General features: G+C 64.7%; 853 protein-coding genes, 3 tRNA genes, 3 other RNA genes, 4 pseudogenes and 1 riboswitch (2 of these 864 running past the window's edge). Of the genes and pseudogenes, 502 read left to right on the plus strand and 361 right to left on the minus strand.

All coding sequences use genetic code 11. The annotated features are described in order from the left end of the window. The 7 genes from XH90_RS04340 to XH90_RS04370 form a co-directional block, all read left to right on the plus strand. Positions 1-111, plus strand: partial view of a DUF2948 family protein gene (locus XH90_RS04340; protein ID WP_194482586.1) — the 3' portion only. 339 nt of this gene lie to the left of the window's left edge; only the last 111 of its 450 coding nucleotides appear in the window; the start codon falls outside the window, past its left edge; it ends in the stop codon at positions 109-111. A 147-nt stretch (positions 112-258) separates the two neighbouring features. Next, positions 259-1554 carry a histidinol dehydrogenase gene (gene hisD, locus XH90_RS04345; protein WP_194479377.1) on the plus strand — a complete coding sequence of 432 codons (1296 nt, stop codon included), beginning with the start codon at positions 259-261 and terminating at the stop codon, positions 1552-1554. Beyond that, positions 1551-2048 carry a UPF0262 family protein gene (locus XH90_RS04350; RefSeq protein WP_194479378.1) on the plus strand — a complete coding sequence of 166 codons (498 nt, stop codon included), beginning with the start codon at positions 1551-1553 and terminating at the stop codon, positions 2046-2048. The genes hisD and XH90_RS04350 overlap by 4 nt, the downstream gene beginning before the upstream one ends. Before the next feature lie 6 nt (positions 2049-2054). Further along, positions 2055-2522, plus strand: coding sequence for a low molecular weight phosphatase family protein (locus XH90_RS04355; RefSeq protein WP_194479379.1), 468 nt, complete (start codon positions 2055-2057; stop codon positions 2520-2522). A 157-nt stretch (positions 2523-2679) separates the two neighbouring features. After that, the gene (locus tag XH90_RS04360) at positions 2680-3309 is read left to right on the plus strand and encodes a Maf-like protein (protein ID WP_194479380.1); all 630 of its coding nucleotides are present in this window, start codon (positions 2680-2682) and stop codon (positions 3307-3309) included. Positions 3310-3434: 125 nt separating this feature from the next. After that, positions 3435-3617: a DNA gyrase inhibitor YacG gene (yacG, locus tag XH90_RS04365; RefSeq protein WP_194479381.1), complete on the plus strand. Its 183-nt coding sequence runs from the start codon at positions 3435-3437 to the stop codon at positions 3615-3617. Between the two features lie 172 nt (positions 3618-3789). After that, positions 3790-3865: transfer RNA gene (locus XH90_RS04370), tRNA-Phe, on the plus strand. 115 nt (positions 3866-3980) lie between these two features. Here the strand turns inward: XH90_RS04370 and XH90_RS04375 are convergent. After that, entirely contained in the window at positions 3981-4877 is an 897-nt protein-coding gene (locus tag XH90_RS04375; RefSeq protein ID WP_194479382.1) for a LysR substrate-binding domain-containing protein, read from the minus strand. Between the two features lie 219 nt (positions 4878-5096). On the opposite strand from XH90_RS04375, the gene XH90_RS04380 reads away from it, so the two are divergent. From XH90_RS04380 to XH90_RS04390, 3 genes are read left to right on the plus strand one after another with little or no spacing between them, the layout of a single operon-like run. After that, positions 5097-6431, plus strand: a complete 1335-nt coding sequence (locus XH90_RS04380) for a C4-dicarboxylate transporter DctA (RefSeq protein ID WP_194482587.1) — start codon at positions 5097-5099, stop codon at positions 6429-6431. Between the two features lie 24 nt (positions 6432-6455). Then, entirely contained in the window at positions 6456-6962 is a 507-nt protein-coding gene (locus tag XH90_RS04385) for an ureidoglycolate lyase (protein ID WP_194479383.1), read from the plus strand. A 2-nt stretch (positions 6963-6964) separates the two neighbouring features. After that, positions 6965-7804: a bifunctional allantoicase/(S)-ureidoglycine aminohydrolase gene (locus tag XH90_RS04390; protein WP_194479384.1), complete on the plus strand. Its 840-nt coding sequence runs from the start codon at positions 6965-6967 to the stop codon at positions 7802-7804. Positions 7805-7837: 33 nt separating this feature from the next. Here XH90_RS04390 and XH90_RS04395 read toward each other — a convergent pair whose 3' ends face one another. After that, positions 7838-9862 (minus strand): PAS domain-containing sensor histidine kinase, encoded by a 2025-nt coding sequence (locus XH90_RS04395; protein WP_246755693.1) that lies wholly within the window; start codon positions 9860-9862, stop codon positions 7838-7840. 243 nt (positions 9863-10105) lie between these two features. On the opposite strand from XH90_RS04395, the gene XH90_RS04400 reads away from it, so the two are divergent. The 3 genes from XH90_RS04400 to XH90_RS04410 are packed head-to-tail and all read left to right on the plus strand — an operon-like array spanning position 10106 to position 12768. Continuing rightward, complete coding sequence (locus XH90_RS04400) at positions 10106-10765, plus strand: FABP family protein (RefSeq protein WP_194479385.1); 660 nt, start codon at positions 10106-10108, stop codon at positions 10763-10765. 13 nt (positions 10766-10778) lie between these two features. Further along, a complete protein-coding gene (locus XH90_RS04405; RefSeq protein WP_194479386.1) occupies positions 10779-11492 on the plus strand; it encodes a dihydrofolate reductase family protein in 714 nt (237 codons plus the stop codon). A 4-nt stretch (positions 11493-11496) separates the two neighbouring features. Next, positions 11497-12768 (plus strand): NAD(P)/FAD-dependent oxidoreductase, encoded by a 1272-nt coding sequence (locus XH90_RS04410; RefSeq protein WP_194479387.1) that lies wholly within the window; start codon positions 11497-11499, stop codon positions 12766-12768. Positions 12769-12804: 36 nt separating this feature from the next. Here the strand turns inward: XH90_RS04410 and XH90_RS04415 are convergent, their stop codons facing one another. Next, a complete protein-coding gene (locus tag XH90_RS04415; protein ID WP_194479388.1) occupies positions 12805-13125 on the minus strand; it encodes a hypothetical protein in 321 nt (106 codons plus the stop codon). Between the two features lie 111 nt (positions 13126-13236). Continuing rightward, the gene (locus XH90_RS04420) at positions 13237-13812 is read right to left on the minus strand and encodes a cysteine hydrolase family protein (protein ID WP_194479389.1); all 576 of its coding nucleotides are present in this window, start codon (positions 13810-13812) and stop codon (positions 13237-13239) included. A 242-nt stretch (positions 13813-14054) separates the two neighbouring features. Here XH90_RS04420 and XH90_RS04425 point away from each other — a divergent pair, with 242 nt between their 5' ends. Beyond that, positions 14055-15614, plus strand: a complete 1560-nt coding sequence (locus tag XH90_RS04425) for an oleate hydratase (RefSeq protein WP_194479390.1) — start codon at positions 14055-14057, stop codon at positions 15612-15614. A 6-nt stretch (positions 15615-15620) separates the two neighbouring features. Here XH90_RS04425 and XH90_RS04430 read toward each other — a convergent pair whose 3' ends face one another. The 6 genes from XH90_RS04430 to XH90_RS04455 form a co-directional block, all read right to left on the minus strand. Further along, on the minus strand, positions 15621-16199 hold the full coding sequence (locus XH90_RS04430) for a hypothetical protein (RefSeq protein WP_194479391.1): 579 nt from the start codon (positions 16197-16199) through the stop codon (positions 15621-15623). 213 nt (positions 16200-16412) lie between these two features. Then, complete coding sequence (locus tag XH90_RS04435; RefSeq protein ID WP_194479392.1) at positions 16413-17156, minus strand: CoA-transferase; 744 nt, start codon at positions 17154-17156, stop codon at positions 16413-16415. Next, positions 17156-17974 (minus strand): CoA transferase subunit A, encoded by an 819-nt coding sequence (locus tag XH90_RS04440; RefSeq protein WP_194479393.1) that lies wholly within the window; start codon positions 17972-17974, stop codon positions 17156-17158. Before XH90_RS04440 ends, XH90_RS04435 begins: the two co-directional genes overlap by 1 nt. Positions 17975-18007: 33 nt before the next feature. Beyond that, entirely contained in the window at positions 18008-19321 is a 1314-nt protein-coding gene (locus XH90_RS04445) for a tetratricopeptide repeat protein (RefSeq protein ID WP_194479394.1), read from the minus strand. 15 nt (positions 19322-19336) lie between these two features. After that, the gene (locus XH90_RS04450; protein ID WP_194479395.1) at positions 19337-20347 is read right to left on the minus strand and encodes an aldo/keto reductase; all 1011 of its coding nucleotides are present in this window, start codon (positions 20345-20347) and stop codon (positions 19337-19339) included. 153 nt (positions 20348-20500) lie between these two features. Next, a complete protein-coding gene (locus XH90_RS04455) occupies positions 20501-20926 on the minus strand; it encodes a PaaI family thioesterase (protein ID WP_194479396.1) in 426 nt (141 codons plus the stop codon). Between the two features lie 71 nt (positions 20927-20997). Here XH90_RS04455 and XH90_RS04460 point away from each other — a divergent pair, with 71 nt between their 5' ends. Together XH90_RS04460 and XH90_RS04465 are read left to right on the plus strand one after the other, a co-directional pair. Beyond that, complete coding sequence (locus XH90_RS04460) at positions 20998-21624, plus strand: CoA pyrophosphatase (protein WP_194479397.1); 627 nt, start codon at positions 20998-21000, stop codon at positions 21622-21624. A 53-nt stretch (positions 21625-21677) separates the two neighbouring features. Then, positions 21678-22895: a hypothetical protein gene (locus tag XH90_RS04465; protein WP_194479398.1), complete on the plus strand. Its 1218-nt coding sequence runs from the start codon at positions 21678-21680 to the stop codon at positions 22893-22895. Between the two features lie 73 nt (positions 22896-22968). Here the strand turns inward: XH90_RS04465 and XH90_RS04470 are convergent, their stop codons facing one another. Next, entirely contained in the window at positions 22969-23271 is a 303-nt protein-coding gene (locus XH90_RS04470) for a hypothetical protein (RefSeq protein WP_194482589.1), read from the minus strand. A gap of 195 nt (positions 23272-23466) precedes the next feature. On the opposite strand from XH90_RS04470, the gene XH90_RS04475 reads away from it, so the two are divergent. The 5 genes from XH90_RS04475 (at position 23467) to XH90_RS04495 (ending at position 28491) form a co-directional block, all read left to right on the plus strand. Then, the gene (locus XH90_RS04475) at positions 23467-23946 is read left to right on the plus strand and encodes a hypothetical protein (protein WP_194479399.1); all 480 of its coding nucleotides are present in this window, start codon (positions 23467-23469) and stop codon (positions 23944-23946) included. A 184-nt stretch (positions 23947-24130) separates the two neighbouring features. After that, positions 24131-25078 carry a TAXI family TRAP transporter solute-binding subunit gene (locus tag XH90_RS04480; RefSeq protein WP_194479400.1) on the plus strand — a complete coding sequence of 316 codons (948 nt, stop codon included), beginning with the start codon at positions 24131-24133 and terminating at the stop codon, positions 25076-25078. 102 nt (positions 25079-25180) lie between these two features. Further along, a complete protein-coding gene (locus XH90_RS04485) occupies positions 25181-27292 on the plus strand; it encodes a TRAP transporter permease (protein ID WP_194479401.1) in 2112 nt (703 codons plus the stop codon). Then, entirely contained in the window at positions 27253-27672 is a 420-nt protein-coding gene (locus tag XH90_RS04490) for a DUF1850 domain-containing protein (protein WP_194479402.1), read from the plus strand. Before XH90_RS04485 ends, XH90_RS04490 begins: the two co-directional genes overlap by 40 nt. 12 nt (positions 27673-27684) lie before the next feature. Then, positions 27685-28491, plus strand: a complete 807-nt coding sequence (locus XH90_RS04495; protein WP_194479403.1) for an SDR family NAD(P)-dependent oxidoreductase — start codon at positions 27685-27687, stop codon at positions 28489-28491. 176 nt (positions 28492-28667) lie between these two features. On the opposite strand, the gene XH90_RS04500 is transcribed toward XH90_RS04495, so the two are convergent. After that, on the minus strand, positions 28668-29438 hold the full coding sequence (locus tag XH90_RS04500; protein ID WP_194479404.1) for a hypothetical protein: 771 nt from the start codon (positions 29436-29438) through the stop codon (positions 28668-28670). An 82-nt stretch (positions 29439-29520) separates the two neighbouring features. After that, on the minus strand, positions 29521-31098 hold the full coding sequence (locus XH90_RS04505; protein ID WP_194479405.1) for a sodium:proton antiporter: 1578 nt from the start codon (positions 31096-31098) through the stop codon (positions 29521-29523). A gap of 70 nt (positions 31099-31168) precedes the next feature. On the opposite strand from XH90_RS04505, the gene XH90_RS04510 reads away from it, so the two are divergent. The 4 genes from XH90_RS04510 to XH90_RS04525 all read left to right on the plus strand — a co-directional run bounded on the left by XH90_RS04510 (position 31169) and on the right by XH90_RS04525 (position 35860). Beyond that, a complete protein-coding gene (locus XH90_RS04510; protein ID WP_194479406.1) occupies positions 31169-31933 on the plus strand; it encodes a tetratricopeptide repeat protein in 765 nt (254 codons plus the stop codon). Positions 31934-32051: 118 nt separating this feature from the next. Beyond that, positions 32052-33437 carry a tetratricopeptide repeat protein gene (locus tag XH90_RS04515; protein WP_194479407.1) on the plus strand — a complete coding sequence of 462 codons (1386 nt, stop codon included), beginning with the start codon at positions 32052-32054 and terminating at the stop codon, positions 33435-33437. A gap of 177 nt (positions 33438-33614) precedes the next feature. Then, the gene (locus tag XH90_RS04520; RefSeq protein ID WP_194479408.1) at positions 33615-35525 is read left to right on the plus strand and encodes a propionyl-CoA synthetase; all 1911 of its coding nucleotides are present in this window, start codon (positions 33615-33617) and stop codon (positions 35523-35525) included. A 65-nt stretch (positions 35526-35590) separates the two neighbouring features. Beyond that, complete coding sequence (locus XH90_RS04525; RefSeq protein WP_194479409.1) at positions 35591-35860, plus strand: hypothetical protein; 270 nt, start codon at positions 35591-35593, stop codon at positions 35858-35860. Between the two features lie 97 nt (positions 35861-35957). Here the strand turns inward: XH90_RS04525 and XH90_RS04530 are convergent, their stop codons facing one another. After that, on the minus strand, positions 35958-36653 hold the full coding sequence (locus XH90_RS04530) for a DUF1013 domain-containing protein (protein ID WP_128949643.1): 696 nt from the start codon (positions 36651-36653) through the stop codon (positions 35958-35960). Positions 36654-36918: 265 nt separating this feature from the next. Between XH90_RS04530 and ispH the strand changes: the two genes are divergently transcribed. Genes ispH through rnhA form a run of 3 tightly spaced genes read left to right on the plus strand, consistent with a single transcriptional unit; the run spans position 36919 to position 39338 of the window. After that, positions 36919-37887, plus strand: a complete 969-nt coding sequence (ispH, locus tag XH90_RS04535) for a 4-hydroxy-3-methylbut-2-enyl diphosphate reductase (protein ID WP_194479410.1) — start codon at positions 36919-36921, stop codon at positions 37885-37887. Positions 37888-37893: 6 nt separating this feature from the next. Next, positions 37894-38877: a homoserine kinase gene (locus tag XH90_RS04540; protein WP_194479411.1), complete on the plus strand. Its 984-nt coding sequence runs from the start codon at positions 37894-37896 to the stop codon at positions 38875-38877. Then, entirely contained in the window at positions 38874-39338 is a 465-nt protein-coding gene (rnhA, locus tag XH90_RS04545) for a ribonuclease HI (RefSeq protein ID WP_194479412.1), read from the plus strand. The genes XH90_RS04540 and rnhA overlap by 4 nt, the downstream gene beginning before the upstream one ends. Before the next feature lie 99 nt (positions 39339-39437). On the opposite strand, the gene XH90_RS04550 is transcribed toward rnhA, so the two are convergent. From XH90_RS04550 to XH90_RS04575, 6 genes are all read right to left on the minus strand, one after another. Beyond that, positions 39438-39923, minus strand: a complete 486-nt coding sequence (locus XH90_RS04550; RefSeq protein ID WP_194479413.1) for a peroxiredoxin — start codon at positions 39921-39923, stop codon at positions 39438-39440. A gap of 108 nt (positions 39924-40031) precedes the next feature. After that, a complete protein-coding gene (locus XH90_RS04555) occupies positions 40032-40586 on the minus strand; it encodes a DUF924 family protein (RefSeq protein WP_194479414.1) in 555 nt (184 codons plus the stop codon). A gap of 15 nt (positions 40587-40601) precedes the next feature. After that, positions 40602-42287 (minus strand): long-chain fatty acid--CoA ligase, encoded by a 1686-nt coding sequence (locus tag XH90_RS04560; protein WP_194479415.1) that lies wholly within the window; start codon positions 42285-42287, stop codon positions 40602-40604. Between the two features lie 195 nt (positions 42288-42482). Then, the gene (locus tag XH90_RS04565) at positions 42483-43925 is read right to left on the minus strand and encodes a D-alanyl-D-alanine carboxypeptidase family protein (RefSeq protein WP_194479416.1); all 1443 of its coding nucleotides are present in this window, start codon (positions 43923-43925) and stop codon (positions 42483-42485) included. Positions 43926-44114: 189 nt separating this feature from the next. Beyond that, positions 44115-45911: a glucan ABC transporter ATP-binding protein/ permease gene (locus XH90_RS04570; RefSeq protein WP_194479417.1), complete on the minus strand. Its 1797-nt coding sequence runs from the start codon at positions 45909-45911 to the stop codon at positions 44115-44117. 74 nt (positions 45912-45985) lie between these two features. After that, positions 45986-46297, minus strand: a complete 312-nt coding sequence (locus XH90_RS04575) for a HigA family addiction module antitoxin (protein WP_194482590.1) — start codon at positions 46295-46297, stop codon at positions 45986-45988. 166 nt (positions 46298-46463) lie between these two features. On the opposite strand from XH90_RS04575, the gene XH90_RS04580 reads away from it, so the two are divergent. The 7 genes from XH90_RS04580 (at position 46464) to XH90_RS04610 (ending at position 51988) form a co-directional block, all read left to right on the plus strand. Beyond that, on the plus strand, positions 46464-46835 hold the full coding sequence (locus XH90_RS04580) for a hypothetical protein (RefSeq protein ID WP_246755694.1): 372 nt from the start codon (positions 46464-46466) through the stop codon (positions 46833-46835). A gap of 104 nt (positions 46836-46939) precedes the next feature. After that, positions 46940-47344, plus strand: coding sequence for a phosphoribosyl-ATP diphosphatase (gene hisE, locus XH90_RS04585; protein ID WP_194479418.1), 405 nt, complete (start codon positions 46940-46942; stop codon positions 47342-47344). A 35-nt stretch (positions 47345-47379) separates the two neighbouring features. Continuing rightward, a complete protein-coding gene (locus XH90_RS04590; protein ID WP_194479419.1) occupies positions 47380-47982 on the plus strand; it encodes a YqaA family protein in 603 nt (200 codons plus the stop codon). A 54-nt stretch (positions 47983-48036) separates the two neighbouring features. Next, on the plus strand, positions 48037-48564 hold the full coding sequence (locus XH90_RS04595) for a hypothetical protein (protein WP_194479420.1): 528 nt from the start codon (positions 48037-48039) through the stop codon (positions 48562-48564). 29 nt (positions 48565-48593) lie between these two features. Further along, positions 48594-49994 (plus strand): aspartate ammonia-lyase, encoded by a 1401-nt coding sequence (locus XH90_RS04600; protein WP_194479421.1) that lies wholly within the window; start codon positions 48594-48596, stop codon positions 49992-49994. 240 nt (positions 49995-50234) lie between these two features. After that, on the plus strand, positions 50235-51203 hold the full coding sequence (locus XH90_RS04605; RefSeq protein WP_194479422.1) for a nitronate monooxygenase family protein: 969 nt from the start codon (positions 50235-50237) through the stop codon (positions 51201-51203). Between the two features lie 11 nt (positions 51204-51214). After that, positions 51215-51988 (plus strand): thioesterase family protein, encoded by a 774-nt coding sequence (locus XH90_RS04610; RefSeq protein WP_194479423.1) that lies wholly within the window; start codon positions 51215-51217, stop codon positions 51986-51988. A 394-nt stretch (positions 51989-52382) separates the two neighbouring features. On the opposite strand, the gene XH90_RS04615 is transcribed toward XH90_RS04610, so the two are convergent. Further along, complete coding sequence (locus tag XH90_RS04615; RefSeq protein WP_194479424.1) at positions 52383-53945, minus strand: AMP-binding protein; 1563 nt, start codon at positions 53943-53945, stop codon at positions 52383-52385. A gap of 124 nt (positions 53946-54069) precedes the next feature. Between XH90_RS04615 and XH90_RS04620 the strand changes: the two genes are divergently transcribed. From XH90_RS04620 to XH90_RS04635, 4 genes are all read left to right on the plus strand, one after another. Then, entirely contained in the window at positions 54070-55035 is a 966-nt protein-coding gene (locus XH90_RS04620) for a nitronate monooxygenase family protein (RefSeq protein WP_194479425.1), read from the plus strand. 124 nt (positions 55036-55159) lie between these two features. After that, entirely contained in the window at positions 55160-55408 is a 249-nt protein-coding gene (locus tag XH90_RS04625; protein ID WP_194479426.1) for a hypothetical protein, read from the plus strand. 135 nt (positions 55409-55543) lie between these two features. Continuing rightward, complete coding sequence (locus XH90_RS04630; RefSeq protein WP_194479427.1) at positions 55544-56260, plus strand: hypothetical protein; 717 nt, start codon at positions 55544-55546, stop codon at positions 56258-56260. Between the two features lie 83 nt (positions 56261-56343). After that, entirely contained in the window at positions 56344-57024 is a 681-nt protein-coding gene (locus XH90_RS04635; RefSeq protein ID WP_194479428.1) for a hypothetical protein, read from the plus strand. Between the two features lie 121 nt (positions 57025-57145). On the opposite strand, the gene XH90_RS04640 is transcribed toward XH90_RS04635, so the two are convergent. After that, a complete protein-coding gene (locus XH90_RS04640; protein ID WP_194479429.1) occupies positions 57146-57370 on the minus strand; it encodes a cysteine rich repeat-containing protein in 225 nt (74 codons plus the stop codon). A gap of 235 nt (positions 57371-57605) precedes the next feature. On the opposite strand from XH90_RS04640, the gene XH90_RS04645 reads away from it, so the two are divergent. Next, entirely contained in the window at positions 57606-57887 is a 282-nt protein-coding gene (locus tag XH90_RS04645; RefSeq protein WP_194479430.1) for a hypothetical protein, read from the plus strand. A gap of 164 nt (positions 57888-58051) precedes the next feature. Here XH90_RS04645 and XH90_RS04650 read toward each other — a convergent pair whose 3' ends face one another. The 5 genes from XH90_RS04650 to XH90_RS04670 all read right to left on the minus strand — a co-directional run bounded on the left by XH90_RS04650 (position 58052) and on the right by XH90_RS04670 (position 64195). Beyond that, positions 58052-59971 (minus strand): ATP-binding protein, encoded by a 1920-nt coding sequence (locus tag XH90_RS04650; protein WP_194479431.1) that lies wholly within the window; start codon positions 59969-59971, stop codon positions 58052-58054. Continuing rightward, positions 59968-60639, minus strand: coding sequence for a response regulator transcription factor (locus XH90_RS04655; RefSeq protein WP_194479432.1), 672 nt, complete (start codon positions 60637-60639; stop codon positions 59968-59970). The genes XH90_RS04650 and XH90_RS04655 overlap by 4 nt, the downstream gene beginning before the upstream one ends. Positions 60640-60716: 77 nt before the next feature. After that, positions 60717-63410 carry a DUF2235 domain-containing protein gene (locus XH90_RS04660; RefSeq protein ID WP_194479433.1) on the minus strand — a complete coding sequence of 898 codons (2694 nt, stop codon included), beginning with the start codon at positions 63408-63410 and terminating at the stop codon, positions 60717-60719. 258 nt (positions 63411-63668) lie between these two features. Next, on the minus strand, positions 63669-63920 hold the full coding sequence (locus XH90_RS04665) for a GCG_CRPN prefix-to-repeats domain-containing protein (RefSeq protein ID WP_194479434.1): 252 nt from the start codon (positions 63918-63920) through the stop codon (positions 63669-63671). A gap of 32 nt (positions 63921-63952) precedes the next feature. Next, the gene (locus tag XH90_RS04670; protein WP_194479435.1) at positions 63953-64195 is read right to left on the minus strand and encodes a hypothetical protein; all 243 of its coding nucleotides are present in this window, start codon (positions 64193-64195) and stop codon (positions 63953-63955) included. Positions 64196-64494: 299 nt separating this feature from the next. On the opposite strand from XH90_RS04670, the gene XH90_RS04675 reads away from it, so the two are divergent. Further along, positions 64495-65454, plus strand: a complete 960-nt coding sequence (locus tag XH90_RS04675) for an AraC family transcriptional regulator (RefSeq protein WP_194479436.1) — start codon at positions 64495-64497, stop codon at positions 65452-65454. 6 nt (positions 65455-65460) lie between these two features. On the opposite strand, the gene XH90_RS04680 is transcribed toward XH90_RS04675, so the two are convergent. Next, complete coding sequence (locus XH90_RS04680) at positions 65461-65694, minus strand: hypothetical protein (protein WP_194479437.1); 234 nt, start codon at positions 65692-65694, stop codon at positions 65461-65463. A gap of 102 nt (positions 65695-65796) precedes the next feature. Between XH90_RS04680 and XH90_RS04685 the strand changes: the two genes are divergently transcribed. Beyond that, positions 65797-66258, plus strand: coding sequence for a DUF6314 family protein (locus XH90_RS04685; protein ID WP_194479438.1), 462 nt, complete (start codon positions 65797-65799; stop codon positions 66256-66258). Between the two features lie 118 nt (positions 66259-66376). On the opposite strand, the gene XH90_RS04690 is transcribed toward XH90_RS04685, so the two are convergent. Further along, positions 66377-66461: transfer RNA gene (locus XH90_RS04690), tRNA-Leu, on the minus strand. A 159-nt stretch (positions 66462-66620) separates the two neighbouring features. On the opposite strand from XH90_RS04690, the gene XH90_RS04695 reads away from it, so the two are divergent. Continuing rightward, the gene (locus XH90_RS04695) at positions 66621-67160 is read left to right on the plus strand and encodes a disulfide bond formation protein B (protein WP_194479439.1); all 540 of its coding nucleotides are present in this window, start codon (positions 66621-66623) and stop codon (positions 67158-67160) included. Here the strand turns inward: XH90_RS04695 and XH90_RS04700 are convergent. From XH90_RS04700 to XH90_RS04710, 3 genes are read right to left on the minus strand one after another with little or no spacing between them, the layout of a single operon-like run. Continuing rightward, positions 67157-67888 carry an ABC transporter ATP-binding protein gene (locus XH90_RS04700; protein ID WP_194479440.1) on the minus strand — a complete coding sequence of 244 codons (732 nt, stop codon included), beginning with the start codon at positions 67886-67888 and terminating at the stop codon, positions 67157-67159. The genes XH90_RS04695 and XH90_RS04700 overlap by 4 nt on opposite strands. Continuing rightward, on the minus strand, positions 67885-69654 hold the full coding sequence (locus XH90_RS04705) for an ATP-binding cassette domain-containing protein (RefSeq protein ID WP_194479441.1): 1770 nt from the start codon (positions 69652-69654) through the stop codon (positions 67885-67887). Before XH90_RS04705 ends, XH90_RS04700 begins: the two co-directional genes overlap by 4 nt. A gap of 7 nt (positions 69655-69661) precedes the next feature. Then, positions 69662-70702: a branched-chain amino acid ABC transporter permease gene (locus XH90_RS04710; RefSeq protein ID WP_194479442.1), complete on the minus strand. Its 1041-nt coding sequence runs from the start codon at positions 70700-70702 to the stop codon at positions 69662-69664. A 178-nt stretch (positions 70703-70880) separates the two neighbouring features. Here XH90_RS04710 and XH90_RS04715 point away from each other — a divergent pair, with 178 nt between their 5' ends. Continuing rightward, complete coding sequence (locus tag XH90_RS04715; RefSeq protein WP_194479443.1) at positions 70881-71402, plus strand: MarR family winged helix-turn-helix transcriptional regulator; 522 nt, start codon at positions 70881-70883, stop codon at positions 71400-71402. Between the two features lie 34 nt (positions 71403-71436). On the opposite strand, the gene XH90_RS04720 is transcribed toward XH90_RS04715, so the two are convergent. The 9 genes from XH90_RS04720 to XH90_RS04760 form a co-directional block, all read right to left on the minus strand. Further along, positions 71437-72720 (minus strand): glycerate kinase, encoded by a 1284-nt coding sequence (locus tag XH90_RS04720; protein WP_194479444.1) that lies wholly within the window; start codon positions 72718-72720, stop codon positions 71437-71439. A 203-nt stretch (positions 72721-72923) separates the two neighbouring features. Next, the gene (locus XH90_RS04725) at positions 72924-74153 is read right to left on the minus strand and encodes an ABC transporter substrate-binding protein (RefSeq protein ID WP_194479445.1); all 1230 of its coding nucleotides are present in this window, start codon (positions 74151-74153) and stop codon (positions 72924-72926) included. A gap of 227 nt (positions 74154-74380) precedes the next feature. Continuing rightward, entirely contained in the window at positions 74381-75607 is a 1227-nt protein-coding gene (locus XH90_RS04730) for an ABC transporter substrate-binding protein (protein ID WP_194479446.1), read from the minus strand. Positions 75608-75725: 118 nt separating this feature from the next. Next, positions 75726-76955, minus strand: coding sequence for an ABC transporter substrate-binding protein (locus XH90_RS04735; RefSeq protein WP_194479447.1), 1230 nt, complete (start codon positions 76953-76955; stop codon positions 75726-75728). Between the two features lie 40 nt (positions 76956-76995). After that, positions 76996-78015, minus strand: coding sequence for a branched-chain amino acid ABC transporter permease (locus XH90_RS04740; protein WP_194479448.1), 1020 nt, complete (start codon positions 78013-78015; stop codon positions 76996-76998). A 2-nt stretch (positions 78016-78017) separates the two neighbouring features. Continuing rightward, positions 78018-78896 carry a branched-chain amino acid ABC transporter permease gene (locus tag XH90_RS04745; RefSeq protein WP_194479449.1) on the minus strand — a complete coding sequence of 293 codons (879 nt, stop codon included), beginning with the start codon at positions 78894-78896 and terminating at the stop codon, positions 78018-78020. Between the two features lie 12 nt (positions 78897-78908). Beyond that, positions 78909-79622, minus strand: a complete 714-nt coding sequence (locus XH90_RS04750; RefSeq protein ID WP_194479450.1) for an ABC transporter ATP-binding protein — start codon at positions 79620-79622, stop codon at positions 78909-78911. After that, positions 79619-80416: an ABC transporter ATP-binding protein gene (locus XH90_RS04755; RefSeq protein ID WP_194479451.1), complete on the minus strand. Its 798-nt coding sequence runs from the start codon at positions 80414-80416 to the stop codon at positions 79619-79621. Before XH90_RS04755 ends, XH90_RS04750 begins: the two co-directional genes overlap by 4 nt. A 66-nt stretch (positions 80417-80482) precedes the next feature. Next, entirely contained in the window at positions 80483-81349 is an 867-nt protein-coding gene (locus XH90_RS04760; protein ID WP_194482591.1) for an IclR family transcriptional regulator, read from the minus strand. A 129-nt stretch (positions 81350-81478) separates the two neighbouring features. On the opposite strand from XH90_RS04760, the gene XH90_RS04765 reads away from it, so the two are divergent. The 6 genes from XH90_RS04765 to XH90_RS04790 all read left to right on the plus strand — a co-directional run bounded on the left by XH90_RS04765 (position 81479) and on the right by XH90_RS04790 (position 90079). Further along, positions 81479-83575 carry a 3-hydroxyacyl-CoA dehydrogenase NAD-binding domain-containing protein gene (locus XH90_RS04765; protein WP_194479452.1) on the plus strand — a complete coding sequence of 699 codons (2097 nt, stop codon included), beginning with the start codon at positions 81479-81481 and terminating at the stop codon, positions 83573-83575. 199 nt (positions 83576-83774) lie between these two features. After that, positions 83775-85451 carry a dicarboxylate--CoA ligase PimA gene (pimA, locus tag XH90_RS04770; protein ID WP_194479453.1) on the plus strand — a complete coding sequence of 559 codons (1677 nt, stop codon included), beginning with the start codon at positions 83775-83777 and terminating at the stop codon, positions 85449-85451. Next, positions 85448-86635 (plus strand): acetyl-CoA C-acyltransferase, encoded by a 1188-nt coding sequence (locus tag XH90_RS04775; RefSeq protein WP_194479454.1) that lies wholly within the window; start codon positions 85448-85450, stop codon positions 86633-86635. Before pimA ends, XH90_RS04775 begins: the two co-directional genes overlap by 4 nt. A gap of 16 nt (positions 86636-86651) precedes the next feature. Further along, a complete protein-coding gene (gene pimC / locus XH90_RS04780; protein WP_194479455.1) occupies positions 86652-87842 on the plus strand; it encodes a pimeloyl-CoA dehydrogenase large subunit in 1191 nt (396 codons plus the stop codon). A 162-nt stretch (positions 87843-88004) separates the two neighbouring features. After that, positions 88005-89147 carry a pimeloyl-CoA dehydrogenase small subunit gene (gene pimD / locus XH90_RS04785; protein ID WP_194479456.1) on the plus strand — a complete coding sequence of 381 codons (1143 nt, stop codon included), beginning with the start codon at positions 88005-88007 and terminating at the stop codon, positions 89145-89147. A 158-nt stretch (positions 89148-89305) separates the two neighbouring features. Continuing rightward, positions 89306-90079, plus strand: coding sequence for an SDR family NAD(P)-dependent oxidoreductase (locus XH90_RS04790; RefSeq protein ID WP_194479457.1), 774 nt, complete (start codon positions 89306-89308; stop codon positions 90077-90079). A 3-nt stretch (positions 90080-90082) separates the two neighbouring features. Here XH90_RS04790 and XH90_RS04795 read toward each other — a convergent pair whose 3' ends face one another. Both XH90_RS04795 and XH90_RS04800 read right to left on the minus strand, forming a co-directional pair. After that, positions 90083-90949: a hypothetical protein gene (locus tag XH90_RS04795; RefSeq protein WP_194479458.1), complete on the minus strand. Its 867-nt coding sequence runs from the start codon at positions 90947-90949 to the stop codon at positions 90083-90085. 17 nt (positions 90950-90966) lie between these two features. After that, positions 90967-92352 (minus strand): MBOAT family protein, encoded by a 1386-nt coding sequence (locus tag XH90_RS04800; protein ID WP_194479459.1) that lies wholly within the window; start codon positions 92350-92352, stop codon positions 90967-90969. A gap of 167 nt (positions 92353-92519) precedes the next feature. Between XH90_RS04800 and glpK the strand changes: the two genes are divergently transcribed. Together glpK and XH90_RS04810 are read left to right on the plus strand one after the other, a co-directional pair. Further along, on the plus strand, positions 92520-94022 hold the full coding sequence (glpK, locus tag XH90_RS04805; RefSeq protein WP_194479460.1) for a glycerol kinase GlpK: 1503 nt from the start codon (positions 92520-92522) through the stop codon (positions 94020-94022). Then, on the plus strand, positions 94019-94612 hold the full coding sequence (locus XH90_RS04810) for an N-acetyltransferase (protein ID WP_194479461.1): 594 nt from the start codon (positions 94019-94021) through the stop codon (positions 94610-94612). The genes glpK and XH90_RS04810 overlap by 4 nt, the downstream gene beginning before the upstream one ends. 18 nt (positions 94613-94630) lie before the next feature. Here XH90_RS04810 and XH90_RS04815 read toward each other — a convergent pair whose 3' ends face one another. Next, positions 94631-95797, minus strand: a complete 1167-nt coding sequence (locus XH90_RS04815; RefSeq protein ID WP_194479462.1) for a BBP7 family outer membrane beta-barrel protein — start codon at positions 95795-95797, stop codon at positions 94631-94633. 119 nt (positions 95798-95916) lie between these two features. Continuing rightward, the gene (locus XH90_RS04820; protein ID WP_194479463.1) at positions 95917-96864 is read right to left on the minus strand and encodes a threonine/serine dehydratase; all 948 of its coding nucleotides are present in this window, start codon (positions 96862-96864) and stop codon (positions 95917-95919) included. A gap of 61 nt (positions 96865-96925) precedes the next feature. On the opposite strand from XH90_RS04820, the gene XH90_RS04825 reads away from it, so the two are divergent. Both XH90_RS04825 and XH90_RS04830 read left to right on the plus strand, forming a co-directional pair. Beyond that, entirely contained in the window at positions 96926-97228 is a 303-nt protein-coding gene (locus XH90_RS04825; protein WP_194479464.1) for a helix-turn-helix transcriptional regulator, read from the plus strand. 357 nt (positions 97229-97585) lie between these two features. Then, positions 97586-98215 (plus strand): glutathione S-transferase family protein, encoded by a 630-nt coding sequence (locus XH90_RS04830; protein ID WP_194479465.1) that lies wholly within the window; start codon positions 97586-97588, stop codon positions 98213-98215. Between the two features lie 172 nt (positions 98216-98387). Here XH90_RS04830 and metH read toward each other — a convergent pair whose 3' ends face one another. Both metH and metF read right to left on the minus strand, forming a co-directional pair. Then, positions 98388-102239 carry a methionine synthase gene (gene metH / locus XH90_RS04835; protein ID WP_194479466.1) on the minus strand — a complete coding sequence of 1284 codons (3852 nt, stop codon included), beginning with the start codon at positions 102237-102239 and terminating at the stop codon, positions 98388-98390. 6 nt (positions 102240-102245) lie between these two features. After that, the gene (gene metF, locus XH90_RS04840; protein ID WP_194479467.1) at positions 102246-103166 is read right to left on the minus strand and encodes a methylenetetrahydrofolate reductase [NAD(P)H]; all 921 of its coding nucleotides are present in this window, start codon (positions 103164-103166) and stop codon (positions 102246-102248) included. Positions 103167-103558: 392 nt separating this feature from the next. Here metF and XH90_RS04845 point away from each other — a divergent pair, with 392 nt between their 5' ends. Then, positions 103559-104572 carry an LLM class flavin-dependent oxidoreductase gene (locus XH90_RS04845; RefSeq protein WP_194479468.1) on the plus strand — a complete coding sequence of 338 codons (1014 nt, stop codon included), beginning with the start codon at positions 103559-103561 and terminating at the stop codon, positions 104570-104572. Between the two features lie 46 nt (positions 104573-104618). On the opposite strand, the gene XH90_RS04850 is transcribed toward XH90_RS04845, so the two are convergent. Together XH90_RS04850 and XH90_RS04855 are read right to left on the minus strand one after the other, a co-directional pair. Further along, a complete protein-coding gene (locus XH90_RS04850) occupies positions 104619-105479 on the minus strand; it encodes a prephenate dehydratase (RefSeq protein WP_194479469.1) in 861 nt (286 codons plus the stop codon). A 22-nt stretch (positions 105480-105501) separates the two neighbouring features. Then, positions 105502-106242 (minus strand): 3-deoxy-manno-octulosonate cytidylyltransferase, encoded by a 741-nt coding sequence (locus tag XH90_RS04855; protein ID WP_194479470.1) that lies wholly within the window; start codon positions 106240-106242, stop codon positions 105502-105504. 247 nt (positions 106243-106489) lie between these two features. On the opposite strand from XH90_RS04855, the gene XH90_RS04860 reads away from it, so the two are divergent. The 6 genes from XH90_RS04860 to XH90_RS04885 all read left to right on the plus strand — a co-directional run bounded on the left by XH90_RS04860 (position 106490) and on the right by XH90_RS04885 (position 115011). Continuing rightward, entirely contained in the window at positions 106490-107044 is a 555-nt protein-coding gene (locus XH90_RS04860; protein ID WP_194479471.1) for a cytochrome c family protein, read from the plus strand. A 235-nt stretch (positions 107045-107279) separates the two neighbouring features. Then, positions 107280-109175, plus strand: a complete 1896-nt coding sequence (locus XH90_RS04865) for an ABC transporter substrate-binding protein (RefSeq protein ID WP_194479472.1) — start codon at positions 107280-107282, stop codon at positions 109173-109175. Between the two features lie 14 nt (positions 109176-109189). Next, positions 109190-111076 carry an extracellular solute-binding protein gene (locus XH90_RS04870; RefSeq protein ID WP_194479473.1) on the plus strand — a complete coding sequence of 629 codons (1887 nt, stop codon included), beginning with the start codon at positions 109190-109192 and terminating at the stop codon, positions 111074-111076. 2 nt (positions 111077-111078) lie between these two features. Further along, the gene (locus tag XH90_RS04875; RefSeq protein ID WP_194479474.1) at positions 111079-112188 is read left to right on the plus strand and encodes a microcin C ABC transporter permease YejB; all 1110 of its coding nucleotides are present in this window, start codon (positions 111079-111081) and stop codon (positions 112186-112188) included. Beyond that, entirely contained in the window at positions 112188-113366 is a 1179-nt protein-coding gene (locus XH90_RS04880; protein WP_194479475.1) for an ABC transporter permease, read from the plus strand. The genes XH90_RS04875 and XH90_RS04880 overlap by 1 nt, the downstream gene beginning before the upstream one ends. A gap of 7 nt (positions 113367-113373) precedes the next feature. Next, positions 113374-115011 carry an ABC transporter ATP-binding protein gene (locus XH90_RS04885; protein ID WP_194479476.1) on the plus strand — a complete coding sequence of 546 codons (1638 nt, stop codon included), beginning with the start codon at positions 113374-113376 and terminating at the stop codon, positions 115009-115011. 72 nt (positions 115012-115083) lie between these two features. On the opposite strand, the gene XH90_RS04890 is transcribed toward XH90_RS04885, so the two are convergent. Together XH90_RS04890 and XH90_RS04895 are read right to left on the minus strand one after the other, a co-directional pair. Next, the gene (locus tag XH90_RS04890) at positions 115084-116082 is read right to left on the minus strand and encodes an ABC transporter substrate-binding protein (RefSeq protein ID WP_194479477.1); all 999 of its coding nucleotides are present in this window, start codon (positions 116080-116082) and stop codon (positions 115084-115086) included. Positions 116083-116295: 213 nt separating this feature from the next. Beyond that, positions 116296-116730 (minus strand): nuclear transport factor 2 family protein, encoded by a 435-nt coding sequence (locus XH90_RS04895; protein WP_194479478.1) that lies wholly within the window; start codon positions 116728-116730, stop codon positions 116296-116298. 342 nt (positions 116731-117072) lie between these two features. Here XH90_RS04895 and XH90_RS04900 point away from each other — a divergent pair, with 342 nt between their 5' ends. Further along, entirely contained in the window at positions 117073-117384 is a 312-nt protein-coding gene (locus XH90_RS04900) for a hypothetical protein (protein WP_246755695.1), read from the plus strand. Positions 117385-117500: 116 nt separating this feature from the next. Here XH90_RS04900 and XH90_RS04905 read toward each other — a convergent pair whose 3' ends face one another. Beyond that, the gene (locus XH90_RS04905) at positions 117501-118052 is read right to left on the minus strand and encodes an NYN domain-containing protein (RefSeq protein WP_194482592.1); all 552 of its coding nucleotides are present in this window, start codon (positions 118050-118052) and stop codon (positions 117501-117503) included. A 610-nt stretch (positions 118053-118662) separates the two neighbouring features. Here XH90_RS04905 and XH90_RS04910 point away from each other — a divergent pair. Together XH90_RS04910 and XH90_RS04915 are read left to right on the plus strand one after the other, a co-directional pair. Continuing rightward, complete coding sequence (locus XH90_RS04910) at positions 118663-118974, plus strand: NIPSNAP family protein (RefSeq protein WP_194479480.1); 312 nt, start codon at positions 118663-118665, stop codon at positions 118972-118974. A gap of 112 nt (positions 118975-119086) precedes the next feature. Continuing rightward, a complete protein-coding gene (locus XH90_RS04915; RefSeq protein ID WP_194479481.1) occupies positions 119087-119533 on the plus strand; it encodes an SgcJ/EcaC family oxidoreductase in 447 nt (148 codons plus the stop codon). Between the two features lie 27 nt (positions 119534-119560). On the opposite strand, the gene XH90_RS04920 is transcribed toward XH90_RS04915, so the two are convergent. Beyond that, positions 119561-120403: a C40 family peptidase gene (locus XH90_RS04920; RefSeq protein ID WP_194479482.1), complete on the minus strand. Its 843-nt coding sequence runs from the start codon at positions 120401-120403 to the stop codon at positions 119561-119563. Next, complete coding sequence (locus XH90_RS04925) at positions 120396-121769, minus strand: M17 family metallopeptidase (protein WP_194479483.1); 1374 nt, start codon at positions 121767-121769, stop codon at positions 120396-120398. Before XH90_RS04925 ends, XH90_RS04920 begins: the two co-directional genes overlap by 8 nt. 203 nt (positions 121770-121972) lie before the next feature. Between XH90_RS04925 and XH90_RS04930 the strand changes: the two genes are divergently transcribed. From XH90_RS04930 to XH90_RS04940, 3 genes are all read left to right on the plus strand, one after another. Next, positions 121973-122176 (plus strand): hypothetical protein, encoded by a 204-nt coding sequence (locus XH90_RS04930; protein ID WP_194479484.1) that lies wholly within the window; start codon positions 121973-121975, stop codon positions 122174-122176. A gap of 277 nt (positions 122177-122453) precedes the next feature. Next, positions 122454-123959 carry a metallophosphoesterase gene (locus XH90_RS04935; RefSeq protein ID WP_194479485.1) on the plus strand — a complete coding sequence of 502 codons (1506 nt, stop codon included), beginning with the start codon at positions 122454-122456 and terminating at the stop codon, positions 123957-123959. A 71-nt stretch (positions 123960-124030) separates the two neighbouring features. Next, a complete protein-coding gene (locus tag XH90_RS04940) occupies positions 124031-124843 on the plus strand; it encodes a tetratricopeptide repeat protein (protein WP_194479486.1) in 813 nt (270 codons plus the stop codon). A 129-nt stretch (positions 124844-124972) separates the two neighbouring features. Here the strand turns inward: XH90_RS04940 and XH90_RS04945 are convergent, their stop codons facing one another. The 10 genes from XH90_RS04945 to XH90_RS04990 all read right to left on the minus strand — a co-directional run bounded on the left by XH90_RS04945 (position 124973) and on the right by XH90_RS04990 (position 133898). Beyond that, the gene (locus XH90_RS04945) at positions 124973-125947 is read right to left on the minus strand and encodes a type II secretion system F family protein (protein WP_194479487.1); all 975 of its coding nucleotides are present in this window, start codon (positions 125945-125947) and stop codon (positions 124973-124975) included. Between the two features lie 9 nt (positions 125948-125956). Further along, positions 125957-126934: a type II secretion system F family protein gene (locus tag XH90_RS04950; RefSeq protein WP_194479488.1), complete on the minus strand. Its 978-nt coding sequence runs from the start codon at positions 126932-126934 to the stop codon at positions 125957-125959. Positions 126935-126950: 16 nt separating this feature from the next. Further along, positions 126951-128414, minus strand: a complete 1464-nt coding sequence (locus XH90_RS04955; protein WP_194479489.1) for a CpaF family protein — start codon at positions 128412-128414, stop codon at positions 126951-126953. 21 nt (positions 128415-128435) lie between these two features. Next, entirely contained in the window at positions 128436-129701 is a 1266-nt protein-coding gene (locus XH90_RS04960; RefSeq protein WP_194479490.1) for an AAA family ATPase, read from the minus strand. Next, positions 129698-130432, minus strand: coding sequence for a CpaD family pilus assembly protein (locus XH90_RS04965; protein ID WP_194479491.1), 735 nt, complete (start codon positions 130430-130432; stop codon positions 129698-129700). The genes XH90_RS04960 and XH90_RS04965 overlap by 4 nt, the downstream gene beginning before the upstream one ends. Positions 130433-130452: 20 nt before the next feature. Further along, positions 130453-131928, minus strand: coding sequence for a type II and III secretion system protein family protein (locus tag XH90_RS04970; RefSeq protein ID WP_194479492.1), 1476 nt, complete (start codon positions 131926-131928; stop codon positions 130453-130455). 11 nt (positions 131929-131939) lie between these two features. After that, positions 131940-132737 (minus strand): Flp pilus assembly protein CpaB, encoded by a 798-nt coding sequence (cpaB, locus tag XH90_RS04975; RefSeq protein ID WP_194479493.1) that lies wholly within the window; start codon positions 132735-132737, stop codon positions 131940-131942. 128 nt (positions 132738-132865) lie between these two features. Next, positions 132866-133390, minus strand: coding sequence for a prepilin peptidase (locus XH90_RS04980; RefSeq protein WP_194479494.1), 525 nt, complete (start codon positions 133388-133390; stop codon positions 132866-132868). A 125-nt stretch (positions 133391-133515) separates the two neighbouring features. After that, complete coding sequence (locus XH90_RS04985) at positions 133516-133659, minus strand: hypothetical protein (protein WP_194482914.1); 144 nt, start codon at positions 133657-133659, stop codon at positions 133516-133518. 74 nt (positions 133660-133733) lie between these two features. After that, a complete protein-coding gene (locus XH90_RS04990) occupies positions 133734-133898 on the minus strand; it encodes a Flp family type IVb pilin (RefSeq protein WP_079851750.1) in 165 nt (54 codons plus the stop codon). Between the two features lie 255 nt (positions 133899-134153). Here XH90_RS04990 and XH90_RS04995 point away from each other — a divergent pair, with 255 nt between their 5' ends. The 4 genes from XH90_RS04995 (at position 134154) to XH90_RS05010 (ending at position 137018) form a co-directional block, all read left to right on the plus strand. Then, positions 134154-134981 carry a sterol desaturase family protein gene (locus XH90_RS04995; protein WP_194479495.1) on the plus strand — a complete coding sequence of 276 codons (828 nt, stop codon included), beginning with the start codon at positions 134154-134156 and terminating at the stop codon, positions 134979-134981. 151 nt (positions 134982-135132) lie between these two features. Beyond that, a complete protein-coding gene (locus XH90_RS05000; RefSeq protein ID WP_194479496.1) occupies positions 135133-135633 on the plus strand; it encodes a pilus assembly protein N-terminal domain-containing protein in 501 nt (166 codons plus the stop codon). Between the two features lie 208 nt (positions 135634-135841). Further along, positions 135842-136420, plus strand: a complete 579-nt coding sequence (locus tag XH90_RS05005) for a TadE/TadG family type IV pilus assembly protein (protein WP_194479497.1) — start codon at positions 135842-135844, stop codon at positions 136418-136420. A gap of 22 nt (positions 136421-136442) precedes the next feature. Further along, positions 136443-137018, plus strand: a complete 576-nt coding sequence (locus tag XH90_RS05010; RefSeq protein ID WP_194479498.1) for a TadE/TadG family type IV pilus assembly protein — start codon at positions 136443-136445, stop codon at positions 137016-137018. Between the two features lie 109 nt (positions 137019-137127). Here the strand turns inward: XH90_RS05010 and XH90_RS05015 are convergent, their stop codons facing one another. The 3 genes from XH90_RS05015 to XH90_RS05025 form a co-directional block, all read right to left on the minus strand. Continuing rightward, positions 137128-137340: a cold-shock protein gene (locus tag XH90_RS05015; RefSeq protein WP_148776819.1), complete on the minus strand. Its 213-nt coding sequence runs from the start codon at positions 137338-137340 to the stop codon at positions 137128-137130. Positions 137341-137607: 267 nt separating this feature from the next. Beyond that, complete coding sequence (infA, locus tag XH90_RS05020; RefSeq protein WP_008131890.1) at positions 137608-137895, minus strand: translation initiation factor IF-1; 288 nt, start codon at positions 137893-137895, stop codon at positions 137608-137610. Positions 137896-137918: 23 nt separating this feature from the next. Further along, positions 137919-139484: a DEAD/DEAH box helicase gene (locus XH90_RS05025; RefSeq protein WP_194479499.1), complete on the minus strand. Its 1566-nt coding sequence runs from the start codon at positions 139482-139484 to the stop codon at positions 137919-137921. 504 nt (positions 139485-139988) lie between these two features. On the opposite strand from XH90_RS05025, the gene urtA reads away from it, so the two are divergent. The 15 genes from urtA to XH90_RS05100 all read left to right on the plus strand — a co-directional run bounded on the left by urtA (position 139989) and on the right by XH90_RS05100 (position 153979). After that, positions 139989-141311, plus strand: a complete 1323-nt coding sequence (urtA, locus tag XH90_RS05030) for an urea ABC transporter substrate-binding protein (RefSeq protein WP_194479500.1) — start codon at positions 139989-139991, stop codon at positions 141309-141311. An 80-nt stretch (positions 141312-141391) separates the two neighbouring features. Beyond that, positions 141392-143002 carry an urea ABC transporter permease subunit UrtB gene (urtB, locus tag XH90_RS05035; protein ID WP_194479501.1) on the plus strand — a complete coding sequence of 537 codons (1611 nt, stop codon included), beginning with the start codon at positions 141392-141394 and terminating at the stop codon, positions 143000-143002. Continuing rightward, entirely contained in the window at positions 142999-144168 is a 1170-nt protein-coding gene (urtC, locus tag XH90_RS05040) for an urea ABC transporter permease subunit UrtC (RefSeq protein ID WP_194479502.1), read from the plus strand. Before urtB ends, urtC begins: the two co-directional genes overlap by 4 nt. Positions 144169-144173: 5 nt before the next feature. Then, on the plus strand, positions 144174-144935 hold the full coding sequence (gene urtD, locus XH90_RS05045) for an urea ABC transporter ATP-binding protein UrtD (RefSeq protein WP_194479503.1): 762 nt from the start codon (positions 144174-144176) through the stop codon (positions 144933-144935). A gap of 3 nt (positions 144936-144938) precedes the next feature. Then, a complete protein-coding gene (gene urtE / locus XH90_RS05050; RefSeq protein ID WP_194479504.1) occupies positions 144939-145634 on the plus strand; it encodes an urea ABC transporter ATP-binding subunit UrtE in 696 nt (231 codons plus the stop codon). A 35-nt stretch (positions 145635-145669) separates the two neighbouring features. After that, positions 145670-146500 (plus strand): urease accessory protein UreD, encoded by an 831-nt coding sequence (locus tag XH90_RS05055; protein WP_194479505.1) that lies wholly within the window; start codon positions 145670-145672, stop codon positions 146498-146500. A 24-nt stretch (positions 146501-146524) separates the two neighbouring features. Next, positions 146525-146827: an urease subunit gamma gene (locus XH90_RS05060; protein ID WP_007605424.1), complete on the plus strand. Its 303-nt coding sequence runs from the start codon at positions 146525-146527 to the stop codon at positions 146825-146827. Positions 146828-146838: 11 nt separating this feature from the next. After that, entirely contained in the window at positions 146839-147144 is a 306-nt protein-coding gene (locus tag XH90_RS05065; RefSeq protein WP_194479506.1) for an urease subunit beta, read from the plus strand. Between the two features lie 3 nt (positions 147145-147147). Next, complete coding sequence (locus tag XH90_RS05070; RefSeq protein ID WP_194479507.1) at positions 147148-147687, plus strand: HD domain-containing protein; 540 nt, start codon at positions 147148-147150, stop codon at positions 147685-147687. Between the two features lie 37 nt (positions 147688-147724). After that, positions 147725-149440, plus strand: coding sequence for an urease subunit alpha (ureC, locus tag XH90_RS05075; RefSeq protein ID WP_194479508.1), 1716 nt, complete (start codon positions 147725-147727; stop codon positions 149438-149440). 140 nt (positions 149441-149580) lie between these two features. Beyond that, positions 149581-149880 carry a putative quinol monooxygenase gene (locus XH90_RS05080; protein ID WP_194479509.1) on the plus strand — a complete coding sequence of 100 codons (300 nt, stop codon included), beginning with the start codon at positions 149581-149583 and terminating at the stop codon, positions 149878-149880. Positions 149881-149886: 6 nt separating this feature from the next. After that, positions 149887-150534: an urease accessory protein UreE gene (locus tag XH90_RS05085; RefSeq protein ID WP_194479510.1), complete on the plus strand. Its 648-nt coding sequence runs from the start codon at positions 149887-149889 to the stop codon at positions 150532-150534. Beyond that, the gene (locus XH90_RS05090) at positions 150515-151243 is read left to right on the plus strand and encodes an urease accessory protein UreF (RefSeq protein ID WP_194482593.1); all 729 of its coding nucleotides are present in this window, start codon (positions 150515-150517) and stop codon (positions 151241-151243) included. Before XH90_RS05085 ends, XH90_RS05090 begins: the two co-directional genes overlap by 20 nt. A gap of 155 nt (positions 151244-151398) precedes the next feature. After that, positions 151399-152022 carry an urease accessory protein UreG gene (gene ureG, locus XH90_RS05095; RefSeq protein ID WP_194479511.1) on the plus strand — a complete coding sequence of 208 codons (624 nt, stop codon included), beginning with the start codon at positions 151399-151401 and terminating at the stop codon, positions 152020-152022. Between the two features lie 298 nt (positions 152023-152320). Further along, positions 152321-153979, plus strand: coding sequence for an HWE histidine kinase domain-containing protein (locus XH90_RS05100; RefSeq protein ID WP_194479512.1), 1659 nt, complete (start codon positions 152321-152323; stop codon positions 153977-153979). 2 nt (positions 153980-153981) lie between these two features. Here XH90_RS05100 and XH90_RS05105 read toward each other — a convergent pair whose 3' ends face one another. The 6 genes from XH90_RS05105 to XH90_RS05130 all read right to left on the minus strand — a co-directional run bounded on the left by XH90_RS05105 (position 153982) and on the right by XH90_RS05130 (position 158546). Beyond that, a complete protein-coding gene (locus XH90_RS05105; protein ID WP_194479513.1) occupies positions 153982-154341 on the minus strand; it encodes a RidA family protein in 360 nt (119 codons plus the stop codon). Positions 154342-154398: 57 nt separating this feature from the next. Next, positions 154399-155013: a TetR/AcrR family transcriptional regulator gene (locus tag XH90_RS05110; protein WP_194479514.1), complete on the minus strand. Its 615-nt coding sequence runs from the start codon at positions 155011-155013 to the stop codon at positions 154399-154401. Between the two features lie 96 nt (positions 155014-155109). Beyond that, complete coding sequence (locus tag XH90_RS05115) at positions 155110-156252, minus strand: OpgC domain-containing protein (protein WP_194479515.1); 1143 nt, start codon at positions 156250-156252, stop codon at positions 155110-155112. A 187-nt stretch (positions 156253-156439) separates the two neighbouring features. After that, complete coding sequence (locus tag XH90_RS05120) at positions 156440-156892, minus strand: hypothetical protein (RefSeq protein ID WP_194479516.1); 453 nt, start codon at positions 156890-156892, stop codon at positions 156440-156442. A gap of 89 nt (positions 156893-156981) precedes the next feature. Further along, positions 156982-157353: a YqjD family protein gene (locus tag XH90_RS05125; protein WP_194482594.1), complete on the minus strand. Its 372-nt coding sequence runs from the start codon at positions 157351-157353 to the stop codon at positions 156982-156984. Positions 157354-157433: 80 nt separating this feature from the next. Continuing rightward, the gene (locus XH90_RS05130) at positions 157434-158546 is read right to left on the minus strand and encodes an AI-2E family transporter (RefSeq protein ID WP_194479517.1); all 1113 of its coding nucleotides are present in this window, start codon (positions 158544-158546) and stop codon (positions 157434-157436) included. A 206-nt stretch (positions 158547-158752) separates the two neighbouring features. Between XH90_RS05130 and XH90_RS05135 the strand changes: the two genes are divergently transcribed. From XH90_RS05135 to XH90_RS05145, 3 genes are all read left to right on the plus strand, one after another. Then, positions 158753-159523, plus strand: a complete 771-nt coding sequence (locus XH90_RS05135; protein WP_194479518.1) for a L,D-transpeptidase — start codon at positions 158753-158755, stop codon at positions 159521-159523. Between the two features lie 17 nt (positions 159524-159540). After that, positions 159541-160194 (plus strand): DUF2865 domain-containing protein, encoded by a 654-nt coding sequence (locus XH90_RS05140; protein ID WP_194479519.1) that lies wholly within the window; start codon positions 159541-159543, stop codon positions 160192-160194. A 285-nt stretch (positions 160195-160479) separates the two neighbouring features. Beyond that, positions 160480-160635: a Thivi_2564 family membrane protein gene (locus XH90_RS05145; RefSeq protein WP_063694217.1), complete on the plus strand. Its 156-nt coding sequence runs from the start codon at positions 160480-160482 to the stop codon at positions 160633-160635. A 78-nt stretch (positions 160636-160713) separates the two neighbouring features. Here XH90_RS05145 and XH90_RS05150 read toward each other — a convergent pair whose 3' ends face one another. The 3 genes from XH90_RS05150 to cysD form a co-directional block, all read right to left on the minus strand. Next, positions 160714-162879 carry a malate synthase G gene (locus XH90_RS05150; protein ID WP_194479520.1) on the minus strand — a complete coding sequence of 722 codons (2166 nt, stop codon included), beginning with the start codon at positions 162877-162879 and terminating at the stop codon, positions 160714-160716. Positions 162880-163265: 386 nt separating this feature from the next. Beyond that, entirely contained in the window at positions 163266-165182 is a 1917-nt protein-coding gene (gene cysC, locus XH90_RS05155; RefSeq protein ID WP_194479521.1) for an adenylyl-sulfate kinase, read from the minus strand. 20 nt (positions 165183-165202) lie between these two features. Beyond that, positions 165203-165997, minus strand: coding sequence for a sulfate adenylyltransferase subunit CysD (gene cysD / locus XH90_RS05160; RefSeq protein ID WP_194482595.1), 795 nt, complete (start codon positions 165995-165997; stop codon positions 165203-165205). A gap of 236 nt (positions 165998-166233) precedes the next feature. Here cysD and cysG point away from each other — a divergent pair, with 236 nt between their 5' ends. The 8 genes from cysG (at position 166234) to XH90_RS05200 (ending at position 173703) form a co-directional block, all read left to right on the plus strand. Beyond that, on the plus strand, positions 166234-167670 hold the full coding sequence (cysG, locus tag XH90_RS05165) for a siroheme synthase CysG (RefSeq protein WP_194479522.1): 1437 nt from the start codon (positions 166234-166236) through the stop codon (positions 167668-167670). Continuing rightward, on the plus strand, positions 167667-167984 hold the full coding sequence (locus XH90_RS05170) for a DUF2849 domain-containing protein (RefSeq protein ID WP_194479523.1): 318 nt from the start codon (positions 167667-167669) through the stop codon (positions 167982-167984). The genes cysG and XH90_RS05170 overlap by 4 nt, the downstream gene beginning before the upstream one ends. An 11-nt stretch (positions 167985-167995) precedes the next feature. After that, positions 167996-169651 (plus strand): nitrite/sulfite reductase, encoded by a 1656-nt coding sequence (locus tag XH90_RS05175; protein WP_194479524.1) that lies wholly within the window; start codon positions 167996-167998, stop codon positions 169649-169651. After that, entirely contained in the window at positions 169638-170153 is a 516-nt protein-coding gene (locus XH90_RS05180) for a DUF934 domain-containing protein (protein ID WP_194479525.1), read from the plus strand. Before XH90_RS05175 ends, XH90_RS05180 begins: the two co-directional genes overlap by 14 nt. Beyond that, on the plus strand, positions 170150-170875 hold the full coding sequence (locus XH90_RS05185) for a phosphoadenylyl-sulfate reductase (protein ID WP_194479526.1): 726 nt from the start codon (positions 170150-170152) through the stop codon (positions 170873-170875). The genes XH90_RS05180 and XH90_RS05185 overlap by 4 nt, the downstream gene beginning before the upstream one ends. 269 nt (positions 170876-171144) lie before the next feature. After that, positions 171145-171648: a CAP domain-containing protein gene (locus tag XH90_RS05190; protein ID WP_194479527.1), complete on the plus strand. Its 504-nt coding sequence runs from the start codon at positions 171145-171147 to the stop codon at positions 171646-171648. Positions 171649-171737: 89 nt separating this feature from the next. Continuing rightward, positions 171738-172922, plus strand: a complete 1185-nt coding sequence (locus XH90_RS05195) for a patatin-like phospholipase family protein (RefSeq protein WP_194479528.1) — start codon at positions 171738-171740, stop codon at positions 172920-172922. Then, positions 172915-173703 carry a 3-hydroxybutyrate dehydrogenase gene (locus XH90_RS05200; RefSeq protein WP_194479529.1) on the plus strand — a complete coding sequence of 263 codons (789 nt, stop codon included), beginning with the start codon at positions 172915-172917 and terminating at the stop codon, positions 173701-173703. Before XH90_RS05195 ends, XH90_RS05200 begins: the two co-directional genes overlap by 8 nt. Before the next feature lie 144 nt (positions 173704-173847). Here the strand turns inward: XH90_RS05200 and XH90_RS05205 are convergent, their stop codons facing one another. From XH90_RS05205 to XH90_RS05215, 3 genes are all read right to left on the minus strand, one after another. Then, on the minus strand, positions 173848-174672 hold the full coding sequence (locus XH90_RS05205; RefSeq protein WP_194479530.1) for a sulfite exporter TauE/SafE family protein: 825 nt from the start codon (positions 174670-174672) through the stop codon (positions 173848-173850). A 195-nt stretch (positions 174673-174867) separates the two neighbouring features. Beyond that, entirely contained in the window at positions 174868-176235 is a 1368-nt protein-coding gene (locus XH90_RS05210) for an oligosaccharide flippase family protein (RefSeq protein ID WP_371748322.1), read from the minus strand. A gap of 310 nt (positions 176236-176545) precedes the next feature. Then, the gene (locus XH90_RS05215) at positions 176546-177385 is read right to left on the minus strand and encodes a protein-disulfide reductase DsbD domain-containing protein (protein WP_194479531.1); all 840 of its coding nucleotides are present in this window, start codon (positions 177383-177385) and stop codon (positions 176546-176548) included. 142 nt (positions 177386-177527) lie between these two features. On the opposite strand from XH90_RS05215, the gene XH90_RS05220 reads away from it, so the two are divergent. Beyond that, entirely contained in the window at positions 177528-178172 is a 645-nt protein-coding gene (locus XH90_RS05220; RefSeq protein ID WP_194479532.1) for a YqgE/AlgH family protein, read from the plus strand. A gap of 142 nt (positions 178173-178314) precedes the next feature. Here XH90_RS05220 and XH90_RS05225 read toward each other — a convergent pair whose 3' ends face one another. Together XH90_RS05225 and XH90_RS05230 are read right to left on the minus strand one after the other, a co-directional pair. Continuing rightward, on the minus strand, positions 178315-179202 hold the full coding sequence (locus XH90_RS05225; RefSeq protein WP_194479533.1) for a TauD/TfdA family dioxygenase: 888 nt from the start codon (positions 179200-179202) through the stop codon (positions 178315-178317). Between the two features lie 98 nt (positions 179203-179300). Further along, entirely contained in the window at positions 179301-180080 is a 780-nt protein-coding gene (locus XH90_RS05230) for an SDR family NAD(P)-dependent oxidoreductase (RefSeq protein ID WP_194479534.1), read from the minus strand. A 99-nt stretch (positions 180081-180179) separates the two neighbouring features. Here XH90_RS05230 and XH90_RS05235 point away from each other — a divergent pair, with 99 nt between their 5' ends. Both XH90_RS05235 and XH90_RS05240 read left to right on the plus strand, forming a co-directional pair. Next, complete coding sequence (locus XH90_RS05235; protein WP_194479535.1) at positions 180180-180917, plus strand: SDR family NAD(P)-dependent oxidoreductase; 738 nt, start codon at positions 180180-180182, stop codon at positions 180915-180917. A gap of 74 nt (positions 180918-180991) precedes the next feature. Next, entirely contained in the window at positions 180992-181366 is a 375-nt protein-coding gene (locus XH90_RS05240) for a CsbD family protein (RefSeq protein ID WP_194479536.1), read from the plus strand. A 62-nt stretch (positions 181367-181428) separates the two neighbouring features. Here XH90_RS05240 and XH90_RS05245 read toward each other — a convergent pair whose 3' ends face one another. Further along, entirely contained in the window at positions 181429-183108 is a 1680-nt protein-coding gene (locus XH90_RS05245; protein WP_194479537.1) for an SGNH family hydrolase, read from the minus strand. Positions 183109-183257: 149 nt separating this feature from the next. Continuing rightward, complete coding sequence (locus tag XH90_RS05250) at positions 183258-184676, minus strand: lytic murein transglycosylase (protein ID WP_194482597.1); 1419 nt, start codon at positions 184674-184676, stop codon at positions 183258-183260. Between the two features lie 201 nt (positions 184677-184877). On the opposite strand from XH90_RS05250, the gene XH90_RS05255 reads away from it, so the two are divergent. Further along, positions 184878-185753 carry a UTP--glucose-1-phosphate uridylyltransferase gene (locus XH90_RS05255; protein ID WP_194479538.1) on the plus strand — a complete coding sequence of 292 codons (876 nt, stop codon included), beginning with the start codon at positions 184878-184880 and terminating at the stop codon, positions 185751-185753. Positions 185754-185758: 5 nt separating this feature from the next. On the opposite strand, the gene XH90_RS05260 is transcribed toward XH90_RS05255, so the two are convergent. After that, entirely contained in the window at positions 185759-187255 is a 1497-nt protein-coding gene (locus XH90_RS05260; protein WP_194479539.1) for a sensor domain-containing diguanylate cyclase, read from the minus strand. Between the two features lie 154 nt (positions 187256-187409). Between XH90_RS05260 and XH90_RS05265 the strand changes: the two genes are divergently transcribed. Then, entirely contained in the window at positions 187410-187679 is a 270-nt protein-coding gene (locus tag XH90_RS05265) for a hypothetical protein (RefSeq protein WP_194479540.1), read from the plus strand. A gap of 224 nt (positions 187680-187903) precedes the next feature. Here XH90_RS05265 and XH90_RS05270 read toward each other — a convergent pair whose 3' ends face one another. From XH90_RS05270 to XH90_RS05280, 3 genes are all read right to left on the minus strand, one after another. Continuing rightward, on the minus strand, positions 187904-188869 hold the full coding sequence (locus XH90_RS05270; RefSeq protein ID WP_194476884.1) for an IS5 family transposase: 966 nt from the start codon (positions 188867-188869) through the stop codon (positions 187904-187906). 79 nt (positions 188870-188948) lie between these two features. Then, positions 188949-191825 (minus strand): EAL domain-containing protein, encoded by a 2877-nt coding sequence (locus XH90_RS05275; RefSeq protein WP_194479541.1) that lies wholly within the window; start codon positions 191823-191825, stop codon positions 188949-188951. A 169-nt stretch (positions 191826-191994) separates the two neighbouring features. After that, positions 191995-192993, minus strand: coding sequence for an NAD(P)H-quinone oxidoreductase (locus XH90_RS05280; protein WP_194479542.1), 999 nt, complete (start codon positions 192991-192993; stop codon positions 191995-191997). A 127-nt stretch (positions 192994-193120) separates the two neighbouring features. On the opposite strand from XH90_RS05280, the gene XH90_RS05285 reads away from it, so the two are divergent. Beyond that, a complete protein-coding gene (locus tag XH90_RS05285; RefSeq protein WP_194479543.1) occupies positions 193121-193312 on the plus strand; it encodes a DUF1192 domain-containing protein in 192 nt (63 codons plus the stop codon). Positions 193313-193768: 456 nt separating this feature from the next. Beyond that, positions 193769-194278 (plus strand): DUF1465 family protein, encoded by a 510-nt coding sequence (locus XH90_RS05290; RefSeq protein WP_194479544.1) that lies wholly within the window; start codon positions 193769-193771, stop codon positions 194276-194278. Between the two features lie 177 nt (positions 194279-194455). Here XH90_RS05290 and rpmE read toward each other — a convergent pair whose 3' ends face one another. Next, the gene (rpmE, locus tag XH90_RS05295; protein WP_011084323.1) at positions 194456-194683 is read right to left on the minus strand and encodes a 50S ribosomal protein L31; all 228 of its coding nucleotides are present in this window, start codon (positions 194681-194683) and stop codon (positions 194456-194458) included. Positions 194684-194885: 202 nt separating this feature from the next. Between rpmE and XH90_RS05300 the strand changes: the two genes are divergently transcribed. Continuing rightward, positions 194886-196712 (plus strand): ABC transporter ATP-binding protein/permease, encoded by a 1827-nt coding sequence (locus XH90_RS05300; protein ID WP_194479545.1) that lies wholly within the window; start codon positions 194886-194888, stop codon positions 196710-196712. Positions 196713-196724: 12 nt separating this feature from the next. Here XH90_RS05300 and XH90_RS05305 read toward each other — a convergent pair whose 3' ends face one another. The 4 genes from XH90_RS05305 to XH90_RS05320 are packed head-to-tail and all read right to left on the minus strand — an operon-like array spanning position 196725 to position 199499. Beyond that, entirely contained in the window at positions 196725-196958 is a 234-nt protein-coding gene (locus XH90_RS05305) for a hypothetical protein (RefSeq protein WP_194479546.1), read from the minus strand. Between the two features lie 19 nt (positions 196959-196977). Further along, complete coding sequence (locus tag XH90_RS05310; protein WP_194479547.1) at positions 196978-197424, minus strand: GNAT family N-acetyltransferase; 447 nt, start codon at positions 197422-197424, stop codon at positions 196978-196980. Beyond that, complete coding sequence (locus tag XH90_RS05315) at positions 197424-198452, minus strand: peptidoglycan -binding protein (RefSeq protein WP_194479548.1); 1029 nt, start codon at positions 198450-198452, stop codon at positions 197424-197426. Before XH90_RS05315 ends, XH90_RS05310 begins: the two co-directional genes overlap by 1 nt. Before the next feature lie 24 nt (positions 198453-198476). Further along, the gene (locus XH90_RS05320) at positions 198477-199499 is read right to left on the minus strand and encodes a flagellar motor protein MotA (RefSeq protein ID WP_194479549.1); all 1023 of its coding nucleotides are present in this window, start codon (positions 199497-199499) and stop codon (positions 198477-198479) included. A gap of 184 nt (positions 199500-199683) precedes the next feature. Between XH90_RS05320 and XH90_RS05325 the strand changes: the two genes are divergently transcribed. From XH90_RS05325 to XH90_RS05360, 8 genes are all read left to right on the plus strand, one after another. Next, entirely contained in the window at positions 199684-200493 is an 810-nt protein-coding gene (locus XH90_RS05325) for a DUF1295 domain-containing protein (protein WP_194479550.1), read from the plus strand. Then, entirely contained in the window at positions 200490-201533 is a 1044-nt protein-coding gene (locus XH90_RS05330; RefSeq protein ID WP_194479551.1) for a cyclopropane-fatty-acyl-phospholipid synthase family protein, read from the plus strand. Before XH90_RS05325 ends, XH90_RS05330 begins: the two co-directional genes overlap by 4 nt. Before the next feature lie 174 nt (positions 201534-201707). Continuing rightward, positions 201708-202271: a hemerythrin domain-containing protein gene (locus tag XH90_RS05335; protein ID WP_194479552.1), complete on the plus strand. Its 564-nt coding sequence runs from the start codon at positions 201708-201710 to the stop codon at positions 202269-202271. 282 nt (positions 202272-202553) lie between these two features. Continuing rightward, entirely contained in the window at positions 202554-203744 is a 1191-nt protein-coding gene (locus tag XH90_RS05340; protein ID WP_194479553.1) for an efflux RND transporter periplasmic adaptor subunit, read from the plus strand. 6 nt (positions 203745-203750) lie between these two features. Then, on the plus strand, positions 203751-206906 hold the full coding sequence (locus XH90_RS05345; protein WP_194479554.1) for a multidrug efflux RND transporter permease subunit: 3156 nt from the start codon (positions 203751-203753) through the stop codon (positions 206904-206906). A gap of 113 nt (positions 206907-207019) precedes the next feature. Next, a complete protein-coding gene (locus tag XH90_RS05350) occupies positions 207020-207271 on the plus strand; it encodes a hypothetical protein (RefSeq protein ID WP_194479555.1) in 252 nt (83 codons plus the stop codon). Between the two features lie 226 nt (positions 207272-207497). Further along, positions 207498-208568, plus strand: coding sequence for a hypothetical protein (locus XH90_RS05355; RefSeq protein ID WP_194479556.1), 1071 nt, complete (start codon positions 207498-207500; stop codon positions 208566-208568). 16 nt (positions 208569-208584) lie between these two features. Then, positions 208585-208872: a hypothetical protein gene (locus XH90_RS05360; RefSeq protein WP_194479557.1), complete on the plus strand. Its 288-nt coding sequence runs from the start codon at positions 208585-208587 to the stop codon at positions 208870-208872. A gap of 14 nt (positions 208873-208886) precedes the next feature. Here the strand turns inward: XH90_RS05360 and XH90_RS05365 are convergent, their stop codons facing one another. The 8 genes from XH90_RS05365 to tkt all read right to left on the minus strand — a co-directional run bounded on the left by XH90_RS05365 (position 208887) and on the right by tkt (position 218506). Then, a complete protein-coding gene (locus XH90_RS05365; RefSeq protein ID WP_194479558.1) occupies positions 208887-209672 on the minus strand; it encodes an inositol monophosphatase family protein in 786 nt (261 codons plus the stop codon). A gap of 139 nt (positions 209673-209811) precedes the next feature. After that, a complete protein-coding gene (locus XH90_RS05370) occupies positions 209812-210927 on the minus strand; it encodes a tetratricopeptide repeat protein (protein ID WP_194479559.1) in 1116 nt (371 codons plus the stop codon). 8 nt (positions 210928-210935) lie between these two features. Next, a complete protein-coding gene (locus tag XH90_RS05375; protein WP_194479560.1) occupies positions 210936-211604 on the minus strand; it encodes a thiamine phosphate synthase in 669 nt (222 codons plus the stop codon). 2 nt (positions 211605-211606) lie between these two features. Next, on the minus strand, positions 211607-212632 hold the full coding sequence (locus XH90_RS05380; RefSeq protein ID WP_194479561.1) for a class I fructose-bisphosphate aldolase: 1026 nt from the start codon (positions 212630-212632) through the stop codon (positions 211607-211609). 268 nt (positions 212633-212900) lie between these two features. Next, on the minus strand, positions 212901-213968 hold the full coding sequence (fba, locus tag XH90_RS05385) for a class II fructose-bisphosphate aldolase (protein WP_194479562.1): 1068 nt from the start codon (positions 213966-213968) through the stop codon (positions 212901-212903). A 45-nt stretch (positions 213969-214013) separates the two neighbouring features. Next, positions 214014-215210, minus strand: a complete 1197-nt coding sequence (gene pgk / locus XH90_RS05390) for a phosphoglycerate kinase (protein WP_194479563.1) — start codon at positions 215208-215210, stop codon at positions 214014-214016. Positions 215211-215342: 132 nt separating this feature from the next. Next, positions 215343-216350, minus strand: coding sequence for a type I glyceraldehyde-3-phosphate dehydrogenase (gene gap / locus XH90_RS05395; protein WP_194479564.1), 1008 nt, complete (start codon positions 216348-216350; stop codon positions 215343-215345). A 170-nt stretch (positions 216351-216520) separates the two neighbouring features. Beyond that, positions 216521-218506, minus strand: a complete 1986-nt coding sequence (gene tkt, locus XH90_RS05400; protein ID WP_194479565.1) for a transketolase — start codon at positions 218504-218506, stop codon at positions 216521-216523. 330 nt (positions 218507-218836) lie between these two features. On the opposite strand from tkt, the gene XH90_RS05405 reads away from it, so the two are divergent. The 6 genes from XH90_RS05405 (at position 218837) to XH90_RS05430 (ending at position 222858) form a co-directional block, all read left to right on the plus strand. Next, positions 218837-219127, plus strand: coding sequence for a DUF4164 domain-containing protein (locus tag XH90_RS05405; protein ID WP_244646294.1), 291 nt, complete (start codon positions 218837-218839; stop codon positions 219125-219127). Then, the gene (locus XH90_RS05410) at positions 219124-219507 is read left to right on the plus strand and encodes a cell division protein ZapA (protein ID WP_194479566.1); all 384 of its coding nucleotides are present in this window, start codon (positions 219124-219126) and stop codon (positions 219505-219507) included. Before XH90_RS05405 ends, XH90_RS05410 begins: the two co-directional genes overlap by 4 nt. A gap of 121 nt (positions 219508-219628) precedes the next feature. Further along, a non-coding RNA gene (ssrS, locus tag XH90_RS05415) (6S RNA) lies at positions 219629-219789 on the plus strand. Between the two features lie 193 nt (positions 219790-219982). Further along, the gene (locus XH90_RS05420; RefSeq protein ID WP_194479567.1) at positions 219983-220579 is read left to right on the plus strand and encodes a 5-formyltetrahydrofolate cyclo-ligase; all 597 of its coding nucleotides are present in this window, start codon (positions 219983-219985) and stop codon (positions 220577-220579) included. Further along, positions 220557-221381, plus strand: coding sequence for a TIGR00282 family metallophosphoesterase (locus XH90_RS05425; protein ID WP_194479568.1), 825 nt, complete (start codon positions 220557-220559; stop codon positions 221379-221381). The genes XH90_RS05420 and XH90_RS05425 overlap by 23 nt, the downstream gene beginning before the upstream one ends. 256 nt (positions 221382-221637) lie before the next feature. Then, complete coding sequence (locus tag XH90_RS05430; protein WP_371748261.1) at positions 221638-222858, plus strand: integrase core domain-containing protein; 1221 nt, start codon at positions 221638-221640, stop codon at positions 222856-222858. Between the two features lie 86 nt (positions 222859-222944). On the opposite strand, the gene XH90_RS05435 is transcribed toward XH90_RS05430, so the two are convergent. From XH90_RS05435 to XH90_RS05455, 5 genes are all read right to left on the minus strand, one after another. Next, positions 222945-224288, minus strand: a complete 1344-nt coding sequence (locus XH90_RS05435) for a cytochrome c (RefSeq protein WP_194479569.1) — start codon at positions 224286-224288, stop codon at positions 222945-222947. Next, positions 224285-226450, minus strand: coding sequence for a molybdopterin cofactor-binding domain-containing protein (locus XH90_RS05440; RefSeq protein WP_194479570.1), 2166 nt, complete (start codon positions 226448-226450; stop codon positions 224285-224287). Before XH90_RS05440 ends, XH90_RS05435 begins: the two co-directional genes overlap by 4 nt. Before the next feature lie 8 nt (positions 226451-226458). Beyond that, positions 226459-226923: a (2Fe-2S)-binding protein gene (locus XH90_RS05445; protein WP_194479571.1), complete on the minus strand. Its 465-nt coding sequence runs from the start codon at positions 226921-226923 to the stop codon at positions 226459-226461. A gap of 530 nt (positions 226924-227453) precedes the next feature. Next, the gene (locus XH90_RS05450; RefSeq protein ID WP_194479572.1) at positions 227454-228878 is read right to left on the minus strand and encodes a methyl-accepting chemotaxis protein; all 1425 of its coding nucleotides are present in this window, start codon (positions 228876-228878) and stop codon (positions 227454-227456) included. A 108-nt stretch (positions 228879-228986) separates the two neighbouring features. Next, complete coding sequence (locus tag XH90_RS05455) at positions 228987-230735, minus strand: methyl-accepting chemotaxis protein (RefSeq protein ID WP_194479573.1); 1749 nt, start codon at positions 230733-230735, stop codon at positions 228987-228989. Positions 230736-230943: 208 nt separating this feature from the next. Here XH90_RS05455 and XH90_RS05460 point away from each other — a divergent pair, with 208 nt between their 5' ends. From XH90_RS05460 to XH90_RS05490, 7 genes are all read left to right on the plus strand, one after another. Beyond that, a complete protein-coding gene (locus XH90_RS05460) occupies positions 230944-231690 on the plus strand; it encodes a YebC/PmpR family DNA-binding transcriptional regulator (protein WP_194479574.1) in 747 nt (248 codons plus the stop codon). Between the two features lie 79 nt (positions 231691-231769). Then, positions 231770-232297, plus strand: coding sequence for a crossover junction endodeoxyribonuclease RuvC (gene ruvC / locus XH90_RS05465; RefSeq protein WP_194479575.1), 528 nt, complete (start codon positions 231770-231772; stop codon positions 232295-232297). Further along, complete coding sequence (gene ruvA, locus XH90_RS05470; protein ID WP_194479576.1) at positions 232294-232911, plus strand: Holliday junction branch migration protein RuvA; 618 nt, start codon at positions 232294-232296, stop codon at positions 232909-232911. The genes ruvC and ruvA overlap by 4 nt, the downstream gene beginning before the upstream one ends. 20 nt (positions 232912-232931) lie before the next feature. After that, positions 232932-233966 carry a Holliday junction branch migration DNA helicase RuvB gene (ruvB, locus tag XH90_RS05475; protein ID WP_194482598.1) on the plus strand — a complete coding sequence of 345 codons (1035 nt, stop codon included), beginning with the start codon at positions 232932-232934 and terminating at the stop codon, positions 233964-233966. Positions 233967-234096: 130 nt separating this feature from the next. After that, on the plus strand, positions 234097-235020 hold the full coding sequence (locus tag XH90_RS05480; RefSeq protein ID WP_194479577.1) for a metallophosphoesterase: 924 nt from the start codon (positions 234097-234099) through the stop codon (positions 235018-235020). Positions 235021-235088: 68 nt separating this feature from the next. Continuing rightward, positions 235089-235538: a tol-pal system-associated acyl-CoA thioesterase gene (ybgC, locus tag XH90_RS05485; RefSeq protein ID WP_194479578.1), complete on the plus strand. Its 450-nt coding sequence runs from the start codon at positions 235089-235091 to the stop codon at positions 235536-235538. 93 nt (positions 235539-235631) lie between these two features. After that, positions 235632-236099 (plus strand): nuclear transport factor 2 family protein, encoded by a 468-nt coding sequence (locus XH90_RS05490; protein WP_194479579.1) that lies wholly within the window; start codon positions 235632-235634, stop codon positions 236097-236099. Between the two features lie 43 nt (positions 236100-236142). On the opposite strand, the gene XH90_RS05495 is transcribed toward XH90_RS05490, so the two are convergent. Further along, on the minus strand, positions 236143-236847 hold the full coding sequence (locus XH90_RS05495; protein WP_194479580.1) for a type 1 glutamine amidotransferase: 705 nt from the start codon (positions 236845-236847) through the stop codon (positions 236143-236145). A gap of 28 nt (positions 236848-236875) precedes the next feature. Then, positions 236876-237802 carry a LysR family transcriptional regulator gene (locus tag XH90_RS05500; RefSeq protein ID WP_194479581.1) on the minus strand — a complete coding sequence of 309 codons (927 nt, stop codon included), beginning with the start codon at positions 237800-237802 and terminating at the stop codon, positions 236876-236878. A gap of 150 nt (positions 237803-237952) precedes the next feature. Here XH90_RS05500 and XH90_RS05505 point away from each other — a divergent pair, with 150 nt between their 5' ends. From XH90_RS05505 to XH90_RS05545, 9 genes are all read left to right on the plus strand, one after another. After that, positions 237953-238909, plus strand: coding sequence for an N-carbamoyl-D-amino-acid hydrolase (locus XH90_RS05505; protein ID WP_194479582.1), 957 nt, complete (start codon positions 237953-237955; stop codon positions 238907-238909). Between the two features lie 73 nt (positions 238910-238982). Continuing rightward, entirely contained in the window at positions 238983-239810 is an 828-nt protein-coding gene (locus XH90_RS05510; RefSeq protein WP_194479583.1) for an ABC transporter substrate-binding protein, read from the plus strand. Beyond that, positions 239807-240664, plus strand: coding sequence for an amino acid ABC transporter permease (locus XH90_RS05515; protein ID WP_194479584.1), 858 nt, complete (start codon positions 239807-239809; stop codon positions 240662-240664). Before XH90_RS05510 ends, XH90_RS05515 begins: the two co-directional genes overlap by 4 nt. Continuing rightward, positions 240661-241425 carry an amino acid ABC transporter ATP-binding protein gene (locus tag XH90_RS05520; protein WP_194479585.1) on the plus strand — a complete coding sequence of 255 codons (765 nt, stop codon included), beginning with the start codon at positions 240661-240663 and terminating at the stop codon, positions 241423-241425. Before XH90_RS05515 ends, XH90_RS05520 begins: the two co-directional genes overlap by 4 nt. Before the next feature lie 15 nt (positions 241426-241440). Next, entirely contained in the window at positions 241441-242256 is an 816-nt protein-coding gene (locus tag XH90_RS05525) for an ABC transporter substrate-binding protein (protein WP_194479586.1), read from the plus strand. After that, complete coding sequence (locus XH90_RS05530; RefSeq protein ID WP_194479587.1) at positions 242243-243127, plus strand: polysaccharide deacetylase; 885 nt, start codon at positions 242243-242245, stop codon at positions 243125-243127. The genes XH90_RS05525 and XH90_RS05530 overlap by 14 nt, the downstream gene beginning before the upstream one ends. A 21-nt stretch (positions 243128-243148) precedes the next feature. After that, a complete protein-coding gene (locus XH90_RS05535; protein WP_194479588.1) occupies positions 243149-243805 on the plus strand; it encodes an aspartate/glutamate racemase family protein in 657 nt (218 codons plus the stop codon). 23 nt (positions 243806-243828) lie between these two features. Next, the gene (locus tag XH90_RS05540; protein ID WP_194479589.1) at positions 243829-245412 is read left to right on the plus strand and encodes an ABC transporter substrate-binding protein; all 1584 of its coding nucleotides are present in this window, start codon (positions 243829-243831) and stop codon (positions 245410-245412) included. Further along, a complete protein-coding gene (locus XH90_RS05545; RefSeq protein WP_194479590.1) occupies positions 245409-246782 on the plus strand; it encodes an amidohydrolase family protein in 1374 nt (457 codons plus the stop codon). The genes XH90_RS05540 and XH90_RS05545 overlap by 4 nt, the downstream gene beginning before the upstream one ends. Here the strand turns inward: XH90_RS05545 and XH90_RS05550 are convergent. Beyond that, positions 246779-247678 carry a LysR substrate-binding domain-containing protein gene (locus XH90_RS05550; RefSeq protein WP_194479591.1) on the minus strand — a complete coding sequence of 300 codons (900 nt, stop codon included), beginning with the start codon at positions 247676-247678 and terminating at the stop codon, positions 246779-246781. The two genes, XH90_RS05545 and XH90_RS05550, sit on opposite strands and share 4 nt — an antisense overlap. Positions 247679-247955: 277 nt before the next feature. Here XH90_RS05550 and XH90_RS05555 point away from each other — a divergent pair, with 277 nt between their 5' ends. The 9 genes from XH90_RS05555 to XH90_RS05595 are packed head-to-tail and all read left to right on the plus strand — an operon-like array spanning position 247956 to position 256098. Beyond that, positions 247956-248993 (plus strand): ABC transporter substrate-binding protein, encoded by a 1038-nt coding sequence (locus tag XH90_RS05555; protein WP_194479592.1) that lies wholly within the window; start codon positions 247956-247958, stop codon positions 248991-248993. A 26-nt stretch (positions 248994-249019) separates the two neighbouring features. Continuing rightward, the gene (locus XH90_RS05560; protein WP_194479593.1) at positions 249020-250060 is read left to right on the plus strand and encodes an ABC transporter ATP-binding protein; all 1041 of its coding nucleotides are present in this window, start codon (positions 249020-249022) and stop codon (positions 250058-250060) included. After that, positions 250057-250932: an ABC transporter permease gene (locus XH90_RS05565; protein ID WP_194479594.1), complete on the plus strand. Its 876-nt coding sequence runs from the start codon at positions 250057-250059 to the stop codon at positions 250930-250932. Before XH90_RS05560 ends, XH90_RS05565 begins: the two co-directional genes overlap by 4 nt. Further along, a complete protein-coding gene (locus XH90_RS05570; RefSeq protein ID WP_194479595.1) occupies positions 250929-251735 on the plus strand; it encodes an ABC transporter permease in 807 nt (268 codons plus the stop codon). Before XH90_RS05565 ends, XH90_RS05570 begins: the two co-directional genes overlap by 4 nt. Before the next feature lie 8 nt (positions 251736-251743). Then, positions 251744-252880, plus strand: coding sequence for an FAD-binding oxidoreductase (locus XH90_RS05575; protein ID WP_194479596.1), 1137 nt, complete (start codon positions 251744-251746; stop codon positions 252878-252880). Between the two features lie 27 nt (positions 252881-252907). Beyond that, a complete protein-coding gene (locus XH90_RS05580; protein WP_194479597.1) occupies positions 252908-253204 on the plus strand; it encodes a (2Fe-2S)-binding protein in 297 nt (98 codons plus the stop codon). After that, on the plus strand, positions 253201-254619 hold the full coding sequence (locus XH90_RS05585; protein ID WP_194479598.1) for an NAD(P)/FAD-dependent oxidoreductase: 1419 nt from the start codon (positions 253201-253203) through the stop codon (positions 254617-254619). Before XH90_RS05580 ends, XH90_RS05585 begins: the two co-directional genes overlap by 4 nt. Then, positions 254616-255737 carry an FAD-binding oxidoreductase gene (locus XH90_RS05590; RefSeq protein ID WP_194479599.1) on the plus strand — a complete coding sequence of 374 codons (1122 nt, stop codon included), beginning with the start codon at positions 254616-254618 and terminating at the stop codon, positions 255735-255737. The genes XH90_RS05585 and XH90_RS05590 overlap by 4 nt, the downstream gene beginning before the upstream one ends. A gap of 13 nt (positions 255738-255750) precedes the next feature. Then, positions 255751-256098: a RidA family protein gene (locus tag XH90_RS05595; RefSeq protein WP_194479600.1), complete on the plus strand. Its 348-nt coding sequence runs from the start codon at positions 255751-255753 to the stop codon at positions 256096-256098. Between the two features lie 215 nt (positions 256099-256313). Here XH90_RS05595 and XH90_RS05600 read toward each other — a convergent pair whose 3' ends face one another. Then, positions 256314-257642 (minus strand): dicarboxylate/amino acid:cation symporter, encoded by a 1329-nt coding sequence (locus XH90_RS05600; protein WP_194479601.1) that lies wholly within the window; start codon positions 257640-257642, stop codon positions 256314-256316. 124 nt (positions 257643-257766) lie between these two features. Here XH90_RS05600 and XH90_RS05605 point away from each other — a divergent pair, with 124 nt between their 5' ends. From XH90_RS05605 to XH90_RS05625, 5 genes are all read left to right on the plus strand, one after another. After that, the gene (locus XH90_RS05605) at positions 257767-259086 is read left to right on the plus strand and encodes a solute carrier family 23 protein (RefSeq protein ID WP_194479602.1); all 1320 of its coding nucleotides are present in this window, start codon (positions 257767-257769) and stop codon (positions 259084-259086) included. A 73-nt stretch (positions 259087-259159) separates the two neighbouring features. Beyond that, the gene (locus XH90_RS05610) at positions 259160-259996 is read left to right on the plus strand and encodes an SDR family oxidoreductase (RefSeq protein ID WP_194479603.1); all 837 of its coding nucleotides are present in this window, start codon (positions 259160-259162) and stop codon (positions 259994-259996) included. 45 nt (positions 259997-260041) lie between these two features. Further along, positions 260042-260845 (plus strand): NAD-dependent protein deacetylase, encoded by an 804-nt coding sequence (locus XH90_RS05615; RefSeq protein ID WP_194479604.1) that lies wholly within the window; start codon positions 260042-260044, stop codon positions 260843-260845. A 141-nt stretch (positions 260846-260986) separates the two neighbouring features. Next, the gene (locus XH90_RS05620; protein WP_194479605.1) at positions 260987-263071 is read left to right on the plus strand and encodes a hydantoinase/oxoprolinase family protein; all 2085 of its coding nucleotides are present in this window, start codon (positions 260987-260989) and stop codon (positions 263069-263071) included. A gap of 2 nt (positions 263072-263073) precedes the next feature. Further along, entirely contained in the window at positions 263074-264732 is a 1659-nt protein-coding gene (locus tag XH90_RS05625; RefSeq protein WP_194479606.1) for a hydantoinase B/oxoprolinase family protein, read from the plus strand. Between the two features lie 59 nt (positions 264733-264791). Here the strand turns inward: XH90_RS05625 and XH90_RS05630 are convergent, their stop codons facing one another. Then, on the minus strand, positions 264792-265436 hold the full coding sequence (locus XH90_RS05630) for a glutathione binding-like protein (protein ID WP_194479607.1): 645 nt from the start codon (positions 265434-265436) through the stop codon (positions 264792-264794). A 107-nt stretch (positions 265437-265543) separates the two neighbouring features. Here XH90_RS05630 and XH90_RS05635 point away from each other — a divergent pair, with 107 nt between their 5' ends. Then, positions 265544-266203, plus strand: a complete 660-nt coding sequence (locus XH90_RS05635) for a TetR/AcrR family transcriptional regulator (RefSeq protein ID WP_194479608.1) — start codon at positions 265544-265546, stop codon at positions 266201-266203. Positions 266204-266294: 91 nt separating this feature from the next. Here XH90_RS05635 and XH90_RS05640 read toward each other — a convergent pair whose 3' ends face one another. Together XH90_RS05640 and XH90_RS05645 are read right to left on the minus strand one after the other, a co-directional pair. Beyond that, positions 266295-268262 (minus strand): methyl-accepting chemotaxis protein, encoded by a 1968-nt coding sequence (locus XH90_RS05640; RefSeq protein WP_194479609.1) that lies wholly within the window; start codon positions 268260-268262, stop codon positions 266295-266297. A gap of 105 nt (positions 268263-268367) precedes the next feature. Continuing rightward, the gene (locus XH90_RS05645) at positions 268368-269333 is read right to left on the minus strand and encodes a glyoxylate/hydroxypyruvate reductase A (RefSeq protein WP_194479610.1); all 966 of its coding nucleotides are present in this window, start codon (positions 269331-269333) and stop codon (positions 268368-268370) included. A gap of 144 nt (positions 269334-269477) precedes the next feature. On the opposite strand from XH90_RS05645, the gene XH90_RS05650 reads away from it, so the two are divergent. The 4 genes from XH90_RS05650 (at position 269478) to XH90_RS05665 (ending at position 272364) form a co-directional block, all read left to right on the plus strand. Beyond that, positions 269478-269846 (plus strand): YciI family protein, encoded by a 369-nt coding sequence (locus tag XH90_RS05650; protein ID WP_194466203.1) that lies wholly within the window; start codon positions 269478-269480, stop codon positions 269844-269846. Then, on the plus strand, positions 269843-271138 hold the full coding sequence (locus XH90_RS05655; protein ID WP_194479611.1) for an RNA polymerase sigma factor: 1296 nt from the start codon (positions 269843-269845) through the stop codon (positions 271136-271138). The genes XH90_RS05650 and XH90_RS05655 overlap by 4 nt, the downstream gene beginning before the upstream one ends. A gap of 207 nt (positions 271139-271345) precedes the next feature. Then, entirely contained in the window at positions 271346-271882 is a 537-nt protein-coding gene (locus XH90_RS05660) for an SRPBCC family protein (protein ID WP_194479612.1), read from the plus strand. Between the two features lie 62 nt (positions 271883-271944). Then, complete coding sequence (locus XH90_RS05665) at positions 271945-272364, plus strand: VOC family protein (protein ID WP_194479613.1); 420 nt, start codon at positions 271945-271947, stop codon at positions 272362-272364. Between the two features lie 72 nt (positions 272365-272436). On the opposite strand, the gene XH90_RS39750 is transcribed toward XH90_RS05665, so the two are convergent. From XH90_RS39750 to XH90_RS05695, 6 genes are all read right to left on the minus strand, one after another. Beyond that, entirely contained in the window at positions 272437-272592 is a 156-nt protein-coding gene (locus XH90_RS39750) for a hypothetical protein (RefSeq protein ID WP_371748323.1), read from the minus strand. 566 nt (positions 272593-273158) lie between these two features. After that, positions 273159-273374 carry a hypothetical protein gene (locus tag XH90_RS05675; protein WP_194479615.1) on the minus strand — a complete coding sequence of 72 codons (216 nt, stop codon included), beginning with the start codon at positions 273372-273374 and terminating at the stop codon, positions 273159-273161. A gap of 69 nt (positions 273375-273443) precedes the next feature. Beyond that, positions 273444-273785 carry a hypothetical protein gene (locus tag XH90_RS05680; protein WP_194482599.1) on the minus strand — a complete coding sequence of 114 codons (342 nt, stop codon included), beginning with the start codon at positions 273783-273785 and terminating at the stop codon, positions 273444-273446. Positions 273786-274069: 284 nt separating this feature from the next. After that, a complete protein-coding gene (locus tag XH90_RS05685; RefSeq protein WP_194479616.1) occupies positions 274070-274507 on the minus strand; it encodes a hypothetical protein in 438 nt (145 codons plus the stop codon). Between the two features lie 82 nt (positions 274508-274589). After that, positions 274590-275378, minus strand: coding sequence for an SDR family NAD(P)-dependent oxidoreductase (locus tag XH90_RS05690; protein ID WP_194479617.1), 789 nt, complete (start codon positions 275376-275378; stop codon positions 274590-274592). A 150-nt stretch (positions 275379-275528) separates the two neighbouring features. Then, positions 275529-277193 carry a PAS domain-containing methyl-accepting chemotaxis protein gene (locus XH90_RS05695; RefSeq protein ID WP_194482600.1) on the minus strand — a complete coding sequence of 555 codons (1665 nt, stop codon included), beginning with the start codon at positions 277191-277193 and terminating at the stop codon, positions 275529-275531. Between the two features lie 432 nt (positions 277194-277625). Here XH90_RS05695 and XH90_RS05700 point away from each other — a divergent pair, with 432 nt between their 5' ends. From XH90_RS05700 to XH90_RS39580, 7 genes are all read left to right on the plus strand, one after another. Next, positions 277626-278030, plus strand: a complete 405-nt coding sequence (locus tag XH90_RS05700; protein ID WP_194479618.1) for a YciI family protein — start codon at positions 277626-277628, stop codon at positions 278028-278030. Between the two features lie 17 nt (positions 278031-278047). Then, a complete protein-coding gene (locus XH90_RS05705) occupies positions 278048-278410 on the plus strand; it encodes a hypothetical protein (RefSeq protein WP_194479619.1) in 363 nt (120 codons plus the stop codon). Between the two features lie 96 nt (positions 278411-278506). After that, positions 278507-279247, plus strand: a complete 741-nt coding sequence (locus XH90_RS05710) for a TetR/AcrR family transcriptional regulator (protein WP_194479620.1) — start codon at positions 278507-278509, stop codon at positions 279245-279247. A gap of 121 nt (positions 279248-279368) precedes the next feature. After that, a complete protein-coding gene (locus XH90_RS05715; protein ID WP_194479621.1) occupies positions 279369-279863 on the plus strand; it encodes a DUF2852 domain-containing protein in 495 nt (164 codons plus the stop codon). Positions 279864-280011: 148 nt separating this feature from the next. Further along, positions 280012-280173: a hypothetical protein gene (locus tag XH90_RS05720; RefSeq protein WP_194479622.1), complete on the plus strand. Its 162-nt coding sequence runs from the start codon at positions 280012-280014 to the stop codon at positions 280171-280173. Positions 280174-280238: 65 nt separating this feature from the next. Next, positions 280239-280496 carry a hypothetical protein gene (locus XH90_RS05725; RefSeq protein ID WP_194479623.1) on the plus strand — a complete coding sequence of 86 codons (258 nt, stop codon included), beginning with the start codon at positions 280239-280241 and terminating at the stop codon, positions 280494-280496. After that, a complete protein-coding gene (locus tag XH90_RS39580; protein ID WP_256442504.1) occupies positions 280493-280627 on the plus strand; it encodes a hypothetical protein in 135 nt (44 codons plus the stop codon). The genes XH90_RS05725 and XH90_RS39580 overlap by 4 nt, the downstream gene beginning before the upstream one ends. Before the next feature lie 16 nt (positions 280628-280643). Here XH90_RS39580 and XH90_RS05730 read toward each other — a convergent pair whose 3' ends face one another. After that, positions 280644-281807 (minus strand): acyl-CoA desaturase, encoded by a 1164-nt coding sequence (locus XH90_RS05730; protein WP_194479624.1) that lies wholly within the window; start codon positions 281805-281807, stop codon positions 280644-280646. A gap of 306 nt (positions 281808-282113) precedes the next feature. Here XH90_RS05730 and XH90_RS05735 point away from each other — a divergent pair, with 306 nt between their 5' ends. From XH90_RS05735 to XH90_RS05795, 13 genes are all read left to right on the plus strand, one after another. Then, on the plus strand, positions 282114-282881 hold the full coding sequence (locus XH90_RS05735; RefSeq protein ID WP_194479625.1) for a serine acetyltransferase: 768 nt from the start codon (positions 282114-282116) through the stop codon (positions 282879-282881). Between the two features lie 404 nt (positions 282882-283285). Continuing rightward, complete coding sequence (gene tolQ / locus XH90_RS05740; RefSeq protein ID WP_027532430.1) at positions 283286-284002, plus strand: protein TolQ; 717 nt, start codon at positions 283286-283288, stop codon at positions 284000-284002. 43 nt (positions 284003-284045) lie between these two features. Further along, complete coding sequence (gene tolR, locus XH90_RS05745) at positions 284046-284498, plus strand: protein TolR (RefSeq protein ID WP_194479626.1); 453 nt, start codon at positions 284046-284048, stop codon at positions 284496-284498. A gap of 4 nt (positions 284499-284502) precedes the next feature. After that, positions 284503-285465 (plus strand): protein TolA, encoded by a 963-nt coding sequence (locus XH90_RS05750; protein ID WP_194479627.1) that lies wholly within the window; start codon positions 284503-284505, stop codon positions 285463-285465. A 41-nt stretch (positions 285466-285506) separates the two neighbouring features. Continuing rightward, entirely contained in the window at positions 285507-286853 is a 1347-nt protein-coding gene (gene tolB / locus XH90_RS05755; RefSeq protein ID WP_194482601.1) for a Tol-Pal system beta propeller repeat protein TolB, read from the plus strand. A 19-nt stretch (positions 286854-286872) separates the two neighbouring features. Continuing rightward, on the plus strand, positions 286873-287067 hold the full coding sequence (locus tag XH90_RS05760; protein WP_194479628.1) for a hypothetical protein: 195 nt from the start codon (positions 286873-286875) through the stop codon (positions 287065-287067). A 37-nt stretch (positions 287068-287104) separates the two neighbouring features. Next, on the plus strand, positions 287105-289441 hold the full coding sequence (locus tag XH90_RS05765) for a bifunctional diguanylate cyclase/phosphodiesterase (RefSeq protein ID WP_194479629.1): 2337 nt from the start codon (positions 287105-287107) through the stop codon (positions 289439-289441). 144 nt (positions 289442-289585) lie between these two features. After that, the gene (locus XH90_RS05770; protein ID WP_246755697.1) at positions 289586-290326 is read left to right on the plus strand and encodes a hypothetical protein; all 741 of its coding nucleotides are present in this window, start codon (positions 289586-289588) and stop codon (positions 290324-290326) included. A 273-nt stretch (positions 290327-290599) separates the two neighbouring features. After that, complete coding sequence (gene pal / locus XH90_RS05775; protein ID WP_194479630.1) at positions 290600-291088, plus strand: peptidoglycan-associated lipoprotein Pal; 489 nt, start codon at positions 290600-290602, stop codon at positions 291086-291088. 188 nt (positions 291089-291276) lie between these two features. Then, complete coding sequence (gene ybgF, locus XH90_RS05780; RefSeq protein ID WP_194479631.1) at positions 291277-292341, plus strand: tol-pal system protein YbgF; 1065 nt, start codon at positions 291277-291279, stop codon at positions 292339-292341. Between the two features lie 61 nt (positions 292342-292402). Then, positions 292403-293554, plus strand: a complete 1152-nt coding sequence (gene tilS, locus XH90_RS05785; RefSeq protein WP_194479632.1) for a tRNA lysidine(34) synthetase TilS — start codon at positions 292403-292405, stop codon at positions 293552-293554. 265 nt (positions 293555-293819) lie between these two features. Continuing rightward, positions 293820-295742: an ATP-dependent zinc metalloprotease FtsH gene (gene ftsH, locus XH90_RS05790; protein WP_194479633.1), complete on the plus strand. Its 1923-nt coding sequence runs from the start codon at positions 293820-293822 to the stop codon at positions 295740-295742. 12 nt (positions 295743-295754) lie between these two features. Next, positions 295755-296174: a DUF3052 family protein gene (locus XH90_RS05795; protein ID WP_194479634.1), complete on the plus strand. Its 420-nt coding sequence runs from the start codon at positions 295755-295757 to the stop codon at positions 296172-296174. A gap of 90 nt (positions 296175-296264) precedes the next feature. On the opposite strand, the gene XH90_RS05800 is transcribed toward XH90_RS05795, so the two are convergent. The 4 genes from XH90_RS05800 to XH90_RS05815 form a co-directional block, all read right to left on the minus strand. Beyond that, on the minus strand, positions 296265-296618 hold the full coding sequence (locus XH90_RS05800) for a hypothetical protein (RefSeq protein ID WP_194479635.1): 354 nt from the start codon (positions 296616-296618) through the stop codon (positions 296265-296267). A gap of 387 nt (positions 296619-297005) precedes the next feature. After that, positions 297006-297278 carry a hypothetical protein gene (locus tag XH90_RS05805; protein WP_194479636.1) on the minus strand — a complete coding sequence of 91 codons (273 nt, stop codon included), beginning with the start codon at positions 297276-297278 and terminating at the stop codon, positions 297006-297008. A 235-nt stretch (positions 297279-297513) separates the two neighbouring features. Beyond that, the gene (locus tag XH90_RS05810; RefSeq protein WP_194479637.1) at positions 297514-298986 is read right to left on the minus strand and encodes a hypothetical protein; all 1473 of its coding nucleotides are present in this window, start codon (positions 298984-298986) and stop codon (positions 297514-297516) included. Then, positions 298983-300473 (minus strand): hypothetical protein, encoded by a 1491-nt coding sequence (locus tag XH90_RS05815; RefSeq protein WP_194479638.1) that lies wholly within the window; start codon positions 300471-300473, stop codon positions 298983-298985. The genes XH90_RS05810 and XH90_RS05815 overlap by 4 nt, the downstream gene beginning before the upstream one ends. Positions 300474-300823: 350 nt before the next feature. On the opposite strand from XH90_RS05815, the gene XH90_RS05820 reads away from it, so the two are divergent. Next, positions 300824-300988 (plus strand): Flp family type IVb pilin, encoded by a 165-nt coding sequence (locus XH90_RS05820; protein ID WP_194466236.1) that lies wholly within the window; start codon positions 300824-300826, stop codon positions 300986-300988. Between the two features lie 183 nt (positions 300989-301171). On the opposite strand, the gene XH90_RS05825 is transcribed toward XH90_RS05820, so the two are convergent. Further along, a complete protein-coding gene (locus XH90_RS05825; RefSeq protein WP_194479639.1) occupies positions 301172-302149 on the minus strand; it encodes a phosphatase PAP2 family protein in 978 nt (325 codons plus the stop codon). 274 nt (positions 302150-302423) lie between these two features. On the opposite strand from XH90_RS05825, the gene XH90_RS05830 reads away from it, so the two are divergent. Further along, the gene (locus XH90_RS05830; protein WP_194479640.1) at positions 302424-303104 is read left to right on the plus strand and encodes a helix-turn-helix domain-containing protein; all 681 of its coding nucleotides are present in this window, start codon (positions 302424-302426) and stop codon (positions 303102-303104) included. A 151-nt stretch (positions 303105-303255) separates the two neighbouring features. On the opposite strand, the gene pyk is transcribed toward XH90_RS05830, so the two are convergent. Continuing rightward, positions 303256-304692 carry a pyruvate kinase gene (gene pyk / locus XH90_RS05835; protein ID WP_194479641.1) on the minus strand — a complete coding sequence of 479 codons (1437 nt, stop codon included), beginning with the start codon at positions 304690-304692 and terminating at the stop codon, positions 303256-303258. Further along, positions 304689-305288, minus strand: a complete 600-nt coding sequence (locus XH90_RS05840; RefSeq protein WP_194479642.1) for a DUF1036 domain-containing protein — start codon at positions 305286-305288, stop codon at positions 304689-304691. The genes pyk and XH90_RS05840 overlap by 4 nt, the downstream gene beginning before the upstream one ends. Before the next feature lie 167 nt (positions 305289-305455). Between XH90_RS05840 and XH90_RS05845 the strand changes: the two genes are divergently transcribed. Beyond that, positions 305456-305761, plus strand: coding sequence for a DUF1244 domain-containing protein (locus XH90_RS05845; protein WP_194479643.1), 306 nt, complete (start codon positions 305456-305458; stop codon positions 305759-305761). A 191-nt stretch (positions 305762-305952) separates the two neighbouring features. Then, positions 305953-306225 carry a DUF2312 domain-containing protein gene (locus XH90_RS05850; protein ID WP_008546273.1) on the plus strand — a complete coding sequence of 91 codons (273 nt, stop codon included), beginning with the start codon at positions 305953-305955 and terminating at the stop codon, positions 306223-306225. A 101-nt stretch (positions 306226-306326) separates the two neighbouring features. Here the strand turns inward: XH90_RS05850 and XH90_RS05855 are convergent, their stop codons facing one another. The 3 genes from XH90_RS05855 to XH90_RS05865 all read right to left on the minus strand — a co-directional run bounded on the left by XH90_RS05855 (position 306327) and on the right by XH90_RS05865 (position 312343). After that, entirely contained in the window at positions 306327-307952 is a 1626-nt protein-coding gene (locus XH90_RS05855) for a DUF882 domain-containing protein (RefSeq protein ID WP_246755698.1), read from the minus strand. A gap of 281 nt (positions 307953-308233) precedes the next feature. Next, positions 308234-310501, minus strand: a complete 2268-nt coding sequence (locus XH90_RS05860; protein ID WP_194479645.1) for a murein L,D-transpeptidase — start codon at positions 310499-310501, stop codon at positions 308234-308236. A gap of 345 nt (positions 310502-310846) precedes the next feature. Beyond that, the gene (locus tag XH90_RS05865) at positions 310847-312343 is read right to left on the minus strand and encodes a sigma-54 dependent transcriptional regulator (RefSeq protein ID WP_194479646.1); all 1497 of its coding nucleotides are present in this window, start codon (positions 312341-312343) and stop codon (positions 310847-310849) included. A 127-nt stretch (positions 312344-312470) separates the two neighbouring features. Here XH90_RS05865 and XH90_RS05870 point away from each other — a divergent pair, with 127 nt between their 5' ends. The 8 genes from XH90_RS05870 to XH90_RS05905 all read left to right on the plus strand — a co-directional run bounded on the left by XH90_RS05870 (position 312471) and on the right by XH90_RS05905 (position 320412). Next, a complete protein-coding gene (locus XH90_RS05870; RefSeq protein WP_194479647.1) occupies positions 312471-314366 on the plus strand; it encodes a M3 family oligoendopeptidase in 1896 nt (631 codons plus the stop codon). A 209-nt stretch (positions 314367-314575) separates the two neighbouring features. Beyond that, positions 314576-314728, plus strand: coding sequence for an aa3-type cytochrome c oxidase subunit IV (locus tag XH90_RS05875; RefSeq protein WP_018317799.1), 153 nt, complete (start codon positions 314576-314578; stop codon positions 314726-314728). A 142-nt stretch (positions 314729-314870) separates the two neighbouring features. Further along, the gene (locus XH90_RS05880) at positions 314871-315998 is read left to right on the plus strand and encodes a Re/Si-specific NAD(P)(+) transhydrogenase subunit alpha (protein WP_194479648.1); all 1128 of its coding nucleotides are present in this window, start codon (positions 314871-314873) and stop codon (positions 315996-315998) included. A gap of 11 nt (positions 315999-316009) precedes the next feature. Beyond that, positions 316010-316327: a proton-translocating transhydrogenase family protein gene (locus XH90_RS05885; RefSeq protein ID WP_014492434.1), complete on the plus strand. Its 318-nt coding sequence runs from the start codon at positions 316010-316012 to the stop codon at positions 316325-316327. A 39-nt stretch (positions 316328-316366) separates the two neighbouring features. Next, positions 316367-317764 carry an NAD(P)(+) transhydrogenase (Re/Si-specific) subunit beta gene (locus XH90_RS05890; protein WP_194479649.1) on the plus strand — a complete coding sequence of 466 codons (1398 nt, stop codon included), beginning with the start codon at positions 316367-316369 and terminating at the stop codon, positions 317762-317764. A gap of 230 nt (positions 317765-317994) precedes the next feature. Beyond that, positions 317995-319092, plus strand: coding sequence for a calcium:proton antiporter (locus XH90_RS05895; RefSeq protein WP_194479650.1), 1098 nt, complete (start codon positions 317995-317997; stop codon positions 319090-319092). A gap of 24 nt (positions 319093-319116) precedes the next feature. Then, on the plus strand, positions 319117-319401 hold the full coding sequence (locus tag XH90_RS05900; RefSeq protein WP_194479651.1) for a cupin domain-containing protein: 285 nt from the start codon (positions 319117-319119) through the stop codon (positions 319399-319401). 93 nt (positions 319402-319494) lie between these two features. Then, on the plus strand, positions 319495-320412 hold the full coding sequence (locus XH90_RS05905; protein WP_194479652.1) for a hypothetical protein: 918 nt from the start codon (positions 319495-319497) through the stop codon (positions 320410-320412). Positions 320413-320446: 34 nt separating this feature from the next. Here XH90_RS05905 and XH90_RS05910 read toward each other — a convergent pair whose 3' ends face one another. After that, positions 320447-321097: a tetratricopeptide repeat protein gene (locus XH90_RS05910; RefSeq protein ID WP_194479653.1), complete on the minus strand. Its 651-nt coding sequence runs from the start codon at positions 321095-321097 to the stop codon at positions 320447-320449. 125 nt (positions 321098-321222) lie between these two features. Beyond that, the gene (rpsU, locus tag XH90_RS05915) at positions 321223-321519 is read right to left on the minus strand and encodes a 30S ribosomal protein S21 (protein WP_027545547.1); all 297 of its coding nucleotides are present in this window, start codon (positions 321517-321519) and stop codon (positions 321223-321225) included. Between the two features lie 259 nt (positions 321520-321778). Here rpsU and aqpZ point away from each other — a divergent pair, with 259 nt between their 5' ends. Further along, a complete protein-coding gene (gene aqpZ, locus XH90_RS05920) occupies positions 321779-322501 on the plus strand; it encodes an aquaporin Z (RefSeq protein ID WP_194479654.1) in 723 nt (240 codons plus the stop codon). 93 nt (positions 322502-322594) lie between these two features. Here the strand turns inward: aqpZ and XH90_RS05925 are convergent, their stop codons facing one another. Continuing rightward, on the minus strand, positions 322595-323701 hold the full coding sequence (locus XH90_RS05925) for a 5-(carboxyamino)imidazole ribonucleotide synthase (RefSeq protein ID WP_194479655.1): 1107 nt from the start codon (positions 323699-323701) through the stop codon (positions 322595-322597). Next, on the minus strand, positions 323698-324186 hold the full coding sequence (gene purE / locus XH90_RS05930) for a 5-(carboxyamino)imidazole ribonucleotide mutase (RefSeq protein ID WP_194479656.1): 489 nt from the start codon (positions 324184-324186) through the stop codon (positions 323698-323700). Before purE ends, XH90_RS05925 begins: the two co-directional genes overlap by 4 nt. Positions 324187-324327: 141 nt before the next feature. Between purE and XH90_RS05935 the strand changes: the two genes are divergently transcribed. Then, positions 324328-325083 (plus strand): GGDEF domain-containing protein, encoded by a 756-nt coding sequence (locus tag XH90_RS05935; RefSeq protein ID WP_194479657.1) that lies wholly within the window; start codon positions 324328-324330, stop codon positions 325081-325083. A 2-nt stretch (positions 325084-325085) separates the two neighbouring features. Here the strand turns inward: XH90_RS05935 and XH90_RS05940 are convergent, their stop codons facing one another. The 3 genes from XH90_RS05940 to XH90_RS05950 all read right to left on the minus strand — a co-directional run bounded on the left by XH90_RS05940 (position 325086) and on the right by XH90_RS05950 (position 325907). Then, positions 325086-325337 carry a hypothetical protein gene (locus tag XH90_RS05940; RefSeq protein WP_194479658.1) on the minus strand — a complete coding sequence of 84 codons (252 nt, stop codon included), beginning with the start codon at positions 325335-325337 and terminating at the stop codon, positions 325086-325088. A gap of 21 nt (positions 325338-325358) precedes the next feature. Next, positions 325359-325565, minus strand: coding sequence for a hypothetical protein (locus XH90_RS05945; RefSeq protein ID WP_194479659.1), 207 nt, complete (start codon positions 325563-325565; stop codon positions 325359-325361). 135 nt (positions 325566-325700) lie between these two features. Further along, a complete protein-coding gene (locus XH90_RS05950) occupies positions 325701-325907 on the minus strand; it encodes a YdcH family protein (protein ID WP_018641547.1) in 207 nt (68 codons plus the stop codon). Positions 325908-326235: 328 nt separating this feature from the next. Here XH90_RS05950 and XH90_RS05955 point away from each other — a divergent pair, with 328 nt between their 5' ends. After that, complete coding sequence (locus XH90_RS05955; RefSeq protein WP_194479660.1) at positions 326236-326418, plus strand: YdcH family protein; 183 nt, start codon at positions 326236-326238, stop codon at positions 326416-326418. Between the two features lie 111 nt (positions 326419-326529). Here the strand turns inward: XH90_RS05955 and XH90_RS05960 are convergent, their stop codons facing one another. Then, positions 326530-327633, minus strand: coding sequence for an NAD(P)/FAD-dependent oxidoreductase (locus XH90_RS05960; protein ID WP_194479661.1), 1104 nt, complete (start codon positions 327631-327633; stop codon positions 326530-326532). Between the two features lie 206 nt (positions 327634-327839). Here XH90_RS05960 and XH90_RS05965 point away from each other — a divergent pair, with 206 nt between their 5' ends. Genes XH90_RS05965 through XH90_RS05985 form a run of 5 tightly spaced genes read left to right on the plus strand, consistent with a single transcriptional unit; the run spans position 327840 to position 334956 of the window. Beyond that, positions 327840-330518 carry an EAL domain-containing protein gene (locus tag XH90_RS05965; protein ID WP_194479662.1) on the plus strand — a complete coding sequence of 893 codons (2679 nt, stop codon included), beginning with the start codon at positions 327840-327842 and terminating at the stop codon, positions 330516-330518. A gap of 33 nt (positions 330519-330551) precedes the next feature. Then, complete coding sequence (locus XH90_RS05970; RefSeq protein WP_194479663.1) at positions 330552-332021, plus strand: glycerol-3-phosphate dehydrogenase; 1470 nt, start codon at positions 330552-330554, stop codon at positions 332019-332021. 52 nt (positions 332022-332073) lie between these two features. Further along, the gene (locus XH90_RS05975; RefSeq protein ID WP_194479664.1) at positions 332074-333234 is read left to right on the plus strand and encodes an ABC transporter ATP-binding protein; all 1161 of its coding nucleotides are present in this window, start codon (positions 332074-332076) and stop codon (positions 333232-333234) included. Next, on the plus strand, positions 333231-334142 hold the full coding sequence (locus XH90_RS05980; RefSeq protein WP_194479665.1) for an ABC transporter permease: 912 nt from the start codon (positions 333231-333233) through the stop codon (positions 334140-334142). The genes XH90_RS05975 and XH90_RS05980 overlap by 4 nt, the downstream gene beginning before the upstream one ends. A gap of 1 nt (position 334143) precedes the next feature. Next, positions 334144-334956, plus strand: coding sequence for an ABC transporter permease (locus XH90_RS05985; protein WP_194479666.1), 813 nt, complete (start codon positions 334144-334146; stop codon positions 334954-334956). Between the two features lie 103 nt (positions 334957-335059). Here the strand turns inward: XH90_RS05985 and XH90_RS05990 are convergent, their stop codons facing one another. The 4 genes from XH90_RS05990 to XH90_RS06005 form a co-directional block, all read right to left on the minus strand. Further along, positions 335060-335911, minus strand: a complete 852-nt coding sequence (locus XH90_RS05990; RefSeq protein ID WP_194479667.1) for a carbohydrate ABC transporter permease — start codon at positions 335909-335911, stop codon at positions 335060-335062. Further along, positions 335908-336780 carry a carbohydrate ABC transporter permease gene (locus XH90_RS05995; protein WP_194479668.1) on the minus strand — a complete coding sequence of 291 codons (873 nt, stop codon included), beginning with the start codon at positions 336778-336780 and terminating at the stop codon, positions 335908-335910. The genes XH90_RS05990 and XH90_RS05995 overlap by 4 nt, the downstream gene beginning before the upstream one ends. Before the next feature lie 97 nt (positions 336781-336877). After that, on the minus strand, positions 336878-338263 hold the full coding sequence (locus XH90_RS06000; protein WP_194479669.1) for an ABC transporter substrate-binding protein: 1386 nt from the start codon (positions 338261-338263) through the stop codon (positions 336878-336880). 232 nt (positions 338264-338495) lie between these two features. Next, complete coding sequence (locus XH90_RS06005) at positions 338496-339434, minus strand: LysR family transcriptional regulator (RefSeq protein ID WP_194479670.1); 939 nt, start codon at positions 339432-339434, stop codon at positions 338496-338498. A gap of 119 nt (positions 339435-339553) precedes the next feature. Here XH90_RS06005 and XH90_RS06010 point away from each other — a divergent pair, with 119 nt between their 5' ends. Continuing rightward, positions 339554-340627 (plus strand): 4-oxalomesaconate tautomerase, encoded by a 1074-nt coding sequence (locus tag XH90_RS06010; protein WP_194479671.1) that lies wholly within the window; start codon positions 339554-339556, stop codon positions 340625-340627. A 168-nt stretch (positions 340628-340795) separates the two neighbouring features. Here the strand turns inward: XH90_RS06010 and XH90_RS06015 are convergent, their stop codons facing one another. Then, the gene (locus XH90_RS06015) at positions 340796-342685 is read right to left on the minus strand and encodes an AsmA family protein (protein WP_194482602.1); all 1890 of its coding nucleotides are present in this window, start codon (positions 342683-342685) and stop codon (positions 340796-340798) included. A gap of 267 nt (positions 342686-342952) precedes the next feature. Between XH90_RS06015 and XH90_RS06020 the strand changes: the two genes are divergently transcribed. Then, a complete protein-coding gene (locus XH90_RS06020; RefSeq protein WP_194479672.1) occupies positions 342953-343660 on the plus strand; it encodes a CoA transferase subunit A in 708 nt (235 codons plus the stop codon). A gap of 9 nt (positions 343661-343669) precedes the next feature. Further along, positions 343670-344320: a CoA transferase subunit B gene (locus tag XH90_RS06025; protein WP_194479673.1), complete on the plus strand. Its 651-nt coding sequence runs from the start codon at positions 343670-343672 to the stop codon at positions 344318-344320. 179 nt (positions 344321-344499) lie between these two features. Here XH90_RS06025 and XH90_RS06030 read toward each other — a convergent pair whose 3' ends face one another. From XH90_RS06030 to XH90_RS06040, 3 genes are all read right to left on the minus strand, one after another. Next, positions 344500-345378: an SUMF1/EgtB/PvdO family nonheme iron enzyme gene (locus XH90_RS06030; RefSeq protein ID WP_194479674.1), complete on the minus strand. Its 879-nt coding sequence runs from the start codon at positions 345376-345378 to the stop codon at positions 344500-344502. Positions 345379-345431: 53 nt separating this feature from the next. After that, on the minus strand, positions 345432-346529 hold the full coding sequence (gene nirK, locus XH90_RS06035) for a copper-containing nitrite reductase (protein WP_194479675.1): 1098 nt from the start codon (positions 346527-346529) through the stop codon (positions 345432-345434). A 236-nt stretch (positions 346530-346765) separates the two neighbouring features. Continuing rightward, positions 346766-346972 carry a hypothetical protein gene (locus tag XH90_RS06040; RefSeq protein WP_194479676.1) on the minus strand — a complete coding sequence of 69 codons (207 nt, stop codon included), beginning with the start codon at positions 346970-346972 and terminating at the stop codon, positions 346766-346768. Between the two features lie 158 nt (positions 346973-347130). Between XH90_RS06040 and hemN the strand changes: the two genes are divergently transcribed. Both hemN and XH90_RS06050 read left to right on the plus strand, forming a co-directional pair. Further along, complete coding sequence (gene hemN / locus XH90_RS06045) at positions 347131-348483, plus strand: oxygen-independent coproporphyrinogen III oxidase (protein ID WP_194479677.1); 1353 nt, start codon at positions 347131-347133, stop codon at positions 348481-348483. A gap of 74 nt (positions 348484-348557) precedes the next feature. Next, on the plus strand, positions 348558-348755 hold the full coding sequence (locus XH90_RS06050) for a DUF1858 domain-containing protein (RefSeq protein ID WP_194479678.1): 198 nt from the start codon (positions 348558-348560) through the stop codon (positions 348753-348755). A gap of 93 nt (positions 348756-348848) precedes the next feature. On the opposite strand, the gene XH90_RS06055 is transcribed toward XH90_RS06050, so the two are convergent. Then, entirely contained in the window at positions 348849-349559 is a 711-nt protein-coding gene (locus tag XH90_RS06055) for a Crp/Fnr family transcriptional regulator (RefSeq protein WP_194479679.1), read from the minus strand. 127 nt (positions 349560-349686) lie between these two features. Between XH90_RS06055 and XH90_RS06060 the strand changes: the two genes are divergently transcribed. Both XH90_RS06060 and XH90_RS06065 read left to right on the plus strand, forming a co-directional pair. Continuing rightward, complete coding sequence (locus XH90_RS06060; RefSeq protein ID WP_194479680.1) at positions 349687-350898, plus strand: NnrS family protein; 1212 nt, start codon at positions 349687-349689, stop codon at positions 350896-350898. 104 nt (positions 350899-351002) lie between these two features. After that, the gene (locus XH90_RS06065) at positions 351003-351320 is read left to right on the plus strand and encodes an antibiotic biosynthesis monooxygenase (protein WP_194479681.1); all 318 of its coding nucleotides are present in this window, start codon (positions 351003-351005) and stop codon (positions 351318-351320) included. A gap of 11 nt (positions 351321-351331) precedes the next feature. On the opposite strand, the gene XH90_RS06070 is transcribed toward XH90_RS06065, so the two are convergent. Continuing rightward, positions 351332-352360 carry an AraC family transcriptional regulator gene (locus tag XH90_RS06070; protein ID WP_194479682.1) on the minus strand — a complete coding sequence of 343 codons (1029 nt, stop codon included), beginning with the start codon at positions 352358-352360 and terminating at the stop codon, positions 351332-351334. Between the two features lie 189 nt (positions 352361-352549). Here XH90_RS06070 and XH90_RS06075 point away from each other — a divergent pair, with 189 nt between their 5' ends. Both XH90_RS06075 and XH90_RS06080 read left to right on the plus strand, forming a co-directional pair. Further along, positions 352550-353170 (plus strand): response regulator transcription factor, encoded by a 621-nt coding sequence (locus XH90_RS06075; protein ID WP_194479683.1) that lies wholly within the window; start codon positions 352550-352552, stop codon positions 353168-353170. A gap of 189 nt (positions 353171-353359) precedes the next feature. Further along, complete coding sequence (locus XH90_RS06080) at positions 353360-355039, plus strand: mucoidy inhibitor MuiA family protein (protein WP_194479684.1); 1680 nt, start codon at positions 353360-353362, stop codon at positions 355037-355039. A 55-nt stretch (positions 355040-355094) separates the two neighbouring features. Here the strand turns inward: XH90_RS06080 and XH90_RS06085 are convergent, their stop codons facing one another. The 4 genes from XH90_RS06085 to XH90_RS06100 all read right to left on the minus strand — a co-directional run bounded on the left by XH90_RS06085 (position 355095) and on the right by XH90_RS06100 (position 359587). Then, a complete protein-coding gene (locus XH90_RS06085) occupies positions 355095-355988 on the minus strand; it encodes a carbohydrate ABC transporter permease (RefSeq protein WP_194479685.1) in 894 nt (297 codons plus the stop codon). Further along, positions 355981-356937 carry a carbohydrate ABC transporter permease gene (locus XH90_RS06090; RefSeq protein ID WP_128962518.1) on the minus strand — a complete coding sequence of 319 codons (957 nt, stop codon included), beginning with the start codon at positions 356935-356937 and terminating at the stop codon, positions 355981-355983. Before XH90_RS06090 ends, XH90_RS06085 begins: the two co-directional genes overlap by 8 nt. 163 nt (positions 356938-357100) lie before the next feature. Next, entirely contained in the window at positions 357101-358444 is a 1344-nt protein-coding gene (locus tag XH90_RS06095; RefSeq protein ID WP_194479686.1) for an ABC transporter substrate-binding protein, read from the minus strand. Positions 358445-358543: 99 nt separating this feature from the next. Continuing rightward, a complete protein-coding gene (locus XH90_RS06100; protein ID WP_194479687.1) occupies positions 358544-359587 on the minus strand; it encodes a C-terminal binding protein in 1044 nt (347 codons plus the stop codon). 261 nt (positions 359588-359848) lie between these two features. Between XH90_RS06100 and XH90_RS06105 the strand changes: the two genes are divergently transcribed. Beyond that, a complete protein-coding gene (locus tag XH90_RS06105) occupies positions 359849-361534 on the plus strand; it encodes a methyl-accepting chemotaxis protein (protein ID WP_194479688.1) in 1686 nt (561 codons plus the stop codon). A 109-nt stretch (positions 361535-361643) separates the two neighbouring features. Here the strand turns inward: XH90_RS06105 and XH90_RS06110 are convergent, their stop codons facing one another. Beyond that, entirely contained in the window at positions 361644-362579 is a 936-nt protein-coding gene (locus tag XH90_RS06110; RefSeq protein ID WP_194479689.1) for a DMT family transporter, read from the minus strand. A 105-nt stretch (positions 362580-362684) separates the two neighbouring features. On the opposite strand from XH90_RS06110, the gene XH90_RS06115 reads away from it, so the two are divergent. Continuing rightward, on the plus strand, positions 362685-363074 hold the full coding sequence (locus XH90_RS06115) for a DUF1330 domain-containing protein (RefSeq protein WP_194479690.1): 390 nt from the start codon (positions 362685-362687) through the stop codon (positions 363072-363074). Between the two features lie 219 nt (positions 363075-363293). Then, positions 363294-366488 carry an AAA family ATPase gene (locus XH90_RS06120; RefSeq protein ID WP_194479691.1) on the plus strand — a complete coding sequence of 1065 codons (3195 nt, stop codon included), beginning with the start codon at positions 363294-363296 and terminating at the stop codon, positions 366486-366488. 27 nt (positions 366489-366515) lie between these two features. On the opposite strand, the gene XH90_RS06125 is transcribed toward XH90_RS06120, so the two are convergent. The 4 genes from XH90_RS06125 to mgtA all read right to left on the minus strand — a co-directional run bounded on the left by XH90_RS06125 (position 366516) and on the right by mgtA (position 371448). Continuing rightward, positions 366516-367190, minus strand: coding sequence for a class I SAM-dependent methyltransferase (locus XH90_RS06125; protein WP_194479692.1), 675 nt, complete (start codon positions 367188-367190; stop codon positions 366516-366518). A gap of 8 nt (positions 367191-367198) precedes the next feature. Beyond that, positions 367199-367828, minus strand: coding sequence for a hypothetical protein (locus XH90_RS06130; protein ID WP_194479693.1), 630 nt, complete (start codon positions 367826-367828; stop codon positions 367199-367201). Between the two features lie 33 nt (positions 367829-367861). After that, positions 367862-368794: a DMT family transporter gene (locus tag XH90_RS06135; protein WP_194479694.1), complete on the minus strand. Its 933-nt coding sequence runs from the start codon at positions 368792-368794 to the stop codon at positions 367862-367864. Between the two features lie 155 nt (positions 368795-368949). After that, entirely contained in the window at positions 368950-371448 is a 2499-nt protein-coding gene (gene mgtA / locus XH90_RS06140) for a magnesium-translocating P-type ATPase (protein ID WP_194479695.1), read from the minus strand. Positions 371449-371557: 109 nt separating this feature from the next. Between mgtA and XH90_RS06145 the strand changes: the two genes are divergently transcribed. From XH90_RS06145 to XH90_RS06165, 5 genes are all read left to right on the plus strand, one after another. Continuing rightward, positions 371558-372826: an efflux RND transporter periplasmic adaptor subunit gene (locus XH90_RS06145; RefSeq protein ID WP_194479696.1), complete on the plus strand. Its 1269-nt coding sequence runs from the start codon at positions 371558-371560 to the stop codon at positions 372824-372826. Beyond that, positions 372823-374049 carry an ABC transporter permease gene (locus tag XH90_RS06150; protein ID WP_194479697.1) on the plus strand — a complete coding sequence of 409 codons (1227 nt, stop codon included), beginning with the start codon at positions 372823-372825 and terminating at the stop codon, positions 374047-374049. Before XH90_RS06145 ends, XH90_RS06150 begins: the two co-directional genes overlap by 4 nt. Then, entirely contained in the window at positions 374042-374725 is a 684-nt protein-coding gene (locus XH90_RS06155) for an ABC transporter ATP-binding protein (protein ID WP_194479698.1), read from the plus strand. Before XH90_RS06150 ends, XH90_RS06155 begins: the two co-directional genes overlap by 8 nt. A 198-nt stretch (positions 374726-374923) precedes the next feature. Beyond that, positions 374924-376216 carry an adenylosuccinate synthase gene (locus tag XH90_RS06160; RefSeq protein ID WP_194479699.1) on the plus strand — a complete coding sequence of 431 codons (1293 nt, stop codon included), beginning with the start codon at positions 374924-374926 and terminating at the stop codon, positions 376214-376216. 37 nt (positions 376217-376253) lie between these two features. Further along, positions 376254-377834, plus strand: coding sequence for a hypothetical protein (locus XH90_RS06165; protein ID WP_194479700.1), 1581 nt, complete (start codon positions 376254-376256; stop codon positions 377832-377834). A gap of 183 nt (positions 377835-378017) precedes the next feature. Here XH90_RS06165 and XH90_RS06170 read toward each other — a convergent pair whose 3' ends face one another. Both XH90_RS06170 and XH90_RS06175 read right to left on the minus strand, forming a co-directional pair. Then, positions 378018-378314, minus strand: a complete 297-nt coding sequence (locus XH90_RS06170; RefSeq protein ID WP_371748324.1) for a hypothetical protein — start codon at positions 378312-378314, stop codon at positions 378018-378020. 267 nt (positions 378315-378581) lie between these two features. Then, complete coding sequence (locus XH90_RS06175; RefSeq protein WP_194479702.1) at positions 378582-378827, minus strand: hypothetical protein; 246 nt, start codon at positions 378825-378827, stop codon at positions 378582-378584. Between the two features lie 142 nt (positions 378828-378969). On the opposite strand from XH90_RS06175, the gene XH90_RS06180 reads away from it, so the two are divergent. Both XH90_RS06180 and XH90_RS06185 read left to right on the plus strand, forming a co-directional pair. Next, positions 378970-379395, plus strand: coding sequence for a DUF5413 family protein (locus XH90_RS06180; protein WP_194479703.1), 426 nt, complete (start codon positions 378970-378972; stop codon positions 379393-379395). Between the two features lie 60 nt (positions 379396-379455). After that, positions 379456-379998 (plus strand): DUF4112 domain-containing protein, encoded by a 543-nt coding sequence (locus tag XH90_RS06185; RefSeq protein ID WP_194479704.1) that lies wholly within the window; start codon positions 379456-379458, stop codon positions 379996-379998. Positions 379999-380141: 143 nt separating this feature from the next. Here XH90_RS06185 and XH90_RS06190 read toward each other — a convergent pair whose 3' ends face one another. The 4 genes from XH90_RS06190 to msrA all read right to left on the minus strand — a co-directional run bounded on the left by XH90_RS06190 (position 380142) and on the right by msrA (position 382087). Further along, a complete protein-coding gene (locus XH90_RS06190) occupies positions 380142-380435 on the minus strand; it encodes a hypothetical protein (protein ID WP_027560969.1) in 294 nt (97 codons plus the stop codon). A gap of 212 nt (positions 380436-380647) precedes the next feature. Continuing rightward, positions 380648-380812: a DUF3309 family protein gene (locus tag XH90_RS06195; protein WP_035731827.1), complete on the minus strand. Its 165-nt coding sequence runs from the start codon at positions 380810-380812 to the stop codon at positions 380648-380650. Positions 380813-380919: 107 nt separating this feature from the next. After that, entirely contained in the window at positions 380920-381354 is a 435-nt protein-coding gene (msrB, locus tag XH90_RS06200) for a peptide-methionine (R)-S-oxide reductase MsrB (RefSeq protein WP_194479705.1), read from the minus strand. 31 nt (positions 381355-381385) lie between these two features. Continuing rightward, positions 381386-382087 carry a peptide-methionine (S)-S-oxide reductase MsrA gene (gene msrA / locus XH90_RS06205; protein ID WP_194479706.1) on the minus strand — a complete coding sequence of 234 codons (702 nt, stop codon included), beginning with the start codon at positions 382085-382087 and terminating at the stop codon, positions 381386-381388. A gap of 243 nt (positions 382088-382330) precedes the next feature. Between msrA and XH90_RS06210 the strand changes: the two genes are divergently transcribed. Continuing rightward, on the plus strand, positions 382331-384019 hold the full coding sequence (locus XH90_RS06210) for a caspase family protein (protein ID WP_194479707.1): 1689 nt from the start codon (positions 382331-382333) through the stop codon (positions 384017-384019). A gap of 9 nt (positions 384020-384028) precedes the next feature. Here the strand turns inward: XH90_RS06210 and XH90_RS06215 are convergent, their stop codons facing one another. The 6 genes from XH90_RS06215 to napE form a co-directional block, all read right to left on the minus strand. Then, positions 384029-385144 (minus strand): ATP-dependent RecD-like DNA helicase, encoded by a 1116-nt coding sequence (locus tag XH90_RS06215; protein WP_194479708.1) that lies wholly within the window; start codon positions 385142-385144, stop codon positions 384029-384031. 88 nt (positions 385145-385232) lie between these two features. Continuing rightward, positions 385233-385874: a NapC/NirT family cytochrome c gene (locus XH90_RS06220; RefSeq protein ID WP_210348716.1), complete on the minus strand. Its 642-nt coding sequence runs from the start codon at positions 385872-385874 to the stop codon at positions 385233-385235. Next, positions 385871-386341 carry a nitrate reductase cytochrome c-type subunit gene (locus XH90_RS06225; protein WP_194479709.1) on the minus strand — a complete coding sequence of 157 codons (471 nt, stop codon included), beginning with the start codon at positions 386339-386341 and terminating at the stop codon, positions 385871-385873. Before XH90_RS06225 ends, XH90_RS06220 begins: the two co-directional genes overlap by 4 nt. Further along, positions 386338-388851 (minus strand): nitrate reductase catalytic subunit NapA, encoded by a 2514-nt coding sequence (gene napA / locus XH90_RS06230; protein WP_194479710.1) that lies wholly within the window; start codon positions 388849-388851, stop codon positions 386338-386340. The genes XH90_RS06225 and napA overlap by 4 nt, the downstream gene beginning before the upstream one ends. Positions 388852-388868: 17 nt before the next feature. Then, positions 388869-389180, minus strand: a complete 312-nt coding sequence (locus tag XH90_RS06235; protein ID WP_194479711.1) for a chaperone NapD — start codon at positions 389178-389180, stop codon at positions 388869-388871. 27 nt (positions 389181-389207) lie between these two features. Beyond that, complete coding sequence (gene napE, locus XH90_RS06240; protein WP_194479712.1) at positions 389208-389393, minus strand: periplasmic nitrate reductase, NapE protein; 186 nt, start codon at positions 389391-389393, stop codon at positions 389208-389210. A 265-nt stretch (positions 389394-389658) separates the two neighbouring features. On the opposite strand from napE, the gene XH90_RS06245 reads away from it, so the two are divergent. The 6 genes from XH90_RS06245 to XH90_RS06270 all read left to right on the plus strand — a co-directional run bounded on the left by XH90_RS06245 (position 389659) and on the right by XH90_RS06270 (position 395480). Further along, positions 389659-390864: an LLM class flavin-dependent oxidoreductase gene (locus XH90_RS06245; protein ID WP_194479713.1), complete on the plus strand. Its 1206-nt coding sequence runs from the start codon at positions 389659-389661 to the stop codon at positions 390862-390864. A gap of 201 nt (positions 390865-391065) precedes the next feature. Then, entirely contained in the window at positions 391066-391854 is a 789-nt protein-coding gene (locus XH90_RS06250; RefSeq protein WP_194479714.1) for a helix-turn-helix transcriptional regulator, read from the plus strand. A 210-nt stretch (positions 391855-392064) separates the two neighbouring features. Next, complete coding sequence (locus XH90_RS06255) at positions 392065-393111, plus strand: transglycosylase SLT domain-containing protein (protein WP_194479715.1); 1047 nt, start codon at positions 392065-392067, stop codon at positions 393109-393111. 102 nt (positions 393112-393213) lie between these two features. Then, entirely contained in the window at positions 393214-394380 is a 1167-nt protein-coding gene (locus tag XH90_RS06260) for a cytochrome P450 (protein WP_194479716.1), read from the plus strand. 310 nt (positions 394381-394690) lie between these two features. Then, a complete protein-coding gene (locus XH90_RS06265) occupies positions 394691-395239 on the plus strand; it encodes a flavin reductase family protein (RefSeq protein ID WP_194479717.1) in 549 nt (182 codons plus the stop codon). A gap of 85 nt (positions 395240-395324) precedes the next feature. After that, entirely contained in the window at positions 395325-395480 is a 156-nt protein-coding gene (locus XH90_RS06270) for a hypothetical protein (protein WP_177243026.1), read from the plus strand. A 43-nt stretch (positions 395481-395523) separates the two neighbouring features. On the opposite strand, the gene XH90_RS06275 is transcribed toward XH90_RS06270, so the two are convergent. The 9 genes from XH90_RS06275 to XH90_RS06315 all read right to left on the minus strand — a co-directional run bounded on the left by XH90_RS06275 (position 395524) and on the right by XH90_RS06315 (position 405080). After that, complete coding sequence (locus tag XH90_RS06275) at positions 395524-396672, minus strand: M20 family metallopeptidase (RefSeq protein ID WP_194479718.1); 1149 nt, start codon at positions 396670-396672, stop codon at positions 395524-395526. Positions 396673-396851: 179 nt separating this feature from the next. Then, the gene (locus tag XH90_RS06280; RefSeq protein WP_194479719.1) at positions 396852-398237 is read right to left on the minus strand and encodes a sigma-54-dependent Fis family transcriptional regulator; all 1386 of its coding nucleotides are present in this window, start codon (positions 398235-398237) and stop codon (positions 396852-396854) included. A gap of 50 nt (positions 398238-398287) precedes the next feature. Beyond that, complete coding sequence (gene fliN, locus XH90_RS06285) at positions 398288-398638, minus strand: flagellar motor switch protein FliN (protein ID WP_194479720.1); 351 nt, start codon at positions 398636-398638, stop codon at positions 398288-398290. Between the two features lie 3 nt (positions 398639-398641). Then, the gene (locus tag XH90_RS06290) at positions 398642-399262 is read right to left on the minus strand and encodes a FliH/SctL family protein (RefSeq protein ID WP_194479721.1); all 621 of its coding nucleotides are present in this window, start codon (positions 399260-399262) and stop codon (positions 398642-398644) included. Beyond that, a complete protein-coding gene (fliG, locus tag XH90_RS06295) occupies positions 399262-400356 on the minus strand; it encodes a flagellar motor switch protein FliG (RefSeq protein WP_194479722.1) in 1095 nt (364 codons plus the stop codon). Before fliG ends, XH90_RS06290 begins: the two co-directional genes overlap by 1 nt. Before the next feature lie 14 nt (positions 400357-400370). Further along, on the minus strand, positions 400371-401987 hold the full coding sequence (gene fliF, locus XH90_RS06300) for a flagellar basal-body MS-ring/collar protein FliF (RefSeq protein ID WP_194479723.1): 1617 nt from the start codon (positions 401985-401987) through the stop codon (positions 400371-400373). 182 nt (positions 401988-402169) lie between these two features. Beyond that, on the minus strand, positions 402170-402445 hold the full coding sequence (locus XH90_RS06305; RefSeq protein WP_002714638.1) for a DUF1153 domain-containing protein: 276 nt from the start codon (positions 402443-402445) through the stop codon (positions 402170-402172). Positions 402446-402718: 273 nt separating this feature from the next. Further along, a complete protein-coding gene (locus XH90_RS06310; protein WP_194479724.1) occupies positions 402719-403429 on the minus strand; it encodes a flagellar hook assembly protein FlgD in 711 nt (236 codons plus the stop codon). A 13-nt stretch (positions 403430-403442) separates the two neighbouring features. Continuing rightward, the gene (locus XH90_RS06315) at positions 403443-405080 is read right to left on the minus strand and encodes a flagellar hook-length control protein FliK (RefSeq protein WP_194479725.1); all 1638 of its coding nucleotides are present in this window, start codon (positions 405078-405080) and stop codon (positions 403443-403445) included. Positions 405081-405439: 359 nt separating this feature from the next. On the opposite strand from XH90_RS06315, the gene mnmA reads away from it, so the two are divergent. From mnmA to XH90_RS06340, 5 genes are all read left to right on the plus strand, one after another. Beyond that, positions 405440-406621: a tRNA 2-thiouridine(34) synthase MnmA gene (gene mnmA, locus XH90_RS06320; RefSeq protein WP_194479726.1), complete on the plus strand. Its 1182-nt coding sequence runs from the start codon at positions 405440-405442 to the stop codon at positions 406619-406621. 81 nt (positions 406622-406702) lie between these two features. Then, positions 406703-407341, plus strand: a complete 639-nt coding sequence (locus XH90_RS06325; RefSeq protein WP_194479727.1) for a class I SAM-dependent methyltransferase — start codon at positions 406703-406705, stop codon at positions 407339-407341. Positions 407342-407385: 44 nt separating this feature from the next. Further along, positions 407386-407751 carry a hypothetical protein gene (locus XH90_RS06330; protein ID WP_194479728.1) on the plus strand — a complete coding sequence of 122 codons (366 nt, stop codon included), beginning with the start codon at positions 407386-407388 and terminating at the stop codon, positions 407749-407751. A 249-nt stretch (positions 407752-408000) separates the two neighbouring features. Then, a tRNA-Met gene (locus XH90_RS06335) sits at positions 408001-408077 on the plus strand. Between the two features lie 137 nt (positions 408078-408214). Continuing rightward, complete coding sequence (locus tag XH90_RS06340) at positions 408215-408616, plus strand: VOC family protein (RefSeq protein ID WP_194479729.1); 402 nt, start codon at positions 408215-408217, stop codon at positions 408614-408616. Between the two features lie 246 nt (positions 408617-408862). On the opposite strand, the gene XH90_RS06345 is transcribed toward XH90_RS06340, so the two are convergent. After that, positions 408863-409846 (minus strand): zinc-dependent alcohol dehydrogenase family protein, encoded by a 984-nt coding sequence (locus tag XH90_RS06345; RefSeq protein WP_194479730.1) that lies wholly within the window; start codon positions 409844-409846, stop codon positions 408863-408865. Between the two features lie 687 nt (positions 409847-410533). Between XH90_RS06345 and XH90_RS06350 the strand changes: the two genes are divergently transcribed. From XH90_RS06350 to dhaK, 12 genes are all read left to right on the plus strand, one after another. Continuing rightward, positions 410534-411868, plus strand: coding sequence for an ABC transporter substrate-binding protein (locus XH90_RS06350; RefSeq protein ID WP_371748325.1), 1335 nt, complete (start codon positions 410534-410536; stop codon positions 411866-411868). 101 nt (positions 411869-411969) lie between these two features. Beyond that, positions 411970-412929 carry a carbohydrate ABC transporter permease gene (locus tag XH90_RS06355; RefSeq protein ID WP_194479732.1) on the plus strand — a complete coding sequence of 320 codons (960 nt, stop codon included), beginning with the start codon at positions 411970-411972 and terminating at the stop codon, positions 412927-412929. Continuing rightward, a complete protein-coding gene (locus XH90_RS06360; protein ID WP_194479733.1) occupies positions 412926-413879 on the plus strand; it encodes a carbohydrate ABC transporter permease in 954 nt (317 codons plus the stop codon). Before XH90_RS06355 ends, XH90_RS06360 begins: the two co-directional genes overlap by 4 nt. Beyond that, the gene (locus XH90_RS06365) at positions 413876-414088 is read left to right on the plus strand and encodes a hypothetical protein (RefSeq protein WP_194479734.1); all 213 of its coding nucleotides are present in this window, start codon (positions 413876-413878) and stop codon (positions 414086-414088) included. The genes XH90_RS06360 and XH90_RS06365 overlap by 4 nt, the downstream gene beginning before the upstream one ends. A 5-nt stretch (positions 414089-414093) precedes the next feature. Then, positions 414094-415191 carry an ABC transporter ATP-binding protein gene (locus XH90_RS06370; protein ID WP_194479735.1) on the plus strand — a complete coding sequence of 366 codons (1098 nt, stop codon included), beginning with the start codon at positions 414094-414096 and terminating at the stop codon, positions 415189-415191. Next, positions 415184-416191 (plus strand): ABC transporter ATP-binding protein, encoded by a 1008-nt coding sequence (locus tag XH90_RS06375; RefSeq protein ID WP_194479736.1) that lies wholly within the window; start codon positions 415184-415186, stop codon positions 416189-416191. The genes XH90_RS06370 and XH90_RS06375 overlap by 8 nt, the downstream gene beginning before the upstream one ends. Further along, on the plus strand, positions 416188-416802 hold the full coding sequence (gene dhaL, locus XH90_RS06380; RefSeq protein WP_194479737.1) for a dihydroxyacetone kinase subunit DhaL: 615 nt from the start codon (positions 416188-416190) through the stop codon (positions 416800-416802). The genes XH90_RS06375 and dhaL overlap by 4 nt, the downstream gene beginning before the upstream one ends. Next, positions 416799-417185, plus strand: a complete 387-nt coding sequence (dhaM, locus tag XH90_RS06385) for a dihydroxyacetone kinase phosphoryl donor subunit DhaM (protein WP_194479738.1) — start codon at positions 416799-416801, stop codon at positions 417183-417185. Before dhaL ends, dhaM begins: the two co-directional genes overlap by 4 nt. Further along, positions 417178-417492, plus strand: a complete 315-nt coding sequence (locus XH90_RS06390; RefSeq protein ID WP_194479739.1) for an HPr family phosphocarrier protein — start codon at positions 417178-417180, stop codon at positions 417490-417492. Before dhaM ends, XH90_RS06390 begins: the two co-directional genes overlap by 8 nt. 4 nt (positions 417493-417496) lie before the next feature. Then, positions 417497-419095: a phosphoenolpyruvate--protein phosphotransferase gene (gene ptsP / locus XH90_RS06395; RefSeq protein ID WP_246755699.1), complete on the plus strand. Its 1599-nt coding sequence runs from the start codon at positions 417497-417499 to the stop codon at positions 419093-419095. Then, positions 419092-419523: a hypothetical protein gene (locus XH90_RS06400; RefSeq protein ID WP_194479741.1), complete on the plus strand. Its 432-nt coding sequence runs from the start codon at positions 419092-419094 to the stop codon at positions 419521-419523. The genes ptsP and XH90_RS06400 overlap by 4 nt, the downstream gene beginning before the upstream one ends. A gap of 36 nt (positions 419524-419559) precedes the next feature. Next, positions 419560-420549 carry a dihydroxyacetone kinase subunit DhaK gene (gene dhaK, locus XH90_RS06405; RefSeq protein WP_194479742.1) on the plus strand — a complete coding sequence of 330 codons (990 nt, stop codon included), beginning with the start codon at positions 419560-419562 and terminating at the stop codon, positions 420547-420549. A 181-nt stretch (positions 420550-420730) separates the two neighbouring features. Here the strand turns inward: dhaK and XH90_RS06410 are convergent, their stop codons facing one another. The 5 genes from XH90_RS06410 to XH90_RS06430 form a co-directional block, all read right to left on the minus strand. Further along, positions 420731-421030, minus strand: coding sequence for a hypothetical protein (locus XH90_RS06410; protein ID WP_194479743.1), 300 nt, complete (start codon positions 421028-421030; stop codon positions 420731-420733). A 39-nt stretch (positions 421031-421069) separates the two neighbouring features. Beyond that, on the minus strand, positions 421070-421540 hold the full coding sequence (locus tag XH90_RS06415; RefSeq protein ID WP_194479744.1) for a DUF302 domain-containing protein: 471 nt from the start codon (positions 421538-421540) through the stop codon (positions 421070-421072). 9 nt (positions 421541-421549) lie between these two features. Next, on the minus strand, positions 421550-422098 hold the full coding sequence (locus XH90_RS06420) for a c-type cytochrome (RefSeq protein WP_194479745.1): 549 nt from the start codon (positions 422096-422098) through the stop codon (positions 421550-421552). Then, complete coding sequence (gene soxC, locus XH90_RS06425) at positions 422085-423356, minus strand: sulfite dehydrogenase (protein ID WP_194479746.1); 1272 nt, start codon at positions 423354-423356, stop codon at positions 422085-422087. Before soxC ends, XH90_RS06420 begins: the two co-directional genes overlap by 14 nt. A gap of 137 nt (positions 423357-423493) precedes the next feature. After that, on the minus strand, positions 423494-423832 hold the full coding sequence (locus XH90_RS06430; protein ID WP_210348717.1) for a carboxymuconolactone decarboxylase family protein: 339 nt from the start codon (positions 423830-423832) through the stop codon (positions 423494-423496). 103 nt (positions 423833-423935) lie between these two features. On the opposite strand from XH90_RS06430, the gene XH90_RS06435 reads away from it, so the two are divergent. After that, positions 423936-424913 carry an AraC family transcriptional regulator gene (locus tag XH90_RS06435; protein ID WP_194479747.1) on the plus strand — a complete coding sequence of 326 codons (978 nt, stop codon included), beginning with the start codon at positions 423936-423938 and terminating at the stop codon, positions 424911-424913. On the opposite strand, the gene XH90_RS06440 is transcribed toward XH90_RS06435, so the two are convergent. After that, positions 424876-426663, minus strand: coding sequence for a peptide ABC transporter substrate-binding protein (locus XH90_RS06440; protein ID WP_194479748.1), 1788 nt, complete (start codon positions 426661-426663; stop codon positions 424876-424878). The genes XH90_RS06435 and XH90_RS06440 overlap by 38 nt on opposite strands. Positions 426664-426996: 333 nt before the next feature. Between XH90_RS06440 and XH90_RS06445 the strand changes: the two genes are divergently transcribed. Together XH90_RS06445 and XH90_RS06450 are read left to right on the plus strand one after the other, a co-directional pair. Further along, positions 426997-427548, plus strand: coding sequence for a hypothetical protein (locus XH90_RS06445; protein WP_194479749.1), 552 nt, complete (start codon positions 426997-426999; stop codon positions 427546-427548). 181 nt (positions 427549-427729) lie between these two features. After that, positions 427730-430051: a molybdopterin guanine dinucleotide-containing S/N-oxide reductase gene (locus XH90_RS06450; RefSeq protein WP_194479750.1), complete on the plus strand. Its 2322-nt coding sequence runs from the start codon at positions 427730-427732 to the stop codon at positions 430049-430051. A gap of 229 nt (positions 430052-430280) precedes the next feature. On the opposite strand, the gene XH90_RS06455 is transcribed toward XH90_RS06450, so the two are convergent. Next, positions 430281-430856, minus strand: a complete 576-nt coding sequence (locus tag XH90_RS06455; RefSeq protein WP_194479751.1) for a TetR/AcrR family transcriptional regulator — start codon at positions 430854-430856, stop codon at positions 430281-430283. Positions 430857-431012: 156 nt separating this feature from the next. On the opposite strand from XH90_RS06455, the gene XH90_RS06460 reads away from it, so the two are divergent. From XH90_RS06460 to XH90_RS06500, 9 genes are all read left to right on the plus strand, one after another. Next, entirely contained in the window at positions 431013-432455 is a 1443-nt protein-coding gene (locus tag XH90_RS06460; protein ID WP_194479752.1) for an MATE family efflux transporter, read from the plus strand. A 365-nt stretch (positions 432456-432820) separates the two neighbouring features. Then, complete coding sequence (locus tag XH90_RS06465; RefSeq protein WP_194479753.1) at positions 432821-433855, plus strand: putative FMN-dependent luciferase-like monooxygenase; 1035 nt, start codon at positions 432821-432823, stop codon at positions 433853-433855. Between the two features lie 29 nt (positions 433856-433884). Next, a complete protein-coding gene (locus XH90_RS06470; protein WP_246755700.1) occupies positions 433885-434505 on the plus strand; it encodes a CMD domain protein in 621 nt (206 codons plus the stop codon). Beyond that, entirely contained in the window at positions 434502-435080 is a 579-nt protein-coding gene (locus tag XH90_RS06475; RefSeq protein ID WP_194479754.1) for an alkylhydroperoxidase domain protein, read from the plus strand. Before XH90_RS06470 ends, XH90_RS06475 begins: the two co-directional genes overlap by 4 nt. A gap of 61 nt (positions 435081-435141) precedes the next feature. Further along, on the plus strand, positions 435142-436293 hold the full coding sequence (locus XH90_RS06480; protein WP_194479755.1) for an ABC transporter substrate-binding protein: 1152 nt from the start codon (positions 435142-435144) through the stop codon (positions 436291-436293). Positions 436294-436346: 53 nt separating this feature from the next. Continuing rightward, positions 436347-438170 carry an ABC transporter permease gene (locus XH90_RS06485; RefSeq protein ID WP_194479756.1) on the plus strand — a complete coding sequence of 608 codons (1824 nt, stop codon included), beginning with the start codon at positions 436347-436349 and terminating at the stop codon, positions 438168-438170. Beyond that, complete coding sequence (locus XH90_RS06490) at positions 438170-439021, plus strand: ABC transporter ATP-binding protein (RefSeq protein ID WP_194479757.1); 852 nt, start codon at positions 438170-438172, stop codon at positions 439019-439021. Before XH90_RS06485 ends, XH90_RS06490 begins: the two co-directional genes overlap by 1 nt. After that, on the plus strand, positions 439018-439758 hold the full coding sequence (locus XH90_RS06495) for an ABC transporter ATP-binding protein (RefSeq protein ID WP_194479758.1): 741 nt from the start codon (positions 439018-439020) through the stop codon (positions 439756-439758). Before XH90_RS06490 ends, XH90_RS06495 begins: the two co-directional genes overlap by 4 nt. 104 nt (positions 439759-439862) lie before the next feature. Continuing rightward, positions 439863-440927 carry a HoxN/HupN/NixA family nickel/cobalt transporter gene (locus XH90_RS06500; protein ID WP_194479759.1) on the plus strand — a complete coding sequence of 355 codons (1065 nt, stop codon included), beginning with the start codon at positions 439863-439865 and terminating at the stop codon, positions 440925-440927. Here XH90_RS06500 and XH90_RS06505 read toward each other — a convergent pair whose 3' ends face one another. Next, a complete protein-coding gene (locus tag XH90_RS06505) occupies positions 440928-442439 on the minus strand; it encodes an ATP-binding protein (protein WP_194479760.1) in 1512 nt (503 codons plus the stop codon). A gap of 359 nt (positions 442440-442798) precedes the next feature. On the opposite strand from XH90_RS06505, the gene XH90_RS06510 reads away from it, so the two are divergent. Both XH90_RS06510 and XH90_RS06515 read left to right on the plus strand, forming a co-directional pair. Next, positions 442799-443863, plus strand: a complete 1065-nt coding sequence (locus XH90_RS06510; RefSeq protein ID WP_194479761.1) for a ketopantoate reductase family protein — start codon at positions 442799-442801, stop codon at positions 443861-443863. Between the two features lie 826 nt (positions 443864-444689). Further along, complete coding sequence (locus XH90_RS06515; protein WP_194479762.1) at positions 444690-445577, plus strand: dienelactone hydrolase family protein; 888 nt, start codon at positions 444690-444692, stop codon at positions 445575-445577. A 25-nt stretch (positions 445578-445602) separates the two neighbouring features. Here XH90_RS06515 and XH90_RS06520 read toward each other — a convergent pair whose 3' ends face one another. Further along, positions 445603-446466, minus strand: a complete 864-nt coding sequence (locus tag XH90_RS06520) for an SDR family oxidoreductase (RefSeq protein ID WP_194479763.1) — start codon at positions 446464-446466, stop codon at positions 445603-445605. A 146-nt stretch (positions 446467-446612) separates the two neighbouring features. Here XH90_RS06520 and XH90_RS06525 point away from each other — a divergent pair, with 146 nt between their 5' ends. Beyond that, on the plus strand, positions 446613-447359 hold the full coding sequence (locus XH90_RS06525) for an HAD family hydrolase (RefSeq protein WP_194479764.1): 747 nt from the start codon (positions 446613-446615) through the stop codon (positions 447357-447359). 13 nt (positions 447360-447372) lie between these two features. On the opposite strand, the gene XH90_RS06530 is transcribed toward XH90_RS06525, so the two are convergent. Further along, positions 447373-447780, minus strand: coding sequence for a nuclear transport factor 2 family protein (locus XH90_RS06530; protein WP_194479765.1), 408 nt, complete (start codon positions 447778-447780; stop codon positions 447373-447375). 89 nt (positions 447781-447869) lie between these two features. Further along, a complete protein-coding gene (locus XH90_RS06535; protein WP_194479766.1) occupies positions 447870-449339 on the minus strand; it encodes a mannitol dehydrogenase family protein in 1470 nt (489 codons plus the stop codon). A gap of 146 nt (positions 449340-449485) precedes the next feature. Here XH90_RS06535 and XH90_RS06540 point away from each other — a divergent pair, with 146 nt between their 5' ends. From XH90_RS06540 to uxuA, 3 genes are all read left to right on the plus strand, one after another. After that, positions 449486-450295 carry a FadR/GntR family transcriptional regulator gene (locus tag XH90_RS06540; RefSeq protein WP_194479767.1) on the plus strand — a complete coding sequence of 270 codons (810 nt, stop codon included), beginning with the start codon at positions 449486-449488 and terminating at the stop codon, positions 450293-450295. Between the two features lie 66 nt (positions 450296-450361). Continuing rightward, a complete protein-coding gene (locus tag XH90_RS06545) occupies positions 450362-451411 on the plus strand; it encodes an L-idonate 5-dehydrogenase (protein WP_194479768.1) in 1050 nt (349 codons plus the stop codon). A gap of 13 nt (positions 451412-451424) precedes the next feature. Continuing rightward, positions 451425-452615 (plus strand): mannonate dehydratase, encoded by a 1191-nt coding sequence (uxuA, locus tag XH90_RS06550; protein ID WP_194479769.1) that lies wholly within the window; start codon positions 451425-451427, stop codon positions 452613-452615. Here uxuA and XH90_RS06555 read toward each other — a convergent pair. Continuing rightward, complete coding sequence (locus XH90_RS06555; RefSeq protein WP_194479770.1) at positions 452609-453547, minus strand: LysR family transcriptional regulator; 939 nt, start codon at positions 453545-453547, stop codon at positions 452609-452611. The genes uxuA and XH90_RS06555 overlap by 7 nt on opposite strands. Before the next feature lie 212 nt (positions 453548-453759). Between XH90_RS06555 and XH90_RS06560 the strand changes: the two genes are divergently transcribed. The 6 genes from XH90_RS06560 to XH90_RS06585 all read left to right on the plus strand — a co-directional run bounded on the left by XH90_RS06560 (position 453760) and on the right by XH90_RS06585 (position 459642). Further along, complete coding sequence (locus tag XH90_RS06560) at positions 453760-454839, plus strand: ABC transporter ATP-binding protein (RefSeq protein ID WP_194479771.1); 1080 nt, start codon at positions 453760-453762, stop codon at positions 454837-454839. 35 nt (positions 454840-454874) lie between these two features. After that, the gene (locus XH90_RS06565) at positions 454875-455588 is read left to right on the plus strand and encodes an HAD family hydrolase (protein WP_194479772.1); all 714 of its coding nucleotides are present in this window, start codon (positions 454875-454877) and stop codon (positions 455586-455588) included. 14 nt (positions 455589-455602) lie between these two features. Next, positions 455603-456910 carry an FAD-binding oxidoreductase gene (locus XH90_RS06570; RefSeq protein ID WP_194479773.1) on the plus strand — a complete coding sequence of 436 codons (1308 nt, stop codon included), beginning with the start codon at positions 455603-455605 and terminating at the stop codon, positions 456908-456910. Positions 456911-456932: 22 nt separating this feature from the next. Further along, positions 456933-457979 (plus strand): ABC transporter substrate-binding protein, encoded by a 1047-nt coding sequence (locus XH90_RS06575; RefSeq protein ID WP_194479774.1) that lies wholly within the window; start codon positions 456933-456935, stop codon positions 457977-457979. 68 nt (positions 457980-458047) lie between these two features. After that, positions 458048-458860, plus strand: coding sequence for an ABC transporter permease (locus tag XH90_RS06580; protein ID WP_194482606.1), 813 nt, complete (start codon positions 458048-458050; stop codon positions 458858-458860). After that, positions 458857-459642, plus strand: coding sequence for an ABC transporter permease (locus XH90_RS06585; RefSeq protein WP_194479775.1), 786 nt, complete (start codon positions 458857-458859; stop codon positions 459640-459642). Before XH90_RS06580 ends, XH90_RS06585 begins: the two co-directional genes overlap by 4 nt. Positions 459643-459651: 9 nt before the next feature. Here XH90_RS06585 and XH90_RS06590 read toward each other — a convergent pair whose 3' ends face one another. Next, complete coding sequence (locus XH90_RS06590; RefSeq protein WP_194479776.1) at positions 459652-460302, minus strand: TetR/AcrR family transcriptional regulator; 651 nt, start codon at positions 460300-460302, stop codon at positions 459652-459654. Between the two features lie 213 nt (positions 460303-460515). On the opposite strand from XH90_RS06590, the gene XH90_RS06595 reads away from it, so the two are divergent. Then, the gene (locus XH90_RS06595; protein WP_194479777.1) at positions 460516-461853 is read left to right on the plus strand and encodes an MFS transporter; all 1338 of its coding nucleotides are present in this window, start codon (positions 460516-460518) and stop codon (positions 461851-461853) included. 20 nt (positions 461854-461873) lie between these two features. Continuing rightward, positions 461874-463370, plus strand: coding sequence for a carboxylesterase/lipase family protein (locus XH90_RS06600; protein WP_194479778.1), 1497 nt, complete (start codon positions 461874-461876; stop codon positions 463368-463370). A 60-nt stretch (positions 463371-463430) separates the two neighbouring features. Here XH90_RS06600 and XH90_RS06605 read toward each other — a convergent pair whose 3' ends face one another. Next, a complete protein-coding gene (locus tag XH90_RS06605) occupies positions 463431-464516 on the minus strand; it encodes a transporter (RefSeq protein WP_194479779.1) in 1086 nt (361 codons plus the stop codon). 302 nt (positions 464517-464818) lie between these two features. On the opposite strand from XH90_RS06605, the gene XH90_RS06610 reads away from it, so the two are divergent. From XH90_RS06610 to XH90_RS06625, 4 genes are all read left to right on the plus strand, one after another. Further along, positions 464819-467500: an arylsulfatase gene (locus tag XH90_RS06610; RefSeq protein ID WP_194479780.1), complete on the plus strand. Its 2682-nt coding sequence runs from the start codon at positions 464819-464821 to the stop codon at positions 467498-467500. Positions 467501-467522: 22 nt separating this feature from the next. Next, complete coding sequence (locus tag XH90_RS06615; protein WP_246755701.1) at positions 467523-467972, plus strand: DUF2721 domain-containing protein; 450 nt, start codon at positions 467523-467525, stop codon at positions 467970-467972. A 188-nt stretch (positions 467973-468160) separates the two neighbouring features. Further along, the gene (locus tag XH90_RS06620; protein ID WP_194482608.1) at positions 468161-470431 is read left to right on the plus strand and encodes a cytochrome c3 family protein; all 2271 of its coding nucleotides are present in this window, start codon (positions 468161-468163) and stop codon (positions 470429-470431) included. 149 nt (positions 470432-470580) lie between these two features. Continuing rightward, positions 470581-470739 (plus strand): hypothetical protein, encoded by a 159-nt coding sequence (locus XH90_RS06625; RefSeq protein ID WP_194479781.1) that lies wholly within the window; start codon positions 470581-470583, stop codon positions 470737-470739. A gap of 15 nt (positions 470740-470754) precedes the next feature. Here the strand turns inward: XH90_RS06625 and XH90_RS06630 are convergent, their stop codons facing one another. Together XH90_RS06630 and XH90_RS06635 are read right to left on the minus strand one after the other, a co-directional pair. After that, complete coding sequence (locus XH90_RS06630) at positions 470755-472122, minus strand: MFS transporter (RefSeq protein WP_194479782.1); 1368 nt, start codon at positions 472120-472122, stop codon at positions 470755-470757. Between the two features lie 213 nt (positions 472123-472335). Beyond that, positions 472336-473064: an aspartate/glutamate racemase family protein gene (locus tag XH90_RS06635; RefSeq protein ID WP_194479783.1), complete on the minus strand. Its 729-nt coding sequence runs from the start codon at positions 473062-473064 to the stop codon at positions 472336-472338. On the opposite strand from XH90_RS06635, the gene XH90_RS39585 reads away from it, so the two are divergent. Continuing rightward, complete coding sequence (locus XH90_RS39585; RefSeq protein WP_256442506.1) at positions 473063-473191, plus strand: hypothetical protein; 129 nt, start codon at positions 473063-473065, stop codon at positions 473189-473191. The genes XH90_RS06635 and XH90_RS39585 overlap by 2 nt on opposite strands. Here XH90_RS39585 and XH90_RS06640 read toward each other — a convergent pair. Beyond that, complete coding sequence (locus tag XH90_RS06640) at positions 473188-474024, minus strand: transporter substrate-binding domain-containing protein (RefSeq protein WP_194479784.1); 837 nt, start codon at positions 474022-474024, stop codon at positions 473188-473190. The two genes, XH90_RS39585 and XH90_RS06640, sit on opposite strands and share 4 nt — an antisense overlap. 218 nt (positions 474025-474242) lie before the next feature. Between XH90_RS06640 and XH90_RS06645 the strand changes: the two genes are divergently transcribed. From XH90_RS06645 to XH90_RS06685, 9 genes are all read left to right on the plus strand, one after another. Beyond that, complete coding sequence (locus tag XH90_RS06645) at positions 474243-475160, plus strand: NAD(P)-dependent oxidoreductase (RefSeq protein ID WP_194479785.1); 918 nt, start codon at positions 474243-474245, stop codon at positions 475158-475160. 18 nt (positions 475161-475178) lie between these two features. Continuing rightward, positions 475179-475532 carry a RidA family protein gene (locus XH90_RS06650; protein ID WP_194479786.1) on the plus strand — a complete coding sequence of 118 codons (354 nt, stop codon included), beginning with the start codon at positions 475179-475181 and terminating at the stop codon, positions 475530-475532. 111 nt (positions 475533-475643) lie between these two features. Beyond that, positions 475644-477305 (plus strand): thiamine pyrophosphate-binding protein, encoded by a 1662-nt coding sequence (locus XH90_RS06655; protein ID WP_194479787.1) that lies wholly within the window; start codon positions 475644-475646, stop codon positions 477303-477305. A 3-nt stretch (positions 477306-477308) separates the two neighbouring features. Further along, positions 477309-478574, plus strand: a complete 1266-nt coding sequence (locus XH90_RS06660) for an FAD-binding oxidoreductase (RefSeq protein ID WP_194479788.1) — start codon at positions 477309-477311, stop codon at positions 478572-478574. A 9-nt stretch (positions 478575-478583) separates the two neighbouring features. Beyond that, on the plus strand, positions 478584-479327 hold the full coding sequence (locus XH90_RS06665; RefSeq protein WP_194479789.1) for an aspartate/glutamate racemase family protein: 744 nt from the start codon (positions 478584-478586) through the stop codon (positions 479325-479327). 105 nt (positions 479328-479432) lie between these two features. Continuing rightward, positions 479433-480134, plus strand: a complete 702-nt coding sequence (locus tag XH90_RS06670; protein WP_194479790.1) for a GntR family transcriptional regulator — start codon at positions 479433-479435, stop codon at positions 480132-480134. Between the two features lie 314 nt (positions 480135-480448). Further along, positions 480449-480979 carry a thiamine pyrophosphate-binding protein gene (locus XH90_RS06675; RefSeq protein WP_194479791.1) on the plus strand — a complete coding sequence of 177 codons (531 nt, stop codon included), beginning with the start codon at positions 480449-480451 and terminating at the stop codon, positions 480977-480979. A 5-nt stretch (positions 480980-480984) separates the two neighbouring features. Continuing rightward, positions 480985-481575 (plus strand): thiamine pyrophosphate-dependent enzyme, encoded by a 591-nt coding sequence (locus tag XH90_RS06680; RefSeq protein WP_194479792.1) that lies wholly within the window; start codon positions 480985-480987, stop codon positions 481573-481575. A gap of 56 nt (positions 481576-481631) precedes the next feature. Next, positions 481632-482414 (plus strand): SDR family NAD(P)-dependent oxidoreductase, encoded by a 783-nt coding sequence (locus tag XH90_RS06685; protein ID WP_194479793.1) that lies wholly within the window; start codon positions 481632-481634, stop codon positions 482412-482414. Between the two features lie 7 nt (positions 482415-482421). Here the strand turns inward: XH90_RS06685 and XH90_RS06690 are convergent, their stop codons facing one another. Genes XH90_RS06690 through XH90_RS06700 form a run of 3 tightly spaced genes read right to left on the minus strand, consistent with a single transcriptional unit; the run spans position 482422 to position 486193 of the window. Then, positions 482422-483216: an IclR family transcriptional regulator gene (locus XH90_RS06690; protein ID WP_194479794.1), complete on the minus strand. Its 795-nt coding sequence runs from the start codon at positions 483214-483216 to the stop codon at positions 482422-482424. Between the two features lie 20 nt (positions 483217-483236). After that, a complete protein-coding gene (locus XH90_RS06695) occupies positions 483237-484970 on the minus strand; it encodes an FAD-dependent oxidoreductase (protein WP_194479795.1) in 1734 nt (577 codons plus the stop codon). Positions 484971-484978: 8 nt separating this feature from the next. Further along, entirely contained in the window at positions 484979-486193 is a 1215-nt protein-coding gene (locus XH90_RS06700) for an ABC transporter substrate-binding protein (RefSeq protein WP_194479796.1), read from the minus strand. A 234-nt stretch (positions 486194-486427) separates the two neighbouring features. Here XH90_RS06700 and XH90_RS06705 point away from each other — a divergent pair, with 234 nt between their 5' ends. From XH90_RS06705 to XH90_RS06745, 9 genes are all read left to right on the plus strand, one after another. Next, the gene (locus XH90_RS06705; protein WP_194479797.1) at positions 486428-487729 is read left to right on the plus strand and encodes an MFS transporter; all 1302 of its coding nucleotides are present in this window, start codon (positions 486428-486430) and stop codon (positions 487727-487729) included. 262 nt (positions 487730-487991) lie between these two features. Then, positions 487992-489353 carry a PotD/PotF family extracellular solute-binding protein gene (locus XH90_RS06710; RefSeq protein WP_194479798.1) on the plus strand — a complete coding sequence of 454 codons (1362 nt, stop codon included), beginning with the start codon at positions 487992-487994 and terminating at the stop codon, positions 489351-489353. Positions 489354-489434: 81 nt separating this feature from the next. After that, entirely contained in the window at positions 489435-490313 is an 879-nt protein-coding gene (locus XH90_RS06715; protein WP_194479799.1) for an ABC transporter permease, read from the plus strand. Beyond that, the gene (locus XH90_RS06720; protein WP_194479800.1) at positions 490310-491206 is read left to right on the plus strand and encodes an ABC transporter permease; all 897 of its coding nucleotides are present in this window, start codon (positions 490310-490312) and stop codon (positions 491204-491206) included. The genes XH90_RS06715 and XH90_RS06720 overlap by 4 nt, the downstream gene beginning before the upstream one ends. Continuing rightward, positions 491203-492309: an ABC transporter ATP-binding protein gene (locus XH90_RS06725; RefSeq protein ID WP_194479801.1), complete on the plus strand. Its 1107-nt coding sequence runs from the start codon at positions 491203-491205 to the stop codon at positions 492307-492309. Before XH90_RS06720 ends, XH90_RS06725 begins: the two co-directional genes overlap by 4 nt. Before the next feature lie 21 nt (positions 492310-492330). Beyond that, positions 492331-492822, plus strand: coding sequence for a (2Fe-2S)-binding protein (locus XH90_RS06730; RefSeq protein ID WP_194479802.1), 492 nt, complete (start codon positions 492331-492333; stop codon positions 492820-492822). 2 nt (positions 492823-492824) lie between these two features. Continuing rightward, a complete protein-coding gene (locus XH90_RS06735; RefSeq protein WP_194479803.1) occupies positions 492825-495212 on the plus strand; it encodes a xanthine dehydrogenase family protein molybdopterin-binding subunit in 2388 nt (795 codons plus the stop codon). Positions 495213-495223: 11 nt separating this feature from the next. Further along, positions 495224-496021 carry a xanthine dehydrogenase family protein subunit M gene (locus XH90_RS06740; protein ID WP_194479804.1) on the plus strand — a complete coding sequence of 266 codons (798 nt, stop codon included), beginning with the start codon at positions 495224-495226 and terminating at the stop codon, positions 496019-496021. Positions 496022-496037: 16 nt separating this feature from the next. Beyond that, positions 496038-497525: an amidase gene (locus XH90_RS06745; RefSeq protein WP_194479805.1), complete on the plus strand. Its 1488-nt coding sequence runs from the start codon at positions 496038-496040 to the stop codon at positions 497523-497525. Positions 497526-497689: 164 nt separating this feature from the next. On the opposite strand, the gene XH90_RS06750 is transcribed toward XH90_RS06745, so the two are convergent. Continuing rightward, positions 497690-498589 carry a LysR substrate-binding domain-containing protein gene (locus tag XH90_RS06750; protein ID WP_194479806.1) on the minus strand — a complete coding sequence of 300 codons (900 nt, stop codon included), beginning with the start codon at positions 498587-498589 and terminating at the stop codon, positions 497690-497692. A 142-nt stretch (positions 498590-498731) separates the two neighbouring features. Between XH90_RS06750 and XH90_RS38810 the strand changes: the two are divergent. After that, positions 498732-498857 (plus strand): annotated as a pseudogene (locus tag XH90_RS38810) (FAA hydrolase family protein); the annotation flags it as partial. A gap of 116 nt (positions 498858-498973) precedes the next feature. Next, on the plus strand, positions 498974-499366 hold the full coding sequence (locus XH90_RS06755) for a hypothetical protein (protein WP_194479807.1): 393 nt from the start codon (positions 498974-498976) through the stop codon (positions 499364-499366). 10 nt (positions 499367-499376) lie between these two features. On the opposite strand, the gene XH90_RS06760 is transcribed toward XH90_RS06755, so the two are convergent. From XH90_RS06760 to XH90_RS06775, 4 genes are read right to left on the minus strand one after another with little or no spacing between them, the layout of a single operon-like run. Next, entirely contained in the window at positions 499377-500120 is a 744-nt protein-coding gene (locus XH90_RS06760) for an IclR family transcriptional regulator (RefSeq protein ID WP_194479808.1), read from the minus strand. Positions 500121-500141: 21 nt separating this feature from the next. After that, positions 500142-500993 carry a CoA ester lyase gene (locus XH90_RS06765; RefSeq protein WP_194479809.1) on the minus strand — a complete coding sequence of 284 codons (852 nt, stop codon included), beginning with the start codon at positions 500991-500993 and terminating at the stop codon, positions 500142-500144. Next, positions 500993-501481, minus strand: a complete 489-nt coding sequence (locus XH90_RS06770) for a MaoC family dehydratase (RefSeq protein ID WP_371748357.1) — start codon at positions 501479-501481, stop codon at positions 500993-500995. Before XH90_RS06770 ends, XH90_RS06765 begins: the two co-directional genes overlap by 1 nt. A 9-nt stretch (positions 501482-501490) precedes the next feature. Next, entirely contained in the window at positions 501491-502693 is a 1203-nt protein-coding gene (locus tag XH90_RS06775; protein WP_194479811.1) for a CaiB/BaiF CoA-transferase family protein, read from the minus strand. Positions 502694-502919: 226 nt separating this feature from the next. Here XH90_RS06775 and dctP point away from each other — a divergent pair, with 226 nt between their 5' ends. The 5 genes from dctP to XH90_RS06800 are packed head-to-tail and all read left to right on the plus strand — an operon-like array spanning position 502920 to position 508287. Further along, positions 502920-503945, plus strand: coding sequence for a TRAP transporter substrate-binding protein DctP (gene dctP, locus XH90_RS06780; protein WP_194479812.1), 1026 nt, complete (start codon positions 502920-502922; stop codon positions 503943-503945). 26 nt (positions 503946-503971) lie between these two features. Then, positions 503972-504526, plus strand: coding sequence for a TRAP transporter small permease (locus tag XH90_RS06785; protein ID WP_194479813.1), 555 nt, complete (start codon positions 503972-503974; stop codon positions 504524-504526). Positions 504527-504538: 12 nt separating this feature from the next. Next, entirely contained in the window at positions 504539-505828 is a 1290-nt protein-coding gene (locus tag XH90_RS06790) for a TRAP transporter large permease (RefSeq protein ID WP_194479814.1), read from the plus strand. A gap of 29 nt (positions 505829-505857) precedes the next feature. Continuing rightward, complete coding sequence (locus XH90_RS06795; protein ID WP_194479815.1) at positions 505858-507024, plus strand: acyl-CoA dehydrogenase family protein; 1167 nt, start codon at positions 505858-505860, stop codon at positions 507022-507024. A gap of 27 nt (positions 507025-507051) precedes the next feature. Then, positions 507052-508287, plus strand: coding sequence for an acetyl-CoA hydrolase/transferase family protein (locus XH90_RS06800; RefSeq protein WP_194479816.1), 1236 nt, complete (start codon positions 507052-507054; stop codon positions 508285-508287). A gap of 1 nt (position 508288) precedes the next feature. Here the strand turns inward: XH90_RS06800 and XH90_RS06805 are convergent, their stop codons facing one another. The 3 genes from XH90_RS06805 to XH90_RS06815 all read right to left on the minus strand — a co-directional run bounded on the left by XH90_RS06805 (position 508289) and on the right by XH90_RS06815 (position 512641). Beyond that, entirely contained in the window at positions 508289-508825 is a 537-nt protein-coding gene (locus XH90_RS06805; protein WP_194479817.1) for a hypothetical protein, read from the minus strand. A 13-nt stretch (positions 508826-508838) separates the two neighbouring features. Then, positions 508839-510158: a hypothetical protein gene (locus XH90_RS06810; protein ID WP_194479818.1), complete on the minus strand. Its 1320-nt coding sequence runs from the start codon at positions 510156-510158 to the stop codon at positions 508839-508841. Positions 510159-510226: 68 nt separating this feature from the next. Next, positions 510227-512641: a hypothetical protein gene (locus tag XH90_RS06815; RefSeq protein WP_194479819.1), complete on the minus strand. Its 2415-nt coding sequence runs from the start codon at positions 512639-512641 to the stop codon at positions 510227-510229. On the opposite strand from XH90_RS06815, the gene XH90_RS06820 reads away from it, so the two are divergent. The 3 genes from XH90_RS06820 (at position 512642) to XH90_RS06830 (ending at position 514818) form a co-directional block, all read left to right on the plus strand. Continuing rightward, the gene (locus XH90_RS06820; RefSeq protein WP_194479820.1) at positions 512642-512965 is read left to right on the plus strand and encodes a hypothetical protein; all 324 of its coding nucleotides are present in this window, start codon (positions 512642-512644) and stop codon (positions 512963-512965) included. Between the two features lie 188 nt (positions 512966-513153). Further along, complete coding sequence (locus tag XH90_RS06825) at positions 513154-513852, plus strand: RNA polymerase sigma factor (protein ID WP_194479821.1); 699 nt, start codon at positions 513154-513156, stop codon at positions 513850-513852. 141 nt (positions 513853-513993) lie between these two features. Beyond that, a complete protein-coding gene (locus XH90_RS06830; RefSeq protein ID WP_194479822.1) occupies positions 513994-514818 on the plus strand; it encodes a flagellin in 825 nt (274 codons plus the stop codon). A 4-nt stretch (positions 514819-514822) separates the two neighbouring features. On the opposite strand, the gene XH90_RS38815 is transcribed toward XH90_RS06830, so the two are convergent. Beyond that, the gene (locus XH90_RS38815) at positions 514823-515047 is read right to left on the minus strand and encodes a hypothetical protein (protein WP_246755921.1); all 225 of its coding nucleotides are present in this window, start codon (positions 515045-515047) and stop codon (positions 514823-514825) included. On the opposite strand from XH90_RS38815, the gene fliD reads away from it, so the two are divergent. The 9 genes from fliD to XH90_RS06875 all read left to right on the plus strand — a co-directional run bounded on the left by fliD (position 514959) and on the right by XH90_RS06875 (position 523211). Further along, positions 514959-516593: a flagellar filament capping protein FliD gene (gene fliD / locus XH90_RS06835; RefSeq protein WP_246755705.1), complete on the plus strand. Its 1635-nt coding sequence runs from the start codon at positions 514959-514961 to the stop codon at positions 516591-516593. The genes XH90_RS38815 and fliD overlap by 89 nt on opposite strands. Next, complete coding sequence (gene fliS, locus XH90_RS06840; protein ID WP_194479824.1) at positions 516593-517021, plus strand: flagellar export chaperone FliS; 429 nt, start codon at positions 516593-516595, stop codon at positions 517019-517021. The genes fliD and fliS overlap by 1 nt, the downstream gene beginning before the upstream one ends. Before the next feature lie 171 nt (positions 517022-517192). Beyond that, entirely contained in the window at positions 517193-517465 is a 273-nt protein-coding gene (locus XH90_RS06845; RefSeq protein WP_194479825.1) for a hypothetical protein, read from the plus strand. Positions 517466-517775: 310 nt separating this feature from the next. Continuing rightward, positions 517776-518444: a flagellar hook assembly protein FlgD gene (locus XH90_RS06850; protein WP_194479826.1), complete on the plus strand. Its 669-nt coding sequence runs from the start codon at positions 517776-517778 to the stop codon at positions 518442-518444. A 31-nt stretch (positions 518445-518475) separates the two neighbouring features. Next, positions 518476-519741, plus strand: a complete 1266-nt coding sequence (gene flgE / locus XH90_RS06855) for a flagellar hook protein FlgE (RefSeq protein WP_194479827.1) — start codon at positions 518476-518478, stop codon at positions 519739-519741. Between the two features lie 3 nt (positions 519742-519744). Further along, positions 519745-520005 carry a hypothetical protein gene (locus XH90_RS06860; protein WP_194479828.1) on the plus strand — a complete coding sequence of 87 codons (261 nt, stop codon included), beginning with the start codon at positions 519745-519747 and terminating at the stop codon, positions 520003-520005. A gap of 9 nt (positions 520006-520014) precedes the next feature. Further along, positions 520015-520488, plus strand: a complete 474-nt coding sequence (locus tag XH90_RS06865) for a flagellar protein FlgN (RefSeq protein ID WP_194479829.1) — start codon at positions 520015-520017, stop codon at positions 520486-520488. 19 nt (positions 520489-520507) lie between these two features. Further along, entirely contained in the window at positions 520508-522283 is a 1776-nt protein-coding gene (gene flgK, locus XH90_RS06870) for a flagellar hook-associated protein FlgK (protein WP_194479830.1), read from the plus strand. Between the two features lie 16 nt (positions 522284-522299). Next, the gene (locus XH90_RS06875) at positions 522300-523211 is read left to right on the plus strand and encodes a flagellin (protein WP_194479831.1); all 912 of its coding nucleotides are present in this window, start codon (positions 522300-522302) and stop codon (positions 523209-523211) included. Between the two features lie 7 nt (positions 523212-523218). Here the strand turns inward: XH90_RS06875 and XH90_RS06880 are convergent, their stop codons facing one another. The 6 genes from XH90_RS06880 to XH90_RS06900 all read right to left on the minus strand — a co-directional run bounded on the left by XH90_RS06880 (position 523219) and on the right by XH90_RS06900 (position 527105). Next, positions 523219-524787 (minus strand): AMP-binding protein, encoded by a 1569-nt coding sequence (locus XH90_RS06880; protein WP_194479832.1) that lies wholly within the window; start codon positions 524785-524787, stop codon positions 523219-523221. A gap of 33 nt (positions 524788-524820) precedes the next feature. Next, the gene (gene upp, locus XH90_RS06885) at positions 524821-525456 is read right to left on the minus strand and encodes a uracil phosphoribosyltransferase (RefSeq protein ID WP_194479833.1); all 636 of its coding nucleotides are present in this window, start codon (positions 525454-525456) and stop codon (positions 524821-524823) included. A gap of 170 nt (positions 525457-525626) precedes the next feature. Next, positions 525627-525755, minus strand: coding sequence for a hypothetical protein (locus XH90_RS39590; protein WP_256442507.1), 129 nt, complete (start codon positions 525753-525755; stop codon positions 525627-525629). A gap of 99 nt (positions 525756-525854) precedes the next feature. Continuing rightward, positions 525855-526232 carry a hypothetical protein gene (locus XH90_RS06890; protein ID WP_194479834.1) on the minus strand — a complete coding sequence of 126 codons (378 nt, stop codon included), beginning with the start codon at positions 526230-526232 and terminating at the stop codon, positions 525855-525857. An 8-nt stretch (positions 526233-526240) separates the two neighbouring features. Continuing rightward, positions 526241-526432, minus strand: coding sequence for a hypothetical protein (locus tag XH90_RS06895; RefSeq protein ID WP_194479835.1), 192 nt, complete (start codon positions 526430-526432; stop codon positions 526241-526243). A 205-nt stretch (positions 526433-526637) separates the two neighbouring features. Next, positions 526638-527105, minus strand: coding sequence for a hypothetical protein (locus XH90_RS06900; RefSeq protein ID WP_194479836.1), 468 nt, complete (start codon positions 527103-527105; stop codon positions 526638-526640). Positions 527106-527724: 619 nt separating this feature from the next. Between XH90_RS06900 and XH90_RS06905 the strand changes: the two genes are divergently transcribed. From XH90_RS06905 to XH90_RS06930, 6 genes are all read left to right on the plus strand, one after another. Next, entirely contained in the window at positions 527725-527814 is a 90-nt protein-coding gene (locus XH90_RS06905; protein ID WP_035698142.1) for a K(+)-transporting ATPase subunit F, read from the plus strand. Positions 527815-527926: 112 nt separating this feature from the next. After that, positions 527927-529630, plus strand: a complete 1704-nt coding sequence (gene kdpA / locus XH90_RS06910) for a potassium-transporting ATPase subunit KdpA (protein ID WP_194479837.1) — start codon at positions 527927-527929, stop codon at positions 529628-529630. Between the two features lie 17 nt (positions 529631-529647). Then, on the plus strand, positions 529648-531762 hold the full coding sequence (gene kdpB, locus XH90_RS06915) for a potassium-transporting ATPase subunit KdpB (protein WP_194479838.1): 2115 nt from the start codon (positions 529648-529650) through the stop codon (positions 531760-531762). Positions 531763-531821: 59 nt separating this feature from the next. Beyond that, complete coding sequence (locus XH90_RS06920) at positions 531822-532427, plus strand: K(+)-transporting ATPase subunit C (protein ID WP_194479839.1); 606 nt, start codon at positions 531822-531824, stop codon at positions 532425-532427. A gap of 40 nt (positions 532428-532467) precedes the next feature. Next, entirely contained in the window at positions 532468-535191 is a 2724-nt protein-coding gene (locus XH90_RS06925) for a sensor histidine kinase KdpD (RefSeq protein WP_194479840.1), read from the plus strand. Then, positions 535188-535877 carry a response regulator gene (locus XH90_RS06930; protein ID WP_194479841.1) on the plus strand — a complete coding sequence of 230 codons (690 nt, stop codon included), beginning with the start codon at positions 535188-535190 and terminating at the stop codon, positions 535875-535877. The genes XH90_RS06925 and XH90_RS06930 overlap by 4 nt, the downstream gene beginning before the upstream one ends. A 49-nt stretch (positions 535878-535926) precedes the next feature. On the opposite strand, the gene XH90_RS06935 is transcribed toward XH90_RS06930, so the two are convergent. Beyond that, positions 535927-536811 carry a Ku protein gene (locus tag XH90_RS06935; RefSeq protein ID WP_194479842.1) on the minus strand — a complete coding sequence of 295 codons (885 nt, stop codon included), beginning with the start codon at positions 536809-536811 and terminating at the stop codon, positions 535927-535929. A 118-nt stretch (positions 536812-536929) separates the two neighbouring features. Between XH90_RS06935 and ligD the strand changes: the two genes are divergently transcribed. Further along, complete coding sequence (ligD, locus tag XH90_RS06940; RefSeq protein WP_194479843.1) at positions 536930-539581, plus strand: DNA ligase D; 2652 nt, start codon at positions 536930-536932, stop codon at positions 539579-539581. Between the two features lie 42 nt (positions 539582-539623). Here the strand turns inward: ligD and XH90_RS06945 are convergent, their stop codons facing one another. Further along, positions 539624-539788 carry a DUF3309 family protein gene (locus XH90_RS06945; RefSeq protein WP_018318514.1) on the minus strand — a complete coding sequence of 55 codons (165 nt, stop codon included), beginning with the start codon at positions 539786-539788 and terminating at the stop codon, positions 539624-539626. A gap of 182 nt (positions 539789-539970) precedes the next feature. On the opposite strand from XH90_RS06945, the gene XH90_RS06950 reads away from it, so the two are divergent. Beyond that, positions 539971-540288, plus strand: a complete 318-nt coding sequence (locus XH90_RS06950) for a polyhydroxyalkanoic acid system family protein (protein WP_194479844.1) — start codon at positions 539971-539973, stop codon at positions 540286-540288. 3 nt (positions 540289-540291) lie between these two features. On the opposite strand, the gene treY is transcribed toward XH90_RS06950, so the two are convergent. From treY to XH90_RS06980, 6 genes are read right to left on the minus strand one after another with little or no spacing between them, the layout of a single operon-like run. Beyond that, a complete protein-coding gene (treY, locus tag XH90_RS06955) occupies positions 540292-543075 on the minus strand; it encodes a malto-oligosyltrehalose synthase (protein WP_194479845.1) in 2784 nt (927 codons plus the stop codon). Position 543076: 1 nt separating this feature from the next. Further along, entirely contained in the window at positions 543077-544831 is a 1755-nt protein-coding gene (gene treZ, locus XH90_RS06960; RefSeq protein ID WP_194479846.1) for a malto-oligosyltrehalose trehalohydrolase, read from the minus strand. Next, positions 544828-546906: a glycogen debranching protein GlgX gene (gene glgX, locus XH90_RS06965; protein WP_194479847.1), complete on the minus strand. Its 2079-nt coding sequence runs from the start codon at positions 546904-546906 to the stop codon at positions 544828-544830. Before glgX ends, treZ begins: the two co-directional genes overlap by 4 nt. A 3-nt stretch (positions 546907-546909) precedes the next feature. Continuing rightward, positions 546910-549057, minus strand: a complete 2148-nt coding sequence (gene glgB / locus XH90_RS06970) for a 1,4-alpha-glucan branching protein GlgB (RefSeq protein ID WP_194479848.1) — start codon at positions 549055-549057, stop codon at positions 546910-546912. Next, on the minus strand, positions 549050-552343 hold the full coding sequence (gene treS, locus XH90_RS06975; protein WP_194479849.1) for a maltose alpha-D-glucosyltransferase: 3294 nt from the start codon (positions 552341-552343) through the stop codon (positions 549050-549052). The genes glgB and treS overlap by 8 nt, the downstream gene beginning before the upstream one ends. A 10-nt stretch (positions 552344-552353) precedes the next feature. Beyond that, complete coding sequence (locus XH90_RS06980; protein WP_194479850.1) at positions 552354-554300, minus strand: maltotransferase domain-containing protein; 1947 nt, start codon at positions 554298-554300, stop codon at positions 552354-552356. A gap of 204 nt (positions 554301-554504) precedes the next feature. On the opposite strand from XH90_RS06980, the gene malQ reads away from it, so the two are divergent. Next, positions 554505-556481 carry a 4-alpha-glucanotransferase gene (gene malQ / locus XH90_RS06985; RefSeq protein ID WP_194479851.1) on the plus strand — a complete coding sequence of 659 codons (1977 nt, stop codon included), beginning with the start codon at positions 554505-554507 and terminating at the stop codon, positions 556479-556481. 44 nt (positions 556482-556525) lie between these two features. Continuing rightward, complete coding sequence (locus XH90_RS06990) at positions 556526-558328, plus strand: glycoside hydrolase family 15 protein (protein ID WP_194479852.1); 1803 nt, start codon at positions 556526-556528, stop codon at positions 558326-558328. A gap of 80 nt (positions 558329-558408) precedes the next feature. Here the strand turns inward: XH90_RS06990 and XH90_RS06995 are convergent, their stop codons facing one another. The 6 genes from XH90_RS06995 to XH90_RS07020 are packed head-to-tail and all read right to left on the minus strand — an operon-like array spanning position 558409 to position 565910. Beyond that, positions 558409-559221 carry an HAD family hydrolase gene (locus XH90_RS06995; RefSeq protein WP_194479853.1) on the minus strand — a complete coding sequence of 271 codons (813 nt, stop codon included), beginning with the start codon at positions 559219-559221 and terminating at the stop codon, positions 558409-558411. Between the two features lie 15 nt (positions 559222-559236). Beyond that, positions 559237-559776, minus strand: coding sequence for a gluconokinase (locus XH90_RS07000; RefSeq protein WP_194479854.1), 540 nt, complete (start codon positions 559774-559776; stop codon positions 559237-559239). After that, a complete protein-coding gene (gene pgl, locus XH90_RS07005; protein ID WP_194482609.1) occupies positions 559763-560512 on the minus strand; it encodes a 6-phosphogluconolactonase in 750 nt (249 codons plus the stop codon). The genes XH90_RS07000 and pgl overlap by 14 nt, the downstream gene beginning before the upstream one ends. Continuing rightward, complete coding sequence (zwf, locus tag XH90_RS07010; protein WP_194479855.1) at positions 560512-562023, minus strand: glucose-6-phosphate dehydrogenase; 1512 nt, start codon at positions 562021-562023, stop codon at positions 560512-560514. The genes pgl and zwf overlap by 1 nt, the downstream gene beginning before the upstream one ends. A 25-nt stretch (positions 562024-562048) precedes the next feature. Next, positions 562049-563047, minus strand: a complete 999-nt coding sequence (gene gnd / locus XH90_RS07015) for a phosphogluconate dehydrogenase (NAD(+)-dependent, decarboxylating) (protein WP_194479856.1) — start codon at positions 563045-563047, stop codon at positions 562049-562051. Positions 563048-563060: 13 nt separating this feature from the next. Further along, entirely contained in the window at positions 563061-565910 is a 2850-nt protein-coding gene (locus XH90_RS07020; RefSeq protein WP_194479857.1) for a bifunctional transaldolase/phosoglucose isomerase, read from the minus strand. Between the two features lie 289 nt (positions 565911-566199). On the opposite strand from XH90_RS07020, the gene XH90_RS07025 reads away from it, so the two are divergent. The 4 genes from XH90_RS07025 (at position 566200) to XH90_RS07040 (ending at position 571933) form a co-directional block, all read left to right on the plus strand. After that, entirely contained in the window at positions 566200-566859 is a 660-nt protein-coding gene (locus XH90_RS07025; protein WP_194479858.1) for an STM3941 family protein, read from the plus strand. Positions 566860-567157: 298 nt separating this feature from the next. After that, the gene (locus XH90_RS07030; RefSeq protein ID WP_194479859.1) at positions 567158-569101 is read left to right on the plus strand and encodes a PrkA family serine protein kinase; all 1944 of its coding nucleotides are present in this window, start codon (positions 567158-567160) and stop codon (positions 569099-569101) included. A 13-nt stretch (positions 569102-569114) separates the two neighbouring features. Beyond that, positions 569115-570398, plus strand: coding sequence for a YeaH/YhbH family protein (locus XH90_RS07035; RefSeq protein WP_246755707.1), 1284 nt, complete (start codon positions 569115-569117; stop codon positions 570396-570398). Further along, positions 570395-571933: a SpoVR family protein gene (locus XH90_RS07040; RefSeq protein WP_194479860.1), complete on the plus strand. Its 1539-nt coding sequence runs from the start codon at positions 570395-570397 to the stop codon at positions 571931-571933. Before XH90_RS07035 ends, XH90_RS07040 begins: the two co-directional genes overlap by 4 nt. 197 nt (positions 571934-572130) lie before the next feature. On the opposite strand, the gene XH90_RS07045 is transcribed toward XH90_RS07040, so the two are convergent. From XH90_RS07045 to pqqA, 16 genes are all read right to left on the minus strand, one after another. Next, positions 572131-572568 (minus strand): DUF1801 domain-containing protein, encoded by a 438-nt coding sequence (locus XH90_RS07045; protein ID WP_194479861.1) that lies wholly within the window; start codon positions 572566-572568, stop codon positions 572131-572133. After that, a complete protein-coding gene (locus tag XH90_RS07050; RefSeq protein WP_194479862.1) occupies positions 572565-572786 on the minus strand; it encodes a hypothetical protein in 222 nt (73 codons plus the stop codon). Before XH90_RS07050 ends, XH90_RS07045 begins: the two co-directional genes overlap by 4 nt. Before the next feature lie 45 nt (positions 572787-572831). Next, entirely contained in the window at positions 572832-573263 is a 432-nt protein-coding gene (locus tag XH90_RS07055; RefSeq protein WP_194479863.1) for an SRPBCC domain-containing protein, read from the minus strand. Further along, complete coding sequence (locus tag XH90_RS07060; RefSeq protein WP_194479864.1) at positions 573260-573583, minus strand: helix-turn-helix transcriptional regulator; 324 nt, start codon at positions 573581-573583, stop codon at positions 573260-573262. The genes XH90_RS07055 and XH90_RS07060 overlap by 4 nt, the downstream gene beginning before the upstream one ends. 108 nt (positions 573584-573691) lie before the next feature. Next, positions 573692-574162, minus strand: a complete 471-nt coding sequence (locus XH90_RS07065) for a DsrE family protein (RefSeq protein WP_194479865.1) — start codon at positions 574160-574162, stop codon at positions 573692-573694. A 32-nt stretch (positions 574163-574194) separates the two neighbouring features. After that, on the minus strand, positions 574195-574815 hold the full coding sequence (locus tag XH90_RS07070) for a hypothetical protein (protein ID WP_194479866.1): 621 nt from the start codon (positions 574813-574815) through the stop codon (positions 574195-574197). A 173-nt stretch (positions 574816-574988) separates the two neighbouring features. Next, entirely contained in the window at positions 574989-576044 is a 1056-nt protein-coding gene (locus XH90_RS07075; protein WP_194479867.1) for a 2-oxoacid:ferredoxin oxidoreductase subunit beta, read from the minus strand. Then, complete coding sequence (locus tag XH90_RS07080; RefSeq protein WP_194479868.1) at positions 576041-577888, minus strand: 2-oxoacid:acceptor oxidoreductase subunit alpha; 1848 nt, start codon at positions 577886-577888, stop codon at positions 576041-576043. The genes XH90_RS07075 and XH90_RS07080 overlap by 4 nt, the downstream gene beginning before the upstream one ends. Next, positions 577858-579657, minus strand: coding sequence for an FAD-dependent oxidoreductase (locus XH90_RS07085; RefSeq protein WP_194479869.1), 1800 nt, complete (start codon positions 579655-579657; stop codon positions 577858-577860). The genes XH90_RS07080 and XH90_RS07085 overlap by 31 nt, the downstream gene beginning before the upstream one ends. Positions 579658-579895: 238 nt before the next feature. Continuing rightward, on the minus strand, positions 579896-580573 hold the full coding sequence (locus tag XH90_RS07090) for a DUF4286 family protein (RefSeq protein WP_194479870.1): 678 nt from the start codon (positions 580571-580573) through the stop codon (positions 579896-579898). 27 nt (positions 580574-580600) lie between these two features. Then, positions 580601-581587 carry a prolyl aminopeptidase gene (pip, locus tag XH90_RS07095; RefSeq protein WP_194479871.1) on the minus strand — a complete coding sequence of 329 codons (987 nt, stop codon included), beginning with the start codon at positions 581585-581587 and terminating at the stop codon, positions 580601-580603. Then, positions 581577-582770 carry a pyrroloquinoline quinone biosynthesis protein PqqE gene (gene pqqE, locus XH90_RS07100; protein ID WP_194479872.1) on the minus strand — a complete coding sequence of 398 codons (1194 nt, stop codon included), beginning with the start codon at positions 582768-582770 and terminating at the stop codon, positions 581577-581579. The genes pip and pqqE overlap by 11 nt, the downstream gene beginning before the upstream one ends. Further along, the gene (gene pqqD, locus XH90_RS07105) at positions 582767-583078 is read right to left on the minus strand and encodes a pyrroloquinoline quinone biosynthesis peptide chaperone PqqD (protein ID WP_194479873.1); all 312 of its coding nucleotides are present in this window, start codon (positions 583076-583078) and stop codon (positions 582767-582769) included. Before pqqD ends, pqqE begins: the two co-directional genes overlap by 4 nt. 10 nt (positions 583079-583088) lie before the next feature. After that, positions 583089-583844 carry a pyrroloquinoline-quinone synthase PqqC gene (pqqC, locus tag XH90_RS07110; protein ID WP_194482611.1) on the minus strand — a complete coding sequence of 252 codons (756 nt, stop codon included), beginning with the start codon at positions 583842-583844 and terminating at the stop codon, positions 583089-583091. Positions 583845-583879: 35 nt separating this feature from the next. Next, the gene (gene pqqB, locus XH90_RS07115; protein ID WP_194479874.1) at positions 583880-584809 is read right to left on the minus strand and encodes a pyrroloquinoline quinone biosynthesis protein PqqB; all 930 of its coding nucleotides are present in this window, start codon (positions 584807-584809) and stop codon (positions 583880-583882) included. Between the two features lie 118 nt (positions 584810-584927). Further along, a complete protein-coding gene (pqqA, locus tag XH90_RS07120; RefSeq protein WP_007595659.1) occupies positions 584928-585008 on the minus strand; it encodes a pyrroloquinoline quinone precursor peptide PqqA in 81 nt (26 codons plus the stop codon). 249 nt (positions 585009-585257) lie between these two features. Between pqqA and XH90_RS07125 the strand changes: the two genes are divergently transcribed. The 5 genes from XH90_RS07125 (at position 585258) to tarD (ending at position 589054) form a co-directional block, all read left to right on the plus strand. Then, complete coding sequence (locus XH90_RS07125; protein ID WP_194479875.1) at positions 585258-585515, plus strand: hypothetical protein; 258 nt, start codon at positions 585258-585260, stop codon at positions 585513-585515. 116 nt (positions 585516-585631) lie between these two features. Further along, positions 585632-587032: an amidase family protein gene (locus XH90_RS07130; protein WP_194479876.1), complete on the plus strand. Its 1401-nt coding sequence runs from the start codon at positions 585632-585634 to the stop codon at positions 587030-587032. 2 nt (positions 587033-587034) lie between these two features. Then, complete coding sequence (locus tag XH90_RS07135) at positions 587035-587511, plus strand: glutathione peroxidase (RefSeq protein WP_194479878.1); 477 nt, start codon at positions 587035-587037, stop codon at positions 587509-587511. Then, positions 587508-587765: a DUF3297 family protein gene (locus XH90_RS07140; protein WP_194479880.1), complete on the plus strand. Its 258-nt coding sequence runs from the start codon at positions 587508-587510 to the stop codon at positions 587763-587765. Before XH90_RS07135 ends, XH90_RS07140 begins: the two co-directional genes overlap by 4 nt. A gap of 119 nt (positions 587766-587884) precedes the next feature. Next, complete coding sequence (gene tarD, locus XH90_RS07145) at positions 587885-589054, plus strand: D(-)-tartrate dehydratase (RefSeq protein ID WP_194479882.1); 1170 nt, start codon at positions 587885-587887, stop codon at positions 589052-589054. A gap of 89 nt (positions 589055-589143) precedes the next feature. On the opposite strand, the gene XH90_RS07150 is transcribed toward tarD, so the two are convergent. Then, the gene (locus tag XH90_RS07150; RefSeq protein WP_194479883.1) at positions 589144-590496 is read right to left on the minus strand and encodes a malonyl-CoA decarboxylase; all 1353 of its coding nucleotides are present in this window, start codon (positions 590494-590496) and stop codon (positions 589144-589146) included. Between the two features lie 124 nt (positions 590497-590620). Further along, on the minus strand, positions 590621-591448 hold the full coding sequence (locus XH90_RS07155) for a helix-turn-helix transcriptional regulator (RefSeq protein WP_194479885.1): 828 nt from the start codon (positions 591446-591448) through the stop codon (positions 590621-590623). Between the two features lie 60 nt (positions 591449-591508). Here XH90_RS07155 and XH90_RS07160 point away from each other — a divergent pair, with 60 nt between their 5' ends. Beyond that, the gene (locus XH90_RS07160) at positions 591509-592681 is read left to right on the plus strand and encodes an MFS transporter (RefSeq protein ID WP_194479887.1); all 1173 of its coding nucleotides are present in this window, start codon (positions 591509-591511) and stop codon (positions 592679-592681) included. Positions 592682-592695: 14 nt separating this feature from the next. Here XH90_RS07160 and XH90_RS07165 read toward each other — a convergent pair whose 3' ends face one another. Beyond that, positions 592696-593544 carry an SDR family NAD(P)-dependent oxidoreductase gene (locus XH90_RS07165; protein ID WP_194479889.1) on the minus strand — a complete coding sequence of 283 codons (849 nt, stop codon included), beginning with the start codon at positions 593542-593544 and terminating at the stop codon, positions 592696-592698. Positions 593545-593673: 129 nt separating this feature from the next. Between XH90_RS07165 and XH90_RS39595 the strand changes: the two genes are divergently transcribed. Continuing rightward, entirely contained in the window at positions 593674-593799 is a 126-nt protein-coding gene (locus XH90_RS39595) for a hypothetical protein (protein ID WP_256442508.1), read from the plus strand. Positions 593800-593976: 177 nt separating this feature from the next. Here XH90_RS39595 and XH90_RS07170 read toward each other — a convergent pair whose 3' ends face one another. Both XH90_RS07170 and XH90_RS07175 read right to left on the minus strand, forming a co-directional pair. Beyond that, positions 593977-597141: an efflux RND transporter permease subunit gene (locus XH90_RS07170; RefSeq protein WP_194479890.1), complete on the minus strand. Its 3165-nt coding sequence runs from the start codon at positions 597139-597141 to the stop codon at positions 593977-593979. A 13-nt stretch (positions 597142-597154) separates the two neighbouring features. Then, entirely contained in the window at positions 597155-598348 is a 1194-nt protein-coding gene (locus XH90_RS07175; RefSeq protein WP_194479892.1) for an efflux RND transporter periplasmic adaptor subunit, read from the minus strand. A 253-nt stretch (positions 598349-598601) separates the two neighbouring features. Here XH90_RS07175 and XH90_RS07180 point away from each other — a divergent pair, with 253 nt between their 5' ends. The 4 genes from XH90_RS07180 (at position 598602) to XH90_RS07195 (ending at position 602912) form a co-directional block, all read left to right on the plus strand. Next, positions 598602-599393: an ABC transporter substrate-binding protein gene (locus XH90_RS07180; protein WP_194479894.1), complete on the plus strand. Its 792-nt coding sequence runs from the start codon at positions 598602-598604 to the stop codon at positions 599391-599393. A 170-nt stretch (positions 599394-599563) separates the two neighbouring features. Continuing rightward, complete coding sequence (locus tag XH90_RS07185) at positions 599564-599737, plus strand: hypothetical protein (protein WP_194479895.1); 174 nt, start codon at positions 599564-599566, stop codon at positions 599735-599737. 103 nt (positions 599738-599840) lie between these two features. Next, a complete protein-coding gene (locus XH90_RS07190) occupies positions 599841-601550 on the plus strand; it encodes a phospholipase C (protein WP_194479896.1) in 1710 nt (569 codons plus the stop codon). Between the two features lie 18 nt (positions 601551-601568). After that, complete coding sequence (locus tag XH90_RS07195; protein WP_194479898.1) at positions 601569-602912, plus strand: cytochrome-c peroxidase; 1344 nt, start codon at positions 601569-601571, stop codon at positions 602910-602912. On the opposite strand, the gene XH90_RS07200 is transcribed toward XH90_RS07195, so the two are convergent. The 3 genes from XH90_RS07200 to XH90_RS07210 all read right to left on the minus strand — a co-directional run bounded on the left by XH90_RS07200 (position 602909) and on the right by XH90_RS07210 (position 606124). Next, complete coding sequence (locus XH90_RS07200) at positions 602909-603982, minus strand: hypothetical protein (protein ID WP_194479900.1); 1074 nt, start codon at positions 603980-603982, stop codon at positions 602909-602911. The two genes, XH90_RS07195 and XH90_RS07200, sit on opposite strands and share 4 nt — an antisense overlap. A gap of 91 nt (positions 603983-604073) precedes the next feature. Next, positions 604074-605615: a flavin-containing monooxygenase gene (locus XH90_RS07205; RefSeq protein ID WP_371748358.1), complete on the minus strand. Its 1542-nt coding sequence runs from the start codon at positions 605613-605615 to the stop codon at positions 604074-604076. Between the two features lie 59 nt (positions 605616-605674). Continuing rightward, entirely contained in the window at positions 605675-606124 is a 450-nt protein-coding gene (locus XH90_RS07210) for a cupin domain-containing protein (protein WP_194479904.1), read from the minus strand. Positions 606125-606311: 187 nt separating this feature from the next. Between XH90_RS07210 and XH90_RS07215 the strand changes: the two genes are divergently transcribed. Further along, on the plus strand, positions 606312-607337 hold the full coding sequence (locus XH90_RS07215; protein ID WP_194482612.1) for an AraC family transcriptional regulator: 1026 nt from the start codon (positions 606312-606314) through the stop codon (positions 607335-607337). Between the two features lie 6 nt (positions 607338-607343). Here the strand turns inward: XH90_RS07215 and XH90_RS07220 are convergent, their stop codons facing one another. Both XH90_RS07220 and XH90_RS07225 read right to left on the minus strand, forming a co-directional pair. Then, positions 607344-609197, minus strand: coding sequence for an ATP-binding protein (locus XH90_RS07220; RefSeq protein ID WP_194479906.1), 1854 nt, complete (start codon positions 609195-609197; stop codon positions 607344-607346). Between the two features lie 141 nt (positions 609198-609338). Beyond that, positions 609339-609974, minus strand: coding sequence for a cupin domain-containing protein (locus XH90_RS07225; RefSeq protein WP_194479908.1), 636 nt, complete (start codon positions 609972-609974; stop codon positions 609339-609341). Between the two features lie 205 nt (positions 609975-610179). Here XH90_RS07225 and XH90_RS07230 point away from each other — a divergent pair, with 205 nt between their 5' ends. Genes XH90_RS07230 through XH90_RS07255 form a run of 6 tightly spaced genes read left to right on the plus strand, consistent with a single transcriptional unit; the run spans position 610180 to position 617894 of the window. Next, complete coding sequence (locus tag XH90_RS07230) at positions 610180-611871, plus strand: peptide ABC transporter substrate-binding protein (protein ID WP_194479909.1); 1692 nt, start codon at positions 610180-610182, stop codon at positions 611869-611871. Between the two features lie 27 nt (positions 611872-611898). Beyond that, positions 611899-612849, plus strand: a complete 951-nt coding sequence (locus tag XH90_RS07235) for an ABC transporter permease (RefSeq protein WP_194479910.1) — start codon at positions 611899-611901, stop codon at positions 612847-612849. Positions 612850-612853: 4 nt separating this feature from the next. Continuing rightward, positions 612854-613729, plus strand: coding sequence for an ABC transporter permease (locus XH90_RS07240; protein ID WP_194479911.1), 876 nt, complete (start codon positions 612854-612856; stop codon positions 613727-613729). A 34-nt stretch (positions 613730-613763) separates the two neighbouring features. After that, on the plus strand, positions 613764-615092 hold the full coding sequence (locus XH90_RS07245) for an FAD-binding oxidoreductase (RefSeq protein WP_194479913.1): 1329 nt from the start codon (positions 613764-613766) through the stop codon (positions 615090-615092). Positions 615093-615099: 7 nt separating this feature from the next. After that, a complete protein-coding gene (locus tag XH90_RS07250; RefSeq protein ID WP_194479914.1) occupies positions 615100-616026 on the plus strand; it encodes a glyoxylate/hydroxypyruvate reductase A in 927 nt (308 codons plus the stop codon). Next, complete coding sequence (locus XH90_RS07255; protein ID WP_194479916.1) at positions 616026-617894, plus strand: ABC transporter ATP-binding protein; 1869 nt, start codon at positions 616026-616028, stop codon at positions 617892-617894. Before XH90_RS07250 ends, XH90_RS07255 begins: the two co-directional genes overlap by 1 nt. Before the next feature lie 12 nt (positions 617895-617906). Here the strand turns inward: XH90_RS07255 and XH90_RS07260 are convergent, their stop codons facing one another. Beyond that, a complete protein-coding gene (locus tag XH90_RS07260; protein WP_194479918.1) occupies positions 617907-619130 on the minus strand; it encodes a polyhydroxyalkanoate depolymerase in 1224 nt (407 codons plus the stop codon). A gap of 121 nt (positions 619131-619251) precedes the next feature. Here XH90_RS07260 and XH90_RS07265 point away from each other — a divergent pair, with 121 nt between their 5' ends. Next, on the plus strand, positions 619252-619908 hold the full coding sequence (locus XH90_RS07265; RefSeq protein ID WP_194479919.1) for a glutathione S-transferase family protein: 657 nt from the start codon (positions 619252-619254) through the stop codon (positions 619906-619908). A 279-nt stretch (positions 619909-620187) separates the two neighbouring features. On the opposite strand, the gene XH90_RS07270 is transcribed toward XH90_RS07265, so the two are convergent. After that, on the minus strand, positions 620188-620406 hold the full coding sequence (locus XH90_RS07270; RefSeq protein ID WP_194479921.1) for a hypothetical protein: 219 nt from the start codon (positions 620404-620406) through the stop codon (positions 620188-620190). Between the two features lie 183 nt (positions 620407-620589). On the opposite strand from XH90_RS07270, the gene XH90_RS07275 reads away from it, so the two are divergent. The 5 genes from XH90_RS07275 to XH90_RS07295 all read left to right on the plus strand — a co-directional run bounded on the left by XH90_RS07275 (position 620590) and on the right by XH90_RS07295 (position 625351). After that, the gene (locus XH90_RS07275; protein WP_371748326.1) at positions 620590-620943 is read left to right on the plus strand and encodes a hypothetical protein; all 354 of its coding nucleotides are present in this window, start codon (positions 620590-620592) and stop codon (positions 620941-620943) included. A gap of 79 nt (positions 620944-621022) precedes the next feature. Next, positions 621023-621856, plus strand: coding sequence for an AraC family transcriptional regulator (locus tag XH90_RS07280; RefSeq protein WP_194479923.1), 834 nt, complete (start codon positions 621023-621025; stop codon positions 621854-621856). 135 nt (positions 621857-621991) lie between these two features. Next, a complete protein-coding gene (locus XH90_RS07285; RefSeq protein ID WP_194479924.1) occupies positions 621992-622918 on the plus strand; it encodes an SMP-30/gluconolactonase/LRE family protein in 927 nt (308 codons plus the stop codon). Between the two features lie 176 nt (positions 622919-623094). Continuing rightward, positions 623095-623688: a GNAT family N-acetyltransferase gene (locus tag XH90_RS07290; protein WP_194479926.1), complete on the plus strand. Its 594-nt coding sequence runs from the start codon at positions 623095-623097 to the stop codon at positions 623686-623688. Positions 623689-623704: 16 nt separating this feature from the next. Continuing rightward, positions 623705-625351 carry a GMC family oxidoreductase gene (locus XH90_RS07295; protein ID WP_194479928.1) on the plus strand — a complete coding sequence of 549 codons (1647 nt, stop codon included), beginning with the start codon at positions 623705-623707 and terminating at the stop codon, positions 625349-625351. A 914-nt stretch (positions 625352-626265) separates the two neighbouring features. Here XH90_RS07295 and XH90_RS07300 read toward each other — a convergent pair. After that, positions 626266-627108: a MoxR family ATPase gene (locus XH90_RS07300; protein ID WP_008140272.1), complete on the minus strand. Its 843-nt coding sequence runs from the start codon at positions 627106-627108 to the stop codon at positions 626266-626268. Between the two features lie 93 nt (positions 627109-627201). Continuing rightward, the gene (locus XH90_RS07305; protein ID WP_194479930.1) at positions 627202-627447 is read right to left on the minus strand and encodes a GlsB/YeaQ/YmgE family stress response membrane protein; all 246 of its coding nucleotides are present in this window, start codon (positions 627445-627447) and stop codon (positions 627202-627204) included. 123 nt (positions 627448-627570) lie between these two features. Here XH90_RS07305 and XH90_RS07310 point away from each other — a divergent pair, with 123 nt between their 5' ends. From XH90_RS07310 to sseA, 3 genes are all read left to right on the plus strand, one after another. Further along, positions 627571-628746 (plus strand): VWA domain-containing protein, encoded by a 1176-nt coding sequence (locus tag XH90_RS07310; RefSeq protein ID WP_194479932.1) that lies wholly within the window; start codon positions 627571-627573, stop codon positions 628744-628746. A gap of 32 nt (positions 628747-628778) precedes the next feature. After that, positions 628779-629192: a rhodanese-like domain-containing protein gene (locus XH90_RS07315; RefSeq protein WP_194479934.1), complete on the plus strand. Its 414-nt coding sequence runs from the start codon at positions 628779-628781 to the stop codon at positions 629190-629192. A 199-nt stretch (positions 629193-629391) separates the two neighbouring features. Then, positions 629392-630246, plus strand: a complete 855-nt coding sequence (sseA, locus tag XH90_RS07320; RefSeq protein ID WP_194479935.1) for a 3-mercaptopyruvate sulfurtransferase — start codon at positions 629392-629394, stop codon at positions 630244-630246. A 13-nt stretch (positions 630247-630259) separates the two neighbouring features. On the opposite strand, the gene XH90_RS07325 is transcribed toward sseA, so the two are convergent. Beyond that, positions 630260-631027, minus strand: coding sequence for a hypothetical protein (locus tag XH90_RS07325; RefSeq protein ID WP_194479937.1), 768 nt, complete (start codon positions 631025-631027; stop codon positions 630260-630262). Positions 631028-631393: 366 nt separating this feature from the next. Here XH90_RS07325 and XH90_RS07330 point away from each other — a divergent pair, with 366 nt between their 5' ends. After that, complete coding sequence (locus XH90_RS07330; protein WP_194479939.1) at positions 631394-632566, plus strand: L,D-transpeptidase; 1173 nt, start codon at positions 631394-631396, stop codon at positions 632564-632566. A 72-nt stretch (positions 632567-632638) separates the two neighbouring features. Here the strand turns inward: XH90_RS07330 and XH90_RS07335 are convergent, their stop codons facing one another. Then, the gene (locus XH90_RS07335) at positions 632639-633601 is read right to left on the minus strand and encodes a D-2-hydroxyacid dehydrogenase family protein (protein ID WP_194479941.1); all 963 of its coding nucleotides are present in this window, start codon (positions 633599-633601) and stop codon (positions 632639-632641) included. A gap of 146 nt (positions 633602-633747) precedes the next feature. Continuing rightward, a complete protein-coding gene (locus XH90_RS07340; protein WP_194479943.1) occupies positions 633748-633963 on the minus strand; it encodes a hypothetical protein in 216 nt (71 codons plus the stop codon). A gap of 234 nt (positions 633964-634197) precedes the next feature. Here XH90_RS07340 and ettA point away from each other — a divergent pair, with 234 nt between their 5' ends. Both ettA and XH90_RS07350 read left to right on the plus strand, forming a co-directional pair. Then, positions 634198-635847 carry an energy-dependent translational throttle protein EttA gene (ettA, locus tag XH90_RS07345; protein WP_194479945.1) on the plus strand — a complete coding sequence of 550 codons (1650 nt, stop codon included), beginning with the start codon at positions 634198-634200 and terminating at the stop codon, positions 635845-635847. A gap of 7 nt (positions 635848-635854) precedes the next feature. Beyond that, positions 635855-637081, plus strand: a complete 1227-nt coding sequence (locus tag XH90_RS07350) for a lytic murein transglycosylase (protein WP_194479947.1) — start codon at positions 635855-635857, stop codon at positions 637079-637081. Positions 637082-637162: 81 nt separating this feature from the next. Here the strand turns inward: XH90_RS07350 and XH90_RS07355 are convergent, their stop codons facing one another. Beyond that, a complete protein-coding gene (locus XH90_RS07355; RefSeq protein WP_194479948.1) occupies positions 637163-637447 on the minus strand; it encodes a hypothetical protein in 285 nt (94 codons plus the stop codon). Positions 637448-637686: 239 nt separating this feature from the next. Next, entirely contained in the window at positions 637687-638025 is a 339-nt protein-coding gene (locus XH90_RS07360) for a hypothetical protein (protein ID WP_194479950.1), read from the minus strand. Between the two features lie 136 nt (positions 638026-638161). On the opposite strand from XH90_RS07360, the gene XH90_RS07365 reads away from it, so the two are divergent. The 3 genes from XH90_RS07365 (at position 638162) to bfr (ending at position 639512) form a co-directional block, all read left to right on the plus strand. Next, positions 638162-638452 (plus strand): hypothetical protein, encoded by a 291-nt coding sequence (locus tag XH90_RS07365; RefSeq protein WP_194479952.1) that lies wholly within the window; start codon positions 638162-638164, stop codon positions 638450-638452. Positions 638453-638619: 167 nt separating this feature from the next. After that, positions 638620-638892, plus strand: a complete 273-nt coding sequence (locus tag XH90_RS07370) for a bacterioferritin-associated ferredoxin (protein ID WP_194479954.1) — start codon at positions 638620-638622, stop codon at positions 638890-638892. 131 nt (positions 638893-639023) lie between these two features. Beyond that, positions 639024-639512 (plus strand): bacterioferritin, encoded by a 489-nt coding sequence (gene bfr / locus XH90_RS07375; RefSeq protein ID WP_011089420.1) that lies wholly within the window; start codon positions 639024-639026, stop codon positions 639510-639512. Between the two features lie 75 nt (positions 639513-639587). Here the strand turns inward: bfr and XH90_RS07380 are convergent, their stop codons facing one another. The 4 genes and pseudogenes from XH90_RS07380 to XH90_RS07395 form a co-directional block, all read right to left on the minus strand. After that, entirely contained in the window at positions 639588-640190 is a 603-nt protein-coding gene (locus XH90_RS07380) for an MSMEG_1061 family FMN-dependent PPOX-type flavoprotein (RefSeq protein ID WP_194479956.1), read from the minus strand. 31 nt (positions 640191-640221) lie between these two features. Next, entirely contained in the window at positions 640222-640656 is a 435-nt protein-coding gene (locus XH90_RS07385; protein WP_194479958.1) for a DoxX family protein, read from the minus strand. A 46-nt stretch (positions 640657-640702) separates the two neighbouring features. Then, positions 640703-641044: pseudogene (locus tag XH90_RS07390) on the minus strand (hypothetical protein); the annotation flags it as partial. A 142-nt stretch (positions 641045-641186) separates the two neighbouring features. Beyond that, a complete protein-coding gene (locus XH90_RS07395) occupies positions 641187-642248 on the minus strand; it encodes an alpha/beta fold hydrolase (protein ID WP_194479959.1) in 1062 nt (353 codons plus the stop codon). A 124-nt stretch (positions 642249-642372) separates the two neighbouring features. Here XH90_RS07395 and XH90_RS07400 point away from each other — a divergent pair, with 124 nt between their 5' ends. Then, entirely contained in the window at positions 642373-642639 is a 267-nt protein-coding gene (locus tag XH90_RS07400) for a DUF2277 domain-containing protein (RefSeq protein ID WP_194479961.1), read from the plus strand. A 96-nt stretch (positions 642640-642735) separates the two neighbouring features. Beyond that, positions 642736-642951, plus strand: coding sequence for a hypothetical protein (locus XH90_RS07405; RefSeq protein ID WP_194479963.1), 216 nt, complete (start codon positions 642736-642738; stop codon positions 642949-642951). A 6-nt stretch (positions 642952-642957) separates the two neighbouring features. On the opposite strand, the gene XH90_RS07410 is transcribed toward XH90_RS07405, so the two are convergent. Then, positions 642958-643476 carry a collagen-like protein gene (locus XH90_RS07410; RefSeq protein WP_194479964.1) on the minus strand — a complete coding sequence of 173 codons (519 nt, stop codon included), beginning with the start codon at positions 643474-643476 and terminating at the stop codon, positions 642958-642960. Between the two features lie 156 nt (positions 643477-643632). On the opposite strand from XH90_RS07410, the gene XH90_RS07415 reads away from it, so the two are divergent. Continuing rightward, on the plus strand, positions 643633-643908 hold the full coding sequence (locus XH90_RS07415) for a hypothetical protein (protein WP_194479966.1): 276 nt from the start codon (positions 643633-643635) through the stop codon (positions 643906-643908). Here XH90_RS07415 and XH90_RS07420 read toward each other — a convergent pair. Together XH90_RS07420 and XH90_RS07425 are read right to left on the minus strand one after the other, a co-directional pair. Continuing rightward, entirely contained in the window at positions 643905-644153 is a 249-nt protein-coding gene (locus XH90_RS07420; RefSeq protein ID WP_194479968.1) for a helix-turn-helix domain-containing protein, read from the minus strand. The genes XH90_RS07415 and XH90_RS07420 overlap by 4 nt on opposite strands. Before the next feature lie 210 nt (positions 644154-644363). Next, the gene (locus XH90_RS07425; RefSeq protein ID WP_194479970.1) at positions 644364-645131 is read right to left on the minus strand and encodes an SDR family NAD(P)-dependent oxidoreductase; all 768 of its coding nucleotides are present in this window, start codon (positions 645129-645131) and stop codon (positions 644364-644366) included. A 111-nt stretch (positions 645132-645242) separates the two neighbouring features. Between XH90_RS07425 and XH90_RS07430 the strand changes: the two genes are divergently transcribed. Continuing rightward, positions 645243-645728 (plus strand): J domain-containing protein, encoded by a 486-nt coding sequence (locus XH90_RS07430; protein ID WP_194479971.1) that lies wholly within the window; start codon positions 645243-645245, stop codon positions 645726-645728. A 122-nt stretch (positions 645729-645850) separates the two neighbouring features. Here the strand turns inward: XH90_RS07430 and XH90_RS07435 are convergent, their stop codons facing one another. The 3 genes from XH90_RS07435 to XH90_RS07445 all read right to left on the minus strand — a co-directional run bounded on the left by XH90_RS07435 (position 645851) and on the right by XH90_RS07445 (position 647119). After that, positions 645851-646102 (minus strand): hypothetical protein, encoded by a 252-nt coding sequence (locus XH90_RS07435; protein WP_194479973.1) that lies wholly within the window; start codon positions 646100-646102, stop codon positions 645851-645853. A 234-nt stretch (positions 646103-646336) separates the two neighbouring features. Continuing rightward, positions 646337-646597, minus strand: a complete 261-nt coding sequence (locus XH90_RS07440; protein ID WP_194479975.1) for a hypothetical protein — start codon at positions 646595-646597, stop codon at positions 646337-646339. Between the two features lie 135 nt (positions 646598-646732). Continuing rightward, positions 646733-647119: a RidA family protein gene (locus XH90_RS07445; RefSeq protein ID WP_194479976.1), complete on the minus strand. Its 387-nt coding sequence runs from the start codon at positions 647117-647119 to the stop codon at positions 646733-646735. A 286-nt stretch (positions 647120-647405) separates the two neighbouring features. Here XH90_RS07445 and XH90_RS07450 point away from each other — a divergent pair, with 286 nt between their 5' ends. After that, on the plus strand, positions 647406-647840 hold the full coding sequence (locus XH90_RS07450) for a hypothetical protein (protein WP_194479978.1): 435 nt from the start codon (positions 647406-647408) through the stop codon (positions 647838-647840). Positions 647841-647882: 42 nt separating this feature from the next. On the opposite strand, the gene XH90_RS07455 is transcribed toward XH90_RS07450, so the two are convergent. Next, entirely contained in the window at positions 647883-648590 is a 708-nt protein-coding gene (locus XH90_RS07455; RefSeq protein ID WP_194479980.1) for a glutathione S-transferase family protein, read from the minus strand. A gap of 245 nt (positions 648591-648835) precedes the next feature. Beyond that, positions 648836-649228: a hypothetical protein gene (locus XH90_RS07460; RefSeq protein ID WP_194479982.1), complete on the minus strand. Its 393-nt coding sequence runs from the start codon at positions 649226-649228 to the stop codon at positions 648836-648838. Between the two features lie 273 nt (positions 649229-649501). Between XH90_RS07460 and XH90_RS07465 the strand changes: the two genes are divergently transcribed. Further along, positions 649502-649939, plus strand: a complete 438-nt coding sequence (locus XH90_RS07465) for a VOC family protein (RefSeq protein ID WP_194479984.1) — start codon at positions 649502-649504, stop codon at positions 649937-649939. 191 nt (positions 649940-650130) lie between these two features. Beyond that, the gene (locus XH90_RS07470) at positions 650131-650859 is read left to right on the plus strand and encodes an SDR family oxidoreductase (RefSeq protein ID WP_194479985.1); all 729 of its coding nucleotides are present in this window, start codon (positions 650131-650133) and stop codon (positions 650857-650859) included. Positions 650860-651072: 213 nt separating this feature from the next. Here XH90_RS07470 and XH90_RS07475 read toward each other — a convergent pair whose 3' ends face one another. Next, positions 651073-651585, minus strand: coding sequence for a mismatch-specific DNA-glycosylase (locus XH90_RS07475; RefSeq protein WP_194479987.1), 513 nt, complete (start codon positions 651583-651585; stop codon positions 651073-651075). A gap of 49 nt (positions 651586-651634) precedes the next feature. On the opposite strand from XH90_RS07475, the gene XH90_RS07480 reads away from it, so the two are divergent. Further along, positions 651635-652180, plus strand: coding sequence for a phosphohydrolase (locus XH90_RS07480; RefSeq protein WP_194479989.1), 546 nt, complete (start codon positions 651635-651637; stop codon positions 652178-652180). Positions 652181-652390: 210 nt separating this feature from the next. After that, positions 652391-653743, plus strand: coding sequence for a GTP pyrophosphokinase family protein (locus tag XH90_RS07485; protein WP_194479991.1), 1353 nt, complete (start codon positions 652391-652393; stop codon positions 653741-653743). A gap of 52 nt (positions 653744-653795) precedes the next feature. On the opposite strand, the gene thiC is transcribed toward XH90_RS07485, so the two are convergent. From thiC to XH90_RS07515, 6 genes are all read right to left on the minus strand, one after another. Continuing rightward, a complete protein-coding gene (gene thiC, locus XH90_RS07490) occupies positions 653796-655694 on the minus strand; it encodes a phosphomethylpyrimidine synthase ThiC (protein ID WP_194479993.1) in 1899 nt (632 codons plus the stop codon). 202 nt (positions 655695-655896) lie between these two features. After that, on the minus strand, positions 655897-656520 hold the full coding sequence (locus XH90_RS07495; protein ID WP_194479994.1) for a thiamine phosphate synthase: 624 nt from the start codon (positions 656518-656520) through the stop codon (positions 655897-655899). Beyond that, positions 656507-657289, minus strand: a complete 783-nt coding sequence (locus tag XH90_RS07500) for a thiazole synthase (protein WP_194479996.1) — start codon at positions 657287-657289, stop codon at positions 656507-656509. Before XH90_RS07500 ends, XH90_RS07495 begins: the two co-directional genes overlap by 14 nt. A gap of 4 nt (positions 657290-657293) precedes the next feature. After that, a complete protein-coding gene (thiS, locus tag XH90_RS07505) occupies positions 657294-657491 on the minus strand; it encodes a sulfur carrier protein ThiS (protein ID WP_194479998.1) in 198 nt (65 codons plus the stop codon). Beyond that, entirely contained in the window at positions 657482-658492 is a 1011-nt protein-coding gene (locus tag XH90_RS07510; RefSeq protein ID WP_194480000.1) for an FAD-dependent oxidoreductase, read from the minus strand. Before XH90_RS07510 ends, thiS begins: the two co-directional genes overlap by 10 nt. Beyond that, a riboswitch (TPP riboswitch) is annotated at positions 658480-658608 on the minus strand. Its footprint overlaps the gene before it by 13 nt. A gap of 52 nt (positions 658609-658660) precedes the next feature. Continuing rightward, complete coding sequence (locus XH90_RS07515; protein WP_194480002.1) at positions 658661-659191, minus strand: lytic transglycosylase domain-containing protein; 531 nt, start codon at positions 659189-659191, stop codon at positions 658661-658663. Positions 659192-659424: 233 nt separating this feature from the next. Here XH90_RS07515 and XH90_RS07520 point away from each other — a divergent pair, with 233 nt between their 5' ends. After that, entirely contained in the window at positions 659425-659670 is a 246-nt protein-coding gene (locus tag XH90_RS07520) for a hypothetical protein (RefSeq protein ID WP_194480003.1), read from the plus strand. 9 nt (positions 659671-659679) lie between these two features. On the opposite strand, the gene XH90_RS07525 is transcribed toward XH90_RS07520, so the two are convergent. After that, positions 659680-661005, minus strand: coding sequence for an ATP-binding protein (locus tag XH90_RS07525; protein WP_194480005.1), 1326 nt, complete (start codon positions 661003-661005; stop codon positions 659680-659682). Between the two features lie 14 nt (positions 661006-661019). After that, entirely contained in the window at positions 661020-661760 is a 741-nt protein-coding gene (locus XH90_RS07530; RefSeq protein ID WP_194480007.1) for a response regulator, read from the minus strand. A 181-nt stretch (positions 661761-661941) separates the two neighbouring features. Here XH90_RS07530 and XH90_RS07535 point away from each other — a divergent pair, with 181 nt between their 5' ends. Next, positions 661942-662514: a hypothetical protein gene (locus tag XH90_RS07535; RefSeq protein ID WP_194480009.1), complete on the plus strand. Its 573-nt coding sequence runs from the start codon at positions 661942-661944 to the stop codon at positions 662512-662514. On the opposite strand, the gene XH90_RS07540 is transcribed toward XH90_RS07535, so the two are convergent. Then, a complete protein-coding gene (locus XH90_RS07540) occupies positions 662502-662666 on the minus strand; it encodes a hypothetical protein (RefSeq protein WP_194480011.1) in 165 nt (54 codons plus the stop codon). The two genes, XH90_RS07535 and XH90_RS07540, sit on opposite strands and share 13 nt — an antisense overlap. A gap of 67 nt (positions 662667-662733) precedes the next feature. Between XH90_RS07540 and XH90_RS07545 the strand changes: the two genes are divergently transcribed. Next, positions 662734-663273, plus strand: coding sequence for a PRC-barrel domain-containing protein (locus XH90_RS07545; RefSeq protein WP_194480013.1), 540 nt, complete (start codon positions 662734-662736; stop codon positions 663271-663273). A gap of 199 nt (positions 663274-663472) precedes the next feature. Here XH90_RS07545 and XH90_RS07550 read toward each other — a convergent pair whose 3' ends face one another. The 8 genes from XH90_RS07550 to XH90_RS07585 all read right to left on the minus strand — a co-directional run bounded on the left by XH90_RS07550 (position 663473) and on the right by XH90_RS07585 (position 673023). Beyond that, positions 663473-664681 (minus strand): ABC transporter substrate-binding protein, encoded by a 1209-nt coding sequence (locus XH90_RS07550; protein ID WP_194480014.1) that lies wholly within the window; start codon positions 664679-664681, stop codon positions 663473-663475. A gap of 239 nt (positions 664682-664920) precedes the next feature. After that, complete coding sequence (locus tag XH90_RS07555; RefSeq protein WP_194480016.1) at positions 664921-665748, minus strand: ABC transporter permease; 828 nt, start codon at positions 665746-665748, stop codon at positions 664921-664923. Continuing rightward, positions 665745-667007, minus strand: coding sequence for an ABC transporter permease (locus tag XH90_RS07560; RefSeq protein ID WP_194480018.1), 1263 nt, complete (start codon positions 667005-667007; stop codon positions 665745-665747). The genes XH90_RS07555 and XH90_RS07560 overlap by 4 nt, the downstream gene beginning before the upstream one ends. Before the next feature lie 84 nt (positions 667008-667091). Continuing rightward, complete coding sequence (locus tag XH90_RS07565; RefSeq protein WP_194480026.1) at positions 667092-668150, minus strand: ABC transporter substrate-binding protein; 1059 nt, start codon at positions 668148-668150, stop codon at positions 667092-667094. Positions 668151-668212: 62 nt separating this feature from the next. Next, positions 668213-669322: an ABC transporter ATP-binding protein gene (locus XH90_RS07570; protein ID WP_194480028.1), complete on the minus strand. Its 1110-nt coding sequence runs from the start codon at positions 669320-669322 to the stop codon at positions 668213-668215. Positions 669323-669457: 135 nt separating this feature from the next. After that, positions 669458-671026, minus strand: a complete 1569-nt coding sequence (locus XH90_RS07575; protein ID WP_194480029.1) for a DUF4403 family protein — start codon at positions 671024-671026, stop codon at positions 669458-669460. Positions 671027-671136: 110 nt separating this feature from the next. Then, on the minus strand, positions 671137-671775 hold the full coding sequence (locus XH90_RS07580) for a PQQ-binding-like beta-propeller repeat protein (RefSeq protein ID WP_194480031.1): 639 nt from the start codon (positions 671773-671775) through the stop codon (positions 671137-671139). 27 nt (positions 671776-671802) lie between these two features. Further along, entirely contained in the window at positions 671803-673023 is a 1221-nt protein-coding gene (locus tag XH90_RS07585; RefSeq protein ID WP_194480033.1) for a helix-turn-helix domain-containing protein, read from the minus strand. A gap of 99 nt (positions 673024-673122) precedes the next feature. On the opposite strand from XH90_RS07585, the gene XH90_RS07590 reads away from it, so the two are divergent. Together XH90_RS07590 and XH90_RS07595 are read left to right on the plus strand one after the other, a co-directional pair. Then, the gene (locus XH90_RS07590; RefSeq protein ID WP_194480035.1) at positions 673123-673908 is read left to right on the plus strand and encodes a thioredoxin family protein; all 786 of its coding nucleotides are present in this window, start codon (positions 673123-673125) and stop codon (positions 673906-673908) included. Further along, positions 673851-674162 carry a hypothetical protein gene (locus tag XH90_RS07595; RefSeq protein WP_371748327.1) on the plus strand — a complete coding sequence of 104 codons (312 nt, stop codon included), beginning with the start codon at positions 673851-673853 and terminating at the stop codon, positions 674160-674162. The genes XH90_RS07590 and XH90_RS07595 overlap by 58 nt, the downstream gene beginning before the upstream one ends. 77 nt (positions 674163-674239) lie before the next feature. On the opposite strand, the gene XH90_RS07600 is transcribed toward XH90_RS07595, so the two are convergent. Then, positions 674240-674944, minus strand: coding sequence for a L,D-transpeptidase (locus tag XH90_RS07600; protein ID WP_194480039.1), 705 nt, complete (start codon positions 674942-674944; stop codon positions 674240-674242). 274 nt (positions 674945-675218) lie between these two features. On the opposite strand from XH90_RS07600, the gene XH90_RS07605 reads away from it, so the two are divergent. From XH90_RS07605 to XH90_RS07615, 3 genes are all read left to right on the plus strand, one after another. Further along, the gene (locus XH90_RS07605) at positions 675219-676271 is read left to right on the plus strand and encodes a glycosyltransferase family 1 protein (protein ID WP_194480040.1); all 1053 of its coding nucleotides are present in this window, start codon (positions 675219-675221) and stop codon (positions 676269-676271) included. A 32-nt stretch (positions 676272-676303) separates the two neighbouring features. Further along, positions 676304-676993 (plus strand): methyltransferase domain-containing protein, encoded by a 690-nt coding sequence (locus XH90_RS07610; protein ID WP_194480042.1) that lies wholly within the window; start codon positions 676304-676306, stop codon positions 676991-676993. A 152-nt stretch (positions 676994-677145) separates the two neighbouring features. Next, on the plus strand, positions 677146-677805 hold the full coding sequence (locus XH90_RS07615) for a hypothetical protein (protein WP_194480044.1): 660 nt from the start codon (positions 677146-677148) through the stop codon (positions 677803-677805). Positions 677806-677947: 142 nt separating this feature from the next. Here XH90_RS07615 and XH90_RS07620 read toward each other — a convergent pair whose 3' ends face one another. Next, positions 677948-679612, minus strand: coding sequence for an aminotransferase class III-fold pyridoxal phosphate-dependent enzyme (locus tag XH90_RS07620; RefSeq protein WP_194480046.1), 1665 nt, complete (start codon positions 679610-679612; stop codon positions 677948-677950). 35 nt (positions 679613-679647) lie between these two features. On the opposite strand from XH90_RS07620, the gene asd reads away from it, so the two are divergent. Both asd and XH90_RS07630 read left to right on the plus strand, forming a co-directional pair. Then, positions 679648-680511, plus strand: a complete 864-nt coding sequence (gene asd / locus XH90_RS07625) for an archaetidylserine decarboxylase (RefSeq protein WP_194480047.1) — start codon at positions 679648-679650, stop codon at positions 680509-680511. A gap of 69 nt (positions 680512-680580) precedes the next feature. After that, a complete protein-coding gene (locus XH90_RS07630) occupies positions 680581-681150 on the plus strand; it encodes an NUDIX hydrolase (protein WP_194480049.1) in 570 nt (189 codons plus the stop codon). A gap of 61 nt (positions 681151-681211) precedes the next feature. On the opposite strand, the gene XH90_RS07635 is transcribed toward XH90_RS07630, so the two are convergent. Together XH90_RS07635 and XH90_RS07640 are read right to left on the minus strand one after the other, a co-directional pair. Further along, the gene (locus XH90_RS07635) at positions 681212-682543 is read right to left on the minus strand and encodes a FecR domain-containing protein (RefSeq protein WP_194482614.1); all 1332 of its coding nucleotides are present in this window, start codon (positions 682541-682543) and stop codon (positions 681212-681214) included. Between the two features lie 186 nt (positions 682544-682729). Further along, complete coding sequence (locus XH90_RS07640) at positions 682730-683503, minus strand: DUF2147 domain-containing protein (RefSeq protein ID WP_194480050.1); 774 nt, start codon at positions 683501-683503, stop codon at positions 682730-682732. 250 nt (positions 683504-683753) lie between these two features. On the opposite strand from XH90_RS07640, the gene XH90_RS07645 reads away from it, so the two are divergent. The 9 genes from XH90_RS07645 (at position 683754) to XH90_RS07685 (ending at position 692160) form a co-directional block, all read left to right on the plus strand. Beyond that, complete coding sequence (locus tag XH90_RS07645; RefSeq protein WP_194480054.1) at positions 683754-683945, plus strand: hypothetical protein; 192 nt, start codon at positions 683754-683756, stop codon at positions 683943-683945. Positions 683946-683993: 48 nt separating this feature from the next. Then, positions 683994-685193 carry an extensin family protein gene (locus XH90_RS07650; RefSeq protein WP_194480056.1) on the plus strand — a complete coding sequence of 400 codons (1200 nt, stop codon included), beginning with the start codon at positions 683994-683996 and terminating at the stop codon, positions 685191-685193. Positions 685194-685210: 17 nt separating this feature from the next. Beyond that, positions 685211-685426, plus strand: coding sequence for a hypothetical protein (locus XH90_RS07655; protein WP_194480059.1), 216 nt, complete (start codon positions 685211-685213; stop codon positions 685424-685426). A 205-nt stretch (positions 685427-685631) separates the two neighbouring features. Continuing rightward, complete coding sequence (locus XH90_RS07660; protein WP_194480061.1) at positions 685632-686930, plus strand: M20 family metallopeptidase; 1299 nt, start codon at positions 685632-685634, stop codon at positions 686928-686930. Next, on the plus strand, positions 686927-687766 hold the full coding sequence (locus XH90_RS07665) for an ABC transporter permease (protein WP_194480063.1): 840 nt from the start codon (positions 686927-686929) through the stop codon (positions 687764-687766). Before XH90_RS07660 ends, XH90_RS07665 begins: the two co-directional genes overlap by 4 nt. A 23-nt stretch (positions 687767-687789) precedes the next feature. Next, complete coding sequence (locus XH90_RS07670) at positions 687790-688800, plus strand: ABC transporter substrate-binding protein (RefSeq protein ID WP_194480073.1); 1011 nt, start codon at positions 687790-687792, stop codon at positions 688798-688800. Between the two features lie 52 nt (positions 688801-688852). Next, on the plus strand, positions 688853-690217 hold the full coding sequence (locus XH90_RS07675; protein ID WP_246755710.1) for an amidase family protein: 1365 nt from the start codon (positions 688853-688855) through the stop codon (positions 690215-690217). 71 nt (positions 690218-690288) lie between these two features. Beyond that, on the plus strand, positions 690289-691029 hold the full coding sequence (locus tag XH90_RS07680; protein ID WP_194480076.1) for a Crp/Fnr family transcriptional regulator: 741 nt from the start codon (positions 690289-690291) through the stop codon (positions 691027-691029). Further along, the gene (locus XH90_RS07685; RefSeq protein WP_194480078.1) at positions 691030-692160 is read left to right on the plus strand and encodes a helix-turn-helix transcriptional regulator; all 1131 of its coding nucleotides are present in this window, start codon (positions 691030-691032) and stop codon (positions 692158-692160) included. A 395-nt stretch (positions 692161-692555) separates the two neighbouring features. Here the strand turns inward: XH90_RS07685 and XH90_RS07690 are convergent, their stop codons facing one another. Continuing rightward, entirely contained in the window at positions 692556-692897 is a 342-nt protein-coding gene (locus XH90_RS07690) for a DUF6665 family protein (protein ID WP_194480080.1), read from the minus strand. 55 nt (positions 692898-692952) lie between these two features. Beyond that, entirely contained in the window at positions 692953-693588 is a 636-nt protein-coding gene (locus XH90_RS07695) for a TetR/AcrR family transcriptional regulator (RefSeq protein ID WP_194480082.1), read from the minus strand. 199 nt (positions 693589-693787) lie between these two features. Here XH90_RS07695 and XH90_RS07700 point away from each other — a divergent pair, with 199 nt between their 5' ends. The 4 genes from XH90_RS07700 (at position 693788) to XH90_RS07715 (ending at position 700449) form a co-directional block, all read left to right on the plus strand. Beyond that, a complete protein-coding gene (locus tag XH90_RS07700) occupies positions 693788-695101 on the plus strand; it encodes an HlyD family secretion protein (protein ID WP_194480083.1) in 1314 nt (437 codons plus the stop codon). Between the two features lie 109 nt (positions 695102-695210). Then, positions 695211-696809: a DHA2 family efflux MFS transporter permease subunit gene (locus XH90_RS07705; protein WP_194480085.1), complete on the plus strand. Its 1599-nt coding sequence runs from the start codon at positions 695211-695213 to the stop codon at positions 696807-696809. Positions 696810-697189: 380 nt separating this feature from the next. Further along, a complete protein-coding gene (locus XH90_RS07710) occupies positions 697190-698989 on the plus strand; it encodes an ABC transporter ATP-binding protein (protein ID WP_194480087.1) in 1800 nt (599 codons plus the stop codon). Positions 698990-699042: 53 nt separating this feature from the next. Next, positions 699043-700449 (plus strand): MATE family efflux transporter, encoded by a 1407-nt coding sequence (locus XH90_RS07715; RefSeq protein ID WP_194480088.1) that lies wholly within the window; start codon positions 699043-699045, stop codon positions 700447-700449. 81 nt (positions 700450-700530) lie between these two features. Here XH90_RS07715 and XH90_RS07720 read toward each other — a convergent pair whose 3' ends face one another. Next, positions 700531-701274, minus strand: a complete 744-nt coding sequence (locus tag XH90_RS07720) for a sulfite exporter TauE/SafE family protein (RefSeq protein WP_194480090.1) — start codon at positions 701272-701274, stop codon at positions 700531-700533. An 89-nt stretch (positions 701275-701363) separates the two neighbouring features. Continuing rightward, the gene (locus XH90_RS07725; RefSeq protein WP_194480092.1) at positions 701364-702734 is read right to left on the minus strand and encodes a PLP-dependent aminotransferase family protein; all 1371 of its coding nucleotides are present in this window, start codon (positions 702732-702734) and stop codon (positions 701364-701366) included. Positions 702735-702783: 49 nt separating this feature from the next. On the opposite strand from XH90_RS07725, the gene XH90_RS07730 reads away from it, so the two are divergent. Further along, complete coding sequence (locus tag XH90_RS07730) at positions 702784-703245, plus strand: DUF983 domain-containing protein (protein ID WP_194480094.1); 462 nt, start codon at positions 702784-702786, stop codon at positions 703243-703245. Between the two features lie 70 nt (positions 703246-703315). After that, positions 703316-704029 (plus strand): alpha/beta fold hydrolase, encoded by a 714-nt coding sequence (locus XH90_RS07735; protein WP_194480096.1) that lies wholly within the window; start codon positions 703316-703318, stop codon positions 704027-704029. A gap of 103 nt (positions 704030-704132) precedes the next feature. Here the strand turns inward: XH90_RS07735 and rnpB are convergent. After that, positions 704133-704549, minus strand: an RNA gene (rnpB, locus tag XH90_RS07740) — RNase P RNA component class A. A gap of 151 nt (positions 704550-704700) precedes the next feature. On the opposite strand from rnpB, the gene XH90_RS07745 reads away from it, so the two are divergent. Further along, entirely contained in the window at positions 704701-705051 is a 351-nt protein-coding gene (locus XH90_RS07745; RefSeq protein ID WP_194480098.1) for a YciI family protein, read from the plus strand. Next, positions 705048-706282, plus strand: a pseudogene (locus XH90_RS07750) (RNA polymerase sigma factor). The gene XH90_RS07745 and the pseudogene XH90_RS07750 overlap by 4 nt, the downstream one beginning before the upstream one ends. Positions 706283-706295: 13 nt before the next feature. On the opposite strand, the gene XH90_RS07755 reads toward XH90_RS07750, so the two are convergent. After that, positions 706296-707078 (minus strand): N-acetylmuramoyl-L-alanine amidase, encoded by a 783-nt coding sequence (locus XH90_RS07755; RefSeq protein ID WP_194480100.1) that lies wholly within the window; start codon positions 707076-707078, stop codon positions 706296-706298. 511 nt (positions 707079-707589) lie between these two features. Here XH90_RS07755 and rsmH point away from each other — a divergent pair. The 7 genes from rsmH to murD all read left to right on the plus strand — a co-directional run bounded on the left by rsmH (position 707590) and on the right by murD (position 716313). After that, complete coding sequence (gene rsmH / locus XH90_RS07760; protein WP_194480102.1) at positions 707590-708579, plus strand: 16S rRNA (cytosine(1402)-N(4))-methyltransferase RsmH; 990 nt, start codon at positions 707590-707592, stop codon at positions 708577-708579. A 3-nt stretch (positions 708580-708582) separates the two neighbouring features. Beyond that, positions 708583-708975 carry a hypothetical protein gene (locus XH90_RS07765; protein ID WP_194480104.1) on the plus strand — a complete coding sequence of 131 codons (393 nt, stop codon included), beginning with the start codon at positions 708583-708585 and terminating at the stop codon, positions 708973-708975. Beyond that, on the plus strand, positions 708972-710723 hold the full coding sequence (locus XH90_RS07770) for a penicillin-binding protein 2 (RefSeq protein ID WP_194480105.1): 1752 nt from the start codon (positions 708972-708974) through the stop codon (positions 710721-710723). Before XH90_RS07765 ends, XH90_RS07770 begins: the two co-directional genes overlap by 4 nt. Positions 710724-710802: 79 nt before the next feature. Then, a complete protein-coding gene (locus XH90_RS07775) occupies positions 710803-712260 on the plus strand; it encodes a UDP-N-acetylmuramoyl-L-alanyl-D-glutamate--2,6-diaminopimelate ligase (protein WP_194480106.1) in 1458 nt (485 codons plus the stop codon). Further along, entirely contained in the window at positions 712257-713636 is a 1380-nt protein-coding gene (gene murF, locus XH90_RS07780) for a UDP-N-acetylmuramoyl-tripeptide--D-alanyl-D-alanine ligase (RefSeq protein WP_194480108.1), read from the plus strand. Before XH90_RS07775 ends, murF begins: the two co-directional genes overlap by 4 nt. Before the next feature lie 162 nt (positions 713637-713798). Further along, positions 713799-714902, plus strand: a complete 1104-nt coding sequence (gene mraY, locus XH90_RS07785; RefSeq protein ID WP_194480109.1) for a phospho-N-acetylmuramoyl-pentapeptide-transferase — start codon at positions 713799-713801, stop codon at positions 714900-714902. Between the two features lie 10 nt (positions 714903-714912). Further along, complete coding sequence (gene murD / locus XH90_RS07790; RefSeq protein WP_194480111.1) at positions 714913-716313, plus strand: UDP-N-acetylmuramoyl-L-alanine--D-glutamate ligase; 1401 nt, start codon at positions 714913-714915, stop codon at positions 716311-716313. Between the two features lie 148 nt (positions 716314-716461). On the opposite strand, the gene XH90_RS07795 is transcribed toward murD, so the two are convergent. Then, on the minus strand, positions 716462-716638 hold the full coding sequence (locus XH90_RS07795; RefSeq protein WP_194480113.1) for a hypothetical protein: 177 nt from the start codon (positions 716636-716638) through the stop codon (positions 716462-716464). A gap of 377 nt (positions 716639-717015) precedes the next feature. Between XH90_RS07795 and ftsW the strand changes: the two genes are divergently transcribed. The 12 genes from ftsW to ligA all read left to right on the plus strand — a co-directional run bounded on the left by ftsW (position 717016) and on the right by ligA (position 734033). Further along, a complete protein-coding gene (ftsW, locus tag XH90_RS07800; RefSeq protein ID WP_194480115.1) occupies positions 717016-718167 on the plus strand; it encodes a putative lipid II flippase FtsW in 1152 nt (383 codons plus the stop codon). Between the two features lie 140 nt (positions 718168-718307). Next, complete coding sequence (murG, locus tag XH90_RS07805; RefSeq protein WP_194480117.1) at positions 718308-719408, plus strand: undecaprenyldiphospho-muramoylpentapeptide beta-N-acetylglucosaminyltransferase; 1101 nt, start codon at positions 718308-718310, stop codon at positions 719406-719408. Positions 719409-719530: 122 nt separating this feature from the next. Continuing rightward, a complete protein-coding gene (gene murC / locus XH90_RS07810; protein ID WP_194480119.1) occupies positions 719531-720934 on the plus strand; it encodes a UDP-N-acetylmuramate--L-alanine ligase in 1404 nt (467 codons plus the stop codon). 106 nt (positions 720935-721040) lie between these two features. Next, on the plus strand, positions 721041-721961 hold the full coding sequence (gene murB, locus XH90_RS07815; protein ID WP_194480121.1) for a UDP-N-acetylmuramate dehydrogenase: 921 nt from the start codon (positions 721041-721043) through the stop codon (positions 721959-721961). A 123-nt stretch (positions 721962-722084) separates the two neighbouring features. Continuing rightward, positions 722085-723071 carry a D-alanine--D-alanine ligase gene (locus XH90_RS07820; protein ID WP_194480123.1) on the plus strand — a complete coding sequence of 329 codons (987 nt, stop codon included), beginning with the start codon at positions 722085-722087 and terminating at the stop codon, positions 723069-723071. A gap of 348 nt (positions 723072-723419) precedes the next feature. Continuing rightward, a complete protein-coding gene (locus XH90_RS07825; protein WP_194480124.1) occupies positions 723420-724424 on the plus strand; it encodes a cell division protein FtsQ/DivIB in 1005 nt (334 codons plus the stop codon). Further along, positions 724421-725743 carry a cell division protein FtsA gene (gene ftsA / locus XH90_RS07830; RefSeq protein ID WP_194480126.1) on the plus strand — a complete coding sequence of 441 codons (1323 nt, stop codon included), beginning with the start codon at positions 724421-724423 and terminating at the stop codon, positions 725741-725743. Before XH90_RS07825 ends, ftsA begins: the two co-directional genes overlap by 4 nt. Before the next feature lie 87 nt (positions 725744-725830). Continuing rightward, entirely contained in the window at positions 725831-727621 is a 1791-nt protein-coding gene (gene ftsZ / locus XH90_RS07835; protein ID WP_194480127.1) for a cell division protein FtsZ, read from the plus strand. 363 nt (positions 727622-727984) lie between these two features. Continuing rightward, the gene (lpxC, locus tag XH90_RS07840; RefSeq protein WP_194480129.1) at positions 727985-728947 is read left to right on the plus strand and encodes a UDP-3-O-acyl-N-acetylglucosamine deacetylase; all 963 of its coding nucleotides are present in this window, start codon (positions 727985-727987) and stop codon (positions 728945-728947) included. A gap of 244 nt (positions 728948-729191) precedes the next feature. Then, the gene (locus XH90_RS07845) at positions 729192-730091 is read left to right on the plus strand and encodes an outer membrane protein assembly factor BamD (protein WP_194480131.1); all 900 of its coding nucleotides are present in this window, start codon (positions 729192-729194) and stop codon (positions 730089-730091) included. 24 nt (positions 730092-730115) lie between these two features. Then, positions 730116-731789: a DNA repair protein RecN gene (gene recN / locus XH90_RS07850; RefSeq protein ID WP_194480133.1), complete on the plus strand. Its 1674-nt coding sequence runs from the start codon at positions 730116-730118 to the stop codon at positions 731787-731789. A gap of 96 nt (positions 731790-731885) precedes the next feature. Next, the gene (gene ligA, locus XH90_RS07855) at positions 731886-734033 is read left to right on the plus strand and encodes an NAD-dependent DNA ligase LigA (RefSeq protein WP_194480134.1); all 2148 of its coding nucleotides are present in this window, start codon (positions 731886-731888) and stop codon (positions 734031-734033) included. Between the two features lie 163 nt (positions 734034-734196). On the opposite strand, the gene XH90_RS07860 is transcribed toward ligA, so the two are convergent. Together XH90_RS07860 and XH90_RS07865 are read right to left on the minus strand one after the other, a co-directional pair. Further along, positions 734197-735477 carry a multidrug effflux MFS transporter gene (locus tag XH90_RS07860; protein WP_194480136.1) on the minus strand — a complete coding sequence of 427 codons (1281 nt, stop codon included), beginning with the start codon at positions 735475-735477 and terminating at the stop codon, positions 734197-734199. 226 nt (positions 735478-735703) lie between these two features. Next, complete coding sequence (locus tag XH90_RS07865) at positions 735704-737533, minus strand: aminopeptidase P family protein (protein WP_194480138.1); 1830 nt, start codon at positions 737531-737533, stop codon at positions 735704-735706. A gap of 185 nt (positions 737534-737718) precedes the next feature. On the opposite strand from XH90_RS07865, the gene XH90_RS07870 reads away from it, so the two are divergent. Further along, on the plus strand, positions 737719-737898 hold the full coding sequence (locus XH90_RS07870) for a hypothetical protein (RefSeq protein ID WP_194480140.1): 180 nt from the start codon (positions 737719-737721) through the stop codon (positions 737896-737898). 51 nt (positions 737899-737949) lie between these two features. Here the strand turns inward: XH90_RS07870 and XH90_RS07875 are convergent, their stop codons facing one another. Beyond that, complete coding sequence (locus XH90_RS07875) at positions 737950-738837, minus strand: 50S ribosomal protein L11 methyltransferase (protein ID WP_194480141.1); 888 nt, start codon at positions 738835-738837, stop codon at positions 737950-737952. Between the two features lie 158 nt (positions 738838-738995). On the opposite strand from XH90_RS07875, the gene XH90_RS07880 reads away from it, so the two are divergent. Continuing rightward, positions 738996-739151 (plus strand): Flp family type IVb pilin, encoded by a 156-nt coding sequence (locus XH90_RS07880; RefSeq protein WP_148754203.1) that lies wholly within the window; start codon positions 738996-738998, stop codon positions 739149-739151. 290 nt (positions 739152-739441) lie between these two features. Here XH90_RS07880 and XH90_RS07885 read toward each other — a convergent pair whose 3' ends face one another. Further along, positions 739442-741052, minus strand: a complete 1611-nt coding sequence (locus tag XH90_RS07885) for an NAD(P)/FAD-dependent oxidoreductase (protein ID WP_194480143.1) — start codon at positions 741050-741052, stop codon at positions 739442-739444. Positions 741053-741294: 242 nt separating this feature from the next. On the opposite strand from XH90_RS07885, the gene XH90_RS07890 reads away from it, so the two are divergent. Next, complete coding sequence (locus XH90_RS07890) at positions 741295-743577, plus strand: fused MFS/spermidine synthase (RefSeq protein ID WP_194480146.1); 2283 nt, start codon at positions 741295-741297, stop codon at positions 743575-743577. Between the two features lie 9 nt (positions 743578-743586). Here XH90_RS07890 and XH90_RS07895 read toward each other — a convergent pair whose 3' ends face one another. Then, on the minus strand, positions 743587-744570 hold the full coding sequence (locus tag XH90_RS07895; protein ID WP_194480148.1) for a glycerophosphodiester phosphodiesterase: 984 nt from the start codon (positions 744568-744570) through the stop codon (positions 743587-743589). Between the two features lie 249 nt (positions 744571-744819). Here XH90_RS07895 and XH90_RS39600 point away from each other — a divergent pair, with 249 nt between their 5' ends. Continuing rightward, positions 744820-744942 (plus strand): hypothetical protein, encoded by a 123-nt coding sequence (locus tag XH90_RS39600; RefSeq protein WP_256442509.1) that lies wholly within the window; start codon positions 744820-744822, stop codon positions 744940-744942. A 1-nt stretch (position 744943) separates the two neighbouring features. Here the strand turns inward: XH90_RS39600 and XH90_RS07900 are convergent, their stop codons facing one another. After that, entirely contained in the window at positions 744944-745729 is a 786-nt protein-coding gene (locus XH90_RS07900) for a L,D-transpeptidase (protein WP_194480150.1), read from the minus strand. 314 nt (positions 745730-746043) lie between these two features. Here XH90_RS07900 and XH90_RS38820 point away from each other — a divergent pair, with 314 nt between their 5' ends. Continuing rightward, on the plus strand, positions 746044-746367 hold the full coding sequence (locus tag XH90_RS38820) for a hypothetical protein (protein WP_246755714.1): 324 nt from the start codon (positions 746044-746046) through the stop codon (positions 746365-746367). Between the two features lie 9 nt (positions 746368-746376). On the opposite strand, the gene XH90_RS07910 is transcribed toward XH90_RS38820, so the two are convergent. Continuing rightward, a complete protein-coding gene (locus XH90_RS07910) occupies positions 746377-747138 on the minus strand; it encodes an ABC transporter permease (RefSeq protein ID WP_194480154.1) in 762 nt (253 codons plus the stop codon). Continuing rightward, on the minus strand, positions 747135-748058 hold the full coding sequence (locus XH90_RS07915) for an ABC transporter ATP-binding protein (RefSeq protein WP_194480156.1): 924 nt from the start codon (positions 748056-748058) through the stop codon (positions 747135-747137). The genes XH90_RS07910 and XH90_RS07915 overlap by 4 nt, the downstream gene beginning before the upstream one ends. A gap of 282 nt (positions 748059-748340) precedes the next feature. Here XH90_RS07915 and XH90_RS07920 point away from each other — a divergent pair, with 282 nt between their 5' ends. Next, positions 748341-749060, plus strand: a complete 720-nt coding sequence (locus XH90_RS07920) for a hypothetical protein (RefSeq protein WP_194480158.1) — start codon at positions 748341-748343, stop codon at positions 749058-749060. A gap of 119 nt (positions 749061-749179) precedes the next feature. Then, complete coding sequence (locus tag XH90_RS07925) at positions 749180-750127, plus strand: LysM domain-containing protein (protein ID WP_194482616.1); 948 nt, start codon at positions 749180-749182, stop codon at positions 750125-750127. A gap of 44 nt (positions 750128-750171) precedes the next feature. On the opposite strand, the gene XH90_RS07930 is transcribed toward XH90_RS07925, so the two are convergent. After that, positions 750172-754935 (minus strand): VCBS domain-containing protein, encoded by a 4764-nt coding sequence (locus XH90_RS07930; protein ID WP_194480160.1) that lies wholly within the window; start codon positions 754933-754935, stop codon positions 750172-750174. Positions 754936-755313: 378 nt separating this feature from the next. Here XH90_RS07930 and XH90_RS07935 point away from each other — a divergent pair, with 378 nt between their 5' ends. Further along, a complete protein-coding gene (locus tag XH90_RS07935) occupies positions 755314-756021 on the plus strand; it encodes a FecR domain-containing protein (protein WP_367401192.1) in 708 nt (235 codons plus the stop codon). Between the two features lie 12 nt (positions 756022-756033). Further along, positions 756034-756888, plus strand: coding sequence for a tetratricopeptide repeat protein (locus XH90_RS07940; protein WP_194480162.1), 855 nt, complete (start codon positions 756034-756036; stop codon positions 756886-756888). A gap of 36 nt (positions 756889-756924) precedes the next feature. On the opposite strand, the gene XH90_RS07945 is transcribed toward XH90_RS07940, so the two are convergent. Together XH90_RS07945 and XH90_RS07950 are read right to left on the minus strand one after the other, a co-directional pair. Beyond that, positions 756925-757998 carry a tartrate dehydrogenase gene (locus XH90_RS07945; protein ID WP_194480164.1) on the minus strand — a complete coding sequence of 358 codons (1074 nt, stop codon included), beginning with the start codon at positions 757996-757998 and terminating at the stop codon, positions 756925-756927. A gap of 21 nt (positions 757999-758019) precedes the next feature. Then, complete coding sequence (locus XH90_RS07950; RefSeq protein WP_194480166.1) at positions 758020-759318, minus strand: MFS transporter; 1299 nt, start codon at positions 759316-759318, stop codon at positions 758020-758022. Between the two features lie 131 nt (positions 759319-759449). Between XH90_RS07950 and XH90_RS07955 the strand changes: the two genes are divergently transcribed. Then, positions 759450-760367: a LysR substrate-binding domain-containing protein gene (locus XH90_RS07955; protein WP_194480168.1), complete on the plus strand. Its 918-nt coding sequence runs from the start codon at positions 759450-759452 to the stop codon at positions 760365-760367. A gap of 38 nt (positions 760368-760405) precedes the next feature. After that, positions 760406-761230, plus strand: a complete 825-nt coding sequence (locus XH90_RS07960; protein WP_194480169.1) for an aspartate dehydrogenase — start codon at positions 760406-760408, stop codon at positions 761228-761230. A 3-nt stretch (positions 761231-761233) separates the two neighbouring features. On the opposite strand, the gene XH90_RS07965 is transcribed toward XH90_RS07960, so the two are convergent. From XH90_RS07965 to XH90_RS08005, 9 genes are all read right to left on the minus strand, one after another. Beyond that, positions 761234-762538 carry a sorbosone dehydrogenase family protein gene (locus XH90_RS07965; protein ID WP_194480171.1) on the minus strand — a complete coding sequence of 435 codons (1305 nt, stop codon included), beginning with the start codon at positions 762536-762538 and terminating at the stop codon, positions 761234-761236. Positions 762539-762793: 255 nt separating this feature from the next. After that, entirely contained in the window at positions 762794-763420 is a 627-nt protein-coding gene (locus XH90_RS07970; RefSeq protein ID WP_194480173.1) for an isoprenylcysteine carboxylmethyltransferase family protein, read from the minus strand. Positions 763421-763451: 31 nt separating this feature from the next. Beyond that, entirely contained in the window at positions 763452-764483 is a 1032-nt protein-coding gene (locus tag XH90_RS07975) for an NAD-dependent epimerase/dehydratase family protein (protein ID WP_194480175.1), read from the minus strand. Positions 764484-764515: 32 nt separating this feature from the next. Further along, positions 764516-765034, minus strand: coding sequence for a DUF962 domain-containing protein (locus XH90_RS07980; protein ID WP_194482618.1), 519 nt, complete (start codon positions 765032-765034; stop codon positions 764516-764518). A 171-nt stretch (positions 765035-765205) separates the two neighbouring features. Then, positions 765206-765874 (minus strand): OmpA family protein, encoded by a 669-nt coding sequence (locus XH90_RS07985; protein ID WP_194482619.1) that lies wholly within the window; start codon positions 765872-765874, stop codon positions 765206-765208. After that, on the minus strand, positions 765874-766290 hold the full coding sequence (locus XH90_RS07990; protein WP_194480177.1) for a hypothetical protein: 417 nt from the start codon (positions 766288-766290) through the stop codon (positions 765874-765876). The genes XH90_RS07985 and XH90_RS07990 overlap by 1 nt, the downstream gene beginning before the upstream one ends. An 88-nt stretch (positions 766291-766378) precedes the next feature. Then, the gene (locus XH90_RS07995) at positions 766379-766669 is read right to left on the minus strand and encodes a type II toxin-antitoxin system HicB family antitoxin (protein WP_194480179.1); all 291 of its coding nucleotides are present in this window, start codon (positions 766667-766669) and stop codon (positions 766379-766381) included. Positions 766670-766701: 32 nt separating this feature from the next. Then, positions 766702-766878 carry a type II toxin-antitoxin system HicA family toxin gene (locus XH90_RS39755; RefSeq protein WP_194480181.1) on the minus strand — a complete coding sequence of 59 codons (177 nt, stop codon included), beginning with the start codon at positions 766876-766878 and terminating at the stop codon, positions 766702-766704. Between the two features lie 78 nt (positions 766879-766956). Further along, the gene (locus tag XH90_RS08005) at positions 766957-769572 is read right to left on the minus strand and encodes an ATP-dependent helicase (protein ID WP_194480183.1); all 2616 of its coding nucleotides are present in this window, start codon (positions 769570-769572) and stop codon (positions 766957-766959) included. Positions 769573-769810: 238 nt separating this feature from the next. Between XH90_RS08005 and XH90_RS08010 the strand changes: the two genes are divergently transcribed. Then, complete coding sequence (locus tag XH90_RS08010) at positions 769811-769981, plus strand: DUF1328 domain-containing protein (RefSeq protein ID WP_045006173.1); 171 nt, start codon at positions 769811-769813, stop codon at positions 769979-769981. Positions 769982-769983: 2 nt separating this feature from the next. On the opposite strand, the gene XH90_RS08015 is transcribed toward XH90_RS08010, so the two are convergent. Further along, entirely contained in the window at positions 769984-770487 is a 504-nt protein-coding gene (locus XH90_RS08015; protein WP_194480185.1) for a thioesterase family protein, read from the minus strand. An 87-nt stretch (positions 770488-770574) separates the two neighbouring features. Here XH90_RS08015 and XH90_RS08020 point away from each other — a divergent pair, with 87 nt between their 5' ends. The 3 genes from XH90_RS08020 (at position 770575) to XH90_RS08030 (ending at position 773883) form a co-directional block, all read left to right on the plus strand. Beyond that, complete coding sequence (locus tag XH90_RS08020; protein ID WP_194480187.1) at positions 770575-771999, plus strand: FAD-binding oxidoreductase; 1425 nt, start codon at positions 770575-770577, stop codon at positions 771997-771999. A 90-nt stretch (positions 772000-772089) separates the two neighbouring features. Further along, entirely contained in the window at positions 772090-773400 is a 1311-nt protein-coding gene (locus XH90_RS08025; RefSeq protein ID WP_194480189.1) for a Spy/CpxP family protein refolding chaperone, read from the plus strand. A 120-nt stretch (positions 773401-773520) separates the two neighbouring features. Then, positions 773521-773883, plus strand: a complete 363-nt coding sequence (locus XH90_RS08030) for a hypothetical protein (protein ID WP_194480191.1) — start codon at positions 773521-773523, stop codon at positions 773881-773883. A 6-nt stretch (positions 773884-773889) separates the two neighbouring features. Here the strand turns inward: XH90_RS08030 and XH90_RS08035 are convergent, their stop codons facing one another. From XH90_RS08035 to XH90_RS08045, 3 genes are all read right to left on the minus strand, one after another. Next, positions 773890-775557, minus strand: a complete 1668-nt coding sequence (locus XH90_RS08035; RefSeq protein ID WP_194480193.1) for a SulP family inorganic anion transporter — start codon at positions 775555-775557, stop codon at positions 773890-773892. A 150-nt stretch (positions 775558-775707) separates the two neighbouring features. After that, entirely contained in the window at positions 775708-777180 is a 1473-nt protein-coding gene (locus XH90_RS08040; protein WP_194480195.1) for a caspase family protein, read from the minus strand. A gap of 232 nt (positions 777181-777412) precedes the next feature. Beyond that, complete coding sequence (locus XH90_RS08045) at positions 777413-778333, minus strand: LysR family transcriptional regulator (RefSeq protein ID WP_194480196.1); 921 nt, start codon at positions 778331-778333, stop codon at positions 777413-777415. Positions 778334-778428: 95 nt separating this feature from the next. Between XH90_RS08045 and XH90_RS08050 the strand changes: the two genes are divergently transcribed. The 4 genes from XH90_RS08050 to XH90_RS08065 all read left to right on the plus strand — a co-directional run bounded on the left by XH90_RS08050 (position 778429) and on the right by XH90_RS08065 (position 783121). Continuing rightward, complete coding sequence (locus XH90_RS08050; RefSeq protein WP_194480198.1) at positions 778429-778872, plus strand: DoxX family protein; 444 nt, start codon at positions 778429-778431, stop codon at positions 778870-778872. A 336-nt stretch (positions 778873-779208) separates the two neighbouring features. Then, positions 779209-780240, plus strand: coding sequence for a TRAP transporter substrate-binding protein (locus XH90_RS08055; RefSeq protein ID WP_194480200.1), 1032 nt, complete (start codon positions 779209-779211; stop codon positions 780238-780240). 1 nt (position 780241) lies between these two features. Continuing rightward, positions 780242-782131, plus strand: coding sequence for a TRAP transporter large permease subunit (locus XH90_RS08060; protein ID WP_246755716.1), 1890 nt, complete (start codon positions 780242-780244; stop codon positions 782129-782131). Between the two features lie 12 nt (positions 782132-782143). Further along, positions 782144-783121: a hydroxyacid dehydrogenase gene (locus tag XH90_RS08065; RefSeq protein WP_194480204.1), complete on the plus strand. Its 978-nt coding sequence runs from the start codon at positions 782144-782146 to the stop codon at positions 783119-783121. A gap of 6 nt (positions 783122-783127) precedes the next feature. Here XH90_RS08065 and XH90_RS08070 read toward each other — a convergent pair whose 3' ends face one another. Further along, positions 783128-784294 (minus strand): ABC transporter substrate-binding protein, encoded by a 1167-nt coding sequence (locus XH90_RS08070; RefSeq protein WP_194480206.1) that lies wholly within the window; start codon positions 784292-784294, stop codon positions 783128-783130. 287 nt (positions 784295-784581) lie between these two features. On the opposite strand from XH90_RS08070, the gene XH90_RS08075 reads away from it, so the two are divergent. From XH90_RS08075 to XH90_RS08085, 3 genes are all read left to right on the plus strand, one after another. Next, positions 784582-787011, plus strand: a complete 2430-nt coding sequence (locus XH90_RS08075; protein ID WP_194480208.1) for an EAL domain-containing protein — start codon at positions 784582-784584, stop codon at positions 787009-787011. A gap of 87 nt (positions 787012-787098) precedes the next feature. After that, positions 787099-788400 (plus strand): MFS transporter, encoded by a 1302-nt coding sequence (locus XH90_RS08080; protein ID WP_194482620.1) that lies wholly within the window; start codon positions 787099-787101, stop codon positions 788398-788400. Positions 788401-788557: 157 nt separating this feature from the next. Next, positions 788558-791143 carry an EAL domain-containing protein gene (locus XH90_RS08085; protein WP_194480209.1) on the plus strand — a complete coding sequence of 862 codons (2586 nt, stop codon included), beginning with the start codon at positions 788558-788560 and terminating at the stop codon, positions 791141-791143. A gap of 15 nt (positions 791144-791158) precedes the next feature. Here the strand turns inward: XH90_RS08085 and XH90_RS08090 are convergent, their stop codons facing one another. Beyond that, positions 791159-791779: a TetR/AcrR family transcriptional regulator gene (locus XH90_RS08090; RefSeq protein WP_194480211.1), complete on the minus strand. Its 621-nt coding sequence runs from the start codon at positions 791777-791779 to the stop codon at positions 791159-791161. Between the two features lie 130 nt (positions 791780-791909). On the opposite strand from XH90_RS08090, the gene XH90_RS08095 reads away from it, so the two are divergent. The 5 genes from XH90_RS08095 (at position 791910) to XH90_RS08115 (ending at position 800604) form a co-directional block, all read left to right on the plus strand. After that, on the plus strand, positions 791910-793139 hold the full coding sequence (locus tag XH90_RS08095) for a cytochrome P450 (protein WP_194480213.1): 1230 nt from the start codon (positions 791910-791912) through the stop codon (positions 793137-793139). 145 nt (positions 793140-793284) lie between these two features. Further along, on the plus strand, positions 793285-796914 hold the full coding sequence (locus XH90_RS08100; RefSeq protein ID WP_194480215.1) for an AsmA family protein: 3630 nt from the start codon (positions 793285-793287) through the stop codon (positions 796912-796914). A 305-nt stretch (positions 796915-797219) separates the two neighbouring features. After that, complete coding sequence (locus XH90_RS08105) at positions 797220-798344, plus strand: DUF2336 domain-containing protein (RefSeq protein WP_194480216.1); 1125 nt, start codon at positions 797220-797222, stop codon at positions 798342-798344. A 25-nt stretch (positions 798345-798369) separates the two neighbouring features. Then, complete coding sequence (locus XH90_RS08110) at positions 798370-798615, plus strand: hypothetical protein (protein ID WP_194480218.1); 246 nt, start codon at positions 798370-798372, stop codon at positions 798613-798615. A gap of 360 nt (positions 798616-798975) precedes the next feature. Then, positions 798976-800604 carry a di-heme-cytochrome C peroxidase gene (locus tag XH90_RS08115; protein WP_194480219.1) on the plus strand — a complete coding sequence of 543 codons (1629 nt, stop codon included), beginning with the start codon at positions 798976-798978 and terminating at the stop codon, positions 800602-800604. Between the two features lie 20 nt (positions 800605-800624). On the opposite strand, the gene XH90_RS08120 is transcribed toward XH90_RS08115, so the two are convergent. Next, positions 800625-801464 (minus strand): class I SAM-dependent methyltransferase, encoded by an 840-nt coding sequence (locus XH90_RS08120; RefSeq protein ID WP_194480221.1) that lies wholly within the window; start codon positions 801462-801464, stop codon positions 800625-800627. A gap of 161 nt (positions 801465-801625) precedes the next feature. Here XH90_RS08120 and XH90_RS08125 point away from each other — a divergent pair, with 161 nt between their 5' ends. From XH90_RS08125 to XH90_RS08135, 3 genes are all read left to right on the plus strand, one after another. Further along, positions 801626-805009, plus strand: a complete 3384-nt coding sequence (locus XH90_RS08125) for an AAA family ATPase (RefSeq protein WP_194480222.1) — start codon at positions 801626-801628, stop codon at positions 805007-805009. Beyond that, positions 805000-805536, plus strand: a complete 537-nt coding sequence (locus tag XH90_RS08130; protein WP_194480226.1) for a sterol desaturase family protein — start codon at positions 805000-805002, stop codon at positions 805534-805536. Before XH90_RS08125 ends, XH90_RS08130 begins: the two co-directional genes overlap by 10 nt. Before the next feature lie 166 nt (positions 805537-805702). Further along, positions 805703-806923: an integrase core domain-containing protein gene (locus XH90_RS08135; protein ID WP_371748261.1), complete on the plus strand. Its 1221-nt coding sequence runs from the start codon at positions 805703-805705 to the stop codon at positions 806921-806923. Between the two features lie 71 nt (positions 806924-806994). On the opposite strand, the gene XH90_RS08140 is transcribed toward XH90_RS08135, so the two are convergent. Continuing rightward, on the minus strand, positions 806995-807357 hold the full coding sequence (locus XH90_RS08140) for a hypothetical protein (RefSeq protein ID WP_194480229.1): 363 nt from the start codon (positions 807355-807357) through the stop codon (positions 806995-806997). A gap of 138 nt (positions 807358-807495) precedes the next feature. On the opposite strand from XH90_RS08140, the gene XH90_RS08145 reads away from it, so the two are divergent. After that, positions 807496-807864 (plus strand): cupin domain-containing protein, encoded by a 369-nt coding sequence (locus XH90_RS08145; RefSeq protein ID WP_194480231.1) that lies wholly within the window; start codon positions 807496-807498, stop codon positions 807862-807864. 132 nt (positions 807865-807996) lie between these two features. Next, positions 807997-808362 carry a response regulator gene (locus XH90_RS08150; protein WP_194480233.1) on the plus strand — a complete coding sequence of 122 codons (366 nt, stop codon included), beginning with the start codon at positions 807997-807999 and terminating at the stop codon, positions 808360-808362. A gap of 189 nt (positions 808363-808551) precedes the next feature. On the opposite strand, the gene XH90_RS08155 is transcribed toward XH90_RS08150, so the two are convergent. Both XH90_RS08155 and XH90_RS08160 read right to left on the minus strand, forming a co-directional pair. After that, entirely contained in the window at positions 808552-808716 is a 165-nt protein-coding gene (locus XH90_RS08155; RefSeq protein WP_194480235.1) for a hypothetical protein, read from the minus strand. A gap of 36 nt (positions 808717-808752) precedes the next feature. Beyond that, complete coding sequence (locus XH90_RS08160; protein ID WP_194480236.1) at positions 808753-812922, minus strand: LuxR C-terminal-related transcriptional regulator; 4170 nt, start codon at positions 812920-812922, stop codon at positions 808753-808755. 151 nt (positions 812923-813073) lie between these two features. Here XH90_RS08160 and XH90_RS08165 point away from each other — a divergent pair, with 151 nt between their 5' ends. Further along, positions 813074-813400 (plus strand): nuclear transport factor 2 family protein, encoded by a 327-nt coding sequence (locus XH90_RS08165; protein WP_194480238.1) that lies wholly within the window; start codon positions 813074-813076, stop codon positions 813398-813400. A gap of 1500 nt (positions 813401-814900) precedes the next feature. Here the strand turns inward: XH90_RS08165 and XH90_RS08170 are convergent. Genes XH90_RS08170 through XH90_RS08180 form a run of 3 tightly spaced genes read right to left on the minus strand, consistent with a single transcriptional unit; the run spans position 814901 to position 817097 of the window. Continuing rightward, entirely contained in the window at positions 814901-815278 is a 378-nt protein-coding gene (locus XH90_RS08170) for a TadE/TadG family type IV pilus assembly protein (protein WP_246755717.1), read from the minus strand. Then, positions 815275-815739, minus strand: a complete 465-nt coding sequence (locus tag XH90_RS08175) for a TadE/TadG family type IV pilus assembly protein (protein WP_246755718.1) — start codon at positions 815737-815739, stop codon at positions 815275-815277. The genes XH90_RS08170 and XH90_RS08175 overlap by 4 nt, the downstream gene beginning before the upstream one ends. A gap of 50 nt (positions 815740-815789) precedes the next feature. Next, entirely contained in the window at positions 815790-817097 is a 1308-nt protein-coding gene (locus XH90_RS08180) for a TadE/TadG family type IV pilus assembly protein (protein ID WP_194480240.1), read from the minus strand. Positions 817098-817365: 268 nt separating this feature from the next. Here XH90_RS08180 and XH90_RS08185 point away from each other — a divergent pair, with 268 nt between their 5' ends. Together XH90_RS08185 and XH90_RS08190 are read left to right on the plus strand one after the other, a co-directional pair. Next, complete coding sequence (locus XH90_RS08185; protein ID WP_246755719.1) at positions 817366-817722, plus strand: hypothetical protein; 357 nt, start codon at positions 817366-817368, stop codon at positions 817720-817722. A gap of 275 nt (positions 817723-817997) precedes the next feature. Beyond that, a complete protein-coding gene (locus tag XH90_RS08190; protein ID WP_194480242.1) occupies positions 817998-818366 on the plus strand; it encodes a hypothetical protein in 369 nt (122 codons plus the stop codon). A gap of 235 nt (positions 818367-818601) precedes the next feature. On the opposite strand, the gene XH90_RS08195 is transcribed toward XH90_RS08190, so the two are convergent. From XH90_RS08195 to ssrA, 8 genes are all read right to left on the minus strand, one after another. Next, positions 818602-818883: a hypothetical protein gene (locus XH90_RS08195; protein ID WP_194480243.1), complete on the minus strand. Its 282-nt coding sequence runs from the start codon at positions 818881-818883 to the stop codon at positions 818602-818604. Positions 818884-819213: 330 nt separating this feature from the next. After that, on the minus strand, positions 819214-821085 hold the full coding sequence (locus tag XH90_RS08200) for a ferrous iron transporter B (protein ID WP_194480245.1): 1872 nt from the start codon (positions 821083-821085) through the stop codon (positions 819214-819216). 23 nt (positions 821086-821108) lie between these two features. After that, on the minus strand, positions 821109-821384 hold the full coding sequence (locus XH90_RS08205) for a FeoA family protein (RefSeq protein ID WP_194480246.1): 276 nt from the start codon (positions 821382-821384) through the stop codon (positions 821109-821111). 113 nt (positions 821385-821497) lie between these two features. After that, entirely contained in the window at positions 821498-821752 is a 255-nt protein-coding gene (locus XH90_RS08210) for a ribbon-helix-helix domain-containing protein (RefSeq protein WP_027529561.1), read from the minus strand. Next, complete coding sequence (locus tag XH90_RS08215) at positions 821749-821937, minus strand: DUF4169 family protein (protein WP_194480248.1); 189 nt, start codon at positions 821935-821937, stop codon at positions 821749-821751. The genes XH90_RS08210 and XH90_RS08215 overlap by 4 nt, the downstream gene beginning before the upstream one ends. Positions 821938-822220: 283 nt before the next feature. After that, the gene (gene fumC, locus XH90_RS08220; RefSeq protein ID WP_194480250.1) at positions 822221-823648 is read right to left on the minus strand and encodes a class II fumarate hydratase; all 1428 of its coding nucleotides are present in this window, start codon (positions 823646-823648) and stop codon (positions 822221-822223) included. 89 nt (positions 823649-823737) lie between these two features. Then, on the minus strand, positions 823738-824256 hold the full coding sequence (locus tag XH90_RS08225) for an SspB family protein (RefSeq protein ID WP_194480252.1): 519 nt from the start codon (positions 824254-824256) through the stop codon (positions 823738-823740). A gap of 112 nt (positions 824257-824368) precedes the next feature. Further along, positions 824369-824735: a transfer-messenger RNA gene (gene ssrA, locus XH90_RS08230) on the minus strand. Positions 824736-824831: 96 nt separating this feature from the next. On the opposite strand from ssrA, the gene XH90_RS08235 reads away from it, so the two are divergent. The 12 genes from XH90_RS08235 to XH90_RS08290 all read left to right on the plus strand — a co-directional run bounded on the left by XH90_RS08235 (position 824832) and on the right by XH90_RS08290 (position 835545). Beyond that, positions 824832-825437: a chromate transporter gene (locus tag XH90_RS08235; RefSeq protein WP_194480254.1), complete on the plus strand. Its 606-nt coding sequence runs from the start codon at positions 824832-824834 to the stop codon at positions 825435-825437. Beyond that, a complete protein-coding gene (locus XH90_RS08240; protein WP_194480256.1) occupies positions 825434-825964 on the plus strand; it encodes a chromate transporter in 531 nt (176 codons plus the stop codon). The genes XH90_RS08235 and XH90_RS08240 overlap by 4 nt, the downstream gene beginning before the upstream one ends. Before the next feature lie 94 nt (positions 825965-826058). After that, the gene (locus tag XH90_RS08245; RefSeq protein WP_194480258.1) at positions 826059-826823 is read left to right on the plus strand and encodes a tripartite tricarboxylate transporter TctB family protein; all 765 of its coding nucleotides are present in this window, start codon (positions 826059-826061) and stop codon (positions 826821-826823) included. A gap of 7 nt (positions 826824-826830) precedes the next feature. Further along, a complete protein-coding gene (locus tag XH90_RS08250) occupies positions 826831-828345 on the plus strand; it encodes a tripartite tricarboxylate transporter permease (RefSeq protein WP_194480259.1) in 1515 nt (504 codons plus the stop codon). A 135-nt stretch (positions 828346-828480) separates the two neighbouring features. Further along, the gene (locus XH90_RS08255) at positions 828481-829461 is read left to right on the plus strand and encodes a tripartite tricarboxylate transporter substrate binding protein BugD (protein WP_194480261.1); all 981 of its coding nucleotides are present in this window, start codon (positions 828481-828483) and stop codon (positions 829459-829461) included. A 169-nt stretch (positions 829462-829630) separates the two neighbouring features. After that, positions 829631-830425: a thymidylate synthase gene (locus XH90_RS08260; RefSeq protein ID WP_074118390.1), complete on the plus strand. Its 795-nt coding sequence runs from the start codon at positions 829631-829633 to the stop codon at positions 830423-830425. 5 nt (positions 830426-830430) lie between these two features. Further along, positions 830431-830916 (plus strand): GNAT family N-acetyltransferase, encoded by a 486-nt coding sequence (locus tag XH90_RS08265; protein ID WP_194480263.1) that lies wholly within the window; start codon positions 830431-830433, stop codon positions 830914-830916. Continuing rightward, on the plus strand, positions 830916-831431 hold the full coding sequence (locus XH90_RS08270; protein WP_194480265.1) for a dihydrofolate reductase: 516 nt from the start codon (positions 830916-830918) through the stop codon (positions 831429-831431). Before XH90_RS08265 ends, XH90_RS08270 begins: the two co-directional genes overlap by 1 nt. A gap of 160 nt (positions 831432-831591) precedes the next feature. Beyond that, positions 831592-832728 carry an FtsH protease activity modulator HflK gene (hflK, locus tag XH90_RS08275; RefSeq protein WP_194480267.1) on the plus strand — a complete coding sequence of 379 codons (1137 nt, stop codon included), beginning with the start codon at positions 831592-831594 and terminating at the stop codon, positions 832726-832728. Continuing rightward, a complete protein-coding gene (gene hflC, locus XH90_RS08280; RefSeq protein WP_194480269.1) occupies positions 832725-833621 on the plus strand; it encodes a protease modulator HflC in 897 nt (298 codons plus the stop codon). Before hflK ends, hflC begins: the two co-directional genes overlap by 4 nt. A 71-nt stretch (positions 833622-833692) precedes the next feature. Next, on the plus strand, positions 833693-833899 hold the full coding sequence (locus XH90_RS08285; protein ID WP_027560516.1) for a DUF2065 domain-containing protein: 207 nt from the start codon (positions 833693-833695) through the stop codon (positions 833897-833899). 143 nt (positions 833900-834042) lie between these two features. After that, positions 834043-835545, plus strand: coding sequence for a Do family serine endopeptidase (locus XH90_RS08290; protein ID WP_194480271.1), 1503 nt, complete (start codon positions 834043-834045; stop codon positions 835543-835545). Positions 835546-835628: 83 nt separating this feature from the next. Here XH90_RS08290 and serB read toward each other — a convergent pair whose 3' ends face one another. Continuing rightward, a complete protein-coding gene (gene serB / locus XH90_RS08295; protein ID WP_194480273.1) occupies positions 835629-836534 on the minus strand; it encodes a phosphoserine phosphatase SerB in 906 nt (301 codons plus the stop codon). Positions 836535-836545: 11 nt separating this feature from the next. On the opposite strand from serB, the gene miaA reads away from it, so the two are divergent. The 14 genes from miaA to XH90_RS08365 all read left to right on the plus strand — a co-directional run bounded on the left by miaA (position 836546) and on the right by XH90_RS08365 (position 852048). After that, positions 836546-837487: a tRNA (adenosine(37)-N6)-dimethylallyltransferase MiaA gene (gene miaA / locus XH90_RS08300; RefSeq protein ID WP_194480274.1), complete on the plus strand. Its 942-nt coding sequence runs from the start codon at positions 836546-836548 to the stop codon at positions 837485-837487. Between the two features lie 329 nt (positions 837488-837816). After that, a complete protein-coding gene (locus tag XH90_RS08305; protein ID WP_194480276.1) occupies positions 837817-839592 on the plus strand; it encodes an acetolactate synthase 3 large subunit in 1776 nt (591 codons plus the stop codon). Positions 839593-839596: 4 nt separating this feature from the next. After that, positions 839597-840568, plus strand: coding sequence for a threonine dehydratase (locus tag XH90_RS08310; protein WP_194480278.1), 972 nt, complete (start codon positions 839597-839599; stop codon positions 840566-840568). A 23-nt stretch (positions 840569-840591) separates the two neighbouring features. Next, positions 840592-841134 (plus strand): acetolactate synthase small subunit, encoded by a 543-nt coding sequence (gene ilvN, locus XH90_RS08315; protein ID WP_028137987.1) that lies wholly within the window; start codon positions 840592-840594, stop codon positions 841132-841134. Positions 841135-841137: 3 nt separating this feature from the next. Further along, entirely contained in the window at positions 841138-841833 is a 696-nt protein-coding gene (locus XH90_RS08320) for a class I SAM-dependent methyltransferase (RefSeq protein WP_194480279.1), read from the plus strand. A gap of 49 nt (positions 841834-841882) precedes the next feature. Next, entirely contained in the window at positions 841883-842758 is an 876-nt protein-coding gene (locus tag XH90_RS08325; RefSeq protein ID WP_194480281.1) for an EamA family transporter, read from the plus strand. Between the two features lie 7 nt (positions 842759-842765). Beyond that, a complete protein-coding gene (locus XH90_RS08330) occupies positions 842766-843368 on the plus strand; it encodes a LysE family translocator (protein WP_194480283.1) in 603 nt (200 codons plus the stop codon). A 132-nt stretch (positions 843369-843500) separates the two neighbouring features. After that, positions 843501-844520: a ketol-acid reductoisomerase gene (gene ilvC, locus XH90_RS08335; protein WP_097667105.1), complete on the plus strand. Its 1020-nt coding sequence runs from the start codon at positions 843501-843503 to the stop codon at positions 844518-844520. Positions 844521-845086: 566 nt separating this feature from the next. Beyond that, a complete protein-coding gene (locus XH90_RS08340) occupies positions 845087-845938 on the plus strand; it encodes an SDR family oxidoreductase (RefSeq protein ID WP_194480285.1) in 852 nt (283 codons plus the stop codon). A 433-nt stretch (positions 845939-846371) separates the two neighbouring features. Next, a complete protein-coding gene (locus XH90_RS08345) occupies positions 846372-848084 on the plus strand; it encodes a sulfatase-like hydrolase/transferase (protein ID WP_194482624.1) in 1713 nt (570 codons plus the stop codon). A 247-nt stretch (positions 848085-848331) separates the two neighbouring features. Beyond that, positions 848332-849498 (plus strand): NEW3 domain-containing protein, encoded by a 1167-nt coding sequence (locus tag XH90_RS08350; RefSeq protein WP_194480287.1) that lies wholly within the window; start codon positions 848332-848334, stop codon positions 849496-849498. Then, positions 849495-850481: an ABC transporter ATP-binding protein gene (locus XH90_RS08355; protein ID WP_194480288.1), complete on the plus strand. Its 987-nt coding sequence runs from the start codon at positions 849495-849497 to the stop codon at positions 850479-850481. Before XH90_RS08350 ends, XH90_RS08355 begins: the two co-directional genes overlap by 4 nt. Beyond that, positions 850471-851433: an ABC transporter permease gene (locus tag XH90_RS08360; RefSeq protein ID WP_194480290.1), complete on the plus strand. Its 963-nt coding sequence runs from the start codon at positions 850471-850473 to the stop codon at positions 851431-851433. The genes XH90_RS08355 and XH90_RS08360 overlap by 11 nt, the downstream gene beginning before the upstream one ends. Before the next feature lie 228 nt (positions 851434-851661). Next, positions 851662-852048, plus strand: a complete 387-nt coding sequence (locus tag XH90_RS08365; RefSeq protein ID WP_194480292.1) for a rhodanese-like domain-containing protein — start codon at positions 851662-851664, stop codon at positions 852046-852048. Positions 852049-852087: 39 nt separating this feature from the next. Here XH90_RS08365 and XH90_RS08370 read toward each other — a convergent pair whose 3' ends face one another. Both XH90_RS08370 and XH90_RS08375 read right to left on the minus strand, forming a co-directional pair. Next, positions 852088-853647, minus strand: a complete 1560-nt coding sequence (locus XH90_RS08370; protein WP_194480293.1) for an ABC transporter permease/substrate-binding protein — start codon at positions 853645-853647, stop codon at positions 852088-852090. Further along, a complete protein-coding gene (locus XH90_RS08375; protein ID WP_194480295.1) occupies positions 853644-854426 on the minus strand; it encodes an ABC transporter ATP-binding protein in 783 nt (260 codons plus the stop codon). The genes XH90_RS08370 and XH90_RS08375 overlap by 4 nt, the downstream gene beginning before the upstream one ends. 131 nt (positions 854427-854557) lie before the next feature. Between XH90_RS08375 and XH90_RS08380 the strand changes: the two genes are divergently transcribed. The 10 genes from XH90_RS08380 to XH90_RS08425 all read left to right on the plus strand — a co-directional run bounded on the left by XH90_RS08380 (position 854558) and on the right by XH90_RS08425 (position 863832). Continuing rightward, positions 854558-855376: an ABC transporter ATP-binding protein gene (locus XH90_RS08380; protein WP_194480297.1), complete on the plus strand. Its 819-nt coding sequence runs from the start codon at positions 854558-854560 to the stop codon at positions 855374-855376. Beyond that, positions 855376-856161: an ABC transporter permease gene (locus XH90_RS08385; RefSeq protein ID WP_194480298.1), complete on the plus strand. Its 786-nt coding sequence runs from the start codon at positions 855376-855378 to the stop codon at positions 856159-856161. Before XH90_RS08380 ends, XH90_RS08385 begins: the two co-directional genes overlap by 1 nt. Positions 856162-856386: 225 nt before the next feature. Then, positions 856387-857412: an ABC transporter substrate-binding protein gene (locus XH90_RS08390; RefSeq protein WP_194480300.1), complete on the plus strand. Its 1026-nt coding sequence runs from the start codon at positions 856387-856389 to the stop codon at positions 857410-857412. Positions 857413-857441: 29 nt separating this feature from the next. Then, a complete protein-coding gene (locus tag XH90_RS08395; RefSeq protein ID WP_194480302.1) occupies positions 857442-858146 on the plus strand; it encodes an NUDIX hydrolase in 705 nt (234 codons plus the stop codon). 91 nt (positions 858147-858237) lie between these two features. Continuing rightward, on the plus strand, positions 858238-859548 hold the full coding sequence (locus XH90_RS08400; protein ID WP_194480303.1) for an ABC transporter substrate-binding protein: 1311 nt from the start codon (positions 858238-858240) through the stop codon (positions 859546-859548). A 15-nt stretch (positions 859549-859563) separates the two neighbouring features. Further along, the gene (locus XH90_RS08405) at positions 859564-860331 is read left to right on the plus strand and encodes an ABC transporter ATP-binding protein (protein ID WP_194480304.1); all 768 of its coding nucleotides are present in this window, start codon (positions 859564-859566) and stop codon (positions 860329-860331) included. A 3-nt stretch (positions 860332-860334) separates the two neighbouring features. Beyond that, a complete protein-coding gene (locus XH90_RS08410) occupies positions 860335-861039 on the plus strand; it encodes an ABC transporter ATP-binding protein (protein WP_194480305.1) in 705 nt (234 codons plus the stop codon). A gap of 6 nt (positions 861040-861045) precedes the next feature. Continuing rightward, positions 861046-861927 carry a branched-chain amino acid ABC transporter permease gene (locus XH90_RS08415; RefSeq protein ID WP_128950396.1) on the plus strand — a complete coding sequence of 294 codons (882 nt, stop codon included), beginning with the start codon at positions 861046-861048 and terminating at the stop codon, positions 861925-861927. Further along, positions 861924-862943 (plus strand): branched-chain amino acid ABC transporter permease, encoded by a 1020-nt coding sequence (locus XH90_RS08420; protein WP_194480307.1) that lies wholly within the window; start codon positions 861924-861926, stop codon positions 862941-862943. Before XH90_RS08415 ends, XH90_RS08420 begins: the two co-directional genes overlap by 4 nt. After that, complete coding sequence (locus XH90_RS08425) at positions 862903-863832, plus strand: polyphosphate kinase 2 family protein (protein WP_194480308.1); 930 nt, start codon at positions 862903-862905, stop codon at positions 863830-863832. Before XH90_RS08420 ends, XH90_RS08425 begins: the two co-directional genes overlap by 41 nt. 231 nt (positions 863833-864063) lie before the next feature. On the opposite strand, the gene XH90_RS08430 is transcribed toward XH90_RS08425, so the two are convergent. After that, positions 864064-864948 carry an MBL fold metallo-hydrolase gene (locus XH90_RS08430; protein ID WP_194480310.1) on the minus strand — a complete coding sequence of 295 codons (885 nt, stop codon included), beginning with the start codon at positions 864946-864948 and terminating at the stop codon, positions 864064-864066. A gap of 709 nt (positions 864949-865657) precedes the next feature. Here XH90_RS08430 and XH90_RS08435 point away from each other — a divergent pair. After that, a complete protein-coding gene (locus XH90_RS08435) occupies positions 865658-868000 on the plus strand; it encodes a mechanosensitive ion channel domain-containing protein (protein ID WP_194480312.1) in 2343 nt (780 codons plus the stop codon). Positions 868001-868008: 8 nt separating this feature from the next. On the opposite strand, the pseudogene XH90_RS38830 reads toward XH90_RS08435, so the two are convergent. Beyond that, positions 868009-868200, minus strand: a pseudogene (locus XH90_RS38830) (hypothetical protein); the annotation flags it as partial. A 302-nt stretch (positions 868201-868502) separates the two neighbouring features. On the opposite strand from XH90_RS38830, the gene XH90_RS08440 reads away from it, so the two are divergent. The 4 genes from XH90_RS08440 to XH90_RS08455 all read left to right on the plus strand — a co-directional run bounded on the left by XH90_RS08440 (position 868503) and on the right by XH90_RS08455 (position 871327). After that, the gene (locus XH90_RS08440; RefSeq protein WP_194480314.1) at positions 868503-870155 is read left to right on the plus strand and encodes an NAD-dependent malic enzyme; all 1653 of its coding nucleotides are present in this window, start codon (positions 868503-868505) and stop codon (positions 870153-870155) included. A 202-nt stretch (positions 870156-870357) separates the two neighbouring features. Then, complete coding sequence (locus XH90_RS08445) at positions 870358-870882, plus strand: septal ring lytic transglycosylase RlpA family protein (RefSeq protein ID WP_194480315.1); 525 nt, start codon at positions 870358-870360, stop codon at positions 870880-870882. A 102-nt stretch (positions 870883-870984) separates the two neighbouring features. Next, entirely contained in the window at positions 870985-871137 is a 153-nt protein-coding gene (locus XH90_RS08450) for a hypothetical protein (protein ID WP_194480317.1), read from the plus strand. 28 nt (positions 871138-871165) lie between these two features. Beyond that, a complete protein-coding gene (locus tag XH90_RS08455) occupies positions 871166-871327 on the plus strand; it encodes a hypothetical protein (RefSeq protein WP_194482915.1) in 162 nt (53 codons plus the stop codon). Between the two features lie 81 nt (positions 871328-871408). Here the strand turns inward: XH90_RS08455 and XH90_RS08460 are convergent, their stop codons facing one another. From XH90_RS08460 to XH90_RS08470, 3 genes are all read right to left on the minus strand, one after another. Further along, a complete protein-coding gene (locus XH90_RS08460) occupies positions 871409-871714 on the minus strand; it encodes a hypothetical protein (RefSeq protein ID WP_194480318.1) in 306 nt (101 codons plus the stop codon). A 124-nt stretch (positions 871715-871838) separates the two neighbouring features. Continuing rightward, a complete protein-coding gene (locus tag XH90_RS08465) occupies positions 871839-872114 on the minus strand; it encodes a hypothetical protein (protein WP_194480320.1) in 276 nt (91 codons plus the stop codon). A 129-nt stretch (positions 872115-872243) separates the two neighbouring features. Then, positions 872244-874934, minus strand: coding sequence for an alpha/beta hydrolase fold domain-containing protein (locus XH90_RS08470; RefSeq protein WP_194480329.1), 2691 nt, complete (start codon positions 874932-874934; stop codon positions 872244-872246). Between the two features lie 234 nt (positions 874935-875168). Between XH90_RS08470 and XH90_RS08475 the strand changes: the two genes are divergently transcribed. After that, on the plus strand, positions 875169-875378 hold the full coding sequence (locus XH90_RS08475; protein ID WP_194480331.1) for a hypothetical protein: 210 nt from the start codon (positions 875169-875171) through the stop codon (positions 875376-875378). Positions 875379-875462: 84 nt separating this feature from the next. Beyond that, entirely contained in the window at positions 875463-876932 is a 1470-nt protein-coding gene (locus XH90_RS08480; protein WP_194480340.1) for a carboxylesterase/lipase family protein, read from the plus strand. A 7-nt stretch (positions 876933-876939) separates the two neighbouring features. On the opposite strand, the gene XH90_RS08485 is transcribed toward XH90_RS08480, so the two are convergent. Next, positions 876940-877119, minus strand: coding sequence for a hypothetical protein (locus XH90_RS08485; protein WP_194480342.1), 180 nt, complete (start codon positions 877117-877119; stop codon positions 876940-876942). A gap of 159 nt (positions 877120-877278) precedes the next feature. On the opposite strand from XH90_RS08485, the gene XH90_RS08490 reads away from it, so the two are divergent. Both XH90_RS08490 and XH90_RS08495 read left to right on the plus strand, forming a co-directional pair. Continuing rightward, positions 877279-878073 carry a class III extradiol ring-cleavage dioxygenase gene (locus XH90_RS08490; protein ID WP_194480344.1) on the plus strand — a complete coding sequence of 265 codons (795 nt, stop codon included), beginning with the start codon at positions 877279-877281 and terminating at the stop codon, positions 878071-878073. Between the two features lie 206 nt (positions 878074-878279). Continuing rightward, the gene (locus XH90_RS08495) at positions 878280-879245 is read left to right on the plus strand and encodes an IS5 family transposase (RefSeq protein ID WP_194476884.1); all 966 of its coding nucleotides are present in this window, start codon (positions 878280-878282) and stop codon (positions 879243-879245) included. Between the two features lie 124 nt (positions 879246-879369). On the opposite strand, the gene glgA is transcribed toward XH90_RS08495, so the two are convergent. Both glgA and glgC read right to left on the minus strand, forming a co-directional pair. Then, on the minus strand, positions 879370-880821 hold the full coding sequence (glgA, locus tag XH90_RS08500; protein WP_194480345.1) for a glycogen synthase GlgA: 1452 nt from the start codon (positions 880819-880821) through the stop codon (positions 879370-879372). After that, positions 880818-882080 (minus strand): glucose-1-phosphate adenylyltransferase, encoded by a 1263-nt coding sequence (gene glgC, locus XH90_RS08505; RefSeq protein WP_194480347.1) that lies wholly within the window; start codon positions 882078-882080, stop codon positions 880818-880820. The genes glgA and glgC overlap by 4 nt, the downstream gene beginning before the upstream one ends. 332 nt (positions 882081-882412) lie before the next feature. Here glgC and XH90_RS08510 point away from each other — a divergent pair, with 332 nt between their 5' ends. The 3 genes from XH90_RS08510 to XH90_RS08520 all read left to right on the plus strand — a co-directional run bounded on the left by XH90_RS08510 (position 882413) and on the right by XH90_RS08520 (position 884619). Beyond that, entirely contained in the window at positions 882413-882832 is a 420-nt protein-coding gene (locus XH90_RS08510; RefSeq protein WP_194480349.1) for a hypothetical protein, read from the plus strand. 259 nt (positions 882833-883091) lie between these two features. Then, complete coding sequence (locus XH90_RS08515) at positions 883092-883406, plus strand: septal ring lytic transglycosylase RlpA family protein (protein ID WP_194482625.1); 315 nt, start codon at positions 883092-883094, stop codon at positions 883404-883406. A 43-nt stretch (positions 883407-883449) separates the two neighbouring features. Beyond that, on the plus strand, positions 883450-884619 hold the full coding sequence (locus XH90_RS08520; protein ID WP_194480350.1) for a Gfo/Idh/MocA family protein: 1170 nt from the start codon (positions 883450-883452) through the stop codon (positions 884617-884619). 176 nt (positions 884620-884795) lie between these two features. Here the strand turns inward: XH90_RS08520 and XH90_RS08525 are convergent, their stop codons facing one another. Beyond that, a complete protein-coding gene (locus tag XH90_RS08525) occupies positions 884796-884975 on the minus strand; it encodes a hypothetical protein (RefSeq protein ID WP_246755721.1) in 180 nt (59 codons plus the stop codon). Between the two features lie 394 nt (positions 884976-885369). After that, complete coding sequence (locus XH90_RS08530) at positions 885370-886680, minus strand: ABC transporter substrate-binding protein (protein WP_194480360.1); 1311 nt, start codon at positions 886678-886680, stop codon at positions 885370-885372. A 454-nt stretch (positions 886681-887134) separates the two neighbouring features. Between XH90_RS08530 and XH90_RS08535 the strand changes: the two genes are divergently transcribed. The 4 genes from XH90_RS08535 to XH90_RS08550 all read left to right on the plus strand — a co-directional run bounded on the left by XH90_RS08535 (position 887135) and on the right by XH90_RS08550 (position 891937). Continuing rightward, entirely contained in the window at positions 887135-888265 is a 1131-nt protein-coding gene (locus XH90_RS08535; RefSeq protein WP_194480362.1) for a sugar ABC transporter substrate-binding protein, read from the plus strand. Between the two features lie 63 nt (positions 888266-888328). Further along, entirely contained in the window at positions 888329-889876 is a 1548-nt protein-coding gene (locus XH90_RS08540; protein WP_194480363.1) for a sugar ABC transporter ATP-binding protein, read from the plus strand. After that, the gene (locus XH90_RS08545) at positions 889869-890981 is read left to right on the plus strand and encodes an ABC transporter permease (RefSeq protein WP_194480365.1); all 1113 of its coding nucleotides are present in this window, start codon (positions 889869-889871) and stop codon (positions 890979-890981) included. The genes XH90_RS08540 and XH90_RS08545 overlap by 8 nt, the downstream gene beginning before the upstream one ends. Then, positions 890978-891937 (plus strand): ABC transporter permease, encoded by a 960-nt coding sequence (locus tag XH90_RS08550; RefSeq protein ID WP_194480366.1) that lies wholly within the window; start codon positions 890978-890980, stop codon positions 891935-891937. The genes XH90_RS08545 and XH90_RS08550 overlap by 4 nt, the downstream gene beginning before the upstream one ends. Positions 891938-891947: 10 nt before the next feature. Here the strand turns inward: XH90_RS08550 and XH90_RS08555 are convergent, their stop codons facing one another. Continuing rightward, complete coding sequence (locus XH90_RS08555; protein WP_194480368.1) at positions 891948-893336, minus strand: PLP-dependent aminotransferase family protein; 1389 nt, start codon at positions 893334-893336, stop codon at positions 891948-891950. Positions 893337-893666: 330 nt separating this feature from the next. Here XH90_RS08555 and XH90_RS08560 point away from each other — a divergent pair, with 330 nt between their 5' ends. Genes XH90_RS08560 through XH90_RS08595 form a run of 8 tightly spaced genes read left to right on the plus strand, consistent with a single transcriptional unit; the run spans position 893667 to position 900591 of the window. Beyond that, complete coding sequence (locus tag XH90_RS08560; protein WP_027526573.1) at positions 893667-894149, plus strand: MSMEG_0572/Sll0783 family nitrogen starvation response protein; 483 nt, start codon at positions 893667-893669, stop codon at positions 894147-894149. Positions 894150-894187: 38 nt separating this feature from the next. Continuing rightward, entirely contained in the window at positions 894188-895243 is a 1056-nt protein-coding gene (locus tag XH90_RS08565) for a Nit6803 family nitrilase (RefSeq protein WP_194480370.1), read from the plus strand. Further along, positions 895170-896288 (plus strand): MSMEG_0568 family radical SAM protein, encoded by a 1119-nt coding sequence (locus XH90_RS08570; RefSeq protein WP_194480372.1) that lies wholly within the window; start codon positions 895170-895172, stop codon positions 896286-896288. Before XH90_RS08565 ends, XH90_RS08570 begins: the two co-directional genes overlap by 74 nt. Beyond that, a complete protein-coding gene (locus tag XH90_RS08575) occupies positions 896285-896833 on the plus strand; it encodes an MSMEG_0567/Sll0786 family nitrogen starvation N-acetyltransferase (RefSeq protein ID WP_194480373.1) in 549 nt (182 codons plus the stop codon). Before XH90_RS08570 ends, XH90_RS08575 begins: the two co-directional genes overlap by 4 nt. Positions 896834-896835: 2 nt before the next feature. Further along, positions 896836-897831, plus strand: coding sequence for a sll0787 family AIR synthase-like protein (locus tag XH90_RS08580; RefSeq protein ID WP_194480374.1), 996 nt, complete (start codon positions 896836-896838; stop codon positions 897829-897831). Beyond that, positions 897828-898994 (plus strand): MSMEG_0565 family glycosyltransferase, encoded by a 1167-nt coding sequence (locus XH90_RS08585; protein ID WP_194480376.1) that lies wholly within the window; start codon positions 897828-897830, stop codon positions 898992-898994. The genes XH90_RS08580 and XH90_RS08585 overlap by 4 nt, the downstream gene beginning before the upstream one ends. After that, a complete protein-coding gene (locus XH90_RS08590) occupies positions 898987-899274 on the plus strand; it encodes an MSMEG_0570 family nitrogen starvation response protein (protein ID WP_194480378.1) in 288 nt (95 codons plus the stop codon). The genes XH90_RS08585 and XH90_RS08590 overlap by 8 nt, the downstream gene beginning before the upstream one ends. A gap of 12 nt (positions 899275-899286) precedes the next feature. Next, positions 899287-900591 (plus strand): MSMEG_0569 family flavin-dependent oxidoreductase, encoded by a 1305-nt coding sequence (locus tag XH90_RS08595; protein WP_194480379.1) that lies wholly within the window; start codon positions 899287-899289, stop codon positions 900589-900591. An 11-nt stretch (positions 900592-900602) separates the two neighbouring features. Here the strand turns inward: XH90_RS08595 and XH90_RS08600 are convergent, their stop codons facing one another. From XH90_RS08600 to XH90_RS08610, 3 genes are all read right to left on the minus strand, one after another. After that, positions 900603-901502, minus strand: coding sequence for an SMP-30/gluconolactonase/LRE family protein (locus XH90_RS08600; protein ID WP_194480381.1), 900 nt, complete (start codon positions 901500-901502; stop codon positions 900603-900605). A 161-nt stretch (positions 901503-901663) separates the two neighbouring features. Next, positions 901664-902902 carry an ABC transporter substrate-binding protein gene (locus tag XH90_RS08605; protein WP_194480383.1) on the minus strand — a complete coding sequence of 413 codons (1239 nt, stop codon included), beginning with the start codon at positions 902900-902902 and terminating at the stop codon, positions 901664-901666. A gap of 41 nt (positions 902903-902943) precedes the next feature. Continuing rightward, positions 902944-903549, minus strand: partial view of an ATP-binding cassette domain-containing protein gene (locus XH90_RS08610; RefSeq protein ID WP_194480393.1) — the end only. The gene runs 876 nt beyond the window's last position; 606 of the gene's 1482 nt are visible here — the last part of the coding sequence; its start codon lies off the right edge, out of view; the stop codon is at positions 902944-902946.

Below are 903549 nucleotides of genomic sequence, written 5' to 3' on the forward strand. Positions count from 1 at the left end.
TTCGCCCAGGGCGGCGCCATCCGCCTCGATGTCGAATGCCTGGAATGCCAGCTCACCGATCTCGGGGCGGACGAACTGGGGACGGGAGTCGGAATCGAGGGGGAGGGGTGAGGTGGCCTGTATACCAGCCGAGCCGGCTCAGGCGCTCGTCCGGAACGGTCGCTCCCAAGGGTTGACGCAGCTTCCCCGCCGCGCCATTGAGCAGGGGGGCCTGTGAGCCGCACTGCGCCCCGCAAACCAGCAGAAGCCAAGCCCAAAATGCCCGTTCGTCTCGACCGCAGCAGCGCCGAATTTGACCAGCGATTCGCGGCCTTCCTCGCCGCCAAGCGCGAGGTCTCGGCCGACGTCGAGGCCGCCGCGCGCGCCATCGTCGATGACGTGGCCAGGCGGGGCGATGCCGCCCTGCTCGAGGCCACCGCAAAATTCGACCGGCTCAAGCTGGATGCCTCCGGCCTGCGCGTCTCGGCCGCCGAGATCGAAGCCGCGAAAGAAGCATGCGAGGCCGGGACGCTGGATGCGCTCGAGCTCGCGCGCGATCGCATCGAGGTTTACCACCGCCGGCAGTTGCCGAAGGACGAGCGCTTCACCGACCCGCTCGGCGTCGAGCTCGGCTGGCGCTACACCGCAATCGAATCCGCCGGCCTCTACGTGCCCGGCGGCACCGCCGCCTATCCGTCCTCGGTGCTGATGAACGCGGTGCCGGCCAAGGTCGCGGGGGTGACGCGCCTCGTGATGGTGGTGCCCTCGCCGGACGGCAAGCTCAATCCGCTGGTGCTGGCGGCGGCTTCGCTCGGCGGCGTCACCGAGATCTACCGCGTCGGCGGCGCGCAGGCCGTCGCCGCGCTCGCCTACGGCACCGCGACGATCGCGCCGGTCGCCAAGATCGTCGGCCCCGGCAACGCCTACGTCGCTGCCGCAAAACGGCTAGTGTTCGGCAAGGTCGGCATCGACATGATTGCCGGTCCCTCCGAGGTGCTGGTGATTGCCGACGACACCGGCAATGCCGACTGGATCGCCGCCGATCTCCTGGCGCAGGCCGAGCACGATGCCAGCGCGCAGTCGATCCTGGTCACGGACTCGGCGCGTCTCGCCGCCGATGTCGAGAAGGCGGTCGAAGCGCAGCTGAAGACGCTGCCGCGCGCCGCGATTGCCGGCAAGTCCTGGGCCGATTTCGGCGCGATCATCATGGTGAAGAACCTCACTGAGGCCATCCCGCTTGCGGATGCGATCGCCGCCGAGCATCTCGAGATCATGACCGCAGATCCCGACGCGCTCGCTGCAAAAATCCGCAACGCCGGCGCCGTGTTCCTCGGCGCGCATACGCCCGAGGCGATCGGCGATTATGTCGGCGGCTCCAACCACGTGCTGCCGACGGCGCGCTCGGCGCGATTCTCCTCAGGACTCGGGGTCGCCGATTTCATGAAGCGCACCTCGATCCTGAAATGCGGCCCGGACCAGCTGCGTGCGCTGGGGCCGGCCGCGATGACGCTCGGACAAGCGGAGGGGCTGGACGCCCATTCGCGCTCGATTGGATTGCGCCTCAATCTGTCATGACAAAGCCGCCCGAACAGGACGACTCGACCAATCGCATCGTCGCGGTCACCCTCGACGAGGACTCGATCGGCCGTTCCGGCCCCGACATCGAGCATGAGCGTGCGATCGCGATCTACGACCTGATCGAGCAGAATCTGTTCGCGCCCGATGGCGCCGACGGCAAGGGCCCGTTCACGCTGCATATCGGCATCACCGGCAGCCGGCTGATGTTCGACATCCGCCAGGAGGACGGCACGCCCGTGGTCGCGCATCTGTTGTCGCTGACGCCGTTCCGGCGGATCGTGAAGGACTATTTCATGATCTGCGACAGCTACTACCAGGCGATCCGTACGGCGACCCCGGACAAGATCGAGGCCATCGACATGGGGCGCCGCGGCATCCATGACGAGGGATCGCGCACGCTGCAGGAGCGGTTGAAGGGCAAGGTGCGGGTCGACTTCGAGACCTCGCGCCGGCTGTTCACGCTCATCACTGTTCTTCACTGGAAGGGCTAAACGCGGATGGCTGCGCCCCCACGCGCAAGCAATCCGCAATCGGTGCTGTTCGCTTGCGCGATGAACAGCGTGCGCTCGCCGATGGCCGCGAGCCTGTTGCAGCACATGTTTCCGCAAGGCCTCTACGTGAAGTCGGCCGGCGCGAGAAAAGGCGAGCTCGATCCGTTCGCGGTGGCCGTGATGGCCGAGCTCGACCAGGACATCTCGACCCACAAGCCGCAGACTTTCGAGGAGCTGGAGGATTGGGAGGGGCTGAATTTCGATCTCATCATCACGCTGTCGCCCGAGGCGCACCACAAGGCGCTGGAGCTGACGCGGACGCTTGCTGCCGACGTCGAATACTGGCCGACGCAGGATCCCACCACCATCGAAGGCAGCCGCGACCAGAAGCTCGCCGCCTACCGCGAGGTCTGCGACCAGCTCCTGATGCGCATCCGCCGGCGCTTTGCCAAGGTCGGCGCCGCGAGCGGGTAGGATGCGGTGTCCGTAACACCCGCGTCACAGATTGAGGGCACAGCCATGTCGGACACCTCGAATCAGCAAAGTCCGGGTTCCGGGTTGTGAAATCAGCCCCCTTCCGATAGGTTCCGCGCGCAATTCATCCCCTGCCAAATCTCCCAAAAATCACCTGATGCTCGGCCGCCCCAAATTCGTTCTTGCCTCCGGTTCGCCGCGGCGCCTGTCGCTGCTCAACCAGGCCGGCATCGACCCGGACGCGCTCCGGCCGGCCGATGTCGACGAGACGCCGAAGCGGGGCGAGCTGCCGCGCGCCTGCGCCAACCGCCTCGCGCGAGCCAAGGCCGATGCGGCGCTCAAATCAGTCCAGCTCGACGACGAGCTGCGCGGTGCCTTCATCCTGTCCGCCGACACGGTGGTAGCCGTCGGCCGCCGCATCCTGCCCAAGGCCAACCTCGTGGACGAGGCCGCGCAGTGCCTGCGGCTGCTGTCGGGCCGCAACCACCGCGTCTATACCGCGATCTGTCTGGTGACGCCGCGCGAGGCGTTCCGCCAGCGCCTAGTGGAGACCCGCGTCCGCTTCAAGCGCCTCTCGGAAGACGACATCCAGGCCTATATCGGCTCCGGCGAATGGCGCGGCAAGGCCGGCGGCTATGCCGTGCAGGGCATCGCCGGATCGTTCGTGGTGAAGATGGTGGGCTCCTACACCAATGTGGTCGGCCTGCCGCTGTACGAGACCACGACGCTGCTCGGCGGCGAGGGCTTTCCGATCCGCTTCGGCTGGCTCAACGCCACCGCGGTCTGACCAGGATCTCGAAAACAACCCCATGCACAGTAGGATCGGCCGGCGCGGCGCACGCGCCTCCGCCGAAGGAATCCGTTTGCCGAGGGGCGCTTGAACCCTCTCATCTCGTGTAGACTGCCGCCATCATGGACGACCACGTCAAAAAGCCCGCCTCGCCCCTCAAGACCTGCCCGATCTGCGGCAAGCCGCAGGCGCAGGCCACCCGCCCGTTCTGCTCCTCGCGCTGCCGTGACGTCGACCTGAACCGCTGGCTCAAGGGCTCCTACATCATCCCCGGCCGGGACGACGAGGTGGACGACGTAGAATAAAAAGTAATATCAATGGCTTGCCTGGATGGCCGGCTTGCCGCGGCAAACCCGACCCGCCTTGTGCACAGCCGGGCCGCGCCTCGCGAAGCCGAAGGCGAAGCGTGGGTAGACAGGCCGCTGCGAGCCCACTATAAACCGCCCGCTCGATGGGCCTTGGTCCTTCGCACAGCAAGCCCAGGTAGCTCAGTTGGTAGAGCATGCGACTGAAAATCGCAGTGTCGGTGGTTCGATTCCGCCCCTGGGCACCACGGCTCTTCTGAGAGCCTAACCACCCAGCCAGCTCCACAAATTCGACCGCCTTTGTGCTCCCGCAGCCTGCTCGAGGCGCGCGTGGTCTCGCCAGGCACTCTCGTGCCCCTCGATTTACGCCACCCTCCTCCTCTGCCCCAGATACCGCAGCGCGAGCTTGATGAAATTGTGCACCACCATCGACGTCTCGTCCTGTCTGAACACCAGGAACACGTCGGCCGCGGGCGGTGAGGGTCTGATCGGGCGAAACGCGATGTCGGCTGTGGTGAAACGCGCGATCGACTGCGGCACGAGGGCGACGCCGAAGCCGGCCGCGATCAGGCTCGGGATCGACTGCGCGTCGACGACCTGCTGGGACACTTTCGGCAGGAAGCCGGCATCGACGCAGCATGTCTGCACATAGCGCGCGAAGTCGGAGCTGTCGGGGTCGAGGACGACGTGATCCTCCGAGGCCAGTTCGGCAAGGGCGACGCGCTTGCGCTTGGCCAGGCGGTGGGTGCGGGGTACGGCGAGAACGACCTCTTCCCGCCACGCCAGCTTGCTGCTCAGCTCGCGTTCGGTCGGAACGCCGCGAATGAGCGAGATGTTGGTCGTGCGGTTGAGGAGCGCCGCGATCTGCCGCGCCGGCGCCTGCTCGTGCACCGTCATCCTCACCAACGGCGCGACCTCCCGGTAGGCCGCCAGCAGCTCCGCGAGACGGCCGCGCAGGATCGAGCCGGTCGCGCCGAGATCCAGCGCTCCGACCAGGCCGGCGCCGATCGAGCGCACCTCGTCTTCCGCGGACTTGACCTGCTGCAGGATGGCGCGCCCGCGCAGCAGCATCGCTTCGCCGGCCTGCGTCAGCTCCACCTTGCGGCTGGTCCTGTAGAGCAGCTGGGTCCCGAGCTCGGCCTCGAGCGCCTGGATGTGCTGGCTGAGCGGCGGCTGCGACAAGTTCAGCCGCCGCGCGGCGAGGGTGAAGCTGCGCTCCTCGGCGACCGCGATGAAGTACCTGACCTGGCGGAGGTCCATAGGGAAAACCTATCAATCGTGTCGTTCTATATATTGGACTTGATGTCGCACCTGGTCAACGAATGACCGATGGCGCCTTCGTCCGCGTGCAAGCGGCTGACGGCCCTGCACGCAGCGGCGTCGCGCCGCTGTCAATGACAAGAATGGCGAAAGGCTCGAGCCGACCAAGCCAGACAGACACCAGCCCCGCGAGCGAGGAAAGCCATGCCCAAGACTTTCATGCCCAGGATTTTCAAGTCACTCTTCTTCCAGGTCGTCGTCGCACTCGCACTCGGCATCGCGCTCGGTATGGCCTATCCGGATACGGCCTTGCAGATGAAGCCGCTCGGCGACGGCTTCATCAAGCTGATCAAGATGCTGGTGCCCGTCATCGTGTTCTGCGTCGTGGTGCAGGGCATCTCGGCGGCCGGGGACCTTTCAAAGGTCGGACGAGTCGGGATTCGCTCGTTGCTCTATTTCGAGATCGTCACGACGATCGCCTTGGTGTTCGGCATCGCGCTCGCCTACTACTTCCAGCCCGGCGCCGGCATGAACATCGATCCCAGCACGCTCGATGCCAAGGCGCTCAGCGGCTTCAGCCAGACCGCGGCCCAGGTCGCCGGCGGCGGCGTCTCCGAGTTCCTGATGAAGCTGATCCCGTCCACCATCGTCGGCGCGTTCAGCTCCGGCGACGTCCTGCAAGTCCTGATCGTCTCGATCATGTTCGGCTGCGCAGTGTCATTGTGCGGCGAGCGCGCAAGGCCGGTGGTCGATTTCATCGAGCGCGTCAACGAGATCATCCTCAAGATGATGAACTTCGTCGTCCGGCTCGCTCCGATCGGCGTGTTCGGCGCGATCGCGTTCACCGTCGGCAAGTACGGCATCGGCTCGCTCAAGCAGCTCGGTGGCCTCGTCGGCCTGTTCTACCTGGCGGTGGTGCTGTTCGTGGTGATCGTCCTCGGATCGATCATGCGGCTGTCCGGCTTCAGCCTGTTCAAGCTGCTCGCATACTTGCGCGAGGAACTGATGATCGTGCTCGGCACGGCCGCGGGCGACAGCGTGCTGCCGCAGACCATGCGCAAGCTCGAGCTGCTCGGCATCAAGCGATCGACCGTCGGCCTCGTCATTCCGACCGGGTACTCGTTCAACCTGGATGCGTTCTCGATTTACCTGACCCTGGCGGCGGTCTTCATCGCGCAGGCGACCAACACGCCGCTGGCCCTGGGCGATCTTCTGGCGATCCTCGGCGTCGCGCTGCTCACCTCCAAGGGCGCCCATGGCGTTCCGGGCTCGGCCATCGTGGTGCTCGCCGCGACGCTGTCGGCGATCCCGGCCATCCCGGCGATCGGCCTCGTGCTGATCTTGTCGGTGGACTGGTTCATCGGTATCGCTCGCGCGCTCGGCAATTATGTCGGAAACTGCGTTGCGACGGTCGTCGTTGCCGCATGGGAGGGCGATCTCGATCACGCCAAGGCGCATCGCATCCTGAACGGCGAGATCGATCCCTTGCGCGAGAGCTTGCAGGCCGAGCCTGATGGTGCGGTTGCTCCCGTCGCGGGCCTGCAAACGCTCTGAGCGCGAAAACAAGCGAGGTTGACGATGGCGACCCTCTCGATCGAGCCCCTGACGAAGCAGGCGTTCGCGCCGTTCGGCGAGGTCATCGAAACGGAGGGGGTGATCCCCCTGTCGATCAACCAGGGTTTTGCCAGGCGCTTCAACGACCTAGCCAAGATCGACGTCGCCGCGGAAGGCGGACAGACCAACATCAGCTGGTTTGTCGCCTCCTTGCGTCCTGCGCCGATCGCGATTCGCCTGATGGAACGCCATCCGCTCGGCAGCCAGTTGTTCATGCCGCTTGGTCGCGTGAGCTGGCTGGTCGTGGTTTGCACCGATCCGCGCCATGCCGCGAGCTATCGGGCATTCGCGGCGACGGGGCATCAGGGCGTGAACTATGCACGCAACTGCTGGCACCATCCGCTGCTGGTGCTCGAGGATTCAAGCCCGTTCCTCGTCGTCGACCGCAAGGGCGATGGCAACAATCTCGAAGAATATTGGCTGGACGAGACCATGCAGCTCGATCTCATGCCTGAACACCACGAGGCCTGACGATGTCGTCGCGAACCTATCACGTCCCGCAGGGCGGCCTGCCGCCGCAAACGGATCTCCTGAGCGGCCGCGCGGTCTTCACGACCGCTTACGCCGTCATTCCGAACAGCGTGCAGCGCGATATCGTCGTCAGCCACCTGCCGCACTGGGACGACACGCGCGTCTGGGTGCTGGCGCGGCCGCTCTCCGGTTTCGCCGAGACGTTCTCCCATTATCTGATGGACATCGCGCCCGCGGGAGGCAGCGATATCCCCGAGCCCGAGAAGGACGCCGAGGGTGCGCTGTTCGTCGCGGGCGGGCAGGTCACGCTCACGCTGGCGGGCAAGGACAGGGAGCTGAAAGCCGGCGGCTTCGCCTATCTGCCGCCCGGCTGCGGCTGGAGCCTGCGCAATCGCAGCTCGAACTCGACCCAGCTCCACTGGATTCGCAAGCTGTACCAGCGCGTGCCAGGTTTGGCCGAGCCCGAGCCGATCGTGACCAACGAAGAATCGATCGCGCCCGTGGCGATGCCCGATACGGAGGGGCGGTGGGCCACCACGCGCTTCATCGATCCCGCCGACATGCGATACGACATGCACATCAACATCGTGACCTTCGAGCCGGGGGCGACGATCCCCTTCACCGAGACCCATGTCATGGAGCACGGGCTTTACGTGCTCGAGGGCAAGGCGGTCTATCGCCTCAATCGCGATTGGGTGGAGGTCGAAGCCGGCGACTATATGTGGCTGCGCGCGTTCTGCCCGCAGGCCTGCTACGCGGGCGGCCCCGGCCGGTTCCGCTATCTGCTCTACAAGGACGTCAACCGCCACATGAATCTGCGGCAGGGCGCACCGCTGATCTAGCCGACGCGCCGGATCAAGACCCCCAAGCGTCCCTTACCGTCCCGCGTTCGCCAAATTCGCCAGGCTCGCCGCGAGCTCGTCGCTTCGGAACGGCTTCGTCAGGCGCGACAGGTCCGGCGTGATGCCTTCGTTGTTGGCGTAGCCTGACACGACGAGGATCTGGATCTCGGGGTATTGATGGCGCAGCGCCAGCCCGAGGTCCGTTCCGCTCATGCCGGGCATCAGATGGTCCGTGACCAGCAGGTCCGGGCGCAGGCCGTCCTTGACGCGCTGAAGCGCGTCCTCCGCGGAAGCCGCTTCGACGACGCGGTAACCGAGTTCGCTCAGCATCTCGGCCGTGCTCATGCGCACCAGCGGCTCGTCGTCCACCAGCAGCGCCGTGCCGGCGGGCAGCGGTCGCAGTTTTGACTCCGTGACGGCGTCGATCGCGCCAGCGGCCGCATGGCTCACCGGCAGCCACAATTCCACCGTGGTGCCTGATCCCACCGCACTCTTGATGATCAGCGCGCCGCCGAGCTGCGAGGCAAGGCCGTGGACCATCGAGAGGCCGAGACCGGTCCCTTGCCCGATGCCCTTGGTCGAGAAGAAAGGCTCGACGGCATGAGCCAGCGTCTTCTCGTCCATGCCGATGCCGGTATCCGCGACGGAGATGCAGACATACTCGCCCGGCGCCAGGCGATAGGCTTGCGAGGCTTCGATCGTCCTGGCCTTGGCGGAGATGCGCAAGCGTCCGCCGTCGGGCATGGCATCGCGAGCGTTCACGCTGAGGTTCAGGATCGCCATCTCGATCTGGTTGGGATCGGCCATGGCCTCGGGAAGCCCGTCCGGCGTGTCCACCGTCACCTGGATCTGCGGTCCTGTCGTGCTGGAGATCAGCTCGCCCATGTCGGCCACGAGCCGGCCGATGTCGACCGGAACGGCCTGAAGCGGCTGCCGGCGCGCGAAGGCAAGCAGGCGCTGCACCAGCGTCTTGGCGCGCTCGGCTGCCTGCGCGGCGCCGGCGATCAGGCGATGCTCGCGCTCGCCACCGATGCCCTTGCGCTGGAACAGGTCGAGCAGGCCGACGATCGGCGTCAGCAAATTGTTGAAGTCATGCGCGACGCCCCCGGTGAGCTGGCCCATCGCCTCCATCTTCTGGGCCTGGCGCAGCGCTTCCTCGGCCTGTGCGAGTCGCGCCTGCTCCTCCAGGCGATCGGTCACGTCCGTCCCGGTCAGGAACGCGCCGATCCGCGTGCCGTCGGGGGCGCGCAGCGCCTCGAACTTCATCTCGTAGACGCGGCGGTCGAAATGCGGATCGCCGAACTCCTCGATATTGGTGAAGGCTTCGCCAGCCAGCGCCCGGCCCCAGATCGCAAGGGCGGCCGCGAGATGCTCGGGCCGGTCGGCGAGGAATTCGTGCAGGGAATCGCCGACCTTCGGCCGCTTGCCGTAGATGCGCTGATAGGCGTCCGCGCATGAGGCGTTGATCGCGAGCCAGCGATAACCGAGATCGAGCGCCTGGATCTGCCCGTCGGTGGTTTCCACGATGGTGGCGAGCAAGTGACGCTCGGCGGTGCGTTCGGCCACGCGCTGTTCGAGTGTGGCGTTCAGCTCCTTGTAGCGCGCTTCGCTCGCCCGCAACTGCGTCTCGCCGAGAACGCGCTCGGTGGTCTCGGAGACGATGCAGAGAACGCCGCCGACCGAGCCATCGTCATCGGGCACGGCCGAGTAGGAGACGTCCCAGTAACTCGTCTCGCCGTAACCGTGGCGCTCGACGTAGAATGGGCGGTCCTTCGCCGCGAATGTCTTTCTCGTTTGGCGCACGCCCGATAGCAGCGGCTCGAGATCGTCCCACAGCTCGCCCCAGTTCTCGATTGCGGGACGGCCGAGCGCGCGGGGGTGATTGGCGCCGATGCCCGGCGCATAGGCGTCGTTGTACAGCGCGACATATTCGGGGCCCCAGAACAGCACGATCTGGGCCTGAGCGGCCAGCAACATGCTGACCGTCGTCTTGAGGGCCTGGGACCATTGGCGGGGAGGTCCGAGCGGCGAGCGCGACCAGTCGAGGGCACGCATCATCGCACCCAGCTCGCCTCCGTCGGAGGGGAAGCCCACTTCAGTTGACTGCCGAGCAGCTTTCTCCGACAGCACCGGACCCCCTCGTGACGCATGACATGATTGGGCATCCTTGCCCATTCGAGCCCGGATTTCGAGGACTCGCACTCAACGGCTCATAACGCGCATGCAGCCTTCGGGTTCCATTCCGCTCGATTCGCGCCACCCGTGTGGTATTGCTGCTGCGCGCAACGTTGCGAGGTCGCCATGCTCCCCATTCCCGCCGACATCTTCACCGAGCCCGAGGACGTTTCTCCGGACAGTCTTGCCAATCTCGGGCCACTCCGCCGGCTCGCCGGCACCTGGCAGGCGGACAAGGGCATCGACATCAATCCGAAGGCGGATGGGCCGGAGCGGCGGACCTTCATCGAGCACATCCGGATGGACCCGATTGATCCGCAGGCCAACGGGCCGCAGCTGTTCTACGGGCTGCGCTATCACATCCACATCAATACGCCCGAGGAAGACATCACCTTCCACGACCAGGTCGGCTATTGGCTGTGGGAGCCCGCGACAGGACTGATCATGCAGACGCTGGCGATCCCGCGCGGACAGGTGCTGCTGGCTTCGGGCCAGGCCAAGGCGGATGACAAGAAGATATCGGTCACGGCGAAGCGCGGCGACACTTCTTACGGGATCTGCTCGACCGACTTCCTGGAACGAGCCTTCCGCACCGACTCCTACCGTTGCGACATCACCTTCAACGACGACGGCAGCTGGAGCTATCTGATCCAAACCGCGTTGTTTGTCCGCGGCGCGCCGTTCAACCATCATGACAGCAATACGCTTCTGCTGGTCGCACCGCCAAAACTGAATCCGCTCGCGACGATCGTCAACAATCGCGCCAAGGGCAACAAGCCCGCCTGAGAAGAGAATTTGCATGAAGCCCTACGTCATCTGCCTGATGCATTCGAGCCTCGACGGCCGCACCCATCCGAGCCGCTGGCGCCCGAAGGGCGCCGGCACCGACTGGTTCGAGAAGATCCATGACGAACTCGGCGGCGATGCCTGGGTGATCGGCCGCGTCACCGGCTCGGAGTTCGCCAAGGGCAAGCCCTATCCCGAGACGGGTGAGAAGCTGCCCCGCGAAAACTGGTTCGCGCGGCGCGATGCCAAGAACAATGTCAAGACCTACGGCGTCGTGCTCGATGCGCACGGCAAGATCGGCTGGGGCCGCTCGGATATCGGCGGCGATCCAATCGTGGCGGTGCTGACCGAGGGCGTACCGGATTCGCATCTCGCCGGCCTGCGTGGCGAGGGCGTGTCCTACATCTTCGCCGGCAAATCCGAGATCGACCTCGCGCTGGCGATCGAGATTCTCAATCGCGAGCTTGGCGTGAAGCGCCTGCTGGTGGAAGGCGGCGGTGTCGCCAACGGGGCCTTCCTGCGCGCCGGCCTGATCGACGAGTTCAACCTGATCCTCAGCCCCGCGATCGACGGCGCCAAAGGTGCGCCCTTCGTCTTCGATTCGACCGAGGAAGACCACGACAAGCGCGCGCCGCTCACTGCGATGACGCTGGAGAGCACGCGGGATCTCGGCGGCGGCGTGCTGCTGCTGCGCTATCTGATCCAGAACGATTCTGCGCGCCAATAACAGCATGTCCGATAGGCCAGAGCACATCGTCATCGTCGGCGCTGGCGCGGCCGGCCTGATGGCTGCGCGCGTGCTCGCGCACGGCGGCAGGCGCGTCACGATCCTGGAGGCGCGCGAGCGCTGCGGCGGGCGCATCCATCCGCTGCCAGCATCCAGGTTCGGCTATCCCGCCGATGGGGGCGCCGAGTTCGTCCATGGCGAGGCACCGATCACCCGCGGCCTCGCGCGCGAGGCGGGGCTGACGGTGCGGACGATTGGCGGCGCGCAATGGAGCTTCGACGGCACGACATTCTCGCGCGAGAGCCCGCGCGATCCCTACGACGAACAGCTTCATGCCGCAGTGAAGGATCTGACGGAGGATCTCACCGTCGCCGAGTTCCTGCGCCGTCATTTCGCAGGACCGGACTGCGCGCGGTTGCGGCATGCCGTCGAGCGCATGGTCGAGGGCTATGACGCGGCCGACCCCGCGCGTGCCTCGACATTGGCGCTACGGGACGAATGGATGAACGACGGACATGCGACACAGGCACGCATCGACGGCGGCTATGGCGGCCTGATCGATTTTCTGACGGCGCAGTGCCGCAAGTCCGGCGTTGCCATTCGTTTCGGCGCCGTGGTCACGACGATCGAGGAGGACGGGGGCTCGGTCGCCGTCCGCTGCGCCGGCGGCGAGGTGCAACTCTGCGATCGCGTGATCGTCACCGTGCCGCTGCCGCTATTGCGCGAGATCGCGTTGCCATCAGCCGCGCGCGCAAAGGCGGCAGCCGCCGACGATATCGGCTTCGGCAGCGTCATCAAGATCCTGCTGCGATTTACGCGGCCATGGTGGTGCAAGCGGCGCGAAGAGCTCGCCGATATGCTGTTCCTGTTGTCGGACGAGACCATCCCGGTGTGGTGGACGCAGCGTCCGGACCAGCATCCGGTGCTGACGGGATGGTTCGGCGGTCCGCGGACTGCGGAGCTGTCGCACCTTGATCTCCCGGGATTGATCGACGCCGGGATCTCTTCGCTCGCCGCCATCTTCGGCATTCCGCGCGAGGAGATCGCACGGGATCTCGTGGCGGCCGAAGCCGCCAACTGGGCGCACGATCCCTTTGCCCGCGGCGCCTATTCCTGGGCGACGCCGCGGACGCGCGCGGCGCAGGAGCGCCTGGCGCGCGCCGAGGGCCCGGTGCTGTTCTCAGGCGAGGCGCTCTATCGCGGCCGCGACATGGGAACGGTCGAGGCGGCGCTCGCGAGCGGGCTGGAAACGGCGGAGATGATCCTGCGGGGATGAGAATGGAAGGCCCGCGTCTCCGCGGGCCTTGTTGCCTCACCAGCGATTGCCGCCGAAGCTGAACGTCACGCCGGGACCGCCGCCGCCGTAATAGCCATAGGGTCCGCCGCCGTAGTAGCGGTGGTGCCGCGGATAGTAGCCGTAGCTGCGATAGTGCGGACGATAATAGCCGTGGTGATGCGGGCGCCAGTGGTGATGGCGATGACCGCGATGGCCGTGCCTGTGCTGCGCGCTGATGTCGGTCGATTGGCGCGCCTGCGTGCTCGGCTTGGCCTTGCCACCGCCGGCCGCGTTGGCTGCGGATCCACCGGCCAACGCCGCAGCGCCGACAGCCATCGCGACAAAGAGATACTTCATGTCATCACTCCAGTTGAGAAGTCGAGTGACAACAGATGGGCGCTGCTTGCGTTCCGGCGAGGGCGGGCGTCGAAACGACGCAGACGATCAGCGCGGAAAGCGCGCTGAGGTCTATTGTCGCAGCGCTGCAAGCGAAGCGATCACCTCGTTCGTGGTCACGATGCGGGCGAATTCACCATTCAGATTCGTCAACGTCATCGCGTGGATCTCCTCGGCCGAATGCGTCTCACCATCGGGGCCGACGCGGTCGAATGTCCAGGTCGCATCGCGCACGAGTTGCGCATCGAAGCCGAGATTGCCGGCCATGCGTGTCGTCGTCTCCACGCAATGATTGGTGGTGGCACCGCAGATCACCAGCGTAGCGATGTTGTCAGTGCGCAGGCGTGTCTCGAGGTCGGTGCCGATGAAGGCGCTGTTGACGCGCTTGACGATCACGACCTCGCCGCCCTGCTCGCGCGCTTCGTCCTTGACGGCATAGCCGGAACGCGAGGGCAGGAAGGTCGAGTTCGGCTTGGTGCCTTCGTGGCGGATGTGGAAGATCGGCGCGCCGCGCGCCCTGAATGCTGCGAGCAGGTCCGCGATGCGCGCCACCGCATGCGGATTGTTGCGCCGCTTGCCCGCAGCCTCCCATTCGTCGAATGCCCGTTGGACGTCGACAACGATGAGAGCAGGGAGGGGATGGGGCATGGCGAGGGATTCCGCAGTTTTGCAGACTATGCGAGGCGTTCGCCGGCTCAGGCAATGCCGATTATCCCTCGTTTCGGGACGGCCTCACGGGTGCGGCGCGGGAAGCCGTGGCGCTCCGAGACGACAGAGCACTCACTTCGATTTGAAATCGCGACCTCGGCCGCGCTTGATCCAGCGCAATCTCGACCATCGCGCGCCGATGCAATGTCGGGCCGGGACTTGGACTGCAATCGAGGCAAGGCATGAAGGCTTATTTCATCGGCGGCGGCATCGGATCGCTCGCCGGCGCGGCGTTCCTGATCCGTGATGCGAATCTGTCAGGGCGCGACGTCGTGATCTACGAGGCGCAGCCGCTGGTCGGCGGCAGTCTCGACGGTGCGTTGCTCGAGAACGGCGCCTATTCGCTGCGCGGCGGCCGGATGCTCACCACCGACCATTACGAATGCACCTGGGATCTTCTGTCGGACATCCCTTCGCTCGAACGTCCGGGCCACAGCGTGCGCGACGAGACCGTGGCGTTCAACGTGGAGAACCCCGCGCATTCGCGCGCGCGCCTGGTCGATCGCAACCGCTTCAAGATCGATGTCTCGCATATGGGCTTCACCGCCCGCGATCGACTCGAACTGCTGCGCCTCACCGAAGCGTCGGAAGAGACGTTGGGGGACAGTCGCATCACCGACTGGCTGTCGCCAAAATTCTTCGAATCGAACTTCTGGTACATGTGGCAGACCACCTTTGCCTTCCAGCCCTGGCACAGCGCCGTCGAGCTGAAGCGCTATCTGCACCGCTTCATGAACGAATTCCCGCGCATCGAGACGCTCGCCGGCGTCAAGCGCACGGTCTACAATCAATATGATGCGATCGTGCGGCCGCTCGAGGACTGGCTGAAGCGGCAAGGCGTGCAATTCGTGCGGGGCACGCGCGTCACCGACATGGCCTTCGAGCAGGCAGGCGAGAAGCTGCGGGTGCGCCAACTCGTGCTCGACCGCGATGGCCGCACCGCCAATGTCCGTATCGAGGACGGTGACCTCGTGTTCTTCCAGAACGGCTCGATGACGGACGCCTCGAGCCTCGGCACCATGACCGAGCCCGCGCCGCATCTGACCAAGGCCGACAGCCAGGGCTGGGCGCTCTGGGAGACGATTGCGAGGGGACGTCCCGAATTCGGCAACCCGTCGGCGTTCAACAGCTCGATTCCCGAATCCTACTGGCTGTCGTTCACGGTGACTTGCCGTGACCCGCGCTTCTTCGACCGGATGGAAGCGTTTTCCGGCAACAAGGCCGGCACCGGCGGGCTCGTGACCTTCAGGGATTCCAACTGGCTGATGTCGGTCGTCCTCTATCACCAGCCGCACTTCGCCGGCCAGCCGAAGAACGTCCAGGTGTTCTGGGGCTACGCGCTGCATCCCGATCGCGTCGGCAATTTCGTCGCCAGGCCGATGTCGGATTGCGGCGGTGCCGACATCCTGAGGGAGCTCTGCGGCCATTTGAATTTCGACCGCGCCGTGTTCGACGACGCGATCTGCATTCCCTGCCGCATGCCCTACATCACCAGCATGTTCATGCCGCGCAGCATCAGCGACCGGCCGCTGCCGGTGCCGACGAATTCGGTGAACCTCGCTTTCGTCAGCCAGTTCGTCGAGATTCCCGAAGACGTCGTCTTCACCGTCGAATATTCGGTGCGCGCGGCGCAGACGGCGGTCTATCAGCTGATGAAGATCGACCGCCCGGTGCCGGCCGTGACCCGCCACGACAAGTCGCTCGCCGTGATGTTCGCGACGCTGGAGAAGGCGTTCGCGTGATGGCCGCTACTTGAACGGATCCTGGATCGAGGGCGATGACTGCCTGATGCGGCGCACGCTCACAGGCTTGCCGTCGGAGACGAACAGCAGTTCATAGGTCCGGCCTTCGTTGTCGGTCGCCGAGCAGGTGACGTCGTTCACCTTCCTGGCGGCGAAATTGCCGGTCTGGCGGCAGATACCCGTGGAGGTCTGCTCTGCCGGTACCGGAAGGCCGTCGACCTTGGGCCGGTTCTTGGAGTTGAGCAGCATGCGGTCGATCGGCAGCTCGTAGGAATTGTCGTCGGCCCGCTTGCCGTTCTCGCCGGAGAACGACACGACGTGGTTCTCGTCGCTGGGGTCGTCGACGGCGACGGCGAAATTGACCCGGCCCTTGTCGTCATGAGCAAAGGCCACGGTCTTGCAGGCAAAGCGGCGACCTGCGACCGTCAGTGTCTTGCAGTGGCCCGACATCAACGCGAGCATGTCGACCAGGGAGTTCTGCCGGGCCGGCGGATTGTTCACCGGGATCGCGGTGGAAGATCCGGCAAAACAAGGGCTTGCAAAAGAGACGAGGATTGCAGCCAGACCTAACAGGCGGAGGCGCATCGTCAGGCTCATGTGCCGCGGGGCTACGGAGGGGCGGAAGTTCCGCCCGATAACCCCCGAATCGCAATTTGGTTGCGACCCCGTTTGCCTGACCAATTCCGTCTGGAATACCACCGCGCCACCCATGGGCGATTCGCCCCGATCGCCCCAACACATCCGCAGGCACTTGCCGTCAGGCCGGTGTTTTTTTCGTGGCGGGCAGGGGAGCCGACATCACGCCGCCTGCTTCATGGTCCGCGCAAAGGCCGGATAAGTCTCGGCCAATTCGTCGAAAACCCGTCCGCGCAGCAGCGTCAGCGTCGCGGCATCGGGCCGCGGCGTTTCGCGCACGACCTCGGCCTCCTGGTAGTCAAAGCCTGTGTTCTCACGGATGTCGGCTGGTGTGAACGGCGGGTGCACGGAGCGAAGTGCGAAGCTGCCCGCCTCGCGATCGAAGTCGAACAGCGCCATGTTGGTCAGCAGCGCATGCGGCCCGCCGCGGCGTGGCACCTCCGGCGTGATGGCGCGGGCGCTGACGAAATCGACCTTGGGCACGAACACGCGCTGCGAGTGTTCTTCGCGAAACAGGATCACGCGCGGGATGAGGTGATAGAGATAGGCCGAGCCGAACGAACCGGGCCAGCGCACGCTGCTGGTGGGATAGTCGCCGGTGCCGACCAGGTTGATGTTGCCCTGGCCGTCGATCTGGCCGCCGCCGAGGAAGAACGCGTCGACCCGGCCTTGCGCGGCACAGTCGAACAGCTCGATGCCGCCATTGGTGAAGAAGTTGTGCGCCTGCGACCCCAGGATCGAGATGCGCACCGGCGGCTTGCCACTGAGTTCGTTGCGCGCGCGCAGCAGCATGGCGCCGGCTGCGGGGATCGGCGACGACGCGCCGACGGCGACATGACGGATGCCGTCGAGCAGATCGGCGATGGTGGCGATCAGGATCTCGCGGCGCTCGCGTTCGGCAGACATCAGGCCACCTGCCTGCGATGGGTCAGGAAGGTCGAGAGATAGGCGCGAAAGCCGTCCTCGCTGCGCGCCATCGCCGCGTAGCGCGCGATCTCGGCCTCGTCGGCCGGATATTCGTCCCACAGCGCCAGCGGCCACGCGCCGCGCGCGGCGACCGCGATGCCGTCGACATAGAGCGAGGGCAGCACGCCAGCGGCGGAATCCTCGCTTTCCAGCAGATTGCGATCGACGATGCGCTCCACGGTGACCAGCGTGCGCTTCGAAGCATAAGCGAGGTCGGCGAGTTCGCGATGCCGGCCGATGCGGACATTGCCGGCACGGTCGGCCTCGGGCGCGTGAAACAGCGCGACATCAGGCGAGATCGCGGGCACCACGACCACCTTGCGCGTCTCGCCGACGGGACTGTCGATCACCCGCCAGTCCGGCCGCACGTTGAGCAGATCGCTGCCGATGATGCCGGCGATCGGCATGAACGGCACGCCCTTCTGCGCGGCGAGCAGGCCGGCATAGATCGCGGGGCAGGTGGAGTCGCGGATCGTGAAGGAGCCGTTCTTGACGCCGGCCGTGAAGCGCGGCGCGGCGCCGGCTTCGCCCAGAGACACCGCGCTGGTTTCGAGCGAGGCGATGCTACCTGCGCCGATCAGGAGATCGGCCTGCATGCCCGAGATCGGCACGCAGATCAGCTTGAGGTCATGGATGCCGGCCTCCAACAGCGCTGCGGTCGCCGCCATCGCCACGCCCGAACCGTCGACGGGGATTGCCAGCGACTGGCCAGGTGCAACGCGCGCAGCCAGCGCCTCCAGCGCAACGATCTCGGTCATGGGCGTCCTCCGGTCTGTTGTCTCCATCCTGCCTCAAGCCATCGCTGCCTGCCAGCGCCTATCGCGCAAGGATGGGCGGCGGTGCAGGCGGGCGTCGAGCAGCTCGCGGGCGCGCGGCAGCTCGCCGCTGCGCATCAGGGCGACGAGGAACGTGTCCTCGATCAGCTCGCGCTGCGCATGGCTGCCGCCGATGCGCACCACCTCGCCAAGGACTGGCTCCAGCTCGCGCACGCAAGTCGCGTAGTTCCCACCCGCAAAGGCTGCCAGTGCGCGGCAGATCGCCGGCACCACGACACCGGCCGGCAGCTTGCCGTCGCTGAGCCGCTGCTCGATGACGGCAAGGCGCGCGGCAAGCGCCTCGCGGTTTTGCGTCGCGGCTGCGAGCAACGCCATGTGGACGTCGGCGAAGGGCAGGCCCGATTTCGGGAACAGTTTTTGCGCCGCGGCGTCGGCCTCGACCCAGAGCGGCTTCGGCACCGCGTGGCCGTAAGCCGACAGGCGCCAGAGCAGCGAGGCACTGTCGGTGATGACGTTGAGCGGCGGCGCCTGGGTGGCGGAGGGCTGGAGCACGTCGGCATAGATTTTGAGTGCGCGAGCGGCATCGCCGTGCTCAAGCGCACCGAGCGCCTGGTGCCACAAGATATGGCCGTGCAGGATGCCGGCGCGGTCATAGGTCGGAATCCACGCGTCGACGAGGCGGTCGGCGTCCTCGATAGAGCCATCCTCGAACATCGCATGCAGCACGGCGTGCGCGGCATGGGCGTTGGCGCGACGAAGGTCGAAGCCGCGCTCGGTCACAGCGCGGCCGCGCGCGACGTCGCCATTCTCGGTCATCGCCCAGCCGGACATGGTGAGGAACCACCAGTCCTCGCCGTAATGATGCGCGACGCGTTGGCAGAGCTCGTGCCGCGCGCGGTCGTGATCGGCCATGCCGGAGAAGGCGAACAGGCCGAACGCGCCGAGCGGCAGCGACAGCACCACGGCATCGCGCGGCCAGCGCTCGATATGCCTGGACATGGCTGCGATCGCGTCGGCCCCGCGTCCCTCGATCGCGAGCGCCAGCGTCTCGACATGCGAGCGCTCGCGCTCGGTGCCACGTTTGGTGACGAGCTCGCGCGCCGCTGCGGCCTTCTGGCGAGCGAGATCGCCTTGCTGGTAGAAGGCGTGGACGCGGGCGCGGGTGATGTGGGCCAGCGCGAAATCGGGATCGGCGGCGATGGCGCGCTCCAGCGCCTCCGCCGTGCCGGTCCACCCAGCAAGCATGAGATCGACGCCTTCCCGATAGGCGGATGCGGCCTGATCGGAGGTGGTGGAGAGCTGCAGGCCGTAGCGGTCTTCATGCGCCATCGTCGTCTCCCGCTCTCACGCCGTCCGCGCGCGGCGTCCTTCGATCGGATAGGCCGGATCGTTGTAGCCCGGTGTCGAGGGATGGCCCGGCACGACCAGCCGGTCGATCAGCGCCTCGTCTTCCGCGGTGAAGCGGTAGTCGAGCGCGCTGATGTAGCCGTCCCACTGCTCCTCGGTGCGCGGGCCTGCGACGATCGACGAGACGAAGGCGGAGTTCAGCACCCAGGCGACCGCGAATTGCCCGGCGGTGATGCCGTTCTTCTCGGCGTGGGTCTTGATCTCCTGCGCGAGCTGGAGCGATTCTGGTCGCCACTCGGTCTGCATCATCCTGACGTCGTTGCGGCCCGCGCGTGTCTCCTTGTCCGGAGCGGCGTCGGGCTTGTACTTGCCGGTGAGCACCCCGCGCGCCAGCGGGCTGTAGGGCACGATGCCGAGGCCATAATAGGAGCAGGCCGGAAAATGCTCGACCTCGGGCATGCGGTTCATCGCGTTGTAGTAGGGCTGGCTCACCACGGGACGGTCGATGCCGAGTCGGTCGCAGATGTTGCAGATCTCGGCGACGCGCCAGGCGCGGTAGTTCGACACGCCGAAATAGCGGATCTTGCCTGATCGGATCAGGTCGCCCATCGCGCGCACCGTCTCCTCCAGCGGCGTCGCATGGTCTTCCTTGTGCAGATAGTAGATGTCGATGTGGTCGGTGCCGAGCCGCTTCAGGCTCTCCTCCGCCGCCTGCAACATCCAGCGCCGCGACAGCCCGCCGCGATTAGGATCATTCCCCATGGGATTGGCGAGCTTTGTCGCGAGCACCCAGGCGTGCCTGATGTTGCCGATGGCGCGACCGACGACTTCCTCGGAGCCGCCCTTCGAATAAGCATCCGCTGTGTCGATGAAGTTGATGCCGGCATCATGCGCCTTGGCGATGATGCGCCTTGATGCCGCCTCATCGGTCGGCCCGCCGAACATCATGGTGCCCAGGCAAATCGGCGAGACTTTCAGGCCGCTGCGGCCGAGTTGGCGGTATTGCATGGGCTGTTTCCTCGAGGCTTCCGTTGCGGGACACCATAGCCAGCTACGCCGGTCATTGCGAGCGTAGCGGAGCAATGCAGAGATGCATCCGGTCAAGCCGGGCGACGACAGGGGAGGGCGCGATGCGCAGCGGCGGGAGCCTGACCGCAGACCCTACGCCGGCCCCTTCAAGATCTTGAATACGCCGTTCGCCATCACGATGCAGCGGTCGTCGACCGTCACCTCTGTGCTCATGAAGATCAGGCTGCGGGTCGAGCGCACCACGCGGGGGCGGGAGATCAGAATGTCGCCGATCTTGCCGGCCTCGACGAAATGAGTGTCGAGCTGCACCGTTGCCATGTACTCCTTGCCGGAGACGTAGCGGGCGGTCATGCCGCAGGTGCGGTCCGCGAAGGTCATCATCACGCCGCCCTGAACCATGCCGCGGCGGTTGTGGTGCTTGTCTTCGGTCGCGAGTGCGAACTCGTACTGGCCGCCGACCTTGCGCTCCCACAACGGGCCGACCAGATGCATGAAGCCTGTCGTCTCCAGGATGGTCCAGCCGTCGGATTTGAGCTTCGCTGTGGCCTTGCTGGTCATCGCTCCGTCCATCCTTGCAACACGTGTCTCTCCTCGTTTCATCGAGCGCGGTCCTGGTGTAGTCAAGCATCATGAGAGCTTTCGGCGATGCCACCAGACGGAATATCGAAGAGGCCTGCGCGTCCTTCGCGCGGCTGCCGGATGCAGCCGGGCCGTCGGCACTGAAGCGCGCCGCGGTGGTACTGGCGCTGACCGCATCCCATGACGGCGACGACACGGCGTTTCTGCTGACCAGACGCGCATCGAGTTTGCGCTCCCATCGCGGCCAGTGGGCGCTGCCGGGTGGACGCTGCGATGCCGGCGAGACGCCGGTCGAGGCGGCGCTGCGCGAGCTCGACGAAGAGCTTGCGCTCAAGCTTCCGGCCGATGCAGTGCTCGGCCTGCTCGATGATTATCCGACGCGCTCCGGTTATCTGATCACGCCGGTCGTGGTCTGGGCCTCGAGCAGTGATGCGATCGTGCCGAACCCGGACGAAGTCGCCTCCGTCCATCGCATCGCGCTCGACACGATTGAACGCGACGACGCCTTCGATTTCACCGCCATCCCCGAAAGCGCCCGTCGCGTGATTCGCTTCCATCACCAGATGAGCCTGATCCACGCGCCGACCGCGGCGCTGATCTACCAGTTCCGCGAGCTGCTGGCGGGGCGGCAGACCCGCGTCGCCGACCTGGAACAGCCCGTTTTCGCCTGGAAATGATGGTAAACGGCGCGTTAACGTGACGGTTACCGGATGCCTGCTAAGAGGGCAGCATGCATCATTCGATTCGAACACATCTGGCGCTGGTTCCACTCGTGCTCGTCCTGCTCGTTCCCGCTGCGCGCGGCGGCGAGTCCGACACGCTGCCGCCGGCCGTCAGCAATGCCAACGCCCAGCTGTTGTCGCAGTTTTTTGCGCAAGGCGGGGGCGCATCGCCTGCGGTGCTCGAATATCGCCGCAAGCTGGCCGAGTATCAGCAGATCCGCGGCGCATTCGATGCCGAGGCCGGCGCCTATTGGGGCCAGGTCACGGAGAAGCGGAAAGGGCGCAACGCCAAGCGGCGCAGCGGACAACAAATCACGCTCGACGACTACGTGCTGGACCAGCCGCCGGTTTACACCGGGCCGAAGCGGCCGGTGAATCCGGAGCCGGAGGAAACGCCGGAGCGGCCGCCTCGCAAGCCGCTTCCGGTCGCCTCCGATCTGCTGCGTGCCGCGCGGGATCTCTATCAATTCACGCCGCAGCGCCCCGCGAACGAGGTCGAGTTCAAGCGCGCCTATGCGCGCTATGCGCTCGCTTCCGGGCTCACGCGCGAGCAGGCGGTGCGGGTCTATTCGTTCGAAACCGGCGGCACCGGCAATTACGACGTGCAGGCGGGCATCGAGCATGGCGGCAAGCGCGCGATCTCGACCGCGATGGGCTACAACCAGCTGCTCACCACCAACAGCGTGGAACTGCTGGCCGAGCAGGGCCGCGAGCTCATCCGCGCGCTGTCAGACAAAGTGGCGCGCGCTTCAGGGCCGGCGCGGCAGTCGCTCGAGCACAAGCTTGCCGTGCTGAAGAAGATGGTGGCTCATGCGAAGTCGGTGCCGGACTCCTGGTCGGAGCACGAGAAGATCGGCGACACCGCGCAGGGCTGGGCCATGCATGCAATGGTGCTCGACGTCGACATCGGCCCGATGCTGCAGACCCACAAGCTGCTGACCTCGGTGCTGTTCGCCCGCGCCAAGGGCTATACCCGTCCGCTGACTGCTGCCGAGCTCGAGATGATGAATCTCACCGGCGACGGCACCGGCCTCGACATGGTGACGATGCCGCAGGCGATGCGCGAGCAGGTGCCGACCTCGAACTTCTTCCAGCGCGGCGGCTACGAGCGCAACCCGGTTGCGATCCGCCACAACACGGTGGCGAAGCTGCTGGCCGTGACGGACGCGCGGATGGATTCGAACAGCAGCAAGCCCGGCGCAAGGGAACTGGCAGCGGCGTTCTAGGGTACTGGCTGGTTGCCTCCTCATCTCTCCCCGCAAGAGCGGGGTGAGGGAGCGCGCACCGTGTTCGTGGCGTTTACTGATCCGGCCCGAACTTGAACCTGCCGTCCCCTTCCAGATATTGCCCGCTGCGCATGTAGAGCTGGCCGTTCTGGCCGATGAAGAACAGCGTGCCCTTGGGCACCTTCTTGGCGCCCTTCAAGAGTTCGCCGGCATTGCTGGTGCCCATCTTGTAGGAAAAGGTCTTGCCTTCCTTGTCATAGGCATAGCCGGTGTCCGGCCTGAGCTCCCACGGCGTTGCCGCTTTTTGCGCGCAGGCGGGAGCGGCGAGTGCGCCGAGCGCAGCTACGATTGCAAATGTCTTGATTGAAAATGCCATCATCCATCCTCCCCAAAATCGGGGCGCCCTTGCTTGAACAAATCACGAACGGTAGATCCGGGTCAACTTGCGATGACGCCGCAGCGCATCACACCTTGCCCAGCAGTTTGTGATTTTCCCTTCGTCCCCTCGCGACTATGTTCCGCTTTCAGTCTAGAACGCAACACGACAAAGATATTGGTGGGGATGATTCGAATGCGCCATGTCATTAAATTCTGCGGAATCGCTGCGGTGTCGCTGACGGCGCTGGCGCAGGCCGCCCGGGCCGATGACTTCCAGCTCAGCCACAACCAGCGGATTTCGTGCAGCCGCGGTCTTGCCCCCGGCAAGCTCAACACGGCGACCTGCAAGTCCTACACCTATCTCTTCAACACCAAGACCTCGGAATATTTCCGCTGCCAGGTCTCGCTGGCGCTGACCCGCGACAACAAGGAAGTCATCAACGTCCAGACGGACGGTGGCTGCACCAAGAAGCCGCGCATCTTCGAGGCGGATGGCCACTATGATTTCGACGCAACCGAGACCGAGCCGCCGAACACCAACTCGTTCTTCGGCCCCGGCGGTTACTCGGTCTGGGCGGCCGACATGACCGCGCAGAAGATTCGCGGCTGCATCACCATCTCCTCCGGGCTCGGCTCCGACATTTCCAAGTGCGTGGACATGACTTTCCAATGACGGCCTGCCTGCGGCGGCGAGGCGGATGCCGACGATCCGGCTGCGCCACGTCGCCGCACCCACCGGGTTCCCTCAAAGCCCAGCCAAAACAATCGCTTCCGCAGCCCTGTTTTGCCTTTTGGATGGGTTGACCCGTCCGCCTCATCCGGCCAATTTCGCCGCCGGTTTGGGGAGTACAACAACCATGAAACGGACGATTTTCGGCGTGGCCGCGGCTTTGGCTCTGGCGGCGTCGGCACCTTGCGCGCAGGCGCAATCCTTCATCAACGTACTGACCGGGGGCACCTCCGGCGTCTACTATCCGCTCGGGGTCGCGATCGGGAAGATCTACGGCGACAAGATTCCGAACGTGAAGACGCAGGTGCAGGCCACCAAGGCGTCGGTCGAAAATCTCATTCTGCTCCAGCAGGGCCGCGGCGAACTGGCGTTCACGCTGGGCGACTCGCTGAAAGCCGCCTGGGATGGCGACGAGGAAGCCGGCTTCAAGACGAAGCTGGACAAGCTGCGCACCATCGGCGCGATCTATCCGAACTACATCCAGATCGTCGCGACCGCCGAGAGCGGCATCAAGACGCTCGCCGACCTCAAGGGCAAGAGCCTGTCGGTCGGCGCGCCGAAGTCGGGCACCGAGCTGAACTCGCGCGCGATCCTGGCCGCCGCCGGCATGACCTACAAGGATCTCGGCAAGGTGGAATATCTGCCGTTCGCCGAATCCGTCGACCTGATGAAGAACCGCCAGCTCGCGGCGACCCTGCAATCGGCGGGCCTCGGCGTGGCTTCGCTCAAGGATCTCTCGACCTCGGCCCCGATCACGGTGGTTGCGGTACCGAAGGAGACCGTCGACAAGATCGGCCCGCCCTTCATCTCGGCGGTGATCCCGGCCAACACCTATACCGGCCAGGACAAGGACGTGCCGACCGCGGCCGTGGTCAACTACCTCGTGACCTCCTCGGCAGTGTCGGACGACCTCGCCTATCAAATGACGAAGCTGGTCTACGAGTCGCTGCCCGAGCTCGCCAACGCGCACGCGGCGGGCAAGGAGATCAAGCTCGAGACGGCGGCCACCGGAAGCCCGGTTCCGCTGCATCCCGGCGCGATCCGCTATTACAAGGAAAAAGGGCTGATCAAGTAACACAGGTGTCATGGCCGGGCTTGACCCGGCCATCCATCCTCGAACAGTCATCTCTCGATGGATGCCCGGGTCAAGCCCGGGCATGGGCGCGGGGACAGATCGATGTTGCAGGCTGAGGGTACCGACGCGGCGCCCATCAAGGTCGAGTTCGACAATTTCGAGCACGGTTTTCCGGAAGGTTTTGGCCCGGGCTGGTGGGGCGCGCTCGCCTACTGGATCGGCATCGCCTTTGCGACCTTCCAGCTCTATGTCGCGGCCTTCAACTATCTGCCGAGCCAGGTGGTGCGTGGCGTCCACGTCGGCTTCCTGGTCCTGCTCACCTTCGGCCTGATCGCCAACTTCACCGCGAAGAGCAATTTCGGCCGTGCGCTCGGTTGGACGATCGGCGGCGCCGGTTTCTTCTGCGGTCTCTATCAGTGGATCTTCTACGCCGATTTGATCGCGCGTGACGGCGATCCGACCAGGCTCGACCTCGCTGTCGGCACGCTGCTCGCAGTGCTGATCTTCGAGGGCACGCGGCGCCTGATGGGTGCGGCGCTGCCGCTGATGTGCGGTGCGTGTCTCGTCTATTGGTTCTTCGGGCAGTACCTGCCGTCGCCGCTGAACCATCGCGGCTATGACTTCGACCAGATCGTCACGCATCTGTCCTACGGCACCGAAGGCTTCTACGGTGTGCCGATCTACGTCTCGGCGACCTACATCTTCCTGTTCATCCTGTTCGGTTCGTTCCTGGAGCGCGCCGGCATGATCCAGCTCTTCACCGACGTTTCGCTCGGGCTGTTCGGCCGGACCCGCGGTGGACCTGCCAAGGTCGCGGTGTTCGCCTCGGGCATGATGGGTACGATCTCGGGCTCCGGCGTCGCCAACGTCGTTACCGTCGGCCAGTTCACGATCCCCTTGATGATCAGGTTCGGCTACCGCCGCGCCTTTGCCGCCGGCGTCGAGGCGACGGCCTCGATGGGCGGCCAGATCATGCCGCCGGTGATGGGCGCGGTCGCGTTCATCATGGCGGAGACGCTCGGCGTTCAGTACTCGGAGATCGTGAAAGCGGCCGCGATCCCCGCAGTGCTCTATTTCGCCTCCGCTTTCTGGATGGTGCATCTGGAAGCCGGCAAGCACGGCCTGCACGGTATGAAGCGTTCGGAAACGCCGAGCGCCTGGAAGGCGCTGGTGAAGGGCTGGTACTTGGTGTTGCCGCTCGCAGCCCTTGTCTACATGCTGTTCGAGGGCTTCACGCCGCTCTATGCCGGCAGCATGGGTCTCGCGCTGACGGTGACGCTGATCCTGGGCGCGAGCATCACGGCCGGCGCGTCCTCGATGCTGATCCGCTACATCTTCTGGATCGGGCTCGCGCTGGTCGTTGCCGCGCTCTCGCATGACGGGCTGAAGATCGTGCCGGTCGGCTGCGTCGTGATCGCTCTGGTCCTCGTCACGGCCTTCGTCCGTGGTGGTGTTGCGGCACTGCGCTCATGCCGTGATTCGCTTGCTGAAAGCGCAAAATCCGCCATCACCGTCGGCATGGCCTGCGCCATCGTCGGCGTCATCATCGGCATGATGTCGCAGACCGGCGTCGGCACCATCTTCGGCAGCTGGGTGATCGGTCTCGGCGAGAAGAGCCTGTTCCTGGCACTGATCATGACCATGCTGCTGTCGATCCTGCTCGGCACCGGCATCCCGACCATCCCGACCTACATCATCACCGCAGCGCTTGCCGCGCCGGCGCTGGCGAAACTCGGCGTGCCGCTGATCGCGAGCCACATGTTCGCGTTCTACTACGGCATCATGGCCGACCTCTCGCCGCCGGTCGCGCTCGCAGCTCTTGCGGCCGCGCCGATCGCGAAGGAGAACCCGGACAAGATCGGCTGGGAGGCGATGCGCATTGCGCTTGCCGGCTACGTCATCCCCTTCATCTTCGTCTATTCGCCGGCCTTGATGCTGCAGGCCGGCGATCCCATGGCGGCCAGGCTCGGCTTCTACGGCGCGGTGGCGCTGGCGAGCTTCAAGGCGCTGGTGGCGATCGCGCTGTTCGGCATGGTCGCGATCGGCTTCCTGTTCACGCGGCTGTTGCTGCTCGAGCGCGTGGTGGCGCTGGGCGCCGCGCTGTGCCTGCTCGGCGACTTCCCGTTCAGTGACACCGCGGGCTTCGTGCTCTCGGCGGCACTCGTGCTGTGGCAATGGCGGCAGCGTCCGCCTGCCGTCGTCGAGGCGGTGTGAGCCTCTGCTTCGCAACGGCCGGCGGCGTGAAGGCGCTGGCGCTGTCCGCGTTCACGCTTGTCTGGACGCATTCGATCGCGAAGGTCGACTGGCAGGAAGATTGGCGCGTCACGCCCGCGGGTCTCGAACTCGTGCAGGCCCGCGTCAAGGGCACCGGCCCCGGCATGGAGCCGCCGCCCGAGGCGCGGCTCGTCGACGGCTGGTTTCAATGGCAGCCGAAGCGCGCTCCGATGCCGGAGGTCGTGCTCGGCAATTCCGGCGCCGCCGGCGAATGGCGGCTATGCCATGACGGGACGTGCCGGACGCTTTCGGAGATTGTCGGCCATCCCATCGGTGCTAACGTCACCAAGATGAGCATCTGCGACGAACAGCAGAAATAAGGGAGAGATGCGATGGACCGGCTCAAGGGCAAGGTTGCGATGGTGGTGGGCGCCGGGTCGATCGGCCCCGGCTGGGGCAACGGCAAGGCGACCGCGGCGACCTTTGCGCGCGAGGGCGCGCAGGTGTTTTGCGTCGACCGCAGCGGCGCAGCCGCGGAAGAGACTGCCAGGATCATCACCGGCGAGGGCGGCAAGGCAACCGCATTCACCGCCGACGTCTCGCGGCCTGCCGAGATCGAGGCGATGGTCGCGGCGTGCCTCAAGGCCTATGGCCGCATCGACGTGCTCGACAACAATGTCGGCATCGCCGAGATGGGCAGCGTCGTCGAGGTGACCGAAGAGAGCTGGGACCGCGTCTTCAGCGTCAACCTCAAGAGCGCCTATTTCGCCATGAAGCACGTGATCCCCGTGATGGTGAAGCAGGGTGGCGGCTCGATCATCAATATTTCCTCGATCGCCTCGATCCGCCACATGGGCATCTCCTACGTCACCTACGGCACCTCGAAGGCCGCCATGAACCAGATGACCCGCACCACGGCAATCGAGTTCGCGAAGCACCATGTCCGGGTGAATGCGATCCTGCCGGGCCTGATGAAGACGCCGATGGTGGAGCATTCCGCCGGCCTCGCCAACAGCTACGCCAAGGGCGATGTCGAGGCGATGTGGCGAGCCCGCGATGCGCAGGTGCCGATGGGCCATATGGGCGACGCGTTCGACGTCGCCAACGCCGCGCTGTTCCTGGCCTCGGACGAGTCGAGATATGTGACGGGGATCGAGCTCGTGGTGGACGGCGGGATCACGTGCAAGGCGGGGGCCTGATCTGGCTTCAGCTAGCCCCGTCATCCTGAGGCGCGAGTGGCGCGATGCAAGGCATCGCGCCGGGAGCCTCGAAGGATGAACGGCCCCGCTGCAGCCGGGCCGTCGCCCTTCGAGGGCCGCTGAAGAAGCGGCCACTTCAGGGTGACGGCGCTACATTGATGCTGCGGCTACAGGACTTACTGCGCCAGCGCCAAAATCCCTCCGGCGAAGGCGTGCCACGCCGCCGTCTCGCTGATCGGCCAGTTCAGCACCTTCACGGCCAGCAGCGCGAGCGTGCCGGTGATGTAGACCGGATGCACACGGCCCTCGACGCGCCAGTCTCGCACCATGGCGACGACGAGCAGCAGCGAGGCGACCACCGCCGGGGCGATCGTCACCGGCACTGGCGGCGGACCCGGCGGCCCGGGAGGTGCGAGGAAGGTCAGAAACCAGCGCGCGATTGCGGCGTCGAGGATCGAGACTGCGGCGAGGAGCATCAAGCGCTTGTGGATCTCGGGCCTGCGCGTATTCATGATGGCGAGCACGAATATCACTGCGAAGAACGCGATCCCGCTCATCGGCACGATCGAGAAGGCGATGCCGGCGTCCTTCTGCCCAAGCGCAGCGGAATGCTGCATCACATGCACGGAGGCGAGGAAGCCGAAGATCGTCATCGCGGTCGCAAGCGAGACGCCGGCAATTCCGAGCGAACGGTGATTGACCACGCGGCCCGACGCCGCCAGCCAGGTCTGGAGCACAAAATAAAGTGTCCAGGTGAAGAACAAGAGTCCGTGAAAATGAATCACCGGGCTCGCGGAAAATGTCCGGTGGACGAGCGGCACCCAATAGGTCGGCGCGAAGCCGAGGAAGGCGGTGGCTGCGCAGGCCAGCGCCATGTGGAGGTAAAAATATCGTGCGGGCGACGCATCACGCGCGCGCACACGACGGTCGTCGATCAAGGTCGTCATCTGGAATGAGTCCGGGGAGGGGCAGTTTGGTTCGATCGATGAGTCTGTCATCTCCCAGATACGGCCCCTTCCCGCGCCGGGTTCATCCCCCCGCGCTCAATTCCGCCCGATCCAACTCCTCCTCCAACCGGTGAAACGCGTCGTCGCCGATGACTTCGGTGGTGCGGAGGTCGAAGATCGACTTGCGCGCAGCCTCGATGGCGCGGCGGCGCAGGGGATCGGCGGGGAGTTCGCCGTTGGCGATGCCGCCGTGTGGATCGTCGTCCGCCTGCATCAGGATGGCGCGGTATTCGAGCCGCAGGATCTCGGCCTCCTCCGACGGATCGTCCTCGATCGCATCGAGCGCGGCGCGATAGGCGATGGCGCGGGCGCGCGCGACCTCGATGCCGACGGGATCGTCGTCCTTGAGGCCGAAGGCCAGGATCAGCGGCCGCAGCGTCAAGCCCTGGATGATCAGCGATCCCAGCACCACCGCGAAGGCGATGAAGACGATGAAGTCGCGATAGGGAAAATTCTCCGGCAACGCGAAGGCGGTGGCGAGCGTGACCAGGCCGCGCATGCCGCACCAGGAGATGATGAGGCCGCCCTTGGGCGAGGCAACCTGCTTCGGATCCTTCGGGTGATAGATCCCGCGGGCGATCAGCACGCGGAGCGTGGTGCGGTAGAACGTGATCCAGAGCAGCCTGACGAGAATGACGGTCGTCAGGATCCACGCCGCGGCCACGCAATATTCCCAGCGCACATCCGCGTCCAGCTTGGTCCAGATCGGCCGCATCTGCATGCCGATCAGCATGAAGGCGAGCACGTTGAGGACGAACACCGTCGTTTCCCAAACCGCGTAGGACGGCACCCGCAGCCGTGCCGGCATGCGGGCCGGTGCCGTCTGCGCGATCGTGATGGCATAGACGACGATGGTGAGGATACCGGAGAGGCCGAGATGCTCGGCGCCGATCCAGATCATGAAGGTGGTGGCGAATTGCACGATGATCGCGCTCGGCACCTCCGTGATCCGCTCCATGATCGGCGGGACGATGCGGCCCGCAGCAAGGCCGGCCAGCACGCTGCCGACCAGGCCGAGCGCGATTGTCGGCGCGACCTCGCTCCATTTCAGGTGCTCCATGACGACGGCGCCGACCGCGATCCGATAGATCAGCAGCGCGCTGGCGTCGTTGAGCAGGCTTTCACCTTCCAGCACCTTCACCATGCGGTGGGGCAGCTTGACCTGGCTCAGGATCGCGACTGCGGCCGCGGCATCCGGCGGCGCCACGATGGCGCCGAGCGCGACCGCGGCGGCCCAGGGCATGTCAGGCATCAGCCGATGTGCCACATAGGCGACGCCGATCGTGGTAAGGCCCACCGCGGCCACGACCAGGGTCGAGACCGGAACCCAGTTGTTGCGCAGGTCGCGCAAGGATGTGTCGAAGGCGGCGTCCAGCAGAACCGGTGCGACAAAAAGCGCCAATGCCAGATCGGGTTCGAGCGTCCATGTCGGGCTGTGGGGCACGAACGCAATCAGAGCGCCGCCGATGGCGAGAAAGGTCGGGTAGGGGACCTTGATCCGCCGTGCCAGCGCCGATAAGGCAACGGCGCCGAGCAGGAGCACGATGATCCATTCGAATGTCGACAAGACGATCCCCGAAACCGATGTGAGCGGCGCCACAGGCTAGCACCAATCCGGCCGTATGATGGATAGTGTAGCCAGAAAGCAAGACCTTCCGACTGCAACGAGCATGCGTTTTCAGAAACCCATTCGGATGTCAGGAGCCGTGGTGCTCGCAGCGCTCCTGTCCGGCCCGGCCGAGGCCGCGACAGGGGGCGAGCCGATGGCGACAGTGCAGGTCGACGTCGCTGCATGCCTCGCCGCAACGGCTGCCGACGACATGGACAAGGCGGGCCCGGCCTGCGCCGCCGTCATCGACAACGAGAAGACCGCAAAGCCCGATCTGATCAAGGCACTGGTCGCGCGTGGGGCGCTGCTGGCGCGGCACGACCAGATCGACCGCGCCATCGCCGACGACAGCCGCGCGTTGCTGCTCGATCCCTCGCTGGCCGACGTGTTCAACGCGCGTGGCGAGCTCTGGCTGAAGAAGGGCGACAAGCCCAAGGCCGTGCAGGATTTCGGTGCGGCGTTGCGGATCGATCCGAACCACGAAAAGGCCAGGGCCAATCACAGGGCGATGGCACGCGAGCTCGAGCGGATCGGCGCGCAGATGGCGGTCGCCGGCAAGCCCAGCTTCAATTGCGCCGGTGCGCGCCGCCCCGTCGAGAAGGCGATCTGTGGAAACCGCGAGCTCGCCGACCTCGATCGTGAGGTCTATGCGGCCAATGCGCGCGTGATCCGCGAGGCCGGCAGCGAGGGCGAGGCGAAGAAGTTCCAGCGCGAGCAGGACGACTTCATCGCCCGCCGGAACGCAGGCTTCGGCCGAGCGGGGTATGATTTGAAGAAGGCGATGCAGGAGCGACTGCAGCGGCTGAACGGGGTGGACGGGTATTGAGGTTCTAACCTCAAAAGAGGTCGTCATGCCCGGCCATGACGGCGTGGGTAGCCCCAATTTGAACCCATTCTCCCCCCGCCGCGACAACGGGAAAACCTGATGTCACGGAGTTGTCGCCATGTGCGGCTCGCGTTCTTCCGCGCAAGTGTTCCCGATCACAAATGGCCGGCTGCACACCTTCCTCCTCGGCGCCGCGATCAGTATTGCCCTCGCCGTCCCGGCATCTGCCGCCGCCGATTGCGTCATGGGCAGCAAGGCCGCACCAGCCGAAATCCTCTCGGCGTGCAGCGCCATCATCGACCAGACCTCGAACCCGATTTCCGACCGCGTCGCGGCGCTGCTGGTGCGGGCCGATGCCAATGCGCGGACATCGGGCGGCCTCACGCAGGCACTGCGGGACATCGACCGCGCCATCGCGTTCGACGGCAGGAACGCCCGGGCCTGGCGCCTGCGCGGCGACCTGTTGCGCGAAGCGGGCGGTGATCTCAACCGCGCCACGTCCGATCTCGGCAAGGCGATCGAGCTCGACCCGCAGGACGCCGAAGCCTATGAGCTGCGCGGCGTCGCCTACACCAATCAGCGCCGGCTCGACCGCGCGATCGCAGACTACGACCAGGCGATCAAGCTGAGGCCGGATTATGCGCAGGCCTGGTCCGACCGCGGCGCGACCTATTACCTCAACGGCGACAACGACAAGGCGGTCGCCGATCTCAGCGAGGCGCTTCGGCTCGATCCGAACCGGGCGCGCAGCTACACCAACCGCGGTGCCGCCTACAAGAAGCTCGGCCAGCTCGACAAGTCGATCGCCGACGACAGCGAGGCGATCAGGCTCGATCCGAAGGTGCCTGAGTATTACGACAATCGCGGGCTCTCCTATGCCGCGATGAAGGACTACGACAAGGCGATCTCCGATTACGACCAGGCGCTGCGGCTGGCGCCGAAACCGAACTTCTTCACCAACCGTGGTGATTCCTACCAGTTCAAGGGCGAGTTCGGCGCAGCGCTCGGCGATTACGAGGCCGCGCTGAAGCTCGATCCTGACTTCGCGAAGACCTACAACAACCGCGCCGTGCTCTATTCCAAGATGGGCGACCGCAAGAAGGCCCTCGCCGACTACGAGACCGCGCTGCGGCTCGATCCCGGCAATACCAACGCTGCGGACGGCCGCCGCACCATGATCGCGGAGATCGCGAAGTTCGGCGCCGCGCCTCCACAACCGCTGGCCGCAAATTCCGGCAACGGTCCGTCGTTCGATTGCGCCCATGCCAAGCGCGAGGTGGAGAAGGTGATCTGTGCCGATCCGCAACTGGGCGCGCTCGATCGCCAGCTCGCCGAGGCCTATGAGCGCGTGCTGAAATCGATGAACCGGCGCGCGGCCGCCGATCTGCGCAGATCCCAGCGCGATTTCCTCGCCACCCGCGACGCCAGCTTCCGCCGCCCCGGCTACGATCTGAAGAAGGTCATGCAGGACCGGCTGCAGCGGTTGAACGCGATGGAAGGGTAGGCTCGCCTCTCCCTCTCCCGCAAGAACGGGGAGAGGGAGAAGGATAGAGCTTGAACCGCGGCCCGTTCCCGGGAAAATACCCCTCAAACAAGGCCGGCACTTGATCCCTGTCATGGCGGGACTGACGTCCTGCCGTCAGGTCAAGGTCAGGCCAATAGAGGGAACGGGAGCGCGGGAATGAACGTCCAGGGAAAGAGCAGATATCACGAGGTCCATGCGCGCTCGCTGGCCGATCCTGAAGGCTTCTGGGCCGAGGCGGCCAAAGAAATCGACTGGATCGAGCCGCCGAAAAAGATCTTCGACGCCACGCAGGGCGTCTACGGCCGCTGGTTCGCCGGCGGGGTCGTCAACACCTGCTACAACGCGCTCGATCGTCACGTCGAACGCGGCCGCGCCGACCAGGTCGCGCTGATCCATGATTCGCCGCTGACGAACTCCGTCACCAAATTCACCTATGCCGAGATGCTGGCCGAGGTGCAGGCGCTCGCCGCCATCATGCAGGATTTTGGTGTCGCCAAGGGCGACCGCGTCATCCTCTACATGCCCATGGTGCCGGAGGCCGTGGTCGCGATGCTGGCCTGCGCGCGCATCGGCGCGGTGCACTCCGTGGTGTTTGGCGGCTTTGCCGCGAAAGAGCTTGCGACCCGCATCGACGATGCACAGCCGAAACTCATTCTTTCGGCAAGCTGCGGCATCGAGCCCGGCCGCATCGTGCAGTACAAGCCGCTGCTCGACGAGGCGATCAAGCTGGCATCCGCGAAGCCGAAGGCCTGCATCGTGCTGCAGCGTCCGCAGCTGACTTGCGATCTCACGCCGAAGCGCGACTATGACTGGGCGAGCCTGCGCCGCAAGGCGATGAACGAAGGCAAGAAGGCGCCTTGCGCGCCGGTCGCCGCCACCGACCCGCTCTACATTCTCTACACGTCGGGCACGACAGGCATTCCCAAGGGCGTCGTACGCGACAATGGCGGGCATCTCGTCGCCGTGAAATGGTCGATGTTCAACCTCTATGGCGTCAAGCCGGGCGAGGTCTGGTGGTGCGGCTCCGATATCGGCTGGGTGGTCGGCCACAGCTACATTGTCTATGGCCCGCTGCTGCATGGCGCGACCTCGATCATGTATGAGGGCAAGCCGGTGGGTACGCCCGATGCCGGCGCGTTCTGGCGCGTCATCAGCGAGCACAAGGCGGTCGCCTTGTTCACCGCGCCGACCGCGTTCCGCGCCATCCGCAAAGAGGATCCGGAAGGCAAGTTCATCCGGCAATATGACCTGTCGAAGTTCCGCACGCTGTTCCTCGCCGGCGAGCGCGCCGATCCACCGACGGTGGAATGGGCGGAGCAGCAGCTGAAGGTGCCTGTGATCGACCATTGGTGGCAGACCGAGACCGGCTGGTGCATCGCCGGCAATCCGGTCGGCCTCGGTCAGTTGCCGGTGAAGCACGGCTCGCCGACGGTGCCGATGCCGGGCTACCAGGTCGACGTCGTCGACGAAGCGGCCAAGCCTGTTGGTCCCAACACCATGGGCTCGATCGTGATCAAGCTGCCGATGCCGCCGGGCTGTCTGCCGACGCTATGGAACCAGGACGCTCGCTTCAAGGAGGCCTATCTCAGCGAATTCCCCGGCTACTACAAAACGTCGGATGCCGGCTACAAGGACGAAGACGGTTATGTCTTCGTCATGGGCCGCACCGACGACATCATCAATGTGGCCGGCCACAGGCTCTCCACCGGCGGCATGGAGGAGATCCTGGCTTCGCATCCCGACGTCGCCGAATGCGCCGTGCTCGGTGTCAAGGATGCGATCAAGGGTGAGGTACCCTGCGGATTCCTGGTGCTGAAAGCCGGCGTGAAGCGTGCGCCTGCCGAGATCGAGAAGGAGATCATCGCGCTGGTGCGCGACAAGCTCGGCCCGGTCGCCGCGTTCAAGCTCGCCATCACCGTCGGCCGCCTGCCGAAGACGCGCTCGGGCAAGATCCTGCGCGGCACCATCAAGAAGATCGCGGACGGCGAGGCCTGGACCATGCCCGCCACGATCGAAGACCCCAAGGTGCTGGACGAGATCGGGGATGCGCTGAAGGGGAGGGTGTGAGGTGCGGGGACCTTACAATCTCCTCATTCCGCGCTAAACAGGGCCGGCCAACAGGGGACCCACTCATGTCACTCGCCACCGCGCCGCGGCTGCTCATTGCCGTGGGGCTCGCCATCGCTCTTTCCGCGTGCTCGGCGCGTTACCAGACGCCGACGGCCATGGGCGGCGACGACGATGATGCGGTGTGCCAGAGCCGCGGCCTCGCGGTCGGCTCGCCCGAATATGTGGCCTGCCGCAAGGATCGTGACGTCCAGCGCAATGCGGCGATTTCCCGCGCCGATCGCCGTCAGCGCGATCTCGGCGAATACATGCTGAACCATCCAGAGCGTCCGTAAGCGACGCTTCTTGCGCAATGACGAGATAGAGCTCGCCCCAAACAAAAACGCGGCGGGTTTCCCGCCGCGTTTTCGATGACGATACGAGAGGAGAGTCTTACTCTTCCTCTTCCTCGTGCTTCTTGCCGCCGAGGGTCTTGAGCTTGGCGAACACGGCGTCGACGTTGAGATCGTCGCTCGATTTCTCCGACGGCTCGTACTCGTCCTTCTTGGTGGTCTCGGAGGCCGGCAGCAGGGTGGCGCCGCCGTAGTTCGCGTCGATCGGCTTTTCCTTGGCCGCGCGCGCCACTTCGAAATCGAGCTCGATCTGCGAGCAGAGGCCGAGGGTCACGGGATCGATCGGGGTCAGCTGCGAGGTGTTCCAGTGGGTGCGGTCGCGCACGCTTGCAATCGTGCTCTTGGTGGTGCCGACCAGGCGCATGACCTGGGCGTCCTTGAGCTCGGGATGGCTGCGCAGCAGCCAGAGGATGGCGCTCGGACGCTCGTGGCGGCGGGACACCGGGGTGTAGCGCGGGCCCTTGCGCTTGGGCTGGGGCGGCAGCACGACCTTGCTCTCCTGGAGACGGAGCCGGTAGTCTTGGTTCTTCTCGCCCTTCTCGATCTCCTCGCGGGTCAGCTGGCCGTTGGAAATCGGGTCCATGCCCTTGATGCCCTGCGCGGCGTCGCCGTCGGCAATCGCGCGCACCTCGAGAGGGTGCATCTTGGTGAAATCGGCGACCTGGTCGAAGGTCAGCGCGGTGTTGTCGAGCAGCCAGACGGCGGTCGCCTTGGGCATCAGAGGTGCGTTGCTCATGGCAAATCTCCTTTGTGCTTCGCCCACCCCTCTGGAGGCGAAACCGGTGGTCATCAGCGATGACAGGGAATTCGCGCTATATAAGCCCGGAGGGGGTAGCCACGCAATGGTTCTGCTATAGATAGTGCCTTGACAGCGCCCGAAAGGGGGCCCAATTCCCTCTCAACTCGCTATAACGTCTCAGCAGACCGTTTTAGGCCCTTTTCCATCCATCGACCGTCCCCCGCCAGCAGGCGAACGGGTGATTCGGTCCCGAGATCGCTCAATGTCAGCCAAACCAGACCTCAAGATCGTGCTTTGTTCTCCTCGCGGCTTCTGCGCCGGAGTGGTCCGGGCGATCGACACCGTGGAACGGGCGCTCGATAAGTACGGCGCCCCCGTCTATGTTCGCCACGAGATTGTGCACAACAAATACGTCGTCGACGGGTTGAAAAAGAAGGGCGCGATCTTCGTCGAGGAGCTGGCTGAAATCCCGGAGAACACGACAGCCCCTGTGGTGTTCTCGGCCCATGGCGTGCCGAAGTCGGTTCCCGCCGACGCCCAGTCCCGCAATCTGTTCTCGCTGGATGCGACCTGCCCGCTGGTGACCAAGGTTCACCGCGAGGCCGCGATCCACTTCAAGCGTGGCCGCGAGATCTTCCTGATCGGCCACTCCCACCACCCCGAGGTGGTCGGCACGCTCGGCCAGCTTCCGACCGGCGCGGTCACCCTGATCGAGACCGCCGAGGACGCCAAGACCATCAATCCGAAGGATCCGAACAACCTGGCCTTCGTGACGCAGACGACGCTGTCGATCGACGACACCGCGGAGATCGTGGCGCTGCTCAAGGAGCGCTTCCCGAACATCAACGGGCCGCACAAGGAAGACATTTGCTACGCCACCACCAACCGCCAGCTCGCGGTGAAGAAGGTGGCGCCGGTGGTCGACGCGCTCATCGTCGTCGGTGCTCCCAATTCGTCGAACTCGCAGCGCCTGCGCGAGGTCGCCGAGCGCGAGGGCTGCAACATCGCCGTGCTGGCGCAGCGCGCCGCCGACATCGACTGGACCAAGTTCGGCAACATCACCAGTCTCGGCATCACCGCCGGCGCATCCGCGCCCGAAGTGATCGTCGAGGAGATCATGGACGCGTTCGCCGAGCGCTACACGCTGCATGTGGAAACGGTCTCGGCCGCGGAGGAGAACGAGTTCTTCCCGCTGCCGCGTCAGGTGCGTCCCGAAGCCGCCGCCGAGTAGACCTTCATGGCGGTCTACACCGACGTTGCCGCCGACGAGCTTGCGGATTTCCTGAGGCAATACGATCTCGGCGAATTGCTCTCCTACAAGGGCATCGCCGAGGGTGTCGAGAACACCAACTTCCTGCTCCACACCAGCAAAGGCTCGTTCATCCTCACGCTCTATGAAAAGCGCGTGGCGAAGAACGATCTGCCGTTCTTCCTTGCGCTGATGACCCATCTCGCCGAGCACGGCGTGAGCTGTCCGCTGCCGGTGAAGGCGAAAGACGGCGAGGCGCTGCACGAGCTGCAGGGACGACCCGCCGCGATCATCACCTTTCTCGAAGGCATCTGGCCGCGCAAGCCGAACGCTGTGCATTGCGCCGGCGTCGGCGAGGGGCTGGCGAGGATGCATCTCGCCGGCGCCAATTTTGCGATCAAGCGCGCCAACGCGCTGTCGGTCGCGGGCTGGCGGCCGCTGTTCGATGCGGCAGCCGATCGCGCCGACGAGGTCCAGCCGGGCCTGCGCGCGTTTCTCGAAACCGAGCTCGACTATCTCTCCGGCGGCGTCTGGCCGAGCACCCTGCCCGAAGGCGTGATCCACGCCGATCTCTTCAACGACAACGTCTTCTTCCTCGGCGACAAGCTCTCGGGCATCATCGACTTCACCTTCGCCTGCAACGACATGCTGGCCTATGACGTCGCGATCTGCCTGAATGCCTGGTGCTTCGAGCCGGATCATTCCTTCAACGTCACCAAGGCGCGCGCTTTCCTCAACGCCTACGGCCGGGTGCGAAAGCTCTCGGAGGCGGAAGAGGCCGCGCTTCCGCTGCTCGCACGCGGTGCGGCGATCCGCTTCCTGCTGACGCGGCTGGTGGATTGGCTCAACGTGCCTCCCGGTGCGCTGGTGAAGCCGAAGGATCCGCTGGAATATGTCCGCAAGCTGCGCTTCCACCAAAACGTTTCGAGCGCGCGCGACTACGGGCTGATGCCGTCAGGACTGGTTGCGTGAGCGAGCTTCCCAATGTGACGATCTATACCGACGGCGCGTGCTCGGGAAATCCCGGGCCCGGCGGCTGGGGCGCGATCCTGAAGTTCGGCGACAAGGAAAAGGAGCTGAACGGCGGCGAGCGCCACACCACCAACAACCAGATGGAATTGATGGCGGCGATCTCCGCGCTCGAAGCGTTGAAGAAGCCGTGCACCGTCGATCTCTACACCGACAGCCAGTATGTCCGTCAGGGCATCACCGGCTGGATCCACGGCTGGAAGCGTAACGGCTGGCGCACCGCCGACAAGAAGCCGGTGAAGAATGTCGAGCTATGGCAGCGCCTCGATGCCGCGCTGAAGGCACACGAGGTCCGTTGGCACTGGGTCAAGGGCCATGCCGGCCATCCCGAGAACGAGCGGGCCGATCAGCTTGCGCGGGATGGAATCGTCAAGGCCAGGACGCAGCAGCGCGTGGGCGAATAGAGGTTTGTTCCGTCATTCCGGGGCGGTGCAAAGCACCGAACCCGGAATCTCGAGATTCCGGCTTCGCCTCGTCGAGGCGCCCCGGAATGACATCCAGTCTTACAGCTGCCCCAGCAGCGTATCGCCGCCCGACACCTCGACCTTGCCGGGCATCGCTTCGAGGTTCAGCTTCTTGACCACGCCGTCCTCGACCAGCATCGAATAGCGCTTGGAACGGATGCCGAGGCCGTTGCCGGAGGCATCCAGCTCCATGCCGATCGCCTTGGCGAAGTCGGCGTTGCCGTCGGCGAGGAAGACCGCCTCGTCGCGCTGGTCGGTGTCGCGCTTCCAGGCGTTCATGACGAAAGCATCGTTGACCGAGACGATCGCGATGGTGTCGACGCCCTTGTCCTTCATCGCGTAGGCGTTGAGGAAGATGCTCGGCAGATGCATCTTGTGGCAGGTGCCGGTGTAGGCGCCGGGCACCGCGAACAGCGCCACTTTCTTGCCCTTGAAGATATCGTCGGTGGTCTTCACCTGCGGGCCTTCCGCCGTCATCACGCGGAATTTCGCCTCGGGCAGCTTGTCGCCAGTCTGGATCGCCATCGTCAGTCTCCCTGAAAATCGGTCCCGCTTTTTAGACCGTGCGGCCGGCCTGCACAATATTGCCTGCGGGGGAAGCTGAGGGGCCGGCAACCCTTCACCGTTATGTCATCAGCCGGCAAAGCCGCCGCCGTCGAGGAAGGCCTGCTCCTCCTCGGAGGTGTCGCGGCCAAGCAGGCGGTTGCGGTGGGGGAAGCGGCCGAACCGCTGGATGATGTCGGCGTGCTCCCGGGCATATTTCAGGTTTTCGGCATTTTCGGTGTTCTCGAACAGGGCGACGCAATGCAGCTGGTCCGGTAGATGCTCGGAATGCATGAAGGGCAGATAGAGGAATTCGAGCAGGATGGGATCGGCCCTGCGATCCGTGCCCCGCGCGATGGCGCGGCGGGCGACATCTCGCGCGAACGCGTCGCTGGCAAAGGCCTGCGGCGTGCCGCGGAACATGTTGCGGGGAAACTGGTCGAGCATGATGACGAGCGCGAGCGCGCCCTCGTCGCTGTCTTCCCACGACGCCAGCTCGCCCGCGGTTGCCTTCTGCCAGAGCGGAAGAAAGCGGCGCCTCACCTCCGCGTCGAACGCGTCGCTGCGCGTGTACCAGCGCTCGCGGCCGGCCTCGCGCCAGAAGGCGAGAACGCCTGATGGCATGGTGTCGCCGATGTGTGTCATGAAGCAGAAGCGGCCTTACGCCGCCTCGGCCTTCTTCTCGTCGCGAAGCTGCCGGCGCAGGATCTTGCCGACATTGGTCTTGGGCAGGTCGGTGCGGAATTCGATGTGCTTGGGCACCTTGTAGCCCGTCAGCTGCTCGTGACAGAATTTGATCACGGCTTCGGCCGTGAGGTTCGGATCCTTCTTCACCACGAAGGCCTTCACCGCCTCGCCCGACTTGGAATCGGGGATGCCGATCACGGCGCATTCCAGCACGCCCGGATGGCTCGCGATAACTTCCTCGATTTCGTTGGGGTAGACGTTGAAGCCGGAGACCAGGATCATGTCCTTCTTGCGGTCCACGATCTTGGTGTAGCCCTTCTCGTCCATGATGCCGATGTCGCCGGTGCGGAAATAGCCGTCCGGGGTCATCACCTTCGCCGTCTCCTCCGGTCTGTTCCAGTAGCCCGACATCACCTGCGGGCCCTTGGCGCAGATCTCGCCGGCCTGGCCGAGCGGAAGTTCGTTGCCGTCGTCGTCGCGGATCGAGATCCAGGTCGAGGGGACCGGAATGCCGATCGAGCCGGAGAACTCGGTCGTGGTCGCTGGGTTGCAGGTCAGCGTCGGCGAAGTCTCCGACAGGCCGTAGCCCTCGGCGATGAAGCAGCCGGTGACGGCCTTCCACTGTTCGGCCACCGGGCGCTGCACCGCCATGCCGCCGCCGTTGGAGATCTTCAGCTTGGAGAAGTCGAGCTTCTTGAAATCAGGATGGTGCATCAGGCCGTTGTAGAGCGTGTTCACGGCCGGGAAGCTGTTGACCTGGTATTTCGCGAGCTCCTTGATGAACCCGGCGATGTCGCGCGGATTCGGGATCAGGAGATTGCAGCCGCCGGCGCGCACCGCGAGCAGGTAGCAGGCCGTCAGCGCGAAGATGTGATAGAGCGGCAGCGCGCAGACGATCATGAGTTGCTCGACATGCGGCGGCGCATTGAGCGCCGGCTGGAGCCAGGCGTCGTTCTGCAGCACGTTGGCGACGATGTTGCGATGGAGCAGCGTGGCGCCCTTGGAGACGCCGGTGGTGCCGCCGGTATACTGCAGGAAGGCGACGTCGCCGGGCGACAGTTTCGGCTTGTTGAAGGTCTGGCCGCGTCCGGCGGCGAGCGCGTCGTTGAACGACACCGAGCCCGGCAGCGACCAGGCGGGCACCATCTTCTTGACGCGCCGGACGACGAGATTGACGATCACGCCCTTGAGGCCGAGCAGGTCGCCCATGCTGGCGACGATGACGTGCTTGACCGGCGTCTTCGCGATCACCTGTTCGACGGTATGGGCGAAGTTCTCCAGCACGATGACGGCTTCGGCGCCGGAATCCTTGAGCTGATGCTCGAGCTCGCGCGGGGTATAGAGCGGATTGACGTTGACCACGGCAAAGCCGGCGCGCAGCACCGCGGCGGTGGCGATCGGATATTGCAGCACGTTCGGCATCATGATCGCGACGCGCGCACCGCGCTGCAGGCCGCGTCCCTGCAAGTAAGCCGCGAGCGCCAGTGACATCTGGTCGAGGTCGCGATAGCTGATCGCCTTGTCCATGCAGATGAACGCCTTGCGGTCGGCGAACTTCGCAAAACTCTCCTCGAGGAGGTCGACCAGCGATGCGTATTGCGTCGGCTCGATGTCAGCGGGCACGCCGGGCGGATATTGCTTGAGCCAGATGCGCTCCATGGAAACTCCCCTCTCTTCACTTCAGAGCCCGTTGTGTCTCGGGCTGCCTCATTGCCGGCAGTATCGAGCCTGCCGGAACGGCTGGCAAGCGGTCGAGGCTTAGGGCAAAGGCTGGGGAGAGGCTACTGGAATCCTCGCAACGGGCTGCCGCACCTGCGAAGCGCGGGCGCCGCCTGAAGGATTTGGCGCGTTAACCTAGCTGTTGTTGGGCGCGGGCTTGGGCTTCGTGGCGGCCTTGGGCTTGGCCGGCTTGGCGGCTGCCTGATCGCTGCTCGTGGCAGGCTTGGCCGCCGCGTCGGACTTGGCCGCGGCATGCTTGCTTGCCGCCGGTTTCGCCGCGGTCTTGGTGTCGCTCCTGGCCGCCGCGTCCGACTTGGTGGCCGCCGGTTTCGCCGCCGCCGACTTGGCCTCGCTGCCGGCGCCGGGCTTCTTGGCCGTACGCGACTTCTTGCCACGCGCCTTTGGCGGGTTCTGCTGGTCGGCGTCGGCTGCGACCGCTGCGACCAGGGCTGCGCCGGTGCGGGTCGGGCCGGTGTAGACCACCACGGGTTCTACCGGGGCCGGGGCCGAGGCCATCAGCTCGGATGCCTTCATCAAAGGCGGCTGGAGGCCCGCGGTGAAGAACGTCACCGGAGCCGCGCCTCCGGTTAAGGAACCAGATCCGCCGGTCGTGCCGTTGGTTGCGATCAGCGCGTCGTCGTCGTCGCTGGCTGGACGCTTGCGATGACCGCCGCACATCTCCTCGCGCAGGTTCGGCGGCGAGGCGTCGACCGGCACGAGGTTCTCGACGGTGCCGAGCGAGGGGCGCAGCCACGACAGATTGTCCTGGCTGAAGCCGCGTTCGAGCAGCTGCGCCGCCTTCACCGCGCGCGCAGTGCCGGAGCTGGCGCCGAGCACGACAGCGATCAGGCGGCGGCCGTTACGCGTTGCCGACGCCACGAGATTGTAACCGGAGGCGCAGATGAAGCCGGTCTTGAAACCGTCGGCGCCGGGATAGCGGCCGATCAGCTTGTTGAAATTGCCGGTGACGCGCTTGCCGAAACGGATCGCGGGGATGTGCACGTAGTACTCGTACTCGGGCAGGTCGCGCAGGAACGAGCGGGCGAGAATGCCGAGATCGCGCGCCGAGGTAACGTGTCCGTCCGCAGGCAGGCCGTTCGGATTGACGTAGTTCGTCTGCGTCATGCCGAGCCGCTTCGCATTATCGTTCATCATCGCGGCGAAGCCGTCGATCGAGCCGCCGATGCCTTCGGCCAGCACCACGGCCATGTCGTTCGCCGACTTGACCATCATCATCTTCAGCGCATTGTCGACGGTGAGCTGTGTTCCCGGACGGAGGCCCATCTTCGAGGGCGCCTGCGATGCGGCCGTCGGCGATACCGTCAGCAGCGTGTCGAGCGTGATCTTGCCGTCCTTCACCGCCTTCAGGGTCACATAGGCGGTCATGATCTTGGTGACGGAGGCCGGATACCAGGGGATGGTCGCGTTGTCTGCCTGAAGGACCTTGCCGCTGTCGGCTTCGATCAGCAGCAGCGCTTCGGCATGGGCGAGGCGCGGTACGATAAACGCACCTACGGCGAGGGTCGCGGCGAACAGGTTGAACAGGGATTTGCGAAGCAGCGGGCGAAAGGCGTGCACTATCCGATTCCGGTCCTTGGAGATCCGCCCGACAAGGACGGTTCTCGTGATCTGATGTTCGGTTCTGAAATCCAGCGCCGCCGCTTGCGGCGTCGCAAACCTATACCGGCTCGTGCGTCGAGAATAGGGGCTTCCGATGCGTATTCCGCAATGAACTAGGCCGAATTTCGACGGTGGCGCCGGGACTTGTTAAGGGGATCTGGCGGCGGCAGAAGCAGCCTCCGCGGCACTTACGCCGGCTCGTGCATTTTCCTGCACCATGAACTGCGCCTTGGCGAGCTCCGCGAAATGGCCGCCTTTGGCCACGAGTTCATCGAAAGTTCCGCTTTCGATCACCCGCCCGTTCTCGAACACCAGGATCCGCGTGGCGTTGCGGATGGTGGAGAGGCGGTGGGCGATCACGAAGGTGGTGCGGCCCTTCATCACTTCATCGAGAGCGGCGTTCACCTTGGCCTCGGTGACGGCATCGAGCGCGCTGGTCGCCTCGTCCAGGATCAGGATCGGCGGGTCCTTCAGCAGCGCACGCGCGATCGACAGCCGCTGCCGCTCGCCGCCGGAGAGCATGCGGCCGCGCTCGCCGGCATTGGTCGCAAAGCCGCCGCTGCGCTCGATGAAGTCGATCGCCTGCGCGCGCTCGGCCGCCTTGCGCATCTCGGCTTCGGTCGCGTCCGGCTTGCCGACCCGCAAATTCTCCTCGATCGAGCGGTTGAAGAGCAGCGCTTCCTGAAACACCACGCCGATGTTTCGGCGCAGCGATGTCAGGGTCACGCCGCGCACGTCCATGCCGTCGATCTTGATGAAGCCGGATTGCGGGTCGAAGGCACGGTGCAAGAGCGCGATCGCGGTCGACTTGCCTGCGCCGGTGGGGCCGACCAGCGCGACGGTCTGGCCCGGCAGCGCGGTGAAGGTGAGGTCCTCGATCGCGGGCCGCTTGCCGTCATAGGAGAAGGTGACGTCGTTGAACTCGACGAGGCCGGAGAGCCGCCCGGCGTCGATCGCGTCGGGCCGGTCGTGGACGGCGGGCACGGCGTCGAGCACGTTGAAAAACTCGCGCAGGCGCGGCGCTTCCATGAACACGTTGTTGATGAAGCTGACGACCTGCTCGAGCTTCTGGATCAGCATTGTCGCGAAGCTCACGAACATCACGATCTCGCCGACCGAGGTCAGGCCCTCGTCGTGCAGCGCGATGCCGAGCGTGAAGATCGCGAGCACGGTGATGGTGGTGGAGGCGCGCGTGATCACGGTCACGAGCGCCCACCAGGACAGCACCGGCATCTGCGCGGCGAGCAGCTCGTCGGCGACCGAGCGCAGTCCCTTCACCTCGGACTCGACGCGCACGAAGCTCTGCACCAGCGCGACGTTGCCGAGCGCGTCGGAGGCGCGTGCCGAGAGCTCGCTGTAGTGCTCCTCGACCGCCATCTGCATGCCGAAGGTCCTGCGCACGACGAAAGTCGTCAACGCGGTGAAGACGACGCAGAGCACGAACAGCAGGATCGCGAGCCGCCAGTTCAGGTAGAGCGATAGCGGCAGCAGCACCACCACCGACAGGATCGCGGCAAAGTGCTCGCGGAAGAAGCCGAGCCAGAGCCGCCACAGCGCGTCCGTGCCGTTGAGCATCACCTTCATCAGCCGTCCCGAATGGGTCCCGGAGTGGAAGGTCAGCGGCAGCTGCAAGATGTGCTCGAAATAATCCGTCAGCACCGCCTGGCGCTGGCGATGCGAGAGACGGTCGGCCTGGAGCGCCACGAGTGCGCTGCATCCGATCGTGAACAGTCCGAATGCCACCCAGGCGGCGAGAAACGGCCAGGCCGAGCTGGAGCCTGCCACGGTCTTGCCGGAGAGCACGTCGACGATCCGGCCGAACAGCACGGGTTCCGCGAACTGCGATGCCGCCAGCAGGAGGTTGGCGACCGCAAGCAGCCAGCCCAGCCGCGCTTCCTTGCCGAGCAGTTCGAGAACGCGGGTGTAGAGGCGGAGGATGGACATGCGATACGCTGAACCGTGGAAAGGTCGTCAGTCAACGGGTTGAACCTCTGCACGACTATACTGGTGTGGACATTTCAGGCCACCTTTAAGGTGGGGATATTACTGACGTCGACCGTCTGTTCCGCGTGCCACGTGTCGTGGGCCGCCTGCATCCGGACCCAGATCCCGGCCCCGCCTCCAAACAACTTTCCGACGCGCACCGCGACCTTCGGCGACAGCGGCTTCTTCTCTTCCATGATGTCATGGAGATGCTGCCGTGAAATGCCCAACAGGCGCGCGATCTCGACCTTGGTCTTTCCCGAGGCCGGCAGCATGTCCTCGCGCAACACCGCGCCTGGATGAACGGGGCAGCGGCGGGGATCAAGGTTCGGTGCTCGGTTGATCAATCGGCGCAAGCCGTACCTGAACGGCAGATGAGCGGCGGTTGCGTCACGATCACGCAACCCCGTTCATGTCCCGTTGGGGTTGAGGAACCCAACATGGGATGCGGGTGTTTGAAAGACATGAGCCTGTCTCGAGGCACCATTGAAGGTCCCAAGGAGGGTCCAGATCATGTTTGACCGATTTTCGAAGTTTGCCGGCCGCAAGGCCGTTCTCGCCACGGCCGCGGTGCTGGCGCTGACATCAGTCGCGCCGACCGCATCGTTCGCTGGCGGCCGCCATTGGCATGGAGGCGGCGGCGCAGCCTTTGCCGGCGCGGCGATTGCCGCCATTGGTACCGGGCTTGCGATCGCTGCGACCCGAGACGCCTACGCCTACGATGCCCCTGCCTATTACGGCGGCGGCCCGGTCTATTACGATGAAGGCCCGGTCTACTATGGCGGCCGGTACACTGGCCCGGGTAGTCGCGAATATCCGGGCAATGGCAGCGTCGGTCGCGACCCCTTTGCCTCTTGCAGCCGAGGCGGCGCGGGTTGTTGGTAAGTCGTTGACTACGATAGGCCGGCGCGCTTGCCGCGTCGGCCTATTTTGCCTTTTAATCTCAAGCGTTAACGCGTCGACCATGTGTTTAGAGTAGTTTTGCGTACATGAGTGATTCGCTTGAGCGGCTATATCTGGCTGTGCTCGCGGCCAGGGATCTTGATCCGGCAACATCGCGTACGGCCCGGCTGTTTCAGCGCGGGCCCTCCAAAATGGCGAAGAAGCTGGCCGAAGAGGCCATCGAGGTCGTGATCGATGCGGTCAACGGCGACACCGAGGCCGTGGTCCGGGAAAGCGCCGATCTGCTCTACAATCTCACCGTGCTCTGGGCGTCCGCCGGCGTCCGCCCCGAAGACGTCTGGCGCGAGATGTCGCGGCGGGAAGACATGCTCGGTATCGCGGAAAAGCTGCCGAAATCGTCGATGAAGCTGCCCAAAGTCGCCTCACCGCGCATCTCCGCGAGGCGGCCAATTGTCGCTATTGAGGGCCGTGCGGCCCGCAAACGGCACTAAATCGTCACAAAACTCGCGATGGACAAATCCGTCCCATGGTGCTTCATCGCGGCGCCATGCTGAAACGTATCTACGACTGGTGCATCGACGCCGCCCACAAGCCCTACGCGCTCTGGATCATGGGTGTCGTGGCTTTCGCCGAAAGCTCGTTCTTTCCCGTTCCCCCTGATGTGATGCTGATCCCGATGTCGCTGGCGCGCCCGCAGCGCGCCTGGGTCTATGCGGCGGTCTGTACCGCGACCTCGGTGCTGGGCGGCCTGCTCGGTTACGCCATCGGAGCGTTGCTGTTCGACTCGGTCGGCCATTGGCTGATCCAGGTCTATGGCCTCGGCGACAAGGTCGACGCCTTCCGCGCCTCCTACGCCGAGTGGGGCGCGGTGATCATCCTGCTCAAGGGCCTGACGCCGATCCCCTACAAGCTCGTCACCATCACCTCTGGCTTTGCCGGCTACAATCTCGTTTTCTTCGTCCTGTGCTCGATCGTCGCCCGCGGCGGGCGCTTCTTCATCGTGGCGATCCTGCTCAACCGCTATGGCGACTGGATTCGCGAGCGGATCGAGCGGCATCTCGGCCTGTGGGTGGCGCTCGGTGCCGCCGTGCTGGTGCTCGGCTTCGTGATCGCCATCAAGCTGATCTGAGGCCTGGAGCCGGAGCGCTTTGACGCCGCGCCGGCTTCGGTTACGGTTGGCCGCATGATGGCTCGATCCGGCAATCCGGTCCTGCGGCTGGGGACGCTGATATTTGCGGCGCTTTCGCTTCTGCTTGGCGCAAGCGGGACGGGGTGGCCGCAAGCGGCGCCGCCGTCGCTGGACCTGCAGCAGCAGGGCCCGCAGGCCGCGCCGCCGCCCTCTACGCCCGAGCCGCCCGGCGATGACAATCCCGGCCTGATCCACGAAATGGGCAAGCTGTTCGACAAGCTGCCCGCGGTCCTGCCGCCGATCAAGAGCCCCAGCGAGACCATGAAAGATCTCTCGCGTCTCGTGCGGCCGTCCATCATGGTGTCGGGGCGTGCGGCCTGTCCGGCCTCGTCGAACGGCGCGCCCGACTGCAAACCCGCTGCTGACCAGCTATGCCAGAGCAAGGGCTACAAGGAAGGCAAGAGCCTCAACACCGACTCCGCCGAGAAGTGTTCGGCCAAGGTGCTCATTCCGGGCAGGCAACGCAAACCGGATGATTGCCGCACCGATACCGTCGTCACCAGCGCGCTGTGTCAGAACTAGGAACGTCGCGCGAGCAGCAAGGAGCGCCCATGAGCCGCTACGAGCAGGACTTCCTCGGACAGCGTGAGATCGCCGACGACATCTACTACGGCGTCCAGACCATCCGGGGTAAGGAGAACTTCCACATCACCGGCATTCCGATGAACCAGGAGCCTTACTTCGTGAAGGCTCTGGGTTACGTGAAGAAGGCCGCGGCGATGGCCAACCGCGACCTCGGCGCGATCGACGCCAAGGTCGCCGATGCGATCATCCTGGGCTGCGACCGCGTCATCGCCGGCGACATGATGGATCAATTCGTCACCGACTTCATCCAGGGCGGCGCCGGCACCTCGACCAACATGAACGCCAACGAGGTGATCGCCAACCTCGCGCTGGAATCGCTCGGCTTCAACAAGGGCGACTACCAGCACGTCAGCCCGAACGACCACGTCAATTACGGCCAGTCGACCAACGACACCTATCCGACCGCGTTTCGCCTCGCGTTGATCCTCCGGCTCGAGAGCTACATGACAGCGCTGCGCCAGCTCCAGGAGGCCTTCTTCGCCAAGGGGCGCGAATTCGACCGTGTGCTGAAGATGGGTCGCACGCATCTCCAGGACGCCGTGCCGATGTCGCTCGGCGCCGAATTCCGCGGATGGGGCACCACGATCGGCGAGGAGGTCGACCGCATCTCCGAAGCGCGCGCGCTGCTGCGCGAGATCAATCTCGGCGCCACCGCGATCGGTACGTCTGTGACGGCTGCCGTCGGCTATCCAAAACTCGCGGTCCGGCATCTGAGCGCGCTGACCGGCGTCGACTTCATCCTCGCGGGCGATCTGGTCGAGGCGACCTCGGACACCGGCGCCTATGTGCAGCTCTCCGGCGTGCTCAAGCGCACCGCGAGCAAGCTGACGAAGATCTGCAACGACATCCGCCTGCTTGCCTCCGGCCCGCGCGCCGGCTTCAACGAGATCAACCTGCCGCAACTGCAGCCGGGCTCCTCGATCATGCCGGGCAAGGTCAACCCCGTGATTCCCGAGGTCGTCAACCAGACCAGCTTCCTCGTCATCGGTCTCGATACCACGGTGACGCTGGCGGCTTCCGCCGGCCAGCTCCAGCTCAACGTGATGGAGCCGGTGATCTCGTTCGCGCTGTTCTTCTCGATCCGCACCATGGAGCGCGCGGTCAACAGTCTGCGCGAGAACTGCGTGGTCGGCATCACCGCGAACGAGGAGCACACCCGCAACATGGTGCTGAACTCGCTCGGCATCGTCACCGTGCTGAAGCCGCTGCTCGGCTACAAGCAATGCGCCGAGATCGCGCGCGAGGGCTACAAGAGCGGCAAGTCGCTGCACCAGATCGTGGTCACCGAGCGCAAGCTGCTGACGCAGGAGACATGGGACGAGATGTTCTCGTTCGAGCGGCTGATCAATCCGGATCTGATTGGGTAGGCTCCGGGGCGACGCGTAGCGTCGAGCCCGGAATCCATTGGGCTCAGCGTAGATAGCGAAATGGATTCCGGGTTCGCGCCAAGAGGCGCGCCCCGGAATGACAACCAAGGAATTCCGCTGCTTGGAATTGCGGTAGCCGCATTCCTCCGGCGTCAAAACGCAATACTTGACAGTGGAAAGATTGCCTTGTTGGTATGGTCCCAACATCTCATGCGTCTGCCAGCAAAGGATCGCGCCGCAATGTCCATGCCTGCTCTGTTCAAGGGACGCCTGTCGATCCCGGTGATCGGTTCGCCGCTCTTCATCATCTCGGTGCCCGACCTCGTGATCGCTCAGTGCAAGGCGGGCGTGGTGGGCTCGTTCCCGGCGCTGAACGCGCGGCCGCCGGAGTTGCTCGACCAATGGCTGGCGCGGATCACCGAAGAGCTCGCGGCCTATGACCGCGCGCATCCCGACAAGCCGTCGGCGCCGTTCGCGGTCAACCAGATCGTGCACAAGTCGAACAACCGGCTCGACCACGACATGCAGCTCTGCGCCAAGTACAAGGTGCCGATGATCATCTCCTCGCTCGGCGCGCGCGAGGAGCTCAACCAGGCCGTCCACGGCTGGGGCGGTATCGTCTTCCACGACGTGATCAACCAGAAGTTTGCCCACAAGGCGATCGAGAAGGGCGCCGACGGCCTGATCCTGGTCGCGGCCGGTGCCGGCGGTCACGCCGGCACCATCTCGCCGCTCGCCTTCGTCGCCGAAACACGCAAATGGTTCGACGGCCCGATCGCGTTGTCCGGCGCCATCGGCAATGGCAAGGCAATCCGTGCCGCACGTATTCTCGGCGCCGACTTCGCCTATATCGGCTCGGCCTTCATCGCGACGAAGGAAGCCAATGCGGTCGAGAAGTACAAGGAGATGATCGCGGGCTCGACGGCCGACGACATCGTCTATTCGAACCTCTTCACCGGCGTGCACGGCAATTATCTGAAGCCGTCCATCCTGGCCGCCGGCATGGATCCGGAAAACCTGCCGACGTCAGACCCCTCCAAGATGAACTTCGGCACCGACGCCTCCGGCGAACGCGCCAAGCCGAAGGCCTGGAAGGAGATCTGGGGCTCGGGCCAGGGCATCGGCAGCATCGAAGGCATCATCCCCGCCGCCGAACTCATCGCGCGCTTCAAGAAGGAATACGACGAGGCGATCGATCCGCCGTTGTGACGCCGATCGCAATGAGTGCGATCTATCGCGTCGACGGCAACAGCGTCGTCACCAGCCCCAATGCCGCCGGTCCCTGGGACCGGCGCATGCAGCATGGCTCGGCGCCATCAGCGCTGGTGACGTGGGCCGCGGAGCGGATTCCGACGCCTGTGTCGATGAACGTCGCGCGCGTCACCATCGACCTGATGCGCCCGGTGCCGGTGGCGCCGCTCGCGATCGAGACGGAGGTTTTGCGCGAGGGCCGAAAGATCCAGCTCTGCGAGGTCAAGCTCTTCGCCGACGACGTGCAGGTCGTCGGCGCCACCGTGCTCAAGATCAAGCAGCAGTCGCAGCCGCTGCCCGACGACGTCGAGGACCTGCCGGTCACCCTGCCGTCGCCCGAGGACTCGCTGGTCGAGGACGGCCACGGTGCGACCAGCCCGTTCGCGGGCATGGTCTCGATGCGCGCCGCGCGCGGCCGCTTTGGTCAGGCCGGTGCAGGCGCGATCTGGTTTCGCCTCGATCATCCGCTGGTCGAAGGCGAAGCGGTCTCGCAGGCGATGCGCGCGGTGGTCGCTGCAGATTTCTCCAACGGCACCGCCTCGACGCTCGACTTCCGCACCTGGACCTACATCAACGCCGACCTCACGGTGAGCATGGCGCGTCAGCCGGTCGGCGACTGGATCCTGCTCGATGGTGAATCCTGGATCGGCCCCCACGGCGCGGGTCTTGCGATGTCGCGGTTGGCGGATCGGCAAGGCTATTTCGGCCGTGCCGTACAAAGTCTGGTGATTGAGAAGCGGTGAGCCCAACGGCAGCGCCGTGATCGCTCCCGAGGCCGATTGAACGGCAGGCTTCCGCCGCCGCGGAAGGGATGTCCCAGCATCCTGCCAGTTCACAATCCGTAGAAGATCTTGATCTCCCACAGCACCACGATGATAGCCGTGATCAACGTGACCGCGGCGACTGCACTTTCCAGGGAAGCGACTCTCATTGCTTACTCCGCTTCCCAGCCCCGTCAGCGGTCTAGTTGATTCCCCGATTCGCCGGCAATCGTGCGGTCGGCTCGGATACGCACTCCGTCGCGCGATGTGGTGCGGGGGCCACAACGGCACCGTAAAATCCCGGGTGAAAGCGCCTGAAAATACCGGCGCTTCGCGCGATGCGTGTATTCCGAACCCGTCGCTGCAATCAGGGAGATTACCCCACCATCCGGTCCCGGCCGCTCCAGAAGCCGGCACGCAATACCTTCTTGTCGACCTTGCCGACGCCGGTCATCGGCAGCTGCTTGACGAACTGGATCTGCTTGGGCGCATGGGCCGAGCCCTTTCGCGTCCGCACCATGTTGATCAGTTCGTCCGGATCGGGACTGGCGCCCTCGCGCGGCACGACGATGGCGGTGACGGCCTCGCCCCATTTCTCGTCGGGCACGCCGACGACCGCGACCATCGCGACGTCGGCATGTTGCGACAGCACGTCCTCGACCTCGCGCGGAAAGATGTTGAAGCCGCCTGATACGATCATGTCCTTCTTGCGGTCGAGAATGAACATGTAGCCGCGCTCGTCCTGGCGCGCGATGTCGCCGGTGTGAACCCAGCCGTTCCTCAGCGTCTCTGCAGTGATGTCGGGCCGCTTCCAGTATTCCGCCATCACATGCGGTGCGCGCACGCAGATCTCGCCGGCTTCGCCCGTCTTCACCTCCTGGTCGTTGTCGTCGAGGATCTTGACCTCGCAGGCCGCGATCGGAAAGCCGCAGGACAGGAACAGTTCGGGCGTCTTGGGATCGTGATCCCTCTTGCGCAGCACCGAGACCGGATAGCATTCAGTCTGGCCGTAGAGCTGCGAGAACACCGGACCGATGCGCTCGATGCCCTCGAGCAGCCGGCTCGGCGACATCGCCGATGCGCCGTAAAGCACCAGCTCGAGCGAGGAGAGGTCGGTCTTGCCGAGCGTGGGATGATCGAGCAGCACATAGATCATGGTCGGCACGAACAGCGTGAAATTGATGCGCTCGCGCGCGATCGTCGCCAGCACGGCTTCGGGATCGAAGCCCTTCAGCATGTGCACGGTGCCGCCGCGCATCAGCGTCGGCAGCACCTTCGTGCCGGCGACGTGGCTGATCGGTGCCACCGTGAGATAACGCGCGGCGTCGGGGATCTCGAAATCGGCGAGGATCGCGCCGGCAGCACCGGCGTTTTCGCGGTGGTAGCGCAGCGCGCCCTTGGATTTGCCCGTGGTGCCGCCGGTGTAGTTGAGCGTGGAGAGATCGTCGAGGCCAGCGAGGCATTGTGCGCTGGCATGTCCCGCGCTCTCGATCGCCGCCAGCAGATCGACGCCATAGTCCGCTGGCCCCATCGTGAAGACCGCCTTGAGCAAACTCGCCTTCGCGGCGAGCTCGCCGCCGCGATCGCGGAAGGCGGCGACATCGACCACCAGTACTTCCGCCTCGGAATCTTCGAGCTGGAAGAGCTGGTCGCCCTGCGATCCCAGCGGATGCAGCCACGTGATGCAGCATCGCGACAATTGCGCGGCAACGCCGGCGCACCAGGTGTCGGCGCGGTTCGCGGTGAGAAAGGCGACGCGCGCACCTCGCTGCAAGCCGAGCCGCATGAACACGCCCTGGATACGTCCGATCAAATCGATGGTGCCCCGATAGCTCAGCGATCCGCCGGGCCAAGCGAACGCGGTGCGACCGGGATAGCGCGCCAGCGCCCGTAGCGTCTGCGCACAAGTCGGGGACGATGCGTGGAGCGGATCGGACATATGTTTCCTCGTTGCTTTGTCATCGGCTTCTTGCGTGCCAATGTTGCCGACGACGCTAGCACAGGGAATGCGGGATGGAACGACAAAGCCCGCACGCGGAGCCAAGAGTGACAGGGAGGCATGGTTGACATCCGATCGACTGCAACGCTTCAGCGACCGCCTCGCTCTTCCGCTGATCGCGGCGCCGATGTTCCTGGTGTCCGGCGTCGAGCTCATGGTCGCGGCCTGCCGCAATGGCGTGATCGGGAGCTTCCCCACCGTGAATTGCCGCAACACGGAACAGCTCGATGATTGGCTCACCGAAATCGCGACGCGCCTGCATCGGCACGAGGATCAGACCGGTCGCAAGTCCGCGCCGCTTTGTCCGAACCTGATCGTGCATCGCTCCAATGCGCGGCTGGAGCAGGATCTCGCCGTGCTGCTCGAGCACAAGCCCGAGATCGTCATCACCTCGGTCGGTTCGCCCGCGCCCGTGTTGAAGCCGCTGCACGATGCAGGCAGCCTGGTGCTGGCGGATGTCGCCTCGATCCGGCACGCCGAGCGCGCGGCGGCAGCAGGTGCCGATGGACTCGTGCTGCTCACCGCGGGCGCGGGCGGACAGACCGGCTGGCTCAATCCCTTCGCCTTCGTCCGCGCGGTGCGCGCGTTCTATGACGGCATCATCGTGCTCGCCGGCGGCATCAGCGACGGCCGCGCGCTGCATGCGGCTGAAGTGCTCGGCTGTGATCTCGGCTACATGGGCACCAAATTCATCGCGACGCGCGAGAGCATGGCGGACGAGCGCCACAAGCAGATGCTGGTCGAGAGCAGCGCCGACGACATCCTGCTCACCACGGCGTTCACGGGCCTGCAGACCAGCATGCTGACGCCGTCGATCGTCGCCGCCGGTCTCGACCCCGACGACCTGCCGGCGCGCGGCGCCATCGACATCGGCAAGGATATCGACGTCACGGCGCGCGAGAACCGTCCCAAGCGCTGGCGCGATATCTGGAGCGGCGGCCATTCGACGTCGGGCGTCACCGGCGTGATGGCGGTCGATGACCTCGTTGCGCAGACGGTCGCGGAATACCGCGAGGCGGGTGCCCCGTAGCGTTTTGCGCCGCCCGGCACGGTTAATCCCGCATGGCTGAACAAGCCCGCACTTAACGCCAGATTAACCATCGACCGCCAAGAATCCCCCTCACGGCCGCCAATCAGGACGAGAGGGACAGGCGATGGATTTCGATTTTCTCAACAGCAAGACGGCAGCAACGCTGGACGAGATCCGCGTCCGCGTCGCCCATGCGCTGGCCCGTCACCCGCTGTGCCGTAATGTCCGCTTCGACATCGTCAGCGTCCCTCGCACCCGTCGGGGCGGCAACTGGACGGTGACGCTGCAATCGGTCGAGCCGCGCGCCGTCTGGGAGGCCTCCGAGATCGTGGCCGACATCCAGGACGCCTACGATCTCGCCGCAGCTGCTTGATTTCATTTGGTATTTCTGTCTTGACGCCGCGGGCATGGTGATTGTCGCCGCAAAGGCACACTCAAGCCTTAATTCGTGCCCTTTTGCCGGGCATCTCTAACAACATCGTGAAGCGGCCCTCCCGGAGAGAGACGTTTGTCCAGAGCCATCACCATCACCGTGCTGACCTGCTTCCTCGTCCTCGGTGCCGCCACCACTGCCATTCTCAGCCGGGATAGCGTGCCCAGCGCCAGTGCCGAGATGATCACACAAGCCCCGCCGAAGCCGCTTGCCGCCAATCGCGCCGCCAAGGCCGACCGGCTGGTTCCGACGCTGGCGCTGGCCTCGGCCGCAATCGACCCGGTTCAGGTTCCGGCCGACAGGCTCTCCCAGGCCCCGGTTCTGACCGAGCCGCTGCGCCAGGCCTTTGCCGCGGCGACCCCGTCCGATTTCCCGATGCCCGCGTCGTCGTCATCGGCGAGCGTCAACGAGGCGCCGGCGGAAACCACCGCCGCCGTCGAACCCGCGCCGAAGCCGAAGCCCGTCGCCAAGCCTCAGCCGCAGAAACACTACTCTCTGCTCTCCGACGTCCAGATCGCCGGCATCCGGGATCGCCTGAAGCTGTCGTCGTCGCAGGAATATTACTGGCCGTCGGTCGAGAGCGCGCTGCGCAACGTCGTCAAGAAGATCTCGGCGAACAAGCTCTCCAATCCGGGCGGGCCGAACGTGCAGATCGATCCGAACTGCGACGAGGTCCAGCAGCTGAAGTCGGCCGCGATGCCGCTGCTGTTCCAGCTGCGTGACGACCAGAAGGAAGAAGTGCGCAAGCTCGCCCGCATCATCGGGCTGGAAAAGGTCGCGCAGCAGATCTGACGTCGTTCCGTCACAGGAACTGCATCCTTCAGGAACATCCGGCAATCCTGCCGCGTTGCCCGCTCCAAACAGGGAGTGGGCCAATGCGTGCCTCGACAGCTTATTTCGTCGGTGCCGGAACGATCGTCGCCGCCATCGCCATTGGTCTCGGCGGCGGCATCGTTGCCGGCAATATCATGAATCCGATCGCGCCCAAGCAGGGGCCCGACACCAGCAAGACGGCGCAGCGCGCGGAAGCCAACGCGCCGGCCGCGACCAATGCGCCCTCGGAGCGCGTGCAGTACATCACGGGGTCGCAGGCGTTCACCACGATGATCGCCGCACCGGTTCAGGCGCAGAGCGAAGCCAAGCCGGATGCGAAGCCCGATGCAGGGACCACTTCAGCCAAAGCGGACACGTCGCCGCCTGCGCAGACCGCAGCCGTCGAACCGCCCAAGCCGGCGCCATCGCCTTCGCAAGCGACGAAGCCCGCTGAGCAGCAGGCCTCGACGGAGCCCGCATCCTCTGCCGAGAATGCCTATGCCAGAGCCAGCAATTCCGACGTCAAGCGTGCCGCAGCGGAGCGCCGGCGGGCGAGCCGGCACGAACGCTGGGCCGAGCGTCGCCGCTATGAACAGCGCGATGCGCGTGCGGCGCGCGACCAGACCGATTGGGATGATGTCGCGCGCAGCGTCCGCGAGGATTCCGATGCGCGCGACTATGCCAGCCGCCCGCGCGGCGGCTTCCCGCAGATCCGGATGTTTGGCCCCGATGACGACGACTAGCGACCGGTACCACGCACGCGAACGTGAAGCGGCATAGCCCAAGCTTCGCTTCGGCGTTCACGGAGACGGCGGCCGTCGGCCGCCATGCCGCCTGCTCCCGCAACGAGAGAAGCAGGAAACGTCATCCGCCGTGTGACTCCACCACCTTGCGGCAGCCGTCCGAAAGCTTCGCCTTGTTCTCGCGCAGGCAGGCGTTCATCTGCGGCGGCTTGCCGATGTGCTCGGCGCAGAACTTGCCGGCGTCACTGCGGCAGGCCATCTGCTCCTGCGGCGTCGGGCCGGATTGTGCCGCGGCGGGCATGATAGCAGCGGTGAGCAGCAGTGCGGCAAGAACCGTAGTCTTCATAAGGCACCTCTTTGCAATTGCGATCGGTCCCGCTCGGGATCGGGCGAGCCGGACCATCTCGCGGAGATCCATGGCCGGTCCATGCCATGTTCATGGCATCGGTTCGGAGGCTGGCCTGCTGCACCCCCATCTTCATGGCATGTCTTGGCGCGGCGTCTTTTGCCATTGAGGCTGCACGTCGGCTGCGAGATCAGGTGATTGCACCGGGGCGCCGAACGGGAAGCAGGAGAGCGAGATGTCGAACAAACTGGGAGCGCTGAGCGTCGGGTTGACGGTGATGATGCTGGCGGGTGCGGCCACGGTGTCGCTGGGCACGAGCCCGGCGCAGGCGGTGGTCTATTGCAAGACGGTCGGCGTGCCCAAGGGTTGCGTGGTGCGGCCGCCTGCGGCGGTGGTCGTTGCGCCGGTTGCGGCCGCGGCCGTGGCAACACCCGGCATAGGCGCGCCCGGCGTCGGCGTCCGCGCCGGCACGCCGATGAATCGCGGCGGCCCGGTCAATCGCGTCGGCGTGCGCTAAGCACCACCTCTTCACCTGGCCCCGCTTGCGGGGAGAGTGGAGGAAAGGCTTCGGGCCAAGGGAGCTCTGCAAGCGAGCCTGCGAACGAACCCCCCGTCCTTCGCAAGCCAAATCCCGGCCCGTCCCCTCTTCCCGCACGTCCCATGCGTCCGGGGAGGGGGCTTTCAGACCGCGGCCACGTCGCTGTCGGGAAAGACCCTCGGCAATTGCAGCCTCACCTGCGTGCCTGAGGTATCCGAATTCAGATCGAGCACCGCGCCACAGCGCGTGGCACGGCCTTTCATGTTGCGCAGGCCGCGCGCGGTCTGGCTCGCGCCCGCCGCTTCGCCGTCGTCACCAAGTGCAAAGCCGCGGCCGTCGTCGGCGACGCTGATCACACCGTACGGTCCCTCGCCGTCATCACGCGTCTCGATGGTCACGATGATGTGGCGCGCAGCGGCATGCTTGACCGCGTTGGTCACGGCCTCGTCCAGGATGCGTACGATCTGGATGACGTGCCAGGGCCGCAGTTCGGGATGCAGCGGCAGGCCTTGCGGCGTTGCCACGCGCCACTCGAGCGCGATGTCATGCGGCCGCAACTGCATCGCCGCGCGTTCGCGCCAGGAGCCGAGCGCAAGCATGAGGTCGCCGCCGATGTCGTCCATGGAATCGATGACGAGGCGCAGATCCTTCAGCGCGGCGCGCGCAGCATCCGTGATGGTCGCGCCCTCGTGCCCACGCTCGGAGAGCGCAACGATGCTGATCAACTGGCCGCCGAGGCCGTCATGCAAATCGCGCATCAGCCGCGTGCGCTCGTTGGCCAGCGCTGCGGCCCGGGCGCGCGCCTCCTCGCGGGCAAAGCTCGTCTTCAGCCGCTCCTCGGCCTCGCGCACCTGCGCAACGAGCTGGCCGGCAAAGCTGTCGACCTGGTTCAGCGCGCGGGCGAAGCGCCAGGTCAGGCCGGCGCCGATCGCAATCAGCAACGCGGAATAGGACAGTCGCGAGACGAAGGTGCGTTCGTTGGGCATGATCTCGAACACCGACAGCATGTCGTGGACCCAGCAGGTCAGCACGATGGTCGCCGCGCAGCCGAGCGCGAAGCTGACGACGTCCTGTCGTCGGAGCACGGCGTAGGCCGCGATGCCGACCATCAGCACCAGGCAGAACCCGACCGTTGGGATACCCAAAAGCATGAAGAGAATGCGCGGCAGGGGCGGCCCTGCGATGAGGCCGCCGGCGATCACGATGAGCCCGGGCACGAACAGCAGCACGCCGTAGCGCGGCCAGCGCCAGCCGAGGAAGAGCACGGCCGACGCCACGATCAGCGCGCTCTCGATCGGTGCGGAGGAGAGCAGCACTCCGGCCAGGCGGGACGAGGTGGCCGGCGGCACCGGCGGCGTCAGGAAGGCCTGCACCACGCCGAGCACCATCGCCGTCGCGAGCACGCCATAGACCGGCTCGTGGCGCCGCATCAGCCACATGATGGCGAGGATGACGGCGAGGATCGACTGCCAGGCGGAGAACACCACGGGCAACGTCACGAACAGCAGCGTGCGGGTCTCGTAGGCCGGGCGCAAGGCCGCATCCGGGCCGACATAGACGGTGTCGAGGAAGCCGAGCAGCGGTCCCCAGACGAACAGCCGCACGTTGATGTCGTTGCTGCCCTCGCGCAGCAGCGAGGCGGGGATGACCGCGATTTCAGGCGTGTTGCGGTCAGGCCGGTTGGCGGTGGGATCGTGCCGGGAGTCCAGGATCACGACGCCATTGACCGCGACCTCCACGCCGTTGCTGAAGCGCGGCAGGAAGACCGACCAGGTCGTATTGGCGCCATCCCGCTTCAAGAGGAACTTGCCGGAATAGAGCGGCGGATCGGCGAGCGAATAGCGCGACGCCGTGAAATGCGGCAACGTCACGGGGCGTGTCGTGCCGGCTTCGCGCAGCGAGAACTCGCTCACGGCAAAACCATCGGGGTCGCGCGGCTCGAGCAGCCGCAGCCCGAGGACGATGGCGATCACGATCAGGATCTGGAGCAGCAGATACGGCACGATGCGCCCGAGCCGCAGCCTGCGCCGGGATACCACGGCCTTCGCGGCGATCTCGCTCACAGCTTGATCAGGCCCTGCTGCACCGCCTCGAACACCGCTTCGCTGCGCGTGTGCACCTCGAGCTTGCGATAGATGTTCTTGATGTGGCCGGGCACGGTCTGCCGGGACAGGCCGAGATGGCTCGCGATCTCGGCGTAGCTGAAGCCCTTGGCGATGCCCCAGAGAATGTCGATCTCGCGCGGCGTGAGCCTTGCGGTGTTGAGTGCGGGGCCCGGTGGCGGCTCGGCCGAATTCTGGGTTCGCCGCACGATGAAGCGCGCGATCGAGGCCGAGATCGGCGAATGCCCGGCGACCAGATCGCGCACGGTGGTGGCGATGTCGGTCGGGAAGGCGTCCTTGAGCAGATAGCCGGTGGCGCCGACGGTGATGGCGGAGATCACGCTTTCCTCGTCGCCCAGCGCCGAGATCACCATGATCTCGGTGTCGGGAAAGCGCCGCCTGGTCTGGCGGATCAGCTCGATGCCGTGACCGTCGGGCAGCCGCAGATCGGTCAGCAGTACGCGCGGTGCGCTCCCTGCGAGCGCGCTGCGGGCCTCACCGAGCGTACCGGCCGTGCGCACGTCGTAGCCGGCCTTCGCCAGCGCGTCCTGAAGCCGCCAGCAGGTCGGTGCGTCGTCTTCGACGAGGAGGATGGTGATGGCTTCACCGGTCTCGCCCTGGTCCGTCATGATCATGGTCCCGGCCGCGTGTCCCCCGCGGCGTGCAGCCAAGCTTAGCCGCGGTGCCGCGCGCGCGACACCCATAATCATGGGGGCGGCGGCGCTGGCAACCGCTGCACCCGGATCGTCGCCGTTCCGCTGTTGTTTTTGTAGAACTGGACGCGCCGGCCCTGGACCGGAACGAGCCAGCGCGGCGCATGCCGCGTGGTCATGAGGCGCGGGAAGATCTGGACGGCATCATTGACGTAGAAGAACAGCTCGCCGGCCTCGGGGGCCTCGAACTCCGCGACCAACAGCTCGGACAATCCCTGCTTGCGCCAAAGTGCGCGCGCCGCCGGCAGCGCCGCATCCGGGATCGGCTCGAAATCCCCGAACGGTTTCCAGACGCGGCTCAGTTCGCTGCCCGGTTGCTTGAACTCGGCGGAGTCCTCGACGTGGGTGGGGTAGTTGTCCTTGCTGTCGTCATCATAGGCCGGCACCGTCGCGTTGACCCGCCGCGGCAGCTCGCTCGCCGGCACTCCGTTGATGGCTTGCAGCGGCAGATCGTACGATCCGCGCGCGCCGATCCGCACGACCGGCTGGAACCAGTCGGCGCCCCGGAGGCGCAGGATCGGGACGGCGAGGCGGTGGGTCAAATCAGGCGGTGTGGTGAATCCGTTCAGACCGGTCATGATGGTGCGGTCGAACCACGGATCGGCCATCTGGATCCAGACACGGTATTTGCGGCCCTTCTCGACCGCGAGGCGGCTTGGCCAGCAGAAATCGCCGACGTCGAACAACTCGCCGTCGCGCGCCGTCACCGGCGTGTCGCCGACAGCTTGCGTCGATGCGCTGCCCTTGCAGAGATCGCCGACGCCCGCGCGCCAATCGAAATAGCCACGGGACAGGAGCAGCAGTCCGGAGCCGAAGATGGCGGCGAGGAAAACCGCCGGCATCACGACGTTGGTGAAGGCCATCCGCACCGGCCAGGCATGCAGCCGCATCCAGCGGCCGATCGCGAGCAGCCAGCCGGACTTGCTGACCCGCTTTCGCGAGGCCATCCGGTCTGGCCGGTACCAGGCCAGTCGGGCGCGCTCCTGTATGCTGTCGCGCAGCGTCGCATTCCTGTTCCAGGCAATTAGGATGATGATGACGAGCACGGTGGTGAGCGTGGGATAATAGAGTGCGATGGCAAGCCACGGCGCCACATAAGACGGCAGCACGCTCGAAACCAGATCGGCGAACGGCTTGATGACCGTGCTCGTGCCGTTATCGATCGCCGTGATCACTTTGAGCAGCGTGGTGTTTTCGAGACCGTGCGCCTTGGACGATCCGACGACGGTGCGTGCGATCCAGGGCCATGCGGCGAAGATGATGAGCGCGATGACCAGCGAGAAATAAGCCACCCGGCGCCACCACACGGTGTCGAGGACTTGCCGCACCATCTCGGAATTCGGCGGACTCATTGCCATGAAGGCGTCGGCTTCCGCCGCCTTGTGGCGGTCGCCTTGCCGCTTCGCGTAGGCGGATCTCATGGCCTTGCGCGTTTCGTCCCGCGTGAGCGGCAGCACCTGATCATCCGGCAGCAGCACCCGGGCATTGGCTGGGAGCATCAGCGGCGCGTAATTGTCGCACCCATGCAGCATCCGTTCGACCACGCCGAAGTGCACCACCGGCGGTCCGCCATCCTCGATGCGGTCGTGGATCGGCCGCGGGCCGTAGCGGTACAGCACGCCGGCGCCGCTGCGCGAATCGTGCATCGGCCCGATCGCCGACTGGTACTCGCGGAAATGCTCGATCGTGCCGTCCTGGAAACGGAGCTGGTCGCGGAGTTGCTCGGCCATCCACACCAGCGGCACGAACGACAGCGTGGATTCCGGATAGCCGCCGCCGATGTCGGAATGCACGCCGGCGAACCACACTTCCTTGACGATCTGCCCCTCGGCAAGATTGGCCTGATCGATGCGCAACGGGTGGAAGGTCGTGCGTTCGTCGTCGAGCGCGAGTGCGTGGCAGGCGTGTTTCACCTTGCTGGAAAGCCGGTAGTTTCGGAACGAGATCGGCCAGATCGCCCAGTCGATCGCGACACGGAGCTCCTCGACCGGCACCCCGAACGCCTCGACCGTGTCGAACAGTCCGAGGAATTCGATCTTGACCTCCTTGCGCCCGTCCATCGCTTCGCGAACGCTGGCATAGGAGCGATGCCTGAGAAGGAAGTGATAGAGATAGATCACGACGTTGCGCAGCCAGCGCGCCAACCAGATCGTTGGCAGGCTGTAATAGCCGACGGACTCCTCGCGGTACTTTCGCCAGGCGGCCATCGTGTTGCGCTGCATCTCCGCATGCGACACGGCCACCTTGTCGATCACCGCCGGCACCAGACCCTGGCTGGCGATCAGCGCCGCCAGCGTGCGCGCGGTGAAGGCGCCGCGGCTGAAGCCGAAGATGTAGATCTCGTCGCCCTCGCGCCAGTTCCAGCACAGGAAGCGATAGAGCTTGCGGACGTTGGCGGGCACGCCGATGCCGGTGGCGCCGTCGAGGGCTGCGAGCGGCGCCCAGCCGGCGGTGCCGACGCCCTTGATGTAGTAGGCGATCTGGTCGGGCTGGGTATGGTCGAGCGCCTCGTAGAGCCGCCAGACGCTGGATTCCTGGGTCGTGAAAGCGTTGCCGGTGCCATCGGCGAACAGCACCAGCTTGCGCCCTTTCTGCGCGACGGTCGCGGGCGTGTCGGCATCCGGATCGTCGTGCGTATGCTCCAGCCTTGCGGGCCCGTCATGCAGCGCCACGTCCTGGTGCGTCATGGATTCCTCCGAAAATTCAGCTGGGGATGTCTTCAGCCCTGCTCGGGCGGCATCCCGGAAATTCGATCAGTGGCTTCGCCATCAGGGAATGGATGTATTTCGCCCATAATCACGCTAAGGTAGCAAGGAAGATCGCGCCGTCCCGCGCCCTGCGAGTATGATCTGCGCCACAATCGGCGAAAAAAATGCCCGGGCAAGCCCGGGCATTTTTCCTGATTGCGAAGCGGCCGCGATTGAAAGGCGCGGGTCGGCCGGCCGTTACTTGCCGTTGCCGCGGCAGGCGCCGCCGGGGCCGATATGGTAGCCGCGCGGACAGACATGCGCGGCGGGATTGGCGTAGTTTCTCAGGCAGCCGCCATAGGGGCCGCGGTGCCAGCCGGCGCCGCAGCCGCCGGCGACGGCGATGACATCGTCACGGCCTTGCGCGCCGAACGGCGCCGGCGGCATGGCTTCGGCAGAGCTGGCGATCGCGCCGAGCGCGAGCGCCGCGAAAAGAGTGATCCGTATCATGCGTCCTGCTCCCTGATGTCTGATGTCTGGCGTCAGTGGGTGGCTGCGAACGTGATGCCGGCGCGCACTTCGGCGACCGCCTGGTCGATCAGCCCCAGCGCCCGTTCGCGATGGCCACCCTTGTTGGGCTCGGCCTTGGCGAGTTCGACGCGGGCCGATTGCAGGATCGCGATGGCCTGGTCCATGTGCGGTTGCGCGCCGAGCGCGTAGCCGACGCAGAGGCTGGTCGCGATGGCGCCGCCGAGCACGAGGCTGCGGGGTAGAGAGGTTCGCATGTCGATGTCTCCTCCAGCGGGCGTCAGGCCGGGGCCGCCCGGTTGCCCGGACGCGATTCGCGTATGGCGGGATGTCGCATCCACAGATTGAATAGGATGGGGATGTGCGGGCGGTCTTGGACTGTCCGGCGCCGGAGGCGGCCCGGCTTGGACTGACCGGCGCAGCTTGATTCATGTCGGCGTGCTGATAGCTTGCACGCGCCGGTTGTCAGCGGGCGTTCATGTCCGGCGTGCGAAGTTCGGCGGGCGTTCAAGCGTTTCTTTAGAAACTCAGAAAAGCCATTCTCGAAAAGTCGTCGATGTCCGTCATCAGGAAGTCGCTCTCGACCGAGATGTTGCCGACAGGTCTGTCCGACCGGCAGCGCTTCATCCGCTTCGCCGAGCTGTTCGAGCATTTTTCCAACACCGGCGAGCTCGATCCGGCGTCCGACGTGCCGTTTCGCGCCGCGATGAACTCGATCCACATCGGCACCACCATGCTCGGCCGCTGCGACGGCAGCTTCGTCACGGTGCGGCGGGAAAAGCGCCAGGTGATCGAGACCGGGGACGATCGCTTCTGCCTCGTGCGCAACACCGGCGACCGTGCCTCGCAGGTGATCCATCGCGGTCGCGAGTTCACCATGCGGCCGGGATCGATGGTGCTGCTCAAGCTGGACGAGCCGTTCTTCGCCGCCGACGGCGCGAGCCGGAAGCGCTTCACCAATGTGCATCTGCCGGTCGATTCACTGCGCGCGATGGTCGCCGACGTCGACGACCTCGTCGGCTGTGAGCTCGAGCCCGGCGGCGCGCTGTCGCTGGTGATGGACTACAGCGATCTCTTGCTTCGCCATCCGGCGGCCGCCGACGAGGCCGGCATGGCGATCGCGTCTCACCTGCTCGATCTCGCCGCGATTGGCCTCGGCGCGCGCGGCGACGTCGCGGCCGCGGCACGACGCCGGGGCCTGCGCGCGGTGCGGCTCAAGGCCGTGCTGTCGATCCTCGAAGCGCGCTTCCACGAGCCGGATTTTTCCGCGCAGAAGCTCGCCAATGCGGCCGGTCTTTCCGAGCGCTATGTCAACGAGCTCCTGTTCGAGGCCGGCGCCGGCTTCACCGCGCGCCTGACCGAATTGCGGCTGCGCAAGGCGGCCGACCTGCTCGCCCATCGCGAAGGCCGCATCAGCGACATCGCCTTTGCCTGCGGCTTCAACGATCTCTCTTATTTCAACCGCTGCTTTCGCCGCCGGTTCGGGCTGACCCCGACCGCGGCGCGGGGCAAGTGAACGCGCTTAAAGCGTCTCCACCTTCGGCGGCGGATATCGCCGCGCCAGCATCGACAGCGGCAGGCGCCGCTCGTCCGCCGGCAGCTCCAGCCAGGCCAGCACCAGCGGCCGCTTCCAGTCGCCCACGCCGAAATCCATGTCGACCCATTTCTGCGGCTCCGGCCCGTCGAGGCCGCGGACCCAGACGAAATAGCGCGGCAGGCCGTCGGCCTCCGTATCGGTCGTGGGTCTCCTGGCCATCACATGCTCGCTGCATCGACACGCGTTCGCCTCAGGATATAGGTATTCGCCCGGAGAAGTCGAAGGCGCCGTCTCGATCGGATACTGTTGGGTCCAGAGGACATGAACGAAACTGTGACCGATGCTTGGTGTGATGCGTCGCAGGTGACGGTGCGGCTGGTCGGCGCCTGGTCGTTCAGCCGGGTCATCGAAGGCCATGGGAGCATGCAAGGCATCGCGACCTTCACGCCGTTGGACGCGGAGAGCCTGGCCTATCGCGAGCAGGGACGCTTGAGGCTCCAAGACGGCACCGAGCTCGAGGCGGAGCGCGAGTATATTTTTCGCAAGGGCGACCGCGGATTCGAGGTCTTCTTCAAGGAGACCCCGCCGCGCCTCTTCCATGCGATCGAGCTCGCTGCATCCGGTGGCGGCGCCTTGACCGGAAGCGCCGGCCATCTCTGCAATCTCGATCATTATCAGTCGGGTTACACCTTTCGCGGCGACGGTCGCTTCGTCATTCGTCACGTGGTGTCGGGTCCTCGCAAGGACTACACGATGGTGACGACCTATACGCGGGTGGCGTGAGGCGTGGCTGCGGCTTCGCGGAGGTCTATGAAAGTCCATCTTCAAGAGGCTTCGCGGGACAGGCTTCGCCCGTTCGGTCTTGCGCGCCGCGCCACGCAAAGCCCGAACGGGCGAAGCGTGGTGCCCCTGGCCGGAATCGAACCAGCACTCCTTGCGGAACTCGATTTTGAGTCGAGCGCGTCTACCAGTTCCGCCACAGGGGCCCTCGGTCGGCCCCTCCGATGGAGGGCGTCGCGAAGCCGGCGGACTATAGCCATGGCAAGGGCGGGGTCAACCCGCGCCAAAGTGATCCCTGACGTTCTCGACAGGGACCCGGGCCGGGGTTAGAGCCATAAACCACGCCCTATCCGCAAGAGGCTGCCGTGACGACCCAGAGTGCCGCAATACCTGCGTTTCGCCCCGCTGCCGGCGCACCTGCGCTGACCGCTTCGCTGGCCGTCACCCTGATCGCGGCGGCGACGATCGCGGGCGCCTGGTTCTTCCAGCTCGTCCTGGACATCCTGCCCTGTCCGCTCTGCCTCGAGCAGCGCTATGCCTATTATCTCGCGATCCCGCTCGGTGCGCTCACGGCGCTGGCGGCGCGAAGCGGCGCGCCGCGGCCGCTGCTGCTGGCGGGGCTGGCGATCCTCGCCCTTGCGGCGCTCGCCAATGCCGGGCTCGGCGCCTACCACTCCGGTGTCGAATGGGGTCTCTGGAAGGGGCCGACCGATTGCACCGGACCGGTGGTCAATCTCGGCAGCGCCGGGGATCTCTTGTCACGGCTCGACACCGTCAAGGTGGTGCGCTGCGACGAGGTGCAATGGCGCTTCCTCGGCCTCTCGCTCGCCGGCTACAATGTGCTGATCTCGCTGCTGATGGCCGCGATCGCCGGCTGGGGTCTTGTGCGGACCGCGAGCCGCTAGATCGTGCTCGCGCCTTCGTGCTGGAAGCCGAGATAGCTCGCCGCCACCCGCTCGTTCGCCGCGATGTCGCTGGCCTTGCCGCTGAGCACGAACTCGCCGAGCTCCATCACATAGGCATGGTCGGCGATCTTCAGCGCAGCCTGCGCGTTCTGCTCGACCAGCAGCACGGAGACGCCGCTGGCGCGTAGCTCGGTGACGATGCGGAAGATGTCGGCGACGATGATCGGCGCGAGGCCGAGGCTCGGCTCGTCCAGCATCAGCAGCTTTGGCTCGCCCATCAGCGCGCGCCCCATCGCCAGCATCTGCTGCTCTCCGCCCGAGAGGGTGCCGGCGAGCTGCTTGCGGCGCTCCTTGAGGCGCGGAAACAGCATGTAGATCCGCTCGATCGAGGCCTTGGCCCGGCTCTTCTCGATGCGGAAGGCGCCCAGCTCGAGATTGTCCTCGACATTCATGGTGACGAACAATTCGCGATGCTCCGGCACGAGGCCGAGCCCCATCGCGACGCGGTCCTCGATGTCGAGCCGGGCGAGGTCCTGGCCGGCAAAGGCGACGCGGCCCTTCAGCGGCAGGATGCCCATGATGGCCGAGAGCAGCGTGGTCTTGCCGGCGCCGTTGGCGCCGACGATGGTGACGATCTCGTTCTCGCCGACATCGAGCGCCACCGAGCGCACCGCCTCGACCTTGCCATAGGCGACATGCGCGTCGGTGACGGACAACAACGCGCTCATGCCGCCACTCCGAGATAGGCCTTGATCACTTCGGGATTGGTCTTGATCGTGGCGGGCGTGCCTTCGGCGATCTTGGTGCCGAAATCGAGCACCACGATGCGGTCGGCGAGGTTCATCACGAAACCCATGTCGTGCTCGACCAATAGGACGGACATTCCGCCGTCGCGCAGGTCGCGCAGCAGTTTCGCAAGCTGCTGCTTCTCCATGTGGCGCAGGCCGGCGGCGGGCTCGTCGAGCAGCAGCAGCATCGGATCGACGCACAGCGCGCGCGCGATCTCGACGATGCGCTGCTGGCCGAGCGATAGCGATCCTGCGAGCTGATGCATCTGGTCGGCAAGGCCGACACGCTCGATCTGGCGGGCGGCTTCCGCGAGCAGTTTTGCCTCGTCCGCGCGGTCGAGCCTCAGCATCGAGGCGAGCGGGCCGGACTGGCCGCGCAGATGGGCGCCGATCGCGACATTCTCCAGCACGGTCATGTCGGGGACGAGCTTGACGTGCTGGAAGGTCCTGCTGATGCCGAGCTTGACGATCTCCTGCGGCGGCGCGCGATCGACCTTCCTGCCGAGCACCGAGATCGAACCCGACGTCGCCGACAGCACGCCGGTGATCAGGTTGAAGGTCGTGCTCTTGCCGGCGCCGTTGGGGCCGATCAGCGCGACGATCTCGCGGGCCTGGACGTCGAAGGAGACGTTGTTGACCGCGACCACGCCGCCGAATTGCTTGCGCGCCTTCTCGACCTGGAGAAGGATGCTGGACTGGCCTGGCGAACGGGGGCGCTGCTCCAGCGGCAGCGAGGTGTCGGGCTTCTTGCCGCGGGTCGCCTCGGGCAGCAACGACATCAGCCAGGGCCAGACGCCGCCGGGGGCGAGCTGCAGCAGCGCCACCAGCATGATGCCGAACACGATGGTCTCGACCTGGCCGGAGCCGGGCAGGATCAGCGGCAGATAGCTTTGCAGCACCTCTTTCAGGATCACGACGATCGCCGCGCCCAGCACGCCGCCCCAGACGTAGCCGGCGCCGCCGACCACCGCGATGAAGAGATATTCGATGCCGGCATGGGCGCCGAACGGCGTCGGCGTCACGGCGCGCTGGAGGTGGGCATAGAGCCAGCCGGAGAGGCCGGCGAGCACGGCGGCATGGATGAACACCAGCAGCTTGGCGCGCGGCGTGTGCACGCCGAACGCTTCCGCTGCGACATGGCCGCGCCTGAGCGCGCGGATGGCGCGGCCGGTGCGGGAGTCCAGCAGGTTCATGGTGAGAAGGGCCGAGATCAGGACGGCGACCCAGATCGCGTAGTAGATCGAGTCGGGCGAGAGCATCCTGAACGTGCCGATCGACAGCGGCGGAATTGCCGAGACGCCGTCGTTGCGCCCGAGGAATTCCAGCTTGCTGAAGAGGTAGAACAGGCCGAGTCCCCAGGCGAGCGTGCCCAGCGGCAAATAATGGCCGGAGAGGCGGACGGTGATCAGGCCGAGCAGCACCGCGAACAGGCCGCTGACCACGAGCGACAGCGGCAGTGTCAGCCAGGGCGACAGGCCGTAGGCCGTCGTCAGCACCGCGGTGGTGTAGGCGCCGAAGCCGACGAAGGCGGCCTGGCCGAACGAGGTCAGGCCGCCGACGCCGGTCAGCAGCACGAGACCCATCGCGACCAGTGCGGAGAGGCCGATATTGTCGAGCAGCACGATCCAGAACGGCGGCATGCCCGGGACGAACGGGATCGCCGCCATGAGAAGCGCGAAGACGAGGATGGGAAGCCGGCTCTGCATCTTGGCCTCAGTCCTTCTCTTCTTCGACCGCGGGCGCAGCGAGCGAGCGCAGCAGCAGCACGGGGATGAGGAGCATGAACACGATCACCTCCTTGTAGTTGGAGGCATAGAAGGACGAGAAAGCCTCCACGATGCCGACGAACAGGGCCGCGACGGCGGTGAGGGGGTAGCTGACGAGGCCGCCGATGATCGCCGCGACGAAGCCCTTCAGGCCGATCAGGAAGCCACTGTCATAGTAGAGCGTCGTGATCGGCACGATCATGATGCCCGACAGCGCGCCGATGACGGACGCCAGCAGGAAGGCGATCTGGCCCGATAGCGTGGTGCGGATGCCGGCAAGCCGTGCACCCAGCCGGTTGACAGCGGTGGCGCGCAGCGCCTTGCCGTAGAGCGTCAGGCCGAAGAACAGCCAGAGCCCGACGATGAAGGCGATGGTGATGCCATAGACGGTGAGGCTCTGGCCGGTGAAGCGCAGCGAGCCCGCCGTGAAGGCGCCGGAGAGCACCGCAGGTCCGCGCTGGCCCTCGGCGCCGAAGAACAGCAGGCCCAGCCCCTGAAGCGCCAGATGCACGCCGACCGAGGCGATCAGCAGCACCAGAACCGAAGTGTGTGCCAGCGGCTGGAACGCGATGCGGTAGAGATAGAGCCCGATCATGGCGACGATCACCAGCGACAGCGCGATGCAGATCGCGACCGGCGGCTTCTGCGCTGCGAAGTAAATCGTCAGCGCCAGCACGATGGCCGGCAGAACGACGTTGGCGAGCACGCTGCGCAGGATCAGCCGGCCATGCAGCGTCTTGCGGGCCACGAACAGGTCGAAGGCGCAGGCCGCGATGCCCATCGCCAGCGCCAGCTGGGCCGTGCCGGGCATCTGGCCGGAAGCCAGCGATGCATAGGTCAGCGCGCCATAGGTGACGAACTCGCCCTGGGGGATGAGAATGACGCGGGTGACGGCGAACACCAGCACCAGCGCCAGGCCGAGCAGCGCATAGATGGCGCCATTGGTGATGCCGTCCTGCAGCAGGAACAGCATGATGGTGGTGTTCAAGACCGGACGCTCCCCCTTAAGATCCGGACCGGTCCTGCGCGATTGCGGTGGATGGTCCGTTCACAGCCATTGATCTACGCTGACGATATTTGATATGGTCCATAACAATTATCAAATATAACATCAAGGGTGGGCGGACGACCCGTCCCGAATTTAGCGGGATTACGAGCACGAGGCGATGACCGTTTCCAAAACCGCCGAAAAGTCCTCCGAAAAGGCGTCCGATGCGACCAAGGGGCGCAAGGATGCGCCCGAAGGCGTGCCCGAAGCCCTCCAGCTCGGCGAACTCTCCGAGCAGCTCGGCTACGTGCTGAAGCGGGCGCAGCTCAAGGTGTTCGAGAATTTTCTGCGCTGCATGGCCTCGCTCCAGCTGACGCCGGCGCAGTTCTCGGTGCTGTTGCTGGTGGAGAAGAACCCCGGGCGTAACCAGACCGAGATCGCCTCCACCCTCGGCATCCTCCGGCCGAATTTCGTCGCCATGCTCGACAATCTCGAGAGCCGCGATCTCTGCGCCCGGATCCGCTCCACCAACGACCGCCGCTCGCACATTCTTGTGCTGACCGACAAGGGCAAGGCCGTGCTGACGCGTGCCAAGAAGCTCGTCGCCACCAAGCACGAGTCGCGGCTCAACGAACTGCTCGGGCAGGCCAACCGCGAGGCGCTGCTGGAGATGCTATCGAAGATCGCCAACGAGTTTTGACGCGCCCGGCCATGGCGGCGGGCAGGCAGGCGCCTCAATCCACCAAGATCACCCTGACGTCGTTCACATTGGTCAGCGTCGGGCCGGGCGTCAGCAGATCCCCCGTCGCCTCGAAGAACGTCGTCGCGTCGTTGTTGTCCAGATAGGCCTGCGGCTGAAGCCCCTGCGCCTTCATCTTCGCAAACGTCGCGGCGTCGATGAGCGCGCCGGCGGGATCGGTGGGATGGCCGGCGCCGCCGTCGGCGCCGTCCGTATCGCCGGCAAGCGCCGAGATGTCGGGCGTGTCCTTCAGCAGAGCGGCCAGCGCCAGCGCGTATTCCTGGTTGGGGCCGCCGCGGCCGTTGCCGCGCACGGTGACCGTGAGCTCGCCGCCGGAGAGGATGGCGACGCGCTTGCCCTGCGCGCGCGCGGCAAGCGCGAGTTTCGCGTGACCGGCGGCGACCTCGCGCGCCTCGCCCTCGAGATCGGCGCCGAGATCGATGGTCTCGTAGCCGGCGTCTTTCGCGAGCTTCACCGCGGCGTCGAGCGACTGCTTGGGCCGCGCGATCAGTTCGAAATGCGCGCGGGCGAAGGCGGCGTCGCCCGGCTTGCAGCTTTCATTGGCGGGATCGTCGAGCGCGCGGGCTACGGCATCGTCGATCGCGAGCTTGTACTTTGCGACGATCGCGCGTGCGTCCGCGAGCGTGGTCGGATCGGGCACGGTCGGGCCCGAGGCGATCGCGGAGGGATCGTCATGCGGCACGTCCGAGATCGCGAGCGTCACGATCTCGGCGGCGTTCTTGCCGGCGCGCGCGAGCCGTCCGCCCTTGATCCGCGAGAGATGCTTGCGCACGATATTCATTTCGCCGATCGGTGCGCCCGAGCGCAGCAGCGCCTTGTTGACCGCCTGCTTCTGCGCGAAGCTGATGCCGTCCACCGGCGCGATCCAGTTCGCCGAACCGCCGCCGGTGAGCAGCACCAGCAGCAGATCGTCAGGCCCAGCCTCCCCCGCCAGCGCGAGCGTGTCGGCCGCGCCTTTGAGGCCGGCCTCGTCAGGGACGGGATGACCGGCTTCGACGACGCGGATGCGGCGCGTCGGCACGCCATAGCCGTGGCGCGTGGTGGCGATGCCGACGAGCCGCTCCGGCGCGAGTTCGAGCGTGTCGAGGTAGTGCCGCTCCGCAGCCGCGGCCATCGCTGCGGCGCCTTTGCCGGCGGCAAGGCAGATCACGCGCCCCTTGGGCGCCGGACGCAGGTGAGGTGCGAGGATCGTGCTCGGATGAGCGGCGGCAACGGCGGCGTCGTAGAGCGCGCGGAGCAGGGGGCGTCGGTCGGTCATGACGATGGCCTTCGGCAGACTCGTGAGCAGACTAGAGCTGTGGCGAGAACGTCGCCATGCCCCTGCCTAGCGCATCGGGCGCAAAAGGGTAAGCAGGCTTTACCATCATTCGATTGTGCAATCGCGTGATGATAATCGGCGCCTGGCAAAACCCCCTGCGAGATGATCGCAGGGGGCCATTAGCGTCGCAATTCAGATAGCGCTTAGCCGCCGGCGTCGGCGCTGATCACGTCGCCGAACAGTTCCCAGCGTTCGCCCTTGAATTTCTCGAGCTGGAGCTGGCTGATCGGTGCAAAGTCGTTCGGGCCGGTGTTGATCTTGATGCCCGGCAGCAGCGCCTCGGTGCGGAAGTCCTTCAGGCTTGCCGCCTGCTTCATGATGTTCTCGTGCGTGAGATTGTCGCCGCACTTCTTCAGCACGGCCACCAGCGTCTGCGCCACCGCGTAGCCGACGATGGTGCCCTTGTCGAGCTTGTCGCCCTCAGGGAAGTATTTGCCCATGAAGGCGAGAAAATCCTTCATGCCGGGATCGTTGTTCCATTCCGGATCCGACACGTCCTTGAGGTAGTCGGCCGAGATGATGTCCTGGCCGTTCTCGAAGCCGGCGGGCTTCATCACGCTGCCGACGGATGCGGAGACGTTGTTGAGGAAGTGCAGCGGCTTCCAGCCGATCTCGGCGTTCTTCTTGATCGCCTGCGCGGCGAATTTCGGCGTCGTGATGTTCATGAACACGTCGGCGCCGGTCGACTTGAGCTTCACGATGTGGTTATCGATGGTCGGCTCGGAGGTCTCGTAGCTTTCCTCCGCAACGATCATCGAGGACGCCTTGGCGCCGAGGCCGTCCTTGAGGCCCTTCAGATAGTCCTTGCCGTAATCGTCGTTCTGGTAGAGCACCGCGATCTTGGCGTCCGGCTTGTGCTTGAGCAGCCACTTTGCGTAGATCTGCGTCTCGCTCTGGTAGTTGGGCTGCCAGCCCATCGTCCACGGGAAGTTCTGCGGGTCGTTCCACTTGGTGGCGCCGGTGGCCACGAACAGCTGCGGCACCTTCTTGGTGTTCATGTATTTGTGGATCGCCGAGTTCGGCGGCGTACCGAGCGAGTTGAAGATGAACAGCACCTCGTCGCTCTCGACCAGCTTGCGGGCCTGCTCCACCGTCTTCGGCGGCGAGTACGCGTCGTCATAGGAGATGAAGTTGATCTTGCGGCCGTTGATGCCGCCTTCGTCGTTGATCTTCTTGAAATAGGCGGCTTCGGTCCGCCCGATGATGCCGTAGGCGGAGGCCGGTCCGCTGTAGGGCATGATGTTGCCGATCTTGATCTCGGTATCGGTCGCGCCGGTATCGTATTTCTTCTGGGCCGACGCAGTGGACGTCGTGGCCGCGATGAGCGCGAGCGCGAGTGACGCGGCCGCAAGCTTGCCGGTGACAGCGGGCATTCCAATCTCCCTATTTTCTTTGTGTGTGTGCGCTCCTTTTCTTGCCGTGATTGTTTTTGAGCCGCGCAGCCGCAATTCAATACGATTTGCCTGAGGGCTTCAACAGAAAGCCCCCGCGACGTGGTCGCAGGGGCTGCGTCTTTAGTAGTCAGGGACGCCTGTGCAACTGCGAAAGGACGAGACGGTCTTGAGTTGCCAGAGGGATGTCGAACTATTCTGAGTTGCCGTCAGTGGCTGGTGTCGCTCGAAATGATGTCGCCGAACAATTCCCACGCCTTGCCCTTGAACTGCATCATCTGGAGCTGCTTGATCGGTGCGAAATCGTCGGGTGTGGTGTTGATCGTGATGCCCGGCAGCAGCGTATCGGGCGCGAAATCCTTCAACGCCGCCGCCTGCTTCATGACATTGTCGCGGGTGAGGTTGTCGCCACACATCTGCAGCACCTTCACCATGGTCTGAGCGGCGGCATAGCCGAACACCACGCCGGCATCGAGCTTGTTGCCCTTCGGATCGTATTGCGCGATGAAATCGTAGAATTTCTTCATGCCGTCATCGGCGTTCCATTGCGGATCGGAGCCGTCCTTGACGTAGCTCGCCGACAAGATGCCTTGCGAGATCTCGTAGCCTGCGGGCTCGATCACGCCGCCGACCGAAGTCGAGACGTTGGAGACGATGTGGATCGGGTGCCAATTGATCTCGGCCGCCTTCTTGATGGCCTGGGCTGCGAATTTCGGCGTGGTGATGCTGATGAAGACGTCGGCGCCGGCGGTCTTCAGCCTGACGACGTGCTCGTCGACGGCAGGCTCCGAGGTGTCGTAGGGCTCCGCCATCACGATCATCGAGGCCTTGTCGCCGAGCCCGTCCTTCAGCCCCTTGAGGTAGTCCTTGCCGAAATCGTCGTTCTGGAAGAGCACGCCGATCTTTGCGTCCGGCTTCTCCTTCATGATGTACTTGGCATAGATCTTGGCTTCGCTCGCGTAGCTCGGCTGCCAGCCCATGGTCCACGGATATTGCTTCGGATCGTTCCACTTCGAGGCGCCGCTCGCCACGAACAATTGCGGCACCTTCTTCTCGTTCATGTACTTGCGGATGGCGCCGTTGGTGGAGGTGCCGAGTGAGCCGAAGATCAGGAGCACGTTGTCGCTCTCGACCAGCTTGCGCGCCTGCTCCACCGTCTTCGGCGGCGAATAGGCATCGTCATACGAGATGAACTTGATCTTGCGGCCGTTGATGCCGCCCTCGGCATTGATCTTGTTGAAATAGGCTTCCTCGGCCTTGCCGATCGCGGCATAGGCGGAGGCAGGGCCGCTATAGGGCATGATGTTGCCGATCTTGATCTCGGTATCGGAAGCGCCGCTGTCGTAGGTCTTTTGCGCCAGTGCGGGGTTGCTCATCGCAGTGCACAACGCGAATGCGACCGAAAGCGTCGCAACCTGAAATCGAACGGCAGCCATTGCTCTCCTACCCCAACTGGATCGGCGTCGCATTGAACAAGTTTGATGCTCGGCGTCAACAAAAAGCCCCCGCGATGGCTCGCGGGGGCTTCGTCGGCCTGGACTATGGCGACGACGATTATTCCGGGGCTACGTCACCGCTCATGATGTCGCCGAACTGTTCCCACTTCTCGCCCTTGAAGCGCTGCATCTGCAACTGGCTGATCGGGGCGAAGTCGGTCGGTCCGGTGTTGATCTTGATGCCGGGCAGCAGGGTGTCCGGCTCGAAATCCTTCAGGCTTGCCGCCTGCTTCATCAAATTGGCGCGGGTGAGATCGTCGCCGCACTGTTCCAGCGCCTTGACCAGCGTCTGGGCGGCTCCGTAGCCGTAGACGACGCTGGAGTCGGTCTTGTCGACACCGGGCATGTACTTGTCGAGGAACGCGATCCATTTCTTCATGCCGGCATCGTCGTTCCAGCGCGGATCGCTGCCGTCCTTGGCGTAGGTCGCCGACAGCACGCCCTGTGCGGCCTCGAAGCCCGCCGGCTTCATCACGCTGCCGACCGAGGACGACACGTTGGTGATGATCTGGAGCGGCTTCCAGCCGAGCTCGGCCGTCTTCTTGATGGTCTGGGCGCCGAATTTCGGCGTCGTATAGATCAAGAGCACGTCCGGATTGGCGGCCTTGATCTTGACGATGTGACCGTCGATCGACGGCTCGGAGACTTCGTAGCTCTCCTCCATGATGATCGCGGACGCAGCCTTGGCGCCGAAACCGTCCTTGGTGCCCTTGAGGTAGTCTTTGCCGAAATCGTCGTTCTGGTAGAGGATCGCGACCTTGGCGTCGGGCTTCTCCTTCATCAGCCACTTCGCGTAGATCTGCGCTTCGCTCTGGTAGGAGGGCTGCCAGCCCATGGTCCAGGGGAAGTTCTTCGGGTCGTTCCACTTGGTCGCGCCGGTGGCGACGAACAGCTGCGGGATCTTCTTGGCGTTGAGGTACTTCTGGATCGCGGTGTTCGAGGGCGTGCCGAGCGGGTTGAACACGGCGAGCACCTCGTCGCTCTCCACCAGCTTGCGGACCTGCTCCACGGCCTTTGGCGGCGAATAGCCGTCGTCATAGGTGACGTAGACGATCTTGCGGCCGTTGATGCCGCCCTTGTCGTTGATCATCTTGAAATAGGCTTCTTCGGTCTTGCCGATGATGCCGTAAGCCGACGCCGGACCGCTGTACGGCATGATGTTGCCGATCTTGATCTCGGTATCGGACGCGCCGGTGTCGTATTTCTTCTGGGCGAGGGCAGCGCTGGAGGCGAGTGTCGCGACCGCCGTTGCAAGTGCGGCGGTTCGCAGTGTTCTTCCGAAAGGCAATTGGGTCTCCTTGGTTAAAGCGACAGTCTTGACGATGAGGTCAGTTTTTCCTGAGCCTGCCTGCGAGTTGCTGGCCCAGGATCGCGAGTTGCCTCGCGCCATGCGGCACGAGGTAGATGACGAGGAACAGGAGCACGCCGAACACGGCGCCGGAGAGGCCCTTGGAGATGCCTTCCGCGATGTTCGGCACGAAGATGATGAAGGCCGCGCCCACGATCGAGCCTGGCAGCCAGCCGACGCCGCCGACGACCATGCCGAGGAACAGCTGGATCGCGAGCGTGATGGTGAAGCTGTCGGGCGCGACGAACTGCACCGCGATGGCGCTCAAGCCGCCTGCGACGCCGGTAATGGCGGCGGAGACGCCGAAGGCGAGCGTCTTGTACAGCGCGACGTTGACGCCCATGGCGGAGGCCGCGATCTCGTTGTCGCGGATCGCCATGAAGGCGCGGCCCGAGCGGGAGCGCAGCAGGTTCACCGAGGCGACGTAGATCGCGAGCACGACGACGAGCGTGAAGTAGTACAGCCACATGTCCTGCGACATCTTCAGGCCGAACGGCGCGTCGGGCTTGGTGACGACGAGGCCCTGCACGCCGCCGGTCCACGGCTCGAGGAAGTTCAGCTTGAGAAGCTGCGGCATCGCGGTGGCCAGTGCGAAGGTCGCCAGCGCAAGGTACACGCCGGAGAGCCGCAGCGCCGGCTGGCCGAACAGGAAGCCCACACCGAAGCAAAGCACGCCCGCGACCGGCAGGCAGAGGAAGTAGGGGATGTTGAACTGCTCCATCATCACCGCGGTGATGTAGGCGCCGATGCCGTAGAACGCGCTCTGGCCGAGCGAGAACTGGCCGGAGCCGCCGGTCAGGATGTTCAGGGCCAGCACGGCGAGACCCAGATAGAGGAGCTGGGTCAGCTGGAAGATCACGAAGTTCTTCGCGAACAAGGGAACGGCGATGAGAAGCAACAGCACCACCACCGAGGTGCCTGTGCCCAGCGTCATGGCCCGCTTCGGAACGGCTTCGACCGCCTCGTGGCCTTCGGCGACGACTTCTTCTGCTGCGCTCATGATCAAACTCGCTTGACGATGTGCCGGCCGAACAGACCAGCGGGTTTGACGACCAGGACGGAGATGATCAGCGCGAGCGCGATCGGAAGTTTCAGCTCGTTGCCGACGCCGGGGATGTAGGTGCCGGCGAGGTTCTCGAAGATGCCGACCAGGAAGCCGCCGACCACGGCGCCGAACGGGCTGGTCAATCCGCCGAGCACGGCCGCGGCGAAGCCGTAGAGCAATACGCCGCCCATCATGTTGGGCTCGAGGAACACGACCGGAGCGATCAGCATGCCGGCAATGGCGCCGATCGCGGAGGCCATGCCCCAGCCGAGCGCGATCATCCAGCTCGTATTGATGCCGACGAGACGGGCCGATTCAGGCAGCGAGGCGGCGGCCCGCATCGCAAGTCCGATCCGCGTGTACTGGAAGAAGAAGAACAGGCCGATCAAGAGCAGCACGGTGACGCCGATCATGCCCGCCTGGTGGGTCGAGATGAGCTGGCTGCCGAGGAACGGCGAGGATCCGAACGGGGTCGGATATTGCTTGATGGTGAAGTCCCAGATCAGGCCGGCCGAAGAGTTGATGATCGAAAACAGGGCAATGAAGCCTGCGACATTGGTCAGGATCGGTGCCTTGGCGAGCGGCTTGAACAGGACGCGCTCGATCACGATGCCGCCGACGAAGGCGAACGCCAGCGTGATCACGAATGCGCCCCAATAGGGCACGCCCCACTGCATCAATTGCCAGGACACGAAGGTCGAGAACATCGCCATCTCGCCCTGCGCGAAGTTGAGATGGTCGATTGCCTGGTAGATCATGACGACGGCGAGCGCCATGCAGGCGTAGATGGCACCGGTGGCAATGCCGGCCAGCACCTGGTTGGTAAAAAGGTCCATCGTGCCGGCTCCTCAGTAACCCAGATAGGATTTGCGGATGTCTTCGTTGTTCGCGATGTCCTTGGCGTTGCCGGACATCACGATACGGCCGGTCTCGATCACATAGGCCTGGTCGGCGAGCTCGAGCGCGAGCTGGGCGTTCTGCTCGACCACCAGGATCGAGACCTTGTCCTCGCGGTTGATCTTGCCGAGGATGCCGAACAGGTCGCGCACCACCAGCGGCGCGAGGCCGAAGGACGGCTCGTCGAGCAGCATCAGGCGCGGCCGCAGCATCAGCGCGCGCGCGACCGCGAGCATCTGCTGCTCGCCGCCGGAGAGCGTCCCGGCCTGCTGGGTGTGCCGCTGCTTCAGAACCGGGAAATGCGCATACATGCGCTCGATGTCGGAGACGATGCCCGCATTGTCCTTGCGGGTGATGGCCCCGAGCTGCAGGTTTTCCTCCACCGTCATGGTGGTGAAGGTGCCGCGGCCCTGCGGCACGTGGGCGATGCCGAAGCGCACGATGCTCTCGGTCGACCGGTTGTTCAGCGGCTTGCCGTCGAACTCGATGCCGCCGGTGGAGCGTACCATGTTGCAGATCGCCCGCAGCGTCGTGGTCTTGCCGGCGCCGTTGGCCCCGAGCAGCGTCGTCAGCGAACCCTCGCTGAGCGAGAAGGAGAGGCCGTGGAGCGCCTGGACCTGGCCGTAATAGGCGCGCAGGTCCTTGACGTTGAGCAGCGTCGTCATTGGTCCTTGCTCCCGAGATAGGCCTTGATGACGTCGGGGTCGGCCTGCACCTGGGCGGGCGTGCCTTCCGCGAGCTTCTTGCCGAAATTCAGCGCGACGACGTGGTCCGCGATCGACATCACGAGGCCCATGTGGTGCTCGACCAGCAGCACGGTCATGTGGCGCTCGTCACGGATTTTGCGGATGAGGTCGCCGAGGACGTAGACCTCTTCGTGGTTGAGGCCGCCGGCGGGCTCGTCGAGCAGCAGGATCTTCGGGTCTGCCGCCAGCGCGCGCGCCAGCTCGACGCGCTTCTGCGTACCGAAGGGCAGGCCGGAGACGGTGGTGTGGGCGACGTCCTCGAGACCGAGATAAGCGAGGATCTCGTGCACCTTCTTGTTCACGCTGCTCTCGCCGCGGCGAATCCAGGCGAGCCGCAGCGAGTCGCTGATGATGTCGCTGGAGGTGCGGGCGTGGGTGCCGACGCGGACATTGTCCATCACCGACAGGTTCGGAAACAGCGCCACGTTCTGGAAGGTGCGGCCGATGCCGATCTCGGCGATCCGGTGCGGCGGCCGCGACAGGATGCTCGCGCCTTCCATCAGGATGTCGCCCGACGACGGCTGGTAGAGGCGCGAGAGGCAGTTGAAGAGCGTGGTCTTGCCGGCGCCGTTGGGGCCGATCAATCCGAGGATCTGGCCCTTGTGCATGTCGAAGGACACGCCGTTGAGCGCGACGATGCCGCCGAACACGACGCTGACGTCGCGAACCGCGAGCAGGGGCGATGTCCCCTGCGCGAGCTGTGCCTGCGTCATCTCGTCTCGCCCACACGGTTCAGTGGGCGAAGGGGCGATGCAAACCGCTCCCCGTTATGACAATGGCTATCTGATCCCCTCGGCCAGGCGCGCAACTTTTCCTCCTGATTTCAGCTTTTTGCTGTCGTCTTTTTTGGATGGCGGCATCAGACCCCCAAGTGCCGCTTCGATGTTCCTTACCATCGACAGCAGACGCGGTCCAATGTCGTTGATCAAACGCTCTTCCGTGAAGCGGAATGCGGGTGCGCCACAATTGAACGCATAAGGTCCGGTTCCGTCGTTGAGCTTGAGTGCGACGCCGGCGGCGCCGATGTCGTCGTGCCAGTCGCCGACCGAGATCGCAAAGCCGTGCTTGGCGACGGTCTCGCCGGAGCGCTCCAGGCCGTCGCGCATCTTCGGCCAGCGGCTGCCGTAATGTTCGCGCAGGACGCGCGACAGTTCAGCGCGGTCCTCCTCGCCGAGCGCCCAGAAATAGGCGCGACCCATCGCGCTGGTTGCAATCGGCACGCGAGAGCCGACGTCAAGTTGAACGCCGACGGTCTCGCTGCCGCGGCTCTGTCCGAAATAGATCATGCTGTGACGATCGCGGCCGCCGATCGCGACGGCACCTCCCGTCGCGCGCATCATTTCCTCGCGGAACGGTTCGGACAAATGCCGAACACCGAGATTGGCGAGTGCCGCGTAACCCAGCGCCATCGCGGCGGGCGCGAGCTGATATTTCTCGAAACGGGGAACCGGTGTCAGGTAGCCGAGCTTCGTCAGCGTATAGGTCAGCCGCGAAACGGTCGGCTTCGGCAGATTGGTGCGGGAGGCAATCTCCTGATTGCCGAGAAGTCCGTCGCTCGGTTGGAAAGCTCGCAATACATCAAGCCCGCGGGAAAGCGCGACGACGAAATTCCGATCGGTCGCAGTCTTCTTTCCTGTACGCTTCATCCCTGATCTGCTTCTTGCGCGGAGTCGTTGACAAGCCACGTGCTTCAAAATAACCCTGCCGTCAAGATGCGGAATTAAATTCCGCACCGCGAAATCGAACAAAAGTAAGCCCCACCAAGGAGGGAAACCGTGAGCGAAGTGGTCAAGCTTGAGCGTCATGACGAAGTCGGGATCGTCACGGTCAATAGCCCTCCGGTCAATGCGCTGAGTGCCGCAGTCCGCGGTGGCATTCTGGAATGCATCAAGGCCGCCGTCGCCGATCCCGCGATCAAGGGCATCGTGCTGACCTGTGCCGGCCGCACCTTCATCGCCGGCGCCGACATCACCGAATTCGGCAAGCCGCCGAAGCCGCCGGGCCTCAACGAAGTGCTGGCCGAGATGGAGAATTCGCCGAAGCCGATCGTGGCCGCGATCCACGGCACCGCGCTCGGCGGCGGCCTCGAGGTCGCGCTCGCCTGTCATTTCCGCGTGGCCGTGAAAGAGGCCAAGCTCGGCCTGCCCGAGGTGAAGCTCGGCCTGTTGCCGGGCGCCGGCGGCACCCAACGCCTGCCGCGCGCAGTCGGTCCCGAACTCGCCGTCAAGATGATCGTCGGCGGCGATCCCATCGGTGCCGCCGAAGCGCTCAAGGCCGGCCTGATCGAGGAGATCGTCGAGGGTCCGGCGTCCGGCGGCGAAGCTTTCGTGCGCAAGCTGCTGGCCGAGAAGCGCCCGCTGCGCCGTCTGCGCGACGACGATTCCAAGATCGCTGCTGCGAAGGCCGATCGCTCGATCTTCACCAACGCGGTCGCGGCCATGACCAAGAAGGCGCGCGGCCTGGAAGCGCCGTTCGCGGCGGCCGACGCCGTCGGTGCGGCGATCGACCTGCCATTCGACGAAGGTCTAAAGAAGGAGCGCGAGGGTTTCCTCAAGCTCGTCGCCAGCGACCAGTCCAAGGCGCAGCGCTATGCGTTCTTCGCAGAGCGCGAGGCCAACAAGATCGCAGGCGTGCCCGAAGGCACCAAGTCGCGTCCCGTTAACCGAGTTGCCATTTTGGGTGCCGGCACCATGGGCGGCGGCATCGCGATGTCCTTCGCCAATGCCGGCATCCCCGTCACCTTGATCGAAACGGGCGAAGAGCAGCTCAAGCGCGGCATGGGCATCATGCAGAAGAACTGGGAAGCGACCGCGGCGCGCGGCGGCATCCCGGCTGACGCGCCCGCCAAGCGCATGGCGCTGATCAACGGTGTCGTCGGCATCGAGAACGTCGGCGATGCCGACCTGGTCATCGAAGCCGTGTTCGAGACCATGGCGGTGAAGAAGGAGGTGTTCGGCAAGCTCGACCAGTACGTCAAGCCGGGCGCCGTGCTTGCCTCCAACACCTCCTACCTCAACATCGACGAGATCGCGAAGGCGACCAAGCGCCCGCAGGACGTGCTCGGCATGCACTTCTTCTCGCCGGCCAACGTCATGAAGCTGTGCGAGATCGTCCGCGCCGACAAGACCGCGCCGGATGCACTGGTCACTGCCGTCAGCATCGCCCGCAAGATCGCCAAAGTGCCGGCCGTGGTCGGCGTCTGCGACGGCTTCGTCGGCAACCGCATGCTGGCCCAGCGCGGCAAGCAGTCGGAGAAGCTGTTGTTCGAGGGCGCTCTGCCGCAGCAGGTCGATGCCGTCGTCACCAAGTTCGGCATGCCGATGGGCCCGTTCGCGATGGGTGACCTCGCCGGCCTCGACATCGGCTGGCGCTCGCGCAAGGACCGCGGCATCAAGTCCGAGATCGCGGACGCGCTGTGCGAAGCCGGCCGCTTCGGCCAGAAGACCGGCAAGGGCTACTACAAATATGAGGCCGGCTCCCGTGCGCCGATGCCCGATCCCGAGGTCGAGAAGCTGATCGACGAGACGCTGCTGCGCCTCGGCCGCAAGAAGCGCATCGTCAGCGACGACGAGATCCTCGAGCGCATGATGTACCCGATGATCAACGAGGGCGCGAAGATCCTCGAAGAGGGCATCGCGGCGCGCCCCTCCGACATCGACGTGGTCTGGCTCTACGGCTATGGCTGGCCGATCTACCGCGGCGGCCCGATGTTCTGGGCCGACACCGTTGGCCTCAAGCACATCGCCGATCGCCTGGCCTTCTACGCCAAGGAGACCAACGACCCGAGCCTCGAGCCCGCCCCGCTGCTGAAGAAGCTCGCGGCCGAAGGCAAGACCTTCGCCTCGCTGGCCGCGGCGTCGAAGGCGGCTTGATCGGATCGGTGGCTGCTGCGATGTCGCGCTCCGGGCAACGCCTCTCTCCGTTCCCTCCCCCCTTGTGGGGGAGGGGCATGGCGGGGGGTAGCCCCGGGCGAGAGCAGAGCTTGTGGCTACCCTTCGCCCCAACCCTCTCCCACAAGGGGGGAGGGAGCCTATCCGTCCGTGCCTGCCTTACGTGCAAAGTAACGAAGCAATGACCCATCCCGGCGAACAGTTTTACCCCGAGGGCGTGCATTGGGACGACACCATCGTCCAGGGCACGCTGCCTGACCTGCTCGCGACCGCTGCCGCAAATTACGGCCCGCGCACCGCGCTCGAATTTCGCGATCGTCCGATCACCTATACCGAGCTTGCCGCCATGGCCGAACGCGCGGCCGCTGCGTTCCTGCGCGCCGGCTGCGGCAAGAACACCTCCGTCGCGCTGTTCCTCGGCAACACGCCGGACCATCCCGTCAATTTCTTCGGCGCGCTGAAGGCAGGCGCCCGCGTCGCGCATCTGTCGCCACTCGACGGCGAGATCGCGCTGACGCACAAGGTCTCCGACTCCGGCTCGCGCGTGCTGGTCACCTCGAACCTGCAGGCCTTGCTGCCGACCGCGCTGAAATTCCTGGAGAAGGGGCTGATCGACCGCCTCGTCGTCTGCGAGGACGACGACTGGGGCAAGGTCGGCACGCCGCAGGCGGCGATTCCAAGTGATCCCCGCATCGTCACCTTCAAGGCCTTCGTCGAGGGCGCGCCGTTGCCGGCGCAATGGCCCGCGGTTGCAGTCGATGACGTCGCGCTGCTCCAATATACCGGCGGCACCACCGGCCTGCCCAAGGGCGCCATGCTCACGCACGGCAATCTCTCCTCTGCCGTGTCGATCTACGACGTCTGGGGCAAGCCGGCACGTGCGGCGCGCGGCGACGTCGTCGAGCGCGTGATCTGCGTGCTGCCGCTGTTCCACATCTATGCGCTGACCGTCGTGCTGCTGTCATCGCTCCGCCGCGGCAATCTGATCTCGATCCATCAGCGTTTCGACGTCGAGGCGGTGATGCGGGACATCGAGGTCAAGCGCGCGACCTATTTCCCCGGCGTGCCGACGATGTGGATCGCGATCGCAGCCCTCCCCAATCTCGACAAGCGCGACTTCTCCTCGCTCAACGCGATCGGCTCCGGCGGCGCGCCGCTGCCGGTCGAGGTCGCGAGCTTCTTCGAGCGCAAGGTCGGCAAGAAGCTGAAGAGCGGCTGGGGCATGACCGAGACCTGCTCGCCCGGCACCGGCCATCCGCCTACCGGTCCCGAAAAGCCGGGCTCGATCGGCTTGATGCTGCCCGGCATCGAGCTCGACGTCGTCTCGCTGGACGATCCCACGAAGGTGCTGCCGCCGGGCGAAGTCGGCGAAATCCGCATCAAGGGCCCGAACGTCACCAAGGGCTACTGGAACAAGCCGGCGGGATCCGCAGAGGCCTTCATCGACGGCCGCTTCCTCACCGGCGACATCGGCTATGTCGACAGCGACGGCTATTTCTTCCTGGTCGACCGCAAGAAGGACATGATCATTTCCGGCGGCTTCAACGTCTATCCGCAGATGATCGAGCAGGCGATCTACACCGTTCCGGGCGTGCACGAGGTGATCGTGCTCGGCATTCCCGACCAGTATCGGGGCGAGGCCGCAAAGGCCTTCATCAAGCTGAAGCCGGACGCAAAGCCGTTCTCGCTCGACGAGCTGCGCGCGCAGCTCACGGGCAAGGTCGGCAAGCACGAATTGCCGGCGGCGGTCGAGTTCGTCGACGATCTGCCGCGCACGCCGGTCGGAAAGCTGTCGCGCCACGAATTGCGCCAGCAGCAGAAGCCATCACATCTAACGCAACCAGGAGGTCGCTCTTGACCGACGCCGTCATCGTTTCCACCGCCCGCACGCCGATCGGCAAGGCCTACCGCGGCATGCTCAACGCCACCGAGGGCGCCACGCTGCTCGGTCACGCCATCGGCGAAGCTGTCGCGCGCGCCAAGGTCGATCCGAAGGAGATCGAGGACGTCGTGATGGGCGCGGCCCTCCAGCAGGGCGCAACCGGCGGCAACATCGCGCGCAAGGCGCTGCTCCGCGCGGGTCTGCCTGTCACCGTCGCCGGCACCACGATCGACCGTCAGTGCGCCTCGGGCCTCCAGGCCATCGCGCTGGCGGCACGCTCGGTGATCTTCGACGGTGTCGAGGTCGCGGTGGGTGGCGGCGGCGAGTCGATCAGCCTCGTGCAGAACGACAAGATGAACGGCTTCCACGCCCAGGATCCGGCGCTGCTCAAGATCAAGGGCGAGGTCTACATGCCCATGATCGACACCGCGGAAATCGTCGCCAAGCGCTACGGAATCTCGCGCGAGAAGCAGGACGAGTATTCTCTCGAGAGCCAGCGCCGCACCGCAGCCGCGCAACAGGGCGGCAAGTTCAAGGACGAGCTTGCGCCGATCACGACGCAGATGGCCGTGACCGACAAGGCGACCGGCACGGTCTCGATGAAGGAAGTCACGCTGTCGCAGGACGAGGGCCCGCGCCCCGAAACCACGGCTGAAGGCCTTGCCGGCCTCAAGCCCGTGCGCGGCGAAGGGTTCTCCATCACCGCCGGCAATGCGAGCCAGCTTTCGGACGGCGCCAGCGCCTCGGTGATCATGAGCGACAAGGAAGCCGCCAGGCGCGGCCTGAGCCCGCTCGGCATCTTCCGCGGCTTCGTCTCCGCCGGCTGCGAGCCGGACGAGATGGGCATCGGCCCGGTGTTCGCCGTGCCGCGCCTGCTCAAGCGTCATGGCCTCAAGGTCGACGACATCGGCCTCTGGGAATTGAACGAAGCCTTCGCGGTGCAGGTGCTGTATTGCCGCGACAAGCTCGGCATCGACCCCGAGAAGATCAACGTCGACGGCGGTGCGATCTCGGTCGGCCATCCCTACGGCATGTCGGGCGCGCGCCTGACCGGCCATGCCCTGATCGAAGGCCGCCGCCGCAAGGCCAAGTACGCGGTCGTCACCATGTGCGTCGGCGGCGGCATGGGCGCCGCCGGTCTGTTCGAAGTTTTGCAGTAATTCACAGGAGGATCCGATGGATCTCGCATTCACGAAAGAAGAGCAGGCGTTTCGCGAGGAAGTGCGGTCATTCTTCCGCGACAACGTGCCGCCGGATACACGGCGCAAGCTGGTGGAAGGCCGCCATCTCTCGAAGGACGAGATGGTGACGTGGTGGCGCATCCTCAACAAGAAGGGCTGGGGCACCAGCCACTGGCCGACGCAGTATGGTGGCACGGGCTGGACCTCGGTGCAGCACTACATCTTCAACGAGGAGCTGCAGTCCTACCCGGCGCCGCAGCCGCTCGCCTTCGGCGTCAGCATGGTCGGCCCCGTGATCTACACCTTCGGCAGCGAAGAGCAGAAGAAGAAGTACCTGCCGCGCATCGCCAACGTCGACGATTGGTGGTGCCAGGGCTTCTCCGAGCCGGGTTCGGGTTCTGACCTCGCTTCGCTCAAGACCAAGGCCGAGCGCAAGGGCGACAAGTGGATCATCAACGGCCAGAAGACCTGGACGACGCTCGCCCAGCACGCCGACATGATCTTCTGCCTCTGTCGCACCGACGCCAGCGCCAAGAAGCAGATGGGCATCTCCTTCATCGTGTTCTCGATGAAATCCAAGGGCGTCACGGTACGCCCGATCCAAACCATCGACGGTGGTCATGAGGTCAACGAGGTGTTCTTCGACGACGTCGAGGTGCCCTACGAGAACCTGATCGGCGAGGAGAACAAGGGCTGGGACTACGCCAAGTTCCTGCTCGGCAACGAGCGCACCGGCATCGCGCGCGTCGGCGTCTCCAAGGAGCGGTTGCGGCGCATCCGCGATCTCGCCGGCAAGGTCGAATCCGGCGGCAAGCCGATCATCCAGGACGCGGCGTTCCGCGAGAAGCTCGCCGCGTGCGAGATCGAGCTGAAGGCGCTCGAACTGACTCAGCTCCGCGTCGTCGCCGACGAGGGCAAGCACGGCAAGGGCAAGCCCAATCCGGCCTCCTCGGTGCTGAAGATCAAGGGCTCCGAGATCCAGCAGACCACCACCGAGCTGCTCATGGAAGTGATCGGCCCGTTCGCCGCGCCCTACGACGTGCACGGCGACGACGGCTCGAACGAGGCGATGGACTGGACCGCCCAGATCGCGCCGAGCTACTTCAACAACCGCAAGGTCTCGATCTACGGCGGCTCCAACGAGATCCAGCGCAACATCATCGCCAAGGCGGTGCTGGGGCTGTGATTCAACAATGACGGTGTCGTCCCCCGCGAAGGCGGGGACCCGGTACGCCGCGGCAGTCGTGAGTACGTCAGGCGGCTGCGTTTACTGGATCCCCGCCTTCGCGGGGATGACGTCTGAGGGTGAGGCGACGGCAGGGCAATTCCCGCCGATTTGGAGAGAAACATGGATTTTGATTTGACCGAGGAGCAGCGGCTCCTGAAGGACAGCATCGACGGCCTGCTGAGCGATTCCTACGATTTCGAGAGCCGCAAGAAGTACATGAAGGAGAAGGGCGGCTGGAGCAAAGCCGTCTGGGGCAAGCTCGCCGAGCAGGGCCTGTTGGGTCTGCCCTTCAGCGAGGTCGATGGCGGCTTCGGCGGCGGCGGTGTCGAGACCATGATCGTGATGGAAGCGCTTGGCAAGGCGCTCGTGCTCGAGCCGTATCTGGCAACCGTGGTGATCGGCGGCGGCTTCCTGCGCCATGCCGGCACCGATGCGCAGAAGGCCGCGCATGTGCCGGGGATCGTCGACGGCAGCAAGACGCTGGCGTTCGCCCAGCTCGAGAAGAACTCGCGCTACGACCTGTTCGACGTCGCCACGACGGCGAAGAAGAAGGGCGACGGCTGGGTGATCGACGGCGAAAAGTTCGTCGTGCTCAACGGCGAGAACGCCGACACGCTTCTGGTGACCGCGCGCACCAAGGGGGGCCGCCGCGACACGACCGGCATCGGCGTGTTCCTGGTGCCGGCGAATGCCAAGGGCGTCACCAGGAAGTCCTATCCGACCCAGGACGGCCTGCACGCCGCCGACATCACCTTCACCGGCGTCGAGGTTGGCAGCGACGCCGCGATCGGCAACCCCGACGACTCGCTCGCTCTGATCGAGCGCGTGGTGGACGAAGCGCGCGTCGCGCTCTGCGCCGAAGCCGTCGGCCTGATGGATGAATCGCTGAAGACGACCGTCGAGTACATCAAGACGCGCAAGCAATTTGGCGTCGCGATCGGTTCGTTCCAGTCGTTGCAGCACCGCGCCTCCGACATGTTCGTCGCAGCCGAGCAGGCGCGCTCGATGTCGATGTTCGCGACCATGGCGAACGATTTCGAGAACGCCAAGGAGCGCGCCAACGCCATCGCAGCGGCCAAGGTGCAGATCGGCAAGTCGCTGAAGTTCGTCGGCCAGCAGGCGATCCAGCTCCACGGCGGCATCGGCATGACCATGGAGGCGAAGATCGGTCACTACTTCAAGCGCCTGACCATGATCGAGAACACCTTCGGCGACACCGACTACCACCAGCGCCGCGTCGCGGATGCGGGTGGGTTGATCTAACTCGAACGAGACCACACGAAAACTGTCATCCCCCGCGAAAGCGGGGGATCCAGTACGCCGCGGCCTCTCGATTCCAGCCGCGCCGTCTCTGGAATACCGGATCGCCCGGTCAAGCCGGGCGATGACACCGAACTAGCGGCATCAGCGGAGCAACAACAATGAAGAACACCCCGTTCGATCTCACCGGCAAGGTCGCCGTCGTCACCGGCTCCAGCCGCGGCATCGGCCGCTCATCGGCAGAGCTGCTTGCAAAACTCGGCGCCAAGGTCGTGGTGTCCTCGCGCAAGGCCGATGCCTGCAAGGAGGTCGCCGACGGCATCGTTGCCGGCGGCGGCGATGCGATCGTCATTCCCTGCAACATCGCGCGCAGGAACGAGGTCGAGGCGCTGATCGCAGGCGCCACCAGGCACTACGGCAAGATCGACATCCTCGTCTGCAACGCCGCGGTGAACCCGTATTACGGCCCGCTGCTCGACATCACCGACGAGGCCTTCGACAAGATCATGGGCTCGAACGTCAAGAGCAACATCTGGCTCTCCGCGCTCGCGATCCCCCAGATGGCGGAGCGCGGCAACGGCTCCGTCGTCATCATCTCCTCGATCGGGGGCTTGCGCGGCTCCACCGTGATCGGCGCCTACGGCATCTCCAAGGCGGCCGACTTCGCGCTGTGCCGCTCGCTTGCCGGCGAATGGGGGCCGAAGGGGGTCCGCGTCAATTGCATCGCGCCCGGCCTCGTCAAGACCGACTTCGCCCGCGCGCTCTGGGAAGACGAAGCCAACCTCAAGCGCCGCACCGCCACCACGCCGCTTCGCCGCATCGGCGAGCCCGACGAGATCGCCGGCGCCGTCGCCTATCTCGCCTCGGACGCTTCGAGCTTCATGACCGGCCAGACCATCGTCATCGACGGCGGCGTGACGACGGCTGCGGTGTAGCTGCTACTGGCCACGCTCGGCCAGGGCGCTCTCGATGGCGCGCACGACGAGCAGGGCCGATCGCTCGTCGAGATGCACGCCGTCGGCCCAGCGGAGCTCCTTCACCGGCGGATGGATCGGCAGCCAGCGCGCGTGATCCGGGAAGGCCGCGTGGACGATCGCCTTGCTCGTCCTGACCATGCGCGATTCCTCGATCTCGGGCGCGAAGGGAATCTCAAGCAGGAAAGCGCGTGATCCCCGCCGTTCGGCGTCGTCGATGAACGCGTGGATCCGCGCCACATTCACCCGCGTCATAACGGTAGGGTCTTCGTCGTTCATCTGCTCCACGGCGCGGTCGAGGTAGACCTTGTTGTCGAAATTGCTCGGTGGCTCGCTGAGCAGGCGATCCCGCCCGGCGCGCGCCTCAGCAGGATTGGGCGGCGTGTGATTCCACGTTTCATAGGCTGCAACCGCTGTTCGTACCGGGCGCAGGAACAACGTCTCGGCGTGCGTGTCGCCTGAAAACTTGTCGATCAGCGCCTCGTCGGGCAGGCGCGTGAGAACATTGGTCTCGATCAGGACGATCTTCGGCAGGCTTTTCTGCTTCGCGATGATGTCGAGGCTGGTCACCGGGGTGCCGCCCGCCAGGGCGAGATTGCGGACGCCGGGACGCGAGAAGTATTCTTCCTTGAGCCGCCACGCGACCGAGCTGCCGACCAGCGCGAGATCTGGCGCGGGCTCTCTGACATAGCGGTTGAGGGTGATGATGGTGCCGTCGCGGGTCGTCACGGTCGGCTGCTGGAGCGCGGCGCCGAAATGCGCGGTGGCAAGGCCGCAGGCCAGCAGCAGTGCTACGGCGACGCCCGCGCATTTGATTAGCCATGGAAACATTGATTTCTGTCCCATGGTCAGAACTGAAAATAGATGAAGGCGGCGTCCGGCCCGGCCTCGAGCCAAGCCATCGCCGCGAGCGCGCCATAGAGATACGGCTCCCATCGCCGCAATCTGCCGTCGAGAAGCGTGCCGATGCCAAGGTGCTGGATCAGGACGGGCAGGGCGTAGAGCAGCGCCATGTTGCGGTAGAGCTTGGTCGGATTGGGATTGTCCGTCGGCGAGAACATGCCCGAGAGATATCCGAGCGCGTGATCGAAGTTCGGAAGCTTGAAGAAGATCCAGAGCATCGTCACGCAGAAGAACACCACGCTCATGCGGACAATGCGCACGACCGGGCCGGCATCCCCGAGCAATGCAAGGAAGGGACGCTCAACGACGAGCAGCAGCCCGTGCAGCGTGCCCCACAATGCGTAGCTCAGGCTAGCGCCGTGCCAGAGCCCGCCGAGCGTCATTACGATCATCAGATTGAGACAGGTTCGGACCGGTCCCTTCCGGTTGCCGCCGAGCGGGATGTAGAGATAGGTCCTGAGCCAGGTGGACAGCGAGATGTGCCAGCGCGTCCAGAACTCGGAGAACGAGACCGAGATGTAGGGCAGGTTGAAGTTGACGGGCAGACGATAGCCGAACAGCAGCCCAAGCCCGAGCGCGATCGCCGAATAGCCGAAGAAATCGGCATAGATCTGGTAGCTGTACAGGAACACGAGCAGCCAGCGGTCAGCCGTCGCCACGGTCTCGTAGAGCGGATAGTCCATATAGGACGTCATCTCGTTGAGATTGTTCGCGACGTAGAGCTTGAAGAAGAAGCCGGTCAGGACCCATTTGGCGGTCGCGACGAAATCGACATCAGTGAGCCGCTTCGGCGCGATCTGCGGCATGAACTGGCTGGCGCGGGTGATCGGCCCGGACACGAGCTGCGGAAAGAAGATGATGTAGAGGAACACGTCCCGCAACGGCGGCGGCCGCTTCTCCCGCGTGAGGTCGACCAGCAGGCTGATATTGTGGAAGACGAAGAACGAGATGCCGATCGGCAGCGGCAGGCGCAGCAGCACGTCCAGCGGCGTAATGCCGGTCTGGTGAACCGCGGTCGGGTCGATGAACAGCAGCTTGTATTTGAAGAACGCCAGTAGTGCGAGGTTGAAGACGATGCCGGCCCGCATCCAGATCGCGCGGTTGTCAAACGCCAGCACCAGGCAGAGGTAGGTTCCGAGCACGGCGAGGAGCAGCAGCGGCAGCAGGGCCGGTTGACCGGAGCCATAGAACACCAGGCTTGCGAGCACGAGCAGCTGAACCTGGAAGCGGCGTAGCGGCGGCAAATAATAAACGCCGAACACGACCGCAACAAAGATGCCGAACTGAAGAGAAGTGAATGTCATGCCGCCCCAGACTGTCCGGTCCGGCATGTACCATCTTCGCCCCCGTCGTCCTAGTCTCCGGGGAGAGTCTCCGCTTTCTTACCCTCTCCTCCGGAGGGCGGTAAGCAGGGGCTGCCTTGACCTCTTGCCGACAATCCCGTTTCTTTGGCGCGACACAATGACCCGTCCACCGGGAAAACGCCAAGGGTGCTTCCATGTCTTTCGTCCTCGCCATCGACCAGGGCACCACCTCCTCGCGCGCGATCGTGTTTCGCGGCGACATTTCCATTGCCGCGACGGCGCAGCAGGAGTTTCCGCAGCATTTTCCGGCCTCGGGCTGGGTGGAGCATGAGCCGGAGGACATCTGGACTTCGACCGTGATGGTCTGCCGCGATGCGATCGAGAAGGCCGGGATCAGCGCGAAGGACATTGCCGCGATCGGCATCACCAACCAGCGCGAGACCACCGTGGTGTGGGATCGCGCCACCGGCCAGGCCGTGCACCGCGCCATCGTCTGGCAGGATCGTCGCACCGCCGACGTCTGCGCGAAGCTGAAGCACGACGGCCGCGAGCCCGTCATCACGCAGAAGACCGGCCTGATCGTCGATCCCTATTTCTCCGGCACCAAGGTCGCCTGGATCCTCGACCACGTCCCTGGTGCGCGCGCCCGCGCCGCGCGCGGCGAGCTGATTTTCGGCACCGTCGATTGCTACCTGCTGTGGCGCCTCACCGGTGGCAAGGTGCACGCCACCGACGCCACCAATGCCTCGCGCACGCTGCTGTTCAACATCCACACCGGCCAGTGGGACGACGAGCTGCTGGAGATCATCGGCGTGCCGCGCTCGATGCTGCCGGAGGTGAAGGATTCCTCGGCCGCTTACGGCGAAAGCACGCCGGACCTGTTCGGCGGCGCCATCGCCATCTCGGGCATCGCCGGCGACCAGCAGGCCGCCACCATCGGCCAGGCCTGCTTCCGCCCGGGCATGATCAAATCGACCTACGGCACCGGCTGCTTCGCGCTGCTCAACACCGGCACCACGCCCGTGGTGTCCAGGAACAAGCTGCTCACCACCATCGCCTATCAGCTCGGCGGAAAACGCACCTACGCGCTCGAGGGTTCGATCTTCGTCGCCGGCAGCGCGGTGCAATGGCTGCGCGACGGCATCAAGCTGATCAAGCATGCCGCCGAGACAGGACCTCTTGCCGATCAGTCGGACCCCATGCAGAGCGTCTATCTCGTGCCGTCCTTCGTCGGCATGGGGGCGCCCTACTGGAATCCGCGGGTGCGCGGCGCGCTGTTCGGGCTGACCCGCAACACCGGCCCGGCCGAGATCGCGCACGCGACGCTGGAGAGCGTCTGCTATCAGACCTACGATCTTCGCGCGGCGATGCGCGCCGACTGGCCCGGCGAAAAGGCCGAGAACGTGCTGCGCGTCGACGGCGGCATGACCGCGTCGGACTGGACCATGCAGCGTCTCGCCGACCTGCTCGACGCGCCGGTCGATCGTCCCGTGATTCAGGAAACGACGGCGCTGGGTGCTGCCTATCTCGCCGGCCTCGCCGCCGGCGTCTATCCCGAGCCGACGCAGTTCGCCGACAATTGGCGGCTGGAGCACCGCTTCAGGCCGAACATGAGCCAGGCCACGCGCGAGCGGAAGCTCGCCGGCTGGGCCCGCGCGGTGAAGGGCGTGCTGGCGAGCGACGAGGGGGAGGAGTGATCCTCCCCGACGGCTGTTCCGATGTGCCCCACGGGAAGATCGCCGCCGTCGTCATCCATCTGGAGATGACCGCACCTCCCGCGCGCCGCGACGATCCGCCGGGCACGTGGTCCTTGCGCAAGGTCGATACGCCGCCGCTTCCCTGGTATCGCGATCTCTTCCGTCGTGTCGGCGAGAACTGGCTGTGGTTCTCGCGCGCACGGATGAACGACGCCGAGCTCGCCGCGATCGTCCACGCTACTGGTATCGAGGTCTATGCGCTCGTCGTCGACGATCGCGAGGAAGGCCTGCTGGAGCTGGATTTCCGTCAGCCCGGCCAGTGCGAGCTGGTCTATTTCGGCGTCACCGCAGGGCTGATCGGCACCGGCGCCGCCCGCTTCCTGATGAACCGCGCGCTGGAGCGCGCCTGGTCCGGCGAGGTGCGCCGCGTCTGGGTGCATACCTGCACCCTCGACCATCCCTCGGCCGTCGCGTTCTATCAGCGCTCCGGCTTCCGTCCGTTCCGTCGCCAGATCGAGATTGCGGATGATCCGCGGCTCGACGGCACGGCGCCGCGCGATGCGGCGAAGCATGTGCCTGTTATCGCTTAGGGAGCGGCGACGGCGCGTTCAATAATTGTATCGCATGCCGAAGCTGAATCCCTGCGCGAGCAGGTTCGTCGTGTTCATCACCGGCAGCGGCCGGGTCGGGCCCGCGGGCGGGCCTGGCGGCACCAGGCTCGGATTGACGGTGGTGTCGATCAGCCCGCCGGCGCGCTGCACGCCGGTCCAGTACAGCACGTCGTAGCCGACGGTCAGGCGCCAGGCCGGCGCAATCTGGTAGCCCGCCTTCAGCGACAGTTCCGGCACCACGGCGAATTTGGTCTGCGAGAAATGGCCGCTGTTGCTGGCGAGCGCGAGGAAGCCGCCCGGCACCGTCGTGGTGACCGCGGCGACGGTCGACGTCGTCGAGCCCGAAACGTCGGCGGTGTTGAAGACGGCGCCGAGCGCGACCTTGCCGCGCCATTCCAGCGACCACGGGCCATTGCGCCAGTCGCCGGCGAGGCCGAGATCGAGACCGTGGAAGTTGCTCGCCGCCTTGAAATTGTCTGTCGGCGTGAACGTCCCGAAGGCGAGGCTGGTCGAGGTGTCGGTGATCCACAGCGTGTCGGAGGCGCGCAAGTACCGATAGCCGATCAGCGCGCTGATGCGCTGTCCGCTCCACATTCCCAAACCTTGGATATTCAGATCCTGGCGATAGAGCGCGCCGGCGCCGAGCAGGCGCGATGTCTCGCTGGCGTTGACGCTGCCGGTGGAGACACCAGGAAAACCTGCGATCAGCGCGTCGGGAAGTCCCGTCAGCACGTTGATGAAAGGCCGCGTCAGGATCGGATAGGCGCCGGAATCGGCCGCAAAGCCGGTCCCGATAGTCTCCAGCCCGAAGAATGACGCCTCGATGCCGCGGCTCCGCTGCGGATCGAACCAGTAGCCGGCCGTGATGCGGCCACCCGAGCGCCAATCATTGTTGACGGTGGAATTGCCGAACAGCACGGTCGTGGTCGGCTGCCCGAGCACTCCGGCCACGCCCAGTGGCGTGCCGACGGGCGCTGTCGTCACCAGCGCGGGCAGCTTGTCCCCGGTCACGCTCCAGGCGAGATACTCGGCCTCTGCCCAGAACGGATTGAATTCGACGGCTTTTGGCGGCGCCTTGAGCGGCAGGTCGGCGGCAACCGCGCCACCATTCAGCGAGACCGCCGCAAGCGCCACCCCAGCCGCTGCCGCCAACTGCCGGTTCATCGGACCTTCCCCAAGGTTCCCCGGACTGAACCATGCGACATCTTGTTCGGCAAGGTGAAGTGGACCGTGGCGACAAAGGAACCTGCGGCTGTTGCCGCAAAGCCTCGTTGTTGAGACCACTAATCGTCGAACTTCACCGCCGTCGTATTCGCACCGCAAACCAGCACCGCGATGCGCTCATCCGGCGAAGGTCGATAGCCGCCCGAGAGCAGCGCCGCGAACGCCGCCGCGCCGCCGGGCTCAGTGACCAGACGCAGGCGTGACCACAGTGCGGCCTGGGCCTGCCGGATCGAATCGTCGCTGACCAGGACGGCGCGCTCGACATGGGCCCGCGCGATCGGGAACATCAACTCGCCGACGCGCCGCGGCGCGAGGCTGTCGGCAGCGAGGCCGCTCGCCGGCGCGTCGACCGGGGCGCCTGCTTCGAACGCGTCGTGCAGGGTCGGCGAGAGCTCCGGCTCGACCGCAATGATGCGGGTCCGGCCGGCGCTCCACGCCGCGATGCCGCCGATCAGTCCGCCGCCGCCGACGGCGACCAGCAGCGTGTCGATTTCAGGCGCGTCCTGCTCCAGTTCGAGGCCGACGCTGCCCTGGCCGAGCAGGGTCTCTGCCTGGTCGTAGGCGTGAACGGCCATGGCGCCGGTCCGCGCGACATGCGCTTCACTGGCCGCAAGCGCATCGGCATAGCGGTTGCCCGCGATCACGAGCTCGGCGCCGTAGCCCTTGATCCGCTCGGCCTTGGCGGGCGAGGTGATGTCAGGCACGAAAATCGTCGCGGGCACTTTGAGCCGCTGCGCCGCATAGGCGACCGCCGCGCCGTGATTGCCGCCCGACGCGGCGACGACACCGGCTTGCGGCACTTGCCGCAGCAGCAGATTTGCAAACGCGCCCCGCGCCTTGAACGAACCGGAATGCTGCAACAGCTCGAGCTTGAAGATGACGGGCGCGGGTGCAAGCCCGAAATCGGCGAGGTCGGCTGCAAGCAGCGGCGTGCGGCGGATATGCGGACGGATGACGGCTTCGGTCGCCGCGATCCGCTCGCGCGTGATGTCTGATGTCGCTGTCATGGTGATGAATGCTAGCGCGTCCGGGTGTTGACATCAATTAGGTAATTAGCAAAATAGCTAAATGAAATTCGCGACTGCCATGCGCGCGCTGGCCAATGAGCGCCGTCTCCAGATCCTGGAATGGCTGCGGGATCCGCGGAAGCATTTTCGCGCGCAGCTCGACGGCGATCTGGTCGAGGACGGCGTTTGCGGCCTGCTGATTGCCGAGAAGCTCGGTGTCAGTGCGCCGACCGTGAGCGAGCACATGCGGGTGCTGACGTCGGCGAAACTGGTGCGCGCCAAGCGTATCAAGCAGTGGACCTTGTACAAGCGCGACGAGGCGGCGATCGCGGCTTTCAAACGCGCGATCCGGGACGGGCTGTGAGTGCGGCTGTCACGCTGTCAAAACAGCTTCTGCTCGGCCCGCGCGAGAGAGAACCCATGCTGCATGGCGTTGAAGCGCGTCAGCCCCGTCTGCTCTAACCGACAGGTGAATCCCGCGCGCTGCCACACCTCGCCATAGTCGAGCTCGCAATCGGCGGGGCCGCGCGGGCGCGTCCATATTGGTGATGTCGCAGCGGAGCATGCCCTGTCCGTTGTCGGTGTAGAACTGGCAGCCACTGATTCCGCGTTGTTGCGTTGCGCGCAATGCTCTCCTTCCAAGATGTTTGTTGCGGACGCCGCCCAATGACGATGAACTGTTCGGCCCTGCCTTGTCTAACGACAGAGAGAAGCGAGAACCATGTTCCTGATCGGCCAATATGATTCCCCCTTTGTCCGCCGCGTCGCGATTGCGCTGCGGCTCTACGGGCTCAGCTTCGAGCACAGGCCATGGTCGACCTTCGGCGATGCCGACAGGATCGCACCGTACAATCCGCTGCGCCGGGTGCCGACACTGGTGCTGGACGACGGCGAGGCGCTGATCGAGAGCACGATCATTCTGGACTATCTCGACGAGTTCGTCGGGCCTGACAAGGCGATGCTGCCGCGAAGCGGTGCCGAGCGCCGCCGGCATTTGCGGATCTGCGCGCTCGCGACCGGCCTCGGCGACAAGGCGGTCAGCCTGCTCTACGAGCGCGTGCTGCGGAAGGAGCAGCTGGCGCTATGGGTCGAGCGCTGCCAGGCGCAGATCGGCGATGTGCTCGGCGTGCTCGAGGCCGAGCGGGCCAAAGTGACGACGCCGTATTGGCTCGGCAGTCGCACCGGCCATGCCGACATTGCGGTTGCCTGCGTCGTCAGGTTCACCCGCGAGGCGCATCCGCAACTGTTCGATGCGGCACGCTATCCGGCGCTGTCGGCGCATGCCGATCGCTGCGAAGCGCTGGTCCCGTTCCAGGAGATCGTGCAGCCGCTGGCGCCGCCGAAGGGGTAAGAGGGCCGTGCCTGAGGGACAATGTCGCGATCACGCGCGCGGTTCCGATCCTGCACTCTTACAGGTGTTTTGCCCGACGGAGCAATCGATTTTTCGGTAAGGCCGAAAAATCTGTCGACCCCGGCCCTACTGTGCATGGGGTTGTTTTCGCCTTTTGCCTTCCGAGTGGGCGCTAACCCGCCCCCGCGCGCTTCTTCTGCCAGACCAGATGCACCGCACAGGTGCAGCCGGGCGGATGCGAGGCGAGGTCCTTCGACGTCTCGTCGTTCGCGGGCGTTGCCTTGAACGCCTTGTCGGTGCCTTGCTGCGACGGGATGTAGTTCAGCACCGGCGCGAGCCAGCGCTCGGTCTCCGCCACACTCATGCCCTTGCGCGCGGCATAGTCCTCGACCTGGTCGCGCTCGATCTTGCCGACGCCGAAATAATAGCTCTCGGGGTTCGCGAAATAGAGCCCGGACACGCTACTGCCCGGCCACATCGCAAAGCTCTCGGTCAGCTTCACGCCGGCGGTCGCTTCCGCATCGAGCAGTTCGAACAGCGTCGCCTTCTCGGTGTGATCGGGCTGCGCGGGATAGCCGGGCGCGGGGCGGATGCCCTGGTACTTTTCCAGGATCAGCTCGTCGTTGGAGAGCGCCTCGTCCGGCGCGTAGGCCCAGAATTCGCGGCGCACGCGGGCATGCATGCGCTCGGCAAAGGCTTCGGCGAGGCGGTCGGCCAGCGCCTTGCACAGGATCGAGGAGTAGTCGTCGTTGGCCATCTTGAAACGGTCGGCGACGGCGTCCTCGCCGATGCCCGCCGTGACGACGAAGCCGCCGACATAGTCCGGCACGCCCGTAGGTGCGACGAAGTCTGATAGCGCCGCGTTGAAGCGCCCCTCGCGCTTCTCGAGCTGCTGGCGCAGCGTGTGCAGCGTCGCGATGCTCTTGGTCCTGTTATCGTCGGCATAGAGCACGATGTCGTCGCCTTGCGCATTCGCCGGCCAGAAGCCGACGGTGGCGCGGGCTTGGAACCATTTCTCCCTGACGATGGTGTCGAGCATCTTGCGCGCATCGTCATAGAGCGAGCGCGCGACCTCGCCGACCTTGTCGTCCTTGAGGATCGCGGGGAAGCGGCCGGCGAGCTCCCAGGTCTGGAAGAACGGGGTCCAGTCGATATAGGGCACCAGCTCGGCGAGATCGTAGTCGTCGAAGCTCCTGATACCGAGGAAGGTCGGCTTTACCGGCTTGCTCTTGGCAAAATCGACGGGCACCCGGTTGGCGCGCGCGTCGGCCAGCTTCAGCCGCTTCTTGTCGGCCTGCGCGCGCAGATGCGCCTCAGAGATCTTGGCGTATTCGGCGCGCACCTCGGCGGCGTAGGCTTCGCGCTTCTCCGGCGAGAGCAGCGAGGACGCGACACCGACGGCGCGGCTGGCGTCGTTGACATGCACCACGGGACCGGCGCGATAGCTCGGGTCGATCTTCACGGCCGTATGCACGCGGCTCGTGGTGGCGCCGCCGATCAGCAGCGGCAGCTTGAGGCCTTCGCGTTGCAATTCGCCGGCGAAGAACGCCATCTCGTCGAGCGAGGGCGTGATCAGGCCGGAGAGGCCGACGATGTCGGCCTTCTCGGCCTTCACCGTCTCGACGATCCTGGCCGCCGGCACCATCACGCCGAGATCGATCACCTCGTAATTGTTGCACTGGAGCACGATGCCGACGATGTTCTTGCCGATGTCGTGGACGTCGCCCTTCACAGTCGCGAGCACGATCTTGCCGGCCGACGACGAGGCGCCGCCGTCAACGCCGTTGGCGAGGTTGCGCGCCTTTTCCTCTTCCATGAACGGCATCAGCCAGGCGACCGCCTGCTTCATCACGCGCGCCGACTTCACCACCTGCGGCAGGAACATTTTTCCGTCGCCGAAGAGATCGCCGACCACGTTCATGCCGGCCATCAGCGGTCCCTCGATCACGTCGAGCGGGCGCGAGGAATTCTTGCGGGCTTCCTCGGTGTCCTGCTCGATGAACTCGGTGATTCCATGCACCAGCGAATGCGACAGCCGCTTCTCCACCGGCCATTCGCGCCAGGCGAGATCGGCTTCCTTGCTTTCCGTCTTCTTGCCGCGGAACTTCTCGGCGAGCGCCAGCAGGCGCTCGGAGGCGCCGGGATCGCGGTTGAGGACGACGTCCTCGCACACTTGCCGCAATTCAGGGTCGATGTCGTCATAGACGATCATCTGTCCGGCATTGACGATGCCCATGTCCATGCCGGCCTTGATGGCGTGATACAGGAACACCGAGTGCATGGCTTCGCGCACCGGCTCGTTGCCGCGGAACGAGAACGACAGGTTCGACACGCCGCCCGAGATGTGCGCGCCCGGCAGGTTCTGCCGGATCCAGCGCGTCGCCTCGATGAAGTCGACGCCGTAATTGTTGTGCTCCTCGATGCCGGTCGCGATGGCGAAGATATTCGGATCGAAGATGATGTCCTCGGGCGGGAAGCCGACCTTGTTCACCAGGATGTCGTAGGCGCGCTTGCAGATCTCGGTCTTGCGGGCGAACGTGTCGGCCTGGCCGACCTCGTCGAACGCCATCACGACGACAGCGGCGCCATGGCGGCGGGCGATCTTGGCCTCGTGGATGAATTTCTCTTCGCCTTCCTTCATCGAGATCGAATTGACGACCGGCTTGCCCTGCACGCATTTCAGGCCGGCCTCGATCACCGAGAATTTCGACGAGTCCACCATCACGGGGACGCGGGCGATGTCGGGCTCGGAGGCGACAAGGTTGAGGAACGTCACCATCGCGGCTTCCGAATCCAGAAGGCCTTCGTCCATGTTGACGTCGATGATCTGCGCACCATTCTCGACCTGGTCGCGCGCGACCTGCAGCGCGGCGGTGTAGTCGCCGGCGGTGATCAGCTTGCGGAAGCGCGCCGAGCCGGTGACGTTGGTGCGCTCGCCGACATTCACGAACGGAATGGCATCCGTCAGCACGAAGGGTTCGAGGCCCGAGAGCCGCAGCTTCGGCGCGATTTCGGGGACGCTGCGCGGCTTGTGCGGAGCGACTGCGGCGGCAATCGCGGCGATATGGTCCGGCGTGGTGCCGCAGCAGCCGCCGACGATGTTGACGAGGCCGTCGCGCGCGAATTCGCCGACGAGGCGCGCCATGTACTCGGGCGTCTCGTCATACTGGCCGAACTCGTTGGGCAGGCCGGCGTTGGGATAGGCGCAGACCAGCGTGTCGGCGACGCGGCCGATATCGGCGATATGCGCGCGCAGGTCTTCGGCGCCGAGTGCGCAGTTGAAGCCGATGGTGACGGGCTTGGCGTGCCGCACCGAATTCCAGAAGGCTTCAGGCATCTGGCCCGACAGCAGGCGGCCGGATTTGTCGGTGATGGTGCCCGACACCATCACCGGCATGTCGATGCCGAGTTCCTCGGTGATCTCGGCAATCGCGTAGAGCGCCGCCTTGGCGTTCAGCGTATCGAAGATGGTCTCGACCAGCAGCAGGTCGACGCCGCCGTCGATCAGGCCGCGGATCTGCTCGCCATAGGATTTGCGCAAATCGTCGAAGGTGACCGCGCGGTAGCCGGGATTGGCGACATCCGGCGAAATCGACGCGGTACGGTTGGTCGGACCGATGGCGCCCGCAACGAAGCGCGGCTTGCCGTCCTCGGCGGCGACGCGCCTGGCGGCATTGCCGGCGAGGCGGGCGCCTTCGCGCGCCATTTCGTAGACGATTTCGGTGAGGTCGTAATCGGCCTGCGCGATCGAGGTCGTCGAGAATGTATTGGTCGCGACGATGTCGGCGCCGGCGCGCAAATACGCGGCGTGGATGTCCTCGATCGCCTGCGGCTGGGTCAGGATCAGGAGGTCGTTGTTACCGCGCAGGTCGCGATGGAAATTCTCGAAGCGCTCGCCGCGGAAGGCGGCTTCGTCGAACTGAAGGTTCTGGATCATCGTGCCCATGGCGCCGTCGAGCACGAGAATGCGCTCGCGCGCGGCGTTGATGAGGGCGGTTCGCTTCGGCGAGGTGGGTACGGTCATGATGTCCTAGGCCGCCTTCTGCGCGCTCTTGGCGCGAATGCCGAGCAAATGGCTGATCGCGAACACGAGATCGGCGCGGTTCATGGTGTAGAAATGGAAGGTGTCGACGCCGTGTTTTGCCAGTTTCTGCACCTGGCCGGCTGCGACCGTGGCGGCCACCAGCTTGCGGGTCTCGGCGTCGTCATCGAGGCCTTCGAACTTCGCGGCGAACCAGTCCGGCACCGTGGTGCCGGCGCGGGTGACGAAATTCCGAGCCTGCTTGAAATTGTGCATGGGCATGATGCCCGGCACGATCGGGATGTCGATACCGCGCGCACGGACGCGGTCGAGATAGCGGAAGTAGAGGTCGTTATCGAAGAAGACCTGGGTGATCGCGCGCGTCGCGCCGGCATCGACTTTTGCCTTCAGCGTGTCGATATCGGCGTCGAAGTCGCGCGCCTCGGGGTGCTTCTCAGGATAGGCGGATACGGACACTTCGATATCGGCGTGCCGCCTCTTGATTCCGGCGACGAGGTCGGCCGAGCTCTGGTAGCCCTCGGGGTGGCTGGAGTAGGGCGTACCGATGCCGCCGGCGGGATCGCCGCGCAAGGCCACGATGTGGCGGACGCCGACCTCGTGATAGCGGTCGACGATCTCGTCGATCTCGCCGCGCGAGGCCCCGACGCAGGTCAGGTGCGCAGCCGGCAGCAGCGCGGTCTCCTTGAGAATGCGGGCTATGGTCGAGTGGGTACGCTCGCGGGTGGAACCGCCGGCGCCGTAGGTTACCGAGACGAATTTCGGATCGAGCGGGGCGAGCCGGTTGATGGTCTCCCAGAGATTCCGCTCCATGTCTTCCGTCTTGGGCGGAAAGAACTCGAACGAGATCGCAGGCCGCTTCAGGTGCCCGTCTTGCCCGTCGGTATGGCCAGGCGTCGTCGTCTCGGTCATGGCACCACTCACTCCAGGGGCGCGCCAAGGTCTGGCGGCCGGCGTCTATCTTTGGAGGGGCTAAGATAGGACAAAGGCAGGTTACTCGACAGCCCATCGGAGATGGGAAGTAGCCCACTTATGGTGATATTGGTGCCAATAGTGCAGCACAAAGGCTTCGGGTGGGACGCGTCTATAAATGAAACTTAATATAAGCAATTCAGATATATAGTTTTATTTTGATGGCCGACGAAGTCTCTTTTTCTGGTGTGGGCAGGGTGAATCTAATGTTGCAGATGGCTCGATCGTCCCAATCCTAGCCTGGCCTTATACCTGAAGTCTCGGTCCGAACACGCCAGATCTGCGCTGATGACCCATTGCCGCTGCGCGGCCCTCCATTACGTTACCGCGCCATGATCCCGCTCTCAGTCCTCGACCTCTCGGTCGTCACCACAGGCACAAAGCCCGCCGCGGCGCTGCGCAACAGCATCGATCTGGCGCGCCAAGTCGACGGGCTCGGCTATGTCCGTTACTGGCTTGCCGAGCATCATAACCTCGCCTCCGTGGCGAGCCCGGCGCCCGACGTGATGATCGGGCAGATCGCAGCGGTAACGAAGCACATCCGCGTCGGCTCCGGCGGCGTCATGCTGCCCAACCACGCCCCGCTGGTGGTGGCCGAGCGCTTCAAGATGCTGGAGGCGCTGTTTCCGGGCCGCATCGACCTCGGTCTTGGCCGTGCGCCCGGCACCGACGGTGCCACGGCTTACGCGCTGCGCAGCCGGCTCGACCGCCGCGAGGGCGACGATTTTCTGGAGCGGCTGCACGAATTGATCCTGTGGGAGACGCGCGAATTTCCCTCGGGGCATCCTTACCACAACGTGGTCGCGATGCCTGATGACACGCCATTACCGCCGATCTGGCTGCTCGGCTCCAGCGACTATTCTTCGGAGCTCGCCGCGCAGGTCGGCATGGGCTTCGCCTTCGCCCATCACTTTGCGTCCCACGATGCGATCGACGCGATGGTACACTATCGCAACCGCTTCCAGCCGTCGGCCTGGCGCGCGACGGCGCACGCGATCCTCGCGGTTGCGGTCATCACGGCGGATACGGACGAGGAGGCTGAAAGGCTCGCGACCTCGTTCGACCTCAACCGCCTGCGCCGCGATCGCGGCCAATATCTGCCGTTGCCGAGCGTCGAGGAAGCGCTGGCTTATCCCTACTCGGATTCCGAGCGGGTCTCGATTGCGCGCAACCGCTCGCGCCTGTTCGTCGGCAATCCGTCCACGGTGCAAAAGAAGCTCCAGCCGCTGCTGGAGGCGAGCAAGCCGGACGAGCTGATGGTGATCACGGCCGTGTACGACCACGAGGCGCGCAAGAGGTCGTATTCGCTATTGGCCGAGGCGTTTGAGCTTAAAGCAGCCGCGTAAAAATCCTCGTGCCCCTGCTCGCGCTTCGCGGTTCCGGGACACGAGATCAATCCTGCTGCGTCTCGTTGAACGTCGCGCGGAACGGGTGGCCCGGATATACGCCGACGATGCGGAATTCACGCGAGAAGAATTTCAGCTCTTCGATCGCAAACGCCAGGCCCTTGTCGTCGGGGTGGCCGTCGACGTCGGCATAGAACTGCGTGGCGAAGAAATTGCCATCGACCATGTAGCTTTCGAGCTTGGTCATGTTGACGCCGTTGGTGGCAAAGCCGCCGAGCGCCTTGTAGAGCGCGGCGGGCAGGTTGCGCACCCGAAATACAAAAGTGGTGACCAGCGGGCCGGAGCCCTGCGCCGCCCATTTCGGCTCGCGCGCCAGCACCACGAAGCGCGTGGTGTTGTGGGCCTCGTCCTCGATGTCCTCGGCGAGGATGTCGAGGCCGTAAATCTGCGCGGCGAGGCGCGAGGCGATCGCGGCGACGGTCTTGTCCTTGCGCTCCGAGATGTCGCGGGCGCTGCCGGCGGTGTCGGCGTGCACGATCGGCTTGATGCCGAGCTTGCGGATGACGCGGCGGCACTGGCCGAGCGCGTGCACATGGCTCTCGACGGACTTGATGTCGGACAGTTTGGTGCCCTTGATCGCCATCAGCTGATGGCGGACCGGCAGGAACCATTCGCCGATGATGAAGAGGCCGGAGGCCGGCAGCAGATGATGGATGTCGGCGACGCGGCCGGCGACCGAATTCTCGATCGGGATCATGCCGAGATCGGCTTCGCCCGAGGAGATCGCCGACAGCGCGTCCTCGAAGGTGGCGCAGGGCATCGGCTCGGCGTCGGGATAGGCCTCGACGATGGCGATATGGGAATTGGCGCCAGGTTCGCCCTGGAATGCGATCTTCATCTTGCTCATGACGGTGCCTTGTAGCAGCGGCTCAGGATTTGGAAAGGATGCCGCGGGCGGTCTCGAGATCAGCCGGCGTGTCGACCCCGCGGGGGACGGTATCGACGATGGTGAAGTCGATGCGCATCCCGGCCTCCAGGGCCCGGAGCTGCTCGAGCTTCTCCTGCAATTCCAGCGGCGAGGGCGGCAAGGAGACATAGCGCTCCAGTGCGGCGCGACGATAGGCGTAGAGGCCGATATGGTGGTAGCGCGGTCCGTCACCGGTCGGCGCGGTCGCGCGGGTGAAATAAAGTGCGCGCATGCGCCTGCCGCCGAGTGAGGTTCCAATCGCCTTCACGACGCTCGGGGCGAGGTCCTCCTCCTCGGTATGGATCTGCGAGGCCAGCGTGGCGATGTCCACCGCGGGGTCTTCCAGCGGCGGCAGCACTTCGCGGATGTTGTCGACCGTGATGGTCGGGAAATCGCCCTGGAGATTGACTACGATCTCGGCCTTGGCGTCAGGATCAAGCTTCCGCATGGCCTCGTGGATGCGGTCGGAGCCGGACGGATGCTCGGGCCGGGTCATCACGGCCTCGCCGCCATGGGCGGTCACGACGGACGCGATTTCGTCCGTGTCAGTTGCCACCGCAACCCGGCCGATACCGGCAGCGACCGCTCGCCGCATCACGTGCACGATCATCGGCAGGCCCGCGATATCGGCGAGCGGCTTGCCGGGCAGGCGGGTGGCGGCCATGCGGGCCGGGATCAGCACCAGGATGCGGGGATCGATCATTGGTTCAAGCGACTGGGTTCAAGCGACTGGGTTCAAGAGCCTGGAAACGGGGCGTTTTCCGCACCGGGAAATGGGGTGGGGATGGGCTGAAAGCCGCACCGCTTATACGGGTTGCCAGACCCCGGGCAAACCGATATCTGAATGGCAAAACTCGGGGAAACAATAAGGAACGTCTGATTCTCCCGAGGCTCGTCCTGGCGGCCGCCCGGCCGCCTAATCCTTCTTGCGGTGTGGGGCCTGGCCGGAAATGGACTCTTTCGAACTCAATAAGATTCTCGGTGCTGTTCTCGGCACCTGTCTCATTCTGCTGGTGACGAGCTTCACCGCTCAGGCGCTGTTCTCGCCGAAGATGCCGGAAAAGCCGGGCTTCGAGATCGCCGTGAAGGAAGAAGCCGGTGACAAGGGCGGCGCCGCCGCGGCCGCAGCCCCGTCCGAGCCGATCGAAAAGCTGCTCCAGACCGCCTCTGTCGAGAAGGGCGCTGCTGCCGCCAAGAAGTGCGGCGCCTGCCACACCTTCGAAAAGGGCGGCCCGAACCGGGTCGGTCCGAACCTCTATGGCATCGTCGACGATCACCGCGGCGAGGGACGTAACGGCTTCAACTTCTCGGCTGCGATGAAGGCCAAGGGCGGCACCTGGACGATCGATGAGCTGAACAAGTTCATCGCCAATCCGAAGGGCGACATCCCCGGCACCGCGATGGGCTTCGCCGGTATCCCGAAGGACAGCGAGCGCGCGGACGTCATCGCCTATCTGAACAGTCTCTCCGACAGCCCGAAGCCGCTGCCGACCGCGGCGAAGTAAGGCTCTCGCAACAAGGCTCTCTAAGGGGCTTGGGTCTCGATCTCTGACATGCGGCCAGGCCTCAAAGCCTGGCCGTTTCCGTATCCGGGCCTCGCGGCGTCGTTATCGGGGCGTTTGGCCGCATCCGAGAGGCCGCTCCGCCTTCCAAGATGAGGAAAAAGCAACATATTCCGTCGAAACCTCGCCTATATTGGGAACTTAAAGGAATAGCCTCCTTCAAGACAGGGATGTTGATTTGGCCATTACCCGACGCGATCTCCTGCTCACCGGCGCAGCCGTTGCTGCGCTTCCCGCCCTCGGTTCTGCGGCGGGCCTTCCCGTCGTCGGCACGGCCGAGGCGCAATCGGCCGGTGAGCTCCCCTGGCGCCATGCCCTGTCGCTGTTCGGCGACATCAAATACCCCGCCGACTTCAAGCGCTTCGACTACGTCAATCCGGATGCCCCCAAGGGCGGCACAGCGCGCCTGATCTCGCTCGGCACGTTCGACAATTTCAACATCGCGGTCGCCGGCATCAAGGGCTCGCTCGCGCCGGCCGCGGCGTTGATCTACGAAACGTTGATGACGCGCGCCCAGGACGAGGTCGCCACCGAATATGGCGAGCTCGCCGAATCCGCGCAGCATCCCGACGACTTTTCCTTTGTGGTCTATCGCCTGCGCAAGGAAGCCCGTTGGCACGACGGCAAGCCGGTGACGCCCGAGGACGTCGTCTTCTCGCTGGAGAGCCTGAAGAAGCTGAGCCCGATGTACGCCTCCTACTATCGCCATGTCGCGAAGGTGGAGAAGAGCGGTGAGCGCGACGTGAAATTCACCTTCGATGCGCCCGGCAATCGCGAATTGCCCACCATCGTTGGCGAACTCACCGTGCTGCCGAAGCATTGGTGGGAGGGCACCGACGCCCAGGGCCGCAAGCGCGACATCGGCGCGACCACGCTCGAGCCGCCGCTCGGCTCCGGCCCGTACAAGATCAAGGAATTCGTGGCCGGACGTTCGATCAAGCTCGAGCGGGTGAAGGACTATTGGGGCGCCAATGTCCCGAGCCAGATCGGCACCAACAATTTCGACGAACTGCGGTTCGAGTTCTTCCGCGACAACCTCGTTGCGCTGGAAGCCTTCAAGGCCGACCAGGCCGACTGGATCGCGGAAAACTCGGCCAAGCAGTGGGCCACGGCCTATGATTTCCCGGCGGTGGCCGAGAAGCGCGTGCTCAAGGAAGAATTCCCGATCAACGATTCCGGCCGGATGCAGGCCTTCGCCTTCAACATCCGCCGCGATCAGTTCAAGGATGCGCGGCTGCGCCGTGCCTTCAACTACGCCTTCGACTTCGAAGAGATGAACAAGCAGCTCTTCTACGGTCAGTACAAGCGCATCGGCAGCTATTTCGAGGGAACGGAGCTCGCGTCGTCAGGCCTGCCGCAGGGGCAGGAGCTGGAGATCCTCCGGGCGGTGAAGGACAAGGTGCCGCCGGAAGTCTTCACCACGGCCTACCAGAATCCGGTCGGCGGCAGTCCGGAAACCGTGCGTGCCAATCTGCGCGAGGCGGCGAAGCTGCTGAAAGAGGCCGGCTTCGAAGTCAAAGACCACAAGCTGGTGGATGGCACCGGCAAGCCGCTCACGGTCGAGATCCTGGTGCAGGATCCGTCGTCGGAGCGCATCGCCCTGTTCTACAAGCCGTCGCTCGAGCGCATCGGCATCAGCGCCTCGATCCGCGTCGTCGACGATGCGCAATACCAGAACCGGCTGCGCAGCTTCGACTTCGACATGATCATCGATCAGTGGGGCGAATCGCTTTCGCCAGGCAACGAGCAGCGCGAGTTCTGGGGCTCGCAGGCCGCCGACATGCCGGGTGCGCGCAACACCATCGGCATCAAGAATCCCGCGGTCGATGCCCTGATCGAGAGGGTGATCTACGCCAAGAACCGCGGCGAACTGGTCGCGGCGACCCATGCGCTCGATCGCGTGCTGCTGTGGAATTTCTACCTCGTCCCGCAATTCACCTACGGCTTCTCGCGCTACGCCCGCTGGGACCGCTTCAGCCATGCCGATCCGCTGCCGAAATACGGCCGGTCCGGCCTGCCAACGCTGTGGTGGTATGACGCTGACAAGGCGGCGCGGATCGGAAAACGCTCTTGAGGAAGCAATTGCGCATGGCGCAGCTTTCACGCCGGCATGTGCTGGCTTTGGGTGTCGGCGGTGCATTCGGCGCGGCCGTGCTCCGCGGCGCGTCGGCGTCCGAGGGGCCGCCCGAGGTCCACGGCATCTCGGCGTTCGGCGATCTCAAATATCCCGCCGACTTCCATCGTTTCGACTACGTCAATCCCGATGCGCCGAAGGGCGGCACCTTCTCGCTGATCCCCTCGGTGCGCGGCTACAATCAGTCCTATTTCACCTTCAATTCGCTCAATGCCTTCGTCCTGAAGGGCGAGGGCGCGCAAGGCATGGATCTGACCTTCGTCACGCTGATGGCGCATGCCGGCGACGAGCCCGACGCGATGTACGGCTTCGCCGCGAAGTCGGTGCAGATCTCGCCCGACAAGCTCGCTTATCGCTTCACGATGCGACCCGAGGCGAAGTTTCATGACGGCACGAAGCTGACCGCGCACGACGCCGCGTTCTCGATCAACGTGCTGAAGGACAAGGGGCATCCGCTCATCCAGATCCAGATGCGCGACGTCAAGGGCGCCGAGGCGCTCGACGATGCCACCGTGGTCGTGAATTTCGCCGAGAAGCGCGCGCGCGACGTGCCGCTCTACGTGGCGGGCCTGCCGATCTTCTCCAAGGCCTATTACGCGAGCCGTGTCTTCGACGAGACCACCACGGACGCGCCGCTGGGTTCGGGCCCGTACAAGGTCGGAAAGTTCGAGATCAACCGCTTCATCGAGTTCGAGCGCGTCAGGGATTGGTGGGGCGCGGACCTGCCGGTCTGCCGCGGCAGCAACAATTTCGACGTGATCCGCTACGAATTCTACCGCGACCGCGACGTCGCCTTCGAAGGCTTCACCGGCAAGAACTATCTCTATCGCGAGGAGTTCACCTCACGCATCTGGGCGACGCGTTACGACTTCCCGGCCATCAAGGACGGCCGCGTCAAGCGCGAGGAGGTGCCGGATCAGACACCGTCGGGCGGCCAGGGCTGGTTCCTCAACACGCGGCGGGACAAGTTCAAGAATTTGAAGGTGCGCGAAGCGCTGAACTACGCGTTCGATTTCGAATGGACCAACAAGACCATCATGTACGGCGCCTATGCGCGCACGCGCTCGCCGTTCCAGAATTCCGATCTCGTCGCCGAGGGGATGCCATCGCCCGAGGAGCTGAAGCTGCTGGAGCCGTTCCGCGGCCAGGTGCCTGACGAAGTCTTCGGCGAGCCGTTCGTGCCGCCGGTGTCCGACGGCTCGGGCCAGGATCGCGCGCTGCTTCGCAAGGCGCAGCAATTGCTCCAGGAGGCGCAGCTTCCGGTGAAGGACGGCAAGCGCCTGTTGCCGAACGGCGAGGTCTTCGGCATCGAGTTCCTGACCGACGAGGCCTCGTTCCAGCCGCACCATGCCTCGTTCCTCAAGAACCTGAACATGCTGGGCATCGACGCGAATTTGCGTCTCGTCGATGCGGTTCAGTATCGCGCCCGGGTCGAATCCTTCGATTTCGACGTGGCCATCAACCGCCTGTCGATGTCGGCAACGCCCGGCGACAGCCTGCGCACCTACTTCACCTCGCAGGCCGCGGCGACGAAGGGGTCCTACAATCTTGCCGGCGCCTCCAGCCCCGCGCTCGATGCGCTGGTCGAGAAGGCGATGGCGGCCGCGACGCGCAATGACCTCACCGTCGCCTGCCGCGCGATCGACCGTGTCTTCCGCGCCGGCCGCTACTGGGTGCCGCAATGGTACAATACCAGCCACCGGCTGGCGTATTGGGACGAGTTCAGCCATCCCGCGAACCTGCCGCGATATGCGCTCTCCGACTATGCGAGCGGCGTCGGCGAGCGGACCTTGTGGTGGTACGACCGCGCCAAGGCCGCCAAGATCGAGCAGGCGAAATAATCATGAGCGCCTATATCGCCCGCCGCATTCTCCTGATGATTCCGACGTTGCTCGGAATCCTCTTCGTTTCGTTCGTCGTCGTGCAGTTCGCGCCGGGCGGTCCGGTCGAGCGCGTGATCGCGCAGCTGTCCGGCGCCGATACCGGCGGCAATTCCCGCATCTCGGGCGGGGGCGATTTTGCGCAACGTGCGCCCGGGCAGCTGGGCGCCGGGGGCGATGCCATCAACTCGAAATATCGCGGCGCCCAGGGGCTCGACCCCGATTTCATCAAGAAGCTCGAGGTGCAGTTCGGCTTCGACAAGCCGGCGCCGGAGCGCTTCGCGCTGATGGTGTGGAATTTCGCGCGCTTCGATTTCGGCAAGAGCTATTTTCGCGACGTCAGCGTGATCCAGCTGATCAAGGAAAAGCTGCCGGTCTCGATCTCGCTCGGCATCTGGCTGACACTGATCACCTATCTGATCTCGATCCCGCTCGGCATCCGCAAGGCGGTCAAGGACGGCACGCGCTTCGACACCTGGACCTCGGCGGTGATCATCGTCGGCTTCGCGATCCCGGGCTTCCTGTTCGCGATCCTGCTGATCATCCTGTTCGCCGGGGGCTCCTTCTTCAACCTGTTCCCGTTGCGCGGCCTGACCTCGGACGGCTGGTCGCAGTTTCCCTGGTACTGGAAGATCATCGACTATTTCTGGCATCTGACCTTGCCGCTGGTCTCGATGGGGCTGAGCGCTTTCGCTACCATGACGCTGCTGACCAAGAACTCGTTCCTGGACGAGATCCGCAAGCAATATGTCATGACCGCGCGCGCCAAGGGCTGCAGCGAGGGGCAGGTGCTCTACGGCCACATCTTCCGCAACGCGATGCTGATCGTGATCGCGGGATTCCCGGGCGCCTTCATCCACGCCTTCTTCTCCGGCTCGCTCCTGATCGAAACCATCTTCTCGCTGGACGGGCTCGGGCTTCTCAGTTTCGAGAGCGTGCTCAATCGCGACTATCCCGTGGTGTTCGGCACGCTCTACATCTTTTCGCTCGTCGGTCTCGTGGTCAATCTGATCTCCGATCTGACCTATATGTGGATCGATCCGCGGATCGACTTCGAAGCGCGGGAGGTCTGATGACGCTGACCGCCCCAACTCCGATCGAGACCACGACAACGTCGCCGCTCGGCGACGCCGTGCCGGCCACGCGCAAGCCGTTCGCGCCCTCGCCGCTCAACAGGCGCCGCTGGGAAAACTTCAGGGCGAACCGGCGCGGCTACTGGTCGTTCTGGATCTTCATGGTCCTGTTCGTGGTGTCGCTGTTCGCCGAGCTGATCGCGAACGATCGGCCGTTCCTGATCAAATATGACGGCCACCTCTACTGGCCGGCCTTCGTCACCTATTCCGAGACGACCTTCGGCGGCGACTTCGAGACCGCGGCCGACTATCGCGATCCCTATCTGCAGAAGCTGATCAAGGACAAGGGCGGCAGCATCGTCTGGCCGCTGATCCGCTACTCCTACGACACCCACAATCTCGACCTGCCGACGCCGGCGCCGTCGCCGCCGACCTGGATGCTGACGGAAGCGCAGTGCAAGCCGGTCGTCGAGAAGAAGGGCCTGAAGAGCTGCCGGGATCTCGAATACAACTGGCTCGGCACCGACGACCAGGGCCGCGACGTCGTGGCGCGGCTGATCTACGGCTTCCGCATCTCGGTGCTGTTCGGCCTTTGCCTGACCATCGTCTCCTCGATCGTCGGCGTCGCCGCCGGCGGCATCCAGGGCTACTTCGGCGGCTGGATCGACCTGACCTTCCAGCGCTTCATCGAGATATGGACCGCGATCCCCTCGCTCTATCTGCTGCTGATCCTGTCGTCGGTGCTGGTGCCCGGCTTCTTCGTGCTGCTCGGGATCTTGCTGCTGTTCTCATGGGTGTCGCTGGTCGGTCTGGTGCGCGCGGAGTTCCTGCGCGGACGCAATTTCGAGTACATCCAGGCGGCGCGAGCGCTCGGCGTGTCGAACGCGGTCATCATGTTCCGGCACCTGCTGCCGAACGCGATGGTCGCGACCATGACGTTCCTGCCGTTCATCGTGTCGTCCTCCGTGATGACGCTGACGGCGCTGGACTTCCTCGGCTTCGGCCTGCCACCGGGATCGCCGTCGCTCGGCGAGCTGCTGTCTCAGGGCAAATCCAACGTGCAGGCGCCGTGGCTAGGCTTTACCGGCTTCTTCTCGGTCGCGATCATGCTGTCGCTGCTGATCTTCATCGGCGAGGCCGTGCGCGACGCCTTCGACCCGCGCAAGACGTTCAAGTGAGGGCGTGATGGACGCGATCAATCAGCCATTGCTGGCCGTGCGCAGCCTCTCGGTGGCCTTCCACCAGGGCGGCAACACGACGTTGGCGGTCGACAAGGTCTCGTTCCAGATCAGGCGCGGTGAATGTGTGGCGCTGGTCGGCGAATCCGGCTCGGGCAAGTCGGTCAGCGCGCTCTCGATCCTGAAGCTGCTGCCTTATCCGAGCGCGTCGCATCCCTCGGGCAGCATCCGCTTCAAGGGTCAGGAATTGATCGACCGGTCCGAGCGCGAAATGCGGGAGATCCGCGGCAGCGACATCTCCATCATCTTCCAGGAGCCGATGACCTCGCTCAATCCGCTGCACACGATCGAGGCGCAGATCGGCGAGATCATCCAGCTGCACAATCCGACCAGCAATGCGAAGGCGCGCGAGCGGACGCTGGAATTGCTGACGCAGGTCGGCATTCCCGAGCCGGAGACGCGGCTGAAGAGCTATCCGCACCAGCTCTCCGGCGGCCAGCGTCAGCGGGTGATGATCGCGATGGCGCTCGCCAACGAGCCGGATCTGCTGATCGCGGACGAGCCGACCACGGCACTCGACGTCACCGTACAGGCGCAGATTCTGGCGCTGCTCGCCGAGATCCGCGCCCGGCTCGGCATGAGCCTGCTCTTCATCACCCACGATCTCGGCATCGTGCGCCGCATCGCCGACACCGTTTGTGTCATGAAGGGTGGCGAGATCGTCGAGCAGGGGCCGGTCGAGCAGGTCTTCAACACCCCGAAACATCCCTATACGCGCGATCTGCTCGCGGCCGAGCCGAAGCCGGATCCGGCGCCGCCGCAGCCGAACGCGCCGGTAGTGATGGCGGCCGATGACCTGAAGGTGTGGTTTCCGATCAAGCGCGGCCTGATGCGCAAGACGGTCGGTCACATCAAGGCGGTCGACGGCGTCAGCGTTGCCGTGCGCAAGGGCGAGACGCTCGGTGTGGTCGGCGAATCCGGCTCGGGCAAGACCACGCTCGGGCTGGCGCTGCTGCGACTGATCTCGTCGAACGGCCGCATCGTGTTTCTCGGCAAGGACATCCAGGGCCTGCGCTTCAAGGAAATGCGCCCCTTCCGACGCGACATGCAGATCGTGTTCCAGGATCCGTTCGGCTCGCTCAGCCCGCGCATGTCGGTGGCCGACATCATCGCCGAGGGCCTCTCGGTGCATCAGCCGAAGCTGTCGCGCGATGAGCGCGAGGCGCGTGTCGTCAAGGCGCTCGAGGATGTCGGGCTGAAGCCGGATACCCGCTACCGCTATCCGCACGAATTCTCGGGCGGCCAGCGCCAGCGCATATCGATCGCGCGCGCCGTCGTGCTGGAGCCCGATTTCGTCGTGCTGGACGAGCCGACCAGCGCGCTCGACATGCTGTTCCAGGCGCAGATGGTGGAGCTGTTGCGCGAGCTCCAGCGCAAGCGTGATCTCACCTACATGTTCATCTCGCACGATCTGCGCGTCGTCGCCTCGCTCGCCAGCCATCTCATCGTGATGCGCGGCGGCAAGGTCGTCGAGGAAGGCCAGGCCGCCGAGCTCTTCAAGAACCCGAAGACGGATTACACCCGCGCGCTGTTCGCTGCGGCGTTCCGGCTGGAGACGGCGGGCAACGGCGCGGTGGCGACGTAGCTTTTCCGGTCATTCGGGGTCGGCGACTTGTCGGCCGAAGCGCGAAGACTTTCGGCCGTCCCGAAACGATCTCTACCCGATCACCCTGTCCGCCAACAAGAGCACTCGTTCCGGGACGGCCAAATGCAGCGCTTTGGCCGTTTGGAGATTGATCACGAGCTCGAATTTCGTCGGCTGTTCAACCGGCAAGTCCGCTGGATTTGCGCCTTTCAGGATCCGATCCACGTAGTCAGCCGCCAGCACGAATAAAGCCTTGATCTCCGGCCCATAGGCCATCAACCCTCCGCGGTCAGGGTAGCTGGTGATCTGATAGACCGTGGGCATCCCGTATTTGAGCGCGATCGACGGCAATGCCGGGCGGATCGGGTCTGCAAGCACGTAGACGACTTCGCAATCCGCCGCTTGCATGCTGGCGAATGTCTTGTCGAGATCCTCCGGGTTGGGCGCAACGAATCGTTGGGCCGAAACGCCGATGGAATCCGCCGCCCTGGCCGCCGTTTCAAACGCCGCCACGTGTGTCGGATTGTTTGAAGCGAGCACACCGATTTTTCGCACTTTGGGGAAGAGAAGGCGAATGACGTCCAGCATCTTCGCCGTGAGATCAGCGAACATGTTCGCTATGCCCGTGATATTGCCGCCCGGCTTGGCGAAGCTCTTGACGAAGCCGGAGCCGACGGGATCGGTGGACGGCGACATGATGATCGGAATCGTCGAGGTCGCTCGCTGCGCCGCCGCAATCGCAGGCGTCGCTTCAGCAATGATGACGTCTGGCTCGAGCGCAACGACTTCCGCCACCAGATTCGGCAGCAGTGAGTAGCTGCCATTCGCTTCGCGGAATTCTATGATCAGGTCCTTTCCCTCCTGATATCCCTTGGCTTTGAAAGCTTCTCTGAACCACCCGAGAACCCGATCGCCTTTCCCCGAGGTGACCAGTCCGACGCGCCATGGCCGCGATGGATCGGCATTTGTCGCGGCGGCAATAGCAGCCGAAAAGGACATCGTAAGAAAGGTGCGACGCGTTGAAGATCGAGGCACGGCTCCCTCCTGCCAGCGACACTTCCATATCAGCATGGCTCACTGCCGCTCGGGACGATGAGGCTTTCTGCTGCGGTGCATGAGCCCAGGTTGTGGTTCTCTTGCGACGTGGCGGACCAATCTGAAGATGACCGTCCGGAGGACCGGAAGCGAGGGGCACGCTTTCATACTTTAGTTGTCGCTTGCGGTTCCACGAGACGCCGCTGCTCTTCCACGAACCGATGTTATCGGAGGAGAGCCTGGAACTGCTCAAGGGGCCGCGACCGTAACCGTCTCTTCCAGTATTCTGGGCTGACCATCCTGCTGCACGACGATTGCGCTGTAGTATCCGTGGAAAGGCTGGTCGCCGAGCTTCGCCTGCCACGTCCCGGCGTTGAAGAGGAAAGCACCTTCCGAACGCGAAACGAGAATCTTGGCTGAATGGTCATGCAGACCAAGCTTCAACGCTTCCTGGAAACTACCTCGAATGGCGTCGCGTCCCTCGAAAATTCCAGAGGGTGTTACCCGCACGGCATTGTCGGTGAAAGCGGCTGCCATGGCATCGACATCGCCGTGGTTGTAGGCTTCAGAGAAGCGCTTCTGCATCTCGGCGGTGGGGGGAGCCCCGGACTTGTCTTGGGCCGAGACGGTCGCGGGAGCCGCTATCAGTAGGCAAGCGATAGGAAGGATGATCCTGATTACCATAACGCTCCTCCTGAGCAGTTGCTCTTGCCGGGTGGAGAGCAAACTATCGGCAAGTTTCGATCGGCCGCAAGATCGACCGAGGTAAGCTCGCTCGGGCTGAGAGCGGCGGTGCCGGGCTCGCGGCCTGCGGTCCGGGACCAAATTCCTTGATCCAGATCAAATTCAGCGTTTTCCGAGCCTCCCTACTATTGGCGATCATTGGGCAACGAGGGTTCAGCGGGACAATTTGAAGCCACGGTCCGCCGACCGGCCGGGCGACCATTTTTGCACTGTCATCTTCCAAACTGCCAACCGAGCGTGGATTCGGGGTGTCCGGTGCACCGATTTATCGCGAAAGCCAACGTGGATCATTTTATTGGCCTTCTGAACGACAGCGATCTGACGGCTGATAAACGAACGAATATCACGAAGTTGCTGATCGCTGAGCTGGATAAGCTCACGCATGATCTGGAGCACCTGGAGTTTGCCGAGACAAGGGCAGCAGAATGCCGTGACCGGTTGCATCGCATCAGGGACCAACGCAGCGGTCACGCCTTCGGCACAACGGAGCGCGAACAGGCGGAGCGGCTGCTCGTGAGCTGTGAGAATTTGCAGACGGTGCTTGAGGATTTTTGTCATCGATTGCGCGAAAAGGTTCTCTCGCGGAGCATCTAGCAATCGTTTGGCCAAGCGCGTGCGCTCTGCCAAGGCGCGCACAGCGGATATTTGTCGCGTCGCAGCGGAGCGGCAAGATCCGGCCCAGTTAACCCGCCCATGTCCGGGGGCGCATCTCAGGTGGTTGACGATCGGCGAAGCTCTCGGGCTATGCTGGGCCGCAGTTCGGCTAGGTCAATGAAGACATCGGCCTGCCGGCGAAGCTCATCGGCAATCATCGGCGGTTGGCTGGCGATCGTGGACACCACAGTGACGTGGACCCCGCGTCGCTGCACTGCCTCGACGAGCGGACGGAAAGTCCCATTACCGGAAAATAGCACCATTTGGTCGAGACGCTCGGCAAGCTCCATCGCATGCGCGGCAAGTTCGATGTCCATGCTGCCTTTGATTTTACGACGTTCGTTGGCGTCGATGAATTGCCTGGCCGGCTTTGTGACGACCGTGTAGCCATTATAGTCCAACCAGTCGATCAGCGGGCGCATTGACGAGAACTGATCCTGGTCATCGATGATGGTGGTGTAATAATACGCACGTAGGAGTGCCCCGCGGCTCCGAAATTCCTCTAGAAGTCGCTTGTAATCGACATCGAAGCCGAGCGCTTTTGCAGTCGCGAAGAGATTTTCGCCGTCGATAAACAGAGCCATGCTGTTTGCTGTTGTTGATGACATGAGGCGATGCTCTGACCCTGCGGATCGATTGCCGATGCGCATTGCGAAAATCTTAGTGTGAGGCGGGAGCCGCAATTCGCGGCCAATCTGAAAGTTCGGCACCATCCACGACGCATCAGGGCGCGCGCAGTTCGCCACCGCAAGCAATAGCAACACGCTAATGTGTTTTCCGCTTGCGAGTCCAGCCCGCACGGAATTGAGTGCGGCGGGCATTTGGTAATAAGAAAAGCTTAGGTTTTAGTCCTTCAAGTTTCAAACATCAAAGTACGTGACGTTACGTCGCACCAAGAGGCCTGCGGAGAAATCGCTGGCCGTTCGACGATCTGATCACGCGGCGCGCATGCGAGCTTCTGCCTATGGCGGCCCAAAGTGCCTGTCGCTGTCGCGCGGGATCAACAGAACCCCCAATGCGCATACAGCGTATAAGGGGCCCTACCCCGGCTGAATGCGTCAAACTCAGTTACCGATTATTCCCGATAACAAAGTCTGGTACTATAAAAACAATCCGGTGCCGGACTGCCGCCAGCTAAATCACGAGCACGTTTGCGCCTTGTCTTTGGTGGCTCCGAGGAAGTGGATCGTATTCTGATATTTTTTTCAGGAGGGATACATGCCCGCAGTCGTCGTCCAGTATGTTTCAAAGCCAAGGCCCGGCAGCAGTCTCGAGACCATCATGCAGATATCCAAGGAAGCAGCAGCTCTTTGGAGAAAGCATGGAGCTGAAGTGAGCTACTGGTCCGTGGTGGGCGGTGAGATTGGAAATCTCGTTTTTGTCGTTCGGTTCGAGAGCTTCGAGACCTATGGGCGTTGCATGTCCGCAATCGCAGCCGATCCGGCAACCATGGAATGGCAAGCCAAACGACTGAAGGCAGGTCAAGCGGAATGGGTGCGCGCCAATACGGCGTTCGAAATCGAGATCTAGCGTAACCTGGTCAGCGGCTTGGCGCGCTCTTTTCGTGTGCGCTTTGGACTTTTTTCGAGATCGCAGACGTTTTGCGCGACAGGCTGTCCCTTCCATTCAAGTTCGAGGGGGAATGATGCGCGATATCGCGTTTGGGGTGATGAGTGGGCTTGCCTTGTTGGTTGCAACGCCGGTTCTTGCTGGCCCAAAGGAAGACGCCTACGCGATCGTCGAGAAATGGTCGTCTGACTTCAACGCTCTCGATGCGGAGCAGACGGCTTCGAACTACGCACCGGATGCAATCGTCATCGGAACGTTCGGAAAACAACTGACGACAGGTGCCTCGGCGATCACCGGCTATTTCAAGGCTGTTGCTGCGAGCAAGGCGCAAGTGAAGCTTCAGGACTGGTCGGCAATCGAACTGTCACCCGACGCGGTCGCGATTGCCGGCTTTTACGAGTTTTCGGTGCCCAAGGATGGGCAGACGACGACGATCCCCGCCCGATACACCTTCGCGCTTTTCAAACGTGAGGGGGTTTGGAAAATCGGGCATCACCACTCGTCACCTCGGCCGCACTGACGTGCGATGCCTTGTCGGCGAGGCGAGCTAGAGCCGCTTGATCGTGACGACCTCGCTGCCGGCCGCCTTGATCCGCGCGATCGCCGGCGCGATCGGCTCGATCACCGTTGCCATGTGATGCGCGTTGGCGTGAACCATGGTGTTGTCGTCGCGGACGATGGCGACATGGCCCTTCCAGAAGATCAGGTCGCCGCGCAGCAAGCTGCGGCGCTCATCTGGCTCCAGCGCGCGGCCGAGGCCGGCCTGCTGCATGTCGCTGTCGCGCGGGCAGCCGATGCCTGCTGCGGTCAGCGAGACCTGGACGAGGCCGGAGCAATCGATTCCGAGGCTGCTCTTGCCGCCCCAGAGATAGGGCGTGCCGAGGAAGCGCTCGGCGACCGCGACGAAATCAGGCTCGCGATGGTCGAGCGGCGAAAGATGGGCGTTCGGCACGAACGTGCCCTCGCGCGTCACGGCGAAAGGGCCGTCCTCGCGCGCGATCGTCAACTTCGATCCCAGCACCAGCGTGTTATCGGGCGGCAGCTTGATCGAAGGCCCGGGGAAGACGAGCGTGCGAAGCGCGCTGACCTTGTGCGTCGGTGCCGCCGCCGGCTTCATCAGTGCGGCCTCGGGCAGCCAGCCGACATAGCCGTCGCCGCCGAGTTGGCCCCAGGCCCAGCCTTCGCCGTTGCGGTCGTAGATCGTCACGCGTTCGCCGCGCAGCGCTTCCGTCATCAGCATCGCGTTCGAGGACGGCTGCTCGCGAACCGGCGCAATCGGCGCGACCACCTCGAATTCCTCGCCGGTGACGAAGCGATCGGCCTGCACCTTGCCTTCGAGATATTTGGCGGCGAGGTCGCCGCGTGCCGGTGTCAGCCTGATATCATGCATAGCGCTCGCTCAGCACCTTGTAGATGGCGCGGGCGGCCTGGCATTCGCCGCCCTCGGGCCGCGCAGGCTTCGCCGAGGGCGTCCAGCCATAGATGTCGACATGCAGCCAGCTCCTGGCCTGCTCGACGAAGCGTTGCAGGAACAGCGCGCAAGTGATCGAGCCGGCAAAGCCGCCGGACGGTGCGTTGGTGATGGTGGCCGTCTTGGAGTCCAGCCAGGCATCGTAAGGCGGCCACAGCGGCATGCGCCACAACGGATCGTTCTCCTTCACGGCGCAACGCGCGACGTCGGCGGCCAGCGTCTCATCATTGGTGTAAAAGGGCGGTAAATCCGGCCCCAGCGCGACGCGCGCAGCGCCGGTCAGCGTGCCCAGATCGATCAGCAGCTCGGGTTTCTCCTCGTCGGCCAGCGCCAGCGCGTCGGCGAGCACCAGCCGTCCCTCCGCATCGGTATTTCCGATCTCGACCGTGATGCCCTTGCGCGAGGTGAAGATGTCGAGCGGGCGGAAGGCATTGCCGGCAACCGCGTTCTCCACGGCCGGAATCAGCACGCGCAGCCGCACCTTCAGCTTCGCATCCATCACCATGCGCGCCAGCGCCAGCACGTTGGCGGCGCCGCCCATGTCCTTCTTCATGATCAGCATGCCGCTCGACGGCTTCAGGTCGAGCCCGCCGGTGTCGAAGCAGACGCCCTTGCCGACCAGCGTCACCTTGGGATGATCAGGGTCGCCCCAGCCGATGTCGATCAGCCGCGGCGCGCGGCTGGAGGCCATGCCCACCGCATGGATCAGCGGGAAGTTCGTCTCCAGCTCCTCGCCGATGGTGCAGACGCAGCTCGCGCCGAACTCGGTTGCGAGCGCTTGCGCGGCGGCGGCCAATTCCTCCGGTCCCATGTCGTTGGACGGGGTGTTGATGAGATCGCGTGCCAGCATCGCGGCATCGGCCATCCGGTCGATCTCGGCGGCGTCGACGCCTTCAGGCGGCACCAGGCGGACGTCGGGCTTGTCAGCCTTGCGGTAGCGGGCGAAGCGGTAGCATCCCAATGCAAAGGCGAGCGCCGCCAGCCGTATGTCGTGCGGTGCATTGGCAAAGCGATAGGTCCCCGGCGGCAGCAAGCCGGGCAGGGCGCCCGGCCGGAACGGATCACGCGATCTGGCGCCCTCATCCTCGAGGCCGAACAGCACCTGCGCGATCGTACCGTCGGAGGCGGGCAGCGCGAGATAGCCGCCCGGCTTGGCGGTGAAGGCGCTCGCTGTGGCGAACTGGCGTTGTGCCGGCGGAAGTGTCTCGCGTACGCCCTCCCAGCTCGATTTGGTGACGAAGGTGATCGGGGTGGCTGTCGAGGACGTCTCGAAGACGGAAGGCATTGGCGGGTCCGCAAGGTCATTCGGTTGGAGGAGACTTTGCAGAGTTTGGCCGTTGCTGCAATCGGCTTTGCGGTCACCGCCGGCTGAGCAGCTACTCGCAGGCCAGGAGCCATGCTAGGTTCCGGCAGCGGTTGCCGGGCGGGTTGTCACGTGCGCAGAGAACGCCGGCGACCGGAGACGAAGCGTGCTGGGAGGAAACGCAAATGGAATTTGTGTGGAGCATATTCACGTTCCTCGGCCAGGCCGTCGAGGCGGTCCTTGGCTATGTCGAGCATCATCACTGGGTTTTTGCGTTTCTCGCCGGCGGCTACGTCTTCTATCTCCATGACCGTTCGATCCATGCGCGGTTCGACGCGCTCGACAAGCGTATCGACGAAATCCGCAAACGTCTCGCCGTCGAATATTGATTGATCTCCGCGAAAACCGTCCGCGGGACGGCGCTCGTGCGTCATTTGAGAACTCCCGTTCACGGCTGCGCAGCCGCGGGACTTTACTAGCGCTTCGGTTGTGGCATTATTGACCAATATTTCTAGGTTGTTCCGCGCGTCCCTGCGCCGGTCGAGCGCAAGGGCGCCGCTGAATCCCTGACGATGGCGATCCGGGTTGTCACCTGCCTGAACTCTTCGTCGAAGGCATTTCTCTCAATCGTTTGGGCGACGCACCATTCGCAATGAGCGGCGCAAAATGGATAGATCGTTTGTCATTGCGCAGATCTCCGACCTGCATCTGGACGGGTCCGGCCGGCTGCTTGCGACGATCGAGACCCTCACCGCGGCCTTGCGCGAGCGGATGGCGGCCTTCGCTGACGTGGCCGACCGCATTCTGCTGATCACGGGAGATCTCGTGAACGAGCCGACGCCGCGTGCGCTCGACGAGGCGCTCGCGGTCCTCGCCTCCCTCCGGCAGACCGGCCTGTTCACCGACATCCAGGCGGTCGCCGGCAATCACGACGTCAAGCGTCCGGGCCAGCGCAACGGCCGGTACGATGTCTATGACTATCTGCATCTGCCGCGGACTTCGAAGAGCGTCTATTACCGCCAGGCCGGTCTCGATCTGGTGCTGCTCGATTCCAACGGCGCAAGCCTGACGACGCCCGACGGTACCTTCGATGAGCGGGCCTACCATGCGATGGTCGCGCGGTCCGCCCGGCTGAGCGTCGAGCTCGCGGGGACCGCCGGTTCGACCGGACGCGCCGATTATTTCGAGCCCATGGACAATCTGGTGCGCGTGCTGGCGCTGCATCATCATCCGCTGCCGCAGGCGACCGGCGAGGGCAAACGCTTTCTCGGCGTCCCGGACGAGCCGCTGATGTATCTCGCCGCACCCGCGACCTTTCTCGAAGCGGCCACTTCGCTCAACGTCACCATGGTCGTGCACGGACATCGCCATGTCGAGGGGCTCACCCGCTACTCGATTCCCGATCCACGTGCCTCCCGCAGCAGCGGCGAGGAGTTCTGGCGCACGATCTATGTGCTGTCCTGCCCGTCCTCCACCGGGCAGGGCGGCGACGATGCCGGATTCAACATCATCCATTTCGGCCCGGCATCCGAGGCCCGCCGGCTAGAGCATCGATTCACGATCGCCCGCTATTCGCGGCCGCGCAACGATGGTGGCTTCAGGCCGCTCGATTCGAATCTGCCTGGCGGGATCATCAGCCTTGCAGTCGGACGGGATCTGTCCCGCGATCCCGCCATCCAGTCGGCGATCGAGATCGCCTCATGCACGTCGCTGAAGCGGGACCAGGTCTTGCAGCTCGTCCGCCGGTTGCTGTCGCGGCCGGCGTTCTACGATGACAGCGAACAGAGCTGGACGGACGGTCTCTATACCTATCTCGTCACGTCCCACACCTTCGCCGATATCGAGGGCAGGTTCGCAAGGTCGGCGTCGATGGCCGATGTCGCTGTGCTGGCGGAGGTGAGGGCGCTGCTGCGCCAGCTGATCGGGCAATCGGCCGACATGCTCGGCATCGACAGCGCCACGCTCGACGAGCTCCGCGCCGACCGCCTGGTCAATCGTGACGACCTGTCGCGCCGGTGGCCGATGCTGCCGCGCGCGGCCGTCGACGTCGCGGGGAGGGGGCACCAGCGGTTACAGCGGCTGCGCGACCTGGACGATCAGGTGAAGCGGCTCGGCCTCGACCTTGGGCTGGGTGGGCCGATGTCGCCGCAAGGCCGCGGTGACCTGCGTTAACCGGCCATTAGGGTTAACAGTCTATTGCTGACGCGTTCGGCTCGATCAATTGGCCCGAGAGTCAAAGCGTCATGCGTCAACGGTTCCGTCCTGCCCGGCTTCTTGCCTCCGCCTCGCTGATCGCATTGGTGGCCGCCAGCCTCGGCGGCTGCACGGCAATGTCAAAGCTCTCCGACGTCACCGGCTCGATCGGGACGAAGGCGGAAGCCGCACCGGTCGATCCGGTACGCGCGGTCGAGGCCTATGGCGCGCGCTATCGCGCCAATCCCAAGGATCCCGACGCGGCACTGGCCTATGGCCAGGCCCTGCGCGCCAACGGCCAGAACGCCCAGGCGGCGGCCGTGCTCGAACAGGCGACCATCGCCAACGTCGGCAACAAGCCGCTGCTTGCCCAATACGGGCGCGCGCTCGCCGACAACGGCAATTTCCAGCAGGCTTTCGACGTGCTGTCGAAGGCGCACTCGCCCGACAATCCGGACTGGCGCCTGCTCTCGGTGCAGGGCACCTGCCTCGACCAGATGGGCCGTCACGACGAGGCGCGCGCCTATTACGCGAGCGCGCTGAAGATCGCGCCGGGCGATCCCGGCGTGCTGTCCAATCTCGGCCTGTCCTACATGCTGTCGCGCGATCTGCCCAAGGCGGAAGAGACGCTGCGGCAGGCCTACGCTTCGCCGCGTGCGAGCTCGCGCGTGCGGCAGAATCTCGGCCTGGTGGTCGGCCTCCAGGGCCGCTTCGCGGAAGCCGAGTCCATCGTGAAGGCGGACCTGCCGCCGGACGAGGCCGCGGCCAATGTCGCCTATCTCAAGGACATGCTGAACCGCAACGATGGCGCGCGCGGCGCGCCGAAGCGCACGCCGATCGCCTCGCTCAGCCGATCCGGCTGATTCCGCTGCCTTTGGCGGGACGAGGCGAATTTCGCCTGACAGTTCGAAGGTTTGCCGCGATCCAGGTGGCACCGAGCCGGCGCCGGCCGGCTACTGTGCATGGGGTTGTTTTCGCGTTTTTGTTCCGCGTCAGTGCAACTCGGAGATCTTGATGCCGGTCGGTCCGAGAATGACGACGAACAGCACCGGCAGGAAGAACAGGATCATCGGCACCGTCAGCTTCGGCGGCAGTGCGGCGGCCTTCTTCTCGGCTTCGTTCATGCGCATGTCGCGGTTTTCCTGCGCCATCACGCGCAGGGACTGGCCGAGCGGGGTGCCGTAGCGTTCGGCCTGCTGGAGCGCCAGACAGACCGATTTGACGCCCTCGAGCCCGGTGCGCTTCGCCAGGTTTTCATACGCCACCTTGCGGTCCTGCAAGTAAGACAGCTCGGCGGTGGTCAGCGTGAACTCCTCCGACAGCGCGATCGACTGGCCGACGATCTCGGTCGCGACCTTGCGGAACGCCATTTCCACCGACATGCCGGATTCGATACAGATCAGCAGCAGGTCGAGCGCGTCGGGGAAGGCGCGCTTGATCGAGAGCTGGCGCTTGGAGATCGCGTTCTTCAGGAACAGCATCGGCGCCTGCAGGCCGAGATAGGCCGCACCGACGCAGATTCCGATCTTGATCGGCATCGGGCGGTCCATATGGGCGATCAGGAACACGTAGACGACCGAGCCGACGAACAGCACGAGCGGCGCCACCATGCGGGCGAACAGGAAGGTGACGTAGGGCGCCTGGCCGCGGTAGCCGGCCATGATCAGCTTGTCGCGCGCAGCCTCCTGCGCCAGCCATTTGGTGAGGTTGAAGTCCTCGACGACCTTGGAGACGAGTTGCTTGGGCGTCTGGCGCAGCGACACCTTCTCGCTCTTGTTGAGGCGGTCGCGCTCGCGCTGCCGGATCCGCTCGCGCTCGCTCGCCACCGCCTTCATCCGCTTGGCGAGGCCCTCGCCGGCGAACAGCGGTATGACCAGCGTGTAGACGGTGGCACTGGCGGCGATGGCCGCCAGCAGCATGGTCATGAAGTGGGCGTCATGCAGTTTCGTAACGAGGAACTCGACCATATGGCACCGTCAGAAATCGAAGTTGATCATCTTCTTCATCACCATGATGCCGATCGACATCCAGGCGACGCAGCCGACCAGCATGAGCTGTCCGGTGGGATGGGTCCACAGCAGGGAGATGTAGCCGGGCGTCGTGAGATAGACGAGGAACATCACGATCGGCGGCAGCGAGCCGATGATGCCGGCCGAGGCCTTGGCTTCCATCGACATCGCCTGGATCTTTTCCTTCATCTTCTTGCGGTCGCGCAGCACCTTGGAGAGGTTGCCCAGCGCTTCGGAGAGGTTGCCGCCCGATTTCTGCTGGATCGACACCACGATGCCGAAGAAATTGGCTTCCGGGAGCGGCATCCGCTCGTAAAGACGCGAGCAGGCCTCGCCGAGCGGCATGCCGATCGCCTGCGTCTCGATGATGGCCAGGAACTCGCTGCGCAGCGGCTCCGGCGCGTCGGCCGCGACGACCTTGATGGATTCGAACAGCGGCAGGCCGGCCTTGATGCCGCGGACGATGACGTCGACGGCGTCGGGCAGTGCCTTCAGGAATTGGTTCTCGCGGCGCTTCTTCAGGAAGCCCAGCGCCCAGCGCGGCAGGCCGAAGCCGCCGGCGAAGGCAAGACCAGCCGCGCCGAGCAGGCCGCCGCCGCCGAACAGCGCGCCAAAGAAGAACACGCCCGCCACGACGCCGGACACGATCCAGAATTTCTGCGTGGTCCAGTCGAGCCCGGCCTGCGACAGGCGGATGTTGAGCGGGACGCTCTTCTCCTGCGTGCGTCTGGCCTCGAGGTCCTTGAGCGAGCTCTCGACCTGCTCGCGGCGCGACCGCTGGGTTTTCTCAGCCTGGCGGGCGGTCGGCGCTTCGGCGCGCGCGATCGAGGCGCGGCGGCTCTCGGCCTTCCGTTCGCCGGACAGCATCGGATAGAGGAAGACCCAGGCCAAGCCGCCGACGGCAGCGGTGGCGAGGAAGGCGAGGGCAAGGACCTGAATGTTCATGATTGCGCCGACCTGCTCACGTCTTCGGTCCCGTTTCCGCGGCGTCGAGGGCCGCGGCAAGTCGTTTCTCTTCGCCGTAATAGCGGGCGCGTTCCCAGAATTTCGGGCGGCCGATGCCGGTCGAGCGGTGCTTGCCGATGATCTTGCCGTTGGCGTCCTCGCCGACGAGGTCGTAGAGGAAGATGTCCTGGGTGATGATGGTGTCGCCTTCCATGCCCATCACCTCGGTGATGTGGGTGATGCGGCGCGAACCGTCGCGCAGGCGCGCGGCCTGGACGATGACGTCGATCGAGGCGCAGATCATTTCGCGGATGGTGCGCGAGGGTAGGGAGAAGCCGCCCATCGTGATCATGGATTCGCAGCGCGACAGCGCTTCGCGGGGATTGTTGGCGTGCAGCGTTCCCATCGAGCCGTCGTGGCCGGTGTTCATGGCCTGGAGGAGGTCGAAGGCCTCCGGGCCGCGGACTTCGCCGACGATGATGCGCTCGGGGCGCATACGCAGGCAGTTGCGCACCAGTTCGCGCATGGTGACCTGGCCTTCACCCTCGATGTTGGGCGGGCGGGTTTCGAGCCGCACCACGTGGGGCTGCTGGAGCTGAAGCTCGGCGGCGTCCTCGCAGGTGATGACGCGCTCGTCGTGCTCGATATAGTTGGTCAGACAGTTGAGCAGGGTGGTCTTGCCCGAACCGGTACCGCCGGAGATCAGTACGTTGCAGCGAACGCGACCGATGATCTGGAGGATCTCGGCGCCCTCAGGCGAGATCGCGCCGAACTTGACCAGCTGATCCAGCGTCAGCTTGTCCTTCTTGAACTTACGAATGGTGAGCGCCGGGCCGTCGATCGCCAGCGGCGGCACGATGGCGTTGACGCGGGAGCCGTCGGCGAGGCGCGCGTCGCAGATCGGCGAGGATTCGTCGACGCGCCGGCCGACCTGGCTGACGATGCGCTGGCAGATGTTGAGCAGCTGCTGATTGTCGCGGAAGCGGATACCGGTACGCTGGATCTTGCCGCTGACTTCGATGAAGACCGTGCCGGCGCCGTTCACCATGATGTCGGCGATGTCGTCGCGGGCCAGAAGCGGCTCGAGCGGGCCATAGCCGAGCACGTCGTTGCAGATGTCGTCGAGCAGCTCTTCCTGCTCGGCGATCGACATCACGATGTTCTTGATCGCGATGATCTCGTTGACGATGTCGCGGATTTCCTCGCGCGCGGACTCGGAATCGAGCTTGGCGAGCTGGGCGAGGTCGATGGCCTCGATCAGCGCGCCGAAGATGGTTGCCTTGACCTCGTAATAATTGTCCGAGCGGCGGGTTTCCATGGCCGGGGGCGGCCGGGAGGGGGCAAGCGGCGGGGAGGCGACGGTCGGCGGGGGCGGCGCGCGCGACACCGTCGGCGCCGGAGCCGGGGCAGGCTCTGGCGACACGGCGCCGGGCTTGGGAGCCCGAAGGTCGGTGTCTGTTCCGCTACGCTTACCGAACACTTAACAACTCCATGCGGCGGCCTATTTTCCCCGCAACTTCTCAATCAGCGGTGAAAGCAAGGACGACTTTTGTTTCTTCGTCTCGCTGCGCCCGGTCAGGCGCTGGGCGATCTGGAGGAACATCTCGATCGACTTGTGGTTGGCGGAGATCTCCGCGATCATCTGGCCGTTGTTGGCGGCCGCGCCGAAGATCTGCGGCTCGAACGGGATCGAGACGACCGGCTGGCTCTCGATCGCCTTGGCGAATTCGGTGGCGGCGATCTCCGGCCGCTTGGGAACGCCGACCTGGTTCAGGCAGTACAGCGGGGGACGGTCGTTCGGGCGCGAGGCCTTCAGGAGATCGAACAGGTTCTTGGTATTGCGCAGATTGGCCAGATCCGGGGCCGCAACGATCAGGATGTCGTCGGCACCGATCAAGGCGCGCTTGGTCCAGCCCGACCATTGATGCGGAATGTCGAGCACGATGCACGGCATGGTCGAGCGCAGCGTGTCGAACACGGCGTCGAAGGCGTCGGTGCCGAAATCATAGACCCGGTCGAGCGTCGCCGGCGCCGCCAGCAGGCTGAGATGGTCCGTGCATTTCGACAGCAGGCGATCGATGAAGGCGGTGTCGACCCGGTCGGGCGAGAATACCGCGTCCGCGATACCTTGCGGCGGGTCCTGGTTGTAGTCGAGCCCGGCGGTGCCGAAGGCGAGGTCGAGATCGGCGACCACGGCGTCCATCGCGAGGTCCCGCGCGATCGCCCAGGCGACGTTGTGGGAGATGGTGGAAGCGCCGACGCCGCCCTTGGCGCCGACCACCGCGATGATGCGGCCGACTGCCTTGGCTTCCGGCGCCGAGAACAGATTGCAGATCGAGCGCACGACGTCGATCGGGCCGACCGGCGCCAGCACGTAGTCGCTGACGCCGCGGCGCACCAGCTCGCGATAGAGCATGACGTCGTTGATGCGGCCGATCACGACCACGCGAGTGCCGGCGTCGCAAACGGTGGCAAGCTGGTCGAGCCCGGTCAGCAGATCGCTGCGAGCGTCGCTCTCGAGCACGATCACGTTCGGCGTTGGCGCCGAACGATAGGCTTCGATCGCAGCCGCCATGCCGCCCATCTGGATCTTGAGATGAGCCTTGCCGAGGCGGCGGTCCTCGCCGGCCGATTGCACGGCTGCGGCTGTCTCCACGGTTTCGCAGAAGGCCTGGACCGAGACACGCGGCGCGGGCGCAATATGCTCCTCGGCCGGCGGCGGGGCCTCCGGCTGCTCTTCCTGGGTCTGACGCGCGTAGCTGATCATTTGCCGGTGTCGCTTAGTTTGGCCTTTTCGGCCTCGGGATAGGTGGTCGTCGTCGGCGTCCCCTTGCGATATTTCTCGAAGGCGGTGATGCGCCGCGCCGTGTAGGCGGGAGTTTCAGGCCTGGGCTGCTCGAGGTCCGACGGATTGTCGACCATGGCTGCCATGTTGCGCTGATAAGAGCAGCCGAAGTTGTAATATTCCTTGTTCTCGAACCAGCTCTTGTTCTTGATCGATGGGCCGAGGTCCTCGGGCCACAGGCCGCAGGGGCCCGCGACCGCGGCGATCTTCGAATATGTCAGCCGGATCGGCGGCAGGAAGCGCTTGTCTTCCGGCTGGTAGGGGCGCGAGATGATGCCGCGAGGGGGCACGCCCGCCGCCGCCAGCATCGCCTGAATCTCGCGCATGGATTCCGCAACCGGACGCGCATTGGGCGTTCCCGCGGGCACGTCGATATGGATGGCGCCGGTGCCTTCATGCATCCAGGTCGAGGCAAGGCCCATCACGTCGGCGCGCTGGGCTGCGGTCAGGCCGCCGCGGGCGTGGCCGACGAACACGACGATCGAGCGGTTCTGTTCCTCGATCGCGATCGGATGACGCTGCTTGTAGTCGTCGGGAATGGAAGCCGTGGCCACCTCGTCGTGCTGGCAGCCGCCGAGCGCGAGCGCGATACCGACGAGCGCGCCACCGAGGGCGGCGGCGCGGTAGCGGGTTTGGGGTCGTGTTGTGATCATGACTATGTCCCCGTTCCGCGTCAGTCGGTGATGAAGCCGTAGGTGCCGCGGTAGTTCCTTGCCGGTTCGGCCCGGCCCGGCACGCCATAGATGCGGTTGACGTTGCCGATCAGCTGGGCCTGCGGGTCCGCAGGCGCCGCAAAGCCGTCATCCGGCCGCGACAGGTCCTTCGGCGCCGCTGCGCGCACGATGTAAGGCGTCACGATCACGACCAGCTCGGTCGTGTTGTTGACGAAGTCGCGGCTGCGGAACAGCGTGCCGAGAATCGGGAGCTGCATCAGGCCCGGCAATCCGCTGATCGCCTGCTTGGTCTGCTCCTGGATCAGGCCGGCCATCGCCATCGCGCCACCGGAGGGAATTTCCAGCGAGGTCTCGGCGCGGCGGGTCTTGATCGAGGGCACGGTCAGCGAGTTGACCGAGCTCGAGGTCACCGCCTGCGACAGCGTGATCGCGTTGTCGTTGGAGAGCTCCGACACCTCGGTCATCACCCGCAGGCTGATCTTGCCTTCGGTCAGCACGACCGGCGTGAAGTTCAGCGAGATACCGAACTTCTTGAAGCTGATCTGGGTGGTACAAACGTGAGTGGTGGGATCGCAGGCATAGCCCGCCGGCACCGGGAATTCGCCGCCGGCGATGAATGTCGCGGATTCGCCGGAGATCGCGGTCAGGTTCGGCTCGGCCAGCGTGCGCACCACGCCCGCGGTCTCCATCGCGCGCAGGGTCGCCTGCACCGACGGCGTCGCGCCGAACTTGGTGGTCAGATTGTTGCCGTCGACGAGGTTGCGGCCGTAGGCGGTGAAGGGGTTCGAGTTGGTGAAGCTCACCACCGAGGTGCCGTAGTTGAGGTTCGCCGACAGGTCGATACCGAGCTGCTTGACGATGTTGCGCGCGACTTCCGCAACCGTCACCTTCAGCATGACCTGATCGCGGCCTCGGACCACGATCGAGTTCACGACCTTGTCGGCGCCGCCGGCAAGGCGCACCGCAAGATCGTTGGCCTGCTGCGCTTCGACCGGGCTGGCCGCGGTGCCGCTCAGCACGACGCCGTCGCCGATACCGTCGATCTGGATGTCGGAATTGGGCAGGATCTGCTTGAGCGCCGCGCGCACGCCGTTGAGGTCGCGCTTGACCGCGATGTCATAGGCGGCGATCTGCTGGCCGGCGGAATCGAAGAACACGATGTTGGTCTGGCCGACCGAGGCGCCGATGATGTAGGCGCGCTGGGACGAGCGGACCACGGCATTGGCGATCTTGGGATCGGCGACGAGCACGTCCTTGATGTCGCGCGGCAGGTCGATCACGATCGACTTGCCGATGCCGAGCGAGAGGAAGCGGGCGTTCATCTGGCCGTCGGTCGCAACCGGTGCGGCGGGACGGTAATCCGCGGCGATCACGGGCGTCAGCGCGGGATTGAGCGTCAGCGCGAGAGCGGCCGAGAACGACAGGGCTCGGACCATCGAGGTCCGCAGCGTCGTAAGATCTGCCCTGCACTTCATGTCGACTGTCCTCATGGTGCCTTCGACGCCTGGCTTTGAACGCCGTAACGAATGATCGAAACGCCTTCGCGCTTCTGCGCGGAGTCGTCGAGTGTGATCTCGCTCATCTTGACGTCGGCAATGCTGCGCAGCGCCAGCGACAGCGTTCCGGCCTGGCGGCCCGAAGAAAGCGCCTGGGTCTGTGCGGGATTGAGCTCAAGAGTCACGGTCTTGCCGATCACCGAGTTCTGGCCGTCCTTCTCCTTCGGAGCCTGGTCGATGGCCAGCACGCGGACATTCGCCAGGAGGATCTCGGACTTGATGATGTCGGGGGCGCCGGAGCTCTGATCCGGGTTCTTGAGGCGCCGCGTGAGAATCACGTCGACGCGGTCGTTCGGCAGGATGAAGCCGCCGGCGCCGGTCTCCGGCGAGATTTCGGTGGAGATGGCCCGCATGCCGGTCGGCAGGATCGCAGCCATGAAGCCGGAACCATCGGCCTTGACCAGCTTCTGGTCGCGGATCGGCTCACCCTGGATGAAGGGAGCGCGCGCAATCGAGCCGGTGACCTGGGTGGCGCCATCGGGGCGCTCGCTGCGGCGGATGAAAGTGGAGCTGGCGGTCGCGGTCGGCCAGGTCTGCCACTGCACGTCTTCCGGCTTCACGGTCTGGCCGAGGCCGATGTCGTTCTTGGCGACCAGAACGTCGGTGGTGGGGAGCTGCGCGACCGGAGCCGTTGGCGGCGGCGCAGAGTCCGAACTGCTCGCCAGGTACGCGGCGATACCGCCGGCGCAGATGGCGACCGTCAGGACGACTATGCGTGCCCTATTCATACGCTTCACTTTCCACAGAACGCCGCGACGCTGCCGCCGCCGTAATCGGCAGTTGACCAGCTATTCGTCAAAGCATGGTTAATGAGGCGTATCTAAATCGCCTTAACGCCGGGTTTATCCGAGGCGTTTCAGCCCAGTGCGAGGTGAGCGAGGTCGATCGCCTTCACCCATTCGGTCTCGGGGTAGACCAGCAATGCGCCAAGCGCGAGCGCGATGCCGTAGGGAATGCCGGTCTGCTTGTCGTGCAGCCGTGCGAGCCAGGCCTGGCCGGCAAGCCCGTAAGGCAACGGCCATTGCCGGAACTGGAGCAACAGCAGCGTCAATGCTCCGCCGAACAGCGAGGCGTAGAGCAGGAAGTCCATCAATTGGGCGAAGCCGAACCAGAGCGCAACGGATGCCGCGACCTTGGCGTCGCCGCCGCCCATCCAGCCCATCGCAAAGCAGGTGAAGGCCACGACGAGCAGCAGCGCGCCGGCGCCGACATGGCTCAGCACGTCGTAAGGTGCCATGCCACCGGCAAAGGCGAGCACGAAGAAGCCTGCGACCAGCGCCAGCGAGACGCGGTTCGAGATCGTCATGGTGAAGAGATCGCTGGCGGCTGCGAACGCCATCAGGGCCGGGAAGAGCAGAAGGCGCGCGAGGTCGAGGATCATGGCTGCGTCTTGAGGCCTTCAGTCTGTTGCCGGATCGCGGGCGTCGGCGCATGCTATTGGGCAGTGTTAAACAAACCGACAACGGCCGCAGCGGCCTCATGGCCGGTAGCCGGACGCCGGCGATCTCACCACATAGTGGCGATGCGCATCGCGAGCGTGACCATGGCGAGCAGCAGCGCAAGGCAGACCCAATAGGCCGACGCGTCGGTGCGCGCCGTGTCCGCCTCGTTCGCCGCAACCGCGGCATCGGTCCTGTGCTTACGCAACACCACTGGAACTCGCCTACGCCAGAAAAACAAAGGCCCCGGAGGTCCGGGGCTTTTGCCGTCGTTCGTTGGTCGGCTTACTTCAGCGAGGAGCTGATCGAGCCGAACTTGGTGTTCAGCGTGGTGCCGAGGTTGTTGACGACGGTGATGATGGCCAGCGCGATGCCGGCGGCGATCAGACCGTATTCGATGGCGGTGGCGCCGGATTCATCCTTGGCGAAACGCGCAATCAGGTTCTTCATGAACTAACTCCATCTGGTTGAGGTCGCCGTTCGGCGGTGTCTTGACGCACCGACCATGTGAGCCGAGCTCTTTCGGCGGGGTTAATTCGATCGGTCAAACACGCCTCTTGCGCGATGCTTTTGGCCACAGTGAATTTCGCCTTAAGGGGGCTGTCGCAATTCGGTCCAGTTCCGAACTTCGCGTCAACTTCACCCTCCCTTAAATTTCACGGAGTAGGCGTAAGACGGATCAGCAGCCTGGAAGAGAAGCGATTGATGTCGAGCCTGCCCATGCAAGTCGCCCTGATGCTGGGTGAGACGATCGAGAAGGTGATCCCCGTCACTTTCATGCTCGCGGCCGTGTTCACGGTGCTCGAGCACTTCTGGGCCTGCAATCCCGGTCCGTCGTGGTGGCGCAAGCGGGAGATCGTGACCGACGTCTGCTACTGGTTCTTCGTTCCGGTGTTCGCTCGCACCATGCGGATTGGACTGTTGATCGTCACCGCCGGCTTCGTCTTCAACATCCACGATGCCGACGAACTGATCGCCTTCTACGACAACGGCCACGGCCCGCTGTCGCAACTGCCGCTCTGGTTGCAGGGCGTGCTGTTCCTGGTCCTGGCCGACTTCATGCTGTACTGGCTGCACAGGCTGTTTCACGGCGGCGAGTTCTGGAAATACCATGCGATCCATCACTCCTCGGAGGAGATCAGCTGGATCTCGGCGGCCCGCTTCCATCCGGTGAACCTGATGCTCGGCACGATCGGTGTCGACGTGGTGCTGCTGATGGCCGGCATTTCGCCGAACGTGATGATCTGGGTCGGTCCGTTCACGACCTTCCATTCGGCCTTCGTGCACGCCAACCTGAACTGGACCTTCGGGCCGTTCCGTTATGTGCTGGCGACGCCGGTGTTCCACCGCTGGCACCACACCCCGCTTGAAGATGGCGGTGACACCAATTTCGCCGGCACCTTCCCGATCTGGGACGTGCTGTTCGGGACCTTCCGTATGCCGAAGGGCGAACTGCCGCAGGACTATGGCAAGGACGAAGCGACCATGCCGAAGGAATTCCCCGGTCAGCTTGCCTACCCGTTCCGGCACTAGGCGCTCTCGGCGCTGACAAAGCGGCAGTCCGTTAGAACAATAGTCGGCGAATTTGCGGAACGTTCACGAATTACAGGCAGGTTAACCGGGTCGGGCGCCGGCTCCGCTTCCTGATCGATCATGCCGGTTTGTGACGTCCCGGGGTAAGAGTATGTGTAAAGAGTTCCTGCGCCGTCGTGCGCGCATCTGTCTTCTGGCCACGGCTGCCGTGCTGGCTTCGCCGGCCATCGGCCTTGCCGAGCCCACCGTCGATACCATCGCCGTGAATGTCGACCAGGCCAAGCTGGTTCGGCTGCCCGGCAAGGTGGCGACGATCGTGGTCGGCAATCCCTTGATCGCCGACGTCACGCTTCAGCCAGGCGGAATGATCGTCGTAACAGGCAAAGGCTACGGCGCCACCAACTTCATCGCGCTCGATCGCGGCGGCGAGATCCTGGTCGACCGGCAGATCCAGGTCGAAGGCCCGAGCGACCAGCTTGTCACCGTCTATCGCGGGATCGAGCGGGAGTCCTACAGTTGCATGCCGCTCTGCCAGCGTCGCGTCACGCTCGGCGACAGCGATCAATACTTCAACAACACGATGAGCCAGGCCGGTTCGCTGAACAGCAACGCCAGCGGCACCGCGGCCGCGCCGGCTGCGAAGACGAACTAGCAAAACAAAGGCGTCTGGACCGGCGACCGGCGGGACCTCCGGTCTCGCGCCGTCACTGCTGCCTGGGTCCCACCTTGCGATGGCGGCGGCGTGGTTAACCCGCTCTTAACGACGCGGCCCGGCCGGTGCGGATTGCCTGAAACACTTAAACAATCAGTTTCCGGTACTGGTCAGGGCAATGATCGCCGCCGCTGGGGAATTTGACGCGATGCCATCGCCTGCACCTTCGAGGTTCACGCTCCGGACTGCAATGCGCAGATTTCGCAGCAATCGCCGCGGATCGGCGGCGGTCGAATTCGCGCTGATCGCACCGATCTTCTTCGCACTGCTGTTTGCCATCATCGAGACGGCGCTGGTGTTCTTCTCGGGCCAGGTGCTCGAGACCATCACGCAGAATTCCGCGCGCGTGGTGCTGACCGGCCAGGCGCAGTCGGGTTCAGTGAGCGCCTGCGCGGTGGGCGGCGTCGCCACGGCCTGCACGCAAGCGACGTTCAAGAGCTACGTCTGCAGCCAGATCCCTGCGCTGTTCGATTGCAACAGCCTGTACGTCGACGTCACCAGCTTCTCGTCCTTCTCGGCCGTGACGTTGCCTACCCATCTCGATGCGGCCTGCAACTTCGACACCAACATGAACTACAGCGCGGGCAATGCCGGCGACATCGTGGTGGTCCGGCTGTTCTATCAGTGGCCACTGTTCGTCACCGGGCTCGGCTACAACATCGGCTGCGGCAGCACCAGCAAGCGGCTGCTGGTGGCCACGGCCGCATTCAAGAACGAGCCTTATTGAGACCAACGGACCGGGTAGAGCGATGCGGATGATTGCGAAATTCTGGCGGGCGGCCCGTTTCTCCGCGTATGAGTTCCTGGCCGATGGCAGGGGTCTTGCGGCCACCGAATTCGCGGTGATCGTGCCGCTGATGCTGGTGATGTTCTTCGGCACGGTCGAATTCTCGTCGGCCGTGGCAATCGATCGCAAGGTGACGCTGATGGCCCGCACGCTGTCGGACCTGACCTCGCAGTCGACGTCGGTCGCCGATACCGACATGACCAATTTCTTCGCGGCCTCGACCGCGATCATGACGCCGTATTCCGCGACGCCGGTGCTGGCGACGATCACCGAGCTCTACGTGGATTCGACACAGACGGCGCATGTTCAGTGGAGCAAGGGGTCGGCGCCGCGGACCCAGAAGTCGACGGTCTCGATTCCCACGACGCTCGCGATCGCCGGCACCTATCTGATCTTCAGCGAAGTCAGCTACAACTACACGCCCTCGGTCGGCTACGTGCTCAAGAACTCGATCACGCTCAGCGACGTCGCCTATACCCGCCCGCGCCAATCGTCCTGCGTGTATTACAGCCCGGCCACGGCCTGCACGACCTATTGAGCGCATCCGCTCGCCCGACATGAAAAAGGCCGTGCATTCGCACGGCCTTTTCCTTTGTTCAGTGCGCTCGCGCTGACCCGTCCGTGCGCCCTAAGGCGCGCGGGGGGAATCAGCCTGCGTCGCGGAGATTGTCGGCAGCCGACTTGCCGGAGCGGCGATCAGCGACGATCTCGTAGGAGATCTTCTGGCCTTCGCGCAGCGAGCCGAGACCGGCGCGCTCGACGGCGCTGATGTGAACGAACACGTCCTTGCCGCCATCGTCGGGCTGGATGAAGCCAAAGCCCTTGGTTGCGTTAAACCACTTCACGGTTCCCATGCTCACGGGGGTAGTTCCTTCTCAGATACACAATGTCAGAGCCCGCTTGCGCAGGCCGGTTAGATCGAATTTCTGGAAGGGTCGTCAGCGTGTCTGAACCGGCTGTACCGGTGGATGCTAATGTCGTCCGGCCGAAAATCGATGACTGGATTTTATTGGAAACAAGGCGGCAAAACAATCCGGACGTGCACGATTTTTTGATCCGCCGTGATGTCCCCGGCGGATCAGCATATTGGTCGGCATTTTAATGCCGCGCTCGCGCGCGGGAGCCCACTAACGGCGACGGAACTGGCCGCCGCGCTGTCCAGGACGGGGAGGTCCACCCACTCCGCTCGGACGTTCGTCCTTGTGGCGGAAAATCAGCCGGCCCTTTTCGAGGTCGTAGGGCGACATCTCCACCGTCACGCGGTCTCCCGCCAGCGTTTTGATGCGGTTCTTCTTCATCTTGCCGGCGGTGTAGGCGACGATCTCGTGCCCGGCGTCGAGCTGCACACGGTAGCGCGCGTCGGGGAGGATTTCGGTGACCAGTCCTTCGAACTGGATCAGCTCTTCCTTAGCCATGAATTTCTCCAGGTCGTGGACGGCTAGTGCGAATGGGGTTTGCGGTTCGGGTGGCCGTTCGGCCGACTCTCACGGCGCAAAAAGGCCACGCCTTGTATCCCATCAGGCGCCCCCGCGCTATGCGCGGAACGCTGTTCCGGGCGGTCGTTTGACGATGAGTGCATCTTACCACCGGAGCGGCGGCGGCGAGAGCTCTTCGCGCTGTTGCCGGGCCGTCCGTCCACATGCCTGCCATCGGCGTGCCGTGCCTCGCCGTGGCGGCCCTCACCGGGCCGTCCGTCGCCCGGCTTGCCGGAGCTGTGGTGGCGACTGTCGCCATGCCGTTCGTCGCTGCGCCGTGCGTCGCCGTGGCGCGCGCCTTGCGGACGCTGGCCCGGGCGGCCGCCCGGCCGCCCCTGTCGCTGCTGCGGCGCCGGGGCGCCCGGGTCGCGGCGGCCCGCATCGGTACGCAGATCCTCGCGCGGCAGCGCCACGCGGATCAGCCGCTCGATGTCGCGCAGATAGCTGAGCTCCTCGCCGCCGGCGACCAGCGAGATCGCGGTGCCGTCGGCACCTGCACGCGCGGTGCGGCCGATGCGGTGCACATAGGTCTCGGGGACGTTGGGAAGGTCGAAATTGATGACGTGGGTAATGCCGTCGACGTCGATGCCGCGGGCGGCGATGTCGGTGGCGACCAGGGTGCGGATCTCACCGGAGCGGAACTGCGCCAGCGTCCGCTCGCGATGGTTCTGCGACTTGTTGCCGTGGATGGCGCTCGCGGGGATACCGGCTCGCTCGAGCGTCTTCACCACCTTGTCGGCGCCGTGCTTGGTGCGGGTAAACACCAAGGCTCGGTTGATCGGTTCGTCCTTCAGGAGCTTGGTCAGGAAGGCAGGCTTGGACGCGAAGTCGACCTGGATGATGCGCTGGTTGATGCGCTCGGCGGTCGAGGAGACCGGGGTCACCGCGACGCGGGCGGGATCGCGCAGCATGGCGTCGGCGAGCTCGGCGATGTCCTTCGGCATGGTGGCCGAGAAGAACAGCGTCTGCCGCTTGATCGGCAGCTTGGCGACGATTTTGCGGATGTCGTTGATGAAGCCCATGTCGAGCATGCGGTCTGCCTCGTCGAGCACGAGGAACTCGACGCTGCCGAGCTTCAGCCCGTTGCTTTGCACGAGGTCGAGCAGGCGGCCGGGGGTCGCGACCAGCACGTCAACGCCCTGCATGAGGGCACGGACCTGGCGGCCCATCGGCACGCCGCCGATGGCCAGCGTCGAGGACAGGCGGATATGGCGGCCATAGGCGTTGAAGCTGTCGAGGATCTGGCCGGACAGTTCGCGGGTCGGCGACAGCACCAGGACGCGGGCGGTCTTCGGCTGCGGCTTGATGCGGTTTTCGAGCAGGCGGTGCAGGATCGGCAGCGCGAAGGACGCCGTCTTGCCGGTGCCGGTCTGGGCGATGCCGACGACGTCGCGGCCGGTCAGGGCCGTGGGAATCGTCTGGGCCTGGATGGGGGTCGGGGTGACGTAATTCTCTTCGGCGAGAGCACGTGCGATCGGTTCGGCGAGGCCGAAGTCCTGAAACGAAGTCAAAAGATGGGTTCTTTCCATGTCAAATGCGATCGGCCCGACGCAATCAGCGGGGCGCGCGCAAAAGGGTGTCGAGAAGACACCTGCGTGTTTGGGGTGTCGGATGGCTTGGAGGATATGGGGCAAGCCAGAGGCCCGTAAGGGCTTAAGAACACGCGGCTCGCTACGATCGCTCGATTCGCAAGCGATCTCCCCTCTCATATGGAACATTGACGGGGCGCATTCAAGGCGGATCGTCGGCTGACGTCGATTGCAGTGCAAAAATAGTTATGCCGGAATTTTAGCCAGCGACACTGATTTGCTCAAAAAATGAACTGGCTGCCGCGTAAGCATACATTTTGTTCGCTCAAGTTTTGAGCAGTCAGATCGCGGCTAAAGTTGGATTGCGGCGAAATTATTGAAGCCGACCAATCACTTGGCAGGTGCCCAGGCCATGGCATGGTTCTTGCGATTCCGTTAATCGCAGGCGGCCGTGGGGCCGTTTCGCAGCGTTTTTCACGTCTGCGTCAGGGAGATGATACATCCATGCCTACCAAATCCATTCACGATATAGCGGCGTCATTTAGCCGCCGCGGCGTGCTCGCCGCGACCACTGGACTGATGCTCGGTCTGGCGTCCATTTCCGGCGCGAAGGCCGCGGACGACACCATCAAGGTTGGCGTCCTGCACTCCCTCTCCGGCACCATGGCCATCAGCGAAACCACGCTGAAGGACACCATCCTTTTCCTGATCGACGAGCAGAACAAGAAGGGCGGCTTGCTCGGCAAGAAGCTCGAGGCCGTCGTTGTCGACCCCGCTTCGAACTGGCCGCTGTTTGCCGAAAAGGCGCGCGAGCTGATTACCAAGGACAAGGTCTCGGTCGTGTTCGGCTGCTGGACCTCGGTGTCGCGCAAGTCGGTGCTCCCGGTGTTCAAGGAGCTCAACAACATCCTGTTCTACCCCGTGCAGTACGAGGGTGAAGAGTCCGAGCGCAACGTGTTCTACACCGGTGCTGCTCCGAACCAGCAGGCGATCCCCGCCGTCGACTACCTGATGAAGGAAGAAAAGGTGAAGCGCTGGGTGCTCGCGGGCACCGACTACGTCTATCCGCGCACCACCAACAAGATCCTGGAAGCCTATCTGAAGTCGAAGGGTGTCGCCCAGGAAGACATCATGATCAACTATACGCCGTTCGGTCACTCCGACTGGCAGACGATCGTGGCCGACATCAAGAAGTTCGGCTCGGCCGGCAAGAAGACGGCGGTGGTCTCGACCATCAACGGCGACGCCAACGTCCCCTTCTACAAGGAACTCGGCAACCAGGGCATCAAGGCGAAGGACATCCCGGTGGTCGCGTTCTCGGTGGGTGAAGAGGAGCTCGCCGGCATCGACACCAAGCCGCTGGTCGGCCATCTCGCCGCCTGGAACTACTTCGAGTCGATCAAGACCCCGGCGAACGAGAAGTTCATCAAGGACTGGCAGGCCTACACCAAGAACCCGAAGCGTACGACCAACGACCCGATGGAAGCCCACGTGATCGGCTTCAACATGTGGGTGAAGGCGGTCGAGAAGGTGAAGTCGACCGATCCGGACAAGGTGATCGACGCGCTTCCCGGCATCGAGACGCCGAACCTGACCGGCGGCATCGCCAAGATGCTTCCGAACCACCACATCACCAAGCCGGTGTTCATCGGCGAGATCAAGGGCAACGGCCAGTTCGACGTGGTCTGGAAGACCCCGAGCCTCGTCCCCGGCGACGCATGGTCGAAGGAGCTCGACGGCTCCAAGGACCTGATCGGCGACTGGGTCGGCAAGAAGTGCGGCAACTTCAACACCAAGACCAACAAGTGCCTCGGCTCCGGCTCCTGATCCGGATCTGACATTCGACTGCACGACGGGAGAAGGCGGCTATTCCGCCGCCTTCTCCCCACTTCTGCCGGGGTGATCCAGTGCCAACCAAACTATCTGCTCGTCTCTCGACCCTTGTTCTTTCGCTGTTCCTGATCGCGTTCGCGCTGCCGGCCTTTGCCGGTCCGTTCGAGGATGCGGTCGCCAAATTCGCCAACGACGATTTTTCCGACACCGATGACGCGATCGGCGTAGTCGCAAGCAGCGGCAACAAGCTCGCCTTTCCGATCATCAGCGCGCTCCAGGACGGTCGTCTCATGGCCGATCCCGACAGCAAGAAGGTTTACGTCACGGGTACCGACGGCAAGTCGATCGACGCCGCGACCGGTGAGGCCGTTGCCAGCGTACCCGACAGCGCCAGCGCTGTTCGCCTCAATAATCGCCTGCGCCGCAGCGTCGATGCCGCGCTCGGCAGCCTGACGCTGCAGTCGCCCGATCTCGATACGCGGCTCCAGGCCGCTCAATCCGTCTTCAAGTCGCACGAAGAGACGGCGCTCGATCCCGTCGAGAGTGCACTTGCCAAGGAAACCAACAAAGCGGTCAAGACTGCGCTCGGCGAAGCGCGCGCGGCGATCCTGCTGTTCAAGTCCGACGCCACCGAAGTGCAGAAGCTCGAAGCGGTCGCCACCATCAGGGCGCGCGGCGATCAGGAAGCGCTGGCGCTGCTGGCCGACATCGGCTCCGACCAGCCGGCCTCCGTATCGAAGGCCGCGACGAGCGCGATCGGCTCGATCCAGAACTCGCTCGCGATCTGGTCGACGGTGCAGAATGCCTGGTACGGCCTGTCGCTCGGCTCGGTACTGCTGCTGGCGGCGATCGGGCTCGCCATCACCTTCGGCGTGATGGGCGTCATCAACATGGCCCATGGCGAGATGGTGATGATCGGGGCCTACACCACTTTTGTGGTGCAAGAGGTGATCCGCACCCGCTATCCCGCACTGTTCGACTATTCGCTGCTGATTGCCGTGCCGCTCGCCTTCCTCGTCGCCGGCGCCATTGGCGTGCTGATCGAGCGCAGTATCATCCGCTTCCTCTATGGCCGGCCGCTGGAGACGCTGCTCGCGACCTGGGGCTTGTCGCTGGTGTTGCAGCAGGCGGTGCGCACCATGTTCGGCCCGACCAACCGCGAGGTCGGCAACCCCTCCTGGATGAGCGGCGCGTTCGATCTCGGCCAGATCACCATCACCTACAACCGGCTCTGGATTCTCGTCTTCACGCTTGCGGTATTCGCGATCCTGCTCGCCATGCTGCGCTACACCGCGCTCGGCCTGGAGATGCGCGCGGTGACACAGAACCGCCGCATGGCGGCCTCGATGGGCATCGCCACCTCGCGTGTCGACGCGCTGACCTTCGGGCTCGGCTCGGGCATTGCCGGCATTGCCGGCGTGGCGCTGTCGCAGATCGATAATGTCAGCCCCAATCTCGGCCAGAGCTACATCATCGACAGCTTCATGGTCGTGGTGTTCGGCGGGGTCGGCAATCTCTGGGGTACGCTGGTCGGCGCCTTCACGCTCGGCATCGCCAACAAGTTCCTGGAGCCGGTCGCAGGCGCCGTGCTCGGCAAGATCGCGATTCTGGTCCTGATCATCCTGTTCATTCAAAAGCGGCCGCGCGGCCTGTTCGCGCTCAAGGGCCGCGCGGTGGAAGCATGACCCCTCACATGCTGACGCGATCGCTGGACCGCGGCGCGGCGATCTTCCTCGCCGTCGTCGCTGCCTGCGGCATCCTCATCCCGCTCTCCAACCTGCTGCTGCCGTCGGATTCGTTCCTGCAGGTGCCGACCTATCTGGTCGCGCTCTGGGGCAAGTATGTCTGCTACGCGATCCTCGCACTCTCGATCGACCTGATCTGGGGTTATTGCGGCATCCTCTCGCTAGGCCACGGCGCCTTCTTCGCGCTCGGCGGCTACGCCATGGGCATGTATCTGATGCGGCAGATCGGCGCCCGTGGCGTCTACGGCAATCCTGTCTTGCCCGACTTCATGGTGTTCCTGAATTACTCGAAGCTGCCCTGGACCTGGTACGGCTTCGACATGTTCTGGTTCGCCGCGCTGATGGTCTTGATCGTACCTGGCCTGCTCGCTTTCTGCTTCGGTTGGCTCGCCTTCCGCTCCCGCGTCACTGGCGTGTATCTGTCGATCATCACGCAGGCGATGACCTATGCGTTGCTGCTCGCCTTCTTCCGTAACGATTTCGGCTTCGGCGGCAATAACGGACTGACCGACTTCAAGGACATCCTGGGCTTCAACGTTCAGGCCGAGGGCACGCGCGCGGCGCTGTTCGCGCTGAGCTGTCTGGCGCTGATCTTCAGCTTCCTGATCTGCCGCTCGGTCGTGTCCTCCAAGCTCGGCAAGGTGCTGATCGCGATCCGCGACGCGGAATCCCGCAGCCGCTTCCTCGGCTACCGCGTCGAGTCCTACAAGCTGTTCGTATTCACGCTGTCGGCCTGCATGGCGGGCGTCGCCGGCGCGCTCTATGTGCCGCAGGTCGGCATCATCAATCCATCCGAATTCGCACCGGGCAATTCGATCGAGGCGGTGATCTGGGTCGCAGTCGGCGGGCGCGGCACGCTGATCGGCGCGGCGCTGGGCGCCATCGTGGTCAACTACGCCAAGACCTTCTTCACCTCGGGCGTGCTGGCGCCGTACTGGCTGTTCATGCTGGGTGCGCTGTTCATCCTGGTGACGCTGCTGCTGCCGAAGGGCATTGTCGGCACTTTCAATGCCTGGCGCGATCAGTCGAAAGAGAAGCGCTCTGCGTCGGCCACTGCAAGTGCGGCGGCCGAAGACGCCATCACCGAACCCAAGATGGCGGAGTAGCTGTCATGAACGTCATGGATACCCGCGCGACATCCGCGATGCTCTATCTCGACGGCGTACACGTCTCGTTCGACGGCTTCCATGCCATCAACAATCTGTCGCTGACGCTCGAGCCGGGCGAGATGCGGGCCATCATCGGCCCGAACGGCGCCGGCAAGACCACGATGATGGACATCATCACCGGCAAGACCAAGCCTGACGAGGGGACGGTGCTGTTCGACGGCGTCACCGATTTGACGCGGCTGGACGAGACCCGCATCGCCGAGCTCGGCATCGGCCGCAAATTCCAGAAGCCGACCGTGTTCGAGAGCCAGACCGTGCAGGACAACCTGCTGCTGGCGCTCAATGTCGACCACAGCGTCAAGGGCACGCTGTTCTGGCGCGGCAGCAAGGCCGAGTCCGAGCGCATCGACAAGGTGCTGGAGACGATCCGTCTCACCGACGCCCGCAACCGCCTCGCCGGCAGCCTCAGCCACGGCCAGAAGCAGTGGCTCGAGATCGGCATGCTGTTGGCGCAGGATCCGAAACTGCTCCTCGTCGACGAGCCCGTTGCCGGCATGACCGACGTCGAGACGCATCTCACCGCCGAGCTGCTCAAGGAAATCAACAAGACCCACACCGTCATGGTGGTCGAGCACGACATGACGTTCGTGCGCGAGCTCGGGGTCAAGGTCACCTGCCTGCATGAAGGCACCGTGCTCGCCGAAGGAACCATCGACCAGGTCTCGTCGAACGAGCGGGTCATCGAAGTCTATCTGGGACGCTGAGCGATGCTTGAGGTCAAGGACATCAACCTGTTCTACGGCGCGGCGCAGGCGCTCCGCGGCGTCTCGATCGCGGCCGAGCCGGGCAAAGTGACCTGCGTGCTCGGGCGCAACGGCGTCGGCAAGACGTCGTTGCTGCGCGCCATGGTCGGGCAATATCCGATCTCCTCGGGCGCAATCGTGTTCGATGGCAGCGACATTACCGGCCTCAAGCCCTATGAGCGGGCGCGCAAAGGCATCGGCTTCGTGCCGCAGGGCCGTGAGATCTTTCCGCTGCTGACGGTCGAGGAAAATCTCAAGACCGGCTTCGGTCCGCTCAAGCGCCAGGACAAGAACATTCCGGACGACGTGTTCTCGCTGTTTCCGGTGCTGCAATCCATGCTCGGCCGGCGCGGCGGCGATCTCTCCGGCGGCCAGCAGCAGCAGCTCGCGATCGGGCGCGCGCTGGTGATGCGGCCGAAGCTGCTGCTGCTGGACGAGCCGACCGAAGGCATCCAGCCCTCGATCATCAAGGACATCGGCCGCGCCATCTCCTACTTGCGCAACCTCGGCAACATCGCCATCGTGCTGGTCGAACAATATCTCGACTTTGCCTGCGAACTCGGCGACAGTTTTGCGGTGATGGATCGCGGTGCGGTGAAGTTCACCTGCGACCGCTCCAATCTCGACCCGGCCGAAATCAGCCGCCAGATGGCGCTGTAATTCCAGATTTCTGCCGCGGCCGGCTGGGGAGACGGATGCGCAGCGACGCTTTAGCGATATCTTCGGTGTTTGAAGCCAATCGTGCTCGAGGCGCGGTGCGCTTCGACGTGCACGCCCGTGACGGCGTGACGCGGCGGGGCGCCCTGCATGAATCCGGCTCGCTCCGTGTGCGCTTTCCCTCGCCGGAGGACGACGGCCTGTCGGGGGTGTTCGTGAACACGGCCGGAGGCGTTGCCGGCGGCGATCGGTTCGACATCGAGATCTCGGCCGCAGATAGCTCGCGTTTGACGCTGACGACGGCGGCCGCTGAAAAGATCTATCGCGCGCCGGGGGCGGTGGCGCAGCTCAACATTTCCTTGAAGGTTGGTGCCGACGCGCACCTCGGCTGGCTGCCCCAGGAGACGATCCTCTTCGACCGCGCACGGGTGCATCGCCGCTTCGACATCGAACTCGATAACGCCGCTTCGCTACTGCTTTGCGAGATTGTCGTATTCGGCCGCACCGCCATGGGCGAGCGCCTGGAACAGGGCGAATTCGTCGACCGCTGGCGGCTGCGCCGTGGCGGCAAACTGATTTTTGCCGAGACCATCAGGCTCGACGGCCAGATCGGTGAAAAGCTGGCGCGGTCGGCGGTCGCCAAGGCAGGTGCTGCGATCGGTACGGCGCTGATGGTGCCCGGCGACGAGGCGCTGGTCGAACGCATTCGCGAAGCCTCGGGCTCTTTTGCCGGCGAGGTCGGAATATCCGCCTGGAATGGCTTTGCAATGGCGCGGTTCTGTGCCCAAGATGCGGCGCGTTTGCGTGCCGACATGATGGCCGTGCTGGCGTGCACGGGTGCGGCCTTGCCGCGGCTCTGGCTGAATTGACGATTTGAACGGAAGAGATTCTTCATGAACCTGTCTCCCCGCGAAAAGGACAAGCTTCTGATCTCGATGGCGGCGATTGTGGCGCGTCGCAGACTGGATCGCGGCGTCAAGCTCAACCATCCCGAGGCGATCGCGATCATCTCCGATTTCATCCTCGAAGGCGCGCGCGACGGCCGCACGGTCGCCGAGCTGATGCAATCGGGCGCACAGGTGCTCACCCGCGACCAGGTGATGCCCGGCATCCCCGAGATGATCCACGACATCCAGGTCGAGGCGACGTTCCCTGACGGCACCAAGCTCGTCACCGTGCACGAACCGATCAGGTAGGAGCGAGAAGCATGATCCCCGGCGAACTCTTCATCCAGGACGGCGAGATCGAGCTCAATGCCGGCCGCAAGACTGTGACGCTCACGGTCGCCAACACCGGCGACCGACCGATACAGGTCGGCTCGCACTACCATTTCTTCGAGACCAATCCGGCGCTGAAGTTCGACCGCAAGAAAGCCCGCGGCATGCGCCTCGACATCGCCGCCGGCACCGCCGTCCGCTTCGAGCCCGGCCAGACCCGCAACGTCCAGCTCGTCGCGCTCGCGGGGAAGAAGACGATCTACGGCTTCCGCGGTGACGTGATGGGGAAGCTGTGATTCATGCTTCCCGCCGTTCGCCTCATTTCGGAAGCTGCTGAGCTGGCCGCGCGCCGGCACAATGGCATGGCGCGCAAGGGGCGGGGGAACGAGCCTTACATCAACCATCTCGCCGAGGTCGCGAACCTGGTGGCAACGGCGACTGACGGCGCTGATGCCGAGCTCGTTGCGGCTGGCTGGCTGCACGATGTGATCGAGGATACCGACACCACGCGCGACGAGCTGGCGCAGGTATTCTCCGACCGGGTTGCCTCCCTCGTCGTCGAATGCACCGACGACATGAGTCTGTCGAAGGCCGAGCGGCGGCGCCTGCAGGTCGTCGAGGCGCCGAAGAAATCGGCCAGCGCAAAGCTGATCAAGATCGCCGACAAGGTCAGCAATATCGGCGCGCGTATTCATTCCGATCCGACTGCGGACGAGCGCGACGATCTCGCCGATTATGCCGGCTGGGCCGAGCAGGTCGTCGCCGGCTGCCGTGGCGGTAACGCCTGGCTCGACGCGAGATTCGACGACATGGTGCGAAAAGCGAGGGCCTCGCTGTGAGCACTGAACTGGAATTCAAACGCAAACGGGGCTTGTGATGTCCGTCAAGATGAAGCGTTCCGTCTACGCCGACATGTTCGGCCCGACCACTGGTGACAAGGTGCGGCTGGCCGACACCGATCTCATCATCGAGGTCGAGAAGGATTTCACGACCTATGGCGAGGAGGTGAAGTTCGGCGGCGGCAAGGTGATCCGCGACGGCATGGGCCAGTCGCAGGTCACCAACAAGCAGGGCGCGGCCGATACGGTCATCACCAACGCGTTGATCGTCGATCACTGGGGCATCGTGAAGGCCGACGTCGCCATCAAGGACGGCATGATCTCGGCGATCGGCAAGGCCGGCAATCCCGATATCCAGCCGGGCGTCACCATCATCATCGGCCCCGGCACCGATGTGATCGCGGGCGAGGGAAAAATCCTCACCGCCGGCGGCTTCGACAGCCACATCCATTTCATCTGTCCGCAGCAGATCGAGCATGCGCTGATGTCAGGCGTCACCTCGATGCTCGGCGGCGGCACCGGGCCCTCGCACGGTACCTTCGCCACGACATGCACGCCGGGACCCTGGCACATGGGGCGGATGATCCAGTCGTTCGATGCCTTCCCGGTCAATCTCGGCATTTCCGGCAAGGGCAACGCCTCGCGGCCCGCAGCCCTGGTCGAGATGATCAAGGCCGGCGCATGTGCGCTGAAGCTGCACGAGGATTGGGGCACCACGCCGGCCGCGATCGACAACTGCCTGTCGGTCGCCGACGATTACGACATCCAGGTCATGCTGCACTCCGACACGTTGAACGAGTCCGGCTTCGTCGAGGACACCATCAAGGCCTTCAAGGGCCGTACCATTCACGCCTTCCACACCGAAGGCGCCGGCGGCGGCCATGCGCCTGACATCATCAAGGTCGCAGGGCTCAAGAACGTGCTGCCGTCCTCGACCAACCCGACGCGGCCCTTCACGCGCAACACCATCGACGAGCATCTCGACATGCTGATGGTGTGTCACCACCTCGATCCGTCGATTGCGGAAGATCTGGCGTTCGCGGAAAGCCGCATTCGCAAGGAGACCATCGCGGCCGAGGACATCCTGCACGATCTCGGGGCGCTCTCGATGATGTCGTCGGACTCGCAGGCGATGGGCCGCCTCGGCGAAGTCATCATCCGGACCTGGCAGACCGCGGACAAGATGAAGAAGCAGCGCGGCTCGCTGCCGCAGGACAAGGGCAAGGACAACGACAATTTCCGCGTCAAGCGCTACATTGCCAAGTACACGATCAATCCGGCGATCGCGCATGGCGTGTCGAAGCTGATCGGCTCGGTGGAGAAGGGCAAGCTGGCCGATCTGGTGCTGTGGTCCCCGGCCTTCTTCGGTGTCAAGCCCGACTGCATCGTCAAGGGCGGCTCAATCGTCGCGGCGCCCATGGGCGATCCCAACGCCTCGATCCCGACGCCGCAGCCGGTGCACTACCAGCCGATGTTCGGCGCCTTCGGCAGGGCGCGCACGGCATCCTCCGTCGTCTTCACCTCGAAGGCTGCCATCACGGGCGGCCTTGCGCGAAAGCTTGGCATCGAGAAGAAGCTCTATGCGGTCCAGAATACCCGCAGCAAGATCTCGAAGAAGAGCATGATCCATAACGACGCCACGCCAAATATCGAGGTCGATCCGGAGACCTATGAGGTGCGCGCCGACGGCGAACTGCTGACCTGTCCGCCTGCCGAGGTGCTACCGATGGCGCAGCGATATTTCATGTACTGAAATAGCGCCTCGACGCATGTCCCCGGCGCATGCCGATTGCATGTCCTGGGGCGGCTTTTCCGGTTTTGCGTTCGATCCCGGCTGGTCTAATGTCCCGGCCGGTATCTAACCCTTCAGAAGAAAAGCCGGGAGGATTTCTCGTGATCTACGTCGTTGCCACCTTGACCATCAAGCCCGAAACCCGCGCCGAATTCATTGCAGCCGCCACCGCCTGCATCAGGGAGACGCGGAAGGAGCCCGGCAATATCGCCTACGATCTGCACGAAAGCGTCACCGACCCCACCAAGATGGTGTTCGTCGAGCAGTGGGAAAATGCCGAGGCGCTCGTGCCGCATCGCGGCCAGGAGCACATGAAGACGTTCGGCCGTGTCGCGGTGAAGTGCTTCACCGCGCCCCCGAAGATCGAAGTCATCACGCCCGAGAAGGTCGAGACGAGGTAACAGCGCATGATCCGGGCGACGCAGGTTAAGGGACAGCACCGCTTCACGGAAACGCCGGCGGATACGGTCGTGCTCGATTTCGACGATCGGCACCGTCGCCGCATGGCGATGACGGGAACGCGGGGCCTCGAATTCCTGCTCGACCTGGAGAACGCGGTGGCACTGCGCGGCGGCGATGCGCTCTTGCTGGAGGACGGCCGTCTGGTCGAAGTGGTCGCGGCACCCGAGCCGCTGCTCGAGATCCGCGGCCGCGACCCGCACCATCTGATCCGCGTCGCCTGGCATCTCGGCAATCGCCATCTGCCGACGCAGCTCATGGCCAAGAGCCTGCGCATCCGCCGCGACCACGTCATCGAGGCGATGGTGCAGGGACTTGGCGCGAAGGTGATCGAGATCGAAGCGCCGTTCGATCCCGAAGGCGGTGCCTATGCCGATGCCGGCCATGCGCACGGACACGATGACCATGCACGTCACGAGCATGGTCATCATGGTCACGGCCACCATGATCATGGCCATCATCAACATGATCATCACGGCCTTGACCATCAGCACGATCATGCCGCGCATGATCATGATCATCACCACCACCACGACGAACACTGCGACCATCCCGACCATCACCACGGCCACAAACATGCTCATGACCACAAATGAGCCTGTCAGCGCGGGCGACCTCGCCGACCGCGAGGCTGCGGCGCTGTACCGGCTGATGACGTGGCTGTCGCCGGCGTTTCCCGTCGGCGGATTCTCCTATTCCAGCGGCATCGAATGGGCGGTCGAAGCCGGCGATATCGCCGACATCGCAACGCTCGCCGATTGGCTCGACGCGATGCTCAGTGATGGCTCCGGCTTTTGCGATGCGACCTTCCTGGTTCATGCCTATCGCGCTGCCGAAGCCGGCGACGACAACACTCTGTGCGATATTGCGGAACTCGCGGCCGCGTTCGTGCCCTCGCGCGAGCGGCAGCTCGAGACCACTTCGCAGGGCCGAGCCTTCATCGAAATCTCCCGCGCGGCGTGGGATGCCGTGGGCCTGGATGCCATGGTCGCGGCGTGCCGGACGCCGCTGGTCTATCCCGTCGCTGTCGGCGTCGTTGCCGCGATGCATGGCGTGCCGCTGGCCCCGACACTGCACGCCTTCCTGCATGCGCTGGTCTCGAACTGGATTTCTGCGGCGAGCCGGCTCGTTCCGCTCGGCCAGACCGACAGCCAGCGTGTGCTGGTCACGCTGGAAACCGCCGTCGCGGTGACCGCAAATCGGGCGCTGAACGCGACATTGGGCGATCTCGGCAGCGCCATCTTCCGCGCCGATCTCGCCAGCCTGCGGCACGAGACGCAATATACGCGGCTGTTTCGGTCATGACGGTCGGGCTGTGCACTCCGTCGTCGTCCTGACGAAAGCCAGGACCCATAGCCACTACTGCGCGTGCACCCGTGCGGCCTCGGCTTGCCGCGACGACAAAGTTCGGTGGTAATGGGTCCTGGCTTTTGCCAGGACGACGATAGGAAACAATCTCAATGGCAACTTCTCACGGCCCTTTGCGTGTCGGCGTCGGCGGCCCCGTTGGATCGGGCAAGACTGCGTTGATGGACCTGCTCTGCAAGACCATGCGCGAGCGTTACGACATCGCCGCGATCACCAACGACATCTACACCAAATGGGATGCGGAATTCCTTGTGCGCTCCGGCTCGCTGACGCCGGACCGCATCGCCGGCGTCGAGACCGGCGGCTGCCCGCACACTGCGATCCGCGAGGACGCCTCGATGAATCTCGCTGCGGTGGCGGACATGCGCGCCAAATTCCCCGGGCTCGATCTCGTGCTGATCGAGTCCGGCGGCGACAATCTCGCCGCCACTTTTTCCCCGGAGCTGGCCGATTTGACCATCTATGTCATCGACGTTGCCGCCGGCGACAAGATCCCGTCCAAGGGCGGCCCCGGCATCACCCGCTCGGACCTTCTGGTCATCAACAAGATCGATCTCGCGCCCCATGTCGGTGCGTCCCTCGAGAAGATGGATACCGACGCCAAGCGCATGCGCGGCGAGCGTCCCTTCGTCATGACCAATTTGAAGAAGAGCGAAGGCCTCGACCGCATCGTCGGCTTCATCGAGACCAAAGGTGGGCTGAAACGAGCGGGCTGATCGGCCGCGGCGAGATGGCGCAGGCATTTCCGCCGTTAACGTCTGGGGCAGATCCGCGTTTGCGGAACAAATTTCGGACACGGCGATTATCTACCTCCTGTGCCCCGGCAAAGCCGTTCCTGGCCAGACGTTCGGCCGGGCGGATTAAGCTTTTTGGGCGACCCAAGTTGCGTACAGATGCCTCCTCCGTCATTATCCCTGCCACTGGGCTCCACCCTGTTTCGGCACATGGCCGTTCGAGCGGCGTTCATATGCTCCGTGTTTATTGCCGACCTCCCGACTTCGCCTGAGTAGTCGCGTGGTCCGGCTGGGTTTCATCATCGGTTTCATCGCTCTGCTCGGAGCTTTGCTCTCGGGGCTTGCGGCCTATCGTGTCCACGACCAGGAGCTGGCGCTGGATCGCATTGCGCTGGCGCGTGCGATCGACGTTCATGCGAGCCTTGTCCAGGACAGGTCGACCGAGCGTGAGCTACTGGCGCGTGTCGCCTCAGGCCTGTTCCGCGCGCCGTCGGTGCTGAAACCCAATATGCTGGAGCCGCTGCGATCGGCGATCTACGCCTTCAAGACCGACTTCGTGGTGGCCGGCTGGATCGCCCGGCTCCAGCCGAGCGAACTCGCTGCGGCACAGACCGCGATCGCGACCGCCGGCTTCCCGAAGCCCCAGATTCGCGACTACAGCGACAAGCCGATCGACCCCGCCAGCCTCACCCATCCGATCGACGTGCTGATGGACCTCGAGCCGCGCAGCGACGAGACGAAGGCACTCCCGGGCCGCAGTTACGATGACGATCCGGTTCGCAGCGCGATGTTGACGCGGGCCAGGGTCGAGAAGCGGTCGGTCGCCTCCGACCCGGTACCCCTCTTGCGCGGGAACGGTCCGATCGGCGTCATCGTCGCCGCTCCCGTCATCCCCGAGGGCGCCACCGAGCCGGTTGGGTTCATCACGTTCTCCTACGAGCTCGCCTCGCTGATGCTGACCAATGACGATCTTTCGTTGTTCTCGGTCGCGCTGAAGGACCCGCGCAAGGAGGGCAGTGAACTGATTGCCAACGACCAGGGCGTCGTCTCCACCCGGATGACGTCGCCGGACGGCCCGGCCCCGTCGGCAACGCGCACCATCAGCTTTGGAGGCCGCGACTGGCAGCTCGGCTATTACGCCAAGACCAATTCGGCGCGGCGTGCCGAGCAGACCGCGATCATCGTGGCGGCGATCGGCTTCGCCATCACAGCGATGGTGTGCGGCCTGTTCGGCTACGTCGCCTACAACAACCTGAGGCTCAGCCGCGAGATCCAGGTGCGGATCGGATTCGAGCGGCGGCTGACGGCTGTCATCGACGAGCTGAATCATCGCGTGAAGAACATCCTTGCCGTGATCCAGTCGATCGTAACGCGAACCCTGCGCCATGGTTCGGACATCGACGTCGCGCGCGAGCTGTTGATCGGCCGCATCCACGCGATGTCCAACGTGGTCTCGCTGCTCAGCGAGAGCCAGTGGCAGGGCGTCAAGCTGAAGGGCCTGTTCGAAGCGCGCGCCATTCCGCATGCCGATCGGATCGCGGTCAGCGGTCCGGACATCGCGGTCAGCGCGCGCGCCGCGCAAAGCCTCTCGCTCCTGTTCTTCGAGCTGGCCTCGCATTCGGACGAAGGCCTGTCGCTGGTCGGCAAGCATCCGCACATCACCGCGAACTGGACGGTGACGGGCGAGGAGCCCGAGACGGTGTTTCACTTCCGCTGGGAGGAGTTCAACACCAGCGAGGCGACGCGCCGGCCGGATTCGGATTTCGGCCTGATCCTGCTCGACCGTGTCGCGCCCGAAGCGCTCGGCGGCACCGCCAAGCGCTACTTCACCGACGTCTCCTACGTCTATGAGCTGACTGCGCCGATGGAGACGGTCGTCGATATGACTGAGCGTGATCGAACGGAAAAGCTGTCGCAGCCGGTGAAGGCGGTGCGGTAGCTTCAGGTCGAACTCATGCGAGCCGCGATGGCGGTCATCTCGAGTTTCACGCCCGGGCCGAGATCGGCCACGCCGACGGCGGCACGCGCGGGCAAATGAGCTTCCGCAAAGTGCGCCTTCCAGGCCGCATTGAACGCGGCCTTCTCGCTCAGATCGGTCATGAAGATGGTCACCTGCAAGACGTTGGCTACGTCGGACCCGAGCGTCTCCAACAGCCGCGACAGCTGACCGAGCACGTCGGTTGCCTGACCGGACATGTCGAGGCTCGTGTCCTCGGGGACGATCCCGCCGATGTAAAGCACGCCCGCATGCTCGACCACTTCGTGGAGCAGCCCTTCGTATGGCAAGATGCGCCTGATCATGATGAGAACAATGCTCCTGTCGAATAGGGTGAGATTTTGTCGGATCCGGCGCAAGGTCTAGCCTTTCGGCCGCAACACCAGATCGACCAGAGATCGCGCATAGGCCGGCGTAATCGGCGCTATCCCGAAGATGTAGCGGTAGAACAGGCTGCCATAGATCGCGTCGTAGAGATCCTGGGCCGGCGCTTCGGCCAAAATGCTGCCGTCACGTTGGCCTGTTGCGATCATCTCGACCAGCGCGTCGCGGCGGAACTGGAGATAGCGGGCATAGAACAGCTCCGCCGAGCCTGTCTTGGAGATGCATTCGGAGATGACGGCCAGTTGCACCTTGCCGAACTCGCCTTGCAGGGCCTCGGCATAGGCCGCGGCATGGCGGCGCGCGCGCACCGCGGGCGTACCCGCGCTCACCGGCGGCAGCGGTAGCATTTGGGCGGCGTGATGGAGAAAGGCGTCGATCAGCAGTGCCTCCCGCGACGGCCACCATTTGTAGATCGTCATCTTGGAGACGTTGGAATGGCGCGCCACCGCGTCGATCGTGGTCGCGGCAAGGCCGGTCGCGGCCATCAGGGAGTAGGCGCTTTCGAGGATGGCATTGGTGGTCTCGATCGAGCGCGGCCGGCCGCGCCGGGGCGCACTCGTGACCGTATCGGAGGTGCCTTTCGCTATGACCAAGCCGGTCTCCCTGCACAGAGGCGCCGCCGCAGGCCGCCTCGTCCCGCATAGCGCAGGCGCGGCGCCGGTCCTAGCGGAATCGCGCTGATGTCCCGGCTAGGCGCGCTGCCGAAAGGCCGCGGGCGCGTCCTGCCGCTTCGACCAGGAGATATAGTAGGCCACAGCCGTCATCGCGGCGAAACCGACGAGGCTCACCCCGATCTGCATGACGACCAGATTGGCGCCGGTGATCAGGATCAGGTGCCCGGCGAAGGACAGGAACACGCCGACGCAGAACACGGCGAGCCATTCCTCGCCGCATTTGATCACCATCTGCAGCGGCTTCCATTGCAGCCCCGGATGGTCGGCCGGAATGAGATGGGTTGCGATGAAGGCCAGCGCGAGGAAATGGATCACGCGATAGGGCGCGAGGCTTTCCTTGTCGGTCGACGAAATGCCGTCGAGCACGATGTCAGGAAAATAGGCGGACAGCGTCGGCGAGTGCCGCATCAGGGTGATCGCCATCGCCGCGACGAGATAGGCACCCGCGAGCTCCCGGAGCCAGGGCAGGCGGCGCAGGCCGTGACCTGACGCGCCGGTCACCGCGAACCAGCCGCCCAGCACCATCAACATCTGCCAGCAGAACGGATTGAAGGTCCATTCCAGGTCGGGATAGGCATGAAAGGTCCAGCCGAACCGGCGCGCAGCGAGATACAGGGCGACAGATGCGGCCAGAGTCAGGTTCGGACGTCGCAGCAGGCCCCACAATGCGAATGGGAAGAAGGCCATCAGCGGAATCATCAGCTGCAGCAGGTCGAGGTTGAGCGGTTCTTCCTGGAGCACCAATCCCTGGACCAGGATGCGCAGCGGGTGCTCGAGAATACCCGAGATGTTGTAGTCGCTGATGATCTCCGGCGCCATCGACTGCGACGCGACATAGGCGATGGCGTCGATGTAGATCACGAACAGCACGACGTAGGCGGCATAGAGCCGCCAGACGCGGCGGAAGATGCGCGTCGCGGCGACGACATAGCCGCGCTCGACCGCCATCTTGCCATGGATGATGGCGACGCCATAGCCCACGACGAATACGAACAGGTCTGCCGCGCCGCTGAAGCCGAAATTGCGCAGCGTCAGGAGGTTGACGACGTTGTTCGGGATGTGGTCGACGAACACCGACCAATTGGCGATCCCGAGCGTCAAATAGAGCCTGGCGTCGTGATGGAATGCGGCGAGGTTCGCCCTGACAGACGGCTTCATGCTAAAGATTTCATTTGGAATCAGGGCGATGCTTTTAGCGGCAACCGCCTGCCTATCCGAGTAGCGATTGCGTGAAGCCAGCAGGGGATGACCGCGCGTGATGAAAGATTGCGCAGAAATGGGCTGTTGAATTTCGATCGGCTTGTTCGTCCGGCCGTCAGCGCAACTTTCTTAGTGCGGTCTCGCCTTACTCGGCCGGCTCGGCCGAAGCCTCGTCCGCAGCGCCGGCACGGCTCGCCATGATTCCGAGTGCAACGCCGCCGATGGCCAGGATCGGCAAGAGCCGCTTCACGCCGATGGCGCGGGCGACCTGCAAGCCCGTCGCAATCAGCATGGGATCGGCGAGCATGCTCGGGGCCGCCTTCGCAGCGCGTTCGGCGGCAATGCGCGCGCGCGTCCGCATCTGCCGTTTGTAACCCCAATAGGTCCCGGCGGCTGCCAGCGTCAGCAGGAAGAAGATACCGGCGCCAGCGAGGCAGGCCTGCACCGGGCCGTACTTTTCCAGCACCGCGATGAAGGCTGCCGCGCAGAGGAAGCATGTGGTGACGAACAGCGCGAACGCCGCACCGGCCGCCAGCGAGGTCAGCCGCACGGTCGTACCCGTCGATGCGCTGATGCCGTCGATGATGCGTTGAAACACGGTCTTGCTCCTCGGATCCCCACAAGCCAATTCGTCACCAGCCGGTCACGTCGGCACAGGCCGTCGTGACCGCAAGATCTATCGGGCGTCTAGCGGCGCCAGGCAAAACCGACCAGGAAGCCGATGCCGAGTGCGACGCCCACGGTCGCGAGTGGCCGTTGCGTGATCGCATCTTCCAGCGTCTCCTCGATCGAGCCGTAGGCGTCCTGCGCCGCGCCCATCATCGCGCTGCCGCGCTCGGAGAAATCGTCGAACGTCGAATCCATGTTGTCGCGCGCCTGCTTGTAACCGCGCCGGGCCTGCTTGCCCGTGGCGTTGGCGAACGTGTTGAGGGCGTCGGTGATCTGATCGGTGAGGGCGGCGATATCGCTTTTCACGGCTGCTACATCCTTCTCGAGGCGTTCTGCGGTGGCTTTGTCAGTCCAGTCTCTCATCCCGGTTTCGCCATTGCTCATTGACATCAAGGGGCTCCAAAACTGTCGGCGGCGATGATAGCCGGAAAACGCCTCGTCTTCGGGGAAGTTCCGTTTCGCGGCGGGCCTCACGCCTGCGGAAGCTGCGGCGAATTCTCCGGCATCAGGTGCTCCTTCAGGATCAACCCGACGATCAGCAGGGGTGACGACAGGAACGCGCCCATCGGGCCCCACAGCCAGGTCCAGAAAGCGAGCGCGATGAACACGGCGAGCGCATTCAGCGCGAGCCTGCGGCCGATGATGGTCGGCGTGACGAAGTGCCCTTCCATGAAGGTGACACCGCCGAACGCGAGCGCGGCCATCAACCCGCCGCCGAGGGTCGGAAAGGCGACGAGCCCGACCACGACCAGAACGACGAACATCGCGACCGGTCCGATGATGGGGATGAAGTTGAGGGCCGCGGCAAGGGCGCCGAGGCCGGCCGGATTCGGCATCCCGGTGAGCCCGCAAACGATGCCGGTCGCGATGCCCACACCGATATTGATGATGGTCACCGTCAGCAGATAGTTGCCGAGATGGACCTCGATCTCGTTCAGGATCCGCAGCGTGCGCAGCCGTGCGTCGCGCTCGCCGAACGTCATGATCAATGCGCGCCGCAAATCGCGCCAGCTTGCGACGAACAAAATCAGGGTCGCGAAGAACAGCAGGAATTCGGCGAAGGTCGGCGACAGGAATTCCAGCGTCGGCTGCACCCATTCGAACTTGGGAAGCTGGAAGCTCGGCAGCCCCTCGGAGCCGCCGACCATGCCTTGAAGCTCCCGCCACAGCGCCAGCGGCCGGTCGAAGACATGCATCTTCTCCTTGAGCTGCGCGCCGAGCTCCGGCAGGCGCGAGCTCCACTCCATGGCGGGTGCTGCAATCAGCGCGAACACGAAGGCGACCATCGCGGTTACGGCGATGACGATGAGGACGGCGCCGACGGCTCGCGGCACGCGCCGCTTTTCCAGAAAGGTCGCGGCCGGCGACAGCATGGTGCCGGCAACGATGGCCATCACCACTGGCAGGAAAAACGCCTTGGCGACGTAGAGCACGGCGACAACGGCGATCAGGAGCAGGCCGGCCAAGGCAAAGGCGACGAACTCGGTGCGCCGGATCACCGGCGGCAGCTCGCTATGGCTGTCGGGAAGCGGGGTGCCTTCGTTGTCGCCGGAAATCAGTCGTTCATTGGGAAGGACGCGCACAATATCTCTCCCCGCACGGAAAGCCTCCGAGCGCGCATTGATGGAGCGACAACGCGCTGGGGCCGGCGGGGTTCCATCGCGGCTTCGTGAAGTCGCACTCGCTTGACTGTGACTCGGCTGCCGCACGAAGCGCCGGAACTTGAGTCGGCGCTGCGGCGTTTACGGGACAGCAGCATCACCCAGATGCACATCCAACGGGGCAGCACATGACAAAGTTCTCGTTAGTCCGTCGCAGCTTTTCGCCGCGCGTGGTCACCGCCTGTGCATTTGCGACAGCTTTGCTGACGATGCCGATCGCGGCCCAGGCGCAAACGCTCGGCTACGCGGCGATGCAGCCGCAGTTCTATCCGCAGGATCAGGCCTATTCGCAGGGTTATGCGAGCGAAGCGCCGCAAGCCGCCGACGAGGATGCGGTGTTGCCGGATCGCCTGCGCCGGCAGATCGTCAGCTTCGACCGCAACGAGCCGGCGGGCACCATCGTGATCGATACCGCCAACACCTATCTCTACTACGTGCTCGGTAACGGACGCGCCTTGCGCTACGGTGTCGGCGTCGGCCGCGAGGGATTCACCTGGTCGGGCGTGCAGAGCGTCAGCCGCAAGGCAGAATGGCCGGATTGGCATCCGCCTGCAGAGATGATCGCGCGCCAGCCCTATCTGCCGCGATTCGTCGCCGGTGGCCCCGGCAATCCCCTGGGGGCGCGCGCGATGTATCTCGGCTCCAGCGAGTACCGCATTCACGGTACCAACGATCCCACCACGATCGGCAAGTTCGTCTCCTCCGGCTGCATCCGTCTCACCAACGAGGACGTGACCGACCTGTTCAGCCGCGTCAGCGTCGGCGCCAAGGTCGTGGTGCTGCCGAAGAACGCACCGCTGATGGCGCGCGGCGGCGATCCCGTGCGCAGGCGGCCGGTGGTGACGACGCTGCATTCGGGGCGCCAGGCGCTGAATATTTCTGCGTCGTCGGTGGATTAGGAGTCTAGCGAGGTTACATGATGAGACGTTCGATCAGAAAGCTCGTCGGCGGAACGGCTGCGTTCGTCGCGGTCGCTTCCGTCGGCCTTGCGCTGACGCCGTCGGCGCATGCGGAGGATTTTTTCTCGGCGCTGTTCGGCGGCTTCCGCATGCGGCCGCCGCCGGAAATCCGCGTGCCGTTCCCGAACGACGACATGCCGCGCTATGACGCACCGCGCCAGCGTGCGTCCTATGGCGGCGGCACGGCCTTTTGCGTGCGCGGCTGCGATGGCCGCTACTTCCCGGCGCAAGGGGCGGATGCAGAGAGCAAGGCGCAGTCCTGCAAGAGCTTTTGTCCGGCGTCAGAGACCTCACTGGTCTATGGCAACGATATCGACGATGCCACGACGGACAAGGGCAAATCCTATTCGGACCTGCCCAACGCCTTCCGCTACCGTAACGAGATCGTCGCGGGCTGTACCTGCAACGGCAAGGATCCGGTCGGGCTGGCGCAGGTCAAGATCGAGGACGACCCGACCCTGCGCAAGGGCGATATCGTTGCAGGCAGCGACGGCCTCGTCGTCGCCAACCGCAACGCCAACGATCGCCGCGGTGTCGCGATGAACTTCTCGCCATTGCCGGACAAGATTCGCGCGAAATTCCGCCAGGTGCCGGTGGTGGCAAAGGAGTAGGACGTGCTTCGCCTGGCGTCATCCTGGCTTTCGCCAGGATGACATCGAGATGTGGCGATCGCCTTCCCGCGGCCTTACGCCGCTCGGATCTTGCCCAGGAAATCGCTGCCCTGATCGCCGAGCTGGCGGCTTTGCGTCAAACGCATCTGCGAGGAGGAGGTCAGCTGGCGGCTCTGCCGGTAGAATTGCTCATTTCTCATAATTTGTAAGGGGTTGCGTCGATGGAACCGGCGCGCGAGACAGGCGTTAGGACCTCGTTAGCAATTGCCTGAAGGGGACCCTGCGATGCTGGTCGGCGTACTCGTCACCTTTCTCGTCATCATTCTCGTGCTCTACCTCATCAACATGCTGCCGATGGACGGCCGCGCCAAGCAGATCGCGCGCGTCATCGTCATCATCATCGGCATTGTCTCGCTTCTGAAATATCTCGCGGTTTTCTAGACTGGCGGACGACGCAACTGCCCAACAAAAAAGCCCCGACACGCGTCGGGGCTTTTGATGTCCAAACAAGCGATCCTATCAGCCCGCTGCCTTCGCCTCGCGGCGGCGCGCGGTGAGGATGTATTCGGTGTAGCCGTTCGGCTGCTCGCGGCCTTTGAAGATGAGGTCGCAGGCGGCCTTGAAGGCGACGCCGTCGAAGCCGGGCGCCATCGGCTTGTAGATTGCGTCGCCTTCGTTCTGCTTGTCGACGACGACGGCCATGCGCTTGAGCGATTCCATCACCTGCGCTTCGCTGATCACGCCCTGGTGCAGCCAGTTGGCGAGATGCTGGCTGGAGATGCGCAGTGTCGCGCGGTCTTCCATCAGGCCGACATCGTGGATGTCAGGCACCTTGGAGCAGCCGACGCCCTGGTCGATCCAGCGCACGACGTAACCCAGAATGCCCTGGCAGTTGTTGTCGATCTCCTGCTTGACGTCGTCGGGCGCCCAGTTCGACTTCGACACCGGAATGGTGAGGATGTCGGAGAGCTTTGCGCGCGGACCACCCTTCGTGAGCTCCTGCTGGCGCGCGATCACGTTGACCTGGTGATAGTGAAGGGCATGCAGCGTGGCGGCGGTCGGCGAGGGCACCCAGGCCGTGGTGGCGCCGGCCTGCGGATGCGCGAGCTTCTGTTGCAGCATGTCCGCCATCTTGTCGGGCGCGGCCCACATGCCCTTGCCAATCTGGGCATGGCCGGGCAGGCCGTCGATCAGGCCCATGTCGACGTTCCAGTCCTCATAGGCCTTGATCCAGGCCTGCGCCTTCATCTCGTTCTTGCGGATCATCGGACCCGCTTCCATCGAGGTGTGGATCTCGTCGCCGGTGCGGTCGAGGAAGCCGGTGTTGATGAACATGATGCGCTTGGAGGCGCGCTGGATGCAGGCTTTGAGGTTGACGGTGGTGCGCCGTTCCTCGTCCATGATGCCGACCTTGAGCGTGTTCTCAGTCAGGCCCAGCATCTTCTCGACGTGGTTGAAGATCTCGCAGGTGAACGAGACCTCGTCGGGGCCGTGCATCTTCGGCTTGACGATATAGGCCGAGCCCGTGCGGCTGTTCTTGGTCTTGGAGTTGCCCTTGAGGTCGTGAATGGCAAGCAGGCCCGAGACCGCTGCGTCGAGCAGGCCTTCCGGCACTTCCTCGCCGGCCTCGTCCAGCACCGCGTCGGTGAACATGTGGTGACCGCAATTGCGCATCAGCAGCAGGCTGCGGCCGTGCAGCTTCACCTCGCCCTTGCCGTCAGGCGTCTTGTAGGAACGGTCGGCGTTGAGCGAACGGGTCAGCGTCTTGCCGCCCTTTTCGAAGTCCGCCGACAGCGTACCGTTCATCAGCCCGAGCGTGTTGCGATAGACCAGCACCTTGTCTTCGGCATCGACGGCGGCGACCGAGTCTTCCATGTCGAGAATGGTCGAGACCGCGGCTTCCATCACCATGTCGGCGACGCCGGCCGGATCGTCCTTGCCGATCGCGCTGTTGCGGTTGATCGTCACTTCGACATGCAGGCCGTTGTTGACCAGCAGCACCGCTGACGGTGCGGCTGCATCGCCCTGGAAGCCGGCGAACTGAGCCGAGTTCTTCAGCGCTGTGGCGTTGCCGCTCTTCAGCTTCACGGCGAGTTGGCCCGCGACGACGCTATAGGCGGTGACGTCGGTGTGGCTGCCGGTCGCCAGCGGCACGGCGGCGTCGAGGAACGCCTTGGCCTTGGCGATCACCTTGTCGCCGCGCGCCTTGTTGTAACCCTTGCCGCTCTCCGTGGGATCGTGCGGGATCGCGTCGGTGCCGTAGAAGGCGTCATACAGCGAACCCCAGCGCGCATTTGCCGCGTTCAGCGCATAGCGCGCATTGGTGAGCGGCACGACCAGCTGCGGGCCGCAGATCTTGCCGATTTCCTCGTCGACATTGGCGGTCTCGACCTTCTGCGTCGCCGGCTCCGGCACGAGATAGCCGATCTCCTTCAGGAAAGCCGTGTAGGCGTCGAGGTCGAACGCCTTGCCCTTGTGGGCACGGTGCCAGTCGTCGATCCTGGCCTGGAGCTGATCACGGAAGGCGAGCAGCGAGCGGTTCTTCGGCCCCAGCTCCTTGATGATGGCCGCCACCCCGGCCCAGAACGCATCCGGCGCGATCCCGGTTTTCGGGGCGGCTTCCTTGGCGATGAAATCGAAAAGGACGGGGGCGATCTTCAATCCGTGGGCGTCGACGCGTTTCATGATGGTCTTTCTTGTTGGAAATGGCTGTTTTTGGCTGCCTTTGACCCGCGAGCAGCAAAATGCGCCCATAAGGGGCGGCTTTCAGGACCTATTAGCCCCAAAATCGGTGCGGTGAGAAGACCCCAAGGGGCTTGTCAAAATGTCAAGACGAGGTGTCCAGGGCTGCTCGTTTTACAGGCTTGAGTCCGGCTCGACGCCGCACGCGCAAATGCGCTCCCTCCCCCCTTGCGGGGAGGGCGGGGGAGAGGGGTAGCCCAGGAAAAGGCGTATCAGTTCTCGCTTGAGAGAGTCCCCGTGTGGACCCCTCTCCCTAACCCTCCCCCACAAGGGGGGAGGGAACGCACTGCCTGCGTGGCGGCAGTGTGCGCACCACGCGGACGTCCGCCTCAAATATTCGCGGCGAGGTCCACGAGTTCGTCGAACAGCACGCCTGATGTCTTCAGCATCTGCTCGATCTCATCCGCCGCCTCGGCAACCGTCCGCGTCGAGGTGTCGATCACAAGCTCAGCCGCCTCCGGCCGCTCGTAGTCGTTGCCGATGCCGGTGAACGAGGCCAGCGCGCCGGCGCGGGCCTTCTTGTAGTGGCCCTTGGGGTCGCGCTCCTCGCAGACATCGGCCGGCGTCGCGACATGGATTTCGCGGAACGCGGTGTCGGCGATGCGGCGTGCGGTGGCGCGGTCCTCGCGGGCGGGCGAGACGGCGGCGACGATGGCGATATGGCCGTTGCGCGCCAGATGCGTCGCGACCTCGGCCAGCCTGCGGATGTTCTCGCTGCGGTCGGTGGCGGAGAAGCCGAGATCGCCGTTGAGTCCGGCACGCAGCGTGTCGCCGTCGAGCAGGATCGGCGAGCCGCCGTTGGTGAAGAGACGCCGCTCCAGTGCCTTCGCCAGCGTCGACTTGCCGGAGGCGGGCAGGCCGGTGAGCCAGACCACGGCACCGTTGTGGCGATAGCGCGCCGAGCGCTCGTCGGCGCGCAGCGCCGATTCCACCGGCACGATGTCGACGGGCACGGCGCGCTGGCCGGCATCGACCGACAGCACGAGACCGCCGCCGGCGATACGTCCGGAGACCTCGATCACAAGGCGGCCGGTGCGGGGATTCTCCGTGTAGGGATCGGTTGCGATCGGATTGGACAGCGAGATGTCGATCTCGCCGACATGGTTGCGGCCGATCGCCTTGTTCTCGCTGCTCGATAGCTCGCCGGGGTCGACCGCCTTCTCGATGGCGACGACGGTGGCGCGGCTTTCCTTCGGTCCGCAGCGGACCAGCAGTTGGTCCCCCTTGGCGAGCGGCTTGTCGTGCAGCCAGAAGATGCGCGCGCGCAGTCGGCGCGTCTCGCGCGGAGCGGTGCTCGCATGCGCGATGATGTCGCCGCGCTCGATGAACAATTCGCGGTCGAGCGTGATGCCGACCGAGCGGCCGGCACCCTGACGGCCAGCGACCGGCGTCACCGGCCAGCTCTCGACCGTCTTGATCCTGGCGATCTTGCCCGCGGGCATGATCACGATCTCGTCGCCGGCAATCAGGCTCCCGGATTCGATGCGGCCGGCCACGATGCGACGGTCGTCGAACTTGTAGATTGCCTGCACCGGCAGCCGCAGCGCCAGCGCTTCCAGCGGCCGGGCCGGTTCGAGCCGATCGAGTGCCTCGACCACGGTCGGGCCCTTGTACCAGCCAATGCGGCCGGTGCGCTCGGCGACGCCGTCGCCGTCGCGGGCGGAAATCGGGATCACCGCGGTCGGCTTCACGCCGAGGCCGTTGAGATGCGCCGAGATCTCGTCGCTGATGTCCTTGAAACGGCCGGCGGAGAAGTCGACGCGGTCCATCTTGTTGACGACCACGGCGACCTGCTTCACGCCGAGCAGATGCAGCAGATAGCCGTGGCGGCGGGTCTGGTCGCGCACGCCTTCGAGCGCGTCGATGATCAACACCGCGCCGTCAGCCTGCGAGGCGCCGGTGATCATGTTGCGCAAAAATTCGGCGTGGCCGGGCGCGTCGATCAGCACGATGTCGCGCGAATTGGTGCGGAAGCGGATCTGCGTGGTGTCGATGGTGATGCCTTGGTCGCGCTCAGTCTGGAGCGCGTCGAGCAGGAACGACCATTCGAACGGCATGCCGCGCCGCGCGCTGACGGCTTTGAGCATTTCGAGCTTGCCATCGGGTAGGCTGCCGGTCTCGTGCAGGAGGCGACCGACCAGCGTCGACTTGCCGTGGTCGACATGGCCGACGATGACAATGCGCACTTGGGGACGCGTGGTGCCGTTCGGCGTGGCGGGCGACGTAGGAGTGACGAGCATGTTCATGACCGCGATGCGTCCTTGAATCAGAGATAGCCGGCGACGCGCAGACGCTCGAAAGCGTCCTCGGTCTCGTGGTCGAGCGCGCGGCCCGCGCGCTCCGGCACCTTGGTCTGCTCGAGCTCGGCCAGGATCTCGTCGATGTTCGACGCGGTCGAGGCGACGGGATTGGTGATGTCCTGATCGCCCAGCGAGCGATAGCGCTTGCCGTCCTTGGCGAGATAGAGCGGGATGATCGGGATGTTCTCGCGCTTGGTGTAGGCCCAGATGTCGGCCTCGGTCCAATGCAGGATCGGATGGATACGCAAATGCGCGCCCTGCGGCGGCGATGCGTTGAAATGGTCCCAGAACTCGGGCGGCTGGTCGCGCACGTCCCAATTGCCCTCCAGGCCGCGCGGCGAAAACACGCGCTCCTTGGCGCGGGTGGCTTCCTCGTCGCGACGAATACCGGCGATCAGGCCGTCAAAGCCGTATTTCGCCAGCGCCATCTTGAGACCTTCGGTCTTGCGCGCGGCGGAACGGGCGGCCGGCGGCAGCGTTGGATCGACGGCATCGATGGGCGGGCAGGGCTCGACACGAAGATCGAGCTCCCACTCTTTCCCGTAACGATCGCGAAAACGATACATCTCCGGAAACTTCTTGCCGGTGTCGACATGGAGGGCTGGGAACGGCACGCGGCCGAAGAACGCTTTCCGCGCCAGCCAGATCATGACGTTGGAGTCCTTGCCGAGCGACCACAGCAGGGCAATCTTCTTCAGGCGGGCAAAGGCCTCGCGGAAAATGTAGATGCTCTGGGCCTCGAGCTGGTCGAGATGGTCCATGCTGGGCGCGGCCTGCTCGATCGCGTTTTGCTCTGAAACGGAAGCTGCGAAACCCAGCCCATCTGCGCCGGAATCGGTCCTGAGAAGATGCATCTCTGCCACTTTGCGTTTGGAGGCGAATTTTCTATAGTTGCGGTGCAAGAGAGAAGAAAAAATTTTCTCTTTGCGCGCTCGAAACGACACATATATAGAAAATAATTCCAGTCAACCCCGGATGTGGGGGAAGCGAGTATCGCATGCGGTTCTTGCCGGTGTTCCTCGATCTCAAGGCCGGTCCGGTGGTCCTCATCGGCGCGGGTGAGCTTTTGCGCGCAAAATTGCGCGTGCTTGCCGCCGCCGGTGCGCGCATCCGCGTGCATGCGATCGATGGTAATCATGAGCTGGGTCTGAGTTCCGAAGGCGCTGCGCGTATCGAGACCGCCACCGCCGATCCGCTCACCGCCGATCTCTCGGGCGTCATTGCGATCGTCTGCGCGGGCGCGGGCGATGTTGGTGTGGCGATGTCGGCGCGGGCAAAATCGCTCGGCCTGCCCGTCAACGTCATGGACGATCTCGAACATTCCAGCTTCATCTTCCCTGCCATCGTCGATCGCGGCGACGTCGTGGTCGCGGTCGGCACCGGCGGCACCTCGCCGGTGGTGGCGCGGCGCGTGCGCGAGAAGATCGAGGCGCTGCTGCCGGCGCGCATCGGCGAACTCGCCGAGTTCATCGGCGGCTTCCGCAAGTCCATCAACGAGCGCATTGCCGAGTTTCCGCTGCGCCGCCGCTTCTGGGAGCGCGTCATCGACGGTCCGATCGGAGCGTCCGTGCTCGCGGGCCGCAGGGCCGACGCGGATGCCGCGCTCAAGGCGATTGCCGATCCGTCCGGTTTCGCACGAGCCGACAAGCCGGACGGCTCCGTTGCGCTGGTCGGCGCCGGTCCCGGCGATCCCGACCTCCTCACCATCAAGGCCCTGCGCGCGCTCCAGGATGCCGACATCGTTTTCCACGACGAGCTGGTTTCACCAGAGATCCTTGATCGCATCCGCCGCGATACGACGCGCGTGGCAGTGGGCCGTCGCGTCGGCAAGCCCGGCATCGGCCAGGACGCCATCAACAAGCGCATGATCGAGGCCGCGCAAGCCGGCCAGCGCGTGGTGCGGCTGAAGGGCGGCGATCCCTTCGTGTTCGGCCGCGGCGGCGAAGAGGTGGAAGCGCTTCGCGCTGCCGGCGTCGCCTATTCGATCATTCCCGGCATCACCGCCGGACTCGGCGGTGCCGCCGAGTTCGAAGTGCCGCTGACCTATCGCCATGAAGCGACCCGCATCACCTTCCTCACCGCGCACAAGGCACGCGATGCTGAGGCCGTGGATTGGTCGACGCTGACCGACACCAAGATGACTGTCGTGGTCTACATGGGCATAACCGCTGCGCCCGCGATCCGTGCCGGGCTGTTCGCCGCCGGCCGCTCGCCGGAGACACCCGTCGGCGTGTTTGCCCGCGTGACGCGTCCCGACGCGCAAGGCGCGATCGGCACGCTGCGCGACCTGCCGGAGCTCGTACGGCAGACCGATGGCGGTCCCGCCATCCTCGTCATCGGCGACGTGGTCCGGCATGCCGGTTCGCTTCTCCGCCAACCCTCCAAGAAAAACCCAGCTCAAATCATCTCTGACCTATTGGATGCAGCCGAATGACCTCCCCGCTTGAACAGAAGAAGATCAAAATCGCCGGCCCCTCGGTTGTGACCGCCAACCGTACCTGGGACGGCATCGTGGTGTACCGCACCGCTGCCAGGAGCTGGTCCGCGGACCTCTCGGAAGCCGCGATCGTGCGCAACTCGGACGACGCCAAGGCCTTGCTTGCAGAGTCGGTCGCCGATGACGTCGGCGCGATCGGTCCCTATATCGCCCCGGTGCAGGTCGGCGCGGACGGCAAGATCGAACCGGGCAATCTGCGCGAACAGATCCGCCGCACCGGCGTGACCATCGGTCAGTCGGCCCAGGCTTAAGGCATTCGCTTATGTACGCTTACGACGAAATCGACCGCACGCTCGTCAACGAGCGCGTCTCGGAGTTCCGCGACCAGGTGAAGCGCCGCCTCTCCGGCGAGCTCACCGAGGACGAGTTCAAGATCCTGCGCCTGCAGAACGGCGTCTATCTGCAATTGCACGCCTACATGTTCCGCGTCGCGATTCCTTACGGAACGCTGGCGACGAACCAACTGCGGGCGCTGGCCCATGTCGCACGCAAGTACGACCGCAGCTACGGCCACTTCACCACCCGGCAGAACATCCAGTTCAACTGGATCAAGCTCGCCGAGTTGCCGGACGCCCTGGAAGATCTCGCCAGGGTCGGCATCCATGCGATGCAGACCTCCGGCAACAACATGCGCAACGTCACCTCGGACCAGTGGGCCGGCGTCGCGCCGGGCGAGATCGAGGATCCGCGCATCTGGTCGGAGCTGATCCGCCAGCACACCACACTGCATCCTGAGTTCTCGTTCCTGCCGCGCAAGTTCAAGATTGCGATCACCGCGTCGGACCACGACCGCGCCGCGATCAAGATCCACGACATCGGGCTGAAGCTGATCAAGAACGAGAAGGGCGAGACCGGCTTCGAGGTGCTCGTCGGCGGCGGCCTCGGCCGCACGCCGTTCATCGGCAAGACCATCAAGCACTTCGTGCACGGCCGCGATATCCTCAGCTACATCGAGGCTATCCTGCGCGTCTACAACCAGTACGGCCGCCGCGACAACATCTACAAGGCACGCATCAAGATACTGGTGCACGAGCTCGGCATCGAGAAATTCTCGCGCGAGGTCGAGGAGGAGTGGCAACACATCCGCAACTCCTCGCTCCAGATCGACGACGAGGTGATCGAGGACATCCGCTCGCGCTTCACCTACCCCGCTTACGAAAAGCTGCCGCATATGCCGGACGAGCTGCGTCAGGCCGCGGCCGATGCCGACTTCGAGGTGTGGCGCAAGAACTCGGTCGCCCCTCACAAGGTGCAGGGCTATTCCATCGTCACCATCTCGCTGAAGCCGATCGGCGCACCTCCGGGCGACGCCACGGCGGATCAGATGGACGCGCTGGCCGATCTCGCCGACAAATATTCCTTTGGCGAGATCCGCGTCGGCCACGAGCAGAACCTGGCACTGCCGCACGTCGCCAAGCGGGACCTGCCGGCGCTGTGGAAGGCGCTCGACAAGCTCGGGCTGGCGACGCCCAACGTCAATCTGATCACGGACATCATCGCTTGTCCCGGTCTCGACTACTGCTCGTTGGCGAACGCGCGCTCGATCCCGATCGCGCAGGAACTGACGCGGCGCTTCGCCAACCACGAGCTCGCGAACCTGATCGGCCGGCTCCACATCAACATCTCCGGCTGCATCAATGCCTGCGGTCACCACCATGTCGGCCACATTGGCATTCTCGGCGTCGAGAAGAACGGCGAGGAGGTCTACCAGATCACCATCGGCGGCCGTGCCGACGAGGGCGCGGCGCTGGGCAATCTGATCGGCCCCGGCGTCAAGTTCGACGAGGTCGCCGACGTCATCGAAGACGTCGTGGAAGCCTATCTTGCGCTGCGCGAGCGGCCCGAAGAGCTGTTCATCGACACGGTGAAGCGGCTCGGTGTCGAACCCTTCAAGGAGCGCGTCTATGCCACTCGTTAACGGCGGAAAAATCGCCGACGATAGTTTCGTCAAGCTGGCCGTCGACACGCCGCTGCCCGAGAGCGGCGACGTCCTGGTGCCGGCTGAGCGTTTCATCGCCGAGGCGGATGCGCTGCTCAAGCGCACCGGCAAGGTCGGCGTGATCTGGCCGAACAACCGCGACATCGACGAGCTCGTGCCCTATCTCGGCAGGATCGCCGCCGTCGCGCTGGTGTTCCCGACCTTCCGTGACGGCCGCGCCTACAGCCAGGCGCGCCTGCTGCGCGAGCGTTACAATTATCGCGGCGAATTGCGCGCGACCGGCCAGATCCTGCGCGATCAGTTCGTGTTCATGCTGCGCGCCGGCTTCGACTCCTTCGAGGTGAAGAAGCAGGCTGACGCAGAAGCCTTCATGCAGACGGCGAAACGCTATTCGGTGTTCTATCAGCCGACCGGCGACGGCCGGATCACGGCGCTGCACCGGCGTATGCAGCTGCGTCATTCCGAGGGTGTCGGCACGTGAACGCGGTTCTGCCCCAGGTCTCGTCCGTCTCTGCGCTGCCGTCGGCAGCGGAGCTCGATCGTGCGTTGCGCGATGCCTCACCTGCAGAAGTCGTCGCCGCGGCGCTGAAGGCGGTCGGGCGCGAGAAGCTCGCCCTGGTGTCGTCGTTCGGAACGGAATCGGCAACGCTGCTCAAGGTAATGGCGGATGTCGATCCGGCGATTCCGGTGATCTTCCTCGACACCGGCTGGCTGTTCGAGGAGACGCTGGCCTATCGCGACACGCTGATCGCGACGCTGGGCCTGGAGGACGTCCGCTCCATCAAGCCGGCCGAGGAGACGCTGTCGCGCGAGGATCCCGACCGTGAGCTCTGGTTCTCCGATCCCGATGCCTGCTGCCGTATTCGCAAGGTCGAGCCGCTGGCGCGTGCACTCAAGCCGTTCGATGCCTGGCTCAACGGCCGCAAGCGCTTCCAGGGTAACGCCCGCGCCGACATTCCAGTCGTCGAGGACGACGGTGTGCGGCTGAAGTTCAATCCCTTCGCCAATGTCTCACGCGAGGAACTCGAGGCTATCTTCGTTGGTGCCAAACTGCCGCGTCATCCCCTTGCCGCATCCGGTTTTCGCTCGGTTGGGTGTATGCCTTGCACCAGCAGAACGGCCGAGGGCGAGGATGAGCGCGCAGGTCGCTGGCGTGGCCGCGCCAAGACGGAATGCGGCATCCACACGATGAAGACCTCCTAGCGCAGTCGCGCCAAGCCTTGAGGCCAATATCCCTCGCGACAGGGAACTGAGTACTAGGCGACATGACCGGCTTCCAGCCCCGCCGCACCGCATGTTTGCCAGTTAAGGCACCGTCATTTCCGGGATGGTCCGAAGGACCAGACCCGGAATCTCGAGATTCCGGGTTCGCGCAAGTGCGCGCCCCGGAATGAAAGGCACGATTTTCCTCAAAATTCACCTTTCAGCCACGGTTGGTATGCAACAACGGCCCCTCATTTGGGGGCCCCTACATGCGCGCTGCGGCCGCGATCCTTCTCACTTTGCTTCTCGTCGGCTGCGCCGGCAATGAAGCGCCGGTCCAGCAGCCGTCGATGTATGCCGACATGTCGGTCCCGGGCGCCAAGCTCGATGCGCCTGCCGCCGCGATCATGATCTCGCAATACCGCCAGAACAACGGGCTCGGCACCGTCGAGGTCGACCCCGAGTTGATGCGGCTTGCCGAATCCCAGTCCAACGCCATGGCCGCTGCCAACAAGATGGACCACGACGTCCGCGCGCCGCTGGGCAAACGCCTGGCCGCCGGCGGCTATCCCGCGACCGTGGCGGTCGAGAACATCTCGGCCGGCTATCATACGCTGGCGGAAGCGTTTTCCGGCTGGCGCGACTCGCCTCCGCACCGCGCCAACATGCTCAAGAGCGGTGTCACAAAATTGGGCATAGCGGCGAGCTATGCTCCGGGCACCAAGTACAAGGTGTTCTGGACCATGATTCTGGCGTCGACCGACCCCCGATAAGCCAGACTTGATCCCGGGATGCATTGACGCCGCGGCAGACTGTCGCCACGGTGGCTCGCCTTTTGCGATTATTTGTTGATGTCCCCCGCATGACCGATCACAGCCCGGAAGTCGCAACAGTCCCCGCGAAGGCGCAGCGCGTCCTGGTTCTCCAGGGCGGTGGTGCGCTCGGCTCGTACCAGGCGGGCGCTTACCAGGCGCTGTGCCATTTCGACTTCGAGCCGGAATGGGTTGCCGGTATCTCGATCGGCGCGGTCAATGCCGCCATCATCGCCGGCAATGAGGGCCCGACCCGCGTCAAGCGGCTCAAGGAATTCTGGGAGATGGTGTCCGCTCCGGTGCCGTGGAAACCGATCGGCAAGAGCGATCACAGCCGCGAGCTGTTCAATTCCACCAGCGCCGCGCTGATCGCGACCTTCGGCGTGCCCGGCTTCTTCACGCCGCGCCTCCCGCCCGCGCCGCTCTGGCCGCCGGGCAGCCCGCAAGCAGAGAGCTATTACGACACGGCGCCGCTGAAGAAGACGCTGGAGCGGCTCGTCGACTTCGATCGTATCAACGACCTCAAGACCCGCCTGTCGGTCGGCGCCGTCGGTGTGACCTCCGGCAATTTCAAGTATTTCGACAATTACGAGTTCAAGAAACTCGGCAAGAAAATCGGCCCCGAGCACGTCATGGCTTCCGGCGCACTGCCGCCGGGTTTCCCGTCGGTCGTGATCGACGGCGAACATTACTGGGACGGTGGCATCGCCTCCAACACGCCGCTCGACTTCGTGCTCGATGCCGAAACCGATCGCGACATGCTGATCTTCCAGGTCGATCTGTTCAGCGCGCGCGGCGATCTGCCAAACTCGCTGCTCGAGGCCACCGAGCGCGAGAAGGACATCCGCTTCTCCAGCCGCACGCGGATGAACACCGACAAGAACAAGCAGCTGCACAACGCCCGCAGGGCCGTGCGCGACCTGATCGGCAAGCTGCCTGACTATCTGAAGAACGACCCGTCGGTCGAATTCCTCGCAAAGGTATCGCGCGAAAGCACCGTTACCGTGGTGCACTTGATCTATCGCAGCAAGAACTACGAATCCTCGTCCAAGGACTATGACTTCTCGCATGTCGCCATGGTCGAGCATTGGGAAAGCGGCGTGCGCGACGTGCATCTGTCGATGCGTCACAAGGATTGGCTCGAGAAGCCGCAGTCCGGCGAGACCATGGTGACCTACGATCTCACGGGGGACGTCACCGCGCCCCCGCCAAAAAGGAGCGAACAAGATGGGTAGTCTATCAGGCAAGAACGCCGTCGTAACCGGCTCGACCAGCGGCATCGGCCTTGCTTATGCGCGCGCCTTTGCCGCCGCGGGCGCCAATGTCGTCATCAACGGTTTCGGTTCACCCGAGGACATCGAGAAGGAGCGCACGAAGATCGAGTCCGATTTCGGCGTGAAGGCGGTTTACTCGCCCGCCGACATGACCAAGCCGGCCGAGATCGCCGGGATGATCGCGCTCGGCGAGAAGTCGTTCGGCTCGGTCGACATCCTGGTCAACAATGCCGGCATCCAGTTCGTCTCGCCGATCGAGGAATTCCCGCCGGAAAAGTGGGACCAGATCATCGCGATCAACTTGTCCTCGGCCTTCCACGCCATTCGCGCCGCTGTCCCCGGCATGAAGAAGAAGGGCTGGGGCCGCATCATCAACACCGCCTCGGCGCACTCGTTGGTCGCCTCCCCGTTCAAGTCGGCCTACGTGTCGGCCAAGCACGGCATCGCCGGCCTGACCAAGACCGTCGCGCTGGAAGTTGCGACCAGCAAGATTACCTGCAACTGCATCAGCCCCGGCTATGTCTGGACGCCGCTGGTCGAGAAGCAGATCCCCGATACGATGAAGGCACGTAACCTCACGCGCGAGCAGGTCATCAACGACGTGCTGCTCGACGCGCAGCCGACCAAGGAGTTCGTGACCTCGGAGCAGGTCGCAGCGCTCGCGCTGTTCCTGTGCAGCGACGATGCTGCGCAGATCACCGGCACCAACCTGTCGATCGACGGCGGCTGGACCGCGGAGTAACGGCGCCGACTTATTTGGCTGCTGTCATGCCCCGCGAAAGCGGGGCATCCAGTGCGCCGAGGCCTTTCGGCTCAACTGTCTCCGAACACTGGATCGCCCGCTTTCGCAGGCGATGCCACCGAAACCGAGGTGGCAGCTTGCCGTTCAATGGCTCCAGGCCAGCGCCGTCACGATCGCGGATTGCAGGTTGAGCTCCGCGAACATGATCTTGCTGGCGACCACGACCAGAACGCTGGCGAGCGCCACGCGCAGCACCGTTTCCGGCACGCGCGTCGCGCTGTAGCTGCCGATGATGATGCCGGGCAGCGAGCCCAGCAGCAGCACGCCCATCAGGCCCCAGTCGACCGAGCCGAGCATCCAGTGGCCGATGCCGGCCACCAGCGTCAGCGGCACGGCGTGCGCGATGTCGGAGCCGACGATGGTTGCCATCGGCAGGCGCGGGTAGAGCAGCAGCAGCACGGTCACGCCGACCGCGCCGGCGCCGACCGACGAAATCGAGACCAGCACGCCGAGGACAATTCCGGTCACGACGGTCGCAACCACCGTGGTGCGCTCGCTGACCTGCTTCATGCGGCGGCGATAGCGCTCCATGATCGACTTGCGGAAGATCAGCGAGGTCGCGGTCAGGAGCAGCGCAAAGCACAGCACCAGATTGACCAGATCGCGCTCGGTATCGCCCCGGAGATCGAGCTTCCACAACACCAGCAGCGTCAGCGCGCTTGCCGGAATGCTGCCGCAGGCCAGCCGCAGCACCGCGGGCCAGTGCACGCTCCGCGACCAGCCATGCACCACGCTGCCGCCGGTCTTGGTGGCGGCGGCATAGAGCAGGTCGGTGCCGACGGCGGTGGTCGGATGGATGCCGAACAGCAGGATCAGGAGCGGCGTCATCAACGAGCCGCCTCCCACGCCGGTCAACCCGACAAGCAGGCCGACGGCAAATCCCGAGGCGACGTAGAGTGGATCAATCATGTCAGGGGGAATCTAGGTTCATCTCGTCAGTTGGGCAATATGACGTAGAATAAACTTTCCCCGGAGTGCAACAGTTTGGCCGAAATAAGAAAATCGTACTACGGTGCGGGGAACGAGAGGTGTTTCGCCTTGTTCTCGGGCTGATCGCGAAACAGTCCTCCCCCGCGTGGGCGACCAAGGACAGATGCGTCGGACCTATTTACCAAACGCCAGCACGTGCAGACCTAGCCGCTGCCGCACGATCCAGAACAGCAGTACGGTCTCGAAGGTCAGCGAGAGCGAGGTCGCGGCCGCAGCGCCGTGCCCGCCGAAGTGCGGCACCAGCGCGATGCAAAGCACGACGTTCATGACGAATGCGAGCGCGTATGCGAGGGCGCAGATCTTCTGCTGGCCGAGCATGTTGAGGAGCCGCTCGACCGGACCGATCGCGGCGCGCACAACGAGACCGATTGCAGCGACGAACATGATGTCGTAGCCGATCACGAATTGTGGTCCGAACAGCCAGAGCAGCGGCTTGCCGAGCGCGAGCAGCACGGCGGTCGCGGCGAGCGAGGGCCAGAACGTCCAGACGATGGCATGCGCGACGTAGGCCGAAAGCCGCGCCTTGTCGCCGCTGGCGTTGTATTCGGCGAAACGATGCGCCGTCGTCGCCGACATCGCGTAGTGGATGAAGGACACCAGTGCCAGTGTCTTCACAACGGCGAAGTAGACGCCGACCTCGTCGGAGGGACGGAATTGCTGAAGCACCAGCACGTCGGTGTAGGACAGCAGCAGATAGAAACTCTCGACCAGCAGGATCGGCAGCGAGACCGCGAGCCAGCCGCCGATGTCGTAAGCCTTGGGGCCGGGCGCGATGTGATCGGCGAGCCTGCGGTTCAGCACCACCATCTGCCCGGTCATTGCGATCCACACGGCACCGGCGCTTGCGACCATCGCGGCGACCGCGCCGAGATGATAGCCGAGCAGGAAGGCGGAAGCCGTGATGCCGATGATCAGGGTCTGGCGGATGATGAATTGCGGCATCAGGCCGAGTTGCATCCAGTCATGCGAGCGCGCGATGCCGTCCTGGGTGTTGGCGACGACGAAGGCGGGCAGGGTCATGCAACCGATATAGAGCGGCAGCTCTTCGGCCGGATCGATCCACGGCGACAGCAGCTTGACGATGCCGGCAAGCGCGAGTGAGACCAGCATGGAGACAGCAAGGACCAGCCAGCGGCTGCCGGAGAGGAAGCCGCGCAGCAACGCATGGTCACCGCTGGCGCGATACTCCGGAATGATCTTCTGCGCGGAGGCCGAGATGCCGAAATCCATCATGCTGCCGAGCAGCAGCACCCAGGTCCAGACGTAGACATAGATGCCGTAGTCGGACGTGCCCATCCAGCGGGCCAGCAACACCTGTGAAAAATAGGCGAGGCCCGCGCTGATGACGCGGATGATGAAGATGGTGCCGGCCAGCCGCCGTGTCAGCGACGCCTCGCTCGAGCCGCCCGTCAGCTTCGCACGCAGCCGTGCGATCAGCCCTGCCGGTCCGGTCGTTGCGGGTTCTGCATCCATCACGGCCAAGTCGGGATCCCCACGCGTCCCGCATGTTGCGGCGGGCTTGTTGCGGCACGCTTGGGGCTTAGCAACCATTCGTTAAGATTCGGTTGGGTGGGGCGCTATTGCCTCATCCTCACCTGTCGTCCCCGCGAAGGCGGGGACCCATACCCCCAGGGAGAAGTTGTCGCGCGCAGCCGGTAACTCCGAATCTTCGCCAATCCACTCCCTGGTCATGGATCCCGGATCGACGCTCCGCTTCGCTACGCTTGTCCGGGATGACTGCTGAACTTGCCGTGCCAGCAGGGCAACTCACTCGCGTTGTCCAAGACAACGCTCACTCCAGATTCGTATTGAACTCGTACGATTTCTCCGGCCCGACCAGCGTGAATTTCAGCGCTGCGCCGTCGGGCTTGGCACCCGGCGGCAATCCGTCGAGTTCGAAGGAAAATCGCTTCACGCCGGGCGGGCTGTGCTCGACCGGATCTGGAATCGGCAGCGACCATTCGGGCGTCGGCCCCTCCACGAACAGATTGACCTTGCTGTTCTCGGGGGCGACGACGTCGACCACCACGTTCTTGGGCCCGTCGCGCTTGATGTCGCGGATGGTCAGCGGATTGGGATCGCCGACATTTGCGGGCTTCGGCACCGTGTCCAGCGCCGAGCGCAAATTGGCGTCTTCGGTGGAGGCGACGTTGTTGAAGCCGAGCTCGATATTGGCCTCGACGGGGATGCAGAGCTTTTCGCAGACGGCGTAGTTGATCTCGGCGCGCAGCGTCACCGGCTTGTCGGCGGCCTTGGCGACGATGCGCAAGGGCAGCACGATCTGGTCGTGATAGCCGATCGAATGGCCGCCAGCGCCGTCGTCGAATTTCAGCGGCGCCGGCCACATCACGGTCACCGCCTCGACATTGTCCGACCTGGAGAAGTCGAACCGCGGCGGAACGCCCGAGTCGCCCGGCATGCGCCAATAGGTCTTCCAGCCGGGCTGGAGCTGGAACGCGATACCGCCGAGTAGCACCGCGCCGCTGCGCGATCCCGCGAGCAGCCGTACCGCGGAATGGCCGTCGCGCTGCCATTGTGACGCGTCGTCGGCATGGGCGCCCATCGCCAGCGACGACGCAAGCAAGGTTGTCGCGACGCCAATCGCCGCACGCAGGGGAACTCTTGTCAGCATGGCACGTCTTTACAGGGTCGCATCTCGGCAAACCATTGAATTGCTTGTGATGGATGCACTCGAATCAAGTCTCGGCAAGCCTTGATTTGACAGCGGACCGGCCCGACATCAGGATAGGAATTGAAACCGGAGTGCTTTACCGATGGCTCCCACAGGCAAACGGACGGGCGAAAGCACCCGCGGCGCAGGCCCTGCGCTCCCCAGTTCGGCCGGTTATCTCGACGGCCGGCTCCTGATCGCGATGCCTGTCATGGGCGACTCCCGCTTCGAGCGCTCGGTGATCTATCTCTGCGCCCACTCCGCCGAGGGCGCGATGGGCATCATCGTCAATCACCCGGCTGGCAGCATCGATTTCCCGGAGCTCCTCGAGCAGCTCGGCATCATCAAGAAGGGCGAGCACATCAAGCTGCCGCAAAATGCCGAAAGCATGAAAGTGCTGGCCGGCGGCCCGGTCGATACCGGCCGCGGCTTCGTGCTGCATTCCAGCGATTTCTACATCGAGCACGCGACGCTGCGGATCGACGACGGCGTCTGCCTCACCGCGACCGTCGACATCCTGCGCGCGATCGCCAACGGCTCCGGCCCCAAGCACGCCATTCTTGCTCTCGGCTATGCCGGCTGGGCGCCCGGCCAGCTCGAAACCGAAATCCAGAGCAATGGCTGGCTGCATTGCGATGCGGACGCGGATCTGATCTTCGGCGACGACGTCGACGAGAAATACGGTCGCGCGCTGCGCAAGATCGGCATCGATCCCGGCATGCTGTCGAACGAGGCCGGGCACGCGTAAGCTTGGTGTCGCAGCCGTCGCAACATCCTCAACTGTCGTCCCGGACAAGCGCAGCCTCTGGCAACGCGTAGCGTCGTCCAGAACGGCGCGCGCCTAAGGGCGCGCTTGTCCGGGACGACAGCGGTGTGTGACGCGCCTCTCGCTACTCCGCCGCCTGCTGCTGCACCGTCGGCTCGGTGCCCGCCACCGTCGCCCGGCGCATGTCGCGGGGCTGGGACTGGTCGTAGCGGCGGACGCGGTGCATGGTCTGGCGGTTGTCCCACATGACGAGATCATGCAGCTTCCATCGGTGGACGTAGACGAACTCGCCTTGCGTCGCGTGCTCGTTGAGGTCGCGCAGCAGCAGCCGTCCTTCCGGCACGCTCATGCCCACGATCTTGCCGGCGTGAGATGACAAATACAGCGACTTGCGGCGGTGAACGGGATGGGTCCGCACCAGCCGCTGCAGCACAGGCTTGAACATCGCCTTTTCGTCGTCGGAATATTCGGTGAAGCCGAGCGAGCCCCGCGAATACATCAGCGAGTGCTCGCAGACGAGATCGTCGATCTCGGCCTTGGTCTCGTCGTCGAGCGCGTCATAGGCCGCGCGCATGTCGGCAAATTCGGTGTTGCCGCCCTTCGGGTTCACCACCCGCGCCGACAGCAGCGAGAATTTTGCCGGGATCGGGCGGAACGAGCTGTCGGAGTGCCACAGGCAGTTGCCGAGATTGAACAGATGCGTGCGGCTGTCCTTGGCGAGCGGCTTGCCGTCCTTGCCGAGATTGGAGACGTCGTTGAGGCCGGACTGGAGGCGATAGTCCTTTTCCTTCGTCACCGTGCCGCCGCGGGCATCCTCGCGCTGACCAAAGTTCAGTGCAAAAGCCATCTGCTGTTCGTCGGTGATGTCCTGGTCGTGGAATACGAGCACCGCGTATTTGTCCATGGCGGACTCGACCTCGCGGGCCTCATTCTGCGTGAGCGGCTTGCGCAGGTCGAGGCCGGAAACCTCGCCGACAAAATGCGTCTGAAGCTGCCGGATGGCGATCGTCATGGCGTTTCTCCCGCGAACCGCGAGCGGTTGGTCCCGCTCTGCCGGAGAAAAAGGCTACTCCCGCGCCCGGCGTTGTCAACGCTCGGCGCGCATGGCTCTCACGCGTTGCGTGCCATCAACCCGCCGTCCACCGGAATGACCGCGCCGGTCAGGAACGACGCCGCCGGCAGGCACAGGCTCAGCGTCATGTGCGCGACCTCTTCAGGGTCGCCGTAGCGGCCGAGTGCGGTGCGGCGCTTGGCGTAGATGGTCTTGTGCTCTTCCGAGATGCGCTCGGTGATGGCGGTGCGGATCGGGCCCGGGCAGATGCAGTTGACGGTGATACCCTCCCGGCCGAGCTCGACCGCGAGCGAGCGTGTCAGGCTCGCGACGCCACCTTTTGCCGCGGAGTACGGGCTGTGCAACGCTGTCGCGCCGAGCGCTTCGGTCGACGCGATGTTGACGATGCGCGGCGACTTCGATTTGCGCAAATGCGGCAGCGCGGCGCGGATGATGCGGGGATGGGCCGTCAACATCACGGCGATGCCCTTGGCCCAGGCGTCTTCGTAAGCCTCGTCGTCGATCGCGACGCGCACGGAGATGCCGGCATTGTTGACGACGATATCGAGCCCGCCGAAATGCGCGGCGACATCGCCAACCACGCGCTTGATCTCGCCGCCGTCGGCGACGTCGAGCTTCCATGCCTTCGCCGTTCCGCCGCTGGCCGCGATCTCCTTGGCAACCGTCTGTGCGCCTTGCTCGTCGTAATCGGTGACGGCGACGTTGGCGCCTTCGGCTGCGAACACGTGCGCGGTGGCGCGCCCCATGCCGCTGGCGGCGCCGGTGACGAGAACGGTGAGGCCCTGCACGGAGCGGCTGAGCTGCTTGGATTCCGACATCGTGTTTCCTCGCGGTCTCTTGTTTCTTGTTTTGAGATGGACAAGGCTGGCATCGATCCGCAGACAGGTCAAACAAGCAAGACAAAAGGGGAGGCCGCGATGGCGAACGAACTCGATTTCTCAGGCAAGCAGGTGCTGGTGATCGGTGGTTCCAGCGGTATCGGCAACGGCATTGCGCAAGCTTTTCGCGCGAGAGGCGCGGCGGTTGCCGTTTGCGGCACACGCGCTCGCGCAGCGGAATATTCTGCGGAGGAGGGCTCCGATCTCACCGGGCTTGCTTATTCGCAGCTCGACGTCAGCAACCCCGTTGCGATCGAAGCGTTCAAGCCGTCGTTCGATCGGCTCGACATCCTGGTGCTCGCGCAAGGCGCGGTGATCTATCGCCGCGGCGAGTTCGAGATGGCCGGCTTCCGCAAGGTCGTCGAAGTGAATCTCATGAGCCTGATGGCCTGCGCGACGCGGTTTCATTCCATGTTGCGGGATTCCAGAGGCGCGCTGATCATGGTGTCCTCGACCGCAGCCTACCATTCCACCATGGGCAATCCCGCCTACAACGCGTCGAAGACCGGCGCGGTCGGATTGACGCGGACGCTGGGCGAGGCGTGGGCGGAGGACGGCATCCGCGTCAACGGTATCGCCCCCGGTCTCGTCGACACCAAGATGACGAAGGTGACGACCGACAATCCCAAGCGGCTCGAGGGTGCGTTGTCGCGCATTCCGCTGCGGCGGTTGGGCACGCCGGCCGACATGGCGGGCGCCGCATTGTTCCTGGCCTCGCCGCTGTCTTCGTACATGATTGGACAGACGCTCGTGGTCGATGGCGGGCTCATTCTCTAGGGCCAAACTCTCAGCGGCCGTGGAACTGCGCTCCTCCTGATCGGTTACTTGGGCAGACCCCCAGGAGGAGCATCATGGACAAGGACAGGATCGTCGGATCGGCCAAGGAATTTGCCGGACGCGCAGAAGGTGCCATCGGAGACATGGCAGGCGATACGCAGACACAGGCTTCGGGCAAGGCGCGCGAAGCCGCCGGCACCGTGCAGAATCTCTACGGACAGGCCAAGGACGCGGTGCGAGACGCCGCGGACACCGCCACTGGCTACGCCAAGGACGCCTATGAGAACAGCGGCGAGACGCTTCGCGATGGATCGCAGGCGCTGTCGAAGAAGGTGCAGGACAATCCGCTCGGCGCGCTGCTGGTCGCCGGCGGCATCGGCTTCGCGCTCGCGCTTCTGATGTCACGCCCCGCGCGTCGTCCCCCGCCGCGCTGGCGCTATTACGGCTGACGGCCGTCCGTCATTCCGGGCTCGCGCTTCGCGCGCCCCGGAATGACATCTCAAATCGACAATTACCGAACCACTTCCGCCGAACGCCCGACATTGCCCGGCGGACGCGGGATCGCAGGATTCGGATTGCGTGGCGGCGGCGCCAGCTGACGCGGCGCGGGTTGCGGCGCGCCGAAGCCGAAGAAATCACGCAAGGACGGCGTTGCCTGCGCGGGCTGCTGCGGCGGTGGCGTCGGCCTCCTCGGTGCGGGCGGTTTGGGCGGCACGATCGCAGCGGCTGCGCCCGGCGCGCCGGCCGCACTCGGAGCCGCAGCGCCACCATCAGGTGTCGTCACGGCCATGGGCGTATCGCCCTTGGCCTGCTCGCGGCCGACTTCGCGGCGCGGCCAGGAATAATCATCGGCTCGGCCCGCGGGCGCTGCGAGCGGCTCGCCCTTCACCAGCGTCCTGGCGGCGAGCGCATCGACGGCGGCGGGACGCGTGCCCGGTCCACCCAGCAATTGATCGGTCGAGATCGAGGCCGCGACCAGCGGCACGATCGGGCCTGCGAGCGGCCGCGGCGCGGGCTTGCCGGGCTCGGCGCTGGTGTCAGGCGTTCCCGGCTCGCTCGGCAGCGCGATCGGGCCGGAGCGGCCCGCCAGCAAGCGCGTGATCTCGCGCTCGACATAGTGCGCGAGCTTGCGCGCGCCGGGCTTGGTGAAATAGACGCCGTCAGCGCTGCGCAACTGACGGATCTGGCCTTCGAAGTCGGGGCCCTTCTGCAGAAAGCGACCGGCTTCGTCGACAAAGCCATCCCAGATGTCGACATAAGTGATGCCGGCCTTGGCCGCGCCTTCGCGATAGAGCGAATCCAGGAACAGCATGTCCGCGGTGCCCTTCGGCCCGCGGATCGCGGGCAGGCCGACCCAGAGCACCGGCACGCCCTTGGCTTTCAGGACGTTCGCAAGCTCCTCGATCTTCTTGCTGTAGAGCTCGACCCAGTGGTCGTCGCGGAATTCGTAGAGGCCGTTCGGATGGCGCGCGGTCTTCTCGGGCACGGCCGCCGGCGTGTCGGCGTTGTCGGCGTCGTCCTGGGGCAGGTCGGTATCCGCCGCTGGCTTGTCCTCGGGCTTGGCGGCCGTGTCGGGCTTGGTCTCACCCGGTTTGCCTTGCTGCTTGGCCCCGCGCGCCCCCTTCTCGTTCTTCTTGTCCTTGTCGGATTTCTCGACAGCCTCGCGGATCGCCATGCGGTCGTTGAGGCCGAGCATGACGACGATCACGTCGGGTTTCTCGGTCTCCAGAATGCCCCTTGCGGCCGCCGCCCAGTCCGAGGGCTCGCCCTTCGGCTGGTACCTGATCAGGCCTGAGGTGGTCCTGTGCTTGCGGATCACGCCCATGTCGGGCTGCTCGGTGTAGGCGTCTTCTAGGCCATAGGCGAGCCAGTCGGCCATGGCGTCGCCGATCACCAGCACGTTCTTGTCGGCAACGGTCTCACGCTTGGCGGGCCCCGGCGCACGCGAAAAATCCTGGCGTGGGGCCTGCTGCTGCTGCTGCTGAAACGGCGCGAAGAAATCGCCGCCGAACCAACCGCCGCCGCTGCGTGGCGGCGCCTGGCGCTGCGGCGGGCCGCCGAAGCCGGGGAAGTTGAAGAACTGCGCCGACGCCGGTCCCGCGACCGAGACCAGGATCGCAAGCGCCGTCACCAGCGCGATCAGCGGGCCGGTCTCGGTCAGCGCCTTGAAAAAGGATTTTGGCTTCGACATGCGATCTCGGGCGCGCGCAATTGGGTCTGGGATTGGCTCGGTATAATAGCGGAATCGGGCGCCAAACGGGCAAATTCTCTTGCAGTTTCCCGGGGCAATACACCGCCGATCGGCCAGAATCGCCGCCTAGGGTTACTTTCAGGCCGTTTTTACCGCCCGCGCAGCCGGTCCAGCACGTCGGAGGTGGCAAACCCGTCGGCAGGGAGCCCGATCGAGACCTGGAAGTTGCGCAGCGCGTCTCGTGTCATGCCGCCGAACTGGCCGTCCGGGGTGCCCTTGTAGAAGCCCCGCTGGGCCAGCAGCTGCTGGAGTTCCAGCCGCTCGGTGCGGGACAATTCGCGCTCTTGCCGCGGCCAGGGTTGCACGAAGGGCTGCCCGCCGCGCAGGCGGTCGGCGAAATGGCCGATCGCCATCGCATAGGCCTCGGCCGGGTTGTACTTCATGATGACACGGAAATTCTGGAGCATCAGGAAGCCGGGTCCCTGCGCACCTGCGGGCGCCAGCAGATAGGCTTTCTCCGCCGGATGCGGGAACGGCTGGCCCGTCGGCCGCTTGAGCCCGAGCTTCTCCCACTGCGCGATCGTCATCATCTTGGCGCGGTCGGCCAGCATGTAATTGAAACCCTGCGGCACCGTGACCTCGTAGCCCCAGGTCTGGCCGCTCTGCCAGCCGTCTTTCTTCAGGTTGTTTGCGGTGGAGGCGATCAGGTCGGTCGGATTGTCGACGACGTCGCGCCGTCCGTCGCCGTCGCCGTCCACGGCGAAGCGCTTGAACGCGGTCGGCATGAACTGGGTCGGGCCGAACGCGCCGGCCCAGGAGCCGCGCATCTGCTCGGGGCGCAGATCGCCGCGGTTGAGGATCTCCAGCGCCGAGAGGAACTCATCCCTGAAATAGGCCTGGCGGCGACCGATGCAGGCGAGTGTTGCCGTCGATTGCAGCACGCTGCGGTCGCCCATCTGCGTCGAATAATTGGACTCGATGCCCCAGATCGCTGCGATGATGTAGCGGTCGACGCCATAGGCCTTCTCGGTCGCGTCGAACTGCGCCTTATACCTGGCGAGGATCTCCTTGCCCTTGGCGAGGCGGTTGTCGTTCACGAGAATGTCGAGATAGTCCCAGATCGACTTGGTGAACTCGGGCTGCGAATCCATCAGGTCCATGATGCGCAGGTCGGGTGTCAGCCCGGCGGTGAAGCGCTGGAAATTCTCCTGCCTGATGTTGCGCCGTGCGGCATCGGGCCACATGCTCGCGACGCAATTGTCGAAATTGCCGGCCGCCTCGCGGATCGCGGCCGCCGTCATCAGCGGATGGCCGGAGGCACCGTCCTCGCCACTCCAGGGTTGCGCGCCGCCTGGGGTGGGTGCGGGTTGCGACGGTGCCGGGTCCGCGCCGGAGAAAATACCGCCGAACAGTTTTGACAGGCCGTTTTGCCCCTGTTGCCCTTGGGCCTGCGCGGACGCAGGGAGCAGCAGCGCGACCGCAATCATTGCTGCGCCGGCGACATATCCCGCCCGTCTTGCCTGTCTTGTCACCAGCCTTGCCGCCAGTCCTGCCACCGATTGCATCATGTCCCATCCGTCCGGCCGAAAATTCGCCATCAGGAGGCCTCGTTACGGTTGCCAATATCTTAACAAAGGTGAAATTTCGGTGGTGGCCTTTTCTCAATTCCAGACGCGAAGCCCTACATCCGCCTTTGTTACCGGCTGCAAAACGGCTAGCAAGACGCCATTGCTTCCTTCACCTGCGCTCCAAGGTATTCGATCAATCCCATGAAAATCCGCAAAGCTGTATTTCCCGTCGCCGGCCTCGGTACCCGCGTTTTGCCCGCCACCAAGGCCATGCCGAAGGAAATGCTCACCATCGTCGACAAGCCGCTGATCCAGTACGTCTATGACGAGGCGCGGGAAGCCGGCATCGAGCACTTCATTTTCGTCACCGGCCGCAACAAAAACGTCATCGAAGATCATTTCGACAGGATGTTCGAGCTCGACGCCACGCTGGCAGCGCGCGGCAAGAAGGCCGAGCAGGAAATTCTGGCACAGAACCAGCCGGAGGCCGGCGCCGTCAGCTTCACCCGCCAGCAGGCGCCGCTCGGCCTCGGCCATGCGGTGTGGTGCGCGCGCGACATCGTCGGCAACGAGCCGTTTGCGGTGGTGCTGCCCGATGAACTCGTGCTCAATTCGCCCGGCTGCCTGAAGCAGATGATCGAGACCGCTGCAACGCTCGGCGAGAAATCCAACCTGATCGCGGTCGAGGCGGTGCCCGACCATCTCACCCATCAATACGGCATCTGCGGCGTCGGCAAACGCACCGGCAAGATGTTCGAGGTCGACGGCATGGTCGAGAAGCCGGCCAAGGGCACCGCGCCCTCCAACCTCTCGATCACCGGTCGCTACATTCTCCAGCCGGAGATCTTCAAGATCCTGGAGACCCAGGAGCGCGGCGCAGGCGGCGAGATCCAGCTCACCGACGCCATGATCGGCCTCGCCAAGTCGCAAAAATTCTACGGCGTCGAGTTCGAGGGCGAGCGCCATGACTGCGGCTCCAAGCCCGGCTTTCTCCGCGCCAACATAGCCTACGCGCTCAAGCGCCCGGAGCTGCGCGAGGGGCTGATCGCGGAGATGAAGAAGTATCTCGGGCAGTAGGCCCTTCAGGCCACCAGCGACAGCTTCGGCAGGCTCGCGACCACCGACTGGTTGCGCCCGCCGGCTTTCGCGGCATAGAGCGCCTTGTCGGCGGCGGCGACCAGGACGGCCCAGTCCATGCCTGCACTGGGCGTGAGGCTGGCGATGCCGCAGGAGACGGTCGATCCCGTCCCGCCGTCGGACCAGCCCTGCACCTTGCCGCGGATCGTCTCGGCGATCTTGAAGGCCTCGGCGGCTGGCGTGTTCGGCAGCAGCACGGCGAACTCCTCGCCGCCATAGCGCGCGGCGCAGTCGCCGGCACGCCGCACCGAATCCGAGATGCAGATGGCGATGCCGACCAGCACCTGGTCGCCGGCCTGGTGGCCGAACGTGTCGTTATAGGCCTTGAAGTGATCGGCATCGATCATCAGCAGCGCGACCGGCGTCTTCTGTCGCGTCGCGCGGCGCCATTCGGCGTCGATCACCTGGTCGAACTTGCGGCGGTTGCGCAGGCCCGTGAGCGCGTCCGTGGTCGCCATCTCCTCGAGCTTGCTTTCGGCATCCGCGCGCCGGCTGATCTCGCGCGCGAGCACGATCGCCGATCCCAGCACGAACAGCGCGAGCACCAGGACCACGGCGCCGATGCGATAGGCTTCCTTTTGCCAGAGCTCGAATACGGCAGCCAGCGGTTTTCCCGCCACCACAAACAACGGACCAGAACCGCTGCTGCGCACATAGAGTCGCGGCGTCACGTCCACCGGTCCCTTTCCGGCGTAGGATCCGCCGGCCTTGAGATTGTCCGACCTCCAGTCCTGCAGCGCGGCCAGGTTCTTGCCGATGATGTCGAGATCGAACGGGCGCCGCATCATGATGGTGCGGTCGCGCTTGAGCACGGTGATGGTATCCTCGGGGTCGAGGCTCAGCCGCTCGAACAACTCGTGGAAATAGCTGAAGCGGATCGAACCGGCGACGACACCCAGGAAGCCGCCGTCGGTATCGCTGAGGCGCCGGCTCAGCACGATCGAATAGGCGCCGCGGAACAGCATCGGGCGGCTGATGAAAAGGCCCGCGTTGGGATTGTCGCGGTGAACGGTGAAATACTCCTCGCTACTGCGATTTTCCGCGACCGGATCGAGCGTCGAGGCATCGATGGTGAGGTTGCCGTCCGCATCGAACACCTGGACGGCGCCGAAATGCTTTGCGGTGGTGGCGTGATCGAACAGGATGAGCTGGCGGATCGGTTTCGAGACCGAGGCGATCTCGGGCAGCAGCACGTTGCTGGCGACCGCCTTCAGCGACAGGTCGTAGACCTCGATGTTGCGGCTGATGTCGGCGTCGATCGTGGTCGCCAGGTTTTCCAGGGTCTGGCGGGCCAGCGCCTCCTCGCCGCGGCGCATGTCGAGCATGACGTTGAAGCAGATGGCGGAAAAGCCGATCACCGTCACGACGGACGTCATGATCAGCAGCTTCGCCGAAATGCGCCACGGCCGAAGGGCCATGGCTTCGCGCCATCCAGACAGCATCGTTTGCTCCCGATACTACTGGATGCGCCTGAAATCTTGCGTAGTGTTTAAGCCGCGACGACGCTGCCGCGATGAGTTAAGAAACGGTTTAAGCGGCTGACGGTTTCCGGCAGGCTTGACCTGCTGATCCGGCTCCGGACGAGAGGACCATCGTGTGAACGACTACGACCCATTGCGCGATTACCTGCTGCGGCAGAAGCAGACTGAATTCGTACTGAGCTTCGAGCAGATCGAGGAGATCATCGGCGCCGCCCTGCCGCGCGCGGCCAACCGTGCCTCATGGTGGGACAGTCTGCGCAGCCCCGACATCCAGATGCCCCAGCGCGAAGCCTGCCTCGCCGCGGGCTTCAAGGCTGTCCGGATGCCGGATGGCCAGAGCGTGCGGTTCACGAAGATGAAGACGGACCGGCGCAGGCCGGGGTAGAGGGCAGTCTCTGTTCTTCGCTTCTCCCCTTGTGGGAGAAGGTGGTGCGAAGCGCCGGATGATGGGTTGGTTCGGCATATTCAGCTGCGCGATTTGGCCTCGCGGACCCTCTCCCACAAGGGGCCTGTTGCGCTACTGCCTTTTGATGCGGGAGACGTAAGGAGAGAGGGCGTTGTCGGCCCCGATTGTCGGGCCGAAGCTGTATTTTGCGCCCTTGATGGGCGTCAGGCGGCGATCGTGGCCCACCGCCTCATATTGAACGCGATGGAGGCAAGCAGGACTTGTCCGCGTGCCTTGGCGAGACCGACGTATCGGATGCAGGTGAGCCGCATCCGACGTTTGAGGGTGGCAAAGGTTGTCTCCACCGTTGCCCGTCGTCGTGCGATGAGACGGTTGTAGCGTTTGAGCCTCGGCGGCAGTTCCGGGTGATGCCTGTTGGGACGGCGGGCGATGCGGGGCTTCTTGCCTTCCGCTTTCAGCCGCGCCCGCCGGGCGTGGGTGTCGTAGGCCGCATCGGCCCATACCACGGCTTCGTCGCCGCGGATCAGTTCGTCGGCTGGCGTTGTATCGTTGATATTGGCGGGCGTGGTCAGGACTGAGCGGATCAGACCGGATCCCTCGTCGACACCCATGTGAGCCTTGTAGCCGAAGGTCGAACCACCCTTGCCCTGTCGCTTGGTGAACCGGGCGTCTGGGTCGTTTGATGGACGATCCTCCTTGGGAGGAGCTGAGACGGCCTGGATCAGGGTCGCGTCGAGCATCGTGCCGCGCTTGAGGATGACACCAGCATTCTCAAGCTGGCGGTCCAGCTCGCCAAACAACTTCTCCAGCAGGCCTTGTTCGATGAGTTGATTCCGGAAACGGTTCAGAACCGTATGGTCGGGCGTCGCATCCTCGAGGCTCAGACCAACGAAGCGCTTGAACGACAGCCGGTCGCTCAGCGCTTCCTCAAGCTCGCGGTCCGAAAGACCATAGAGCGACTGCAACAGCAGCGCCCGAAACAGCACCAACACCGCGTACCCCGGCTGACCGGGTCCCTTCTCGTCCCGCAAATGGCCGATCAGCTTCTCGAACCGGTACCACTTGACCAGGCCGGCCAGCCGATCCAGCGACGCATTGGCGCCGGCTCCCTTCGGCATCAGCGCATCTACAAAGCTCGGCTGTCCCGTCTGCTTCACCGCCATCGTCATTCCCCCAAAAGGCTCAACCGCAGGGAATCACAACTGGCGAATTACGCAACAGGCCCACAAGGGGAGAGGGAAAGAAAGGTCAGCTCGCCGCTTCCAGCCGCACTTCCGTCAGCAGGCGCATCGCGGCATCCGCGTCCATCGGTTCGCCGAAGGCAAAGCCCTGCGCGTATTCGCAGCCCAATTGATAGAGCTCGACCGCGTCGGAATCCGTCTCGGCGCCTTCCGCCACCACGTCCATGCCGAGGTCATGCGCGAGCGCGATGATCGACTTCAGGATCACCGGGCGCGTGCCGCGATTGGTGGTGCGGACGAAGGACTGGTCGATCTTGATGGTGTCGAACGGAAAGCGCTGCAGGTAGGCGAGTGAGGAATGACCGGTGCCGAAATCGTCGAGCGAGAGTCCAGTTCCGAGTTCGCGGATGCGCGTCAGCATTTGCGCCGCGTGTTCCGGATTCTCCATCACCAGCGATTCCGTCAGCTCCAGCTTCAGCGTGCCGCGCGCTACCGAAGAGCGCGACAGCACGGTGCGGATGTCGTGGATCAAATCATGGCGCAGCAACTGCCGCGAGGAGACGTTGACGGATGCGAAGATCGGCTCGCGCGAGCGCATCGCACGCTGCCAGATCGAGAGCTGCTTTGCGGTCTGGTCGAGCACGAACATGCCGAGGTCGACGATCAGGCCGGTCTCTTCCGCGATGGTGATGAATTCCGACGGCGCCATGCGCCCGAGCTTCGGATGATCCCAGCGCACCAGCGCCTCGAAGCCCGCGACCGAGCGATCCTCCAGCCGCACGATCGGCTGGTACAGGATGGTGAGCTCCTGCCGCTCGATGGCGCGGCGAAGCTCGCTCTCGAGCGTCAGGCGATCCGTCTTCCGCGCGCGCATCGCCGGCTTGTAGACGTCGATGCGGTCGCCGCCGATGCGCTTGGAGTGATACATCGCAAGCTCGGCGTCCTTGATGATCTCGTCCGTCAGCTGGGTCTGCGGATCGGACAGCGCCATGCCGATCGAGGCTGTCAGGAAGATCTCGCGGTCGTTGAAGGCGATCGGGGCGCGGATGGTCTTGCGAATCGTCTCGGCGAAATTGGTGATCCGCGCCGGGTCCTGCTCCGACAAGAGGATCAGGCCGAACTGGTCGCCGGCGAGCCGGGCCAGCGTGTCCTGCGGCTTCAGGATGCGGGTGAGGCGGCGGGCCAGTGTCAGCAGGATTGAGTCGCCGACCGCGATGCCGACGGAATCGTTGACCTGCTTGAAGCGATCGAGGTCGATCACCATCAGCGTCGGCCGCAGCGTGGGCATCGATTTTGCGAAATGTGCAACGGCACCCAGCCGGTCCATGAACAGCTTGCGGTTGGGCAGGCCGGTGAGGTTGTCATGCACGGAATCGTGCAGCAAGCGCTCCTCGGCGTTGCGCAGTTCGGTGACATCGGTGAGCGTGCCGACCACGCGCGAGACCTCGCCGTCGGAGCCGACCACCGGCCGCGCCTTCAGCGCGAACCACATGAAGTGACCATCGGGCGTACGCAGGCGGAAATCCTGCACCAAGCGGCCGCGGCGCTGGTCGAGCACGCTGTCGAGCGCGGCGCGGAAACGGTCCTGGTCGAGCGGATGCAGCACCTCGAGCCAGGAGGCCGCCGGCCCTTCGAGCGTGCCGCGCTTCAGCCCAAGCAGGGCTTCCGTCTCGGGGCTCGTAAAAACCTTGTCGGCGGAGACGTCCCAGTCCCAAATCAGATCGCCGGAACCGGCGAGCGCCAGCGCGCGCCGCTCGATGTCGGAGACGACGCCGGTGGTGGCGCCGCCGCCGGCGAAGGCGTGCTGCATGACCGTGAAGCCGATCAGCATCACGATCAGTACGAGGCCGCCGAGCAGGGCGGGGCCGACGATGTCGTTGGTGACGGAGCCGGCCACCGTCATGCCGGCCGCGACCACCCAGACCACCAGGAGGAACCAGGTCGGGATCAGCAGCACCGCGCGGTCGAAGCCGTGGGTGGAGAGATAGACGATCAGCGCGAAGCCGGCGAAGGCGATCAGCACCAGCGAGATGCGTGCGATGCCGGAGGCGACGGCAGGATCGAACAGAGCGAGCGCCACCAGCGAGCCGAGGAAGGCGAGCCAGCCCACCGTGATGTGGGAGTAGCGCACATGCCATCGACTGAGATTGAGATAGGCGAACAGGAACACCAGTAGCGTTGCCGCCAATATCGCTTCACCCGCCGCGCGCCAGATGCGCTCGGCGTTGTTCGACATGTCGAGCACCTTGCCCCAGAAGCCGAAATCGACGCCGATATAGACCAGCACCGCCCATGCCAGCGCGGCCGCCGCCGGGAACATGATGCTGCCCTTCACGACGAACAGAATCGTGAGCACGAGGGCGAGAAGCCCCGATATGCCGATCACGATGCCCTGGTACAGCGTGAACGAGTTGACCTTGTCCTTGTAGGCTTCCGGCTCCCACAGATAGAGCTGCGGCAGCTTGTCGGTGCGCAGTTCTGCGACGAAGGTGACGACGGCGCCGGGATCGAGCGTGATGCGGAACACGTCTGCGGTCGCGCTCTCCTGGCGCTCCGGCCGGTCGCCGATCGACGGCGTGATGGTCGCGATGCGCGACAGGCCGAGGTCGGGCCACAGCAGCCCCGACGACACGATACGGTAGTGCGGGGCGACGATCAGGCGGTCGAGCTGGTCGTCGGTGTTGTTGGCGAGCGCGAACACCACCCAGTTCTGGCCGCCTTCACGGGCGCGCACCTCGATGCGGCGGACGATACCGTCGGTGCCGGGGGCGGTGGAGACCTGGATGCGGTCGGCTTCGCTGCGCTGATGCTCGAGCACGCCGGTAAGGTCGATCGCAGGCGCGTCACTGCGGACGCTGACGGCGTCGAGCGCGCGCGCGGGATACGCGGCGACAAGAATCATGAGGCCCAGCGCGATGGGCGCGAGGCACCTGATCAGACGCAAGGTCAGTTCTCCGCGTTCGACGCAAACTTTGAGTGCAAGGCTGGCACGTGGAAAGGCTAGCACGTAGAGGCGATTTCAGACCGGACGGAAGTGGTTCGGCGTTTCGCGATAGATGCCACGAAAGCGAGGAAAATCAAAGGGTTTCCGCCCGGTTCTGTGAGCCAGCGGCCTAGACCTCCAACACAATTTTGCCAATATGTGCTGACGTCTCCATGCGCCGGTGTGCGTCGGCGGCGTTTTCCAGCGGGAAAGCGCTGTCCATCAGCGGTTTGACCCGGCCTTCGCGCAAAAGCGGCATCACTTTCGCTTCAATCGCAGCCACCATCGCCGCCTTGTCCGCATTACTACGGGGACGCAAGGTCGAGCCGGTATGGGTCAACCGCTTCACCATCACCTTGGCGATGTTGACGCTGACCTTGGGGCCGTTGAGGGTCGCGATCTGCACGATGCGGCCGTCGACGGCGGCGGCATCGTAGTTGCGATCGACATATTCGCCTGCAACCATGTCGAGGATCAGATTGACGCCGACCTTGTCGGTCTCTTCCTTGACCACGGCGACGAAGTCTTCGGTCTTGTAGTTGATGGCGCGGTCGGCACCAAGCTTGAGGCAGGCGTCGATCTTGTCCTGCGAGCCGACGGTGACGAACACTCTTGCGCCGAACGCTTTCGCGAGCTGGATCGCCATGGTGCCGATGCCGGAGGAGCCGCCATGGATCAGCAGCGTCTCGCCGGCCTTCAGGCCGCCGCGCTCGAACACATTGTGCCAGACCGTCATCAGGGTTTCCGGCAGCGCGCCGGCTTCCTTCATCGACAGCGCCGGCGGCACGCTCATCGCCTGGGCGTCCTGCGCGATGCAATACTGCGCGTAGCCGCCGCCGGCGACGAGCGACATGACCTTGTCGCCGATCTTGTGCCGCTTGGCGTTGCTCCCCACCGCGACCACTTCGCCTGAGATCTCGAGACCCGGCAGGTCGCTGGCACCGGGCGGCGGCGGATAGGCGCCGGACCGCTGCGCCACGTCGGGCCGGTTGACGCCGGCGGCCTGCACCTTGACCAGGATTTCATCAGGCCCGGGCTGCGGAACGGCCCGCTGTTCCGGGACCAGCACCTCCGGTCCGCCGGGCTTGGAGATGGCGACCACGGTCATTTGCGCGGGCAGCTTGTCCATGATGTGTCCTTGAGCAAAGGTGCGAGAGGGAACGAGGCCTTTGATTAGCCAGCGCGGATCAGGCTGGCAACCGCCTAGCCATGTATCAGGCCGTGTGGTCCGGTCCGCGGACGCAGGAGGAACGACGATGCCGATGGAAGACGACGACCGTCCGCGCAGGAAGGTCACCCACGAGATCGGACAGGATCTCTCACTATTGTCCGTGGAGGAGCTGACCGAGCGCGTCGCTCTGCTGAAGACCGAGATCGTGCGCCTGGAAGAAGCCGCCACCCGGAAGCGCGACTCGCGCGATGCGGCGGACAGTTTCTTCAAGTCGTAGGATTTGAGTGTCCTGGCGCGCGTCGCGCCGAACTCGCTCCATCGTCATTCCGGGGCGGCGCGTTAGCGCCGAGCCCGGAGTGACGGCGGGGAGAGCACGCGACCGCATCCCACTCGGCCATTGACCGACATGGCTAACGAACCCTCAAAGAATTCGTTCGTTTACGCACCATTAAGCTTTCGAGTTTATGACTGGAACTGTCCTCGTTTGGACACCGAGTGGCTCCTGTCCACTCTGTTTGACGCCTCCCTGTTATCAACTTTCAAAGCCGCCGGTCTCCGGCGGCTCTTTTTTGCGTTTTTCGTATCTAGCCCCGGTTGAATTCCTGCGAATGACCCGCGGAAACCATATCCGCTGTTGTCGCTGGACTCCGCGGTTTGCCCGCGCAATGATTTGTTCATCATAAAGCCGGCGCCAAAGCCGGACGGGTAAATAGTTGCGTAAGGGGCGTTAACCATGGAACGTTTGCAGGCCGAAGGCGCTCTCGTTCAACTCAGCGAGCGGTTCACCAATTCTGCGGCGTTCGGCGCGCTGTTCCGTGAAGGCATGGATCTCGTCGAAGAGACCGCCGCCTATCTCGACGGCGCCGGCCGCACCGAGGCCAAGGCGCTCGACCGCGCCGTCAGCCTCACCTACGCGACCGAGAGCATGCGCCTCACCACGCGCCTGATGCAGCTCGCCTCGTGGCTGCTGCTGCACCGCGCGGTGAAGGAAGGCGAGATGACGCTGGTCCAGGCCAATCGCGAGAAGACCAAGGTCAAGCTCACCGCCGCCGATCCCGGCCCGGCCGATACCGTCGAGAAGCTGCCCTCGCAACTGCAGGACCTGATCCATCGCTCGATGAGTCTCCAGACCCGCGTGCGTCGTCTCGACACCTCGATCCACACCCCGCCGGCCGACCACGTCGCCATCGGCAACCCACTGGTGCCGCAGCTCAACGCGCTGAAGGCCGCGTTCGAGCGGTAACGTAATTTGCCGTCATTCCGCGGCGCGCGAAAGGCGACCTATGGTGCGCAGTTGCGCGCCTGAGAATCTCGGAGTTCCGGGTTCGATGCTGTGCACCGCCCCGGAACGACAGTCAGAAAACAAAAACGCCCCCGGAGCTCCGGGGGCGTTTTTCGTCTCCAGCCTTTTCGGCCTGGATCAATCCTTTTTGAGGAAGCCCGAAAACTTCTTCTGGAAGCGCGAGACGCGGCCGCCGCGGTCCATGATCTGGGCGTTGCCGCCGGTCCAGGCCGGATGCGACTTCGGGTCGATGTCGAGGTTCAGCGTGTCGCCTTCCTTGCCCCAGGTGGAGCGGGTCAGGTACTCGGTTCCGTCGGTCATGACGACTTTAATCGTATGATAATCCGGATGAATTTCGGCTTTCATGGCAATTCCTGGGGCGCCCGGCGCCCGGCTCGAGTGACTATCGAATGACGGATTTGGCGGGGTCTATACCCCACGAAGTCCCTTAAAACAAGCCATTGTGGGAACGGGCGAACCGGGGCGGCCCCTAAGGGACTTACCGGATTTGCCACTACCCTTGCACCGGCCTATGTGGAGCCAACGTCTCTCTTTTGGTCGGATTCCAATGAGCGCAGTTGAACGGCTTGAAACCGGGCCCGCAGAAGCCCCGTCGATCGAGGCCGAGTTGATCGAGCAGCCGGCAAAGGGCCGGGCCAAGCTGCGGCCGTTGATGGCGCTTGCGCCTTATGTCGCCCGCTATCGCGGCCGCGCGGCGCTGGCCTTCGTGGCGCTGACGGTTGCCGCACTGACCACGCTGCTGGTGCCGGTCGCGGTACGCCGGATGATCGATTTCGGCCTGACGCCGGAAGGGATCGCGCTGATCAACAGCTACTTCTCGGTGATGATCGCGGTTGTCGCCGTGCTCGCGCTCGCCAGCGCCTCACGCTACTACTTCGTGATGACGATCGGCGAGCGCATCGTCGCCGATCTCAGGCGCGACGTGTTTGGGCACCTGCTCTCGCTGTCGCCGTCCTTCTTCGATTCCGCGCGCAGCGGCGAACTTGTGTCGCGGCTCACCGCCGATACGACGCAGATCAAATCCGCGGTCGGTGCTTCGGTGTCGATCGCACTGCGCAATCTCATGATGTTCTTTGGTGCCGCAGCCATGATGGTCATCACCAGCCCGCGGCTGTCAGGCTTCGTGCTGCTGGCGATCCCGCTGATCGTGCTGCCGCTGGTCGCCTTCGGGCGCTGGGTGCGGCGTTTGTCGCGCAATGCGCAGGACACGCTGGCCGATGCGTCCGCCTATGCCGGCGAACTGGTCGGCGCGATCCGCACCGTGCAGGCCTATACCAGCGAGGGGCTCGCCGCGAAACGCTTTGGCGGCGAGGTCGAGCAGGCCTATGAGGCCGCGCGCACATCAACCCAGGCGCGCGCGGTTCTCACCGCCATCGTCATCTTCATCGTGTTTGCAAGCGTGGTCGGCATCCTCTGGATCGGCTCGCATGACGTGCTCACAGGCGCGATCACGCCGGGCCGGCTCGGCCAGTTCGTGCTCTATGCGGCGTTCGCGGCCGCCGGCCTCGGCCAGCTCAGCGAGGTCTGGGGCGAGGTGTCTGCGGCATCAGGCGCGGCCGAGCGCCTGTTCGAGATTTTGCACGTGAAGCCCGAGATCGCAGCACCCGCATTGCCGCGCGCGCTTCCTGTGCCCGGACGCGGCGAAGTCGGCTTCGATCATGTCAGCTTTGCCTATCCCGCGCGGCCCGATGTCAATGTGCTCGATGCCGTCTCGTTTGCGGTGCGGCCCGGCGAGAAGATCGCGATCGTCGGCCCGTCCGGCGCCGGCAAGAGCACGATCTTCCATCTGCTGCTGCGCTTCTACGATCCGCGCAGCGGCGCGATCTCGCTCGACGACGTGCCGGTGAAATCAGCCGACCCGCGTGACTTCCGCTCGCGCATCGCACTGGTGCCGCAGGAATCCAACGTGTTTGCCGCAAGCGCCCGCGAAAACATCCGCTTCGGCCGGCCCGATGCGACCGATGCCGAGGTCGAGCGCGCGGCCGAGCTCGCGCACGCCACCGAGTTCATCCGCCGCCTGCCCGAGGGCTTCGAGACCCCGCTCGGCGAGCGCGGCGTGACGCTATCGGGCGGCCAGCGCCAGCGCATCGCGATCGCACGCGCCATCCTTCGCGATGCGCCGCTGCTGCTGCTCGATGAGGCGACCTCCGCGCTCGACGCCGAAAGCGAGACGCTGGTGCAGACCGCGCTCGAAGAGTTGATGAGCCATCGTACCACGCTGGTGATCGCGCATCGCCTCGCCACTGTCTTGTCCTGCGACCGCATCCTGGTGATGGACCAGGGCAGGATCGTCGAGCAGGGCACGCATGCCGAACTCGTCGCGGCGAACGGGCTTTACGCGCGGCTGGCGAGGTTGCAGTTCGAGGGAGCGTGAGGGGCTGGTTCCTCACTTGCACTTCGGCGAGCCCATCGGCACGTTCGGCCACGGCCAGTTCTTCCAGCTTCCGCCCTCGCCGATACAGGGCGACCCATCGCCCGTCGGCGCAGGCGAAGCCGTCGTGTCAGTTGCTGTCCTGGGCGGCGGCGCGAGTCGCCGGTCGATATAAACAGTCGACACATAGCCCGCGACGATGACGCCGAGAAAGACCGAAGCCCCCTTGGCCAGATCGCTCAGCCGCATCGATCCTCTCCATCCGCAGTCACGGCCGCCACGCCATCTTCAGCACCGGCCGTCCCGAGGTCGGGTTCACATCCTCGCCGGCATGGCAAAAGCCGTTGCGTTCGTAGAAGCGAATGGCGCGGGCGTTGTCCCTGTTGACGAGCAGCGTGACGCCTGACGGCGACAGCCGCTTGGCTTCATCGACCAGCAGCCTTGCCGCGTCCGAGCCCCAATGATTGGGGTCGACCACGAGCTGGTCGAGATAGCCGTCACCGTCGATGGTGACGAAACCGGTCAACACGCCATCTTGTTCCGAGACCACGATCGCGGCTTTCGGCACCAGCTCGTTTCGCCAGCGCTCGCGCCACCAGTCCAGCCGTGCGGCGAAGTCGATCTGCGGATAGGCCTGCTGCCAGGTGCGATGCCAGAGATCGATCGCCGCCGCTTCGTCGGCGGCTGCGTAGGGGCGAAGGTGGAGCGCGCTCACTACCGCTCCGTCAGCTTCAGCTCGATACGTCGGTTGCGCTTGTAGGCCTCCTCGGTGTTGCCGGGATCGAGCGGCTGGAATTCGGCGAAGCCTGCGGCGACGAGGCGCTGCGCCGGTACGCCGAGCGAGATCAGATATTGTACCACCGAGATCGCGCGCGCCGATGACAGGTCCCAGTTCGACTTGAAGTTCGGGCCGTTGACGGGCCGCACGTCGGTATGTCCGTCGACGCGCAGCACCCAGGCGATCTCGGCCGGGATCTTCTTGTCGAGCTCGATCAAAGCGGCGGCGACCGTGTCGAGCTCGGAGCGGCCCTCGGGCAGCAGCGTTGCCTGTCCGGTGTCGAAGAACACTTCGGACTGGAACACGAAGCGGTCGCCGACCACGCGGATGTCGGGGCGGTTGCCGAGAATGGCGCGCAGCCGGCCGAAGAACTCGGAGCGATAGCGCGACAATTCCTGCACGCGCTGCGCCAGCGCGACGTTCAGGCGAGAGCCGAGATCGGCGATGCGGTTCTGCGATTCCTTGTCGCGCTTCTCCGACGCGTCGAGCGCCTCTTCCAGCGCGGCCAATTGCCGGCGCAGCGCGCTGATCTGCTGGTTCAGCACCTCGATCTGCGCCAGCGCCCGCGCCGAGACGGCCTTTTCGGAGTCGAGCGCCTTGCCGAGCTCGGCGGTCTTGCCTTGCGCGTCGTTGCCGGCGTTGGCGAGGCCTTCATAGAGGCCCTTCATGCGGTCGCGCTCGCTCTCGGCCGAGGCGAGTCCGGCCTTGAGCTGCGAGACCTGGTCGTCGAGCGAGAGCTTGCCGAGCTTCTCCAGCGAGAGCAGCTCGTTGAGCTGGGCGATTTTGGCGTTGAGCTGCTCCAGCGCCTTGTCCTTGCCGGTCACCTCCTGCGACAGGAAGAACTGCACGACCAGGAACACCGAGAGCAGGAAGACGATCGACAGCACCAGCGTCGACAGCGCGTCGACGAATCCGGGCCAGTAGTTGAAGGCGCCTTCACTGCGGCGGCCGCGGGCTAGAGCCATGCTCGCCTCTCAAATGCTGATTGCTCAACTCTTCTCGGGCTGGCGCGCGATGCGCTCCAGCAGGCGACGGATCTCGCGGTTCTGCTCGCCCTGGCCGTCGGCCCATTCGCGGATCATCTGCTGCTCGGTCCGCATGTGCGAGACCAGCGCCTGGATCGCCTCCGCCAGGCTTGCCATCGCCGCCGTGGTGCCGCGGCTGGCGCTGCCTTCCTCGAGCACGGAGCGCAGCCGCTCGACGGCCGCCTGCAACTCGCCGCTGGCAACGCCGCCGCCACCGGACGCGGCGACCGCGACCTCGCCGCTGCCGTATTCACGCACGGTGGTGGCGAGCCAGTCCTCGAGGTCGGTGTAGAAGCGGTTCTGCGCCTGGCTCGATTGCAGATCGAGGAAGCCGAGGATCAGCGATCCCGCAAGGCCGAACAGCGAGCTGGAAAAGGAGATGCCCATGCCGCCGAGCGGGGCGGCAAGTCCCTCCTTGAGCGTGTCGAACAGCGCGCCGGCATCGCCGCCGACCTTGAGGCCGTCGATCACCTTGCCGACCGAGCCGACCGTCTCGATCAGGCCCCAGAAGGTGCCGAGCAGGCCGAGGAAGACCAGCAGGCCGGTCATGTAGCGGGAGATGTCGCGGGCTTCATCGAGGCGCGTCGCGATCGAATCGAGCAGGTGCCGCATCGTGGTCTGGGTGATCGACATCCGCCCGGTGCGCTCGCCGCCCAGGATCATCGCCATCGGCGCCAAGAGCTTCGGGTGCCGGGCCGGCGCGAGGCCGGGATCGGCAATGCGGAAATTGTTGACCCAGGAGACCTCAGGATAGAGCCGGATCACCTGGCGGAAGGCCAGCACGATGCCGATGAACAGCACCGCCCCGATCAGGGCGTTCAGCCCGGGATTGGCGAAGAAAGCCTGGATGATCTGCTTGTAGAGCACCACGCCCACCAGGGTGCACAGCACCAGAAAGACCAGCATCCGCACCAGGAAGACGCTGGGTGAGGACAGTTTCGTGTACTCGATGTCGATGGCGGAGCGGGGCGAGGCGCCTGGCGGCATGGCCGGTATCATCCGTTACGAAAGCTTGATTGCCTCCGCACTATGGCACAGCGCCCGCCCAAAAAAAGCGCCGGATGTGCGGATTTCGGGAAGGAGGGGCGGAACCCAAAGCTGAAACCGGGCTTTGATGTCAACGTATTTTGCAAAACTTCGGCATTCCGCAGGCTTAGCTTGGATTTTTTGCATGACGACGTTTCTCTGGGGACTGGCGGCCATCGCGTTCTCGCTCGCGGTCCTGATGGCGTTCGCCTGGGTTGTGCGGCAGCGCACCGGCAATTCCGGCTGGGTCGATACGATCTGGACATTTGCGGTCGGCCTTGTCGGCGCCGGCAGCGCGCTGTGGCCATTCGCGGGCGAGGGGCCCAATGCGAGGCAATGGCTGGTTGCCGGCCTCGTTGCGGTCTGGTCACTCCGGCTGGGCACCCATATCGCCATCCGTACCGCCGGGATCACTGACGACCCCCGCTATGCCGCCTTTGCCGCGGAGTGGGGGCTGAACGCGCCGCGGCGGATGTTCATCTTCCTGCAAAATCAGGCGCTGGGCTCGGTGCCCCTGGTGTTCTCCATTTTCGTCGCCGCGCACGTCCCCGAACCCGCCTTGCGTATTCAGGACGTCCTGGGTGCCGCGATCCTGCTGATCGGAATCGCGGGCGAGGCGCTGGCGGACGCGCAACTGCGCCGCTTCCGGATTGATCCTGCCAACCACGGCAAGGTCTGCGACGTCGGGTTGTGGCGCTGGTCGCGCCATCCCAATTATTTCTTCGAATGGCTCGGCTGGCTCGCCTATCCCGTGATTGGACTTGCGGCCTTCTATCCCTGGGGCTGGGCCAGCCTGCTCGCGCCGATCTTCATGTACTGGATCCTGGTCCATGTCACCGGCATCCCGCCCCTGGAAGCGCAGATGCTGCGGTCGCGCGGCGAACGCTACCGCGCCTATCAATCCCGAACCAGCATGTTCTTTCCGTTGCCACCGAGAGAGGGAATGGCCGCATGAGCGTCGTGTCCACGATCATCGGGACTGCCGAACGCGTGCCGCTGCCGGATCTCGTGGTCCGCGCCGCCATCCAGCGCCTGTGCTCGCGCACCGCGGCGCGCCTGTCGGCGCTCGGCGCGGCCGACGATGCCGCCTTCGCCGGACGGATGATGCTGAGGCCGATCGCCGAACACGCGGACGCTGCAAACACCCAGCATTACGAGGTGCCGTCGAGCTTCTTCGCCCAGGTGCTCGGCCCGAACCGCAAATATTCGTCCTGCTTCTACAAGACCGATGCGACGACCTTGCAGGAGGCGGAGGAGGAAGCGCTGCGCCAGACCGTCGAGCATGCCGGCCTTGCCGACGGCCAGACCATCCTCGAGCTCGGCTGCGGCTGGGGCTCGCTGTCGCTGTGGATCGCGCGGCGGTTTCCGCATGCCAAGGTGACCGCCGTGTCGAACTCGCAAGGCCAGCGCGTCTATGTCGAGGACATCGCGCGGCAGCGCGGCTTGCTGAACTTGCGCGTCGTCACGTCGGACATGAACGTGTTCGCCCCGGAAGGCCGGTTCGACCGCATCGTCTCGGTCGAGATGTTCGAGCACATGATGAACTGGCGCAAGCTGATGACGAGCGTGCGCTCGTGGCTCGCCCCCGAGGGCCGCTTCTTCATGCACATCTTCACCCATCGCGTCGGCTCCTACCTGTTCGACCATGCCGATCGCGAGGACTGGATCGCGCAGCACTTCTTCACCGGCGGGGTGATGCCGAGCCATCATCTGATCGGGCAATATGCCGACATCTTCGCGGTCGAGAAGGAATGGCGCTGGAGCGGCACGCACTATCAGCGCACGGCCAACGACTGGCTCGCCAATTTCGATGCGCATCGTGACGCGGTCGAAACATCCTTGCGCAACGTCTATGGCGACGAGACCCATCTCTGGATGCGGCGCTGGCGCTGGTTCTTCCTCGCCACCGCGGGTCTGTTCGGCCACGCCGACGGAACGGAGTGGGGTGTCAGCCACTACCGGATGAAGCCGACGGGTTCGAGCGCGTCGTACTGAAATCCGCGCGCGGGACGCGCCAGCACGTCCGAGTGCCTCGGGAGAACCATTGCGGCCTATTGCCTCCTTGGTCCTCTTCTCGGCGCGATTCTTCCTGGGTTTGATCTAAAGCAAAGCGCTGAGATGTTCTCATGTTAGCTTGACGGCTTCTCAATGACGTCATTGGAGGTTGCAATGATCATTGAGCGCTTGTCTCGAGAACACCGCAACATCGAGGCGCTGCTCGCCGTCCTCGAGCGCGAGCTGGAGATCTTCGATCGGGGGGACCGCCCTGATTACGAAGTCATTCGCGCGGTCATCAGCTATTTCGAGCTCTATCCCGAGATGTACCATCATCCTCTGGAGGAGCTGGTTTTTGCGAAGCTGAGGCGCCGCGACCCCGCCGCGGCGGCAAAGGTCGGCAATCTCACACTCGAGCACCAGAAGGGCGCCGAGCGTTTGCGCCGCGTCGCTCGAGCGGTCGATTACGTCCTCGCAGATCGTGAAATGCTGCGGCAAGATGTCGACAACATCGTTCGCGACTTCATCGAGAGCGAACGGCGCCACATCAAGATGGAAGATCGTGATTTCTTTCCTGCCGCCCTCGAGGCTTTGAAGCCTCGAGATTGGTCGGAGATCGCTTCTGCCTCGACCGACCATGTGGATCCGTTGTTCAGCGACTCGGCCGAAGAGACCTTCGACGCGCTCCGCGCACGCATCTTGCAGTTGGAACAAGAGGCGGAAGCCGGACGACGCTGAAGCGCAATGAGATCGGGATGAATTGCGATCGCGCTTGAGGGTGTCGTTTGGACATCGTTCGATTGCGATGTTCTGTCGCAGCGCGGCGTGGTGGAACCTGACTCACAATCCGGTGAATCCAGAAAAACATTCTGAACTCAGTGCGATAGCCGATGTGACATTGAGCCGCCCGTGCAATCCGTTGCGTCGCAGCAAGCGCAGACTATTTTCGCTCTCAAATCGGACTGTCCGGAACCATCCGGACGTCTGAAGCAATCAGCGATTCACGGGGCAACCACCTTTATGCCAGCACTTCATGCGCGATCCGCCTGCATGGCACTAATGCTCGCGGTCGCGGCGCCGCTGCTTGCGGGCTGCGATGAGTCCAATTCGGCGATCGTCCAGGCGCAACCGACGGAACCCGACGTCAGTGTCGTCACGATCAGGCCGCAGCCACGGAGCGTGGTGCGAGAACTTCCTGGCCGCATCGCTCCGACCCGCGTCTCCGACGTGCGACCGCGAGTCTCGGGCATCGTGGTCGAACGAATGTTCCACCAGGGCAGCGAGGTGAAGGCGGGCGATCCCCTCTACCGGATCGATCCGCGCCCGTTCGAAGTCGAGGTGATGGCGAGCCAGGCAGCGGTCGCCAAGGCCGAGGCTGCATTGGTGCAGGCCAGGCAGCAGGCGCATCGCATCGCGACGCTGACCAGCCAGCGCGCCGCGCCCGAAGCCGAGAACGAGAAGGCGATCGCCGCCGAACATCAGGCCAAGGCCGAAGTCGAGGGCCGCAAGGCCGAGCTCGCGCGTGCGAAGCTCAATCTCGACTACGCCACGGTTCGTGCGCCGATCGACGGTGTCGTCGGTGCGGCCCTCGTCAGCGAAGGTGCGCTCGCGGTGCAGAACGAGACCAATCTCGCCACCATCCAGCAGCTCGATCCGATCTATGCGGATTTCACCCAGTCGGTGACCGAGCTCAATCAGCTTCGTCGCGCCTTCGAGAGTGGCGACCTCGAGCGCATCGCGGCCGATGCCGCCAAGGTGCGCCTGGTGCTCGACGACAACACGATCTATCCGCTGAACGGCAAGCTGTTGTTCTCCGACGCCAAGGTCGACGCCAACACCGGACAGGTGACACTGCGCGGCGAATTTCCCAATCTGAAGCGCGAACTGTTGCCGGGGATGTACGTTCGCGTGCGGATAGAGCAGGGCATCGACAGCGACGCGATCGCAGTGCCGCAGCAGGCGGTCCAGCGCAATGGTGCCGGCGGCAGCGAGGTGTTCGTCGTCAAGGACGACAACCGCGTCGCGGTGCAGCCGGTGCGTACCGGCTCGGTGCAGGACGGCGACTGGTTCGTTACCGAGGGCCTCAAGGCCGGCGACAAGGTCGTCGTGGAGGGCTTCCAGAAGTTCGCCGCCGGTGACAAGGTCAAACCTCGATCCTGGGCCGAGGCTGAAGTCATCGTGGAAAGTCAGCGCGCCCAGATGATGCAGTAAGGCATCATGGCAAGCTTCTTCATCGACAGGCCGATCTTCGCCTGGGTCGTCGCGCTGTTCATCTGTCTGATCGGCGCGATCTCGATCCCGCTGTTGCCGATCGCGCAGTATCCGATCATCGCACCGCCATCGATCTCGATCTCGACGAGCTACCCGGGCGCCTCGCCCGAAAACCTCTACAACAGCGTCACCCGCCTGATCGAGGAGGAGCTCAACGGCGCCTCCGGCATCCTCAATTTCGAATCGACCAGCGACTCGCTCGGCCAGGTCGAGATCATTGCCAACTTCCAGCCGGGCACCGATACCAGCGCGGCCTCGGTCGAGGTGCAGAACCGCATCAAGCGTGTCGAAGCGCGGCTGCCGCGCGCCGTGATCCAGCAGGGCATTCTGATCGAGGAAGCGTCCAGCGCGGTGCTCCAGATCATCACGCTGAACTCGACCGACGGCAGCCTGGATGAAGTCGGCCTCGGCGACTTCATGATCCGCAACGTGCTCGGCGAAATCCGCCGCATCCCCGGTGTCGGCCGCGCCACGCTCTATTCGACCGAGCGCAGCCTTCGTGTCTGGGTCGATCCCGCAAAGCTCGTCGGCTATGGGCTGACGGCCGACGACGTCAACAAGGCAATCGCGGCGCAGAATGCGCAGGTCGCCTCGGGCAGCATCGGCGCCGAGCCGTCGACCGCGACCCAGCGCACCTCGGCGCTGGTGCTGGTCAAGGGCCAGCTGTCGTCGCCGGATGAATTCGGCGCCATCATCCTGCGCGCCAATGCCGACGGCTCGACCGTGCGGCTGCGCGACGTCGCGCGCATCGAGGTCGGCGGCCTCAGCTATCAGTTCAATACCCGCCTCGACGGCAAACCGACAGCCGGTCTGTCGGTGCTGCTGTCGCCGACCGGAAACGCGCTGGCGACCGCGAGCGCGGTCGAGGAGAAGATGAAGGAGCTGTCGCGCTTCTTTCCGGCGAACATCTCCTACGAAATCCCCTACAACATCACGCCCGTGGTCGAGGCCTCGATCAAGAAGGTGCTGTCGACGCTGCTCGAGGCGGTGGTGCTCGTCTTCGTCGTGATGTTCCTGTTCCTCCAGAACATCCGCTACACTGTCATCCCGACCATCGTGGTGCCGGTGGCACTCTTGGGCGCCTGCACCGTGCTGCTGCTCGCCGGCTATTCCATCAACATGCTCAGCATGTTCGGCATGGTGCTCGCGGTCGGCATCCTCGTCGACGACGCTATTGTCGTCGTCGAGAACGTCGAGCGCATCATGGCCGAGGAAGGCCTGTCGCCGAAGGAGGCGACGCGCAAGGCAATGTCGCAGATCACCAGCGCCATCATCGGCATCACGCTGGTGTTGATGGCGGTGTTCGTGCCGATGGCGTTCTTCCCGGGCTCGGTCGGCATCATCTACCGCCAGTTCTCGGTGACAATGGTCGCGGCGATCGGCTTCTCCGCCTTCCTGGCGCTATCGCTGACGCCGGCGCTGTGCGCGACCCTGCTCAAGCCCGTCGCGCCCGGCCACGGTCATGCGAGGCGCGGCGTGTTCGGCTGGTTCAACCGCATGCTCGATGGCGGCAAGGAGGGCTATTCCCGCACCGTCGGCTTCTCGCTGAAGCGCACCGGGCGCCTGATGATGGTCTATGCCGCGCTGCTGGCCGGATTGTCCTGGGCCTTCGTCAACCTGCCCGGCGGCTTCCTGCCCGTCGACGACCAGGGCTTCGTCACCACCGACGTGCAGACGCCGTCCGACTCGTCCTACGGCCGCACAGAGGCTGTGATCGAGAAGGTGGAAAAATATCTGGCGCAGCGTCCGGGCGTGGACAACGTCACCTTCCTCACCGGCTTCAGCTTCTCCGGCCAGGGCATGAACACCGCGCAGGCCTTCATCACCTTGAAGGACTGGTCGGAACGCGGGCCGAAGGAGTCGGCCGCGGCGATCGTCAATGACATCAACCGCGATCTGTCGTCCTCGATCCGCGACGCCAAGATTTCGGCCTTGCAGCCGCCGCCGATCGACAATCTCGGCAACTCCTCGGGCTTCTCGTTCCGTCTGCAGGACCGCGGCCAGAAGGGCTATCCGGCCCTGATGCGCGCCGCCGACCAGCTGATCGCGGAGGCCAATGCGAGCCCGGTGCTGCAGAAGGTCTATGTCGAAGGCCTGCCCGAGGCCGGCGTGGTCAATCTCGTGATCGACCGCGAGAAGGCCGGCGCCTTCGGCGTCACCTTCGAGGACATCAACAACACGGTCTCGACCAATCTCGGCTCGAACTACATCAACGACTTCCCGAACCGTGGCCGCATGCAGCGTGTCGTGGTCCAGGCGGAAGCCCGCGACCGCATGAAGCCCGAGGACATCCTCAACTACAACGTCAAGAATTCTCGTGGCCAGCTGGTACCGTTCTCCTCCTTTGCGACGGTCGAATGGTCGCGCGGCCCGACCCAGATTGCCGGCTTCAACTACTACCCGGCAGTGCGTATCTCTGGTGAGGCCAGGCCCGGCTTCACCTCGGGCGATGCCATTGCCGAGATGGAGAGGCTTGCCGGCAAGCTCCCGCGCGGCTTCGGTTACGAATGGACCGGACAGTCGCTCCAGGAAAAGCTGTCGGGCTCGCAGGCGCCGTTCCTGCTGGCGCTCTCCGTCTTCGTCGTGTTCCTGTGTCTGGCCGCGCTCTACGAGAGCTGGACCATTCCGCTCGCGGTGCTGCTCACCGTGCCGCTCGGCATCGTCGGCGCGGTGGCGGCGGCCATGCTGCGCGGCCTGCCCAACGACGTCTATTTCACCGTCGGCCTGATCACCATCATCGGACTAGCCGCCAAGGACGCAATCCTGATCATCGAGTTCGCCAAGGATTTGCGGAAGGAAGGCAAGCCGCTGGTCGAAGCGACGATCGAGGCCTGCCGCCTGCGCTTCCGCCCGATCCTGATGACCGGCCTTGCCTTCATCTGCGGCGTGCTGCCGATGGCGATCGCCCACGGCGCCGGCGGCGCCAGCCAGCAATCGCTCGGCACCGTCGTGATGGGCGGCATGATCGCGGTCGTGATTTTGGCGCTGCTGATGGTGCCGGTGTTTTTCGTCTCGGTGCAGCGCGTGCTGGCGGGGGACAGAGAGCCGAAGGCCGCGAGGGAAAGCGAGGCCTACGGCCCGCCGGCGCCGGTGAAGCCATAACGGACGCGCGGCGCACGAATATCCTTACGAAAGCTTCACGCTCTCAGATGGAACCGACCCGCGGCAAATCTGTTTGCCCGCGGGGTTAGGGGTTCCACGGAGAAATCGTCCACATGTTGAAGAAGATCCTTTCCGCTGCCGCCATCGGCACCGGCGTGCTTGTGATGTCGACCTTCACCGCGTCGGCGGCGATCGTGTGTCGGGGCCACACCTGCTGGCATACGCATGAGGCTTACGACTTTCCGCACGAAGCCGGTGTCGTCGTTCACGAGGACAACTGGCACTGGGGCCCGCGCGAAAAATTTGCTTTCCGTGAGCACGAAGGCCGTGGCTATTGGCACGGCCGCAAATGGGTGGCGTGGTAATTCGCCGTTCGGCGCAGCACCGGAGGCCGCACTTTGGCGGCCTCCATGCCTCCGGTCTCTCCATAGGAAATCGCATCCCGGGCGCAGCGCGAGGCCCGCGAAATTCGCTACCGCAAAAACGCGGATGGTAATTCGATGCCGCCAAGGTAGCCGTCGCAAAAGATTCAACTTTCGATAGATTTAGTTTCGTGCATAATCGCCTTGGGGAATATTTCAGGGGGCGGTCATGTTGGCGCGAGATTTCGCGAATTGCCGACGCATAGTTGCTGTTGTCCTTTGCGCATTGATTATCGGCGGATGTGCCATTCGTCCGTTGCCGGACGATACGGCTCACATATCGACTTACAACATCGTCAGGCAAATCCGCTGCGAGACGCGGCAGGCTGTGATCGAATCACTTCGCAATTTTTTGATGGATCCAAAAGACCGGCAGGTAATTCCGGTGCCCGGTGGTCGAACATTCCAGAAGGTCGATGATAAATCCTACGCGTACGCCGTGACGAGATTTGATGAGTACGACGCCGACAAAGCGTCGATCGCGAAATTTGATCCGAGGAAACTCACCGGCTTCGCGCGATACGTCGTCGATGTCCTGCTCGCCACCGGCGTTGCCTACAATTTCGACCTGACCGGATACGAGCAGAACAATATCGACCCTGAAATCAATTTCATCCGTCCGCTGCCGGTCTCGACCCAGGTACAGCTGGGGCTCAAGGGAAATTTCGATCGATACCGCCAGAATGAGCGGTCGTTCACGATCACCGACAATTTCTACGGTCTGATCAAGTACGTTCCCGAATCCTACTGCACCAACTCCATCGTCGAAGCCAACATCATCTATCCGATTTACGGCAAAGTTGGCGTTCACAAGATGGTCTACGATTTCATGCTGCTGTCCTTCTTCGGAAATCTCACCGGAGACGGAAGTAAGGATTTCGTCAGTCTCAGCGCGAGCGCTCCGCCTACGATGGTTGACCAACTCGAATTCCAGACCACGATTGGCGGGTCAGCGACGCCCAAGGTGGTTTTCGCCCCGATCGGGCCGGCGTTCCAGGTCTCCGATGCGACCCTCGGTGTTTCAGCCATGCGAAAGGATACCCATAAGCTCACCATGGGTCTCTACCTTGATCAGGGCGGCGCCAAGGAGGTGAGAAATGTCCGCACCGCGCTATTCGACGGCTTCGCGGGCAATCTGATCACGGCGACCGGAGGACGAGCGGAGCTTGGCGCGGCGAGGGCCGTCGAGCAGTTCCTGCAGCAAAAAATATTCAAGCCGACGATTGTGATCCAACAGTGATTTGACGGAGGAAAAGATGGCCAAGAAGGCAAGCAAGAAGAGCGCAATGAAAGGCAAGAAAGCCGCGATAGTTCATATTCATGCGAAGGCCCTGGAAGGCCTGAAGAAGGCGGCGCGCAAGGCGGGGCTCGCAAAAGATTTCAAGGATGCGGTTGGAAGGACCAAGACCGCAACGTTCGTTCAGGTCAAACGGAAGAATTTCGATAAGCTCAAGGAACTTGCGGAGCATCCGGACCTCGCGCAGCCTCACCCGCTGTCGAACTGCGATTGCGATCCCAACGACCCGTTTTGCTTCTGCATGTAGCGGCTGTTGAGCCGCTACTTCCGTAAAATCTTCACCAGCTCGCCGTGCACGAACTCGTTGCCGCACACGACGTCGCCGGTGACGAGAGCATCGCCCGGCGTGTTGATGTCGCTCACCGTGCCGCCGGCTTCGCGCACCATGAGCATGCCGGCGGCGATGTCCCAGGATTGCAGATTGCGTTCCCAGTAGCCGTCGAGACGGCCGGCGGCGACGAAGGCGAGGTCGAGCGAGGCGGCGCCGAAGCGGCGCAGGCCCGCGACGCGGTCCTGGATCGCGGTCATCTCGCGGCGGAATTCCTCGTGGTCGCCGCGGCCGATATGGGGCAGGCCGCAGGCCACCACGCATTCGTTGAGCTGGCGGCGGCCGGCGACGCGCAGGCGCTGGTCGTTGAGGAAGGCGCCCTTGCCGCGCTCGGCGATGTACAGCTCGTCATTGGCGGGATTGTAGATCACGCCGGCGATGATCGTGCCCTCGCGCACGAGGCCGATCGAGATCGCGAATTGCGGGATGCCGTGCAGGAAGTTGGTGGTGCCGTCCAGCGGGTCGACGATCCAGGTGTGGCTCTTGTCGGTGCCCTCGCGCATGCCGCCCTCTTCGCCGATGAAGCCGTAGCCGGGCCGCGCCTTGGCGAGGTCCTGGTAGAGGATTTCCTCGGCGCGCTTGTCGGCGAGCGAAACGAAGTTGGCAGGGCCCTTGAGCGAGACCTGGAGATGCTCGATCTCGCCGAGATCGCGCTTGAGGCTGCGGCCGGCGCGGCGCGCGGCTTTGACCATGACGTTGATAGTGGCGGAATACAGCATGAGATCAGTCTTTGACGGGGGAGGGGCGCAGGACCACGCCATTTGAGGGATTGGGTGCCCCGCGAGGGGCCAAACGTCAAGTCATTGCGTCAGATCATTTGGCGTCAGATCATTTGGCGTCGGGTCATCTGGCCTCGGGTCATTTGTCCCCGAGCCATTTCTTGGCGGCGGCCTCCGCCTTGGCGCGGTCCTCGGCCGGCAGGTCCGACAGCTCCTTGTCGAGCTCGGGGTCGCCTTTGCCGGCGGTCTTGGCCACCAGGTGCCATTTGAAGCCCTCGACCTTGTCCATGGGCGCGCCCATGCCGTTGATCAGGACCCAGGCGAGGCGGTTCTGCGCGATCGCACTGCCCTGGCGGGACGCCTTGCGCAGCAACGCCACGGCTGCGGGCTCGTTCTTCGGCGTGCCGGTGCCGTTGAACATGGCGATGGCATATTCGACCTCGGCATCGACATTGTCGGCGAGCGACGCCGCCTGGAGCAGCCGCACCGACCTTTCGAGGTCCTTCGGCACCCCGGTGCCCTCCTTGTAGAAGGTCGCGAGCGCGTATTGCGCCTCGGGCAGTCCGGCATCGGCCGCCTGGCGGAGCAGCTCGGCGGAGCGCTTGACGTCCTGCGGTAGGGTCTGGCCGTCCAGATAGAGCAGAGCGAGGTTATAGGCCGCCTTGGGCTCGCCAAGCTTGGCAGCGGAGGCCATCAGCTTGACCGCCTCGCCCTTGTCGACGGGGCCGCCACGGCCGGACATGCGCAGCATCGCGAGCGCGAACATCGCCTCGCGATCGCCGGCGTCGGAGGCGCGCTTGTACCATTCGATCGCCTTGGCGTAGTCGCGCCTGATGCCCATGGCGTTGGAATAGAGCTCGCCCAGCATGGTCATGGCCTTGGCATCGCCGTTCTTGGCCCGTTCGCTGGCGAGGTCGAAGGCGGTCTTGTACTGGCCGCGCTGATAGGCGCCGAACACCAGATCGACATTGGAATTGTCGGTCGGCGGCGCGGGGATCACGGTTGCAGGCAGCGTCGGGCTCGGCGAGGCCGAGGGCTTTGGCGCCGGCGCAGCCTCTTTCTTCTTTATCGTGTGCGGCGCGACCTTGGGTTTTTCCTTTGCAGATTCCTTTGCAGATTCCTTGGCGGCTTCCTTGGGCTTCTGCTTCTCGGGCGCAGGACTCGGGATCGTCGCCGGTGGCGTGAGCTGGAGCTGCGCGGCCGCAGGTGCCACCAGCAGCAGCGTGGCCAGAAGGGTGAGGCGCGGAAGCGTCATGTCGGGCGCTAGCTCCGGCCCACGGCAACAGCCGTGAAGGCCTTCTTGATCGCGGCGTCGGCCTCGATCAACGCCGCCTTGGGCCCGCGCGGGTCGGCCCAGACGAGATCGCCGACCAGCACGAAATCGGCGCCGCTGGCGGCGAAGTCGTGGGCTTCCTCGAACGACACCGCGAAGCCGACACAGGGGGGCTCGAACAGCTCGGCCCACCAGTCCAATCGCTCGGCAATCGCCTGGGCCGACGGCCGCTGGCCTTTCGCATCGGGCTCGCCGAACAGCACGTAGTCCGCGCCCATCTCGCCGGCGTTCATGGATTCGTGGCGCGTTTCGAGCCCGCCGACGCCGGCGATGCGATCGGGCTTGAGCGACGGCATCGCCTCTTCCAGCGCTGCGATATCCGAAAGATGCGCGCCATCGGCGCCGCCGCGCGCGACGATCTCGGGATGGCCGTCGACGAGCAGGGCCGCGCCGGCCTTCTGCACGACCGGCGCCAGGGCCTTGATCCGCGAGATCATGGTGCGCTGGTCGGTCTCCTTCAGCCGCAACAGCACGGCCGCGACATCGACGGCCGCAAGCAGGTCGGGCAGTTCGGCGAGGAGCGCGGCGGGATCGTCGACCACAGGCGTCGCGAGATAGAGACGCGGCGCCGGGCGCGGCGGAGGCGATTTGTTCGACAAGGTTAGGCTGCCTTCTTTTCCAGGCTGCTCTGCCATTCGCCCCTGGAGGCGAGGCCGTTCATGCGGGCGCGATGACTGAACGCGTTTTGCCCGGCCGTAACATTCTCAGGCCTGCCCGACCAGGCCTTCTGAGGCGCGGCCTGCAGCGCGCGGCCGTATGAGAAGGTCAGGCCCCAGGGCAGCGGGCCGAGCTTGTGCATGGCGTTGAGATGCGCGGTCGCCTCCTCGTCCGACTGGCCGCCGGAGAGGAAGGCGATGCCCGGCACCGCCGCCGGCACGCAGGCCTTGAGCAGACGGATGGTCTTTTCAGCGACCTCCTCGACGGAGGCCTGCCTTGCGCATTTCTTGCCCGAGATAGCCATGTTCGGCTTCAGCACCATGCCTTCGAGCGCGACGCGCTGCACGCGCAGCTCCTGGAACGTCTTGTTGAGCACGCGGCTCGTGACCTCATGGCAGCGATCGATGTCGTGATCGCCGTCCATCAATACCTCCGGCTCGACGATCGGCACGATCTGCGCGGCCTGGCACAGCGCGGCATAGCGCGCCAGCGCGTGCGCGTTGACGCTGATCGCGGTCATCGACGGAATGCCGCTGCCGATATCGATCACCGCGCGCCATTTGGCAAAACGCGCGCCGCGCTCGTAGTATTTCCTCAGGCGTTCGGCGAGCTTGTCGAGCCCGACGGTCACGAGCTCGCCTGGGCACATCGGCAGGCCTTGCGTGCCCTCGTCGACCTTGATGCCGGGAATGGCGCCGCTCTGCTCGATCAGCTTGACCAGCGGCGTGCCGTCCGCGGCATTCTGCCAGATCGTCTCGTCATAGAGGATCACGCCGGAGATGTACTGGCTCATGGCCTCCCTGGAGCGGAACAGCATCTCGCGATAGTCGCGGCGGTTGGCTTCCGTCGACTCCACGCCGATCGCGTCGAACCGCTTCTTGATGGTCCCGGAGGATTCATCGGCGGCAAGGATGCCCTTGCCTGGTGCGACCATGGCGGTCGCCACCCTGTTGAGCTCAGTCAGATTCATCGAGAGGTCCTCCCAAAACGATTCTGCCCTTGCCTGTGAAAATAGACCGTTCTCGGGCAATTGCCGAGTTAACGTTGGTCGCAGGGTAAAGCCGTTCTCCGTCATTCCGGGATGCGCCGAAAGGCGCAGGCCCGGAATCCATAACCCCAAGCCGTGGTTATGGATTCCGGGCCCACGCGGAGCCTGTCATCGGACCGCGCGTTCGCGCGGACCCGTTCGCGTGTCCCGGAATGACAGAAGAGGGGCTTTACGCCACCCGCGCGATCGCTTACGCGACGCGGGGGTCGAGTTCGCCCTTGGCGTAACGCTTGGCCATGTCGGCGGGGGTCAGGATCTTCTTGAACTTGGCGGCCTGGCCTGCGGTATTGAACTCCTGGAGCCGCTGCTTGCACAGCTTGGTCATGGCTTCCATCGCCGGCTTGAGGTACTTGCGCGGATCGAACTCTTCCGGATTGTCCTTCAGCACTTTCCGGATCTGGCCGGTCATGGCCATGCGGTTGTCGGTGTCGATGTTGATCTTGCGCACGCCGTTCTTGATGCCGCGCTGGATCTCGGCGACAGGCACGCCCCAGGTCGGCTTCATCTTGCCGCCATAGGCGTTGATGATGTCCTGCAGGTCCTGCGGCACCGACGAGGAGCCGTGCATGACCAGATGCGTGTTCGGCAGCTTGCGGTGGATCTCCTCGATCACCTTCATGGCGAGGATGTCGCCGTCGGGCTTGCGGGTAAACTTGTAGGCGCCGTGGGAGGTGCCCATCGCGATCGCGAGCGCGTCGACCTTGGTTTCCTGGACGAACTTCACGGCCTCGTCCGGATTGGTCAGCAGCTGGTCGTGGCTGAGCTTGCCTTCGGCGCCGTGGCCGTCTTCCTTGTCGCCCATGCCTGTCTCTAGCGAGCCGAGCACGCCGAGCTCGCCCTCGACCGAGATGCCGCCGAGATGGGCCATGTCGGTCACGGTCCTGGTGACGCCGACATTGTAGGCCCAGTCGCCGGGGGTCTTGCCGTCGGCCTTCAGCGAGCCGTCCATCATCACGGAGGTGAAGCCGGCCTGGATCGCGGTCATGCAGGTCGCGGCCTCGTTGCCGTGGTCGAGATGCACGCAGACCGGAATGTGCGGATAGATCTCGGTCACCGCGTCCATCATGTGCTTGAGCATGACGTCGTTGGCGTAGGAGCGCGCACCGCGCGAGGCCTGGATGATGACCGGCGCGTCGACCTGGTTGGCCGCGTCCATGATCGCCAGCGCCTGCTCCATGTTGTTGATGTTGAAGGCCGGTACGCCGTAATCGTTCTCAGCCGCATGGTCGAGCAATTGACGCAACGTGATCCGAGCCATCTGTGTTCTTCTCCGGTTGGGCGTGAGGCCGCTTGTTTCTTCGAATTACTTGGTGCGCAGAACTTCGACGCCGGGCAGGGGCTTGCCTTCCATCCATTCAAGAAATGCGCCACCGGCGGTCGAGACATAGGTGAACTGACCGGCCACATGGGCCTGGTTGAGCGCCGCGACGGTATCGCCTCCGCCCGCGATCGAGATCAGCTTTTTCGCTTTCGTACGTTCTGCCGCATGCTTGGCGGCCGCGACCGTGCCGCGGTCGAACGGCTGCATCTCGAACGCGCCGAGCGGCCCGTTCCAGACCAGCGTGGCGGCATCGTCGATCGCGGCCTGGACGCGCACGATCGATTGCGGGCCGACGTCGAGGATCATGCCGTCGGCCGGGATCGCATCGAGGCCGTAGGCGTGCGAGGGCGCATTCGCCGCGAAATGATAGGCGACGGTGGCGTCGACGGGGAGGATGATGGCGCAGTTGGCGGCTTCCGCCTTCTCCATGATGCGCAGCGCCGTGGCTGCGAGATCCTTCTCGGCCAGCGACTTGCCGACGCCGACGCCCTGGGCGTGCAGGAAGGTGTTGGCCATGCCGCCGCCGATCACCAGCGCGTCGACCTTGCTGACGAGGTTTTCCAGGAGGTCGATCTTGGTCGAGACTTTTGCGCCGCCGATGATGGCGATGACGGGCTTGGTCGGCGAACCCAGCGCCTTCTCCAGCGCGTCGAGCTCGGCCTGCATGGTGCGGCCGGCATAGGCCGGCAGCTTGTGGCCGAGGCCTTCGGTCGAGGCATGGGCGCGGTGCGCCGCCGAGAACGCGTCGCTGACCCAGATGTCGCCGAGCTTGGCGAGCTCCGCGACGAAGGCCGGATCGTTCTTTTCCTCTTCCTTGTGGAAGCGGGTGTTTTCCAGACAGAGGATGTCGCCATCCTTCAGCGCCGCGACCGCCTTGGCTGCGGGCTCGCCGATGCAATCATCGGCGAAGGCGACCGGCTTCTTCACGACCTTCGACAGCGCTTCCGCAACGGGCTTGAGCGACTCCTTGGGGTCGCGTCCCTTCGGGCGGCCGAAATGCGCGAGCAGGATGACCTTGCCGCCCTTGTCCGAGATTTCATTGATGGTCGGCGCGACGCGCTCGAGCCGGGTCGCGTCGGTGACGCGGCCATCGTCCATGGGCACGTTGAGATCGACGCGGAGCAGCACGCGCTTGCCCTTCACGTCGACGTCGTCGAGGGTGCGGAATTTGTTGGTCATCGGACGCTTCCTTGTCCCGGGCGCCGCTGCGCAGAACCGGGACCCACCTTACAGCGAGTCCCGCGGTTGAATGGGTCCCGGATCTGCGGAGCAGCGCAAGCGCTGCACCGCGTCCGGGACACGAGACCTTGCTTAGATCACCTTGCTCATCGCAACCGCGGTGTCGGCCATGCGGTTCGAGAAGCCCCACTCGTTGTCGTACCAGGACATCACGCGCACCAGCGTGCCGTTCTGCACCTTGGTCTGGTCCTCGTGGAAGGTCGAGGAGTGCGGGTCATGGTTGAAGTCGATCGAGACGTTCGGCGCGGAGGTGTAGCCGAGCACGCCCTTGAGCTGTTGCTCGGAGGCGCGCTTCATCGCCGCGTTGATTTCCTTGGCGTCGGTGGCGCGCTTGGCGACGATCTTGAGGTCGACGACCGAGACGTTCGGGGTCGGCACGCGGATCGCGACGCCGTCGAGCTTGCCCTTCAGCTCGGGCAGCACGAGGCCGATGGCCTTGGCAGCACCGGTCGAGGTCGGGATCATCGACATCGCCGCCGCACGGCCGCGGTAGAGATCCTTGTGCAGCGTGTCCAGCGTCGGCTGGTCGCCGGTGTAGGCGTGGATCGTGGTCATGAAGCCGGTCTCGATGCCGACGAGATCGTTCAGCACCTTGGCGACCGGCGCGAGGCAGTTGGTGGTGCAGCTTCCGTTGGAGACGACCAGGTGATCCCTGGTCAGCGTGTCGTGGTTGACGCCGTAGACGATGGTGGCGTCGGCGCCGTCGGCGGGCGCGGAGACCAGCACGCGCTTGGCGCCGGCGGTCAGATGCGCGGAGGCCTTGTCCTTCGCGGTGAAGATGCCGGTGCATTCCAGCGCGATGTCGACGCCGAGATCCTTCCAGGGCAGCTTCGAGGGATCGCGCTCGGCGGTCACCTTGATCTTGCCGCCGCCGAGGCTGATCGAGTCGCCGTCGACGGTCACGGTGCCGGGAAAGCGGCCATGGACGCTGTCGTAGCGGAGCAGATGGGCGTTGGTCTCGACCGGGCCGAGATCGTTGATGCCGACGACCTCGATGTCCTTGCGGCCGGACTCGGCGATAGCCCGCAGGACGTTGCGGCCGATGCGACCAAAACCGTTAATTCCAACGCGGACTGCCATGTTTCGTCTCCTTATGACCGTTCAATGACGGCTGTTCAATAACCCCATCGTCCCGCACAACGCGCTTTGCGCGCCTGCGAGGGTTTTTTAGAGGCGGACGCCCGGTTCGGCCGGGCGATGCTTGATCATATGAGAGACTACGTAGTCCTTTTTTTTGGCAAGCTCAACTCTCAGCTGACGCGCTTCAGCACGGCGTTGACCGCAGCCTCGGCGGTAATCCCGAAATGCTTGAAAAGGTCCTTCGCCGGCGCGCTCGCGCCGAACGAATGCATGCCCACGAATTCGCCATCCTGGCCGATCACGGCATCCCAGCCCCAGCGCACGGCGGCTTCGATCGCGACCTTCACCGGGGCGTTGCCGATGATCTCGGCGCGCTTGGCTTCTGGTTGCGCTAACAAAAGCTCGAGCGAGGGCACCGAGACCACCCGTGACGCGATGCCGCGCTCGGCGAGCTGCTTCTGGGCGGCTACCGCGATCTCGACCTCGGAGCCGGAGGCGAACAAGGTCGCCTTGGCTTCGCCCTGGGCCGCGACCAGCTCGTAGGCGCCGGCCGCGCACGGATTGTCGTTCGGTGCTGACGTGCGGAGCTGCGGCAGGTTCTGCCGCGTCAGCGCCAGCGTGGTCGGACCATCGATGCGGTTGAGCGCAAGCTCCCAGCACTCGGCAACCTCGATGGCGTCGCACGGGCGGAACACCCGCATGTTCGGAATGGCGCGGAGCGCCGAGAGATGCTCGACCGGCTGATGGGTCGGACCGTCTTCGCCGAGGCCGATGGAATCATGCGTCATCACGTAGACGACGCCGGCGCCCATCAGCGCGGCGAGGCGCATCGCCGGACGCGCGTAGTCCGTGAAGACGAGGAAGGTCGCGCCGTTCGGCGCGAAGCCGCCGTGCAGGAAGATGCCGTTCATCGCAGCCGCCATGCCGTGCTCGCGGATGCCGTAATGGATGAAACGGCCCTTCGGCGTCTTCGCCGAGAACGCCGTCGCCGACTTCGCCTTGTTGTTGTTGGAGCCGGTGAGGTCGGCGGAGCCTGCGAGGAATTCCATCGGCATCGCGCCGGCGATGACCTCGATCACGGCTTCGGAGGACTTGCGGGTCGCCGCGTTCATCGGCTTTTCCAGCAGCTCCTTCTTGTAGGCCTTCACCGCCTTGGCGAGCGAAGCGGGGCGCTCGTGGCGCAGGCGCCGCTCGAACTCGGCGCGCTTGCGGCTGCCGAGCTCACCGAGCCGTCCCTCCCATTCCTGACGGGCCGTAGTGCCGCGGCTGCCGGCCGCGCGCCAGGCCTTCAGCACGTCGTCAGGCACCGAGAAGGCGTCCTGCGAGATGCCGAGATTTTCCTTGGCGGCCTTGAGCTCGTCGGCGCCAAGCGCTTCGCCGTGCGCCTTCGCGGTGCCGGCCTTGTGCGGCGCGCCGAAGCCGATGGTGGTGCGGCAGGCGATCAGCGTCGGCTTGTTGGATTTCTGCGCGCGGGTGATCGCAGCCGCGATCGCAGCCTGGTCGTGGCCGTCGATCTTCTCGGCGGCCCAGCCCGCGGACTTGAAGCGCTTCACCTGGTCGACGGAATCGGAGATCGAGGTCGGGCCGTCGATCGAGATGCCGTTGTCGTCGTAGAGCACGATCAGCTTGCCGAGCTTCCAGTGGCCGGCCATCGCGATGGCTTCCTGCGATACGCCTTCCATCAGGTCGCCGTCGGAGGCGAGCACGTAGGTGTGGTGGTCGACGATCTTCTTGCCGAACTCGGCGGCCAGCATCTTCTCGGCGAGCGCCATGCCGACCGCGGTCGAGATGCCCTGGCCGAGCGGACCGGTGGTGGTCTCGATGCCCTTGGTGTGGAAGTTCTCGGGATGACCCGGCGTCAGTGAGCCGAGCTGCCGGAAGTTCTTGAGCTGGTCCAGCGTCATCGCGGCGTTGCCGGTCAAATACAGCAGCGAATAGAGCAGCATCGAGCCGTGTCCGGCCGAGAGCACGAAGCGGTCGCGATCGGGCCAGTCGGTTGCCGCGGCGTCGTATTTCAGGAATTGCGTAAACAGCACCGTGGCGATGTCGGCGGCGCCCATCGGCAGGCCGGGATGGCCCGATTTCGCCTTCTCGACAGCGTCCATCGAGAGGCCACGGATCGCGTTGGCCATGCGGGTGTGGTCGACTTGCGTCATGTCTGAAATCCGTCTGAAATGAGGCGCTTGGCGGTGGTGTGGGCCGCGTGGGAGGAGCCTGGCGGCCGCGAAAGGCAGGGCTGGGATAGCACCTCGGTTCCGGGAGTCCAAGGCAATCAAACGTCGGTTTGGCCGTAAAAGTTGCTTAGCAGTGCATAGTTTCGCGGCGGCGTTGCGCTTGGCTAGCTTGCCACGTAAATTTCTGCTTCTAACCGCTTGCCGAACCGAGTCTTTTGCCGGCCGGCAAGCTCTTGAGGTAAAGGCCACGGGCAAAGCCCACAGGGTTCCGCCGCTGACTGCATGAACGATCGCGTTTCCAAAAGCTCTGCCATGACGGAGTCCTCGGCCGTCGAGATCGAGATCGCGACCCGCAGACTCACGGCGGCGCTCGACGCGCTCGAAAGCGCGGTCGAGCGGCGGCGCGATGCCGACCGCGACGAGAACGAGCTGGCGACGCGAATCCAGGCGCTGGGCGCGGACCGCTCACGCCTTGCCGACGAGCTCGACGGCGCGCTGGTGAAGGCGCGCAAGCTCGAGCGCGCCAACCGCGAGATCTCCGATCGGCTGGATTCCGCGATCGTCACGATACGCTCGGTGCTCGATACCGGAGAGGACGGATGAGCCACATCAACGTCACCATCAATGCGCGGCAATACCGCATGGCCTGCGAGGAGGGCCAGGAGGTGCGGCTGCTCAAGCTCGCCGAAAGCCTGGAGACGCGGATTCAGTCGCTGCGCGGAAAATTCGGCGAGATCGGCGATGCGCGCCTCACCGTGATGGCGGCGCTGACCGTCTGCGACGAACTGGTCGACGCCGGCAACCGCATCCGCACCATGGAGCAGGAGCTGATCGAATTGCGGGATTTCCGCAACGCCGCCGTCGAGCGCGCGAGGCTGACCCAGACCGCCGTGGTGAATGCGCTGAACTCGGCAGCCGAACGTATCGAGAAGTCGACCCAGGTGCTGAACAGGACCGTCGGGAATGGGATTGCGATCGGCTGATAGCGGTTAGAACGAAGGGGCACGAGCCGGCGAAGGTGCCCACCTCTCCCCGTTGGGGAGAGGTGAACACCGAGCCAGAGCCGGGCTGGCGATTCGTCAGTATCGTTGTTACATTGCGCAAGCGAGGCTGCGACGCGCGTCCGGAGCCATATATCCCCGGGGCCTTATCGATCCTTTAGGGAACTGTCCCTGGCCGGGCCCGTGGGCCCGGACATATGGTGCCCACCTACTTTCGTAGGGAACTCCGGGATCGAGTGCTTCAACGGCGTCCGCGGCTTCGCACTTTGGTTTGCTTGGTTGTGCTTGTTGAAACGACTGCGGCCAATTCAACAGGTGTCATGCCCCGCCGAGTGCGCACTTGCGCACGGAGGACCGGGGCATCCAGTACGCCGCGGCCTTTGTGTGTGAATCACCATCGCCTCTGGAATACTGGATCACCCGCCTTCGCGGGTGATGACGAAGGGACCGGGCCCTTATGACCAATACAAAATCCGAACTCCGCGCCAGAGCCCTCGCGGCGCGCGACGCGCTGAGCGAGAAGAAGCGCGCCGCCGCCGCCGCAAAACTCGCCAGGCGCGGGCTGCCGTTCGAGCTGCTGCCCGGCAGTATCGTCTCCGGCTATTCGCCGATCCGCAGCGAGATCGATCCGATGCCGTTGATGGCGAAGCTCGCCGAACAGGGCGCCAGGCTGGCGCTGCCTTGCGTCACCGCACGTGGCCAGTCGCTGGTCTTCCGCGTCTTCCATCCGCACGACCGTCTGATGCTCGGTCCGCTCGGCATTCCCGAGCCGTCGCCGGCGGCGGCCGAAGTCATTCCCGACGTCATGCTGACGCCGCTCGCGGCCTTCGACCGTCTCGGCCACCGCATCGGCTATGGTGCGGGGCACTACGACTTCACCTTCGCTCACTTGCGCAAGGCCAAGCAGATCGTCGGCATCGGGCTCGCGTTTGCAGCGCAGGAGATCAAGGCGGTTCCGGCATTGGCCCACGACGTGGCGCTGGATTATGTGCTAACGGAATCGGACGTGTTCGATTTCCGGAGTTCTGAAGTTGCGCATTCTCTTCGTGGGTGATGTCGTCGGCCGCAGCGGTCGCAATGCCATCGCCGAATATCTGCCCGGCATGGTCAGGGACTGGTCGCTCGATTTCGTCGTCGTCAACGGCGAGAACTCGGCCGGAGGCTTCGGCATCACGGAAGCGATCTACCAGGAGTTTCTCGACGCCGGCGCCGATGCGGTGACGCTCGGCAACCACTCCTGGGACCAGCGCGAAGCCCTCGTCTTCATCGAGCGCGCCGAGCGCCTGGTGCGGCCGGCGAACTATCCGCGCGGCACGCCCGGCCGCGGCGCCGCCCTGGTCGAGACCAAGAACGGCAAGCATGCGCTGGTCGTCAACGCGCTCGGGCGCGTCTTCATGACCCCGTTCGACGATCCCTTCGCGGCGCTGGAGCGCGAACTCGGCGCCTGCCCGCTCGGTGTCGCCGCCGACGCCATCGTGGTCGATTTCCATTGCGAGGCGTCCAGCGAGAAGCAGGGCATCGGCTTCTTCTGCGACGGCCGCGCCAGCCTCGTCGTCGGCACGCATACGCATGTGCCGACCGCCGATCACCAGATCCTCGCGGGCGGCACCGCCTACATGACCGACGCCGGCATGACCGGCGACTACGACTCCATCATCGGCATGCAGAAGGAAGAGCCGCTGCGGCGGTTCACGTCGGGCATTCCGTCGGGCCGGTTCGAGCCGGCCGCGGGCGTTGCGACGCTCAGCGGCGTGGCGGTGGAGACGGATGATGCGACGGGCCTCGCACTGAAGGTTGCGCCGGTGCGTGTTGGCGGAAGGCTGGAGCCGGCGACGCCGAAATTCTGGTTGAGTTGAACTTCTGTACGGCAAACGCCGCAGCCCCTTCTCCCCTTGTGGGAGAAGGTGGCGCGAAGCGCCGGATGAGGGGTTCTCTCCGCGCACTCAATTGAGAGTGGGACTCGCGGAGAGAACCCCTCACCCGGCTTCGCTTCGCGAAGCCACCCTCTCCCGCAAGGGGAGAGGGTGCAGTGGTCCTAACCGGCTACATGGGTAACAGAATAGACCGGCGACATGGGTAACAGGTCAACTGTCGGCAGGGAGGACCCTGCCGATGGGTTGGAAGGAGACCTGTGCCGTGGAAGAGCGGATGCGCTTTATGGTGGCGGTTGAGAAGGGCGAGGAGTCGTTTGCCGCGATCTGCCGGCGGTTCGATGTAAGCCGCCGGATTGGATACAAGTGGCTGGCGCGCTTCGAAGAGGAAGGGGTTGCCGGTCTGCTCGACCGTTCGCGAGCGCCGGCGCATCATCCGCAAGCAATTGTCCCGAAGGTCGCGGAGCGCTGCCTCGAGGTGCGTCGGGCACATCCGACCTGGGGGCCGAGGAAGGTTCGGGCCTATTTGAAGCGCGCCGCGCCCAAAACGGCTTGGCCGGCGACGAGCACGATCGGGGAGCTGTTCGACCGCGAGGGGTTGACGGTGAAGCGCAAGCTGCGCCGGCGTAGCCCGCCATCGAGTGCGCCGTTTGCCGGTTGCGAGGCCGCCAACGACGTCTGGTGCATCGACTTCAAGGGTTGGTTCCTGACCGGCGACGGCAAGCGGTGTGAACCGCTGACGTTGACCGACGCTCATAGCCGCTACCTGTTGCGCTGCCAGGCCCTCTCCCGGACGGATACCGACCATGTCTGGCCGGTGCTGGATGCGGCCTTCCGCGAGTTCGGGCTGCCCCGTTACCTGCGGTCGGACAACGGCTCTCCCTTTGCGTCGACCGGCGCGGGCGGGCTGTCGCAACTGTCGGTGAAACTGATCAAGGCCGGCGTGACGCCGGAACGCATTGCCCCGGGCAAGCCGCAGCAGAACGGCCGTCACGAGCGCATGCATCTCACTCTGTTGCAGGATGTGGCCAATCCGCCGGCGCACAGCATGCGCGAACAACTGAAGCGACTACGCAGCTTCCAGCGGCTCTACAACGAAGAACGTCCGCACCAGTCACTCGACGATGCGACGCCGGCCGAGCGCTATCGAGCTTCACCGCGACGCTTCGACGGCATCCTGCGCTCGCCGGAGTATGGAGATCGGGAGGTGCGCCGGGTTCGGCACAACGGAGAGATCAAACTCGACGGCAAGTTCATCTACATCACCGCAGCTCTGGCGGGTGAGCCGGTCGGCCTGGCTGAAGCTGAAGATGGCTGGATAGTCAGCTACGGCCCGATCACGCTCGGCACCATCGCTCACCATGCAGACGAACTGCGACGCCCTAAACGCAAAGGCCGTGGACTTGGGGACAACGCTGCGCGTTGCCCCCAGGGTCCACAGCCCCAACAACAACAGACCTGAACGAAACGAGAATTGTGTTACCCATGTCGTCGGTTTGATCTGTTACCTATGTCGCCGGTTGCTCACAGTGTTCGTCTGCGCGATACCTACTCTGCCGTCTGCTCCCTCAACTCCGCCACGTCCTTCGCCGTCAGCTTCGAACCCTTGGTCCCGAACCGCGCCGTGACGTAGTTCGCCACCGCGGCGATCTCGTCGTCGGTATAGGCATTGCCGAACGCCGGCATCGACAGCGCACCATCGGGCGTATGCCTGACGGTGCCTGAGATCACGATCTGCGCGACGTTCGTGGCGGCGGGGTCGTTGACGGCCCAGGTGCCGGTGAGCGTCGCCATCGGCGATACCGGGCTTTCGCCGCTCCAGCCGTGACAACTGGCGCAGGCGCTGGCGAAAACTTTCTTGCCGCGTGCGTCTGCCGTGACGCCGTCCTTGTGCGAGGCGGGCGCGACCGGCGCCGTGCCAGCGGCAAGGTCTGGCGAGGATACCGGAGGAACGCTACGCAAATAGGCGACGATGGAACGGATATCCTCCGGCGCGAACTGACTGAAGCTGTGGTCGACGGCTTCGCCCATCGGACCCGAGGCCGAACCGTGACCCGATGCGTGGCCGAGTGAGAGATACGAGATCAGATCCGCATCGCTCCAGTTGCCGAGGCCGGTCGCCTTGTCGGAGGAGATGTTGAAGGCGCGCCAGCCGGCGGTGATGGCGCCGGCGAACTTCTTGCGGTTGTCGAGCGCGAAGCCGAGATTGCGTGGCGTATGACACTCGCCGCAATGTGCCAGCGCTTCCGCCAGATATGCGCCGCGATTCCACTCCGGGCTTTCCGACGTATCGGGCGCAAAGCGCGTGTCCGGATTGAACACGGCCGACCAGACAATCATTGCCCAGCGCTGGTTGAACGGGAATGACAGCGTGTTGTCAGGCACTTTCGCGCGCACTGCCGGCAGGCTGAACAGATAGGCCTTCACCGCCAGCACGTCCTCGTCGCTCATGTAGGTGTAGGACGTGTAGGGCATCGCCGGGTAGAGCCGGGCACCGTCACGGCGCTTGCCGCGCTGGACTGCGTCCAAAAAGTCCTGGTCGCTGTAATTGCCGATGCCGGTGTCCTTGTCCGGCGTGATGTTGGTCGAATACAGCGTGCCGAACGGCAGCTTGAAGGCGAGTCCGCCGGAATAGCCCTTCTCGCCCGGCTTGGTGTGGCAGACCATGCAGTCGGCGGCCTTGGCAAGATATTCGCCGCGCTCGACAAGGCTCGCCTTCTCGAGCCTGGCCGGCACGCCGGTGGGCTTGCCGGCGCGGTAGTCCGCGAGCGCCACCTTGGTGCCGCCTGCGAAATCGAGCGGGCCGGGCCCGCGGATGATGAAGACGCCGAGCGCCACCGCGACGATGGCGATCACGACGAGGCTCGCAAGGATACGCATTGTCCTGATCATGCCTTCTTCCCCGCAGCCAGCAGTTTCCGATCGATGGGCAAGCGCCGCAGCGCTACGCCGGTAGCGGCGTAAATCGCGTTTCGGAGCGCCGGCGGTCCGGCGTTGACGCCGGCCTCACCGATGCCGCCGGGCGCTTCGCCGCTCTTGACCACGATGACCTCGACCTTCGGGGTCTCGTTGATGCGCATCATGCGGTAGTCGTGGAAGTTCGATTGCTGCACGCGGCCCTTGTCGATGGTGATCTCGCCGTAGAGCGCGGCGGTGAGACCGAAGATCAGTCCGCCCTCGATCTGCGCCTTCACCGTGTCGGGGTTGACCGCGATGCCGGTGTCGACCACGGAGGTGACGCGGCGAAGCACGATCTCGCCGACGTCGTCGATCTCGGCTTCCACCACGGTCGCGATGAAGCTCGCGAATGACGGCTGCACGCAGACGCCGCGGCCGACGCGCGGCGGCAGCGGTTGGCCCCAGCCGGACTTTTCAGCCACCTGGTTGAGCACCGCGAGCATGCGCGGGTTCCTGGTCAGCATGGCCCGGCGGAATTCGATCGGGTCCTTGCCGGCCTTGCGCGCGAGCTCGTCCATGGCGCATTCGATCGCGAACACGTTGTTGTTCGGACCGACGCCGCGCCAGAAGCCGGTCGGCACCGCAGGCGGCTCGGCGCGGACATATTCGACGTGGAAATTGGCGAAGTCGTAGGGCGCGTCGACGGCGGCGTCGACTGCGTCGATGTCGATGCCCTTCTGAAAAGCCGGCGGCAGCCAGCGCGCAATCACGGCGGAGCCCGCGATCTTGTACTTCCAGGCTGCGACCTTGCCATCGACCAGCGACGCCGTGATCTGGTCGCGATAGACAGGCCGGTAGACGTCGTGCTGGATGTCCTCCTCGCGGGTCCAGATCACCTTGACGGGATAGTCGACCTGTTTTGCGATCTTCACGGCCGCGATCACCATGTCCGGCTCGAGCTTGCGGCCGAAGCCGCCGCCGAGCAGGTGCTGGTTGACGATCACCTTCTCGACGGGAAGGCCGGCGGCCTTTGCCGCTTCCGACTGCACCCGCGTCATGATCTGCGTGCCGGTCCAGATCTCGCAGGAGTCTTTCGTGACATGCACGGTGGCGTTGATCGGCTCCATCGAGGCATGTGCGAGGAACGGCAGCTCGTAAGCCGCCTCGAACTTGTCGCCGGTGGCGAGAGCCTTGGCGATGTCGCCGGTGGATTTGGCGACCGCGCCGTCTTTTGCGCTGGCATCGCGCAGGTTCTGCCAGATGTCGTTGGTGGTGATTTTGGCGTTCGGGCCTTCGTTCCACTCGATGTCGAGCGCTTCGAGACCTTTCTTCGCCGCCCACATGTGATCGCCGATCACCGCGACGGCGTCGTCGAGCACGACGACCTTGCGCACGCCGGCGACCTTCATCGCGGCGCTGTCGTCGACCTTGCCGACCTTGCCGCCGAACACGGGACAATTGGCGATCGCGGCGATCTTCATGTCGGGCAGGATCGCGTCGATGCCGTAGAGCGCCTTGCCATTGACCTTGTCGGGCGTGTCGAGCCGCTTCAGCGGCTGGCCGATCAGGACGAAGTCCTTGGGATCCTTGATCGCGACGTCCTTCTGCGGCGTCTGGCCCTGCACGGCGAGCGCCAGCTCGCCATAGCCGAGCTTGCGGCCGCTGGCGGCATGGGTAACCTCGCCCTTCGAGGCCGTGCAGCTTGCGGGTTCGACGCCCCATTGGCTGGCAGCAGCCTGCACCAGCATCGCGCGCGCGGTGGCGCCGGCCTTGCGCAGCGGCAGCCACCAGGCGCGGATCGAGTTGGAATTGCCGGTGACCTGGAGGCCGAAGGTCGGGTTGGCGTAGAGCTTGTCGTTGGGCGGCGCGTGCTGCACCTCGACCTTGCTCCAGTCGGCATCCAGCTCTTCGGCGATCACGGCCGAGATCGAGGTGTAGGTGCCCTGGCCCATCTCGACCTGCGGCATCATCAGTACGGTGCGGCCGGTCTCGTCGATGCGGATGAAGGCGTTGGGCGCGAATTTGCCGTCGGTCGCATCCTTCTGCATCGGCTCGTTCGGAGCGGCGCGCAGCGGCAGATGGAAGGCGAGCAGGAAACCGGTGGCGAGGCCGCCGGTCAGAAGCGTGCGACGGGAAACGTTGTCGGGTGCATTCATGGCTGATCTCACGACTGACGGCCGGACGCGGCGAGCTTGATGGCCTCGCGGATGCGCACATAGGTGCCGCAGCGGCAGATGTTGCCCGCCATCGCGGCGTCGATATCGGCGTCGTCAGGGTTGGGTGTTGCCGCCAGAAGGGCTGCGGCCGACATGATCTGGCCGGACTGGCAATAGCCGCACTGGATCACTTCGGCCTCCAGCCAGGCCTTCTGCACCTTGGCGCCCGCAGGTGTGCTGCCGACGTGCTCGATGGTGGTGATGGCGCGGTTCGCCACCGCGCTGACCGGCAGCACGCAGGAGCGCACCGCCTTGCCGTCGACATGCACGGTGCAGGCGCCGCATTGCGCGATGCCGCAGCCGAATTTGGTGCCGGTCATTCCGAGGATGTCGCGCAGCACCCACAGCAGCGGCATTTCCGGTGGCGCGTCGAACGATTTCGTTTCGCCGTTGATGGTAAGAGTTGTTGCCATGTGCATCCCCTTCTTCGCCTGATCGCTGGCGGCGATCCAGTCGGCGAACTCGCGCGCGACCATAATCATACCGATGCGAAACGATGAAGCTTTCAAATTCGCAGCAATGCATATCTGCGCAGCTGGTGCGTCAGGCCATGACGTTCACGAATTTGTGCGGCGATCCGTGCGAAGGTTTTGGGCTAATTGATATGATAAGCGTCATTTTCTGACGCATTTTCGTCATCCGCGCCGTCGACCGCCGCAGATGATCGTGCGAACGCGCAAGATCATGCGATGACGAAATTCGTGCGATTGGGAAATGGCGCGGTGAGCGCGATGCGTCCGACGGGATCACTCGCATCGGCTCGCTCATGATTTCGGAATAATGGCACTATGCGCCTGTTTTGCCCGACGGGTCAACGTCTGCATTCAGTTCTTGGCAAGTCGAAGTCAGGATGACGCGGCGTCGGCAGGGACTGCCTCTCCCGTTTGCGGGGGAGGCAAAAAGTCCCGCGGCTACTGTGCATGGGTTGTTTTCGAGATTTGACTCAGCTCTGCCGGAAACCCATCCGGAACGCGCCCCAGTGCTTGCCGCGGATCATGATCGGCGAGGACAGATCCTTCATCAGCACGAACTGCCCGCCGCCCATGTCGCGGCGATAGGTCTGGAGCAGGAAAGGCTTTGTGTTGGCCGCGACCTTCTTCACCGCGCGATCGGAGAACAGGCGGCGGTTCCGGCAATTGGCGTTGTTCCAGACCGGGTCCTTGCCTTGCGGCAGCCGGTAGTTCGGATTGTGCGTCGGAAGGTACCCGCCCTTGGCCCAGGCCACGCAGAACACGATGCGGGGGTCCGACTTCTGGATCGGGTCCTGGATCGCGGGCAGCACGCGGTCGGTGAAGTCGACATAGGCGGTGGTGTACTGTCTTGGGTCGGTGCCCGAGATCTCCCGGTAATTCTCGTCCATGAGCTTGTCGAGCGTGATCTCGCCGCGCTCGATCGCGGCCTCGAACTCGGCCGAGATCCGCTTGGCTGTGTCGACGACGACGCGGATCAGCGGCGCATCCGACGTCTCGACGCCGCTGTCGGCGATCAGCGCGATCAGGCCTTCGGAGGTGTCGAGCAGTTTCGTCACGCGCTGGTCGGCGCTCTTGAGATCGCGCGAGGAGAGGTCGACGCCCCTGGCGAGTTCGTTGAGCTCGCTGATCACGGTGTCGCAATGGCCGAGATTGGAGGTCGCCGCGCGGGTGACGCTGTCGATCTCCGCCTCCACCGAGGCGAAGCCCTGCTGGACGCGCGAGATGATGCCGGAGATCGCTTGCGCGCCTTCGCCCGCGGTCTTGGCGCGCTGCGAGGCGTCGCTGCTCTCGCCGATCAGGCCTTCGATCTGGCCGTCGAGATCGCGCACGGTGTCGGAGATCAGGTGCGTGGCCTGGCGGGTCGCCTCCGCGAGGTTCTTGACCTCGCTCGCGACCACGGCGAAGCCGCGGCCGGCATTGCCGGCACGCGCGGCTTCGATGGTTGCGTTGAGGGCCAGCAAATTGGTCTGCTTGGCGATCGCCTCGATCGAGCCGGAGACCTTTGCCACTTGCGCCAGCGCGGAGCCGACGGCGGAGAGGCGCGCCTCGATCCGCTCCACGGCCGCGACGAGTTCGGAGATGTGGCTGACCGCGGTATCGACGGCGCTGCGCGACTGCGCGATCTCGCCGACCGCGGCCGACGTGGTCGATTGCACCGCCTGCGAGGCGTTGGCGATGTCGTGGTTGGCCGAGACCATGGTCTCCGCCGTCTTCTGGAGGTGATGGAACCGGTCCGACTGGTTGGCGACGCGGTTGGCGACCTCCTGGACGTTGCCGGCGATGTCGGCGAGCTCGACGCCGAGGCCGCCGATGCGGTCGGCGAGCTGGTCGATCAGCCGTTCGGCGAGCGTCCTGTTGGACGCGGTGTCCATGACGGCAAGTTGTGCGAGGGACATGTTACGGGCTTTCTCAACTCGGGGCCGTCCATCGGCTCACCGCGGCATTCCCATTCCAATTTCGACGTTAGAGGATGATTCGCGCCCGGCGTCTTGCCTGAGCGCGCACTACAGTTTGTAAGCCGTGCGGAACCCGCCCCAATGCCGACCCTGCACGCGGATCGGAACGTCGATCTCGCGCATCATCACCGTGTTGCCGTTGCCCATGTCGCGCGCATAGCTCTGGATCAGGTACGAGCGCTGGTTGTGCGCGGCCGCCAACCCCGCCGGATCGTTGAATATGCGGCGATTGCGGCTGTTGGCCGTGTTCCAGGCGATATCGCCCGGCCGCTGCGGATGCGAATAGATCTTGTTGTGGACGGGCAGGAAGCCGTTGCGGTCGACCATTGCGCAGAACGCCATGCGCGGCTCCCTGGCGAGAAAGGCTTCCTGGAACGGCGGCAGCGCGCGGTCGGCCCAATCGAGATATCTCGTGCGGTATTGCTGAGGATTGGTGCCTGATATCTCGGCGTAGTCCGTGTCGAAGAGGTCATCCATCCTGACTTCGCCGCGGGCGACGGCCTGCTCGAAGATCTTTGTCAGCGCGTTGCCGGCTTCCATCGCGCGGGTGACGAACTCCGTGTTCTCCTCGTGGATCGACCAGAGCTTGTCCTCGATCTTTTCGCGCAGCTGGGCACTCGGGCTGACGAACTGCGTGCGGGCGCCGGCCTTGGACTGCTCGACCACGCGCAGGCGGCAGGCACCGACGTCTTCCAGCGTGCCGTCGATGATCGCCTGCGGCGCGAGCCGGCTTGCCTCCGTGCCGCCGATCAAGACGCCGTCCATCGCGATCTCGTAGACCGGTAGCAGGCCGCGTGCGCCCTCGAATTTGAGATGGCAGGGCAGCCGCTCGGTCTTGCGGCGGTCGTCGTGCTCGCTCTGTTTGAGCAGCACCGCGCAGCGCGATTTCAGCTTCTGCGCGAAGGTCGTCACCGCCTTGCCGGCGCTGGCGACGTTCTCGCCATGGGTCTCGGCCGCCTTGGTCGCGGCGTCGATCTCGGCTGCGCTCCGGCCGACCGAGATGATGAATTGCGATGCGCTGCTGGCGTTGCCGGAGACCTCGCTGGTGGTGGCGTTCTGCTCGGCCACCGCGCCGTTGACGGTGTCGAACACCGGGCGGATCGCCTCGATCGCCTGCGAGATGCGATGCACCGCGTCCGCCGATCCGGCGGCGTCGCGCTGCAGCGCGTCGATCTTCTTGGAGATCTCTTCCGTCGCGCTCTGGGTCTGCACCGCGAGCGCCTTCACTTCGGTTGCGACGACGGCAAAGCCCTTGCCGGCGGCACCGGCGCGTGCGGCCTCGATGGTTGAGTTCAGCGCGAGCAGGGTGGTCTGCCGCGCGATCTGGGCGATCAGATTGACGACATTGCCGATCGCCGCGGAGGACTCGCGCAGGCGGTCGACGTTGTCGCGCGCCTCCTGCGCCGCGGCGCTGGCCTCGTCGGCGAGCTTGCCGGCCTCGCGGACCTGCGCACCGATGCCTTGCGCGGATTGGGTGAACTTGTCGGCGGCATCGGCAAAGCTCGAAGCGTTGGACTGTGCGGCATTGGTCCGCCCGGTCAGCGCGTCGGTGCGCTGGCGGATATCGGCGAGCGTCGCCGCGGTCGCCTCGGCGCCGCCCGCGACCGAATTGGCGGCACGCTCGAGCTGGCGGATCATGGCGCCGAGCTCGAGTTCCAGCAGTTCCAGGATCTCCCGGGCCGAATCGACCTCAGCGGCTGGAGCGGGCGCGGACTGGGCCGCCGGCCCCGCGGCCTGCAGGGAGGCCACTGGCGTGGCCATGTCTGGCAGGCGCTTCCGGAAAAATGCGAACGCCATGGGGTCTACTCTTGTCGGGAGATGGGCGGACGCTATTTTCGCAAGCTGGAATGAAATCAGGGTTAACGATGCCTGACTTCCGGGCACGGGCCACTACGTTATTACCTTAAAGTATGAGAGGCTCTTTCATTCCGATGGGTTGGCGGCCTATAAGGCCGCGCTTCCCCACGCTCACCTTTGACGCACGATTTCCTAGAGAAGATCACGCATGGCCGGACATTCCCAATTCAAGAACATCATGCACCGCAAGGGACGGCAGGATGCGCAGAAGTCGAAGCTGTTCGGCAAGCTGGCGCGGGAAATCACCGTCGCCGCCAAGCTGGGCACGCCCGACCCCGCCATGAACCCCCGCCTGCGCGCCGCCGTGATCGCCGCGCGGCAGGAAAACATGCCGAAGGACAACATCGAGCGCGCCATCAAGAAGGCGCTCGGCAGCGACGGCGAGAACTACGACGAAATCCGCTACGAGGGCTACGGTCCGGGCGGCGTCGCCGTCATCGTCGAGGCGCTGACCGACAACCGCAACCGCGCGGCCTCCGACATCCGATCCTTCTTCACCAAATCCGGCGGCAATCTCGGCGAAACCGGCTCGGTCTCGTTCATGTTCGACCGCACCGGCGTCATCGAGTACGACCGCAGCGTCGCCGATGACGATTCGGTGCTCGATGCCGCGATCGAGGCCGGCGCCGACGACGTGGTCTCGGGTGAAGGCGGCCACGAAATCTACGCCTCGACCGAAAGCTATCGCGACGTCGCCAAGGCGCTGGAAGCCAAGTTCGGCGAGCCGCGCAAGGCCGCGCTGATCTGGAAGCCGCAGAACACGGTCGCGGTCGACGACGAGACCGGCGAGAAGCTCTTGAAGCTGATGGACCTGCTCAACGAGCACGACGACGTCCAGAACGTCTACGCCAATTTCGAGATCTCGGACGCGCTGGTCGCGAAGCTGGGCGGGTAGGGGCGCCCGGCCGCCTTTCTCCGGGGACTTCTGTTCTGTTTCTGTTTCGCTATCATGGGCCAACCGCTATCACTGGCCCATGACCGCGCTCCCGATTCGCCAACCCGTTCGCATCATCGGCATCGATCCCGGCCTGCGCCGCACCGGCTGGGGCGTGATCGAGGCCGAAGGCAACCGCCTGATCTATGTCGCCTGCGGTTCGGTGGAACCGCCGGACGATCTGCCTTTGTCGAGCCGTCTGCTCGCGATCCACGAGGGGCTCGCGGCCGTTCTGTCCGATTACAAGCCGATGGAAGCGGCGGTCGAGCAGACCTTCATCAACAAGGACGGGGCTGCGACGCTGAAACTCGGCCAGGCCCGCGGCGTCGCCATGTTGGCGCCGGCAATGTTCGGCATCAGCGTCGCCGAATATGCGCCGAACCAGGTCAAGAAGACCGTGGTGGGGGCCGGCCACGCCGACAAGCAACAGATCGCGATGATGCTGAAGATATTGCTGCCGAAGGCCGAGCCTCCGACCCCGGATGCTGCCGACGCGCTCGCGATCGCCATCACCCATGCTCATCACCGCCAGAGCACGGCGCTCAGGCTGAAGGTGGTGGGACTATGATCGGCAAGCTCAAGGGTTTGATCGATTCCTACGGCGAGGATTATGTCGTCCTCGACGTCGGCGGCGTCGGCTATCAGGTGCATTGCTCGGCGCGGACGTTGCAGCATCTGCCCGCGCCGGGCGAAGCCGCGGTGCTGTCGATCGAGACCTACGTCCGCGAGGATCAGATCAAGCTGTTCGGCTTCCGCACCGACCAGGAGCGCGAATGGTTCCGCCTGCTCCAGACCGTGCAGGGCGTCGGCGCCAAGGTCGCGCTTGCGGTGCTCGGCACCCTGGCGCCTTCCGAACTCGCCAACGCGATCGCGCTGCGCGACAAGGCCGCGGTGGCGCGCACCCCCGGCGTCGGTCCCAAGGTCGCCGAGCGCATCGTTACCGAGCTGAAGGACAAGGCGCCGGCCTTTGCCAGTGTCGATCCGGCCGTCGTGCATCTCGCCGGCGCCGTCGACGATCAGCGCGCGCCGCGACCGGTGGCCGACGCGATCTCCGCGCTGGTCAATCTCGGCTATGGCCAGCCGCAGGCGGCTGCAGCCATCGCCTCGGCCTCGCGCAATGCGGGTGAGAATGCCGAAACGGCGCAGCTCATTCGCCTCGGCTTGAAGGAGCTCGCGAAGTGAGCGATCCCAAGGCCAACCGCATGGTGTCGCCCGAACGCCGCAGCGATGATGTCGGCGACACCGCGCTGCGTCCGCAGTCGCTGTCCGATTTCGTCGGCCAGCAGCAGGCACGCAAGAATCTCTCGATCTTCATCGAGGCGGCACGCAAGCGCGGCGAGGCGCTGGACCACGTGCTGTTCGTCGGTCCGCCCGGCCTTGGCAAGACCACGCTGGCGCAGATCGTGGCGAAGGAACTCGGCGTCGGCTTTCGCGCCACGTCGGGCCCGGTGATTGCCAAGGCCGGCGATCTCGCGGCCCTCTTGACCAATCTCGAAGAGCGCGACGTGCTCTTCATCGACGAGATCCATCGCCTCAATCCCGCGGTGGAAGAAGTGCTCTATCCCGCGATGGAAGACTTCCAGCTCGACCTCATCATCGGCGAGGGGCCGGCGGCGAGATCGGTGAAGATCGAGCTGTCGAAGTTCACCCTCGTCGGCGCCACCACGCGCGCCGGCCTGCTCACCAATCCGTTGCGAGATCGCTTCGGCATTCCGGTCCGCCTCAACTTCTATACGATCGAGGAGCTCGAGAGCATCGTCACCCGCGGCGCGCGCGTGCTCAATGTCGGCATGAGCGCGGACGGCGCCAACGAGATCGCGCGCCGCGCCCGCGGCACGCCGCGCATCGCCGGTCGCCTGCTGCGCCGCGTGCGCGATTTCGCCTCGGCCGCGAATGCCGACAAGATCGACCGCAAGATCGCCGATCATGCGCTCAGCGCGCTCGAGGTCGACGCCGCCGGTCTTGATGCCATGGACCGCCGCTACCTGACGACGATCGCGACGAATTACGGTGGCGGCCCGGTCGGCGTGGAAACGATGGCAGCGGCTCTGTCGGAGCCGCGCGATGCGATCGAGGACATCATCGAGCCCTATCTCATTCAGTGCGGCTATCTCCAGCGCACCCCGCGCGGCCGTCTGCTCACCTCGCACGCCTTCCGGCATCTCGGCATTGCGGAACCCTCGCGCGATGCGGCGGCCCAGTTCGGCCTGTTCGGCACCGACGACAGCGACGAGTGATCTGCGCAATCGCGAATTGTCGTCGCTGTCATGAACTTTCGGTGATCTCCGTGCAGATGAACTGCACGAGCGCACCCCAATTCCGCTCCAATCGGATCGCATCACGGAAGCGCATCAGAAGCGGGCTTCCATGATCTCTCGGCGTCATCTCATCCGTTCTGTCGGCGGCCTTTCCGCTCTCGGCATCTCGACGGCCGCCTACGGCGTCGGCGTCGAGCCGGAACTGCGGCCGCGCATCACCCGCTATCATCCGACGCCGCGGCAATGGCCTGCGGATTTGCCGCTGAAGATTGCCGTCATCGCCGACATCCACGCCTGCGACCCCTGGATGTCGCTGGAGCGGATCGAGGCCATCGTCGACCAGGCCAATGCGCTCAGGCCCGATCTCATCGTCCTGCTCGGCGACTATGTCGCCGGTCACCATTACGTCACGCGGCTCATTCCGGCCGATGAATGGGCCAGGGTGTTGATGGGCCTCAAGGCTCCGCTCGGCGTTCACGCGGTCATGGGCAATCACGACTATTGGGACGACAAGGTCGTGCAGCGGGCCGGACAGGGGACGACGGTTGCCCATCGCGCGCTTCAGGCTGCCGGCATTCCCGTCTACGAGAATAACGTCGTACGTCTCGTCAAGGATGGTCGCTCGTTCTGGCTCGCCGGTCTCGGCGATCAACTCGCATATGCGCCTGCGCAACGTTACGGCCGCGCACGTCGCTTTGGTGCGGACGATCTCGCCGCTGCACTCGCAAAGGTCACCGACGATGCGCCCGTGATCCTGCTCGCGCATGAGCCAAATATCGCCTGGCGCGTGCCCGCGCGCGTCACGCTACAGCTCTCCGGCCACACTCATGGCGGCCAGATTCGACTGTTTGGCTGGTCGCCCGCGCTTCCGCAGCAATATGCCGTGCAACTCGCCTATGGTCACTTTCAGCTGAAATGCGACGTCATTGTTTCCGGCGGTCTCGGTTGCAGCATCCTCCCTGTCCGCGTCGGGGTGCCGCCTGAAATCGTCGAGGTCACGCTGGGGCGGGCGCCGGTGGCAGCCGTGTCCTAGCCGCGCTTGCGCTGCCGGCCGTTTTTGCGCAAAACGGGCCTGTAGCGACAAGCGAAGAGGCTCGCGACGTGACAGCTCATCTCGACGGCGAGATCCGCGACGGCCGCCACCACATGCAGGTCCGCGTCTATTACGAGGACACGGATTTCTCCGGCATCGTCTATCACGCTAATTACCTGCGCTACATGGAGCGCGGGCGCACCAATCATCTGCGGCTGATGGGCGCCGAGCAGCAGGCGCTGTTCGACCAAGTCGAGACCGAAGGCGACGGCTTCGCCTTCGTCGTGCGCTCGATGCATCTGGATTTTCTCAAGCCTGCGCGGATGGACGACGTGCTCGATGTCGTGACCTGGCCGGTCGCGGTGAAGGGGGCGTCGATCATGCTGGCGCAGGAGGTGCGGCGCGGTGAGGACGTGCTGGTCAAGGCCGAGGTGCGCGTCGCCTTCATCAGCGGCGGCCGGGCGCAACCGATCCCGAAATCGATCCGCGCGTTGATGAAGGCCGATTTGATTTCCTGATCGCCCGATAAGTGATCGACCGATAGGTCGCGGCCTATCGACTCCACCGATCGCGGCGATAGATTGCGGCCTCGACCAACCGATGAGGTCACCATGTCGCGCCCACCGCTTCCGCCCTTCACCCGTGAGACCGCCGCGCAGAAGGCGCGCATGGCCGAGGACGCCTGGAATTCACGCGATCCGGTGCGGGTATCGCTCGCCTACACCGAAGACAGCCGCTGGCGCAATCGCTCGGAAGTGTTTCAGGGCCGCGAGGCCATCGTCGCCTTCCTGACCCGCAAATGGGAGAAGGAGCAGGACTATCGCCTGATCAAGGATCTCTGGGCTTTCGACCAGAACCGCATCGCGGTGCGCTTCCAGTACGAATGGCACGATACCAGCGGGCAGTGGTTTCGTTCCTACGGCAACGAGCAGTGGGAGTTCGACGAGCACGGCCTGATGCGACGGCGCGAGGCCTCGATCAACGATATCATGATTGCGGAGAAGGACCGCCGGTTTCATTGGGCCGCGCCCGGGCCGCGGCCTGCGGATGTGCCTGGGTTGGGACAGGATCCGTTCTGATATCCTTTCTGTCCCTCTCCCCGTCCTTATGGGCGAGGTGAAATCAGCGCCGTGCCAGGAACCTCGTAATCGCGCCACCAAGCTTCGCGCTGTCCATCGGCTCCGCCAGCGATGCCCTCGCCATGGCCACAAGCTCATCCGGCGCCTTGCCGTCGCGCAGTTCGCAGCACACTTGCGCAAATTCAACGTCGAATTCCGGATGCGGCTGCACCGTCAGCGTCGCACCGTTGGCGTAGAGCAGGCCGGCATGCGGCGTGAATTCGGACGAGAGGATCGTCAGCGCATCGTCAGGCGCCTCGATCACCTGATCCTGATGCGAGCAGGCGATCGCGACCGCTTCGCCGTCGATGACGCCGTTCTCCGGCAGCACCTGATAGACGTGCCGGCCGATGCCCCAACCCTTTTCCGACTTGCGCACGGTGCCGCCGAGCGCCTGAGCGATCAATTGATGGCCGAAGCAGACGCCGACCATCGGCGTCTTGCGGGCGTAGGCGGTGCGGACGAAATCTTCCAGCGGCGCAATCCAGTCGAGCCCGTCATAGACGCCGGCGGCAGCGCCGGTGATCAGCACGGCTTCGAGCTTGCTCGGATCAGGCAGCGCATCGCCATTCGGAATGCTGACGACGTCGACCGTCGCCGTCGGATCCTCGGCGCGGACCATGCGCTCGAACATGTCCGGAAACGAGCCATGCCGCTCGCGGTACTTTTGCGGGACCCGTCCGGTCTCGATGATGGTGATGCGTGCCACGTACCCCTCAGGTCATCGGTTGCGAAGCCTAGTCGCTTCCAGCGCCGTGTTGCTGGTGCAGCGCTTTGCGCTCCAGCAGCGCACTCTCCTTGCGGATCTCGCCGAGAAAGGCCTTTGCCAGGCGCGACAGCGGTTCGGCCTCCGACCATAACATGTAGGCGACCGCGCGGGTCGTCGGCGTGAATGGCCGGACCACGAGGCCGTGTCCGCCGTTCTGGCGCGGCGAGAAGGGATCGACCACCGCCGCGCCGACGCCGGCGGCTGCGAGCACGCAGGCCGTGTTGCAGTAGCGCACCTCCACCGTCGGCTGGAACGGCGCGCCGGCGCGGGCAAAGCTGTCGCGTACGGCTTCGCCCAGCCGCGTGCCGCGTTCGAGTCCGATGAAGGGCAGGCCGGAGAGATCGGTGGCCGAGATCACGGGCTTGGCTGCGAGCGGGTGCTGCGGCGGCAACACGCAAACCATCTCGCCGGTGTGCACCACCTCATGCGCGATGCCGGGATGATGCGTCAGGCCGAGCGCGAATCCGAGCTCGGCGACGCGGCTGAGCACGCCTTCGATGATGCCCTCGTAACGCCGGACATCGAAGAACACGCGTGTCTCCGGACGGCGGCGCAGGAAGCCTGACAGTGCGGAGGGGATGATGCTGTAAGCCAGCGGCGGTGTCGCCACGATCGCAAGATGTCCGGCGCGGTTCTCGCGCAGATCACGCACGCGGTTCTCGAGCTTGGTGTGAAGCGCGAAGATCGCCTCGCTCTCCTTGTAGAGCGCCATCGCCTCCGCTGTCGGAAACAGCCGGTTGTTGACACGCTCGAACAACGCAAAGCCCGCCTGCGCTTCCATCGTCTTCAGCGCGTTGCTGACCGCAGGCTGTGACAGCGCGAGTTCGTCGGCCGCCGCCACCGTGGTGCGGTGGCGGATGACGGCACGCAGGATCTCGAGCTGGCGCAGGTTCATATCACCGCCTGTTATACTCTGGGCCAAAACATCATAGCACGATGAATTGCTTTTGCAGCCCGCCTTGCGCCTAATGCTCGCGGATTTGCACGCTTGATCAAAGGGTTCTTTCGCCCATTGAGGCAGCATGCGCACAGATTGGAGGCAATCTTGGTTCGTGTCCTTCGCGCCGCCGCCGCCCAAATGGGGCCGACGCAAAAAGCCGATAGGCGTGAACATACGCTGTCGCGGATGCTGGCCATGCTGGAGGAAGCGGCGAGCCGCGGCGCGAGCCTCGTGGTGTTTCCCGAACTCGCCTTCACCACATTCTTTCCGCGCTGGCTGCTCGAGGGCGAGGCGCTCGACCGCTATTTCGAGCACGGCATGCCCAACCCGGCCGTGGCCAGATTGTTCGACCGTGCGCGAGCGCTGCGTGTCGGCTTCTATGTCGGTTACGCCGAACAGACCCCGGAGGGCCGCCGTTACAATTGCGCCATCCTGGTCGATCGCGACGGCGAGATTCTCGGCCGCTATCGCAAGGTGCATCTGCCGGGGTCGGTCGAGCCGCGGGAAGGTGCGCGCTACCAGCAGCTCGAGAAGCGCTATTTCGAATATGGCGATCTCGGCTTTCCCGCCTTTCGCGCCGGCTCGGCCTGGGCGCATGCGATCATGGGCATGATGATCTGCAACGATCGCCGCTGGCCGGAATCCTGGCGCGTGCTCGGCCTGCAGGGCGTCGAGCTTGTCTGCATCGGCTACAATTCAGCCGCCTATGATCCCAACGGCGGCACCACGGAGGATGCCTCCTTGCGCACCTTCCACTCGACGCTGGTGACGCAGGCCAACGCCTACATGAACGCCACCTGGGCGATCTCGGTTGCCAAGGCCGGCGACGAGGACGGATCGGGCCTGATCGGAGGCTCCTGCATCGTCGATCCCAACGGCCGCGTCGTCGCGCAGGCCGCGACGCTGACCGACGAGGTGATCGTTGCCGACATCGATCTCGACCTCTGCCGGCAGGGCAAGGACAAGATGTTCAATTTCGCCGCCCACCGGCGGCCCGAGCAATACCGGGTGATCACCGAGCGCGCTGGCGTCATCGAGCCGGCCGTGCTCGACGCGGACTGACTCTGGCATGGTGCTGGCAAAGGATCGTCAGAAGAAAAGATCGGCAAAGCAAAGGGTTGGCAAAGGAGCTGACATGACACGCCTCTCGTACTTCCTCGCCTTTACCGCACTGGCTGCCGTGACATCGACGCAGGCGGCAGAGCTTCCGGCGGAGATCAAGCAGGCGGGCATGCTGAAGCTCACGGTCAACTCCACCTACGCGCCGATGGAATATCGCGATCCCGCCAGCAATGAGCTGGTCGGACTCGACATCGATCTGGCCAATGAGCTCGCCACGCGGCTCGGTGGTCTCAAGATCATCTGGAGCGAAACGCCATTCGCCGAGCTGATCCCCTCGCTCCAGACCAAGCGCGCCGATTTCATCATTTCCGGCATCTCCGACCGCGCCTCGCGGCGTGAGACTGCCGATTTCGTCGATTACCTCACGACCGGCCCGCAGTTCTTCGTGATGGCAGAGAGCGAGGCGAAAGTCGCGACCGATCTCTGCGGCAAGAAGGTCGGCACCACCCGTAGCACCAGCTTCCCGGTCGAGATCGAGAAATGGAGCAAGCAGAATTGCGAGGCGGCCGGCAAGGCGGCGATCCAATACGTGCCCGGCGAGAACTCGATCGACGTCCGCAACCAGCTCAAGCAGGGCCGTATCGATGCTGCCGTACAGGGCAGCGAGACGCTGCCTTATGCCCAGACGCAGGAGCCCGGCAAATATCGCGTCGTCGGCGAGGCCTTTTCAAAAGGCTATCAGGGCATCATGTTCCGCAAGGACGATGCCGCGCTGCGTGAAATCGTGACGGAGAAGCTCGCGGCGATGATCGCCGACGGGTCCTACAAGGCGGTTCTCGACAAATGGGGCCTGGGCGCGAACGCGGTCGCACAGCCCATGCTGAACGCGGCGCCGCAATGAAGCCGGCGCCGGCACTCGCGGAGGGTTTCCCTGATTTGTCGGGGATGCAGATCGCGCGCGAGCCGCACTGGTTCCGCTGGTTCAGCGCGGCCCTGATCGTCCTCATACTGGCGGCGATCGCGCGGGCCTTCGCCAATGGCCAGATCGAATGGTCCTATGTCAGTCGTTTCATCACCACCAAGGTGATTCTCGAAGGCATCGTCAACACCATGGTGATGGCGGTGCTGGCGATGGCGCTCGGCATCGTGCTCGGCATCGTCGTGGCGATCATGCGGCTGTCGCCCAATCCGGTGCTGAAGACGGTCGCCGCCGGCTACACCTGGCTGTTTCGCGGCACGCCGCTCATCCTGCAGTTGCTGCTGTGGTTCAATCTCGCGCTGGTGTTTCCGACCATCGGCATTCCCGGCCTGTGGAGCGCGCGCGCCGTTGACGTCATGACGCCGTTCCTCGCCGCGCTGCTCGGGCTCGGCATCAACCAGGGCGCCTATACATCCGAAGTGATGCGCGCCGGCATGCTGTCAGTCGATATCGGGCAATATGAGGCGGCGGAGGCAATCGGAATGGGTCGGCTGCGTGCGTTGCGGCGGATCGTGCTGCCGCAGGCGATGCGCGTCGTGATTCCGCCACTCGGCAACGAGTTCATCAGCATGGTGAAGGCGACCTCGCTCGCGAGCGTTATCCAGTACCCTGAATTGCTGCACAACGCCGAGAATATCTATTACGCCAATTCCCGCGTGATCGAGCTCCTGATCGTCGCCGGGCTCTGGTATCTGCTGGTCGTCTCGATCCTGACGCCGCTCCAGATGTTGCTCGAACGCCGCTTTGCACGCGGCACATTGCGGCTCGCGCGATGACAAAACCCCTCGTCGCGATCCGCTCCGTCAGCAAAAACTTTGGAGAGTTCCAGGCTCTCAGAAACGTCTCGCTCGACGTCTGGCCCGGCGAGGTGATGTGCCTGATCGGCGCTTCCGGCTCCGGCAAGACCACGCTGCTCCGTTGCATCAATCAGCTCACGGTCATCGACAGCGGCGGCATCTGGCTCGACGGTGAGCTCCTGGGCGTGCGCGAGCAGAGCGGGCGGCTGCATCGCCTCAGTGAACGCGAGATCGGGCGGCAGCGGTTGAAGACCGGCATGGTGTTCCAGCGCTTCAACCTGTTTCCGCACCGGACGGCGCTGGAAAACATCATCGAAGGTCCGTTCCAGGTGCAGGGGCGCAAGTTAGACGAGGTGCGCGTCGAGGCGCTGGAGCTGCTGCGGCGCGTCGGCTTGTCAACCAAGGCCAATTCGTATCCCGCGCAGCTGTCCGGCGGCCAGCAGCAGCGTGTCGCGATTGCCCGTGCGCTCGCCATGAAGCCGATGCTGATGCTGTTCGACGAGCCGACCAGTGCGCTCGATCCGGAACTCGTTGGCGAGGTCCTGGCGGTGATGAAGGAGCTGGCGAAGAGCGGCATGACCATGATGGTGGTGACTCACGAGCTCGGCTTCGCCCGTGAGGTCGCCGACCGCGTCGTCTACATGGATCAGGGTGTGATCGTCGAGCAGGGCCGCGCTACGGACGTGCTGGGCGCGCCGCGTGAGGAGCGGACCAAGGCATTTCTTTCGGCAGTGATCTGACATGAGGGTGAATTGATGAAGAGAGTTTTGGTTGCGACGGCGTTGTTCGGTGCGTTGAGTGCATCTGTGATGGCGGTCGAGCTACCGACGGAGATCGCCAAGCGCGGCAGCATCAAGGTGGCCGTGGTGCCGAATTATCCACCAATGGAGTTCCGCGATCCCGCGACCAACGCGCTGGCCGGCTTCGACATCGAACTCGGCGAGGCGATCGGCCGCAAGCTGGGTGTCAAGATCGAGTGGCAGGAAACCAGCTTTGCCGAGTTCATGCCCTCGATCCAGACGGGCCGGGTCGACGCCGTCCTGTCGGGCTTCACCGACTACGCGAGCCGGCATGACATTGCGACGTTCGTCGATTATCTCCGGAGTGGTCCGCGCTTCTTCGTGCAGCAGTCACGCGGAGCGGAGTTCAAGGATATGGCGGCTCTCTGCGGCAAGAAGGCCGGTGCCAGCCGCCGCACCAAGTTCCCGGACCAGATCGCGGCCTGGAGCGGGAAGCACTGCGGCAGCAATCCAGTCGTCTTCGTTGGCACCGACGGCTCGGCCGATGCCCGCACCCAGCTCAAGCAGGGGCGCATCGACGCCGCCCTTCAAGGCGACGAGACGCTGCCCTACATCATGGATCAGGAGCCCGGCACCTATGCGCCAGTCGGCGAGGTTATCGCGCAGCAATTCACCGGCATTGCCCTGCCGGTCAAGGAGAAGGGGCTTCAGCAGGTAATGCTGGAGGCGGTCGATGCGCTGATTGCCGACGGCACCTACAAGTCCCTGCTTGCCAAGTGGAAGCTGAGCGACAACGCAATGGAGAAGGCGACCGTCAATGCTGGACAGTAAGGCACTTCAGAGCATCCCGCTCACCCCAGCCAACACCGCGGATCCCGCGCCGGAATATCCCTGGCCGAAGCCATTCAAGTCCGCGATGTTCCTCTCGTTCGACGTCGACGCTGAGAGCGCGTGGACCAGCAAGGACGCGGTGCACGCGCAGCGGCTCATCACCATGAGCTATGGCGGCTATGAGGCGCGCGTCGGTACGCCGAAGCTTCTGGAGCTGCTCGACCAGCTCGATCTCAAGGCGACATTCTTCGTCACCGGCTGGTCGGTCGATGCGCATCCGGCGATGGCCGAATCCATTCTCAAGGCCGGCCACGAGATCGGCCATCATGGTTATCACCATCTGCTGCCAGATCCTGGCGATCCCTGGATCGAAGAGGAGCTCGAGCGCGGCTTCGAGGCGCTGAAGCGCAGGCTTGGCGTCAGGCCGACCGGATACCGGGCGCCGTATGGCGAATTCACCGAGGAGCTGCGCGTCGCCCTGGTGCGCCACGGCATCGTCTATACATCCTCGTTCCGCGACGACGTGCGGCCCTATCGTCATCGTCTCGCCAACGGCAAGCCCGGTACGATCGAGCTGCCGGTGACTGCGAGCTATGACGACTGGATGCACGGCTTGTCGGCGCGCTTCAGCCCGCGCTCGATCTTCCCCAAGGAGCACGTGCTCTCGATCTGGAAGGACGAGCTGGATGAGGTCCGCGACTGGGGTGCGATGGTAACCACGGTGCTGCATCCGCAATGCAGCGGCCGGCCGATGCGGCTGCGCCTGCTGCGCGAGTTCCTCGCTTACGCAAAGTCCTGCCCGGACGTCTGGATCACGACCGGCGAGAAGATCGCGGACAACTTCCTGCGCCACGAGGCCGCCAACCGTTGAGCCATGCCAGTGAGCCTTGCCATGACCCGTCGCCGCATCCTCGTCATCAACCCCAACTCCTCGGCGTCGGTGACGGCGGCGATCGACGATGCGGTCGCGCCGCTGCGGATGTCGGGTGGGCCCGAGATCGAGGTGATCGGTCTCGCCGAAGGGCCGCCGGGCATCAGCTTTCAGCGCGACGCAGACAGCGTCGTGATGCCGCTGGTGAATCGTGTCTCACGTGACGATGCCGATGCCTTCGTGCTCGCCTGCTTCAGCGATCCCGGCCTGCATGCGGTGCGCGAGGCGGCCGGTGGTCGCCCGGTGATGGGCATCGCCGAATGCGGCATCTTTCGCGCGCTGATGCTGGGCGAACGTTTCGGCATCATTGCGCTGTCGCCGTCGAGCATCCGTCGCCAGCAACGCATGGCGCGGGTGATGGGCGTCGACAGTCGCTACGCCGGAAGCTGGTCGGTCGGCGCGAGCGCGGCCGAGACAGCAGGCGTGGATATCCGCGGACGGCTGATCGAGGCCGGCCGCGCGCTGGTCACCCAATGCCGCGCCGATGTCGTGGTGATGGGTTGCGCCGGCATGGCCTCGCATCGCGCGGCGATTGCGGAAGCGATCGGCGTGCCCGTCGTTGAACCGGCGCAGCAGGCGGTCGCGGCTGCGATCGGCGCGGTCTTGTTGAATACGTGAAGTCTCTTGAGGAGCCTCTTGTAATGCCCATCTCCCGCCGCTCGCTCCTCAAGGCCGCTGCAACAGTACCGGCATTGTCGCTGCCAGGCATCGTACGTGCTGAATCCCAGTCGACGCTCCGCTTCATCCCAGTCATCGACCTCGCCTTCGTCGATCCGATCTACTCGACCGCGCAGGTGTCGCGAAACCACGGCTTCATGGTCTACGATACGCTCTACGGCATGAGCGCTTCGCTTCAGGTCTCGCCGCAGATGCTGTCGGGCCACGTCATCTCCGGCGACGAGCTCCAGTGGGACCTCAGCTTGCGTGACGGGCTGTTCTGGCACGACGGCGAGCGCGTGCTCGCGCGCGACTGTGTTGCCAGCATCCGCCGCTGGGCCGCGCGTGACGGCTTTGGTGGTGAGCTGATGGAGGCGACCAATGAGCTTTCAGCCGCCGACGACCGCACCATCCGCTTTCGCCTCAAGCGTCCGTTCCCGCTGCTGCCGCAGGCGCTCGGCAAGGCCGCGATCAATGCCTGCTTCATGATGCCTGAGCGGCTGGCGAGCCAGGACCCGTTCAAGCCTTTGACCGAAGTGATTGGTAGCGGCCCGTTCCGCTATCTCGCCGACGAACGCGTGCAGGGCGCCCGCAACGCCTATGCCAAGTTCGATCGCTACCAGCCGCGCACCGACGGCAAGCCGGATTGGACCGCGGGCCCGAAGATCGTGCACTACGACCGCGTGGTCTGGACCACGACGCCCGATGCCGGCACCGGCGTCGCCGCCCTGCAGACCGGCGAGCAGGACTGGCAGGAGACCACCCCGCACGATCTGCTCCCGATCATCAAGGCCGCCGGCGACATCGAGACCCGCATCCTCGATCCCAGAGGCTACGCCTGCATGCTGCGGCTCAATCATCTGCAGCCGCCGTTCGACAATCCCGCGATCCGTCGCGCGCTGCTTGGCGCGATCGACCAGTCCGCCTTCATGACGGCGGTGGCCGGCACCGATCCGGCCTTCCAGGTGTCGCCGATCGGCTTCTTTGCCCCGGGGACGCCGATGGCGAGCGACGTCGGCCTCGGCGTGTTCCGCGGCCCGCGCAACTACGACAAGGTGAAGGCCGATCTAACGGCCGCCGGCTACAATGGCGAGAAGATCGTGGTGCTGGTCCCCACCAATTCGCTGGCGCAGAAGCCGCTCGGCGAGATCGCGGTGGACAGCCTGCGCAAGGCCGGCCTGAACGTCGAATACGCTGGACTCGATTTCGCTGTCGTGCTGCAGCGCCAGCTCAAGAAGGATCCGGTCGGGCAGGGCGGCTGGAGCGCCGCCGTCGGCAACTGGCAGGGCATCGACTGGCTCAATCCCGCCGGCAACACCAACATCCGCGGCGAGGGCAAGGTCGCCGGCTGGTACAAGAGCGAGAAGATGGGGCCGTTGCGCAGCCAGTGGCTGGCCGCCTCCGAGCTCGCCGAGCAGCAGCGCATCTGCCGCGAGATCCAGGCGGTCGCCTTCGAGGAAATCCCCTATATTCCGATCGGCCTCTACAAGCAGCCGACCGCCTATCGCAAAGACATCACCGGCATTCTCGACGGCACCGCCGTCTTCTGGAACGTACGCCCCGCATGAGCACCACGGCAATCTTCGGCAGCCATGTGCTGTCACGCAAAGATGGCGCGCAGCACGTGTTGCGTGACCATTGGGTCCTGGTCGAAGGCCAGAGGATCGCCGCGATCACCCGCGACAAGCCGAGCGCCGACGCCGTCTACGATCGTCCCGGCCGCTTCGTCCTGCCGGGCCTCTTGAACCTGCACAATCACTGCTTCTCTGAAGCCGTCGCGCGCAGTCACAGTGAGGACGGTAACGGCCGCAAGAACAACCAGAGCATCGTCTATACGGTGCTGTTGCCGCTGACCAAACGCGGCGCCGATGTCCTGTCGGCGGAAGAGCGCCTGGCCGTCGCGCGGCTCGGCATCCTCCAACTCCTGAAGGGCGGTGCGACTACGGTGATGGAGCCGTTCCGCAACTCGATTCCGGAGATGTTCGACGCGGCCGAAGAGATGGGAATCCGCTTCTATGGCGCGCCCTATCTGTTCTCGACGTCCGACGCCAAGGCCGGACCCGATGGTGTGGTCCGCTATTCCGGCGACGATGGCGCTGCCGACATGGCGACATGGGATGCGCTCTATCAGCGCTGGAACAATCGTGGCGATGGCCGCATCTCACTTGCGATGAGCCCGCACGCCACCGATACCTGCGGCCCCGATCTGCTGAAGGCCTGCGCCATGCGGGCACGCGAGCTCGGCGTGCCCATCACGACGCACATGGCGCAGAGCCGTGCAGAGGTCGATACCATCGGCAAGCGCTATGGCGGCCGCACGCCAGCGGAGTATCTCGACTGGCTCGGTCTGCTTGCACCCGACCTGATGGCGGCGCACTGCATGTTCAGCAGCGACGATGACCTCAAGCTGATGGCTGCGCGCGGCATGACGGTGCTCAATTGTCCGCGCGTGTTCGCGCGCGCCGGCGTTACCGCGGCGTTCAGCCGGTTCGCGGAGCATGGCGTGCGCACCGTGGTCGGTACCGACGGCTACAACATGGATTTGCTCGGCGAACTCAATGCGGCGTCGCTGATCTCGAAGGTCACGTCGCAGCGCGCCGATGTCGCGAACTCGCCGGAGCTGATCGAGGCGAACACCGCCGTCGCCGCCGACGTCATCAAGCGGCCGGACCTCGGCCGGATCGAGCCGGGCGCCACCGCCGACCTCACCGTGGTCGACCTCACCCATCCGCATCTTCAGCCGCTGTTCGATCCGCGCCGCGCGCTGATCGCGCTCGCCAACCGCGCCAATATCGATCAGGTCATGGTCGATGGCCGCGTGCTGGTCGATGAGGGACGCTATCTCGGCGCGGATGAGGCGGCGATCACGGCAGCAGGTGCGGCTGCGATTGGCAAGATCTGGGACCTGCCGGAAGCGCAGGCGGCGTTCAACGGCTAGCTCTCGAACTCGACGAGCGACTTGCGCATCATCTCGACGAGATCGAGCGCCACCGGCGAGGGGCTGCGCTGCGCGGGAAACACGGCGGAGAATTCGAAGTCGATGCGCGGCAGGAAGCGGCGCACGACGACGCCGCGGGTCGCAAATTCCTGCGCGGTGAAGGGATCGCAGATCGCAACGCCAAGCCCCGACGAGACCATGCCGCACATGATCTCCGATAGCGCGGTCTCCACGCGCAGCACGCGGCGGACATCGTGGCGATGGAAGATCTGGTCGACGAGGTGCCGGCTCGATGACCCCGCCGAGAGCGAGATGAACGTCTCGCCCTCGAAGTCGCGCGGCTCCAGAACTTGCTTCTCCGCGAGACGATGACCCGTCGGCAGTACAGCGACCCGCGCGGGCGACGGCAGGCGCATGCTCGGCAGGCCGGAATGCGCGATCGGCACCTCGGCAAAGCCGACGTCGCATTGATTGTTCAGCACCCAATCGACCACGATCGGCGAGATCACGCCGAAGAAGGCGAGGTTGAGATTCGGCCGCTCTTTCAGGAAATGCCCGGTGAGCCGCGGCAGATAGCCGTTCGACAACGCCGGCAGTGCCGCGATGCGCAAAGAGCCGGTGCGGCGACCGCGAATTTCTTCCGCCGCGGCAGTGATACGTTCGAGGCCGACGAAGGAACGTTCCACCTCGGTGTAGAGCGCCATCGCTGCGGCAGTGGGCACGAGGCCGGTGCCGCGCCGCTCGAACAGCTCCATTTTCAACAGCGCCTGGAAGTCGCGCAGCAACCTGCTGACCGCCGGCTGCGTGACCGTCATCAGCGCCGCTGCCTCGGTGACGCTGCCGGTCAGCATCATCGCACGGAAGGCTTCCACCTGCCGCGAATTGATCCGCGCCATCCCAAATTCCATTCATAACATTTTTGCATGCAGAGGGTGCCATTATTCATTGGACGATGGAAGGCGGGGTTTGCGATCTTTTTCATCAAGGCTGGAGACAGCCCGCTTTTTCGGCACCTTGGAGGCGTTCAAACCTCCAAATCGCGCCCAAATCCGCTGAGCAGAGGCCGGATCCCTGCTTCCAGACGGATCCGGCGCGGAAGGAAATGCGGCAACGCGCTTCAGCCAGGGATTTTGTCGGCACGTCACCTCATTCCGGTATTGGAGATCGGTCCACATGAAAACTCTTCGCCTTCTCACTGCGGTCAGCATCGCAGCGCTCATCGCCATCCCGACGGCCGTCTCGGCCCAGCAAAAAACGCTCTATGTCGCCGGCTACGGCGGCTCGTTCGAGAAGACCATCCGCGACGAGGTGATTCCGAGCTTCGAGAAGGAGAACAACGTCAAGGTCGAGTACGTTGCCGGCAATTCCACCGACACGCTGGCCAAGCTCCAGGCGCAGAAGGGCAACCAGCAGATCGACGTCGCCATCGTCGATGACGGTCCGATGTATCAGGCGATCCAGCTCGGCTTCTGCGGCAAGCTCGACGGCCTGCCCGCCGCCGACCTCTACGACACCGCGCGCTTCAAGGACGACCGCGCCGTCGCGATCGGCATTGTCGCCACCGGGTTGATGTACAACACCAAGGTGTTCAAAGAGAAAGGCTGGGCGCCGCCGACCTCGTGGAATGATCTGAAGGACACGAAATACGCCAAGCAACTCGTGATCCCGCCGATCAACAACACCTATGGTCTCGAAGCGCTGGTGATGCTGTCGAAGATGAATGGCGGTAGCGAATCCAACGTCGACTCCGGCTTCAAGATATTCAAGGAAGAGATCAATCCGAACGTGCTCGCCTACGAGCCGTCGCCGGGCAAGATGACCGAGCTGTTCCAGTCCGGTCAGGCCGTCATCGCGGTGTGGGGTACCGGGCGCGTGCAGAGCTTTGCCAACACCGGCTTCCCCGTCGACTTCGTCTACCCCAAGGAAGGCGCGGCGACGCTGCTGACGACGGCGTGTCCGATCGCCAAGCCGAATGCGTCACCGCTGGCGTCCAGCTTCGTGAAGATGCTGCTCGATCCCAAGATCCAGCTCGTGATGCTGAAGGACTACGGCTACGGCCCCGTGCTGAAATCGCTGAAGGTGCCGCCCGATCTCGGCAAGATGGCCCCGATCGGCGAGCGCGCGGCAAAACTGTATAATCCGGACTGGGCCACGATCAACGAGAAGCGCGAGGAGTGGACCAAGCGCTGGAACCGCGAGGTCGAGCGCTGATCTGACCGTCGCGGCGGAGGCAGCCTATGGCCTATCTCGAGCTCGATCGGGTCGCAAAGCAATTCGGCGCACAGACTGTGGTCGACGACTTCAGTCTCGCGGTGGGCAAGGGGGAGTTCATCTCCTTCCTCGGCCCCTCCGGCTGCGGCAAGACCACGACGTTGCAGATGATCGCGGGTTTCCTCGATCCCACGCGCGGCGCGATCCGCCTGGAGGACAAGGACCTGTCTGCGATCCATCCGGCCAAGCGCGGCCTCGGGATCGTGTTCCAGAGCTACGCGCTGTTTCCGCACATGACCGCGGCGGAGAACGTCGCGTTCGGCCTCGAGATGCGCAACGTGCCGCGCGCCGAAAGGGCCGAGCGTGTTCGTTCTGCGCTCGCGATGGTGGGCCTGGCCGGTTACGAGGACCGCCATCCCCGCCGGATGTCCGGCGGACAGCAACAGCGCGTCGCGCTGGCGCGTGCACTGGTGATCAAGCCGAGCGTGCTGCTGCTCGACGAGCCGCTCTCGAACCTCGATGCCAAACTGCGCGAGGAGATGCAGATCGAGCTGCGCCAGATCCAGCGCACCATCGGTACCACCACGATCCTGGTCACCCACGACCAGAACGAGGCGATGTCGCTGTCCGACCGGATCGTGGTGATGAGCCAGGGCAAGATCGAGCAGATCGGCACGCCGCAGGAGACGTATGAGAAGCCTGCCTCGGCCTTTGTTTCGCAATTCCTCGGCAAGACCAATGATTTCGCTGGAACGATCGATCGAACCGCGGCCCCGGGTTGGCTGGTCGTGGGCTCGTGGAGCGCGCCGGCCCCGGCTGGGCTCAATGGCCCCGTCACGGTCAGTATCCGTCCTGAAAGAGTCGGCTTCGGCGAGGCTGGTCTCAGCGCAAAGATCGTCACCCGCATCTTCCAGGGCAATCACTGGCTGTTCCAGTGCGACAGCGAATGCGGCCCGGCGATCGTGATCCGCCAGAATGACGGCACGGCGCAGCCGGCCGAAGGCGAGGCGGTCCGTCTTGCCTGGCGGCCGGAAGATATGAGCTTGCGCGCGAGGAGCGTCGCATGAGCGCGGTCGCCGAGGAGCACGGTGCGCGTGCGCCGTGGGCGCTGACGGCGCCCGCCTTGATGCTGTTCGTCGGCGTGCTGCTGATCCCGCTGGCGATGACGGTGATGCTGTCGTTCCACGACTGGGGCCAGTACAAGGGCATCGAGCCGGTGTTCATCCTCAAGAACTGGCGGGAGATCGCGACCGATCCCTATTACGCGGAAATGTTCTGGCGGACGTTTCGCATCGCCATCCTGACCACGCTGCTCACGGCCTTGCTCGGTGCACCCGAGGCCTACATCCTCAACCGCATGAACGGCCGCTGGAAGAGCCTCTTCCTGCTGGTCATCCTCGGGCCGCTGCTGATCTCCGTGGTGGCGCGCACGCTCGGCTGGGCGCTGCTGTTCGGCGGCAACAACGGCCTCGTCAACAAGCTTCTGATGTCGCTGGGCGTGATTCGCTCGCCCATTCCCTTCATGTTCACCGAAACAGGCATGGTGGTCGCGCTTGCGCATGTGATGATGCCGTTCATGGTGCTGTCGGTCTGGGCCGCGCTGCAGCGGGTCGATCCGCAGATCGAGAATGCCGCGATGTCGCTCGGCGCCGGCCCTGTCACCATCATCCGCCGCATCATCATGCCGCAGATCATGCCGGGCGTGCTGTCGGGTGCGATCATCGTGTTCTCGCTCTCGGCCAGTGCCTTCGCGACGCCCGCGATCATCGGCGGCCGTCGGCTCAAGGTCGCGGCGACGCTGGCCTATGACGAATTTCTCAACACGCTGAACTGGCCGCTCGGTGCTGCCGTGGCGACACTGCTGCTGGTCGCGCTGGTCTTGATCGTCGTAGGCAGCAACGCGCTGATCGAGCGGCGCTATGCGGAGGTGTTCCGATGAGACGGAACGGCCCGCTGGCGCTGATCTTCCACACTATCTTCGTCATCGTCATGGTGGCGCCGATCCTGGTGGTCTGCCTCGTCGCCTTCACGCCGGAGGGTTTTCTGTCGCTGCCGACCAACGGCTTCTCGCTGCGCTGGTTTAGGGAGATCGGAAATTATCCCGAATTCATCCACGCCTTCTGGGTCAGCCTCGGGCTCGGCGCACTGTCGTCGTTCGTGGCGCTGCTGTTCGCAGTGCCAGCGGCGCTGGCGATCGCGCGTCATCGTTTCCGTGGTCGCGATGCGCTGGCGGCGTTGTTCCTGTCGCCGTTGATGATCCCCCATGTCGTGCTCGGCATCGCTTTCCTGCGCTTCTTCACCTCGGCGGGGCTCGGCGGCAGCTTCGCCGCACTGATCATCGCGCATGTCATCATCGTGTTTCCGTTCGCATTGCGGCTGACACTGGCGGCGGCGACCGGCATGGACCGCACGGTCGAGATGGCCGCGGTCTCGCTCGGCGCCGGCGGCTGGACGCTGTTTCGCCGCGTGACCCTGCCGCTCATCTTGCCCGGCGTCATCAGCGGCTGGGCGCTCGCCTTCATCCAGTCCTTCGATGATCTCACCATGACCGTCTTCCTCGCTGCACCCGGCACCGAGACATTGCCGGTGCGCATGTTCCTTTATATCCAGGACAACATCGATCCGCTGGTGACGTCGGTCTCGGCCTGCGTGATCGCTGTGACCATGACCGCCCTCATTGTGCTCGACCGCTTCTACGGGCTCGACCGCGTGCTCGCCGGCAAGGGCGATACGGGACGATAGGAGAACCCATGTCCAGGGACTACGACGTCGCCGTTGTCGGCGGCGGATTGCTCGGCTCCGCGATTGCCTGGGGCCTCGGCCGGCTCGGCAAGAGCGTCGCCGTGCTCGACGAAGGCGATATCACCAAGCGCGCCTCGCGCGCGAACTTTGCGCTGGTCTGGGTTCAGAGCAAAGGGCTCGGCATGCCCGCCTATACGGTCTGGACGGTTCAGGCCTCGCAGGCCTGGGCCCGGCTTGCCTCGGAGTTGAAGCAGCAGACCGGCCTCGACGTCGCGCTCCAGCAGAACGGCGGTTTCCACCTCACCTTGGGCGACGCCGAATTCGGCCAGCGCGTCGAGCTTGTCAAGCGCATGCACAATCAGGCGGGCGCGGCCGACTACAAGATGGAGATGCTCTCGGCCTCCGAGGTGAAGAAGTCGCTGCCCCTGATCGGGCCGCAAGTGTCCGGCGGCAGCTATTGTCCGCTCGACGGACACGTCAATTCGCTGCGCACGTTTCGTGCCTTTCACACCGGCTTCAGGGAATTCGGCATCGACTACCTCCCTGAGCAGCCGGTGTCGGCGATCAGCAAGAGCGGCGGCGAATTCCGCCTGACAACGCCGAAGGGCGAGCTGCGCGCGGCCAAGGTCGTGCTCGCCGCCGGCAATGCCAATCAGACGCTGGCGCCGATGGTCGGACTCTACGCCCCGATGGGCCCGACGCGCGGCCAGGTCGTCGTGACCGAGCGTACCATGCCGTTCCTGCCGCATCCGCTGACCACGATCCGCCAGACTGACGAAGGCACGGTGATGATCGGCGACAGCAAGGAAGACGAGCTGGATGATCGCACGTTGAAACCTTCAATCAGCGGCGTGATGGCCGATCGCGCGCAGCGCATGTTCCCGCATCTGTCGCGGCTCAATGTCGTCAGAAGCTGGTCCGGCATCCGCGTCATGCCGCAGGACGGCTTTCCGATCTACGATCAGTCGGAGACGCATCCCGGCGCCTTCGTCGCCTGCTGCCATTCCGGCGTGACGCTCGCCTCCAACCACGCGTTCGAGATCGCGCGCATGGTCGCGCAGGGCGCGCTCGAGCCCGAGCTGGTCGGCGCGTTCTCCGCAAGCCGCTTCGGCGGCGCTGGCGCAGCGAACAACAGCGGCTATTAGAGATTCTGAAGGAGCCAAGAGGCACCCATGTTTAGACGATCCGAACAGGACAAGCGTCCGCAGGTGCAGATCTTCGTCGACGGCGTCGCCGTCGCGGCGCGCCAGGGCGATACCGTCTCCGCCGCATTGTTGGCATCCGCTCAGGACGTGCGGCGCTCGACCGCGGTGAGCGGCGCGGCGCGGCTGCCCTACTGCATGATGGGCGTGTGCTTCGATTGCCTCGTCACCGTCGACGGGGTCGGCAACCGCCAGGGCTGCCTCGTGCCTGTCGCCGAGGGCATGCAGATCGAGATCCAGAAGGGCAAGCGGGAGATCGGAAGATGAGCGTCGCTCCCAAGCGCGAAGATTATGACGTCGTGGTGATCGGCGCCGGGCCCGCGGGCCTTGCGGCTGCCGCGACTTCGGCCGAAGCAGGTCTCACGACGCTGCTGCTCGACGAGAACATCGGTCCCGGCGGTCAGGTGTTCCGTGCGATTTCCTCGACGCCGGTGACCGACCGCAGTCAGCTCGGCGCCGATTACTGGGTCGGGGCCGATCTCGTGCAATCGCTGCGGGCAAGCAATGCCGAGGTCATCCACCGCGCCACGGTCTGGAGCCTCGATCGCAATCTCGAGATTGCCGTCTCCATCGGCGGCGCGTCCGCCTTCGTCAGGGCCAAGCGCGTGATCCTTGCGACCGGTGCGCTGGAGCGGCCGTTCCCGATTCCCGGCTGGACGCTTCCGGGCGTGATGACCGCGGGCGCCGCACAGACGATGCTGAAGTCGTCGGCGCTGGTGCCTGACGGCCGCACTGTTATCGCAGGGCAGGGGCCGCTGCTCTGGCTGCTCGCCGCGCAGATTTTGCGCCTCGGTGGCCGCATCGACCGCATCCTCGACACCACCGAGCGCGGCAATTATTTCGCCGCGTTGCCCCACGCTTTCGCCTTCCTGACTTCGCCCTATTTCACCAAGGGGCTGTCGATGATGCGCGAAGTGAAGGCCAAAGTGCAGGTCGTCTCCGGCGTCACCGAGCTCGCGGCATCCGGCGACGGCCAGCTCGCGAGCGTCAGCTATGTCGCTGGCGGCAAGCGCGAGACCATTCCTGCCGATCTGTTGCTGCTGCATCAGGGCGTCGTGCCCAACGTCAATCTGGCGATGTCCGCAGGCGTCGAGCATCGCTGGGACGATCTGCAATTGTGCTGGTCGCCCGTGCTCGATGCGAGCGGCAATTCCTCGGTTGCGGGCATCGCGATTGCGGGCGACGGCGCCGGGATCGGCGGCGCCAATGCCGCCGCTGTCCGCGGCCGCATCGCCGCGCGCGCGGCAGTGGAGGCCCTGGCGCCGGCGGCGGCGGCGAGGCTCGTCCCGATGGCGACGCTCCGCGCCGATCTCGCCAAGGCCGAACGCGGCCGCGTCTTCCTCGACACGCTGTTCCGTCCCGCGCCGCAGTTTCGCATTCCCTCCGGCGATACCATCGTCTGCCGCTGCGAAGAGGTCACTGCGAAGGACGTGCTCGATTCCGTCGCGATCGGTGCGACCGGGCCGAACCAGCTCAAGGCCTATCGCCGCACCGGCATGGGCCCGTGCCAGGGCCGGCTTTGCGGCCTCACGGTCACGGAGCTGATGGCGCAGGCGCGCGGCAAGGCCCCGCAGGAGATCGGCTATTACCGGCTGCGCGCGCCGGTGAAGCCGATCACGCTCGCCGAACTCGCGGCCGTCCCGAAAACGGAAGAAGACGTCAAGGCGGTGGTGCGCGGATGACACGAAACGTGGATGCGATCGTCATAGGCGGCGGCATCCACGGATGCTCGACCACCTTGCATCTGTGCCTTGCCGGCCTGAAACCGGTGCTGATCGAGAAGGACTATGCCGGCCGCCACGCTTCCGGCGTCAACGCTGGCGGCGTCCGTCAGCTTGCGCGGCATATTCCCGAGATCCCGCTTTCGATCCGTTCGATGGGGATATGGGAGAAGATCAACGATCTCCTCGACGACGATTGCAGCTTCGAGAGCCACGGTCAGGTGCTGGTCGCGGAGAACGAGGAGGAGCTTGCAGCCTGCCGCGCGCGCGTCGCCGAGCTCAATGCGCTCGGCTTCACCCATGAAGAGCTGATCGACGCCGCTGAGCTGCGCCGCCTCGTGCCGGCGGTCGCAGAGACCTGTCCCGGCGGCATCGTCTCGCGTCGTGACGGCGCCGCGAACCCGGCGCAGACGACGACGGCGTTCCGCCGCAAGGCCGAGCAGCTCGGCGCTACCGTGCGCGAAGGCGTTGCCGCCAGCAATATCAGATACAGCGACGGGCTCTGGCACGTCGACGTCGGCACCGAGACCTTTGCCGCGCCGGTGCTGGTCAATGCTGCCGGCGCCTGGGCCGGGAAGATTGCCGACGCGCTCGGCGAGCCCGTGCCGGTCGACACCGTGGCGCCGATGCTGATGATCACCTCGCGCGTGCCGCATTTCATCGACCCCGTCGTGATCCTTCGCGGACGAAAGCTCTCGTTCAAGCAGTTCTCCAATGGCACCGTGCTGATCGGCGGCGGCCATCTGGCAACGCCCTATCAGGATCGCAACGAGACGGTGCTGGACTGGAAGAGTCTTGCGATCAGCGCGCGAACCGTGTTCGAGCTGTTTCCGGTGATGCGCAGCGCCACCATCGTGCGCGCCTGGGCCGGCATCGAGGCCAAGATGAAGGACGACATACCTGTGTTCGGCCCGAGCAGCCGCCACAAGGGCCTCTATCACCAGTTCGGCTTCTCGCTGCATGGCTTCCAGCTCGGCCCCGGCGCCGGCGCCGTGATGGCGGAGCTGATCGTCAATGGCGGCACCCAGACCCGAATCAGCGATCTCGGCATCGATCGCTTCCACCCTTCCACTTTCTAAGAACAGGGACATCATGAGCATCACCCGCAGCATCCGCACGCCCATCATGCATCGCGCCGTCGAGGCCAACGGCTTCGTCTTCGTCGGCGGTACCATCGCCGACGACACCTCGGTCTCGATGGGCGACCAGACCCGCAACATCCTCGGCAAGATCGCGGGTTATCTGAAGGAAGCCGGCACGGACAAGAGCCGCGTCGTCAGCACCTCGATCTTCGTCACCGATCTCTCGAAGAAGAAAGAGATGGACGCAGCCTGGACCGAGTTCTTCGGCGACAATCTGCCGACCCGCGCCACCGTCGGCGTCGCCGATCTCGGCGGCGGCGCGCTGATCGAGGTGGTGGTCACTGCGGTCAAGGGCTGAGCGCGCCGCCCGGGCCGCGCAATCGTCAACGGAACCGTCGGGCTCCTGCGCCAGGACGCCCAGCTCCGTGCCTGCGCGAGGGTTGTCGATCTCTTCAGCGCGCGCGATGCCCTGGATTTGCTTCGCCGGGCGGAGCGTGGCGATGCCTCGGCCGAGGAGGTCCCTGGGTCAGGTGCTGCGTGCCAATGGCGGGATCATCTGATCCCGTCATGCACCTACGCGGCGCCGCCAGGTTCCAGCGCTTCACCCATCTCCAGCGGATGCGCCATGGTCTCATGCAGTGCCTCGCGATCGAGCTCGCCCTCGGAGATGCTGATGACGACGCAAGCGACGCCGTTACCGATCAGATTGGTCAGCGCGCGGCACTCGCTCATGAACTTGTCGATGCCGACCAGGATCGCGATCGACTGGATCGGAATGTCTGGCACGATCGACAGAGTCGCAGCGAGCGTGATGAAGCCGGCGCCGGTCACGCCGGAGGCGCCCTTCGACGTGATCATGGCGATGCCCAGGATACCGAGCTCCTGCCAGATCGTCAGATGCGTGTTGGTCGCCTGCGCCAGGAACAGCGTCGCCAGCGTCATGTAGATGTTGGTGCCATCGAGGTTGAAGCTGTAGCCGGTCGGAACCACGAGGCCGACCACCGAGCGCGAGGCGCCGAGATGCTCCATCTTCTGGATCATCTGCGGCAGCACCGTCTCCGACGACGAGGTGCCGAGCACGATCAAGAGCTCGTCCTTGATGTAGGCGATGAAGCGAATGATGGAGAAGCCGGCGAGCCGCGCGATCGAGCCCAGCACGATCAGCACGAACAGAATGCTGGTGAGATAGAACGTGCCGATCAGCGCGGCGAGGTTGAGCAGCGAGCCGAGGCCGTAGGCGCCGACGGTGAACGCCATCGCGCCAAATGCGCCGATCGGGGCCACGCGCACGATGATGCGGATGATGCCGAAGAACATCCTTGCGGCCTTGTCGATCGCATCCGCAATGGGCTCGCCGGCCTTGCCGAGGAAGGCGATGGCAAAGCCCGAGAGGATCGAGACCAGCAGCACCTGCAGGAGATCGCCGCGCGCGATCGCACCCACATAGCTGTCCGGGATGATCGCCATCAGATGGGCGACGATGCCGTCCTCATGAGCCTTGGTGACGTAGGTCGCCACTGATTTCGGATCGATGGTGGCGGGATCGATGTTGAAGCCGCGCCCGGGCTGGAGAATTTCGCCGACCAAGAGGCCAATGGCGAGGGCGACGGTCGAGACCGTCTCGAAATAGATCAGCGACTTCAGCCCGACCCGGCCGACGCGCTTGAGGTCGCCCATCGACGAGATGCCGTGCACCACGGTGCAGAAGATCACCGGCGCGATCATCATCTTGATCAACGCGATGAAAGCGTCACCGAGCGGCTTCAGGGCCTTGCCGAGGTCCGGATAGAGATAGCCGATAAGCACGCCGATCGCGATCGCGATCAGCACCTGGACATAGAGGATCTTGTACCAGGGCTGGTGCCGGCGGTGGACGGCTGGCTGGATCGCAATCTGTGTCATAAGCTAAGTCCCGGAACGCATTGATCTTGCATGATTCACATCATGTGATGATGTCGGTATAAGCAACAATCACGTTTTTGTCGGATCGCACGAAGATCAATCGCTGCATCGCAATGGGGGGAACATGTCGAACGCAACGGGCGCGGACGAGCAGGCGCGTAGCTATTTTCCGCGTTGGACGCTGAAGACCTCGGGCGTGATCATGCCGGAGGAACGACTGCCATGGGGGCAGACCGTTGTCTCCGGTCTCCAGCATTGCGTTGCAATGTCGGGGTCGACGATCATCGCGCCGTTGCTGATGGGATTCGATCCCAATGTTGCGGTCCTGTTCTCCGGCATCGGCACGCTGATCTTCTTCGTCATCGTTGCCGGGCGCGTGCCAAGCTATCTCGGCTCGAGCTTCGCGTTCATCGCCGTCGTTCTCGCCGCAACAGGCTATGCCGGGCAGGGACCGAATCCGAACATCTCCGTTGCGCTCGGCGGCATCGTCGGCGCCGGCGTGCTGTACGGCCTGATTGCGCTGGTCGTCATGTGGTCGGGAAGCGGCTGGGTCGAACGCTTGATGCCGCCGGCGGTCACCGGCGCCGTGGTCGCCGCGATCGGCCTCAACCTCGCGCCCGTGGCGGTCAAGGCGGTGAGCGCGAACGCGTTCGAGACCTGGATCGGGCTCGCGACCGTCTTGATGATCGGCGTGGTCGCCGTGGCCGCTCCCGGCCTGTGGCGCCGCCTGCCGATCATTCTCGGCGCGATCGGCGGATATCTGTTGTACCTGCTGTTCGCGAACGGTCTCGGCTTCGGCAAGCCGATCGACTTCGCGCAGCTCTCGGCCGCGCCGTGGCTCGGCCTGCCGCATTTCACCACGCCGACCTTCAAGGCCGATGCCATCTTCCTGATCGCGCCGGTTGCGGTCATCCTCGTCGCCGAGAACCTCGGTCACATCAAGGCCGTCGGGGCCATGACGGGCCGCAGCCTCGATGCCTATCTCGGTCGGGCCTTGTTCGCCGACAGCCTCGCGACGATCGTGGCGGCCTGCGGCGGCGGCACCGGCGTCACCACCTATGCCGAGAACATCGGCGTCATGGCGGCGACGAAGGTGTATTCGACCCTGCTGTTTGCCTTCGCTGCCACGGTGTCGATCCTGCTCGGCTTCTCGCCGAAATTCGGCGCGCTGATCCTGTCGATCCCGGGTCCCGTCATCGGCGGCCTCTCGATCGTGCTGTTCGGATTGATCGCGGCGATGGCGGGCCGGATCTGGGTCGAGAACAAGGTCGATTTCGCCAACCCGGCGAACCTGATCACCGTTGCCGTGGCGCTGACCGCGGGCGCCGGCGACCTCACGCTCAAATTCGGCGCCTTCACGATCGGCGGAATCGGCACCGCGACCTTCGGCGCGATTATCCTGTATCAGATCCTGACCTCGCCGATTGCGCGCGGCGCAGAATGAATCGCAGAGCTGCGCCAGAGGGATGGAACAAAATCCCGGTTCCATCCATGATGAGGCATCCCGGAGAATCCCCATGCCTCAGACCAATCTCTCGACCGCCTTCCCTTCACGTCTCAGTGGCCGCCATGCGCTTGTGACCGGTGCCTCCCAAGGCATCGGCCGCGCCGTTGCCGTGAGGCTCGCACAAGAGGGGGCGACCGTCGCTATCAACTATGTCGATCATCCCGGGAAAGCGGAGGAAACGCTGGCGCTGGCAAGGACCGGGTCGAGCGATCGCGGCCACGGCAAGCTCGATCACGTCATCGTCAAGGCCGACGTCAGCAATGAGCAGGACGTCGCCGCGATGTTCGAGACCATCCTGGCGCGCTGGAAGCGCCTCGATTGTCTGGTCAACAATGCCGGTTTCCAGCGGGAATCGCCGAGCGAGGCGCTCGACATCGAAACCTATCGCCGTATCATCGACGTCAATCTCAACGGCGCCGTGCTCTGCGCGCAGAAGGCGCTGGCGCATTTCGTCGCCCGCGGCGGAGGCGGCAGCATCATCAACTGCTCCAGCGTCCACCAGATCATCCCGAAGCCCGGCTATCTCGCTTATTCGATCAGCAAGGGCGGCATGGCCAATCTGACCCGCACGCTGGCGCTGGAGTTTGCTGGCCGCGGCATTCGCGTCAATGCAGTTGGTCCCGGCGCGATCGACACACCGATCAACGCGGCCTGGACCGGCGATGCCGAAAAGCGCGACCTCGTCACCAGCCATATTCCGCTCGGCCGCGTCGGAACGCCGGAAGAGATGGCCGCCGTGTTCGCGTTCCTCGCCTCTGATGACGCCAGCTACATCACCGGGCAGACCATCTACGCCTGCGGCGGGCTGACGCTGTTTCCGGAGTTTCGGGACAACTGGGCGAGCTAGAGGCGTGATCTGGCAAAATGCCGCGGCGCAGACTACATCTGCGCCATGACAAGCCCATCGCTCCAGGATTTCGTCGGCCGGCACCGAAAACTGTTCGTGCTGACCGGCGCCGGCTGCAGCACCAATTCGGGCATTCCCGATTATCGCGACAGCCAGGGCAACTGGAAGCGGACCCAACCGGTCAATTTCCAGGCCTTCATGTCGGACGAGCATACGCGGCAGCGCTACTGGGCGCGCAGCCTGATCGGCTGGCGGCGCTTCGGCCAGGCGAGGCCGAACGATGCGCATCATGCGCTCGCCCGGCTCGAGGCCGGCGGCCGCTGCGAAATGCTGCTGACGCAAAATGTCGACCGGCTGCATCAATCTGCCGGGCATCGGCAAGTGATCGATCTGCACGGGCGGCTCGACCTCGTGCGCTGCATGGGCTGCGGCCGCAAGACTCCGCGCAACGAATTCCAGGAGGCGCTCGGCCGCGTCAATGCCGAGTGGCTGACGCTCGATGCCGCGGATGCACCCGACGGCGACGCCGATCTGGAGCACGATTTCTCGTCGTTCAAGGTGCCGGCTTGCGAAGCCTGCGGCGGCATCCTCAAGCCCGACGTGGTGTTCTTCGGCGAGAACGTCCCGCGTGACGTCGTCGCGACGGCGCAGGACCATCTGGCGCAGGCTGATGCCATGCTGATCGTCGGCTCGTCGCTGATGGTCTATTCGGGCTTTCGCTTCGTGCAGGCCGCGGCCGTCAGGCAAATCCCGATCGCGGCGGTCAATCTCGGACGTACCCGCGCCGACGATCTCCTGACGCTGAAAGTCGAGGAGCGCTGCGAGGCGGCGCTTGCATTCCTGCTCTGATTTGACGCCGGGCGAACAAATCTTGCCTATTGCATAGGTGCCAAGCAGAATAGCTTGGCGCGGTGTTTTCGGTGTGCTCGATGGCACGGAAATTGCTGCATTTTTGCCTTCAGTCCTGAAGGTCAGCCGGAGAATTTTGGAATGCTTGAAGGAGCCGAAGTACGGCTTGCCGTTGATATCGGTGGCACGTTCACCGACATCGTGCTGGACGTGGGCGAGGTGCGCAAGACCCGCAAGGTGCTGACGACGCCGCAGCGGCCCGAACAGGCCGTGCTGGACGGGATGCGTCTCATTCTGACCGACGCGCGTGCGCATATCAGCGACATCGACGTCTTCATTCACGGCACGACGCTCGCGACCAACGCCATCATCGAGCGGCGCGGCGCAAAAACGGCGCTGATTGCGACCGACGGCTTTCGCGATGTGCTCGATATCGGCACCGAGAGCCGCTACGACCAGTACGACCTCACCATCGACAAGCCGAAGCCGCTGGCGCCGCGCAGTCTGCGCTTCACCGTGCCGGAGCGTATCGACGCGCATGGTGCCGTCCGTCTCCCGCTCGACGAAGCCGCCGTGCGCGCGCTCGCGCCGAAATTGCGCGAATTGAAGGTCGAGAGCGTCGCGATCGCCTTCCTGCATTCCTACGCCAATCCCGACCATGAGCGCCGTGCGGCGGCGATCATCGCTGAGGAAATGCCGGGCATTTCGGTGACGGTGTCGTCGGCCGTGTGCCCGGAGATCCGCGAATATGAGCGCACGTCGACGGCGGTTGCGAATGCCTATGTGCAGCCGCTGATCGACGGCTATCTCGCGCGGATGGCGGACGCCTTGCAGGTCGAGCAGTTCCGCGGCGCCATCTATCTCGTCACGTCGGGTGGCGGCGTTACCTCGATCGAGACGGCGCGGCGCTTCCCGGTGCGCCTCGTCGAGTCCGGTCCTGCCGGCGGCGCGATCTTCTCGGCGCAGATCGCAGCGCGTCTCGGCGAGAGCAAGGTGCTCTCGTTCGACATGGGCGGCACCACCGCAAAAATCTGCCTGATCGAAAAATACCAGCCCGAGACCTCGCGCGTGTTCGAGGTCGATCGCGCTGCGCGCTTCCTCAAGGGCTCCGGTCTGCCGGTCCGCATTCCCGTGATCGAGATGGTCGAGATCGGCGCCGGCGGCGGCTCGATCGCGCATGTCGACGCGATGAAGCGCGTCACGGTCGGCCCCGAAAGCGCCTCGTCGGAGCCGGGCCCCGCCTGCTACGGTCGTGGCGGCGAGCGTCCGGCGGTGACGGATGCGGACGTTGCCCTCGGCATGATCGATCCCGACGCCTTTGCCGGCGGCACGATCAAGCTCGACCCGGAGCTGTCGAAACAGGCTCTGCTGAGCAACGTCGGCGAGCCGCTGGGCCTGTCGGCGGAAACCGCGGCCTATGCGGTTCACGAGGTGGTCTGCGAGAACATGGCGAGCGCGGCGCGCGTGCATGCGGTGGAACGCGGCGAGATCGTCGGCCAGCACACGCTGATCGCGTTCGGTGGTGCGGCGCCGCTGCATGCGGCGCGTGTCGCCGAGAAGATCGGCGTGTCCAGGGTGATCGTGCCATCGAATGCCGGCGTCGGCTCGGCGGTTGGCTTCCTTGCGGCGCCCATCGCCTATGAGCTGGTGCGCAGCCGTCACGTCCGGCTCGATGACTTCGACACCGCGGCGGTATCCGATCTCTTGGAGGAGATGGTGACCGAGGCGCGTGCGCTGGTCGAGCCCGGTGCAGCCGGCGCGCCGGTGCGTGAGCGCCGCGCCGCGTTCATGCGCTATGTCGGCCAGGGCCACGAGATCACGGTCGAGCTGCCGAACCGGCCGCTGACGACGGCCGATCTCGCCGGCCTCCGCCAGAAGTTCGAGGCGGATTATTCCGCGATGTTCGAGCGCCCGATACCGGGCGCGGCGATCGAGGTGTTGAGCTGGTCGGTGCTGGCGACCACTGAAGCGCGCAATCCGCCCAAGGTTGCAGCCGTCGCGCGCAAGCCCGCGGGCAAGGCGTCAGGCAGCCGAAAATTCTTCGACGGCCGCGCGGGCGAGGTGATCGAGATTCCGCTGTACCGCCGGGAGGACATGGCGCCCGGCGCGACGATAGCGGGTCCGGCGGTGATCGCGGAGGACGAGACCTCGACCTTCGTCTCCACCAGTTTTGACGCCCATATCGACGGTGCCGGCAGCATCGTCATGGAACGGAAGGCAGCCTGATCATGAGCAAGGTAAAAGGCGCGAGCCTGATCGACCTCCAGATCATGTGGCACCGGCTGATCGCCGTGGTCGAGGAGCAGGCGCAGGTGCTGCTGCGCACGGCGTTCAGCCCGATCGTGCGCGAATGTGGCGACCTCTCGGCCGGCGTGTTCGACCTCAGGGGGCGGATGCTGGCGCAGGCGGTGACCGGCACGCCCGGCCACGTCAACTCGATGGCGGAATCGGTCAAGCACTTCATCGATCACTTCCCGCTCGCGACGATGAAGGCGGGCGATGCCTACATCACCAACGATCCGTGGATGGGGACCGGCCATCTCAACGATTTCGTCGTCACCACGCCCTGCTTCAAGGACGGCAAGGTCGTCGCGCTGTTCTCCTGCACCAGCCATTTGATGGACATCGGCGGCATCGGCTTCGGGCCTGATGCCACCGACGTGTTCATGGAGGGGCTCTACATCCCCATGCTGAAGCTGATCGACCAGGGCGTCGTCAACGAGACGTTGATGGCGATGATCCGAACCAACACGCGGCTGCCGATCGACACCGAGGGCGACACCTATTCGCTCGCGGGCTGCAACGACGTCGGCTGCGAGCGGCTCGTGGAGATGATGACCGAGTTCGGCATCGACACGCTGGACGAACTCGGCGACTACATCTGCGACCGCTCGCGCGAGGCCGTGCTCGCCGAAATCGCCAAGCTGCCGAAGGGCAGCTGGCGCAACACCATGGTGGTCGACGGCTATGATGCGCCGGTGACGCTGGCCGCGACGCTGACGATCTCCGATCAAGGCATCCACGTCGATTTCGACGGCACGTCGGTCGCTTCAAAGTTCGGCATCAACGTGCCGCTGTCCTACACCACGGCCTACACCGTGTTCGGCCTCGGTTGCGTCGTCGCCTCGCAGATCCCGAACAATGCCGGCTCGCTTTCGCCGCTGACGGTGTCGGCGCCTGCGGGCGCGATCCTCAATGCGCCCAAGCCCGCGCCGGTCGCCTCGCGCCACATCATCGGCCAGATGCTGCCGGACGTCGTGTTCGGCTGCCTGCGCCAGATCATTCCCGAGCGCGCGCCGGCGGAAGGCACCTCGTGCCTGTGGAATCTCAACGTGCGTGGCCAGACCCGCTCGGGAGTCGGCGGCAATTACGGGTTCTCGATGGCGGTCACCAGCAATGGCGGCACTGGCGCGCGCTTTGCGAAAGACGGTCTGTCGGCGACGGCCTATCCCAGCGGCGTGCGCGGCACGCCGGTCGAGATCGCGGAGACGCAGACGCCGTTGATCTTCTGGCGCAAGGAGTTGCGCCCGGATTCCGGCGGGGCAGGGCGCACTCGCGGCGGCCTCGGCCAGATCATCGAGGTCGGCAGCGGCGTCGATGCGCCGTTCGACATTCTCGCCGCATTCGACCGCATCGAGCATCCGCCGCGCGGCCGCGATGGCGGCAAGAACGGCGAGGCCGGCTATGTCGGTTTGAAATCCGGCAAGAAGCTGCGCGGCAAGGGCTTCCAGCAGGTCCCGCCGGACGACCGCCTGGTGGTGCACACGCCCGGTGGCGCCGGCATCGGCGCGCCGACGGAGCGGGATCGCGCTGCGGTCAGGGACGATGTCGAGAGCGGTCTCGTGTCGTCGGACAATGCGGCCGCAGTGTATGGCTATGCGCAGTGAGCCGCTGAAACAATTCGTCCCGGCCTCACCGGCCGGGACGACGCCTTGATGCTTTGAACTTACGCCGCCGCCTTCTTCCGCGCCTGCTCGGCCTTGTACAACTCGAACTCCTCCGCGACAGCCTTCGCGATCGAAGGTCGCTGGCGCAGGCGCTCGTAATACGCCTTCACGTTCGGCCATTTCGAAAGCTCGATCGGCGGCGTCGCCATGGTCCAGTTGATGACCGTGACGAGATAGGCATCGGCCACGCTGAAATGGTCGAGCAGGAACTCGCGGCCGTCGAGGAAATTGTCGAGATAGTCGAGCCGCGACAGGTTTTTCTCCAGGGCGTAAGCCTTGGTCTCCTGAGGCGCCTTGCGATCGAGCACGGGGATGAATAGCCCCTTGTGCAACTCGGTGCCGATGAAGCAGAGCCATTGGTGCAGCCGCGTGCGGTCGATGCCTTGTGTTGCGCCGAGTCCGGATTGCGGGAAACGGTCGGCGACATATTGCAGAATCGCCGCGTTCTCGGTCAGCACGACGCCTTCGTCGGTGCGCAGCGTCGGCACCAGGCCGATCGGATTGACGGTGCGGAAGTCGGAGCCGTCCTTGAGCACTGTCTTGGTCGGTGAATCGACTTCGAGATAGTTCGCATCAGCGCCGGCCTCATAGAGCGCGACGCGCGTCGCCATGGAGCAGGCGAGCGGCGAGAAATAAAGATCCATCTGGTGCCTCCTTGGGCAGTTCCTCTCGTGAGTATCGCTCAACCTGGCCAGATTGATTTTTGTACTGTCCTGCATAATATGGGATGGGTCAAGGATTAATTTGCGATATGGTACAAAAATCGAAGCCGCCAGCTGCTGTCAATGAACCCGAGCGCCCCAAGCGCCGCGGCCGCCCGCGCGCCTATGAGCCCGATGTCGCCCTCGGCAAGGCGCTCGATCTGTTCCGCAAGCAGGGTTTTGCCGCGACGTCGCTCGACGATCTCAGCGAAGCCACCGGGATGAACCGGCCGAGCCTTTACGGTGCCTTCGGCGACAAGCGCGAACTCTACATCAAGAGTTACCAGCGCTACCGAGAGGACGCCCGCGCATCGATGATCGAGATCTTTCGCCAGGAGATGCCGGTGCGCCAGCGGCTGGAGCGCATCTATGCCGCCGCGCTGAACATCTATCTCTCGGGCGAGACCGGCCCGCGCGGCTGCTTCACGGTGGTAACGGCCGCGTCAGAGGCGGTGGGCGATCCCGAGATTCGCGCCATGGTGCTGGAGGGGCTCACCGACCTCGACAAGGCCTTTGCAAATTGCTTCCGCCGCGCCAAGGAGAAGGGCGAGCTGCCTGCGAGTGCGGATCCCGCGGCGCTCGCGCAACTCGCCTCCGCCACCATCCACACCATCGCCATCCGCTCCCGCGCGCGCGTGCCGCGCAAGGAGCTGGAAGCGATCGTCAAGGGCGCGATCGATGTGATGGTGGGGGCAGGCGCGAAGGCATGAGCTGTCGTCGGGACGACATCGTATTTGTAATGCGAGCTATCTCCCCAACGTCGTCCTGGCGAAAGCCAGGATGAGGCGCGACCCCACCCGACTACGCCGCGCGGATCTGCGCGAGGAAGCGGTCCACTTCGTCGCGCAGGCGCTGCGACTGTTTTGACAGTTCGACGGCGGAGGCCAGCACCTCTTCCGCGGCCGTGCCGGTCGCCGCGATGCCGTCGGTGACGCCGGCGATGTTCTGCGAGACCTCGCCGGTGCGCGCAGCAGCCTGCTGGACGTTCTGGGCGATCTCCTGCGTCGCCGTGCCCTGCTGGCCGACGGCCGCCGCGATCGCGGCGGAGATCTCGTCGACTTCCCTGATCGTCGCGCAGATCGACTGGATGCCTTCGACCGCGCCTGATGTCTCGCCCTGAACCGCGGTCACCTGCGCGCCGATCTCTTCCGTCGCCTTCGCGGTCTGGGTCGCGAGCGCCTTCACCTCGGAGGCGACCACGGCAAAGCCGCGGCCGGCTTCGCCCGCGCGCGCCGCCTCGATCGTCGCATTCAGCGCCAGCAGGTTGGTCTGGCCGGCGATGCCGTTGATGAAGGAGACGACGTCGCCGATCTTTTGCGCGGCATCTGCGAGGCTCCGGACGCGCGCATTCGATGCCTGTCCGTCGCTCGCGGCCTTGCCCACCACTTCGGTTGCATGCGCCAGCCGCCGGCTGATCTCGCCCATCGACGAGGACAATTCTTCCGCCGCGGCCGCGACCGTCTGCACGTTCTCCGAGGCGAGCGCGGAAGCCGACGACACTGTGCGGGTCTGCTGCCGCGATTGCTCGACGATGTCAGACATCGAGCGTGCAGTGTGCTCCATCTCGACCGCCGCCGCCGACACCGTGGTAACGACATCGCGGATGCTGGCTTCGAAATTGTCGGCCAGCGCGGCGAAGGCGCGCCGCTTCTCCGTCTCGGATTGTGCCTTGGCCTCGAGCTGACCGGCCTGGAGCTTGCCGAAGTTGACGGCGTTGTCGCGGAACACCGCGACCGCCTTCACCATCGCGCCGACCTCGTCGTTGGCACTGCTCTCGGGAACTATAACGTCGAGCCGGCCATCTGCGAGCTCGCGCATCACATTGGTGATGGAGAGGATCGGCCGCGAGATACTGCGGGCAATGAGATAGCCGGTGATAGCGGCGAGCGCGAGCCCGAGCGCGGCGATGCCGATTGCGAGTATCCAGGCGCGATCGGCCGAGGCCACGTAATCGGCGTTGTCCATGACCAGCTCGACGGCGCCGAGCGGCTTGCCCGAAAAGTCCTTGATCGGCCCGAGCAACGCAGCGACCGGCGTCGTATCCAGCTTCGCTTGCCGCACCGTGAACTCGCCGCCGGCGGCGCGGCCATAGTCGGCCGCGTCGAAGAAGCTCCTGCCCTTCAGCGTGCCACCGAACAGCTTGAAGCCTGCGCCGTCGGCGAGATGGAAGGCGATATCGACATGGCGATTGAGCTTGAAATCGTCGAGAAAGGACTGGCCGAAGGTCAGGCCGAATTCGACCGAGCCCAGATGTTTGCCGGCTTGCGCGATCGGCACCACGCCGCGGATGCCGAGCCCGGCCACGCCGCCTTCGAGGCCGACGACGACCTTGTGCGCCTGATTGGCGTCAACGACGGTCTTGCGGAAGCTCGAGAGGTCGTCACCGAACTTCGCTGGCTGGTGTACGCGCAGGAAGGACGTCGCGGGTGGTGTATGGAACTGGAACTGTTCGACGCCGTATTCCGACTTGGTCGCTGCAAAGACCGGCCCGAACAGCCGCACCAGCGCCTCGCGGTCCTGCCTGGCCATCGCGTCCTGCGTCGCCGGCATGGCCGCCACGACCGTGCTCATGGCGGCGGCACGATGGGATTCTTCCGCGATCCGCGACAGCAGCGCATCATAATGGCTGCGCAGTTCGCGCTGGTCGGCGCGGTCGATGATCCCCCCAATGATCCACATCGCGCCGAGCACCGCGATTAGCGCAGTCGCCGCCGCCGTCACGGCCAGCGCCACTGTGATCCGCATCCTGAGGCCGAGGCTGGTTCGCATGTCCGACTCGTTCGTTGAGCGTTGATTAACAACGCCTATCAACTTCTCGCTAAGAGAGGATGAACGAGGAAGGTGCAGCGGGGGTTGTGCGGGGAGCGGGGAGCCCTAATACCCCCTGCCGCGATCCACCACATTCTCCAGCGCCCCACCGGCCTCGAACCTTGCGATTTGTTCGGCGACATAGGCCGAGATCGCGTCCGCGTCGGTGTCGGCGGCGTTGTGCGGGGTCAGCACCACCTTGGGGTGGGTCCAGAACCGGCTGTCCTTTGGCTGCGGCTCCTGCACGAAGACGTCGAGCGATGCGGCGCCGAGCGTGCCGTCGTCGAGGCAAGCCAGGATGTCGGCTTCGTTCTGCAGGCCGCCGCGGCCGGCATTGATCAGCACCGGCGCGCCGAGTGGGCTCGTGCGGTTGAGCTTGGTGAAGACATCGCGATTGAGGATGCCGTGTGTGTCAGGCGTCAGCGGCAGCAGCGACACCAGGATATCGGTCTTGCGCAGGAACGCATCCATGCCGGCGGTGCCGTGGAAGCATTCGACGCCCGCGATGGTGCGCGGGCTGCGGCTCCAGCCGGCGACGCGGAAGCCGAGCCGCCGCAGCACGTCGGCGGCATCGGCGCCGAGCGTGCCGAGGCCCATGACGCCAACCGTGACGGCGCTCGCAGGCCACTGATATTTCGGCTCCCAGCGCCTGGCGCGTTGCGAGTCCCGCAAATAGAGCTCCTGGCGGTGGTGCATCAACACGTGCAGCACGACATATTCGGTCATGCGGTTGGTGAGGTCGGGCACGGCCACGCGCACCAGCGGCACGTTGGGCAGGCTCTTGTCGGCCATCAGGGCGTCGACGCCGGCGCCCAGATTGAAGATCGCGCGCAGATTGGGGAAGGAGCCGAGGTCGCCCTGCACCGGCTTCCACACCGCGGCATAGTGCACCTCGGCCGGATCGAGCCCCGCATCCGGCAGCAGCACCACGCGGCGGCCGCCACAGACCGCATCGAACCGGGCCTTCCAGCGCTCCGGCAGCCAGTTCTGCTGCGTGCTGTTGATCAGGACGGCCAGTGTGCCTTTGGTCATTCGAAGTGCCTCATGAGGTTCCGCTCTTGGAGGCCCTCCTTGGCACGATCCGACGGATTTTTCTCGCAAATTATTTCCGCAGCCCTGTCGGGGCAGGGCATAGTGGATCGTCTTTAAAACAAGCGTTCAGGGAAGGTGCTGCCCATGCTTTATGCGATACTTTGCTATCATGACGAAGACTTCGTCGGCTCCTGGAGCAAGGACCAGGACGAGGCCGTGATGAAGAAGCTCGCCGTGGTGCAGGAGAAGCTCACGAGCCAGGGCCGGCTCGGGCCGGTGGCGCGGCTGCTGCCGACCACCGCGGCGGCGACCCTGCGCAAGGAAGATCCGCCGCTGGTGCTGGACGGTCCCTATGCCGAGACCAAGGAGCAGCTGCTCGGCTTCTACATCGTCGACTGCAAGAACCTCGACGATGCGCTCGACGTCGCGCGCGACCTTGGCGCTGCCAATCCCGGCGGCGCCTATGAAGTGCGTCCCGTCGGCGTGTTCCGGCCCGGAGGAATTTCGGCGTGAGCGACACTGATACCGCCTGGATCGAGACCGCGCTGACCTCGGCGCGTCCGCAGGCGGTCGGCGCGCTGCTGCGCTATTTCCGCGATCTCGACACGGCTGAGGAGGCGTTCCAGAACGCCTGCCTGCGCGCGCTGAAGAGCTGGCCGCAGAACGGGCCGCCGCGCGATCCTGCGGCCTGGCTGATCATGGTCGGCCGCAACGTTGCCATCGATGAGGTTCGCCGCACCCGCAAACAGCAGCCGCTGCCGGAGGACGACCAGGCGATCTCCGATCTCGACGACGCCGAGGGCGCGATCGCCGAGCGGCTCGACGGCTCGCACTACCGCGACGACATTTTGCGGCTGATGTTCATCTGCTGCCATCCGCAGCTGCCCGCGACACAGCAGATCGCGCTGGCGCTGCGCATCGTCTCCGGTCTCACCGTGAAGCAGATCGCGCGCGCCTTCCTGGTTTCGGATGCCGCGATGGAGCAGCGCATCACCCGCGCCAAGGCGAGGGTTGCGGAAGCCGGGACGCCGTTCGAATCGCCCGGCGCGATCGAGCGCTCCGAGCGGCTCGCGGGCGTCGCGGCGATGATCTATCTGATCTTCAACGAGGGTTATTCGGCGAGCGGCGACACCGCCGAGATCAGGAAGCCGCTCTGCGAGGAAGCAATCCGGTTGGCGCGGCTGCTGTTGCGGCTGTTCCAGAGCGAGCCGGAAATCATGGGGCTCACGGCCCTGATCCTGTTGCAGCATGCACGCAGCGCCGCGCGCTTTGCCGAAGACGGCTCGCTGATCCTGCTCGACGATCAGGACCGCTCGCTGTGGAACCGCACGATGATCGCGGAAGGCCTCGCTTTGATCGACAAGGCGATGCGCCACCGCCGCAGCGGGCCCTATCAGATCCAGGCTGCGGTCGCCGCGCTGCATGCGCGCGCCGCGACGCCCGACGAGACGGACTGGGCGCAGATCGACCTGCTCTACGGCGCGCTCGAAGTGGTACAGCCTTCACCGGTAGTGACCCTCAACCGCGCGGTTGCCGTCTCCAAGGTGCGCGGGCCGCAGGCTGCGCTCGATCTGATCGAGCCTCTGGCGCCCAAACTTGCCAACTATTTTCATTTCTACGGCGTGCGCGGCGCCTTCCTGATGCAGCTCGGCCGCAACGACGAAGCGCGAATCGCTTTCGATCGCGCCATTGCGCTCGCCAACACGTCGGCCGAAGCCGCCCACATCCGAATGCACATCGATCGCCTGATCCGGGACAGCCAGCCGAAGAGCGGCGGTGCCCGGCAGGGTGCCAAGGCGAAATAGAGCCCAGCTGTTTCCGCACCGTCATGGCCGGGCCAAACACTTGTCCCGGCCGTCCACGTTCTGTCGTGCTGTCCAAGTCCGCGGCTGCCCCGGTCGAGCCTGTCGAGCCCGGTCATGACGCTGGGTGGACGGGTGCCAAAAATTCGCTTTCCGAGTGTCGGCTCCCTCAGTTCCCCTTCGTCTTAATCCCGTATCCAGGAGTCATCCATGCTGAAAGCTATTGCCATTGTCGCTGCCGTGCTCGCGATCGGGATCGCGGGGATCCTCGTTCTTGCTCTGACCAAACCCGACACGTTCCATGTCGAACGCTCGCTCGCGATGAAGGTGCCGGCCGAGGCCATCTATCCGCTCGTCTCCGATTTCCACTTCTGGACCGGCTGGTCGCCCTATGAGAACCGAGATCCCGCCATGAAGCGCACCTATGGCGGAGCCATGGCAGGCAAGGGCGCGACCTATGCCTGGGACGGGAACAACAATGTCGGTGCCGGCCACATGGAGATCCTCGAGGCGAACGCGTCATCGAAACTTCGCATCAAGCTCGATTTCGAGCGGCCGTTCGAGGGCCACAACACGGCAGAGTTCACCTTTGTGCCGCAAGGCGATGCCACACTGGTCACATGGGCGATGTACGGTCCGGCGCCCTTGATGTCCAAGGTGATGCAGGTCTTCATCAACATGGACACCATGATCGGCAAGGATTTCGAGGCTGGCCTGGTCAGTCTGAAGAAGCTCAGCGAGAAGTAGCGCGGGAAACCGCCAAGGAAACCGCCAAGGAAGCGGTCAAGGAAGCGAAGAGGAGAGAAACGATGCTCAGTGCCTATCTGTTCTATCAGGACACCTGCGAAGCTGCGTTCAACTATTACGCCAAGGTCCTCGGCGGCAAGATCGACGCCATGATGCGCCTCTCGGAAGCGCCACCATCGGACATGCCCCCGGGGCCGGCTGGCCGCGAGAAAACGATCATGCATGCGCGGATGACGCTGCCCGGCGGCGCTGTGCTGATGGCCTCGGACACGCCGCCAGAACATTTTCACAAGCCGCAGGGCTTTTCGATCTCGCTCACCGTCATGGACCCTGCGGAGGGTGAGAAAAAATTCAATGCACTCGCCGACGGCGGAACCGTCACCATGCCGTTCAGCAAGACGTTCTGGGCCAAGGGGTTTGGCATGTGCGTCGACAAGTTCGGCATTCCCTGGATGGTGAATTGCCCGGCCGAAGGCATGTGAGCGTAACGTCCCGCTGATATGTTGGGCTGCGGTCTCCTCTCTCCGTTGTCGCGAGAGAGGAGGCGCGGCACGTCAGCGGATCGATCCCGTCACGTCCGCGCCCGGTGGCTGCGCCACGCAGCCGCGGCAAATCACGAGCTTCGAGCCGAGTTGCCTGTCGTTCTCGGCTTCGATCTCGTCCTCGACCGCCCACCACGCGTCGGAATAGGGGCGCAGCGTGGCCAGCACCCTTTGCCGCTCCACATTGGGATCGCTCTCTGGTGCTGCGTGACTTGCCGCGTGGCGTTTTGTGACGGCAGGACGATTGGGATCCTGACCGAGTCCGTCCCACGCGATCGGGCGCCGCTCCGCCGCCGGCGCACTTGCGCATCCCGCGAGCGCTGCGCAAAAACTGAGCAAGACGAGAATGTGTCGAGCCATGTCGAACCTGTCGTGCGCTGTGCCACGCGAATCTGCGTGGAAAAATTTGCACCGCGACGTTTACCCGTGACTTGAGGGAAAACGACGTCGACGACATGGCCGAAAGGAGATTCGTGCGCTCGATTCACTTTGCGCAAGCGTTCGAGCGGGTTCGTGACACCACGCGAATTGCATCGCACAACAACTGGCGCAAGATTAGGCTGTGCACTTCGCGCCAGAATCGATAACACTATTCATAATATCTACAAATTAGGGTGGGCGTGACTTGGAAGGGAGCGACCGATGGCGGCGGCGCTACAAATCAACTTTGCTCTGTGGGGAATGCTCATCTGCGCAAGCATGAAGCTTGTGCCGATGGTTGAGATTGTCCTCCACTAGAACAGCAGCCAGTTTGTGACGGCTACGGCGCCCTGAGCAAGGACGTAGAGCCAGCCGACCGTCGCGACCGCGCTTGTGACGAGGAGCGTCAGGGTGAAGACCTGATCGCTTCCTTTCCGATGAAGTGATGACCGAGCTTGCGAACCGGCATGTCCGTCGCTGCCGACGCTTGTCATGAATTCCCCCGCGGACATCGGTGTCGCCGTGTTCATCTATGCCAGCTCAACCTTGGCTTTAGTGTGACGCGACTCACGCGGTGCTTGCGAACGCAGCACCGTGCGTCAGCTGATGAACAGCGCGATCAGCATGAAGCTCCTGCTCATCACGACAATCATGGGAACCACGAGGTTGCGCTGTCGCGACTGGCGACGCGGCGGAAGCCTTTGTCGCGGTGACTCGCTCGCATGCGACGCCGGCTCCGAAGGTGCGAGCGAAACCCTGGCGTCCGAACCGATGTACTTCACGTACAACTCGAGCAGCCGCAGTTCGGACGTCAGGTCGATCAGTCCCTCGCGGTCTCGCCGCGTCAACTCCTCGAACTCGAGAGTTTCTTCCGAGCTCAACGGGCCGTGGACGATCCGTCCCTGATCCGACATACGGTAGCGAAGATCGATGGACTCCATATGCGTCCCATTTGAAAATGACTGATCTTGAAAATGTGGAACCATTGTAGTCCGCGGCCGCTGCTGAGATGTGACGGTCGCGCAATCATCGCGATGCGCGACGGCCCGGTCTGGCCAGCAGCATCATAAACGCCGGGGCAAGGCTGCAAATCGCGTAAATTGTGCACGCATTGCGGAGCGCTTGAGCGGATTTCGCGCCGCAAGGGGCGGAATCGCAGGGTGGTGCCTAATCGTCGGACAGCGGAGGATTTGTCGCAGTCATATCGTAGCCCGACGCCGAGACGTCACCGGCAGCGCGGATAGATCGCGGCGAGGTCGCGCCCCTTCAACAAGAGCAGCCGTGAGGTGAGGCCGCCGCGGCGGCTGATCCAGTCGCGGACCGGGCCGGGATAGGCCGCAAGCACGGCTTCGGATGCTTCCGGCTCGGCATAAAAGCGCCCGCGCCGGTCGACCGAACGGGCGGCATGAAAGCCGAGCACGGCGCGTCTTGTGACGCAGATGCGCTCGCCCGGCACGATGCTGAGCACCAGCGTACAGGCGGACAGGCAGGGGCCGTCGATCACCACGCGCTCACCGCTCTCGCGCACCTTCTCGAACAAATCGAGGAACGGTCCGACCTGGCCGCCGGGACTCTGGATGATGCGGATCTCGGCCCTGGCGGGTAAGGAGGCGAGCAGGGCGGCGGCGAGCAGCAAGGCTGTGGTCGATGTGATGCGTCGCATGAAGCACTCCACAAAGCCGGTCCGTAGGGTAAGTCAGCTGCAGTCTTAACCCACCATCTTTCGCGCCGCACGAAAAGAGGTTCTAGCCGTTCCGGCGCTGGCCGCGCAGCGTCGGCAGGCCGATGCCTGCCGCATCGAAGCCGCCATCGACGGCCAAAATCTGGCCGGTGATGTAGCTCGAACGATCCGAGCACAGGAAGAAGATCGCCTCCGCGAGTTCCTCCTCCAGGCCGTAACGATTGAGCGGGATGGCGTCGTGATAGTCGGCGCGAATCTCCTTGGTGTGCACCTGCTTCGCCATCGCGGTGTCGACCGGACCCGGCGCGACGGCGTTGACGCGGATGTTGAGCGAGGCGAGCTCGACCGCGAGCTGCTTGGTGAGATGCGCGAGCCCGGCCTTGCTGGTGCCGTAGGCCGAGCGCAGCGTCGAGGCGCGCACGGCCGAAATCGAGGTGATGTTGACGATGGCGCCGCCATCGCCGTCGCGCATGAGCGGCACCGCCGCCCTGGTGCAGAGGAACGGACCGGTGAGGTTGACCTCGAGCACGCGGCGCCAGTCGGCTTCCGACGTCTCCATCAGCGGTGCGAACACCGCAATGCCGGCATTGTTGACCAGCGCGTCGAGCCGGCCGAAGCGCTGCGCGACCGCCGTCATGGCGGCGCCGACCGCGGTGCTGTCCGAGACGTCGCAGCTGAGCGCCAGCGTGTCGTCGCTCCTGCCGATGTCGGCGACCGCCCTGGCGAGCAGCTCGCCCTCGATATCGAGCAACGCGACCCGCCAGCCCTCGGCGAGAAACTTCTTCGCAGCCGCAAGTCCGATGCCGCGCGCGGCGCCGGTGACGAGGGCGATCTTCGGCTGGGCTGACGGCATCTGGGGGCTGTCCTTCTGGCTCGGATCTGGCGGTGGCATTGCGGCCAGCGTCCCTTACTGCGCCAGAAAGACCCCAGATGCAATCAAGGCCCGGCATCACGGGATGCAGGGCCTTGGTAAGGGGAGTCGAATGGTTCCGTGGAGGAACGCCTAGGACAGCTCCGCCGCTGCGCGCTGCATGTTCGCCGACATGTCCGCGGTCACGGCGCTCTGTTCCTCGACCGCGGCGGCGGTGGTGGCGATGAACTCGTTGACGCCGGCGATCGCGGCCTTGATCGCGGTCAGCGAGTTCGCGACGTCGCCCGAGATCACGTTCAGCGCGTCGATTTCGGAGGTGATCGTGTCCGTCGCCTGCTTGGCCTGATTGGCGAGATTCTTCACCTCCGAGGCGACCACCGCAAAGCCGCGGCCGGCTTCGCCGGCACGGGCGGATTCGATCGTGGCGTTGAGCGCGAGCAGATTGATCTGGCTGGTGATGCCGGAGATCATTTCGACGATGCCACTCATGGCTTGCGCCGCGGTCGCCAATTTCTGCGCCTGGCTGTCCGCGGATTCGACCCTCGTCGCCGCAGTCTTGGAATTCTCGCGCGACTTCGCCATGGTTTCGGAAATCTCGCGGATCGACGCACTCATTTCTTCGCTGCCCGCCGCGACAGCCTCGATCAGTCCGCGCGCGGCCTCGGCCTTCTTGCGGCCGATCGCCTGCGCTGTGATGTCGGTGGCGTATTTCACCACCTTGTAGGGCTTGCCGTTGAGGTCGAAGATCGGGTTGTAGGACGCCTGGATCCAGATCTCGCGGCCGCCCTTGGCGATCCGCTTGTATTCGGCGGCCTGGTATTCGCCGCGATTGAGGGTCTCCCAGAACTGGCGGTAGGCGGCCGAGTTCTTCTCGTTCGGGTCGACGAACATGCCGTGATGCTGGCCCTTGATCTCGGCGAGCGAATAACCCATCGCCTTGAGGAAATTTTCGTTCGCGGTGCGGATCGTGCCGTCCATGTTGAACTCGATCACCGCCTGCGACTTCTGGATCGCGGCGAGCTGGCCGTCATTGTCGGCGGACTTCATCTTCTGGGCGGTGATGTCGGTCGCGAACTTCACCACCTTGAACGGCTTGCCGCTCTCGTCGAGGATCGGATTGTAGCTCGCGAGAATCCAGATCTCGCGGCCGCCCTTGGCGATCCGCTTGAACTCGGCAGCCTCGAACTCGCCGCGGTTCAGCTTGGCCCACAGCGCGCCATAGGCCGCGCCGGCGCGGTCCTCCGGCGTCACGAACATGCTGTGGTGCTTGCCCTTGATCTCGTCCAGCGTATAGCCCATCGCACCGAGAAAATTCTCGTTGGCGGTGATGATGGTGCCGTCCGTCTGGAACTCGATCACGGCCTGGGCGCGGTTGATGGCGGCGATCTTGCCGGAATCTTCCATCGCCTTGATCTTCTCGGCCGTGATGTCGGTGGCGAGCTTGATGACGCCAGTCGGCTTGCCGTTCTTGTCAATGATCGGATTGTAGGAGGCCTGAATCCAAACGGGCTGGCCCCCCTTGGCGAAGCGCTTGTATTGCGCAGCCTGGTACTCCCCGCGATTGAGCCGCGCCCAGAACTCGCGATAGACGGCGCTCTCGCGTTCGGCCGGATCGACGAAAATGCCGTGATGCCTGCCCTTGATCTCGCTGAGCGAATAGCCCATCGCCTTCAGGAAGTTCTCGTTTGCGGTGACGATGGTGCCGTCGAGACCGAACTCGATCACCGCCTGCGACCGGTCGAGCGCCTCGACCTCTGCGACGGCGTGCCTGACTTTCTTGTTCTGGAAATTGAACACGTGATGCTCCGCAATGATCTGGCGGCGGATCGGCGGGATCACCGTATCGCCGCATTAGCGGAAAAGTTGCATGGTCTTGTTGAGCAACTGTAAACCCGTGCATAAACCTGAGTTAGCTCCGTATTTCCACGTGTGATGTCGATGTCGTTCAGTTGGCGAGCTTTCTGGCTTCATAAGCACTGTGCAATTCATACGAGCTGGCCGTAGTTTTACTGAGCCGTGCCGAAAAATATTCCCGTTCGGCGCATGGCGTCGGCTGCGACAGATTGCCGGCGCTGCCGCGACTGCTTCGTCTTGCGGAGGTTCCCACACGCTGCCCGCGCGCCTCGCAATGACTTCCGAAATAATTTCCTCGGTCGTGTCGGCCTTGTAGCGGTTCGTTCGTCTTGGAAGTGAGCGCGGGCCAGAAGGCCCGCCTGAGTGAGGAACCGCATGCGATTCATGATGCTGATGATCCCGCTCGGCTATGAGACTGCGCCGGCGGACGTCCAACTCGGTCCCGAACGCGTTGCCGCGATGATGCGCTACAACGAGGCACTGAAGGACGCCGGCGTGCTGATCACGCTGGACGGCCTGCATCCGCCGTCGATGGGCGCGCGCGTCTCGTTTTCGACCGGTGTGCCCGTCGTGACCGACGGGCCCTTCGCGGAGGCCAAGGAAGTGCTGGGCGGCTACTGGATGATCGAGGTCGGCTCGCGCGAGGAGGCGATCGCCTGGGCCAGGCAATGCCCGGCCTCGGCCAATGAGATCATCGAGATCCGCCAGGTGCAGGAAATGACCGATTTTCCGCCCGACGTGCAGGCCGCTGCCGCCGGTTTCGAGGACCTGAAGAGCTAGCAAGGGAGAAACGACCGATGAGCAACGACACCTATCTTGCCGTCTTCCTCGGTAGCAAGACCAGTCCGAAATGGGCCGCATGGAATGCGATGTCCGACGCCGAGCGCAAGGCGAGGGAGATCGAGGGCATCGCGGCCTGGAAGGGGTGGGTCGAGAAGCACCAGGGGGCGATCCAGGCCATGGGCGGCCCACTGGGCAAGACCAAGAAGGTCGATGCCAAGGGTGTCGTCGACATCGCCAACGAGATGGGCGCCTTCACGGTGGTTCGCGCCACTTCGCACGAGGCGGCCGCCAAGATGTTCGAGAACCATCCGCATTTCGCGATCTTCCCCGGCGAGCGCGTCGAGATCATGCCGGTGCTGCCGATCCCGGGCGGCTAGGAGCCGATCGGAACGTCCGACACGTGGAAGTACGGGTTCACCAAAACCCGTTGCCGCTAGTGACCTTCACGCGCCGCTCATGTAAAGGTCGTTCACATGAGCTGGCGCAAGGAGCAGCGCCGCGCCGAGCGCGGCTATCACCACGGCAATCTGAAGGAAGCCCTTCTGCAGGCCGCCCTCGGGCTGATCGCCGAGAAGGGTGCGGCCGGCTTCACCTTCGCCGATGCCGCGCGCATGGCCGGTGTCAGTGCGGCGGCACCTTACCGGCATTTCCGCGATCGCGACGAACTGTTGTCCTCGATCGCGCAGCGCGGTTTTGAGCAGTTCGAGCAGAGGCTCACTGCGGCCTGGGACGACGGCCGCCCCGATACCGTCACGGCGTTCGAGCGCGTCGGCCGGGCCTATCTCGCGTTCGCCCGCGAGGAGCCCGCCTTCTACAACGCGATGTTCGAATCGGGCCTTCCCGTCGATGCCAATCCGGCGCTGCAGGCCGCCAGCGAGCGCGCTTTCAACGTCATTCGCGCCGCCGCGGAGCGTCTCGCGGCGCTCGCCCCGCCGGGCACGCCGCGTCCGCCGGCGATGATGATGGCGCTGCACATCTGGACGATGGCGCATGGCGTCGCCTCGCTGTTCTCGCGTGGCGATGCCGCACGCCGCAAGCTGCCGATGTCGCCGGACGAGCTGCTCGAGGCCGAGGTGCTGATCTATCTGCGCGGCCTCGGCTTCCCCACCGACCGCCGGCCGCAGGCGAACAGCGCCGAACCACCGCCGATCCCGCCGGAGGCACCCTCCGGTTCCGGCGTGCCTCCTGGCGGGCCCTGGGGCAAGCCGAAATAAAGTTGCGCAAATAATTCCGCAGGCCCCTCAGGCCGCCGGCTTGACAAAATCGCGCGATGGTCTAGCTATGTAAATGTTATTTACATTCACAACGGCGCTGATGCCGTGATGGAGAAGGGAAATGGCCTACACCGCTGATGTCAATCGCTGGCGCGGCCCCTCGGACCAACACCAACAGTACGAGCGGCCCCACATGCTCGATACGCCCTGGCATCCTGGCTGGATTGCCGTGACCATTCTCGGCTTCATCATCTGGTGGCCGATCGGACTCGCCCTTCTCTTTTTCACACTCGGGAGCAGAAGAATGTCGTGCTGGAGCAACTCGGATCGCTGGCAGAACAAGATGGAGCGGATGCAGTACAAGATGGACCGCATGCGCGACCGCATGGAGCGCCGCGGCTTCGGCGGCTTTGGCTTCGGTCCGCCGTCCTCCGGCAACCGCGCCTTCGACGAGTACCGCACCGAAACGCTGCGCCGGCTCGAGGAAGAGCAGGTCGAGTTCAAGAACTTCCTCGACCGTCTGCGCCACGCCAAGGACAAGGAAGAGTTCGACCAGTTCATGGCGCAGCACAAGACGCGTCCGACCCCGCCGCCGACCGACCAGCAGCAGGGCTGACACTTCTCAAAGCCTTCAGGCGCATGCCCCCAAAGTCCTGATGGCCCCGAGCCGCCCGCCTGCGCATCCCGCAGGCGGGCGGTTTGGTTTTGGGGGGAAGAGGATCGAGTCCTCCGAACCGGCGCACGGTTCGGAGGCACAAAAGCCCATGGACCTCACCACGCGCCTACTGCTCGGCATGACCGCTTTTGCGGTGCTGGGCTATCTCAGTTTCGTCTATGGCGGCTGCGCGGGCGCTGTCGATTGCCATTTCCGCAGCTGCGGCCGACAGCTCTGCGGTGTCGTCCACAGCCATCCCTCGACACGATAGAACCCGATCCGCGCGCGGCGCGACTAAACCGCGACGGCGCCTCCCGCGCGCCAACGGGTCCGACCATGACCAACGCCGAACACTACCAGATCAACCGGCGCATCGCGCTGCTCGAACGCGCGACGGCGCTGTTCGGGCGGTTCGGCGGCCTGATTCCGATGGCGGTTGCGTTTCTCAATAGATGGCCGACGCAAGTCGAACTCTACCCGCACTGGCAGGTCGGCGAGTCCTGGAAAGTCTTCCTGAGCCTCTACCTCTATTGGTTCGCCTGGCTCGCACTCGGCCGGGCAATCTCGTTCGCGAAGGGGAGCCTCGCGCCATGATCCTGCTTCGCGATTTCGCGCTCTTCGTCCTGCCGGCCCTCGTCGCGGCGGGCGGCTGGCTTTGTGCGCTCGGCCTGCGCAGGCAAGCCCGGCCGGAACGCGCGCCCGACGGACGCGTCCCGGCAGGATGAGGATGGCCCGCGCGCTTCAGCGCACCGTCGCGAGCTGCGCACGAACCGATGTCAGGAAGTGCTCGTAGGCATGGTCGACGATCTCGTTGAGGGATCGCGTGCGCGCGAACATCGCCCTGGCTTCGCTGAGAAACTCCTCGCGGGTCGGTATCTTCGGCAGATGCAGATGCGTCAGCGCATCGACGCCGTCATGCGCGCGATCGAGGATGTCGTGCAGGGTCGGCAGTTGCAGCTGCGCGAGATCGGCCCGGTGCAGTGCCGACGAGATCGCGTGCGCGAGCGCGTGAGCGTCGAACCGCCCCGCGAGTTCGCGGGCCGCGCGATGGATGACCCGCGCGCCGAGCGGCTGCTCGTTGCGCAGCACCAGCTCGGGCGGCGCCTTCATGTTCCAGACGACGCCGAACCAGGACAGGATCTTGAGCGCGTAATAGGTTACGTCAATCTCCCACCAGTAAAAGCCCTGCCGCACGCTGCTCTGGTAGGCGTGGTGATTGTTGTGCCAGCCTTCGCCCAGAGTGAGCAGTGCCAGCAGCCAGTTGTTGCGGGAATCATCGCCCGTGACGTAGCGCTTGCGTCCATGCACATGGGCGAGCGAATTGATGCAGAAGGTCGCGTGATAGACCAGCACCGTGCTCCACAGGAATCCGACGACCAGACCCGGCCATCCCGCAACCAGAAAGCAGAGCGCCGCAAGCACCACGGCCGGCAACAGCTCGAGCCGATGCAGCCACATCAGCTCCGGGTAGACCGCGAGATCGCCGACTTTCACCAGGTCAGTCGTGTCGTGCTCTCTGTAGAAAATCCAGCCGAGGTGGCTGTACAGAAAGCCGCGCTGGCGCGGGGAATGCACGTCGCGCTCCGTATCGGAATGCAGATGATGGTGCCGATGCTTGGCCGCCCACCACAACACGCTCTTCTGCGCGCTGCTCTGCGCAAGGCAGGCAAGGATGAACTGAAACACCCGGCCGGTCGCAAATGCCCGATGGGAGAAATAGCGGTGGTAGCCGGCTCCGATTCCGAACATCCGCACGACATACAGCGCCGCGCAGATCGCGAGGGCCTGCCAGGTGACGCCCGACCAGATCGCTGCAAGGCAGCCGAGATGGACCAGCAGGAACGGGACGGCGGAGGGGTACATGATGTCGTCGTGCTGGTCGTCGGCGGGCGCGTTGGGCGACATGTCTTGGCGTAACCTCTCTTGGCGTAACCTCGGATGAGGGGTGCGGAGATGAGTGTCGGCGGAGCAGGAGGCTGCCGGGTACGAAAAACCCGCGGATGGCGGACCACCGCGCGGGCTCGAGAAGCTCGGACATCCCGGCCGACGCAGCGTCGGCCGAAAATCCGGCGGACTATAGGGGCGCCGGCGTCTGGCATGCAAGCTCGTAACCTCACGGGAAGCTGCGGCATGATGTGCGGGTCGGCGGTGCCGCTGGCGCCGCCTTGCCCACGACCTATATGGGGAAGCATCAAGATACCGGAGGCGGCGATGGCACGAGCTGCGATCATGGTGGGCGACGATCTCTGGCAAAGCATTCGCGACGAGGCGCTGCGTACCGCGGTTGCCGATCCCGTCTTTGGCAAGGCGGTTGCCGGCGCCATCCTGGCACACGATGATTTCACGGCTGTTCTCGCCGATCTGATCGGGCGCCGGCTTGGCGGCAGCGTCAGCGAGCGCGAACGCTTCACCGAATTTTCCTTGAAAGCTCTTCGTGCCCAGCCGGATCTGATCGCAGCCGCCGGCCGTGATTTGCAGGCCATCACGCGTCGTGATCCCGCCATCGCCGGCCTGTTGCCGCCGCTGCTGCATTTCAAGGGTTACGTCGCGCTGCAGGCCTGGCGCGTCTCGCACTGGCTCTGGCGTCATGACCATCACGATGTGGCGCTGCTGTTTCAGAACGAGGCCTCGAACGTCCTCCAGGTCAGCATCCATCCTGCGGCCAACGTCGGATCGGCGGTCTATCTCGACCATGCCACCGGCATCGTCATCGGCGCCGCGGCCGTGATCGGCGACGAGGTCACCATCCTCCAGAACGTCAGCATCGGCCGCGGCAGTGAACTGCCGACGCGTTCGCCGCGCATCGGCCGCGGCGTCTTCATCGGTGCCGGCGCGACCATTCTCGGCGATGTCAGCATCGGCGAGTTCGCCAGGATCGGCGCCGACGCGGTCGTGACATCGGATGTCCCCGGCGGATGCACGGCAGTCGGCAATCCAGCGCGGCTGACCAACTGCCCAGAGCCAGCCTCGGTGGCGTGAGCCTATTCGGTGGGGGGAACCGAACTCGGTCTGGGCTCGCAGTTGCTACCCCGGTAACGCCACGCGACACCATGCCCCGTCGCCGGCACCTCCATCCCCCTGCGCCGCCACCCTTTTCCGTAGCCAAATGCGACCCCGGTAACCCGCCATTAACCATCGCCGGGCTCTGGTAATTATGGACAATCGCGCCCGGAGCCGTCGTCGAGGCCCATAGTTTTGACATCTTGGCAGGGAATGCAGGCGGCGGCTTTGGACGAGCCCCTGTACCCCAGAAAGACAAGGCTTTGAGCGGGCTTGCCGGCAGCGCCGGTTCTAGCGCGGCTGTTGGGGAACCGGCCGTCGTTTGGCTGGCCGGGACATAGGTAACGATCGCCAAAAGTGATCGTCTTGAGAGGATACTGCTGATGAATCCGGCCGACGTGGCTCAGTCCGCCCTTCCGGTTGCCGCCTCCGCCGACGTGTCGCTGATCGCGCTGTTCTGGCAGGCTCACTGGATCGTGAAATGCGTCATGCTGGGCCTGCTGTCCTGCTCGGTCTGGGTCTGGGCCATCGCGATCGACAAGATCTTCCTGTATGCCCGCACCCGCCGCTCGATGGACCGCTTCGAGCAGGCGTTCTGGTCGGGCGAGTCGATCGAGGAACTCTATCGCACCCTCTCGGCCAAGCCGACCCATTCCATGGCAGCCTGTTTCGTCGCGGCGATGCGCGAATGGAAACGCTCCTTCGAGAGCCACGCCCGCTCGGTCGCCGGCCTGCAGATGCGCATCGACAAGGTCATGAACGTCTCGATCGCCCGCGAGGTCGAGCGGCTGGAACGCCGCCTGCTGGTGCTCGCGACCGTCGGCTCGGCCGGCCCCTTCGTCGGCCTGTTCGGCACGGTCTGGGGCATCATGTCGAGCTTCCAGTCGATCGCGGCGTCGAAAAATACCTCCCTGGCGGTGGTGGCGCCCGGTATCGCCGAAGCGCTGTTTGCGACCGCGGTCGGCCTCATTGCCGCAATTCCTGCCACTATTTTCTACAATAAGTTCACGTCCGAGGTGAACCGGCAGGCCCAGCGGCTCGAGGGCTTCGCTGATGAATTTTCAGCCATCCTCTCCCGCCAGATCGACGAGCGGGGCTGACGGACGGCATGTATAGTGTGAAGGCGAGATTGGGCACCAAGCCATGGGCATGAACGTAGCCAGTTCGTCCGGAGGCGGCGGCCGTCGGAGCCGGCGCAAGCCGGTCATGGCCGAGATCAACGTCACGCCGATGGTCGACGTGATGCTGGTGCTGCTCATCATCTTCATGGTGTCGGCGCCGTTGCTCACCGTCGGCGTGCCACTCGACCTGCCGCAGACCCAGGCCAAGAGCCTCGACCAGAGCGACCAGAAGCCGATCCAGATGTCGGTCGACATCAACGGCAAGGTGTTCATCGCCGACGCCGAGATCCCGATCAACGAGCTGATCCCGAAGCTGAAGGCGATCACGGACGCGCGCGGCGGGCTCGAGGAACGGATCTATCTGCGCGCCGACAAGAAGGCGGATTACGGCACGGTGGCCAAGGTCATGGGCCTGCTGTCGGGTGCGGGCTTCAAGAAGCTGGCGCTCGTCACCGAAGCGGATCAGGGGTCCTAGGCCAGTGAAGGTGAACGTCGACAAGACACTCGTTGCGTCGATTGTCCTCCACGCCCTCGTGCTGGGATGGGGCCTGCTCACCTTCAGCAGCAAGGCGTACATCGTGCCGGAGGAGTCGCTTCCGGTCGACATCATCTCCACCGATCAGCTCGCGCAGATGATGTCGGGGCAGAAGACCGGCAAGAAGGAAGAGCTCAAGCCCAAGGTCGAGAAGATCGCCGAGGCCAAGCCCGAGGAAGATTCCGTCGGCAAGGTCACCGAGAAGAAAGAGCTGATCAAGACCAACTCGACCCCCGACACGCCGCCGCCGAAGCCCGTCGAAAAGCCGGTCGAGAAGAAGCCCGAGCCGCCGAAGCCGGTCGCCGAGACCAAGCCGAAGGAAGAGCCGAAGCCGCAGGAGAAGAAGCCTGACCCGGCCAAGGAAGATCCGATTGCGGAGCTCCAGAAGAAGCTGGAGACCAAGAAGCCGCCGCCCAAGCCCGTGGAGCAGAAGGTCGCCGCAGTCCAGCCGCAGCAGCAGCCGAAGCCCAAGGAGCGCACCTTCGATCCCGCGCAGATCGCTCGCGATCTCGACAAGCGTGCCGTGACCCGCCACGAGCTCACGGGATCGGCGTTGAACGCGTCGGCCTCGCTGGGCTCGACGTCTGGGGCAGCGGCAAACAACGTCGCGACCTGGCAAGGTGCATTCCAGGGCGCGGTGAAGCGCTGCTTCACGCCGACCTATAACGGGCAGGACGCCAACCTGTACGAAGCCGACATCGACATCCCCATGAAGATCGACGGATCGCTCGCCGCCGAGCCGGTCATCGTCGCGGTGCGAGGGCCGTCGCGGTCGATCGCCCAGGCGGTGGCCGAGAGCGCCAGGCGTGCGATCGTGCAGTGTCAGGTCTATTCGTTCCTGCCAAAGCAGCAATACGACAGCTGGAAGCTCATTCCGATGACTTTCGGCCTGAAAGACATGTTGTGACATCCGAACAAAAGAATTTTGCGATGATTGACGTTCGTTCGATGAACCGCCGCCGCTTCATGACCCTGACAGGGTCGACGCTTGCATTGCTTGGGGGCGGGCAGGCGTTAGCGCAGGACCGAAAGCGGATCGTCGTCCAATCCGACGAGTTTCGTCCGATCCCGATCGCGATCAGCAATTTCGTGCCAGGCTCGCCCGCCGACGGCGATGTCAGCAACGGCGTCACGCAGGTCATCACCAACAATCTGAGCCGCTCGGGCCTGTTTGCGCCGATCGACCAGGCTGCCTTCATCGAGCGCATCAGCAACATCGACGTCGCGCCCAATTTCCAGAACTGGAAGACCCTGAACGCGCAGGCCCTCGTCACCGGCCGCATGACGCGGCAGCAGGACGGCCGGCTCAAGGCCGAATTCCGCCTGTGGGACGTGGTCACCGGCCAGCAGCTCGCCGGCCAGCAATATTTCACCTCGCCGGAATATTGGCGCCGGATCGCCCACATCATCTCCGACCAGATCTACACCCAGATGACCGGCGAAAAAGGCTATTTCGACAGCCGCGTCGTGTTCGTCGACGAGTCCGGGCCGAAGGAGCGCCGCGTCAAGCGGCTCGCCATGATGGACCAGGACGGCGCCAATGTGCGCTATTTGACCCGCGGCTCTGACCTCGTGCTGACGCCGCGCTTCTCGCCGAACTCGCAAGAGATCACCTATATGGAGTTCGGCCAGGGCGACCCGAAGGTCTACCTCTTCAACATCGAGACCGGACAGCGCGAGATCGTCGGCAACTTCCCCGGCATGACCTTCGCGCCGCGCTTCTCGCCGGATGGCCAGCGCGTCATCATGAGCCTGCAGCAGGGCGGAAATTCCAACCTGTTCGTGATGGATCTGCGCTCGCGCTCGACGACGCGCCTCACCGACACGCCGGCAATCGACACGTCGCCGTCCTATTCGCCTGATGGCACCCGCATCTGCTTCGAGTCCGATCGCGGCGGCAGGTCGCAGATCTATGTGATGGCAGCGGGCGGCGGACAGGCGCAGCGCATCTCCTTTTCCAAGGACGACAACAACGCCACCTATTCGACGCCGGTGTGGTCGCCCCGCGGCGACTACATCGCCTTCACCCGGCAGGGCGGCGGCCAGTTCTCGATCGGCGTCATGAAGCCCGATGGCTCCGGCGAGCGCCTGCTCACGTCCGGCTTCCACAACGAAGGCCCGACCTTCTCGCCGAACGGTCGTGTGTTGATGTTTTTCCGCGATCCCGGCGGCAACTCCGGACCGTCGCTGTTCTCGGTCGACATTTCCGGCCGCAACGAGCTGAAAGTGCCGACGCCGGGCTTTGCCTCGGATCCGGCCTGGTCGCCGCTGCTCTCCGCGACCGCGGGCCAATGACCGATGAAGAGATCGCGCGTTGCAACGCGCGATCTTGTCGAAAAAAAGCGCCGATTTTTCGCGGTTCCGTGCGCACGGCAAGCTTTCCTTCACCTTGCGCTCGGCAACGCTTGCCTACCTGCATGATATTTCAACAGAATCAGCTTCGTCATTGCCGAAAAACAACTCGACTTTAACGATGTTCCCTCAGAAAGGCTTCATCTGGTCTGGGTAAAAGTACGCGCTGGAACAGGACGCGCATACAGAAACAGATGCAGTTTGCAACCCACAGCGGAGAGCCGACCCAACGGCAGGCCTCGCCGACGATTTCGGCGGCGCTGATCGATTCGCTGTTTGAAACTCCCGCTCCGTTGCTGACAGGTCTTGTCTTCGGCGCCATCGCGGCAGCCGCGACTGCGTTCAAGACGGGAGAGCCGGCGATCTGGGCGTGTGTTGCGCTTCTCATTGTCGCCGGCGCCATTCGGGCGTTCGACTTGCGGCGCTACCAGATGCGCAAATCGACGCTGACCGCCGATGAAGCTGCGCGGTGGAAGAACCGGCATCAGATCGGAGCGATGATCCAGGCCGCTGCGGTCGGCATCTGGTGCACCACCACGTTGTTGGTCAGTGACGACGCCGTGGCCCATATGATTTCTCTCTCCACTACCACCGGGTTCGTGGCGGGAGGCGCGGGCAGGGCCTATGGACGGCAGTGGATATACAAGCTGCAGGCTTCGCTTTGCTTCGGTTCGACAGTGATCGCGCTGGCGTTGCGCGGCACGACCTATTACGTCGTGATGTCCGTCCTGTGCGCCGCCTTTCTGGTGGCCGTCATACAGATTTCGGCCAATTTGCACCGGATATTCATGCGGGCGCTTGTCGCGCGCGAGCGCGAAGCGGCGCTCGCGGGCCAGTTCGACACCGCCTTGAACAATATGCCGCACGGCCTGTGCATGTTCGGCGTCGACGGACAGCTTGCGGTCATGAATCACCGCTTCAGCGAGATGATGAATCTGCCCGACGATCTCGTGGAGGGCCGTCCCAACGCGTCCGAAATCATCGCGGCGTGCGTCAATGGCGGTTCGATCTCGACGGAGAGCGGCAACCTGATCCTCTGTGAGATCGAGGAGGGACGGGTCCGCGAACTCCTGACCAACGATCCGGATTACACGCGTGGGCGCACGCTGTCCTGGACGTTCCAGCCGATGGTGGGCGGCGGCACGGTCGTGCTGCTGGAGGACATCACCGAGCGCACCAATGCGGAAGCCCGCATCAGCCATCTCGCCCGCTATGACGAGCTGACGGCGCTGCCGAACCGCGTCTCCTTCCGCGACGAGATCGGACGGCTGCTCGCCCATCCGCACCAGTCCGAACGCCTCTCCGCGCTGCTGTTCGTCGACCTCGACCAGTTCAAGCAGGTCAACGACACGCTTGGTCATCCCTGCGGCGACCAGCTCCTCTGCGCGGTCGCCAATCGCCTGCGCGAGATGCTGCGGCCGGAGGATTTCGTCGCCCGCTTCGGCGGCGACGAGTTCGTCGTGTTCCAGCAGAACATCAATTCGGCCGAGGACGCCGCGAGCCTCGCACGCCGCATCGTCGAGCGCCTGAGCGAGCGCTATCGCATCGACAATCACCTGGTCGAGATCGGCGCCAGCGTCGGCATCGCGCTGACCTCGCCCGACGGCGCCAGCGCCGACACGCTGCTCAAGAACGCCGACATGGCGCTCTACCGCGCCAAGGCCGACGGCCGCGGCACCTTCTGCTTCTTCCGCGACGAGATGGCGGCGACCGTCGAGGCCCGCCGCATCCTCGAGCTCGACCTGCGCAAGGCGCTGGCGAACGAGGAGTTCGAGCTGTTCTATCAGCCGCTGGTCAACCTGAAGTCCGGCAAGATCACCACCTGCGAAGCGCTGCTGCGCTGGAATCATCCGGTGCGCGGCACGGTCTCGCCGATCGACATCATCCCGGTCGCCGAGGACATGGGCCTGATCGTCGATCTCGGCCGCTGGATCCTGCGTCGCGCCTGCATGGAATGCATGAAGTGGCCGGAGGGCGTCAGCGTCGCCGTCAATTTCTCGCCGCAGCAATTCCACCAGCGCGACGTGCTGAGCGAGATTCGGTACGCGCTCGAAGTGTCGGGCCTGCCGGCACATCGCCTGGAGATCGAGATCACCGAATCCTCGCTGCTGCGTAACACCCAGCTCACCCACGACGTCCTGTCGCAGCTGCACGCGCTCGGCGTGCGCATCTCGCTGGACGATTTCGGCACCGGCTATTCGAGCCTCAGCTACCTGCACAATTTCCCGATGCAGAAGGTCAAGATCGACCGCTCCTTCCTCGAGGGCATCGATACCGATCGGCCGCTCACGCTGCTGCGCGGCGTGGCGCGGCTGGCCGCCGATCTCGGCATGTCGGTCGTGGTCGAGGGCATCGAGACCAACGAGCAGCTTGAACTGATCAGCGCCGACGGTACGATCACCGAGGGACAGGGCTATCTCTTCAGCCGGCCGGTCCCTGCGGTTCGGGTTCGGCAATTGCTGAATGCCTCGCACGGCCGCCGCCCGCCGGACGAGCAGCTGCTGACCATCGCCTCACGATCGATCGCGTAAAATCCCGTAAATTTGCGGGCCAATCGCTGACATTGCACGACCGGCAGGGTTAACCCTAACAGGGTGATTACGTTGCATGCTTGTTAAGAAGCTGTTAATCTTTTTGTCACTCGCAAAAGTTGTTCGTTAGTTGAGGAATGTTGGATGAAGTTTGAAGCCGAACCGCGCGCTTCGCTCTCTGTGCGGGGGGGAGCGCTGTTCGATCGCATCGACTACCGATCCATCGAGACTCCCGAGGAGAAAGATCAGCTCTATCAGATGCGCTACAGGGCCTATACGCGCGGCGGACTCATTCCGCAGTCGGAGTCCCAGCGCTACAGCGACGGTTACGACGATGCGCCCAATGCGAAGACGTTCGGCGTCTACGTCGATGGCGAACTCTGCAGCTCCATTCGTCTCCACCTGCTGACCTCAGAACAGCGGATGTCCTGCACGACCGATCTGTTCGGCGACGTGCTGCATCCTCGCCTCGATCGGGGCGAGGTTTTCATCGATCCGGCCCGCTTCGTTGCGAGCCCGGAAAAGGCCAAATGCTTTCCTGAGCTTCCCTATCTGACGGTGCGGCTGGTGTTTCTGGCCTGCGAATATTTCAATGCCGATACCGGCCTCGCGCTCGTGCGTCCTGCGCATGAGCCGTTCTATCGCCGGGTCTTCCTGAACGAAACCATCGCCGAGCCGCGCCTGTTTCCGAATGCCCTGGCAAAGGTGGCTCTGATGGCGTCCGATTTCCGTGCCGTGCGGGAAAGGGTCTTGACCCGTTTTCCGATCATGCGCTCGAGCGCATTCGAGCGTCGGATGCTGTTCGAGCACAGCATGAAGCAATCGGCGGGCGTCGAATTGCCGAAAGTCGCCTCCGAGCGTCCAAAGCTGGTTGCCTCCTCCTGAAGACCCCCAAGACGGCCGCGCCCGACCGCAAGCTGTGGTCAAGCACCCGGAAGGTCCGGACCGGGCTTAAAAATACCCGGTTCCGTGCGCGCCACGGCTTGCCTTCACCCTCGCGCCACATTTACAACCCATTAACCATGATGGGTGCTTTTCGCTGGTTGGGGGCATTTGACCGGCTGAGGCAAGGTTCCGTCAAGGTTGACGGAACGTTCGCTTAACCAACCCCCTGTAGACCGGACAGCAGTGGACGAACGTGAGCGTGGAGGCTCCGGAATGAAATATCCTATGCGTATCCTCCAGGGATGGAAGCTGGCTGCAGTGGTCGCAATCGCGCTGTCGATGGGCGCCTGCGCCAAGCAGAATGCGGGCCTGGACGCCAATGCGAGCGCGGCGACGCCCGGCAGCCAGCAGGATTTCGTGGTGAACGTGGGCGACCGCGTGTTCTTCGAGAGCGACCAGACCGATCTGACCCCGCAGGCGATCGTGACCCTGGAGAAGCAGGCGCAGTGGCTCCAGACCTATCCGCGCTACTCCTTCACCATCGAAGGTCACGCCGACGAGCGCGGCACCCGCGAATACAACATCGCCCTCGGCGCCCGCCGTGCCCAGTCGGTGCGCGCGTTCCTCGCCTCGCGCGGCATCGATCCGAACCGGATGCGCACGATCTCCTACGGCAAGGAGCGGCCCGTCGCCGTCTGTAACGATATCTCCTGCTGGTCGCAGAACCGTCGCGCCGTGACCGTGCTGAACGCGAGCTCCTGACGCTTCGGTCAGGCGGCGTTCATCTTTGGAAACCGAATATGCCGGCGCCCTCACGGGCGCCGGTTTCGTTTCAGCATTCTGTGACAGAATCCCGGTGGTGCCAGTCACATTTTTGGCGTACTCCGCTTCGATGTGTGGCGCGTCGCAGGTTCCGTCGCAGGCCATTTCGCTTTCGTCGTCAGGGCAAGATGTCATCCAGATTTAAGGTCCTTACCGGCACCGTGGCCATCGCCGCGCTGCTCTCCTTGTGCACGCCCGTCTTCGCCCAGTCGGACGGCGAGGACCCCGAGATGCGGATCGAGCGGCTGGAGAACCAGCTGCGCCAGCTCACCGGCCAGAACGAGGAGCTGCAATACCGCAACCGGCAGCTCGAGGATCGCATCCGCCAGCTCGAGGGCGGCGCGCAAGGCGCGACGCCCGGCCAGTCGCCGGCCCAGCCCAATGTCGCGGCGGTGCCGCCCGCGCAGGTCGCGCCCGCCTATCGCCAGCAGCCGCCGCAGCAACAGGCCATGCAGCCGAATTACGAGCAGCCGCAGATCGCCTCTCCCGCGCCGATCGTTCAGGAACAGCCCGGCCCCGGCGCGCCCGGTACGCGCCGGCGAGGCGATGCGTTCGACCCGAACCAGAATCCGAATGCGCCGGGCGCACCGCGCGCGCTCGGCGGCGGCCAGCAGCCGATGTCGGCCGGTGGTGGTCAGGTTGGCGGCGCGCCCGGTGGCCGCGGCGTCGGCGAGCCGCTCGACATCAACAATGCTCCAGGCCGCTACCCGCAGGCGGCCGCGCCGGCGCAGCCGGGCTATCCGCCCGCCCAGCAGGGCTATCCCGCGCAGGCCGGAGGTGCTCCGGCTCTTGCGACCCTGCCGCCCTCGGCGACGCCGCGCGACGAGTTCGACCTCGGCATCGGCTACATGCAGCGCAAGGATTACGCTCTGGCCGAGCAGACCATGAAGAATTTCGCGGCGAAATATCCTGCAGATCCGCTGCTCGGCGATGCGCAATACTGGCTCGGCGAAAGCTATTTCCAGCGCCAGCAATATCGCGATTCCGCCGAAGCCTTCCTCGCCGTCACCACGAAATACGACAAATCGGCCAAGGCGCCGGATGCGCTGCTGCGGCTCGGCCAGTCGCTCGCCGCGCTGAAGGAGAAGGAAGCCGCCTGCGCCGCCTTCGGCGAGGTCGGCCGCAAATATCCGCGCGCCTCGGCCGGCGTGAAGGCCGCCGTCGACCGCGAGCAGAAGCGGGTGAAGTGCTGACGCCTCGCTGACAACGCGGACGGGATTGCGCTAGATAGTCTGGCGATTGCTGGGCCGCGTCATGTCAGACGACGACAATTCACCGATCTCCGCGCGCGCGGCGAAGCAGCTCTTCGCCGAGCTCAGAAGCGCGCCGGCCTTGGTGCTCGCCGTCTCCGGCGGGCCCGACTCGGTCGCGCTGATGTGGCTCGCGGCGCGCTGGCGGCGCAGCCTTGCGCGCGGCCCCGAGCTCACCGTCGTCACCGTCGATCATGGCCTGCGGAGCGAGGCGGCGCGCGAGGCGCGCGAGGTCAAGCGGCTTGCCACTGAACTTGGCCTTGCGCACCGGACCCTGCGCTGGCGCGGCGCAAAGCCGGCGACGGGATTGCCCGCCGCCGCGCGCGAAGCCCGTTACCGCCTGCTGGCGCAAGCCGCCCGCTCGGCCGGCGCAAGCCACGTGCTCACCGCCCACACCCGCGACGACCAGGCCGAGACGCTGCTGATGCGGCTGCTCCGCGGCAGCGGCATCGCCGGCCTGTCGGCGATGGCGCGCTTCACGCCGCGCGACGGCCTCGTGCTGGCGCGCCCGCTGCTCGATGTTCCGAAATCGCAACTGATCGCAACGCTGAGGCGGGCCAGGATCAGCTTCACGGATGATCCCACCAACCGCGACGCTTCCTTCACGAGGCCGAGGCTTCGCGCGCTGCTGCCGCAACTCGCAGCCGAGGGCGGCGATGCCCGCACCCTGGTGCGGCTCGCAGGCCGGCTCGCCCGTGCCAACGCGGCCGTCGAGGTGCTGACCGACGGCGCCGAGCGCTTTCTCCGCTTGACGGATCGCGGCCGACGGCCGCAGCCGGGCGTTCGCAGTTCCGAGGCCCAAAGCTCCTTCGAAGCGGAAGCCTTCGCCACCCTGCCGGAAGAAGTCCGGCTACGGCTCCTGCTTCGGGCGATCGACGCGCTGGGCCACGAAGGGCCCGCGGAACTCGGCAAGGTCGAGACCCTGCTTGCCGCGCTGGATCAGGCGATGGTTGCGGGGTCTCGTGCATCCGTGAATGGCCGTTCCATCCCGAAGCAGAGCCTTCTCAAGCAAACCCTTGCGGGAGCCTTGATCAGCCTTGCCGGGGGGCGTATCCACATCGCGCCCGCGCCGGTCCGGCGGTCCAAGGGAACGTCCAAGAGAACGTCCAAGGGTGGATCCAAGGGTGGATCCAAGGGTGGATCCAAGAGCCCTTGAAGGTCGGATGAGTGCGGACCATGACACCGGCCGTTTCGGCGGCCCGCCGTCAGGACACCTTAACCAGGCAGGAAAAACCCCGGCCTCGATGCCATTATTTCAGCGGGAATTGCTCTAAGATGGGCTAAATAGTCCCATCTCGTTCCCTTGGCAGCGACCGGGCCGGCACCTAAATTGTATGCGTCTAACGATGAGGATTCCTTGGGGATTTCCTCGTGAAGCCCAAGGATGAGGCCGCGATCCGCGCGACCACGAAGGAAGATCGATGAACGCCAATCTGCGCAATTTCGCCCTCTGGGTCATCATTGTTTTGCTGCTCTTGGCGTTGTTCACGCTCTTCCAGAATCCGGGCCAGCGCGCCTCCTCGCAGGACATCGCGTTCTCCCAGCTCCTGACCGAGGTTGACCAGGGCCGCGTCCGCGACGTCGTGATCCAGGGCCCCGATATTCACGGCACCTTCACCACCGGCCAGAGCTTCCAGACCTATGCGCCGAACGACCCGACGCTGGTGAAGCGCCTCTATGACAGCAAGGTCCAGATCACCGCGAAGCCGCCCGGCGACAACGTGCCGTGGTTCGTCTCGCTCTTGGTTTCCTGGCTGCCCTTCATCGCGCTGATCGGCGTCTGGATCTTCCTGTCGCGGCAGATGCAGGGCGGGGCCGGCAAGGCGATGGGCTTCGGCAAGTCGCGCGCGAAGATGCTGACCGAGGCCCATGGCCGCGTCACGTTTGAAGACGTCGCCGGCGTGGACGAGGCCAAGCAGGACCTGCAGGAGATCGTCGAATTCCTCCGTGATCCCGGCAAATTCCAGCGCCTCGGCGGCCGCATTCCGCGCGGCGTGCTGCTGGTCGGCCCTCCCGGCACCGGCAAGACCCTGATCGCGCGCGCGGTCGCGGGCGAAGCCAACGTGCCGTTCTTCACCATTTCGGGTTCGGACTTCGTCGAAATGTTCGTCGGCGTCGGCGCCTCCCGTGTGCGTGACATGTTCGAGCAGGCCAAGAAGAACGCGCCCTGCATCATCTTCATCGACGAAATCGACGCGGTCGGTCGTCATCGCGGCGCCGGTCTCGGCGGCGGCAATGACGAGCGCGAGCAGACGCTGAACCAGTTGCTGGTCGAGATGGACGGCTTCGAGGCGAACGAGGGCGTGATCCTGATCGCCGCGACCAACCGCCCCGACGTGCTCGATCCCGCGCTGCTGCGTCCGGGCCGTTTCGACCGCCAGGTCGTGGTGCCGAATCCCGACGTCGTCGGCCGCGAGCAGATCCTCAAGGTTCACGTTCGCAAGGTGCCGCTGGCGCCCGATATCAACCTCAAGACCATCGCGCGCGGCACGCCTGGATTCTCCGGCGCCGACCTGATGAACCTCGTCAACGAAGCAGCCCTCACCGCGGCCCGCCGCAACAAGCGCATGGTGACCCAGGCCGAGTTCGAGGAGGCCAAGGACAAGGTGATGATGGGCGCCGAGCGCAAGTCGCTGGTCATGACCGAGGAAGAGAAGCTGCTGACGGCCTATCACGAGGGCGGCCACGCCATCGTCGGCCTCAACGTGCCCGCGACCGATCCGATCCACAAGGCGACCATCATCCCGCGCGGCCGCGCGCTCGGCATGGTCATGCAACTCCCCGAGCGCGACAAGCTGTCGATGTCCCTGGAGCAGATGACCTCGCGCCTCGCCATCATGATGGGCGGCCGCGTCGCCGAAGAGCTGATCTTCGGCCGCGAGAAGGTGACCTCGGGCGCCGCCTCCGACATCGAGCAGGCCACGCGCCTTGCCCGGATGATGGTGACGCGCTGGGGCCTGTCGGAAGAGCTCGGCACCGTCTCCTACGGCGAGAACCAGGACGAGGTGTTTCTGGGGATGTCGGTCTCGCGCACGCAGAACGCCTCTGAAGCGACGGTGCAGAAGATCGACTCCGAGATCCGCCGTCTGGTCGAGGAAGGCTACAAGGAAGCGACCCGCATCCTCACCGAGAAGCATGCCGACCTCGAAGCGCTGGCCAAGGGCCTGCTCGAGTTCGAAACGCTCAGCGGTGACGAGATCGTCGACCTGCTCAAGGGCAAGAAGCCGAACCGCGAGTCGGTGCTCGAGCCGACCACGCCGCGCGCCTCCGCTGTGCCTCCGGCCGGCAAGTCGCGCCCGCGGCCCGATCCGGATCCCGGCCTGGAGCCGCAGCCGCAGGCGTAACGCTCGCCTGCCATGGCCGGATATTCCGGCAAACCGTTAGTGCAAAAGCTCGGCATCAAGCCGGGCTTTTGTATTTTTGTGGATGGGCTGTCCGTGGCCTATGGCGATCTCGTCGGCGGATTGCCTGACGACGTCAGGATCGCAAAGACCGCCAGGGCCCCGCTCGACCTGGTCCATGTCTTCGCGACCGAAGCAAAAGGCCTCGCCGCCAAGCTGCGCAGCTACCGCAAGGCGATCGCGCCCGACGGGATGATCTGGGCCTCTTGGCCGAAGAAGGCGTCAGGCGTTGCGACCGACGTCACCGAAGCCTTGGTGCGCGAAACCGCGCTCGCGAACGGCCTTGTCGATATCAATATCTGCGCCGTCGACGACATCTGGTCCGGCCTGAAGCTCGTGATCCCGGTGAAGGATCGCGCGAAGCAAGCGAAGTAGCATCGGCCCGGTGGCGAACCCACGCCGCGGCTCCACGCTCCGTCATTGCGGAGGTGGATGCAGTTGCCGCCGTGACCTGACCCACCCTTTTCACGACGCGAGACGAAGCCAGACGTCCTTGCTCGCCAGCGTGCCATCAGGCGTGGCGATCTCCAGATCCACGACGTGCAGGGAGCCGGGCCCGTAGATGTATTTGAGGTGCCAAATCAGGCCGAGGTCCGGCGTGATGACGAAGTCGTCGAGCCCGTCCGTGATCGCCCGGACGGCCTCGCGGTGCGTCAGGGGCGCCGAGAACATCGCGTCGATCAGATTGGCCAGGCTCATGCCCTCGACCAGCATCATCCGCGCGACGTCGTCACCATGAACCTGGCGGAGCGCAGATACGATGACGGCGATTGCGTCCGGATTCTTCAACGACACGGAAAAACGAGCCTCCGGACCCATGATGCCGGAGGCAGATCAATCTGCGCAAGCCGTTCGCAAATGGTGTCGTGAACAGCTCGATCGCCGCCGCTTGCTCAGTGCCGGTGCTTCCAGTTGCCGCGGCCCAGATACCATCCGTAGTGATGCCCGCGATTGCCATGCCATCCATGACCATGCCCATGGCCGTGCCCGCCGCGGACCTGGATGACCGCATCGTCACCCGCCGGCGCGGGGGGAAGGCCGATCCTTGCTGAAGCGGGATTGGCAATGACAAATAAGGAGACGAAAATTGCGGGAACTACCGGAAGGAAACGCATCTACGACCTCGCTCGACTTTGTTCGCAACAGCGGCGGACCGACCGCAGGAAAACGCCCGCCGGGAAAATCGGCGGGCGTCGGGGAATCTTGTTACCTCTTCGTGCTACCGCTCCCTGGGCTGGAAGCCGAGCCGGTCGTTTGACCGGGCGCATAACCCGACGCGCCAGGCGAGCCGTTCTTGGAGCCTTTGGCCTGCATTTCGTGGCCGGGCGAATAGCTGGACGCGCCAGGGCTGCCGACTTTCGCGCCCTTGGTCTGCATCTCGTGGCCGGGGGTTTTGGTCGACGTGCTGTTCTGTGCAAGAGCTGCCGGCGCCGCCGCTGCCAGGCTGACCGCCGACAGCAAGATGATCGCAACCTTCATGGCTTTCTCCTCCTTATGGGCCCCCTTCCAACGAGCAGAATTTGATGGCGTTCCCAAATCAGGAAAAATATGCAAAAGCGTTGGCGCTGATCCATGACGGGCAGCCTCCCAACATCGGTGGAACTGCCTGTGCTTGGCGGACTGTCGGGCCATGGGGGAGGCCGCGAATGGCTGGTGCTGCTGCTTCAGCATGCTTCATGCCTGAAGCCGACATTTTCGTCCTGCCGCTGCGTCTTCACTTCGATGGCGCGGCGTCCTGATCGTCCCGCACATGCACCACGGCGATCTTGTCCGCATACAGCCGTTTCCAACCCTTGATATGATCCAGGATCTGGGCCGCCGGTGAGTCCACCGTGAGCAGGGTCGCGTCGATCCTGTTCTCGTCGAGCATGCGCAACAGGCCCGAGACGTCGCGGCCGTCTTCGGCCGCAAAATAGTCCATCAGGAATTTTTCACCGTAGAGCTCCGATCGTCCGTCGACGAAAGGCCTGATGTCGCGAACGATGAGATAGCCGCCAAAGCCGTAGGAGTTGAAGACGCGCGCGGCCTTGCGCTCGGCCAGCACGTCGACGGCCGCAACCGGCGTCTGCGCCGTGGAGAATTCGAAGGTGTGATGTGCGGCAAAGGTCGCCGTCGCGCTTGCGGTCGCCAGCACGATCGCCATCGCGGCCAGCGCCGCCGGGGCGCCGGGCGCCATCCGCAAGCCGCGCGGTGCCTCTGACGCGGGCCGGATCCATCCGCTCAGTGGCTGCGCCAGCACCAGAGGGACGAGCACGCCGAAGGTCTCGATACTGCGGACATGCGCCAGCGCCATCCAGGTGGTGCCGAGGATCAGCAGCACGCGCGGCGGCGACAAGGTCAGGCCGCGCATCAGCGCCAGACCGAGCAGCCCGAGCAGGGCGCCCGCGAACGGGCTGAAGGCGCTGAAATCGGCCGGACGCCATTCGGCGATGACGGAGAACGATTTGCCGAGGCTGAGGATGCGGGCCGCGCCGAGCAGCGTGTCTATTCCGTAGGGCGTGCAGCAGCTCGCCGCCAAAGCGCCAAGCCCGAATGCGGCCCATTGCATCGCGAGCGCCAGCCGGCGCGGGGGCGCAGCGCGCCAGAGCGCTTCGAGGCCGATCGCGCCGGTCAAGGCGAGCCCGAGCACGAAGCCGCCGTGAAGATTGGCCCACAGCGCCATCAGCGGCAGCAGCAGGAAGGACGGCGCGCGGCCGCGATCGGCCGCCGCCATCAAGGCGCCGCTCCAGGCGACCATGACCGGCAGCGCCAGCACATGCGGGCGGGCCAGCAGATGCGGCGCGGCCAGCGTCATCGCCAGCAGGCAGAACACCAGCGCGTAAGGCAGGTCGAGATGCCGCTGCAGGAAGGCCAGCAGCAGCGCCATCGCCAGCGCGATCGCGGCGGCGGTGAGTACAACGGGCCCGGTCCAGCCCCACCAGGCATCGGCAATCGCGAACAGCACCTGCGACAGCCAGGACGTCGAGAGCCAGACCTCGCCCTGGCGCGTCAGCGAATAGAGATCGGTCCAGGGGACAGTGCGATGATCGAGGATCCACTGGCCGACCTTGATCTGCCAGAGTGTGTCGGGATCGTGCAGCAGACTGTCGCCGCTCACCAGCAGCAGCAGGAAGCTTGCGGCCGCGATGCAGAGCGGCGCCAGATTGCGCTGCGCGCGCGCGATCGGAAGACTGGCCGCGATGCTCATGGCTTGGCCGGCGCGGCCGCGACTGCCGCGTCATCCCGCACGTGGATCACGGCGATGTTGTCGGCATAGAGCCGCTTCCAGCCCTTGATGTGATCGAGCACCTGGGCGGCGGGGCTATCGGCGACCAGCAGCGTGGCGTCGATCTTGTACTCTTCGAGCAGCCGCGTCAGGTTGTCGAGCTTCTTGACCTCGATCGCCTTGAAGAAATCCATCACGAACTTCTCGCCATAGAGCTCGGCGCGGCCGTCGACGAAGACGGGGATGTCGCGCGAGATCAGATAGCCGCCGAACTGGTAGGCGTTGAAGATGCGCTGCGCCTTGCGCTGCTGGAGCAGGTCGACGGCGGCCACCGGCGTCTGCTCCATCGTGAAGGTGAAGCGGTGATGCGACATGTAGATCGATGTCGAAGTCCAGGCCGCAGCCGCGATCATCAGGGCGCCCATGATCGTGACGTAGCGCGCCGCCCAGCTCTCGGTGGCTTGCGCATCGAACTGCGGCAGCGGCGACTTTTCGCCGAGCGGCTTGGCCAGCACCAGCGGCACCAGGAAGGCAAAGGCCTCGATGCTCCTGACATGGGTGAGGCCCATCCAGGTGAACAGCAGGATCAGCAGGATGCGCGGTGGCGACAGCGTGAGGCCACGGAAGAGGCCGATCGCGATCAGGCCGAGGATCGCGCCTTCGAAAGCCGAGAACGAGGCGAAATTCGCCGGCATCCATTCCGAGATGACCGACAGCAATTCGCCGAGATTGAGGATGTTGGTCGCACCCAGCAGGGTGCGCCAGCCATAGGGCGTGACGCAGGCGGCCGCCATGGCGGCGACGCCGAACAGAAACCAGCGCGCGAGGAGGCGGATTTGCTTGCCGGAATCGAGCGTCCAGATGGCTTCGAGCGCCATCGGGCCGATCAGCGCAAGGCCGAGCACGAAGCCGCCGTGCAAATTCGCCCATAGCGACATCAGCGGCAGCCAGACCCAGGACGGCGTCACCTTGCGGTCGGCCGCATTCATCAGCACGCCGACCCACGCGATCATGACCGGCAGCGCCAGCATGTGCGGGCGCGCCAGGATGTGGTGCAGAGACAGCAGCACCGCCAGCATCGCGAACAGCACCGAGCGCGGAATTTCGAGATGGGCATCGAGCAGGTAGACGAAGATCGCAACCGAGGCGGCGATCGCGAGCGCGGTGAGGATCACCGGTCCCGCCCAGTCCCATTGCGAGTAGGAGGCCGAAAACAGAATCTGCGACAGCCACGACGTCGAGATCCAGGGCTCGCCCGGCCGCGTGAAGGAATAGAAGTCGGTGTAGGGCAGGGCGTGGTGATCGAGGATCCACTGGCCGATCTTGATCTGCCAGAACGAGTCGGAGTCCTGAAGCAGCGTATCGCCGACATGGAGGAAGAAGAGATAGGCGCCCGCGCCGACACACAGCGGTACCAGCGCGCGCGCGCGGCTCTGTACCGTGATGCTGTTGGTGAAGGAAAGGGACATGCCGCCTCGTCTTGTTTTTGTCGGGTGGACCGAGCGGGCGGCATTGGACCACGACGGTCATAACTTCCAGTAAACCGGCGGAACCAATCGAGGCTCTTGCGACAAGTGGATACCTGTTGGCGTCAGGCAAACACGTCGAAACAAGACGCCGTCTCGTGTCCTTGCAATTTAACCGATCGTTTTCAATTTCGGTTTACCATCGGCGAATACATGCAATCCGTTCCGTGTTTACGCAGTCGAATTAACTGCGGCGCAAGTCTTTGCCCTTACGTTGAGTTCCATGGTCGGGCGGCGCTGGGAAGCCGAAGAGACCAGACCATTGAAGCCTCGTGTACCTTTTGGAGCAGTCTATGAAGAACCTCGTTTCGCGTTTCGTGAAGGACGAATCCGGCGCCACCGCCATCGAATACGGCCTGATCGCTGCCGGCATCGCGCTGGCGATCATCACCGTCGTCAACAACCTCGGCACCACGCTGAACACCAAGTTCGGCTCGATCTCGTCCAGCCTGAAGTAAGCTGAGACGAACTCAGAGTTCAAAGAGCCCCGTCCTCGGACGGGGCTCTTTTCGTTTGGGACGGGGCATTGAAGGTCCCGCAGGATGGGGCAAAGCGAAGCGTGCCCACGTCACGTAGGTGGTGGGCACGGTGTACCCCCAGCGTCATTGCGAGTTTAGCACCGACGGCACCTTACGGGAGTTCTAGCCGAGGCCAGGCTGCCAAACGGGCGATGCGTCCTTCGCAACGCTGTTCGCCGCGCGGCCCATCCACTCCAGATAGGCCTTCGCGGCCCAGATCGAGGCTGCCGCCAGCGCAATGCCGCCGGCAACGTCGACGATGTAATGCGCGCCGATGACAGGCGTTGCAGCGATCATCAACAGATTGAGTGCGGCCGCGATGCCGCCGATGCGGCGGACCGGCCACAGCGCCCACATGTAGAGCACGGCGGAGGCGGCGTGGAAGCTCGGGAACGAGACGATGCCGGACAGCTTGAACAATTGCAGTTCGTGCAGGCTGCCGTCGCGCAGCGCCAGGATGTCGCGCAATTGTCCGGCGTAAACAGCGGTGTTGACGTCGGGAAGCTGCGCGGCCGGCAATTGCAGTGCGTAATAGGTGCCGATCGCCGGCACCAGCGCCGAGATCGCGATGGTGACGGCGAGCGCAAGGCTCATCGCCAGCATGAACAATTGCAGCCGTACGTAACGCGCGGTCAGCGCCAGCACGACGGGGACGCCGAGCAGCGGCCATTTGATCAGGCTGTAGCCGCGTGCGAGGACGTCCGCGAGCCAGGGATACTCGTTGACGAGGCGTGCGATCGGTTCTGGATCCAACCCGAGCGCGCGATCGACCGCGAGCAGCGCATGGTCCTGGAGCGGAAAACCCATCTTGCCGGCGACGTAGCTCAGCGGTCCGACGATGGCGCACGTCATGATGACCTGGCCGATCGTGCCGAGCGAGAAGATCAGTTTCGGATCGGCGAGATCGCCTCTGGCGATGCGGTGACGATAGGCGATGGCGACGAGGGACGCGGCGATCGCGAACGTGATGCCGTAGGCGACCGGCTCGAGCCTGAGGCCGGTGACGGAGAGTCCGAGCGCCAGCAGGCCACCCATGACTGCGATGGGAAGCCAGTTCAAATGAAAGAGCTGCCAGGCGATCTTGGCGTCCGTGTCGACCATGCTGCACCGGGTTGGGTCGCAGCGACAGTCGCCGAGGCGCTTTAAGACCGCGGTAAGAATCGTGGTCAGCCGTTTACCAATCGATTCCCTGCAATTTGAGCTGTTTGCAGCGCAGCGTTGCAAGGTTCTTCCAAGCGTGACGCGCCACGCATTTGGTTCTTGTCATCCTCCCTGAATAGTTGTTCAGTCCTTGCGGGGCGATTTGCAGCGAATTCGGTGACGAAGCGTTCGGCCGCGGGGCGTGCGGCAGGCGTGGTGGGACAGGAAGCGCGCCATGGTTTATCGGCGGACGCATCAAGTGGTGAAGCGCCTTGCGGCTCGGCGCAGCGCCATCCTGGCGGCGGCAAGGGAAGCCGCAGCCGAAGGCGGCATGGCGGCGGTGCAGATCGCGCCGGTCGCGATCAGGGCCAATGTGGCGGCGGGCACGGTCTATCGCTATTTCCCTTCCAAGGCCGAGCTGATCTCCGAACTGATTTCCGAGGTCTCCCGCGACGAGCTCGCGGCCATCAGGCGCGCGGCCGACGCCGCGCCGGGGCCGTCCTCCGCGCTGGCAGCGGCCGTCACCACCGTGGCGGTCCATACTCTCTCGCAGCGCCGGCTGGCCTGGGGCATCCTGGCCGAGCCCGTCGATGTCGATGTCAGCGCCTCCCGCCTGGCCAGCCGCCGCGAGATCGCCGGTGAGATCGCCGCCCGGATCGACGCCGCGGTGCGCGCCGGCCATCTGCCGGCGCAGGACACGTCCCTGGCCGCAACCGCGCTGCTGGGCGCGCTGCACGAAGCCCTGGTCGGACCGCTGGCACCCGACAATCTCGAAGATCCCGCGAAGATGCGCGATGCGGTGCAGACCGTGACGCTGCTGGCGCTGCGCGCCGTCGGCGTCATGGACGCCCGCGCTCGTGGTCTCGTCGTGCAGCAGACGCTGCTGCCGACGACCAAGGCGCTGGTCGGGGCTTGAAATGTCGCTGCGGCACGGGCGGTGGCCTGACTGCGCTCAGGCCGTTGCCTGAGCACGCCTTTTCGCAAGACCCGCGCGAAGCAGGCAGAATCAGCCGGCTACTGTGCATGGGGTTGTTTTGGCCGGCTTGGTCTGCGGCCTGCCGGCAGCCTCACAAATTCGCGTCACCCTCGGGGCCGACGGAGGCGATGCGCACCATGTTGGTGGTGCCGGGGATGCCGAGCGGCACGCCGGCGACGATGATCACGCGCTGCCCGGCGCGGACGAAACCGTCGCGGAACGCGATCTGGCCGGCGCGGCTCACCATGTCGTCCTGATCGCGCGCGTCTTCCGCCACCACGCAATGCACGCCCCAGACGACGGCGAGCCGGCGGCCGGCGGTGATGTTCGGCGTGATCGCCACGATCGGCGGCTTCGGCCGCTCGCGCGCCACGCGCACGGCGGTCGAGCCGGAGCTGGTCCAGCAGATCAGCGCGGGCAGGTCGAGCGTCTCGGCGATCTGCCGCGCGGCGTCCGCGATGGCATCGCCCGCGGTGGATTCCGGTGCGGGGCGCTGCGCCGTGATCACGGACCGGTAGGTCGGGTCGCGCTCGACCTCCTCGCCGATTCGGTTCATGGTCGAGACCGCCTCGACCGGGAATTTGCCGGCCGCTGATTCCGCCGACAGCATGATGGCGTCGGCGCCCTCGTAGACGGCGGTGGCGACATCGGAGACTTCGGCGCGGGTCGGCACCGGCGACTGGATCATCGATTCCAGCATCTGGGTCGCGATCACCACCGGCTTGCCGGCGCGGCGGGCCATGCGCGTCATCTGCTTCTGCAGGCTCGGCACGCGCTCCAGCGGCAGCTCGACGCCGAGGTCGCCGCGCGCCACCATCAGCGCATCCGAAGCCTCGATGATGTCGGCGAGGCGGTCGATCGCCTGCGGCTTCTCGATCTTGGCCATCACGGCGGCGCGGCCGCGGATCATCTTCTTGGCCTCGATCACGTCGTCGGCGCGCTGCACGAAGGACAGCGCGATCCAGTCGACGCCGGTGACGAGCGCGGCCTCGAGGTCGGCACGGTCCTTCGGCGTCATCGCCGAGACCGGCAGGTCCGTATCCGGAAGGCTGACGCCCTTGCGGTCGCTCATCTTGCCGCCGACCACGACACGCGTCACCGCGTGCTCCTTGGACGTCTCCTCCGCGATCAGCCGCACCTTGCCGTCGTCGAGCAGCAGCGCATGGCCGGGCCGGAGCGCAGCGAGGATCTCGGGGTGAGGGAGGTTGACGCGGCTGGCATCGCCGGGCGTCTTGTCGGAATCGAGCGTGAAGGTCTGGCCGTTCTGGAGCTGGACCGAGCCTTCGGCGAACGCACCTAGCCGGAGCTTCGGGCCCTGGAGGTCGACCAGGATGCCGATCGGGCGGCCGTAGCTGCTCTCGACGTTGCGGATCGTCGCCACCAGCTCCCGCATCTTGTCATGCGGGGTGTGGCTCATGTTGATGCGGAACAGATCGGCGCCGGCCTCGAACAGGCGGCGGATCATCGCGAGATCCGAAGAGGCAGGTCCGAGGGTCGCGAGAATCTTGATACGGCGAAGACGCCTCATGGCTTATTTCCAGGCGGGGGCGGGGCGGCGGCCGGTGGCAGGCCGGGCGAGCCCGGGGGCGTAGCACCGGGCGGGCTATTGGGCAAACCCGGAACGCCGCCACCAGGGCCAACCGGGCCAGGCATTCCGGGGACACGCTGCTGTGACGGCTGCTCGTTGGCGTCCGTGAGCTGCACCGTCCAGGCCCGCTGCTCGCCGGTATCGACCTCGAAATAGCCGGTCCGGTCATAGCCGCGCGCCAGGCAGTCCTCGGTGCCGCGGATGGTGAATTCCTTGTCGCGCGAGCACATGAAGGCCTGGCCCGACCATTCGCCTCCGCGGTCGTAGTCGATCCCGTAGATGTAATAGTAGCGGGCGACCAGCGTGCCGCGCAGCAGGGTCTCGCAGGAGCGGGACGAGATGTTCCACCAGCCTTCGGTGGTCCAGCCGTCGGCATCCTTGTAGCCGAGCGCGATGCCGACCCGGCTGGCGGTGTTGTTGCAAAGCCGGAAGTCGGCCGAGGCCGGGCTGGCCCAAAGGCAAAACAGGCCAAGCGCCAGCACCGGGACCAACCGGGCGAGCAGGCGAAGGGGGGAGCGGGGAGATTCGGCGATCATTGTCGCGGAACGTATACCAGATGATTGACGATTTGGCGTAGGGCCGGGGAATTGCCCAATGGTCGGCCCAGCGGCCGTTTGCGCCGCGATATGGCAAAATCTGTGACAGAACCCCACCTGATCCCGTAAGGGTGACCAGCATCAAGGTCCAGCCGAAAGGTCCAGCCATGGCAATCGACGATAAAACCAGAACGGAGCTCGAGGCGGCCGCTTTCCGGCGTCTGGTCGATCATCTGAAGACGCGGACCGACGTCCAGAACATCGATCTGATGAATCTGGCCGGCTTCTGCCGCAACTGCCTGTCCAACTGGCTCAAGGATGCCGCCGACGCCCAAGGCGTCGCGTTGAGCAAGGATGAGAGCCGGGAGGCCGTCTATGGCATGCCTTACGAGACCTGGAAGACAAAGTACCAGGGCACGGCGACCCCTGAGCAGATCGAGGCGATGAAGAAGGTCCATCCTCACAACCACTGAGGGGACTGGCGCGGCCTGAGTCGCACCACACAACAGCTTTCTTTGCTCGCCTGCAGGAAGGTGTGGGCGCGCTGTGGACGAGCGCGATGCTTGCTTGAACGCTGACGGCGCCAACCCTAAGGGTCTACCCAGCACGCGCGGTGAGGATGCCGGCGTCACCTCGTTTTGCCAGTTCCATTGGGAGTACCAAGATGGCCACCTCCGCCGCCGTCCGCGACGACGAGCCCGCGACGAAATTTGCCAAGGACCAGCTCAAATCCATCATCGAGCGCATCGAGCGGCTGGAGGAAGAGAAGAAGGCGATCTCCGACGACATCCGTGACGTCTATGCCGAGAGCAAGGGCAACGGCTACGACGTCAAGGCGCTGCGCACCATCGTGCGCCTGCGCAAGCAGGATCCCAACGAGCGCGCCGAGGCCGAGACGATCCTCGAGACCTACATGCAGGCGCTTGGAATGATCTGAGGCGTTTGCGCCTGAGATCGCCGCGCGCCCGTAGCCCGGCCCTGATTGCGCTGCGCTGCATCCGGGCTACGAGACTGAGTTTGTGGAAACGGTCGCGGCTATCAGCGTAGCGCGGCGGTGCGCATCACGAACGACGTCGTCTCGATCCTTGCGGTCGCGCTGCCCGAAAAACTGTCGCAGGACAGGCCTTGCATCGGATCGTCGGTGAAGCCCATTGCGACCACGGCGTGCGGCTTGACGAAATAGCCGCGCATCTCGACCATATCGAGCTCGCCCATCAGCGTCACCGACATCGCACGGCTGGCGCTCGGGGACAGCATCACGATCTTGAGCCAGATGCTGTCGCCCTTGGCGGCGGATAGCCGGGTCGCGGTGGCGATCATGCCATCGGTGCTCTTGCCGACGACGGTGTTGATCTCGTTGGCCGGCGCGGAATTGCGGGCCGCGGACACCGGACGCAGGCCGCGCGGGATCGGCGCGGAGGCGGCGACGACGTTGGCGCGGTCGACCGGAGAAGCGGCCGGCGCGTAAGCCAGCGCCTGAAGGGTCGCGTTGGAGATGCTTGCTGTGGCTTGCGGATCGGTGGCGGCGGCAAGAGCCTGGCGAGCCCTTAGCGCAGCCACCTGGGCCGGCGTCGCCTGCCGCGGCGCAGACTGGATATCATCCCAGAAGCCGCGGGCATTGATGATGTCGGCCGGCGTCTCGAGCTTGCCGGACGCCGGCTTGTCAGCCACGGGTGCGGGCTTCGGCCTGGGCGGCGCAACGAGCTGCGCGTCGGCCGAGGCGAGCTGGATCGCGGCGGCGACGGACGGCTTGGCGCGGGGCGTCGGAACCGGATCGGCAGGCTTTGCTTCGGCAGGCTTGGCTGCGGCGACCACGGTCGGCGGAACGGGCTTGGCGGTCGGGGCAGGAGCGCCCTCGTCATCCTCGTCGCTGCTGGCGGCCGGAGCAGACTTGCCCTTGAACAGGGCAGCGAAGAAGCTTGGCTTGCCGGCGCCCGCGCCGTCGTTGTCACCTCGACGCTCGATCTCGGCCTTGGCGAGTTCATAGCCCTTCAGCGGTACGCCATCGCTCGGGATATGGACCGTGCGCCCGTCCGGGAAGACGCGGACGAGCTGGTCATGCGTCATCCGCGGCCAATGCCGGACGTTGCCGGTGTCGAGATGCACGAAGGGCGAGCCGGAGGTCGGGTAGAAGCCAACGCCGCCACGCTGCAGGCGCAGGCCCGCGAAGCGGATCTGCTCCAGCGGCACGCCGGGAATGTAGAAGTCCATCGCATGGCCCAGCATGTGCTGGCTGAAGCGCGCCACCCCCGTATGGGCGGAGCGGCGGCGGAGCATGGCGTTGGTGGCGGGGGAGCGATAGGAGGAGATGATCTGGATCGGCTGCTTGGCGTCGACGTCGCGATAGACTTCCCAGAGGATGTCGAACAGGTGACGGTCCATCACCGTCTCGTCCTGGGTGCGCCAGTCGCGCAGGAAATGATTGAGCGTCTTCAGCGCGGCTTCGTCGTAGCGGCCGTCGCGCTTGAAGGTGACGGTGAGGTCTTCGCCGGAATGGGTGTGATGGAAGGAGAGCGTCTTGGTTTCGTTCAGCGCCGCGGCGTTATGAACCGAACCGGCAGCCGCAAGCAGCACCAGCGAGGCGAGGCCGATCCGAGATCCGACCTTCACGCCCGCATGGGACAACGACACCGCAGTAAATTGGCGTGCGAAACCAGCCAGCACGTATGAGCCCACCCAGTCGACGAGCGTTCAAAATGGACTCTCCCGCCAACCCCGTTAGCGCGCGAAAGAGGATGAACGCTTTCTTAAAGCGAGAAGGTTAATTCGAGGTTGACCTTCCCGCCCCCAAACCAAGTCAGACTACAATCCTAAACGGTTGACTGTGGCAAAAAAACGCCCGGGTGCCGGGGCGCAACCGGAGAATGGTTAACGTTAAGCGACCCCATCCAGGGGACGGGGGCGCTGATTTCGTTGGAGAATTTAGAAGTTCAGCCTCGCCAGGCTTAGCGGGTGAACACCCGCTGCTGCGGCCGGCGGCCGACCGGAGCCGGCGGCTGGGCCGGGGCCCCACCGCCGAACAGCCGCTCGAAGAAGTTCAGGCCGGACGAGCTGGCGCCATTGTTGGCCAGCGCAACGCCCGAGGGCAGCGTCGTCGCCGGGCGCGAATAGCTCGGCTGCGAGTGCGCGATGACGGTCTCGAGATCCTTGCCGCGGCTGTTCTTGAGCATGTTGATCATGGTCGCATCGCGACCATAGACGTCCTTGCGGAATTGCAGCTTGCCGCCGTCATCCACGAATGCGGTTTGATAGGTGATGTTGACCGGGATCGGCGTCGGGAACTTCAGATCAACTTCGCTCGAACCGTACATGCTGCGAACGCGCTCCGGCGTGTAGTGGTCGTTCGGCAGGGCGATGTTGAGCAGCACCGAGGCGTACTGATCCGGATATTGCACGCGCATGCAGCCGTGGCTGAAGGCGCGCTCGTCCTTGGCGAACAGGTACTTGTCCGGCGTGTCGTGCTGATAGACGAGGAACTTGTTCGGGAAGTTGAAGCGGATGCGGCCGAGTGCGTTGGCCTCGCCGGGCGGCTGCGAAATATGCACCGAGCCGTCGCGGTTCTGCTCGAGCTTCAGACCCATGCGCTGAAGCACGGTCGGGTCCTGCTGCAACGCCGGCAGATATTCGCCATAGACGATCGACGGCGGCACGTTCCAGGTCGGGTTGACGGTGATGTACTTCATCGTCTCGGTCAGGAGCGGCGTCGCGTGCTGGCCCGGTTTGCCGGTGACGACGCGGGTGGTCCAGACCTGCTGGCCGCGCTGCATCACCTTCAGCGTGTAGTCGGGAATGTTGAGGATGACGTAGGCATCGCCGAGCGAGGGGGCGCCGAGGTCGCGCGGCAGCCAGCGCCAGCGCTCCATGTTCACCAGCACGGTGTCGATCTGCTTGTCGCGCTTCGGGCTGTTCAGTGCCTTGACCGTCTTCTCGTCGAGGATGCCGGTCGCCTTCATGTCGGCGCCGTCCTGGAATTTGCGCACGGCCTCGGCGACCGTTGCGTCGTAATGGTCGTCGCTGGCGTTGTTGGTGATGCCGAGCTTGGCGCGGAGCTGCGGCACGCGCGGATCCTGCACGACGATCTCAGCCTGCTTCTTGCCCTTGGCCGGCGTGTATTTCAGCGCGGGGCCGTCGGTGATCTCGATCACCGGGCCGTCGCCCTGGCCGCGAAGCTTCGCAAGCTGCGCCTTCAGCTCCTTGTAGAGCTTCTGCGGCGGGTTGTAGCTGTCCAGTGCAGCGGAAGCATCAGCCGCCGTCGTGACCTTGGTGAGCACTTCGTTCGGATCGATCGGATGCTCGGGATAGAGGATGTCGGCGCTGACCTGGGACCAGTGCATGCGGCCGCTCTGCGCCTGGCGCGCATAGTCGAACATGCTGGCGGTGAGCTTCAGCTCGGCGTCGGCAAGCGCGTCTGGCGTGGTGGCGGCGGCGAAGTCGGGCACCGGATAATCTGCAGGGTTGAGACCGTCTGAGGCCGCATCCTTCAGCCGGGCAATCACGCCCTTGGCTGCTGCGGTCAGGCTGCCGGCTTGCGTCCAGACCGGCGCGAAGTCACGGGCGCCGTAGAATTTCTCGGCGGCGGCGCGCTCATTCTTGCGGTCGAAGTGACGCGAGGTCTTGGTGCCGAGGATGTCCTTGATCTTGTCGGCGACCGGCTGGTCGGCGGCGGGGACGTTGCTCGCAGCCTTCACCGGCTCAGTGGCCGGAGTCGCTGCTGCCGCCGCAGGGGCTGCTGGAGCGGCAGCCGGCGCGGCTGCGGTGTCGGCCTTGGCAGGTTCGGATTTCGCCGGCTCAGACTTCGCAGATTCAGATTTGGCAGCTTCAGATTTGGCGGGCTCGCTCTTCGCGGGTTCGGTGGTCGCCGTCTCGCTCTTAGGCGCGTCGGCTGCGGGCGTCGTGGCGACATCAGAGGGCTTGGTCGCGACCTTGTCGGCAGCCGGCGCCGGAGCCGCCTCAGCCTTGACGGGCTCCTTCGCAGTTTCCTTCGGCGCGTCCTGGACGGTGGCGGTGGTGTCGAGCTTGATGTCGGAGGCGGTCGGGGGCGGGACGTTTGCAGGCTCGGGGCGCGGGATCGCGGCTTCGATCGCGAGTTCCGCGGCGCTACTGCGCGCCTGATCCTGTGCCAGCGCCGAGCCGGCCGATACCGTGAGGAAGGTCGCCGCGACCGTCGCCAGAACGCGGTCGAAGCCTGCACGGTGGTTCAAACAGTCACGCATTGTGTCGCACCCCTCGGGTGAACTGTCCCTCGTGGAACAGCTTTCGTTATCGCCTAATTGAGCTTCGGCTAAATCGGGCCGGCCTTCGACAGTTGCACGCCTGCACGCAACGATTCATACGCAGACGATATACAGGCCCCGTTTTCGCAGCTAGCGCTACCCCGGGAAACTCACGACAAACTGACTTCAAGACAGACCGTTTGCAACGGATTGTGCGGTTTCACCGCGCGCTTTTCCCGGTGTCTGTCACTTCCAAGTCACGGTTTCGCTCGAAGCCGAATTTTGCCGTAATTCAACGGCTTGCGGGCGCATCGTTGCCCCGCGCGAACCCTCGTTCGAGGAGGTTCAGTGCGTCTCCTCGCCGCTTTTCCCGCCATGTTCGGGAACTCCGGCTTCGTCGAGTTTGCGATAGAGCGTGGACCTGCCGATCTTGAGTCGGCGCGCCACCTCGGACATCTGTCCGCGGTAGTGCGAGATCGCGAAGCGGATGATCTCGCTCTCCATGTCCTCGAGCGGGCGGACATCGCCGGTGGCGGTCAGCATCGAAAGGGACCCTGCCAGCGGCAGCGGCGCGATGGGTATTTCGCTACCCGATACCACCGATGGCGCTGCGATCGGCTCGATCATCAGAGGCGCGGTTGGAATCTCCGTCGTGGAGTGCGGATGCGAGGCCAGAAGCGGGAAGTCGTCGAGACCGAGTTGCTCGCCCTCGCTCATCACCACCGCGCGGTAAACCGCGTTTTCGAGCTGGCGGATGTTGCCGGGCCAGTCGAGCTGGGCGAGATGTGCCACGGCCTCGCCACTGACGCCGGAGATCGTGCGGTTCTCCTCGGCGGCAAAGCGCGCCAGGAAATGCCTGAGGAGATGCGGAATGTCCTCGCGCCGTGCCTTGAGTGAGGGGATCGTCAGCGGCAGCACGTGCAGCCGGTAGAACAAATCTTCGCGGAAATGGCCCTGCTTCACCCGTTCCAGCAGCTTGCGATTGGTCGCAGAGATGATGCGGACGTCGACCTTCACGGGCTTGCGGCCGCCGACGGCCTCGACGGCGCCTTCCTGGAGCGCGCGCAGCAACTTGACCTGCGCGGTCAGCGGCAGCTCGCTGACCTCGTCCAGGAACAGCGTGCCGCCATGAGCCTCGAGGAATTTGCCGGTGTGCCGTTCGGTTGCGCCGGTGAAGGCGCCCTTCTCGTGGCCGAACAAGATGGATTCGACGAGATTGTCTGGGATCGCGCCGCAATTGACCGCGACGAAGGGCTTTGCCTTGCGCTCGCCGCTGCCGTGGATGGCGCGCGCGAACATCTCCTTGCCGACGCCGGACTCGCCTTCGATCAGCACGGGGATCGAGGAGTTCGCCGCCTTCTGCGCCGCGCGCATCACGCCCGCCATCGCCTCGGCGCGCGTGATGATGTCGGAGAAGGTCAGCCGGCCCTCGCGGCTGTGACGAATGCGCTGCAATTCACCTTTGAGTGCGGAAGCATTGAGCGCGTTGCGCAGAGAAACCTGGAGCCGCTCCAGCCCGACCGGCTTGACCACGAAGTCGGCCGCACCTGCACGCATCGCCGAGATCACGTTGTCGATACCGCCATGGGCAGTCTGCACGATGACGGGAACGCTGAGGCCCGCTTCGCGGATTTTCGCCAGCACGCCCATGCCGTCGAGGCCCGGCATGACGAGATCGAGGATCACCGCGTCGATCGCGGGTGCGTCCGGGCCGGTGAGGGCAGCAATCGCGGCGTCGCCGGACTCGACGACGACCGTCTCGTAGCCGCATTTCTGCACCATGTTCTCGACCAGTCGGCGGGCTACGGCGTCGTCGTCTGCGATCAAAATACTGGCAGCCATGGTGCTCCCCGCACGCTACTACTATCTGTCTCGAATCGGGTCACTCTGGCCGAAGCCGATTAACGCACTCTTAAACCTTGCTGCCCCCGCCCGCCGTCGCGATTGTTGAACACAGGTTTCCCACACAATGACTTCGCGCTCCAAAGCCGCCGTCCGCAAACCAGCCACCAAGACATCCGCAGCCAAGAAATCCGCAGCCAAGACATCGGTAGCCAAGGCAAAACCCTCCGCAAAGCCTGCGAGCAAGACTGGCAAGCTTCCGGAGTGGAACCTCGCCGATCTCTATTCCGGGATCGATGCGCCGGAAGTGGTGCGCGATCTCGAGAAGATGGATGCCGATTGCGTCGCGTTCGAGACGGACTACAAGGGCAAGCTCGCAACAGGCACAGCAAAGGAAGATGGCGGAAAATGGCTCGCGGGAGCCGTGCGACGCTATGAGGCGATCGACGATCTCGCCGGCCGTCTCGGCTCCTATGCCGGTCTCGTCCACGCCGGCGACAGCGTGGACCCCGAGATTTCAAAGTTTTACGGCGACGTCTCCGAGCGGCTGACGGCGGCCTCGACCCATCTGCTGTTCTTCGCGCTCGAGCTCAACCGCGTCGATGACGATATTTTGAACCGCGCGATGCAATCGCCCGAGCTCGCGCATTATCGCCCGTGGATCGAGGACCTGCGCAAGGAGAAGCCGTATCAGCTCGACGACAAGCTCGAGCAGCTGTTCCTGGAGAAGGCGCAGACCGGTTATTCCGCCTTCAACCGGCTGTTCGACCAGACCATCTCCGGCCTGCGCTTCAAGGTCGGCTCGAAAGAACTGGCGATCGAGCCGACGCTGAACTTCCTGCAGGACCGCGACGGCGCCAAGCGCAAGGCTGCGGCGGAAGCGCTGGCGAAGACCTTCAAGGCCAATGAGCGCACCTTTGCGTTGATCACCAATACGCTCGCGAAGGACAAGGACATCTCCGACCGCTGGCGCGGCTTCAAGGATGTCGCGGATTCGCGTCATCTGAACAATCGCGTCGAACGCGAGGTGGTGGATGCGCTGGTCGCTTCCGTGCGTGCGGCCTATCCAAGACTGTCGCATCGCTATTACGCGCTGAAGGCGAAGTGGTTCGGCAAGAAGAAGCTGGCTTATTGGGACCGCAACGCGCCGTTGCCCTTCGCCGCGACCGACGTGATCGGCTGGCCCGATGCGCGGAACATGGTGCTGACGGCCTATCGCGGCTTCTCGCCCGAGATGGCTGACATCGCCGAGCGTTTCTTCACCGATCGCTGGATCGATGCACCGGTGCGTCCGGGCAAGGCGCCGGGCGCCTTCTCGCATCCGACCACGCCGTCGGCTCACCCTTACGTGCTCATGAACTACCAGGGCAAGCCGCGCGACGTGATGACGCTAGCCCATGAACTCGGCCACGGCGTGCACCAGGTGCTGGCGGCCAAGAACGGCGCGCTGATGGCGCCGACGCCGCTGACGCTGGCGGAGACCGCGAGCGTGTTCGGCGAGATGCTGACGTTCCGGAGGTTGCTGGCACAGACCAAGAGCCCGAAGCAGCGCCAGGCACTGCTCGCCGGCAAGGTCGAGGACATGATCAATACCGTGGTGCGGCAAATCGCGTTCTATTCCTTCGAGCGCGCCGTCCACACCGAGCGCAAGAACGGCGAACTGACCGCGACGCGGCTCGGCGAACTCTGGCTGTCGGTGCAGGGCGAGAGCCTGGGCCCGGCGATCGAGATCAAGGCGGGCTACGAGAACTACTGGATGTACATCCCGCACTTCATCCACTCGCCGTTCTACGTCTATGCTTACGCCTTCGGCGATTGCCTCGTGAACTCGCTCTATGCGGTCTACGAGAACGCGGCGAAGGGCTTTGCCGAGCGCTATCTCGACATGCTCGCCGCCGGCGGTACCAAGCACTATTCGGAGCTGCTGCGGCCGTTCGGGCTCGATGCCAAGGACCCGAAGTTCTGGGACCGCGGGCTGAGCGTCATCGCCGGCATGATCGACGAGCTTGAAGCGATGAGCTGAGGGCGCGCAACTGCCCGGATTTAGGGCAGCGGCGGTGCCTTGTATGTGTTGAACCACGGTTCAGCAAAGCAAATCCGGCGCGCGGGATCCGCGATAATCGGGATTCCAAATGAGCCTATTTGCTGGAAATCCGCGCTTCGGTGCCGTTGCCCTGCTCGAAGGTTTAAGGTATCCCAGCCGAGGAATTCGACTTTCGACTGGGGACATCCATGGCAGATCATAGCGAAGTTGCGTACAGCACCGCAGATGGCAACGACTACGTTGCTCACGAGCAGACCTACGAGGGCTTCATCAAGCTGGTCAAGTACGGCACGGCGTCGGTTGCGCTGATCGTGATTCTGATGGCGATCTTCCTCACCTGAAGCGACTTCGGCGGCTGCCTCCATCTGCGGCGGCAGCTGCCCACAAAATTTGCAAACAAGCCGGTTCCAAAGCCGGTATGCAACGTTGCGGGAGTAACGCTACTTTTTTGTGCGTGCGCTGTCCCGCGCCGCCGGAGGACCTATGAAGATCGCCGTTGCCAAGGAAATTGATCCGTCAGAGCCGCGTGTCGCGGCTTCGCCTGATACGGTGAAGAAGTTCAAGGCGCTGGGCGCCGAGATTGCCGTCGAGCCGGGCGCGGGCATCAAGTCGGGCCTCCCCGATTCCGAATTCACCGCGGTGGGCGCAACCGTCAGCGCCGATGCGCTGAAGGATGCCGACATCGTCATCAAGGTGAAGCGTCCCGAAGCCTCCGAGCTTTCGCAATACAAGCGCGGTGCGCTCGTCATCGCCATCATGGATCCCTACGGCAACGAGGCCGCGCTGAAGGCGATGGCCGATGCAGGCGTCTCCGCCTTCGCGATGGAATTGATGCCGCGCATCACCCGCGCACAGGTGATGGACGTGCTGTCCTCGCAGGCGAACCTCGCCGGCTACCGGGCCGTGATCGAGGGCGCCGAAGCCTTCGGCCGTGCCTTCCCGATGATGATGACCGCGGCCGGCACCGTGCCCGCCGCAAAGGTGTTCGTGATGGGCGTCGGCGTTGCCGGCCTCCAGGCGATCGCGACTGCGCGCCGTCTCGGCGCCGTCGTCACCGCGACCGACGTGCGCCCGGCCACGAAGGAGCAGGTGGAATCGCTCGGCGCAAAGTTCCTCGCCGTCGAGGACGAGGAATTCAAGAACGCGCAGACCGCCGGCGGCTACGCCAAGGAAATGTCCAAGGAGTACCAGGCCAAGCAGGCCGCGCTGACCGCCGAACACATCAAGAAGCAGGACATCGTCATCACCACTGCGCTGATCCCGGGCCGGCCCGCGCCGAAGCTCGTCTCCGGCGAGATGGTCAAGTCGATGAAGCCCGGTTCGGTGCTGGTCGATCTCGCCGTCGAGCGCGGCGGCAATGTCGAGGGCGCCAGGGCCGGTGAGGTCGTCGAGACAGATGGCATCAAGATCGTCGGCTATACCAACGTCGCCGGCCGCGTCGCGGCCTCCGCCTCCAGCCTCTACGCACGCAATCTGTTCTCCTTCATCGAGACCATGGTCGACAAGAAAGAGAAGAAGCTCGCCGTCAACTGGGACGACGAACTCGTCAAGGCCACCGCGCTGACCAAGGACGGCGCCGTGATCCACCCGAACTTCCAGCCGAAGGCGTAAGGAGATCCGTCATGGAGCATGCTGCACAGGTCGTAGACCCCTTCATTTTCCGGCTGTCGATCTTCGTTCTCGCCGTCTTCGTCGGCTATTTCGTGGTGTGGTCGGTGACGCCGGCGCTGCATACGCCGCTGATGAGCGTCACCAATGCGATCTCGTCGGTGATCGTGGTCGGCGCGCTGCTCGCCGGCGGCGTCGCCAACGTCTCGAGCGGTTCGGGCTGGGCGCGCGCCTTCGGTTTCGTCGCGCTGATCTTTGCCTGCATCAACATCTTCGGCGGCTTCCTTGTCACCCAGCGCATGCTGGCGATGTACAAGAAGAAGTCGAAGTAAGCGGCCACCTCGGGCTGATGGGATCAATGGGGACCTGAGATGAGCGCTAACCTCTCTGCATTGTTGTATCTCGTGGCGGGGGTGCTGTTCATCCTGTCGCTGCGCGGACTTTCGAGCCCGGCGTCGTCGCGCCAGGGCAATCTGTTCGGCATGATCGGCATGGCGATCGCGGTCGCCACGACCCTGGCCAACCATCCGCCGGCCGACGGTCTCGCCTGGGTGCTGGTGATTGTCGGCATCGCCATCGGCGCTGCAATTGGCGCGGTCATCGCACGCCGCGTGCCGATGACGTCGATGCCGGAACTGGTCGCCGCCTTCCACTCCCTGGTCGGCATGGCCGCCGTGCTGGTCGCCGCCGGCGCGTTCTACGCGCCCGAGGCCTTCGATATCGGTACTCCCGGCAACATCCATTCGCAGAGCCTGGTCGAAATGTCGCTCGGCGTCGCCATCGGCGCGCTGACCTTCACCGGCTCGGTGATCGCGTTCCTGAAGCTGTCCGCACGCATGAGCGGCGCGCCGATCATCCTGCCGCTCCGCCACGTCATCAACATCGGTCTTGCGATCGCGCTCGTCGTCTTCATCGTCGGGCTGGTGATGTCCGGCAGCGCGTTCGACTTCTGGATGATCGTCATCCTGGCGCTGGCGCTCGGCGTGCTCATGATCATCCCGATCGGCGGCGCCGACATGCCGGTCGTGATCTCGATGCTGAACTCCTATTCCGGCTGGGCCGCGGCCGGCATCGGCTTCACGCTCGGCAATTCGGCGCTGATCATCACCGGCGCGCTGGTCGGCTCGTCCGGTGCGATCCTGTCCTACATCATGTGCCACGCGATGAACCGGTCCTTCATCTCGGTCATCCTCGGCGGCTTCGGCGGCGAGACGGCGGCGGCCGGCGGCGGCACCGGCGAGCAGAAGCCCGCCAAGCTCGGCTCGGCCGACGATGCGGCCTTCATCATGAAGAACGCCTCCAAGGTCATCATCGTGCCCGGCTACGGCATGGCGGTGGCGCAGGCCCAGCACGCGCTGCGCGAAATGGCCGACATGCTGAAGAAGGAAGGCGTCGAGGTGAAGTACGCCATTCACCCGGTCGCGGGCCGCATGCCCGGTCACATGAACGTGCTGCTGGCCGAAGCCAACGTGCCCTATGACGAGGTGTTCGAGCTCGAGGACATCAACTCCGAATTCGCGCAGGCCGACATCGCCTTCGTGATCGGCGCCAACGACGTCACCAACCCGGCGGCCGAAGAGGACAAGACCTCGCCGATCTACGGCATGCCCGTGCTCCAGGTCTGGAAGGCCGGCACCGTGATGTTCATCAAGCGGTCGCTGGCCTCCGGTTATGCCGGCATCGACAATCCGCTGTTCTACCGCGACAACACCATGATGCTGCTCGGCGACGCCAAGAAGGTCACCGAGAACATCGTCAAGGCGATGTAAGCGGCGAGAACTCCCCTCGTATGGCACGCCGCTGATGCAGCGGCGTGCGGCAATCCTACCGGCGCATCGCGCGCGCCACAGTGCCGCTGCCGATCATGCACGGCAGTGAGGGACGGGCCCTCCAGGTCGCGGTCACGAAAACCGCGCGACAATTCATCAACGGCTCCTGAGGGCTGACGCGCGCGATCTTCTCGCGCATAATCGGTCGGCCCAACGAAGGAATCGCCTGCATGAGCGCACACGGACCGATGCCGCGGTCATCCTGGATCTTTCCCGCTCTGGCGGTGCTGCTGTTCCTGATCGTCACCGTGACCGGCTACGGCTTCACCCTGTCGGTCGGCGGCGGCCTGTTCGCGGTCGTCCTGCTGGTGATCCTGTTCGGCACCGTGTTTGCGGCCGTGCATCATTCCGAGGTGATCGCGGAGCGGATCGGCGAGCCCTTCGGCACGCTGCTGCTCACGCTCGCGGTGACCATCATCGAGGTCGCGCTGATCACCACGATCATGCTCGGCGACAAGCCTGCCCCGACGCTTGCGCGCGACACCGTGTTCGCGGTGGTGATGATCGTCTGCAACGGGCTCGTCGGCCTCTGCGTCTTTATCGGCGGGCTGCGCTACCGCGAGCAGGGTTTTCAGCTCTCCGGCGCCAACGTCTATCTCAGCGTGCTGATTGCGCTCGCGACGCTGACGCTGATCATGCCCAACTACACGCTGACGACGCCGGGGCCGGTCTATTCGACGCTTCAGCTCGGCTTCGTCGACCTCGTGACCATCGTGCTTTATGGCGTTTTCCTCTACACCCAGATGGTCCTGCACAAGGACTATTTCGTTCATGAGCGGGCTGAGGGCGAGAGCGGGGGCGCCCATTTGTCCGGCAAGATGCTGGCGCTGAGCATCGCGCTGCTCCTGATCTCGCTTCTGGCCGTCGTGCTGCTTGCCAAGAAATTCTCGCTGGTGGTGGACGCCGTCGCCGACAGGATCGGTGCGCCGCCGGCGTTTGCGGGCCTTCTGGTCGCGCTCCTGATCCTGATGCCGGAGGGTGTTTCCGCGATCGCGGCGGCGCGCAAGAACGACCTCCAGAAGAGCATCAACCTGGCGCTCGGGTCCTCGCTGGCCACCATCGGCCTCACGATCCCGGCAGTCGGGCTCGCAACCTACGTGATCGACCAGCCGCTGGTGCTGGGGCTCAATCCCCAGAACACGGCGTTGCTGTTTCTGACATTCTTGTTGAGCATGCTGACCTTCGGCACCGGCAGGACCAATGTCCTGTTCGGGCTGGTCCATATGGTGGTATTTGCAGTCTACGCGTTCATGGTGTTCGTTCCCTGAACCGATTGCCCGAGAGAGGTTCTGATGCTTGCCGCCAAATCCGAGGTTCAGGTCGACAACGAACAGGTCCGGGTAACCGAATGGCGGCTTGCCCCGGGCAGCGCGACCGGGCATCACACCCACGGCATGGACTACGTGATCGTTCCCGTCGTGGCCGGCGAAATGACCATCGTGGCGCCCGGCGGCGAGCGCACCAAGGCGCAGCTTGCGGCCGGAAAATCCTACTTCCGCAAGGCCGGCGTCCAACACGACGTACTTAACGAAACCTCAACCGAGATCGTGTTCCTTGAGATTGAGCTGAAGCCGTAAGGCACGCGTAGCCTTTGCCATCGATCCGTCGCAGTTGATCCCTTACAATGCCCCAAAGTTCCCGCATCAGATCGCGCGGGGAGTGGCCGAGAAATGCTGAAATACCTCGCTAAAATCTCGATGGATATTTTCCCCTCGGTGCTCGCGACGATCATCGGGGCCTACATCGTTAACCACTACATCAACGCCAAGCCGGCGGCGGATACGCCAGCCGCGGTGGTGGCGCCTGCCAATGCCGGCAAGAAGCCCGCAGATGTGGCCAATCTCCCGGCCCCCGGCGTGAAGGCCAGGGGCGTCTCCGAGAAGAGCATTTCCGACAAGAGCGCGACGGACAAGCTGGCGGCCGAGAAGCCCGGCGAGACCAAGGCTGCGGACGAGGCCCCTTCTCACGGCCGTACCCCGGCGCATGAGAAGGCGGTTGCCAAGACCTCCCCAGTCGCGCCCACTCCGGCAGCGCCGGTGGTCGAAGCCAATTCGGCGTCGGCCGTCGCATCTCCGGCTGTGACCCCCGACGCCAACGATCTGGCGCGGGCCGCCATCGAGCGCCTGCGCAAGTCGCCTGAGGGCAAGGCCGCTGAGAAGGCCGCTGAGGCCAAATCCGAAATCAAGCCTGTCGAGGTCAAGGCCGCCGAGAGGCCGCCGGAGCCTGCGGTGCAGGAAGCTTCCCGTACGCCGGAGGCCCCCCGCGTCATCACTGCAGTGCCGTCGACGGTGCGCCCGCTGCCGCCGCCGATCAATGTGTCGACGCCGTCATCCGAAACCTTTGGCAATGGCGGCGCGCCGCAGGCGAATTCCCCCTACACGGCCTCGATCGGCAATGACGATCCGAATCGGCTGACGCCGCCGGCGGATATTCCGGTGCCGATGATTGCGCCGCCGCTCGATCTGCGCGCCGACGCAGGTGCTGCCGCATCCACCCCGCGACCCAAGACCAATGTCGCCGACGAAATGCTGTCGGGCATGAAGTCGATGTTCCACGCGGTTCTGCCGAAGGGCGCCACCCCCGATTAAGACGAGGACGGCTGTCAGCGCCGTCCCCAGACTTTCAGCCGCCGACGCGGGCCAAGCCGTTGCGGGCGGCGTCATCGCGTGGGCGCAGCGCGACGGCCTTGTTGTAGGACGCCGCCGCCTTGGTCTTGTCTCCCAGCCGCTCATAGGCCTGTCCCCGTGTCGTCCAGACCTGGGCGTTCTGCGGATCGGCCTCGGATGCTTCGTCGAGATCGGCAGCCGCCTCCTTGACCTTGCCAATCGCCAGATAGCTGACCGCACGGCCGAGCAGTGGCTCGGCCTTCTGCGGATTGAGTCCGCTTGCGGCACCGAAATCGGCGATTGCGAAGTCGTGCTCGTTGTTGCCCTGGTAGAGCAGGGCGCGGCCATAGAGCGCCTGCGCGTTGTAGGGATCGAGCGCGACGGCGCGATTGAACTCGTCCAGCGCGGCCTGCGTCTCGCCCGATTTGACCAGCGCCTGGGCTTTTGCCGTGTGGGTCTGGGCCTCGGTCACGTTGGCGGCGCTGACGGCGCTATCCGGCGCGGTCGCCGCCGCGGGCGCTTCCTGCGGCTTATCCTTCTCCGGACCCAGCGAGCCCAGATCGAAGGAGCAGCCGCACAGCGTGATCCCCATCAAGGCCAGCGCGAGCTGCTGGCGCCAGATCTGGCGCAGCCGCGCCAAGCCGGGCTCGGGGAAAGGGGAGACCATCTACGGTTCGCTCGCGCTGGTGCCGCATCTGTAGTGCCCCGTCCCAGAAAGGCACCGCTCACAAAATAATAACGCGGGCCTGGGGCCCGCGTCATCGAAAACTCAGTCCTGCGCGACCGGCAAAATCAGCGCGGCCCGCGCGGACCTGCACCGGGGCCGCCACGGCCACCACGCTCACCGCCGGGGCCGGCGCCGAACACCGGCTTCGGCTTCATCGGCAACAGGCCTTCGCGCTGCAGCTTCTTGCGGGCCAGCTTGCGCGCACGGCGAACGGCTTCGGCCTTCTCACGAGCCTTCTTCTCGGAGGGCTTCTCGTAGTGACCGCGGAGCTTCATCTCGCGGAAAATGCCCTCGCGCTGCATCTTCTTCTTCAGCGCCTTCAGGGCTTGGTCGACATTGTTATCGCGAACGAGAACCTGCACGCGGCATCCTCTTCAGTGGATCGGATTTGAATTCTGGTAAGTCAAAGGGGATGGCAAAAAGCGCAAGCCCTTAACCTTGAGGGCGCGGATGTATCAGACAAAACCTTGGATGTCCACCGGCCAATCGGGATTTCGGGCCAAGTTCAGCCATTAAATGCGGCGAAAATGCTCCCTTGCGGCCCTGATTTGGGAGATTTGGCGCCAAGAAGGGCCGCAGCGGACATAGTTCCGGAATCTTTGAAATCAGGGGAGACGCCGCATGGACATGAAGAAATATGCCGCCGAGGCCATCGGTACGTTTTGGCTCACATTCGCAGGTTGCGGCAGCGCGGTGATCGCCGCCGGCTTTCCGCAGGTCGGCATCGGCCTGGTCGGCGTGTCCCTGGCCTTCGGCTTGAGCGTCGTCACCATGGCCTATGCGATCGGCCACATCTCGGGCTGCCATCTCAACCCGGCCGTCACCGTCGGTCTCGCCGCCGGCGGGCGCTTTCCGGCGGGCCAGATCCTGCCTTACGTGATCGCGCAGGTCTGCGGTGCAATCGTCGCCGCTGAACTGCTCTATGTGATCGCCAGCGGCGCGCCCGGTTTCGACGTCACCAAGGGCTTTGCGTCCAACGGCTATGATGCGCATTCGCCGGGCCAGTACAGCATGATCGCCTGCTTCGTCACCGAGGTCGTGATGACCATGATGTTCCTGTTCGTCATCATGGGCGCGACCCACGGCCGCGCACCGGCGGGCTTTGCGCCGCTCGCGATCGGGCTCGCGCTGGTGATGATCCATCTCGTCAGCATCCCCGTCACCAACACGTCGGTGAATCCGGCGCGCAGCACCGGCCCCGCGCTGTTCGTCGGCGGCTGGGCGCTGTCGCAACTCTGGCTGTTCTGGGTCGCACCGCTGATCGGCGGCGCGCTGGGCGGGGTGATCTATCGCTGGCTCAGCGAGGAGCCGGCAGGCGTCGTCGCGGGCGTGAAGACGGCGTAGAGCGTTTTCGAGCGAAGCGGGTACCGGTTCGCATCGAGAAAACGCGTCAAGACAGAAACCAAGAATCGGATCGCAGCTTTCTGCTGCGGTCCCTCACTTGCTCCTCGAAGGCCTGACTTCGGTGACGTGGCCCATCTTGCGGCCGGGGCGCGGTGCGCCCTTGCCGTAGATGTGGACGGTCGCGCCCGGCACGCTCAGCCACGACTCGTAGTCGTTGATCTCGTCGCCGATCAGGTTGGTCATGGTCACGACCTCGCCGTGACGCACCGGCTTGCCGAGCGGCCAGCCGGCGATGGCACGGATGTGCTGCTCGAACTGCGAGACCGACGCGCCGTCGAGCGTCCAGTGTCCGGAATTGTGCACGCGCGGGGCGATCTCGTTGACCAGCACCTTCGATCCGCCGCCATTGGCGAGCACGAACATCTCAACCGCGAGCACGCCGACATAGTCGAGCGCGGTTGCGATCTTGCCGGCGATACTGCGCGCCTCTTCGGCGAGCGCGTCCGGAATCGGCGCAGGCGCGCGCGAGATCTTCAGAATGTGGTCGCGGTGCTCGTTCTCGGTGACGTCGAAGCACTCGACCTGGCCCGATGCCGAACGCGCGGCAATCACGGAGATCTCGCGCTCGAACGGCACGAAGGCTTCCAGGATTGCCGCTTTGGTGGCGAGGCTGGTCCACACTTTCGCGATGTCGTCGCCCGCGCGGATGATGGCCTGGCCCTTGCCGTCATAGCCGAAGCGACGGGTCTTCAGCACCGCGGGAAGGCCGATCTTCACGATCGCCTCGCGGAGCGATGCGACCGAGGTGACGTCGGCATAGGCGGCGGTGCCGATGCCGAGCTTCGTCACGAAATCCTTCTCGGCGAGCCGGTCCTGGGTGGTCTCCAGGATCTTGCGGTTGGGCAGTACCGGGCGGCGCGCATCCAGCACCATGGCGGCCGCGGACGGCACGTTCTCGAATTCGTAGGTGATGACGTCGACGTCATGGGCGAACAGCTCGAGCGCCTCGACGTCGGCATATTCGGCGCAGGTCGCGTTCAGCACGACGTCGAAGGCCGGCGAATCCGGATCGGGCGAGAACACCTGGCAGCGCAGGCCAAGCCGCGCCGCGGCCATGGCCAGCATCCGGCCGAGTTGCCCGCCGCCGAGGATTCCGATGGTGTCGCCGGGCTTCAGCTTCACCTGCTTTGCGTCCGTCACGCCTTGTCCTCCGGGCGCTCGGCAACGGCCTCGGTCTGCGCCTTGCGCCAGGCGGCCAGGCGCTCGGACAGCGCGGGATCGGACAGCGCCAGCACGGCCGCCGCGAGCAGCGCCGCGTTGATCGCGCCGGCCTTGCCGATGGCAAGCGTGCCGACCGGAATGCCGGCGGGCATCTGAACGATCGAATAGAGCGAATCGATGCCCTTCAGCGTTCGGGACTCGACGGGCACGCCGAATACCGGCAGTTCCGTCAGCGACGCGGCCATGCCGGGCAGATGCGCGGCGCCGCCGGCGCCGGCGATGATCACCTTGAAGCCGGCCGCCTTGGCGCCCTTGGCGAAGCTGAACAGCCGGTCGGGGGTGCGGTGGGCCGAGACGATGCGAGTCTCGGAGGCGACACCGAGGACTGCGAGCGTGTCGGCGGCGTGCCGCATCGTCTCCCAGTCCGACTGGCTTCCCATGATGATGGCGATCGGCGCGGTCATGACGTCAATTGTGCTCGGAAAACAGAAAGATAGGCCAGATTAACGGTTCCGGCCGGCGGCTCGCAAGGCGGTGGCAAGGAGAAGGGAATGCACTATCCTGTCTTGGTGAATCCCCGCAAGCCTTCATTGAGCAGGATGCCCATGAAGAAACCAAAAAGGGCGACCGCTGCGAAGGCCAAAAAGGGCCGGAAAACCCGCGGGAGCCGAACCAGAACTGCACCCAAGCGGGCGACGGCGCCGCGCCGCGGGTCCCGTGCCGGTGCTGCCAAGGAAACTGGCAAGACGACCGGTAAGTCGACTGGCAAGGCAACTAGCAAGGACACCAGCAGAGCGACCCTCCGCGACCTGCGGACCAGGCTCGCGCAAGCGCTGCGGCGCGTCGCCGAGCTCGAGGCTGCGGCCGACACCGATTTCCTGCTGGGCATTCCCAACCGGCGCGGCTTCGAGCGCGAGCTCCAGCGCGCCATCGCCTACATGAAGCGCTACCGCGCCAGCGGCGCACTGATCGTGCTCGACGTCGATCGCCTGAAACCGATCAACGATTCCTTCGGCCATGCCGCCGGTGACGAGGTGCTGAAGGCGATCGCGAACACGCTGACGCGGCAGATCCGCGCTTCCGACGTGGTCGGACGTCTCGGCGGCGACGAGTTCGCCTTGCTGCTGTGGAATCTCAGCGAGACCGATGCCAAGGCGAAGGCTGTCATCTTCGAGCAGGCGATCGACGATCTGTCTTTCACCTTTCGCGGCCAGCTTGTGGCCGCGGGCGCCTCTGCCGGCGTCGCGCTGCTCGGCGCGCAGTCCGACGCTGCCCGCGCGCTGGAGGAGGCCGATGCCGCCATGTATGTGCGCAAAGCGCAGCGGCGGCACGAGCCGCGGATCAGGCTTGTGAGCAGCTGATTTTACAGTGTCGCGAGATCTTCCGGCACATTGCCGAATTTACGCAGCAGCGTGGCATCACCGAATTCACCGGTCATGGGATCGCCGCTGCGGCTGAATGCGATTGCGCCGATATGTCCGGCGCCGCGCGCCAATGCCTCGGCGCGTCGCAACGCGGCCGTCGAGCTCTGGCATTCCTCAGCCGTGCCCGCGACAGGCGATCCGTCGGCATCGATCAGGAAGGGCATTGCAACGTAGTAGGTCACGTCAGACATGGCGTTGCTCCAACGGTGAGTTCAGGCAGCGCTACTCCTGCTGCGTGAGGTCTCGGGAATGCAGCCGGCCGAAATCGCCGCCTGCAATTCCTCCAGCTCGGCTTCCAGGTATTCGTTGGCCATGATCAGCGCCTTGATCGTGCTGCGCAGGTTGCCGTCGCACATCGCGATCGCCTGGTCGCAGGCCTGTTCATAATGGCTGTTGTCGAGAAGGGCGGGGACTGACATCGGCGGTGTCCTTGCGGGTTGTCCTTGGGCGTTTGCTTTGGGCGGTTCCTGGGGTGTCCGGGCGGTATTTATGTTCTCTTTTTGTTCTTTTCGAGTCAAGCGGATTCATCGCGGCAATCCACGGCCGCTCACAGCTCAGGCAATGATGTCGGGCGTGATCTGGTCTTCGATGAAGGCGATACGGTCGCGCAACAATAGCTTGCGCTTCTTCAACCGCTGTAACCGCAAAAGGTCGGGAGCGGGCGATTGATGCAGTGCATCGATCGCCGCATCGAGATCTCGGTGTTCCTGCTGCAACCGGGTGAGCTCGGCTTCGAGCTCACGCTCGTCTTCATGGGTCATGTCTGCGGTGGCCGAAAACCGATGGGCTTGAGATCAAGGCTGTGGACGCCCTGTGGAAATTATCGCCCTTGCGCGGCGTGACCGCAAGCGATCTGCGACCGTCACGCACCGCTCTCTCGCAAGATATTTCGACGATTCGCAAGCGCGCCGCATAAGCGCATTGATATCATGGATTTTTCGCCGCGCGGTTCCGTACTCACGCTTCATTACATATGAATTTTCAAAAATGACGATGCGACGACGGATACCCATCGACAGAACGAATCGGTGATGTACACTTCCGCGTCCGGATCGAATCCAAGGGTCACCCCTACCGAGGAGGTTTCGAATGACAATTCAGGCACATCTGGTTGAATTGGAACGGAAGCACAAAATTCTCGAAAACGAATTGCACGAAGCTCTCGTGCACCTTTCAACAGACGACCTGCAAATTGTTGAGTTGAAGCGCCGCAAGTTACTGGTCAAGGACCAGATCGAACGACTGAAGCAGTCCGGCGACACGCTTCACTAGTAGCCCCCGTAACAGCGTCAGGTTTGATCGTATCCTTTCAGGCAGGGACGGGAGCCTTCGCGCTTGTCCCTGCTGTAAGGTGCGCATTGCGCGAGCATCTTCGCGCGGTGATCAGATCTCTGCGAGCTCCGCGACGTGGTCCGCGATCGCGAGCGACGATGTCAGTCCCGGCGATTCGATGCCGAACAGATTGACCAGCCCTGCAACGCCGTGGTCGCGCGGACCCTGCATCAGAAAATCCTGCGTCGCCACCGCCGGCGGCACGATCTTCGGGCGGATGCCGGAATAGCTCGGCATCAGCGCGCCATCGGGCAGCGTCGGCCAGTATTTGCGGATCGCCGGATAGAAGCGTTCGGCGCGCGACGGATCGACTTCGTAATCGATGGTCTCGATCCATTCGACGTCGGGGCCGAAGCGCGCCTGTCCTGTCATGTCCAGCGTCAGATGCACCCCTAACCCGCCGGGCTCGGGCACCGGATAGATCAGGCGCGAGAACGGCGCGCGCGCGTTGCAGCTGAAATAATTGCCCTTGGCGAGATAGGCCGGCGGAATCCGGTCGACAGGCATACCGTCGATGTGACGCGCCACGGTCGTCGCCGAAAGTCCGGCGGCGTTGACGAGCAGGTCGCATTGCAGGGTCATCGGGGCTTCGCCGCCGGCTTCGATCTCGATCACGCCGGCCTCCGCCTTGGCGCGGATCAGCGGCGTGTGAAACGCAAAGGCCGCGCCTGCATCTTCAGCCTCGCCGCGCAGCGAGAGCATATAGGCATGGCTGTCGATGATGCCCGTTGACGGCGACAGCAGTGCCGCGTCGCAGGCCAGCGCCGGCTCCAGTGCGCGTGCGGCCTCGCCGGAGAGCAATTGCATGTCGAGCACGCCATTGGCCTCGGCATGCGCCTTGATCGATTGCAGCTTCTCGGTTTCCTTCGCACTGGTCGCGACGATCAGCTTGCCGCAGTTCTTGTGCGGGATGCCGCGCTCGCCGCAATAGCGATACAGCGCCTGCTTGCCGCTGACGCACATCCGCGCCATCCAGCTTCCGGCGCGGTAGTAGATCCCGGCATGGATCACCTCGCTGTTGCGCGAGGAGGTGACGGTGCCGATGGCTTCGGCTTCCTCGAGCACGATCACCTCGCGCCCCGCCTGTGCCAGCTTCCTTGCCACCGCGAGCCCGACCACGCCGGCCCCGATGACGACGCAGTCGACCCTATCCATGGCTACGCAGAGGTCCCGTTGAAGCTGCCGATGGCGCCGGTTTGCCTGGAAAACGCGCCGCGCGGGCGTTTTCCGTTAAGGAAGCATTTATCATGTCAGGGCAATTGCCGTATTTCGCGTCACATTTTTTCTGTTGGGCGTACAGGCGTTTACCCGATCCAAACCCGTGAAGCCAGACAATCCGCAGTTGAAATTGCGGGTGGCGGATGGCCGAGAAAAACTGGCAGGAAGGCAGCATGCTTCCGATTGCTGTGCAGGCCGTCGTGTGCCTGACCAGCGCGGTCGCGCCTTCGCGTGCCTATGCCGGAAGCTTCGATCCGCCGACCTTTCTGGCCAATCTCGACCCCAATCTGATCTGGGAAGCTCTCATCGGGGGCATCGTCGTCTGCGCGTTTCTGGCTGCTATCGCGCTGTGGATCCATTCTGCCCTGCGCCGAAGCAAGCGTTCGCAGCTGCGGCGAAACGCCTTCGTCTCCTCCGCCATGAACAATCTCAACCAGGGCGTGGTGATGACGGATGCGCAGCGGCGCGTCATCTTCTGCAACGACCGCTATCTTGACATCTACGGCCTGGCGCGTTCGGACCTGTGGACCGGCATGACCGGCTACGACATCCTCGGGTTGCGGCGCAAGCGCGGGGTCCTCGGCGTCACCGACGACGAGTTCTACGAGAAAGCGGCAAGCCCCAACGGCCTGATCACCGAACTGCCCGATGGCCGGGCGATCCTGGTCAAATATTTCGTTCTGCCGAACGGCGGCTCGGTGGCGACCCATCTCGACGTCAGCGAGCACCGCAAGCTGTCGCGGCAGCTCGCGTCGACCAAGCAATTCCTGGAAACCGTGCTGGACAACGTGCCGGCCTGCGTCGCGGCGAAGACCATCGAGGACGGCCGCTACATTTTCGCCAACAGCGCCTATGAGCGCTTCTGGGGTTTCTCGCGGGATCAGGTCGTCGGCAAGAACGCGCGTGAGCTGTTCGACCTGAAATCGGCTGACAGCATCGAGGCGACCGACCGCGCCGCGCTGCTGGCGCCGGATGGACAGCATCGCAACGAATTCGAAGTCGAGGTCGACCAGGCCCGGCGCATGGTGGCCTCGATCCGCATCGTGGTCCGCAACGAGAGCAACAAGCCGGAATTCCTGCTGGTGGTGTTCGAGGACATCACCGATCGGCAATCGCTGTCGATGGAGCTGGAGAGCACCAAGAAGTTCCTCGAACTCGTGGTCGACAACATCCCGGTGGCGCTGATCGTGGAGCAGGTCAAGGATGGCCGCTACCTGCTGGCCAACCGCAGCGCCGAGACGATCCTCAACCGCAGGCGCGAGGAAGCCACCGGCCTGACCGCCTCCGACATCTTCAATGCCAAGGAAGCCAAGCTGATCATCGCGCGCGACGAGGCCGCGATCAAGAAACGCGGGATGATCACCGAGGAGCATCCGATCTCCACCAAGGACGGCCTGCGCCTGTTCCTGACCCGGCGCGCAACGGTGCTCAACGATGCGGGCGAGCCGCAATATCTGATCAAGACCCACGAGGACGTCACCAACCGCCGGCAGACCGAGTCGCGCATGGCGCACATGGCCTATCACGACGGCCTCACCGATCTGCCGAACCGCGCGGCCTTCCTCCAGGCGCTGACCCAGATGATCGAGGCCTGCGAGGGGACCGACGAGGAATTCGCTGTCCTTTGCGTCGACCTCGACGGCCTCAAGGAAGTCAACGACGTGTTCGGCCACGCGCTCGGCGACAAGCTGCTGATCGAGGTGGCCCAGCGGTTCCAGGACGCCGCACGCGGCGGCCTGGTGGCGCGCCTGTCCGGCGACGAATTCGGCCTGATCATCGACGGCAAGCAGCCCGAGGCCGGTCTCGCGCTGGCACAGCAGCTCGGCGAGGCGCTCGCGGCTGAATTCCACATCGACGGCCGCGCCGTACGCGCCGGCATCACCACCGGCATGTCGGTCTTCCCGCACAATGGCCCCGACGGTGCCGCGCTGCTCGCCAATGCCGGCGCCGCCCTGTTCCGCGCCAAGCAGAAATCGCGCGGCACGATCAGCCTCTACCAGCCCGAGATGGACCAGCAGATCCGCGATCGCCGCGTGCTGCACCAGGACCTGTCGAAGGCGATCAAGAACGGCGAATTGTCGCTGGCCTTCCAGCCGCAGGGCATCGCGCGCAACAGCGTCGCCGAGAGTGAGATCATCGGCTTCGAGGCCTTGGCGCGCTGGCAGCATCCGGTGCGCGGTCAGGTCTCGCCGGCCGAATTCATCCCGATCGCGGAGGAAAGCGGCCTGATCGTCGAGATGGGCGAGTGGATCCTGCACGAGGCCTGCCGCGAGGCGGCGTCGTGGCCGAAGCCGCTCCAGGTCGCGGTAAACCTGTCGCCGGCGCAGTTCATGCACGGCGACGTGGTCGGGCTCGTCCATTCGATCCTGATCGAGACCGGACTTGCGCCCGGTCGGCTCGAGCTCGAGATCACCGAAGGCGTGCTGATCGAGGATTTCGATCGCGGCCTGGCGCTGCTGCGCCGGCTGAAGGCGCTGGGCGTCCGCATCTCGATGGACGATTTCGGCAGCGGCTATTCATCGCTGAGCTATCTGCAGGCGTTCCCGTTCGACAAGATCAAGATCGACCGCGCCTTCATCATCAATCTCGGCCGCAACCCGCAATCGGCCGCGATCGTGCGCGCCGTGATCGACCTCGGCCACGGTCTCGAAATGTCGATCATCGCCGAAGGCGTCGAGACGATCGACCAGCTCGCTTTCCTCGCCGGAGAAGGCTGCGACGGCGTGCAGGGCTATCTGCTCGGCAAGCCGCTGCCGATCGGACAATATGCCGGCCTCGTCGGCCGTGCCGAGGCCATGGAGCTTGCGCTCAAGACCGGCTAGTGATGGAGCGCTTCGCTCCCATTCGACGGTTTCATGGCGGATTACGACCTCGCGATCATCGGTGGCGGCCTGAACGGCGTCAGCCTCGCGCGCGATGCCGCCGGCCGCGGGCTGCGGGTGATCCTGATCGAGCAGGGCGATCTCGGCGGCGCCGCATCGTCCGCGACACCTCGGCTAATCCACGGCGATTTGTCGGTGCTGGAGCGGCGCGGCTTCTGGCGGGTGCGCCGGGCGCTGGCCGAGCGCCGGACCTGGGTTCGAATCGCGCCGCATCTGGTGCGGCCGATGAGTTTTGTGATCCCCGCCCATTCCGACGAGCGTCCGCCATGGCTGCTGCGCGCCGCCCTGTATGCCTATGATGCGCTCACGGATCGCGGCGGTTTGCCAGGATCGGCCACCCTCGACGTCACGCATCATCCCGTCGGCAACGCGCTGAAGCGTCCGTTCGGCATCGCCTTCCAATATGCCGACTGCGTGGTCGATGATTCCCGCCTTGTGGTGCTCACGGCGTTGGATGCTGCCGAGCGCGGCGCCGTGATCCGGACCGGGGCGCGTTGCGTGCGCGCCGACAGGACCGAGATCTGGCGGCTCGCGCTGGTCGATCGCGGGCATCGCCGGGTGATCACGGCGCGTTCGCTGGCCAACGCCACCGGCGGCTGGACGTCGATGGTCGCGGAGACCGTGCTCCGGCAGCCGCAGCCGGCCATGGTCGCGAGGCAGATGAGCCAGATCGTCGTTCCGAGGCTTTACGAATCGGACAACGTCTATGTCTTCCAGAACAGCGATGGACGGCTGATTTTCGCAAGCCCGTTCGCGCAGGATTTCACGCTGGTCGGCACCGTCACGCGCGACTTCACCGGCGATCCCGCGATCGTCGCGATGCCGGGCGCCGATGTCGGCTATCTCTGCGACGCTGCAAGCCGCTATTTCCGCGAGCGCGTCGCTCCGACCAACGTGGTACGCACGGTTACTGGTGTCAACCTGTCGCTCGAATCCGCACGACGCCGCGACGGCACGACACTGTTCCACGCACGCCGGCGCAAGGCGCCGCTGCTCACGATGTTTGGCGGCGACATCACGACTTCGCGTTTTCGCGCCGAGCGGGCAGTGACGCGGTTGACGCCGTTCTATCCGATGTCACGACCCTGGACTTCGGGCGCAGCATTGCCGGGCGGCGATTTCGCCTGGGATCGTTTCGAGATTGAGGTCGACCTCGCGCGCCACCGCTGGGGCCTGCTTTCGGAGTCGCAAGCCCGGCGTCTGGTTGCGGCCTACGGCTCGCGACTGCCGGGCGTGCTGGGCGCAGCGAAGAGCAGAGACGATCTTGGCCCCGTCTTCGGCCCCGACCTGACCGGCGCAGAGGTCCGCTATCTGATGGACCATGAATGGGCACGCTTCCCCGACGACATCCTGTGGCGCCGCTCCAAGCTCGGCCTGACCATGCCCGCGGCGGATCGCGACGCGTTGGCTGCGTTCATGGCGGATCCGTCTCGAACCGGTTGAGCAATGGCCGATCCGCCGCTAGCGTGCGGCGGCATTAGGGTTGGCAGGGACGATGACTGACGAATTGCCCAGGACAGACGCCGCTGGCGTAGATGCGAATCCCTCCGCGGGTCAGCCGTTGCTGCGGATCGAGGGCGTGGCCAAGACGTTCGGGTCGTTCCGTGCGGTCGATGGCGTATCGCTCGACATCAGGGCCGGCGAGTTCTTTGCGCTGCTCGGCCCCAGCGGCTGCGGCAAGACCACGCTGCTGCGCATGCTCGCGGGCTTCGAGGCACCGGATGAAGGTCGCATCCTGCTTGCCGGCAAGGACATTGCGCAGGCGCTGCCGCACGAGCGCCCGATCAACATGATGTTCCAGAACTACGCGTTGTTTCCGCATCTCTCGGTGCGCGACAATATCGCCTTCGGTCTCAAGCGCGCCAATATGGCGCGCGTCGACGTCGCAACGCGTGTCGCCGAGATGGTCGCGCTGGTGAAGCTCGAAGGGCTGGAGAAACGCAAGCCCGACCAGCTCTCCGGCGGCCAGCGCCAGCGCGTTGCCCTGGCCCGCGCGCTGGCGCGAAGGCCGCAATTGCTGCTGCTCGACGAGCCGCTCGCGGCGCTCGACAAGAAGCTGCGTGAGAGCACGCAAGTCGAGCTGATGGAGCTTCAGCGCCGGCTCGGGATGACCTTCATCATCGTCACCCACGACCAGGAAGAGGCGATGACGATGGCTGATAGAATCGGCGTGATGAAATCAGGCAAGCTCGCCCAGGTCGCCGCCCCGCGCGAGCTCTATGAGGCGCCGCGCTCGCGCTGGATCGCGGAGTTCGTCGGCGACATCAACCTGTTCGACGCCGAAACCAAACTGCGCGACGGTCATCGCCTGGTCGTAGGCACGCCTGACGCAGGGACGCTGGTGGTGGCCGAGCCGGGCCAGCCGTTCGCCGAGGCAAGATTTTCGGTCGCGATCCGCCCCGAGAAGGTCAAGCTGTCGCGGCGTGGTCCCGCGAGCGAGGCCGGTCATGAAACTGCAATCAACCGGCTCGACGGGGTGATCGCTGACATCTGCTATCTCGGCGGCACCACCACCTACCGGGTGAAGCTCGATACGGGCGGGACGGTACAGGCGTCCGTCGCCAACAGCGCGCGGCTCGATGTCGATGCCTATAGCCTGAACCAGCACGTCGTCGCCTGGTTTACGCCCGACGATTGCGTGGTGCTGCCGTCATGAGCGCGCGCCGGATCTTCGCGCGACCGGCGCGTTTCGCCGCCATCGCGCCCTATGTCTGGATGGTGCTGTTCTTCCTGGTGCCGTTCGGCTTCGTGCTGAAGATCAGCCTGTCGCAGACGGCGATCGCGCAGCCGCCTTACGAGCCGGTGTTCGACCTGACGGCGGGGTGGACGGCGATCCGCGCGGCCTTTGCCGCGCTCTCGGTCGACAATTTCAGGCTGCTCGCCTCCGACGACCTGTATGTATTCGCCTATCTGCGCAGCCTCACCGTTGCCGTGACGGCGACGGCCTTGTTGCTGCTGATCGGCTATCCCATCGCCTATGGCATGGCGCGATTGCCAAAACGCTGGCAGGCGGTGGCGATGGTGCTGGTGATCGTGCCGTTCTGGACCTCGTTCCTGATCCGCATCTATGCCTGGATCAACATCCTTCAGCACGACGGCCTGCTCAACCGGATCCTCTTGGCGCTGCATCTGGTCAGCGAGCCCGTGGTATGGCTCTCCACCGACACTGCGATGTATATCGGCATCGTCTATTCCTACCTGCCGTTCATGATTCTGCCGCTCTACGCCACGCTCGCCAAGATGGAGCCGGCGCTGGAGGAGGCCGCCTCCGATCTCGGCGCGCCGCCTTGGCAGGTGTTCTGGCTCGTCACTTTCCCGTTGTCGCTGCCAGGCGTCGGCGCCGGCGTGCTGTTGTGCTTCATCCCTGTTGTCGGCGAGTTCGTGATCCCGGATCTTCTGGCCGGCTCCGACTCGCTGATGATCGGCCAGACGCTGTGGCTCGAGTTCTTCACCAACAAGGACTGGCCGGTCGCCTCCGCTGTGGCGATCGTGCTGCTCGTGGTATTGCTGCTGCCGCTTCTGTCCTACGAGCGGCTGCAGCGGCGACAGTTGGAGGAGCGGTGAGATGCCTAAAATCTCCCGCCTGTCCCGTTTCAACATCGCTTCGCTGGCGCTGGGGCTCGCCTTCCTCTATCTGCCGATCCTCATTCTCGTGATCTATTCCTTCAACGCCTCGCGGCTGGTGACGGTGTGGGGCGGCTGGTCGCTGCGCTGGTATCACGAGTTCTTTGCCGACCGCGCCATGATCGAGGCGTCCTGGATGAGCCTGCGGGTCGGGGTCGCTTCTGCGACGATCGCGACGCTGCTCGGCACGGCGGCTGCGGTGGCGTTGTCGCGCGGCGAACGCTTTCGTGGCCGTACGCTGTTCTCCGGCATGCTCTATGCCCCTCTGGTGATGCCGGAGGTGATCACGGGACTGTCGCTGCTCTTGCTGTTCGTCGCGCTGAACGCCGAGCGCGGCTTCTGGACGGTGACGATCGCGCATACCACGCTGACGATGTGCTTTGTCGCCGTGGTCGTGCAGTCGCGGCTCGGCTCGCTCGACCGTTCGCTGGAGGAGGCGGCGATGGACCTCGGCTGTGCGCCCGTCCGCGCCTTCCTGTCGGTGACTCTGCCGCTGATCGCACCGGCGATCGTTGCCGGATGGATGCTCGCCTTCACGCTCTCTCTCGACGATCTCGTGATTGCGAGCTTCACCACGGGGCCGGGATCGGCGACGCTGCCGATCCGGATCTACTCCGAGGTTCGCCTCGGCGTGAAGCCGGAGATCAACGCGATCTGCACGCTGGTGATCGCACTGATCGCGGTGGTCATCGTCATCGCCTCGCTGGTCTCGAAACTGTCGAGCTCGCAGGGCGAGAGCGCGGCTCCGTTGTGATCCCTGCCTTCATTGCGAGGAGCTCGCGACAAAGTTGCGAAGCAATCCAGACCGTCGCCGCGGCAGGAATCCGGATTGCCTCGCTCGCAATGACGAGAGGCAGCTACGACTTCACCGCGCCCGCCGTGAGGCCGCCTACCATGTAGCGGCGGAAGGCGTAGTAGATCGCGGCCGGCGGCAGCGCGTAGATGAAGCCGGTGGTCATCAGCAGCTCCCAAGGCGAATCGTCGGCGGAGAGGAAGTTGCCGAGCGCGACGGGCAGCGTGATGTCCTGATCGTTCGACAGCAGCAGGAACGCATAGAGATATTCGTTCCATGCGAGCAGCACCGCGTAAGTGCCGATCGCGACCAGCGACGGCATCATCAGCGGCAGGTACACCAGGCGGAAGATCTGCAGCGTGGTGGCGCCGTCCATCACTGCAGCTTCGTCCAGCTCGACCGGCAGCTTGTCGGAGGCTTGCTTCAGCACCCAGATCGCATAGGGGCTGGCGATCGTTACCATCGCCAGGATCAGCGACCAGCGATTGTTCAGAAGGCCGTAATTGCCCATGGTGCGATACATCGGCACGGCGAGAAACGCCGCCGGAATGAAATAGGTGAACAGCGCGAGATTCATCACGATGCGCCCACCCGGCACCTTCAGCCGTGAAATGGAGAACGCGGCCGCGGTGGCGACAAACAGCGTCAGTGCGCCGACGGCAGCCGCAATCACCACCGAATTCCAGAACTGGACGTAAAAGTCCCGCAGGAAATAATGCTGCTCATGGAACACGATCGAAAAGTTGTGCAGCGTCGGATGGTCCGGCCACATCTTCCCGGAGAACGCATCCTCCTTCGGCGAGATCGCGAACAGGAACATGTGGTAGATCGGCACCATCGTCCAGATGAACACCGGGATTCCGATCAGGAGCAACCGCGCTTCGGTCGCGACTTCGCGCAGGGTGGGGAGCTTCATCGCGACAACCGTTTCATCATGAAGTAAACGAGCGGCAGGACGAACGGCATCGCGCAGACGATGGAGGCCATTGCGAGCGAGAGCTGGTCGAGCCGGAGATAGCGGATGCCGAGCGTCGACAGCACGTGCGTAAGGTCGGCCGGGCCGCCGCCGGTGAGCAGATAGACGCTGTTGAAGTCGCCGAGCGTCCAGATCATCGAGAGCAGCGTGCAGGTGACGTAGAGCGTCTGCATCGATGGCCAGGTGATGTAGCGGAATTTCTGCCACCAGCTCGCGCCGTCGACGTCCGCCGCCTCGAACAGGTCGTGCGCGATGGCGAGCCGTCCGGTGATCAGGATCAGCGTCCAGAACGGCAGCGATTTCCAGATGTGAACGGCGATCGCCATACCGAGCGCCACCGTCGGATCGTTCAGCCAGTTCGGACCGTCTTCGCCGGTGAGCTTGAATATGATCTGGTTGACCATGCCCCATTCGGGATTGAGCATGAATCGCACCGAGAGGATGGTCGGGATCGACGGCACCGCCCAGGGCAGGATGAAGATCACCGAGAGCCATTTGATCCAGGTGCGCTGCTGCGCGAAGAAGCCGGACAAGAACAGCGCGATCAGCATCTTGATGTTGATGCCGACGACCAGGAAGATCAGTGTGTTGATCGCGGCGCGCGCGAAAACGGGGTCGTTGTAGAGCTCGACATAGCTTGCCGGGTGGCGCGCCAGCCACAGGCCGTAGCTGACGGGATAAACGACGAAAGCGAGGAATACGAGCATATAGGGCGCGAGCAGCACGATGCCCCAGACCTGCGCCGGGGTCAGCCGCGACGACAGGGGCGGAGCGGGGATCGTCTGATCGCCAGAGAGCGTGATCGCCATTCTTTGGGACTCTTTGAAAGGACTTCCGGCCGCACGAGGCGGCCGGTGTTAGCGTTTTGTCTCTCCCCGCGCCAGCGGGGAGAGGAAAAAAGAGAACTTAGCCTGCAACCTGCTTGATGCGGGCGATCATCTCGTCGACGGCCTTGTCGACCGGGATCTTCTCGCTGACCACCCGGTTCATCGCCTTGGCAAACACGTTCTCGTTGTTCAGGATCGTGAACTTGTAGTTCTTGGTGAAGTCGAACGGAATCGTGCCGCCAGTGAACTGCGTATAGGCTGCCTTGCGGTGCTTGTCGGCCTGCCAGAACGGGCTCTGCTGGCTGGCCTTCGTCACCGGGAACCAACGGCCGAGGCCGCCTTCAACGTAGGGCCGCAAATTTTCTTCCTGGAGCAGGAATTTGATGAATTCCTTGCCTTCCGCCTTGTTCTTGGAGGCGGTGAAGATCACGCCGGTCTTGACGTCGGAGCGGTATTTCATCGGCGTCCCGTCAGGCTTGTTGGGGAAGCCGGTGGTGATGATGTCATCATAGTAGGCCTTCTTGCCGGCATCGCGCTGCTCCTGCGTGAGCGCCGGATTGATCGAATCCTCGTACCATTTCGCCGGAATCGAGATCGTGAAGTTGTGGGTCATCACGATCGTCTTGTTGTGGAAGGCGACATTGTTGTCGGGGTCCTTCCAGGTCGTTGAGGACGGCGGCGTGCAGCCCCTTGTATAGATGTCGGTGTAGTCCTTCATTGCGTGAATCAGGTTCTCGCGGACCTTGGGATCGTCGACCGTAAGCTTGCCGTCGTCATCGACCAGCTTGACGTTGTAGGCGTCCATGAAGGTGTAGAACGACTGGAATGCGTCGGTGGATTCAACGCCCATCGGCTGGCCGATCGCGTAGAGGCGCTGACCGGTAGCCTTGCGGATCCCCGGCTGCACCTTGTCGCACCAGAACGACCAATAATCGTTCCATTTGGTCGGAATGTCGCTCTGCTTGAAGCCTGCCTTTTCCAGCATGTCATTCCAGATGTTGACATGCATGGTCTGCTGTTTCAGCGGGAAACCGTAATAGCCCTTCTTCTTGGTCTGGTCGTTGTAGAGAAGAGCCGTTTCCAGCGTGTTTGGCGCGAACTCGGATTTCATCGGCAGGAGGATGTCGGAGAGGTCCTCGAGCTTGCCTTCGAACGCCCATTTGCCCGCCGCCTGCACGTCATACGTGTCGGAGTAGGCGACGTCGGGCACCGTGCCGGAATCCAGCGCCGCGACGGTCTTCGGAATCATGTCCTGAACCGCATATTGCGACAATTCGACCTTGATGCCGCTCTTGGTCTCGAATTTCTTGATCGCTGCGAGCAGCGCGTCGTCCTCGGATTTGTAGAAACCCTTCACCCACCAGATCGTGATCGTCTTCTGCTGTGCAAAGGCGGGTGCAGTGGCCGCAAACAGCCCAACCGCAGCAACCGCCAATGATACTGCGCCAATAACCTTGGATCTCACGTTTTTCTCCCTCAAACGGCCGGCGTTTTTAACCGGTCGTATAAAACACTAGCCCATGGCTGCCATCCGATCTAGCGGCATGTTGTCAGACCTAGGTCGAGGGGGATCGGGCTCTCTGAGATGCTTAACGCGCGCATCGATCCAATCATCGCATCGATTCCCGGCAATCAATTCGCCATGTGTGTCCAGTTGGTCCATGCAGACCCGCGCACCTGCTCGTCGCCGGCGACACCTACTTCGAGCGGGACGATCGCGGCTTGCCTTGCCCGCCGGTCAGGGACGGAGAGCGCCATGCCTCCAGAAGCATCTTGAGGAATTGGCTGGCGTGAGGGGACAGTGTCGCCCCGCGCCTGCGCACGATGCCGATCGTCCGCGACACTTCCGGCTCGACCAGACGGACGGTGTGAATGATCGGATGGCCGGCCGCGGGCGTCGCCAGCCTCGGGAGCACGGCGATGCCGAGTCCCGCTTCGACCAAGCCGAGCGAACCGGATAGGTGAGCGACCTCGTAGGACCAGTTGAGCTGCAGGCCCTGTCGCGCCAGCGCATTGTCGATCAATGCGCGATTGCCGCTGTTGCGACCGACGGTGATGACCCGGTGCGACACAATTTCCGACCAGCTCACCTGTTTGCGCGATGCCAGCGGATGGTCATGACGGCAAGCCAGCACGAAGGGATCCTCAACCAGTTTCTCGAATTCGATCTCGGCGTGCGAAGCCCCGATGAAATTGATGCCGAAGTCGACTTCGCCGCGTGCCACCGCCTCCAATCCCTCGTTGGCGCCGATGTCGAGAATCCGGATGCGAATGCGCGGATACGCGTCGGCGAACCGGCCGACCGCGCGCGGCATGAAATAGAACACCGCCGTCGGCACCGCGGCAATCGAGACCAAACCTGAACTCCGCGCGCCGATATCTTGGATGGCGAGCACCGAAGTCTCGAACTCGTCGATGAGGCGACGCACCTTCGGCAGGAAGTCGCGGCCGGTCATGGTGAGATTGACATGACGCGTCGAGCGTTCGAGCAGTGGTGCGCCGAGACTTTCCTCCAGCTTCTGAATGCGCCGGCTGAGCGCCGGCTGGGATAGGTTCAGCGCCTTCGCGGTGCGCACGAAGCTTCCGGTCTCCGCGACGGTGATGAATGCCTTGAGGTCGAGCAGTTCCGCGTTCATGGCCCCATCTCGCGATTATACCGATATATGCATTAATACTTCAGATATTTGCATTTTACAGAAGAGTTGCAAGAGAGGATGTTTGGTTCGAGCCAAGAATGTCGCCGAACGGATCAGCCATGAACGATCAGATTGCCATTCCCTGTGTGGTCATGCGCGGCGGGACCTCGCGCGGGCCGTTCTTTCTGGCCAGCGATCTTCCGGCTGATCCCGGATTGCGCGATGCGCTGCTGTTGTCGGTCATGGGAGGCGGACACGATCTTGGAATCGACGGAATCGGTGGTGGCAATGCCGTTATCAACAAGGTCGCGATCGTCGGCCCGGCAACGGTGCCCGGCGCGGACGTCGACTACCTGTTCGCCCAGGTCCGTGTTCGTGAGGGGATCGTCGACACGTCGCCCAACTGCGGGAACATGCTGGCGGCCGTGGGACCATTCGCGATCGAAGCCGGCCTTGTCGCCGCTGGCGGAGATCGGACCCGTCTCCGCATCCACAATGTCAACACCGGCAAGCTGATTGATGCGACGGTCGCCACCCCCGGAGGGCGGGTGACTTACGAGGGTGAGGCGCGGATCGACGGTGTGCCGGGAACGGCCGCACCCATCGAACTCTCGTTTCCGAACGCTGCCGGTGCACGCACCGGTCGCCTGCTGCCGACGGGGCGGCCGACTGACCGCATCGAAGGGATCGATGTGACCTGCATCGACGCGGCGATGCCGGTCATGCTGGTCCGCGCCGCAGATCTTGGATGCACCGGCCGCGAGGCTCCTTCCGATTTCGCCGACAGCGGCTTCCGCGGGCGTCTCGAAAGACTGCGGATCGAGGCCGGACGCCTGATGGGCTTTCCGGATCCGGCGTCGATGGTGATTCCGAAGCCGATTCTGATTGCGCCTGCCAGCGAGGCGACGCTGAGCACGCGATACTTCATGCCGCACGACTGCCATAGCGCGCTGGCGGTAACCGGCGCCGTCGCGATCGCGACGGCGTGTGTCACGACAGGGACGATTGCCGCAGAGATGGTCGGACCGCTGGTGCCGCCGGTCCCGATCACCCTCGCCCATCCCTCCGGCGAGCTCGTGGTCCGACTGGAGCCCGGGCCGGTCGCCAGGGTGCAGCGAACAGCCCGGCGGATCTTCGAGGGCCAGGTTTTTGCGCGCCGGTCGCACGTGCCGCATTCGGTGTTGGCGGCCTGAAGCCCGCCGTCTCCGCAGCCATCAAGAAATCAAGGCATGGGAGAAGCGAGACTGGAAGCACGGGCCCCGACCAGGATGATCAGCAGTGTTGGGCCATCACCGTTTCGCTGTGGGATGCCTGTGACCGCGAGGTGCTGGCCCGTGAACTGGGCCAAAGCGTCGTTCGCGCTAGTTGGACTTCGCGCCCTCTTTGGAATTCTCCGCCGTCGGCGATCCCTCCGGCGCCTGCCGCTTTCCACCGGTGATGCGCTGCTTCAAGAGGTCGAGGAAGGGAGACGCCGCAGGCGAATGGCGGATCAGGGCCTCGGGGTCGGGGAAGATCAATGGATCGTCCCACGGACCCTGCACCATGAAGGGCAGTTGAAAGCCTGATGTCGTGTTGAGGCTTGCGACACCCTTCATGTCGTACTCGCGCGTCGGCACCGACGCGGTGCCGGTCAGCGTGATCTTCGCCGAGGGGCCCTCGATGCGGATGTCCTCGGCGGTGGCGATCCCGTCGGCGAATTTCACCGCGATCGTGAGGTTGTCGTAAGGCGTCGAGCCGCTGCGGAAATTGCCGCCACCGGACAGCGGCCGGCGCTCGAGCCGCTTCAAGAGCTGCTCGGCGTTGAAGCCGGAGATCGCGCCGTCATGCCCCGTTACCGTGGCGGTGCCGTCGAGCGACTGCACGAGGCCGAACGGGCTCGAGCCCGACGCGAGCAGGGACACGTTGATGTTGCCACGGCCGGACAGCTTGTTGAGACCGAACAGTTCGGTCGCGCAGGCCTGAAGATCGACGTCGGTGAACTGGAACTGCGCCTTGATGTCGGCGACGTCGTCGGAGCGCGAGATGCCGAACGAACCCTTGGCGATGCCGCCATAGACCTGCGCCTCGCCGACCGAGAGCGCCAGCGTGCCGTTGCGCAAATTGGCGCCGATCGCGGTGCGGCCGAGCTTGGTCGGACCGACCGTCAACTTGGCTGCGGAGAGGCGCATGTCGAGGTCGGTGCTCGAAAGCCCGTTCAGATCGAACAGCTGCCTGTTCCAGTCGCGCGCGCCGCTGGCGAGCAGGCGGAAGGTGGAGATATAGGGCGTGAAGTCGAGCGCATCGGCGGCGAGCGTCGCCTGCAATGTCTGCCGGCCGTTATTGGCATAGGTCATTACGCCCTCGGCGGCATTGCCGTCGAGCTCGACATTGACGTTGGTCAGCGCGATCGAGGCGCCGACGACATTGGCGCGCGCCTTGAGCGTGAAGCGGCCGAAGCCGCCGCTGCCGGGCTGCGGTTGGCCGGTCCAGCGCAGCGCGTTGCGCAGCGACGGGCTGTCGATGGTGAGCATGCCCTCCATCATCGGGCTGGTGCGGTTGGCGACGCTGCCGTCGAAGGCGAGCTTCAGCGGTGTGCTCGCGATTCTCGCCTTCAGGCCCGATCGGTCGCCGGAGAGGGCTGCGACGAAATCGGCAAAGCTGATCGAGCCGTCGACGCGCTCGCCGCGCCAGTCGAACTGCCCGGTTGCGGCGAAGGAGCGCGAGATCGAGGGCCAGGCCAGGGACAGGTCGATGTCCTCGAACTTCTCGGTGGCATGTGTAGCGGCGTCCTCGTAATTGAGCACGCCGTCCTGCAGCCTGATCTCGGAGAACGAGACCTCGTTGTCGGCGCCGGGCTTCATCGTCCGCGCAATGGTCTGGATGAAGGGTGTCCAGTTGCTCTCGCCATCCGGCTTCAGGCTGACATGAATGTGCGGCCGCAGCAGCGTCAGGTCGGCGATCTCGAATCGTTGCAGCAGCAGGGGCAACAGCCGGAGATTGGCGGTGAGCACGTCGACATGGAGCGCGGGGTCGCCGGCGCCGCCGCCCTTCAGGCCGACGTCATGGAAAGAGATGTAGCTCGCCGGCAGCACGGAAATATCGATGCTGCCCGTCACGCTGAGCTCGAGCCCGGTGACGTCGCGGATCTGCGCTTCGACCGCCTTGCGCAGCGCGTCGCGGTTGATGAGCCAGGAGGTCGCGATCAGGGCGATCAGCGCGACGCCGAGCAGCGCCGCGATCGGCGTCCCGAGGCGCTTCATTCCTTGGGCCATGGTCAATGGCATGTCCTGATCGAGTTGGTCGCTGGAGCCAGAAGGGCGGGGCGGGAAACCTGCGCGCCCCCACGCCCAACCCCCGCAACTTGAAGGGTTTTCTTGTCGCTTTCAAGGCCGCGGACCGGTCTGCCCACGGCGTGGGCAGCTTCTAGCACCAGCGACCTGGACGGAGAACCCCGTATCATTGACGGCTTCGGACGATTTCGCCTAATAATCGCCGCCAACAAGGCGCGGCGCCTCTCAGGTTAAGTCGAGGTTTTTTGCATGAACAAGGTCTATCCCGACGCCAAGTCGGCTCTTGAGGGCGTTCTCAAGGACAACATGATGATCATGTCCGGCGGCTTCGGCCTCTGCGGCATCGCCGAGTCGCTGTCGGATGCGATCCGCGACTCCGGCGTCAAGGGTCTGACCGTGGTCTCGAACAATGCCGGCGTTGACGGCATCGGGCTCAGCCGCCTGCTGGAAACCCGCCAGATCAAGAAGATGATCTCGTCCTATGTCGGCGAGAACAAGCTGTTCGCCCAGCAATTCCTCGCCGGCGAGCTGGAACTCGAATTCAATCCGCAGGGCACGCTGGCCGAGCGCATCCGCGCCGGCGGCGCCGGTATCCCGGCCTTCTACACCAAGACCGGTGTCGGTACGCTGATCGCCGAAGGCAAGGAAGTGAAGGAGTTCGACGGCGAGAAGTATCTGATGGAGCGCGGCCTGTTCGCCGATCTCGCGATCGTGCACGCCTGGAAGGGCGACACCGCCGGCAACCTGATCTACCGCAAGACCGCGCGCAACTTTAACCCGATGATGGCGACCGCCGCCAGGATCACGGTGGCCGAGGTCGAGCATTTGGTACCCGCCGGTGAACTCAATCCCGACCACATCCACACGCCCGGCATTTTCGTGAAGCGCATCGTCGAGGTCGGCACCGCCAAGAAGCGCATCGAATTCCGCAACACCCGCCCGCGTACTGCCGCCTAAGGAGAGCACATGGCCTGGACCCGTGAACAGATGGCTGCGCGCGCCGCGAAGGAATTGCGCGACGGCTACTACGTCAATCTCGGCATCGGCATCCCGACGCTGGTCTCGAACTACATTCCCGACGGCGTCGACGTCAGCCTGCAGAGCGAGAACGGCATGCTCGGCATGGGCCCGTTCCCCTACGAGGGCGAAGAGGACGCCGATCTGATCAACGCCGGCAAGCAGACCGTCAGCGAGCTGCCGTCGACCTCCTATTTCTCGAGCGCGGATTCGTTCGGCATGATCCGCGGCGGCCACATGGATCTGTCGATCCTCGGTGCCATGCAGGTGGCCCAGAACGGCGATCTCGCCAACTGGATGATCCCCGGCAAGATGGTCAAGGGCATGGGCGGCGCGATGGATCTCGTCGCCGGCGTCAAGCGCGTCGTCGTGGTGATGGAGCATTCCGCCAAGGACGGCGCCAAGCTCCTGAAGAAGTGCAACCTGCCGCTGACCGGCGAGCGCGTCGTCGACATGGTCGTGACCGATCTCGCGGTGTTCACCATCGACAAGCACGGCGACGGCGGCATGGCCCTGATCGAGCTCGCCGAGGGCGTGACGCTCGACGAGGTCAAGGAAAAGACCGAGGCCGAATTCCGCGTCGCGTTGAAGAACACCTGAGACGGTCGTCGCGAATCATCATCAATGGCCGGGTTCAATCCCGGCCATTATCGTTTGAGGCAATTCTCATTCTCCGACGCGGTCATGCCCCGGCTTGACCGGGGCATCCAGCACGCCGCGCCTTCTCGGGTCCATCGCTGGCGTTTCGGCGTGCTCGCTCGCAATGACGGACTACGTGGCTACGACCTCGCAGCCCACACCTTGCTCCACCTTGCCGACACGCTCGCCACCCACGACCGCTCCTCGCGCACCAGGCGGAAGCCGAGATTGGCGGGCGGCACGCCTTGCGCGCAGCCGCCGGCGCGGGCGTCGCGGATGAAGTCGGTGACATAAGCGCGGTGCGCGCCCTCGGCGACGCGCACGCCGCAATTCACCGTCGGTCGACCGGCATTGCCAGAAGCATCGACGCGCGAGCGCACGAAGCAGGTTGACGTCCACTCCCAGACATTGCCGGCGAGATCGGACACGCCGCGCTCGTTCAGGCCGAACTTGCCGAACGGATAGGCCGTGGTGTCGGCGAGATCGCGCTCGGATTCGCGCTCATAGCGGCTGATCCATCGCTTGGCCGGATCATTCGCGTCGACCGGCGCGCCGTCGTCCCTGAACCGGGAGCCCGCCGCAAAGGCCCATTCCGCATCGCTCGGCAGGCGGTAGCGGTGGCCGGTCCTGCGCGACAGCCAGCCAGCATAGGCCTGCGCATCGTGCCAGCTCACCTGCACTGCAGGGCGATCCGGCGCGATTGCGACGTCGCGACCGAGCGGATGACATTGGCCGTCCTGCACGCAGAGCTGGTAGTCGGCCGAGGAGACCTGCTCGCGCATGATGTGAAGCGCACCCGTGAATTGCAACCTATGCAGCGGCGCCTCGGCCTGCTGCCCGGCGCGCGTGAAATCGCCGGCCTCGCGATAGACGAAGTCGCCCGCGGCGATCTCGACGATCGCTGGCTCGCCTTGCGGGCCGTGCGTCGTCATCTCGGAGACCAGCGGTGCGACAGCCAGCGGTCCTGCGAAGCCGGCGGCACAGGCGAGGAGCAGTTTGAGCTTGAATGCGATCAGCATGGTCTTTCCCCCGAAAGAAGAAGGGGCCGGTGATGGCCGGCCCCTTGTCGCGTCTAGTTGGTATTGGGGGCCGGTATCTCCGCAGGCGCCTTCACCTGAGTCATCAGATCGTCGTTCCACTTGCCTTCGACCTTGAAGTGCGCGGTGGCGCCGAGGTCGGCGGCTTCGATCAGATTATGCGTGACATAGGCGTAGATGCCGGGCTGCAGGAACTTGTACATCGCAGCTCCCGCGGAGCCGCCGCGGATGAACCAGGTCTCGAGCCCGGTCTCCGGCGGGTTGGAGAACTTGCCGGTCTCCCAGACATAGTCGCCATGGCCGCCGATCAGGTGCGGGCGGCTGTCGCGGTTGGCCTGGGAATGCACGATCAGCACGTTCTCGCCGACCTTGGCCGTCAGTGCGTTCTTGCCGGTGAGGGCGCCAACCTTGCCGTTGAACACGACGTGGGACGGGATCAGCTTCTTCATCACCTCTTCGGTGTCGGTGAAGGCTTCGCCCGGCGAGTCGTAGGACTTGAAATTGCCCTTCTCGTCGCGCGGCACATACATGTCCTGCTCGCCGATGTAATAGACCTTGTCGTATTTCAGCGCATGGCCCTTGCCGTCGTTGAGGCCATCGCGCGGCAGAACCATCACGGCGCCGTTCATGCCGGAGACGACATGCCAGGGGATCATCGGGCCGCCCGGCGCGCAATGATAGACGAAAACGCCGGTCCGCGTCGCCTTCCAGCGCAGCACGACCTGCTCGCCGGGATTGATCAGCGTGAGCTCGGCACCGCCGAGTGCGCCGGTCGCGGAATGGAAGTCGATGTTGTGCGGCATGCTGTTGGTCGCGGGATTGACCAGCGTCAGCTCGACATAGTCGCCTTCATGCACGACCATCAGCGGGCCCGGCATCGAGCCGTTGAAGGTCATCGCCTGGAAGGTGGTGCCCTTGTCGTCGATGACCACCTTCTTCTCCTCGATGGTCATCTTGAATTCCATGATCTTGGGGCCCTGCGTCGTCGCCTGCTCGTGGGCATGCACGAAGGGCGGGGCGACCAGATCGACCTTCTGCCGCGGCAGCTTGAGGTCGCTGGCGGCAATGGCGGGGGTCGCGAGCATCAGAGCGGTCGCGGCGGCGCTGATCAATGCGGCTCTGCGGGTGAACATCGTAAAGCATCCTTCAGGGTTTTAATGACGGATGCAGTGTGCGCCTGTTGTGGCAAGCGTGTTTGCGCTGCGACAAGCTTTGGCCTGATTGGCCTCCGGTGAAATCCCTAGGAAGTATACCGAAGTGCCAACGATGCCGTCGGCGTGGTGGTGGCGCAGCGTGCGGCATCAGCCGCGTCAACGGCAAATCGTTCGCATGTTCAGCTGCGGTCGATCGTGAAGGGTTGGATGCGCGATTAAAGAAGCTCGATCGCAATCCAGACGGTAGCCCAGACCGCAAGCGACACCACGGCCAGTACGGCGGCGACGATGGCCAGCACGCGTACGAGATGATTTGCGCCGGGGGCAGGCGCGACCGGAACCGGACGGAAGTCGTCGAAGCGCGGGATATGGCCGCGGATGCCGGCAAGCCAGAGAACCAGATCGAGTGCAAACGACGGCATAGCTATCTCCCAGGGGACGATGATTGAACGTCACAATGGCTCCAATCCAGCGCTCAGACTTTGAGCAAGCGCAAGGTGGTCCGCGTGAAAGCGGGTAATCCAGTGCCATCCGCAGGTTGCCGCGGCCGCAAGGGCATCAATTTACGAATGGGCAGGATATGAGGACCGATCTCGCAGCGAGCTACGGCGAAGAGAGATTGCCGCGCTACACGAGCTATCCGACAGCGCCGCACTTCTCGCCGGCGATCGGTGCCGACGCCTACGCGCGCTGGCTGTCCGAGCTCCCCTCCAACGCCAGCGCCTCTCTTTACCTGCACGTGCCGTTCTGCCGCGAGATGTGCTGGTACTGCGGCTGCCACACCCAGATCGTCCGCCGCGACGGGCTGATCGCGGCCTATCAGCGGACGCTCCGCAGCGAGATTGCTCAGGTCGCGGACGCGATAGGCCGCCGCATCAAGGTCGAGCACATCCATTTCGGCGGTGGCACGCCGACGATCATGGCGCCGGAGGCCTTTGCCGAGTTGATGGCGGCGATGCGCCACGCCTTCTTCGTGCTGCCATCGGCCGAGATCGCGGTCGAGATCGACCCACGCACGCTGACATCGGAGATGGTCGAGGCCATGCGACTCTCCGGCGTCAACCGTGTCAGCCTCGGCGTGCAGAGTTTCGATTCCGTCGTGCAGCGCGCGATCAACCGGGTGCAGAGTTATGAGCAGACAGCTGCGGTCGTCGACATGCTCAGGCAGGCCGGGATCAAGAGACTCAATTTCGACCTGATCTATGGTCTGCCGCATCAGACCATCGCATCCTGCCTCGATACGGTGCGGCGTTCGCTCGCGCTCATGCCGGCCCGCTTCTCGGTGTTCGGCTATGCGCATGTGCCAAGCTTCAAGAAGCACCAGCGCATGATCAGTGAGGAGCATCTGCCCGACGGCCTTGCGCGCCACGATCAGGCCTGCGCGATCGCCAACGCACTGAAGGAGGCGGGCTATGTGCAGATCGGCCTCGACCATTTTGCGCGACCCGACGATGCCATGGCCGTGGCGTTCGAGCAGGGGACGCTGCGGCGCAATTTCCAGGGCTATACCACCGATCAGGGCGAGGTCCTGCTTGGCTTCGGCGCGAGCGCAATCGGACACCTGCCGCAGGGCTATGTCCAGAACGCCGTGCAGATCGGGGCTTATCAGCAGAGTATCGCGCACGGCCGTCTCGCTACCGTGAAGGGGTATGGGCTCACGGACGACGACCGGCTGCGCGCCGACATCATCGAGCGCATCATGTGCGAGTTCAGCGCCGATCTCGGCGATATCTGCGCGCGCCATGGCGCAGAGCCGGCTGCGATGCTGCAATCGGCGCCGCGGCTGAAGCCGCTGATCTCGGACGGCGTCGTCAGGCTCGACGGCGACCGTCTCGCCGTCGCGAACGATTCGCGCTTCCTGGTCCGCAGCGTCGCGGCCGCGTTCGACGCGCATCTGGATCCGGTCAAGCAGTTGCACAGCCGTGCGGTGTAGTTCATCGTCAGCTTGCGCTTCCACAAAGAAACTCCGGTCGCCTCCGCTATCGTCGCGGCGGAACGGAGTTGTCCATGCCTTTCCGATCTGACGATCTGGTCGATGACATCATGCGCAATGCGCCGCACACGATCCGTGTGTTCCTCGCCTTCAGGATGGCCTGTGTCGGCTGTCCGATCGCGACTTTCCACACCGTGGACGACGCCTGCGGTGAGCACGGCATCGACCGCGACGAATTCCTGGCCGCGCTGGGCGATTGCGTACCGGCGTGAGGCGGGCTTCAGTTCGCGCGGATCGCGCGCGAACTCCCGAACGAGCGCGGACTTTCGCCGTAAGCGGAAGCGTTCTCGACCCTCATTCTACTTCTACGCCGCACCGCTGTCCGGGGTTCGCTCTGCCAGCACGACGATCCCGTGCGGATCGCGTAGGATGATGCGCTGGCGGCCGCTCTCGACGAGGCCTTGGTTCTCCCAGCCGCTGAGGATGCGGCTGACGGTATGCAGCGTGGTGCCGGTCATCTGCGCGATGTCCTGACGGCTGATCGGGAAGTCGATCTCGATGCCGTGGTCGAGCCTCTTGCCGGATTGGCTCGCGAGCCGCAGCAGTGCGTGCGCGACGCGCTGCTCGACCTGCTGCGTCGACATTTCCAGGATACGCGTGTGGCTTTCCTGCAGCCGCTTGCCGACGGTTTGCATCGTGTTGGCGGCGAGCGCGGGAAACCGCTCGATCAGTCGCGGCCAGGCCGAGATCGGCCAGATCAGAGCGACGCTGTCGTCGACCGCCATCGCGGTCGCCGGATAGCGCGCGGTGCCGATCGCCATCGCGAGCCCGAAGGTTTCGCCGGGCGCGACATATCGCACCACGATCTGTTCGCCGGTCGGCGTGGTCTTGGCGGCGCGGACATGGCCGTGCAGCAGCAGGAAGAAGGATTGTGCGTCCGCGCCCTGCTCGAAAATGGCGGTGTTCTTGGGGAAGCGCGCCGAGCGGGCCTCGCGCAGGATTTCGTCGAGATCTTCCGGCTTGACGCCCGAGAACAGCGGCAAATGCGCAACCAGCGATGTATCGACCTTGGCCATTTCGCCTCCTTGGCATCAGGGAGTGTGATGGCACCTGCAATCGTCCGGTAGTTTGCGTTAGCGCAAAACCGGCCGGCCGGACGGCAGTATTTTTCCAGGTAACGGTCCGAATTCACAGGAGTTGCCCATGGCTGGTGCCCGATCCCGTAATTTTCAGGGCTGGCCGCTGTTTGCGAATAGCTTCCGGCCGTTCTTCCTGTTCGCCGCGATCCAGGCAGGACTGTCGATCCTGGTCTGGCTGCCGATGTTCTACGGCGAATTGTCGGTCACATCGGCCTTCGCGCCGCGGGATTGGCACATTCACGAAATGCTCTATGGCTTCCTGCCTGCTGTCATCACCGGGTTTCTGTTCACGGCGATCCCCAACTGGACCGGGCGACTGCCGATCCAGGGCACGTCGCTGGGCGCGCTGCTGGTGGTCTGGCTCGCCGGACGTGCCGCGGTGATGCTGTCCGCCGAGATCGGCTGGGCGTTCGCGCTCGTCATCGACGCCGCCTTCCTGGCGCTGGTCGTGGCGGCCGCAACCCGCGAGATCATCGCGGGCGGCAATTGGCGCAACCTGCCTGTCGTGGTGCTCGTGCTGGTGCTGCTCTCGGGCAATGTCGCCTTCCACCTCGAAGCGCATGTCGAAGGCGCAGCGGATGTCAGCATTCGCGTGGGCATCTCCGTGGTCATGCTGCTGATCTCGCTGATCGGCGGCCGCATCATCCCGAGTTTCACCCGCAACTGGCTGGTCAAGTTCAATGGCGGCCGATTGCCGGTGCCGTTCGGACGGTTTGACGGCGTGGTGATCGGACTGAGCGCGCTTGCGCTGATCGCGTGGACTGTAACGCCGCTGAACATGATCACCGGCGTGGCGATGGCGTTCGCCGGCATCTTGCACCTGGTGCGGCTCGCGCGCTGGGCCGGCGATCGCACCGCGCGGGAACGGCTGCTGCTGATCCTCCATGTCGGCTACGCCTTTATCCCGCTCGGCTTCCTCCTCAATGCCCTGGCCGGCTTCGGTCTGCTGCCGCCGAGCGCGGGCATTCATGCCTGGATGACGGGAGCTGCCGGAATCATGACGCTCGCGGTGATGACGCGCGCGAGCCTTGGCCATACCGGGCAGACGCTGACGGCCTCACCCGCTACTCAGGCAATCTACGTCGCGATCATCGTCGCGGCGCTGGCCCGGGTCGGTGCCGTGCTGTTGCCGGCCCATAACGATGCGCTGCTGCATATCGCGGCCTGCGGCTGGATTGTCGCGTTTCTCGGCTTCGCCGCCGCGTTCGGTCCGCTGCTCGCCGGCAATCCCCGGCGCGCACTCGCCATCATGGGCGTGCCGGCTTCGGCACGCTGATTTTTCCGCCGGCGTAACAAGCGCCGTCGTCGATCCGAAACTGTCATTCGGGCTGTGCCTGCCGTTGGCCGGGCGCGGACATGCGATTGAGGATTGGATCGAAGATGATCGGCGAAGTCGTTGTGATTGGCAGTCTGAATTTGCGAGATGGCGTCCAGATCGAGGAGTATGATCGACTGGGCGAGCGCATGTACAACATCGTCAGCAGCCTTCCGGGCTTTCTGTCGGTCAAATCGTTCAAGGCCGACGACGGCGAGGAATTGACCGTGTTTCGCTTTGCTTCGGAGGAGGCACTCGAAGCCTGGCGCACTCATCCGGAGCATGTCGAGGCGATGAAACGAGGGCATGCCGAATTCTATGCCAGCGGTCGCTTGCAGATTTGCAAGATCATCCGTGAAGTCGGCCCGTTCGAGCACGCCTGATCGAGTGTGAGCTAGGCCGCGGAGGCTGACGGCGCCTCGGCCGGTGGCCGCACACCCCGCCGCCAGTCCGTGATGGTGCAGCCGAAGCGGCCGCGGAACCAGCGGGCCATGGCGCTTTGGGCGGAGAAGCCGAGCTGGATTGCGATCGCTGCGAGCGGGCGATCATGATCCTCGATCAATTTCGTCACGAGATCGGCGCGCTGCGCATCGAGGATCGCCGAGAAGCTGGTGCCGCATTCGGCGAGGTGGCGGTGGATGGTGCGTCGGGTGCACGAGAAATGTTCGGCTACGCGCTCGACCGTGCAATTGCCGCTATCGAGCAGCGATCGAACGACTTCGTCGACCTTCTCTTCCCAGCTTCCGGGGCGCGTATCGATCTCCTCGACGCGCTTGCGCAGATAACTCGCCATCAGCGGATGTGAACTCGCAATCCGCCGGTCCATGTCGTGGGCCGACAGCAGCACGGCATCGACCTCTGAATTGAAGACGAGAGGACAGCCGAAGAAATCCTGGTGTCGCTCGCGGTTGCGCGGAGCCGGATATCGGAAGTGCATTTCGACCGGCCGCCAATGGTCGCCGCAAAGCACTTGAACGACGCGGTAGACGGTCGCCAGACCCAGATCAATCGACTGGTTGAGTGCGCTTGGGTGACGACCGCGCAGGTTCAGCGCGATCATGACGGTATTGCCGCTTCGCCTGACATCCAGGCGCATACCGTCGTGATGGATGTGAATGTAGCGGGCCAGCGCTTCAATCGCTTTTCCGACGGTCGGTTGCTCGCGAACGATGAGGGCGACCGGTCCGAGATTCGTGAGGCCACCGCGATTAGCCATCCGCAGGCCGAAATCTTGGGCGCCTGACTCGGCTGCCGACATTTCGAGCAGGCGCCGGAAGGCGGAGACGGCGATTCGAAGCTCGGGTTGCTCCAGGCACGCCAGCGGGAGTCGCGCCTTCCGCATCATCTGTTTCGGGTCGAGCCCGACTGACCGGGCAACGTCCGGATAATGAGTCAGGGCTGCACTGCGGATGAGATCGGTCATACCAGCCATTCCAGCAGATGTCTCGAAATGTAAAGTTTCTGTCCCATTTCGTCAAACATGGAACAATACGGAACCTACATAGGGACCAACCGACGCACCGGCGCGAATGCCGTGCTGATGACGGCGGGGCGCGATGAGGCCCCCGATCCGTCTCTTATCATTTGACCAAGACATTGCTGGATCTGGATTATGCCGGGAAACATGCTTTCCAAGGGTGAGGTATTCGTCATTGAAACCGACGCCGCCTCCCGCGAACAATTGTCCAATGCGCTTCAGCAGAGCGCCTATGAAGTGATCTGCTTTGCCGACGGCGCATCGCTGCTGTCGGAAGCCAAGGCGCGGATGCCGGCCTGCGTGCTGCTGGAGATGCCGCCGGACCGCTCCGCCCTCGACGTGCTCAAGCGCCTGCGCGAGGAAAACTGCATGGCGCCGGTGCTGGTGACGTCGGCGAATGGCAGCATCGCCATGGCCGTCGACGCCATCAAGAACGGTGCGGCCGACTTCATCGAGAAGCCGTTCCGCACGCACGATGTCGTCGGCCGGATCGATGCCGCGATCGACGAATCCGTCCAGCCCGATTCCGGTCGGCAGCGCTGGCTGCCCGGTTGCGAGCCTCTGACCGGGCGGGAAGGGGACGTGCTCGCACATCTCGCCGCCGGCCTGACCAACAAGGAGGTCGCCCGTCGCATGCATCTGAGCGCACGCACGGTCGAGGGCTATCGTGCCAGCATTCTGAAGAAGGCGGGCGCCAAGAACGTGACCGATCTGCTTCGGCGCATCTTCGGCCAGGGTTCGCCCAGCCAAGTCTGACAGTTGATCCGCTAGGCAGGGTTGTGCCGCGGCGTGGTGACGCGTTCCGCGGCCATGGTGCTGCCGCAGCGGCGCCCAACGGAAACCCCAATCGAACCGGTTCCTCTCCTGCCGCGTCTCACGACGATGGCGTGGCATGTTTTCGCGCGTCCGGCTGGCGGCGCGGCGATATCGGCAGGGAGAAGTTTGATGTGCACGATCGCAAGATGTCTGGCGACGACGAGCCTGGTCCTGGTGAGCGCAGCGCTCGTCTCACCCTCATGGGCCGCCGATGTGGATGCCACATCGGCCATCGACACCGTCACCGTCTACCCCGATGGCGCCACCGTCACCCGCGTGATCGCGATCGACCTCGCCTCCGGGGACTCGACGCTGGTCGCCAGGGATTTTCCGCTCTCGCTTGACCCGTCCTCGCTCCGCGTCGAGGGCGAGGCCGGCGCCAAGCTCACCATCGGCACCATCGATGCGCGGCCGCCGCGCGCGGCGCCGCCGGCCAATCTTCCCGAACTCGACAAGCGCATCGAGGCGCTCAAGGACGAGCGCGCCGACCAGCAAGGCGCGATCGATGCCGCGACCGCCCGGCGCAAATTTGCGCAGCACTTTGCCGAAGCCTCCCCCGCCGGCCTCGGCGATAAGGGCGAGGCCCGCCCGATCACAGAGTGGCGCGCGGCCTTTGCCGCAGTCGCCGAGGAAGTCGCGGCCGCCGATACCGCGATCCGTGATGCCTCGCGAAAACAGCGCGAGATCGATCGTCAGATCGCGCAGCTCGAGGCCGAGCGGTCCGCCAAGCCGCCGAGCAAGCTCGAGGTGCGGATCGACGTTGCCTCAGCGGCTGCGACCAAGGCGACGCTGCGCGTCACTTACGCGGTGCGCAACGCGCGCTGGCTGCCGCTCTATGACGCAAGGCTCGACACCGGCGCCAGGGACCGCAAGCCGCAGCTCGAGTTGGTCCGCCGTGCCGAGGTGACGCAGTCGACCGGCGAGGACTGGTCGAACGTCTCGCTCGGCGTTTCCACGGTCCGTATCGCCCGCGGCAGCAGCGCGCCGGAGCTGGGCTCGCTGGTCGCGCAATATCCGCAGGTGCCGAAGCCGCGCGCGCTGGGCTCGGTCGCCGATACGGCTATGCCGGCTGCGGCGCCGATGCTGCGGAAGATGGAGGCGTCACGAAGCAGGGAGGAATTCGATCTCCCAGCCCAGCGTGCCGATGAACAGCAAGCTGTTGCCGAGATCGGCGCCTTCCAGGCCACCTTCACGATTCCCGGCCGCGTCAGTCTCGGTGCCGCCGAGGGCGCCAAGAGCCTGCGCATCGCCTCGATGAGCGTGCCCGCCGATCTCGCGGTACGCGCCGCGCCGGTGCAGGACCCGACCGCCTTTCTCGAAGCCAGCTTCAAGCAGACCGATGACACGACCTTGCTGCCGGGCAAGGTGGCGATCTACCGTGACGGCATCTTCGTCGGCCGGGGCAAGCTCTCCGCGTCGGCCAAGGACGACATCGTGCGGCTCGGCTTCGGCGCCGACGACAAGGTCAAGATCGAGCGCGCGGTGCTCAAGCGCAACGAGGGCTCGGCCGGCCTCCTGGTCACGACCTCGAAGACCGACGAGCGCGCCTTCAAGACCACTGTCCGCAACGGCCACGACTTCCCGATTCACGTCGCGATCGAGGACCAGCTGCCGGTCAGCGAGAACGACGAGATTGCGGTCGAGATGCTGCCCACGACCACGCCGCCCACGGCAAAGGATGTCCGCGACAAGCGCGGCGTGCTGGAATGGTCGTTCGACGCCAAGCCCGGCGAGGTCAAGGACATCAATTTCGCCTGGCGTGTTCGTTGGCCCAAGGACAAGAACGTCGTGATCGTGCCGTCGGGTTAGTTTGCAAGCCACGACGGCGGTCCACTCCCTCTCTCGCTTGCGGGAGAGGGCTCGGCTATTCCTTGACCGCGCCGGTGAGCGAGGACACGTAGTAATCCACGAACAGCGAGTAGAAGATCGCGACCGGCAGCGAGCCGAGCAGCGAGCCCGCCATCAGTGCGCCCCACTGGTAGACGTCGCCGGTGACGAGCTCGGTCAGGATCGCGACCGGCACGGTCTTGTTGGCGCCGCTCTGGATGAACGCGAGCGCGTAGATGAACTCGTTCCAGGACAGCGTGAAGGAGAAGATGCCCGCCGAGATCAGGCCGGGGACCGCCAGCGGCAGCGTGATCCGCCGCAGGATCTGAAGCCGCGTCGCGCCGTCGACCAGCGCGCATTCCTCGAGTTCGTATGGGATCGACTTGAAATAACCGATCAACAGCCAGGTGCAGAACGGCACCAGGAATGTCGGATAGACCAGGATCAGCGCGAGCGGTGAGTCGAACAGGCCGAACTGCACCACCACGGTCGCGAGCGGGATGAACAGGATCGACGGCGGCACGAGATAGGCGAGATAGATGCCAAGGCCGACATAGGGGCTGCCGCGAAAGCGCAGGCGCTCGATCGCGTAGGCCGCAAGCGTGCTCGCGACCAGCGACAGCGTGGTCGCGCCGATCGCCACCAGCATCGTCGTCCACAGCCAGCGCGGATAGTCGGTGTCGAACAGCAGGTGCTTGATGTGCGCCAGCGTCGGCGAGGAGATCCAGAACGGGTTGTGCTCCTTGTAGTTCATCAGCTCCGCGTTCGGCTTGAACGACGTGATCGCCATCCAGTAGAACGGAAACAGCAGGATCAGCACGAAACAGCCCAGCGGCAGATAGATCATCATCAGCCGGCGCAGCCCGGAATCCCAGGCCATGGTGTCGGGCGCGGCCTTGGCGTCGGCCACTTGCGCGACGGTATCAGTCATTGGCCTCTCCCTGCTGCCATTTGCGGCGCGCCAGGCCGAAATAGGAAAACAGCGTCGCGAATACCAGGAACGGGATCATCGACACCGCGATCGCGGCGCCTTCGCCGAGCTCGCCGCCGGCGATGCCGCGCTGGAAGGCGAGCGTCGCCAGCAGATGCGTCGAGTTGACGGGGCCGCCGCGGGTGATGGCGTAGACCAGCTGGAAGTCGGTGAAGGTGAAGATGATCGAGAAGGTCATGACGATGGCGAGGATCGGCATCATCATCGGGAAGGTGATGTAGCGGAAGCGCTGCCAGGCGCTGGCGCCGTCCAGCATGGCGGCCTCGTAGAGCGAGGGCGAGATGGTCTGCAGTCCCGCCAGCAGCGAGATCGCGACGAAGGGAATGCCGCGCCAGATATTGGCGGCGATCAACGAGAAGCGTGCCGGCCAGGGCGAGCCGAGGAAGTCGACATTGCTCGTCCGCCAATGCAGCACGTCGACCAGCAGATAGGAGATGATCGAGAATTGCGGATCGTAGATCCACCAGAACGCCAGCGCCGAGAGCACCGTCGGCACGATCCAGGGCAGCAGGATGATCGCGCGCAGGAGGCTCTTGAACGGAAAATGGTTGTTGAGCAGCAGTGCGAGCCAGAAGCCGAGCGCGAATTTCCCGAAGGTCGCGATCGCCGTGTAGACGATGCTGTAGAATACCGCATTCCACCACAGGGGATCGGAGAGCAGATATTGGAAATTATCCAGCCCAACGAAGATGCCCCTCCGCCCGATCGTGGTGTCGGTGAAGGCGAGCCAGATGCCGAGGCCGAGCGGATAGGTCAGGAACACCGCGAGCAGCCCGATCGCGGGCGCGAGGCACATCACGATCAGGAACGGCTTGTAGTCGAACAGGCGCACCAGCCAGTTCGGCTGCCGCTGTGCCAGCGCGGGGGAGGAGAGGGTGGTCACGGACATCAGGGCGTTGTCCTGTTCTGGAAAGTCACTTCACCGTCATTGCGAGGAGCCTGCGACAAAATTGCGAAGCAATTTTGCGCCAGTGCGGCGAAGCAATCCAGACTGTATCCGCCGAGGGATTCTGGATTGCTTCGCTTCGCTCGCTATGACGGCCTCTCGGCCGTTACCTCTGCCGCCGGAAGTACCGCTTGCAGCGCTGCTCCGCCTCTGCGGCTGCGGCCTCCGGCGTCGCTGCGCCGGTTGCGACCGAGGCGAACATCTGCACCGTGACATAGTCCGCGCGAACAGCGCCGGTGGCGGTCGAAATCGGCCCCTTGTAGCCGGCGTAGTAGTTGCTGTTCATGGTGTCCTTGAAGATTGCGACCTTGGGATCGCCCTTCCACACCGCCGCATCGGCATAGGCTGCCAGCGGCTGCGACCAGTAGCCGCTGTTGGCGTTGAGCCACGGTTCGTACTGGTCCTTTTCCAGCATGTATTGCAGGAACGCCTTTGCGGCGTTTGGATACGGGCTGTGCTTGAACACCATGGCGTTCAGCGTCAGCCCGGACATCGGCGAGACCGGTGCAAGACCTTTCGGCAACGCCTGATGTTCGGAATCCTCGGCGATCGCCGCGGTCGCCGGATCGTTCTTCAGCGAGAAGTACAGCGAGACGCCGTTCGCCGTCAGCGCGATATCTTGCGCCGAATACGCGCGGTTGTTGCTGACGTCGTTCCAGGACGTCGTGCCCGCGATGAAGGTCGGATAGAGCTCCTTCACGTAGTTCAGTGCCGCGATGGTCTCCTTGCTGTTGATGGTGACATTGCCTTCTTCGTCCAGCAATGCGGCGTTGTGCGCCCACATCATCCAGTCGGCAAAACCGTTGCCGTCGCCCACGGCATTGCCGAGCGCAAAGCCGGCGGGCTTGCCGGCTTTCTGCAGCTTCTTGCAGAGGTCGAGGAATCCAGGAAGGTCATCCGGTGCCTTGTCGAACCCGACGGATTTGAGCACGGACTTGCGATAGATCAGCGGTCCGCCGGAGGCCCCGAACGGGAGGCCAATCCAGGTATCGCTCTTGGCCTTCTTGCCATAGGCCTTCGCCAGGTTCAGCCAGCCGCCATACTTCTTGCCGAGATAGTCGGCGATATCGGTCAGCTCGATCAGCTTGTCGATATAGATGTGCGGTGCATCGGAGAAGCCGATGATGATGTCGGGGCCGGCGCCGGAATTGGCTGTGACCGCGGTCTGTTGGTTGATGTCCTCCCAGCCGACGAAATCGACCTTGACCTCGACGCCGGTCTCCTTGGTGAATTTGGCCGCATTGGCGCGGAACACGTCCTCGTCGGCCTGGACGAAGCGCACCGGCCGCAGCATGCGCAGGCTCGCGCCCTTTTCGATCGGCAGTTTCGGAGCGGGGACGTCTGCGGCCTTGATCGCGGATTGAGCGTGCGCTGCAACACCGGTCGCGGCGACCGTCGCAGCGGACAGGCCCAGCGCCAAGGCATCACGACGCGTGATGTCGTTCCTCATCAGTTCCTCCCTGTTATGTCTCCCTTCCCGGCGTTGATCGCCGGTGAAGGGCCGTTTCAGTCTCTTGCCGGTCTTTCGACGCGCGTTGCGCCGGCCGTCTTAGCTGTTCGGTCCGCGGTCCATGCCGACAGGTTGCCAGCGGCGGAGCGCGGTGTCTTGCAGCACCGACGGATTGACGCAGCTTACCGGCCACATGCCCTGGAGCACCAGTGACAATTCGTAGCCGACGCGCCGCTTGCGCGCCTCGTCGAACCGTGCGGAGGCCGAGGCGACATGGGCGGTCAGGGTCACGTTCTCCATGCCGAGGATCGGGTTGTTGTGCGAGGGCGGTTCCTTTTCCAGCACGTCGAGCGCGGCATGCGCGATCCAGCCCTCCTGGAGCGCCTTGATCAGGCTTTCCTCGTCCACCGTGGCGCCGCGCCCGGTGTTGATGAAGATCGAACCCTTCTTCATCTGCCGAAAATGCTTCTCGGTCAGCATGTGATGCACTTCGGGCCGGGCAGGAGCGTGCATCGAGACGAAGTCGGATTGCGACAGCACCTCGTTCAGCGTCGCTGGGATGACGCCGTGGTCCCACATCAGCGTTTCCTGGATGAAGGGATCGTAGGCCATCATGCGCAGGCCGAAGGGGGCTGCGCGCTTTGCGACCGCACGGGCGACGCGGCCGAACGAGACGAAGCCGAGCGTCTGGCCCATCAGACGCGGAATCTTCAGGAGCGCCGGCCGGCCCTCGGCCCAGCGCCCGGTGCGCACCATCCTGTCCTGCTCGACCAGGCGGCGGAAGCCCGACAGCAGCAGCATCATGGCGTGGTCGGCGACTTCCTCGATGAAGGTGTCGGGGATGTTGGTGACGGGAATGCCGCGCGCGGTTGCCGCCTTCACATCGACGCTGTCGACGCCGACCGAGCCGAGCGTGATGACCTTGCAGCTCTCCATCGCGTCGATGATGGTCTTGGTGATCGGGATGCCCTTGGCGTAGATCGCATCGGCGTTCTTCGCGGCGGCGATGAACTCCGCCTCGTTGGCCGGCGCCTCGACGATCTCGGCATCGATCGGATCGAGCGCCTCGCGCTCGTAGGAGTAATCGCTGCCCGCGACCGTGAAGCTCGCACCCTTCGGCGTCACCACCCTGTATTTCGGCATTTTCTGCTCCCGATTTGGTTTGTCGGTTCTTGTTGCGACCCGGCCTTCTCGAACGGGCCTTTGCGTCTTTTACGCGAAATCGGCGCGACCGCGTACAATTCCCGGTTGCTGAAGCCGCGATATTTTGCCGTTTTCGGCGTCGTCGTCCGGGCTTCTACGGAGGCCCGTAAGTAACTTGATAAGGGGTCTCACACTAAGAGTTGATTCAAATTCGATCGTTTCAGTCGCATGCCCGCATCCCTTTTCTCCGGAGTCCATCCCTTGAAGTTGAGCAATCTGAAGATCGTTCCCAAGCTTGGCATCCTCGTCGGCGTCACCTTGTTCGGCCTGTGTATCTCCGGAGTTCTGGCTGGTTACCTGATGAAGCGCGCCATGGTCGATGCGCGTATCGACCAGACCAAGGCGATCGTCGATCTCGCCCGCAACTATGCGGCCGCGCTGAAGAAGCGTGTCGACGCCGGCGAGATGACGAAGGATGCGGCCATGGCCGAGCTTCGTCGCTACGGCAATTCGATGACCTACGACAACGGCTCGGGCTATCTGTTCGGCACGTCCTATGACGGCATCACCCAGCTTGCGCCCGATCCGAAGCAGATCGGCACCAACCGCATGGACGTCGTCACCAACGGCCGCAAGCTCTCGCTCGAGCTGATGAACGGCGTCAAGGCCAACGGCTCGATCCTGCTGTACTATGATTATGTGAAACCCGGCCAGGAAACGCCGATCAGCAAGATCGGTTATGCCGTCGCGGTGCCCGGTTTCGACATGTATCTCGGCACGGGTGCCTATCTCGCCGACATCGACGCCAAGATGGGCCCGATCTACTGGCTGCTCGGCCTTGCCATGCTCGGCATCGTCATCGTCGCCGGCAGCGTCGCCTGGATGATCGGCCGCAGCATCAGCCGTCCGCTGTCGCTGCTCGGGACCCGCATGAAGGATCTCGCCGACGGCAAGCTCGAGGGTGACATTCCCGGCGTCGGCCGCGGTGACGAGGTCGGTGTGATGGCGGCGACCGTCCAGATCTTCAAGGACAACGCGGTTCGTATCCGCGAGATCGAGAAGAGCGACGCGGCGGCGAAGGAGCGAGCCGCGGCGGAGCGCCGCAGCGCGATGGAGGACATCGCCAACGACTTCGAACGCAGCGTCAACGGCATCGTCCGCTCGGTTTCCTCGGCCGCGGCCGGCATGCAGTCGACGGCGCAGTCGATGACCGCGAGCGCCAGCGATGCCTCGTCGCGGGCGGCGACCGTCGGCGCGGCCTCGCAAAAGGCCTCCGGCAATGTCGGCACGGTCGCGGCTGCCGCCGAAGAGCTGTCGAGCTCCGTTGCGGAGATCTCCCGCCAGGTAACGCGCTCGACGGAAGTGGCGAGCCGCGCCGTGAACGATGCGGAGCGTACCAACGCCACGGTGCAGGAGCTCTCCACCGGCGCCGAGAAGATCGGTGAAGTGGTCAAGCTCATCCATTCGATCGCGGCGCAGACCAATCTGCTCGCGCTCAACGCCACCATCGAGGCGGCGCGTGCCGGTGAGTCCGGTCGCGGCTTCGCCGTCGTTGCTTCCGAGGTCAAGGCGCTGGCCAACCAGACCGCCAAGGCGACCGAGGAAATCTCCGCGCAGGTCGCGGCGATGCAGACCTCGACCAGCGACGCCGTCGCTGCGATCGGCGGCATCACCCAGACCATCGCCGAGATGAGCGAGATCACCGCCGGCATTTCGGCCTCGATTGAGCAGCAGGGCGAGGCGACCCGCGAGATCGCCCGCAACATCCAGTCGGTTGCGACCGGTTCGAGCGAGATCAACGCCCATATCGGCAGCGTCACCTCGGCTGCCGAAGCGACCGGCACTGCGGCCGGCGACGTGCTGACCAATGCCCGCGAGCTCGACAACCAGTCCGGCGCGCTGCGCAGCGCGGTGGACAGCTTCCTCGCCAAGGTGCGCGCGGCGTAAGTTCCTGCGCTGAATTCGTAGGGTGGGCAACGACGCGAAGCGTCGTGCCCACCTTTTCGTTTTGAGTTCACGTGCTCCCGAGGCAGCGCAGGGCTTCTTCAGCGGTTCGTTACTTCGCCGCCGAGCCCTGGCGCGAGGCGATGACGACGCCGGCGAGCACCAGCGCGTAGCCGATCAGGTGGAATGGCTGCAGCTTCTCGCCGAGCAGCAGGATCGCCATCGCCGAGCCGAACACCGGCACCAGGTGGAAGAACGGCGCGGCGCGGTTCGGTCCGATCAGCGCGACGCCGCGGTTGAAGAAGAGATAGGCGAGGGTCGAGGGAAAGATCAGGATGTAGCCGAGCGTCGCCAGCGTCACGGTGTCGAACTGGATGACATTGCCGCTCCAGGCCTCCCAGACGGCCGTCGGCAGCAGCATCAGGGCGCCGCAGCAGGTGGTGAAGGACAGAAACGACAATTGGTGAACCTTCGGCCGGCGCGGGATGAAGGCGGAGTAGATTCCGAACGCCACCAGCGATGAGGCGAACATGATGTCGCCCCTGTTGAACGAGATGCTCGCCAGTGCCGCGAGGTCGCCGCGCAGGATGATGACCAGCACGCCGATCAGAGAGATCGCGATGCCCGCGAGCTGCCCCCCGGTCAGCCGTACGCCGAACAGCACCAGCGACCACAGCGCCACGAACAGGGGACCTGCCGACTGGATCAGCAGCGCGTTGAGCGCCTCGGTGTATTGCAGGGCCCAGTACGAGATCGCGTTGTTGAAGGCGAAGCCGACCAGCGACAGGAACAGCATCAGCCGCAGGCTTTTGCGCAAGGCCGGCCAGTCGCGTTTCAGATGCGGCCAGGAAAACGGCAGCAGGATCAGGAAGACGCCGAACCAGCGGATCGTCGTCACCGTCAATGGCGGCACATGCGCGCCGACATGGCGCGCGAGCACGATGTTGCCGGCCCAGAACAGCGAGCTCAGGCTGAGCAGCAGATAAGGCTGGTTGTTGAGCCAGCTAGCCGGATTCGTGGCTGGTGGCGCGGGCGAAGCGATCGTCATTGGCGTCGAATGAGAGCTTGCGCCGGTTCGCCGTCGTGACACAAGTCACGCCGCCGCAATGCTACAATGCAGCGAAGACCCGAGGAGGTGCCATTGGCGGTCAATATGTTGAACTTAAAGGGCCTGGAAGGGCTCGATCAGCATGCGCCGGTGGTGATGCTGAACCTGATGCGTTTTCATGCGCGTTCGCGCGACGGCGACGGCTCGGGCTGGGACGCCTATCTGCGTTACAGCGCGATCACCGTACCCATGATCAAGGCGCGCGGTGGCACGCTGCTATGGACCGGGGAGGCCAAGGCGGTCGCGCTCGGCCCGCACGCGGGCAACGATTGGGATTTCGTCGCGCTGGTGTTCTATCCGTCGGTGGCGGCCTTTCTCGACATGATGACGTCGGAGGCCTACGAGCGAGAGGCCGACCCGCATCGCCTCAACGGCTGCGCCGAGCATGTCATCATCGCGACCGAACAAGCCTACAGCAAGTTTGGCGGCGGCTGACGTCGCCCCTCGCGACCAGGGACGCACCTGGAACGAAGTCCCCGACTTTTCGTCACAGCTTCGACGGGTTGGGTGCCAAATGTGAACTAATCGGTTGCGTAGGGGGGCCAAAGATGGTGCCTTAGCGGGCGGCGCACCTGTCGGGGCATTGCCGGCCCGGCATGAGGCGTCGCGGTGATGCTTTTTCCTGGCCGATCATGGCTTTCGTTCGGGGATCAGATGCTTTGTGAGCGTTGCGGCGGAGACAATCCGGCGACGAATCGCTTCTGTCACGGCTGCGGCTCGGCTCTGCCGATGGCGTGTCCCGCCTGCAATCACCTCAGCCCGCCCGGCTCGGGCTTTTGCGGGGCGTGCGGCACGGCGCTGGGCACAACGAGCAGGCCGATTCCGGCACCGGTTGGGCATTCCGCCAGGCCGGTTCGGGGCGAGCTGAAGCAGGTGACGGTGCTGTTCGCCGATCTGGTCAGCTCGACCGAGATCGTTGCCGGGCTCACTGCCGAAGACGCCATGCAGCGCCTCAAGCCCGCGCTCGATGCGATGTGCGACGCCGTGAGCCGGTTCGAGGGGACCGTGGTGCGCACGCTCGGCGACGGAATCCTCGCCTTTTTCGGCGCGCCGCGCGCGCAGGAGGGGCACGCCCTGCTGGCCTGCGAGGCGGCATTGGCGATCCGGGACACGTTTCGCGGGCGCGACGATGCCATGTCGGTCCGCATCGGCCTGCATTCCGGCGAGATCGTCGCGGATGCCCCGCTGGTCGACACCGTCACCGAGCAGGGCGCCTACGGCCTCACCATTCATCTGGCGAGCCGCCTGCCGGCCAAGGCGGAGCCGGGCGAGATCTGCCTGACCGACGAGACCTACCGGCTCGTGCGCTCGTTCTGCGACGTCGGCCCGCTCGGCCGTCATCGCCTGCGCGGCGTACCGGAGCCGATCGAGCTTTATCTCCTGAAGAACCTCAAGCCTGCGGTCGCCAGCCAGCAATTCCGCGGCGTCGCCCTGGCGACCTTCCGCGGGCGCGAGCGCGAGATGACTCTGCTGCAGCGGACCCTGGCGGCGGTGGAGACGGGCGGCTCGCGCGTCACCGGCATCGTCGGCCCGCCCGGCACCGGCAAGAGCCGGCTGTGCTACGAGTTCGCGGAATGGTGCCGCGCGCGTCTCATTCCGGTGTTCGAAGCCCGTGCGCAGCCCTATGGCGCGGCAACGCCGCTGCAGCCGGTGCTGGAGTTCCTGCGCTCCACCTATTTCAACGTCTCGCCGGACGAGGATCCCGATCTGGCCGTGAAGCAGATCGCCACGCGCCTCGCCGAACTCGGTTCGGGCTTCGAGGCGGACTTGCGGTTGGTCTGCGATTTTCTCGGCATCAGGCACGGCCAGGGCCCGCCCCCCTTGATGGCTCCGCGCGCCCGCAACGTCCGTCTGCTCGAGATCGTCAGGCATATGATCCGCCAGCGCGGTGCGTCGGCGTCGGTGATCATCATCGAGGATCTGCATTGGCTCGATCCGGCGAGCGAGGAGTTCGTCGCGACGCTCGTCGACGCGGTGGTCTCCACCAAGACTGTCCTGATCGTGAATTTTCGGCCGGCCTATTTCGCACCCTGGATGCGCGGGCCACGGTACCAGCAGATCGAGCTGGCGGAGCTCTCGCCGACGGACACGGACGATCTCGTCGACGAGCTGCTTGGGCTCGGGGACGGGCTTTTCGACGTTCGGCGCCGTGTCGCGGAGCGCAGCGGCGGCAACCCGTTTTTTGCGGAGGAGCTGATCCGCTCTCTGGTCGAGCATCTGGCCATCGTCGGCGAGCAGGGCGACTACCGGCGCGGACTCTCCGGCACCTCGGACATGCTGCCGCCGACGGTACAGGCCGTGATCGGCGCGCGGATCGATCGGCTGGCGCCGGGCGATCGCGACCTGCTGCACACCGCCGCGATCATCGGCAAGGAGTTTCAGCTCGCTGTCCTCCAGAGCGTGTCGGGCCTGCCTGCCGCTGAGCTCGAGACGACGCTGCTCCGGCTCTGTTCCAGCGAGATGCTTCAGGCGCGCAGCGGCCAGGACGCCCACGGCTACAGCTTCCGTCATCCCCTGATCCAGGAGGTCGCCTATTCGACCCAGCTGCGCGCGCGGCGCTCCCTCCTGCACGCGCGCGTGGCGCGGGCGATCGAGCAATTCCACCCGGAGCGGCTCGAGGAGTTTGCGGCCCTGCTGTCGCACCATTTCGAGCAGGCCGGCGAAGTCGACGCCGCCGCCGAACATGCCGCGCGCGCTGCGCGCTGGATCGGCTCGACCAATCCGGCGGAAGCGATCCGGCATTGGCACAAGGTGCGTGCGCTGAAGGCGGGGCAGCCGCGCAGCCCGGCGGTCGACGCCCTCAGGATCAGGGCCAGCAGCCAGATCGCCTGGCTAGGCTGGCGCGAGGGCATGACGTCGGAGGACGCGAGGCCCTTCATCCAGGAAGCATTGGAATGGGCGCAGGACAGCGACGATTCCATGATCCCGCTGCTGCTGTTCGTCGAAGGACGGATCGCGGGCGCGAGCGGCGGGCAGGCCGATGCCTATGTCGACACGGTCAAGGAGGCGCTGGCGCTGACGGAAGCGCGTCAACTCACCGGCCGGGCCGCGATGCTCAATGCTTCGCTCAGTCAGGCCTATGGCTGGGCGGGCCTGCTGCGCGAAGCGCTCGCGGCAAGCGATGCGGCGCTTGCCGGCGTCCCCGCGATCACCGAGTTCGAGCACCAGTTCCTGGGCTACAATGTCGAGCACTGGATCGTCAGCCTGCGCGGCCGGATCCTGGTTCGGCTCGGGCGTTTCGACGAGGCGCGGCTGTGCTTCGATCGTATCCTCGCCATCGATCCGGCGCTGATCGATCCGACCGTGCAGTTCATCGCCAATCTCGGGCACGTCGATCTCGCCTGGTGCCTCGGCGATCCCGCGATGGCTTCGACCCATGCCTGGCATGTGGTCGAGCAGGCCACGCGCCAGGCCAGCCCGTACTTGCGCGCCTATTCGCTGGCCTGCATGGGAACGGCGCAGGGCATTGCCCAGAATTATCAGGCGGCGATCCCGACGCTGACTGAGGGCGTCGAGTTCGTCCGCGGGGCCAGTGTCGCCATGGAGATCGAGCCGGAGATGCTTGCGAGCATCGCCGACTATCGTCTGCGTTCGGGCGCCCATGCGGCGGCCATCGACAAGGCCCGGGAAGCGATCGCGGTCGCCCAGGAGCGCCACGCCCGCTTGCCGGAATGCCGGGCGACGATCACGCTCGCCGCCGCGCATGCGGCGGCAAGCAACGATCTGCGCGGATACGAGGAGGTGGCCCGCCTCGTCGACCGCGCCGAAGCGCTGATCGAGCTGACCGGAGCGGGGATCTATCGGCGGCTTTTGGAGGAAGCGCGACGGCGGCTGTCGGTCGGGGCGTGACGACGGCTCATCCTGATCCGTCGCGCCTTAGACCTTACGCACGATGAGCGTGAACTCCATCAATCCGTAGCCGTCATGCACTTCGGCCGCGGCATTGAAGCGGCCGGCGCAGTCGCGCGCCCAGGACGCGGTGTCGGTGGTGTAGAGGCCGTGGCGGCCGGTCGCACCTGCGGGAAGCTTCATGAAATTGACGGCGAAGCCGCGCCTGGTGCTGCGATGGAGTTCGTCGAGGCTCGCCGCGATGAAGCGCTCCCAGTCGTGCCGTGGCTGATCCTGCGCGACGTTGAAGATGCCGCTGGCGATCGCATAGTCGGCCGTTCGGGGGCTGGCATGGCCGAGGGCGAAGGCCGTGTTGCTGCGGCCCCGCCACAGCCGCCGCGCTCGCCGGACCATCGCATCCGAGACGTCGATGCCGAGATAGTCGACGGCGCAGCCGCCGTGCCGGCGGTCGAGATAGGCGATCAGCGCGCCATAGCCGCAGCCGAAATCGTTCAGCGAGAAGGGCGATGCGAAGTCGCACAGCTTCAGGAGCTGGACGAAACGCATCTCCTGCGTGGCCTGGCAGGTCCAGTCCACGCCTTCGGGCGTCGTGCCGAAGCGCGCGATCTTTGCCGAATAATATGCCGCGATACCGGCATAGATTCCGGCCAGCCCTCCGTCGCCCGGAGGAGCATGCTCCCTTGCGGCGACGGCGGCACGCATCGATCCGCCTATTTCTTTGATTTCTTCTTGCCGCCGCCCTTGCCTTTGGGCGGTACGTTCGGCGCCATCGGCAGCGAGATCGTGAGGTAGGTTCGATCGATGTAGAAGATCGGCTTGTCCTCGCGAACGATGACCCGCAGCCCGTCGGGGCCGCGGGAATCATGGGCCTTCATGAAGCAAGGCAGCGGCGGCTTGCGCGCAAAATTCTTGATCAGGGCGTTCACGATGCGTTGGTCGCCGGTTTCTCCGTCCTGGTCCGACGGCACCCTGGCGAGCCAGGTCAGCAGGCTGAACCAGCGGTTCTTCGCGCGATTGTTGTGCAGCCCGCCGAGGCCAAGCAGCTTGGCGCTTTCGACGAATGTCCGTCCCGGCCGGAAGATATCGAACTCGGCCTGCAGGGCCTTGATCTCGGAGGTGCCCCCGGCCGTGAGCTCCACATCTGTTTGCTCCGGGCCAAACCTCAAATTGAACAGATCAAACAACGGGCCGATATAAATATCGTCCTCTGCCATCAACGCGCCCATGCGCCTCTCCCTGACAATCGAGGTTGGGATTTGGATCGGAAGCAATAGGCGTATTGAACCTTGATCCCGGAGAAATTGCAAGGAACCCGAACGGCCACCTGCGGCGGACTGCAACGCCGCTGCGGCAGAGATGACGCTTTTATTGTTTCAACTCGCCTGCTTCCGCGACGCCACGAACACGCCCGACAGCACCAGCGCAAAGCCGATGAAGTGGAAGGCCTGCGGGTGTTCGCCCAGGAATACCATCGCCATGATCGAGCCGAATACCGGCACCACGTGAAAGAAGGGCGCGGCGCGGTTGGCGCCGATCAGGCGGACGCCGCGGTTGAAGCAGAGATAGGCGAGCGTCGAGGGAAACACCGAGACGTAGAACAGTGTGAGCAGGTTTGGCCCGTCGAGCTTCATGACCGGGCGCGCGGACAACTCCCAGATCTCGAGCGGGATGAGACAGGCCGCGCCGGCGCCGAAGGTGAAGGCGAGGAACGACAGGCCGTGGATCGGCGGCCGCTTCAGGGTCAGCACCGAATAGAGCGCGAAGATGATCAGCGCGACGATGAAGATCAGGTCACCCTTGTTGAAGGCGATGTTCGACAGCGTGGTGAGATCGCCGTGCAGCAGGATGATCAGCACGCCGCACATCGAGAGAGCTACGCCGAAGGCCTGCGCCACGGTGAGACGGATGCCGAGGATGACCAGCGACCACAGCGCCACGACGAGGGGCGCGGCCGACTGCAGCAGCAGGGTATTGAGCGCCTGGGTGTGCTCCAGCGCCCAATATTGCAGGGTGTTGAAGGCGCCGATGCCGGTGATCGAGAGCACGATCATCAGACCGAGCTTGTCGCGGATCGCGGGCCAGTCCTGGACGAGGTGCTTCCATGCGAACGGCAGCACCAGCAGGAAGGCGAACGTCCAGCGCAGAAACGACAGCGTCACCGGCGGGATGTGGCCGGCGGCGAGGCGGCCGACGACCGCATTGCCGGCCCAGCACAGCGCGGTGATGCTGAGCAGGAGATAGGGCTGGTTGGCAATCCAGTGCTGGCCGGACGTGTCGGCGCTGGTGGTCTGGCCGGTGGCGGACATTGTGATTGTTGTGGCCCCGCGTCATGCGCCGAGGCTCCCGGCCCGGCGGCGTCCGGGCCGGCTCATGGCCCGGCATCCTCAAAGACACGGAAACCGGACTGATATCAATGGCGCGGGGCGCATCGCCATCATGCGCGGGCGAAACGGCGGAACCTTCATGGCCTGCGGCCGGCGCGGATCGCCAGCGGCTTCAGCAACTCGGCGCAGGCGAGATAGACGACCACGAGAAGCGCGATGCCGGCCATCATGATCGGCGGCGGCGCGACGAAGCCGAACCAGGTCCCGAGCGGCGTGAACGGCAGGACCATCGCGACGAGCAGGGCGACCAGCGAAGAGACCGCGAGCACCGGATCCGGCCAGTTGCGCCAGGGCCGCCCCTTGGTGCGGATGACGAAGATCACGAGAATCTGCGTCGCCATGGATTCGACGAACCAGGCCGTGCGGAATTCATCCGGCGACGCCTCGAACAGGTACAGCAGTGCGCCGAAGGTCAGAAAGTCGAACACCGACGAGAGCGGTCCCATGATCGCGGCAAAGCGCACCAGGTGCGACATGCTCCACACCTGCGGCTGCGCGGTCGCCTGCGCCGAGACGCGGTCGAACGGGATGCCGAGCTCGGAGAGATCGTAGAGCAGATTGTTGAGCAGGATCTGCGTCGGCAGCATCGGCAGGAACGGCAGCACGATCGAGGCCGCCGCCATCGACAGCATGTTGCCGAAGTTCGAGCTCGCGCCCATGCGGACATATTTCAGGATGTTGGCGAAGGTGCGCCGGCCTTCCTCGACACCGTCGGCGACGACTTCGAGATCCGACGCGAGCAGGATCATGTCGGCGGCGGCCTGCGCCACGCCCGTGGCGCCATCGACGGAAAGGCCGACATCGGCAACCTTCAGGGCCGGCGCGTCGTTGATGCCGTCGCCGAGGAAGCCAACCACCTCGCCGCCGGCCTGCAGCGCCTTCACGATGCGCGATTTCTGGTCGGGCGCGAGCCGGCCGAACGCATCGGCGGAGCGCACCTGCACGGCGAGCGCCTCGTCGCTGAGCTCTGCGATGTCGGCGCCCGACAGGACGCGTTCGGCATTGAGCCCGACCAGCCCGGCAAGCCGCTTCACCACCACGGGATCGTCGCCCGACAGGATCTTCAGGCTCACGCCGGCCGCCGCGAGCCGGGCGATGGCGGCTGCGGCCGTCGGTTTCGGCGGATCGGCGAAGGCGCAGAGACCTTCGAAGACGAGGTCGGTTTCGTCGTCGGTCTCGACCTCGCGCAGCGCGCCGCTCCAGGCCCGCGAGGCGATCGCCACGGTGCGCAGGCCCTCGGTCGCGAGCGCGTGGACGCGGGCCATCGCCGCGTCGCGCGCGGTCTCGTTCATCGCGCACAATGCGAGCACGGCTTCGGGCGCGCCCTTGACGATCAGGAGCGCGCCTTCCTGGCCGGTCGCGAGCACCGATCCCAGCCGGCGCGAGAAGTCGAACGCCTGCCGTCCGGCGAGCGTCCATCCCTGGGCGGCGTCCGGCCGGCCGGCGACGAGGGCGGCATCGAGCGAGCCGCGATCGCCGCCCAGCGATGCCGCGATGGCGCCGAGCTGCGCGGCCCGCGCGTCGTCCCTGCCGGCGGCATCGAGGCTCCTGGCGAGCGTGATCTCGGCCGAGGTCAGCGTGCCCGTCTTGTCGGTGCACAGCACGCTCATGGCGCCGAGATCGTGAATCGCGGCCAGCCGCTTCACGATGACCTTGCGCCCGGCCATGCGCAGCGCGCCGCGCGACAGCGTCACCGTCGTGATCATCGGCAGCAATTCAGGCGTCAGCCCGACCGCGAGCGCGACCGCGAACAGCAGCGAGTCCAGCACCTCGCGGCCGAACACGACGCGGATTGTGAGAACGACCAGCACCAGCGCCAGCGTGGCGCGCGCGATCACGAAGCCGAATTCGCGCAGGTCGCGCTCGAAGGGGGAAGGCGCCTGCGCTTCGGCGAGAGCTGCGGCCGCCGCGCCGAACACGGTGTCACGTCCGGTCTTGACGACGAGCGCGATGGCTTCGCCGGTCTGCGCCACCGCGCCACGGAAGAGTGCGTTCGAGCTGTCGTCGGGCGTGGAAGGGGCGCCGGCGCGCTTCTGGACCGGATAGGGCTCGCCGGTGAGCGCGGCTTCGCCCGCGGTGAACGCCGTAGCCTCCAGGATCAACGCGTCGGCCGGAACGATGTCGCCCGCGCGAACGCGCAGGATGTCGCCTGGCACGACCCGGTCGACGTCGACTTCGCAGAATGCGCCGTCGCGCCTGACCTCGGCCTTGAGCGCGACCGAGCGGCGGAGAATCTCGGCAGCGCGGATCGCGTGGCCCTCCTGGACGGTGTCGAGGCCGATCGAAAGCACGAGAATGAGAACGATGATGAGACCGCCGATCTCGTCGCCCGTCAGCATCGAGATGACGCCGGCCACCAGCAGGATCAGCGACAGCGGTTCGAGCAGCCGGCGCAGGATCGCGCGCGCGGCACCCTCGATACGCGGCGGCGCATCGCTGTTCGGCCCGAAACGGTCGAGGCGTTCGGCGGCCTCGGCCCCGGTCAGGCCCGTGAGCCCGCACCCCAGCCGGCTGCAGAGCTCGAGCGGGGACGAACGCCAGAAAAGGGTGTCACGACGGTTTTGACTTTCCAGCAAGCCCAGCTCCCGGTTTCAGTCGTCCTGACGCGGCAGATGGCCCTAAATTCGGCGTAACCTCTTGACCTAGAACAATCTCGAAACCCGCAGGCGCGCTAGCGTCGCGATCATGGTCGAGCAAGCTGTCGTGCTGCCGCAGCCGAGGCGACGGTTCTCCGTCGCCAGTCTGTGGTCGGGATTTCTCAGTCACAAATGGTTCATCCTCGCGGTGACGGGCCTGCTTGGGTTCGGCATCTGGCAAGGGGTTCGGGTGCTGCTCGGGCCGGCAATTGTCGTGGACCAGGTCAAGCTTGGCCGCCTCATCGAGACGGTCGTGGCAAGCGGCCACGTCGAAACGCCGTACCGCGTCGAGATTGGCAGCCAGATCACCGGCACGGTGGAGGACGTGCTGGTGCAGCAGGGTGAAAAGGTCCGGAATGGCCAGCCACTGATCTCGCTGGAATCGCGAGAATTGCGAGCGACGATGGTGCAGGCGCAGGGCGCGGTGGCGCAGGCGGAGGCGCGCATCAGGCAACTCGATGAGCTGACGCTGCCATCCGCCAGGGCGGCGTTGACCCAGGCCGAGGCGACGCTGCTCAACGCCCAGCAGAGCTATGACCGTACCGCCCAGCTCGAACGCAATGGCTACGCGACGCGTGCTTCGCTGGATGACGCGCAGAAGACGCTCGACGTCGCGCGCGCGGTGAAGCGCGCAGCCGAGTTTCAGGTCTATACCGCGAGCCCCGGCGGCAGCGACTACGTGATGGCGCAGACCCAGGCCAACCAGGCGCGAGCGAATCTCGATACCGCGGAGTCCCGTCTTGGCTATGCGACGATTACGGCTCCCCGCGACGGCGTCCTGATCTCGCGCAGTGTCGAGCGCGGCACGGTCGTGCAGCCGGGCAAGGCCCTGCTGGTGCTTGCACCGGCCGGCGAGTTGCAGCTCGTGCTGCAGATCGACGAACGCAATCTCGGCAAGATATCGCTGGGACAGAAGGCTCTTGCTTCGGCCGATGCCTATCCGGACCGGCTTTTCCCGGCCACGATCACCTACATCAACCCCGGCATCGATATTTCGCGCGCCTCCGTCGAGGTGAAGCTGACGGTCGCCGATCCGCCGGATTATCTGCGCCAGGACATGACCGTCTCGGTCGATGTCGAGGTCGCCGCACGCGACAATGCGTTGACCCTGCCATTACGTTCGGTCCACGACGTCCTGTCGGGCAATCCCTGGGTGCTCGGCATCAAGGATGGACGCGCCGCTCGGCGGGCGGTGACGATCGGGCTGCATGGCAACAGCCAAGTCGAGATCACCGGAGGTCTTGCGGCCGGCGATGTCGCGATCCCGCAAAGTTCCGGCATTCTGACCGGGCAGCGCGTGCGGTCCGTGCTGCAATGAACCGCTGGCTGCCGATCGAATGGACCATGGCGGTTCGCTTCCTGCGTGAAGGCCGGCTCCAGACCATCTTCATCATCGGCGGCATCTCGATCGGCGTCGGCGTCATCGTCTTCATGTCGGCGATGCTGGCGGGGCTTCAGGCGAACTTCATCAAGCGCGTCCTGACCTCGCAGCCGCAGATCCAGTTGCTCTCGCCGGATCAGGTCGCCCGCCCGCTGCGCAACGCCGCAGGCGAGATCGAGGACGCGATCGTGCAGCGCCCCAGCCAGCGGGTGATCTCGATCGATCAGTGGCCGAAGATCAGGGCACAGATGCAGGCGATGCCCGAGATTGTCACGGTCTCGCCGACGATCCTCGGCTCGGTGCTTGCGGTGCGCGGCGACGCGAGCCGCTCGGTGAACCTGTCGGGTGTCGAGCCCGATTCCTACTTCCAGATCGTCAAGGTCCCCGACTATGTCGTCGCCGGGGAAGCTCGTCTGACCAGCGAGGACATCATCGTCGGCATCGAGCTCGCGAAGGATCTGGGAGCGACCGTCGGCGACAAGCTCAACATTCGCGCCGCGTCCGGCGCGACGCGCGTGCTCACGATCTCCGGCATCGTCGACCTCGGCAACAAGAGCGTCAACCAGCGCGTCTGCTATGCCGCGCTCCGCACGGCGCAGTCGCTGCTCGGCATGATCGGCGGAATCACGACGATCGACATCACGGTCAGCGACATCTATGCGGCCGAGGACATCGCCAGGCGGATTCAGGCCGCCAACGTGGTCGAGGCCGACAGCTGGATCAAGACCAACGCGCAGTTCTTCACCGCGGTGCAGGCTCAGCAGAATACCAACACCCTGATCCGTCTGTTCGTCGGGCTCTCGGTCGCATTCGGCATCGCAGCCGTGCTGATCGTCTCGGTGATCCAGCGCTCCAAGGACATCGGCATCCTGCGTGCGATGGGAACCTCGCGCGGCCAGGTCCTGCGCGTGTTCCTGGTCCAGGGCGGCCTGCTCGGCTTCGTCGGCTCGCTGTTCGGCGCAGCCATGGGCGCGTTTGCGCTCGTGTATTGGCATTCGGTTGCCCGCCAGGCCGACGGCACCGAATTGTTTCCGCTGATTCTGGAGCGATCGCTGTTCCTCTACACGGCCTTGCTCGCCACCGTCACCGGCATCCTGGCCGCCATGGCGCCGGCGGTACGCGCGGCCAAGCTCGATCCGGTGGTGGCGATCCGTGGCTGACGCAATCCTGAAGCTCGAACGGGTGTGCAAGGCCTACAATGTCGGCCTGCCGACCGAGACCGAAGTGCTGCACGACATCGATCTCGAGCTCGACCACGGCGAGTTTCTCGCCCTGATCGGCCCATCGGGCTCCGGCAAGAGCACGCTGCTCAACATCGTGGGCCTGCTGGACCAGCCGACCTCGGGTCGGCTGCTGATCAAGGGGCAGGACACGGCTGCCCTCGGCGATGCCGAGATCACCCGCCTGCGCGGCCATACCATCGGCTTCGTGTTCCAGTATCACCTGCTGATCTCGGCCTTCACGGCGCGTGAGAACGTCATGATGCCCATGCTGGTCGATCGCGGCTTTCCCGGCGCGGACATCGAGGCGCGGGCGGATCGGCTGCTGGCGCAAGTGGGGCTGGAGAAATTCGCCGGCAACCTCGCCAACAACATGTCGGGCGGCCAGCAGCAGCGGGTCGCGGTGGCGCGCGCGCTGGCCATGAGCCCGGACCTCGTGCTGGCGGACGAGCCGACCGGCAATCTCGACACCAGATCGGCCGATGCCGTGTTCGAACTGATGCGGCGGGTCAATCGCGACAGCGGAACGAGCTTCCTGCTCGTCACCCACAATATGGACCTGGCACGACGCTGCGACCGCATCATCGAAGTGGTCGACGGCCGCATCCTCGCCTAACGTCGTAGGGTCCGTCCGGCAGGACGGATTTTTAGGGGATATCAAGGGCTTGGATCGCGCCTTGCGCCCGAAAAAAGCCCCGTTCTTGCTTGCCTAGAGAGGCTGCTTCCTTTATCCGGTTGGCTGCCCCGCGCAGGAACGGCTCCAGGCCGGGAATTGGGGTGGGCGACTCTAAATTCTTCGAAGGATTACCCGCGAATGGCCAATGTTGTCGTCGTCGGCGCCCAGTGGGGCGACGAGGGAAAGGGCAAGATCGTCGACTGGTTGTCGGAGCAGGCGGACATCGTCGTCCGCTTCCAGGGCGGCCATAACGCCGGCCATACGCTGGTCATCAACGGCACGACCTACAAGCTCGCGCTTCTGCCTTCGGGCGTGTTGCGCGACCAGAAGCTGTCGGTGATCGGCAACGGCGTGGTGTTCGATCCCGCCGCCTTCCTCGACGAGGTCACCAAGCTCAGGGCGCAGGGTGTTGCGGTCTCGCCGGAAAACCTGCGCGTCGCCGAGAACGTCACCCTGATCCTGCCGCTGCACCGAGAACTCGACGCGCTGCGCGAATCGTCCAATGCGGCAACTGCGATCGGCACCACCCGCCGCGGCATCGGGCCTGCCTATGAGGACAAGGTCGGCCGCCGCGCGATCCGCCTGATGGATCTCGCCGACCTCGACACGCTCCCGCACAAGATCGACCGTCTCCTTGCGCACCACAACGCACTGCGCCGCGGTCTCAACCTTCCGGAATTCGACGGCAAGGAGATCCTGAAGGAACTCAGCGCGCTGGCGCCGCAGCTTCTGCCCTATGCCGAGACGGTGTGGCGGTTGCTCGACATCAAGCGCCGCGAAGGCAAGCGGATGTTGTTCGAGGGCGCGCAAGGTGCGCTGCTCGACGTCGACCACGGCACTTACCCTTACGTCACCTCGTCCAACACGGTCGCGGCGCAGGCCGCGACCGGCGCCGGCCTCGGACCGGGCGCGGTCGGCTACGTGCTCGGCCTGTGCAAGGCCTACACCACCCGCGTCGGCCAGGGCCCGTTCCCGACCGAGCAGGACAACGCGATCGGCCGCAAGATCGGCGAGCGCGGCCGTGAGTTCGGCACCAACACCGGCCGGCCGCGCCGCTGCGGCTGGTTCGACGCGGTCCTCGTCCGTCAGGCTGTCCGCACCTGCGGCATCAACGGGCTGGCACTCACAAAACTCGACATTCTCGACGGCTTCGACACGATCGAGGTCTGCACCGGCTACAGGCTCGACGGCAAGGAGATCGACCATTTCCCGGCCGGCGAGGGCGCCCAGGCCCGGGTCGAGCCGATCTACGAGACCATCGAGGGCTGGAAGGAGCCGACCGCCAATGCGCGGTCCTGGGCCGACCTGCCGGCGCAGGCCATCAAATATGTCCGTCGGATCGAGGAATTGGTGGGGTGCCCGGTCGCGCTGCTTTCCACCAGCCCCGAACGCGAGGATACTATCCTGGTGCAAAACCCGTTTGAGGCTTAACGATCTCTTACCAGGACGCGGGTATAGTTGAGTTGAAATGGCTGATTACTATCCGCTGATCGCCCGCGCTATTGCCGCCCTGGACCCCAACGCTCCCGGCGAAAGCCGGCGCGCGCTCTATGAACGGGCGCGCACGGCCCTGATCGCGCAGCTGCGCAGCGTGCAGCCGCCCCTCTCGGAATCCGAGATCACCCGCGAACGGCTGTCGCTGGAAGAGGCCGTTCGCAAGGTCGAATCGGAGGCCGCCCAGCGTGCCCGCGAGGCGTCGCGCCCCGGAGGCGGTGCCCGCAGCGGTGGCGGCAGCGGCGATGCGTTCCGCAGGGCCAGTGCCCGCGCCACCGAAAACAACCCGGCGGCATCGGCTCCGCCGTCCGCGCCACCGCGCGCGCGTCCCGCAGCACCGCCGCCGCGCAGTGACCGCGCGCCGACCGGCGGCGACGACCAGGGCGAGGCACCGCGCCCGCCGCGCGCACCCCGTTTCGATGCGCCCCGCCAGCCCGCTCCGCCGGAACCACCGGCCGGTCGTTCTGCTCCGCGCCGCCCGCCGGAGGGCGGTCCGCCGCCGGCCCCGGGTGTGCGCGGCTTCCGCGACATCACCGCCGACGTCAACGATCTCGGCGGCGCCGCCGCGCAGGCCAACCGTGCCGCGCGCCGCACCTACGCCAACGTCCCTTCGCCCTCGCCGGAATTCGACCGGCTCGAGCCGAGCCTGGAAAACCGCGCGGCCGAATCCGATGCGCCCTATTCCTACGACGAAGCGATGGAGGAGGCCGAGCGCTACGCGCCGCAGCCGCCGTCGCCGCGTCCGCGCATCACGGCCGATCGCGACGTCAAGAAACGTGCAGGCAAGGGCTCGGTGTTCCCGTTCAAGAGCGCGATTGCCATCGGCATCGTGCTGATCCTGGTCGGCGCCGGCATCCTGTGGGGCAAGTCGCTGGTCCAGACAGCGACCAATCTGTTCAAGTCGTCGCCCACCCAGGTGGTGGAGGCGCCGAAGGATGCCTCGCAGCCACAGAGCAAGCCCAAGATCCCGGATCGCGTCGGCCAGCCCTCGGCGAGCGACCAGCCGGTCGCGCCGGTGGCGCAGAAGGTCGTGCTCTATGACGAGGATCCGTCCGATCCGAAGGGCAAGCAATATGTCGGCTCGGTGGTGTGGCGGCTCGAGCCGATCAAGGCGTCGGGCAACCAGAAGGCCGACGTCGCCGTGCGCGCCGACATCGAGATTCCCGATCGCAAGTTCAAGATGACGATGTCGTTCCGCCGCAACACCGACTCGTCGCTGCCGGCGAGCCATACGGCCGAACTGACCTTCATCCTGCCGCCGGACTTTCCGGGCGGCAGCGTCTCCAACGTGCCGGGCATCCTGATGAAGTCGAACGAGCAGGCGCGCGGCACGCCGCTCGCAGGGCTCGCGGTCAAGGTCACCGACGGCTTCTTCCTGGTCGGTCTCTCCAACGTCGACGCCGACCGCAGCCGCAACATCCAGCTCCTCAAGGAGCGCTCCTGGTTCGACGTGCCGCTTGTCTACGCCAACCAGCGCCGCGCCATCATCGCCATCGAGAAGGGCGCTCCCGGCGAGCGCGCCTTCAACGACGCCTTCGCGCAATGGGGCGAGTGAGGCTTGCCTACCTCTCCCCAGCGGGGAGAGGCCGGATTGCGCAGCAATCCGGGTGAGGGGCCGCAGCGTTTCGTGAGAGTGCAACACCTCACCCGGATCGCATCTTCGATGCGCTCCGACCTCTCCCTCCGGGAGAGGCGAACCCTTCCCGTCCGACAGCTATCTGCTTGAGATTTGTCAGCGCTATTGCGCTGCCGCTTCCCGCTTGCGCGATGAAGCGGCAGCGGCCGCTTCGCGGTCCATCACGGCGCGGCAGCCCGGGCTGACCTGCGCCCGCTTGTGCACCATGCAGGCCCTGACGCGCTGGATGTCGGGGATTTCACTGGAGCATAGTCGCATCGCATCGCCCGTGCACATCTGCTGCGCTTCGGACGAGAAGGCGAGGCCGGGTGATGTCTGGAGGGTGAAGGCGGTGGCGGCGAAGGCCAACAGCGAAGCTGCCGTCTTGAGCGGCGAGGCGATGGTCTGGTAGCGTGTCATGAAGAATGCGTCCCCGAGTTCCGTGGATTGAACCACTTGGTTTTGGGGCGCCGCACGCGGCTTGCTCTGCCGCATGTCACAGCCTTCACGCCGGAACCTCAATCCCGCGTGTGGTCGCTCGATTTCTTGATGTTCGAATCGAAAAGTGCTGCGCCGCCCGATTCGAGTATGCGCGAAAGTCGCGACGCTTCAATGGGAGATGCGAAGGAATTCGCAGATGTTGCGCGACCGTCACGCAAAATGCGACGCCGATCTCACATGCCGATCTTACATCCCGTGGCTCGCGAACACCTTGCTGCACGATCGCGAGAGCTTGGCGCGGTGAGCCTGCAGGCAGCCCTGAACCGCACCGTCGTTGCCGAGCTCCTTGCGGCACAGCCGCGAGGCATCGCGCGAGCAGGCCTGCTGCTCCTGCGGCGTGCCCATATGGCCTTGCGCGAGGGCGGGTGCGTTCGACAGGCCGCCGAGGGCCGAGAGGGTGATCGTCGCCAGCAAGACCAGTTTCCGAGACATCGGCGGCTCCACATCTGACAGGTGAATTTCAGGTCATGTCTGAACTCGTCGCCTTGCCACTTGTTCCCCCTGACAGCCCGTGACCGCTATCCAAGGTTCCCGTCGCGCTGCTATAAAGCCCTCGGCGTATGAGGAGTTCGTGATGAAACGCTATCTGGTGTTTGCGCTCGTCGGTCCGTTCGTGGGCGGATTTCTGCTGCTGCTGACGACGACCTACCAGTCGGGTTACTGGACGCAGACCAGCCTTGGTGAGGTCGGCAAGCTGTTCGTCGTGTTCTTCAAGACGCTGCAATACAGCTATCTGTTCGGCTTCCTGCCCTCGCTGATGATCGGCGCGGTCGACGACATCCTGATCCACGTGAAACGGATCAGGCCGGCGCTGAGGATGCTGCTGGTTGGCGCATTCGCCTTCATCCTCGCCGCCTTCACCTACGGCTCGCGCGGGTCGGATTCCGGCGCTGCCCAGTTCATCCTGTACGGCCTGGTTGGCTTCGTGCCGGCGGTGCTGTCATCCTGGTTGGTGCATCACTATGTCGAGGAGCCGCAGCCCGCGGCCGCGGCGAGCTGACCGCGCGACCTTCGGCCGCTTCGCAGCAACCTCTGCGTCGCCCGTGCGTTTGTAACGGCCATGACCATGCCCGACGATGACATTCTCGCGCCACGCAAGTCCCGCTCGGGGACGCATTCGCGCGCCGATTTTTCAGGCCGCGAGGCGCGCGGACCGATCATCGACCAGGACGGCCACGAGATCCGCCCGGAAACCCTCGAGCAGGGATTTCGCGAGTTTCGCTTTGAATTCGGCAACGGTAACCCGTTCGCCAATCTGACGCGCGAGCAGCGCATCGCGCGGCTCGAGGCGATCGCAAAGCTGCTCGACGTCGCCTTCATCCTGCCCGGCACCAATATCCGCTACGGCATCGACGGGCTGATCGGCCTGATCCCCGTCATCGGCGACATCATCACCACCGCGATCTCGCTGTGGCTGGTGCGCGAGGCGAAGGCGCTCGGTGCGCCCTGGTACATCACCGCGCGCATGCTCGGCAATGTCGCGGTCGATGGCGTGGTCGGCATCGTGCCGTTCGTGGGCGACGCCTTCGACGTCATGTTCCGCGCCAACATGCGCAACGTGCGCCTCTTGCGCCGCTGGCTCGACAAGCAGCCGCGGATTTAGCCCCGGTGAATTCTGCGCAAGCAGAGCGTCAGGCTCGGCGCACCTCTCCCGCGTGCAAGCGGGAGAGGGAGAACCAAAAAGCAAAAAGCGCGACGGCCTGTCGACCATCGCGCTTGCTGCGCACATCGGAGTTTTCGAAAAACTTACGCCGCGTCGGCGTCGGTCTCGGCGGCCGGCGCCGGCTTCGGGCGGCGCGGCAGCGGGAAGGCTTCGCTCTCGTAGAGCGAGCGGATGCCGTTCTGGTCGAAACGCGCTTCCTCGACCTGGAGATACGCGCCGTTCAGCGAATCCGTCGGCAACTGCTCCATCGCGAACTGCACGGCCTCAGCCGCAGTGCCGAACCGGCGATAGGTGAAGCCTGCACGCTTCTTCTTGCGGATCGCGGCGGGGAAGAGCTCGGCGGAAGTGTTGAAGTTGAACGGACGCAGTGGACGCATGGTCAAAGACCTCGTGATCTTCTCTGGGGCTTTAAGCGCGTGGGGTTTGGGAGGGCAGGGGCCGCAATCGAGCGGGCCCGCCGCATGTCATTTTCGCCCCCTAATATAGGCCGATTTGACAGAAATGCGACCCCTGCGATGGGAGATGATGAATCCACGCATGGCAGCCCCGCAGGGGCTATAAGGCAAGTGATTTCAATGGTTTGTATGGCCTACAGCTTGCCGAGAAGCAGCAGCACGAGCAGCACGACCAGAACGACGCCGCCGATCCCCATGCCGGAATGGCCCATGCCGTAGCCATAGCCGCCGATCCGGCCCGACCAGCCGCCCAGCAGATAGATGATCACCAGGATGATCAGGATGGTCCCAAGTGTCATGGCATCCTCCCTGGCGGCCGCCGGAATTCGCCCATCGGCTGCACCGCTGGAAGAGAAAAGCACATCGCGCCGCCGGGTTCCATGGGGGAACCCGGCGGCGCGCAAGCTTATTTCGGCTCGAGCTTCAGCGCCGCCGAATTGATGCAGTAGCGCAGGCCTGTCGGCCCCGGTCCGTCGGGGAAGACATGGCCGAGATGGCCGCTGCATTTGGAGCAGAGCACCTCGGTGCGGATCATGCCGTGGCTCATGTCCCGCTCTTCGTCGACATGGCTCTCGACGGCGGGCGTGGTGAAGCTCGGCCAGCCGCAACCGGAATCGAACTTGGCGTCGGATTCGAACAGGACGTTGCCGCAGCCGGCGCAGACATAGGTGCCGGCACGGTGGTCGTGCTCGTATTCGCCGGAGAAGGGACGCTCGGTCGCCTTCTCGCGCAGCACCGCGTACTGCATCGGCGTCAATTCGCTCCGCCACTGCTCTTCGCTCTTGATGACCTTGTCGTCCGTGGTTCTCGTCTCTGTGGATTTCGTCTTGGCGTCGGGCATGGGTCTGCCGTTTCTTCTGATGATCTCGGGATCAGTTGGTGGCCTTGCCGGCACTCACCAGCGTCGGCTTCTCGATGTAGTTATCCGCGAACAGCTTTTTCAGGTTCTCGACCTTCGGGATGTCGTTATAGGCGATGTAGGGCTGGGTCGGGTGCAGCGTCAGATAGTCCTGGTGATAGGCCTCGGCCGGGTAGAACGCGTCCAGCGCACCGACCTTGGTCACGATCGGCCTGCTGAACACCTTGGCGCCGTCGAGCTGGGCGATATAGGCCTCCGCGATCTTCTTCTGCTCGTCGGAGGTGGTGAAGATCGCCGAGCGATATTGCGTGCCGGTGTCGGGGCCCTGGCGGTTGAGCTGGGTCGGGTCGTGCGCCACCGAGAAGTAGATCTGGAGGATCTTGCCGTAGGAGATCTTCTTCGGGTCGAACTTGATCTCGACGGATTCTGCGTGGCCGGTCCGGCCGGTCGAGACGGTCTGGTAGTCGGCGGTCGCCTTGGTGCCGCCGGCATAGCCGGAGACCGCGTTGACGACACCGGCGGTGTGCTGAAACACGCCCTGCACACCCCAGAAGCATCCGCCGGCGACCACGGCGGTCTGGATGCCGCTTGCGGGTGCCGCGTCCATGGCGGGTGCGGGGATCACGACGGCGTCTTCCGCGGCCCGGGTCGGTGCGGCAAAGCCCAGCGACAGGGCGGCGGTGGCGGCGAGCAGGGACAGGACGGAGCGGCGCATGGCGGATCCTCTTTCGGAAGGTCTGACAGTTTAGGGCGGTTGAGGGCGGGCGAACAGCCTGCCCGGCGTTTTCAGACACCTCAGATACGGACGGACATGCCGATTGTTACAACCGCAGTGACACGAGTCCGTGAAAAAAGCCGCACCCCGCTGACCGGCTTGGCGCCGCAGGGAACTCCGGGCTATGAACCGGCGCGATCGCCGATCGACTTAAACTGTGGTGTCTGGAGCTGATCTGACAACATGCTGCGCGTCGTCTCGCTGATATCAGTCATGCTCGTCTGCGGCGTTGCGATCGCTGCGGCCGAACCGCAAGCCGGCGACGACCTCGCCACCTGCCGCGACCGCCAGGCCGAGACCCAGGCGCGGATCACGGCCTGCCAGAATCTGCTCGACGCGGGCCGCGTCACCGGCAAGGACAAGTCGCTGGCGCTCGTCATTCGCGGCAACGCGCTGATCAACAAGCGCGATTATGACGGCGCGATCGAGACGCTGAATTCCGCCGTCGAGGCCGATCCGGACAATGTCGGCGCCATCAACGTGCGCGGCGTCGCCCGCGAGCACAAGGGCGAGGACGACCTCGCCATGGCCGACTACAACCTTGCCATCCAGAAACGTCCCAATTTCGGCTTCGCCTACAACAATCGGGGGACCATTCAACTGCGCCGCGGCGCGCTGCAAAGCGCGCTCGACGATTTCAACCTGTCGATCAGGTTCACGCCGAAATTCCTGCTCGGATGGACCAATCGTGCCCGCGTGCGCACGCTGATGAAGGATTACGACGGCGCGATCTCCGACTTCGCGGAGGCCGAGAAGATCGATCCGACCGCGCAGCAGATCGCGGGCAACCGCTGCATCACTTACGGCCTGATGGGAAAATACGATCTGGCCTTCGCCGACTGCAACGGACTGATCGGGAAGCAGCCGAAGAACGTTTTCGCGATCAACAATCGCGCCGACGTCAGCATGATGAAGGGCGACCTCGACGCCGCGCTGAAGGACTACAACGCGTCGCTGCAGCTCAACCCGAACAATGTCCGCGCCCATTCCGGCCGCGGCCAGATCTACGAGCGCAGGCATGACCTCGCCCAGGCCCGCGCCGACTACCGCTCGGCGGCCTATTCGCTGACGAAGTTCGACGAGCTCGACGTCGCGCGCGCCCGTGCCATCGCGCAGGAGCGGCTCGCCGCGTTGACGCCGCAAACGCCGGGAGGGGCGCCCGGCGGGCGCCGCGTCGCGCTGGTGATCGGCAACGGCGCCTACAGGAACGTGCACGCGCTGCCCAATCCGCCGCGGGACGCGAAACTGATCGCGGGCGTGCTGAAGGACGTCGGCTTCCAGAGCGTGATCTCCGTCAGCGATCTGACCCGCGACAAGTTCTTCGACGCGCTGAAGACGTTTGCCGACGAGGCGGAGAAGGCCGACTGGGCAGTGGTCTACTATGCCGGCCACGGCTTCGAGATCGGCGGGGTGAACTACCTCGTGCCCGTCGACGCCAGGCTCGCCGTCGACCGCGATGCCGAAACGCAAGCCGTCGCACTGGAGCAGGTGATCGCGGCGGTGGGCGCTGCGCGAAAGGTGCGCCTCGTGATCCTGGATGCCTGCCGCGACAATCCGTTCGCGCCGACCATGCAGCACACGCTGTCGCTGAAGCTCGTCGACAAGGGCTTTTCCAACATCGAGCCCGGCGCCGGCTTCATGGTGGTCTACGCCGCCAAGCACGGCGAGACCGCGATCGACGGCGACAACGGCGCCGACAGCCCGTTCTCCACCGCACTCGCCCGCGAGCTCAAGGTGCCGAAGGTTGAGATCCGGAAACTGTTCGACATCGTGCGGGACGACGTCTGGTCCGCCACCAGGCACGTGCAGCAGCCGTTCAGCTACGGCTCGCCGCCGGGCCGCGAGGATTTTTATTTCGTGGCGGGGAAGTGAGGGGCAGCCTCACACCACGATACTCAACCGCTTCGCCGCCCGCGTGATGCCCGTATACAGCCACCGCGCTCGCGAGTCCTGAAACGCAAAACTCTCGTCGAACAGCACGACGTCGTCCCATTGCGAGCCCTGCGACTTGTGCACGGTCAGCACGTAGCCGTAGTCGAACTCGTCATAGGGCTTGCGCTGCTCCCAGGCGATCTGCTCGACGCCGCCCTCGAAGCAGTCGGCGCGCACGGAGACTTTCGTGATCTTGTGACCGAGATCCTCGTCCGGCGAGAGCCGCATCGAGAGGATGCGCGATTTCGAGCGCGAGGCGTTGCGCGACTTGACGCGCCACAGGCCGCCGTTGAACAGGCCCTTCTTTCGGTTGTTGCGCAGGCAGACCAGCTTGTCGCCGGCGACCGGAAAGACGTCCTCGATGTTCTGGCGCTGCCGCACGCGCATGTTGTAGGCGCGTCGCGTGTTGTTGCGCCCGACCAGCACCTGGTCCGCGCCCATGACGCGGTCAGGATCGAGTTCCTTCCGCGACACCACCTCGCTCTCGCCGTAGCGGCCGATGTCGAGTTCGCGGCCCTCGCGCACGTCCATCGACATCCGCACGATCGGGTCGTCCTGGGCCTGGCGATGCACTTCGGTCAGCATCGCGTCCGGCTCCGAATTGGTGAAGAAGCCGCCACCCTGGATCGGCGGCAGCTGTGCGGGATCGCCCAGCACCAGCAGCGGACAGTCGAACGACATCAGGTCGCGGCCGAGTTCGGCATCGACCATCGAGCATTCGTCGATCACGATCAGTTTTGCTTTCGACGCCGGGGCGTCGTCCCAGAGTTCAAAACTCGGCTGCTCCTCGCCGGATTCGCGCGCGCGGTAGATCAGCGAGTGGATCGTGGACGCCTCGTCGCAACCCTTGTTGCGCATGACGAGGGCCGCCTTGCCGGTGAAGGCGGCAAACTTCACCTCGCCGTCGACACCCTCTGCGATGTGCCGCGCCAGCGTGGTCTTGCCGGTGCCGGCGAAGCCGAACAGGCGGAACACCGGCGGCGTGCCGTTGCGGCCGGGTTTTGCCTTGAGCCAGTCGCCGACGGCCTTGAGCGCGGCATCCTGATGCGGGGTGAAGGTGGCCATATCTGTCTTGAGGAGGGGCGAAACGATGCGATTCGCCAACCTCAAAACTAACCATTCCTCCCGCCGGTTCAAGCGGCCCGGATCGGCCCTACTGCCAGCCGGGAACGCCGCGCATGTCGGGCAGATGGTGGGCGATGCCCTTGTGGCAGTCGATGCAGGTCTTCTCGCCGGTGAACAGGAAGCGCTGATGCGCCACCGCGGCCCGCGGCGACTGCTTGGTGATGTCCATGGAATCGGCGCTGTGGCAGTTGCGGCATTCCAGGGAATCATTGGCCTTGAAGCGCGCCCATTCATGCGCGGCGAGCTCGAGCCGGTGGTCCAGGAACTTCTCGCGCGTGTCGATCGAGCCGAAGATCTTGCCCCAGACCTCCTTGGAGGCCTGCATCTTGCGTGCGATCTTGTCGGTCCAGTTGTGCGGCACGTGGCAATCCGGGCAGGTCGCGCGCACGCCGGAGCGGTTGGTGAAGTGGATGGTCGACTTCAGCTCGGCGAAGACGTTGTCCCTCATCTCGTGACAGCCGGTGCAGAACTTTTCGGTGTTGGTCAATTCCAGCGCGGTGTTGAAGCCGCCCCAGAAGACCACGCCGGCCGCGAAGCCCGCGAGCACGAGCGTGCCGAGCGCGAACACCGTGCTCGGCCGTGACAGCACGCCCCACAATTCGAGCGCGAAATCCCAGGCGCGCGCGATCAGGCCGCGCTTGGCTTTTGGATCGTCTGCGGTCGTCGTCATCGCCGGCCACCAGGACTTGCGCGCGTCAACAGCGTGTCGATGTCGGTAAAATCGTTACTGACAGGCGGCGTCGCGCTGTTCTGCGGCACGTGGCACTCGGTGCAGAAGAAGCGCCGCGGCGAGATCGAGGCCAGGAACTGGCCGTCGCGGTCCATGAAGTGTGTTATCGAGACCATCGGCGCCTGCGATTCCGCGGTGCGCGCCCGCGCGTGGCAGGACAGGCATTTGTTGCCGTTGAGGTCGATCTGGTAGCCGTCGATCGTGTGCGGAATCACCGGCGGCTGCTCCGGATAGTTGCGCACCTCCTTCTCGGACGTGTTGCGGTTCGGCAGCATCGGCGGCGCCGGGCCCTCGTCATTGAGCGGGGTCGGGCCGCGCAGGCCCGAATTCACCGTCTGCGCGGTCAGCGAGCTTGCGCCGGCGGCGATCGCGCAGGCAAGCAGGGCTATGCCAAATCGTTTCATCATGACTGGGTCACCCGCTCGATGCGCACGGCGCATTTCTTGAAGTCGGTTTGCAGCGAGATCGGATCGGTGGCGTCCAGCGTCACCTTGTTGATCAGCTTGGATTCGTCGAACCACGGCACGAAGACGAGACCTTTCGGCGGCCGGTCGCGGCCGCGCGTCTCGACGCGGGCGCGGATGAAGCCGCGGCGCGACACCACCTTCACTTCATCCCCGCGCCGCAGCTTGGCTTCCGACGCGTCATCGGGGTGCATGAAGCAGACGGCTTCGGGAAACGCCTTGTAGAGCTCGGGCACGCGGCGCGTCATGGTGCCGGAATGCCAGTGCTCGAGCACGCGGCCGGTCGAGAGCCAGAACGGATATTCGTTGTCGGGCGATTCCGCCGGCGGCTCGTAAGGCAGCGCGAAGATGCGCGCCTTGCCGTCGGGGTAGCCGTAGAACTGCACGTCCGCGCCCTGCTTGACGTAGGGGTCGCTGCCCTCGCGGAAACGCCAGCGCGTCTCCTGGCCGTTGACGACAGGCCAGCGCAGCCCGCGTTCGCGGTGATAGGTGTCGAACGGCGCGAGGTCGTGGCCATGGCCGCGGCCGAACTGGGCATATTCCTCGAACAGGCCCTTGTGGACGTAGAAGCCGAACGCCTTGGACTCGTCGTTGAGATAACCCGCCTCGATGTCGGTCACCGGGAATTTGTCGACCTGGCCGTTCTTGTAGAGCACGTCGAACAGCGTCTTGCCGCGCACATCAGGCTTCTTGGCGATCAGCTCCTCGGGCCAGACCTCCTCGATCTTGAAGCGCTTGGAGAATTCCATGAGCTGCCAGAGGTCGGACCTGGACTCGCCGGGCGCTTGGACGAGCTGGTGCCAGAACTGCGTGCGCCGCTCGGCGTTGCCGTAGGCGCCTTCCTTTTCCACCCACATCGCGGTCGGCAGGATCAGGTCGGCGGCGAGCGCCGTCACGCTGGGGTAGGCGTCCGAGACCACGATGAAATTGTCGGGATTGCGGAAGCCCGGATAGGTCTCCTCGTTGGCGTTCGGACCGGCCTGGAGGTTGTTGTTGACCTGCACCCAATAGGCGTTGATCAGGCCGTCCTTCAGCATCCGGCTTTGCAGCACGGCGTGGGCGCCGTTCTTGTCGGGAATGGTGCCCTCGGGCAGCTGCCAGATGTGCTCGGCCTTGTCGCGATGCTCCTTGTTGGTCACGACCATGTCGGCGGGGAGGCGGTGCGAGAAGGTGCCGACCTCGCGCGCAGTGCCGCAGGCCGAGGGTTGGCCGGTGAGCGAGAACGGGCTGTTGCCGGGCGAGGAGATCTTTCCGGTCAGGAGATGGATGTTGTAGACGAGGTTGTTGCACCAGACGCCGCGGGTGTGCTGGTTGAAGCCCATGGTCCAGAACGAGACCACTTTCGTCTTGGGATCGGCGTAGAGCTCGGCGAGGGCCTCCAGGCGATTGAGCGGCACGCCGGACATCTTGGCGGCTTTCTCGAGCGTGTAGTCCGACACGAACTTGGCGTAGTCGTCGAAGCTCATGTCGGTGGAGTCGTTGGCCTTGGCGGCGCCCGTCGCCTTCTTCTGCAGCGGGTGCTCGGGCCGCAGGCCGTAACCGATGTCGGTCTGTCCGCGCCGGAAGATGGTGTGCGCGTTGACGAAGTCCTTGTTGACCCTGTTGGTCTTGATGATGTGGTTGGCGATGGCGTTGAGGATGTAGAGATCGGTCTGCGGCACGAACACCATGCCGATGTCGGCAAGGTCGAAGGAGCGGTGCTCGAAGGTCGAGAGCACGGCGACGCGGACGTGCGGGGCGGACAGCCGGCGGTCGGTCAGGCGCGTCCACAGGATGGGATGCATCTCCGCCATGTTCGAGCCCCACAGCACGAAGGCGTCGGTGGCCTCGATGTCGTCATAGCAGCCCGGCGGCTCGTCGATGCCGAAGGTGCGCATCATGCCGGCGACGGCCGAGGCCATGCAGTGGCGTGCGTTGGGATCGATGTTGTTGGTGCGGAAGCCGGCCTTGAACAGCTTCGACGCCGCATAGCCTTCCCAGATCGTCCACTGGCCGGAGCCGAACATGGCGACGCCGTTCGGCCCGCGCTTCTTGAACGCCTCCTTCCACTTCAGCTCCATGATGTCGAAGGCTTCGGTCCAGGACACGGGCGTGAACTCGCCGTTCTTGTCGTACTTGCCATCAGTCTTGCGCAGCATCGGCTGCGTCAGGCGATCGTGGCCGTACATGATCTTGGAGAGGAAGTAGCCCTTGACGCAGTTGAGGCCGCGATTGACCTCGGCCTTGATGTCGCCATGGGTGGCGACGACGCGGTTGTCCTTGGTCGCGACCATCACCGAGCAGCCGGTGCCGCAGAACCGGCAGGCGGCCTTGTCCCATTTCAGTTCGGAGGAGTCGCGCTCGGCAACGAGATTGGCGGCGAGCGAAGGCGCCGGCATGCCCGCTGCGGCCGCCGCGATGGCGGCGGCCTCGAGCTTGAGCATCTGGCGGCGGTCGAGCTTTGGCGATGTCATGATGGCTCTCCCGGCCTTCAGGTTTCGATGGCGTGAAAGACGAGCGCTGCGGAATAGACGTCGCGCAGCGACTGGATGGTGTTGAGCAAGGTGCCGAGGCTGCCGGCGTCAGGCGCTTCGGTCACGACGACGAGCTTGCCTCTGATATCGCGGCCGTGGATCTCGCAGCCGGGAAGCGCCGTGATCTCGGCCTCGACCTCGGTGAGGCGCTCGGGGCGGGCCTGCACCAGGATGCTGGCGATCTCGCAGCCCGGAGGGGTGATGACCCTGTCGGTGCTGAGCACCCGGCCGGTGATCAATGCGCGGCGGTTGAGTGTGGCGTGAGCCATGATGCCTGTCTTTCGCTTGTCGGGGGATCAATGCGGGGAGCTTGGCGGGCCGGGAGGCCCGGCGAACATCTGGTAGATCCAGACGCCGAGCCCGTAGGAGCCGACCGTTCCGACCGCGAGGACCGGCATCACGACCGCGGTCAGGAACAGGAACGCAAATATCTCCATGCGCTTGCGGCGCGCACGCGAGGTCGTGTCGTCAGGGGCCGACATATTCGGTCTCTCTGAAATTTTGGGAATCGGGACGGCATCCGGGCCGCTGCCTTGCTGCACTTTTGATGCAGCAGGCGGGTTGACGCGTTGATCTGGATCAACAGGTCGAGTTCGCCACACCCTGCAGCCCGCGCCGCACTCGGGCATGCATTTCTCCGTGCATGGGGGAATCATCTCCCGCATGGCGGAATTGCCGCCGCGTAGACAGGAGCTTCCCACCCATTAAGATGCCCGCAACAAGAATAAGCGCGGGAGAGACGTCGTCATGAAGTTCGGCATCTTCTATGAGCTGCAGCTGCCGCGGCCCTGGGTGGCCGGCGACGAGCTCGCCCTTTACCAGAACGCGCTCTCGCAGATGGAACTCGCCGACGGTCTCGGCTACGACCACGCCTGGGTGGTCGAGCATCACTTCCTCGAGGAATATTCGCACTCGCCGTCGCCTGAATCGTTCCTCGCGGCCGCCAGCCAGCGCACAAAAAACATCCGCCTCGGCCACGGCATCCTCCAGCTCACGACCAATCATCCGGCGCGCGTCGCCGAGCGTGTCGCGGTGCTCGATCTGCTCTCGAACGGCCGCTGCGAATTCGGCATGGGCGAGAGCGCGTCCATCACCGAACTGACGCCGTTCGGCCGCGACATGGAAACCAAGAAGGAAGTCTTTGAAGAGGCCGTGCAGGCGATCTTCCCGATGTTCAAGGACGCGGGCAGCGAGCATCACGGCAAGTATTTCGACATCCCCTTGCGCAACGTCGTGCCGAAGCCCGTGCAGAAGCCGCATCCGCCGCTGTGGCTGGCCTGCTCGCAACTGCCGACCATCGAGCGCGCCGGCCGTTACGGCTTTGGCGCGCTCGGCTTCCAGTTCGTCAGCGCCGACGCCGCGCATGCCTGGGTGCATGCCTATTACAACGCGATGACAAAACGGCTGCACAAGCTCGCCGACTACGAGATCAACCCGAACATGGCGCTGGTGTCGTTCTTCATGTGCGCCAAGACCGATGAAGAAGCGCGTGCGCGCGCCGACGGCGCCACCTTCTTCCAGTTCGCGCTGCGCTTCTACGGCGCCTCGCAGAACCGCCAGCGGCCCGCGCCCTACACCGTCAACATGTGGGACGAGTACGTTAAATGGAAGCGCGACAATCCGGAAGCACAGGAGGCCGCGCTGCGCGGCGGCCTGATCGGCTCGCCGGAGACGATCCGGAAGAAACTGAGGCGCTTCCAGTCCTCGCATATCGACCAGGTCATCCTGCTGAATCAAGCGGGCAAGAACAGCCACGAGCACATCTGCGAATCGCTCGAGCTGTTCGGCCGCGAGGTGATGCCGGAGTTCCAGAACGATCCCGCGCAGGCGGCCTGGAAGCAGGGCGTCATGGGCGGCGAGATCAAGCTCGAAGAAATCGACACCGAGGCCTTTACGGATCGCTACGGCAAGCTCGCGATCAACGTCGCCCCAGTGAAGGTGGCGGCGGGGTAGGGCAATCGCATACGGTATGTCACGAGGATTGCTCGCGGCTTGCTCCGCATCTTCCGCACGCAAGCGGGAGAGGGAGCCCAGTGCCGATGCTGCGGCATCGTTCGCGCCATATACGATTTGTAGTGCGGGGAAGGGGCCAGCTTCCGGCACGCCGCTCGTGCTGATATCCTCGCGCAAAAGAACGTCCTGCGGAGGACTCCCATGCGGCCCCACGCGATGGCCTCAAATCCGGCGGCTGGCGACGTCACGCCCGCGGTGCTTGCGATCGGCCGTCCCGACTTCCCGAACATCCTCATCGACACGTTGCGCCGGCAGGCCGGCGTCGGCCATTGCATGGTGTTCGCCCTGACGCGCGCGGGTAGTGCGAGCTGTCTGCTCGACGTCGGCAACATCCCGACCGGCAGCGATCTCGGCGCCGCCTATGCCGGCCAGTTCCACGAATCCGATCCCAACCGCGATGCGCTGTTCGAGGGCGAGGGCAGCGGGCCGATTATGCTGCCATCCTTCACGCCACGCATGTACGGCGCGCGCTATCGGAAAATCTTCTTCAACGATTCCGACATCGTCGACAAATGCGCCACCGCGATCTGGACTGGCGGCACCTGCTTCTACGTCAATTTCTACCGCATCACGTCCCAGGGACGCTTCGCTGATACCGAGCGCGCGCGGCTCCAGACCATCGCACCCGCGATTGGCGCCAGCGTCGCACGTCATTTCCAGCAGGCGGTCACCGCAACCGCCGACCAGAACCTCGCCACGCTGTTCGCGACCCGCGCGCCACTCTCTGCGTTGACGCCGCGCGAGCAGGACGTCTGCCGCCGCATCCTGCTCGGCTTCAGCTCCGAGGCGATCTCGCAAGAACTCGGCATCAGCCTGCATTCGACCCTGACCTACCGCAAGCGCGCCTATGAGCGGCTCGGCATCTGCTCCCAGAACGAGTTGTTTGCGATCGTGCTGGGGCTGCTGGCGGGGGCGCGCGGCCTGAACTGAGGGGGAGATGGACGCCGGGCGACCTGCGGCTCCGTCGGGTCCTGAGGGCAGTCTTTGCCCCAAAGCGGGACACATCCGATGATTGGCGAGGCGGAAAGTCTGCTCCCGTTCACCTCATTTAAACCATAACGGTCTACGAAGGGGGCTCACCACAGGCCGCAGGAACATGCGAACAGCCTTTGTACGGAAGCCATCCGTGGACTTCGGGCAATGAAGGTTTGGCAGACCGGCTGCATCGTGGGTGTCATTGCCTCCGTGGGACTTTACCTGGCCGCCGGTAACAGAACGGCCGCGACGGTGCCTGAAGTCATGCCGGAAGCGGCAGCGAGCATGACGGCTCCTGCGAACATCGTGGCTCCTGCGAACATGGTGACGCCTGCGCTATACGCAGACGCATCCGCCAGGCTTGCGGCGGCGCTTCGGGCAGAAAGAGCAGAGCTTGGCTCGGTGACGTCAGCAGCTTCCGCGCCGTCGAGCACCGGAGCCGGAATCGCCGATGTTTCCGTCGCGCCGAAATTGGCATCGTTGGGAGAGGATATCGTCCAGCCGCTGCCGGCAGCACGCGATGCGTCCGACGATGCCCCGAAAGCGGCGCCGACGCAGGATTTCCGTTATCTGATCTATTACATCTGGTCCGAACTGCCGCCCGCCGAGAAACCGGCGGAGACCGTCCTGCGCGCGTTCAAGGACATCCCGCTCGGAACGCCGGCCGAAGAGATCAAGCGCGCTGCCGACGCCTTCGGTCTCGATGTCAATTTCATGATGGCGGTTGCCAAGATCGAATCCGGTCTCAACCCCAATCAACGCACCGGGTCGTATATCGGTCTGTTTCAGCTGAGCAAATACGAGTTCGGCAAGTTCGGATTCGGGCAGATTCTCAATCCGCGGGACAACGCCGTTGCGGCCGCCTACAAGATCATTACCGAGGGCGTCCAATTCGAATGGATCACGCACCGCAAGCCGGACATGAGCGATCTTTACCTGATCCATCAGCAGGGTTGGGAAGGCGCCGCCGAGCACATCAGCCGGCCCGCTCGCCTCGCCTGGAAATCCATGTGCGCCACCGGCGAAGGCAAGGAGAAGGGCGAGAGGTGGTGCAAACGCGCGATCTGGGGCAATGCACTTCCTGCGTTCAAGCGCACCTGGAAATCGGTGGACAACGTGACTTCGGAGGCGTTCGTCGGCATGTGGCGCGGCCGGGTCGCCGAATTCTACACGAAATATGTGGCGACCGCGGCTGCGGCGGCCAACCAATGATTTCGTTGTCGGCACCTTCATGGCGTCCGTCCCTATCGCTAGGGACAGACGCCGGTGGCGGAATTCGCTAGGCTGGGCGGAAAGACATCCGAGGAGCCCGCCTTGAGCACCGCGCCGCGCGTCGATATCGATCCCACTTCGTTCTGGGCCGATCCCTATCCGATGCTGGCAAAAATGCGGAAAGAGGCACCGATCGCCTTCGTACCGCAGCTTGGCTCGACATTGCTGACCAGCCGCGACGATATCTCGATCTCGGAGAAGCAGATCGACGTGTTCTCCTCGCACCAGCCGGCCGGCCTGATGAACCGGCTGATGGGCCACAACATGATGCGCAAGGACGGCGAGGCGCACCAGGTCGAGCGGCGCGCGATGTTTCCGACGGTGTCGCCGAAGACGGTGAAGGCGCATTGGACGGCGGTGTTCCAGGCTCACGCTGACCGAATCATCGATGCGATCGCGCCGGGGCGGATCGATCTCATGCGCGACTTCGCGCTGCCGTTCTCCGGCGAATGCCTGAAGTCGATCACCGGCCTCACCAACATCGGCTTTGCGGACATGGATGCGTGGTCGCAGGGCATGATCGAGGGCATCGCCAATTACGGTGGCGATCCCGCGGTCGAGGCGCGCTGTCACGCCGCGACGTCGGGCATCGATGCTGCGATCGACGACATCCTGCCGGTGATGCGCAAGAATCCTGACCAGAGCATTTTGGGCGTTCTCCTCGCTTCGGGCATGGCCATGGATAGCGTGCGCGCAAATGTGAAGCTCGCGATCTCGGGCGGCCAGAACGAGCCGCGCAAGGCCATCGCCGGCACGGTGTGGGCATTGCTGACGCATCCCGGGCAGCGCGACCTCGTGCGCAGGGGCGAGGTGACATGGCTCGCAGCGTTCGAGGAATACGCCCGCTGGATCTCGCCGATCGGGATGTCGCCGCGGCGCATAGCCAGGCCGTGGAGCATCCGCGACGTCACCTTCGAAACCGACGATCGCGTGTTCCTGATGTTCGGCTCCGCCAACCGCGACGAGAAGCATTTCGAGCGCGCCGATCAATTCGACGTGCGGCGCGACACCTCGAAGAGCGTCGCCTTCGGCGCCGGCCCGCATTTCTGCGCCGGAGCCTGGGCTTCGCGCGCGATGATCGCCGACGTCGCGCTGCCGACGCTGTTCGCCCGTGCCGGGGATATCGAGATCGCCGAGGACGAGCCGGTGCGGATCGGCGGCTGGGCGTTCCGTGGTTTGCAGAACCTGCCGGTGCGGTGGCTGCAGTAGCCGGGCAAAGGCGATCCAATCGAACGCCGCCATGATGTCATCATGCGCCTGTTTTGCCCGACGAGTCAATTTTATTTCTGATTATCCGCAGGTGATCGTTTTCGCTTGCCGGGGCTACTGTGCATGGGGTTGTTTTCGGGATTCCGGCTCCTGTGCGCTCCGCCGCCAGGCAGCGTGTGCGCTGTCCGGCCGGGCCGGGCGGCCTCGTGGGCTCGATCCTGAGCCACCTTTTGTTGGCGGACGATCGTACCTAAATAGACGGGAGCCCCGCTTCGGGGACTGTGCCAGGAATGTAGTGCCCCGCGATCTCATGACCGAAACTGCCGTCTCGTCCGCCGATTTCCGCGGCGCCATGCGCCACCTCACCGGCGGCGTCAGCATCATCACCGCCGGGCGGGGCAAGGACATCACCGGCATGACGGTCACCTCGGTGACCTCGCTGTCGGTCGATCCGCCGACCCTGCTGGTCAGCATCAACCGCGATGCTTCGTCCTTCCCGCTGATCCGCCGCTATGGCGCCTTCGGTGTCAACATCCTCGCGGCTGACCAACTCGACATCGCCGAGCGTTTTGCCGGCAAGGGTGGCCTGAAGGGTGCCGATCGTTTTGCGGGCGCCCAATGGGTGACAGCCACCTCCGGCGTGCCGTTGCTGGTCGGCGCATTGTCCTCCGTCGATTGCGAGGTCGAGGACGTCGTCGAGCGCCATTCGCACGGCATCGTCATCGGCCGCGTCAGGACCATCGGAAATTCGACCCGCACCGCGGCGCTCGCCTATTGGCACGGCCAGTATGTGGCGGTCGGCCAGGACGAGGACGCCGCGCGGCTCGCCGAGGTCGGCGTTCCCGCGCACGGCGTTTGATCGCCGCGCTCAGGCTGGCGTTTTCTCCTTCACCGCTCTAGAAGCCCTTGAGCCTCCCAGGGCGGGACGGCCATGGAGCGGAGCTATGAAGCGCGTCGGGACCTGGGCCTTCTACGCCGTCGGCGCGCTGGCGATCGTCTATCTCGCGCTCTACGCCTATGCGATGTTCCGCGGCCAGCCCTTCGTGCCTGGCGATCCCATCCACATTTTCCGCAAGCCGGACGCGCCGAGTTATTCGTAAAGTCTCTCCTCGTCATGGCCGGGTTTGAAGGAGGATGCGGCGACTACCCCCGCAAAATCGCCAGCGCCAGCGCCTGCGCGCGCGGCACGATGCTGTCGAGCTCGAGATATTCCTCCGGCGAATGTGCGAGCCCGCCGACCGGCCCGACGCCGCAGATGGTCGGCGTCCCCACCGCGGCGGTGAAGCCGGAATCGGCGCAGCCGCCGGAGAATTCGCCTTGCAGCGTGGTGAGGCCGGCCTGCTTCGCGGCGGCCTGATAGTTTTCGAACAGTGCCTTCGAGCTCTCGCTCTGCACGACGGGCACGAACTCGCCCTTGATCGTCAGCGTCGCGCTGGTGCCGGGCACGTAAGGCGTCGCGATGATCCGATCGATTTCGGCCATGACGATGGCGCGATCCTTCGGATCGACATAGCGCATGTCGATCTGGCCCTCGGCGTAAGGCGCGGTCGTGTTGACGGACTGGCCGCCCGAGATGAGACCGACATTGAGCGTGATGCCCTTGGTGAGGTCGGTCAGCGCATGGATCTGGATGATCTTGTGCGCGAGCTCGCCGATTGCACTGATGCCTGCCGCGAAATTGGCGCCGGAATGCGCCGCCTTCCCGGTGATCGCCATGTGCATGAAGATGCCGCCCTTGCGGCTGGTGACGACATTGCCAGTGGGCCGGCCGGGCTCGGAATTGAACACCGCGCGCGCAGAGCGTCCTTCGCGTTCGATCACGGGGCGCGAGGAGGGCGAGCCGATCTCCTCGTCCGAGGTGATCAGCAGCTTGATCGGATGCGGGTTGCCGCCGAACTTGTGGAAGGCGGTGGCCACGAAGATGTTCATCACGACGCCGGCCTTCATGTCGGCGACGCCGGGCCCGTAGGCACGCTTGTCCTTGATCGTGAACGGACGACGTCCGGCCTCGCCCTTGCCGAACACGGTGTCGCGATGCCCCATCAACAGCACCGGCTTCTCGTTGCTGCCGGGCTTTGCCACCTCGGCATGGATGGCATCGCCAAAGCTGTCATGGCCTTCGCGCCGGAACGGAATGCCGTGCTCGGCAAAATGCCGCTCGAACCGCGCACCGACCGCATCGACGCCTTCCTTGTCGTAGGACCCGGAATCGATGTTCACGACGTCGCGCAACAGGTCGATCATCGCCTGCCGCTGCGACGCCAGCCAATCCGTGATTTGAGCTTCAGACATCTGGTTCCTCGCGTGGTTCTCGCGAGCGGTTATAGGGCCTGGCGCGACGGCGACCTAGTCGCCGAATGCGGTGCGGCCATGTTCACCGATGTCGTCCCGGCGCACGCGGGGTGGCCCCCAAAAGAGAATGCCCGGGACTGAGCCCGGGCATTCGCATCCTCTCGATGTCGGCTGGGGCCTCACGCCCCGACCATCGGCATCCGCGGATATTCACCCGGCGTGCCGGCCGGCGTGATCGGGATGCCGCCGTCGGCGTATTCGTTCAGCTTGTTGCGCAGCGTGCGGATCGAGATGCCGAGGATATTGGCGGCATGGGTCCGGTTGCCGAGGCAGTGCTTGAGCGTCTCCAGGATCAGATCGCGCTCGACGTCGGCGACGGTGCGTCCCACCAGGGCGCGCGTCACCTGCTCGGCGGCCATGGTGGCGTGCGCCACGGCCGGCGCGGTCTTGGCGAGGTCGAGGCGGTCGCCGTCGGGGGTGAGGATCGCGTCGGGTCCGATCTCGTCGCCCTGCGCCATCAGCACCGCACGGTGCATGGTGTTTTCGAGCTCGCGGACGTTGCCCTGCCAGCGGTTGGTGGAGAGCACGCGTTTGGCTTCCGCCGAAATCGGGCGCATCGGCACGCCGTTGGCCTCGGCGTACTTCTTCACGAAATGCTGGGCGAGCTCCATGATGTCGGCGGGACGCTCGCGCAGCGGAGGGATCTTCAGATTCACGACGTTGAGGCGGAACAGCAGGTCCTCGCGGAACGTGCCTTCGCGCACGGCCTCCGCCAGGTTGCGGTTCGAGGTCGCGATGATGCGGATGTCGACCGGCACCGGCTTGGTGCCGCCGACGCGGTCGATCACGCGCTCCTGGATGGCGCGCAGCAGCTTCGATTGCAGGCGGACGTCCATCTCGGAGATTTCGTCCAGCAGCAGCGTGCCGCCGGTGGCTTCCTCGAACTTGCCGATGCGGCGGGCGATCGCGCCGGTGAAGGCACCCTTCTCGTGGCCGAACAGCTCGGACTCCAGGAGATGCTCGGGGATCGCGGCGCAGTTGATCGAGATGAACGGGCGTTTGGCGCGGGCCGAGCGGGTATGGACGTAGCGGGCCAGCACTTCCTTGCCCGTGCCGGATTCGCCGGTGATCATCACCGAGGCATCGGAGCCGGCGATCTGCTGCGCCAGCTTGATGACGCGCGCCATGGCGTCGTCGCGATAGACCAGCTCGCGGGAATCGTTGGCGACGGCGGCGAGCACCGCGGCGATCAGCTCCGGCTCCGGCGGCAGCGGGATGTATTCCTTGGCGCCGGCGTGGATCGCGGCGACCGCGGCGCGGGCGTCGTTGGTGATGCCGCAGGCGACGATCGGGGCGTGGATGTGCTCGGCCTCGAGCCGCATCACGAGGTCGCGGATGTCGAGGGCAACGTCGACCAGCAGGAGGTCGGCGCCCTTGCCGCCGCGCAGCACGCGCATCGCCTGCTCGTGATCCTCGGCGTGGGTCACGGTGGCGCCGTTGTCCATCGCGATCTTGGTGGCGGTGGTGAGCTGGCCCTTCAATGTGCCAACGATGAGAAGCCGCATGTGAGTCTCCTGTCCGTCTGTTCGCGCTGCCGCGCTCTATCTCTGTGGCGCTAGCTGCGTTCGGTCTTGATGATTTCGGTCATGGTCACGCCGAGCTTGTCCTCGACGAGGACGACTTCGCCGCGGGCGACGAGCTTGTTGTTGACGTAGATGTCGATGGCCTCGCCGACGCGGCGGTCGAGCTCGAGCACGGTGCCGGGTCCGAGCTTGAGGAGCTCGCCGACATCCATCTTGGAGCGGCCGAGCACCGCCGAGACCTGCACCGGTACGTCGAAGACGGCTTCGAGGTCGGCGGCGACGCGCGCCGCATATTCGTCCTCGTTGTAGCCGATGTCGGCGCCTGCAGGCGGCAGCGGGCCGTTGAGATCGGGCAGCGGGACCTGTCCGTCGTTCTCGCTCATGGCTTAGTTCCCCTTGCGGGACGCGATATAGCGTCCGACCATGTCGTCGATCTTGGCCGCGATGGCGTTGCGCTCCAGCACGACGCCGCCATCGGCCCATTCGATCCGGCAGTCGCCGGTGGCAATCTCGGGCTCGGCCAGGATCACCAGCCGTCCTTCGAACCCGCTCTGCTTGGCGAGCCGCTCGATCTTTTCGCGGGCGCTGTCGTAGAGCGCGTCGTTGATGCGGACGACGAGATGCGGCGTCGCGACCAGATGCGAGAAGCAGTCCTTGACCAGCCCCATGATCTCGCCGAGCGGCTCGGCGGCGACGAGGTCGGCGCACAGCTTGCGGGCCACGGCGACCGCGACGTCGACCGCCTCGGTCTCCATCTTGGTCTCGATGTTGCCGATGCCGGATGCAATGCCCCGGATCGAGATGTTGATCTCTTCCATCGCGAGCGCGACGCGGCGGTCGCTCTCGGCCTTGGCTTCGCGCTGGCCGGCGGCAAAGCCGTCCTGATAGGCGCGCGCTTCGGCTTCCGCGACCTTCTGCGCGATCTCGGCCGCGCTCGCGCCCTTCTCGCGCGCCCGGTCGGGCGCGGCGAAGTCGGTATCGAACAGGAATTTGGCCGGAGCGCCCATCAATACACCAGTTCGTCGTCAGCGCGGTTCTTGGTCAGCATGATCTCGCCCTTGGCGGCGAGGTCCTTGGCGAGGTTGACCAGCAGCGCCTGGGCCTCGTCGACGTCGCGCAGGCGCACCGGGCCCATCGCGGCCATGTCGTCCTGCAGCATCTTGGCGGCGCGCGAGGACATGTTGCCGAAGAAGAAGTTGCGGACGTCCTCGTTGGCGCTCTTCAGCGCCACGCCGAGCTTGTCCTTGTCCACGTTGCGCATCAGGGTCTGCGCCGAGCCGGAATCGAGCTTCACGAGATCGTCGAATGTGAACATCAGCGCCTTGATGCGTTCGGCCGATTCCCGGTTCTCTTCTTCCAGCGAGGTGATGAAGCGGGTTTCGGTCTGGCGGTCGAAATTGTTGAAGATCTCAGCCATCACCTCGTGGGCGTCGCGGCGGCGGGTCTGCGACAGGTTGGACATGAATTCGGTGCGCAGCGTCTTCTCAACGCTCTCGATCACCTCCTTCTGCACCGCCTCCATCTTCAGCATGCGATTGACGACGTCGAGTGCGAGATCCTCGGGGAAGATGCCGAGCACGCGCGCGGCATGCTCCGGCTTCAGCTTCGACAGCACCACGGCGATGGTCTGCGGATATTCGTTCTTGAGGTAGTTGGCGAGCACCTCTTCCTGCACGTTGGAGAGCTTCTCCCACATGTTGCGGCCGGCGGGGCCGCGGATCTCGTCCATGATGCCGTTGACGCGCTCGGGCGCCAGATATTGCTGGAGCAGGCGCTCGGTGGCGTCGAAATTGCCCATCAGCGCGCCCGAGGCCGACATGCGCGAGACGAATTCGAGCAGCATGTCCTCGACCGTGTCGACCTCGACGGTGCCGAGCGTCGACATTTCCAGCGAGAGCTGGCGCACCTCGTCGTCGTCGAGCAGGCCCCAGATCTTGCCGCCATACTGCTCGCCGAGCGCCAGCATCAGGATCGCGGCGCGCTTCGGCCCCGAGAGCGCTTCCTGCTTGGTGCCGGGCGCGCGGCTGCCGGCGCGCTGACCGAGCGTGGAGATCACGCTGGTGATGTCGTTCGAGTTTGCGTTCTGCAGACTGGCGGCCATGTCAGTTCACTCGATCATTTCGCGGGTTCGGTCAGCCACTGACGGATGATGGCGACGGTTTCGTTGGGATTGCGCTCGGCGAGTTCGCCGACGCGATGAACGGACTGGGCGTGGACCTGGCCCTGGATGGTGGCGACGTCGATCGCGCTGGCGGCGCCGCTCGGGATAAGCGCCTGGCCGCCGGCAGCCGGCGCGGCTTCGTCCGAAGCGGCAGGGCCGGCGAGGACGCCGGTGATGGCGGCGGCGACTTCGTCGGAGGCGAGGATGCGCTTCACCAGCGGGCGGATCACCATGAACATCACGACCAGGCCGAGCAGCATCATCACGCCGAGCTCGACGAAATACATGATGTCGTCCTTGGTGAACTGAAGCATGCCAAGGAAGCCGGAGGGCTCGGTGATCGGGGCGGTGGAGGGGGCGTCGGCGAAGCGCAAATTTACGACCTCGACCTGGTCGCCGCGCTTCTGGTCGAAGCCGATCGCCGAGCGCACCAGGGTGGCGATGCGGTCGAGCTGCTCCTTGCTGCGGTCGGTGTAGGCGAGCTCGCCCTTGTCGTTCTTGGTGTAGATGCCGTCCACCAGGACCGCGACCGAGATGCGGTTGACCCGGCCGGCCTCGGTCACCTCGGTCTTGGTGGTGCGGGAGATCTCGTAGTTGTTGGTCTCTTCGGTCTTCTTGCTCTGGTCCTTCGCCGCGACGCCGCTGTTCTGCTGCTGGCCGGGGAGCTCGTTGTTGACCGTGACCTGGCCGTTGTTGTCGGCGGTCATGCTCTGCTCTTCGCGGGTCTGGGTCGAGCGCAGCACGCGGCCCTCGGGATCGAACTTGTCCGAGGTCTGGGTGATCTTGTTGAAGTCGAAATCGGCGGAGAGCTGGACGCGGGCGCGGCCCGAGCCGACCACGGAGGAGACGATGTCCTCGACCTGCTTGCGCAGCCGCTTTTCGAAGGCGATGCGCCGGTCGTCGCCTGCGGCCTGCTCCGGATCGGTGGCGGCGCCGTCGGCGAGCAGCTGGCCGGCCTCGTCCACGATCGAGACCCGCTGCGGCTTCAGGCCGTTGACGGCGGACGCGACGAGGTGGCGGATGGCGCGGATCTGTTGGGGTTCGAGCGAGCCGCGGACCCTCACCACGATCGAGGCCGACGGCTCCGGCGCCTCGCGCGCGAACAGCGGACGCTCGGGCAGCACGAGGTGAACGCGGGCAGCCTGGATCCGGTCGATGGCGCGGATGGTGCGGGCGAGCTCGCCCTCCAGCGCGCGCAAATGGTTGATATTCTGGACGAAGGACGTGGTGCCGAGCGCGTCCGACTTGTCGAAGACCTCGTAGCCGACGCCGCCGCCCTTGGGCAGGCCGCCCTCGGCGAGCTTCATGCGCAGGCGCGTGACCTTGTCCTTGGGCACCATGATGACGCTGCCGTCATTGCGCAGCTCGTACTGGATGCCCTGGCGGTCCAGGTCCTTGATGATGCTGGAGGAATCCTCCATGCTGAGGTCGGTGAACAGCGTCGTCATCTGCGGCGTGGTGACGCGCATGATGACGAACGCAAAGAAGCCGATGAGCGCGGCGGTGACCGCGATCATCGCCCCGAACCGGGCGGCGCCGATACCCTTTAAGAAGTCCGCAAGACCTTGCAAGCAACCGCCCCGACAGATTCGGCTGCTTTCACTGGAAAGGCCGAGTGGGCAATTATTGCCTAGGTGATGGTTTCGATATGGTTAACGAAGGTTAAGAGCTGGGACAAAAGTAGCGACATGAAAAAAATCGGCCTCGCAGGGCGAGACCGATTTTCGTCAAAGGCAGCAGATTTCCGGATTGCTTACTGGCGATATTGCTGAATGCGGGTGGTGCGAAGACCCGCCAGACCATGCTGGTCGATGGAAAACTGCCAGGAGAGGAATTCGTCGACCGTCAGGGTATAACGGCTGCAGGCCTCCTCGAGCGAGAGAAGTCCACCGCGGACGGCGGCAACGACTTCGGCCTTGCGTCGGATGACCCAGCGTTTGGTGCCGGGGGCGGGCAGATCTGCAATCGTCAGCGGACTGCCGTCCGGCCCGATGACGTATTTTACCCTCGGGCGATGGGGTTCTGTCATGGCGTACTCACAAACTCTCAACCACTGAACTCACGCCGTAACCCTAACCGTGCCGGCTTAAAAATCCGCTAAGCCTAAGGCTTCAATACAATTCTCGTTGAAACTGGCTGGAACGACGCGGGCCCGGCGGGCTGAAAACACTGTTGCAGCCGGCCGAGCGGGGGTCTTCGTAAATACTTTACTAACGCCGAACGACATTTGGCGGGGCAGCACGAGCCCAGGAACTCTGATCCACCTCTCCCCGCTGGGAGAGGTGGCGGACCGAGGCAAGCCTTAGTTGCTGCTCGTCGCGATGATGCTCTTTACCTGGCTCAGCGTGTAGCTGTTGCCGTCGATCGAGAGCAGCGGCGGCGACTGGGTCAGGTCGACGGAATTCACCACGCCCTGCACCTGCGCGGCGATGCCGACACTGTTGCCGGAGGCGTCCTTGCCGGTCGCCGAGATCGTGTATTTGCCGTCCGGCCATTGCGTGCCGTCATTGCCCTGGCCGTTCCAGGTGAAGGGAATGTCGCTGCCGGCGCCCGCGGTGTATTTGCCTGTGAACACGGTCTGGCCGCTGGAATTGGCGATGGAGATGTCGACCGTGGCGCTGGTGGGTACGTTGAGGTGCCAGGTCGCCGACGAGCTCGTCATGGTCGCGGTGGTGCCGTCGACCACGGCAGTCTTGCCGACGAAGCCGAGCGCCTGGGTCGCCTGCGTGGTCTGCTGCAAGGTGACGAGCTGCGACAGCGAGTCGTTGGTCTTGAGCTGCTGCTCGACGCCGGCGAACTGCACCAGCTGCTGGGTGAACTGGTTGGTGTCGAGCGGATCGAGCGGGTTCTGGTTCTGGAGCTGCGTGGTCAGCAGCGTCAAAAACGTCTGGAAATTGCCGGCGAGCGTCGCGCCGGTGGACGAGCTGAGGCTCGAGCTCGACGAGGAGGATGACGAGGTCGGCGTCGTGCCTGACACGACTGACGGTGCGGTGGCGGCATTCGTGGTGGTCATTGCCTGATACTCCTCACACTCTGATATCGACGCCGCTGCTCGCTCCGAGCATGCGGCCATAGCTGCGGCTGACGGGCGCGGTCGCGGCCTGATCGTCCTCGCTGACGATCAGGCGGCGGGAATTGCCGGAATTGTCGTTGTTCTGGCCGGTGTTTTGCCCCGACGAATTCTGGTCGCGCAGGCTGAAGGAGAGCCCGTTGCTGCCGGTCTTGAGGCCGGCGTCGTCGAGCGCACGCTGCAATTGCGGGGCGTCCTGCCGCAGCATCTGCAGCGTCTCCGGCTTCTCGACGGTGAGATGCGAGGTGACCTGGCCGTTACGATCGACGTTGATACGGACGTCGATGCGGCCGAGATCGATCGGATCGAGGCTGATGTCGAAGCGCGTCTTGCCGGCGCGTGCGGCGGCCGCGATCTCGACCGGGATGCCGCTGATCGGCACGGCATTCGGGTTGGCCAGGGTCGCGGTGAGTGTCGCGGTGGAAGCAGTAGCCGCCGACGTCGTGGTGGTCAGCGGCGCCTGCACGGCGTTGGCGGCCTGCGCGCTGGCGTCGGTCGTCGCAGCGGCAACCGCTTGCGTGTCGGCATGAGCATGCGTGGTCGGCGCGGCCGGCGTCGCATCAGTGGTGCGATCGGTGGAAGCGGCCTTCGCATCGGCGGCAGCGCTATCTGCCTGAGGCTTGGCGGTTTGCGGATGCGCGGCGGCATTGGTCGCCGTCGTCACGGTCGCGGGATTTTGCGCGGCGGTCGTGGCCTGCCCTGTCTTGCCGCCGTCCTGGCCGATATTGGAGACGTCGGTCTGGCCCTGCGTTGTTACGGCGGCCTTGAACGACGTTTTCGGCGTGCCCTGATCGACCGTGGTGAGCTGCGCGGCGTTTGCCGTGGCATCGGTTGCGGTGGCATCGGCGCTCGCAGTCGCGCCGTCGATGAGCGCAGCCTTCGCGTCGGTAGTCTTGGCATCGCCGGACTTCGCCGTCTTGCCGGTCGCGTCCGTCTTGGCACCTGATATCTGCGCCGCGGTGGAAGCGCTGGCGGCGATGCCGGCCGCCGCGATCGTCAACGGCGAGGAGGCGGTGTTGGCGGCGGCCTGGTTCGCCGCAGCATTCGGATCGACCGGCACAACGGGCGCGGCGACGGGAACGGCGGTCGGATCGGGCGTCGCCGCCGGTGCTGCGGCAGCCTGCGCGGCGGCTGAGGCATCCACCGCGGCGGCGAGGCCGTCGGTGCTGTCGGTCTTGTCGCTCTTGGTGCTGTCGGACTTGTCGTCCGACTTGCCGGCGGAGGCGTCAGCCTTGTCCTTGGTCTTGCCATCAGCCTTGGTCGGGCCGGCCGGCGTGTCGCTGGTGGTGGTCGTCGTCGCGGAATCGGTGCTGTCGTTCGCCTTGCTCTGCGAGGAGGAGTCGGCCGCGGAACTGTCGCGCGTGCTCCGGTCCGACGAAGAAGAGGAGGACGGCGACGAGGAATCAGTCCGCCGCGGAGCTGGGTCCTGGGTCGAGGACGAGGCGCTGTTGCTGATGGCCTGGGTGTTGCTGTCGACCAGCGCGCCGAAGGAGTCGCTCGGGGTCGTGTCCTTGGTGCTCTGCGACCGGGCAGGCTTCTGCTGCGTGCTGGAAACCTGCGCGCTTGCCGCTACGTCTGACGTACCACCGACCACAGGCGACCCCTTGAAAACATCTGCGGGTCAGGAGGTCAGCAAGGAGCGGGCCAAACCTGCTTGATCGATCTTTTTTCATCAAAATCAAATAGTTAAGGAATCTTGCGCGCCGCCCCAAGCCCTCTCAAAACCCCGTCATTTCTGCCGCCCCGGCAAGAATTGCCCTAAAGCTTGGGGCGGGCATGATTGCTTCACCGGAATGCCGCCTATATTAAAGGGTGCTCTCAGCCGCTTTCGACCGGGCCAGCCAGTGCCCCGAGGGAACCTAAGGGTTCCCGGGGACTACTGACGTCCCGGTCCAAGAGACCGGGGAGCGCATCAGGAATCGCGGATTTCCGCCGTTACGTCAGCTTAGGCCCATGCTCAACAGTCTGGATCTCGAAGGCCGTCCCGAGGATACCAGGGTCGTCGTAGCCATGTCGGGCGGCGTCGACTCCTCGACCACGGCTGCGCTGTTGAAGGCCGAGGGCTACGACGTCGTCGGCATCACGCTGCAGCTCTACGACCATGGCGCGGCGACCCACCGCAAGGGCGCCTGCTGCGCCGGCCAGGACATCCACGACGCCCGCGACGTCGCGGCCAAGCTCTGCATTCCCCATTACGTGCTCGATTACGAAGACCGCTTCCGCGAGTCCGTCATCGACAACTTTGCGGACTCCTACGCGCTCGGCGAAACGCCGGTGCCGTGCATCGAGTGCAACCGCTCGGTCAAATTCCGCGACCTGCTCAAGACCGCGCGCGAACTCGGCGCCCAGGCGCTCGCCACCGGCCATTACGTTGCCTCGCGCCGCCGCGACGACGGCTCGCGCGCGCTGGTTTGCGCCGCCGACAGCGACCGCGACCAGAGCTACTTCCTGTTCGCGACCACGCAAGAGCAACTCGACTTCCTGCGCTTTCCGCTCGGCGACATGACCAAGCCCGAGACGCGCGAGCTCGCGCGTCGGTTTGGCCTCTCCGTCGCCGACAAGCATGACAGCCAGGACATCTGCTTCGTGCCGACGGGCCGCTACACCGACATCATCACGCGACTGCGTCCGAACGCGATGGACCCCGGCGACATCGTCGATCTCGACGGCCGCGTGCTCGGCCAGCATCACGGCATCGCCAATTTCACCGTCGGCCAGCGCCGCGGTCTCGGCATCGCCGCCAGTGCACCCCTGTTCGTGGTGCGGCTGGACGCCGCCAATCGCCGCGTCGTCGTCGGCCCGCGCGATGCGCTGAAGATGCACCGCATCGCACTTCGCGATGTCAACTGGATCGGCGGCGGCGACATCGATCGTGCGGTTGGCTCTGGTCTCGAGCTGTTTGTCCGCGTGCGCTCGACCCGCGCGCCGCAGCCGGCCTGGCTGCGCGGCGCTGACGGTCACTATGAGGTCGAGCTCGTCGCCGGCGAAGAGGGCGTCTCACCCGGCCAGGCCTGCGTATTTTATGACGCGCCCTCAGGGCAGGCGCGCGTGCTCGGCGGCGGCTTCATCCAGAGCGCTGCGGCGAAGACCGGCGCAGCCACGTCGCACCCGCTCGCGGAAGCCGTCCGCGGCTGATCATCATGAGATCTGGCGCAACCGGTCGGGCTGGGTTCACCTCTCCCCGACGGGGAAAGGTGAAGTAAGGGGCTGGGGGGCATGGCAGCAGACATCTCGCGGGCGGGGGTCGAGAAGGCCTATGGCCGCTGGGCGCCGGTCTATGATCTCGTGTTCGGCAAGGTGTTCGACGCCGGCAGGCAGTCGACCATCGCCGAGGCCGACCGCATCGGCGGCCGCATCCTCGACGTCGGCGTCGGCACCGGTCTTTCACTCTCCGATTATTCGCGCACCACGAAGATCTGCGGCGTCGATATTTCCGAGCCGATGCTGCGCAAGGCGCAACAACGCGTGCGGGCCCTACGCCTCTCCAATGTCGAAGTGCTCTCGGTGATGGACGCGAAGAACCTCGCGTTCCCCGACGCCTCGTTCGATGCGGTGGTCGCGCAATATGTCATCACCGCGGTGCCCGATCCCGAAGGTACGCTCGACGAGTTCGTGCGCGTGCTCAAGCCCGGCGGCGAGCTGATCCTGGTCAACCACATCGGCGCCGAGAGCGGCCCGCGCAAGCTGTTCGAGCTGGCCTTCGCGCCGATCGCCCGCCGCCTCGGCTGGCGCCCGGAATTCCCCTGGGACCGCCTCGTCACCTGGGCCGCCAGGCACGGCGGCGTCACGCTGACCGAACGCCGCCCCATGCCGCCGATGGGCCATTTCTCGCTGATCCGCTACCACAAATCGTAATCTTCGAGGCGGAACACCAGCCGTCGCTCGTGCGTTTCCTTTCCATGCGCACGACATCAAACATCATTCTGGCCAGCCTCGTGATCGCAGCCTCCGGCGCCGCAATCGCGCAGGCGCCGCCGCGACCAGCGACGCCGCCGCAAGCGACCGCGCCGCCATCCCCACAGCACACGGCCGACTGCATGCCGCAGGACCGCCCGAACCGCGCAACCGCGCCCGACGGCACCACCACCACCGGGCAATCGAGGGAACCGCTCGGCGACAAATTGGCAAAGTCCGACGGCGTGCTTTGCCCGCCATCAGGCGTCGATCCCGACATGCACGCCCCCGCGCCGAGCACGGACGGCAACATGCCCATCATCCCGCCCCCGGGCAGCCCCGGCGGCGACCCCACGGTCAAACCGAAATAAGAGGTTTCTTCCTTCGCCTCTCCCCGCCTGCGGGGAGAAGCCGGAAATCCGCGGGAGAGGCGGATTCCGGGTGAGGGGGACTCTCCCCGAGTCTGGTGCGCGAAAATTGGCGAGTTCGGCCCCAAACGGTGCGATTTCGTCCCCGAAATCACCCCGGCAATCGCGCCCACTCAGCTTGACTTCCCATCGCCCCCTTCTTTATATGCCGCGCGTTCGCGAGATCGGCCGTTTCGGCCCTCGCGACCCTGTGGCGGGGTAGCTCAGCTGGTTAGAGCACGGGAATCATAATCCTGGGGTCGGGGGTTCGAGTCCCTCCCCCGCTACCAATCATCTCCCCGAGTTCCCATTTGATGGTGCAGTAGACCTCAGCCGGTCCTGATGCAGGACGCCGCGTCAATTTGAATTGCGCGTCGCCTGTGGTGTTGAGGCAAAGCGCGCCGTAGGCGGAGGGAGTGGGGACGACATGGTCGATGGCCTGCCAAGCGAAGTCGAAGTCATCACGCTGTTCGTCGACGACATCGCGTCGTCGAAGGCGTTCTACGCCAAGGTTTTCGCAGCCGAGACCGTCTGGGCGGATGACGTCTCGTCCGTGCTGAAATTCGGCGGCCTGCTGATCAACCTTCTCGACGCATCCCGGGCGCCTCAGCTCATAGAGCCATTGCCGGTCGGGCCATCGTCCGCAGGGGCCCGCGCGCTGTTGACGATCAGGGTCGCTGACGTCGATGCGGTCTGCGCCGCCCTTCGGGCGGTTGGAGTCGACCTGCTCAATGGGCCGATCGACCGTCCATGGGGACGCCGAACCGCGGCTTTCGCCGACCCGTCGGGTCATGTCTGGGAGATGGCTCAGCTGATTAAGCGGACGTAAGTCGTTGAATGGGGAATGCGCTTGCAAAGCCCATCATTTCTCGTCCGCGGACGGAACGTTGATCGGTTTCGCTGCGCTACGAGCTCATATCAATGGCGCTCTGACTCTGGTCGCTCATCTAGTGGTCGGGCAATGTTGGAAACGTGCGCCGCTACGGCCCCCCGCATGGAACGATCGACGTGCCGTCCATTTCACGGAGTGCGGGTGTTAGGCACGTCGTACCGCGCTCGAGCTGTGACAACTTCGTCAAGGCTGCAGCACGGCAGCACCGACCAACCTACCATCTTTCAAGGCGGCGAGCGCTTCGTTGGCTTTCCTCAGCGGAAATACCGTCGTATGTGTCCGAATGTCAGCCTTCGCGGCGGCGTCCAGGAAATCGATGCCGTTCTTGCGCGTCAGATTTGCAACTGAAATGATCTGCCGCTCTCCCCAAAGGATATTGTAAGGGAACGCCGGAATGTCGGACATGTGAATGCCCGCGCACACGACGCGGCCACCTTTCCGCACCGCGCGCAGCGCAAGGGGCACCAATTCCCCGACGGGAGCGTAGATGATGGCAGCATCGAGCTCGATGGGCGGCCTCTCCTCGGAACCGCCAGCCCATTCTGCGCCGAGCAAACGTGCAAGCCGCTGTGCCTCCTGATCGCAACTGCGTGTGAAAGCGTAAACGGTTCTCCCTTGGGAGCGCGCCAGTTGCGCTACAATGTGGCCGGCAGCGCCGAAGCCGTAGATGCCGAGCGCTTTACCGTCGCCCGCCATCACAAGGGACCGCCATCCGATCAACCCGGCGCAGAGTAGCGGTGCCAAGGCAACGTCGTCGCCGTGCTCGCCGAGGGCAAAGCAGTATCGGGCATCTGCGACGAGGTGGCTGGCGAACCCGCCGTCACGCGTGTAGCCCGTGAATTTGGGGCGATCGCAGAGGTTTTCCTTGTCCGAGCGGCAATAGAAGCATTCGCCGCAGGTGTGGCCAAGCCAGGGGACGCCGACGCGCATGCCGAGTACCAGGTCCTTGACGCCTGATCCAATCGCTTCGATGCGTCCGACGACCTCGTGCCCCGGAACGATCGGATAGGATATATCTGGTAACTCACCATCGACGACGTGCAGATCGGTTCGGCAAACACCGCAGGCGCCGACCTTGACGCGAACCTCACCGGGGCCGGGCACGGGGTCAGCTCGTTGCTGGAGCACCAGCGGCGCGCCGCGCGCGGAGAGAACCATGGCGTGCATGTCGTAATAGTCCGCAAATGGTAGCGTCGAGGCAAGTCAGCCCGGACCATCGACATTGTGCGCTTCCCGCCAAGGATAGGCAATTCGGTCCGACCGACGACCAGCAAGTCTCTTCTGAAGTTTCTGTCGGGCGAAACACCTCGCACCCGTCAACCCTTCCCCAAAAATATTCTACTTTACCGAATTTCGGAAATATCGTATGATACGCTCAGGTGGAACGACAAAGCAAAGCTCGGGCGAAATCAGTCGCGAGAGCGCATCGCCGCGTCTGTCGCCTCGGCCGAACCTTCGGCGGACAAGTCGCTCGCACGGCAATGACGATGGGACGAGAGTGTGAGACACGCTCTTCTCGCAAGTCCCTCAGCGGCCATCGCCTGCATCTCCCCCAAAACATCTCGTTGCAACCGGCCCGAACACCCTGAGCGACGCCGAACGCCGCGTTCGCGACCGCGTCGGCGCGCCTGTCGGCGACCTCCCAATTCCGCTTGCAATGTTTAGTAATTGGTGTTTCACTAAACAAATCGAGCCTGCCGGGCCTGTAGAATCCGGGTGGCGCGAGGAAACACCAGTTTAGTTACTCAGCTCGTCATGGACTGTGTCGCTCTGCTCGAAGCATTCGAGCGGGTAGGAAAGCCGCGCCATGTCGATGGCCGGCCCACTCGGAGGGAACGTGTAATGAAACGAACGATGAAGACGCTTGTCGTGGCATGCGGGGCCGTTGCCGCCGCGCTCAGTGTCGGAGCGGGCACCACGCCCGCGCAGGCGCAGGGCAAGACCATCACGCTGTGCTGGGCCGCATGGGACCCCGCCAACGCTTTGGTCGAATTGTCGAAGGACTTCACCGCCAAATCGGGTATCGGTATGAAGTTCGAATTCGTGCCGTGGACCAATTACGCCGATCGCTTCCTGAACGAACTCAATTCGCACGGCTCGCTGTGCGACCTCATCATCGGCGACTCGCAATGGATTGGCGGCGCCGCGGAGAACGGCCAGTACGTCAAGCTCAACGATTTCTTCAAGAAGGAAGGAATCAGCATGGACGACTACATGCCGGCGACGGTGGTCGGCTATTCCGAATGGCCCAAGAACACGCCGAACTACTGGGCGCTGCCGGCGATGGGCGATGCGGTCGGCTGGACCTATCGCAAGGACTGGTTCGCGCGGCCGGACGTGCAGAAGGACTTCAAGGCCAAGTACGGCCGCGAGATCGGCGTGCCGAAGACGCTCGCCGAGCTCAAGGACATCGCGCAATTCTTCCAGGGCCGCGAGATCGACGGCAAGAAGGTCTATGGCGCCTCGATCTACACCGAGCGTGGCTCGGAGGGCATCACCATGGGCGTGTCGAACTACCTCTACGACTACGGCTTCAAATACGACGACCCGAAGAAGCCCTATGCGATGGACGGGTTCGTGAACTCGGCCAGCGCGGTGAAGGGGCTCGAAGCCTACAAGGATCTCTACAAGTGCTGCACGCCGCCTGGCGCCTCCAACTCCTACATGTCGGAGGGGCTTGATGCCTTCAAGTCCGGCCAGGTCGCGCTGCAGATGAACTTCTTCGCCTTCTTTCCGGGCCTCTACAAGGACCCGAATGTCGGCGGCGACAAGATCGGCTTCTTCGTCAATCCGGCCGGTCCTGCCGGGCAGGCGACGCAACTCGGCGGACAGGGCATCTCGGTGGTCTCCTACTCGAAGAACCAGGCCGAGGCGCTGCAATACATCAAGTGGTTCTCCGGCGGCGACGTCCAGAAGAAGTGGTGGGCGCTCGGCGGCTATTCCTGCGCCAAGTCCGTGCTGAACGACCCGAGCTTTCCGAACAGCGCGCCCTTCGCCAAGGAGTTCCTGCAATCGATGGGCATGGTCGTCGACTTCTGGGCCGAGCCCTCCTACGCCCAGCTTCTGCAAGCCGAGCAGAAGCGCGTGCATGACTACGTGGTGGCCGACAAGGGCACCGCGCAGGAATCGCTCGACGGTCTGGTGAAGGACTGGAAGGCGATCTTCAAGGAAGACGGCAAGAAGTTCTGAAGCAAGCTGTCCGGAGCGCGTGCGCTCGCGCTCCGGACTTTCCTTCGAGACGACCGGATATGTCGCATCGTCGACACCGGGTGCCAGGATCGGTCGACGCAATGAACGAATTGAGTGCCTCTTCGCAGATCACCTATCGGGCCGTCATGGTCCGGCCAGGCGTGGCGCGTCGCATCCGGGGCCTCTCGGACAGGACGCTCGCCTGGCTCTTCATCACGCCGACGATCGTGCTGCTGCTGGCGATCAACATCTTCCCGCTGCTCTGGACGATCTATCTGTCGTTCACGAATTACCGCGCCAACCGGGCCAACGTGCCGACGATCTGGCTCGGCACCGACTGGTACCAGTCGATCCTGACCGATCCCGACATCTGGGCGGCGATGCAGGTCACCGCGCATTTCGTGATCTGGACCGTGCTGATCGAGACCGTCCTGGGATTTGGCCTCGCCTATCTGATCGACAAGAAGTTCCGCGGGCACGGATTATGGACCACGATCATCCTGCTGCCGATGATGCTGTCGCCCGCCGTCGTCGGCAATTTCTGGACGTTCCTCTACCAGCCGCAGATCGGACTGTTCAATTACGTCGTCGCCTTCTTCACCGGCCGCGCCGCCTCGTCGTTCCAGATGCTGGGCGACGTCACGCTGAGCCCCTGGGCCATCGTCATCGTCGATGCCTGGATGTGGACACCTTACGTGATGCTGATTTGTCTCGCCGGCCTGCGCTCGATCCCTGACTACATCTACGAGGCCGCCGAGGTCGATCGCGCGTCGAAATGGCGGCAGTTCTGGTCGATCACGCTGCCGATGGCGCTGCCGTTCATCATGCTGGCGGTGCTGTTCCGCGGCATCGAGAATTTCAAGATGTTCGACATGGTCAATCTGCTCACCGGCGGCGGACCGGGATCGACCACGGAAGTTGCCTCGATCACGCTCAAGCGGGCGGCGTTCGAGAGCTGGCGCACCGGCTATTCCTCGGCCTTCGCGATCATCCTGTTCGTGACGGTCTTCGGTCTCGCCAACATCTATGTGAAGGCGCTGAACAAGGTAAAGAGCCGATGACCTCAGCCACCACAGCCCATTCCGTCGTCGAGCCGTCGGCCACGACACGGCGCTTTGCCGGCTCGCTCGTCGTGCTCTACGCCATCATCACCATGATCCCGCTGGTCTGGATCATGCTCACCGCGTTCAAGTCGCCCGACGATGCGATCTCCTATCCGCCCAAGGTGATGTTCAAGCCGTCGCTCGAAGGCTTCTGCAATTTGTTCACGACCCGCTCGCGCCAGACGCCGGAATTCATCCGCTCGCTGGGGCCGCCGCAGGGACTTTGCGACAGCATCGCGCGCGACCGCAACATGGTGGTCGCCGGTCCCTCGAACTATGTGCCGCGCTTCGTCAACTCGCTGATCATCGCGTTCGGTTCGACCGTGCTTGCGGTCGCCTTGGGGACCTTGTCGGCTTACGGCTTCTCGCGGTTCCGCGTGCCACTGAAGGACGATCTGCTGTTCTTCATCCTGTCGACCCGGATGATGCCGCCGATCGCGGTCGCGATCCCGATCTATCTGATGTACCGCACCATCGGTTTGTCGGACACCAGGCTCGGAATGATCCTGCTCTACACCTCGGTGAACGTTTCGCTGGCGGTCTGGCTGCTCAAGGGCTTCATCGACGAAATCCCGCGCGAGTATGAGGAGGCGGCGATGATCGACGGCTATACGCGCTTCCAGGCCTTCGTGAAGGTGGTGCTGCCGCAGGCCACCACGGGAATCGCGGCGACCGCGATCTTCTGCCTGATCTTCGCCTGGAACGAATACGCCTTCGCGGTGCTTCTCACCTCGGGCAATGCGCAGACCGCGCCGCCGTTCATTCCGATCATCATCGGCGAGGGCGGACAGGACTGGCCCGCAGTGGCCGCCGGCACGACGCTGTTCCTGGTCCCGATCGTGGTGTTCACGGTTCTTCTCCGCAAGCATCTGCTGCGCGGCATTACCTTCGGAGCCGTTCGCAAATGAGTGTCGATCTCACCCCAACCATCACGCGCCGCGGTCTTGCAGATCGCCTTCTGCGCCGCGGCCCGCTCGAAGCCATCGCGACGACGATCATCGCCGCCGGTGTCGTGATGCTGATGCAGCCATTGTCTTTAACGTTGTATTCCTGGTCATTTGCGACGACCCTGTTCGGCACGGTGATGTTCACCATCGTGTCCAAGGTCCGGGAGTAGGCGCGATGGCGCAGATCAAGGTCGAGGCGCTCGACAAATCCTTCGGGACGTTTCATGCGGTGAAGTCCGCCAGCTTCACGGTGGAGGACGGCCAGTTCCTCTGCCTGCTCGGACCTTCCGGTTGCGGCAAGACGACGACGCTCCGCATGATCGCCGGCCTGGAGCTGCCGACATCAGGCACTATCCGGCTCGACGGCGAGGACGTTACGATGAACCGCGCCTCGGCGCGCGACATCGCCTTCGTGTTCCAGCTGTTCGCGCTCTATCCGCACATGAATGTCCGGCGCAACATCGGCTTTCCCTTGAAATGCGAGGGCATCAGTGCGGCCGAATGCGACCGGCGCGTCGTCGAGGCAGCGCGCATCCTGCGGATTTCGCACCTGCTTGACCGCTCCGTCTCCGGCCTTGCCGGCGGCGATCGGCAGCGCGTCGCGCTCGGGCGGGCGATCGTGCGCAAGCCAAAATGCTTCTTGATGGACGAGCCGCTCGGCGCGCTGGATACCGAGATGCGCGAGGCCATGATCCACGAGTTGCGGGCCCTGCATGACCGGCTCGGAGCAACGACCGTCTATGTCACCCATGACCAGCTCGAAGCCATGGCGATGGCCGACAGGATCGCGGTGATGAACAATGGCGTCGTCGAGCAGGTCGCGAGCCCGCGCGATATCTATGACCGGCCCGCTTCGCTGTTCGTTGCCGACTTCATCGGCTCGCCGCCGATGAATTTCCTGCCGTTCCGCGGCGGTTTGCAGGCCGGCGCAGAGGCAATCCGGCTCGGCGAGCGGGATGTCGCCATTCCTGCCGCGCGCGAGGACATGGCGGAAAGCGAGCTCGTGCTCGGGGTGCGGCCCGAGCATGTGCGCTTCACCGATCGCGGCATGGTGCGCGGTGAGGTCTATGGCACCGAATATCTCGGCACGACGCAGATCGTGACCGTGACGACGCATTACGGCGCGCTCAAGGCCCGCTCACCCAGCAGCCGAGCGTTCCGGACCGGCGAGACCGTCGGGCTCGACTTCCGGCCCGATACGCTGTCGATCTTCGACAAGGCATCCGGCCGGGCCATACGCACCGCGCTGCATGAAGGAGGCGCGCATGGCTGAAGTCGAGATCATCTCCGTCTCCAAGGCGTTCGGCAAGACGCAGGCCCTGAGCGATCTGTCGCTGACCATCGGCGACGGCGAGTTCGTCGCATTGCTCGGGCCGACTGGTGCCGGCAAGACCACGGCGTTGCGCCTGATCGCTGGATTGGGGCAGCCGGACTCTGGCTCGATCCGCATCGACGGGCGCAACGTGACAGGCGACGCTCCGGCGGACCGCGACGTTGCCTTTGTCTTCCAGCAATACTCGCTGTATCCGCACCTCACCGTGTTCGAGAACATGGCCTTCGCGCTGCGTGCGCCGACGCGCCGCGTGCCCGAAGCTGATATTCGCGCGAAGGTACAGGAGGTGGCGCGGCTGCTTCATATCGAGACCAAGCTGGACAACAAGGCGACGCAGCTGTCGGGCGGGCAGATGCAGCGCGTCGCGATCGGCCGGGCGCTGGTCCGTTCGCCCTCGATCTATCTGATGGACGAGCCGCTCTCCTCGCTGGATGCCAAGCTGCGCGGCGAGCTGCGTCTCGAACTCAAGCGGATCCAGGTGGATCTCGGCGCGACGATCCTCTATGTCACCCACGATCAGACCGAGGCGATGACCATGGCCTCGCGCATCGGCGTGATCGAAGGCGGACGGTTGATGCAGATCGGCACGCCGCGGGAGATCTACGAGAACCCGGTCAACGCGCATGTTGCGGCGCGACTGGGCCAGCCGGTGATCAATCTGCTGCCGGCAGGCCTGTTCGGCGGCGCGCCCAATGGCGCCGAGACCATCGGCGCGCGGACCGAGCACTTGACGATCGCGCGCGGCGGCGGCGACGTCTCAGCGACCGTCAAGCGGGTCGAGCATCTCGGCGACCAGAGCCATCTTCATCTCGACCTCGCCGGCCGGCCGGTCGTGACCCTGGCGGATCCCGAGGCGGGCTTTGGCGCGGGAGACGTCGTGTCGCTCCGGCTCAACAAACCGCTGTTTTTCGATGCGAAGGGCTGGAGGGTAGCGGCATGAGCCTCGATCGGGTAGCCAGGGAAAGATTGGTACGGGCGCTGGCAGCGTCAGTGATCGAACACGCGGACGAGTTGACGAGCCTCGACCAGGCGATTGGCGATGGGGATCACGGGCTGAACATGAAGCGCGGTTTCGAGGCGGTGCTGACCGCACTGCCGGGCCTTGCCGACAAGTCGCTCCCGGACATGCTGAAAGCGATCGGAATGACGTTGGTGATGAAGGTCGGCGGAGCTTCCGGGCCGTTGGTCGGAACTTTCTTCATGGAACTGGGCAAGGCCCTTCCGGAGCAGCCGAGCAGAGTCGATTTGGTCGCGGCGACGGAGAAGGCGATCGAGGCCGTCAAGGCGCGCGGCCGATCCGAGGCGGGGCAGAAGACATTGCTGGATGTCCTGGTGCCGGTGCAGGCCGTGCTGGCTGATGGCGGCGATGCCAGGGCCATCGCGGCCGAGGCTGTGCAAGCGGCCGATCGCACCACGCCGATGCTGGCGATTCGCGGTCGCGCCTCGTTTCTGGGCGAACGTTCCATCGGTCATATGGATCCGGGCTCGCGCTCGGCGTCGCTTCTGATCGGCGCAGCAGTCGAGACACTGGAGTTCGAGGTCAATACATGAGCAACGTCGGAATTGTCATCGTATCGCATTCGCCCAAGATCGCGGAAGGCGCGGCCGATATGGTGCGCCAGATGGTCGGAAACGCCGTGCCGCTGGCCTGGACCGGCGGCGATGTCGACGGTGGGCTCGGTACCAACGTCGCAGGGATTCTCGAAGCGATCGAGACGGCCTGGTCGCCGGCAGGCGTCGCGATCCTCGTCGATCTCGGCGGTGCCGAGACCAATTCGGAGATGGCGGTCGAGATGCTGCCCGAAGACCGGCGCGCGCGCGTGCTGGTCTGCAATGCCCCCGTGGTCGAGGGGGCTGTGATCGCGGCGACGGAGTCTTCAGGCGGCTCATCGCTCGCTGCCGTCAAGCGCAGTGCGGAGGAATTCTATGCATGATGCCAACGCCAACCGGGCGGCCCAGACGTTTGCGCCGCTGACCGCCTCGGCGGTCCTCGTCAATCCGGTCGGCCTGCACGCGCGGCCATCGGTGAAGCTCACGCAACTGGCAAAGGGCTTTGCCGCGAAGATCGAAATCGCGCTTGCGGCCGAGGGACCCTGGACCGACGCCAAGAGCCCGGTGAAGGTGATGCGCGTGAAGGCGCCGCAAGGTGCAACGCTGCATTTCCGTATCACAGGCCCCGACGGCGAGGCGGCGCTCGCGGCCATGCTTGCGCTGGTGCATGACGGTTTCGGCGAGGCGTAGAATCGTGGGCGAGATCCATCTCACCGGTCATCCCGCTTCGCCCGGCCTCGCTATCGGCCCGGTCGCCGTGCTGACGACCGAAGTGGCGAGCAGGACGACGAAGGGCGATCCCGCACAGGAGGCCGCGGCGCTGAAGGCGGCGATCGAAGGGGCCGCCGCGGACCTCGCCGAACTGATCGCGACGGTTCATGGCGAGGCTGCGGAGATCCTTGAATTCCAGGTCGCGATGCTCGGTGACGACGCGCTTGCGGAGGGGGCTTACGAAGCTGTTGCGGGCGGCACGGCTGCCGATGAGGCCTGGCGCGCAGCGCTCGACGTCGAGATCGCCGGTTATCGCGCTGCGGACGAGGAATATTTTCGGGCGCGCGCCGCGGATCTCGTCGACATTCGCGATCGCGTGCTCGCGGCGCTGAACGGCGCGGATGCGAACGCAAAGATCTCCGGCGACTCCGTCGTCACGGGTAACGATATTTCGCCCTCGACGTTCCTGGCCGTCGACTGGACCCGTGGCGGCGCCATTGCGCTCGCCAGCGGATCGCCGTCCTCGCACGTCGCGATGCTGGCGCGATCGCGCGGCGCTCCCATGGTGGTTGGACTGGGTCCGCTGCCGTGGAACGGACAACCGCCGTCACTGGCGCTGGTCGACGGCGACACCGGCACCGTGATCTTCGATCCAAAACCTGAAACGCGCCGTCTGTTCGAGCACCGCATGGCGGAAGCGAATGCCGCCCAGATTGCCGCCGACGCCGGTCGCCTCAAGCCGGCGGCGACGGCTGATGGCCGACGTATCGCCGTTCTTCTCAATGTCGCAGCGCCCGAAGATCTCGCGGGTCTTGATGCTGCCATCTGCGACGGCATTGGCCTGGTGCGGACGGAGTTTCTGTTCGAGGGGTCGAGAGGCCTGCCCGGCGAGGATGCGCAATACGCGGTCTACCGCCGCATTCTCGAATGGGCCGCGGGGCGGCCGGTGACGATCCGCACCCTCGATGCCGGCGGCGACAAGCCGATTGCCGGTTTGACGATCGACAGCGAGCGCAATCCGTTCCTCGGCCTCCGTGGTATCAGACTCTCGCTGGCGCGGCCGGACGTGTTTCGCATGCAGTTGCGGGCGTTGTGCCGTACGGCCGTGCATGGGGCGCTGAAGGTGATGCTGCCGATGGTCGCGGTTCCCGCGGAGCTCGACCGTGCCAACGCCATGCTGGACGCGGAGTTTACGGCCCTGACGGCACTGGGCGTCGCCTGCGCCCGGCCGCCGCTCGGCATCATGGTCGAGGTGCCATCAGCCGCGTTATGTGCAGAAGACTTCGGCGCAGCGTTCTATTCCATCGGGTCGAACGACCTGACGCAATACACAATGGCGGCGGCTCGCGATATCGGCGCCGTCGCCGACCTCAACGATGCCGGTCATCCTGCGGTGCTGGCACTGATTGCGCGGACGGTCGAGGCTGGACGCAAGCGCGGCGTCGAGGTCTCGCTCTGCGGCGATGCGGCGGCGGATACGCGCTTGACGAACGCGCTGCTGGCGACGGGCTTGACGACTCTCTCGGTCTCGCCGATTGCGGTGGCCAGGCTCAAGGCCGCCATCGCCGGGGTGACTGCATGACGGATGACAAAGACGAAGACACGAGCCGGCCGGGCGACAGCAACGTCGCCGACTACAAGCTCATCCTGCGCCGAGCGCTCGACAACCGGCCGTCCGGGACGCGGCTGAAGCTCGCGGCGGCGCTCGGAAAGAACCGCTCTTTCGTCAGCCAGATCACCAATCCGGCCTATCTGGTTCCGATCCCGGCCAAGCATGTCGCGATCATCTTCGATGTCTGCCATCTCTCCGCCACCGAGCGAGCGGCCTTCCTCGAAGCTTATGGGCGCGCCCATCCGGGACGGCTGCGCGGGGCGCATCGCGAGGCGCGCACGCGCGTCGTCACCGTGACCGTGCCCGATCTCGGCGACGACAAGAAAAATCGCGCGCTGGAGCAGCTCATCGTCGACTTCGCTGCCCAACTCGCGCGCTACGCCGAAAGCATCGGCTGACGCATTCGAAACGCAAGAGAATACCGGGAGGACGCCATGAAAAAGCTGATCAACAGCGCCGACACGGTGCTCGAAGAGAGTCTCGACGGATTGGCGGCTGCCCATGCCGATATCCTGCTGCTCGGTGCTGACAGGAAGTTCGTGCGCCGCCGTAGCGTGAAGCCGGGCAAGGTCGCGCTCATCTCGGGCGGCGGCTCCGGCCATGAACCGCTCCATGCCGGCTTTGTCGGCCACGGTATGCTCGATGCCGCCTGTCCGGGCCAGGTCTTCACCTCGCCGACGCCGGATCAGATGATCGAGGCGGCTGAGGCCGTCGACACCGGGGCTGGCGTGCTCTTCATCGTCAAGAATTACGAAGGCGATGTGATGAATTTCACCATGGCCGCCGAGATGGCCGGGCGCGAGGTCGCGAGCGTGGTGACCAATGACGACGTCGCGGTCGAGAAGTCGACCTACACGACGGGGCGTCGCGGCGTCGCGGGAACGCTGATCGTGGAAAAGATGGTCGGCGCCGCGGCCGAAAAGGGCATGCCGCTCGCTGCGCTCAAGACGCTCGGCGATGACGTCAACAGGCGCACCCGCTCGATGGGCGTGGCGTTGCTGCCGTGCACCGTTCCGGCGGCGGGCCGGCCGAACTTCACCCTGGCCGACAACGAAATGGAAATGGGCGTCGGTATTCACGGCGAACCGGGTCGCCGCAGGGTGCCGTTGGCGCCTGCTGATGCGATTGCGTCCGAGATGCTCAGCGCGATCCTGGGCGATCTCGGTCCGAGCAAAGGCAGCGAAGTCCTGCTTCTCGTCAACGGGTTCGGCGCGACGCCCCTGATCGAGCTCTATCTGATGGCCAACAGCGCCAAGCGCATTCTCGATGGAGCGGGGATCGCGGCGACGCGTTTCCTGACCGGTTCCTACGTGACGTCCCTCGACATGGCCGGCGCCTCGATCACCGTCTCGGTGCTCGATGACCAGTCCAGGCAATTGTGGGACGCGCCGGTGCATACCGCCGCGCTACGCTGGCGGATGTGATCGAATCCTCAGGTGCGGATCACGAAGCCCGTGGCGAGGTGATTGCGCATGAAATAGATCATCGCGATTCCCGGCACGAGGGCGATGACGGTCATCGCCATGACGAGGCCTAAATCGGTGGGGAAGCGCGAACAGCGCGGCGGGCCAGTTCCGCGCGGCAATCATGTGTCGTCAGACCCGGTCAGCGTCCATCGTCCGGATCGCTCTCCGCTTCAGGGACCAGTACCGCCGGCTCATCGTAGCCCTTGCGGCTGCTGTAGAACACCAGCGCCATCAGGCCGGCGCCGACGACCAGCGAGAACACCACGCCGAGTACCAGCGCGACATAGCCCGCTTCCGGCACCTTGGTGTCCGTGCTGGTCCAGCCGAGATAGCCGAGCATGCAGGCGGCAAGGAGCAGGGCAGACAGCACCGCGATGACGAGCCATCTTGCGTGCTTGCCGCCTTCGGGGCGAGACGACTGAGTATCGGTGCTGGTCATTGACGTCTCCTCGCACACGATTGGTGAACGGCCGCCGTGCTATGGCGTGGCGGCCTTGGTTGCGATCGCATGCAGCGCGCCAGTCATCGCGGTGACGGCGGCCTTGGCTTGTTCACCGACGCCGTGACGACCGGCGAGATAGGCCGGATCGTTGTAGGACAGCCAGGTCGTGCCCTGGTCGTCCTGCCAGACCAGCGCCTTCAGCGGCAGGTCGATGCCCACGGTCTGTGCCTGCTGCATCAACGGCGTGCCGCCCTTGGCGTTGCCGAAGACGAGGAGATCGGTCGGACGCAGCTTCAGCTCGACAGCGGCCGCACCCGCGGCGTGGTCGACATGGGCGAACACCGTGAGGCCCCTGGCCTTCACCTCGGCCTCGAGCCGCTTCATCGTGTCCTCGGGTCCAAAGCTGCTCTTGATGGTGATGAGTCCGTCGGTGGCCATTGCCTGCGTCTCCCATGAACATACCGTTGCGACCAGAGCGAGAATCCTGATCAGTGCGGGAAGCCTCATGATCCCAGCTCACTTCTTGTGGAACAACCGTGCCGGATCGAATTCCGGGTCCGGAATGAAGCCGCCGCGGTTGGGCATCCTGATGTCAGGTAAGGAGTCCTTGTCGACCTTGCCGTCGGCGGGCACGATGCCGTTGAGGCTGAGGATGTAGGCGGTGACGGCGTAGGTCTCGTCGGTACTGAGCGAGCCCGGCGTCGGATACGGCATCGCGCGGTGGATGTAGTCGAACAGTGTCGTCGCATAAGGCCAGAAGCTGCCGACGGTCTTGACCGGCATGTTGGAGGCGAGCGTGCCCTGTCCGCCGGCGAGGCGATCCTTGATTCCGCCCTGGCCGTTCTCGCCATGGCAGGCAGAGCAATAGTCTGAAAACACCTGCTTGCCCTGCGCGACGGTGCCGCTGCCATCGGGCAGTCCCGTGCCATCGGGACCGACATCGATGTCCCACAGCTTGACCTCATCAGGCGTCGCCGGACGTCCGAAATCAACGGCAAAGGCTGGGGCTGCGAGCAGTCCCACAATGAAGATGCCTGCGGGAAGCAGCTTGCTATGCGAGGACATTGCGAACCCTCCCGGCTCCGTCGATGCTCCAGGTCTGCTGGGCGTTGTAGTGAAACAGCGCGTTGGTCCCCATCGCGGCGATGAAGGATTTCCGGTCCGGCTGAACATTGCCTTGCTCGTCGGTCGAGCGGCTGACGATCGTGGTCGGCTTGCCGTCCCACATCCAGTCCATCTGGAATCGCACCTGCGCTTTGGCCAATACCGGCAGGTTCAGTTGCGCCTGCTTCCAGGTCTTGGTGCCGTCGGTCGAGATCTCGACCTTGGCGATCTTGCCGTGCCCGCTCCAGGCGAGACCGGAGATGTTGATGTAGCCCGGCTGGATCTGCATCATCCCCGAAGGCTGGGTGATGACGGAGTTGGTGTCCATCCGCAGCTGGAATTGCCGTGCCTTGCCGCTCGCGAGCAATTGCGTGTAGCGCGCGGTCTCCCAGCGCGTCATCCACGGCGCGGTGCCGAACTTGAGGCGGCGCAGCCATTTGATGTTGAGGTTGCCCTCGAAGCCCGGCATTACCAGCCGCATCGGAAAGCCGTGCGCGGGCCTGAGCGGCTCGCCGTTCTGGCCATAAGCGACGAAAGCCTCGTTCACGATCTCTTCGGTGAGCGGAATGCTGCGGTCGACCCCCGCGCCGTCACCGCCTTCCGCCAGCATCCAGGTCGAGCCCTTGTCCTTGGCGACGAGGTCGATCAGGAATTTGAGCGGCACGCCGGTCCATTCATTGGTGCTGACGAGACCATGCGTGTTCTGCACCGTCAACTCGGGGTCGGCCTTCTTCCAGTTCTCCCAGCCGTTGCCGGTGCATTCGATGAAGACCACGCGCGAAATCGACGGCATCCGCTTGAGATCATCGACGCTGAACACCAGAGGCTTCTGCACCATGCCGTGGACCAGAAGACGGTGCTGTGCAGGATCGATATCCGGCACGCCGGAATGGCTGCGCTCGTAGTGCAGATCGGTCGGCGTGATGTTGCCGACCAGCTTATGATGTGGCGTCTTGGAATTGATGGCATCGCCGGGGTCGATGTTGCGTTTGCCTGGCGTGGCCTCGGGGATGCGATCGATCTTGACGAAGCGAGATCGCTCGCTGTGCGCGCTCAGGTCGGCGCCCGGACCGCGATCGGGGACGTCGGCGAGCGATTCGGCATTGGCCGCTTCGGTCGCGGCCACGCCCAAAATGCCGGCCGACAAGCCTCCCACGAAGCCACGCCGCGACACGTTCGCAGGCCGTGACGACAACTCGATTGGCGTCTTGGACGTCATACGATCTCCCATCGATAATCGTGTGTTTTGGAAATGCCGATCGCGTTCATGCGCCGACATTTACCGCACGCCGCGCGGATTGCTTGTTAAGTTCTGTTAGAAGGAGTGAGCGCAGGCGCGCGCACTCCTGCGATCGTTCAAGCTTCCCTGAACGCCTCATGCGCGCGGGTCGAGTAGACCAACGCGGCGCCGGCATTGACCGAGATCGCGGTGCCGAGCGCCTCGGCGATCTCGCCTTCGGTTGCGCCGTGCTTCTTCGCTTCGGCAGCATGGACGGTGATACAGCCGTCGCAACGCAGGCTGATGGCGACGGCGAGCGCTATCAGCTCGCGTGTCTTGGCGTCGAGATGAGCGGTCTTGGCGCCCGCACCGCTCAGGGTCGCGTATCCCTTGACCGTCTCGGGTGAGAGCTTGCCGATCTCGCCGACGCCAGCGACGACCTGGCGGCGGTAGGTGTTCCAGTCGAGCATGGCCATGTTAACCTCCATCGGTGTGCTGGCCTCTAATGTGTCGGCGTTTGCTGCGGCGGGAAATGGCCGCGCGGCTCAGGCAGATGTCCGGGCGGATCAAGGAGTGCTGATGTCTGAGGCTGAAGCCGCCGAATTGCTGAATGCGATGGTGCCGCTGTTCAGGATCCGTCCCGTGATCGAGGATTCCTGCAGGTTTGGTGGCAGCTGGGAGTCGCTGCACGCGCCGAACGGCAAGGGATGGGCGCAATTCCACATGGTGACGCGCGGCTCCTGCGTGGTCGAGCGGCCGGGCCTTGGCCCGCAAAGGCTGGAGGCCGGCGACATTCTCCTGCTGCCGCACGGCGACAGTCATCTGGTGCGAAGCGAGGTGAAGGGCGCTGCCGGGCGGGTCTCGACTGGCGTCCGAAACGGGGTTCGCCAGCGCGCGACGGTCGATGCTGCGGCGGATACGGAGCTGCTGTGCGGCCGTTTCCTGTTCGAGACCTCGGACGAGAATCCGCTGATCGCGGCGCTTCCCGACGAGATCGTCCTGCGCACGGCGGGAGAGCCGCTGCTGGAACGATTTCGGCGCCTGCTGCTCGACATCCGCGAGGAACTGGACGTGGGGCGGGCCGGATCAGAGATGGTCGCCGCCGACCTCGCGCGAGCACTGTTCGTCATGATGCTCCGCGACCACCTGACGGAGCGGGCGTCCGCGAACGGGACGCTGTCGCTGTTGCAGGACCGCACGACGGCCCGCGTCGTGCTGGCGATCCTCGGCGATCTCGCCCGCGACTGGACGCTCGACGAGATGGCGGAGGTCGCCATCGCCTCGCGCGCGACGCTGGTGCGGGCTTTTCAGAAGCGCGCAAGCGTCGCGCCGATGACGTTCCTGTCAGATCTGAGATTGGCAGTCGCGCGCAAGCGGCTGGCCGGCACGTCCGATCCGATCGCGAAGATCGCGGCGGAGATCGGCTATGCGTCCGAGAGCGCACTGAGCAAGGCCATCATGCGTCGATACGGCGTGCGACCCGGCGCTCTGAGAGAGCCGGGTCAGCATGCGCCGGTCGTCAACTTCGATACCAGCTCGCCAAATTCCAGGTCGTGACGTCCCAGCCCGAGATGTCGGCCATCAGGTTGTTGACGCCGCCTCCGACGATGTTGCGTGACAGCAGCGGCACCAGGATGTTGGCCTCGCAGAAGATCTCGTTGACCTTGATCAGCAGCGCGGCGCGCTTGACCGGATCGAGCTCGTTCTGCGCGGCCTTGTAGGCCTTGTCGGCCTCCGCATCGGACCAGCGCGAGATGTTGCGCCCCAGCCATTTGTTGTCCTTGTTCGCGATCTCCCACGACACGCACTGGTTCAAGAACCGCTCCGGATCGGGCTGCGGCTGCGTGGTGTTGTACATCTCCATGTCGGCATAGAGTTTGGAGTAGGTGTCGGGATTGCCGACGTCAGACGAGAAGAACACCGATGCGACGACGGCCTTGATCTCGATCTCGATGCCGGCCTTCTGGCAGGCCTGCTTGATGATGGCCTGGGTCTTCTGCCGTGGCCCGTTGATCGAGGTCTGGAACACGTATTTGAGCTTCTTGCCGTCCTTCTCGCGAATGCCGTCCGCCCCCGGCTTCCAGCCGGCTTCGTCCAAAATCTTGATCGCCTTGTCGATGTCAAACGCGTAGCGCAGCTTGCTCGATTTGAACTGCGCGGGCTGATTGACGAAGCTTGCGGTCGCGACGCCGCCGCGGCCGTAGATGAATTTCTGGATGCCGTCGCGGTCGATCAGCAGGTTGAACGCGCGGCGCACGGCCGGATCGGACAGCGTCGGATGCTTGGTTTTGGCATTTGAACGTTCGCCATCGACCTCGGTCCATGGATCCGTCGTGTTGAGGATGATGAACTCGACATTGCCGGAGAGCGTGACGTCGACCTTGCCCTTGCCGCTGGTCTCCATGCGCTTGAGGACCTCGTCCTCCACCTGCAGATTCCAGGCATAGTCATATTCGCCCGTCTGCAGCACCGCGCGCGCTGCCGAGACGGCGTCGCCGCCGCCCTTGACCTCGAGCGTGTCGAAGTAGGGCCGGTTCTTGACGTGATAGTCGGGGTTGCGCTCGGCACGGATCATGTCGCCGGGCTTGAACTCCACGAATTTGTACGGGCCGGTGCCGACCGGCTTCAGATTGCCCGGCGCTTCGCGCGACTTTGCGCCGGTATAGTCGCCAAAGTGATGCTTTGGCAGGATCTGCCCGACCGAACCGACGAAGGGGTCGGCCCAGAACGGGGTCGGCGCCTTGAAGATGACCTTGACGGTGTGGTCGTCGATCTTCTCGACCGTGATATCCTTGTAGGATCCCGTGGTGTAGGCGGCCGTGGCGAGATCGGCTGCGTAGCTCCAGGTGAAGACCACGTCGTCCGCTGTGAACGGTTTACCGTCATGCCACTTGACGCCCTGCTTGAGCTTCCAGATCACGCTGGTGCCATCCGCCGCGATGCCCCCGTTCTGCTTGGTCGGCACCTCGGCGGCAAGACAGGGGATGAGGTTGCCGTCCGCGTCCCAGCCGGCGAGCGGCTCGAAGAAGATGCGCGAGGCGATCTGGTCCTTGGTGCCGATCGCGAAATGTGGATTGAGCAGCGTCGGAGCCTGCCACAGCAGGATTTTGAGCGGGCCGCCGCCGCCAGCCTTGGTCGGCTTGTACTGCAGCGTTGCATCCGCCATCGCCACGTCGTTCCAGAGCAGCATCTGGCCCGCGATCGGCGCGGTGATTCCGACCGCGGCCATTGTCCGGATGAACGAGCGTCGCGACAGCGTGCCTTGCTTCACTTCCGCGACTGCCTTGCGAATTTCGTTCTCGTTCATCGGATGACCTCCACCACGAAATAGTCGTCACTGGCACCGACCCATCATGTTTGATCATGGACGAGGGAGCAATGCCGGGAGGGGAGGAACAACCTGCGACGAAATGGCGGGCGAGCGTGCCGCAAAGCGGCATGCCCCTGGCAAGCGTCAGGATGGTCCAAGATGTTGCGGCGATCGGCAGCTTCTGCCGGGGCACCTTTGCCGGGGTGACGGATCTCCCATCCGAAATTGAGACAACCCCTTGATGGATATGGTTCCCTCAACTGGCATGCCCATTGCACGCGGAACGTGCGTTCGCAATGACAGTGGAGTTCGCGTATGAGTGTTGGCGGCATGAGCAGCATCAGCGGTGGAAGCACGACGAGTTCGTCGTCGTCCACCGGCCCATCGAAATCGGCGGATGGTTCGCAAGTCGGAGACGTCTCGACCTTCGCCTCGCTGATGCATGACGGCACGCCCTATGACGAGGTCAAGGTCAACCTGCCGAACGGAATGTCGGTGGGCATCGTCCATTTCGGCGGCGGTGGTCTGGACAGCAGCGCGCTCAAATCCATCGAAGACTTCGTCCAGCGGTTCGCGAGCCAGCAGGTATCGGGAGATTCGTCCTCCGCGACCGACCAAACGCAGAATGACGACACCCCCGACACCGTCGGGATCGACAAGATCCATGTCGATCTCCCGAACGGATTGTCGTTCGAGGTCGTCCATTCTTCCGGCAATCAGGTCACGGACAGTGCCGCCGTGATGAAGGAACTCACCGAGGCGGCCGAGGAGCTCACTGAAGCCCTCGCGCAATATTCACCGTCATCGTCGGTGGCATCCGCCTATGCCGCGCAACAGGCGGCGTTGTCCGATCATACGAGCCAGGTCGACGCCCGGAGCTGAGCGGAGCGCACGGGTTGCGAGGGGCGCGCCGCAGGTCGCCGTGCGATCTGCGGGATGCCGCCATGCGTCCGGTTCCAGACGTCGGTAATCCGTTGCCCTGCATGCGCGGCCCTCATTATATTGGCGCGATGATTGCGACCGGAAGCCGCCTGCTCGGCGTTTCCTGCGATGAGGTCACGCGATGGACGATACGATTGGCTTCCCCGACCCCGGCCTCGATTTGTCTGATGGATTCAAGCCGCACACTTCGCATTGGGGCGTGTTCTCCGCGCGCAATGGCGCAGCCGGGCTGGAGGTGAGGGCCTATGCGGGGGATCCCGATCCGAACGGCATCATCGACAATTTTCCCGGCGCGTTGCGCCACCAGGCGCGCATCGCCCAGCCCGCCATCCGTCGCGGCTGGCTCGAGCGTGGGCCGGGTCCAGATAGCAGGCGCGGTCGCGACGAGTTCGTCTCCGTCAGCTGGGAGAAGGCGCTGGATCTGCTCGGCGACGAGCTGGCGCGCATCCGCGATACGCGCGGCCCCGGTGCCGTGTTCGGCGGCTCGTATGGCTGGTCGAGCGCCGGCCGGCTGCATCATGCGCAGAGCCAGGTCCATCGTTTCCTCAACATCGCGATGGGCGGCTATGTCCGCTCGGTGAATTCCTATTCCTCGGGCGCGTCCTCTGTGCTGCTGCCGCAGATCATGGCGGGCTACGAGGACATCACCAAGCGCAACGTCACCTGGGAGCAGATCGCTGATACAACCGAGATCGTGCTCGCGTTCGGCGGCATGGCGCTGAAGAATTCCATGGTGGCCGGCGGCTCGATCAGCAAGCATGTCGAGCGTGACGCCATGGCGGCGGCACGCCGGCGCGGCTGCGAATTCATCCTGATGAGCCCGTTGCGCGAGGATCTGCCGGTCGAGGCTGGCGCGGAATGGATGAGCTGCATTCCCGGCACCGACACCGCGCTGATGCTCGGCATTGTCCACACGCTGGTCAGTGAGGGCATGGACGACCAGGCCTTCCTCGATCGCTACACCGAGGGATGGCCGGTGTTCCTGCGCTATCTCACCGGCGAGAGCGATGGGCAAGCCAAGGATGCCGCATGGTCCGCAGCGATTTGCGGCGTCGATGCCGATGCGATCCGCAAGCTGGCGCGACGCCTTGCCGGCAAGCGCGCGCTCATCACCGTCTCGCACTCGCTGCAGCGCGCGGAGCATGGCGAGCAGCCGGTGTGGATGGGCATGGTGCTGGCGGCCGCGCTCGGCCAGATCGGTCTTCCCGGCGGCGGCTACGCTTATTCGCTCGGCGCGATCGGCTATTACGGCCGCCGCGTCAACGACGTGCCGGGGCCGACGCTGGGGCAGGGCCGCAACGGTGTCCGCGATTTCATTCCGGTGGCGCGCATCGCCGACATGCTGCTCAATCCCGGCAGCACTTATCGTTACAATGGCGAGACGCGTACCTATCCTGACATCCGCCTGGTCTATTGGGCCGGCGGCAATCCGTTCCATCACCACCAGGATATCAACCGCTTGCGCAAAGCCTTCGCGAAAGTCGACACGCTGGTCGTGCACGAACTCGCCTGGACCGCGACCGCGCGCCACGCCGACATCGTGCTGCCCTCGACTATGACGCTGGAGCGCGAGGACATCGGCTACTCCACCAACGATCCGCTGATGGTCGCGATGCACCGCATCGCCGAGCCGTTCGGGCTCGCGCGCGACGACTATGATATCTTTGCAGATCTCGCAGATCGCCTCGGCGCCCGCGAGCCGTTCACGGAGGGCCGCACCTCGCGGCAATGGCTGGAGCATCTCTACGAGCCGACCCGCGCCTCGCTCGCCAAGCGGGGCCTGGAGGCCCCGAGCTTCGAGGAATTCTGGCGGCGCGGCAGCCTGGTCGTGCCGCAGCAGCCCGACGATGGCGGCCGCCTGCGCAGTTTCCGCGAGGATCCGGTCGCGCACGCGTTGCCGACGCCGAGCGGACGCATCGAGATCTACTCCGCGAAGATCGCCGGACATGGCGATGCGGATTGCCCGGGCCATCCGGTCTGGCTCGAGAAGAGCGACATGCCCAAACCCGGCGCGCCGTGCTTCCTCGTCGCCAACCAGCCCGTGACGCGGTTGCACAGCCAGCTCGATTTCGGTGGTCATTCGCTCGCGGCAAAGCATCGCGGCCGCGAGGTCGCGCGCATGAATCCGCGCGATGCGAGCGCGCGCGGCATCGTGGATGGCGACATCATTCGCCTGTTCAACGAACGCGGTGCGTGCCTTGCCGCAGTGCATGTCACCGACGGTATCGCGCCCGGTGTCGTGCAGCTTCCGACCGGCGCCTGGTACGATCCGATGGACCCGGAAGACGAGGCGCCGCTCTGCGTTCACGGCAATCCGAACGTGCTCACCCGCGACATCGGCACCTCCTCCTTCGCGCAAGGCTGCACCGGCCAGCTGACGACGGTGGAGGTGGAGAAATTTACCGGCAATTTGCCGCCGATCCGGGCGTTCGATCCGGCGTAGCACGGCGATCGAAGCGATCGGTGGAGCGACGCTGTATCCGGACCGCCGCCTGACAGCAGGGTCAGGCGACGGTGCGGTGCGAACTCAGTGAACTTGGGGAAGTTGTAAGGCCGCGAAAGAACGCTAGCCTGGCCGCCGAGGGCACTCAAGTTTCGCTGTGTTGCCGCGGCCAGAGATTCATTTCAGCCGCCCCCAAACCGCCACAGATGGCGGCCGGTCCTTCGAAGGCTCAGCGCTGGCTTGCGATCGTCACCGCCGCGTCCACCGCATCCTCCAGGATCTCGTCGGATAGTTGCTTGTCGTTGACGGCGCGCGCCAATTGCAGCGCGCCGACCATGATCGAATAGATCGTGATCGCCTTGCGCCGCCGGTCTTTCGCGGAGCCATGCCTGATCTGCTCCGCCATCAGCACGATGATGTCGGCAACCTTGCCGGTGAATGCGTCGCGCGTGGCCTTGGGATGCCGCGCAATCTCGGCGACCAGCGCAGCGGTCGGGCAGCCCGTGCCGGCGCGGTCGCGATGCCGCGCCGAAAGATAATCGCGGATCGTGGTTTCCAGCGCGACGCCGTTCTCCAGATTGGCCTCGTGCCGCTCCTCCCGCCTCGTGAGCGCATCGGTCAGCACCTCTCGCACCAGATCTTCCTTCGAGGCGAAGTGCGTGTAGAAGGCGCCGTTGGTGAGGCCTGCCTCCGACATGATGCCGGCGAGACCGACCGCGGCGATCCCGCTTTCGCGGAATTTTGCCGAGGCGACATCGAGGATGTGCCGGCGGGTTTCGTCCTTGTGTCCCTTGTCGTAGCGCATGGACCTCAACTCCGTGCCGCCGCCCGGCCTGAAAGGCGAGCCACAGGATCGTGAGCGATTTGCTATTGCATTACGATCATAATAATACATTATAAGTGTAATGCAATGGCGGCTCGGCGGGGCGGGCGGCCTTCGAAAGGCAACAGGATCCCAGGAATGTCAGTCGAGGACGTCGCCGCACCGCCTTTGTCCGCCATGGAGGCCCCTGCGCGAAGCACGGCCGCGCCCCGCCCGGCCGCCACGACCGCCGACCTGCGTCGCAACGCGCTTCTGACCGCGCCGATCCTGCCGACCCTGCTCAAGCTCGCCGCACCGACCGTGACCGTGCTGGTGGCGCAAACCGCGGTGAACATCGCGGAGGCCTATTATGTCGGCTATCTCGGCACCGACGCGCTGGCCGGCGCGGCGCTGGTGTTCCCGATCTTCATGCTGATGACCATGATGTCGAATGGCGGCTTCGGCTCCGGCGTTGCCTCGTCCGTGGCGCGGGCGGTCGGCGCCGGCCGCCGCGACGACGCCGACGCAGCATTATTCCACGCCATCGTGCTCGCGATCATTGCCGGCGGGCTGTTTACGCTCGGCGCGCACTTCGGCGGCCCGGCGCTGTTCCGCGCGCTCGGCGGCCGCGACGGCGCGCTCGACGCGGCCATCACCTATTCCAGCTATCTCTTCGCCGGCGCAATTCCCGTCTGGATCGTCAATCTTCAGGCCGCCGCGTTGCGCGGCTCCGGCAACGTCAAGGTGCCGGCGCTCGTGACGCTGATCGGCGCGATCGTGACCATTCCTGTTTCGCCGCTGCTGATCTTCGGCTTTGGACCCGTTCCAAGCCTCGGCATCGGCGGCGCCGGCATTGCCTTTGGACTTTATTACAGTGCGGCGATGTTGTTCCTGCTGCGCTACATGTCCTCGGGCGCATCCGGCCTGCGGCTGCACATCGTGCCCCTGCGCGCACGCATTCTAGGCGATATGCTGAAGGTCGGCATCCCTACCGCGTTCAACGCCGTGCTGACCAATCTCACCGTCATCTTCGTCACCGGCGCGGTCGGCCTGTTCGGCACGTCGGCGCTCGCCGGTTACGGCATCGCCTCGCGGCTGGACTACATCATGATCCCGCTGCTGTTCGGCATCAGCACGGCGACGCTGACCATGGTTGGCGTCAACATGGGCGCAGGCCAGACCGCGCGGGCGCAGCGGATCGGCTGGGTCAGCGGCGCCGCCGGCATGATCATGACGGGCTCCATCGGGCTTCTAGTCGCGGTCTTTCCGACCGCGTGGCTGCATCTCTTCAGCCACGACGCCGACGTCGTGAACGAGGGCATGACCTATTTGCGCATCGTGGCGCCCGCCTATGCGGCGCTGGGATTTGGCTTCGTCTCGTCGTTCGCGGCCCAGGGCACGGGCCGGGCGATGGGTCCGCTCGTGTCCGCGATCGCGCGCATCCTGATCGCAGCCGGCGGCGGTTGGGTTGCGGTCGCCTATTTCGGCGCGGGAATGACCGGGCTCGCCACCATGGTCACGGTATCGCTCGCCGCTTACGCCGTGATCTGCATACTGATCATGCTTTCGCCGTCGACCTGGCGCGCCGAGCCGCGCGCGTAGGAAGGGCTTGCGCGCGGCGTGCCGCTGCCTCAATCTGCGTTCGTTTCCCATTTGCCTGCGAACGGAGAAGCGTTGCCCGCCGCAGGCGGCCAATATGAATTTTCATTTCATTGATTTCGCACCGAGGAGAAGCGAATACGGTCCTACTCATTGTCGTCGAGTGATGGAGACCAAGATGTCGTTTCGCCCGTCGTCCTCACCGGGTTCAGGGGCGCGGTGCTGCCGAGCCGTTAGGCAGCCTGCCTAGCCAAAGTCCTGCGCAGGGGGCCGGTCCCGGCGGGCAGCCTTGCGCATTGCCCGCTTGTCTCGCGCCCCCGCAACCGACATCATCAGGGCCGTGGCCATCCTCGCCCGACAGGGGTCGTATGAAACGTCTTGCAAACCTGAAACGTCTGGGATTCTTCACGCGGCTTCTCGATGAGGCCCCTCCGGCCGAGCGCTATCGTTTCGCCGCCGAGCAGATCGTGCGTGCCGAGAAGGCGGGCCTCGACTCCGCGTGGATCGCGCAGCACCATTTCCACGAGCGCGAGGGCGGGCTGCCGTCGCCCTTTGCCTTCCTCGGCTATGTCGCGGCCCAGACCTCGCGTATCCGCCTCGGCACCGGCATCGTCACGCTGCCGCTGGAAAGCGCGGTGCGGGTGGCGGAGGACGCCGCTGTCCTCGATCTGCTCTGCAACGGCCGGTTCGAACTCGGGGTCGGTACCGGCGGCAATCCGTCCGCCTTTACCGCCTTCGGCCTCGACGGCACCCAGCGCAACGAGATTTTTGCGCGCAATCTGGAGGTGGTGCGCAAGGCGCTGACCGGCCAAAAGCTCGATGGCGGCGACACGCTCTATCCGCAGCGGCCGCAACTGGACAAGCGCATCTGGCAGGCGACGTTCTCCGTGGCCGGCGGCGCGCGCGCCGGCAAGGCCGGCGACGGCCTGCTGCTGTCGCGCACCCAGCCCCGGGCCAAGGACGCGCCAAAGGCCACGCTCGCCGAGATCCAGAACCCGATCATCGACGCCTATCTCGCCGCGCTCCCGGCGAGCGCCGAGCCGCGCATCATGGCCTCGCGCAGCGTGTTCGTCGCTGACGATCATCGCGAGGCGTTGCGGCTGGCCGATATCGGCCTGCGGCGTGCCCTGCCGCAGTTCATGAAGGGCGGTCACCTTCCTCCGGGCGAGACGCTGGAGGAGATGATCACGGCGTTCGACACCCATGTCGGCGGCGCCGACGAGGTGATTGCCTCGCTGCGCACGGATGCCACGCTTGAGCGGGTGACCGATCTGGTGTTCCAGGTCCATTCGGTCGATGCGCCGCACCCCTACGTCCTGCGCTCGATCGAACTGGTGGCGGACAAGGTCGCGCCGGCATTGGGCTGGGCCCGCACCGCGCCCGACGTGGCGCTGGCAGGCTAGCCGAGGTTTATGGAATTTCACGAGGCTGAATGATGGCGACGACGGATATCATCGACACGCTTGCCGGAATCAAACCGGAATCGGCCCTGGACGCCATCCGCGCGCGGCGCCTGCAAGCGCGCGAGAACGCGCAGAAGAGCTATCTCTCGCTGTTCGAGCCGATCGACGCCGGAGATTTTTCGCTGCTCGAACGCGCCGCGGTCGCGGCGTTCGTGACGGGGCTCCATGGCGAGTCGCCCGTTTCGACCTTCTATCGCGACAAGCTTGCAGCGATCGCAGGCGGCGCCGCGCTGCTTGAAGCGATCGATGCCGAGATCGCGCGCGGCAAGACCTCGGGTCCGTATGGCTCATTTCCAGCAGGTCCGCTGTCGGTCGAGAACACGGCCGGCTTGATCTATCGCGTGAACGCGGCGGGCAGGTCCGTTCTCGGCGCCCGGCTCGTCGCGGCGCTCGAGCATGCGCACCTGCTGGTGTTCCGGCCGCGCGATGCGGCATCCAGCGACATGAAGGCGCTGCTGGCCGCTGGCTGGTCCAACACCGGCATCGTCACCTTCTCCCAACTCGTCGCGTTCCTGTCGTTCCAGGTGCGGGTCGTCAGCGGCTTGCGCACGCTCGCCGCCGCGAACGCACAAGAGGAGGCCGCATCATGAGCGCCACCGTCAATCCGCCTGTCGTCTTCACCCAGGATGAACTCGGCTGGGTCGCCTGGATCGAGCCGTTGCCCGAGGCCGAGCTCACCGAGCGGCATTTCGCCGGTCTCGTCGATCGCGCCCGTGCCAAGTCGGAATATTTCCGCCTTTTAGTGCGCGACCCCGAGGTGCTGGAAGCCCGCACCAGGACCGACAAGGACATCTTCTACAACGTCGCCGACGGCCTGCCGCGCGCCGAGCGCGAGCTCGCTGCGGCCGCGACCTCGCGCTACAACGGCTGCATCTACTGCGCCTCGGTGCATGCGCGCTTCGCCAGCACCTATTCCAAGCGCCGCGAGGACGTACAGAAGCTGCTCGACCAGGGCGTCAATGCCGATCTCGGCGAACGCTGGAACGCCGTGGTCAAGGCCTCGGTGGCGCTCGCCGCGACGCCGATCGCATTCGGCCCCGAAAATATCAAGGAACTGCGCAGTGCGGGCCTCGACGATGCCGAGATCGTCGACGTCATCAACGGCGCCTCGTTCTTCAACTGGGCGAACCGGCTGATGCTGTCGCTCGGCGAGCCCTCGAAATAGGCAATCTCACCGGCACAAGACTTGCTGCTTGTTTTCAACACCCGACGGGATGGAGTCGTGCATGAGCAACATCAATCGCCGAACCCTGGTCGAGGGCTCGCTCGCCCTGATGGCGGGCGCCGCCTTCTCGCGCGCCGCCTTCGCCGACGCCGATCCGATCCTGCTCGGCGTCAGCGGTCCGTTGACCGGGCCGAACGCGCAATATGGCACGCAATGGAAGCAGGGCTTCGATCTCGCCCTCGACGAGATCACGGCTGCGGGCGGCATCAACGGCCGCAAGCTCGCCTACACCTTCGAGGACAGCCAGAGCGATCCGCGCCAATCGGTGGCGATCGCGCAAAAGTTCGTTTCCGATCCCCGCATCGTGCTGGAACTCGGCGATTTCTCAAGTCCCGCCTCGATGGCGGCCTCGCCGATCTATCAGCGCGGCGGCCTCGTGCAGTTCGGCTTCACCAATTCGCATCCCGACTTCACCAAGGGCGGCGACTTCATGTGGAGCACGTCGGTCAGCCAGGCCGACGAGCAGCCGCTGCTGGCGCGATATGCCGTGAAGCGCCTCGGCCTCAAGAAGCTTGCGGTCCTGCATCTCAACACCGATTGGGGCCGCACCAGCCGTGACTATTTCAACAACGCGGCCAAGGAATACGGTGCGGAGATCGTCGTCACCGAAGGCTATATCCCCGAGGAGCGCGACTTCCGCTCCACCCTCGTGCGCGTGCGCGATGCCAACCCGGACGGCCTGGTCCTGATCTCCTACTACTCCGACGGTGCGCTGATCGCGCGCCAGGCGCGGCAGGTCGGGCTGAAGCAGGTGATCTGCGCCGCGAGCTCGGTCTACTCGCCGAAATTCATCGAGCTCGGCGGCGAGGCCGTCGAGGACGTGCATGTCGGCACACGCTACTTCCCGGAAGATCCGCGGCCCGAGGTGCAGAAGTTCATTGCCGGCTTCAAGAAGAAGTACAACGGGCAGGAGCCCGACGCCTTCAACGCCTACGCTTACGACGCGATGAACATGGCGGCGGCCGTGCTGAAGATCGGGGGCACCGACCGCAAGGCGATCCGCGATGCCTTCGCCAAGGTGAAGGACGTTCCGAGCGTGATCTTCGGCACCGCGACCTTCGACGTCGCCACCCGTCGCGTCAAGGGCGCGATGAATGCCGAACTCGTCGTGCGCAAGGGCCAGTTCACCGTTTGGGACGGCAAGCCGACCTGACATGATGGCCGGAGCGATCGCTCCGGCCCTTCTCCCTTGATTAGGAATTCTGCGTGTCTTCCTGGCTCGACTACACCATCAACGGGCTGATCGTCGGTAATGTCTACGCGCTCGTTGCGGTCGGGCTCGCGCTGATCTTCGGCGTCAGCCGGCTGATCAACTTCGCGCAGGGCTCGATCTATCTCGTCGGCGCCTATATCGGCTGGGTCGCGGTGGTGCAGCTGCACACGCCGCTGCCGCTCACCATCATCTTCGTCGCGGTGGTGGCCGCTTTGGTCGGGCTGATCATCGAGCGGTTCGGCCTGCGTCCGCTGCAGAACTCGGTGCGCATCGCGCCGCTGCTGGCGACGATCGGCATCAGCTTCGTGCTCGATCAGCTGGTGATGCTGACGTTCTCGCCCAACCCGCGCGCCTTGCCGAGCCAGTTGCCGGATGTGCGCTTCCAGGTTGGTGGCGGCACCATCGGGCCGCTTGATCTCTTGATTGCCGGTGTCGGGATCTCCAGCGCGCTGCTGCTGTTCGTGTTCCTGCGCTATACCAAGCTCGGCTGGGCGGTGCGCGCCGCTTCGCAGGACCGGGACGCGGCGATGCAGATGGGGGTCGACGTCAACCGCGTCAATCAGACGGTCTTCGGCATCGCGGCTGCACTCGGCGGCATCTCCGGCCTCTTGGTCGGCATGTACTACAACCAGATCGACACAGCGATGAGCCTGCAGGCGACGCTGAAGGGCGTCGTCGCCGAGGTCGTCGGCGGCGCCGGCAATGTGCCGGGCGCGGTGGCCGGCAGCCTGCTGCTCGGACTGGTCGAGAGCTACGGCGTCGCCGTGTTCGGCACCAGCTATCGCAACCTGTTCGCCTTCCTGCTGCTGGTCATGGTGCTGGTGCTGCGGCCGAACGGCCTGTTCGCCAGCGCGCGGCAGGCGCCGCCCGAACCGCTCACCGGCACCTTCATCGCGCCGAGCCGGCCGGTGCGCATTCCGCGCTGGGCCCTGGCTGTCGCGGTCGCCGTGTTCGCCATCCTGCCGCTGCTGCCGGTGTCGTTATACGTGCTGCAGACGCTGATCAACGCCTGGCTGCTCGGCTTGCTCGCGCTCAGCCTGACGCTGGTGGCGGGAACGATCGGGCAGGTTTCGCTCGGTCACGCCGCGCTGCTCGCGATCGGTGCCTATACGTCCGCGCTGCTGTCGCTGGCGTTGAACGTGCCGGTCGGCCTCGCCATCATCGCCGGCGGCCTGATGAGCGCGGCGCTCGGCACGATCCTGATCTCGCCCTCGTTTCGCCTTCGCGGGCACTACGTCTCGATCGCGACGCTCGCGATCGGCGAGATCGTGTCGCTGGTGATCCTGAACTGGGAAAGCGTGACGCGCGGGCCCATCGGCATCTCCGGCATCCCGCCGCTGTCGCTGTTCGGCTACGATCTGATCAGCCCGGCCTCGGTGTACTGGTTCGCTTTCGCGGTCATGGTCGCGCTCGCGCTGCTCCAGGTGCGCCTGCTCGGCTCGCATCTCGGCCGCAGCTTTCGTGCGATCCGTGACGATGACATCGCCGCGCGGGCCTATGGTCTCAGCCTGAACCGCTACAAGTCGCTCGCCTTCATCTTCGGCGGCTTCGCGGCAGGCGTTAGCGGCGGCATCGCGGCGCACCTCTATTCCTACATCAACCATGAAACCTTCAACACGCAGCAGTCCATCCTGGCGCTGACGGTCGTGATCCTTGGCGGCCTCGGCAACGTCGTCGGCGCCATCGTCGGCGCGGTCGCGCTGGTCGGGCTGCCCGAAGTGTTCCGGATCGCGGCCGAGTACCGCATCCTGATCTACGGCATCGTGCTGTTGCTGCTGGTGCGGTTCAGGCCGCAAGGCCTGTTGGGGACGATCTGATGGCGGCGGAGACGATTGCACCTCTGTTGTCGCTGCGCGGGTTGACCCGCCGCTTCGGCGGCCTGACGGCCGTCGGCGGCATCGATCTCGATCTCGCCAAGGGCGGGCTCGTCAGCATCATTGGCCCGAATGGCGCCGGCAAGACCACGCTATTCAATCTCGTGACCGGGCTCGACCGGCCTGATGCGGGCGAGGTTCGTTTTGAGGGTCAGGACATCGCCGGCCTTTCGCCTGAACGGCTGGCAGCGCAAGGCATCGCGCGCACGTTCCAGCTCGGCCGCGTCTTCGGCAATCTCAGCGTCATGGACAATGTCCTGATCGGCGCGCACACGCGCTTGCGCGCGGTGAAGCCTGCGGTGCCGGTGATCGGTCCGCTGCTGGAATTGGGACTGGCGCTGTTGCGTCCCTCCAGCGTCAAGGCGGAGGAAGAGCGGCTGCGCGAAGAGGTCAAAGCCATCCTGGCTCGCTTCGGTGAGCGGTTGCTGCCGCGCATCGACCAGCCCGCCTACAGCCTGTCCTATGCCAACCGCCGCCGCGTCGAGATCGCCCGCGCGCTGGCGCTGAAGCCGCGCCTGTTGCTGCTGGACGAGCCGACCGCCGGCATGAACCCGAGCGAGACCGCGGAGATGCAGGCGCTCGTCGCCGAGCTGAAGGCGGAGGGGCTGACCATCCTCCTGATCGAGCACAAGCTCGAGATGGTGATGCGCCTCTCCGACCGCGTCATCGTCATGGACGAAGGCAAGAAGATCGCGGAAGGGCCGGGCGAAGAGGTGCGTGGCGACCCCAAGGTGATCGAGGCCTATCTCGGCCACGGGCTATCAGGAACGGCTGAGCAGGAGAGCGCGGCATGACCACGAGCGCGCCCGAACCGCTGCTGGCGCTGACCAACGTCAACACCTTCTACGGTCAGGCCCAGGTGCATTTCGACCTGTCCATATCGGTCGGCCGCGGCCATATCGTCTGCCTACTCGGCGGTAACGCCAGCGGCAAATCGACGACCATGAAGATCATTCTGGGCCTGGTGAAACCGCGCTCCGGCGAGGTGACGTTCGACGGCGCCTCGCTGATCGGGTTGACCACGCCGCAGATCGTCCGGCGCGGCATCGCCTCGGTCCCGGAGGCGCGGCGGCTGTTCGCGGACATGAGCGTGCGCGAGAACATCTTGATGGGTGCGTTCGTGCGCAACGACCGCGACGCGGTTGCGCAGGATCTCGAGAAGATGCTCACGCTGTTCCCGAAACTCGGCCAGCGGCTGTCGCAACGCGCGGGTTCCTTGTCCGGCGGCGAGCAGCAAATGGTCGCGATGGCGCGGGCGCTGATGAGCCGGCCGCGTCTGATCGTGATGGACGAGCCGACCATGGGGCTGTCGCCGCTCTATGTCGACCGCGTGCTGGAACTGATCCGCACCATCAACCAGGAGGGCGTCTCGGTCTTCATGGTCGAGCAGAACGCCAGCCTTGCACTCGAGATCGCGCACGAGGCCTACGTGCTCCAGACCGGCAAGATCGTGCTGTCGGGCCCAGCGCGCACGCTGAAAGACGACCCCCGCGTCCGCGACGCCTATCTCGGTGGGTCGCAGGCCGCGTAAGTCGGCCATGCGCGAAAATTGTCCCGGCCGCGCCGGATTGCGCTGGTCGGTATGATCATTGTGTGAAAAGATCATACCGTTGACGCAATGAGGCGCGCAGCGGGATGAGTTTCGTGACGAGGTTTTTGCGGGCGGTCGAGCCCACTACCGTGCTCCTGTTCGGCGTGCTCGTCGCCGCCAATGTCGCCGCTTGGGCCTGGGCTTTTGCGGCGTTCGGCGATCGGCCCGCGGTGATGGCGACCGCGCTGCTGGCCTGGGTGTTCGGCCTGCGCCACGCCGTCGACGCCGACCACATCGCCGCCATCGACAATGTCGTGCGCAAGCTGATGCAGGCGGGCGATGCGCCGCGCTCGGTCGGCCTCTATTTCGCGCTCGGCCATTCCACCGTGGTCGTGGTCGCGACCATGCTGCTCGCGCTCGGCGTGGTCAGCCTCGGCGGCGACAGCCTGCTCAAGAATATTGGCAGCCTGATCGGAACCTCGGTGTCGGCGCTGTTCCTGCTGGCGATCGCCGCCATCAACCTCGCCATCTTCGCCGGCCTGTGGCGGACCTTTCGCCTGGCGCGCGAGCAGGGCGTTCATGACGCCGCCGGGTTGGAGGCGCTGCTCGCCCATCGCGGCTTTCTGGCGCGGCTGCTCGGCCCGATGTTCCGCCTGGTGACAAAACCCTGGCACATGTTTCCGCTCGGCCTCCTGTTCGGCCTCGGCTTCGACACCGCGACCGAGATCGGCCTGCTCAGCATTTCCGCCACCGAAGCCGCGCGCGGCGCCTCGCTCGCCGATATCCTGGTCTTCCCCGCACTGTTCGCCTCAGGCATGGCGCTGGTCGACACGGCCGACTCCGCGCTGATGGTGAGCGCCTATCGCTGGGCCTTCGTCGATCCCATGCGCAAGCTCTGGTACAACCTCACGATCACGGGAGCGTCCGTCGCGGTCGCGCTTTTGATCGGCGGCATCGAGGCGCTCGGCCTGATCTCCGACCGCCTCGGTTTTTCCGGCGGCGTCTGGGCGCTGGTCGACGCTCTCAATGAATCGCTCGCCAATGTCGGATTCGCCGTGATCGCGATGTTCGTGGTCGCCTGGCTCGTCTCGAGCGTGCTCTACCGCCGCATCGACCGCCGGCCCCGCGTCGAGCCGGACGTGCTGGCCGACGTCACCGAGGCGGCCTGATCAAGCCGACGCCGCGCTTGGCATCTGCTCGGCCGGCTGATCGTCGCCATTGGGATCGCCCGGCGCCGTCGCCCATGCCAATTCCACCAGCGTCACGAACCTGCGCCCGCCGCCGTCGAGCTGGACCACGATCAGGCCCTGCTCCTCCATGTAGCCGAGCAGGCGCTGGGCCCGGCGCAGCGAGTGCGAGCCATAGGCACGCGCGATCGCGGCATCGCCGGGGCAGGGCCAGCCTTCCTTGGCTGCACGCGCGATCATCATGAACACGCCCTGCATGTCGTCGGGCAGGATCGAGGCGCGGAGCGTCACCTCCTGCCAGGAATCGTCCTCGGCAATCTCAGTGCCGAGTCCCGCGCGCGCATGCGTCAGCATGCGGCGGAATTCACTCAAGTCAGGCACGGACGCGCCGAGGCCTTCGATGCGGCAGCGGACCACGAATTCCTGATAGAGCACGCCGATGGCGCGGAAGCCGGCATCGGGCGCGGCCAGCACGGCGCGCAAGGTGCGATCCACGCGCTCGCGCCGCTCGGCGAGCTCTTCGGCGCTGACCGGTTCCTCGACCCCCTCAGGGCTGATCTCGGGCGTTGCGGCCTTGGCCGCGCGAAGCTGTTCGAGCAGATCAGGCGCGGGCCGGCGTTGCGGCCGGCTGGCATCCGGCGGGGGCGCCGCCAGAATCACGGCGCGCATATCTTCCGTTGTCGCTTCCGGCAGCGGCATCAACCGCGGCGTCGAGTTGCGGGGGGAGGTGTCGGTCGGGCCGATGTTCAGACGCAGCGGACGACGCGACAGCGCAGGCCCGAGCGCCATGAATTGCCCGCGTTCGAGATCGCGGAAGGCTTCGGCCTGCCGTCGCTCCATGCCGAGCAGATCGGCGGCGCGCGCCATGTCGATGTCGAGGAAGGTCCGGCCCATCAGGAAGTTCGAGGCTTCGGCCGCGACGTTCTTGGCGAGCTTCGCCAGACGTTGCGTCGCGATGATGCCGGCGAGGCCGCGCTTGCGGCCGCGGCACATCAGATTGGTCATAGCGCCCAGCGACAGCTTGCGCGCCTCGTCCGAGACCTCGCCCGCGACCGCCGGCGCGAACAGCTGCGCCTCGTCGACCACCACCAGCATCGGGTACCAATGGTCGCGCTCGACGTCGAACATGCCGCCGAGGAAGGCGGCCGCGCGCCGCATCTGGTTCTCGGCATCCAGCCCTTCGAGATTGAGCACCGTGGAGACGCGATGCAGCCGGGCGCGTTCGCCGGCGACCTGCAGGCCGCGCTCGGTGTGATCCTCGGCGTCGATCACCAGATGGCCGAAGCGTTCGGCCAGCGTGACGAAATCGCCCTCGGGATCGATGATGGCCTGCTGCACCCAGGGCGCGCTCTGCTCGAGCAGGCGCCTGAGCAGATGCGACTTGCCGGAGCCGGAATTGCCCTGCACCAGGAGACGGGTCGCCAGGAGTTCCTCGAGGTCCATGGCCGCCCCGGCGCCCGCCGTGGTCAACCCCATCTCGATCGCAACCGTCATGTCCCCGACTCAAGCCCCGTCATTCGCGGCAAGGGACTTATCAATCGAAGCGGGACGCGTCGAGCGAAACACGAGGGAACATGCCGCGTTGCCCACGGCGGAATTTCAGTCGAGATTTGAAAGCCGTAGAAGTGCGGGCCAGAATGACTGCGGGATCGGCGATGCGATCGTATTTCGGTTAAATCGCAATTCGTGCCGCGAAGCGACCCATCGGATTTCATCCGTTTAGCGGAATATTCCACTTTTCTTGTATGCATTATCCCAGTTGCCATTGCCGGCTGGTTTGCCTTACATGCTGCAGCGCACCCGCGGATAACGGCCGGGGCTCAAAAAATCACACACATGACGAGGGGACGACCATGGCACGTAACGTTCTGATTCTGGGTGCTTCCTACGGCTCCCTGCTGGGCACCAAGCTCTTGATGGCCGGGCACAACGTGACCCTGGTCTGCCGTGCCAAGACCGCGGAGCTGATCAACCGCGACGGCACCGAGGTGCGCATCAAGCTGCGCGACGAGGCGGTGCACCGCGCGATCTTCTCGCGCGACTTGCCCGGCAAGCTCGACGCGGTGACGCCGCAGAACGTCGACGTCTCACGCTATGATCTCGTCGGCCTTGCGATGCAGGAGCCGCAATACACCAACCACACGGTCCGTATGCTGATGGTCAAGATCGCCGCGGCGAAGCTGCCGTGCCTGTCGATCATGAACATGCCGCCGCTGCCTTATCTCAAGCGCATCCCGGCGCTCGCCGATATGGATCTCGAAGAGGCCTACACCAATGCGCAAGTGTGGGAGCGCTTCGAGCCGGGCCTGGTGACGCTGTGTTCGCCCGATCCGCAGGCCTTCCGTCCGCCGGAGGAAGCGGCGAACGTGCTGCATGTCGGCCTGCCCACCAACTTCAAGGCGTCGGTCTTTGCCGACGAGAAGCACAACAAGGTGCTGCGCGAGCTCGAGGCCGATATCGACGCGGTGACGCTCGACGGCAAGGATGTGCCGGTGAAGCTGAAGGTGTTCGAATCGCTGTTCGTGCCGCTGGCGAAATGGTCGATGCTGCTCACCGGCAACTATCGCTGCATCACGCCGCACGAGCCGCAGTCGATCCGCGACGCCGTGCACGGAGACCTCGCGCGCTCGCAGACGATCTACGATCATGTCGACGCCATCGCGCGCCGGCTCGGCGCCGATCCCGAGGACCAGGTGCCTTTCGCGAAATACGCCAAGGCCGCCGAAAGCCTGCTGAAGCCCTCGTCGGCTGCGCGGGCCGTGGCCAGCGGTGCGCCCTTCATCGAGCGCGTCGATCTCCTGGTGAAGCTGATTTCGCATCAGCTCGGCACGCCCAATGCCGAGATCGACCGCACCGTCGAGACCGTCGACCAGAAGCTGAACGAGAAGATCGTGCAGGGCGGATCGGGAGCGCAGTAGCGGCGCGCCTCCGCGTTGCCCGGCGGGCAAAACACCTGTAGGGGCTGTCAATCCCGCTCGCGAAAAACATTCCGCTTTACCGAATTTCGGAAACGGCGTATGTGTCGCGCATCCCGGTTCATCCTTGAGGGGCGATCGTACGTCGTCACGAATTGCGAGCCGGAGTGCGGTGGACGCGGCAGCGTCGGCACGAGAGGGTGCGGGCAGGGCGGGTAGTCCCTGTGAGCCCGAAACCGCGTGCGGACGAACGGCGCTGTTCAGTTCGTCTCGCCAGCATTCTTGCGGCGCGTGTGCACACGTCTGCAAGACCCTGTGGCGGCAACGGACGCGCGTACGGCAAAACCGTGTGGTCCCGGCCGTCGTCGCTACGGTCAAGCCTGTCGCGGAGATGTGGAGCGTCCAACCGGATCAACCACATCGTCAATTCGCGGGGCGAGGGAGGCCAGAAGGAATTCGGCTCCCGGGAGAGCGCGGCATAAGCCGTCAACCCATCGCGCAGGGAAGGCCGTGTGTTGGGCTTCACCTGTATGCCGCTGTGCGGTCTTTCACTGCGCTACATTTCGCGCAGCGGACCGCGGGTGCCGCCGGCACCCGGCCTTCCCTGCACCCTCTTGGACAAGAGGGCGGAGAGAACGAGCAAAGCTCGGGCGAAACGCGTCGCGAGAGCGCGAAGGTGTGTCTGCGATTCGAAATGCAAACGCCGGCAAGGATCCGCCAGGTCTGATCCCGGCAAAAGCTCTCAGGCTGGTGATTTGCGTTTCGCCGGCAATTATTGGCGAATGCGCCGCCTGCGGGATCAGGGCCAGGCATCAGGAAGGATCGATCAATGAGTGTTGAAATAACCATGACGGCAGACGTCGTCGGATTGACGAAAGTCGCCCCGGTCTCGCGCCGCGGATTCATGAGCGCCACCGCGGCGGTTGCCGCCGGCTACACGCTTGCGGCGGGTCCCGTCCGTGCCGAGGTGATCACGACCGACACCGCTGACCTTCAGGCCGGCGACGCCAGGATCAAGGTCGGTTCCGAGGAGATGCCCGCCTATTTCGCCCGCCCGGCCGGCAACACCAAGGCGCCGGTGATCATCGTGGCGATGGAGATTTTCGGCCTGCACGAATACATCAAGGACGTGACGCGGCGCCTCGCCAAGCTCGGCGCTTTCGCGGTCGCGCCCGACTATTATTTCCGCAAGGGAATGGACCTGACCAAGATCACCGACATCAAGGATCTGCTGTCGATCGTCAATGCCAAGCCGGACGCCGAACTGCTGTCTGATCTCGACGCGACGGTGGCCTGGGCTGGATCGCAGGGCGGCGACACCGCCAGGCTCGGCATCATCGGCTTCTGCCGCGGCGGCCGCACGGTCTGGGAATATGCAGCGCATAGCGGCACGCTCAAGGCCGGTGTCGCCTTCTATGGTCCGCCGGTCGATGCGCCCAATCCGCTCTGGCCGAAGAGCCCGCTCCAGCTCGCACCCGAGATGAAGGCACCGGTGCTCGGTCTCTATGGTGGCGCCGATACCGGCATTCCCGTCGCCCAGGTGGAGCAGTTCAAGGCTGCGCTCGAGCAGAACAAGAAGACGGCCGAATTCAAGATCTATCCGGGCGCGCCGCACGGCTTCCATGCCGACTACCGCAGCAGCTACCGCAAGGGCGCGGCGGAAGATGCCTGGAAGCAGGCGCAGGCCTGGTTCAAAAAATATGGCGTGTTGAGTTGACACCGAATATTAGGTGCCGCCTTTTTCATTTTGTCGGTGCCAGTCTCGCATCGTCGTCGCGCCAAAGCGCATCGAGACCGTGCCGATAAGTCGGATGGGCCAGCGTGACACCGAGTTCTTGCTTCAGCCTCGCATTGGAGACGCGGGCGCTGCTGGCATAGAAGCTGCGCGCCATCGCCGACATCTCCGCGGTCGCGAAGGCTTCTTCGGCCGGCGGCGCGACGCCCATGAGCTGCGCGGCATAGGTGATCACGTCCTGCGGCGGTGTCGGCTCGTCGTCGCAGACGTTCCAGGTGCCGCCGCCCTGATGGCGAACCGCGGCCATGATTGCGCTCGCGATGTCGTCGACATGGATGCGGTTGAACACCTGGCCGGGCTTGATGATGCGCCGCGCCGCGCCGCCGCGCAGTGTCACCAGCGCGTTGCGGCCGGGGCCGTAGATGCCGGCAAGCCGCAGTACCGCGACATCGCCGTGCGTCGTCTCCGTCCAGGCCTGCTCGGCGGCGACCCGCATCCGCGCGCGGTCGAGGGAGGAATGTGGCGGCGTGCTCTCGTCCACCCAGCCACCGGCGTGATCACCGTAGACGCCGATGGTGGAGAGGTAGACGACCTTGCGGCGGCCCGACGCGAGCACATCGCCGAGCGCAGCCAGCGTGGGATCGCCGGTGTTGCCCGGCGGGATCGAGATCAGGAGGACATCGGCGTCGCGGATGCGCTCGACAGTGGCGTCAGCCGGACGGCTGCCGGAAAAACCGTGCAGCTCGATGCCGGCGAGGTCGTCCCGCTTGGCGGGATCGCGCACCGTCCCGGCGACATGCGAGAACGCGTCGCCGAACCTGCCGACGAAATGCCGGGCGCTATAGCCGAGGCCGAGGATAAAGAGCCGCATGCGTTCCCGTGCTGGGTTCGAGTTCCCGATCGCGCGAGCCCGCGCGCCCTCGCTCATAAGAGATTTTTGGGTCCGGCAAAAGATATTGCGATTTTACTCGCCCGGTGCCTCAGGCGATGCTCGCTCGTCACAGGGAGGCGCGGACCATGCAGGCGGAGGCGATCGCTCCAGCGGACGCGGCAGCGCTGATCCGGAACGCGGCCGCGCTGATCTTCGATGTCGACGGCACCCTTGCCGAGACCGAGGAGCTGCATCGACGGGCCTTCAACCACGCCTTCGCCCGCCGCGGTCTCGACTGGCACTGGGACCGTGCCGTCTACCGGGATTTGCTGCGGGTGACCGGCGGCAAGGAACGCATCCGCGCCTTCCACGCCAGGCAGTGGATCGCGCCGCCCTTGTCGGACGCTGACATCGCCGAGCTTCATCGCATCAAGACCGCGCACTATGCCGAGCTGATCGAGACCGGCTGCTGCCCGTTGCGGCCCGGCGTGGCCGAACTGCTCCCAGCGGCAAAGGCGCGTGGCCAGCGGCTGGCGATTGCGACCACCACCTCTCACGGCAATATCGATGCGCTGCTGTCGCAGGCGCTGGGGCCGCGCTGGGCCGCGGATTTCGACGCGATCGTTGCCGGCGATGATGTCAGGCACAAGAAGCCGGCGGCGGACGTCTATCTCGAAGTGCTGACGCGACTGAAGCTGGAGGCTGCCGACTGCATCGCGATCGAGGATTCCGCCAACGGGCTGATCGCGGCCTCGGGCGCCGGCATTCCCGTGCTCATCACCCGCAGCATGTATTTCCGGGACGATGATTTCAGCGCGGCGCGGGTCGTGCTGGACGACCTGTCGGAACTCGCTGCCAAACCGAGAATCGTAAAACAACCCCATGCACAGTAGAACGGCGGCGCCGTCAGTGTACCCGGTGGCTCGCTCTATCGTCCTCGGCCTGTTCGACGATCTGCGCAATCGGGCTCGACTGATGGTGCACCAGGCGCCAGCCGTCGCCGACGCGGCGAAAATGGTTGGCTGCGGCGAGCGCGGTGCCGTCGACGATCTCGATGCAGAGCACGCGGGCGCTGTCGCCGTCGACGATGGCCTGCGGCTCGGCGCAAGCGATCTGCGGCCTTTCAGGATTCTGCAGGATGTCACGCCAGCTTCCGATCACGGTGGCGTGGCCGACGATCGCGGGCCAGCCGGGGTGAATGCAGGAAATGGCGTCGTCATCCGCCCACATCCGCTTCATGCCGTCGAAATCGCCCGTCGAAAAGGCGGCGTAAAAAGCCGCGTTCGCGGCGATGACCTTGCTGTCCTTTGCCATGCCTCTCGGGTGAGCCAATGGCCGTCAAAAATCAAGCGCGACTTCAGGCCGACTTTGAACGCAGTGCAGCATCGCTGCCCACTTTCTGGTCACGCCGAAACAAGCGTCTCCACCGCGCCTCGCGCGCCCTGGCTGTAGAGGCGCCCGAGGGCTGCGGTCACGGCCTCGCGCAGCCGTGGCTCGGCACCGAGCGGCCCGAACACTTTCGTGACGCCGAGCAATGCGGGGGCAAGTCGTTCGGCGACGGGACCGGCCTCGCGCGCCAGCGCCGCCAGCTCTCCTGCGAGGGGATCGCGCACGTCGATGGCGCGGCCCTGCTCGTCGAGCGCGGTGACGTAGCGCATCCAGCCGGCCACCGCGAGCGCATGCGTCGCGATCGGCAGATTCTTGGCGAGCCGATCCTGCATCGCGCCGAGCAGGCGCTGCGGCAGTTTTTGCGAGCCGTCCATCGCGATCTGCCAGGTGCGGTGACGCAGCGCCGGGTTGGCGAAGCGCTTGAGCAGCGAGGTGCGATAGGCCGAAAGGTCGGTGCCTGCGGGCATCGTCAGAGTCACCGCGGCCTGTTCCATCACCTGCGCTGCAAGATGCGCGAAATGCGGATCCTGCATGGTGTCGGCGATGGTCTCGTAGCCGGCGAGATAGCCGAGATAAGCCAGCGCCGAATGGCTGGCATTGAGCAGCCGCAGCTTCATCAGCTCGAACGGCTTGACGTCAGCGACGAGCTCGACGCCTGCGGCGGCGAGATCGGGCCGGCCCGCCGCAAAGCGATCCTCGACCACCCATTGCGTGAACGGCTCGGTCATGACAGGCCAGGCGTCACGCATCCCAAGCGCCGCGGCGACCGCGTCGCGATCGGCATCGGTTGTCTCAGGCACGATGCGATCGACCATGGTGCAAGGGAAGGTCACTGCGTCCGCTATCCACTTGCCGAGGTCCTTCGACCGGAGCGCCGCGAATTGGGTGACGATCCGCTGCACGGTGTGGCCGTTGGCGGCGAGATTGTCGCAGCACAGCACGGTGAAGGGCGCAATGCCAAGCGCCCGCCGTCGCGCGAGCGCGGCCACGATGAAGCCCGGCGCCGAGCGCGGCGCATCGACATTGTTCAGATCGTGCACGACATCAGGATGCCGCTCGTCGAGATCGCCGGTCTGCGGCGTGTGGCAATAACCCTTCTCGGTGACCGTGAGCGAGACGATGCGGATGGCGGGATCGGCCATCCGCTCGACCAGCGCGACCGGCTTCTCGCGCGCGACGACGCTGTCGAGCAGCGCACCGATGACGCGGTGCTCGGTGCCTTCGGCCGCGCGCACGGCGACCGTGTAGAGATGATTCTGCGGGGCGAGGGCGTCGCGCGTGTCCGGACTGCGCAGGCTCGCGCCGACGATTCCCCATGACGTGGCGCCGCTGGCCAAGCAATCGTCGATGACGACGGCCTGATGGGCGCGATGAAACGCGCCAAGGCCGAGATGCACGATGCCGGAAGTGACGCGCGCGCGGTCATAGGCCGGGCGGCGGATGCGAGGTGCCAGCCGATCGAGATTGGCGCGGCCGAGCCGCATGGTCGTCTCCCCTGTGTTTGGCTGCTGCTTGACATGGCGGCCGTCTTCGGTCAATGCTCCGGTCAATTGGTAAGACCAATTTTCCAAAAATTGGCGGGCCGCCGGGCTGGAGACCTTCCCGGCGAGACCCTCCAGGGGAGGCCAGCGTGCCGCTGGAAGCTGTGGAGGCGAGACGGCTCTATCGCCAGGTCGCCGATCAATTGCGAAGCCTGATCGACAGCGGCGAGTACGCGGTCGGCAGCCGCTTGCCGACCGAGCGCGAGCTAGCGGAGCAGCTGAAGATCTCGCGGCCCACGGTGCGCGAGGCCCTGATTGCGCTCGAAGTCGAGGGCCGTGTTCGCATTCGCGTCGGCTCCGGCATCTACGTGACCGAGCCCGCCGACGCCGCGCCGGCGCCATCAGCCGTCATCGAAGGACCGTTCGAGCTGCTGCGCGCCCGCGAATTCCTCGAAAGTGCCATCGCAGAACAGGCCGCGCGCGTCGCGACGAGGGACGATGTCGCGCGAATCGATGCCGCGCTGGTCGCGATGGAGAACGTCGAGCATCCCGGTGAAGCCTCGATGGTCCATGACCGCGCCTTCCATATCGCAATCGCTGGATGTCTCGGCAACGCCGTGCTGGTGCGCGTGGTCGGCGAGCTGTTCGACCAGCGCCTCAATCCCTATTTCGCGCAGCTTGCGCAATATTTCGAGAACCCCACCACGTGGCGGACCGCGCTCAGCGAGCATCGGGCCGTGCGCGATGCCATCGCGGCGCGCCGGCCAAAGGCGGCCCGCGATGCCATGCGCGATCACCTCGCGCATTCGCAGGAGCGGTTTGCGCAGAATTTTGGCGCCGAGAGCACCGCAGGCGCGCCAGCGGCGCGGAAGCGGACGGCGCGATCCCCGGCTCAGCCGGGAAAGCCAAAGCGACCGTCGAAGAAAGAGGCCAAAAGCGGCAGTGCGCGGCGGCGATGAGATTGGACGGCTCGTCTCGTTCCTGGGGCGGGTGAACGAAGCTGCAGACACAATGGGACTCTCCAAATGACCTCGACCTCACTCGCCGCAACCCTGTTCGGCCCCGAAGACCTGCGCATGATCGAGCATCCGCTCGACAAACTCGCCGATGGCATGGTGCGCATCCGCTTCGGCGCCGGCGGCATCTGCGGCTCGGACATGCACTATTTCCGCCACGCCCGGACCGGTGATTTCGTGGTGAAATCACCGCTGGTGCTCGGTCACGAGATCTCGGGCCAGGTCGTCGAGATCGCAGGTTCCGCCGCGAACCTGAAGGTTGGTGATCGCGTCGCCGTCAACCCGTCGCGCTGGTGCGGTCATTGCGGCGCCTGCCGCGAGGGCCGCCAGAACCTTTGCGAGAACATCTACTTCATGGGCTCGGCGTCGAAGACGCCGCACATGCAGGGCGGTTTTGCCAACTACTTCGACGCGATCCCGGCGCAGTGCGTGAAGATTCCGGACCATGTGTCCTATCAGGCCGCAGCGCTGGCCGAGCCGCTCGCCGTCTGCCTTCACGCGGTCGCGCGCGCCGGCAACATCCAGGACAAGCGAGGCATCATCTTCGGTGCCGGCCCGATCGGGCTTCTGACCATGCTCGCCGCACGCCGCGCCGGCATGGCCGACGTCACGGTGGCCGACATCGCGCCGGCGCCGCTTGCGTTCGCGACCAGGCTCGGCGCGTCCCATGTCGAGAACGTCTCTGGTGGCGAAGAGGGCCTGAAGGCGCAGGCCGCGTCGCGCCCCTACGACGTCGCCTTCGAGGTCTCGGGCACAGCCGCGGGCCTTGCCAGCGCGATCGGCATTGTCAGGCGCGGCGGCGTGGTGGTGCAGATCGGCAACCTGCCGGGCGGCCAGATTCCGACGCCGTCCAATGCCGTGATGGCGAAGGAGATCGACCTGCGCGGCTCGTTCCGCTTCGGGCTTGAATTCATGACGGCGGTGGAATTGATTGGTGCCGGCAGCGTCGACGTGCTGTCGCTGGTCACCGCCGAACGTCCGCTCTCGACCGCGCCGGATGCGTTGCGCCTGGCACTCGACCGCTCGCAGAGCGTCAAGGTCGTGCTGACCGCGAACTGATCGGAGAGGGCCGATGATGCTAGAGGGATGGCGCTGGTACGGGCCGAATGATCCCGTGTCCCTGGATGACGTCAGGCAGGCCGGCGCAAGCGATATCGTCTCGGCGCTGCATCAGGTGCCGATCGGCGAGGCCTGGACGCGCAAGGCGGTCGAGGAGCGCAAGAACTTCATCGAGAACGGCCAGCCCGGCCGCTCCCAGCTGACCTGGTCGGTGGTGGAATCGATTCCGATCCCCGACGACGTCAAGCGTCTCGGGGCCAGGGCGGCGAAGTCGATCGAAGCCTGGATCGCGAGCCTGGAAGCGGTCGCCGCGTCCGGCATCAAGATCATCTGCTACAACTTCATGCCTGTCGTCGACTGGTGCCGCACGGATCTCGAATGGGAACTGCCGAACGGGGCCCGCGCCCTGCGCTTCGACCAGGACCGCTTTGCGGCGTTCGAGCTGCATATCCTGGAGCGCCCCGCCGCCGTGCAAGAGTATTCGCCCGAGCAGCAGGCGCGCGCCAGGAAGCTGTTCGAGAAGATGAGCCAGGCCGATATCGACTATCTCATCATGGTCATCGCCAGCGCGCTGCCGGGCTCGACCACCGAGCCGATGACGATCCCGCAATTCCGCGACAAGCTGGATGCCTATCGCGACATCACGCCAAAAATCCTGCGGCAGCATCTTGCCGAATTCCTGGCGCGCGTCGCGCCCGTCGCCGAGCAGCTCGGCGTATCGCTGACGCTGCACCCGGACGATCCGCCGCGGCCGCTGTTCGGCCTGCCGCGCATCGCCTCCACCGCTGAGGATTACCAGGCGCTGTTCGATGCCGTGCCGTCAAAAGCCAACGGCATCTGCCTGTGCACGGGCTCGCTCGGCGTGCGCGCTGAGAACAACCTGCCCGCCATGGCCGAACGGTTCGGCCCACGCATCGGCTTTGCCCATCTGCGCGCGACCAGGCGCGAGGCCGACGGCTTGTCCTTCCATGAGTCCGATCACCTCGACGGTGACGTCGACATGATTGCGGTGCTGAATGCGCTGTTGAAGGAAAGCGCGCGGCGTTCACCGGACGAGCGCATCGTGTTTCGCCCGGATCACGGCCACCGCATGCTCGACGATCTCGCCGCCACCAGGCGCACCAACCCCGGCTACACCGCAATCGGCCGCCTCCGCGGCCTCGCCGAGCTGCGCGGCGCGATCCGGGCAATCGAGCATCAATAACACGCCGCCATCGCGCCGAGCTTCGGATAGAGCCGGTCGATCGCCGCGATCTCGCTGTGCATCTGGTCGATGATCCAGTCGCGGATCTCGGCGGCGATGGGACGCATCGGGAGGTTGCGTGGCGGCAGGAATTCGCAGATGCGGCGCGTGGTCGTGAGCCGGTCGGAGGCCGGCACCAGCGCGCCGGTCAGCAGCCAGTGCGAGGCGACCGTCAGCCAGCCGAGCGCGATGCCCTGCCCGAGCAGGGCGGCCTGCACCACGACGGCGTAGTCGGTGAAGCTCAGCCCCTTGGCCGCGCCGCGGCGCCCTGTGAGCAGCGAAGTATAGTCCGCCGCCCAATCGCCCGGCGTCTCGGCGAGGCGGATGATGGTGTTGCCCTCGGTGGGATCGGCCTCGCTTAGATAACCCGGGCTGCACATCGGCAGCATCACTTCCTTCATTACCAGCGTGCCGCCGGACGACGGCTCCTCGCGATCACGGAAGCGCATGCCGAGGTCGACATTCTCCACCGGCCCGCGCAGCGCGCCGGAGATCAGCTGGAATCGCAGGTCGATCTGCGGAAACCGCTTCTGCAGCTTGTCGATCCGCGGCATCAGCCAGTGCGTGGTGAAGGCGGAGGACACCGACAGCGTCACCGTCTCGGTGCCCTTGCGGCGCCGCTCGATCTCGACAAGGCCAGTCTCGATGCTGCGAAAGCCGTCGAGCACGCGGCGATAGAGCAGCTCGCCTTCCTCGGTGAGCACCGCGCGGCCCGCCTTGCGATCGAACAGGCGAACGCCGAGGTGCTCCTCGAACTGTCCGAGCATGCGGCTCACCGCGGGCTGCGTGACGTTCAATTCGGCGGCTGCAGCCGTGAAGCTGCCATTGCGCGCTGCTGCGTCGAAGACGAACAGGGCGTTACTGGAGGGCAGCATGCGGCGCAGCTCTGGCATAACGTCATGTTATGAGCGTGGTGAGAATTTGGCAATTGCCCAGTTTTGCCAAGTCTGTTGTCATCGGCATCACAGCCTAAAGACAGGGCTCATGCGAGAGGTTTAGGTGCGCTGCACGCTTCAACCGTGAGTGCGCGAGTTTCCTGTCTATAAAGCAGGCTTATGGCGCGCAGTGAGGCACGCCATTGCAGGGGAACGGGCGAGGTCGATCGTTGGACAAACGAGCGGAAAGCGTCGAGATCAGGTCCGCGAGCAAGGCGTATGGTGCCGTTCGCGCCCTCGACGACGTTTCCCTCAACGTCGGTGCCGGCGAATTCGTCTCGCTGCTCGGTCCCTCCGGCTCCGGCAAGACCACGCTGCTCGGCATTCTGGGCGGCTTCATCCTGCCGACCTCAGGCACGATTCTGTTCGGCGGCCGCGACGTCACCTACATGCCGCCGCACAAGCGCGACATCGGCGTGGTGTTCCAGAACTACGCGTTGTTCCCGCACATGAGCGTCGGCGAGAACGTTGCGTTTCCCTTGCGGGCGCGGCGCCTGCCGAAAGCGATCTGGCCCGACAAGGTGCGCGCGGCGCTCAGCATGGTGGGCCTTGCCGGCTACGAGGAGCGCGGCATCGCGCAGCTCTCCGGCGGCCAGCGCCAGCGCGTCGCGCTCGCGCGCGCCATGATCTTCGAGCCGCAGCTGATCCTGATGGACGAGCCGCTCTCGGCGCTCGACAAGCAGCTCCGCGAATCCATGCAGATCGAGCTGCGCGCGCTGCACAAGCGCATCGGCGCCACCATCATCTACGTCACCCATGACCAGCGCGAGGCGCTGACCATGAGCGACCGGGTCGCCGTCATGAAGGACGGCCGCCTGATCCAGATCGACGCGCCAGAGCGGCTGCACGATCATCCCGCCGATTCCTTCGTCGCGAGTTTCATTGGCGAGGCGACGATGTTGCCGGTCCGCCGCGTCGATGCCTCCAGCGTCGCGCTCGGCAACGCGCTTCTGCGCAGCGCCCGCGCCATTCCCAATGGCGACGCCCTGATGCTCGCCGTGCACAGCGAAAAACTGCTGATCGACGACGGCGCGCAGGATGCCGCCTGCAACCGGCTCACCGGGACGGTCACCGACATCGTCTACCAAGGCGAGAGCTTGCGCATTTTCCTGGCGCTGACTGACGGCATCGCGCTCAGCCTGCGCCAGCCGAGCTACCACCAGGCCTATAGCCGTATCCCGCCGCTCGGCGGCAGCCTCACCGTCACCCTTCACCCCGAGGACACCATCGTGGTGCCCAGGGTGGACTGAACATGAATCTGGTCCAACTGAGAGAAGAGACTGATATGTCGACCCAAGCCGCGTTCAGCAATTTCAAGGTTCTCACCTTCGACGTCGTCGGCACCTTGATCGATTTCGAGACCGGCGTGCTCAACGCGGTGCGCAAGATCTCGGGCAAGACGCCGGCCGAGCTCAGCGACGAGCAGATCTTCGAGCCCTACAAGCGCGGACGCGACAGGCACTACGAGCGCTCCAGCGAGGCGATGTTCCACGTCTACCGCCATCTCGCCACCGAGCTCGGTCTGCCCGCCGACGATGCGTCCTGCGACGTGTTCCAGCTCTCGGTGCTGCGCTGGGGGCCGTTCTCCGACTCGGTGGAAGCGCTCAAGCGCCTGCGTACCAAATTCCGGCTTGTTGCGATGACCAATGCCGACCGCGTTGCGCTGTCCTGCTACGCTCACGCACTCGGCAATCCCTTCGACGACACCGTCTGCGCCGACGACACCGGCGTCGCAAAGCCGAACCCGGAATTCTTCGCCTACAACAAGGGTCGGCAGTCGGCCTTCGGCTACAAGCAGTCCGACATCCTGCACGTCGCGCAGAGCCAGTACCACGACATCGGGATCGCCCGGAAGCTCGGCTACAAGGTCTGCTGGATCGAGCGCCGCCAGGGCATCGCCGGATTCGGCGGCACGCCCGCCGTCGAGACGCTGACCAAGCCGGACTTCCATTTCCCGACGCTGAGGGCGCTGGCCGACGCCGCCATCGGCGCGGCGTAGGGAGGACCGCGGACATGACACCAGACTGGAACGCGCTGCCATCGGCCAACTCGCTGTGGGAAGCCACAGCCGAGCCTGCGCGCGAATTTCCGGTCCTGTCAGGTGAGCAACAGGCGGATGTGGTGATTGTCGGTGCCGGCTATACCGGCCTCTCCGCCGCGCACCACATCGCCAAGAGTGGTCTGTCGCCGGTCGTGCTCGAGGCCGTCAGGCCCGGCTGGGGCGCGAGCGGCCGCAATGGCGGCGTGATTACCGCAAAGTTTCGCCTCTCGTTTCGCGAGATCGACACCGCGCATGGCCGCGCGATGGCCAGGCGCATGTACGAGATCGCGCATGAATCGACCGACATGGTCGAGGAGCTCGTCTCCGAATTCGGCATCACCCGCGCCAATCTGACCCGCACCGGTCAGGTGAAGGCTGCCCATAACGAGACGACGCTGAAGGCGGCCATCGACGAAGCCAATTGGATGACGCGCGAGATGGGCTCAGCCGAGGTCCGCATCCTCGACAAGCGCGGCGTGCGCGAGGAGACCGGCTCCGACATTTTCGTCGGCGGCGTGCTCAATCCCGGCTCGGGCGGCATTCATCCGCTGAATTATCTGCGCGGCCTCGCCGATGGCGTGGCGCGCCGTGGCGTGCCCGTCTTCCAGGAATCGCCGGTGATCAAACTGCGGCGTGAGGGCGACGGCATCGTCGCCGAGACGCCGCAAGGCGCGGTGCGCGCCAAACAGGCGATCATCGCCACCAACAGCTATTCCGATCTCACCGGAGCGACCGCGCAGATGCAGCGCACGCTGATCCCGTTCCGCAGCGCCCTCATCGCGACCGAAAAACTGCCGCGCAATCTCGCTGGCAAATTGATGCCGACGGGGCGAACCTATACCGAGACCAAGCGGATGATGCGCTGGTTCCGCATGGTCGACAATCGCGTGATCTTTGGTGGTCGCGGCGCCTTCGGCAAGCAGGATTCGCAAGCCGCCTTCGACGCGCTGCGCAAGGCGATGGTCGGCATCTTCCCCGATCTGGCCGAGGTCCCGCTCGCCTACAAATGGTCGGGCCTCGTCGGCATGACCTTGGATTCGGTGCCGCATATCGGCCGGATCGACGACCGGACGTTGGTCTCTATGGGCTACAACGGCGCGGGCGTCGCGATGTCGAGCCTGATGGGCCGCTATCTCGCTGCCTTCGTGCGCGGCGAGACGCCCGACGTCGGACTGCTCGACGTCAGCCGCATGAAGGCGATTCCGTTCTATCCGCTGCGCGAGCCTGCCGTGCGCATGGTCGCGGGCTGGTACCAGTTTCTCGATGCGATCGGTCAATAGGATCACTTTGGAGGAGGCGAGGATGACGATGAAACGGAATTTGCGACTGGGCTGCGTGCTGCTGGGCGCAGTCGGATTGACGACCGCGGCCGACGCCGCCGAGCAGATCACCTTCGTCTCGCAAGGCGGCGCCTATCAGCAGGCGCAGACGGTGGCGATCCTCGATCCCTCCGCCAAGAAGCTCGGCATCACCATCAACCAGGATTCCATTCCCGACGCCTGGCCCGCGATCAAGACGCAGGTCGGCAGCGGCAAGCCGATCTGGGACGTCGTCGACACCCCGACCGGCTACTGCCTGCGCGGCGGCGAGCAGGGCCTGATCGAGAAGCTGGATTTCTCGAAGATCCCGAACGCGGCGGCGATGCCGGAGGCCTATCGCAGTCCTTATTCGGTGTCCTACGAATTCTATTCGAGCGTGCTGGCCTACAGCCAGAAGACCTTCCCGAAGGACGCGCCGAACAGCTGGGCCGATTTCTGGGACGTCAAGAAATTCCCCGGCCGCCGCGCGCTGCGCAACCATCCGATCGCCACGCTCGAGGCCGCACTGATGGCCGACGGCGTTGCGCCCGACAAGCTCTATCCGCTCGATGTCGATCGTGCCTTCAAGAAGCTGGAAGAGATCAAGCCCAACATCACGGTGTGGTGGACCTCGGGCGCGCAATCGGCGCAGCTCCTCAACGACGGCGAGGTCGACATGGAGATGGCCTGGAACGGGCGCGTCAGCGCGGTCGCGAAGGAAGGCGCCAAGGTTGGCTTCACCTACAACCAGGGCATCCTGCAGAGCACCTCGCTCTGCATCCTCAAGGGCGCGCCAAATCTCGACACCGCCGTGAAATTCCTCAACGAAGCCGTCGATCCCGTGCACCAGGCCAATCTGCCCCTGCAGATCGACTATGGCCCCGGCAACCCGAAGGCGTTCGAGACCAACGTGATCAAGCCCGAGCGCGCGGCGCAATTGCCGAGCGAGCCGGTCAATGCAGCCAAGCAAGCGCTGATGTCCTACGCCTGGTGGTCCTCGCCGGCCGGCGAAGCCGCCGAGAAGCGCTGGGCCTCGTTCATGCAGAAATAGGCGAGGCAGCCTTGGCGACATCAGTGCCAGATCCTTCCGAGAAGCATCAGCGCCGCGAACACGGCCTGATGCTGGCATTGGTGTCGCCGGCGCTGCTGGTGATCCTGGCTCTGATCGTGCTGCCGGTCGGCTGGCTCGCCTGGCAGTCGATCTATCATGACGGCTTCACGCTGGAGAACTATCGCCGCGTCTTTACCGAGGACATCTACTGGCGCAGCTTTGCGCTGACCTTCGAGATCAGCCTCGCGGTCACCGTCATCGCGCTGCTGCTCGGCTATCCCGTGGCCTACCTCGCCAATTCGGTGCCGAAGGGCTGGAGCATCCTCATTCTGTCGCTGGTCGTGCTGCCGTTCTGGACCAGTGTGCTGGTGCGGGCCTATGCCTGGCTGGCGCTGCTCCAGCGCACTGGCGTGATCAACCAGTTGCTGCGCTATCTCGATGTGATCTCCGAGCCGCTCGCGCTGGTGCACAACACCTTCGGCACGGTGGTGGCGACCGTGCACATCTTGCTGCCGTTCATGGTGCTGCCGCTCTACGCCACCATGCAGAAGATCCCCGGCGATCTCATGCAGGCCGGCGCCAGCCTGGGCGCGAGCCCGTCGCTGACATTCTTCCGCGTGTTCCTGCCGCTGTCGCTGCCGGGCGTGCTCGCCGGGTGCACCATGGTGTTCGTGCTCTGCCTCGGCTTCTACATCACGCCGGAGCTGCTCGGTGGCGGGCGCACGGTGATGGTGTCGATGCTGGTGAGCCGCAATGTCGAGCTCTACAACCAGTTCGGCGCTGCGAGCGCAGTCGCGGTGGTGCTGCTCTTGAGTGTGCTCGCGATCTTCTTCGTCGTCAGCCGCTTCATCTCGCTCGATCGCGTGCTGGGGCAGAAATGATGCGCGCCTCGCCCGCCCGGATTGCCCTCTATGTGATCAGCACGCTGGTGCTGGTCTATCTGATCCTCCCCGTTCTGATCATCGCGCCGATCTCGTTCTCCAGCGCGCGCTTCCTGACCTTCCCGCCGCCGTCGTTTTCGCTGCGCTGGTACCAGCAGTATTTCGCCAATCCGGCCTGGATGCAGGCGACGCAGGTGACGCTGACGGTGGCTTTCCTCACCGTTCTGATCGCGACGCCGTGCGGCGTCGCCGCCGCCTATGCCATCAGCCAGTCGAAGCTGCGGATCATGCGCGTCATCCACATGGCGCTGCTGCTGCCGCTGGTGGTGCCGATCATCATCACGGCGGTCGGTATCTTCTTCGTCTATGCCAAGGTCGGCCTGGTTGCGACCATGCCAGGCCTCGTGCTGGCGAACGTGATGCTGGGATTGCCTTACGTCGTCATCTCCGTGCTGGCGGGAATGCAAAGCTTCGACCCCGCGCAGGAGATGGTGGCGCGCAGCCTCGGCATGAACCGCCTGCGCAGCTTCTTCGCGGTGACGCTGCCGCAGATCAAGTCCAGCGTGGTCGCCGGCGGCATCTTCGCCTTCATTTCGGCGATGGACGAGACCATCGTCGCGCTGTTCATCTCCGGCGGCCAGTATCAGCCCCTGACCAAGCGCATGTTCACCGCGCTCCGCGACGAGATCGACCCGACCATTGCCGCGATCTCGACGCTGATGACGGCGGCGTCGTTCCTGCTGGTGCTCGCAGCGAGCGCGCGGCAGAAGAAGACGGGGTGAGGGCTGCAGCTAAGCCTTCGCCCCCAGCCATGCCAGGATCATCTCCACGATCTGCGTCCTGCTCTTCGCCAGCACCTTCGGCTCGCTCAGATCCCGGTCGAACAGCGCACCGAACGTATGCCGGTTGGCGACGCGGAAGAAGCAGTAGGAAGAGATGGCCAGATGCAGATCGATCGCGTCGACGTCGTCGCGGAAGACACCCTCGGCGCGGCCGCGCTTGAGGATGTCGTCGAGCGTCGCGATCACGCTGGCGTTGAGCTGGCGCAGCTGCAGGTTCTGCTTGAGGTGCTTGCCGTGATGGATGTTCTCGATCGAGACGAGGCGGATGAAGTTCGGGTTGCGCTCGTCGTGGTCGAAGGTGGCTTCGATCAGCCGGCGCAGGCCCTCGCGCGCGTCGCAGCTGGCAATGTCGAGCTGATCCTCCAGCGCGCGGATGCTGCGATAGGCCTCTTCCAGTACGGCGAGGTAGAGCTGCTCCTTGCCGCCGAAATAATAATAGATCATCCGCTTCGACGTGCGGGTGCGCGCCGCGATCGCGTCGACGCGGGCGCCGGAATAGCCCTCCGAGGCGAATTCGGCCATCGCCACTTCGAGGATGTCGCGCTTGGTGCGCTCGGGGTCGTTGGTGCGCTTCGATGGGGGTGGCATGCGCTCGAGCATCACTGTTTCTCCCGCCCGTTTCTATGGATCACCTTGATGGTGAAGGCAAATTTCGTCCAATCCGGCGCTTTTCGGCGCGGCCTTGCATAAACGTACTAGTTCGTACATTATGGGCGAAACCAAGGTTGCGGCAACCAAAAGCAATAAACGCGCGAAAGGCCGGACGGGCATGACGCGAGCTGCATCCGCCAGAGCACTCGGGGAGGAATTTTGATGAGCTTGACCTCAACTGCATCGCTGCATGCGTCATCCGGCGCGGACGTTTCGCAAGCCAAGCTGCCGAAGCGCGCCGCGCTCGTCAGCTTCGTCGGCAGCATGCTCGAATACTACGACTTCTTCATCTACGGCACCGCGGCGGCGCTGATCTTTCCAAAAGTGTTCTTCGCCAATGTCGACCCGTCGACTGGCACGCTGCTCGCGCTGCTGTCGTTCGGCATCGGCTATATCGCGCGGCCCGTCGGCGCCGTGATCCTCGGCCATTTCGGCGACCGCATCGGTCGCAAGACCGTGCTGCTGTTCACGCTGGTGATCATGGGTGCCTCGACGCTTGCGATCGGCCTTTTGCCGGATGCCAAGACCATCGGCAATGCCGCGCCCATCATCCTGACGCTGCTGCGCTTGTTGCAGGGCCTGTCGGCGGCCGGCGAGCAGAGCGGAGCGAACTCGCTGACGCTGGAGCATTCCGCCAATTCCAACCGCGCCTTCTTCACGAGCTGGACCCTCAGCGGCACCCAGGCCGGCGCGATTCTGGCGACGCTGGTGTTCATTCCCGTCTCCAGCATGCCGGAAGATCAATTGCTGAGCTGGGGCTGGCGTATTCCGTTCCTGCTCTCCGCGCTGGTGCTGCTGGTTGCCTATCTGGTACGGCGGACCATGCCGGAAACGCCCGTGTTCGAGGACATCAAGGACAAGGCGCAGGTCGCGCGCTTCCCCGTCATCGCGCTGCTGCGTGACTACTGGCCGGACGTGCTGCGCGTGATCGTCTGCGCGCTGATCGCGACTGTCAGCACCATGACCGCGGTGTTCACGCTCGGTTATGCCACCAGCAAATTCGGTGTCGCGCGTCCGACCATGCTGTGGGCCGGCGTGCTCGGCAATGTGGTGGCGCTGTTTGCGCAGCCGCTCTGGGCGCTGCTCGCCGACAGGATCGGCCGCAAGCCGGTGTTCATCGGCGGCGTGCTCGGCTGCGCCGTGCTGCTGTTCCCCTATTTCATGCTGGTGACCTCGGGGAGCACGCCCGCGATCTTTGCCGCCGCGATCGGCCTCTACATCATCTACTCCGCGCCGAACGCGATCTGGCCGTCGTTCTACGCGGAGATGTTCGAAGCGCGCGTCCGTTATTCCGGCACCGCGATCGGCACCCAGCTCGGCTTCCTTGCCGCCGGCTTCACGCCGCTGGTGAGCGCGAGCCTCGTCGGCGAGGGACCGCACGGCTGGATTCCGGTCGCGATCTTCGTCGGCGGCTGCTGCGTCGCCTCCGCCTTGGCCGCGATGACCGCGCGCGAGACCCACAAGGTCGACATCGCCGATCTCGGCAAGCGGCGCGCGTGAGCGCAAGGACCATCGATCGCATGTTGACCAACGCAGTTCAGACCACGCTCGGCCCGATCATGGGGGCCGAGCAGGGGACCGTCCGCGCCTTCAAGGGCGTGCCGTTCGCGACCGCGCGACGCTTCGCCAAGGCGATGTCGCCACCCGCGTGGACGGAGCCGCGTCGTTGCACGGACTACGGCGCCTACGCGCCGCAGCCCGGGCATCTCGATCAGGCGGAAGAATCCTGTCTCAGCCTGAACATCTGGACGCCTGTTGGGACAGGCCGCCCACTGCCGGTGCTGTTCTTCATCCATGGCGGGGCCTTCGTCACCGGTGGCGGCGCCGACTATGACGGCGCCTTCCTCGCCGCGCATGGCCCGGCCGTCATCGTCACCATCAACTACCGGCTCGGCCCGCTCGGCTTCCTGCAACTGCATCGTCACGGACTGGCCGAGGCCAACAATCTCGCGATCTCGGATTCACTTGCCGCGCTCGACTGGGTCCACGCCAACATCGCCAATTTTGGCGGCGATCCTGGCCAGGTGACGCTGTCGGGCCAGTCGGCCGGCGCATCCATGGTGATCGCCCTCGGAACGCTGCCGCAGGCGAAGGGCAAGTTCGCCCGTGCGCTGGCGCTGAGCGCGCCCGGCCGCAACATCATGAGCGCTGACCATGCCGACATCGTCGCGCGCCGCGTGCTGGCCGAGCTCGAATTGGACGACGATCCGGGCGCTATCGCATCCGTGCCGCTGTCAAACCTCTTTGCAGCCGTCGAGCGCGTCGGCCGCAGGATCGCGGACGAGACCGATTCAGGCACGGTGTTCGGCCCGGTGCTCGACGGCACCGTGATCCCGCGCGAGCCGCGCGACGTCTTTGCCGCAGGAGGTTTGCGCGACATTCCGCTCTGGCTCGGCTCCTGCCGCGACGAGATGGTGATGTTTTTGAAGAGCACGCCGCCGGCCGCGATGATCCGCACCACCGAGCGCAATGTGCGCGTCGCGTTCGGCGATGCCGGCTGGGAACGCCTGCTGGCCTGCTATCGCGGTTCGGCGCGCGTCGACGAGGATCCCTACGAGGCGCTGCTGTCGGATGCGTTCTGGCATCGCCCGATGGCCGATCTGGCGCGAAGCCACGCAGCTGCAGGCGGTGCGGTGTGGCTGAGCCGGTTCGACCATCGCCCTGCGCTGGAGCCGTTTCTCTCGCAAGGTCCGACTCACGGCGCCGACAATGCCTGCCTGTGGGCACATTTGCCCGAGTTCATCGATCGCCCGATCCTGAAGCGCAAGGGCGGCCCGATGACGCCTGCCGATATCGACGTGGCGGCGCGGTTTCAGACAAGCCTGTTGCGCTTCGTGACATCAGGCGCGCCTGATATTGTGGAAGCTTGGCCGCGGTTCGAGGCAGTTAAGGAGCCTCTCGCCATCTTCGGCCAGCCGTTTCACATGATTCCTCTGAACGAAGGCGTGCGCTTTGGCCTGTGGGCGGAACTGAGCACTGGCGCCAACGATAAGAAGAACCTCAGGGAGGCGGTATGAGGACTCGGTAAGGTGCCGCGATAGCCTCACTGGCCCGACCACTATTCGCGCTGATGACCATCACTTGGTGACAATGTGCCTGGCTGGCGCAGCGGGCGTCGGCGCTGCAGGGGAGATCGAGAACGTCAGCCAGGTGTTCCAGCCCGACGGCCGCCGGTCCGCACCGAACTCATAGTAGCCTTTCAGATTGAGGTAGCCCTGCTGCCCGGCAATTGGAAAGATGTACCCGACCTGCGGTCCGATGCCGGCCACGCGCGACTTGTTCTCGCCGAGGATCGGAAGCGCGCCGCTGTCCGCCGTGAGCTGATTGTAGACATAGCCGACGGCACCGACGTGGAGTTGCTTCGACAGGAACTGTGACATGCCCCAGTCAAGGTGCCAGTCGATGCCGTTCTGATAGCCGGTGGCATCGTTTCGCAGATTGTACGTCAGCCCGGTGACGGCCGACAATTCGAAGCCGCTCTGCTGATTGAAATAGGTGTAGCCCGCGCCGCCGTCGATCGCACCGTGGCCGATGCCGAGATTGGCGAGCCGTTGAGCGTCGTAGTCACCAACCGGTATGTCGCCGGTCAGGTAGGTCATGAAGTTGCTGTTGCCCATGTTCCAGCGCAACGTCATCTGCGGATATAGATCGCCGAAGCCGGTGATCGTGCTGTCAATCGCGCCGGCCCGCGTGGTCGTGAATCCGCCAACGCCCGCGGTGATGGTTCCGTCGAGCGTGGTGTGATTGCGGCCCGCAATCGCCATCACGCCGAGTGACAATTGTCCTCCGAGGACGGGAGTTGCGAATGTGTAGGAGGGGTTCAGCAGAAGCAGATCCGCCCGGGCGCCGAGATCGGCGTCCAGGCTGACATTTGCGGTCGGATTGAGCCTGCCCAGCGTGATCTGGCGGGCCGCGGCGACCGAACCTGAAGCGCCGACTGCGGTATGATAGTAGATCGAATTCAGCGCCCATCCCGGCTGTTGCGGAAGGGCAGCAAGGCTCCCGTAAATTCCGGGAAGCCAGAAGCTGACGCCACCTTCGTCGGCCTGCGCAGTACTCGCACTCGCGCAGGTGCCGATCAGGAGCGCCGCGAACCAGCGAGCGGCCTTGGCGCTACGTTCATTCGACGATGGGCGCGCGCACTGCGCGCATGCATGTCCCATGATCCGCCCCCAGGCTCATAAATGAATTTTCGAAATGGACCTCCAACACATCTCGCGAATGTGCTGACCGCCTTGATCTAGATCAATGAGGCGCGGCCAGTCCCGTCGCCGCCGAAAGTGTGGTGCCCTTTTGCAACGCCTGACGTGTTTCGCTCGCCGCGATGCGGTCTCAGCGCCATTGCCGGATTCCGATAGCACGCTTCTGCGCGGTCAGTTCGGTGCAGTTGATTTGAGTCAAAGCCGCTGATCCGGCCGCGGTTCAGGCTACGATTTTTAGCACCCTGATCTGGGGAGAATTTGCAATGATCATTCGGACGATCTTTGTTGCAATTGCTGCGGCATCCGTGATCTCCGGGCCTGCGTTCGCGCAAACGGCTCAATCGGCCGCGCCGCCTCCGGGCTCTCCAGCCGCCACCATCACCATTCCCGGCAACCAGCTTCCGCCGCCGCCGCAAAAGTTCGGCGGCAAGATCGAGCGTGACGCGCGCAATTCGAAACCATTTTGGCCGGCGCGGGTCGTACCTCCCAAGGGCGCTCCAAACGTCCTGCTGATCATCACGGACGATGCCGGCTATGGCGTGCCCAGCACGTTCGGCGGCGTGATCCCGACGCCGGCGCTCGACCGGATCGCGCAAAGCGGATTGCGCTACACCAATTTCCATTCGACCGCCCTGTGCTCGCCGACGCGCGCGGCGCTGATCACCGGACGCAACCACCATTCGGTCGGTTATGGCGTGATCGCGGAGCAGGCCACCGGCTATCCGGGCTATGACAGCATCATCACCAAGGACAAGGCCACGATCGGCAGAATCCTGACCGACAACGGCTACCATACCGCCTGGTTCGGCAAGAACCACAACACGCCCGAATACCAGGCGAGCCAGGCCGGCCCGTTCGATCAGTGGCCGACCGGCATGGGTTTTGAATATTTCTACGGCTTCATGGGTGGCGACACCAATCAGTGGGAGCCCGGTAACCTCGTCCGCAACACCACGCCGATCCATCCCTATGTCGGCAAGCCCGGCTGGAATTTGATGACAGCAATGGCGGACGAAGCGATCGACTACGTGAACCGCATGAACGCGCTGGCACCCGACACGCCTTTCTTCATCAAATTCGCGCCGGGTGCGACGCACGCGCCGCATCACCCGACGCCCGAGTGGGTGAAGAAGATCAGCGAGATGCATCTTTTCGACCAGGGCTGGAACAAGCTTCGTGACACCATCTTCGAGAACCAAAAGAAGCTGGGCGTCATTCCGCAGAATGCGAAACTCACGCCATGGCCGAAGGATCTGATCAAGGAGTGGGACCAGCTTTCCGCTGACGAGAAAAAGCTTTTCGTCCGCCAGGCGGAAGTATTCGCGGCTTATGCTGCCTATGCCGACAACGAGATCGGGCGAGTGATCCAGTCGATCGACGACCTCGGCAAGCTCGACAACACCCTGATCATCTACATCGAGGGTGATAACGGGACGAGCGCGGAAGGTCAGCCGAACGGCACGCCGAACGAAGTCGCCATGTTCAACCAGATCAACCCGTCGGTCGAGGACCAGCTCAAATATTTCTACGACGTCTGGGGCACCGATCGCACCTACAACCACATGTCGATCGGCTGGGCCTGGGCATTCGACACGCCATTCTCCTGGACCAAGCAAATCGTGTCGCATTTCGGCGGCACTCGCCAGGGCATGGCGGTCTCGTGGCCGGCGGTGATCAAGGACAAGGGCGGCATTCGGACTCAGTTCCACCATGTCATCGACGTCGTTCCTACCATTCTCGAGGCGGCGCATATCAAAGCGCCTGACATGGTCGACGGCATCAAGCAGAGTCCGATCGAGGGCGTTAGCATGATGTACACGTTCGACGAAAAGAACGCGAACGCCCCGTCGACGCACACGACGCAGTATTTCGAGATGTTCGCCGATCGCGCGATCTACAATGACGGCTGGATCGCCTCGACCAAGGTAATGCGACCGCCGTGGGTCACGGTTGCAAAATTGCCGGCGCCTCAAGACTACCCTTGGGAACTCTATGACCTCCACAACGACTGGACGCAGGCCGAGGACGTTGCCGCCAAATATCCCGACAAGCTGAAGGAACTGCAGGCGCTGTTCTGGCAGCAGGCGGAAAGATATCAGGTGCTGCCGCTCGACTCGTCAGTGGCAACCCGGATGATCACGCCGCGTCCGAGCCTCAGCGCCGGCCGCACCAGCTTCGCCTGGACACGGCCGCTGAGCGGCACGCCCAACGGCGATGCACCGAGCTTGCTCAATGCCTCCTACACCTTCAAGGCGGATGTCGATATCCCGCAGGGTGGCGCGGAAGGCATGCTCGTCACACAGGGCGGCCGCTTCGGCGGCTATGGCTTCTACGTCCTGAAGAACAAGCCCGTCTTCACGTGGAATCTCGTCGACCTCAAGCGCGTGCGCTGGGAGGGTCCAGAGTTGACGCCTGGCAAGCACCTGATCGAATTCGATTTTAGATATGACGGCCTCGGCGCTGGCACCATGGTGTTCGGCAACTATAGCGGCATCGGACAGGGCGGCACGGGAACGTTGAAGGTCGACGGCAACATCGTGTCCACAGAGAAGATGGAACACAGCCTGCCGTTCATCCTGCAATGGGACGAGGCGTTCGACATCGGCTCCGACACCGGCACGCCGGTCGACGACAACGACTATCAGACGCCGTTCGTCTTCACCGGCAAGCTCAACAAGGTGACGCTCGACATCGACCGGCCGAAGCTGAGCCCGGACGACGTCAAGCGGCTGCAGGACGCGGCGCGCGCGGCGGGTGACGGTCCGTCGGACGACGCCGGCAAGTCGGCCTCTGCCGAACCGCAGGTTGGCACCGTTGGCCTCAGTCTTACCGACAAGATTCAGTTGCGGATCGACAAGCGCGAGGGCTGCCGCAAGCAGGCCGAAGCGCAGGGGCTCGGCATGATGGATCGCATCAAGTTCGTCCAGCAATGCGCTCAACAGTGATGCCGGTGCGGAACCTTGACCAATGACCATGGTCGAGCTGCTGCCGGTCACTCCGTCGATCGATCAGCTCGGGCGGATCATCACAAGCGTGGCCGCTCCGGCATTCCTGCTGGGAGCGGTCGCGGCCTTCATCTCGGTGCTGATATCCAGGATCAATCGGGTGATTGATCGGTCACAGTTCATTCACGGCATACCGGCTGACGATGCGCGGCGGGCGTATCTCAAGGCCGACCTCCCGCGGCTCCGCCGGCGAGCTGCCCTGTTGAACCGGTCGTTGCTCTGCGCGATCATCGCAGCGATCCTCACCGCCTTGATCATCATTGTCGCGTTCGTCAGCGCGCTCCTTCAGCTCGCGCACGAATTCGGCGTTGCAATCCTGTTCATGGCGGCGATGCTGATGTTCTGCGGATCACTCGTCGATCTGGCTCGCGAGACGCGAATCGCGCTTCACGACCACGATCTCCGTGTGTAGTTCAGAACGACGCATTCGGCTGGGGTCGGCGAACTCGCGTGGCAAAAGTCTCGGGAAAGGATCGTAAGCGCCGAAGGGGCCGCGCCGAGAGGCGGTCCGCGCCGCCCGTGGCGTCAGGCCAGCCGCAGGGCACCGCGCGGACCGGCGTCTTCCGTCTGGCGGCCGGCATCGGTCTGGCCCTTCTGGGGATGGTCGCGGCGGCATTCTACTGGATTGGGCGGCCGGAGCGTCCGCTTGTCTCGCGGCCGGCGTCCGAGCTGAGCTTCGTCGGCAGCCAGACCTGCGGCGAGTGCCACGCAACGCAGGCGAAGCTCTGGCAGGCTTCGCAGCACCGGCACGCGATGGAGCATGCGACGAACCAGTCCGTGAAGGCGGATTTCAATGATGCGGTCTTCGACTATGCGGGGACGCGCTCCCGTTTCTTCCGCAAGGACGGCGGGTTCTTCGTCGAGACGGACGGACCTGACGGCAAACTTTCGGCGTTCGAGGTCAAGTACACGTTCGGGGTTGATCCGCTCCAACAATATCTGATTGCATTCCCCGACGGCCGTATCCAGGCGCTTTCGATTGCCTGGGACACGCGGCCGAAAGATCAAGGCGGCCAGCGCTGGTTTCATCTCTATCCGGATGCTGCCGTGACCAGCAGCGATCCCCTGCACTGGACCAAACCCAGCCAAAACTGGAATTTCATGTGCGCCGAGTGTCATTCGACCGCCGTGCGCAAGAACTACGATCCCGCCACGGACCACTTCACAACGACGTTCTCCGAAATCAGCGTGGGGTGCGAGGCTTGCCATGGCGCGGGCTCTCGGCATGTCGCCTGGGCGAGAGGCGACCGCGGGGCAGCCGGGTCGGCCAAGGATCCGGTGAAGCATCTCGTCGTCAAGTTCGACGAGCGAAGCGGGATCACATGGTCAGCCGAAGCCGGTACGTTGACGCCCGTTCGCAGCGCGCCCGCAGTGGCCCTGCGCAAGGAGGTCGAGACCTGCGGGCGTTGCCACGCACGGCGTGGCCAGCTTTCCGAGGAATGGACGCCGGGGCGGCCGCTGTCGGAGACACATCGGGTGTCGCTGCTCGAGCCGCAGCTTTTCTCCGCCGATGGTCAGATGCGTGACGACGAGGAAACCTACAACTACGCGCCATTCAAGCAGAGCAAGATGTTCGCCAAAGGGGTGACATGCAGCGACTGCCACGACCCGCATAGCGCGGCATTGAAGACACCGGGTGACGGCGTCTGCTCGCAATGCCATCCGCCGGCCCGGTATGAATCCACGGCGCACCGACACCATGCCGACGTCTCGCCGCCGCTGTCCTGCGCCTCCTGCCACATGCCGGAGCGGCGCTACATGGTGATCGACCGCCGCCATGACCACGGCTTTCGCGTGCCGCGCCCGGATGTCTCCGTGCAGACGGGCGTGCCGAACGCCTGCAACGACTGCCATCGCGACAAGCCGGCGAGCTGGGCAGCCGACAAGGTCGAGAGCTGGTTCGGTCAGGAACGGCGAGGCTTTCAGACCTACGCGCAGGCATTCGGCGCTGCCTGGATCGAGGCGGCCGATGCGCAGGCGCTGCTGGCGGCGATAGCGCGAGCCGGGGAAGTCCCCGGTATCGTGCGTGCGAGTGCGTTGGCCGAATTGCCTGCACCCGATGTCGAGCTGATCCGTCGTGCCCTGTCCGACCCCGATCCGCTGGTCAGGCTGGGTGCGCTCGATGCCCTGGAAAGGATGCCGGCCGACCAGCTCTGGTCGCTTGCATCCGCGCAACTGGTTGATCCCGTTCGCGGCGTGCGTATTCGCGCCGCCGATCTTCTTGCGTCGGTGCCGCGGGCGCAGCAGCCGACTGCGGATCGCGACCGGTTCGCTCGAGCGGCCGCCGAATTCATCGCCGCGCAGAGATTGAACGCGGATCGTGCGGAAGCGCGGACGGCGCTCGGTAATTTCTACGCGCGCCAAGCCGATGCTGCCGCCGCGGAGACCGAATATCGCGCCGCGCTCAAACTCGATCCCTTCTTCGCGGCTGCCGCCGTGAACTTGTCGGACCTCTATCGGCAACTCGGCCGCGACGCCGACGGAGAGCGGATTCTGCGCGAGCAGTTGTCCAGGTCGGCGCAGGACGCCTCGCTTCATCACGCGCTTGGCTTGGCTTTGGCGCGTCAGAAGCGCACCGAAGCGGCTCTTGATGAATTGCGCCAGGCCGCCGTGCTCGATCCGGGTCAAACGCGATACGCTTACGTCTATGCCGTCGGGCTGCATTCCGCGGGCCGGCGCGACGACGCGCTGTCGGTGTTGAACGAGAGTTTGCGTACACATCCTGATGATGTCGAGCTGCTTTCAGCCGCAATCAGTTTCAGTCGCCAGAAGGGAGATACCAGGGCCGCTCTGGAATACGCCGAGCGCCTGGCACGGCTGCGGCCTGACGACTCAAGCCTGGCCGAGCTGATCAGGGAGCTGAACCGGTAGAATACTGCGCAAGGAGCCGACATGCCCGCTAGCGCGCGACCGATCATCGAGGCGCACCTGTAATCTGCTTCACAGGCGGATGCGCCGATCTGCGCTAGTCTAGATGAAGTCAGGCCCGCCTCCATGCGTGGCCGGCTTCGGAGCTGGCGATGATTGCTGCACTGGCAAGAGCAATATCCCGCGCGACGGGAACGAATGTCGACGTCGAAACCTTGCAGATCCTCGTGATCTTCTCGGGCGCGGGCCTGCTGGTCTCGCTCGTAGCCGTGATGATTTATGGACCGGCCTTCAACGCCGCTCTGTTCTGAGCGCGTTGCAATCCGTCAAGCCACCGGTTCCTTGGGACGGCTTCGCTCGCGCGGTGCCAGCGGCGGTGCCTGCTTCAGCGGAGCAGTTTCGCGTGGCGCAGTGTCGCTGCCTGAGACGCGCTCGACCGGTGCGGGGCCGGTGTCGCGCCAGGCGACGATCCAGATCAGAAAGCCGAGGACCGCCAGGGCGGCGCCGACCGGGCCGGTGGAAGTCCAGCCCAGACCCTGGCGAATGGCGAGGCCGCCGAGGAACGGGCCGAGCGCATTGGCGGTGTTGAACGCCGAATGGTTGAGCGCGGCGGCAAGCGCCTGTGCATCTCCAGCAACGTCCATCAGCCGTGTCTGCAGGACGGCGCCGAGCGCGACGCTGGCGCCGATCGCGAAGATGTCGATCGCGAGCAGCCAGGGATTGCCGGCGACAACAGGAAAGGCCAGCAGCGCCGCGGCTGCAAACACCAGGATGGCGCCAGCCGTCGGCATCAGCGCGCGGTCGGCGAAGCGCGGCACGACCAGATTGCCGAGCGTGGCGCCGATGCCGAAGATCGCCAGGAAGAACGGGATGACCTCGGTGCTGACCTTGGTGACCTCGATCAACGTCGTCGCGAGATAAGTGTAGACGGCGAACATGCCGCCGAAGCCGATGGCGCTGATCGCGAGCGTCGTCCAGACGCGACGGCTCCTCAGCGCGCCGAGCTCGCGCAGCGGATCCGACCGGCCTGCCTGGTCGCGCGGCGCGAACAGCGCGCACAGCAGAACCGTGAGCAGGGCCAAGACCGACACGAGGCCAAAGCTCGCGCGCCAGCCGACCGACTGGCCGATCAGATTGGCCAGCGGCACGCCGATGATGGTGGCGACGGTCAGGCCCAGCATGACCTGGCCGACCACCCGCGAGCGGCGGTGTTGCGGAACGAGCGAGGCCGCGACCAGCGCGGCGATGCCGAAATAGGCGCCGTGCGGCAGGCCCGAGAGGAAGCGGGCGGCGACCATCGAACCAAAGCTGGGCGCCAGCGCGGTCAGGGCGTTGCCGAGCGCGAACACGGCCATCAGCGCCAAGAGCTGCGTGCGCCGGGCGAACTTGGCGCCGAGCACGGCAATCAGCGGCGCGCCCAGCACCACGCCGAGCGCGTAGGCGCTGATGGCGTGTCCGGCTGTCGGCTCGTCGATATGAAGATCGGCCGCGAAGAACGGCAGCAGGCTCATCGATGCGAATTCGGTGGTCCCGATCGCAAAGCCGCCCATCGCGAGCGAGAACAGGACGACGGCGAGATGAGGGGGCGTGGAAGCCGATTTCGGTATCGCGCGTGGCGAGGTCGCGTGAGGCGAGGTCGTCATGTGTCCTGCATGGGTGACGGCAACGGGAACCAGCCCAGCGAACGTCGCCATCCCTGCAGTCTTTGTCTCACCTACTTAAACGCGCATGGATTCGCGTCAACACCGGAAGCGCCACGTCAGGGCGCGCGCATATCAGCGTCCCGGTTTGCTCAGGGCATCCGCGGCAATATGCCCGGTGAATTCGGCACAAAGCCGTCAGCCACTCGCTGCGCGGCTGGCGGTCGGTGTCCTCGCGGCGCGTGGGCGAGCGTCCGCCTGTCGTGCTCAGTTCAGGAACGGCACCGGATTGGCCGCTCGATAGAAGAAGTTGATCAAGGTGTTGATGTCGAACACCGGCAGGTTCGAGACCTCGGCGACGTCCTTCGAGAACGGGCACATGTTGGTGCACTCGAACAGGATTGCGCCGGGATTCGTGCACGACGCCATGAAGGCTTCCGTCATTTCGATCATCTCGGCGCGCAGCACGTCGGTGTCCAGCTCCTCTCGGCCGAGAATGTAGGTCGCGGGAAATTGCGCGTCGGGCTTCATGCCCTGGACTTGAACGGGGATATCGTTCTGCGACCAGCCGACGCCGCGGAAATGCCCGTCGTTCATGTGATGGCCGCGTTCCGTAAAGATGCCGATGACCTTGCCCGGTGGCAGCATGGCGTGGATCAGCGGCGCCTGGATCAGGCTCGAGGTGAACACCGGGATGTTCACCGCGGCGGCGAGCTGCTTCTGGAACGGCGCGAGGAAGCCGCAGCTCGTCGTGATCGCCTTGACGCCCTCCGACTCCAGTTCGCGGGCGGCGACGATGAACGGATCGAGCAGGTTTGGATCGGGATGATCGCCCATGATCCTGGTCGCGTGGGCGCCGCGCACGATCTTGTAACGTATGGGAAAGTCATAGGAGCGCGCGTTTCCGATGTCTCCGCGTGGGCGGGGAAATCGCGTGTCGAGCATCAGCACGCCGATGGTCTCGCCGTAATTCGTGAAGCCGCCGCGGAGTTTCATGGATGTCCCCAAGCGATTCGGGATGGTCGCGAGCCCGGTCGTCAAACGCGTCCACGGCGGCACCGAGCTCCAGCACGGTGCCGCCTTGCACAAACTGCCCGCGATCAGGCCGATCGCAGCGGCCTAGAACTGCACTTCGCCCGGAATGTCGTCCGCGCTGAGGCCGACGGTTTGATAGGCCTTCAGCAGCCATTCGCGGGTCTGGCCGAGCGAACGGTTGTAGTCGGCCCAGGCGCTGAGGAAATCCTTGTAGCGGCGGTCGGCCTCGGCGCGGATGCCGAGATTGGTCGGCAGCGTCAGGATCGGCCGCGGGATCGCGAGATCGCCGAGCGTCGGATTCTTCTTCAGCGTGAAGATCGACAGCACCGCGAGCGAGACGTTGCAGTCGGCGCGGCCGGTCGACACCGCGAGGATCGCCTCGTCGCGGGTCTTGAAGCCGAGGATTTCGGCCTTCGGGCAGTAGCGGCGCGCGATGGTCTCGTGCGTCGAGCCGATGTCGACGGCGATCTTGACGTCGGGCTTGTTGAGCTCGGACCAGGTCTGCGGCTTGGCAAAGCCCTTCTTGGTGATGACGGTGAAGGAGTGCACCAGGATCGGGGTTGAGAAGTCGATGACGAGCGAACGCTCCGGCGTCGGGTTCACGGCGAAGGCGAGGTCGATCTTGTCGGCCTGCAGGTCGAGGATCTGGTTGCCCCAGGTCGATTCCAGCGTCTCGACCTTGGCACCCAGCTTGCCCGCGATGTCGTTCGCCATGTCGATGCAGGCGCCCGACCATTGATTGGTGGCGAGGTCCTTGTGGAAATAGGGGTCCTGGCCGGCGATGACCGCGATCCGCAGCACGCCGGTCTTCTTGATGCGATCGAGCGTGGAGGTCGGCGCGGTGTCGGCCTTGGCTGAGCCGGCTGCGGCCATTGCGGCGCCCGCCAGCGCGACGGTGGTGAGTGCGTCCCTGCGGTTCATCGTCAGTACTCCCTGGGGAATGGGGATCTATCGGCTCCGGCTGGTGGACTATTTCTGTATTCAGTCCATAATGCAATATGGTATTGCGGCTTTGCCGACGATTTGTGCGACGAGGCAGGTTGGGGCCTAGTCCTTTGGCAAAGCGAGAGAAAACTCCCTGAAGCCGCGCCGGATATTGGACCGGCAAGCGGGTTATCGGGATTGAGAGGAGAAAGTCCGTGCGTGCTGTTTTTGTCGATGCCAACGACACCCTGGCTGCGGTCACCGAGAAGCTGCTCTCCGCCGCGAAGCTGCCGGTCGGCATCATCAGAAATCCCTCCATCAAGCCCGACGATCTCCCCGCCTTGCTCGGCGATGCCGAGATCATGATCGTCGACCATACGGCGGTGCCATCCGCGATTGCGGCGACGTGCGCCGGGCTGAAGCATGTCGTCTTCCTCGGCACCGGCGCGCGCAGCTACATGAATCCGGAAGAGCTTGCTGAGCTCGGCATCGCCGTCCACACCATCAAGGGCTATGGCGACACGGCGGTGGCCGAATGCGCAATCGCGCTGATGTGGGCATCTGCCAAGAGCTTTGGCGAGATGGATCGCGGCATGCGCGAAGGCAACTGGCTGCGCCGCGACGCCGTGCAGCTCACCGGCAAGACGCTCGGCCTCATCGGCTTCGGCGGCATTGCGGCTGAAGCCGCACGCATGGCGGCCGGCTGCGGCATGAAGGTGATTGCCTGGAACAGAACGCCGAAGACGCATCCGGGTGTCGAATTCGTGTCGCTGGAGAAGCTGCTGGCCGAGAGCCACGTCGTCTCGCTGCACCTGCTCCTCAACGACGAGACCAAGGGTTTCCTGTCACGCGAGCGCATCGCGCAGATGCGCAAGGGCAGCATCCTGATCAACACCGCGCGCGGCGCGATCGTCGACGAAGATGCGATGCTGGACGCGCTGCGCTCGGGCCATATTGCTCATGCCGGCCTCGACGTCTTCACTGTCGAGCCGCTGCCCGCAGGTCATCCGCTTACAAAACTGCCGAATGTGACCCTGTCGGCGCATTCGGCGTTCCGCACGCCCGAGGCGAGCGACAATCTCATCGGCGCCGCGCTTGATCACTGCCGCCGCATCATCGCGACCGGCAAGTAAAGCAACAAGGAATCCCCCATGTCTGATATCACCCGCATCGACCAGAACGCCCGCCGCAGCCGCGCTTCCGTGTTCGGCGATCTCGTTTTTCTCGCAGGACAAGTCGCTGACACCAAGACCGCCGACATCACCCAGCAGACCAAGGAGGCGTTGGCGAAGGTCGACGACATGCTGGCGCGCGCCGGCACCGACAAGTCGCGCCTGCTCAGCGTGCAGGTCTGGCTGAAAACCATGGACGATTTCGACGCCATGAACGCGGTCTACGATGCCTGGGTCGTGCCCGGCAATGCGCCGACGCGTGCCTGCGGCAAGGTCGAGCTCGCCGATCCGGCCTACCGCATCGAGGTGATCGCAATCGCCGCGCGGCGCTGACATGCGTGCCGATGTCCTCTGCACTGTTTGCATCGGTCTTGCACCTTGTTTGCGCCTGTCCTACGCCACCTCGGAACAAAAGCGCATCGCCAAAGCCGTCAGGGAGCTGTCATGACCATCAGAAACACCCGCACCGGGGGCCAGATCCTGATCGACCAGCTGGTCGCGCAAGGCGTCGACCGCGTCACCTGCGTGCCCGGCGAGAGCTACCTTGCGGCGCTCGATGCGCTGCATGACAGCCCGATCGACGTCGTGATCTGCCGCGCCGAAGGCGGCGCCGCGATGATGGCGGAAGCCTACGGCAAACTCACGGGACGCCCGGGCGTCTGCTTCGTCACCCGCGGTCCCGGCGCGACCAATGCCAGCCACGGCGTTCACATCGCGATGCAGGACTCGACACCGATGATCCTGTTCGTCGGCCAGGTCGACACCGGCATGCGCGAGCGGGAGGCCTTCCAGGAACTCGACTATAGGGCCGTGTTCGGCTCGATGGCAAAATGGGCGGTCGAGATCGATCGTCCTGATCGCATTCCCGAACTGGTCGCACGCGCCTTCCGCGTCGCGATGCAGGGTCGCCCCGGTCCTGTCGTGATCGCGCTGCCGGAGAACATGCTTACCGAGACCGCGGCTGTCGCGGACGCGATGCGCATCGAGCCCGCCGTGAGCTGGCCGGCGCCATCGGATCTCGAGCAGGTCGGCGCGATGCTTGCGAGCGCCAAGGCGCCGCTGGTTATTCTCGGCGGCTCGCGCTGGACCGATGAAGCCACCAAGAGCATCGCGCGCTTTGCCGAACGGTTCGACCTGCCGGTCGCGACCTCGTTCCGCCGGGCCTCGCTGATCGACGCGGATCATTCGCGTTATGCCGGCGATCTCGGCATCGGGCCGAGCCCAGGCCTGAAAGCGCGCATCGACAACGCCGATGTGATTCTCCTCATCGGCGGCCGCATGTCGGAGATGCCGTCCTCGTCCTACACGCTGCTCGACATTCCCTCGCCGAAGCAGAAGTTGATCCATGTGCATCCGGGCTCGGAAGAGCTTGGCCGCATCTACCAGCCGGCGCTGGCGATCCAGGCGACGCCCGCCGCGTTCGCTGCGGCCATCGACACGCTCAAGCCTTCAGGCGCGGTTGCCTGGAAGGGCGAAGCCGCGAAGGCGCATGCCGACTATCTCGCCTGGACCGACAAGGCGCGCGAGCTGCCGGGTACGTTCCAGTACGGCCAGGTCATGACCTGGCTGCGCGACCGTCTGCCGAAGGACGCGATCGTCTGCAATGGCGCCGGAAATTATGCCGGCTGGATCCATCGCCATCACCGCTTCCACAGTTTTGCGTCGCAGCTCGCGCCGACCTCGGGCTCGATGGGTTATGGCGTGCCGGCGGGCGTACTGGCCAAGCGGCAATATCCTGATCGCGTCGTCGTCGCTTTTGCCGGTGACGGCTGCTTCCTGATGAACGGCCAGGAATTCGCCACCGCCGTGCAATACGACGCGCCGCTGGTCGTCATCGTCGTCGACAACTCGCAATACGGCACCATCCGCATGCATCAGGAGCGCGACTATCCCGGTCGCGTCGTCGGCACCCAGCTCAAGAACCCCGACTTCGCGATGTACGCAAAGGCGTTCGGCGGCCATGGCGAGCGCGTCGAGCGCACCGAAGAGTTCGCGCCGGCGTTCGAGCGTGCGCTGGCCTCAGGCAAGCCGTCGATCCTTCACTGCATCATCGATCCGCGCGCAATCTCGGTCGGCAAGGATTTTACGCCCGCGGTGAAGGCGTAAGCGATGGCAGAGGGCCGCCACGTCGCCATCATCGGAGCCGGCGCGGTCGGCGTGATCAGCGCCATCGAGGCGCTGCGCGAGGGCCATCACGTCACGCTGATCGACGCAGGCACGCCCGGGGGCGAGCAGGCGGCGAGCTACGGCAATGCCGGCTGGCTCTCCTCGCATTCGGTGATCCCGCCGGCAGAACCAGGCATCTGGAAGAAGGTGCCGTTCTATCTGATGGACCCGCTCGGCCCGCTCGCGATCCGCTGGTCTTATCTGCCGAAGGCGCTGCCCTGGCTGATCAAGTATCTGCTCTCCGGCTGGACCGCTGCGCGCGTCGAGAAGACGGCATTCGCGCTGCGTGACCTGTTGAAGGACGCACCGCTGCTGCACCGGAAGCTCGCGGAAGAGGCGGGTGTCCCGGAGCTGGTCGAGCGCAACGGCGTGATGCACGTATTCCCGTCGCGCGGCAATTTCGACAACGATCTCGGCTGGCGCCTGCGCAAGAAGGTCGGTGTCGAATGGATGGAGCTCAGCGCGGACGAGATGCGTCAGCGCGAGCCGGACTTACATCCGCGCTACACCTTTGGCGTGGTGGTGGAAGAGGCCGGGCGCTGCCGCGATCCCGGCGCTTATGTTGCGGCGCTTGCCCAGCACGCGCTGGCGAACGGCGCCGAGCTCGTCCACGCGAAGGCGACTGGTCTCAAGCTGAGCGGCAACAAGCTCGTCGCCGTCCTCACCGACACCGGCGAGATTCCGTGCGATGCTGCGGTGGTTGCGGCCGGTGCACATTCAAAGAAGCTCACTGCTTCCATTGGCGATCCGCTCCCGCTCGAGACCGAGCGCGGCTATCACGTCATGATCGAGAATCCGGAGACAGGTCCGCGCAGCTCGATGATGGCATCAGACGCCAAGATGGTGGTGAACTGGACCAACAAGGGCCTGCGCGCCGCCGGCACGGTCGAGATCGCTGGTCTCGAAGCTGCGCCGAACTGGAAGCGCGCCGAGATCCTGCGCAATCACCTGCTCGGCATGTTCCCGAAACTGCCGAAGGACATTCCGGCCTCGCGCATCAAGACCTGGTTTGGCCATCGCCCGAGCATGCCTGATGGCATTCCCTGCATCGGCCATGCGCGCGCCTCGCGCGACATCGTCTATGCCTTCGGCCACGGCCATATCGGCCTGGTCAGCTCCGCTCGCACCGGCCGTCTCGTTGCTCAGCTGCTGAGCGGCAAGGCGCCTGAAATTCCGCTTGCGCCGTTTTCGCCCACTCGCTTTCTCTGAGATCGCACCATGACCTATTCTTCCGGCTCCTCCTCCCGCATCGCCCGTGGCGGCAAGGCCATCTACGGCGCGCCGCTCGGCATCCTGATGCTGGAGGCGCGCTTCCCCCGCATCCCCGGCGACATGGGCAATGGCACGACCTGGCCGTTTCCCGTGCTCTACCGTGTGGTGAGCGGCGCCTCGCCGGAGAAGGTTGTGCTGAAAGGTGCCGCCGGCCTGCTGCCCGACTTCATCGATGCGGCCAGGGATCTGGTGCGGCTCGGGGCCGAAGCCATCACCACCAATTGCGGCTTTCTCTCGCTCTTCCAGAAAGAGATCGCGGCGGCGGTCGGCGTTCCCGTTGCGACCTCCTCGCTGATGCAGGTGCCGTGGGTGCAGGCGACGCTGCCGCCGGGCAAGCGCGTCGGTCTCGTCACGGTATCGGGCTCGACCCTGACGCCGGCTCATCTGGAAGGTGCCGGAGTGCCGCTCGATACGCCGCTGGTCGGCACCGAGCACGGCAAGGAATTTTTTCGCGTCCTGATCAAGGCCGAGAAGGACGATATGGATGTGGCCCAGGCCGAGCGTGACGTGGTCGAGGCCGGCAAGCAGCTGGTCGCGAAAAATCCCGATGTCGGCGCCATCGTGCTCGAATGCACCAACATGCCGCCCTACGCGGCGGCGCTGCAGGCCGAGGTCGGGTTGCCGGTCTACGACATCTATTCCATGATCACCTGGTTTCATGCTGGACTGCGCCCACGCGCCTTCAGCTGAGTCCGGCTGTCACAAAGCTCTTCACAACCTCTACTCTTGTCTGCATTGCAATCGCTGCCGCGCCCCCGATATATTGAGCTGTGTTCGTGCATGAATGCAGCTGATATGAGCAACGTGGAACTGGCTTCCGATAGTATCGTCGATCGCGTCTATGAACAGCTCAAGGCGATGGCCGTGAGCTATGAGTTCAAGCCGGGCGAACGACTCAACGAGGGTGAGCTGGCCAAGCGCCTCGGCGTCAGCCGCACGCCGCTGCGCGAAGCACTCAACCGCCTCAACACCGAAGGCTTCCTGCGCTTTACGCCGGGCAAGGGTTTCTTCTGCCGCGAGCTCGACGCGCATGAGATCTTCGATCTCTACGAGCTGCGCAAGTCGATCGAGGTCGCCTCGGTCCGCCTCGCCATCAAGCGCGCCAGGGACGAGGACATCGACGCGCTGCTGAAATTCCTCGAAGCCACCGGTCCCGATCCGGGCGAACGCACATCGGTGGAGCTCGTCGAGCTGGACGAGACCTTCCACGAGCGGCTGATGGCGATGTCGAACAATGCCGAGATGCTGCGCGTGCTGCGCAACGTCAACGCCCGCATCCGCTTCGTGCGCTGGATCGACATGGACAGCATCAACCGCTCCAATACCCAGGCCGAGCACCGTGCGGTCGTCGAGGGCCTGAAGGCGCGTAACGAAGAGGCTTGCGTGTCCGTGCTGGAGAAGCACATCGACCGCCGCCTCGATCGCATCACCTCGGCGATCAAGGAAGGCTACGCGCAGATCTACATGCCGGCCGCGGCGCGGGCTGGGGCGAACTAGCCTCCGAGCCGCAACGACGGTGTCGTCCGTTCTCCCTCTGTGGGAGAAGGTGGCGCGAAGCGCCGGATGAGGGGTATCTCTCGGCGTGTACTGATGCGTATGAGTGCTCGGGGAGATACCCCTCACCCCGGCGAGCGTGGATCGACCTGCGGCGATGCCCTCTCCCACAAGGGGAGAGGCGCAGTCATGTGCAGTTGCTCCATGACGACAAAAGTCAGCTATACAATCCTTCAATACCTGTTCGTGCCAGACGGTCAGAGCTTTCACGTCCAAACATCGCTAGAGTGCCGCTCGAAATTCACGGAGACCTCGCGGTGCATAGTCCCCAACCCAATCCCGAAATTGACTGGCCGTCCGAGCTCTATCGCGTCCTCAAGGCCGCCGACGTCCGCCAGATGTCCTACGTCCCAGATGCCGGCCACAGCCAGCTCATCCGCATGTTTTCCGCCGACGTTGATGTCACCACCAATGTGTTGACGACGGAAGAGGAAGGCATCGCGATCGCCGCGGGCGCATGGCTTGGCGGCCAGCGTAGCGTGCTGCTGATGCAGTCGAGCGGGGTCGGCAATTGCATCAATATGCTGTCGCTGTCGGCGATCGGCCGCTTTCCGCTGCTGATGCTGGTGACGATGCGCGGCGAATGGGCCGAGTTCAATCCCTGGCAGGTGCCGATGAGCCGGGCGACGCAGCCCTCGCTGGAAGCGATCGGGCTGAAGGTGATGCGGGCCGAGACGGCAGAGGACCTGGTCGAGACCGTCGAATCCGCTGCAGCGCTCGCCTACGGGTCCGACCAGCAGATCGCCGTCCTGATCGGGCAACGCCTGATCGGCAAGAAGAAGTGGTGATAGCGATGTCCAATGCTTCCCAACTCGATCGCCGCGTTGCTGTCGCGGCTCTCCTGAAGAATCGCTGCGACACGCTGGTCGTGTCCGGCCTGGGTTCGCCGACCTACGATTTGCATGCGACGGGCGACCGCGACGACAACTTTTATCTCTGGGGCGCCATGGGCGGCGCCGCGCTGATCGGCCTTGGCCTTGCGCAGGCCCAGCCTTCCAGGCGCGTCCTCGCTTTGACCGGCGACGGCGAGCAACTGATGGGACTCGGAGGTATCGCCACCATCGGCGTCGCGCGACCGCGCAATCTCGACATCGTCGTGATCGACAACCAGCATTTTGGCGAGACCGGCATGCAGGCGAGCCACACCGGCCGCGGTGTCGATCTCACGGCGATCGCGACGGCCTGTGGCTTTGCCGCGACGGCCACTGCGCGAACGCTCGAGGAGGTGCAGCGCCTCGCCGCACAAATTGCCGAGCCGGCCGATGGCCCGCGGCTTTTTGTCATCAAGGTCAGGGCCGAAAATCCACCGCGTTCGCTGCCCTCGCGCGATGCCGTCTTTATCAAGAACCGGTTCCGTGCTCATCTCGGCTTTGCGGCGGCCTAGCCTTCGGTCCTGATCCGGCGTAGGCCTGCCGCAAGCAGCTATTCTGGAGTGAGACCATGAAACTATCCGGCAAGGTCGCCGCCATCACCGGCGCAGCACGCGGTATCGGCAAGGCCTGTGCAAAGCGATTCCTCGATGACGGCGTCAAGGTCGTCATCTCGGATGTCGATGCCGAGGGGCTGGCCGCAACGGCTGCCGAACTGGGCCGGCCCGATGCCTTGCGGACCGTGGTCGGCAATGTCGCCAAGCGCGCTGACGTGGATCAGCTCGTCGCGACTGCCGTGAAGGAGTTCGGCCGGCTCGACATCATGGTCAACAATGCCGGCGTCGCGCGCAATCGCGACATCCTGGAAATCTCCGAAGCGGAATTCGACGAAATCATCGGCATCAATCTGAAGGGCGCGTTCTTCGGCGTGCAGGCGGCGGCGAAGCAGATGATCGCGCAAGGCAGCGGCGGCGGAGTGATCATCAACATGTCCTCGGTGAACGCGCTGCTGGCGATCCCGGCGCTTGCGACCTACGCCATGTCGAAGGGCGGCATGAAGCAGCTGACGTCGGTCGCCGCCGTCGCGCTCGCCCCGCACAACATCCGCGTCGTCGCAGTCGGGCCAGGCACGATCTTGACAGACATGGTGGCGTCGTCGATCTACACCTCCGAGGATGCCCGCAGGACCGTGATGTCCCGTACGCCGGCCGGCCGTGGCGGCGAGCCGAGCGAGGTCGCCTCCGTCGTCGCGTTCCTCGCCAGCGACGATGCGTCCTACATCACCGGCCAAACGATCTATCCCGATGGCGGCCGCCTGATCCTGAATTACACGGTGCCGGTGAAGGACAAGTAGGGCTCGTTCACTCCGCCGCCGCCGTCATCCCGTAGCCAAGTCGCTTCGAGATCCCGCCCGCGCAATCGCGCAGGGCGTGAGCGATCGGGCTGTCCCAGCGCGCATCAAAAGTGCCTTCCGGACCCATCGCGGTGATGACAAGCGCGACATGTCCTGAATGATCGAACACTGGCGCCGAGAATGCATTGACGCCGGGCAGGGGATCGCCGAGGGCGCGGGCAAGGCCGTGCTTGCGGACCTCCGCCAGCATTTCTGCGACCTTGGCGCCTTTCACCGCCCGCTTCGGATTGTAGCCGACGCCCTGGCGATCGAGCCCGCTTTCAAGTGCGGCATTGATCGTCTTCTCCGGCAGGAAGGCCGCGAAGGCGCGGCCCGTGGCGGTCTCCAGCAGCGCCATCACCGAGCCGGCGCGCATCACGATGTGGACGGGCTGGCCGGGCTCCTCGAGCTGCACCACGGTCGGACCATGCGTGCCCCAGACCGCGAGCGAGACGGCGTGGCCGATCTGGCTTGCCAGCGCTGCGATCTTCGGCTGCGCGATGCGCACGCCGGAGAGGCGGCGCAGGCTGATCAGGCCGAGCTCGAGCGCCAGCGCGCCGATCTCGTAGCGGCCGGTGGTCTCGTCCTGCTCGATCAGGCCAATGCGGGAGAAGCTGGCGAGATAAGGATGCGCCTTGGCCGGCGTCATCCCGGCTTCGCGGGCGAGATCGCGCAGCATCATCGGCTCGCCGCTTCTGGCGAGCGCGCGGAGCAATTCTCCGCCGACCTCGATCGACTGGATGCCGCGGCTTTCTCTCTTCATGCGCCTCCGATGCGATTCGCCTACGCCGCGTTGCGCTTCGCGGCGCTGTCGGCGAGATGTCGTCCGGCAATGTAGCCGAAGGTCAGCGCCGGCCCAAGCGTGATGCCGGCGCCGGGATAGTTGCCGCCCATGATGCTCGCCATGTCGTTGCCGGCGGCATAGAGCCCGGGAATCACCCGTCCTTCCGCGTCCAGCGCCCGCGCGTTCTCGTCGGTGACGATGCCGGCATAGGTGCCGAGATCGCCGACCACCATCTTGATGGCATAGAACGGGCCGTTCTCGATCGGCGCGATGCAAGGGTTCGGGCCGTGCATGGCGTCACCCTGGTAGCGGTTATAGGCTTTTGAGCCTTTGCCGAAGGTGGCGTCGTGCCCCAGCGGCGCGGTCGTGTTGAACTGCTTGACGGTATCCGTGAATGCCTTCGCATCGATGCCGGCTTTCGCCGCCAGCGCCTCCAGCGTGTCGCCGCGCATGAGGTAGCCGGTCGCGAGGTGATGACCCAGCGGCATCGGGAACGGCGGCACGCAGCCGAGGCCGTATTTCCGCAGCGTCTTGTGATCGCAGACGAGATAGGCTGCGATCTCCTCGCTCGGTTGTGCAGCCTTGATCATGGCCTGGACGAAGTCGTGATAGGAGTTGCCCTCGTTGGCAAAGCGCTTGCCGTCGCGCATCACTGCGATCACCCCGGGCTTGGCGCGGTCGATGAAATGCGGCATCACGCCCTTCGAGCCGTCCTTGCGTGTGGTCAGCGACACCGGCACCCACGCCGCCGCGTTCGGCAAGCGGTCCTCGACATGCCCGCCCGCGCTTTCGGCAAGACGCAGGCCGTCGCCGGTGTTGCCGAGGGGGCCGGGTGAATAGTGCTCATTGCCGGTCGGCGCGTGCGGGAACATCTTCTTGCGCCGCTCGACATCATGCGGGAAGCCGCCGCAGGCGAGCACGACGCCCGCGCGCGCACGGATGCGGACGTCGCGGCCCTCACGCGACACGATCGCACCGGTGACAGCGCCGTTCTCGACCGTCAGCTCGCTTACCGGCGAGGACAACCACATCGGGATCTTCAGATCCTGCGCGGATTTGGCGAGACGCCCCGCCAGCGCATTGCCGTTGGTCAGGGTCATGCCGCGGCCGTAGCGCAGCACATCCATCAGGTGCCGCGACAGGCGCTTGGCGACGTACACCGCCGAGGTCAGCGACTTCGTCACCCGCATGAAATGGATGATCTCCTTGCCGCTTCCCAGCATCATGCCGAACACGGTGAGCTCGGGCAGCGGCATGCCGAGCGTCTTGATGAGGTCGCCGAGTTCGCGGCCGTCGAACGGGCGTGTCACCATCGAGCGGCCGCCCTGCGCGCCGCCGGGTGCCTCGGCGTGATAGTCCGGGAAGACCAGCGGCATGTCGAAGCGCAGCGCGGTTTTGCCGGTGAAGAAGTCGACGGCCTCGGGGCCGGCACTGAGGAACGCATCGACCCGCGCCGCGTCAAAATTGTTGCCGGCCTCGTGGTGCAGATAGGTGCGCGCCTGCTCCGGCGTCTCCGCGATGCCGTACGCCCTCGCCAGCGACGTCCCGGGGATCCACAGCCAGCCGCCGGAGCGGGCGGTGGTGCCGCCGAAGCGCGGCTCCTTCTCGATGATCAGCACGTCGAGGCCGCGGTGCCGCGCCGTGATCGCCGCCGACATGCCGGAGCATCCCGATCCGGCCACGAGCACATCGCACTCGTAGGTTTCGCTCGCGTTGCGCTCGTTGCCGGCCATGCCTCACCTCACTTCTTCAACAGCGGACATTTGGACTCGGAGACCGGACGGAAGGCGTCCTCGCCCTTCACGGTCTTGATGATCTCCAGATAGTCCCAGGGCTCCTTCGACTGCTCCGGCGACTTCACCCTGGCCAGGTACATGTCGCGGATGACGCGGCCGTCCTCACGGAGCTTGCCGCCGTGGACGAAGGTATCCTCGATCGGCAGTTCGCGCATCTTCGCCATCACCTTGGCCGGATCGTCGGTGCCCGCGGCCTTGATGGCCTTGAGATAATGCAGCACCGAGCCGTAGACGCCGGTGTGGATCATGGTCGGCATCACATTGGTGCGGGCGAAGAATTTCCTGGACCAGGCGCGCGTCTGCTCGTCCGTGTTCCAGTACGACGCGGTCGTCATGTAGGTGCCCTGTGCCGACTTCAGCCCGATCGCATGCACGTCGGTGTCGAACATCAGGAGGCCGACGAGCTTCTGGCCGCCCTGCACGAGGCCGAACTCGCCCGATTGCTTGATGGCGTTGTCGGTGTCCTGGCCGGCATTGGCGAAGGCGACGACGTCGGCCTTCGAGCTTTGCGCCTGCAGCGCGAAGGAGGAGAAGTCCGCGGTGTTGGTCGGATGCTTCACGCCGCCGAGCACCTTGCCGCCCATCTCGTTGATGAAGCGCGTCGCGTCCTTCTCGAGCTGCTGGCCGAAGGCATAGTCCGCGGTGATGAAGTACCAGGATTTTCCGCCCTCCTTGATCACGGCGGAGGCCGTCACCTTGGACAGCGCGTAGGTGTCGTAGGTGAAGTGCACGGTGTTAGGGCTGCACAGCTCGTCGGTCAGCGAGCTCGCGCCGGGGCCGGAGAGCAGGGCGATCTTGTTGCGCTCGCGCACCATGTTGTGCACGGCGATCGCGATGCCGGAATTGGGGATATCGGCGACCGCGTCGACCTTGCCGTTGTCGAACCAGCCGCGCACGATGTTGACGCCGACGTCGGTCTTCATCTGGTGATCGGCGCTGATGATCTCGATCGGCTTGCCGAGCACGGTTGGCCCGAACTCCTCCACCGCCATCCTGGCCGCCTCGACCGAACCCGGCCCCGAGTTGTCGCGGCCCCAGCTCGACAGATCCGTCAGCACGCCGATCCGCACCACGTCGTCGGAGACTTGCGCGCTGGCGACCGTGGTCGTGGCAGCAGAAATCATGGCAGCGAGCATGGCGCAGGCCAAAAGCCCTCTCATCGAAGTTTCCTCTCTTTCATGGGCCGCTTGGCGCGGCCGGATGTTTCGGCAAAGTTAGATATTAGCAAATAAGTTTGTCAATAGCGAATAAGAGGCGCTTCGCCCGGACGACGGTGAGGTGGCGGCGGTGCGAACATCACGCGTCGTGATCACGGTCGCATACAATGCTCCTCCAGGTTGCAACCCCAGCAGCGATTGGCCATGATGCCCTGTGGAATCGTGGGGCGGATGGCAATGACTGTTGCAACGGGGGTCTCCGGCGAAGCGGAGCGGTCGACGACGGCGCATGTGGTGTGGGCAAGTGCGCTCGGCACCGCGATCGAGTGGTACGACTTCCTGATCTACGGCACCGCCGCCGCACTCGTGCTCAACAAGCTGTTCTTCCCCAGCTTCGATCCCTTCCTCGGCACGCTGGCGGCGTTCTCGACCTATGCGGTCGGATTCGTGGCGCGGCCGATCGGCGGCGCCATCATCGGGCATTACGGCGACCGGCTCGGACGCAAGACAATGCTGGTCGCGACCATGATCGCGATGGGGCTCGGCACGTTCCTGATCGGCTGCCTGCCGACCTACAGCCAGATCGGCGTCTGGGCGCCGATCCTGCTCGTCATCCTGCGCTTCATCCAGGGGATCGGGCTCGGCGGCGAGTGGAGCGGTGCGGTCGTCATGGTGGTCGAGCATGCCGGCAACCGCCGCGGCTTCTACGGCAGCCTGGTGCAAATAGGCTTTCCCGTCGGCGTCGCGGCGTCCACCGGCATCTTCGGACTGATGACGCAACTGCCTGAAGCGGATTTCCTGAGCTGGGGCTGGCGTGTGCCGTTCCTGATCAGCATTTTGCTGGTCGGCATCGGCTTCATCGTACGGCTGAGGCTCGCCGAGACACCGCACTTCAAGGAAGTGGTCGAGCGCAAGGAGGTGCTGGCGCAGCCGGTCTGGGAAGTGCTGCGGCGTGACTGGCGCAGCTTTCTGCTGGCGATCGGCATCACGGTGTCCGAGGTCGGGCTCGCCTATCTCCTCACCGTGTTCGTCGTGGTTTATGCCACGGCAAAGCTCGGCGTCCCGCGCCAGGTGATCCTGAATGCCGTCGTCTATGCGGCAATCGTCGAGTTCGCGACGCTGCCGCTTGCCGGCTGGCTCTCCGATATCTTCGGTCGCAAGGCGCTCTATCTCGCCGGCGCCGTGTTCACGGTGGCGCTGGCGTTTCCGCTGTTCTGGTTCCTGAACACAAAGGAGCCGGTACTGATCACGCTGGCACTCGTCGTCACGATGACGCTGACGCATGCGCTGCTGTTCGGACCGAAGGCCGCGTTCATGCCGGAGCTGTTTCGCACCCAGGTGCGCTACAGCGGCGCCTCGTTAGGGGCAAATGTCGCAGCCGCGCTGAGCGGCGGCTTCTCGCCGCTGATCGCAACCGCGCTGCTGGCCTGGGCCGGCTCCTACTGGCCGGTGTCGCTCTACATCATCGCGCTCTCGATCGTCACGATCATCGCGACGCTGATGACGCCGGAGACGGCGCGCGACACGCTCAAGTCCTGAGGCAATTCGTCATCATCTCTGCTGCTCGAACGGGCCGGCGAGGCCCGTTGCCAAGCCTTGCATGCACGGCCTGACGCCTTCTTATGCGTGCCTGCCGAAAGCCGATGCAGCGGCCTGATCCATTAGCCGCGTTTATGCAGCGGATTTTTACTTCCAATTTTACTTCGCAAAATCTCGGCCATAGCCTCACGCGCAACTGATCACCAAGCAGCCGATCAATGGCGATCGGTACGCGCGTTCATCGTAACCAACGAGGGTTGCCATGTCTGATGAGACCAAGGGGACGTCCGCTTCCGATCCGGCGGGACTGGAAGCCAAGGCGAACGTCAAGTCGTCCAAAAAGCTGAGCCGGCGCACACTCTTGAAGGGTGCGGCGGCCGTTGCGGGCGCGGCCGCAGGTTCGGATGCGATTCGCGGATTCCCGACCATCTGGGCGCAGGAGATCAAGGATATCGAGTTGCGCCATGTCGGTGTGTCGTATTCCGTGGTGAAGGCGATCGGCGACCAGGCGGCCAAGGATCTTGGCTTCAAGGTGACGATGCAAAACCTCGACACGTCGGCTGCCATCAACCGCTTCATAAGCCAGCCTAATACGGTCGATATCGCCGACCTCGAGGGCTGGCAGGCCAAGCTCGCCGCCAAGCGCAGCGTGATCCAGGGTATCGAGGTCAAGAAGATCAAGGAGTTCGACAACATTCTGCCGATCTTCACCAAGGGCGAGATCGATGGTCACAAGATCCCGCGCCAGGGCATCTCGCCCTATGAAGCCATGTACATCGCCAAGCCTGACTCCACCGATCTCCACGACGGCGTCACGGAATGGGCGACCTTGCTGCCGCAGGTCTACAACGCCGACTCCATCGGCTATCGCCCTGATCTCGTCGGCCACGAAGTGACCGAATGGAAGGATCTGATCGATCCAAAATTCAAGGGCAAAGCCGCGATCCTCGACGTGCCTGCAATCGGCATCATGGATGCCGCGCTCTGCTTCGAAAGTGCCGGACTGATCAAGTACGGCAACAAGGGCAACATGACCAAGGAGGAGATCGACTTCACCTGCAACAAGCTGATCGAGCTGAAGAAGGAAGGCCAGTTTCGCGCGACTTGGACCACCTTCGACCAGTCGGTGCAGCTGATGGCCGCGGGCGAAGTGGTGATCCAGTCGATGTGGTCGCCGGCGGTTGCCGCGGTGCGCGTCAAGGAAATTCCCTGCGTCTACGCGCCCGTCAACATCAAGAACGGCAAGGAAGGCTATCGCGGCTGGTGCAACGGCATGGGCCTGATGAAGCATCTCTGCGGCAAGAAGCTCGATGCCGCCTACGAATATCTCAACTGGTACCTCTCGGGTTGGCAGGGCGGCTTCGTCGCGCGCTACGGCTACTACAGCCCGGTGCCCTCGACCGCGAAGAAATTCCTGACGCCCGCCGAATGGGCGTTCTGGTACGAGGGCCAGCCCGCACCCGAAGTCGTCAACGATCCTTACGGCGTGCCGATGGAAAAGGCCGGCACCAGGCGCGACGGCGGCTCGTTCCTCGAACGCGTCAAGAACATCTCGTGCTGGAACACGCTGATGGACGAGGCCGCCTACATGAACAAGCGCTGGAACGACTTCAAGGTGGCCTGAAATCTGCTTTCCCTGACGTCAAGAAGCACCGGCGCCGCCACGCGCCGGTGCGACAAGATCGGCTCCGAGGCGTTTGCTGATATGCAGCCAAGCTCAAGTCCCTCACGTTCGAACCTCGCCGGCTGGCTCTATGTCTCGCCGCTCGTGCTCGTGCTCGTGCCGTTCTTCGTGGCGCCGATCCTGGTGGTGCTGGCCGCGAGCGTCTTCGCCACCGACGGCTTTGGCGGGCTGACACCGGGCTTCACGCTCGCAAGCTATATCGAGGTGCTGCATTCCGCACTGACGCTGAAGCTGTATCTGGCGACCATCAAGTTCACCGTGCTGACCTGGATCTTCACGCTGATCATCGGCTTCTTCGTCGCCTATTTCCTGGTGTTCCACGTCCGTAACCAGTTGCTCGCGATCGGCCTGTTCCTGTTGTGCACCGTGCCGTTCTGGACCTCGAACATCATCCGGATGATTTCCTGGATTCCGCTGCTCGGCAAGGAAGGCCTGATCAACCAGGTGCTGCTGGCGATGGGCGTGATCCGTCAGCCGCTGGAAGTGCTGCTGTTCTCCGACCTCGCTGTCGTCATCGCCTACGTTCACCAGCTCACGATCTTCATGATCGTGCCGATCTTCAATTCCATGGCGCGGATAGACAAGAAGCTGATCGAGGCGGCGATAGATGCCGGCGCCAGCCGCTTCGACATCATGCGCCTGATCGTGGTGCCCATGTCCAAGAGCGGCATCGCGCTCGGCACCATCTTCGTTGTCTCGATCGTGATGGGCGATTTCTTCGTGGTGAAGGTGATGTCCGGCGGCGGCTCGGCATCGGTGGTCAGCGCGTTCTACGAGGATGTCGGCGTGCTGCAATATCCGACCGCGGCCGCGAGCGCCGTGCTGCTGACGCTGGTGCTGGTCGCCGTCGTCTCGCTGATCCTGCGCACCGTCGATGTCAGGCAGGAGATTACGCGATGAGTGCGGTTCTCGCCGACATGCCCGAAACGGTCGCGCCTGCGACAACCAAGGCGATCGCGCCGAGCAAGGGCGGCCGGCCCTGGACGTTCTATGTGCTGGCGACGCTGTTTGCGGCCTACGTGATCGCGCTCTATGGTCCGATGTTCTGCATCTACGTCCTGTCGTTCCAGGACATTCGCGGCGGCCTCGTATTCCCGATGAAGGGGCATTCGCTGCACTGGTTCGTCGATCTCTTCACTCAAGTGCGGACCGGCGACGTCAAGGGCTCGTTCGACCGCTCGATCAAGCTGGCCTTTGTCGTCACCATCATCACCGTGGTGGTCTCGTTCCTCGCCGGCCTCGGTTTCCGCAAGCGCTTTCGCGGCGACTCGTTTGTTTTCTATATGATGATCGGCAGCCTGGTCGCCCCCGGCCTGGTGCTCGGTCTCGGCACGGGGCTCCTGTTTCAGGCGCTGGGGCTGAATGCGAGCTGGTACACCTCCGCGCTCGGTGCCCAGCTCTCCTGGACGCTGCCGTTCGGCGTGCTCGTGATGTTCGCGGTGATGTCGCGCTTCGACCATGTATGGGAAGAGGCAGCGTACGACCTCGGCGCCAGCCGCTGGCAGTCAATCCGGCTGGTGATGATCCCGGTGCTGGCGCCCGGCATGGTCGCGGTAGCGCTGTTCGGTTTCACGCTGTCCTATGACGAGTTTGCGCGCAGCCTGCAGACCGCAGGCTCGCTGAACACGCTGCCGCTGGAAATCTGGAGCATGACGCTGAACGTCACCTCGCCCTCGCTCTATGCGCTCGGCACGGTGACCACCATCGTCTCCTTCATCGTCATCGGCGCAAGCCTCGGCACCATCGTGCTGATCCAGAGAAAGCGCGGCAGCCAGGCCAAGGGTAAAGAATGAAGTACGATCGCGGCGATATCGAACTGGCGGGCGTCTGCAAGAGCTTCGACGGCGCGACTTACGTGGTTGACGGTGTCAACCTGAAGATCGCCGACGGCGCCTATTGCTGCTTCATAGGACCGTCCGGCTGCGGTAAGACCACGATCCTGCGCATGATCGCCGGCCATGAGGACCCGACCGCCGGCGAGATCGTGATCGGCGGCCAGAACGTCGTTGGGCTTGCGCCGGTGCAGCGCCGCACCGCGATGATGTTCCAGTCCTACGCGCTGTTCCCGCATCTGACCGTGCGCGAGAACATCGCCTTCGCCTTGCGCGTGCGCGGCCAGTCCAAGGCCGATCGTCTGCGCGCCGCCGACGCCATGATCGAGAAAGTGCGGCTGACGCAGTTCGCCGATCGCCTGCCGGCGCAGCTCTCCGGCGGCCAGCAGCAGCGGGTCGCGCTGGCGCGCGCCGCGATCACCGAGCCGCGCGTGCTGCTTCTCGACGAACCACTGTCCGCGCTCGACGAGCAGCTCCGCGTCCAGATGCGCCAGGAGCTGCGGCGGATGCAACAGGAGCTCGGCATCACCTTCATTCACGTCACCCACACCCAGCTCGAGGCCATCGCGCTCGCGGACCTCGTCGTCGTGATGGAGCAGGGCAGGATCAAGCAGGCGGGCGCCGCGCGCGACGTCTATGCCCACCCGCATGATCGCTACGTCGCCGAGTTCATGGGCGGTCAGAACGTGCTGTCCGGCCGGGTCGAGAAGGTCAACGGCGCCAGCTTCACGCTCGCGCAGGCAGCTCCTTCGGGCATCGAAGTGCCGCTTCAGGCTCGTGCAAACGTCAACGTCGGCGACCAGGTCGATATTGCCGTGCGGCGCGACGATGTCGCGCTTATCAGGCCGGGCAGGGATTTGCCACCCGGTTATACCACCTCGCTGCCGAGCCGGGTGCTTGCGATCGAATACCAGGGCTACTTCGTCAAGGTCATGCTCGACACCGTGCCGGATGACGAGTTCGTCGCCTACGTGCCGGAAAAGACCTTCTTCGCAGATCCCTTCACCGTCGGCGATGTCGTCATGGCCACATGGGCCGCCGGCAGCGCGTTGCCTCTCGCCTAAAGACCCGTTGCGCACAGGAGTATGACCGTGCAGATATCCTTCACACTCAACGGCCGGCCAACCACTGTCGACGTCGAGCCCGCAACGCTCGTCGCCGAGCTGCTGCGCGAGCAGCTCAATCTCACAGGCACGCATATTGGCTGCGACACCAGCCAGTGCGGCGCCTGCGTGGTGCATCTCGATGGCCTGCCCGTGAAAAGCTGCACGCTGCTGGCGCCCGCGCTCGACGGCGCGACGCTGCTCACCATCGAAGGTCTGCAAGGCGCGCCCGGCTCGAACCAGATGCATCCGATGCAGGAGGCGTTTCGCGAGCATCACGGCCTGCAATGCGGCTTCTGCACGCCCGGCATGCTGATGACCGCGGTGGCGCTCGCCACCGAGAAACCGGACCTGACCGAGGCCGATGTCCGCCACGGCCTCGAAGGCAACATCTGCCGCTGCACCGGCTATCAGAACATCGTCGTCTCGGTGATGGCCGGCGCCGCCGCCATGAACGCCGCCAAGGGAGAGTGACCATGGGCAATGTAATCGGCATCGGCGCCGCACCGAAGCGGAAGGAAGACCAGCGCTTCCTCACCGGCCGCGGCAATTACGTCTCCGATATCAAGCGCCCCGGCATGGCCGCCGGTGTGTTCGTGCGGTCGCCGCATGGGCACGCAGTGCTGCGCGGCATCGACAAGAGCGCGGCGCTGGACTCGCCCGGCGTGATCGCGGTCCTGACCGGTGACGACGTCAAGGCCGAGGGCCTGGGCTCGCTGCCCTGCGGCTGGGGTATCTCGGACGCCAAGGGCGTGCCGATGAAGGAGCCGCCGTTCCCGATGCTGGCACAGGACAAGGTGCGCTTCGTCGGCGACATGGTGGCGTTCGTCATTGCCGAGACGCCGGAGCAGGCGAACGCCGGCGCCGAACTGCTGAAGGTCGACTACGAGGTACTGCCCTCCGTGGTAGGCGTGCTCGAAGCAGTCAGGCCGGATGCGCCGCAGTTGTTCGACGACGTGCCGAATAATATCTGCTGCGACTGGGAGCTCGGTGACAAGGCCGCGGTCGAGACCGCGTTCCGCAAGGCCGCGCATGTCGCAAAGCTCAGTCTCGTCAACAATCGCCTGATCGGCAATCCCATGGAGCCGCGGGCGGCGATCGCGGAATACGAGCCCGGCACCGATCGCTTCACGCTGTGGACCACCAGCCAGTTTCCGCACGTCGTGCGCTTCCTGATGGGCGCGCTGGTGCTGAACATCCCGCAGCACAAGCTGCGCGTGGTTGCGCCAGATGTCGGCGGCGGTTTTGGCGTCAAGCAGTTCCACTATGGCGAGGAGGCCGTGATCACCTGGGCCGCCAAGCGCGTAAGGCGGCCGGTGAAATGGGTGGCGAGCCGCTCGGAAGGCTACGTTTCCGATCGCCACGGCCGCGATCACGTCACCGAGGCCGAACTGGCCCTGGATGAAAACGGAAAGTTTCTCGCCTTCCGCGTCAACACGCTCGCCAATATGGGCGGCTATCTCTCGACCTTCGGGCCGAACATCCCGACCAACCTCTATGGTCCGCTGCTTGGCGGCGTCTACACGACGCCGGCGATCTACTGCAACGTGAAGGTGGTCTTCACCAACACTGTCCCGGTCGACGCCTATCGCGGTGCCGGCCGACCCGAAGCGACCTTCGTGCTGGAGCGCATCGTCGATGTCGCGGCCGCCGAGATGGGAATCGATCGCGTCGAGATCCGCCGCCGCAACATGATCCCGAAGGAGGCCTACCCCTATCAGACCCCGGTTCTGGTGCAGTACGATTCCGGCGATCCCATGGGTTGCCTCGATGGCGCGCTGGTCGCTGCCGACGTCAAGAATTTCGGCGTGCGCAAAGCGGCCTCTTCCAGCAAGGGAAAATTCCGCGGGCTCGGCTACTCCACCTATGTCGAGGCTTGCGGCCTCGCGCCGTCGCGCTTTGCGGGGCGGCTCGGCGCGCGCGGTGGCCTCTATGAGAGTGCCACGGTGCGGGTGCATCCGACCGGCCAGGTGACGGTCATGATCGGTACGCACAATCACGGCCAGGGTCATGAGACGACGTTCGCGCAGATCGTCTCGGACAAGCTCGGCGTCGCCTTCGAGAATGTCGACATCGTGTTCGGCGATACCGACCGCGTGCAGTTCGGCATGGGCACCTATGGTTCGCGCTCCCTCGTGGTCGGTGGCGCTGCGCTGTCCAAGGCGACGGACAAGGTGATCGCCAAGGGCAAGAAGATCGCATCGCATCTGCTTGAAGCAGCCGAAGTCGATATCCAGTTCGAGAGCGGCAAATTCTCCGTCGCCGGTACCGACCGCACGAAGACCTTCGAGGAGATCGCGGGCGCGGCCTATGTCCCGCACAATTATCCGCTCGAAGTGCTGGAGCCCGGGCTGGAGGAGCAGGCCTATTATGACCCTGTCAATTTCACCTATCCCGGCGGCTGCCACATCGCCGAGGTCGAGGTTGACCCTGAAACGGGTACGGTGACGCTGGTCAATTACACCGCGGTCGACGACGTCGGCACGGTGATCAACCCGATGATCGTCGAGGGCCAGCTGCACGGCGGCATCGTGCAGGGCGTCGGCCAGGCGCTGTTCGAGAACGCGGTCTATGACGAAGGCTCCGGCCAACTGCTGTCGGGTTCGCTGATGGATTATTGCATGCCGCGCGCCGACCATCTGCCGATGATGAAGGTCGCGACGCATTCCACACTCTGCACGCACACGCCGATGGGCGTGAAGGGTTGCGGCGAAGTCGGAACCATCGGCTCGCCGGCGGCCGTCATCAATGCGGTCGTCGACGCGCTGTCGCATCTCGGCGTCACCCATGTCGACATGCCGGCGACGCCGAACCGGATCTGGCGCCTGCTGCAAAACGCGTCGCTGCCGGTGGCCGCGGAATAGGGAGGACAACAATGAAGCCGTTCGCCTACCACCAACCCGACAAGATTCCCGACGCGGCGAAGCTTTTGACCACGATCGAGGACAGCAAGCTCGTCGCCGGTGGCATGACACTGATCCCGACGCTGAAGCAGCGGCTGGCGAGTCCCGTCGCACTGGTCGATCTGTCAAAGCTCGGATCCCTCAAGGGTATCACCGACGATGGCGCGACCATTACGATCGGCGCGATGACGCCGCATGCGGTGGTGGCGGCCTCAAAGTCGGTGCAGGCGAAAATACCCGGACTCGCGGCGCTGGCCTCGATGATCGGAGATCCCGCGGTGCGCAGCCGCGGCACCATCGGAGGGTCCGTCGCCAACAACGATCCCGCCGCGGATTACCCAGCCGGTGTGCTCGGCCTCGGCGCCACCATCATCACCAGCACGCGCGAGATCGCGGCCGACAAGTTCTTCCTCGGCCTGTTCGAGACCGCGCTCGAGCCGGGCGAGATCATCACCGCGATCCGCTTTCCCGCGCCGCTCAAGGCCGGTTACGCAAAGTTCAAGGCACCGGCGTCGCGTTATGCGCTGGTCGGCGTGTTCGTCGCGAAATTCGCTGATGGTACCCGTGTCGCCGTCACCGGCGCGGGTCCCGGCGTGTTCCGTGTGCCGCCGATGGAGGCGGCGCTGTCGGAGAGTTTTGAGCCGTCGGCCATCGCGGCGATCAAGATAGACAACGACGGCCTCACCTCCGATATCCACGCCGAAGCCGACTACCGTGCGCATCTCGTCACGGTGATGGCCAAGCGCGCCGTCGACGCGGCGCTCAGCTAGCTCTTTAGGGTTGATGATGACTGATGGTTCCGGCCGAGCGGCCTTCCCGCCGGCGCCGACTGGCCTTGGCGCACTTTCTGCAACCGAGATCTTGGCCGGCTACCGGCGCAAGGCGTTCACGCCGCGCGATGTCGTTGACGACACCATCACTGCGCTCGAAACGACGAACGAAGCCTGCAACGCGGTGGTGACACCGATGTACGAGCAGGCGAGGGCGGATGCCGACCGCCTGACGAAGGAGATGCGCGCGGGCGAAGCCAAGGGGCCGCTCGCGGGCGTGCCCGTCACGATCAAGGACCTCGTCTTCGTTGCGGGCGTGCCGGCCTACGCCGGCTCGCCGATGAACAGGAGCTTCGTACCTGATGTCGATGCCGCCGTGGTGTCGGCGCTGAAGGCGTCAGGCGCGATCATCACCTGCAAGACCACGACCTGCGAGTCCGGCTACAAGTTGACGGCCGACAGTCCGGTCACCGGCGTCACGCGCAATCCCTGGAATACCGGCCGCACCAGCGGCGGATCGAGCGGCGGCGCAGCGGCGGGCGTCGCTGCCGGATGCGGCCCGATCGCGATCGGCACCGACGGCGTCGGCTCGATCCGTGTGCCGTCGTCCTTCTGCGGCGTGTTCGGGTTGAAGCCGACCTTCGGCCTCGTGCCGCGCTCGCCTGGTTTTTCGCCGCCGTCCTGGGCCTCGCTTGCGCATACCGGGCCGATCACGCGCACCGTTGCGGACGCCGCGCTGACACTTGAGATCATCGCCGCTTACGATCTGCGGGACACAGCAAGCCTTCCCGTGTCCGCGCGTCGTTTTGATGCGACTGCAGGGCGTCTGGATGGCGTTCGCATCGGCGCCAGCGCCGATCTCGGCTATGCTGCCGTCAGCCCTGATGTGAGCGCGGCCTTCGGCAAGGCGCTCGCCGTTCTCGATTCCTGCGGTGCGCACGTCACCATGGATGGTCCGGGTCTCGATCCCGAGATCCTCGAGCATACGCTGAAGCCGATCGCCTTCACCGAACAGGCCGCCGCGGTCGCGACCAGGACGACGGCCGATCTTGCAGACTCGGAGGCTGACTATCGCGATGTCGTCAGCGCCGGCCGCCACTACAGCGGCACGGACTACATCGAAGCAAGTTACCGCCGCGGCCAGGCGCGCAGTGCTTTCGTGAAGCTGTTCGAGCGCGTTGATGTGCTGGTCACGCCGACCGTTGCCGTGACCGCGTTCGACGCTGGAAAGATCGGCGTCGAGACGATTGATGGCCGCAAGGTCGATCCGCACCTCGGCTGGTCGCCCTTTACCTGGCCGATCAATCTTGCGGGTTTACCGGCGGCGACATTGCCCTGCGGCTTCGATCGCGACGGCATGCCAATCGGGCTTCAGATCATCGCGCCCTGGCTCGACGAGCCCACGATCTTCCGCATCGCCGCCGCGTTCGAGCAGGCGCAGCCCTGGGCCAAGTTCTGGCCGCAACTCGCGTTAGGTGAGGGGAGAGGGCGCGCCAAGGGGTGAAGCGGCCATGATGCAATCATGCCGATGTTTTGCCCGACGTGTCAAATCCGGAAAGCATGGTCCGAAAACCGCGCCGCGGCTCTCCGAAAAATGACGCGCGAAAACCCCTTTGCAAACAAGGGCCATTCTACTGTGCATGGGGTTGTTTTCGAGTTTGTGTCGGCCTAGCCCAGCTCGATCGGCGCGCCGCGGCCGCTGAGCTCCTCGTCGAGGCGCAGATAGTGCGCGAGATAGTCGTGTAGCGCGGTCGCCGCCTTCGAGGTTGCGCCGCTCGATTTGTAGAGCAGCAGCTCGATCTTCGGCAGCGGCGGCAGGCCTTCGTTCGGTCCAATCTCGCGCATCGCCGGCACCAGCGCGCTGCGGCCGAGCACCGTGACGGCCATGCCGGCGAAGGCCGCGGCTTGCAGGCCGCCGACGCTTTCGCTGACGCAGGCGACGCGCCAGCGCAAATTTGCGCGCTCCAGCGTATCGATCGCATAGTCGCGATAGATGTTGCCCGGCGGCAAGAGCGCGAGCGGGATCGGTCGCTCCTGATGCGCCGTGGACTGCTCGCCGGTCATCCACACCAGCTGTTCGCGCCGCACGACCTGGCCGCCGGTGAAATCGTTCATGCGAGTGACGAGCGCAATGTCGACGTCGCCGCGCTTGACGAGGCCGACGAGCGGAGTCGACAGCGCGCAGTTGAGCTCGACCTGGACGCGCGGGAACGACTTCCGGAACACACTGAGGATCTGCGGCAGCATGAACGCGGCATAGAGGTCGGGCGTGCCGAGCACGACCTGGCCCTCGATCTCCTGCGATGCCAGCTGCGAGATCAGCTCGTCATGCAACCGCAGGATGGATTTGGCATAGGTGAGGACGGTGGTGCCGTCGTCGGTCAGCATCAGCCTGCGGCCGCCATGCTCGAACAGCTGCTTGCCGGTGAGCTCCTCCAGCCGCTGCAATTGCAGCGTGATAGCCGGCTGGGTGCGGCCCAGCCGTCGCGCGGTCTCGGTGATGCTGCCGGTTTCGACCACCGAGATCAGCGACCGGAGCATGCGGATGTCGAGACTGATGAGGTTCATGCGGCGTCCATATCGCCCAGAAATTATGCAAGTTCCATGCTAGGGCGGGAGCGCGCCGGACCGCATCCCTGACGAATATGCCGGAGCCTGGTCGCGCCCGGACGGCGTTGCTGGCATACCGAATATCTGAAATCAGCCAAACCGGCGCGATCTCCAGAACGGCATGGCCGCGGAGAAGAAGCCCTGGGAGATCGGCGGAAGCTTCGATCATGCGGCAGTGCTCGGCCCGATCCATCCGGCGAGCAAGATCGGCCATTTCGAGAAGGGCCGGCACGTCCCTGAATTGCCGGAGTTCCCTCGGCGATTGCCCCGTGTTGGGCCATGAACAAACCTGTTGTGGCCATATTTGGGGGTGAAGTGATTTCCCGTGAGGGAGGCACTCGGATGAACAAGGCTTTGATCACTGGCATCGTGCTGCTGGCTGGCGTGCCCGCAAGCGCCGTTGCGCAGGAGCGTGCTGGCTCCGCGGCGTTGGGCGCAGTGTCCGGTGCGGTCGTGCTCGGTCCGATCGGTGCCGTCGCGGGCGCCGTGATTGGCTATACGGCCGGTCCATCGATCGCCCGGTCATGGGGCATGGGAGGCTCGCGATCGGCAAGACACCGGCAGCCACCACGCCGCGAGGCGAACCGGGCTCCGTCACGCACGCGCGAGGCAATGGAAGCTAACGGCCAGATGAGGCCTGCGACCACTGCATCGGTTCAAGCCGCTCCTGCTGCGCAGCCTGTCCAAGCTGCGCCCGCAGCGACGACGATGCCGCCCGCTCAAGGATTCGAATAAGGGCTGCGGTCTAAGCCGCAGTGGTCTTCGGTCGCAGCCGATCGACCGTTCGCGCGATCAGTGAAGCGACTTCCGCGACTTTCGGCCCAATCCGGAACTCCGGCCCTGCAACGACAACCGAGAGCCGGCGGTCGCCGATCGGCAGCGGGATCGCCGCTCCCGCGAGGTCGCGGCTGTAGTCGGCAAAACTCTGGCAATAGCCGCGCTCGATCGAATTGCGCAGCTCGGCCTCGACCGCCTCGATGCTGATCGGTGTCGACGGGCCGTATTGCCTAAACTCGATCTTGCGATAGACGGAGTCGCGCTCCTCCTGAGAATATTGCAGCAGCAGCGCACGGCCGCTGGCGGTGGCGTGGATCGGAACGCGGTGACCGATGGTCGCGAAATAGCGGATCGCCGCCCTGGATTCGACGACGTCGATGAACACCGCCATCACGCCCGCCGGCGCAACGATGGACGCCGTCTCGCCGGTTTCGGCGGAGAGGTCGGCGATCAACTGATGCGTCCACGGCGGCAGTGGCTCGACCTCGGAGATCATCCGCGCCATCGCCAGCCACCGCGGCGTCGGATAGAAGCCGGCGCGCGGGCGCGGTTCGTAGAGATAGCCCTTCTCCGAGAGGGTCGCGAGCAGGTTGAAGGTCGACGAGCGCGGCCAGCCGAAATGATCGGCGATCTCGGCAAGCGTCGCCGGCTTCTTCGTTTGCGCGAAGAATTCCATGATCTCCAGGACGTTTGCGGCTTGGCGAACGATCATGGTTTGGCTTTATGTCCTGCTCTAGCTCTGGCCGAGGATCTTCTTCGCGGCGCGAAGATGCGGCTTGTCGATCATCTGGCCATCGAGACGCAACGTGCCGGAGTTCGGATTGCTCGCGAACGCCGCGATCACCTTCTCCGCCCAGATGCGCTCTGCGTCGGTCGGATCGAACGCTGCGTTGACGATTTCGACGTGCTTGGGATGAATCAGCGCCTTCGCGGAAAACCCATCGCGCCGTGCGGCGCGCGTTTCCTGCTCGAGGCCCGCGAGATTGTCGATGTCGGTGTAGACGGTGTCGATCGGCGCGACCTCAGCCGCGGCCGCCGCCATCAGGCAGAGATCGCGCGCCAGGCGATAGGGGCTGTGGAACACCCCGCCCGCTGCCTTTTCGGTGGCGCCGAGCGATGCCGAGAGATCTTCCGCGCCCCACATCAGGCCGGCGAGGCGAGGGGAGCAGCCCTTGTAGCTACCCAGCCCGAAGATCGAACTGGCGGTCTCCGTTGCCACGCAGACGATGCGGGTTGCGCCGACCGCGATGCCCGATGCGGCTTCCAGAGCTTCGAGCCACGTCGCGACCTGGCGCACATCGTCGCCGCCTTGCGATTTCGGCAGCACGATGCCGTCAGGCTTGCCCGGAATCACCGCGGCGAGGTCAGTGAGCGTCATGCCGGTATCGAGCGCGTTGACGCGGACATAGAGCTGGTGCGAACCGGGGCGGCCCTTCAGCATCGTCAGCGTCAGCCCGCGCGCCTCCGGCTTCCTGTCGGTGACGACGGAATCCTCGAGATCGATGATCAGCGCGTCGGCCTTGCCTTCGCTCGCCTTCTCGAATTTGCGCGGGGAATCCCCCGGCACGAACAGCATCGAACGCATCAGACCGGCCTCTTGTGCATCATCGCCATGCGGCGGCATTTGCCGACGATCTCGTCGTTCTGGTTCAGAGCGTGGTGCTCGAACTCGACGATGCCCGCCTTCGGGCGCGATTTGGATTCCCTCAACGAAAGCACCTTCGTCGTCGCCCGCAAGGTGTCGCCATGGAAGACCGGCTTCGGAAAGTTGACGTCGGTCATGCCGAGATTGGCGACGGTGGTGCCCATGGTCGTATCATAGACCGTCATGCCGATCATGATGCCGAGAGTGTAAAGGCTGTTGAAAATGCGCTGACCGAACTCGGTCTTTTCCGCGAAATGCGCGTCGATGTGCAGCGGCTGCGGATTGAGCGTCAGCAGGCTGAACATGGTGTTGTCCATCTCCGTGACGGTCCGGGTCAGCGGATGCCTGAACTCCTGGCCCACGGAAAAGTCTTCGAAATAAAGTCCGGCCATCGCGGTTTCCTCCCTGTCTTGGTGCGATTTGGCCAGCGCTTGCCGTTAGGGCGGCGCGGCCAGGTGAACTGCTTTTTGCTCGGCGAGCCGCTCGATCTCCTCCGTCGAGAAACCAGCCTCGCGCAAAATGTCGCGGCCGTGCTGACCGAGCGTCGGCGCGGGGCCGGCGGCTTCCGGCTGGGTCACGCTCCAGGTCGAGGGCACGCGCATCTGGCGGATGCGACCCTCCACGGGGTGGTCCACCGTCTTGAAGAAGTCGATTGCCTGGAGATGCGGATCTTCCAGAATCGTCTCCAGCGTGTGCATTGGCATCACCGGAATGTCGGCGCGCTCGAGTAGCTCGCGCCAGTCTGTGGTCGTACGCGTTGCGAAGATGTGGCCAATTTCCGCGTAGATCTCGTCGATGTGTCTCGTTCGCGCAGCGTGGTTGGCAAAACGCGGCTGATCGAGGAAATGCGGTTGCCCGATCGCCTCGAAGAAGCTCCGCCAGTGCTTGTCGTTGTAGATGAGCACGCAGAGATAACCGTCGCTGGTCTTGTAGGGCCGGCGATAGCGCGACAGCAGGCGGGCGTAGCCGCCATGGTCGAGCGGTGGATCGTAGGTGAGGCCGCCGAGATGATCGACCAGCACGAACTCGGTCATCGATTCGAACATCGGTACGTCGATGCGCTGGCCCTGACCGGTGCGCTGCTGGTGCATCAGCCCGCCCATGATGGCGTTGACCATCATCAGGCCAACGATGCGGTCGGCGATGGTGACGGGGACGTATCGCGGCGTGCCGTCGCCGGCGGCAGCTAACAGCGTTGGAATCGTGGCCGCGCCCTGGATCAGATCGTCATAGGCAGGCTTGGCGGCATAGGGACCGGACTGGCCGTAGCCGAATGCGCCGACATAGACCAGCGACGGATTGATCGCGGCCAGCGTCTCGTAGTCGAGGCCGAGCCGCGCCATTGCCTGCGGACGCACATTATACACCAGCGCGTTGGCGCTCTTCGCCAGCCGCAGCAGCGCGTCGCGCGCTTCCGGCTTCTTGAGATCGAGCACGATGCTGCGCTTGCCGCGATTGGCATTGTGAAACATCCCGCCCATGCCGGGCGTGCGGCCGGGGCCGATCTGGCGAACGATGTCGCCCTCGGGGCTTTCGACCTTGATGACGTCGGCGCCCATGTCCGCCAGCACCTGGGTGCCGTAGGGGCCCATCAGCACCGAGGTCAGGTCGAGAATGGTGAAGCCGGCGAGCGGTCCCATGAGGCCTCGTGCGATAAATTCATATAGGTGGAGTTAGAGTTCAGAAATCGACCCTGTCAATTGGTGGCTTCTGCTCGGACGCGCATAGCCCCATGACTAGTTCATATACTTGACAGATAAATTCACATATATGTACACTTTCTCAAGCAATAAGCGGAGCGAGGGCCGAGCGGATTGGCAGCCAGCGGCTGCCGCCTTCGGCATTGGACGCATCAGGGAGAATGAAATGAAGAAGAATCTGGTCCGGGTTGCCACCGTGCTCGCGTTGTCGCTGCCGGTTTCGACGCATCAGGCGCAGGCGCTCGAGCTCAAGGTCGCCGACAGCTTTCCCGCCGGACACTATCTCGTCCGTCTGATGCTCAAGCCCTGGATGGACGACGTCACCAAGCGCACCAACGGCGCGGTGACCTTCACCTATTATCCGAACCAGCAGATCGGCAAGGCCGCCGACATGCTGCGGCTGACACAATCGGGCGTGGTCGACATCGGCTACATCGGGCCGTCCTATGTCTCCGACAAGATGCCGCTGTCGGAAGTCGCGCAACTGCCGGGCGCGTTCGCGACCAGCTGCCAGGGCACGCTCGCTTATTGGAAGAGTGCGCGCGAAGGCGTGCTGGCTAAGCAGGAATATGCGCCCAACAAGATCAAGCTGCTGATGGCCGTCGTGTTGCCGCCCTATCAGGTGTGGACGGTCAAGTCGAAGGTCGAAACCGTCAAGGACATGCAGGGCCTGAAGCTGCGCACCACCGGCGGCGCGCAGGATCTCACGCTGCGCGCGCTCAACGCGGTGCCGGTGCGCATGGCTGCGCCCGATGCTTATGAGTCGCTCTCGCGCGGCACGATGGATGGTCTCTTGTTCCCGCTCGATAGCGTCGTGGCCTATGGCCTGGACAAGCTGGTCAAGCACGGCACCGAAGGCGTCAGCTTCGGCAGCTTCATCGTGGCCTATTCGATCAACCAGTCGGTCTGGGACAAGCTGCCCGACGACGTGAAGAAGGCGATGAACGAAGCATCGGAAGCGATCACGCCAAAGGCCTGCGCCGACGTCGACAAGGAAGGTGCCGTCACCAAGAAGCAGATGCAGGACGAAGGCGTCACCTTCGATCCGCTGCCCGAGGCAACGCGCGCCGAGATGAAGGACAAGCTCAAAGGCGTAGGTCACGAGTGGGCGGCCGGTCTCGACAGCCGCGGCAAGCAGGCCTCTGCGGCGCTGAAGGAGTTCGACGACTTGCTCGCCGCCGGCAGCAAGTAATCCTGAAACGAACAGGGAGACGCGAGGTGATCGAACGGGCAGGGCAGGTGCTCGGCGCGCTGGAGCGCGCGCTGACGGTGATCGCAGTGGTGTTCCTGTTCGTGATCATGGTGCTGGTCGTCACCGACGTGTTCATGCGCTATGCACTGAACAGCCCGTTCTCCTTCACCTATGACCTGATTGGGCTATACCTGCTCGCGGGCGTGTTCTTCTTCACGCTGTCGGATGCCTTGCGCGAGCACGCGCATGTCGGCGTCGACATTTTGCTGTCGCGCTTCTCGCCGGCGGGGCGGCGGCTGTCCGAGATTGTCACCGCGCTCGCCGGCCTGTTTGTGTTCGCCCTGATCTGCAAAGTCGGCTTCGCGCGCGCGCTGGAAAATTACGAGCAGCACGACGTCCTCTCGGGCGCCATTCCATGGCCGACCTGGATTTCTGCCGCGCTGGTGCCGTTCGGCTGCGGTGTACTGGTGCTGCGGCTCGCGCTCCAGCTCATCGGCAATGTGCTGAGTCTGGTCAGCGGACGGGACCTCTATCCGCTGCCGCCGGTCACCGGCGTCGGCGAAGCCCGCGGCTTCGAGTAACGGCAGGCATCCATGACACCTCTCATCGTTCTCGCTCTGCTGTTCGGCCTGCTCGCGCTCGGTACGCCCGTCGGTTTCGCCATGGCGTTTTCCGGATCAGTCGGTCTCGTCATGGTCGGCGGCTTCCCGACGCTATCGGGCATCCTGGAGACCGCGCCGCTCTCGACGGTCTCCTCCTACGAACTCATCACCATCCCGATGTTCCTGCTGATGGCGGACCTCGTGCTGCTGTCGGGCGTTGCCGATGATCTGTTCAAGACGGCCTCGGCCTGGGTCGGGCGCGTTCCCGGCGGGCTCGGCATGGCGACGGCTCTTGCCGGCGCGGGTTTCGGCGCGATTTGCGGCACCTCGACGGCGTCAGCCGCGACGCTGTCCTCGACCAGCCTGCCGGCGATGATCCGCCAGGGCTACGAGCCGAAGATGGCCGCCGGCGTCGTCGCGATCTCGGGCACGCTGTCGATGCTGCTGCCGACCAGTGTCGCGCTCGTCATCTTCGGCCTGCTCGCCGAGGTGAACATCGGAAAACTCCTGATCAGCGGCATCATCCCCGCGATCCTCGTCACCATCACCATCATGGCCACGATCTATTTCCTGGTCTGGCAGGATCCCTCGCGCGCGCCGGCCGCGAAATCAGTGCCGTGGCGGGAGAAGTTTGCGCTGCTGTGGCAAGTGTCGCCTATGGTGGTGCTGTTCTCGATCGTCACAGGCACGATCTATCTCGGTGTCGCGACGCCGACGGAGGCTTCCGCCTTCGGTGCATTCGGCGCCTTTTTGCTTGCGATCGTCAAGGGCAAGATCACGCCGACCTCGCTCTACAAGACGCTGCTGCGCGCCTGTCACGGCACCTGCATGATCATCATGATCCTCGTCGGGGCTTCGATCTTCGGCTATTTCTTCACGCTCACCCATGTGACCCAGGATCTGGTCGCCTGGATCGGCTCCTTGCCGACCTCGCGCTGGATCATCATCACGCTGATCCTGTGCGGCTATATCGTGCTCGGTTCCTTCATGGACCAGATCGCGATCCTGGTGCTGACCGTGCCGATCGTGCTGCCGCTGATCAAGACGCTCGGCTTCGACCCGATCTGGTTCGGCGTCATCAAGATCGTCACGGCCGAAGTCGGCATGATCACGCCGCCGGTCGGGCTGAACTGTTTCATCGTCGCACGTTATGCCAAGCGGCCGGTGGCGGAGGTGTTTCACGGCACCTTCCCGCACTTCATCGCGCACCTGGTCGCGATTGCGATCCTGGTGGCGTTTCCGTCCATCATCCTCTGGCTTCCCTCGCAGATGGGGCGCTAAGCTTAACGAGCCTCCAGAAGGAGACCATCATGGATTTCGCGCTTACCGATCAGCAGGAAGCCATTCGCGACGCCATCGCCAAGATCTGCGAAGGCTTTCCCGACGCCTATTGGCTGAAGAAGGATCACGACGGCGGCTTCCCGCACGATTTCCACAAGGCGCTCGCCGACGCCGGCTGGCTCGGCATCTGCGTGCCGGAGGAATATGGCGGCTCCGGCCTCGGCATCACCGAGGCTGCGATCATGATGCGCACCATCGCGGAATCCGGCGCCGGGATGTCCGGCGCCTCCGCGGTGCATATCAACGTGTTCGGTCTCAATCCCGTGGTCGTGTTCGGCACCGAGGAGCAGCGCAAGCGCATGCTGCCGCCGATGGTCGAGGGCCGCGAGAAGGCGTGCTTTGCCGTCACCGAGCCCAACACCGGCCTCAACACCACCCAGCTCAAGACCCGCGCCGTCGCCAAGAACGACCGCTACATCGTCAACGGCCAGAAGGTGTGGATCTCGACCGCACAGGTCGCGCACAAGATCCTGCTCTTGGCGCGCACCACGCCGCTGGAAGACGTGCGCTCGCCGACCCACGGCCTCAGCCTGTTCTACACGGATTTCGACCGCAAGAAGATCAAGGTCCACGAGATCGAGAAGATGGGCCGCAAGATCGTCGATTCCAACGAGCTGTTCTTCGAGGATTTCGAGATCCCGATGGAGGACCGCATCGGCGAAGAGGGCAAAGGTTTCCAGTACATTCTCGAAGGCATGAACCCCGAGCGTATCCTGATCGCGGCGGAGGCCGTCGGCCTCGGCAAGCTGGCGCTGTCGCGCGCGACCGAATACGCCAAGACGCGCACCGTGTTCAACCGCCCGATCGGCAAGAATCAAGGCATCCAGCATCCGCTGGCAGTCAACTGGGTCGAGCTCGAGGCGGCCTGGCTGATGGTGATGCAGGCGGCATGGCAATACGACAAGGGCTTGCCTTGCGGTGCTGGCGCGAACGCCGCGAAATATTTTGCGGGCGAAGCCGGATACCATGCCTGCGAGCAGGCGGTGATGACCCATGGTGGCTTCGGCTACGCCAAGGAATTTCATGTCGAGCGTTATTTGCGCGAGGTGCTGATCCCGCGCATCGCACCGGTCAGCCCGCAGCTTGCGCTGAGCTTCATCGCGGAAAAGGTGCTGGGCCTCGCCAAGTCGTACTAGAGGGACGGGCTTGCCGGCAGGATCCCCATGAACCCGGACTTTCGCGGCTTGATTCGTGAGGGTGATCTTGTCGTCTGCGGCCAGGCCACGGCCGAGCCGCTTACGTTGACTGAAGCGCTGATGGCGCAGGCCGGAGAATTGCCGGCTTTCCGGATGATGGTCGGGCCGATCTTCTCCGACACGTTCTCCGCAACCCGCGCACCCAACGTCTCGTTCCAGAGCTATGGCGTGATCGGCAACGCGCGGCGGCTCGCCAGGGCCGGGCGGCTCGACGTGATCCCGAGCAACTACAGCGCCTTCTGTGCCGCCTTTGCCTCGCGCCGGCACAAGGCTGATGTCGTCCTTGTGCAGCTTGCGGAGTCCGGTGACGGGCGACTGAGCGCCAGTCTCTCCAATGACTATGTCATCGATGCCGCGCGCGGTGCGCGCCTTGTCATTGCCGAGATCAATCCGGACGCGCCCTTCACGTTCGGAGCGGAATGGCCGGACGATGTTCCGATCCACATGCGCGTGGCGGCCCGCCGTGCACCGGCCGAATTGGCGTCACCGCCGCTCGACGACATTTCCCGGCGCATCGCTGCGCATGCGGCGAGTCTGATACCCGACGGCAGTACGCTTCAGTTCGGCGTCGGCCGAATTCCGGACGCGATCCTGTCCTTGCTCTCGCATGTACGCGATCTCGGCATTCATTCCGGCCTGATCAACGATGCCGTCGTCGATCTGATCGAGCGTGGTGCCGTGACCAATGCGAAGAAGGGGATCGATGCAGGGATCACGGTCACCAATCAGGTGATCGGCACAGGACGGCTGTACGGCTTCGTGCACGAGAACAAGGCTGTTTCGGTGCGGCCGACGTCCTACACGCACGGTCAGGGCGTGCTGGCGCGGATCAACCGGCTGGTCGCGATCAATTCGGCGCTTCAGGTCGGACTGGACGGGAGCGTGAATTCCGAGACGCTCAATGGCATTGCGATCGGGGCGATCGGCGGGCAGCTCGACTTCGTGCGGGGGGCCAACGCGTCTGCCGGCGGGCGTGCCGTCATCGCGCTGCCGGCGACAGCATCGGACGGCACGAGCCGGATCGTCGCCCGTGTCGAGACGGTGACGACGCCTCGCGCCGATGTCGATGCCATCGTCACCGAATGGGGTATCGCGGAGCTGCGCGGCTGTGGTCTTGCCGCGCGCGCACGTCGCATGATCGCGATCGCGGCGCCAGAGCACCGAGACGCGCTATCGGCGCAGCTCCGCGACGCCGCCAGCTAACTCAGTTCATCATCGCCAGCGTCGGCCGCTGGCTCTCGGGAGATCCGATGACTCCCGGGAGATCCGTGACCTCGCCGGCGATCATGATCGACATCCGCCAGAACAAATGGGCAAGACGGGTGAACACCAGCCGCTCGCGCTCAGTGGCCGCGGTGCCGTCCGGGATCGTCACGGTTTCCAGGCCGACCACTTTCTTGAAGTCTGGCCAGATCATCATCGATTGCGCGATCACGGAATAGCAGTTCGGAGCCTCGTCGCTCTCGTCGGGCGCCTGGGGCAGACCCGGATATTGCGTGGCCGCGGCGTAGAACTTGTAGGCGCCGTAGCCGAGCTGGAGCAGGAACTTTTCGGGCACTGCGACGTCGGCGGCAAAGGACACCAGCCGCGCGTCGCTCAGGATATCCGGGTCGATGGCGCGAAGGTCCTGGGCGCGAAGCGCGGAGCAGAAGGCGAGGTCGCGATTGTGCTCGCGGAGCAGATTGGCCAGCGGCTGCTGCTGTTGCACGGTGTCGGTGAGCAGGATGATGGTCTTGAGCATCGCGTGAGGTCCCTCAGGGGAAGAGATGGCGGGCGGTCGTGACGGCGTCGTCGGCAGCGCAATGTGCGAAGAAGTCGTTGGCGATGCGCCGTCCCGGCTCTATCTCCAGGATGCGGTAGCGGGCCTGCGCTGCTGCCTCGCGTGCGGCGCCGACGTCCTCCTGCCAGGCGCAGAGCGACAGCTCGAGGCGGCCATAGCCGCCGCAATCGGCGGCGTAGGCGCCGGTCACGGCCTCTACGGTCGCGGCCACCGCACCGGGCTCGTTGGCCGAGATGTCACGCAGGATCACGGCGATGCCCTTGCCGGCCTCGGCCTTCGACGTCATGATCATGAAGGCGTCGCGCGCGCCGGTGCGGCCGGCTCGGCGCGCGGAACGCACCAGGCCCGCAAAGGCAGGATCTGGCCCGAGCTCCATCGTCGTCGTCTGCTGCTTGTGCAGAACCGTTGCGCGCATCGCGCCGAGATCGCCCGCAAGTGCGTGATAGGACCGCGGCAGCCACACCGTGTCGAGCGGGACTTGCGACGATGTCAGGCTCCAGGCCTGGTCGAGCAGATAACCTTCCCATATCGCAGGGTACGACGCAGCGAGATGCTGCCAGGTGCGCAGCAGCATCTCTGCAGCTCTCGTGCGGCCGAGATAGAGCGTACGCGCCGACATCTCCCAGCGATTCCATTTGTGGAGGGCGACGTCGCAGCCGAGGAAAGACGGCAGCAGCGGCGCTTCCCGCAGCACGGCACCGGCTTCGACGAACAGCAGCGGCTCGCGATATTTGTTCCACATCCGTAGCAGGAACTCCGCTTTCTCGAAGCAGAGCAGGCGGTCGCCGAGCTGGGTATCGATCGGTTCGATATGACAGGCGAGATCAAAGCGCTCGAGCGAATGGCGCAGCGCGAAGGCGGCCGTCGCGTCGCCGCCGCGCGGGTAGCATGAAACGATCCGCGGACGGACGGTGGTGGTATCGGCGGCGGTGAGGAATTTCGACCAGCCGATGCCACCCCACCACATCTCGTGCGGGCCGTCGGCGCCGCAGGGGCCGACGGTGCCGAATTCGGTCAGCTTGGACTTGAGGAAGTCGAAGCCGGGATTTTCGCCTCCGGGAATGACGACGGCACAGCCGGGATTGAGCGAGCGGTAGAACAGTTCGGCCGCAGCGCCGCTGAGCGGCTCCTTCAGAATGATGACGCCGCTGCGCCGGTCACCGGCGCTTTCGTCCAGCGTCGACGCGCCGTACTGGCCGGTCAGCCAGTCGAGGCGTTTGCGCTGGGCGCGGCCGAACCTGATACGGCCGGATTGCAGGACGTCATCAAGGTTTGCGTGCATCCCGTCAGTCAATTCCGTGCCCCTCGCGTCACCAGCCAAGCCCTTGGACTTGAACGGCCGGGGCGGCGCGATCAGGCGCACTATTTCGCCGTGGTCCCGAGCGGAGTGATCGCGACGGAGTAGATGGCGATGTCCTGGGTCATCGGGGCGACTGATATCAGCAGGCACGCGTCGTCGCTCTCGGTGCGATAATGAGTGCCGTTGCGCTGGATCCCGGCATAGACCAGGCTGTCGGCCGCGATGCTGATCACATCCTGGCTCTCGGCGGCCTCGCTGACGTCGTCGGCAAGCTGGATGGTCACGCCATGAAGGAGGCCTTCCCCGGCGAATTTCGGCAGCGGCAGCGCGATCATGGCGATGCCCATCGCGCGCGAAACCGGAATGCGCAGGCGCAGCTCGCCGAGGCCGGTGCGATAAGACGTTGCAGTCTCCAGCGACGCTTCGCCATTGGCACGGAACAGCCCGATCTGGATCTGGCCACATGGGCTCTCTTCGAAGACGTCGGCGGGCAGGCGGTTGGCTCCGAACAGCGTGTAGAGATAGGCGTTCGACGGCGACAGGCGGGCAAAGCAGCCTGCGAGCCACATCGGCGGGGCGGCAGAGGCGCAGGCGGCGGAGAAGCCGCGGGCAGTGATTTGCCGACGAATGAAATCGCTGTCGATCATCGGCGCCAGCGCGTGCGTGCCGAGATTGACGTCGTGCTTCAATCCGCCGAGCAGCGCCAGCTCATCCTCGTCGGGCAGCAGCAGGAACCGCGCCAGTGTCGCCGTGCACCAGCGCGCAGCGATATCGGGGGCGTCATAAGGAGCGAGACAGAAGTCGAGGGCGACCTCCTCGGCGCTCCCGGCAAAGGCGACGCAGCCAGCCTGAATCTCCGCTGCAAGCGCGATCTGGCTGGCTGGGCGCGGATTGATCTCGCGCAACACCTTGTCGCCGTCATAATCACGGACCGAGCCGTCGGCGGAGCAGCAGATTTGCTCAAGCAATGCGATATTGCGGATCAGCATGCGCTTAATGTGCGGCGTCACCACCAGGTCCGTGATGAAGCCCGCTGCGCTGTCCCGGTCGGCGATATCGTCGAACGCGTCGTCGAGCGAGACCAGGTACGCGCCGTGGAGACGGATCTTGATGCCTGCGAGATCGAAGACGCGGCGCAGCGCCTTCTGCACGCTGCCGGAATAGCCGAGGTCGGCGAGGACGAGATCGGTGCAGTTGTCAAAGTCGGGGATCAAGTGGTGCAGGTAGGCCAGCAGTCGCGCGCGCAGCGCCGCGGCGAGTTCGACGATCTGGCTCGCGTCCATCAGGTCGGGAAGGGCCTCGGCGATGTCAGGTCCGCTTGCGATTCCGTTGGGTGACGCGGCGAAGAAGGCGGCGACCTTGGGCGGCAGGATCTTGATCATGTCGCGGAAGGTCGGCGCATCGATCTTCAGAATTTTGGCTAGGAGCTCGATGAGCGGCTGCATGGTATCGGCCGACGCGATCAGGCTGACCCGCCGGTTGATCTCGAGATAGGCCGATGTGGGGCCGTGCGTTTCCTGCCAGATCCGGTGGGATAAGAAGCCGTCGCGGCCGAGGAAGGCGAGGGCGATCTTTCGGCCCGGGCCCGCAACCTCCTGGCAACGCCGGGCGATGAAGGCATCGAACGCCGTCATCACCGGGCCGAGCACGGTCATGCCGAGATGAAAGGCCGGAGATTTCTCGGCGCTGCGGGCGGCGACCATGCGCCGCAAGGTCCGAGCGCCGTGATCGAGCCGAGACGGCGCGCCGGTGCACAACAGCTCGAACAGCGCGGTCTCGCGTTGGAACTTCGAGGCGAGCTGCAGCGTCGCCTGCGGGTAATACCGCGGACGAATGCCGTGGCGCTTTGCGCCCTTGATGTCCGCCTTGTCGTTATCGCCGACGTGAAAGGAGGCGCCGGCGTCGATATCCTGCTCGGACAGGTATTTCGCGAAAAGCGACTCGCTCTTGCCGCTGCCGTGGTCGCAGGAGGCGTAGAGGAAGTCCCATGTCAGTCCGGGGCGGCACGCCCGCAGCAGCCGCGATAGCCGGTCCGAATCCCAATAGGTGTCGGAGATGAACCCGACGCGATGGCCGGCGCGCTTCGTGTCCAGATATTGCCTGATCATGTCCGGATTGGCGCGGCAGAGCTCCAGCTCGGCCGCGAACTCTGATTCGACGAGATCGTTCAGGTGGCTGCGCGCTAGGCCGAACAGCCTGAATGGAAAGAAGGAATAGATTTCCTCGATGTGAACTTCGCTCGTGCCGCGCTTCTCCTTTGCGGTTCTCCGCGCGCGTGCTTCGGCCTGAATGCGATGCTGAACGAAACTCGCAGAAACATCAGGACAAGTTCTTGAAATGTCGGAAAGCTCGTAAGTCCTTTCAAATACGCCATCCGGCGCCGTGCAGGCGCGCAACAGAAATGTATCGAAAACATCGAACGACCAAGCAGAAACAATTTGCGCGCGGCGCTGCGCGCCGGCCGTTGCGATCGTCATGTGCAGAATCCCCGCCAATCAGATCAATTAACGCGCACGTTCACCATGTCAGGCGCCACACGCGCGAAAAAATTCTCGCGCGATTCAAAAACGCATTCGTCACGACTGACAGATTCAAAAAAATCGTTAGGTTCGAAAAAGGTGATTCGGAAAAAATTGCCGAGTGCAGAAGTCGTCTCGCGTTCATTTACACTCGGAAACATTAGCTTCTTGATGCGCATCGCGCGCGTCGCGTTTGATCACCTAGTGCCGCGTAATGTCAGCGTTTTCTTCCAACGACATCTGTCCAGGATGATTGATCCGCCATGGCGCGAGACGATGTGATGATTACCGATGGGCTGCGCGAGAATATCGCGCCCTCGGCAATTATTGCCCGACACTCGGCAAAAGATACCGGCTAACATCTTGAAAAATAACAAAAATTATCCGCCTGGATCGTTCTGGTGCCGCGTTCAACGCCTGGAAGCCATGTGGCATGTGCGCCGCCGGCATTGCGGGTTGGAGATTGCGGGATGAGTTACGCTGCTGATGTCTGGGCTCCCGCCGAGGCCGAGATCGCGACGACGCTTCCGGCTGACGAGATCACGCCCATGATGCCGTCGGTGCCGCTGGCGCCGGATTCTACGCCTGTTGCCGCCGAAATCGTCTTCGACGAGGACAGCGAACTCCTGGACAAGCTTGCGACGGGCGACGAGGTCGCTTTTCGCATGCTGGTCGAGCGCCACATCGACCGCGCTTACGCGATCGCGCTGCGCATCGTCGGCAATGCCGCGGACGCCGAAGACGTGGTGCAGGACACCATGCTCAAGATCTGGAGCCATCGCGGGCGCTGGCAGCGCGGCCGCGCAAAGTTCTCGACCTGGCTCTACCGCGTCATCTCCAACCGCTGCATCGATCTGCGCCGCAAGCCGCGCAACGAAAATGTCGAGACAGTGCCGGAGGTCGCCGACGGCCAGCCGGGCGCCGTCGAGATCATCGAACGCAACGAATTGAACTGCATGCTCGAACTCGCCATGCAGCGCCTGCCCGAGCAGCAGCGCATCGCGGTAATCTTCTCGTACCACGAGAACATGAGCAACGGCGAGATCGCCCAGGTGATGGACACCACGGTGGCGGCGGTGGAGTCCCTGCTCAAGCGCGGGCGTCAGCAGCTTCGCCAATTGCTGCGCAAGCACGAACGCGACATCCGCACGGCGTTTACCGATCGCTAACCATAAAAGTCGGCATCCGAAAAGTTTCGCGCCTGATCTCCTTGCGCTCCACCGTTTGAGCGAACGGACGGGGCTGCGGTCCGCGTCGTCAGTCGTCTTCAAAGATGCGGCACGCCATGCCCATCAGCACAGGAGTTTCCAATGCCTGCAATCTCCACCAACACCGCGGCGAACTCCGCGGTCCGTTACCTCAACATCAATTCGGCGCAGGAGAGCAGTGCGCTCGCCAAGCTGTCGAGCGGCTCGCGCATCACCTCGGCATCGGACGACGCCGCCGGTCTTGCGATCTCGACCCGCATCTCGTCGGACGTCACCACGCTGCAGCAGGCCGCGACCAACGCCTCGCAGGCCACCGCGATCCTCCAGACCGCCGACGGCGGTGCTTCCAACATCTCGGACATCCTGGCGCGCATGAAATCGCTGGCTTCCGAGTCCGCCTCGGGTACCACGACCGATTCCAGCCGTGCCTATATCAACTCGGAATTCTCGCAGCTCACGAGCGAAATCGATTCGATCGCGACCGGCACGCGGTACTCCAGCCAGAGCCTGCTCGATGGATCGAGCGTGTTCTCCTCGGGCGTCTCCGTGCTGGTCGGCTCGTCCGGCTCCGACACCATCACCATCACGCTGACGAGCCTGACGTCGTCCTCGCTCGGCGTGACCTCGCTCGATGTCAGCACTCTGTCGGATGCGGCCTCGGCGCTCGACGTGCTCGATACCGCGATCGACACGGTCTCCGCCGCCCGCGCCAGCATCGGCGCGCAGGAATCGCGCTTCAACTTCTCGTCCGACTCGATCTCGACCCAGACCCAGAACCTGCAATCGGCCAACTCGGCGATCAAGGACGTCGATATCGCGGCCGAGCAGGCCACGCTGTCCTCGGCCGAGGTGAAGACCCAGGCCGCAGTGTCGGCGGAATCCGCGGCGAACCAGATGCCGCAGTACCTGCTCAAGCTGCTCGGCTAAGCGCTCAAGCCGAGATTTCCGGGCCGGCTTGACGCCGGCCCGGTTCACCCGGGGAAGGATCGGGCAGCACAGTGACGTCAGTCAGTTCGAGCACCAGCAGCACGTCGACCGCCAGCTCGAGTACGTCGAGCGCGTCGTCGGTGACTACGACCGGCACCACGACATCGACCAGTGTGGACTGGAGCGCGCTGATCACGGCGGCGGTGAACGCCAAGCTGACGGCGGCCACCACGATCTCGACCTCGATCACCAACAACGAGGCCAAGATCTCGGCCTACCAGACGCTCCAGACCGACCTTTCCACGCTCTCCAGCGGCCTGTCATCGCTCGCGACGGCCGTCGTCAATTCGCTCGCCACCAACGTCTTCGCCACGCGCTCGGCGACCATCAGTTCGAGCGGCGACGTCAGCGCGTCCTCCGCGCTCTCGATGTCCGTCAGCAACGGCGCGGCGACCGGCGACCACACGCTGACCATCAGCCAGGTCGCGACTGCGCAGAAGGTGGTTGGCACTTCGCAGTCGAGCGAGACCAGCGCGCTCGGCTATTCCGGCACGTTCTCGCTTGGCCTCGGCAGCGGCAGTACTGCCAGTATCAGCGTAACCAGCACGATGTCGCTGCAGGACGTCGTCGACGCCATCAACGCCCAGACCTCGACCACCAATGTGCAGGCCTCGATCGTCCAGGTGTCGAGCGGGTCGTACGAGATGGTGCTGTCGGGCACCGAGGATGCCGCCGACATCAGCTATTCCAGCACATCCGGCGATGACATCCTGAACGAGCTCGGCCTGACCGACAGCACGGGCGCCTTTGCCGACGTGCTGCAGACCTCGCAGGCGGCGGAATTTTCCCTCGACGGCATCTCGATGACGCGAGATACCAACGACATCACCGACGTGCTGACAGGCGTGACCTTCAACCTGCTCCAGGCGACGCCCAGCGGGACATCGCTCAGCATCAGCATCGAGCCCGACACCAGCCAGATCGAGACGGCGGTCGAGAACCTCGTCACCAACTACAACACGTTCCGCGATGCGGTGATCGCGCAGCAAGCGACGGCTTCGGACGGCACCGCGGATTCGAGCGCGGTGCTGTTCGGCGACGGCACGATGCGCGACATCATGGATTCGCTTCAGAACGCGCTCAACAGCACCGTGGGTGGCCTCACCATGGCGGACCTCGGCCTGTCCTTCAACGAGAAGAACGAGCTCGAGCTCGACACCTCGACGCTCTCGAACGTCCTCAGCACGAACTTGAGCGGCGTCACCACGCTGCTGTCGGCGCAGACCAAGACATCGTCGAGCCAGCTCAGCGTCGTCAACACCGGCACCTCGCCGCAATCCTTCACACTCGACCTCGCAGTGGATTCGTCCGGAAACCTCACCTCGGCCTCGGTCAGCGGCGATTCCTCGCTGTTCACGGTGAGCGGCACCACGATCATCGGTGCGGCCGGAACGGCCTATGCAGGCATGGCCTTCTCCTATTCGGGATCGACGTCGCAGTCGATCACGGTGACCTCGACCTCCGGCATCGCCACGCAGCTCTATCAGCTGTCCAAGACCTATTCGTCGAGCACCGGCTCACTGCAGACGCTGATCACGAACCTGACCGATCGCGACACCGAACTTCAGCAGAAGGTCGATGACATCGAAAGCGCCGCGTCCGCCTACCAGACGCAACTCCAGACCCAATACGCGAATTACCAGGCTGCGATCACGAGCGCGAACAACACGCTCACCTATCTCAAGGCCCTGCTTAACTCCAGCTCGAGTAGTTGATGATGCATAATCCGATGGCGTACATGGCCAATCAGGCCTATCGGGGCGCGGCCACCAGTGTGCCGCCACTGAAGGCGGTCTCGATGCTGCTGGCTGGAGCGATTACCTTCCTCCAGAAGTCGCTGGCCGCGCAGGAAGCGCGGCGCTTCGAGGAGGCGCACGACCTCCTGCTGAAGGCGACCGCGATACTGCGCGGACTCAGCCACAATCTCGACTTCGCCAGGGGCGGGGCGGTGGCCGAGCGGTTGTTCCAGACCTACAACATCCTGATCGTGGCGAGCCACAAGGCGTTCGGCCGGCCGCATGCGCGCGAGAGTTTTCGGCGGATCATCGCTGCCGTGACCGAGTTGCGGGAGGCCTGGGAGCACGTCGATGCGACGGTTCGCGGCGCCAAACCTGCGCCGGCCGATTCGACCCGTACGGGCTGAGAGGCGTTCGCATCCGGGCCGCGCAATCGTCCCGGCGATCCTCTGTCCGGAAGTTTGGGCCACTTTCCGTGGTGGTCCGGGCAGTTTTGGCGCGCGGAGCCGCCGGAAATCGGTTTCCGCCGCAGCTGCGATGCTTTATGACGGGCCTGACCGAGGCGGGATCGGCGGGCGATGGACGTCACCGAGTTTGAGGAACTGATCGACCAGCTGGGCGAGGATCTCTCGCGCTGGCCCGACGATCGACGCTTGCCTGCCGAAGAGCTGCTGAAGCATTCCTCGGCCGCTCAGGCCTCGCTGGAAGAGATGCGGGTCTTGCGCCGCGCGCTTGCCGCTCCCCCGGTCCGGGCACCAGCGGGCCTTGTCGACCGCATCGCCGCCGCGGCGGCGAAGATGAAGAGCGATACGGCCGAGCCGCGCACCGAGGGCGAGACGGCGGAGAGCTGAACGGCTCTTCTGATTCTTCGCATCCCCACCTGCTCCAGGAGATCGTCACGCCCGGGCTTGTCCCGGGCATCCACGTTCTTGAGATTGCGAGCATCCCGCGGATGGCCGGGACAAGTGTTTGGCCCGGCCATGACGTAGTGGAAGCGCTGCACGCGCTTCCACCCGGCAGATTCTGCCTTATCGAAAGCGATCTTTGCAGCGGCGAATCCGCGCCTGAATCCGCGCGCCCACGCGTTTCATCAGCACACAGATTTCAAGCGCGCTGACCGACATCGCTGTCGCCGGCTGCGCGGGAAAGCCGGAGTTCCTGATGACAGTTTCCGCAACGAGTTCTGCAACGACGTCGACCACGACGACGTCGTCCTCGTCGAGCACGTCGTCCAGTTCGACGCTGACATCTAGCGACTTTCTCAGTCTGCTGGTCAGCGAGCTTCAGAACCAGGATCCGCTGAACGCGACCTCGACCACCGACTTCATCAATCAGCTCACCTCTTACGCGAATTTCAGCCAGCAGCAGTCGATCAACTCGAATCTGAGTTCGCTCTCTAGCTCGTTCTCGAGCCTCGTGACGCTCAATTCGGTCAACTATATCGGTCACACCGTCGAGGCGAAGACCGACACGTCGACGCTGACGAACGGTTCGGCGACGTTCGGTTACTCGTTGTCGTCGGCCGCCTCCGATGTCTCCATTACCGTCAAGGACTCCTCGGGCAACACCGTCTACACCGGCACCGGCACCGGCAATGCCGGGTCCAACAGCTTCACCTGGGACGGCAAGAATTCCAGCGGCACCCAGCTTTCCGACGGCGGCCAGTACACCATCTCGGTGACCGCGACGGATTCCGCCGGCAACTCGGTCCTCAACTACACGACCGTCACCGGAACCGTGACCGGCATCGACACCTCGACGTCCACGCCCTCGCTGACCGTGAACGGCGTCTCCGTCAGCGCTGCCGACATCATCGGCGTCACGTCCTGATCCAACGTCCTGATCTTCTCGGAGTTTCATCATGAGTCTCACCGGTGCACTTTCCTCGGCGATCTCCGCGCTCAGTGCGCAGAGCCAGTCGCTGTCGATGATCAGCGACAACATCGCCAACTCCTCCACGACGGGCTATAAGACGACGTCGGCGATGTTCGACGATCTCGTCACCGCATCGAGCAATACGACGTCCTACGCCTCGGGCGGCGTCACCGTCTCGGGCCGGGCCAACATCACCCAGCAGGGCCTGCTGGCCTCGACCTCCAACGCCACTGACGTCGCGATCCAGGGCTCGGGCTTCTTCGTCGTGACCAGCGCCACGTCGGGCGGAACCGTCTACTACACCCGCAATGGCGCCTTCTCGACCGACAACGCAGGCTACCTCGAGAACAACGGCAGCTACCTCGAGGGCTGGCGCACCGATGCGGACGGCAACGTCGTCGGCAATGAATCGGCGAGCAATCTCGAAGCCATCAACACCGAGGTCGCTTCGACCAGTGGCAGCGCCACCACCAAGACGACGATCGCGGCGAACCTGCCGTCGGATGCCGCGACCGGCGACACCTATACCAGCTCGATGACCGTATACGACTCGCTCGGTGCAGCGAATTCGATGCAGGTGACCTGGACCAAGACCGGGACCAACACCTGGAGCGCAAGCTTCGCCGACCCGACCTCGACTTCGGACACCACGACCGCGACCGGCACGGCTTCGGGCACGGTCGATATCACCTTCAACAGCGACGGCTCGCTCGCCAGCACCAGTCCGAGCCCTGCGACCGTCTCGGTCACGGGCTGGACCGACGGTGCGGCCGACAGCACGATCACGATGAATCTCGGCACGGCCGGAGGCACCGACGGCTTGACGCAATACGCCTCGGGCGAGACGACGCCGACCGTCAACGTCACCAGCATCTCGTCCGACGGCCTGTCCTACGGCAAGCTGTCCAGCATCTCGATCGGCAAGAACGGCATCGTCGACGCCACCTATTCCAACGGCCAGACCATCGCGATCTACAAGATCGCGGTGGCGACCTTTGCCGATCCCACCGGACTGTCCGCCGCCAGCGACGGCCTCTATTCCGCGACGGTGGCATCGGGCAATGCCTCGCTGCAGGCCTCCGGCGAGAACGGCGCCGGCACGATCTACGGCAGCGAGCTGGAATCCTCCACCACCGACACCTCAAGCCAGTTCTCCAGCATGATCTCGGCGCAGCAGGCCTATTCGGCCGCGTCGCAGGTCATCTCCACCGTCAACAAGATGTACGACACCCTGATCTCGGCGATGAGGTGAGCGATGCGCAGCGAGGAGGCCAAGGCCGCCGGAGAGGCGCTGTTGCGCCGGCTGCGACGGCTGGTGGCACGGGCCGGAGCCGTCGAGGAAACCGACCACAAGCAGCTCGTTGCGCTGCTCGACGATCTCGAAACGACGCGCCGCGGACTGTTGAAGGAATGCGCAGAAGTCGAGGGCGAGATGAGACGGGCGAGCGTCAGGACGACCGCGATCGGCGCTTACTTGCGCAACGCGCAAGTCCATCGCGGCAAACGGCATAGTTAGAAGAAGGCGATGACCATGAGTGTAGCCCAAGCCAATAGCCAAGCCACCAGAGCCGGTGCTGCAAACGGCGATGCACGGATCAAGTCGCTGATCGGACTGATCGACGTCCTGATCGCGCTGGTCGCTGAGGAGAACGCCGAACTTGCCAAGGGCCTGCCGGCCTCGCGCCTCAAGCAGGTCGACGAGAAGAACCGCCTGGCCGAGATTTTCGAGCGGACCGTCGCCGAATGCGCGGGCGGCACGAACACCCTGAGCGTGCGGGACCGGATCCTGCGCGAGCAGCTCCTGGACCGGATCCTGAAACTGCGCGCGGCGATGGACGAGAACCTCGTTCGCCTGCGCGCGGCGATCGAGGCCAGCAACCGCCGGATCGAGGCGGTCATGCAGGCGATCCGCGAGCAGATCGCCGCGGTGTCGCCCTATGGCGCCTCCGGCCGCGTTGCCGCGCGTGCCGTCTCCAGCGGCACCAGCCGCAGCGCCTGACGAACAGGGGAGGCAAGCCGTGTCGCTCGATATCGCACGATCGATCGCCTTCAGCGGCCTGTCGTCCACGTCGGTGCAGATCAGCGTGACGTCGTCGAACATCTCGAACGCGGACACGACGGGCTATACCAAGAAGACCGCGAACCAGTCGAGCAGCGTCACCAACGGCGTAGGCACCGGCGTAACGGTGACGGGCATCACCTCGACGGTCGACAAGCTGCTGCTGAAGTCGCTGGTCAGTGCCGATTCCGATCTCGGCTCGGCCGACACGACCAACACCTACCTGACCTCGCTGGAGAAGCTCTATGGCTCGACCAGCAGCACCGACAGCTCGTCGACCGGAACCTCCCTCGCGAACAGCATCGCTTCACTGGAATCGGCGCTGTCGTCGCTGGCGAGCACGCCGAGCAGCGCCTCGCTGCAATCCAACGTCGTCAGCGCGCTCGACGATGTCACGAGTCAATTGCGGGACACATCGAGCGGGATCCAGAAGCTCCGCGCCAATGCCGACCAGGACATCGCGTCCTCGATCGACGACGTCAACACGGACTTGCAGAGCATCGCGGACCTGAACGCCGAGATCAAGCAGACGGCGGCGGCCGGCCAGTCGACGGCCGACCTGGAGGACCAGCGCAACACCGCGCTGCAGGACGTCGCCTCCAAGATGAACATCAGCTACTACACCGCGTCGAACGGCGATCTCCAAGTCTACACCACGACCGGGCAGGCGCTGGTCGACAGTTCCGCGCACGAGATCAGCTATACGGCGGCTGCCAATGTGTCGTCGTCGACGACCTATACGACCGGCTCGTCGTCGAGCGGCTTCAGCGCGATCACGGTGAACGGCGTCGACGTCACCTCGCAGATCACTGGCGGGAGCATCGGCGGGCTGATCACGCTCCGAGACAAGACCCTGCCGGCGGCACAGTCCCAGCTCGATCAGCTCGCGACGCAACTCGCCTCCGCGGTCAACACCGTCTCGAACAGCGCCTCCTCGGTGCCGGCGCCGACAACCCTGACCGGGACGACCAGCGTCACCAGCAGCACGGCGCTATCGGCCACCGGCACGGTACGCCTTGCCGTCACCGACCAGAGCGGCAACCTCGTCTCCTACAGCGATCTCGACCTGTCGTCCTATTCGACGGTTGGCGATCTCGTCACTGCCATCAACGGCATTTCCGGGATGTCGGCGTCGATCGATTCCGATGGTCATCTCTCGATCACCGCGACTGGCTCGGGCAATGGCGTCGCCATCAACGAGATGACGAGCTCGGTTGGAAGTTCGAGCGAAGGATTTTCGAACTATTTCGGCCTCAACGACCTCGTGACCGGAACCAGCGCGTCGGATATCGCGGTCAACAGCAGCATCCTGTCAGGCACCAACGAGCTGCAGCTCGCCACGCTGGACTCCTCGTCGAGCCTCACGGTCGGCAGCAGCGTGCTGACGTCGGGGTCGGCGACGGTGGTCAATTCGTTCTACAGCGCATTGACGGCGTCCCGGACGTTTTCGTCCACCGGCGGGCTCGCAGCCACCACGGGGTCGTTCGCCGACTACGCCTCCGCCATCGTGGCGGACGTCGCGAGCAAATCCTCGCAGGCGACGACCAATTACACCGCCAGGGAGACCGCGCAATCGACCTATGCGAGCTCGCTGTCGTCGCAGTCGGGCGTCAACCTCGACGAGGAATCGGCCAATCTGAGCACGCTCCAGAACCAGTATTCGGCGGCCTCCGCGCTGATCTCGGCGATCAACTCGATGTACTCGGCGCTCATCACCGCCGTGCAGTCGTCGTAAGGCGGGGAGCCGGCCCATGGTCGCGATGCGGATCGCCACCTTCGCCCAGTCGAGCAAGATGATCGCCGACGCGATGCGCGTGGAATCGGTCATGGCCAACGAGCAGGTCCAGGAATCCTCGGGCGTCGTCTCGACCGATTTCGGCGGCTACGGCTCGAACGCGCAGCATGTCGTGAATCTCCAGGTCTCGGTGACGCGCGCGCAGTCCTATATCGATGCGGCGACGCTCGCCGACAGCAAGGTCCAGGTGATGTATTCTGCCGTCGGCTCGATGACCGACATCATCACCCAGCTCCGCTCCCAGCTCAGCGCCGCCTCGACCGGAAGCTCGACCGAGACGACCTCGGTGATCTCCTCCGCCCAGCAGATGCTTCAGGAAATGGGCTCGCTGATGAACACGCAATATGACGGCCAGTATGTCTTTGCCGGCGGCAAGACCGACACGGCGCCGGTCGACCTGACCAACTTCTCGTCGGGCACGGGCTCCACGACCTCGGCAGATACCAGCTACTATCAGGGCGACGACGAGATCGCCTCGGTGCGCGTCGCCAACGACAACACTGTCTCGTATGGCGTCACTGCCGACAACTCTGCGTTCGAGGAGGTGATGCGGGTGCTGAAGTTCGTGGCCAACAGCACCTCGCTGTCGTCCTCGGACATCTCCAGCGCGCTCGATCTCGCCGGCACGGCGCTCGACGATACCGCGGCGGTGCAGGCAAGGCTTTCCAGCTCGGCGTCCTCGATCGAGACGGCGAGCGCGCGCCAGACCGACTACAAGAGCTACGCGGAGAGCCTGTCGAACGATCTCACCGGCGTCGACGTCGCCGCCATCACCGCGCAGCTCTCGACCTATCAGGCGCAGCTCACCGCGTCCTATTCGGCGATGTCCAAGATTCTCAGCATGAATCTCGCGAGCTATCTGAAATAGGAGAGGCCTATTCGGCGGCGATCCGCTCCATCGCCATGGCGCGGAGCTTTGCGCGCTGGATCTTGACGCCGTTGGCGCTGTCGGTGACCGGGAAGGAGTCCACGACATAGATCCGTGCCGGAACCTTGTAGCCGGCGATCCGCTCGCGCAGCCGTGCCGTCAGCACATCCTGCTGCGGCGAAGTTTTCGCCGGGATCACGAAAGCGACGCAGCGGGCCTGGCCCTTCAGATCGACCGCGACGACCTGGGCATCGGTGACGCCGTCGCATGATTTGAGTTCATCCTCGATCTCGCCGGGCGCAACCAGGAAGCCGCCGAGCCGCATGGCGTCGCCGGCGCGGGTTTCGTAAACGAAGGCGCCACCGCGGATACGGCCGATATCGCCGGTGCGGAAGAAGCCGTCGGTGGTGATCGCATCGCGCGTCGCATCCGGGTTGTTGAAATAGCCGAGAAAGCGCGACGGCGCGCTGATCTCGATTTCGCCGGAGACGCCGGGCGCGGCAAGCGCGCCGGTCTCGGTGTCGCGCACGCGGACCTTTGCGTCTGGCGACATCGGCCAACCGCCGCCCTCGATGCGGTCGGCGAAGGCGTCGCCGGGGCGGGCGATCGAGAACAGCGCCTGCACCTCGCTGGAGCCGTAGAGACCGAACAGCGGCAGGCCGCGCGACTCGGCCTCTGCGGCCAGCTCACGCCAGCCGGGCTGGAACGCGGCAAAGCCACAGACTTCGAGCTGCGGGAACGGCCGTGGCACGTCGGTCAGCGCAAGGATACGGCGAAACATCTCGTCGGAGCCGAAGGAATGCGTGATCTTGCGCTCGCTGAGGATCTTCAGCGCCGGCGTCGCCTCGAAGGCGTCAAGCACGTGGACGGTTGCACCGCTAGCGATGAAACCGAGCAGACTCGTCATGCCAAAAGTGCCGCAGAACGGCAGCATCGCCAACAGCGAGTGACGCTGCTGTGAGAGCTGTAGCGCTCCGGCCACGGCTCTGGCGTGGCTCGCCAGCGTCCGCTGCGAATGCGCGACCAGTTTTGGTCCTTTGGTGGTGCCCGACGTCGTGTAGAGCAGCACGGGCAGGTCGATATCATCCTGGGTTGGGGCCGGCGGGTAGGGCTTTTCGAAGGCATCGAAGCGCACGCAGGGCCATTGCGCGGGGATCGCATCCGCGCCAACCACCGCGAGCTTTTGCAGAGCGGGCACTTCGTCCTTGCCGATGCCGGCGAGGATGGACGCGAAATCGATCGAGCGGAATGCCGCCTCGACCACCAGCAGCTTGGCGCCGGACCACTTCAGGAGATGTGCCACCTCCGCGCTGCGGTAGCGCGTGTTGACGGCGGCGACGATCGCACCCAACCGGGCGGCGGCAAACAGCAGCGCGATCCATTCGACCCGGTTGACCAGCCAGACCGCGACGACGTCGCCCTTGCCGATCCCCTGCGCCGCAAGCCACGCCGTGGTCTGCCCGACCTTTCGCGAAAACTCCGCGCGCGAGACGGGCCTGCCGTCGAACACGAGAACGGGATCGGTGGGGCTCTCCGATCCAATCAGCGATTGCAATGAAACATCGTCGGCGTGCATGGCAACCGGAGTAGCCGGATCGCGCAAACCTGTCTACTTGGTGCCGAACATCCGGTCGCCGGCGTCGCCAAGACCCGGCACGATGTAGCCGTGATCGTTGAGCCGCTCATCGATCGCGGCGGTCCAGATCGGCACATCGGGATGCTCGCTCTGAAACTGCGCGATGCCTTCGGGCGCCGCCAAAAGGCAGACGAAGCGGATGTCGCGGGCGCCGCGGTCCTTGAGCAGGGAGGCGCCGGCGCAGGCTGAATTGCCGGTTGCCAGCATCGGGTCCATCAGGATCACGGTACGGTCGGACAGGTCCTGCGGGGCCTTGAAGTAATATTCCACGGCCTGCAACGTCTCGGGGTCCCGGTAGAGCCCGATATGGGCGATGCGGGCCGAAGGCATCAGCGCCAGCATGCCGTCGAGGAAGCCGACGCCGGCGCGCAGGATCGGCGCCAGCGTGAGCTTCTTGCCGGCAATCTTCGGCGCCCGCATCGGCGAGATCGGCGTCTCGATCTCGACCAGCTCGAGCGGCAGATCGCGCGTCACCTCGTAGCCGAGCAGCATCCCGATCTCGTTCAGGATCTCGCGAAAGCTCTTGGTCGAGCGGTCCTTCTCCCGCATCAGGGAAAGCTTGTGCTGGACCAGGGGGTGGGCGACGACGTTCACGCTGCTCATGCTCATGCAGCCGATCTAGCACGGTTCCGCAAAACTGCGCCAGATCGCCCGGACGTTTTCCGCAAGGGGCGGGCCGGCCTATCCAGGCATCGCAATCGCCGTGCGTGCCCGGTTGCTCGCCTCCTGGGCAGCGGTGATCAATTCGCGGTCGATCGCGCGGGAGCGATCGGGGAGACCTAGACCCCGAGGCCGCGCGCGGCGAGCGTGATCACGATCGTCAGGACCGCTCCCCAGATCAGGCTCAGCGTCATGGTCAGGATGGTCGTGGTGACCGCGTGCTCGAGATGTCCTTTGAGAAACGGCATTCTAGCTGTCCGAAGTGGGTGCCGCCGTAAGCCGCACGCCGAGCAACAATGCGCCCATCAACGCCACCAGGATGGCAATCTTGAGCTCGATCATGCCGACTACCTCGCGGCGAGGCGTGCCACGAGCCTCCTGGCCTGCGCTGCCAGACTGATCAGCGGATTGCCGCGGTTCTCGAGGTCGAGCTCGAAGGTCTCGGTGGGAAACACCAGTGCGCAGCGCGCCGGCGCGCTCTGGCGGTTGGCGAAATCGACGGCCGATCTCTTGAACAGAAACAGGCCGCCGATGCGGCCGCGCGCCTCGCGCGCGACCCAGAGGCCAGCCGTGTTGCGGCCGATGAAGAAGGCGGGAATGGCGGCGCTGAGCACGTCGGGATCCAGCGGCTTGACCTCCGCAACAGGCCGCTGGCGGGGCTGGCGATGTGCGGCTTGAAGAGCAATCGCGGCCATGGCGGCATCCTCACACATTTGCAAGGTCATAACAGCGCTCAGGCGTGAAGGTGCCAGATATAGATCGCGGTCTTCAGCGCGATCAGGGCAGTCAGCACGCTGCCCATCGTGAGCACCGCAAGCATGCGCAAGGCGACGCGCTTGAGCCGGGCCTTGCGCTCCATGGAGATTCGGGCCGGGCGTTCGGCCCAGTTGAGGGATCGCTCAAAGCCCTGTGTCAGCATCGACATGTCGGAAGTCCTTATCCGCGGAGCGACGAGACGGTCGCTCCAATCTGGCTTCCATGATGGGCATCGCGGCGTAGGATTGCGAGATGGGCGAGGCTGCTGTCATATAGGAGCGCCATAAAGGCGCGGTCCATGATTGAATCCGCGCCGGCCGCTTCAGCGCGCCGCGCGAGTTCGGCCGGGCATCGCCCACAAGCTCGCGATCAGCTCAGCCGATATTCTCGCAGGCCACCGGCTCATAGAGCGCATCCGGGGCAGGACGCACGCTGGGAACGCTCGGCCGCGAGGTTTCGACGGCCAGTGCCTGGACCTCCACGAACGCCGACAGCAGCGCGATCGCGAGGTCGCCGTGGCATCCCTCGACCGCGGCATCGAGCCAATCCGGCAGTTCGCGTTCACGCGACAGCGCGCAGTGCCATTCGCCTTCGTCATAGGCGATGCGGCGGACGTGCCACAGCGGCAGCTCGAGCTCCATCAATGCCAAGGCGGCATCGGTCCAGGCCTCTGCATCGATCAGCTGGGTCAGGCGGGCGGTGCGCTCGCTTTGACGGAGCGAGGGGATTCGCCGGCAGGCCTTGTCCATGATTTCGCGCATCAGCGGACCGGTCATGCCTTGCGCATTGCGCAGGCGGTCGCTGAGGGAGGGGGAATCGTAAGGTCGGAAAGCGACGGTCATGTCAGGCCTCCTGGAAGTGGCGTCGGTCAGTCGGCCGGCCTCTTCAGGATGGCGGGAGGGGCATTGGAAAACGAGATGGAGCGAGGCTGGGAGATATAGGAATTTCATAAAGGTGGGATTCGGTGAGGAGCACGATCCTGTTGCCAACCCCTCCGCCGTCATCCCCGCGAAGGCGGGATCCATAACCCCCGGGGGACGTTGCGGAGTGAAATCGATGACCGCGAGTCATCGCCAAACTCCTCCCTGGGGTTATGGATCCCGGATCTGCGCTTCGCTTGTCCGGGAGTACAGCGGGGGTGGGCGCGCCGACTTGTTTCGATCGCACCTGCCGCCCGGCCCTTTATGAGATTCCTATAACTTCGCCAGAACCCTCGTCTCGAAAACATATGCTCGTGGTGTCACTTCAGCACAGTCAAGAGTCCCGTCTGGCTAACGGAAATGCGTCGGGTTTCGCTTTTCGTCGATGCCGCCGGGTCCACGAGAAAGAGTTGCCCCCGGCATAGGGACGCAACGAGGAGCATCCCATGATGGACATTCTCATGCTGGCGCTGGCTGCGGCGTTCTTCGCGCTGGCGATTGGCTACACTTACGCCTGCGAGCGGTTGTGAAGGAGCGCACCATGATCTTCGACTATGCGCTCGCCGGTGCCGTCTCGTTCGGCCTCCTGATCTACCTCACCTATGCGTTGCTGCGGCCAGAACGATTCTGAGCCGTGCTGCTGCTTGTCGAACTGCTGCTGGCGGACGTTGCGCTCGTCGGCTGCCTGCTTGTGGTGCTGCTGCCGCTGTTGCGCCGGACACCGAGCCTGAAGGGTTGATTCCATGACCATGATCGGTTGGCTCCAGATCATTCTCTATTGTGCGATCATCGTCGCGCTCGCCAAGCCGCTCGGCTGGTACATGACGCGCGTGTTCAATGGCGAAAAGACGTTCCTCTCGCCGGTGCTGCGTCCCATCGAGGCCGGCATCTACTGGATCTCAGGCGTCGACGAGAAGCGCGAGCAGCATTGGCTGACCTATACGGTTTCCATGCTGTTGTTCCATGTCGGCGGCTTCCTCATCATCTACGGCGTGATGCGCTTGCAGGCGCTGCTGCCTTTCAATCCGGCCGGGCAGGTCGCTGTGGCGGAAGATCTCTCATTCAACACCGCGATCTCCTTCATCACGAACACCAACTGGCAGAATTACGGTGGTGAAAGCACGCTGTCTTATCTGGTGCAGATGGTCGGCCTGACACATCAGAATTTCCTGTCGGCGGCGACGGGCATTGCGCTTGCCGTTGCACTGATCCGCGGCTTCGCGCGGGCGTCGGTGCGCACGGTCGGAAATTTCTGGGTGGACGTCACCCGATGCACGCTCTACGTGCTGCTGCCGATCTGTGTCGTCTACACGCTGTTCCTGGTCTCGCAAGGCATGCCGCAGACGCTCGGAGACTATGTCGAGGCCACCACGCTCGAGGGCGCCAAGCAGACCATCGCGGTCGGCCCCGTCGCCTCGCAAGTCGCGATCAAGATGCTGGGCACCAATGGCGGTGGCTTCTTCAATGCCAACGCCGCGCACCCCTTCGAGAATCCGACCGCGCTGTCGAACTTCGTACAGATGCTGTCGATCTTCGCGCTGGGTGCGGCGCTGACCAACGTGTTCGGCCGCATGGTCGGTAACCAGCGCCAGGGCTGGGCGATCCTGGCCGTGATGGGCGTGCTGTTCGTCGCCGGCGTGGCCGTCACCTACTGGGCGGAAGCGAACGGGACCTCGACGCTCCAGGCGCTCGGCCTCGCCGGCGGCAACATGGAGGGCAAGGAAGTCCGCTTCGGCATCGTCGCGTCCTCATTGTTCGCCGTGATCACCACGGCCGCCTCCTGCGGTGCGGTCAACGCCATGCATGACAGCTTTACCGCGCTCGGCGGCATGATCCCGCTGATCAACATCGAACTCGGCGAGATCGTCGTCGGCGGCGTCGGCGCGGGCATGTACGGCATGCTGCTGTTCGTCATTCTCGCGATCTTCGTGGCCGGCCTGATGGTCGGCCGCACCCCCGAATATGTCGGCAAGAAGATCGAGGCGCGCGAGGTGAAGATGGCGATGCTGGCGATCCTGGTGCTGCCGCTGATGATCCTCGGCTGGACCGCCGTCGGCGTGGTCTATGCGCCGGCCGTCGCCTCCATGGCCAATGCCGGCCCGCACGGTTTCACCGAGGTGCTCTATGCCTATACATCGGCGACCGGCAACAACGGCTCGGCCTTCGCAGGCCTCACCGGCAACACCTTCTTCTACAACCTCACACTTGCGAGCGCGATGTTCGTCGGCCGCTTCTTCATGATCGTTCCGGCGATGGCGATCGCGGGCTCGCTTGCCGCCAAGAAATCAATCCCGCCGTCAACGGGCACGTTCCCGACCACCGGCGGGCTGTTCGTCGGTCTCGTCGTCGGCGTGATCCTGATCATTGGCGGCCTCACCTTCTTCCCGGCACTCGCGCTCGGCCCGATCGTCGAGCATCTCGCGATGAACGCCGGTACCGTCTTCTGATGTCTGGAGTGACCTCCATGGAAACCATGAAATTGCAAAAGCGCGCGTCCGTCTCGGCGATGCTCGACCCCAAGATCGTCGTGCCCGCGATCCGCGCGTCCGTCACCAAGCTCGATCCGCGGCTCATGATCAAGAACCCCGTGATGTTCGTGGTCGAGATCGTGGCTGCTCTCACCACGGTGATTTTCCTGCGCGACCTCGTCACGGGTGGGGCCAATCTCGGCTTCACTTTCCAGATCATCCTCTGGCTCTGGTTCACCGTGTTGTTCGCCAACTTCGCCGAAGCGGTGGCCGAGGGCCGTGGCAAGGCGCAGGCGGACTCGCTGCGCAAGACCCGCACTGAAAGCCAGGCCAAGCTTCTGACCGGCACCGGCCGGGATTTCAAGCTCGTGCCCGGCACGAGCCTGAAGGTTGGCGACATCGTGCTGGTCGAGGCCGGGGATACCATTCCGTCCGACGGCGAGGTGATCGAGGGCGTTGCTTCCGTCAACGAAGCCGCCATCACGGGTGAATCCGCACCCGTGATCCGCGAATCCGGCGGCGACCGCTCGGCGGTGACCGGCGGCACCCAGGTGCTGTCCGACTGGATCCGCGTTCGCATCACGGCTGCGCAGGGCTCGACCTTCATCGACCGCATGATCAGGCTGGTCGAGGGCGCTGAGCGGGCGAAGACGCCGAACGAGATCGCGCTCAACATCCTGCTCGCCGGCCTCACCATCATCTTCGTGTTCGCCACCGTCACCATTCCGAGCTACGCGGCCTATGCCGGCGGTTCGATCTCGGTGATCGTTCTGGTCGCGCTGTTCGTGACGCTCATTCCGACCACCATCGGCGCGCTGCTGTCGGCGATCGGCATCGCCGGCATGGATCGCCTGGTGCGCTTCAACGTGCTGGCGATGTCCGGCCGCGCGGTCGAAGCCGCCGGCGACGTCGATACGCTGCTGCTCGACAAGACCGGCACCATCACGCTCGGCAACCGCCAGGCGACGGCGTTCCGCCCCGTTCGCGGTGTGACCGAGCAGGAGCTGGCGGACGCCGCTCAGCTCGCCTCGCTTGCCGACGAAACCCCGGAAGGACGGTCCATCGTCGTGCTCGCGAAGGAAAAATACGGCATCCGCGGCCGCGACATGGGAGAATTGGGCGCGACGTTCGTTCCGTTCACGGCGCAGACCCGCATGAGCGGCGTCGATGCCGGCGGGTCATCCGTGCGCAAGGGTGCGGTCGATGCCATCCTGAACTACATCGGCGGCGGTGCCGCGCAGGCGGTCGCCACGGGAAACGCCGTACGCGCTATTCAACCCTCACCGAATTCCGACATGGCGCGGGAGATTCAGGCAATTTCCGATGAGATCGCCAAGGCCGGCGGCACGCCGCTGGCGGTCGCCAAAGACGGCAGGCTGCTCGGCGTCATCCAGCTCAAGGACATCGTCAAGGGCGGCATCCGCGAGCGCTTTGCCGAACTGCGTCGCATGGGCATCCGCACCGTCATGATCACCGGCGACAATCCGATGACTGCGGCTGCGATCGCAGCGGAAGCCGGTGTCGATGACTTCCTGGCGCAGGCAACGCCCGAGGACAAGCTGAAGCTGATCCGTGACGAGCAGGCCAAGGGCAAGCTGGTGGCGATGTGCGGCGACGGCACGAACGACGCGCCGGCGCTCGCGCAGGCCGATGTCGGCGTCGCCATGAACACCGGCACCCAGGCCGCCCGCGAGGCCGGCAACATGGTCGACCTCGACTCCAACCCGACCAAGCTGATCGAGGTGGTCGAGATCGGGAAGCAGCTGTTGATGACGCGCGGCGCGCTGACGACGTTCTCGATCGCCAACGACGTCGCAAAATACTTTGCGATCATCCCGGCGATGTTCCTGGCGTTCTACCCGCAGCTGAACGTGCTCAACGTCATGAACCTGTCGAGCCCACAGAGCGCTATTCTGTCGGCGATCATCTTCAACGCGCTCATCATCGTCGGCTTGATCCCGCTGGCGCTGAAGGGCGTTGCCTATCGTGCGGTGGGTGCAGGGGCGCTGCTTCGGCGTAACCTCTTGATCTACGGCCTTGGCGGTATCGTCATTCCCTTCATCGGCATCAAGGCGATTGACCTCGTTGTTGTTGCCTTGCACCTGGCCTAACCGTCGTCGCGGGGGCGCAACGCGCGCCTCGCGTCGCGACGAAGAATTGGAGACCCAACATGCTCAGAGAAATCCGCCCCGCCATCGTCCTGTTGCTGGTGCTCACCGCCATCACGGGCCTGGCCTACCCGCTCGCCATGACCGGTATCGCCGGCGCGATCTTTCCCGCCAAGGCGCAAGGCAGCCTGATCGAGAAGGACGGCAAGGTGATCGGCTCTACCCTGATCGGCCAGGAGTTCAAGGACGACAAATATTTCCATGGCCGCCCCTCGGCGACGCTGGCGCCGGACCCCAATGATTCGACCAAGACGGTGTCCGCTCCCTACAACGCCGCCAATTCCGGCGGCTCCAATCTCGGCCCGACCAGCAAGGCGCTGGCCGACCGGCTGAAGGAGGATGTGGACAAGCTGAAGGCCGAAAATCCGAACGCCGCCGTGCCGGTGGATCTGGTCACGACCTCGGCGAGCGGTCTCGATCCCGACATTTCGCCCGAAGCGGCCGAATTCCAGGTGCCGCGCGTTGCCAAGGTGCGCAACATGTCGGAGGATTCGCTGAAGCAGCTCGTCGTCGCCAACACCCAGGGCCGCCTGCTCGGCGTGCTCGGCGAACCCAGGGTTAACGTTCTGGCGCTGAATCTCGCGCTGGATCGTGCCTCCGCGAAGTAGCGCTCTAGGCTGGGGATTTCAGGGTGACTATATTGGCCTGATGGTTCAACAGCGCCGCGATCCCGAACAACGTCCGTCGCCGGAGGCGCTGCTGGAAGCAGCGCGCCGGGAGGAGAGCGCGAGCGGCAAGCTGAAGATCTTCGTCGGCGCCGCCCCCGGTGTCGGCAAGACCTACGAGATGCTGCAGAGCGCCCATGCCAGGCGCAAGGCCGGCATCGACGTCGTGGTCGGCTTCGTCGAGACCCATGGCCGCGCCGAGACCGAGGCACTGATGCGAGGGCTCGAAGTGGTCCCCCGCAAGCGGCTCGACTATCGCGGCCAGATCGTCGAGGAGATGGACCTCGATGCGGTGATCGCGCGGCGGCCGAAGATCGCTCTGGTCGACGAACTCGCCCACACCAACGCGGCCGGAAGCCGTCATCCCAAACGCTATCTCGACGTCGAGGAGCTGCTCTCCCACGGCATCGACGTCTATACCGCCGTCAACATCCAGCACATCGAGAGCCTGAACGACGTCGTTGCCCAGATCACCCATGTGCGAGTGCGCGAGACCGTGCCGGATTCGATCTTCGATCGCGCCGATGCGATCGAGCTGATCGACCTCACCCCCGACGATCTGATCCAGCGCCTGCGCGAGGGCAAGGTCTACGTTCCCAAGCAGGCCGAGCGCGCGCTGGAGCATTATTTCTCGCCAGGCAATCTGACCGCGCTCCGCGAGCTCGCGCTGCGGCGGACGGCCGAGCGGGTCGACGAGCAGCTTCTCACCCACATGCAGGCGAACGCCATCGCCGGTCCCTGGGCCGCGGGCGAGCGCATCCTCGTTTGCGTCAGCGAGGATCCGCGCGCAGCCGGGCTCGTGCGTTACACCAAGCGGCTGGCAGATCGACTGCATGCCCCGTTTACGGCGATCTCGATCGAGACGCGGCGCTCGCTCCAGCTCTCCGAGCAGGAGCGCGACCGGCTCGCCGATACGTTGCGGCTGGCCGAATCGCTCGGCGGCGAGGCCCTGACGATCCCCGCGGTTGGCCGGCGCATCGCCGACGACGTCATCAACTTCGCGCAGGGCAACAACGTCACCCAGATCGTGATCGGCAAGTCGACCCGCTCGCGCTGGTTCGAGATGACGCGCGGCTCCGTCGTGCATGATCTGGTGCGCCGCGCCGGCAATATCAGCGTTCATGTCATTCCCGGTGACGAACTGCCGGACGAGGCGGCACCCAAAACGGCGGTGCAGACCGCCGCGCGGGCCGAGCCGTTCAATCCGCTGCCTTATCTGAAATCGCTCGGCGTCGTGCTAGTCGGCCTCGGTGCCGCCGAACTGTTGCAGCCGCGGTTCGGCATCGAGAACGTCGACCTCGTGCTGATGACCGCAGTCGTCGCGGTCGCGGTGCGCTATGGACTGTGGCCGTCGCTGCTGGCGAGCCTCGCTGCCTCGCTCGCCTATAACTTCTTTTTCCTGCCGCCGGTCTACACCTTCACCATCACGGATCCGACCAACGTCGCTGCATTCTTCTTTTTCATGCTGATCGCGATCCTGGTCTCGAATGTCGCCGCGCGCGTCCGCACCCAGGCCGACACCGCGATCGGCCGCATCCGCACCACCGAACAGCTCTACGCGTTCAGCCGCAAGCTCGCCGGCACGGCCACCCTCGATGACGTGCTATGGGCCTCGGCCTACCAGATCGCGCTGATGCTGAAAGTCCGCGTGGTGCTGCTGCTGCCGGAGGACGGGCTTTTGACGGTGAAGTCGGGCTATCCGCCGGAGGACCAGCTCGATCAGGCCGACCTCGCGGCCGCCAACTGGGCCTGGAGCAACGATCGCTCCGCCGGCCGCGGGTCCGATACGCTGCCGGGCGCCAAGCGCCTGTTCCTGCCGATGCGCACCGGGCGCGGCCCGATCGGCGTCATCGGCATCGACAACGACCGCACCGGCCCGCTGCTGACGCCGGACCAGCGCCGGCTGCTGGATGCGCTGGTGGATCAAGGCGCGCTCGCGATCGAGCGCGTGTTGCTGGTCGAGGACATGGACCGCGTCAAGCGCACCGTCGAATCCGAGCGGTTGCGCTCGGCGCTGTTGACCTCGATCTCGCACGATCTGAAGACACCGCTCGCCTCCGTGCTGGGCGCGGCTTCGACCATGCGCGACCTCGCCGGGGCGCTGTCCGACACCGAAAAGCGCGATCTGCTCGCGACCGTGATCGACGAATCCGAGCGGCTCAACCGCTTCATCGCCAATCTGCTCGACATGACCAAGCTCGAATCCGGCGCCATCGTACCCAACACGGCGCTGCATGATCTTGGCGAGATCGTCGGCAGCGCGCTGCGGCGGGCATCGAAGATCCTCACCGCGCACAAGGTCGAGCTCGTGCTTTCAGCCGATCTGCCGATGCTGGAGCTCGACGCCGTGCTGTTCGAGCAGGTGTTGTTCAACCTGCTCGATAACGCCGCGAAATATTCGCAGCCCGAGACCACGATTGCGATCAGGAGCCGGCGCGAGCGTGACCAGGTGGTGCTGGATATCGCCGACGAAGGCGCCGGCATTCCGCCCGACGAGCTCGAGAGCGTGTTCGACAAGTTCTACCGCGTGCAGAAGGGCGACCATGTGCGCCCCGGCACCGGGCTCGGGCTTGCCATCTCCCGCGGCTTCGTCGAGGCGATGCGCGGCACGATCACGGCTGCCAACCGCAGCGACCGGACCGGCGCCGTCCTCACCATCCGTCTGCCGGTTCCGGCTCAGACCCACGCATTGGATACCGCCGCATGAGCGCTGCCCCGATCAAGGTTCTGGTGATCGACGACGAGCCGCCGATCCGCAAATTGCTGCGGATGGGACTGTCGACGCAGGGTTACGAAATCCTGGAGGCGTCGAGCGGCAAGATCGCGCTGGAGAAGCTCAGCGAAGAGCCGGCCTTGATCATTCTCGATCTCGGCCTGCCCGATATCCAGGGCCACGAGCTGCTGAGCACCATCCGCGCGCGCAACGAGAGCGTCCCGATCGTGGTGCTGTCGAGTCGCGGCGATGAGGCCGGCAAGGTGCAGGCGCTCGATCTCGGGGCCGACGACTACCTGACCAAGCCATTCGGCATGGACGAGCTGCTGGCGCGGCTGCGCGCCGCGTTGCGGCACCAGCTCCAGGTGCAGGGCGAGCGCCCGGTGTTCCGCACCGGCGATCTCTCGGTCGATCTTGTCCGCCGCATCGTCAAGCTCGGCGAGCGCGAGATAAAACTGTCGCCGAAGGAATATGACCTGCTGCGGGTGCTGGTCCAGCACGCCGGCAAGGTGCTGACGCATCGGTTTCTGCTCAAGGAGCTATGGGACGAATTGACGGATGCACAATATCTGCGCGTCTACGTCCGCCAGCTCCGCCAGAAGATCGAGGCCGATCCGGAGCGCCCGCAATACGTGCTGACCGAGACGGGGATCGGGTACCGGCTGAAGGCGGGGGATTAGGCCCCGCCGTCTTCCGGGCTCGATGCTTTGCATCGGGCCGGAATGATGACTACCCCGCCTTTCGATGTGGCGCCGTCGACCGTTGCGTCTTCCGTGTAGCCCGCCGCCGGCCCGTCGCCCGTCGCGCATGGGACTTCGAGGTCGTCTTCTTCCCGCCGCGCCCCTTCAGGCTCTGCTTCAGCGCATCCATCAGGCTGACGACGTTGCTCGGCTTCTCCTCGCGCTCCGGCAACTCGATGGTCTTGCCGCTTGCCTTCCGCTTCACCAGCGCCTTCAGCGCGGTCTCGTAGTCGTCCTTGAATTTGCTCGGGTCGAAATGAGCGGCCTTGGTATGCAGGATATGTCCGGCGAGCTCGACCATGTCCTTGGTGATCTTCGGGCTCTTGATATCGTCGAAGAACGGGTCCTCGTCGCGCAGCTCGTAGGGAAAGCGCAGCGTGGTGCCGAGCAGGCCCTTGCCGAGCGGCTCGATTGCGATGATGTGCTCGCGGTTGGTGAGCACGATCTTGGCGAGCGCGACGCGGTCCTGGTCCTTCATGGCATCGCGGATCACGGCAAAGGCGTCAATCGCGGCCTTGCCTTCGGGCGCGATGTAGTAGGGGTGGTTGAGATAGCGCTGGTCGATCTCCTCGCTCGGGACAAAGCTCTCGATGTCGATGATGTGGTTGCTTTCGATCTGAACGGCTTCGAGCTCCTCCGGCTCGATCTCGACATACTTGCCCTTGCGCAGCTCGTAGCCCCGGCCCTTCTGGTCGCTCTCGACGATGTCGCCGGTCTCGGCATCCACCATCTGTTGCTTGAGCCGGTTGCCGGTCTCGCGGTTGATCATGTGAAACCGCGTCTTCTCGGCCGCCGTGGTCGCGGGATACAGCGCGACCGGGCAGCTGACCAGCGAGAGTTTCAACGTTCCTTTCCAATAGGCGCGCGGAGCCATTCCATTCTCCTGTGATTTCAAGGCGTTTTGGAACCCCAACAACCCCATAGGGTTTTGGTTCCGGGTGGGACTTTTGCCATGATAGGCTTCACTGCGATTAGCGAATGCGGGACCGGACGTGCTGCGAAAACTCTCCACCTATCGACAGAAGCGTGATTTCGAGAAGACGCCGGAGCCCTCGGGCGAGGCCGGGGTTGCACCCTCGAAACAGCGGCGCTTCGTGATCCAGAAGCATGACGCCACGCGGCTGCATTACGATTTTCGTCTCGAGTTCGATGGCGTCTTCAAGTCCTGGGCAGTGACGAAAGGGCCGTCGCTCAATCCGCACGACAAGCGATTGGCGGTGGAGGTCGAGGACCATCCGCTCGACTACGGCGATTTCGAAGGGACGATTCCCGAGGGACAGTATGGTGGCGGCACGGTGATGCTGTGGGATCGCGGCACATGGGAGTCCGACAATCCCGAAGCCGGTTTCAAGAAGGGCGACCTGAAGTTCACGCTCCACGGCGACAAGCTGCATGGAAGCTGGGTGCTGGTGCGCATGCGCAATCGCGGCGGCGAAAAGCGCACCAATTGGCTGCTGATCAAGCACCGCGACGAATACGCCAGCGAGGACGAGGATATCTTGGCGGAGGACAAATCGGTCGCCTCCGGACGTGCCATGGCGCAGATCACTAGCGGCAAGGGCCGCGCACCAAAGCCGTTCATGCTGGCGAAAGGCAAGGGCAAGGCCGACGCGGTCTGGGAGTCCGATCGGGCCGAGGAGACGAAAGGGCGGACCGTCAAGCCGGCGCCTCGCGCCGCGTTGAAGAGCGTCAAGTCGTCGAAAAAGAAGGCTACCACTGCGACGACGGCCAAGAAGGTCTCGGAGATGCCGGACTTCGTCGCACCGCAGCTTTGCACGCCGGTCGAGCGGCCGCCGGGCGGCGATGGCTGGTGCCACGAGATCAAGTTCGACGGCTACCGCGTGCAACTCCGCGTCGAGGACGGCGAAGCCACGCTCAAGACGCGCAAAGGTCTCGACTGGACCGGGAAATTCGCGTCGATCGCGAAGGAGGCCGGTTCGTTGCCGGACGCCTTGATCGACGGCGAGATCGTTGCGCTCGACCATAACGGTGCGCCGAACTTTTCCTCGCTCCAGGCCGCGCTGTCCGACGGCAAGACCGGGGACCTGATCTTCTTTGCCTTCGACCTGCTGTTCGCCAAGGGGCTCGACTATCGTCGCCTGCCCCTTGGCGAGCGGAAACAGCGCCTCAAGACGTTGCTGGAGGCGCGCAAGGCAAGATCGAGTCAGATCCGTTATGTCGAGCATTTCGAAACCGGTGGGGATGCGGTGCTGCAATCGGCCTGCAAGCTCGAGCTCGAAGGGGTCGTGTCGAAGAAGCTGGATGCGCCCTATCGTTCCGGACGTACCGAAAGCTGGACCAAGGCAAAATGCCGCGCCGGGCATGAGGTCGTGATCGGCGGCTACAAGACCACCAACGGAAAATTCCGTTCGCTGATGGCTGGCGTGCATCGGGACGATCACCTCGCCTTCGTCGGAATGGTCGGGACCGGATTTGGTGCCGACAAGGTCAAACGCATCATGCCGTCGCTGAAAGCCATGGAGGCCAGGGAAAGCCCCTTCGGCGGCAGGAATGCACCGAAGAAGACGCGCGATGTGCATTGGCTGAAGCCCGAGCTGGTGGCCGAGATCGAATTCGCAGGCTTCACGGCCGACGGCAATATCCGCCAGGCTGCGTTCAAGGGCCTGCGGCAGGACAAGCCGGCCGAAGAGGTTGAGGCGGAAACGCCCGTCGCTACAGAACTGGTTAAGCCTTCGGCCAGGAAGCGCGTGCCCGCGAAGCCGGCGAAGGGGAACGGCACCGCCGAGGTGATGGGTGTCGTCATCTCGAAGCCGGAGAAAGAGCTGTGGTCGGACGGAGGGGATGGCGAGGGCGTCACCAAGCTCGACCTTGCGCGCTATTTCGAGGCGGTTGGCGCCTGGATGATCGAGCACATCAAGGGCCGCCCTTGCTCGATCCTGCGCGCGCCCGACGGCATCGGCGGCGAAACATTCTTCCAGCGCCATGCCATGCAGGGCACCTCGAACCTGCTCGAACTGGCCAAGGTCTCCGGGGATCGCAAGCCCTACTTGCAGATTGATCGCGTCGAAGGGCTTGCGGCGGTCGCGCAGATCGGCGGCGTCGAGCTGCATCCCTGGAATTGCGCGCCTGACGCCTATGACACGCCGGGCCGCTTGGTGTTCGACCTCGATCCCGCGCCGGACGTGAAGTTCGCCGACGTCGTCGAGGCGGCCAGGGAGATGCGGCAGCGGCTCACTGACGTCGGCATGGACAGTTTTTGCAAGACCACCGGCGGCAAGGGCCTCCACGTCGTGGTTCCGCTGCTGCATGGTGCACGCGACAAGGTGAGCTGGAAGGAAGCCAAGGCGTTCGCGCAAGGGGTCTGCCAGTGGATGGCCGATGACGATCCCGATCGTTACCTGCTCAACATGTCGAAGAAGCTGCGCAACGGAAAGATTTTCCTGGACTATCTGCGCAATGATCGCCTGTCCACGGCAGTGGCGCCGCTGTCGCCGCGCGCACGCGAGGGTGCTAGCGTGTCGATGCCCGTGACCTGGGCGCAGGTGAAGAGTGATCTCGATCCGAAGAAATACACAGTGCGGACCGTGCCGAGCCTGCTGGCGCGATCGAAGGCGTGGGACGGCTATGACGATGCGGCAGCGTCGATCAAGGCGGCGATGAAGAAGCTTGCGGGGAAAAAGTAGGGTGGGTTAGCTGAAAGGCGTAACCCACCCTACGACATCGCACTAGATCCGCCCCATCAGCAGCAGGATCAGCAGAATGACGATGACGAGCCCGAGCCCGCCGCCGCCGTAATAGCCGGTGCCGTAGAACGGTCCGCCGCCGATGCCGCTGAAGCCGCCGAGCAGGGCGATGACCAAAATGATCAGAATGATCGTACCGATAGACATGCGAATCTCCTCCAGCCCTTTGTTGAAAGGGGCGTTGCAACCTGTCCCGTTGTGCGGGGGCAACTTGCCGCATGTTTTAAAGTTCCGGATTTGAAACGGGTCCACAGGTCCCAACTTGCATGGAACCTTTGCGCCGCCACCCGGCATGACTATGTGAGGATCAGCCATCAAAGGGCAGGGCCATGTCAGCACCGCTTGTCGTCTCCATTCCGCATCGTCTCGGCCGCGAGGAGGCGGTGCACCGGCTCAAGAACGGTCTTGGCCGCGCTGCCGCGAGCATTCCCGTGATGCAGGTCGAAGAGGAGCGCTGGAGCGGCGATTCCCTGGCCTTCCGCATCCGCGCACTCGGCCAGATCGCGAGCGGAAAGGTCGACGTCGCCGACGATCATGTCAAGGTCGAGGTGGTGCTGCCGTGGCTGCTGCAACGCTTTGCCGAGGTGGCGCAGGCCACCATCCGCAAGCGCGGGCAGTTGCTGCTGACCAGGGACGAGGGGAAGTGAGCGTCAGGCGCTGGCGCGTTGCCGCAGAGGCCTGATCGCGCTGGCCGCGCGAGCCTCGATGACGGCGGCGGGAAAGTCACCGAAGGCCCGTGCGATCGGAAGCTCGTTGCTCTCAACGGCCGGCACGCTGTAGCCGGTCATGTCGATGGTCGCATCGAAGGCTTCGAGCGTGGGCCACTCGCGGCCACCTTGCGTGAAGGGGGCGAACTGGCGTCCGACCACGACAATCACGGCATTGCGGCCATGGCGGCGGGCAAAGGCGATCACATGATCGGCGTGCGCGCCACGCACTTCGAGCGGCCGATAATCGCCTTGCGTGAAAACGTCTGCGAGACGGTTCCGCAGCTTGAGCAGATGTCGTGTCCAGGCGAGCTTGAGCTGTCCATCGGGCCAGGTTCTCGTCAGCCCGCTCCAGTCCGGCGTTTCCAGCGATGCCAGCGCAGTCTGGCGCGCAGCGAAATCCACCGGGCGGCGGTTGTCGGGGTCGACCAGCGACAGGTCCCAGTATTCGGTGCCCTGGTAGAAGTCGGGGAGGCCCGGTAGCGTCGCCTTCAGCGTGAGCTGGCTCAGTGAGTTCAGCGCGCCGAGCAGTGCGACCCGGCGAGTCATGCTCTGCAATGTATCCAGAAATTCGCCTGACCGCGCCGGATCGAGAATCCTCTCGATAAAGCCGCCCACTCCGCTCTCGTACGCCTCGTGCGGATTGAGCCAGCTCGTTTCCTCCTTGCCCTCGCGCGCAGCTTTCAGCGCATAGGCCTGGATGCGCTCGACGAAGCTGGCATCGTGCCCTTCGAGCGGCCAGGCGCCGAGCAGGGTCTGGTAGAGCATGTATTCGAACGTCGCCGAGGGCGCGCGCAGGGGACCATTCAGTGCGAGATGCGGCGCGTTCAGCACCTTCCAGCGTGCCACTGCACTGGTCCAATCGCCGGGAATTTCGCTCAGCGCCGCGATCCGCGCACGCGCATCCTCACCGCGCTTGGTGTCGTGAGTGGCAGTTGCCGTCATGCCCAGTGGCCATTCCCTGGCACGGGCGCGCATCGCCTCGTGGAAGGCGGGAATGGTGAGCCCGTTGCTCGCGGGATCGCCGCCGACCTCGTTCAGCGCCAGCAACCGGTGGAACTGGTAGAACGCAGTGTCTTCCAGCGATTTCGCCATCATCGGCCCGGTGAATTGCTGCACCTTCAGCGCAAAGCGACGGACACGCGGGGCGCTGTGCGGCGGGCGGCCGGGCTCGAGCAGGTCCATGGTCAGGGCATCGCGCAGGAAGTCGAAGATGCCCTCGTCCGCCGCGAACCATTCCACCCGGGCGCGCGCGATGGTGTCGTCGATCAGCTTGCGGTCGAGCGCGGTCGGGCCGCTATGCGTGAGATAGGTGCGATAGACCGGGAAGTGCAGCACGTAGAGCTCGAGCGCCTGCCGCAGGCTGTCGGCGGAAAAGTCGCGGCTCGAGTAGTGCCCATTGGCGATGCGCGCGAGCAGGCGCGTCAGCACGGTGAATTCGCTGGTCAGCAGCGTCTCCAGCACGCGCCGTTTGGCGTCCTTGACATAAGGCGCCAGTTGCGGCGGACGGTTGCTGATCTGCCGCCAGGTCTCGCCCAGCGCCTCCAGCCCCTTAGGCGCGACCAGCACCTGGGTGATGGCGTTCATCCACTCGTAGCCGGTGGTGCCCTGCACGCCGGCAAAGTGCGGCAGCTTCTCGTGCTCGCACAAGATCTTTTCGATCACCGTGTAGAAGGGCTTTGCGTTGCCCTGCGCGTCGCGCACCAGCCGGCGCAGCCGCTGGCAATATTGCGCGGGATCGCGCAGTCCGTCGATGTGGTCGAGGCGAATACCTTGCAGCTTGCCGTCGGCGACGAGCTGCTTCACCAGCCGATGCGTGGTGGCGAAAGTAGTTGGGTCCTCGACGCGCAAGCCTGCGAGCCCGTTGACGTCGAAGAAGCGGCGATAGTTGATGTCGCTCGACGCAAGCCGCCAATGGCCGAGCTTGTAGTGCTGCCGCTCCAGCAGGTGATGCAGCGCCAGTGTCTGTGCTGGACGATCCTTTGCCGCGCGATAGGCGGCGAGGCCGTGCGCGATGATGTCGGCGCTGCCGGCGATCTCCTTCAGTTCGGCCTTGAAGGCGGGGGCTTCCTTGCGGCTCGGCCGGCGCAGGCCGGTGTAGCGCGCCGCGAGCGAGTGCAGGCGCTTGCCGGCGACGGTATCGGCGGCATCCGCCTCCTTCACGATCATCCGCAAGATCTCGCCATAGCGCTCCGGCGCGATCGGCAGGCGATGCTCGAAATACCAGGCCGAAAAGCTGCCTTCGTCGGGATCGTAACGCAGCTCGATCTCGCCGCGCTCCAGCGCCTCGCCATAGGATACGCCGAGGATCGGCAGCAGCACGCCGCCGCGGGCACGATAGGGCAATTGGTCCCAGTCGATGTCGAAGGAGACCGCGTGCGGTGAGGCCTGGCCCCATTCCAGCACGTCGAGCCACCAGGGATTGTCGGCAAAATGCACGCCGACATGGTTGGGCACGAAGTCGATGATGAGGCCAAGATCGTGCCGTCTCAGCGCCTCGCTCAGCCGCGCAAAGCCGGCCTCGCCGCCGAGCTCGGGATTGAACTTGCTGTGGTCGACGGTGTCGTAGCCGTGGGTCGAGCCTTGGCGCGCCTTCATGACCGGCGAGGCATAGAGATGCGTGACCCCCAGCGCCTTGAGGTAAGGCACGACAGCCGCTGCCTTGTCGAAGTCGAAATCCGCGGTGAGCTGGAGCCTGTAAGTCGCGAGGGGAATCGCGGGAGGCATATCAACGTCCGAGATGCCAGACGACCGACCAGGGCGGAAGCCGGTCTCCGGGCGCGCCGCCCCAGATCGGCGTGCTCGCGTCGTTGGTGGAATGCGCGATGCCCTCGTCCGACAGATTGGCGGTGAGCCGCAGCGTCGTACCGTCGCCCATGCGCCACTGCGCAGTGAGCAAGCCGCTGTCGGTCGCCTCTGCACCGCCAAAGCGCGCTGCCTTCAGGCGTGGCATGATCTCCTTGTGGCGAAGTGCGAGCAGATCGCGCACCAGTGCGAGCCGCGCGTCCTGCTCCGGTGTGTGGTCGGTCCAGTCGAGCACGGCCGACATCGGCGTGACCGGATCGAGCGGATCGGGCACCTCGTCGCCGTATTTCGCGTAGGCCCAGGCATATTCCTGCTTGCGTCCATTGCGCACGGCGTCCGCAAGTCCGCCCTCGAAATCGCAGAAGAACGGAAACGGCACTTTCGAGCCCCATTCCTCGCCCTGAAACAGCATCGGCACCATCGGGGCGAGCAGCGTCACCGCGAGCGCGGCCTCGATCTGCCGTGGCGATGCCAGGCTCTCCAGCCGATCGCCGAGCGGGCGGTTGCCGATCTGGTCGTGGTTTTGCAGGAAATTGACGAAGGTCGCGGGCGGCAGCTCTCCGCTCGCTTCGCCACGCGGCTTCTTGCCCCAGAATTCCGAGATCTCGCCCTGGTAGACGAAGCCCGACGCGAGCGCGCGCGCAAGATCCATGCGCGGCGTCTGATAGTCGGCATAGTAGCCGTCGAGCTCGCCGGTCAGCATCACGTGCCAGGCGTGATGATAGTCGTCGTTCCACTGCGCGCGATATTTGCCGTTGGGCGGCTCCTGCGCGGCATCGAGCAGGCCGGCGCGGTTGTCGCCGTTCTCGAGCACGAGATGGATGTGCCGCGCCGTCGCCTTGGCGAGCTCGCCGACCGCGATGCTGAGGTCGTGCAGCATCGACTGCTCACCGGGGATCGCCATGATGTGGTTGGCGGCGTCGAGCCTCAATCCATCGAAGCGATAGTCAGTGAGCCAGGACAGCGCATTCTCGACCGCAAACGCGCGCACCTGCGGCACGCGATAATCGATCGCACTGCCCCACGGCGTGTGTGCGTCGGTGAAGAAGGTCGGCGCGTAGCGGCCGAGATAGTTTCCCTCGGGGCCGAAGTGATTGTAGACGACGTCCAGAAAGACCATCAGCCCGCGCAGATGCGCTTCGTCGATCAGCGTCTTCAGTTGCTCGGGGCGGCCGTAGGCACTGTCGGGCGCGTACCAGAGCACGCCGTCATAGCCCCAGCCGCGGCGGCCGGCGAAATCGGCGAGCGGCATCAGCTCCAGCGCCGTGATGCCCGATGCGACGAGATGATCGAGCTTGTCGATCATGGCGCGATAGGTGCCATCGTGCGTGAAGGTGCCGACATGGGTCTCGATCAGCACCGTTTCTTCCCAGGGACGGCCGCGCCAATCCTTCGCGCGCCAATCGAAGGAATCGTGATTGATCACCTCGCTCGGACCGAACACATCGTTCGGCTGGAACGCCGAAGCCGGATCTGGCACGTCGATCTCGTCGTCGATCCTGAACTTGTATTGGCTGCCGACGCGGAGGCCGGCAATCTCGGCAACATACCAGCCATCCTGCCGGCGCTGCATGGCATGTCGTCTTTCAAGCAGCAGATCGACCCGACGTGCACCGGGCGCCCACAAGCGGAACGACACGCCGTCTTTGGTCGGCTTCGCCCCGAAGGATGGCCTCATAACGCCCCCGCGAAGGCGAGCACCGAGCGCGGCGGCGCCTTGCTGTCGCTTCCGGGCAGGAAATCAATGCTGTTCAGCTTGGCATCCGTCGTGTTCAGGATCTGCTGCCAGCTCTTGTATTCGGGCATTTTGGGCAATTTGAATGCGATCTCTTCGGGCGCGGCGTTCAATACGATAAAGATCGCCGCGCTGCCCGGTTCCATCGGCCCCATCACATATGAGAGGAACCGCCCGTCCGGGAATGTCCAGTCGCTTTCCGTCATCTCGTTGCCCTCGGGCGTCAGCCATAGGGCCCCGTAGGAGATGCCGTCCTTGGGCCGGCCGTCGAGCCATCGATGGCTGCGCAGCTGCGAGAAGCGGCGGCGGATGTCGGCGAGACCCGAGACGAAGTCGACCATGTCGTCGCCCTCCTTGCCGAGATTCTCCCAGCCGACCCAGCCGACCTCATTGTCCTGGCAATAGGCATTGTTGTTGCCGGACTGCGTGTTGCCGACCTCGTCGCCGGCGAGGATCAGCGGAATGCCCTGCGCCAGCATCAGGCAGGCCAGCACGTTCTTGCGCAGCTGCCGCCGCAGCGCGAGGATGTTGGGATCGTCGGTCGGGCCCTCGACACCGCAATTGTTGCTGTGGTTGTCGTTGGAGCCGTCGCGATTGTCCTCGCCATTGGCCTCGTTGTGCTTTTCGTTGTAGCTGAAGAGGTCGGCGAGCGTGAAGCCGTCGTGCACGGTGATGTGGTTGATGCTGGCGCGCGGCCGCCGTCCGTCGTGGTTGAACAGGTCCGAGGACGCCGTCATGCGGCTGGAGATGTCGCCGATCAGGCTGCCTTCGCCGCTCCAGTAGCGGCGCATGGCGCTGCGATAGCGATCGTTCCACTCCGACCATTGCGAAGGAAATGCGCCGACCTGGTAGCCGCCGAGGCCGAGGTCCCAGGGCTCGGCGACGAGCTTGACCGTCGCGAGCACCGGATCCTGTCGGATCGCGGTGAGGAACGAGATGCCGCGATCGAAGCCGTTCGGCCCGCGTGCCAGCGTGGTGGCGAGGTCGAAGCGAAAGCCGTCGACGTGGCAGACCTCGACCCAATAGCGGAGCGAATCCATCACCATTTGCAGCACGCGCGGATGCGTCAGGTTCACCGACGAGCCGCAGCCGGTGAAGTCGTCGTAATAGCGCGGGTTCTCACGGTTCAGCCAGTAATAGGAGGCATTGTCGATGCCGCGATAGCACAGCGTCGGGCCGAGATGATTGCCCTCGGCGGTGTGGTTGTAGACGACGTCGAGCATCACCTCGATGCCGGCATCGTGCAGGCGCGCCACGGTAGTGCGGAAGGAATCGAGTGCATTGTCCTGGGCGTAGCGCTGCTCCGGCGCGAAGAAGGACAGTGAATTGTAGCCCCAGTAATTGGCGAGCTTCTTCTCCACCAGCACGCGGTCGTCGACGAAGCTGTGAATGGGCAAGAGCTCGACGGTCGTGACGCCGACTTTCTTCAGATGCTCGATCATCGCCGGCGACGACAGCCCGCCATAGGTGCCGCGCAGATTCGGCGGCACGTCGTTGCGCTTCTGCGTCAGGCCCTTGACATGAGCCTCGTAGATGATGGTGTCTTCCCAGGGAATGTTGGGCCTTATCTCGCGGCGGCCCCAGTTGAAGGTCTCGTCGACCACGACGGCCTTGGGCATGCCGCGCGCATTGTCGCGCCGGTCGAAAGATAGATCCTCGCGCGCCGAGCCGGTGCGGTAGGCGAAATGCGCATCACTCCAGACCAGCCGTCCGGCGAGCCGCTTGGCATAGGGGTCGAGCAGCAGCTTGTTGGCGTTGAAGCGGTGGCCGTGCTCGGGCTCGTAGGGACCGTGCACGCGATAGCCGTAGAGCTGGCCCGGCGAGACGTCGTTGAGATAGCCGTGCCAGACGTCCTCGGTTCTTTCAGGCAGCTCGATGCGCTCGAGCTCGCGGCGCCCTTGCGTGTCGAACAGGCACAGCTCGACCTTCTGCGCATGGGCCGAGAACAGCGCGAAATTGGTGCCGCGTCCGTCCCAGCTTGCACCGAGGCGCGCAGACGTTCCAGCAGTCAGGCGCATCGGTCAGCTTTCCGGAACGAGGAAGATCGCGGCGAGCGGCGGAATGGTGAGGCGGAGCTCGGGTGCCTTGCCGGCAACCGTCTGTACCTCGCCGATGTTCCCGACATTGGTGCCGCCATAATGGGCGGAGTCGGAATTGAACACTTCTTTCCACTTGCCGGCAAAGGGCACGGGGATGCGATAGTTGCGATAGACATTGGGCGAGAAGTTGACGGCCACGAGACACCGTGCGTGCTCGTCAAAACCCTTGCGCAGCCATGCGAACACGTTGCGGTTGGCATCGTCGGTGATCAGCCATTCGAAGCCGGCCTGGTCGCAATCCATCTGGTGCAGCGCCGGCACCGCGCGATAGAGCCGGTTGAGGTCGCGGACCAGCGCCTGGACACCTTGATGATATTTGTATTCGAGCAGATGCCAGTCGAGCGACTGATCGTGATTCCATTCGCGGCTCTGCGCGATCTCGCCGCCCATGAACAGCAGCTTCTTGCCGGGATGGCCGAACATGAAGCTGTAATAGGCGCGCAGATTCGCAAAGCGTTGCCATTCGTCGCCGGGCATGCGGCCGAAGATCGAGCGCTTGCCGTGCACCACCTCGTCGTGTGACAGCGGCAGGATGAAATTTTCAGAGAAGGCGTAGTGCAGGCCGAACAGGATGTCGCCGTGATGATATTTGCGGTGGATCGGATCCTTGCTGATGTAGTTCAGCGTGTCGTGCATCCAGCCCATGTTCCACTTGTAGCCGAAGCCGAGCCCGCCGAATTCGACCGGGCGCGACACCTGCGGCCACGCGGTGGATTCCTCAGCCGCCGTGGTCGCCTGCGGGAAGCGCGAGAACAGCTCGGTGTTGAAGCGGCGCAGGAAGTTGATCGCCTCGATGTTCTCGCGGCCGCCATATTGGTTCGGAATCCATGCGCCGGGCGGGCGGCTGTAGTCGAGATACAACATGGACGCCACGGCATCGACGCGCAGGCCGTCGATCGCATAGCGCTCCAGCCAGAACAGCGCGTTCGACACCAGGAAGTTCGTCACTTCGGTGCGGCCGTAATTGTAGATCAACGTACCCCAGTCGAGGTGGCGGCCCTGGAGCGGATTGGCGTGCTCGTACAGCGCCGTGCCGTCGAAGCTGCCGAGCCCATGCGGATCATCAGGGAAATGGCCGGGCACCCAGTCGAGCAGCACGCCGATGCCCTCGCGATGGCAGGCGTCGATCAATGCGGCAAAATCCTCCGGCGAGCCGAAACGGCTGGTCGGCGCATAGAGGCCGGTCGGCTGATAACCCCAGGAGCCGTCGAACGGATGCTCGCTGACTGGCAGGAATTCGAGATGGGTAAACCCCATGTCGCGGGCGTAGGCCGGCAGTTGCTCGGCGAGCTCGCGATAGGTCAGCCATTCATTGCCGTCCTTGCGCCGCCACGAGCCGAGATGAACCTCGTAGATCGACATCGGCACCGATAACGCGTTGATGCCGTCAGGCGCCGGCCGCGGCCGCGGCAAGTGAGCCTCGTCGAACACGATCGACGCCGTCTTCGGCCGCACTTCGCCGGCAAACGCCATCGGATCGGACTTCAGTGGCAGCAGATGGCCGTGTGGCCCGACGATCTCGAACTTGTAGTGATCCCCGGCCTTGGCGTTCGGGATGAACAATTCCCAATAGCCGGCGCCGCGCACCCGCATCGGGTGACGCCTTCCGTCCCAGAAATTGAAATCGCCCACCACGGACACGCGCCGCGCATTCGGCGCCAGCACCACGAAGCCGATGCCGTCGACCCCCTCCAGCCGCATCGGATGCGCGCCGAGCTTGTCGTAGAGGCGCTGATGGGTGCCCTCGCCGAGCAGATAGAGATCGAAATCGGACAGGATCGGCGGGAAGCGGTAGGCGTCCTCGAACTCGACGACGTTGTCGCCGAACTTGGCGCGGAGCTGATAGTGTTTCGAGCCGTTCGGTAGAGCGCCGATGAACAGGCCTGATGCGTGGACGCGGTCGAGTGTCGCCACCTCGCCATGGTCGCCGACGGCCTCGACATTGGAGGCCTCCGGCAGGAAGGCGCGCACCACGCTCCTGCCGCCCTCGGGATGCAGCCCGAGATAGTGGAAGGGGTCGGAGTGGCGGCCCTCGATGATGGCGTAGGCTTCGGCAGGCAGTTTAGGCATGGGCTCCGCTCTCGGCACTGGACAGAATGCGAAGCAGGCCGGTCAGTGGCACATGGAGCCCCTCCGGCCGGTGGGACAGCTCGTACTCTACCTCGTCGAACGCTTGATCAAGCAGGAAAAACCTTAATATGCTTTCCGCGGAATGGCCCTCTTTCGGGCTGAGCCGCGGGTCGGTCATGGCCTCGCGATAGGCGGCCAGGAAGGTCGCGGTGGCGTGTTCGCGCCATTCGTCGAGCGCGGCCGTGATCCGGCCCTGTTCGTCACTGCCGCCCGAGAGCGCCCGGTTGAGCGCGGCGTTAACCGAAAGATCAATCGACCGGACCAGGCCAGCGACGTCGCGCGCGGCCGGCAGCTTGCGCCGCTTGTCGGCCAGCGTGAGGTGCGGGTTGCCGTCGAAATCGATGATGAAGATGTCGTCCTTCACGATCAGAGTTTGCCCGAGGCGGAAGTCGCCATGATGACGGATGTTCAACCCGTCGATGTCGGATGGCAAGAGCGCGTCGATGTGGTCCGGCAGGGTCGCGCGCACCGCAACCAGCCGGTCGATCAGCGGCCGGTCAGCCTCGCGGAGGCCGTCCCTGATGTCGGCGAGCCGCTCGAACACGCGCTCGGCCCGCCCCTTGAGGTCGGTTGTCCAGCGCTTGACGTCCGCCTTGCCGATCGGTTCAGGGGCAAGGTCGGTGGATTTCGCGGCGGCGAGCGCCATGTGCAGCTCGGCGAGCCGGCGGCCAATCTGCGTGATGAAGTGGAGATAGGGCGCCTGCTCCTGGGTCTCGCGGGGCGTCTCGCCCACAGGCCCCAGCCGCTGCTCGTCGATATAGCGGTCGAGGTAGCCGGTGGTGACGGCCCAACCGTCGCCCTGGTTCTCGACATAGGCGTGCAGAACGCCGATCGTGCTGCGGCTGTCGCCTTCGACCAGCTCGGCGCTGCCGAGCAGCGCCGGCGTATTGGGGAAGCGAGCGATTTCGGTGAGGTAGCAGCCGATTTCGATCTCCGGATTGATGCCGCTTTCGAGCTGGCGATGGATCTTGGCGACGTATTGGTTGTCGACCAGGGCCGTGCTGTTCGACTGCTCGACCGTGCGGATGCGTGCGGGCTCCTTGATGGTGTACTCGGCGAACCGGCTGGTGGCCTTGAACTCCAGCCGTAGATTGTTTTCGTCCACGACGAGGTTCTGCGATAGGCCGCGCAGGAACAGCCCGATGAAGATCTGGTCGGTGGCGACGTCGAGCAGCGTGCCTTCGCGCGCGCCCTGCCGTACGGCGGCGAGCGCCCTCGGGTTGAAGCGTTCGCGGTCGAAGCGGACCCACTCGATCTGCATAGGCAGCACGTAGCGCGTGGTGACCTCGTCTTGCGTCGTCTCGAAGAACGCGATCCAGGGCCTGTTGTCGCCGATGTCACTGAACGGCACCGCTGACGTCAGCATAGCTTTGATGTGCTTGGGGTTGTGCTCGGGATACCAGCGTGTCCGCGACAGGAAGCCTGGCAGTACGTCGCGCTCGAACACGCTGCGCTCGCGGGCGAGCGACACCCAGTTCGAGTTGACCGGCACCACCAGCGTTTCGAATTCCGGCACCGCCCGCGGCACCACCGGCTCGGACTTGTCGCGCTCCTGGAGCTGGAACCAGTAGAAGCCGTAGGGCCCCAGCGTGATCATGTAGGGCAGCTCGCCGATCGCCGGGAAGCGCGTGCGGCCAAGCATTTCCTGCGGGATGCGGTCTTTCCACGGCGACAGATCGAGCTCGGTCGCCTGCGCGGCGCGCGACAGATTGGCGACGCAGAGGATCACCTCGTCGCGATACTGCCGGACATAGGCCAGCACAGCGCGGTTGGCCGGGCGGATGAAGGTCATGGTGCCGCGGCCGAAGGCCAGCGTCGACTTGCGTACCGAGATCAACCGCTTGGTGGCGCTGAGCAGCGACGAAAGGCTGCGCGACTGCGCCTCCACGTTGACCGAATCGTAGCCGTAGACGGGATCCATGATCGGCGGGGCGTAGAGGCGGGCGGGATCGGCGCGGGAGAAGCCGCCATTGCGGTCGGGGCTCCACTGCATCGGCGTGCGCACGCCGTTGCGATCGCCGAGATAGATGTTGTCGCCCATGCCGATCTCGTCGCCGTAATAGATGATCGGCGTGCCGGGGAAGGACAGCAGCAGCGAGTTCATCAGCTCGATCTTGCGCCGGTCGTTGTCCATCAGCGGCGCAAGGCGCCTGCGGATGCCGACATTGATGCGGGCGCGCGGATCGTTGGCGTAGGTGGTCCAGAGGTAATCGCGCTCGACGTCGGTGACCATCTCCAGCGTCAGCTCGTCATGGTTGCGCAGGAAGAGCGCCCATTGGCAGCTCGCGGGGATATCAGGCGTCTGGCGCAGGATGTCGGTGATCGGAAAGCGGTCCTCCTGCGCGATCGCCATATAGATGCGCGGCATCAGCGGGAAGTGGTAGGCCATGTGGCATTCGTCGCCGCGGCCGAAATATTCCTGCACGTCCTCGGGCCATTGATTGGCCTCGGCCAGCAGCAGCTTGCCCTTGGAGTAGGCATCGAGCTCCAGGCGCAGGCGCTTGATGATCGCATGCGTCTCCGGGAGGTTCTCGTTCGAGGTGCCCTCGCGCTCGCAGAGGTAGGGAATGGCGTCCAGCCGGAAACCGTCGACGCCGGCGTCGAGCCAGCGCTTCATCACCTGGATGATGGCGCTGACGACGCGCGGGTTGTCGAAATTGAGGTCGGGCTGGTGCGAGAAGAAGCGGTGCCAGTAGAACGCGCCGGCCTCGGGATCCCAGGTCCAGTTCGACTTCTCGGTGTCGGTGAAGATGATCCGCGTGCCCTGGTATTTCTGGTCGGTGTCGCTCCAGACGTACCAGTTGCGCGCGCTCGAGCCGGCCGGGCTGCGGCGCGCGCGCTTGAACCATTTGTGCTGGTCGGAAGTGTGGTTGACGACGAGCTCGGTGATGACGCGCAGGCCGCGCTTCTGCGCTTCCTGGATGAAGCGCTTGAAGTCCTTCATCGTCCCGAAATCGGGATTGACCGCGCCGTAGTCGCCGATGTCGTAGCCGTCGTCGCGGCCGGGCGAGGGGTAGAACGGCAGCAGCCACAGTGCCGTGACGCCGAGATCCTGCAGATAGGGCAGCTTCTCGGTCAGCCCGGCGAAATCGCCGATGCCGTCATTGTTGCTGTCGGCAAACGCCTTGACGTGGAGCTGGTAGATGATGGCGTCCTTGTACCAGAGCTCATCCACGATCTCGGCAGCCTCGGCTTTCTTGGTGTCGACGGAAGACAGAACATTCATGGCGTGATCCTTACGCCAGGCAGCGGAAGAGCAGGGCCGGATCGCGGTCGGGATCGATACGCAACCTGATCCCGCCCCATTCGATGCGGGACTGTTCGCCTGTCATGAGATTTTCGATTGTCGTGACGGGGCGGCGTTCGCCGCCGACGTCGATGGTGAGGTCGCCGAGGGGCAACCAGAATTCGCGTACATGGCGCGAGAGGGCGATGGCCGCGACGACCATGTTGGCCGGCTCGGCTGCTTCCTTGACGAAAGCAATCGTCTCGCCGTCTTCGATGCCGAGGAAGCGCAGGTTCGTGGTCTGCTGGAGCGCGGAATTGTCGTTGCGGATGCGGTTGAGCGCGGTGATCCAGGGCTTGATATTGCCGGGCTTGTCCCAGTCGCGCTGGCGGATCTCGTACTTCTCGGAATCCCGATATTCTTCGTGGCCGGGAATCGCCTCGTGCTCGAGCAGTTCGAAGCCGCTATAGAGGCCGTAATTGCCCGACAGCATCGCGGCCAGCGCGACGCGCGACTTGAACATCCAGGCTTCGCCGCTCTGGAGATGATAGGGCAGCAGGTCAGGCGTATTGACGAACAGGTTCGGCCGATAGAAGTCCCGCTCGGGATACCGCGAGAGCTCGCCGAGATATTGCTCCAGCTCCCACTTCCCGGTGCGCCATGGGAAATAGCTGAAAGACTGGGCGAAGCCGAGCTTGGCAAGGCCCTTCATCAGCTTCGGCCGCGCAAAGGTCTTGGAGAACAGGATCACCTCGGGCTGCCGCGCGCGGATGTCGCGGATCAGCCACTCCCAGAACGGCAGCGGCGCAGTGTCGTGATTGTCGATCGCGAAGATGGTGACGCCGTGGTCGATCCAGAACAGCATGGCGTCGCGGAACGCATTCCACAGCCCGATCCGGTCGACGGAGGCAAAATCGGGGATGACGATGTCCGAATAGGGACCATCCGCCACCCGTACCGAACGGTCAGGCCGCCATTTGAACCATTCCGGGTGCTGCGTCAGCCAGGCATGATCCGGCGAGCATTGCACCGCGAAGTCGAGCGCGATCTCGAGGCCGTATTCGAGGCAGGTCGCGACCAGCGCGCGGAAATCCTCGATGGTGCCGAGCTCGGGATGCAGCGCATCGTGCCCGCCCTCCGCCGAGCCGATCGCGTAGGGCGAGCCGGGCTCACCCTCGGTTGCGACGGGCGCATTGTTGCGGCCCTTGCGCCTTGTGCGGCCGATCGGATGGATCGGCGTGAAATAGAGCACGTCAAAACCCATCGCGGCGATATCGGGCACGCGCGCGATACAGTCGCGCAGCGTGCCGTGCTGGCCGGCAACCGCGCTCTGGCTGCGCGGCATCATCTGATACCAGGCGCCGAAGCGCGCTTTGTCGCGGTCGATGACGAGCGGGAAGTTCGGCGAGCGGGTCAGGTCGGGCCGCGCCTGGCTCTCGGCCATGGCCTCGCTCAGCTCATTCGCCAGCAGCGGCGTGACATCGCCGCTGCCGAGATAGTCTTCGCACTGTCTGACGATGACATCAGCGGCGTCCTGTCCCGCGCCATGCGCCTTGGTCAAGAGGCCCGCGCCCTCGATGGCATCGAGCGTGATGTCGCCGCCGGACAGTTGCTTGCGTTCGACCCCGTGACGCCAGGTGGCGAATTCGTCGGTCCAGGCTTCGATCGCATAGACATATTGGCCCGGCTCGGTCGGCACGAACGCGCCGGACCAGCGATCATCGGCATGATGGGTCATCGGCTCGCGCCGCCATTCCCGATCCTGCTCACCACGCCAGACCAGCGCGGCGCTGATGCTGGCATCGCCGTCGCGGTAGATGTCGGCCCACACCTCGACCCGATCGCCCGCGATCCGCTTCACGGCAAAGCGGCCGCCATCGATCAAGGGATAGACGTCTTCGATCAGGAAAGCGCTGCCGGCAGCGGCACTCTCGACAGTTTGAATTGTCTTGTTCACGGTGATGCCATTGACAAGAAAGCAGGAGCCCGTTTCCCTTGTCGGGAACCTACGCTTGATACCAGTATAGAAAGCCGCTTGTGTGTCATTGGTTCCCATGGGAACGGCAGGCGCGGTTTGCGAGTTACCCCTGGCTAACCTCTTCCGCGACCTCGTTAAAATCGATACCCCCGGCCGATCAAAGGCCTGCAAGCTGCGTGCCGAATGGATCTTTTAGCTCAAGCCCGGATCAAGGGCGTCCAATCCGAATTCGTCGATGCCCTCGGCAAGCTGCGGGTCACCGCGCCCGAGGCGCTGAAATCGATCCTCGATGCCCTGCCGGAGAAACGAGTTTACCGTTTCGTCAGCGGGCCGGTCGTGGTTCGCGCGCTGGGCAATCCGCGCACCGAACTTGCGTCCGTTGGCGCGGCGCCGCTGCAGTGGACAATCACCGGCAATGGCCAAATCAGTGAACCCAGTGTGATCGGACAGGGCGAGACGCGCGAGCCCGTGATCGCCTGGCCCGCCGGCCTGCCGCTCGGCTATCACCGGCTGACGCTGACCGATGCGGCGGGCACGACGGAAGAGGTGCCGATGATCGTGGCGCCCGAGCGCGCCTTCGGCGGTGATTTCGACCGCGGCTGGCTGCTGGCGGTGCAGCTCTACAGCGTCCGCTCCGACCGCAATTGGGGCATCGGCGATTTCACTGATCTCGCCGGCTTGGTCCGATTGGCCGAGCAGCTCGGCGCCGATGGCGTCGGGCTCAATCCGCTGCATGTGCTGTTCGACGATCATCCGGCCGATTGCAGTCCCTATTCGCCGAACAGTCGGCTGTTTCTCAATCCGCTCTACATCGACGTCGAGGCCATCCCGGAATTCTCCGTCGACCTCGTCCCGGACGCAGCCGCGACCGCCGCGCGGCTGCGCGAGGGTGATCGTGTCCCTTATGCCGACATGGCGGCGCTAAAGTGGCTGGGGCTGCGCGCTACCTTTGACAGTTTCGTGAAAACCGCGACCGGTGTCCGCCGCAACCAGTTCGATGCCTTCCGCGCCGACCGGGGCGCCTTGTTGTCGCGCTTTGCCTGCTTCGAGGTGATGCGGCATCGTTTCAACGTGCCGTGGTGGGAATGGCCGGTGGAATGGCGGCAGCCGGACGATGCCAAATGCGCCGGCTTGCGCAACGGACCAGACAAGCACGAAGTCGAGTTCGTCGAATTCGTGCAGTGGACGGCGGACAGCCAGTTGCACGCGGCGAAGGCGCTGTCGGCCGAGCTCGGCATGCGCGTCGGGCTCTATCTCGACGTCGCCGTCGGCGTACAGTCCAACGGCTTCGACGCCTGGAACGAGCAGGCGGCGATCTCGCGCCACCTTGCGGTCGGCGCGCCGCCTGACGTGCTCAACACGGTCGGGCAGGATTGGGGCCTCGCGGGCTTCAACGCGGGCGGCCTCGAGGCGCAATCCTTCGTGCCGTTCGCCGACATGGTGGCCGCCTCGATGCGGCATGCCGGCGCCATCAGGCTCGATCACGTGCTCGGCTTGAAGCGGCTGTACTTGGTGCCCCGCGGTTTCAAGCCTGATAACGGCGCCTATGTGCAGATGCCGCTCGAGGCGCTGCTCGCCGCCGTCGTGCGCGAGAGCGTCACCCACAAATGCATCGTGATCGGCGAAGACCTCGGCACCGTGCCGGAAGGGTTTCGCGAGACCATGCAGGATTTCGGCATCTGGTCCTACCTCGTCATGATGTTCGAGCGCGACGATGCCGGTCATTTCCGCAATGTCGACCACTACCGGCCGAACGCGCTGGTCACGCTGAACACGCATGATCTCTGCACCTATGCCGGCTGGCGCTCCTTCAGCGATCTCAAGATGAAGCGCTCGCTCGGGCTCGATCCCGGCGAGGACGACCAGGGGCGCTGGAATGCGCTCGGCGGGCTCGACGATGTCCTGCGCCAGAACGGCATCAACGCCAACGACCTCTATTCGGTGCTCAATTTCCTGTCGCGCACGCCGTCGCGGCTGCTTGCGGTGTCGATGGAGGATCTGCTCGGCGTGATCGACCAGCCCAACATTCCCGGCACGATCGACGAACATCCGAACTGGCGCCAGCGTCTGCCCATTGCGCTGGACAAGATCGCCTCGAAGGTTGACCTCACGGCCTTGAGAGCCGCGACGCGGGAACGTTCGCTGCACGGCGGGAGTTGATCCGGCGGGGTTTCCAAGGCCCGCTTTGCAAGGCTCGCAACACATTGTCACAGAAGATCGAGGACTATGCGCTGATCGGCGACTGCGAGACCGCAGCGCTGGTCGGGCGTAACGGCTCGATCGACTGGCTGTGCTGGCCGGCCTTTGATTCCGATGCCTGCTTTGCTGCCATCCTCGGCACGCGCGAGAATGGCCGTTGGCTGGTTGCGCCGGCCGACGAGGTCACGACGACTTCGCGCCGCTATCTCGGCGATACCCTGATCCTCGAAACGCGCTTTGAGACCAAAGGCGGCACCGTCGCCCTGGTCGATTTCATGCCGCCGCGCGGCAAGGCCTCCGACATCGTGCGGCTGGTGCGCGGCCTCAAGGGCAGGGTGAAGATGCGGATGGAGCTCGTGATCCGCTTCGGCTTCGGCGTCGACATTCCCTGGGTGCGGCGGATCGACCATTCGCTGATGGCCATTGCCGGCCAGGACATGACGGTGCTGCGCACGCCAGTCGAGACGCGCGGCGAGGATCTGACCACGGTGTCCGATTTCGAGGTCAGGGACGGCGAGACCGTGCCGTTCGTGCTGACCTACGGCCCTTCGCATCTCGCTCCGCCCCAGGCGATCGACCCTGAGCTCGCGCTTCAGGAGACCGAGAAGTTCTGGAAGGAATGGAGCGGCCGCTGCGATCGCAAGGGCGACTACCATCATCTCGTCATGCGTTCGCTCATCACGCTGAAAGCGCTCACCTTCGGCCCAACCGGCGGCATCGTCGCCGCGCCGACCACCTCGCTGCCCGAAAAGCTCGGCGGTGCCAGGAACTGGGACTACCGCTTCTGCTGGCTGCGTGATGCCACCTTCACGCTGCTGGCGCTGATGAACTCGGGCTATTCCGAGGAAGCCCTGGCCTGGCACAATTGGCTGCTGCGCGCCGCGGCCGGCTCGCCCGCCAACATGCAGATCATGTACGGCATCTGGGGCCAGCGGCGGCTGCTGGAATGGGAAGCGGGCTGGCTCGACGGCTATGAGCGCGCCAAGCCCGTGCGCGTCGGCAATGCCGCGCATGCGCAGCTTCAGCTCGACGTCTACGGCGAGTTGATCGACGCCTTCCACCAGTCGCGCATGGCCAAGCTCAAGCTCGATGACGAGGCGACCTGGGCGCTGGAATGCGCCGTGCTCCAGCATCTCGCCGAGGTCTGGGACCAGGCCGATCACGGCATCTGGGAGCGCCGCGGCCAGCCCAGGCATTACGTTTTCTCAAAAGTGATGACCTGGGTTGCGTTCGACCGCGCCATCAAGAGCGCCGAGACGTTCGGCTTCAAGGCGCCGCTCTTGCACTGGCGCGCCCTGCGCGAAGCGATTCATCGCGACGTGTGCAACAAGGGGTTTGACGCGGAGGAGGGGGCCTTCGTCGAGTCCTACGGCTCGAAACTGCTCGATGCCAGTGTGCTGCTGCTCCCGGGAGTCGGTTTCCTGCCGGCATCGGACCCGCGTATCCGCGGCACCATTGCCGCCGTCGAGAAGCACATGATGCGGGATGGCTTCGTGCTTCGCCACGATCCGCGCGAAACCTCGGAGGAGACCCAGCCGATCGAGGGTGCGTTCCTGGCCTGTACATTGTGGCTGGCCGATGCCCATGTGCTCGCCGGCGATGTCGACAAGGCGCAGGCGCTGTTCGATCGTATCGCGGCGCTCGCAAACGATATCGGGCTGCTGGCCGAAGAGTACGACTCCGTCGCACGCCGCCAGACCGGCAATTTCCCGCAAGCGCTGACTCACATCGCGCTGATCAACACCGCGCATAATCTCTCGGCGGCAAGGCACGCCAGCGACAAGCCGGCGATGCAGCGGTCGAAATAGATCGGCGGGGCATGTCCTTCACCTCTCCCCGACGGGGGAGAGGTGAACCATCAGCGGCGACTGACCCGAACGATCAAGCTCTAACCCACCCCGTTCCGCTTCAAAATCATCTCCATCGCCTCGGCAAAACCATCCTGCTCGTTGGTCGCGGTGACGTTGGTGGCCTGGTCCTTGACGCTGTCGGTGGCGTTGCCCATGGCGATCGAGGTGCCGCTGACACGGAACATGGCAAGGTCGTTCTGCATGTCACCGATGGTGGCGACCGCATCCAGGGAAATGCCGAGGCGCCTGGCCATCGCCTCAACGAACGTGCCCTTGTTGACGCCGGGCGGGGTGATGTCGAGATAGTAGGTCTGCGAGCGGACCGCGGTCGCAGCGCTGCCGAGCGCCTGCTGCATCGCTTTCTCGCAGGCCTCGAGGCCTGCCGCATCGGCGCTGGCACCGACGATCTTGCAGGCGCCGGCGAGATACGGCGAAAAATCCGTCACGATGGTCGGGTCGGAGCGGATCGTGTGCTGCTCATGCGCGACGTATTTGCCGCTGGGGTTGTCGATCAGCCATTTGTCGTAGGTGAACAGCCAGATGTCGGCGCCGAACTCCCGCAGGATCTGCAAGCTGCGCTCGGCCGCGTCTTTCGGGATCAGGTGCTGTTCGACCGGATTCATCTCGGGATCGACGATCGACGAGCCGTTGAACGGGCCGACCGGCAGCCACAGCGCCAGCGGCTCGATCAAGAAGCGCATGCCGATCGCCGGGCGGCTGGAGGTGATGGTGAAGCCGATGCCGGCCCGGTGCAGCCGCAGCACAGCGGACCGCGCGCCGTCCGTCAGCGTCTTGTCCTTTGTGAGCAGCGTGCCGTCGACGTCGGAAACGACCAGAGAGATCTTCGTCATGGCAGGACCTTGGAGTTATCCGGCTTTGCTTTTGCCGCCGTCGATTTTCAGCTGCCGTACGATACCGTCGACGATCGCCTCGACCGATTCGTCGATCGAGGCCGTGATGACATGCTCGCTCGCCTCCGGCGGCTCCAGCGTGCTGAACTGGCTGGTGAGAAGCCCGGGCGGCATGAAATGGCCCTTGCGGTGCGCGAGCCGGTCGGCAATCAGCTCCTGCGTGCCCTTCAGGAACACGAAGCGCACGTCGTCACGTCCGCGCAGCAGCACGTCGCGATAGGTATGCTTGAGCGCCGAACAGGCGATGATGACGTGCTCGCCCTCGTTGCAGACCCGCGAGATCTCGTCGGCGATGGCGTTGAGCCAGGGCCAGCGGTCCTCGTCGGTGAGGGGGTGGCCGGCCCGCATCTTCTCGACATTGCTTGCGGGGTGAAAGCTGTCGCCGTCCTCGAACCGCCAGCCGAGACGCTCGCCGAGCGCCTCTGCAACCGTGCTCTTGCCCGAGCCCGACACGCCCATCACGATCAACGCACAAGGTGCTTTAACGCCCGCCACGAATTCCCTCCGGAAGCGCGCCCCTGTCGACCATCCAGACGGTCTCACCATTCGAGCGCGCGCGTAACGCCGGCAGATTCTCGCCATTGAGCAGGCGCGTCAAGATCGGCAGCTTGTCATGCCCTGCAATCTCGAACAGCATCTCGCGGCAGGCCGCCAGCGCGGGAAGCGTCAGCGAGACCCGCGGCACGAAGGGCGCGACATTGGCCTTGGGGACCCCGACCACCCAGCGCGCGGTCTCCTCGACCGCGGGATAGCCCGGGAAGAGCGAGGCGGTGTGGCCATCAGGGCCGGCGCCCATCAGGACCATGTCGAACAGCGGCCGCGCCGGGTCGAGGCGTTCAGACCCATAGAACGCCTTCAGCTCGCGCGCATAGGTTTCGGCGCTCTCGTCCGGAGTCTCGGCCGTGGTCGGGATCGGATGGATGTGATCGGCGGGTGCGTTGCGATCCAGAAACGTCGTGCGGGCAACCGTCATGTTGTTGAGGGGATCGGTCGCGGGGACAAACCGCTCGTCGCCGATGAACCAGTGCACGCGACCCCAGGGGATCTTGTCGCGATATGCGTCGCTGCCCAGCAGCTGATACAGCTTCCTTGGGCTCGAACCGCCGGTGAGGCAGATCGCGATGCGGCCAGGATTGGCTGCCATCCGCGCCACGACCCGTTCGGCAGCGGCTTGCGCCATGGCCTCGGCGTCGGCGACGACGATCAGCTTCGGCAGGTCGGCCGCCGCCATCATGAAAACTTCCGCCAGCTGCGGCCGTCGCGGCGCAGCAGCTCGTCTGCACATTTCGGACCGTCGCTGCCGGCCTCATAGGTCTCGATGCCGTTGCTGCCTGCGTTCTTCCAGGCGTCGAGGAACGGTTGCACGGCCGCCCAGCCGGCCTCGATGCCGTCGGCGCGCTGGAACAGGATGTTGTCGCCGATCATGCAGTCGTAGATCAGCGTCTCGTAGCCGGTGGACGGATCGGCGCGGAAATAGTCGCCGTACTTGAACTTCATTTCGACGCCGTCGATGGTGATGCTGGGCCCCGGAATCTTGGCGTTGAACTGAAGCTCGATGGTCTCGGTCGGCGCGATGCCGACGGTGAGGAAGTTTTGCGAGAGACGGTCGACCGTCGTTCCCGAAAACATCGACAGCGGTGCCTGCTTGAACTTGATCGCGACTTCCGTGCGCTTGTGACCGAGCGCCTTGCCGGTGCGAAGGTAGAACGGCACGCCCGCCCAGCGCCAATTGTCGATCATCAGCTTGAGCGCGACGAAGGTCTCGGTGGTGCTGCCGGGTTTGACATCCTCGGTCTTGCGGTAGTCCGGAATCTCGTCGTCACCGATGCGTCCTGCGAGATATTGCGCGCGAACGGAGTTCTTCAGCGCTTCCTCGTGACTCGGCTGCTGGATCGAGGTCAGCACTTCGGCCTTCTCGGAGCGCACGGAATGGGCGTCGAAGCGGGCCGGCGGCTCCATCGCGACCAGCGACATCAGCTGGAACAGATGGTTCGGCACCATGTCGCGCAGCGCGCCGGTGGCGTCGTAGAACCCGCCGCGATGACCGACGCCGAGCTTCTCCTCCACCGTGATCTGGATGTGGTCGATATGGTTGCGGTTCCAGATCGGTTCGAACATCCCGTTGGCGAAGCGCAGCACCAGAATGTTCTGCACCGTCTCCTTGCCGAGATAATGGTCGATCCGGTAGATCTGGTGCTCGTCCATCATCTTCAGCAGCTCGGCGTTCAGCGCCTTGGCCGAGGCGAGGTCGGTGCCAAAAGGCTTCTCGATCACCAGCCGCCGCCAGGCACCGTTCTCCTTCATCATCCCGGTGCGGCCGAGCTCGCGTGCGGTCGGCGCGAATGCGGCCGGCGGCGTCGCCAGATAGAACAGGCGGTTGCCACCGGTGTCCTGGGCGCATTCCAGCGAATCCAGGTGTTCGCGCAGGCGATCGAACGAGGGCGGGTCCTTTGCGTCCGCCTCGACGAAGGTCACGCATTCCAGCAGCTTGCGGGCGATGTCGTCGTCCACGGGCCGCGTCGCGAACTGGCGCAGCCCCTTCGACAGGCTGTCGCGCAGTTCGTCATCCGACTGACCCTTGCGGGCCACGCCGACGACGCAGAATTTTTCCGGCAACAGGTGCTCGGCCGCGAGATTGTAGAGTGACGGCATCACCAGGCGATGGGTGAGGTCGCCGGTGACACCAAAAATCACGAAGGCGCAGTTTTCCGGCTTGCGCTTGGCTTGCGGGTCTTTTGTCACGAACTGATGGCCTTCGCTTTGTTGCTTACTTGGTCTTCGAGGCGTCCGGCTGCTTCGGCTCCTTGTGGCCGCCGAACCCTGCGCGCATCGCAGAGAGAATCTTTTCGGCGAAGGTGTGTTCCTGGCGCGAACGGAAACGGGTATAGAGCGCCGCGGTCAGGACTTCGGCGGGCACCGCCTCGTCGATCGCCGCATTCACGGTCCAGCGTCCTTCGCCGGAATCTTCCACGAAGCCGGAGTATTCGGCGAGCTGCGGGCTGTCGGCGAGTGCGGTCGAGGTGAGGTCGAGCAGCCAGGACGGGATCACGCTGCCGCGCCGCCAGACTTCGGCGATGTCGGCGAGATCGAAATCGTAGCGATGATCGGCGGGCAAGGCGTCGATGTTGGCGTTCTTGAGGATATCGAAGCCTTCGGCATAGGCCTGCATCAGGCCGTATTCGATGCCGTTGTGGATCATCTTGACGAAATGGCCGGCGCCAACAGGGCCGGCATGGATGTAGCCCTGCTCGATGCGGGGATCGCGTCCCTCGCGTCCCTCGGTGCGCGGAATGTCGCCGGCGCCGGGCGCAAGGGCCGCGAAGATCGGATCGAGGCGGTCCACGACGGGCTTCTCGCCGCCGATCATCATGCAATAGCCGCGGTCGAGACCCCAGACGCCGCCTGACGTGCCGACGTCGACATAGTGGATGCCGCGCGCCTTCAGGGCCTTGCCGCGACGGACGTCGTCCTGCCAGAACGTGTTGCCGCCGTCGATGATGACGTCGCCGTCCTGCATCACGCCGGCGATCGTCTCGATCGTCTGCTCGGTGATGCGGCCCGCAGGCAGCATCACCCACGCCGTGCGCGGCCGCTCCAGTTTCGAGATGAACTCTTCCAGTGTTGCCGAGCCGACCGCGCCGTCAGCGGCAAGCCCGGCGACGGCCTTGGCGTCCTTGTCATAGACCACGGTCGAATGTCCGTGGCGCATCAGCCGGCGAACGATGTTGCCGCCCATCCGGCCGAGGCCGATCATGCCGAGTTGCATGTGAGAGATTCCCTTAATTCAGTGCGTCGTTGAGCGCGGCATTGAGCGCGGCGAGACCTTTCTTCAGCGGCCCCTTCAGGTGCACCCGCAGCGCGCGCCGGCCGCGCTCGGTGAGCACGTCGAAATCGCCGCGGGCCTGCGCCGCCTTGATCACGCCGAAGCTGGCCTTCTGGCCCGGCACGGCGAGATCCTTGGCGTCGTCGGCGGTGATCTGGAGGAACACGCCGCTGTCGGGCCCGCCCTTGTAGGCCTGGCCCGTCGAGTGCAGGAAGCGCGGGCCGAACTCGGCGGCGGTTGCCAGATGCCGCTTTTCGAGCACGGCCGTCCGCATCTCCTGGAGTGCCTCGATCGTGGCCTTGTCGCGCGCGATATAGCCGAGCAGGGCAAAATAGTCGCCGCGCCGCGAGCGCGTGATATGCGCCTTGAGCCAGGAGGTGAGGTCGCCATTGGCTCCCATCGTGCGAAGCGCGGCGGCGTTGGTGTCGTTGGTATAGAGATCGAACTCTTTGGTGCTGACGACCGGCTCTTCGGGAGGCAGCGCACCGGTCTTCTCGTAGGCCGACGTCAATTCGCGGGTCTTGATCTTGGCTGCTTCCACGTCGGGCTGGTCGAACGGATTGATGCCGAGGATCGCACCCGCCACCGCCGTTGCCATCTCGAAGCGGAAGAACTCCTGACCGAGATGGTCGATCGATTTCATCACGATGCGCACGACGGGGTGACCGGCCGCCTCGAGCGCAGCGAGCTTTGCGTCATGGCCGGCATCGGCCTCGCCTTCGGTGCGGATGTCGATGAAGAACCGGTCCGTACCGTAGACGGAGGGATCGCCCAGCGGCTCGCCGTCGATCGGGATCAGGCCCTTGCCTTCCTTGCCGGTCGATTCCGCGATCAGCTGCTCGGCCCAGGCGCCGAAATCGGCGATCTTCTTCGACGACAGGATCGTCACCTTGTCGCGGCCTTCGAGGCCGGCGAGGCCCATGGCGAGACCGAGCTGCACGCCCGGGTTCTCGCTCGGCGGCACGTCCGGTCCGCAGGAGCGGACCATCGAGAGCGCATGCTTGATGAAGGTCTTGACGTCGATGCCGGCGGTGGCCGCGGGCACGAGGCCGAACGGTGACAGCACCGAATAGCGGCCGCCGATCGAGGGTTCGCCATGGAAGATGCGGGCGTAGTTCAGCTTCCTGGCCGCCTTCTCCAGCGACGATCCGGGATCGGTCACCGCGATGAAGCGGAAGCCGGTCTTGGCCTTCGGGCCGAGCGCCTGCGCGACGCGCGCGTGGAAATAATCCTTCATCGCGTTCGGCTCGGTGGTGCCGCCGGACTTGCTGGAGACGATGAACACCGTGTTGGCGATGTCGATCTTGGCCTCCATCGCCCGCACCTGTGCCGGGTCGGTGGAATCCAGCACGTGCAGCTTCGGGAAGCCCGCCTTCCGCGCAAAGGTCTCGGCCAGCACCTCAGGGCCCAAGCTCGATCCGCCCATGCCGAGCACGACCGCATCAGAGAATTTCTGGCCCTTCACGCGGCTCGCATAGTCCTCATAGTCGGCGACGTCGGCCTTCGCCGCGCTGTCGAGCCAGCCGAGCCATTTGTCCTCGTCGGTCCCGGTCCAGACCGATTTGTCGCGCTGCCACAGCCTGCGGATCCTGGCCGATGCGCGCCATTCCTCGGTGCTCTTGGCCACGGCCTTGCCGAGGCCGTCGCCGAGCGAAAGCTGCTGGCGGTCGATCGCCGGCCCGAGCACGGTGGCGCGCTTGTGGGCGACCGCGCCGTAGAGCTTGTCGGCGGCGTCGGCGAACAGCTTGACGCCGTCCTTGACCAGTTCCTCGGTGATGGCGTCGAGCGAGATGCCGGAGCGCTCCAGCTCGTCCAGCACCCGGTGGGCGTCCTCGACATTCTCCTCGAGGCTGTCGCGCGGCTTGCCGTGGTCGCGGAACGCATCGAGCGTTGCCGGCGGCACGGTGTTGATGGTGTCGGGGCCGATCAGCTCCTCGACATAGAGCACGTCGCTGTAGTCCTTGTTCTTGGTCCCGGTCGAGGCCCACAGCATGCGCTGCGGCTTGGCGCCCCTGGCGGCAAGCTTCTCCCAGCGCGGCCCCGAGAACAGGCGCTTGTAGTCCTGGTAGGCCACCTTGGCGTTGGCGATCGCGATCTTGCCCTTCAGCGCGGCGAGCCGCTCCTTCTCGGACGGGTCATTGGCGCGGGCGATCTTCTCGTCGAGCTGCTTGTCGACCACGCTGTCGATGCGGCTGACGAAGAAGCTCGCCACGCTCGCGACATGGGAGGGGTCGCCGCCGCCGGCGACGTATTTTTCGAGGCCGGCAATATAGGCCTCGGCAACCTGGAGATAGACCGCCTTGGAGAACAGCAGCGTGATGTTGATGCTGATGCCATCGCCGATCAGCGCCTGGATCGCCGGCAGGCCCTCGACCGTCGCCGGCACCTTCACCATCAGGTTCTTGCGATTGACGTCCTTCCAGAGCCGCCGTGCCTCGGCGATCGTGCCTGATGTGTCCATTGCCAGATAGGGCGAGACCTCGAGGCTGACATAGCCGTCACGGCCTTTGAGTTTGTCATAGACCGGACGCAGCACGTCGGCGGCGTTCTGGATGTCCTCGACCGCGACCGCCTCGAACAAATCGGCCACGGTCCGGTCGCCGCGCTTCAGCGCCTTGCCGATCGGGGCGTCGTATTCGTCCGAGCTGCCGATCGCCTTCTCGAAAATGGAGGGATTGGAGGTGACGCCCTTGACGCCATCGGTGTCGATCAGCCGCTTCAGGTCGCCCTTGGCGATGAAGCCGCGGGCGAGGAAGTCCAGCCAGACGGCTTGTCCGTGCTTTTCCAGTTCTTTGACGGGATTCATGGTGCTTTTTATCTCCAAGCCTGCGGGCGGAGGGGGTTTCCGCGAGGGTCCTGACGCGCTATCCTTTAGCTCACATGCTCCCGGGAGGGAACCAATCCAGGGCGTAGGCGTCATACTCTCAGTTTAACTCCGTCGCGATCATGGCGATCCAGGCGGCTATCGCGGTTTTGCGTAATAAAAATTTGGCCGGGATGGTCGGCCGATGTCTTGTTGCGTGAGGTCGGTCTGTCGCGTCGGAGTGTCATCGGTGGATCATCGATCCGCCTGATCGTCATAGGCTGGGTCGCGAATGGCCATGCTGGGGGAAAGCATGCACGCACGTCCTGATGGCGTTGTCATCGCCGATAGCCGGCAATCGATCGCGCCGGCCGTCTGCATCGATGCATCCCATGATCTCGAAATCGGTCCATGTGTCATGCGCCTGCGGCTGCTGGTCGCGGCGGGCTTCGCGATGACGCTGTTGAGCGCAAATCTCGCCTTCGACTGGTGGGGCCACATCGGCGGTTACGACGGGGCGGTGGGTTATGTTGGTGTCGCGCTGTTCGGTCCCATCACCGCCTGGCTGATCTGGCTGCTGCCGACCGAACGCGGGCCGGTGCTGATCGTTACCCCCTACGGCATCCGCGACTTGCGGATCGGCAATGAATTTCTGCTCTGGGAGTTCATCTCGGATATCTCGGCCGAAGACATCAGGGGGCACAAGGCGATTGTGCTGACCCCGACGCCTGCCTTGCAGCGGCAGCTCGCTTGCATCCGCACCGCGGCGCGCGGCACACCGGACCGGATCGTCATCCGTTCGGAGGGGCTGGCGGCCGATTTTGACACACTGCTGCGCGCTTGCCGCGATTGTCATGCTGCACGGAGCCAGGCCGCTGCAGGCACTCGAGCCACCGCGTTGCAGCAGGAAGATGAACGCGGCACGCAAGGCATTGCCCTGCAAGCGTCATAAGTTTGCCGCTCGCGGATCGTCATGTTGCAGTGCCGGAGAGGCTCGCCCCGGTATTGCCCGGATGTGGCGAGCCAGTGACAAATTCTGGAAATACGCCAAGATGGTTGGAGATTCGCACAAATTACAGGCAAGTGCCTGTTCGTAGTTCAGCGAGTGCCTACCTTGTGCGTTGCGTCGTGTTGGCACCCGGGTGTCCAATGATCGTCATGTGCTCACGCTGATTCGAGAAGCGGCCTGAGGAACGGTCCAGTAACTGCTTTCGTTTCAGCTTGTAGCGGAACTCACGCGGAGAGGGATCATGTACAACGATTCTCTATTCAACGCTTTCGCTCGGTCGTTCGAGGCGAGAAGCCAGCACGACATGTCGATGGCGGAATACCTGGAATCGTGTCGAAGCGATCCCATGAAATACGCGAACGCGGCCGAACGGTTACTAGCGGCGATCGGCGAGCCTCAAACGATTGACACGGCCAAGGACCCACGCCTTGGCCGTATTTTTTTGAACCGCACGATCCGAACCTATCCGGCCTTCGCCGGCTTCTATGGCATGGAAGAGACGATCGAGCGCATCGTCGGATTCTTCCGGCACGCAGCGCAAGGTTTGGAAGAGCGCAAGCAGATCCTCTACCTGCTCGGCCCCGTCGGCGGCGGCAAGTCATCGCTCGCCGAGCGGCTGAAGTCGCTGATGGAAGTGCATCCGATCTACGTGCTCAAGGCCGGCGACGAGCTCTCGCCGGTGTTCGAGAGCCCGCTGAGCCTGTTCGATCCCGATCAGCTCGGGCCGATGCTGGAAGAGAAGTACGGCATTCCGCGCCGCCGCCTCACCGGCCTCATGAGCCCGTGGTGCTACAAGCGGCTGGAAGCCTTCGGCGGCGACATCTCGCAATTCCGCGTCGCCAAGATTCAGCCGTCGCGGCTGCGCCAGATCGCGATCGCCAAGACCGAGCCGGGTGACGAGAACAACCAGGACATCTCCTCGCTGGTCGGCAAGGTCGATATCCGCAAGCTCGAGACCTATGCGCAGAACGACCCCGACGCCTACAGCTATTCCGGCGGCCTCAATCGCGCCAACCAAGGCGTGCTCGAATTCGTCGAAATGTTCAAGGCGCCGATCAAGATGCTGCATCCGTTGCTGACCGCAACGCAGGAAGGCAATTACATCGGCACCGAGAATATCGGCGCGATCCCGTTCACCGGCGTCATCCTCGCGCACTCCAACGAAGCGGAGTGGGCGAGCTTCAAGGCCAACAAGAACAACGAAGCCTTCATCGACCGCATCTGTGTGATCAAGGTGCCCTATGTCCTGCGGGTCACCGAAGAGCAGAAGATCTACGAGAAGTTGATCCAGGGCTCCGAGCTGGCATCGGCGCCGTGTGCGCCGTCGACGCTGGAGACGATGGCGCGGTTTTCGGTGATGTCGCGCCTGCGCAAGCACGAGAATTCCACCGTGTTCGGCAAGATGCGGGTCTACGACGGCGAGAGCCTGAAGGAATCCGATCCGAAGGCGCGCAGCGTCCAGGAATATCGCGATGCCGCCGGCGTCGACGAAGGCATGGACGGCGTCTCCACCCGCTTCGCCTTCAAGATCCTGGCAGCGACCTTCAACCACGACCCGCAGGAAGTCGCCGCCGACGCCGTGCATCTGATGTACGCGCTGGAGCAGTCGATCCGCCGCGAGCAACTGCCGGAGGAAGTCGAGAAGCGCTATCTCGAATTCATCAAGGCCGAGCTTGCGCCGCGCTATGCCGAGTTCATCGGCAACGAGATCCAGAAAGCCTATCTGGAATCCTACTCCGATTACGGCCAGAACCTGTTCGACCGCTACGTCGACTACGCCGATGCCTGGATCGAGGATCAGGACTTCAAGGATCCCGACACCGGCCAGCTGCTCGATCGCGAACTGTTGAACCAGGAATTGACGAAAATCGAGAAGCCGGCGGGCATCGCCAACCCCAAGGATTTCCGCAACGAGGTCGTCAAATTCTCGTTACGCTCCCGGGCCCAGAACGGCGGCAAGAATCCGACCTGGACATCCTATGAGAAGATTCGCGATGTGATCGAAAAGCGGATATTCTCCCAAGTCGAGGACCTGCTTCCGGTCATCTCGTTCGGTTCGAAGAAGGACGGCGAGACGGAGAAGAAGCACGGCGAGTTCGTCGCACGCATGGTGGAGCGCGGCTACACCGAGCGTCAGGTTCGCCGACTGGTCGAATGGTACATGCGCGTGAAGCAAGCCGGTTGAGACGGATGAGAAAGTGGCCATTCACATTATTGACAGGCGCCTGAATCCAGGCGGCAAGAGTCTCGAGAACCGCCAGCGGTTCTTGCGTCGGGCCAAATCCCTGGTGCAGGGCGCCGTCAAGAAGACCTCGCAGGAACGCGACATCAAGGATGTCCTGGAGGGGGGTGAGGTCACGATCCCGCTGGACGGCATGCACGAGCCGCGGTTCCGCCGTGAGGGCGGGACCCGCGACATGGTGCTGCCCGGCAACAAGAAATTCATCGAGGGCGATTATCTCCAGCGCCAGGGCCAGGGCAGCGCCAAGGACTCGGGTCCGGGCGAGGGCGACAGCGAGGACGCCTTCCGCTTCGTGCTGAGTCGCGATGAATTCGTCGATCTCTTCCTCGACGATCTCGAATTGCCTGACCTCGCCAAGCGCAAGATCGCGCAGACCGAGAGCGAAGGCATCCAGCGCGCCGGCTACACCACGTCAGGTTCGCCCGCAAATATCTCGGTCAGCCGCACCGTGAAGCTGGCGCTCGCCCGCCGCATCGCGCTCAGGCGTCCCAGCAAGGACGAGATCGACGAGCTGGAAGCTGCGATCGCAGCCGCCACCGACGAGGACGAGCGTGCCGAACTCGTCGCCCAGCTCGAAAAGCTGAAGGCGAAGACCAAGCGCATCCCCTTCATCGATCCGCTCGACATCCGCTACCGCCGCTACGAGAAGGTGCCGCGGCCGGTCGCGCAGGCCGTGATGTTCTGCCTGATGGACGTCTCCGGCTCGATGTCCGAGCACATGAAGGATCTGGCGAAACGCTTCTACATGCTGCTCTACGTGTTCCTGAAGCGGCGCTACAAGCATGTCGAGATCGTCTTCATCCGCCACACCGACCGCGCCGAGGAGGTGGACGAGCAGACCTTCTTCTACGGCCCGGCCTCGGGCGGCACGCTGGTTTCCAGCGCGCTGCAGGCGATGCACGAGATCGTGCGCGAGCGCTTCAATCCGTCGGACTGGAATATCTACGCGGCGCAAGCTTCCGACGGTGACAACTCCTATTCCGACGGCGAGCTCACCGGCCTCTTGCTGACCGAGAAGATCCTGCCGGTCTGCCAGTTCTTCGCCTATCTCGAGGTCGGGGAGTCAGGTGGCAGCGCCTTCGACCTCTCCGATTCCTCGCTCTGGACTCTCTACGAGCGCCTGCGCAACGGCGGCGCACCGCTCTCGATGCGCAAGGTCTCTGAGCGCAGCGAGATCTTTCCGGTGTTCCACGATCTGTTCCAGCGCCGCGAAACTGCCCAGGAGAAAGCCGCTCCATGACGGAACGCTTGTTCGAAGGCGCCGATTGGGATTTCCACACCTTGCAGCGCATCACCGATGCCTGCGAGGAGGTGGCGATGAAGGATCTCGGGCTCGACGTCTACCCGAACCAGATCGAGGTCATCACCGCCGAGCAGATGCTGGATGCCTATTCGTCCGTCGGCATGCCGCTGTTCTACAAGCACTGGTCGTTCGGCAAGCATTTCGCGTATCACGAGGCGTCGTACCGCAAGGGCCTGATGGGCCTTGCCTATGAGATCGTCATCAACTCCTCGCCCTGCATCTCCTACCTGATGGAGGAGAACACGGCGACGATGCAGACGCTGGTGATCGCGCACGCCGCCTTCGGCCACAACCACTTCTTCAAGAACAACTACCTGTTCAAGCAATGGACCGATGCGGAAGGGATCCTGGATTATCTCGACTTCGCCAAGAACTACGTCATGCAGTGCGAGGAGCGCTATGGCCGCACCGAGGTCGAGCGCACGCTGGACGCCGCGCATGCGCTGATGTCGCACGGCATCGACCGCTATCCCGGCAAGAAGCAGCTGGATCTGCGCGAGGAGGAGAAGCGGGCAGGGCGCCGTCGCCAGCACGAGGAGGAAGTCTTCAACGACCTCTGGCGTACCGTGCCCAAGGGCGCCTCGAAGGCCCGGACCGCGATCTCGCTGGAACGGCGCCGCAAGCTGCTCGGCCTGCCGCAGGAAAACCTGCTCTATTTCCTGGAGAAGAGCGCGCCGCGCCTCGCTCCCTGGCAGCGCGAGCTGCTGCGCATCGTCCGTCACATCGCGCAGTACTTTTACCCGCAGAGCCAGACCAAGGTGATGAACGAGGGGACGGCGACCTACGTCCACTACCGCATCATGACCAGGCTGCATCAGCAGGGCCGCATCACCGACGGCAACTTCCTCGAATTCCTGGGCTCGCACACCAATGTGGTGTTCCAGCCCGAATTCGACGATCCGCGTTACTCCGGCTTCAATCCCTATGCGCTCGGCTTCGCCGTGATGCAGGACATCGAGCGCATCGTCACCAATCCGGAAGATGAAGATCGCGAGTGGTTCCCCGACATCGCCGGCAAGGGCGACGTGATGGGCGTGCTGCGCGACGTCTGGGCCAATTACCGCGACGAAAGCTTCATCGGCCAGTTCTTGAGTCCGAGGCTGATGCGGCATTTCCGCATGTTCCACCTCCACGACGATCCCGAGGAGCGCGCCGGCATCCGGGTCGACGCCATTCACGACGAGCGCGGCTTCCGCCGCGTCCGCCGCGAGCTGGCGCGGCAGCACGATGTCGGCTTCATCGACGCCAACATCGAGGTGGTCGACGTCGATCTCTCCGGCGACCGCCGGCTGATCCTGCATCACCGCGTCATCAAGGGCGCGCAGCTCAACGAGACCGACACCAAGCGCGTGCTCCAGCACCTCGCAGATCTCTGGACCTACGATGTCACGCTGATCGAGGTCGATGCCAACGACAAGGTGCTGCGCGAATACGTCGTCAGCCCACGCCCGATCCCGGCGGCGGTGGCGTGAGGCCGCTGATTGCGCGGCGGGATGCGCGTGAATGTGCCCTCGCCCCTTGTGGGAGAGGGCAACGACGCTGGTAGATGCAAACTCACTGGGGTGAGGGGTATCTCTCGGCATTTCCCTGCTGATAGAGACCCCTCATCCGGCGCGTCGCGCCACCTTCTCCCACAGGGGGAGAAGGGAAGACGACCGTGGCTGTACTCCTATTCGGAACGCTTTGCCGGCTTCGTCTTCGACATATTCAGCTCCACCGCCGCGCGGATCAGCGCCTTCAACGCCTTCTCGTTGATCTTCGCGCCCTCGCCGATGTCGATCGCGCGCCGCACGTTGCCGTCGAGGCTGGAGTTGAACAGGCCGGCCGCATCGTCCAGCGCCGCGCCCCTGGCAAAGGTCAGTTTCACCACCGCCTTGTAGGTCTCGCCCGTGCAGATGATGCCGTCGTGCTCCCACACGGGAACGCCGCGCCATTTCCATTCCTCGATGACATCAGGATCGGCCTCCTTGATCAGCGCGCGGATACGCTTCAGCGTCTCGCCGCGCCAGTCGCCGAGCTCCTTGATCCGGCCGTCGATCAGCTTCGAGGGTGACGGGACGTCCGCCTCCTTCACGCTGCTCTTCTTCGCGGTCACGGCTTTCTTCATGATCGTGCCTCGTTCACGCTGCTGCGACGACCAAGATAGGGCTGGGCAAACATGTATAGCCCGGTCGCAAGCAGCGGAATCAGCGGCACGAAGGCCATCAGGCCAATCCACGTCGCTTGAATCTGCATGGTCAGCGCAACGATGTTGGCGATGACGGCAAGTGTGAAGGCAATCGACAGCCAGCGATGGATCTGCCTGATCCACATGTTCGAACTCATCTAAAGTCTCCTCCGCGTAAAATCGGGATGGACGTCTGGGCCGGACTATTCGGTCCGCGCCAGCAGCTCGTCCAGCTTGGTGAAGAACTGCTTCCAGCCGGCATGCGCGCCGCCATAAGCCTGCTTCTGGCTGGGACGGAAGCCTGCCTGCTCGACGCGCAGATGCGTGCCTGATCCTTGCGGCGTCAGCGTGAACGTCACCACACTCTTGAGGTCGTAGGCCGCATCCTCATGCGTGAAATTCCAGGTGTAGGCGAGGGAACGCTGCGGCTCGATGGCGAGCACCTCGCAGTCGAGCACGCCACCCCATTCGCCGCGCAGATTGAAGCGGTGACCGACATCAGGCTTGAAGTCGTTCTTCATCAGCCATTCCTCGATCAGGTGCGGCTGGGTCAGCGCCCGCCACAGCCTTTCAGGCGGATAGGCGAATTCGCGCTCGATGATGACGGAACGTGTTTCGGTCGCAGCTTCGGTCATTGGTCCATCCTCTTCAGGAGATCGTCGAGCGCATCGAGCCGGTTCTGCCAGAACCCGGCCATCTGGCCGGTCCAGTCGATCAGCGGATTGAGCGCACCGGGCTGCGCGCTGTAGTGGGTCTGGCGTCCCTCGTGGCGGTCGCGCACCAGGCCCGCCTGTTTCAGCGCGCCGAGATGCTTTGACACCGCCGGCTGGGAAACCCCTGACAGCGCCGTCAGTGCCCCGACCGTCTGCTCGCCCTCGCGGCACAGCCGCTCGAAGATCCCCCGCCGGGTCGGATCGGCGAGCGTCCGGAACAGAAGATCGGGTGTGGTGGACATACGGAATCCATAACTCAATGGTTATGGATTAACTCATAACCGTAGGGTTATGGGTAAGTCAAGTGCCTCTCCACCGTCATTGCGGAGGACGAGATGACCCTTCGCGGCTCACGGCCGCAAATACAGGTACCCCTGCGACTGAAGCTCGGCCAAACGAACCACGCCGCCTTTCTCCGCACTCACGAATCCCGGCAGCAGATCCTTCAGCGTGATGTTCTGCGCCTTCATCGTGTTGCCGCAGGCGGCGAGCTCGACGCCGTCCTTGGAGAAATCACCGATCCGCTTGCTGATATCGGGATTGGCTTGCGCGGAGTGAAACGCCTTCAACGCCGGGCCGTGGATCACCAGCGCGAGCGTGACATGGTCGGGGCCGCCGACGCCGTCGATGTGGTTCTGGATGTTGCCGAGCACGAAATTGACCTTGTCGGCGTCAGCGAGGTGATAGACGACCTTCAGCTTGTCCGGTTTGTTATCTGACTTTTCAGCTGCAGCCTTTTCAGTTGCAGCCTTGGCGCGCGATGCGGCAAAGGCTGCGCCCAGCGCCGAGACGGTGCTCCACAAGATGTTGCGGCGGTTCATGACGATCTCCCTCAATTTTGCTGAGAGACATATCACTTGTGGCGCAGCGCGGCGAGTTCCTTGCGGTCGGTTACGAGCGCGGCGCACTCGCTGTTGTCGACCCGGTCGAGCCGAAAAATCCCGTCGTCCTGGCCTGCGACCAGCGTTCGGTCTTCATCTTCAGTCGGATTGTCGTGCAGCCAGATCCTGATGCGTTCGAACCGCACGATGGCTGACTTGTCGTCCTTCGACAGGGCAATGCCGAGGCCGCCGCCCTCGCAATCGACGCCGCAGCCGAGGCGGACCTCGTTGCCGTCCTTCGTGAATACAGCGTGGTGGCAGGAGCCGCTGGAGTCGAAATCGCTGCTGCGGTTGCGATAGCGGAAGCCGAGCCGGAACGAGTTGCGCAGCTGATTGTCCACTTCGTAGGTCTCCGCCGAGACCAGCAGCTTCATCGAGGCGACCTTCTGCTTCGGATGCTGCGCCAGATGTGCGGCATCGTAGCGGCGGACGAAGCAAGCATAGGCCGTCTTGCCGGGCGGTCCCGCATAGATGCGCGCGTTGAAGGCCTCGGCCTCGCTCGCGGTGGCCTCGTGGATGTCGCCGGCCTCCTCGGCTCGGGCGACGCCGATGAAGGCCACAAAGGCCAGCGGAAGGATGAGGGCAAGCTTCATGATGACACCGGGGCTTCAGCCATGGACGGCCCGCATCGCGCGGCGAGGGCCAACTGGCCGTTAGTCGCAAGCCGCGCATGGCGCGTTCAACTGCGTTCCCTCCGGCAGCCTCGCGCAAGGTTCCAGGCTTCCCCCTTGCGCAGGAGAGGTCAAGGACCGATGCCGGTAATGCGTCACCGCAGGCTGGCGTTGATCTTGTCCAGCACCGCCGAGCCCGGGCACAGCGTGTCCGCTTCCAGCGTGTTGAGCGGCGTCTCGACCGTGTTGAGATGGCTGTGCAGATCTTCCGCGTCCGGGTCGACATAGAGCAGCCCGGTGACGATCTGGCCCTTGGCCGCGTGCTTGGCGAGGAAGGTCTGGGCGCCCAGCCGGTCATGCGGATCGTAATCGGCGTCGATCTTGCGCAGCGCGATCTTGCTGCCGTCATGCTGCTCGACCACCTGCACCGTGCCTGGCGCATAGTCCACCGCGATGGGATCGCGGCCGACCAGCACGTCGAGCCGGTTCACGGCATCGTTGTGCTCGCGGACGTAATCAAAACTCTTGGTCGAGCCCGCGTGGTTGTTGAAGGCGATGCAGGGGCTGATGACGTCGATGAAGGACGCGCCCCTGTGCCGGATCGCGGCCGCGATCAGCGGCACCAGCTGGGTCTTGTCGCCGGAGAACGAGCGCGCGACAAAGGTCGCCCCCAGCTGCAATGCGATCGCGACCAGGTCGATGGCGTTGTCGGTGTTGGTCACGCCCTTCTTGCTCTTCGAGCCGCGGTCGGCGGTGGCCGAGAACTGGCCCTTGGTCAAACCATAGACGCCGTTGTTCTCGACGATATAGGTCATGTTGACGCCGCGCCGGATCGAATGCGCGAACTGGCCGAAGCCGATCGAGGCGGAATCGCCGTCGCCGGAGACGCCGAGATAGATCAGGTCGCGGTTGGCGAGGTTGGCGCCGGTGAGCACGCTGGGCATGCGGCCGTGCACGGAGTTGAAGCCGTGTGAATTGCCGAGGAAGTAATCCGGCGTCTTCGACGAGCAGCCGATGCCGGAGATCTTTGCGACGCGATGCGGCTCGATCGAGAGTTCGTAGCAGGCCTCGATGATCGAGGCCGTGATCGAGTCGTGGCCGCAGCCGGCGCACAGCGTCGAGATCTTTCCCTCGTAGTCGCGGTGCGTGTAGCCGAGGTCGTTCTTCTTCAGACCCGGATGATGGAACTTCGGCTTGGCAATATAGGTCATGACACGGCCTTGCGGAGCGGGGTCACCTTGAGGTGATCCTGGTGGTCGCCAATGGCTTTTGCGATGAAGCGCGCGGTGATCGGGGTGCCGTCATAGTGCACGATCGGCACGAGGCGGACGGGATCGATCCCGTTCTCGTTGACGATGAGTTGACGGAGCTGGCTGTCGCGGTTCTGCTCGACGACGTAGACGAAGTCGTGCTCGGCGAGGAAGCTCGCCACGCTGGAGTGGAACGGGAAGGCGCGGATGCGCAGGCGGTCGAGCTGATGCCCGCGCGCCTCGAGCAACCCGATCGCCTCGTCCATCGCCGGGGAGGTCGAGCCGAAATAGATCACGCCATATTTTGTCGGCCGTTCGGCATTGGCCTGCAGCGGCCGCGGCACCAGGTCCTGCGCGGTCTCGAACTTGCGCACGAGCCGCTGCATGTTGTCGGCATAGACCGAGCCTTCCTCGGAATAGCGCGCATAGCGATCACGCGAGGTGCCGCGGGTGAAGTAGGAGCCCTTGGTTGGATGCGTGCCGGGATAGGTACGATAGGGGATGCCGTCGCCGTCGACGTCGAGATAGCGGCCGAAGTCGCGACCTTCTTCCAGCATCTCCGCGGTCATCACCTTGCCGCGGTCATACTGCTTGGCATCGTCCCACTTCAGCGGCCGGCAGAGCCGATGGTTCATGCCGATGTCGAGGTCGAGCATCAGGAAGATCGTGGTCTGCAGCCGCTCGGCGAGATCGAAGGCGGCCGCCGCGAACTCGAACGCCTCGGCCGGATCTTCCGGGAACAGCAGCACATGCTTGGTGTCGCCGTGCGAAGCATAGGCGCAGGCGATGATGTCGCATTGCTGGGTGCGGGTCGGCATGCCCGTGGAGGGGCCGGCGCGCTGGATGTTCATGATCACGGCCGGGATCTCGGCAAAGTATGAGAGGCCGATGAATTCGGTCATCAGCGAGATGCCGGGGCCCGAAGTGGCGGTGAAGGCGCGCGCGCCGTTCCAGGAGGCACCGATGACGATGCCGATCGATGCCAGCTCGTCCTCGCCCTGAACGATCGCATATTTCGCCTTGCCCGTTTCGGGATCGTGCCGGTACTTCTTGCAGTGGGCAGTGAAGGCTTCCGCCACCGACGAGGACGGTGTGATCGGATACCAGGCGCAGACGGTTGCGCCGCCGTAGACGGCGCCGAGGGCGGCTGCGCTGTTGCCCTCGATGAAGATGCGATCGCCGACCTTGTCGGATTTCTTCACCCGCAGCCCGATCGGGCATTTCAGGTTCTGCAGAGCCCAGTCGCGGCCGAGATGCAGCGCGTGGACGTTGGAGGAGAGCAGCTTCTCCTTGCCCTTGTATTGCTCGCCGATCAGTTGCTCGATCAGTTTCGGATCCATCTCGAGCAGCGCACTGAGCGCGCCGAGATAGATGATGTTCTTGAACAGCTGGCGCTGGCGCGGATCGGTGTAGGTCGAGTTGGTGATGGCGGTGAGGGGAACGCCGATCACGGAGATGTCGTCGCGGAATTTGGTCGACGGCATCGGCTTGGTGGAATCGTAGAACAGATAGCCGCCCGGCTCGATGCCGGCGACGTCCTTGTCCCAGGTCTGCGGATTCATCGCCACCATCATGTCGACGCCGCCGCGGGCGCCGAGATGGCCGTCTTCGGTCACGCGCACCTCGTACCAGGTCGGCAGACCCTGGATGTTGGAGGGGAAGATGTTGCGCGGGGACACCGGCACGCCATGGCGCAGGATCGCCCGCGCGAACATTTCGTTGGCGCTGGCCGAGCCCGAGCCGTTGACGTTGGCGAAGCGGACGACGAAGTCGTTTACGCTGCTGATCGGCTTTTTGTCGGACATGTCGAACCTGCGTGAGTCATCTCGATGAAATATTTCTGCATGTCCCAGGCCCCGGTGGGACACCGCTCGGCGCATAGCCCGCAATGCAGGCAGACGTCCTCGTCCTTGACCATGACGCGCCCGGTCTTGAGATCGGAGGAGACGTAGAGATCCTGGTCGGGGTGCGGCGAGGGCGCCTTCAGCCGATGGCGCAGATCGCCTTCCTCGCCATTGTCGGTGAAGGTGATGCAATCCATCGGGCAGATGTCGGCGCACGCGTCGCACTCGATGCAGAGCGAGGTCGAGAACACCGTCTGCACGTCGCAGTTCAGGCAGCGATGCGCTTCGCCGAGCGCGAGCTTGACGTCGTAGCCGAGCTCGACCTCGGTCTTGATGTCCTTCAGCGCGATCACCTTGTCGCGATGCGGCACCTTGAAGCGCTTGTCGATCGAGATGTCGTTGTCATAGCTCCATTCATGGATGCCCATCTTCTGCGAGGAGACGTTGACCTCCGGCAGCGGCCGTTCGGTGATGTCCTCGCCCGACAGCATCTTGTGGATCGACAGCGCCGCATCATGACCCTGCGCCACCGCCCAGATGATGTTCTTCGGACCGAACGCCGCGTCGCCGCCGAAGAACACCTTCGGGTTGGTCGAGACGAAGGTCTTCGGGTCGACCTTGGGCATGTGCCATTTGTCGAACTCGATGCCGCAATCCTGCTCGATCCAGGGGAAGGCGTTCTCCTGGCCGACCGCGACCAGCACGTCGTCGCAGGGAATGGTCTGATCGGGGTCGCCCGAAGGCACGAGGTTGCGGCGGCCTTTGGCGTCATATTCGGCCTTGACGTGCTGGAAGGTGACGCCGATGAGCTTGCCGGCGACATGCTTGAACGCCACCGGCACCATGTAGTTGAGGATCGGAATATCCTCGTGGATCGCGTCCTCCTTCTCCCAGGGCGAGGCCTTCATCTCCTCGAAGCCGGAACGCACGATCACAGTGACTTTCTCGCCGCCGAGGCGGCGCGCGGTGCGGCAGCAGTCCATCGCCGTGTTGCCGCCGCCGAGCACGATCACGCGCTTGCCGATCTTGTCGGTGTGGCCGAACGACACGGACGAGAGCCAATCGATGCCGATATGGATGTTGGCGGCGGCTTCCTTCCGACCGGGAATGTCGAGCTCGCGGCCGCGCGGCGCGCCGGAGCCGACGAAGATCGCGTCGTATTTCTCCGCGAGCAGCGCCTTCATGCTCTCGATGCGGTGACCGCCTTTGAACTCGACGCCGAGACCCAGGATGTAGCCGGTCTCTTCGTCGATGACGGAATTGGGCAGGCGGAATTTCGGGATCTGCGTCCGCATCATGCCGCCGGCTTCGGGATCGCCGTCGAACACGGTGCAGTGATAGCCGAGCGGTGCGAGATCGCGCGCCACCGTCAGCGAGGCGGGACCGCCGCCGACGAACGCGACGCGCTTGCCGTTCTTCGCGGTCGGATGCGGCAGGCGCTGCTTGATGTCGTCCTTGAAGTCGGCGGCGACGCGCTTGAGGCGGCAGATCGCCACCGGTGTCTCCTCGACGCGTCCGCGGCGGCACGCCGGCTCGCACGGACGATCGCAGGTGCGTCCCAGGATTCCTGGAAACACGTTCGATTTCCAATTGATCATATAGGCGTCGCTGTAGCGGCCTTGCGCGATCAGTCGGATGTATTCGGGAACCGGGGTGTGCGCCGGACAGGCCCACTGACAATCGACCACTTTGTGAAAGTAGTCGGGGGCCGCGATATCGGTCGGTTTCATTCCTACCCTCGTCCGCGCAGGCTCAAAGACCCGGCGGCCTCTTCTTGAGCTTGTCGGACGCTTAATGTGCGTCGATCTGGTTTCTGAATGACGTCATCGGGTTAGCTTATTGGAACGGTTCCGAAGTACAACGCCAAATTTGCGCGCTTCCCCGCTTTCATGGGAGCTGCGCGCGTACAGCATTAACGGCCGCAAGCAAGATGCGTGCGGTGCAATATGTTGCAATGCGGATAGACGCTCAGCGGCTCGTGATGTCGCCCTTTGCGAGATCCCACATCAGGTTGTAGGTGCCGACGGAAACGGGCAGCGGGAACGGCGCGGCGGCCGGGCCGGTGAAGCGTTCGGCAATGACGGCCGAGACCGCGCCGACATGCGTGCCATCGATCAGCACGAACCAGTCGCGTGCACCTTCGTTGCGCACGGCTGGAATATCCGCCGTGGCGCCCGACAATTCCGGCTCGCTTTCGAGCAGATGCATCGAGATGATGCTTGCGCGGTCTTGTGGCGCCAATTTTTCTTGCAGTGCATCACGCCATGCGCCGGCATTGTCCGGCGTGGGGCGCAGCCGCACCAGGCCGAGCGCGGCGCCGCGGCCGGTGCCCTTGCTGATGGTGATGCGTGCGACCACGCGCAGCATGTCCTTGAAATGCGCCATGGTTCGCCGCGACCATTCGGTCTGGTTGGCGAGCCGCGCGCGGTAGGCGGGACTGTCGAGCACCTCCAGCGTCGCGGTCGAGTACAGCGAGAGATATTTGGGATTGGCGGCGTGCGCGACATAGCGGCGCGCCTCCAGAAAGCCCTCGATCGCGACGCGCTCTTCCAGATGCTCGCGATCGTACCAGCGGTTGAAATCGGCTTCGTCCGCTGCGTCGATGTTCATCGACGTCAGCAGCATGCCTGTCCCGGCGAGCGGCATCGTTCTTGTTGCCCTTGCTTTCGCGCGTCAGCGCGCGGCCTTCGACGCGAGATCGGCGATCGACTTCATGACCGCGTCCCGCACGCCGGCATCATAGAGCGAATGTCCGGCCTCTTCCACGATCCTGACCTCGGAACCCGGCCAAGCTTTTGCGAGCCGCGCCGATGTCTCAGGAGGGCACAACAGATCGTAGCGGCCCTGCACGATGATGCCGGGAATGCCTTTGAGCCTGTCAGCGTTTCGCAACAGCTGGTCTTCGCTCATGAAGGAGTTGTTGATGAAATAATGCGCCTCCATGAACGGCGTCGCCGGCAACGTGCGCCAGACGTTGAGCGAGGCGAGGTCGATCCGCGTCTTGGCCGCCTTGTGCTCCGACAGCGCGCGCTCGGTATCGTGCCAGGCGCGCGAGGCCGGGCCGTGCACGGCGGGATCGGCATCGAGGATGCGGCGATAATAGGCTTGTACCGGTTGGGCGCGCTCTTCCGGCGGCAGCACGCTCAGAAAATCCTCGTAGAGCGCGGGATGGAATTCTGCCAGGCGCGAGGTGAAAGCGGTCTCGACTTCGCCTTGCGTGCCCAGAAACGTCGCACGCAGCGCAATGCCGGAAACGCGCTCGGGATGGGCCTCTGCATACGCCAGCGCCAGCGTCGCGCCCCAGGAGCCGCCGACCACCATCCAGCGTTCGAATCCGAATTTTTCGCGGATCTTCTCCATGTCCGCGATCAGATGCGCCGTGGTGTTGTGCTCGCGCGAGCCCTTCGGCCGGCTGCGGCCGCAGCCGCGCTGGTCGAACAGCACCGCATGCATGCGCTCGGGATCGAACAGACGGCGGTGGTCGGGCTGGCAGCCGGAGCCGGGGCCGCCATGCAGATAGACCGAGGGGATGCCGCCGGCGCAGCCGACGCTTTCGACATAAAGCTCGAAGCCGTCGCCGACGTCGAGCATGTCTGAGGTCAGCGGCGCAAAGGGATCGGCGCGTCTGGCCGCGGTGCCTGCGTCGGCGTCAGGCATCATTCCCGGATTCCAGGGTGCCGCCGGCGAAGTTGCGGTAGAGGAAGCGGTTGGTCTCGCCCTCGGCCTCGCGCTCGGCCTGCTTGAAGATGGTCTCGTGCAGCGGCGACAGCGCGCAGGCAGGGTCGGTGTTGGCGGCATCGCCGGTCAGCGCGAAGGCCTGGCAGCGGCAGCCGCCGAAATCGATCTCGCGGAATTCGCAACTCTTGCAGGGCTCCTTCATCCAGCCGGTGCCGCGATAGCGATTGAAGGCCTCCGAGTTCTGCCAGATCCAGGCGATCGAATGGTTGGAGCGCACCGATTCGAACTCGAGCCCGGTGATGCTCTCGGCGGCGTGGCACGGCAGCACCTTGCCGGCGGGCGAGATGTTGAAGAACTGCCGGCCCCAGCCGCCCATGCATTTCTTCGGTCGCAGCGCGTAATAGTCGGGCACCACGTAGTCGATCGCGAGCGTGCCCTTCAGCCGCTCGCGCGCCTCCTCGACGATGCGGGTGCATTCGTCGAGTTGCGCCACGGTCGGCATCAGCGCGGCGCGGTTCTTCAGCGCCCAGCCGTAATACTGGACATTGGCGACCTCGAGCCGGTCGGCGTCGAGATCGATGGACATCTGGATGATCTCGGGGAGCTGGTGCAAATTCTGCCGGTGCATCACTGCGTTGACGGTCAGCGGCAAATCCAGCTCGCGCGTCCACTTCGCGACTTCGAGCTTCTTGCGGTGGCCGCCCTTGTAGCCGGCGACGCGATCGGCGAGGCCTTCCTCGATGCCCTGGAACGAGATCTGCACGTGGCACAGTCCGGCGTCCGCAAGCTCGCTGAGCCGCTCGCGCGTCAGCAGCACGGCAGAGGTGATCAGGTTGGTGTAGAGGCCGACGTCGCTGGCATGCTTCACCAGCTCGACCAGGTCTTTCCGCGCCGTCGGCTCGCCGCCGGAGAAGTGCACCTGCAGCACGCCGATCTCGGCGAGCTCGCTCAGCACCTTCTTCCATTCGTCCGTGGTCAGCTCCTTGCCCGAGCGGTCCAGCTCGACCGGGTTGGAGCAATAGGGACATTGCAGCGGGCAGCGATGGGTGATCTCGAGCAGCACCGCGAGCGGGATGCCGAAGGTCTCCGCCGTCGAGCGTTGCTTTTCCAGCACCGCGAGGCTGTCGCCGGCATGAGGCGGGACGATTGGGAGCACATCGCTCATGGCGTCTTCTCCCTGGCCTCCGTGAGAAAGCCCTTGTCGGCGAGATCCTGCAGCATGGCGATGACATCGGTCAGGATCGCCTCGCGCGGAGCCGCGTATTTCGCCGCCAGTTGATCGGACACGTCGCCGACATTGCGCTTGCCGTCGCAGAGCTGCAAGACCTCGACGGCGATCTCGTCGGGCGCCAGCACGCGTTCCGGCGCCAGGATCACCCAGACCTTTCGCGTCTCGTCGTATTTCAGCTTGGCATGCCGCGGCAGCACGGGGCGGCTTGCCTCGCTGACGCTGATGTTCCGCGGCCCGGCCATGCTCTATTCCCTAACTCGCTTTGGGCACGAACGCGCCCGGCGGAATGTTGCCCTCGACATAGGCGTGCTGGAGCGCATCTAACTGCACCCACAGCACGTTGGTCTTGAAGATCAGCGCGTTGCACACAAGCGCGCGCTGCTCCGGCGTCGTCGCATGGGTCCTGACATAGTCGAGTGCAAAGTTGGCATCGCGCGGCGCCTGCGTCAGGCGGCGCTTGAAATAGCTCATGATGTCAGGATTGACGAAGTCGTAATGCTGTAACATGCCGGCGATGCGCTCTTCGTGAATGCTCGGCGCGAACAGCTCCGTAAGCGAAGAGGCGATCGCCTCCAACGGGCTCTTCTCGCGGCAGTAATGGACGTAAGCCTCCACCGCAAAGCGCGTTGCAGGGAGAATTCCCTCGGTCGATTCCACATAGGCCGTGTCGAGCCCGAGGCCTTCGGTCAGCTTCAGCCAGCGCTCGATGCCGCCCTCGGAGCCGACATCGCCGTCATGGTCCTCGATGCGGTGGCGCCATTCCAGCCGCGTGGCGCGGTCGCGGAAGCGCGAGATCACCACCGCGTCCTTGATCGGGATCGTGCTCTGGTAATAGTAGCGGTTCAGCGCCCAGGCCTGTACCTGGCCCTTGTTCAGCTTGCCGCCGTGCAGCAGCTTATGGAACGGATGCAGGCTGTGATAGCGCGTCGCGCCGATATGGCGCAGCGTCGCCTCGAGCTCTTCGGCCGAATTCAGCCTGATGTCCTTGCCGATCGAGAGCGCGGTCATTCCGGTCATGTTTAGTCCAGTCTTGGACGTGGCATTCACAGCACGATCTCCGTTCCGTCGGCCGGTATCTGCCATCCCGCCGCCTCGGCAATCTTGCGTTCGGGCGAGGCGGGCAGCAGCGCCGGGTTCGAGTTGTTGATATGCAGAAATATCTTCCTGTCGATATTGAGGTCTGCCAACCGTGCAATCGCACCGTCGTCGCCGGACATTGCGACGTGGCCCATGCTCTTGCCGGTCTTGTGGCCGAGCCCGGCCCTGATCATCTCGTCGTCCTCCCACACCGTGCCGTCGAAGAACACCAGCGCCGCACCGTCGATCTCGGCCTTGAGCGCGTCGGTGATTTCGGCGCAGGCGGCGATGAAGTAGAAGCACTTGCCTGATGACTTGTCGGTGATCTTCAGCCCCAGCGTATCGCCGTCGCCGCTCTCGCCGCCGGGATGCGCCTTGCCTTCCAGATACCAGGCCGACTTGCCGGGCACCGCGAAGGCCAGCACTTCGAGGCCTGAGCGCGCGCCGTCGGGCAACCGTGGCTCGAACGGCTCGCTGATCCCGATCGGCTGGCGCTTGACGTTCTTCTCGTTCAGCACGTTGAAGATGCTGTTGCTGGCCATGATCGCCAGCACCTTCTCGTGCGCATAGACCGTGAACGGCGAGCCCTCGCGCATCGACAGCAGGCCCGCGACCGCATCGACCTCGCTGTTGGTCAGGATCACGCCTGCGACAGGCGTGTGGCGCAGCGCGCCCGCCTTGGGATGGAGCTGCGGCGTGGCATTCAATTGCTGGCGCAGATCAGGGGAGGCGTTGATCAGAAACCAGTGCTCGCCGTCGCCGCTGAAGGCAACCGAGGCCTGGGTTCGAAAAAGCTCATGTCCATGGCTGCGGGCCGCGCGGCAGCCCTGACACCCGCAATTCCATTGCGGGACTCCGCCGCCAGCCCCGGCGCCCAGGACGACGACGCGAAGCATGATCCGTCTCCTGGAGGCAACGTCGCGAGGTGGATCTCAGGCCGTCACGGTTTCCATCGTGCGGAAACGGATCGTGACAGAAAGACCCACCTGCGCAGAACGCATACTCACCAACCGCTCACTTGCGGGTGGCGCTCACATACATGTTGATTTCCATGCCGCAGGGCACTTCGACGATCTTGGGGGCTTTCCAGGCCATCTCGGCTCTCCTTATTCGCGAATTCGGACGTATCCGCCCGGGGTTAAATTACTGCGGGCGTGAAAGTTCGCCAGTGAAATTTTCCCGAGCATGGGCATGTTGCGTCGCGAAACTCGGCTGGGGAACAGTACTTTCTGGTGATACGGCCTTGCGTCTGGCGCATTCGGTCGCGAACCCTGTCCTGATAAAGCAGTTGTGAGTGCAGTGCAGCTTTCAATCCGGTACAGGCGGCTCTAGCTGGATCTCGTGATGCCCAAATATTTCTTCAACACCCGTATCGGCGATGAACTGATCGTGGACCCCGACGGCGAGGATCTGCGCAACCCCGATCGCGCCTGGGAGGTCGCCCGCCAGATGATCCTGGAGGTTGTGAAGTCCGAAGGCGCCCAGCCGGCCCTGCTCGAGGCGGTCATCGAGGTGACCGACGACGACGGCGAGATCGTGCTGGAGTTTCCCTTCAGCGAGGCCCTGCTGGACATGCCGGACGAGTCGGCGACGAGGCACTAGGCGAAAGGGCAAGTTGCGAGCGTGGCGGGGAGGTGAGCCAACTTGCTCCCCTGCGAAATCCGCATGGCTTTGCTGCGGTCCCGGCGCTAAAAGACGCCGGTCACACGGAGCACGTCATGCAAGATCTCTGGCGCCTGTCGGCTGCCGACCTCACGACCCTCGTCAGGTCCAAAAAAGTATCCGCCCGGGAGGCGGCCAAGGCCGGCCTCGACCGTCTGGACGCCGTCAATCCCAAGCTCAACGCCGTGATCGACCACCGGCCGGAGGACGTGCTCAAGCAGGCCGACGCCGTCGATGCGGCGATCGCGCGGGGCGAGGACCCCGGCGTGCTGGCGGGCGTGACCGTCACCATCAAGGCCAATGTCGACCAGGAAGGCTTCGCCACCACCAACGGCCTGAAGCTCCAGCGCGATTTGATCGCGCGCGAGGACAACCCTGTCGTCGCCAATTTCCGCAAGGCCGGCGCGGTTCTCCTTGGGCGCACCAATTGCCCGGCCTTCTCCTATCGCTGGTTCACCACCAACCTCGTCCATGGCGACACCAGGAACCCGCGCGATGCGTCGCTGACCCCCGGCGGCTCGTCCGGTGGCGCCGGCTCGGCGGTCGCGGCCGGCATCGGCCACATCGCCCACGGCACCGACATCGCCGGCTCGATCCGCTATCCCGCCTATGCCTGCGGCGTGCACGGCCTGCGTCCGACCCTCGGCCGTATCCCAGCCTTCAATCCGGCGCTGCCGGAGCGCCCGATCGGCCCGCAGATCATGGCGGTCTCGGGTCCTTTGGCCCGCACGGTCAACGATCTCAGGATTTCGCTCGCCGCGATGTCGGCCCGCGACGTCCGCGATCCCTGGTATGTGCCGGTGCCGCTGGAAGGCCCCGCGCGCGAGAAGCGCGCCGCGATCTGCCTCAACCCGGACGGCCTTGCCACCACACCCGAGGTGAAGGCGGCCGTGACCGACGCCGGCAAGCGCCTCGAGCGCGCCGGCTGGACCGTCGAAATGATCGAGAACACCCCGCCGATGCGCGAAGCGGTCGAATGGCAGCGCAAGCTCTGGCTGGGCGATGCCTTCGAGGCGCAACTCGAAATGGCGGAGCGCGAGGGCGATCCCGGTGCGCTGGCGTGCCTGCGCGGCAACCGCGCCAAGGTCACGCCAATGGACCAGGCCAACTACGCGAAGGCGCTGACCCGCCGCGCCACGCTGACCCGCGACTGGATGCTGTTCTTCGAGAAATACGCCGTGGTGCTGACGCCCGTTTCCGGCGAACTGCCGTTCCCCGATCATCTCGACCGCAAGGACGCCGCCTCCTTCGAGCGCGTCTGGGAGGCGCAGCTGCCGCAGATCGCGACGCCCTTCATGGGATTGCCGGGCCTCGTCGTCTCCACCGGCCTCGTCGGCAAGATTCCTGTCGGCGTGCACATCGTCTCCGGCCGCTATCGCGAGGATCTGTGTCTGCTCGCCGGCGAAGCGATCGAGGCGGGCGGCGTGCCGCCGTCGCCGATCGATCCCGTGGGCTAGCGATGTCTGATCTCTACGACTTCAAGGCCAATTCGCTCGCGGGCGAAGAAGTGTCGATGCGCGCCTACGAGGGGCAGGTGCTCCTGATCGTCAACACCGCGAGCAAATGCGGCTTCACGCCGCAATATCGTGGGCTGGAAGATCTGCACCGCGACCTCTCACCGCGCGGCTTCTCGGTGCTCGGCTTTCCCTGCAACCAGTTCGGCGCGCAGGAGCCGGGGCAGGCGGCCGAGATCCAGGCGTTCTGCTCCACCAATTACGACGTCACCTTTCCGCTGTTCGAGAAGATCGACGTCAACGGCGCCCACGCGCATCCCTTGTACGAGTACCTGAAACGCCAGCAATCCGGCCTCTTGGGCGCCTCCATCAAATGGAATTTCACCAAATTCCTGGTGGACCGTGCCGGCCAGGTGATCGCGCGCTACGCGCCCACCGCGCGGCCGGAAGGATTGCGGCAGAAGATCGAGACCCTGTTATGAGCGAGACATCAATGAGCGAAGAATTTCCGGACCGCCTGTCGGTCGACCCCAACAGCCCCTATTACAACGCCGATATCCTCCAGCGCGACGTCGGCATCCGCTTCAAGGGCGTCGAGAAGACCAATGTCGAGGAGTACTGCATCAGCGAAGGCTGGGTCCGCGTCACCGCCGGCAACGCCAAGGACCGCTACGGCAACCCGCTGACCATCAAGGTGCACGGGCCCGTGGAGCCGTATTTCAGGGACAAGAAGTAAGCACCTCAAGCTCTCTCCTCGTCATTGCGAGGAGCCCTCGCGACGAAGCAATCCAGAATCCATCCGCGGTGACAGACCGGATTGCTTCGCTTCGCTCGCAATGACGAAAGGAATCCCCCATGTCCGTCCGCATCGTCGACGTCCGCGAAATCACCAAGCCGATCTCGTCCCCGATCCGCAACGCCTATATCGACTTCACCAAGATGACGACGAGCCTCGTCGCCGTCGTCACTGATGTGGTGCGCGACGGCAGGCGGGTCGTCGGCTACGGCTTCAACTCCAACGGCCGCTACGGACAGGGCGGCCTGATTCGCGAACGTTTTGCCGCCCGCATCACGGAGGCCGATCCGAAGTCGCTGCTCAACGTATCAGGCGACAATCTCGACCCCGACAAGGTCTGGGCCGCGATGATGACCAACGAGAAGCCGGGCGGCCATGGCGAGCGCTCGGTCGCAGTCGGCACCATCGACATGGCGGTGTGGGATGCGGTGGCGAAGATCGCGGGCAAGCCGCTGTTTCGTCTGCTGGCCGAGCGTCACGGCGTCAAAGCCGACCCGCGCGTGTTCGTCTACGCCGCCGGCGGCTATTACTATCCCGGCAAGGGCCTATCGATGCTGCGCGGCGAGATGCGGGGCTATCTCGATCGCGGCTACAACGTCGTGAAGATGAAGATCGGCGGCGCCGATATCGACGAGGACCGCAAGCGTATCGAGGCCGTGCTGGAAGAGATCGGCAAGGACGCGCAGCTTGCCGTCGACGCCAACGGCCGCTTCAATCTCGAGACCGGCATCGCCTACGCCAAGATGCTGCGCGACTATCCGCTGTTCTGGTACGAGGAGGTCGGCGATCCCCTCGACTACGCGCTGCAGGCCGCCCTCGCCGAATTCTATCCCGGCCCGATGGCGACGGGCGAGAATCTCTTCAGCCACCAGGACGCCCGCAACCTGATCCGCTACGGCGGCATGCGCCCCGACCGCGACTGGCTGCAATTCGACTGCGCTTTGTCCTATGGCCTGTGCGAATACCAGCGCACGCTCGAAGTGCTGAAGACCCACGGCTGGTCCCCCAGCCGCTGCATCCCCCACGGTGGCCACCAGATGTCGTTGAACATCGCGGCGGGCCTCGGCCTCGGCGGCAACGAGAGTTACCCCGACCTGTTCCAGCCCTATGGCGGTTTCCCGGACGGCGTCCGCGTCGAGAACGGCCACATCACCATGCCCGACCTTCCAGGCATCGGCTTCGAGGGCAAGTCCGATCTCTACAAGGAGATGAAGGCGCTGGCGGAGTAGCGGTGGTCGTTGGACTACGACGACTGCGCTATCCACTCCCCATGGAATCTTCGCCACGCTCGCAATGGCGTGGAAAGTGCGTTTGCCCCCTACGACAGCCGCATGTCCAGCAGCCGTCGTCCCTCGCCCTTGAGCAGCTTCTTCACTGCGCTGGAGGCCACGACCTCGCCGTCATTGGCGTAGGCTTCGTGGTTCTTCTCGATGTCGTCGAGGCGGTAGAGGTAGTTGACCATCACGCCGGCGGATTCGCGCAGGCCCTTGGGCGAGAGGTCCCCCAACCAGTTGATGCGCTCGAGGCGCGCGCCGTTGCCGAGGTGGAAACGGGCGACGGAATCGATCAGGCGGCCCTTCGCCGTGCGCGCCTTCAGGAAGTAGTGGGCGGCGAGCGGCTCGATCACGCCGCGCAGCTGCGCCGTCGTCTCCGGGTTCTCGAACCATTTGGGATCGTCGAGGCGCTTGAGGATCTCGCGGTCCTCCTCCGACAGCGGCAGATCCTTGTCCTGCTTGATCCATTGCATGAAGCCCGGCACCGGCGACAGCGTCACGAAGGTGTCGAGCTTCGGCGTTTCGCGGCGCAGCTCCTCGACCACCTGCTTGATCAGGAAGCTGCCGAAGGAGATGCCGCCGAGACCGCGCTGGGTGTTGGAGATCGAATAGAATACTGCGGTGCGCGCCTTCTCGATCGGCAGGTGCTGGCGATCGACCGCCAGCAGCGGCGCGATCGCGCCGGGAATCGTCTCGGTCAGCGCCACCTCGACGAAGATCAGCGGCTCGTCGACCATCGCCGGATGGAAGAAGGCGTAGCAGCGGCGGTCGACCGGATCGATGCGGCGGCGCAGATCGTCCCAGTCGCTGATCTCGTGCACGGCCTCGTAGCGGATGATCTTTTCGAGGATGTTGGCCGGGGTCGACCAGTCAATCCGGCGCAGCACGAGAAACCCCCTGTTGAACCACGACGAGAGAAGATGCGAGACGTCGCGGTCGAGCGCGGCGAGATCGGTGTGTCCGTTCATCATGCCGAGCAGGTCGGCCCGCATGGCGACGAGATCGCCGGTGCCGCCCGGCGCGCGGTTGAGACGGCGGATCAGCTCCTGTCGCCGCGGTTCCGAGGCGAAATGCAGCGCGCTCGCGTCCTCGTCGCTCGGTTGAGTGCGCCATTTCTCGATCGCCTTGGTCAGGCGCTCGTGGTCCGGGCCGAAATCGCGCACCAGCCCTTCGAAGAAGGCGCGGCGGCCTGCCGGATCCAGCTCCTGGTAGATGTCGAGAACCTCTCGCGCCATGGCGGTGCCGGAGGCCTCGCCCCGGCCCGACAGCAGCGCGCCGCAGAGCTCGATCAGCCCGTCGGCATCCTGCTTGGCGTCGGTGGCATCCCCCCGGCGCAGCAGCGTGCGGCCGCGCTCGGAAATTGTGGCGAGCAGGTCGGAGAAGAAGGCATTGGCCATCTGGGCTTTTCGAATCCGGGTTTGTGCGGTGCGGAAGCTTACACGGGATTTAGGCGGATGCCGATCACAATCAAGCGGTGGAGTTTTGTATCTTTAGTGGTGCCATGCATCCCCGAAGACGCAGTCATGCCCCGGTCAGGCCGGGCGATGACACCGAGTGCGTGGCAAACTCCGTCGGCGTCCGTCCCGTCACCTGGCGGAACGCGGCCGAGAACGCGGGCACGCTGGCATAGCCGAGCTGCGTCGCGAGCTGCTTCACCGATACATTCGCGTCGGTCGACAGCCTCCGGATCGCCGCCGCGATCCTGGCACGCTGGCACCAGCTCTTGAAGCTGAGCTGTGTCTCCGTCGAGAAAAGCCGCGACAGCGTGCGAGCGGAGGTGCCGACCTCGCGCGCGAGCGTGTCGATGTCGTGGAGCCCGGTGGGATCGTCGAGCACGATCATCGCGGCGCGCCGGCAGCGCGGCTCGTGCGGCAGCGGCACGAAGGTCGCGGAATCCTCGGCCTGGTGCAATTCCAGCATCACCAGGCGCACCAGCAGCTCGGTGCGTTCCTCGGTGTTGCGCGGGTCGAACAGCGCGAGGATCGCCTGGTTGAGCAGCGGCGACACCCGCACCACGAATTCCCGGGTCAGTCCCTCGTAGCGCTTTTCGCGCTTCAGCCAGGCCACGTCGAAATACAGCGTGCGCATCTCGATGTCGGCGAGCAGGTCGATGGCGTGCTGGAGCCCGGCCGGCACCCAGACCGCACGGTCCGGCGGCACCAGCCAGCGCCCCTCGGGCGTGTTCACCTGCATCGTGCCCTTCGCCGCATAGATCAGCTGGGCCTCGCGATGCATGTGCAGGTCGATCCGCATGCCTCTCGGATAGTCGCGCGCGACCAGGTGCACGCCCGCGGTGGAGCGGTGGTTGCCCTGGACCTCCCTCAGGATTGGCGTTTCCAAGACAGTCATTGGCAGCATCCCGTCATGGCTCCGACATATAACTCATTTCGGAGCAGGAGAGGATTCCGAATGAACAGCCCCGTCAGGGTCATCAGTTTCGTCAATGCCGGTCATTTCATCGACCATTATGCGATGCTGATCTTCGCCGCCGCCGTGATCATCATGGGGCCGGCGCTCGGCATGGCCTATTCGGAACTGCTTCCCTACGCGACCCCCGGCTTCATCGCCTTCGGCGCGGGCTCGCTGCTGACCGGCTGGCTCGGCGACCGCTGGAGCCGCCGCCACATGATGCTGATCTTCTTCGTCGGCATCGGCGCCTCCATGATCTCGGTCGGCTTCGTGCAGACGCCGGTGCAACTGGGCGCCGCGCTGCTCGCGATCGGCGTGTTCGCCTCGATCTATCACCCTGTCGGCACCGCGATGATCGTGTCCTATGCCAACAGGCTCGGCCGCGAGATGGGCATCAACGGCGTCTGGGGCAACCTCGGCGTTGCATCCTCGGCGCTGGTCACCGGCGTGATCGGACAATATCTCGGCTGGCGCTTCGCCTTCATCATTCCCGGCATCGTCACCATCCTGATCGGCATCGCCTTCGCGATGCTGGTCGTGCACGAGGACCGCAAGGGCTCGAAGCAGGCGGCCGCGCAAGCGCGCGTCGCCAAGCAGGACATGTGGCGCGTGGTGCTGTCGCTGCTGATCGTCGTGATCGCGATCTCGACCACCTTCAATGCCGTCACCGTGGCGCTGCCAAAGCTGTTTGCGGAGCGGCTCGCGGACCTGACCAGGAGCCCGGCGCTGTTAGGGGTCATCGCGGCCTGCGTCTACGTGTTCGGGGCGATGACGCAGTACACGATCGGCCGGCTGCTCGACCGCTATTCCCTGAAGACGGTGGCCTTGCCGCTGTCCTTCATGCTGGCGCCGTTCCTGTATCTGGCCGCAAGCCTGAACAATCTGCCGCTGATCCTGGTGTCGATCGGCATCGTCATGGGTGCGTTCGGCCAGGTCACGGTGAACGACGCCATGGTCGGCAAGTACACCAGCGAAGAATGGCGCTCGCGCGCCTACGCCGTGCGCTATTTCATCGGCTTCACCGCGGCCGGCGCGTCGGTGGGCCTGGTCGCCTGGCTCTACGAGCAGGGCGGCTTCGTCACCATGCTGCACGCGTTTGCGGGCCTGTGCCTGCTGGCGATCGCCGCCGCGATCATCCTGCCGCGCGAGATCAGGACGCCGGCGGCGGCGTGAGCGAAGGCGCGCGCTCAATGTTTCGGGTTGCGGCCGCGGATGTGGTCAAAGCCCTGCTTGATTGCGGCGAAGCGCGCTTCGACGATCGGCTCGAATTCGAGGTCGGTGAAGATATATGGCCAGTCGTTTTCGACGCCTTCGCGGACGAGTTCACCGACATAGAGGGGATCGATGCCCTGAGAGACGCGTTCGCGGATCAGGTTGATCCGCTCGGCGACGGGGCCGGAAGTCGGCATGGCAGGAACGCCCTCCTCGAAGCGTTTGGGGACATTGCGCCTTGAGTTGATGATTTGAGTGCGGATGAACCCGGGACACAGCACCGATACGCCAATTCCGCGGGGCGCGAGCTCCTGCCGTAGTCCCTCGGACAGCGCGACAACGCCATACTTTGAAACGTTGTATGCAGTGCTTGCCCCTGAAATCAGGCCGGCGATCGAGGCTGTGGAGACGATATGTCCACCTTCGCCATGCCGTTCGATCAACGGCCCGAAGATCTCGATCCCCCAAATGGTCGCCATCAGGTTGACGCCGAGGGTCCAATTCCACGACGCCTCGGTCCAGGCGCCATAGGGCCCGCCGCCGCCGACGCCCGCATTGTTGACGAGGATATGCACCTTGCCGTAGCGGGCAGTCGTGGCTTCGGCGGCCGCCACGAGTTCGGCTTTGAGTGAGACGTCGGCTTTCACGCCCTCGACATCGACGTTGGTGAGCTTCAGTTGCTCGAGCGCTGCGGACAGAGCCTCTTCTTCAATATCGCAAAGCATGACCTTCGCCCCCGCCTGGGCGAAAGCGGTCGCGATCCCCAGGCCGATACCTGACGCTGCACCCGTCACGAACGCAGTCTTTCCAGCGAGTTCTTTCACGCGCATTCTCCTCCGGCAAGCCGAGACTTTTGCACTGAAACTTCAGGTTGTTTCCGGAGGGCATATGATCGCACTTTCGAGCGATTTGGAAGCCTGCCGGATGTCCGCGTCTGGCCGCGCGGTGCCGTGATGGGTGTCGACCGTATCAAGGCCGACCACCTCTCCTTCGGCGGCGTTGCCGACGCGGTGCTGCGGCAGTCGAAGGCCCCGGTGCTGCTGGTCTCCAGCGGCGAGGCGCCAAGCGAGAAGGCCTGAGCGACGCTGCGCTCGCAACGACGGAGGTACACGTCACGAACGCCTCCCATGATGCCATTATGCCGGTGTTTTGCCCGACGGTGCAAGCAATTTTCGGCAAAAGCGAATATCTCGCGCCATTTCAACCCCATGTCTACTGTGCATGGGGTTGTTTTGGCGATTTCGGCCGAGCAGCCTTCAGGACTTCAGGACTTCACTTCCGCTGGCCGCTTTCGCCTTCTGCGCCTTCTTCGAGGCGCGCCAGTTCTCGAAGCGCTGCACCACCACGAAGAAAGCCGGCACGAACAGGACCGCGAGGCAGGTCGAGGCCAGCATGCCGGAGAACACGGTGATGCCGATCGACTTGCGCGCGCTGGCGCCGGCGCCGGTCGCGAGCACCAGCGGGACCACGCCGAGAATGAAGGCGAACGACGTCATCAGGATCGGACGGAAGCGCGCGCGTGCCGCCTCGATCGCAGATTCGATGATCGGCTTGCCGTCGCGGCCGTGCAGCTCGAGCCCGACCTCGACGATCAGGATCGCGTTCTTGGCCGACAGCGCGATCAGCAGGATCAGGCCGATCTGGCAGTAGAGGTTGTTGTCGATCTTGAGGCCCGAGAGGATCAGCATCGGCCCGAGCAGCGACAGCGGCACCGCGAGGATCACCGAGATCGGCGCGTACCAGCTCTCATACTGGCCGGCGAGCACGAGATACACCAGCAGCATGGCGAGCCCGAACACCCAGTAGATCTGGTTCGAGACCGCCTTCTCCTGGTACGACATCGCGGTCCATTCATAACCGGTGCCCTGCGGCAGCGTCTTGTCGGCGATCTCCTCCATCAGCTTCAGCGACTGGCCGGACGAGTAGCCCTGCGCCGGCAGGCCGATCACGGTCGAGGAGGGATAGAGATTGTAGAGGCTGATCAGCGACGGCCCGGTGGCCGGAGTAATCGTGGCGACGGTACCGATCGGGATCATGTCGCCGTTCGAGTTGCGCACCTGCATGTTGGCGATGTCGCGCTCGGTGACGCGGAAGGCGGGATCGGCCTGGGTGTAGACCTGGAACACGCGGCCGAACTTGTTGAACTGGTTGACGTAGGACGAGCCGAGATAGGTCGACAGCGCCGCGAACACCTGGTCGGTCGTCACATGCAGCGTCTGGGTCTTGATGCGATCGATCTCGACGTTGAACTGCGGCACCGACGAGCGGAACGAGGACTGCACGCGCTGGAGCGCGCTCTGGCTCTGGCCGTTGTTGACCATCGCGCCCGTGATCGCTTGCAGCTTGGCGAAATCGCTGTTGCCGTCGCGAAGCTCGACCTGCATCGAGAAGCCGGCCGCGTTGCCGATGCCTTGGATCGGCGGCGGCGGCAGCACCAGGGTGCGCGCCTCCATGATATCAGCGACCTTGTCGTTGAGGCCGTAGACCAGCGAGCGCAGATCCTCGCCCTTGCCGCGCGATTCCCAGTCCTTCAGGATGATGTAGGCGACGCCGGCATTGGCAAGGCTGGCGCTGTTGTCGAGCGCGGAGATGCCGGCGATGGTGATGACCTGCTGGACGCCGGGCGTGCCCTTGATGATGTCGGCGGCCTTGTCGAGCACCTTCTGGGTTCGCTCCAGCGAGGCGCCGTCGGGCAGCTGCACGGCCGCGATCAGATAGCCCTGGTCCTCGATCGGCAGGAAGCCGGTCGGCACCCGCGACAGGCCGTAGCCGCTGCACCCGATCACGACGAGCGCGAAGGCGACCGAGATCGTCGCGTGCTTCACCAGGAAAGTGATCAGCCGGGTGTAGCCGCGCTCGACCTTGTCGTAGACCGCGTTGAAGCCGCGATAGAAGAAATTGCGCTGCTCCGGCGGCACCGTCGGCCGTAGCCACAGCGCGCACTGGGTCGGCTTCAGCGTCGCGGCGTTGATGGCCGACAGCAGCGCGGTCGCCGCGATCACCAGCGCGAATTGCGAATAGATCCGCCCGGTGAGACCGGCGAGGAACGAGGCCGGCAGGAACACCGAGATCAGCACCAGCGTGATGCCGACGATCGGCGCGAACAGCTGGTCCATCGCACTGATCGCGGCGTCGTGGCCGTTCATGCCCTTCTCGATATTGTGGGCCGCGCCTTCCACCACCACGATGGCGTCGTCGACCACGATGCCGATCGCCAGCACGATCGCGAACAGCGTCGACATGTTGATGGTGAAGCCGAGCGCCGCCATCGCGGCGAAGGCGCCGATGATGGTGACCGGCACCGTGGTCGCCGGCACCAGCATCGCGCGCCAGTCCTGCAGGAATACCAGGATCACGACCAGCACCAGCAGGCCGGCCTCGATCAGGGTCATGTAGACCTCGTGCACCGAGGCGTTCACGAATTTCGTGGTGTCGAACGGCGTGTCGTATTTGATGCCCTCCGGAAACCGCTTGGCGAGCTCCACCATCTTCTTCTCGACGGCCTGCTCGACCTCGAGTGCGTTGGCGCCGGGAGACTGGAATACGCCGATGCCGGTGGCCGGCTGCTTGTTCAGCGAGAAGATCTGGCTGTAGGTCTGCGCGCCGAGCTCGACCGAGCCGACGTCGCGCACGCGCGTGACGTCGCCGCTGGTGCCCGTCTTGACGATGATGTTCTCGAACTCGCTGGTGTCGTCGAGCCTTCCGTTGACGTTGAGCGTGTACTGGAACGCCTGTCCCGGCGGTGTCGGCGGCGCGCCGACCTGTCCGGCCGAGACCTGCTGGCTCTGCTGCTGGATTGCGTTGATGACGTCCTGCGGCACGAGGCCGCGCACCTGCAGCCTGTTCGGATCGAGCCAGACCCGCATCGAATACTGGCCGGCGCCGAACACCGTGACGTTGCCGACGCCGGGCAGGCGCGAGAGCTCGTCGCGGATGTTGATGGTGGCGTAGTTGCTCAGGTAAAGGCTGTCGAACGTCTTGTCCGGCGAGGTCAGCGTCACGAACAGGAGGATCGAGGTCGACCGCTTCTGCACGGTGACGCCCTGGTTCTGCACGGCGGACGGCAGTTGTGACAGGGCGCTGGAGACGCGGTTCTGCACCAGCACCTGCGCGAAGTTGAGGTCGGTGCCGATCTTGAACGTCACGGTCAGCGTGTAGGTGCCGTCGGAGCCGCTATAGGACTGCATGTAGAGCATGTCCTCGACGCCGTTGACCTGCTGCTCGATCGGCAGCGCGACGGTGTCGATCACGGTCTTGGCGCTGGCGCCGGGATAGCGCGTCGTCACCTGCACCGTCGGCGGCACCACATCGGGGTATTGCGCGACCGCGAGGTTGAACAGCGCGACGCCGCCGATCAGGATCATCAGCAGAGCGATGACGTTCGAGAGGACGGGCCGTTCGATGAAGAACTTTGAGATCATGACGCGCGGCCTCTCACTTGCCCGAGGCCTGCGGCTGCTCGATCTTGGTCTGCTGCGGGTCGATCTTCTGGCCCGGGATCACGCGCAGCAGCCCCGACGTGACCACACGGTCGTCGGGCTTCAGGCCGCTCTCGATCACGCGCAGGCCGTTGTCGGCGGGACCGATCTGCACCTTGCGCTGCTCGACGACGTTGTCCTTGTTGGCCACCAGCAGATAGCGGCCGCCCTGGTCGCTGCCGAGCGCCGTATCGGGGACGAGGAGGGCCTCCTTCTCCTGGGTGAAGGGCACGCGGACGCGGACGAAATAGCCTGGCAGCAGCACCCGCTTGTCGTTGGGCACGATGCCGCGCACGGCGAGCGTGCCGGTCGACGAGTTGAGGGTCGGCGCGACGTAGTCGAGCTTGCCCTCATGCGGATAGCCGGTCTCGGTCTGCAGGCCGATTTCGATCGGGAGCTGCTTGAGATCGGTCGCGGTCATCCCGCGGCGTTGTGCTTCGGCGCGGATGCGCAGCACGTCCTGCTCGTTGACGGTGAAGTTCACATAGATCGGATCCATCGCGACGATGGTCGCGAGCTGGGTCGGGGAGGAGACGCCGACGAGCTCGCCGATCGAGACCAGATGTGCGCTGACGATACCGTCGAACGGCGCAGTCACCTTGGTGTAGCCGTAGTTGACCTCGGCGAGCCTGGTGTTGGCCTGGGCCTGCTGGAGGTTGGCCTGGGCGTTGTCGCGGGTCGATGTCGAGGTGTCCAGGGTCGCCTGCGAGACCGCCTGTCGCTGCACCAGATCGGCCTGCCGCTTGTAGTCGGCCTCGGCCTGCTTGAGCGAGGCCTGTGCGCCGGTCTCGGCGGCCTGCGCCTGGTCGAGCTTGAGCTTGTAGGTTTCGGGTTCGATCGTGAACAGCTGGGTGCCCTGCTTGACGAAGGTGCCGTCGGTGTAGTCGATCGTTTGCAGAAATCCCTGCACGCGCGCGACCAGATCGACGCTCTTGATCGGCGCGGTGTTGCCGGTGGCCTCGACATAACGCGTGAGCGGGCGCTGCACCGGCGTGGCGACGTCGACCTTCGGCGGCGGCGGGGCGACATACGCATTCTTGTCCTCGCAGCCGGCGAGGGCAGCCAATGCGGCCAAGGCAGTCAGCGCTCGCCCGATCTGTCGCCACTCTTCGTTCCGATGTGCGAGAGAAGCGGGATTCGCGCAGGTCATTCGATGGCCCCCGATGATTGTCTGTCGGAGCGGCAGGCTAGCAACAAATCACCGGCCGTGGAACACCATAGCCATGGCAGTCACAGCCCTTGCGTTGCAGGGAGCGGCGTGACCTTTGACAGATTTGTCACGATAAACCGCTTTTCACCGAGCGCATGATCGACCAGAATTGTGTCAAAGGCCGCATGCCCTGGCGCGAGGACCGACTTCAGGCAATCGGACAGCACAAGAAGAAACGCGAGGAGACGATGATATGCCAACGCCATTCCGGTCGGCCTGCGCCGGCCTCGCTCTTGCCGCCACGGTCGCGATGCCCGCGCTAGCCGATGGCCTGAAAGACGAGATCGCTCCGACCGGCAGACTGCGGGTCGCGATCGCGATCAGCCCGGCGGGCGGGGCGTTCTGGTCGACCAAGACCGAAGCCGGCTATGCCGGCGTGCCCGTCGACCTCGGCAAGGAGATGGCCGCCCAACTCGGCGTGCCCGTCGACTATGTCGTGCACCAGAATTCCGGACAGATCACGGATGCCGCCGGCAAAGGCGCCTGGGACGTCACCTGGTTGCCAAAAGATCCCGAGCGCGAGACCAGGATGATGTTCGGCCCGATCTACGAGGTTGCGGACGCCACCTATATCGTCAAGGCGGGGTCAAGCATCACCAGTTTCGCCATGCTCGACCAGCCCGGCATCAAGGTCGCGGCCGTCAACGCCACGACCACGATGCGCGGCGCCGTTGCTCATCTGAAGAATGCGAAGGTCACGGGTTATCAGACCTATGATGAAATCTTTGGCCTGCTGAAGGGCGGCGAGATCGATGCCTTCGCGCTGTCGCGCGACCAGCTCAACAAGATGGCGCAGAAGATTCCGGGGACCAAGGTGCTCGACGAGACCTTCAAGAAGACGGTGACCGCCGTTGCCGTCCCGCTCGGCCACAGCCAGGCTCTGGCGTTCGTCACCAGGTTCATGAACGAGGCCGTAACCAACGGCACCTTGCGCAAGGCCTATGATAACAACGGGCTGAAGGACGCGCCGATCCGCACCGAATAGGCCGGCCATATTGGATTTCGCCGGGCACACATGCATGGACACTGGATTGCAGCTTCGATGGTGTCGCTGCTCTTGACGATGCAGAGCGCTCAGGCCCAACCGCTGACGATGGATCCTGAAATGATCGTCCCCGTTGCCGTCCCGGTTCGGCATGGAGCCGCCTGCGTCCGATGTGCCGCCCGAATTCCGGCCGCGGCGCGGCCGACAAGATCATGCAGTTCTGGCTCTATGCCGACAACGACCGCCTCTACAAGCAAGAGCTGATCGGCGAAACGGCACCTCCGCTGCCCGAGTCCGGTCACCTCGAGATCGAGCCGCCGCGGGCGAGGCGTGCCTGTGAATAATTTTGTCCGAACAACTGCGCAAAATGTGTTTGCGTCAAACTGACACAGCTCTGTCACCCGTGATCGCTAGGGTCGCGAGGTCAATCCCTCGGGGCAAACAGAGATGAAAACCAAATTCTTGACGACGGCTGCGGTTCTCGCGGCCGCGACGACGCTTGCCTGCAGCATTCCGGTGTTCGCCGACGATTTCGATCGTGACCATGATCGCGATCATCATGCGCATCACATGCACACCGAAACGCCGATCAAGCATCTCGTGGTCATCTTCAACGAGAACCGCTCGTTCGACCATTATTTCGCGACCTATCCGCATGCCAGCAATCCCTCGGGCTCGATCCCCTTCGTGCCGAAGCCGCATACGCCGAAGGTCAACAACCTCGCCAACGCCAATCTGCTGGTGAACAATCCGAACACCAATCCGGCGAACGGTGCTGGCGCGACGGACCCCTTCCGGCTCGACCGCACTCAGGCCAACACGCAGTCGCAGAACCACGCCTACACCGCGGAACAGCAGGCCTATGACAACGGCAAGGCCGATCTGTTCCCGAAATATACCGGACGCGGCACCTCGGGCGGCGTCGGTGCGTTCGGCACCACCGGTCAAGTCATGGGCTATTTCGACGGCAACACCATCACCGCACTCTGGACTTACGCGCAGCACTTCTCGATGAACGACAATGCCTACACCGACACCTACGGTCCGTCGACGGTCGGCGCGCTGAACGTGATTTCGGGCCAGACCAATGGCGCGGTGGCCGTGCTCGGCAATGCAGCGACGCAAATCATCCCGGACGGGCAGGGAGGCCTCACGGTGATCGGCGATCCCGGTCCCGCTTATGATCCTTGCAGCACCCCGGGATACACGACGCAGGTCACGATGACCGGCAAGAACATCGGTGACCTCCTCAACGATGCCGGCATCAGCTGGGGTTCGTTCATGGGCGGCTTCGATCTGGCCGTGACCAACGCGAACGGCACGACCGGCTGTGCGCGCAGCACGTTCTCGACCGTGGTCGGCGCTTCCAAGGCGGACTACGTCCCGCATCACGCCTGGTTCCAGTTCTACAAGTCGACCGCCAATCCGAACCATCTGCGGCCCAGCTCGGTGCAAGCGGTCGGTCACACCTACGAGAAGGACGGCAAGACCCTCGATCCCGCCAATCACGGCTACGACATCGAGGATTTCTACGCGGCCGTAAAGGTCGGCAATTTCCCGGCGGTGTCTTACGTCAAGCTGCCGGCCTACCAGGATGGCCATGCCGGCTATTCCGATCCCCTCGACGAGCAGCAGGGCATGGTCGAGCTGATCAACTTCCTCCAGAAGCAGCCCGAGTGGCGCGAGACCGCCGTCATCATCACCTACGACGATTCCGACGGCTGGTATGACCACGCTTACGCCAGGCCGAGCAGCGCTTCCTACGACCCGACCGCCGATCAGCTCAACGGTGCCGGCCAGTGCGGTCTCGGCGTCACCAAGCAGCCTCAGCTGCCCGGTGTCGGCGGCAAGCCGGTGAACGGCCGCTGCGGCCCCGCGACCCGCGTGCCCTTCATCGTGATCTCGCCCTACGCCAAGACCAACTTCGTCAGCCACGCCGCCATCTCGCAGGCCTCGGTGGTGCGGTTCATCGAAGACAACTGGCTCAAGGGCAAGCGTCTCGGTGGCGGTTCGTTCGATGCCACCACCGGGTCGATCATGGACCTGTTCGACTTCGAGCATGATCACAGCCATGACTTCCGGACCGACGCGCTGTTTCTCGATCCGACCGCCGGCACGGTCATCGTGAGCCCGCCGGACGAGCATCACCACCACTAGCCCAACGGTACGCATTTGATGAACAGCCGCTCCATGTGGCTCCTCGGCGCCGGCCTGCTCTGTCTGGCCGGCGCCGTCCTTGCTGCCGAGACGGAGGGGCTTGCGGAGGCAAATCTGGTCGGTGCGAATCCGAATCCGGTTCGCCTCATGCGTCCGCCGGTCGCGCCGCTGTCCGCGATGGCTCTCCTCGGCAAAGAGATCTTCTACGACGCCTCTCTGTCGTCTTCAGGCAGGCTCTCCTGTGCGTCTTGCCACAGTCCGGATCACGCCTACGGACCGCCGAACGACGGGCCGGTGATGCTTGGCGGCATCGACCTGACGCGGCAAGGCGCACGCGCCGTCCCGTCGCTGACCTATCTGGAGCGCCAGCCGAATTTCAGCATCGGGCCCGACAAGGGCGATGACGACAACATCATTGATCTCGCGCAGATGGCGGCGCTCGGCCAGCAGTCCGTGCGCACGACCAAGACCGCGGGCGGCACCGGCGCGTCGGCGAACATCGTGCCGCAGGGCGGCCTGTTCTGGGACGGCCGTGCCGACACGCTCCAGGATCAGGCGCTGTTCCCGCTGCTCGATCCCAACGAGATGGACGGCGGCAGCGCCGAGATCGTCGCGGACAAGCTGCGGCACGCGCCTTATGTCCGGCGCTTCGTCGACCTGTTCGGCGCCGGCGTGCTGAGGAACCAGCGGCTGCTGATCGCGGAAGCGATGTTCGCGGTGGCGCGCTATCAGGTCGAAGAGCCGAGCTTCCATCCCTACACCAGCAAGTACGACTACTGGCTCGAGGGCAAGGCGCGGCTGTCGGAAAGCGAATTGCGCGGCCTGCAAGTGTTCAACGACCCCGACAAGGCCAATTGCGCCGGCTGCCATACGTCGGCGCCGACGCGCGACAGCCTGCCGCCATTGTTCACCGACCATCAGTATGAGGCGCTCGGCGCGCCGCGCAACGCGGCGCTCGCCGGGAATCGCGATCCCAATCATTTCGACCTCGGCGTCTGCGGTCCGCAGCGCACCGATGTCGCCGCGCAGACGCAATATTGCGGCATGTTCCTGACGCCGACGCTGCGCAACACCGCGACGCGTCATGCCTTCTTCCACAACGGCGTCTTCAAGACGCTCGAAGAGGTGCTCGACTTCTACAATTTCCGCGACACGAATCCGGAAAAGGCGTTTCCGCGCATTGCCGACGGCACGGTGCGCAAATACGACGACCTGCCCGAAAAATATCACGCCAATGTCGACGTGACAGATCCGCCCTTCGATCGCCATCCCGGCGACAAGCCGGCGATGACGGAGCGGGACGAGGCCGACATCATCGCATTCCTGAAGACGCTGACCGACGGCTACAAGCCGGAGAATTAACGCCCCTTGATCTCCGCGTATTTCACCATGGCCTTCTCGAACTTCCGCTTGAACAGCCACATCGCACCCAGGATCTCGCGGAAAGTCGCCGAGCTTCGCGCCCGGTCCGTCCTGCCGAAGGCGAAGATGCTGTTGTTGCGCAGGTGCTTCATGATGGTGGGATTGGATACCCGGTAGTTCAACAGGTCGCCTGATTTGAGGGCCGATCGCGTCGGCGTCGGGATGATCTGGATCAGCTCGAACAGCTTCATCTGCTCGATCGGATCGGGCAGCGTCTTCACGATGACAGGGATCTCGGCAAACAGTTCCGCATGCGCGTTCATGAGGCCGTCGCGCACGTTGGTCCAGTGGTTGAAGCGGCGATCAATGCCGCGGGACCGTGCTTCTTCCTTGTCGTCGCGCGCATTCAATGCGGGATCGGCGGCCGCGATCGTACCCTTGATCGCCTCCCATTTGCGCTGACCGTTGCGGTCCTCGGACGGGCCGGTCTGGAAGCTGCCCATGTAGCTGTTCGAGCGCGCATTGCGGACGTTCTGCTTGCCGTTCGTCTCCGCATAGAACAGTCCCAGGCTGATGAGGCCCGCGGCGTCGGCGTCAACGGGTTTGAGCCCCTTGGCGCGTGCGATCGCAGTACCGAGGTCGACGACGTCCTTGAACGGCGTCGCCGAATTCTGTGCGCTCGCGGGCGGCGCCTCCATGACGTCGAAGATGTCGGCGTATTCGTCGACCAATGGCTCGATTGCGGAGTCGAAATAGGCCGGCGGAATCCCGAACTTGTTCGGCTTGCCGATCCGCGACGGCACGGCGTCGGTGAGATCCTTGTAGGTGCTGATGACAGCGACGCGTGCCAGGTAAAGGGCCTGGCCCGGCAGGTTCGGCAGCTTCTGCTTCGCCTCGATCTGGCGGCGCCGCTCGGCCAGGATCGATTTGAAATCGCCGAGCGCGCGATCGTAGGCGGCTTGCGCCTCCGACTGCGCCGGCGTCAGCGCTTGCGCCTGGCTCGTGGCCGCCGCCGTGAAGAGCAGCCCAAGCACCGCCATGACTGTGGCGATGTGGCGTCGTCGTTCCATGGCTGCCTCCCACGTCCAGGAGATTCGCTGGTCATGGGATCGTAAGCATCAAACCCGCGGCCTGGCGAGCCGCAAATCGGGCTCTCCGATCTCATCCCGCCGCCCGATACTCCGGCGCCGACGCGAGGAACCTGGCATAGTCATCCGCGTCCGGCGGGAGAAAGTGTCCGGCGGGTCCGCCGCGCTTCTGCGTCTTGGCGCCGATGTCGGCCATCAGCTCGTCGAAATGACGGTAGTGATACGGCGCGACGCAGAGGCCGCCATAGACGCCCGCGGCCGGCCGCTCGACGCGCTTGAAATGCAGCATCATCTCGATGTTGTCGCGCATCTGCTGCGCCGTCGGCTGGTTCTCGAGTTGCCCATCGGCATAGCGCACCAGCCAGTTGGCGGCGAGGTCGGCGCAGAGCACGGTGCAGAACGACGAGTTGAAGCCGACGAAGCCGAGGTCGGGCAGATCAGGATTGGCGATCAGGCGATAGAGCCGGTACTGTCCGTCCGCATCGAGCAGCTTTTGCCGATAGGCGTCGGGGAGGAAGGGTACGCCGAGCTTGTAGCCGATCGCGAGCACGGCGACATCGGCACCGATGCGCTCGCCGCCGCTCATCACGATGGTGTCGGCTTCACAATGATCGAAGCTGCCGAACACGGCCTTGATGCGGCCGTCGGCGACCATCGGATAGAAGCCGGGCGTGGCGATCGGGACCGAGCAGTTGACGCCGTCCTCGATCCGCTCTTTCGGCACCATCTTGCACTTGTTGAGCTTGAGCTGCGCCTTCAACAGGCTCTCCAGCCCCCGCCAGTTCGCCCAGATCAGCGGCGCGGCGAGGCGGTACGCGAGCCGCGACATCGTGCCGATGCCCCAGCCCGGAAACATCTCCTCCTGTGCGCGGATGTAGAGGATGCGCTTGAAGTTCACGAGCCCGCCGATGAAATAGGGGATGCGCCAGACCGGCTCGCGCATCACGATGGTGACCTCTCGCGCGCCTGATTTCACAGCGTTCACCGCAATGTCGGTCGCCGATTTCGATCCGCCGAGCACGACGACGCGGCGTCCCTTCGCCAGCATGGGATCGCCGTATTTCGACGAGTGCAGGATCTGTCCGCCCTGGTCCAGGAAACTGCCTTCGCCGCGGCAATGCAGCTCGCGCGGCTCGTTGAACTGTCCGGTGCACACAGCGACGAAATCGAAATCCTCGTTCGTGATGGCGCCGTCCTTGCCTGATAGCGCCAGTGTCCAGCCCGGTTTTCCGTCGGTGCGCCGCGCCATGCCGGCGACCGCAGTATCGAGGCGCAGCATGCGGTCAAGGCCGAAGCTTTTGGCGTAGTCGGCGAGATAGGCGTGCACCTGCGGCCCGGTCGGCCATTCCGGATAGGCATCAGGCATGGCGCGATCGGTGTAGCGATAGAGATCCTTCGGGCTTTGCGTCTGCACATCGGGATAGGAGCGTGCGGGCTCCCAGACGCCGCCGAGATCGGCGCTGCGTTCGACGATCGTGACGCGGTGGCCGCGGGTGGAGAACGCCTTTGCGGTGGCGAGGCCGGATACGCCGGCGCCGATCACGCAGACATGCTTGGGGCTGACCATGGGATGGCTCGCAATCGATGTGTTTTGCGCGCAAGCGGCCTCGTTCAGCCGCAAGGCGCGGCCGGCGGAGCTGCAAGCAGATGAAAGCGGACGAGGAGGCGAGGCGCCTAGTCGTTCGCCTCGGGCGGCAGGAAGTCGACCTCGTGCAGCGCCGAGATGCGTACGACTTCGGCGGGGTCGGTCAGATTGTGCAGCTGGTTGAACAGCGCCTCCAGCTTTTGCATCGGCGAGACCCAGAACAGCGCGCGGCACGGCTTGTCGGACTTGTTGAAATAGCCATGCGGGATGCCGCGGGGCATGCGCACGAGATCACCCGCATGAGCCTTGACCCAGACGCCGTCGAGCTTGAGGTCGAGCGTGCCTTCCTGCACCAGGATGAACTCGTCCTGGGTCGGGTGGATGTGCACCGGCACGAACTGGCCAGGATCGCTGTTGGTCTCGAACGCGAAGGTGGAGTCGGTGACGGCCTTGGGGAAATACACCTGGCCAAGGATGTTCCAGGTCTTGCCGCCGTAGCCTGTGCCGTTCGCGGTAATGCCCTTTTCGAGTGCAGTCATGGCTCGCCTCCTGTTGAATTCCGGCGAGGATGGAGCTTCGGCCACGTGCGGGCGGCTGTCTATCCGCTAAACGAATCCGGACATGGCTGTTGCCATGCAGCACGACGATCTTGCGACATGGCCCTTTTCGCGCCCTGCGAACTATTATAGGCTTAAAGCAATTCCGCGACGCGAAGCGTGGTCGATGATGTCCGCAGCCGTGCTGGAAATGAGCGCAAGGCCACCCGCATCCGAACGGCTTGCGGCCTTCGCGCGCGTCGCCACCGACGATGTCGATGAGGCGGCCGAACAGATCGGTCGCATCTTCTGCCCGCATGATCTCAAGCCCGCGCAGGCCCGTGCGTCCGGATTCTCCGCCCGGCACAATTGCGCGGCGTTTGAAGGCTTTTCCATCAACTACGTCAGCTATGGCGGGACAGTCAGCATCGATCCCGGTTGTCTCGACCGCTTCTTCCTCGTGCAGATCCCGCTCACTGGTACCGCTCACATTTCTGCGGGCACCGGCGGCTTCGATGTCGCGCCGGTCAAGACGGCGTCGCTGCTGTCGCCGACCATCCCGACCCGGATGATCTGGGCCGATTGTGCGCAGATCATCCTGCTGCTCGACCGCCGCATGGTCGAGCAGCGGGCTGCGGCGCTGTCGGGCCGGGCGGCCGGCGCAGTCGAGTTCGATCCGGTCATCGACCTGAACGCGCCCGAAGGGCGTGATCTCCGGGTCCGGCTCGATGAGTTGATGCTGCTCGCCGAGCGTCTCGGGCCGTCCGGCCTGATGTCGCCGGTCGCGATGGCGGACTGGCGCGAGGCGCTGCTCGATCGCCTCCTCACTGGCCAGCGGCACGGCCTGTCGGATGCGATCAGGACGTTCTCGGGGCAAGCCGAGCGCCTGCCGCGCGCGCTCCGCGCCGCGCGGGACTATCTTGCGGACAATGCCGACGAGCCGCTCGACCTCGTACAACTCGCCTGCGCGTCCGGCGTCGGCATCCGCGCGCTTCAGCTCGGCTTCCGCCGTCACTTCGGCGTTTCGATCTCGGAGATGCTGCTCGATATCAGGCTTGCCAGCCTTCACGCCCGGCTCGCGCAAGCGCCACCAGAAATTTCCATCACCGGCATCGCCTTCGATCTCGGCTTCACCCATCTCGGTCGCATGGCCGGTGCGTACCGCGCAAAATTCGGCGAGACGCCGTCGGCCACGCTGCGACGGCGGATGAGCTGACGGCGGTCATTCGTTCCCGCGATCGTCGCTCGTCTGTTTGCGCAAGAAGCCCTCGACCTCGGCCTGCACCGAATAGGGCGTCGGGATCGCATCGCCCGCGGCATCGACGGCGGTGTCGAGCGAGCGGCGCAGCATGCGTGCAAGCTCGGCCTTGCGGTATGGCTTTGTCAACAGCGGTGCGCCCATGGTGGCGCCGCCCGGCGCGTGCTGGGAGTCGTGTGCGTAGCCCGACGTGAACAGCACCCTGAGCGACGGCCGCGCGGCCACCATCCGGTCGGCGAGCTCGCGCCCGTTGATGCCGCCGCCCATCACGATGTCGGTGAACAACAGGTCGAATGGCGTGCCGTCGGCCGCGATCGCAAGCGCTTCGGCGGCGTTGGCGGCGGGGATGACCTTGTAGCCGAGGCTTTCGAGCTGCACCGTGACGTAATGGCGGACGTCGCGGTCGTCCTCGACGCAGAGGATGGTCTCCGTTCCGCCGACGATCTTGCGCGCATCATAGCTCGCGGGGCGAAGGGCGCTGGTTTCGGCCTTCGGCAGATAGATCGCGAAGATCGTGCCGCGGCCTTCCTCGGATCTGACCTTGATGCCGCCGCCCGACTGTTTGACGAAGCCGAACACCATGCTGAGCCCGAGGCCGGTGCCCTTGCCGACCTCCTTGGTCGAGAAGAACGGATCGAAGATGCGCTCGACGATCGCCTGCGGAATGCCAGTGCCGGTGTCGCCGATCTCGATCTCGACATAGTCGCCGGGATATCCGGCGCCGACTGCGACGGCTTCGCGCACTCCGAACACCACGTTGCGCGTCGTCAGCATCAGGCGGCCGCCCAGAGGCATCGCGTCGCGGGCATTGATCGCGAGGTTGAGCAGCGCGGAGGAGAGTTGCCCGCGGTCGGCGAAGGCGAGCCAGATATTGCCGTCGAACTTCCGCACGATCTCGATCTTCTTGTCGAAGGTCGCCAGCAGCAGCTTTGAAAGCTCCTCGAGCAAATCGTTGACGTCGATCTCGGCCGGATGCAGCGCCTGCTTGCGCGCAAAGGAGAGCAGGCTCGAGGTCAGCGCCGCGCCGCGATCGGCGGCCTCGCTGATCAGCTTGGCGATGGTGGCGAGCCGCGGATCGTCCTTCACGGCGTCGGCGAGGATCTCGATCGTGCCCGTGATCACCGTGAGCATGTTGTTGAATTCATGCGCGATGCCGCCGGTGAGCTGGCCGACTGCTTCCATCTTCTGGGATTGAATCAGCTGCTCCTCTGCGGCGCGCTTCTGCGTGATGTCCTTGACGAAAACGTTGATGATGGTGCGGCCACCGAGGCGGAGCGCTGTGCTCGACGCCTCGATCAGGATCTCGTCGCCGTTGCGGTGCACGAGGCTCGCCTCGAAGCGGATACCGATCGGGGTGTCGGACAATTCCGGCAATATTCTCATCATGCGTTGTCTGAAGCCCGATCGCAGCGGCTCGGCGACGAGCAACTCGACGACGTCGGCGCCGATCGCCTCGGCCCGCGACCATCCGGTCAGGGCTTCGGCCTGGAGGCTCCACTCCAGCACGATGCCGCGCTCGTCGGTCTGCACGAAGGCGTCGAGCGCGGTCTTGATGACGGCTTGCGTCATCTGCGCGCTGTCCGCGCGTGCCTGCAGCTGCTCGGCCAATTGCGCGTCGAAGTGCTTGTTCCGTGATGTCGCGATGCTGCCGGCGCAAAGGCGCGCAAGCAGCACCGCAGCGGCCGCACTTGCAAGCAGGGCAACGAACTGGGCAACGCCGAATCCGGGTCCGGTCACGGCATAGGAGGCGGAGAGAGCCACGGCGGTCACGACGGCCTGCGCGGCCATTGCTGATGTCAGAAGCCCCCTGAGTTTCATGCTCTCGTACCACCGACGTCAGCCGCGGACCCTCAACCATCCGCCCAGTCGCACGAGTCCGGCTCCCTGTGAGCTACAGACTCCCTGCGGCGGCGTCGAGGGCAAATTCCGGCGCTATCTGGGCGAGATATTCCGAGGGCGTCAACCTGGTGGCGAATCGGTTTGGCGCAGGGTCGTGACCCAAATCACCCGTGCCGCCTGCTGGGTCGGGTTGTCGAACATGTGCGGCACGATGCTCGGGAAACGAAAACTGTCGCCCGCTTCCAGCACGTGGGCCTGGTTGTCGAGCCACAGGCGGAGGCTGCCGGAGAGGATGTAGCCGGCCTTCTCGCCGGTGTGCTGGAGGAAGTCGGTGCCCGAGGAGGCGCCGGGGTTGAGCGTCAGCTCGTAGAGCTCCATCTGGCCCTTGCCTTCCGGCGTCAGCGCTTCCTTGACGACGCCGCTGGCGGTGAGGCGCAGCAGGCGCCTGTTGTTCTTGCGCACGATGTAGCGCTGCACATCGGCGGCGGGATCGCTGGTCTCGAAGAAATAGGAGATCGGCACGTCGAGCGCGATGCTGAGCAGGCGCAGCGTGCGGATCGACGGCATCGCGCGCGCGCGTTCGAGCTGGCTGATCATGCCGTTGGAGAGGCCGGTCTTGTTGGCGACGTCCTGGATCGAGAGACCCGCGCGCTGGCGCAGCAGCCGCACGGTCTCGCCGAGGCGCTGGTCGACAGCATCGTCGGTTTCGATCGTCGGGGTATCCTTCGGACCGTCAGTGTCGCCGCGACCATCCATGTCGCTCTCCCAAGCATTTCCGCGCCGCCGGATTGGCCGGCGGCGGAGTGAAAAGGTCGCGCATCCTAGCAATCTGATTGACAGCTGTATTTAGTCATGATGAACTTTTGGCTGAAAAATTTAGAAGCACTAAAGCCCACTCCTGTCCCTTTGCCGGGGTCCTGGGGCGCGGGAGAGGTGCCGCGTGCGGGAACGGAGACTGGTCATGGCAGATGACACCGGCAAGTTCAGCGTTGGCGGACTGCATCATCCCGGCATTCCAAATCGCCGACAATTCTTCCAGCTTGGCGCCGGTGCCGCCGCGGGATGGACGCTTTCGGGCAGCGCCTTTGCGCAGACCGAGCGTCCGGGCATTCCGCCGGACAAGCCGCGCGGGCAAGTGATCGCCGCATTGTCGCAGGAGCCGACCGTCTTTCATCCCTTGATGCCCGGCATCGAAGTCGACCAGGGCGTCTGGTGGCAGGTGTTCTCGCCGCTCTGGTTCATCGATCCCGACGGCAAGTTCGTGCCCGACCTCGCGAGCGAAGTCCCGACGGTCGAGAACGGCGGCCTGTCGGCCGACGGCCTGACCTGGAAGATCAAGCTGCGCAAGGACGTGAAGTGGCACGACGGCACGGCCTTCACGGCAGATGACGTCAAGTTCTCGCTCGATCTGATCAACAATCCCGACTTCCGCGTCCGCAATCGCGTCGGCCACAGCCTGGTCAAGGACATCACGGTCGTCGCGCCCGACGAGATCCATTGGCGAATGGAAGCTCCCTATTCGCCCTATATGTCGATCCTGTCGCTCACCTTCATCGTGCCCAAGCACATCCTCGAGAAGGTATCCGACCCGAATTCGTCGCCGTTCCACAACGCGCCTGTCGGCACCGGGCCGTTCCGCTGGGGCGAGCGCGTGCCCGGCGACCATATCCTGCTCAATGCCCACACCGGCTATCACGGCAAGGGACCTTACGTCGAACGCGTGGTCTTCAAATACATTCCTGACCTCACCGTCCTCTACACCCAGTTCCGCACGGGTCAAGTCGACTACACCGGCCTGCAGGGCATTTTGCCGAACTTCGTGCAGGAGGCGAAGACGCTGAAGGGTCGCAAGATATTCGTCTCCTCGACCTCCTCGGTGGAGCATATCGCGCCCAATCTGGAATTCGGCCCGTTCGCCGACCGCACGGTGCGCGAGGCGCTCTACCTCGCCATCAACAAGCAGGCGATCATCGATGCGCTGAACTACGGCCTGCCGACGCAGACCGAGAGTTTCGTGCCGCAGCAGGCGTGGTCGTTCCAGCAGGGTCTGCCGCAGCACAAATACGATCCGACCAGGGCCAACGCGCTGCTCGATGCCGCGGGGTGGGCCCGTGGCTCCAGCGGCGTGCGCGAGAAGGGCGGCGTGAAGCTCGAATTCACCAACTCGACGACCGCAGGCAACGCAGTGCGCGAGCAGACCCAGCAGCTCCTGATCCAGGACTGGCGCGCGATCGGCGCGAGCATGCGCGTCAACAACATGCCGGCCGCCGTGATCTGGGGCGACTTCTGGCAGCAGTCGAAGTTCAATTCGGTGATCGTGGGCGTGAACTTCATGCTGGGCAGCGATCCCGACGTGACGCCACGGTTCGGCTCCGGCGCGATTCCCGCCAAGGGCGGCCGCGGTTACAACACTTATCAATACCAGAGCGCGGAGGCTGATCGGCTGCTCGCGCAAGGCGCCAGGCAATTCGATATAGCGCAGCGCAAGACCACCTATGGCGACCTGCAGAAGCTGATCCGCAACGACCTTGCGATCCTGCCGCTGTTCCAGGGCTTCATCGCCGAAGGCGTGAAGGAGGGGCTGCAAGGCTTCCGCCCCAACATCAACACATCGACCAATTGCTGGAACATGCGCGAATGGTACTGGGCCTGATGCCTCAGGCCGGCTGGATCGCCTGAGATGGCCCGTTACGTCCTCAATCGCCTGGCGCAGGCGGTGATACTGCTGGTGATCGTCTCCGCGATCGGCTTCGCTCTCCTGCATCTGGCGCCCGGCGGTCCGCTGTCGCAATTCGCGGCCTCGGCGCAGATGACGCAGGAGGATCTCGACCGCGTCAGCAAGCAGCTCGGGCTCGATCGGCCGCTGCCGATCCAGTATCTCGACTGGTTCGGCCGCATGTTGAAAGGTGATTGGGGCAAGTCCTATCGCGACGGCGAGGCGGTGCTGTCGGTGATCTCCTCGCATCTCGGCGCCACGCTGGAGTTGATGACGACGGCGACCATCATCGCCGTGCTGCTCGGCTGCTGGATCGGCATATTGGGTGCGCTCCGCCGATATTCGTTGTTCGATTCGCTCGCCACCGTCGGCGCCATGATCGCGCTGTCGATCCCGACCTTCTGGTTCGGCCTCGTCACCATCTACGTCTTCTCTGTGACGCTCGGCTGGCTGCCGGCCGGCAACCGCGAAACCGTCGGCGACGGCTCCTTCCTCGACCTGCTGCATCATCTGATCGCGCCGGCCATGGTGCTGGCGCTGGTCGAGACCGCGATGTGGGGCCGCTTCATGCGCTCCTCCATGCTCGAGGTCATCAACCAGGACTACATCCGCACCGCGCGTGCCAAGGGCATGCCGGAATGGCGCATCCTCACGGTGCATGCGCTGCGCAACGCGCTGCTGCCGATGATCACGGTCGCGGGCCTGCAGTTTCCGACGCTGCTCGGCGGCGCGCTGGTCGCGGAGACCGTGTTCACCTGGCCCGGCATGGGCCGGCTGTTCCTGGATTCGATCGGCTATCGCGATTATCCCGTGGTGATGGGCATCCTGATGTTCTCGGCGACGATGGTGCTGATCGGCTCGCTGATGGCCGACATCCTCTATGCCGTCGTCGATCCACGTATCCGGGTGAGCTGAAGCGATGGCGACCGCAGTCCTGTCCGCCGCTCAACCCACACCTGGCCAGGGCGCCTGGCGACGCTTCTGCCGGCATCGGCTCGCTCTCGCCGGCGCCGTAATTATCGTCGTCCTCGTGCTCGGCTCGGCGTTCGGTCCTTATCTCCTGCCGTTCGACGACACCTATATCGACATCCTGAAGCGTTTCGCGCCGCCGTTCTCGGGCGCGCACATCCTCGGCACCGACGAACTCGGCCGCGACGTGCTGGCGCGGTTGATGATGGGGGCGCGTGTCTCGCTGTCGATCGGCTTCGTCGCCATGGTGATCGCGATGGTGGTCGGCATCGTCGTCGGCGCCTTCGCCGGCTTCTATGGCGGTGTGGTCGGTGCAGTCCTCATGCGGCTCGTCGATGCCGTGCTGTGCTTTCCGACCATCTTCCTGCTGCTGGCGCTGGCCGCGCTCACCGAGCCCGGTTTCGTCACCACCACCGTGCTGATCGCGGCGACCGCCTGGATGTGGGTGGCCCGCGTCGTCGAGGCCCAGGTGCGCTCGCTGCGGGAGCGCGAGTTCGCGGTGGCAGCCCTGGCCTTCGGCTCGTCGAACCTGCGGATCATGTTCCGCGAGCTCGTGCCCAATGCGATGGCGCCGATCCTGGTGGCGGCGACGCTCAACGTCGCCAAGGCGATTTTGCTGGAATCCTATCTCAGCTATCTCGGCTACGGCATCCAGCCGCCGGCCGCGAGCCTGGGCAACATGCTCAACAACGCGCAGATCTATCTCACCAGCGCGCCCTGGCTTGCGATCGCGCCGGGTGTCGCCATCACGCTCGCGGTGACGAGCTTCAACTTCCTCGGTGACGGCCTGCGCGATGCGCTCGATCCGCGGATGAACATCCCATGACGAAAAGCCTCGAACTGATCTGCAGGAGTGCATCATGTCCCCGCCGCTCAACCGTATAAACAGCGACGAACGCCTGCCGGCGCAGGCGGATGTCGTCGTCATCGGCGGCGGCGTCATCGGCGTCTCCGCGGCCTATCATCTCGCCAGGAAGGGTCTCTCCGTCGCGCTGGTCGAGAAGGGCCATGTCGGCGGCGAGCAGTCGAGCCGCAATTGGGGCTGGTGCCGCCAGCAGGGCCGCGCGCGCGAAGAGATTCCGCTGGCGCGCGAAGCGCTGCGGCTTTGGGAGGACATGCAGAACGACGCCGGTGTCGATGCGGGCTTCCGCCGTACCGGCGTGTTGTTCCTGACCAAGAGCAAGGACGAGCTCGCGAGCTGGGAGCGCTGGGCCGCGGTCGCGCGCGAGATGCAGGTGCACTCGACTGTGCTGACGCCGGCCGAAGTCGCCGAGCGCATGCCCGGGAATACCGACAAATGGGTCGGCGGCCTGCACACGCCGAGCGATGGACGTGCGGAGCCGTCGATGGCCGTGCCTGCGCTCGCCACCGCTGCGCGAAAGCATGGCGTCACCATCCACCAGGGCTGCGCCGCGCGCGGGCTGGAGACCTCGGGCGGAAAGGTCAGCGCCGTCGTCACCGAGAAGGGCGCCATCAAAACCCAAGCCGTGCTGCTGTCGGGCGGCGCCTGGTCGTCGCTGTTCTGCCGCCGTCATGGCATCGAGCTGCCGATCGGTCTCGTCAATGCGACTGCATGCCGAACCACGCCGGCGCCGGAGATCACCTCGGGCGCACTCGGCACCGATCTCTATTGCATCCGCCGCCGCCTCGACGGCGGCTTCACGCTGGCGCTGCGCAATCGCGGTACGGTCGAACTGTCGCCGGACCTGTTCCGCTATGCGCGCACGTTCTGGCCGACCTATTTGCATCGCAAGAACGGATTGAAATTGTCGGTCGGCAAGTCGTTCTTCGATCAGATCGTGCGCGGCACCGGCTGGAGCTTCGACAAGCCGTCGCCGTTCGAGACCGAGCGCGTGCGCGATCCCGCGCCCGACATGTCGCTGGTCAATGCCGCGATGGCTTCGCTGATCAAGGCGAATCCGGAGCTGAAGGACATCGAGATTGCGGAAGCCTGGGGCGGCACCATCGACTGCACGCCGGATACGATCCCGGTGATCTCGCCGGTCGATGCATTGCCGGGCTTCTTCCTCGCGACCGGCTTCTCCGGCCATGGCTTCGGCATCGGTCCCGCGGCCGGCAAGCTCGCCGCCGACATCGTCACCAACGCGACGCCACTGGTAGATCCTGCCGCCTACAGCCACAAGCGCATGATCGACGGGCGCCGGCTCGCGCCGGTCAGCCCGTTCTGAGGGCTGCATGAGCGTCCTCTACAAAGCCAACATGTTGCGCGGGGCGGAGTGGGCGACCTTCTTCGCCGAGCGCGCGCCGCAAGTGCCGTTCCGGCTCTGGCCTGACATCGGCGATCCCGCCGACGTGCGCTATCTCGTGGCGTGGGTGCCGCCGGAGGACATCGCGGCGACCTTTCCAAACGTCGAACTGGTCTTCTCGGTTGGAGCCGGCGTCGACCAATTCGATGCAACGAAACTCCCGGCGCACATTCCGCTCGTACGCATGCTGGAGCCCGGCATTGCCGAGACCATGGTGGAATACGTCACGATGGCGGTGCTGGGCCTGCATCGCGACCTCCTGCACTTCATCCATCAGCAGAAGGAACAAGTCTGGCGCGAGATCCGGATCACGCCGGCCAAGCGCCGGCGCGTCGGCGTGATGGGGCTCGGTCAGCTCGGGCAGGCCGTGCTCGAACGGCTCAGAGGATTCGACTTTCCGCTATCAGGCTGGAATCGATCGCCGCGCGAGATCGAGGGCGTGATCTGTTACGCGGGCGCGGACACCTTGCCGGAATTTCTCGCGCAAGCCGACATCCTCGTTTGCCTGCTGCCGCTGACCGACGAGACCCGCGGCATCCTCAACGCAGATCTGTTCGCGCGCCTCCCGCGTGGGGCGGGGCTCGTCAGTGTCGGACGCGGCCCGCATCTCGTCGAGGCCGATTTCCTCGCCGCCCTCGACAGTGGTGCTTTGTCCGGCGCGGTGCTTGATGTCACCGATCCCGAGCCGCTGCCATCAGGCCATCCGTTCTGGAGCCATCCGCGCATCCTGCTGACCCCGCACAATGCCAGCATGACGAGCCCGGATACCGCGGTCGATTTCGTGCTGGACGTCATCGCGCGTCACCGCCGCGGCGAGGAGCTGCCGGGGCTGGTTGATCGCAAACGGGGTTACTAATGAGCATCGGCGCAACGAGACCCGACCAAGTCGTCGCGGAGGCACAGTCGCCCGTGCTGACGGTCTCGGACCTTACCACGTCTTTCCTGCGCGATGGGCAATGGATTCCCGTCGTTCGCAGCATCTCCTTCGACATCGCGCCGCGCGAAACCGTGGCGATCGTCGGCGAGTCCGGGTCGGGCAAGAGCGTCACCGCGCTGTCGATCATGCGGCTCCTTCCGAAGGAGAGTGGCCGTAGCGAGGGCTGCATCACGCTCGCCGGCCGCGATCTCCTCGCGCTCCCCGAAACGACCATGAAGGACATCCGCGGCAACGACGTCGCGATGATTTTCCAGGAGCCGATGACGAGCCTCAATCCGGTACTCACGATCGGCTTCCAGATCGCGGAAGCGCTGATCCAGCACCGCGGTCTGTCGCGCGCGGCGGCGGAGGCTGAGACCATTCGGCTGCTCGACCGTGTGCGCATTCCCGCGGCGAAGTCGCGCTTTCACGAGCATCCGCATCGCTTTTCCGGCGGCATGCGCCAGCGCGTGATGATCGCGATGGCATTGGCCTGCAAACCAAAACTCCTGATCGCGGACGAGCCGACCACCGCGCTCGACGTCACCATCCAGGCCCAGATCCTGGAGCTCTTGAAGGAGCTTCAGCAGGAGGAGGGGATGTCGATCCTCTTCATCACCCACGACATGGGCGTGGTCGCCGAGATCGCCGACCGCACGGTCGTGATGTATGGCGGGCAGGCGGTAGAGACCGATGCGACCGCGCGCATCTTTGCCGCGCCCTCGCATCCCTATACGCGCGCACTGCTCGCGGCCGTGCCGCGGCTCGGCTCGATGGACGGCCGCCCACGCCCGATGCGCTTTCCCATCGTCGACAAGGTGACGGGCACCTCCGACGAGCCGGCTGAAACGCCTGATACGGTCTCGACTGTCGAGCGGCCGCTGCTCGAGGTCTCGAATCTCACCACGCGCTTCCCGATCCGATCGGGCCTGTTCGGCAAGGTCTCGGGTCGCGTCCACGCGGTCGAGAACATCTCCTTCACCTTGCGCGCGGGCGAAACGCTGGCGCTGGTCGGCGAGTCCGGCTGCGGCAAGTCGACCACGGGCCGCTCGATCCTCAAGCTGACGGAGCCCGACGCCGGCACCGTCCTGATCGACGGCCATGACGTGCTCGCCATGACCGGCCGCACCTTGCGCGACTTCCGCAGGCACATGCAGATCGTGTTTCAGGATCCGTTCGCGAGCCTCAATCCGCGGATGTCGGTGGGAACGGCGATCGCAGCCCCGCTGCTCGCCAATGGCCTCGCCACCGCTGCGCAGGCGCGTGAGAACGTCGCCGACCTGCTCGTACGCGTCGGCCTCACCGCCGACATGGCCGCGCGCTTTCCGCATGAATTCTCCGGCGGTCAGCGCCAGCGCATCTGCATCGCACGCGCGCTGGCGCTCGGACCGAAGCTGATCGTCGCGGACGAGGCGGTCTCCGCGCTCGACGTTTCGGTCAAGGCGCAGGTCGTGAACCTCATGCTCGACCTGCAGGCCAGCATGGGCCTCGCCTATCTCTTCATCTCCCACGATATCGCCGTGGTCGAGCGCATGAGCCACCGCGTCGCCGTGATGTATCTCGGCGAGATCGTCGAGATCGGCCCGCGCGCATCCGTGTTCGGCAATCCGCAACATCCCTATACGAAGAAGCTGATGGCGGCGGTGCCGGTGCCGGATCCCGCGCGCCGCGGCAGCAAGCGCGAGGTCGCCAACGACGAGATCAGAAGCCCGGTGCGCGCGCCCGACTATCAGCCGCCGGCCCGGCAATATCGCGAAGTGTCGCCCGGCCACGTCGTGCAGGTCTGGGGCGAGGAGTGGTCGGCCTGAGGCGATTGCGCTCTACGAGTTCACGTGCACGAAATCCCGCAGCAGCGGGTAGATCTCGTTGTTCCAGCGTTTGCCGGAGAATACGCCGTAATGGCCGACGCCGGCCTGCATGTGATGGACCCGGCGATAGGCGCGGACGCCGGTGCAGAGGTCCTGCGCCGCGAGCGTCTGGCCGATCGAGCAGATGTCGTCCTTCTCGCCCTCGACCGTCATCAGGCCCATGCGGCCGACGGCCCTGGTGTCGACGGGGCGGCCGCGATGCATCAGCTTGCCCTGCGGCAGCAGGTGCTCCTGGAAAACGTCGCGCACGGTCTCGATGTAGAACTCGGCCGGCAGATCCATCACCGCGAAATACTCGTCGTAGAAGGTCTTGATGCTCGCCGCCTTCTCCGTCTCGCCCTTGGCGATGTGGTTGGCGAGATCCATGTGCTGCTTGATGTGGCGCTCGAGATTCATCGAGACAAAGGCGGTGAGCTGCACGAAGCCGGGATAGACCTTTCGCAGCGCGCCACGGCACTGCACCGGCACGTAGTTGATCAGGTTGCGCTCGAACCATTCGATCGGCTTGCTTTTCGCGAAGTCGTTGACCTTGGTCGGCTGGATGCGTGTGTCGATCGGACCCGCCATCAGCGTCAGCGTCGCCGGCCGCGAGGGATGATTGCCCTCGCACATGATCGCGGCGGCCGCGAGCGCCGAGACCGACGGCTGGCAGATCGCCACCATGTGCGGGCGCGGCCCGAGCTGGCCGAGGAAGTCGATCAGGTGCTCGGTGTAGTCGTCGAGTCCGAAGCGGCCCTCGCTGCGCGGAATGTCGCGCGGATTGTGCCAGTCGGTGATGTAGACGTCGTGATCCTGCAGCAGTGTCTTCACGGTGCCGCGCAGGAGCGTTGCGAAATGGCCGGACATCGGCGCCACCAGCAGCATGCGCGGCTGCTCGCTGACGCCGTCCTTTTTGAAATGCAGCAGCGAGCCGAACGGTGTGGCGTAGGCGATCTCCTCGGTGACGCCGACCGCGCGGTTGCCGACCATCACGCTGTCGATGCCGTAGGCCGGCCGGTCATAGGTGAGGGTGGAGCGCGAGATCAGCTCCAGCGCTGCCGAGAGCCGGCCGACGACCTGGTCCGACATGCCCTGCGGTACCAGATTGAGGAATTTCAGCGCGGACGAGGCTCCGGCCCGCCATGGCGCTGTCAGGTCCATCTGATTCTGAAAAGCCTGATAATACATCGACATCATACTGAAGCGCCCACCTGTCCGCTGCCGCCATGCAATATCGGAGCCAGACAGGCGGTGGCCGCCCCTGGAATTGGCACGTCGCTTGCTGCGCGTTTGGCCGGAAACGTGAGGGAAGGGCCCTATGGCGAAGGCGACACTGACCATCAGCAGCAAGAACTACTCGTCCTGGTCGCTGCGTGGCTGGCTGCTGACGAAGTTCTCCGGGCTCGATTTCGAGGAGATCATCACGGCGCCGGACGATGCCTCCGCGCGCGCCGAAATCCTGCTGCTGTCGTCCTCGATCCTGGTGCCCTGCCTGCGGCATGACGGCGCCACGGTATGGGATACGCTCGCGATCGCCGAATATCTCAACGAGGCGATGCCGGACGCAGGGCTGCTGCCTGATGATCGCGTGCAACGCGCGCATTGCCGCTCGATCTCAGGCGAAATCCATTCCGGCTTCACGACGCTGCGCGCCTCGCTGCCGGTCAATCTGAAGGGGCATTTCCCCGGCTTCAAGATCTGGTCGCGCGCGCAGGCCGACATCGACCGCGTCTGGTCGATCTGGCGCGAATGCCTGGCGAAATCAGGCGGGCCGTTCCTGTTCGGCGAGAAGCGCACCATGGCGGATGCGATGTACGCCCCCGTGGTGACGCGCTTCGTCACCTATGACGTCAAGCTCGAGCCGCGGCTGAAGGCCTATGCCGATACCATCATGGCCATGCCCGAGATGAAGGAGTGGATCGCGGCGGCGAGGGAAGAGCCGGCCGAGATCGAGGAGCTCGAGGTCGAATATTAGGCAGGCGACGCGGCGCCTTGCCTGTTTCCGGGGCGCTGGCATCAGGCCACCTCGCCGGCCTCTATGTCTTTGCCAACGTTAACTTTTGCCGAAGGTATTGGCCGAGGGCCGATCTTGGGCCGCGCAGATATTGTGCGCCTCGGCGACGCCTTGTCGACATCTAGCCGTGAACAGCCGCGTACGGGGCCATCAAGCCGATTCGGACGTGATTCGTTCGGGCCGCGTTCCATTCGTTAAGGCGGAGCGCGGCCCCGTTGCATTATGAGACAGAGGCGGCCTTCAGGCCGAGTGTTTCAAACGCGGCCGTCGCCAGCCGATGACGGTGGCTTCCACCGCGATGCCGGCCTCGTGGTTCTGCCAGCGTCCCTCGACATAACGGCAGGCAAACGGCAGTTGATACGTCCCGCTGTGGTCCTCGCACAGCACTTCGAGTGGCAGGCCAGGCGGCGGTTCTCCGGCGCCATCGAATTCCGCCAGACGTCTTTCGCGCGTTGCCATTCCAGAAATCTCCCCTAATCAAAGCCACGGAAAGAGCGCCCACTTTTTCCGCGCACGGTTTAATGCTCCCCGTCCGAGGGAACGGCCCAAGCTCACCGCGAGAATGCGGTGCCAATGTGGTAGCCTCGAGCGGCTGTGCGCCATCGGCGCACATTGCCGTGATCGATTTGATGAGGAACCTGAATGCCGCGCCGGATCGCTGCTGCTTGTTTCGCTATGTTACCTCTCGTCGCGCACACGCCGGTGCGTGCGCAGGACGTCCCCGGCATCGAGATCTGCACGGTCGAAAAGACGATGGAGCGGCGCACCAGCTGCCTGCAGAGCAACGTCGATTTCCTCCAGAAGACCATCACAAAACTCAACCTCGATCACCAGCAGAAGCTCGATGCTGCCATCAGGCAGATAGATGCACTGAAGGTGGCGCTCACGAGTTTGCAAAAGACGATCGGCGATCTCCAGGCGGCGCAGGCAAAGACGGCCGAGGATTTGAAGAAAAAGCAGGACGCGCCGCCGCCGAAGGATGCGAAGGACAAGTAACGTTTGACCGCAACGCCGATCAAACGGGGCATCTCGTGATCGTCTAGACCGGCCTTGCTTCGAACGAGAGCCCTAACCCATGAACCCAGCCCAGCGTGCGCTCTGGTACATCGAAAGCCATCTGGCCGAGCCGATGACGCTCGACGAGATCGCGGCGATCGGTGGCGTGTCGCGGTTCCACATGGTGCGAGCGTTTGCCGCAGCCACCGGTCTCCCGGTGATGCGCTACGTGCGGGCACGCCGGCTGAGTGAAGCGGCGCGCAGCCTTGCCAGGGGCGCGCCGGACATTCTGTCGCTGGCGCTGGAGGCAGACTACGGCTCGCACGAAGCATTCACCCGCGCGTTCCGCGACCAGTTCGGCACCACGCCCGAAGCGGTGAGGGCGGCGACGTGCACCGGCCAGCTCAAGCTTCAGGAGCCGATCCTGATGGAGTCCTCCATGCTCGACAATCTCGACGCCCCGCGTTTCGAAACCGCAAAAGCCTTCCTCGTCGCCGGCCTCGCCGAGCGCATCGCCTGCGACAACGGCGCGGCCATTCCGGGCCTGTGGCACCGCTTCCACCAGGAGGTCGCCGACATTCCCGAGCGCGTCGGCAACGTGGCTTACGGCGTCTGCTGCAACGGCGATGATTCCGGCAATTTCGACTACATCGCCGGTGTCGAGGTCGCCGATTTCTCCGACCTCGCGCGCCGCTTCGGCCGCATCCGCATCCCCGAGCAGCGCTACGCGGTGTTCACCCACGCCGACCACGTCGCCTCGATCAGGCGCACCGTCAACACGATCTGGAATCAATGGCTGCCGGCCTCGGGCTACAAGGCAGCGGATGCGCCGAACTTCGAGCGCTATGACGAGAAGTTCGATCCGGTGACCGGCAATGGCGGCTTCGAGATTTGGATACCGGTCAGGGAGTAGCGCGCAACGCTGGCATACCATCCCGCTTGCTTGGCAAGGGAGATCGACTTTGTCATAACCGCTGGCAAAACTTGCCAGCGGGGCCCGTGCCGGACATCCCGAGCAAGCCATAACAAGCAGCCGGGAGGGTCCCCAATGTCTGACATCCGCGTTCTCGCCACCGACCTCGAATTTCCCGAAGGCCCGGTGGTGATGCCGGATGGTTCGGTGGTGCTGGTGGAAATCCGCGGCCAGCGCCTGACCCGCGTTCATCCCGACGGTCGCAAGGAGATCGTGGCGAAAGTGCCGGGTGGCCCGAACGGTGCGGCGCTCGGTCCCGACGGAAAAATCTACATCTGCAACAATGGCGGATTCTCCTGGATTCCGACCCGCAACATGATCATGCCGGGTCCGCAGCCCGAGGACTATCTCGGCGGCTCGATCCAGCGAGTCGACCTTCAATCCGGCAAGGTCGAGACCGTCGTGACCAAATGCGGCGAGCACGATCTGCGCGGTCCGAACGATCTGGTCTTCGACAAGCACGGCGGCCTGTGGTTCTCCGACCTCGGCAAGCGCCGCGCCCGCGAGATGGATGTCGGCGGCATGTACTATCTCAAGCCCGGCATGACTGACATCGTCGAGGTCGTGCACGGCATACTGCCGGCCAACGGCATTGGTCTCTCGCCGGACGAAAACACCGTCTACATCGCGGAGACGCCGACGGCGCGGCTCTGGGCCTATGAGCTCTCCGCGCCCGGCACGCTCAAGCCGCGCGACGTGATCTATCGCGGCGAGCGGGGCAAGCCGATCTGCGGCCTCGGCGGCTATCAGATGTTCGACTCGCTCGCGGTGGAAGCAGGCGGCAACGTCTGTGTCGCGACCCTCGTCTCCGGCTGCATCTCGGTGATCGCGCCCGACGGCACCCTGGTCGAGCAGGTCCCGACCGGCGACCGCGTCACCACCAACATCGCCTTCGGCGGCCCCGAGCTGAAGACCGCCTACATCACGCTGTCAGGCAAGGGCGAACTCGTCGCCATGGACTGGCCGCGCAGCGGTTTGCCGTTGAATTTTTTGAATAAGTGAGAATGTGTTGAGCCGGCATTCTGAACGTGCTGTACAAATTCCGCCGTCATTCCGGGATGCGTGCGCAGGCACGCAGGCCTGGAATCCATAACTCCGGCACGTGGATATGGATTCCGGGCTCGCCGCTTCGCGTCGCCCCGGAATGACGATCAGTCGTTTTCTTGGAGACAACCTCAATGCCTTGGCCCGATCCCGTCACCCTGCGCGGACAGCATGCCCGTCTCGAGCCGCTGTCGAAAGAGCATCGCGATGGCCTGATGGAGGCCGTGAAGGACGGCGAGCTCTACACGATCTGGTATACCGCGATCCCGACGCCGGAGAACGTGGCCAAGGAGATCGACCGACGTCTTGGCCTCCAGGCTGCGGGCTCGATGCTGCCGTTCACCGTGTTCGACGCCGGCGGCAAGATCGTGGGACAGACCACCTACATGAACATCGATGCTGCCAATCGCCGCGTCGAGATCGGCTCGACCTGGTATGGCAAGAGCGCGCAGCGCGGGCCGCTGAACACACAGTGCAAGCTGCTGCTGCTGACCCACGCCTTCGAGACGCTGAACTGCATCGCCGTGGAATTCCGTACGCATTTCTTCAACCACCAGAGCCGCCGCGCCATCGAGCGTCTCGGCGCCAGGCAGGACGGCATTCTGCGCAGCCACCAGGTCGCGCCGAACGGCACGCTGCGCGATACCGTCGTCTACAGCATCACGGCCGCCGAATGGCCGACGGTGAAGGCACATCTGAACTATCAACTCAACGAAAAGCCACGCTAGGGGCGGCCGAGGCATCATGGATAGATTTGATTATGTGATCATCGGCGCGGGCTCCGCCGGTTGCATCCTCACTTCCAGGCTCAGCGAAGACCCGAACGTCAGCGTCTGCGTGCTCGAGGCGGGACCCTCCGACTGGCACCCCTACATCCATCTGCCGGCGGGTTTCATCAAGACCTTCCACATGAAGAGCATCAACTGGGCCTACCAGCAGGAGGTCGGGCCCTATACCGGCGGACGCAGCATCTATGCGCCGCGCGGCAAGACGCTCGGCGGCTCGTCCTCGATCAACGGCCACATCTACAATCGCGGCCAGCGCATGGATTTCGATACCTGGGCGCAGATGGGCAATCGCGGCTGGGGCTATGCCGATGTGCTGCCTTACTTCAAGCGGCTGGAGAAACGGGTCGGCGAGGGCGACAGCACCTTTCGCGGGCGCGACGGTAATCTCACCGTCACGACGATGGACTGGCGCGATCCGCTCTGCGAAGCCTTCATGGAAGGCGCGGTCTCGCTCGGCATTCCCCGTAATCCCGATTACAACGGCGCGAAGCAGGAGGGCGTTTCCTACTGCCAGCGCACCATCGACAAGGGCCTGCGCGTCTCCGGCTCGACCGCGTTCCTGAAGCCTGCGATGAAGCGGCCGAACGTGCACGTGCACACGCACGCGCATGCGACCGAGATCATCTTCGAGGGCAAGCGCGCCGTCGGCGTGCGCTACACCAAGGGCGGTCGCGGCGGCACGCCGGTGGAGGTGCGCGCCAACAAGGAAGTGATCCTCTCCGGCGGCACCTATAATTCGCCGCAGCTCTTGCAGCTCTCCGGCGTCGGCTCGCCCGATCTGCTCAATGCCCACGGCATCCAGGTGCGTCACGCGCTGCCGGTCGGCGAAGGCCTGCAGGATCATTACGCCCCGCGCACCGTGGCGCGCGTCAAGGACATCAAGACCATCAACGAGCTTCGCCGCGGCTTCTCGCTGTGGATCGAGGCGCTGAAATGGGCGACCGCCCGCCGCGGCCTGCTCTCGCTGTCGCCGACCATGGTCTATTGCTTCTGGCACTCGGGCGAGAGCGCCGACAGCTCCGACCTCCAGCTCACTTTCACGCCGGCCTCTTACAAGGAAGGCGTGCAGGGCCAGCTCGAGGACGAGCCCGGCATGACGGTGGCCTCCTGGCAGCAGCGCCCGGAGAGCCGTGGCTATGTCCGCATCCGCTCGAATGATCCGTTCGCGGCGCCGATCATCCAGACCAATTATCTCGATGCCGAACTCGACCGCCGCGTCATCGTCGGCGGCATGAAGCTCGCGCGCAACCTGCTGAAGAGCGCGCCGCTGTCGCCCTATTACGCCTACGAGGATTTCCCCGGCCCGAACGTCAACACCGACGACGAATTCCTGCATGCCGCCACCGAGCGCGGCACCACGACGTTCCACCCCGGCTGCACCTGCCGCATGGGCCCGGCGGATTCATCGTGGGCCGTGGTCGACGACCAACTCCGCGTCCACGGTCTCGAAGGCCTCCGCGTGATCGACGCCTCGGTCATGCCGCGCATGATCTCGGCGAATTTGAACGCCTCCACCATGATGATCGCCGACCGCGCCTCGGACCTCATTCGCGGCAAGGCCCCAATGGAAGCCGTGCGTATTCCCGACGCCGTGGTGGCTTAAGATTTCGTCGGGTGGGTTAGCTTGCGGCTGCGCAAAGCGCAGTCGGCTAGCGTAATCCACCGCGTCTCTCATCGCGGAAACGAGAGAGGTGGGTTACGCTGGCGCCAACCCACCCTGCCAACTTCATTCGGATTTGCCCGTCGGGCAAAACACCCCGCCGCGCGTCAATCCTTCCCCGCAAAAATATTCCACTTTACCGAAATTCGGAATTGCGGCATAACTCGAAACAGCCCGGCCCGTTGATGAGGGGCGGTTCGCGAGTCGTTCGAAACGCGGGCCGGGTTGCGGTGGACGCGGCAGCGTCGGCACGGACGGTGAAGGGCAGGGCGGATTGCTCTCCGTGAGCCCAAATCGTCGTGTGGACGGACGGCGCTGAACGCGTACGGCAAAACCGTGTGGTCCTGACCGTCGTTGCTACGGTCAAGCTCTTGCGAAGGCGGCATGCGCGTCAACCGGCGTGGTGCCGGTGAATTTCGCAAGGACGAGGGAGGCCAGAAGGAATTCGGCTCCCGGGAGAGCACGGCATAAGCCGTCCGACCACTGCGCAGGGAAGGCCGTGTGTTCGGCTTCACCTGTATGCCGCTGTGCATTTCTCATTGCGCTACATGCGCACAGCGGACCGTGGGTGCCAGCCGGCACCCGGCCTTCCCTGCGCCCTCCGTTCGAAGAGGGTGCGACAGACGAAGCAAAGCTCGGGCGAGATGCGCCGCGAGGACGCGAAGATGTGTCTGCGCACCCCTTACTGTCATCCGTGCGGCCAGCGCGCAATTGCGCACCAGGACCGGGCGATCCATTGTTCCAGAGCTTGTTGTGATTGAATCGAGAAGCCGCGGCGTACCGGATGCCCCGGTCAAGCCGGGGCATGACACCGTCAGTGTGGCTGCAGCGACGTGCGACCGCAGGAGCGCTCGCCCTTACACTTCACGTCGGCTCAAGAATGCCAGTCGCTCGAACAGATGCACGTCCTGCTCGTTCTTGAGCAGCGCGCCGTGCAGCGGCGGGATCAGCTTGCGCGGGTCGCGCTCGCGCAGCTGCTCGACGCTCATGTCCTCGTTGAGCAGCAGCTTGAGCCAGTCGAGCAGCTCCGAGGTCGACGGCTTCTTCTTCAGGCCGGGCACCTCGCGCACCTCGAAGAAGATGCGCAGCGCCTCCTCGACCAGGCGCTTCTTGATGCCGGGGAAGTGGACGTCGACGATGCGGCCCATCGTGTCGGCGTCCGGAAACTTGATGTAGTGGAAGAAGCAGCGGCGCAGGAAGGCGTCCGGCAGCTCCTTCTCGTTGTTCGAGGTGATCATCATGATCGGGCGCTGCTTGGCCTTGATGGTCTCGCCGGTCTCGTAGACATGGAACTCCATGCGGTCGAGCTCGAGCAGCAGATCGTTCGGAAATTCGATGTCGGCCTTGTCGATTTCGTCGATCAGCAGCACCGGGCGCTGCTCGGCGGTGAAGGCTTCCCACAGCTTGCCGCGCTTGATGTAGTTCTTGATATCCGAGACGCGCGCATCGCCGAGCTGGCTGTCGCGCAGGCGCGACACCGCGTCGTATTCGTAGAGGCCCTGCTGCGCCTTGGTGGTGGACTTGATGTGCCAGGTCAGCAGCGGTGCGTTCAGCGCCTTCGCCACTTCCTCGGCCAGAACAGTCTTGCCGGTGCCGGGCTCGCCCTTGATGAGGAGCGGGCGCTCCAGCACGATCGAGGCATTGACGGCGACCTTGAGATCGTCGGTCGCAACATAGTCCTTGGTGCCCGTAAATTTCATTGCGCGTCCTTGTTGGTCGTCGGCCGGGAGAGCGCCCCGGTCGCGACAGGGGAGCGGCCGCACGCGGCACCCGCTCCTGGTTCGGTCAGGCTTTCAGACCCGTCTTATCAGCGAAAGGATGACCAGCACAATCACCGCGCCGATCGTGGCATCCACGATGGCGCCGATCGTGCCGGTGGCGAGCTCGATGTGCAGTTGGGGCAGCACCCAGCCGGCCACCAGCGCGCCGATGATGCCGACGACGATGTTGCCGATCAGCCCAAATCCCGCCCCGTGGACAATCTTGCCGGCCAGCCAGCCGGCTATCGCACCAATGATGAGCGCTGCGATAATTCCCATTGCAAACGTCCCCAAAACAAACCTGTGACGCCCTCAATTCTAGAGCAAATAGCCTCCCGGTCCAGCGCCCGGCGCTGCCCTCCGCCCCTTGACGTTCGCCCCCCGACGGGCAATCTGTCATCCATGTTCCTGCAATTCTTCACTTCTCTGCGCGATGCGCAGGTCCCCGTGACGCTGCGCGAATACCTCACGCTGATGGAGGCGCTCGACGCTGATCTGTCGGACTATTCGGTCGAGAATTTCTACTATCTGTCGCGCACCTCGCTGGTGAAGGACGAGCGCAATCTCGACAAGTTCGACCGCGTGTTCGGCACGGTGTTCAAGGGGCTGGAAAGCCTGCTCGACGCCATGGAGAAGGCGGAGATCCCCGAGGAGTGGCTGAAGAAGCTCGCCGAGAAATACCTCAGCGAGGAGGAGAAGAAGCAGATCGAGGCCATGGGCTGGGACAAGCTCATGGAGACCTTGAAGAAGCGCCTCGAGGAACAGAAGGGCCGGCACCAGGGCGGCTCGAAATGGATCGGCACCGCCGGCACCTCGCCGTTCGGCGCGCACGGCTACAATCCCGAAGGCGTTCGCATCGGCCAGGAGAAGAACCGCAACAACCGCGCCGTGAAGGTGTGGGACAAGCGCGAGTTCAAGGATCTCGACGGCAATGTCGAGCTCGGCATCCGCAACATCAAGGTGGCGTTGCGGCGCCTGCGCAAATTCGCGCGTACCGGCGCGCCTGACGAACTCGATCTCGACACCACCATTCGCGAGACCGCCAATCACGGCTATCTCGACGTTCACATGCGCCCCGAACGGCGCAATGCGGTGAAGCTCCTGGTGTTCTTCGACATCGGCGGGTCCATGGATTCGCATATCGAGCAGGTCGAGGAGCTGTTCTCGGCGGCGAAGAGCGAGTTCAAGCACATGGAGTATTTCTACTTCCACAACTGCCTCTATGAAGGCGTGTGGAAGCAGAACAAGCGCCGCTTCACCGATCGTACGCCGACCTGGGACGTGCTGCACAAATACCCGCACGACTACAAGGTCGTGTTCGTCGGCGATGCCTCGATGTCGCCTTACGAGATCATGGTGCCGGGCGGCTCGGTCGAGCACGTCAACGAGGAGCCCGGCTCGGTCTGGCTCGACCGCATCATTCGCACCTATCCGCATACTGTGTGGCTCAATCCGGTCGCGCAGAAGCACTGGGACTATTCGGAATCCACCACCATCATCAAACGGATCTTCGCCAACCGCATGTACCCGATCACGATCGAAGGTCTGGAGAATGCGATGAAGGAACTGACGCACTAGCTGCAGGCTCGGCCGACAAGAGGGAGAAGCATATGCCCCAAAACATCACCCGCGGCATCAAGGCGCTGATCGACGAGGCCAATGCCGAGATCGAGACGCTCTCCGCCGTGGACGCCATCGAGATTTCCAAGAACGGCGACGTCGTCATCGTCGACATCAGAGACCCCCGCGAGATCGAGCGCGACGGCCGCATCCCCGGCGCGTTCTCCTGCACTCGCGGCATGCTCGAATTCTGGATCGATCCGCAGAGCCCGTACGCCAAGCCGATCTTCCAGGAAGACAAGAAGTTCGTGTTCCACTGCGCCGGCGGCCTGCGCTCCGCGCTCGCGGCCAAGACCGCAAAGGACATGGGCCTGAAGCCCGTCGCCCACATCGCCGGCGGCTTCGCCGCCTGGCGCGACGCCGGTGGGCCGACGGAGCAGTGGGAGCCGAAGAAGAAGGGGTGAGGAGGAGCTGTTGCGCTCTCCACTCGTCATTCCCCGCGAAAGCGGAGAGTCCAGTACGCGGCGGCCTATCTGTTGAGTCACGGCCGTTTCGGCGTACTGGATCGCCCGTCAAGCCGGGCGATGACAGCAGAGTTCGACGCGTGCTGCTTCAATCTCGCTCGCGCTGTGCGCGCCCCGGAATGACCACAAGGAAAGACCAATGACCGCCGCCGATCCCCTCGTCTCCACCGAATGGCTCGCCGCCCACATCAACGACGCCAACGTCAAAGTGCTCGACGCCAGCTTCAAGTTGCCGGGCGTGCTGCCACTGCCGAAGGATGATTATCTCGCCGCGCATCTGCCTGATGCCGCGTTCTTCGACGTCGATGCGGTGTCGGATCACTCCAACCCGTTGCCGCACATGTATCCGAGCGCGGAGCAGTTCGGCCGCGATGTCGGCAATCTCGGCATCTCCAATGCCGACACCGTCGTGCTCTACGATGCCGGCGGCTGGGTCGCGGCGCCGCGCGCGTGGTGGATGTTCCTGGCCTTCGGCCACGGCAATGTGCGCATCCTCAATGGCGGCCTGAAGAAATGGCGCGCCGAGGGACGCCCCGTGGAGAGCGGCGAAGTGAAGCCGAAGGCGGCGACGTTCAACGCGAGCTACGATCCGAAGCGCGTGCGCAGCATGCAGCAACTGGTCGCCAATGTCGAAAGCCGAGCGGAGCAGGTGATCGACGCGCGCGCCGCCGACCGCTTCGAAGGCCGCGCGCCCGAGCCGCGCGCAGGCATCCGCTCCGGTCACATCCCCGGTGCGCGCAACGTACCTTATGGCCAGCTGTTCGATGCCGCGACCGGCACGATGAAGCCGCTCGACGATCTGCGCGCCGCCTTCACCGGGGCTGGCGTCAAGCTCGATGCACCAATCGTCACGAGCTGCGGCTCCGGCGTCTCTGCCGGCGTGCTGACGCTCGCGCTGTATCGCTTGGGCGTTACCGACACCGCGCTCTATGACGGCTCGTGGTCGGAATGGGGCCAGGAGAAGGGCCCGCCGATCGCGACCGGGCCGGCGTAACCCCGTCGCGAGGTCAGCGCGCGCGGGCGACCGTCGTGGCGAGCGTCTGCTGTTGCTGGCCGAACGGATCGAGCGCCTGCTGGATCTGCTGAGGCGGCGGGCGTCGCACGATGCGGTGACGCTTCTTGGGCTTGTGCGCGCGCGGCTTGCTCTCGGGCGCCGTGCTGGCGGCCTTCGGTTTCGCCGGCGCGAGGTCGTTCAGCGCCGCAACCCTTGCCGCGGCAAGGTCGCTCACGCGCGATGCCAGTGCCGGTGTCGCGGTTCGCGGCACGTCGGTGGCGGACAACGTTGGGGCCGGCGTCGCCGCGGCGATGGAGACGGTCGTGTCGGCCGGGGTCAGTGTGTCGGTGGGCGCGGGAGCCGCGGTCTCGATCGGGGCTGGCTCGGGAGCCGGCGCTTCGACGGCGGGCGTAGTCGTCTCTGCAGCCGGCGCAATGGCAGCGACCTGGGCCTCGGGCTGGGTTTCGAGCGTCACTGCGGCCATCTGCTCGGGGCCGGTCTCGACCGCGGGCAGCCCGATGCTCGGGATTTGCTCGGGCATCGCAAGCGCCGCCTCATTGGCATCAGGCGGGGCCGGCTCCACGCGCAGCGCTGCAAGCACCGGCTGGGCCGGTTCGGGGCTCTGCGCGAACACCTGCTCCTGCGGACCGTTCCGCCAGGAGGGGTTGCTGACGTACTGCTCGTGGCTCGCCCGCAGCAGCGAGGCGGCGCCCAAGCCGAACACCAGAATGGAGGTAGACACCAGGATCGCGGCAAGCAGGAAGCGAAAGCCGGGAAGCATCGACGGATTACGAATTTCCGCCCCGGCGGCGTATGGCCAGGGCCCATGAGCCATTTGAACGCGGTGACGGTACTGGGTGCCGCGTTCGCCACGCAGGAATTCGAGCTCAAAGCGGTGGCGAATCAGGCTGATTCGACCATATCGCAACGTCTCTGCGCCGTTCCGTAAAAATCAGGGCTGATGCTCCGGCAATCTACGGCAAAATGCGATTTCCGCCCCGTGATGCAACGGAGCAACTGTGTGCGATTGCATCACAAATCGCTAAATCAGGCACAGATCAGCAGGTTATGTCTTGAATGTGCCGCTATCTTCGGTCATGTGGCCGTCAACGGCTCGGACGGGGCCCGGGGACTTACAAGAGCGATGATGATCAAACATTTTCTGACGATATGCGCTGCCGCAACAGTCGCTGCGGCGGGAACCTCGCTTGTGCAGGCCCAGAGCTATCCGGTTCAACAGGCGCCGAGCTATGGCGCTCCGAGCGAATACCGGCCCGGCGACCGCACCCCGAATTTCGACTCGCTGGAGGATGACGACGACGCGCAGGCCTCGCTGCCGCCGCCTGGTCCGGCCGACGATCCGCGCTACGGCCGCCCGGCCGGCGCTCCCCCGGTTTATTCGGCCGCCCCGCCGCAGGGTCCGGTGATGTCCCCGGATGATCCGCGCTACGGCCGCCCGGCCGGCGCTCCCCCGGTTTATTCCGCCGCTCCGCCGCAGGGACCGGTGATGTCTCCCGATGATCCCCGTTACGGCCGGCCCGCAGGTCCGCCCCCGGTGATCTATGGCGATCGCTCGGGCCAGGCGCCCGCCAACGACGGCATGCGTCCGCCGGAAGCCGTCGGTGGTCCGGCCGCGACCGGCGCGGTCTCGCCGCAGCCCGGTGCCGATGGCCGGCCGATGTCGGTCGCCTCGTTGCCGCCCGAGGAGCAGCCCGACGCTGCACCGGCGCAGTTGCCGCCGAACCTGCGTCGTCAGGAGGTCGCGTTCCAGACCAAGGAGCCCGCCGGCACCATCGTCGTCGATACCCCGAACACCTACCTCTATTACGTCCTCGGCAATGGGCGCGCGATCCGCTACGGCGTCCGCGTCGGCCGCGACGGCTTCACGTGGACCGGCGTGCAGAAGATCACCCGCAAGGCCGAGTGGCCGGATTGGCATCCGCCGGCGGAAATGATCGAGCGCCAGCCCTACCTGCCGCGCTTCATGGCCGGCGGCGAAGGCAATCCGCTCGGTGCCCGCGCCATGTATCTCGGCTCGACCGTGTATCGCATCCATGGCACCAACCAGCCTTCGACGATCGGCAAGTTCGTCTCCTCCGGCTGTATCGGCATGCTCAACGAAGACGTCTCCGATCTGTTCGACCGTGCCAAGGTCGGCACCCGCGTGGTCGTCTTGCCGGGCAATCCGCCTCCGGGCACGACGACCGCTTCGGCGGCACCTGCGCCCGGTCAGGCGCCGATGGCCGCCCAGGCCGGTCCGGTCCCGGGTACGCAGCCCACAGTGGTGCCGCCGCTGCCCGCGCCGGTCACCGTGCGCTAGGCGCTTCGAGATATCTGGAATTGAGAAGGGCGTGCCGTCGGCACGCCCTTCGTCGTTTGAGGTCGGTGTCGTTCAGGCCAGCTTTCGCGGCAGCTCACGGCCCTTGGTGAAAGCGTCGATCGCCTCGACCATCTGGCCGTAATGGATGCGCAGCCCGTCCTCGGTCGCGTAGCCGAGATGCGGCGTCAGTACGAGATTGTCGAGCTTGCGGAAGGGATGGTCGACCGGCAGCGGTTCGACCGAGAACACGTCGATGCCGGCGCCGGCGATCTTCCGTTGCTGCAAGGCCTCCAGCAGCGCCTGCTCGTCCACGATCGGCCCGCGCGCGGTATTGACGAGGAAGGCGGTCGGCTTCATCCGCGCAAGATCCGCACGGCTGACGAGGCCGCGCGAGCGATCGCTCAGCACCACGTGGATGGTGACGATGTCGGCCTTGGCGAACAACTCCTCCTTGGTGGCATAGCCGACGCCGGCGGCCGCGCACTTCTCCGGCGTCAGGTTCGGGCTCCAGGCAATCACGTTCATGCCGAACGCCTTGGCGACGCCCGCCATCTTGGTGCCGAGCTTGCCGAGGCCGATGATGCCGAGCGTGAGGCCCTCGATCTCCACGCCGGCAAAGGTCTGCCAGGGTTCGCCCGCATGCATGCGCGCGTTCTCGCGGCCGATGCCGCGGGTCAGTTCCAGGATCAGGCCCATGGTGAGCGGCGCGGTCGGGTCGCGCGAATATTGCGTACCGCCGATCACGACGCCGCGTTCCTTCGCAGCTTCCATGTCGATCGCGGCGTTGCGCATGCCCGACGTGAGCAGCAGCTTCAGCTTTGGCAACTTGTCGAACAGGCTCCTCGGGAACGCGGTGCGCTCGCGCATCGCGCAGACGATCTCGAAATCGGCGAGCGCGCTGGCCGCGGCCTGCTCGGAGGCAAAGGGGTGGCTGAACACGGTGGTGTCGATGCGGTCGGACAGTTTCGACCAGTCGGCGACGTCGAGGGCGAGGTTGAAATAGTCGTCGAGAATTGCACAGCGCAGCCGCGTCATCAGCGTTCATCCATGGCCAGAGTTGACGGCGAGAGGTGAGACGCCAAGCGGAAGGCGCCATCGTCGGAACCGGGCCATGGTTGCGCGCAATCAGCCTCGCGCGCAAGCAGTCAGGGTCTTCAAAAGTCCGATAGGGAGAGAGGGGCTCAGAGATCGCGGGGCTTCAGCCGGATCGGCGCATCCATGCCGTGCTTGGCGCGCCAGGCGGGACCCGGGCCGCGCATGTAGTGCAGTTCGGGCCGGTAGGGGTTGAAGGCCGTGGCGAAGAAGCTTTTCCAGAAACCCTTGACCTCGGAGACGAGCGTGGAGGCGCGGCCGGCTCCTGCCGGAACGGGAAGGGAGTTGGTCTCGATCAGAGCCATGATAGGCCTCGCTGTGCTCCCCATTCATTCTGAGCAGGGGGCGCTGTTTCCGCGCGAAACCGAGCTTTGGCCTGATTTATTAAAAGATGGTTTCAATTGTCCGGAATGGGGTCCGGATGGTGTCCGACCAGTATTCATCCGTGGTGAACGGAGGGAAAACATTGCCCTTTGGGGGCGGGATCGCTACATCGCTGGCTAAGCAAATCTCCTCAAATCGAAGGTTTCACGGGACCGATGGCGCGCCAGTTCGTCTACTTCATGGAAGGCCTGACCAAGAGCTACCCGACCCGCAAGGTGCTCGACAACATTCGCCTCAGCTTTTACCCGGACGCCAAGATCGGCGTGCTCGGCGTCAACGGCTCCGGTAAATCGACCCTGCTCAAGATCATGGCGGGCCTCGACAAGGAATATACCGGCGAGGCCTGGGTCGCCGAAGGCGCCCGCGTCGGCTATCTCGAGCAGGAGCCGCAGCTGGACCCTGCTCTTTCCGTCCGCGAGAACGTCATGCAGGGCGTCGCCAAGCAGAAGGCGATCCTCGACCGCTACAACGAGCTCGCGGTCAACTATTCGGACGAGACCGCCGATGAGATGACCAAGCTGCAGGACGAGATCGAGGCCCAGGGCCTCTGGGATCTCGACAGCAAGGTCGACCAGGCCATGGACGCGCTGCGCTGTCCGCCTGATGATGCCGATGTGACCAAGCTCTCCGGCGGTGAACGCCGCCGCGTCGCGCTGTGCCGCTTGCTGCTCGACCAGCCCGAACTTTTGCTGCTGGACGAGCCGACCAACCATCTCGACGCCGAGTCGGTGTCGTGGCTCGAAGGCCACTTACGCAACTATCCCGGCGCGATCCTGATCGTCACCCACGACCGCTACTTCCTCGACAACGTCACGGGCTGGATCCTCGAACTCGATCGCGGCAAGGGCATTCCCTACGAGGGCAACTATTCGTCCTGGCTGGTGCAGAAGCAGAAGCGCCTCGAGCAGGAAGGCCGCGAGGACGCCGCGCACCAGAAGACGATTGCGCGCGAGCAGGAATGGGTTGCGTCCTCGCCGAAGGCCCGCCAGGCCAAGTCGAAGGCGCGCTACCAGCGCTATGAGGAGTTGCTCAAGCAGGCCAGCGAGAAGCAGACCCAGACCGCGCAGATCATCATCCCGGTCGCCGAACGTCTCGGCGCCAACGTGGTCGACTTCGAAACTCTCAGCAAAGGCTATGGCGAACGCCTCCTGATCGACGATCTCACCTTCAAGCTGCCGCCCGGCGGCATCGTCGGCGTGATCGGTGCGAACGGCGCCGGCAAGACCACGCTGTTCAAGATGATCACCGAGCAGGAGACGCCGGACAAGGGCACCATCACGGTCGGCGAGACCGTGCATCTGGGCTATGTCGACCAGTCGCGCGACGCGCTCGACGGCAAGAAGACCGTGTGGGAGGAGATCTCCGGCGGCAACGAGCTGATCCTGCTCGGGAAGAAGGAAGTGAATTCGCGCGGCTATTGCTCGTCGTTCAACTTCAAGGGGGCCGACCAGCAGAAGAAGGTCGGTGCGCTCTCCGGCGGTGAACGCAACCGCGTCCATCTCGCCAAGATGCTGAAGTCCGGCGCCAACGTGCTGCTGCTCGACGAACCGACCAACGACCTCGACGTCGACACGCTGCGCGCGCTCGAAGAGGCGCTGGAGGATTTCGCCGGCTGCGCCGTCATCATCAGCCACGATCGCTGGTTCCTCGACCGTATCGCGACCCACATCCTGGCCTTCGAGGGCGACAGCCATGTCGAATGGTTCGAAGGCAACTTCCAGGATTACGAGAAGGACAAGATGCGCCGGCTCGGCCAGGACAGCATCATTCCGCACCGCGTGAAGTACAAGAAGCTGACGCGGTGATCTCGGCATGATGCGACGGACGCTCATCGCTGCGGTGATCGCGATCACCTGCTGCTTGTCGTCCGCCCGCGCCTCCGACGCCGCCTTCACGCAGTTCATCGCCTCGCTCTGGCCGGAAGCCCAAGAGGCTGGCGTCTCGCGCGCGACGTTCGACCGGGAGACGCGCGGGCTCGAGCCTGACTACAAGCTGCCTGATCTGATCCTGCCGGGACGGCCTGCGACCGGCGCGCCCTCGCAGGCCGAGTTCGTGCAGGTGCCGGCCGACTACGTCAGGGAAGCCTCGATTGCGAATCTCGCAAGCGAGGGACAGCGGCTGCTCCAAAAATACAGAGCCGCGCTGACGAAGATCGAGAAGAGCTCCGGCGTGCCTGCGACCGTCATGCTCGCGATCTGGGGACGCGAGACCGATTACGGCCGCTATACGCTGCCTTATGATCTGGTTCGCGTGCTGGCGACGCAGGCCTATGTCGGCAGGCGCAAGGATACTTATCGCAACGAGTTCATCCTCGCGCTGAAGATCCTCGGCGAGGGCGCGGTGACGCGCAAGGACATGCGTTCGTCCTGGGCTGGTGCCACCGGGCTCACGCAGTTCCTGCCGTCCGAATATTACAAGCACGGCGTCGATTTCGACGGCGATGGCCGCGTCGACATCTGGCACTCGGTGCCGGATGCGCTGGCCTCTGCTGCGCAGCAGCTCGTCAACAAGGGCTGGCAAAGCGGCCTGCGTTGGGCCTATGAGGTGCAGGCACCCGCGAAGGTCGATTGCACGACGGGCGTGCCCGAGGTGACCAAGCCGATCGGCCAGTGGCTGCGTGAAGGCTTTGTACCGGTGCGCGGCCAAAAGCTGAGCGCCGCGGAACAAGCGCAGCCGGCTTCGTTGCTCCAGCCCGAGGGCATCTATGGTCCAGCGTTCCTGACCACGAAGAACTATTTCGTCATCAAGGAATACAATTTCTCCGACCTCTACGTGCTGTTCGTCGGTCATCTCAGCGACCGCATGACGAGCCCTTTGCCGTTCGCGACGCCATGGTCGGCGTCGAAGCAATTGCGCACGAAGGACGTCGAGGCGATGCAGCGCGGGCTCACGCGCGCCGGGCTCTACAGGGACAAGATCGACGGCAAGGCCGGCATGCAGACGCGCGCGGCTCTCGGCGCCTATCAGAAGTCGGCGGGGCTCAAGGTCGATTGCTGGCCGAGCGAAGCGGTGCTGCGGTCGATCCTGGCGACGCGCTGACAAGTTGGTCAAAGAAAAAGCCCGGCCGAGAAACTCGGCCGGGCTTGGATCTCGGCGCTTGGTCAGCGCCGTGCGATCAGATCAGTAGCAAACGCGAACCGGGCGAACGACCCAGCCGTAACCGTCCCAATAGCGCTGGCGCTGCCAGTAGCAGGGCGGCGGGGGCGGGCCGGGCTCGGCGACGTAAACCGGACCACCATAGGCCGGACGGCTCGACGCGATGGCGCCGCCGATGATCGCACCGCCGAGCAGGCCGGCAGCAATGCCGGCGCCGACGCCGTCATGGGCTTGGGCGGACGGCGTGGCGGTCACCAGCGAACCGGCGACTGTCGCAACCGTGAGGGCGGCAACAATAGTCTTCTTCATGCTCTTGGCTCTCCTGAGAGAAGGACGTTCCTTGTTGGGAACGTCCGGGGTTCAAAGGTTCACGCAGACTCTAATGGAATTGGCCTTGCAGCAAGGAAGCGCGCAAATGGTCAACCCACGGTAAACGCACACGGAGCTGTGACGAGGAAAAGCGGTCTTTTTCGGGCCTTGAGATGAACGGCGCATCCATTGCGAACCGGCCCGACTGAATCAGCTCGAGCGAAGCGGTTTAACGCGCCTCAGCCGCAGACTCTGACGCGGCGGACACGCCAGGCGTAGCCGTCCCAGAAGCGCTGCTTCTGCCAGACGCAGCCGCCGCCGTAATAGTCGTCGGCGACGTAGCCGGGACCCGGCGCGTAATAGCGGGGCGGATAGTAGCCGGGGCCGTAGCCCGGGCCATAGGCATAGCCTGGTCCGGGTCCGTAATAATACGGAGAGGCCAGGGCGCCGCCGACGATGGCACCCCCAATGATCCCGGCAGCGACGCCGGCAGCGACACCGCGTTGCGCATGGGCCGGCGTTCCCGCGGCCAGAACCAGGGTGGCGGCGGCAGCGACCGCCATAAGCGATTTCTTCATTGGGGCGACCTTTCACGGCAAGCGCGGAACTCTTGCGGCCAAAGTTCCATACTTCGCTTGAATGATCAATGAACGGACGGTCGGCCGGGCGCGACCAAATGTTAGAAATGGCGGCTTTCCAGCCCGGGAGGCGACGATGAATGTCCTGACCAATGCCCTGATCGCCCTTGGGGCTGTGGGTGTGGTTGGTTATGCCCTGATGACCCATTTCCAGAACCGCGCCCCGCGCCCCCGCGCCAGGGCGGGTGGTGACGGCGGAGGCAGCGATGCCTATTCGGATACGACGAATGACGGCCTCTCGCTGGGAAGCTGGTTCTCAGGCGACAACTCGGGAAGCTCGACCGACGGCGGGAGCTGCTCCACCAGCGACAGCAGCGGCGGAGATTGCGGCGGCGGCGATGGTGGGGGAGGCGGGGGCGGCGACTAAGGCCGATCAGCACATCGCCTTGATCCAGCGCAATTCCCATTTTTAGAGCCGTTCTAGGCTGTATGCGGGCTAGTTTGGAATAGCTTGAAATACCGGTTTTTCCTTTTGCATCCGGACGGCCCCTTAAATATCGATGATGACGCATCACCGAAGGGCCTACCGCTTCCATGATCGTTTGTTCCTGTAACGTGCTGAGCGATGACGACATCCGCGCCGCCGTCGCCGAGTCCGACGATGCTGTGCGTCATGCCAAGCAGGTCTATGGATGCCTCGGGTGCAGCGCCGAATGCGGTCGCTGTGCGCGGACGATCAAGACCATCATCGACGAGGCGCTCGGTCCTTGTGCGCAGTCCTGCTGCACCGGTTGCCCACATAGCCACACGGTGGCTGCGAACGACGAGACCGCCGAACCCGCCGAGTTCGCCCTCGCGGCCTGCTGAAATCTTCCGCATTCCCGGCTGAGCTTTTCCGCAGCTGCGTCCCCGCAGCCGGTTGCCCTCGTGTTTGATCTCAATTAGAAGCGTTCTAAACCGGTTAGGGCCGATTTGGACTGCAAGAGCTGGAGTGAACCATGCAGGGCGACGCAAAAGTCATCGACTATCTCAACAAGGCGCTGCGTCACGAGCTGACTGCGATCAACCAGTACTGGCTGCACTACCGCTTCCTCGACAATTGGGGCCTGCTGGACATGGCCAAGGTCTGGCGCAAGGAGTCCATCGAGGAGATGGAGCACGCCGACAAGCTCACCGCGCGCATCCTGTTCTTCGACGGCTTCCCGAACATGCAGGTGCTCGATCCCCTGCGCATCGGCCAGAACGTCAAGGAAATCATCGAGTGCGATCTCGCCGCCGAGATGAGTGCACGCGCGCTCTACCAGGAAGCGGCGACCTATTGCCATGGCGTCAAGGACTACGTCACGCGCGACCTGTTCGAGAAGCTGATGAGCGACGAGGAGCACCACATCGACTTCCTCGAAACCCAGCTCGATTTGATCGGCCGCATTGGCCTCGAGCTCTATACCCAGAAGCACGTCGGCGGGCTCGAGGGGGAGGGGCACTAAGCTCCATCGTTAGCCGCATAGTTACGAGGCCGTCCCGACTTTCGCCGGGACGGCCCTTTTTGTTCGAACGCCCCGTTACAGCTGCGTCTTGTAACGCTCCTCCACGATCTCCTGGCTCTCCGGCTCGCCGAGATTGGTCTGGTCGTGGATGACCTCGCTGATGCTCGGCATCACCGAGCGCTGCACCTTCTCCGGCGACCACAGTTTTGAGCGCATCAGCGCCTTGCCGCAGTGGAAGTAGACTTCGCTGACGGCGACGCTGAGCACCGCGCGCGGCGGTTTGCCGAACTCCACCATCGTGGCGAGAATATCCGGATCGGCCGAGAGCGTGCCGCGCCCGCCGACGCGCAGCGTCTCGTCGATCCCGGGCACGAAGAACAGCAGATGCACAAAGCCCGACCCTTCGACGACGTTGCGAAAACTGTCGATGCGGTTGTTGCCGGCGCGGTCCGGCATCAGCAACTGATTGGGGCCGGCGACGTGCACAAAGCCGATGCCGCCGCCGCGCGGTGAGGCGTCGACGCTGCCATCGAGTCCCGATGTCGCGAGCACGCAGAACGGCGACATCTCGATGAACTTCTTCGCATGCGCATCGATGGCGGGACGCGCTTTCGCGATCACGCGCGGGGTCGGCTTCGCATAGAGGGTGGCGAGGTCTTCGGCGCAAAGGTCGGTCACGAGAGTCTCCCTGATTGAAGCTTCGAGGATATCACTCTCCGGCCTGGCCGCTATCCCTCTTGTGGCGCCGCCACGGCCAGTCGATCACGTCGGCACAGTACAGCGCCCACCAGATCAACACCGGCTGAAGCGCCAGCCTCGGCCCATGATAGAACCAGCTGTTGGGGATGGGCGGAAGGTCGATGCCCTCGATGGCGTGCTTGATGTTCGCAGGCCACACGCAGAGCGCATAAAGCGCGAGCGCGACGCCGGCCCACCAGCGCAGGGGTTTCGTTACCAACGCGATGGCGCCTGCAATTTCACAGACGCCGGTGACGAAAATCAATTGCGTTGCTAGCGGAACCCATGATGGTGTGATCGCAAGCAGCTTGTCCGGAACACGGAGATGCGCAATGCCGGCAGCAAAGTAGAGCGCCGCCAGCACGAAGCGCATTGCAGCGCGGGTTCGAACGTTTGCAGAGACCATCAGCTGACCTAGCACGCGAGGTGCCAAGACGCCATCGCGCGCGCTGCACCGCGTCCGCAGGCACGAAGCAGCTGATGATGATGGCGCCGCGGTGGTGGGCGTACCACACCACGGCTTGACCGACCGGATTGCCGCGATCGCGGATGATGGCGCGCTCAGGCACCTCCATCCATTGTCCCTCGATCGGCACCCAGTATGCACCCTTGCGCACGTCGTAGTCGGTGCGGTGGCCATCGGAGATGTCGCAGCAGGGTACGCCGTTCGGCGCGATCACGCTCTTGAACCAGGCGCGGATGTCGGGTGGGACGCTGTCGTACTGATCATTGTCGAACGCGAGCGCGGTGCCCGTCATCGCGGCGAGCCAAACGCACAGCGCAAGCCTGTGCATGCAAAGCCCCCTCATCGCGTTTTCGATTCGTATCGTTGACGCGATTGAGCCCGAGCCGTCGGCTCATTGCATGCTCAAATGATATGCGGCGCCGAGGCGCCGCATATGATGTGTTGCGATAGCGGGCCAGCTCCGACGATGTCTACATCGTCCGCTGCGGTGCGGTTTGCAGCAATTGTCGGACCTGTTCGCTGTAGAATTTTGCGTTGCCGGTCGTGCCGTGGCCGCGCGTCTCGCTGCTCGCGGGGATGAGGTACAGCTTGCCGTTCTTGACCCGCTTCATTGCGGCATCCGTGATCCCGGTCTCGGGCGGATTGCGCTCGTCGTCGGCGGAATTGATCAGCAGCAGCGAGGCCTCGATAGCCTCGAGCTTCCCGGCGGCGTTGTAGTCATGCGAGGACTCCCATTGATAGACGTAGTCGTTCGCGTCAGCAGTAATCGGCGTCGCCAGCCGCTCGTCGACGACCTTGTCGGCCTTCGCCGCGGTCGGCGCCTGTTGCTGATAGGCGAGCGTGCCGCCGATGCTGGCGATGCCATAGGCGGTGATCGCATACTTCATCATCCGTGGCTGGCTGGTGTAGTTGCCGCCGTTGTAGTCGGGATCGTTCCTGATCGTGTCGAGCATGATCCGTCGCAGCATCCAGTTGCGTGACGCCATCTCGGTCGGTTGCGAGGCCATCGGTACCAGCGCGTCCATGTCCTTCGGATATTTCTCGCCCCATAGCCACGTCTGCATGCCGCCCATGGAGTTGCCGATCACGAGCCGCAGGTGCTTGACGCCGAGGCCTTCAGTCACGAGGCGATGCTGCGCCTCGACCATGTCGTCGTAATCGTATTTCGGAAAGCTCGTCTTCATGCCATCGGAGGGCTTCGACGACTTGCCGTGGCCGATCGAGTCTGGGAGGATGATGTAATATTTGGACGCGTCGAGCGGTTGGCCGGCGCCGAACAATTCGCCGGCGAAGGCGGGGCTCAGCATGCTCGCGCCCGAGCCGCCGGTGCCGTGCAGCACCAGCACCGGCTGTCCGGTCGGTTCGCCGACCGTGGTGTAATGCAGCTTCAGTTCCGGCATGACCTCGCCGGTGTGGAATTTGAAATCCTTGGCGACCCAATCGCCCTGTTTCGGCGCCGGATAGTCTGCCGCGAATGCTGATGCGGAAACGGACAGCAGAACGGCCGACAGCGCTGCACAATGAGCTTTCATGTTCCTCTCCCCAGGCGGCTCATATCCGGCGGCCGCGTTGGTGTGGACCTTAGCAGAAGTGGGCGGAACGATGTAGGATTTCGGCTTGGCCGATCGTCTATGAGGAAACCACCGGAGAGACTGCATGTGCCGCAACATCAGGACGCTGTTCAATTTCGAGCCGCCGGCGACGGAGGATGAGATCCATGCCAGCGCGCTTCAGTTCGTGCGAAAGCTCTCCGGCTTCAACAAGCCGTCGCAGGCCAACGAGGCGGCCTTCGACCGCGCGGTGGCCGAAGTCTCGGAAGCGGCGCGAAAGCTGCTGACCTCGCTGCACACCCACGTGCCGGCGCGCGACCGCGAGGTCGAGGCGGAGAAGGCAAAGGAGCGCTCGCGGCTGCGGTTCGGCTAGCGGGCCAGCAACGCCCGAGCGTGATCTGGCTCACGGAAGCGGTCGCCGTCACGCGCGATGGTGTCCGCCGGGGTTTTGACAGCCCGGAGCACGATCATGAGCCGCCACCTTATTCCCCTGAAAGCCGGTGCCATCGTTTTCACGCTGTTGTGGACCGCGTGGATGATGTGGTGGAGCGGCTCGTTCTCGAGTGCGAATGTGGTGATCCTCGCCGTTTGCGGGGCGGCGGTCGGCTATCTCTGGTACCGCGCCATGCGCTGGCAGTTCGAGCGTATGGGCATGTTGCCGCGGCACGAGGATCAAGCGAAGTAGCCGCACCTAGTCCTTGTGGCCGTGCTTCTTCTTTTTCTTCTTTTTCTTGTGGTCGTCGCCTTCGTCCTCGTTGCTTTCGTCGTCGGCGGAGGCGTCGTCAGCTTCGTGCACGGCGGCTTCGAGCGCAGCGCGCTCGGCGGCCTCCTGCTCGCGCTGGCGGCGGCGTTCGTCCCAGGCGTCGAACAGCTGCTCGAGCCACGGCAGCACCTGCTCGATCGACGGCAATTGGCCCGGCGGGCCAGCCTCGCCGCGCGGGCCCTGAGGGCCGGCAGGTCCTTGCGGGCCCGCACCACCTTGCGGTCCGGCTGCGCCCCGCGGGCCGGCCCCGCCCGTCTTGCCCGGCAGACCGGGCTTGCCCTGCGGTCCGGCCTTTCCGACCGGCCCAGGCTTGCCCTGCGGGCCCGGCTTGCCGCGGGCGCCGTCCGGGCCCCGCTTGCCCGGATGACCTTGCGGCCCCGGTCGTCCCGGTTCGCCCTGCCGTCCGCGCGGACCCGGAGGTCCCTGCCGTCCCTGATCGTCTGCCACGCCGATGCTCCTTCTGCGCACGCAAGCTACTTAGCGGCGTTTGACGACAGCAGCAATTCCGCGCGCGCCTCATGCCGGGCTTGATCAACATCAATCGGTGCCTGGGTGCGCCGTGTCATTGATCGCGCACGGCACAATCGTTGCGAGGAGGGGCCAATGCGCGCAGCGTGGAAAATCCTTTGGCTGTCGGCAATCACCCTCGCCGCGGCGGTTGGCCTGGCGCATCTGCTGGTGCCCGATGTCGTGCCGGTCGGCTACGCCGAGCAGCCGCAGGCATCATGGGCGGTACTGACCGCCTTCGTCCTGCGCGCGATTGCGCTGACCGCGGCCTGGGTCGCGATCATCACGTTGGCGCTGCTGATCGGCGCCAGGCTGCATCAGGTGCTCTTCCGCGCAGATCGCGCGCGCAGTGGCCGCGCCGTCACGCGCTAGTCATGATAGGCCGGCACCGCGATGCCGGAGGCCGCATAGATTTTGATCTTGTTGCGCAACGTGCGCACCGACAGGCCGAGCACGCGCGAGGCACGCGTGCGGTTGCCGTCGCAGCGCGCGAGCGTCTGGAGCACGAGCTCGCGCTCGACCTCGCCGACGGTCGCGCCGATCAGCAGCGGAACGATTTCATTGGGTGCAAGGAATTGCGCGCCCTGCTCGGGCGCCGCGACATGAACAGTGGTCATCAACACACTCCCCGATCAACGCCCGCTCCCATCGTTGGAAGCGGATCGAGAACAAACGACCCCCAAGCCGCATATCCTAGCCGTAAATCTACGGTGGGTGGGTTTGGTTAACGAAAGGTTAATTCCGCAGCATCGCACGAGATGACCTTGGGAATGCCGCGATCGCGCCGCGATTGGCACGAGATGCATAGCGATGCGGACTCATCTCGCTCACACCGTGCGATATCCGCCGTCCACCATCACGATCGTTCCAGTGACGTAAGACGATAGATCCGACGCGAGGAAGATTGCAGGGCCCACGATGTCCTCGGGCTTGCCGGTGCGTGCGAGCGGCGTGTGATCGACGAAGGCCTGCACCAGCGCCGGATTGGTCGCGCGCACATTGGCGTTGATGTTGGTTTCGATGAAGCCGGGGCCGATCGCGTTGACGCGCACGCCTTCTTTTCCGAGCTCCACGGCGAGCGCCTTGGTGAAGCCGAGCACGCCGTGCTTCGAGGTGGTGTAGGCCGCCGAGCTCGGCGTGCGCAGATGCACGAAGGACTGGATCGAGCCGATATTGACGATGCGGCCCTTGGCGGCACGCAAGGGTGCGAGGAAGGCCTGCGTCACGTTGAAGACGCCGTTGAGGTTGAGCGCGATGATGTCGTTCCAGTCCTTCGCCACCGTCTCGGTGTCGGCGGTGAAGGCGTTGCGGCGGGTGATGCCGGCATTGTTGACGAGGATCGAGACCTGCCCGACCTTGTCGGCGACTTGCCTGGCCAGCGCAAAGCAGTCGTCGCGCCTGGTGACGTCGAGCGCAAAGCTCTCGGCCTTGCCACCGGCCTTGCGGATCTCATCGGCGGCCTCCGCGACCGTGTCGGCGTTGACGTCGAGCAGCACCACCTGCGCGCCCTCGCGGGCGTAGCCGGCGGCGATTGCCCGGCCGATGCCGGACCCGGCGCCAGTGACGACGGCGGTGTGGTTTGCGAGCAAAGCCATGGCAATTTCCTCCCGGATTCGTTTCTAAGTTTCATGAAAGGCTAACTCGAAATTAAGGGGTCGGAAACGGCAGCCTTGGCATACTCATCTTCATTGCTAAACGTTGCGCGCATGATGGAACGACTTGAATCCTGGAAACTGGCGCTCGAGCGCCTGCGGTCGGCGGACACGGCCGATTGGGCCGAGGCCGGCCGGCTGGTGGCCGAGATCGTCAGGATGAGCACGGATGCCACGCTGCGCCAGGCCGCCGAGCAGGCGCTGCCCGTGCTGCGCCAGGCCGCAGACAATGACGATCAAGGCGTGACGCTGGCCGCCCGGCGCCGCATCGGCGTGATCCTGGATGTCGTCCACGATTTGACCGCGCCGCGCTTCGGCCGCCGCAACGCCGCTCCGAAGAAGCTGTCCAGCGAGGATCGCGCCCGCAAGATGCTCGGCCTGCCGCTCGCGGTGCAGCTCACCTGCGACGACATCAACCAGGCCTATCGCCGCGCCGCCAAGGGCATGCATCCCGACCTGGGCGGCAGTGCGCAGGCCTTCATCGACCTCTCCGCCGCGCGCGATGTCTTGATTCATCCCGGCGCGCACAAGGACGCCTGAGAGCGCTCGGCTCTCGTTCACGCAGCTCGGACAAGGCCGCCAATGGCCTCGTCAAAAAACGACCGGGCAAGGATGCTGGCATCGCATCCTTGCCCGGCCCTTGTCGTCCGCCGATCGAATTCCTACCAGCTGCAGTGACCGGACTTGAGCGCGCTGTCCTTCATCGCGAGCGCGTCGAGGAAGGAAGGCACGGAGGCGCTGGCGCGGTGGTAGCCGGCGGGCCACGGCGTGGTCGGAATGCTCTCGTCCCAGATCTGGCACAGGCCGCTGTCCTGCCAGCGGATCAGGTGATAGCCGGCTTCGGCCGGGCTTGCCGCAGCGAAGGCGACAGCGGCAAGGCCGGCGGCAGCGCAGAGCATGGAAATACGACGCATGGATCAGCTCCTCGAATTGAAAGATGTGATGCGCCTCCCGACAATGACGGGGAGGAGGGTGCGGGGCGCTCCTCAGCCTGCGCCCCGGACAAGAGGTGAGTAGTTCCGTCTGCTGATCAGGTTCAAAGCGACCGCGCGGCAAAATCGCGGAATTCGCCGGACGAGATGGGCGGCTCAAAAGCAAAGGGCGGGCTGCTCGCGCAACCCGCCCTCAAACTGAATTGGTCCGACGGCTCAGAGCGTGCAGCGGCGCTCGCCGCGCATCTTGATCTGGAGCTCCGAGGCCTGGGTGAAAGTCGGGAACGGCTTGCTGACGACCTTGTAGGTCGACGCGCCCCACTGGAACGGCTTGTACTTCAGGTCTTCGTTCCAGACCTGGCAGATGCCGGTGTTGTCCCAGCGGATCACGTAATAGCCGACCTTCGCGGAGGCGGGCACGGCGAAGACGGAAGTGGCGATACCGGCAACGGCACAGAGGGCGAGAACGCGACGCATGAAAAATCTCCTGATGACGGCGTGACGCGGATGACGGCGTGACGGGCAAACTCGTGCGGCAAAACCGCCCGTCTTGCAAGCCGCAGCAGGGCTGTTCACGGATATGTCAGGCGCATGGCTGCGGACGCGGCTTGACTATGCCTTGGCCAGCGACGCCACCGCCTCGATCTCGATCAGCATCTTCGGATCGGGCAGCGCCTGCACCACGCAGGTGGTGCGTGCCGGATAGGGCGGCGGCCCGAACGCGCCGGCATAGAGCGCGTTCATCGCGGCTACGTCGGCGGCGCGGGTCAGCAGCACGTTGACCTTGACGAGGTCGCGCATGGTGGCGCCGGCCTCGTCCAGCACGCGCTTGACGTTGACGACGACATTGGCGAACTGCGCCTCGAACCCGTCGGGCAGCGCGCCGCCAGCGTCGAAGCCGGGAATGCCGGAGACGAACAGCAGGTCGCCGACGCGCGTCGCAAAGGACAGCGGCGGCGCCTTGACGTGCGGCGGGGGCGCGAAATGCTGGATCGGCATGGGGACCTCGGGGTGATGGAGTTCTCGGAAAGCCTAACCGCGTGCGGGGCGGGCTCCAACACAAAACGCGAAAACAACCCCATGCACAGTAGACCTGGTTGGCCGAATTCAATTTCGGGAAGGCAGAAATATTCATTGACCCGTCGGGCAAAACACTGGCAGGATGACATGATGGGATGATGCGGGTGTCCCACCTCCCATCATGTTGCCGCCGTGATCGATCGGATAGATTGCAGCGTCTGATTCGTTCGTCCCTCCCTTGAAAAATAGCCCCCGGAGACGCCCCATGAAGATTGCTTCCACCCTGCGTGCCGCGCTCGTCGCCATTGCCGCGCTGGCCGGCCTCTCGACCGCGGCGCAGGCCGACGGCGGCACCGTGGTGCTGACGATCTACAAGGCGGGCTGGTTCATCGGCGGCTCCGGCGGCTCGGGCGTGCTGAACTTCCACGGCCGCTCCTATGCGCTCTCGACCGGCGGGCTCGACTACGGCCTCGTCTTCGGCGGCTCCAAGACCGTGCTGCGCGGCCGCGTCTCCAACATCGTCAGGCCCTCCGACGTCGCCGGCGTCTACGGCGCCGCCGGTGCGGGCCTTGCCGTCGGCCGCGGCGCCCGCGCCATCGTGCTGACCAACCAGAAGGGCGCGGTGCTCGAGCTGTCGGGCACCCAGGTCGGCTTGATGGCGAACGCGGATCTGAGTGGGCTTGCGATCACGATGCGGTAGAGGACGGTGCCGTAGGGTGGGTTGGGCGAAGCCTAACCCACCCTACAAGACCGCGAACGACCCGCTCACCATCGCATGCACCCGCTCGCAATGCGCGACGAGGTTCTTGTTCGCGGCGACGAACGCCTTCAGCGGCGTCGGGATCGGGAAGTAGTAGATATTCGCGATGAAGCCGTAGATGCCGGCATCTACGCTGGTTGGCCGCTCGCCATCGACGAAACCGTTCGCGGGCACGATCTCGGCCAGCACCTGCAGATCGGCAAGTCCCCGCGCGTAGGCCTGCTCGGGCGTGTAGCGGCCGATGCCCTGGTAGTGATAGCGCTGCGCGTTGTACGCCTTCGCCTTCTCGAATCCTGTTACGTCGATCTGCGGATGCTGCGCGATGAAGCCGTCGCGGAACGCGGTGTAGTAGCGCTCGTCCTTCCAGCGCGAATAGGACATCACCCAGTAGAGATCGTCCAGCATCCGCGTGACGAAATGATGGGTGCGGCGCTGCGCTGGCGACAGCGCGGCATCGATGGTCAGGCGATATTTCGCGATCGCATGCGCGATGATGGTTTCGCTGTCACCGATGGTCTCGCCGTCGTCGACGATGTAGGGCAGCTGCCCGCGCGGCGCCGCGGAGGCGTCGAACACATGCTCGTGGACGAACGGAACGCCCGACAGTTTCAGGAAGGCGTAGACCTTGAGCCCGTAGCCATTGTTGTCGGCGACGCCGAACAGGTCCGGGTAGGAATAGAGGGTCAGCATCGACGTCACGCTCCCTGGCTCGCAATTGATAGAATCAAGCTCTGTCGGCGGTCCGGCACCTCTCCCCAGCGGGGAGAGGTCGGATTGCTCCGGCGCGCCATTGCGCGCCGGAGCAATCCGGGTGAGGGGCCGCAGCGTCAAGTTAAACTGTAACCCCTCACCCGGATCGCATCTATCGATGCGACCCGACCTCTCCCTGCGGGAGAGGTGATCCGTTTCCGGGGCCTCCATCGAGTCAATCAATCTCAGCGCGCCGATTGCTTGGCCTTGTCGTCCGTCGTGTTCGCCTGCGCGCGCTTGCCGGAGCGGATCATCAGGAACGATCCTGACGTTCCAGGCAGCCGCCAGCGCCCGTCGATCTCGGTCGCCTCGCCATTCATGATGCCGTCGTAATGGACGGTGTAGAAGCCGTAGCCCGGCGGCTCGTAGCGCTTGACGAACGATACCACGCTGCCGGCGCGATGGCCCGTGATCGCGGCATTGTGGGTCCGTACCGGGCAGCGCGGATTGGAGCAGGGTTCTGTGACGCTGCCGCCGATCGCGCCGCCGGCCTGGATCAGCGTCGCCGTGAACGTGACCATTCCCGTGCCGGGCTGGATGTATGTGCCGTCCCAGACACCGGAGAGATCGTCGCTCATGGCAGCGGCTTCCTCGACATGATCTGCGCCGGTTGAGGCCCGGCTGTTTGACGCCCTGAGTTCCTTCCAGCCAAAGTCGTATCGCTGCCACCACGCACTTGCAATAGGCCGCGCGCGACGTCGATCGAGGAGGACGGGCGGTTTCAACCGGTGAGTGGATCGGGGACGGGGCCGAAAAATTCCCACACCGCTGTCGGAACGATGCACCCGGCCGCGTCCTTGGCAGTGTGGCTTGCAGCCGCGCGCCCGGTCCGAGACAAAAGGATATTGCATATGACCTCCATCACGCCGTTTCTCTGGTTCGACAACAACGTTCCGGAGGCCGTCGGCTTCTACAAATCGGTGTTCCCGAACGCGAAAGTCGAGATCGTGAGCGACTTCATGGCGGTGTTCGAGCTCGAAGGACAGCGTTTCAACGCGCTCAACGGCGGGCCGCAATACCGCTTCAACGAGGCGGTGTCGTTCTTCATCAGCGTGGAGACGCAAGAGGAGGTGGACTATTTTTGGGAAGCGCTCACTGCCGACGGCGGCGCGGAATCGCGCTGCGGCTGGCTCAAGGACAAGTTCGGCCTGTCCTGGCAGGTGGTGCCATCAGCGCTCGGCCGCTATCTCGGCGATAGCGACCGGACCAAGGCGAACCGCGTCATGCAGGCGATGATGGGGATGCGGAAGATCGTGATTGCGGATCTGGACAAGGCGGCGGCGGGATGAGGGGTGACAGTGCCGTAGGGTGGGTTAGGCGAAGCCGTAACTCACCACATCTGTTGCCGCGGAAACCGAAGTGGTGGGTTAGCTGGCGACTGCGCTTTGCGCAGCCGCGAGCTAACCCACCCTACGAAGCGCATCTTCGCCAATCCGCCTTGCATCGCTATACTGCTGCTCATCAGCAGGATGGTGATCTCATGGCAAGAGAACTGGAAGGCAAGGTTGCCGCCGTAACCGGCGCCGCATCGGGCATCGGGCTGGCGAGCACTGAGGCGATGCTGGCCGCCGGCGCGCGGGTGGTGATGGTCGACCGCGACGAGGCGGCGCTGACCGCGCTGTGTAACAAGCACGGCGACGCCGTGATTCCGCTAGTGATCGACCTGCTCGATCCCAAAGATTGCGCGACGTTGCTGCCGCGCATTCTGGAGAAGGCAGGCCAACTCGACATCTTCCATGCCAACGCCGGCACCTATGTCGGCGGCGACCTGGTCGAGGCCGACACGATCGCCATCGACCGGATGCTGAACCTGAACGTCAACGTCGTGATGAAGAACGTGCACGACGTGCTGCCGCACATGATTGCGCGCGGCACCGGCGACATCATCGTCACCAGCTCGCTGGCGGCGCATTTCCCGACGCCGTGGGAGCCGGTCTATGCCTCGTCCAAATGGGCGATCAACTGCTTCGTCCAGACCGTGCGGCGCCAGGTCTTCAAGCACGGCATTCGTGTCGGCTCGATCTCGCCCGGCCCCGTCGTCACCGCGCTGCTCGCGGACTGGCCGGCCGAGAAGCTGCAGGAAGCGAGGGATTCGGGAAGCCTGCTGGAGGCCGGCGAAGTCGCTGAAGTGGTGATGTTCATGCTGACCCGACCGCGCGGCATGACCATCCGCGACGTGGTGATGATGCCGACGAATTTCGATCTGTAGGGTGTGCTCGACAGAACTAAACGATGCGTCGCTCGACCCGGCTAAATAAGCGGTGTCGTCCCGGCGAAGGCCGGGACCCATACCGCGTGATCTATCGATCGCAGCCAGTAGACGTACCGAACGACGAGTCTTCGCCAAACATCTGCCTGTGGCTATGAGTCCCGGCCTACGCCGGGACGACGGCGGAGTTTGAGGCGCTGGCGTGAATTCACCTTACGCGGCGATCCACCTCGCCAGCTCCCGCCACGGCTCGATCGTCCAATGCCCCGACGCCGCCCCCGACGGCGACGGCAGCACAAAGATCTCCGGCAGGCGCGCATCGCGCTTCTGCCGCCCCAGCACAATCCCGCTCGACGGCCTGCCATAAAACAGGCTCGCCGCCTTCTTGCTCGTGAACGCAATCGTCCGCGGCCGATACTTATCCATCTTCGCCCTGAAGCCCGGCACGTCGATCGTCTCAGCCGCGATCTGGTGATCCATCCCGGCGCCCGACTTGGACAGATCGGTGAAGCCGATCCCAAGCTCGATCAGCGATGCGAACTCTTCAGGCTGATACCGCCGCGGCGTGATCCCGGCCTCGTGGATCGCGCGCCAGAAGCGGTTGCCGGGATGGGCGTAATAATGCCCGAGCTCGGCCGAGCGCGTCGAGGCGGCGGTGCCGACAAAGACGAGGCGGAGGTTGTCGCGGAGCTGGTCGGGGAGGCGGTGAGGGGCGCGGTTGGACATCTTGAGCCATGGCTACCATCTCCGCAGCATTCATCCTATACCTTGCGCGATGACCCGCGAAGAACTGGTTGCCGCCTACATGGCGCCCGGCCGCCATTATCATAACCTCGCGCATATCGAGGATTGCCTGGCTGCGCTTGCGCAGCTGGATGGCCTCTCGGGCCGCGAACGCGAGACACTGACCGAAGCGATCTGGTGGCACGATGTCGTGTACGATCCGACCCGGCGGGACAACGAGGAACGCAGCGCGGAGCTCGCCGAGCAGCACGTGCACGCCGATCTCTGCGATGAGGTCTGCCGCCTGATCCGGCTGACGAAATCTCACGACGTTGCGGCGGACGATCGTCTTGGCGCTGTGCTGATCTCGATCGATCTCGGCATCCTCGGCGCTGCGCCCGCGCGCTATGACGCCTATGCGGCAGCCATCCGGCAGGAGTTCATCCACGTCAGCGACGTCGACTATCGCGCCGGCCGCGCCGCAGTGCTTCGCCGGTTTGCTGCGCGTCCGGTCATCTATCCAGATGCCGCCTTCGCCGCGAGATATGATCGGCGCGCCCGCGACAATCTTGCGCGGGAGTTGGCGTCGCTGGGGTGAGGCTGCGTAGAGTGGTTAGCCGCTCGCGAGCGTGATAGTTCGACACACGACGGTGCCAGGCGCACCCCACCACCGCTTGAGAGCATTTGGATGCCAGTGGTGGATTGCGCTACGCTAACCCACACTACGGGCTATCAAATCATGTAGGATGTTCAAGGCACGGAGGCCGGGCTGGCCATTCAGCCCGATCGCATTTGATGGTGTTGAACCATGGCAGGAGCGGACGGGTTCGTCCTTTTAAACGGCGTGAGGGTGGTCGCCTCATGGCCCGAGCAACTGAAGGCGGCTCAGGAAATCACAACGTATCAGATTAGCGGCAAAGGTTATGCTCGGGTAGCTTATGGCGATGAAGGCGAAGATTGGGGCGCGGACTCTAGGCCGTGCCACGACTGCGCTGCGATAAAGGGGCAGTTTCATGTCCCGGGATGTGATGTAGAGCGATGTCCGAGATGTGGCGGCCAATCGATTTCCTGTGATTGCTCAGAAGATGAGTTTTCGAACGGAGAGTTCGATTTTAGGAATCACCAAGAGAAAGCGGTGAGTGCATACTTGTTGAAGCGCCCTCATTACGAGGAAGCTTGTCTTGTGGCCAAGAACATACTGCAACGATCGATTGAGAGGGCGGGAATCAAGATAAGCTCGATCGACGCTCGAGCAAAAGATCCTCACAGCTTCGGTCTGAAAGCGACGAAGCCCAGCGAGTCAAATCCGGGTCTCCCCAAATATGCAGATCCTCTGGTAGACATCACGGATCTGGCAGGAGTTAGGATAATAGCCTTTTTTCCAAATTCGATTGCGAAGATCGATGAGATTATTCTAAGCGAATTCCACGTGCTGGAGCGATCTGACAAGGGCGAGAAGCTTTATGACGAAGGACGATTTGGGTACAAGAGCGTACATTATTTGGTCCTTCTCGGACCAAAGAGGTCGTCATTGTCAGAATACGAGAAATACGCCGACACGACTATCGAAGTTCAGGTGCGTACAATTTTGCAGCACGCTTGGGCTGAAATCGAGCATGACATTCAATACAAATCAACATCAGTGATACCAGACGAGATAAGGCGACGATTCAATGCTTTGGCTGGAATGCTAGAGGTCGCTGATCGAGAATTTCAATCAGTACAAGACGAGGACGACCGGCTTCGACAAACTGCGCGGCAGATGATTAAAGAGGGAGATATCGACGACGTCGAGATCACCCCTGATGCTCTCAAAGCATTTCTTGCAAAAACAATCGGGGGAGATCAACGCATCCGCTGGTCGTCTTATGACTACCTCGCCCGTGCTTTGCGAAGATGCGGATTTCGTACTTTACGTCAGCTCGAACGCTGTGTGCGAGGTTATGATGGAAGTGAGCTTAGCCGTTTGGTCTATGGCTCTCGGCAGGGTCAAATAGTTCGATGCGAACTCATGGTGCTTGCGAGTATGGGTGAGTTGTTCGTCAGCCGGCACCCTTGGTCTAACGAAAAATGGTTCCGTGATGGTTCTGACGAGATGCTCCGTCTGTTCCTGGAGGGAAACGTCGAAATCGGAAGCTTCGATCCACTCATAGATTCGTAGCTGAGGAGACTGGCCTTGGCCAGTCCCCCCCTTTTTTTGAGCTGGAGGCGCCTCACAACACCTTGTTGCTCTCCTTCACCTTCTCCGCATCCAGATAAACGCTGCTCCCCATTTCCTTGAACTTCGCGCTCATCCTGGCCATGCCGTCTTCGGCGGTGCCCTGCATCGACATGCCGACGCTGTTCGGATCGTTCAGCGTCGCCGCATAATCCCGAACGTCCTGCGTGATCTTCATCGAGCAGAACTTCGGGCCGCACATCGAGCAGAAGTGTGCAACCTTGTGGGCTTCCTTCGGCAGGGTCTCGTCGTGGAAGCTCTTGGCGGTATCAGGATCGAGGCCGAGGTTGAACTGGTCGGTCCAGCGGAATTCGAACCTCGCACGGGAGAGGGCGTCGTCGCGCAGTTGGGCGGCGGGGTGGCCCTTGGCGAGATCGCTGGCGTGGGCGGCGATCTTGTAGGTAATGACGCCGGTCTTGACGTCGTTGCGGTCGGGCAGGCCGAGATGCTCCTTCGGCGTGACGTAGCAGAGCATGGCGCAGCCGAACCAGCCGATCATGGCCGCGCCGATGCCTGAGGTGATGTGGTCATAGCCCGGCGCGATGTCGGTGGTCAGCGGTCCAAGCGTGTAGAACGGCGCTTCGCCGCACTCCTTGAGCTGCTTGTCCATGTTGATCTTGATCTTGTGCATCGGCACGTGGCCGGGACCTTCGATCATGACCTGGCAGCCCTTGTCCCACGCAATCTTGGTGAGCTCGCCGAGCGTCTCCAGCTCCGCGAACTGCGCGCGGTCGTTCGCGTCGGCGATCGAGCCGGGACGCAGGCCGTCGCCGAGCGAGAACGAGACGTCATACTTGCGCATGAGGTCGCAGATCTCGTCGAAATGGGTGTAGAGGAAGCTCTCCTTGTGATGCGCGAGGCACCACTTCGCCATGATCGAGCCGCCTCTGGAGACGATGCCGGTGACTCTGGCAGCGGTGAGGTGGATGTATTGCAGGCGCACGCCGGCGTGGATGGTGAAATAGTCGACGCCCTGCTCGCACTGCTCGATCAGCGTGTCCTTGTAGAGCTCCCAGGTCAGCTTGACCGGATCGCCGTTGCACTTCTCCAGCGCCTGGTAGATCGGCACGGTGCCGATCGGCACCGGCGCGTTGCGCAGGATCCATTCGCGCGTGGTATGGATGTTGCGGCCCGTCGAGAGGTCCATCACGGTGTCGGCGCCCCAGCGGATCGCCCACACCATCTTCTCGACCTCTTCCTCGACCGACGACGTCACCGCCGAATTGCCGATATTGGCGTTGATCTTGGTCAGGAAGTTGCGGCCGATGATCATCGGCTCGAGTTCACTGTGGTTGATGTTGGAGGGGATGATGGCGCGGCCGCGCGCGATTTCGCTGCGCACGAACTCCGGCGTGATGAAGGCCGGCACCGCGGCGCCAAAGCTTTCGCCGTCGGCAAGGGCTGCTTCCGCGCGCTCGAGCTGCTGCTTGCGACCGAGATTTTCGCGGGCGGCGACGTAGATCATCTCCTTGGTGATGATGCCGGCGCGGGCGAATTCGAGCTGCGTGATCTTGTGGCCGTCGAGGCCGCGCAGCGGCTTGTGATAGGCGGCAAAGGAACGTGCGGCGTTGTCGGTGGAAACGCTGCCGTTGTCCTCCGGCTTGATCTGCCGGCCCTCATATTCCTCGACGCCGCCGCGCTCCAGCACCCACTGCTTGCGGTTGCGGGCAAGGCCCGCGTTGACGTCGATGGTGACATCAGGGTCGGTGTAGGGGCCCGAGGTGTCGTAGACCGGCAGGTTCGGCTCGCCGGCGCCTTCTGAGAGAATGATCTCGCGCAGCGGCACGCGCATGTCGGGCGCGGCATCGGGCGACGCAAAGATCTTGCGCGAGGAGGGAAGGGGGCCGGTGGTGACGGCGGGGATGGTTTTTTCAGGGTTGGAGCGGATGTTCATGGGATCCTCCTTAACTCAGTTCGTTGGTGTCGCTGCGCGAGCGTCGATTACAGCTGTCATCCCCGCGAAGGCGGGGATCCAGTATTCCAGAGGCGGTGATGGGATACGGAAAAGCCGCGGCGTACTGGATCGCCCGGTCCTGATGCGCAATTGCGCATAAGGCCGGGCGATGACAGTTGAGGGTGTGGAGAGAGCGTGCGCATCACGCAGCCTCCTTCTGGCCGAGCCATTGCCGCACCCGCGCATCGGGATCGGCATTTTGGGTGACGTCGGACACCACGGCGATGGAATCGGCGCCCGCGGCAAAGATCTCCGCGGCGTGCTCGAACTTGATGCCGCCGATCGCAACCAGCGGGATGTTGCCGATGCGCTTCTTCCATTCCGTGATCTTCGGAATGCCCTGCGGGGCGAAGCGCATCGATTTGAGCGTTGTGAAGAAGATCGGACCGAGCGCGACATAGTCGGGCTTGGCCTTGAGCGCGGTTTCGAGCTCCGCGTCGTCATGGGTGGAGACGCCGAGTGAGAGGCCGGCTTCGCGAATGGCCTTGAGGTCCGCGTCGGCGAGATCCTCCTGGCCGAGATGCAGATATTTCGCGCCGGCGACGATCGCCGCGCGCCAATAGTCGTTCACGACGAGCTTGGCTTGCGTGCCCTCGGTGATCGCCAGCGCATCGGTGACGATCTGCAGCGCGTCGGCGTCGTTCAGCTCTTTCGCGCGCAGCTGGATGGTGCCGACGCCGAGCTTGGTCAGGCGTTCGACCCAGTTGAGGCTGTCGACGACAGGGTAAAAGCGATCAGGATACGCGTTGCGATCAGGATACGGCATGCCAGAACGGGGTCCCAACGACAGGGGTGGACGGGGAGGCGAAGTCGCGGGCGTTCATCAGCCCGGCCTCGTATGCGGTGCGGCCGGCCTCGATACCGAGGCGGAAGGCATTCGCCATCGCGACGGGATCGGCGGCCTTGGCGATCGCGGTGTTGAGCAGCACGGCGTCGTAGCCGAGTTCGAGCGCTTCAGCCGCGTGGCTGGGCGCGCCGATGCCGGCGTCGACCACCAGGGTGATGTCCGGCAGGCGCTCGCGCAGCAGCTTGAGCGCATCGCGGTTGATGATGCCCTTGGCGCTGCCGATCGGCGCGGCCCACGGCATCACCACCTTGCAGCCGGCATCGACCAGGCGATTGGCGACCGAAAGATCCTCGGTGCAATAGGGGAACACTTCGAAGCCGTCCTTGATCAGGATGGTGGCGGCCTCGACCAGGCCGACGACGTCGGGCTGCAGCGTGTCGCTGTCGGCGATGACCTCCAGCTTGATCCAGCTGGTGCCGAACAGCTCGCGCGCGAGTTTTGCGGTGGTGACCGCTTCGCGCACGCTGCGGCAGCCCGCGGTGTTCGGCAGCACCGATACGTCGAGCTCGCGGATCAGCTTCCAGAACGCGTCGCCGGTCTTGCCGCCGGCGGATTCGCGCCGCAGCGACACCGTGACGATGTTGGAGCCGGAGGCGCGGATGGCGTCCTGCATGATCGCAGGCGAGGGATAGAGCGCGCTGCCGATCAGCAGGCGCGAGGTGAAGGTCTTGCCGTAGAAGGTCACCATGGCTTCAGCCTCCCTGCCGCGGCGTGATGATCTCGATCTCGTCGCCGGCCTTGAGTGCGGTCTCGGCCCAGCGGCTCTTCGGCACGACGTCGTAGTTCAGCGCGATGGCGAAATGCGTGCCCTCGTAGTCGAGCTCGGAGAGCAGCGCATCGACGCTGGCTGAACTGATCTCACGCTGCTCGCCGTTGACGATCACGCGCATTGCATCACCTCGTTGTCGATCTGGCCGCGCTCGACAAAGCTAAGCGTCAGCTCGGCGAGGGCAGGGGCGATCAGGAAACCGTGGCGGTAGAGCCCGTTCACGCTGATCTTGCCGCCGCGCACGCCGATGCGCGGCAAATTGTCGGGATAGGCGGGACGAAGGCCCGAGCCGAATTCGACGATGCGGGCTTCGCCGAATGCCGGATGCACGGTGTAGGCTGCACCCAGCAGCTCCAGCGCGGAGCGGACGCTGACGCCGGTGTCCTCGGCCTCGATCGAGGTCGCCCCCAGCATGAACAGATTGTCTTCGCGCGGGATCACGTAGAGCGGCCAGCGCGGATGGATCAGGCGCACCGGGCGCGACAGCTGCACCTCGCCGGTCTCGATCAGGATCATCTCGCCCTTGACGCCGCGCAGCTCGCTCTGCTCGTCGCGCGCACTGATGCCGCGGCAATCGATCACGATGCCATCAAGGTCGGCGGCACTGACGTCGCTGCCGAACTTGATGGTGCCGCCGGCGGCCTTGATGCGTTCGTGCAGCTTCGGCAGAACGCGCCGCGGCTCGACATGGCCCTCGCTCGCGAAGAACAGCGCATCGCGGAAGCGACCCTCCAGCGACGGCTCGAGCGCGGCGAGGTCCGCGGCATCGAGCCGGCGGTGGCCCTCGGTCATGCGGGCAAAGCGCTCGAAATCGTTGCGCTCGCGCGGATGGGCGACGACGAGCGAGCCGTTGAACGGCGTATCCGGCAGCTCGCGCCGCCAGATGTCGAGGGAGCGCTGGCCGAGCCTGGAGATGACGGGTTCGGCGACCTCCGCCTCGCAGTAAGGCGCCAGCATACCGCCGGCCCAATGGCTGGTGGCATCGGCCATCGCCGCGTCACCGCGCTCGTGGAGCGTCACGGTGTGGCCGGCCTGCGCGAACAACAGCGCCTGCCAGGCTCCTGCAATGCCTGCGCCGATGATGGATACCGGTGAATCCGGTCGCTTGGTCGTCTGCAACATCCCTGTCCCTTCGCCGGCATGACCCGGATCAGGTTCAAAGGGTCACCGCGGTCCTGGGCGGGTTTGCCCATTTAGCGGTATCTCAGCTCCTCCTCGGAGCACCCCTCGGAACGGCTCTAATGTAGGCTTGTGGAGGCCTGTGTCAACGCGTTTGGCTGGAACGGGGGATTATCTGAGCGACTGCGCCCGCGCGTTGCGGACGTGCAGGCTGAGCTTCCTGTGCGGCGCGGCGCCGAACATCGGCTGCGGATTGCCGTTGGGCTCGAGTTGCGGCTCGAAGCTCGCCTGCTGCAGGGCCTGCCGGCGCTGCTGCTTTGCAACGTAGTAATAGCCGCCCGCGAAATAACGCACGGCTCGGTCGTGGTCGCCGTTGGCGGCGTGATAGGCGCCGGCGAGGTATTTGACGGCATAGGTGAGATTGGTGTTGGGGTCGCGGAGGCCTGCGGCATCGCCGGTGTAGCCGAGGCCGCGGGCGGTCGCGAGCTTGATCTGCATCAGCCCGATGGTGCCGCCATGGCCGACCAGGCCCGGCTGATAGCGGCTCTCGCGCATGATGACGCGATGCACCAGCGCCTCCGGCACGCCGTTGGCGCGCGCATGCATCGCGACCATCTCGGCATATTCGGCCTGGCCCGCGACTGCGGCCTGCGATGACACCAATCCGGCCGCGAGCAGCGCGGCGATGCGTAAAATCTTCATCTGAAATCCCGGCTTGCCTGAATGGCCTGCGCCCGGCCGCCGTTAGGCCTGCCGAACGCGGCGATGATGTGACCAAACGCCGCCGCTGACGTTTTTGCGGCGCAGAGCCGCGGTTACGACGCAATGCCGGCGCAGAAGTTCCTTCAGGCGGACAACTCGCGGCAGCGAGCCTGTCTATTCGCGTCAGCCCGCGAAAGCGAGTATGAAGCGCCCTGCGAATCGGGAGAGGTGCCATGACAAAAACAACCATGGTCGACACCCATAGCGGCGACATGTCCGGACAAGCTCTGCCCACACAGAACCCGTGTGCCCAGTGCGGCGCGCCGATCGCGCAGCCCGACTGGATCGAACCGGGCGAGGGACGGGTGTCCTATCTCTGGACCTGCCACGCCTGCAATTATCGCTTCGAGGCGATCGCGATCTTCGACGAGCCCAAGGTTGCCGGAAAGGCTGCCGAATATCCGCCGCTCGCGGCGTAGGGCGCTGTCCTAAGCCGCCAGCCGCGGCTGCTGCCACACCGGCAATTGCATCCGCACGATCAGCCCGTGCGGCTGGCGGTCGTGCAGCGACAGCTCGCCGCCATGGGCGAGCGCGATCGCGCGCGCGATCGACAGGCCGAGGCCGAAGCCGGTGGAATCGTCCATGGTGCGCGCGTCGTCGCCGCGCACGAACGGCTCCAGCATCTCCTGCTTGCGCGCATCCGAGATGCCGGGACCGTCATCCTCGACGTCGATGACGAGCCTGGTGCCGGCGACGTCCAGGCGGATCGTCACTTCAGCGCCGAAGCGTACCGCGTTCTCGACGAGGTTGGTGACGCCGCGATGCAGATCGTCGGGCCGCGCGGCGGCGGTCGCGGAAGCGGGGCCCTCGTAGTGCACGACATGGCCCATGTCGCCGAACTGGTCGGCGACGAGTTGCAGCGTGCTCGCGATGTCGACCAGCGTGATCGCCTCGATCTGGCGGTCGTTGCGCAGCAGCGACAGCACGCTCTCCAGCATCGAGCGCATCTGGTCGAGGTCGATCAGCATGCGCTTGCGGTTGCCCTCGTCCTCGATGAACTCGGCGCGCAGGCGCAGCCGCGTGATCGGGGTGCGCAGGTCGTGGCTGATCGCCGCCAGCATGCGGGTGCGATCCGACATCAGCCGCGCGATGCGCTCGTGCATGCGGTTGAGCGCGCGGGCGACCGAGCGGATCTCCTCCGGGCCGCGCTCGGGCAGCGGCTCCGCTTCGCCGTCGAGGCTGAAATTCTCGGCCGCCTTGGCAAAGGACGACAGCGGCGTCGCCAGCGCGCGCGCCGCCCACAGGCCGAGCACGGTGATGCAGATGAAGGCGGTCATCAGCGTCACCAGCCACGGCGCGCCCCAGAACCAGGGACGCGGACCGTTCTCGACGTGGCCCGCGATCATGCTGCCGTCGGGCAACTCCACGCCGATGCGATAGGCGTCGCCGTCGGGCGAAAGCCGTCCCACCTTGAAGCCGTGGCCGAGGTGGCGGCGGATCCCGTGCAGGTGCTGGCTGTCGCTGTCCGCGACGATCGTCGCCGTGCCGGGCGCGAGCGTCTCGATCCGGAGTTTCGGGAAGGCGCGGACCAGATCGGCGACGAGGCGCGGCCGATCGCTCTCGGCAGCTGAATTCAGCAGCAGCGCCGCATCGGTCAGTTGATGGGCACCGTCCGGCGGCGCGTCCGGACGGTCGGGCCGGCTGATCAGGAAGGCGGTGGTGACGACGAGATGCAGCGCGACGGTCGAGGCCAGCACCAGCGCGGCGATCTGGCCGCCGATGCCCTTGAGGTGGAAGAACCCGAACGGCCTCATCGTCGCACGCCCTGTCAGTTGCTCAGGGGCGTCGTAACCGCTTCCGTTCTGGGCGTAAACAGGTAACCGCCGGAACGCACCGTCTTGATGATGGTGGGGTCGGCCGGATTGGGCTCGATCTTGCGGCGGATGCGGCTGACCAGAACGTCGATGGAGCGCTCGAACGAGCCGGTGTTGCGGCCCTGCGTGAGGTCGAGCAGGCTGTCGCGCGACAGCACCCGGCCGGGACGCTCGCAGAAGGTGCGGAGCAGGTCGAACTCGGCGCTGGTCACCGCGACGCGGGCGCCTTCCGGATTGCGCAGCTCGCGCAGGCGCAGATCGATGCGCCAGCCTTCGAAGGCGAGCGTCGAGGCCCCCTCGATCGAGCTTGCGGCCTGGGCGGAGGCCTGGCGCCGCAGCACCGCGTTGATGCGGGCGAGCAGTTCGCGCGGGTTGAACGGCTTCGGCAGGTAATCGTCCGCGCCCATCTCGAGGCCGACGATGCGGTCGACGTCCTCGCCGCGCGCGGTCAGCATGATGATCGGCGTCTGCGCCTCGGAGCGCACCTTGCGGCACAGGCTGAGACCGTCTTCGCCGGGCAGCATGACGTCGAGAATGATGAGGTCAACGCGGTGGTCGGCCATGGCACGCGACATCTCGCGCCCGTCGCTCACAGCGGTCACGTTGCAGGAGTTGTTGCGCAAATATTTCGCAATCAACGTCCGGGTTTCGCGGTCGTCCTCGACGACCAGGATGTTGGGAGAGGGAATGGCCATGGGCCTTGTTTGTCCAAGATTCGGGCCAAAAGGCGAAGATTTTTGTTTCCGTTTGTTTCGGAATGTATTTCCGCAACAAAGGGCAACGACTGCGTCGTCGTGCGGCAAGGTTCCGTTAAGCCCGTTAACCATACCGTGGCGCAGTTGCGTCCGAAACCCCGCAAAAACCACGGTGCCATCCATGACTTCGATTTCGGCGGCTTCCGCCAGTCATCACCAGTCGCCGCTCCAGCGGCTACAGCAGGAATTGCAGTCGGAAGTGTCCGACGGCACGATCTCGTCCTCGGACCAGTCCGCGCTCACGACCGCCCTGCAAGACATCGACACCGCGCTCCAGCAGAGCCGCTCCAGCGATCAGTCCAGCGGCACCAGGCCGTCCAAGGACGGGCTGAAATCCAAGATCGACGATCTCATCTCGAACGAGGTCTCGAGCGGGACGCTGACGTCGGATCAGGCCGACGAACTGAAGGGCGTGTTTCAGTCCGCCTTCGCCAAGGGCCCCGGCGGTCCCGGCGGCGCGGGCGGCCCGCCTCCCGGTCCGCCGCCGTCGGATGACGGCTCTTCGGATTCCTCGTCGTCGACGGATTCGACGAGCAGCAGTTCGACCGACAGCAGCACGGCCAAGATCCTCGAGCAGTTTCTCCAGGCGCTGCAGCAGTCGCAGTCGTCGAACTCCTCCTACGGCGCCGACGGCACGACGAGCGCGTCGAGCAGTTCGGATTTTTCGGCGCTGCTGATCGACTACAAGAGCTGACCTGCGCGACGCTGGTCGGCGCGTTCCTCGCCGCGATCGTGCTTCACCCAGGGCGCATGATCGTCGGCGGGGAACTGTGCATCTCGCACGTTCCCGAGCAGGAACTTCTGCTCGCGCCGCTGCACCGCGATGGCGCAACGAAATTGCCGCACGCTAGGAACTGCGCGTGATCGTGGCTGTTCTCTCCGCACAAGTTTTCTGCTGAAGGAGAGGACAACAATGTTGATGAAATCGATCGCCGCCGGCCTTGCCGGCACCGCTCTGCTTGCGACCGTTGCGTTTGCGCAAAATCCGGCCGCCACCACCACGACCACCACCGAGAAGTCGCCAACGGCTTCGACGGCGACGACCACGACGACGAGCGCGTCGGGCGAATGGCGTACCTCGAAGATGGACGGCGTCAAGGTCTACAACGAGGCCAACGAGAACATCGGCTCGATCAACGACCTGCTGATGGACAAGAGCGGCAGCATCAAGATCGCCGTGATCGGCGTCGGCGGCTTCCTCGGCATGGGCGAGCATCTCGTCGCCGTGCCGTACGAGAAGCTGAAGTTCGTCAATGAGGCCGTCGCCTCTACCACGACGACCAACCCGAACGCCAAGCCGGCCGCGACCACGACGACCGGCGCTGCGACCAGCACCGAGAAGACGACCACGACTACGAAGAGTTCGTCGTCGAAGTGGTATCCCGACCACGCCGTGTTCAATGCGACCAAGGACCAGCTGAAGAACATGCCCGAGTTCAAGTACTCGGAGTAATGCGGATCGCGTGAGTGCCGAAACGAAGCGCGCCCGGTTTTCCACCGGGCGCGCTGTCCTGTCTTTTGTCAGTGTGAGGAGCCCGCGACAAAATTGCAGAGCAATTTTGCGCTGGTGCGACGAAGCGATCCAGACCGTCGCCGCGGAGGGATTTTGGATTGCTTCGCTACGCTCGCAATGACGGCGGATAGAGCCAGCCTCACTTCACCAGCGGGCAGCCGCCCTTGTCGAGCGGGCGGAAGGCTTCGTCGCCGGGCACGGTGGCGATGAGCTTGTAGAGGTCCCACTCGCCCTTGGATTCCTCGGGCTTCTTCACCTCGTACAGATTCATGTCGTGGACCATGCGGCCGTCGATGCGGATCTTGCCGTTCTTGGCGAAGAAGTCGTTGATCGGCATCTTGCGCATCTGCTCCATCACCTTCGGCGCTTCGTCGGTCTTGATAGCCTCGATCGCCTTCAGATAGTGCATCGTCGCCGAATAGAGGCCGGCCTGGATCATGGTCGGCATGTGGCCGACCTTGTCGTTGAAGCGCTTGGAGAAGGCGCGGGTCTCGTCATTGGTGTCCCAGTAGAACGCATCGGTGATGATCAGGCCTTGCGTCGCCTTGATGCCGAGCGAATGAACGTCGGTGATTTCCATGAGCAGCGCGATCATCTTCTGGCCGCCTTGCGTGATGCCGAACTCGGCGGCCTGCTTCAGCGCATTGGTGGTGTCGCCACCGGCGTTCGCCAGCGCGACCACCTTGGCCTTCGAGGCCTGGGCTTGGAGCAGGAACGACGAGAAGTCGGACGAGTTGAGCGGGTGGCGGACGTCGCCGAGCACCTTGCCGCCGCTCTCCTTGACGACATTGGCTGCGTCGCGCTCCAGCGCCTGGCCGAAGGCATAGTCGGCAGTGACGAAGAACCAGGTATCCTCGCCGCGCTTCACCATCGCCTTGCCGGCGACGTTCGACAGCGCATAGGTGTCGTAGGTCCAGTGCACTGTGTTGGGTGAGCAGGCGACGCCCGTGATGTCGGAGGAGCCGCCGCCGGAATTGATGTTGATCTTGTTCTTCTCGCGCGTCAGTGCCGAAATCGGCAATGCGACCGATGAGGTCGGCACGTCCATGACCGCGTCCACCTTGTCGTTGTCGTACCAGTTGCGGGCAATGTTGACGCCGACGTCGGGCTTGTTCTGGTGATCGGCGGACACGACCTGGATCGGGACGCCCGCGACCTTGCCGCCGTAATCGGCGACGGCCATCTCGACGGCGGCGAGCGACCCCTTGCCGGTCGCGTCGGCATAGAGGCTCGACATGTCGGTGAGCACGCCGAGCTTGACGACGTTGTCGGAAATCTGGGCCTGCGCCGTGCCGCATGTTGCGGCCATGGCGAAGCTGGCCGCGACCGCGGCGATGAGTCTTTGCATATTGTTCTCCCTCAGTCTTGTTGTTGGGGTTTTGTTGCGGGGACTGTTCTAGCGACAAACCGGCGCTGGGGCAAAGGCCGGGGATTTGCGAGGTGGGGTGAGAAATAGGTAGTGCTCTCCGTCATTCCGGGGCGCGCGCAGCGAGAGCCCGGAATCCATCGTGCCGCAGCGACGGTGGGTGAATGGATTCCGGGGCTCGCGCCCAAGAGGGCGCGTCCCGGAATGACAGTTGGGGGCGCTCAGCCGCCGCCCTTGAGCCGCTCGTTGCGTCGGCGCAGGCCTTCGAGCGTCGCGAGGAGGATGACCGAAACCGTCGTCAGGATCACTGCGGCCGCCGTGATGGTCGGGCTGATGTTCTCGCGGATACCGCTGAACATTTCGCGCGGCAAGGTGCGCTGCTCCGGTCCCGCCATGAACAGCACGATCACGACCTCGTCGAAGCTGGTCGCGAAGGCGAACAGGGCGCCCGATGCCAGGCCCGGCAGGATCAGCGGCAGGATCACACGGCGGAATGCTTGAAGCGGCGATGCGCCGAGCGAGGCAGCGGCGCGGGCGAGGTTGGTGTCGAAGCTCTGCAGCGTCGCGCCGACCGTGATCACCACGAACGGCGTTGCGAGCGCGGTGTGGGCGAGAATCAGGCCGAGATAGCTGCCGGTCAGCCCGATCGGCGCGAAGAAGAAATAGAGACCGACCGCGGTGATGACGCCGGGCACGACGACCGGCGACAGCACGAAAGCCAGCACCAGCGGTTTGAACCGGCTCTTCCATTGCGCGAGCCCAAGAGCTGCCAACGTCCCGAGCGCCATCGATAGCAGCGTCGAAGCGACACCGATGATCATGCTGTTCTTCAGCGAATTCATCCAGCGCGGCGAGGTGATGAATTCGTCGTACCAGCGCAAGGAGAGGCCCGGCAGCGGATAGGTGAGATACGAGCCCGAGCTGAAGGACAGCGGCATGATCGCCAGGATCGGCGCGATCAGGAAGACGAACACCAGCGCGGAGATGACCATGGTTGCGGTCCACGCGATGCGCTGGCTGGGTGTACGCAAGGAGGGAGCGTCGCTCAATTCTTCATCCCTCCCGTGACCTGCTGGCCCTGCACCAGCTTGCCGTAGACGAGGGCGAGCAGAATTGTGGCGAGCAGCAGCACCGCCCCCAGCGCCGAAGCCAGGCCCCAATTGGCTGTTTCGGTGGTGTAGAGCGCGATGAAGTAGCTGATCATCTGATCGGCGGCGCCCCCGACGAGGGCGGGGGTGATGTAGTAGCCGAGTGCAAGGATGAAGACGAGCAGGCTGCCCGCGCCGACGCCGGGCAGGGTTTGCGGCAGATAGATCCGCAGGAAGGCGGTAAGGGGCGGCGCGCCGAGCGAGGCGGCGGCGCGCATATACGCCGGCGAGATCGCCTTCATGCTGCTGTACAGCGGCAGGATCATGAACGGCAGCAGCACGTGGGTCATGGCCACGCAGACGCCGAACCGGTTGTAGATCAGGCGCAACGGCTCGTCGATGATGCCGAGCCAGTGCAGGCTGTCGTTGACGACGCCATTGCTCTGCAGCAGCACGATCCAGGCGCAGGTGCGGACCAGGAGCGACGTCCAGAACGGCAGCAGCACGAAGATCATCAAGAGGTTCGACTTGCCCGGCGGCAGCGCCGCGAGCAGATAGGCGACCGGAAAGCCGAGTATCAGGCAGAGCGCTGTGACACCGAGGCTGATGAGGAAGGTACGGGCGAAAACCTCGCGGTAGATGGCCTGATCCGGCGGGGCTGCGACGATCGCGCCGTCCGCGTTCCTGACGAGGTCGAGCGCCCCCAGAAGGTAGAAGCTGGTGACCGGGCCACCGGCGTCCTTGATCGTCGTCCAAGTTGCGCGTTCGCGCCAGGCTGGGTTGATCTTGCCCAGCGTCTCCCTTGCCGTGCCTGCTTCCGGCACGGTCTTCAGATTGCGTGCGGTGCCGATGAGGATCGTGCGAAAACCGTTCAGGGCGTAATTGAGCCGTTTGGCCGCGATGGCGATGGTGCCGGCGGCGCGCGCCGCCTGGATGTCGCTTGCCAGCGCCGCGTATGTCTTTTCGTCCGGCAGATCCTTGCCATCCCAGCCGGCGAGAGCTGCGATCGTTTGCGGCAGAACCTGGCGCACCTCCCGGTCATCGACTGCGTGCCACAGCATGCCTGCGATGGGCCCGGCGAAGGTGAACAGCAGAAACAGCAGCAGCGGCACAACCAGCGCCAGGGCCTTGAACTGACGTGCGCGCTCCGCCCGCTTCAGGCGGCGCTTGAGCGGCACGCTGGTCTTGCTATCGGCGCCGGTCAGGGACGCTGCTGTCATGAACAGATCATTCTGGGCAAGGGACTGGGCGCAGGCGAAGGGTATCCACTCTCTGCCTGCGCCACGTGCCGGTTCGGTCGTGCGCTACTTCGCGGCCCATTTGTTGAAGCGCTCGGTGAGACGGTCGATGTTCTCGAGCCAGAAGGCGACATTGATCTCGACCGCGTTCTTGATGTTGTCGGGCGCGGTCGGCAGGTCCTTCAGAACCGCGGGCTGCAACAGACCGGCCGCGTCCTTGTTCGAGGTGCCGTAGGCGATGTTCTCCGACAGCTTCGACTGGTTCTCCGCCTTGCCGGCGAAATCCAGGAACTTGTAGGCGGCGTCCTTGTTCGGGCTGCCCTTCAGGATGACCCAGCTGTCGAGGGTGAACAGCGCGCCGTCCCACACCATGCCGAAGTTCTTCTTCTCGTTCTTGTTCGCGGTGTCGATGCGGCCATTGTAGACCGAGGTCATCGCCACCTCGCCGGAGGCGAGCAATTGCGGCGGCTGCGCGCCGGCCTTCCACCAGACGAGATCGCCCTTGATGGTGTCGAGCTTCTTGAACGCGCGATCGACGCCCTCGTCGGTCGCCAGCACCTTGTAGACGTCCTTCGGCGCGACGCCGTCGGCCATGAGAGCGATCTCGAGCGTGGTCTTCGGACCCTGGCGCAGGGCGCGCTTGCCCGGAATCTTCTTCGTGTCGAAGAAGTCGGCCCAGCCCTTGGGCGCGTCCTTCAGTTTGTCCTTGTCGTAGCCGAGCACGAAATCATAGAGGATGGCGCCGACACCGCAGGGATTGACCGACGGCTTGATATAAGCAGCCTCGCCGCCGATCTTGGAGTAATCCAGCTTCTCGTACAGGCCTTCTTCGCAGCCGACCGCGAGCTCGTCGCTCTCGACCTGGACGACGTCCCAGGTGGCCGCGCCGCCCTGCACCTTGGCGCGCAACACGCCGACGCCGCCGTCCCAGGACTCGTCGTTCATCGGCACGCCCGATGCCTTCTTGAACGGCTCGAAATAGACCTTCTTCTGGGCATCCTGATAGGCGCCACCCCACGACACGACGGTGAGGTCTCGGGCCTGCGCCGATGTGGCCAGCGCAGCGCCGGCGGTGAACGCCGCGACGAAACCCAGAGCAATCTTGCCAGTCTTGCGCTTCAGCATGGTCCTTGTTCCTTCTTCATATGCGTTGCGGTTGAAGTCGAGCGATGCAGAATTCGTTGGGATCAGACGGGATCGAGCGCGAGGCAATCCTCGGGGCGGAAGGTGATGAAGACGCTTTCGCCAGGGCTCAGGCTGTCATGCGCGCCCGGCTGAAGCTTGACCATGAACTCGGCATTCCCGGCGACGTCGAGCACGGCCAGCGCGTGGTCGCCGAGATAGATGGTGTTCTGCACCTTGGCCGGCAGCCGGTTCGGTCCGTCGCTGGAGGCGCCGTCAGGGACAATCGCGATGCGCTCCGGCCGCACCGACAGCGAGGTCGCTGCGCCCGCGCCTGAGACGTTGACCGCACGGGCCATGACGGTGCCGCCCGCCGCCAGCGCGACGCGGCAATAATCCTTGTCTGATGTCTCGACGGTGCCATCAAGCACGTTGTTCTCGCCGACGAAATTGGCGACGAAGCTGTTCACCGGATGCTCGTACAGCGCGTCGGGCCGGTCGATCTGCTGCACGATGCCGTCGTTGAACACGGCAATGCGGTCCGACATGGTGAGCGCTTCGCTCTGGTCGTGGGTGACATAGACGACGGTGATGCCCATCGTCTCGTGCAACTGCTTGATCTCCAATTGCATCTGCTCGCGCAGGCGCTTGTCCAGGGCGCCGAGCGGCTCGTCCATCAGCACGAGCTGCGGATTGAAGACCAGCGCGCGGGCCAGCGCCACGCGCTGCTGCTGGCCGCCGGACAGCTGCCCGGGCCGCCGCTGCGCCATCGTTTCCATCTTGATCATCCGCAGCGCCGCCTTGACGCGTTCCTGCGTTTCCGCCCTGTTCGTCTTGCGAACGGACAGCGGGAAGGCAACGTTCTCCTCGATCGTCAGGTGCGGAAACAGCGCATAGTTCTGGAACACCATGCCGATGTCGCGCTTGTGCGGCGGCATGTTCTTGATCGGGCGGTCCGCGAGGTAGATCTCGCCCTGGGTCGGAACCTCGAAGCCGGCCAGCATCATCAGCGTGGTCGTCTTGCCCGAGCCCGACGGGCCGAGCAGGGTGATGAACTCGCCCTTCCTGATGTCGAGATCGAGGTTCTTCACCACGAGATGCTCGCCATCATAGGTCTTCTGAATGCCGGAAAAGCGCACCAATGCCGGCGCAGGCGTGACCATGCCGGCTTCCATGTTGTCCTCGCGTTGTCCCCTACGATGCTGTCGGCACCTCGTTCGAGGTTGCGGCGATCAGCTTAGCATCCTCCAACGAGAATGCCAGCGGCGCAAGCGACAAGAGGCTGCGCGGATTCCGTGCATGAAAGCGCGCTACATCCCCGACAGCTTGGAGACGTACACGTTCAGCGTACCGCCGGCTTCCGCGACCACGCGCAGCGTCTTGGAATCGAAGGCGATGTCGGCCAGCGTGAGGCTGCTGATATCGGCCTCGACCTTGACGCCGTCCTCGCTCTTCTGGAAGTCGGCGATGACGGCGGCGATCTTCTCGCGCGCGTTGGCGGCAATCGGCTTCAAGTCGAGCGTCGCCTTCTGCACCAGCGCCTGCTGCATCTGCGGTACCACTGCACGGGCGGCAGCGCCGAGCAGGCCGAACGCCGCCTCGGATTCCACCGCGAGCTGGATGTCGGCAAGCCGCAGCGTCTGCTGCGCCTGGTCGAGCATCGGCCGGCCCCAGATGTGCACGGTCGCCTCGGCGCCGAGCCCGAGCCAGCTCTTCTTTTCCTTGGCGCGCACCAGCAGCGAGATCAGCAGCCGCTCGCCTGACGGGATCACGTTGACGCCCTTCACGGTGACCTCGACCGGACCTGAGCCGTCCTCGGGATAGGTGTGGCCGACCATCTGCGCCGCGATCAGCTTGTTGATCTCGGTGAAGGGCACGTCGATGGGCACGCCGATGTTCACGCCGGTGCCGGTCGGCGGCACGATCGAGATCTTGTCGGGGAACGGGCAGTCCGGCTTGGTCTGCGTCGAGGTCACGCGCGTCTCGGCCTCGAGGCCGAGCAGCAGCGTGACGGCCTGCGCATCGACGCGCGGCTGCGCCGCGATCGCGCGGGTAGGCTTCATCTCGAGCCAGAGCGGCGGCAGCGCAGCCGAGGAACCGCTGCCTTGCAGCGGGATCGAGCGGCAGGCCTTGGCCCATTGCAGCTTCGCGTTCTCGCGCAGGCTGGGATCGTTGCGGATGCGCTCGGCGACGACGTTGAGCTGCTCGCCGACCGTCTTGTCGATCAGCGGCTTCACCTGCGCGGGCACGTTGACCTTGGCGCCGGCGACGTTGAGGTTGGTGTCGCCGAGATTGACCTGCGCGCCGAGATTGGGCTCGAGATGCCAGGCAGCCGCGAGCTTCGGGCGCGAAGTGACGACCACGCTGCCCTTGATCTCGGCGCTGGCGTTCAAGTTCTTGATGTTGACCGCGCCGATCCGTTTCGCCGCGTCGCCGCCGAGCACGCTGCCCAGCGCATCGCCGAGCGCGCCGGTGGCTTTCGCCGACAGCGAGCCCGTCACGTTCAGCTTGCCGGTGATCGGCGTCGACAGCGTCAGCACGTCCTTGTCGCCGGTCGCCGACATCGGTCCGCGGGAGGCGGTCCAGCCGATATCGGCGTCCTGCAGGATCTGCGAGATCGGGTTCTCGGCCTTGCCGGCGAAATTGCGCGGTGCAGCCTTCTCGGCCTGCTCCCGGATCGCCGACAGCGCAATCGCGACCGGCGCCACCACGATCGAGCTCTTGGACACCGGCGGCAGCGGCGGCAGTTGCGCGACCGGCGGCGCCGAATTGGTCGCGCGCGGCGACAGCAGGTCCATCACCTTCAGGCTGATGAAAAACGACGACGCGAGCACCGCAATGGCGATCAGCACAGTCTTCAAGTTCAACGTCAGACGCATCGATCCCCCAAGCCGCCCCGACAGAGGTTTTACAGGGCAGGCGAGGAGGGCGCTAGAGCGCACCGGTGGGGTGGAATTGCGGCAAATGGGTTAACGGCTGCGACCGCGTGCTAGCTGCGCCTGGGGCGGCGCACCGCTCTCACCTTGCCGGAGGCGCCGCCGCCGCAGAACAGGCGGTCGCCGCCGTCGGATTCCAGCCCCGAAACCATCGTCCCCTCTGGCATGTCGAGTTGCTCGAGTATCCTGCCCGTTTCAGGGTCGATCCGCCTGACGTCGCTGTCGTCGCCTTCCCAGGTGCCATGCCAGAGTTCGCCGTCGACCCAGGTCACCCCGGTCACGAAGCGCTTGCTCTCGATGGTGCGGAGGATCTTGCCGGTGTCGGGGTCGATCTGATGGATCCTGCGGTCGCGGTATTGCCCGACCCAGAGCGAGCCTTCGGCCCAGGCTAGTCCCGAATCGCCGCCACCGCCCGGCGCGGGGATCGTGCCGAGAACCGCGCCGCTCGCCGCGTCGATCTTCTGGATGCGATCCTCCGCGATCTGGAACAAATGGCGGCCGTCGAATGCCGTGCCCGCATGCGCGGCGACGTCGAGCGAGCGCGCGACCTTGCCGCTCTCGGGATCGACCGCATTCAATTTGTCGCCGGACGCGAACCAGACATGCCTGCCGTCATAGCTGACGCCATGCACGGCCTCGACGTCCGGAAATGGTCCGTACTCCCTGACGATCTCGGCAGTGGAACGCTTCATTGGCTCGACCCCTGTGATGCGACCAGCCTACGCCTTTGCCAGCGGCGAGGGGAGTAACAAGCCTGTCGGGAATCCCGGCACCGGCGGGGTCATCCAGCGCCGCGCGCGGCCGTGTCCGAACGACTGCACCTTGTTCGATCGCGCGAGTTCCTCGAGCGCCCGCTGCACCGAGCGCGCGCTCATTCGAAGCGCGAGTGCGAGCGCCGAGCTCGACCACGGCTCGCCGTCGGCGAGAATGGCAAGGACCGCGGCGTGCTTTTCCTCGACCGGGCGTGCCAGCACGATGACGTCGCGCGTCTTCTTTGGGGCCAGCTCGAAGCCCTGCCTGGTCGCGCTTATCCCGGCGAGCGGCTTGAGCTGGGTGCGGAGCCGCCCGATCTCGACGCGCAGCCGCGCGCGGTGGGACTCGTCGACGTGCTTCGCCTGGAACGCGCCCGAGATCAGCGCCTCGCGCGAGACATCCGCGGGCCATGCCTGCGCCAGCAGCCGGGCGAGCGCGAACAGCACCGGTCTTGTTCCCAGCGATACGGCCGTGCCCTGCCTGCGCACGACGTGATGGAAGGTGTCGACGACGAGCGCGGTCGATGTCGCGAGGCGCTCGACCTCGCCGAGCAGCAGCGGGTGCTCGCTGCCGCGCGCGATCAGGCGTGCGGCCGGTGTGTTGAGGATGAGGCTCGCGCTGTCGACCTCGGCGACGAGCGCCGGGATTCCGGCTTGCAGCGCCGCCTTGCCGGCGCGATCGAGCGCGGCGCGGGCATCCCTGGTTTTCAGCCGCCTGATGGCGATGCCGGCAACCACGAGATCGCGAACGACCAGGGATGCAGGCGGCAGCGGAGAAGCTCCGATCTCGGCCAGCGTGCGCTCGGCCTCGTCGATCCTCCCGAGCAGGAGCAGGCGGCGCGCCTCGATATGGCCTGCATGGGCGGCATTGGCGAGATCGCCATGGCTTGCGAGGCTCGCGCGTGCGCCAGCGAGCGTCTTGGCCGGCCAGCTCAAATCGCGCGAGACCAGCGCGATCTCGGCCTCGGCCACCACGCACCGCGCACGCGCCACCGCCTCTCGCGGTCCAAAAGCGCGGGCGGCGCTCCGCAGCAGCGTCTTGGCTTTGGCGAGATCGCCGAGCTGCGCCATCGCGATGCCGCGCAGCGCCAGCGACGGTGCATCGTTGCGCAGTGCGACGCGGTTCAACGCGCCTAGCGGATCGCCGGCCTCGAGCGCCCGTGCTGCAGCCGTGATCAGCGACTCCATGAAAATCCCGCCACACTTGTTACTCCCACCGCGCAACCGCTTGGTGCGAGAACTCGCCCACGGCCGACGATGTGCGGTGAGCGAGAGATTTGGAGAATCATGATGACGTCAGCAGACAAGGCAGGGACGAACGGACAGACCGCCATGCAGACACCGCCGGTGGTGTCGCCGCAGGACTGGGAGGCAGCCCGTCAGCAACTGCTCGTGAAGGAAAAGGCGCATACCCGCGCCCGCGATGCACTCGCCGCCGAACGCCGGCGCATGCCATGGATGGAAGTGGACAAAGCCTACGCATTCGAGGTGCCCTCGGGCAAGGCCAGTCTGCTCGACCTGTTCCAGGGCCGGCGCCAGCTCATCCTGTACCGGGCCTTCTTCGAGCCCGGCGTGTTCGGCTGGCCCGACCATGCCTGCCGCGGCTGCTCCATGGTGGCCGACCAGGTCGCCCATGTCTCCCATCTGAACGCCCGCGACACCACGCTGGTGTTCGCCTCGCGCGCCCCGCAGGCCGATATCCTCAGGCTGAAGAAGCGGATGGGCTGGGAGATCCCGTGGGTCACCATCACCGACAGTTTCGACTCCGATTTCGGCGTCGGCGAGTGGCACGGCACCAACGTGTTCTTCCGCGACGGGACGCGCATCTTCCGCACCTATCTGATCAAGAGCCGCGGCGACGAGCAGATGGGCGGCACCTGGAACTATCTCGACATCACCCCGCTCGGCCGCCAGGAGCCTTGGGAGGACTCGCCCCCAGGCTATCCGCAGAGCCCGACCTACAAATGGTGGAACTGGAACGACAGCTACGAGGCGGGAGCCGCGCCCGACAAGAAATGGGTCGAGGTGTCGGACGCCGGCGAGATCGCGCTTCGCGCCAAGGGCGCGCAGTGAGCGAGACCCATCCCGCCGGCGCCCGCCGCGACGGCGGCAAGGCCGCATCCCACCTCGCCCGATGGCTGGGTCTTGCGGCCACGCCCACCTTCGCGATCATGGCCGTGTTGACGGCCATGATCGGTGGCGGCCCGGCGGACATGCTCTGCGCCGCCGGTCACGGGCTGTCGCTCGGCGGGATGGTGCCGATGTATCTCTTGATGAGCGCGTTTCATTCGGCGGCGTGGCTGCGGCTGCTCTCGGGGTGGTCGTGAGCGACGAGCGAGCGCAAACAAGAACGGCCCCGACATCGTCGGGGCCGCTCGCATCTCAATCTTGTTCGTGCGCTGCGTTAGCGAAGCTCTGCGCGGCGCTCGGTCATCGGCAGCACGATCACCTTGGTGCCGACGTTGACGCGGGCGTAGAGGTCGGTGACGTCGGCGTTGGTCAGGCGGATGCAGCCTGAGGAGACGTGCTTGCCGATCGTATCGGGGGCGTTGGTGCCGTGGATGCGGTAGACGGTGCCGCCGAGATACATCGCGCGGGCGCCGAGCGGGTTGCCGGGGCCGCCGGCCATGTGGCGCGGCAGATAGGGCTGGCGCTGGATCATTTCCGGCGGCGGGGTCCAATCCGGCCACTCGGCCTTCTTGGTCACCGACTGCGTGCCGGACCAGGTGAAGCCGTCGCGGCCGACACCGATGCCGTAGCGGATCGCCTGGCCGTTACCGAGCACGTAATAGAGATAGGTGTTGGGCGTATCGATGATGATGGTGCCCGGCGCCTCGCGCGTCGCGTACGAAACCGTTTGGCGACGGAAGCGCGCCGGCGTCTCGACGGCATCCTGATCCTCAGACGGCGCGGTCTGGTAGGTCGGTGCAGAATAGGGCTGGTAGGGTTGAAGCGGCTGCGGCGCAGTCATCACCGGCAGCGGCTGGAAGAACGGAAACAGCTGCACGGGCGCGGCCTTGGCCGGGCCCGCAAATGCAATTGCAGCAACGGCCACCGCACTGACGGCAACGGCGCGCGAATACGTCTTGAACGTGTCCAGATTGAACATTGGTCGCCCCTGTTTGCGTGGTGTTTCTTGGTCACCCCGGCACCGTTGCGGTGCTCCGTTGCCTAATTCCCTAACGGAAAGAAGTTTCGGGACGTTTGCGCGGAAAACCGAAAACGGTTTCATCGCGGCAAGGATTGTTTCATGACAGTTTCGTGGCCGGGCGGACGCGTTAACGAACAAAACAGCGGGCCGACATTTCTGTGACGTCACACGCCTGAAATATCCGTGGTTGATGGTCCTCAGCCGAGAATCATCAAACTCTCGGGATTTCCCCATGCGGGTATTAATCGCGACTGACGCCTGGCATCCGCAGGTCAACGGTGTAGTCCGCACGCTGACTTCGCTGGCTGCCGCCGCCAAGGCCCTCGATGTCGAGATCGACTTCCTGACCCCTGATGGCTTCCGGTCCTGGCCGCTGCCGACCTATCCGGGCCTGCGCATTGCGCTGCCTTCAGGCAAGGAGATCGCGCGCCGGATCGAGAGGTGCGCGCCGGAAGCGCTGCATATCGCCACCGAAGGCCCGATCGGCTGGGCCGCGCGGGCCTATTGCCGCCGCAACGGGCTCGCCTTCACCACCTCCTACACCACGCGCTTTCCGGAATACGTCTCGGTACGAACGGGCATTCCCGATGCGGTCGGCTACGCCGTGCTGCGCCATTTCCACGATGCCGCCGCGATGACCATGGTGGCGACGCCGTCGCTGCGGCAGGAACTCGCAGGCCGTGGCTTCAAGCGGCTCGGCTTCTGGGGCCGCGGCGTCAACACCGAGCTGTTCCACCCCGATAGCCCGGCCAAGCTCGACCTTCCGCGTCCGATCTTCATGACCATGGGCCGCGTCGCCGTGGAGAAGAATCTCGAAGCGTTCCTCTCGCTCGATCTGCCCGGCACCAGGGTCGTCGTCGGCGACGGCCCGCAGAAGGCGGCGCTCGAAAAGAAATACCCAGATGCAGTCTTCCTCGGCGAGAAGAAGGGCGCGGATTTGACTGCTCATCTCGCGGCCGCCGATGTCTTCGTGTTCCCGAGCCTCACCGACACGTTCGGCGTCGTGCAACTCGAAGCGCTCGCCTGCGGTACGCCGGTTGCGGCGTTTCCGGTGACGGGCCCGAAGGACGTCATCGCCGATCATCCGATCGGCGCGATCGACAGCGATCTGCGCGCCGCGTGCCTGCGCGCGCTCACGATGTCGCGCGAGGCCTGCCGCCACTTCGCGCTGGAGCGCTCGTGGGAGAACAGCGCGCGCCAGTTCGTCGGCAACCTCACCTCACTTCAGCCCAGCCGCGTCCTGCGCGCCTCGCCTCGGATGGCGCGGCGGCCGGTGCGCGGTTGATCCATATTTGACCCACAGCGAGAACCTCATCGATGGCTAAGATCATGAACCTTGACGGCACCCAGCAGCTCGACCTCACCCGTGGCTCGGTCGAGCAGGCCTATGACCGCTGGGCGCCGGTTTACGATCTCGTGTTCGGCGGTGTGTTCGCCAAGGGCCGCCAGGCCGCGATCGCAGCCACCAACAAGATCGGCGGTCGCGTGCTCGAAGTCGGGGTCGGCACCGGCATCTCGCTGCCGCTCTATGCCCCGAACCTGCGCATCTTCGGCACCGACATTTCGGACGCGATGCTCGACAAGGCGCGCCGCCGCGTCAGCGAAGGCAACCTCAAGAACGTCGAGGGCCTCGCGGTGATGGACGCGGAGAAGCTCGAATTCCCCGACAATTCCTTCGACGTCGTGATGGCGCAGTATGTCGTCACCGCCGTGCCGAATCCGGAGAAGGCGCTCGACGAATTCGCCCGCGTGCTGCGTCCGGGCGGCGAGCTGATCATCCTCACCCGCGTCAGCGCCGATACCGGCATGCGGCGCTTCATCGAGCAGAAGCTCCAGCCTGTGGTGCGTCCGCTTGGCTTCCGCACCGCCGAGTTCGCCTGGTCGCGCTACGCCAAATGGCTCTCCGGCGCCAAGGGCATCGAGCTCGCGGAGCGCCGCCTGATTCCGCCGCTCGGCCATTTCTCGCTGGTGCGCTTCCGCAAGGTCGACATCGCCAAGGCGGCTTGAGCACGGCTGCAGGAGCGGCGGTCATTCCGCCGCTCACGCGTTCGCGTGCGTCACCGCGTCGCTGCACATCGTCACATGACAAAATGATGATGTCACACGGCGTACATCGAATCCCTGTAAATCCTGAACCCGAAAGCATTTTGGGGGAGAGCATGATCAAGAACTACCTCGAGCAGCTGCGGATCCAGCGCTGGGACGACCATCGCTACTATCACCACAGCCGCATCAACCAGAGCCTGCACTTCGTCAGCGCGCTGAGCTTCCTCTTTGCCTATGTCTGGCTGTTCGTCGATCCCATGATCTCGGCGCTGGTCGGCTGGCTGGTCTCGATGACCTCGCGCCAGGCCGGTCACTTCTTCTTCGAGCCGCACGATTACGACCACATCAACCAGGCGACGCACGAGTACAAGGAAGAGATCAAGGTCGGCTACAACCTTCAGCGCAAGGTGGTGCTGATGGCGATCTGGGCGGTATCGCCGCTGGTGCTGTTCGTCGATCCGACGCTGTTCGGCCTGTTCACCCCCTGGGCCAGCGCCTCCGACTTCGTGCGGCAGGTGGCCAAGATCTGGCTCGCGGTCGGCGGCGGCGGTCTCCTGTTCCGCACCGTGCACCTGTTCTTCATCCGCGACGTCGAGACCGGCCTTGTCTGGATGACCAAGATCCTGACCGATCCCTTCCACGATCTGATGCTCTATCGCAGCGCGCCGCTCGCCTTGATGCGCGGCGAGCTGATGGACCCCGGCCTGCATCTCAACCCCGAGCACACGCTGGGCCTCGTCTCCGAGCCCGCGCTCGAAGAGCAGCACGCCTGATACGCCGCTACCCGGACCGCGAATGTCTACGGTTTACGTCATGCCCGGGCTTGTCCCGGGCATCCACGTCTTGGAGTTCATGCGCGGAAACGCGTGGATGGCCGGGACAAGCCCGGCCATGACGGCTTCGGAGTACGCCGCCTCAACGCCCGAAGCGCCTGGCCAGCATCTCTTTCAGGATCTGCCGCTTGATGTTCTTGTTGGTGAGCACGCCGTCGTGCCACCAGAAGCCGTCGGCTTTCATCTTCTCGGCGGCGCGGACGAAGCGGTCGGCGACCTCCGCGAAGTCAGCGTCGGTATAGTTGAGGCTGAAGATCAGCCGGCCGGTACCGACCCAGCTCAGGGCCAGGCCCTCGGCGCGCAGGTAATATTGCAGCATCCAGTTGTAGCGGGACGGGGTGGTGTATTTCACGGTCCAGATCGACGAGAAATTGGCGAACTGCACCGGCAGCCTGGCGTCGGTCATCATCTGGTTGAGCTTCTGGACGCGGCCGCTCCAGGTCGCATCGAGGCCGTCATAGATGGCGCGGAAGTTCGGGCTGGCGAGGCGGCTCAGGAACTCGTCCATCGCCGTCATGACGTAGGGATGCGAGTTGAAGGTGCCGCGGGCGAAGCAGATGTCGGCCGGACGATCGTCGCGGAAGCGGCGCATCAGCTCGCGCTTGCCGCAGACGACGCCGACCGGGAGGCCGCCGGCAAGGCTCTTGCCGTAGGTCACCATGTCGGCCCTGACGCCAAAATATTCCTGGGCGCCGCCGGCCGCGAGGCGGAAACCGACGAAGACTTCGTCGAAGATCAGGACGATGCCGCGCTCGGTGCAGATCTCGCGCAGCTTCGTCAGCCATTCGGTGTAGGCCGCGCGATCGAAATTGCCGCCGCGGGAGGAGTCAACCAGCGAGGAATCGCCGGGCGCGTTGACGTTCGGGTGCAGGCCCTGCAGCGGATTGACCAGCACGCAGGCAATGTCCTTGCGCGTCTTCAGCACATGCAGCGTCTTCTCCGACATTTCGGAGAGGGTATAGGTCTCGTGCGCGGCAATCGGATTGCCGACGCCGGGCTGCACGTCGCCCCACCAGCCGTGATAGGCGCCGGCGAAGCGAACCAGATGCGTGCGCTTGGTGTGGTAGCGCGCGAGGCGCACCGCCTGCATCACGGCTTCGGTGCCGGACATGTGGAACGAGACCTCGTCGAGCCCCGAAATCTGGCAGAGCCGCTGCACGTTCTCGAGAATGACGGGGTGGTAGGGACCAAGCACGGGGCCGAGCGCGTGCGCGCGCCTCTCCGAGCCCTCGATGCATTCCTTGTAGAAGTCGTTGCCGAAGATGTTGACGCCGTAGGAGCCCGTGAGGTCGTAGGAGGTGTTGCCGTCGACATCGGTGACGGTAACGCCGCTCGAGGATTCCATGAAGGTCGATGTGCCCAGATGCTCGCGAACGAGGCGCGAGAACTGGAACGGCACGCGGTAGCTTTCGGTGAAGTTGAGATCGGAGATCGTCTCGGCCGCTTCCTTCGTCATCGCGCGACCCCTGGGGTAGCGATCGGCGTAGAGCCTGGCGAGACGGAAAAAGGCGTCCTTGCGTTGGGCCACGATGTTCGCCGGCGCGCCGTCGCAGCCGAAATATTTATCACCGTCAAACTCGTAGAACGGCAGCAGCTTTGCCACCCGGCGCGACATCTTGGAGTGCCCGGCGAGCGAGCGATGCTTGGCGCGGGACAGTTCGACCCGCGCCTTGATCTTCGGGAGGACGGCGGCAGCAGACGCTGCCGCGGCCACGGACATCGAGAGAATCGGGAGTGTCGTTTCCATGACAACAAGCGCTAATACTGTGAGCTGACAGATTCATGACAGTCAAAGCCCTCATCGCCTCTTTCACCCAGCAGGAAGACCTCAACTTCCTGCTGACCAACCGCATCCCCCGCGCAGCGCTGACCCGCTTCATGGGCTGGTTCTCCAAGATCAGGAATCCGCTGGTGCGGGACTTCTCGATCGCGCTGTGGAAGCTGTTCTCCGACCTCGATCTGTCGGAGGCGCGCAAGACTCATTTTAACAGCCTGCACGACTGCTTTACGCGCGAGCTGAAGCCGGGCCTGCGTCCGTTCGATCCGGATCCTTCCGTGGTCGCAAGCCCGTCTGACGGAATCGTCGGCGCCCATGGCCGGATCGCCGACACCGAGCTGTTCCAGGTCAAGGGCGCGCCCTATTCGCTGCTCGATTTGCTCGGCGATCCCGCGCTGGTCGAGCAGCATCGCAACGGCAGCTTCGTCACGCTGCGGCTGACCTCGAGCATGTATCACCGCTTCCATGCGCCTTATGATGCGCATATTGAGCGCGTCACCCTGATCCATGGCGACGTCTGGAACGTCAACCCGATCGCGCTGAAGCGGGTGGAGCGCCTGTTCTGCAAGAACGAGCGCGCCGTGATCCGCACGCATTTGCTGACCGGCGAGGCCGTGACGCTGGTGCCGGTGGCCGCGATCCTGGTCGCCAGCATCCGGTTGCACTTCCTCGACATGGTGCTGAATGCGCAGACCAGGGGGCCGGTCAATTTCCCCTGCGACGTCGATGTGACCAAGGGCGAGGAACTCGGCTGGTTCGAGCACGGCTCGACCATCATCATCCTTGCGCCCGGTGATTTTTCGTTCTGCGACGCGATCGCGGAGGGGACGCGCATCCGCGCGGGTCAAGCGCTTCTTCGGCGGAACTAGTCTTCATTCCGCCGCGTCCGGCGTCTATATCGTCCAAGGGGACAAGTCGACGACACGGCGGGATTTCTGATGGCGCGGGCGCCGGTGATGGCGGCGGGAGGTATTGTGCTGCGGCGTGGCGACACGCCGCTGATCGCCATCGTGCGCCAGCGCAAGCGCAATGAATGGGTTTTGCCCAAGGGCAAGCTCGACGACGGCGAAACGCCGAAGGAGGCCGCGCACCGGGAGGTGCTGGAGGAGACCGGCCACGACGTCGCCATGCACGAATTCCTGGGCACGATGGCCTATCAGTCGGGCGGGCGCTCGAAGGTTGTGCATTTCTGGCGGATGGAAGCCGATGGCGGCCCCGTTCGCAAGCTGATGAACGACGTCAAGTCGGTCGACTGGCTGACACTCGATGACGCGCTCGCGCGTCTGTCTCGCGAATATGAACGCGCCTTTCTCACCCAGGTCGGCCCGATCGCGATCGCGGCGGCCGGCCTCGCGACGTCGCCAGCGCCGGAGCCGGCGCCAACGCTCGCGGCCGACGATATCGATGCGGCCTTGCAGACGCTCACACCGGCGGAAGCCGCCTCCGTCGATGAGTTGCGGCACGGGTTGTTGCAGAAGGTAAAGGCCTGGCTGCGCGGCGAGGCGTAAGCTCTTCTGTTCGTCTCTCTCTCCACGTCGCGATGACGGGGAGGGAGCGGAGCCTTCCAGCCTATCGCTTTTTCTTTTCCTTCGGTGCCGGAGCCAGGGCGGGCTTGCGCGGCGCGGCGGGGCGTAGCGCGCCGGGCAGGCGTTGCAAGCCAGGCTGGCGCGGCGCAGCGCCTTGTTGCGGCTGGACGCCCGACTGCGTGCCGGGCTGCAATCCAGTGCGTGGCTGGGCGGCCGGCCGTCCGGCACCCTGCTGTTGACCGGGCCGCTGTTGATTCTGTCCCGGGCGTGGCGTGCCCGGCTGTACGGCGCCGCCTTGGCGCTGCGGCTGCTGCGTGCCCGCAGGCGTTCCCTGACGGTTCGGCGCGGCACCCGGCTGCTGCTGGCCCGGACGGTTGTCCTGACCGCGCCGACCGTTCGGCCGCTGCGGCTGCTGTTGGTTCGGTGCCGGGTTCGGACGCAATTGCCGTTGCTGCGGCGGCTGCGCCGGTCGCGGAATCCGGCTCACTGCGGCCGGGTTGGCGCGGCGGAAGTCGCGTTGCTCGGTCACGATCTGGCGGCCGGTGGTCTGTGCGGCGTGCACCTGGCTGACGAAGCCGCGGTCGCGCGCGATCTGCTGCGGCGGAATCGTGATCGGTACTGCGGCGAAGCGCATGCCGCCCGGGCCGCCGGCACCTGGCCGGATCGCAAAGCCGCTCGCGGCTTGCGTCAGCGAGCCGAGCCGCGTGCCGCTGGCGCGGTCGTTGACGTCGATGTGGCCGACGCGGCCGTCGGCATCGGGATAGAGCTTGATGTTGACGTTGCCGGCGCTGGTCGCGGCCGCGTTCTCGGGCACGTCGACGACGCCGGTGGTGCCGCGAATGCCGAGCGTCGCGGTCGGCGTCGCGATCTTCATGTCGCCGGTCCTGGCCACGGCTGCGGCGACGAAGGCGACCGTGCCCTTGCCGATGTCGAAGATCGCCGAATTCTGCTTGCCGCCGTCCTCATAGACATAGGTGTCGATGGTGATCTTGGCGCTGGCGGAGAGGTTGAACGTGGTGGCGTCGTTGAAGGTGATGCCAAGCGAGGAGTTCGAGGACGTCTGCACGACGTCGTTGAGATAGATGTCGTCGCGCACCTTCAGCGGATAGGAATTCTTGTCGCGGATCACGGTCGCGATCCCCGTCACGGTGGCGACGTTGCCGATCGGCTCGACGGTGGTCGCCTGCACATCGGCGGCCGGCGCTGGCGAGGCCGATAGCGCGGGAGAGGGCGCCGTCGTCGATTGGGCCTGCGGCTGCGCTTGTGCCTGGACTTGTGCGAGCTCGATTGCTTCGGATGCGCACGCGCTGTCCGCGCCGGCCAGCGGAAGCGCCAGCAGCGGCAAAACGAACACGAAGCGGCGCCAAGCCACCATCAAAGCCACGAATGAGGTCCCGGTGAGAATGCGAGGCGAGATCGGCCGATATCAGCCGGAGATTGCTGAATGGCGGATGAACGCCCGTCGTACGGGACCGGCGAACGTTCAAACGCCACGTCCCGATATCGGGACGTGGCGCCATCTCGGGAACGAGACCCTTTGCCAGCGGCGATGCGTGTGGCCTCAGCTCACGCGCTTCCAGGTCTGGCCGCCGCAGAACATGCCGCCGAAGGCGCAGCCCTGCACGCGCATCGCGTTCGGGCCCTTCATCGCGATCGTCGAGTCGTAGTTGCGGCCGGAGTTCGGATCGTGGATGCGGCCGCTCCACTTGGCGCCATCGGGCTTCATGTTGATCAGGATCCGTTCGTTGGTCTTCTCGGCATAGCCGCAGAGATTGGTGCCGCACTGTTCGACGCGGACGTTGCCCTTGTTCTCCTCGGTCGCCCACACGCCGATCGGTGTGTTCGCCGCCTGCACGGGAGCCGGCGCCGGTGCCGGTGCCGGCGCAGCGGCAACGGGTGCGGGGACAGCAACAGGAGCGGGGGCTGCAACCGGCGCAGGCTGCGTGGTCGTGTCGACGGACGGTGCGGCGGCAACGGTCGGGGCAGGGGCGGCGGGCACGACAGCGGGTGCGGTCGGCGCGGCGGCCTGCACTGGCGCAGCCTGAGCGGGCTGCTGCTGCACCGGAGCCGGCGCGGGGGTGGCCGTCGTTGCCGGCGGCGTGGTGTCGTCATCGTCCTTGGAGCCAAGGCCGTTGAGGTTGATGTTGTTGAGCCTGATCGGCTTGTTCGACAGGCCCGGCGCCACGATGGTGACGCAATCGAGCGAGGCGCAGTTGCGCGGCGTCTCGATGCGGATGCGCTGGCCGTCGATCTGGAACGAGAGCGAATTGCCGGCATGCGCGGCAGCGCTCGAGGCCAGGAAGAGCGCGGCGGCGGCTATGGTGAGCTTGTTCATGACAACCTCCTGATGGCGTGGGTCCCGAGATGGACTGAAGTCGGTCGTGGATCGGATGTGGTTCGACCCTATGCCGACGCCGACCGGCCTTCTGTGATGGACGTCACAGCTGCTTTCTGGGTGCGCCGGCGCAAATTCGTCCGCCGGGGGAAGGGGTGCAGGCCCTGTCCAATTTGTAATCGTCCTGCACCGAACCCGCATTTGCCTTGCAAGCGACCGATGGCTGACGACGCATGCAAGGAGAGTGCGCATGACGCGCATCGGCAGACATTCTGGCCACATCGCCGCGTTGCTGACCGGCTGCGCGATCTCGGCTCGCGCCAATACCGACATCCGAACCAATGTGCTGAAGCAGAAGCGGGGCGAGGACGCGCTGAATGTCGACAGCTCGTTCTGCGACGCGCGGCTCGGCGGCGCGGCCGGCATGGTTAAGGAAAGCTGAACCCGACACGTTGAAGAGTCTTTAAGTAAATTCACCGAACGTGCGCGCATGACGCGCGGAGTTCGTTTGTATCTCGTCGGCTCCATCGTCCTCGTTTCGCTCGCGGGTTGCGGACGCGGCTTCTTCCAGGCCGAACGCGAACCGTGGCGGGCCGAGGCCGAAGCGGCGTGCCTGAAATCAGGCGCCGTGAAAGAGAGCGCCGACATCGTCCGGATCGATCCGATCTCCGGTCCCGGCATGTGCGGAGCCGAGTTCCCGCTGAAGGTCGCCGCCATCGGCGAACCCTCCGCCAGCTACGGTTTCGCCGACGAAGATCTGCGACCACCAGGCAGCATCGGCAACCAGCCGCGTTGGCCGGTGCGGCAGCCGCAATCGAACTATCCGGCATCCGGCTATCCGCAGCGATCGAACTATCCTGAAAGCGCGGTGCGCCAGCCCGCCGGCTATGGCGCATCTTCGGGTCCGGTGTCGCTCAGCGCACCCGGCGTGGCGCCGCAGGAAGACGAGATCGATTTGCCGCCCGAGGGCACGGACGCCGCAGGCGCTGCGCGCTACATGAATGCGCCGAGCTATCCGGCGCGTCAGCCCGGTCCCGGGCCGTATTCGCAAGCGCCTGCGCAACCGCAATTGCCGCGGCTGGGTCCCGCGCAAGGCAATCCCGTCACCGCCGTCGGTCCGGTCGCGGTGAAGCCGACTGCGACGCTCGCCTGTCCAATCGTGTCCGAGCTCGACCGCTGGTTCGCCGACACCGTGCAGCCCTCGGCGATGCGCTGGTTCGGCGCCCGCGTGGTCGAGATCAAGCAGATCTCCGCCTATTCCTGCCGCGGCATGAACGGCAATCCGCACGCCCATATCTCCGAGCACGCCTTCGGCAACGCGCTCGATGTCGCCGCCTTCACGCTCGCCGACGGCCGCCGCATCACCGTGAAGGACGGCTGGCACGGCATGCCGGAAGAGCAGGGGTTCTTGCGCGACGTCCAGTCGGGCGCGTGCGCGCATTTCACCACGGTGCTGGCGCCGGGCTCGAACGCCTATCACTACGATCACATTCACGTCGACCTGATGCGTCGCGCCAGCCGCCGCCTGATCTGCCAGCCGGCCGCAGTCTCCGGCGAAGAGGTGGCCGCGCGCGCGCAGCGGCGCAATCCGTACGCGAATTCGCGCGATCCCTACGTGACCGGCTCGCTCGGTGCGCGCAAGGGCAAGCACGACAAGGTCAACGAGGAAGACGAGTTCTCGGACGAATAGCCGAAGCGCGATCCGACATGCCCGCCGACATCGTCCGCTATCTCACCCACCCGCAGGTGCAGATCGACCCTGATGTGCCGGTGCTGCTCTGCCAATATGCCGGCCATGCCGTGGATCGTGTCCACGATCAGCCGGCCGGCGGCGGGAATATCTTCGCCTTCGCGCGCGAGACACGTCAGGTCCTGCATGGCTGGCGCCGCATGGACGATCCGGACCTGCCGTCCACACACTGAGGCCAGTCTGCTCAGCCCGCGCTGCCTCTTCGGCAAACCGCATCTCGGGCGCAAAAATTTGCGCGTTCGAGATTTTCGTCCAAGGCATTGAACTGCAATCGCTAATCTGGCCATCGCGGGCTTTTCCGGCGGTTGGCACGGTCGCTGCAATGAGGGTGCTGCAACGAAGCGGCGCGGCCGGCGCCGTGAGTCAACGGAACCCGTCATGCAGATGTCTGTCACCCCGCCTTATTCCGATCTCGAGCAGCGCGTGCTGTCGCGCATCACGGAAGAGCGCTGGCTCGAACTGGCGTCGGAACTGATCCGCACCGGCCAGCCGCGCTCCGGCAATCCGCTCGATCCCGACCTGCCGCCCGCCGAGGAAGAGGCGATCTCCATGCTGGTCGCCGGCAAGCTCGAAGCTCTCGGCATGGAAGTGACAAAACACAGCGCGCAGCCGCACCGGCCGAACGTGCTCGGCGTGCTGAAGGGACGCGACGGCGCGCCCTCGCTGATCCTCAACGATCATCTCGACACCTATCCGGCCGTCGAGCCTCACAAATGGCACATGACGGATTTCGATCCGTTCAAGGCGACGCGTCACGGCGACCGGCTCTATGCGCGCGGCACCTCCGACACGCGCGGCAATCTCGCGGCATCGCTGCTCGCGGTGCAGGCGTTGATCGAAGAGGGCGTGAGGTTCGAGGGCACCTTGATGTGCTGCTACACCGTCGACGAGGAGCGCAACGGCACCGAGGGCTCCATCTACATGCTGAACAAGGTCGGCCTGACCGCCGACTACGAGATCACCGCCGAGCCGACGGCGTGGGGCGACGTATCAGGCGATTGGGGCATGAACCTCTCGGTCGCCAATTCCGGCCATTGCCTTGTCGAGGTCACGGTCGAGGGCATCAAGTCGCACATCTGGCGGCCCGACATCAGCGTCAACGCCATCATGGAGGCGGCCAAGCTGCTGCCGAAGCTGAAGGAGATGGCGTTCACTCACGTGCCCAGCAAATTCATGGGGCACACGCCGCCATGCTGCTCGGTGGTGCGCATCCGCGGCGGCCTGCCCGGCGAGATGCAGTTCTCCCCCGATGCCTGCACCATCACGCTCGCGGTGGTCGGCATCGTGCCGGGCATGACGCTGGACAGCGTGATCTCCGACATCGAGCGCCTCGGGCAGGCGACGTTCGCGGGCGTCAACGACGTCAAGGTCGTGGTGCGCCAGGTGCCCGGTTCGCTGTTCGTCAACGCAACCGAGCCGGTGCCAATCGAGGAGGAGCCCTGCCGCTCCTTGCGCGCGGTCTACCGGCGCCTGCTGGGCCGCGAGCCCGGCGTCAACCGCAAGAACGCCTTCAACGACACCATCCGTTTCCGCGAGGCCGGCATCAACGCGGTGACCTTCGGTCCCGGCGAGGACGGCTGGGCCGTCGACAACGAGAACATCTCGATCACCAAGTCGGTGATGGCGACGCGGATCTATGCGCTGACCATCATGCAGATCCTGGGAGTTCGCACATGAGCGTCGAGGCTAGCCCCATGGCCATTCCGATCTCGGCCGATCGCACGCGGCGGGGCACGCTGCGATTGAGACTGCCGAAGGTCTCGCGATCCGTTCTGCTCTCGGCGCTCACCATCGTCGTGCTGCTCGCGGCATGGATCGTCGTCACGGAGATGGGCTGGGCCAACGAGCTCTTTCTGCCGAAGCCGCAGGCGGTGTGGGCCGCGTTCATCAAGACGATGACCAAGGGGTATCAGGGCGCGACGCTGCTTCAGCACCTCGGCGCCAGCCTCTATCGCATCCTCGTCGCCTTCTCCCTGGCCTGCCTGATCGGCATCCCGCTTGGTGTTCTCATGGGCGTCTCGCGCAATGCGCGCGCACTGCTCAATCCGCTGATCGAGTTTTACCGGCCGTTGCCGCCGCTCGGACTCTATACGCTGCTGGTGATGTGGCTCGGCATCGGCGAGAGCTCGAAGCTGTCGCTGCTGTTTCTCGCCGGCCTGCCGGGCATCGTGATCTCGACGATCCAGGCCGTCACCAGCGTCGATCCCGTCTATGTGCGCGCCGCGCAATCGCTCGGCGCGACACGGCGCCATCTGCTGTTCCACGTGTATCTGCCGGCGGCGGGCCCTCTGATCCTTGCGGGCATGCGTATCTCGCTCGGCTTCACCTACACCGTTCTGGTCGCCGCCGAGATCGTCGCGGCCTCCGCGGGCATCGGCTGGATGATCTGGGATGCCGCCAAGTTCCTGCTGTCCGACGTCGTGATCATGGGCCTGATCGTGCTGGGCCTCACCGGCGTCGTGCTCGACCTGATTATGCGCGGCATCGCCAAGCTTCTGATGCCGTGGGCCTGAATTCAATCCAAGGGGAGATCCACATGATGAAGAGACTCGTTGCCACGATCGCACTTGCCACGCTGGCGCTCACGACGACGGTTCGCGCCGAGGACAAGCCGGCCAAGATCACGGTCGGCTATCTGAACCTGGTGAACGCGCAACTCGTGACGAAGCATCTCGGCCTGCTCGCCAAGGAGATGCCGGGCGTCGACATCAAATACGTCAAGGTCGGCGGCGGCGGCGACATGCTGCGCGCGATCGCCGGCAACGACGTCGACTTTGGCGGTCTCGGCAATCCGCCGACCGCGATCGGCGTGACACGCGCGCTGCCGATCAAGGGCATCTTCGTCGTCAACATGCTCGACTATGTCGAGGCGATGGTGGTCCGCACCGACAAGAACATCACCTCGCTCAAGGACCTCAAGGGCAAGACCGTCGCCGCGCCGTTCGGCTCGACCACGCATTATCTGCTGCTTCAGGCGCTGAAGGACGAGGGTGTCGATCCCGCCTCGATGAAGATCCTGGACCTCGCCCCCTCGGATATCGCAGCGGCCTGGCTGCGCGGCGACATCGATGCCGCCTGGTTCTGGGAGCCGAATCTCGACAAGGCCGTGAAGAACGGCGGCAAGATCCTCATCACCTCGGGCGAGATGGCCAAACGCGGCTACCCGACCTGGGACATCGGCGTCGTCATGAATGCGTTCGCGGACAAATATCCCTCCTATGTCGAGAAGTTCCTCAAGGCCGAATGCGAGGGGATCGATTTCTGGCTGAAGAATCCGGCGAAGACGGCCGAGATCATCGCCGAAGAGCTGTCGCTGCCGCTCGAGGATGCGACGCGCATGATGAAGGGCACCGGGATGGTTCCCTGCAACAAGCAGCTCACCGGGGAGTATCTCGGTTCATCCGTGAAGAAGGGCAAGTTCGTCGATACGCTGGTGGCGACCGCCGACTTCCTGGTGAAGCAGGAGCGCCTGCCGAAGCTGCTGCCGCGCGCCGACTTCGAGGCGTTCATCCAGCCCACCTATCTCGAGAAAATCATCGGCCACTGAGGCCAGCGCCGGCGGGCCAGTCTCGCCGGCATAGTCCCGTTCCTGCAGGCACATGACCGCCATGGATATCTCGCCCAGCCATCTCCGCGCCGCTTATCGCAGCGGCGCGCTGAAGCCGTCCGATGTTGCCGCGCATGTGTTGTCGCGGCTTGCCGACGCCGACCAGAGCGGGGTCTGGATTTCGAAAGCCCAGCCCGAGAAGGTCATGGCTGCTGCGCGTGCGATGGATGCGCGCGTCGGTGAGATCGAGAGGCTGCCGCTCTACGGGCTGATCGTCTCGGTGAAGGACTGCATCGATGTCGCGGGCGAGCAGACCAGTTCGGCCTGTCCGGAATTCGCCTATGTCGCGAAAGACACCAGCCCGGTCGTCGCGGATGCCATCGCCGCCGGCGCGATCTACATTGGCAAGACCAATATGGACCAGTTTGCAACCGGCCTGGTTGGCGTGCGCTCGCCCTACGGCATCGCGCGCAACCCGCACAATCCCGACTACATTCCCGGCGGCTCCAGCTCCGGCGCGGCGGTGTCGGTCGCGTCCGGCACGTCGTCCTTCGCCTTCGGCACCGATACCGGCGGATCCGGCAGGGTGCCGGCGTCCTATTGCGGCGTCACCGGCTTCAAGCCGGCGCCCGGTGCGTTCAGCCAGCGCGGCATGGTCTATGCCTGCCGAAGCTTCGACACGATCTCGCTCTACACGCAGACGCCGGGCGACGGCTATGACGTCTATCGCGTACTGGCGCGACGCGATCCCGAGGACTGCTTTTCGCCTGACGATTTTGCCGGCTGGAGGGAGCAGGCATCGCCGGCGCGGCCGCTTCGGATCGCGACACCGCGTCAGGACCAGCTCAGGTTCTTCGGCAACGCGGAGACGGAGCGGCTGTTCGGCGACGGGCTTCACAAGCTGCGGCAGCTCGACATGTCGATCGCCTCTGCGGATTTTTCGCCGTTCACGTCGATCAACGACCTGATGTTCTTTGGGCCGTTCCTCGCCGAGCGCGATGTTTCGGTCGGCGCCTTTCTCGACGCCAATCCGGATGCGGGCGTCAGGATCGTGCGGGATCTCGTCATCGGCAGCCGGAAGTTTACGGCGGCTGACACCTATCGCGCGCTCTATGAGGTCAGGGAAGTCCAGCGCATGCTCCGTGACTTCTGGCAGATCCACGACGCGCTGGTCGTGCCGACGGTCGGAACCGTGCTCAGCATCGACGATGTCGCGCGGGATCCGCTGACCGCCAATTTCAACAACGGCTACTACACCAACTACGCCAATCCGCTCGGGCTTGCCGCGATCGCGGTCCCGAACGCGGTGACCGGGGCCGGCGTGCCCTATGGTGTCACGTTTCTGGCGCCGGCGGGACGGGAACGCCTGCTCACCGACCTCGCCTGCGCATTCATGGGAGCCGCAGCCCGTTCCTGATATCTGCGTCGCGTTGCAATCCGACCGGAGACCTCCTAGCCTTCGAGCCGTCACTCGAAGGGAGATCGATCGTGGGGCGCAGTCATGCGCATGAGGTGGCCGATCCAGGTGAGCCTTCAGGCGAGCCATGCGCCGAGGTGCAAAGGGCCGGGACCGGACGTTATGTGCTGAAGGCGCTGGGCAAGGCCGATCTCGACCTGGTGATGCGGACCGGCCGGCAGGCCACCTACCAGAACCGCGAATATCTGTTGCGGGAGGGGGAGCCCGCGAACGGCGTCCACGTCATTCTGAGCGGAATCGTCGAAAGCACCCATGCCGGCACGCAGGGACGCGAACTGATGCTGGCGACCTGGGAGGCGGGCGACTTCGTCGGCGCGCCCTACATCCTCGGCGATCACCGCCATAGCTGGTCGGCCCGCGCGCTCGGGCGGGTCGAGGCACTGCATCTCGACCAGATTGCAATCCGCACGCTGATTGCACAGTCGCCATCGTTCGCGGTTGCGCTGATCGAGTGCCTCGGCTTCAAAGGCGAGACCTATTCGATGCTGGCGCAGACGCTGGCGGGACAGAAAGCGGCCGAACGGCTGGTGCTGCTGCTGGTGAAGCTGTGCGAAAACGCCGCGCAAGACGAGAACGGACCGATTTCGCTCGGCCGCATCACGCAAGCCAATCTCGCGCGCATGATCGGCGCGACACGGCAGTCGATCAGCCTGATCCTCAGTCGCCTGCAGGACGACGGCATCATCTCGACCGGCCCGACCAAAATGGTCGTCAACGATCTCGCGGCGTTGAGGAAGCAGGTCAGCGACTAGATGAATGACGCGGCGACGATGACAGGTATCGATTTCGAGCGCATTGTGGATCGCATCCATGAAGCCGCGACGGCTCCGGAGCTGTGGCCGGACGTTCTGGAAGAGGTCGCGCATGCCGCTGGTGCGCATGGCATGGTCATGATCACCTCGGACACCGATCAATGGGCCGGCGTCTGGAACGGCGTCGTGACGTCGCCGTCGATCCAGGAGGCATTCTCGGCGTTCATGAGCGAGGGCCTGTCCAGTCGTACGGAGACGACACCCAGGCTCCTGGCGCGGGATCACCCCGGCTTCGTCAGCGAACAGGACGTCTTTTCGCTGGAAGAATGGGAACGCGACCCATATCGGGAGTGGAACAAGAAATGGGGCTTCGAGCACGCCTGCGCGACCGCCGTCCACAGCCCCTCCGGTGAGCTCATTGTTTTTCACATGGAGAGATTGGCCGGCCGGCCCGCGTTTTCACGGCAGGATCTCGAATTCCTCGACCGGTTTCGTCCCCACCTCGCGCGGGCGGCTCTATTGTCGACGCGCTGGCGCCTCACCCGGATGCGGGCGGCGACCGAGGCGCTGGCGCTCGTCGGTCTGCCGGCGCTCGCGATTGCGCGCTCCGGGCGGGTCCTGGCGGCGAACGCCTTGATCGAAGGCATGACGGAGGTCTTGCGCTGGTTGCCCAGAGACCGGGTCGCGATCAGGGACGAGGCGGCTGATACCCTGCTGCGCGCCGGCCTGACTCAACTCGGGTCGCCGCTCAACAAAGCCGTGTGTTCCTTTGCCGCGCGCGGCGCAAACGACCAGGAACGGCTGGTCTTCCATCTCGTTTCGATGCCGGGCGAGGCGCGCGATCTCTTCGATGGGGCCGTCGGCCTCCTCGTCGTAACGCCGGTGACGACGCCCCAGGCGCCGAGTCTTGCGTTGATTCGTGGTCTTTTCGATCTCACCCCGAGCGAGGCGCGCGTTGCGCGCGGAATCGCACAAGGACAGACCATGGGCGACATTGCGGCACATCACGGCTTGAGCCGCGAGACGATACGCACGCAAATCAAGGCGGTCCTCGCCAAGACCGGCACGCGCAACCAGAAGAGCGCAGCCGCGCTCTTCGGTGCAATTCCCAAAGTGCCACTGAACGATTGATCCCCGAAGCATTCGGTTGCCCCCGATTCTCGCCGGTGCGCGGCCCTTTTCACCCGAATGGGTGAAGACACGGCCGGTTTCTGCGGGATCAACTTCGCCTGAATTGGGAGTTGGACGAAAAGCCGCACGGATGGAGCGACCCGAGTTTCAGTTTTTCGAAGTGGCCTTGGCGCAGCGCAGGCGCAGGACATGGGCGTGGAGCATCCGCACCAGCCAGGGGGAGGTCGTGATGCGCGGCCGGGGAGCGAGCCGGCCGGCCGCGAAGTACCAGGCCGACAGAGCGCTGTTCCTGCTGCTGCTGACCGCACCCTATCGATCGCGGCTTTCGGCGTAACCTAGCGGGCGCCATTCGTTCAGGAACGCGCCTGCGACACTGCGGAACGCTGCCGGGAACGTCAGGTCGAGGTCCGCTTCGACGGTGCGGGAGCGAGTCCCATGCAGCGTTGCACCTCGGCCGGGACGCTGTAGGTTCGCATGATATGGCGGCTGTCGCGCAGGCCGGTTGCCTCGCGTTGCACGACGAACATCCACAGTGCCTGGCCGGCTTCCATCACCAGCTTGCGCCTCGCCGGCTGCATTGCGGCCGGCGTTTCCGCCAGCGCGTGGGTGGCGTCGAATTCGCGCAATTGCGCGAGCGCCTGTTCGAGCGCGCGACCCATTCGTCCAAGCGCTGAGGCTTGCTCCTGGACGATTTCATAGTGAAGGATATCGACCGGCGGGCGAAGATCTCGGGACATGTCAGCCAATATAGTGCCGCGCGAGGCGCATGCGCAACGCGTTGGCCGGCTGCCGTTACTTCGCCTTGTAGGCGCCCAGGAACATCCGCGTCGCACTGTCGATCACTTCCGCCATGCGCTGTTCCGACGGCGGCGGCGCGGCCTGGAAGACGAAGGGCAGGAAGAGCGAGGCCTTGCACAGTTCCATGAATTGCGACGCGGCGAGGTCGCAATCGTCGATGGCGAGATCGCCGGAAGCGACATGCGCTCTCAGATATTCCGACAGCCGGTTGATGGTCTTGTCCAGCACGCGCATGTAATAACGGCGGCCGACGTCGGGCATGCGTTCGGCAATCGCCATCACGGTGCGGATCGCCGACCCGCCGCCGGGCCGGCAGAGCAGATGCAGATAGGCCTGGCCGAAATCCTTCAAAGTCGTCTCGGCGTCGCGTGCGGGGTCGAAGTTGAACACGACCTGGCCGTGAAACAGCGCCTCCTCCTCGAGGATGGCTTCGAACAGCGCGCTCTTGTCGGCGAAGTAGACGTAAAGGGTGCCCTTGGAGACGCCGGCCGCTCGCGCGATCTCGCCCATGCTGGCGCCGTCAAAACCCAGATCCATGAACACCTTGTGGGCGCCTGCCAGGATCTGGCGGCGCTTGGAGCTGTCCTCCTCCTGGAGGACGTGGACATGTTCGCGGCCGGCTACAACCATTGATTTAGCGTCTCGGTAGGTTTTCGTATCAGGGGTCGAGGCATGAAACCTAAATAAAGGATTCGAGCCAGTAGGGTTCGGCTCGGGAATATTAAGTATATTGACCGAACCGTTCGGTCAATGGTATTTGGGATGGGTGAGCGGGACTGCGGCCGTGCGACGGCTGCCGCCCGCATCGCGTTTTGATTGGGGAGGCCTTATGGCCACATCGAGAGACCAGGCTGCGCGCGTGCTTCGCCAGGAAGCGGTGGAGACGAGTTCGGCGAACGGTGAAGCTGCGCCCGAGAAATCCGCAGCGTTTGCCGAACAGTTGCGCTCGCATGTGGTCGAGGAGACCAAGCGCCGCACCAGCGAGGCGCCGGAGAAACCCGTGACCGACCAGCCGGCCCCGACTGCATCGGCGCCCGCCGCTTCCGCGCCAAAATCCGGCAAGCGTAAATTCGTCATGATGGGCGTCGGCCTCGTGCTGGCGCTCGCGGCGGCAGGCTATGCCGGCTACTACACGCTGGTCGGCCGCTTCTTCGTCTCCACCGATGACGCTTATGTGCGCGCCAACAACACCATGCTGGGCGCGCGCGTGACCGGCCACATCGCCTCGATTCTGGCCGCTGACAACACGCTGGTGCATGCCGGCGACACCATCCTGCGCATCGACGACGGCGACTACAAGATCGCGGTCGATGCCGCCGCGACCCGGATCGCGACCCAGCAGGCCACCATCGATCGCATCGGCCGCCAGATCGCGGCGCTCGACAGCCAGGTCGCGCAGGCCAAGGCGCAGCTCGATTCGGCGGAAGCGGGCCTCAAGCGCGCCGACCTCGACTTTGAGCGCCAGCAGGCGCTGAGCAACAAGGGCTTTGCCTCGCGCGCGACGTTCGAAACCTCGGAAGCCGGCCGCGATCAGGGCGCCGCCGCGGTCAAGGCCGCGCAGGCTGCCTACGACGTTGCGCGCAGCAATGTCGACGTCGCCAAGGCCCAGCAGGCCGAAGCCCAGGCGCAGCTCGCCGAGCTCAAGACCACGCTCGCCAAGGCCGAGCGCGATCTCGCCTTCACGGCAGTGCGCGCGCCGGTCGACGGCATCTTCTCCAACCGTCTCGTCAACTCCGGCGACTTCATCGCGGTCGGGCAGCGCCTCGGCAATGTCGTGCCGCTCGACCACGTCTATATCGACGCCAATTTCAAGGAAACGCAGCTCAAGCGCATCCGCCCCGGGCAGCCCGTGACGATCAAGGTCGATGCCTACGGCATGCGCAAGTTCAGCGGCGTCGTCGACAGCATCGCGGCGGGCGCGGGCTCGGTGTTCACGCTGCTGCCGCCCGACAACGCCACCGGCAACTTCACCAAGATCGTGCAGCGCGTGCCGGTCCGCATCCGCGTGCCGAAGGCCGTCGCCAGGCAGAACCTGCTGCGGGCCGGCATGTCGGTCTACGCCACCGTCGACACCAACAAGGGCGCCGCCGACGCCGACAGCGAGATCGATCTCGACGATCCCACCATGATTCATCCGCAGTAGGATTTGGTGACATGAGCCGCGCCGCTGCCTCCGGTGCAGGTGCGCACCCTCTCCCGCTTGCGGGAGAGGTGCTGCCAACTCGCAGACTGCTCTGACCCGAGTTAAGACCATGGCGAACGCCACGACCGCTTCACCTGCCATGATGGCATCAGCCGCTTCGGATCGCATCGCGCCGAAGCGGCTGATCGCGTTCATCATCATGGTGTTCGGGATGTTCATGTCGATCCTGGACATCCAGATCGTCTCGGCCTCCTTGAGCGAGATCCAGGCCGGCCTGTCGGCAAGCTCGAGCGAGGTCTCCTGGGTCCAGACCGCCTATCTTATCGCCGAGGTGATCGCGATCCCGCTGTCCGGGTTCCTGTCGCGCGCCTTCGGCACGCGTCTGTTGTTCGCGATCTCGGCGGCTGGCTTCACGATTTCGAGCCTGCTCTGCGGTTTCGCCACGACCATCGAGGAGATGATCCTGTGGCGCGCGCTTCAGGGTTTTCTCGGCGCCGGCATGATCCCGACGGTGTTCGCCTCGGCCTACACCGTGTTCCCGCGCTCGAAATTCCACATCGTCGGTCCCATCATCGGGCTCGTTGCGACGTTGGCCCCGACCATCGGCCCGACGGTCGGCGGCTACATCACCGATCTGATGTCGTGGCACTGGCTGTTCTTCATCAACGTCGTGCCCGGTATCGGCATCACCCTGGGTGTGCTGGCGCTGGTCGATTTCGACGAGCCCCATTTCGAATTGCTCGACCGCTTCGACTGGTGGGGCCTGCTCTTCATGGCCGGCTTCCTCGGCACGCTGGAATACGTGCTGGAGGAAGGTCCGCAATATGAATGGCTGCAGGACACCTCCGTGGCGATCTGCGCCTGGATCTGCGTCGTGTCGGCGATCGCCTTCTTCATACGCGTCTTCACGGCGGCCGAGCCGATCGTCAATTTGCGCACCTTCACCAATCGCAATTTTGCCGTCGGCTCTACGCTGCAATTCTGCGTTGGCATCGGCCTCTATGGCCTGACCTACATCTATCCGCGCTATCTGGCCGAAGTGCGCGGCTACAGCGCGCTGATGATCGGCGAGACCATGTTCGTTTCGGGCGTCACCATGTTCCTGGTGGCGCCGCTGGTCGGCCGGCTGATGGCGAGCCTCGACATGCGCTACATGGTCGCATTCGGCCTGATCGTGTTCGCGATGGGCTCCTACCAGATGACCTGGATCACGCGCGACTACGATTTCTACGAGCTGCTGATCCCGCAGATCCTGCGCGGCGTCGGCATGATGTTCGCAATGGTGCCGACCAACAACATCGCGCTCGGCACGCTGCCGGCCGACAGGGTGAAGAACGCCTCCGGGCTGTTCAACCTGATGCGTAATCTCGGCGGAGCGGTGGGTCTTGCCGTCATCAACACGGTGCTCAACGACCGCACCGACCTGCACATCACGCGTCTTCAGGAACGCGTGACCTGGGGCAATGCGACCGCGACCGAGACCCTGACCATGCTTCAGCAGAAATTCCAGGGCCTCGGCGACTCCACGCTGATGGCGATGAAGCAGCTCAGCCAGATCGTGCATCGCCAGGCTGTGGTGATGAGCTTTGGCGACGCCTTCTTCGTGCTGACGCTGTTCTATCTCGGCCTCAGCCTGCTGGTGACGCTGTTGAAGAAGCCGGCCTCGCCCTTCGGCGCCGGCGCCGGCGCTGGCGGCGACGCGCACTGACGCGACGCGGTCGGGCCAGCTCGAGGCTCCACCCGCACCAAAATGCAACACTCGTGCGTGATCTCGCGCGGGCCCCGTTGCAAACCGCAAATGACACATCTATAAAGCGCACCTCATTCAATCGAACCGGGGAGAGATTTGCATGATTTCGTCGCATTCGCAGATCGCGTTTCCGCGCTCGATGATGGTCTGGCTCGGTAATCTTTCGGCCTGCTAGAGGCCGCTTCCGCCAGCTTCGATTGGGCCAGGGTTTCGACCAAGCGCCCCAATCGCTCCGTTTCCACAGTCAAAGTCAGTTTTAAGTGACGCCGTCCCGGCCTTGCGGCCGGCCTGCGTCCATCGATGGAGCCGGCCCGCGCCAACAGCGGCCGGATGATGCCATGACCGCTTTGTCGAAAAAGCCCGCGGCTATCCGCGTGGTGCTGCCCTTCGTGTTCCGGCACTGGCTGAAGCAGCCGGGGCGCACGCTCGCCATCGCCGCGGCGCTGTTGGGCGCGACCGTCGCCGACCTGTTCATGCCGGTGTTTTCAGGACATCTGGTCGACGCGCTCACGCGCGGGCCATCGAGCCCCGAGGCGCGTCATGCCGCCTTGGTGGCGCTCGGCGGCATCGTGGTGCTGGGCGCGGCGTCGATGGTGTTGCGCCTGAGCGGGCTGCAGGTGATCGTGCCGTTCACGCTGAAGATCATGTCCGACGTGGCGCAGGATGCTTTCCTGCGTGTGCAGCGCTTCTCGACCGACTGGCACGCCAACTCCTTCGCAGGCTCGACCGTGCGCAAGATCACGCGCGGCATGTGGGCGCTCGACCTTCTGAACGACACCATATTGCTGGCGCTGCTGCCGTCGCTGGTCGTGCTGGTCGGATCGATGATCCTGCTCGGGGTGCACTGGGCCTCGCTCGGCGTGGTGATCGCGCTCGGCGCGCTTGCCTACGTCACGATGACGGTGCTGTTCTCGACGCGCTACATCGCGCCGGCCGCGCGCGTTTCCAACGCCTGGGACACCAAGGTGGGCGGCACGCTGGCGGATGCGCTGACATGCAATGCGGTGGTGAAGTCCTTCGGCGCCGAGGCGCGCGAAGATGCGCGGCTCGCCCGCGTCATCAAGCGCTGGAGCGTGCGGGTGCGGCGGACCTGGTTGCGCTACAACTACACCGCCATGGCGCAGCTCTCGCTGCTGCTATGCCTGCGAGGTTCCGTGATCGGCGGCTCGGTGCTGCTGTGGATGTATGGGCACGCCTCGCCCGGCGACGTCACCTACGTGCTGACGAGCTACTACGTCATCCACGCCTACTTGCGTGACGTCGGAATGCACATCAACAACCTCCAGCGTTCGGTGAACGACATGGAGGAACTGGTGGCGATCCACGACGAGCCGATCGGCATCGCCGATACCGAAGGCGCGCGGCCGATCGTGATCGCGCGCGGCGAAGTCGTATTCGACGACGTCACCTTCCATTATGGCGGGCATCGCGCCCCGCTTTATGACGGGCTGTCGATCAAGGTCCGCGCGGGCGAGCGCGTCGGCCTGGTTGGCCGCTCCGGTTCCGGCAAGACGACCTTCGTCAAGCTGGTGCAGCGGCTCTACGACGTCACCGCCGGCCGGGTGCTGATCGACGGGCAGGACATCGCGAAGGCGACGCAGCAATCGCTGCGCAGCCAGATCGCGATCGTGCAGCAGGAGCCGATCCTGTTTCACCGCACGCTTGCCGAGAACATCGCCTATGGCCGGCCCGGGGCCAGCCTCGAGGCGATCGAGCAGGCAGCGCGCCTCGCCAATGCGCACGACTTCATCCTGCGCCTGCCGAAGGGCTACGGCACGCTGGTCGGCGAGCGCGGCGTGAAGCTGTCGGGCGGCGAGCGTCAGCGCGTGGCGCTGGCGCGGGCTTTCCTCGCGGATGCGCCGGTGCTGATCCTGGACGAGGCGACGTCGAGCCTCGATTCGGAGTCGGAAGCACTGATCCAGCAGGCGATGGAGCGGCTGATGAAGGGCCGCACCTCGATCGTGATCGCGCACCGGCTGTCGACGGTGCGCAGCCTCGATCGAATCCTGGTGTTCGACCGCGGCGAGATCGTCGAGCAGGGCACGCATGCCGCGCTCGCGGGCAAGCCAGGTGGCATCTATCGCGGCCTGTTCGAGCGCCAGGTCGTGGAGCTTGGACATATCGCAGCAGCGGAATGACGCGCGGCGGCAGGGCGCAAGCCCAGTCGTCACGTCGGCAAAGGTGGAATGAGATGAAGGACCTGACGCGCGGCTCCATCGCGAGCCACATCCTGAGCATGGCGCCGCCGATCGTGGTCGGCATGATCACGATCATGATCTGCCAGTTGGTCGACCTGTACTTCGTCTCGGGGCTCGGCGATGCCGCTGTTGCCGGCGTCGCCGCCGCCGGCAACGCAGGCTTCCTCGTCAACGCGCTGATGCAGATGCTCGGTGTCGGCACGGTAGCGCTGATCGCTCATGCCGTGGGTCGCAGGGATCGCGACGACGCCAATCTCGTCTTCAACCAGTCGGTCGTCCTGTCGGTGCTGTTTGGTCTGTTGACGTTGCTCGGCGGCTTCGTGCTGGCGCGCCCCTATATGCGCGCGATCGCCGCCGACGCGGCGACCATCGAGGCCGGCACCACCTATTTTCACTGGTTCATGCCGGCTCTGGCTCTTCAATTCGTCACGCAAGTGATGGCGGCCGCGCTGCGGGCCACCGGCATCGTGCGGCCGAGCATGCTGGTGCAGGTACTCGCCGTGGCCATCAACATCGCGCTGGCGCCGGTGTTGATCACGGGCTGGGGCACTGGGCACGCGTTCGGTGTCGCCGGAGCGGGCCTTGCAAGCTCGATCGCCGTGTTCATCGGCGTGCTGATGCTGTTCGCCTATTTTCGCAGGCTGGAGCGCTATGTCGCCTTCCATCCGGCGCAGTGGCGACCGCAATTGCGGCAATGGAAACGGATCCTCAATGTCGGCGTGCCCGCCGGTGGCGAGTTCGTGATGATCTTCATCTTCATGGCTGCGATCTACTACGTGCTGCGCAACCTGGGCCCGGCGGCGCAGGCCGGATTTGGCATCGGCACGCGCGTCGTGGGCCTGATCCAGATGCCGGCCCTTGCCGTCGCCCTCGCGGCAGGGCCGATTGCCGGGCAGAACTTTGGTGCGGGCAATTACGAGCGGGTGCGTGAGACCTTCGTCAAGGCGGCGCTGATCGCGACGGCCGTGATGATAGCGCTGACGATCCTCGCGCAGCTCGCTCCCGGATTGCTGCTCGCCGGATTCTCGAACGATCCGGAGACGATGGCGGTTGCGTTGCTGTTCCTGAAGATGATCTCGCTGAACATGGTGGCGCAGGGGCTGATCTTCACTTGCTCCAGCATGTTCCAGGGCCTCGGCGACACCAAGCCGGTGTTGTGGAGCTCGGCGACGCGCGTGCTCACTTATTCGCTGCCGGCGATCTGGCTTTCGACCCGGCCGGGCTTTCGGATCGAGTACGTCTGGTACTTGTCGAACGCGGCGACGACGCTGCAGGCCATCCAGAGCCTGTGGTTGCTGCGCCGCGAGTTCGGGACGCGGCTGGTGACGCGTCAGCAGGCGGATGCTCCGAAGCAGGCGACGCCTGGGGCCGCGGCACCTTCGCTACGCGAGCCGGCGTAACGAGGCAGCATCCACGCTTGGCGCCCGCCCACGGCTCCGGCTAGTTTTGCCGCGCCGTGGGATGGTCCTCGCGAGGAAAGCCTAGAACGAGCCGACGCTGTTCCAGACCAGGGTCGCGCCCGACAGGAACAAGAGGCCGAGCACGACATCGCCGAAATGCTTGTCGCTCAGCGCGTGATAGACGCGCGCGCCGGCCCATGCGCCGATCAGCGTGCCAGGGAATGCGACCATCGCGAGCCAGACCACCTTGAAGGCGACCAGGCCCGAGGCCGTCTGCAACACCAAAGCGGTCGCTAGCACCGTGAAATTGAAAAGCTGGAAGATGCCGCGCCGCTCGTGCTTGTTCCAGCCGCGGATGTTGGCCCACAGGATCGGCAGCGGCCCGGACAGGCCGGCGAGCCCGCCCAGGATGCCGCCGGCAAAGCCGATGGCGCCGTCGGCGATGCGGCCGCCGAAGGTGACGGCGAACTGCTTCTTGTTGAGGTACAGTGCGCTCGAGAAGATCAGCAGCAAGACCCCGACGCTGAGCTTGAAGACCTTGGGATCGGCGGATGCGACCAGCGTGGTTCCGATCGGCACGCCGATCAGCCCGCCGATCAGGAACGGCCACACCAGCGACAGGTCAAAGCTCTTCCACATCGAGGGCAACGTCGAGGTCTGCGCGATCACCGAGCAGATCAGCACCAGCGGCACCGCGAGCGAGGGCGGCAGCACATAGAGCCAGATGCCGAGCGCCATCAGCGCCGTGCCGAACCCGGCGAGTCCCGAGACGAAGCCACCGGCCAGCGCGCCGAACAAGAGCAGCGCGTAAGTGAACGTTTCCACCAATCAATCCCTGTCGTTCCCAGCGATCCCAAAGTCGCGATTGCCTCATCGCGCATAGCACAGATGCGGCCGCCAGCATCAGAAGTTTGCTAGACGATCTGCCTGATGTCGGCGGGCTTGAGCAGCGCGCCGACGAGGATGCGCAGCGCCTCGGTCAATTCGGACCTGTTGCGCGCCGCTCCAAGCGAGACCCGCGCCGCATGCGGCGATGTTCCGTCGACGGTGAAGGCGTCGCCGGCAACGACCGCGAGCCCGTTGCGAAGCAGATGCGCCGCGATGTCAGGCCGCCCCTCCGGCAAATGCAGCCACAAATGATGTGCAGCCGGTTTCGCCTGGAACTGAACCCCCTTCAGGGCGCGTTGCGCCAGTTGCTGGCGGCCGACGGCTTCGTTGCGGATGGCGGTGATGATGCGATCGGCGACGCCGCTCTCGAGCCAGTGCGTCACCAGCGCGACCATCAGCGGCGCCGGCATCTGCACGGTGGCCTGGAGATGGCCGCGCATCTGAAGCTGCGCACCAGAATCGGGTGCCAGCAGATAGGCGACGCGCAACGCCGGCGCGATGCATTTCGACAGCGTGGTCGCAAGATATGTCCGCTCCGGAATGAGGTTCGCGATCGGCGAGGCCGATCGGTCGAGCAGCCCGTAGGCATCATCCTCGATCAGAACAGTGTCGGCATCGCGGATGATTTTTGCGATTTCGCTACGACGATCGGCGGACAGCGTCGCCGTGGTTGGATTGTGCAGCGTCGGAATGAGATAGACTGCCTTCGGCTTGTGCGTGCGGCAGGCTTTCGCCAGCGCATCGGGCAGGATTCCGCCGTCATCCATCGACACGCCAACGAGATTGACGCCGAGTTGCGCTGCCGCGGCCTTGATGCCGGGGAAGGTGAGCGCTTCCGTCAGCACGACGTCGCCCGGCCGCGCCAGGTGCGCGAGCAGGTTGAACAGGACCGTCTGCGCGCCGGGAAAGATCACGAGCCTGTCGGCATGTGCATGCGGCACGCGCGAACGTATCCAGCGCGCGGCGACCTCGCGCTCATGCGCGCTGCCGCCGGGCGGCTGGTAGTTCAGGAACGCGGTCAGGCCCGATTGCGCGCGAATGGCTTCGAGGCCGGCAATGATGCGCTCGTCGAGCTGTGCTTCGAGCGGGTGCGGCGGCACGTTCATCGAGAGGTCGATCGCGACGGGATGCGGCAGGTCGACCGCGCGGCGCGCGCTGGTCTCCGACACGAACGAGCCCTGGCCGACGCGGGCCTCCATGATGCCGCGACGACGCGCCTCGGTGTAGGCGCGCGTCACCGTGGTCAGGTCGATGCCGAGCGCTTTTGCGAGTGCGCGCTGTGTCGGCAATTGCTGTCCCCGCACCAGCCGGCCGGCAGCGATGTCGGCCTCCATGGCTTCGACGATGCGCTGGTAGCGCGGCCCCGACAGCTCCGAGATTGTAGGAGTCCAATCCATGCAATTTGGCTCCATATCCTTTGAATGTATGGATGCAAGATATTATTGTATGGGCCATCAGAACGGAAGAGGTGTCGTCATGGCGACCGATTCGATCTCCCTGGCAAAGGCGATGTGGCGCGGCTTTCGCGGCAAGTGCCCGAACTGCGGCGAAGGCCATATGTTCGGCCGTTTCCTGAAAGTGGCAGACGCTTGCGATCATTGCGGCGAGGAGCTGCTCCACCAGCGCGCCGATGACTTCCCGGCCTATCTCGTGATGGTCGTGGTCGGCCACCTCGTGGTGCCGGCAATCCTCGCGGTCGAGACTGCCTATGCGCCGCCGGTCTGGCTGCAACTGGCGGTGTGGCTGCCGGTGACGCTGTTTGCTTCGCTCGCCCTGCTGCAACCGACCAAGGGCGCCATCGTCGGCCTGCAATGGCAGATCGGCATGCACGGCTTCCAGGCGAGCAAACTGCGGCGGGAAGCCACCCAGCTTGTGCCGGCGTTGGTGAAGGCGCCGCGCGCGGCCTGAGCCACGGCGTTTACATAGCGCGTTCGGCCGCTACACTCCATCGCTTCAAACAAGAACGATGGAAACACCGATGGCCGCACGCGCGAAAACCTTTCTGCTCTGTCATGGCGCGTGGTCCGGCGGATGGGCCTGGAAGAAGATGCATCCGCTGATGGCGCAGGCCGGCCACCGGCTGGTCGCGCCGACCTACACCGGGCTCGGCGAGCGATCGCATCTCGCCAGCGCCGCGATCGATCTCGATACACACATCCAGGACATCCTCAACGTCATCAAGTTCGAAGACTTGAGCGACATCGTGCTGCTCGGCCACAGCTATGGCGGCATGGTCGCGACAGGCGTTGCCGATCGCGCGCGCGAGCGCGTCACGCAGCTGATCTATCTCGACGCCTTCGTGCCGCGCGACGGCCAGTCGCTGTTCGATCTCAACGAAGGCGGACGCGAGCCGATGCGCAAGGCGGCTGCCGCCGCCGACGGCTATCGCATCCCGCCGAACCCGCCGCCACCGGACACGCCGCAGGCCGATCTCGACTGGCTCAATGCGCGCCGCATCAACATGCCGCTCAAATGCTTCGAGACGAAGCTGAAGCTTCAGCACGGCGAACCCGCGATGCCGCGGAGCTACATCTATTGCGCCCGCATTCCGCCGGGCGACGTGTTCGGCCAGTTCGCAGGGCGCGCAAAGAGCGAGGATGGCTGGCGCTACTTCGAGCTCGACGCCAGCCACGCGCCGAATGTCACGGCGCCGGAGGCGTTGATGGGTGTGTTGAACGAGATTGTTGCATGAACTTCTGCCGTCATTCCGGGGCTCGTGCTGCGCACGCCCCGAAAATGACGGCGGCGAAATTGGTGAGGGGCCCGATGCGTCGGCATCGGACCCCTCGTCGCAAGATATCAGCCGGCCTGTAAGCCGGGTTCTGTAGGGCACCGCCTGCTTGCGCAAGCGATACGTGACGGCCATTCCTCTGGGGCCGTGTTTGCACATGGCCTCGAGCAACCTACCCGGACGGCGGGCCTGACATCGCCCCGCGGCGTTATCGCTTGCGCGAACAGCCCGCTACGCCGCCCCTATTCGGTTTTGCTCCCGGTGGGGTTTACCATGCCGGCTCCGTTGCCGGACCCGCGGTGCGCTCTTACCGCACCTTTTCACCCTTACTTCCTCCGAGGAGGGAGCGGTTCGTTCTCTGTGGCACTTTCCCTGGGGTCGCCCCCGCCGGACGTTATCCGGCACCGCATGTCAAGGGAGCCCGGACTTTCCTCCCCGGCGGCCTTTCGGCACGTGCCGGAGCGGCCGTCCGGCCGACTGACTGACAAGGCAATGGGCATTTGTGACGGGTTCGTCAAGCCAAGATCGTGGCGCACGCAGTAAGCGTAAATAATTTATCCTGAAGCTGTCGTCGGGCGCGGACCCCGTTCGACTGGATGTCGGCAATCCAGCCGAACAACAGGAGTTGAGCCATGCAGTACCTGCTGCTGATCTATCGAAGCGAAGCGGAAATGAGCAAGATGACCCCCGCAGACCGTCAGGCTATGGCGGCGGAGTACGGCTCTTACACGCAGTCCATCGTGCAGAGCGGCCATTTCAAGGCCGGCGATGGGCTGCAGCCGAGCACCACGGCGACCACCGTGCGCGTGCGTGACGGCAAGACCCTGACCACCGATGGTCCTTTTGCGGAGACCCGCGAGCAACTCGGAGGCTATTATCTGGTCGAGGCCAAGGATCTCGATACAGCCATCGCGCTGGCCGCGCGAATTCCCGGGGCCAGGGAGGGCTCGATCGAGGTCAGGCCGGTCATGATCTACAAGTGATCGCGGCCACCGACATCGACAGGATCTTCCGCGACGAGGCGGGGCGGGCGCTGGCCACGCTGATCCGCCTCGTCGGTGATTTCGATTTGGCCGAGGACGCGCTCCAGGACGCTTTCGCGGTGGCGCTGGAGCGCTGGTCGGCGGGCGAACTGCCGGACAATCCGCGCGCATGGCTCGTCAATGTCGGCCGCAACAAGGCGATCGACCGTATCAGGCGCCAGGCCGCGTTCCGCGGCAAGCAGCAGGAGCTTCTGCATGAGCTCGAGCTCAACGCGGAGGCGCCGGCCGAGCCGCCGGCGATGCTCGACGACGACATGCTGCGGCTGATCTTCACATGCTGCCATCCGGCATTCGCGGCCGAGGTCCAGGTTGCGCTGACGCTGCGCACCGTCTGCGGCCTCTCCACCGCGCAGGTCGCGCGCGCCTTCCTCGCCGGTGAGGATGCGATGGCGCAGCGCCTCGTCCGCGCCAAGCAGAAGATCAGGCTCGCCGGCATTCCTTATGAAGTGCCCGGGCGCGACGCGCTGGCGCCGCGGCTCGATGGCGTGCTTGCCGTGATCTACCTCGTCTTCACCGAAGGCTATGTCGCAACCTCGGGTGCGGACTTGATGAGGCCCGATTTGGCCGTCGAGGCGATCAGGCTCGGCCGCCTGCTTGACCGGCTGATGCCCGATCGCGCCGCGATCAAGGGCCTGCTGGCGTTGATGTTGCTGCACGATGCACGCCGCGCCGGGCGCGAAACCGCGGCCGGCGACGTCGTGCTGCTGGAAGAGCAGGACCGCACCCTCTGGGATCGCACGCAGATCGAGGAGGGCCTGCGGCTCGTCGATGACGCGCTGCGCGTGCCGGGCCGACCGCAGGCCTATGCGGTGCAGGCTGCGATTGCCGCGCTGCATGCCCGCGCCCCGAGCTTTGAGCAAACCGATTGGCGGCAGATCGCCGGGCTCTACGAAGTGCTGCTGCGCATCAGCCCGTCACCGGTGATCGAGCTCAACCATCTGCCGCGATCTCGATGGTCGACGGCCCGGCGCGCGCACTCGATCTCGTCGACGCGGTCGCCGCGCGCGGTGGCCTCGATGGCTACGAGCTGTTGCCCGCCGTGCGCGCGGATTTACTGCGGCGGCTGGAACGAAAGCAGGAAGCGCGCGAGGCCTATGCTGCTGCGACGGAAGCGACGCAGTTGGAGCCGTTGCGTCGGCTGTATGCGCGGCGGGTGAGGGAGATGGAGTAGACGCCACGCTCCGTCACTTCGACGCGACCGTCGTTCCATCCGCCGGCAGGCTGGCCAGCAGCGCCTGCAAGGTCGACAGCGTCGAGTGATCGGCAACGCCATCCAGCCGCGCGGGGCGGAAATGGCGCTGGAAGGCGGTGACGACTTCCATCGTCGCGGCGTCGTATTTGCCCGATAGCGGTACGCCATAGCCGTAGCGGGCGAGCGCCTGCTGGAGGCCCAGCACCTCGTCGCTGATGGTTCCGAGCATGAGGGTTTCGCCGCGCACGATCGGCGCGGGCGTCACCCAGTGACCGACGCCGGAATTCGCCAGGGAATGCCATGGAAATTTTTCGCCGGGATCCTTCTTGCGCGCGGGCGCGACGTCGGAATGGCCGAGCACCCGCTGCGGCGCGATCTTGCGGCGAAGGATGATGCCGCGGCACAGCGCGATCACGGCAGCGATCTGGCGCAGCGGATATTCCGGGTAACCCCAATCGTGGCCACGATTGATGATCTCGATCCCGATCGAGCAGGAATTGATGTCGTCCTCGCCGGCCCAGGACGAGACGCCGGCGTGCCAGGCGCGCCGCGCTTCGGGCACGCACTGCACGATGCGGCCGTCCTCCAGCACCACGTAATGGGCCGACACCTCGGTGCCGGCGGTGCACAGCCGCGCCAGCGCGCCCTCGACGTCGGGCATGCCGGTGTAGTGCAGCACGATCATGTCAGGCTGGCGGCCCTTGTTGCGCTCGCCATGGTTGGGCGAGGGGATGATGTCGGAGACGATCGACGAATCCGGCTCGAATGTCCGCATGTTCGCCGCGGCCTTGGGAACCGGGAGAACGCGCTGACGCTTCGAATCAGTACCGGATGGTGTGGACGGACCGGACGACATAAACAACTCAGGATAGGACGAAGAGGAGCCAAGCCCTTCTCTTTACTATTCCTTTACCCTCCGGTCCGCGCAATCGCGCGATGCGGTTAACGGGTACATTTTGGCCCCAGTGTGTGGATGACGCATCACCGTTCCGCGACCTTTTCGAGATGTAACGAACCGATCAACGCTTTCTTAACGCTAAGGGCCGTTACTGAGAGATGAAGAGCCGACCCGCGTCCGGAGGCGGCCAGAAGCGATTTTGGCTCGAAATCCCATGGTTGCCCGACATATTCCGCTGGGAACACCGGGTCTGCCGCCTGGGACGACCGGGCGCGGCGCGCGCGTTGGACTGGGGCTTTGTCGTGGAACCGCCGCGACGCGGAATGATTCGAGGCGTGATGGGCTGCTTCGCCCCCGATTTTACCTGCGGCCGCGACAGGCGCGATGCATGAGCGACGCGCCGCACATTCCCGTGCTTGGCCGCGAGGCGATCGCGCATCTCGCGCCGCGCGAGGGCGGCGTATATGTCGACGCCACTTTCGGTGCCGGCGGTTACAGCCGCGCCATCCTCGACGTGCCGGGAACCCGCCTGATCGCGATCGACCGCGACAGCACGGCGATCGCCGGCGGTGCAGAACTGGTCGCGCAAGCCGCGGGCCGGCTGACGCTGGTCGAAGACCGTTTCTCGAATCTCGCCGAAGTCTGTGCGGTGCAAGGCGTCGATGCGGTCGACGGCGTCGTGATGGATGTCGGCGTCTCCTCGATGCAACTCGACCAGGCTGGTCGCGGCTTCTCGTTCCGTCTGGACGGTCCGCTCGACATGCGGATGGGACAGACGGGGCCGACGGCCGCCGATGTCGTCGCGCGCGCCTCGGAGAGCGATCTCGCCGACATCATCTATCTCTTCGGCGAGGAGCGCCATTCGCGCCGCGTCGCCCGCGCCATCGTGGCTGACCGGCAGGAGACGCCGTTCACCACCACGCGCGCGCTCGCCGATCTCGTCGGCAGGGTGGTGCGCTCGAAGCCCGGCGACATTCACCCGGCGACCCGGACGTTCCAGGCGCTGCGCATCTTCGTCAATGAAGAGCTCGAGGAGCTCCAGACCGCGCTCGCCTCCGCCGAACGCGTGCTCAAGCCCGGCGGCCGTCTTGTCGTGGTTTCCTTCCATTCGCTCGAAGACCGCATCGTCAAGAATTTCCTGGCCGAGCGCTCCAGGACCGGCGGCGGCTCGCGGCATCTGCCGGAAGTGGCGCAGACCGCGCCGAGCTTCCAGCTTTTGACGCGGCGACCGGTGATCGCCGGCGAAGCGGAGGTTGCGCGCAATCCACGTGCCCGTTCCGCAAAGCTGCGCGCCGCCGAGCGCACCTCGGCGCCGGTGCATGCCGACGACGAGCCATCGTCCTGGCCAAAACTGTCCGACGTGATGAGGGGCGGTTAGCACATGCGCTTCATCCACCTCCTCGTCATCGGCGCGTTGGTCTTCGCGGCCGCCTATGTCTACCGGATCAAGATGGACTCGACCGCCCGCGTCGAGAAGGTGCTGCGACTGCACGCCGAGATCCGCGAGCAGCGCGATGCGATCGCGCAGTTGCGCTCCCAATGGGCCAAGCTCGATGCCCCCCTGCGCCTGCAGGGCCTCGTCGAGCGGCATCTGCCGCTCAAGCCCGTCAACGGGACGCAATATGATTCACTGAAGAACCTGCCGGACCGTCCGCCGCGGATGTTCCGGCCAGGCGAGCCTGATCCGATCGGGTCCATGATCAACACCATCGAAGCCGCGAGCGATCCGGACAGCGTGACGGGCTCCGTGCCGCAGCCCGAGGACAAGCAATGAGCGCTGTTCCGGCCAAACCGACCGAGCGGTCAGCCGAGCCTTGGCGGCAACGCCTGATCCGCAGCCTGCTCTACGGGCGCAATGTCGATCGCGCCGCCAAGGCGCGCGCGCGCGTGGGTCTCGCGATACTTGCTTTTGCCACGGTCTACACCCTGATCGGTGGACGGCTCGTGATGTTTGCGATCGGCGCCGATGCTCACGGCGCGCGTCGTGCCGCCGCGCAGGAAGTGGTTGCGACCGCGCGGCCCGACATCGTCGACCGCAACGGCGCGATCCTGGCGACCGACGTCAAGGCGTCCAGCCTGTTCGGCGAGCCGCGCCGCATCATCGACAAGGACGAGGCGATCGAGCTTCTGACCGGGACCGTGCCCGACCTCGACGAGGCCGAGGTGCGCGACCGCCTGTCGTCGCGCAAGGGCTTCGTCTGGCTGAAGCGCGAGATCACGGCGAAGCAGCAGCAGGACATCCACAAGCTCGGCTTGCCCGGCATCGGCTTCTTGCGCGAAAACAAGCGCGTCTACCCGACCGGAAACGAGGTCGCTCACCTCATCGGTCTGGTCAATATCGACAACCAGGGCATCGCGGGCATGGAGAAGTGGCTCGACAATCAGGGCCTCGCCGATCTCCACCGCGCCGGCTTTGCCATCGACCGGCTGCAGAAGCCGGTCGAGCTCTCGGTCGATCTGCGCGTCGAGCACGCGCTGCGCGACGAGCTGCTCAAGGCCAAGGAAAAGTTTCACACCAAGGCGGCCTCCGGCCTCGTGACCAACGTCAATACCGGCGAGATCATCGCGATGGTGTCGTTGCCCGACTTCGATCCCAACAACCCGAAGGAAGTGCACGATCCGGATCGCATCAACCGCCTGACGACCGGCGTCTACGAGATGGGCTCGACATTCAAGGCGTTCACGCTGGCGATGGCGCTCGACACCGGCAAATACGGACTCGATTCGCTGTGGGATGCGCGTGCGCCGCTGCACTACGGCAAGTTCGCGATCCATGACGACGAGCCGAAGGGCCGCTTCCTGACCATGAAGGAGGTGTTCACTTTCTCCTCCAACGTCGGCGCGGCACGGATCGCGCTGTCGCAGGGCGTGGAAGCGCACAAGGCGTTCCTGCGCAAGATGGGCCAGCTCGAGCGGCTCCGTACCGAACTGCCTGAAAGCGCATCGCCGATCGTGCCGCGGCATTGGGGCGATCTCAACACCATCACCATCGCGTTCGGCCACGGCATTGCGGTGGCACCGCTGCAGGCGGTGATGGGCGTCAGCGCGCTCGCGAATGGCGGCCTTCTGATTCCTCCGACCTTCCTCAAGCGCTCCGAGGAGGAGGCGCGGGCAATCGCAAAGCGCGTGATCAAGCCCGAGACCTCGGACAAGATGCGGTTCCTGATGCGCCTGAACGCCGAAATCGGCACGGCTCGCAAGGCGGACGTGAAGGGCTATTATATCGGCGGCAAGACCGGTACCGCGGAAAAGGTGGTCAACGGGCGCTATGCCAAGAAGAAGGTCCTGACCGCGTTTACCGCGATCATTCCGGCGGACAAGCCGAAGTACCAGCTCCTGATCATGCTCGACGAGCCGCAGCCGCTGAAGGAAACCTACGGCTTCATCACCTCGGGCTGGAACGCCGTTCCGACCGCTGGCAACGTCATCAGCCGTATCGGACCGCTTCTCGGCATCGAGCCCCGCTTCGACCTGCCGCCCGCGGACCGCCTTATTCTTGCAGCATCCAGGACAACCCAGTAATCAACTGGGTAGGCCGTGACCGCCGCTGAGTCGGGATTTCCGACAAGATTCGGCTTTCCGGCGCGGCGACCGGAAGACCATGAAGCTGGCTGACCTCTTAGGCAATGATGCCGCAATCGAGCCCGGAGTTGCGGCGCTCGAGGTAACAGGCATTGCCCTCGACAGCCGCGTGGTCAGGCCCGGCGATCTCTTCTTCGCGCTTGCGGGCGCGAAGACCGACGGTGCCCGTTTCATCGATGCGGCTATTGCGGCCGGCGCCGTGGCCGTGGTCGGAGATCATGCGCCTGACGGATGCAAGGTGCCGTTCATTGCCGTCGCCAATCCGCGCCGTGCGCTGGCGCTGTCGGCGGCGCGATTTTTCCCGGAACAGCCTGCGACGATCGCGGCGGTAACGGGAACCAGCGGCAAGACCTCGGTCGCTGCGTTCACGCGCCAGATCTGGGAGCGGCTCGGCCATAGCTCGGCCAGCATCGGCACCATCGGCCTCGTCTCGCCGAAGCGTACCGTCTATGGCTCGCTGACGACGCCGGATCCGATCGCGCTGCATCGGCAGCTCGACGAGATCGCGCGCGAAGGCGTGACGCATCTCGCGTTCGAGGCGTCGTCGCATGGGCTCGATCAATACCGCCTCGATGGCGTGCGCGTTGCCGCCGGCGGCTTCACCAACCTGACGCGTGACCACATGGATTATCATCCGACGGTCGCGCACTACCTCGCGGCAAAACTGCGACTGTTCCGCGAGCTCGTGCAGCCCGGCGGCGCCGCGGTGATTTCGGCCGACCATGATTGCTCGGCAGAAGCACGCGATGCGGCGAAGTCGCGCGGCCTGCGCGTGATGGCGGTGGGCCGTCACGGTGATGGAGCAGGTGAGGGCATTCGTCTCGTCGATGCCGTGGTCGAAGGCTTCTCGCAAAAGCTCGGCCTCGAACATCGCGGCAAGACCTGGGCGGTACGGTTGCCGCTGGTCGGCGAATTCCAGATCGAGAATGCGCTGGTCTCGGCCGGTCTTGCGATCGGCACCGGCAGCGATGCGGCTCATGTGTTTGCGAGTCTCGAACATCTCGAAGGCGCCAAAGGGCGGCTGGAGCGCGTCGGTGAGCGCAACGGCGCACCTGTTTTCGTCGACTATGCGCACAAGCCCGATGCGCTGGCGAAGGCGTTGCAGGCGCTGCGTCCTTACGCCAAGCGAAGGCTGATCGTCGTGTTCGGCGCCGGCGGCGATCGCGATGCCGGCAAGCGGCCGATCATGGGCGAGATTGCGGTCGAGAATGCCGATCGCGTCATCATTACCGACGACAATCCGCGCAGCGAGAAGCCGGAAGCCATTCGCGCCGCAATCCTCGCCACCGCCAGGGGTGCACGCGAGATCGGCGACCGCGCGGCCGCGATCCGCGCCGCGATCGAGGAACTGGAGGAGGGCGATGCGCTGCTCGTCGCCGGCAAGGGCCACGAAACCGGGCAGATCGTCGGCAGCCAAGTCCTGCCGTTCAGCGATCACGAGGCGGTTGCCGCCGCATTAGCAACGAGGGTCGCATGAGCGGGCCGATATGGACGGTTGCCGAGGTGTCGCGTGCGCTGGGTGCGAGCGGATCATTCCCTGATACCCCGATCGATTTCGTCACGCAGGACAGCCGTCTGGTGAAGCCGGGCAGCCTGTTCGTGGCGCTGAGCGGAACGCCGAGCGGCGGCTTCATCTCCGCCTTTGCCAGCTCGCGTGACGGCTGGGAGTTCGCGGACAAGGCGGAAGCGTCCGGCGCGGTCGCGATGATCGTGCCGCACGAGATCGCGGGCATCAGTGTTCCGCAGATCGTCGTGAAGGACACGCTGATCGACGGTCTCTGGCGCCTCGCGCGTGCAGCACGCGCGCGCTTCAAAGGTCCGGTGATCGGGCTCACCGGCAGCGCCGGCAAGACCAGCACCAAGGAATTCCTGGCAGCCTATCCCAATGCCTATGCAAGCCCGTCGAGCTTCAACAATTTCTGGGGCGTGCCGCTGACGCTGTGCAATGCACGACCTGATGCGAGCCTCTGGGTCGTCGAGATGGGCATGAACCAGCGAGGCGAGATCGCGCGGCTCAGCGAATTGACGCGGCCGGCCGTCGCACTGGTCGTCAATGTCCAGCCGGTGCATCTCGAAAAACTCGGTTCGCTCGACGCTATCAGGCGCGAGAAGGTGTCGATCGCGCTCGGCCTGCCAGAAAACGGCGTGCTGGTGCTGCCTGTAGGCATCAAGGCGCCCGACTGGAAGGGCAAGGTGGTGCGCTTCGGCGAGAAGGCCGAGGTGCACGAGGTCGCCCACGCGCCGCATGGCGAGAGCTGGCAGGTCGTGGCCGGGATCGGCAAGAAGGAGATCGCCTTCAGCCTGACGCCGGGCGCGCCGCACCGTGTGCAGAATGCGCTCGCCGCGCTTGCTTCGATCCACGCAGCCCATCTCGATGTCGCAACGCTCGCGATCAAGCTCGACCGCGTCGGGATCATGACGGGGCGCGGCGTCGAGCAGGCGGTCGGCGGCGTCACCGTGATCGACGACAGCTTCAACGGCAATCCGGCGAGCGTCGCTGCCGCGCTGCAAAGCCTGCAGGCGCGCAACGTCACCGGCGGTCGCCGCATTGCGGTACTCGGCGACATGCTGGAGCTGGGCGAGGACGCGCCTGAATACCACACTGCGCTGACCTCGCATCTCGACGGCATCGACGGCATCTATTGCGTCGGGCCGCTGATGCGCCACCTCTATGACGCGCTTCCCGCCGGGAAAGGGCTCGGCTGGCACGACGATCCCGCGACGCTTGAGGCGAGCGAGGTCGCTGGCTTGCTGAAGGCAGGCGACGTCGTGGTTGTCAAGGGCAGCAAGAAGATGTTCTGGGTCAACAAGTTTGTGCCGGGGCTAGTGGCCGCCTTGCAGGCAAAGGCGTAAACTGCTTGGAAGGCGCTGTTCCCGAATCCCACCCTTTGCGGCGCGCCGCCGTCCGGTTTTTTTGAGGTCGCCCGACCCCATGATGAAGGCCAGAGAATGCGCGTGAGACACGTTCAGGCCGTCGCGAAGGCCGCGAACGACAGGCGCCATAGGACCGACTGAATGTTTTACTGGCTGATCGAGCTCTCCAACACTATTCCGGGTTACGGTGCAGTGCGCACCGTTTTGAACGTCTTCCGCTACATCACCTTCCGCACCGGCGGCGCCATCGTCACCGGCGCGCTGTTCGTGTTCCTGTTCGGACCCTGGATCATCGATCATCTGCGCATCCGCCAGGGCAAGGGCCAGCCGATCCGCACCGACGGACCGCAATCGCATCTGGCCAAGAAGGGCACACCCACCATGGGCGGGCTGATGATCCTGTCCGGCCTCACGGTGGGCACCGTGCTGTGGTGCAATCCGCTCAATCCCTACGTCTGGATCGTGCTGGCGGTGACGCTCGGCTTCGGCTTCGTCGGCTTCTATGACGATTACCTCAAGGTGACCAAGCAGACCACGAGCGGGTTCGGCGGCAAGCTGCGCCTCTTGATCGAAGGGATCATCGGCCTCGTTGCCTGCTATGCGCTGGTGCGGCTGAACCGCGATCCCGCGTCGACCGCGCTGACGATCCCTTTCCTCAAGGACACCGTGCTGCATTTCGGCTGGTTCTTCGTCGTGTTCGGCGCCTTCGTCATCGTCGGCGCCGGCAATGCGGTGAACCTGACCGACGGCCTCGACGGCCTCGCCATCGTGCCCGTGATGATCGCGACCGCGAGCTTTGCGATGATCGCCTATCTCGCCGGCAACGCGGTGTTCGCCGACTATCTCCAGATCAAATATGTTGCGGGCACCGGCGAGCTCGCGGTGCTCTGCGGCGCGCTGCTGGGGGCCGGCCTCGGCTTCCTCTGGTTCAATGCGCCGCCGGCCTCGATCTTCATGGGCGACACAGGCTCGCTCGCGCTCGGCGGCATGCTGGGGTCGATCGCGGTCGCGGTGAAGCACGAAATCGTGCTCGCGGTGATCGGCGGCCTGTTCGTGCTGGAGGCGGTCTCCGTCATCGTGCAGGTGGTCTCGTTCAAGCTCACGGGCAAGCGCATCTTCCGGATGGCGCCGATTCATCACCATTTCGAGCAGCTCGGCTGGACGGAGCCGCAGATCGTGATCCGCTTCTGGATCATCTCGGTGATGCTGGCGCTGGCCGGCCTCTCCACGCTGAAGCTGCGCTGACGGTTCCGCGATGATCCCGGTCACATCCTTCGCCGGCAAGACGGTCGCGGTGTTCGGCCTCGGCGGCTCGGGGCTCGCCTCCTGCCACGCGCTGCAGGCCGGCGGTGCCGAGGTGATCGCCGCCGACGACAATGCCGAGAATGTCGCCAAGGCCGCGCAGGCGGGTTTCATCACCGCGGACCTGCGCAGCGTTTCCTGGGCGAATTTCGCGGCACTCGTGCTCGCGCCCGGCGTGCCGCTGACCCACCCGGTGCCGCACTGGAGCGTGCTGAAGGCCCGCGAAGCAGGAGTCGAGGTGATCGGCGACATCGAGCTGTTCTGCCGCGAGCGGCGGCGGCATGCGCCGAACGCGCCGTTCGTCGCCATCACCGGCACCAACGGCAAGTCGACCACGACGGCGCTGATCGCGCATCTGACCAAGGTCGCCGGCTACGACACCCAGATGGGCGGCAATATCGGCACCGCGATCCTGTCGCTGGAGCCGCCGCGCATGGGCCGCGTCCACGTCATCGAGATGTCGTCCTACCAGATCGACCTCACGCCCTCGCTCGATCCGTCCGTCGGCATCCTGCTCAATGTCAGCGAAGACCACATCGATCGTCACGGCACGATCGAGCGCTACGCTGCGGTGAAAGAGCGCCTGGTTGCGAACGTGCAAGGTGGCGGCACCTCGATCGTCGGCGTCGACGACGGTTATTGCCGCGACATCGCCGATCGGCTCGATCGCGCCGGCAAGAACGTGGTGCGGATCTCCGTCAAGAACCCGCTGGCTTCCGGCATCCACGTCGAGCACGGCACCATCGTGCGCACCGCGGGCGGTGCGCGCAGCAAGGTCGCGACGCTCGGCGGCATCGGTTCGCTGCGCGGCCTGCACAATGCGCAGAACGCGGCGTGTGCCGCCGCGGCCGCGCTGGCAATGGGCATCGGCCTCGACGTGCTTCAGAACGGCCTGCGCAGCTTTCCCGGTCTTGCGCATCGCATGGAGCAGGTCGGCCGCCGCGGCAACGTACTGTTCGTCAACGATTCCAAGGGCACCAATGCGGACGCCACCGCGCATGCGCTCTCATCTTTTGCCGACATCTTCTGGATCGCCGGCGGCAAGCCGAAGGCGGGTGGCATCACGGGCCTCACCGGCTTCTTCCCGCGCATCCGCAAAGCCTATTTGATCGGCGAAGCCGCGCGGGAGTTTTCCGGCACGCTCGGTGCGCAGGTCGCGCACGAGATCAGCCAGACGCTCGACGTTGCCGTCGAACATGCCGCACGCGATGCCGAAGCGTCGGGGCTCGCTGACGCGGTCGTGCTGCTGTCACCGGCCTGCGCCTCGTTCGACCAGTACCGCAATTTCGAGATCCGCGGCACCAAGTTCCGCGAACTGGTGCAGGGGCTGCCGGGCGTGAAGCCGGTGGTCTAAAGATGTCGCGACGACGCTGGATCGGACTTGTCGTCGCTCTCGCTGTCCCGGTTGGTTTCCTCTGTGTTGTCCTCGTTGACAACGTGATGCACCAATTCGGCGCCTGCCGTGTCATTCGCCAGCGTGCATTCGCCTCCCCAGGCGGCGGTCAGTTGGTTGTCGTGGTCTGGAAGTCGTGTGGAGCAACTGACAGCACGCAAGCCAGCGTCGTGGCGCGCGGCCGAACGTTCTCGCCGGAGAGCACACCGACCTTTGTCAGCGTGCGCGGACATCCCGAGGTCGTCGTCGCCTGGAGCAGCGAGCGGGCGGTCAGGATCGGTTTCATTCCGGAACCAGGCCAGGTCGACAAGCGCGATCAGCGCGCGGGGGACGTCGCGATTACCTACGAATAGGGGTGTGGGGCGGCTACCCCTTGCGCCGCTGTCGTCGCCGGCTTGCCGCCTTCGCTAAACTTCGGCGGCCGAGCACCCTTGTGGCGCCGGCGTAGTCTTGGCGGAGCCGGGACCGGGCGACCCAGTCCTCCAAGTCGGTCGCGATTGAGAAGAGAAGGCGCGGGGTACTGGATGCGCTGGTCAAGCCGGGGCATGATCCTGAGTTGTGTGGTGGCAGCGGGGATCATCTCCAATCATCCGCATTTCCTTAACCCTGCAGTAACCAACCTCGACGACCAATGGACGAACCTCTGTCCGAAAGCGGCCGCCCATGCTCTCCCGTGAAGAACGCACCCCATTTTCCGAGTGGTGGTGGACCGTCGACAAGCCGCTGATGGGCGCCATCCTGGCGCTGATGCTGATCGGCGTGATCCTGTCGCTGGCGGCGAGCCCGCCGGTCGCGACCCGGATCGGGCTCGATCCCTTTCACTTCTTCACCCGCCACGTGATGTTCCTGGCGCCGTCTTTTATCGTGCTGCTCGGCGTGTCGTTCCTGTCGCCGCGGTCGATCCGGCGCTCGGCGCTGATCATCTTCACGATCAGCATCATCCTGATCGTGGTGACGCTGGCTGTCGGCCCCGAGGTGAAGGGCTCGCGACGCTGGATCACGCTGCTCGGGGTCAACATCCAGGCCTCCGAAATCGCAAAACCATCGTTTGTCGTCATCGCGGCCTGGCTGTTCGCGGAATCGACCAAACGGCCGGAGATGCCCGCGACCTCGATGGCGCTGGTGCTGCTCCTGATGCTGGTGTCGCTGCTGGTGATGGAGCCGGACTTCGGCCAGACCATGCTGATCCTGATGGTGTGGGGCTCGCTGTTCTTCATCGCGGGGATGCGCATGATCTGGGTGTTTGGTCTGGCAGGCCTCGGCGCGGCCGGTCTGTTCAGCGCCTATCTGCTCGTCCCGCACGTCGCCGGCCGTATCCAGCGCTTCATGAATCCAGCCTCCGGCGACACGTTCCAGGTCGATACCGCGATGGAGGCTTTCTACAATGGCGGCTGGTTTGGCCTTGGACCGGGCGAAGGGATTGCCAAGCGAAGCCTGCCGGACAGCCACACCGACTTCGTGTTTGCGGTCGCCGCCGAAGAGTTCGGCATCATCCTGTGCCTCGCCATGCTGGCGCTGTACGCCTTCATCGTGATCCGCACGCTGTCGCGCGCCTATGCCAATGAGGACATGTTCTCCCGCTTTGCGGCGTCCGGTCTCGCGATCCTGTTCGGCGTGCAGGCCGCGATCAACATGTCGGTCAATCTCCAGCTCATCCCCGCCAAGGGCATGACGCTGCCCTTCATTTCCTACGGCGGCTCCTCGATCGTGTCGCTCGCTTATGGCGTCGGCATGATGCTGGCACTGACGCGGCTGCGTCCGCGTACCGAGGTCGAGGCGAGCGGCCGCGCCGAGGCGATGCGGAGTTACGCGTAAGTCGTCATTGCGAGGTACACGCGCGACAAAATTGCGCAGCGATCTTGTGCTGGTGCGACGAAGCAATCCGGGCTGTTCCGCGGAGGTAGTCTGGATTGCTTCGCTCGCAATGACGTGAGAGAGCCTGTAAAAGGGCACTTATGGACCAATCCCCCTTGATTCTTCTCGCCGCGGGCGGCACCGGCGGCCATCTGTTTCCGGCTGAGGCACTTGGCGTCGAGTTGATCCGGCGCGGCTTTCGCGTCCGCCTCGTCACCGATGACCGCGCGTTGCGCTACAGCGGGTTGTTCAGCAAGGACATGATCGACGTCGTCGCGAGCGAGACAGCGCGCGGTCGCAATCCGCTTCAGCTCGCCTATGCCGGCCTGACGCTTGCCACCGGTACGCTCGCTGCGTACCGCCTGATCAAGCGATTGAAGCCCGTTGCCGTCGTCGGCTTCGGCGGCTATCCGACATTGCCGCCGCTGGTTGCCGCAAAATTCGCAGGTGTGCCCGGCATCATTCACGACGCCAATGCGGTGCTCGGCCGCGCCAACCGTTTCCTGTCGAGCCGCGTCCAGGCTATCGCAACGTCGTTGCCGGGCGTGCTCGACCGCGATCCGGCGCTGGCAGGCAAGACCACGATGGTCGGCACGCCGATGCGCCCCGCGGTCCTCGCCGCTGCGGCGGTGCCATATGCCCCACCCGAGGTGAATGGACTGCTGCGCCTGCTCGTCGTCGGCGGCAGCCAGGGCGCGCGCATCATGGCCGACATCGTGCCGGGTGCGATCGAGCGGCTCGAGCCCGCATTGTGGGGCCGGCTCATCCTGACCCAGCAGGTTCGCGACGAGGACATGGGCCGCGTGCGCGCGGTCTATGACAAGCTCAAGATCAAGACGGAGTTGGCGCCGTTCTTCACGGATCTGCCGGCGCGGCTCGCCTCCAATCATCTGGTGGTGTCGCGCTCCGGTGCCGGCACGGTGGCCGAACTCGCCGCGATCGGCCGGCCCTCGGTCCTGGTGCCGCTGCCGGGCTCGATCGACCAGGACCAGTTCGCCAATGCCGGCGTGCTGGCCAAGGTCGACGGCGCCATCCGCATACCGCAGACCGAGTTCACTTCCGACCGCCTCGCTGCCGAGATCTCCGGCTTTGCCGCCGAGCCGGCGCGTCTTGCCGCCATGGCTGCTGCGGCAAAAGGGGCAGGCCGGCTCGACGCCGCCGAGCGGTTGGCCGATCTGGTCGTCAAAGTCGCGGGAATCTGACGCGAAAAAGCCCTTGTCTTCGTCTTCCAAAGCGGGGCATCCAGTACGAACGGCGCGGCCGATTTGGCCGTGACCTTTGCCAGATGCCGCCTGCGCAAGGCGGCGAGGTCAGGGAACAGAGCATGAGACTGCCGCGCGAGATCGGACCCATCCACTTCGTCGGGATCGGCGGGATCGGCATGAGCGGCATCGCCGAGGTGCTGGTCAATCTCGGCTATGCCGTGCAGGGCTCGGATGCCTCGGACAATTACAATCTCGACCGCCTGCGCAAGAAGGGCGCCAAAGTTTCGGTCGGCCACAAGGCCGAGAATGTCGACGGCGCCGAGGTCGTCGTGGTCTCCACCGCGATCAAGCGCGACAATCCCGAATTGATGGCGGCGCGCGAGCGGCGCATTCCCGTGGTGCGCCGTGCCGAGATGCTGGCCGAATTGATGCGGCTGAAGAGCTGCGTCGCGATTGCCGGCACGCATGGCAAGACCACCACGACCACGATGGTCGCAACGCTGCTCGATGCCGGCGGGCTCGATCCCACCGTGATCAACGGCGGTATCATCAATGCCTATGGCTCCAATGCGCGGTTAGGGGCCGGCGACTGGATGGTGGTGGAGGCTGACGAGAGCGACGGCACGTTCCTGAAGCTGCCGACCGATGTCGCGATCGTCACCAATGTCGATCCCGAGCATCTCGATCACTTCAAGACGTTCGACGCGGTACAGGACGCGTTCCGCCACTTCGTCGAGAACCTGCCGTTCTACGGCTTTGCCGTGATGTGCATCGATCACCCCGTGGTGCAGAGCCTTGTCGGCAAGATCGAGGATCGCCGCATCATTACGTACGGCGAGAACCCGCAGGCCGATGCGCGATTGCTCGATCTCACGCCGATGGGGGGCGGCTCGAAGTTCAAGGTCGCGTTCCGCGATCGCAAGACCGGCGCCGTGCACGAGATTCCCGATTTGATGCTGCCGATGCCGGGCCGTCACAACGCGTCCAACGCGACGGCCGCGATCGCGGTGGCGCGCGAGCTCGGCGTCTCGGACGATGCGATCCGCAGGGCCATCGCCGGCTTCGGCGGCGTCAAGCGCCGCTTCACCAAGACGGGTGAGTGGAACGGCGTCACCGTGATCGACGATTACGGCCATCACCCTGTCGAGATCGCCGCGGTGCTGAAGGCGGCGCGGGAATCCACCAACGGCAAGATCATGGCCGTGGTGCAGCCGCATCGCTACACCCGCCTGCAATCGCTGTTCGAGGAATTTTGCACCTGCTTCAACGATGCCGACGCGGTTGTCGTCGCCGATGTCTATGCCGCGGGCGAGACGCCGATCGACGGCGTCGACCGCGACCATTTCGTCGCAGGCCTGCGCGCGCATGGCCACCGCGAAGTGATCCCGCTGCCGGCGGCGACGGAGCTCCCGGGCATCGTCAAGGGACTGGCGAAGTCCGGCGATCTCGTCGTGTGCCTCGGTGCCGGCAACATCACGCAGTGGGCGTATGCCTTGCCGGACCAGTTGAAGGCGTTGGGGTGAGCGCTCTTATGAGAGTCTCACAGACAGCCACACGGCAAACTGCGCTCCTTCCCCCCAAGGGGGGAGGGAACGGAAACAGCGCGCCTTCCTCACTTGAGGGCGCCGCATGAGCTTCCCCGACATCACGCCCTCACTCAAGGCCGCGATGCCGGAGTTGCGCGGCCGGCTGCTGGCCAACCAGTCGCTCGCCGAGCTGACCTGGTTTCGCGTCGGTGGTCCGGCGCAGGTGCTGTTCACGCCGGCCGATGAAGACGATCTCGCCTACTTCCTCGCGCATCTTGCTTCCGAGATCCCGGTCTATGTCGTCGGTGTCGGCTCCAATCTCATCGTGCGAGACGGCGGCATTGCCGGCGTGGTGATCCGCCTCGCGCCGCGCGCTTTCGGCGAGACCACAGCGAGCGGCGATGTCGTCACTGCGGGTGCGGCCGCGCTCGACAAGCGCGTGGCGGAAGTCGCCGCCGGCGCTAATATCGGCGGGCTCGAATTCTATTTCGGCATTCCCGGCACCATCGGCGGCGCGCTGCGCATGAATGCGGGCGCCAATGGCGGTGAGACCAAGGATGTCCTGATCGAGGCGCGCGGCGTCGGGCGTGATGGCACCAAGCACGTCTTCTCCAACGCGGACATGAAATTCGTCTACCGCAATAGCGGCGTCGATCCCTCCATCATCTTCACGACGGCGCGTTTTCGCGGCGAGATCAGGGATGCTGAAACGATCCGCGCGCGAATGGCCGAAGTGCAAAGCCATCGCGAGACCGCGCAGCCGATCCGGGAAAAGACCGGCGGCTCGACCTTCAAGAATCCGCCCGGCCATTCCGCCTGGAAGCTGGTCGATGCTGCCGGCTGCCGGGGCCTGCGGGTCGGCGGCGCGCAGGTCTCCGAGATGCATTGCAATTTCCTGATCAACACGGGCGATGCGACCGCGCACGACATCGAGACGCTCGGCGAGACCGTGCGCGAGCGAGTGAAGGCGAATTCCGGAATTGAGCTGCACTGGGAAATCAAGCGGATTGGAATTCCCGATTGATGGTCATTCCGGAGCGCGCGAAACGCGAACCATGGTGCGCAATTGCGCACCTGAGATTCTCGAGATTCCGGGTCTGGTGCTTGCGCACCATCCCGGAATGACGGCACAGAGGTAACTGAGAACATGCGCATCACCATCCTCTTCGGCGGCTCCAACCGCGAACGTCTGGTTTCAGTCGCCTCGGCCCAGGCGCTGCATCAGGCGCTGCCCGAGGCCGATCTCTGGTTCTGGGACGTCGAGGACAAGGTGCATGTGGTCCAGTCGAAACAGTTGCTCGAACATTCCCGGCCGTTCGAGGACGAGTTCAGGCCGGGCACCTCAGGCATTTCACTGGCGCAGGCGCTCGACCAGGCCAAGGCGGAAGATCGCGTCCTCGTGCTCGGCCTGCATGGCGGATGCGCGGAGAATGGCGAATTGCAGGTGATGTGCGAGGCGCGCGGCGTGCCGTTCACCGGCTCGGGCTCGGCTTCATCGCATCTCGCCTTCGACAAGATCGCGGCCAAGCGGTTTGCCGCGCTCGGTGGCGCGACGCCGCCTGCGGGCATCGCGCTCGAGAACATCGACGACGCCTTCGCCGAATACGGCCGGCTGATCGCAAAGCCGGCGCGCGACGGCTCGAGCTATGGCCTGATCTTCGTCAACGCCAAGCAGGATCTCGTCGCCGTTCGCAACGCGGCCAAGCACGAAGAATATGTGATCGAGCCCTACATCGCCGGCGTCGAGGCGACCTGCGGTGTCTTGGAGCGCACCGACGGTTCGCTCATCTCGCTGCCGCCGATCGAGATCATTCCGGGCGAGGGCAATTTCGACTACGCGGCCAAATATCTGCTGTCGACGACCCAGGAGATCTGTCCGGGTCGCTTTTCGGCGGAGGTCACCGCCGCGCTCAAGACGCAGGCCATGCTGGCGCACCGCGCGATGTCCTGCTCCGGCTACTCCCGCTCCGACTTCATCGTCTCGGACAAGGCGCTGATGTATCTCGAAACCAACACGCTGCCCGGGTTGACCAAGTCCTCGCTCTACCCCAAGGCGCTGAAAGCCGAGGGCATAGCCTTCGTTGATTTCCTCCGCGACCTGATCGAGCTCGCCGCGCGCCGGGTGCGGAAATAGTTAGGATTGGTTAACGGCCGGAACGGCCAAAACGGCCGGTTTGGCGGCCAAAACCGGTAAAATACCGGACATCGTGGCGCAACTGCCTCACTTGCCTGGGCAAAAAGCATCCCGCGTTAACGAACTTTACCTTTTGTTTACCAGGACATCCGAAGGTTAACGCTGGCGGCGCATATGGCGTTTTGGCTGCCGGCGCGTGAGTCGTTTCGGATGTTTCCGGTCGGCGAACGCTTTGAAGGGGAGCGGTTTCTTCAGCCGAAGACCATCACCCGGCCCGGCACGACCGAGACGTCATGTTCGCCAGGACCCGCGCGGGTGTCGCGGGCAAACTGTTGACGAGCTCGTGCAATGGATGGTGCAGGAAGCCTCACCCGGTCGTTTGTGAGATCGCTGAGGCCCCAAGCTGACCTGAAGGCGGCCGCTATCGGAGCGGTCGTGCTTCTGCGCGAGTGGGTGCAGGACAAGCGCGCGAGCGCCAAGCAGAAGATCAAGGCCAAAGCCGTCATCGAGCGCGAGCCGCCGCCGCGCCTGGTCGCGCTGATCGAGCGCTATCTGCCGCGCCGGGTCGGGATTACCATGACCGTGCTGCTGCTGATCGGCAGCTGCGGCCTCGGCATCGTCAAGGGCGGTCATCTCCAGGATTTCATCACCGCGGTCAGCGACGCGCGCAACGCGATGGCCAATTCGGCCGGCTTCCGCATCACCTCGGTCGTGATCAACGGCCGCAAGCAGCTCAGCCAGGACGAGATCCTCGCGATCGGCGGCGTCAGCGGCCGCTCATCGCTGCTGTTCCTCGATGCCGACGACGTCCGCGACAAGCTCAAGGCCAATCCCTGGATTGCGGACGCGACCGTGCTGAAGCTCTATCCGGGCCAGCTGATGATCGAGATCACCGAGCGCAAGGCGTTCGCGCTGTGGCAGGAGGCCGGCCGGCTCTCCGTCATCGCCGACGACGGCGCGCTGCTCGAGCCCTATGTCTCGCGCCGGTTCCTGTCGCTGCCGCTCGTGGTCGGCAAGGGCGCCGACACGCAGGCCCGCGATTTCCTGGCTTTGCTCGCCCGCTATCCGCAGGTGAACTCGGTGACCAAAGCCGCGATCTATGTCGGCGAGCGGCGCTGGAACCTGAGGCTGAAGGACGGTCTCGACGTCCGCCTGCCCGAGCAGGACGTCGGCAACGCACTCGCCGCGCTCTCCAAGCTCGACAAGGACGAACGCCTGTTCTCGAAGGACATCGTGGCGATCGACATGCGCCTGCCCGACCGTCTGGTGGTGCAGCTGTCCGACGACGCCGCCAAGGCGCGCGATGATCTGTTCAAGGACAAGAAGAAAAAGAAGGCCGGGGACGCCGCATGACCGGTCTTGATCGCACCCAGACGCCGAAGACGCGCCCGATGCCGCACAAGCGCGGCGGCCTCGTTGCCTGCCTCGACATCGGCACCAGCAAGATCGCCTGCATGATCGCGCGGTTGAAGCCGTCGCCGCCGAGCGAGGCGCTGCGCGGGCGCACTCATGCGGTGGAGTTGATCGGCTACAGCCAGATCCAGTCGCGCGGCATGAAGGCCGGCGCGGTGGTCGATCTCGGCGAATGCGAGCAGGCGGTGCGCCAGGCCGTCGGGCTTGCCGAGAAAATGGCCAAGGTCCGCGTCGAGTCCGTTTTGCTGTCGGTCTCCGGCGGCCGGCTCGCGGGCCAGCTGGTCGAAGCCGCGGCCGATATCCGCGGTGGCGCGGTGACGCCTGCCGATGTCAGCCGCGTAACCTCCACCGGCATGCGTCACGCCACCGGCGAAGGCCGCACCGTGCTGCATGCGCTGCCGGTCGGCTACACGCTCGACGGCGCCAAGGGGATCCGCGATCCTCGTGGCATGGTCGCACATCAGTTCGGCGTCGACATGAACGTCGTCACCTGCGATGCCACCGTTGCGCGCAACCTGATGCTGGCGGTGGAACGCTGCCATCTCAACGTCGAAGCCATGGCGGCAAGCCCTTATGTCGCCGGCCTGTCGGTGCTGACCGACGACGAGGCCGATCTCGGCGCCGCCGTGGTCGAAATGGGCGCAGGCACCACCACCATCGCGGTCTATTCCGGCGGCCGTTTCGTGCACGCGGCCGGATTTGCGGTCGGCGGGCAACACATCACGATGGATCTCGCGCGCGGACTCTCCGCGACCATTGCCGATGCCGAGCGAATCAAGACGTTATACGGCACCGTCATCACCGGCGGATCGGACTCGCGTGAGCTGATGTCTGTACCGACAGCCGGTGACGATCAGGATCTGCCGCAGATCGTTTCGCGCGCCACCATCGCCAACATCGTCAAGCACCGTGCCGAGGAAGTCTTCGAAATGGTTCGGGACAAGCTGAAGGATTCGCCCTTCGCGGCAGAGCCCAAGGGCCGCGTCGTGCTCTCCGGCGGCGCCTCGCAGCTCACCGGCCTCGTCGAGCTCGGCACCCAGATTCTCGGCCGGCCCGTGCGCGTCGGCCGCCCGCTCGGTTTCGGCCGGCTGCCCAACGAGGCGAAGAACGCCGCGTTCGCGGTGCCGGCCGGCCTTCTCGTCTACCCGCAATATGTTCACCACGAGCATGTCGAACCGCGGCATACGCGGCAGCAGGTCAAGACAGGGACCGGCGGTTATTTCGGAAAGGTCGGACGATGGCTACGCGAGGGCTTTTGATGACCGCTTTCCGCAAATGTCTGATTTCACCAACTCCCGCGGCCGCAGGCCGGGGCGAACCCACGCGCGCGTGATCGAGAGGCAAACATGACCATCAGCATCAACGTTCCTGATATTCACGAGTTGAAGCCCCGGATCACCGTGTTCGGCGTCGGCGGCGCCGGCGGCAACGCCGTCAACAACATGATCACGGCGGGCCTTCAGGGCGTCGACTTCGTGGTCGCCAACACCGACGCGCAAGCGCTGACGATGTCGAAGGCGCAGCGCATCGTGCAGATGGGCACCGCGGTGACGCAAGGGCTCGGCGCAGGTTCGCAGCCGAACGTCGGCGCTGCCGCTGCCGAAGAAGTCATCGACGAGCTGCGTGATCATCTCTCGGGCGCCAACATGGTGTTCGTCACCGCCGGCATGGGCGGCGGCACCGGCACCGGTGCAGCTCCCGTCATCGCCAAGACCGCGCGCGACATGGGCATCCTCACCGTCGGCGTCGTGACCAAGCCGTTCCACTTCGAGGGCGGCCGCCGCATGCGCACCGCCGAAGCCGGCATCGCCGAGCTGCACAAGGTGGTCGACACGCTGCTGATCATCCCGAACCAGAACCTGTTCCGGGTCGCCAACGAGAAGACCACCTTCGCCGACGCGTTCGCGATGGCCGACCAGGTGCTCTATTCGGGCGTGGCCTGCATCACCGACCTGATGGTCAAGGAAGGCCTGATCAACCTCGACTTCGCCGACGTCCGCGCCGTCATGCGCGAGATGGGCAAGGCGATGATGGGCACCGGCGAGGCCTCCGGCGACAAGCGCGCGCTGACCGCCGCGGAAGCCGCGATCGCCAACCCGCTGATCGACGACAGCTCGATGAAGGGTGCCAAGGGCCTCCTGATCTCGATCACCGGCGGCAAGGACCTGACCCTGTTCGAGGTCGACGAAGCTGCAACCCGCATCCGCGAGGAAGTCGACCAGGACGCCAACATCATCGTCGGCGCCACCTTCGACGAAGCGCTCGACGGCCTGATCCGCGTTTCGGTCGTCGCCACCGGCATCGAGCAGGCTGCAATTGCCCGCAACAGCCAGGCGACCTCCGCTCCGGTTGCGAACGCCGCGCCGCAGCAGGCTCCGGCGGTTCCGGCCGCTGCCGCCGAAAGCCGTCTCGCCGACCTCACCGCACGCCTCCGCGCTGACAACCAGCGTCTGGCCGAACGCGCCCAGAAGATGGAAGCGCAGATCCCGGCCGCGGCCCCGGTCGCTGCCGCGCCCGTCGCACCGCGTCCCAATGTCGAGCGCGCCGCGCTTGCCGCGATCGCCGCAGCCGTGTCCGAAGTCCCGCCGGCGTCCGCGCCGCAGACCTACGGCGACGTCACCGTGCGGCCGATCGCGCAGAAGCCCACGCTGTTTCCGGAACCCGAGCAGGCCCCGCTCGCCATGCACGAGCCGATGACTCCGGAAACCTTCATTCCGCCGCAGGCCGAGCGCGCCCCGGCCCGCGCGCCGCGGATGCCGCGCCTCGAGGAACTGCCGATGCCGGCCCAGGCCGAGCTTCGTCAGGCCCGTGGCGAAGTGGAAGAAGAGACGCCCCAGAAGACCCGTCTGTCACTGCTTCAGCGCCTCGCCAATGTCGGCCTCGGCCGTCGTGACGAGGAGAGCGAGGCGCCGATCGCGGCTCGCACTTCCGGTCCCGCCATGCCGGCGCTGCCCGAGCGCAAGCCGCAGCGGACCGTGCAGCAGCAGATCGCTGCCAGCGAGCCGGTGTCCGAGTATGCCCGCCGGCCCGCCCCGCAGGGTCTCGACGCCCATGGCCGCCCGGCACCTGTTGCGCCGGCGCCACAGGGAGACGACCATCTTGATATCCCGGCCTTCCTGCGGCGGCAGGCGACCTGAGGATTGTTACAATAAGGCAGACGCAAAAAGGTCCCGGCGGGAAGCTTGCCGGGACCTTTCCTTTTGTCTCGCGCATATCCGGATTGCGTGTTCAAGCAACTGATTTTAAATCATTAATTAGCGGTTGGGTGCTTCAGTAAAGCTGCCGATATCAGTCCCAAACCGAGGTGCAATTTGGTTAAGCCTTGGCGCGAATACGGCGGGTTTGGGGTAACAATCGGTAAAAAAGCGTGAGTTGGCGCTGTTTGAGGCAGTGACTATGGTTTGCCGTGACTTGGGGATACGGAGATTCGGTCGGTCGATCTCAATCGATCAGTCGAGCCTCGTATAAGTCGCAGTGGGTCGTAGTGGGGCGGGTTCCTGATGAAATTTAGCCGGCAAACAACGCTTCGCGCGCAAGCCACCGTGGCCGGCGTCGGCGTTCATTCCGGTCTTCCAGTCACCCTGACGTTGGGACCTGCACCTGTCGATGCAGGTTTTATTTTTGTCCGCACTGGCCTCGAGGGAAGTGACCGCGAGATTCAGGCGACTGCCGACCAGGTGATCGCGACCGATTTCGCGACCGTCCTCGGCGACCGTACCGGTCCGCTGGTGTCCACCGCGGAGCATGTGCTGGCTGCGCTGCGGGGCATGGGTGTCGACAACGCCACCATCGAGATCGACGGTCCGGAAGTGCCGATCATGGACGGCAGCGCCGCGGCCTTCGTTGCTGCGATCGATCAGGCCGGCATCGTCACCCAGCCGGCTCAGCGCCGGTTCATCCAGGTTTTGAAGCCGATTTCGGTCAAGATCGGCGACTCCTTCGGCGAGATCCGGCCCTACGCCAACGGTTTCCGCGTCGAGGTCGAGATCGACTTCACCAACCCCGTCATCGGTCAGCAGAGCTACGCCTTCGAGCTCAACCCGGAGCGCTTCCGCCGCGACGTCGGCCGCGCCCGGACCTTCGGTCTGATGGGCGACGTTGCCCGGCTCTGGAGCGCGGGCTACGCGCTCGGTGCCTCCTTCGAAAATACCGTCGTGTTCGACGAGGAGCGGCTGCTCAACACCGAGGGCCTGCGCTACGCTGACGAATGCGCCCGCCACAAGGTGCTGGACGTGATCGGCGATCTCTCGCTGGCCGGACTGCCGCTGCTTGGCGCCTATCGCTCGCTGCGTGGCGGCCACAAGCTCAACCACGCCGTCCTGACCGCTCTGCTTGCCGACCGTACTGCCTGGCGTGTGGTCGAGGGCGAGGCCGTTCGCCGCACCACGCGTGCCGTGGTCGAGGTTGGCAGCGGTATTGTTGGCGGCCGGATCGCCGCGGCCTATGGGCCGGACGTGTCCTGAAAGCCCGCTGCGGCAAGCGGCCAAGCGGCGATTTCGCCGGGAAACTCCTGGTAACCATGATCGACTAGGATTGCGGCGATTTCGCCTTAATCCGGGCGGAATGCCTGCCTATCCGATAGGTTAACAATCGTTTTTCGGTTACACCGACGTGGTCGCATGGCAGGCACCACGATCACATTTCGCGGCCGTGACGGGGATCACGGGCTGGCGGGCACCGCATCACAGGGCGTCAGGTCTTAAATTCATGTCGGCACAGCGTATGACGCGCGGATTTTTCTTGGGATCTCCAAAGGCTCCGGTCGAGACCCGTCGGCTGCTTCAGGCCGCGACCCTCTTCCTGCTCGCGCTGCCGCTGGCCGGCTGCGGCACCGGCTCCCTCTGGGACAAGTTTACCGCCAAGGACGATACCTTCGTCGAGGAGCCCGCCGACAAGATCTACAATGAGGGCTTGTACCTCATGAACGAAAAGAAGGACATGAAGGCGGCGAACAAGAAGTTCGAGGAAGTCGACCGCCAGCATCCCTATTCCGACTGGGCGCGGAAATCGCTGTTGATGTCGGCCTACGCGTCCTACCAGGGCGGCGACTATGACAGTTGCATCGGTGCCGCGACCCGCTACGTCACTCTGCATCCCGGCAGCCCGGATGCCGCTTACGCGCAGTACCTGATCGCCGCCTCGCATTACGACCAGATCCCGGACATCAATCGCGACCAGGGCCGCACCGAGAAGGCGATCGCCGCGCTGGAAGAGGTAGTGCGCAAATATCCGACGTCCGAATATGCGACCTCCGCCAAGGCCAAGATCGAGGGCGCACGCGACCAGCTTGCCGGCAAGGAAATGGCCGTCGGCCGCTACTACATGCAGAAGAAGGACTACACGGCCGCAATCAACCGCTACAAGGCCGTGGTGACGCAGTACCAGACCACGCGTCACGTCGAGGAGGCGCTCTACCGCCTCACCGAGGCCTATATGTCGATCGGCATCGTCGGCGAGGCCCAGACCGCCGCCGCCGTGCTCGGCCACAATTTTCCTGACAGCCGCTGGTACAAGGACGCCTATAATCTTGTAAAATCCGGCGGTCTCGAGCCGAGCGAGAATCAGGGGTCCTGGATCAGCCAGACCTTCAAGAAGATAGGCCTCTAGGTCTCGGCTAGGAAATCTGGTTCCATGCTGGCGCGTCTGTCGATCCGTGACATCGTCCTGATCGAACGGCTCGATATCGAATTCGCCACCGGACTTGCGGTTTTGACCGGCGAGACCGGTGCGGGCAAATCCATCCTGCTCGATGCCTTTGCACTGGCTCTTGGCGGCCGCGGTGACGCCGGCCTCGTGCGCCATGGCGCGGAGCAGGGGCAGGTGACCGCCGTCTTCGATATCCCGAAGAATCACCCTGCGACGAAAATCCTGGCCGAGAACGGGCTGGACGATACCGGTGAGATGATCCTGCGCCGGGTTCAGCTCGCCGACGGCCGCACCCGCGCCTTCATCAACGACCAGTCCATCAGCGTGCAGACGCTGAAGGCGGTCGGCGCTGCGCTGGTCGAGATCCACGGCCAGCATGACGAGCGCGCGCTGGTCGATGCCGCCACCCATCGCCGCCTGCTCGATGCCTTTGCCGGCCTCGAAAAGGACGTGGCCGGCGTCGAAGCGCTGTGGGACGCGCGCCGCACCGCCAACACCGAGCTGGAAGAGCATCGCGCCGGCATGGAGCGCGCGGCGCGCGAGGCCGACTATCTGCGCCACGCCTCCGGCGAGCTGAAGCAGCTCGCGCCCAAGGACGGCGAGGAGACCTCGCTCGCCCACCGCCGCACCACCATGATGCAGGGCGAGAAGATCGCCTCCGATCTGCGCGAGGCGCAGGAGGTGGTCGGCGGCCATAACTCGCCGGTTGCGGCGCTGTCCGCCGCCGTGCGCCGGCTGGAGCGTCGCGGCGTCAATTCGCCGGCGCTGGTCGAGCCCGCGGTGAAGGCGATCGACATCGCGATCAACGCGCTGGAGGAGGCCGACCAGCATCTCCTGGTCGCGCTCGCAGCGACCGATTTCGATCCGGCCGAGCTCGAGCGCATCGAGGAGCGGCTGTTCGCCTTACGCGCCGCCTCGCGCAAATATTCGACGCCGGTCGATGGCCTGGCGGTGCTCGCCGCCAAATACGCCGCCGACGTCGTGCTGATCGATGCCGGCGCCTCGCGCCTGAAGAAGCTCGAGCAGGCGGCGATCGAGGCCGACGCGCGCTATGCGGCGGCGGCGAAGAAACTCTCCGCGGCGCGGCAGAAATCCGCCGAGAAGCTCAACAAGGCCGTCAACGCCGAACTGGCGCCGCTCAAGCTCGAGCGCGCAAAGTTCATGACCCAGGTCGCGACCGACGAGGCTGCGCCGGGCCCGCAAGGTTTCGATCGCGTCGAGTTCTGGGTGCAGACCAATCCAGGCACCAAGCCGGGCCCGATGATGAAGGTCGCCTCCGGCGGCGAGCTGTCGCGCTTCCTGCTGGCGCTGAAGGTCGTGCTGTCCGACCGCGGCTCGGCGCCGACCCTGGTGTTCGACGAAATCGACACCGGCGTCGGCGGCGCGGTGGCGGATGCCATCGGCGCGCGGCTCGCGCGCCTCGCCGGCAAGGTCCAGGTGATGGCCGTGACGCATGCTCCGCAGGTCGCCGCCCGCGCCGACCAGCATCTCCTGATCTCCAAGGATGCGCTGGACAAGGGCAAGCGCGTCGCCACCCGTGTCAACGCGCTGGCTGCCGACCACCGCCGGGAGGAGATCGCCCGCATGCTCGCCGGCGCCGAGATCACGGCCGAGGCGAGGGCGGCCGCAGACCGGCTGCTCAAGGCGGCGACGGCTTAGTGGTGCTCTCTGGGCGCGGCGCGTTGCGCCGCATCCGGGGAACAAAGAGACTAACCCGCCTTTACCGTCCCTCCCGCTCCGTCGTATCCAAGCACCATGGCCAGAGCAGCAAGATCAAAACCGCTTCGTGACGTCGCCGACCTCACCAAGGCACAGGCCAAGGTCGAGCACATCAGGCTGTCGCTCGAGATCGAGGGACACAACGAGCGCTACTATCAAGAGGACGCGCCCACCGTCACCGACGCCGAATACGATGCGCTGCGCCACCGCCTCGACGCGATCGAAAAGCGCTTTCCTGAATTCGTCAGCGGGGATTCCCCCTCGCAGAAGGTCGGCGCGGCGCCGTCCGGGCGCTTCAGGAAGGTGTCGCATTCCGTTCCGATGCTGTCGCTCGACAACGCCTTTGCCGAAGAAGACGTGCGCGACTTTGTCGGCCGCATCGTGCGCTTCCTCAAGCTCGACGACGACAAGATCAGTTTCTCCGCCGAGCCCAAGATCGACGGTTTGTCGATGTCGCTGCGCTATGAGGGCGGCGAACTCGTCACCGCGGCAACGCGAGGGGATGGTGCGGTCGGCGAGGACGTCACCGCCAATATCCGCACGCTCGAGGACGTGCCGCAGAAGCTGAAGGGGCGCAACATCCCTGACGTCTGCGAGGTGCGCGGCGAAGTCTATATGACCAAGAAGGCCTTCCTCGCGCTCAACGAGCGGCAGAAGGCGGCCGGCGACACCATCTTCGCCAATCCGCGCAACTCTGCCGCGGGTTCGTTGCGGCAGAAGGACCCGACCATCACCGCTTCGCGTCCCCTGGGCTTCTTCGCCTATGCCTGGGGCGAGATGAGCGCGATGCCCGAGGATACGCAGAGCAGCATGATCCACTGGTTCGAGCGCTGCGGCTTCAAGACCAATCCGCTGACCAAACTCTGTCACTCGGTCGAGGAGCTGATCGCGTTCCATCATTCCATCGAGGAGCGGCGTGCAAGGCTCGACTACGACATCGACGGCGTCGTCTACAAGGTCGATCGTATCGACTGGCAGGAGCGGCTCGGCTTCGTCTCGCGCACGCCTCGCTGGGCGATCGCACATAAATTCCCGGCCGAGCGGGCCATGACCGTGCTGCGCGACATCGAGATCCAGGTCGGCCGTACCGGCTCCTTCACGCCGGTCGGCAAGCTCGAGCCTGTCGGGGTCGGCGGTGTGATCGTACAGAACGTCACCCTGCACAACGAGGACTATATCAAGGGCATCGGCAACAAGGGCGAGCTTCTGCGCGAGGGGCGCGACATCAGGATCGGAGACACCGTCGTGATCCAGCGCGCTGGCGACGTGATTCCGCAGGTCGTCGACGTCGTCCTCGACAAGCGGCCGAAGAGCGCCAGGGAATATCACTTCCCGAAGACCTGCCCGTGCCCGCTGCACACCGACGTCGTGCGCGGGGAGACGGCAGCCGGCGAGGAGGAATCACGCGCCCGCTGTACCGGCGAATTCGCCTGCCCCTACCAGAAGATCGAGCATCTCAAGCTTTTCGTGTCGCGGCGCGCCTTCGACATCGACGGTCTCGGCGAGAAGCAGCTCCAGTATTTCTTCGACGAGGGATGGGTCAAGGAGCCCGCCGACATCTTCACGCTGGAGAAGCGCAATGCAAAGCTCAAGCTCGAGGAGATCGAGGGCTACGGTGCGACCTCGGTGCGCAATCTGTTCGGCGCCATCGAGAGCCGTCGCAGTATCGCGCTGGAGCGCTTCGTCTATGCGCTCGGTATGCGCCATGTCGGCGAGACCACGGCGCTCGCGCTTGCGCGCGGTTACGGCTCCTGGAATGCCTTCCACGACGCCTGCCTCAAGGTCGCCAAGGGCGACGAGGAGGCGATGGCGGAGATGGACGCGCTGGACCAGATCGGCGATACCGTGATCAAGAGCATCGCCGATTATTTTGGCGAGAGCCACAATCGCGGCATCGTCGAACGGCTGACCAGGGAGGTCGAGATCGTCGATGCCGAGAAGCCGAAGAGCAACTCCGCGGTGGCGGGCAAGACGGTGGTGTTCACGGGCTCGCTGGAGAAGATGACGCGCGATGAGGCCAAGGCCACCGCCGAGCGGTTGGGCGCGAAGGTCTCGGGCTCGGTGTCGAAGAAGACCGACCTCGTCGTCGCCGGCCCCGGCGCAGGCTCGAAGCTCGCGGACGCCAACAAGCACGGCGTCAAGGTCCTGACCGAGGACGAGTGGTTGAAGTTGATCGGGGAGTGAAAGGTCGTCCTCCGCGCCGCTCACTCCTCTGCAGTCGACGGCCGGCTTGACCGGGCGATCCAGGATTCCGGAGACAGTGCGAGAATACGGAGGAGCCGCGGCGTACTGGATCCCCCGCTTTCGCGGAGGATGACACCGTTCTTGTGGAGGCATTCGAGCCTCCTCACATCATCCCCGCCTCTTCCTCTTCCGCCTGTTCGATCAATTCCTCGCTCACCACCAGCTCGCGGCGCGGCACGATGAAGGTCATCGTCACGGCGCAGAGCAGCGAGATCGCAAGCACCGCCGAGGTCAGCGGCAGCGTCGTGGCGGAATGGCCGCCGAGATAGGCGCCGAACTGCGACATCAGCGCACCGATCCCCTGTTGCAGAAAGCCCATGGCACCCGACGCGGTGCCGGCGGCTTCGGGGCGGATGCTGATGGCGCCGGCGGCGGAGTTCGCCATCACGAAGGCGTTGCCGACCATCACGATCATCTGCGTGCCGAACAGCCAGCTTGGCGCTTCGTTCCAGCCCGTAAAGCTCCAGAACAGGTTCAAGAGGCTGCCGCAGAGTTGCAAGGCGAGCCCGAACCAGATCAGCTTCTCCAGCGAGTGTCGCGGCGCAAAGCGCACGCAGAGCAGATTGCCGACCAGATACGCAAATCCCGTCGTCGCGAACCACGCGCCATATTCGGCACTGGTCCGGCCCATCTGCGTCACGACGATGTAGGGACCGCCGCCGGCGAAGGTGAAGATGATCTGGGACGCCAGCACCTGGCACATCACGTAGCCGATGAAGGCGCGGCTCTTGATCAGGGTGCCGACGTCGCTGCGAAAGCCGCCGCTGCCGACAGCGCGGTCGCGCCGCGTCTCCGGCAGTGCGATTGCGATGCCGACGGCGACTGCCATCGCGGCGAATGTGACGGCGTAGAAAATCGCGCGCCAACCGAACGCGGTCTCGATCAGGCCGCCGGTGAGCGGAGAGACCATCTGGCCGATCATCAGGGCGGCGACCACGAGGCTGATCATGGAGGCGACACGATCTCGCTCGTAGATGTCGCGGATGATCGCGCGGCTGATCACCATGCCGGAGGCGCCGCCGAGCGCCTGGAAGAAGCGCGCCGCGATCAGCTGCGGCAGGGTCTCGGCGAAGATGCAGGCGACGCTCGCCGTCACCATCAGCGCAAGGCCGCCGAGGAGCACCGGGCGTCGGCCGAACCTGTCCGACAGCGGCCCCATGATCAGCTGCGAGAGTGCGATGCCGACCATGTAGAGCGACACCGTCATCTGCGCGATCGAGATATCGCGGCCGAACGTCGTTGCCAGCACCGGCAGCGCCGGAACCAGGATGTACAGCGAGATCGGCGCGATCCCGGTCATGACGACGAGCAGCAGCAACACCACGCGTGAGGTCGCGATGTTCCTCGTCGCCGCGTCCTGCGGCCTGCTGATCATGCCGTGCATGCGTATCCGTCTATCGAATTCGAGTCGGACTGTAGCCTGCTCGCACAAGACGGATATCGGCGTTTCGGAATGCGGCTATACCGATTCCGGGACTGTTACCGTGACGGCGTGCAGGAAGCCGTCGTTTTACGGAGAAGCGTGGCGAGGAACGCACCAGGCCGGCCGTGATCGCGGGGCGAGGGCGGCTGAGCCTTGCGCCGATCGCGTAGCGCCGTGCGGGCACCGTCTAGGCTGTCAGCTCCGCCGTGGCCTGATCGAGCCAGGTCTTCGTCGCCTCATCCAGCGCCGGCCCCACTTCAGTGCGGACGCGGGCGTGGTAGGCATTGAGCCAGGCGAGCTCGTCGCGGTTCAGCATGGCGGCGTCGATCAGCCGGCGGTCGATCGGCGCCAGCGTGAGCGTCTCGAATGCGTTCATCGGCTTCTCGGCGCCCTTGATGTCGGCGGCGACCACCAGCTCGAGATTCTCGATGCGGATGCCGAAACCGTCGGTCTTGTAATAGCCGGGCTCGTTGGAGAGGATCATGCCGCGCTTCAGCGGCGTGGTGCCGAGCTTCGAGATCCGTGCCGGTCCTTCGTGCACGCTGAGATAGCTGCCGACGCCATGGCCGGTGCCGTGCTCGAAATCGACGCCGGCGGCCCAGAGATATTGCCGCGCCAGTGTGTCGAGTTGCGCGCCGGTGGTGCCGTCGGGGAAGACCGCGCGCGCGATCGCGATATGGCCGCGCAGCACACGGGTGAAGCGGTCGCGCATCTCCTCCGTCGGCTCGCCCACGGCCATGGTGCGGGTGACGTCGGTGGTGCCGTCTTCATATTGCGCGCCGGAATCGATCAGCAGCAGATCGCCGGGCACGATGCGCCGGTTGCTCTTGCGGGTGACGCGGTAGTGCACGATGGCCCCGTTCGGCCCCGTGCCCGAGATGGTCGGGAACGACACGTCCTTCAACGCGCCGGTGTCGCGGCGGAACGTCTCCAGCGCCTCGACTGCGTCGATCTCGGTGAGCTTGCCGCTTGGAGCCTCGCGATCGATGAAGGCGAGGAAGCGCGCCAGCGCGATCGCATCGCGACGGTGCGCCGTCTGCGTGCCCTTGATTTCGGTCGCGTTCTTCACGGCCTTGAGCAGTGCGATCGGATCGCTGCCGCGCACCGGCTTGCCGCCGCCGCCCGCGATCAACCGGCTGAGCGCATCGGCCGCCGTGGCGTTGTCGAGCGCAATCGCCGCGCCGCTCTTGGCGAGCGCCATCAGCGTCGGCGTCAGCGCATCGGGCTCGCGCACATCGGCCGATTGCTCGAGATGATCGCGCGTCAGGTTGGAGAGCTTGCGGTGGTCGATGAACACGGTGGGCCGGCCGACCTTGGGCACCAGCGCGTAGGACAGCGGCAGCGGCGTGTGCGCGACATCGGCGCCGCGGATGTTGAAGGTCCAGGCGACCGCATGGCTGTCGGAAAGCACCAGCGCGTCGGCGCTCAGCTTCTCGATCTCGGTCTTGATCTGCGCCACCTTCTCGGCCTCGGCGACGCCGGCATATTGGAGGCCGTGGATCGCGACAGGCGCGATCGGGGCTCGAGGCCGGTCCTGCCAGACCGCGTCAAGCGGATTGCTGTCGACCGCCACCAACTCGGCGCCGGCCTTGGCGCAGGCGGCGGAGAGGCGTTCGGCTGCCGCAAAAGTGTGCAGCCATGGATCAAATCCTAGGCGATCGCCGGTTTTGAGATGCGCCGAGATCCAGCTCTCCGGCGGCGGATCGATCAGCGATTCGACCGTCCACGCCTTTGCGTCGACCTGCTTGGCCGCCTGGATCGTGTAGCGGCCGTCAACGAAAAGTGCGGCTTCCCGGGCCAGCACCACGGCAAGCCCCGCCGAGCCGGTGAAGCCGGTCAGCCAGGCGAGCCGCTCTTCGGAGGGCGCGACATATTCATTCTGCTGCTGGTCGGCGCGCGGAATCACAAAGCCGGTCAGCTTGCGACGGGCGAGTTCATCACGGAGCGCAGCCAGACGTGCCGTCAACGCGACGCCGGCCTCCGGCTCCTCGAATGTCTGGAAGTGTGCTTCGAACATGGCTCAGCTTAGGATCATGGGGATGAGTCCGCAATGTAGACGCAATTGCGATCTCATCTGGCACGCACTGTGCTTGAAAATGTTCCATTCGAATTGAGTGGAGTAGTGGATGCGGCAGTTGCGCTTCGTCCGGATGTCAGGGAAATTCGAGCAGGTGGTTCATCTCAACGGCGAGGGGACACACGATGCCAGCGTTCACCTTTGAGAAGATTTCGCCGCCGGTGCGCCGCGCACCTGTCGCAACGACACCGAAGAAGCCGCGTGGCCTCATCAGCCAGATGATCGACCGCGTTGCGGCGCGCCGCGCAAGGCGGACCTTGCATGCGGAGCGCGCGATGCGCCGGGACGACAAGCCCGAGGAGTAGCGCGTTGCTCACCTCTCCGCGCAAGCGGGGCGAGGGTGCACACCTACCTGCTCAATCCACCTTCCTTAGCAGCAGGCTGCTCCAGCCCTCGATCCGCAGATGGCGGAGAGGTATGAGGCCGCGTGCGCGGTAGGCGGCGATCACCGCGGGGGCCTGGTGGGTCAGCAGGCCGGAGAGGATGACGCGGGCGCCGGGCGCCAGATGCCGGGCCATCGGACCCGCCAATTGCCGGAGCGGATTGGCAAGGATGTTGGCCAGTACCAGGTCGAACGGGCCGCGTTTGGCAAAGTCCGGCGCAGCGAAGCCGGTGGCACGGATCACCCGGACGTATTGACCTGTTTCGTTCAGTGCCGCGTTTTCGGCCGCGACTCGCACCGAGGGCGGGTCGATGTCGGAGGCCAGCACCGCGCGGTGCAGCGCCTTGGCGGCTGCGATCGCCAGCACGCCGGTACCGGTGCCGAGATCGAGCACGCGCCTCGGCCGGGCATGTTTCAGGACATGGTCAAGCAGAAGTAAACAGCCACGCGTGGTGCCGTGGTGTCCGGTTCCGAAGGCGAGCGCCGCTTCGATCTCGACGGCGAGCTTGTTCGGCGCCACCCGATCGCGGTCGTGGCTGCCATGGACGACGAAGCGTCCGGCCGGGACGGGGACAAGATCTTCCAGGCTCGCCTTGACCCAGTCCTTGGCCTCGACCGTGTCGAAGGCAAGCGTGGCGACGACGTCATTTCCTGCTGAAGTTGCAACGAGTTCGTGCAGCAATGTCTGGTCCGGCGCCTCGGCAAAATGCAGCGTGACATCCCATTGTCCGTCCGGCCGCTCGAAGGCGGCGACGGCGGTATCGCCTTCGAAAAAGACCTCCGTGAGTACGTCGACGACGCGCCTGGCGGCGGCCTCGCTTCCGATCGAAAAGCTGGCTCGGTGGGTAGGGGAAGGCTGCATTCTAGGGGCCCGTTGGGTTCAATTTGGGGAACTTTTGTTCCCGTTTTTCCGGATAACTTGCGGTTCCCAAGTTAACTGGACCGTAGGTTGCGCTCCGTAGATTCTCGGATGTTGGAACCAAACAACACACCCTGGAATGGAGGCGAGTCTTGAAGCGCATGGTTTCGAAATTCTGGTCGGACGAGTCCGGCGCAACCGCGATCGAATACGGCCTGATCGCGGCCGGGATCGCGCTGGCGATCATCACCGTGGTGAACAGCCTGGGCACCACGATGAACGACAAGTTCGGTTCGATTAGCAGCTCCTTGAAGTAATTTCTGCCTCCCATTTCCCAGCGGGGGCCACTTTCTTCATAGACGGCTTTTTCGACGATCGCCCGCTGGGGGAATTGCCCCCTTGGCGGGCGAAGTCGTATGGGGAGGTCTCTCCACAGGAACTCAACATGATGTCCGCCCATCGCCGGCCGCTCATCCACCGGCATATGCACGGCCTTTCCCGCCCTTTCTCCACAGCCTGATCCGGACTTGTACCCAACGGTCGCTCCAGGTTTCCACGGCTTCACCACAGCTTTGCCAACAGACCTTTCCACGGTTCGTCCACAGGCCTATCCACGGCTTGTGAACAGGCTGCGGTGATCTCTCAAAATCACCTGCGCGGCGTTGTGGCCCGGGGCGCCGGTGACGCCTCCGCCGGGATGGGCGCCGGAGCCGCAATGGTAGAGGCCTTTCAGCGGCCCACGGTAATCGGCATGGCCCAGCATCGGCCTGGCGGAGAAAAGCTGGTTCAGCGTCAGTGCGCCGTGGAAGATGTCGCCGCCCAACAGGCCGAACTGCCGCTCGAGATCGAGCGGCGAGAGGATCTGGCGGCCGCGCACGCTGGCCGCGAAGCCCGGCGCGTAGCTATCGACAGTCGCGATCATGAGATCGGCGACCTCGTCGCGATGGTCGTCCCAGGACCTGCCATCGGGAAGCTCCGGCGCGACGTGCTGGCAGAACAAGCTTGCGACGTGCTGCCCCGCAGGCGCGAGCGTGTCGTCGAGCGTGGAGGGGATCAGCATCTCGACGATCGGCATTTGGCTCCAGCCCTGCGCTCGCGCGTCGAGATACGCGCGGTCCATATAGCCCAGGCTCGGCGCCAGGATGATGCCGGAGGTGAGATGATCGCCTTGGCCCGGCAACGCCGTGAAGGAGGGCAGGCGGTCCAGCGCCACGTTCATGCGGAAGGTGCCGGAGCCGTTCTTCCAGTGGCGGATGCGTGCGAGAAAATCCTGCGGCAGAGCATCGGCCGCGACCAGCCGCGTGTAGAGCAGTTTGGGATTGACGTTGGCGGCGACGTACTTCGCCCGAACGGAAGTGCCGTTCTCCAGCACCACGCCGACGGCGCGGTCGCGCTCGACGATTACTTCGCCCACGCCGGCATCGGTATCGATGGTGACTCCGCGAGCCCGCGCGGCGCGCGCCATCGCCTGTGTGATAGCACCCATGCCGCCGATGGCGTGGCCCCAGACGCCCTTCTTGCCGTTCACCTCGCCGAAGGCGTGATGGAGCATCACATAGGCCGAGCCGGCGGCGTAGGGGCTCGCATAATTGCCGACGATGGCGTCGAAGCCGAATAGCGCCTTGACCAGATCGTGCTCGAACCGCTCGTCCAGCATCTCGCCGGCCGAGCGGGTGAAGAGATCGAGCAGGCTGCGGCTCTGCTCCAGCGAAAGCCCGCGCAGGATGTTGGCCGTCGAGAGTGCGTTCGCGGCCTCGCGGATCGCGCTAAGGCCAATACTGCCGAGCAGGTTCGGCGGCGCGCGCAGCACGAACTGCCGCAGCACGTCGGCGATGTCCTCGAGCTCGCGCGAAAACCCGTCGAGGGCATCGGCATCGCGCGCGCTGAGCCGTGCGACCGACGCCTTGGTCCGGCCCTCGCCGGTGAGGAGATAGTTGCCGTCGGGCGCGGGCAGAAAATTCTGCGCACGCCGCTCGACCACGCGCAGGCCGTGTTCGGCAAGGCCGAGGTCTCGGATGACCCGCGGATTGAGCAAGCTCACGGTGTAGGCCGCGACCGAATTGCGAAAGCCCGGGTGAAACTCCTCCGTGACCGCGGCCCCGCCGACCACGTTGCGGCGCTCCACCACATGCACGCGCAAGCCCGCCATCGCGAGATAGGCCGCGCAGGTGAGGCCGTTATGGCCAGCGCCGATGATGACGACGTCGGTTTCGGTCATGAGGGATTCGCGTTGTTTCTGCCTGCCGTCATTCCGGGGCGCGCAGAGCGCAGACCCGGAATCTCGAGATTCTCCGGTGCGCAAATGGCGCACCGTAGGTCGATGCTGACGCATCGCCCCGGAATGACGTTCTATATCAAGCATTCCTCGCTGCAACATCACGAGACCATTTATTGCTCGTTCAGGCGCGGTGTGCTCCATTGCGCGCGCCCGGCGCCCACCGGGGGAAAGCCGGAGCTTCCATGGATTCGATCGTGCAACCCGCCGCCACGGAGCAGCCGTCCTCCTCGCGCAACCGGCTGCTGCTGACGGTCTACACCGCCGCGATCTTCGTCAGTGCGCTCTTGCTGTTCTCGGTGCAGCCGCTGTTCACGAAAATGGTGCTGCCGCGGCTCGGCGGCTCACCGGCGGTGTGGTCGGTGGCGATGGTGTTCTTCCAGTCGCTGCTTCTCGCGGGCTACGCTTATGCGCACCTGCTCATGCAGATCAGAAATCGCGTGATTCCGGTCGCGGTGCATCTGGCGCTGCTGATCGCAGCCTTCGTCACTTTGCCGCTGGGCATCGCCAGCGCCTATGGCGAGCCGCCAGCGTCCGGTTACGCATTCTGGCTCCTCGGCCTGTTCGTGATGTCGATTGGGCTGCCGTTCTTCGCGCTCGCTGCCAACAATCCGCTTCTGCAAGCCTGGTTCGTCCGCACCGGCCACCCCGACGGCCACGATCCGTACTTCCTCTATGCCTCCTCCAACATCGGCAGCTTCCTCGCGTTGCTGTCCTATCCGTTCCTGCTGGAGCCGATGTTCACGCTGCACACGCAGAATCGGCTCTGGACCGGCGGTTATGGCCTCCTGATCCTGCTGATTGCGGCCTGCGGCGTTTTGCTGCTGCGCGCGCCGAAACTGGCTTTGGTCGATGCGCGAACCGAAGAGGCAACTGCGCCGGCACCCACTTTGACGACGCGGCTGCGCTGGATCTTCCTCGCCGCAGTGCCGTCGGGCCTGCTCATCGCGGTCACCGCGCATATCTCGACCGACGTCGCAGCGGCACCGTTGCTGTGGGTGCTGCCCCTGTCGTTGTACCTGTTGACCTGGGTGGTGGTGTTCCAGTCACGGCCGCTCTTGCCGCATAAATGGATGCTGATGCTCCAGCCGGTGGCGATCGCAGGCGTCGTCGTCCTGCTGGCCTTCGGCGGCGAGCAGAACCTGCTGCTCACGCTCGGCGGTCATCAATTGTGCTTCTTCGTCATCGCCATGGCCTGCCATGGCGAGCTGGCGCGAACCCGCCCTGCAGCCAAATATCTCACCGGCTTCTATGTCGCGTTGTCGTTCGGCGGCATGGTCGGCGGCCTTTTTGCCGGTCTCGTCGCGCCCTTCACCTTCTCGTGGATCGCCGAATACCCGATCCTGGTCGCACTCGCGGCGTTGTGCCGGCCGTCGGCGAACGAGCGTTTTGCGGGCATCGTGAGATGGTACTGGCTGGCGCTGGCCGTGCTCGCGGCGGGGCTGGTTGCGCCGTCCACCATGACGGGCAATCTCTCGACCTGGTTCGAGGATCAGCGCGTCTGGGTCGCCGGTGCCGTCGGCGTGCTGGCCGCGCTGCTGGCGCTGGCACTCAATGCCGACCGCTGGAAGATCTTTGCCACCGTCGCGCTGGCGCTGGCCGTGACGCGGATCTATCCGGCCGACGAAGGCCGCGTTACCACCGTCCGCAGCTTCTTCGGCGTGCACAAGATCGTGGAGACGCCGGGCGGCTATTTTCACGTGCTGATGCATGGCACCACCATTCACGGTGCCGAGCGCTTCCGCAACAATGACGGCACGCCGGTCACCGGCCGGCCCGAGCCGATCACCTATTACCACAAGGACGGCGGTATCGGTCAGGCCATCACGGCGATCCGCGAACGCAAGGGGGCGCCGTTGAGGGTTGCGGCGATCGGCGTCGGATCGGGCACGCTGGCCTGCGCCGCCGAGCCCGGCGAGGACTGGAAGTTCTTCGAGATCGACCAGTCCATGGTCGATGCCGCGCGTGATCCGAAGAATTTCCGCTACATCTCGAGCTGCCAGCCGGGCCTGAAGCCGGTGATTGGCGACGCGCGCGTCACCTTCGCCAGGGAGCCCGACGGCATCTACGACCTCATCATTGTCGACGCCTATTCGTCGGATGCGATCCCGATTCATCTGGCGACCGAAGAGGCGATGAAGATCTACAAGGACAAGCTGGCTCCGCACGGCGCCGTCGTGATGCACGTTTCCAACCGGCATCTCGATCTCGAGCCTGTCGTGGTCGGCGTTGCCGATGCCAACGATTTGAGAAGCTGGGTCTTTGATGAGGATTCGGGCCGCGACGCCGACTACATTTTCTCGACCGACGTCGTCATCTCAGCGCGCGAGGAGGCCGACGTCGGCAAGCTCGCCTCGTCCGACCAGTGGGAGGAGACCGATCCCGACGAGGAGGTGCGGGTCTGGACCGACGACTACTCCAACATTCTCGGCGCACTTTATCGGCGTCTGCGGTTCGGGGAGCAATAGCTCCGGCGCCTACGGCTGGACCGGCGTCCCAGCCGGCAGCGCTATTCCCTTCTCGCCGGCGACTTGCCGCAGCAGGTCCGGCCTGTCAGAGATGATGCCGTCGACGCCGAACTCGATCATGCGCGCCATGTCGTCGGGCTTGTTGACGGTCCAGACCACGACACGCAACCCCTGCGTATGGGCTTCAGCGACAAGAGCCGCTGTGATGTCGCCGAAATAGGGCGACCACACCGCGCCGCCCGCGGCCTTGATCGTGCGCGGCAGCGAGCCGCCGTGATCGGCGGGGTTGAAGTCCGCCGTCCAACTGGTGGCCCTGTCGAGAGCGTTGGTCGGCATCGAGCCGCGTTGGATCGTCAGGTACACGGTCGGAATGCTCGGGGCGCGCTGCTGGACGAGGAGTAGCGTCCGCCAATCGAACGACTGGATCATGACGCGGTCGGAGAATTTTTCGCCCTCGATCACTGCGAGCAGCTTTTCGACGAAGGCCTGTGGCTGAAGCGATTCATCCGGATGATTCGGATCGATCTTGGTCTCGATATTGAAGCGCACGCGGTCGTTGCCGGATTTGCGCACCAGTGCAAACAGTTCCTTCAGCGTGGGAATGCGGGTCCCCGGCACGGCGCGCTGGTCGGGAAACTGCTTGGCATAGGCGCTGTCCGGCCGGATCTGGCCAACGTCATAGGCTCTGACGTCGGCGAATCCGAGCTTCACGAAGGGCGTGCCGGGGGCGGCGACGTAGGCGCCGTGCGCGTCCCGTGCGAGGTCGGGATTGAGCCCGCGTTCATGTGACACGACGACCTCGCCATCCGCGGTGATGCCGACATCGAGCTCCAGCGTGTCCACGCCCATCGTGAGCGCATTGGCAAACGCCGGCAGGGTGTTTTCCGGCAGCAGCGCCCGCCCGCCGCGATGCGCCTCGAGATCGAAAGCCATGGCGTTTCCCGAAATGAGAAGTGACAGCACGGTCAAAATTCTCGCAGTACGTGATGTCATCGCAGCTCCGATGGCAAGTGCTTGAGCGTGGCCGAGCGCGCAGGGCCTGCTTTATGGGCTTTTGCGCCTGTTGAAACCTGGGGCTTCGGCTCGGGTTGCGCCCGCTCTGTCGTTATGCACTCATGGAAGTCGCCTTGCCCTCCCGTGCAACAGAAACGTTCGGTGCGCAGCCCTTCGTCACCCGTGACGACAACAGCCGCAATCCCGGCGTGATGGCCTGTCTACCGCCTGTCCGATCCGCAGACGCATTTGCGCATCGGTGTGCAGGTGGCGCTGTCGCTGGCCTTCCACGCCTGGGGCAACCCGCCGTTCAGAATGCTTCTGCTGGCCTCGCGGACAATCGTCGAATGCGGCGACGCCGCGTTCAAATAGCTCAGTTCTGATAATAATAGCCGCGCGGCTGGTAATACTGCCGGGGCTGCGGCTGATAGTAATAGCCCTGCTGGCTATAGGCGGGGTCGTAGGTCTGCTGCGGTTGCGGCAGTTGCTGGTAGACCTGGGTGCCGTAGGGGCGGGCGATCGGCCGCGGCGCCGGGTAGCGCGCGCCGGTGTCACTGCCGTCGGCGGGATAGATGTAGTTGTCGTCCTGCGGCACGTAGTTGCGGGCAGGCTGCATCGGCGGCGCCAGATTCACGGGACCGCCTGAGGTGGCGTATTGCTGCTCGGCCGGCTGCTGGGCGCGGGCGATTGCGTTGTTCGTACGGCCGCGCGGATTGCGCGCAAGCGCGACCTGTGCCGAGCCTGTGAGCGTCACCGTGGTGTTGAGCACACCCTGCTCCTGCACCAGCGCGTAGAGCGTCGAGGCGTTTTGACGCGACAGGCGTACGCAGCCGTGCGAGGCCGGCGTGCCCAATCGTCCGACCGAGTCGGTGCCGTGGATGGCGTGCCCGACCTTGGTGAAGAAGATCGAGTGCGGCATCGGCGCGTCGTCGAATTCCTTGGAGAAGTGATCCTCTTCCATGCGGAAGGCGCGGAAGGAGCCGTTCGGCGTCTCGCGCGAGGGAATGCCTGTCGACACCGGCCAGTGATAGCGCGTCACGCCGTCGACCACGACGGTCATCTGCTGATTGTCCTTGTCGACCGTAATGTCGACCTTGGCCTGCGCGGTGCCCGCGCTCAAAAGCATGAGCGAGATGAAAGCGATAAAAAATGAACGCATCTGACGTCTGGCCTCCGGCCTGTTCACGCTAGGCGCCGCGGCTCTCCGTCCCCCGGCATGCACTATGCCCGCAATCCGGCTTTCGTTCCAGCGGCCTGCCAAGCTAACCTTCCTGCCATCGTTAACGTGATGCGGGGCGCAAGCAAGGCCACTTTGTGCCGTGCTGCCTTTGCTGGTGCTGACATTTTCGCGATTGGACGCGCGTTCACAACGCCGACAATTCGTCACAAAGGTGCAACCATTTGGCCGCCTCGCGCGTTGAATATCCGCCTACCATTGGCGGCCGTAGCCGCCGCTTACCCCTGGGACCGAAGATGAACAAAGCCCGTCTTGCCGCCGCGCAGTTGCCGGCTGGCCTGCCCACCCGCATGCTGTTTGCAGCCGCCGCCGTTCTGCTTGCTCTGGCTTGCTTGCCGCAACCTGGTCATGGCCAGGGGATTGTACGCGGCGCCCGGGAAGGCGCGTACGAAGGCAATCGCATTGCTGGTCCCGTGGGCGGCGCCGTTGGTGGTGTCGTTGGCGCCGGTGTCGGTGGCGCTGTTGGCGCCGTCGACGGTATTTTGGGAATCCCCTATCATGGCCATCGCCGCTGCCGCGGTTATTACGACGGCTATCACCATTTCCGCTGCTATCGGTAATGGTTGGGCTCAGTTCTTCAGCCGATAGCCCGTCCGGAAGATCCACCAGATCACGGCGAGACAAATCGCAAGGAACGCGACCGTCATGCCGATGCTGACGGACACGCTGACGTCCGCGATCTCGTAGAAGCTCCAGCGGAATCCCGAGATCAGGTAGACGACGGGATTGAGCAGCGCGAGCGTGCGCCAGGTCGGCGGCAGCATCTCGATGGAATAGAAGCTGCCGCCGAGGAAGGTCAGCGGCGTCACCACCAGCATCGGGATCATCTGCAGCTTCTCGAAGCCGTCGGCCCAGATGCCGATGATGAAGCCGAACAGGCTGAACGTCACGGCCGTCAGCACCAGGAAGGCCAGCATCCAGACCGGATGATGAATGTGCAATGGCACGAAGAGGCCGGCGGTCGCCAGGATGATCAGGCCCAGAATGATCGACTTGGTCGCGGCGGCGCCGACATAGCCGAGCACGATCTCGAGGTACGAGATCGGCGCCGACAGGATCTCGTAGATCGTGCCGGTGAATTTCGGAAAGTAGATGCCGAACGAGGCATTGGCGATGCTCTGCGTCAGCACCGAGAGCATGATCAGGCCGGGCACGATGAAGGTGCCATAGCTGACGCCCTCGACCTGGCTGATGCGCGAGCCGATCGCAGCGCCGAACACCACGAAATAGAGCGAGGTCGAAACGACAGGCGAGACGATGCTCTGCAGCAGCGTGCGCCAGGTGCGCGCCATTTCGAACAGATAGATGGCGCGGATGGCGCGGTGGTTCATGACGTCCTCACGAGGTCGACGAAGATGTCCTCGAGCGACGATTGGGTCGTGTCGAGATCGTTGAAGCGGATGCCGGCGGTGCGCAGGTCGCTGAGCAGGCTGGTGATGCCGGTGCGCTCGCCCTTGGTGTCGTAGTCGTAGACCAGCGTCGCGCCGCCGTCGCAGAGGTCGAGCTCGTAGTGCGCGAGGCTCTCCGGCAGCGCAGTGACCTTGCCCTGCAAATGCAGCGTCAGCCGCTTCTTGCCGAGCTTCTGCATCAGGGTCGCCTTGTCCTCGACCAGCACGATCTCGCCCTTGTTGATGACGCCGATGCGGTCGGCCATCTCCTCGGCTTCCTCGATGTAGTGCGTGGTGAGGATGATGGTGACGCCGGATTGCTGCAGGCCGCGCACCACCTCCCACATGCCCTTGCGCAGCTCGACGTCGACGCCGGCGGTCGGCTCGTCCAGGAACAGGATCTGCGGCTCGTGCGAGAGCGCTTTGGCGATCATCACGCGGCGTTTCATGCCGCCGGACAGCGTGATGATCTTGTTGTCCTTCTTGTCCCAGAGCGAGAGGTCCCTCAGCACCTTCTCGATGTGAGCTGGATTCTTCGGCTTGCCGAACAGGCCTCGGGAGAAGCTCACCGTCGCCCACACGCTCTCGAAGGCGTCGGTGTGCAATTCCTGCGGCACGAGGCCGATCAGCGAACGGGCCTTGCGGTAGGAGGTCTGGATGTCCTCGCCGCCGACCAGGACCTTGCCCTCGCTTGGATTGGCGATGCCGCAGATGATCGAGATCAGCGTGGTCTTGCCGGCGCCGTTGGGGCCGAGCAGGGCGAAGATCTCGCCGCGCTTGATGTCGAGATTGACGTTCTTGAGCGCCTTGAAGCCGGACCCATAGGTCTTCGACAGGTTGGCGACGGAAATGATGGAAGACATGGGAGCCGGGTGGGTGGGGGAGGGATTCGCCGGAACCCGCACCTTTTTTGGGCGGAAGACCAGCGGAGCCCTGAAATAGGAATGGCCTTGCCCGGCCGCAATTGGCGAGAGAAAAATGGTCTCAAAACAGGCTGTTCGGTGGCGGGTTTCGGGCAGGTGTTGCGCGTTGGTCACGGATTGCGGCTAAGATCGCCATTCACGCGGCTCTTTGTTGCGTCTGCGAGCAGGCCAAGGCTACGATTCCTGCCAATCGCGAAGCGTATGTCCCCAGGGAAAAGATCGATGAGACTGAACGGCCGTCACACCGCCGGCGCAAGCCAGTTGTCCGCCATCCGCGTATGGGCGATCTGCCTGCTCCTGCTGTCAGCTGTTGCCATGAGCCCGACCACCGCCAAGGCGGCGCCGACCCAGGCCGCTGCGACGACACATGTCTATCTGCTTCGCGGCGTGCTCAACATCTTCTCGCTTGGGCTGGACACGATCGGTGCCCGCCTCGAGGCGCAGGGCATCCCGGTGACCGTCGCGAACTTCATATCCTGGTCCTCGCTCGCCGATGAGGCCGCGACCGCCTACAAGGCCGGCCGCATCAAGACCATCGTCCTGGTCGGCCATTCCTCCGGCGCAACCGCGCTGCCCGACATGATCGCCAAGCTCAACCGTCTCGGCGTTCCCGTGAAGCTCGCGATTGGCCTGGACTCCGTGTTCAAGACCAAGCTGTCGACCGGCGCCGAGCGCTACATCAACATCTATATCGGTGACGGTCCTGGCGAACCGGTCCGCGCCGCCAACGGTTTCCACGGCAAGCTCGACAATGTCGACGTGCGCGGCAGCGGCGTCGGCCACATCACCATCGACAAGAACGAGGCGATCCAGCGCCGCGTCATCGCCGAGATCGATGCCGCGATCACCCGATCGCGCGGCGGCCCGGCCGGACCGGTTGCCGAGCCTCACGCTCCACGGGCTGCGCGCTCGGCCGCGGCAGCGGCGCCGGCGAGGAACTAGTCTGGCAGCACTGGCCTGCGGAGCCGGGGCAGGTTCCTTGCCCCAAATTCCGCCAATTCGGTGGTCACTAAGCGCCGCGATGGAGGCCTTTGCCTGCCGTGGTGGGACTGCGCGACTTGATGATCAATCCAGGGCGACTTGTGGTGTTGGCGGCTTGTGCGCTGCTCGCCTTGAATTCCGGCGTGGCCGCAGCTTCGCCCGCCAAGCCGAAGCCGGCTGCGATCCCCGCTGTCGCGCCATCGCCTCCCGCTCCGCCAGCCGAGCCGCTGCCGCCGCCGAAGATCTATCTGTTCCGCGGTGCCATGGGGCCGATCTTCTCGACCGGCATAGACCGGCTCAGCGAGAAGCTGACGAAGGCCGGATTCTCGGCCGACGTCTACGAATTCACCTTGTGCCGCCTGATCGGCAACCGCGCCATCGCCAGCTACAAGGAGAGCCCGGCGCCGATCGTGCTGATCGGGCATTCCATGGGCGGGCTGTGCTCGGTCCTCATCGCCGAGATGGCGGCCAAGGAGAATGTCCCGATCAGCCTCGTGATCACCATCGATCCTGCGCATGCGACGGACGACGTGCCGCTCAATGTCGAGCGCTTCATCAATATCTTCCTGTCCGACAGCGTGCTTGGTGGTGGCGACGTGGTCGCGGTGCCCGGCTTTCGCGGCCATTACGCGAGCTACGATCTGAAGCTTAACAAGCGCGTCTCGCACATCAACATCGAGAAATCAGACGACATCCACCGTCAGATCGTCGAGATGGTGACGCAGTTGCCGCGCATCCAGGCGGCGCAGACCGAGGCCGATGCCGTGCCGCTGCGCTATCAGGTTCCCGCGGACACGCTGGTCGAATTGTGGGACAGCGGCGTGCGCATTCCGGTTCGTGCCGGCGACACGATGGAGAGCATCGCTGCGGCCCATCGCGTGCCGGCCTGGGCAATCGTGCAGAGCAACTCGCTTGAAGAGAACGCGCAACTCACCCCGGGTCAGAGCATCATCGTCCCGCGCCACCTGACGCCGCCGGAGCCTGCGGCCGCGATGGTGGCGCCGCCGCCGCCCGCTCGGCGGAAGTAAGGTCGCGACACATGCCCGGCATGCGCATGTTCAGCAGATCGAGGTCACACCAGGAGATCATGCTGCACATGACCATGCGGGACATCAGACGGGGCTAAGCCGGGCGGGACGTGTGTGCCGTGGTTCAAGTGCGGACTATCGGCGGCTGTCGCGATGTCGTCGTGACCGTGGCTATGTGTCGCGCCTTCATGATGATCTGGCGGCACTGGGTTGTCGTCCAGGAACATCACGCCCGACTTATCGATCGCCGGATTCACGAAGTTGAAGGAATCGCCCAGTCCGGGCGGATTCTCCGGCGCGTTTCCGTGGCGACCATGCGTGCCGTCCGCCGCGGAATGAAGCTGGTCGCTGGACCCATCGGACGCCTCCATCGCAGCATGACTGTGCTCGCTGGCCTGAGATGGACTAGAGTGAGGGCCGTTGTCGTTCACGTGGCCGTTCTGGGCGCCGTCATCGAGCGCGCCGTCGGTATCGGTCATACCGGCACGGCCATGAGACTCCGCGGCCTTGCCGTTGCCGAGATGAGGGTCGATGGCAGGAAGCGTCTCCGGCATGCTGAAAGTTGCGGCATGATTTGGTTCCGACATGTCGGTTGTACCAATTTCCTTCGGATGGACGCTGTCGTCGGACTCGGATGGTTCGAAGACGAACTTGAAAGGCTCCATCGATAGCGAATGGATTGCCGCTTCCGAGGGGCCTGGTGGTGTTGCCGCCTCGTCCGGGGTGGAGGAGGTGATCTCGTTGCTCCATCCGTTGTGATCCCAACCCTTTTCAAAGAAGTTGCTCACATCGATTGCGGTCGAGCTTCCGTTCAACGAAACGGAGCCGTCACTGTTCGTCGCCTTGATGGAGGCGTCGGAGGTGCTGGACGTCGTGACCACCGCGTCACTCAGCGTGGCCGCGGCTGGATCGAGGGTATCGCTCACCGCCAGGACCGGTGCCGCGGCTTGATCGACGATGAAGTCCGACGAATCGATGGTCGCGACACCCTGAAGATGAACTTCCAGCAAGCTGGAATCGCCGATCTGGAGCGTTTGATCGGTCGGGTTGACGTACACGACGGTTTCGTTGGCCGAACTGTCGTAGATCCAGGCGATGGTGTGGGGCGGCACGGACGAACTCGTCGAGTTCAGGGCCAGGATCACGAATCCGAGTGCGCCGAGCGCTGTCAAATCGATCTTGTCGGTGCCCGATATGAAATCGGTGATCGTATCGAACCGGCCGGTCCTGGAATCCGCCACCGACAGATAGACGAAGGTATCGTCGCCATTGCCGCCCGACAGCGTGTCCGCGCCGAACCCGCCGATGATGGTGTCGTTCCCGTTGCTGCCGTCGATCTTGTCTTGCCCGGAACCGCCGTAGATGACGTCGCTCCCGTTGTTGCCCTTGATCGTATCGTTGCCGGATCCACCGTAGATGGTGTCGTTCACGCCGGTTCCGTTGAGAGTGTCGTCGCCGGCGCCTCCGTAGATGATCTGGGAAATGCTGCCGCCACCGGCGACGCTATCGCCGCCAGGCGTGCCATAGACAAACGGGGGATCTGATACGACGGTTGATCCCATCGCCAGATTGTCGAAATCGTTGGGGTCTGCGTCGCTGGCGCCATGAATGGCGATCGATATCTCCTGCGTGGTGCCGTCGATCGACGTCACCGTGAAATGGTCGGTGAGCGTGTCGCCGACATTCAGCGCATCCACCACGGCGTTGTTGTTGTCGAGCGTGTACGTCCACAGCCCGGACGCGGTCATCGTGAACGTGCCGTAGCCGCCGTCGCTGATTGTCGGCGAAGTCACCGCCGCGAAGGTGTTGGCGGGATTGTCGATGTCGGTATCGGTCAGCGTGCCCGTTGCAATTGGTGTCCCCGTGGAGAAAGTGCCGGCTTCGAGCACCGAGCCTGTCGTCGTCCCGGAAATGAAAGCGGCGTCATTCCTGCCGTTGATCGTGACAGTCACCAGTTGCTGCGTGCCGTCGACTGTGGTCACGGTGAACTGATCGGTCAGCGTATCGCCGACATTGAGCGCCTGTACCGTGGCGTTGCCGTCGTCGAGCGTATAGGTCCACGTGCCGAGTGCGGTCATCGTGAAGGAGCCGAAACCGCCGGCGCTCGTCCTTGGCGCGGTGACCGGAGTGAAGGTGTTGAACGGGTTGTCGGGGTCGACGTCGGTCAACGTTCCGGTCGCGGTCGGCATGCCAGGCGTAGCATTGGCGACACCTCCGGCCTCGATCACAGAGCCTGTGGCCGTTCCGGAAATGACTGCGGCGTCGTTGCTGCCGTTGATGGTGATCGTCACGGTCTGCGCCGTTCCGTCGGCCGTGGTGACCGTGAAACTGTCGGCCAGCTTATCGCCGTTGTTGAGGGCCTGCACCGCGGTATTGGTGTTGTCGAGCGTGTAGGTCCACACGCCTGCCGCGGTGATGGTGAAGCTGCCGTAGCCATGCGCGCTTGCCGTCGGCGTTCCGACCGGCGCGAACGTGTTGGCGGGATTGTCGACGTCGGTATCGGTGAGTGTGCCGGTCGCGACCGGCGTGCCGGAGGAGATGACGCCGGCTTCGAGCACTGAACCGGTCGTTGTTCCGGAAATGATGGCAGTGTCGTTCGCGCCGTGGATCGTGATCGTCACCAGTTGCTGCGTGCCGTCGACCGTGGACACGGTGAAATGGTCGGTCAGCGTATCGCCGACATTGAGCGCCTGCACCACGGCGTTGCTGTCGTCGAGCGTGTAGGTCCACGTGCCAAGCGCGGTCATCGTGAAGGTGCCGAAGCCGCCGGCGGCCGCCTTTGGCGTGATTACCGGAACGAAGGTGTTGAACGCATTGTCAGAATCGATATCGGTCAACGTTCCGCTTGCAGTCGGTATGCCAGGCGTAGCATTGGTCACGCCTCCGGCCTCGGTCACCGAGCCGTTGACCGTTCCGGAGATGATCGCCGCGTCATTGCTGCCGTTGATGGTGATCGTCACCGTCTGCGCCGTGCCGTCGACGGTCAACACCGTGAAACTGTCGGTCAGCGTGTCGCCGTTGTTGAGCGCCTGCACCGCGGTATTGGTGTTGTCGAGCGCGTAGGTCCATACGCCGGCCGTTGTGATGGTGAAGCTGCCGTAATTTTGCGCGCTTGCCGTCGGCGTGCCGACCGGCACGAAGGTGTTGGCCGGGTTGTCGACATCTGCGGCGACAAGCGTGCCCGTTGCCACCGGTGTGCCGGGCGAAGCGCCACCCGCCTCGACGACTGAACCACTCGTGCCGCCGGAGACGACAGCCGCGTCGTTGCTGCCCTGGATCGTGATCGTCACGACCTGGGGTGTGCCGTCGATACTGGTCACGGTGAAGCGATCGATCAACGTGTCGCCGGCATTCAGGGCCTGTACTTTGCTGTTGCTATTGTCGAGCGTATAGGTCCACACGCCGCCGGCCGTCATCGTGAAAGTGCCGTAGCCGCCCGCGCTCCTCGTCGGTGAACTGATCGTCGTGAAGGTGTTGGGCGGATTGTCGACATCAACGTCCGTGAGTGTGCCGGTTGCGGTCGGCATGCCGGCCACGGCATTGGCGACTCCGCCCGCCTCCACCACGGCGCCGCTGGCGTTGCCCGAGATCAGGGCTGTGTCATTGACGCCGTCAATGTTGACGACGAAGGTTTGACTCGTCGTGAACTGGCCGTCCGAGACGGTGATGACGAAGCCCGCGGTCGTCGGCGACGACAGGGCATTGATGGCATCCGCGTTCGGAACGAATGCGTAGGCGCCGGATGCGCTGTTGAGATAGAGAGTGCCATAAGGGCTAACCTGCGAGAGGTCGTATGCCTGTCCATTCAGGACCGTGGTGCCGGCTGTCCCGCCACTGAGGCCGTAGGTGAACACGACATGGAGCGGACTGCTGGCGGTGAAAGTGCCTGATGTCGTGGCGAACGTGTCGTTGAACCTGAACGTGTCGATTTCGGTTGGGCCGCCCGGCACGTTCAGTGCGGGCAGCGGGTACTGTACCAAGGTGGCTTCGACCTGCGGCAGGGCCTGGATCAGGTTCTTCAGAACGATCGAGTGATCCGAGTTGAAGTTGATGGGTTGTAGCTGGAGCGTGTCGAGGGCAGGCGGCGTACCGGATCCCGTCGGGCCTCGCGTGAGATTGGCGAGCACGTCCTGTTGAGCTGTGTGCAACTCCTCCATGCGAGCGGCGCTATTGGCAACCTGATTCACGCTGACCGAGGAGCCGATCCTGTTGAGGACGACCGTTTCGCCTGGATCATCGACAATGATGTGCCGCGGCACCCGCTCCTTGGTGATGAGTTCGAATACGCCGTGCTGAAGGTGTTTGTAAGTGATCGTATCGTTATCGAGAGAGACCGCGTCAGGATCCGCGCCTTGCGCTTCCTCCATCATCGAGAAGGTCAGCGCCGCCATCGTCAGAATGCCGAAGCCCGTCGAATGGGAGCGGCCGCGAACGCTGCCAAGCGGCGTGTCGACCGTCAGTGTGCCGCCGTTTGCCAGCCGGCCCGCTGCGAACGCAAATCGTCCGCCGGTGACTGCGACGATCGTCGCGTGTGATGCGGAATCGGAGGCGTACTCGCGCAGTTCGACACGAGCTCCGCTGGCGACGTTGAAAACGGTGTCGTCGAGAAGCCGGATTCCGATTTGCGCATCGGCCGCCGTTTCAATTACGTCAAGGTGGCAGACAAGGTCCCCGATGCTGACCTGTATGGCCTGGCCGTTATCGCGCGTGAGGGTGACGTATCCCGACGCGCTCCGAACGATGCCGATGATCTGGAGGGCTAACGGTCTAACGGCCCCATTCTGGGGTACGCCAAAAGCAACTGACATGGCCGTGGCCTCGCGTGCCGAATAACTCGGGCTCGGCGCGGTGCCGCGGTCTTCTTGTCGGTTTTGCTACGCCAGAGGGGAAATAAGCAATTTTTGGCGTTTGCAACCCCAGGCCTGCACGCCGAAGACATTTGATAACAACAGGGACTTTATGTGTCTTGCCAGGATGATGTGGGTTCAGCGGAGATGTTTCTCAGCGCTTGCAATATGCGCTCGCAAGAAGTTGACGGTCGAGCAGCGCAAAATCTAGCTTACTTTCGCTGGTCCGGCAAACCTCTTTGAGCCTAAGATCAAGATGGGACGACATACTTAGACTGGAGCGAAGTCCCCCAAGGACTGATCCAGGTTGTAGATGGTGACGATGCACGAATTGCGAGCTTGGCCGGGGCTCATACCAGCTCCACCGAGCGGATCGCAAAAAGCTCTTCTTGGAAAGGGCGGGTCATGTGCAGGCATATTGCGGTTTTAGTGACTGGTTTCATTTTGGCATCCGCGAGTGTCCTCGCTGCGCAAGCGCAAACCCAGGTCAATCCCACGACACGCGGCCTCGATGACGCTGCGCCAAAGGCCATCGGCAAGGTCGTAGCCGTTACAGGTTCGGTCTCGATCGAGCACACAGGTGCGGCCGTCGTCCAGGCGAAGTTTGGCGATCCGGCTGCTCAGGCCAGGACTGGCGATGTCGTGTATCTGCGCGACGTGGTGCGAACCGGCGCGGATAGCCGGGTCAGCATCAATTTCAACGATGGCTCGTCGTTCAATCTGTCGAGCAACGCGCGCATGACCCTGGATGACTACGTGTACGAGCCGGACGGCAAGTCCAACGCAACGTTCTTCAATCTGGCCAAGGGCACGGCGACCTTTGTCGCAGGCCAGATCGCGAAGACCGGCGACATGAAGGTCGATACGCCCGTTGCAACCATGGGAATCCGCGGCACCACGCCGCACATCGAAATTTCTGACGACGGTGCGGTCAAGTTTTCGACGCTCATCGAAGAGGGCAAGAGCAAATTGGCGAAGAAGCGCATGACTGCTGCAATGCCCGAGCAGGGAAGCGGTCCCAGGACGAACATCTGCCGAGGATGCTGAAGCGACACGGACATGACCATCAGGGCCGCCATCACCGCCAGCGTCGCGCCCGTTCTTTTGCTGCTGTCGCAGGGTTCGCCGGCGGCCGCACAGCAGCCGCATAAAATTGACCTCATCGAGAGCATCGAGCAGTGCAACGGCACGGACCGCATTCCGGCCCGAGCCCGGGTCGCCGCCTGTACGGCCCTCATCAATTCAGGTGACGCCAAGCCGGAGGCGTTGGCTTTGGCTTACAACAATCGTGGCAATGCTTATGCCGCAGCGGCGGAGTATGACCGTGCGATAAGCGATTTCGATCGCGCGATCGAACTGGCCTCGGGCTATGTCAAGCCCATGAACAATCGCGGCGTCGCTTATTTGAAGAAGGGAGCGTATGAAGACGCGGTCAAGTCTTTCGACCAGGCGATCAGGCTCGACCCGGGCTATGGCAGCGCCTTCGCCAACCGCGCGGAAGCACACCTGAAGCTGAGCCAGTATGATCGGGCCGCGCTGGATTTCAACGAGGCCATCCGCCTCGAGCCGAATTTGACATGGGCAAGGAGCGGACGCTGCTGGACCCGGGCGGTCATCGGCGACTTGCAGGCCGGGCTCGACGACTGCGACAGGGCGATCCAGTCGGGATCGAATGATGCCGCAACCTACGATTCACGCGCGCTGATCCACCTGAAAATGGGCCAACTCGCCGCTGCGATTGACGACTATAGTTCGGCGCTGCGCCTGGCGCCAAACCTGGCAAGCGCGCTCTATGGGCGCGGACTTGCCAGGCTCAGGCAGGGCGACAGCGCCGGCGGCGATCGTGACGTCTCGGCGGCAAAGCTCATCGACGTCAAGATCGCGGACGCCTTCATCCGCTACGGTGTGCAGTAAGGCCGGGGTTGGCTCGCCGGGATTGGCGTCGGCCGGCTAGACGTTCGAGCCATGGATCGCGTCGATCACGGCATCCGTCACTTCCCTCGTGGTAGCCTTGCCGCCGACGTCAGGTGTCAGCACGCCCGCCGCGCAGACGTGTTCGACCGCCTTCATCAACCGCGCTGCGGCATCCTTTTCGCCCAGATGCTCGAGCATCTGCGCGCCGGTCCAGAAGGTCGCGACCGGGTTGGCGATGCCCTTGCCGGTAATGTCGAAGGCCGAGCCGTGGATCGGCTCGAACATCGAGGGAAAACGGCGCTGCGGATCGATGTTGCCGGTCGGCGCCACGCCGAGGCTGCCCGCGAGCGCGCCGGCGAGGTCGGAAAGGATGTCGGCGTGCAGATTGGTGGCGACGATGGTGTCGAGGCTCTTCGGGTGCAGTGTCATGCGCACCGTCATGGCATCGACCAGCATCTTGTCCCAGGTCACGTCAGGGAATTCGGTCGCGACTTCGGCGGCGATCTCGTCCCACATCACCATGCCGTGGCGCTGCGCGTTCGACTTGGTCACGACGGTGAGGAATTTGCGCGGCCGCGACTGCGCAAGCTGGAACGCATAGCGCATGATGCGCGTGACGCCGACGCGGGTGAAGACGGCGACTTCGGTGCCGACCTCTTCCGGCAGGCCCTTGTGGGCGCGGCCGCCCATGCCGGCATACTCGCCTTCCGAATTCTCGCGCACGATCACCCAGTCGAGATCGCCGACGCCGACATTGCGCAGCGGCGAGGCGACGCCGGGCAAAATCTTGGTCGGCCGCACATTGGCGTATTGGTCAAAGCCCTGGCAGATCGGCAGGCGCAGGCCCCACAGCGTGATGTGATCGGGCACATCGGGCGCGCCGACCGCGCCGAAATAGATGGCGTCGAACTTCTTCAACTCAGCAAGGCCATCGGCCGGCATCATGACGCCGTGCTTCTTGTAATAGTCCGAGCCCCAGTCGAAGGTCTTGACGTTGAAGGCGATGTCGCCGCTGCGTTTTGCCAGCGCCTCCAGCACGCGGACGCCGGCAGAGATCACCTCGGGGCCGATGCCGTCGGCGGGAATGGCTGCGATCGAATGGGTGCGCATGGGAGTGCTCCGTTAGGGATGTCAGTGTGATTGCGGGACGGGTTCGACGGGCGCGGTCTGCGCGCGCGACAATAGCAGGGTGATGGCCGCGGAGAGAACGAGCAGGCCGCCGACAAAATAGAGGCCGCCGACAAAGCTGCCGGTCTGGTCCTTGATCCAGCCGATCATGGCGGGACCGACGAAGCCGCCGAGATTGCCGATCGAATTGATGGTGGCGATGCCGGCCGCGGCAGCGGGACCGGAGAGGAACAGCGTCGGCATGCTCCAGAGCGGCGGCTTTGCCGAGGAGATGCCGATGTTGACCAGCGACAGCGCGACGAGGACCGCAATCACGCCGCTCGCAAGGCCGGCATAGACAAGGCCCGCGGCGGCCATCAGGCAAGCGAGTATGACGTGCCAGGTGCGCTCGCCGGTGCGGTCCGAATGCCGCGCCCACAACACCATGGCGACGACGGCAGCCGTGGCGGGCAGCGCATTGAGGAAGCCGACCTGGAGCGAGGACAGGCCGAACTGCTTGATGATCTGCGGCGCCCAGACGCCGAGCGTGTAGAGGCCGGCCGAGGTGCCGAAATAGATCAGCGACAGTGCCAGCACGCGCGGATCGGCAAGCCCGCGCCAGATGCTGTGGCTCGCGGTTGCGGCCTTGCTGGTGGTCTCCTCGTTCATGGTCTCGACCAGCCAGCGGCGCTCGTCATCGGTGAGCCACTTGGCCTTTTCGGGGCGATCGGTCAGGAATGCCAGCACGACGCAGCCGAGGAGCACGGCCGGCAGCGCCTCCAGCACGAACAGCCATTGCCAGCCCTTGAAGCCGAGCAGGCCGTCCATCTCCAGCAGCGCACCGGAGACCGGCGAGCCCAGCACGGTCGAGAGCGGCGCGGCCGCCATGAACAGCGCGGTCACGGCAGCACGCTGGCGCGCCGGGAACCAGTAGGAGAGATAGAGGATGATGCCGGGAAAGAAGCCGGCTTCCGCGACGCCGAGCAGGAAGCGCAGGATGTAGAAGCCGGTCGCGCCTTGCACGAACGCCATCGCCGCCGAGACCAGACCCCAGGTGATCATCACCCGCGCGATCCAGATCCGCGCCCCGACCTTGTGCAGGATGATGTTGGAGGGCACCTCGAACAGGAAATAGCCCCAGAAGAAGATGCCGGCACCAAAGCCGTAGACGGTCGGCGACAGGCCAATGTCCTTGTTCATCGTCAGTGAGGCGAAGCCGATATTGACGCGGTCGATGAAGGCCACGAAGTACAGCAGCATGATGAAGGGAACGATGCGCCAGCTGATCTTGCGCAGCACGCGCGTCTGAATCTCGCTCGCCATCCTGGCCTCCCACGGTTCCGGTTTTGGTTGTGTGGCCGTGAGCCTAGGCGGGGCTTTGAGGTCGACTCAATTGGCGCTGGTTTATACAAAAAAATGATATAATTCTCTTGCAGCGAGACGAGAGGATTTTCATGGAATTGCATCAGCTCCGATGCTTCGTGGCGGCGGCCGAGCAGTTGCATTTCGGCCGAGCCGCGCAGCATCTCCAGATGCTGCCGTCCGCGCTAGGCCGGCAGATCAGGCTGCTGGAGGAGGATCTGGGGACGCGGCTGTTCGCGCGGACCACCCGGGCCGTCTCGCTCACCGAGGACGGCACGACGCTGCTGCGCGATGCCCGCGCCATCCTTGCCAAGGTCGAGGCGGTCGAGAGCAATCTGCGCAACCGCTCGCGTGCGGGAGCCGCGCGCCGGCTGCGGATCGGCGCCATCGACAGCGCTGCAGCGGGGCTGCTGCCGCTGCTGCTGCGGGACTTCCGCGCCGGGCATCCCGAGGTTTCGGTCCAGCTTCTCGAGGACAAGACGATCAGGCTGTTGCCAAAGATCCTGACTGGCGCGCTCGACCTCGCCTTCGTCCGTCCGCCCGACCGGGCGGACAAGCGGCTCGAGTTTCGCCCGCTGCTCCAGGAAACCGCGATCGTGGCGTTTCCGCAGCGTCATGCGCTGGCGGCGCGCAAGTCGATCACCCTGGCCGACATCGCCGACGAGGCGATGCTGGTGCCGGACCGCCGCTCGCGACCGCACAGCCACGATCTCACCATCAAACTGTTCGAGCAGGCAGGCCTGACGCCGCGCATCGTGCAGGTGGCCGACGAGAAGCAGACCATCATCAATCTGGTGGCGACCAAGCTCGGCGTCGCGATCGTGCCGCGCTGGACCACGCGGATGGCGGTTTCCGGCGTGCGTTTCGTGCCGCTTCGTCCGAAGCAGAGCGGTCCCGTCGGCCGGCTGCCGCTGGCCGCGGCCTGGTTGCGCGGGTCGCGCGATCCGGCCCGTGATGCCATGCTCGCAGTGCTGGAAGCGCGCCTGCGCAGCTATGCGCGAGAGGCGTGAGCGGCTATGACATGGGGCTTGGCGGGAAGATGGATACGATGACTGATCAGAAAACCTCGAACGAATTGCGGGTGGCTGTCGCGGGGCTGGGCTCGATCGGCAGCAAGGTTGCGACCGCGCTCGATCAGGGCATCGAGGGGCTGACGCTGTCAGCCGTGGCGGTGCGCGATCCCGCCAAGCATCAGGTATTTCTGAGCGGCCTGCGCCGTCGGCCGCAGATCATGCCGATCGATCAACTGGGCGCCGCCGCCGACATCGTGGTCGAGTGTGCGCCGACCAGCCAGTTGCGCGCGATCGTCGAGCCGGCGGTGAAGCGCGGCAAGTCCGCGGTCGTCGTCAGCGTCGGCGGGCTGCTCGACAACTACGATCTGATTGATCTCGCCCGTGCCAATGGCGGTCGGATCCTCGTGCCGACAGGCGCGCTGATCGGGCTGGATGCGGTCAACGCGGCAGCGGTCGGCACCATTCATTCGGTGAAGATGGTCACGCGCAAGCCGATCGACGGGCTGAGGGGCGCACCATTCATCGTTCAGAACAAGGTCGACATCGACGATCTGCGCGAGCCGCTCAAGCTGTTCGAGGGCAGCGCGCGCGACGCGGTAAAGGGCTTTCCGGCAAACGTCAACGTCGCGGTTGCGCTGTCGCTGGCGGGCATCGGGCCCGATCGCACCCAGGTCCAGGTCTGGGCCGACCCCACCGTGACGCGCAATGTTCATCGCATCGAGGTCGAAGCCGATTCGGCCCGGTTCTCGATGGGGATCGAGAACATCCCGTCCGAAAATCCCAAGACAGGGATGATCACCGCGCTGTCGGTGATCGCGCTACTGCGCAAGCAGCGCGCGACGCTGTGCGTGGGGACGTGATCTCTACGCGCCGGTGACGCGCCAGATCACGTTGCCGACGTCGTCGGCCATCAGCAGCGACTTCTTGTCGGGACCGATGACGACGCCAACCGGGCGGCCGTAGGATTCCTTTTCGTCCGGGGACAGAAAGCCCGACAGGATGTCGCGACCGGGGCCGGAAGGCTTGCCGTTCTGGAACGGGATGAACACCAGCTTGTAGCCGGACAACTTGCTGCGATTCCACGAGCCATGCTGGCCGATCACCATGCCGTCTCCGAAGCCGGGCAAGGTCCCTGCGGGCATCCAGCACAGGCCGAGCGAAGCGGTGTGACCGCCGAGCGCGTAATCGGGTTGAAGCGCCCTGGCGACCATCGCCGGCTCCTGCGGCACGCGGTCGTCCACCGTCTTGCCCCAGTAGCAATAGGGCCAGCCGTAGAAGCCGCCGTCGCGCACCGAGGTGAGATAGTCTGGCGGCGTCTCGTCGCCGAGGCCGTCGCGCTCGTTGACGACAGTCCAGAGCACACCTGTCGTTGGCTCCCATGCGAGGCCAACAGGGTTGCGCAGGCCGGCGCCAAAAATGCGATGCGTGCCGGCAACGAGATCGAGCTCGTAGACCGCGGCGCGGCCTTCCTCGACCTCCATGCCCATCTCCGCGATGTTGCTGAGCGAGCCGACGCCGGCATAGAGCTTCTTGCCGTCGGGGCTGGCGAGCAGGCTGCGCGTCCAGTGGCCGCTCGGCTTGAACGTCGTGAGCCGCTTGCCCGGCGCCTTGATGCTGTCGGCGTTGGCGACATAGGGGAAGGCCATCACGCCGTCGGTGTTGCCGACATAGAAGGTGTCGCCGACCAGCGCCATGCCGAACGGCTGGTTGAGGTTGTCCATGAAGGCGCCGCGGATTTCAGCGACACCGTCGCCGTCCTTGTCGCGGAGCAGCGTGATGCGGTTGGCGGACACGCCGAGCGCTGCGGCGCGCCGCATCGTCGCCTGCATCGCGTAGTGGAACACGCTGCGCGGAGGACCGGCGATCTGCGTCGCTTCCGCGATCAGCACATCGCCATTGGGCAGCACCTCGATCCAGCGCGGATGATCGAGATCGGTCGCGAATGCGTTGACCTTGAGCCCGGCTGCAACAGTCGGCTTCTGGCCTTGGCTCCAGCCGCGCGCGGTCGGCATTTTCAGGGTCGGGATCGCGCCTTGCGGCTTGGCTTCCGGAATGGCCGGGGCCTGTCCCCAGGCCGGCGCGGCTTCGGTGCCCGTCAGCTTCCGCCATTGCAGCGCAATGCCGCCGAGGACTGCGACGAACTGCGCGAAGATACTGGAAAAAGTCATGAGAAGCCCCTGTCGAACCCTGCGGCACGGTCCGGATCGCACCAAGCCCCGCGCGGGCCAGGAAACTAATCTCTGCCTGATCGTCGATCTCTCCAGATCCACGATGGAACGTCGTCGTGCCTTTTTTGCGCGCGCATCCAACTGGCTGGCGGTCAAAAGGTCAACCGGGGCGGAACTCGATCGGCGTCTATTCCCGTGGAATGGCTGCCGATCGAATTTGCATGGGGAGGTGCTGGGACAGTTCGCGTCCCGTCGTCACCGCGGCGACATGAACGGAACGATCATCGGCACGCGGCGGCAATAAGCGCCGTAGGCGTCCTCACCGAGCTCCTTCGACAGGAACACCTCCTCCATCCGGCCCTTCTGCCACATGCCGAGCGAGATCAGGATGGCGCCGAGGATCGTCGTCACCAGGCCGATCGCCACGCCGGTCACCAGCATGCCGAAGATCAGCCCCGTGTAGATCGGGTGACGCACGATGCCGTAAGGGCCGGTGTCGATGACGCGGTGGTCTTCCTTGTGGGTGATGGTGTTGGACCAGAATTTACCCAGATGCAGCCGGCCCCACCAGGCGAAGGCGATGCCGGCGACCGAGAGGACCGCGGCGATGGTGATGCCCGTGTTGCCGAGCACCCAGAGCGGCTTCCAGCCCAGGACCTGTGCAATCCACGGCGTGTAGAGGATGCCGCCGACCAGGATCGGCAGGCGATAGCGCTGCGACTCCAGCGTCATGACCTGCTTCTTGGTCCGCCCCTGCCAGAACGAGGCGCCCACCCAGCTGGCGAGAAAGGCGAGCCAGATCAGGGCCAGGAGTTCGGTCGGCCAAGTCGTGGTCCAGCCGCCCCAGGCGACGGAGAGAAGCTTGCTGAAATCGAAGGACATGCGGGAAGGTTCTTTGGTTTGGGCGGCGGCCTTAGCCTGCGCGCGAGGAGAGCGCGTGATGCTTGATGGCGCCGGAGGGCTGCTGGCCGTTGCGGGCGAGCAGATGGGTGATGGTTTCGCGCAGCACCGGCTCAATCGGGCGCGGCGCATAGCCGAGCTCGGTGCGCGCCTTGCCGATCGAGAGGTCGCTCGCGGCGAGCGCGATGCGCACGCCTTCGGCGGTGCCGTTGGGCGGACGATGGGTGATGCGATCGGAGATCGATTCCAGCATGATGGCGGAGAGCTCCGCGATCTTGCCGGGGACGACGACGGGATATTGCCGGCGGCCGCTCATCGCCGACATCATCCGCAGGATCTGGCCAAGCCGGACGCAATCGCCGCCGAGGATATAGCGCTGGCCGACGCGGCCGCGTTCCATCGTCAGCACGAGGCCCATGGCGACGTCGCGGACGTCGACGAGGTTGACCGGGAAGTCGAGATGCGGCTGTACCTTCTTCTGGAGGAAGTACCACAGCATTGCGGTGGGCGGCGTCAGATTGTGGTCGGCGGCGCCGATCGGCATGGTCGGGGTGCCGATCACGAGCGGGAAGCCGTTCGCTGCGGCCTTCGCGGCGTGATGCTCGGCGAGCGACTTCGAGCGCGTGTAAGCGCCGGGCATCGCGTCGGCCGGCTGAAGCGCCTCTTCGGCGGCAACGCCGTTGAGGTTGGCGTAAGGGAACAGGATCGATTCCGTCGAGCAATGCAGGAAGCGCGACACACCGCGCTTCATCGCAGCTCCAAGCACGACTTCGGTGCCGCGGAAATTGACGTCGTGAAAGTCCTGCTTGTTGGCGACCCACATGCCGGGCAGGCCGGCGAGATGATAGACCTGATCGACTCCCGACAGCGCGGCATCGACGGCGGCACCGTCAAGCACCGAGCCGTGCACATGCTCGACGTCGGTGTTCGCTGTGGCCGGCGGCCGGACGTCGAGAACACGTACCCGCTGCCCACGGGCGCGGAGCGCTTCGACGAGATGCTGTCCGATGAAACCGCTGCCACCGGTAACCAGTACGGGAGTCATGAAGTAGGTTTTGCTGTTCCGCTTCGAGAAAGCTATCGGGTTGAAAGGGAGTTGGTCGGAAGAGGCGCGAGAATCGCGGCGAGGTCGCGACGAAAACCCAGTGCAATGAACAATTTTGCCATGACGAACATCGGTCCAAGCAGGAAATGCGTGGGGTGGTCGACCATCGACGGCTGTCGCTCCTCAAACACCTTGTGGCCGACGATCTGCGCCGCGACGCCAAACCCGATCAGCGCCGCAAAAATCGACCACATCATGGCGGTCGAGACCTGGTTGCCGATCGTGGTCGCGACCCAAAGCAGCACAATCATCGACACGAGGATGCCGAGTCCGACCCCAGCGTCCAGCATCAGCCAGTATACCAGGACCGGCAGGGCCAAAATCACGGCCAGGCTCACCTCGACCCCGAACATGGGAAATACGACCCGCGTCAGCGGCAGCGTTGCGCCGGTGAAGAGCAGGAGAATACCGACCACATGCATCGCGCAATTCCAGGGATCGCGATGGTATTCGACATAGTCGGCCAATTGGCGTTGAAAATAGCCAGCCATTTCAGTCTCGTGCGGCACGGGGCGGGGAAGGGCGAAGACAGCCTATAGCATCTGACAGGGCGGTGCACAAACCGGCGCTATTGTCGCGCAAGGCAGCAATGTCGCGCTATGAGACAGGTCACAAATCAGTCAGAACTTCAACGAGTTCCAACCCGTATGAAGGCTGCGCGCTCAACGCTTCTTGGCAGGCTTTTTTGCCGCAGGCGCGGTAGCGGCCGCAGGGCGCGCAGGCGCATCGTCGGGCAATTTGGCAAAGGTCAGGATTTGCAACTGGCCGTTGACAGCCGAGGTCGGCTTGGCGCGGTCGAGGAACTGCTCCTCGCCGAGGCCGATCGGCTGAAGCCGCTTGGTCGAGATCTTGAACGTGTTCACCAGCACGTCGCGGAGGGCGTCAGCTCGACGCTGGCTCAGGATCGCGTTGGCCTCGCGCGTCTTCGAATTGGATTCGACGTGGCCGACGATGAGGAACGTGTAGGGCAGCAGCGACGTGTGAACCAGCGCGTCGGCGATCCGGCCGACGGTCTGATAGGACTCCGGCTGGATGATCGGGGTGTCGGCGTCGAACTGGATCTGGGCGTTGAAGGCGGGCAGCCTGGCGAGGTCAGGTGCGATCAGCGGCCGGTTGACCGGACCCGGATCGTTCTTGATCCTGGCCTTGGCTCGCTCCATCACCTGCTGCTTCAGCGCGGGAAGATCGAGTTCGGGCGCCTCCTCGAAATGATTGAGCTTGCCGACGATGTCGTCGCGGGTCGGCGCCGTCTGCGCGCCGGCTGTGCCTGCGAGCAGAACGAGACCCAGCGCGATGCCGAATCCGGCGGCGACATGCCCGGTTGCGCGCATCATCGATACCCCGCCTCGTCGACGGCCCTCAGGCAGTTGTTGCTGATGCCCTTGGGCGTCGCGATCAGGCAGGGGATTGACTTGCTGGTCTCCTTGGTCGAGCCGCCGCAGACCTTGACGATCTCGCGCTGGCAGGCGTTCGCGACCGTGACACGGGCGGCGATGCGCTTCTGGATCGCGTCGAACGCGGTGAGGTAGTCGCTCTGGCACTGCTGGGAGAGCGCGTCCCGGTTGCGGGACAAGCATTCCTTCAGGCGCGTCGAGTCCGGGTTGACGCCGCGGCAATTGGCGACGATGTCGGCGCCGCAGCTCTTGGCCAGCAGGCCGAGCGAATCGCCAAAGCTCATGGTCTCCGCCGTCGCAAGCGACGGCATCCCCAATGCAAGCGCGATCAGTGTGATTGAGCCCCGGACCATGGTTGCATCTGATACGGGGAAGTTCGCCATGGTCAAGGGCTGTTCGGGGGAGAACCGTCGAGAGTCCGGCCGGTGCGGCGACCAGTCCTCACTCCGCAGCGTGGGCGTGGGTCGGCAATTCGATCAGCGCGACCATGTAGTTCCTGAGATCCCCAGCAACCTCTGGATCGGCTTTGAGTTCGGTCAGCGTCCTCGGTCGCGGAAGCTGGCGGCCATCCTCAATCAGGTCCTGCGCATAGAGCTCAAGCGCCTCCGGCGCATTCTCCATCGCCTCGTCGATGTCGTCGCCGCCCGAGAAGCAGCCGGGCAGATCCGGAAACCACACTCCAACGGCGTGGTCGGGGCCTTCGTCCTCAATGATGGCAATATAGTGAGCCATTTCGACCTCAGTCGGGCTTCCAGCCCGCGTCCTTATAGATGGTAGATGGCACGGACCAGCCCCTTTCCCAACTCCTTCTTGGGGTGTGGGACAACAATAGTAGCGCTCGAGACAGCGCTTTTGAACACATGGTGTGACCCGGTCACGCGCGCGAGCTTCCACCCTTCTCGCTCCAGGCGCCGAATGATATCGCGGCTCGCGGTCAGCACGGCATTTCTCCAAGAATCATCCGACCACAAAATTACAGCGCAGCGCGCGGCGTTAAGTGAGCGCGACGCTAACGGCCATCACGCCCGCTGCACAAAGCTGTCCACGACCTTCTTCTCGCCCGCCTTGTCGAAGGCGATGGTGAGCTTGTTGCCGTCGATCTTGGTGACGCGGCCGTAGCCGAATTTCTGGTGAAAGACGCGGTCGGAGAGCGAGAATTCCGACGTCGTGCCGGTGGATTTGGCGACCAGTTCGCCTTCGATCGTCAGGGGACCGCGGCGGCGCGAGGAGAAGCTGCCGAAATCAGGACCGGATGACGAAGACGATGAGAACGTCGCGGCCTGTTCCTCGAAGCCACTTCTGCCGCCACCTCCATTGCGGGCACCACCGCGGTTGCGATTGGCCTGAGCGCGCTGCCAGCCCGGTGTCGAATAGGTGGAGCCGAAGGCTTCCATATCGTCGAAGCGCGAGGCGCCGTAGCCGCCGGTGCCGCCCCAGGCCGAGCCGCCCTTGGATTCCGTGATTTCGACATTGGCGGCCGGCAATTCGTCGAGGAAGCGCGACGGGATCGTGGTCGACCAGGTGCCATGAATCCGCCGGTTGGTCGCGAAATAGATCATCGCGCGCCGCCGTGCACGCGTGAGGCCGACATGGCCGAGCCGGCGCTCCTCCTCCAGGCCGGCGCGGCCCTGTTCGTCCAGCGTACGCTGGCTCGGGAACAGGCCTTCCTCCCAGCCCGGCAGGAACACGTTGTCGAATTCGAGACCTTTGGCCGCGTGCAGCGTCATCAAAGACACCGCATCGTCCTCGGCGCCGCCCTCGCGGTCCATCACCAGCGAGATGTGTTCCAAAAACCCTTGCAGGTTCTCGAACTCCTCCATCGAGCGCACGAGCTCTTTCAGGTTCTCCAGCCGGCCCGCGGCGTCGGCCGAACGGTCCTTCTGCCACATCTCGGTATAGCCGCTCTCGTCGAGCACGATCTGGGCCAGATCCGTGTGCGCGGTGACCTCGCGCTGGGCGCGCCATCGGTCGAACTGGGCGACGACGTCGCGCAGGGATCCGCGCGCCTTCGGCTTCAGCTCGTCGGTCTCGATCACCGCGCGCGCCGCCTCAAACAAGGGGATGCGACGCTTGCGGGCGTGGTCGTGCAGCATCTGCACGGTGGCATCGCCAAGGCCGCGCTTGGGCACGTTGACGATACGCTCGAAGGCCAGGTCGTCGGCCGGCGAATTGATGACGCGCAAGTACGCCAGCGCGTCGCGGATTTCGGCGCGCTCGTAGAAGCGCGGGCCGCCGATGACGCGATAGGGCAGGCCCAGCGTGACGAAACGGTCTTCGAATTCGCGCATCTGGTAGGAGGCGCGCACCAGAATGGCGATCTCGTTGAGCTTCGCACCCTGGCGCTGGATCTGCTCGATCTCCTCGCCGATGCCGCGGGCTTCCTCTTCCGAATCCCAGGAGCCTGTGACCGTGACCTTCTCGCCGTCCTGGTCCTCGGTGCGCAGCGTCTTGCCGAGCCGGCCCTCGTTGTGCGCGATCAGATGCGAGGCGGCGGCGAGGATGTGGCCGGTCGAGCGATAATTGCGCTCGAGGCGGATGACCTTGGCGCCCGGAAAATCGTGCTCGAAGCGCAGGATGTTGTCGACCTCGGCGCCGCGCCAGCCATAGATCGACTGGTCGTCGTCGCCGACGCAGCAAATGTTCTTGACGTGGTTCTTCTCCCTCTCCCCGTCCTTCACGGGGGCGCGACGAGCTTCGCTCGCGCTGAGAGCGTCGGGGTGAGGGGCCGTCTCGACAAGCTCGGCGCTCGGGGAGTCCCCCTCACCCCCCGCGTTTTGCGCGTCGGCCTCTCCCGGCAAGCGGGGAGAGGCGAAAGAAGAAGGCGCCTGCGACAGCAGCCGCAGCCACAGATATTGTGCGACGTTGGTGTCCTGATATTCGTCGACCAGGATGAACTTGAAGCGCTGTTGATACTGCCGCAGGATGTCCGGGTGCTCGCGGAAGATGCGGATGTTCTCCAGCAAGAGATCGCCGAAATCGGCGGCGTTGAGGATCTTCAGCCGCTCCTGATAGCTCGCGTAGAGCTTGCCGCCCTTGCCGTTGGCGAACATCGCGGCTTCGCCCGAGGGCACCTGCGAGGGCATCAGGCCGCGGTTCTTCCAGCCGTCGATCAGGCCGGCCAGCATGCGCGCCGGCCAGCGCTTGTCGTCGATGTTCTCGGCCTGCAGGAGCTGTTTCAAGAGCCGCACCTGGTCGTCGACATCGAGCACGGTGAAGTTTGACTTGAGCTGCGCCAGCTCGGCATGGAAGCGCAGGATGCGGCCGCCGATGGAGTGGAAGGTGCCGAGCCACGGCATGCCCTCCACGGCGTGGCCGAGCATCTGGCCGAGCCGGTGCTTCATCTCGCGCGCGGCCTTGTTGGTGAAGGTCACCGACAGGATCTCGGCAGGGCGGGCACGGCCCTGGCTCAGGATATGGGCGATGCGCGTGGTCAGCACGCGCGTCTTGCCGGTGCCGGCGCCGGCCAGCACCAGGACCGGGCCATCCAGCGTCTCGACAGCCTCGCGCTGCTCGGGATTGAGCCCGGTCAGATATTTCGGGCCCACCGAGGCGCGTGCACGCGCGGCGATGCCGCCGGCTGCGGGCTGGTGGTCGGGTACGCCTGTGATCTTGCTCGGCTCGGTCATGCGAATCATTGGCCCCACGATGGCACCGCGGGGTGGCGGAAGGGAGCCTTCTTAACAGGGATTGGCCCCTATATGGGGCGGCCCGGCTGGGTTTTCCACGCGCGCGGCAGGTCGATTTTGTTCCTCAGCGCGGTGCGAATTTCCAACGGCTGGCGGCCGGAACCAATGTTCCGAGGTGACGATTGTTTCCGCAAGTGAGGCGCCTCAGCGCCGATCGCGGACAGACATCGAAACAGAGGTTTTGACCATGCTGAGCTGGGTTGTGACGTTTCTGGTTATCGCACTGATCGCCGGTATCCTGGGCTTTGGCGGCCTTGCCGGCGCGTCGATCGAAATCGCCAAGATCATCTTCTTCGTCGCGGTGGTGCTGTTCCTGGTCTCGGCCGTGGTCGGTCTCGCCCGCGGCCGCAGGATCTAGCGCTATCTCTTCGAGGGCATCGCCACGTTCCGGCCGATGCCCTCGGGTCGCGCCAGCGCGCTATGGGCCTTGGCGATGCCTGCGATGCGACGTTGAATATCGGGTGGAAAGGCCGCAACGCGACGTGCGTGCATGTCCATGTGCAGCGACATGTTCTCGGACGTCGCCGACAGCCAGCCTTCGCTGCCGTGGCGCATCTCCTCGAACGTGTGCAGCCGCTTGTCGTCGGCCTCCAGCAGCCACACCAGGATCTGCACGGGATCGCCGAGATGGATTTCGCGCAAATAGCGGACATGGCATTCGGCGGTGAAAGTCGAGCCCTGGCGCTCTTTCTTGTAGACCGGCCCAATTCCGAGCTCGAGCCAGAACTCGTCGATCGCCCGGTCGAACATCACGTTGTAATAGGCCATGTTGAGATGGCCGTTGTAGTCGATCCATTGCGGCTCGATCTGCATGATCGAGGAGCGGAACGGCTCGGCGGGCTTCGAAGCGGCACTCTCCGGCATGTCTCATTCCCTGGCTATGCGTCCGGTCGCTTGACTTGACCGGTGAGATGTCCTTTGCCACGGTTTCCAGTGTCGGGAGGACGATCCGTGGGTACGACCATCACCAATAATCCGCCGCGGCCGGCGCCGAAAGCCCTCGCAAGCGCGCTGGAGCAGCTTGCCGCACGCTTCGGCAACCGTCTCATCACGTCGCAGGCCGTCCGCGAGCAGCACGGCCATACCACCACCTGGATCGTCAACCAGCCGCCTGATGGTGTGGTGATGGCGCAGGAGACTGCCGACATCCAGGACGTGGTGCGGATCTGCGCGAAAAACGGCGTACCCGTCATCGCGTTCGGTACCGGCACCTCGCTCGAAGGCCAGGTCAACGCGCCCGCAGGCGGTATCTCGATCGATTTGCGCGATATGAACAAGGTGCTCGCGGTACATGCCGAGGACCTCGACTGCGTGATCCAGCCCGGCGTCACCCGCAAGGCGCTCAATGAGCATCTGCGCGACCAGGGCCTGTTCTTTCCGATCGATCCCGGCGCCGACGCCTCGCTCGGCGGCATGGCCTCGACTCGCGCCTCCGGCACCAACGCGGTGCGTTACGGCACCATGCGCGACAGCGTGCTCGCTTTGAAGGTTGTTCGCGGCGACGGCGAGATCATCACCACAGGCACGCGCGCTAAGAAATCGTCGGCCGGATACGACCTGACGCATCTGTTTGTCGGCGCTGAAGGTACGCTCGGCATCATTTCGGAGTTGACCATTCGACTCCGCGGCATCCCTGACACGATCGCGGCCGGCGCGGTGTCGTTCGAGACCGTGCATGGCGCCTGTCAGGCGGTGATCCTGGCGATCCAGACGGGCATTCCCGTGGCGCGAATCGAACTGCTCAACGCTGCGCAGGTGAAGGCCTGCAACGCCTATTCGAAGCTGACGCTGCCGGAGACGCCGCTCTTGCTGATGGAATTCCACGGCAGCGAGATCGAGGTCGGCGAGCAGTCCAAGGCGTTCGGCGAGATCGCCAGGGAGTGCGGTGGCGGTGATTTCTCCTGGACCACCAAGCCGGAGGACCGCACGAAACTTTGGCAGGCGCGGCACGATGCGTACTGGTCCGTCAAGGCGTTGCGGCCCGGCGACAGCATCGGCGTGGTCGCGACCGACGTGTGCGTGCCGATCTCGCGCCTTGCCGATTGCGTCAGCGAGACCGAGGAAGATCTCAAGCGGCTCAATTTGTTGTCGCCGATCGTCGGTCATGTCGGCGACGGCAATTTCCACTGCTCGCTGGTGTGCGACACCAACGACCCTGCCGAGATGGCGCGCGGCGAGGAGTTCATGCATCGCCTCGTCGAGCGCGCGCAGGCGATGGACGGAACCTGCACCGGCGAGCACGGCATCGGTCAGGGCAAGCAGAAATACCTCAAGGCCGAGCTTGGTCCCGAGGCGCTGGATGCGATGCGTGCGCTGAAAAAGGCGCTCGATCCGCAAAACATCTTCAACCCCGGCAAGATCGTGCCTGAGGCGTAGCCGGCGGCGTCGCGGTCGCGGAACTTTCCGCGGCCGTGCCGGTTCCAATTTTCGATGCCTCAATGGCGCGGCTTCTCTCGGGAGGATGCGATGTTGCGACCGAGTGCTGGAATCGCCGTGATGGTGCTCGCCTGCATGTTGGCGGGTGCTGCTCTTGGCAAAGGTGGACACGGTGGCGGCGGTCACGGTGGCGGGCACGGCGGTGGTCATCACGGTGGCGGGCATGGCGGTGGCCATCATGGTGGCGGGCATGGCGGTGGGCATGCGCATGGCGGCGGGCATCATGGCGGGCCTCGCTTTGCGGTCGGCGCTCGACATGGCGGTCCGAACTTCGGTCAGATCCGCAATGCGGCCGTCCGCCCGGCGAATTTCCGCAACGCGCTCAATCCGCGTTCCAGTGCCTTCCGCAACGGTCGCCTGATCAGCAATCCCGCGGCGCGCGCCCAGATCGCAGCGGCGGCAGCACTCGCCGGCTGGCATGGTGCGAGCAGCGGATGGTGGCAACATGCAGGAGGCGGTTACGGCTGGGTCGGACCGCTATTCTGGCCGTTCGCCTACAATGACCTCTACGACTACACGATCTGGGGCGACGGGCTCGGCTTCTGGGGCTACGGCTTTCAGGACATCTATGCCGGCCTGTTCGGGCCCTATGGCTATGATGGTTTGTCGGCCTATCTGCCGCCGCGACCGCAGGGACGTCGGCAAGCGCGCGGCGTTGCGCTGGATCAGCTTTGCGGCAGTGATCGCCGCGAGATCGTCGGTCTGCCGATCGACCAGATTGCCGCCGCGGTGCAGCCGACCGACGCGCAGGGTGCAAGCCTCGACGAACTCGGCAATGCCTCGACCGATGCGGCCGGGATGATCCGCGCTTCCTGTCCGACGCAAGTCGCGGCGACGGCGCCCGGCCGGCTGGCGGCGATGCAGCTGCGCATCGAGGCGATGGAGAAGGCCGTCGATCTCGTTCAACCGGCCCTCGATAAATTCTATGACTCACTCACCGACGAGCAGAAGGCGCGCTTCAATGCGCTGGCCGACGACCAGCGGCGCGCGACGGCTTCGGGCAACGCCGGGGCGTCGCTGGTCCAGAACTGCGGTGCGCCCGCTGCGCTCGACTGGCCCGGCGCCGACATCGAGGCGAGGCTTCGTCCCGACGATACCCAGCGCGCAGCGCTGCAAGTGCTTCAGGATACCAGCGCCAAGGTCGGCGCATCGCTGAAGGCGGCGTGTCAGCCGGGCGACGTAATGACGCCGCCGGCGCGCATGGCCGCGGTCCGCAAGCGGCTCGATGTCATGCTCGACGGCGTCAAGTCGGTTCGCGCGGCGCTGGAGGATTTCTACGGCACGCTGAGCGACGAGCAGAAGGCGCAGTTCGAGGCCATTGGACCGCGTCGAACATCCTGAATGCGCCCAGCGAAAGATCGTGACGTAAAAATCGTCTCGCCGATCTCGATTGGTCTCTCTATGCTGAGTTGAGCCTGAAGCGCGGCAGATCGGCGGCCGGAAGACCGCGGGTGGTGGGCGATGAAGTGGTTCGCGAAGCGGAAGGCGGCGGACATCTGGGATGAAGCGATCGAATGGCCGCTCGGCGACATCGAGGCCGCCGCGCGAATCCGGGCCATCTGTGACGCCGCGGCCCAGAGCGCCGCCGGACGTGCCCGAAACGACAAGCACGACAGTGCGCGCTATGAGCGTGCGGCAAAAGTCGCGATGGAGATCGCGATGAAGATCTCCGACAGCCTGATGCGCGACGACGCGGTGCGTCGCATCGTCGATCTCTGCATGATGGCGAACGACCTCAAGACCGCGCAGATCCTGTTCCGCGCGATCCATGCCAGCTGGATCCGCGAAACGGCGCAGCGGGATCATCCGGCGCTGGTTCAGTAACGGCGGTTACTTCGCCAGCCGGTGTACGGCCTCGTCCACGCTGTGGAAGACGTGCTCCTTCGGCAGGACATCGAACAATTCGAAGCGCTCGAACGCGTCCTGCGCGCGTACCGATTCCAGCCGAGCCAGCGCGACCGTGATGCCTTGTGCGTTACATACCTTGAAGACCTCGAGCAGTATCTGCGCGGCCGTGAAGTCGATCTCGACCATGCCGCTTGCTTCCAGAATCAGGAGTTGCGGCGTCGTCGTGCTCAGCACCTTGGTCACGTCGCTGCGGAAGCCCGGCGCGTTGAGGAAGGACAGCGGTGCTTGCAGCCCGATCACGGCAACGCCCGCGACGCGCTCACCGGTAATGTGCGGATGCGCCGGCCACCAGATCGTGGTGCCCGGCACGCGCTCGAACTCGACGAGACGTGCGCGCGTCGTGCTCCAGATGCCGTGCAGCAGCGACAGCACGATTCCGAGGAAGGCGCCCTGCTGGATCGGCAGCACGATGATCAGTGCGGCGGTGGCGACGATCAACAGGAATTCGCTGAAGGACTGGCGGTAGATCGTGACGATCTGCCTGGTGCGGATGATCCGCAAGGCGACGAACAGCAGGATGCCGCCGAGTGCCGCGTCAGGCACATGGCGCAGCAGCCCCGTTCCGAACGCGAGCAGCAGCAGCACGATCGCCGCTGCCGCAAGGCCCGCGAGCTGCGACTGTCCGCCGGTCTCGGCGACGATACCCGTGCGCGGCGGGCTGGCATTGACCGGAAACGCACCGAACAGGCCCGACAGCACGCTGCCGGCGCCGGCGCCGAGGAAGTCGCGATCGACATCGGCGGGCTTGTCGGGATCGGACGGGAAGGATCGCGTGGTGGCCGCCGTCTGCACCATCACCACCACCGTCACCACGAAGGCGAGCGGCACCAGCCGCACCCAGAGCTCGGGTGCAAGCGCGGGGAAGGTCGGTCGCGGCAGCGTGCCCGGCACTGTGCCGACGACGCTGACGCCCTTGCTCTCGAGACCGAGTGCGATCGTGGCCAGCGTCGCGGCGACGAGCCCGATCAGCGCGCCCGGAATTTTGGCGCTGATCTTCTCGGAGATGAAGACCACAGCGAGTACGCCGAAGCCGATGCAGAACGTGATCGGATTGGTGCGGCCGATCTCGCTCGCGAGCACGCCGATGCGATCGAGCGTCGGGCCGCCAGGCGATTCCAGCCCCAGCACGCCCGGCAATTGCGATACGATGATGTGGACGGAGATGCCGGCAAGGAAGCCGACCATCACCGGCATCGACAAGAGGTTCGCGATGCCGCCGAGCCGAAACGCGCCGCCGGCGAGCATCATCGCACCGACCATCAAGGCGAGCGCGATCGCGAGGCCCTGATATTCAGGTGAGCCGGCAGTTGCCACTGCGGCAAGCCCGCCGGCGAAAATCGGCGTGATCGTGGAATCGGCGCCGCAGGACAGGAAGCGGTTGCCGCCGAGCAGAGCAAAGCCGAGCGAGCCCGCCACGAAGGCGAAGAAGCCGATCTGCGGTGCGAAGCCGCCGAGCCGCGCGGTCGCCATCTGCTCGGGGATCGCAATGGCCGCGAGGGTCAGCCCCGCCATGAGATCGCCGGGCAGGGCAAAGGACGCGAGCGAGCCGAACAGCGGCCATGAGCCTTTGGTTTGAGCGTCGTTTGGCATCGATGTCGAATCCCCGAAAGCGCGTGTCGGTCGATCAGACTACAGCATTTCCGCGTTCGAGGGCGGCAGATGATGCCAGAGCTCCGCCATCAACAGAAATGTCCGCAAGCGACGCTTGCGGACACTGGTCTCTATCGCAGTGCGGCGGTCTCAGTATCTGCCGCGATCGTTGTGATAATCGCCGCCACGGCCTCCGCCGCCCATGCCCATGCCGATGCCAATCCCGATGCCGATGCCTTGCATCACCGCGCCGGGGGGCGGGCCGGGAGGCGGCGCGTGCTCGACGACGACTTCGTCAGGCGGCGGCCGGCGTTTCGGCGGCGTGTTGACGACCTTGCGCTTGGGCGGTGTGTCGTCGACGCGCTTCTTGATCACGGGCGCAACCGCCGGGTTGATGGGCGTCGCCGGCGGCGTGGGTGCAGAGCACGGACAGGTCGGCGCCATGGCGACGGCGACCGGCACTGCAGCGGCGGCAACCGGCAGGGCATAATTGCGGTTCTGAACACGGAGCAGCAGCCGGCGCGCAGTCGCGGCGAGGTCGCTGTTGTCCCAGTTCGCCAGGTAAGCCTCGAAGGAGGCGCGGGTGTTGATCGCCACCGCACGGTCCCAGGCCAGCATCTGGCGCCGGCGCTCCAGCACCGAGCGCAGGCGTGGCGTGCGGACGTCCTGCGCGTAAAGCTCGATATAGGCTTGATACGCAGGGACGGTGTCGTCGGCGATCACGAGATCATAGGCGGTCTTGGCGTCCTTGCCCTGCAGATCCTTGCGCCAGTCCTCGACGCCGCGCGTGGCGCTGGCGAGCGCCATCGAATTCGCACCCGGAGCAGACGGCTGACCGCCGCTGCCGTCGCCGAAGAATTTGAAGTCGCTCGTCAGCGACGAGCTTTCCCAGGGGATCTGCCGACCATCGGTGGATTGCGCCACCGCGATGCGGATGCGCTTGAACACTTCCTCGATCGGCAAGTTCGGTTGCTTGGCGACGGTCAGCGCTGCCGTGGTGTAGGGGCTGTCGGCGCCATTGCCGTCCTCGGCTTCCGCACCGGGCGAGGTCGAGTACGAGATGAAAGAGCCCGGCGCGCCGGCCTTGGTGTCGACGATGGCCAGCCCGTGGCCCGCACCGCTGAGTGCCGGGAACGGATTGTTACGGCAGGCATCGAGCATGAAGATGCGCGCTCGCGTCGGCAGCGCGCCGAGCGTGTTGAGCAGATCGTTCAGCCGCACACCCTGCAACGGAATGTCGGCCTCGCGCTTGGGATCGAGATCGACGGGTACGAGATAGTTCTCGCCGTCGATCTGAAGACCGTGGCCGGCGTAGAACACCAGCGCGACGGTGTCGGCGCCGCTGGTGCCGACCTTGCCGGCGAAATCCGAGATCGCCTGACGCATCTCGTTCTGCGCGAGGTTCGGCGCCGCGGTGACGGCGAAGCCGGCATTGCCGAGCAGTTCGGCCATGCCCCTGGCGTCATTGGCGGCGTTGGGCAGTTCCGGCACCGTGCGATAGGCTGACTGGCCGATCACCAGCGCAAGCCGCGCTTCGGCCGCGGCCTGGGTCGGTGTCATCAACTGGGCGAAGGCAAGGAGGCCGGAGGCAAAGATCAGATTGCAAAGGACTGGACGGCGCATGGCGTCACCTCCATCGGCAATGGCGCGAGGATGTCACCTTTTCTAGTCGTCTGCCATTGCCCTGTCTGTGCGCTAGCTCACGCTCGAGCATGATCCGGCAAAGTGTGCTGCGGTTTTCCAAAGTTCGTGCCTAAACAACAACCTAAAGCGCGATGACCATTCGTCGTGCTTTAGGCGTGCGGCAAAATGGGGCAGGGGCCCTGCCTGAGCCGACGCGTTGCGCCGTGCGATGTCAGAATAGTCCGCGGTCCCAGGGTGTAACAGGTGCAAAGCGTGCGGCGAGGAAATCGATGAAGGCGCGCACCTTCGCCGGCGGCCGTCGATCGGGCAGGTAGACCGCATGCACCGCGGAGGATTGCATCTCCGGCTGGTCGAGCGGCAGCGCAACCAGCGTGCCGGCGCGCAAGTCATCGGCGACGATGAATGTCGGCTGACGTGCAAGGCCAAGGCCGGCCAGTGTTGCCGCGCGCAGCGCATCGCCATTGTTGGCACGCAGATTGCCGGAGACTTGAACACGGATCTCGCCGTCCGCGCCGAACAGCCATTCCGCCGCGCTTGCCTGCTGCGAGAGCGTGTAGCCAAGGCAATTATGTGCGGCGAGGTCGGCCACGCTGCGCGGCGTACCGTGCTTCGCGAGATAGGAAGGCGCGGCGCAGACGACGAGGCGGTTCGGCGCCAGCTTTCGCGCCACCATGCTGGAGTCGCGTAAGCGTCCGATACGGATGGCGAGGTCCCACCCTTCCTCGGCGAGATCGACGAGGCGATCATTGAGGCCAAGCTCGATCGTGACCTCAGGATGGCGCTCCGAGAAGTCCGCAATCAGTGGCGCGATCTGGCGCGTGCCGAACACGACGGGCACGTTGACCCGCAACGAACCGCGCGGCTCGACGCGCTCGCGCGCGACCGCGGCATCGGCCGTCTCCATGTCGGCGAGAATCCGCTCGGAGGATTCAAGATAGAGTCGACCGGCCTCGGTGATCGACAGCCGCCGCGTGGTGCGGTGGAACAGTTTGACGCCAAGCCGCAACTCCAGCGAGGCGACGTGCTTGGTCACCATGGTTTGCGACAGCCCCATCGCCCGGGCGGCGCCGGACAGGCTGCCGTTTGCCGCGACCTTGGCGAAGACTTCCAGGCTGGTCAGGCGGTCAAGCATCTATCTCACTCTAATGGTGTGAGGTATATTTCCAAAATAGCAGATTATCATTCCCCTGAGAATAGATCATTGATCGGCCAACAATGGAGACCGCTATGATCGATTCCCGTACCGCTCCCTACGCCGCGCTGGTGCTGCGCGTGACCCTGGGGGCGCTGTTCCTGGCCCATGCCAGCTTGAAACTGTTCGTTTTCACGCCCGCCGGGACTGCAAAGTTCTTCGGCAGCCTCGGCTTCCCGCCTGAACTCGCCTATCTCGTGATGACTGTGGAAGTTCTCAGCGGTATTGCCCTGATCCTCGGCGTCTGGACCCGCTATGCCGCGCTGGCCGGCATTCCCGTCCTGCTTGGCGCGATCTTCACGGTGCATGGTGCGGCCGGCTTTTTCTTCACCAACCCGAAGGGTGGCTGGGAATTTCCCGCGTTCTGGGCGATCGCGCTGGTCGCGCAGGCGCTGCTCGGCGACGGGGCCTTCGCACTGCGGCCCTCGCGCGATGTCGAGGCGGCGAGCGGACAGCTGAGCGTCGCGCCGTCGCGCTGATCCGCTCTATCGATGAAATGAAAGAGCTGCGGGATCTCGGTCCCGCAGCTTTTTGCTGCGCAGCCATCAATCTGCGTTCGGCATTGATCCATACCTGAATTGGATCGATCTGCGTCAATCTTGCATAGCCTTCGCTCGGCCGCGATGCGGCATGATCGAAAACATCGGCAAATATAGGCGTTCCGCTACGATCTGTGCCGTTGCGCCTGCCGCTCGCGCGCCCGCATCTCCCCGGCCGCAAGCCTTGCCTGCCCCGTCGCTTTGGCCATACAGTCCGCGCAACAGGCCGTGGCAACGACTGCGGCCAACGAACAATAAATATTGGGGAGAGACACCATGACCATCGTGCCCTTCAGCCGTCGCACGTTCATCAAGTCGTCGACGGCGGTGACCGCCGGCCTCGTGCTCTCTCCCGCCATCATCGGCCGCGCCGAAGCGGCAACGCTGAAGCTGAAATGCTCCTCCTCGCTGCCGAACGATCCCAAATTCGCCAACGGCCGCGTCTACTACGACAACCTCGTGAAGCAGATCAAAGCCAACGGCCTCGGCGAGCAGGTCGAGGTCGCCTTCTTCCCCGATAACCAGCTCGGTCAGGAAATCGACGTCATCAATTCGGTGAAGCTCGGCGTCATCGACCTCATGGTGTCGGGCTCGTCGATCTCGGCCAATCTCGTGCCGCTGGTCGGCACCTACGACCTCGGCTTTCTGTTCGCGAGCTTCCCGCAGCAGACCAAGGCGTTCGATGCCGGCGCCGCCAAGCCGATCGAGGACGCCCTGCTCAAGGGCAGCAACATCCGCATCATCGCCTGGGCCTATAATTTCGGCTCGCGCAGCGTGCTTGCGAAGAAGCCGGTGAAGACGCCGGAGGATCTCGCCGGACTCAAGATCCGCACGCTGCCCAATCCCGTCATCACGGAATGCCTGCGCCTGATGGGCGCGGCCGCAACCCCGCTGGCCTTCGGCGAAATCTACACGGCGTTGCAGGCCGGCGTGCTTGACGGCCTCGAGCACGATCCGCCGACGATTCTCGCCAGCAAGTTCTACGAGACGGCAAAATCCTACGCGCTGACCCAGCACAATTTCTCGCCGCTTGCGATCTACTTCAGCGACATGACCTTCAACCGCATGGATCCGAAGCTCCGTGAAGGCTTCCTCGACGCGGCGAAGAAGGCCGCGGTCGACACGCGCGCCCATGGGCTTGCGGTCGAGAAGGAGGCGCTGGCGGCTCTGACCGAGAAGGGCGTGACCGTGGCCGAATGCGACCGCGAGGCGTTCAAGAAGCGCGTGGCGCCCCAGATCGAGAACTTCATCAAGGCGCGGCCGGAATCCAAGGCCGTCATCGACATCATTCGCTCGACTCAAGCCTGAGATGGCCAAATCCGGGTTGGCCAGATCCGAGTTGACGGTGTCGGAAGCCGTGGCGCTCTCGGGCGGTCGACACGGGAGCATTGCGCTGCTGCTTCGTTGCAGCGACGCGATCGCGGCCATCTTGCTGGCCGCCGATCTCGCGGTCGTGTGCGGCTCCGTGCTGCTGCGCTTCTTCTTCAATGCGCCGGTCGAGTGGTCCGACGACGTCGCGCGCGGCTTGATGGTCGGATCGGCCTTCTTCGGCGCGGCGAGCGCGCTCGCGCGCGGCGAGAATGTCGGCGTGTCCTTCTTCCGCGATCTGCTGCCGGGGCAACTGCGTACGCTCGTCGATGCCGCGAGCGCGGTGCTCGTCGTGCTGATCTCCGGCTATGTCGCCTACAACGCGATCAAGCTGGGATCGCTGACATCAGGACAGACCACCGGCTCGGGCCTGCCGCTGGAGCTCACCTTCTACCCGATGGGGATCGGCGCGCTGTTCATGACGGTGTTCGCGATCGATCACCTCTGCGCCAGGCCGCTTCCTGACATTGCAAGGGGGCTCGCTGCGGTCGCCGTCGTGACCGCCCTCTATCTCGCCTGGGATCATCTCTCTCCGTCATCGGTGCCGTCGGCGGGCGCGCTGATGCTGGTCGGCTTCTTCGCGACGTTGTTCGGCGGTCTGCCGATCGGCTTCGCGCTGGCGCTGGCCGCGCTGATCTTCATCTGGGTCGAGGGGGCGCTGCCCGGTGTCATCTTCGCCCAGCAGATGGCGCGCGGCATCGACAATTTCGTGCTGCTGGCGATCCCGTTCTTCATCCTGGTCGGCTACCTCATGGAAGCCAACGGCATGTCGGTGCGATTGATCGAGCTGTTGCAGCGTGCGGTCGGCCGCATGCGCGGCGGCCTGAACGTCGTGATGGTGGCATCGATGGTGCTGTTCTCCGGCATCTCAGGCTCGAAGATGGCCGATGTCGCGGCCGTCGGCTCCGTGCTGATCCCGGCGGCGCGCCGCTCGAAGCAGAATCCGGGCAGCGCGGTGGCATTGCTCGCGGCGTCCGCGGTGATGGCGGAAACGATCCCTCCGTGCATCAATCTGATCATCCTGGGCTTCGTCGCAAACCTCTCGATCGGCGGCCTGTTCATGGCGGGGCTGCTGCCGGCGGCGCTGATGGCGGCGGTGCTGATCGCCTTCTCCATCATCTTCGGCAAGACGCCTGACGACGCCGAGGAGGTCGAGCCGCAGGTTCCGGTGTCGGGCCTGTGGAGCGGTGCGGTCGCCTCGTTTGGTCTGATCTTCATGATCTTCTTCGGCTTCAAGAGCGGCTTTGCGACGGCCACGGAAATCTCGGCCTTTGCGGTCGCCTACGCGCTCGTGGTCGGCAGCGTCGTGTTTCGCGAGCTCAGCTTCAGATCGGCCGCGCATAGTTTCGTGCAGGCGGCGACGCGTGCCGGGCTGGTGCTGTTCATCGTCGCCGCCGCGCAGTCGCTGGCCTTCACGCTGACCTTGCAGCAGGTGCCGCATGCGGTCGGCGACTTCATGCTGGGACTTTCCAAGACGAGCGGAACCTGGCTGTTCATCCTGCTCGCCATCGCCGTGCTGATCGTGATGGGCTCGGTGCTGGAGGGCGCGGCCGCGCTGATCATCTTCGGGCCGTTGCTGTTGCCGGTCGCGGTGCAGCTCGGCATCGATCCCCTGCATTTCGGCGTCGTGCTTGTCATCGCGATGGGCGTCGGCCTGTTCGCGCCGCCGCTCGGGCTTGGCCTCTACGGCGCCTGCCTGATCGGCAACGTGCCGATCGAGCAGACGGTGAAGCCGATCCTGGGCTATCTCGGCCTGTTGTTCCTCTGCCTGCTCGTCATCGCCTTCGTGCCGTGGCTGAGCACCGCGTTGCCGCGCGCATTCGGCTACTGAGGGAGTGTTGCCGTGAAAGTCCTGCTGGCTCATACGCCGGAGATGCGTCGCAATTATTACGGCGATCGCAGCCTGAATGGCCTGCGTGCGATTGCCGACGTGATCCTGCACGAGGGCGATCAGGCGCTGGATTCCGCGAGCCTCGTCAGTGCTGCGAAGGACGCCGACATAATTGTCGCCGATCGCATGACCGAAGGCCGCGGCGAGATTTTTGCGCAATTGCCGCGCCTGCGTGCCTTCGTTCGCTGTGCCGTCGATATCAGGAACGTCGATGTCGATGCCGCCTCGCAAGCCGGCGTGCTGGTGACGCGTGCCGGTCCCGGCTTCGTGCAGGCAGTCGCCGAGCTCGCGGTCGGCTTCATGGTCGATCTCTCCCGCGGCGTGTCGCGGGCCACCGCCGACTACCAGGCCGGCCGCAAGCCGGAGGCGCGGATGGGCCGCCAGCTCGCCGGCAGCACGATCGGCATCATCGGCTATGGCAGCATCGGGCGATATCTCGCCGAGATCGCCAAGGTGATGCGTATGGAAGTGCTGGTCTCCGATCCCTTCGCGACCGTTGCCGACGGCGCCATCAGGCAGGTCACGCTCGATGAGCTCCTGGCCGCATCGGACTACGTCGTCTGCCTCGCCATCGCCAACGAGCAGACCGAGAAACTGATCGGGGAGGCGGCGCTGGCGCGCATGCGGAAGCAAGCCGTCTTCATCAACCTGTCGCGCGGCAATCTCGTCGACGAAGCCGCGCTCGCGAAGGCGTTGCTGGAGAACCGCATCGCCGGTGCTGCGATGGATGTCGGCCGCGCACCCGACCAGATGCCGACGCCGGAGCTGGCAAAGCTGACCAACGTCGTCGCCACGCCGCATGTCGGCGGGCTGACGCCGCAGGCGATCGAATATCAGTCGCTGGAAACCGTGCGGCAGGTCGAGGCGATCATCAAGGGCGAGGCCCCGCAGGGCGCCGTCAACGCCGAGCGCTGGACGCGGCGGCCGTGAACTGTCCTACAGCCGGTCGATCGCCTTGAACGTGCCGTCCTTCCGGATCACCGTCAAGAACACCTTTGGCGGCGTCTCCATCGCACGCACGCCGACGGTGACGATGCTGCCGCTGATGTCGAAGCGGCCGACCTCGTTGATGGTGCGCAGCAGGCCCGCGCGGGTCGGGTCAGGTCCGGTCTTTTCCAGCGCGGCTGCCGCGAGGCGGCCGGAGAGATAGCCTTCGAGCGAGACGAAGTCCGGTGCCAGCGTCGGATCGAACGCGCTCTGTGCAGCCTGGTAGTCGGCGACGAGCCTGATCGAGCGATCCCAGGGAAACGGCACGACCTGCGCGACGACGACGCCTTCGCCGTCCGGGCCGAGCTCCTTGGCGAGCGCGGTGGCGCCGACGAAGGAGATGTTGGCGAAGGTCGGATAGACGCCGCTACGGTGCGCGAGCTTGATGAACTCTGCACTGGGTCCATAGGTCCCGACCATGACGATAGCCTCCGGCTCGGCGCGCTTGATCGTGCGCCAGGCAGCGCCGACCGCGCGGGTGTTGCGTTCGAAGGTGCCTTCGGCGGCGAGTTCGAGGCCGCGCCTGGCGAGCGCGTTCTTCACACCCGTGAGGCCGTCACGGCCGAAGGAATCGTCCTGGTAGAAGATGCCGATCCGGGTGAAGTGGCGGTCCTCGACGAGATGCTTGATCAGCGTTTCGGTCTCGGCGCCGTAGCTTGCGCGGATGTTCACGACGTTGGCGAGTTCGAGGTCGCGCAGGAATTTGGCTCCGCTGAACGGTCCGATGAAAGGGATATCGCGAGCGCTCGTTATCGGAATCGTCGCCATTGCAGTCGGCGTGCCCACCGCACCGATCAGCGCAAACACCTTGTCGTCGTCGATCAGCCGCAGCGTCTGCGCCACCGAGCGGTCGGGGTCGTAGCCGTCGTCGCGGCTGATCAATTGCAGCTTGCGCCCGTGGATTCCGCCCTTGGCGTTGATTTCGGTGAACGCCGCGACGATGCCATACCGGAGCCGCTGCCCGAGCGCCGAAGACGGACCTTCGAGCGCGGCCGCCTGACCGAACAGGATTGCGTCGTCGCTCACGCCGACCTCGCCGGCTCTGGCCGCGAAGGCGATCGCGGCCAGCAACACGGAGATCAGAACGAGGCGTGTCGCCGATCGAAGTCGAGTCATTTGAAAGTCACGTCGGACGCTGGGAAAGACCTGCGCAATGTAACCCGGCAGGCTGAATCGCGGACTAATCTGGAGCGCGATGCGGCCCCCGTAGTACTCCGGGTAAAACCGGCAGTTTAGGCGAGATGTGCGCCTTCACGCCTGCATTTCGTTAACTACCCGGTGCAATGCGGGAAGGCCGGGTTCCGAAATTGGGCAGTTCTTAACCGCGGTCCTTGTCCGATGGCCATCCCGGCGGCTCAACCAGAAGTTCAGTCCGCCGCGGAGAGGGGACGACGGCTTCGGAAATGGGCGATCGCGATCAGAATGATCAGGATCGGAAACGTGCGACCGCGCGGCGTCTCGCGACGTTGATCGGGCTCCATCGTCCTGCGCTCGTGGCAGCCGGCGTCGGCCTGCTGTTCTCGCTGGCGGGCGCCGCCGCGGTGGCGCGATGGGAAGATCGCGTCAACAAGCTCGAATTCGAAAACGCGGCCGAGACCGAATCGATCGTCATGCAGAACGGCATGAGCGAATATATCAGCCGGCTCGTAGCATTGCGGACCCTGTTCGAGTCGGCCAACGACGAAATCACCCGCAGCGAGTTCGAGACCTTCAGCGCCCGCCTGTTCGAACGCCATCCGGGCATGTTGCGCGTCGCCTGGCTGCCGCTCGTCAACCGCAAGGAGCGGGCCGAGTACGAGGCCGCCGCGGTCGCCGACGGCATCTCCAGCTACCATATTAAATCGCTTCAGGGCGACAAACTCGCGATTGCTCCCCAGAGCGACGAATATTTTCCCGTCTTCTACTCGACCCAACCGAAGACCTCGCCCGTCTATGGAATGGACTACGGAAGTGTTCCGGAACGTCGTGTTGCGCTTGAACGCGCGCGTGACAATGACCGGATCGTTGCGATCCGCGGACCGCTCTATGCTGTGCGTGAGACGGGCCACCAGCACGACGTGATCGTCTCCGTGCCCGTCTATGCCAAAGGCACCTCGCGTGACACGATCGCGGACCGTCGCCGCAACCTCGCGGGCTACGTCGTCGGCGTGTTCGACCTGCCGCTGTTGATGCAGGCCATTCGCGTGACGACCGGGGCAAACCCTGCGGTGAGCATCAACATCTATCCGCCCTTCACGGGACGGATTGTCAGTCTGGCGGAGACTCTCCCCGACTTTGCATCGGCGACCACGGCGCCGCGATCGATGCGCGACGTGGCCCGAGGAAGGCATTGGTCGGGCCATCTCAGGATCGGCGATGCCGACTGGCAGGTCCGCGCAATGCCGGCCGCCGGCGGTGCGCTGGAGACGAGTTATGATCGCGCGGGCGCCGTGCTGATCGTCGGCATGCTGCTGACGCTGTCGCTGTCGACCTATCTGATGCTCGCCAGCCGCAATTCGCGGCGGCTCTCGCTGGCCAACCGGCGCGTGCTGGAGCTGGCGCAAACCGATGTGTTGACCGGATTGCCGAACCGCGCCTTCTTCCTCTCCCGGCTCGACGATCTGAACGGCCAGCTGGAGGACGGCGGCGGCTGGACCTTCTCGATCCTGATGCTCGATCTCGACCGTTTCAAGAACGTCAACGATTCCCTCGGCCATGGCGCCGGCGATGCGCTGTTGCGCCTGGTGGCGCAGCGGCTGAAATCCGCGGTGCGCGCCACCGACGTGCTGGCGCGGCTCGGCGGCGATGAGTTCGCCGTCATCCAGGAAGGCTGCGAGGATCAGCGCGCTTCATCGACCGAGCTGGCGGCGCGGATCGCCAAGCTGGTCGCCGAACCGTTCCTGCTGCCGGGACATCGCGTCGAGATCGGTACCAGCATCGGCATTGCGATCGCGCCGGATCACGGCAGCGACCAGGAGCAACTGCTGAAGAAGGCCGACCTCGCGCTCTATCGTTCGAAATCGGCGGGCCGCAACTGCTTCACCATCTATGACGAGGCGATGTCGGTCGAGCTCGAGGCGCGCAACACGCTGGAAGGCGATCTGCGCGATGCCATCGCGCGCTGCCAGCTCGAGGTGCACTATCAGCCGTTCATGGATGTCGGCGCCGGTGTGCGGCGCGGCTTCGAGGCGCTGGTGCGCTGGCGGCATCCGGTCCGCGGCCTGATCCCGCCGGATCAGTTCATCGCGCTCGCCGAAGAGACCGGGCTGATCGTGCCGCTGGGTGAGTTCGTGCTGCGCCGCGCCTGCGCCGATGCGGCGGACTGGCCGTCCGACCTGATGGTCGCGGTGAACCTGTCGCCGATCCAGTTCAAGGAAGCCGATCTGTTCGACGTCATCTGCGCGGCCTTGCGGGATTCCGGCCTGTCGCCGCAACGGCTCGAGATCGAGATCACCGAATCCGTCCTGCTGGAGCGCGGCGCGGAGAACCACGCCTTCATGCAGCGGCTCAAGAACATCGGCATCGAGCTCGCGCTCGATGATTTCGGCACCGGCTACTCCTCGCTGAGCTATCTCACCGCGTTTCCGTTCGACAAGATCAAGATCGACAAATCGTTCATCCGCAGCCTCACGCATCAACCGCGCTCCTCCGCCATCATCTCCTCGATCGTGACCCTGGCGCGCGGGCTCGACATGTCGGTCACCGCCGAGGGTGTCGAGACTTCGGAGGAGTTCGAGCGGCTGAAGGCGCTCGGCGTCAATTTCGCGCAAGGCTATCTGTTCGGCCGCCCGCAGCCGATCGACCAGATCGGGCTCGACGCGCCGGCCGAGGGCTCGCAGCGCGACGCGGCCTGACGCTGCCACGCAACCGGCCTTCGCGAAATTCGCTTGACCGGCGTGCGCCCAGATGGTCCGAAGGACCGTCCAGGGATGAATAAGAAAATGCGGCTTCGATTCTTCTACGGCTGGGTCGTGGTCGCCGTGACCTTCGTCACCATGGCCATCGGCGTCAACGCACGCACCTCGTTCTCGCTGTTCTTTCCGCCGATCCTGTCCGAATTCGGCTGGGAGCGCGGCGTCACCGCGGGCGCCTTCTCATTCGGTTTCGTGGCGTCCGGGGTGGCGAGCCCCCTGATCGGCCGGCTGATGGATCGCGCCGGGCCGCGCGCGGTGATGGAGCTCGGCGTCGCGCTGATGGCCGGCGGGCTGCTGCTCGCGCCGTTCACCACCCAGCCCTGGCATCTCTATCTGACGATCGGTGTCATGGTCGGTGCCGGTTCCGTGTGCCTCGGCTATTCCGGCCAGTCCCTGTTCCTGCCGAACTGGTTCATCCGCAAGCGCGGCTTTGCCATCGGCATCGCCTTTGCCGGCGTCGGCGTCGGTTCGGTGACGCTGCTGCCGTGGGTGCAGCACATGATCGAGCAGACCGGCTGGCGCACCGCCTGTACCGCGATGGGCCTGATGATCCTGATCGTGCTGGCGCCGATCAATCTGCTGCTGCACAAGCGTCCAGAGGACATCGGCCTCCAGCCGGACGGCGACGCTGCGCCGGCGGCGGGTGCCGCGAAGCCGGTTTCCAACGTCGTCGATCCCGTCTGGGCCGCCACCGACTGGACGCTGAGGCGGGCGGTTGCGACCACGCGCTTCTGGTGGATCGCGCTCGGCTATTTCTGCGGCCTGTACATCTGGTACGCTGTGCAGGTGCACCAGACCAAATTCCTGCTCGACATCGGCTTCAGCCCTGGTGTCGCGGTATGGGCGCTCGGCGCCGTCAGCCTGCTCGGAATTCCCGGGCAGATTTTCCTCGGCCATATCTCCGATCGCATCGGTCGGGAAGCAGTCTGGGCGATCAGCTGCGCCGGCTTCGCGATCTGCTTCGTGGCGCTGATCGCGCTGAAATACCAGCCGTCGTTCTGGCTGGTCTGGCTGATGGTGTTCACGCAAGGCGCGCTCGGCTACGGCCTCACCTCGATCATGGGCGCAGTCGTGTTCGAGATCTTCCAGGGCCGCCATCAGGGCAGCATATTCGGCATGATCATGCTTGCGGCGCTGGCGGGCGGGGCGGCCGGCCCCTGGTTGACGGGTCTGCTCTACGATCGCGCCGGCGACTACACGCTCGCCTTTGCCATCGCCATCGTCGTCAGCGGCCTGTCGGCGCTGTCGGTCTGGCAGGCTTCGCCCGGCAAGGTGCGGGCCGTGGCCGGCCGGTTGCACAAGCTCCAGGCGGGAACCGGCGCAAGCTAGGTTCCTTCTGCACCGGATTACCTTCGTATCCTTCGCGGAATGTTAAGCATGTCGCGGCTTGGCTGCGTGCGAGCCGGTTGCAAGAACGTCTTGGACACCATCGACGCGTTAACTTGGGACGGATTGCCGCATTTTCTCGATGCTGCCGGGTCCAACGATGACTGCTTCCGACTGCCCCGTGACGGACATGCCAGACGTGCTGCGCGCGGCGTTCGAATGCGCCGACGACGGCATCGTCATCGTCGATGGCGCGCATCGCATCACCCATTTCAACGCCGGCGCTGAGCGGATCTGGAGGCTCGCGCGCGCCGACGTGCTCGGCAGCGATTCGCAAATCCTCTCACTCAAATGCCTTCAGGCCGATCCAGTCGTTGATTTTCGTGACGAGATCAGCCTGGTGCGGCGCGACAGCAGCCGGATCAAGGTTCTGATTGCACTGTCGTCGGCGACGATCGAGGGCGTCAGCCATCACATCGTGTTTGCACGCGACGTCACCGCCGAGGCCGAGCGTCGCGTCAGGATCGGGCTGCTCAACGCGGTCTCCGACCAGACCAATCGCGCGGTGATCATCACCGACGTCGAGCAGAACATCCGTTACGTCAATTCGTCCTTCACGACGCTGTTCGGCTACACCAGCGGCGAAGCCGAGGGGCGGCGCGCAGGCGAACTGATCGCCGGCTGCCACACCAACCGCACGGCGATTGCGAAGCTGGTCAAGCGGCTGCTCGACGGCGGCCGGCGCGGCGAGGTCGAAACGCTGGTCTATACCAAGGACGGCGAGGAGATCTGGGTCTCTGCCCGGGTCGACGCCTTCCGCGACAAGAACGGCCGCGTCAAGCACATCTTCGCGTTGCTCGAGGACATCACCGAGAGCAGGCAATTGCGCTCGCTGCAGCAGCTCATCATGAGCGCGCTCGCCGACGAGGTGCCGATCACCGAGATCGCCGACCGGCTGTGCCGCCGCGTCGAGCAGATTGCGCCTGACGTCGTCTGCTCGCTGCTCCATGTCGATTCCGCAGGTCTGATCCATCCGCTCGGCGGTCCGAGCCTGCCGGATGATTATTCCCGCGCACTGGACGGCATCCCGATCGGCCCCAATGTCGGCTCCTGCGGCACCGCGGCATTCTATGGCGAGCCGGTGCTGGCCGAAGATCTCGACACCGATCCGCGCTGGCAGCCCTACAAGGCCATGCCGCTCGAAGTCGGGCTTCACGCCTGCTGGTCGACACCGATCAAGGCCAAGGACGGCCGTGTCATCGCCACCTTCGCCTTCTACTTCCGTGAGCCGCGCGCACCGAGCAACTGGCACCGGCGCATCGTCGATGCCTGCGTCAACCTCGGCGCCTTCGCGATCGAGCGCAAGGAGGCGCGTGCCGAGATCGCGCGGCTCGCCTATCACGACATCCTCACCGGCCTGCCGAACCGCGCGCAGCTGCGGCACCTGATCACGACCGCGATCGATGCCTGTCCGACCGGCGGGCATGTCGCACTCGCCTTTCTCGACGTCGATCATTTCAAGGACGTCAACGACACGCTCGGCCACGCCGCCGGCGACGAGCTGCTGATCCAGCTGGCGCAGCGCCTGCGTGAGCAGATCGGTCCCGAGGACATGCTGGGCCGCCTCGGCGGCGACGAATTCGTCATCCTGCTGCCCAGCCGAAATGCCGAGGGCGCCGAGCGCGTGGCGGCCGGGATTGCCGAGGCGCTGGCTGCGCCCTTGCGGCTCGGATCGAAGCTGATGCCGTTGTCGGCCAGCATCGGCATCAGCCTCTATCCCGATCATGCCACCGACATCGACACGTTGATGCAGCAGGCCGACGCCGCCATGTACATGGCCAAGCAGGCCGGACGTTCGACCCATCGGATGTTCTCTGCCGAGATGAACGGCCTCGCCGAGCAGCGGCTGGCGATGATCGCGGCGCTGCGCCGTGCCATCGCCGACAATGCGCTGAGCCTGAGCTACCAACCACAGATCCGCAGCGGCGACGGCGCCATCCACGGCGTCGAGGCGCTGGCACGCTGGCACGATGCCGCGCTCGGCGATGTCTCGCCGGCAAGGTTCATTCCGCTCGCGGAAGAATGCGGCCTGATCGAGCAGATCGGGCTGTGGTCGGTGCGCGAGGCCTGCCGGCAGATGGCGAGCTGGCGCAGCGCAGGACTCAACATTCCCTCCGTCTCGGTGAATCTGTCGCCGATCAATTTCCGCAACGTCACGCTGGCCGCGCGGCTCGAGGACATCCTCGCCGAATACCAGCTGCCGCCGGATGCGCTGATGCTGGAGATCACCGAAGGCACCTTCATGCAGGACGGCGCCGCCGCGCTGGAGACGATGCACGCGATCCGTGCGCTCGGCATTGGCCTGTCGGTCGACGATTTCGGCACCGGCTATTCCAGCCTCAGCCGCCTCGCGCATCTGCCGATCCGCGAGCTGAAGATCGACCGCAGTTTCATGCGCGACATCGAGAAGGATGCCGGCGCGCTGGCGATCGCCACCGCCGTGGTGCGCGTAGGCCAGGGCCTCGGCATGACCGTCGTCGCCGAAGGCGTCGAGACCGAGGGCCAGCGCAAGATGCTGGCCGAGCTCGGCTGCGACGTCGTCCAGGGCTTCCTCTACGCCCCCGCGCTCGCGCCTGTCGCCTTCGAGCGCTGGCTGATCGAGCATTGCGCCGAGCAGGCGAGGGCGATGCTCGGCCGGCTCGATGTCAGGCCGGTGGATCTTAGTGCGGTGAAGCGATCGGCTTAGGCGACCACTTTCTTTTCATGAGCTAAAGTCCGTCGCCAATCCCGTCCTGCGCCGCAAATCCGTGATCGCGCGCAAGAAGCTGTCGGCCGGCGTGGTCTCAGGGTCGATCAGGCGGTGAAGGCGGAAGCCGTCGTCCAGCGCCAGCACGACGGAGGCCATCCAGGGCGGGTTCAGCGTCTCGCCCTTGGCGCCGTCCTTCAATGTCGCCTCGATGATGTCGGCGATCAGCTTGCGTCGCGCCCGCAGGCGCTTGGCGAGTTCGGGCCGGCGCTTCTCGGCGCGTGCGACGAACAGGATCATCTCGATATGCAGGAGGGGCGAGCGGGCGAGGGGATCCTGCCGGCCGAGATCCATCGTCTTCAAGGCTGCGATGAAGTCGTCCAGATTTTTGTGCCGCGCCAGGATCTCCATGTTGCGCCGGATCGATCGCTCGACATGGTCCTCGAGCATGGCAAAGATCAGTTCGTCCTTGCTCCCGAAATTCGAATAGAACGCGCCGCGGGTGAAGCCCGCCTCCGCCGCGATCGCCTCGATGCTGGCGCCGCCGATGCCGTCCTGTTCGAACACGCGTGCGGCCGCCTCGAACAGCGCCTCGCGCGTGTCGTCCCTGGTCGGTCTGGTTCTTACCCTTGACATCGAGCCATTTTAGGGCAGAATGCAACTCGATACAACAATGTATCGAGTTGATAATTCACAGGGATGGTTACGCCGGGCTTCGGGGCAGGCCTCGCGTATCGTGTCATGCGGCAACCGATGTGAGGTCACCGTGAACGAGCAAGTGCAACCCGCAGGCGGACCGCTGTTCAACCCGCTGTCGCCGGACTTCATCCGCGACCCCTATCCGCATTACGAACGGCTCCGTACGATCGATCCGATTCATGTGACGCCGTTCGGCCAGTTCGTCGCCAGCCGCCACGCCGACGTCAGCCTGGTGATGCGCGACAAGCGCTTCGGCAAGGATTTCGTCGAGCGCTCCAAGCGCCGCTACAGCCCCGAGATCATGAACGAGCCGGTGTTCCGCAGCATGAGCCATTGGATGCTGCAATCCGATCCGCCCGATCACACCCGCCTGCGTGGCCTCGTCGTGAAGGCCTTCACCGCCCGCCGCGTCGAGGACATGCGGCCGCGCATCCAGGAGATCGTCGACCAGGCGATCGATGCCGTGATCGACCGCGGCCACATGGACCTGATCGAGGATTTCGCCTTCCGCCTGCCTGTCACCGTCATCTGCGAGATGCTCGGCATTCCCGAGGATCATCGCGAGGTCTTCTACAAGAGCTCGCGCGACGGCGGGCGGCTGCTCGATCCGGTGCCGCTCTCGCCCGAGGAGATCGCCAAGGGCAACGCCGGCAACATGATGGCGCAGATGTATTTCCAGCAGCTGTTCGAGCTGCGCCGCCGCAATCCCGGCGACGACCTCATCACCCAGTTGGTGCAGGCCGAGGAAGACGGCAACAAGCTCACCAACGAGGAGCTGACCGCCAACATCATCCTCTTGTTCGGCGCCGGCCACGAGACCACCGTCAACCTGATCGGCAACGGCCTCCTGGCGCTCCATCGCAATCCGGACCAGCTCGCGCTGTTGAAGGCGCAGCCGGACCTGATCACCAACGCGATCGAGGAGTTCCTGCGCTACGATTCCTCGGTGCAGATGACCGGGCGTGTCGCGCTGGAGCAGATCGACGATCTCGGCGGCAAGACCATCCCCAAGGGCGAGACCGTCCTTTGCCTGCTTGGCTCTGCCAATCATGATCCGGCGGTCTATCCCGACCACCCCGACAGGCTCGACATTACCAGGCCGAACGTTCGGCCGTTGTCGTTCGGGGGCGGCATCCATTTCTGCCTGGGTGCCCAATTGGCGCGGATCGAGGCCGAGGTCGCCATCGCCACGCTGCTGCGGCGGCTGCCGGATTTGCGCATCGACGACGTCGAAAACCCGGAATGGCGCCCGACCTTCGTGCTGCGGGGCCTGAAGCAGCTTCCGGCCAGCTGGTAGGCCGGGGGCGCGTTAACCTCCGTGCGCAACAGTCGCTGTGACTTCGCCACACTTCCCCCTATATAAGGGGCAGTTCCGGCGCGCCTGAAGCTTGGTTTGTCAGCTTGGGTTTGACCCGGGTGCCGGATTGGCCGAGGGGAGACCCGTGCAGACGACGCTGCTCGGATTGGCGATTGCCTTCATCTTAGCGCTGCTGGCCGCGCTGATCGGGCCTTATTTCATCGACTGGAACCAGTTCAGGCCCCAGTTCGAGGCGGAAGCGACCCGGATCATCGGCGTGCCCGTGCGCGTGGCGGGTGAGCTCGATGCGCGGCTCCTGCCGGCGCCGACGCTGCGGCTGCGCTCGGTGACCTTCGGCGGCAACAATGATCTCGGCCGGTTGCGCGCCGACAAGCTCGATGTCGAGTTCAGCCTGAGCTCGCTGATGCGGGGCGAGTGGCGCGCCACGGAGCTCTCGGTCGGCGGCATGGCGGTGGATCTCGGTCTCGACGCCAAGGGCAAGGTCGACCTGCCGTCCACCGCGAGCGGCACCTTCAATCTCGCGTCCCTCGCCATCGAGCGGCTCAACCTGAGCGGCCGTATCGCGCTTCACGACGCCGCCAGCCGCTCGACGCTCGAGCTCAACGACATCGTCTTCTCCGGCGATGTCCGCTCGCTCGCAGGCTCGGTGCGGGGCGACGGCAACTTCACCGCCAACGGGGTGCGCTATCCGTTCCGCGTCTCCTCCGGCCCCAGCCCAGACGGCAGCGCCACCCGCGTGCACCTCAACATCGATCCCGGCGAGCGCGCCGTCCTCGCCGATCTGGAAGGTGTCCTCGCCTTTGACAACCGCCAGCCGAAATTCGACGGCGCGCTGACGCTGGCCGTGCCGCCGACGAAGAAGCCGGGCGAGGCGGGGCCAACGCCGTGGAAGGTCGCCGCGAAACTCAAGGCCGATCCGGCCGGCGCCAAGTTCGACCAGATCGACGCGAGCTTTGGCCCCGAGGACTCCGCGTTGAAAGTCGGCGGCGTCGGCGACCTCAGGTTCGGCGCCTCGCCGCTGCTCCGCGCGGTGCTGTCGGCGCGGCAGGTCGATGCCGACAAGCTTGCCGGCCGCGACGATGCCGAACCGTTGCGCATCCTGCCGGCCCTGCGCGCAGGCCTTGCCGCAATCCCGCAGGCGCCGATCCCGGCGCAGATCGAGTTCAACTCCGACCAGATCATGCTGGGCGGCCGTCCGCTCCAGAACATCACGACCGAGCTTCAGACCGATGGCCGCTCCTGGACGTTCCGGCGGCTCGATCTGCGCGCACCCGGCATGACGCAGCTCTCGCTCAACGGCGCCACGCCCGGCGCCGACAGCTTTAGCGGCCGCCTCAGCGTCGAATCGTCCGATCCCGATACGCTGGTGGCCTGGCTGCAGGGGCGCAACGAAGTTGTCAGGCGTAGCACGCGGCCGCTGCGCCTTGCCGGCGAGGTGACGATCGAGGCGAACCATCTCGCCATCGACAGGCTGAAAGCCGACATCGAAGGCGGCACCGTCGAGGGCCGCATTGCCTTCGTGCAAACAGGCGCCAGCAAAGGCTCGCGGATCGATGCCGACCTGAAGGCGGATCGTCTCGACCTCGACGCCGCCGCGAGCTTTGTTCGCGCGCTCGCAGGTCCCCAGGGCGAATGGCCGGAGGACGCAAAACTCTCGCTCGACATCGGCCGGGCGATATCGGCCGGCCAGGAACTGCGCCCGTTCGCGGCGAAGCTCGGCTACGGTCCGACCTCGCTGTCGCTGGAGCAATTGCGGTTCGGCCAGGCCAACGGCGTGACCACGGAGGCAAGCGGCAGCTTTGACCGCACCAAAGCCACCGGCAGATTGGCCCTGAAATCCTCCGCGAATTCGCTGCGCGATCTCACCGCGCTGCTCGAGCCGATCGCCCCTGCGGTGCGTGCCCGACTCGATGCCATCCCGGCATTGTCGGGCGCGACGCACCTGAAGCTCGACCTCAGCCTCGACAAGAATGCCGAACATGCCGATCGCAGCGATGCCCGCGCCGTGTTCGACCTCGATGCGCCGCAGCTCAAGGCCACCGCGACCCTCGCCGCGCAGACGCCCGTGGCGGCGGTCAACGGCATCGACGTCGAGAAATTGCGCAACAGCGACTTCACGCTGGAGTCGAAAGTCTCGGCGCCGCAGGCCGCCGTTCTGACGGCGCTGCTCGGCCTCGATCGCATCGTCGCTGCGGGCGAAGGTGCCTCGCAGATCGAGGGCAGGCTGAGCGGCTCGTGGCGCAGGCCGCTGCAACTGAACGTCAAGGTCAGCGGCGGCGGGCTCGATGCGGATGCGAAAGGAAGCATCGAATTGTCGGCGCCGGAGCCGAAGGGCAGCGTGAATCTGCGCGTGCGCAACGCCGATCTGGCGCCGCTGTTCGGGACCGGCCCGGCCGACAAATCGGCGCGGAACGTGAGCCTGTCGTCACGCGTCAATCTCTCCGGCAATCGCCTGAGCTTCGACGACCTCGACAGCACGGCATCCGGCTCGCATCTGCGCGGCCACCTCGCCATGACGCTCGACGCGGAGAAGAGCGTCGATGGCGAAGTCGGGCTCGACACGCTCGATCTGGCGCCGGCGCTCGCGCTTGCCGTCGGCGCGGCCGGGCGTGACAGCGGCGAGCCGCTGAGTGCCGGGCTCGTCAGCGGCTGGCGCGGCCGCGTCGCGTTCCAGGCCTTGCGCGGCAGCCTGCCCGGCGGAATCGAGATCCGCCCCTTCAGCGGCATGCTGAGGAGCGACGGCCAGTCGCTCGCGCTCGACGCGCTCAAGGGCAGCCTCGGTGGTGGCGAGATGACGGCAAGTCTCGATGCGCGCAACGGCCCGAACGGCCTGGCGTTGAACGCGCATCTCGATCTCACCAATGTCGATGCGGCCTCGCTGCGCTATCGCGATCTGGCGCTGCCCAAGGGGCGCGCCTCGGTGCAGATGACGCTGACGAGCCAGGGCCGCAGCGTCTCGGCACTGACGGGAGCGCTCGCCGGCAACGGCACGGTGACGCTGGATTCGGCGGAGATCGGCGGCCTCAACCCGCGCGCGTTCGAGATCGCCATCCGCGCCAGCGACGGCGGGCAGGTGAGCGACGATAACCGATTGCGTCAGCTCGTCGAGCCGGCATTGTCGGCTCCGATTGCGGTCGCCTCCGCACAGATTCCGTTCACGATCCGCGACGGCCGCCTGCGCGTCGGCGCAACCCCGCTCGAGGCGAAGAACGCCCGCGCCATCGTCTCCGGTGGCTACGACATTCCCGCCGACCAGGCCGATATCCGCGCCAGCCTGACGCCGATCATGAACGGCCTTTCCGGCGCCCCGCCGGAGATCCAGCTGTTTGCGGCGGGTCCCCCCGACAAGCTCAGCCGCACCGTCGATCTCACGCCGCTGTCGTCCTGGCTTGCGGTGCGCACGATCGATCGCGAGACGCGCCGGCTGGATGCGATCGAGCGCGGCGAGCCGCCGCCGGCGACGGCCGCGCTGCCAACGCTGGTCTCGCCCGAGCCCGCAGCTGAGCCGCCGTTGACCGACGTGCCGATGCCCGGCCGCGATCCCCGCCGCGCGCCACCGAAGGCGAAGGTTGAACCCAAGGTCGCACCAATGCCGAAGCCGCCACTTGCGGCGCCCGCCGGGCCAAGCGTGCCGCTGGCACGCCAGCAGGTCGCACCCTTACCGCCGCCGATCGAGGTGCGTCCCGCTGCGGTCCCGCCGCCCCCAAAGCCCCGGCCGAAGCCGCCAATGGTGCTGACGCCGCAGAATCCGTAGACCATTTCCGTCATGCCCGGGCTTGTCCCGGGCATCCACGTTCTTGGGTGCCGTGCTGCGAGGCGTGGATGACCGGAACAAGGCCGGCCACGACGACTGGGGATGCATCCGCGCGTCAAACGCAGGTCTTGCGCGCCGGTTACCACATTCGCTCGCATTTGAATGAATTCTTGTCGGCAAAACTGACGTGACGGTTTTACTGGATTCTCGCGTTTGATCTCTAGCGTTGGTCCCAGAGGAATTCGGAGTCCTGCCCGCAAGAGCAGGACGGCGCCGAAGAACTTCCAAGAACTGGGGTGATCGAGATGGACGGGGCGAAGACGCTTCTACAGGACCTGGACGACGCAATCGCGCGCGGCACCGACGAGAGCCGGGCGAAGGCGTTGTGGCATGCGACGGATCTTCTGATCACCGGGCGCTACGTCGACGACGACATCAGCACGTTCGGCGAGGTCATCGGCCGGCTTGCCGACGAGATCGAAGTCGCCGCGCGGGCGCAACTCTCCGAATTGATGGCCGGCTGTGATCATGCTCCGCTCAACGTCATCGAGAAGCTCGCGCTGGACGACGAGATCGAGGTCGCAGGCCCCGTGCTGCGCGACTCCAATCGCATCGACGAGAAGGTGCTGGTCGAAAGCGCCATGACCAAGGGCCAGGCGCATCTGCTCGCGATCTCGCAGCGCGAGGCGATCGGCGAAGCCGTGACCGATGTGCTCGTCAAGCGTGGCAACCAGGAGGTCGTGACCTCGGTCGCCAGGAACGAAGGTGCGCGCTTCTCGGGCTCGGGCCTGCTGCACATGGTGCGGCGCGCCGAGGGCGACTCGATCCTCGCCGAGCAGCTTGGCTTGCGCAAGGACGTGCCGCGCCACATCTTCCAGCAACTCATCTCCAAGGCGTCGGAAGACGTCCGCCGCCGGCTCGAGACCGAGCGTCCCGAGATGATGTCGCAGATCCAGAGCTCGGTGACCGAGGTCACCGGCGATCTGCAGTCCAAGTTCGGCCCGTCCTCGCGCAGCTATTTCGTCGCCAAGCGCGTGGTGACGACGCAGTACCGGCAGGGCAACCTCAACCAGGTCTCGATCTCGAACTATGCGCGCCAGCACCGCTTCGACGAGGTGCAGATCGGCCTGTCGCTGCTGTCGTCGCTCCCGGTCGACGTGATCGAGCGGGCGCTGATGGACCGCAACCGCGAGATGATCCTGGTGCTGTGCAAGGCGCTCGATTTCACCTGGGACACGACGATGTCGCTGTTGTTCCTCGGCGCCAAGGATCATCTGATCACGGCGCGTGAGCTCCATGACAACGAGCGCGATTTCGGCCGACTCAAGATCGAGACATCGCGCAGCATTCTGAAATTCTACCAGTCGCGCAAGAACAGCGTCGGCGCCGATCCCGCGACGGGTCGTCAGCCCGAACTCCAGGTTCACTGAACGGGACATCGAGGGAGTATTTGCAATGTTGCCTCAATTCGGTACCGCAGTCCGCAAGAACAAGAGCCTCGCCAGGAACGTCACCGCCGAGATCGGCGGTGCGGCTCCCGAGAAGGCCACGGTCGACGCCGCATGGCTCGTGCTGGAAGCAGCCAACGACCTCGGCGACCACGCCGCGATCGAAGCCTGCCGCCGCGTCATCGATGCCGAGCTGAACGGCACGGTGCCGGGCAGCGCGGATACCGATCTCGTGGTTGGGTATTTCCGGTAAAGAGACTGAAGCCGTAGGACTTCTGACGCCGCCGGTTTCGTCGCGCCGACCGGCAGCGCGTCCCAATGCCCCACCTCTACCTTTGCGCTTATTTCAGACATGATGTAGCCTCCGCTTGCGGTCGCCGAAAGGCGGTCGCGGGCAATGGGGTTCGGAGCGGTCGCTATGGGCGGCGTGGCTTCCTTGTTGGCGATCTGGCGCAAGCGCGCAGGCGCTCCGAGCGTCGTTTTCTACATGACATTTTCTGGAAGGCCTCCGGTGCTGCACGTGGCGCATCGGTAGCGCACGATTGCTGATTGCCAGGTAGCGACGGCATTGATGCCGTCATGATTGAGAGCTTCACAACGATTGGAGCTGATTATGAAATTTGATGTGCGCGTAATATTGATTTCCTTCGCGGCCCTGTTTGGCGTCATCATTTTTGCTGCGGCCGAAGACAAGCCTCCGTCGGACAACCCCGTGCATCTGCGGCAGGGCTGGACGGCCGACACGGCCGATCGCTGGCATTTCATCTCTCAGGGAACAGCGATCTTCCCCTATGAATGGTTTCTCGCGCTCGAGCAGCCGGGCCAGCAGCCCGGGCAAACCGAACTGATCAGCGCGCCGGAGAATTTGCAGCGGCTCGGCTTCCTCGCCGAGCCTGCAAACCCGACCAGCAATCCCGATGGACTTCCCGTCGGGCTCTACAAGACGCAGGTCGATTTCCCCGATGGCAAGCACGCGTGCTGGAGGGGCAGCTGGCTCGGATTGGGCTGTGCGGGTTGTCACACCGGGCAAGTCAATTATCGCGGCCAGCAGATCCGCATCGAGGGCGGACCGTCCCATATCGATATCGGCGGCCTGACTGGCCAGCTTTCCGCCGCGCTTGCCAAGCTCGGGGATCCGCAGGTCGCCGCGCGGTTCATGGCGCGCGTGAAGCTTCCGGTTCCCGTCGTGACCGCGGGATTGGGATGCTTCGCTCAGCTTCCTTCGTTTCCGACCTCGCCCGGGACCCCGGATACGATCGGCGGGGCGGGGAGATTGGACGCGCATGGGGCAGGCCTGAACCAGCTTCTTGCCGGCCCCCTGAACGAGCCCAGGAATTATGCGCCGCTGACCGCGCCGGTGAGATATCCGGTGCTGTGGGATACGCCGCGCTTCAGCTGGGTGTTGTACAACGCGTCCATTCGCCAGCCGCTGACGCGTAACCTGATCGAGGCGCTCGGCGTCCAGGCGCCCATCAAGCATGACCCCACGATGCTCACGCTCAACGTGACCCATGCGGTCGAGATGGAGAATGTGGTCTGGGGACAGCGGGCGCTGATGGATTTGCGTTCGCCGCGCTGGCCCGATGCGATCCTCGGGGCACCCGATCTCAAGCTCGCCGCGCTCGGTCAGGCGCTGTATGCGAAGACATGCGCCAATTGCCATGCAGTTGCGCCGCCGGCCGCGGCCCCGGGGGCCTGCGACGAGATCCAGATCCCGGTGTTCGACCTCACGCAGATCGGCACCGATCCCGAGCAGGCGAAGACGTTCGCGAACCGCAGGGTCACGTTGTCGAAGATCAGAGGGCCGGACGATATCGCCAACTATGACGCCGCCAGGATCGTCACGGGTAACGTCGCGGAGCAATGGATCGCCAAATCCAACGACAATGCGGCAGCTGCGGCTGCGATCAATTGCGGGCGTCCAAACGAGTACCGGGGACTGCTCCAGTATCGCGCAAGGCCCCTTAACGGCGTCTGGGCGATGGCGCCCTATCTGCACAACGGCTCCGTTCCGTCGCTCCATGATCTCCTGCTGCCGCCGGAGCAGCGGCCCAAGACATTCTTTGTCGGCAATTGGGAGTTCGATCCGGTCAACGTCGGATATGCGATGGCGAGCGAGAGCCCCACCGCGTTCAAATTCGACACCACCTTGCTCGGCAATTCGAACGCCGGACACGCCTATGGAACGGATTTGAACGAGGACGACCGGAGGGCGTTGATCGAATATCTCAAGACGCTGTGAGCCCGCTGCAGTCCCTGCAGTCAGTCCTTGCGACAGGTGAAGCAGTAATAGGGACACGTGCCGTCGGCAAAGGATGCATGCAGCTGCGTGCCGGGAATTCCCGCGAATTCGTGCGATACGCCGAGCAGCACCCGCGGCACGATCTCGTCCGCCAGTGCCGTTCGCCGCGCGCCGTCGAGCTCCAGCGCGCGTGCCACGTTGGCGGTGATGTCGTCCTCGCAGGTGAGGCGCAGGCGCGACTTGGCCAGCGACTCGCGCGGATACACGTCTTTCGACCGGTCCTCGAAACAGGCCATCAGGAACACGCCGCCCGGCCTGAGCACGCGGTGGACCTCGTCCAGAAAGCGTCCCATGTCGCCATAATGCTGGGCGCTCTCGACGTTGACCACGACGTCGAACCTCTCGTCCGCGAACGGCAGGCTGAGCGCATTGCCGACCTGGAATGCCAAATTATCCTGATCGGCATAGCGCGCCTTGTTGAAGCGGATCGCCGGCTTGCAGATGTCGAGCCCGGTGTAACTGCGCGGATGGAGATAGCGCGCAATGTAGGATGCGCCGCCGCCGCGACCGCATCCGACCTCCAGCACATCCTTGCCCTCGATCGCAGCTCCCGACACCGTGTGGTGGTAGAGCTGGATCGCATAGCGATCGGGCTCGTCGACGGCTTGCAGCGCGACCTGCTCGCCGTTCAGCGAGGCATAGCCGTAATTGAGAAATCGGATCGCGGCGTCCTGGTCGAGACTGCTCAGCAGGGAGTACCAGGCGTTGGTGAAAAGGTGGCGCGCGGCGCGCGAATAAAACAGCTTTACGACGGCCTGATGTATCGGGTTCGCCGCTGTCGGATACGGATCCTGCTTCACGGATGAATACTCTCACGCGAAAATGGGGAACGCTTCCACCGGAAAGCATGGGCCAGTGCCTTCGATGCGTCAACAATGGCGACGCTTGCCTGCCACGATTGACTTCATTTCGAGGGGGCATATACTTTAGGTTTAGTACAGATAATGCTGGACCCGCGTGGATGACTGGGCAGGTTGCTGCCTGGTTGGAGAAGGTCGGCCTCCCTCAATACCAGAAGTCCTTTTCTGACCACGGCATTGATTTCGATATTCTTTCCGAGATTACGGATCGCGATCTCGCGACCATGGGCGTCGTGCTCGGGCACCGGCGCAGGCTGTTGCGTTCGATTGCAGAGCTGGACGTTCCGAAGGCGCGTCTCGTCGCACCCAAAGTGGACGCGGGCGCCGAGCGGCGGCAGCTCACGATCATGTTCTGCGATCTCGTCGGCTCGACGGCTCTGTCGCAGCAATTCGATCCCGAGGAGATGCGCGAGATCCTGCAGGCCTATCGCGAGGCGGCGACTGCCGTCATCGCGAGTTACGACGGCATCGTCTCGCGTCTGGTGGGCGACGGCATCCTTTCATATTTCGGCTATCCGTCCGCGCACGAGGACGATGCCGAGCGCGCCGTTCGTGCCGGGCTCGAGATCACTGCGGCGGTCCAGGCCATCGACGTGCAGCCGGGCTTGCGGCTGGAGGTGCGGATCGGCATCGCGACCGGGCTCGTGGTCGTCGGCGATCTCATTGCAAAGGGCGCCTCGAGCCGGCTCGAGGTGATCGGCGAGACGCCCAACCTCGCGGCGCGGATGCAGGCGTTCGCCGATCCCGGCTCGGTCATCATCGCGGCCTCGACGCGCCGGCTGGTCGGCAATCTGTTTCAGCTCCGCGAGCTCGGCACGCGCGCGATCAAGGGATTCAGCGATCCGGTCGAAGTCTGGGCGGTGGATCGTCCATCGCCGCTCGCGAGCCGCTTTGAAGCCTATCGCTGCGCGGGCCTCGCCGGATTCGTCGGCCGCGAGCACGAGCTCGAGCGCCTCGCCGAGTGCAGGCAGCGGGCCTGGCGCGGCCAGGGGCAGGTCGTGCTGATCTCGGGCGAGCCCGGCATCGGCAAGTCGCGACTTGCGGAGCATTTCCTCGATGAGCGGATCGGCGCGGAGCCGCACATCCGCCTGCGCTATCAGTGCTCGCCGCATCATCGCGCCAGCGCGCTCTATCCCGTCATCACGCAGCTCCAGCGCGCCGCGAAGATCAGCGCCGGCGACGGCAACGCGCAGCGGCTGCGCAAGCTCGAAGCGCTGCTCGGGCGCAGCGACCTGAAGACGCCGACGCTGGTGCCGCTGTTTGCGGATCTGCTGTCGATCGCCACCGGCGGACGCTATCCGCCGCTCGACTGGACGCCGCAGCAACTGCGGCGCAACACGCTGGCCGCGCTGATCCAGCGCCTGCAGCGCCTGTGCGCCGAGGCACCGGTGATCTGCATCGTCGAGGACCTGCATTGGGCGGACGCGACATCGCTCGAGCTGCTCGGGCTTGCGGTCAGGCTCGCCGACCAGCTTCGTCTGCTGCTGGTCCTGACGTTCCGCAACGAATTCAAGCTGCCATGGATGGGCCCGGCGAATTTGACGACCCTGGAGCTCGGACGGCTCAAGGAAACCGACGTCCAGCGCTTGATTGCCGAAGTGATCGGAAGTCGCGCGGTCCCGTCCGAGCTGGTCAGTCAGATCGCGGCGCGGACCGATGGCATCCCGTTGTTCGTCGAGGAGCTGACGCGCACCGTGCTCGAGATGGGCGTCCTCGAAAAGGGAGCGGGCGGCCGCTACCGGATCGCCGGCAGCCTGCCGCGCCTGTCGATCCCGACCACACTCCAGGATTCGCTGATGGCACGGCTCGACCGGCTCGGGCCGGCGAAGGAGATCGCGCAGATCTGTGCCGTCATCGGCCGCGAATTCTCCGACGGGCTGCTGCGCGAGATCGCCGACAGGGACGACGCCGAGCTCGATGCCCGGCTCGCCCAGCTCGAAGGCGCCGAGTTGATTTTCCGCAACAGGTCCGCGCCTGAAGGCGTCTATGCTTTCAAGCACGCGCTGGTGCAGGACACCGCCTATGAGAGCCTGCTCAGGAGCAGCCGGCGGCGCTTGCACGAGCGCATCGCGGTCGTGCTCCAGGAGAAATTCAAGGACATCGCCGCAGCTTCACCTGAGATTGCCGCGCATCATCTGACGCAGGCCGGTCTCGTCGAGGACGCCGTTGAGTGGTGGGGCAAGGCCGGCGACCGGTCCCTGCGCAGCTCGGCCTATCCCGAGGCGATCGCGCATCTGACCAAGGCCATCGGCCTTGCGGAGGGCCTGAGCGAAAGCCCCGCAGGGCAGAGCCGGCGGCTGCAATTGCAGATCGCCTATGGCAACGCGCTGATCGCAACGCGCGGCTATGGCGCGCCGGAGACCTCGGTCGCGTTCGCACGCGCGCGCGAGCTCGCCTCCGGGCTCAAGGGCGCCCCCGAACGGTTCGCCGCGACTTACGGCCTGTGGGTCGGAAGCCTCGTGCGCAGCGAGCTCGGATCGATGCAGGAGCTGGCGCAGGCGTTCCTCGACGATACCGCCGACCGGCCCGATGCGCCGGAGGCGGGGATCGCGCACCGTGTTTGCGGCATGACGCGCTGGTTCGAGGGCAATTTCGTCGATGCCAGGCGGCATCTCGAGCAGGCGCTCGCGATCTACCGCGACGAGCACGACCGCAATCTCGCGTTCCTCTATGGCCACGACTACGGCATCGCGGCCGCCATCTACCTCGCGCTGGTGCTGTGGCCGCTCGGCGAAGTCGATCGCGCCGAGCAATTGGCGCAGGAGGCGATCCGCCGTGCCACCGACAGTGGCCATATCGCGACGATGGTCTACGCGCATTTCCACAAGATCGTGCTCGACGCGGTGCGCGGCAATCCTGAAGGCGCGCGGCCCCATGTCGATGCCGTGATCGAGCTCAGCCGCGAGCACGGACTTCTGCTCTACACGCGGGCCGGAAAATTCTGGAACGGCTGGATCCGCTGCCGTCTCGGCGAGCCGGCCGCGGGACTCAAGGAGATGGAGGATTCCATCGCGCTGCCGCTGGTCGGCAAGATGGCAACCGGGCTCTACGTGCCCTTGACCTGGACGCTGCTGGCCGAAGCCAAGGCCGGCGAAGGGCAGTTCGACGAGGCGCTCGCGATCCTCGACGAGCAGCTCGCCGAGGTGGAGCGGACGGGGCAGGAGTGGTTCACGCCGGAGATCCAGCGCTGGCGCGGCGAGCTGCTGCTGCGCAAGGACCCGATCGATATCGTCGCCGCGGAAGCGGCGTTCACCCGGGCCATCGCGACCGCGCGGGCACAGCAGACTGCGACATACGAGCTGCGCGCCGCGCTCTCGCTGGCGAGACTCTACCAGGCGAGCGGAACGGATGCGCAGGCGCGGAGCGTGCTCGGTCCGGTGATCGGGACATTCACCAGCGCGAAGGAGTTGCCGGAGATTGTCGAGGCACGGGCGGCCATGGAGCGTTCCAGCAAGACCAGCCCATGCGCAAATCCATGCGACTGAAAACATTCTTGTACTTTGCCGATTTCGTGTTCTACCCCCTCGCAAGTGCCGCGCTGGTCGTGGTCGCGTTGCAGTTGAAAGAGCCGCTGCGCTGGGACGAGGCGGCGATCGGATTTGCCTGCGGGCTATTGCTCTGGAGCCTCGCCGAATACGTCATTCACCGTTTCGCCCTGCATGGTCCGGCCTATCTCGCCGCCCTGCACGACATGCACCATTCCGATCCGCGCGCGCTGGTCGGCTCGCCGCTCTGGCTGAGCCTGGGCTCGATCTGTCTGGGATCGTTGCTGCCGGTATGGCTGCTGGTCGGATTCGGCAGCGCCTGCACCGTCACGGCGGGACTGATGCTGGGCTACATCTATTTCGGTGCGCTTCACCACATCATCCACCATCTTCCGGTGAAGCGCGGCGGCTATCTCTGGCGGCTGAAGCGCCGTCATGCGCGCCATCACTACGGCCAGCGGCCGTGCAATTTCGGCGTGGTCACCAGCATGTGGGACCGCGTGTTCGGAACGTATTGCCCCGAATAGCCGGCGGTCGGCGCATGCTTCGATGAGTGCGGTTGCCAGCTACGTATTGCGGCCACTTCTCCCCGTCGGGGAGAGGTGGAAGCACGGTCCTAACCGGCTACATGGGTAACAGAATAGACCGGCGACATGGGTAACAGGTCAACTGTCGGCAGGGAGGACCCTGCCGATGGGTTGGAAGGAGACCTGTGCCGTGGAAGAGCGGATGCGCTTTATGGTGGCGGTTGAGAAGGGCGAGGAGTCGTTTGCCGCGATCTGCCGGCGGTTCGATGTAAGCCGCCGGATTGGATACAAGTGGCTGGCGCGCTTCGAAGAGGAAGGGGTTGCCGGTCTGCTCGACCGTTCGCGAGCGCCGGCGCATCATCCGCAAGCAATTGTCCCGAAGGTCGCGGAGCGCTGCCTCGAGGTGCGTCGGGCACATCCGACCTGGGGGCCGAGGAAGGTTCGGGCCTATTTGAAGCGCGCCGCGCCCAAAACGGCTTGGCCGGCGACGAGCACGATCGGGGAGCTGTTCGACCGCGAGGGGTTGACGGTGAAGCGCAAGCTGCGCCGGCGTAGCCCGCCATCGAGTGCGCCGTTTGCCGGTTGCGAGGCCGCCAACGACGTCTGGTGCATCGACTTCAAGGGTTGGTTCCTGACCGGCGACGGCAAGCGGTGTGAACCGCTGACGTTGACCGACGCTCATAGCCGCTACCTGTTGCGCTGCCAGGCCCTCTCCCGGACGGATACCGACCATGTCTGGCCGGTGCTGGATGCGGCCTTCCGCGAGTTCGGGCTGCCCCGTTACCTGCGGTCGGACAACGGCTCTCCCTTTGCGTCGACCGGCGCGGGCGGGCTGTCGCAACTGTCGGTGAAACTGATCAAGGCCGGCGTGACGCCGGAACGCATTGCCCCGGGCAAGCCGCAGCAGAACGGCCGTCACGAGCGCATGCATCTCACTCTGTTGCAGGATGTGGCCAATCCGCCGGCGCACAGCATGCGCGAACAACTGAAGCGACTACGCAGCTTCCAGCGGCTCTACAACGAAGAACGTCCGCACCAGTCACTCGACGATGCGACGCCGGCCGAGCGCTATCGAGCTTCACCGCGACGCTTCGACGGCATCCTGCGCTCGCCGGAGTATGGAGATCGGGAGGTGCGCCGGGTTCGGCACAACGGAGAGATCAAACTCGACGGCAAGTTCATCTACATCACCGCAGCTCTGGCGGGTGAGCCGGTCGGCCTGGCTGAAGCTGAAGATGGCTGGATAGTCAGCTACGGCCCGATCACGCTCGGCACCATCGCTCACCATGCAGACGAACTGCGACGCCCTAAACGCAAAGGCCGTGGACTTGGGGACAACGCTGCGCGTTGCCCCCAGGGTCCACAGCCCCAACAACAACAGACCTGAACGAAACGAGAATTGTGTTACCCATGTCGTCGGTTTGATCTGTTACCTATGTCGCCGGTTGCTCAGCACCATCATCCGCAATTCCAGATCGCGCCGATCGGCGTCCGCGTCCAGCACGGACCGAAGCTGCCGCCGTTGTAGCGGGATCCGCCGAAGCCGGGCCGGCCGAAATAGCGCCACTCGCCGTCGTAGTAGCGGTAATAGCTCGGCACCGGGTCGATATACCAGGGACGCTGGTTTTCGCGCGCGTAGCGCCGGAAGCCGTTCTTCTGCATGAAGATCGGCTGGCTGTTGCTCAGCGGCTGGCGATAGCCCGGCAGGAAGCCGTAGCCGCGCCAGGCTTGCCCGTGCTTTTTGTGAATGGACGCCGCAGGTGCGGTGACCGGCAGCAGCGACAAAGTGACAGCAACAAACAGACACAGGAAGCGCGACATGATCAGACCATAGACAGCCGATGGCGGGAAAGCCATTCAAATCAGAGTCGGATTCACCTTGCACGCCGGTTCGAACATGGCGGCGTGCCCCGGTGAGGGTTACAAGTCGACAAGTGCTGGTTCGATGAAAGGTGCTCCATGGTTGAACGTTCCGACCGTCCCGAAGGTGCTCGGCAATCCGGCTTTGCCGGTGTCACGCGCAAGATTCTCGAACGTCTTCCATTGCCCGGCAACCAGGAGCTCATGGTCGTCGAGGTCACCTATCCGCCCGGCGGTGTCGCTCCGTTGCATCGGCATCCCGTCGCGGGCGCGATCTACATCGTCGAAGGCGTTGCCGAGTCGGCCTATGGCAGCGACGAGCCGCGGCAATATCGCGCGGGCGAGACGTTGCAGGATCGGGCTGATCTCCCGCACACGCACTTTCGCAATTGCGACCCGGATCGCCCGCTCCGCTTTCTGACCATCTACGTCCTCGAACCCGGGCGCTCCTACACGCTGGAGCCGTGAGCCGTCGCCCGTTGCCGGCGGAACCGACAGGTTTCATGCGCGCCATCGCGAGAAAGCCAAAAACGCGTGTTGCACTCCGCGCGCACCGGAACATTCACGTCGCGTCGGATCGCCGGCCGGCCAAAGGCAAGCATGTCGGAACCGCCGTCGATCCTGATCGTGGAGGACGAATATCCGCTTCAGGGCGTGCTCGAAAGTGCGCTGGCGGAGGCAGGCTTCGCCTCCGACATCCTCTCGTCCGGCGAGGAGGCGATGACGGTGTTCGTGGCGCGGGGAAAATATCACAAGGCGCTCGTGACCGATGTCTATCTCGGCGGCACGCTCAACGGCTGGGATCTCGCCCGAAGAATGCGGGAGAAGGATCCGGACCTTCCGGTCGTGTACATCACCGGCGGCGCCGGCGCGGCATTGTGGAGGTCGGAGGGCGTGCCCAACAGTGTCCTCCTCGAAAAGCCGTTCCATCCCGAACGGCTGGTTGCGGCGCTCATGAAGCTGTGAGCTGCCGCCATGTCGTCGACTATCTCTTCCGGCTTGCGTTCGGCGCCGCGTTCCTGCTGCTGGTGACACGACGGACGTGAGCGGACCCTGTTTCGGCGGCTCCAGGCCGATATCGACGATCGCCTCCAAGCTCGCGCGGAACGGGCCGCGTCGATCTCGGCCATGGCGAACACGCGCCGGATTTCGTCCTCAGGATTGCGGCTCGTCGCTCGCGAGAGCGCGAAGGTCGTCGAGAAGCGCGGCCTCTATTTCGCGGATATGCGCCGCCGTCGGCCCGGTCGGGAACTCCTTGGCGAGCTGGCGGCAGCGCTCGAGACGCTCTTCCAATATCCGCTTGTCCCGGTCCTGGTTCATGGCTCGAGCATATTCAGTCGATGAGAATGCAACACGTCAAAGCAGGTAGTCATGGGAAGCAGGTACGACCGCATGATGCGAACCGCCATTGCCGTGGCTCGCGGCATGCTCGTCCGGCGCAATGGCGGTCGCCTGGACGATCATATCGAGGTCCTTTTGCTGGCCGGGCGGAACGTGCGAATCGAGCAGGTTGTCGAGCTGTTGAGGTTCAACGACCGCGGCGGCGGGTGCCGTCGCCAAATTATCGAAGCGGAACACCAGTTCCGGATCTGCTCCGCTGGCCGCGGACGCAGCTTGAGCCGGCTGTGCGGCGTCGACCGCGCCGGTTGCGTCGCTCGGTACGACGATCTCGGCTGTATCAGGCGGGCTTGCAGGAGCCGACTGTGCATCGTGACCGGAGTTGCCGTGTTCGGTCGGGTCTGTCGTCGTCACTGCCGCTGACGCATCCGCGATGTCCGCAGCCGGATCGTGATGCCCGTTGCCATTGCCGCCGCTATTGCCCGGCGTGGGGTCGGCTTCAGCCGACGCCGTGGCCGCCGCCTTTGCAGGCCCTGGCTCCGACGCGTGCTGTGAGTTGCCGGGGCCCGCGCTGTCGGCCGTTGCGACGTCCGGATCGACGCTCTGAGTTGCATCTGGTGTGCTTGCAGAGGCTACCTCTGCATCGTGGCCCGAGTTGCCGTGTTCGGTCGGGTCTGTCGTCGTCACGGCCGCTGACGCACCCGCGACGTCCGCAGCCGGATCGTGATGCCCGTTGCCATTGCCGCCGCTATTGCCCGGCGTGGGGTCGGCTTCAGCCGACGCCGTGGCCGCCTTTGCAGGCCCCGGCTCCGACGCGTGCTGTGAATTGCCGGGGCCGGCGCTGTCGGCCGTTGCGACGTCCGGATCGACGCTCTGAATTGCATCTGGTGAGCTTGCAGAGGCTGACTCTGCATCGTGGCCCGAGTTGCCGTGTTCGGTCGGGTCTGTCGTCGTCACGGCCGCTGACGCATCCGCGATGTCCGCAGCCGGATCGTGATGCCCGTTGCCATTGCCGCCGCTATTGCCCGGTGCGGGGTCGGCTTCAGCCGACGCCGTGGCCGCCGCCTTTGCAGGTCCCGGCTCCGACGCGTGCTGTGAGTTGCCGGGGCCCGCGCCGTCGGTCGTTGCGACGTCCTGCCCGACACCGTCGGCTGCTTTCGACGCGTTTGCGGAGGCTGGGTGATCGGAGTTGCCTTGTTCCTTGTCGTGTGCTTCTGCCGCCTGGGCTGAGCCTTGCTCCGAAGCGTTCTGCGAGTTGCCGTGGCTCGCACTGTCGGCCGTTACGACGCCCGGTTCGACACTGTCGGCCGCGTCCGTCGCGTTTGCGGAGCCTGAGTGATCGGAATTGCCGTGTTCCTTGTCGTGTGCTTCTGCCGCCTGGGCTGAGCCTTGCGCCGAAGCGTTCTGCGAGTTGCCGTGGCTCGCGCTGTCGGCCGTTGCGGCATCGGGTTCGGCGCTGTCGGCCGCGTCCGTAGCGTTTACGGAGGCTGAGTGGTCGGAGTTGCCATGCTCCTTTTCGTGTGCCTGCTGCGAGTTGCCGTGGCTCGCGCTGTCGGCCGTTGCGGCGTCGGGCTCGGCACTGACGGCTGCGTCCGCGACGCTTGCGGAGGCCGAGTGGTCGGAATTGCCGTGCTCCTTGTCGTGTGCCTGCTGCGAGTTGCCGTGGCTCGCGTTGTCGGCTGTTGCGGCATCGGCGGTACTGACGGCTGCGTCCGCGACGCTTGCGGAGGCCGAGTGGTCGGAGTTGCCGTGCTCCTTCTCGTGTGCCTGCTGCGAGTTGCCGTGGCTCGCGCTGTCGGACGTTGCGACGTCCTGCTCGACACTGTCGGTTGCGTTGGCAGAGTTTGAGTGTCCGGAATTGCCGTGCTCGTTGTCGTGTTCTTCTGAAGCCGCGGCGCGATGCTCGCCGCTGCTGCCCGGTGCGGAGTCGGCTTCAGTCGCCCCTGTGGCCGTCACCACGCTCGTTTGGACGATCTCGCTCTGGGCCGTCGACGAGACACTCGTGTTCGCATTGGTCGGCTCACTCTTCGATGCGGGATTTTCATTTGCCGCAACCGTCACCCGATGAGCATGCACGACTGATGATGGGGGAGCAGACGCGGCAGGCGGGCCATCGCTCTCCTCCGTTGCATCCGCCGGATCGCCGGTGAAACTGACTGACCTCGCCGAGTTCCCTGAGCCGTCTCCGATCTGCCGGAACAGGAACCTTGAACCGTCGTCGGCCAGAATGCTCCAGGCGCCTGAAGTCCCGAATGCGCCGTCGCTCGATCCGGCGGTGCCCTGGACATTGTCGGTGCTCAGCGCAGTCTCTTCGGTTGCGATCGCCGATGGCAACGCTTGTTCGAGCTGCTCCAGTGTGACCGCGATGGAAGCGGCTTCCGGCTGAGCGACGAAATCCGACTCCGCAACGGAAACGATCCCCTGCAGATGGACTTCCACCAGGCCGCGATCGCCGATATCGAGGCTATGATCGGTCGAATTTACATAGACGATCGTTTCGTTGCTTGCGGCGTCGTAGATCCAGGCAAGGGTGTGTGGCGGTATCGACTTGCTTGCTGCCGTCATATGCAGCCAGGCGAGCGCTCCGAAAGCCTCGAGACTGATCCTGCTCGATCCGGATGCGAAATCGAAGGCGGAGGCGGACGAGGTCGAACTGGAATCGCTCGGGGGAGGCTGAACGGCGTTTTCACCAACGTGGCCCTCGATCATTTGATCGCGGCCATATGCTTCAGCGCCGGCATCGTGACCAAGGTCCGTTGAGCCAACGGGTTGGAGGTTGTCCCCCACGGCGCCATCGCCGGTTTGGCCCCGAGGTTCTCCAGCGGCGCTTTCGTGCCCGGTGGTCACACCAGCGGAAGGCTGGTGGGACTCAGGGAAAGCCGGGGCCGGGTCGTCGACATGATGAGAGCCCGCGTCGGTGATCGCGGCCAGTTTTGTCGTCGCATTTTCTCCAGCCGGACCCAGGAAACCGTCGATGGACCCTTTGCCCGCCTCGTGCGCCTGTGCGGCAAGATGCGGGTCGTTCAGCGCGTAGATCAACGCGCCGGTGAGAGCGGCGAAGGTGCCATACCCTCCTTGAAACGACATCGGATTGGAGGGAGGGGGTGGGAGTTGATGGTCCGGGGGCAGGTCACCAAGCTGCGCGTCGCTGGCACCTCTCGGCAAAAGCGCAGGAAGACTGGGCGTGCTCGATCCTACGGGACCGTGGTCATTCCACGGTTTGGGGCCTCCAACCTGCTCGGCCGCGCGCAGCGCTTCCATCGCCGTCGCCGCGGTCGTGACTTGGCCCATCTTGGCGAGAAAGTCTCGAAGGGTAGGCGGAGGCGTCTCGCTGGATTCCCAGGCGATGCGGTGCCGGAGAATGGCCTTCTTCCAGGGCTCATACTCCGTATGCTGGCTCGCGTGGCCGATGCTGCCGTCATTCGAAAGCCTGTCGTTCGCTCCCGACGCCTTGACCGCTTCCGACGCCTTGAGTTCGTCCTCGATGGCGAACGCCAGGAAGGCCAGCGCGAGGGTGCCGAAGACGGAGGTGCGTTGCAACAACGCGATGGTCGCGAGCACGGTCCTGTTGGTGATCTCGAGCTTCTGGAAAATATTGTGAAGGTGGACCTTGACCGTCCCCTGGGACACGTTGATCTGGCGCGCGATCTCCTTGTTCGACATGCCTTCCGACACCAGTCGGACAATTTGACGTTCCCGTTGCGTCAATTGCCCTAGCAGCTTTTCAATTTTGCCGACGTCAGCGTCCTTGCCGGCCGGCGAGAGATCGGACCGCTCCAGCGACACGCCGCGCTTCGCCATCAGCCTCAGCGATCGCAGCATCGTCTCGGGGGAGTCGTACTTCGAGATTGCGCTGCAGGCGCCGGCAGCAATGGCTGCGGCCAGTTCGTGGTCGGTGTCGGATTCGGTAAAGAACACCAGGCGCGTGGGAAGGTTCTCGGCTTTCACGATCGCCAGGATCTCGGATACCGTCAGATCCGGCAGGGTGTCCGCAACGAGCGCGACGTCGGGTGTCAGATTCCGGATGGCTTCGAGGCAGCTCGTCCCGTCGCTGGACGATGCGACCACGTCGAATTCCTGCTGCGCCCCCAATACCGACTTCAGTCCCTGCAGAACGATCGGTTGTCGGTCTACGATCACGAGCCGGATGCGCTGAAATATCCACTGCTTCGCAGTCACGTCTAACATGGACTGTGCCTCGGCCCGGCGATCTATGTCCTTCGGCATATGGCCGGGGCCGGGTGGGGGCATTAAAATACAATTAATCGTTGGTAGAAAGAGACTTAGCAGGGTTAACCCTACCTAAATCGCGCGTCTCGACGGTATACAGGTGTGGAATATGACCTTTGACCCAATGGCCGTGGCGGTTGACTGGCTGGATGCCTACCGCGCTGGGGATATTGAATCGATTTTGGATATGTATGCCGATGACGCCGTGGTTCGCTGCGGCTTCGGCTCGGTCAAGACCATCACCGGCCGCGAGGCACTTCGCGCCGATTGGATCGATCGCCTCCGCAAGTATCCGGCAGGCACGTTGGACGATCTCAATCCCTACCACGACGGAACCATTCTCTCGTACGTCACGAGTTCCGGCGTGGTCAGCGCGCTCTTTGAGTTCGACGCCGCTGGGCGGATCAAAGAGCTGAACCTGGCTCCGACCCACTAGACCCGCGGCGCGATCCGGGCGCCGCAACCGCGCGCTTGCTGGCCCCGGCAGCGCCAGGCGCCAACATCTGCTTCGAAATCACTCGCGGACATCGCAGGAACTTCCGGCAACGCGCGGCTTTGTCTGCCGCGCGTCTCGAAACGGGCGTGCCCGAAAGGACCGCCGGCGAAGAGGTGCGCGACGCCCATAGCCGGCGGATCCCAAGGGCGGACGCTGCCTCGACGGTCCGGAGTGTCGCGCAAGTTTTGGCGTCGATCCATCTGCACCGATGGAGTTGCGGACCGAAGCCGCAGCAAGCGATCGAGCATTGTCACTCGATCTCGAGGATCTGATCCGCGCGATCGAGGCTCGGAGCGTTTTGGGCTTCCTCCATCGAGGCGCTTCATAGATACCAAGCGGGCACTCTCACGATCCGACGTTCGAGGCGTCCTGCGGGCGTTCGAGAACGTTGCGTGCCCTGAGCGCGATCAACCACGGACGAGCGCGCCTATCAGGGCGCTGTCCGATCAAATCCTGGCCTTGGCTACGTATACCCCCGCGACGCATTTGTAGCGATCGATGTGCCAATCGTCCCCCCGGTAGATGGGATGAGCAGTCTTCCATCGCGCCAAGCTTGCTTGGCCGCCAAGCATGCAGCTCTGGAAAGTGAGCCTTGAATCCAACGCGGAATTTGTGACGACCACCTCAGTGCAGTCCTGGGCAGAAAGATGACAAAGCACAGCAACGACGGTGACGAACATATGCATAATCCAAATCTGTAGTCGGCCAGGCAGTAAATGAAGAGAACATACACTTATCGTTCAGTTGATAATGTAGGCGCGAGTCTGCTTACGGCGGCCGTGACCGTCGTTCGTCAGGATACTCAAAGCACCAATCTCATCGATGGCAGATCAGGAGATCGATGTGCCGCAAACCGCCCTGATGGCGGCCTCCTTTTCTCTGGGCAATCAAAAGAAGAAATCTGGAAGATGCGAAACACCGACCGGAGCTATGTGATCAACTTGGTCCAGGACGTGCTGAGGCAGCGTCACCTCGGCCAATGATGTGCCCGATGGGCCAGTTTGGACTGGTGGCAGTTCCGTTGGGAGGTGAGCCAGTGCTTGGTCCGGCGCGTGGTCAAAGACTTGAGCTGGAAGCGTTGATGGTTTTGCCATTACGAAACTCTCCAAGGAGGAAGACCCGCCCTCTGGAGGTTTCGTCTTTGCGGGACGTCAGAGGGCGGGCGGCAGAGATATCCGTATGCGTAGCGCCGAAGCGCCGAAAGAACGCTACGCTTGTCGGGAAAAAGTAGCAATTACCCTTTGAAGCCCCTTGATCTCGGGCAAAAGGGTAATTTGATACGGGGCGCCGGGGCTGGGCATTTGAGCACCAACATCATTTCAACCGGCAGGGGGCTGCTGCGAGGTAGCCCCTTTCGATTCAACCGGTGCCGGCTGAAAGAGCCCGCCAGCTGAGGCGGTCTCTTTTCATTGCTGTCGAACAACGCCGCGACAGCCGAACTCAACTCGGAAAGCACGCCTGAGCCGTTAGCGTCACCGGCGACAGATTGAGTATTTGTGGAAATTGGAACGCGTAACTTGCGCTCACCTGGTTGCCACAGTTCGACGCCGAATAAGCGAATGTCTGCGCCGGAAGGGCGAGTCCGAAGGCTTGCTGCGCGGCGTAGCCTGTGATGGCGCCGCTGTTCGGACACAGCGATGGATTGACGGTCGCACACCGCGCGGCCATTTCAGTCCCATGTTGAAGGCCGAGTTGAGTCCAGAAAAGCAATCCAAACTCGATGATGCCAAATAGGAACAGAAAAAAAACGGGGGCGGTCAGTGCAAATTCCAGCGCCGTTGTCGCCCGATTGTCTGCCCATATCGCTGCGAGCTTCACTGCAGCCTCGTCGTGGATTGGGCATTGTATGTGTACGCGACTGCGATGATCTGGTAGTTGATCAGTGTATAGTAGGTCGCTTGGGCCGAGACAGTCGCATAAGTACCAGCCTGCGCGCCGCCCGTGCAGACCGTGCCGGCGCTCACAACGCTCACCCCTGTGCCCGTCGGGCAGCCGTAGAATTTAACCGGTCCGGGTGAAGCCGTAACGGCAGTGGAGTTGGTTGCGCTCGTTACGGCGCTCGAGATGCCGCTCGCGTCAAAGCCGTGAATGATCGCGTATTGCGCTCCGGCTTGCGCCGCGTCCTCGACCTGCATCTTGCGAAAGACCGCGAGCCCGATGTCAGTCACTGAAACGACCATGAGCGACAGTATCGGGATCATGATCCCGAATTCGATGGCTGCGACGCCTCGCTCATCATGGATGGCAGCGCGCACGCCCCTCGCCAGGGCTTCGAACATGCGACCACGGCTTCCAGGTGACGATTTCCGAGTTCGCGTCATGGCCGACCTCATTCGACGAGTTGGGCAGTTTGCGAGCCGATCGTTGCAGTGCCGCCGAGCGCGGAGCAATCGACCTGGAGATTCGAGGTGCCGGTGAATGTCAGCGTGTCCGCAATGATCTTGGTGCACGAGGTACTCGTACCGTTGCCGCCGCTGAAACTGAGATTTGCCTTCGGCAGATAGATGGCTCCCCCGAAGTTCTGCGTGCTGCCTCCGGTGAGGTTGAAAGCGGTTCCGGCCGGCATCTTGCGGTCGCCATAGATGACGATTCCCTGCGTGGAGCCGCTGGTTGGCGCCGTCAGGTTGATGTTCGCGTTGCTGCCGATCGAAGCGGTTCCCCAGTCACTGCCCGAGCCCGTAAACACCAGGGTCACGCCAGTGCCGGTAATCGTGGCGTTGCCCGCGACGCTCAAATTGGCGCCGTCGAGGTAATAGATGCCGGGATTGAGGTTCAACGTCGCTCCGGCGTTGACCGTGATACTGCCGCTGTAGCAGCCGGGGTCGAGGGAACTGGTCTTCCCGTTGGAATTGACGGTGATCTTGGCGTTGGTGCAACTCGGCTCCGAGGGAGGAAGCACGTTCGCATAGGGATCGGCAATCGGTTGAACGTGCGTTTTAACGCCGTTGGTGGTCGTGATGCTGCTGGCCCCGGATACATCGCCGACCACTCCGACCTGGTTGGCAGAAACGGTCGCGCTGCCAGCAACGTTGAGCGATGGGCTTGCGCCGGAGTTGCTGTAGAGGTTGCACTTGATCAGATTGAGCTGGTTTCCTCCGCTTACGTTGACGGCTGGGCTCGCGCTCGAATTGAGTGCAAGCACGCAGCCTGTCCCGGAATTGGGGAGGGCAACCGCCCGCGCGGTGATGAGGACGGGATCCGAGCCGAACAACGCCGACAGCAGCCGCTGTTGTGGCTGACTCACGACGACCTCGATTGCCTGGAGATTGGACGTATATCTGCCGGCTTTCGGCGGATTATTTACCGCAACCGTGACGTTGTTCACCGAATTCGAGTAGCCGTAGTTCGCTGTGACGGCGTCGGCTTCCGCCAATATATCCCCGCCGGCGCTTGCGGCCGTTGCAGCGCTCACGGCGCCGGAGTCGGCCGCACTTTGCATGTTCTTGTGCTTATAGTACCACCATCCGACCTCGGTTCCGAGGCCGGCCGTGCCGACCAGAACGGGCATCAGCAGCGCGGAAATAATGACGTAGCTGCCCGACTGATCTCGGACAAATTGCCGGAATATCCCACTGGCGTCGTGGCCTGTGATTTTTCGGTGGGGCGGCGAAGCGCGCAGTGTTTGTCTGATATCCATCTGTCCGACCCGATGCCGCTTGCCATCTTTTCCCGATGTGAGCTTCGCTTGGACCGATTTAAGGCTACCTCAATGGGCCGGGTAAAATTTTAACGAGGCATGCGAGCAAGCTGGTGGCGGGAATTGGGGTGGACGGGTCAACCCGCGCTCAAATGTTCTCGTTGGGCCGCTGGTTGCCTGTACGTATCTTGACTCAAATCAATCGTTATCCCGCGCGTTTCGAGATCGATTGCCATGGAAGCGAGTTCATCCCTGACAGGAGGCGAGGATGCGGGTGTTGGCAATAGCTGCTGTCTTGAGTCTGACGCCGGTTTCGGCTTACGCCGTCCCGGACTGCCGGGTCACCGGCAACCCATCCGTGTTCGGCGTCGATATGACGGCTTACTTCGCGGTCAGGTCGGGTCAGACGTGCAATTTCCCGATCCGGATTCCGGGAGCGATGCGTAGCTCGGGCGTTTCCCGCAAGCCTGCGCACGGGACGCTCAGGCAGCTCAACGTCACGACGTTCAGGTATACCGCTGCATCCGGTTACAAGGGCAGCGATGCGTTTGCGATCTATGGTGAAGGCGAAGGTCCGTACGGCTCAGGCAGGTCGGTCATCTCGGTGAATGCAACGATCGAATAGGCGGCGGTCCTGATGCCGCGCTTCGACCGACCGACGATAACCGGCCTCGGCCGGCTATCCGCACTGGCGCCGTTGACGAGCACATGCAGATCGCCCCGACGCGCAGCAATTCGGGATGCATCCAGTCTCGTCCAGCGTCGGGAAGCATGACATGCGGCGATCCCCGAGCGCACGCGGGCGTTGATCTGGATCAACGCCGTTTTTGAACGCGCGTGGCTTTCTTGCAGGCGACGTAATGCGACACCGCCAGGGCAGTATTAGAGACGGAGGCAGATATGAACGCCGCTCTATTTTCGCTCGCGCTGCTTGCGAGCCCTTCGTTGGTGGAAATCTCGGATGGAATTCCGGAGCTCAAGGTCGAAGCCTTGTGCAAGGCGACGACGGAGACGGACAAGGCCATGGGATTGGCGCTCGCGCAGAGCTTTGCCGATTGCATGCGGGATGAGACCGCGGCGCAGCAACAACTTGGCACGCTCTGGGCGACGACGAGGCCCGCCGTCCGCAACGCGTGCGAGAGCGAAGCCACCATCGTTGGCCAAAGCTATGTCGATCTACTCACCTGCATTCAGATGACGGACGTTGCGACTGCGACATCGACGACGCCGGCGCTCAGGGGCGCGAGCAAAAATCGAAACAGGCAATAGAAGCCATTGCTGCACCGACGGCCTGTTGATTCAGTTCGACAACGGTACGATCCCGGAGCGCGACATTCCACCGGCCCTGCCGCCTGTGCGCGGATGATGATCGGGCGTATGCGAGCCTGCGCGCGGCAACCCGAATTGCCGGGACCGCGGGGCGAGCCGCGATGACGCGCGGCTCGCCCCGTCCGGTATTGACGCAGTCCAGTTCAACGGCTTGCGCGCCCTCGTACCGGCGCCCTCAATAGCACGGCGGATAGGGGTAATACCCACAAGCCCGGCGATAGCCGTAGGCCCCGTAGGCAGCAGCTCCCGCCGCCGCCGCGCCGTAATACGCCCGCCGATGGACCCTGCGGTTGACGCCTGCGACGCTCATCGGCGTAAGGGGGCGCCCGACGCGGGCCTCGGCGGTGTCGACCGACACGGCGACCGTCGCCATCGGCGAGTAGTGAAACGACAGGGGCGCTGCCGTGAACAGCGCAGCGGTGACGAACAGTCCAATCAGCTTGGCACGTGCACTCATGTGCTCTCTCCCATTGCAGGACGACGCAATCGTGACAGGCCGATGAGGGGGACCATTGAGACAAATCAATGCTGCCGAACTTCCAAATGGAGTTCGTGCGCGATCGCGACGTCGCAGGTCACGGGGCTTGCCGTAGGGGCCGGCACAGGATGCAAATGTCAGCGCCCTACCCGGATCGCCCATGCTGCCATCATGCGCCTGTTTTGCCCGACGGGTCAACGGATTTTCCGAATTTTCGTCCGGCAACCTTCGCGCAGGCGCAAGCCGTTGATTTCACGACCCCGTCTACTGTGCATGGGGTTGTTTTCGCAGTTCTGGTCTCGAGAGAGGCTAGCCCGCGCCGAGTGCGACCGCGAAATTGTAGGTCAGCAGGCTCGCCGCATAGGCCAGCACCAGCATGTAGGCGAAGGTCGCCGCCATCCAGCGCCAGCTGCCGGTCTCGCGCCGGATGACGGCGAGCGTGGAGGCGCATTGCGGAGCGAAGATGTACCAGGCCAGCATCGACAGCGCGGTGGCGAGCGACCATTTCGTCGCCAGCACCTGGCCGATCTGCTCGGCGGCTTCCTTGCCGCCCTCGATCGCATAGACGGTGCCGAGTGCAGCGACCGCGACCTCGCGCGCCGCCATGCCCGGGATCAGCGCGACCGCGATCTGCCAGTTGAAGCCGACGGGATGAAGCAGCGGCTCGATCGCCTTGCCGATGATCGCGGCGAGGCTGAAGTCGATGGCGGGTTCGGTGCTGCCGGCGGGCGGCTGCGGGAACGAAGCCAGGAACCAGATCAGCACCATCATCGAGAAGATCGTGGTGCCGGCGCGCTGCAGGAACATCTTGGCGCGGGTGTAGATGCCGATCAGGATCGATTTCAGCCGGGGCATCTTGTAGTCCGGCAACTCCAGCATGAACGGCGCCGGCGCATAGTCGCGCAGCATGAAGAATTTGATCAGGAACGAGACGGCCAGCGCGCTGACGATGCCGGCGGCATAGAGCCCGAACATCACGAGCCCCTGCAGGTTGATGAAGCCCCAGACGTCCCTGGCCGGAATGAAGGCGGAGATGATCAGCGTGTAGACCGGAATGCGCGCCGAGCAGGTCATCAGCGGCGCGATCAGGATCGTGGTCAGCCGGTCGCGCTTGTTGTCGATGACGCGCGTCGCCATGATGCCGGGAATGGCGCAGGCAAAGCTCGACAGCAGCGGAATGAAGGCGCGGCCGTGCAGGCCGGCGCCGCCCATGATGCGGTCCATCAGGAACGCCGCGCGCGCCATGTAGCCGAAATCTTCCAGGAGCAGGATGAACAGGAAGATGATGATGATCTGCGGCAGGAACACGATGACGCTGCCGACGCCCGAGATCACGCCGTTCTGAAGGAAGCTCTGGAGCAGGCCGTCGGGCAGGGTGGCGTGCACGAACTCGCCGAGTGCGTCGAAGCCGGATTGCAGCAGCTCCATCAGCGGCTGCGCCCAGGCGAACACCGCCTGGAACATCACGAACAGGATCGCCGCGAGCACGATCAGGCCGCCGACCGGGTGCAGCACGATCGCATCGATCCGCGCGGTCCAGGTGTCGGGCCTGGCAGGCAGGCTGACGCAGTCCGAGATGATGCGGTCGGCCTCGCGCTGGGTCGCGCGCAACTCGGAGACGCTGAGTGCGCGCCAGCTGTTCTCGGCCGGCTCGGCGGCGAGCTTGGCGGAGATCTCGTCGGTCAGCGCGAGCAGGTCGGCCGTGCCGCCCTTGCGCACCGCGATCGAGGTGACGACGGGTACGCCGAGCTCCTTGGCGAGCCTGACGACGTCGACGGAGATGCCGCGGCGGCTCGCGATGTCGAACATGTTGAGCACGAGGACCATCGGCCGGCCGGTGCGCTTGAGCTCCAGCAGCAGGCGGATGGTCAGACGCAGATTGGTGCTGTCGGCGATGCACAGCACGAGGTCAGGCACGATCTCGCCGGAGGCCTTGCCGAGCACGAAGTCGCGGGTGATCTCCTCGTCCGGGCTGCGGCCGCGCAGCGAGTAGGTGCCGGGCAGGTCGACGACGGAGACCTGGCGCCCCTGCGGGGTGACGAAGAACCCTTCCTTGCGCTCGACCGTGACGCCCGGATAGTTCGCGACCTTCTGCCGGCTGCCGGTCAGGGCATTGAACAGCGAGGTCTTGCCGCTGTTTGGCGTGCCCACCAGGGCGAGATGAAGCAGGGGTAATTCCATGGATCGAATATCCGGTCGCGCTTCTAGGCGACGATGATGGCCATGGCCTCGCGGCGGCGCACCGCGATGGTGATGTTGTCGACACGCACGGCGATCGGGTCGCGCCCGACCAGCCCCTCGTGCAGGACCTCGACCCTTGCGCCCTCGACGAAGCCGAGCTCGATCAGCCGGCTCTCCAGCTCGATGTCCGAGAGAGCCGAGCCTGCGTCCCTGGCAGAGAGGTGCTGAATGACGCCGGTATAGCCGCGCTGGGCCAGGCCCAGCGGCATCTCGCGGCGCGTGTCATGGATGTCGGTCATGCCCTGTATTTTCAACGCAGGGCATCGAGGTCAAGCGCGCGTGCCCGCTGAAACTGCACCTTAGAGGGATTTTAAAGTGCAGATCACGAAGGCGTGGGCCAAGCGCCCCGGCGCTACTGCGCCGGGACCTTCTCCGGCTGGATGGCGGCCATGGCGCGGCTCTTGAAGTAGTCGAGCACGAACAGGCGGATCGCCGAGGACAGATTGCCCTGCTGGCGGGCGCCGTCGATTTCGCCGACGAGCTCGGACAGCGTCATGTTGCGAAGGCCCGAGATCTCCTTCATGCCGTTCCAGAACGCCTCTTCCAGGCTGACGCTGGTCTTGTGGCCGGCGACCACGATCGAGCGCTTCACGACGGGCGACTTCATGGCTGCTCCTCGCGATCGATCCGATGCTGGTCCAGATGTGCCTTCGCCTGGTCCGCCTGCTTCTCCTCCGCCGATCGCTCGGCCTTCGTGCGGCCGAACTTCGTTCGGTTGACGTCCGCCTGCTTCGCCGATGCCTCCCGCTCGGCGCGCTTCCTGAAACGATTCAGGTTGATGACGTTCCCCATGCCGCGTCTCCATCATCCTCTCCTCTTCAGGCTGGATGAAACTTCCAGAAACAGGGCGCCGCGTTGCGCCCCACAAGACTTGATCGTCATTCGCTCGTCCTCGTCAATCGGCCTCGCGGGCCATCAAACGATGAATTTCGCCCCGTCAAGGGCGGTGGGGCTTCTTGCGTAGCAGGTGCCCCCGCCGCCACATTGACGGTAATCAAATCCCGTCCCTTAGGCCTTACAATTTATGGGCTTTGGGGCTCCGTATCATTACGGATGACTATCGGAATTCGGAATTTTATCCGGGCCGCGTCATCTTCTCGGGCTGCACCAGGCGGTCGAATTCGTCGGCGGAGACGAAGCCGAGCCGCAGCGCCTCTTCCTTCAGCGTGGTGCCGTTGGCATGGGCGGTCTTGGCCACCTTGGCGGCGTTGTCGTAGCCGATCTTGGGCGCGAGTGCGGTCACCAGCATCAGCGAACGCTCCATCAGCTCCTTGATGTGCTTCTGGTCGGCGCGGATGCCGCTGACGCAATGCTCGGTGAAGGAGCGCGCCGCGTCCGCCATCAGGCGGATCGAGTGCAGCATGTTGTAGGCGAGAACGGGCTTGTAGACGTTCAGCTCGAAATGGCCCTGGCTCCCGGCGACCGTGATCGCGGTGTGATTGCCGAACACCTGGCAGCACACCATGGTCATCGCCTCGCACTGCGTCGGATTGACCTTGCCCGGCATGATCGACGAGCCCGGTTCGTTCTCCGGCAGGATCAGTTCGCCAAGCCCCGAACGCGGGCCAGATCCGAGCAGGCGGATGTCGTTGGCGATCTTGAAGAGGCCCGTGGCGACGGAGTTGATGGCGCCGTGCGCCGCCACGTAGGCGTCGTTGGAGGCCAGCGCCTCGAATTTATTGGCGGCGCTGCTGAAGGGCAGTTTGGTTATTCTGGCAACGTGCTTTGCGAATAGCTGCGCAAAGCGCGGTTTGGAATTGAGGCCGGTGCCGACCGCGGTGCCGCCCTGCGCCAGGGGATGGAGATCCTTCACCGCGACCTTGAGCCGCGCGATGCCGCTCTCGACCTGCGATGCATAGCCGGAAAATTCCTGACCCAGCGTCAACGGCGTCGCATCCTGGGTGTGGGTGCGGCCGATCTTGACGATCTTGGCGAACTCCTTCTCCTTCTTGCGCAGCGCGCGGTGCAACTCGCCAAGGGCCGGGACGAGGTCAGCGGTGATGCGGCTTGCGGCCGCGATATGCATGGCGGTCGGGAACGAGTCATTCGACGACTGGCTCATGTTGACGTGGTCATTGGGATGCACCGGCTTCTTGGCGCCGAGTTCGCCGCCCAGGAGCTCATTGGCGCGGTTGGCGATGACCTCGTTGAGGTTCATGTTGCTCTGGGTGCCCGAGCCGGTCTGCCACACCACCAGCGGAAAGTGATCGTCGAGCTTGCCCTCGATCACCTCGTGCGCGGCGCGGATGATCGCGCCGGCGCGGCGCTTGTCGAGCAGGCCGAGTTCGAGGTTCGACTGTGCGGCCGCGAGCTTGACTGTGCCGAGCGCATGCACGAGCGAGATCGGCATGCGATCGATGCCGATGCGGAAATTCTGCCGCGAGCGTTCGGTCTGCGCCCCCCAATAGCGGTCGGCGGGGACCTCGATGGGACCGAAGCTGTCGGTCTCGGTGCGGGTTGGGAGGCGGGCGGTTTTCGCAGCTTTGGCCATGAGCACATCCATTCTGCCGCGGGAAACTCCGCGCGGCCTCATCATGTGCTCTTCTATATAGGGTGTTTGGCCGGCTGCGACGGTCTCGCGCCCAACCTGGATCATTTCTTGCGGAAACGATCCAGCCGCACGACCTCGGCGCCGCCCTGGTTCGGCGGGGTCGGCTCTTCCGCGGTCTCTGCCGTCTCGGCGGCCGGGACAGGCGCCGCGATAGCTGATGGGGCCGGGGCGGCCGGCAAATTCTCACCCGCCAACTCGGTGACGTCGGAGGTGTCGAACTGGAGGCCGAACTTCACGGACGGATCGAGGAAGCTCTTGATGGCGCTGAACGGCACCACCAGCCGCTCCGGAATGCCGCCGAAGGACAGGCCGACCTCGAAACGATCCTCGAGCACGGTCAGGTCCCAGAACTGGTGCTGGAGGATGATCGTCATCTCTTCCGGATATTGCGCCAGCAGCCGGCTCGAGAGCTTCACGCCCTCGGCCTTCGATACGAAGGTGATGAAGAAATGATGCTCGCCCGGCAATCCATGGGCCGCGGCATCGGTCAGTACCTTGCGCAGCACGCCGCGCAGCGCGTCGCGTGCCAGCACATCGTATCGGATATGATCGGTCGCCATGGTGGTCCTGTCAGTCCAGGAGACGGGCCCTGCCGGTCCGACTCGCCAAGCCGCAATAGTACCGCGCCTCACGGGTCAGCAGGAGTCCCCGCCGGGAAGGAAATCAGAGGTAAGTGGAGGCTTCTGTTGCCAGGTGCCTCCGAACCCCGCCTAACGGAGCTTAACCCGTTAGGACTTTAAGACGGTCTTTCAAACTGCGTTACGCAGCCTGAGCAACCGGAGCAAAGTTGTCGTTGGCAACTATTGCAGTAGCCCGATAACGGCGGAACAATACCGGGAAAAAGCACGCCCTTTACGCCCTCGTCGATCCTATTTCGCCCCCGCCAAAGCCCGCTGTCGGGTGAGCCCGCCGGTGGGCTTTGGTGGAGGCGCCGGGTACCGCCCCCGGGTCCGAATGGTTTATTGCGACGACCGTTTATTTCCATAGCCGGCGAACCGGCACCCCCAATATAGGGGGCAAAGGTTTCAAAAAACAGAGGTTTCGAGCGAAGAGGGCGCGGTTCCCTTTGGATAGGTCGGGGATGGTCGCAGTCCTGATCTTGGCCGAACGGCGAACTGCGTTCTAAGCTGCTGACATGTCCACGGATTCAGCACCGGCCGCCCAAGAGCCGGAAATTCCAGCTACCCGCGCCGCTCCGCCCGGCTTGCTGGCGCTGTTTCTGGCCTTCGCCCGGATGTCCCTGGCCGGTTTCGGCGGGGTCCTGGTTTTCGCCAGGCACGCCATCGTCGACCAGTACCGCTGGATGACGGCGGACGAGTTCAACGAGACCTTTGCGCTCTGCCATTTCCTGCCCGGGCCCAATATCGTCAATCTGTCGATGGTGTTCGGCTCGCGACTGCGCGGCATCGCGGGCGGCGTTGCCGCCTTCACCGGGCTGTTGCTGCCACCGACGCTGATCATGACCGTGCTCGCGATCATCTATGCCAGGTTCGGCGACGTGGAGGTGCTGCGTCGCGTTCTCGCAGGCATCTCCTGCGCGGCAGTCGGGCTGCTGATCGCGGTCGTCTTCCGCATGATGACGCCGCTGCTCAAGCGAATGGAGGTCGTCGTGCTCATCCTGATGCTCGGCGTGTTCATCGCCATCGGCGTTCTTCGCCTGCCGCTTCAGGCCGTGCTGCTGGTCGCGATCCCGCTCAGCATCGGCGTCACCTTTTTGATGCGGCGGAAGGTAGCAGCATGAGCAGTGAGAACCCGATCTGGGCGCTGATTTCCACCTTTGGTCTAATGTCGCTGTTCGCGGTCGGCGGTGCGGCGGCGGCGGTGCCCGAGATGCATCGCATCGCCGTCGATGTGCATCACTGGATGACCGACAAGCAGTTCGCAGATGCCTATGCGATCGCGCAGCTTTCGCCAGGTCCGAACGTCCTGATCGTCACGTTGATCGGCTATGCGGTTGCCGGCATTGCCGGCGCGCTGGCGGCGACGCTGGCGATGTGCCTGCCAACGGCGCTGCTTGCCTATTATGTCAGCCGGCTCCTGAACCGACCGAGCCAATCGCGTTGGCCCGCTCTGATCCAGGCAGCACTGGTTCCGCTCTCGATCGGATTGATGGCGGCCAGTGCCCTGATCCTCGCCCAATCGACAGATCGCAGTATTGCTGCACTGCTCCTGACCGCGACGGTTGCTCTGATCGCCTCCGTCTCGCGCGTCAATCCTCTGTGGCTTCTGCTCGCAGGGGGCCTGTTGGGTTTCGCTGGCATTGTGTGATGAAAATCGCTAGGCAATGATCCGGGCCGGGGATCAATTTCCAGCCGATTAGAACAACAGTGCTCGTGACTTACGGGTCGCGGAGGAGACATGCATGGCCGATACAATGGGCCACTCGGCGACGACAGCCACCAGAAACACGTCGGTAGCTCTCGGCTTCTGCCTGCTGGCCATCGCGCCGCAGATTTTCGAATTCATCTGGTCGATCGGGACGATCTTTGGCTGGGGCGCCGGGCGCGGTCCGGCCACGGTCTTGATCAGCCACGCCACGGCGCTGGTTGCCGGCGCGCCCGGTGCGCTGTTTGGCGCCATCGGCGGTGAGACCAAGAAGGCGTCGTCGGACGTCTTGCTGGCGCTGATCTATTCCTATCCGCTGTTTGCCGTGGCGATCGTCACGCTGTTCATGACGATCAAGTCGGCGCAGGACTACATCGGTGGCGTCATCCTGATGGCGCTCGCACTGTTTGCGCTCTGGGCTTCGAGCGATCTGCAGGGCATGCGAGGTTTCTCGTTCGGCGCCGGCACCGCGCCGAGGATGTTCGGCGGGCTTCTGGTTGCTCTGTCCGCCGGCATCGCCTTGACTGGCCTTTTGAACGAGGGACCGGCGCTTGCACATTATTCATGGCGCGGGCCGCTGTTCGTGATGTGCGCGATCCTGTTCTTTGCGCTGGCGATCCGGCCGCTTGGCCTCGTGGTCTCGGCGTTCGTGAGCTTCATGATCGCAGCGCTAGGGTCGCATGAGACGCGCTGGGTCGAGGCCGCCATCGTTGGTGCCTGCCTGACTGTCGGATGCGCGCTTCTCTTCCCCTACGTGCTCGGTCTGCCGATGCCGATGTTCCCGCGCTTCCTGGCTCAGTGAGGCTGTCATGGAGATTTTTGCCAACCTCGCTCACGGTTTCGTCGTCGCGTTTTCTCCGATCAACCTGCTGATGTGCCTGATCGGCGCGCTCGTCGGCACGCTGGTCGGCGTGCTACCGGGCATCGGCACCATCGCGACGGTCGCGATGCTGCTGCCGATCACCTTCGGACTGCCCCCGGTCGGCGCGCTGATCATGCTCGCCGGCATCTATTACGGCGCCCAGTATGGCGGCTCGACCACCTCGATCCTGGTGAACATTCCAGGCGAAGCGACATCGGTCGTCACCGCCATCGACGGCCATGCGATGGCCAAGCAGGGCCGTGCCGGTCCGGCGCTGGCGATCGCCGCGATCGGCTCGTTCTTCGCCGGCTGCGTCGCGACCGTTTTGATCGCCGTACTAGGCGCACCGCTCACGAAACTCGCGCTGGCGTTCGGTCCGGCGGAGTACTTCTCGCTGATGGTGCTCGGCCTGATCTTCGCGGTCGTGCTCGCCAAGGGCTCGGTGCTGAAGGCGATCGCGATGATCGTGTTCGGCCTGCTGCTGTCGATGGTCGGCTCGGACATCGAGACCGGAGCCTCGCGCATGGCCTTCAACATTCCGGAGCTCGCCGACGGTCTCGGCTTTGCGACGGTGGCGATGGGCGTGTTCGGCTTTGCCGAGATCATCCGCAATCTCGACGCCGGCGCCGAGATGAATCGCGATCTCGTGCAGCAGAAAATCACCGGCCTGATGCCGACGAGGAAGGACCTCGTCGACTCGACGCCCGCGATCCTGCGCGGCACCGTGCTTGGATCGATCCTCGGCATTCTGCCGGGCGGCGGCGCCGTCATCGCGTCGTTCGCGGCCTACACGCTCGAGAAGAAGCTCGCCAAGAACCCGTCGCGGTTCGGCCGCGGCGCGATCGAGGGCGTGGCGGCGCCCGAAAGCGCCAACAACGCGGCGGCACAGACCTCCTTCATCCCGCTGCTCACCCTCGGCATCCCGCCTAACGCGGTGATGGCGCTGATGGTCGGCGCGATGACCATTCACGGCATCGTGCCGGGCCCGCAGGTGATGCAGAAACAGCCGGATCTGGTCTGGGGCATGATCGCCTCGATGTGGATCGGCAATCTGATGCTGATCATCATCAACCTGCCGCTGGTCGGCATCTGGGTCCGCCTGCTGCGCGTACCGTACCGGCTGATGTTCCCCTCGATCGTGATCTTCTGCGCGATCGGCATCTACTCGGTGAACAACGCGCCGGTCGACGTCATCCTCGCAGGCGTGTTCGGTCTGGTCGGCTACTGGCTGATCAAGCACGATTTCGAGCCGGCGCCGCTGTTGCTCGGCATGGTGCTCGGACCGCTAATGGAAGAGAACCTGCGCCGCGCACTGCTGATCTCCCGCGGTGATTGGAGCGTGTTCCTGACGCGTCCGTTGTCGGCGGTGCTGCTCGCGATTGCAGCATTCCTATTGGTGCTGACGCTGCTGCCCATGCTGCGTGCCAAGCGCGACGAGGTGTTCACCGAATCGGAGAACTGATCGCGGCGCGTGCCTGCGTCGGCGTGTCACGCGTCGGCCCGCCGCATTCGGAAGTCCAATCGACTTGCGTGATGTCTTCGTGAAATGAAAATGCCGGCCGCGAGGCCGGCATTTTTCTTGTGTCGGGAGATCAAGATGACATCCATTCGCGCGCTCACGTGCGCATGTGCCGCCGTGCTCGCATCGCTGTGCGGCTTTGTCGCATCAGGTGAAGCGCAGACCTATCCGACGCGCAGCATCACCATGATCGTGCCGTTCGCGGCCGGCGGCCCCACCGACGTCGTTGCGCGCATCGTCACCTCGCACATGGCGCAGACGTTGGGGCAGAGCATCATCATCGAGAACGTGGTCGGCGCCGGTGGCACCACCGCGACCACGCGCGCCGCGCGTGCGGCCAATGACGGCTATACCCTGATCACCGGTCACATGGGTACGCACGCCGCCTCCGTGCCGCTCTATCCGAAGCTCGCCTATCATCCCGAGAAGGATTTCGAGCCGATTGCGTTGCTCGCAGGCACGCCGATCCTGATCCTGGCGCGCAAGGATTTTCCGCCGAAGGATCTCAAGGAATTCGTTGCTTACGTGAAGGCCAACGCCGAGAAGGTGAATGCCGCGCATGCCGGCGTCGGCTCGGTCTCGCATGCCTCGTGCGAATTGTTGCACTCGATTCTCGACGTCAAACCGGTCGGCGTACCCTTCAACGGCACGGGCCCTGCGATGAACGCGCTGGTGGCGGGCCAGGTCGACTACATGTGCGATCAGATCGTCAATGCGGTGCCGCAGATCAACGCCAACACGATCAAGGCCTATGCGATCGCAACGCCGGAGCGCAATCCGTCGCTGCCGAACGTGCCGACCACGGCCGAAGCCGGCCTGCCGACATTCCAGGCCCAGGCCTGGAACGCGATGTTCGCGCCCAAGGGAACCCCGCCTGCGATCGTGGCGGGCCTGAACGCTGCTGCCGTCAAGGCGCTCGACGACGAGACCGTGAAGAAACGCCTGCTCGACCTCGGCAGCGTCATCCCGGACCCGGCAGACCGGACGCCGGAGGCGCTGGCCGCCCTCGTCAAATCCGAGATCGCGAAGTGGACCCCGGTGCTCAAGCCGGTAACTTAACGAGCACTTTCAAGCCGATAGGCGAGGGGCGGACGCAGGTTCCGCCCCTTGTCGTTCGCCCCGGGAACACTCACTTTTCGGGGTATAATTAGTGGAGGCAGCGAATCGCCGCTGTCGCAGCGCTGGGAGCGTCGTTAAGTTCGCCGCCTCCCCAAAGGCTCATCGGCACATGCACCAGTATCAGGACCTGCTCGAGCGGATTCTTTCAGACGGCGCCGAGAAGACGGACCGGACCGGTACCGGCACGCTGTCGGTGTTTGGCCATCAGATGCGCTTCAATCTGTCCGCCGGCTTTCCGATGCTGACCACCAAGCGGTTGCCGCTCAAGGCGATCGTGCATGAGCTGCTGTGGTTCCTGAAGGGCGACACCAACATCAAATATCTCAGGGACAACGGCGTCACCATCTGGGACGAGTGGGCGGACGCCAATGGCGATCTCGGCCCGGTCTACGGGCATCAATGGCGCTCCTGGCCCGCACCCGATGGGCGCAGCATCGACCAGATCGCCAACGTCGTCGACATGATCAAGCGCAATCCGGACTCGCGTCGCCTGATCGTGTCGGCCTGGAATCCGGCCGAGGTCGACAAGATGGCGCTACCGCCGTGCCACTGCCTGTTCCAGTTCTACGTCGCCAACGGCAAGCTGTCGTGTCAGCTCTATCAGCGCTCGGCCGACGTCTTCCTCGGCGTGCCCTTCAATATCGCTTCCTATGCACTGCTCACCATGATGGTGGCGCAGGTCACCGGGCTGAAGCCTGGCGACTTCGTGCATTCGTTCGGCGATACCCATCTCTATTCCAACCATCTTGAGCAGGCGCGCCTTCAGCTCACACGCGCGCCGCGCGCGTTGCCGGTGATGCGGATCAATCCTGATGTGAAGGACATCTTCTCCTTCCGCTACGAGGATTTCGAGCTCGTCGGCTACGATCCGCATCCGCATATCAAGGCGGAAGTCGCGGTCTAGAGCCGATGGCGTTGAATATTCACCGCGCGCGTCCTGGCCAAGCCGGGCTCGTTCTTGATTTCGTCCGCGAACTCGCCGCGTACGAAAAGCTCTCGCATGAGGTCGAGGCGACCGAGGCCGACATCGCGGAGGCCTTGTTCGGAGGCGATCCCAGGCTGTTTTGTGCGATTGCCGAATGGAACGGCGAGCCGGTCGGCTTCGCGGTGTGGTTCCTGAATTTCTCGACCTTCAGCGGCCGCCACGGCATCTATCTCGAAGATCTCTATGTGCGGCCCTCGCACCGGGGCAAAGGCCTCGGCAAGGCGCTGCTGGTCTATCTGGCGAAGGAATGCGTCGACAACGGCTGGTCGCGCCTGCAATGGGCGGTGCTCGACTGGAACGCAACGTCGATCGCGTTCTACAAATCGCTCGGCGCCGCGATGCTGGACGACTGGACGCTGTGCCGCGTCTCCGGCCCTGCGCTGATCCGACTTGCAGGGAGCCCGTCCTGATGGAGATCGTGTTCGTCGTCGCGATCGCGGAGAACGGCGTCATCGGCGCGGGTAACGCGATCCCGTGGCGATTGAAATCCGACATGGCGCGCTTCAAGGCGCTCACCATCGGCAAGCCCGTGATCATGGGCCGCAAGACTTTTGAATCCTTGCCCGGGCGCCGGCCGCTGCGTGACCGCACCAACATCGTGATCACGCGCGATCCAGCCTATCGCGCCGCTGGCGCAGTCGTCACGACGTCGGCGGCGGCCGCTGGCGCAGTTGCGCTTGGTGATGCCCTGCGGCGTTCAGCCGCTGAAATCGCCGTGATCGGCGGTGCCGAAATCTACCGGCAATGGCTCGATCGTGCCGACCGCCTCGAGATCACCGAAGTGCATGCGCGGCCCGACGGCGACACGCATTTCGACATCGACAAGGCGCAGTGGGAGGAAACAAGCCGCGTCCGCCATCCCGCCGGACCGGACGACAGCGCCGACTTCTCCTATGTGACATATCGTCGGCGGCCGTCCCATTAACTGCATTCTCCAATGTTTACATTGACTTTTCCGCCCCCGAGCATAGCTCGTGGGTCGGTCAGGCTTGCGTTGTAAGGGCCCTTTCGGTCCCCTATAAAGCCGGACCGGACAATGCGGGCCGGCTTAAGTTCTAGTCCCGGTCTGCCGAGGAGAGCGTCGAATGCCGTGGAAGAATCAGGGCGGTGGCCCTTGGGGCTCGGGTCCGAAGGGACCATGGGGCACAGGCCCGCAACCGGTCGGGCCGAGGCCGCCGGATCTGGAAGACCTTCTGCGGCGCGGCCAGGACCGGCTCCAGCAGATCATGCCGGGCGGCTATTTCTCCGGCATCGGCATCACGCTGATCCTGCTCATCATCGTCGCGCTCTGGCTGCTGTCGGGCTTCTTCCGCGTGCAGTCGGAAGAGCAGGGCGTGGTGCTGCGCTTCGGCAAGCATGTGCGCACCGTCGACCCCGGCCTGAATTATCACCTGCCCTATCCGATCGAGACCGTGCTGCTGCCGAAGGCACTGCGCGTGTCCACCATTTCCATCGGCATGACGCTGATCGACGATCCGGCCCGCCGCGGCCGCTCGATCCGTGACGTGCCGGAGGAGAGCCTGATGCTGACCGGCGACGAGAACATCGTCGACGTCGATTTCACCGTGCTGTGGCGCATCAAGCCCAACGGCGTCGGCGACTTCCTGTTCAACATCCAGAATCCCGAAGGCACCGTGAAGGCGGTCGCCGAGAGCGCGATGCGCGAGGTGATCGGCCGCTCCGACATCCAGCCGATCCTGACCGGCGCGAGGACGCAGACCGAGACCACCGTGCAGGATCTGATGCAGAAGACGCTCGACGGCTACGGCGCCGGCATCCAGATCACCCAGGTGCAGATGCAGAAGGTCGATCCGCCGGCGCAGGTGATCGACGCGTTCCGCGACGTGCAGGCGGCGCGCGCCAATCTCGAGCAGCTGTCAAACGAAGCGCAGACCTATGCCAACAAGGTTGTGCCGGAAGCCCGCGGCCGCGCCGCCAAGATCCAGCAGGATGCCGAGGGCTACAAGGAGCAGGCGGTCGCCGAGGCCAAGGGCCAGAGCGCGCGCTTCCTGAAAGTGTACGAGGAATACAAGAAGGCACCTGACGTGACGCGTGAACGGATCTACCTGGAGACGATGGAGCGCTTGCTCGGCGGCGCGGACAAGCTGATCTACGATCCAGGCGCCTCGGGCCAGGGCGTCGTGCCCTACCTGCCGCTCAATGAATTGTCGAACAAGAAGCCTGCGATAACGGGTCAGCTGCCGAGCGGAGGTACCCGATGAGGTCTCCCGTTACTGGCATTGTCGTGCTGCTCGCGGCGCTTCTGGTCGTGATCGTCGGCTATATGTCGTTGTTCACGGTGCAGCAGACCGAGCAGACCATCGTGCTGCAATTCGGCGCGCCGGTGGAGGTCGTCACCGAGCCCGGACTGCACTTCAAGGCGCCCTGGAACTCCGTGATCAACATCGACAAGCGGATCCTCGACCTCGAGAACCCGTCTCAGGAGGTCATTGCCTCAGACCAGAAGCGGCTCGTGGTCGACGCCTTTGCGCGCTACCGCATCAAGGACGCGCTGCGCTTCTATCAGAGCGTCGGCTCGATCCAGGCGGCGAACCTCCAACTCACCTCGCTCTTGAATGCGGCGCTGCGCCGCGTGCTCGGCGAAGTCACTTTCATCACGGTGGTGCGTGATGAACGCGAGAAGCTGATGGGGCGTATCCGCGAGCAGCTCGACCGCGAGGCCGGTGGTTATGGCATCCAGGTCGTCGATGTCCGTATTCGCCGTGCCGACCTGCCGGAGCAGAATAGCCAGGCTGTCTACGACCGGATGAAGTCCGAGCGCCAGCGCGAAGCGGCTGAGTTTCGAGCGCAGGGCGCCCAGAAGGCGCAGGAAATTCGCTCCAAGGCCGACCGCGATGTGACGGTCATCATTGCCGACGCGAACTCCCAAGCCGAGCAGACACGTGGTGTGGGTGACGCCGAGCGCAACCGCCTCTTTGCCGAGGCCTATGGCAAGGATGCTGACTTCTTCGCCTTCTACCGGTCGATGACGGCCTACGAGAACGGGCTGAAGAAGGACGACACCCGCTATTTGCTGCGGCCGGACTCGGATTTCTTCCGGTATTTTGGTAACCCGTCAGGGAAGACGGCAGCCGAGACACCGGCGAAACCGTAAGCTAGACAAGGGCGGCAGGTTTGGCCGCCCTTCGTCCAGACAAGAACAGTACACCGGGAGGTTCCAATCCGATGAGGTCCATTGCGTTCGCCGACTTCCTCATCGGCTTAGGCATCCTGTTTGTGCTGGAAGGCTTGATGTTCGCGGCAAGTCCGAACTGGATGCGCAAGGCCATGAAGAGCGCCATCGCCACGCCGGACAATATCCTGCGCGCGGTCGGGATCGGCTCGGCCGTGGCCGGCCTGATCCTGATCTGGGTGATGCGACGCCCGGTCTAGCCGTCGCGCCAACGCCAAAGTGAAGGCGAGAGGCGGGTTTTCGCCTTATTATCCGGGTCTTGAGGCTCGTTAAGCTCCGCGCTTGCGCCGTGCCCTCGTTCGAGCGCAGTCTTGAGGCCGAATCCTTTTTCCTGGAGACCACAATGACCGCTGCCACCATTGTCCCGACCCGCCTGCGCCAACATGCGCGACTTGGGCTGGCCGCGCTTGCCGTTGGCGCTTTCAGCATGTTCGGCGCGCCGGCGCAGGCGCGCGGACCGGAAGGCATCGCCGACGTCGCCGAGAAGGTGATCGACGCGGTCGTCAACATCTCGACCTCGCAGACGGTGGAGGCCAAGGGCGGCGGCAGCAACACCATGCCACAACTGCCGCCGGGCTCGCCCTTCGAAGAGTTCTTCGATGACTTCTTCAAGAATCGAAAGGGTCCCGGCGGAGGCAAGGGCGGTGACAACGGCCCGCCGCGCAAGACCAACTCGCTCGGGTCCGGCTTCATCATCGACACCTCCGGTATCGTCGTCACCAACAATCACGTCATCGCCGACGCTGACGAGATCAACGTGATCCTCAACGACGGCACCAAGATCAAGGCCGAGCTGGTCGGCGTCGACAAGAAGACCGACCTCGCCGTCCTGAAGTTCAAGCCGCCGAAGCCGTTGATTGCGGTGAAGTTCGGCGACTCCGACAAGCTGCGTCTGGGTGACTGGGTGATTGCGATCGGCAACCCCTTCAGCCTCGGCGGCACCGTGACCGCAGGCATCGTCTCCGCCAAGAACCGCGACATCTCCTCGGGCCCCTATGACAGCTACATCCAGACCGACGCCGCGATCAATCGCGGCAATTCCGGCGGTCCGCTGTTCAACCTCGAAGGCGACGTCATCGGGGTCAACACCCTGATCATCTCGCCGTCAGGCGGCTCGATCGGCATCGGCTTTGCCGTACCGTCGAAGACGGTCGCCGGCGTCGTCGACCAACTCCGCCAGTTCGGCGAATTGCGTCGCGGCTGGCTCGGCGTGCGCATCCAGAGCGTCACCGACGAGATCGCCGAGAGCCTCAACATCAAGCCGGCGCGCGGCGCGCTGGTGGCCGGCATCGACGACAAGGGCCCGGCCAAGCCCGCCGGCATCGAGCCCGGCGACGTCGTCGTCAAGTTCGACGGCAAGGACGTCAAGGACCCGAAGGACCTGTCCCGCGTCGTCGCCGACACCGCGGTCGGCAAGGAGGTCGACGTCGTCATCATCCGCAAGGGCGAGGAGCAGACCAAGAAAGTCACGCTCGGCCGCCTGCAGGATCCGGACAAGGTGCAGGCCGCGGTGAAGACCGACGAGCCGGCGCCGGAGAAGCCGGTGACGCAAAAGGCGCTCGGCCTCGATCTCGCCGTGCTGAACAAGGATCTGCGCACGCGCTACAAGATCAAGGACAGCGTGAAGGGGGTTGTCGTGACCAATGTCGAGGCCAATTCGGACGCTGCAGAGAAGCGGCTCTCCGCCGGCGACGTCATCGTCGAGGTCGCGCAGGAAGCGGTCTCCAGCGGCGCCGACGTCCAGAAGCGCGTCGACCAGATCAAGAAGGACGGCAAGAAGTCCGCCCTGCTGCTGGTGTCGAACGGCGACGGCGAGCTGCGCTTCGTGGCGCTGAGCGTGCAGTAGCTTGATCCGTCATTCCGGGGCGATGCGAAGCATTGCCCCGGAATCGCGAGGTTCCACGGTGCGCAATAGCGCACCTGAGCGTGTCAGGCCTCCACAAACTCCGAGCGCTTGTAGCCCTGCGCATAGAGCAGTGCAGTGAGATCGCCGTGGTCGATCCGCGCAGCCGCCGCTGCCGCCACGGCCGGCTTGGCGTGATACGCCACGCCCAGTCCCGCGGCCTGGATCATCGCCAGATCATTCGCACCGTCGCCGACGACGACCGAGTCGATGTCGTCGAGATCGAACGATTCCATCAGATCCACCAGCGTCGCGAGCTTGGCGGCGCGGCCCAGGATCGGCTCCTTGACCTCGCCGGTGAACTTGCCGTCGCGCACGACGAGCTCGTTGGCGCGGTTCTCCTGGAAGCCGATCTTGGCAGCGACGGCGCTGGTGAACAGCGTGAAGCCGCCGGAAACGAGGCAAGTATAGGCGCCGTGGGCGCGCATGGTCGCGACCAATTCGCGGCCACCCGGGGTCAGCGTGATGCGCTTGGCCAGCACTTCGTCGACGACGCCGGCGGGGAGGTCCTTCAGCAGCGCGACACGCTCGCGCAGCGCCGGCTCGAACTCGATCTCGCCGCGCATCGCGCGTTCGGTGATGGCGGCGACATGCGCCTTCATCCCGACGAGATCGGCGAGTTCGTCGATGCATTCCTGGCCGATCATGGTGGAATCCATGTCGGCCAGAAAAAGCTTCTTGCGCCTGAAGCCAACAGGCTGCACGACGATGTCGATGGGCAGGTCGCCGCGCAGCTCGCGGAGCCGCTGTTCGATGGCGTGACGGTCGCCTTCGAGGTTACTGTCGGCGCCGAAGGGAATGTCGACTGCAACCCCGTCGAACAGCCAGTGCGCAGGCACGGCCTGCGGCAACACGGCGCGGGCGCCGTCGACGATGGTGGAGTCGAGGGCGGGATTATTGGGATTGCAGATCAGCGTGGCGACGAGGGACATTTGAGGTTTTCGTGAGCGAGGGGCATCCGATCAAGGCCGTGCTTATCGCAGGACCGACCGCCAGCGGCAAGTCGGCGCTGGCGCTGGAGCTTGCCCTGAGCGCGCGGGGCGTGGTCATCAATGCCGATTCCATGCAGGTCTATCGCGACCTCCGCATCATCACCGCGCGTCCCGCGCAGGATGAGGAGGCGCGCGTTCCGCATCGTCTCTATGGTCATGTCGACGCGGCCGTGAATTTCTCCGCAGGCGCCTGGGTGACCGATGCCGCGAAGATGTTGGAAGAAGCCGAGGCCGAAAGCCGCCTGCCAATTTTCGTCGGCGGCACCGGGCTTTATTTCAAGGCGCTGACCGCGGGCCTTTCCCTGGTGCCGCCGATCCCGACGGAGGTGCGCGAGGGCGTGCGCGCGCGACTGGAACGGAACGGCGTCGAGGCGCTACACGCGGAACTCGCGCTCCGCGATCCACGCGCGGCCGAGCGACTGAATCTGCGTGACCGTACGCGTATCGCGCGCGCGCTCGAAGTTGTCGAGGCAACCGGCCGCTCGCTGCTCGACTGGCACAATGAAGGCCAGCCGCCCTTATTGTCGAAGGACAGCTTTCGCGCGGTGTTTCTCGCGCCCGAGCGCGATGAGCTCTATGCCCGCATCGACGCCCGCTTCGAGGCCATGCTGGGCGGCGGCGCGCTGATCGAGGTCGAGCGGCTTGCCGCCAGAAACCTCGACCCGCAGCTGCCGGCCATGAAGGCCCACGGCGTGCCGGCCCTGATCCGGCATCTGCGCAGTGAGCTCAGCCTGGAGGAGGCTGCCATGATCGGCCGGGCCGATACCCGCCACTACGCCAAGCGCCAATTCACCTGGTTCCGGCACCAATTGCCCGAATTCGAGTGGGTGAAACCGGAAGAGGCCAGGGGATGGCTCGCGACTGCCCTCGGGACCGCCCGGGCTCCCCGTTGACGTGCTTTTGTGCGCGGGTTCCCGCAATTACCTCTCGCCGAACCCAGGGAACACCGCTACACTGCCAAAATCGCGCGGGAACGGCCGCTTTGCCTTGACATCGAGGCTTTGGTCGTTATGTTTCGCGCAACCTTTGGGAAGCCGAGCGCCTGCCATGCGTAACATTATTACCGAACTCCTTATCGCCGTCGTACCCAGGCACACCGCCGGGGGTGGCTAGCTGCCATCCACATGACAGGCGGTGTGCAGGGTCCCTCTTCGGGGCCTTTTTTATTTCCCGAACCAGACACGAACGAAGCCGCTGACAACAGCGCATCCGGAGCAAGCCAATGAGCGACAAGAGCCACGATCCGAACCAGATGACCGGCGCCGCGATGATCGTCCGCGCGCTCATCGACCACGGCGTGACCGACATTTTCGGCTATCCCGGCGGCGCGGTGCTTCCGATCTATGACGAGATCTTCCAGCAGAGCGAGGTCCAGCACATCCTGGTCCGCCACGAGCAGGGCGCAGGCCATGCCGCCGAGGGCTATGCCCGGTCAACCGGCAAGCCCGGTGTCGCGCTGGTGACCTCCGGCCCCGGCGCCACCAACATGGTGACGCCGCTGACCGACGCGCTGATGGACTCGATCCCGCTGGTCTGCATCTCCGGCCAGGTGCCTACGCATCTGATCGGCAACGACGCGTTCCAGGAATGCGACACGGTCGGCATCACGCGCCCCTGCACCAAGCACAATTGGCTGGTGCGTGACGTCAACGATCTCGCGAAAGTGCTGCACGAGGCCTTCTACGTTGCGACCACGGGCCGTCCGGGCCCGGTGCTGGTCGACGTTCCCAAGGATGTGCAGTTCGCGACCGGCACCTATCATCCGCCGCGCAAATCCGATGTGCACCGCTCCTACGCGCCGCGCGTGAAGGGCGATGCGACGCAGATCCGCAAGGCCGTGTCGTTGCTCGCGGGGGCCAAGCGTCCCGTGATCTATAGCGGTGGCGGCGTCATCAATTCCGGCCCCGAGGCGACCAAATTGCTGCGCGAACTGGTCGAGGTCACGGGCTTCCCGATCACCTCCACGCTGATGGGCCTGGGTGCCTATCCGGCGTCGGGCAAGAACTGGCTCGGCATGCTCGGCATGCACGGCACCTATGAAGCCAACATGACCATGCATGATTGCGACGTCATGCTGTGCGTCGGTGCGCGCTTCGACGACCGCATCACCGGCCGCGTCGATGCGTTCTCGCCGAACTCGAAGAAGATCCACATCGACATCGATCCGTCCTCGATCAACAAGAACATCCGGGTCGACGTGCCGATCATCGGCGATTGCGCCAACATCCTGGGCGACATCCTCCAGGTGTTCAAGGCCGAGGCGAAGAAGCCCGACATCAAGACCTGGTGGCAGCAGATCGCGCAGTGGCGTGCCCGCAACTCGCTCTATTACAAGAAGAGCAACGACGTCATCCTGCCGCAGCACGCGATCCAGAGCCTGTTCGAACTGACGCGCGGCAAGGATACTTACATCACGACCGAGGTCGGTCAGCACCAGATGTGGGCGGCGCAGTTCTTCGGCTTCGAGGAGCCGCATCGCTGGATGACGTCGGGCGGTCTCGGCACCATGGGCTACGGCCTGCCGGCCGCGATCGGGGTGCAGGTCGCGCACCCTGACAGCCTCGTCATCGACATCGCGGGCGACGCCTCGGTGCAGATGACGATGCAGGAGATGTCGACGGCGGTTCAGTACGAGCTGCCGATCAAGATCTTCATTCTGAACAATCAGTACATGGGCATGGTGCGTCAGTGGCAGCAGTTGCTGCACGGCAACCGGCTGTCGCATTCCTACTCCGAAGCGCTGCCGGATTTCGTGAAGCTCGCGGAAGCCTATGGTGGCGTCGGTCTCCAGGTCACCAAGCCGTCCGATCTCGAAGGCGCCATCAAGGAGATGATCTCGGTCAAGCGCCCGGTGCTGTTCGACTGCCGTGTCGCCGCGCTGGAGAACTGCTTCCCGATGATCCCCTCCGGCAAGGCGCATAACGAGATGCTGCTGCCAGAGCAGGCCAACGACGAGGCGACGGCCAAGGCGTTCGCCGGCGGCAAGGCGTTGGTGTGACGTCATGTTCGACCTGACTGAGCTCGAGCGCGCACATGCGATCGTGGGACAGGCGGTGCCGGCAACGCCGGCGCACCGCTGGCCCTTGCTCGCTGGGCGCCTCGGCACCGAGGTCGTCGTGAAGCATGAGAACCACACGCCGATCGGCGCCTTCAAGGTGCGCGGTGGGCTGGTCTATCTCGATCGGCTCAAGCGCGAGCGGCCGAATACGCCCGGCATCATCTCGGCGACCCGCGGCAATCACGGCCAAAGCCTGGCCTTTGCCGCGAGCCGTCATGGCGTTCCCGCTGTGATCTACGTGCCGCGCGGCAATTCGGTCGAGAAGAACCGCGCGATGAAGGCCTTTGGTGCCGAGCTCGTCGAGCATGGCGAGGACTTTCAGGCCGCGCGCGAGGAGGCCGAGCGTCGTGCGCAGTTCGCCGGCCTTCATATGGTGCCCTCGTTCCACCCGGACCTCGTGCTGGGCGTCGCGACCTATGCGCTCGAGCTGTTTCGTTCCGCGCCTGATCTCGACGTGCTCTATGTACCGATCGGACAGGGCTCCGGCATCTGCGGTTGCATCATGGCACGCGATCTTCTGGGCCTGAAGACCGAGATCGTCGGCGTGCAGTCGACAGAAGCGCCGTCCTATGCGCTGTCGTTCGCGGCCGGCCAGATCGTGACGACCGAGACTGCCAACACGCGCGCCGACGGCATGGCGACGCGCATCCCGGACGCGGATGCGCTCGCGCTGATCCGCAAGGGCGCCTCGCGCATCGTGCAGGTGACCGACGACGAGGTCGCCGCGGCGATCCGCGCCTACTGGACCGATACGCACAATCTCGCCGAAGGCGCCGGCGCTGCCGCGCTCGCCGCGGCTATGCAGGAAAAGAGCAAGCTGAAGGGCAAGCGCGTCGGTCTCGTGCTGTCCGGCGGCAATATCGATTTCGATCTGTTCCGCCGTTGGGTCGGAACGGATGCGCCGGCGATGGCGTGAGGAAGAGACAAGAGGGGACGACAATGAACCAGCCCGCATCCGCCTATTTCATCGAAGAGCGTCACGATCCCAACGAGACGCACACGCTTGCGGTGCTCGTGCAGAACGAGCCGGGCGTGCTCGCGCGCGTCATCGGCCTGTTCTCCGGCCGCGGCTACAACATCGAGAGCCTCACGGTTTCGGAGACCGAAGCGCAGAAGCATTTGTCGCGCATCACCATCGTTACCACCGGCACGCCGATGGTGATCGCGCAGATCAAGAATCAGCTCGACCGCATGATCCCGGTCTACCAGGTCGTCGACATGACCCAGACCCGTCGCTCGATCGAGCGTGAGCTGGCGATGGTGAAGGTGCGCGGGCAGGGCGAGCATCGCGTCGAGGCGCTGCGGCTTGCCGATGCCTTTCGCGCCCGCGTGATCGATGCCACCACCGAAAGCTTCGTGTTCGAGATCACAGGCAATACGGACAAGATCAACCAGTTTATCGACCTGATGCGCCCGCTCGGCCTCGTCGAGGTGTCGCGCACCGGCGTTGCCGCGATCGGTCGCGGGCCCGAGGGGATGTGAACCATGCTGGCGCGCGACTGGTACTATAACGAGCGGAACCGGATGGGCATCGAGCCCGCGGTGGCGTCGATCTACGACGCCCACGACGATGCCGATCTGCGGGCGCGCGCCGCATTGAAGATGCTCGGGGTTCAGCGCGGCTGGCGCATCGCCGATATCGGCTGCGGCAACGGCGTGCTCGCCACCGAAGCGGCGCTGATGGGCGCTGATGTCGATGCCATCGACATCTCGCCGGCGATGCTGGCGCTCGCCGAGATCTATGCCCGCGACCGCAAGGCGCCCGTGCGCACCCAGTCCGCCGGCCTGCTCAGCTTCGCCTACCGGCCGGAATCCTACGACCTGATCGTCAGCGAATTCACGCTGCATCATTTGCCCGACTTCTGGAAGGTCGTGGCGATGTCGCGGATCTTTCGCGCTTTGAAGCCGGGTGCGAGCTTCTATCTGCGCGACATCGTCTACGCCTCGATGCCCGATGCGATCGAACGCGACGTCGAGCAATGGGCCGACTATCAGATCAAGAACCACGATTTCTCGCGTGAGAGCGTGGTGACGCATATGCGGGACGAATACTCGACCTTCGGCTGGGTGATGGAGCGGATGCTGACCGACGTCGGCTTCACGCTGGTCTCGGCCGACTATCACGCGCCTATGCACGGCACTTATCTCCTCCGCAAACCGAAAGCCGGCGAGCAAGGCTAGACCAGAAGAACAAGCAGGGCTGCACGACAGGGCAGAACCGGAAACAACAATGAAGCCGGCCGACATCCTCATCGCCCTGCTGGTGGCGATCATCTGGGGGCTTGCCTTCGTGGCGAGCCGGATCGCGCTCGACGAGTTTTCGCCGGAGCTGATGACAGCGATGCGCTTTTCCATCGCCGCGCTGCCGTGCCTGTTCATTCCCAGGCCGAAGGTCGCCTGGTCGCTTCTGATCGCGATCAGTTTCACGCTGTTTCTCGGCCAGTTTCTGAGCCAGGCCTACGGCATCGCTCATGGTGTGCCGGTCGGGCTCACCAGCGTGGTCGTGCAGAGCCAGGCGCTATTCACCATCGGCTTTGCCGCGATCACATTCGGCGAGCGTCCGACGCAGGTGCAGACGCTCGGCATCGTCATCGCAGCCATCGGGCTGCTCATGATTTGCGGTACCGTCGGTTATGATTTCAGCGTCGGCGCTTTCGCCGTGCTGATGATCTCGCCGGTCTGTTTTGCGATCGGCAACCTCCTGCTGCGCGGCGCACGCGGCGCGCCGATGTTCGACCTGTTCGCGTGGCTTTGCCTCACCGCCGCGGTGCCGCTGTTCGCCCTGGCGCTCGCCGTCAACGGGCCGGCGCCGACCTTCCATTCGCTGATCCACATGTCGCTCGCCGGCCTTGTCTGCCTGGTGGTGATTGGCGCGATCTCCACCAGCATTGCCTATTGGCTATGGGGTCGGCTGCTGCGCGACTACCCGGCCGCGCAAGTGGTGCCGTTCGCGCTGCTGGTGCCGTTCGTGGGCTCGGCGGCGTCAAGCATCGTGTTCGGCGAACGGTTCGGACCGCTGCGCCTCGCGGGCATGCTGACCGTCATCGGCGGCATTGCGGTGATGGTGCTGGCGCAGCGCCGGCAGCCGCTGGCGAAGACGGCGTGAGGTGAGGATGTCCCAGTCGTTGCTCTACGCCTTCATCATCTTCGCCCTCGTGATGTTCTTCACGCCGGGGCCGAACAACATCATGCTGCTCTCGTCGGGGCTGACCTACGGCTTCCGCCGCACCATCCCGCACATCGCTGGCATCACCATCGGCTTCGCCTTCATGGTCGGCGCCGTCGGCCTCGGGCTCGGCACCGTGTTTCTGGCGTACCCGATCCTCCAGACCATCCTGAAATATGCCGGTGCGGCGTACCTGATCTATCTTGCCGCCGTGATTGCCATGTCCGGCCCGGCCAAGCCGGACGAGGCGGTCGGCCGCGACCCGATGACCTTCTGGGGCGCCGCCATGTTCCAGTGGATCAACGCCAAGGGCTGGGTGATCGTGATCGGTACCATCACGGCTTACGCGGCAATTGCCCAGTTCCCGGTCAACATCGCGATCCAGACCCTGATCAGCCTCTTGGTCGGCACGGTCTCGACCGTGGTCTGGGCTTTCTTCGGCACTGCACTACGACCGGTGCTGACCTCGGAGCGGCTGGTCCGCGCCTTCAATATCCTGATGGCGCTCCTGCTGCTCGCCTCCCTCTACCCCGTTTTCATGGATGCATGATGTCGCGGATTTCCATGCAGAAACGGGTTTCCCTCAAGGGCCGAAATGCTCTAGACAGCCCCCGAAATCCGCAAATTACACCCTTCGGACACTGACCATCGGCCGATTTTGGCCCTGAACGAGGAAACGACTATGCGTGTTTATTACGATCGCGACGCCGACCTGAACCTGATCAAGGGGAAGAAGGTCGCCATCGTCGGCTATGGCAGCCAGGGCCACGCCCATGCGCTCAATCTGAAGGACTCCGGCGTCAAGGACGTGGCGATCGCGCTGCGCAAGGACTCGGGATCGGTCAAGAAGGCGGAAGCCGCCGGCTTCAAGGTGATGGAAGTCGCAGAGGCCGCCAAATGGGCCGACCTCGTCATGATGCTGACCCCGGACGAGCTCCAGGGCGACATCTATCGTGAGCACCTGCACGACAACATGAAGAAGGGTGCCGCCCTCGTGTTCGCGCACGGCCTCAACGTCCACTTCAACCTGCTCGATCCGCGCGCCGACCTCGACGTGCTGATGATCGCGCCGAAGGGCCCCGGCCACACCGTGCGCTCGGAGTATCAGCGCGGTGGCGGCGTGCCCTGCCTGATCGCGATCGCCAAGGACGTCTCGGGCAACGCCCATGACCTCGGTCTGTCCTACGCCTCTGCTGTCGGCGGCGGCCGCGCCGGCATCATCGAGACCACCTTCAAGGAAGAGTGCGAGACCGACCTGTTCGGCGAGCAGGTGGTGCTCTGCGGCGGCCTGGTCGAGCTGATCAAGGGCGGCTACGAGACCCTGGTCGAAGCCGGCTACGCCCCGGAGATGGCCTATTTCGAGTGCCTGCACGAAGTGAAGCTGATCGTCGACCTGATCTATGAAGGCGGCATCGCCAACATGAACTACTCGATCTCCAACACGGCCGAGTACGGCGAGTACGTCACCGGCCCGCGCATCGTCACCGCAGAGACCAAGGCCGAGATGAAGCGCGTTCTCGCCGACATCCAGGGCGGCAAGTTCGCCCGCGACTGGATGCTCGAGAACAAGGTCAATCAGACCTCGTTCAAGGCGACCCGCGCCAAGCTCGCTGCGCATCCGATCGAGGAGGTCGGCGCGAAACTCCGCGACATGATGCCTTGGATCAAGAAGGGCGCGCTGGTCGACAAGTCGAAGAACTGACGGCATCGCCGTCATTCCGGGGGCGAGAAACGCAACCCGGAATCTCGACCCACGACCTCTGGATTCCGGGTTCGCGCTAACGCGTGCCCCGGAATGGCGAGTGAAGCAAAAGCTTCGCTCGCCAAACCAAATCTTAAATCTTCGCGACTATATCTGAGCGAGACCGCAAACAGCGGTCTCGCTCTTTTCTTCTCGCGCGAAACATTGCTGCTTCATTCAAATTCTTCGCGAGATGAAGTGCTCTCAGAGAGCCAAGAACTGACGCTTAAACCACATTCTTGAGTTCGCGTCGTTTTTTCAGAATTTTTCGGAAGTCGTGGTCGCCAAAAGCGCTTTGTGCTCAGAGTCTAGGATTAGACTCTTCATCCGCGTTCTCAAGATGCAATCAATCGCATTCCGCGACGTTTGTACGGCACTTTATCTTAAGAACCTGCACCTGATGCGCCTTCTTGCGGCGCAACGGGGGCCCGGAAAAGACCATCTGTGCGCGGGCTGAGTACCGGGCGGCATTGCGCTGGCGCAGCCCCCTCCTACATGATCGCGGGGCACTAAAGGGGGAGAGGACTATGCGATCTGTCGTCGTCACCGGCGCGTCCACCGGTATTGGCTGGGCCATTGCGAAATTCCTGATTGGGCGCGGCTACCGCGTCTTCGGCAGCGTCCGCAAGCAGGCCGATGCCGACAGGCTCGCGGGCGAGTTCGGCGCAAACTTCACGCCGCTGCTGTTCGATGTCACCGATGAGGCCGCCGTGCTGGCCGCCGCGCGTCAGGTCCGCGAGGCGCTGGCCGGCGAGACGCTGGCGGGCCTCGTCAACAATGCCGGCGTCGCGGTCGCCGGTCCCGTGCTCGAACTGTCGGCGGATGATTTCCGCCGCCAGATGGACATCAACGTCATCGGCCCTGTCATCGCGACCCAGGCGTTCGGGCCGCTGCTTGGCGCCGACCCGTCGTTGAAGGGGCCGAAGGGCCGGATCGTGATGATCAGCTCGGTCGCAGGCAAGAACGGCAATCCGCTGTCGGCCCCTTACTGCACCTCCAAGCACGCGATCGAAGGCCTCTCCGAGAGCCTTCGCCGCGAACTGATGCTGTTCGGCATCGACGTGATCATCGTTGCCCCCGGCGCGGTGAAGACGCCGATCTGGACCAAGGCCGAACAGATCGACCTCTCCATCTACAAGAACTCGCCCTATCTGCCGGCGCTCAACAAGGTCATGGCCTTCATGATGGAGCTCGGCGCCAACGGCCTGCCTGCCGATCGGATCGCGGAGATCGTGTTCGAGGCACTTACCTCGCCGAGCGCCAAGGTACGCTACCAGATCACGCCGGACCGGCTGCGCCATCTGATTGGGGCCGTGCTGCCGAAGCGGACATTCGACCGTATCATCGCCAAGCGGCTCGGCCTGCTGCCGCAGAGCTGATCGACGTTCAGCTCGCTTCGGTCGTCCGCCCGCGCGGGTGGGCGGCCATCGCGATCATCTCCACGGGACGCCATTTCGCTCATGGAAGCTCCGCCGAACTGACGCGCGACAATGCCGAGCTCGTTGCGCCGACCGCGCGGATGCTGGCTGAGCGGCCGCTGAACCTGCTTGCCCGGGCGGACGAGGTGATCGAGTAGCGAGTGCCGCGATCGAGGCAGGCTCTCGAACCTCAGGCTGCGGAGCCGGGGTGCGGCTTTTTCGCCTCCCGCTAACATTAAGCGAAGGTCGCATCGCCGCGCGCGTTGCCTGTCCATGACCGTTCCATTACAGTTTTGTGACACGGTGCAACCGGCTGCGCCGGACGCCCTGGCCGTCTTGAGGCCGGCCAGAGGGTTGGCATCACCGCGCCGGACTTGAGTCCAGCGTGTCGTCGATGGCGTCCGCGCCCAATTCCGGTCCTTCCGCCACCACCGCCGTCCTGGCGAGCGTTGCCGCGCTCGGCATCTGGCGGCTGCTCGCGGTGGCCGCGCCGCATTTCGCTGCACTGGCGTTGATGTACGAGACCGAGACCGATTTTGCCTCGCGCCTCTCCTTCCTGCTCGCCTGGGGCATTCTCAACTTCTTCTGGATCACGCTGCTGCGCCGGCCGGCGCTGTCGAGTGCGCTGTCGCTGACCATGGTCGTGGTGCTGGTGCTGCTGTCGCGGCTCAAGCACGACGTCGCCCAGATGACGGTGAACTTCATCGATTTGATGATGATCGACCGCGACACCGTCGCCTTCCTGTTCACGATCTTTCCGAACTTGCGCTGGTCGGTGATCGGGGCTGGCCTCGTCACGCTGCCGCTGATGTATGCGCTGTGGTGGCTCGATCCGTTTCGCATTCGCCGCCTGCCGGCGCTCGCCTGCAAGCTCGCCTGCCTTGCCGCCCTTGTCTTCTATTCCGTCTATCATCCCGATGAGGCCTGGCGCGGGTATTACGACGATGGCTATCTCTCGAAATTCTTTCGCTCCGGCGTCACCGCGGTCTCCGATTTCGTCCAGTACGGCTTCATGGAATCGGCCGCCGCGACCAATGAACGACTCAACATGCCGCTGGTCGACGCCTGCCATCCGGCGGGCCGCCGGCCGAATATCGTCATGATCCACGATGAATCGAGCTTCGATATTCGCGCCGCGCAGGGCATCAAGGTGCCCGCGGGCTACGGCAACCATTTCAAGTCGTGGGACGGCAAGGAGCGCACGTTCCTCGCCGAGAGCAATGGCGGCCCCAGCTGGTTCACCGAATACAACGTGCTTGCAGGTCTTTCGTCGCGCTCGTTCGGCCGCTTTGCCTATTTCGTGACGCGCATTGCGTCGGGCCGCGTCGAGCGCGGCCTGCCGCTGGCGCTGCGTCGTTGCGGCTACGATACGATGTCGCTCTATCCCGCCTATGGCGGCTTCATGGGCGCGCGCAGCTTCCAATTGACGACCGGCATCGAGCGCTTCTTCGACTCTCATGATCTCGGCGCCAAGGACGTCGAGCCCGATAGTTTCTTCTATGACAAGGCGCTGGGGTTGATGGGCGAGCGGACGCCGAACAAGCCGCTGTTCACCTTCATCTATCTCGCGGCCAATCACTTTCCCTGGGAGACGCGGTTTCGCCCCGACCTGCTTCCGAACTGGCGTGCACCGGGCAACGCGCCGTCCATCGACGAATATCTGCGCCGGCAGGCGATGAGTGCCGAGCAATACGAGAACTTTATCTCGGGCATGAAAAAGAAATTTCCGGGCGAGCCTTTCCTGATCGTGCGCTATGGCGATCACCAGCCCGAGTTCGCACCTGGCATCCTCGAGCCCGGGCTCGACGAAGGGGCAATCGGCAAGAAGCTCGACGCTTACGATCCACGCCTCTACGCGACCTACTACGCCATCGATGCCGTCAATTTCGAGCCGGTCAAAAGCGACGCGGTGATGGACACGATCGACGGTCCCTATCTGCCGCTGGTAATTCAGGAAGCCGCCGGCATTCCGCTTGATCCGTCCTTCGCGGAGCAGAAGCAGATCATGCTTCGCTGCAAGGGCATTTTTTACGGCTGCAAGAATGGCGCCGAAGCGCGGCGGCTGAATCGGCTGTTGATCAATGCAGGGATGATCCACGGACTTTAGCGATCACTTCTCCATTCTTGCGGCGAAGATAAATCGCATTACGATATATTAATCTCCGGTCGCAGGAGTTTGGCTTCAAACTAAAGTCTGAGCCGAAAAGTGCCGGAGATCACCTACTTGTAATTGGTGCGGCGCTTCGCTTCCCAAACTTTGTCACGATTTCTCCCATCATCCGGCAAGCCGTCGCCATCGTCTTCAGGCGGCGCGCTGTCCATCTCTGGTCCATTTCCTTGCAGGAGTATCGTCCATGCGAGCGCTTGATGCTGCGCGTCTTGCATTTGCCCTGATGTTGCTTGGCCCCACCGCTTACGCGGCGGAGCCGGCTCACGACATCAAGGGCCTCTATCTCATGACCGACTATCCGGCGGTCACGGTGCGACCGGGGACCACGACCAACGTGTCGCTGCGGTTGCAGGATTACGGTCTCGCGCCGGAACGCTACCAGCTTTCGGTCGCCGGCGTGCCGAGCGGCTGGACCGCGACGCTGCTGGGCGGCGGCCAGCCGGTTGGTGCGGCGATGCCGGCGCCCGATGGCAACGTCGCGCTCCAGCTTCGGCTCGACATCCCCGCCGGCAGCGATCTGAGCGCGCATACGCTCACGGTCAAAGCCGAGGGACAGGGCACCAGCGCCGAACTTCCCATCGCCGTGTCGCTCGCGAAGGAGCTGCCCGCCAAGCTCAGCGTGAAGTCCAGCCTGCCGTCTCTGCGCGGCAGTCCGAAATCGAATTTCGACTACACGCTCTCGATCAAGAACGATTCGGGTCGCAACCTCGTCGCCAGCTTCGCCGCCGATGCACCCGCCAATTTCGAAACTTCATTCACCGAAGCCTATGGTACCCAGGAGCTGTCCTCGATCCCGATCGACGCCGGTCAGTCCAAGGACATCAAGTTGAAGGTGCGACCGCCCAGCGCGACCGGTGCCGGCCATTTTCCGGTGAAGGTGACGGTCAAGGCGGGGGACGCTTCAGCCTCGACCGAGCTTGCGCTCGACGTCGTCGGCGAGCCGCAGCTCCAGGTCTCCGGTCGCGATGGTCTGTTGAGTGCACGGGCCGTCGCGGGCAAGCAGAGCTCGATCCCGATCGTCGTGAGCAACAGTGGGACGGCGCCCGCCGAGAATATTACGCTCGCCGGAACAGCGCCGAACGGATGGAAGGTGACGTTCGAGCCTGCGACGATCGATCATCTCGTGCCCGGCAAGGACAGCGAGGTCCAGGCGCTGCTCACGCCCAGCGACAAGTCACTGGCCGGCGATTATCAGGCCAACATTCGCGCCACCTCGAAGGGTGAAACCGCTTCGAGCCAGTTCCGCATCACGGTCGGCACCTCGACCGTATGGGGGGTGGCGGGCGCCGGTGTCATCGGTGTCGCGCTGCTGTTGATGCTGGGTGCCGTCGCGAGGTTCGGACGGCGATGAGCGAGCAACAGATCGAGACCAGGAGCCCAGCGCACGTTCCGGTCATCCATGCGCGCGGCCTGACCAGGCGTTACGGCGATACGGCGGTGGTCGATGGCATCGACTTCGACATCGTCAGAGGCGAGGTGTTCGGCCTGCTCGGTCCGAATGGTGCAGGCAAGACCACGACCATCCTGATGATGCTCGGCTTGACCGAGATCTCGTCGGGTGAGATCAGCGTGCTCGGCTTCAATCCGGCGCGCGAGCCGCTCAGGGTCAAGCGCCGCGTCGGCTATCTGCCGGATGCCGTGGGCTTCTACGACCAGCTCACGGCCACGGAGAACCTCGCCTACACCGGTAAGCTGATGGGGCTCGCTCGTGCGGAGCGTGCCCTCAGGATCGAACAGGCGCTCCAGCGCGTCGGGCTGATCGACGTCGCCTCGAAGCGGGTCGCGACCTTCTCGCGCGGCATGCGGCAGCGGCTGGGGCTGGCCGAGATCATCATGAAGCGGGCCGAGATCGCGATCCTGGACGAGCCGACATCGGGCCTCGATCCGCAGGCGACCCAGGAGTTCCTGGGATTGATCGGAGAACTCAAGGCCGAAGGCATTACGGTGCTGCTGTCGTCCCATATGCTCGACCAGGTTCAGCGCATTTGCGACCGGGTTGCGTTGTTCAAGGCCGGTCATATCGTGCTGATGGGTGGAGTGGCTGAGCTTTCAGTCAAGGTGCTCGGAGCCGGTTTCGTCGTGGAGGTCGAGGCCGAGGGGCCGGGGATCGCCCGGCGGCTTGCCATGATTCCCGGTGTCACCCAGGTCGAGACGCTCGCCGCCGATCGCTTCCGCATGACCGCGGAGCGCGACGTGCGACCGGACGCGGCGCGCGCGGTCGTCGCGGTTGACGGCGCCTTGCGTAAACTGTCCGTCGACGAGCCGAGCCTCGAAGCGATCTACGCGCGCTATTTCCAGAGCCAGCCAACCGGAGGCGTGCGTCATGCGGCGTGAGGGATCACCGTTCCAGGGATTGTCGACTGTCTTCGTCAAGGAACTCGCCGACCATATCTCCAGCGTCCGCATGTTGATGCTGGAGCTCCTGATCGTCTTCACCGCACTGGCCGCACTGTACGAGGCGATCAACAGCCTCAGGCAGACCACTGCCGAGGATCCGTTCCTGCTGCTGCGGCTGTTCACGATCGACCAGGCGCCGTTGCCGTCCTTCGTCGCGATCCTCGGCTTCCTCATTCCGCTGATGGCGATCGGATTGGGCTTTGACGCCGTCAATGGCGAGCACACCAGGCGGACATTGTCGCGCATCCTGGCGCAACCGATCTATCGGGACGCCTTGCTGATGGGGAAGTTCCTGGCGGCGCTTGCCACCATCGGAATCAGCCTCGCCGCCTTGTGGTTGCTGGTGATCGGCCTCGGCCTGATCTTTCTCGGCGTGCCGCCCGGCGGCGAGGAAGTCGCGCGATCACTCGTGTTTCTGGTCGTGGCAATCTTCTATGCCGGCGTCTGGCTGTCACTGGCGATGTTGCTGTCCACGGTGTTCCGGTCGGCTGCCACCGCGGCCCTGGTTTCGCTGGGTATCTGGCTGTTCCTGACGGTGCTCTGGCCGATGCTGGCTCCGGCCCTGGCACAGGTGGTCGCGCCGGCCGACCCGCGGTATGCGCTGCTCGGCCTGAACGATCCGGCGACCGCGGTGTGGACACAGGAGTTGTTGCGGTTTTCGCCCAACGACCTGTTTGAGGAAGCGATGCTCGCGGTGCTGTCACCCACGACCCGTGCGCTTGGCCCTGTCTTCCTCGATCAGCTTCGCGGCGCAGTCATGGGCGCGCCGCTGCCCTTCGACGAAAGCATCATGATCGCGTGGCCGCAGACCGTCGGCCTCGTCGCCGGAACGATCATTCTCTTTGCGTTCAGCTACGTGCTGTTTCAGCGGCAGGAAGTGAGAGCGTGAGCTGACTTGTGCTTTGCCCTCTCGACCTCCAGGAGAGGGCAGGAGGGGGTAGCCGAACGTCCCCTGCGGCTGCCCCCTCAACTCTGCCGATCGTGGCCGGCCCCCTGTTGCTTTGCCACCGCATCCATCGATAGTCTCGTTGCGTCGTCCTCCGAACGGGGGATGCGACGAAAGACGAATCCGGTTAACGGGGGCGCTCGACAGAACCGCAAACGACAGGAGCCGTCATTGGCAATTTCCGTCAAACAGATGCTTGAAGCCGCCAACGCCGCCGTGACAAGGATCACGCCGGCCCAGGCCAAGGAGATGATCGAGAAGGGCGACGCGCTCGTGCTCGACGTGCGCGATGCGCCGGAAATCGAGAAGAGCGGCAAGATTCATGGCGCGGTGAATGTTTCCCGCGGCATGCTGGAGTTTCGCGCAGATCCCGAGTCGCCGTACCACGACAAGGCGTTTGCCAAGGACAGAACCGTGATCCTCTATTGCGCCTCAGGCGGTCGCTCCGCCCTGGCTGGCAAGCTGCTTCAAGACATGGGTTACAGCGACGTCTACAACGTCGGCGGTTTCAAGGATTGGGTCGACGCCGGCGGCACGATTGAAAAGCCGGTCTTGTAGCAGCGGTGGCTGTGTGGGAGGGCGCAGGATGCGACTAGTCTAGCGCCCGCCGACTTTCCCCCACAGCCACTTCGCCACCGCGTCCGGCGACGAGTTGGCGTCATTGCCGCTGGCGCGCAAATTGGCCTCGCGCATGGTGGCGATGTCGATCTTGCCCAGGAGCGGGCTCAGCGCCGCCTTGAGGCGCTCGTCGCTGGCACGCTTCGGCGCAAGCAGCAGGATCGCATCATAGGGCGGGATCGCCTGCTTGGGATCGTCCAAGGCCACCAGATCGTATTTCGCGATCAGTCCGTCGCTGGTGTAACCGGCGATGACGTCAACCTCGCCGCTGGCCGCCGCCGCATACATGAAGTCCGGCTGCATCTGGCGCTGGGTGCGGAACTGAAGGCCATAGGCCTTTTGCAGTGCTGCCCATTCCGGCCGCGAGAAGAACTCGTAGTCGCCGGCGATCGACATCGTGGAGGTGTGCGCGGCGAGATCGGCGATGGTATGAATGCCGAGCGCGTCGGCACGCTTTCTCGGCATCACCAGCGCATAGGCATTCTCGAAGCCGAGTTCGCCGAGCAGGGTGATTTTGTCCTTGGCGAGCGACGTCTTCAATTCAGCCACCAACTCCGCCCGCGGCTTGATGTCGGTGCGGTGCAGCTGGTTCGCCCACAGCGTACCGGAATAGTCGACATAGAGGTCGATATCGCCGGCCTTCAGCGCCTCGAAGATCACGCTCGAGCCGAGGCCGGATCGCGCGGTGGCGGAGAGGCCGGCTGCCTGGAGACGATCCTTCAGCAGGGCCGAGAGCACATATTGCTCGGCAAAGGTTTTCGCGCCGACCACGTAGCCGGATGACGAGCGCCCCATCGTCGGCACCAGTGTCGCTGCGACCAGTGCCGCGATCCCCGCCGCGCCGAGCGCGGTGCGCAGCCGACCGCGCTGACGCAACCCGCTTTCGATCAGGCCGAGCAGCTGATCGACGGCGAGCGCGAGCGCGGCCGAGGCAAAACAGCCGAACAGCACGAACACCCAGTTCTGGGTCTGGAGCCCGGCAAATATGTAGTTGCCGAGGCTGGTCTGCCCGATCGGGGTCGACAGCGTCGCGGTACCGATCACCCACACCGCGGCGGTGCGGATGCCTGCCATCATCACCGGTAGAGCCAGTGGCAGCTCGATCATCACCAGCGACTGCCGCGCGGTCATGCCGACGCCCTTGGCGGCTTCGATCAGTGCGGGGTCGATGCCGTTCAGTCCCGTGATGCCGTTACGCAGCACCGGCAGCATCGAATAGAGCGCCAGCGCCAGCATCGCCGGCAGGAAGCCGAAGGCAGAGAAAGAAACTCCGAACCAGGCCAGTGTCACGGAGGCTGCGAGGAGCAGCAGCGGATAGAACAAGGCAAGCAGCGCCAGTCCCGGCACGGTCTGCACGACGCTTGCAAGCGCGAGCAGGATGGCGCGCGGCGCCGGTCGGTTGCGCGTCAGGATCGCCAGCGGCAGGCTGACGATCAGGCCAAGCGCGAGCGCAGCGAGGCTCACCCGCACATGGTTGCCGAGATAATCGGGCAAATGCGCCAGCGCCTCGCCCCAGCGCGGATCATTGAGGAAGCTCATGCCGCACCGCTCTGCGGCAGCAGCGCGTTCAGCCGTTCGACCTGGCGGCGCGGCGTGCGCAGCAGCTCGAGCACGTAGGCGTCGCCACTTGCTGCAAGCTCCGCCGGCGTGCCCTGCGCCAGCAACTTGCCGCCACGCATCACCGCGATGCGGTCGGCGAGCAAAATCGCCTCCGTCACGTCGTGCGTGATCATTACGGTGGTCAGGCCCAGCTTGTGGTGCAGCTGGCGGAAATCCTCGCCGAGGGCGTCGCGGGTGAGGGGATCGAGCGCGCCGAAGGGCTCGTCCATCAGCACGATACGAGGCTTGGCGGCGAGCGCTCGTGCCACGCCGACGCGCTGGCGCTGTCCGCCCGAGAGCGCCTCCGGCAGCCGGTCGCGATGGGCGGCGCGGTCGAGCTGCACAAGCGCGATCAACTCGTCGACGCGCACCGCGATCTCGGTTGCGGGCGCGCCGAGCAGTTTTGGCGTGATCCCGATGTTGTCGGCGACACTCAAATGTGGAAACAGACCGGCGTTCTGGAAGACGTAACCGATCCGGCGTCGCAGTGCGACCGGATCGATGTTTTGGACGTCCTCTCCCTCGACCGTGATGGTGCCGCCATCTGCCTCGATCAGCCGGTTGGCGAGCCGCAGCAACGTCGTCTTGCCCGAACCCGACCCGCCGACGACGGCCAGAAATTCGCCCTCGGCAATATCGAGCGACAAATCGTCGACGGCCCTGAGAGGACCGAAGTTCTTGGTGACGTGCGCATAGCCGATCATCGGCCGGGACTGCATTGGGCGACGCTCACTTCGTTGACCCGCCCGATGGGGAGGGAATGACAGACCCATGCGTAGCACGCTTGGCCGGTTGATTGAACTTGGCCGCGCGAGAGGCTAAGGCATCAAGCCGGGTTCGGAGGAAACACATGACAACGCCCATGGCGGTGGCGCTGGAGGATGCCAAGGTTGCGTTCCGGCTGGGGGACGGGAGGGTCTACACGGCGGTGGAGAAGGCCCATCTGACGGTCGCGCAGGGCGAGTTTGTCGCCATCGTAGGGCCGACCGGCTGCGGAAAATCAACCTTGCTCAACGTCGCCGCCGGGCTGCTCAAGCCTGCCTCCGGTGGCGTCAAGATCTTCGACCGGCCGCTTGCGGGGTTGAATCGGGATGCCGGCTATTTGTTCCAGGCCGACGCCTTGTTCCCATGGAAGACCGCGCTCGACAATGTCGCGATCGGGCTCGAGATCAAGGGCGCATCGCGCGCCGAGGCGTTGCCGCAGGCGCAGAAATGGTTGACTTCCGTCGGCCTCGGCGCCTTTGCGGGCCGTTATCCGCATATGCTCTCCGGCGGCCAGCGCAAGCGCGTGGCGCTGGCGCAGGTCCTGATCCGCGATCCCAAGATACTGCTGATGGACGAGCCGTTCGGGCCGCTCGATGCGCAGACGCGCCAGGTGATGGGCAATCTGCTGCTCGATCTCTGGAACGCAGACCGCAAGGCGGTGCTGTTCGTGACCCATGATCTGGAAGAGGCGATCGCGCTCGCCGACCGCGTCGTGATCATGTCGGCCGGACCGTCCTCGCGCATCATCGGCGACTGGCGCGTGAGCTTGCCTCGCCCGCGCGACATCTTCGAGGTGCGGCTGGACAAGGATTTCCATGCGCTGCATCGCGAGATCTGGAGCGTGCTCAAGGACGAGGTGATGAAGGGCTACGCGCAATCCACTCACGCGGCGGAGGTGGTCTGATGTCCCGTGTCACGTTGCTTGCGCTGCAAGCCCTGGTCGCGATCGTCTGCATCGCGCTGTGGCAGTTCTTTTCGAGTGTTCCTGTCTTTGGAAAAGTCCTGCTGCCGCCGTTCTTCTTCTCCAATCCGGTCGATGTGTTCAGCCAGATCGTAAAGTGGTTCGCGAGCGGTGTGATCTGGAAGCACCTGACGATCACGCTATGGGAATCCGTCCTCGCCTTCGTGATCGGTTCGGTTGGCGGTGTGCTGATCGGCTTCTGGTTCGCGCGACAGCCGCTGGTCGCAGCGGTGTTCGACCCCTACGTGAAGATGGCCAACGCATTGCCGCGCGTCGTGCTGGCGCCGATCTTCGCGCTATGGCTGGGGCTCGGCATCTGGTCCAAGGTCGCGCTCGGCGTGACGCTGGTGTTCTTCATCGTGTTCTTCAACGTCTATCAGGGCGTCAAGGAGGTCAGCCGCACCGTGCTCGACAATGGCCGCATGCTCGGGATGAGCGAGCGGCAATTGATGCGACACGTCTATTGGCCCTCGGCGCTGTCGTGGATGTTCTCCTCGCTGCACACCTCGGTCGGCTTTGCCGTGGTTGGCGCGGTCGTCGGCGAATATCTGGGGTCGGCCGCAGGTCTTGGCTATCTCATTCAGCAGGCCGAAGGCGTGTTCGACGTTGGCGGCGTGTTCGCCGGCATGTTCGTGCTGTCGGCCTTCGTCATCCTGATCGATTTTGGCGTCACGCTGGTGGAGCGGCGCCTGCTGGTGTGGCGACCGACCGTGGACGGGCACGGCTAACGCAAAAGAGCCCGCGCACCGGTGGGAGCCCTGCATCGCATCCGGCGCCGAAGGCGGCGCTGACCGACACCCGGCGACAAGGAGGTTCATGATGATGCTCCCCATCGGGAATGGTCTTGTACGCGCCTATCGTTGCGCCGAAAGACCAATGGCTGGTGCCACTTAGCGGTGCTTCTCAAGCCGGTCCCGCTGCTCTATGGTGCCGCAGCCGAACGGAGGAAACCAATGAAGAACACGATTGCCAGGCTCGCCGGCGCGCTGCTGGCGCTGACGCTCACGACGGGTCTTGCCGCAGCGCAAAGCAAGGTCACCATGGCGGTCGGCGGCGGCTCCTGCCTGTGCTATTTGCCGACCGTGCTGGCCAAGCAACTCGGCGAGTACGAGAAGGCCGGCCTCAATGTCGACCTGGTCGACCTCAAGGGCGGCTCCGACGCGCTTAAGGCCGTGCTCGGCGGCAGCGCCGACGTGGTCTCAGGCTATTTCGACCATTGCGTCAACCTGGCGGCCAAGAAGCAGGAGCTTCAGGCCTTCGTGGTCTATGACCGCTATCCCGGCCTCGTGCTGGTGGTCGCCCCCTCGCATACGGGCGACATCAAGTCGATCAAGGACCTCGCCGGCAAGAAGGTCGGCGTCAGCGCGCCCGGCTCCTCCACCGATTTCTTCCTGAAATATCTACTGAAGAAGAACGGGCTCGATCCCGCCGGCACCGCCGTGATCGGCGTCGGCCTCGGGGCTACGGCTGTGGCGGCCATGGAGCAGGGACAGATCGACGCCGCGGTGATGCTCGATCCCTCCGTCACCGTGCTCCAGGGCAGCCATAAGGACCTGCGAATCCTCAGCGACACCCGCACCCAAAAGGACACGCTCGAGACCTTCGGCGGCGAATATCCCGGCGGCGCACTCTACTCGACCGTGGCCTGGATCAACGGCCACGAGAAGGAGACGCAGGCGCTTACCAACGCGATGCTGGCCACGATCGCCTGGATCCATTCGCATTCTCCCGAGGAGATCATGGCGAAGATGCCGGAGGAGATGGTCGGCAAGAACAAGGACCTCTATCTCGCCGCGCTCAAGAACACGATCCCGATGTTCTCCGAGACCGGCAAGATGGACCCGAAGGGCGCGGACGCCGTGCTCGCCGTGTTCAGCCTCGGCTCGCCCGAGGTTGCGAACGCCAAGGTCGATGTCAGCAAGACCTTTACCAACAAGTTCGTCGACCAGGCCAAGAAGACCACGGGGAGCTCCAAATAGCCGACGCGATGGCCTGGTAATCACGCGTCATGACCGCATCGACCATTCATCGCGTCACGACGCTTGATCTTGCCGTGCGTCCCGTCGTCTGGCCGTTCGCCGAGGAGCGGCGCTCCGAGATCGCCGCGCATTTCGCCGAGCAGCAGCGCACCCGGCCGAAACTCTGGAACGGCCGGGTCCTGCTCGGGCGCGATGCTGTCTTCACTGGGGGGCATCTCGCGGCGACCTATTTCGAGACGGATTTCGCCAGCTTCCTGGCCTGGCGGGACTGGGGCTTTCCCGATCCGGCCGTGTTCAACGGGTTCGGCATGGGGGCGCTGCGCACCTCCGATGGCGCCTTCGTGATGGGCGAGATGGCGCATCACACCGCCAACGCGGGACGAATCTACTTCGCGTCGGGTACGCCCGACCTCGACGATGTCAGGGACGGCGCGCTCGACATTCCCGGCAGCGTCGTCCGCGAGCTCGAGGAGGAGACCGGCCTGTCCCCTGCCGACTACTCGGCGGAGGCGGACTGGCACTGCGTCGTCACCGGCACCTCACTTGCCATGATCCAGATCCTCAACCTGGATATGCCGGGTGAGGCAGCTCGCGCGCGGATCGAAGCCAATCTGGCGCGCCAGGAGGAGCCGGAGCTTTCGGCCATCCACCTCGTTCGCGGGATGGACGATCTCACGCCGACCATGCCGCGATTTGTCACGGCCTTCGTCGCGCAGCAGTTCGCCTCGCGCTGACGCACGAGGCTTGACATCGCGCGGCCGAGCCCATGTGATGGGCGAAAAGCAAAACAAAAGACGCAATGCACAATCGTCCAGGGAGGTTTAGATGCGCCTGCGCATGGCTGCCCGCTTGGTACGTGGGCTGTTGATCGCGATTGCCGCGATGGGGCTGACCGTTTCGGTCCAAGCTCAAGACAAGAAGATCAAGATCGGCGTGATATTCGACCTGACCGGCCCGCTCGCGGGCGGCGGCTCCGAGCTCGAATATCTCGGCACCAAGATCATCCTCGACCATTTCAGCAAGACCGGCGTCGAAGGCTACAAGGTCGAGGCCGTCTATGCCGACGCGCAGAGCAAGCCCGATATCGCCATCAACGAATCCGTCCGCCTGCTCGAGCAGGAGAAGGTCGATCTGGTGCTTGGCTTCTTCTCCTCGGCGCAATGCGTGCCGGTCGCCGCCCGCGTCGAGCAGCTCAAGAAATTCATGTGGATGACGACCTGCATCTCGTCCGCCGTCTTCGCCGACAAGAACTACAAATACGTCTTCCGCCCGCAGGCGAGCGGTGATCAGTTCGGCGCGATGACGATGGATTTCATCGCGCAGAATTCGAAGGAGAAACTGGGCAAGGAGCCGAAGGATCTCCGCGTCGCCATCATCCACGAGGACGGCGCCTACGGCGTCGACGTCGCCAAGGGCAACGAGGCCGGCGCGAAGAAGGCCGGCTTCAACATCGTGCTGAAGGAGGGTTATTCGGCCACCGCGCCGGATCTTTCGGCGCTGGTGACCAAGCTGAAGCGCGCGAAGCCCGATGTCATTTTCCACACCGGTTACAACCCCGATATCACGCTGTTGCTGCGGCAGGCGCGCGAGCAGGGCCTGAAGTTCGCGGCACTCGTCGGTCACGGCGCCGGCTACGGCGTCTACGAGAAGCTCAAGGAGGGGATGGGCGCCGACGCGAACTACATCTTCAATACCGATCCGATATCGATCTGGCTCGCCAACCAGAAGACCATGAACCCGAAGCTTGCACCCGTCATCAAGATGGTCGGCGAGGAGTTCGACAAGATCAAGCCGGGCGTCGCCATCCGCTCGGCCCATGTCGGCATCGGCGCGTCCAACACCTACGTCTTCATGGATGACGTGTTGCCGCGTGCGATCAAGAAGTATGGCGGGGTCGATCCCGAAGCGCTGCGCAAGGCGGCGCTCGACACCGACATTCCCGAGGGTGGCACGATGCTCGGCTTCGGCGTCAAGTTCTACGGTGAGGGCACGCCGATGGCCGGCCAGAACGAGCGGTCATTCCCGGTCGTGATCCAGTACATCGACGACAAATCCTCGGTGGTATGGCCCAAGAGCCAGGCGCAACGCGAAGCCGTGCTCCCGCTGCCCAAGGGCACCACCTACAGCAACCAGTAGCAGCGGAGCCGGGCGGTGCTGGAGGTCAGCGGGCTGTTGAAGCGGTTTGGCGGCTTCACCGCCGTGAACAACGTGTCGTTCAAGGTCGATCAGGGCGAGATCCTCGGCCTGATCGGCCCCAACGGCTCGGGCAAGAGCACGATCTTCAACATGCTCTCGGGCACGCTGGCGCCGAGCTCCGGCTCGATCCTGTTCGATGGCTCGGAGATCGCGGGCCTGGCGCCGCACCGGATCATCAACCGCGGCGTCGGCCGCACCTTCCAGATCCCGCGGCCGTTCCGGCGGCTCTCCATTTTCGAGAACGTCGCGCTCGCCGGATTCTACGGCCAGGGCCGCCACAGCCGCGTCAAGGCCGAGGAGGCGGCGGAGCGCTCACTCGCGATGGTGGGCCTGCCGACGGATCGCCACGCCGGCGTCGACGGCCTGGGCGCGGCCGGCTTGAAAAAGCTCGAGCTTGCGAAGGCCCTCGCCACCGCGCCGAAGCTGCTTCTCGCCGACGAGAGCCTCGGCGGCCTCGACGAGGCCGAGATGGACCAGGCGGCCGACATGCTGCGCAATATCCGCGACGAGCTCGGCATCACCATCATCTGGGTCGAGCACATCATGGGCGTCTTGATGCGCGTCGTCGACCGCGTCATGGTGCTCGATCACGGCGAGAAGATCTCCGAAGGCCTGCCCAGCGCGGTCGCGGGCGATCCGCGCGTCATCGAGGTCTATCTCGGCACCGATGCCGAGACCACGCAGGCGGCGGCCGCCGAAGCGCGCCGCCGCGCGGGAGGGTAGCCGATGCTGGAGCTGCGATCCGTCGACGCCGGCTATGGAACCTTCCAGGTGCTGTTCGACGTCAATCTCGACGTCAATGCGGGTGAGGCCGTCGGGGTCATCGGGCCGAACGGCGCCGGCAAGACCACGTTGATGCGCGTCGTCTCCGGCCTGATCCGCCCTTCGCGCGGGTCGATCGCGATGGAGGGCATCGACGTTCTGGCGACTCCGCCGCACAAGATCGTCAGCCTCGGGATCGCGCATGTGCCGGAGAACCGGCGGCTGTTTCCGCAGCTGTCTGTCGACGACAATCTGAAGATGGGCGCCTTCATGAAGGAAGCGCGCGGTCGCTATGCCGAGCGGCTCGAGGTCGTGTTCGACCTGTTCCCGCGCCTGAAGGAGCGCCGCCATCAGATGGCCGGCACGATGTCCGGCGGCGAGCAACAGATGTGCGCGATCGGCCGCGCGCTGATGTCGAACCCAAAGCTCCTGCTGCTCGACGAGCCCTCGGCGGGACTGGCGCCGGTCGTGGTGCAGCAGGTGTTCGAGCTGGTGAAGCGAATACGTGCCAGCGGGCTGACGGTGCTGATCGTCGAGCAGAACGTGCAACAGGTGCTGAAGGTGGTCGATCGTGCCTATCTGATCGAGGCCGGCACGATCCGCGCGTCGGGCACCGCGGCCGAGATGCTGGCGAGCGACACGGTCAAGGAAGCGTATCTCGGGGTGTGAGCGGCCATGCAGGCGTTCCTGGATATTTTCGACATCTACCTGCTGGAGGCCGTCATCAACGGCATTCTGCTCGGCGGCGTGCTGGCGCTGCTCGCGCTCGGGCTCAACCTGATCTTCGGCGTCATCGACGTGACCTGGATCTGCTACGCCGAGCTGGTGATGATCGGCATGTATGCCATGTATTTCATGGTCCAGTATTACGGCATCAGCTATTTCATCGCGGCACCGCTGACCATCCTGCTGGTCGCGATCCTCGGCGCCCTGCTGCATTATCTCGTGATCGCGCCGCTGCTCACCGCGCCGCCGATCAACCAGTTGCTCGCGACCGGCGGCGTGCTGTTCGTGCTGCAGAGCTTTGCCACCGTCGCCTTCGGCATCGACTTCCGCAATCTCGGCATCCGCCTGCCGGTACTCGCCTTCGGCGACATGAATTTCAGCTACGCACGACTTCTGTCGTTCCTGGCGGCGCTGGTCGGCATGGTTGCGGTCTATCTGTTCATGACGCGCACCTTCACCGGCACCGCGATCCGCGCCATCTCGCAGGACCGCCAGATCATGGCGCTGATGGGCGTCGACACCAAACGCATCTATCTCATCACGTCGGCCATCGGCGGCGGGCTCGCCGGGCTCGCCGCATGCCTGCTGGTGCTGCAATATGACGTGCATCCCTTCGTCGGCCTTTCCTTCGGGCCGATCACGTTCCTGATCTGCGTGCTCGGGGGCCTCGGCAATTTCATCGGCGGCTTCATCGCCGCCTTCGTGTTCGCCGAGATCATCTCGCTCGGCGGCCTGTTCTCCGATCTGGAATGGGGCTACGTGCTCGCTTTCGCGTTCTTCATCGTCATGATGTTCATCCGGCCCGCGGGCCTGCTCGCGAGGCGCCGATGACGGGGCAAGGCAGGCTTGCGGCTTGGGGGATCGGTCTGGCGGCGCTGGTCGCGCTGCCCTTCGTTTATCGCGATCCCTACCATCTGCACATTCTGGTGCTGATCCTGATCTGGTCGTTCGCCTATACGTCGTGGTCGATGATGGGGCGGTTCGGCCTGGTCTCGCTCGGCCATGGCGGTTTCATGGGCATCGGTGCCTATGTCACCGCGTTGCTCTGGAACCATCTCGGCCTCTCGCCCTGGATCGGCATCCCCATCGGCATGGTAGCCGCCGGCGCGCTGGCGCTGATCGTCGGTTATCCCTGTTTCCGCTTCCGCATCACCGGGCATTATTTCGTGCTGGTGACGCTGGCGCTGTCGGGCATCGTGCTCCAGGTCATCACGGCGACGCGCGACTATACCGGCGGCTCGCTCGGCTATACGCCGAACCGCGCGGCCGGCAACAAGCTGCTGGCGCTGCAGTTCGACGACAAGACCACGTGGTACCTGATCGCGCTTGCGGTCTGGCTCGGCGGCATCGTCGTCTGGCACCTGGTCGATCGCAGCATGAGCCGCTACGCGCTCGAGGCGATCTCGGAGGACGAGGATGCCGCGGCCGCGGCCGGCGTCGACGTCACCGCGGAGAAGCTCAAGATCACGCTGATCAGCGCCCTCATGACGGCGCTGGCCGGCGCGATCTATTGCCAGTACCAGATGTTCATCACGCCCGATACGGTCAGCGGAATCGCAGTGTCGCTTCAGATGGTGTTTGCGGCCATCGTCGGCGGCCTGTTCGTCTCGCTGGGTCCGACCGTCGGTGCCGTCATCACCATCCTGCTTGCGGAAACCTTGCGCATCGGCTTCGGCACCAAGGCGGTCGGCTGGGACAATCTCGTCTACGGCGTGCTGCTGGTGCTTTTCATCATATTCCTTCCCAAGGGCATCCTTGGTAGCGTACTCGACCGATTGAAGTCGCAACGCAAGGTGCCCCGCGCTCATGAACAAAAAGCCGTCCAAATCGCTCGCCCAGGAACTTGACCGCTACATCACGCCATTCCGCCACGACGGGTCCGGCAAGTTCCACCTGAAGGACTACAAGACCAACGATAGGGGCGATCTGGACAAGGACGCGGCGCAAGACATTCTCGACGCCAACAAGAAGCGGCTGATCGAGTTTCAGGAGAGGCTCTACGCCCAGGACCGCTGGTCGGTGCTGATCGTGTTCCAGGCCATGGACGCCGGCGGCAAGGACAGCGCGATCAAGGCGATCTTCGAGGGCATCAATCCGCAGGGCTGCGACGTCCACGCCTTCAAGGCGCCGAGCAGCAAGGAGCTCGACCATGATTTTCTCTGGCGCCATGTGATTGCGCTGCCCGAGCGGGGCAGGATCGGCATCTTCAACCGTTCCCATTACGAGGAGTGCCTGGTGGCGCGCGTGCACCCGGATATCCTCGCGAAGGAGAAGCTGCCCTCGAGGCTCGTCACCAAGAATATCTGGAAGGAGCGGTTCGAGGACATCTCCGCCTTCGAGCGCTATCTCTCCCGCAACGGCACCGTGGTGCTGAAATTCTTCCTCAATCTCTCGAAGGAAGAACAGCGCAAACGCTTTCTCGACCGGCTCGAGGAGCCGGCCAAGCAGTGGAAGTTCTCGATGGGCGACATCAAGGAGCGCGCGCTGTGGCCGCGCTACCAGGCGGTCTACCAGGACATCGTCCGGCACACGGCAACGGCTCATGCGCCCTGGTACGTCGTGCCCGCCGACCACAAATGGTTCGCCCGCGTCGTGATCGGCTCGGTCATTGTCGCGGAGCTGGAAAAGCTGGACTTGCGCTTTCCCCGTGCAGACAAGGCTTCGCTGGCGGAGTTCGACAACGTGCGCGAGGCGTTGGAGCGGGAAGCGAAGGGGAACAAGAAGCGGGCGAAATGAAAGGGCGCGAAACAACCCCATGCACAGTAGCCGGCGACACGGAATCAACGGCCTGGCGTCATCGTTCGGATTTTAAGAATTGTCGTTGACCCGTCGGGCAAAACACTGGCATAGTGCCATCATCGTCATCCTTGTGGTGGGGGCTCTGCGCCAAGGCAGCTCTCACCATTTTTGTGGAAGCAGCCCCACACCCTGACCCTCTCCCCGCAAGAACGGGGAGAGGGAGGATAATCAATACCCCCGGCCCCACCAATAGCAGAACCGCTCGACATTGGCCGGCAGGCCGGCCTCGTAATTCGCCCACTTCTCGTATTTCGGCAGCTTCACCTCCTTCATCGCGGTGTCGAAGCATTTGCCGGCGTCGGCCGCCTTCTTCACCTCGGCCGAGAGATCCTCCATGTAGGCGATGTCGTCCGCGACATCCTTCTTGGTGCCGAGCCGGCCGCCGGCATTCGGATGGCCGGGGATCATGCGTTCCCAATCCAGCGAGGCCAGCTTCTTCAGCGAGGCGATATATTCCAGCGGCGAGGCGTTGTCGGGGATGTTGCGGAACTGGACGCTTTCGATCGGCGCGAAGTCGACGACGAAGACCAGCTTCTCCTTCGGCAGCCGCATCACCAGCGAATTGTCGGAATGGTTGCGGCCGACATAGTCGAGCTCCAGCGTGGTGCCGCCGAGCGTGATCGTCTTGATGTCGTCGACCACCTGGTCCGGCATCACGATGTCGGCCAGGAGCGCGTTCTGCTTCTTGAGCTCGAGCAGCCGCTCCCGGGTGCGGCGATGCGCGATGAAGGTGGCGCCAAGGTCCTTGAAGGGCTGGCCGCCGGCGATGTGATCGTAATGGTGGTGGCTGTAGATGACGTATTTGATCGGCTTGTCGGTGACGGCCCTGATCGCGTCGATATAGGGTTTGGCGGGACGCAAGTAGGAGATCGGATCGGTCGCGATCACGCCCTTCGGCGTCACCACGAACATCGACTGATGGCCGCCATAGCGGAAGATGTAGACGTTGTCGGTGCCGTCGACTTTTCTGGTCGAGGTCTGCGGCGGGGTCTGCGCGAAAGCGGATCCGGTGACGAGGGTCGCGAGAACGGCGATGCAGGATAATGCTTTCATCTCTGGCTTTCTGAAAAAGGGATGGGGCGATGCGACGAGTATGATCTCTCGTACAAACGCTGCGAGAAGGGATTTATTCCGCGCTCTCACTCGGTCAGTCTGCCGCGGAACAGGCGTGCAAATGTGATCCGCAGGCCGTTGATCCCGCTTGACAGTTTTATGTCACGGGAGGAGCATCACGATGGTCGCAGACAAGCGACGCGCAACGTCCACCTCATGAGCAAGGGGAGGTCTATGACTCCACCTCCGCAAATCCAGCCGCGTTAAGTGCGATGGAGCTCGTTCGGACTATCGCATAGCGGCGGAAACCGCGAACGGCACGCCGGGTAAAGGTCTAGAGGGCTGCATCAGTGAGGCAAAGCCCCTACCTGCCCGGCGCTGTGCGTTTTTGAACCTATCGCGTTGACGATGCTATCTTCTGCACGCCGAAGAGATCGCCGAGCCATTGCTAGTAGACCGGCTGCTTCTCGTGCAGCGTGGCGCGGTTGTTGGGCGGGCCCCCCGATTTCCGATCAGCAACGTCGCATGCTTTTGCGACATCGACCACACGGTTCCCTCCGGTCTGCGTTGGCGGAAATGCCAAGAGAATGTCGCCTGATTGGCAAACTTCCGACACAGGGACGGGGCGAATAGCCACGATCCGACATGACGCAGTGCTTCGCGCGGTCACGATTCCGCCGGCGCATTTCATTTATCCTGGGGAATCCGCGTGTCGAACAAGCTTGCCTCTGCGCTGCTCGCCGCCTTCTTTCTCGCCATCTCGTCTCTCGCCGCGGCTCGCGCCGAGCCGGTCAGGCCGGCCATGCCGGCCGCCAATCCTGCGGCCGCGCTGTCGCCAGACGACGCCAGGCGGGCGCTGGAAACGCTCCAGGACGACAAGAAGCGCACGCAGATGATCGACACCCTGCGCGCGATCGCGAATGCGTCCGGTCCGCAGCCGGCACCCGCGCCCGAGCAGAAATCGCCGATCCCGCTATCGGCCGACGGCCTCGGCGCGCAGCTTCTGCTCACGGTGTCCGAGGAGATCGGCGAGATCTCGCGCGATGTTGCCGGGATGGCACGGACGCTCACGCATTTTCCGGCGTTCTACTACTGGATCGTGCGGACCGCGAATGACCCCGACGCCTACAATCTCCTGATCGAGATCGCCTGGAAGCTGGCGCTGGTGTTCGGCTGTGCGCTCGCGGCCGAGTGGGTTGGCGTCCGCCTGATCCGGCGTCCGGTCGCGTTCCTCGAAGGGCGCGTGCCGCAAGCCGCGCGGCTGCCGATGCAGGCACTGCCCATTGCCGATCCACCGTCATCGGTCGCCGATGTCACGCCCGCTCCCGAATTGCACAAGCGCCGGCACAGCCTCGCCCGCGTCTGGCAGACGTTGCTGCGGCTGCCCTTCGTGCTGGGACGGCTGCTGCTCGAACTGCTCCCGGTGGTCGTCTTCGTCAGCCTGGCGACTGCGCTGCTCGGAACGGAAATCGGCGAGCCCGCGACCGTGCGCCTCGTGATCCTTGCCGTCGTCAACGCCTACGCGTTCTCGCGCGGGCTCATCTGTGTCGTCCGCGCGCTGGCGGGGCCATTCGGCCTGTTTCCGGTGCGCGCCGAGACCGCGGCCTATGTCGAGATATGGGCGCGTCGCATCGTCGGCGTTGCCGTGACCGGTATCGCGTTCGCCAATGTGGCGCTTCTGCTCGGTCTGCACCGCGCCGGTTACGCCGCGCTCATTCGCATGGTGATGCTGGTCGTGCATCTCTTCGTCGTCGTCATCATCCTGCAATGCCGCCGCCAGGTCGCCGATGCCATCCGCGCGCCGGCGGACAGGCAGGGGATCGCGGCGCGCCTGCGCAACCGCATTGCCGGCGGCTGGCATTATCTCGCCATCGCACTCGATCTGGCGATGTGGGCGGTCTGGGCGCTCAACATCCGCAACGGTTATTCGCTGCTGCTGCAGTATTTCGTCGGGACCATCGCGGTGGTGCTGATCACGCGGGTCGCCATCATGGTGACGCTGGGCCTGATCGACCGGGGCTTCCGTATCCAGCCGGAAATCCTGCAGCGCTTTCCGGGGCTCGAGGTCCGCGCCAACCGCTATCTGCCGCTGCTGCGCAAGATCGTTTCCAGCGTGATTGCCTTGATCGGCTTTGTCGCCGTGCTCGAGGTCTGGGGCGTCGATGCCATCGTCTGGTTCTATGGCGGCCAGATCGGCAGCCGGCTGCTCTCGGCGGTGGCGACGATCGGCGTTGCCGTATTCATCGCTGCGGCGATCTGGGAGGCCAGCAATGCGCTGCTGGACCGGCAGATCAACACGCTGTCGCGCGACGGACACTATGCCCGTGCGGCGCGCCTGCGTACCTTCCAGCCGATGCTGCGCACGGCGCTGCTGTGCCTGATCGCCACCGTCGTCGGCCTCACCGCGCTCAGCGAAATCGGGGTCAATGTCGCGCCGCTGCTCGCGGGCGCCGGCATCGTCGGCATCGCCATCGGCTTCGGCTCGCAGAAGCTGGTGCAGGATCTCATCACCGGCCTGTTCCTGCTGCTGGAGAACACGGTGCAGGTCGGCGACACCGTCAGCGTGTCGGGACTGTCGGGCGTGGTCGAGAACGTCTCGATCCGCACCATCCGCCTTCGCGCCGGCGACGGCGCGGTGCACATCGTGCCGTTCAGCGCGGTGACGACCATCACCAATGCCAGCCGCGGCGCCGGCAACGCCTCCGTCAGCATCAACGTCGCCTACAAGGAGGACACCGACCGCGCCGGCCAGATCCTCAAGGAGATCGTCGAGGAGATGCGCCGCGAGACGGAATTCCGCCCGCTGATCCGCGGCGACCTCGAGCTCTGGGGCATCGACAAGGTCGATGGCGCGATGGTGTCGATCGTCGGCCAGATCCGCTGCACCGAGGCCGGCCGCTGGCCGGTCCAGCGCGAATTCAACCGGCGCATGAAGCAGCGCTTCCAGCAGAACGGTATCGAGGTCGCATCCGCCACCCAGACCATCTTGATGCACGTTGCGCCACCGGCGGATCATGCCGGAAATCTCACGCCGCTGCGCGCCGCCGGATAGCGGCTCGGTCAAATTACCGCTTGCCTCGACGGTGCCTGCAGCCATTCCGGTCTGATGTCCGCAGCCTTCACGGCGGGCCGCCATCTCTCGATCCCGGCCATTTGAAAGGCGCCGAGGGCTGCGGGCGATTGCCGCTCGGCCTCCGTTGGAATGTCGGGAGCGGACGCAGGCCGTGTCGGCAAGGTCACCGCGAACGCCTTTGACGAAGATTGTCCGCGGCCTTGCTCCGCCTCTCCCGCAAGCACCCGGGGAGAGGGAGCCCAGTGCCGATGCCGCCGCATCGATCCGGATCATCGTCCGCAGACGCGCGTTCCGCGCTCCTCCCCATGAGGGTGAGTGCGTTGCTGCGTCAACTTTTGGTCGCGCGCAACCGCCGATCGATCGAGAAAATCTCGCTGCGGTGCGAGATCACAATCGGTGCCCGTGTCGCTCGGTGCTTGATCTCGCCTGAGCGCTGGCCGACAATGTTTGCCCTTCAATAAGAAACTCCCTGGGGGAATTCGTGAATAAAGCTGCTCGGGTCGGCGCCCATTCGACCTCATCCGATTCCGCGCAAGGCATGACGCTGCTGCGCGATCCCCTGCTCAACAAGGGCACGGCCTTCACGGAGGCGGAGCGCGCTGCGCTCGGGCTGCGCGGCCTGCTGCCGCCTTGCGTGCTGACGATCGAGACGCAGGTCGAGCGCGTGCTGACCAATCTGCGTACGCTGCCGACCGATCTGGAAAAATATGTCGCGCTGAACGCGCTGCATGACCGCAACGAAGCGCTGTTCTTCCGCGTCGTCGTCGACAATATCGACGAGATCCAGCCGATCATCTACACGCCGACAGTCGGGCTCGCCTGCCAGAAATACGGCCTGATCTTCCAGCGCCCGCGCGGCATGTTCATCTCCTCGCGCGATCGCGGCCAGATCGCCGAGATCCTGAAGAACTGGCCCTATCCCGCCAAGCTGATCGTCGTCACCGACGGCGAGCGCATCCTGGGGCTCGGCGATCTCGGCGCCAATGGCATGGGCATTCCGGTCGGAAAGCTCTCGCTCTATTCGGCCTGCGCCGGCGTGCATCCCGAGCAATGCCTGCCCATCGTGCTCGACGTCGGCACCAACAACGAGGAGCTGCTGGGCGATCCCTACTATCTGGGTCTGCGCGAGCGGCGACTCTCCGGCGAGGCCTATGACAGCTTCGTCGACGAGTTCATGACCGCCGCGCGAAAGACGTTTCCGGGCGTGCTGATCCAGTTCGAGGATTTCGCCAACCATGCCGCGTTCAAGCTGCTGCACAAGTACCGGGACGATGCCTGCGTCTTCAACGACGACATCCAGGGCACCGCGGCGGTCGCGCTCGCCGGCCTGTTCTCGGCGCTCAAGGTGAGCGGCGGCAAGCTCAGGGATCAGCGCATCCTGTTCCTGGGCGCCGGCGAGGCGGCAACCGGCATTGCCGATCTCGTCGTCTCCGCGATGATGGCGGAGGGGGCAACCGAGGCCGATGCGCTCCGGCGCAACTGGCTGGTCGACTCCCGCGGTCTCGTCGTCAGCGGCCGCGACGGCCTGCACGGCCACAAGCTCCGCTATGCCCATACCGACCAGGCGCCGATCTCCGACTTCCTCACCGCGATCAAGACGCTGAAGCCGACGGCGATCATCGGCGTCGCCGCGGTCGGCGGCGCCTTCACGCCCGACGTGCTCAAGGCGATGGCGGAGCTCAACGAGCAGCCGATCGTGTTCGCGCTGTCCAACCCGACCTCGAAGGCGGAGTGCTCGGCGGAAGACGCCTATCGCTATACCGGGGGACGCGCGCTGTTCGCCTGCGGCAGCCCCTATGATCCGGTCAAGCTCAACGGCCGCACCTTCGTGCCGCGCCAGGGCAACAACTCCTACATCTTCCCCGGCGTGGGGCTCGGCGTCATCGCCAGCCGCTCGCGGCTCGTGACCGACGAGATGTTCATGGCGGCGGCTCATACGCTCGCCGATTGCGTCGGCAAGGAGGATCTCGATCAGGGAAGCCTCTACCCGGCGCTGCCGCGCATCCGCGAAGTCTCGGCCCGCATTGCGGTTGCTGTCGCCGATGTCGCCTACCAGCGGGGGCTCGCCGACGGACCCGCGCCCAACGACGTGAAAGGCCTGGTCCAGTCGCAGATGTACGAGCCGAAATACTGAGGCCCGGGGGTCACGGCCGGCCGATCGTCTCGCGCGTCGTATCGGACTGATTTACCGCTGATCTGTATCGATTCAGGACAGGCGACTGTGGTGGATTCATCACAACCGCCGCCAAACGATGCTGGCCGCAAGGCCGCTTTCGTTCAGACAAGGTTCCGCCCTGATTGCCCACCGAAACTTGGGCGTGTTCGGAGGGCGCATCATGTCTCGCTTTGCAAGTGCCGAAACGACCCTGCCTTCGGCGGCAACCTCGACGCGGTTGCTGCTTGCCGTCATCGGTGCCGCATCGCTCGCGGCATGCGCGCAATCGCCGGTCGGCCGCCAGAGGGCCGATCTTGCCACCACCAGCCGGCAGGCATCGGTCGAGCGCCCGCATCGCGTGGCGGCGCTGCATCCGCGGCCGATCAGCCGGCCGCACGTCCACACAGATACGGTCGACGCGAAGCCGACCGCCTCGCATGGCGTGGCCAGCTTCTATTCGGACACCGAGACCGCGAGCGGCGAGAAGTTCGACAAGAACGAGATGACGGCGGCTCACCCCACATTGCCGTTCGGCACCAGGCTGCGCGTCACCGATGTCTCCTCCGGCCGCTTCGTGACCGTCAGGGTCAACGATCGCGGGCCCTTCGTCCGCGGACGCGTGGTCGACATCTCGCCGTCCGCGGCCGAGGCGCTCGGCATGGTCGACAAGGGCATCGCCAACGTCCGGCTCGACGTCGTGCAGTAAGGGGCGGTTGATCGACACCGGCGGTGTCGCGTTTAACCGACTGTTAGCGGCTCTCCCGCACCATGGGCGCCCGGCCATCCGGGGCTTTGGGGGAGACGGCGCTTGAACACGATCCAGCATCTCGAAGATCAGGCAGCGCGTGCCGAGCGACTTGCCAAACGGATCACGGATACGCCGACGATCGAAAAGCTCCTGACCTTCGCCGGCGAACGCCGCCGCGAGATCGAGGTCATCGCCGCCCGGCGACGCGCCTAACTTCCGTAAAACCATGCATTGAGCGCATTTGCCCTCGCCGAAAGGCGCGGAACTTCTTGTCGTCTCCGGCGTCATGTCACTCATGAACGTGGAGGAGGAAGTCATGGGCTTTGGACGAGGTGCTTTGCTCTGGTTGCTGGGCGTGCCGCTGCCGATCATCCTGCTGCTGGCGATCTTCTGGCATCACTAGGAGCATGCCAAAGGAAAAGCGCCGCGGCAGCGGCGCTTTTTTGTTGCCTCCAATTTGAAGCGTCTCGCGAAGGCGATGCGCTCAGCTATGGCTCTCGACGAAATCGCTGAGATAGTCGGGCAGCGTCACCCCGTCGATGTCGCAGCGCGACTGGATCTCGCCCGCGACATCGGTCGAGATGTCCTTCATCCAGTGCTCGAGCGTGTTGAACGAGATCACCTTGATGGGATCGCTGAAGCAACCGGCGACGAGATCGTTGATCGTCGTGTCGAGATCGCTTCGCTCGACACGAATTTCGGTTGCCTCGTCGAGGCGATCGATCACCACGAACAGGGTCTGGTCGGCGCCATAGGGCACGACCGGGGATGGCACGCCAGCTTCAAGCATCTGAGATACTCACGTCTTGGCTTTCCGATCTCCGTTAACGGGAAAAACCGGAAGAAGGTTCCTGCCCGATCGCAAGAAGCAGACGAGAGGGTCGTACGCGTGAGGCGGCGGTGTTCGCATACAGTCAGAGAAATTCCCTCAACCGCGACAGCTCGATGACATGCTCGGGCGAGAGAACGTCCGTGACCAGCGGCGGCTGCGCCGCCGTGCGGATCTCATAGAGATGCCTGGTCGGCGCGGGCTTTGCCATGAACTCCGAGATGCAGGCGTCGAGCGTGCCTTCGCTCACCTGATACGGCTCGCGGTCCGGCCGGCGCTGATTTCCGAGTGACGGCCATTTTTGCAGTACGGCGAGCGCGCTGAAATCGACCTTTGAAGCCGAAGATGATGCGTCCCCCATTGTCCCTGCCTCACGCAAAAAGGACCCCGGCACGCAAAGCCGGCGTGCCAGGGCCCATGACCCATCTGCATCTCAATGCCAGGTCGTGAGAACGCGCCGGCCGGGAAAAAGTTCCCGGCCGATGGCAACTCAACTCGCGGCCGCCGCGATCTTGTGCCCTGGGCTCGCATGGCCGTGGCCGGTCTCGTCGCCGCGGCTGACCTCCGGCGGCAGCCCTGCAAAGCGCCGCAGCGCTTCGGCCATCTGCGTCCGGCCCTGGACGCCCGTGATCACCACATCGACCATTGTAAAGGACGAGTGGAAATGGCCGTGCGCCTTGAGTTGCTCGACCGGGACGCCGGCGGCGGCCATCGCCTCCGCATAGGCGATGCCCTCGTCGCGGAGCGGATCGAACTCGCATGTGACCACGAAGGCCGGCGGTAACCTTTCGACCTTGCCGCGCAGCGGCGAGACGCGCGGATCGGTGCGATCGGCCGGCGAGCAGTAGAGGTCCCAGAACCAGTACATCAGCGAGCGCGTCAGGAAGTAGCTGACCGCGTTGTCGTTGTAGGACGGGCGATCGAAGCTGCAGTCGGTGACCGGGCACACCAGCAGCTGGCCCGATATCTCCGGCCCGCCGCGGTCGCGCGCGAGCTGGCAAGTGACGGCGGCGATGTTGCCGCCGGCGCTCCAGCCCGCGACCAGCACAGGGCCCTGGATGCCGCCGAGCTCGGCCAGATGCTCCGAGATCCAGCGCGTCGCCGCATAGCCGTCCTCGGCCGCGGCAGGGAAGCGATGCTCCGGCGCGTGGCGATAGCCGACGCTGACGAAGGTCATGCCGGTCCGCCGCACCATGTCGCGGCAGAACGGCTCGTCCGACTGCTCGTCGCCGAGCACCCAGCCGCCGCCGTGGAAATAGACCACGACCTGATGCGGTCCCGGCGTCGCCGGCTTGTAGACACGATAAGGCAGCGGGCCGTCGGCGCCGGGCAGGGTGCCGTCGACGATCTCGCCGATCAACCGTCCCGCAGGGCGGGCCTTGTTGAACTCGCCCACGAAGGCGCGCGCGCCGGCCGCACCCATCGACTCGATCGGCGGCAGGTTCAGCGACGCCAGCAGGTTCAGCACCAGCCGTACGTCCGGCTGCAGCCGCACCACCTCGCCGTCATTGCATTGTGTGGCGACGTTGGGGCCGGTGAGCCTGAAGCCGAGCATGCCGCGGCTGGTGACCTCGTCGCAGATGCTGCGATAGGGACCGACGCCGCCGGTATAGGGCATCAGGCCCTGCACCTTGCCGGGCACGTTGGCGCCCGTGTACCAGGTGTTGGCGAGCCGATGCAGCGTCAGCATCGAGCAGTCCGCCATGTGCCTGCCCCAGCCGGCCTGCGCCGTCTCGGTCGGCTCGATCGTGGTAAAGCCGGCATCGCGCAAGGCTTTGATGCGGTCGACGACCCAGTCGACATGCTGCTCGATCGAGACCGCCATGTTCGACAGCACCGACGGGCTGCCGGGCCCCGTGATCATGAAGAAGTTCGGGAAGCCCTCGACCGTGAGACCGAGATAGCTCTGCGGCCCCTGCGCCCAGACGTCGGTGAGCGACTTGCCGCCGCGCCCCGTGATCGGATGCACGGCGCGGATCGCGCCGGTCATGGCGTCGAAGCCGGTCGCGAACACGATGACGTCGACATCGACGTTTCGCTTGCCCGTGGTGATGCCACCCGCGGTGATCGCCTTGATCGGCTCCTGGCGCAGATTGACCAGCGTGACGTTCGGCCGGTTGTAGGTCGCGTAATAGTTGGTATCGAGGCAGGGACGCTTGGCGCCGAACGGATGGTCGTGCGGCATCAACGCGGCCGCCGTCTCCGGATCCTTCACCGCCGCCGAGATCTTTTCGCGGATCAGGTCCTGGACGATCTTGTTGCCGCCGGCATCGACGCCCTGGTCGGCCCAGAGCTGGGTCAGGATGTGGACGAGGTCGCCCGCCGCCCAGGCGCGTTCGAACCGCTCACGACGCTCGGCATCGCTGAGCTGCCAGCTCACGACGGTTTGCTGCGGATAGGGCACGCCGGTCATCGACTGGCGCGCCTGCTCGCGATAGGCGGCGCGGTCGCTCTGGAACAGGTCCCTGCGATCCGCAGGTGACGGGCCGTTATGCGCGGGCAGCGCGAAATTCGGCGTGCGCTGGAACACCGTCAGATGTGCGGCCTGCTCGGCGATCAGGGGGATCGATTGAATGCCCGACGAACCGGTGCCGATCACGGCGACGCGTTTGCCTGCGAGATTGACGCCGTCATGCGGCCAGCGTCCGGTGAAATAGATCGCGCCCTTGAAATCCTTGACGCCGTCGATCTCCGGCGGCTTTGGCGCCGAGAGACAGCCGGTGGCCATGATGTAATGGCGGCAGGAGACCGGCGCGCCGTTGTCGGTGCTGAGCTGCCAGCGCTCGGCCTGCTCGTCCCATCGGGCCTCGGTGACCTTGGTCCTGAAGCGGATGTCGCGGCGCAGATCATAGCGATCGGCGACGAAGCCGAGATAGCGCAGGATCTCCGGTTGCGTCGCGTATTTCTCCGACCAGGTCCAGAGCGTGTCGAGCTCCGGATCGAACGTGTAGCTGTAGTCGATGGTCTGGATATCGCAGCGCGCGCCGGGATAACGGTTCCAGTACCAGGTGCCGCCGACATCGCCGGCCTCTTCGAGACCGACGGCGGAGAGGCCGGCCTTGCGCAGGCGATGGAGAAGATAGAGGCCGGCAAATCCCGCGCCGACCACGGCAACATCGACCTGCTGGACGGTTCCACTCGCCGCCTTGGACTCACGTGCGGCGACCATTGCGTCAGGCATGGCATTCCTCCCGTGTCTTTTGTTTTGCCGGCAGGCTAGTCCCGAAGGCTCGGCTTGTCATTAGAGCAAGTGCAATCTTCGGTAGTCCGTTTGCGGCATCATCGTGGCGGCGCGAACGCAGTTTGAATGCACGCATCGCGATGCACAATGGCCGTGATTGCCCGGGCTAATCATGGACGATCCGCCTGTGTATGCTTGCGATTACTAGCCACGCGTAGCGAACGACCGGGCGTCATGACAGAGTTGAGTGAGCGAACCAAAGCCAACATGGACGTCGTCTTGGAGGAGACGTGCCGTCAATTGCCACATGGCGGCGACCACGACAGCCGCAGGTTCATCGCCGAGCGCCTGATCGAGGCGGCGCAGTCCGGCCACTCCACGCTCGGCGAGCTCGGCATCATCGCGCGGCGTGCGCTCGCGGAGATCATTGCGAAGGGGAGCTAGCGTTCACGACAGCGCTTGCCTCTTCGCGCGTCGCAGACGTAACCTGTCGGGGAGATCATTTCCGCGCATCGAGATCCCTAGAAGATGCGATCCCCGCTTGCGCTCATTGCAGCTCTTGCATTGCTCTGCACCGGCTCCGCCGCCGCCCAGGCGGTCGGCCAATTTCCATTTGCATTGACGCGCGAAGGCCAGATGCTCGGCGCGGTCCAGGGCGAGGTGGCCTCCTTCAAGGGGCTCGCTTATGCCGCGCCCCCGGTCGGCAGCCTGCGCTGGCGTGCGCCGCAGGCCCTGCCCGAGAGTTCGGAGATGAGCATGGCTTACGACTACGGCGCGCCTTGCCTCCAGCCATCGCTGCCGGCCGCGCGCGAGGATTGCCTCACGCTCAACGTGTTTCGTCCCTTCGGCGTCGACGGCCCGCTTCCGGTGATGGTCTTCATCCATGGCGGCGGCTTCGTCCGTGGCACGGCCAACGACCCGTTGTTCGACGGCTCGAGGCTCGCGCAAGCGGGCCTCATCGTCGTGACCGTGAACTATCGCCTCGGCGCGCTCGGCTGGCTCGCGCATCCCGCACTGCTGGACGATGGCTCCGGCAATTTCGGCCTGATGGACCTGGTCACGGCGCTGCGCTGGGTGCACGACAACGTCGCGGCCTTCGGCGGCGATGCGAGCAACGTGACGCTGTTCGGCAACGGGGCCGGCGCGACATCGATCGCGCTGCTGATGCTGTGCGCCCAATCGCGCGATCTCTTTCAGAAGGCAATTCTGCAATCGCTGCCCGGCCGCGCGCGCCTGCCGTCGTCGCAGGAAGCCAAGGCCGCAGGCCAGCAGTTTGTCGCCGCGATTGGAAAGACGGCAGATTTGCGCGCGGTCGAACCGGCGCGTCTGCTTGCTGCCGAAAGAAAGCTGCTGGAAAAATCGTCGCGCAGTTTTGTGCCGGCGATGGACGGAAACCTGGTGACGGAAGACATCGCCGCGGGATTTGCCGCCGGGCATGAAAGCCGCATTCCCCTGATCATCGGTTCGAATGACGACGAGACCCGCTTCGACAGCGAGCTGGAGGTCAAGGAGGCGCTGTCATCTTCGACCGAGAGCATTGACCAGCTGCGCAAGCTTTATCCTGACGCCAGGAGGCCGTCCGACGTTGCGGCGAGCTTCTACACCGACAACGTTTTTTCCGAGCCGGTGCGGATGCTCGCCCGGCTTCATGCCGCAACCGGCGCGCCGACCTACCGCTACCGCTTCGCCTATGTGCCGGAAGCCCGGCGCGGCAATCCCGACGAGGGCCACGGGCGCGAGTTGCAGTTCATCTTCGGCGTGGAGGGCGTGCCGGGCGCGGGCATCTTCTCGCGGCGGGATCGCGAGGTCGCAAACCGCATGCGGGCCTATTGGATCAACTTCGCGAAGAACGGCGATCCCAACGGCGCGGAGCTGCCGCATTGGGATGCGGCTGCGGACCGCGACCATCTGCTGCTGATCGCAAACGATCGCACCGCGAGCGGCGACGATCCCTTGACAGAACGTCTGGACCGGCTCGCGCGCGGCAGCGGGAAGTGAGTTGAAGCTAGGCGGCGAGCTCGACGCGCGGCGCCGGGGTCAGGCGCTCTTCTTCCAGATAGTCCATCGCGCCGTCCTTCTCGACGGCATAGAACTGCTGGCCGTCCTTCGAGCGGTAGGCGGCGCGAACGACACCGCGGCGGCCCTTGTCAGAGTTGACGACGTCCCCCAGCGCAAACTTCTTCATTCTACGTCCCGCTTGTCTTCTGGCCGATTCCTGCGGCCACGGCGAGATTGTGGGCGGTAAATCGTTAACGACTTGCTAACCATACCGGTTTGCCTATGCTCGCCGCGAAGTGCGCGGGCGTCTGATCCGCGCACGATGTCTTCGAGGCGAGCCGGCACCATGACGCGATTTCCGACCTTGTTCTTGTCCCATGGCGGCGGCCCCTGGCCCTTCATGGAGGACCGGCGGGTGCAATATGCCAAGACCGCCGCGGAGTTCGGCCGGCTGCCGCAGCTTCTCCCTGAAAGACCGAAGGCGGTGCTGGTCATCACCGGCCATTGGGAGGCCGACGCCTTCACCGTGTCGACCTCGGCGCATCCGCCGATGGTGTACGACTATTACGGTTTCCCCGAGCATACCTATCACATCAAGTACGCGGCGCCGGGCCAGCCCGAGCTGGCCGCGGAGGTGAGGGCGCTGCTCGAGCACGTGGGTCTCGATTGCCGGGAAGACCCCAACCAGGGTTTTGACCACGGCACCTTCGTGCCGCTCGGCCTGATGTACCCGAATGCCGACATGCCGATCGTGCTGCTGTCGCTGAAGTCGAGCTACGATGCGGCCGAGCACATCAAGGTCGGGCAGGCGATCGCATCGCTGCGCGACGAGGGCATTCTGATCGTCGGCAGCGGGCTCACCTATCACAACATGCGCGGTTTCGGCCGGGCGGAGTCCAAGCCTGTCTCGTACGATTTCGAGGCCTATCTGAACGAGGCGATCAGCAATCCCGACGCGGCGCGCCGCAACGCGATGCTGGTCGATTGGGAGCATGCGCCGAGCGCGCGTCTCGCCCACCCGCGCGAGGACCATCTGTTGCCGTTGATGGTCGCTGCAGGCGCCGCCGGCAACGACGTCGGCAAGCGCGTCTTCGTCGACGAGGTCGCAAGCGTCGCGATGGCGTCGTATATGTTTGGATGAATGATCTCTTCCTTCTCCCCTTGTGGGAGAAGGTGGCGCGAAGCGCCGGATGAGGGGTATCTATCCGCTATCTCAAATGAGAGTTGGACTCGCGGGGAGATACCCCTCACCCGTCTCGCCGCGATGCGGCGAGCCACCCTCTCCCACAAGGGGCCTGTTGCGTAATTCGCCAGTTGTGATTCCCTGCGGTTGAGCCTTTTGGGGGAATGACGATGGCGGTGAAGCAGACGGGACAGCCGAGCTTTGTAGATGCGCTGATGCCGAAGGGAGCCGGCGCCAATGCGTCGCTGGATCGGCTGGCCGGCCTGGTCAAGTGGTACCGGTTCGAGAAGCTGATCGGCCATTTGCGGGACGAGAAGGGACCCGGTCAGCCGGGGTACGCGGTGTTGGTGCTGTTTCGGGCGCTGCTGTTGCAGTCGCTCTATGGTCTTTCGGACCGCGAGCTTGAGGAAGCGCTGAGCGACCGGCTGTCGTTCAAGCGCTTCGTTGGTCTGAGCCTCGAGGATGCGACGCCCGACCATACGGTTCTGAACCGTTTCCGGAATCAACTCATCGAACAAGGCCTGCTGGAGAAGTTGTTTGGCGAGCTGGACCGCCAGCTTGAGAATGCTGGTGTCATCCTCAAGCGCGGCACGATGCTCGACGCGACCCTGATCCAGGCCGTCTCAGCTCCTCCCAAGGAGGATCGTCCATCAAACGACCCAGACGCCCGGTTCACCAAGCGACAGGGCAAGGGTGGTTCGACCTTCGGCTACAAGGCTCACATGGGTGTCGACGAGGGATCCGGTCTGATCCGCTCAGTCCTGACCACGCCCGCCAATATCAACGATACAACGCCAGCCGACGAACTGATCCGCGGCGACGAAGCCGTGGTATGGGCCGATGCGGCCTACGACACCCACGCCCGGCGGGCGCGGCTGAAAGCGGAAGGCAAGAAGCCCCGCATCGCCCGCCGTCCCAACAGGCATCACCCGGAACTGCCGCCGAGGCTCAAACGCTACAACCGTCTCATCGCACGACGACGGGCAACGGTGGAGACAACCTTTGCCACCCTCAAACGTCGGATGCGGCTCACCTGCATCCGATACGTCGGTCTCGCCAAGGCACGCGGACAAGTCCTGCTTGCCTCCATCGCGTTCAATATGAGGCGGTGGGCCACGATCGCCGCCTGACGCCCATCAAGGGCGCAAAATACAGCTTCGGCCCGACAATCGGGGCCGACAACGCCCTCTCTCCTTACGTCTCCCGCATCAAAAGGCAGTAGCGCAACAGGCCCACAAGGGGAGAGGGACAATCTCACCTGCCGCGCGACGCCATCAGACCGCGATAGAGCGCAGCGTACTCGCCGGCGCGGTTGCGCCAGGACACGTCGGTGGCAAGACCGCTCAATTGCAGCCGCCGCCAGGTTGTCTTGTTGTGGAAGGCGGCATTGGCTTTCCGCAGCGTGCCGGCGAAAGCGTCTGCGGTCACCGGACCGAATTTGAAACCGGTGGGGTCACGACCGGTCTCGCCGATGTCGACGATGGTGTCCTCGAGCCCACCGACTCGGGAGACGATGGGGACGGCGCCGTAGCGCAGCGCGCAGAGCTGGGTGAGGCCGCACGGCTCGAACCGCGAGGGCACGAGCAGCGCGTCGGAGCCGGCCTGGATCAGATGCGCGAGAATCTCGTCATAGCCGATCATGACCCCGATGCGGCCGGGATTGGCGCGCGCGGCGGCCTGATAGCGATCCTGGAGATCGCGGTCGCCGCTGCCGAGCAGCGCAAGCTGCATGCCCTGCTCCAGGATCGTCGGGATCGCTTCGAGCAGCAGGTCGAGCCCCTTCTGCCATGACAGCCGGCTGATGACGCCGAGCAGCGGCGCCTCGTCCGAGGAATCGAGATTGAATTGCTGCTGGAGGACCGCCTTGTTCGCGGCTCGAAACGTGAGGTCCTGCGCGCCGAAACGATAGGCGATATGCGCGTCGGTTTGCGGATTCCAGACGTCGGTGTCGATGCCGTTGAGGATGCCGCTCAGCACGCTCGCGCGCTCGCGCAGCAGGCCACCGAGCCCCATGCCGCCTTCGTCGCTCTGGATTTCGCGTGCGTAGGTCGGCGACACCGTGGTGATGCGATCGGCCAGTTGCAGGCCGGCCTTCAGGAAGCTGATGCCGCCGAAATATTCGAGGCCGTGGACGTCGAACGAGGCATCGTGCGGCAGGCCGATCGCGCCAGCCTGCGCGCGGTCGAACTTGCCCTGATAGGCCATGTTGTGAATGGTCATCACCGTGCCCGGCCGCGGCCCGCCGTCATAGTGCAGATAGGCCGGTGCGAGTCCGGCCTGCCAGTCATGGGCGTGCACGATGTCGGGCACGAAGGCTGGAACGAGACCGTGGCCGATATCGGCCGCGACGCGCGACAGCGCCGCGAAACGCACGCCGTTGTCGGGCCAGTCGACGCCCTCGGCGGTAACGTAAGGATTGCCGGGCCGTGCATAGAGATGCGGAGCGTCGAGCACGAACAGATCGAGCCCGTCGTGCGAGCCCGCAAGCAGCCGGCCTGGGCCGCCGAAATAATCCGGCCAGCGCCGGACTTCCTCCGCACCCGAAAGCCGCCGGATCACATCAGGATAGCCCGGCATCAGCGTGCGCATCTCGACGCCATGCGCCTTCAGCGCAACCGGCAGCGCACCGGCGACATCAGCGAGACCGCCGGTCTTGACGATGGGATAGACTTCAGAGGCGACCGCGAGGACGCGAACAGGCGTCATGTATTGAGCCTGTCGATCATCGCCTGGGTGATCAGCGAGATGCCCTGCTCGGTGGTGCGGAAGCGCTTGGCGTCGAGTTCCGGATCCTCGCCGACCACGAGGCCTTCGGGGATCTCGACGCCGCGGTCGATCACGACGTTCTTCAACCGCGCGCCGCGCCCGACATTGACATAGGGCATGATCACGGCGTTCTCGACATTGGCATAGGAGTTGATGCGCACGCCGGTGAACAGCAGCGAGCGGCGCAGCGAGGCGCCGGAGATGATGCAGCCGCCCGACACCAGCGAGCTCACCGCCTGGCCGCGCCGGCTCTCCTCGTCATGAACGAATTTCGCGGGTGGCGTGATCTCCGCATAGGACCAGATCGGCCAGGCGCGGTCGAACAGGTCGAGCTCGGGCACCACGTCGGTCAAATCGATATTGGCGGCCCAATAGGCGTCGACCGTGCCGACGTCGCGCCAATAGGAGCGGGGGTCGTCGCCGGAACGAACGCAGGAGGTCGAGAACTGGTGCGCCAGGGCGCGGCCGTTCCTGACGATGTAGGGGATGATGTCCTTGCCGAAATCGTGACTGGAGTTCGTATCCTCGGCGTCGCGCTTCAACTGATCGAACAGGAATTTCGCATCGAACACGTAGATGCCCATGCTGGCGAGCGAGACATCGGGCTTGCCCGGCATCGGCGGCGGATCCTTGGGCTTCTCCAGAAACTGCTGGATCCAGCCGTTCTCGTCGATATGCATGATGCCGAAGCCCGAGGATTCCGCGCGCGGCATTTCGAGGCAGCCGACGGTGACGTCGGCGCCGCTGTCGACGTGCTGGCGCAGCATCACCTCGTAGTCCATCTTGTAGATGTGGTCGCCGGCAAGCACCACGATGAAGCGGGCATTGTGCGACTCGATGATGTCGATGTTCTGGTAGATCGCATCCGCCGTGCCGACATACCACATGCTCTCCGAAACGCGCTGGCTCGCGGGCAGGATGTCGAAGCTCTCGTTGCGTTCGGGGCGGAAGAAGTTCCAGCCCATCTGGAGATGCCGGATCAGGCTGTGCGCCTTGTATTGGGTGGCGACAGCGATGCGGCGGATGCCGGAGTTGACCGCGTTCGACAGCGCGAAATCGATGATGCGGGATTTGCCGCCGAAATAGACCGCGGGCTTGGCGCGCCGGTCGGTCAATTCCAGCAGCCGGCTGCCGCGACCGCCGGCCAGGACAAACGCCAAAGCCTGGCGGGCAAGCGGTTCATTTCCGGCGGCACTCATGTCATCCTCCCACTCGTCCGGCGCAAGCCAAATTCTGGCGCAACCCAGGAGGCCTTCGCGAAAAGCCTTCCGGCCGCGCATCATTGGAACCGATAGTAACGGCACGAATAGTAAATCGGGAAGGTGCTTGTTGGTTGCGAACGCATGGGAAGCTTAACGCTTTGCCGCGGCGCCGGCGCCCATCCGTCGTGGTCGTCCGCCGGTCATATTTGAAGCATGCACGGCGGTCTTGTGCGCTGCACGCGAAATTCGAGGCTTTGACTTGACGCAAGGATGCAAGATCATGGCATGCGATCCTTTACCAAACGAAACGTCAGACAGGGAGTAAGACGATGAGTATCTGGAAAACGGCGATTGCCTGCTCGCTGACGGTCGGGGTCATGACCGGTCAGGTCGGGCAGGCGACAGCAGCGCCGATGCCGACCAATGTTGCGTCCATGAAGGCTGCAGCCGGCGATGAGGTCACGCAGGTGCATTGGCGGGGCGGCGGCTGGGGCTGGGGCCTCGGCGGTTTTGCAGCGGGCGCCATCATCGGCAGCGCCATCGCCGGCGCGCCTTACGGCTATTATGGCGGCGGGCCGTATTATGGCTACGGCTATCCGGGTTACGGCTACGGTTACGCACCCGCCTATTACGGCTATGGCTATGGGCCGGTCTATCCCAGGTACTATCGGCCCTACCGTCCGTATTACGGCTATCGCTACGGCTACTATCGGCCCCATTACCGTCACTACTACCGCCGCTATTGGTGATGGCCGAAGCCTGAGCAGCGTTCGGGAGATCGAGCGGGAGCCACACGATCAGGCTCATGCAAGCAAAATGCGTGAGCAGGATCACGGCGTTTGATTCCGCGTTCGCGGCGGCGCGCCGGTGAGATTCGAAGCGCATCTGCGCCTTCACAAACGGTAACAATGTGTGAAGGCCATGTCGGGCATCGCCCGGCGTGTTACCGGAACCTTCGGGAACCGGACAGCGTTGCGACGCGGGGCAGGGCTAACCGGGAGCGGTGCCGTGCGAGCGCAACCGACACTCTTGTTTTGTCTGACCACTTTCTCGCTTTCTGCATTTTCCGTCGCCCACGCCGAAAGCGGACTTGCCTCATATTATGGATACGGCAAAGCCGCGAAAAACGGCGAGTTGACCTGTGCGCACCGGACGCGCCCGTTCGGCAGCATGCTCAAGGTCTCCTATAGCGGGCGGACGATTCAATGCCGCGTCAATGATCGCGGACCCTTCATCCGCGGCCGCATCGTCGATCTCTCGGTGCCTGCTGCCCGTGCGCTCGGCATGATGAGCGCCGGCGTGGTGCGGGTCTCGGTGGAATAGCTCCGCCCTCGCGCTATAGTGCCGTCCCAATCAGGGGGGCGTTATGGCCAGGATCAGGGTCGGACTTGTCGGCTGCGGCTTCGTGTCGGAACTGCATATGTATGCGTTCCGGCGCGTCTATGGCGTGGACGTCGAGGTCGCCGCGGTTGCCGCGCGCGGCGACCACGTGGTCGAATTCGCCGCGCGCCACAACATTCCGCGCGTCTATCGCAGCTTTGCGGAATTGATCGCGGACCGCGATCTCGACGTCATCGACATCTGTACGCCGCCCAATCTTCACGCAGGGATGATCGTCGCCGGCATGCAGGCCGGCAAGCACGTCATCTGCGAAAAGCCCTTTGCCGGCTATTTCGGCCGCGAGGGCGACAAGCAGCCGATCGGCAAGCACGTGCCGAAGGCGCTGATGTATGAGCGCCTGATCGAGGAGATGGACCGGACGCGCGCGGCGATCGAGCGTACCGGCAAACTTTTCATGTATGCCGAGGACTGGATCTACGCACCTGCCGTGACCAAGACCGCGGAGATCCTGAAAGCGACAAAAGACAAAATCCTGTTCATGAAGGGCGAGGAGAGCCATTCCGGATCGCACGCCGCGCATGCCGCGCAATGGGCGATGACCGGCGGCGGCTCGCTGATCCGGATGGGCTGTCATCCGCTCTCGGCGGTGCTCTATCTCAAGCAGGTCGAGGCGCGCGCGCGAGGGGAGAAAATCCATGTCGCCAGCGTCACCGGCGATGTCGGCAACGTCACCGCCGTCCTCAAGCCGGAGGAGCGCACCTACATCAAGGCCAATCCCGTCGATGTCGAGGATTGGGGCACGCTGACCGCGACGTTTTCCGACGGCACTAAGGCCAGCGTGTTCTCCGGCGACATGATCATGGGCGGCGTGCGCAATCTGATCGAGACATACACGTCAGGCGGCTCGCTGTTCGCCAACATCACGCCGAACAGTCATCTGATGAGCTACCAGACATCAGAGGAGAAACTCGCCTCCGTCTACATCACCGAGAAGGTGGACCGCAAAACCGGCTGGCAATATGTCTGCCTCGAAGAGGAATGGACGCGCGGCTATCTCCAGGAGATCCAGGATTTCATGGAGTGTGCGGCGACCGGACGGCAACCGCTGTCGGACCTCGCGCTGGCCTACGAGACGATCAAGGTCAACTACGCCGGCTATTGGGCCGCGGAAGAGGGGCGAAGGGTGGTGTTGTAGGACGCCGACGCGCGCGCTGCTGCCGATCCTGCCACCTACCAGGCTCCGACAGCCATCATCACGACGATGGTCAGGCAGGAGAGGCAGGCAATTGACGCAACATAGAATTCGGGTCTGTTCAATGTTGCCTCCTGAAAACGGATGGCCTTTCCAAAAATACTGCTGCCGCGACGCGATTATTCCCGTCCGCGCTTCAATTCGGCCTGGTGTTGCTCGTCCATCCCATCCGGATCGGCGGGACCCTCGTCCGGCAGAAAGGCTTTGGGATGTCTTTCCGTGAGCAGAAGCTGCTTGCGCATCTCGGCAAGACGGGCACGGCAGAATTCCTTGTAGAGCAACTCGAAAATGGCGGGCATCGTCACCCCCATCGTTGGAATTCGCGTTCCGAGAATGTCTGATCCGCGCCGGACGGCATTCGAAATGCGAGCCGGTTTGGCGGTTGTGCCAAAGCCGTCAGCGATTGGCTGATAGGCTTGTATGTACGAAACGACGCGGAGCTAGTTAACCAGATCACACTTTCGAAAGCTTTTGTTTCAAAAAGACCTGGTGTCGCAGCCAGCTCGAGTTGCCCGGCGACCGAAGATCCAACCAAGACGCGAAAATAGTGATCTCTGGATGCATTGGGACGAAGCTACAACGCGACGAACGATCGCTGTCTGCACCACGCCAATCACCTGCCGCCGGTGACCATCCTCTCTCACGCGGAGAGAGGATGCGTCGTGGCTGCGCGGGCAGCCCGATTTCAGTTAGCTAGGCTCCATAAGTCGATCCCTTCGGCAGCGGAAACACCGGGTCCTGTGTCCGAATGTTCGTCGGCCACACCACGGAGATATGCTCGCCCGCGTTCTGCATCACCACCGGCGTCGAGCGCTCGTTCTGGCCTGAGAGCGGCGTGCCCGGCGGGAAGAACTTCACGCCATAGCCCTGGATGGTGCCACCGGGCGGGATGTCGACGTCGAGCGCGGCCTTGCGGATGGCCTCCGGGTCGAAGCTGCCGTACTTCTCCTTTGCGACCGGCAACACGTTGTTGAGCAAGACCCAGGTCTGATTGAACCCCATCGAGCAGTGCGGCGGCACGTCGGTCGCGCCGGTCTTGGCCTGGTAGCGCGTGACCATGGTCTTGATCAGGTCGCCCAAGCCGGGCGCAAGCTTCGACGGATCGAGCAGCTGCGCCGGCACCGGATCGATGTTGCAGAAATTGTCGATGTCGGTGCCGAAGGTCGCCCGCAGCTTGTCGAGCTGGCTGTAGCCGGCGCCGTTGCCAAACAGCATCTTGAAGCGCAGCCCGCTCTCGCGCGCCTGCCGCAGCAGCAGGGTGATGTCGGGGTTGTATCCGGCATGCGAGATCACGTCGGCCTTGGCGCGCTTGAGCTTGGTCACGAGCACCGAAAGATCGGGGGCCGATGCCGAATAGCCCTCCTTCAGCACGATCTGAAGGCCGGCTTCCTTGGCATAGGCTTCGTCAGCGGCCGCGACGCCGACGCCGTAGGGCCCGTCCTCGTGGATCAGCGCGACTTTGACCTCTTTCGGCTCCATGCCCAGCTTGCCCTTGGCGTGCTCGGCGAGGAAGCCGACAAACGCCTGGCCGTACTGGTCGGAATGGATCTGCGCGCGAAACACATATTGCAGGTTCTTGTCCTTGAACACGGCGGTCGACACCGCGGTCGTGATCCAGAGGATCTTCTTCTGCTGCTCGACCTTGGCCGCCATCGGCACGGCATGTGCGCTGGAATAGACGCCGTTGATGATGTCGATCTTCTCCTGGCTGATCAGGCGCTCGGCCTCGTTGATGGCAACGTCCGCCTTGCTCTGGGAGTCGGCGGGGACGGACACGATCTTGGTCTTGCCGCCAATGCCGCCCTTCTCGTTGACGAGGTCGATGGCGATCTGTGCGCCGATCGAGGAAGCGACCGAGCCGCCCGCGGCGAACGGTCCGGTGAGATCGTAGATCAGGCCGATGCGCAAATTCTCGGCTTGCGCCTGGGCCCGGGTCCAATCGAGGCTGAGCGTGGCGGCGGCAGCCGCCGTACCCTTCAGCAGCTGCCTGCGTGAAGTCGGCATCCTATCCCTCCCTCCAATCAGTCGTTTGCGACTGGTTTATTTTTTGGCGAGTATTTGGAGGGCGTGCACGAAAGTCAACATGCGCCGCACCAGGCAATTCGGGCGCGCAGCCGATCATGATCGTGTCGGCATTTTCCCCTGAGTGTCATTCTTTTGCGCTGCGCCGTCCTTTGGTTCGCAATCATTCGATTGCGCTGCATCAGATCGGACGCGACCATCCGATTGTCGCGCGCGTGTGTTTCCGGCCTCGTCGCGACCGAAGGATCATCTCCCGCAGATGTGATGGCTTTGCTCCACGCGTTCGCAGCGGGACAGGCCTCATGACAGGCATTCGGCTTGTGCGCATCGGAGGTTGCGTGGCATCCTAGCGGGGCAAATTGCACGGGAAGGTCAATTCCCGGCTTGGCCATTGGGCCGCGTTAAGGGTGGAACACAAAAGCTCAGGAGAAGTGATATGGTGTGGACGCTTCGTTTTACGGGGCTCGCTTGCGTTGGCCTGTTGCTGTCTTCGGTCAGCGCCTTCGCAGGGCCCAAGGTCGTGTCTGGTCCGGGCGCCGATCCCGCATGCTTCAAGCCCTGGTCGTCCCAGACCAAGTTCTTCCAATGGGCCAAGAAGCCCGGACCCTACAAGATCGCCCTCGTCAACGGCTTCGTCGGCAACACCTGGCGCATCCAGATGGTGAAGACCGCGAAGGCCTTCGCCGCGCAGCCGGGCATCAAGGAGAACATCAAGGAGTTCAAGGTCGTCTCGACCGGCACCGATGTTGCAGCGCAACTCGGCGCCATGGAGGACTTCATCAATCAGGGCTTTGACGCCATCGTCACCATCGCGGTGGCGCCTGACGGCTTCGACCGCATCATCCGCCTCGCCGACAAGAACAACGTGGTCGTGGTGCCCTTCGACAACATCCTCGACACCGACAAGGTGATGATGGTCAACGAGGACCAGAAGGAAATGGGCCGCATGTCGGCGAAGTGGCTCATCGACGAAAGCGGCAAGAAGAGCGGCGACATTCTCGAGGTCCGCGGCCTGCCGGGCAATTCGGTCGACCGTGACCGCCACCTCGGCTTCCGCGAGGTGATGGAAGCGCCGGGCAACAGCTTCAAGATCACCGAAGTGGTCGGCAATTGGGACACCGGCACCTCGCAGAAGGTGACGGCGGACGCACTCGCCGTGCACGGCCATTTCGATGGCGTGTTCACGCAAGGAGGCTCCGACGGCACCGTTCAGGCGTTGATGGCGGCGAAGCACCCCTTCGTGCCGATGTCGGGCGAGGGCGAGAACGAGTACCGCAAGCAGATCGCCGAGCACGCCAAGGACGGGCTCAAGGGCATGTCCTACGGCCAGTCCCCGGCACTGGTCGCCATCGCCACCAAGGCGGCGATCTCCGCGCTGCAGGGCAACGTCATGCCGCAGCTGATCTCGATCCCGATCCCGGTCGCGACCTACAAGGATTTGAAGCCCGGCACCAATTACTGGCCGGACCTCAACGCCAACTTCTTCGCGCCGAACCAGTTCACCCCCTGCGGCGTCAACTTCACGGCGCCGGAGATCATGTCGCAGAGCGAGAAGAACACCCAGTGAGCGCACTGGAGACGTCACCGTTGCGGCCCGGCCATCGCCGGGCCGCCGCTGCGTGAGTGTGCCATGCCGGATGCCGCCCTGACCCAATCTGCCTTCCTCACGCTGTCAGGAATCTCCAAGCGTTACGCCGGCGTGCGCGCGCTCGAAGGCGTCGACTTCGCCTGCGAGCGCGGCAAGATCCACGCGGTGCTCGGCGAGAACGGCGCCGGCAAGTCGACGCTGATCAAGATCATCGCCGGCGTCGTCCAGCCCGATGCCGGCACCATGCGGCTCGGCGGATCCGAAGTGCACTTTGCGACACCGTCCGCGGCCAACGCAGCCGGCGTCGTCTGCATCTTCCAGGAGTTGTCGCTGATGCCCGACCTTTCGGTCGCGGACAACATCTCGATCTCGTCGCCGCCGCGCCGCTTCGGCCTCATCGACGCGCGGGCGCAGCGCCGCCGCGCCGAGCAGCTGCTGGCCGAGATCGGCTGCGAGGACGTCAATCCCCTGATGCGCGTGCGCGACCTGCCGTTGTCGCGCCGCCAGGTGGTGGAGATCGCCAAGGCGCTCGGCAAGAAGCCGCAGCTCTTGATCCTGGATGAGGCCACATCGGCCCTCACCAGCGCCGACGTCGAGAAGGTGTACGCCATGCTGGCGCGGCTCAAGGCCGAAGGCGTTGCCATTCTCTACATTTCGCATCGCATGCACGAGGTCGAGGCGCTCGCCGACCGTGCCTCGGTGTTCCGTAACGGCCGCCATATCGAGACCTTCGACAAGGGAAGGCGCTCCACCGCCGATATCGTCCAGCTCATGATCGGGCGCGATATCGCGGCCCAATATCCGCCCAAGCCCGCGCGCGGATCGCCCAAGGCGGTGCTCGATATCGAGAATTTGAGCTGGGATCGGCACCTCGATCGCATCTCGCTGCGCGTCGGCGCCGGCGAGATCGTCGGCCTCGGCGGGCTCGACGGCCAGGGGCAAAAGTCCCTGCTGCTGGCGCTGTTCGGTGTGCTGCGTGGCGTCTCCGGGCAAATCACCGTCGAGGGCCGCGAGGTGCGTCCGGCATCGCCGGCGGCGGCGAAGGCGGTCGGCATCGCGCTGGTGCCGGAGGATCGCAAGACCGAGGGCCTGATGCTGCCGATGTCGATCGCGGACAATCTCGTGATCGCCTCGCTCGACGCGATCTCGACCGGACCTCTGGTCGATCGCGCCCGAGAGAACGAGGCGATCAAGCGCGCGATCGCGCGGCTGCAAATCAAGATCGGTGCGCCCGGAGATGCGGTCTCGACGCTCTCCGGCGGCAACCAGCAGAAGGTCGTTCTCGCCAAATGGCTGATGACCGACCCCAAGCTCATCCTGCTCAACGATCCCACCCGCGGCATCGACGTCGGCACCAAGCAGGAGCTCTACCGGCTGATGCGCGAGCTCGCCGACCAGGGCGCGGCCATCCTGTTCTACTCGACCGACTACGACGAGCTCATCGGCTGCTGCGACCGGGTGGCGATCATGTATGACGGGCGCATCGTGCGCGAGCTCCAGGGCGACGAACTCACCGAGACCAACATCATCGCGAGCGCGCTGAACATCGACGCGGCGGCGCCGGATGCTCCCGGAGCCGCCCATGCTTGACGATATCGCCATCAGGGTTCGCCAGAACATCGGCATCGTCACCGCCGTCCTGTTGTTCTCCGTTCTCTACCTGCTTTACAACCTGGCGCACCCCAAGGGCTTCTCGTCGGCGGTTCTGGTGCAGAACGGCGACGAGATCTTTGCGCTCGCCATGCTGGCGATGGCCCAGACCGTTCCGGTGCTGGCGTCGGGACTCGATCTCTCCGTCGGCGCCGTCATGACCATGGTGGGCTGCTTCGCAAGCTATCTGCTCACGGGGGCGGCGGGCGGCACGCCGCTGCATCTCGACATCTTCGGCCTGCAATTCGGCCTCGGCACCTTTCCCGGCGGAGTGAACGGCATCCTGCTCGGCATCGTCGTGTGCCTTGCGATCGGCGCATTGGCGGGCTTCCTCAATGGCTGCGTCGTCGTCTATGGACGCATCCAGCCGATCATCGCGACGCTGGCGACCGGCGCGGTCTATATCGGCATCGCGCTGTTCCTGCGGCCGACGCCTGGCGGCAAGATCGACGACGATCTCAACTGGGCGCTGACCAACTCGCTCGGCGACTTCGCCGCGACCGTTCATATCTTCGATGACGGCGCCGCGAGCTGGTTTGCGCCGGTCGCCTGGATCCCGGTGCCTTTCGTGCTGCTGATCCTGATCGCGCTGCTGGTCTGGGTGCCGTTCCGCCGCTCCGTGATTGGCCGCGCCGTCTACGCGGTCGGCTCGGCCGAAGGCGCCGCCTACATGTCGGGTCTTCCGATCGAGCGCGCCAAGATCGCGGCCTTCACGCTTGCAGGTTTCTTCGCCGGTTGCGGCGGCCTGTTCCTCGCCATCCAGACGTCCTCGGGCAATGCCGACATTCCGCAGGCCGGCGCCTATACGCTCAACTCCATTGCCTCCGTGGTCATCGGCGGGACCTCGCTGCTCGGGGGGACCGGCAGCGCGATCGGCTCGATCTTCGGCGCCATGGTGCTGCGCGTCATCTCGTTCTTCTTCCGCATCTTCGACATCGCGCCGCTGTTGCAGCCGCTGTTCGAGGGCCTGATCCTGCTGGCGGCTGTCAGCATCGGTGCCCTCGGCGTGCTGCGCGTCAAGAACACGCTGGAGCTGTTCCGATGACGACTGCGTCCCTCGGACTCTCCCGCGACGACCGCCCGATCCTGATCGCGGCGCTGTTCATTCTCGTCATCCTGGTCGCCGGCACGGTCTACACCTTTGCCCGCTTCGGCAGCGCGCCGCTGTTGTCGCCGACCTACTTGCTGCAGCAGCTCCAGATCGGCGCCTTCCTCGGCATCGTTGCCGCCGGGATGATGATGGTGATCCTGATCGCCCAGATCGATTTGTCGGTGCCGTGGACGCTCGCCGCGGCCGCGATGATGGCGACGTCGATCGGCGGGCCGCTCGCCATTCCGGTCGGCCTCGGCGTCGGGCTGCTGGTCGGCCTCATCAACGGCATCGGGGTTGCGTATCTGCGCGTGCCCTCGATGATCTTCACCCTCGGCGTCAACGCGGTGATGCGCGGCTTGATGGTCGCGCATACCGGCGGCTACGCCCCGCAGACCGCGGCCACTGATCTGATGCGGATGCTCGCGGGTGACCGCACGCTCGGCATCCCCAACGCGCTGTTCGTGTGGGCCGCCGTGTCGGTGCTCGTGGCCATCATCCTCCAGCGCACGGCGCTCGGGCGTTACGTCTACGCCATCGGCAACAAGGAGGCGGCCGCCTATCTCGCCGGCGTCGACACCCGCCGCATCACCGTGGTCTGCTTCGTGCTCTGCGGTCTTGCCGCCGCGCTCGCGGGCGTCCTCCTCGCCGGCTACTCCACCAAGGCCTATCAGGGCATGGGCGATGCCTATCTGCTGCCGTCGATCGCGGCGGTCGTGATCGGCGGCACCAACATCCTCGGCGGCCGCGGCCGCTATCTCGGCACGCTGATCGGCGTCGTGCTGATCGTGCTGCTCAACAGCGTGCTGTCGATCATGGACATGCCCGAGGCCGGCCGCCAGGTGATCTACGGCCTCGTCATCATCTTCATGCTGCTGGTCTACGGGCGCGGCGAACGTGTCACGAGCTGACGTCGCTCCATCAGAGAAACGGCGACGCCAGGGCCGGCGTTTCGGCCAGCGCGTGAGCGGCGTATTCGAGCGCAGATCTGATCTGTGCCCGCGTTGAAGGACCGCAGATGCAGACCCTGACGGCCTCCGGCGGTGGATCGCTCACGACAAAGGCGTCGCTTGCGACGACGCCGACGCCGGTCTGCCGCATATGCTCCACGAAAGCCGAGCGCCTCCAGGGCGTCGGCAGCGGAACCCACAAATTGAAACTGAGGGGATCGCCGCGATAGGAGCCCTTGGGCAGGATTTCGGCGGCAAGCTTTTGCCGCGCCGTCGTCTCTGCGCGGATGAATCGCAGCATCGTGTCTGCGGTGCCGTCTTCGATCCAGCGCGTCGCGATCGCCACGGTGAGGGGGGATGCCATCACGGTCGCTGAGCGGAGCGCCGAGGCAAACGGCCAGGCCGAGCGCGTGTCGGGCACGACGACGTAAGCGGTGCGCAAGCCCGCGCCGATGCATTTTGCCAGTCCTGCGACGTGCCAGGTCAGATCGGGTGCGATCGCAGCGAAGGGCGCATGGCCGTGGCCGTGCTCGGGAATGAAGCCATAGGCATCGTCCTCGATGATCGGCAGCTTGAAGCGTCGTGCGATCGCGACGATCTCGCGCCGCCGCGAATCCGGAATCGTCAGCGTCGTCGGATTTTGCAGCGTCGGATTGAGGTAGATCGCCTTGGGCTTCAGCCTCTTGCAGGCATCGGTCAGCGCCTGCGGCTCGATGCCATCCTCATCCATTGGCAGGCCGACGAGCGTAATGCCGAGCTGTGCGGCGATCGACCTGATCCCGGGATAGGTGATGGCCTCGCACAGCACGACCTCGCCTGCCTTCGCGAGGATCGAGAGGATGCCGAGCAGCGCCGGATGAGCTCCCGGCGAGACAAAGATGCGATTCTGTGCCGGGACCAGCGCGCGGCGGCCGAGCCAGCTCGAGGCGGCATCCTTGTCGGCCTGCGTGCCGCCAAAACCCTGGTAGCGCAGCAGCGATACGACGTCGCGCAACACATGCTCGGCGCCGGCCTGCATCCGCTCGATCAATTCGGGATCAGCAGGCTCGGGCGGCAGGTTCATCGACAAATCGACGGGGCGGGGCGGAAAGATTGTCGCCGAGCGACGCGGCCGCGGCTTGTCGCGAACAAAGGTTCCCTGTCCGACCTTGGATTCAATCAGCCCGCGCTTCTGGGCCTCGACATAACCGCGTGCAACCGTGGTGAAATCGACATCGAGGCGCTTGGCGAGCTTCCGCTGTGGCGGCAATCGGTCGCCGATCACAAGCCGTCCGGCGGCGATATCGTCGGCGATCGCGTCTGCGATCGCGAGATAGCGCGGCTTGTCGCTGTTCGAGAGATCGGGTCGCCAGTCGGCCATTGCTCAGTTCCGTCAAGTTACGTCAGTAGAATTGACTGTATATTGTTGCAGGCATCAAGGCAATTGCGTCGCGCAGTTTTGACGTCGTGAGAGGATGTTCCGCCAGAGCGCGTTGCACACCGATCGAGCGCGTTGCCCAGTAATTTCAGGCACCATTTTTCGGGCATTGCGCGCGCATATCCAAATCCAGTCAGGTCTCCATTCAACAATGACTGGATACTTGAATGCAAATTGTATGGTTTGATGATTTGGAGTGCAGAACGTCGTCTGGCACATTGATTGCAAAACCTGATCTCGATCCGGGAGGCCGGACGTGAACAGGAGGTGTCTATGCCAGCAGTGAACATGCCCGCGCGTCAGAAGGGCGACTTTCTTGTCGACTATGAAGAGAAGGTTTTCGAGGACGTCAAAGCAAAGCCGGGTGAGAAGGCGCTGGTCACCTTCCACACCGTCGCCTTCGAGGGTTCAATCGGCCTCGTCAATATTCTCCAGGCGCTGCGCCTGAAGCGGAAGGGGTTCGAGACCTCGGTTCTGCTTTACGGTCCCGGTGTCACGCTCGGCATTCAGCGCGGCTTTCCGAAGATCGGCGACGAAGCCTTCCCCGGCGCGCAGAACTTCAACAACCAGCTCGCAAAGTTCATGGATGAAGGCGGCAAGGTCTATGCCTGCCGGTTCGCGCTACAGGCGCTCTACGGCCATGGCGAGCCGTCGCTGATCCCGGGCATCCGGCCGATCAATCCACTCGATGTGCTCGATCTCATCCTGCTTCACCGCAGGGACGATGCCTTCATGATCCACACCTGGACCGTCTGACCTCGGTTGGTTCACGCGACGGACGAGGGAGGAGCACAGTGACAGCGAAACGCACGATCAGGGCTGGCGCGATTCAGATTGCGCCGGATCTGGAGACGCCGACCGGAACGGTCGACCGGATCCTGGCGGCCATCGCGGAAGCGGCCGGCAAGGGAGTCCAGTTCGCCGTTTTTCCGGAGACGTTCGTTCCCTGGTACCCGTATTTCTCCTTTGTCCGTCCGCCGGTCCTGAGCGGCGCCGAACATATCCATCTCTACGAAAACGCCGTCATCGTGCCGGGTCCCGTGACGGACGCGGTGGCGCAAGCGGCGAAGCGCCATGGCATGGTGGTGGTGCTCGGTGTCAACGAGCGCGATCATGGCTCGCTTTACAACACCCAGCTCGTATTCGACGCGAACGGCGCGATCGTGCTGAAGAGGCGCAAGATCACGCCGACATTTCACGAGCGCATGATTTGGGGGCAGGGCGATGGTGCCGGCCTGAAGGTGGTCGAGACCGCGGTCGGCCGCGTCGGCGCGCTGGCCTGCTGGGAGCACTACAACCCGCTCGCCCGCTACGCGCTGATGGCCCAGCACGAGGAAATCCACGCGGCCCAGTTTCCGGGATCGCTGGTCGGACAAATCTTTGCCGACCAGATCGAGGTGACGATCCGGCACCATGCGCTGGAAAGCGGATGCTTCGTCGTCAACGCCACCGGCTGGCTGACCGAGGAGCAGATCGCGAAGGTCTCGCCCGAAGAAGGTCTGCGCAAGGGCCTGCGCGGCGGCTGCATGACCGCGATCGTCTCTCCCGAAGGCAACCACCTGGTGCCGCCGCTGACCAGCGGCGAGGGCATCCTCGTCGCCGATCTCGATCTTGCTTTGATCACCAAGCGCAAGCGGATGATGGACTCGGTTGGCCACTACGCCCGGCCGGAGCTGTTGTCGCTGGTGCTGAACGACCAGGCCGCGCGTCCGATGCACGGCTTTCACCCGAACCGCCTCGCGCCCATTCCGAAAGACCAATCAGATGAGACCGCAGATGCAGCAACCTATGGCGATGCCGACCGAGCAGCTGATCAACGAGTTGCAGTCCTTCGGGGTCCGGCTCGCTGATCCCAAGACCGGGGGCACGAGCCGCCGTGGCGGCGCCGGGCCGTCGGATCACACGCCGTTCACGATCGACGGCGCCACCGTGATGATTCCGGTCCACAACGCACCGGCCTTCGAGAGCCCCTATCTCGTCGAACTTCCGGATGAAGTCGGGCGCAGCCGCATCTCGCGCGACGGCGTCGTGCTCGCTGACGTCTCGTTTCCGTTGCGTCCCAAATTCTACGACCGCACCACCGCGGACGGCATTCCCTATTGGAAGCTTGCGACCCTGCACGGCCGCGATGTTCTCGCCACCACCGTGCTGCAGACCTGCATTCGCTACCAGAGCCGCACCAAGACTTGTCAGTTCTGCGCTATTGGCCAGTCGCTGGCGGCAGGACGTACGGTCGAGCGCAAGACGCCGGCCCAGCTCGCCGAAGTCGCTCAGGCGGCCGTCGAGCTCGACGGTGTCAGGCACATGGTGATGACGACGGGCACGCCGCACACCTCCGATCGCGGCGCCGGCATCCTTACGGAGAGCGCGCAGGCCGTCAAAGCCGCCGTCGACCTGCCGATCCAGGCGCAATGCGAGCCGCCGGACGATTATGCCTGGTTCCAGCGTATGAAGGATTCGGGCGTCGACGCGCTCGGCATGCATCTGGAGGTGATCGGGCCCGCCGTGCGGCAAAGGATCATGCCGGGCAAGGCACAGGTGCAGGTCGAGCAATATATGGATGCGTTCGAAGCGGCCGTCCCGATCTTCGGCCGCGGTCAGGTTTCGACCTATATCCTGGCCGGCCTCGGCGACGAACCGTCCGAGATTCTCGCACTGTCGTGTCGGCTGATCGATATTGGCGTCTATCCCTTCGTCGTGCCGTTCGTGCCGATTGCCGGCACGCCGTTGGAGAGCCATCCGACACCGTCTGCGGCGTTCATGCACGAGATCCTGCGTCCGCTCGCCGACATGTTGCGCGTAGGTGGCCTGCGCGCCACCGACATCAAGGCAGGCTGCGGCAAATGCGGTGCCTGCTCGGCCTTGTCCACTTACGAACGCGGAGCAAGCGCATGATGTTCGAGCCGTTCAAACCGTTCGTTGCGCCGGAATTCCAGGTGAAGTTCGCAATCGAAGCCTGGGAGCGGGCCGCCGCCGCAACCCTGCGCCGCAGGGTCTTCTGCGAGGAGCAGGGTGTGTTTACCGCCGATGATCGTGACGCGGTCGACGATGTCGCCATTCCGCTCGTGGCCGTGTCGCTGCTCGGTGTGGCCGAGGATGAGGTGGTTGGCACCGTGCGCATCCATACTGATGAGCACGAAGCAGATGTGTGGTGGGGCTCCCGCCTCGCCGTCGAAAAGGGCTACCGCCGGCTCAGCGCGGTCGGCGCCGGCCTGATCCGGCTTGCCGTCTCCTCCGCGCATGCACGCGGCTGCCGGCGCTTCCTCGCCAATGTGCAAAGTCAGAACGCACTGCTGTTCCAGCACATGCATTGGCGCTCGCTCGGCGAATTCGAGCTCCATGGCCGGCCGCACCATCGCATGGAGGCCGATCTCGATCACTACCCGCCATTCCGGACGCCCGAGACTGGCTTCCGCTCGCTTGCAAAGCTGGCGGCCTGATCATGCTGACGGATGCCGCGCTCACAAGCCTTGCCGAAACGCTCCGCCAAAGCCGTGGCATCGTCGCCAAGGCCGACATCGCGGCTGTCGCGGCGGCGCTCGACCTGTCTGGTGGCGACGTCATCCCGGTGGGCGATGATTGCGCGGCGATCCCGGACGGCGATGGCTATACCCTGTTTGCCATCGAAGGTTTCATGAATGAATTCGTCGCCGCTGATCCCTGGTTTGCGGGGTGGTGCGGCGCCATGGTCAACATCTCGGATGTCGTCGCGATGGGCGGACGGCCCACCGCCATCGTCAATGCGATCTGGTCCAACGGGGCTGATAAGGCCGCGCCCATTCTCGAAGGATTGAAGGCCGCGGCGAAGACATTCGGCGTTCCCGTCATTGGCGGTCACACCAATCTGCGCAGCAACCAGAGCCAGTTTGCCGTCGCGATCCTCGGCCGCGCCAAGCGCCTTCTCACCAGCTTCGACGCCAGGCCAGGCGACAAGCTCATCGCAGCGACTGATCTGCGCGGCCGCTATCGCGATCCCTTTGCGAATTGGGAGGCGGCGACCGACGCGCCTGCGGAGCGGCTGCGCGGCGATCTGGAGATCCTGCCGTCTATTGCCGAAGCAGGCCTTGCACTCGCAGCCAAGGACATCAGCCAGGGCGGCATCGTCGGGACCGCGGCGATGCTGGCCGAGTGTTCGCAAGTCGCCATTACGCTGGACGTCGAGGCGGTTCCGATTCCCGCCGGTGCGCCGCTCGAGCGCTGGCTACTCACGTTCCCGAGCTTTGGTTATCTCCTGTCGGCGAAGCCCGAAGATGTCGACGAGATCCTGTCGCGCTTCCAGCGGCGCGGCATCGCGGCGGCCGCGATCGGAGACGTCAGCGTGGGAGCAAGGGTAGACATTCGCGCTGAATCTGCCTGCGCAACCGTCTGGGACTTCGCAGAACAGGCCCTGATTGGCTGTGCGCCAGGCGAGAGCCATCAGCAGCGGAGCGTGGCATGAACGGCGGCGCGTCCGGGCTTCGCATCGCGATTCTCACGCACTCCACCAATCCCCGGGGCGGCGTGGTGCATGCGCTTGCGCTTGCGGATGCCCTTGCGGAGCTCGGACATCGACCGGTCGTGCATGCGCCCGACCCGACAGGCAAGGGCTTCTTCCGCCGCAGCATCGCTTTGACGCGCTCCGTGCCTGCGTCGCCGGCCTCGGGTAACGTCGTCGCGATGGTCGAAGCGCGCATCGCGGATTATGTCAGGCATTTCGAAGATGCCGCCAACAGGCAGTTTGACGTTTTCCATGCCCAGGATGGCATCTCCGGCAATGCGCTCGCGACGTTGAAGCAGCGCGGCCTGATCCAGCGCTATGTCCGCACCGTTCATCACGTCGATGCATTCGGTGACGAGCGGCTCTGCGAACTCGACCGGCGCTCGATCGTCCACGCCGACGGCCTGTTTGTCGTCAGCCGGCTCTGGCAGGAGCAATTGAGGGCGGAGATGTCCCGCGCGGCGACGCTGGTCGGAAATGGCGTCGACACGGCGCGCTATTCGCCCCTCTCGACGGCCGGCGATGATGCGCTACGCGCCCGGCTCGGCCTTCGCGCAGGCCCGATCCTGCTGTCGATCGGCGGCGTCGAGCAGCGCAAGAATACGCTCGGTATTCTCGACGCCTTCCGGCAGGTGTACGCCGTACATCGGTCCGCGCAGCTCGTCATTGCCGGCGGAGCTTCGCTGCTGGACCATGGCCTGTATCGACAACAGTTCAATGCGCGGCTGCGCGACGCCGGACTGCCCGTCGATGCGGTGATCGAGACCGGTCCGCTGACGGATGTCGACATGCCGTCGCTGTATCGCCTGGCCGATGTGCTGCTGTTCCCATCCTTGCGCGAAGGTTTTGGCCTGGCTGTGCTCGAAGCGATGGCCAGCGGTGTGACGGCGGTGGTCTCGCACATCGCGCCCTTCACGGAATATCTCGGCCCCGACGACGTCGCCTGGTGCGATCCGCATCACGCGGGCTCGATCGCAGATGCTGCCCTCAGTGCGCTCACGGCCCCCCTGCGCTCGCGGCTGACCGCGAACGGCACCAGGGTTGCGCGGCGTCATGATTGGAGCCGCACCGCCATGGCACACGTGGCCACCTATCAGGCGATGCGCGAGGTGTACTATGCCTGAGATGCATTTTCACGTGCGCTGGCCCGATGAGCGGGTCGAGGCCTGCTATTCGCCCTCGCTCGTCATCAAGGATCATTTCGTCCCGGGCATGACCTATGCGCTATCAGACTTTCGCGAACGCAGCCGCGTTGCGCTGACCATTGCGGCTGAGCGCGTTCGTGAGAAGTACGGCTTTCTGTGCTCGCGTGCGCTCGGGCAGCTCGCACGGATCGAGGCTGCAGCCGCGCAATTCGAGGCCACGCCTGGTGCGTCCGTCACCATCGTCTCTTTTGAAGAATAACAGGAGCTGATCATGACTGACCTTGACACTCATTATCCGGTCGTCGTGATCGGCGGCGGCCAGGCGGGCCTCGCGATGAGTGCGCAACTCATCAAGCAAGGTATTGATCACGTCGTTCTTGAAAAGAATACCATCGCGCATTCCTGGAAGACGCAGCGTTGGGATGCCTTCTGCCTCGTCACGCCGAATTGGCAATGCCGGCTCCCTGGTTTTCCCTATGTCGGCGGCGATCCGCATGGTTTCATGCTGCGCGACGAGATCGTCTCTTACATCGAGGATTTCGCCAGACACATCGATGCGCCGGTCCACGAAGGTGTGGCCGTCACGCGCCTGGGGCCGTCCGGCCGCGGCTTCATGCTCGAGACCACAGCAGGTGAGATTGCCGCTGACCGCGTCGTGCTGGCGGTCAGCGGCTATCACATTCCGAAAGTGCTGCCGTTTGCCGACCGCCTCGATGCATCGATCGTGCAGATCCACTCCTCCGCCTACCGCAATGCGGACCAGTTACCGCCGGGTGAAATTCTCGTGGTGGGAAGCGGGCAATCGGGCTGTCAGATTGCCGAAGATCTGCATTTGGCCGGCCGCAAGGTGCATCTCGCTGTCGGCAGCGCGCCGCGGTGCCCGCGCTTCTATCGCGGCCGCGACGCGGTCGATTGGCTCGACGATCTCGGTCAATATGACCTGCCGGTTGACAAGCACTCGCTGAAGGAGGGCGTTCGCAGGAATGCCAATCATTATTTGACCGGACGGGACGGCGGCCGCGATATCGACCTGCGCAAATTCGCCCTTGAGGGCATGAAGCTCTACGGTCGCCTCAAAGACGGCCGCGGGACATCTTTGCAGCTTGGCGATGATCTTCAGGTCAATCTCGACAATGCCGATAAGGTCTACAACGGCATCTGCCGGCTGATCGATGACCACATCGCGAAGAACAGAATCGCAGCGCCTGTGACGCCGCACTATGAGCCGGTGTGGTCCCCGACTTCGGTGCCCACGGAGCTTGATCTCGCAGCGAGCGGCATTACAAGCATCATCTGGACAACCGGCTTCCGGTCCGACTGGTCGTGGGTCGACCTGCCGATGTTCGACGGCACCGGGTATCCAACTCACAAGCGGGGCATCACGTCGGTCGACGGCGTCTATGTCGTCGGGCTGCCTTGGCTCTACACCTGGGGCTCGGGCCGGTTCGTTGGCATCGGACGTGACACGGAGTTCGTTGCGGATCACATCACGGAGCGATTGAATGCATCGCCGGTCGACCTGCGTCAGGCCGGCCGGAGCGAGGTATCGCAATTTGCTGCGAGTGGAGCCATGTAGCCCCGCTCGCGCTACACCGCCGCGCGCGTGTTGAGATAGATCGAATAGAGCGAGGTCTGGCCGCAGATGTAGAGGCGGTTGCGGCGCGGGCCGCCGAAGCAGACATTGGCGACGATCTCGCCAATCGGGATCGTGCCGAGATGCGTGCCATCGGGTGCGTAGCAGAACACGCTGCGTCCCGCCGACGTCCAGATGTTGCCGTGGATGTCGACACGAAAGCCGTCATAGAGCCCGTCCGGGCAGGTCGCGAACAGCGAAGCTTCCCCGACTGCCTGTCCTTTCACCTCGTACGACCAGATCGTCGGCGGCAGCCCGCGGACATGCGTCGCACCGGTGTCGGCGACATAGAGCCTGCTTTCGTCCGGCGAGAAGGCCAGCCCGTTAGGCTGCACCCGGTCGGACACGACGCGCGCGATGGCACCGGTGCTGCCGTCGATCCGGAAGACGTTGGAGGCACCGATCTCGGACGGGCTTTGTTGCCCCTCATAGTCGCTGTCGATGCCGTAAGTGGGGTCGGAGAACCAGATCGAATTGTCCGACTTGACCACGACGTCGTTGGGCGAATTCAGCCTGTGGCCCTCGAACGCGTCCGCCAGTACGCTGATCGAGCCGTCGTGCTCGGTCCTGGTGACGCGACGCATGAAGTGCTCGCAACTGACCAGCCGCCCCTGGCGATCGGTGGTGTTGCCGTTGGAATTGAAGCTCGGCGAACGGAACACCGACGCCGATCCGTCGGTCTCGTCGAAACGCATCATCCGGTTGTTCGGAATGTCGGACCAGATGAGGTAGCGTCCGGCCGGAAAGTAGGCGGGACCTTCGGCCCAGCGGCAACCGCTGGTGAGCTTTTCGAGATTGACGTGGCCGATGACCAGCCGCTCGAAGCGAGGATCGTGGGCGACATAGGGGAGCATGCGTCCTCCTTGATGGCCGCAGATTCTTGGGGCTGCCTGCGTGCAGTCCTTACTGTGATCGACCCTGCCGAATTTGCAAGCGTGCTCCATTCAAGGGTGCAAAGCGAAATGCCCGGGAAGGGCCCGGGCATCACGTGTTTGCGAAGGTGTTCCTTCGATATTTACTGCGACAGCTTCACGAAGTTCGGAAACTTCAGCTTGCCTTCCGCGATCTTCTCCGGCCAGACCACGACCTGCTTCTGGTCCTGCCACTGGAAGACGAGGCCGGTCACCGCGCCCGGACCGGACTTGATGCCGTGGGTGAACTCGTCGTCCTTGCCGTAGAACTGGATCTGGCCGATCGTTCCCTCGAAATTGGTCTTCTCCATCTCGGCGACCATCTTGTCGGGATCGGTCGAGCCGGCGCGCTTGATCGCGTCGGCGATGATGTAGACCTCGTCATAGGCGGTGTAGCCGGTATAGGCCGGCGCTGTGCCGAATTTTGCCTTGAAGGCCGCGGCAAACGGCTTTGTCTTCGGCGTGACCGCAACGTCGGGCGTCGCGACCGCCAGCGACGGTACGCCGTCGGCGGCGCCGTTGGTGTCCTTCCAGAAGGTCGGGCTCAACGCCTGCGCGCTGATGCCGAACATCGGGATCGGCACCTGCTGGTTCTTCCACTGCACCGTCGGCTGCACGCCGACATGCGAGATGCCGGTGACGATCACGTCAGGCTTCTTGGCTTCCATGTTGTTGAAGATCGGCGTGAAGTCGGTGGTATCGGGCGAGAAGCGGACGTGCTCGACCACCTTCAGACCCGCCTTGGGCAGGCAGGCCTCGTAGCCGACGTCGAGCGGCTTGGTCCAGGCGGCGTCCTCGCTCATGATCGCGACCGTCTTCATGTGCATCTTGTCGACGAGCAGGTCCTTGGCGGCGTCGCAGACGAGCTGCGCCTGCGCGGCCGAGGTCAGATAGCCGTGGAAGGTGTACTTGTTCTTCTCATAATCGTTGTGGATCGCCTTGGTGATCTCGTTCGAGGCGGCACCCGGGGTGATCAGCGGCATCTTCAAGCGCGCCGCCCAGGGCTCGAGCGCCAGCACGACCTCGGAGATGTAGCTCGCGATCACGGCCGACACCTTGTCCTCGCTCACCGCGCGCTGGAAGGCGCGCACCGAGTCCGCCGAGGAGCTCTTGTTGTCATAGGTGACGATCTCGATCTTGCGGCCGAGGATGCCGCCCTTGGCGTTGATCTCGTCGGCGGCGATCTGCGCGCCGCCGGGGGTCGCGGCGCCCGCGATCGACTGCACCTCGGCGATGACGCCGATCTTGATCGGATCGTTCGACTGCGCGTAGGCGGGGGCGGCGAGGCACAGCGCCAGCGCGGAGGTGAGGAGGGCAGAGCCGAGAGCCGTCGATGATCGCATGGTCGTTTCCCTTTCGTTTTTTCTGTTGTCGATACGCGAACTCAAAGAAAATCCGTGCCGGCTTCGGCGGCGAAGCGGCCGGGATCGCCCTCCCAGACGATCCTGGCGTGCTCCAGCACATAGACACGGTCGGCGTGCGGCAGCGCGAAGGTCACGTTCTGCTCGCCGAGCAAAACCGTGATCGACGTGGTCTGGCGCAGCTTTTCCAGCGCCTTGGAGAGCAGCTCGAGAATGACGGGCGCAAGGCCCAACGTCGGCTCGTCCAGGATCAGGATCTGCGGCTGCATCATCAGCGCGCGGCCGATCGCCAGCATCTGCTGCTCGCCGCCGGAGAGCGTCTGCGCCATCTGGCCCTGGCGCTCTCTGAGGATCGGGAACAGCTCGAACAGCCAGGCGAGCTGTGCCGCACGCTTGTCGTCGTCGAGATGCTGCCCGCCGAGATCGAGGTTTTCGCGCACCGTCATCTCGCCGAACAGCTCGCGCGACTCGGGGCACTGCACGAGGCCGCTGCGGGCGATCTTGGCCGGGCTGGTGCCACGCAGCTTCTCGCCGCCGCGGACGATCTCGCCGCTATAGGGCAGGAAGCCGGAGATGGTGTTGAACAGCGTAGTCTTGCCGGCGCCGTTGAGGCCGACGACGGAGACGAA

Origin of the sequence: Bradyrhizobium sp. CCBAU 53338, from assembly GCF_015291665.1 — a bacterium.
Classification (GTDB): Bacteria; Pseudomonadota; Alphaproteobacteria; order Rhizobiales; family Xanthobacteraceae; genus Bradyrhizobium.

What these genes read in the sequence shown, in the direction of transcription:
- hisD (WP_194479377.1), top strand. Translation starts at nt 259, where the DNA reads ATGCCCGTTCGTCTCGACCGCAGCAGCGCCGAATTTGACCAGCGATTC.
- XH90_RS04350 (WP_194479378.1), top strand. Translation starts at nt 1,551, where the DNA reads ATGACAAAGCCGCCCGAACAGGACGACTCGACCAATCGCATCGTCGCG.
- XH90_RS04355 (WP_194479379.1), top strand. Translation starts at nt 2,055, where the DNA reads ATGGCTGCGCCCCCACGCGCAAGCAATCCGCAATCGGTGCTGTTCGCT.
- XH90_RS04360 (WP_194479380.1), top strand. Translation starts at nt 2,680, where the DNA reads ATGCTCGGCCGCCCCAAATTCGTTCTTGCCTCCGGTTCGCCGCGGCGC.
- yacG (WP_194479381.1), top strand. Translation starts at nt 3,435, where the DNA reads ATGGACGACCACGTCAAAAAGCCCGCCTCGCCCCTCAAGACCTGCCCG.
- XH90_RS04375 (WP_194479382.1), bottom strand. Translation starts at nt 4,877, where the DNA reads ATGGACCTCCGCCAGGTCAGGTACTTCATCGCGGTCGCCGAGGAGCGC.
- XH90_RS04380 (WP_194482587.1), top strand. Translation starts at nt 5,097, where the DNA reads ATGCCCAGGATTTTCAAGTCACTCTTCTTCCAGGTCGTCGTCGCACTC.
- XH90_RS04385 (WP_194479383.1), top strand. Translation starts at nt 6,456, where the DNA reads ATGGCGACCCTCTCGATCGAGCCCCTGACGAAGCAGGCGTTCGCGCCG.
- XH90_RS04390 (WP_194479384.1), top strand. Translation starts at nt 6,965, where the DNA reads ATGTCGTCGCGAACCTATCACGTCCCGCAGGGCGGCCTGCCGCCGCAA.
- XH90_RS04395 (WP_246755693.1), bottom strand. Translation starts at nt 9,862, where the DNA reads ATGATGCGTGCCCTCGACTGGTCGCGCTCGCCGCTCGGACCTCCCCGC.
- XH90_RS04400 (WP_194479385.1), top strand. Translation starts at nt 10,106, where the DNA reads ATGCTCCCCATTCCCGCCGACATCTTCACCGAGCCCGAGGACGTTTCT.
- XH90_RS04405 (WP_194479386.1), top strand. Translation starts at nt 10,779, where the DNA reads ATGAAGCCCTACGTCATCTGCCTGATGCATTCGAGCCTCGACGGCCGC.
- XH90_RS04410 (WP_194479387.1), top strand. Translation starts at nt 11,497, where the DNA reads ATGTCCGATAGGCCAGAGCACATCGTCATCGTCGGCGCTGGCGCGGCC.
- XH90_RS04415 (WP_194479388.1), bottom strand. Translation starts at nt 13,125, where the DNA reads ATGAAGTATCTCTTTGTCGCGATGGCTGTCGGCGCTGCGGCGTTGGCC.
- XH90_RS04420 (WP_194479389.1), bottom strand. Translation starts at nt 13,812, where the DNA reads ATGCCCCATCCCCTCCCTGCTCTCATCGTTGTCGACGTCCAACGGGCA.
- XH90_RS04425 (WP_194479390.1), top strand. Translation starts at nt 14,055, where the DNA reads ATGAAGGCTTATTTCATCGGCGGCGGCATCGGATCGCTCGCCGGCGCG.
- XH90_RS04430 (WP_194479391.1), bottom strand. Translation starts at nt 16,199, where the DNA reads ATGCGCCTCCGCCTGTTAGGTCTGGCTGCAATCCTCGTCTCTTTTGCA.
- XH90_RS04435 (WP_194479392.1), bottom strand. Translation starts at nt 17,156, where the DNA reads ATGTCTGCCGAACGCGAGCGCCGCGAGATCCTGATCGCCACCATCGCC.
- XH90_RS04440 (WP_194479393.1), bottom strand. Translation starts at nt 17,974, where the DNA reads ATGACCGAGATCGTTGCGCTGGAGGCGCTGGCTGCGCGCGTTGCACCT.
- XH90_RS04445 (WP_194479394.1), bottom strand. Translation starts at nt 19,321, where the DNA reads ATGGCGCATGAAGACCGCTACGGCCTGCAGCTCTCCACCACCTCCGAT.
- XH90_RS04450 (WP_194479395.1), bottom strand. Translation starts at nt 20,347, where the DNA reads ATGCAATACCGCCAACTCGGCCGCAGCGGCCTGAAAGTCTCGCCGATT.
- XH90_RS04455 (WP_194479396.1), bottom strand. Translation starts at nt 20,926, where the DNA reads ATGACCAGCAAGGCCACAGCGAAGCTCAAATCCGACGGCTGGACCATC.
- XH90_RS04460 (WP_194479397.1), top strand. Translation starts at nt 20,998, where the DNA reads ATGAGAGCTTTCGGCGATGCCACCAGACGGAATATCGAAGAGGCCTGC.
- XH90_RS04465 (WP_194479398.1), top strand. Translation starts at nt 21,678, where the DNA reads ATGCATCATTCGATTCGAACACATCTGGCGCTGGTTCCACTCGTGCTC.
- XH90_RS04470 (WP_194482589.1), bottom strand. Translation starts at nt 23,271, where the DNA reads ATGGCATTTTCAATCAAGACATTTGCAATCGTAGCTGCGCTCGGCGCA.
- XH90_RS04475 (WP_194479399.1), top strand. Translation starts at nt 23,467, where the DNA reads ATGCGCCATGTCATTAAATTCTGCGGAATCGCTGCGGTGTCGCTGACG.
- XH90_RS04480 (WP_194479400.1), top strand. Translation starts at nt 24,131, where the DNA reads ATGAAACGGACGATTTTCGGCGTGGCCGCGGCTTTGGCTCTGGCGGCG.
- XH90_RS04485 (WP_194479401.1), top strand. Translation starts at nt 25,181, where the DNA reads ATGTTGCAGGCTGAGGGTACCGACGCGGCGCCCATCAAGGTCGAGTTC.
- XH90_RS04490 (WP_194479402.1), top strand. Translation starts at nt 27,253, where the DNA reads ATGGCGGCAGCGTCCGCCTGCCGTCGTCGAGGCGGTGTGAGCCTCTGC.
- XH90_RS04495 (WP_194479403.1), top strand. Translation starts at nt 27,685, where the DNA reads ATGGACCGGCTCAAGGGCAAGGTTGCGATGGTGGTGGGCGCCGGGTCG.
- XH90_RS04500 (WP_194479404.1), bottom strand. Translation starts at nt 29,438, where the DNA reads ATGACGACCTTGATCGACGACCGTCGTGTGCGCGCGCGTGATGCGTCG.
- XH90_RS04510 (WP_194479406.1), top strand. Translation starts at nt 31,169, where the DNA reads ATGCGTTTTCAGAAACCCATTCGGATGTCAGGAGCCGTGGTGCTCGCA.
- XH90_RS04515 (WP_194479407.1), top strand. Translation starts at nt 32,052, where the DNA reads ATGTGCGGCTCGCGTTCTTCCGCGCAAGTGTTCCCGATCACAAATGGC.
- XH90_RS04520 (WP_194479408.1), top strand. Translation starts at nt 33,615, where the DNA reads ATGAACGTCCAGGGAAAGAGCAGATATCACGAGGTCCATGCGCGCTCG.
- XH90_RS04525 (WP_194479409.1), top strand. Translation starts at nt 35,591, where the DNA reads ATGTCACTCGCCACCGCGCCGCGGCTGCTCATTGCCGTGGGGCTCGCC.
- XH90_RS04530 (WP_128949643.1), bottom strand. Translation starts at nt 36,653, where the DNA reads ATGAGCAACGCACCTCTGATGCCCAAGGCGACCGCCGTCTGGCTGCTC.
- ispH (WP_194479410.1), top strand. Translation starts at nt 36,919, where the DNA reads ATGTCAGCCAAACCAGACCTCAAGATCGTGCTTTGTTCTCCTCGCGGC.
- XH90_RS04540 (WP_194479411.1), top strand. Translation starts at nt 37,894, where the DNA reads ATGGCGGTCTACACCGACGTTGCCGCCGACGAGCTTGCGGATTTCCTG.
- XH90_RS04550 (WP_194479413.1), bottom strand. Translation starts at nt 39,923, where the DNA reads ATGGCGATCCAGACTGGCGACAAGCTGCCCGAGGCGAAATTCCGCGTG.
- XH90_RS04555 (WP_194479414.1), bottom strand. Translation starts at nt 40,586, where the DNA reads ATGACACACATCGGCGACACCATGCCATCAGGCGTTCTCGCCTTCTGG.
- XH90_RS04560 (WP_194479415.1), bottom strand. Translation starts at nt 42,287, where the DNA reads ATGGAGCGCATCTGGCTCAAGCAATATCCGCCCGGCGTGCCCGCTGAC.
- XH90_RS04570 (WP_194479417.1), bottom strand. Translation starts at nt 45,911, where the DNA reads ATGTCCATCCTCCGCCTCTACACCCGCGTTCTCGAACTGCTCGGCAAG.
- XH90_RS04580 (WP_246755694.1), top strand. Translation starts at nt 46,464, where the DNA reads ATGTTTGACCGATTTTCGAAGTTTGCCGGCCGCAAGGCCGTTCTCGCC.
- hisE (WP_194479418.1), top strand. Translation starts at nt 46,940, where the DNA reads ATGAGTGATTCGCTTGAGCGGCTATATCTGGCTGTGCTCGCGGCCAGG.
- XH90_RS04590 (WP_194479419.1), top strand. Translation starts at nt 47,380, where the DNA reads ATGGTGCTTCATCGCGGCGCCATGCTGAAACGTATCTACGACTGGTGC.
- XH90_RS04595 (WP_194479420.1), top strand. Translation starts at nt 48,037, where the DNA reads ATGATGGCTCGATCCGGCAATCCGGTCCTGCGGCTGGGGACGCTGATA.
- XH90_RS04600 (WP_194479421.1), top strand. Translation starts at nt 48,594, where the DNA reads ATGAGCCGCTACGAGCAGGACTTCCTCGGACAGCGTGAGATCGCCGAC.
- XH90_RS04605 (WP_194479422.1), top strand. Translation starts at nt 50,235, where the DNA reads ATGTCCATGCCTGCTCTGTTCAAGGGACGCCTGTCGATCCCGGTGATC.
- XH90_RS04610 (WP_194479423.1), top strand. Translation starts at nt 51,215, where the DNA reads ATGAGTGCGATCTATCGCGTCGACGGCAACAGCGTCGTCACCAGCCCC.
- XH90_RS04615 (WP_194479424.1), bottom strand. Translation starts at nt 53,945, where the DNA reads ATGTCCGATCCGCTCCACGCATCGTCCCCGACTTGTGCGCAGACGCTA.
- XH90_RS04625 (WP_194479426.1), top strand. Translation starts at nt 55,160, where the DNA reads ATGGATTTCGATTTTCTCAACAGCAAGACGGCAGCAACGCTGGACGAG.
- XH90_RS04635 (WP_194479428.1), top strand. Translation starts at nt 56,344, where the DNA reads ATGCGTGCCTCGACAGCTTATTTCGTCGGTGCCGGAACGATCGTCGCC.
- XH90_RS04640 (WP_194479429.1), bottom strand. Translation starts at nt 57,370, where the DNA reads ATGAAGACTACGGTTCTTGCCGCACTGCTGCTCACCGCTGCTATCATG.
- XH90_RS04645 (WP_194479430.1), top strand. Translation starts at nt 57,606, where the DNA reads ATGTCGAACAAACTGGGAGCGCTGAGCGTCGGGTTGACGGTGATGATG.
- XH90_RS04655 (WP_194479432.1), bottom strand. Translation starts at nt 60,639, where the DNA reads ATGACGGACCAGGGCGAGACCGGTGAAGCCATCACCATCCTCCTCGTC.
- XH90_RS04660 (WP_194479433.1), bottom strand. Translation starts at nt 63,410, where the DNA reads ATGACGCACCAGGACGTGGCGCTGCATGACGGGCCCGCAAGGCTGGAG.
- XH90_RS04665 (WP_194479434.1), bottom strand. Translation starts at nt 63,920, where the DNA reads ATGATACGGATCACTCTTTTCGCGGCGCTCGCGCTCGGCGCGATCGCC.
- XH90_RS04670 (WP_194479435.1), bottom strand. Translation starts at nt 64,195, where the DNA reads ATGCGAACCTCTCTACCCCGCAGCCTCGTGCTCGGCGGCGCCATCGCG.
- XH90_RS04675 (WP_194479436.1), top strand. Translation starts at nt 64,495, where the DNA reads ATGTCCGTCATCAGGAAGTCGCTCTCGACCGAGATGTTGCCGACAGGT.
- XH90_RS04680 (WP_194479437.1), bottom strand. Translation starts at nt 65,694, where the DNA reads ATGGCCAGGAGACCCACGACCGATACGGAGGCCGACGGCCTGCCGCGC.
- XH90_RS04685 (WP_194479438.1), top strand. Translation starts at nt 65,797, where the DNA reads ATGAACGAAACTGTGACCGATGCTTGGTGTGATGCGTCGCAGGTGACG.
- XH90_RS04700 (WP_194479440.1), bottom strand. Translation starts at nt 67,888, where the DNA reads ATGAGCGCGTTGTTGTCCGTCACCGACGCGCATGTCGCCTATGGCAAG.
- XH90_RS04705 (WP_194479441.1), bottom strand. Translation starts at nt 69,654, where the DNA reads ATGCAGAGCCGGCTTCCCATCCTCGTCTTCGCGCTTCTCATGGCGGCG.
- XH90_RS04715 (WP_194479443.1), top strand. Translation starts at nt 70,881, where the DNA reads ATGACCGTTTCCAAAACCGCCGAAAAGTCCTCCGAAAAGGCGTCCGAT.
- XH90_RS04720 (WP_194479444.1), bottom strand. Translation starts at nt 72,720, where the DNA reads ATGACCGACCGACGCCCCCTGCTCCGCGCGCTCTACGACGCCGCCGTT.
- XH90_RS04725 (WP_194479445.1), bottom strand. Translation starts at nt 74,153, where the DNA reads ATGCCCGCTGTCACCGGCAAGCTTGCGGCCGCGTCACTCGCGCTCGCG.
- XH90_RS04730 (WP_194479446.1), bottom strand. Translation starts at nt 75,607, where the DNA reads ATGGCTGCCGTTCGATTTCAGGTTGCGACGCTTTCGGTCGCATTCGCG.
- XH90_RS04740 (WP_194479448.1), bottom strand. Translation starts at nt 78,015, where the DNA reads ATGAGCGCAGCAGAAGAAGTCGTCGCCGAAGGCCACGAGGCGGTCGAA.
- XH90_RS04745 (WP_194479449.1), bottom strand. Translation starts at nt 78,896, where the DNA reads ATGGACCTTTTTACCAACCAGGTGCTGGCCGGCATTGCCACCGGTGCC.
- XH90_RS04750 (WP_194479450.1), bottom strand. Translation starts at nt 79,622, where the DNA reads ATGACGACGCTGCTCAACGTCAAGGACCTGCGCGCCTATTACGGCCAG.
- XH90_RS04755 (WP_194479451.1), bottom strand. Translation starts at nt 80,416, where the DNA reads ATGACGCAGGCACAGCTCGCGCAGGGGACATCGCCCCTGCTCGCGGTT.
- XH90_RS04760 (WP_194482591.1), bottom strand. Translation starts at nt 81,349, where the DNA reads ATGAAGCGTACAGGAAAGAAGACTGCGACCGATCGGAATTTCGTCGTC.
- pimA (WP_194479453.1), top strand. Translation starts at nt 83,775, where the DNA reads ATGACCCATCCCGGCGAACAGTTTTACCCCGAGGGCGTGCATTGGGAC.
- pimC (WP_194479455.1), top strand. Translation starts at nt 86,652, where the DNA reads ATGGATCTCGCATTCACGAAAGAAGAGCAGGCGTTTCGCGAGGAAGTG.
- pimD (WP_194479456.1), top strand. Translation starts at nt 88,005, where the DNA reads ATGGATTTTGATTTGACCGAGGAGCAGCGGCTCCTGAAGGACAGCATC.
- XH90_RS04790 (WP_194479457.1), top strand. Translation starts at nt 89,306, where the DNA reads ATGAAGAACACCCCGTTCGATCTCACCGGCAAGGTCGCCGTCGTCACC.
- XH90_RS04795 (WP_194479458.1), bottom strand. Translation starts at nt 90,949, where the DNA reads ATGTTTCCATGGCTAATCAAATGCGCGGGCGTCGCCGTAGCACTGCTG.
- XH90_RS04800 (WP_194479459.1), bottom strand. Translation starts at nt 92,352, where the DNA reads ATGCCGGACCGGACAGTCTGGGGCGGCATGACATTCACTTCTCTTCAG.
- glpK (WP_194479460.1), top strand. Translation starts at nt 92,520, where the DNA reads ATGTCTTTCGTCCTCGCCATCGACCAGGGCACCACCTCCTCGCGCGCG.
- XH90_RS04815 (WP_194479462.1), bottom strand. Translation starts at nt 95,797, where the DNA reads ATGAACCGGCAGTTGGCGGCAGCGGCTGGGGTGGCGCTTGCGGCGGTC.
- XH90_RS04820 (WP_194479463.1), bottom strand. Translation starts at nt 96,864, where the DNA reads ATGACAGCGACATCAGACATCACGCGCGAGCGGATCGCGGCGACCGAA.
- XH90_RS04825 (WP_194479464.1), top strand. Translation starts at nt 96,926, where the DNA reads ATGAAATTCGCGACTGCCATGCGCGCGCTGGCCAATGAGCGCCGTCTC.
- XH90_RS04830 (WP_194479465.1), top strand. Translation starts at nt 97,586, where the DNA reads ATGTTCCTGATCGGCCAATATGATTCCCCCTTTGTCCGCCGCGTCGCG.
- metH (WP_194479466.1), bottom strand. Translation starts at nt 102,239, where the DNA reads ATGACCGTACCCACCTCGCCGAAGCGAACCGCCCTCATCAACGCCGCG.
- metF (WP_194479467.1), bottom strand. Translation starts at nt 103,166, where the DNA reads ATGACCGAGACGACGACGCCTGGCCATACCGACGGGCAAGACGGGCAC.
- XH90_RS04845 (WP_194479468.1), top strand. Translation starts at nt 103,559, where the DNA reads ATGATCCCGCTCTCAGTCCTCGACCTCTCGGTCGTCACCACAGGCACA.
- XH90_RS04850 (WP_194479469.1), bottom strand. Translation starts at nt 105,479, where the DNA reads ATGAGCAAGATGAAGATCGCATTCCAGGGCGAACCTGGCGCCAATTCC.
- XH90_RS04855 (WP_194479470.1), bottom strand. Translation starts at nt 106,242, where the DNA reads ATGATCGATCCCCGCATCCTGGTGCTGATCCCGGCCCGCATGGCCGCC.
- XH90_RS04860 (WP_194479471.1), top strand. Translation starts at nt 106,490, where the DNA reads ATGGACTCTTTCGAACTCAATAAGATTCTCGGTGCTGTTCTCGGCACC.
- XH90_RS04870 (WP_194479473.1), top strand. Translation starts at nt 109,190, where the DNA reads ATGGCGCAGCTTTCACGCCGGCATGTGCTGGCTTTGGGTGTCGGCGGT.
- XH90_RS04875 (WP_194479474.1), top strand. Translation starts at nt 111,079, where the DNA reads ATGAGCGCCTATATCGCCCGCCGCATTCTCCTGATGATTCCGACGTTG.
- XH90_RS04880 (WP_194479475.1), top strand. Translation starts at nt 112,188, where the DNA reads ATGACGCTGACCGCCCCAACTCCGATCGAGACCACGACAACGTCGCCG.
- XH90_RS04885 (WP_194479476.1), top strand. Translation starts at nt 113,374, where the DNA reads ATGGACGCGATCAATCAGCCATTGCTGGCCGTGCGCAGCCTCTCGGTG.
- XH90_RS04890 (WP_194479477.1), bottom strand. Translation starts at nt 116,082, where the DNA reads ATGCTGATATGGAAGTGTCGCTGGCAGGAGGGAGCCGTGCCTCGATCT.
- XH90_RS04895 (WP_194479478.1), bottom strand. Translation starts at nt 116,730, where the DNA reads ATGGTAATCAGGATCATCCTTCCTATCGCTTGCCTACTGATAGCGGCT.
- XH90_RS04905 (WP_194482592.1), bottom strand. Translation starts at nt 118,052, where the DNA reads ATGTCATCAACAACAGCAAACAGCATGGCTCTGTTTATCGACGGCGAA.
- XH90_RS04910 (WP_194479480.1), top strand. Translation starts at nt 118,663, where the DNA reads ATGCCCGCAGTCGTCGTCCAGTATGTTTCAAAGCCAAGGCCCGGCAGC.
- XH90_RS04915 (WP_194479481.1), top strand. Translation starts at nt 119,087, where the DNA reads ATGATGCGCGATATCGCGTTTGGGGTGATGAGTGGGCTTGCCTTGTTG.
- XH90_RS04920 (WP_194479482.1), bottom strand. Translation starts at nt 120,403, where the DNA reads ATGCATGATATCAGGCTGACACCGGCACGCGGCGACCTCGCCGCCAAA.
- XH90_RS04925 (WP_194479483.1), bottom strand. Translation starts at nt 121,769, where the DNA reads ATGCCTTCCGTCTTCGAGACGTCCTCGACAGCCACCCCGATCACCTTC.
- XH90_RS04930 (WP_194479484.1), top strand. Translation starts at nt 121,973, where the DNA reads ATGGAATTTGTGTGGAGCATATTCACGTTCCTCGGCCAGGCCGTCGAG.
- XH90_RS04935 (WP_194479485.1), top strand. Translation starts at nt 122,454, where the DNA reads ATGGATAGATCGTTTGTCATTGCGCAGATCTCCGACCTGCATCTGGAC.
- XH90_RS04940 (WP_194479486.1), top strand. Translation starts at nt 124,031, where the DNA reads ATGCGTCAACGGTTCCGTCCTGCCCGGCTTCTTGCCTCCGCCTCGCTG.
- XH90_RS04945 (WP_194479487.1), bottom strand. Translation starts at nt 125,947, where the DNA reads ATGGTCGAGTTCCTCGTTACGAAACTGCATGACGCCCACTTCATGACC.
- XH90_RS04950 (WP_194479488.1), bottom strand. Translation starts at nt 126,934, where the DNA reads ATGAACATTCAGGTCCTTGCCCTCGCCTTCCTCGCCACCGCTGCCGTC.
- XH90_RS04960 (WP_194479490.1), bottom strand. Translation starts at nt 129,701, where the DNA reads ATGATCAGCTACGCGCGTCAGACCCAGGAAGAGCAGCCGGAGGCCCCG.
- XH90_RS04965 (WP_194479491.1), bottom strand. Translation starts at nt 130,432, where the DNA reads ATGATCACAACACGACCCCAAACCCGCTACCGCGCCGCCGCCCTCGGT.
- XH90_RS04970 (WP_194479492.1), bottom strand. Translation starts at nt 131,928, where the DNA reads ATGAAGTGCAGGGCAGATCTTACGACGCTGCGGACCTCGATGGTCCGA.
- cpaB (WP_194479493.1), bottom strand. Translation starts at nt 132,737, where the DNA reads ATGAATAGGGCACGCATAGTCGTCCTGACGGTCGCCATCTGCGCCGGC.
- XH90_RS04980 (WP_194479494.1), bottom strand. Translation starts at nt 133,390, where the DNA reads ATGATCCTCGACCTCGCGCGCCTTCTGCTCTTCCCGGCCCTGATGGCG.
- XH90_RS04990 (WP_079851750.1), bottom strand. Translation starts at nt 133,898, where the DNA reads ATGAAGAACCTGATTGCGCGTTTCGCCAAGGATGAATCCGGCGCCACC.
- XH90_RS04995 (WP_194479495.1), top strand. Translation starts at nt 134,154, where the DNA reads ATGTCGAGCCTGCCCATGCAAGTCGCCCTGATGCTGGGTGAGACGATC.
- XH90_RS05000 (WP_194479496.1), top strand. Translation starts at nt 135,133, where the DNA reads ATGTGTAAAGAGTTCCTGCGCCGTCGTGCGCGCATCTGTCTTCTGGCC.
- XH90_RS05005 (WP_194479497.1), top strand. Translation starts at nt 135,842, where the DNA reads ATGCCATCGCCTGCACCTTCGAGGTTCACGCTCCGGACTGCAATGCGC.
- XH90_RS05010 (WP_194479498.1), top strand. Translation starts at nt 136,443, where the DNA reads ATGCGGATGATTGCGAAATTCTGGCGGGCGGCCCGTTTCTCCGCGTAT.
- infA (WP_008131890.1), bottom strand. Translation starts at nt 137,895, where the DNA reads ATGGCTAAGGAAGAGCTGATCCAGTTCGAAGGACTGGTCACCGAAATC.
- XH90_RS05025 (WP_194479499.1), bottom strand. Translation starts at nt 139,484, where the DNA reads ATGGAAAGAACCCATCTTTTGACTTCGTTTCAGGACTTCGGCCTCGCC.
- urtA (WP_194479500.1), top strand. Translation starts at nt 139,989, where the DNA reads ATGCCTACCAAATCCATTCACGATATAGCGGCGTCATTTAGCCGCCGC.
- urtC (WP_194479502.1), top strand. Translation starts at nt 142,999, where the DNA reads ATGACCCCTCACATGCTGACGCGATCGCTGGACCGCGGCGCGGCGATC.
- urtD (WP_194479503.1), top strand. Translation starts at nt 144,174, where the DNA reads ATGAACGTCATGGATACCCGCGCGACATCCGCGATGCTCTATCTCGAC.
- urtE (WP_194479504.1), top strand. Translation starts at nt 144,939, where the DNA reads ATGCTTGAGGTCAAGGACATCAACCTGTTCTACGGCGCGGCGCAGGCG.
- XH90_RS05055 (WP_194479505.1), top strand. Translation starts at nt 145,670, where the DNA reads ATGCGCAGCGACGCTTTAGCGATATCTTCGGTGTTTGAAGCCAATCGT.
- XH90_RS05060 (WP_007605424.1), top strand. Translation starts at nt 146,525, where the DNA reads ATGAACCTGTCTCCCCGCGAAAAGGACAAGCTTCTGATCTCGATGGCG.
- XH90_RS05065 (WP_194479506.1), top strand. Translation starts at nt 146,839, where the DNA reads ATGATCCCCGGCGAACTCTTCATCCAGGACGGCGAGATCGAGCTCAAT.
- XH90_RS05070 (WP_194479507.1), top strand. Translation starts at nt 147,148, where the DNA reads ATGCTTCCCGCCGTTCGCCTCATTTCGGAAGCTGCTGAGCTGGCCGCG.
- ureC (WP_194479508.1), top strand. Translation starts at nt 147,725, where the DNA reads ATGTCCGTCAAGATGAAGCGTTCCGTCTACGCCGACATGTTCGGCCCG.
- XH90_RS05085 (WP_194479510.1), top strand. Translation starts at nt 149,887, where the DNA reads ATGATCCGGGCGACGCAGGTTAAGGGACAGCACCGCTTCACGGAAACG.
- XH90_RS05090 (WP_194482593.1), top strand. Translation starts at nt 150,515, where the DNA reads ATGCTCATGACCACAAATGAGCCTGTCAGCGCGGGCGACCTCGCCGAC.
- ureG (WP_194479511.1), top strand. Translation starts at nt 151,399, where the DNA reads ATGGCAACTTCTCACGGCCCTTTGCGTGTCGGCGTCGGCGGCCCCGTT.
- XH90_RS05105 (WP_194479513.1), bottom strand. Translation starts at nt 154,341, where the DNA reads ATGATCAGGCGCATCTTGCCATACGAAGGGCTGCTCCACGAAGTGGTC.
- XH90_RS05115 (WP_194479515.1), bottom strand. Translation starts at nt 156,252, where the DNA reads ATGAAGCCGTCTGTCAGGGCGAACCTCGCCGCATTCCATCACGACGCC.
- XH90_RS05125 (WP_194482594.1), bottom strand. Translation starts at nt 157,353, where the DNA reads ATGTCAATGAGCAATGGCGAAACCGGGATGAGAGACTGGACTGACAAA.
- XH90_RS05135 (WP_194479518.1), top strand. Translation starts at nt 158,753, where the DNA reads ATGACAAAGTTCTCGTTAGTCCGTCGCAGCTTTTCGCCGCGCGTGGTC.
- XH90_RS05140 (WP_194479519.1), top strand. Translation starts at nt 159,541, where the DNA reads ATGATGAGACGTTCGATCAGAAAGCTCGTCGGCGGAACGGCTGCGTTC.
- XH90_RS05145 (WP_063694217.1), top strand. Translation starts at nt 160,480, where the DNA reads ATGCTGGTCGGCGTACTCGTCACCTTTCTCGTCATCATTCTCGTGCTC.
- XH90_RS05150 (WP_194479520.1), bottom strand. Translation starts at nt 162,879, where the DNA reads ATGAAACGCGTCGACGCCCACGGATTGAAGATCGCCCCCGTCCTTTTC.
- cysC (WP_194479521.1), bottom strand. Translation starts at nt 165,182, where the DNA reads ATGAACATGCTCGTCACTCCTACGTCGCCCGCCACGCCGAACGGCACC.
- cysD (WP_194482595.1), bottom strand. Translation starts at nt 165,997, where the DNA reads ATGGACCATCTCGACCAGCTCGAGGCCCAGAGCATCTACATTTTCCGC.
- cysG (WP_194479522.1), top strand. Translation starts at nt 166,234, where the DNA reads ATGCGGTTCTTGCCGGTGTTCCTCGATCTCAAGGCCGGTCCGGTGGTC.
- XH90_RS05170 (WP_194479523.1), top strand. Translation starts at nt 167,667, where the DNA reads ATGACCTCCCCGCTTGAACAGAAGAAGATCAAAATCGCCGGCCCCTCG.
- XH90_RS05175 (WP_194479524.1), top strand. Translation starts at nt 167,996, where the DNA reads ATGTACGCTTACGACGAAATCGACCGCACGCTCGTCAACGAGCGCGTC.
- XH90_RS05180 (WP_194479525.1), top strand. Translation starts at nt 169,638, where the DNA reads ATGCCACTCGTTAACGGCGGAAAAATCGCCGACGATAGTTTCGTCAAG.
- XH90_RS05190 (WP_194479527.1), top strand. Translation starts at nt 171,145, where the DNA reads ATGCGCGCTGCGGCCGCGATCCTTCTCACTTTGCTTCTCGTCGGCTGC.
- XH90_RS05195 (WP_194479528.1), top strand. Translation starts at nt 171,738, where the DNA reads ATGACCGATCACAGCCCGGAAGTCGCAACAGTCCCCGCGAAGGCGCAG.
- XH90_RS05200 (WP_194479529.1), top strand. Translation starts at nt 172,915, where the DNA reads ATGGGTAGTCTATCAGGCAAGAACGCCGTCGTAACCGGCTCGACCAGC.
- XH90_RS05205 (WP_194479530.1), bottom strand. Translation starts at nt 174,672, where the DNA reads ATGATTGATCCACTCTACGTCGCCTCGGGATTTGCCGTCGGCCTGCTT.
- XH90_RS05215 (WP_194479531.1), bottom strand. Translation starts at nt 177,385, where the DNA reads ATGCTGACAAGAGTTCCCCTGCGTGCGGCGATTGGCGTCGCGACAACC.
- XH90_RS05220 (WP_194479532.1), top strand. Translation starts at nt 177,528, where the DNA reads ATGGCTCCCACAGGCAAACGGACGGGCGAAAGCACCCGCGGCGCAGGC.
- XH90_RS05225 (WP_194479533.1), bottom strand. Translation starts at nt 179,202, where the DNA reads ATGACGATCGCCATCCGGCAGCTTCAGACGCATTTTGTCGGCGAGGTT.
- XH90_RS05230 (WP_194479534.1), bottom strand. Translation starts at nt 180,080, where the DNA reads ATGTCGGAATCCAAGCAGCTCAGCCGCTCCGTGCAGGGCCTCACCGTT.
- XH90_RS05235 (WP_194479535.1), top strand. Translation starts at nt 180,180, where the DNA reads ATGGCGAACGAACTCGATTTCTCAGGCAAGCAGGTGCTGGTGATCGGT.
- XH90_RS05240 (WP_194479536.1), top strand. Translation starts at nt 180,992, where the DNA reads ATGGACAAGGACAGGATCGTCGGATCGGCCAAGGAATTTGCCGGACGC.
- XH90_RS05245 (WP_194479537.1), bottom strand. Translation starts at nt 183,108, where the DNA reads ATGTCGAAGCCAAAATCCTTTTTCAAGGCGCTGACCGAGACCGGCCCG.
- XH90_RS05250 (WP_194482597.1), bottom strand. Translation starts at nt 184,676, where the DNA reads ATGATGCAATCGGTGGCAGGACTGGCGGCAAGGCTGGTGACAAGACAG.
- XH90_RS05255 (WP_194479538.1), top strand. Translation starts at nt 184,878, where the DNA reads ATGAAAATCCGCAAAGCTGTATTTCCCGTCGCCGGCCTCGGTACCCGC.
- XH90_RS05260 (WP_194479539.1), bottom strand. Translation starts at nt 187,255, where the DNA reads ATGCTGTCTGGATGGCGCGAAGCCATGGCCCTTCGGCCGTGGCGCATT.
- XH90_RS05270 (WP_194476884.1), bottom strand. Translation starts at nt 188,869, where the DNA reads ATGACGATGGCGGTGAAGCAGACGGGACAGCCGAGCTTTGTAGATGCG.
- XH90_RS05280 (WP_194479542.1), bottom strand. Translation starts at nt 192,993, where the DNA reads ATGGACAAGCTGCCCGCGCAAATGACCGTGGTCGCCATCTCCAAGCCC.
- XH90_RS05285 (WP_194479543.1), top strand. Translation starts at nt 193,121, where the DNA reads ATGCCGATGGAAGACGACGACCGTCCGCGCAGGAAGGTCACCCACGAG.
- XH90_RS05290 (WP_194479544.1), top strand. Translation starts at nt 193,769, where the DNA reads ATGGAACGTTTGCAGGCCGAAGGCGCTCTCGTTCAACTCAGCGAGCGG.
- rpmE (WP_011084323.1), bottom strand. Translation starts at nt 194,683, where the DNA reads ATGAAAGCCGAAATTCATCCGGATTATCATACGATTAAAGTCGTCATG.
- XH90_RS05300 (WP_194479545.1), top strand. Translation starts at nt 194,886, where the DNA reads ATGAGCGCAGTTGAACGGCTTGAAACCGGGCCCGCAGAAGCCCCGTCG.
- XH90_RS05305 (WP_194479546.1), bottom strand. Translation starts at nt 196,958, where the DNA reads ATGCGGCTGAGCGATCTGGCCAAGGGGGCTTCGGTCTTTCTCGGCGTC.
- XH90_RS05315 (WP_194479548.1), bottom strand. Translation starts at nt 198,452, where the DNA reads ATGGCTCTAGCCCGCGGCCGCCGCAGTGAAGGCGCCTTCAACTACTGG.
- XH90_RS05320 (WP_194479549.1), bottom strand. Translation starts at nt 199,499, where the DNA reads ATGCCGCCAGGCGCCTCGCCCCGCTCCGCCATCGACATCGAGTACACG.
- XH90_RS05325 (WP_194479550.1), top strand. Translation starts at nt 199,684, where the DNA reads ATGACGACGTTTCTCTGGGGACTGGCGGCCATCGCGTTCTCGCTCGCG.
- XH90_RS05330 (WP_194479551.1), top strand. Translation starts at nt 200,490, where the DNA reads ATGAGCGTCGTGTCCACGATCATCGGGACTGCCGAACGCGTGCCGCTG.
- XH90_RS05335 (WP_194479552.1), top strand. Translation starts at nt 201,708, where the DNA reads ATGATCATTGAGCGCTTGTCTCGAGAACACCGCAACATCGAGGCGCTG.
- XH90_RS05340 (WP_194479553.1), top strand. Translation starts at nt 202,554, where the DNA reads ATGCCAGCACTTCATGCGCGATCCGCCTGCATGGCACTAATGCTCGCG.
- XH90_RS05345 (WP_194479554.1), top strand. Translation starts at nt 203,751, where the DNA reads ATGGCAAGCTTCTTCATCGACAGGCCGATCTTCGCCTGGGTCGTCGCG.
- XH90_RS05350 (WP_194479555.1), top strand. Translation starts at nt 207,020, where the DNA reads ATGTTGAAGAAGATCCTTTCCGCTGCCGCCATCGGCACCGGCGTGCTT.
- XH90_RS05355 (WP_194479556.1), top strand. Translation starts at nt 207,498, where the DNA reads ATGTTGGCGCGAGATTTCGCGAATTGCCGACGCATAGTTGCTGTTGTC.
- XH90_RS05360 (WP_194479557.1), top strand. Translation starts at nt 208,585, where the DNA reads ATGGCCAAGAAGGCAAGCAAGAAGAGCGCAATGAAAGGCAAGAAAGCC.
- XH90_RS05365 (WP_194479558.1), bottom strand. Translation starts at nt 209,672, where the DNA reads ATGCTGTATTCCGCCACTATCAACGTCATGGTCAAAGCCGCGCGCCGC.
- XH90_RS05370 (WP_194479559.1), bottom strand. Translation starts at nt 210,927, where the DNA reads ATGACGCTTCCGCGCCTCACCCTTCTGGCCACGCTGCTGCTGGTGGCA.
- XH90_RS05380 (WP_194479561.1), bottom strand. Translation starts at nt 212,632, where the DNA reads ATGAATCTGACTGAGCTCAACAGGGTGGCGACCGCCATGGTCGCACCA.
- fba (WP_194479562.1), bottom strand. Translation starts at nt 213,968, where the DNA reads ATGGCTCGGATCACGTTGCGTCAATTGCTCGACCATGCGGCTGAGAAC.
- pgk (WP_194479563.1), bottom strand. Translation starts at nt 215,210, where the DNA reads ATGACCAACAAATTCCGCACCCTCGACGACGTCGACGTGAAGGGCAAG.
- gap (WP_194479564.1), bottom strand. Translation starts at nt 216,350, where the DNA reads ATGGCAGTCCGCGTTGGAATTAACGGTTTTGGTCGCATCGGCCGCAAC.
- tkt (WP_194479565.1), bottom strand. Translation starts at nt 218,506, where the DNA reads ATGACGCAAGTCGACCACACCCGCATGGCCAACGCGATCCGTGGCCTC.
- XH90_RS05405 (WP_244646294.1), top strand. Translation starts at nt 218,837, where the DNA reads ATGACGGAGTCCTCGGCCGTCGAGATCGAGATCGCGACCCGCAGACTC.
- XH90_RS05410 (WP_194479566.1), top strand. Translation starts at nt 219,124, where the DNA reads ATGAGCCACATCAACGTCACCATCAATGCGCGGCAATACCGCATGGCC.
- XH90_RS05420 (WP_194479567.1), top strand. Translation starts at nt 219,983, where the DNA reads ATGACCAATACAAAATCCGAACTCCGCGCCAGAGCCCTCGCGGCGCGC.
- XH90_RS05430 (WP_371748261.1), top strand. Translation starts at nt 221,638, where the DNA reads ATGGGTTGGAAGGAGACCTGTGCCGTGGAAGAGCGGATGCGCTTTATG.
- XH90_RS05435 (WP_194479569.1), bottom strand. Translation starts at nt 224,288, where the DNA reads ATGATCAGGACAATGCGTATCCTTGCGAGCCTCGTCGTGATCGCCATC.
- XH90_RS05440 (WP_194479570.1), bottom strand. Translation starts at nt 226,450, where the DNA reads ATGAATGCACCCGACAACGTTTCCCGTCGCACGCTTCTGACCGGCGGC.
- XH90_RS05445 (WP_194479571.1), bottom strand. Translation starts at nt 226,923, where the DNA reads ATGGCAACAACTCTTACCATCAACGGCGAAACGAAATCGTTCGACGCG.
- XH90_RS05450 (WP_194479572.1), bottom strand. Translation starts at nt 228,878, where the DNA reads ATGTCCCTCGCACAACTTGCCGTCATGGACACCGCGTCCAACAGGACG.
- XH90_RS05455 (WP_194479573.1), bottom strand. Translation starts at nt 230,735, where the DNA reads ATGGCGTTCGCATTTTTCCGGAAGCGCCTGCCAGACATGGCCACGCCA.
- XH90_RS05460 (WP_194479574.1), top strand. Translation starts at nt 230,944, where the DNA reads ATGGCCGGACATTCCCAATTCAAGAACATCATGCACCGCAAGGGACGG.
- ruvC (WP_194479575.1), top strand. Translation starts at nt 231,770, where the DNA reads ATGACCGCGCTCCCGATTCGCCAACCCGTTCGCATCATCGGCATCGAT.
- ruvA (WP_194479576.1), top strand. Translation starts at nt 232,294, where the DNA reads ATGATCGGCAAGCTCAAGGGTTTGATCGATTCCTACGGCGAGGATTAT.
- ruvB (WP_194482598.1), top strand. Translation starts at nt 232,932, where the DNA reads ATGGTGTCGCCCGAACGCCGCAGCGATGATGTCGGCGACACCGCGCTG.
- XH90_RS05480 (WP_194479577.1), top strand. Translation starts at nt 234,097, where the DNA reads ATGATCTCTCGGCGTCATCTCATCCGTTCTGTCGGCGGCCTTTCCGCT.
- XH90_RS05490 (WP_194479579.1), top strand. Translation starts at nt 235,632, where the DNA reads ATGTCGCGCCCACCGCTTCCGCCCTTCACCCGTGAGACCGCCGCGCAG.
- XH90_RS05500 (WP_194479581.1), bottom strand. Translation starts at nt 237,802, where the DNA reads ATGAACCTGCGCCAGCTCGAGATCCTGCGTGCCGTCATCCGCCACCGC.
- XH90_RS05510 (WP_194479583.1), top strand. Translation starts at nt 238,983, where the DNA reads ATGACACGCCTCTCGTACTTCCTCGCCTTTACCGCACTGGCTGCCGTG.
- XH90_RS05515 (WP_194479584.1), top strand. Translation starts at nt 239,807, where the DNA reads ATGAAGCCGGCGCCGGCACTCGCGGAGGGTTTCCCTGATTTGTCGGGG.
- XH90_RS05520 (WP_194479585.1), top strand. Translation starts at nt 240,661, where the DNA reads ATGACAAAACCCCTCGTCGCGATCCGCTCCGTCAGCAAAAACTTTGGA.
- XH90_RS05525 (WP_194479586.1), top strand. Translation starts at nt 241,441, where the DNA reads ATGAAGAGAGTTTTGGTTGCGACGGCGTTGTTCGGTGCGTTGAGTGCA.
- XH90_RS05530 (WP_194479587.1), top strand. Translation starts at nt 242,243, where the DNA reads ATGCTGGACAGTAAGGCACTTCAGAGCATCCCGCTCACCCCAGCCAAC.
- XH90_RS05535 (WP_194479588.1), top strand. Translation starts at nt 243,149, where the DNA reads ATGACCCGTCGCCGCATCCTCGTCATCAACCCCAACTCCTCGGCGTCG.
- XH90_RS05540 (WP_194479589.1), top strand. Translation starts at nt 243,829, where the DNA reads ATGCCCATCTCCCGCCGCTCGCTCCTCAAGGCCGCTGCAACAGTACCG.
- XH90_RS05545 (WP_194479590.1), top strand. Translation starts at nt 245,409, where the DNA reads ATGAGCACCACGGCAATCTTCGGCAGCCATGTGCTGTCACGCAAAGAT.
- XH90_RS05550 (WP_194479591.1), bottom strand. Translation starts at nt 247,678, where the DNA reads ATGGCGCGGATCAATTCGCGGCAGGTGGAAGCCTTCCGTGCGATGATG.
- XH90_RS05555 (WP_194479592.1), top strand. Translation starts at nt 247,956, where the DNA reads ATGAAAACTCTTCGCCTTCTCACTGCGGTCAGCATCGCAGCGCTCATC.
- XH90_RS05560 (WP_194479593.1), top strand. Translation starts at nt 249,020, where the DNA reads ATGGCCTATCTCGAGCTCGATCGGGTCGCAAAGCAATTCGGCGCACAG.
- XH90_RS05565 (WP_194479594.1), top strand. Translation starts at nt 250,057, where the DNA reads ATGAGCGCGGTCGCCGAGGAGCACGGTGCGCGTGCGCCGTGGGCGCTG.
- XH90_RS05570 (WP_194479595.1), top strand. Translation starts at nt 250,929, where the DNA reads ATGAGACGGAACGGCCCGCTGGCGCTGATCTTCCACACTATCTTCGTC.
- XH90_RS05575 (WP_194479596.1), top strand. Translation starts at nt 251,744, where the DNA reads ATGTCCAGGGACTACGACGTCGCCGTTGTCGGCGGCGGATTGCTCGGC.
- XH90_RS05580 (WP_194479597.1), top strand. Translation starts at nt 252,908, where the DNA reads ATGTTTAGACGATCCGAACAGGACAAGCGTCCGCAGGTGCAGATCTTC.
- XH90_RS05585 (WP_194479598.1), top strand. Translation starts at nt 253,201, where the DNA reads ATGAGCGTCGCTCCCAAGCGCGAAGATTATGACGTCGTGGTGATCGGC.
- XH90_RS05590 (WP_194479599.1), top strand. Translation starts at nt 254,616, where the DNA reads ATGACACGAAACGTGGATGCGATCGTCATAGGCGGCGGCATCCACGGA.
- XH90_RS05595 (WP_194479600.1), top strand. Translation starts at nt 255,751, where the DNA reads ATGAGCATCACCCGCAGCATCCGCACGCCCATCATGCATCGCGCCGTC.
- XH90_RS05600 (WP_194479601.1), bottom strand. Translation starts at nt 257,642, where the DNA reads ATGACACAGATTGCGATCCAGCCAGCCGTCCACCGCCGGCACCAGCCC.
- XH90_RS05605 (WP_194479602.1), top strand. Translation starts at nt 257,767, where the DNA reads ATGTCGAACGCAACGGGCGCGGACGAGCAGGCGCGTAGCTATTTTCCG.
- XH90_RS05610 (WP_194479603.1), top strand. Translation starts at nt 259,160, where the DNA reads ATGCCTCAGACCAATCTCTCGACCGCCTTCCCTTCACGTCTCAGTGGC.
- XH90_RS05615 (WP_194479604.1), top strand. Translation starts at nt 260,042, where the DNA reads ATGACAAGCCCATCGCTCCAGGATTTCGTCGGCCGGCACCGAAAACTG.
- XH90_RS05620 (WP_194479605.1), top strand. Translation starts at nt 260,987, where the DNA reads ATGCTTGAAGGAGCCGAAGTACGGCTTGCCGTTGATATCGGTGGCACG.
- XH90_RS05625 (WP_194479606.1), top strand. Translation starts at nt 263,074, where the DNA reads ATGAGCAAGGTAAAAGGCGCGAGCCTGATCGACCTCCAGATCATGTGG.
- XH90_RS05630 (WP_194479607.1), bottom strand. Translation starts at nt 265,436, where the DNA reads ATGGATCTTTATTTCTCGCCGCTCGCCTGCTCCATGGCGACGCGCGTC.
- XH90_RS05635 (WP_194479608.1), top strand. Translation starts at nt 265,544, where the DNA reads ATGGTACAAAAATCGAAGCCGCCAGCTGCTGTCAATGAACCCGAGCGC.
- XH90_RS05640 (WP_194479609.1), bottom strand. Translation starts at nt 268,262, where the DNA reads ATGCGAACCAGCCTCGGCCTCAGGATGCGGATCACAGTGGCGCTGGCC.
- XH90_RS05645 (WP_194479610.1), bottom strand. Translation starts at nt 269,333, where the DNA reads ATGACCAAAGGCACACTGGCCGTCCTGATCAACAGCACGCAGCAGAAC.
- XH90_RS05650 (WP_194466203.1), top strand. Translation starts at nt 269,478, where the DNA reads ATGCTTTATGCGATACTTTGCTATCATGACGAAGACTTCGTCGGCTCC.
- XH90_RS05660 (WP_194479612.1), top strand. Translation starts at nt 271,346, where the DNA reads ATGCTGAAAGCTATTGCCATTGTCGCTGCCGTGCTCGCGATCGGGATC.
- XH90_RS05665 (WP_194479613.1), top strand. Translation starts at nt 271,945, where the DNA reads ATGCTCAGTGCCTATCTGTTCTATCAGGACACCTGCGAAGCTGCGTTC.
- XH90_RS05675 (WP_194479615.1), bottom strand. Translation starts at nt 273,374, where the DNA reads ATGAACACGGCGACACCGATGTCCGCGGGGGAATTCATGACAAGCGTC.
- XH90_RS05680 (WP_194482599.1), bottom strand. Translation starts at nt 273,785, where the DNA reads ATGGAGTCCATCGATCTTCGCTACCGTATGTCGGATCAGGGACGGATC.
- XH90_RS05685 (WP_194479616.1), bottom strand. Translation starts at nt 274,507, where the DNA reads ATGCGACGCATCACATCGACCACAGCCTTGCTGCTCGCCGCCGCCCTG.
- XH90_RS05690 (WP_194479617.1), bottom strand. Translation starts at nt 275,378, where the DNA reads ATGCCGTCAGCCCAGCCGAAGATCGCCCTCGTCACCGGCGCCGCGCGC.
- XH90_RS05700 (WP_194479618.1), top strand. Translation starts at nt 277,626, where the DNA reads ATGCGATTCATGATGCTGATGATCCCGCTCGGCTATGAGACTGCGCCG.
- XH90_RS05705 (WP_194479619.1), top strand. Translation starts at nt 278,048, where the DNA reads ATGAGCAACGACACCTATCTTGCCGTCTTCCTCGGTAGCAAGACCAGT.
- XH90_RS05710 (WP_194479620.1), top strand. Translation starts at nt 278,507, where the DNA reads ATGAGCTGGCGCAAGGAGCAGCGCCGCGCCGAGCGCGGCTATCACCAC.
- XH90_RS05715 (WP_194479621.1), top strand. Translation starts at nt 279,369, where the DNA reads ATGGCCTACACCGCTGATGTCAATCGCTGGCGCGGCCCCTCGGACCAA.
- XH90_RS05720 (WP_194479622.1), top strand. Translation starts at nt 280,012, where the DNA reads ATGGACCTCACCACGCGCCTACTGCTCGGCATGACCGCTTTTGCGGTG.
- XH90_RS05725 (WP_194479623.1), top strand. Translation starts at nt 280,239, where the DNA reads ATGACCAACGCCGAACACTACCAGATCAACCGGCGCATCGCGCTGCTC.
- XH90_RS39580 (WP_256442504.1), top strand. Translation starts at nt 280,493, where the DNA reads ATGATCCTGCTTCGCGATTTCGCGCTCTTCGTCCTGCCGGCCCTCGTC.
- XH90_RS05730 (WP_194479624.1), bottom strand. Translation starts at nt 281,807, where the DNA reads ATGTCGCCCAACGCGCCCGCCGACGACCAGCACGACGACATCATGTAC.
- XH90_RS05735 (WP_194479625.1), top strand. Translation starts at nt 282,114, where the DNA reads ATGGCACGAGCTGCGATCATGGTGGGCGACGATCTCTGGCAAAGCATT.
- tolQ (WP_027532430.1), top strand. Translation starts at nt 283,286, where the DNA reads ATGAATCCGGCCGACGTGGCTCAGTCCGCCCTTCCGGTTGCCGCCTCC.
- tolR (WP_194479626.1), top strand. Translation starts at nt 284,046, where the DNA reads ATGGGCATGAACGTAGCCAGTTCGTCCGGAGGCGGCGGCCGTCGGAGC.
- tolB (WP_194482601.1), top strand. Translation starts at nt 285,507, where the DNA reads ATGAACCGCCGCCGCTTCATGACCCTGACAGGGTCGACGCTTGCATTG.
- XH90_RS05765 (WP_194479629.1), top strand. Translation starts at nt 287,105, where the DNA reads ATGCAGTTTGCAACCCACAGCGGAGAGCCGACCCAACGGCAGGCCTCG.
- XH90_RS05770 (WP_246755697.1), top strand. Translation starts at nt 289,586, where the DNA reads ATGAAGTTTGAAGCCGAACCGCGCGCTTCGCTCTCTGTGCGGGGGGGA.
- pal (WP_194479630.1), top strand. Translation starts at nt 290,600, where the DNA reads ATGAAATATCCTATGCGTATCCTCCAGGGATGGAAGCTGGCTGCAGTG.
- ybgF (WP_194479631.1), top strand. Translation starts at nt 291,277, where the DNA reads ATGTCATCCAGATTTAAGGTCCTTACCGGCACCGTGGCCATCGCCGCG.
- tilS (WP_194479632.1), top strand. Translation starts at nt 292,403, where the DNA reads ATGTCAGACGACGACAATTCACCGATCTCCGCGCGCGCGGCGAAGCAG.
- ftsH (WP_194479633.1), top strand. Translation starts at nt 293,820, where the DNA reads ATGAACGCCAATCTGCGCAATTTCGCCCTCTGGGTCATCATTGTTTTG.
- XH90_RS05795 (WP_194479634.1), top strand. Translation starts at nt 295,755, where the DNA reads ATGGCCGGATATTCCGGCAAACCGTTAGTGCAAAAGCTCGGCATCAAG.
- XH90_RS05800 (WP_194479635.1), bottom strand. Translation starts at nt 296,618, where the DNA reads ATGGGTCCGGAGGCTCGTTTTTCCGTGTCGTTGAAGAATCCGGACGCA.
- XH90_RS05805 (WP_194479636.1), bottom strand. Translation starts at nt 297,278, where the DNA reads ATGAAGGTTGCGATCATCTTGCTGTCGGCGGTCAGCCTGGCAGCGGCG.
- XH90_RS05810 (WP_194479637.1), bottom strand. Translation starts at nt 298,986, where the DNA reads ATGAGCATCGCGGCCAGTCTTCCGATCGCGCGCGCGCAGCGCAATCTG.
- XH90_RS05815 (WP_194479638.1), bottom strand. Translation starts at nt 300,473, where the DNA reads ATGTCCCTTTCCTTCACCAACAGCATCACGGTACAGAGCCGCGCGCGC.
- XH90_RS05820 (WP_194466236.1), top strand. Translation starts at nt 300,824, where the DNA reads ATGAAGAACCTCGTTTCGCGTTTCGTGAAGGACGAATCCGGCGCCACC.
- XH90_RS05825 (WP_194479639.1), bottom strand. Translation starts at nt 302,149, where the DNA reads ATGGTCGACACGGACGCCAAGATCGCCTGGCAGCTCTTTCATTTGAAC.
- XH90_RS05830 (WP_194479640.1), top strand. Translation starts at nt 302,424, where the DNA reads ATGGTTTATCGGCGGACGCATCAAGTGGTGAAGCGCCTTGCGGCTCGG.
- pyk (WP_194479641.1), bottom strand. Translation starts at nt 304,692, where the DNA reads ATGAGGCGTCTTCGCCGTATCAAGATTCTCGCGACCCTCGGACCTGCC.
- XH90_RS05840 (WP_194479642.1), bottom strand. Translation starts at nt 305,288, where the DNA reads ATGATCGCCGAATCTCCCCGCTCCCCCCTTCGCCTGCTCGCCCGGTTG.
- XH90_RS05845 (WP_194479643.1), top strand. Translation starts at nt 305,456, where the DNA reads ATGGCAATCGACGATAAAACCAGAACGGAGCTCGAGGCGGCCGCTTTC.
- XH90_RS05850 (WP_008546273.1), top strand. Translation starts at nt 305,953, where the DNA reads ATGGCCACCTCCGCCGCCGTCCGCGACGACGAGCCCGCGACGAAATTT.
- XH90_RS05860 (WP_194479645.1), bottom strand. Translation starts at nt 310,501, where the DNA reads ATGCGTGACTGTTTGAACCACCGTGCAGGCTTCGACCGCGTTCTGGCG.
- XH90_RS05865 (WP_194479646.1), bottom strand. Translation starts at nt 312,343, where the DNA reads ATGGCTGCCAGTATTTTGATCGCAGACGACGACGCCGTAGCCCGCCGA.
- XH90_RS05870 (WP_194479647.1), top strand. Translation starts at nt 312,471, where the DNA reads ATGACTTCGCGCTCCAAAGCCGCCGTCCGCAAACCAGCCACCAAGACA.
- XH90_RS05875 (WP_018317799.1), top strand. Translation starts at nt 314,576, where the DNA reads ATGGCAGATCATAGCGAAGTTGCGTACAGCACCGCAGATGGCAACGAC.
- XH90_RS05880 (WP_194479648.1), top strand. Translation starts at nt 314,871, where the DNA reads ATGAAGATCGCCGTTGCCAAGGAAATTGATCCGTCAGAGCCGCGTGTC.
- XH90_RS05885 (WP_014492434.1), top strand. Translation starts at nt 316,010, where the DNA reads ATGGAGCATGCTGCACAGGTCGTAGACCCCTTCATTTTCCGGCTGTCG.
- XH90_RS05890 (WP_194479649.1), top strand. Translation starts at nt 316,367, where the DNA reads ATGAGCGCTAACCTCTCTGCATTGTTGTATCTCGTGGCGGGGGTGCTG.
- XH90_RS05895 (WP_194479650.1), top strand. Translation starts at nt 317,995, where the DNA reads ATGAGCGCACACGGACCGATGCCGCGGTCATCCTGGATCTTTCCCGCT.
- XH90_RS05900 (WP_194479651.1), top strand. Translation starts at nt 319,117, where the DNA reads ATGCTTGCCGCCAAATCCGAGGTTCAGGTCGACAACGAACAGGTCCGG.
- XH90_RS05905 (WP_194479652.1), top strand. Translation starts at nt 319,495, where the DNA reads ATGCTGAAATACCTCGCTAAAATCTCGATGGATATTTTCCCCTCGGTG.
- XH90_RS05910 (WP_194479653.1), bottom strand. Translation starts at nt 321,097, where the DNA reads ATGGTCTCCCCTTTCCCCGAGCCCGGCTTGGCGCGGCTGCGCCAGATC.
- aqpZ (WP_194479654.1), top strand. Translation starts at nt 321,779, where the DNA reads ATGGACATGAAGAAATATGCCGCCGAGGCCATCGGTACGTTTTGGCTC.
- purE (WP_194479656.1), bottom strand. Translation starts at nt 324,186, where the DNA reads ATGACCGCGCCGATCGCCATCATCATGGGAAGCCAGTCGGACTGGGAG.
- XH90_RS05935 (WP_194479657.1), top strand. Translation starts at nt 324,328, where the DNA reads ATGAAGAAACCAAAAAGGGCGACCGCTGCGAAGGCCAAAAAGGGCCGG.
- XH90_RS05940 (WP_194479658.1), bottom strand. Translation starts at nt 325,337, where the DNA reads ATGTCTGACGTGACCTACTACGTTGCAATGCCCTTCCTGATCGATGCC.
- XH90_RS05945 (WP_194479659.1), bottom strand. Translation starts at nt 325,565, where the DNA reads ATGTCAGTCCCCGCCCTTCTCGACAACAGCCATTATGAACAGGCCTGC.
- XH90_RS05950 (WP_018641547.1), bottom strand. Translation starts at nt 325,907, where the DNA reads ATGACCCATGAAGACGAGCGTGAGCTCGAAGCCGAGCTCACCCGGTTG.
- XH90_RS05955 (WP_194479660.1), top strand. Translation starts at nt 326,236, where the DNA reads ATGACAATTCAGGCACATCTGGTTGAATTGGAACGGAAGCACAAAATT.
- XH90_RS05960 (WP_194479661.1), bottom strand. Translation starts at nt 327,633, where the DNA reads ATGGATAGGGTCGACTGCGTCGTCATCGGGGCCGGCGTGGTCGGGCTC.
- XH90_RS05965 (WP_194479662.1), top strand. Translation starts at nt 327,840, where the DNA reads ATGGCCGAGAAAAACTGGCAGGAAGGCAGCATGCTTCCGATTGCTGTG.
- XH90_RS05970 (WP_194479663.1), top strand. Translation starts at nt 330,552, where the DNA reads ATGGCGGATTACGACCTCGCGATCATCGGTGGCGGCCTGAACGGCGTC.
- XH90_RS05975 (WP_194479664.1), top strand. Translation starts at nt 332,074, where the DNA reads ATGACTGACGAATTGCCCAGGACAGACGCCGCTGGCGTAGATGCGAAT.
- XH90_RS05980 (WP_194479665.1), top strand. Translation starts at nt 333,231, where the DNA reads ATGAGCGCGCGCCGGATCTTCGCGCGACCGGCGCGTTTCGCCGCCATC.
- XH90_RS05985 (WP_194479666.1), top strand. Translation starts at nt 334,144, where the DNA reads ATGCCTAAAATCTCCCGCCTGTCCCGTTTCAACATCGCTTCGCTGGCG.
- XH90_RS05990 (WP_194479667.1), bottom strand. Translation starts at nt 335,911, where the DNA reads ATGAAGCTCCCCACCCTGCGCGAAGTCGCGACCGAAGCGCGGTTGCTC.
- XH90_RS05995 (WP_194479668.1), bottom strand. Translation starts at nt 336,780, where the DNA reads ATGGCGATCACGCTCTCTGGCGATCAGACGATCCCCGCTCCGCCCCTG.
- XH90_RS06005 (WP_194479670.1), bottom strand. Translation starts at nt 339,434, where the DNA reads ATGAACGCGGAACTGCTCGACCTCAAGGCATTCATCACCGTCGCGGAG.
- XH90_RS06010 (WP_194479671.1), top strand. Translation starts at nt 339,554, where the DNA reads ATGAACGATCAGATTGCCATTCCCTGTGTGGTCATGCGCGGCGGGACC.
- XH90_RS06015 (WP_194482602.1), bottom strand. Translation starts at nt 342,685, where the DNA reads ATGGCCCAAGGAATGAAGCGCCTCGGGACGCCGATCGCGGCGCTGCTC.
- XH90_RS06020 (WP_194479672.1), top strand. Translation starts at nt 342,953, where the DNA reads ATGAACAAGGTCTATCCCGACGCCAAGTCGGCTCTTGAGGGCGTTCTC.
- XH90_RS06025 (WP_194479673.1), top strand. Translation starts at nt 343,670, where the DNA reads ATGGCCTGGACCCGTGAACAGATGGCTGCGCGCGCCGCGAAGGAATTG.
- XH90_RS06030 (WP_194479674.1), bottom strand. Translation starts at nt 345,378, where the DNA reads ATGCTGATCGCATTCAAGCTCAAACTGCTCCTCGCCTGTGCCGCCGGC.
- nirK (WP_194479675.1), bottom strand. Translation starts at nt 346,529, where the DNA reads ATGTTCACCCGCAGAGCCGCATTGATCAGCGCCGCCGCGACCGCTCTG.
- XH90_RS06040 (WP_194479676.1), bottom strand. Translation starts at nt 346,972, where the DNA reads ATGCCGTCGTTTGCACTCGATCTGGTTCTCTGGCTTGCCGGCATCCGC.
- hemN (WP_194479677.1), top strand. Translation starts at nt 347,131, where the DNA reads ATGAGGACCGATCTCGCAGCGAGCTACGGCGAAGAGAGATTGCCGCGC.
- XH90_RS06050 (WP_194479678.1), top strand. Translation starts at nt 348,558, where the DNA reads ATGCCTTTCCGATCTGACGATCTGGTCGATGACATCATGCGCAATGCG.
- XH90_RS06055 (WP_194479679.1), bottom strand. Translation starts at nt 349,559, where the DNA reads ATGGCCAAGGTCGATACATCGCTGGTTGCGCATTTGCCGCTGTTCTCG.
- XH90_RS06060 (WP_194479680.1), top strand. Translation starts at nt 349,687, where the DNA reads ATGGCTGGTGCCCGATCCCGTAATTTTCAGGGCTGGCCGCTGTTTGCG.
- XH90_RS06065 (WP_194479681.1), top strand. Translation starts at nt 351,003, where the DNA reads ATGATCGGCGAAGTCGTTGTGATTGGCAGTCTGAATTTGCGAGATGGC.
- XH90_RS06070 (WP_194479682.1), bottom strand. Translation starts at nt 352,360, where the DNA reads ATGACCGATCTCATCCGCAGTGCAGCCCTGACTCATTATCCGGACGTT.
- XH90_RS06075 (WP_194479683.1), top strand. Translation starts at nt 352,550, where the DNA reads ATGCCGGGAAACATGCTTTCCAAGGGTGAGGTATTCGTCATTGAAACC.
- XH90_RS06080 (WP_194479684.1), top strand. Translation starts at nt 353,360, where the DNA reads ATGTGCACGATCGCAAGATGTCTGGCGACGACGAGCCTGGTCCTGGTG.
- XH90_RS06085 (WP_194479685.1), bottom strand. Translation starts at nt 355,988, where the DNA reads ATGACTGATACCGTCGCGCAAGTGGCCGACGCCAAGGCCGCGCCCGAC.
- XH90_RS06090 (WP_128962518.1), bottom strand. Translation starts at nt 356,937, where the DNA reads ATGTCCGTGACCACCCTCTCCTCCCCCGCGCTGGCACAGCGGCAGCCG.
- XH90_RS06095 (WP_194479686.1), bottom strand. Translation starts at nt 358,444, where the DNA reads ATGAGGAACGACATCACGCGTCGTGATGCCTTGGCGCTGGGCCTGTCC.
- XH90_RS06100 (WP_194479687.1), bottom strand. Translation starts at nt 359,587, where the DNA reads ATGCCGAAATACAGGGTGGTGACGCCGAAGGGTGCGAGCTTCACGGTC.
- XH90_RS06110 (WP_194479689.1), bottom strand. Translation starts at nt 362,579, where the DNA reads ATGACGATCGCTTCGCCCGCGCCACCAGCCACGAATCCGGCTAGCTGG.
- XH90_RS06115 (WP_194479690.1), top strand. Translation starts at nt 362,685, where the DNA reads ATGTTGAACTTAAAGGGCCTGGAAGGGCTCGATCAGCATGCGCCGGTG.
- XH90_RS06120 (WP_194479691.1), top strand. Translation starts at nt 363,294, where the DNA reads ATGCTTTGTGAGCGTTGCGGCGGAGACAATCCGGCGACGAATCGCTTC.
- XH90_RS06125 (WP_194479692.1), bottom strand. Translation starts at nt 367,190, where the DNA reads ATGCGTGCCGCCGTCGCCGCAAGGGAGCATGCTCCTCCGGGCGACGGA.
- XH90_RS06135 (WP_194479694.1), bottom strand. Translation starts at nt 368,794, where the DNA reads ATGTCCGCCACCGGCCAGACCACCAGCGCCGACACGTCCGGCCAGCAC.
- XH90_RS06145 (WP_194479696.1), top strand. Translation starts at nt 371,558, where the DNA reads ATGGTCGAGCAAGCTGTCGTGCTGCCGCAGCCGAGGCGACGGTTCTCC.
- XH90_RS06150 (WP_194479697.1), top strand. Translation starts at nt 372,823, where the DNA reads ATGAACCGCTGGCTGCCGATCGAATGGACCATGGCGGTTCGCTTCCTG.
- XH90_RS06160 (WP_194479699.1), top strand. Translation starts at nt 374,924, where the DNA reads ATGGCCAATGTTGTCGTCGTCGGCGCCCAGTGGGGCGACGAGGGAAAG.
- XH90_RS06165 (WP_194479700.1), top strand. Translation starts at nt 376,254, where the DNA reads ATGGCTGATTACTATCCGCTGATCGCCCGCGCTATTGCCGCCCTGGAC.
- XH90_RS06170 (WP_371748324.1), bottom strand. Translation starts at nt 378,314, where the DNA reads ATGACACGCTACCAGACCATCGCCTCGCCGCTCAAGACGGCAGCTTCG.
- XH90_RS06175 (WP_194479702.1), bottom strand. Translation starts at nt 378,827, where the DNA reads ATGTCTCGGAAACTGGTCTTGCTGGCGACGATCACCCTCTCGGCCCTC.
- XH90_RS06180 (WP_194479703.1), top strand. Translation starts at nt 378,970, where the DNA reads ATGAAACGCTATCTGGTGTTTGCGCTCGTCGGTCCGTTCGTGGGCGGA.
- XH90_RS06185 (WP_194479704.1), top strand. Translation starts at nt 379,456, where the DNA reads ATGACCATGCCCGACGATGACATTCTCGCGCCACGCAAGTCCCGCTCG.
- XH90_RS06190 (WP_027560969.1), bottom strand. Translation starts at nt 380,435, where the DNA reads ATGCGTCCACTGCGTCCGTTCAACTTCAACACTTCCGCCGAGCTCTTC.
- XH90_RS06195 (WP_035731827.1), bottom strand. Translation starts at nt 380,812, where the DNA reads ATGACACTTGGGACCATCCTGATCATCCTGGTGATCATCTATCTGCTG.
- msrB (WP_194479705.1), bottom strand. Translation starts at nt 381,354, where the DNA reads ATGCCCGACGCCAAGACGAAATCCACAGAGACGAGAACCACGGACGAC.
- msrA (WP_194479706.1), bottom strand. Translation starts at nt 382,087, where the DNA reads ATGCGCCGCTCCGTCCTGTCCCTGCTCGCCGCCACCGCCGCCCTGTCG.
- XH90_RS06210 (WP_194479707.1), top strand. Translation starts at nt 382,331, where the DNA reads ATGCTGCGCGTCGTCTCGCTGATATCAGTCATGCTCGTCTGCGGCGTT.
- XH90_RS06215 (WP_194479708.1), bottom strand. Translation starts at nt 385,144, where the DNA reads ATGGCCACCTTCACCCCGCATCAGGATGCCGCGCTCAAGGCCGTCGGC.
- XH90_RS06220 (WP_210348716.1), bottom strand. Translation starts at nt 385,874, where the DNA reads ATGACGACGACCGCAGACGATCCAAAAGCCAAGCGCGGCCTGATCGCG.
- XH90_RS06225 (WP_194479709.1), bottom strand. Translation starts at nt 386,341, where the DNA reads ATGATGAAACGATTTGGCATAGCCCTGCTTGCCTGCGCGATCGCCGCC.
- napA (WP_194479710.1), bottom strand. Translation starts at nt 388,851, where the DNA reads ATGACATCGCCAAAGCTCGACCGCCGCCAGATGCTCAAGCTCGAGGCC.
- XH90_RS06235 (WP_194479711.1), bottom strand. Translation starts at nt 389,180, where the DNA reads ATGGCTCACGCCACACTCAACCGCCGCGCATTGATCACCGGCCGGGTG.
- napE (WP_194479712.1), bottom strand. Translation starts at nt 389,393, where the DNA reads ATGTCGGCCCCTGACGACACGACCTCGCGTGCGCGCCGCAAGCGCATG.
- XH90_RS06245 (WP_194479713.1), top strand. Translation starts at nt 389,659, where the DNA reads ATGAAGTTCGGCATCTTCTATGAGCTGCAGCTGCCGCGGCCCTGGGTG.
- XH90_RS06250 (WP_194479714.1), top strand. Translation starts at nt 391,066, where the DNA reads ATGCGGCCCCACGCGATGGCCTCAAATCCGGCGGCTGGCGACGTCACG.
- XH90_RS06255 (WP_194479715.1), top strand. Translation starts at nt 392,065, where the DNA reads ATGAAGGTTTGGCAGACCGGCTGCATCGTGGGTGTCATTGCCTCCGTG.
- XH90_RS06265 (WP_194479717.1), top strand. Translation starts at nt 394,691, where the DNA reads ATGACCGAAACTGCCGTCTCGTCCGCCGATTTCCGCGGCGCCATGCGC.
- XH90_RS06270 (WP_177243026.1), top strand. Translation starts at nt 395,325, where the DNA reads ATGAAGCGCGTCGGGACCTGGGCCTTCTACGCCGTCGGCGCGCTGGCG.
- XH90_RS06275 (WP_194479718.1), bottom strand. Translation starts at nt 396,672, where the DNA reads ATGTCTGAAGCTCAAATCACGGATTGGCTGGCGTCGCAGCGGCAGGCG.
- XH90_RS06280 (WP_194479719.1), bottom strand. Translation starts at nt 398,237, where the DNA reads ATGCGGCTTCTCATCGTTGGCACATTGAAGGGCCAGCTCACCACCGCC.
- fliN (WP_194479720.1), bottom strand. Translation starts at nt 398,638, where the DNA reads ATGAGCGAGAACGACGGACAGGTCCCGCTGCCCGATCTCAACGGCCCG.
- XH90_RS06290 (WP_194479721.1), bottom strand. Translation starts at nt 399,262, where the DNA reads ATGGGCGCTCCGGCCAAATTCCTGTTCGATACCGACTTCGCCGCGCCC.
- fliG (WP_194479722.1), bottom strand. Translation starts at nt 400,356, where the DNA reads ATGGCCGCCAGTCTGCAGAACGCAAACTCGAACGACATCACCAGCGTG.
- XH90_RS06305 (WP_002714638.1), bottom strand. Translation starts at nt 402,445, where the DNA reads ATGACAGAACCCCATCGCCCGAGGGTAAAATACGTCATCGGGCCGGAC.
- XH90_RS06310 (WP_194479724.1), bottom strand. Translation starts at nt 403,429, where the DNA reads ATGACCACCACGAATGCCGCCACCGCACCGTCAGTCGTGTCAGGCACG.
- mnmA (WP_194479726.1), top strand. Translation starts at nt 405,440, where the DNA reads ATGCTCAACAGTCTGGATCTCGAAGGCCGTCCCGAGGATACCAGGGTC.
- XH90_RS06325 (WP_194479727.1), top strand. Translation starts at nt 406,703, where the DNA reads ATGGCAGCAGACATCTCGCGGGCGGGGGTCGAGAAGGCCTATGGCCGC.
- XH90_RS06330 (WP_194479728.1), top strand. Translation starts at nt 407,386, where the DNA reads ATGCGCACGACATCAAACATCATTCTGGCCAGCCTCGTGATCGCAGCC.
- XH90_RS06340 (WP_194479729.1), top strand. Translation starts at nt 408,215, where the DNA reads ATGGTCGATGGCCTGCCAAGCGAAGTCGAAGTCATCACGCTGTTCGTC.
- XH90_RS06345 (WP_194479730.1), bottom strand. Translation starts at nt 409,846, where the DNA reads ATGCACGCCATGGTTCTCTCCGCGCGCGGCGCGCCGCTGGTGCTCCAG.
- XH90_RS06350 (WP_371748325.1), top strand. Translation starts at nt 410,534, where the DNA reads ATGAAGACGCTTGTCGTGGCATGCGGGGCCGTTGCCGCCGCGCTCAGT.
- XH90_RS06355 (WP_194479732.1), top strand. Translation starts at nt 411,970, where the DNA reads ATGAACGAATTGAGTGCCTCTTCGCAGATCACCTATCGGGCCGTCATG.
- XH90_RS06360 (WP_194479733.1), top strand. Translation starts at nt 412,926, where the DNA reads ATGACCTCAGCCACCACAGCCCATTCCGTCGTCGAGCCGTCGGCCACG.
- XH90_RS06365 (WP_194479734.1), top strand. Translation starts at nt 413,876, where the DNA reads ATGAGTGTCGATCTCACCCCAACCATCACGCGCCGCGGTCTTGCAGAT.
- XH90_RS06370 (WP_194479735.1), top strand. Translation starts at nt 414,094, where the DNA reads ATGGCGCAGATCAAGGTCGAGGCGCTCGACAAATCCTTCGGGACGTTT.
- XH90_RS06375 (WP_194479736.1), top strand. Translation starts at nt 415,184, where the DNA reads ATGGCTGAAGTCGAGATCATCTCCGTCTCCAAGGCGTTCGGCAAGACG.
- dhaL (WP_194479737.1), top strand. Translation starts at nt 416,188, where the DNA reads ATGAGCCTCGATCGGGTAGCCAGGGAAAGATTGGTACGGGCGCTGGCA.
- dhaM (WP_194479738.1), top strand. Translation starts at nt 416,799, where the DNA reads ATGAGCAACGTCGGAATTGTCATCGTATCGCATTCGCCCAAGATCGCG.
- XH90_RS06390 (WP_194479739.1), top strand. Translation starts at nt 417,178, where the DNA reads ATGCATGATGCCAACGCCAACCGGGCGGCCCAGACGTTTGCGCCGCTG.
- XH90_RS06400 (WP_194479741.1), top strand. Translation starts at nt 419,092, where the DNA reads ATGACGGATGACAAAGACGAAGACACGAGCCGGCCGGGCGACAGCAAC.
- dhaK (WP_194479742.1), top strand. Translation starts at nt 419,560, where the DNA reads ATGAAAAAGCTGATCAACAGCGCCGACACGGTGCTCGAAGAGAGTCTC.
- XH90_RS06410 (WP_194479743.1), bottom strand. Translation starts at nt 421,030, where the DNA reads ATGACCAGCACCGATACTCAGTCGTCTCGCCCCGAAGGCGGCAAGCAC.
- XH90_RS06415 (WP_194479744.1), bottom strand. Translation starts at nt 421,540, where the DNA reads ATGAGGCTTCCCGCACTGATCAGGATTCTCGCTCTGGTCGCAACGGTA.
- XH90_RS06420 (WP_194479745.1), bottom strand. Translation starts at nt 422,098, where the DNA reads ATGTCCTCGCATAGCAAGCTGCTTCCCGCAGGCATCTTCATTGTGGGA.
- soxC (WP_194479746.1), bottom strand. Translation starts at nt 423,356, where the DNA reads ATGACGTCCAAGACGCCAATCGAGTTGTCGTCACGGCCTGCGAACGTG.
- XH90_RS06430 (WP_210348717.1), bottom strand. Translation starts at nt 423,832, where the DNA reads ATGGCCATGCTCGACTGGAACACCTACCGCCGCCAGGTCGTCGCTGGC.
- XH90_RS06435 (WP_194479747.1), top strand. Translation starts at nt 423,936, where the DNA reads ATGTCTGAGGCTGAAGCCGCCGAATTGCTGAATGCGATGGTGCCGCTG.
- XH90_RS06440 (WP_194479748.1), bottom strand. Translation starts at nt 426,663, where the DNA reads ATGAACGAGAACGAAATTCGCAAGGCAGTCGCGGAAGTGAAGCAAGGC.
- XH90_RS06445 (WP_194479749.1), top strand. Translation starts at nt 426,997, where the DNA reads ATGAGCAGCATCAGCGGTGGAAGCACGACGAGTTCGTCGTCGTCCACC.
- XH90_RS06450 (WP_194479750.1), top strand. Translation starts at nt 427,730, where the DNA reads ATGGACGATACGATTGGCTTCCCCGACCCCGGCCTCGATTTGTCTGAT.
- XH90_RS06455 (WP_194479751.1), bottom strand. Translation starts at nt 430,856, where the DNA reads ATGCGCTACGACAAGGGACACAAGGACGAAACCCGCCGGCACATCCTC.
- XH90_RS06460 (WP_194479752.1), top strand. Translation starts at nt 431,013, where the DNA reads ATGTCAGTCGAGGACGTCGCCGCACCGCCTTTGTCCGCCATGGAGGCC.
- XH90_RS06465 (WP_194479753.1), top strand. Translation starts at nt 432,821, where the DNA reads ATGAAACGTCTTGCAAACCTGAAACGTCTGGGATTCTTCACGCGGCTT.
- XH90_RS06470 (WP_246755700.1), top strand. Translation starts at nt 433,885, where the DNA reads ATGATGGCGACGACGGATATCATCGACACGCTTGCCGGAATCAAACCG.
- XH90_RS06475 (WP_194479754.1), top strand. Translation starts at nt 434,502, where the DNA reads ATGAGCGCCACCGTCAATCCGCCTGTCGTCTTCACCCAGGATGAACTC.
- XH90_RS06480 (WP_194479755.1), top strand. Translation starts at nt 435,142, where the DNA reads ATGAGCAACATCAATCGCCGAACCCTGGTCGAGGGCTCGCTCGCCCTG.
- XH90_RS06490 (WP_194479757.1), top strand. Translation starts at nt 438,170, where the DNA reads ATGGCGGCGGAGACGATTGCACCTCTGTTGTCGCTGCGCGGGTTGACC.
- XH90_RS06495 (WP_194479758.1), top strand. Translation starts at nt 439,018, where the DNA reads ATGACCACGAGCGCGCCCGAACCGCTGCTGGCGCTGACCAACGTCAAC.
- XH90_RS06500 (WP_194479759.1), top strand. Translation starts at nt 439,863, where the DNA reads ATGAGTTTCGTGACGAGGTTTTTGCGGGCGGTCGAGCCCACTACCGTG.
- XH90_RS06505 (WP_194479760.1), bottom strand. Translation starts at nt 442,439, where the DNA reads ATGACGGTTGCGATCGAGATGGGGTTGACCACGGCGGGCGCCGGGGCG.
- XH90_RS06510 (WP_194479761.1), top strand. Translation starts at nt 442,799, where the DNA reads ATGGCACGTAACGTTCTGATTCTGGGTGCTTCCTACGGCTCCCTGCTG.
- XH90_RS06515 (WP_194479762.1), top strand. Translation starts at nt 444,690, where the DNA reads ATGAGTGTTGAAATAACCATGACGGCAGACGTCGTCGGATTGACGAAA.
- XH90_RS06520 (WP_194479763.1), bottom strand. Translation starts at nt 446,466, where the DNA reads ATGCGGCTCTTTATCCTCGGCCTCGGCTATAGCGCCCGGCATTTCGTC.
- XH90_RS06525 (WP_194479764.1), top strand. Translation starts at nt 446,613, where the DNA reads ATGCAGGCGGAGGCGATCGCTCCAGCGGACGCGGCAGCGCTGATCCGG.
- XH90_RS06530 (WP_194479765.1), bottom strand. Translation starts at nt 447,780, where the DNA reads ATGGCAAAGGACAGCAAGGTCATCGCCGCGAACGCGGCTTTTTACGCC.
- XH90_RS06535 (WP_194479766.1), bottom strand. Translation starts at nt 449,339, where the DNA reads ATGCGGCTCGGCCGCGCCAATCTCGATCGGCTGGCACCTCGCATCCGC.
- XH90_RS06545 (WP_194479768.1), top strand. Translation starts at nt 450,362, where the DNA reads ATGACCTCGACCTCACTCGCCGCAACCCTGTTCGGCCCCGAAGACCTG.
- uxuA (WP_194479769.1), top strand. Translation starts at nt 451,425, where the DNA reads ATGATGCTAGAGGGATGGCGCTGGTACGGGCCGAATGATCCCGTGTCC.
- XH90_RS06555 (WP_194479770.1), bottom strand. Translation starts at nt 453,547, where the DNA reads ATGCCAGAGCTGCGCCGCATGCTGCCCTCCAGTAACGCCCTGTTCGTC.
- XH90_RS06565 (WP_194479772.1), top strand. Translation starts at nt 454,875, where the DNA reads ATGTCGACCCAAGCCGCGTTCAGCAATTTCAAGGTTCTCACCTTCGAC.
- XH90_RS06570 (WP_194479773.1), top strand. Translation starts at nt 455,603, where the DNA reads ATGACACCAGACTGGAACGCGCTGCCATCGGCCAACTCGCTGTGGGAA.
- XH90_RS06575 (WP_194479774.1), top strand. Translation starts at nt 456,933, where the DNA reads ATGACGATGAAACGGAATTTGCGACTGGGCTGCGTGCTGCTGGGCGCA.
- XH90_RS06580 (WP_194482606.1), top strand. Translation starts at nt 458,048, where the DNA reads ATGCTGGCATTGGTGTCGCCGGCGCTGCTGGTGATCCTGGCTCTGATC.
- XH90_RS06585 (WP_194479775.1), top strand. Translation starts at nt 458,857, where the DNA reads ATGATGCGCGCCTCGCCCGCCCGGATTGCCCTCTATGTGATCAGCACG.
- XH90_RS06590 (WP_194479776.1), bottom strand. Translation starts at nt 460,302, where the DNA reads ATGCTCGAGCGCATGCCACCCCCATCGAAGCGCACCAACGACCCCGAG.
- XH90_RS06595 (WP_194479777.1), top strand. Translation starts at nt 460,516, where the DNA reads ATGAGCTTGACCTCAACTGCATCGCTGCATGCGTCATCCGGCGCGGAC.
- XH90_RS06600 (WP_194479778.1), top strand. Translation starts at nt 461,874, where the DNA reads ATGTTGACCAACGCAGTTCAGACCACGCTCGGCCCGATCATGGGGGCC.
- XH90_RS06605 (WP_194479779.1), bottom strand. Translation starts at nt 464,516, where the DNA reads ATGGGACATGCATGCGCGCAGTGCGCGCGCCCATCGTCGAATGAACGT.
- XH90_RS06610 (WP_194479780.1), top strand. Translation starts at nt 464,819, where the DNA reads ATGATCATTCGGACGATCTTTGTTGCAATTGCTGCGGCATCCGTGATC.
- XH90_RS06615 (WP_246755701.1), top strand. Translation starts at nt 467,523, where the DNA reads ATGACCATGGTCGAGCTGCTGCCGGTCACTCCGTCGATCGATCAGCTC.
- XH90_RS06620 (WP_194482608.1), top strand. Translation starts at nt 468,161, where the DNA reads ATGGTCGCGGCGGCATTCTACTGGATTGGGCGGCCGGAGCGTCCGCTT.
- XH90_RS06625 (WP_194479781.1), top strand. Translation starts at nt 470,581, where the DNA reads ATGATTGCTGCACTGGCAAGAGCAATATCCCGCGCGACGGGAACGAAT.
- XH90_RS06630 (WP_194479782.1), bottom strand. Translation starts at nt 472,122, where the DNA reads ATGGCGACGTTCGCTGGGCTGGTTCCCGTTGCCGTCACCCATGCAGGA.
- XH90_RS39585 (WP_256442506.1), top strand. Translation starts at nt 473,063, where the DNA reads ATGGATGTCCCCAAGCGATTCGGGATGGTCGCGAGCCCGGTCGTCAAA.
- XH90_RS06635 (WP_194479783.1), bottom strand. Translation starts at nt 473,064, where the DNA reads ATGAAACTCCGCGGCGGCTTCACGAATTACGGCGAGACCATCGGCGTG.
- XH90_RS06640 (WP_194479784.1), bottom strand. Translation starts at nt 474,024, where the DNA reads ATGAACCGCAGGGACGCACTCACCACCGTCGCGCTGGCGGGCGCCGCA.
- XH90_RS06650 (WP_194479786.1), top strand. Translation starts at nt 475,179, where the DNA reads ATGTCTGATATCACCCGCATCGACCAGAACGCCCGCCGCAGCCGCGCT.
- XH90_RS06655 (WP_194479787.1), top strand. Translation starts at nt 475,644, where the DNA reads ATGACCATCAGAAACACCCGCACCGGGGGCCAGATCCTGATCGACCAG.
- XH90_RS06660 (WP_194479788.1), top strand. Translation starts at nt 477,309, where the DNA reads ATGGCAGAGGGCCGCCACGTCGCCATCATCGGAGCCGGCGCGGTCGGC.
- XH90_RS06665 (WP_194479789.1), top strand. Translation starts at nt 478,584, where the DNA reads ATGACCTATTCTTCCGGCTCCTCCTCCCGCATCGCCCGTGGCGGCAAG.
- XH90_RS06670 (WP_194479790.1), top strand. Translation starts at nt 479,433, where the DNA reads ATGAGCAACGTGGAACTGGCTTCCGATAGTATCGTCGATCGCGTCTAT.
- XH90_RS06680 (WP_194479792.1), top strand. Translation starts at nt 480,985, where the DNA reads ATGTCCAATGCTTCCCAACTCGATCGCCGCGTTGCTGTCGCGGCTCTC.
- XH90_RS06685 (WP_194479793.1), top strand. Translation starts at nt 481,632, where the DNA reads ATGAAACTATCCGGCAAGGTCGCCGCCATCACCGGCGCAGCACGCGGT.
- XH90_RS06690 (WP_194479794.1), bottom strand. Translation starts at nt 483,216, where the DNA reads ATGAAGAGAGAAAGCCGCGGCATCCAGTCGATCGAGGTCGGCGGAGAA.
- XH90_RS06695 (WP_194479795.1), bottom strand. Translation starts at nt 484,970, where the DNA reads ATGGCCGGCAACGAGCGCAACGCGAGCGAAACCTACGAGTGCGATGTG.
- XH90_RS06700 (WP_194479796.1), bottom strand. Translation starts at nt 486,193, where the DNA reads ATGAGAGGGCTTTTGGCCTGCGCCATGCTCGCTGCCATGATTTCTGCT.
- XH90_RS06705 (WP_194479797.1), top strand. Translation starts at nt 486,428, where the DNA reads ATGACTGTTGCAACGGGGGTCTCCGGCGAAGCGGAGCGGTCGACGACG.
- XH90_RS06710 (WP_194479798.1), top strand. Translation starts at nt 487,992, where the DNA reads ATGTCTGATGAGACCAAGGGGACGTCCGCTTCCGATCCGGCGGGACTG.
- XH90_RS06715 (WP_194479799.1), top strand. Translation starts at nt 489,435, where the DNA reads ATGCAGCCAAGCTCAAGTCCCTCACGTTCGAACCTCGCCGGCTGGCTC.
- XH90_RS06720 (WP_194479800.1), top strand. Translation starts at nt 490,310, where the DNA reads ATGAGTGCGGTTCTCGCCGACATGCCCGAAACGGTCGCGCCTGCGACA.
- XH90_RS06725 (WP_194479801.1), top strand. Translation starts at nt 491,203, where the DNA reads ATGAAGTACGATCGCGGCGATATCGAACTGGCGGGCGTCTGCAAGAGC.
- XH90_RS06730 (WP_194479802.1), top strand. Translation starts at nt 492,331, where the DNA reads ATGACCGTGCAGATATCCTTCACACTCAACGGCCGGCCAACCACTGTC.
- XH90_RS06735 (WP_194479803.1), top strand. Translation starts at nt 492,825, where the DNA reads ATGGGCAATGTAATCGGCATCGGCGCCGCACCGAAGCGGAAGGAAGAC.
- XH90_RS06740 (WP_194479804.1), top strand. Translation starts at nt 495,224, where the DNA reads ATGAAGCCGTTCGCCTACCACCAACCCGACAAGATTCCCGACGCGGCG.
- XH90_RS06745 (WP_194479805.1), top strand. Translation starts at nt 496,038, where the DNA reads ATGACTGATGGTTCCGGCCGAGCGGCCTTCCCGCCGGCGCCGACTGGC.
- XH90_RS06750 (WP_194479806.1), bottom strand. Translation starts at nt 498,589, where the DNA reads ATGAACCTCATCAGTCTCGACATCCGCATGCTCCGGTCGCTGATCTCG.
- XH90_RS06755 (WP_194479807.1), top strand. Translation starts at nt 498,974, where the DNA reads ATGAACAAGGCTTTGATCACTGGCATCGTGCTGCTGGCTGGCGTGCCC.
- XH90_RS06760 (WP_194479808.1), bottom strand. Translation starts at nt 500,120, where the DNA reads ATGATCGTTCGCCAAGCCGCAAACGTCCTGGAGATCATGGAATTCTTC.
- XH90_RS06765 (WP_194479809.1), bottom strand. Translation starts at nt 500,993, where the DNA reads ATGCGTTCGATGCTGTTCGTGCCGGGGGATTCCCCGCGCAAATTCGAG.
- XH90_RS06775 (WP_194479811.1), bottom strand. Translation starts at nt 502,693, where the DNA reads ATGGGACCGCTCGCCGGCTTCACCATTCTCGACCTGACCTCGGTGCTG.
- dctP (WP_194479812.1), top strand. Translation starts at nt 502,920, where the DNA reads ATGAAGAAGAATCTGGTCCGGGTTGCCACCGTGCTCGCGTTGTCGCTG.
- XH90_RS06790 (WP_194479814.1), top strand. Translation starts at nt 504,539, where the DNA reads ATGACACCTCTCATCGTTCTCGCTCTGCTGTTCGGCCTGCTCGCGCTC.
- XH90_RS06795 (WP_194479815.1), top strand. Translation starts at nt 505,858, where the DNA reads ATGGATTTCGCGCTTACCGATCAGCAGGAAGCCATTCGCGACGCCATC.
- XH90_RS06800 (WP_194479816.1), top strand. Translation starts at nt 507,052, where the DNA reads ATGAACCCGGACTTTCGCGGCTTGATTCGTGAGGGTGATCTTGTCGTC.
- XH90_RS06805 (WP_194479817.1), bottom strand. Translation starts at nt 508,825, where the DNA reads ATGCTCAAGACCATCATCCTGCTCACCGACACCGTGCAACAGCAGCAG.
- XH90_RS06815 (WP_194479819.1), bottom strand. Translation starts at nt 512,641, where the DNA reads ATGACGATCGCAACGGCCGGCGCGCAGCGCCGCGCGCAAATTGTTTCT.
- XH90_RS06825 (WP_194479821.1), top strand. Translation starts at nt 513,154, where the DNA reads ATGAGTTACGCTGCTGATGTCTGGGCTCCCGCCGAGGCCGAGATCGCG.
- XH90_RS06830 (WP_194479822.1), top strand. Translation starts at nt 513,994, where the DNA reads ATGCCTGCAATCTCCACCAACACCGCGGCGAACTCCGCGGTCCGTTAC.
- fliS (WP_194479824.1), top strand. Translation starts at nt 516,593, where the DNA reads ATGATGCATAATCCGATGGCGTACATGGCCAATCAGGCCTATCGGGGC.
- XH90_RS06845 (WP_194479825.1), top strand. Translation starts at nt 517,193, where the DNA reads ATGGACGTCACCGAGTTTGAGGAACTGATCGACCAGCTGGGCGAGGAT.
- XH90_RS06850 (WP_194479826.1), top strand. Translation starts at nt 517,776, where the DNA reads ATGACAGTTTCCGCAACGAGTTCTGCAACGACGTCGACCACGACGACG.
- flgE (WP_194479827.1), top strand. Translation starts at nt 518,476, where the DNA reads ATGAGTCTCACCGGTGCACTTTCCTCGGCGATCTCCGCGCTCAGTGCG.
- XH90_RS06860 (WP_194479828.1), top strand. Translation starts at nt 519,745, where the DNA reads ATGCGCAGCGAGGAGGCCAAGGCCGCCGGAGAGGCGCTGTTGCGCCGG.
- XH90_RS06865 (WP_194479829.1), top strand. Translation starts at nt 520,015, where the DNA reads ATGACCATGAGTGTAGCCCAAGCCAATAGCCAAGCCACCAGAGCCGGT.
- XH90_RS06875 (WP_194479831.1), top strand. Translation starts at nt 522,300, where the DNA reads ATGGTCGCGATGCGGATCGCCACCTTCGCCCAGTCGAGCAAGATGATC.
- XH90_RS06880 (WP_194479832.1), bottom strand. Translation starts at nt 524,787, where the DNA reads ATGCACGCCGACGATGTTTCATTGCAATCGCTGATTGGATCGGAGAGC.
- upp (WP_194479833.1), bottom strand. Translation starts at nt 525,456, where the DNA reads ATGAGCATGAGCAGCGTGAACGTCGTCGCCCACCCCCTGGTCCAGCAC.
- XH90_RS39590 (WP_256442507.1), bottom strand. Translation starts at nt 525,755, where the DNA reads ATGCCGTTTCTCAAAGGACATCTCGAGCACGCGGTCACCACGACCATC.
- XH90_RS06890 (WP_194479834.1), bottom strand. Translation starts at nt 526,232, where the DNA reads ATGACCTTGCAAATGTGTGAGGATGCCGCCATGGCCGCGATTGCTCTT.
- XH90_RS06895 (WP_194479835.1), bottom strand. Translation starts at nt 526,432, where the DNA reads ATGTCGATGCTGACACAGGGCTTTGAGCGATCCCTCAACTGGGCCGAA.
- XH90_RS06900 (WP_194479836.1), bottom strand. Translation starts at nt 527,105, where the DNA reads ATGACCGTCGCTTTCCGACCTTACGATTCCCCCTCCCTCAGCGACCGC.
- XH90_RS06905 (WP_035698142.1), top strand. Translation starts at nt 527,725, where the DNA reads ATGATCTTCGACTATGCGCTCGCCGGTGCCGTCTCGTTCGGCCTCCTG.
- kdpA (WP_194479837.1), top strand. Translation starts at nt 527,927, where the DNA reads ATGACCATGATCGGTTGGCTCCAGATCATTCTCTATTGTGCGATCATC.
- kdpB (WP_194479838.1), top strand. Translation starts at nt 529,648, where the DNA reads ATGGAAACCATGAAATTGCAAAAGCGCGCGTCCGTCTCGGCGATGCTC.
- XH90_RS06920 (WP_194479839.1), top strand. Translation starts at nt 531,822, where the DNA reads ATGCTCAGAGAAATCCGCCCCGCCATCGTCCTGTTGCTGGTGCTCACC.
- XH90_RS06925 (WP_194479840.1), top strand. Translation starts at nt 532,468, where the DNA reads ATGGTTCAACAGCGCCGCGATCCCGAACAACGTCCGTCGCCGGAGGCG.
- XH90_RS06930 (WP_194479841.1), top strand. Translation starts at nt 535,188, where the DNA reads ATGAGCGCTGCCCCGATCAAGGTTCTGGTGATCGACGACGAGCCGCCG.
- XH90_RS06935 (WP_194479842.1), bottom strand. Translation starts at nt 536,811, where the DNA reads ATGGCTCCGCGCGCCTATTGGAAAGGAACGTTGAAACTCTCGCTGGTC.
- XH90_RS06945 (WP_018318514.1), bottom strand. Translation starts at nt 539,788, where the DNA reads ATGTCTATCGGTACGATCATTCTGATCATTTTGGTCATCGCCCTGCTC.
- XH90_RS06950 (WP_194479844.1), top strand. Translation starts at nt 539,971, where the DNA reads ATGTCAGCACCGCTTGTCGTCTCCATTCCGCATCGTCTCGGCCGCGAG.
- treY (WP_194479845.1), bottom strand. Translation starts at nt 543,075, where the DNA reads ATGCCTCCCGCGATTCCCCTCGCGACTTACAGGCTCCAGCTCACCGCG.
- treZ (WP_194479846.1), bottom strand. Translation starts at nt 544,831, where the DNA reads ATGAGGCCATCCTTCGGGGCGAAGCCGACCAAAGACGGCGTGTCGTTC.
- glgX (WP_194479847.1), bottom strand. Translation starts at nt 546,906, where the DNA reads ATGCGCCTGACTGCTGGAACGTCTGCGCGCCTCGGTGCAAGCTGGGAC.
- glgB (WP_194479848.1), bottom strand. Translation starts at nt 549,057, where the DNA reads ATGCCTAAACTGCCTGCCGAAGCCTACGCCATCATCGAGGGCCGCCAC.
- treS (WP_194479849.1), bottom strand. Translation starts at nt 552,343, where the DNA reads ATGAATGTTCTGTCTTCCGTCGACACCAAGAAAGCCGAGGCTGCCGAG.
- malQ (WP_194479851.1), top strand. Translation starts at nt 554,505, where the DNA reads ATGGATCTTTTAGCTCAAGCCCGGATCAAGGGCGTCCAATCCGAATTC.
- XH90_RS06995 (WP_194479853.1), bottom strand. Translation starts at nt 559,221, where the DNA reads ATGACGAAGATCTCTCTGGTCGTTTCCGACGTCGACGGCACGCTGCTC.
- pgl (WP_194482609.1), bottom strand. Translation starts at nt 560,512, where the DNA reads ATGGCGGCGGCCGACCTGCCGAAGCTGATCGTCGTCGCCGACGCCGAG.
- gnd (WP_194479856.1), bottom strand. Translation starts at nt 563,047, where the DNA reads ATGCAACTCGGCATGATCGGCCTCGGCCGGATGGGCGGCAACATCGTT.
- XH90_RS07020 (WP_194479857.1), bottom strand. Translation starts at nt 565,910, where the DNA reads ATGAATCCCGTCAAAGAACTGGAAAAGCACGGACAAGCCGTCTGGCTG.
- XH90_RS07025 (WP_194479858.1), top strand. Translation starts at nt 566,200, where the DNA reads ATGGCCATGCTGGGGGAAAGCATGCACGCACGTCCTGATGGCGTTGTC.
- XH90_RS07030 (WP_194479859.1), top strand. Translation starts at nt 567,158, where the DNA reads ATGTACAACGATTCTCTATTCAACGCTTTCGCTCGGTCGTTCGAGGCG.
- XH90_RS07040 (WP_194479860.1), top strand. Translation starts at nt 570,395, where the DNA reads ATGACGGAACGCTTGTTCGAAGGCGCCGATTGGGATTTCCACACCTTG.
- XH90_RS07045 (WP_194479861.1), bottom strand. Translation starts at nt 572,568, where the DNA reads ATGAAGAAAGCCGTGACCGCGAAGAAGAGCAGCGTGAAGGAGGCGGAC.
- XH90_RS07050 (WP_194479862.1), bottom strand. Translation starts at nt 572,786, where the DNA reads ATGAGTTCGAACATGTGGATCAGGCAGATCCATCGCTGGCTGTCGATT.
- XH90_RS07055 (WP_194479863.1), bottom strand. Translation starts at nt 573,263, where the DNA reads ATGACCGAAGCTGCGACCGAAACACGTTCCGTCATCATCGAGCGCGAA.
- XH90_RS07060 (WP_194479864.1), bottom strand. Translation starts at nt 573,583, where the DNA reads ATGTCCACCACACCCGATCTTCTGTTCCGGACGCTCGCCGATCCGACC.
- XH90_RS07065 (WP_194479865.1), bottom strand. Translation starts at nt 574,162, where the DNA reads ATGAACCGCCGCAACATCTTGTGGAGCACCGTCTCGGCGCTGGGCGCA.
- XH90_RS07070 (WP_194479866.1), bottom strand. Translation starts at nt 574,815, where the DNA reads ATGAAGCTTGCCCTCATCCTTCCGCTGGCCTTTGTGGCCTTCATCGGC.
- XH90_RS07075 (WP_194479867.1), bottom strand. Translation starts at nt 576,044, where the DNA reads ATGACCTATATTGCCAAGCCGAAGTTCCATCATCCGGGTCTGAAGAAG.
- XH90_RS07080 (WP_194479868.1), bottom strand. Translation starts at nt 577,888, where the DNA reads ATGTCCGACAAAAAGCCGATCAGCAGCGTAAACGACTTCGTCGTCCGC.
- XH90_RS07085 (WP_194479869.1), bottom strand. Translation starts at nt 579,657, where the DNA reads ATGAAACCGACCGATATCGCGGCCCCCGACTACTTTCACAAAGTGGTC.
- XH90_RS07090 (WP_194479870.1), bottom strand. Translation starts at nt 580,573, where the DNA reads ATGCCGCTCGCCGGGACAGGCATGCTGCTGACGTCGATGAACATCGAC.
- pip (WP_194479871.1), bottom strand. Translation starts at nt 581,587, where the DNA reads ATGATGCCTGACGCCGACGCAGGCACCGCGGCCAGACGCGCCGATCCC.
- pqqE (WP_194479872.1), bottom strand. Translation starts at nt 582,770, where the DNA reads ATGAGCGATGTGCTCCCAATCGTCCCGCCTCATGCCGGCGACAGCCTC.
- pqqD (WP_194479873.1), bottom strand. Translation starts at nt 583,078, where the DNA reads ATGGCCGGGCCGCGGAACATCAGCGTCAGCGAGGCAAGCCGCCCCGTG.
- pqqC (WP_194482611.1), bottom strand. Translation starts at nt 583,844, where the DNA reads ATGACCGCGCTCTCGATCGGCAAGGACATCAGGCTGAATTCGGCCGAA.
- pqqB (WP_194479874.1), bottom strand. Translation starts at nt 584,809, where the DNA reads ATGCTTCGCGTCGTCGTCCTGGGCGCCGGGGCTGGCGGCGGAGTCCCG.
- pqqA (WP_007595659.1), bottom strand. Translation starts at nt 585,008, where the DNA reads ATGGCCTGGAAAGCCCCCAAGATCGTCGAAGTGCCCTGCGGCATGGAA.
- XH90_RS07125 (WP_194479875.1), top strand. Translation starts at nt 585,258, where the DNA reads ATGCCCAAATATTTCTTCAACACCCGTATCGGCGATGAACTGATCGTG.
- XH90_RS07130 (WP_194479876.1), top strand. Translation starts at nt 585,632, where the DNA reads ATGCAAGATCTCTGGCGCCTGTCGGCTGCCGACCTCACGACCCTCGTC.
- XH90_RS07135 (WP_194479878.1), top strand. Translation starts at nt 587,035, where the DNA reads ATGTCTGATCTCTACGACTTCAAGGCCAATTCGCTCGCGGGCGAAGAA.
- XH90_RS07140 (WP_194479880.1), top strand. Translation starts at nt 587,508, where the DNA reads ATGAGCGAGACATCAATGAGCGAAGAATTTCCGGACCGCCTGTCGGTC.
- tarD (WP_194479882.1), top strand. Translation starts at nt 587,885, where the DNA reads ATGTCCGTCCGCATCGTCGACGTCCGCGAAATCACCAAGCCGATCTCG.
- XH90_RS07150 (WP_194479883.1), bottom strand. Translation starts at nt 590,496, where the DNA reads ATGGCCAATGCCTTCTTCTCCGACCTGCTCGCCACAATTTCCGAGCGC.
- XH90_RS07155 (WP_194479885.1), bottom strand. Translation starts at nt 591,448, where the DNA reads ATGACTGTCTTGGAAACGCCAATCCTGAGGGAGGTCCAGGGCAACCAC.
- XH90_RS07160 (WP_194479887.1), top strand. Translation starts at nt 591,509, where the DNA reads ATGAACAGCCCCGTCAGGGTCATCAGTTTCGTCAATGCCGGTCATTTC.
- XH90_RS39595 (WP_256442508.1), top strand. Translation starts at nt 593,674, where the DNA reads ATGGGTGTCGACCGTATCAAGGCCGACCACCTCTCCTTCGGCGGCGTT.
- XH90_RS07170 (WP_194479890.1), bottom strand. Translation starts at nt 597,141, where the DNA reads ATGATCTCAAAGTTCTTCATCGAACGGCCCGTCCTCTCGAACGTCATC.
- XH90_RS07175 (WP_194479892.1), bottom strand. Translation starts at nt 598,348, where the DNA reads ATGACCTGCGCGAATCCCGCTTCTCTCGCACATCGGAACGAAGAGTGG.
- XH90_RS07180 (WP_194479894.1), top strand. Translation starts at nt 598,602, where the DNA reads ATGCCAACGCCATTCCGGTCGGCCTGCGCCGGCCTCGCTCTTGCCGCC.
- XH90_RS07185 (WP_194479895.1), top strand. Translation starts at nt 599,564, where the DNA reads ATGTGCCGCCCGAATTCCGGCCGCGGCGCGGCCGACAAGATCATGCAG.
- XH90_RS07190 (WP_194479896.1), top strand. Translation starts at nt 599,841, where the DNA reads ATGAAAACCAAATTCTTGACGACGGCTGCGGTTCTCGCGGCCGCGACG.
- XH90_RS07195 (WP_194479898.1), top strand. Translation starts at nt 601,569, where the DNA reads ATGAACAGCCGCTCCATGTGGCTCCTCGGCGCCGGCCTGCTCTGTCTG.
- XH90_RS07200 (WP_194479900.1), bottom strand. Translation starts at nt 603,982, where the DNA reads ATGGAACGACGACGCCACATCGCCACAGTCATGGCGGTGCTTGGGCTG.
- XH90_RS07210 (WP_194479904.1), bottom strand. Translation starts at nt 606,124, where the DNA reads ATGACTGCACTCGAAAAGGGCATTACCGCGAACGGCACAGGCTACGGC.
- XH90_RS07215 (WP_194482612.1), top strand. Translation starts at nt 606,312, where the DNA reads ATGTCCGCAGCCGTGCTGGAAATGAGCGCAAGGCCACCCGCATCCGAA.
- XH90_RS07220 (WP_194479906.1), bottom strand. Translation starts at nt 609,197, where the DNA reads ATGAAACTCAGGGGGCTTCTGACATCAGCAATGGCCGCGCAGGCCGTC.
- XH90_RS07225 (WP_194479908.1), bottom strand. Translation starts at nt 609,974, where the DNA reads ATGGATGGTCGCGGCGACACTGACGGTCCGAAGGATACCCCGACGATC.
- XH90_RS07230 (WP_194479909.1), top strand. Translation starts at nt 610,180, where the DNA reads ATGGCAGATGACACCGGCAAGTTCAGCGTTGGCGGACTGCATCATCCC.
- XH90_RS07235 (WP_194479910.1), top strand. Translation starts at nt 611,899, where the DNA reads ATGGCCCGTTACGTCCTCAATCGCCTGGCGCAGGCGGTGATACTGCTG.
- XH90_RS07240 (WP_194479911.1), top strand. Translation starts at nt 612,854, where the DNA reads ATGGCGACCGCAGTCCTGTCCGCCGCTCAACCCACACCTGGCCAGGGC.
- XH90_RS07245 (WP_194479913.1), top strand. Translation starts at nt 613,764, where the DNA reads ATGTCCCCGCCGCTCAACCGTATAAACAGCGACGAACGCCTGCCGGCG.
- XH90_RS07250 (WP_194479914.1), top strand. Translation starts at nt 615,100, where the DNA reads ATGAGCGTCCTCTACAAAGCCAACATGTTGCGCGGGGCGGAGTGGGCG.
- XH90_RS07255 (WP_194479916.1), top strand. Translation starts at nt 616,026, where the DNA reads ATGAGCATCGGCGCAACGAGACCCGACCAAGTCGTCGCGGAGGCACAG.
- XH90_RS07260 (WP_194479918.1), bottom strand. Translation starts at nt 619,130, where the DNA reads ATGATGTCGATGTATTATCAGGCTTTTCAGAATCAGATGGACCTGACA.
- XH90_RS07265 (WP_194479919.1), top strand. Translation starts at nt 619,252, where the DNA reads ATGGCGAAGGCGACACTGACCATCAGCAGCAAGAACTACTCGTCCTGG.
- XH90_RS07270 (WP_194479921.1), bottom strand. Translation starts at nt 620,406, where the DNA reads ATGGCAACGCGCGAAAGACGTCTGGCGGAATTCGATGGCGCCGGAGAA.
- XH90_RS07275 (WP_371748326.1), top strand. Translation starts at nt 620,590, where the DNA reads ATGCCGCGCCGGATCGCTGCTGCTTGTTTCGCTATGTTACCTCTCGTC.
- XH90_RS07280 (WP_194479923.1), top strand. Translation starts at nt 621,023, where the DNA reads ATGAACCCAGCCCAGCGTGCGCTCTGGTACATCGAAAGCCATCTGGCC.
- XH90_RS07285 (WP_194479924.1), top strand. Translation starts at nt 621,992, where the DNA reads ATGTCTGACATCCGCGTTCTCGCCACCGACCTCGAATTTCCCGAAGGC.
- XH90_RS07290 (WP_194479926.1), top strand. Translation starts at nt 623,095, where the DNA reads ATGCCTTGGCCCGATCCCGTCACCCTGCGCGGACAGCATGCCCGTCTC.
- XH90_RS07295 (WP_194479928.1), top strand. Translation starts at nt 623,705, where the DNA reads ATGGATAGATTTGATTATGTGATCATCGGCGCGGGCTCCGCCGGTTGC.
- XH90_RS07300 (WP_008140272.1), bottom strand. Translation starts at nt 627,108, where the DNA reads ATGAAATTTACGGGCACCAAGGACTATGTTGCGACCGACGATCTCAAG.
- XH90_RS07305 (WP_194479930.1), bottom strand. Translation starts at nt 627,447, where the DNA reads ATGGGAATTATCGCAGCGCTCATCATTGGTGCGATAGCCGGCTGGCTG.
- XH90_RS07310 (WP_194479932.1), top strand. Translation starts at nt 627,571, where the DNA reads ATGTTCCTGCAATTCTTCACTTCTCTGCGCGATGCGCAGGTCCCCGTG.
- XH90_RS07315 (WP_194479934.1), top strand. Translation starts at nt 628,779, where the DNA reads ATGCCCCAAAACATCACCCGCGGCATCAAGGCGCTGATCGACGAGGCC.
- sseA (WP_194479935.1), top strand. Translation starts at nt 629,392, where the DNA reads ATGACCGCCGCCGATCCCCTCGTCTCCACCGAATGGCTCGCCGCCCAC.
- XH90_RS07325 (WP_194479937.1), bottom strand. Translation starts at nt 631,027, where the DNA reads ATGCTTCCCGGCTTTCGCTTCCTGCTTGCCGCGATCCTGGTGTCTACC.
- XH90_RS07330 (WP_194479939.1), top strand. Translation starts at nt 631,394, where the DNA reads ATGATCAAACATTTTCTGACGATATGCGCTGCCGCAACAGTCGCTGCG.
- XH90_RS07335 (WP_194479941.1), bottom strand. Translation starts at nt 633,601, where the DNA reads ATGACGCGGCTGCGCTGTGCAATTCTCGACGACTATTTCAACCTCGCC.
- XH90_RS07340 (WP_194479943.1), bottom strand. Translation starts at nt 633,963, where the DNA reads ATGGCTCTGATCGAGACCAACTCCCTTCCCGTTCCGGCAGGAGCCGGC.
- ettA (WP_194479945.1), top strand. Translation starts at nt 634,198, where the DNA reads ATGGCGCGCCAGTTCGTCTACTTCATGGAAGGCCTGACCAAGAGCTAC.
- XH90_RS07350 (WP_194479947.1), top strand. Translation starts at nt 635,855, where the DNA reads ATGATGCGACGGACGCTCATCGCTGCGGTGATCGCGATCACCTGCTGC.
- XH90_RS07355 (WP_194479948.1), bottom strand. Translation starts at nt 637,447, where the DNA reads ATGAAGAAGACTATTGTTGCCGCCCTCACGGTTGCGACAGTCGCCGGT.
- XH90_RS07360 (WP_194479950.1), bottom strand. Translation starts at nt 638,025, where the DNA reads ATGAAGAAATCGCTTATGGCGGTCGCTGCCGCCGCCACCCTGGTTCTG.
- XH90_RS07365 (WP_194479952.1), top strand. Translation starts at nt 638,162, where the DNA reads ATGAATGTCCTGACCAATGCCCTGATCGCCCTTGGGGCTGTGGGTGTG.
- XH90_RS07370 (WP_194479954.1), top strand. Translation starts at nt 638,620, where the DNA reads ATGATCGTTTGTTCCTGTAACGTGCTGAGCGATGACGACATCCGCGCC.
- bfr (WP_011089420.1), top strand. Translation starts at nt 639,024, where the DNA reads ATGCAGGGCGACGCAAAAGTCATCGACTATCTCAACAAGGCGCTGCGT.
- XH90_RS07385 (WP_194479958.1), bottom strand. Translation starts at nt 640,656, where the DNA reads ATGGTCTCTGCAAACGTTCGAACCCGCGCTGCAATGCGCTTCGTGCTG.
- XH90_RS07395 (WP_194479959.1), bottom strand. Translation starts at nt 642,248, where the DNA reads ATGAAAGCTCATTGTGCAGCGCTGTCGGCCGTTCTGCTGTCCGTTTCC.
- XH90_RS07400 (WP_194479961.1), top strand. Translation starts at nt 642,373, where the DNA reads ATGTGCCGCAACATCAGGACGCTGTTCAATTTCGAGCCGCCGGCGACG.
- XH90_RS07405 (WP_194479963.1), top strand. Translation starts at nt 642,736, where the DNA reads ATGAGCCGCCACCTTATTCCCCTGAAAGCCGGTGCCATCGTTTTCACG.
- XH90_RS07415 (WP_194479966.1), top strand. Translation starts at nt 643,633, where the DNA reads ATGCGCGCAGCGTGGAAAATCCTTTGGCTGTCGGCAATCACCCTCGCC.
- XH90_RS07420 (WP_194479968.1), bottom strand. Translation starts at nt 644,153, where the DNA reads ATGACCACTGTTCATGTCGCGGCGCCCGAGCAGGGCGCGCAATTCCTT.
- XH90_RS07425 (WP_194479970.1), bottom strand. Translation starts at nt 645,131, where the DNA reads ATGGCTTTGCTCGCAAACCACACCGCCGTCGTCACTGGCGCCGGGTCC.
- XH90_RS07430 (WP_194479971.1), top strand. Translation starts at nt 645,243, where the DNA reads ATGATGGAACGACTTGAATCCTGGAAACTGGCGCTCGAGCGCCTGCGG.
- XH90_RS07435 (WP_194479973.1), bottom strand. Translation starts at nt 646,102, where the DNA reads ATGCGTCGTATTTCCATGCTCTGCGCTGCCGCCGGCCTTGCCGCTGTC.
- XH90_RS07440 (WP_194479975.1), bottom strand. Translation starts at nt 646,597, where the DNA reads ATGCGTCGCGTTCTCGCCCTCTGTGCCGTTGCCGGTATCGCCACTTCC.
- XH90_RS07445 (WP_194479976.1), bottom strand. Translation starts at nt 647,119, where the DNA reads ATGCCGATCCAGCATTTCGCGCCCCCGCCGCACGTCAAGGCGCCGCCG.
- XH90_RS07450 (WP_194479978.1), top strand. Translation starts at nt 647,406, where the DNA reads ATGAAGATTGCTTCCACCCTGCGTGCCGCGCTCGTCGCCATTGCCGCG.
- XH90_RS07455 (WP_194479980.1), bottom strand. Translation starts at nt 648,590, where the DNA reads ATGCTGACCCTCTATTCCTACCCGGACCTGTTCGGCGTCGCCGACAAC.
- XH90_RS07460 (WP_194479982.1), bottom strand. Translation starts at nt 649,228, where the DNA reads ATGAGCGACGATCTCTCCGGTGTCTGGGACGGCACATACATCCAGCCC.
- XH90_RS07465 (WP_194479984.1), top strand. Translation starts at nt 649,502, where the DNA reads ATGACCTCCATCACGCCGTTTCTCTGGTTCGACAACAACGTTCCGGAG.
- XH90_RS07470 (WP_194479985.1), top strand. Translation starts at nt 650,131, where the DNA reads ATGGCAAGAGAACTGGAAGGCAAGGTTGCCGCCGTAACCGGCGCCGCA.
- XH90_RS07475 (WP_194479987.1), bottom strand. Translation starts at nt 651,585, where the DNA reads ATGTCCAACCGCGCCCCTCACCGCCTCCCCGACCAGCTCCGCGACAAC.
- XH90_RS07480 (WP_194479989.1), top strand. Translation starts at nt 651,635, where the DNA reads ATGACCCGCGAAGAACTGGTTGCCGCCTACATGGCGCCCGGCCGCCAT.
- XH90_RS07485 (WP_194479991.1), top strand. Translation starts at nt 652,391, where the DNA reads ATGGCAGGAGCGGACGGGTTCGTCCTTTTAAACGGCGTGAGGGTGGTC.
- thiC (WP_194479993.1), bottom strand. Translation starts at nt 655,694, where the DNA reads ATGAACATCCGCTCCAACCCTGAAAAAACCATCCCCGCCGTCACCACC.
- XH90_RS07495 (WP_194479994.1), bottom strand. Translation starts at nt 656,520, where the DNA reads ATGCCGTATCCTGATCGCAACGCGTATCCTGATCGCTTTTACCCTGTC.
- XH90_RS07500 (WP_194479996.1), bottom strand. Translation starts at nt 657,289, where the DNA reads ATGGTGACCTTCTACGGCAAGACCTTCACCTCGCGCCTGCTGATCGGC.
- thiS (WP_194479998.1), bottom strand. Translation starts at nt 657,491, where the DNA reads ATGCGCGTGATCGTCAACGGCGAGCAGCGTGAGATCAGTTCAGCCAGC.
- XH90_RS07510 (WP_194480000.1), bottom strand. Translation starts at nt 658,492, where the DNA reads ATGTTGCAGACGACCAAGCGACCGGATTCACCGGTATCCATCATCGGC.
- XH90_RS07515 (WP_194480002.1), bottom strand. Translation starts at nt 659,191, where the DNA reads ATGAAGATTTTACGCATCGCCGCGCTGCTCGCGGCCGGATTGGTGTCA.
- XH90_RS07520 (WP_194480003.1), top strand. Translation starts at nt 659,425, where the DNA reads ATGACAAAAACAACCATGGTCGACACCCATAGCGGCGACATGTCCGGA.
- XH90_RS07525 (WP_194480005.1), bottom strand. Translation starts at nt 661,005, where the DNA reads ATGAGGCCGTTCGGGTTCTTCCACCTCAAGGGCATCGGCGGCCAGATC.
- XH90_RS07530 (WP_194480007.1), bottom strand. Translation starts at nt 661,760, where the DNA reads ATGGCCATTCCCTCTCCCAACATCCTGGTCGTCGAGGACGACCGCGAA.
- XH90_RS07535 (WP_194480009.1), top strand. Translation starts at nt 661,942, where the DNA reads ATGACTTCGATTTCGGCGGCTTCCGCCAGTCATCACCAGTCGCCGCTC.
- XH90_RS07545 (WP_194480013.1), top strand. Translation starts at nt 662,734, where the DNA reads ATGTTGATGAAATCGATCGCCGCCGGCCTTGCCGGCACCGCTCTGCTT.
- XH90_RS07550 (WP_194480014.1), bottom strand. Translation starts at nt 664,681, where the DNA reads ATGCAAAGACTCATCGCCGCGGTCGCGGCCAGCTTCGCCATGGCCGCA.
- XH90_RS07560 (WP_194480018.1), bottom strand. Translation starts at nt 667,007, where the DNA reads ATGACAGCAGCGTCCCTGACCGGCGCCGATAGCAAGACCAGCGTGCCG.
- XH90_RS07565 (WP_194480026.1), bottom strand. Translation starts at nt 668,150, where the DNA reads ATGCTGAAGCGCAAGACTGGCAAGATTGCTCTGGGTTTCGTCGCGGCG.
- XH90_RS07570 (WP_194480028.1), bottom strand. Translation starts at nt 669,322, where the DNA reads ATGGAAGCCGGCATGGTCACGCCTGCGCCGGCATTGGTGCGCTTTTCC.
- XH90_RS07575 (WP_194480029.1), bottom strand. Translation starts at nt 671,026, where the DNA reads ATGCGTCTGACGTTGAACTTGAAGACTGTGCTGATCGCCATTGCGGTG.
- XH90_RS07580 (WP_194480031.1), bottom strand. Translation starts at nt 671,775, where the DNA reads ATGAAGCGTTCCACTGCCGAGATCGTCAGGGAGTACGGACCATTTCCG.
- XH90_RS07585 (WP_194480033.1), bottom strand. Translation starts at nt 673,023, where the DNA reads ATGGAGTCGCTGATCACGGCTGCAGCACGGGCGCTCGAGGCCGGCGAT.
- XH90_RS07590 (WP_194480035.1), top strand. Translation starts at nt 673,123, where the DNA reads ATGATGACGTCAGCAGACAAGGCAGGGACGAACGGACAGACCGCCATG.
- XH90_RS07595 (WP_371748327.1), top strand. Translation starts at nt 673,851, where the DNA reads ATGGGTCGAGGTGTCGGACGCCGGCGAGATCGCGCTTCGCGCCAAGGG.
- XH90_RS07600 (WP_194480039.1), bottom strand. Translation starts at nt 674,944, where the DNA reads ATGTTCAATCTGGACACGTTCAAGACGTATTCGCGCGCCGTTGCCGTC.
- XH90_RS07605 (WP_194480040.1), top strand. Translation starts at nt 675,219, where the DNA reads ATGCGGGTATTAATCGCGACTGACGCCTGGCATCCGCAGGTCAACGGT.
- XH90_RS07610 (WP_194480042.1), top strand. Translation starts at nt 676,304, where the DNA reads ATGGCTAAGATCATGAACCTTGACGGCACCCAGCAGCTCGACCTCACC.
- XH90_RS07615 (WP_194480044.1), top strand. Translation starts at nt 677,146, where the DNA reads ATGATCAAGAACTACCTCGAGCAGCTGCGGATCCAGCGCTGGGACGAC.
- XH90_RS07620 (WP_194480046.1), bottom strand. Translation starts at nt 679,612, where the DNA reads ATGGAAACGACACTCCCGATTCTCTCGATGTCCGTGGCCGCGGCAGCG.
- asd (WP_194480047.1), top strand. Translation starts at nt 679,648, where the DNA reads ATGACAGTCAAAGCCCTCATCGCCTCTTTCACCCAGCAGGAAGACCTC.
- XH90_RS07630 (WP_194480049.1), top strand. Translation starts at nt 680,581, where the DNA reads ATGGCGCGGGCGCCGGTGATGGCGGCGGGAGGTATTGTGCTGCGGCGT.
- XH90_RS07635 (WP_194482614.1), bottom strand. Translation starts at nt 682,543, where the DNA reads ATGGTGGCTTGGCGCCGCTTCGTGTTCGTTTTGCCGCTGCTGGCGCTT.
- XH90_RS07640 (WP_194480050.1), bottom strand. Translation starts at nt 683,503, where the DNA reads ATGAACAAGCTCACCATAGCCGCCGCCGCGCTCTTCCTGGCCTCGAGC.
- XH90_RS07645 (WP_194480054.1), top strand. Translation starts at nt 683,754, where the DNA reads ATGACGCGCATCGGCAGACATTCTGGCCACATCGCCGCGTTGCTGACC.
- XH90_RS07650 (WP_194480056.1), top strand. Translation starts at nt 683,994, where the DNA reads ATGACGCGCGGAGTTCGTTTGTATCTCGTCGGCTCCATCGTCCTCGTT.
- XH90_RS07655 (WP_194480059.1), top strand. Translation starts at nt 685,211, where the DNA reads ATGCCCGCCGACATCGTCCGCTATCTCACCCACCCGCAGGTGCAGATC.
- XH90_RS07660 (WP_194480061.1), top strand. Translation starts at nt 685,632, where the DNA reads ATGCAGATGTCTGTCACCCCGCCTTATTCCGATCTCGAGCAGCGCGTG.
- XH90_RS07665 (WP_194480063.1), top strand. Translation starts at nt 686,927, where the DNA reads ATGAGCGTCGAGGCTAGCCCCATGGCCATTCCGATCTCGGCCGATCGC.
- XH90_RS07670 (WP_194480073.1), top strand. Translation starts at nt 687,790, where the DNA reads ATGATGAAGAGACTCGTTGCCACGATCGCACTTGCCACGCTGGCGCTC.
- XH90_RS07675 (WP_246755710.1), top strand. Translation starts at nt 688,853, where the DNA reads ATGACCGCCATGGATATCTCGCCCAGCCATCTCCGCGCCGCTTATCGC.
- XH90_RS07685 (WP_194480078.1), top strand. Translation starts at nt 691,030, where the DNA reads ATGAATGACGCGGCGACGATGACAGGTATCGATTTCGAGCGCATTGTG.
- XH90_RS07690 (WP_194480080.1), bottom strand. Translation starts at nt 692,897, where the DNA reads ATGTCCCGAGATCTTCGCCCGCCGGTCGATATCCTTCACTATGAAATC.
- XH90_RS07695 (WP_194480082.1), bottom strand. Translation starts at nt 693,588, where the DNA reads ATGGTTGTAGCCGGCCGCGAACATGTCCACGTCCTCCAGGAGGAGGAC.
- XH90_RS07700 (WP_194480083.1), top strand. Translation starts at nt 693,788, where the DNA reads ATGGCCACATCGAGAGACCAGGCTGCGCGCGTGCTTCGCCAGGAAGCG.
- XH90_RS07705 (WP_194480085.1), top strand. Translation starts at nt 695,211, where the DNA reads ATGGCGAACGCCACGACCGCTTCACCTGCCATGATGGCATCAGCCGCT.
- XH90_RS07710 (WP_194480087.1), top strand. Translation starts at nt 697,190, where the DNA reads ATGACCGCTTTGTCGAAAAAGCCCGCGGCTATCCGCGTGGTGCTGCCC.
- XH90_RS07715 (WP_194480088.1), top strand. Translation starts at nt 699,043, where the DNA reads ATGAAGGACCTGACGCGCGGCTCCATCGCGAGCCACATCCTGAGCATG.
- XH90_RS07725 (WP_194480092.1), bottom strand. Translation starts at nt 702,734, where the DNA reads ATGGATTGGACTCCTACAATCTCGGAGCTGTCGGGGCCGCGCTACCAG.
- XH90_RS07730 (WP_194480094.1), top strand. Translation starts at nt 702,784, where the DNA reads ATGGGCCATCAGAACGGAAGAGGTGTCGTCATGGCGACCGATTCGATC.
- XH90_RS07735 (WP_194480096.1), top strand. Translation starts at nt 703,316, where the DNA reads ATGGCCGCACGCGCGAAAACCTTTCTGCTCTGTCATGGCGCGTGGTCC.
- XH90_RS07745 (WP_194480098.1), top strand. Translation starts at nt 704,701, where the DNA reads ATGCAGTACCTGCTGCTGATCTATCGAAGCGAAGCGGAAATGAGCAAG.
- XH90_RS07755 (WP_194480100.1), bottom strand. Translation starts at nt 707,078, where the DNA reads ATGCGGACATTCGAGCCGGATTCGTCGATCGTCTCCGACATCATCCCC.
- rsmH (WP_194480102.1), top strand. Translation starts at nt 707,590, where the DNA reads ATGAGCGACGCGCCGCACATTCCCGTGCTTGGCCGCGAGGCGATCGCG.
- XH90_RS07765 (WP_194480104.1), top strand. Translation starts at nt 708,583, where the DNA reads ATGCGCTTCATCCACCTCCTCGTCATCGGCGCGTTGGTCTTCGCGGCC.
- XH90_RS07770 (WP_194480105.1), top strand. Translation starts at nt 708,972, where the DNA reads ATGAGCGCTGTTCCGGCCAAACCGACCGAGCGGTCAGCCGAGCCTTGG.
- XH90_RS07775 (WP_194480106.1), top strand. Translation starts at nt 710,803, where the DNA reads ATGAAGCTGGCTGACCTCTTAGGCAATGATGCCGCAATCGAGCCCGGA.
- murF (WP_194480108.1), top strand. Translation starts at nt 712,257, where the DNA reads ATGAGCGGGCCGATATGGACGGTTGCCGAGGTGTCGCGTGCGCTGGGT.
- mraY (WP_194480109.1), top strand. Translation starts at nt 713,799, where the DNA reads ATGTTTTACTGGCTGATCGAGCTCTCCAACACTATTCCGGGTTACGGT.
- murD (WP_194480111.1), top strand. Translation starts at nt 714,913, where the DNA reads ATGATCCCGGTCACATCCTTCGCCGGCAAGACGGTCGCGGTGTTCGGC.
- XH90_RS07795 (WP_194480113.1), bottom strand. Translation starts at nt 716,638, where the DNA reads ATGAAACCGATCCTGACCGCCCGCTCGCTGCTCCAGGCGACGACGACC.
- ftsW (WP_194480115.1), top strand. Translation starts at nt 717,016, where the DNA reads ATGCTCTCCCGTGAAGAACGCACCCCATTTTCCGAGTGGTGGTGGACC.
- murG (WP_194480117.1), top strand. Translation starts at nt 718,308, where the DNA reads ATGGACCAATCCCCCTTGATTCTTCTCGCCGCGGGCGGCACCGGCGGC.
- murC (WP_194480119.1), top strand. Translation starts at nt 719,531, where the DNA reads ATGAGACTGCCGCGCGAGATCGGACCCATCCACTTCGTCGGGATCGGC.
- murB (WP_194480121.1), top strand. Translation starts at nt 721,041, where the DNA reads ATGAGCTTCCCCGACATCACGCCCTCACTCAAGGCCGCGATGCCGGAG.
- XH90_RS07820 (WP_194480123.1), top strand. Translation starts at nt 722,085, where the DNA reads ATGCGCATCACCATCCTCTTCGGCGGCTCCAACCGCGAACGTCTGGTT.
- XH90_RS07825 (WP_194480124.1), top strand. Translation starts at nt 723,420, where the DNA reads ATGGATGGTGCAGGAAGCCTCACCCGGTCGTTTGTGAGATCGCTGAGG.
- ftsA (WP_194480126.1), top strand. Translation starts at nt 724,421, where the DNA reads ATGACCGGTCTTGATCGCACCCAGACGCCGAAGACGCGCCCGATGCCG.
- ftsZ (WP_194480127.1), top strand. Translation starts at nt 725,831, where the DNA reads ATGACCATCAGCATCAACGTTCCTGATATTCACGAGTTGAAGCCCCGG.
- lpxC (WP_194480129.1), top strand. Translation starts at nt 727,985, where the DNA reads ATGAAATTTAGCCGGCAAACAACGCTTCGCGCGCAAGCCACCGTGGCC.
- XH90_RS07845 (WP_194480131.1), top strand. Translation starts at nt 729,192, where the DNA reads ATGTCGGCACAGCGTATGACGCGCGGATTTTTCTTGGGATCTCCAAAG.
- recN (WP_194480133.1), top strand. Translation starts at nt 730,116, where the DNA reads ATGCTGGCGCGTCTGTCGATCCGTGACATCGTCCTGATCGAACGGCTC.
- ligA (WP_194480134.1), top strand. Translation starts at nt 731,886, where the DNA reads ATGGCCAGAGCAGCAAGATCAAAACCGCTTCGTGACGTCGCCGACCTC.
- XH90_RS07860 (WP_194480136.1), bottom strand. Translation starts at nt 735,477, where the DNA reads ATGCACGGCATGATCAGCAGGCCGCAGGACGCGGCGACGAGGAACATC.
- XH90_RS07865 (WP_194480138.1), bottom strand. Translation starts at nt 737,533, where the DNA reads ATGTTCGAAGCACACTTCCAGACATTCGAGGAGCCGGAGGCCGGCGTC.
- XH90_RS07870 (WP_194480140.1), top strand. Translation starts at nt 737,719, where the DNA reads ATGCCAGCGTTCACCTTTGAGAAGATTTCGCCGCCGGTGCGCCGCGCA.
- XH90_RS07875 (WP_194480141.1), bottom strand. Translation starts at nt 738,837, where the DNA reads ATGCAGCCTTCCCCTACCCACCGAGCCAGCTTTTCGATCGGAAGCGAG.
- XH90_RS07880 (WP_148754203.1), top strand. Translation starts at nt 738,996, where the DNA reads ATGGTTTCGAAATTCTGGTCGGACGAGTCCGGCGCAACCGCGATCGAA.
- XH90_RS07885 (WP_194480143.1), bottom strand. Translation starts at nt 741,052, where the DNA reads ATGACCGAAACCGACGTCGTCATCATCGGCGCTGGCCATAACGGCCTC.
- XH90_RS07890 (WP_194480146.1), top strand. Translation starts at nt 741,295, where the DNA reads ATGGATTCGATCGTGCAACCCGCCGCCACGGAGCAGCCGTCCTCCTCG.
- XH90_RS07895 (WP_194480148.1), bottom strand. Translation starts at nt 744,570, where the DNA reads ATGACATCACGTACTGCGAGAATTTTGACCGTGCTGTCACTTCTCATT.
- XH90_RS07900 (WP_194480150.1), bottom strand. Translation starts at nt 745,729, where the DNA reads ATGCGTTCATTTTTTATCGCTTTCATCTCGCTCATGCTTTTGAGCGCG.
- XH90_RS38820 (WP_246755714.1), top strand. Translation starts at nt 746,044, where the DNA reads ATGAACAAAGCCCGTCTTGCCGCCGCGCAGTTGCCGGCTGGCCTGCCC.
- XH90_RS07910 (WP_194480154.1), bottom strand. Translation starts at nt 747,138, where the DNA reads ATGAACCACCGCGCCATCCGCGCCATCTATCTGTTCGAAATGGCGCGC.
- XH90_RS07915 (WP_194480156.1), bottom strand. Translation starts at nt 748,058, where the DNA reads ATGTCTTCCATCATTTCCGTCGCCAACCTGTCGAAGACCTATGGGTCC.
- XH90_RS07920 (WP_194480158.1), top strand. Translation starts at nt 748,341, where the DNA reads ATGAGACTGAACGGCCGTCACACCGCCGGCGCAAGCCAGTTGTCCGCC.
- XH90_RS07925 (WP_194482616.1), top strand. Translation starts at nt 749,180, where the DNA reads ATGATCAATCCAGGGCGACTTGTGGTGTTGGCGGCTTGTGCGCTGCTC.
- XH90_RS07930 (WP_194480160.1), bottom strand. Translation starts at nt 754,935, where the DNA reads ATGTCAGTTGCTTTTGGCGTACCCCAGAATGGGGCCGTTAGACCGTTA.
- XH90_RS07940 (WP_194480162.1), top strand. Translation starts at nt 756,034, where the DNA reads ATGACCATCAGGGCCGCCATCACCGCCAGCGTCGCGCCCGTTCTTTTG.
- XH90_RS07945 (WP_194480164.1), bottom strand. Translation starts at nt 757,998, where the DNA reads ATGCGCACCCATTCGATCGCAGCCATTCCCGCCGACGGCATCGGCCCC.
- XH90_RS07950 (WP_194480166.1), bottom strand. Translation starts at nt 759,318, where the DNA reads ATGGCGAGCGAGATTCAGACGCGCGTGCTGCGCAAGATCAGCTGGCGC.
- XH90_RS07955 (WP_194480168.1), top strand. Translation starts at nt 759,450, where the DNA reads ATGGAATTGCATCAGCTCCGATGCTTCGTGGCGGCGGCCGAGCAGTTG.
- XH90_RS07960 (WP_194480169.1), top strand. Translation starts at nt 760,406, where the DNA reads ATGACTGATCAGAAAACCTCGAACGAATTGCGGGTGGCTGTCGCGGGG.
- XH90_RS07965 (WP_194480171.1), bottom strand. Translation starts at nt 762,538, where the DNA reads ATGACTTTTTCCAGTATCTTCGCGCAGTTCGTCGCAGTCCTCGGCGGC.
- XH90_RS07970 (WP_194480173.1), bottom strand. Translation starts at nt 763,420, where the DNA reads ATGTCCTTCGATTTCAGCAAGCTTCTCTCCGTCGCCTGGGGCGGCTGG.
- XH90_RS07975 (WP_194480175.1), bottom strand. Translation starts at nt 764,483, where the DNA reads ATGACTCCCGTACTGGTTACCGGTGGCAGCGGTTTCATCGGACAGCAT.
- XH90_RS07980 (WP_194482618.1), bottom strand. Translation starts at nt 765,034, where the DNA reads ATGGCTGGCTATTTTCAACGCCAATTGGCCGACTATGTCGAATACCAT.
- XH90_RS07985 (WP_194482619.1), bottom strand. Translation starts at nt 765,874, where the DNA reads ATGCGCGCAACCGGGCATGTCGCCGCCGGATTCGGCATCGCGCTGGGT.
- XH90_RS07990 (WP_194480177.1), bottom strand. Translation starts at nt 766,290, where the DNA reads ATGGTCCGGGGCTCAATCACACTGATCGCGCTTGCATTGGGGATGCCG.
- XH90_RS07995 (WP_194480179.1), bottom strand. Translation starts at nt 766,669, where the DNA reads ATGGCTCACTATATTGCCATCATTGAGGACGAAGGCCCCGACCACGCC.
- XH90_RS08005 (WP_194480183.1), bottom strand. Translation starts at nt 769,572, where the DNA reads ATGATTCGCATGACCGAGCCGAGCAAGATCACAGGCGTACCCGACCAC.
- XH90_RS08010 (WP_045006173.1), top strand. Translation starts at nt 769,811, where the DNA reads ATGCTGAGCTGGGTTGTGACGTTTCTGGTTATCGCACTGATCGCCGGT.
- XH90_RS08015 (WP_194480185.1), bottom strand. Translation starts at nt 770,487, where the DNA reads ATGCCGGAGAGTGCCGCTTCGAAGCCCGCCGAGCCGTTCCGCTCCTCG.
- XH90_RS08025 (WP_194480189.1), top strand. Translation starts at nt 772,090, where the DNA reads ATGTTGCGACCGAGTGCTGGAATCGCCGTGATGGTGCTCGCCTGCATG.
- XH90_RS08030 (WP_194480191.1), top strand. Translation starts at nt 773,521, where the DNA reads ATGAAGTGGTTCGCGAAGCGGAAGGCGGCGGACATCTGGGATGAAGCG.
- XH90_RS08035 (WP_194480193.1), bottom strand. Translation starts at nt 775,557, where the DNA reads ATGCCAAACGACGCTCAAACCAAAGGCTCATGGCCGCTGTTCGGCTCG.
- XH90_RS08040 (WP_194480195.1), bottom strand. Translation starts at nt 777,180, where the DNA reads ATGCGCCGTCCAGTCCTTTGCAATCTGATCTTTGCCTCCGGCCTCCTT.
- XH90_RS08045 (WP_194480196.1), bottom strand. Translation starts at nt 778,333, where the DNA reads ATGCTTGACCGCCTGACCAGCCTGGAAGTCTTCGCCAAGGTCGCGGCA.
- XH90_RS08050 (WP_194480198.1), top strand. Translation starts at nt 778,429, where the DNA reads ATGATCGATTCCCGTACCGCTCCCTACGCCGCGCTGGTGCTGCGCGTG.
- XH90_RS08055 (WP_194480200.1), top strand. Translation starts at nt 779,209, where the DNA reads ATGACCATCGTGCCCTTCAGCCGTCGCACGTTCATCAAGTCGTCGACG.
- XH90_RS08060 (WP_246755716.1), top strand. Translation starts at nt 780,242, where the DNA reads ATGGCCAAATCCGGGTTGGCCAGATCCGAGTTGACGGTGTCGGAAGCC.
- XH90_RS08070 (WP_194480206.1), bottom strand. Translation starts at nt 784,294, where the DNA reads ATGACTCGACTTCGATCGGCGACACGCCTCGTTCTGATCTCCGTGTTG.
- XH90_RS08075 (WP_194480208.1), top strand. Translation starts at nt 784,582, where the DNA reads ATGGGCGATCGCGATCAGAATGATCAGGATCGGAAACGTGCGACCGCG.
- XH90_RS08080 (WP_194482620.1), top strand. Translation starts at nt 787,099, where the DNA reads ATGCGGCTTCGATTCTTCTACGGCTGGGTCGTGGTCGCCGTGACCTTC.
- XH90_RS08085 (WP_194480209.1), top strand. Translation starts at nt 788,558, where the DNA reads ATGACTGCTTCCGACTGCCCCGTGACGGACATGCCAGACGTGCTGCGC.
- XH90_RS08090 (WP_194480211.1), bottom strand. Translation starts at nt 791,779, where the DNA reads ATGTCAAGGGTAAGAACCAGACCGACCAGGGACGACACGCGCGAGGCG.
- XH90_RS08105 (WP_194480216.1), top strand. Translation starts at nt 797,220, where the DNA reads ATGGACGGGGCGAAGACGCTTCTACAGGACCTGGACGACGCAATCGCG.
- XH90_RS08110 (WP_194480218.1), top strand. Translation starts at nt 798,370, where the DNA reads ATGTTGCCTCAATTCGGTACCGCAGTCCGCAAGAACAAGAGCCTCGCC.
- XH90_RS08115 (WP_194480219.1), top strand. Translation starts at nt 798,976, where the DNA reads ATGAAATTTGATGTGCGCGTAATATTGATTTCCTTCGCGGCCCTGTTT.
- XH90_RS08125 (WP_194480222.1), top strand. Translation starts at nt 801,626, where the DNA reads ATGACTGGGCAGGTTGCTGCCTGGTTGGAGAAGGTCGGCCTCCCTCAA.
- XH90_RS08130 (WP_194480226.1), top strand. Translation starts at nt 805,000, where the DNA reads ATGCGACTGAAAACATTCTTGTACTTTGCCGATTTCGTGTTCTACCCC.
- XH90_RS08135 (WP_371748261.1), top strand. Translation starts at nt 805,703, where the DNA reads ATGGGTTGGAAGGAGACCTGTGCCGTGGAAGAGCGGATGCGCTTTATG.
- XH90_RS08140 (WP_194480229.1), bottom strand. Translation starts at nt 807,357, where the DNA reads ATGTCGCGCTTCCTGTGTCTGTTTGTTGCTGTCACTTTGTCGCTGCTG.
- XH90_RS08145 (WP_194480231.1), top strand. Translation starts at nt 807,496, where the DNA reads ATGGTTGAACGTTCCGACCGTCCCGAAGGTGCTCGGCAATCCGGCTTT.
- XH90_RS08150 (WP_194480233.1), top strand. Translation starts at nt 807,997, where the DNA reads ATGTCGGAACCGCCGTCGATCCTGATCGTGGAGGACGAATATCCGCTT.
- XH90_RS08155 (WP_194480235.1), bottom strand. Translation starts at nt 808,716, where the DNA reads ATGAACCAGGACCGGGACAAGCGGATATTGGAAGAGCGTCTCGAGCGC.
- XH90_RS08160 (WP_194480236.1), bottom strand. Translation starts at nt 812,922, where the DNA reads ATGTTAGACGTGACTGCGAAGCAGTGGATATTTCAGCGCATCCGGCTC.
- XH90_RS08165 (WP_194480238.1), top strand. Translation starts at nt 813,074, where the DNA reads ATGACCTTTGACCCAATGGCCGTGGCGGTTGACTGGCTGGATGCCTAC.
- XH90_RS08175 (WP_246755718.1), bottom strand. Translation starts at nt 815,739, where the DNA reads ATGTTCGAAGCCCTGGCGAGGGGCGTGCGCGCTGCCATCCATGATGAG.
- XH90_RS08180 (WP_194480240.1), bottom strand. Translation starts at nt 817,097, where the DNA reads ATGGATATCAGACAAACACTGCGCGCTTCGCCGCCCCACCGAAAAATC.
- XH90_RS08185 (WP_246755719.1), top strand. Translation starts at nt 817,366, where the DNA reads ATGCGGGTGTTGGCAATAGCTGCTGTCTTGAGTCTGACGCCGGTTTCG.
- XH90_RS08190 (WP_194480242.1), top strand. Translation starts at nt 817,998, where the DNA reads ATGAACGCCGCTCTATTTTCGCTCGCGCTGCTTGCGAGCCCTTCGTTG.
- XH90_RS08195 (WP_194480243.1), bottom strand. Translation starts at nt 818,883, where the DNA reads ATGAGTGCACGTGCCAAGCTGATTGGACTGTTCGTCACCGCTGCGCTG.
- XH90_RS08200 (WP_194480245.1), bottom strand. Translation starts at nt 821,085, where the DNA reads ATGGAATTACCCCTGCTTCATCTCGCCCTGGTGGGCACGCCAAACAGC.
- XH90_RS08205 (WP_194480246.1), bottom strand. Translation starts at nt 821,384, where the DNA reads ATGACCGACATCCATGACACGCGCCGCGAGATGCCGCTGGGCCTGGCC.
- XH90_RS08210 (WP_027529561.1), bottom strand. Translation starts at nt 821,752, where the DNA reads ATGAAGTCGCCCGTCGTGAAGCGCTCGATCGTGGTCGCCGGCCACAAG.
- XH90_RS08215 (WP_194480248.1), bottom strand. Translation starts at nt 821,937, where the DNA reads ATGGGGAACGTCATCAACCTGAATCGTTTCAGGAAGCGCGCCGAGCGG.
- fumC (WP_194480250.1), bottom strand. Translation starts at nt 823,648, where the DNA reads ATGGATGTGCTCATGGCCAAAGCTGCGAAAACCGCCCGCCTCCCAACC.
- XH90_RS08225 (WP_194480252.1), bottom strand. Translation starts at nt 824,256, where the DNA reads ATGGCGACCGATCATATCCGATACGATGTGCTGGCACGCGACGCGCTG.
- XH90_RS08235 (WP_194480254.1), top strand. Translation starts at nt 824,832, where the DNA reads ATGTCCACGGATTCAGCACCGGCCGCCCAAGAGCCGGAAATTCCAGCT.
- XH90_RS08240 (WP_194480256.1), top strand. Translation starts at nt 825,434, where the DNA reads ATGAGCAGTGAGAACCCGATCTGGGCGCTGATTTCCACCTTTGGTCTA.
- XH90_RS08245 (WP_194480258.1), top strand. Translation starts at nt 826,059, where the DNA reads ATGGCCGATACAATGGGCCACTCGGCGACGACAGCCACCAGAAACACG.
- XH90_RS08250 (WP_194480259.1), top strand. Translation starts at nt 826,831, where the DNA reads ATGGAGATTTTTGCCAACCTCGCTCACGGTTTCGTCGTCGCGTTTTCT.
- XH90_RS08255 (WP_194480261.1), top strand. Translation starts at nt 828,481, where the DNA reads ATGACATCCATTCGCGCGCTCACGTGCGCATGTGCCGCCGTGCTCGCA.
- XH90_RS08260 (WP_074118390.1), top strand. Translation starts at nt 829,631, where the DNA reads ATGCACCAGTATCAGGACCTGCTCGAGCGGATTCTTTCAGACGGCGCC.
- XH90_RS08265 (WP_194480263.1), top strand. Translation starts at nt 830,431, where the DNA reads ATGGCGTTGAATATTCACCGCGCGCGTCCTGGCCAAGCCGGGCTCGTT.
- XH90_RS08270 (WP_194480265.1), top strand. Translation starts at nt 830,916, where the DNA reads ATGGAGATCGTGTTCGTCGTCGCGATCGCGGAGAACGGCGTCATCGGC.
- hflK (WP_194480267.1), top strand. Translation starts at nt 831,592, where the DNA reads ATGCCGTGGAAGAATCAGGGCGGTGGCCCTTGGGGCTCGGGTCCGAAG.
- hflC (WP_194480269.1), top strand. Translation starts at nt 832,725, where the DNA reads ATGAGGTCTCCCGTTACTGGCATTGTCGTGCTGCTCGCGGCGCTTCTG.
- XH90_RS08285 (WP_027560516.1), top strand. Translation starts at nt 833,693, where the DNA reads ATGAGGTCCATTGCGTTCGCCGACTTCCTCATCGGCTTAGGCATCCTG.
- XH90_RS08290 (WP_194480271.1), top strand. Translation starts at nt 834,043, where the DNA reads ATGACCGCTGCCACCATTGTCCCGACCCGCCTGCGCCAACATGCGCGA.
- serB (WP_194480273.1), bottom strand. Translation starts at nt 836,534, where the DNA reads ATGTCCCTCGTCGCCACGCTGATCTGCAATCCCAATAATCCCGCCCTC.
- XH90_RS08305 (WP_194480276.1), top strand. Translation starts at nt 837,817, where the DNA reads ATGAGCGACAAGAGCCACGATCCGAACCAGATGACCGGCGCCGCGATG.
- XH90_RS08310 (WP_194480278.1), top strand. Translation starts at nt 839,597, where the DNA reads ATGTTCGACCTGACTGAGCTCGAGCGCGCACATGCGATCGTGGGACAG.
- ilvN (WP_028137987.1), top strand. Translation starts at nt 840,592, where the DNA reads ATGAACCAGCCCGCATCCGCCTATTTCATCGAAGAGCGTCACGATCCC.
- XH90_RS08320 (WP_194480279.1), top strand. Translation starts at nt 841,138, where the DNA reads ATGCTGGCGCGCGACTGGTACTATAACGAGCGGAACCGGATGGGCATC.
- XH90_RS08325 (WP_194480281.1), top strand. Translation starts at nt 841,883, where the DNA reads ATGAAGCCGGCCGACATCCTCATCGCCCTGCTGGTGGCGATCATCTGG.
- XH90_RS08330 (WP_194480283.1), top strand. Translation starts at nt 842,766, where the DNA reads ATGTCCCAGTCGTTGCTCTACGCCTTCATCATCTTCGCCCTCGTGATG.
- ilvC (WP_097667105.1), top strand. Translation starts at nt 843,501, where the DNA reads ATGCGTGTTTATTACGATCGCGACGCCGACCTGAACCTGATCAAGGGG.
- XH90_RS08340 (WP_194480285.1), top strand. Translation starts at nt 845,087, where the DNA reads ATGCGATCTGTCGTCGTCACCGGCGCGTCCACCGGTATTGGCTGGGCC.
- XH90_RS08345 (WP_194482624.1), top strand. Translation starts at nt 846,372, where the DNA reads ATGGCGTCCGCGCCCAATTCCGGTCCTTCCGCCACCACCGCCGTCCTG.
- XH90_RS08350 (WP_194480287.1), top strand. Translation starts at nt 848,332, where the DNA reads ATGCGAGCGCTTGATGCTGCGCGTCTTGCATTTGCCCTGATGTTGCTT.
- XH90_RS08355 (WP_194480288.1), top strand. Translation starts at nt 849,495, where the DNA reads ATGAGCGAGCAACAGATCGAGACCAGGAGCCCAGCGCACGTTCCGGTC.
- XH90_RS08360 (WP_194480290.1), top strand. Translation starts at nt 850,471, where the DNA reads ATGCGGCGTGAGGGATCACCGTTCCAGGGATTGTCGACTGTCTTCGTC.
- XH90_RS08370 (WP_194480293.1), bottom strand. Translation starts at nt 853,647, where the DNA reads ATGAGCTTCCTCAATGATCCGCGCTGGGGCGAGGCGCTGGCGCATTTG.
- XH90_RS08375 (WP_194480295.1), bottom strand. Translation starts at nt 854,426, where the DNA reads ATGCAGTCCCGGCCGATGATCGGCTATGCGCACGTCACCAAGAACTTC.
- XH90_RS08380 (WP_194480297.1), top strand. Translation starts at nt 854,558, where the DNA reads ATGACAACGCCCATGGCGGTGGCGCTGGAGGATGCCAAGGTTGCGTTC.
- XH90_RS08385 (WP_194480298.1), top strand. Translation starts at nt 855,376, where the DNA reads ATGTCCCGTGTCACGTTGCTTGCGCTGCAAGCCCTGGTCGCGATCGTC.
- XH90_RS08390 (WP_194480300.1), top strand. Translation starts at nt 856,387, where the DNA reads ATGAAGAACACGATTGCCAGGCTCGCCGGCGCGCTGCTGGCGCTGACG.
- XH90_RS08395 (WP_194480302.1), top strand. Translation starts at nt 857,442, where the DNA reads ATGACCGCATCGACCATTCATCGCGTCACGACGCTTGATCTTGCCGTG.
- XH90_RS08400 (WP_194480303.1), top strand. Translation starts at nt 858,238, where the DNA reads ATGCGCCTGCGCATGGCTGCCCGCTTGGTACGTGGGCTGTTGATCGCG.
- XH90_RS08410 (WP_194480305.1), top strand. Translation starts at nt 860,335, where the DNA reads ATGCTGGAGCTGCGATCCGTCGACGCCGGCTATGGAACCTTCCAGGTG.
- XH90_RS08415 (WP_128950396.1), top strand. Translation starts at nt 861,046, where the DNA reads ATGCAGGCGTTCCTGGATATTTTCGACATCTACCTGCTGGAGGCCGTC.
- XH90_RS08420 (WP_194480307.1), top strand. Translation starts at nt 861,924, where the DNA reads ATGACGGGGCAAGGCAGGCTTGCGGCTTGGGGGATCGGTCTGGCGGCG.
- XH90_RS08425 (WP_194480308.1), top strand. Translation starts at nt 862,903, where the DNA reads ATGAACAAAAAGCCGTCCAAATCGCTCGCCCAGGAACTTGACCGCTAC.
- XH90_RS08430 (WP_194480310.1), bottom strand. Translation starts at nt 864,948, where the DNA reads ATGAAAGCATTATCCTGCATCGCCGTTCTCGCGACCCTCGTCACCGGA.
- XH90_RS08445 (WP_194480315.1), top strand. Translation starts at nt 870,358, where the DNA reads ATGTCTCGCTTTGCAAGTGCCGAAACGACCCTGCCTTCGGCGGCAACC.
- XH90_RS08460 (WP_194480318.1), bottom strand. Translation starts at nt 871,714, where the DNA reads ATGCTTGAAGCTGGCGTGCCATCCCCGGTCGTGCCCTATGGCGCCGAC.
- XH90_RS08465 (WP_194480320.1), bottom strand. Translation starts at nt 872,114, where the DNA reads ATGGGGGACGCATCATCTTCGGCTTCAAAGGTCGATTTCAGCGCGCTC.
- XH90_RS08470 (WP_194480329.1), bottom strand. Translation starts at nt 874,934, where the DNA reads ATGCCTGACGCAATGGTCGCCGCACGTGAGTCCAAGGCGGCGAGTGGA.
- XH90_RS08475 (WP_194480331.1), top strand. Translation starts at nt 875,169, where the DNA reads ATGACAGAGTTGAGTGAGCGAACCAAAGCCAACATGGACGTCGTCTTG.
- XH90_RS08480 (WP_194480340.1), top strand. Translation starts at nt 875,463, where the DNA reads ATGCGATCCCCGCTTGCGCTCATTGCAGCTCTTGCATTGCTCTGCACC.
- XH90_RS08485 (WP_194480342.1), bottom strand. Translation starts at nt 877,119, where the DNA reads ATGAAGAAGTTTGCGCTGGGGGACGTCGTCAACTCTGACAAGGGCCGC.
- XH90_RS08490 (WP_194480344.1), top strand. Translation starts at nt 877,279, where the DNA reads ATGACGCGATTTCCGACCTTGTTCTTGTCCCATGGCGGCGGCCCCTGG.
- XH90_RS08495 (WP_194476884.1), top strand. Translation starts at nt 878,280, where the DNA reads ATGACGATGGCGGTGAAGCAGACGGGACAGCCGAGCTTTGTAGATGCG.
- glgA (WP_194480345.1), bottom strand. Translation starts at nt 880,821, where the DNA reads ATGACGCCTGTTCGCGTCCTCGCGGTCGCCTCTGAAGTCTATCCCATC.
- glgC (WP_194480347.1), bottom strand. Translation starts at nt 882,080, where the DNA reads ATGAGTGCCGCCGGAAATGAACCGCTTGCCCGCCAGGCTTTGGCGTTT.
- XH90_RS08510 (WP_194480349.1), top strand. Translation starts at nt 882,413, where the DNA reads ATGAGTATCTGGAAAACGGCGATTGCCTGCTCGCTGACGGTCGGGGTC.
- XH90_RS08520 (WP_194480350.1), top strand. Translation starts at nt 883,450, where the DNA reads ATGGCCAGGATCAGGGTCGGACTTGTCGGCTGCGGCTTCGTGTCGGAA.
- XH90_RS08525 (WP_246755721.1), bottom strand. Translation starts at nt 884,975, where the DNA reads ATGCCCGCCATTTTCGAGTTGCTCTACAAGGAATTCTGCCGTGCCCGT.
- XH90_RS08530 (WP_194480360.1), bottom strand. Translation starts at nt 886,680, where the DNA reads ATGCCGACTTCACGCAGGCAGCTGCTGAAGGGTACGGCGGCTGCCGCC.
- XH90_RS08535 (WP_194480362.1), top strand. Translation starts at nt 887,135, where the DNA reads ATGGTGTGGACGCTTCGTTTTACGGGGCTCGCTTGCGTTGGCCTGTTG.
- XH90_RS08540 (WP_194480363.1), top strand. Translation starts at nt 888,329, where the DNA reads ATGCCGGATGCCGCCCTGACCCAATCTGCCTTCCTCACGCTGTCAGGA.
- XH90_RS08545 (WP_194480365.1), top strand. Translation starts at nt 889,869, where the DNA reads ATGCTTGACGATATCGCCATCAGGGTTCGCCAGAACATCGGCATCGTC.
- XH90_RS08550 (WP_194480366.1), top strand. Translation starts at nt 890,978, where the DNA reads ATGACGACTGCGTCCCTCGGACTCTCCCGCGACGACCGCCCGATCCTG.
- XH90_RS08555 (WP_194480368.1), bottom strand. Translation starts at nt 893,336, where the DNA reads ATGGCCGACTGGCGACCCGATCTCTCGAACAGCGACAAGCCGCGCTAT.
- XH90_RS08560 (WP_027526573.1), top strand. Translation starts at nt 893,667, where the DNA reads ATGCCAGCAGTGAACATGCCCGCGCGTCAGAAGGGCGACTTTCTTGTC.
- XH90_RS08570 (WP_194480372.1), top strand. Translation starts at nt 895,170, where the DNA reads ATGCAGCAACCTATGGCGATGCCGACCGAGCAGCTGATCAACGAGTTG.
- XH90_RS08575 (WP_194480373.1), top strand. Translation starts at nt 896,285, where the DNA reads ATGATGTTCGAGCCGTTCAAACCGTTCGTTGCGCCGGAATTCCAGGTG.
- XH90_RS08580 (WP_194480374.1), top strand. Translation starts at nt 896,836, where the DNA reads ATGCTGACGGATGCCGCGCTCACAAGCCTTGCCGAAACGCTCCGCCAA.
- XH90_RS08585 (WP_194480376.1), top strand. Translation starts at nt 897,828, where the DNA reads ATGAACGGCGGCGCGTCCGGGCTTCGCATCGCGATTCTCACGCACTCC.
- XH90_RS08590 (WP_194480378.1), top strand. Translation starts at nt 898,987, where the DNA reads ATGCCTGAGATGCATTTTCACGTGCGCTGGCCCGATGAGCGGGTCGAG.
- XH90_RS08595 (WP_194480379.1), top strand. Translation starts at nt 899,287, where the DNA reads ATGACTGACCTTGACACTCATTATCCGGTCGTCGTGATCGGCGGCGGC.
- XH90_RS08600 (WP_194480381.1), bottom strand. Translation starts at nt 901,502, where the DNA reads ATGCTCCCCTATGTCGCCCACGATCCTCGCTTCGAGCGGCTGGTCATC.
- XH90_RS08605 (WP_194480383.1), bottom strand. Translation starts at nt 902,902, where the DNA reads ATGCGATCATCGACGGCTCTCGGCTCTGCCCTCCTCACCTCCGCGCTG.